Consider the following 786947-nt stretch of genomic DNA (forward strand, 5'->3'; position numbering starts at 1 on the left):
CGCCGTGGGCGTTCATGTGGTCCCCACGGGTCAGGATGACGTGATCACCCGGCTTAGCCACGCCCTGCTTCACCAACAGCGTAAGGGCTTGGTCGTTAAGCTCGGTGGCGGTCATTTCTGAGGTATCGAAGGGAAGTGAGACCACGCCGCGGTACATGGCCATACGGCGCTGGGCAATCGGGTTGTGAGCCAAGCCAACGATGGGCAAGCCCGAACGAATGCGTGAGGCAATCAGCGGCGTGTAACCGGAGGCGGTCATGCAGGCAATCGCGACCACGCCTTTCATGTGGTTAGCGGCATACATGGCCGAAAGGGCAATGGTTTCATCCGGGCGGGTAAAGCCTTCGTGGATACGGTGTCCCGACTCTTGGGCGACCCGCTCACGCTCGGCACCCAGGCACACACGCGCCATCGCTTCTACGGTTTCTAGCGGGTAGTCGCCTGCGGCAGTTTCCGCAGAGAGCATGACCGCATCGCTGCCATCCAGCACCGCGTTAGCCACGTCGAAGACTTCAGCGCGGGTGGGCAGCGGCGCGGAGATCATGCTCTCCATCATTTGGGTGGCGGTAATCACCGCGCGGTTAAGCGAACGGGCGCGTTTAATCATGCGCTTTTGCACGCCGACCAGTTTGGCATCGCCAATTTCCACGCCGAGGTCGCCACGGGCCACCATCACCGCTTCGGAGGCTTCGATAATGCCATCCAGCGTGGCGTCATCGGCCACGGCTTCGGCGCGCTCCACTTTGGCAACGAGGCCAATTTCCTTGCCCTCTTCACCCAGCAGGCGGCGGGCTTCCAGCATATCCTCCGCTGAACGGGGAAAGGAAATAGCCAAATAATCAACGCCAATCTCGACGGCGGTTTTCAGGTCGGTTTTATCTTTTTCTGTCAGCGCGGGAGCAGATAGCCCGCCGCCCTGCTTGTTAATGCCTTTATGATTAGAGAGCTTGCCGCCCACCACCACCTCGGTGTGAACCTGCTTGCCCTCTACACGGGTAACATCCAGCACCACGCGGCCATCATCCAGCAGCAGGCGGTCCCCCGCCGATACGTCATCGGCCAAGGTTTTGTAATCACAGCCAACGCTGTGGATATCACCGGCATCGCTGTCCATGGCCATATCCAGTACGAACGGCTGGCCCTCTTCCAAATACACTGCCCCCTCTTTAAAGCGGGCAACGCGAATTTTGGGGCCTTGCAAATCACCTAGCGCGGCCACGCTACGGCCTAGCTGAGCGGCGATTTCACGCACACGGGCAAGGCGGCGACGATGGTCGTCGGCCGTGCCGTGGGAAAAGTTCAAGCGGACCACATCCACCCCCGCCTTCAACATGGCTTCCAGCACGCCTTCACGGTCGCTGGCGGGGCCGAGGGTCGCGACAATTTTGGTACGACGAAGGGGGATATGGGTGTTTGCGCTCATAAATGTCCTAACCGTTCATAGAGTGGAGTGTCAGCTTATCAGGATAACCCAACCAAGATGACACTCGCATGCACTTGCGGTGGGCTATTCCGCTAAAGTGACGGTAACATCCAGGGGATATTCGTCACAGTTATTGCCATCCCCACCGCGATCCACCACCAGGAATTCCCCTTCGCGCTCCAGCACCGACTGAATCGCGTGCCAAGTACCGGCGCGGTAGTTCACCCCTTGGCGGCCGTCGGTCACAAACGCCTGCACCTCGTTTGGCGCAATGGTGTCGCCAGGCGGTGCCACTACCACAATAAAGCGCTCCTGATGCAGCGGCATAAACGCTTGAGTGCCCTGGGGGTGGCGCTCTAAAAACGTGAGGTTGAGCGGCAGCGTCACTGGCTGGCTGACAAAAATATTGATCAGCGTTCGAGCGTTGTCACCGAGGGTTTCCACCTTGGCGAGATCGTGATGGCGCTGGGTGCGCCCGGCGTTAATTGGATACGACGCGGAGGTGCGGGCATCGATGACGTCTCCAAAGGGCGCAAACGCCTCCGCCGTTAGCGGCTTTGCCGTCAGATGTAACATAGCATCATCCTAACGAGTGATCGTTGTGGTGGGCTTCCCAACTCAGATTTTGAGCGCCGCATGGCGGTTAACGTCTTTATACAGCAGGTAGCGGAACGGGCCAGGGCCGCCGGCGTAGCACGCCTGAGGGCAGAAGGCGCGTAACCACATAAAGTCGCCCGCTTCCACTTCGACCCACTGCTGGTTCAAGTGATACACCGCTTTGCCTTCAAGGACGTAGAGGCCGTGTTCCATCACGTGGGTTTCATCAAACGGAATCACGCCGCCCGGCTGAAAGGTGACGATATTGACGTGCATATCGTGGCGCACGTCGTTAGGGTCGACAAAACGCGTCGTGGCCCAGCGGCCTTCAGTGCCCGGCATTTCGATCGGCGCGATCTCCTGCTCGTTGGTCACGAAGGCTTTGGGCACTTCCAGACCTTCTACATACTCGTAGGCTTTGCGCACCCAGTGGAAGCGCACCGGTTCGCGGGTCTCGTTGCGCACCTGCCAGTGGCTGCCAGGAGGAATAAACGCGTAGCCACCCGGCCCCATCGTATGGCGCTCGCCCGCTAAAGTGAGCGTTAACTCACCCTCCACAATAAACAACACGCCTTCCGCTTGGGGGTCTAGCTCAGGCTTATCGCTACCGCCCTCGGGCTGCACTTCCATGATGTACTGGGAGAAGGTTTCCGCAAACCCTGACAGCGGACGCGCCAGCACCCATAACCGAGTCCCCTCCCAAAACGGCAGGTTGCTGGTCACGATATCGCGCATCACCCCTTTGGGGATCAGTGCATAGGCCTCGGTAAAGACCGCACGATCAGCGGTGAGCTGGGTTTGCGGCGGGTGCCCGCCGGTGGGGGCGTAATAGTGAGCGGGTTGGCGTGTTGTTGGCATTGTCTCTCCCTGGAGTGAGTGGCGTACTCAGCGGTCATGGCAGCATGAGGATGCTGCGCCTATTTCTTGTATACAATATTACGCGGTGCGACTTCAGACAAACCTTAAAGCACCGCAGAGATAAACTGCTTAAGCTCTGGGGTTTTAGGATTACTGAACAGCTCGGCAGGCTCACCCTCTTCGTGTATGCGCCCCTGGTGCATAAACACCACGCGGTCGGCCACATCCCGAGCAAAGCCCATTTCGTGGGTGACCAAAATCAGCGTCATGCCTTCTGCCGCCAACGCTTCCAGCACGCGCAGTACTTCGCCGACTAACTCAGGGTCTAGCGCTGAGGTGACTTCATCACACAGCAGCACCTTCGGGCGCATGGCCAGCGCCCGGGCAATCGCTACCCGCTGCTGCTGGCCGCCGGAAAGCTGGGCGGGGTAAGCATCGTACTTATCCCCCAGGCCGACTTTCTCCAGCACCTCGCGGGCGACTTTCTCGACATCGGCACGGGCTTCGCCACGCACTACCACGGGTGCCAAGCAAACATTTTCACCCACGGTTTTATGGGGAAACAGGTTAAAGCTCTGAAACACCATGCCGACGTTTTCGCTAAGCTCTTTGGGCGACATGGTACCGGCATCGAGCTGCTGTTCGGCAATGGTAATCTCGCCGCTATCGTGCTGTTCGAGCTGGTTCAAGCAGCGCAGCAGCGTGCTTTTGCCTGAACCGCTGCGGCCGATAATGGCGACCACTTCCCCCTGGGCAACGTTGAGGTCGATCCCTTTGAGCACCTGCAGGTCGCCAAAGGCTTTATGAACGTTATTAACGCAGACCAGCGTCATAGAGCTTTTTCTCCAAATGGCGCGCGTAGCAGGAGAGCGGGTAGCACAGCGCGAAGTAAAAAAGGGCCACGAGGGTGAAAATAGTGAACGGCTCGAAGGTGGCGTTATTCAGCATCGTGCCCGCTTTTGTGAGCTCCACGAAGCCAATGATGGACGCCAGCGCGGTGCCTTTAATCACCTGAACCGAAAACCCCACCGTGGGCGGTATCGAGAGCCGAAGCGCCTGAGGAAGGATCACGTGGCGCATGGTTTGGAAGTAGTTCATACCCAGCACGCGGGCACCGTGCCACTGCCCTTTGGCCACGGCTTCCAAGCAGCCCCGCCAGATATCGCAAAGAAACGCGCTGGTAAACAGCGTGAGGGCAATCGAAGCCGCCCACCAGGCAGAGATGGGATGTCCCATGGCCGCCGCGCCGAAAAAGATCAAAAACAGCTGCATCAATAGCGGGGTGCCTTGAAACAGATCCACATACAGCGCGGTCAAGCGCTGCAACCAGCGGCGGCTAGAAAGGCGCATAAAGGTGAGCGCCAGCCCTACCGTAGCGCCGCCGACAAAGGCAATCAGTGACAGTACGACGGTCCAGCGGGCGGCGAGCAACAGGTTGCGTACGATATCCCACAGCGTGAACTCAATCATCGTTGCTCTCCTTGCTGATATGCGAACACACGCTTACCCACCAGCATAAAGGCGCGGCGCATACCGAACGCCAACAGCAAGTACACCAAGGTAATCAGCAGGTAGACTTCAAAGCTTCTAAAGTTGCGGGACTGGATGAAGTTAGCGGCGTAGGTCAGATCGAAGACGGAAATTTGCGACACCACCGCCGAGCCCAACATGACGATGATTGACTGGCTAATCAGCGAGGGATAGACCCTGGCAAAAGCAGGCACCAGCACCACATGGCGGTAACTTTGCAGGGTACTCATGCCCAGCGCTCTGGCGGCTTCTAGCTGCCCTTTCGCCGTGGCACTAATACCCGCACGTAAAATCTCGGCGCTGTAAGCAGCCAGGTTCAACGTCATGGCAATAAAGGCAGCCGTGATGGCGTCGATTTTGATACCGAGGCCCGGCAAACCAAAAAAGATAAAAAATAGCTGCACAATAAAAGGGGTGTTACGGGTGACTTCGACATAGCCGCCTAGCCCCCAGCGCATCCAAGGCTGCCCGTTCACACGTAAATACGCTACCGCTACTGCCAGCCCTAGCCCGGTCAACGTGGTCACCACGGTCAGTGCGACCGTGGTGGTGAAGCCTTTGACCAGCTCGCCGACGTAGGGCAACAGGGTGAGAAAATCGAGTGTTGGCCCCATGCTACCCCTCAGCTACCGAAGTTGTCGGGGAGATCCGCACTGAACCAGCGCTGGGAGAACTCGTTGAGCGTGCCATCTTCCAATGCCTGAGCGATCAGGCGATTCACTTCTTCTAACAGCGCTGGCTCATTCTTGTTCAGCCCCACGTAGCAGGGAGAGTCTTTCAGTTGATACATTAATGACGGCGCGCGATTGCTGTTACGTTCGGCGATTTCTGCTGCCACCACATTGCCTGTCGCCACGTAATCAACTTGGCCAGAAAGGAACGCCGAGATGGTCGTGGCGTTATCTTCAAAGCGCTGAATGGTGGTGGAGTCTGGCGCGACGTTGGAAAGCTCCATGTCCTCTACCGCACCGCGAGTCACGCCAATGGTTTTATCAGCGAAGCCTTCAGGGCCATCCACACTTTCGTCTGCGTCCGCACTAAACACACCGAGGAAGAACGGCGCGTAGGCATCAGAGAAATCAATCGCCGCTTCACGCTCAGGATTTTTACCTAAACTAGAAATCACCAAGTCCGCCTGCCCTGTTTGCAAATAGGGAATGCGGTTAGCGCTGGTCACGGTAATCAGCTCCAGGGTGACGCCCATTTCTTCGGCCAGATAGTTCGCCATATCAATATCGTAACCGCGCGGCTGTAGATCAGTGCCTACCGAGCCAAAGGGCGGAAAATCCTGCGGTACCGCAATACGAATCGTGCCGCGAGACTCAATAGCTTCCAACGCATCGGCGTGAGCCGCTGTGCTAGTGCTCAGCCCACCTACAGCCAGGGTGGCTGCCATACCGGTGGCCACTACGCCGGTTTGAAGACGTTTCAAGTAGTGCTGAACCGAATCTTTAAAGCCCTGAGGGGTAGTTCCCATGACGCTCTCCTGAAAGTGAGTCGCAAGCCAATGCCGAGAAGCAATATGTGTGTGTCGCGTGATGAAAGCTTTGTTGCACAAGGCAAAACAAAGAAACTTTCGTTTCACACCACAACCCGCATTTGCAATAAAGAGACCAGCTAAAAGGAAAGCAGCTTAAGAACAGCGTGTTAGGTAACTATCAGGCAGGAAAATGCACCCAGCAGGCCGGGTGCACAGAGAATACGGCGGTTATCTTTGGTGCAGAGAGCAGGCAGGCCGCACCATTATTGATGGGCATCCCAATCGACGCTCATGACGGGGGATGCCAGCTCGTTTAACTCAGCGTACTGGTCACCAATTGCGCTGATCCGTTCGCGACCATCCGCTAGGCGTTGGTGCAAAACAGCATTCGCCAACAGGCAAATCACGCTATTGGCGGTGGCGTAGCTATCAAACGCTGAAAGGCTCTCTAGCGGCACTTCTAACCACCATGTGACTTGCGAAGCAAACGGCGAGGCGGTGGGGTCAGCGATCAGCAGCACCTTGGCAGGCGAGCGCTCAAGGGCGGCCATCAACGCGGCAAATGCCGACGGACGGCGACGAAAGCCAAACAGTACCACGGTATCGTGTTCGGTTAAGTCCACCAGCTCTTCGGCCAACGACTGGTTGGGCTGTGGAGCCAAACGCACTTGGCCGCGGGCCTGAACGAGCTGCTGACGTAGATGCAGCGCCAACGGGTAGCTGTTGCGAAAGCCCACCACGAGCACCTGCTGCGCCCCTGCTAACGCATCCACCATGGCAGCAAAGTCGTGGTGGTCAAGATTGCCCAGGCAACGCTGGAGATTTTCCTGCTCCCGCTGAAGGTGGCGCTGGAACGGTGCTCCGCTCTCGCTCTCCTCCTCCATGGCATGGGCATCAATCACCAATGGCACACCCAAATTACGCAGCTGGCGAGCGTGGGTTTTTACCGTGCGGTAGCTTTCAAAGCCTAGGCGCTTGAACAAGCGGCTCACGGTGGATTTTGACACCCCGGTCAAACGCGCTAGATCAGCGGCACTGTACACCGCTAAATCATCAAAGTGATCAAGGATAAAACTCGCCACACGCTGCTCTTGGGCGCTAAGTGCATCAAACTGGGCGGCAATCCGTTGTCCGATATGGGGTGTCATGGTGTCCTGTTTCGTTATTTGGGTGCGGGGTGATGCTCCGCCCAGTGGCGGGCGATATCGACCCGGCGAGCCACCCACACTCGGTCGTGGGCTTCAATATGGTCTAAGAAGCGCTGCAGCGCGCGGAAGCGCCCGGGGCGGCCCAGCAAACGGCAGTGCATACCAATCGAGAGCATCTTCGGCGCTTCTTCCCCTTCGGCATACAGTACATCAAAGGCGTCGCGCAGGTAGGTAAAGAAGTGGTCCGCCGTATTGAAACCTTGCGGGGCAGCAAAGCGCATGTCGTTGGTATCTAAGGTGTAAGGCACGATCAGGTGGTTATGCTCAGCCCCCTGGCTATCGCTCACCTTGGTCCAAAACGGTAGGTCGTCGCCATAGTAGTCGCTGTCGTAAAGAAAACCACCTTCGTCCAGAATTAAACGGCGCGTATTGGGGCTATCGCGCCCGGTGTACCAGCCTTCAGGCTTTTCACCATACAAACGCTGGAAGATCTCCATGGCTTTTTGCAGATGTTCGCGCTCGACATGCTCCGGGGTTTCTTGGTAGTGAATCCAACGATAGCCGTGGCACGCCACTTCATGGCCAAGCTCTTTAAACGCCTGGGCCACGTCCGGGTGGCGCTCTAGCGCCATCGCCACCCCAAATACGGACAGTGGCAACCCGCGGCGCTCGAACTCGCGCAGAATACGCCACACGCCAGCGCGGGAGCCGTACTCGTAGATGGACTCCATGCTCAGGTGGCGGTCTGGGTAGCTGGCCGCACCGATAATCTCGGACAAAAACTGCTCCGAGCCTGAATCCCCATGCAGCACGCAGTTCTCGCCGCCCTCCTCATAATTAAGCACAAATTGAACGGCGATCTTGGCCTTGCCTGGCCAGTTAGCGTGGGGCGGCGTGCGGCCATAGCCGATTAAATCGCGAGGGTAATGAGAGGTCATGGACAGGCTCCTTAACAAAGGCAGAGCGTTTTAGTTTGTATACAAAATAGCCATTTTGAACGGCCATCGCAATTCAACGCAGGGCTAATTAATTGAGATGACGACGCTTTTCGGCTCAACAGCACGCTAACCCTTTGAAACCTGAACACTTGGTCAACTCTACGAGCGCTAAACCGTTGCATGAAAGGGCTTGCGCATCGCAGAAAAGCGCCCTATTTTCGTATACAAGATAGAAAATATTGTTCACATGCGAGTATCACCCCGTGCATATACGCTTGATTAACCCCAATACCACGGCTGCCATGACGGCGACGATTCGACAAGCAGCCGAACAGTTAGCGGCCCCATCGACTACGGTGAGTGCCACTCAACCCCACGCTGGCCCTGTCTCTATCGAGAGCCACTTCGATGAAGCAGTGAGCGCAGTGGGCGTGGCCGAAGAAGTGCTGAAAGGCGAGCGCGAGGGCAATATCGATGCCTACGTAGTGGCCTGCTTTGGTGACCCCGGCTTACTGGCTGCCCGCGAGCTGACCCGCGCCCCAGTGATTGGCATTGCCGAAGCCGCCTTTCACATGGCCACCTTGATTAGCACGCGCTTCTCAATTGTGACCACCCTAGGCCGTACCGGCATTATTGCCGAGCACCTGCTTGAGCAGTACGGCTTTAGCCACCACTGCCGCCGCATTCGCGCCGCTGAAATTCCGGTGCTGGATTTAGAAGACCACCCTGACGCTGCCTTTAGCCGCATTGTGCAAGAGTGCTGCCGTGCCCGCGATGAGGATGGCATCGGCGCGATTGTGCTGGGCTGTGGCGGGATGGCGAACCTCACCCACGCCATTAGCCGCGAAGTTGGCCTGCCCGTGGTGGAAGGGGTAAGCGCGGCGCTGAAGCTTGCCGAGTCGCTGGTGGGGCTGGGCTTACATACCAGCAAATACGGCGATTTAGACTACCCTCGCCCGAAATCCTTTACCGGCAAGTTCGCGGATTTTTCCAACCTAACCCTGCCATCCACACGCTAAAAAATCACGCACCATAAAACCATAACAACCGTACGAATACCGCCATTAGCACGCCACGCCGCAAGCGTCTCCTGGGCCACAGTGCCCAGGTTGCCAATAACATCGATAATCTTGCGAGGACGGTAACATGAGCACTTCAACCTCTGCTCTTACCTCAGATGAACTACCGGGAGCGGCTAGCCCCGCCACCGCCAAAGCCGTTGGGGCGGAAAGCTTAGCTCCACAAAGCACCCGCATTATGGGGCGCACCTCCTACTTTTTAGCCTGGTTCGGAGGGTGTGTCTCTATCGGCACCTTCGCCATGGGCTCAAGCGTGGTGGGCACGCTCAACCTGCTTCAAGCCACCCTGGCCATCGCCATTGGCTGCTTTGTGATTGGCGTGGCGCTCGCCATTAATGGGGCTGCTGGCTACAAATACGGCATTCCGTTTATGGTGCAGGCACGCAGCGCGTTTGGCTTTACCGGCACGCGTATTCCCGGCTTGGTGCGCGCCGTTCCTGCCATCGTCTGGTACGGTTTTCAAAGCTGGATTGGCGCAGGTGCCCTCAACATGGTGTCGGCGACGCTGTTCGGCTTCGATAACCTGATCTTCTACTTCATTGCTTTCCAGTGTTTGCAGATTGGCCTTTCGGTACTCGGCTTTCAGGGTATTAAGTGGCTGGAAAATATCGGCAGCGCATTTATTCTCTGCTCGCTGATGTACATGTTCTACGCCACGGTGCAGCGTTACGGCGATGAGCTTTCCACCAGCCTGCTGACCATGGAAGGCTCTTGGGGGATGCCCTTCTGGAGCGCCACCATGCTGTTTTTGGGCATCTACAGCACCATGATGCTGAATGTGAGCGACTACTCCCGCGAGCACAAAAAAGGCACGGCCCAAAGCCTGCTTACCACCATTTACGCGATGTCGATTCTGCCCTGCACGCTGTTTATGGGCCTGATTGGCTACATGGTGTCGCAAGCCACTGGCACCGCAGACCCCATCCAGGTGTTCGCCAACGCGGTAGATAACACGCCGCTACTAATGATCACCCTGCTGTTTATCGCCTTCGCCCAGGTGACCACCAACGTGCTGAATAACGTGGTGCCGCCCACCTACGTGCTGATGGACGTGTTCAAGCTCAAGTTCCCCGTCGCCACCGTCATTGTGGGCCTGCTGGCTTTCGCTACCTTCCCCTGGAAGCTGGTGCAGCCTGAATCGGCCGCAGGGTTGCAGCTCTTTGTACAAACCTACTCCGCGTTCCTTGGCCCCATCTTCGCCATTCTGGTGGTGGACTACTATGTGATTCGCCGCCGCACGCTGGATATCGGCAAGCTCTACGACGAAAACGGCCCGTACCAAGGCATTAACCAAGCGGCGCTGATAGCGACAGCGGTAGGTATTATCGCAGCGCTCTCGTTCTCGGCGGTCTCTTGGTATGCCAGCCTCATTCCTGCCGGGCTGACCTACTACCTGCTGATGAAACACTGGCCCGCCTGCCAGCGCTTCACTCAGTAACTCGCCTTGCCAACGCCTGCCACCACCGTGTGGCAGGCGACCATTTCCGGATAACGAGCCTTGCAATGAATGAACAACCCAGCCAAAGCGACCTAAATATTCAGCAGATTGATCCAACGCTCTATAACGAAGACCTCGCCCCGCTAAAGCCAGAGCACCGCACTTGGGGCGCTTTTGAGATTTTTAACGTTTGGTCTAACGATATTCAAAGCCTGTTTGGCTACACCCTGGCAGCGGCGCTGTTTCTCTCTTATGGCCTTAACGGCTGGGCCGTAATGGCCGCGATTATTCTAGCCGGGATTATCGTCATGTTTTTGGTCAACCTGACCGGCAAACCCAGCGTGAAGTACGGCATTCCCTTCCCGGTCATGGTGCGCGCCAGCATGGGCGTGCGTGGTGCCAACCTGCCCGCCATGCTGCGCGCCATCGTGGGTATTTTCTGGTACGGCGTGCAGACCTACTTCGCCTCCACCGCCGTGGCGCTGCTGATCACCGCGCTGTTTGGCGTGGGCAACGGGGGTACGTTCCTCGGCCTTTCCGGGGTGGCGTGGCTCTCGTTCGTCATCGTGTGGCTGTTTCAGATCGCAATTTTTTGGCAGGGCATCGAGCGCATTAAACACTTCCTGAACTGGGCAGGCCCGCTGGTCTACGTGGTGATGGTGGTGTTGATGATTGTGGTATGGGTACAAGCCGGTAGCGAGCTACTGCCCGCCATTGGTACCATCTTCAGCGGCAGCGGTGAGCAGGGCGGCCTGGGTGCGTTTCTCGCCATTGTGGGTACGATGGTGGCCTACTTCGCCGCAGTGGTGATCAACTTCGGCGACTTTACCCGTTTTGTGAAAACCGAGCGCCAGATGAAGCTGGGCAACCTGCTGGGCCTGCCCTTGAACGTGGCGTTCTTCTCGTTTATTGCGCTGATTATTACCGCAGGCACGCTGGTACTGTTTGGCGAAGCGCTCACCAACCCGGCGGATATCGTGGAACGCGTCGATTCGCTGCCGCTGACCATCGTGGCCGCCCTCACCTTTTTTGCCGCTACGGTGGGTATCAACCTCGTTGCTAACTTCATTCCCCCCGCCTACGACTTAGCCAACCTGTTCCCCAGCAAAATCAGCTTCAAAATGGGCGGCTTGATTACCGCCGTGATTGCCTTTTTCGTGGGTGCGCTATGGATCTCGGTGATCAGCCAAATTGGCGTGCCGGGCTTTGTGAATGCGCTGGGCGCTATCGTCGCGCCGTTCTACGGCATCATCGTGGTGGACTACTACCTGATCAAACGCCAACACCTCAATATGCAGGAGCTATTCTCCTCAGCCCCCGGCAGCGCTTACTACTACGTCAACGGCTGGAACACCCGCGCTCTTATCGCCTTTGGCGTGGCGGCGATGTTCTCGCTCTCTACCGTACTAGTACCGGCCTTAGCCAGCTTAGGCGGCTACGGCTGGCTGATCGGCGCAGGTTTGGGTGGGGTGTTCTACTACGGGCTGATGAAGCGGTTTAAGGCAGCGCCCGTGATGGCTGAGCAGAAAGCGGGCTAAGCCATGTAGTGATGACTCACTGCACAATATAGATAACCACCAAAAACGCCACCGGATAAGCTCCGGTGGCGTTTTTATGTTAGTGGGGAGTCTCGCAAAGCGGCCTAGCCGTCATTAAAGCTGAGCCGAGCTGCGTCGCTACGCGCCAAATATCTGCTGCAAATCCGGGACGTTCTCTTCCTCTTCAACCATAGAGAGCGAGGCTTCGATAGCTTTGAGGTGGCGGCTCATAAAGGCTTTGGCGCGTTCGCCGTTGCCGGTTTCCAGGTAGCCAATCAGGTCGTCGTGGTCGTGGGATTCGCAGCCTAGGTGGCCGCGATGGCCGTAGACGGCGAGGATCAGCGAAGAGCGGGAGCAGAGGCGCTCGACGAATTCTGCCAGGGTGGCATTGCCGGAGAGCTGCGCGAGACGCACGTGAAAATCCGCCGAGAGACGAATCGCCACGCTCTGCTGACCGCTGCGTAGGGCTTGGCGCTCTTGGCGGGCCATCTCGCGAAGCTCCGCCGCCGCCGCGGCGTTCATGCGCCTGGCCACATCGGGCATGAGGCCACACTCGATCAACTGGCGGGCATCGAACACGTCTTTTGCTTCATCGGCGGTGGGGCGCGTCACGCTAGCCCCACGACGCGGGGTCAAGGTAACAAGCTGCTCCAGCGCCAGCCGCTGAAGGATCTTACGAATCCCCGTGCGGCTAATACCGAATACTTCCGCTAGCGCATCTTCGCGCAGCCGAGCGCCGGGCTTAAGACGCTGCTCCACAATCGCATCGCTCACCGCCCGGTAAATCGCTTCGTGGCGCTCATCGCCCTCTTTATCAGAAGGCCTCCGTTTTAACGCCGCCTGCGCATCACTCATAGTGTCTCCTGTCTGCGACTCTGATTACTCCTCCCAGGCCGCAATGATATCGCGCTCTTCGTCACTCATGTTGGTGATATTACCAAGCGGCATGTAGCGACTGCCAACGACCTGTTGGATTTGCGCTTTGTGACCAAGAATATCGTCCCAGCTATCAAAGGCATAGCCTGCAGGCGGCGCGGAGAAACCGGCATGTTCAGGGTTGCGGGCATGGCACTGGGTGCAGTGTTGTTCAATGAGCCCAGATATCTGCGCTTGCGTGGGCGCACCGCCAGCGCCTTCTACGGCGGCACGTGGGCTGGGCGCTGCCACCCAGAACGCGAGCAAAATTAGCCCAACGCCTACTGCAGGGTAGGCAGGCTGAATTTTGCCGGCATGCATCAGCACAAAGAACTGACGAATCAGCGCTCCGGCAAAGATAAACAACACCATTACCACCCAAGAGAGCTCGTGGGCGTAGATAAAAGAGTAGTGATTACTCACCATCAGCAGAACCACGGGCAGCGTGAAGTAGGTGTTGTGCACCGAACGCTGCTTGCCGCGCTTGCCGTCTAGCGGGTTGGGGGTCTCCCCCGCTTTCATGGCTTTTACCATGCGGCGCTGGCCGGGAATAATCCAGAAGAATACGTTGGCCGACATCGCCGTGGCCATTACCGCGCCGGTGAGCAGAAATGCCGCCCGCCCGGTAAACATCTGAGTACTTAGGTAGGCCACCACCACCATCATCACCGCTACGGCAATACTCAGCAGCCCATCGCGCTCCATGTTGGGGCTGATGCGCTTACATAACTCGTTGTACACCACCCAGCCGCCTAGCAGGAACCCAAGCGCCAGCAGGTTCGCCTGCCAACCGGTGAGGTTAGCCGCCCAGGCCCAGTTGCTGTCCGGGTTCACTAAGTAGAAACCGGGGTTCACCATATAGAGAATGACAAACAGTGCAAAACCCGATAGCCACGTGGTATAGGCTTTCCAGAATGACCAATGCAGGTCGTTGGGCAGCTTGGCCGGGGCCGTGGCATATTTCTGGTTATGATAGAAACCGCCACCATGCACGGCCCACATCTCACCAAAGACTCCCTTCTCGCGATCTTCAGCTGCTTTGGGAGTGCGCAGGCCGTTATCCAGCATCACGAAGTAGATCGACTCGCCGATCCAGGCAATGGCCGCAATCACGTGCAGCCAGCGCAGCAGTAGGTTTACGAATTCAATGATGTACGCTTGCATGATCCGCCCTCTTAACTACCGCGGTAGGTCGAGTAGCCATACGGCGAGAGCAGCAGCGGCACGTGATAGTGCTGGCTTGCATCGGCTACGCCAAAGCGCAGCGGAATCACGTCTAAAAAGCGCGGTTCGACGGCTTCGACACCCTGACGACGTAGATAATCCCCCGCGTGGAACACTAACTCATACTCACCGGATATGAGCGCCTCGCCCTCTAACAGGGGGGCATCGCAACGGCCATCGCTGTTGGTGACGGTGGAGCCTAAGTGCTCGCGGCTGCCGCCCGCTAGCCGAAAGACCTCAATGGTAATGCCTTGGCCGGGCTGCCCTTTGGCGGTATCCAGCACGTGGGTAGTTAAGCGTCCCATCGTCACTCCTTACATTGGCGGGGTTGTTGGTGTTATGGATAGAGGGTATGTGTAGAGCTTGACCTATTGGTCAAAGAGTACCGTTGATGCTATTTATTGTATACAGCATTTCCCTTTTCGCACGCCTGGAGAGTTTTTGTGCCGACCGCTACCCCACTCACGCTATCCCCTGCCCCCAGCCAGTGCAGCCTGGAAGACTTCGTTTCCCACTATGGCGATGTGTATGAGCACTCGCCCTGGGTGGCAGAGGCTGCTTGGCAGCAGGGCTTGCGTCCAGAACATGACACCCCTGACGCACTGGCCGAACTGATGGGTTTGATGCTGCGACAGGCAACGCCCGAGCAGCAGATTGCCGTTATTCGGGCCCACCCCGATCTAGCGGGTAAGGCCGCACTGGCGGGAGAGTTAACGCACGACTCCACCAGCGAGCAGGCAGGCGCAGGGCTCGACCAGTGCTCGCCCGAGGAATTTGCCCGCTTTGAGCAGCTCAACGCGGCCTATAAAGAGAAATTTGGCTTTCCGTTCGTCATTGCGGTGAAAGGGCTGAACCGCTACGACATCCTCGCGGCATTCGAAGAGCGTTTGGAGAACGGCTTGGCCCAAGAGCGTGAAACCGCGATTCAACAAATTATTCGTATTGCACGCTTCCGGCTTCGGGCCCGTGCTGACGAAGCATCACGGTAATCTTTACGTCATCTCGACAAAAATGCCGCGCCCAGATTCGGTTCTGGGCGCGGCATTTTTTCACTCAAGCGGGATAATTACTGCTTGGCAGTCTCTACCGCTTTCTTGGTCGTTTCTTCGGCCATTTTCTGGCTGTCTTGCATGAAGCTTTGGCTGATAGAAGTGACTTTTTCAGAGTCGCCTTTCATGCGCTCCATCAGATCGGCAGCAGTTTTTTGCTGGCTCTCCATCGCTTTTTTGAAGCTATCCGCATCTTTCACGTCTAACCACGTACGCGCTTGAGCGATGGTCATGTCGGAGTAGGCACGGGCTGCATCCATCTGCGCGCCGACCAGCTGCTCGTAGTAGTTCAGTGCCGCCAACGTGTAGGAACGCATGGGGGACACGAATACCGACTCGAACTGCTGGCTGGTTTTATCTGCGGCCTTGTTCATCACGTAATCTCCTTGAGTGAGCTAGCGATTCGACCCGCGCCGAGGCAGGCCGGTAGTGGGCGTTTGCCGTTGCTACCCACAAAGCTAGCAGCGCTTTTTGTGCAGCGCAACATGATTTTTCAACATGCTGCGCTTGCCACACTTTCGCCCACTCAAAGGCCAGAAAAAGCCGTTGGATTAACGGTTGCCAAACAGATGCTTACGAGCTTCATCATCCATCGTGACTCCCGCTTGGGGATTGATATCTTCCACTAGCGCGTAGGCTTTACGCACCGCCGGGCGTTGGGATACCTCTTCGAACCAGCGCTCGAGGTCGGGAAACTCTTCCAGGGTCTGGCGCTGTTTCTCCCACGGCACGATCCAAGGGTAAATCGCCATATCGGCAATGGAGTAGCGGTCACCGCCAACGTAATGCTGCTGGGAGAGCCGCTGATCCAATACGCTATATAGCCGGTTGGTCTCGCGCACGTAGCGCTCAATGGCGTACTCGATTTTTTGCGGGGCGTAGTGGCAGAAGTGGTGGTTTTGCCCCGCCATGGGGCCAAGACCGCCCATTTGCCAGTGGAGCCACTGCAATACCACGTAGCGCTCGCGCCCTTCTGTTGGCAGGAACTGCCCCGTTTTGTCGGCGAGATATTCCAAAATGGCGCCTGATTCAAACAGCGCCATGGGCTGACCACCATCGTTAGGGGCGTGGTCCACGATGGCGGGGATCCGGTTATTGGGCGCAATCGTCAAAAACTCAGGGTCAAACTGCTCGCCACGGCCAATATTGATCGGCTTGATGCGGTAAGCCAGCTTTGCCTCTTCAAGCATGATGGAGATTTTGTGGCCGTTCGGGGTTGTCCAGTAGTACAGGTCAATCATTGCCATCTCCTTACACACTAACGGCCTAAGCCGTTAGTGCTGCCTGTGGGTGTCAGGCGGCCAAGTGCCGCCCTACCTATTATAGATCACGAACCGTCAGGGCCTTCCCTGCCGCGGAGTCATGGACCTCGAGCATGCGTTGGAACCATGCGGCAACGGGGTCCTTGTCGTCCACCAACGTTTCCGTGGAGACGGTGTAAGCCCACATCATGCTGCCAAACAGCAGATAATCGGCACCGCTGGGGGCATCGCCATCTAAAAACGGACTCTCTTTCAGTTGAGCGCTCACCGGCACCAACGCCTGCTTGAGCAGCTGACGCCCCTGCTCGGGATCATGAACGGCTTCCATGGTCGCGCCAAAACGCGCTTCACGGGTTTTACGGAAGTAATCACGATCATCTGGATGAATCGCGGCTAACAGATCTAACGCGACGATCTTAAACAGCGCGGGGGTAATGCTGCGTTCTACTAACTGTTTAAACAGCATTAAGCGCTGAAGGCTCACCCCTTCGCCCACCACCGGGGCCTCTGGGTAAGCGCGGTCTAGGTAGCGCATGATGTCGAAGCTATCGGTGACCACATTGTCGCCATCAGTGAGTACAGGCACCTTGTCGTAATCGGCAAACGCGAGAACGTCTTTCTCCTGGAAGCGCCAAGCCACGGTGGTGTACTCCAGCCCTTTATGGGCCAGCGCCATCCGCACACGCCAGCAGTAAGGGGAAAAACGCAGGCGCTCATCGCGGCCGCATAGGTCATATAAGGTAATCGCCATTGGATCGTACTCCTTTTGTCATGGTGAGTGCATCGCCACTACAGTGAGTCTAAGCGATCAACAACGCAAGCTGCGCGCTAGGCTCGCTGCGTGAAGGCTTGCCGCACTGTCTATTAGTCTAATGGGCACTGTCTGGCTAGCACGCTAACGTAAAGCTCAAAGCCTCACAAAAACAACGTCTTAACTTAAAACGACCGCTTGGTTTTTGCACTCACGAGCCAACCTACACTGGTAAGACCAATTTTCCAATGTAGTCATTCAGCCCGCCTGACCGTATCTTTCACGCTGACCCAACTATCATTGAAATGACAAGTTGGCTACTGCGGAGCACACCAAATCAATAACAAGGGGCCGTTCCTCCCATGAATGAAACTATACTCGCTCTTCTGGCATTTCTGCCGCTGTTGCTCGCTGGGATATTGCTCATAGGCTTCAAAATCCCGGCCAAAATAGCGATGCCGATTGTCTTCCTGACGGCAGCCATTATTGGTCTGACCGCTTGGGATATGTCGTTTAGCCGCGTGGCGGCATCCACCGTGCAGGGGCTTATCCAGACCGCTGGCCTGCTGTGGATTATTTTCGGCGCGATCTTACTGCTCAACACGCTTAAACACTCAGGCGGCATCACCGCGATTCGCAACGGCTTCTCGGGCATCAGCCCTGACCGCCGTGTACAAGCGCTGATAGTTGCGTGGCTGTTTGGCTGCTTCATTGAAGGCGCGTCTGGTTTCGGTACACCGGCAGCCGTGGCAGCCCCGCTGATGGTGGCATTAGGCTTCCCAGCATTGGCCGCCGTGGTGGTGGGCATGATGATCCAATCCACACCGGTATCGTTCGGCGCCGTGGGTACGCCCATCGTCGTGGGTGTAGGTAGCGGCTTGAACCGTGCAGACATTACCGCACAGCTTGAAGCGAACGGTTCTACCTGGGACGTATTCTTCCAGCAGGTGACCAGCTCTGTAGCAATCACCCACGGTATCGTCGGTATTTTAATGCCGCTGATTTTAGTCGTGGTGATGGTGCGTTTCTTCGGTGCCAACCGTTCCTGGAAAGAGGGGCTATCCATCACGCCTTTCGCGATCTTCACCGGTATCTCGTTCGTAGTGCCTTATATGCTGGTAGGCGTGCTGCTTGGTCCGGAATTCCCCTCCATGATTGGTGCGATGGTGGGCCTAGCGATTGTGGTACCTGCCGCGCGTAAAGGCTTCCTGCTGCCCAAAGATACCTGGGACTTCCCAGAATCGACTGCCTGGCCGGACGAGTGGATCGGCAACCTGCAAATCAAGCTGGACGATGTGGCCGGTAAAGCACCGATGTCCACCTTTAAAGGTTGGGTACCTTACGTACTGCTCGCGCTATTTTTGGTGGCCTCACGCACCATCGAGCCGCTTAAAGCCGCGCTGACCTCCATCAATCTGAACTGGGCGAATATCTTTGGCGAAGCCGGTGTTAGCGGTGGCATTCAGCCGCTCTACCTGCCCGGCGGTATCATCCTTGCCGTCGTGCTGGTGACTTACTTCCTGCACCGCATGAACCCGCGCCAGTTAAGCGCTGCAGTATCCGAGTCGACCAAAACCATTTTTGGTGCGGGCTTCGTCCTGATCTTCACCGTGCCGATGGTACGTATCCTGATCAACTCCGGCGTCAACGGCGCGGATCTGGTCTCGATGCCCGTCATGATGGCACAAGCGGTGGCTAACGGTGTGGGCGGTATCTACCCGTTCTTTGCCCCGGCAGTGGGGGCCATGGGCGCCTTTATTGCAGGCTCCAACACGGTGTCTAACCTGATGCTGGCGGAGTTCCAGTTCAGCGTGGCCGAAACGCTTGGGCTCTCCACGGCGATGATGGTCGCACTGCAAGCCGTGGGTGCGGCCGCAGGTAACATGATCGCAATTCACAACGTCGTGGCGGCATCGGCTACCGTCGGCCTACTCGGCCGTGAGGGCACCACCATTCGTAAAACGATCATCCCGACCATCTACTACCTGGTCTTCACCGGCATTATCGCGCTGATCGCGTTTTATGTTTTGGGTGTGATTGACCCATTGATGTAAGGAGTAGCGTTACCTCACGGTAGGAACGGCTGGGTAGCCTTAGGGCTACCCAGCACTACATTAAAAAGCCGGATTGTATCCTCACCAACCACTCTCGACACTTTATGAAAAATACTTCCAAAAGCATCGACATATTATGGAAATATTTTCCATCAAGTGATTAGATAGCTGTCTCTCCTCCTCATCCATAGGAGTTACCATGAATATCCTTTACGACGAGCGCCTTGATGGTGAGCTTGTCCGCCGTGATAAAGCCGAGGTGCTTAGCGACCTGCAAGGCGCCGTGCCCTCATTAACGCTGCTGCATCGGGAAGAAGATTTACGCCCTTTCGAGTGCGATGGCTTAGCCGCTTACCGCGTGCTGCCGATGTTGGTGGCCCTGCCGGAAACGCTGGAACAGGTCGAAGGCCTGTTAAAGCGTTGCCATGCACTGGGCGTACCCGTGGTGACCCGGGGAGCAGGCACCGGCCTTTCCGGCGGCGCACTGCCGCTTGAGCAGGGCGTGCTGCTGGTCATGTCGCGGTTCAACCAAATTATTACCGTTGACCCCGACGCGCGCATTGCCCGCGTTCAACCAGGGGTGCGCAACCTTGCCATTTCCGAGGCGGCCGCCCCTTACGGGCTCTACTACGCCCCCGACCCCTCCTCGCAAATCGCCTGCTCAATTGGCGGCAACGTCGCCGAAAATGCCGGCGGCGTGCACTGCCTGAAGTACGGTCTCACCGTGCATAACGTGATGCGGGTGGACGTGCTGACCATTGAAGGCGAGCACATGACGCTGGGTTCTGAAGCCCTGGATGCGCCCGGCTTTGATCTCTTGGCCCTGATGAACGGTTCAGAAGGCATGCTTGGGGTGGTCACGGAAATCACCGTGAAGCTGCTGCCCAAGCCAGAAACCGCCAAAGTGCTAATGGCCAGCTTCGATGATATCGAAAAAGCGGGCCGCGCGGTGGGCGACATCATTGCCGCAGGCATTATCCCCGGTGGCCTGGAAATGATGGATAAGCTCGCCATCAAAGCCGCCGAAGATTTCATCAAGGCAGGCTACCCCGTGGAAGCCGAAGCCATTCTGCTCTGTGAGCTGGATGGTGTGGAAGCCGACGTGGACGACGACTGCGAGACCGTGCGCCGCGTACTGGAAAAGGCCGGAGCCACTAACATTCAACAGGCGCGGGACGAAGCCGAGCGCGCCAAGTTCTGGGCCGGACGCAAGAATGCCTTCCCTGCTGTAGGCCGCATGTCACCCGACTACTACTGCATGGATGGCACCATTCCCCGCCGCGAGCTGCCGCGCGTGTTGAAAGGCATTGCCGCACTTTCAGAAGAGAGCGGCCTACCCGTGGCCAACGTATTCCACGCGGGTGACGGCAATATGCACCCGCTGATCCTGTTCGATGCCAACAAAGAGGGCCAGCTTGCCCTGGCGGAAGACGTAGGTGGCAAGATCCTGGAGCTATGCGTAGCCGCCGGTGGCTCGATTACCGGCGAGCATGGCGTGGGGCGCGAAAAAATCAACCAGATGTGCAGCCAGTTCCAGCCCGATGAGCTGACGGTCTTCCACGCGCTGAAAGCGGCCTTCGACCCCAAACGGCTGCTCAACCCAGGGAAAAACATTCCCACCCTGGCGCGCTGTGCCGAATTTGGCGCGATGCATGTGCATAACAATGAGTTACCGCATCCGGAACTGCCACGCTTCTGATGCAATAAGGAACCACCATGACCGAACTAGCGATACACGCTGCCGACCGAGACATTGCCGACGAGCTGAGCGAACAGGTTCGCAGCGCCTACCACGACCGTACTCCGCTGCGCATCGTGGGGGGCAATACCCGAGCCTTTTATGGTCGTCCGGTGGAAGGCACGGAACTCAACGTCGCCGCCCACAGCGGCATCGTCTCTTACGATCCTATCGAACTCGTCGTCACGGTGCGGGCAGGCACCCGCTTGAGCGCGCTGAACGCGGCGCTGGCAGAAAAACATCAAATGCTGCCTTTCGAGCCGCCCATTTTTGGCGAAGCCAGCACCATTGGCGGTGCGGTGGCCACCGGTATGTCCGGCCCTCGCCGCCCTTGGGCAGGTGCTGCACGGGATTTTGTCCTGGGCACGCGGGTGATTACCCAAGAAGGCAAGCTGCTGCGCTTTGGCGGCGAAGTGATGAAAAACGTGGCGGGCTATGACCTGTCCCGCATGATGGCCGGTGCCCAGGGCACGCTAGGCGTGCTGGCCGATATCTCATTTAAGGTGCTGCCTATTCCCACCGCCAGCCACAGTCTGCGCCTTGAAATGGGCTTGCAAGATGCTTTAGCGAAGCTCTCTGAGCTTGGCCGCCAGCCGCTGCCTATCACGGCTGCGGCATGGCACGCGGGCGAGCTGTTTATTCGGCTGGAAGGCGGTGAAAGCTCCGTCAAGGCCACGAAAGAGCGCCTGGGCGGTGAAGCGCTTTCTGCGGATTTCTGGCAACAGCTTCGTGACCAGCAGCATGGCTTTTTCAGCCTCAACGAAGGTCAAGCACTGTGGCGCCTCTCGCTACCGCCCCATACCCCAGCGCTAAAGCTCGCCGTTGATGAAAGCGATATCTTCTATGATTGGGGCGGCAGCCAGCGCTGGGTGAAAACCGCACTTCCCGCAGACACGCTGCGCGATGAATGCCAGAAGGCCGGTGGCCACGCTACCTGCTACACCCCGCATGCCCAAGGGGGCGCGGAGTCACCGTTTACTCCGCTGAATGCTGTGGTCGAGAAGTACCACCGCAACCTGAAGGCCGAGCTGGATGCCCACGGCATTTTCAACCCTGGTCGTCTTTATGCGGCATTTTAATCAGGAGAGCTGACATGCAGACGCACTTTACCGATGCCGACCGCCAAAAACCGCATATTCAGGAAGCCGAGCGCATTCTGCGTACCTGTGTGCACTGCGGCTTTTGTAACGCCACCTGCCCCACTTACCAGTTGCTGGGCGATGAGCGAGACGGGCCACGCGGGCGCATCTACTTGATGAAGGAGCTGCTGGAGAGCCGCGATGACGATGACCAAGTCACCGAAGAGACTCGCCTGCACCTAGACCGCTGCCTAACCTGCCGCAACTGTGAAACCACCTGCCCCTCCGGCGTGGAGTATCACAAGCTGCTGGATATTGGCCGTGCGGAAATAGACCGTCGTGTGCCGCGCCCGGCGGCAGAACGGGCTCAGCGCTATGCGCTGCGCAAAATGCTGGTCGACCCGAAACGCTTCAAAGCGCTGCTGACCTTGGGGCAAACCTTCAAGCCTCTAGTGCCCGGCAAGCTGCGTAGCAAAATGCCGCCCGCACCGGTCGATGCAGGCCAGCGACCCGACAGCCAGCGCCATGCCCGCAAGGTATTGATTCTAGAAGGCTGCGTGCAGCCGGGCCTGTCGCCCAACACCAACGCAGCCACGGCACGCCTGCTCGATCGTTTGGGCATTAGCGTCACACCGATTAGTGAAGCTGGCTGCTGTGGTGCTATCGACTTCCACCTCAATGCCCAAGAGGCGGGCCGCGAGCGGATGCGCGCCAATATCGATGCCTGGTGGCCGCAAATCGAGCAGGGCGCGGAAGCCATCGTACAAACCGCCAGCGGCTGCGGCGCCTTCGTCAAAGAGTATGCCGACATGCTCAAGGACGACCCCGCCTACGCTGAAAAGGCCAAAAAAGTCAGCGCACTGGCAAAGGATATCGTCGAAATACTGCGCGACGAGCCGCTTGAAGCGCTGCAGCTTAAAGAGCATCAGCGTTTAGCGTTCCACTGCCCCTGCACGCTGCAGCACGCCCAGAAGCTCAACGGCGCAGTGGAAGGCGTGCTTAGCAAACTCGGCTTTGCACTAACGCACGTGAAAGATGCCCACCTGTGCTGCGGCTCGGCGGGCACCTACTCGGTGACACAGCCAGAGCTCGCCACTCAGCTGCGCGATAACAAGCTGAATGCGCTAGAAGCAGGCAACCCTGAGGTGATTGTGACCGCCAACATCGGCTGTCAAACGCATCTGGCCAGTGCCAACCGCACGCCGGTACGCCACTGGGTAGAAGTCGTGGACGCTGCCCTGGTATAACCCTTTACACTCGCTGCGCTTTCACAACGTATTAACGGTTGGGCGCAGCGCTTTCATCCCTATGATAAAAAGGATCCTTTGATGCAAACCAAAGCTGTTTTAGGCCAAGCCGACGTTATCCAAGTCCTCGATGCCGCACAGAAAGAAGCTGACAACAACAGCTGGCCGGTCACCATCGCCGTCACCGACGATGGCGGCCATCTGCTGGCACTGCGCCGTTTAGACGGTGCTGCCCCGTTCAGCGCCGATGTCGCTACCCAAAAAGCGCGTAGCGCTGCCCTGGGTCGTAAAGAGACCCAAGTGTTTGAAGAGATGATTAACGGTGGCCGTACGGCGTTTGTCTCTGCACCGCTACAGGGTCTGCTGTCTGGCGGCGTGCCGATCATCGTGGATGGCCAAGTCGTCGGCGCTGTTGGCATCTCTGGCGTTAAGCCAGATCAAGACGTGCAAATTGCCAAAGCAGGCGTCAGCACGATCGCCTAACGCTTACCTAGTCAGTAATAAAAGCAAGTAACAGCAGCGTGCAGCGCATTGACTGCACGCTGCTTGTTAGCGTGTTATGTACGCGCAATAAAAAAAGCCCGAATCATCGATTCGGGCTTTTTTGAAATTTGTTCGGCTTTATCAATATGACTGCCGATGGGTGCTTAATGGCGGACCGGACGAGACTCGAACTCGCGACCTCCGGCGTGACAGGCCGGCATTCTAACCGACTGAACTACCGGTCCACTTTAAGACACACTAACCATTTAAATCATTTATTAAAGCGGTTCAGAGGCGCTAAAACATTGGCTTAAATGGTGGGTGGTACTGGGTTCGAACCAGTGACCCCCAGCTTGTAAGGCTGGTGCTCTCCCAACTGAGCTAACCACCCGGGGTATTGATAGCTTGTTGCTTATCAATATTACTACTTCTCAAGTTATCGTGGCGGACCGGACGAGACTCGAACTCGCGACCTCCGGCGTGACAGGCCGGCATTCTAACCGACTGAACTACCGGTCCGAATAGCGATAACTAATTGCAGACTAAGATGATGATGGCGGACCGGACGAGACTCGAACTCGCGACCTCCGGCGTGACAGGCCGGCATTCTAACCGACTGAACTACCGGTCCACAAATGCATCACTTAACTGCGTTACGTTTCCAGGGCACCAAATAAATGGTGGGTGGTACTGGGTTCGAACCAGTGACCCCCAGCTTGTAAGGCTGGTGCTCTCCCAACTGAGCTAACCACCCGCTGGTCACGTGGCGCTGCATTCTACAGAAGCCTGTTTGAATGTCAACACGTTGCGTTTAAATTTTTGATTTAAACCAGCGTACTGCACGTTCTCGCGGCAACCGCTTACTGAGCGCGGACGAAGGATGCCGCAACTATGGCTGCTTCGTCAATCAAAACCTGCTGATTGACACCAGAACGTCGCCGCGGCTTAAAGTCATGGTCGCCATCGGTTAACCAATGAATGTGAAGAGCGTCTGGTAAATCATAGGCGGCCACCTCTTCACGCGTGCCAAACGGGTCACGCTCCCCTTGCAGAATCAGCATAGGCGTAGCGATGTCAGGAAAATGATCGGTGCGAAGAGAGTCGGGCTTTTTGGGTGGGTGAAACGGATAGCCTGCTGCAACGACGCCTGCGCAGGGGTGCTGACTGGCAAACAGCGATGCCACACGCCCGCCCATGGATTTCCCTCCCACCCATAAAGGCGAACCACTGATGGACACGACCAGATCATACCAAGCGACGAAGTGCTCCAGCGTTTTCGTTACGGGCGGAGGCGGACGGCGCTTTGCCTGCTCGCTCATTTGCTGCATGTAGGGGAAATCGATCGCCCAAACTTGGAGCCCCTGATGGGCCAGCGTCGCGGCAAATTGCCGCATAAAATCTGACAGGTGACCGGCCCCAGCACCATGGGCTAGCAGAATTCGCCCCTGCTCGGGGTTGCCGGAGACGCTCACCGGCCCCATCCCTTCCACGAGAAACCGCTGAACAGCGGGGCTGGCGAGCCGTTCACGCAGCGCCTGTGGGGTGATGGTCACGAAACCATGGCCAGCGTAATAGGACACTTAGCCCTCCTAATAATTCAGCGTTACATCCATTGGCGTGTTCAGCTTAGGGCGCGGCTGCGATAGAATCTAGGCCGGATCTTGACCTGCATCATCAAGCGGGTGGCCGCACCCGTGCACAATGCGATGGCAACGTGCGATTGCAAAATGCCACGGGTTACCCCCTAACCGCGTTCGATGGGAACATGAAATGAGCACAGCATTGGAACACCCGACCTACAACTACAAGGTAGTTCGGCAGTTCGCGATTATGACCGTTGTGTGGGGCATCGTAGGTATGACGCTTGGCGTTATCCTTGCCTCCCAGTTGGTCTGGCCGCAACTGAACCTCGGCCTACCTTGGACGAGCTTCGGGCGTCTTCGTCCGTTACACACTAACGCCGTTATCTTCGCCTTCGGTGGTTCAGCGCTCTTTGCGACGTCGTATTACGTCGTTCAGCGTACCTGTCAGACACGCCTGTTCTCTGACAAGCTCGCAGCGTTCACCTTTTGGGGGTGGCAAGCGGTGATCCTGTCGGCGGTGGTCTCCCTGCCGCTGGGCTACACCACGACCAAAGAGTACGCAGAGCTCGAATGGCCGATCAACATCCTACTGGCGGTAGTGTGGATCAGCTATGCGATCGTGTTCTTGATGACAATTAAGAAACGCACCACGTCGCACATCTATGTGGCGAACTGGTTCTTTGCTGCGTTCATTCTGACTGTTGGCGTTCTGCACATCGTGAACAACGCCGCGATTCCCGTCACGCCCATGTACTCCACCTCCATTTATGCAGGTGCCGTCGATGCCATGGTGCAGTGGTGGTATGGCCACAACGCGGTGGGCTTCTTCCTGACGGCGGGCTTCCTGGGCATGATGTACTACTTCGTGCCGAAGCAGGCTGAGCGTCCGATCTACTCCTATCGCTTGTCTATCGTCCACTTCTGGGCGCTGATCATGATCTACATGTGGGCAGGCCCGCACCACCTGCACTACACCGCGCTGCCCAACTGGGCGCAGTCGCTGGGTATGATCATGTCGATCATTCTACTGGCACCGTCTTGGGGTGGCATGATCAACGGCATGATGACCTTGTCAGGCGCTTGGCATAAGCTGCGCACCGACCCAACCCTGCGCTTCTTGGTGGTTGCCCTGTCGTTCTACGGCATGTCGACCTTCGAAGGTCCGATGATGGCGATCAAGACCGTCAACGCGCTTTCCCACTACACCGACTGGACCATTGGTCACGTTCACTCAGGTGCGCTTGGCTGGGTCGCGATGATTACCATCGGCTCCATGTACCACCTGATTCCACGCGTCTTTGGTCGTACCGAAATGTACTCCGTTAATTTGATCGCCGTGCACTTCTGGCTGGCGACTATCGGCACGGTGCTGTACATCGCAGCGATGTGGGTCAACGGCATCATGCAAGGCTTGATGTGGCGCGCCATCAATGCTGACGGCACGCTGATGTACACCTTTGTGGAATCGGTTGAAGCCAGTGGCCCCGGCTACTTCGTGCGCATGGTGGGCGGCCTCTTCTGGGTAACCGGCATGCTCCTGATGGCCTTCAACGTGTACATGACCGTGAAGCGCCGCGAAGCCATTGGCCTCACTGCGCCGCAAGCCGCTTAAACCGGGGAAGTTAAGACCAATGAAACACGAGATTGTCGAAAAGAACGTTGGCCTACTCGCCGTGTTGATCCTGGTTGTGATCAGCTTTGCCGGTTTGGCCGAAGTCGTTCCGCTGTTCTTTCAAAAGCAGACCACCGAGCCGGTCGAAGGGCTTCGCCCCTTGACTGCGCTCGAACTGGAAGGCCGCGATATCTATCGCCGTGAAGGCTGCGTTGGCTGTCACTCGCAGATGGTGCGGCCCTTCCGTGCAGAAACCGAGCGCTATGGCCACTACAACGTAGCGGGCGAACAGGTATACGAGCACAACTTCCTGTGGGGTTCCAAGCGTACCGGGCCTGACTTGGCGCGTGTAGGCGGCCGCTACAGCGATGATTGGCACCGTGCCCACCTGTACAACCCGCGCGATGTCGTGCCGGAATCGATCATGCCAGCCTACCCCTGGCTGTTTGAGCGTACCCTCGACGGCGAAGCCACACCGGATAAAATGCGCACCCTGCGTCAGCTCGGCGTGCCCTACACCGATGAGGACATCGCCAACGCGACCGCTGACGTACGCGGCACCCAGGAAATCACTGCCCTGGTCGCCTACTTGCAACAGCTAGGAACCGTGCTCGAGGGCACACGTTAAGTTATGGATACGGGAACTTTCCGCGGCCTGATCACGCTGATTTTGATCTTCGCTTTCATTGGCATCTTTTTCTGGGCCTACTCGAAGCGACGCAAACCAGATTTTGACGAAGCGGCCAACCTGCCCTTCGCCGACGATGATGAGCAGCCGACCCGTGATAAGCATGCTTCGACCGAAGACGAAGCGGATTCCCGCCACGACAGGGGAGATAAGAATAGATGAATAATTTATGGGGTGACTCCCTATCCAGCTTCTGGAGCGCCTGGATTATCGTCATCACACTGGGCACGATCGCGCTGAGCGTTTGGATTTTGTTAGCCAACCGCCGCACCGATAAAACGCCCGATGCCGATGGCAATGTCGAGACCACTGGCCACGCGGCGGATGGTATCGAAGAGTATGACAATCCGCTGCCGCAGTGGTGGTTCAAGCTCTTCATCCTTACCGTGGTGTTTGCCCTCGGCTACTTGGTGCTCTACCCAGGTCTGGGTAACTACGCCGGCATCCTGGGCTGGTCTCAGGAGAGCCAGTGGGAAGAGGAAGTGGCCGACGCGGAAGACCGCTTCACGCCGATCTTTGCCCAGTACCAGGAAGTGCCGATTCCAGACCTCGCGCAGGATGCCGAAGCCATGCAGGTGGCAGAGCGTATCTTCTTGAACAACTGCGCCGTATGTCATGGCTCGAATGCCCAGGGCGGCTACGGCTTCCCCAACCTGACCGACGACGACTGGCTCTACGGGGGCGAACCCGAAAACATTCTGACCACGCTGAACAATGGCCGTAACGGCCTGATGCCGTCCTGGCAGCAGCTCGGTGAGAACAATATCGAAAACCTGACTCAGTACGTGCTGTCGCTCTCCGGCGAAGAGCATGACGCCGAGCGTGCTGCCAGCGGTGAAAGCACCTTCCTGGCTGCCTGTGCGGCGTGTCACACGCCCAGCGGCACGGGGAACACCGCTCTTGGTGCGCCGAACCTGACCGACGACGTGTGGCTCTATCTGGCACCCGGCCAGAGCGTGGACGACTCCATTCGCCAAACGCTGCGTAACGGTCGTAACGGCCACATGCCTGCCCAGGCTGCGTACATCGGTGAAGAGCGCGTTCACCTCGTGGCCGCTTACGTGTACAGCCTACGTTTCAACGACTAACCCCGTTGATAGGCGTTTAACGCCAGCGTGTACGAAGGGGTGCGGTTACATACCGCACCCTTTCTACATCCAGCATCCGCTCAGCCACCCGGCTATCCGTTACACTATTGTTTAGCAATGTGTGTATAGCGATTCGACATACAGCGACGCGATCTCCTTCACCAATGAAGGTTGCGTGAGCCAGGCTATCGTCCACTCCTGCCTATTGAGCTGCGATCACCGCCATGGAAAAAATACCTAGCCACGATATTACGCCGCCAACCGTTGGGCACCACACGCCGGGAGACACCACCACGCAAGAGATGTACGCCAAGCGGCGGCATATCTACGTGCGGGAGATCAAAGGGCTGTTTCAAAAGGTACGACGCAGCGCGAACTGGGCGCTAATGATGGGCTTCTTTTTGCTCCCCTGGCTGAACTGGGGTGACCGCCCTGCCGTGTGGTTTGATCTACCGGGCCGTGAATTCCACATTTTTTCGGCCACGTTCTACCCGCAGGAGTTCATCCTTCTCTCGTGGCTGCTGATCATTTGCGCCTTTGGACTGTTTTTCATCACCGTGTTTGCGGGGCGTGTCTGGTGTGGCTACACCTGCCCGCAGAGCGTTTGGACATTTTTATTCATTTGGCTTGAGCACCGCATCGAAGGCTCGCGCAATCAGCGCATAAAGCTGGATAACCAGCCGATGACTGCCAACAAAGCCTGGCGCAAGGGGGCAAAACACGCTGCTTGGCTGCTGATTGCCCTGGCCACCGGCGTGACGTTCGTCGGCTACTTTACGCCGATTCGTGACCTCGTCCAGGAGCTTCCCACGCTAGAAGCCCACGGCTGGTCTTATTTTTGGGTAGGTTTCTTTTTAATTTTTACCTACCTCAACGCCGGCTGGCTGCGTGAGCAGGTGTGCATCTACATGTGCCCCTATGCCCGTTTCCAGTCGGTGATGTTCGATCGCGATACGCTGATCGTTTCTTACGACGACGCCCGCGGCGAACCCCGCGGCCACCGCAAGAAATCGCTCAGCCATGCCGAGGTCCGAGAAGCGGGCCTGGGTGACTGTATCGACTGCGAGCTGTGTGTCCAGGTCTGCCCGACCGGCATCGATATCCGCGACGGGCTGCAGTACGAATGCATTACCTGCGCCGCCTGTATCGATGCCTGCGATAGCGTAATGGATAAAATGGGCTATCCCAGAGGGCTGATTCGCTACACCACCGAGAACGCCCTGGAAGGTAAAAAGAGCCACATTCTGCGCCCACGCTTGATCGGCTATTTCGTGGCACTGGTGGTGATGGTGGCGACCTTTGCCTGGGCCGTGAACGACCGCACACCGCTGACCTTCGATGCCGAACGCGAGCGTACCCAGCTCTATCAAGTCACTCGCGATGGCCAGATAAGCAACGTCTACAGCCTCACCGTGCGCAACCTGGACACGCAGGACCATACCTATGCGATTAGCGCAGCCGGGCTGCCCAACCTGCAGTTGGATAACACCTCGCTACGCGTTCCCGCCGGTGAGTCGCGCATTCAGGTGATCACCGTGCTGGCGGACCCTGAGACCTTGAGCGAACCCAGCCACGCCATCACCTTCACGCTGCAGGCGCAGCAAGACGAGCAGATTCGTCAGACCCGCGAAGCGCGGTTCTTGAGTGATATTAGGAGATAAACGCGTCATGTCCGACACCCCGATTCCGCCTTGGTACAAACAGTTCTGGCCGTGGTTCCTGCTCGGGCTACTGTTTTCGTCCATTCTGTTCAGCATTGGCTTTGCGGTCATGTCGATCAAAAGCTACGACGGCATGGTGGTTCAAGAGGATTACTACGAGCACGGCAAAGCCATCAACATGGTGCTGGCGAAGCAGGAGCGCGCGCGTGAACTCAATTTGAGCGCCGACCTTCGCATCGACCCGCTGACGAGCGATATCGTCATCGACCTTGCAGGCGATGTTCGCCCGGACAAACTCTATCTGGACCTCATCTTCCCCACCGAAGATGACCGAGACCAATCCTTCGTACTGGAGCACGTCCGGGAAGGCCGCTACATCACCCAAGGGCCGGATAATCTGCGCTACCGCTGGTACCTTCAAATTCAGCCCGAGCAAGGTGATGACGCCGATTGGCGGCTGATCGGCGAAGCCCGCTTCCCGAATGAAGAGAGCGTTGCTCTACTGCCCGGAGGGCGCTCAGAAAGCGAATGAGCACGAACGCGCTAAGCTGCTACCACTGCGGCAGCCCGGTGCCCGACGGCGCACCGTGGCAAATCGTGGTGGACGACACGCCCCACTCATTGTGTTGCCCCGGCTGTGAAGCCGTGGCACACGCCATCGTCGACGGCGGGTTAGAGAGCTACTACCGCTATCGCACCGAACTGCCCGAGCGCCCCGACGAACGTCAAGCCGCCAAAGCGGAGACCTGGTCGGTGTTCGACGATCCAGGGCTGCAGGCGCAGTTCGTTCACCCAGACGGCGATGAGGGCCACGTCAGGGCAACGCTGGCCGTAGAAGGGATTACCTGTGCCGCCTGCGCGTGGCTCATCGAGCACCGCTTGAACGCGCTTGAAGGCGTTGTCTCCAGCGCAGTCAACCTGACCCATCACCGCCTTCGCGTCGCTTGGGACCCTAACGTCATCAAGCTCTCCCAGCTCTACGCCGAGCTGGCCGCCATTGGCTACGATGCGCAGCCCTACGAGCCGGACCATGCCCAAATGCGCTTGCAGCATGAAGAGCGCATGAACGTACGCCGCTTGATCGTGGCGGCGGTGGGGATGATGCAGGTCATGATGTTCTCCATCCCCATTTACGTCTCGGGGCCTGGGGAACTCAGTGAGGACTTCTTTGCGCTGTTTCATTGGCTCTCGTTCGCGCTGGCCACGCCGGTGGTGTTCTTTTCGGCGCTGCCCTTCTTCCGTAACGCCCTGCGCGATCTCAAAACCGGCGTACTAGGGATGGATGTGCCTGTTTCACTCGCCATTGGTGGCGCGTATTTCGCCAGCAGCTACGCAGTGCTGTTTAACGTGGGTGAGGTCTATTTTGACTCGGTCGCCATGTTCACCTTCTTTTTGCTGTTTGGCCGCTACGTGGAAGGGCGCGCCAGACGACGCAGCGGTCATAGCGGTAATGCCTTAAGTGGCGTGCTGCCGGTCTCTGCTACACGGTTGGAAGCCGACGGCAGTGAACGCATTCTGCCCGCTAGCGAGCTAGCCCCCGGCGACCGCGTGCTCATCAAGCCCGGCCACGGCGTCCCCGCCGACGGTATTATCGAAGATGGCGAGTCTAGCCTGGACGAGTCGATGCTGACCGGCGAGTACCTGCCCGTCACCCGCCGAGTGGGCGAACAGGTGGTAGGCGGCAGCCAAAACATGGAGAATCCGCTCACGGTGCGGGTGACTCATGCAGGCCACCATGCACGCGTGGCGGGCATCGTCGATTTGACCGACCGCGCCTTTGCCAGCCGCCCGCGCTTGGCGCAAATGGCGGCGCGCATGGCGCACCTGTTCGTACTGCGCCTGCTGGTGGTCACCGCCTGTGTCACCGTGGCGTGGTGGTTTATCGACCCTTCCCGCATGCTCTGGGTGCTACTCTCCGTCCTAGTAGTCACCTGCCCATGCGCGCTGGCACTCGCCACTCCCACGGCACTCACGGCAGGGCATGGGCAACTGCGCCAGCGCGGGGTGTTGATTACCCGTGCCGACGCCATCGAGTCGCTCTCTAACGTCACGCGAGTGATTTTTGACAAAACCGGCACGCTCACCCGGGGCGAGATGCAGCTCACCCAAACCTGCCCGTTAACAGCCCAGAGTAGTGAACAGCTGCGCGCTATTGCCGCCGCGCTGGAAGCCCACTCCGAGCACCCCATTGCCCGCGCGTTTCGGCCGTTTCGGGACGCCACGCTCCAGGCGCGCCAAGTCAAAAGCGTGACGGGAAGCGGACTAGAAGGCGTGCTGAACGGGGCCACATGGCGCTTGGGCAAGCCCGATTTTGCAACGACGGAACCACTCACGCCGCCCGGCAGCGGCCAATGGCTGCTGCTCAGCGAAAATGACGCGCCGCGGGCGTGGTTCAAACTGCACGACGGGATTCGAGACGATGCTGCCCACACCGTGGCCGCCCTGCAGGCACGAGGGCTCACCGTGGAGCTACTGTCTGGAGATACCCAGGAAGCGGTGGAGAGCTTGGCAGAGCAGCTCAATATTGCCACGTGGCACGCAGGCAAGTCACCGGAAGGCAAGCTCGAACGGCTGCGTGAGCTGCAGGCGCAGGGCGAACGTGTGGTCATGATTGGCGATGGTATCAACGATGTGCCGGTGCTCGCCGGTGCCGATGTGGCCATTGCCATGAACGGAGCCACCGACTTGGCACGCACTCGGGCCGACGCGGTCTTGCTCAGCCCACGCTTAATGCGTATTTTCGAGGCCATTGAAATCGCCAGCGCCACGCGACGCATCATGCGCCAGAACATGATCTGGTCAGTGTGCTACAACTTCTCCGCGCTACCCCTGGCTGCGATGGGGCTGGTTCCGCCGTGGTTGGCGGCGATTGGCATGTCGCTAAGTTCGCTGGTCGTGGTGGGCAATGCGTTACGCCTCACGCGCTGGCGTACCTCACCCGCTCCCCAGCTAGCCCCAGCCACACCGGTGACCGTATGACGATTCTCTATCTGCTGATTCCGCTATCGCTGATTCTGTTAGGGCTGGCGGTGTGGGCGTTCTTCTGGGCCGTGAAGAATGACCAGTTCGACGACCTAGAAGGCCCCGCCCACCGCATCCTGTTCGATGACGATGAGAACGACTTCACCCCCGAGCAGCGCGCCGAACGCAAACAAGCCGCCAAGCCACCCCGCGATCGCGAGCCACCGCCATGAACCCCACGGGACTGGATCTGCCGCCGCTCATGGCGGCGTTCGTGTTTGGCCTGATGGGCGGGGCTCACTGCATTGGCATGTGCGGCGGCATCATGAGCGCCCTCACCTTCGCCGTGCCGCCCAGCATGCGCCACCCGGCTCGCATGGGCGGACTGCTGCTCAGTTATAACGTGGGCCGCATTTTGAGCTACATGACGGCAGGGGCCTTGGCAGCCACGCTCGGCACCCTGGTCTCGCTCTCGCCGCAGGCGCGTATCGCGCTGCAGATCGTCGCGGCGGTGATGCTGATCCTAATGGCGCTGTACATCGCCAACTGGTGGAAAGGGCTATTGAAAGTCGAAGCCGTGGGGCGCAGGCTATGGCGCTTCATCGAACCCGTCGGGCGGCGTTTGATGCCCGTGGTTCACCTGCCGCAAGCCTTTGCACTCGGCGCCCTGTGGGGCTGGCTGCCTTGCGGGCTGGTGTACTCGATGCTCGCCTGGAGCTTGGCCATTGCCGACCCGCTACAAGGGGCGTTATTGATGGGTGCCTTTGGCTTGGGCACCCTGCCCGCACTGCTGGCCACGGGCCTTGCGGCGCGCCAGCTAAGTCAGCTCATCCGCCATTCCGCCACGCGTAGCCTCGCCGCACTGACCATTATCGGCTTTGCCCTGTGGCAGCTCTGGGCACTTCTCCTTCCCACCGGGCATTGAACACAACGACGGCTATTGCGCCGTTGCTTGATATAGCTCAACCCTTTGCGTGTGGGACCGGCGTAACATTGGCGCATCCGCTTTTCTGCTTGCCCTGTTACGTCGGAGCGCTCCCTATGCCCGTTAACGCCACTGCTGCCCTCGCTCACCCCTCTTCCGCAGCGGCGGAGACCACTGCCTGGGACGACGCACTGCTACGCCGTTACGACACCAGCGGCCCGCGCTATACCTCGTACCCGACGGCGCTCTCTTTTCATGACCAATTCACTGCTGACGATATGAGCCAGGCGCTTGCGCGCAGCAACGCCAGCCGAAAACCGCTCTCACTGTACGTGCACGTCCCGTTTTGTCGGAAAATTTGCTTTTACTGCGCGTGCAACAAAATCGCTACAAAAAATACCGCTCTGGCCGAACCCTACTTATCACGGTTGGATCGCGAGATGGTGCTCACTGCGCGCCATTTGGATACAGAGCGTCCGGTGCAGCAGCTGCACTGGGGCGGCGGCACTCCAACGTTTCTCACCCTGGCTCAGATGAGCGATTTGGTCGACCGCTTAGACGCACGCTTTGGCCTCTCCAATGCGCCGGACCGTGATTACGCCATCGAAATCGACCCACGTGAGGCGGATGTCTTTACCCTGCGCCATTTGCAGTCGCTGGGCTTCAACCGCTTGAGCTTGGGCGTACAAGACCTCGATCCACAGGTACAAACGGCGATCAATCGCGTTCAGCCCCGGGTGCTCACCGAAACGCTAATGGATGAAGCCCATCGGCTCGGCTTTCGCTCGCTCAACCTCGATTTGATTTATGGCCTGCCCTTACAAACCGAGAAGAGTTTCGCGGACACGCTGCGCCAAGTGATCGAGCTAGGTCCCGCACGGCTGTCGGTGTTTAACTATGCGCATCTGCCGACCCGCTTTGCGCCCCAACGACGCATCAAGGACGCCGACCTGCCCAGCGCCGATGAGAAGCTGGCCATGCTGCATACCACCATTGCGATGCTGACCCAGGCGGGCTATGTGCATATCGGCATGGACCATTTCGCGCGCCCCGACGACAGCTTGGCCAAGGCGCAGCGCAACGGCACCCTGCAGCGCAACTTTCAAGGCTACTCCAGCCACGCCGAGTGCGACTTGATTGGTTTGGGGGTATCGGCCATTTCTCGGATCAACGATAGCTACGCGCAAAACCCTACCCGGCTCGCTGACTATGAAGCGGCCTTAGATGAAGGTAGGCTGGCGACCGTGAAAGGGTTACGTTTAAATAAGGATGACCTAATACGAAGAGAGGTCATCGAGCGGCTCATGTGCGATATGGCCATTGACCTCGACACTGTCGGCCAGCGCTGGCAGGTCGATGCCGCAGACTACTTTGCCAGCGCCCTTGAGCGGTTGGAAATCGCCGAACGGGATGGCCTGTTAACGCGTCAGGGGCTTCGGCTCACCGCCACCCCGGTGGGTCGGCTACTCATTCGACACCTGGCCATGGCCTTCGACACCCACTTACAACGCCAGGATGGCCAGCGCTACTCGAAGATCGTGTGAGCGCCTTGAGCCACCTGCCCCCTGTACCCATGATGGCGAATAAGAAGGGAGACCCCCATGTCATATCCTGCCAGCCAACGACGTTCACTGCTGCAAGAAGCGCGCTGCCAAACCTGTAGTTTAAGCTCGCTGTGCTTACCGCTTGCCCTGGAGCTTGAGGATATGAGCCAGTTCGATGCCATCATTCGCCGTCGCTCGCCGCTGAAGAAGGGCGAACCGCTGTTTCGTCAGGGCGACGCGTTCACCAGCGTTTATGCCGTGCGCTCTGGCAGTTTGAAACAGGTGACCAGCGAAGGGAACGGTAACGATCAGCTCACCAACTTCTTTCTGCCCAGCGAGCTGGTCGGCTTGGATGGTATCGACGAAGAGTACTACCCCGGTACCGTGATTGCCCTGGAGACGACCACGGTATGCGAAATTCCGTTCGACCGCTTGGAGTCGCTCTCCCAAGAACTGCCCGAGCTGCGTGGTCAGCTTTACCGCAGCATGAGTAAAGAGCTGCGCGATGACCGTAAGATGATGCGCTTGCTGTCACGCAAAACCGCCGACCAGCGGCTCGCCAGCTTTTTGATTACGCTCTCTGACCGCTTCCGTCGCCGGGGTTACTCCCCCTACAGCTTTCGGCTGTCGATGTCGCGGGCCGATATGGGCAACTACCTGGGTCTGGCGGTGGAAACGGTCAGCCGTATTCTCAGCCGCTTTCAGCAGCAGGAGGTGGTGGCCGTTTCGGGTCGCGAGGTGAATATTTTGGACATGCAGCGCCTCATCACCCTGGCAGAAGAGGAGGCGCAGACGATTACACGTTAAACGCCTGAATGCGGCTCTCCATCAGCGCCGCCTGCTTCGCTTCCAGACCGGCAAAGTCGAATAGCTCGCGGTCGGCAAGCTGGGAAGGGGCGACGTTGGTGACGGCTTTGAACATGCTCTCCAAACGGCCAGGGTGCTTCTTGTCCCACTCTGCCAACATCTCTTTGACGATCTGGCGCTGCATGTTGGGCTGTGAACCGCACAGGTTGCAGGGAATGATCGGAAACGCCATCAGCCGTGAAAACTCTGCAATGTCCGCCTCTTTGCAGTACGCCAGCGGGCGAATCACGATATTTTTCCCGTCATCAGAGAGCAGTTTCGGCGGCATGGCCTTCAGCGTACCGCCGAAGAACATATTCAAGAACAGCGTTTCCAGAATGTCTTCCCGGTGGTGGCCCAGGGCAATCTTGTTGGCGCCAATCTCGTCGGCAAACCCATACAACGAGCCACGGCGCAGACGTGAACAGAGCGCGCAGGTGGTCTTTCCTTCCGGCGTTTTCTCCTTCACGACCGAATAGGTATCACGTTCGAGAATGTGATACTCCACCCCCAGCTTGTCTAAGTACTGGGGCAACACGTGCTCCGGGAAACCAGGCTGCTTTTGGTCCATATTGACCGCCACGAGCGAGAAATTGACCGGCGCGTTGCGCTGAAGATTGCGCAAGATCTCCAGCATCGTGTAGCTGTCTTTGCCACCGGAGAGACACACCATGACCCGGTCGCCCTCTTCGATCATGTTGTAATCGATGATGGCATTTCCCACTTCGCGCCGCAGGCGTTTTTGCAACTTGTTGAATTCACGCTTCTGCTTGGCATCCTGCAGCTCATGCTGCTGGGCAAGGGACTCGTCAGACGCGCTGTCTGACGCAGTAGGGTCAAAGTAGTCAGGTTGTAACATGATCGTCGCACTGCCGATGGGTGAAGGAGCAGCGCGTATTCTAACAACACTCCGAAGCTCTACCCAATACAAACCCTAGGCCGTCAGGGCGATCTCACGCTGTAAACGCAGGTAGAGGAGCGCGCTGGCGGTGGCTTCACTGACCACGCTGGGCCAGATCAATGGCGGTAGCTGCCAGCGAGCCAACGCTACGCCAAGCGGGTCGAGGGTATCGATGTGTGGATGCAGCCGCCGCAGCTGTCGCCCGTGCAACTTGGCAACGTCCACCTGGGCGTTGGGGAGACCAAACCCCAATACGCTTTTGAACAGCCCGTTCAAAGGTTCGAGGGTGTGCTCCAACTGCCAGCCGACCAGCGGCCGGTTGCCGATGAAGTCGGCCAACTCCGTCAGGCACTCGGCATCTGGCGTGCGCGGCGCGTCGGTGGCGTGCAGCTGGTGATGGCGTCGCAGGGTAGCAGGGACTAGCGCGGGCGAAACCGACAACGTGGCCCACCACATACGACTGGTGTGCACACGGCGCGGGGTCAGTACCACCGCCGCTACGCTGATCACCGCTGGCTGACCCTCGCTCACCTGGCAGGCCATGGCCACGGACTCTTCCCCCATGTAGGGCTGAAATAGCCAGGCATACGGCGAATCGGCCCAGCGGCGACGGTCGCTTTCTCGCTGAAGCAGCGTTCTCAGCGAGCCGCTGAGCAGCGTCATGTGTCGGTCTAACAGGCGCATTCCGCTCACGAGTACTCCAAATGGTAGCGGTGGGAAAGACGCTGCTTGAAGTCTTTCACGATGTGCAGGGCTTCGCGCAACAGGTCTCGTTCCAGTGAAGAAAGCTCTTGTACCACGACCCGATTGGTACGCTTGGCGTGGGTGCCCTCCATGTCCTGGAGCTGCTGGCGAAGACGCAACTCGGTGAATAGCGCCAGGGCTTCGCCGAGATCATCGGCAAACCGGCGATCCAACCGCCCATCGATGGCCAGCGCCTCCAGGCGATCCAGGGTCGACGTGGCCTTGATGCGCCGCTCAAGCGCCATGGTGCGCACGCCGTGCACGATAGGGAAGATGCCGCCTTTTTTGATATCGATACCGTGTTGGGGCTTCTTCAGCGAGCCAAATAGCGTCAGCGGCGTCGAGAAGCGCAGCGCTGCCCGAGCAAAGTAAGAGAGCAGCAGCTCATCGTGGGAGCAGCGCTCGAACAGCGCCTCACGTATTTGATCCAGTAGCGCGGGGTTACCTGCCACGCCGTGGGAGTCGAGCAGAATCGCCAGTTTCATCAAGCTGTCACCGTCCCGGGCGCTCACCCATTTGGCGATACGGCTCTTCCACTGCGAGACGGTGCCCACCCACTCGGGATTGGACACCATGATGTTCCCAGGACACGGCGGGTAACCCAACTGGATCAGCGTGTCGGTGAGCCCGCTCATCGCCTCGTGCACCTCGGGCCACTGGCAGTCGTCGGCCAGGATCAGGCCATTGTCCTGATCGGTTTTTAGAATCTGTTCGCCGCGCCCTTCGCTGCCCATCACCATCAGGCAGCTATGGCGGTGGTACTGCTCGGGCACCGTAAATCCCCACGCTTTGCTCATGATGCGACCATTGAGCGCCGCCAGTAACTCCATGGCAAAGCGCAGCTTCACGCCCTGGGCCATCAGCGCGTTGACCAACTCCGGCGTACGCTGGCTGGCGGCCGCCAAGGCTTCCAGGCTATTGGCTTGCTCGACCTGCAAGCTCACTACGTAGCTGCGGCTGGAGAAGAAGCTCAGCACGTCCATCAGCTCTACGACGCCCCGAACGCGCTCGTCCTCCATCACCACGACCCGGGCGACCTTATGGCGAGTCATCAGTATCAGTGCTTCAAACAGGTACTGCTCGGGGGTCACGGTGACCAGCGCCTGGTTTGCCAACGCCTCTACCGGGGTATGCTGGGTGCTGTCCCCCAGCACTAAGCCATTGAGCAGATCGGTTTTGGTGACCATGCCCAGCGCGCCTTGCGTCCCTACCAGCAGGCTATCGGCGTGACTCTCGTTTAACTGACGCACGGCATCGCGAATACTTTTCGATGCGTCGATCAACAGCGGCTCACGCATGCACTCGTGCACCTTGGCTAGCATGAAGCCTGCCATCGTCACGCCCCCCTCGGCGCGCTTTTCGGTGAGCAGGCGCGCCTTATGGGAGAGCGACTGTTTGAAGAACTGCTCGAAAGGAGGATAGTGTCGGCAGAGCTGCACGAACAGCGCTTTAGGCATCACATAGCACAAGCACTCTTGTTCGGCCTGGAAACGGTAGCGGCTTTTACCGTTGAGAATGCTGATCGCCCCAAACAGGTCCCCGGCCGTGTAGTGGCCAATCCGCGCGCTGGCGGCGGGTAGCGTGGGGTCCAGCTCGGCGACCTCTCCCTTGTGAATGAGAAATACCGACTCGCCTGCCTGGCCCATCTCAAGAATGATTTCATCCCGGTCGAAGTAGGCAAGGTCCATACCGCGACGAACGTGATCGCGCCCCGCATCATCCATCAGCGAAAACGGCAGTTGGGAGAGATCCACGTCTACCATGGGCGACCTCACTTAAGGGCAGTGACTAAAGAGAACTAGAAACGGTTTGAAGACCTGTAGACACATTGACTCATTATACTTTCCGCTATAGCGCTAACGTCTTAACGACGTTTGTTTAGCGACGAAAGTAGTGGCTTTTTTACTCACTTTTAAATCGACTAAACACCACTTGTTAAGGTAGCAAACATTGCTTTTAACCGAGCCATAGACCATTGTCCTATCACCGCCAGGAAGGCGTTTAAAGAACGCTGAAAGCTCATGAAAAATAATGCTTTATATTCATACAACTCCTGTTTGCCACGTGACTAAAAGCGCCTGATACCAAAGTCTGGGATTTATTTTCGGCGATTATTGCCCAGTATTATCAGCGAGTCATACAGGGTAATCGCACACCACCTGTCTAACGCACTTCAAGCCGCTGACGATAACTTGCCGATCACCCCTTAACGACACAAAACGGCTTAACAATAAGAAGGTGACGTGCTTGGCAACGCTGACTTACCGCTCACTCACCAGCGCGGTGTTCCATGCGGGGTTGCCCTGATGAACCACACGCTATCTTGAGTTCACTTTCCAACCCTAAAAATCACAACTGGAGAGCAACACAATGGCAGACGATAAATCCAATGCTGCTGAATACTGGAAGGCCAACGTCCGGCTAATCTTCGGATGCCTGGTGGTTTGGGCATTTGTCTCCTACGGATGTGCCATCCTGTTCCGTCCGCTGCTCGCGGGCATTCCCGTTGGCGGTACGGACCTGGGCTTCTGGTTTGCTCAGCAAGGCTCCATTCTTACCTTCATCGTGCTGATCTTCTTCTACGCCTGGAGAATGAACACGCTCGACAAAAAATACGGCCTGGGGGAGTAAGCCAGCATGAGCCAGTTTGCAATCAACTTACTGTTCGTTGGCGCCTCGTTCGCGCTCTATATCGGGATTGCGATATGGGCGCGAGCGGGCTCCACCAAAGACTTCTATGTCGCCGGCGGCGGCGTACACCCCATTACCAACGGTATGGCCACGGCAGCCGACTGGATGTCGGCGGCATCGTTCATCTCCATGGCGGGTCTGCTCGCGTCTGGCGGCTACGCGAACTCTACGTTCCTGATGGGCTGGACCGGTGGCTACGTCATCCTGGCGATGCTACTGGCCCCGTACCTGCGTAAGTTCGGTAAGTTCACCGTGCCTGACTTCATCGGCGATCGCTTCTACAGCAACACCGCGCGTTTAGTGGCGATTGTGTGCTTGATCATTGCGTCGGTGACCTACGTCATCGGCCAAATGACCGGCGCAGGCGTGGCGTTCTCCCGCTTCCTGGAAGTGAGCAACACCTGGGGTATCTGGATTGCCGCAGCGATCGTCTTCATGTACGCCGTGTTCGGCGGTATGAAAGGCATCACCTACACCCAGGTAGCGCAGTACGTGGTACTGATCATTGCCTACACTATTCCGGCGGTGTTCATCGCCATGCAGCTCACCGGCAACCCGCTGCCGATGTTCGGTATGTTCAGCACGCACACCGAATCCGGCGTTCCACTGCTGCAAAAGCTGGATGACGTGGTGTCGGCACTTGGTTTCCGCGACTACACCGCTGACGTGGACAACAAGCTGAATATGGTGCTGTTCACTCTGTCACTGATGGTCGGTACTGCGGGTCTGCCCCACGTGATCATCCGCTTCTTCACCGTACCGAAGGTCGCCGATGCGCGCTGGTCAGCGGGCTGGGCACTGGTGTTCATCGCCCTGCTCTACCTGACGGCTCCCGCAGTGGGCTCCATGGCACGCCTGAACCTGATGACCACCGTCTATCCGGAAATGGCAGGTCAAACCGAGAACTACGAAGAGGCCGCGCGTAACCCGATCCTCTATGCCGATCGTCCTGAGTGGTTCCGCACCTGGGAAGAGACCGGCCTGATCACTCACAACGACTTGAACGAAGATGGCCGGATTCAGTTCTACAACGGCGCTGCTGACTACGCAGACCGCGGCTGGGAAGGCAACGAGCTGGAGGTGAACAACGACATCCTGGTACTGGCGAACCCTGAAATTGCCAACCTGCCCGGCTGGGTAGTGGGTCTGATCGCAGCGGGCGGTATCGCGGCGGCGCTCTCCACCGCAGCGGGTCTGCTCTTGGCAATCTCGTCAGCGATCAGTCACGACTTGATCAAGACCATGATCAACCCGAAAATTTCTGAAAAAGGCGAAATGTTGGCAGCCCGTATCTCCATGGGTGGTGCGATCCTGCTGGCGACCTATTTAGGGCTCAACCCGCCCGGGTTTGCCGCTCAAACGGTCGCGCTTGCCTTCGGTATTGCCGGTGCCTCGCTGTTCCCTGCGCTGATGATGGGTATCTTCTCCAAGCGTATGAACAACAAAGGTGCGGTGGCCGGTATGCTGGCAGGCCTGATCTGTACCCTGCTCTACATCTTCACCTACCTGGGCTGGTTCTTTATTCCGGGCACCAACATGCTGGCCAACACGCCAGACAACTGGATGCTGGGTATTTCACCGCTCTCGTTTGGTGCCGTAGGTGCCGTGATCAACTTTGCCGTGGCCTTCGTTGTCTCCAACGCCACCGACGCGCCGCCGCAAGAAATTCAGGACCTGGTGGAAAGCGTACGCTATCCGAAAGGTGCTGGTGCTGCGGTTGATCACTAAGTCATAATCGTTCCACCCTATTGCGCCGTCGGCCAATAGCGAACGGAACCATCTTCCATCGGGCTTCCTTAGGGGAGCCCGATGGCTTTTCAGAAGGAAAACGTATGATTTGGCACTTAGTGGCCGCCGTGTTTGCAGGCCTTGCCGCGGCCGGGATTGGCCTACTGCTTCGCACCTTGAGCCGTAAACGACTTCCCAAGTGGATCGTGCCGGTGTTTGGCGGCTTGGGGATGCTGGGCTACCAAGTTCAGTTCGAGTACAGCTGGTATGAACACAAGCAGCAACAGCTGCCGGACACGGCCAAAGTGATCTCCAGCGACACCTCTAGCCAGATCTGGCGGCCGTGGACCCTGCTATTTCCCATGACCACGACCTTCAGCGTGGTGGATAGCGAAAACGTCCGTTCGCAAACCGTCGAGGGCGACGTGGTGGCCGAGTTCATTCTGTATCAGTTCGAGCGTCGCCATACGGACCTGATCACTACACAGCCCTACATCCTTAACTGCTCAAGCCGAGAGCTGGTTCCGCTAAACCCCGAGAGCGGCGAAGCGGATCTCGACGCGCTTCGATCTCTGCGGGAAACGTCACCGCTGCTAACTACCGTTTGCCAACTGGCCAACGAACGGCAGACGTAGCGCCCTCCCTTCGCCTAGAATGGGGCCCTTTGCTAGGCGACGTACGGCTTAGACGTATCGTCACAGGTACGATTGGTGAGGAGACACTATGTTTCATGGCGGGCTGCTGGTCGCGGTGTCACTGCTCTATATCGCAGTGCTGTTTGGTATTGCCTGGTTTGGCGACCGCCGTGCTCGTACCCACGGCGCCAGCCGCCGCCGACCCATTATTTATAGCTTGGCACTCGCCATCTACTGCACGTCATGGACGTTTTACGGCGCGGTGGGCCAAGCAGCCACCGCAGGCTGGTCGTTTGCCAGTATCTTCGTGGGGCCTATTCTGACGTTTTTGCTCTTCTGGCCCGTCCTGGCGAAGATGATCCGCGTTGCCAAGCACCAAAACGTCACCTCCATTGCCGACTTCATCGCCTCGCGCTACGGTAAGACCCAGTCTCTCGCCGCCTTTGCCAGCTTGGTCGCCCTGATTGGCACCCTGCCCTATATCGCGCTACAGCTAAAAGCCGTCTCGACGACCTTCAGCGTCTTGACCGACGCCCAAGACATGACACACGCCCCGCTGTTTGGCGATACGGCCTTCTACGTGGCGGTGGTCATGGCGATATTCGCCATTCTGTTTGGCACCCGGCACACCGATGCCACCGAACACCACGAAGGCTTGATTCATGCGGTCGCCTTTGAGTCGCTGGTCAAACTGGTGGCGTTTTTAGTGCTGGGCGCCTTCGTCACCTGGGGCATGTTTGACGGCTTAGGCGAGCTGATGGGTCACGCCGAAAGCCAGCTAGAGCTGCAGCGCCAGCTCGCTAACCAAGACTTCGGTCAAAGCTTCTGGGCGCAAACGCTACTCGCCATGCTCGCCATTCTGTGCCTACCGCGCCAGTTTCACGTGGCCGTGGTGGAGAATATTCATCCGGACGATGCCACCAAAGCGCGCTGGCTGTTCCCACTCTATTTGCTGGCGATTGCCTTTTTCGTGGTTCCTCTAGCGGCCGCTGGCCTGCTGCTGTTCTCTGAAAGCGGCGTAGAGCCGGATACCTATGTGCTTGCCCTCTCCATGGCGTCCGGCGAACAGTGGCTAACGCTGCTTACCTTCATCGGCGGTTTTTCTGCTGCCACCGGCATGGTCATTGTGGCGGCGGTGGCGGTGTCCATCATGATCTCGAACGAGATCGTCATTCCCGCGCTCTTCAGGCTGCGCTGGTTCGATACCAAAGCCCGAGACTATGGCCGTTTGGTGCTGCGCGCCCGCCGCCTCACCATCGTGGCCGTGCTGGCCATGGCGTACGGCTTTTATCAGCTGATTGGCGAGTTCACCTCGCTGGCCTCCATCGGCATGCTTTCGTTTGCAGCAGCGGCCCAGTTTGCTCCGGCGCTGATTGGCGGGCTGTACTGGAAGCGCGGCAACCGCTTGGGCGTGATCGTGGGCATGAACGTGGGCTTTGCCATTTGGGCGTATAGCCTGCTGATGCCCGCCATGATTAACGCTGGCGTGCTGCCTCAAGCGTGGCTTACCGGTGGCCCGCTGGGACTTAATTGGCTGTCACCCACGGCGCTGTTTGGATTGAACCTGGGAGATACGTTTACCCACGGGGTCATGCTGTCGCTGGGTATTAACCTGTTCTGCTATATCTTTGTCTCGCAGGTCACCTCGCAGCGAGTCGTGGAGCGCATTCAGGCCTCGCTGTTTGTGGATAGCGTCGAAACCCGGCAAACCTCCGTAAATCGCCCCTGGACGGGGGCCACGACGGTGGGCGATTTGAAAGTACTGTGTGAGCGATTCCTGGGGGCGGGCCAAGTCGATCGCGCCTTCGATGATTACGCACGCCGAGCGGGCAAGCCGCTGGATGACGGTACCCGTGCCTCCATCGACGTGATCCAATTTACCGAGCGGTTTCTCGCCTCTGTCTTGGGGGCATCGTCGGCGCGGATCGTAGTGAACTCTGCTCTTCAAGGGCGAGGCATCGGCATTTCCGATGTCATTTCGATTGTGGATGAAGCGTCTCAGGTGTTGGAGTTCAACCGCGCCCTGCTGCAGGCCACCATCGAGAACATCAATCAAGGCATTAGCGTGGTCGATCAGAACCTGCGCCTGGTGGTGTGGAATCAGCGCTATTTAGAGCTGTTCCGCTTCCCCGACCACATCATTCGCGTCGGCGCACCGATGGACCGTATCTTCCGCTATAACGCCCACAACGGTGAGTACGGCCCCGGCGACCCGGAAGAGCACGTGCAGCTACTGCTGGATAACATTCGCGATGGCCAACCCCACCGCTACGTACGCTACCGCCAGGACGGCAGCGTGCTGGAAGTACAGGGCAACCCGATGCCCGGCGGCGGCTTTGTCTATACCTACCAAGACATTACCCAACAGAAGCGCATCGAAGAGGCGCTGATCCGCTCGGAAAACAACATCCGTATCTATACCGATAACGTCCCGGCGCTCATTGCCTACTTCGATAAAGAGAGCCGCTACCTGTTTACTAACCGCGCCTACGAGCAGGCGTTCAACATCGATCGCAACGCGGTGATCGGGCGGCGCTACGAAGACGTGCTGCCGGTAAAACAGGCTGAAGAGCGAGTGCCCTGGGTACAGCGCACCCTGGCCGGTGAACGGGTGAGTTTCGAAGTCTCCATGCGGGTCAACGATGCCATGCGCTATATGCTGGTGACCTACACCCCGCACTTTGGCGATAGTCAGTCGATTCTGGGCTTCTTTGCGCTGTATCAAGACATTACCGAGCGCCGCCAGGCGGAAATTGCTCTGAAAGAGACCAATGAAACCCTGGAAGAGCGGGTGCGCGAGCGCACCCAGGCGCTGTCAGAAGCCAACGCGGCCCTGCGCCAGGAGAACCGCGTACGCGCCGAAGCGGAGCAGGCACTGCGCCAAGCGAAACAGCTCGCGGAAGACGCCAACGCCTCGAAAACCCGTTTCCTGGCTGCCGCCAGCCACGACCTACTGCAACCTCTGAATGCCGCGCGCCTGTTTACCTCGGCGCTGATGCAGAACGTCACCGCCAGCGACACTCAGCGCACCATTGGCCATATCGATAACTCGTTGCAAGCCGCCGAGGAGCTGCTGGGCACGCTGCTGGACATCTCCAAGCTGGATGCGGGGGCGCTGACGCCACGGCGTAGCCACTTCGCCCTGGCCGACATTTTCCGCCCGCTACGTGCCGAATTCGACGTGATGGCAGATGATCGTGGGCTCGATTTGGTCGTGGTGCCCACCCAGCAGTGGGTGGACTCCGATCCCCAGATGCTGCGCCGGATCGTGCAGAACTTTCTCTCCAACGCGATTCGCTACACCCAAGAGGGGCGTGTACTGCTCGGCTGTCGCCGTCAGGGGGGAAGGCTGCTGATCGAGGTGTGGGACAGCGGTCCAGGCATTCCTGAATCCAAGCTAACGGAGATCTTCCAGGAGTTCCGTCGACTCGACCAGGTGTCCCGCCATAAAGAGAGCGAAAAAGGCCTGGGGCTGGGCCTCTCCATTGCCGACCGTATGAGTCGCGTGCTGGATCACCCCATCAAAGTGCGCTCCTGGGAAGGGGTGGGCACGGTGTTTTCGGTCAGCGTGCCTATCGTGGCGGCCCGGGAGGCAACCGTCGCCGAACAGGAGCCCAGCGGCCGTCGTAGCGGTAATAAGCTGGCGGGCACACGGATTGTGTGTATCGACAACGAAACGCTGATTCTGGAAGGCATGACCGCGATGCTCAGCGGCTGGGGCTGCGAGGTATTCACCGCCACCAGCATTGGCGGGGCGAAATCGATTCTACGCAATATGGACGGTGATCCTGACGCCATCCTGGCGGATTATCACCTGGATAACGAGGTCACCGGCCTGATGGCGCTAGAAGCACTGAGCGAGCGCTTCACCGGCGCCGTTCCCGGCATTGTGATTACCGCCGACCGTACCGAGGCCGTTGCCGAAGAGGTCAAGCGCGCAGGCTATCAGCTGTTATTGAAGCCGGTGAAGCCCGCCGCCCTCCGTGCGCTACTAACCCGCACGCTGCAGGCCAGCCGCGCCAATCCCTAATCGCCAGCCCGAAAACAGCAGCGCCGCGCTTAGAAACATCTAAGCGCGGCGCTGTTCACCGGTCGTTAGCCGTTACGACTCGACTTTTGGCGGCTCCACTTCCAGCTTCTGCGCGGCAATGACGGCCTGGGTGCGCGAGTGCACGCCCAGCTTACGCAGAATGGCCGTTACGTGGGCTTTGATGGTTGCTTCCGAGACGTTCAGCTCATAGGCGATCTGCTTGTTCAGCAGACCTTCGGTGAGCATGTTCAGTACGCGAAACTGCTGGGGCGTGAGCGAGGCGATCGCCTCGGCAAAGCGCGATTCCTCTTCGCTGGTCTCTTCGAGGACGTTGGCCAGCGCTTCCGGTAACCACACCTCACCCTGCAGAATCTCACCCACCGCCTCGGCGATCAGCTGTAGCGATGACGACTTGGGAATAAAACCCGAGGCACCGTAGTCGATGGCACGGCGCACGACGTAGGGCTCATCGCTGCCGGATACCACGGCAACCGGAATATCCGGCATCTGACCGCGCAACTGGATGAGGCCCGAAAAGCCGTGGGCACCGGGCATGTGGAGATCCAGCAAAATCAAATCTGCATCGGGGTGTCGATTCACGACCTCAGTGGTGGCTTCCATGGTGTCGGCTTCGACAATCTCAGCCTGGGGGGCCAACTGGCGCAACGCCTGGGTGAGCGCTGCACGAAACAGCGGATGGTCGTCAGCGACGATAAACTTATGGGCTACTGCCATGGATATTCCTCCGGTTCCTCGAGCAGCGGGGTTGCCTGCCGCCGCGACGCTAGGCTCATACGGTTGAAGCATGGTACCCCATGGGCTTCATCATGCCCAAGCATCACATGCACAATTTGTCATTGAGACGTCATCCGAACGAAAACAGCAGTGCCGGCCCTATGGCCGGCACTGCATCGGATAAGCGCAGTTTGCCTGATCGTTAGACGCAAATGCTTGACGCCCGTCATTGAACGCCGCCCTCACTGCCGATGGCAGTGAGGGCGAGACGGTTATTGATTGGCCCGATGTTCGATCAGATCATCGACGACCGACGGATCGGCCAGGGTGCTGGTATCGCCGAGACCATCGCACTCGTTGGCGGCGATCTTACGCAAAATACGGCGCATGATTTTACCCGAGCGCGTTTTCGGCAGTCCCGGTGCCCACTGAATCACATCCGGCGAGGCAATCGGCCCGATATCTTTGCGCACCCACTGAGTCAGCTCTTTCTTCAGCTCGTCCGTGGGATCGATACCGTCGTTCAGGGTCACGTAGATGTAGATGCCCTGGCCTTTGATATCGTGGGGGAAGCCCACTACCGCCGCTTCGGCCACGGCAGAGTGCGCCACCAGCGACGACTCGATCTCGGCGGTGCCCATACGGTGGCCGGAAACGTTCAGCACGTCATCCACACGACCGGTGATCCAGTAGTAGCCATCCTCATCACGACGACAGCCGTCACCCGTGAAGTACATGCCGTCATAGGTGGAGAAGTACGTTTGAACAAAGCGCTCGTGGTCGCCCCAGATAGAGCGCGCTTGCCCCGGCCAGGAGTCTAGAATCACCAGATTGCCTTCGGTGGCACCTTCGAGCTTATTGCCCTCGTTATCGACCAGGGCAGGTTTGACGCCAAAGAAAGGCGTCGTTGCCGAACCCGGTTTCAGGTCGGTGGCCCCCGGCAGCGGTGCAATCATGATGCCGCCGGTTTCGGTCTGCCACCAGGTATCCACGATGGGGCACTTCTCGTTGCCGATCACGCGGTAGAACCACTCCCACGCTTCCGGGTTGATCGGCTCACCCACCGACCCCAGCAGGCGCAGCGAATCCCGCTTGCTGGAGTCCATGACGCCATCACCGTGGGCCATCAGTGCGCGTACGGCGGTGGGCGCGGTGTAGAGGATATTGACCTGATGCTTGTCGACGATTTCGCCCATTCGGCCGTGGGTCGGGTAGCTCGGCACGCCTTCGAACATCAGCGTGGTGGCACCGTTCGCTAGCGGGCCGTAGACGATATAGCTATGACCGGTCACCCAGCCCACGTCAGCCGTACACCAGTAGATCTCGCCCTCTTGGTAGTCGAAGACGTACTGATGCGTCATGGCGGCGTAAGTCAGGTAACCGCCGGTGGTGTGCTTCAAGCCTTTTGGTGCGCCGGTGGAACCGGAGGTGTAGAGAATGAACAGCGGATCTTCCGCGTTCATCGCCTCGGCCGGGCACTCGGTTGACTGCTTATCGACCAGCTCGTCAAACCAGATATCGCGGCCTTCCTGCCAGTCGATCTCGCCACCGGTGCGCTTCACTACCAGTACGTTCTTGCACACGTCGGTGCCATCACGCTTGAGCGCGGAGTCGACGTTCTCTTTGAGCGGTACGTGCTTGCCACCACGCACCGACTCATCGGCGGTAATGACCAGCTTGGAATCCGCACCGATGACCCGCTGGGCCACCGCATCCGGCGAGAAGCCACCAAAGACCACCGAATGCACCGCGCCGATACGGGCGCAGGCCAACATGGCCATAGCCGCTTCAGGAATCATCGGCATATAGAGCGTGACGGTATCGCCTTTCTGAATGCCCAGCGACTTCAAGCCGTTGGCCAATTGATTCGTGCGCTCGTAGAGTTCGCGATACGTAATATGCTTGGATTCGTTGGGGTTATCGCCTTCCCAAATGATCGCCGTTTGATCGCCTCGCTTGTCTAGGTGACGGTCCAGACAGTTCGCCGCCACGTTCAGCTCGCCATCTTCGAACCAGCGAATATCGACGTTATCGCGGGCAAACGAGGTGTTTTTAATTTTGCTGGGCGTTTTGATCCAGTCGAGGCGTTTGGCCTGCTCGCCCCAGAAACCTTCCGGGTCGTCCATGGACTGCTGATACATTGCCGCATATTTATCTTTATCGGCCCATGCCTTGGCAGCGATGCTATCGCGCACTGGATAGACGTTTTTATGCTCGCTCATGAAGTTGCCTCTGTCCGTGAAGTTGCACTCTCTGGTAAGTGATGTCGGTTTTATTATTGGCTGCACCGACGCGCGTAATATTTACCTAGCATAAACCTGTCCCGAACGGCTTCCCTTTAGACATTGGTAGTAGCAATTTTTATTTAAAAAACAGCTACTTAAAATAATAATCACAGGCGTTCGAAAGCACGATAGACCAAGGTCTCATCACAATGACGGCAGCGGTAGCGTCGCCCCTTGACGACCAGGGCATGGCGGCGCGGTGTAAAACGGTGGGTCTGACAGCGACACTCATAGCGATAGGGGCGCGGCTGGGAGCGCTGAATATCGAAGCGGTGGGTCACCCGTGGCACGAGCCCGAACAGATCCCGCATGACCGTCTGCCACTCGCGGCCATGGGGCTTCAAGCGCGCGCCGTTGGCGAGATGAAACACCAGCCAGTGGGCCATTTCATGAGGAATCACTTCGTCGAAGAAGGCCTCGCGATTGTCTGCCAGCAGCACCGGGTTGAAACGCAGCCCGCCCCGCCCAAGATGCGCTTGCCCCGCCGATGCGCCCTTGAGGTCAAACCACACCTTGGGAGCAGGCAGCGCTGGATGCACCTCTCGGCAGCGTGCCAAAGCCTGTACGACCCGCTCTTGGGCGGCCCGAAGAAGCGCCTCCTGGGAGCGCGCCATCAAATCATCGTGCGGCCAAGGGGGCAGTGGTGACGTCTTCATTAGTGATAAACTAGCCATTAGTGACGTTGCTCGATTGTGACGGATCGACAGCGGTTTTCAATGATGACGTTGACCACGAGGCTCCCTATGGCAGAGCGCAACACCGTGACCGAAGCTAACTCGCCCGACAGCACTCCGCCTCAGCCGCTGCTTGATGATGAACAGCTGGACAGGCTGGACGATTTTCTCGACTCCGACCGGGTGGGCGAAGATGCCCTCGACCTGATTTCAGCCCACGGCTTTCTCGTCGCCCTGGCGGTTGCCCCTAGCGAACAGCCCACCGAACAGTGGCTGGAGGAGCTGTTCCAAGGCGAACCCAACTACCGCGATGCCGACGAGCGCGACGAGATCGTCCAGCTGCTGACGCTGCTGCGCGACAACGCCATGGCGGTACTGGAGCAAGGTGGCCTACCGGAACTACCCTTCGAGCTAACGCTGGATGGACTGCCCGCCGAGGAGACGCCGATTGGTGACTGGTGTGCAGGCTTTATGGAAGCGGTGTTCAGCGACGAAAGCGCCTGGTTCCAGGATGACGAAGAGGCTGCCGCCACGCTGCTGCTGCCGTTCATGTCGCTATCGGGGCTCTTCGACGACGAACCCGACATGGCCGAGATGGCCAAGGATCAAGCCAGCCAAGAGACCTTCGTTGCTCAACTGCCCGAGCTGGTGCTTGACCTTTACCTGCACTACCGCGTGCCGCCGGAAACCCCCAAGCCCAAACCGCGTAAAAAAACGCCCGCCAAGGCTAAAGGCAAAAAGCGCAAATAACCGCGCTATTTTAGACGCATCACAAGGCCATCCACGACGCCATACACCCACTCCTTGGCCCGCTGCCCCCAGGGGCGCGCGGCCCAGGCGGCGGCATCTACCTCTTGGCTGGCGGCAAAGTTACGCTCGAAAAGCGCCTGCACGTCGCTGGCGAATCCTGGATCGTCTATCTCCTGGTTGGCCTCTAAGTTCCAGTGCAGGTTCCAGTGATCGAAGTTGCAGGAGCCGAGACTAACCCACTCATCGGCCAGAACGAATTTGGCATGTATGAAGGTCGGCTGGAATTCGAAAATGCGTACGCCCGCTTTCAGCAACCCCTGATAAAAGCGCTGGCCCGCATAGCGCACGCCGGGATGGTCGTGCTTGGCACCGGGCAGTAGCAGGCGCACATCCACGCCTTGCCGAGCAGCGCGGATCAACCGGCGGCGCAGCGCAAACGTAGGCACGAAGTAGGGCGTACACAGCCACAGCCGCTGTTGGGCGCTACTCACCCGGGCATACAGCGAGTGGCGAATTGCTTGGTAACGATAGCCTCTTGCCGACATCACTCGCCCCCGCACGCCATCGGCATGGGAGGTCGCGCTGCGCTGTGGCGGGAGCGGAAGGGGCGCTGGGTCACCCGACGCTTGGCGAGTCAGCCGGGAACGCCACAGACGGCGAAACAGCACTTCCCAGTCCGCAACGGCCGGGCCGTCGATACGTAGCGCGATTTCATACCATGCCTGCAGGAACTCATCCACTGCGCCAAAACCGCCGGTAAAGGCAATCTCACCGTCCACCACCACGATCTTACGGTGGTCGCGGCTGAGATTACGGGCCAGGGAGTGAAAGCCAATCGGGTTGAACAGCTGCAACGCCACGCCAGCGGCCTCCAGGCGCTCACGGTCGCGTCGCTCCAATCCCATCGCGCCGTATCCGTCCAGCAGTAGGTAGGTGCTGACGCCTCGTTGCGAGGCCGACGCCAGCGCGTCGATGACTTGGTTGGCAAGCTCCCCCGATTCCATCAAGTAGAGCTCCACCAGCACGTAATGCTGTGCCTGACTGACCGCTTCGAACATCGCCGGTAAAAAGCGCGACGCTTCCGGCAGCAGAATCACACGGTTTCCTTCTCGCCACTCGTGCTGCATAGAGACTCCTTCTCTGGCTACGCTGCTTCATCCACGCTCAGCGGCTGAGTGAACGATGAACGTACAGGTCGTAGCGGCTCGTTTTGCCTTCCAGCGTGTGCTGCGGCGCGGGCCCCGCAATAGGCGGTGCTTTACGGGGGCGTTTCACCACCACCCGGTGAGACGCCACGTCGAGCGCGGCTTCCAACAGCCGTGGGGCATCGTCGTCGTCCCCGGCCAGCTCGCGAAACACGCGCATCTCTTTTTTCACCAGCGCAGACTTCTCCCGATGGGGGAACATAGGGTCCAGATGAATGACCTGAGGGGCGAACTCGGCGTCTGCCACCAGCATCGCCAACTGTTCGGCGGCATCGCCATGACGCAGGCACATTCGCGCGGCAATCGCGGCGGTGTCCTCTGCGGCCGCCGCACGCGCGAGGCCATCGCTGAGCAAGGCGGCGATGGCCGCGACCCGCTCGATCATCAGCACCGGCGCTCCAAGGCTTGCCAAAACGAAGGCGTCGCGCCCCAGCCCCGCCGTAGCATCGACCACGCTCGGCGTCACGCCTTTGGCCAGCCCGCAGGCCTTCGCCACCAGCTGCCCACGGCCGCCGCCGAACTGACGGCGATGCGCGGCCTTTCCCGAGACAAAATCAACGCTGAGCGGCTTGCCGTACTCCCGCTCCTCCCCGATCAGGGCAAGCTGGCCCTCCACATAGCCCAAGGTTAGCCCCGTCGGCAGGAGAACCTCCGGTATTGGCTGGCTCATGCCGGTTTTTTCCACGCCACGTTATTACGCAGATACACCGGCTGTGCCGCGTGGGCCGCTTGGCCCAAGCCTGCGTCCAGGTCGCGCGCGGCCAGCCACGCCATCTCCTCTGCGCGCGGTTCTAAGTCCGTGAGATGTTGCGACATGCTGGCCTGCACGCCGACAGCAAACTCATCCCACAGGCTAAAGCCCGAGCCTACGCCTACCCAATCGGTTTCGTCGGCCGGCAAGCGGAATGCACCGGGCGCGATGACGACCTCGTCACTTTGTAAGCTTAGGGTATCGTTCAAGCAGTGCCAGGTGGCCGCATACACTTCGCCCATGCGCGCATCCAACGCGGTGACCACATGGCGAAAGTGATAACGCCGATGCGCTTGTAGCGCGAGCGCCTCCAAGGTCGAAATGCCGAGCAGCGGGCAGTCCAAGCCAAACGCCAGCCCTTGGGCAGCACCGGCCGCAATGCGCAGGCCGGTAAACGAACCGGGACCACGCCCGAACGCAATGGCGTTCAGCGCTTGAGGGGCAATGCCCGCATCAGCGAGCAGCTCATCCACCATCGGCATCAAGCGCTTGGTGTGCGCGCGTGGCGTCATTTCATAGCGCGCCAAACAGTCACGCTGACCGCCTGCTTGGCGGAGCAAAGCCGCAGAACAGGCGCTGGAGGAGGCATCCAGTGCCAGAAGGTATAACGACGACATAGCGGTGTTGCACTCCGTAAAAATAGGCCTCTAGTATACCGTCACACGCCTGAAACGACGATGGCCCGCAGGAAGCCTGCGGGCCATCGTGGCACGTGACGCTGCGGCGCGCTTAGCTCAGCGCTTCTTTCACCTGGCGCGTGATGTCCGCCACGCTGCCCACGCCTTCGACGCGGTGATACTGCGGCGCGGCGGCCGGGTCCTCTTTCGCCCACTGCTGGTAGTAGTCCACCAGCGGCGCGGTTTGGTCGTGGTAGACCGACAGGCGGTTACGCACCGTGGACTCTTGGTCGTCTTCACGCTGGATCAGCGTTTCGCCGGTGACATCGTCTTTACCCGGCTCTTTGGGCGGATTGTGCTCGATGTGATACACGCGACCAGAGGCCGGGTGTACGCGGCGACCCGCCAAACGGCTGACGATCTCTTCATCCGGCACGGCGATTTCCAGTACGTGATCCAGTTTGACGCCGCCCTCTTTCATGGCGTCGGCCTGGGGGATGGTCCGCGGGAAACCGTCGAACAAGAAACCATTCTCGCAGTCCGGCTGGCTGATGCGCTCTTTGACCAGATCGATGATGATGTCGTCCGACACCAGACCACCGCTGTTCATGATCTCTTTGACCTTCAAGCCCAGCTCAGTGCCGTCCTTGATAGCGGCGCGCAGCATATCCCCGGTGGAAATTTGGGGAATCTTGAACTGCTCACAAATAAATTGAGCTTGAGTCCCCTTCCCCGCGCCGGGGGCACCCAACAGGATTAAACGCATGGCACTGCTCCTTGAATGATCGTCTTGAATGATAGTGATAGTTGAAATCAATGAATCGACAATAACCGTGCCGTTCAGGCGACACAACTCCCCAAAAGCCTGAGAGCACGATTATTTTGTGTTTTTTGAGCAAAAACAGCAAAGTGGCCAACGTTAGTACTTTGGTCACCCTGTTTGCTTCAAACTGCCGTTTAAGTGGGCTTGCTATAAACACAAGCGGCGCCCATCAGGGCGCCGCTTGTGGCTTGCTCGAATGATCGCTTACAGCAGCAAGCGACGGATATCGGTGAGCACGTCCGCCAGGAAGGCGGTGAAGCGCGCTGCATCCGCACCGTTGATCGCGCGGTGATCGTAGGAGAGCGACAGCGGCATCATCAAGCGCGGCTGGAAAGCACTGCCATCCCATACCGGCTTCATCTGCGCTTTCGACACACCCAAGATCGCGACCTCAGGGGCGTTGACGATCGGCGTGAAGGCCGTGCCACCAATCGAGCCCAGGCTCGAAATGGTGAAGCAGCCACCGGTCATCTCTTCCCGCTTGAGCTTCTTGGTTTGCGCTTTCTTGCCTAGCTCCGCCATCTCCTTGGCAATCTCGATCAAGGATTTCTTATCGGCGTCGCGCAGCACGGGCACCATCAGACCGTCCGGCGTATCCACCGCGATACCGATATGGATGTACTTCTTCCATACCAGAGTATCGCCGTCGCCTTTCAAGCTGACGTTGAACTGCGGGAACTTGCGCAGGGCAAAGGCACACGCCTTGACCAGGAACGGCAGCGGCGTGAGCTTGGCCCCTTGGGCTTCGGCTTCGGCCTTCATGGCCTTACGGAAGTTTTCAAGCTCGGTGATGTCGGCTTCGTCGAACTGGGTCACGTGGGGCACGTTGAGCCAGCTACGATGCAGGTTCGTCGCGCCCATCTTGAGCAGGCGACCCATCGGCTTCTCTTCCACTTCACCGAACTGGCTGAAGTCGACTTCCGGCACGGCGGGGATGCCTGCACCACCGCTGGCCGCAGGAGCGGCAGCCTGGGCTTTACCCTGGTTGGCAATCGCCTGTTTGACGTAGGCCTGCACGTCCTCTTTCAGCACGCGATCTTTCGGGCCGCTGGGCTTCACGAGGCCCAGATCGACGCCTAGCTCACGGGCCAGCATACGCACGGCGGGGCCCGCGTGTACCAGCTTGCCGTCGCGAGGCTTGTGAGACGCCATTTGCGCTTCGGGACTGGGGGAACCCGCCGGGGACGCCTGCTTGGCGCTGGGCGCGCTCTGCGGCTTGCTATCCGCTTTTTCAGGGGCCGCTTTTTTGGGTGCGGCTTTCTTGGCACCCGCGACTTCCATATAGCCGATCACGTCGCCTTCAGAAACGGTGTCACCCTCTTTGACGGTGAGCTCCAGAATCTTGCCCTTGAAGGGGCTCGGCACGTCCATGGAGGCTTTATCGGACTCCAGGGTGATCAGCGGATCTTCGACGTCGACCTCGTCACCGGCGGCAACGCCAATTTCGATAATCGGTACGTCAGAGGAGCCTGACAGATCCGGCACGCGAATCTCTTTACGCTCTGGCTCGCCGCTGCCGCCTTCGTCGTCAGCCGTATCGTCTTTAGCTTCAGCAGAGTCGTTAGTGGAGGCAGACTCGTCGGCTTGGGCAGGCGCGTCCGCATCACTGTCATCATCGCCTTCACCCGCGATTTCCATCTGGCCAATCACGTCGCCTTCGGACACGGTGTCGCCCTCTTTCACCGTCAGCGCGACGATCTTACCGCTGTGCGGGCTGGGCACGTCCATAGAGGCTTTGTCAGACTCCAGGGTGATCAGCGTGTCTTCGGCGTTGACTTCATCGCCTGCGCCGACGGCGACGTCGATGATCTCGACGTTGTCAGAGCCACCGAGATCGGGGACTTTGATGTCCACGGTTTGCTTGCCGCCGCTGGCTTTCTTTGGCGCAGGGGCCGCTTCTTGCTGCTTGGCGGGCGCTTCGTCTGGCTCAGACGCTTGGGAGTCGGCTTCCGGCTCGGCATCATCACTCTCACCGCCACCTTCCACTTCCAGCTCGACGATATCATCGCCTTCCGAGACTTTATCGCCCTCTTTGACCAACACTTTGATCACCTTGCCGCCTTTCGGGGCCGGTACATCCATGCTGGCTTTGTCGGATTCCAGAGTGATCAGGGTGTCTTCCGCTTCAATGACGTCGCCTTCTGACACCGCAATCTCGATGATTTCGACATCGGTATCCCCACCGATGTCGGGAACTTTGATGATTTCGCTACTCAAGGTCGCGCTCCTTCCAAATCGGATCGAGCCGGCGGGCATCTGCCCGCCGGGCAGCGGTTTAGCTGGTCAGCGGGTTCGGCTTGTTGGCATCGATGCCATACTTTTTCAGCGCGTCGCCGACATGCTTGCGATCAATCTCACCACGGTCGGCCAGGGCACGCAGCGCGGCGACGGTGACGAAGTAGCGGTCTACTTCGAAGAAGTAGCGCAGCTTCTCGCGGGTATCGGAACGGCCAAAGCCGTCGGTACCCAGCACGGTGTAGTCGTTCGGTACCCAGGCACGCACCTGGTCCGCGTACAGCTTCATGTAGTCGGTCGACGCAATGACCGGACCGTCACGGCCTTCCAGGCACTTGGTCACGTGGGGCTTGTTGGCCTCGGCATCCGGGTTCAGGAACGCTTCACGCTCCAGCAGCAGCGCTTCACGACGCAGCTCGTTGAAGCTGGTCACGCTCCAGATGTCCGCACCGATGCCCCAGTCGTTGGCCAGCAGCTCGGCAGCGGCTTCCACTTCGCGAAGAATGGTGCCCGAGCCCATCAGCTGAACACGACCTTTGTCACCCTTCGTCTCTTTGAGCAGGTACATGCCCTTGACGATATCGTCGGCCGGTACGTTCTCAAGCTCGGGATGCTCGTAGTTCTCGTTCATCACGGTCAGATAGTAGAAGCAGTTCTCTTGATCCGTGAACATGCGCTTCAGACCGTCTTGCACGATGACCGCCACTTCGTGTGCATAGGTGGGGTCGTAGCTGCGGCAGTTGGGGATGGTGGACGCCTGAATCAGGCTGTGACCATCCTGGTGCTGCAGACCTTCACCGTTGAGCGTGGTACGCCCGGCGGTGCCGCCGACCATGAAGCCACGTGCCTGCAGGTCGCCTGCGGCCCATGCCAAGTCGCCGATACGCTGGAAGCCGAACATCGAGTAGTAGATGTAGAACGGCAGCAGCGTGACGTTGTTATTGCTGTAGGAGGTCGCGGCGGCAATCCACGCCGACATCGCACCTGCTTCAGAAATACCCTCTTCGAGAACCTGACCTTTCTGGTCCTCGCGGTAGTACATGATCTGGCCTTTATCGACCGGCTCGTACTTCTGACCTTCAGAGGTGTAGATACCGAGCTGACGGAACATACCTTCCATACCGAACGTACGTGCTTCGTCCGGAATGATCGGCACGACCTGCTTGCCCAGTTTCTTGTCTTTCACTAGGCCGTTCAAGATACGCACGAACGCCATGGTGGTAGAGACTTCACGCCCTTTGGAGCCGCCCATTTGCGAAGCAAAGGTCTTGTCTTCCAGGGTCGGTATTTCCAGCGGCTCAAACGAGCTGCGACGGCTCGGCAGGTAACCGTTGAGACGCTCGCGCTGCAGGTGCATGTACTTGAGCTCGGGAGAGTCCTCTTCCGGCTTGTAATACGGCACGTCCTTGAGCTGCTCGTCGGTGAGCGGAATACCGAAGCGGTCGCGGAATTTCTTCAGCGCTTCGTACTCCATGCTCTTGACCTGGTGCGCTTCGTTGGCCGCTTCGCCATCGCCGCTGCCCATGCCATACCCTTTGATGGTGTGCGCCAGGATGACGGTGGGCTTGCCATTGGAGGTATTGACCGCTTCGTGGTACGCCGCGTAGACCTTGAACGGGTCGTGACCGCCACGGTTGAGCTTCCAGATATCTTCGTCGGAGAGGTCTTTGACCATTTCTTCGGTTTCAGGATACTTACCGAAGAAGTGCTCACGGGTGTAAGCACCGCCGTTCGCCTTGTAGTTCTGGTACTCGCCGTCGACCGCCTCGTCCATGCGTTTTTGAAGGATGCCTTTCTTATCCTTCTCGAACAGCGGATCCCAGTGACGACCCCAAACGACCTTGATCACGTTCCAACCGGCACCGCGGAAGACGCCTTCGAACTCGTCCATGACGCGGGAGTTACCGCGTACCGGACCGTCCAAGCGCTGCAGGTTACAGTTGATGACGAAGATCAGGTTATCGAGGTTCTCACGGCCCGCCAGCGAGATCGCGCCCAGGGATTCCGGCTCGTCACACTCGCCGTCGCCCATGAAGCACCAGATCTTGCGGTCGTGCATATCTTTCAGCTCACGGTGATGCAGGTACTTCATCACGTGGGCTTGATAGATGGCCTGAATCGGGCCAAGACCCATGGACACCGTGGGGAACTGCCAGTAGTCCGGCATCAGCCACGGGTGCGGATAAGAAGAGAGGCCATCGCCGTCGACTTCGCGACGGAACTTGTCCATTTGCTCTTCGCTCAGACGGCCTTCCAGGAACGAACGCGCGTAGATACCCGGCGCCACGTGCCCCTGAATGTAGATCAAGTCGCCTTCGAAATCGCCTTTGGGAGCGCGGAAGAAGTGGTTGAAACCCACATCGTACAGCGTCGCGGACGACATGAAGCTTGCAATGTGACCACCCAGGCCCGGGTTGGCCCGGTTGTTACGAATGACCTGCGCAATGGCGTTGTAACGGATCAGGGAGCGGATACGACGCTCCATGAACAGATCGCCAGGCATGGGCGCTTCGCGGTGAACCGGGATCGTATTACGGTGGGGGGTTGTCACCGAGAAGGGCACCTTCATCCCGTCCCGGCGCAGGCGATCCGCCAGGCGGGTCATCAGGTAGCGGGCACGATCCTCGCCCTCACGATCCAGTACCGATTCCAGGGATTCCAGCCACTCCGTGGTTTCGACCGGATCGAGATCTTCTCTTGTCTCCAGACTCATAGAGGTCTCTCCGAATGACGATAAATGACAATGAGCCCCGCCAACCCTTCGGGCCTGGGGCGGCTGCGGTGTTTAGCCACCACAGGCCATACAATGGCACGACGCGTTTGCACCGTACGGGGGTTTTCGTTCTACATTCAACAAGCTACGCTCGTCTTGATGTAGTAAAGCTACACATAGAGAGTGAAAGTTAGCCTTTTGTATATGCGAAGATACCGCAAAGTCGCCACGCTGCCAATTCCAGTGAGCCGTAAAAGGCTATCCAAAACAAACTATTGCACTGCAACATAAGCACCTTTTAAGACCTTCGTCGCTGCGACGAACACCTTCAAAATGTAGTGAAACTACCGTTTTATTACCTGCCTCAAGAACTACTTAACGCTACTTTTTAACCCACGCTTTTATTGTTTAAAGGCCACCTGTGACAATCGCTGGCGGAAATACGCCCAATCGAAGGCGGGCCCTGGATCGGTTTTGCGCAGCGGCGCTACTTTGGCATGGCTGGTGATTCGCTGAGGCGTCAAAGCCGGGTAGCGAGCCATAAGCCACCCCACCGCGTCGACGAGGGCGGTGTACTGCGCTTGGGTAAAGGGAGTGTCATCATCGCCCTCGAGCTCGATGCCTACGGAAAAATCGTTGAGCCTGGATCGCCATGCGCCCAGCGCAGGGTCCCACCAGCAGGAGCGACCGGCATGCCAGGCACGCTGGTCGGTATCGACGAACTGAACGCACTCGCCGTCGCGACGGATCAACAGGTGGGCCGATACCCGCAGGTGGGCGATCTCGGCAAAGAAAGGGTGTCCGTCCGGGGGCAGTCGATTGGTGAATAGCGCCTCGATGGCATCGCCCGAGAACTGCCCTGGCGGCAGGCTAATGGCGTGCAAGAGCAGCAGTGAGACCTCCTGCTGGGGGCGTGCATCCTGGTTCGGTGATGGCACCTGCCGCGCCCTGGACCACGCTCCCGCCCTGTTTTCTTGGTTCATGCGCGCACGCACTCCTCTACGTTAGCCGTCTGTTTCACTATAATGCCCGTCATCGAAGACGACGCCCAGAGACCTCCCCCTATGGATTACCAAACTGCTCTTGCTGAAGAGATTCGCGCTTGTGCCGCCCGTCTGCTGGCGGAAGACGTGGGTGCAGGCGATATCACGGCTCAGCTGATTCCTGAGAGCCAATGGGCAACCGCCAAGGTGATTACCCGTGAAGCCGCAGTACTCTGCGGTGTTGCCTGGGTCGATGAGATCTTTCGCCGCCTGGATGGCCGCGTGACGCTGCGCTGGCAAGCTGCAGATGGCGACCTTTTGGCACCCGACCAGTGCTTTCTCGAGCTCGAAGGTCCGGCCCGCAGCCTGCTCACCGGCGAACGGGCCGCCCTCAACATGCTGCAAACACTGTCGGCTACGGCCACTGCCACGCGTCGCTACGTGGACTTGATCGAAGGCACCGGCGTGCGCTTGCTGGATACTCGTAAAACGCTTCCCGGGATGCGACTGGCCCAAAAATACGCGGTCACCTGTGGGGGCGGACATAATCACCGCATCGGCCTGTGGGATGCGTTCTTGATCAAAGAGAACCACATCGCCGCCTGCGGCGGCATTCAAGCCGCCGTGGCTCAAGCCCGCAAACTGGCCAGCGAGCTGCCGGTGGAAGTGGAAGTCGAAACCTTCGAGGAGCTGGATCAAGCCCTAGCCGCCGGTGCCGACATCGTCATGCTGGATAACTTCGCCATTGAAGACCTCCACGTAGCGGTGGAAATCAACGGCGGCCGCGCCACGCTGGAAGCCTCCGGCAACGTGGACGACTCTACGCTAAGAGCGATTGCCGACACGGGGGTCGACTGCATCTCCAGCGGCGCGCTGACGAAGGACGTCAAATCCATCGACCTGTCGATGCGGATCACCCAAACCTTCAACGTGTAGGCGTTAGGTTTCTACGGCGCTGAGCTGCTTCACCAGCCGATAGCGGCGCAGCATTTCACCGCTGCGTTCCACCCACTGCTCGCCGAGGTTATCGAAGCCTCGGCGCAGCAGGCGCTCATAGAGCACCAAGCTCGCCTCGATCTCTACGCTCGAAACGCCGTGCTCGAGTAGAATGCGTTCGGCGTGGATCAGTAGCGTGGTGCCAATACCACGCCCCGCCAGCGACGGCCAGACGTAGAGCGTTTCAATGCGGCCTGCGCTGATATTCAGCTCTAGAAACCCGACACAGCGGCCATCGCAAGCCGCCACCAGTGTGGTGTAGAGCGCCTGGCGCGCTGCCCAAGCGCTCGCCTCACGAGGCAGCGCATTCGCCCAGGCACGGCGTTCATCCAACCTATAGTGTGTGGCCGCGCCCTGCATGACCGCATGGTAAAAGACTTCCGCCTGATCGGCGGCATCTTTGGCCAGCGCCGCGCGATAGGTCACACGGGCAGTCGGCGCAGCAGAGGGTGCGCGTTCGTTCGTTTTCAACATGCTTCGCCTCAATGCGATTTAGCGGCTGGCAACGACAGCGGACTGTCTGTCACCCGCGGGCTATTTTATACTCGTCGCCACGTTCCGAAAGCCCCACTTCATCGACCCCGTCGGTGTCGGTCAACCACAAGGCAGTGCCATGCATGATCGATCAGACAGCGCGTCATTTGCGCTGACGCCCATTGGCCATATCGTCAGCGACTACCCGGACAAGTTCGGCGTTCCCCGCCAGCCGGGACTTGCGCCAGCGGCCAGCGCAAGCTTGGTACTTACCGCACCGTTCGATGATCCTCTCACCGTACGGGGCTTGGAAGAGTTTAGCCACCTATGGGTGACGTTTATCTTTCATCACAGCCCGACCCGCTGGACGCCCTTGGTACGCCCACCGAGGCTGGGCGGTAACCGCAAAGTCGGCGTCTTTGCCAGCCGCAGCACCCACCGCCCCAATCGGCTTGGGCTGTCGTTGATCGAGCTGTCTCACATCGACACCCGGCAAGGGGTGAGTCTGCATCTCGTCGGGTGTGACTTGATCAGCGGGACGCCAGTGGTCGATATCAAGCCTTACCTGCCCTGGGCCGAAGCCAAGCCCGATGCTCGGGCAGGCTTTGCACCCAGCGCGCCCTCACGGCTACCCGTACATTTTAGCCAGGCCGCCCAAGCAAGCCTTGCCGCCCGTGCCGATGGAGCGTCGCTCCATGCGCTGATCGAACAGGTATTGAGCCAAGACCCACGCCCTGCCTACCAGAAAGCCACGCAGAGTGACCGCCTTTATGGGGTGCGGCTGCGCGACGTAGACGTCAAGTTCCAGGCGATCGATGCCGCCTCTGAAAACGACGCCACCACCTTGACGGTGGTGGCAATCGATACACTGACTGACGAAACGCTCTTAGGCGGGAAAGGTAATCCCTAAGCGACGGCCGACTTCTTCATAAGCCTCAATGACGCCACCCAAGCCCTGGCGGAAGCGGTCTTTGTCCAGCTTCTCGCGGGTGTTGGCATCCCACAAGCGGCAGCCATCGGGTGAAAACTCATCCCCCAGGACGACCTCGCCGTTGAACACACCGAACTCTAGCTTGTAATCCACCAGCAGCATGTCACCCTCGGCAAACAGCTGCTTGAGGATGTGGTTCACCTTGAACGTCAGGGTCTTCATTTTGGCCAGTTGCTCGGGGGTTGCCCAGCCAAAGGTTTCTGCCAGCGACTCGTTGATCATCGGGTCGCCCTTCTCGTCGTTCTTCAAGAACAGCTCGAAGGTCGGCGGGTTTAGGGCAATGCCCTCTTCCACCCCCAAGCGCTTCACCAAACCGCCCGCCGCAATGTTGCGCACCACGCACTCGACCGGAATCATCTGCATTTTCTTGACCAGACTTTCATTGTTGGAAAGCTGCTTTTCGAAATGCGTGGGGATACCGCCCTCTTCCAAGCGCTCCATGATGAAGGCGTTGAAGATGTTGTTCACCATTCCCTTACGGGCAAGCGCCTCTTTTTTCTTGCCATCGAAAGCGCTGGTGTCATCACGAAAGTGCAGTACCAGAAGGTCAGGATCGTCAGTGGTATAGACGGATTTTGCCTTGCCGGCATAGAGTTCTTGGCGCTTTTCCATGGGGGCTCCGTGAGAAAGTGAGAAGCAAAGGGTTAACGTAAGTAGCCGGAGACGCGCTCAAGCAACTCGCGCTGATCATCCGCACTGAAATTACGCTCGCTGGCGTTGATGGCACGCAGTACGGTTTGGTCGCCGTTGGGCTCGAGCGCCAAACGAATCTGCTGTGACATCCGGCGTACGTCTGGACTAAAGACGATCTGCAGCGGGTTACGTCCACGCTCGGTTTCGGTCATGTACTCCACCAAGAACTCGTAGTCATCAGCGGAGGTCGCGAGCAGGTCACGCTGCCCTTCTTGAGTGAAATCAAGCGATAGGTAGTGGTTCAACTCGGCCCAGACGCGGTCGATGGGCTGCGGAATGACCACTTCCCACTCGTCGCCCTGCTGACGCAGCTGAAGGGTCTGCTCGCTGGCCAGACGCTGGGCGGTCCACGAGGAGGAGCTGGCAGTGGCGCTGCGAGCACCCAAGTACTGCTCCAAGGCCGCGAGACAGCTCTCGACGCTTTGACCGCTCTGATCACAGCGCACTTCGCTACTACCGGCGCGCAGGGCGCTCTGTAGGCGTAGCGTCGCCTGCGGGGTTACGATGACGCCTTGATTGGCACTGCTCTCTTGAACGGGGAGTTGGCGGCTACGCACGAAGGCTTCCAATTGCGGCCAAACGGTACCAGGGTCCGCAGCGACGACTAACCAGCTTTGGTCACCGACTTGGCGACGTTCGACGTAATCAGGCTCCAGACCGCTGCCAATGGCCAGCGACTGAGGCGGTTCGACCTCGGCTGGCTCATCGAGCTGTGTGCCCTGCATGGCGACCTGGGGAACGGGCATCGCATCGCGGTAACGCTGGGTATTGCGGGACTCGGGCAACACCAAAGGCGGCGCCGGGGCTGCTTCGATGTAGTCCAGGTTGCGGTCGTGGTAGTACCCATCGCGTGCGCAACCTGCCAGTGTGACAGCGGCTGCGAGTGCCAGCGGTATCCATTTAAGCGCACGTTGTTCAAGCACAGAGCTCATCAAGCCACCTTAACAGTCAACAGATCAGTTACCCGGCAGGCGATGCCTTCACCGGGTAGCAAAAGGGTTTCGAGCGCCGGGTTACTCCTCTACGACACCCGCCAGCTGCAGCGCTTCACTGACCGTGCCGTGGTACTTCTCCGACAGCCACGTCAGCGGCAAGCGAATACCGGCGTCCATGTAGCCCATGCGGTGCAGCGCCCACTTCACGGGAATGGGGTTGGATTCGATGCCCAGGTTCGTGTGCAACGGCATCAGGCGCGTATTGATTTGGTGCGCCTTGTCGGCGTCGCCCGCCACGGCAGCCGCGCACAGATCATGCATGGCTTTGGGGGCAACGTTGGCGGTGACGGAGATGTCACCATGGCCACCCATCAGCATGAAGTCACAGGCCGTCGCGTCGTCGCCGGAGTAGAGCATGAAGTCGCTGCCTTTCAGGCGTGAGATTAGATCCTCAGCGCGCTCAAGGTTCCCGGTCGCGTCTTTCAGGCCGATGATATTGTTAACTTCCGCCAAACGTACCACGGTCTCGTTGTAAAGATCGGAGCAGGTACGGCCCGGCACGTTATACAGAATGACCGGCAGTTTGCTGCCTTCTGCCACCGCTTTGAAGTGCTGATAGAGACCTTCCTGGGTGGGCTTGTTGTAGTAAGGACAAACCGACAGGCAGTAATCCGCGCCCACTTCGCTGGCGTAGCGTGCCAGCTCGACCGCTTCCGAGGTCGCGTTCGCTCCGGTACCGGCGATGACCGGAATACGGCCGTTGACCTCTTCCACCACGCTGCGAATCACGTCGAAGTGCTCGGCAAAAGACATGGTGGTGGGCTCACCCGTGGTGCCCGCAGCGACGATGGCATCGGTGCCATTATCGAGGTGGAAGTTCACCAGACGACGAAGCGCCTCCCAGTCGATGTCGCCATTGACCTTCATCGGCGTCGCCAGGGCGACAATGCTGCCTGTGATCATCCGTATTTTCCTCACCTGCAAAAAGTTGAAATCAAGCTGCCACGTGGGATGCAATGGCGTACATTACGTCAAGACGCGGCGTTGATGCCTTAAAGGAGCGCGATCACCCCTGCCCACAAACAGCAAATGGTACTCAGGCGATTCGAGCCTGTACAGCGTAAAGCACTGCGAGTTTATCGAACGCTTTGACAGCAGCGCAGCGCTTGCGTGTAATTCCCTATGAAAGTCACCCCGATAAGGAGCCTTTATGGCGATCGAACTTGGCCAGCCCGTCCCTGATTTTTCCGCCCCCGCCACGGGCGACACCACCGTCACGCTGTCGGCACTGCGCGGCAAGCAGGTCGTCATCTACTTCTACCCGAAAGCCAGTACGCCCGGCTGCACCACCGAAGGCGGCGATTTTCGGGATCGCAAAGCCGCCTTCGATGCGGCCAACACCGTGATCATCGGTGTCTCCCGGGATGGCCTGCGCGCCCAGGAGAACTTCAAAGCCAAACAGGATTTCAATTTCGCGCTGATTTCCGACAAAGACGAAACCGTTTGTCAGCTTTTCGACGTCATCAAACTCAAAAAGATGTACGGCAAAGAGCACCTAGGCATCGAGCGCAGTACCTTCTTGATCGACCAGGACGGCAAGCTTGCCCAAGAGTGGCGCGGCGTCAAAGTACCCGGCCATGCAGAAGAAGTGCTGAGCGCGGCGCAGGCACTTCACCGCCAGTAACAGCGGCGCACAGCGCGGTGCCCCTCGGATCGGGGCACCGTCGCCTTTAGGGTGAATCCTGTCCCAAGCGAGGCGGTTGCGCTGCCTGTCGACTTTCGAGCCCTCTGGGCCAGGCGTACACCAACGCCTTGAGCAGCGTGGCCAGCGGGATGGCGAAGAATACTCCCCAAAACCCCCAAATACCGCCAAAAAACAGCACCGCGACGATAATCGATACCGGGTGGATATTGTTGGTTTCCGAGAACAGCACGGGAGCCAGCACGTTGCCATCCAGCGCCTGAAGCACGCCGTAGGCCACCAGCACGTACACGAACTGCTCGCTGATGCCAAAGTGGAACCCGGCCACCGCCGCCACGGGAAGCGTTGCGACCGCCGCGCCAATGTACGGCACCAAGACGGAAAATCCGACCAGCACCGCCAGCAGCGCCGTGTAAGGCAGTCCAAAAAAGGCGAACGTGATGTATGCCACCGTGCCCACGATCACGATTTCGATGGATTTGCCGCGAATGTAGTTGGCGATCTGGCGGTCCATCTCGTGCCAGATACGGGTGAGCAGCGTCCGCTTCTGCGGCAGCAACGAAAGCGTAAAACCCACCAGCGCCTCACGGTCTTTCAGCATGAAAAAGACCAGAATCGGCACTAGGACCAGATAGATGATCAGCGACATGATATTGCCCAACGAGGTCAGCGAGAGCGTCAACGCGCGCTGGCCAAGCTGGCTGATTTCCCGTCCGGCAACGCCAATCCAGCTCTGCATTTGATCGGGCGTCACGATATTGGGAAAACGCTGCTGTAACTGATCCAGCCACCCTTGGCCGCTGGCAAACATGCGCGGGGTCTCTTGAACGAGCCCCACCAGCTGATTCCAGATTAGCGGCATCAAAATGAACGCCAGCGTCAGCAGCACGCTGACAAACGCCAAGAACACCAAAATGACGGCCAACAGGTGCGGTACACGTCGCCGCGTCAGTGCGCTGACCACCCCTTGCAGTAAAAACGCCAGCACCAGCGCGGTAAAAAAAGGCGCGAGCATACGACCAAACCAGATGATCGCGGCGAACCCCGCCACCAGCACGAACAGAAGAATCAGCGCCTCCTCGTCCGAAAAGTAGCGTTCGACCCAACCTCTCAGGATGCTGCGCATGGTCATGAGTGGGTATTCCCTGCTTTACGGATCCAAAACACATATATATCGCCGCGCTGCACCCGCGCTTCCATGACATGGTCACTCAGCTCGGTAAATGCCGCCATATCCCGCCACGACCCAGCATCGGTGGCGCTGACTTCCAACAGTTGACCGGGGGCTAGACCGGCCAGTGCCTGCTTGGCTTTCAGCAGCGGTAGCGGACAGTGCAATCCGGTGGCGTCCACTACCCGATCGGGCTGAACCCCCTCGGCCAACCCAGACGCTGTTTGCTCAGACATACTCTCCCCCAAAGGCAGCTTCTATGGTGCTCAATCGTTCGTTGGCTACATAAGCGTCGCATTGTTGCATAAACTGTTTTTTTGCGATGCCCGCCGTGGCTCTGATTTAACGGCACTTCCCTGCCTGAATCAATGTCACACCGTTGTTCGCCGCGCCTATAACCTGAACGAATGGGGATGCCATGCTGCTTTTTAGACCCACCAACGCCCGCTGGGCCTGTGCGCTAGCGCTATCGCTCGGCACCCTGTGCGTTAGTTTGCCCAGTCACAGCTATGAGGATTACCAACTACCCACGCTAGGCGGCGCATCGTCATCCGTGAGCAACGAAGAGTTTCGTCTGGGTCGCGCGTGGCTGCGCCAGTTTCGCGCCCAGGCACCGCAGTGGCAGGACCCCATCGTGAGCGACTACCTAGAAAGCCTGGTCGCGCGCCTGGCGCCCTACAGCCAGCTCGGCAGCCTGCAGACGACGACAGTGATGGTGGATAACCGCTCGCTCAACGCCTTTGCGGTGCCCGGCGGCGTGGTGGGCATCAATTCGGGGCTATTTGCCTTTGCCGAGGATGAAGGGGCGTTTGTCTCGGTGATTGCCCACGAGCTTGGCCACCTCTCCCAGCGCCACTACGCTCGCGGCAGCGCCCGCGCGGAGCAAACCCAGCTGCCCGCCATGGCCGCCATGCTCGCGGGGATGCTGATTGCTGCCAGCGGCGGCGGCGATGCGGGCATTGCCACCGCCATGGGCTCTCAGGCGGCGCTGATTCAAGATCAGCTCGCCTACTCCAGGCGCTTCGAGCAGGAGGCCGACCGCATCGGCCTACAGGCCATGGCAGACGCCGGTTACGACCCCGAAGCCATGGTGCGCATGTTCGATACCATGCAGCGCCTTTCGCGCCTTCAGGGCGGCACACCGCCGGAATTCCTGCTCACCCACCCGGTCTCGGACAGCCGCCTGAGCGACGCCCAGGCGCGGGTGTCTCAGCTCAGCGTGGCCAGCCGCTACACCAGCGATACGTTGTACGACATGATGCGTGCCCGGGCGCTGCTAAGCATCTACCGCAACACGCCCCAGCAGGCGGCGGCGCGACTGGCGCAAGAGGATGCCGAGGAGCCTGCGCTACGCTACATCGACGCGCTGATCACGGCACAAAACGGGCAGACCGACCGTGCCCTCCAAACCCTCGACCAGCTAGCCAGCGAGCTTCCCGATTACGGCATGCTGCCCGCCACGGCGGCGCACGTGGCGTTGACCGCGCAGCGCTACGATGACGCCATCCACCGCAGCCAGCGGCTGCTGCGGCTAATGCCCAACTACCTGCCGGCGCAGCTCACGCTAGCGGAAGCGCAGCTACAGCGTCATCCTGAAGCCGCCTATGACCTGCTTCGGGACATTACCGCGCAACACCCGGAAAACCCGCAGGGATTCAACCTGCTGGCCGAGGCGGCCGGGCGCAGCGGCTTCAACGGCTGGGGGCATCTGGCCCGTGCCGAACACCTCCAGCTCACCGGCCGCATAGACCGCGCCATTCGCCAGCTGAGTATTGCCAAAGACGCTGCCCAACAGGAGAACGACGCTCAAGCGCTCGCGCGTATCGAGCAGCGCCGAGAAGCGTTTCTTGAGTACCGAGAGACGCTGGAGACATTTTAGCGCCCATGCAACCTAGGCAAAAAAGCCCGACGCATTGCGTTCGGGCTTTTGGCTAACATCAGAGACGTTGTGCTGATGTCTAAGCGTTAAAGTTCAGCATGCGTTCGAGGGGTTTGAGCGCCTGCTGACGCAGCGCGTCGTCGACGAAAATTTCGCCGCTGCCTTCACGCAGCGCGCCTGCCAAATTATCCAGCGCGTTCATCGCCATCCACGGGCAGTGGGCACAGCTACGGCACGTCGCACCGTTACCGGCGGTGGGCGCTTCAAAGAGCGTTTTCTCAGGCACCGCTTGCTGCATCTTGAAAAAGATCCCACGATCAGTCGCCACGATCAGCTTGTCGTTGGGTAGCGTTTTCGCCGCTTTGATGAGTTGCGAGGTGGAGCCCGCCACATCGGCCAGCGTCACGACGGCTTCCGGCGACTCCGGGTGAACAAGCACGGCGGCATCCGGATATAGACGCTTCAAGTCTTGAATGCCTTTCGCCTTGAACTCCTCGTGCACGATGCAGGCACCGTCCCACATCAGCATATCGGCCCCGGTTTTCTTCTGGATATAGCCACCCAGGTGTTTGTCCGGCGCCCAGAGGATTTTTTCGCCCTTCGCCTGCAGATGCTCGATGACCTCCACGGCGATCGAAGAGGTCACGACCCAATCGGCACGCGCCTTCACCGCCGCCGAGGTATTGGCATACACCACCACTGTACGATCAGGATGGGCATCGCAGAACGCGCTGAACTCATCGATAGGGCAACCGACATCCAAGGAGCAGGTCGCTTCGAGCGTTGGCATCAACACGCGCTTTTCGGGGGAGAGGATCTTGGCCGTTTCGCCCATGAAACGCACGCCAGCAACCACCAGCGTAGTGGCCTCATGGCGAGCGCCAAAGCGGGCCATTTCCAGGGAGTCAGCCACACAGCCGCCAGTCTCTTCGGCTAGCTGCTGAATGGCATCGTCGGTGTAGTAATGCGCTACCAAAACGGCGTTGTTCGCCTTGAGCAGCTGCTTGATCTCAGCCACTCGCGCTTCGTCTTCCGCCGGGATGCGGGTAGGGCAGTACGGGCTTGGCAGCGGAGCGTCTAACTCCACTTGAGAAGTCATCATAGTCATCGTGTCTACCACTGTGACGAACAGGGAATCCCCCTGTTAAACACCAGTCACGGCGTATGCGCTCCGCATGCGCCGCACTCGGGGCAACGGCCGCTGCGTCTTTCGCGGTGGCGCGTCACCAATCTGACTCTTGGGAGCCAGGGCTGCCGTGACAGCTCGGCAGCTATACGATCAATCGATTAGACGTTCATTCATCCTGTTTCACGATGCCATCACGTCGTTGTCATGGCATTGTGGTGGACAATGATTGTTCGCTGCAAGCGCAAAGTCACGCTGCGGCGCGTCAAAACGCCCATAGCAAAACGCCCCTGGCAGCAAGCTACCAAGGGCGTCGAAATTTGGTGGGTCGTGTAGGATTCGAACCTACGACCAATTGATTAAAAGTCAACTGCTCTACCAACTGAGCTAACGACCCAAATTTTGCTGCGTCACTACGGATGGCGCCAACATTCACGAATCCCGCAATGGCTGGCATCAAAACAAGGCATTAAGAAGATAACGGCTTGATGCATTGTTTGGTTCGGATGGTGGGTCGTGTAGGATTCGAACCTACGACCAATTGATTAAAAGTCAACTGCTCTACCAACTGAGCTAACGACCCGTCCGAACGGATGCATATAGTACGGATACGGCTTGTGAATAGCAAGCCCTTTTTTATCTGGGTAAGCGGATTAAATGGTTGATCTTACCTTTGCATGAGAGTGAGACAGACCGGCATCTCATCGGATTATCTGGTTGATGCTTCACCTACTGCTGGTGCATGTTTCCTTCGCTAATTCCAGCAAGAACCCCACACGCCTCAACTTCCCGGTCATCGTTGCAACTCGCTCTCAGTGAAACGAGTTGTTTCTCAAGCGCTTGCAGAGCGGTTATCTGCGACCGCACATGAGAGATGTGATCATCGAGCAAGGCGTTGACGGCGGTACAAGGCTGATGAGGGTCGTCCTGATAGCTCTGTAGTTCGTGAATCTCAGCCAGTGACAGGCCCAGGATTCTGCAGCGACGGATGAAGGCCAGCCCCTCACCATGCTTCTCGGTATAGACACGGTAACCGTTGTCCTGCCGATCAGGCGGCGGCAACAAGCCCTGCTGTTCATAGAAGCGGATCGTCTGTGTTTCGACCCCTACCAACTGCGCCAACTGACCAATGCGCATCAGCCTCCTCCCCAACGGATTCTTTACTCTATTGACCTTATAGTAGCTTTATAGTTTTAAATGGTACCACAACATTGTTCAAGTGGAGTCGTATCATGAGCAAATCCTGTGGTGGCGCCTGTGGCGGTGATGCAACGTCCGCAGCGGATACCGATATACAGGCCTCCTCCGAGGCGCCAGGGAGATGGGTCAGTGTTTATGCCGTGCCGAAGATGGACTGTCCATCAGAAGAACGAATGATTCGCCTAGCCCTGAACGGCTTTGAGGAGATTCGGGCGCTGTCCTTCGACTTGTCGAACCGCCGGCTGAAGGTCGTGCATGACGGCGAGGTCGAGCCCGTCACCTCGAAACTGAAGACCTTGGGGCTAGGCGCCTCGCTTCAGGAAACCGTCGCTGCAAATCCGGAGACCATCAAGGCCGCCGAGTTTTCGGCAGCTTCTGCTAAGCAAGAATCCGGGACCCTGCGCTGGTTGCTCGGCATCAATGCACTTCTGTTCGTGGTGGAAATGACTGCCGGTCTGATCGCCCAGTCCACCGGCCTGATTGGAGAATCCCTGGACAATTTTGCCGATGCGGCGGTGTACGGGCTTGCCCTTTATGCGGTTGGACATAGCGTGAAAATGCAGGTACGTGCCGCGCATCTTGCTGGTGTACTGCAACTGATCTTGGCTGTGGGCGTGCTCGTAGAGGTGGTGAGACGCTTTGTATTCGGTAGTGAGCCTGAATCGCTGGTGATGATGGCTATCGCATTCGTCGCATTGATTGCCAATACCAGTTGTCTGCTGCTCATATCCAAACATCGGGAAGGCGGGGCGCACATGAAGGCAAGCTGGATATTCTCGGCCAACGACGTGGTGATCAACCTGGGGGTCATCACCGCCGGCGCCCTGGTCGCGTGGACCGGTTCCAATTATCCGGATCTGATTATCGGCACCATCGCGGGGGGCATTGTACTTAACGGTGCCAGACGCATTTTGGCGTTGAAGGGTTAAATAATGCTCATTATTGGCAAAAAGCTCTCGCCGTATGCCCTATTGTCCATATCGGGCCTGCTGGCAGCGTCTGATCAGGCTGTAAAGTGGCTGGTGCAGCAATCAATGGCCTATGGCGAGTATGTTTCGGTGACCCCGTTCTTTAACTGGGTGCACCTATGGAACACCGGTGCCGCATTCAGTCTTTTTGCGAATGGTGGAGGCTGGCAGCGCTACTTTTTTATCGGAATCGCGGTAGTGGTCTCGATTTTTCTGATCAAGCTGATCCTTGAAAATCGTCATAAAGGAGAAGCCATCGCTTACAGTCTTATCCTCGGTGGCGCCATGGGCAACCTGATTGACCGGGTCTTTCGCGGCTATGTTGTGGATTCCTTTGATTTCTATTGGCGAGACTGGCATTGGCCGGCCTTCAACCTGGCTGATATTGCAATTGTCCTCGGTGCCTTACTTTTCGTTTCCAGCAGCTTGTTGGGTAAAAAAGCAAACACCAATGCCGAGCCGGATGGATCTGACTGACACCTACGCCTATACAACACCATGACCGAACTTCCCGACAACATCCTTCACCTGCCGCAATACCAAGTACTGGGCTGCAAATCAACCGACGACGAAATGCACTTCCAGGTGGACGTGCCCGATCCCATCGCCTGCGAGGAATGCGGCGTGCAGGGTGAGTTCGTACGGTTCGGCAAGCGTGACGTTCCCTATCGTGATCTGCCCATCCACGGCAAGCGGGTCACTCTCTGGGTGGTCCGCCGCCGATACACCTGCCGGGCCTGCAAGACAACATTCAGGCCCCAGCTACCGGAGATGGTGGACGGATTCCGTATGACACTGCGGCTGCATGAGTACGTGGAGAAGGAATCCTTCAACCACCCCTACACCTTTGTGGCGGCACAGACCGGCCTGGACGAGAAGACGGTGCGCGACATCTTCAACGCCCGCGCCGAGTTCCTGGGGCGCTGGCACCGCTTCGAGACGCCCCGCATCCTGGGCATTGACGAGCTATACCTGAACAAGCGCTACCGCTGCATTCTGACCAACATTGAGGAGCGAACCCTGCTCGACCTGCTGGCCACCCGCCGCCAGGACGTGGTGACCAACTACCTGATGAAGCTGAAAGACCGGCAGAAGGTCGAGATCGTCAGCATGGACATGTGGAACCCCTACCGGGCAGCGGTCAAGGCTGTGCTGCCCCAGGCCCGTATCGTGGTCGATAAGTTCCATGTGGTGCGCATGGCCAACGATGCCCTAGAGAGAGTGCGCAAGGGCCTCAGAAAGGAGCTGAAACCGTCCCAGAGCCGGACTCTCAAGGGAGACCGGAAAATCCTGCTGAAACGCGCTCACGAAGTCTCAGACCGGGAGCGCCTCATCATGGAGACCTGGACAGGCGCGTTCCCGCAACTGCTGGCCGCCTACGAGCACAAGGAGCGCTTCTACGGCATCTGGGACGCCACCACACGGCTCCAGGCAGAAGCCGCCCTGGACGAGTGGATAGCCACCATCCCGAAGGGCCAAAAGGAAGTCTGGAGCGATCTGGTCAGGGCAGTGGGAAACTGGCGCGAAGAGACCATGACCTACTTCGAGACGGACATGCCCGTCACCAACGCTTACACGGAGTCCATCAACCGACTTGCCAAGGACAAGAACCGTGAAGGGCGCGGTTACTCCTTCGAGGTGATGCGGGCACGAATGCTCTACACCACGAAGCACAAGAAGAAGGCACCGACTGCGAAGGTCTCTCCTTTCTACAAGAAAACCATCGGTTACGGACTGCCGGACTTCGCAGAGGAACTCAACTACGGAGTCGACCTATCAACCATCTGAGGGTGGTATCAGATTGATGGGGTGAAGGTGCCCCATCAACCATTAAATCCGTATACCCTTTTATCTTTCGTCTATATTCCGTCCTCTGCGGCGTCGACAACGCCTACACCGCAGAGGTCACTTGCTTAGCCGCGCTTGGGTTTCGGCTTACGCATCGCCTGCACCGGACGGCGCTTGTGCTTGTCACGGCTCCAGCGGTTCTTCTCGTCTGGCGTCAGCTCAGGCACTTTCCGGGTTTCAAGATTGGCCAGCGTCGCCAAGTCATCCACCTCATCCTGAGAGAGTTCGACCCACTCACCGGCTTTCGCGCGCTTGTCGAGGAAGATGTTGCCGTAGCGAACGCGCTTCAGGCGGCTAACGGTAAGCCCCTGGGATTCCCACAGGCGGCGAACCTCACGGTTGCGGCCCTCCAGAATCACCACGTGGAACCAGGTATTGATGCCTTCGCCACCAAACTCCTGCACGTCGGTGAAGCGCGCCGGGCCATCTTCCAGCATCACACCGTCGACCATAGCGACGATATGCTCACGCTTGACGTCGCCCATGACCCGCACCGCGTACTCACGCTCTACTTGAGTCGAGGGGTGCATCAAGCGGTTGGCCAGTTCACCGTCGGTGGTGAACAGCAGCAAACCGCTGGTGTTGATGTCCAAGCGGCCAATCGCAATCCAGCGCTCGCCTTTCAGGCGCGGTAGGCGCTCAAAGACCGTGCGACGGCCTTCCGGATCTTTGCGGGTGCACAGCTCGCCTTCCGGCTTGTTGTACATAATGACCCGGCGCGGCACTTCCTCTTCCGGTCGCAGCGTCACCGGGCGGTCATCAAAGCTGACCTTATCCCGCGCTTCCACCCGATCGCCCAGTTTAGCGACCTGGCTATTCACCTTCACCCGGCCATCGGCAATGGCGGTTTCCATTTCACGGCGGGAGCCAAGGCCCGCACGGGCGAGGACTTTCTGCAGCTTTTCGCTGGTGGGCGGCGTGGTGTTATTACTCTGACTCATGGTCGTCTGACCTCACATCGTTGGTCTGTGTGCCAGCGTCCTCATGTTGACGCTTCGCACGTGCCGCTAGCCGTGCCTCTAAATCGGCAAAACTGAGCGGCTGGGTTAACGCCGTCTCGGCGTGGTGATCGGCACTCTCTGCCGACGTATTCTCATCTTGCTGGGGTGGCGCATCCTGCACGCTTTGCACCGTTTCGTCCAGTGCTGGCGGCGGGTTTTGTTCGGATGATGTCTCCTCAAGGGAAAGCTCTTCGCTATCATCGCCGTTGACCAGGGTATGCATAGGCGGCAGCGCATCCAGGGTTTTCAGGCCGAAGTCATCCAGAAAACTGCGCGTGGTGGCATACACCGCAGGGCGGCCCGGCACGTCACGATGCCCCACCACGCGTATCCAGCCGCGTTCCATCAGTGTTCGAATGATCGAACTGCTAACGCTCACGCCGCGCACATCTTCGATATCACCCCGAGTCACCGGTTGACGGTAGGCAATGAGCGCCAGCGTTTCCAAAAGTGCTCGAGAGTAGCGCTGTGGCCGTTCGTCCCACAGCCGCGAGACCCAGTGGGCCAAACGCGGGCGAATGCGTAGCTGAAAGCCCGAGGCGGTCTCGACCAGTTCGAGCGCGCCATGTTCATGACGCAGCGCCAGCCGCGACAACGCCTCCCTCAGCGCTTTGCGGGTAGGGCACTCCTCTTCTAAAAAGAGCGTTTCCAGGCGCTCGACCGGCAGCGGCTCCCCCGCCGCTAGCAGCGCCGCTTCAATAATATCGTCTAACGTGGTGTCTCTCACCGCGACTCCTCGTCAGGTTCAAACGCAGGCTCTTCAAATGCCGAGGCGGCATCGCCCTGCTCCTCTCCCAAACGCTCGAAAGCGCCCTCTTCCCCATCGGCCAGCGCCGCTTGGCGGGCGCGCACGTGAATGGGCGACAGCGGTGCGTTTTGAACGATCTCGATCATGGCCTCTTTGGCCAGCTCTAAAATAGCCATAAAGGTTACCACCACCCCGGCACGCCCCTCTTCAAGGGTAAACAGCGCTTCAAAGGGCGTATAACGGCCGCTCTCGCCATCCTGGCTGAGCTGCTCCATGATCTTCAGCATTCGCTCGCGGGTGGAGAGCACTTCCCGGCTGATCTGGTGGGCCTGGGCCAGCTCGGCGCGCTTGAGAATATCGGACAGCGCTCCCAGCAGCTCATCAAGCTCTACATCGGGATGGATCACCCGCGTCTCCAACGGCGGTAAGCCCGCCTGTACGCTGAACCAGTCCCGACCGACGCGGGGCAGCGTATCCAGCGCCTCGGCGGCCTCTTTTAGGCGCTCGTACTCCTGCAGACGTCGAATCAGCTCGGCGCGGGGATCCTCTTCCTCCTCCCCCTCCGCTTTCGGCGGGCGCGGCAACAGCGTCCGGGATTTAATCTCCGCCAGCATGGCAGCCATCAGCAGGTACTCGCCCGCCAGCTCGATCTCCATGGCTTTCATCAGCTCCACGTACTCAATGTACTGGTGGGTGATGGTGGCCACGTTGATGGTCAGGATATCCAGGTTCTGGCGACGAATTAAATAGAGCAGCAGATCCAACGGCCCTTCGAAGGCTTCCAGAAAGACCCGCAGCGCCTCGGGTGGAATATAGAGATCTTCCGGCAGCTGCGTGATGGGCTCATCAAACAGACGCCCAAGCGCCTCCACCACCGGCTCGGCAGTAGATTCCGCCACGTCTTGGTCTTGGTCTTGGTCTTGGTCTGGCGCTGCGCTTGGCGTCTCGCTCACGCGGGTCGAATCCTTCGTTGATGAGTGGGAAAACAGCAGTGTAACAGCGCGCTGTCAGCGCGGCATCTAGCCAGCATCGGCGGCTTTCCGATAGCGCCCTTGATAATCGAACAGCTTATCGCGGATTTGAAAGTGTCGGCCTACCTTTCGCCCCACCACAAAATCCGGGTGGCGCAATCGACGCTGCTCGTTGACAACCTCATCAGGCGTCGTCGGTTGCCATTGACCGCCTGGCGCACGCAGATGGGTACGCAAAAATACGGCATAAAACGCGCGGCGCTGGGCCGGGGTTTCTAAAGCAAACCATTCGCTCAGGCTGTCGCCATCTTCATCGTGGTAGGTGGCTTTTAGGCGCGGCAGACCACGGCCATTGGTAGTCGCCTCTAACTGCATGCCGCTGACGCGCAGCACCTTGGCATCTTTTAGCTTCAGCGCATCCTTGAGCTTGTCGTCAGCGTCCACCAGCAGCTTCTCACAGCCATGACAGCGGCGGGCGGCAATATCGTTCTCAGCGCCGCACTCGTCGCATACTTTGAAGCGAAAGCGAAACTCGCACTGGCGGCGGCGCCCTGCGTCATCCTCAATCAGCCCCTGGCAGCGGCGGCCGAAGTGTTCGATCACCAGCTCGCCGTCGCGCTTGCCCCAAAACAGGTTCGCGTGACCGCAGTCCGGGCAGGGCACCTGCACCGGTTCGCTATCGCTATCCGGCTTGGGTTCGCCTACTTCCGGAGCGTAGAGATCCCACGGGTTGCCCGCATAGTCGAGAATCAAACACTCCTCTTTACCCGGCGAGAGGCGCAGCCCGCGACCAACGATCTGCTGATACAGGCTGACCGACTCGGTGGGCCGCAGAATCGCGATCAGATCGACGTGGGGGGCATCGAAGCCGGTGGTCAACACCGCCACGTTGACCAAATACTTTAACTGGCGCGCTTTAAACGCATCGATCAGCTCGGTGCGCTCGGCCGAGGCGGTCGCACCGGTAATCAGCGCGGCCTGCTCGGCGGGCAAGTAGCCCATGATCTCTTCGGCGTGAGCCACTGTGGCGGCGAAAATCATCACCCCCTGGTGGTCAGCGGCGTACTCCACCACCTGGGCAATGATGCCCGGCGTGGCGCGGTTGCCTGCTACCACGCGGTTAAGCTCCTCCTCCCGAAACAGCCCGCTGGACGAGGGCGCAAGCGCCGAGAAGTCGTACCCCTCGATGGCCATATCCAGCCGTTTGGGCGCAGCCAAAAAGCCCTGCTTGACCATCAGACGCAGCGGCTGCTCAAACACACAGTCGGCAAAAAAGCTCTCCTCTGAACCGCGCACCATGCCGTGGTGGTGGCGGTGGTAGATAAAGCCCTGCCCCAAACGAAACGGGGTGGCGGTTAGGCCGAGGATTTTTAGCTGCGGGTTCTGGCTCCGCAGGTGCTCGATCACCTGCCGATAGCTGGAGTCCTCCTCCAGCGATACCCGATGGCACTCGTCGATTACCAGCAGAGTAAAGCTGGCGTCGTTGAATTGCTCCAGGTTGCGCACCACCGACTGCACCGAGCCAAACACCACTTGGCGACTGGCCTCTTTGCGCTTTAACCCAGCGCTGAAGATATCCGCCTCCAAGCCGTACGCTTGGTACTTGGCGTGGTTCTGCTCCACCAGCTCGCGCACGTGGGCCAACACCAGCACCCGCCCACGGGCGAGTCTCGCCAGTTCAGCGATCACCAGCGACTTGCCGCTGCCCGTCGGCAGCACCACCACGGCGGGGGCGCTGGTGGCGCGAAAGTGGCTGACTACCCGCTTCACCGCCTCGGTTTGGTAGGGACGCAGCGAAGGCGCTGCCGTGTTAGCCAAGAAAGGCGGCCCGGAGGCCGCCTTTTCAGGATGTGTCATCCATCACCTTTCGGGTTGGTCACATGATGTTAGCCCAGCCATACCCGCGCATTGCGGAACAGGCGCAGCCACGCACCATCTTCGGTCCACTCCGCCGGACGCCAAGAGTTAGTGACCGCGCGGGTCACCCGCTCAGGGTGCGGCATCATGATCGTCACGCGGCCATCCGGCGTGGTCAGGCCGGTAATGCCCGACGGCGAGCCGTTGGGGTTGGCCGGGTAGCGCGTAGTGACTTGGCCGTAGTTATCGATATAGCGCAGGGCAATTTGGCTGCTCGACTGCATGCTGCGCAGGTGCGCCGTATCGCGGAACTCGGCGCGACCCTCCCCGTGAGCAACGGCGATAGGCAGCTTGGAGCCTTCCATGCCCGCCAGCAGAATCGAAGGGCTCTTCTCTACCCGCACCATCGACACCCGGGCTTCGAACTGTTCGGACTCATTGCGCACGAAAGCCGGCCAGTTTTCCGCACCGGGAATCAGCGTTTTGAGCTGCGAGAGCATCTGGCAGCCGTTACACACGCCCAACGAGAAGCTGTCGTCGCGGTTGAAGAAGGCTTCAAACTGCTCACGGGCGCGCTCGTTGAATAGCACAGACTTCGCCCAGCCGCCGCCTGCACCCAACACGTCGCCGTAGGAGAAACCGCCACAGGCCACCAAGCCTTTGAACTCCTCCAGGGAGACACGGCCTTCGAGGATGTCGCTCATATGCACATCCACCGCATCGAAACCCGCTTTGTGAAAGGCCCAGGCCATCTCTACCTGACCATTGACGCCCTGTTCACGCAGCACGGCCACCGCGGGCTTGGCGGTGTTGAGATACGGCGCGCTGATATCGTCGTTAATATCGAAGGTCGGCGCGGCGCTGAGGCCCGGGTCGCGAACGTCGAGCAGGTTGTCGAACTCGTTCTTCGCACATTCCGGGTTATCCCGCAGCGCCTGCATGCGGTAGCTGGTTTCGGCCCAGGTGCGCTGGGTTAGCTGGCGGGTGGTCTCCAGCAGCGGCTCTTCGAACAGCGTGACACGCACTTGGTCGTCGTAACGCGGGCGGGCAATCACGCCACAGGTTTCGATACCCGCCATGGCGAACTGGGTCAGCACCTCTTCGGTGTGCTGGCGATTGACCTGAATCACCGCGCCCAGCTCTTCGGAGAACAGCGCGTTGAAGGCTTCTACCGGCTCATCGATCAGCCAGTCGAGCTTGATCTCAAGCCCAGCGTGCCCTGCAAACGCCATTTCCAGTAGGGTGACCAGCAGGCCGCCGTCGCTGCGGTCGTGATAAGCCAGCAGCTTGCCGTCGCGGTTCAGACCTTGGATCACTTCGAAAAACGCTTTCAGATCTTCCGGGTCGTCCACATCCGGGCACGCGTCGCCCACCTGGCCATACACCTGCGCCAGCGCCGAGCCGCCAAGACGGTTCTGGCCGTTCCCCAGGTCGATCAAGATCAGATCAGACTCATCCTGCTCCAGGTTGATCTGCGGCGTCAGCGTCGCCAGCGCGTCGGTCACCGGTGCAAAGCCGGTCACCACCAGCGACAGCGGCGAGGTAATGCTCTTCTCTTCGGCGTCATCGCCCTCTTTCCACGCGGTGCGCATGGACATGGAGTCCTTGCCCACCGGCACGGCGATGCCGAGTGCCGGGCATAGCTCCATGCCCACGGCATGAACGGCGTCATACAGCGCCTGGTTTTCACCGGGGTGATCAGCAGCGCTCATCCAGTTGGCGGAGAGCTTGATATCCGACAGCTTGGCAATCGGCGCAGCCGCGAGATTGGTAATGGCTTCTGCCACCGCTAAGCGCGCGCTGGCCGCAGGATTAATCAGCGCCACCGGCGGGCGCTCGCCCATGGCCATGGCTTCACCGGCGTGGGTGTCGAAGCTCGCGGTGGTCACCGCGACGTCGGCCACCGGCACTTGCCAGGGGCCTACCATCTGATCACGGGCGACTTGGCCGGTGATGGAACGGTCGCCGATGGTGATCAGGAAGCTTTTCGAGGCCACCGTGGGCAGGCGCAGCACCCGGTCCATCGCTTCGCGCAGGTCCAGGTTATCCAGCATGACGCCCGAGAGTTCAGGGGTTTGGCGCTCAAACGAACGGGTCATCTTGGGCGGTTTGCCAAACAGCACGCTCATGGGCAGATCGACGGGCTTGGTTTCGAAATGGCCGTCGCGCACTTCCAGGTGGTGCTCCGCCTGGGCTTCGCCCACTACCGCGTAGGGGCAGCGCTCGCGCTTGCACAGCGCGTCGAAGGTATCCAAGTCTTCAGGGGCCACTGCCAGTACGTAGCGCTCCTGGGCTTCGTTACACCAGATTTCCAGCGGGCTCATGCCCGGCTCGGCGTTGGGCACCGCGCGCAGGTCAAACAGACCGCCACGGTTGCCGTCTTTAACCAGCTCCGGCAAGGCGTTAGACAGCCCGCCCGCACCGACATCGTGGATAAAGCGAATCGGGTTGTTGTCGCCCAGCGCCCAGCAGCGGTCGATGACTTCTTGGGCACGACGCTCGATTTCCGGGTTTTCCCGCTGCACAGAGGCGAAATCCAAATCCGCGCTGGACTCACCGGACGCCATACTGGACGCCGCACCGCCGCCCAGGCCGATCAGCATCGCCGGGCCACCCATGACGATCAGCTTACCGCCAACCGGGATCTCGCCTTTTTGCACGTGCTGAGCGCGAATGTTGCCGTAACCGCCGGCAATCATGATCGGCTTGTGGTAGCCGCGACGCTCGATGCCGCCTTCGCTGAGCGCATCCTGCTCATAGGTGCGGAAGTAGCCGGTCAGGTTGGGGCGGCCAAACTCGTTGTTGAACGCGGCACCGCCAATCGGGCCGTCCAGCATGATATTGAGCGCGGACTGCATGCGCTCGGGCTTGCCGTAGTCGAAGGCCTCCCAGGGCTGAACGAATTCAGGAATGCGCAGGTTAGAAACGGTAAAACCGGACAAGCCTGCTTTTGGCTTACCGCCGATGCCGGTCGCGCCTTCGTCTCGAATCTCACCGCCGGAGCCGGTGGCCGCACCGGGAAATGGCGCAATGGCCGTGGGGTGGTTGTGGGTCTCCACCTTCATCAGAATGTGGATCGGCTCTTGGTGGGCATCGTAGCGGGCGCGCTCGCCCTCGGCACCGGTGAGCGGCGTGGGGAAGAAGCGTCCGCCGTGGCTGCCTTTGATCACCGCCGCGTTATCGCTGTACGCAGAGAGCACGTTATCCGGTGACGTGGCGAAGGTGTTCTTGATCATCTTAAACAGCGAGTGGCTCTGGGCCTCGCCGTCGATGACCCAATCTGCATTGAAGATTTTGTGGCGACAGTGCTCAGAGTTCGCCTGGGCGAACATCATCAGCTCCACATCGCTGGGGTTGCGGCCTAGCTCGATAAAGGCCTCGACGAGGTAGTCGACTTCATCATCCGCCAGCGCAAGGCCCAGCTCACGGTTCGCCGTCATCAGCGCGTCGCGGCCGCCTTCCAGAATGTCGACGCTGCCAAGGGGGCAGGCGAGTGGTGGGCGAATAGCTTGCTCGCCTCGGCTACGTCGTCCAGTACGTTTTCGGTCATGCGGTCATGCAGCAGCGCGCTGATCGTTTCTAGCTGCTCAGCGCTGGGGGCGCCACGTAGGCCTACGCGGTAATCGATACCCCGCTCGATGCGACTAATCTGGCTGAGCCCGCAGTTGTGGGCAATGTCGGTTGCTTTAGAGGACCACGGTGACTGGGTGCCCAGACGCGGCACGACCAGAAAGCGCTGCGCGTTATCGGGGGTTTCCTGGTGTTCGTGGCTGCCGTACGCCAGCAGTTGCGCCAACCGCGCCTGGGCGGCCTGATCGAGCTCTTCGTGGTGGTCGATGAAGTGGACGTAATGGGCAGACAGCGCCTCCACCTCCGGAACACGGTCACGCAACACCATTAACAGCCGTTCATGACGGAAGGCGGAAAGGGCGGGTGCGCCTCGCAGTTCGAGCATATCTGAGAGCCTCTAAAGCAGGGAGAGTTCGAGCAGGAAATCACCGGGCCGCTACGCGGCAATCCCACTATGATACTGGAAAGCGGCGTCCACACGAAATCAACAAGGTGACAGCGCCTGGCAGGCTGGGTATCGTGGCAGACTGTTCCATGTTGACCAGCCCTCATGCCGACATCGATTGCCCAACATTTTATCGCTCATTACCGGGCGTATTTCGCGATGATCGCGACACTTCTTCTGATTTTAGTGCCGCGCAGTGCGTCCATGACGAGCGGTGAACACCTTGCGCAAATTCAAGCGAAAGAGTTCATCACGATTCATACTCGCAACACCCCCACCACCTATTACGAAGGCCGCCAAGGGCCGACCGGCTTCGAGTATGAGCTGATGCACCGCTTTGCGGACTATCTAGGGGTCAGCCTCAACCTGAACGCGAGCCACCACCCGGAGAGCGTGCTTCCCGCCGTGCGCGAGCAGGGCGACTTAGGCGCTGCCGCCCTCCCCCTACTGGCAGACTCACCGGGCATTCACTACACCCGCTCCATCATTCAGATGCAGCCGCTGGTGGTGTATCGCCGCGGGCTCAACGGCATCGATGAACCGGCAGATCTCGTGGGCCTGGAGCTGGGCACGCTGAGCGAGGCGGGCACCAGCCAAGCGCTGCGCGCCCTTCAACGTGACTACCCCAACCTTAGCTGGAAAGAGTCTCACGAGCTTGAAGTGGCCGAACTATTGGCGCGAGTAGAAAACGGTATTTTGGATGCGGCGATCATTTTTGATCACCAGTTTCGTTTGAACCGGCTGTTTTTCCCAAACGTCGAACGCGGTTTTTTTCTAGGCGAGCCGCTCTCTCTGGCATGGGCCGTGCCTAGCGGCCGCGGGCTTGGATTATTAGAAGCCGCCAATCAATTTCTCCAGGAGCTACAAGAGAACGGCACCCTGCAACAGCTGGTGAGCCGCTACTTCGGCCATGACGACTATCTGGAGTACGTGGGCACCCGCACGTTCCTCGCCCATCTCGATGAGCGCCTGCCCAACTACACCGAGCTATTCAAGCAAGCGGCCCGCGATACCGGCTTTGATTGGAAGCTACTGGCCGCCGTCGGGTATCAAGAGTCGCACTGGGACCCGACCGCCGTCTCCCCCACCGGGGTTCGCGGCCTGATGATGCTGACCAACCCCACCGCCAGCGAAATGGGCGTGGCCGACCGCACCGACGCCGCACAGAGTATCGATGGCGGCGCGCGCTACCTGCGCAGCATTAAAGACCGACTTCCAGACAGCATTACCGGGGATGACCGACTCTACATGGCCATGGCGGCTTACAATGTCGGTCTTGGCCACCTTTACGATGCCCGTAAGATTGCCGAGATGCGTGGCGGCGATCCGGATCGCTGGCAGGACGTTCGCGCAGCGCTCCCGCTCTTACAGGAGCGTGAGTGGCATAGCCAAACCCGCCATGGCTATGCCCGTGGCGGCGAGCCGGTCATCTACGTGCGCAACATCCGGCGCTACTACGAGATGATCGAGTACGTGGAGCGCAGCCGACAGCAATTCTTTCAGCTAGAGCAGGCGCCCACCAGCGAAGAGCCGCTGCTGCTATTCGATATCGTGCCCCCTATCGAGCCGTAATCTGGCTAGCGCTTCTCGGCAAAGAACTGCTTGAGCAACCGCTTGGCGGGCGTCGCCAGCACGCCGCCCGTCACTGCGATCTGATGGTTGAACCAGGGCTGGGCAAGCAGATTGGCCTTTGACTCCACCATGCCAGTGCGTGGCTCGGGCGCGCCGTATACCAAACGGGCAATGCGCGCATGCACCATGGTGCCTGCGCACATCATGCAGGGCTCTAGCGTCACAAACAGCGTGCAGCCCTCTAAACGGTAGTTGCCCAGCCGCTGCCCCGCCTCGCGTAGCGCGCGCACCTCGGCGTGGCCGCTGGGGTCGCAGCTTGCCAGCGGTGCATTGTGGCCAGCGCCGATGATCTCCCCCTGGGCATCCACCACCACCGCGCCCACCGGCACTTCCCCGGCGGCAAACGCTAGGTGCGCTTGGTCCATGGCGCGGTGCATGTAAAATTCATCGCTGCGTATCAAGGCAAACTCCGCTAAGGTAGCAAAACGATCGTTTTAATAGCGTGATGGCCGCACTGGGTGCGCTTTCAATCATCGGCAGGAAAACGGATAGCACCAAGGATACAGAGAATGAACGATGCGCTGAAGTCACTGGTCAGCTTGTTAGAGCTTGAAACCCTTGAAGAGACGCTCTTTCGCGGCCAGAGCCAAGATTTGGGCTTTCCTCAACTGTATGGCGGCCAAGTATTGGGCCAAGCGCTGGCCGCAGCGGCGCGCACGGTGCCGGATGAGCGCCGCCCGCACTCCCAGCACGGTTATTTTTTGCGCCCAGGCGACCCGCACCGCCCGGTGGTGTATCAGGTCGATACCATCCGCGATGGCGGCAGTTTTACCACCCGGCGGGTGACCGCTATTCAGAAAGGGCGACCGATTTTCTTCTGCAGCGCCTCTTTCCAAAGTGCTGAAGAGAGCATCAATCATCAGCGGGCCATGCCACAAGTGCCCACGCCGGAAGCGCTTATAGAGAGCGGCGATGCCAAACACGCGCGCTTCCCCGGCCACCCTATCGAGTTTTTGCACTTGAAGGATAACCCGGACAGCGCGTCACCGGCGGGGCAGTGTCTGTGGTTCCGCTTTGCTGGTGGGCCGCTACCGGACGACCCGGCGCTGCATCGTCACCTGCTCTCGTATGCATCGGATTTCAACCTGCTGACCACCGGCCTGATTCCTCACGGCATCAAGTACACCGACCCGAAACTGCGCATCGCCAGTCTCGACCATGCCATTTGGCTGCACGAAGATACGCGGCTAGACGAGTGGCTGCTCTACGCCATCGACTCCCCCTGGACCGGCGGCGCACGGGGCTTGGCGAGGGGTCACATCTATCGCCGCGATGGGCGTTTGGTGGCCTCGACGGCGCAGGAGGGATTGGTACGCTATCCGCAGTCTTGAACCTCTGCTTTGAACACCCCTAAAAACAGCAACGCCCGCAGTAAGCGGGCGTTGTAAAATACCGGTCAGCACAACCCTAGACGGGGGCGCTGTAAACCCGTCCTTGGGCGCTACTTTCGCCATCTGACCGCCATGGATGGTGGAAATGCCGAAATTGCAGGGAGCATTTTTCGGCCATGGCGAAAGACCCCCGTTACGGGCTGTCCTGACCTAAGTGGCCTTGTTAATTACCCACCATACACGTCATTAATGGTTTTCAGCGGGTAGTGAGCCGGATACGGCTTGCGGGCCACGCCAGAGTCGACCGCCGCTTGGGCCACTGCTGATGACACACGCGCCAGCAGGCGGATATCCACCGGGGTGGGAATGATGTAATCACGCCCAAAGCTCATCTCGGTACGCTCGTAGGCGTTCAGCACTTCCTGAGGCACCGGCTCGCGGGCCAGGTCTTTCAGCGCGTGAACGGCGGCCAACTTCATAGCTTCGTTAATGCGCGTGGCGCGTACATCCAGCGCGCCGCGGAAGATGAACGGGAAGCCCAGCACGTTGTTCACCTGGTTCGGGAAGTCCGAACGGCCAGTAGCCATGATCACATCTGGGCGCGCTTCGCGGGCTACGTCCGGGTGAATTTCCGGGTCGGGGTTGGTGCAGGCGAAAATCACCGGGTCAGCGGCCATTTTCTTCACCTGCTCCGCAGAGAGCAGGCCCGGGCCAGAAAGGCCGATAAACACGTCTGCCCCGTCGATGGCATCGTCCAACGTGCGCATGTCGGTATCGCGGGCAAACTCCGCCTTGTACTCGTTGATACCGTCACGGTCAGTGTGAATCACGCCGCGACGATCCAGCATGACCAGGTTCTCTTTCTTGGCACCGCAGGAGATCAGCAGACGCATGCAGGCAATCGCCGCCGCGCCTGCGCCCATGCAGACGATTTTCACGTCTTCAATCCGCTTGCCCGCGATATCCAGCGCGTTGAGCATGCCCGCAGCGGTCACAATTGCCGTGCCGTGCTGGTCATCGTGGAATACTGGGATGTTGCAGCGTTCAACTAGCGCCTTTTCGATCTCAAAGCACTCAGGCGCTTTGATATCTTCCAGGTTAATACCACCCCAGGTATCGGCAATGCGGGCAACGGTGTCAATAAACGCTTGCGGGCTTTCGGCGTCTACTTCGATATCAACGGAGTTAATGCCCGCAAAACACTTGAACAGCACGCCTTTGCCTTCCATGACCGGCTTGCTGGCCAGCGGGCCAAGATTGCCCAAGCCCAGAATCGCACTGCCGTCCGAAATAACCGCGACCAGATTACCTTTGCCGGTATAACGGTACGCATTTTCCGCTTCGCGAGCGATTTCGCGAACCGGCTCGGCAACGCCTGGGCTATACGCCAGTGCCAAGTCCCGAGCGGTAGCAGTGGGCTTGGTCAACTCCACGGAAAGCTTACCGGGGATCGGTTTAGCGTGATAATCCAAAGCTGCCTGCTTGTTTGCATCCGTCATGGTCAAGGTCTCATCAGCCTAAAGTAGAAAAGTCGTATCAGAATATAGAAAAACCCTAGGCGCCTCAAGCACGTAGTAAACTTACCTACGAAACGACCGTTTTAGCCACTTTCCCCTCCATTTCGAAACTTTTCTACGTTATTTACTGCAACTTATGCTTCACGCTATCAGCTATAAAGGTTTCCTTATTGATGCAGTGCAGTATTTTTGGAAATAAATTCCAATAGAACAACAAGAGAGTTATCCACACCCACTGGGCGCAATCGCCCTGTGGAAAAGCTAACAAGAAACAAAGAGAGATTGCTTGGTCAGCGAGGAGAGATCGATGCGTCCGCTATTGGCAGCGGGAGAGAGCGGCCGACGAGGCTAACCAAAAGCGTAGCCTTTTAGGGACAAAAAGCCCACGCCGTGGCGTGGGCTTTTGCACAGAGCACGAGACGTGCCTGCGATAGGCTGAATCCGTTAGGATTAGCCGCGCTTGATAGCAGCGCCGAAACGCTTGTTGAAGCGCTCTACGCGGCCACCAGTGGTCGCTTGCTTCTGCTTACCGGTGTAGAACGGGTGGCAGTTGGAGCACACGTCCAGAGAGAAGTCCTGACCAGAAGTAGAACCGACCTGGAAGCTTGCACCGCAAGAACAGTTGGCGGTGACCGTGTTGTAATTCGGGTGGATACCTTGTTTCATCTTGAGCCTCATGAGCTATATGCCGCCACCTGATCCATTGCCAGGCACCGCATACGGGTTTGAAAAAACTGCTAACCGGTTAACCGCTCCATCCGATAGATTCAGAGCGGCCGCGCATTCTAGCAAACTAATCGCCGGAGGCCAATTGTCCGATCCTGTTTCTTCAACGCCCCCTACCCAGGGGCAGCCTCAAGGCGCTTTTCAGGTAGTGAAAGTGGCGCTGCCATCGCCGCTGCGCCGCCTGTTTGACTATCTACCGGCCCCGCGCGCGCCCGCCTGTGGCTGGCAGCCGGGGCTCCGGGTGCGTGTTCCGTTTGGCCGCCGAGAGGTGGTGGGCGTGGTGGTCTCCCTCGCCACCGGCAGCGAGCTCCCCCGCGCGCAGCTACGCGCTATTAGCGAGGCGTTGGATGACGCCCCCCTGCCCAGCGACTGGCAGTGGCTGTGCCACTTTGCGGCGCGTTACTACCAGCACAGCCTGGGCGATACCCTGCAGCACGCCATGCCCGCCAGGCTGCGTCAGGGTCACCCGATGGCAGGGCGCACCCAAACCCTGTGGCTTTCTCTCCCCAACGATGAAACGGCCCTGGCGCGCGCGCCTAAACAGGCAGCGCTTTATGCGCTTCTTCGCCAGCACCCCCACGGACTTCCAGGCCGCGCCGTGAGCGCCCATGGCTTCACTCGGGACCAGCTATTAGCGCTGCAAAAGAAGGGCTTTACCGAGCCTCAAGAGATCACCCTGACTGCCGCTCAACCCACCGGCGGAAGCTTACTCGCCTCGCCGTCGCTGCCGCTCAACCGTGAACAGGCCGCTGCGCTCGCCGTGCTGCATGAAAAACTCGACGGCTACCACCCCTGTTTATTGGAAGGCGTGACCGGCAGCGGTAAGACCGAGATTTACTTACAGCTCATCGAAGCGCTCGCTGCCAAAGGAAAGCAGTCCCTGGTGCTCGTGCCCGAAATTGGCCTCACGCCACAAACGCTCGCGCGGTTCAAAAGCCGCTTTCGCGTACCGGTGGTGGCGCTGCACTCCGGGCTTACCGACCCAGAGCGCTTGGATGTCTGGGAAGCCGCCGCCAACGGCCGTGCGCTGGTGATCATCGGCACCCGCTCGGCTATTTTCACCCCGCTGGCGAACCCTGGGGCAATCATCGTCGACGAGGAGCACGACGGCTCGTACAAACAGCACGACGGGCTGCGCTACCACGCGCGGGACCTTGCCGTTGCCAGAGCGCACTATCACGGCATTCCCCTGCTGCTGGGCAGCGCGACGCCTTCGTTTGAAAGCCTGCAGCAGGCGCTTACGGGCGCTTACCGCCACCTGCGGCTGACCCAGCGCCCTAGCCGTCACCCGCCCGCCAAGTTAGAGCTGATCGACCTGCGTCATCAGCGCCGCCAGGGCGGGCTGCTGCCGGGGGCCATCAAAGCCATCAAAAGCACGCTTGCGGCGGGCAAGCAGGCGCTGGTATTCATCAACCGGCGCGGCTTTGCGCCGAGCCTGGCTTGTCATAGCTGCGGCTGGATGGCCGAGTGCGGCCAGTGCGATGCGCGTATGACGCTACACCGCCAGCCGCCGCTGCTGGCCTGCCACCACTGCGATAGCCGCCGAGCGCTGCCCGATGCCTGCCCAGAGTGCGGCAGCGGCGATTTGCGTGCGCTGGGTAGCGGCACGGAGCGCACCGAGGAGACGCTACAAGGGCTGTTCCCTGACACCACCGTTCACCGTATCGACCGCGACAGCACGCGCAAAAAAGAGAGCTTCGAGCAGGTGCTCAAAGAGATTCATCGCGGCGAACCCTGCCTGCTGGTGGGCACTCAAATGCTCGCCAAAGGCCACCACCTGCCCCACGTCACCTTGGTGGTGGTGGTCAACGCCGATGGCGGCCTCTACGCGGCGGACTTCCGCGCCCTAGAGCACAGCGCACAGCTATTGGAGCAAGTGGCGGGGCGCGCAGGCCGCGCCGCCCACCCTGGCCGGGTGCTAGTGCAAACCCTCCACCCGGATGACCCACATCTAGGACAGCTGGCCGAACATGGCTACGGCGCACTGGCCCGCAACCTGCTGGAAGAGCGCCGCATCGCCAAGCTGCCGCCGTTTTGCTTTATGGCGCTGCTACGCGTAGAAAGCCCACAGGAGCAGGCGGCGCTCGCGCTGGCTCAACACGCCGCCCAGGCGCTGCGCCAGTGGTTGAAGGACGCCCAGCTGCCCGTGCGCTGCCTGGGGCCCGTGCCCGCCCCCATGGAGCGTCGCCAAAACCGCTACCACATTCACGTCATGATCACCGCTGACAAACGTAGCCACCGCCACGCCGCCGCTAACTGGCTGGTGCAGTGGCTAGAAGCCAACCGCGAGGCGCGCAAAGTGCGCTGGTCGATGGATATCGACCCACAAACCCTGGCCTGACCGCCAGGGGGCGCACAACGCTGGCGCGCCGAAGGGAATACGGCTTTGAAACTGCGCGCCAATTGCCGATAATGGCCGCTTTGCCGCTGCATTCTCTGGGCGACTGCACACGCCGCCACCGACGACATCCGGATATTTACATGAAAGATACGATTATTTCTCTGCTCGAAGGCGCGGTTGACGCGCTCAAGCACCAAGGCGTGCTGCCCAACGATTTAACGCCCGCCATCAAGGTGGATCCCACCAAAGACAAGGCCCATGGCGACTACGCCACCAACCTCGCACTGATGCTGGCCAAGCCCTCCGGCATGAAGCCCCGTGAGCTGGCCGATACCCTCGTCGCTGCCCTGCCCGCCAGCGACGCCATTCAAAAAACCGAGATTGCCGGCCCTGGGTTCATCAACTTCTTTGCTGCCGCCGACGCCGCCGCGCAAATCGTCGCCCAAGTGCTGGATAGCGGCGATGCCTTCGGCCGCAGCCTAATCGGTAAGGGTGAAAAAGTGCAGGTGGAGTTCGTTTCCGCCAACCCCACCGGCCCGCTCCACGTTGGTCACGGCCGCGGCGCGGCGATTGGCGACTGTCTCTGCCGCCTGCTGGAAGCCACCGGCTACGACGTTACCCGCGAGTTCTACTACAACGACGCGGGCGCGCAGATCAAAAACCTGGCGCTCTCCGTTCAAGCCCGCGCCAAACACCTCGGCCCCGACGATGCTAGCTGGCCGGAGGATGGCTACCGCGGCGAATACATCATCGATGTCGCCAACGACTACATGGCAGGTAAAACCGTCACCGCCGATGATCGGGAAGTGACCGCCAAAGCCGATGCAGACGACCTGGACGCCATTCAGGCCTTCGCCGTGGCTTGGCTGCGCCGCGAGCAGGATCTAGACCTCAAAGCCTTTGGCGTCGAGTTTGACGTTTACTTCCTGGAGTCCTCGCTCTACGAGGACGGCAAGGTCGAGGCCACCGTCGAAAAACTGGTCGCCAATGGCCACACCTATGAAGAAGACGGCGCCATGTGGCTGCGCACTACCGACTTCGGTGATGACAAAGACCGTGTGATGCGCAAGCGCGAAGGGGGCTACACCTACTTCCTACCCGACGTGGCGTACCACCTCGACAAGTGGCAGCGCGGCTTCACCACCGTGATCAACGAGCAGGGCGCCGATCACCACTCCACCGTGACGCGGGTGCGGGCGGGGCTGCAAGCGCTAGAAGTGGGCATCCCGACAGGCTGGCCCGACTACGTGCTGCACCAGATGGTGATGGTCACCCGTTCTGGGGTCGAAGTGAAGCTCTCCAAGCGCGCAGGCAGCTACGTCACCGTGCGCGACCTGATCGACGAAGTGGGCCGTGACGCCACGCGCTTCTTCCTGGCGGCACGGCGCGCGGACTCTCAGTTGACCTTTGATATCGACCTAGCCCGGTCGCAGTCCAACGACAACCCGGTGTATTACATTCAGTATGCCCACGCGCGGGTGTGCAGCATGTTGCGCAAAGCCGAAGAGGCAGGCCAACCCTTCGATCACAGCATCGCCACGGCCCACTTGGCACTGCTCGATAGCGATCAGGAGAAAGCGGTGCTGAACCGGTTGGCCCGCTATCCGGAGGTAGTCGAACACGCCGCCAAGAACCGCGAGCCGCAACAAGTCGCCCAGTACCTGCTGGACTTGGCCGGTGACTTCCACACCTGCTACAACGCGGTCAAAGTGATGGTCGATGACGACACCCTGCGCAATACTCGCTTGGCGCTGGGCTTGGCAGTGCGCCAAGTGCTGCGCAACGGCCTTGATCTGATGGGTGTCAGCGCCCCAGAGGAGATGTAATTCATGGCCAGCCCGCGTAATAAGCCCGCCCGCCGCGGAGCCACCACGCAGCGCAAATCGCCCCGCCGCTCCGGCGGCGGGCTGCGCATACCCGGCTGGCTATGGGGGATTGCCGGGGTGGCCGCTGGTTTCTTCCTCGCTCAGCACCAGCACGGCACGGCTCCCTGGCAGGAGCAAAGCGAGACACCCCAGGCCACGGTGCTGCCCAAGCCGGCCGGTAGTGACGAACGCAGCGCCGCGCGGCAAACCGAAACGCCTGCCGAACAGGCGATGCCCACCTTCGAGTTCTACACGCTGCTACCCGAAACCGAAGTCATCGCTCCAGGTGGGGCTGTGCCTTCCAACGTCACACCGCCCACCTTGGCAGCCAGTGACGAGGACACCGAGCGCGATAGGGCCACGACGGACTCGTCAGAGAGTACAGCTAGCGCCTCAGACAGCGCGGCGGACGACCCCATTGCCCAGGTCATTGCCGCCAACACGCGCCCCAGTGATCAGGCAGCCGCCGTTCAGCAGGCCCCGGCCAGTGCTTCGAACCGCTACATGCTGCAAGCAGCCTCGTTTCGCGAGCTGAGCGATGCCGAGCAGCTGCGCAGCCGCCTGCGCAACCTGAGCCTGCTGGCGCAGATCAGCGAGGTACAGGCCAACGGCGACACTTGGCACCGGGTTCAGGTCGGCCCTTACGACGACACCCGCGAGCTCAATCGCGCCCAGGACCTGATGAGTACCCAAGGCATCGAGCCGCTGCTGATCCAGCTACAGAACTAATCCCCACGGCGTGACACGCCTGCCGCCACCTTTTATCGGATGGCTTTCGCTTGCGGGCGGTTGATTTTTTATCAGCCGCCCGCATTTTGTTGAGAATCGCTTTTTATACGGCCGCTCGCTGCGGCCGATCAGTCATCGGGAGCGCGTCTCCCCCAAGGAGTTATCTCCATGACCACGATTGTTTCCGTTCGCCGCGGTAACCAGGTTGCCCTCGCAGGCGACGGCCAAGTCTCGCTTGGCAACACCGTCATGAAAGGCAATGCCAGCAAAGTACGCCGCCTGTATCGCGGCAAGGTGTTGGCCGGTTTCGCCGGTGGCACCGCCGATGCGTTTACCCTGTTCGAGCGTTTTGAAGCGCAGCTCGAAAAGTATCAAGGCCATTTGACCAAAGCCGCCGTCGAACTCGCCAAAGATTGGCGCACCGACCGCGCGCTGCGCCGTTTGGAAGCGCTGTTGGCCGTCGCCGACCACAGCGCCTCATTGATCATTACCGGTAACGGTGACGTGGTCGAGCCGGAGCGCGGCATCATCGCCATTGGCTCTGGCGGCAACTTTGCCCAGGCCAGCGCCCGAGCGCTGCTCGAGAACACCGAGCTGTCCGCTCGCGAAATTACCGAAAAATCCCTCGCCATCGCTGGTGACATCTGCGTATTCACCAATCACCACGTGACGCTCGAAGAGCTGAACATCAACGAACGTTGAGGCCCCTTTATGACCCAGATGACACCCCGCGAAATCGTTCATGCGCTGGACCAATACATCATTGGCCAGCAGGATGCCAAGCGCGCCGTAGCCATTGCCCTGCGCAACCGCTGGCGCCGCATGCAGCTCGACGACGAGCTGCGCCCCGAAGTCACGCCGAAAAACATTCTGATGATTGGCCCCACTGGCGTAGGTAAAACCGAAATTGCCCGACGCTTGGCGAAGCTCGCCCGCGCGCCGTTCATCAAGGTAGAGGCCACCAAGTTCACCGAAGTGGGCTACGTAGGCCGCGACGTCGAGTCGATCATTCGCGATCTGATGGAAGCGGCGATCAAGATGGTTCGCGAGCATGCCAAAGAGGAAGTGGGCCACCGCGCCGAAGACGCCGCTGAAGACCGCGTGCTCGATGCGCTGCTGCCGCCGCCCCGGGGCCAGGAAGATAAGCCCCGTGAAGATAGCGGCACCCGCCAGACCTTCCGCAAAAAGCTGCGTGAAGGCCAGCTCGACGATAAAGAGATCGATATCGAAATCTCTTCCCAAGGCCAGGGCATCGATATCATGACCCCACCGGGCATGGAAGAGATGACCAGCCAACTGCAGAGCCTGTTCTCCAACATGGGCCAGCAGAAGCGCGAGCAGCGCCGCGTGACCGTCAAAGAGGCGCTGGTGCTACTGCGTGACGAAGAGGCCGGCAAGCTGGTCAACGAAGAAGAGATCAAAGCCCGCGCCGTGGAAGCCGTCGAGCAGCACGGCATCGTGTTCCTGGACGAGATCGACAAGGTCGCCAAGGGCAGTGGCCAATCCAGCGGTGGCGAAGTCTCCCGCGAAGGCGTGCAGCGCGACCTGCTGCCGCTGATCGAAGGCTCGACGGTGTCGACCAAATACGGCATGGTCAAAACCGACCACATCCTGTTCATTGCTTCCGGTGCTTTCCACCTGTCGCGGCCTTCCGACCTCATTCCGGAACTGCAGGGTCGTCTGCCCATTCGCGTCGAGCTGGATGCGCTCACACCGGGCGACTTCAAGCGGATCCTCACCGAGCCTTCTGCTTCGCTCACCAAGCAGTATCAAGCACTGCTGGCCACAGAAGGGCTCGACGTCGAGTTCACCCCGGACGGCATCGAACGCATTGCCGAGATTTCCTGGCAGGTGAACGAAGGAACCGAGAACATCGGCGCTCGTCGTCTGCACACAGTCATGGAGCGCTTGCTGGAAGAGGCGTCGTTCAAAGGGGGAGATATGGACAGCCCCTTGGTCATTGACGCCGACTACGTCAATGCTCAGCTAGGCGAGCTGGCGGTCGACGAGGACCTGTCGCGCTACATTCTGTAGGCGCCACTTTCGGTAGAGCCACCGGCAGCCTGCTCGCATTGGCGGGCAGGCTGCTTTTGCGATTGATCGTTATGAGGTGCCCCCATGAACGCCCCGACACCCACCCGGGTTCACTATCATAAGCAGGCGCGTGAGCTGGAACTTGGCTACGCCAGCGGCGAGACGTACCGGCTTCCCGTCGAACTTTTGAGGGTTTACTCCCCCTCCGCCGAAGTGCGCGGCCACGGCGGTGATACGGCCGTGCTGCAAGTGGGTAAAAAGGATGTCGGCTTACAGAACATTACCCAAGCCGGTAACTACGCCCTCAAACTGCACTTCGACGACGGCCACGATAGCGGCCTGTATAGCTGGAACTATCTTTTCGACCTCGCCACCCACCAAGACGCTTATTGGCAGAACTATCTCGAGCGCTTGGAGGCGGCAGGGGCCTCTCGCGAGCCTGCAGGCATTCAATTCAAGCAGCTGTGACGCGCTGCCCCAGGCCAGGCGCAGACAAATTGGGGTCGAGAAGGCTACAATGTTGCCAACCATTGATTGCGATGACCTAACGGTCGACAACTACCGCCTCGAATTCGGGAGCTAAAGCCCCATGAGCCCCACGGAAAAGCGCACTACCCATTTTGGCTACCAAGAAGTGCCGGTCGACGAGAAAGCCTCCCGCGTGGCCGACGTCTTCCATTCGGTGGCCGCTCGTTACGACGTGATGAACGACCTGATGTCCATGGGCATCCACCGGGTCTGGAAGCGACTCACCATCGAACGTGCTGGCGTCCGCCCAGGGCACCAAGTGCTCGACATTGCGGGCGGCACTGGCGACCTCACCCTCAAGTTTTCCCGCTTGGTAGGCCCGCGTGGCAAAGTGGTGTTGGCCGATATCAACGCCTCCATGCTCAAGGTCGGCCGCGACAAGCTGATGGATAACGGCGTGGGCGGCAACGTCGAGTACGTGCAGGCCAACGCCGAGTGCCTGCCCTTCCCGGATAACAGCTTCGACTGCATCACCATTGCCTTTGGTCTGCGTAACGTCACCGATAAAGACGCCGCGCTGCGCTCCATGGCGCGGGTACTGAAGCCCGGCGGACGCCTGCTGGTGCTGGAGTTCTCGAAACCCAACAACCCGCTGCTCTCCAAAGCCTATGACGAGTACTCCTTCCGCCTGCTGCCCAAAATGGGTGAGCTGGTCGCCGGTGATGGCGAGAGCTACCGCTATTTGGCCGAGTCGATTCGTATGCACCCGGATCAAGAGACGCTGAAGGGCATGATGGAGAACGCAGGCCTGGAACGGGTGGAGTACACCAACCTGACCGGCGGTATCGTGGCCCTCCACCGCGGCATCAAACTATGACACAGCAGCAAACAGCGATGATCCCTTGGAACACGAGGTCGGCATGCTAGTCACCCCGACCCTGCTGCTGGCCGGATGTGAACGCACGATCAATGCCCTGCTCGCCCGCGACCCGGCGGCGCCAAACCGTTTGGCGTCGCTGGCAGGTAGCCGCTTGCTGGTCCGTTTGGAGAAGCCCCAGCTCGCGCTGCTGCTCTGCTACCACGCGTCAGGCATTGACCTGCAGCACGGCGACGAAGTGGAAGAGACCGACGTCGATGCCGTCGTGGAACTCACCCCCGAGACGCTCTCCGAATGGCTGAGCGGCGCTTCCATCGAGCGGCTGATGTTCGACGGCAAATTGGCCGTACGCGGCCGACTCCATCTGCTGGAAGCGACCCGCGATCTGCTGTTCGATCTGGATATCGACTGGGAGGGCGAACTGGCGCGCTGGCTGGGCGATATGCCTGCTCACTCGCTGGCGGAAGGTATTCGACGTGCGGCCCGCTGGGGGCTGCGTGCCAAAGACGAGCTGCTGCAGGATGTCTCGGAGTACGTGTTCGAGGAAGCGCGCCTGCTGCCCGGCCGCCAGCAGCGCGACGTGCTGCGCGACCACCTGACCGAGCTAGAGATCGCCACCGACCGCCTGGCAGCGCGGCTTAACCGTCTCCATAAGCGACTTACGCAGCCAGCGGAACCATCAACGCCTAAGGAGCAGCGCGGATGAGCCTGCGGCTGTTTAAAATCGTCTGGGTCGTCACGCGGCATCGCTTGGACACCTTGATTCCTGCCGAGCGCCTGCCGCTCTGGATGCGCCTACTACTGAAGCTGTCACCGCTTCAACTGGTGCCCGTTGGGCAGCGCAGCCGTGGCGAGCGTTTGCGTTTGGCGCTGGAGGCGCTGGGGCCGATCTTCATCAAGTTCGGCCAAATGCTCTCGACCCGCCGTGACCTGCTGCCAGAAGACATCGCCGACGAGCTAAAGCGCTTGCAAGACCAAGTGCCGCCCTTCCCTGGCGAGCTGGCCGCTGCGCGGGTGGAAAAAGAGCTCGAAATGACGCTGCCGGAGGCGTTTGCCGCCTTTGATCGTGTCCCCTTGGCGTCGGCCTCGATTGCCCAAGTCCACGCCGCCACGCTGCACAGCGGCGAAGACGTGGTGGTCAAAATCATCCGTCCCGGCATCGACCGTATCATGCGTCAAGACATGGGCTTGATGTACCAGGTGGCCAAGCTGCTGGCCAAAGTGCCCGAAGCCCGGCGCTTACGCCCGGTCGAGGTGATCCGCGATTATGAAGCGACGCTGTTCGACGAGCTGGATCTCTACAAAGAGGCCGCCAATACCTCCCAGCTCAAGCGCAATTTCAAAGACTCACCGCTGCTGTTCGTGCCGACCATTTACTGGCCCTACACCCGCCGCCACGTCATGGTACAGGAACGCATTCGCGGCGTGCCGGTCGCCGATCTGGATACGCTCATTGCCCGTGGCACGAACTTGAAAAAGCTCGCCGAGCGCGGGGTGGAAATTTTCTTCACCCAGGTGTTCCGCGATAATTTCTTCCATGCCGACATGCACCCCGGCAACATCTTCGTAAACTGTGACGACCCGGACGATCCACAATATATCGCTATCGACTGCGGCATCGTCGGCAGCCTCACCCGGGAAGATCAGGACTACCTGGCGCGCAATCTGCTGGCATTCTTTCACCAGGATTACTACGAAGTCGCCGCGCTGCACATCGAGTCGGGATGGGTCGGTGAAAACACCCGCGCCAACGAGTTTGCCGCCGCCATTCGCACGGTATGCGAGCCCATTCTAGAGAAGCCGCTCAAAGACATCTCGTTTGGGCAGGTACTGCTCGGGCTGTTCCAGACCGCTCGGCGCTTCAATATGGAAGTGCAGCCCCAACTGGTGCTGCTGCAAAAGACGCTGCTCAATATCGAGGGTTTGGGCCGCCAGCTCTACCCCGACCTGGACCTTTGGAGCACCGCCAAGCCCTATTTAGAGAAGTGGATGAAAGAGCGGGCAGGCATTGGCGGGCTGTGGGAATCGCTCAAGCGCCAAGCACCGGAGCTTTCTCATCAGCTGCCTGAACTGCCCGTATTGGCGCATCAGGCACTTAGCCGCATGGAGCATGAGCATCGTCAGCGCCATCAGCAGGTGACGGCGATCAGCCAGATGCGCCGCCAAATGAGTCAGCAAGGTAAACGCCAGCATCGGCTGCGCATTGGCTTGGCCCTAGTCGCTATTGCGCTGGCTTGGCAGCCACTCAGTAGTTGGGCTGCCACTCAGGATTGGCCGATACTCGCGGCTGCCGGTGCCGGCTTAATACTGCTGCTCTGGCACTGATACGATGCAATCACTTGACGAAACGACGCCGCCGATTGATAAAGAGAACACCATGACCGACGCGAATCACGCTCCTGTGCTCGACGCCCTTGCTGACGTTTTAAAGCAGCGTCGCCACGCTAATCCAGAAGATTCTTATGTTGCCTCCTTGCATCATAAGGGCTTGAACAAGATACTCGAAAAAGTGGGTGAAGAAGCCACAGAAACGCTGCTGGCGGCCAAAGATGCCGAGCACGGCAGTGACGAGGCCCGTGAAGCGTTGATCGCCGAAACGGCCGACCTGTGGTTTCATAGCCTTGTCATGCTGTCGCACCTGGATCTCGACCATCAGCGGGTACTTGATGAACTCGCTCGGCGGTTCGGTATTTCTGGCCACGACGAGAAAGCGTCCCGATCACAACGTTAACCCTGCTCCGATGAGGAAATGCATATGTTAGGTGGTATCAGTATTTGGCAGTTGCTGATTGTTCTGGGCATTATCATCCTGATTTTCGGCACCAAAAAACTGCGTAACGTGGGCACCGACCTAGGCGGTGCCGTCAAAGGCTTCAAGAAAGCCATGCACGAAGAGGAGAAAGAGGGCGACAAGAAGGACGCCGATCAGCCTCACGCCAAGGTGAGCCACGAAGAAGCGGGCAACACCTACGACGTGCAGGCCGAAGAGAAACGCGCTGCTGCCGACCGCAACGAAGAGCGCAAATAACCCATGCTGGATATCGGCTTTCTTGAACTCATGCTCATTGGCATCGTGGCGCTGCTGGTGCTCGGCCCTGAGCGGCTGCCTAAAGCGGCACGCACCACGGGGCTATGGATCGGCAAGATCAAGCGTACGGTATCCGGCATGCAGCGTGAGATCAGCGCTCAACTGGAAGCGGAAGAGCTGCGGCAGAAGCTGAACGAGCAGCAGAAAAAACTCGACGACAGCCTGAAGAAAGCCAAGCAGGACGTCGAAAGCATTGCCGAGCCTGCCGCGCCACACCGCGAGACGACGGCCAACCAGCAAGCCACCGAGCAGCGCGTGGCCAGCGCCAGCGCTCGTCTAGACGACGCTCTGAAAACGGTGCGGGAAGACGCCCCAGCCACTGACCAGACCGATCATCAAAAGGATAGCAACCACCAATGAGTATGTCTGGCGATTCCCAGGAGCCGCATAACGACCAAAGCCAAGCGCCCCTCATTGAGCACCTGATCGAACTGCGTTCGCGCTTGATGAAGGCCATCGTGGTGATCCTGGTGGTATTTCTCGGGCTGTACGCGTTTGCGAACGACATCTACAGCTTCGTGGCCGACCCGCTGATGTCGCTGCTGCCGGCAGGCTCGCAGATGATCGCCACCGAAGTGGCCTCGCCCTTCTTGGCGCCCTTCAAGCTGACGCTGGTAGTGGCGGTCTTCATTGCCATCCCGTTCGTGCTGCATCAGGCCTGGGCGTTCGTCGCACCGGGGCTGTACGACAACGAGAAAATGCTGGCCATCCCCATTTTGGTCTCCAGCGTGGCGCTGTTTTATGCCGGTGCGGCCTTCGCTTACTACGTGGTATTTCCGCTGCTGTTTGAGTTCTTCACCCAAACCGGCCCGGAAAACGTCGCGGTGATGACCGACATCAACCAGTATCTCAACTTCGTGTTGAAGCTGTTCTTTGCGTTTGGGGTGGCGTTCGAAATTCCCATCGCAACCTTTCTGCTGATCTTGTCCGGTGCGACCACCGTCGAAAGCCTTTCCAAGAAACGCCCCTACATCATCCTGGGGTGCTTCGTGATCGGGATGCTGCTGACACCGCCGGATGTCATCTCACAGAGCCTGCTGGCCATTCCCATGTACTTGCTTTACGAAGTCGGCTTGCTGTTTGGCCGCTTGGTACGTAAACGCCGCGCAGAGGCCGACACCGACGAGTAAGCGTCATCGCCCTCACGACGAGCCACTAAAAAGCCTCTGTCATCCCACGATGACAGAGGCTTTTTCCCTACGAGTGGCCCCGCGCACGCGTCCGCGTGACCATCACCCCATCATGTCATCGATACGATCCACCAGCTTGAAAATCCCCGTCGCGGCTTCGCTGATACGCGTGGCGAGCATGTACGCCGGGGTCGTGACCACACGGTGCTCGTGATCCACGACGATATCTTCCACGCCACAGCTACGGTGCAGGCCGCCCATGGCGCTGATCGCACCCGCCACGCCCGGATCATGGCCAATGGTGACCGCAATGCCATCGCCCAGCAGGCGCGGTACCATCACCGGGGCAATACACATCAGACCGATGGGCTTGGCATCCTCTTTGAATCCGGCGAGCGCCTCTTTCACGCTCTCCAATACCTGCATGTTGTCGCTCTGCAGGGCGAAATCAGAGAGGTTTTTGGCCACTCCGAATCCCCCCGGCACGATGACCGCATCGAAGTCGTCTGCCTCCAGCTCGGTAATCGGGCTGATATCGCCACGGGCCAAACGCGCGGACTCCTGCAGTACGTTGCGGGTTTCCCCCTCCACCGGCGATTGGTCCAGGTGATTGATCACATGGTGCTGCGCCACGTCCGGGGCAAAGCAGCGATAACCGATGCCCAACTGATCCAAGCGCAACAGCGTCAAGGTGGTCTCGTAGATCTCCGAACCATCAAAGACGCCACACCCCGCTAATACGACCGCTACCTGCTTCGTCATACCTCTCTCCTTATCCAAGCCATCCATGTGGCTGAATGGCTCACTTTAGTCAGTCTCCATCGCTGCCACAAGGCGGCTTTCGCTGCATGGCATGACTGATATACTCACACCAAGCCCTGAACGGGGCACCCACATTGCGATTGCTTGGAGAGAGCCGTTGACTACCTCAACCCCACGCCACTTCCCCGCCACCCGAATGCGCCGCATGCGCCGGGACGATTTTTCGCGCCGCCTGATGCAAGAGTCGACGCTGACGCCCAACGATCTCATCCTGCCGGTCTTCGTTCTGGAAGGTGAAAATCAGCGTGAAGCGGTGGCCTCCATGCCCGGCGTCGAGCGCCTCTCGATTGATCTGCTGATTGAGCAGGCCCGCGAAGCCTATGCGCTGGGTATTCCCGCACTGGCGCTGTTCCCGGTGATTGGCCCTGAGCAGAAAAGCGAGCTGGCCGAAGAGGCGTACAACGCCAGTGGCCTCGTACAGCGCAGCGTGCGTGCGCTCAAACAGGCGCTGCCCGAGCTGGGGATCATTACCGATGTGGCCCTCGATCCTTATACCAGCCACGGGCAGGACGGCATTCTCGATGAGCAGGGGTACGTTCAAAACGATCGCACCGTCGACACTCTGCTCAAACAGGCGCTCTCCCACGCTGAGGCGGGTGCCGACGTGGTCGCGCCTTCCGATATGATGGATGGCCGCATTGGTGCCATTCGCCAAGTGCTGGAGCAGGAGCATCTGCACAACGTGCGCATCATGGCTTACAGCGCCAAGTACGCCTCCAAGTATTACGGTCCCTTCCGCGACGCGGTCGGTTCGGCGGCCAACCTGGGCAAAGCGGATAAGCGCACGTACCAGATGGACCCGGCCAACGGTGACGAAGCGATGCACGAAGTGGCGATGGACATCGCCGAAGGGGCGGACATGGTGATGGTCAAGCCGGGCATGCCCTATCTGGACGTGGTGCGTCGGGTCAAAAGCGAGCTACAGGTGCCCACCTTTGCCTATCAGGTGAGCGGCGAGTATGCCATGCATCGGGCGGCATTCGACAACGGCTGGTTAGAGGCAGAACCGGTGATTTTGGAGTCGTTGATGTGTTTCAAGCGGGCGGGAGCCGACGGCATTTTGACCTATTTTGCCCTGGAAGCAGCGCGCCTTCTTCAGCGCTGAACGTCGCTTATGCCATTAAGATGACAAATCGGTGACACCAGTTTGTCATCTTCCCCCTGCATACTGATTTAATTATCGTTATGAAGCTATGATGGGTAAAAACCACTACTGCGGGGGGGCAACCATGGACGACAACGCAACAGATTCCACGTCGACACTATCGTCGACGTTACAGCCCAGTGAGACGTCGAGCAGCGACGTCGATATCGCGCCACTGCGCATCAACCGCACGCCAACCGGGGTCCAAGCCAAAGAGTCGCACACCGAAGCCGACCTGGATGACCCTCAGCTCTACTTCAACCGTGAGCTCTCCCATTTACAGTTCAATATCCGTGTTTTGGAGCAGGCGCTGGACGACGCGCATCCGCTGCTGAACCGGCTGATGTTTCTGCTGATCTTCTCCTCCAACATGGATGAGTTCTTCGAAATTCGCGTCGCCGGGCTCAAGCATCAAATGGCCCTGGGCGACGACACCACTGCCGCCGATGGCCGCTTACCCAAAGCGGTGCTGGCCGAGATTTCCGAGATCGCGCACCAGCAAATTGCCCGCCAGTACGAGATTCTCAACGATACGCTGCTACCTGCGCTGGAAGCTCAGGGGCTGCGTTTTCGCCGTCGCGACCAGTGGACCGATGCGCAAAAAACCTGGGTGCGTGATTTCTTCGACAACGAAATCATGCCGGTCATCAGCCCCATCGGCCTCGACCCCTCCCACCCGTTCCCACGGCTGGTCAACAAGAGCCTCAACTTCATCGTCGAGCTCGAGGGGAAAGATGCCTTTGGCCGCGCAGGGGGGATGGCGATTCTACCCGCCCCCGCTCACTGCCACGCCTGATGGCGCTGCCGAAAGAGCTGTGCGCCGAGGGCTTCTCCGAATACGTTTTCCTGTCGTCGATGATTCATGCCCACGCCGAAGAGCTTTTCCCCGGCATGCGCGTGCGGGGCTGCTATCAGTTCCGCCTGACCCGCAACGCGGACATGACCGTCGACCCGGAAGAAGTGTCCGACCTGGCCTCCGCCCTACGCGGCGAGCTGTTGGCCCGTCGCTACGGTAGCGGCGTGCGTTTGGAAGTCGCCGACAACTGCCCCGACGACCTGACTAACTTCCTGCTGCGTCAGTTCGATCTGGAGAGCGGTGATCTTTATCGCGTACAGGGGCCCGTGAACCTGACCCGCATGATGGCCGTGCTGGGCGACGTCGACCGCCCCGAGCTGCTCTACCGCCCGTTCACTCCCAGCGTGCCCAAAGCGCTGAAAGGCAGCAGCCTGTTTAGCGCCATCGCGAAAAGTGACATTCTGCTTCACCACCCCTTCCAATCCTTCTCGCCTATCGAAGACTTACTGCGGGAAGCCGCCCGTGACCCCGACGTGCTGGCCATCAAGCAGACGCTCTACCGCACCGGCTCGGACTCACCCATCGTCACCGCGCTGGTGGATGCCGCCAGCCAGGGCAAAGAAGTCACCGTAGTGATCGAGCTGCGGGCGCGCTTCGACGAGGCGGATAACCTGCAGCTAGCGTCACGTTTGCAAGAAGCAGGCGCGATCGTGATTTACGGCATCATGGCGTATAAGACCCACGCCAAGATGCTGCATATCGTGCGTCGTGAGAAGGGCGAGCTGCGCCACTACGCGCACCTGGGCACCGGCAACTACCACTCCAAAACTGCCAAGCTCTACACCGACTACAGCCTGCTGACTGCCAACACAGCGCTATGCGCCGATGTGCATAAAGTCTTTCAGCAGCTCTCGGGCATGGGCAGGGCGCGCAAGATCGATACGCTGCTGCATGCGCCCTTCACGCTGCACGAGCGCTTAGTCGAGATGATCGATCGGGAAGCCCAGGTGGCACGTAAAGGGAAACGCGGCCATATCATCATAAAGTGCAACTCGCTGACAGAACCCAAGTTGATCAAAGCGCTATACCGCGCCTCTCAAGCGGGCGTGGAGTGCGATCTGATCATTCGCGGCATGTGCTGCCTGAAGCCGGGCATTCCCGGTGTATCCGACAACATTCGCGTACGCTCGATCATTGGCCGCTTCCTTGAGCACACCCGGGTATTTCACTTCCATAACGACGGCAAGCCGGAAATCTGGTGCTCCAGCGCCGATTTCATGTCGCGCAATATGTTCCACCGGGTCGAGACGTGCTTCCCGCTGCTGGATAAGAAGCTCGCCACTCGGGTACGTAAAGATCTGGAGACCTACCTGGTGGATAACTGCCAGAGCTGGCTCTTGCAGAGCGACGGCAGCTACCAGCTGCAGGACCCCGGCAGCGGTGACGCAATCAGTGCTCAGGAAACGCTGCTGTACGCCTACGCCTCGAAGAGCTAATGCAAAAACCCCGCTGCACTTAGCAGCGGGGTAATAAAAGCCGAGTAACACGCTTGGCTTAAGCGTAACGCTGGCGCAGCTGCTCAGCGGCCTCCACCATATTCGCGAGGGCTGGCTCTACCTCGGCCCAGCCACGGGTTTTCAATCCGCAATCCGGGTTGACCCACAGACGTTCGGCAGGGATTTTCTCCAGCGCTTTCTCCATCAGTGCCACCATCCACTCCACCTCGGGAATATTCGGGGTGTGGATATCGTAGACACCCGGCCCGATCTCGTTGGGGTAAGCGAAGTCCTGAAACGCATCCAACAGCTGCATATCCGAACGCGACGTCTCGATGGTTATCACATCGGCATCCAGCGCGGCAATGGCGCCAATGATGTCGTTGAACTCCGAATAGCACATATGAGTATGAATCTGTGTGCTGTCGGCTACCCCTGCGGCACTCAGCTGGAAGCTCTCGACGGCCCAATCCAAATAGCGCTGCCACTCGCTCTGGCGCAACGGCAGCCCTTCCCGCAGCGCGGGCTCATCGATTTGAATGACATGGATACCCGCTTTTTCCAGGTCACACACTTCGTCGCGCAGCGCCAGGGCGATCTGACGGCAGGTGGTGGCGCGGGGCTGGTCGTCACGCACGAACGACCACTGTAAGATCGTCACCGGCCCGGTGAGCATGCCTTTCATCGGCTTTTCGGTCAGCGATTGAGCGTACTCGCTCCAGCGTACGGTCATCGCCGTGGGGCGGGTCACGTCACCAAAGATAATCGGCGGTTTCACACAGCGGGAGCCATAGCTCTGCACCCAGCCAAAGCGGGTAAACGCAAAACCGTCGAGCTGCTCGCCAAAGTACTCCACCATGTCGTTCCGTTCGGCTTCGCCGTGCACCGGCACGTCCAAGCCAAGCGCTTCCTGGCGCTCCACTGCGTAGGCGATCTCTTCGCGCATCCGCGCTTCGTAGTCCGCCAAGCTTAGCTCACCGGCTTTAAATGACCGACGAGCGGCACGAATGGCATCCGTCTGCGGGAACGAGCCAATCGTGGTGGTGGGAAACAGCGGCAGTGCCAGCAGCCTGCGCTGGGCCTGCACACGCTGTGCATAGGGCGACTGACGCTGGCTGTCTTGTGACGTGACGGCGGCCAAACGCTCGCTCACAGCGGGTTGGTGGATACGCGTCGATTCCCGGCGCGCGTCCAAGGCGCGGGTTGCTTCGCTCAAACGCTGCTCGTCTTCCGGCGTGGCGCGGTTATCAATCAGTCGCGCCAGCGTGACCACTTCATCCAGCTTCTGGCGAGCAAAGGCCAGCCAAGTCACCAGCTCGGCGTCCAGCTCGGTCTCTTGACGCAGATCGACCGGCACGTGAAGCAGCGAGCAGCTAGGCGCGAGCCACAGCCGCTGTCCCAGTCGCACTTTCAGCGGCAGTAAGCGCTCACGCAGTGCCGCCAAATCGGCCCGCCAGATATTTCGGCCATCCACTAAACCTACCGAGAGCACCTGATGCGGGCTTAACCGATCGATCACGCTCTCCACCTGTTCGGGAGCACGCACGGCATCGATGTGCAGACCCTCTACCGGTAGCCGCGTGGTGAGCGAAAGATTGTCGCCCAGCGCGCCGAAGTAGGTAGCGACCAGCAGCTTCAGCGGAGCGGACTGCAGGCGATGGTAAGCACGCTCGTAGGCCTGCTGCCAGGCCAGTGGCAAATCCTGTACCAGCGCGGGCTCGTCGAGCTGTACCCACTCAATGCCCTGAGTCGCCAGGCGAGACAGCGCCTCGCTATATACATCCAGCACGCTATCGAGCAATTCGAGACGGTTAAAATCACTGCCCTTGGCCTTACCCAGCCAAAGCCACGTCAGCGGCCCGGTCAGCGTCACTTTGGGCGTAAAGCCCGCTTTAAGCGCTTCATCTACCTCGTCAAACAGACGCGTGGAGGCTAAGGTAAACGTCTGTCCTTGATGCAGTTCCGGCACGAGGTAGTGGTAGTTGGTATCGAAGTATTTGGTCATCTCGCAGGCGGCCGCCGGGGCACCGCTCGGCGCGCGACCCCGGGCCATGCGAAAGGCGGTGTCCAGATCGACACGGCCTGCATTGACCTCGTCTTGGGCGTTAAAGCGCTTGGGTACCGCTCCCAGCATCACGGAAACGTTCAGCACCTGATCGTAAAAAGCGAAATCACCCACGCTGACCATGTCCAAGCCCGCAGCCTGCTGGGTTTGCCAGTGGGCCAGTCGCAGCGCTTGACCGGCGGCTTCCAGCTCGTCACGGCTGACGTCGCCCTTCCAGTAGGCTTCCGTGACTTTTTTCAGTTCGCGCTGTGCGCCAATGCGGGGATAGCCGAGAATATGAGAAACTGTCATGATGAATCCTTCCAACGTGAATGATTTCACACAGTTTGAGCGCCGCATCAACGTGAATCAAACTAAAGATTTTAATACCAAACATGAAAAATACTCACAATGATTGAATTACGCCATCTGCGCACCCTGCTGGCCCTGCGCGAAACCGGCTCGCTCGTGGAAGCCGCCGAGCGGGTGCATTTGACGCAGTCGGCTCTTTCGCACCAATTGAAAGATCTGGAAAGCCGTGTGGATAGCGCGCTCTTCGTGCGCAAAACCCGGCCAGTGGAGTTCACGCGGGCAGGGTTACGGCTGCTGGCGCTGGCCGATGAGATTCTGCCGGAAGTCCGTAAAGCCGAGCGGGACCTGGCTCGATTGGCAGGCACCGAGCAGGGGCGGCTCCACATGGCCATCGAGTGCCATAGCTGCTTTCAGTGGCTCATGCCCACGGTGGATTACTTTCGCGACCACTGGCCGGAAGTAGAGATCGATATTCCCAGCGGGCACCACTTCGACCCGCTGCCTGCGCTTTCCCGAGAGCAGTTGGATCTGGTCATTACCGCCGACCCGCAACCGCTGGAAGGGGTGCATTACGTGCCGCTGTTTCGCTACGAGGGCCTGCTTGCCGTTGCCCGCCAGCACCGCTTCGCAGGGCAGCCCTATATCACCCCGGACGCCCTGGCCGATGAAACGCTCATTACTTACCCGGTGGAGCAGTCGCGGCTAGACGTGTTCACGCAATTTCTGGCCCCGGCCAACGTGCGCCCCAAAGAGATCCGCACGGCAGAACTCACCATCATGATGATGCAGCTGGTCGCCAGTGGCCGCGGTGTGTGTGCGCTCCCCAACTGGGCGCTCACCGAATATTTGGAGCGCGACTACGTCAGCGCCGTGAAGCTCGGCGACCAGGGCATTTGGAGCACGCTCTATGCGGCCATAAGGGAAGAGAGCGCCGACGCGCCATGGATGCAGGACTTTTTGCGCACTGCGAAAGAGACCTCTTTCGCAGTGCTTTCGGGGATTAAACCGGCGAGTCGCGACGAGGAATCAGCAGCGTAAAGCGCGCGCCGCCCAAGGCAGGGCTGCTGTCCACGGTGACGCTACCGCCGTGGCCAGCCATGATTTTCTGTACGATCGAAAGGCCCAGACCATAGCCGCCGGAGCTGCGGGCACGGCTATCATCCAGCCGCGCAAAGGGTTTGAAGATATCGGCCCGCGCTTCGAAAGGAATCCCCGGCCCGTCGTCTTCCACATCGATACGTACCAGGTGCGGCTCATCCCACAGGCGAATCACCACCTGAGATTTGCCATAGCGACACGCATTGCCCACCAGGTTCTGTAGCGCGCGCTGTAGATAGCGAGGTTCGGCCAGCAGCTCGATATCAGGCCCCGGCACGAGGGTCAGCTGCTGGCCGCTGTGTAGCGGCGCCAGCGTGTCGATCACTCGCTCGGCCATGGCCCGACATTCGACCAGGGCCATTTCGAGCTCGGCACCGTTGACCGTCTCGCCACCCAAGCGGGCGTAAGTCAAAATTTCGTCCACCAGCTCATCCAGCTCGGCGATATCGGCATCGATGCCCTGTAGCTGGCGCTGAATGGCGGGCTGGTCGGTCATGTCTTCGACCATCTGCACGGCAAAGCGAATACGTGCCACCGGGGTGCGCAATTCGTGAGACACCGCGCGAATCATCTCCTGCTGGCCACGTAACAAGCTCTGCACCTGGTTCGCCATGCCGTTGAAGGCCATTCCCAAGCGGCCTAGAAAGTCCCCGCTCTCCACTTTGACACGGGTTTCCAAGCGCCCGCTGGCGATGCGCGTGGCGGCTAGCTCCAAACGTGCCATGCGCGATTCGATGCTGCGCATGATCAGGTAAACAATCAGGCTAAGCACGACCATCAACGCCACCAGCAGTGGCAAGTGCAAGTTCAGTGGCAGCGTGTCTCCTCGGGAAATCGGGCCTGCTTGAAGCCACTGCTCCGCGTCGTCGGCGTCGTTCGGTAACTGATACAGTAAGGTAATGGAGAGTTTGTCCGACACAAGGCGGGTAATCACCCCGCCCAGGGTGAGTTGAAACTGCTGTTCGGTGGTCAGGTCGTCGGGCAACGCATTGAGCAGACTCAGCGGCCAGCTGCCAGGGCGCAGCCGTGTGAGCGCCGTGAGCCGATCCTCGGCGGGCATCTCGGCCAACCATTCGCCCAACAGCACCATGCTGCCCTGCCACTGACGCTCGCTCCAAGACCCAAACGTGGCCTCCAGCATCCACTGCTCACCGCTGCTGGACGTCGGCAGGCGCTGGCGCAGTTGCCACGGCTCTTCTGACACCAACACCGTTCCCCGCTCGATGCGCGCTCGCTCGAAATAGCCAAGCGGTGCCTCGCTGAGACTGCGTAGCGCCAGTTGCATACCCAACTGCTCCGAAAACTCCCCAAGCAGGACTTCACGCTCCTCCATGGGCACGTCGGCAAGCTGTTGGGTCATCAAGGACATGGGCAGCGCGGCGAGCTGCTCCCGATAATCTTCACGGCGCACCTGCTCGATGAAGGAGCGCCCGCCCAGCGCGATGAAAAACACCACGCAGAGCGCCAACCCCAGCAGCAGGTAGAAGCGCAAAAACGTGCCGTGACCAAGCACTCGCCGCATGCGACAACCTCTCTTAGCTGTCCTTGACGAACAGATAACCTTTGCTGCGCACGGTTTTGATGCGGTGCGGCTGATTGGGATCGTCGCCGATCTTGGGTCGTATACGCGAAACGCGCACGTCGATGGAGCGGTCCTGACCGTCGTACTTGATGCCGCGTAGGTCGCTAAAGATCTCCTCGCGGGTCAGCACGCGCCCTGCGTTACGCGCCAACAGCCACAGCAGATCGAACTCGGCGCTGGTGAGATCGATACGGTCGCCGGAGAGCCACGCTTCACGGGTGGCGTTGTCGATTTCCAGGTTTTCGAACTTCAGGCGCATCTCACCATCAGGGGCGGGGCCATCGGCACGCCGCAGCAGCGCGCGCATACGCGCCAACAGCACGCGCGGCTGTACGGGCTTGGGCACGTAGTCGTCTGCCCCCATTTCCAGCCCCAGCACTTGATCGAGATCGTCCGTGCGGGCGGTCAGCATCATGATAGGCCCCGCAAAATTGGGTCTCACGCGGCGGCAAATCGCCAAGCCATCTTCCCCCGGCAGCATGAGATCCAAGATCACCAGATCGGGCTGCAGCGTTAAAATGCGATCGACCCCCTTGGCCCCATCCGCTTCCAAAGTGACTTGAAAGCCATTCGCCTCCAGGTAGTCGCGGGTGAGCTCCGCCAAGCGCTGATCGTCTTCGATGATCAGCACGTGGTCCTGGTCGGGGTAGTCGGGGGTGACCGAATCCTGTGCCCCAAGTGCTTGAAATTGCTGTTCCAAGTGATCTACCATCCTTTTTCTTCACTCCGCTTAGGCAGTTTGTATTATCACCCGCTCACCCGTTGCAAAAGCAGGTTGTGATAGCTCCCAGGATACCTTAAAACCTCGCTAACGCCTGCCCCTTGATCAACGTTCGCCGGGCTTACCTTGCTGGGCGCCCTTCGCCAGCTTGATTCTTCAAACATCAGGCGCTAATGTGAAGTGGCAAACTGTCGACAATCTGGCAGGAGGAGATCCCCATGGGAGATGGCAAAGCCAAAAGTGTCATTAAACGTGTCTATGTACCCACACAAGTACGTGACCTGCCCAACGGAGAAAAGCTAAAGATCCCCGGGCACTACAAGGCACCGCCTAGCGATGCCAATGGCGCAATGGATGATTAGCCGCTGTTCACCGCGGTCTATATAGAAAAAGGCAGGCCACTAGGGCCTGCCTTTTTTATACGCATACTGCCATGACGTTCGCTACCCTTTAGGGCCAAACAAGAACCAAGCAATCAGCCCAACGAGGGGAAATACCAGCAGCGCGATAATCCAAAGCAGTTTGGCCAGCCCACCGGCCGAACTCTTGGCGACTTTTACGATGGCCCATACGACAATGACGAGCCAGATCAAACCTAATAAACCGCCGACTTCGATACCCATGTGTCTCTCCTTGCGTGTTAACGTCCATGAGCCTTCAGCTAAGCACATGCGTGGGCTAAACACAAACGGACACTAAGGTTCTGGCAGCTTGAGCACCATCTCTCCCCCGCGTATTTCGATGGCTAACTGATTCAAAAAGCTCATGCCCAATAGGACCGTGTCGCGCTCCATACCGGGGCTGATGGAACCCTGCACATTGCGCATGCGTATGCCACCCAACGCCACTTCGTCTAGCTGGGTCAGGTTGCCCTCCACGCGACCATTGGCCGTGTTGAACCAAGCGCGCCGTCCAGGCGCCAAGCCCAGACGCTTGGCCAGCTCGGCAGGCACCGCCACGTAGGTGGCCCCGGTATCCAGCAAAAACGTGACGGGCTCTCCGTTGATGCGACCTGGTGCTTCAAAATGCCCCGCTCGGTTTCGCTTGAGCGTCACCGGGGCGTTATCCGGAGCGGTGTTCATCAGGTGCACATTCGGCTGCCACATCTGCTCCAGGCCGCCTTGAATCCACCAAGTGCCCACTGCCATGAGCAGTACCCAAAATAGCAGCATCATCACGATGCCGCCGCGCTGCGGCCGGTGTGTCACCATCGCTCACCTCGACGCATCAGGCGCTTTTCCAGGCCACCGCTGCCTCACGGCCACGGCGCTCGTTGACGCCTACGCAAATCAGCATGGCCGTTATGAACAGCCCCACACATAAAAGAATAGACGCTTGCAGGCCGATCAGCGTTTGCAATACGCCGAGCATGACGATCCCTAGCACCCCGGCGAGTTTGTTCGCCAGCCCCCAGAAACCGAAAAATTCCGCCGACTTTTCCAACGGCGAGAAGACCCCCACCAGCGCACGGCTCGCCGACTGACTGGATCCCAAACTCAACCCGGCCAAACAGCCCACGATCAAGAACACGTGCTGTGCTTGCCACTGCCACCCCCACTGCTGATTGAGCCATGCGGTCAATGCGGGAGTCGCCCAAATGGCCACGATCGCGGCCACCCACAGAGCCAGGGTCATTTGGTAGGTGTGCTTGGCCCCGAGTTTATCCTGCAGAAAGCCAAACCCGATGGCCCCAGCCGCTGCCGTGATTTGTACGATGATGAACATGATGTTGCGCACGCTCTCATCCCACCCGATCACTTGCGCGCCATAAATAAAGGCAAAGGCGATAATGATATAGACCCCCGCCATGGAGAACAGCAGAGAGACTAAAAAGATACTTAAATCTTTGAAGTAACGGAGCTCTTGGAACGTGCCCAATAACCGCTGCTGGGCAATGTGACGATAGGAGACACCGTGGGGTTTGGGCACGCCGCGCTCTTTAAGCCATAAGAACGTGGGAAGGGCGGCCACCAAGAAGAAGCCCGCCGCAAACGGCCCCACCCAGCGAATGCGCTCGTAGTTCTCGGCCGTGGCCTCACCCAGCACGACGAGGGTAAACCCAGCCGCCACCAAACCACCGATATAACCCAACGCCCAGCCAAAGCCGGAAATTTTGCCTAGCGCATCCGGCGGCCCCAATTCGGGTAAGAAGGCTGCGATAAACGACTCCCCCATGGAGTAAGCGTAGTTGGAGAGCACGATCAACAAGAGCCCCAACACCACGTAACCCGGCTCGACAAAATAGAGCATCGCCGTCGTCGCCACCGTTGCCATATAGCTAAATAGCAGAAAGCGTTTCTTTTCAGCACGGTAATCCATGATAGCGCCGCATAGTGGCGCACTGATCACCACCATCAAATAACTGATGGCGAGGGCAAGACTCCACAAAAAGTTGGCGAGTCGATAACCATCATTACGATCCCCCACGATGACCGTGGTAAATAGTTCGCCAAACACCACGGTAATAATGAGCAGCGTGTAGGCCTGGTTAGCAAAGTCAAACATGGCCCAGCCGAAAATTTCGCGCCGGGTAGCATAGGTAGTGGCATTAGGCATGGCGGGTGCGGACGGCATATCAGCGCTCTCTTAAAAAGAGTCATAAGAGTATCAGTTAGCAGTATCGCACCGCTATCAAGGTCGTTAACAGATTAGAGGTGACAGACACACAAAGTTACTCTAACTTTGCTAGATTCATTTAATAACAGGGACGCAGTTAGATGGCGCATGGCAACGTTATAAAAAAGCGTTTACTCGCCACCCTTTCGCTGCTGTTAGGGTGTGCTGGGGGCACCGCCACTCTGTTTGCCGACCGTGTTTTGGCTGACGACTCAACGGCATCGCTGTCATCTCTGACGTTTATCACCGAAGAGTACCCGCCTTACAACTATTTAGACGGTGACCGCATCGCGGGCACCTCCGTCGAGCTACTTCAGGCCATGCTGGCCCAAATGGGCACCTCCCTGGATAAGAGGGAGATACGCTATTATCCCTGGGTACGCGGCTACGAACTCGCCTTGCAGCGGCCAAATACGGTGCTGTTTTCCACCACTCGTACGCCGAGCCGAGAGTCGCGCTTTCACTGGGTAGGCCCCATTGCCCAGGACCATGTGGTACTGCTTGCACGCCAGGGAGCGAACATTCGCGTGACCTCGGTGGACGATGCCGTTGAACAGGGGCTGAGCGTGGCGGTCATTCGCGAAGACATTGGTGCCCAGGCACTGATCGAAGCGGGCTACCCAGACGCGCTGGTGCGACCGGCCATGGATAATCGCAGCGCGCTGCATATGTTGCTTCATGAGCGCGTCGATTTGTGGGCGTACAGTACCGATGTCGCCCAGTGGATTGCCGAACAAGCCGGCTACCCTGCAGAGATCGTGGTGCCGCTCTACACGCTGAGCGAATCTTACCTATACTTTGCGCTGAACCCTGAGACGGACCCGCGTCTCGTTGCTCAGTTGCAGCAGGCCTTCGAGCGCGTCACGTCGCTCTCGCTGGCCACACAGGCAGGTAGCGATGGTTAATCGATCGATCTTTCCCGCCAAGCCCTACTGGCTGGTCATTGCGTTTGGCGCGCTGCTGATGGGCATGAGCCACGCCAGCCGCGCGCAACTCCCGTTTCTCACGATCAATACCGAAGAGTACCCGCCGTTTAATTTTCAAAATGCCCAAGGCGAGGTCGATGGCACCGCCACCCGGCAGCTACGCCATGCGTTGGAGAGCGCCGGGATCGAGGCTCGCTTTCGCCTGCTACCCTGGGCACGCGCCTACACCGAAGCAAGGTTGAGGGAGTATCACTGCGTCTACTCCACCACCCGCACTCCCGCCCGGGAACCGCTATTTCATTGGGTAGGGCCGCTGGTGATCAACGAGTGGTCGGCTTTCGGCTTGGTGGAGCGTCAACTGGACCTAGCCGCGCTTACCCACTTACACGAGTGGCGCGTCGGCAGCTTTCGCGAAGATGCCGTTGGTGATTACGTCGCCAGCCAAGGGGTCGACGTGCTGCGCGCGCCCACCGAACGGGAGAACATGGCTCGGCTGGGCGCCGGGCTCGTGGATGTCATCGTCACCGGACGGGCCACCGCTGAACAGCTGGCGGAAGAAGCAAACATCGCCATCGAACACTTGTTCACCTTCTATTACGCGCCGCTCTACCTCGCCTGCCACCCTAGCGTCGAGCGCAGCGTGATCGAGCAACTGCAGCGCCACTTAGACACACCCCCCACCCCCCGTATGGAGCCTCTGCCTTGAGTGTCGCCAAGCCCTCTCTCGCCAGCGGTCGCTTGACGCTCAAGCAGGCACTGCTGACGCTGATGATCGCTATAATGATCAGTTTGGTATCTGGAAGCATCGAGCTGCTTGGGCACGCCAGCAGCATGCGCGAAGACGTGCAAAAGCGCACCCTGCAACAACTGGCCATCGTCAACGGCGCGGCGGCCGAGGCAGCCTTTCAGCTCAATCCCGATTTAGCGCATCAAATCGCCTTTGGCTTGTTCAGCAATAGCGACATCGCTCAAGTGGCGATTCGCGACGATTTTGGCCGGGCGCTGGCGGAGTTCTACCCCTCTCAACCCACGACCACCAGCTGGCTCGGCCAGCGGCTGTTTGGCGATATCGTCGACCATGAGATGCCGCTGCGCTACTACATGGGCAGCGACATGCCCGAAGCGACGGTCGGCCATATCTCGTTGACCCTGGATGCCACCTACCTCACCCAGGAATTTTTAGCGCGGGGCTACACCGTCGTCGGTAGGAGCGTGCTGGAAGCCTTTTTACTGAGCAGCTTGGTCATTGCGCTATTTCATATCTTCATCACGCGCCCGCTGTTGAAGGTACATGCCGCCATCACCCAAACCGACCCAGCGCGCCCAGGCCAGTGGCCCAAACCCACGCTGAAAGGCCACCACGACGACGAGTTGGGCCATTTGGTCGAGAGCTTGGACCACCTACTCAATGCCTTTCAGTCAGGGCTGGAGCAGCGCGACCATCTTCACCAGCTCTCCCAGTACGACGGATTGACGGGGGTGGCCAACCGTCGCCACTTCGATATGTTCATTGCTCAGCAGTGGCAGTGGGCGCATCGCGCCAAACGGCCGCTCTCGGTGATCTTCATCGATATCGACAATTTCAAAGAGTTTAACGACCACTACGGCCACGCCATGGGCGACGATACGTTGCGGGCGGTGGCAACGGCGCTGAACCAATGCATCGACCCCAGCCGCGACCTGCTGGCACGCTACGGCGGCGAAGAGTTCATTTGTGTGCTGCCTGGCAAAGCCAGCGGCGAGGCAAAGTGCGTCGCCAACTGTCTGCGCCAGGCGGTTCTCTCTCTTGCCATTCCTCACGCCTACTCCAGCACCCACTCCCACCTGACGGCCAGCATGGGCGTGGCCACCATGACGTCCGAGCAGCCGCTCAGCACCGACGACCTGCTCGGTCTTGCCGACCAGCAGCTCTATCTGGCCAAACGGCGCGGGCGTAACCGTGTCGAGATACACGAACGCCCGGCGTAGCCGGGCGTTTTTTTGCTCTCCATGGGCACGTCGTCACAACAGCCAGTGGGCAATCACCGCTGAGATCCCTACTACCATGGCAGTGACCACCGCGATGGTGACGATGCGATCTAGCCAGCGGTCGAAGGCAACCCCTTTGGGCTGCCTTCGCGTTGCCCCGTGACGTCCCTGTCGAGCCATTAGCACGCTGTTTCCATGGGTGCTTCCTCTATTGAAGCCGTTGTTTAACTATTGATGCGCCGGTTGACCACGCTGGGCGCACGGCGCAGCCGCTCCTCTTCACCAAGCTGCTCGGCTTCGAACGCATCGGCCCCTACCGGGGTTTCACCGTGGCGACGGTAGAGCTGGGTCAGCATGGCTTTGCGGTCTGCGCGCAGTTCGCGCACCAGCACGATGACCATCATATACAGAATGAAGGTAAACGGTAGCGCTGAGAGCACGGCGGCCGACTGCAATCCAGACAGCCCCCCAGCCACGATGAGCGTCAGACAGATCGCCGCAATAAGTACCCCCCACACTACCCGCTTATAGAGCGGCGGATTGATGGAGCCGTTGTCGGTCATCTGCGCCACAATATACGAAGCGGAGTCGGCTGACGTCACCAAGAAGATGAAAATCAGCAGCATGGCCACGACGGACAGCACCCCGGAGAACGGCATGAGATCGAACATCTCGAACAGGGCAACGGTGATGTTGGCCTCGGTCGCGGCCGCCAAGCCAACATCGGCACCGCTCATCTCCAGGTTGAGTGCGGCACCGCCAAATACGCCGATCCACAGGCACGCCAAGAGCGGCGGCACGAACAGCACCCCGAAGACGTACTCTTTGATGGTACGGCCACGGGAAACCCGCGCAACGAAGGTGCCAACGAAAGGCGACCAAGCAATGACCCATGCCCAATAGAAGATGGTCCAGCTACTGGCCCACTGATTGTCGCTGTAGGGCGAAATTCGCAGGCTCATGCCAATGAAGTTCTGAAGATAGTCACCGATCCCGAGCGTGATGGTCTCAAGAATGGCAATGGTCGGGCCAGTGAACAGCACGTAAAGCATCAGGCCAATACACAGCGCCATGTTCAGGTTGGAGAGCCGTTTAATGCCTTTATCGAGTCCTGACCAGGTCGACGCCATGTACGCACAAAACATCACGAAGAGAATGACGAATTGCCAAAACCCGTTCTCCGGCAGGCCAAAGACCGCGTTGAGACCGCCGTTCATTTGTAAGACGCCAAGCCCCAGCGACGTCGCCACTCCCATGACGGTGGCCACCACGGCAAAGACATCCAACCAAGACGCATAAGGGCGAATACGAGGATGCTTGGCCGTGACCGACGACAACACTGACGACACCAGCCCCGCCTGCCCTTTACGGAATTGAAAGTACGCAATGATCAGCCCGACGACAGAGAACGCTGCCCACTGGTGAATCCCCCAGTTGAAGTAGCTGTACTGGATGGCGTAGCGAGCAGCCGCTTCGCTCTCGCCGGGCACATCTCCGTAAGGCGGATTGAGGTAGTGCGTCATGGGTTCCGCCATGCCGTAAAACACCAAGCCTACCCCAAAACCTGCCGCCAGCAGCATGCTGATCCAGGAGAAGAACCCGTAGCTCGGCGTACTGTCCTGTGGGCCCAGGCGCACTTTGCCGTATTTACTCAGTGCCAGGCCAATCAGAAAAACGACAAAGCCAAACACTGAAAAAAGATAAAACCAGCCAAACAGTTCGGTGATGGATGTCAGCGCCGACTCCGCTGCGTTACCAAACGCTTCTGGAAAAGAGGCCCCCACCACCACTAAACCGAAAATAATCACAGCCGATGCGATAAACACCGACTTACCTCCATGGTTTGTCATAGCACCACCCTGGTTAATGAACAACATACGTTCATAAAAGTCATCGCTTATTAACGCTCATCGATAGCAGCTCATAAAACATTAGCTCATAACAACATGACGCATAATGTTAGTGCACTCGTTTAAACCTTAACATTCAATGCTAACGATCGCATGTTAAGTCATTAAGTCAGCAAATTAGTCAACCCTAATTGATTCTTATGACGGCCCTTTGTATAGAAGACCGAAGAAACAGTGAACTTGCTCGTGGTGCGAGGTTCCAAAGGAAGCAAACGAACGATGGAGGCTTTCATGCCACAGATGAATCGCGAACAACGTAATGCCGCTTGGCAGGCTGCCCACCAGTGGCGCGCCCGCGCTGCTCAGACACAACCCAACGGTTTCATGGGCAGTCTCAAACTGCTGCTGACGTGGCTTGCGTTTGGCGCGCTGATGATCGTTGGCGTCGTACTTGGCCTATTTTTCCTACTCGTTGGCTGGGCGATGATGCCGTTTGTTCGCCACAAGATGAAAAAACGCATGGAGCAGATGCGCGCCGATCAGGCGCAAGACATTGGCGGCGGCTATGCAAGTGAACGGCCCACCGGGCAGCAGGATGCGCTCGAAGGGAGCTACGAAGTTAAAGAGGAGCCTCGCCGCTCATCTCGCCACTAGTGTGTCGTTAGGCCCCCAACACCGCCAGCTGCCGCTACGGGGGCGGCTGGATCCAGGCAAATGCCGCGGCCAACGTAAGCGGCATGACGATCAGGCTCCCTAAGTTGCCAATCAACACCAGCGACGCCACCTTGTGCGGTGCCAGCTGGTACTGCTCCGCCACCAAGTAATTCAATACGGCTGGCGGCAGTGCGGCAAACACGAGCAGCGTGGCCGTCTGCAGCGGCGTCAGCGGTATCAGCCACATGAGCGGGAGCGCCACGATGAGCCCGGAGAGTGGGCAAAGCACGGCTCCCAACAAGCCCGTCCGCCAATCACTAAAGTCGATCTCTAGCAGGCGCACGCCCAGGGCAAACAGCATGAGCGGAATACACACGCCCCCCAGCATATGCATGGCTTCCAGCAGCCAGCCCGGCAGCGGCACGCCCCCAACATTGACCAAAAGCCCCGCCACACTGGCCGCGACGATAGGCATCTTCAACATTCTCCACAGCGACGTGCGCGGGTCGAGCATGTAAAGCCCCACCGAAAAGTGCAGCAGCATCTCCACGATGAAGACCACCACCGCCGCTGGCAGCGCTTCCGGCCCAAAGGCCAGCACCAGCAGCGGCACCCCCATGTTGCCGGAGTTATTGAACATCATCGGTGGCAAGAAGACCTTTTTGTCCAACCCCAGCCACTTCACCACGGGCCATAGCACGACCCCTGACCCCAGCACCACCAGCGCGGCCGCGCTGGCGAGCCACGCGTACTCCGCCAGCGGCGCTTGGCGGTCGGCCAGTACCGCAAATACCAGCAGAGGAACGAACAGCTCCATATTGAGGGTGTTCAGACTGCGTATATCGGGCGTGCGGAAACGTCCATAGGCGGCACCGCTGCCGGCAATCAAAAATACCGGCAGCAGCGTGGCTAGAATGTGACCGATCATTAGTAAGACGCCTCATTCTGAGGCCGTGCAGACGGGTGAGTGCACATAGGTTCGTCCTTGTTCTTATTGGAGTCGCCGCCCTGGGGAGGTCGTTATCAGGCTAGCTTTTTACCGATGCTACTGAAAAATGCCTGGCGCGCCAATCAGGGCTCCAGAAAACGCTGCCACAACCTGGTAACCACCTGACGATGTTCTGCAAACTCGCTGACTTGCCCCAACGCCTTGTCTCCCGTCAACGCCGCGCGATGCGTTCGGCTACGGTAGGCCAAATACGCGTCGCGAAGTTGCTCGGCCTCCTCCTGGGTGATGTGCCCACTCTCCGCCAGGGTCTCCAGAATGCGAATATTGTCGCTATAGGTGATCAGCGCTGGCGTTTGGTGGGAAAGCGCCAGCACGGCGTACTGACACAGAAACTCGATATCCACCATGCCACCGGCGTCGTGTTTCAAGTTAAAGGTCGCGTCGGGGCCACTCTCCACCTGTCCTTTGGTACCCAGGTGGTCACGCATTTTGTGGCGCATGCTGACCACGTCGTCACGCAGCGATGCTGGGTCACGCTGACGACGTAAAATCTCGCCACGCAGGGCATCGAACTTTTTGGCCAACGCCTCGTTGCCTGCCACCACGCGCGCGCGCACCAGCGCCTGATGCTCCCAGGTCCAGGCGTTTTGGTGCTGGTAGTCGGCGAAGGCATCGAGGGAAGTAACCAGCAGCCCCGCATTTCCTGAGGGTCGCAGGCGCATGTCCACTTCGTACAGGCTGCCTGCGGGGGTTACGGCGGTGAGCAGGTGGATGATGCGCTGGCCTAGGCGGGTGAAAAACACCGGAGTATCCAGAGGACGCGGACCGTCGGTACTGCCTTTGCCGTCGTTATCGTGCAGGAACACCAGATCCAGATCGGAGCCATAGCCCAACTCGATGCCGCCCAGCTTGCCGTAACCAATCACCAAGAACGCCGGCTCTTGGTGATGACACCCGGCGGGAGCGCCGTGCTTGCGCGTCACGTGTTTCCACGCCATGGCCAGCACCGCATCCAAGATCACTTCGGCGATGTAGGTTAAGTAATCGCTTACTTTCATCAGGTGGCGCGTACCGGCAATATCGGAGGCCGCCACGTGGAGCATCTGGGCGTGCTTGAAAACCCGCAGCGCCTCTAGCTGTGCTTCCTCGTCCTCTTCGGGTATGCGGTTGAGCGTTTGGCGCAGCTCATCGGCCAAACGCGCCTTGTCTGCGGGCGTGTAGAGCGTATCGGGGGTCAATAGCTCGTCCAGCAGGATCGGGTAGCGTGCTAGCTGCTCGGCAATCCAAGGGCTCGCCGAGCAGAGTCGCATGAGATGCTCCAGCGCCTGAGGGTTTTCCCGTAGCAGCGCCAGGTAAGCGGTACGGCGCAACACGGCCTCGATCAGCGGCTGCACCCGCGTCAGCGCGGTGTCCGGGGTCTCGCTCTCGGCAACGGCACTCAGCAGGAGTGGCATGAGCGCATCCAAACGCTCAAAGCCAATGCGCTGCATGCTTTGCACTGCCCGGGAGCTGGAGAGGCTCTGCACGCGCTTGAGCGCTTTTTCCGATTCGTTAAAGCCCGCTTCGCTGAGAAGGGCCTGAGCCTCATCCTCTTCAAGCTCACCGCGCCACAAAAGCCGCCACTGGTGGAGGCTGGCGTCGCTTTGCTCTTCATCGGCCTCTTCTTCAGGGTCCGCGATCACCGCGTCGAAGTGCTGGCGCACCCGCTCGCGGACCTCATCGAGCTGGGCGATAAGTCCGGGCCAATCCTCGTGCCCCATGGCGAAAGCGACGCGCTCGCGGTCCTCATAGTCGTTGGGCAGCATCTGCGTTTGGCGATCTTCCAGCGCCTGAAGGGCGTGCTCCAGATCGCGCAGGAAGGAGTAATCCGGCAGCAGCTCGTCTACCACGGCTTGGGGCAGCAGCCCAAGCTCGGGCAAGCGCTTGAGCGCTGTTTGCAGCGAGGTGACCTGCAGCTCGGTATCACGGCCGCCGCGAATCAGCTGAAACGCCTGCACCACGAACTCCACCTCGCGAATGCCTCCCGGCCCCAGCTTGATATTGCTCTGCATGCCTTTGCGCTTCACTTCCCGGTTGATCATTGCCTTCAGCTCGCGCAGCGATTCGATGGCCCCGAAATCCAGGTAGCGGCGATACACGAACGGCCGCAGGCTCGCCAGCAACTCATGCCCGGCGTCGAGGTCCCCAGCAATGGGCCGCGCTTTGAGCATTGCGTAGCGCTCCCACTCTCGGCCTTGGTCTTGATAGTAGCTGGAGAGCATCGAGAAGCTGCCCACCAGTGGGCCACCGTCGCCCAGCGGGCGCAGGCGCATATCCACGCGGAACACGAAGCCATCCGCCGTCATGGCATCCAGGGCAGCGATCAAACGCTGACCAAGCTTGGTGAAGTACTCTTGATGCTCGAGTGGCTTACGGCCACCTTCGGTCTCGCCCTTTTCAGGGAAGGCAAAAATCAGATCGATGTCCGAGGAGAGGTTGAGCTCCCCGGCGCCCAACTTACCCATTCCCAGCACCACCAGCCGTTGAGACTCACCCTGTCGTCGGGCCGCAGGCGTGCCCCAGCGGGGGGCATAAAAACGCTCCAGCCAACCCAGCGCCGCGTCGGTGCACACTTCCGCCAGCCAAGAGACCGACCGAGCGGTGTCCCACATGGTGGCACCGTCGGGGCGATTAAGATCGCGCCAAATAATGCCCAGCATACGCGCGCGGCGAAAACGGCGCAGGATACGGTGCAACGCCTCTTCGTCCTCGGCGCTCTCCAGGGCATCATCCAACCACTGAGTCAGCGCTTCCTTGCTGGGGGCGCTATCCAACTCTCCGGCAGCGTCCAGCTCGGCCAGCCAGAGGGGAAAGCGCGCCAGCGTATCGAGAGCAAAGGTGGAAATCGTCACCACTCGGGCGAGCGCTTCCCGGCGGGCAGGAGAGAGCGACTCCCAACTGCTGGAGGGTAGCGGCTGCTTGGTCATCGAGGCGATGTTGTCCGCTTGGCTCAACGCCTCGCTCAGGCGTTGGTGTGCCCCAGCGGCGGCAGGTGCGAGTGCTTTAGGAAGCGTGGCCGTGGGAAATAACGCATCGTGGGTATGCATGAGCACCTCTTTGCCAAGCGGTTGTTATGATTATTAACGACATTCTGGGCCGATTAGCCCATCCATTTTTCCCAGCCTAACAGCCCCCAGGTCAGGCCCGCCATCATCAGCGACAGCATCACCGCCGCCGAGCCAATGTCCTTAGCACGCCCAGATAGCTCGTGGTGTTCGGTGCCAATACGGTCGACCACGTTTTCAATCGCACTGTTTAGTAGTTCGACGATCAGCACTAAAAACAGGCTGCCAACCAGCAGCAGCCAGCTTACTGGGCCTTCGCCGATCCACCAGGCGAACGGCAGCAGCACGGCGGTAATCGCCAGCTCCTGGCGAAAGGCAGATTCGTTGCGAAACGCCGCTTTTAGCCCCTTCCAGGAGTAGCGTGTGGAGTGCAGTAAATGGGTTAACCCCGTGTGACTTGGCTTCATGCCCGTTGTGCCTCAGCTAAGCGTTTCATTAATTGGCCAATATCATTGCATCTAGATCTAACGACAGCGGGTCGAGCACCTCGGGCCAGCTGAGATAAGGTGTGCTGCCGCTCCCGTTCACCAGCACGCTGAACACGCCCCAGCGCCCTTGGGCCGTACGGAAATAGCCTGCCGCAGCGCGCACGGCAAACGGCTGGTTGAGCGTGCCGGTTTTCAGCATGACGTTATGTTGGAACGTGGATGAACCGCGACGAATAAAGCGCATCACCCCATTGGCGGGCGATTGAAAAGAGGCTACGAAACTGGGGAACAGCGCGCTTTGACGGAACATGTCCTCCAGCATGACGTTGACACCGTGGGCCGAGGTACGGTTATCGGTGGTGAGCCCGCTGCCGCTGTGTAGCGTGATCGGGCCATGCCCCGACAGGCGCTGGACATAGGTTTCGATGGCCTGTCCTGCCTGACGCAGCTGCGCCTGGGGCGTTTCCACCAAGTTCAGCGCCAGCACGTCGGCCATGTAGTTGTTGGAGTAGTTCATGGTGCGCAACAGCAGCTCTTGTAGCGGCTGGCTATCCACGGCGGCCAGGCGCTGGGCGCTGCTCGGCGGCTGGCTGGCGCTGACGCGCCACGGATCACGAACGCTGACGCCCGACTGGTTGAGCATACTGAGCAGTACCTGAGCCGTCTTCTCTGCGGCATCCCCCGCACCACGGTAGACATCCCGCGCCACCGCGTTGGTAGAAATCTGCCCCGTCAATCGCATGACATCACCGCGCTCGTCGGTTAGCCGCTCTGCGCTGATCTCGGTACCGCTATTGGCCGGACGCGTGACGACCTGATTATCGATCACGATCAGCGGGTCTTGGCTGTCGCATAGGCCTACCCGGGCAGGTGCCCCCGGCTGGGCGGCCGGCGCGACATTGACACACCAAGTGCCAAAGTTGACGCCTGCCGAGGTGAGCGGCGCGCTGTAGGCATTGGTCACCCGGGTGCGGGCATTGCAGCGGTCCGTGGTGATGCACTCCACCGGCCCGAAGCGCCACTGGCTAACCACCAGCGCGCCGTCAACGCGGTCAACGCCCGCCAGCCGCAAGCGTTGAACGAGCCGCCATAGATCTTCGGTGGTCAGACCTGGGTCACCGCCACCTTCGAACACGAGATCGCCCCTCAGCACGCCATCCTGCACCACGCCGGTACTGACGAGTTGGCTAGTGAAGCGGTGCTGGGGGCCAAAGCGATTCAGCAAGGCCGCCGACATGTACGCTTTGGTGACCGAGGCGGGCGAGAGCTGACGCTCAGGGTTCAGGCTGCCCAGCAACGGGTTGCTGCCGCTATCGGCATCCAGAAGGCGCGCTTCGGCACTGATCGAAAACCCTTTTGCCTCGAGCTGGCTCAATCGGGTGAAGTCGGCCCAAAGCGCAGAACTGGCGCAGAGTGCCGCGGTCGTGAGCCCTGCGACGACACCGTTACGCAGCCAGCGTGCGGAAAAATGGAGTAAACACGTCACGTTGAGCTACCTCAATGCACATTCATTTTGGAAAAGACCTGTAGCGTCACCACGCCCGCCACGATCAGGGTAATGCCCAGCACGGCGGGCAGGTCGGGCTTTTCGCCAAACACCACGATGCCTACCAGCGTGACCAGCACGATACCCAACCCTGCCCAAATGGCGTAGGTCACCCCTACCGGCAGGGTGCGCAGCACCAGGCTCAATAAATAGAACGCAACGGCATAGCCCCCCACCACCAAGAGACTTGGCAGCGGCCGGGTAAACCCCGCCGAGGCTTTTAGCGCACTGGTGGCGATCACTTCTGCCACAATCGCTAGAATCAGATACACAAACGTCATGGGCGCTCCAAGTCGATGCACAAACGCCAGAGCGTTTGGCCACTTTGGTCATATTTGGCTTCAAACGGGGTGAGATAATCACCGTTAGGTTGCAGGGAGGTGACGCTGGCCGTCTGACCGGTGACGACTTCGACGGCCTGGGCAAACTCTTCCACATAGAGCTGCCAGTTCGAGCGCAGCTCCAGCCGCCCGCCCAAAGCTAACAGTGTGGGGAAAACCGGATGGCCATGCCAGCGCATTTTCAAGTGGGCCGACTTGGGATACGGGTTGGGGTACAGCAAATAGTGACGCTCGGGCGCCCAGCCGGCTTCCAGGGCCAGACGCCAAAAATCGACCAAATCGGCGCGCACCAGCAGCGCATTGTCCGGCAGCTCGCCGTGCTCGCGTCCCAGCCGATCTTCGCTGCGATCAACGCCGATCACACGATGTTCTGGGAACTGTATGGCGAGTCGCCGGGTCGATAACCCGACCCCGCAGCCAGCGTCGAGAATCAAGGGTGCCGTATGCTGTTGCCGCCACGCATCGGCCTGCTCGAACGCACGACGCGTGTGGTCGGCAATGGGTTTGCGCAGCGGATGCGCGAGGGCGCGCGCGACTCGGCGCGCCACATCGTGATGCGGACCGGGTTGATTGGACGTCACTGGCCGTGAAGTGTGCTGCATGCCATCCCCTGGGTTAAAAAAAGCGTGATTCTATCAGTCACCCGCGCGCTCGGCATGACGCCGTTGTACGCCCGGTGCTATGATCACGCCCGAGCCATTTGTTCAGCTCACTATTAAGCTCGGATCGGTCACCGTTTTCGGCCTGGTCCGACAATAACTGTTATTAAAAACCACCGCACCACGAGGAACCCGGCTTGTCACACTTACCGGTGATTGTCGGCATGGGCGGCATCAATCCCGCCGGCAGAACCTCGGGCCATCAGGCCTTCCGCCGCACCGTGCTTGATGCTCTACCCGCCGACCAGCAGCGCCAAACCCTGGAAGGCTTGGCGGCACTCATGCGCCTTGCCGAGCACTCCGACAACGGATGGCACGACAGCGCAGGGCAGCCCATCGACGCCCCGGCCCAACGGCTGCGTGATCAGGTGCTTAACCACACGCTGATTCGCCGCAACGAAGACCCGCGCTTTCTCGCCCCTGGCCTGCCGGCAAACCGACGAGCCGACCTGGCCCTGGCCGAGCCGCTGCGCGTGACACTGCGCCGCCGCCAGCTGCCGGAACAGCTACCCGACGGGTGGCAGGTGCGTGAGATCGACGCGCGGCAGGTCGAAGTCACCCTTCCTGCCGGTGCTTTCGACGTGCTGCTGCCTGATGCACAGGAACCCAAGGTCCGGGCCGCGGCCCAGCTGCCCAGCGGCTTCGACCCCGCCAGCCTGTACCGCAGCGTCCACCACCCTCGCGGGCTCTCCATGGCGGTGTTTGGCGCCAGCGACTGCTTAGGCGCCAGCGGCCTCTCTTGGGAAACCCTGCGCCAGCAGCTCAACCCCGACCATATCGCTGTGTACGCGGGCAACTCGATTGGCCAGCTCGATGACCAGGGCTGGGGCGGCTTATTGAAAAGCTTGGTGACCGGCCAGCGCGCCACCTCCAAGCAGATGCCGCTGGGCTATGGACAGATGCCCGCTGACTTCCTCAATGCCTACGTACTCGGCAGCGTAGGCGGCACCGGCGCAGCGCTAGGCGCTTGCGCCAGCTTCCTCTACAACCTGCGCCTGGGCATCGAGGATATCCGCGCAGGCCGTCGCCGGGTGGTGATGGTGGGCACCGCCGATGCGCCGATTACCCCGGAAATTATCGAAGGCTTCCGTGCCATGGGCGCGCTGGCTGATGACGCCAGCCTAAAAGCGCTGGATGCCCTGGAGCTGCTGACCGACGCTGATTACCAGCGCGCCTGCCGCCCGTTTGCCCGCAATTGCGGGTTCACCATGGCCGAAGCGAGCCAGTTCCTGCTGCTGATGGACGACAGCCTCGCCCTCACGCTAGGCGCCGACATTCTGGGCGCGGTGCCAGAGGTCTTCGTCAACGCTGACGGCTACAAGCGCTCTATCTCTGCGCCCGGCATCGGCAACTACATCACTCTGGGCAAAGCGGCCGCGCTGGTCAAAGACATGCTGGGGGAGACCGCGCTGAAAGAGCGCACTTTCCTTCATGCCCACGGCACCAGCACGCCGAAAAACCGCACCACCGAATCCCACGTGTTCGATGAAATCGCCCGTGCGAACGGCATCGAGCAGTGGCCGGTGGTGGCGATCAAAGCGTTCATCGGCCACTCGCAAGGCTCTGCGGCGGGCGACCAGATGGCCAGCGCCCTGGGCAGCTTTGCCCACGGCTTGCTGCCGGGCATCCCGACGTTGGATGCGGTGGCCGATGACGTGTATGCCGAGCGGCTACGCTTTTTCACGACGCCGCAAGCGTTTACTGCCGATGCCGCCTTTATCAACGCCAAAGGCTTTGGCGGCAATAACGCCACGGGTGTCGTGCTCTCGCCCGACGTCACCGAGCGCCTGCTGGTCAAGCGCCACGGCCGTGCGGCCATCGATGCCTGGAAAGGCCGCCGCGAAGCCGTCCGCGCTAACGCCGCGGCTTATCTCGCCGACGCCGACCGGGGACACTATGCACCTCGCTATCAGTTTGGCGAAGCGGTGCTGGAAGGCCCAGAGCTTGAGATACACGCAGACCGCATCCACATTCCCGGCTACGATCAGGCGGTGTCACTGGCCGCCGACAACCCGTTTGGTTCGCTAGACGAGGAGACGCCGACATGAGCACCCGCCGCGAAAATATCGCCGTCTACCCAGGGACGTTCGATCCGATCACCAACGGTCATTACGACCTGATCGAGCGCGGCGCGCGCATGTTCGACAAAGTGGTGATTGCCGTGGCGGCCAGCCCTGGCAAACGCCCCAGCCTGGATTTAGAGACGCGCATTGCGCTGGCGGAGTCGGTGTGCGCATCGCTGCCCAATGTCAGCGTCATTGGTTTCTCGACGCTGCTCACCACCATGATGCACGAGCAGGGCGCAACCATCATTCTGCGCGGCCTGCGTGCGGTCTCCGATTTCGAGTACGAGCTGCAGCTGGCCAACATGAATCGTGCTCAAAACCCGGAGCTCGAGAGCGTGTTTCTCACCCCGGCGGTGGAAAACTCTTATATCTCCTCGACCATCGTGCGGGAAATCGCCAAGCTGGGCGGCGATATTTCGCCGCTGGTGCATCCGCAGGTCGCAGAGGCGCTGCGTAAGCACTACACTACCTAGCTATCGATATTGTTGAGTAAAACACTCGGGTATCTGATTGCCCGAGTGATACGCCATTCGTGAGGTATGCCCATGGCCCTGATGATCACCGACGAATGCATTAACTGCGACGTCTGCGAACCGGAATGCCCTAATGACGCGATCTCTCCTGGTGAGGAGATTTACGTGATCAATCCCAATTTGTGCACCGAGTGTGTCGGCCACTTCGACGAACCTCAGTGCCAGCAGGTGTGCCCGGTGGACTGCATTCCCCTCGACCCAGAGCGCCCCGAGACCCAAGAGCAGTTGATGGAGAAGTACCGCATCATTACTGCCGCTTAACTCTCCCACTCAAGATGTGCCTGAACGTCTGCAAGCGAAGGTCACTCTGAATGCGTATTTGGACCCTCGCTTGGCCCATCATACTCTCCAACATCACCGTGCCCCTGCTGGGGCTGGTGGACACGGCCGTGGTCGGGCACTTGCCCGATTCCCGCTATTTAGCCGGCGTTACCCTCGGTGCCACCCTATTCAGCTTCCTTTATTGGGGCTTTGGCTTTTTGCGCATGGGCACCACCGGGCTGGTGGCCCAGGCCATTGGGCGTGAGGCGTCGAGCGACGTTCGCAACCTGCTCGGCCAGTCGCTCATCATGGCGCTCGTCATTGGCACCCTATTGATCGTGTTTGGCTCGCCGCTGATCTCTCTTGGCCTGTGGTTACTGGATGGCAGCGCCGAGGCCACGCCGCTGGCCCGCGAGTATGCCGAGATTCGCCTCTGGTCGGCCCCTGCCGTACTGGCCAACTACGCCATTCTGGGGTGGTTCTTAGGGCAGCAGAACTCCCGCGTCACGCTGATGATTCTGCTGCTAACCAACAGCGTGAACATCCTGCTCGATCTGTGGTTCGTCGTCGGTCTAGGGATGACCAGCAACGGCGTCGCGCTGGCCAGCGTGTTTGCGGACTACAGCGCGCTGGCGTTTGGCGGCTATTTGGTGCTGCGCCAGCTGGGGCATTTGGAAGGCCGCTTTCAGCGCCAGCGGCTGCTGGCACTGAAGGCGTACTCGGCACTGTTCAACGTCAACGCCAACCTGTTCGTGCGTACCCTGGGGCTGCTGTTTGCCATGGCATTTTTTACGGCGCAAGGTGCCCGCCAGGGCGATACCGTGCTTGCCGCCAATGCCGTGCTGCTGCAGTTCATCATGCTCACCAGCTACGCCTTGGATGGCTTTGCCCACGCCGCAGAATCGCTAGTAGGGCGCGCTTACGGCCGCCGCGACTGGCGGGAGTTTGCCGCTACGGTGCGCGCCACGGCTCACTTCTCGTTCTGGACCTCCGCTGCGGCGGCACTGCTGTTTGCAGTGGGGGGTAACCAGCTCATTGCCCTGCTCACCGGACTTGATGATGTACGCGCCACCGCAGCTATCTATCTACCGTGGATGGTGGTCATGCCGCTCATCGCCGTGTGGAGCTATCTATTCGACGGCGTGTTTATCGGCACTACGGCGGTGAGGGAAATGCGCAACAGCATTTTTGCAGGCCTCGCCGTTTACCTACCTACTTGGTGGTTCTGCCAGGGACTGGGCAATCACGGCCTCTGGCTGGCGTTTACGCTCTTCACCCTGACTCGCTCGGCCGTGCTCATTGGTTACTACCGCCGCTACCGGCTGACCCGCTGGCATGCGCCCCCCCGCGTGTCTCACCTTTGATCAGCAGCGTTGAACGCCACAACGGGCAGGGCTAGCTAACTGCGCTACCGTAGTGTGATGCGACAATGCTAAACGCCCTGCGCATTGGCCGTTGAGGGATGAAAATTGTGCCGCACCGCCGTATATTAGCCGCGCACTTCCTAATAACGAATAAAGTGAGCACTCCATGCTAAAACTCATATCAAAACCAGCGGTTAAGCTGGTCGAGCGTTATTTGCCAGACCCGTATATCTTCGTCCTCTTGCTAACCCTCATTGCCGCCGTCGCCGCCATTGCGGTAGAGCGTCAAACGCCCTTGGCCGTGCTGCGTATGTGGGGTGACGGCTTCTGGGGCTTGCTGACCTTCTCGATGCAGATGCTGCTCGTGCTGGTCACCGGCTTTATGCTGGCAAGCTCGCCACCGGTAAAACGCATTCTGCAAAAAATTGCCGGTACCGCGAAATCACCCGGCGGCGCGATCATTCTCGTCACGCTGGTGTCACTGGCGGCTAGCTGGATCAACTGGGGCTTTGGCCTGGTGGTCGGCGCGCTGTTCGCCAAAGAGCTGGCGCGTGTGATCAAGGTTGATTACCGCCTGCTGGTGGCCAGCGCCTACTCGGGCTTCGTGGTGTGGCACGGCGGTTTGGCCGGTTCGGTGCCGCTGACGATTGCCACCGAAGGCCACTTCTCTGCGGACCAGATCGGCGTGATTGGCACAGGCTCGACCATTTTCGCCTTCTTCAACCTGGCCATCGTCATCTGCTTATTCATCGCCGTGCCGCTGGTTAACCGCATGATGCTGCCCGATGAGAAAGACAGCGTCTACGTCGACCCCAAACTGCTCGACGACGAGCCAGAGCCCATAGGCCGTATCACGCGACCTGCCGAAAAGCTCGAAAACAGCATGCCGCTGGCGCTGCTGGTGGGCGTGCCGGGCCTACTGTTCCTGCTCGACCACTTCATTCTGCGCGGCGGCGGCCTGAACCTGAACGTGGTGAATTTCATGTTCCTGTTCCTGGCGATCGTGCTGCACCGCACGCCCCGCAACCTGCTCACTAGCCTGAACGAGGCCATTAAAGGCGGCGCGGGTATCGTGATTCAGTTCCCCTTCTATGCGGGCATTATGGCGATCATGGTGCAGTCGGGCCTTGCACAGAGCATGTCCGAATGGCTGGTCTCGTTTGCAACCGCGAACTCGCTGCCGTTCTGGTCGTTCATTAGCGCCGGTATCGTGAACCTGTTCGTGCCTTCCGGCGGTGGTCAGTGGGCGGTACAAGCGCCGGTCATGCTGCCTGCCGCAGAAGCGCTGGGGGCCGACATTGCCCGCGTGGCCATGGCGGTGGCCTGGGGAGACGCCTGGACTAACCTGCTGCAACCTTTCTGGGCACTGCCAGTACTGGCGATTGCCGGCTTGAAAGCGAAGGACATCATGGGCTTCTGCCTGATCCAGCTGTTCATTACCGGTATTATCATTTCCGTGGGCTTGGTCTGGTTCTAAGCGGCTAAGCACGACGTCAACGCCCGCCCCTTTGGTATCGCCTGGGGGCGGGCATTTTTAATCGTAAGGTGACCTTTATGTCCGACGCCTCTGCTGTACCCAACGCCCCAGACCAGAGCCTTGAACACAGCGCCTTACCGGGCCAGCACGAGCTCTCCATGACGGTCTTGATGACGCCGGACATGGCGAACTTCAGCGGAAAAGTGCACGGCGGTGCTATTCTTAAAAAGCTCGATGAAGTCGCCTACGCCTGCGCCAGCCGCTACTCCGGCCACTACGTGGTGACGCTCTCGGTGGATCAGGTACTGTTCAAACAGCCAATCCATGTAGGCGAGCTGGTGACGTTTCTCGCCAGCGTGAATCACGTGGGTCGCTCCTCCATGGAGATTGGTATCAAGGTAGTGGCCGAGGATATTCGCCAGAAGCTGATTCGCCATACCAATAGCTGTTACCTCACCATGGTGGCCGTGGACGCCGACGGCAAACCCGCCCGGGTGCCACCCCTGCCGCTGGAGACCCCGCTGCAGAAGCTGCGCTTCGAAAAAGCCGCGCTGCGCAAGAAGCTACGCAAACAGGCAGAGCGTGAAGAGGAGCTGACCCAGCAGCATCACCAGCAGCGCTAAGCGCTGCTCTACCCGCGACGACAAGGAGTCATCATGCCCATCAGGCAGCGCTATCCCCACCTGCCCAAGGCCGTTGAGTATGCGCACATCGGCTGGGATCTGCTGATCCTCGCCGCCGTTATTATTAACCTTAGTCTGCTGCTGTTTGACTCGCTGTTTCTGATTGGCCCGATCAACCAAGCGATTGCCGCTATCGCGCCCGGTTTTCACCGTTTTTACGATACGGCGATTCACAGCCGCTTCATGGCCATTGACTTGGTCTTTGTCAGTTTCTTTATTGCCGATGTGCTGCTGGGCTGGGCCGTGGCGATTGCCGAGCGGCGCTATCACCGCTGGTTTTTTTACCCGTTTGTGCACTGGTACGACGTGCTGGGCTGCATTCCGCTCAGTGGATTCCGTTGGCTGCGCGTGTTTCGCGTCATCTCGCTCCTGCACCGGCTACATCGGCTGCGCTTGATCGACGTGACGCGCTGGTCGGTCTATCGGTTTTTTGCCAAGTACTACGATATTCTGCTGGAAGAACTCTCTGACCGTATTGCGCTACGCCTGCTTGGCAATGTTCAGGAGCAGATCGTTGCCAGCGACTCGCTCACCGAGCGCGTCATCGAGCGGGTGATCATGCCGCGTAAAACCCAGCTCATCCATGAAATTGCTGAGCGCTTAGAGGCCACGGCAGGCCGAGCCTATCAGCAAAATCGCACCGCCATCATGGCGGCCATCGATGATCTGGTGAGCCGCACGCTGCGGGAGAGCCCAGAAATTCGACGGCTTCACCGCTTACCCATGGGGCAGACCGCATCTAGTGCGATGCAAGCCTCGATCAGCAGCGTCGCCCAGCGATTGGTGGATGAAATGGCCCAGGGCATGCACTCCCCCGCCTTCCGCCAGCTCGTGGAGCGAACGGCTGAAAATGGCTTTGACAGTTGGCTAACCGTCGACGACACCAGCGCCAAAGTGACCGAGCAGGTGCTTTACGACGTGCTCGAAATGCTTAAAGAGCAGGTACGCCACCAGGGTTGGAAAGACCGCTACGACTAACTAGACCGTGGCGGTCGCCAAGGGCGGCTGCTCAAGGCTCGCTCGAAGAATCGCCAGCGCACGCTTGAGCGCCGTTTGGTCGGCGGCGGCACCGATGCAAATCCGCACCGCCTGGGGGGCGGGGGCGCTGCCCACGCAGAAGGGTTCCGCGCTGGTCACTTTAACGCCCTGCTGATGGAGCCGTTCGCACAGCTCTAGCGCCCGCACGCCATCGGGCAGCGTTAGCCATACGTTGCTGCCGTTTGGCTGGCGGCTCAGCGAATAGCCCGCCAGATGGTCCGTCACGATCTGCTGCCGCGCCGCCAGCTCCTGGGTTTGCCACGCCAGTAGCTCGTGTGCGGAGGGCTGGCTCACCCAGTGGCAGACCAAATCCACCATGAGCGGTGGCACCATCCAACTTTGCGCCCTCAATGCCGCCGCCAGCCGTTCCAACAGCGCAGGCGGCGCGCGCAGCACGCCCATACGCAGCCCGCCTGCCAGCACTTTCGCCGTGCTAAACACAAACAAGGTTCGCTCTGGTGCCAGCTCATACAGCGGCGTGCCGCGCTGCTCATCGGGTAGGTACTGCACACCATCCTCCAGCAGCCATATATCGTAGCGTCTCGCTAAAGCCACAAGCTGCTCCCGGCGCGCTTCGCTCAGGCAGAGGCCGGTGGGGTTGTTTTGATCGGGAGTGAGATAAATCAAGCGGGGCGGCTGGCGAGCGCACTGTGCTTCCAGCGCCTCCATGCACATCCCATCTTGATCAAAGGGAATGCCGACCACCTTGAGATGCGCCTGCTGGGCGGCACTGATGGCTCCTGGGTACGTCAGCGCATCCGCAGCGACCAGCTCCCCCGGGCGCAAAAGTGTGCCGAGCGTTAGGCTAATGCCGTGTTGCCCGCCTTGAGTAATCAGCAGTTCCTCCGCGTTCAGGGGCATGCCTAACTGCGTGAGCCACTGAGAGAGAGCGGCGCGGTGGTGGTCACTGCCTTGAGAACTTGAGTAAGCCACGCTGCGCCTGAGCGCATCCGCCGAGGTGCTTAACGCACTCAGTGCCGTGCTCATCGCCTGCTCTCGCAGGGGGTGGGGCGGCGGTAGGCTGAGGCTTAAATCAATCGTGTCCTCACCGGCTTGCGTAGCAGGCTGACCGCCAAATACACGGGCTGGCCCGCGCTGTTTCACGTAGGTGCCGCTGCCTACCCGGGCACTCACCCAGCCGCGTTGCTCTGCTTCAGCGTAGCCACGGGTGACCGTGCCCACGGTGACGCCTAACGCATCCGCCAATCGTCGCTGGGGCGGCAGCTTGTCATCTGGCGCTAATTCACCGCTGGTAATGGCATCACCAATCGCCTGGGCAATCGCCCGATAGCGTGGGCCGCTCATGTGTTCAATGGAAGGCACCCAAATTGTCATGGTGACAATAAAACCTTTGACGTAAAAATTAGCCACATTATGCTAACAAAAACGACCAACAACAACTCAATCATCACAATTGTATGGATACAAAAAATGAACAGTGAATGGCTAATCCTTGGCCCAGCAGCGCTCTATATGATGTCGATGACGCTCACTCCGGGGCCCAACAACATCATGCTTACCGCTTCTGGGGCCAACTTTGGCTTTCGACGTACGATGCCGCATATGTGGGGAATTTTAGGAGGCTGTTTCTTACTGTTTGCCAGCATTGCACTGGGGCTAGGCGTGCTGTTCGAACGCTTCCCTGTGGTGCAAACCACGCTGCGCTGGATAGGGAGTGCTTATTTGCTCTACCTTGCCTGGAAAATCGCCACCGCACCGCCGCCCAATTTACACGGTAGCCAGCACGGGGTACCGCTGACGTTTTGGCAGGCGGCCATGTTCCAATTCGCTAACCCAAAAGCGTGGGTGATGGGGCTGGCGCTCATGGCGGGCTTTTTACCGGAAAGCGGCCAGCCGGTCATCAATGCTTTCGTACTGGCCGGGTTTGCGGAGCTGGTGGCGCTGCCCTGCATTGCCCTGTGGGCCGCGTTTGGCAGCGCCATCGGGCAGTGGATCAAAAGCGACCGAGCATGGCGCGGGTTCAACATCACGATGGGCGTACTCACCGCCGCCTGCGTGTGGCTGATTTTGCGTTAGCCGCAGCGCAGCGCCTCGATCATGTCGTTGCTTTCCAAGTGAATATTGAGCCGATCGTCGCGGTAGTCCATGGTCGCGGCGCTGCCGGGACGCAGCACACGCACCTGACGGGCACCGCTCTGCTCTTCGAGCGTCGCCACGTTGGCCTCATCAAAGGGCGCACCAATCGCGTACTGCACGGCGCTGGCATCGCATGTTTGGTTGGTCGGCGCGGTGGGATCGACCGTCGGCGGCTTCGGCGCGGCGGTTTCACTGGGTGTGCTGCTACATCCGGCGAGCAGTAACACGGCCAGCGCGCTGCCCACGCGTTTTAGATGGCGTGGCGGGGTGGTCATCCTACGATTGACGGGCATCATGATCGCTCTCCCTCGATGACGTTTGTCTGATCACTTGTTTCGCTGTCTTCATACGCAGTGCGGGCCAGACATTGCTGCCTAGCCCGCACGTTGCACAACAAGCTGTTAGATCGAACCTTAACTTGCGGCGTCCTGAACGGCTTGACCGCCCTCTTCAACGTCTTGTCCTGCCCCTGCGATGGTGTTGCAGCCCGCTAGAGCACCCGCAGTGATGAGCAGAATAAAGCTCGTCGCCAGTAGTTTTTTCATCGTGTTCTCCTTAACAAGTCATTCAACATCGGGAAGCTCCGGCGGTAGCCTTACCGCCTGGGAGTGTTTTTAGCGTAACAGATTTTAATAATTTCGCCTGTTTTCGCTGAGTTATCCGCTGCCTGCTATGATGCTTGCCAAACCGTTTGGCTTAGGAGCACTCCGCTTGGCAACCTTTGAACTCGACCCACGCTTAGAAGCAGATACCCTACCTTTAGCGGATCTCCCGCTCTCCCGCGCGCTGTTGATGAACGATGCCCGCTACCCCTGGGTCGTGCTGGTGCCCAGAGTGGCCTCGGTCAGCGAAGTGTTCGAGCTGAGCCAAGCGGAGCAAGCCCAGCTTTGGCGGGAAGCCACTCAACTGGGCGCGGCCATGAAAGAGGCCTTCCAGGGCGACAAACTCAATATCGCCACGTTGGGCAACGTGGTCAGCCAGCTACATATCCATCTGGTGGTGCGCTATACCGATGACGCCAGCTGGCCCGCGCCGGTGTGGGGCAACGGCACTCCCAAGCCTTATGAGCTCGCCCAGCAGGGGGAACGCCGGGAACAGCTGCTAGCGCACATTGAGGGGCTGTCGCTTTAAGCTCAACCGCCCAAAAGCGATCCTCGTGCTGGCGGCTCGTTGAGTAACGGGCCGCTGGCGGGCTGTGCCGCACCGGCCAGCGCCAAGGAAATCCCCAGCGCAATAATCACCGCCCCACCGGTGAGTGCCGCCCAGCCAGCGGCTTTTTCGACCCGCTGCTGGCTCTGCTTTTGTAGCCGCTTGGTGGCCCACCCTCGGGCCACGATACTCGCCAGGGCCAGTATCGACACGGTAACGCCCGTGCCCAGCGACATCGCCACCACCGACGCGACCCCCACGTAAAATTGGCCTAAAAGGCTTGCGGCACCTAGCATCAAGATCGCTCCGCTGCAGGGGCGCATACCAATCGCCCCGACGGTCATCAAGGCCGTACGCCAATCCAACGCCTGCTCGGGTTCAATATGATGGGCACCGCCACAGCAGTGGCTGTGGTCGTGGCTGTGGTCGTGGCTGTGATCATGCGCATGTACGTGCTCCATGACCGGCTCACTCTGCACGGCATAGGCATGGCGCAGCTGTTTCACCGCCCGCCAGCAGAGCCAAGCCCCTAATAGCGCTACCAGCAGAAAGCTGGCCTGCTCCACCCAAGCCACGCTGCCCATGGCTTGACGCGTCACCCAGCCTAATCCGTGTACCAATACCGCCACCATCGCAATGGCCGTCACGCCCTGTAATAGCGAGGCAGCAAACGAGAGCCCTAGCGCCCGGCGAGTCGCACCGCCATGAGACGCCAAATAGGTGGCCAATACTGCTTTACCGTGTCCCGGCCCTGCGGCATGAAACACGCCGTACGCAAAACTGACGCCGAGCAGCGTGATCCATGTGGCGGTGGTGGGCGTTCGTGACAGCTCGGTAATCGCCAGAGTCAAACTGCGGTGTAGCTCTCGCTGCCACGTCAATAGCTGCAGGCTCACCCCCTGTAAATTCACCTGCATGGCCCACACCAGCAGCGCCACGCCCATGAGCGCCACAGCGCCGATGGTGAGTTGTCGTCGCGTTAACGGCATGCCCCCTCCAGAAAAGATATAAAGTAACACTTTATACACGACTCGACCGACGGGCGGCTAGCGACAATCCACGCGGCCCGTTTCCGCAAAGTGACGGCCTAACCCTGGTTCGCCCTCTTCGTCCGTATCCAGCAGCGCTGCCTGCATGACCAACTCAGGGTCGGGGTCGGCGGGTAGTACGCTGAGCGCGCAGTCGGGTTCGCCGTTGAGAATCAGCGCTTGTGGAGAGGGCTCGTCGCCCTCCTCCTCGTGTACCATCTCGATGTAGTACGTGGGGTCGAAGACTTGATACTCCAGCACCTGCCCGCTGAGGGGTTGAGGCGTGGCCAGCGGCAGAATGAACATAAACGTCAAACGGCCGTCCCGCTCCATCGCGGTGTACTCGGTGACCTCGCCAAACGTCTGCGGCTCGTCGCCGACCCGCACCTCGGTAAAGTAGTGCTGAGGAGTCAAGTTATCGCGAATCTCACTGCCCAACTGATCCAGCCCCTGCTCCAGGCTAGCGCCTGGCACCTGCTGCAACTCCTCCATCACTACCAGGCTATAGAAGGGGTCCATCCGCCATGTTTGATGAAGCCCGGTGACAGCACCGTCATCGTTGGTAATGACACGCACGCTCATGTCGATCCAGCCGTGAGGGTGGGCCTGTGCCATCGAACTGATCAACAGGCTGCCCACCAGCAGCGCTTGGCCGGTACGACGCAGCGTGGCAGGTGACCATGCATTCATCACGGCAATTCTCCTAATTTGCGCTGTAACTCCACGAGCCAGGGATCTAGCACATAAGGCGGTATCGGCTGGCTACCGCGCAGTGCTGACACGCTGACCAGACTTCCCCCTTGAGCTTCGCTTACTTGAAGCTGAATCCGATATCCGGGCCAGCGTGCCAGGCTTGCCTCGGCGCGCCCTAAGGTCAAGTCAGCGTGGCGTATCACATAGCCCTGCTCCATCATCAGTGCCACCGCCTCGCGGAAGGTGTGCTCCATTGGCGCGCTATAGCGCAGCTCGCGCGGTTCAAGGGGTTGCGTGGTGGCACAGCCTGCCAGCCATAACGCGGCGCACAGCGTGAGCGCTACCCATGAGGTATGGCGGAATGGTGTCATGATGCCCCCTGCGGTGTGACGGATGACGAAAAAGCTTTCTGGAAACGGCCACAGAAGTCATCGTTACTGGCACTATAGGACTCTCGCAAGTCGCCCAGGTGATCAAAGCGGCGAATGTCCCGTGAGATGCGCAGATGGCCATCGCGGGCAAGCAGCGATACCCGCTCTACTTCAACGGGCTGCTGGCCAAAACCTGGGCCGAAGGCGCCTCCCACGCCAATCCCTACACTGCGACCAATACCAAACCCGCCAAACAGGCGGAAGCCGCTGCCGTAGCCATAGTCGTAGTCATAGCGGTCGTAGTAGCCGATCAGCTCGCGCTCTCGGGAGGCACTCACTAGCCCAAGCTCCGTATCAGTGGTCTCTAACGAAAATCCCCAGGCTTCCAGCACGTCGATGCTTTCCGTCAAAACGCTCAGCGTTTCATCTGGCGAAGACTGGCCGGTGGGGAAGTAGCAAGCCGCCGCTGGCGCAGGCTCCGCTTGGGGCAGCCGGTCAGGAAGCGTCTGACAACCCGCCAGTGCCAACAGGCAGGTAATGCTAAGGGGTATGGCCTTCATGAAAAATCCTCTCGCTACCGTCATGGCTGGTGTGTCACCAAGCAGCGCGCTAAGCTCGCCAACAGACATTAAAAAGAACGACAACACGCTGAGACAACGTTTTAAGGAGGTTGTGCGATGAATGTACTGCTTTGTCCTGATAGTTTTAAGGATGCCCTGAGTGCCGAAGAGGCCGCCAAGGCCATGGCACAAGGTATTCAACGGGCAGCGCCCAACGCCATCACACAGCTCTGCCCCCTGGCGGATGGCGGCGAAGGCAGCCTGGACGCCTTAATTGCCGCTACCCATGCCGAGCGCCGTACGCTCACGGTGCAAGACGCCCTTGGGCGGCCACGCCAAGCCGCCTGGGGCTGGCTAAGCGAGCAGCGTACCGCGTTTATCGAGCTGGCAGAAGCCAGCGGCCTGCAGCACCTGACCCGCGATGAGCGCAACGCCCTGCATACCACCACCTTCGGCGTGGGCGAGCTGTTTCTCGCTGCCCTAGATGCAGGCGCCACCCATGCCCTGCTGCTGCTCGGTGGTAGCGCCACCAACGACGCCGGTGCCGGTATGCTCCAGGCGCTGGGCGCCACGCTACTGGATGCCCAGGGCCAGCCACTGCCCCCAGGCGGCGGCGCACTCCAGCAGCTTGCGACCCTGGATCTTTCGACGTTAGACCCGCGCTTGGCCGACTTACGCGTAGAGGCCGCCGTGGATGTGGATAACCCACTGCTAGGCGAACGCGGTGCCAGTGCCGTCTTCGGCCCACAAAAGGGCGCGACAGACGCCGATGTGGCAACGCTAGATCGCGCGCTCGGCCACTTTGCTGACCTAACAGCCAAAGCGCTCGGCAAAGATGACAGAGCACTGCCGGGAGCAGGGGCAGCAGGCGGCATGGGGTTTGCGGCGCACTGCTTTTTGAACGCGACGCTAACGGCGGGCATTGAAATGATCATGCAGCAGGCGAATTTTGCCCAATTACTGAACGATGCAGATGTAGTGATTACCGGCGAGGGCCGCTTAGATGGCCAGAGCTTGGCGGGCAAAACGCCGATTGGCGTCTCCCGCGCCGCTAAACGCCAGGGCAAGCCGGTGATTGTACTCGCGGGTAGCCTGGGCGACGGCTGGCAAGCCTGCAAGGAAGAGGGCGTCACCGCCGCCTTTGCGCTGGCCGATGGCCTTATGACATTAGAACAGGCGCTACCCCGCACGGCAGAGCTTCTGGCAGACCGCTGCGAAAGCATCGCACGCCTGTGGCTTGCAAGCCGCTGAGCGCGCCTTTGCGTGGGCCTTGGAACGAGCCTTGAAGACAAGCCCCTTGAAATGACGCGCCTGCGCCTACATCTGTTTATTCATCAGCGATGAGCCAGCCGTCGCCAGCTCACCGCTCTAATGGTAGGGCACTATGGCTGCGATGCAAAAAACCTGTTTTGCAGCGCCACCACAGCGCTCTAAGCTACATCAAACGATTTGATGGCCGTACTTTTTCAGCGCGGCTCCAACCATGGAGGAGCACACAATGGATGATATGAACAGCATTGGCCTACACGAAGGCAGTGCCAGCCAGCTGGCCGAGAAACTCAACCACCTGCTGGCCAACTACCAAATTTTTTACATGAACGTGCGTGGCTATCATTGGAACGTGAAAGGCAATGACTTCTTCGAACTGCACGCCAAATTCGAAGAGTTCTACACCGACCTGCTCACCAAAGTGGACGAAGTCGCAGAGCGTATTCTGACCCTGGGCCACAAGCCGGTTCATGCGTACAGTGATTACGCCAAGCTGTCGCGCATTCAGGAAGACAAAGACGTTCACGACGGTAAAACCTGCGTGCAGGGTGTGCTCACCGGCTATCAAACGCTGATCGAACTGCAGCGCGAATTGCTGGCACTGGCGTCTGACGCCGACGACGAAGGCACCGCCGCCCAGGCGGGCGACTACATCCGCGAGCAGGAAAAAACCGTGTGGATGCTTAACGCCTATTTAGGTAAATAAGTGCGTTAAACAGCCCTGGTTAACAGGTAGTGAATAAAAACGGCACCGAGGTGCCGTTTTTTTTGTTGCGGGTGAGTGGCATGAACACGGCGCTACTTCGCCAGCGCTTCCACCAGATCGCGCAGCATGGCCCAGAACTCCGCCACGGACGCTATTTCCACTCGCTCATCCGGGGAGTGTGCGCCGCGAATCAGCGGGCCAAAGGAAATCATATCCAGTTGGGGGTATTTGCTGCCTAAAATGCCACACTCAAGCCCTGCGTGAATCACTTTCACCTCGGGTGCGTGGCCCATCAGCGCCGCATGGCGCGCCTTGAAAGTGGCCAGCAGCGGGCTATCCGGGTTGGGTGCCCAGCCGGGGTAGCCGTTCTCGACTTTCACCCGTGCACCCATTAGCCCAAACAGCGCCTGAAAACGCCCAGCCATTGCCTCGGCAGCGCTGTCGTGCAACGAACGCACCAGGGCGCAGAGGTGGAAGCGCCCCTGCTCGACGCTTAACACGCCCAGGTTATTGGAGGTTTCGACCACGCCGGGCACGTCTGCGCTCATGCGCTCGACGCCGCAGGGGGCGGCATGCAGCGCCGCCAGCAGCATGGCGCTGGCGTCTCGGGTCAGCGGCTCGGCGTCGGTCTTTTCAGCGCGCTCGGCGATCAATACCAGGCCGCTGTCGCCACTGCCCAGCTCGGCTTTGAGAGTAGCGGCCAACTTCTTGACAGTTGCCAGAGCGGCGTCCATATCGTCGGCGGGCAGTGCCACCTGGGCAAAGGCTTCGCGGGGAATAGCGTTACGCAGCGTGCCGCCCTGGTAGCTCACCAGGCGGGCATCGTACGCCTCCAGTGCCCACAGCACGCGCACCAGCAGGCGGTTAGCGTTCCCCAACGGCTGATGGATATCCATGCCCGAGTGGCCGCCTTTCAGGCCGGTGAGCGAGAGGGAAAGCAGCTGCTCATCGTCTCGCAGCGCGGCGCTGGGCAGCTGCGCATCGACCACCACATCCGCGCCGCCCGCACAGCCGATATACACCTCGCCGCGGTCTTCGCTATCCAAATTCAGCAGCAGCGAGCCTTCCAACCAGTTTTCGGCAAGATTCAGCGCACCGCCCATGGAGGTCTCTTCCTCCAGGGTGAACAGCGCTTCCAGCGGGCCATGGGTCAGCTCGGGGTCTTCCAGCACGGCCAAAATGGCCGCCACGCCCATGCCATTATCCGCTCCTAGAGTAGTGCCTTCAGCGTGAAGCCATCCCTCTTTGACCACGGTGCGAATGGGGTCACGGGTAAAGTCGTGCTCATGCCCCGCATTGGCCTGGGCCACCATATCCAGGTGCCCTTGCAGCACGATTCCCGGCGCGCCTTCACAGCCAGGGGTGGCAGGCTTGCGGATACGCAGGTTGCCGAAGGCATCCTGGTCGTGGGCAAGCCCTTGCGCCTCCGCCCAGGCTTCCAAGATAGCGACCAACGCGGCCTCATGACCGGAGGGGCGCGGCGTATTACACAGAGTACGAAAGTGCTGCCATACAAGGCGTGGCTCGAGCGCTGCTAGATGTGCGTTCATGGAAACTCTTCATTATCGATAACCGAATTACTTTACCGCTCTGGCTCACTGGGGAAAAGCGCGCACGCGGCGATCACCTGTCGAGCTGCATCGCGCAAGCGCTGCACGGCGTCGTTCTGCGCCTTAACCAGTGGTTGATTTTGGTAGGCCCAAGCGGCGAGCTGCTGGTGTGCCTGCTGCGCCTCGCCCAGCGGCTGACGGCTGGCTTCTCTCGCCAGCGCCTGTAGCGCGGGTCGGGCCAGAGCGGGGTCGCGACGGGCATAAGCTACGTCATGAATGGCTTGGCGCTCGGCCGTGCCGAGCGGCTGGGCGGGCAGTGCAGCGAGCAGCAGCGCCACGACCGACGCAGGCAATGCGGCCAGCTCGAAGGCCAGCAGGCTAGGCAGCGAAGCGGCAAAGCCGCTCCTCAAGGTGTCCAGTACCGCGCGCCCCTCCGGGTTGAGCGCCCTGGCGACCATCACGGCGTATTCGCCGGTCGCCGCTTCGCGGGTCATGCCTAAGCGTACCGGCACGAACCCTAGCGCCCGCCAGAAGCGCAGCAGCGACGCTTCCGCCCCGAAGGTGGCGCCATACAGGGACACCCCTTGCTGGGTGGCGCTATCGATATCCTCTTCTAGGAGCTGCCTTCCTAGTCCTTCTCGGCGACGCTGGGGGTGCGTGGCAATACGCGCCACCCGTCGCCAGCGGGCGGTCAGTGCCTCACGGCTGCCGCCATGGGCTGCGAGCGACTGCGCCAGCAAATGCCCCTGAGGCCTACGCTCACCCCTGGCCACTTGGTCGGCAAGCTCGGCCCCGAATCCCCCCTCTTCGCGGGTGACCAGGACGGCTTGCGGGTCTTCCCCGTCACGGCTGAGTATCATGCGTAGTCCCGTGCCGGGGCCATCCAGCAGCTGGCGTAAATCGCTCGGCGTGGTGCGGTAGTGGGACTGCACCAGCAGGCCAAACAGCTTTTCTAATCGTGCGTCCTGCGCGGCGAGCTGCGCTTGGCTGAGCACGATGCTATGTGGCAACTCGTCTTGTGAGGGGAGTGCGTTAGGTAGCGGCGCATTCAACAAGAGCAACCGTTGGATGAGCGACTCCAGCGGGTCCCCGACGGACCAGCGTATTGGCGTTTGCAGCGTTAGCTCTCGCCACTGGGGCGCTTGGCGATCCAGCACGTCGCGAAAACGCAGGGCAAAACCGCGCCCAGAGCCTTCATAGCCATGCACCGTGGTGGCAAAGGCAATGCGCGGAAAAGCCGCCAGCCAGCGGGCCAGCAACGACGCTGGAATGGCGGCAGCTTCATCCACCAGCAGCGTACTGCCGCTGCCCCCTAGCGCGCCCTGCTCGATCTGTTCTGTCAGTACATCCGGCGGCAAAAAGCGCAGCCGACTGCCGTTGGCAAGCGACACCTCGGCAGGGCCGTGGCGCTGTAGCGCCGGGCACAGCGCCGCCACACGGCTAAAGACGCTCTCCACGGCGCTCAGCCGAGGCGCGGTGAGCAGCCACTCGCCACCGTCGCTTTGTTGCAGTAGCCGTGCGCAGGCAATGCCCAGGGCAGCGCTCTTGCCCCGCCCCCGGTCGGCGGTCACCACCAGCGGTCGACGGCGCTTGAGCTTGACCAGCGCGCTCACCGCCAAGGCTTGGTCCGCAGTAAGACAGTCGGTGTCTTCACAGGACTCAGGGGCGCTCGGCCGTTTGGCCAAGGTCGGCAATCGCAGCGCTCCTCCCACCGGCCAGCGCACTACCTTGGTCGACGCCCCCAGCAAGCGGGCCATACGCGTGAGGTAGTGGGCACTGAGGTGCTCCCAAGGCCAGGGGTAATCGGCAAAGCGAGCGTAGTTGGGATCGGGCTGGCAGCCCCATGACGATGGCGTGACGAGTACCAGTAAGCCGCCTGCGCTCACCGTCCCCGCCAGCGCACCCAGCGCATCGGGGTCTAGCCCTTCGTGGCCACTGGCATCGAGGATCACTAGCTGGTGCTCGACACCCAGCCGGGTACGCGCTTTACGGCTAGGTAAACTGGCAGCGACGGGGGACTGTTGGGCATCGCCCACCCAAAGGGGTGCCTGCCAGTCGGCGGCCTGCCACAGCGCCAGTGCCTGCTGACGGGCCTGCGCTGGTGCACCGCTTAACCACACCAGCCCGCGCCAGCCCCGCTGCTTTAAACGGCGGGCATGACAAACGAGCGTGGCAGCCTCCCTGTCGACGTGTTTGCGGGGTGAGGTGGGGTCGGCGTGGCGTGACCCGCCCATAGCGGCTCCTTAGGCAAGAATTCTCTTACAACTTTGGTTGAACAAACCCGGGCTTTTCAACGTTTTCTCACCCTTCAAGACAGAGTAAAGAGCGTAGAAGTACCTTTTAAAGCAATGTTTTAACGGCTTTTTTCACATTTTCTCTGCGATGTCCGCCGCGTTAACTTCCTTGATTTACTGATATTGCGTTGCAGCGGGTGGAGTGTGCTAGCTTAGCGATGCAGCGCAGCGTTGTTTTACTTTACGTAAACGTCAGCCTGCTCGCTGTACTTTCCTGCTTTCAGGTCTCCAACACTAATAACGCTAACCGCCAAAGTACCAGGAAACATACAATGAAAAAGACCACAAAATTCGCACTCACCAGCCTTGCCGCTGGCGTCGCCTTCGCCGCCCTCACGTCTACCGCTCAAGCGCAGGAGCAGTGGACCATGACCACCACGTGGCCGGAGAACCTCGACCTGATCAAGATCGATCAGCATTGGGCCGAGCTGGTCAATCAACTGGCGGGCGATGAAGTCCAAATCAATTTCCGCGCAGGCGGCACCTTGATGCCTGGTACCGAGGTCTTCGATGCGACCGAAACCGGTGCCATTCAAGCCGCAGGCGACTGGCCCGGCTACTGGGCGGGCCTGAATCCGGCGTTTTCGCCGCTAGCCACCACCACCAGTTTGTTCAACGGTGTCGATTATCTGAACTGGATCCAACAGTGGGGTGGCTTCGAGCTCTACCAGGAGATCTACGGCCAGTACAACATGGTGTACCTGCCCTACGGCATCACCAACAACGAATCGGGTTTCATGGGCCGCACGCCCATCGAGAGCATCGCCGACCTGGAAGGCAAGCGTCTGCGTCTCTCCGGCCGTGACCAGGGCCGCGTGCTCGAAGAGCTGGGCGGCTCCCAGGTCACGCTAGCCGGTGGCGAAGTGTACCAAGCCATCGAGCGTGGGGTGATCGACGCAGGTGAGTTCTCCACCCCTGGCGTTGACTTCAATGCAGGCTTTGCCGAAGTCGCCGACTACTGGGCCACCCCCGGCTGGCACCAGTCGGCGAGCGTGTTCGGCGTCATGATCAACAAAGACGCGTGGGACGCACTCTCCGAAGAGACCCAAGCCAAACTGCGTATCGCTGCCGAAGCCACCATGGCGTGGACACTCTCCTGGTCTGAGCGCGAGTCCACCGAAGCGACCCAGAAGTTCATCGACGCGGGCGTGACCATCAATCAGTTCTCGGAAGAAGACCTGGCGCGTATCCAAGAGATCACCAACGAGGTCATCGTACGCGGTGCCTGTGAAAACCCAGACCACGCCAAGGTCTACCACTCCATGATCACCTACCTGCAAGAGTACGCCGCATGGCGTGATGTGACGGCCCCGTTCAACATGAGCCGTACCATGGACAACCTGCCCTCACTGGAAGAGATCGAAGCCTGCCTGTAAGGCACTCACTATAAAAGCGTAACACGGCCGCCCCTCCCCTTGTCGGGGCGGCCTTAGCTCAGTTGCGGAGATCTTCCATGAATGCGATTGCCAAGGCGATCGATGCGATTAACGAGCTGTTTGGCCGCATCATTGCGCCGTTAATTGCCATCATTACCCTTATCGTGCTTTACGACATCGTGTCGCGCTTTTTCTTTGGCCGCCCCAGCGACTGGGCGTTCGATGTGACGAAAATGCTGTTTGGCGCCCACTTCATGCTCATGGCCGCCTACGGGCTGCGCCATCATGCCCACGTGGAAGTCGACGTGGTGAAACGGCTGCTATCCCGCAAGAAACAGGCCGTATTGGATCTCATTGGCTACCTGGTCTTTTTCGTGCCGTTCATTTGGCTGCTGCTGACCTACGGCTGGCGCTTCTTCGAGCGCTCCTTCAGCCGTGGTGAAACGACTTACGGCATGGTCTCGATTCCCGTTTACCCGGTGAAAGGGGTGATCGTCGTGGCCGCCGCGCTGATTTTGCTGCAGGCGATTGCCATCGTCCTACGCGCCATCATGCAACTGCGTGAGGAGAAGTCCGCATGAGTGCAGAACTACTAACGCTAGTGATGTTTGGCGGACTGCTGGTGGGGCTGTTTATGGGCCATCCGCTCGCCTTTGTGCTAGGCGGTATGGCGGTCATCGGCGCGTATCTAGGCCCCGGTATCAACACTCTCGGCATCATCATCAACAACGTCTATGGCAACGCCATGGACAACTATGTGCTGGTCGCCATTCCGCTGTTCATTCTGATGGCACGCTTTCTCAACGACTCCGGCGTGACGGAGAAGATGTTCGACGCCATGCGTCTGCTGTTGGCCAACGTGCGCGGCGGCCTGGCGCTGACCGTGGTGGTGGTGTCGGTACTATTGGCGGCCACTACCGGCATCGTCGGGGCGTCCATTGCGGTCATGGGGATGATCGCGCTGGTGCCGATGCTCAAGTATGGCTACAACAAAGAGCTCAGCGCGGGCGTGATCATGGCGAGCGGCTGCCTGGGCATTCTGATTCCGCCCAGCATCATGCTGATCTTGATGGCCAGCTACTCGCCAGTGTCCGTGGGCGCGCTGTTTGCCGGAGCGCTGATTCCTGGGCTGCTCTTGGGGGTGATGTACGCGCTCTACGTGGTGCTGATTTGCTGGCTGAAACCCAGCTATGGCCCCAAAGTGCCGAAAGAGGAGCGCGCCGAGGTCAGCACCAGAGAGCTGCTGATCATGCTGGGTAAATACGTCGTACCGCCGATGTCGCTGATTCTGGGCGTACTCGGCGCCCTGTTCACCGGGATCGCCACCGCGACCGAAGCCTCGGCGATTGGTGTGTTCATCGCTTTCCTGCTGTTCCTGATCTTCGGTGACCGCAAGCTCTCGACCTGCTACAACACGCTGATCGAAGCGGGCAAAACCACCACTATGGTGATGCTGGTCCTGGTAGGCGCCACGGCGTTTACCGGCGTGTTCTCGATTGGTGGCGGCATGACGGTGATCAGCGACTTCGTGCTGGCCATGCCGGGAGGCACCTTTGGCGCGCTGCTGCTGATGCTGTTCCTGGTCTTCATTTTGGGCATGTTCCTGGATTGGACCGGTATCGTGCTGCTGAGCTTCCCGATCATGCTCCCCATCATCTCTCAGATGGGCGTGGACGTGCTGTGGTTCGTGGTGATGGTGGCCGTGGTCCTGCAAACCTCCTTCCTGACCCCGCCGTTCGGCTATGCGCTGTTCTACTTGAAAGGCGTCGCGCCGCCTGGCGTCGAGATCGTCGATCTCTACAAAGCGGTGGTGCCCTTCGTGATCATCATCATCTTGGCGTGTATTTTGATGTCGATCTTCCCTGGCCTGATCACCGGGCTGCCAAGCCTAATGGTCGGTTACTGATCGCGTCATCCTCGGACGCTACGCATCCCTCCGCACCGCGGAGGGATTTTTTTTGCCTGTAGGAATGCTGGCTGCACCCTTCTAGCCCAGGTGATACTATTTGCAGCCGCTATTTTTTCGCATTGACGAGCCACGCTGCCTCTCGTCCAAGGAGTCCACGACGTGTCTACGCCTGCTCGCCGCTCACCCTCGGCTCTGCTGTCAGGTTTCGCTTCACGCTTTACGCTGTCGCTCAGCCCGTGGTCCGTTGCGCTGTTCTTGATCGCTCTGATCGTGGCGCTCCCCATCTTGGTCGTATTGGCGCATATCGTGATGCCCACCGAGGGTGTTTGGCAGCACTTGGCCAGCACGGTCCTACCCCGCTACCTCTCCAACACCTTCTGGTTAGCGCTGTGGGTAGGGCTAGGGACGCTCGTGATCGGCACCGGCACCGCCTGGCTGGTCGTCATGTGTCGCTTTCCTGGCAAGCGTCTGTTCGAGTGGGCGCTTTTGCTGCCGCTGGCCGTGCCGACGTACGTGATCGCCTACGCCTATACCGACTTTCTGCAAGTGGCCGGGCCGCTACAAAGCCTGCTGCGGGAGTGGTTCGACTGGCAGGTGGGCGATTACTACTTCCCTAACGTGCGTTCGCTGGGCGGTGCCGCTACGCTGATCACCTTCGTGCTCTACCCGTATGTCTACCTGCTGGCCCGGGCGTCGTTTTTAGAGCAGTCGGTGTGCGTACTGGATGTCGGGCGCACACTAGGACGCGGGCCCTGGCGGCTATTCAGCAGCGTGGCGCTGCCGCTGGCGCGCCCGGCGCTGGTGGGCGGCGTCTCGTTGGTGTTGATGGAGACGCTCAATGAGTTCGGCGCGGTCCAGTTCTTTGGTGTGGACACTTTTACCACCGGTATTTACCGCACGTGGTTTGGCTTGGGCGAGCCGATTGCTGCGGCCCAGCTGGCCGCCTGCCTACTTACCTTCGTGATTGCCTTCGTGCTGCTGGAGCGCTGGTCGCGGGGGAAACGCCGTTACTTCCACACCACCAACCGCTATCAGCAGTTACCCGAATATCGGTTGCACGGCTGGCACGCCGCCGGGGCAACGCTGGCTTGCCTGTTGCCAATCGGCGTTGGTTTCTTGCTGCCCAGCGGCATTCTGTTGGAGATGGCGATCACCACCGGCGACAGCCTGTTTGGGACGCGCTTCATCGGCTTTGCCATTAACAGCCTGAGCCTCGCGACGGTAGCAGCGCTGATTGCCGTGGGGCTAGCGGTGCTGCTGAGTTACGGCGTGCGGCTACACGACTCCCCCAGTGCACGGCTGTTTACCCGCATCGCGGCGATGGGGTACGCCATTCCGGGGTCGGTGGTGGCCGTGGGCATTTTGATCCCATTCGCCTGGCTGGATAACGCGCTCAATACCTGGCTGCATACTCATTACGACACCATCATCGGGCTGGTCTTCAGCGGCACGGCATTCATCCTGATTTACGCTTACGTGGTGCGTTTTTTGGCGGTGTCGTTCAACGCGGTCGAGGCAAGCCTGGGGAAGGTCACCCCGAGCATGGACGCCGCCTCACGCACGCTGGGGCAAACCGCTGGGGGGACGCTGCGGCGCATTCATACGCCGCTGATGCGCAGCAGCCTATTGGCTGCCGGCATTCTGGTCTTCGTGGACGTGATGAAGGAGCTGCCCGCCACGATCATCCTTCGCCCGTTCAACTTCGATACCCTGGCGGTGCGCGCCCATAGCCTGGCATCCGATGAACGTCTGGCGGAGGCCTCCACGGCCTCGTTGACCATCGTGGTAGTGGGTATTTTGCCGGTGATTCTACTCAGCTTGGCGATGCGCCGGGCGCGCCCAGGCAGCCAAGCCGAGTAAGTAGACGCCTGACAACACCAGGCGCTTAACGCGGGAAGATGAACACTTGGGAGTGGTCGAGATCGATATCGATCGGCTGACCCTCCTGGGGGAGGAAGACACCCGGCACACGGGCGTGGAGGTGTGCCTCCTGGCCATCCACGCCGTGGGCGCAGAGGTGTATCAAGCTCGTGCGGCCAAGCAGTTTCGCCATCACCACGTGGCTGTGGCTATGGGCATCGGCCGGCAGGTCGCGCTCTTTGATGCGCAGCGCCTCCGGGCGAATCATCACCTGCGCGGCGCTGCCTTCGGGCAGCCAGCTCGCATCCACGTCTCCTACCGGGGTGTGTACCACTCCGTCCTGAACCACGCCGTCCAACTCGTTTACCTCCCCAAAAAAGGTCACGACGAATGGATCGACCGGCGCGCAGTAAAGCTCCCGCGGCGTGCCCGTTTGGACGATCTTGCCATCGCGCATCAAGGCAATGCGGTCAGCCATGAACATCGCCTCTTCCGGGTCGTGGGTGACCAGCAGTGTCGCAGACCCCAGCTTTTTCAGCACGTGCAGCGTATCGTCACGAATCCGGTCACGTAGCCGGGCATCCAGGCTAGAGAAGGGCTCATCCAGCAGCATCAGTTTGGGGGTAGGCGCCAGGGCGCGGGCGAGCGCCACCCGCTGCTGCTGGCCGCCCGAGAGCATGTGAGGATAAGTCTCGGCGTAATCGGCCATGCCCAGCTGCGCTAATAGCTCCAGTGCCCGGGCGCGGCGCTGGCCAGAGGGCAGATGCTTCAAACCAAAGGTGACATTTTCCAGCACGCTCAAGTGCGGAAAAAGGGCAGAGTCTTGAAACGCCAGCCCGACATTCCGCTTCTCTGGCGGCACATGACGCTTGCCCGGGGCTGCGATGGCCTGCCCTTCTAAGCTGACGGTGCCCTCTTGAACCACTTCGAGCCCTGCGGCGATGCGCAGTAGCGTGGTTTTACCACAGCCAGACGGGCCAAGCAGGCAGACCACCTCGCCCTGGGCAATGTCGAGGTCGATGCCTTTGACGACGTGATTGGCTGCAAACGTGTGTTGCACACCGCGCAGCGACAGCGCCGATGCGGGAGCGGCCACGTCAGAAAGAGAGACTGTTGCCGTCATTCGTTCACCCATGGGTTTGTTCACAACGAGTACGCAGGGACGCAGCCGTTGCAAACACGGTTGAAAGGTATTTGCATTCTATTTTCTATTGGCAAGAGATGCACGTTTGCCCGTCAATGCGCCGCGTTACAAAAATAGATGCGTGTCATTATCATTTCACTTGACGCGTTCCGACCAAGGCGTTTCAATACGCTACGGCGCTAATGCAACTTATTATCATAAACATTCAGGGTATTTTTTATGAAAAAGGCACGTCTTTCGGCTTCCGTTGCTGCCATCATGGCCGGTTCCGCGTTTGCCACCAGCGCACTCGCTAACGAAGTCAACATCTACTCTGCTCGTCACTACGACTCTGACGAGATTCTCTACCAAGCGTTCACCGACGAGACGGGTATTGAAGTGAACGTACTGGAAGGCGACGCCAACCAGCTGATGGAGCGTATGCAGCGTGAAGGCGTCGCGAGCCCTGCCGACGTCATGCTGACCGTGGATGCAGGCAACCTGTGGCGCGCGGAGCAAGACGGCATTTTTCAAAGCGTAGACTCTGACGTGCTCAACGAGCGCCTGCCGGAGTCCATGCGTCACCCGGAAGGCATGTGGTTTGGCTTTAGCCAGCGCGCCCGTGTGATCTACTACAACCGCGAAAACTTCGACCCGAGTCAGATCGCCACCTACGAAGATCTGGCCGATCCGCAGTTCGAAGGCCAAGTGTGCATCCGCTCTTCCAACAACATCTACAACCAGTCCCTGCTGGCGTCGATGATCGAGCACCACGGTGAAGAGGGCGCGCAAGAGTGGGCCCAGGGCGTCGTGAACAACATGGCTCGCGACCCGGAAGGCGGTGACACCGACCAGATTCTGGGCGTTGCTAGCGGTGAGTGTAACCTCGCGGTCGGTAACCACTACTACTACGTGCGTCTGCTGCACTCTGACGATGCCGCCGAGCGTGAAGCCGCGCGTAAAGTGGGCGTGATCTTCCCCAACCAGGATGACCGCGGTACCCACGTGAACGTCGGCGGTGCTGGCCTGGTCGCCAACGCGCAAAACCCGGAAAACGGCATTCGCTTCCTGGAGTTCCTGGCCTCTGAGCAAGCGCAAGAAGTGCTGGCCGAGCGCAACTACGAGTTCCCGGTGGTCGAAGGCGTGAAGAAAAACCCGGTGCTGGAGTCTTGGGGCGATTTCGCCAAAGACGACATCAACATCAGCATTCTGGGTGAGAACAACCCGGAAGCGGTACGTATCTTCGACCGCGTTAGCTGGCGTTAAGCGCGGCTTGGGCACACGCTTTTGAAGCCGGTGCTTAAGTAACGAACTAAACACAACCCCCGCAGCGACCGCTGTGGGGGTTGTGTGTTATGGGCGAGTGCTCTCTCGTTCGTTAGTGAGCTTCATCCCAATTCGCGCCGCTTTGCGCTTCTACGATCAGCGGGACGTTGAGCGATGCCGCCGCCTGCATGCGTGTCTGCACCTGCTCGATAAAACTATCCACCTGGGCCTCGGCCACTTCGAACACCAATTCATCATGCACCTGCATGACCATCAGCGCGTCGAACTCCCCCTCCGCTAGCCACGCATCTACATCGATCATGGCCTGCTTGATGATATCCGCCGCCGTGCCCTGCATGGGCGCATTGATGGCCGTACGCTCGGCGCCTTGTCGGCGGTTGCGGTTTTGCGAGTGGATCTCCGGCAGGTAGAGCCGCCGCCCCATCACGGTTTCGACAAAGCCATCCTCCGCCGCCTGGGTACGAATACGGTCCATGTAGCGAGCCACCCCGGGGTAGCGGTCGAAGTAGCGATCAATGTAGGTCTGCGCCTGGTTGCGGTCGATGTGCAGCTGGCGGGAAAGCCCCCAGGCGCTCATGCCGTAGATCAAGCCAAAGTTGATGGCTTTCGCACTGCGGCGCTGGTCGGCAGAGACCTTGTCCAGCGAGGTGCCAAAGACTTCCGCCGCCGTCGCGGTGTGAATATCGCGCCCTTCGGCAAACGCCTCCAGCAGCCCTTTGTCCTCCGATAGATGCGCCATGATGCGCAGCTCGATCTGAGAGTAGTCCGCCGCGACGATGCGGTAGCCAGGGCGCGCCACGAACGCCTGGCGAATCTTGCGCCCCTCCTCGGTGCGGATGGGAATGTTCTGCAGATTGGGATCCGACGACGACAGCCGACCGGTCGCCGTGACCGCCTGATGGTAGCTGGTGTGAACCCGCCCAGTCGTCTTGTTAAGCAGGCGTGGCAGCTTATCGGTGTAGGTGGATTTCAGCTTGGCCAGCCCACGGTGCTGCATGATGACTTTAGGCAGCGGGTAGTCCAGCGCCAGCTCTTCGAGTACCGCTTCCGCCGTCGACGGCGCGCCTTTCGGGGTTTTCTTGATGACCGGGATTTTCTGCTCGTCGAACAGAATTTGCCCTAACTGCTTGGGCGAACCCAGGTTGAACTCGCGGCCCGCCAGTTCGAAAGCGTTGCTCTCTAACTCACGGATACGCTGTTCGAGCTGCTGACTCTGTTCGTGCAGGCGCTCGGCATCGAGGGCGACGCCGTTGCGCTCGATGCGTGACAGCACGTTGATCAGCGGCAGCTCGAGGCGGTCGAGCACCTCGGCCAACCGCCCTTCCCGTTCGACCTGCGGGCGCAAGGTATCTTGCAGACGCAGGGTGATGTCCACGTCCTCACAGGCGTAAGGCGCCGCCTGCTCCAGGGCGATCTGGTTGAAGGTGAGCTGCTTGGCTCCTTTGCCTGCGATCTCTTCGAAGGAAATGGTTTTCTCGCCCAGGTACTTCAACGCCAGCGAATCCATGTCGTGACGCGTGGCGGTGGAGTTGAGCACGTAGGAGGCCAGCATGGTGTCCGCAAGCGGCCCCACGACATGAATGTCCACGTTGGCGAGCACGGAGATATCGTACTTTAGGTTCTGGCCAATCTTGGTCTTGGTGGGATCTTCCAGTAGCGGCTTCAACGCCTGAAGAACCGTGTGGCGGTCCAGCTGGGTCGGGGCGTCCAGATAATCATGAGCCAACGGAATATAGGCGGCCTCGCCTGCCTCTAGGGCAATCCCAACGCCGACGATATCGGCATCCATATAGTTCAGGCTGGTGGTTTCCAGATCGAAGCAGAAGCGTTCGGCCTCGTTGAGCCGTGCGAGCCACGCCTCCAGCTCGGCCTGCTCGGTAATCACATGATCATGGCGCTCGGTCGGCGCCGTCTCCGTCGCGCTGTCGGCTGCTTCCGAGACGGGCTCGCCGCCTGCTACATCGTCCACGCCTTCGTCGTTACCTTCCAGCAGCTCGGCGAGCCACTGCTTGAACTCCATCTCTTTGTACAGCTCGACCAGCGCTTCGCGGTCTGGGTGGGCAATGTCCAAATCATCCAATCCTACCGGCAAGTCGCAGTCGGTTTTGATGGTGGCCAGCTGATAAGAGAGAAACGCCTGCTCCCGGTGCTCTTCCAGTTTTTTGGGTAGCGTTTTCGCGCCACGAAAACCAAGGGTGGTCACGCGTTCTAAATCGCCATAAATCGTATCCAAACCGCCGCCCATACCTTGCAGCAGACCGATGGCGGTTTTTTCGCCCACCCCCGGCACGCCGGGGATGTTATCCACCTTGTCGCCCATCAGCGCGAGAAAGTCGATGATCAGTGCGGGGGGCAGGCCAAACTTCTCCTCCACGCCCGCTTCATCGAGGGTTTCCTCTTTCATGGTGTTGACCAGCGTGATGTGGCCGTTCACCAGTTGGGCCATGTCTTTATCGCCGGTGGAGATCACCGCGTCACGGCCAGCCTGAGTGGCGTGGTGCGCCAACGTGCCAATTACGTCATCCGCTTCGACCCCTTCGATGCATAGCAGCGGCAGGCCGAGGGCTTTGACACAGGCGTGCAGCGGTTTGATTTGGCTGCGCAGGTCGTCTGGCATGGGCGGACGATGGGCCTTGTAGTCGCTGTACAGCTCATCGCGGAAGGTTTTACCTGGCGCGTCGAACACCACCGCCATGGGGCTATCGGGGTAGTCTTTCATCAGCCGTTTGAGCATGTTCAGTACGCCCTTCACGGCCCCGGTCGGCTGACCGTTAGAGGTCGTTAGCGGCGGCAGCGCATGAAACGCGCGGTAGAGGTACGAAGAGCCATCGACGAGCACGATTGGGGCACGGGCCATAACCAAATTCCATAGTCAGCAAAACGGTAAGGATGTCTGTTCTCTATGATACGCGTTCAGCGCCGGGGCTGCAGAAAAGAGCCGTAAAACACGAGGCGCATCGCCACACAACGCTGCCAACTCGCGCGGCAAGCCGCTACAATAATGGGCTTAGCAACCTGGGCGAGATCCTCATGGCAGTATTCACCCCGCTTAGCGACGCACAGGTCGCCGCGTTTTTGGAAAAATTTGATGTTGGCAGCTTTGTCGCGCTTCAGGGTGTGGCAGGCGGTACGGAGAATTCGACGTTTTTCGTGACCACCGACCGCCGCGAGCTGGTGCTGACCCTGTTCGAACAGGGCGAGCACGAAGAGCTGCCGTTTTTCGTGGAACTGCTCGACTACCTAGACGAGCACCGCCTGCCGGTGCCGGGCACCATTCACGACCGTGAAGGCGTTGCCCTGCACAGTTTGGCGGGCAAGCCCGCCCTGCTGTTCCCGCGCCTACCGGGCAAACACCCCAGCGCGCCCAATCTAGCTCAGTGCCAAGCGCTGGGCACGACGCTGGGGCGGCTGCATAAGGTGTCGCAACGCTTCCCTGGACACCGCCCCAATCCCCGCGACCTGCACTGGCTGCGGGCGGTCCACCACAAAGTGCTCACTTACATCAGCCCGGATGATCAAACGCTGATGAAAAACGAAGTGGACGACTACGAAAGCGCCTTCAACCAGCATGGCGCGCTGCCCCAGGGGGCACTGCACGGCGACCTGTTCCGTGACAACACGCTGTACGAAGGCGACAGCCTCGGCGGCATCATCGATTTTTACAACGGCTGCACCGGCGACCTGCTGTTCGATCTCGCCATTGTGATCAACGACTGGGCCTCCAACGAGGATGGCTCGCTGAATGCCGAGCGCTACCATGCGATCTTGAGCGCCTACCAGGCGCGTCGTCCGCTCACCGAGACCGAGCGCACCCTTTGGCCGACCATGCTGCGGATGACGGCACTGCGTTACTGGCTGTCGCGGCTTTTGGTGGTGTATGTCGACCCGCCGGCCCACGACTTGACCCCCCATGACCCCGAACGCTTCCGCGTGATCCTCAAGGCACGCATCGCGTGGGGCGCACTTCCCATTCCAGAGGCATCTTCATGAGTGACATGGCAACGACCAGCAGTCCCGCCGTACGTGCCCGCCGCACTTGGAACATGGACCAGTGGGGCAGCGGCTACTTTGACGTCGACGATCACGGCCAAGCCCTGGTGCGTCCGCTAGGCAGCGATGCAGAAGGCCCAGCGCTGCCTATCAGCGCGCTGGTGCGCCAGCTGCAAACTGCCGGGTTGCGCTTGCCGGTACTGGTGCGCTTTAGCGATATTCTCCACGACCGCGTCGAGCAGCTCTGCGGTGCTTTCGATGCCGCCATGCAGGACGTGGACTATCAGGGCGGCTATACCGCCGTTTACCCCATCAAAGTGAACCAGCAGCGCCGCGTCGTGGAAGAGATTCTGGCGACCTCCGAGCGCGGTAACGGCCGCGTCGGCCTGGAAGCCGGTAGCAAGCCGGAGCTGCTGGCGGTGCTGGCGCTGTCGGATGGCGGCTCGTCACTGATCGTGTGCAATGGCTATAAAGATCGCGAGTACGTGCGCCTAGCACTACTGGGCGAGAAGCTCGGCCACAAAGTGTATCTGGTGGTGGAGAAACTCTCCGAGCTGGCGCTGATTCTCGAAGAGGCTCGCGAGCTGGACGTGACGCCGCGCATTGGCCTGCGGGCACGGCTGGCCTCGGTGGGTAAAGGGAAGTGGCAGAACACCGGCGGTGAGAAATCGAAATTCGGTCTCACCGCTAGCCAGATTTTGGAAGTGGTCGACACCCTGCGCGCCGAAGATGCCCTGGCCAGCCTGCAGCTCGTGCACTTCCACCTGGGGTCGCAAATCGCCAACATCCGCGACATTCAGCGCGGCCTGCGGGAGTGCGCGCGCTTCTATCAAAACCTGATGAGCCTGGGCGCGCCCATCGACACCGTCGACGTAGGTGGCGGATTGGGCATCGACTACGAAGGCACTCGCTCGCGCAGCTACTGTTCGGCCAACTACTCCATGCAGGAGTACGCCCGCAACGTCGTCAGCGCCTTCTCCCAGCTCTGCCAAGAAGCCGATCTGCCCCAGCCGCACCTGATCAGCGAATCCGGCCGCTCGCTGACGGCCCACCACGCGGTGCTGATCACCAACGTGATTGGTGAAGAGCGCGTCAACGACACGCCCCCCGAGCGCGCGCCCCAGGAAGAAGACCCGCAGGTAGAAGAGCTATGGCGGGTGTTCGAGCAGCTGGCCGATACCCAAGAACCCGGGTGCTGGTCGAGGCATGGCACGACCTGTTGCAAGCGGTCAGCGAGTTACACGACCGTTTCGTTCTGGGGCTGAGCGACATCAATGCCCGCGCCGAGGGCGAGCGGCTCTACATGGCCGCCTGCACGCGCCTGCGCGGCAAGCTGGATACCCGCAACCGCGCCCACCGGGAAATCATGGACGAGTTGGCCGAAAAGCTGGCGGATAAGCTTTTCGTAAACTTCTCGCTGTTCCAGTCGGTGCCGGACGTGTGGGGCATCGAACAGATTTTCCCGGTGCTCCCGCTCACCGGGCTGGACAAAGCGCCGACCCGTCGCGCGGTGATTCAAGACATCACCTGCGACTCCGATGGCCGGATCGATAGCTACGTGGATGGCCAAGGGGTGGAAAGCACCCTACCGCTGCCCGAGTGGGCCAACGAGGACGAGCGCTGGCTGGGCTTCTTCCTGGTGGGGGCGTACCAAGAGATCCTGGGTGACCTGCACAACTTGTTCGGCGACACCGATTCCGTCGATGCGGCGCTCGGCGCGGACGGCGAGTGGGTGCTCTCTAACCCGCAGGCGGGGGACACGGTAGCCAACGTGCTGGCGTACGTGAACTTCGACGCCCGCGTGTTGAAACAGAAACTCACCGAGCAGTTGGTCACCAGCGGCTTCTCCCCTGAAGAGCAGGCGCACTTTGCTGCCAGCCTGACCGAGGGGCTCGAGGGCTACACCTACCTGGAGTAACCCCACCGGCACGTCCGGCGATAAAAAAAGCCACCGAGTATCTCGGTGGCTTTTGCGTCACTAGCGAGCAGCTCAGCTGCCTTACTCGACGACGCTGGTGACGATCTCCAGACCGCCAGTGAGTGTCAAACGCAGCGAGGCCCCACGGGGTAGCTCGCCAACGCCGGCTGGCGTTCCGGTCAAAATCACGTCGCCTGGCTCCAGGGTGAAGTGACGACTCATCTCCGCCACCAGCGTGGGAATGGCAAAAATCATGTCCGCCCCTTCGCCGTGCTGACGCTCTTCCCCGTCGATTTCCAAGGTGAAAGCCAGCGCGTTCCAGTTAGGCACGCGGCTCAGCGGCAAAAAAGGCGACAGCGGGCAAGCGCCATCAAAGGCCTTGGCAATTTCCCAAGGGTGGCCTTTCTCTTTTAGCTTGGTTTGCACATCGCGCAGGGTGAGATCCATTGCCAAGCCAATACCGGCAATGGCACGCTCGGCTTCATCCTGCGTGGCGTGGGTCAGACACTCCCCCACCAGCAGCGCCAGCTCGACTTCGTAATGCACATCTCCCCGCGAAAACGGCGGGTCGAGCGGCTTGGTTAAATCCACGACGCTAGTGCCGGGTTTGATGAACAGCAGCGGCTCGCTGGGAACCGGGTTATCCAACTCTTTGGCGTGGTCGGCATAGTTGCGGCCGACACAGACGACCTTGCCCAGCGCGTGGGGAAACTCCTGACCATCGGTAAACTGTGGAACAAAACGCATGGCGGGTCTTCTCCTTCTCATTATGCGTGCCGCATTCGCAACGACAGGCGCATTAGTCTACCCCAGCCATGCCCATGTTCCACAGTGTCATCCGCGCATTTCCACTCGGCGTCGACGTTTGAGACGCTTAAGCCTCGGGGTACCCGCGCTCCTCGGGGCCATGCGCCAAGAACGAGGGACGCTGTTTCGGCGCGGCAAACGGCGCGACGCAGCGGTTATCGGGCCGGTTGAACACAAAGAACACGTTGCTGCGCGGGTCTGGCGACAGGTTCGCGTTGGAGGCATGCAACGTGTTGCAGTCGAACAGTAGCAGCCCGCCCGCCTTGCCCTTCGGGGCCTCGATCCCGTACTTGTCGACCAGATGGGTCAACGCTTCCGGGCTAGGAACGCCCACCTCCTGGGCTTTCAACGAGTGTTTATGGTTATCCTCCGGGGTTTCTCCCAGGCAGGGCACGAATTCCATATGCGAGCCAGGGATCAGCATTAGCGGGCCATTGAACTCGTGATTGTCGGTCAAGATCAGCGAAGCGCTGACGGCGTGCATGTTCGGCATGCCGTCTTCGGCGTGCCACGTCTCGAAGTCCGAGTGCCAGTTGAAGCCTTTACCGGCAAAGCCCGGCTTGTAGTTGATACGCGACTGATGCACGTAGGGATCGTCGCCGATGATCTGCCGGGCCGCGCCGGCCACGCGTTCGTCGCTGGCCAATGCCCCCAAGCGTTCAGAGAGCTGATGCACGGCAAACAGCGAGCGAATTTCATGGCTTTCGGGCTCGGTGATGCTGAACGCCTTGTCCCGGTAGGCGTCGTTACTCAACAGCGCGTTCATCTCCTGGCGCAGCGCTTCCAGCTCCTCGCCCTCGATCAGATTGGGGATGAACAGATACCCGTTGCGTTCGAACTCGTCGAGCTGAGCTTGACTCAATGGCCCTGGCAACGTACGCCCTTTTACGACACCATCCTGGCGGGGCTGGGTGAGTGATTCAGGCGCTTGGGCAAGGCGTGTGGGATAGGCATCCGCCACCTTGGCATTGCCCGCCGTGGGCACATCGGCCATCTCGCTGTACTGTTTGTGGGCGGTTACGTTCTTTAGCGGTGTATTGCTGACTGTCATCTAATCCACTCCTTGTATGATTAAACTTCAGTTAAAACGTGTCTCATTTAGAAACACAGCGCAGTAGATAGGGTAGCCAACCCCTCTGCGCTTGCAACCTAGGATGTCTCCTTTCATAACGTGGGTTATGACATTTATTCGTGGGCATCTTACAATGCGCCCAGTCGCTGCTGCAAAATACGTTTATAAATTATCGCTATTTCTTATAACTTTAACTCTTACTAAATACACCTATCGTGGCAGCCGCCATCAAACAGTCGACCTAAAAAAACCAGAATAGCCTTTTCAAGCGCCACTCTGGTTATTTTAACTCTACGGTGTGCTAACCAAGGCACAAATGCCCGTAAATAAAATCCCGATCAAATCCGGTATTGCGCACCATCTCTTCAGGCTTTAACAACTTCACAATATTGCGTGTTTTGCGTATCAGTTTTTTCTGCTCTAACGCAGTCATACAACGGCTGACATGCACACTCGTCATTCCTAATAACTCTCCTACGACATCTTGCGTGACCGGGAACGAAAACACATTACTGGTTAGCAGACCTTTAAAGTCAAAGCGCGCATGCACTTCAAGAAGAAAGTGTGCCACGCGCTCTTCCGACCGATGATGCGTACAACTTCTTAACCGCTCGATAGTAATATTATCGTTCACCATGACATACGACGTAATCGCTTTTCGTATTTCCTCATGGTGTTTAAACAGGTCGTGCAAATCATCCACCGATACTTTTTCGAGTTTGCAGTGCGTCAATGAAACGATCACGATATCGTGACTTTCGAAAAAGCTCTCTCGCATGCCGATAATATCACCGGGCATGAAGACATTGCAGATGTCTTGACCGCGGGTACTGGTGGCGTGAGACAGGCTCAACCATCCCTCTTTCACGACAAAAATGTCAGCGCGCCCTTCGCAGAGCGAAAACACCTTTTGATTGCGCCGCAGCTCCACCGGTTTGTGCTTGATATGGGCCAACGACTCCCGAGCCTCGACCCCTAATTCACCATATAGATTCAAGACACCGACAATATCTATACAAGAGCTGTCATCACCGTCGATGCCGTGTAAACCTTTGCGATTTCCATCTTCCACTTGCTTATACTCTTCTGCAGTAATCTTATTCATCTCTACACTCCTTTGTAGTTAGACAAACGCTATACTCACCAGGAACCAGTTATAATACTGATATATAGAAAGGAAGATAACGCGACAGAAATATAGACAAATGTAAATAACTAAACAAGACAGTTTCTATAGCACGCCACCATAAAAGCCAGCAAAACATTGATTATTAACATTTGTTAAACTATCGACACCTCATTCTCGTCGGCCGCTTGACGCTAATCTTATATCAACTATCGACCTTAACAAAATAAAGAACAAAAAAACCTAGAGATACATTCATGGGTGAATCTTATCAAGTATTCTCGTGATATACATTAATTATCGCCACTTTAAACACCTAAATACTGGAAAGTAAAAAACGTCTTTCATAGGCTCCAGTCTGGGGTTATAGGGATCGATAGCCCACTCAACCATTCAGGGAGTCGCACATGAAACGCAACGTTTTCGTCATTGCTTTAGAAGATAAGCAAACACGCGCCATGCAAACACTGAGAGAGCGCAAGGACTTGGAGATACATGGATTACTAGACGTCAGCACTGCCGTAGAGTCAGATAACGTCTCTTTTAATCATCTGCTGTCACTAGCCAACGAACAACTCACCGCTTACCCCGGCACCGTCGATGCGATCATTGCACAGTGGGACTTTCCCACGAGCGTCATCGTGCCGATTCTCTGTCAGCACCACCACCTCCCCTCCCCCTCAATCACCAGCGTTTTAAAATGCGAACATAAGTATTTGAGCCGTTTAGAACAGCAAAAGGTCGTGCCCGACGTGGTCCCCAAGTTTTGCGGCATCGACCCTTTTGCGGAGGACCCACTCTCCCAGGTAACGCTCGATTATCCATTTTGGCTGAAACCAGTGAAGGCGTTCTCTTCTCATTTAGGATTCAAGATTGAGTCGTCCTTACACTTCGAACAGGCCATTAAGGAAATACGCGCGGGCATCCGTCAACTTGGCGATGCCTTTAATGAAGCACTTGCTTATATAGACGTGCCCGAGGAGATTATTCACTTAGATGGCAATGCGTGTATCGCCGAAGAGATCATTAGCGGTGTGCAAGGCGCCCCGGAAGGCTCGGTGTTTAATGGCGAATTTAATATTCACGGCATTATTTCCCAACCTAAAGCCGAGAACTCCATTGCCCTCTTTGATCGCCTGGAGTATCCCAGCAACCTGCCTGAGCACGTTCACCACAAAATGGTGGAAACCGCCAAAACCTTCCTAGCCCATATTGGCTACAACAACGGCTGTTTCAACGTGGAATTCATGTGGGACGAGGCGCGAGAAAAGCTCTGGCTCATCGAAGTCAATACGCGCATTTCGCAATCTCATAGTGAGATTTTCGTCTTGGTCGATGGCATGTCGAATCATGAAATCGCCGTGGATATTGCCCTGGGTCAGCGGCCATCGCTGCTCAACCGTCAGGGGGTCGCGCCCATTGCTGCCAAGTGCTTCATCCCCTTTGCCCACCGCGATGGCGTGGTCAAACGCATTCCCAGCCAGGCAGAGATCGCCGCGCTCAAGGCGCGCTTGCCACATACCGATGTCGTGATCGATGTCGAACCTGGCCAGCAGCTCAGCCACCTGATGCACCAAGATAGTTTCTGCTATCGCCTAGGCACGCTCTACGTCACCGGCAACACCCACGAGGAGATCGAGCAGAACTACCAGTACTGCCTCGATGTTCTCAACTTCGACATCGAGCCCATCGATGCGTAAGGAGACCAACATGGAGATCGTTGACGATTTCCCCTACCCCATCCGTGAGATCGAAAACCTGTTCATCCCCATGCGCGATGGACAACAGCTAGCGGCCAGGGTGTGGCTCCCCGTCACCCCTGACGCCACGCCGTTCCCCGCCATCATGGAGTACATTCCTTATCGTAAGCGCGACGTAACACGGGGCCGCGATGCCAGCAACCACCCCTACCTAGCAGGCCACGGCTATGTGTGTGTGCGGGTGGATATGCGCGGCAGCGGCGATTCCGACGGTGTGCTCACCGACGAGTATACCCAACAAGAGCAGCAGGATGCCGTGGATGCCATCGCTTGGCTGGCCGAGCAGCCCTGGTGCGATGGCCACGTCGGTATGATGGGGATTTCCTGGGGCGGCTTTAATAGCCTGCAAGTGGCGGCCAAACAGCCTCCTGCCCTCAAGGCGATCATCAGCCTGTGCTCGAGCGACGACCTCTATGCCGACAACATGCACTACATGGGCGGCTGCCTTTTGGGAGACAACCTGTCCGAGGCGACCGTGATGTTCGCGTTCAATGCGCTTCCTCCCGATCCAGAGATCGTAGGGGAGCGCTGGCGGGAGATGTGGTTCGACCGTATGGAGCACAGTGGACTATGGATCGACCAGTGGCTGCGTCACCAGCGCCGCGATGCGTACTGGTCCACTAGCTCGGTGGGCGAACACTACGGGGCGATTCAGTGCCCCGTGTATGCCATCGGCGGTTGGGCCGATGGGTTCACCAATACCGTGTTGCGCTTGATGGAGCATCTGGCGGTACCGCGCAAAGGGCTGATTGGCCCTTGGGGGCATAAATATCCCCACCAAGGGATTCCCGGCCCGGCCATCGGTTTTTTACAGGAGGCGCTGCGCTGGTGGGATTACTGGCTGAAAGGTAAGGAGAACGGCATCATGGAGGAGCCGATGCTGCGCGTCTGGCAGCAGGATAGCGTCCCACCGGATAACAGCTACGCCGACCGGCCAGGGCGCTGGCTGAGTGAAGATCAGTGGCCTTCGCCACGGATTCAAACGCAGCGCTACTACCTTCAGCCCAACCGCTTGACCCTCGAGCCACGCTCCCGTCATACCGCGCCGCCCACCCTCGGCCTGCAATCACCCATCAGCGTGGGCATGTCGGCGGGCAAATGGTGCTCTTATGCTGCGACGCCCGATCTTCCCGGCGACCAGCGTGAAGAGGATGGCGGCTCGCTGGTATTCAGCAGCGCCCCCCTAGAGGAAGCGCTGGACATCTTCGGCGTGGCGACGCTGTCGCTAACGGTTTCCTGCGATCAACCTCAGGCGATGCTAGCGGTGCGCCTTTCTGACGTAGCGCCGGATGGAAAAGCCACCCGTGTCACCTACGGGCTACTCAACCTCACCCATCGAGAGAGCGATGAGTACCCCAGCGACCTAGTGCCAGGCCAACGGTACACAGTGCAGATCTCCATGAACGGCATTGCCCAACGCTTTCCCAAGGGGCATCAGCTTCGCCTGTCGATCTCGACCTCCTACTGGCCATTGGCGTGGCTGTCGCCCGCGCCCGCCCAGGTCGATCTCACCCTGGACAACTGCACGCTCCACCTACCCGTGCGCACCGCCACCGATGATGACAACACCGTTACCTTTGAACCACCCCAAGCGGCCAAACCGCTGTCCATCACCACGCTTGCGCCCAGCCAGCATAACTGGTTGTTGCACCGCGACTTGGCCACCAAACGCTCTACGCTAGAAGTCATCAACGACCAAGGATGCTTTCGCATCGACGATACGGGCACCGAGATTCACCGCAGCGCACGGGAGTACTACAGCACCGTGACCGATGACTTCACCTCCGCCCGTGGCGAGACGCTCACCGAGAGCCACTTCAAGCGCGGCCGTTGGGACACTGAGGTGTATACCCGCACGGTGCTGACCTGCACCGCGCGTCACTTTCTGGTCCACGCCCAGCTAGACGCCTACGAAAACGCCTACCGGGTCTTTTCCAAGAACTGGTCGTCGAAGATTCCTCGCGATCATCTGTAATCATCCCCGCCAGCCCGAGGGCTACACGCACCATCACCGCCCCACGTTGCGATACGTCAGGGGCGGTGTTTAATGGGCGCAAAAAACCCCGGTCAGGGCTACCGGGGAAAAGGGCGTGGCTAGGTGACGCGCTCCGTATAGCGACGCTCGTGGTTACTTCTTGGCCTGCACGTCGTTGTCGTCCGCGCGTGCCAGGAAGGTGCGGGTAGTATCGTCCAGATGCTGATCCAACCAGTCCGCCATGGCCTGCTCCTCTTGCAGAATCTCACGGCACACACGCACCACCTCTGGCTGATTGGCCTGCTCGGCCGCCGCAATCAGCGCCTTGTAGTTGGCAATCTCAAAGCATTCGAAGGCATAGCTCGCAATACCGCCCTTGACCACCTCATCGCCTGCCATCATGCCACCCAGCGACTGGCCAAAGGCCGTCAGCTTACCGCCCATGTCTTTGACGGCAGAGGTGTCGATCCCCAGCTCATTCATCAACCGCTCCAGCTTTTCAGCCTGATGCTCGGTCTCATGAAGATGCTGATCAATGCGGGCGCGCAGCGTCGGGTAGTGCTCGATTCGTTTCGCCTGCGCTTTCAACATCTCTTCCGCCTGCTTTTCCATCGCATGAGCATCGCGTAACCAATCTTCCAAATACTTGGCTTCCATCGTGCGCTCTCCTTGTTCATTCACGGCGTGGGTAAATCGCTCTTACTTGTTGGGGTCGATCTGCTCTTTCTGCGCCCCCGACTTCTCTTTGGCACTGCCCAGGCTCGGCTCTTGGCCTTCGGGCGCAGGCTGATTGCGCACGCTGTACTGGCTGCGACCATCCAGCGATATGCCTTCCGACCAGCGGCCTTTCGGCGCCTCTTTATCCAACAGCGTGTTGAGGTAGTAGTAAGAGTGCTGCATCGCCTCGTTATCTTCCGGCGTAGCGTTGGGAATCGGCAGCTGCTTCTCGAAGCCGCCCAGCTCTTCGATCACCGCCAACCACTGCTGCTGATGGTACGTATCGCGAGCAATCAAGAAGGAGAGAAAATCCTTCATACCGTGATCATCGGTCCAGTTGTATAGGCGCGATGCCAGCACGCGGCCACCGGCTTCCGCCGTGGCGTTAGCCAGCATATCAGCGGCGATATTGCCCGTGGCGTACACGTGGCTCATATCAAACGGCACGCCGTTTGAGTTTACCGGCATGGCCGATAAGCCCGATGAGAGCAGGTGGCGCGGGTTGGCACCGCCCAAGATGGCATTCATGACCGGGTCTTTGGCCGTGGCCTCTTGGTAGGAGACCGGTGCGCCTTCCAGGTTAAGGGCAACCGCATGGCCCAGCATTTCAATATGGGACAGTTCTTCGGTGGCGGTGGACATCAGCATATCGCGAATACGATCATCGCCGCGGGCGCCCATCGCCTGGAAGAAGTACTGCATGGCCACACGGATTTCACCTTCGATGCCGCCAATGGCCTGCTGCAGCAACATGGCAAATTCAGGGTTGGGTGTATCGACCTTCACGGGATACTGTAGCTTTCCAGAGTGGTGGAACATAGCGCGACTCTCCTTCATTAATTGCCAGGGAGCGCACTCCCTGGCAACGCATTTAAAGCGTTTGCTTTAACAGCTTCCGTGCTTCATCGGCAATGTCCTCGTAATGCTGAGCGACGCGATCAAAGAACGCTTGCGCATCTTGATCCGACTTCTCTTTCGCATCTTGAGAAAACTGCTGGCTTAGCTGAACACCTTGAGAGGCATGATATAGCGTGCTCACCATATCGAAGTTCTTATCGTTCACCGGACGATTCATCCTTGTCTCCTTGTGCCTTCCGTCTAAACGACGCAAGGCACACTTGAACGTGTAAAGACAAAACAGTGTCGGGTGCGCGCGTTAGCGGTTGTTACCGCCGCCACTGTGACTGTTTTCGCCGCCTTTCTTACCGGCTTCCGAGGCACGCTTGGGGTCGTTGGCAAAGTTACCACCGCTGTTTTCACCGCCTTTCTGGCCAATATCCTCGTAAAACTCTTTGCCATGGCTTTCAGCAGTGGCTTCCCCGCCTTTTTGACCGATATCTTGATAAAACTCTTTATCGTGGGTTTTGGCGGTCGTTTCACCACCCTTTTGTCCTGCCTCTTCGCGACTCATTCCATTATCGTTGCGGTTATTCGCCATGATAAATCTCCTTTTCATGAATTCGGCAAAACCAACTCATTTACTCGTACTCGGTGTATCACTCGAGTAACTTGAGATTAGCCAACCTCACTCTCTTATCAAGCCAACAGAAACACAAAGAAGCATCTTTAATCTTTATAACGACGTAATCAGATATGTATCAAATAACTTTTCATTGGTGATTGGATAACGAAAGATAAAATAATTGACTAACTCCATCTATTGCCAACACACTTCTTTAAAACACCACCACCCAGAGTAAAAGGCTACCGCCATGCGTATCTCTCTCGCGATTACCGTTACCCTCTGCCTATGGCTAGGCGGCTGCCAACGCCACGTAACCAAGTACGCACATACCGCCCCAGATGAATCGCTCATCAATACCTACTGGCAGCTACTGACCTTAAACGACGAGCCCGTGGTGGCCGCAGACAACGTTCGCGAAGCGCATATAGTGATGCACATCGATAGCGCCCGCTTGGCAGGTTCCACCGGCTGCAACACGCTCAGCGGACGCTACCAACACACCGGCCAGCAGCTCACCTTCCATCCCATCGCCACCACGAAAATGGCTTGCCCTACTGCACAAATGCGCAGCGAGCAGGCCATGTTAATTGCCCTTAAGCAAACCAGGCGTTGGAACATTAACGGCAGCCTCCTTGAGTTAACTAACGCCCGTGGAGAACCGCTGGCAGTGCTGAAGGCTGTGCATCTTTATTAGTAGGCATTAAGTAAGGCAAGAAAGCGTCTTGAACGCCGCTACTTTGAATATCGCTTAGCAACTTGATAGAGGTTGATAAGCGCAATCACTTCCAGGCGTTTATTGTCATAACGGGATACCCACACCTAACGATTCTTGATAACATTCCGTTACCGATATTTTCTTAGGGTTCATGGACGATGAAAACACCCGCGCTGATTGCTCTGTTGGTACTGATGCCATTGGCGGCCCACGCTGAAATTTATAAATGCGTCGACAACGGCCACACCACCTTTCAGGACTCCCCCTGTGCGGGCGGCAACTCTGAAACGGTGAATACCAACAACCTCACAATTATTTCCGTGCCTGCGGTATCGTCTCGCCCTGCGGCTTCCCTATCCGCAAATGCTCCCGCCTTCCCACGCATTGCTGTGCCGTACAGAAATCAACATCAAACGGCTCTGGAACTTCGTAATAGTCGAGTTAAGACGCGTGCTCGCTACCCGTTGAGACGTGGCTGGTGAAGTGGGAGTATTCATCACTCTTTATTACAAACCGCGCTTGTCATAGCTTTCTATAGCTCCCTATATTTTATTTTGTGCAGACCCCACACGCCTTGCTCGCTGTCCGAGGGGTATAGAGGCATAAAGAAACTCAAGATAGAACTACCGGAAGGACAGTTAACCCACGTATTACGTCACACGTTCGCGAGTCACTTTATGATGAACGGGGGAAACATCCTGGTGCTACAACAGATACTCGGTCATCAGTCGATCACCATGACCATGCGCTATGCGCACTTTGCACCAGACCACCTAGAGGAAGCGGCCAAGCTCAACCCCCTCGCCATGCAGGGATGAAAGCTACCGGGTAAAAGTATCCAACCGTTGGACACTTTATGGACACATACGAAAAAGCCGCCTCGAAAGGCGGCTTCATCATTGTCTCAAATGCTTTGCTTATCAACCACTTAAGTGGTGCCGACACCAGGAGTCGAACCCGGGACCTACTGATTACAAGTCAGTTGCTCTACCAACTGAGCTATGTCGGCGCTTCGCATTTTCTTGAGAACTTGATTGGGTTGCCGTTAGACTAGCCAATCAACAAGAAATCTTGTTGGCAATGGCTGGGGTACCAGGATTCGAACCTGGGAATGCCGATACCAAAAACCGGTGCCTTACCACTTGGCGATACCCCAACGTTGTGGTGGCCAGAGACGGAATCGAACCGCCGACACGGGGATTTTCAATCCCCTGCTCTACCAACTGAGCTATCTGGCCCTTGCCAACGGTGCGTATTAAACCAAAAGCTCCTCTTTTCGTCAACACCTTTGTGAAACTTTCTTTCTAGTCACGTGCTTAGGGCACATCCGGTGTTGAACCAAAAGCGGCAAAGGCCACGCCATTCGTGGCTTTGCGCTGCGTTTCTAGGTTTATGCCTGGCTGGGCGGCACGTACCCTTCGGCTTGGTCGGTGGTTTCGTTATCGAGGAAGCGCTGCATCTGATCCATCAGATAAGCGCGTGCTTCTGGCTCTAACATGTTGAGATGCTTCTCGTTAATTAGGCGGGTTTGTAGCGCCTGCCACTCTTCCCAGGCTTGTTTCGATACCGTGGCCTGAATCTCTTGGCCCTGCTTGCCCGGCAGTGGCGGGAACGGCAGCGCGGGTAGCTCTTGTTGGTACTTACGGCAGAAAACCGTGTTGCTCATGGAATGCTCCTATGGCGTGTGTCTGTGAAGGCCAGCGTGTGCTTAACGGCTAAGGCCCAGGGGTCGGGTCTAGGGTAAATGGTGCCAACTGGCTTAACAGCGATTTGACCGGTGCCGCTAAGCCTAACGCAGGCGGATGATTAACGTCATACCATACGCCGCTTTCGCGAACACCGCTGATTCGTTCGCAGGTAACAGGTTGCGGCGTAATCATCAGCTTAAAGTGGCTGAAGGTGTGGGTGAAGCTGGGCAGCGCAGCGTGGCGCTCGGGGGCTTCGGTGTTGTCTTCTAGCCAGTCGTTGAGTTCACTGTGGCGCTCAAACTGCGGCAGGCTCCATAAACCGCCCCACAGTCCGCTAGGTGGGCGCTGCTCTAGCCACACGCGACCTTGGGGGTCGCGCAGCAACAGCATGATGGTGTCGCGGGTGGGGGTGGCTTTTTTGGGTTTGGATTCCGGGTAGCGCTGCGGCTCGCCTTGGGCGTAGGCGCGGCATACGTCATTGAACGGGCATATCAGACAGTCAGGTTTGCTGCGCTTACACAGCGTCGCGCCGAAATCCATCACCGCTTGGGTGTAATCCGCCAGCCGCGTGGTGGGCGTAAAGTAGTCGGCCAGCGCCCACAGCGAGCGCTCTACCGCGGGCTTGCCCGGCCACCCCGAAACCGCGTGCAGGCGGGTGAGCGAGCGTTTGACGTTGCCATCTAGAATTGCCGCCTGCTGCCCGGTGCTTTGGGCGATGATGGCGCCAGCGGTGGAGCGGCCAATACCGGGTAGCGCCATCAGCGTTTCGACGCTATCGGTGGGTAGCGCGCCGCCATACGCGTCCATGGCGAGCTGAGCCGCTTTGTGCAGGTTGCGAGCACGAGCGTAGTAGCCAAGGCCCGTCCAGTGGTGCAGCACGTCATCCTGGGGCGCGGTGGCCAGGGCTTCCAGCGTGGGGAAGCGGGCCATAAAGCGCTCGAAGTAGGGAATCACTGTAGCCACTTGGGTTTGCTGCAGCATGATTTCAGACACCCACACGCGATAGGCGCTGCGGGGCGACTGCCAGGGCAGGTCGTGGCGGCCATGCTTGTCGAACCAGGTAAGCAGCCGCTGTTGAAACTCTTGCGCCGGTAGGCACGGTGTGGGCATATCGGCCATCGTAATTCCTTAAAACACTCGCTATGAACGACAGCGCCGGCGGTGAGGCCGGCGCGTGCGGTGCGTGTTGCGTTAACGCGGTTAGGCGTTAAGCAGTCTTTGATTAGTTAAACAGGCGACGAATACCGTCACGCAGCTCTTGGCCTGCGCCTTCGCCTAAGCGCTCATCAATACGGTCGATGGATTCATCAATCCGCTCTTCTAGCTCTTCTTCTACACGGCTCCCGGCTTCGTTACGCAGCAGATCAACCACCGATGTTTCAAAGGCGGTGCGGTCGAAACGGCACCACTGGGTTTTGTCATCGCCTACATGGCCTTCACAGCGTACCGGCAGTGGTAGCTGCTGAAGCCGTGGGTTGATCTGGCAAGCGGCATCGGCGGTATCCACCAAGCGGGCGTTGGCTTGGGTGGTGAAGTTAAGGCTGTTGAGGTTGAAATCGCCCTCCCCCTGAACGTCGATCCCCGGCAGGGTAATCAGCAGGTCGTCACTCTCGACGACGCCGTTGCGTACTTGAAACGTCGCGTCGAAACGCTCGAAGCGAGTATCGGGATGCCATTCGCGATCTACCTGCTGACCTTCTAGCTGCGCCACCAGTTCACACATCTCACGGGAGACGTTGGTGCGCAAAATCGCCCCGTCGTTTAGGCGGGCGTTCAGCTCGCCGTTGAGATTGCTGACCAGCACGTCGCGGCGGTTGCCTTGGGTCGTCAGTGCACCCTCCAAGTTGAAGCGACCGCGCAGTGGGGCTTCCTCTTCACTGAAAGTTTCGATCAGCGGTGCCACCTGTACGTTGCTGACGTTAGGCGCAAGCTGCCACTCGAGCACGCTCCCTGTGGCGTCCAGTTGGCCGGTGGCACTCAGTTCTCCTTCATAGAAACGGGACTCGAATGCCGTGAGGCGGTGACGTCCATTCTCGCCGCGCAGCGCAAGCTGGGTATCGTCAAAGGTCAACCCGGCGAGCAGCAGTTGGTCGACGCTCAAATCGCCCTGCAGCGTCAGCGTGCTCAACCAAGCTTGCGGCAGCAGCGCTTCGTCACTTTGGGCAAAGGCTTTACGCAGGAGGCCACGGCTAGCCTGCTGGGCGGTGGCCGGGCCAGGCAGGTAGTGATCCAGGTTCAGCGTATCGCCTTCTAGGTTGAAGGTGAGCTGCGTCCCATCCAGTGCAGCGCTAATATCCCCGGTAAAGGTACTGTCATCGACCACCAGCGAGAGGCGCGGCAGCGCAATGCGCGCCAGGCTGCCCTCGACGGGGCTGGTGAGTGCCACGTCACTGAGTGCCGCTTCGCTAGCCGTGTTGAGTGTGACGCCTGTGCGTGCCATCCAGGGCCGAAGCGTAAACGGGGCAGCGGTGAGTTGCCCACTGTACTGGGGAGCATCGAGCAGTTGTTCGACGTTCAGATGGCCGCTCACACGCAGGCCATCCGGCCCGGTGAGCTGCACATCTTTCAACTGGGCGGTTTGAGCGGCAAAGTCGGTCTCCAGCCCGAACGCCAGCGCCAGCGCGAGGCTACCCTGCCAATTTTCAGGGTGGCGCAGCCCGGCTTCCAGTACACCTTCCGTCACGCTGAGCTGTTGATCCGCCAAACGGGCGACGACTTCAGCCGCTTTCAAGCTGAGTTGCTGCGGCTCGCTGGCATCGCCTTGGCGAGTGTGCGTGGTGAGCTGGGTGTTCTCAAAAATGATTTGCTCATCTTCCAGGCCCAGACGCAGGCGTGTCTCCAGATTGACCTCGCTGGACAGATCTGGCGCGCGCTCCAACATTTCGGCATCCAGCCGGTCATGCTTAGTCAGCGTGAACATGGCTTTTAGCGGGAAGGAGCGTACCGGGTTGACGTTGGTGCCGGAAATATTCAGCGGCTGTACCCGCCAGAGCGCTTGATTCTGCTCGTCACGGTAGCGAATGTCAGCGTCTTTGACTTCGACACTGGCAATGCTAAGCACCACGGACAAGCTGCCCGCATCGGCATTCGGGCCTGCACTGGCCGGAGCCAAGACAGTCTCAGCAGATTCGTTGTTGTGCTCGGAAAGACGCTCCAACAGCGGCTGCCAATTGCCAGCCCCGTCGGCATTTCTTTCAAGGTTCAGGCGCATGCCATCCAGTGTCAGACCATCCACGGCAATTTCGCCGCGTAGCAGCGGCGCGAACGCGACGCTCACTTCCGCACGATTGATGGCGGCAAACGCGGTATCGTCTTGGGACTGCTCGGGCAGCCAGGCACGGGCCTGTTCGACGCTCACGCCGATGCGCGGGTAGAACGACCACGTGATAGGGCCTTCCAGGGCAAGGTTCAGGCCGGTTTGCTCTTCGACCACGGCGGTCAGGCGTGGCTTGAAATCTTCGGGATCCAAAAAGGTGGTGACGTACACCACGGCGGCCACGCCCACAATGGCGAGAATGCCCACTGCCGCCAGCAAAATGCGTAATAGCTGTTTCATTTACCCTTTCCCTTGTGGGTCTAGCTCAACAAACTCACTGGTCGCCGGTAAATCCGGCTCAGAGGACTCATCGGCCATGGGCCGATACCCGAGTTTCGATAGCAACACACGATCCGCTAGTGGCAGTGTCGTCGTGGCAATGCGCAGCACGCGGCCTTCTTGCTTGGCCTGTTCACCCAATAACGCCATTAGACGTGACCCCACACCGCGACGGCGAGTGGTTTTACGCACGCATAGCTCGGAGAGCCACCACGCCCGGTCGTCGGCTGCTTGCACGGCCACTGCGCCTAACAAGCGGTCATTGAAATGCGCGCAGGCAAAAAAGTGCGGCCCGCTCAAATGCTGTTCGATAAAAGGTAAAACCGTGGGGGTGGGCATGCGCTCTTGTGGCGCATCTTCATAGATGCGCACCAGGTCGATGCGCACCTGCTCGTCTGCTTCCCAACGGGCCTGGTCGACATATTGCAGTGTCACCGGCATGGTGAAATCCTCGTTGCCAACGCAGCTAGGCTGCTATGTTTGCGCCGCAAACGGCGGCGACATTCCCCGCATTGTAGCGGATGGGGGCGCCGATTCTCTATAATGGTTGTTTTGGCCGCAGTTGCCGCCCGCCGATTATTCCTCAGAGTGCGCTCCGGCGCAGGAGATGCAACATGTCAGCGCGTATTGCCACGGTAAGCCGTGACACCAACGAAACGCAGATTACGGTCAGCGTCAACCTTGACGGCGAAGGCCGCTTGAACTGCGACACTGGCGTTCCGTTTCTAGACCACATGCTGGATCAAGTGGCTCGGCATGGAATGGTGGACCTCGATATTCATGCCAAAGGTGACCTGCATATCGATGATCACCATACCGTCGAAGACTTGGGCATCACCCTGGGCCAGGCATTCAACGAGGCCATTGGCGATAAGCGCGGCATCTACCGCTACGGCCATGCCTACGTACCGCTGGATGAGGCGCTCTCTCGGGTAGTGATTGATTTCTCCGGCCGCCCCGGCCTTTATATGAATGTCGAGTTCACCCGCGATACCATCGGCCGTATGGATACGCAGCTATTCTGGGAGTTCTTCCAAGGCTTCGTAAATCACGCTCGCGTGACGCTGCATATCGACAACGTGAAAGGCTTTAATGCTCACCATCAGGCCGAAACCATTTTCAAAGCCTTTGGCCGCGCACTGCGCATGGCCGTTGCGGAAGACCCGCGCATGGCTGGGCAAATGCCCTCTACCAAAGGCAGCTTATAATGCCGATCGTTGCGATTAGCGGCGCAGTAGCACGCCTCTCGCCTACGAATCTATCGCCCACGACCTTAAGGAGCGCTTCATGACCATTGCGGTAATCGATTATGGAATGGGCAACCTACACTCTGTGGCTAAGGCGCTTGAGCACGTCACCCATGAGAACGTGATTATCACTCGCGACCCACGGCGTATTCTGGGCGCTACCCGCCTAGTACTGCCCGGCCAGGGTGCGATTCGTGACTGCGTAGGTGAACTTGAGCGTACTGAACTGCGCGGACTGGTGGACGATGTCTTGTCCCGCCAAGCCAAACCGCTGCTGGGCATTTGCGTGGGCCAGCAGATGCTAATGGAGCACAGCGAAGAAAACGGCGGCGTGGACTGCTTGGGCTTTTTCCAAGGCAGCGTTGACCGCTTTCCGGCCAATATGCGCGATGCCCAAGAGCAGCGCCTGAAAGTACCGCACATGGGTTGGAACCTGGTGAATCAACACCACGATCACCCGCTCTGGGCAGGTATCGATAATAATGAGCACTTCTATTTCGTGCACAGCTATTACGTGAATGCCGCCGAAGACGCCCAAGTGTTCGGCACCACCCAGTACGGCAGTGTGAGCGCTCACGTAGCGATTGGCCGCGACGCCACCTTTGCCGTGCAGTTCCACCCGGAAAAAAGCTCCCGTGCGGGCCTGCGCCTGCTGGAAAATTTTGTCACCTGGACGCCCTGAGAGGTTTCACTATGTTGGTAATTCCCGCGATCGATCTCAAAGACGGCCAGTGTGTGCGCTTGAAGCAGGGCCGCATGGACGATGCAACCTCCTACGGCGACGACCCGGTCGCCATGGCCGCGCGCTGGGTAGAAGCCGGCGCGCGCCGTTTGCACCTAGTGGATTTGAACGGTGCCTTTGAAGGCAAGCCGGTGAACGGTGAGGCGGTCACCGCCATTGCCCGCGCTTACCCTAATCTGCCGATCCAAATTGGCGGCGGCATCCGCTCGGCAGAGACCATTGAACACTATTTGAGCGCTGGTGTTTCCTACGTGATCATCGGCACCAAAGCGGTCAAAGAGCCTGAGTTTGTGAGTGAGATGTGCCGCGCCTTCCCCGGCCATATTATTGTTGGCCTGGATGCCAAAGATGGTTACGTCGCCACCGACGGCTGGGCAGAAGTCTCCACCGTCAAAGCTACCGAGCTTGCCAAGCGCTTCGCTAACGATGGTGTTTCCAGCATTGTGTACACCGATATTGCCCGCGATGGCATGATGCAGGGGGTCAACGTGGACGCCACCGCCGAACTGGCTCGTGAAGGTGGCCTGCCAGTGATCGCTTCTGGTGGCGTCACTAATTTGGACGACATTCGTGCACTGTGCGACGTCGCCGACAGCGGTATTCTGGGTGCCATTACCGGCCGTGCCATTTATGAAGGCAGCCTGGACGTGGCTGAAGCCCAGCGTTTGAGCGACCAACTCAGCGGAGGTCACGCATGAGCCTAACCAAGCGGATTATCCCCTGCCTGGACGTTGACGCCGGGCGTGTGGTGAAAGGTGTCAACTTCGTGGGTATACGTGACGCGGGCGACCCGGTAGAGATCGCTCAGCGCTACAACCAGCAGGGTGCCGACGAAATCACCTTTCTCGACATCACCGCCAGCCACGAAGACCGCGCCACCACGGTCGAGATGGTCGAGCGAATTGCCGGTGAGGTGTTCATTCCTTTGACCGTGGGCGGCGGCATCCGTACCTGCGACGATATCCGCACCATGCTGAATGCCGGGGCGGACAAGGTCTCGATCAACACCGCGGCAGTGACGAACCCTGAGTTCGTGCGTGAAGCCGCCGAGCGTTTTGGCAGCCAGTGCATTGTGGTGGCGATTGACGCCAAAAAAGTGTCTAAGGAAGGCGAGCCCGACCGCTGGGAGATTTTCACCCACGGCGGCCGCCGCCCCACCGGTCTGGATGCGGTGGAGTGGGCCAAGAAAATGGTCGAGTTTGGCGCAGGCGAGCTGCTACTCACCAGCATGGATCGCGACGGCACCAAGATTGGTTTTGACTTGGGCGTTACCCACGCTATTTCTGAAGCGGTCAGCGTACCGGTGATCGCTTCCGGCGGCGTCGGCAATTTAGATCACTTGGTCGATGGCGTGCTCAAAGGCGGTGCCGATGCGGTATTGGCCGCGAGTATCTTCCACTTTGGCGAGTACACCATTCCAGAAGCAAAACGCTACATGGCCGAGCGCGGCATCGACATGCGTTTATAAGCCGCGCGGCCTTAGGCTGGGGCGGTTACTCTGCCCCGGCTTCCTAATCCAGTGTTAGCCCCAAATTGCTGATGCCGTTATTGCGCCCAAGCGTGCGAATCTCTTTGAGCGTCGTTTTATTGATCGGACCGCTGACCGCTTCCAGCACCGCGTCTTGGAAGTCGTTTTCGTCTTCCATCAGCGGATGGTCGCGAATGATCAATGCCAATGCTTGAGCATCCACTTCCCCTTCGGTGAGTTCGATGAACGCCCGCACGCCAGCCCGCGAGGTGCGGCTGACATCCAGCACCGCTTCGGGGGATTCGCCTTGCAGCGTATCGAGTAGCGCAGAGATGGACACCACCGCATCCAGCGCCCGACGTGCGCCGAAACTCTCATCGCCCTCTGGCGGTTCGCATTCGGCCAGCTTTTCCGCTTGGCGGGTAAAATCGATGCTGGCGTTGGGTACGCTAAGGCGCTCCCATACCAGGTTCAGCACGGTGCGCAGGGTATGCCCATCGCCATGGCCACTGGTTTGCTCGTACAGGGCGTAATTCGGCAGTAGACGCTCACACAGCGCTGCCATGAATGCTTGTTGGGCGGGCAGCGGCAGCAGTTGCAGCCGCTGATAGAATCCTTGGGGTTTAGCCACCATGCTGATGTCCTGAGTCACTCTGTTGGTGAAAATAAGTGGATGAAACTGAGTTGGCGAAACTGAGTTGGTGAATCGAACACGATGCGTTATCGTCGCACCCACGCGGCGGGCGACCCCCGCAACGCTTGATGTGCTCGGCCGGCGAGGAGATTACCATGCATATTCATCTGCTACAGCACGGCCCTGACCATGGCCCCGCCCGTCTGACCGACTGGCTTGAGAGTATGGGCCATAGTTACACCGTTTTTCATCTTTACGCGGGGGAACTCACGCCCCGCCCAGGGGAGAGCGATGCGCTCATCGTGCTAGATGGCGCGGATGCCCTATTTAGTGCCCCTCCCGCTTGGTATAAAGCGGAGCGCAAACTGATCAATCGCTACTTGGACGGTCAAAAACCTATTCTGGGCATTGGCCTCGGAGCGTTATGGATCGCGGAAGCGCTTGAGGCGGTCGTCGCCCCTGGCACCTACCCCGAAACCGGCTGGCATACCGTCACTCTAGCCCCGGAAAGCACCTTCGACCTGCCCGAGCAGTTTGAGGCCTTTATGTGGCACCGCCTGGTATTTAGCCTACCCGATGGCGCGCTACCATTAGGCGGCAGTGCCGCGTCCCCGCTGCAAGGGTTTAGCTGGGACGCAGGCCGCGTGGTGGGCCTGCTATGCCACATCGAGACGACTCAAGCGAGTCTCGCGCCGCTGCTCAACGCCTCCGGTCGGCCCACGGCCAAAAGCCCCGCCACGGGGCGCTTTGTGCAAACCGATGAGCAGATTCTAGAAGATCCCACGCGTTTTCAGCGCTTGGCACCGCTGCTGGATCGCGTCATGACCCAGTGGCTCAAACGCGCTTGATCCCCACCTTCGGCGGCCGCTAAGCACTCCACTGTTTAGCGGCTGCAAGACAGCTTTCCCAATCGCCCACGTGCAGTTCCGCTGGTCGACTGCCCTGCTGCTTCTCTAGATGGTAGCGGTAAAGCGGGTCGTAATACTCGGTCAGCAGCGGGGCGAGCCACGCCTCATGCGCTTGGATATCCCCGGCGGCATGGGCACGGAAAGCCATGGCCTGCATACGCTGCAAACGCTGTAGCCGGGCATTGCCCAGGCGCTTGGCCAGCCGCTCTAGCGCGCTTGCCAACTGACGCTGCATACGCTGCCACCCCTCTTCTGGGCCAAAACGCGCGGTATAACCTTGCTCCAGCGCTTCGATATAGTCGCGACGCAGTTGGTCTAGCCGCCAATCGAGCGGCATTTCGATGCGAACACGCGGGGCCCGCTGCAGGGCGTGCCAAAAATCGAGTGGGAGATTGGCATTGCCAATCTGTCGGGACTCATCTTCCAACACAAGCTTACCCGGCTGCCCAATCAAGCGCTGGGCCAGCGCGTGCTCGAAGTCGATTTGCGTCGTGGGCTCGTTAGGCTGCCGCCCAAACGCGGAGCCTTTATGATTCGCGCAGGCTTCCAAATCAATGCCGTTGGGCAGTTGGTTAATCAGCGTCGTCTTAGCGCAGCCGGTAAGCCCAGCGATCACGAGTATGGGTTGGTGGGCGGCATCATCGATGCGCTGGCAGAGCCGTTGGCGCAACGCCTTCCACCCCCCTTCGATACGCGGGCGGTGCAGCCCAGCGTCGGCCAGCCACCGCTGAGCGATTTGCGAGCGCAGACCGCCACGAAAGCAGTAAATAATCGCATTTGGGTGCTGAGCCAAGTAGCTCTGCCAAGCCGAGACACGGGCTTGCTTCACGTCCCCGCTGACCAGCCGTTCACCTAACGCGATGGCCGCCTGCTGGCCCTCCTGCTTGTAGGCAATGCCGACCTGATGACGCTCTTCATCCACCATCAACGGCAAATTGACCGCTCCTGGTAAACTGCCTTGGGCAAACTCGACCGGGGCGCGGACATCGATCAGCGGCGTGTTGGCCGCAATGATCTCAAGAGAAGCCGGCGTGGTCGGCAAGGTCATCCAACCACCTCGATTTTAGCGTCACCCTGGGGCGCTTTCAGGGTGCCGAACGGCTCCAGCGTCAGCCCATGTTCACGGCCAATGCGTTCCACGTCATCTTCCCAGGCGGGGTCGACGCTGATCAACAGGCCGCCCGACGTTTGCGGATCGCACAGCCACTGCCAGTGGGCTTCATCCATGACGGGCAACGCGCTACCCAGGGCGTCGCGATTGCGTACGGTGCCGCCGGGCACGGCCCCTCGGCGACGATAACCCTCCGCTTCGGCGAGCTTTGGCAAACGGCGGAAGTCAATCTCGGCCATCACGCCGCTGGCGCTGCACATTTCGGTGAGATGGCCGGCCAAACCAAAGCCGGTAACATCCGTCATGGCGTTGACGCCCTTCACTTTCGCGAGTGCAACCCCGATGGCGTTGGGTTTGAGCATGGTTTCCCGGGCGAGACCATGGTGCCCGGCGTCCAGCAAGCCGCGCTTTTCGGCCGTAGTGAGCATCCCGACACCAAGCGGCTTGGTGAGAAACAGCAGATCGCCGGGCTTGGCTTGGCTGTTGAGCTTCAAATGCTCGAGATCCACCAACCCGTTCACGGCTAAGCCAAACATCGGCTCTGGGGCATCGATGGAGTGACCGCCGGCCAAGGCAATACCCAGCTTGCGGCAGACGGCTTGGGCACCCGCTACCACATCACCGGCGATTTCTGGGCCAAGTTTATCCAGCGGCCAGCCCAAAATGCCGAGCGCCATGACCGGTGTGCCTCCCATGGCGTACACATCGCTAATGGCATTGGTCGCGGCGATGCGGCCAAAATCAAAGGGGTCGTCGACGATGGGCATGAAGAAGTCGGTGGTCGCAATCATGCCGCGACCATCGCCCAAGTCATAGACGGCGGCATCTTCACGGCCTTGATTGCCCACGATCAGCCGCTGGTGCCCGGCTGCCGGTCCGGCTTTGGCGAGAATGCCATCGAGAATATCCGGGGCGATCTTGCAGCCGCAGCCCGCTCCGTGGCTATATTGGGTCAATCGAATCGAACTCATCATCCCTCTCCTTTTTAGATAAGCATAGCCGAAGTTACAGCGCTTCTAGCGCATCGCTCAATTTGTCCACGGGGATCACTTCCATGCCTTTGGGTGCCTGCTTGGGAGCGTTGGCACGCGGTACGATAGCGCGAAGAAAACCGTGTTTGGCCGCTTCTGCAATACGCTCCTGCCCACTGGGTACCGGGCGAATCTCGCCAGACAAACCCACTTCCCCAAACACCACGAGCTCTTTCGGTAAAGCGCGGTTTTGCAGACTCGACACGACCGCCAAGAGCACGGCGAGATCGGCACTGGTCTCCAGCACTTTGACACCGCCCACGACGTTGAGGAACACATCCTGGTCACCGGTAAACAGCCCACCGTGACGGTTCAAGACGGCAAGCAGCATCGCTAAGCGGTTCTGATCGACACCAACGGCCACGCGGCGCGGGTTGCCCAGCGCTGATTCATCCACCAGCGCCTGCACCTCCACCAGAATCGGCCGAGTGCCCTCCCACACCACCATGACAAGGCTGCCTGGCGCCTGCTCCTCTTGGCGCGAAAGGAAGATCGCGCTGGGGTTTTTGACCTCTTTGAGCCCCTGCTCGAGCATGGCGAAAACACCCAGCTCATTGACCGCGCCAAAACGGTTCTTCTGGCCACGTAGCGTACGAAAGCGAGAATCGGCACCGCCTTCCAGCAGCAGCGAAGCGTCGATCATGTGTTCGAGCACCTTAGGGCCCGCCAGCGTGCCATCTTTGGTAACGTGCCCCACCAGCAACAGAACGGTATTGGTCTGCTTGGCAAAGCGCGTCAGTGCCGCAGCAGACTCGCGCACCTGGGCAACGCCGCCAGGAGCCGAGCTAATATCTTCCAAATGCATGGTTTGAATGGAGTCGATGACCAATATCTCCGGCTTTTCCCGTTCGGCCACCGCGAGGATCGTCTCGACGCTGGTTTCTGCCAGCATCTTCAATCCGTGGGTGGGAAGCTGCAGGCGGTGGGCGCGCATGGCGACCTGCGACAGCGACTCTTCCCCCGTGACGTAGAGAATACGCCGCTGCTGGGCAAGCTTGCAGGCAGTTTGCAGCAGCAGGGTCGATTTACCAGCCCCGGGATTACCGCCCAGAAGTACCGCAGACCCAGGCACCAAACCACCGCCTAGTACTCGGTCGAACTCAGCAAAGGTGGAGGTCAGCCTGGGAACTTCGCTTAAATCGACATTGCTAAGATCCACCACGTCTCGGGAAAGGTCGCCTGCGTAACCGGCTCTTCCCGCCGTCGAGGTGCCACTACCCGGCCGGGCGCTTGTCAGCTTGACCTCTGTCAGCGTATTCCACTCTTGGCAGCTCGTACACTGGCCCTGCCATTTACGATACTCTGCACCGCATTCGGTGCAGACAAAGGCACTTTTCGCTTTTGCCACTGCCTGTTTGCTCCTTCTCTTGCGTCACGTACTAAAGGCTAGAAGAGTGCTCAGAAATGCAAAAGGCGGCCAGTGGCCGCCTTCGAGCGTCGCGTAAGGTCTTACTGACGCTGTAGCTGCAGCATCTCTCCATTTTCGAAACGGCGGCGCTCAGGGTCGATCAGCTCCAAGGTACGCTCATCGATACGCTGGAAGTAGTAGATTTGGCCGTCGCCGTTCGGCGTCAGCTCGTAGACCGTCGCATCGGGGTCAGAGGGCGTACCGGTCAACACTTCCCAGTTACCGGCATAGTTCTCGTCCGGCGGTGTCTGGGGGTGATTACGGTAGGTGGCATCCAGGGTGAACGTACGCTCTTCTGGAGCACTCATCTCTTCGCCTACCAACGTGACATCCAGGTCAATGCCGTCACAGTTACGGCAAGGCAGTGTGCCTTGATAGTTAGCCTGTGATGCGGTCATACCTGCATCTTCGCGCTGATCCGTTGGTCCAGCTGCACAGCCCGCCAACAGTGCCAACATAGCCGAACCGGCTAGCAAACTCCTGAATTGCATTGGGTGTCTCCTTATCGTGTTGGACATACATTTCTTTCGCGCGCTTATGACAGCATAACCGCTACAAGGTGCGACGCCCACCCCTACGCAAACAGTTATCGTCTAGCTCATGGGAATGCTTGCGCTCTTGCGGCCATCAGGCGACCATGGTGCGATTACCGTTAGGATAATCAGGTTACGCTCATGAGCCAATATTGGAGCCCTGCCGTTAGGGAACTGACGCCTTACGTGCCGGGTGAACAGCCCCGCGAACGTGTCATCAAACTCAACACCAACGAAAACCCTTACCCGCCCGCTCCCGGGGTAAGTGATGCGCTGCGCCATTATGCCACCGATCATCTGCGCCTTTACCCTGATCCCACCTCGCTGGCGTTGCGAGAAACGTTGGCAGAGACGTATGGCGTCAGCGTAGCGGAAACCTTCGTCGGGAATGGCTCCGACGAGGTGTTGGCCTTCGCTTTTCAGGCTTTTTTCTGCCAAGGCGCTCCGTTGGATGTGCCGTCGATCACTTACAGCTTTTACCCGGTCTATGCCAATCTGTACGGCGTGGCGTTGCGTAAGCACGCCCTCAACGACCAGTGGGAAGTTGACTTAGAAGCCTTGGCAAGCGCCTCCGAGCGTGCCGGAGTGATTTTCGCTAACCCTAATGCACCGACCGGGCACGCCCACCCCCTCGCCAATATCGAAGTGCTGCTGAAACGCGTGACGGATCGCGTGGTGCTGGTCGACGAAGCTTACGTCGATTTTGGCGCAGAGAGCGCGGTGGCACTGGTCGAGCGTTATCCCAACCTGCTGGTCACCGGTACGTTTTCAAAGTCACGCAGCTTGGCCGGGCTTCGCCTGGGCTACGCAATTGGCTCGCCAGAGCTGATCGAGGGCTTACAGCGAGTGAAGGACTCGTTCAACTCCTACCCGGTCGACAGTCTGGCCAGCATCGTAGGTATCGAAGCACTAAAGGATACCCAACACTTCGACGCCTGCCGAAACAACGTAATCACCACCCGGGAGCGCACACGTCAGCGCTTGGAAGCCCTTGGGTTCGAAGTACTCCCCTCTAAGGCTAACTTCCTGCTGGCCCAACACCCCGATGTTGCCGGAGCGCAGCTGTTTGCAGGGCTTCGTGAGCGAGGTATTTTGGTACGCCACTTCAATACCGAGCTACTCAACAACTTCCTGCGCATCTCCATCGGCACCGATGACGAGATGGATAGCTTTATCGAAGCGCTTGAAGCTCTTTGCGGTTAATAGCTCACCATACTGCTGGTGCACTGAGTGCTTGAACGCAAAAACCCAGCCATGTGGCTGGGTTTTTATTGAGCGGTACACATTTTCTGTTTGACGCGGCATTCACACAACCCAAAAGCCCCGAGCACAGGATGCCCGGGGCTGGTCATGGCGCGCTTTCGAGCGCGCAACAAAAAACCCAGCCGTTTGGCTGGGTTCTTTGCGGTATAAGTGCCTGACGATGACCTACTCTCGCATGGGGAGACCCCACACTACCATCGGCGCTAAGCGGTTTCACTTCTGAGTTCGGCAAGGGATCAGGTGGTTCACGCGTGCTATGGTCGTCAGGCGTAACGGGTAATGCATATCATGCTGATGCGTTCGTGACGTGTTTTGTGATCGTCTCTTTCCGTCAGCGCCTTGGCTGGCGGATGCGTATCCGGTTCTCTGAGTGGCGATCCACTCGATCGTTATCATCGCGACCAGACCCCTTGGGTGTTATAGGGTCAAGCCTCACGGGCCATTAGTACACGTTAGCTCAACGCCTTGCAGCGCTTCCACACCGTGCCTATCAACCAGCTGGTCTCGCTGGGCCCTTTAGGAGGCTCTAGGCCTCAGGGATGTCTCATCTTGAAGGGGGCTTCCCGCTTAGATGCTTTCAGCGGTTATCCCGTCCGACCATAGCTACCCGGCAATGCCACTGGCGTGACAACCGGAACACCAGAGGGTCGTCCACTCCGGTCCTCTCGTACTAGGAGCAGCTCTTCTCAAACATCCAACGCCCACGGCAGATAGGGACCGAACTGTCTCACGACGTTCTAAACCCAGCTCGCGTACCACTTTAAATGGCGAACAGCCATACCCTTGGGACCGACTTCAGCCCCAGGATGTGATGAGCCGACATCGAGGTGCCAAACACCGCCGTCGATGTGAACTCTTGGGCGGTATCAGCCTGTTATCCCCGGAGTACCTTTTATCCGTTGAGCGATGGCCCTTCCATACAGAACCACCGGATCACTAGAACCTGCTTTCGCACCTGCTCGACGTGTCTGTCTCGCAGTCAAGCACCCTTATGCTCTTGCACTCATTGCACGATGTCCGACCGTGCTGAGGGTACCTTCGTGCTCCTCCGTTACGCTTTGGGAGGAGACCGCCCCAGTCAAACTACCCACCACACACTGTCCTCGATCCGGATAACGGACCTGAGTGAGAACGCCAATGATGCCAGGCTGGTATTTCAAGGTTGGCTCCACCCGAACTGGCGTCCGGGTTTCAAAGCCTCCCAGCTATCCTACACAGGCAACATCAGCGTCCAGTGTGAAGCTATAGTAAAGGTTCACGGGGTCTTTCCGTCTAGCCGCGGGTACACCGCATCTTCACGGCGATTTCAATTTCACTGAGTCTCGGGTGGAGACAGCGTGGCCATCATTACGCCATTCGTGCAGGTCGGAACTTACCCGACAAGGAATTTCGCTACCTTAGGACCGTTATAGTTACGGCCGCCGTTTACCGGGGCTTCGATCAAGAGCTTCGGCCGAGGCCTAACACCATCACTTAACCTTCCGGCACCGGGCAGGCGTCACACCCTATACGTCCGCTTGCGCGTTAGCAGAGTGCTGTGTTTTTACTAAACAGTTGCAGCCACCTGGTATCTTCGACCGGTTCGGGCTCGGGGAGCAAGTCCCATTACCCTACGCCGGCGTGCCTTCTCCCGAAGTTACGGCACCATTTTGCCTAGTTCCTTCACCCGAGTTCTCTCAAGCGCCTTGGGATTCTCACCCTGACCACCTGTGTCGGTTTGGGGTACGGTCGCACATGATCTGAAGCTTAGAGGCTTTTCCTGGAAGCGTGGCATCAATGACTTCCGGACCGTGGTCCGTTCGTTTCGTGTCTCGGCCTTAGCGTCCCGGATTTACCTAAGACACCAGCCTACTCACTTTCACCAGGACAACCAACGCCTGGCTCACCTAGCCTTCTCCGTCCCCCCATCGCAATCATGTCCGGTACGGGAATATTGACCCGTTTCCCATCGACTACGCCTTTCGGCCTCGCCTTAGGGGCCGACTCACTCTGCTCCGATTAGCGTCGAACAGAAACCCTTGGTCTTCCGGCGAGGGAGTTTTTCACTCCCTTTATCGTTACTCATGTCAGCATTCGCACTCGTGATACCTCCAGCATGCTTCTCAACACACCTTCATTGGCTTACACGACGCTCCTCTACCGCTCATCCAGAGGATGAACCCGTAGCTTCGGTACCTGGTTTAGCCCCGTTACATCTTCCGCGCAGGCCGACTCGACTAGTGAGCTATTACGCTTTCTTTAAAGGATGGCTGCTTCTAAGCCAACCTCCTAGCTGTCTGAGCCTTCCCACATCGTTTCCCACTTAACCAGGATTTGGGGACCTTAGCTGACGGTCTGGGTTGTTTCCCTTTTCACGACGGACGTTAGCACCCGCCGTGTGTCTCCCACGCTCGCACTCACCGGTATTCGGAGTTTGCCTCGGGTTGGTAAGTCGGGATGACCCCCTAGCCGAAACAGTGCTCTACCCCCGGCGGTGATACGTGAGGCGCTACCTAAATAGCTTTCGAGGAGAACCAGCTATCTCCGAGCTTGATTAGCCTTTCACTCCGATCCACAAGTCATCCAAATCTTTTTCAACAGATCCTGGTTCGGGCCTCCAATTGATGTTACTCAATCTTCACCCTGCTCATGGATAGATCGCTCGGTTTCGGGTCTATATCCAGCGACTGTGTCGCCCAGTTAAGACTCGGTTTCCCTACGGCTCCCCTATACGGTTAACCTCGCCACTGAATATAAGTCGCTGACCCATTATACAAAAGGTACGCAGTCACGGAACAAGTCCGCTCCTACTGCTTGTACGCACACGGTTTCAGGATCTATTTCACTCCCCTCTCCGGGGTTCTTTTCGCCTTTCCCTCACGGTACTGGTTCACTATCGGTCAGCCAGGAGTATTTAGCCTTGGAGGATGGTCCCCCCGTCTTCAGTCAAGGTTTCTCGTGCCCCGACCTACTCGATTTCACATGATCAGATTTTCGGCTACGGGGCTATCACCCACTATGGCCACGCTTCCCAGCGTATTCGCCTAATCAGTCACATGCTTAAGGGCTGGTCCCCGTTCGCTCGCCGCTACTAGGGGAATCTCGGTTGATTTCTTTTCCTCAGGGTACTTAGATGTTTCAGTTCCCCTGGTTCGCCTCCTACACCTATGTATTCAGCGTAGGATACTCAGCTTGTGCTGAGTGGGTTTCCCCATTCAGAGATGTCCGGGTCACAGGTCGTTTGCCACCTCACCGAACCTTATCGCAGGCTACCACGTCTTTCATCGCCTCTGGCTGCCTAGGCATCCACCGTGTGCGCTTCATTGCTTGACCCTATAACCCGAAGGGGTCTGGTATCTCGCAATGACAACGATTGCCGGATACGCTTGAGACGTATCACTTAACAATTACGTATGAACGTTTCAACAAACGTTCATGTCAGCATGATATACATTGTTAAAGAGCGACTGCTATGCGCAGTGATAAGCGGATGCTTTTTTCACTTTAAAAGGAAAAGAAAGACCTTTTCTTTTTTAACGTAAAAACAGCGCTTATCACTGCGTAACAACAGCATTCTGATCAGGTAATTCATTGTGAGCGCTTACCGCGAGGGGAAGACATCGTTTAAGGAGGTGATCCAGCCGCAGGTTCCCCTACGGCTACCTTGTTACGACTTCACCCCAGTCATGAACCACACCGTGGTGATCGCCCTCTTGCGTTAGGCTAACCACTTCTGGTGCAGTCCACTCCCATGGTGTGACGGGCGGTGTGTACAAGGCCCGGGAACGTATTCACCGTAGCATTCTGATCTACGATTACTAGCGATTCCGACTTCACGGAGTCGAGTTGCAGACTCCGATCCGGACTGAGATCGGCTTTTCGGGATTGGCTGACTCTCGCGAGCTCGCAACCCTTTGTACCGACCATTGTAGCACGTGTGTAGCCCTACTCGTAAGGGCCATGATGACTTGACGTCGTCCCCACCTTCCTCCGGTTTGTCACCGGCAGTCTCCTTAGAGTTCCCGCCATTACGCGCTGGCAAATAAGGACAAGGGTTGCGCTCGTTACGGGACTTAACCCAACATTTCACAACACGAGCTGACGACAGCCATGCAGCACCTGTCTCTGCGTTCCCGAAGGCACTAAGGTATCTCTACCGAATTCGCAGGATGTCAAGAGTAGGTAAGGTTCTTCGCGTTGCATCGAATTAAACCACATGCTCCACCGCTTGTGCGGGCCCCCGTCAATTCATTTGAGTTTTAACCTTGCGGCCGTACTCCCCAGGCGGTCGACTTATCGCGTTAACTTCGCCACAAAGTGCGCTAGGCACCCAACGGCTGGTCGACATCGTTTACGGCGTGGACTACCAGGGTATCTAATCCTGTTTGCTACCCACGCTTTCGCACCTCAGTGTCAGTGTCAGTCCAGAAGGCCGCCTTCGCCACTGGTATTCCTCCCGATCTCTACGCATTTCACCGCTACACCGGGAATTCTACCTTCCTCTCCTGCACTCTAGCTTGACAGTTCCGGATGCCGTTCCCAGGTTGAGCCCGGGGCTTTCACAACCGGCTTATCAAGCCACCTACGCGCGCTTTACGCCCAGTAATTCCGATTAACGCTTGCACCCTCCGTATTACCGCGGCTGCTGGCACGGAGTTAGCCGGTGCTTCTTCTGCGAGTGATGTCTTTCCTAGCGGGTATTAACCGCTAGGCGTTCTTCCTCGCTGAAAGTGCTTTACAACCCGAGGGCCTTCTTCACACACGCGGCATGGCTGGATCAGGGTTGCCCCCATTGTCCAATATTCCCCACTGCTGCCTCCCGTAGGAGTTCGGGCCGTGTCTCAGTCCCGATGTGGCTGATCATCCTCTCAGACCAGCTACGGATCGTTGCCTTGGTGAGCCGTTACCTCACCAACTAGCTAATCCGACATAGGCTCATCCGATAGCGGGAGCCGAAGCCCCCTTTCTCCCGTAGGACGTATGCGGTATTAGCCTGGGTTTCCCCAGGTTATCCCCCACTATCGGGCAGATTCCTATGCATTACTCACCCGTCCGCCGCTCGTCAGCATCCAGCAAGCTGGATCTGTTACCGCTCGACTTGCATGTGTTAGGCCTGCCGCCAGCGTTCAATCTGAGCCATGATCAAACTCTTCAGTTTAAGATCAATGCGGTTCTTGCCTGTGACCAAAGCCACAGAAGCGAACCAAACTTGGCTCAAGGGTCAAACGAATTCATTCATTAGGCCGAAGCCTGTTTGACGAGTCGCTTGCCTTGATAATAGGTGATGATTCACCCTCATCGGCAAGCGCCCACATGAATTACCTGATCAAATTGTTAAAGAGCTGTTTCGCTGTGCCGGCTCGATGACCTGAACCGTGTTGCCTTAGCGAGGAAGGCGTATTCTACGCATTCCGTGGTGTTTGTCAACCGCTGTTTTCAGCGAGTGAAGCGAGCGATCCAATCAATAACGAGATGGCGCTAACTTCCTGACAAACCAGAGGTTTTTAGCCTCATTCACCGCTGGTAACGCTTGGCGTCCCCGGCAGCGGATGCGTACTTTACGGATTCGAAGCCGGGTTGGCAAGAGCTAATGTGAAAAAGTTTTCAAGAAGTTTAGCGCTTGGGTTTGGCTTTGCGCATGACGGCCAAGATAGGGCCTGAACACACATAAGCTGCAAACAGCAGCAACAGCATGACCGACGGCTCGACGGAGATCATCACAAAGCCCAGCACGACGGCCAACAGCACTACGAAAGGTACCGGCTTTTTGAAATCAAGGTCCTTGAAGCTGTAGTAGCGGATGTTACTCACCATCAAAATACCGGCCGCACCGACGACGACGAGCATCAGCAGTTTGAAGCCAAACGCATCGGCATCGAAACTGTGAAACGTCCACACGCTGGCAGCTACCAGCGCCGCTGCAGAAGGGCTAGGCAAACCGATAAACCATTTTTTATCGACGCTACCAATTTGCACGTTGAAGCGTGCCAAGCGCAGCGCAGCACAGGCAACGTAAAGGAACGCCACCACCCAGCCTGTTTTGCCAATATCTTGGAGAATCCAGGTAAAGGCGACCAATGCCGGTGCCATCCCGAACGAGATCATATCGGCAAGACTGTCGTACTCAGCGCCGAACTCGCTTTGGGTGTTGGTCATGCGCGCCACACGGCCATCCAGCCCATCCAGCACCATAGCAATGAAAATGGCCACGGCCGCCGAGGTGAACTCACCGTTGATACCAGCGACGACGGCAAAAAAACCGGAGAAAAGCGCGGAGGTCGTGAACAGATTGGGCAGTAGATAGATCCCTTTACGGCGAATCTTCTTACCGTCTTCGACGGCCTCTTCCACGACCTCGGTTTCCCGCAGGAACGCCGCGGCGAGATCTTCATTACCGACGGTATCGTCCTTTGTCGTTGCGGGTTGTGGGGAGTCACCGCTGGCCGACGTCTCGGAAGGCTGCGTGTTGCCGTGCTCTTGATCGCGAGCATCCTGGGTCATAAGTGTCATCCATTTAAAGTGAAGTCACACGGAAAGTGATCTCTTTTCATTCTACACGGTGACGCCCAGGCGACCAGCCAATTGCCATAGACAACGAAAAACGCCCCGAAGCAGCGCGTCGGGGCGTGGGTAACTCGATGCGTCGATTAGTTTTTGGACTTGTCGACCAGCTGGTTGGCAGCAATCCACGGCATCATACCGCGCAGCTTGGCACCTACCTGCTCGATTTCGTGTTCCGCGTTCAGGCGACGGCGTGCCGTCATGGACGGGTAGTTGGTGTTACCTTCCTGAATGAACATCTTGGCGTATTCACCGGTCTGGATACGCTTCAGTGCGTTACGCATCGCCGCACGAGACTGGTCGTTGATCACTTCAGGCCCCGTTACGTACTCGCCATACTCTGCGTTGTTAGAGATGGAGTAGTTCATGTTGGCAATGCCGCCTTCGTACATCAGATCGACGATCAGTTTGAGCTCGTGCAGACACTCAAAGTAAGCCATTTCCGGGGCGTAACCGGCTTCCGTCAGCGTTTCGAAGCCCGCTTTTACCAGCTCGACGGCGCCGCCACACAGGACCGCTTGCTCGCCGAACAGATCGGTTTCGGTTTCGTCTTTGAAGGTGGTTTCGATAATACCGCTGCGGCCACCGCCAACACCGGCTGCGTAGGAGAGCGCCAGCTCTTTCGCACTGCCAGACGCATCTTGGTGAATCGCGATCAGGTCCGGAATACCGCCGCCTTTGACGAATTCGGAACGAACGGTGTGGCCCGGCGCTTTCGGCGCGATCATGATCACGTCGAGATCTTTACGCGGCTCGATCTGGTTGTAGTGAATGTTGAAGCCGTGGGCGAACGCCAGCGTCGCGCCCTCTTTCAGGTTCGGCTCGACTTCCTGCTCGTAGATGGCTTTTTGGTTTTCGTCCGGCGCCAGGATCATGACCACGTCAGCGGTCTTGCACGCTTCCGGCACGCTCGCCACTTTCAAGCCAGCCGCTTCTGCTTTCGCTGCAGAAGAGGAGCCTTTGCGCAGGGCAACGGTCACGTCGACGCCCGACTCTTTCAGGTTGTTAGCGTGTGCATGGCCCTGCGAGCCGTAACCAACGATGGTGACTTTCTTAGCCTGAATAAGGGACAGGTCGCAATCTTTATCGTAATAAACGTGCATGGCGAAACTCCAGAAGTCGATGAAACCAAAACTTTTTTGCGTATAGGTCAGCGTTGATGGCCACCCGTGCCGTCTTTTGCAGCACTAGGATTCGGCGTTGGGGTCACTCTACGGCAGCGCACCCATTGCGTAAAACGCTATGTTTGCAACATACTATTTCATATTATGAAATCACGATTAGGATGTCGGCCTTTATGGATTTTCGTCTACTCAAACACGTCGTCACCCTGGCCGATACGCTGCACTTTGGCCGCGCCAGCGAGCTTAGTCATATCAGCCCATCGACGCTGAGCCGCTCTATTCAACAGGTAGAGAGCGAGCTAGGCACGCGCCTGTTTGAACGGGACAACCGCCACGTGACGCTCACCCCTCAAGGCATCACGTTCCAACGCTATGCCAAAGAGACCTTAGAGCAGTGGGAAACTCAAAAACGCACCTTGGCCGCCACCACAGCGCAGCTCAGCGGCGAAATCAGCATTTACTGCTCCGTCACGGCGAGCTACAGCTTTCTGTATGAATTGCTCAGCGATGTACGTACCCGTCACCCTGGCATCGAACTCAAGCTGCATACTGGCGACCCTGCCGATGCGATGTCGCGGGTACTGGAAGGTGCTGATGACATGGCCATCACGCCGCGGCCGCGTATCCCACCTAGCGCGCTGGCCTTCAAGTCGCTAACCCGCTCGCCACTGCTGTTCATTGCACCGACCGAACCGCATGCGTGGCTACCGCAGCAGCCGGAAAGCTCCACCGCCGAGCAGTGGCAGCACGTGCCGATGATTTTGTCGGAAGCGGGTCTTTCCAGGGAGTATGCCAATACGTGGTTTAAAGCCATGGGCATTGCACCGCGTATTTATGCCCAGGTTGCTGGGCATGAAGCCATTGTGAGCATGGTGGGGCTTGGGTTTGGCGTGGGCGTGGTTCCCAAGATCGTGCTGGACAATAGCCCGCTGGCAGAGCGCGTGCAGATACTCAACGTCAAGCCTGAGCTACCCCACTACGACGTTGGCCTCTGCGTGCTGAACCGACGGCTCAAAAACCCGATGATCGACGCGTTTTGGGCGGCAGTGACTCCGCGTTGATGTGCTGACCATCCATGACGAGGCACGCACAAAAAAACCGCCCAGCAAGGGGCGGTTTTTCGTCGATACCTTCCAGCGACTCGGCGCAGGCTACAGCGACAGCACCTTATCACCACGGGCAATACCGGATACCCCGGTACGCGCCACTTCGAGAATGCCCACCGGGGCCATGGCCTGTAAGAAGGCATCTAGTTTTGAAGCGTCACCGGTAATCTGCACCGTGTAGAGGCTGGGTGTCACGTCGACGATCTGGGCACGGAAGATATCCACCGTACGCTTCACCTCATCGCGAGCAGCGCCAAGCGCTTTCACCTTCACCAGCATCAATTCACGCTCGATGTGGTTACCTTCAGTGAGATCCACCAGCTTGACCACATCGATCAGCTTGTTGAGGTGCTTGGTAATCTGTTCAATCACCCGGTCGTCGCCAACAGTAGTGACCGTTAAGCGGGACAGCGACGGGTCTTCCGTCGGTGCCACGTTCAGCGTTTCGATGTTGAAGTTACGCTGGGAGAAGAGCCCGACCACACGTGACAGCGCACCCGGTTCGTTTTCCATCAGAATCGAGATGATATGACGCATCAGGTACGCTCCGTTTTAGACAGCAGCATGTCACGCATAGCACCCAGCGGTACCTGCATCGGATAGACGTGTTCATGGGGGTCGACCTTCACGTCCAGGAAGACCAACTCATGCTTGTTGGCAAACGCACGCTCCAGCGCCGGTTCCAACTCGTCTAGCGTCGTCACGGTGATCGCGGTGAACCCGTACGCTTCGATCAGCATATGGAAGTCGGGCAGCGACTCCATATAGGAGTGCGCATGGCGAGATTTGTAGTTCAAATCCTGCCACTGGCGCACCATGCCGAGCGATGCGTTGTTCAGGTTGACGATCTTGACGCCCACGCCGTACTGCTTACAGGTGGAGAGTTCTTGCATCATCATCTGAAAGCTGCCTTCACCGGTGACGCAGACCACATCGTCGTCCGGGAAGTTTTGCTTGATGCCCATGGCAGCAGGGAAGCCAAAGCCCATGGTGCCTAGCCCGCCTGACGTGATCAGACGATTCGGCTTGTCGAACTTGTAGTACTGCGCCGCAAACATCTGGTGCTGCCCCACGTCCGTGGTGACGTACGCTTCGCCACGGGTCACTCGGCACAGCGCTTCGATGACTTCTTGCGGTTTCAGCACTTCGCCGGGCTTGGAAGGCTCGTAGAGCTTTCCTTCACGCTCGGCGCGCCAGCCGTCGATCTTCTGCCACCACTCGGTCAGCGCGTCGGGGTGCGCGATGGCGTTCCCCTGCACCAGGCTAATCATCTCGTTGATGACGCTGGCGGCTGGCCCTACGATCGGCACATCAGCACGTACGGTCTTGGATACCGAGCTTGGGTCGACATCGACATGAATGATTTTCGCTGTTGGGCAGAACTTCGACGTGTTATTGGTCACTCGGTCGTCGAAGCGCGCGCCAATGGCAATGATCAAGTCAGCATGGTGCATGGCCATGTTGGATTCATACGAGCCGTGCATGCCCAGCCACCCCAGACACTGGCGGTCGCTTTGTGGGTACGCACCAATGCCCATCAGCGTAGTGGTAATCGGGAAACCAAGCTGCTTCACCAAATCGGTCAAGCCTTCGCTTGCTTTGCCGGTCACCACGCCACCGCCGGTATAGAACACTGGGCGCTTGGCCTTCAGCATCATTTCGACGGCTTTTTTGATCTGCCCGGTATGGCCACGGGTTACCGGATTGTACGAGCGCAGTTTGACCTTTTTCGGGTACACGTACTCATAGCGCTCGGTGGGGGCCGTCATGTCCTTAGGAATATCCACCACCACCGGGCCAGGACGACCGGTCGATGCCAGATAGAAGGCTTTTTTCAATACTTCAGGAATCTCGGACGGGTGACGAATCGAGAAGCTGTGCTTCACGATAGGACGCGTCACGCCGACGATATCGGTTTCCTGGAAGGCGTCGTCACCAATCAAGTGGCTCATGACCTGGCCGCATAGCACGACCATAGGAATGGAGTCCATGTAGGCGGTCGCAATGCCAGTCACCGCGTTGGTAGCGCCGGGACCAGAGGTCACCAGCACCACGCCGGGCTTGCCGGAAGCACGGGCATAGCCGTCGGCAGCGTGGGTGGCTGCCTGTTCGTGCCGCACGAGGATGTGCTTCACTTTGTCTTGGCGGAACAGCGCGTCGTAAATATGCAGCGCCGCACCACCGGGATAACCATAAATGTATTCGACGCCCTCATCTTGCAAGAAGCGGGCGATCATGTCTGCGCCGGAAAGCAGTTCCACTGTGTTTCTCCCCTGGAGGTCTCGAGTGCGATCCGCAGGACATCCTGCGGGGTCGAGTGCGGCGGTATGCCGCTGCCGGCCCATGCCGGCACCTGATGCCAAACCCTGGCAATATGGCCCGGTTAGGGCCTGCACTCTCATCGGGAACGCTCATCTATGTCGACCATAAAGAGCGTCTCCCTTACACGGCGGTTTACCGTGTCGGGGCGTTGGCCAGGTCAGGCGGTTAGCCCAAGCCCGGAAGTCCTTCGGCGGGTAGAGGCGTGAGCCTACCCTTCGCGCGGGGATGAGGGGTTGCCCGTTGGTTCCGCGCCCGCAAATCAGGAACCCACAAGATTCCATTAGCACCCTTAGCCTGTCAACCTCCGATCCAGCCAAACGCAACAAAGGTCGCAGTCAGCGCAAAAAAATGCCCCGACAGCGGCGCTGACGGGGCATTTGCCCTATATCATTGCGCAATCCCCGCACGGAATTGCGCCAAGTCCGGCTCTACGAGACGGCATGATTAGTGAAACACCAGCTTACCCTCTTCCGCGCTGATGTGAATGGTCGTACCGGGAAGGTACTTACCTGCCAGCAGATTCTGCGCCAGCGGGTTTTCGACGCGGCTTTGGATAGCGCGCTTGAGCGGCCGTGCCCCAAAGACAGGATCGAAGCCCACCACCGCGAGCTGCGCCATGGCATCGTCGCTCAACTCCAGGCGCAGATCGTGTTCCGCAAGCCGTGCCTTCAAGCGCTCCAACTGAATGCCAGCAATGGCCTGAATCTGCTCTTGGCCGAGGGCGTGGAACACGACCACTTCATCGATCCGGTTGATCAACTCAGGGCGGAAGTGGTTACCCACAACCTCCATCACCGCGTTTTTCATCAGCTCGTAGTCGTTATCATCCCCGCCCATGCGTTGAATGATGTCTGAGCCCATGTTGGAGGTCATCACAATCACGGTGTTACGGAAGTCGACGGTACGACCCTGACCATCGGTTAAGCGGCCATCTTCCAGCACTTGCAGCAGAATGTTGAACACATCCGGGTGCGCTTTTTCCACCTCATCCAGCAGCAGCACCGAGTAGGGCTTGCGGCGCACGGCTTCGGTCAAGTAGCCACCTTCTTCGTAACCGACATAGCCGGGAGGTGCGCCAATCAAGCGGGCCACGGAGTGCTTCTCCATAAACTCCGACATATCAATGCGTACCATGGCCTCTTCCGTATCGAACAGGAAATTGGCCAGCGACTTACACAGCTCGGTTTTCCCCACCCCGGTCGGGCCGAGGAATAGGAACGAACCGTTGGGACGGTTGGGGTCGGCAAGGCCCGCCCGAGAGCGGCGCACCGCGTTGGCGACGGCCTCGACCGCCTCGTTTTGACCAATGACGCGCTCGTGCAGGGCGTCTTCCATGCGCAGCAGCTTGTCCCGCTCGCCTTCCAGCATTTTAGAGACAGGAATGCCTGTCCAGCGAGAAACCACTTCCGCGATCTCTTCTTCCGTGACGTTGGAGCGCAGCAGCTGATGGCTGGCGGTGTCTGCTTCACCTTCGCCCGCTTCGCTGATCTTCTTCTCCAGCGCGGGAATTTTGCCGTACTGGATTTCCGACATACGACCTAAATCGCCCTGGCGGCGCGCTTGCTCAAGGTCGATACGCGCTTGCTCAAGCTCCGCCTTAAACTGAGCCGCACCTTGGATACTGGCCTTTTCCGCCTTCCAAATCTCATCCAAGTCCGCGTATTCACGCTCCAGCTCATGAATCTGCTGATTGAGTGCTTCTAAGCGTTTCTTGGTGGCTTCGTCGGTCTCTTTCTTAAGCGCTTCACGCTCCATTTTGAGCTGAATGAGGCGACGGTCGAGACGATCCATCTCTTCAGGCTTGGAGTCCAGCTCCATGCGAATCCGCGACGCCGCCTCATCGATCAAGTCGATAGCTTTATCTGGCAACTGGCGGTCGGTGATGTAACGTGTCGAGAGCTTGGCAGCGGCAATAATCGCCGAGTCGGTAATATCGACGCCGTGGTGGACCTCATAGCGCTCTTTCAGGCCGCGCAGAATGGCGATGGTATCGGCCTCGGTAGGCTCGTCCACCAGCACTTTCTGGAAACGGCGCTCTAACGCGGCGTCTTTTTCGATGTACTTGCGGTACTCATCCAGCGTGGTGGCACCTACGCAGTGCAGCTCGCCTCGCGCCAGCGCCGGTTTGAGCATATTGCCCGCATCCATCGCGCCTTCGGCTTTCCCAGCCCCCACCATGGTATGTAGCTCGTCAATGAACAGAATCACTCGCCCCTCTTCTTGAGAGAGCTCTTTCAGTACCGCTTTCAGGCGCTCCTCAAACTCACCGCGAAACTTAGCCCCGGCTAGAAGCGCGCCCATATCCAATGAGAGCACACGCTTCTCTTTCAGACCTTCGGGCACCTCGCCATTGACGATACGCTGAGCCAAGCCTTCGACAATGGCGGTCTTACCCACGCCGGGCTCGCCAATCAGTACCGGGTTATTTTTGGTGCGACGCTGTAGCACTTGGATCGTGCGGCGAATTTCGTCGTCACGGCCAATCACTGGGTCGAGCTTGCCGTCCAGCGCGCGCTGGGTCAGGTCCAGCGTGTACTTATTGAGCGCTTCACGCTGCTCTTCCGCATTGGGGTCGTCGACCTTGGCACCGCCGCGCAGGCTGTCAATGGACGCCTCTAGGCCTTTACGGCTTAATCCCGCCTCTTTCATCAGTTTGGTGATGGCGCTGTTCATTTCCAATGCGGCCAGCAGCACGAGTTCTGAAGCGATGAATTGATCGCCGCGCTTCTGGGCTTCACGGTCGGTAAGATTGATCAGCTTGACGAAATCACGAGAGGGCTGAACGTCGCCATCGAACTGGCCGACTTTGGGCAAATCGTCCATTTGACGCTGCAAACCGTCGCGCAGGCGTGAACTGCTGCCGTCGGCTTTCTCGATCAGCGCTTTGATGCCGGTTTCTTTGGTATCGATCAGTGCCAGCAGCAGGTGCGCGGGATCGAGCTGGTTATGGCCTTGGCCCACGGCGAGAGACTGCGCCTCGGCAATGGCGGCCTGTAATTTGGCAGTGAATTTATCGAATCGCATGACGTGCCTCCTGGGGAGTGCCGTGCGTTTGGACCCACGGCGTTTCCCAATAACCTGTCGTTGAACGTGCTAAAGACGATTAGCTTGACAAGTTAAATGGCGTCATATCCACGCATTTCAAGTGGCGATTAGTTGATCCAGATCACGCTTGCCATGCGGCCGGTATTGCCGTTATCACGGCGATAGGAGTAGAAGCGCGACTCGCAGGCGGTGCAGAAGTGCCCGCCGCTAATATGATGAATGCCCAAAGCTTCCAGGCGAAAGCGGGCGAGCCGATACAAATCGGCCATATAGTGCCCAAGCCGGTACGGGCTGTGGTCGAACGCGTCGGCCGTATCTGGGTGTATTGCGACGAAAGCGCCGTACACTTCTGGCCCTACCTCGAACTGGGCATTGGAGATCGCAGGGCCTAACCACACCAGAACATCGTCGGGGTCGCAGTTCATGGCAGCTACCGTGGCTTCCAGCACGCCGCCTGCCAGTCCGCGCCAGCCCGCGTGGGCCACCGCTACCTGCGTTCCTTGGCGATTACAAAACAGCACTGGCAAACAGTCGGCGGTGAGCACGGCACAAGCGTACTCGCGGCTGTTGGCAAGCGCAGCATCGGCATCGGGTGCATCGCTTTGGTACTCCTGCTGCACCCGCGCGCCGTGGGTTTGGTTAAGCCACAGCAGCGGGCGGTCATCGCCAATCTCTTTTTGAAGCAATCGTCGACACAGCGCCACATGGTCGGCGTTATCGCCCACGTGAGCGGCCGGATTGAAGGCCGCGAAATCGTTCTGGCTCGGCCCCGTTTCACGCGTGGTCACAAAGGCCCGCACGTTGGCGGGCGCGGGCCAGTCCGGTAGCAGTAGCGTCGGGCGCAGGTCTATGGCATCGCTCATCGCATGGTCTCGCTATCTTCGCGCAGGTAGTCCAACAACATTAGTAGATCATCGGGCAGGTCGGCTTGAAAAGTGAGGGTTTCGCCACTGACGGGGTGTACGAAGCTCAACTTGCGAGCATGCAGCGCTTGGCGAGGAAACTCGCGCAAAATCTCTTTCAACGGCCCGGCTGCCCCCGGCGGAAGCTTGGCACGGCCACTGTAGAGCGGGTCGCCAATCAGCGGATAGCGGGCATGGGCCATGTGCACACGGATTTGGTGGGTACGGCCGGTTTCTAGCTGGCAGCGCACGTGGGTGTGGGCACGAAAGCGCTCGACCACGCGATAATGCGTCACGGCTGGCTTGCCGGAAGCCGTCACTGCCTGACGCTTACGGTCTTTCGGGTGCCTGCCAATCGGCGCATCGATGGTGCTCCCCGCCACGGGCTTACCGATTACGATGGCGTCGTACTGACGCGACACGGTGCGCGCCTGAAGCTGCTCCACCAGCACGGTTTGGGCGGGCAAGGTTTTGGCGACCATCATCAGGCCAGTGGTGTCTTTATCCAGGCGGTGGACGATGCCCGCCCGGGGCACTTCCGCCAGTGTGGGGTGATGATGCAGTAGCGCATTGAGCAAAGTGCCATCCGGGTTGCCCGCCGCCGGATGCACGACCATGCCCGCTGCCTTGTTGATGACGATGACGTCATCGTCTTCGTAGACGATGTCCAGCGCAATGTCCTGGGGCTCGAAACGCGTGTCCTCTTCGATGGTCGCGTTGAGCGTCAGCACTTCATGGCCGTGCAGTTTGGCTTTCGGCTTGACCTTGGCACCATCGACGGTGAGCTCACCGGCGTTGATCCACGCTTTCAAACGCTCGCGAGAGTAATCACTGAACAACTCCGCTGCCGCTTGGTCCAAACGTGCGCCAGCTAACGTGGCGGGCACCCGCTGCGTGGCTTCAACAATACGAGACATGAATAACCTCTCTAAGACGCTAACCGCCCAAACAAACCACCCAAGATGTACAACTTGCCGTTGCGACGTGTCGCTAAGCCTGCGTTTTGCGTCTAGGTGTTTTATAGTGGGCTCACTGCGACCTATTCTACCATTTCTACTTATGGCCATCGTCGCTTTTCGGTGATTGAGGCTTGTTTGCAACGAGGATGATGATGCGCGTTTTTTCCGCTGCCCACCGCTTTGGCGCCCTAGCCTTGAGCCTTGCCCTTCTCGCAGGCTGCGCCAGCAACGACACGACCCCGGAAGAGGAAGACGAGTTTGCGGGTGTCCAGGAGCGCGAGCTGTACGAGCTGGCACGCACCGCGCTCGATAGCAACCGTTTTCCGATTGCTATCGAGCGCCTTGAAGCGCTGGATACCCGCTACCCGTTCGGTCCTCACGCCGAGCAGGCCCAGCTCGAACTGATTTATGCCTATTACGAAAACAGCAACTGGGAAGAGGCGCGCGCTGCCGCTAGCCGCTTCATCCGCTTACATCCGGATCATCCCCAGGTGGATTACGCTTATTACCTGCGCGGACTTTCTGCCTGGCAGGCGGGACGTTTCAGCCTCGAGCGCCTGCGCCTGATCGACATCTCCAAGCGTGATCTAGGGGCATCGCGCGATGCTTACAACGACTTCCGCGAACTGATTCAGCGCTTCCCGCAGAGCCAGTACGCCCCGGATGCCCAGCAGCGCATCGTCTACCTGCGCGAGCTCTTGGCGCGCCATGAGTTGCACGTAGCCGATTACTACCTGCGTCGCGGCGCCTTCCTGGCCGCCGTCGAGCGGGGTCGCTGGGTGATCGAGAACTATCCGGAATCCAACGCGACTCGCGATGCGCTGGCGACGATGGTCGAAGGCTACCAGGGGCTGGGCATGGATGACCGTGCCAGTGAAGTCCTCGCTGTGCTGCGGGAAAACGCACCGGATCACGAGCAGTTACAAGGTGGTCGCTTCACACCAAAGCATGGCAACAGCGATTGAGCGTTGAATCAGGCCGCTGGTGGCTATAACGTTTAAGCTGTACAGTAAATTCATTCTATAAACCACGCTACGGCGTGGTTTTTTTGTTTATGCCCAATAAAAACTTATTTAACAAAAACTTAACAAAGCTCAAAAACAAAAATAATCATACATATATTGTACAAAATTTTTGCCGAACGCTATTATCCTTCTGCCGAACATAATAAAGCGCCTGCACGGCGCCTAAGGAGCTTCACTGAATGACCTCCCTGATGAAACGACTCTCTGGAACGAAAATAAGTACCCGCCTTACGGTTGGCTTCTCTATCTTGCTGGCACTGCTGGTGCTGCTTACCGTTGCGGGGGTGTTACAGGTCAATCAAATTGACCGTGGCCTACGTGAAATTAACGATGTTAACGGTGCCAAACAGCGTTTGGCCGTCAGCATGCGTGGTAGCGTTCACGACCGCGCTATTGTATTACGCGATATTGTCATTACCTCAGGCGACGGCAATTTAGAGCCTTTGAGCCGTGAAATGACTCGCTTGCTTGAGACCTATGAAACTGCGCGCCGTGAGATGCAAACGCTCGGCCAGCAGACATCCTCTTCTGAGCAGGAGCGCGAGATTTTAGGCCGTATTGACGAGCAGTTTGCGACCGCAGTGAACCTCTCCCAACAAGTCATTGCCGCTCGTGATATCGACGAATACACGCGCGCTCAAACGATCATGCTAGAACAGGCTGGCCCGGCTTACAGCGAGTGGTTGAGCCGCATCAATCAGTTCATCGACCTCCAAGAACAGATTAACAACGCCACCACTGCTGATGCCCGAGCGACCGCTTCTGGCTTTCAGATGCAAATGCTTGGTTTAACGCTATTTGCTCTACTGATCGGTGGCCTGATTGCCGTCTTCCTGTCGCGTCAGCTATTGCGGGAACTGGGTGCCGAACCCTTTGAGGTGAAAGCCTTTGCTCAAGCCATCGGTCGTGGCGAACTCGCCACCAAAGGACGGCTTAAGAAAGGCGATACCCGCAGCATCATGGCGTCGCAGGTCGAGATGGCGAAGCACCTCCAAGACATCGTGGCGCAAGTGCGCGCCTCGGCGGAGGCCGTCGCCTCCAACAGCGAGCAGATTGCGGAAGGCAACAACGATCTTGCCTCTCGCACTGAGGAGCAGGCCAGCGCCCTGGCCGAAACGGCCTCCGCCATGGAGGAGCTCAACAGCACGGTGAAGCAGAACGCCGATAACTCCGAACAGGCCAGCCAAGAAGCCGCCAGCGCTTCGACAACGGCCACCCGGGGCGGTGAAGCGGTGCATCAGGTCGTCGCCACCATGAATGATCTCAATAAAAGCTCTCAAGAGATCGCTGGCATCATTTCGACCATTGATTCAATCGCCTTCCAAACCAACATCTTGGCCTTGAACGCCTCGGTCGAGGCAGCCCGAGCAGGCGAGCATGGCCGCGGGTTTGCCGTCGTTGCCGAAGAGGTGCGTAAGCTGGCCCAGCGCAGTGCCGATGCTGCACGGGAAATCAACAACCTCATCAGCAGCAATCTCGAGCGCGTCAACCATGGTAACGAGCGGGCGGAAGAAGCCAGCAAATCCACCGAAGAGATCGTCGAAGCCATCCAGCGTGTGACCACCATCATGCAAGAGATCAGCAATGCCAGCGCCGAACAGAGCGCTGGCGTTCAGGAAGTGGGCCAAGCGGTCACCGAAATGGATCAGGTCACGCAACAAAACGCATCGTTGGTACACGAAAGTGCGACTGCCGCCAACAACTTGCGTCAAAATGCCCACCAGCTGCTGCATGCCATGGGCGCATTCAAACTGCCGTCGACGGCGTCGAGCACGCCACGTCGCGTGAGCCAAACCACCCCACCGTCCTCCTCCGCGCCCCAGAAAGCGCCGGCGCTGCCTGCAGCCAACTCCAGCGCTTCTGCGGAACCTGAGTGGGAAAGCTTCTAAATAAAACGCCTGACCTGCCGTTAATTATTTAGAGAGGCCGTGGCGTGATGCGCCACGGTCCACTGCTTTCCCTTGAGGTTACTATGAAACCTTCGCAAAGCCTGTTCATGGTGTTTTTGCTCCCCATTCTGATGGTCGTACTTCCCGTGGCACTGCTATTGGGGCTAGCCACCTATACGATCAAAGAGCAGTCGCTGCAGAGCTACCAGCTTCAGTCCAACGACCTGGATACCCTTGTGCAGATGGCGACGTTCGATCGTCAACTGGGCGATCTTCATCAACGCATGAGTGAAGTGTTTAGCCGCGCGGAAGCGACCGATCTGGGCGCCATGCAGCGTTACTCCGAATACGGCCTAATCAACCAAGAGCTATCGCGCATTGGTGACAGCATCGATCAGTTGGCCGCCTCGCCGCTGATCTTCGACCTGAGTCAGGAGAGCGCCGACACCTTACAGCGCGCCTTTCGTGAATATCGCCGGTTTGTCAGCATGGCGAACGAAGCGGCTACCCTGAACCAGGGAGACCCAGGGTATTACCTGCAAGAAGCCCAGCGCCACTTCTCGACCTTCAGCCTCTTTTCTCAGCAGATTTTCGAGGCGCTGACCCAGCGTGCCAGTGATCGTCACCGGGAGTCGTACACCGACCTCATCCAATCGCGCAACTCCACGCTATGGCTCGGTCTGGGACTCTTTGCCCTGCTGATCAGTGCCGCCTTTTTGGCCGCGTGGCGCATCAATCAGCGGCTCGTCACGGTGGGCGACGCGATTCTAGCCCTATCCGACAACCACCAAGCCCTGCCCGACATGCAGGCCGTCGAACGCCTAAGCAAACAGCACAGCGGCCCGCTTCAGCGCATTGCGCTTTCGCTGCTATCTTTTCGCGATACCGAACAGCAGCGTCGCGAAGCGGAGCGCCAGGTCCATCAACTGGCGTACTACGACACGCTCACCGATCTACCTAACTGGCGGTTGATGAAAGAGCACTTGCAGCACTCGTTGGAAACCAATAGCCAAACCAATACCTACGGGGCGCTGGTGTACGTGGATGTGGACGAATTCAAGCGCATCAACGACGGCATCGGCCATCGGGCGGGTGACGACCTGCTCAAGCAGATGGCCTCGCGGCTAAAAACGTTGGAGCAACAGGGCTGCACCATCGGCCGCCTGAGCGGCGATGAATTCGTGCTGATCGTAGACGGCTTGGATGCCGACAAGCTGAAGGCCGCTGAGAAAGCCGAGTTCTTGGCGCAGCAGATCAATCACGCGCTGACCCAGTCTTACTGCTTGGATGGGCATTACCAGTATCTCAATGTCAGCCAGGGGCTCGTCTTGTTCAAAGGTGTCGATGACAGCGTCGACCAGCTTTTCCAGTACGCCAACTCAGCGGTTCACCTTGCCAAGCGCGATGGTCAAAATACGATCCGCTTTTATGACCCGGCGGTGCAAGCACAGCTGGAAACGCGCACCGAGCTCGAGCGGGATCTGCGTCTCGCCATCGAGCGGGAAGAGTTCGTACTGGTGTATCAAATGCAGGTGGACAGCCAAGGGCGAGCCATCGGCGCGGAAGCGCTCATCCGTTGGCAGCACGCTACCCGAGGTTTCGTCTCGCCAGGCACCTTCATTCCGCTGGCCGAGGAGACTGGACTCATCGTGCCTATTGGCACCTGGGTACTGCACGCTGCCTGCGAACAGCTCGTCATGTGGGAAACGGCGGCACACACCAAGGACTTGGTCCTGGCCGTTAACGTCAGCGCCAAACAGTTCCAACAGCCGAACTTCGTTGAAGAGGTGGCCAACGCCCTGGAACTTAGCGGCGCTTCGCCGCACAAGCTGAAGCTTGAGCTAACTGAGAGTACCGTGATTGGCAAAGTAGAAGATACGATCGCCCGTATGCATCAGCTGAAGGCGCTGGGGATCAGTTTCGCGATGGACGATTTTGGCACTGGATACTCATCGCTACAGTATCTGAAGCGCCTGCCGTTGGATCAGATCAAAATCGATCAATCCTTCGTGCGTGATCTTCATCAGGACGAAGATGACATGGCCATCGTCGAAACGATCATTGCCATGGGGCATTCGCTGGGACTGAACGTGATTGCCGAGGGGGTAGAAACCATGGAGCACTGGCGCTACTTGAACGAACACCAGTGCCACGCTTACCAGGGTTACTACTTCTGCAAGCCAGTAGCCGCGGAAGAGATGGCCAAACACTGTCTGGCCCCTCCTCCGGTACTGACTTAAGCCAGTGCGCGCTTGAGCCCTTAGTCCCCAGGCTGCCAGCCGTTCACGATGGGGTAGCGACGGTCACGCCCGAAACCACGGGGCGTGACCCGCACGCCCACCGGCGCCTGGCGGCGCTTGTATTCACAGCGATCCACCAGCTTGACGACCTTGTAGACATCCTCTTCCTCGAAGCCGGCGGCAATGATCGCCTCGGCGCTCATATCTCCCTCAATGTAGCGAACCAGAATGGCATCCAGTACATCGTAGTCAGGGAGTGAGTCGCTATCCTGCTGGTCAGGGGCGAGTTCCGCACTAGGCGCACGCTCAATCACCCGCTCGGGAATCGCCGGAGACTGCGTATTGCGCCAGCGGGCCAAGCGGTATACCCAGGTTTTATACACATCCTTGATGGCGTTGTAGCCGCCTACCATATCGCCATATAGGGTGGCGTAACCCACGGCCATTTCGCTCTTGTTACCGGTGGTCAGTACCATCAGGCCTTTCTTATTGGAAATGGCCATTAACAGCACACCACGGCAGCGCGATTGCAGGTTTTCCTCGGTCGTGTCGCGCTCGGTACCGGCAAAGCTCTCAGCTAGGGTCCCCATGAACGCTTCCACCATCGGCTCGATGGGCAAGACGTCATAGTGCACGCCCAGCAGGTTCGCCTGCTCGGCGGCATCCTGTTTGGAGATACCCGCCGTGTAGTGGTAAGGCATCATGACGGCTTGCACCCGCTGCGGCCCTAGCGCATCCACTGCAATGGCCAGCGAGAGCGCGGAATCGATGCCGCCAGACAGTCCCAGCACCACGCCTTTGAAACCGCTCTTGTTGACGTAGTCACGTAGGCCGGTCACCAGCGCACAGTAGAGACTCTCTTCCGGCTCAACGTCGGGCTCAATCTCCCCGGCTTGAGGCTCCCAGGCATCCGCGCTGGTTTGTAGCAACTGAATGGGCATCAGCCCTGCCTGCCAGTAGGGCGCCAGCACCTTGAGTTGGCCACTGGCATCGACACAGCTCGATCCCCCGTCGAACACCAGCTCGTCCTGACCGCCAATGGTATTGACGTAAACGATAGGACGCTGCACGTCTTGGGCGCGCCGTTCCAACAGACGCAGACGCTCGGCGGGCTTGTCCTGATGATAGGGTGACGCGTTCAAACTGATCAGCACTTCAGCACCCGCCTCGCGAGCGGCCTTCACCGGCGCGCCTTCCCACAGGTCTTCGCAAATCAGCAGGCCCAGCTTGGCTCCTTTGTGCTCGTATACCAGCGGTTCGGTGCCCGGGGTGAAGTAACGCTGTTCGTCGAACACTTGGTAGTTGGGCAGCGCTTGCTTGGCGTATTCCGCTTCCCATTGGCCGTTGTACAGCACCCCCGCCAAGTTGTAGCACTTGCCTTCACGGACGCCGGGATAGCCAATGATCACCAGCACATCGCGGGAGATCTTTTCCGCCATTTTTGCCCGCGCTTCCCGCAGACGAGTTTCCATGGAAGGGCGCAGCAGCAGATCTTCCGGCGGGTAACCGGATAAAAAAAGCTCAGGGAAGACAACAATATCCGCCCCATGCTCGATCCTCGCTTCACGCACCGCTTCAATGGCACGCGCGGCATTGCCGGGAATATCTCCTACCAGAGGGTCGAGTTGGGCCATTACCAGCGTTAAGTCTTGCATGGGCGTCAAAATCTCTTGAGAATCTTCGGAATACGGTGGCATCTACCTCGTTGCTGCATTGTCCCGCAAGGCGTGCCCAGTGGCAAAGGCCAAGCGGCCACGAATGCGATGTCACCGCCCTTTCCCACATGGGGAGCCATTGAGGATGAACCTATTGATCATTCGGCTGATTATTTTCGCCGCGCTGTTTTACGCAGGCCTGAAGCTTTACGGGATGTACCGCCAACGTAAGCTGGCTCACCAGCAACAAACGCCACCACGCCATGAGGGTGGCCGAATGGTGCGCTGCCGCTGGTGTGATGTTCACGTACCGGAGAGCGAGGCGCTGCGCGACGCAGAGCAGTGGTTCTGCTGTATCGCCCACCGTGATCGTTTCCTGCAGGAGCAGGAAGACAGCCAACGTTAATCGTCACGCTAAACGCTCGGCCGTTAGCCGATAAGGCGTCGGGTCCATCAGCGGCTTGCGCCCTAGCACTAGATCGACCAGAAGATGGGTCGACGCGGGCGCCAGCACCAACCCATTACGGTAGTGCCCGGCATTGACGAACACGTTCGGATGGTCGGGCAGCGCGCCGATAAACGGAATGCCCGCCGGTGAACCGGGACGCAATCCCGCCCAATGGTGCGCGACGGGGTAGTTGGCTAACGCGGGGATTATGTTCTCCGCACTGCGCTTGAGCGATGCCAACGCCTCTTCATCGGTGGTCGTATCGAAGCCCGCCTCTTCCAACGTCGACCCCACGAGCAGTAGCCCATCGCTGCGTGGAATCACGTAGCGGCCATCTTTGAGTACCACACGCTGAACCAGCCCTGGCGGCGCTTGATAAGCGATCATCTGACCTTTGACTGGCCGAACCGGTAGGCGCACGTTCACCTCCTCCAATAGCTGGGCCGTCCAGGCCCCACCACAGACGATGAACTGCTCTGCCCACTGCTCTCCACGACTCGTTGCGACGCCCACCACACGGCCTTGGCGCTGAATCATGCCTTGTACGCTGCAGTGCTCCATCAGCGTCACGTTGGGCATGGCGGCCAGGCGCGCGCGTAGCGCTTGGCCCAAGCGCGGATTACGCACGCTGCCGAGGGTGGGCATCCAGAGCGCACTGCCCTGCGGAGCGGCAGCTTCAGGCTCTTTATGGCGAACGAATTCGGCATCGACTCGTTCCAGCGGCTTGCCTAGCTGTCGGGCCCAATGCAAGGCCGCCTCGTCATCGTCCACGTTCAAGTAGAGCAAGCCCTTTTGGCGGTACTCCGGGTCGATGCCGGTCTCTTCCAACAGGCGCAGGGCCAGCGTGGGGTATACCCCTTCGGACCAGCGCGAAAGCTGAGACACGGGTTCGCCATAGCGCCATGGGTAGAGCGGCGAAACGATTCCGCCACCGGCCCAGGACGCCTCTTTTCCGCATGTCCCACGCTCTATCAGCGTGACTTGCTGACCCGCGTCGGCTAGTTGAAGTGCCGTCATCATCCCGATCACGCCACCCCCTAAAATTAAGAGATTGCTCACAACATTTGTCCGTTTTGGCTTACATAAAAAGCGCTTTGCGCTCCCTAGGATAAACAGCACCAACGCTACGTTAACCAGCGCAACGAGCATAGCGCTCGCCGACAGGGGGTCAAGCGATGCAGCCCGATGACACGCACAGGACACGCCCGCTTCATCAGCGGGGCTTTACCCTCATCGAGATGTTGGTAGCGATGCTGTTGATGACCGCCATGATAGCGTGGCTGACGCCAAGCGTTCAGGCACTTGGCCACCAAAGCATTCTCAACAGTGAAGTGAGCCGCTTGCGCGCAGCGTTTGCATTTGCCCGGCATACGGCCATCTCGCAGCGAACGAAAGTGACCGTTTGTCCAGCCAGCCCCAATCTCACGGCATGCGCCAGTGCGTGGGGCGACGCGTTAATTGTCGTGAAAGGCGATACGGAAGACGGTATTCGATCTGATGAGATTCTACGCGTCTTTCCAGGGCAGGCAGCGGCCTACACGACCTACAGCCGCGGATGGCAGCGCATTCGCTATAACGTGCTAGGCCACACCAGTGGCTACAACGGCAGCTTCGACATATGCGCCACGCGCGAAGAGGGCAAGCGGCTAGTACTGAGCCAGTTAGGTAGATTACGCGTGGATAGCGCCCCTGTCGGCTGCTAAACCGCCGACAGGGGCCCACGGAGGCGATGACTCAAGCAATACCGTCCAGGTAACGCTCGGCATCCAGCGCTGCCATACAGCCGCTGCCTGCCGAGGTGATCGCTTGGCGATAGATATGATCCATCACGTCGCCGCAGGCAAACACGCCCGGCACGCTCGTGGCCGTGGCATTGCCTTCACTGCCCGATTGCACCTTGATATAGCCACCGTTCATCTCCAACTGCCCTTCGAAGATGCCCGTATTGGGGCTATGGCCAATGGCAATGAACAGCCCCGGCGCGTGTATTTCTTTCGTACTGCCATCCTGGGTAGACTTCACACGCACGCCGGTCACGCCGGTGTTATCCCCCAGCACTTCCTCGACTTCGTAGAACCACTCCAGGGCAATTTTACCCGCCTCGGCTTTCTCGAAGAGCTTGTCCTGCAGGATTTTTTCCGCGCGCAAAGTATCACGACGATGAACCAGCGTGACCTTGGACGCGATGTTAGACAAGTAGAGCGCCTCTTCCACTGCGGTGTTACCCCCGCCAACGACCACGACCTCTTGGTTACGGTAGAAAAACCCATCGCAAGTCGCACAGGCCGACACGCCCTGGCCCATGAACTGCTGTTCGGTGGGTAGCCCCAAGTAGCGCGCGCTGGCACCGGTGGCGATGATCAGCGCGTCACAGGTATAGGTGCCGCTGTCGCCTTTCAGGGTATAGGGCTTTTCCGCTAAGCTGACTTCATTGATATGATCGAACAGCACCTCGGTATTGAAACGCTCGGCGTGCTGCTTCATGCGCTCCATTAGCTCAGGACCCTGGACGCCTTCGGCATCGCCCGGCCAGTTATCCACGTCGGTCGTGGTGGTCAATTGGCCACCAGCCTGCATACCGGTAATGAGCAGGGGGTTGAGGTTGGCCCGAGCGGCATACACGGCGGCCGTATAGCCAGCCGGGCCGGACCCAAGAATAATCAAACGTTCATGACGCGTTTCCATGACACCACCTTAGTCACAATTGAGCAGATAACGTTGCAAGAGAGTCTGCCTGAAATGGCGTCAAGTACAAGCTATTACAAGGGTTAGCCTATGCTATTAGGCGAAGATGGCTTGAAAGGCGAGGGTGATACACCCATGTGTTATTAATAAGCCATACTGTTACATCCTACGATGAGACCGCCATACCCAGACAAGCAGTGACCGTCGCGCAACGCCAAGCAATCAGAGGAGAATGGAATGAGCAAGATACCCAATACGCTTCATACCTTAACGGCAGGAAGCCAAGAGTATCATTACTACAGCCTGCCCAAGGCGGCTGAGACGCTAGGCAACATTGACCGGCTGCCCAAAACACTCAAAATCCTGCTCGAAAACCAGCTGCGTTTTGCAGATGATGAGAGCGTCGAGCAAGCAGACATGCAGGCGCTGGTCGACTGGCAACAAGAGGGCAAATCCAGCCGTGAAATTGGCTACCGCCCTGCCCGCGTGTTGATGCAGGACTTTACCGGTGTGCCCGGCGTCGTGGATCTCGCCTCCATGCGCGCGGCGGTAGAAAAGCTGGGCGAAGACCCCGCCCGCATCAACCCCCTTTCTCCAGTGGACTTGGTGATCGACCACTCGGTCATGGTCGATAAGTTTGGCAACCCAGCGGCGTTCCAAGAAAACGTCGATATCGAAATGCAGCGCAACGGCGAGCGTTACGAGTTCCTGCGCTGGGGCCAGAAAGCGTTCGACAACTTCAGCGTCGTGCCGCCCGGCACCGGTATCTGTCACCAGGTAAACCTGGAGTACCTGGGCCGCACGGTATGGACCAAAGAGGAAGATGGCAACACCGTTGCCTACCCCGATACCCTGGTAGGTACTGACTCTCATACCACCATGATCAACGGCTTGGGTGTGCTGGGCTGGGGCGTGGGCGGCATCGAAGCAGAAGCCGCCATGCTGGGCCAACCGGTCTCCATGCTGATTCCCGAAGTGATTGGTTTCAAACTCACCGGCAAGCTGCGGGAAGGCATTACCGCCACCGACCTCGTGCTTACTGTGACCGAAATGCTGCGTAAGAAAGGCGTGGTCGGCAAGTTCGTCGAATTTTATGGCGACGGACTGAAATACCTGCCCCTGGCGGATCGGGCCACCATCGCCAACATGGCCCCAGAATACGGCGCCACCTGCGGCTTCTTCCCTGTGGATGACGAAACGCTCAACTATCTGCGCCTGACTGGCCGTGAAGATAGCCAGATCGCGCTGGTCGAAGCGTACAGCAAGGCCCAAGGACTGTGGCGCGAGCCGGGTGACGAGCCCATCTTCACGGACACGCTCAGCCTGGACATGAACGATGTAGAAGCCAGCTTGGCAGGCCCCAAACGCCCGCAAGATCGTGTGGCCCTCAAAGACATGGCCAGCGCCTTTAGCAAAGTCATGGAAGAGGATGGTAAAGCGCTGCCCAGCACCGAAAAGGGCAAGCTGGCCTCCGAAGGCGGCCAAACCGCCGTCGGCATCGACCGCAGCTACGAGCATGACTTCAAACACAGTGACAGCCAAACCGTCACGATGGGTGAGCAGGACTTCAGTCTCGACCCCGGCGCGGTGGTGATCGCAGCGATTACATCGTGCACCAACACCTCGAACCCCAGCGTAATGATGGCAGCTGGCTTGCTGGCGCGTAACGCCCGTGAGAAAGGCTTGAGCACCAAGCCCTGGGTGAAAACATCGCTGGCGCCTGGCTCCAAAGTCGTCACTGACTATCTCGCCGCGGCCAATCTCGATGATGACCTGGATGCACTGGGCTTCAACCTCGTAGGCTACGGCTGCACCACCTGTATCGGTAACTCTGGCCCCTTGCCGGAAGAGATCGAAAAAGCCATCAATAATGGCGACCTTACCGTGGCATCGGTGCTGTCGGGCAACCGTAACTTTGAGGGCCGTGTGCACCCGCTGGTCAAAACCAACTGGTTGGCATCACCGCCCTTGGTCGTTGCCTATGCACTGGCGGGTAACGTGCAGTGCAACTTGACCACCGACCCGCTCGGCCAGGACAGCGACGGCAATCCGGTGTACCTGAAAGACATCTGGCCTTCGCAGGCAGATATCGCCAGCGCCGTCGAGAAGGTGAATACCGAGATGTTCCGTAAGGAGTACGGAGCCGTCTTCGAAGGCGATGAGACGTGGAAAGCCATCAAAGTGCCAGAGGGCAAAGTTTACGAGTGGCCGGAGTCGACCTATATTCAACACCCGCCCTTCTTTGAAGGCATGCAGCGGGAGCCAGACGCCATCGAGGACGTGAAAAATGCGCGCGTCCTGGCAATGCTCGGCGACTCTGTCACTACCGACCACATCTCGCCTGCGGGCTCCATCAAACCCGATAGCCCTGCTGGTCGCTACCTGCAAGAGCACGGCGTGAAGCCGGTCGACTTCAACTCTTACGGTTCGCGCCGAGGCAATCATGAAGTGATGATGCGTGGCACCTTCGCCAACGTGCGCATCAAAAACGAAATGCTCGACGGCGTGGTTGGCGGCGAAACACGCCACGTACCGAGCGGCGAGCAGATGGCCATCTACGATGCCGCCATGAAATACAAAGAGGAAGGCACGCCGCTGGTGGTGATTGCGGGTAAAGAGTATGGCACCGGCTCCTCGCGGGATTGGGCCGCCAAAGGCACGCGCTTGCTAGGCGTACGCGCGGTGATTGCCGAATCCTTCGAGCGCATCCACCGTTCTAACCTGATCGGAATGGGCGTGGTACCGCTGCAATTTCCGGAAGGCGAAAGCCGTGAAAGTCTGGGGTTAACTGGGGATGAAGAGATCTCGATTGCCGGTTTGAGCGATTTGAGTCCTGGAGGTACCGTGCAAGTCGTGATCAAAAATAGCGACGGCGAACGTACCGTTGATGCCAAGTGCCGAATTGATACCGTCAATGAGCTGGCGTACTACCGCCACGGTGGTATCCTTCACTACGTGCTGCGCAAGATGATCGGCGCAGCCTAAAGGTACGACCTACCAATGCTTGCATCGCCCCCACCTCGGTGGGGGCTTTTTTTGCCTACGTGACGCGCCCTTAGAAAGCGCGACGACGGTAGAAACGGTATTCAGGCGACCAGCAGGCAGACTCGATACGCTCACGCAGCACGGTGCCGCTGGTTTTCAACGCAACGCCGTTTTGCTGCGCTTGCGCTGCCACCTCAAAAGCAATCGATTTGCTGATATCACGAATTCGCGACAGTGGCGGCAAGAGCGCACCTTTGCCCTCTTTCACCAGCGGCGCTTCACGCGCCAGCGCCCGAGAGGCACTCATCAGCATCTCATCGGTGACGCGGTTGGCATTTGCCGCAATCACACCCAGCCCAATACCGGGGAAGATATAGGCGTTGTTGCACTGGGCAATCGGGTAGGTACGGCCGTTGTACACCACCGGTGCGAACGGGCTACCGGTAGCCACCAACGCTTGGCCATCGGTCCAGCGAATCACGTCTTCTGGCACCGCTTCAGCCTGCGAGGTCGGGTTGGAGAGCGGCATGATCACCGGATGCTCGCAGCCTGCATGCATGGTGCGAACGACTTGTTCGGTAAAGATACCGCGTTGGCCGCACACGCCAATCAGAATGGTGGGTTTGATCTGCGCGATGGTCTCTTCCAACCCTTGGCCGTTCCACTCAGCAACCAAGGCAGGGTCATGGGCCAAACGGCGCTGAAAGTCACGTTGCCACGCTTGATCCGTGGTCATTAGACCTTCACGGTCGACGATGAAGATGCGCGCACGCGCTTCCGCTTCGGTCAGCCCCTCGGCCTCCATGGCCACGACGACCTGCTCGGCAATACCACACCCAGCAGAACCGCCTCCGACGAACACCACACGCTGTTGGGCAATCGTCTCCTCGCGGGCTTGGCAAGCGGCCATGAGCGTGCCCACCACGACCGAGGCCGTCCCTTGCACGTCATCGTTGAAGCAGCACAGCTCGTTACGGTAGCGCTCCAACAGCGGCACGGCATTGGCCTGAGCAAAGTCCTCAAACTGTAGCAGCACGTTCGGCCAGCGACGCTTCACGGCACAAATGAACTCCGCCATGAAGGCATCGTACTCCTCCTGGCTCACCCGCTCATGACGCCAGCCCATGTACATCGGATCGTCCAGCAACGCCTGATTATTGGTGCCTACATCGATCATGATGGGCAGCGTATAGGCTGGACTGATACCGCCACAGGCCGTATAAAGCGCGAGCTTCCCAATCGGAATGCCCATGCCACCAATGCCCTGATCCCCCAGGCCCAAAATACGCTCGCCATCGGTAACAACGATCACTTTGACGTTATCTTTGGTAGCACTGCGCAGGATGTCGTCCATGTGCTCGCGATCCGGGTAGCTAATGAACAGCCCCCGGTGGTTGCGGTAAATATTAGAAAACTCCTGGCACGCTTGACCTACTGTGGGCGTATAGATAATCGGCAGCATCTCTTCCAGATGCTCAGAGACGAGACGGAAATAGAGCGTTTCGTTATCGTCTTGAATGGCGCGTAGATGAATATGGCGCTCGAGATCGCTGTGGCACTGCTGGTACTGACGGTACACCCGCTCTAGCTGGTCTTCGATGGTTTCGACTTTTTGGGGTAGTAACCCTATCAAGTTAAACGCCAGCCGCTCCTCTTGAGTAAACGCGCTGCCTTTGTTCAATAGCGGCATTTCAAGCAAAGAAGGACCGGCGTAAGGAATGTATAAAGGGCGTTTACTCATCGTAGACATAGGCACTCTCTTTTTATGTCAATTGCTGTTGCAATGCAGCAACGCTGGGCGTTGGCGGCGTTTGAGCGTAATGTAACATGCTAGTACGACAAAGGTGGAAGTGACATAAATAAAGGGCATAAAAAAAACGCCTCGGCATTGCCGAGACGTTTTCTGGAAGCCACTAACGTGAGTCTTCTAACAGCTTTTGGCAACGGGTCGACGCCCCGCTTCCCCATCAAAGAAGAACGGCCGCAGCTTAACGCCCGCCATGTTGCCAGCGAACGCCGCCACCATCCACACCCAGCCGTGCAGGCTGCCAGAGGCAATACCGCTAAAGTAAGCGCCGATGTTACAACCAAAGGCCAAGCGGGCGCCATAACCTAGCATGATGCCACCGATCACCGCTGCCAATACCGATTTCAATGGAATGCGAAAGTTAGGCGCAAAACGTCCTGCCAAGCTCGCGGCGGCCAGGGCGCCAAGCATAATGCCGACGTTCATCACTGTAGTAATGTCGCTCCACACGCTGGCTTCCAGCGCGGCGGCGTTGCCAGGCGCTTGCCAGTAGCCCCACTGGCTCACATCGCCACCTACCAGTTCAAAGCTTTTGGCACCCCACAGCGCAAACGCCGAGGTGATTCCCCACGGGCGGCCTGCCAATGCCAGCGTGGCAAAGTTCAGCAGCGCCAACGCCACCGCACCGGCTACCAGCGGCCATGGGCCCGACAACCAGCGCTCGGTGCCCGGTTTATCCACCATCGGAGCCTGCTCTAAATGGCCATGGCGGCGCTTCTCCATAATCACCGTAAACGCAGCAATCGCGGCAAACAGCACCAAGCTAATGCCGATACCTCCACCCACACCCGCCACATTGACTAGCGATACCGGCTGGAAAGCAGGCAGGCTTTGCCACCAAGTAAAGTGTGCGGTGCCAATGACCGAACCCACAATAAAGAACACCAGCGTAATCAGCATGCGAGCATTGCCGCCGCCCGCCGTAAACAGCGTACCCGACGCACAGCCACCGCCTAGCTGCATGCCTACCCCGAAGATAAACGCGCCCACCAGCACAGAAATACCGATGGGAGAAACGAAACCGCGCACTTCAGTACCAAACAAACTGCCCGCCCCTAGCGCCGGGAAGAACAGCACCACCGCAATCGCCAGCATCACCATTTGCGCCCGCAGCCCGCGCCCACGGCGTTCGGTGATAAAGACCCGCCACGCCGCCGTAAAGCCAAACGCCGCATGATAAAGCACCATGCCCAGCAAGCCGCCCACGATCATCAGCAAGCCGATGTTGGCGCTGAACAGCACGCCAATGATGAGCGAACTCAGCACAATGGCCGCCGTCGCTAGTAGAGGCACACGATAGTTGATCGGTGCCACTGTTGAGGTTGTTGCCATAGTTCACCTATTAGTCACGCCAAAAGCGCCTGCAATAGCGAGGCGCTTGGCTAATTTGGACAATAGTTATAAGCCTAACGTCGGATGTAGAATGCTGAAAATGCTTTATTTAGCAGTTCTTATGCTTTTAACGAATATTACACAAACCGCCCCAGACCTACCGCAGAGCGTAAACGGTCCATGGTGGTCGCTGCCTCCTCTCTGGCACGTTCGGCTCCTTTCTGGAGCACGGCTTCGATATGGCCGGGGTCTTCCATCAGCGTGTTATAGCGTTCACGAGGAGCACTCAGGTGGGCATTAAGATATTCAAATACGCGATCCTTCGCCTCGCCCCAACCGATGCCTTCAGCGTATTGCTGACGCATGGCCGCCGCTTCTGAGTCGCTCGCGAACGCTGAGAAAATTTGAAACAGCGTACAGGTGTCGGGATCTTTCGGCTCCCCTGGCTCGAGCGAGTTGGTTTTAATTTTTCTCACTAGCTTTTGCAGCTTTTTGTCGCTTACAAACAGCGGAATCGTGTTGTTATAGCTCTTGGACATCTTGCGGCCATCCAAGCCTTTGAGCACTTCGCCCTTTTCACTCACTACCGCTTCAGGCGGTGTGAAGTACTGGCCTTTGAACAGATGATTGAAGCGGCCAGCGATGTCCCGTGCCATTTCGATATGCTGAATCTGATCACGACCCACGGGTACTTTATTGGCGTTGAACATCAGTATGTCGGCAGCCATCAGCACCGGGTAGCCAAACAGCCCCATGGTGATGCCTTTATCGGGATCCTGGTCGCCGGCTTCTTCATTCTCGGCGACGGCGGCTTTATAAGCGTGAGCCCGATTCATCAACCCTTTTGCGCATACGCAGGAGAGCATCCACATCAGCTCGGGGATCTCATGAATATCCGACTGACGGTAGAAGATGGCATTGTCGGTATCCAGGCCAAGTGCCAGCCACGTTGCCGCGATCTCCAAACGAGAAGCTTGCACACGCTTGGGGTCTTGGCACTTGATCAGCGCGTGGTAGTCAGCAAGAAAGTAGAACGACTGCACATTCGGATCTTGGCTTGCTTCGATAGCGGGCTTGATGGCGCCCACGTAGTTACCAAGGTGCGGCGTTCCGGTCGTGGTAATCCCGGTCAGCACACGGGTTTTGGCTGTCTGACTCATGATCTGGATCCAACTGAATAAAGGTCAAAAACGATACGCTATTGTACGCCTATTGCCAAACTACCGCTTCTTCTGCAACGGCGTCGCCACTCGCTTTTCGGGCCACTAGCAGCGGCAAGCTTTGCGCAATCAACGCGCCATTCCCATCAAAGGTGGCTCCCAAAGCCATGACCCAACGTTCACCATGGTAGATGATCGGCATGTAAAAGCAGCTTTGATGGGGACAACGGTGAGAGACAGATGCGTTCGAGTACGTGCCGACGTCATCAAAACGCGTCGCTTTAGGCGTCTCTAACACGGGTGCGCCCTGCCAATCGAGCTCATCCCACCCGACCAGCGCTTCCGAAGCCGCCGTTTCAGCACGCATCTGGGCTTGGATCGACGCTCGAAAGTTGCCTGCCAAGCGCTCATCCACCAACGCCGCCTGCATGCCTATCAGCGCCATGACCAAGGCGCTGGCTAACAGCACCATCACGATAACCAACGCTGCGCCTTGCTGTTTATTCACTTCGGTCCCCATGATCAGTCATCCGAGGACGGAAATAGCACAGCACGGTGAGCGACATGGAAACTCAGATCTCTCCCACCAGGGCCTAGTGGCAAGGTAACGAGACTGTCGACACCATCCGCCGCTTGGCGCCCCACTGGCACATCGCGCTCACAACTGTGAATCGATGGAATCATGAAATTGACCATTGGCTGAGCACGCGACATGTCTTGAAGCGTGCAGCGGCATGCTTCTTCTACTTGGCGGCAGCGTAAATGATAAAACGCCTGCCCCGACGCATCGTAGGCGCCATGCTGACGCAGCGTTTCCGTCATCGTGGTGACCGCAAAAATCAATGCCTCTTGCTGACGGCTAAGCATATCGACATGGCGGTGGGTTTGCAGCGTCCCCAGAAAGAGATGCCCAGCGCCTAATACGATGACCAGTCCAATGGCCATCGCGACCATCACTTCGGTTAGCGTGAAACCAAGCTGCCTTTCCACTGGCATCGAACAACTCCCTTTGACACATTTAAAGCGGCAGTAAAAACCGATACTCCAGCCTGATACCGTTCTCATCGTCAGGGACATCGATCTTGACCGTGACATCGAACTGGCAACCGGACCGGCCAATCGCACTCTGCGCCGGATCAACACTGCGTTTCAGCGGTGCCTCTTCATCCAAAAACCATGCGTCACGCCAAGCGCTTTCAATCGAGGCAACCGGTACGCTCTGACACCCTTCCACGTGGGCAATAGCAGCCCAAACACGCTCTTGCGCATCCAAAGCGGCCACGGAAGCAAGCGACTGTTGATAGCCACTGCGAACGCTCTGCATGGCTTTGAACTGCATCGCTGCCACGCTGAGTACTCCTAGCGACAGAACGACCAGCGCCACTAACGCTTCTACCAGAGAGAACCCTCCCTGACGCACCTTCATTACCAGCACGCCACCGGCGTGCGTTCGCCACGCGCATTGAATCGAATGTCATCACTGCAACCATCGGCCTGTGACGTGGTTGCTGTCAGCATGAAACCGCCGTCATTTGCACCGCCGGCCGCGACGGAAATGGTGTAGTTACCATCGGGGGATGTTGTGGTAATGGCACAACCGGCATAACTGTATTGACGGGAGTAACAGCGCTCCAACTCAGACGCGGCTTGAAGCAGGCCCGCATGAGCATCGGTTCGTAGAGAACGTTCTACGTAGCGGGTATAGCTAGGGTAGGCAATGCCTGCGACAATCCCGATGATCGCCACAGCAATTAGCATTTCGATGAGAGTAAAACCTTGCTGGTGAGTCTCCTGCTCACCAGCAAGGGGAGATGAAGGGCTAGGCACCGAGTCTGCTCCTGTATCGGTTAAACCATACTTCGAGTATGTCGGAAACCGATACGCTTTGCATCACTCGCTTACGTCTATTCACTCACGCTGTTTCACCGATGAGCGCTTCAGCACATCCATTCTCGTCTAACAGCATTACTCGCTGACGATCACCCGCTCGCGAAGCTCTTTCGGCATCGAGAACGTAATCGTCTCTTCACGTCCTTGCAGTTCGACCGGCGCTTCGGCACCCAGCGCTTGCAGTTGGTCGATGACGCCTTTTACCAGCACCTCGGGGGCGCTCGCGCCAGCGGTGACGCCAATGCGTTTCACGCCTTCCAACCACGAAGGCTCGATTTGCTCGGCGTTATCGATCAAGTAAGCGGGGGTGCCCATCCGTTCCGAAAGCTCACGTAGACGGTTAGAGTTCGAGCTGTTGGGGCTACCGACCACCAGCACCAAGTCGCTATCTGCTGCCAATTCACGCACCGCATCCTGGCGGTTTTGAGTGGCGTAGCAAATATCGTCTTTGCGTGGCCCCTGAATCTCAGGGAATTTCTCTCGCAACGCGTCGATCACTTTGGCGGTGTCATCCATGGAGAGCGTGGTTTGGGTGACGAATGCCAGCGCCGAGGGGTCGTTGACGACCAGATTGGCAACGTCCTGCTCATCTTCCACCAAATAAATCTTGCCGCCGTGGGAGGTGTCGTAGCGCCCCATGGTGCCTTCTACTTCTGGGTGGCCTTCGTGGCCAATCAGAATGCACTCTTGCCCACGCTTTGCGTAGCGAAGCACTTCCATATGCACTTTGGTGACCAGCGGGCAGGTGGCATCGAACACTTTCAGGCCACGCTGCTCGGCATCTTGCTGCACGGCACGGGAAACGCCGTGGGCAGAGAAGATGACGATCACATCGTCGGGCACTTCGTGGAGCTCTTCCACGAAGACCGCGCCGCGTTCGCGCAGGGTTTCTACTACAAAACGGTTGTGCACCACTTCATGGCGAACGTAAATCGGCGGGCCGAAGACATCCAGCGCGCGGTTGACGATATCGATCGCGCGGTCGACCCCCGCACAAAACCCGCGCGGGTTGGCTAGCTTGATCTGCACGGGCTGAGATGACTCTGATGACTGCATAAAAGCGCCTTGATGCAACCTGCATCGCTCAGGAAATTAGTGTGTGGTGATCGGCGTGACGTTGAGCACTTCAACCTCAAACGTCAATGTACGCCCTGCCAGCGGATGGTTGAAGTCAACTTCTACGCGGTCACCGTCAATGGTTTTGACCACGCCCGGCAATTCCGTTCCTGCTTTATCAGCAAACGACATCACCATACCGATTTCAGGCGCTTCATCACCAAAGTCGGCCCGCTTCAATGTCTGAATATTCTGCGGGTTGTGCTGACCAAAGGCGTGCTCTGGGGTGATATGAAACGTCCCGCTCTGGCCCGCTGCCATGCCTTTGATCGGATGCTCAAACCCCGGCGGCAGGTTACCGTCGCCATACTGAAACGTGGCCGGCGCCTTCTCTTTAGTGGAGTCGACGACCGTGCCATCTTCCAACTTCAGCGTGAAGTGCAGGGTAATTTCCATACCCTCATCAATTAGGTAATCCATGGTGCCTCGCTCATTGATACTAAGAAGATGATGACTGCGCAGCTTTCTTACGCCGCCGCTCACCCATAATCGACTCCCAAATTAAGCCCACGGCCCCCAGGGTAATGCCGATATCCGCCACGTTAAAGGCAGGGTAATACCAGCCTGCCGCATGGAAGGAGAGAAAATCCACCACATAGCCATGAATCAAGCGGTCGTATAGGTTACCCAGCGCCCCACCGATAATCAGCGGCAAGGCGATAGCGAGTAGCTTCTCATCCGCACGTACCCGAGATAACCAAACGGTGAGGCCAATGCTGGCGCCAATAGCAATCGCCGCAAAGAACCAGCGCTGCCAGCCGGGGTGCTCGGCTAAAAAGCTAAACGCCGCGCCGGTGTTGTGCAGCAGCGTGAGGTTGAAAAACGGCAACACCTCAACCGGCTGTGCATAACTTAAATAGTGGCTGGCCAAGTATTTTGTGGCGAGATCTAGCACGATGACGGCGACGGCCAGCCATAACCAGCGCAGTGGCCGCCGCATGGGCGGCCACTGAGGTGCTTTATGAGCAGGAGAAGAGTTAGGCATAGTAACGAATCTCACCGCTGCCTTCGGGTAAATTGCTCACACAGCGGCCGCACAGGTCGGGGTGCTCGGCAACGCTGCCCACGTCCGCCCGGTGGTGCCAGCAGCGCTCGCACTTGGCATGCCCACTGGCGCTCACCGCAACCTTCAAGCCTTCAAGCTCGGTGCTTTCGGCATTGGCGGCATCCGCCAGCGGCGCTAGGTGCACTTCGCTGGTGAGCATCACGAAGCGCAGCTCGTCACCGAGCTTCGCCAGCGTCGCGTGCAGCTCGTCATTGACGAACAGCGTCACTTCCGCCGCCAAGCTACCCTTGATTACTTTGGCGTTACGGGCGTCTTCCAGGCATTTGTTCACCGAGTGCTTCACTTCCAGCACCTGCTCCCAGAACGCGCGGCCCATATCAGCGCCCTCTTCCAGCGTGGAAAGCCCGGTGTAGTAGGTCTCCAGCAGCACGCTATCGCCCCGCTCGCCGGGGATATGTTCAAAGATCTCTTCAGCGGTGAACGACAGAATTGGCGCCACCCAGCGGCTCAGTGCTTCCACCACGTGATAAAGTGCGGTTTGCGCGCTGCGGCGGGCCAGCGAGTCGGTTTGGGTGGTGTACTGACGATCCTTGATCACGTCCAGGTAGAAGCCGCCCAATTCCCGCGCGCAGAAGCCGTGTACCTGCTGGTACACATCCAGGAAACGGTACTCCTCGTAGGCGGTCTCGATGCGGCCTTGAAGCTGTGCGGCGCGATCCACGACCCACTGATCCAGCGCCAGCATATCGCCAAACGCCACTTGGTCCCGCTTAGGATCAAAGCCGTTCAGGTTGGAAAGCAGGAAGCGCGCGGTGTTGCGGATACGGCGGTACACATCGGCAGTGCGCTTGAGGATTTCATCCGAGACGGCCATTTCACCGGAGTAGTCGGTAGACGCTACCCACAGGCGCAGAATATCGGCACCCAGCTTATCCATCACGCTTTGCGGTGCGACCACGTTACCGATGGACTTGGACATCTTGCGGCCCTGGGCATCCACCGTGAAGCCGTGGGTCAGCAGTTGGCGATACGGGGCATGGCCATCAATCGCCGCGCCGGTGAGCAGCGATGAGTGGAACCAGCCGCGGTGCTGATCAGAACCTTCCAGGTACAAGTCAGCTCGCGGGCCGCTTTCATGGCCGTGGGGGTGCGAGCCACGCAGCACGTGGCGGTGGGTGGTGCCCGAGTCGAACCACACGTCCAGCGTGTCGGTGACTTTATCGTAATCCGCAGCTTCCGCACCAAGCAGCTCGGAAGGTTCGAGCTTGAACCATGCCTCAATGCCCTCTTGTTCCACGCGCTTGGCGGCTTCTTCCATCAGCGACACGGTGTTGGGGTGAAGCTCACCGGTTTGCTTATGCAGGAAGAACGGAATCGGCACGCCCCAGTTACGCTGGCGAGAGATACACCAATCCGGGCGGTTGGCAATCATGCTGTGCAGGCGCGCTTGCCCCCAGGCCGGAGTAAACTCGGTCGCTTCGATACCGGCCAGCGCCCGCTCGCGCAGGGTTTTGCCATCTTTACCCTGAATATCCATACCGACGAACCACTGGGCCGTGGCGCGGTAGATCACCGGCGTTTTGTGGCGCCAGCAGTGCATGTAGCTGTGCTTAATAGGCGTATGTGCCATCAGCGCGTTGACGTCACGCAGCTTCTCGATGATGTTCGGATTGGCTTTCCAGATCATCTGACCGCCGAAGAACGGCAGGTCATCCGCGTAAACGCCGTTGCCCTGCACCGGGTTCAACATGTCGTCAAAGCTCATGCCGTGCTCGCGGCAGGTGACAAAGTCATCCATGCCGTAAGACGGAGCAGAGTGAACGATACCGGTACTGCCCACCTCAGACTCCACGTAATCCGCCAGATAAACCGGCGATAGGCGGTCGTAGAACGGGTGGCGGAAATTGATCAGATCCAGGTGTTTGCCTTGGGTCGTCGCGACCACCTCACCTTGTAAACCAAAGCGCTCTAAGCAGCTCTCGACCAGCTCTTCGGCCAACAGCAGCAGGCGCTCGCCGGTATCCACCAGCGCGTAGGTAAAGTCCGGGTGAACGTTCAGCGCTTGGTTGGCGGGAATGGTCCAAGGCGTGGTGGTCCAGATCACCACGGCGGCGGGCTTTGACAGCTCGCTTAAGCCAAACGCTGCCGCCAGCTTGTCGGCGTCTTCCACGGGGAAGGCAACGTCGATGGCATCGGATTTTTTATCGGCGTACTCAACTTCCGCCTCGGCCAGCGCCGAGCCACAGTCGAAACACCAGTTAACTGGCTTCAGGCCTTTAAAGACGTAGCCCGCCTCGACCATATCCGCCAGAGCGCGGATCTCGCCTGCTTCGTTGGCGTAATCCATGGAGCGATATGGATGATCCCAGTCACCGATGATACCCAGGCGCACAAAGTCCACCAGTTGGGTTTCGATCTGCCGCGTTGCATACTTTCGGCATAAGTCTCTGACCTGATCCCCAGATAAATTCTTCCCGAAAATCTTATGAATCTTTCCCTCTGCATCATCAATTGGATATTCAGTAGTCTCGACCTTGTGCTCGATAGGCAGGCCGTGGCAGTCCCAACCCGGCACGTAAGGCGCATCAAAGCCCGCTAGGTTTTTGGACTTAACGATAATATCTTTGAGAATTTTATTAACGGCGTGACCGATATGGATACTACCGTTGGCGTAGGGAGGGCCATCGTGCAGTACAAACAGCGGCGCACCCGCACGGGCTTCGCGCAGGCGCTGGTACAGGTTCATATCCTGCCACTGGGAAACACGCCCTGGCTCTTGCTTCGGCAGCATGCCGCGCATGGGAAAGTCGGTTTCTGGCAGGTTTAGCGTGTGCTTATAGTCCATAGTCCGGTCAGCCGTCGTTAGTATCGGCGGCGTCATCCGCCGAAGTGAAATCAGAAGAAGCGGTCTCACGCCCAAGCGGGGCCGAGGCCAGCGGAAGAGAGGTCGTTAGATCAGCGTCGGCGGTCGCAAAGTAGCGGCGCGCCTTGGCCTGGTCCTGGTGAATCTGTGCTTTTAGCGCGTCAAAATCGTCAAACTTCACTTCTCCCCGCAGCCGTGTGCAGGGGTAAACCGTTAGCCGTTGGCCATACAGATCGCCAGAAAACTCCAGCAGGTGCACTTCCAGCGTAGGGCGTTTAGAACCCACCGTAGGCCGAAACCCAACGTTCGCTACGGCGGGGTGGCGCTCGCCATTCGCCAATTCGGCCACCACCGCAAATACCCCCCGTAGCGTCAGCGGCTGGGGCAATAGCGGTAGGTTCGCGGTCGGTACGCCAATGGTGCGACCCAACTGCTGGTCGCGCACCACGCGGCCATGCAGCGAATAAGGCCTGCCCAACAGGCGGGCGGCCACTTCAAAGTTACCGCTGGCCAGCAGCGTGCGCACTCGGGTGCTTGATACCCGCTCGTCATCGACTTTGAAGGTGCGAGTGTGCTCTACGCCAAAGCCATGAGTGCGCCCCACGGCTTCTAACAAACTGAAATCGCCACGGCGATCACAGCCAAAACGGAAGTCGTCGCCCACCACTAGATGCTTAACGCCCAGCCCATCAATCAACACCTGATCGATAAACTCGCGCCCGGTGAGGCTGCGCAAGGCATCGTTGAACGGCAGGCAAAGCACTTGCTCGGCACCGTGGTCGCGCAGCAGGCGCACTTTTTCCCGCAGGCGCGTTAAGCGCGGCGGCGCCTGGTCTCCGGCAAAAAACTCGCGGGGCTGAGGCTCAAACACCACCACGGTCAGCGGTACGTTCAGGCGCGCAGCGTGCTCGCGGCACTGCTGTAGAATCGCCTGATGGCCGCGATGCACGCCATCGAAATTACCAATGGTCGCCACGCAGCCACGATGGGACGCTGTCAGATTGTGCAGACCTCGAATGACGTGCATGGCACCCCTGTTTAAAAGCGTTAGGTTTTAAAAGCGTTGGCCGTTTTCAAAGCGTTTGATTATAACGAACGCGCTGCTCTGGTGCAGAAGAAGATAATAGCGCTCACGCGCCTGCCCCTTCCCTAGCCGTTCATTTTAAAGTGGCGAAGCCGCAGGCCAAGCGCTGTTAACCAAATAAAGTAGAGCCCGCCTCCGAGCACTACGAGCCCGGCCACCCAGCGGACGCGCTGCCATAGCCCAAACTCTAACCACACCTGCCAATCAGGTGAGACTAACATAAGCGCCACGCTCATCAGCACGCTGCCGCCGATTAACTGGACCGCGTAACGCCCCCAACCCGGCTGAAATACCAGCACCTGCTGGCGGTAAAGCAGATACCCCAACAGCCCTGCGTTTAAAAATGCAGAGAGCGCAGTGGCCAACGCCAAGCCCGCGTGGGCCAGCGGCCAAATCAGCAGTAGGTTGAATACCATGTTCGCGACCATGGCGATAATTCCAACCTTCACCGGTGTTTTGGTGTCCTGGCGGGCGAAGAAGCCAGGCGCTAGCACTTTGATCAGCATAAAGGCCACCAACCCGAAGGCATAGGCGCGCAGGCTCATGGCCGCCATCTGAATATCGTTATCGGTCATCGCCCCGTAGTGGAACAGGGTAATCAAAAACGGCTCCGCCAGTACCGCCAGCGCTAGGGCTGCAGGCACGCCCAATAGCAGCACCACACGAATCGCCCAATCCAACATAGCGGAGAAGTGCTCGGTGGACTGCTCCGCATGACGTTTGGAAAGCGCAGGCAAAATAATGGTGCCAATCGCCACGCCAAACACGCCAAGCGGCAGCTCTACCAAACGGTCAGAGTAGTAAAGCCATGAGACGCTGCCCGCGGCCAACAGCGATGCCAGCACCGTATCCAGCAGCAGGTTGATCTGCGATACCGAGACCCCAAACAAAGCCGGCACCATCAGCTTCAAAATGCGCTTCACACCATCGTGGGCGAAGTTAGGCCACGGCGTCGGCAGCAGCCCCAAGCGCAGCAAAAACGGTACTTGGAAGGCGAGCTGAGCGGCCCCGGCAATCAATACGCCCCAGGCCAGCGCCATGGCAGGCTCTTCCATTAGCGGCATTAACAATAGCGCCGCGCCGATCAGCGAAATATTCAGCAGCACCGGTGTAAATGCGGGCACTGCAAAGCGGTTCCAAGTGTTTAGAACGCTGCCGGAGAAGGCGGTTAACGAAATCAGCAGCAGGTAGGGAAAGGTGAGCCGCAGCATATCGGCGGTCAGCGCCAGCTTTTCAGGGTCGCGGCCAAATCCAGGGGCAAACAGCCAAACCAGCCAGGGTGCGCCCAGCATCGCCAACGCGGTGATTAACGCCAGCAGCGCGGTTAAGCTCCCCGCCACCGCATTCAGCAGTTCACGGATCTCCTGCTTGGTGCGCTGGGTGGAGTACTCAGAGAGCACCGGCACAAATGCCTGGTTAAACGCCCCTTCTGCAAATAAACGGCGCAGAAAATTAGGAATTTTAAACGCCACAAAGAAGGCGTCTGAGCCGTTGCCCGCGCCCAGAAACGTTGCCACGACCACATCGCGCACCAACCCCATCACCCGGGAGAGCATGGTCATCGCGCTGACCACCAACCCCGAACGCATGAGCCCGCGGCGTGGCGGCGGCATATTGGCATGCTGTGGTGTATCGGCGCTCATCAGGTTATTCCCTACAGGCTAAATAGAGATACACATATCGCCCGGTAGGCGACGCTCAGGCACAAAAAAACCGGCCGCAGCCGGTTTTTTTATGGCGCCTGCCGGCTTACGCCGCCAGAGCCTTAATGCGCTTGTTCAAGCGGCTTTTCAGACGTGCAGCTTTCTTCTTAGAAAGAACGTCTTTATCAGCAATACGGTCAACGACCGGCTGCATTGCCTTGAACTCTTCCATCGCTTTGCCATGGTCGCCAGTGTTGATCGCTTTGATCACACGCTTGATGTAGGTGCGGACCATGCTGCGCTGGCTGGCTTTCAGGACGCGACGAGTCTCGGCCTGGCGGGCGCGCTTGCGTGCTTGCTTGCTGTTCGCCACAGGTATCTCCTTGGAGAATAAGGGCTGCCTAAAAACGGCAACGAATTTACTATGTGTTTGTCGGCTGGCATTGCCAAGTCACGACATTTCCTTAACAACCAATTGATTCAGCAGCGTTTCTAACTCTGCCAAATAGTGTAACGAGCAGTCTTATGGCTGCCCGCTCACGGGTCTTGTCTGAGAGGATGGCGTAGTCTATCACGCGTAGAGCGGGCTTACTAGCCGCTGTCAATCCTTTTCAAGCGCACCGCTAAGGCAATGCCTGCCCAGTGGGCGCCAAAATCTTGCGCAAAAAGCGCCGAGTGCGCTCATCCTGCGGGCTCGTGAACAGCTGCTCGGGAGGCGCCTGCTCGACAATCTGGCCTTCATCCATAAACACCACTCGGTCGGCAACGTCTCTAGCAAACTGCATCTCGTGGGTGACCACAATCATGGTTTGCTGCTCGGCAGCCAACTGTTTCATGAGGCCAAGCACTTCTTCCACCCACTGAGGGTCAAGTGACGAGGTCGGCTCATCAAACAAAATGACATCGGCATTCGCCGCCATGGCACGACCAATGCCTACCCGCTGCTGCTGGCCGCCGGAAAGCGATGCGGGGTAGGCATCCGCTTTATCCGCCAAGCCAATGCGCTCCAGAATCTCCCTTGCTCGGGCATGGGCCTGCGCCTTGGGCAGCTTATCCACCACAATCATGCCTTCGCTAATGTTCTCAAGCGCCGTTTTGTTGGCGAACAGGCCGTAGTTCTGAAACACAAAGGCAGTGCGGCGGCGCAGCGCCAAAATATCCGCCCGGCTGGCTTTACGCGCATCGACACGCAAATCACCGACGGTGATACACCCTGCCTCTGGGCGCTCTAGAAAATTGATACAGCGCAGCAAGGTGGACTTACCGGTGCCCGATGGGCCGATAATGACGATGATTTCGCCCTGCTCAAGGTGTAAATCGACATTGGTAAAGACCGGCTGCTGACCAAACTGCTTACTGACGGATTCAAGCGTGATCATCGCTGGTACGCCTTATTCAGATACGTTTCTAAGCGGCGCTGGCCCCAAGAGAGCGCCTCCACCACCACCCAGTAGATAATCGCCACCAGCAAGAAAGCTTCTAAGTATAAAAAGCTGCCCGATGCCTCTTTTTGGGTCGCGCCCATCAACTCCGTCACGCCCAGCGTGAAAGCCAGCGAGGTCGCCTTGATCATATCGATGAAGTAGTTCATCAGCGTGGGCGTGGCTACGCGGGTGGCCTGGGGCAGGATAATCCGCCGCATCAGCTGCGACTGGGTCATACCAATCGAGAGCGCCGCTTCGGTTTGGCTACGGTCGATACCGACAATTGCCGCACGAATGGATTCCGCCATATACGCCGAAAAGTGCAGCGTCAGGCCCAGTACCGCCGCGGTGACGCCATTGATGGAAATCAGCGCATCAATCAATTGCGGCAGACCGTAGTAAAACAGAAACAGCTGCACCAGCAGCGGCGTACCGCGAAAAAACGAGATAAACAGTAGCGCCGCGCCGTTCAAGACGGGGATTTTCGATACCCGCACGACCGCTAACAAGCAGGCAATGATCAGCGCAAACACCATGGCGATGCTCGCCATCTGCAGCGTCAGCGGTAAATAACTGAGCAGGACCGGCAACAGGCCCCACATATACTCCACGTTTAGCATCGTCGTATCGCTTATAAGCAAAACGGCCGTGACAATGCCACGGCCGCCATCATCAGAGGTTAGCCGTACTTATGGCTGCGTGATGTCAGTATCGAACCACTTCTGAGATATTTCACCCAAGGTGCCGTTGTCGCGCAGTTCCTCAAGCGCGGCGTCGACACGGTCGCGCAGCGCTCGTCCCTCTTCATCGTCACGGAACGGTAGCGCGTTTTCGATAGTGGTAAACGGCTGCCCTGCCAACGCCAGCGGCAAACCGCGCTCGCTGATCACTTGACTAGCACTCACTCGGTCCATCACGAACGCATCGACACGGCCCAGCGCCACATCCTGCTCGACGTTGGATTCGTAGGTGCGGATATCGATCTCGTCGGCATTCGGCTGCTCGCGCAGCAGCTGCTCGTAGTTAGAGCCCAAGTTCACTGCCACGCTTTTACCGGACAAATCCTCAACGCCGTTGATGGCGTCGTTACCTGCACGCACGACCACTTGGGCACCGTCGTACACATAAGGCGCGGTAAAGGCATACTTGGCTTTGCGCTCATCGGTAATGGTGATTTGGTTGGCAATGGTATCAATGCGGCCGGATTCCAACATGCCTGCCAAGCCCGAGAAGCTCGCGGTCACGAACTCAATCTCGTCGCCGGTGATCTCCCCTAACGCATTCATCACATCGACTTCGAAGCCTTTCAGCTCATCCTGCTCGACATAAGTAAACGGGAAGTAGCCACCGGACATGCCCACCCGCAGTGTGTCGGCCTGGGCAGCCACGGAGACTACCCCTGCCACGCCTAAGGCGAGAGCAGCGGCGACCTTCTTCAAACGGTTCAAATTTGCCATATGGATTTCCTCATTGGGCAATACAACCCACAGCTTATACGGAGGGCGCTGGCTTTGACTCCGTCATCACCAGCGCAATGCCGACAAGATACCAGCAAAAAAGAAATAATAAACCGCCTGCTTATTATTTTTTGGAACTAACCCAGCCTCGTTTCTATACCATCATTTAGCGGCCAAGCCCCGGGACCTGATCCAACTGTGCATAAGCGTGACGCAACCACACTTTCATCCTCTGGCGTTCGGCGATGTTCATCATGCGCCGGTCGTTGGCCACCGCCCAGAAACTGCTGTCATTGAAATCGATTTTTTGGGTGAGCTTGGCATGCAAGCGCGGCAGCTCAATAAGCGTCGCTGTATACGCAAGCGCCTGTTGGTACGTCTCTGACGCCACGAAACGCTCAAAACTGTCGCCACGACCTTTATTCTGAACCACCACGATCTCTACTGGTTGTAACGCGTAACGGGTTAACACCTGAGACAGTAGCGTCACAGAGTCAGCACCATCATCCATCACGTGCCACCACACGACCTGTATGCCCAACTCATTGAGCAGGCCAAACACATCGGTTTCCTCAATCCAGCGATTGATGGACTGGGCGGACTGTGCGGCCAAGTCGATAATCAAATCCCGGTCTGGCGCCTCTTCTACGGCCGATAGCATGCCATCAAGGCTATCGTCATCGCCCACCACTACCGAAGAGGCGTACTCCTGATAAAATCGTGAAAACGTGCCGTGGGAAGCGTCGCAATCAAAGCCTAAAAATGGCCGCTCGTGATCGATGTAGTACTGCGCCAACACCCGCGCCGTCATCGACTTGCCGACACCGCCCTTCTCGCCGCCAATAAAGTGAACCTTGCCCATCCTTGTCTCTCCGCCGTCAGGCCCGATGCCCTGTTGGAATTTAGCAGGAAAGTGATGGGCAGGCAGGGGTAATCACATGAAACAGCCTGCTTTTACGATTACCTGCTCAAAAATGGCACCACCAAGTTGAGCAAAGGTCTGATGCAAGCACCCAGCTTGGTGTCGCCGCACATCGCGATGGCCTATAAGGGACGTGCTAAACTGCCCAGTGCTTGATTGGTTCAGCCTTGGAGGCCAGCATGCCAGCTACTCATCGCCGTAAACTGCCCATCGGGATTCAGACCTTTTCCGATATTCGCGAAGGCGGCTACTACTATGTCGATAAAACACCGTTCATTGAGAAGCTGGCCAACCAAAATAAATACTACTTCCTCTCTCGCCCGCGCCGGTTTGGCAAAAGCCTATTGCTGGATACGTTAGGCTGCCTATTTGAAGGACGCGAGGCACTGTTTGAAGGCCTATATATTCACGATAAGTGGGACTGGCAGCAGCGTCACCCCGTGGTGCGCTTAAGCTTTGGCAGCGGCGTGGTAAATAGCCGTGAAGATCTAGATACCAACATTCGCTACCAGCTACAGCAGCAGCGAAAAAGACTGAATATTGACACCCCCACTCCCGAAAGAATTGCCGACGACTTGGCAAGTTTGCTGGAAAGTGCGCGGCATGCTCATGGCCAACGCGTTGTCGTACTAATTGACGAATACGACAAACCTATTTTAGATAATTTGCTTAACCCCGCATTAGCCCGCGAACTGCGTGAAGGGCTTAAAAATCTCTATAGTGTGCTGAAAGATGCCGACCCCCATTTGCATTTCGTGTTGCTCACCGGCGTCTCCAAGTTCAGCAAGGTCAGCCTGTTTTCGGGGTTAAATAACCTCAACGACATTACGCTAGATGCCCCATATGCGGATATTTGCGGCTATACCGACCGCGATATTGATACCGTATTTGCCCCCGAGCTTCCCGGCCTTGAGCGTGACGAGATCCGCCGCTGGTACAACGGCTACCGCTGGGGTGGGCAGGATGTGCCCAGCGTATACAACCCCTTTGACGTACTGCTATTACTACAAAAACGTATTTTTAGCCCCTACTGGTTTGAGAGCGCTACTCCTACGTTCCTGGTCAATGTACTGACGCAACGCGGAGTGTTTACGCCCGCACTCAGCCAACTACAGACGGAAGCAGAGCTACTGGGGCGCTTCGATGTTGACCATATCGCCACAGAAGCGCTGCTATTCCAAACGGGTTACCTAACGGTACACGCCACCGAAGAACCCATGACAGGCTACCGCCTTTACACACTGGGTTACCCAAACCGCGAAGTAGAAACCAGCCTTAACCAAACGCTTTTGCCACTACTAGGCATTCAAGAACCACCCCGGGAACGATTAACGCTGTTCCGCCTGCTACAGGCTCATGATCTCGCGGGCCTAGGCATCTATCTCAAAGCGCTCTATGCCGGCTTACCCCACGACTGGTACCGAAACAATCCTATCGCCCAGTATGAGGGCCACACTTTTTCACAGGTATATGCCAGCGTGTTTTACAGCCATTTCGCTGCGCTAGGTGTAAAGGTGACGGTGGAAGATGCTAGCCACCACGGCAAAGTCGATATGAGCGTCGACTTTAACGGTCATATCTACCTGTTTGAATTCAAAGTGGTCGAGCAGCTACCCGAAGGTAAAGCGCTAGAGCAGATCAAAGCCAAAGGCTACGCCGACAAACACCGCGCCAGCGGCAGGCCGATCCACCTGGTGGGCGTCGAGTTTTCAAGCGTTCAACGGCAGATTGTCGCGTTTGACGTGGAGACGCTTTAAGCAAGAGCACATTAGGCCCAATACCCATTTGCAATTGAGCAAGAAAAGAAAACTAGCGGAGTAGGCAAGGTTAACAATGACGGATTAAATTTACGCGTGAGAGGAGGCGTTTAACATAGCTAGGGTATGTGCCCGCTGCTGTTTTACAGCGCTGTCGAGAATAATCAGCAGTTGGTCATAATCATCTGCCTGAGTTTGATCCAGGCCGCATTGCTCCACTTTATCGATCAACGTTTGGGTATCGCGGATCAAAGTATCTAACTCCAATACGACGGTTTCGTGATCCATGGAAGTCATGTTTGCCTCATTGGCGTTGTTGTAGCTGCTGAACCCGCTGGTAGAGCTGTTGGGCATTTTGAATCGCAGTGGCCTCAAAGGCATCCAGGCTGAGCAGCACGTCTTGCCGTGAGTCCTGCATCACTACTTCAAGCTCTTTATGATAGCGTTGCAGCAAATGATCAAGATTCATACGAATCATCGTCAGCTCTAGCTGAAATTCGGCTTGCAGCTTGGTGTATCGCTCGATATGTAACGGCGTTTGGCTCGTTTTGAGGACCGTACTAATAGTGTGCTCGATCTGCTTCTCAACGGCTTTTATCTTGGGGATGAGCTCGTTCACCACGTATAACGCGGAAATGTTAGCGGCATGTGATTTCACGGTACTCCTAATAGCGTCAGACTGCGGATGCCTTAGCATCTTACTCGCCAATGAAATGCGCCTAACGATGCATTAACCTTACAAAACAAGGTCATATTAACATCAACGTTACCATTGAAAACGGGGCCTTACGGCCCCGTTGTTTATTACTGCGTTAGCCTTTCGGCCAAACTTCAGATTAACCCAGCAGAGACAGTACTGACTGCGGGATCTGATTGGCCTGGGCCAGTACAGAAGTACCTGCCTGCTGCAGGATCTGTGCACGGGTCATGTTGGCTACTTCCACCGCGTAGTCGGCATCCTCGATACGAGAACGAGCGGCTGAAAGATTGGTTTCAGTGGTGCTCAGATTTGTAATAGCCGAGTCGAAACGGTTCTGAATAGCACCAAGATCACTACGTAAAGTGTCTACTTGGCCAATTGCAGCATCTAGCTTCTCAAGCGGATTCAAAGTTACACCATCGGTACCCACTTGAAGCTGAGCACCTTTAGTTACATTTCCTTGCTCATCAATTTTAGCAGCGCTATATACTGAGTTACCGTCAGCATCAGTGCTCATTATGATGTACTTTGTCGGAGCACCTGATTCATCACTTGATGCGTACAGTTCATCAGAAGCATTCAGTGCATCGACATTAAGAGTTTCTTCTGCGCGAAGGGTCTTCACTTCACCGCTTGTTGTATCTGGTGTGTTCGTACTTACTGCAGCACTACTCCATGCAATAGTACCAAGTGTGTCATTATCTCCATCGGTAATCGTTGCATCATAATATGATCCATTCTCGGCCTTAACTACATAGCCACCTTCTTCAGTAGCATATAAGCCGACTGCTGTCTCAGTACCAGGCCCAGTGGTATCAACATCAAAGGAGAAGCTGAACTCTTCACCAACACGACCTGTAGCTGCACCAGTGGCTAGGTCAGTTGCAGTGTCATAATTACTAAGATCAACACCTGCCGTTACTTGAAAATCGTCAAGCTCAAGAGTAGCTGACGTAATTTCTTTCAGGTCAATTGAAATTGCTTCTCCATCGTTCGCACCAACCTGGATGGAAAGAGATTTAGTATCAGCAAGTACCTTAGTACCGTTAAAGCTAGTCTCTTTGGAAATACGATCAATTTCGGAAAGACGTTGGGTAATTTCTGCTTGAATTGATTCTTTGTCTTCAGCAGAGTTGGTTCCGTTTTGAGACTGTACGGTTAACTCACGAATACGCTGAAGGTTATCATTAACCTGATTCAATGCCCCTTCAGCAGTCTGGGCAACAGAAATACCGTCATTAGCGTTACGCTGCGCTTGAGACAGGCCGGTGATCTGGCTGCTCATACGGTTGGCGATAGCCTGACCGGCCGCATCGTCCTTGGCGCTGTTGATGCGCAGACCAGAGCTCAGACGCTCCATAGAAGTTTGCAGTGAAGATTGGGATTTGGACAGGTTCTGCTGACCAATCATGGAAGTAATGTTGGTATTGATCACTGACATGGTGATTCTCCTTGCGTGTGAACTGGCCGTCAGGCCCGCTTTTCGGCTACTTGTTGCGCCGTTATATTGATTAACGGCCTGATGAGGAGAACCTTTAGGGGGAGTAGTAAAAAAATATGTAATGTTTGGTAACTGAGCGATGAATTTTGGCTACTAGCCGACGCCTGTCGCGAGCTAAAGCTGCCTCTCACAACAGTCACCACCTACCGTGGCTGTTTTTACACTGGCTCTTTCCACCCTCACCCTGGCACAGAAGTGAAAAAGCCCCCTTGAAATGGGGGCTAGCGGTCAGCTTAAGGGAGGCTACCTCTTGCGGCCTAGCTGGGCATCTAGTGCATCAAACTGCTGGGTGAGGTAGCTGCTCATGCTGTTCATCTGCGCAATCATGGCGTCTAGCTGGCCGAACTGGGTGCGGTAGCGGCTGATGGTGCGCTCGATGGTCACTTCCATGCGCTCAAAACGCTCGTCTAGGCTTTTCACGCGGTTTTCAGCACCGCTAATGGCCAGCTTCACTACCCCGTTGTTGCCAAGCATCTGTTCTACGGTGGTGTTTAGCTTCCCTGCCATTCCGTTCTCTGTGGTATCACCTGCGAAAAAATCACTTAGCGCTTGGGGTTTATTGGCTACTAGGTCATTTAGTTTTGCGTTATCAACTTCTAATTTGCCATCTCGCTGAAGGGTAATGCCTAGCTGGCTTAGCGTAGAGAGCTCGCCGCCTTCTATTCCGCCCGTTAGCACGCTGCGCAGGCGTCCTTCAATAGTACGTACGGTGTTATCGCCTACCAGTTCACCAGCAGTTTCGGCATCGCCGCTGAAGCTGGTGAGTTTGCCAATGGTGCCTTTTAAATCGTTAAATGTTTTTACAAAGCCATTAATGGCTTCGCGCTGCTTTAGCGTGTCGCGCTCTACGTTGATGGTGCTAGTCGTCGCTTCGCCATCGGCAATGCTGAGTTCGGCTAGGTTCAGCGTGACCCCTTGAATGGCACCTTCTATTTGGTTGTTGGCACTGCTAATGGAAATGCCATTGACCGTGAGCGCGGCATCTTCACCGGCGCGCTTAGTCGCGGCATCTTCGCCAAAGGGCCCTGCCACTGTCACTGCCGGGGCTTGGCTGGTATCGACAAAGCTAAAGCTGGCGATAGAGGCATCCGCCCCAGTGTTTTTAGAGCTGAGCGCCAGCCGGAAGCCCTGGCCGTCGTTGATAATGGTGGCGTTGACGCCTGCGTCTTTATTGGCATTAATCGCATCGCGTATCGCGGAGAGGCTGCTGCCAGGGGCGATATCAATATCAATAGAATCCGCACCGCCAAAATCCAGCCGTAGCGCCGTTGCGCCTTGAAGGTCTAGCGCGGTGTCTCGGTCAGTCGCACGGGTTGAGGCCAGGGTGCCAGAGGTAGCTAACTGCGATACCTCTACCCGATAGCTACCGGGCAAGGCACTGGCGGACGTAGTGGTGTTAATGGCATCGCCACGTACGTTTGCGGAAAGGCTTTGATAAAGCTTCGGGTCGTTGAGCTTTGCTAAAGCGTCTTGAAAACTATTCAACGACGTTTGCAGCTGCCCGTAGGCAGAAATTTTCGCCTGCTGCTGTTTTTTCTGGAGCGTGATGGGTGCCAGTTTGCCGCGCTCAGCCGCTTGTAGCTGATCCAACAAGCCGGTGAGATCCAGGCCAGAGCCGACGCCTAGGGAGGTTATTGTCGCCATGCAGATGTTCCTCGGTGCAAAAGGCTAAACCCACAGTCATTCATACATTGCGCCAGTGGTGGCGTTTCGACTGAATTTAATAGCAATCTTATCGACGGAACAACGGCTAACTTTAGGTCTTTTTTATCACTTAACTACGAATACCCCATTACCCCAACAAAAACGCCTGCTTAGCGCAGGCGTTTTGTATGACTCGACAGCAAGCTAAATTTAATCACGGCCTAACTGAGCATCCAGCGCATCAAACTGCTGGGTGAGGTAGCTGCTGGTTTGGTTCATTTGAGAAATCATCGTATCCAACTGGCCAAACTGGGTACGGTAGCGAGAGATGGTCTGCTCGATGGATTGCTCCATGCGTGTGTAACGCTCACCCAGCGACTCAATGCGATTCTCAGCACCAGAAATCGCGCCGGATACCGTACCATTAGTACCTAGCAACTGCTCGATGGTTTGGTTGACTTGGCCTGCCATGCCTTCGTTATCGGCAGCGCCGGCAAAAAAGGCGGAGAGTGCATCCTGATTATTGGCAATAGCATCGTCTAGCTTGCCGCTATCCATTTCCAAGGTACCGTCGCGCTGCAACGAAATACCGATATCCGTCAGCATCGAGAACTGGCCTTCGATACCTCCACCCAGCACACTGCGTAAACGCGACTCCACCGTGCGCACCGCACTGTCGCCCAGCAGCTCCCCAGCGGCGCCCGTTTCAGCATTAAAGCTGGTGAGTTCGCCAATGGTGCCTTTTAGATCGTTGTAGGCATCGACAAAGCCAGTAATCGCTTCGCGTACTGCACGGGTATCTTGCTCGACTTTAACTGTGCTATCGCCTTCCGCCTGAAGGTTAAGCGTGACGCCCTGAATCGCACCTTCTACCTGATTAGAAGGGCTGGTGATGGCCACACCGTTGACATTAAGCACCGCATCTTGGCCTGCTTGCGTAAACTCTGATTCCAACTGCCCGCCAAATGCCGCCCCTAGCGTTATGCCTGAAATAGACGCGTCTTCACCGGTTTGCGTGGAATTGAGCGCTAGTCGGTAGTTTTCACCGTCAAAGATAATAGAGGCAGAGACACCACTATCTCCTTTCGCGTTAATGGCATCGCGTACTTCTTCAAGCGTGCTGTTGGCAGCAATGTCTACCTCAACGTCAGCTTGATCAGCGCCTGCAAAATTGAGTGTCAGCGTGGTCGCTTCTGTGGTCAGGGCGGTGGTTGAATCCGACACGCCTGCGGTTGCCAGAGTGCCTGATGTGGCTAACTGAGTAACGGATACGTTATAGCTACCGGGCTGCGCTTCGCCATTGGCCGTGGCAGTGAATGCTTCACCGCTAACGTTGGTCGAGAGACTCTCATACAGTGTGCTGTCGTTGAGAGCATCCGCTGCGTCCTGAAAGGCAGAAAGGGCCGTTTGTAGCTGGCCGTAGGAAGAAATTTTGGTTTGCTGGGTTTCCAGTTGCCGTTCGATGGGGGCCAGCTTTCCACGCTCAGCGTCTTGCAGCTGATCGAGCAAGCCGTTGAGATCAAGCCCTGAACCAATACCCAATGAAGAAATGGAAGCCATACATTACCGTCCTTTTTTGAAAAAGCCGCCTGTCGTGCTGACGCCCCTTATCAATACTGTTCAATTACGTTAATTCACTCATGGTACTTATCGGCCCACTGCTACTTAACTTTAGGGAAAAAAACCACTCGGTACGAGATTTATCCTACTGTGCGGATCAGCTTTACCATACGCATGGCGGAGTATGGGCCAGCTGTGTGGCGATTCCATGACATCTATCTCAACCGCCTCTTTAGACCTTGGTCTAACACCCAGCCCTGCTTTACAATGCACCGCAGCAACTCCATTTCGCTGCGATTGCAGGAGCCACACCCCATGCCCGCTGAAGCGCTACCCTCTGCGTCGACTGCCTCTTTTCACATTCAGCGTAGCTTACGCCACTGCCTTTCTAGCATGGCAGAGCTGCTGTATGAGAGCGGCCACGTGCTCGAAACGATCACGCTGCCGCAGCGTGGGTTGTCACGCCAGGAGCTGGACGCGCTGCGCCATCAGCACCCTCGTTGGGCGCTTTGTCAGAAGACGTTGGAAGAGAGCGATGTCGCCATGCTTAACGACTACGGTCGCTTCGTTTTGACGCCACTCGGTCGAGAATTGATGTTCGATATGTTTGGGCAAGGTGCCGCTGACTGCGCCTAACCGATGTACAGAAGCACAAGACAAGTAAAGAAAACGCCCGCTGGAAGGAAGCGGGCGTTTCAGAGCACTCAAATAGCACTAAGTCGTTGAGAATACGACCTAACGCAGACCGAGCAGTGAAAGAATAAACAGGACGACAACGATCAGGCCGATGATATAGATAATGTTACGCATAACGGCACTCCTTGCTTTAGCGTTTCATGGAAATCAAAGGGTTGCTTCCCTTCAATAGGCGCTTTTAGCGTAGCAGGCTTTTTAACGATTTGCGTAATCGCCATGATTGCCTCTTTGAGGGAACCTTGCTTCATCACGGTTTTCAGAACCTTACTTTTCCTTTCTTAGGTGCTGCCATGAAAACCATTGCTCTTGCGCTGACATGCGTGCTGAGTGCTGTGACAACCACCCACGTGGTCGCCCAAATGCCCTCTCCCAATTCACTGCAAGCACTCGAACAGCAAGCTCGGGCACTCGATCGCCTACACACCGTGGTGGTCGCTCATGACGGCAACATCATTCATGAACATCACCAAGGGGGCCCAGGCGTTGCAGCACCTGCCAACGTCAAATCGCTGTCTAAAACGGTGTTAGCCGCCATCACCGGGGCGGCGATCAAGGCGGGCGTCATTGAGTCCGTTGACCAGCCGCTGGTGGCGCTACTAGATAGTGTGCCCAGCGCTGCTGCCCCACAAGTGAACGACATCACCGTAGCGCATTTACTGGCGCAACAAGCGGGATTAGAGCGTACTTCGGGCAGCAACTATGGCGCTTGGGTAGCCAGCGCCCATTGGGTAAACGATGCACTCACTCGCCCGTTCGTCGACCGCCCCGGCGGGCGCATGCTCTACTCCACCGGCACCAGCCATTTGCTGTCAGCAGCACTCACTCAGGCCAGCGGTGAAAGCACCCTCGCGCTTGCCCAGCGCTTGTTAGGCGAACCACTCGGTATTGCGATTCCCCCATGGCCGCAAGACCCTCAAGGGATCTACTTTGGCGGTAACGATATGCAGCTTTCCCCTCGCGCGCTCATTGCGATTGGGGAGCTGTACCGCAACGACGGCGTGGCCAATGGCCAGCGCGTGCTGCCTGAAGGCTGGGTAGAAGATTCATGGACGCCCAGAGGCCAATCACCCTGGACAGGGGATGGCTACGGCTTTGGCTGGTTTATCACGACGTTAGCGGATGAACACGTCGCTTACGGAAGAGGATACGGCGGGCAGGCGCTATATGTGATTCCCGAGCGGGAGATGACGGTGGTGATTACCTCAGACCCAACCCCGCCATCGCCCGGTGGCCAGTTCCAGCAGCAGCTCAACGCGCTGGTGACTGGCTTGTTGGAAGAGGATTAACGACGTACGCCACTCCTCACTGTCGATCACTACTTGTTAATAACTATTTGTTAATGACTACTCTCCTTTATGCGCCAAACTCATCAAGTAGAGCGCGGCGGCCAGCGCCAGAACGGAGAGTGCCAGGTAGATCGCATCCAAGGGTGTCGCGAATCGAATATCCACGACGGCTCGGAAAAACTCGATAATCACGGCCAGAATCACCACACGGGCGATTTTGTCTTTCAACTGATCCAGCGAGGCAACGTTGAAGGGGTGTGCGGGGTAACGCACTTCAGCTTGGTCGATGCGCGAAACGAACAGCCGATACACGCCTAGCCCGAAAATCAGCAGTACGATGGCGATCAGATAGATATCCACCGCAATAATGATATCGGGCACCAAGGTGTCGTGAATGTTGCGGGTGTCATCCACCAAGTAGTAGTGCAGCACATCGCCCACCACTTTGAAGATATCCAGCGTGCCCACGATAAACAGCATCAGCGAGCCTAATAAGCTCGGCACTACCGCTAGCATGACCAAAAAACGGGAATTCCACAGCGCCGCCTCGACACGTCGCTCCCATACGGACTGTTGGTGAGGCGGTTTGGGCGGCGGCGGTGAATGGGGAGAGGGTGAGTGGCTCATCGTAGGCACATAGCTCCTTCTTGCTTTTAGACCAATCGCGAGAGTGCCTAGTAAAGCATTAGACGAGGTTCATCACTACTACCGTGAAGGTCACGCCGGTCAGCAAGAACCCTAGTGCTAGCATGAGGCCATCTCTAGCCACCAGCCCCAATCCAAACAGCGTGAGCGCAAGCCCAGCACCATTAGCACTGAATGGAATGAACTCCATGGGCGGCATGGCCAAGGCGACCAGCAGACAAATGAAGGCGGTGACACGGATGCCGATGTAGCCGGTCATCCAAGCCAAGCGCACACCCAACAAGCTATCTACCCACTTAGCGGGCTTTTTCATGTAGCGTAGCGCTTTATCGAACTTATGCCGGGAGAGGGAGCGGTTCAGCAACCAGCCAGGCAGCCAGAACGTTTCTCGGCCAATCAAGAGCTGCACTGTCGTCAGTAGCACCAGAGCAGCCATCAGCGTTGGCATACCGGGAATATCGCCAATAATCGGCGCCAGCGTAATCAAGCCTGCCAACAGCAGCAGCGGCCCAAACGAGCGCCGCCCCACCGCATGCACCACGTCGTCCACGCTGACCTGCTCTTTTTCCCGCTCCATCTGCTCCATGGTGTGGATCAGCTCGGTTAAGTTCGTCGCATCCTGCGTGTTACTCATGGGCGTTTCGGCGCTCCTTTGCCGTGGGTATCGTGATGGAAAGAGGGTTCTTCCGGTGACTGGTTAAGCTTGCTGCGAATAAAGTCGCTATGGCTGATATGCAGCAGATCAGCCAGCCGACGAATCCGATGCTCTTCAAGAGGGTCGAGCGAGCCGTCGGCCCAGGCCAGCTGCCACATTAAACTGACCAGCTCCAAGCGCTGCTCGTAGCCGTAGTGCTGTTTGATCAGGCTGACGAACTGATAGTGATCCACCGCGTCATCGACCTCCGCCTCTGCCAGCGCCATTAACTCGCTGACATCCTGCTCGTTGAGCCGATAGCGCGCCATCAGCATGTGCCTCAGCGCCGCGCGCTCTTCATCACTGTTGTCGTAATCGGCGCGCATCACTTCACACAGCAGCGCTGCCGACGCCAGCTCTAGGGTGAGCGTTTGGTTATCACGTTGTTCAGGCGCGGAAAGCACTTGTTGGAAGAAAGAGTGAATGGCATCCAGCACGGCGGTCTCCTCATCTCAGTGGCTAACCTAGGACTACACGACACCTTAAGAGTGCCGCCTTAGGCCTCACCGTTTACTCTTTCCGCTTGGCAAGCTGCTCTTTGAGCTGTTTGGGCACTTGCTTGATGATCAACCGATCCTGGGTTTCGTCATACTCAATGCTGGAACCCAGTAGGTGTGAATCAAAGCTGATCGAGACGCCGCCAGAGCGCCCGGTGAAGCGGCGAAACTGGCTGATAGTACGCTTATCCGGCGGAATTTCCGGCGAGAGGCCGTAGTCGGCGTTGCGAATATGGTCATAAAACGCCTTGGGCTGCTTCTCATCCACGAGCCCGGAGAGCTCCTCCAGCGTCATGGGTTCGCCACGGCGCAGCTGCTCGTTGGCGTAATCAACCAGAGTATCGGTTTTTTCCCGGCTGGCGTCGTCGTCCAGGTCCTCTTTTTCGACGTAGTCGCTAAAGGCTTTCAGCAGCGTGCGGGTTTCGGCGGGCGCATCAATGCCCTCCTCCATGCCCAGCAGCGCCGCTACGCCATCGGCGAGCTTTTTACCGCCACGGTCTTTTAGAAACGAGACGTACTGCGTGCTTTCCGCACCGCTCTGCCACTGGGTCAGGTTGATGCGGGCTGCCAGGGTGAGTTGGCTCGTGTTCAGTTGGGCGGCAGGTACCGCTTGGTGCGCGTCGTTAAAGCCGATACCTTCCCGCTGGTGAATGAGGGCCATCAGCAGCGTTTCCGTATCGCCCTGTTGTAGATGGGCAATGACCAAGTAACCGCCAACGGAGAGCTGCCCCTGCAGCGTTTGGGCCAGTCGCTCGGCCATCGCGTTCGCCAGTTGGGCAAAAGTTTGCTCGTCGGCTTGATACGCCGTGAGCCACGCCACCAGCGGCCCGGCCTGCTCGTCCTGCTCGGCAAAGCGCCCCCAGCCCTTCGCTTTGGTGTTGTAGGTATCGTTTAGCGCATTCACTAGGCTGGCCATCACCGTGTCGTCGCTGGCGGCAGCGGCCTCGGCAGGCGGGGCCGTCACACTTAAGCGCTCGCCGTCGAGGGATGGCTCAAGGCGGTAGACAGTACTTTGCAGTAGCGGCATAAACAGGCATTACCTTTATAAAAACGTCGAAGAGGTCACTTCAGCATCAGGGCTTTAAGCGGTAACCGGTGCGGAAAACCCAGGCAATGGTGGCAAGGCTTGCCGCCAAAAACAGCAAAATCATCGCCACGCTAGCCCCTAAGCTGACATCGCTAATGCCGTAGAAGCTCCAGCGGAAACCGCTGACGAGGTACACCACCGGATTCGCCAGGGTCACGCTCTGCCAAAACGGAGGCAGCATATCGATAGAGTAGAAGCTGCCGCCCAGGAACGTGAGCGGGGTAATCACCAGCAGCGGTACAAGCTGCAGCTTGTCGAAGCCATCCGCCCAGATGCCGATGATAAAGCCCAGCAGGCTGAAGGTGACGGCAGTCAGTACCAAAAACGTCAGCATCCAGAACGGGTGGGCGATCTCAAGCGGCACAAAGAAGCTGGACGTACCGAGAATGATCAGCCCCAGCAGTATCGATTTCGAGGCCGCCGCCCCTACGTAGCCCACGACAATCTCTAAATAGGAGATCGGCGCCGACAAAATCTCATAGATGCTGCCGGAGAACTTGGGAAAAAAGATGCCAAACGAGGCGTTCGAGACGCTCTGGGTCAGCAGCATCAGCATAATCAAACCAGGAACGATAAACGCACCGTAGCTCACCCCGCCAATTTCCGTGATCCGCGAGCCAATCGCCGCGCCAAACACCACAAAGTAGAGCGAGGTAGAGATCACCGGTGAGACAACGCTCTGTAGCAGCGTGCGGCGAGTGCGGGCCATTTCCGCCATGTAAATCGCACGAACGGGATAGAGGTTCATGAGCGCTCCTTCACCAGGTCCACGAAGATATCTTCCAGCGAGCTCTGCCGGGTGTGTAGATCTTTAAAGCTGATCCCCGCCTGCTCTAGCTGCGTTAACAGGGTAGAGATCCCTCGCCCCTCCTCTTCCTGACGGCCATCGTAGGTGTAAACCAGTTCGAAGCCGTCGGCGGTTAAGCTTAGCTCCTCTTGCGCCAGCGCAGGCGGCAATTCTGCCAGCGGGCTGTGTAGCTGCAGGGTGAGCTGCTTGCTGCCCAGCTTTTTCATTAGCGCGGCTTTCTCTTCCACCAGCACGATCTCGCCGCGATTGATGACGCCTATGCGGTCGGCCATCTCTTCGGCTTCTTCAATGTAGTGGGTGGTGAGAATGATCGTCACCCCATCGTCCCGAAGCCCGCGTACCACGTTCCACATATCCCGCCGCAGCTCAACATCCACCCCGGCGGTCGGCTCATCCAAAAACAGAATGCGTGGCTCGTGGGAGAGCGCCTTGGCAATCAGCACCCGCCGCTTCATACCGCCGGAGAGGGTCATCAGGCGGTTGTAGCGTTTATCCCACAGCGAGAGCGACTTGAGCACTTTTTCGATATGGGCGGGATTGGGGGATTTACCAAACAGGCCACGGCTGAAGCTCACCGTGTTCCAGACCGTTTCGAACGCTTCATTGGTGAGTTCTTGCGGCACAAGACCAATCCGCTCGCGGGCTTGGCGGTAATCGCGCACGCTGTCGAAGCCGTCGACGATAACATGGCCTTCGCTGGGATTAACCAGGCCACATACCAAGCTAATCAGCGTGGTTTTGCCCGCCCCGTTCGGGCCGAGCAGTGCAAAAATTTCGCCGCGCTGGATGGTTAAATCCACGCGGGTGAGCGCCTGAAAGCCACCTTCGTAGATTTTATTCAGGCCATCGATGGTAATGATGGGGTCGTTCAAGGCGTGCTCCTTACATCGCGGGCCAGCGCAGCGCGATGCCAATGGCACCGCGACATGGCTGCCGCGGTGCATGACGGCCTTTAAAAGGTATTAAGTGCGGCTGGTGATTTCGAGCAAGTGATAGCCAAACTGAGTCTGTACCGGCCCGTGAACCTTGTTGAGCTCACCGCTGAAGACGACTTTGTCGAATTCCGGCACCATTTGGCCAGGGCCAAAGCTGCCCAGGTCGCCGCCCTGGCGGCCAGAAGGGCAGCTGGAGTGCTGCTTGGCTACGTCCGCGAAATCGCGGCCGTTTTCGATCTCTTGTTTCAGTGCGTTGCACTGCTCTTCACTGCTTACCAAAATATGACGGGCGCTGGCACGTGCCATAACGAACTCCTCAATAAAAAAACCCAATGCGGTAGGCCAGTTTATCACGCTCGCTGCTAGTCGTGACCCAAGGCACCGCTATAACGCAGCGCTTCGCCCACACTCGCCAGGGCACGCTCATGGGCCTGCACCGAGAGCGGACCGCGAGCACAGGCCACGATGACCCAGGGGCCATTGGCGGCGTCACCTGCTTGAGAGGCACGCGATGCAATACCGGCATCGCAGCTTCGCCGGTGCTGCGTGCCTGTTTTGTGCGCAAAAGTGAACTCGCTGCCCATGCCTTGTTTCAAGCGCCGCTCGCCGGACTGGGTCCGCTGCATGATCGCCAGCAGCGTTTGGCGCTGTTCGGCATTCGCATCCTCCATACCACCGTGATGCAGGCTGGCCAGCAGGTCGCCATAGGCGCGTAGCGTGCCAACGTTTTCACCGGTGGCTTCGTAGGCATCGAAGGCGTGGTCATAGTCGGGCTGCTCAAAGCTCCCTTCACCCACATCCAACGCTTGCGCTAAGGCAACCGGGCGCTGATTCACACGGTGTTGGCGCAGGGCGATAAAATCTAACCCGCCCAGCTGGCGAGCCTCGGGGTGTAACTGGCCATATACGCCTTGGCGCACTTCCACCAGCTTGCTGATGGGGCCAAGGTGCGCCGGCTGGCCGTTGCTGGCGGCGACCATGCGGCGGGCGCGGGCATTCACGGCGTCCAAGCCCACACGGTCTATCAGCATATCCGTGGCGGTGTTATCGCTGACGGTGAGCATCTGCTCAAGCAAATAACGAATCGAGATCGGTGTACCGGGGTCGTGCCAGTTGACCGGCCCGGCGCCATCGACAAAGTCGCTAAGTGCCAATGTAAGACGATCATCCAGAGAGAGCGTGCCCGCCTGGCGTTCAGCCAGCACCTGAGCCGCTACGGGCACTTTAATCAGCGATGCCAAATACCAGGGGTCGTCTGCCTGCCAGGAGTACGCCTCGCCTGTTGCGAGGTTCTGAACGTAAACACCTAGCGCGCCGCCAAACACCTCTTCAATGGCGCTTATTCGCGCATCTAAATCGCCTTGCCAAGGGCTCTGTTTATCGACCTCGTAGTACCAGTTCGTACTTGCCAAAATGGCGGTGCTGGCTGGCAATAAAGCGCACAGCAGCGCGGCAGCTAGCCAGCGTTGAAGATGTCGCAACTTTACCTCCTACCGCTGCTGGTGGCGGGTTATTTGTAACGGGCGATCCAGCGCGTTAGCCAAATCCACAGCGCGGCCCCAAGAATTAACAGCCCACCCACGCCAAGCGCCTGTGGATAGGTGTACATGCCTTCGCCTTCCAGCAGAAAACGCAGCACTAGAAAAATCATCACAATGTGGAAAATAAACGCGTTGAGCGCGTCGCTACCCACCATGGTTAATGGCCGTAGCGCCTTGGCTGCCGTAGCTCCACCAGCGAGTGCAGCGCCTAAAATAACCAGCGCACCGCCCACACTGTACAGCGTGAATTTGAGCCCAGGCGGGTGCTTGCCATCGTTATTCGCCACCGCCAGCATTGCAGCGGAAACATCGCCTTCTGCAAAGGCCAAGCCATAGAACGTGGCGACCATGACAGCCCCCACGCCCACCAGCGCCAGCACCAGTTTTCGCCTTAGCGCCGTATCAAAATAGCAGCGCAGCAAGGCTTCACCGATCAGCAGGCCCGCCAAGATCAACGGAGCGCGGCTAAGCTGGCCCCAGGTGTAATGGTTTTCATGGTCTACCAACAGCGCTTTTAAGGTGTCGTTACCGCCAAAGCTCAGCCCCTGCAGCCAAGCGGAGAGCGCGGTTAAGCCAATAATAAGCGCACACCGCCCCCACAGCGGTGTACGTGCCCATAATGGAAGTACCAATGGTACCCACAGCAGGGCAATGGCATAAAAACCGAGGATTTCTACCCAAATCGCAAAGCGCTGATAAAGCAGCGCATCAACAATATCGCCTGGGGCGTAATACGGCAGCATCTCGACGACTGTCAACGCCTTGTACCAAAACCACACTTCAACCGCGCGCACCCATAGTTTTAGCCGCCGTTTTGGCCACGCCTCTGTTTGGGTAGACGCTAAAAAGGCCACGGCTAGCGCAATCCCGAAGACCAGAATGAACAGGGAAGAAGAGAACTTAGTGAGAAAATGGACGGGCACCATGCCCCAATCGGGGACGTTGCGTATTCCAATCAGCCCACTCACCGTATGGCTGAGAATCATCAGCCCAATCGCTATACCACGGGCGAGATCCATCGCATCTATACGCCCTTCCGCACGAGGCAGGCGTGGCACTTCTTGCCAGGTAAACACGTTAGCAACGTCCTTGTAGGGTGTTCGTGTTAGTGAAACATTGCTTTTACCATAGCCTATTCCCCTAGTGTGCTATTGCGCTTTATTAAACGTTGCCACTCATCCAACACAACAGTGCCCCGCAATGGGCGGGGCACTGTGCTGCTCATCCGTGAGCGTGAGGGGAAGGACTTCCTTTCGCTAAAATGGGTTTACTGGCCGGATGTGTCATCCTTTTCCGTTTCCCACTGCTCCTGCTCTTCCTCCTCCTCTTCGTAAGTAAATTCTTGCTCTTCCTCTTCGTACTCGGTGGTCACGCCTTCAGTAGTCGACCCCTGCTCCTGCTCGGTGTCGTAGGAGTTGTAGGTGCCTTGATCATCCTGCATGGTCTCTTCTTGCGGCGTTGCGGGCTGCTCTTCGGGCTCTTCCATTGCAAACGCGAGCGGGCTCGCTACCAGACCAAATGATACACCCAGGATACCTAACTTCTTGAGAGCTTCCTTTTTCATGGTCGTGCCTCCTAATGGCAACTCTTTCGTTCAATTCAGCGTTAAACATTCAACAACGTTATGTCTTCACGATAGATTCACGATCGATAAGAGCGGCGAGTCATCCTAACCTTTCGCTCTTACCCAACTGCTGCAGACGCCATACCAGGGCATGCCAAAAATAAATATAAACACCATTTTTCAATTACTTAATAAAAAATCTATTAACAAAAACACGGTGAGTCGCGATTTTTAATTAGCAAAATCTTGTTTACGTTTGGCACATGAGCCCCAGCGATTCATGCCACCCCGCACCGCGGCTAACTTGGCATAATAAATAGGTACATAGGGCGAAAGCGTTGGTGAGAAAGGTTGCAAGGCTAGAAAGGCTTATTTTAACCCAACATAACTGCTGGTATCTTTTGGTCACCGTTCACCGTATCGAGAAAATAAATGTCTACCCAACAAGCATCCACGTTTCGTTTAGTTACCCGCAGCGATTTTGATGGTTTGGTATGCGGTGCCCTGCTCAAGCACTTAGGCCTTATTGACGACATCACCTTCGTTCACCCGAAGGACATGCAGGATGGCAAGATTGCTATTGATGCCAACGACATCACTACCAACCTGCCCTATGTGCCCGGCTGCCACCTAGCGTTCGACCACCATCTCAGCGAGACCGTGCGTAACGTCGAGCGTGCCGACAACCACATCATTAATGCAGACGCCCCTTCCGCTGCCCGCGTGGTATGGGAGTACTACGGCGGCCACGAGGCCTTCCCCGCACGCTGGGACGATATGATGGAAGCCGTCGATAAGGGCGACTCTGCCCAGTTCAACAAAGATGAAATTCTCAACCCGCAGGGCTGGGTACTGCTCAACTTCATCATGGACGCCCGCACGGGCCTGGGCCGCTTCCGCGACTTCCGCATCTCCAACTATCAGTTGATGATGAAGCTAATCGATTACTGCCGCGAGCACACCATCGACGAAATCCTCGCCCTTGACGATGTGCATGAGCGCACCACGCTTTACCGTGAGCATGAGCAGTTAGCAAAGGAGCAAATTGAGCGCTGCGCAACCGTGCATGGCAATGCGGTGGTACTGGATCTACGCAACGAAGAGACCATCTACGCCACCAACCGCTTCGTGATCTACGCCATGTACCCCGACTGCAACATCTCGATTCACGTGATGTGGGGGCTCAAGCAGCAGAACACCGTGCTGGCGATTGGTAAATCGATCCTCAACCGCTCCAGCAACACCAACGTAGGCGAGCTGTGCTTAAGCTACGGTGGCGGCGGCCACCTAAATGCGGGCACCTGCCAAGTTGATAATGATCAGGCGGAGAGCGCGTTGGCGGAGATTGTTGAGAAGATTAATGCGGATGGGTAAAACGGGTACTTATCTGTCATAAGTAGAGTGGCCGCTACTGGCGGCCACTCTACTTAGTTAACGCAGGCTACTCAGCGCCAACCACATGCTTCACTTCCAAGTACGCACTCAGCCCCCAAGGGCCTAACTCACGCCCGATACCGCTGCGCTTGAAGCCACCCCAGGCAGTTTCGGGTAGCACGAGCTGCTCGCTGTTGTACCAAATGCTGCCTGCCTTCAACTGACGGCCAATGCGCTTGGCCCGCTCCGGGTCGCCGCTGATCACCGTGGCGGCGAGGCCAAAGTCACTGTCATTGGCAAGCTGAATCGCTTCGGCTTCGCTTGCCACGCTACGACCACAGAGCACGGGGCCGAAGATCTCTTCTTTCCACAGACGGCTCTCTACCGGCACATCACGGTACAGCGTGGGTGCTAGGAAGTAGCCTTGAGCGGGCAGAGTGCAGTGTTGTGCATCGCGTACCACCGTGAGCCCCTCCTGATCGGCAATATCCATGTAGCGCTGTACTGCATCGCGCTGCTTAACGCTGGTCAGTGGCCCTAAATCGGTGCCTTCGGCTAGCGGGTCGCCTAGCGTCAGCGCATCCATGCGTTCGGCAAGCGCAGCGTAGAGTGCTTCGGCGACGTCTTCGTGAACCAACAGACGCGAGGTGGCAGAGCAGATCTGACCGGCGTTGAAGTAAATACCCGCCATTACCCAATCAGCGGCTTGGGCGGGGTCCGCGTCTTCCATCACTAAAATGGGTGATTTACCGCCCAGCTCCAGCGACACACTCGCAGTGCGAGCGCTGGCAGCCTGCATCACCGCTTCGCCAACGCGGTTACTGCCGGTGAAGGAGATTTTATCCACGCCAGGGTGGTTAGTCAGCGGCGCACCGATGCCCTCGCCGTCACCATTGAGCAGATTTAGCACGCCTGCAGGCAAGCCGATTTCCAGCGCGATCTCTGCCAGCACTTGTTCAGGCAGCGGCGTCACTTCTGAAGGTTTAAGTACCGCAGTGCAGCCCGCCGCTAGGGCAGGTGCCAGCTTCCAAGCACTGGTCACTAAAGGGAAGTTCCATGGCGCAATCAGCCCCACTACCCCAACCGGGTCATGATACGTCCGCGCTTCAACGCCTTCCATGTCGACACTGACCCGCTCCCCTTGCCGGGCATCCAGCGCTTTGGCCTGCTGGGCGTAGTAGCGGTAGCATGCAATTGCATCGTCTAGGTCAATACCTGCTTCCACCAGTGGCTTACCGTTATTGGTGGCCGACAGTGTGATCAATGCCTCTCGACGAGACTCCAGCGCATCAGCAAACCCATCGAGGTAGTTGGCACGTGCGGCCCCACCCAACGCCTGCCATTCAGGTTGAGCCTGCTGGGCAGCTTTAACGGCAGCATCCACATCTGCCGCATCCCCTGCGGTGACCTGAGCAATACGCTCTTCGCGATAAGGATTCATCACATCGAGCAACCGGGTGCCCTTCGATGCAACCCACTGGTTGTTGATGAACTGATGATTGAGTGTCTGCATGGGAATACCCTAGTCAGAAAGTGAGCACGCGCGCTGCCAAGCAGCGGCGTCAATTTCGATCAGCAGCGGCCCGGTGGGAACGCGGTTGGCGAGTGCCTGGGAAAGCTCAGCGGGGCTCTCTACCAGCATGCCGGGGCAGCCAAAGCCTTCAGCCAGAGTCAGGAAGTTGGGTGCTTGAATATCGACCCCCAATCGCGCCACACCGTTGGCATCCATATAGCGGCGGATCTCTTCATAACCGGCGTTGTGCCATAGCACGATGACCACGGGCAGGCGGGCTTCCACGGCGGTGGCGAGTTCCGAGAGCGTAAACATCACCCCGCCGTCTCCCACCAGCGCTACTACGGGTAGATCTGGCCGGGCTAGCTGCGCCCCTAATGCCGCAGGCAGCCCATAGCCTAGGGTGCCGTAACCGGTGGATGCATTGAAATAGCGGCGAGGCGCAGGCTGGCTGACGAGGTGGTTTCCGGCGTACACCGGGGCGGTGGAGTCGCCCACTAGAATGGCGTCAGGTAAGTGGTCGGCCAGCGTTTTATAGAGCGGAACGAAATCGCTAAACGCGGGATCGTTGGCCAAATCTAAAGCGTTCAGAGCAGTGGCAGTCCGCTCGCCGCCCTGATGCTTCAGCGGCTCAGAAAAATGCGTTAGCAGAAGCTCCAAACTGCGCCCGGCATCGCCCACCAAACCAAGCGTGGTGCGCTGATTGCGCACCAGCTGCTCGGGATCAACGTCGATACGAATCAGCGCGCCGTTGAGGTGAAAACCGTCGTCAAAAACGACGTCATAGTCGGTTTCGCCCAACTCGGTTCCTACTGCCAGAATCACATCCGCCTTAGCGGCTAGCTCCCTCACGGCGGGCAGAGCAGCATTGGCTCCTAGGTCCAGCGGGTGATCACGACCCAGCAGCCCCTTGGCGTTGATGGTTGTCACCGTGGGAGCATCCAACTGCTCTACCAGTGCTCGTGCGGCATCAGGCGCTGAGACACAGCCACCGCCCAACAGTACCAGAGGCAGCTTCGCCGCCTTAAGTAGCCGAGCCGCCTCGGCCAGCCCTTCCGGGTCGGGAGCCGCGCGGTATAGCGTGGGCGCTTGCCAGCTAGTCGGCACGCTGACGGGCGCATTAAACAGATCAATGGGGATTTCAATATGCACCGGGCCTGGGCGCGCGCCGTTGAAAACGGCAAAGGCACGGGCCAACACCTCGGGTAGCGTGCTGGCATCCAGCAACGTGTGGCTAAAGCGCGCCACGCCGCTAATCATCTGTTGCTGGCTGGGCAGTTCGTGCAATCGCCCCTGGCCTAAGCCCAAGGTATCGCGGCGATTAACGCTGGAGATCACCAGCATGGGGATGGAGTCCGCCAGGGCTTGGCCCATGGCGGTGGCAATATTGGTCATCCCCGGCCCGGTGATAATTAAACACACACCTGGCTGACCGCTGGCACGGGCATAGCCATCGGCCATAAACCCCGCTCCCTGCTCATGGCGCGGAGTGATATGCGCTACCTCACTGCCTTCCAGGCCACGGTACAGCTCCACCGTGTGCACACCGGGAATGCCGAACAGCGCGCGCACGCCGTAAGTATCGCGCAGCAGGTGGATCAACAGGTCGGCGCAGGTCATTGTTGTTGACTCGTTCATACCAGGCCCCTTAGAAGAAAAACGTGTGGGCCATAAAGGCGATGATCGGCAGCGTAATCGCGGTACGCAGCAGGAATACCACGGCCAGCTCCCAGAACTTGATGGGAATCTTCGACTTGAGCAGCAGCGCGCCAATCTCCGACATATAGACCAGCTGCGTCATGGAAAGGCAGGCAATCACAAAGCGGGTCAGCTCGCTTTCAATGTTGGTGGCCAGCACCGCTGGCAAGAACATGTCGGCAAAGCCGACGAGTGTGGCAGGGGCGGCCGCCTGGGCTTCGGGAATACGCAGCAGCTCCAGCACTGGCACCATGGGGTAGGAGAGCCAGGTAAACAGCGGCGTGAACTCGGCCAAAATCAGCGCTACGGTGCCAATCGCAAACACCAGAGGCAGCAGCGTCAGGAAGATATCGATAACGTTAAGCAGCGCCAACCGGGCCAGCTCTTTTGGCCCTGGTGCGCCCGCCGCGCGGCGGGTTGCCTGCAGCAGGCTGTAGCGGAACAGGCCCACGTTTTCGGTGCGCTCTTCGCTTAACTGGCAGCCGACCGGCTCGTAATAGTCATCAGATTTACGCGACAGCGGCGGAATCCGCGAGACGATGACAGCTGCCATCAACCCAGAAACCACTACCGTGAAATAAAACTGTACGAAGAGGTGGTTGATCTCGACAAAGTTTGTTACCAGCAAGCTGAAAGCGATGGAAGCAACGGAGAAGTTGGTCGCGATCACCGAAGCCTCGCGGCCGTTATAGTAGCCCTGCTCGTACTGCTGTGCGGTAATCAAAACGCCTACCGTACCGGAGCCCATCCATGACGCAGTGGCATCAATCGTGCTGCGCCCCGGCAGGTTAAAGATGACCCGGAACGGCTTACGCACCATGGTGCCAATAAACTCCATAAAGCCGAACTCGACCAGAAAAGGCAGTAGCAGCGCGGCAAAGAAAAAGAACGTCAGTAGCACGGGTGCCAGATCATTAAGCATCACTCCGCCCGTGTAAGACGCTGTGACAACTTCGGGGCCGAACTGGAAAAACGTCATGATGACGAAGATCGCACCGAGTATCCGCAGCGCTACCCAAATAGCCCCTACGTCGAACATATCTTTAAAGTGGCCTTGCTGTGCCCAGCCAGGCTTTGCGACCTTCACATAGAGCGTCACGATGACGGATAGACACAGCACACATAGTGCAATCGCGGGCAGTGCAGCGCCCAAAAGCGACTGCAGGCCATCGGCCATTAACCCCATGCCGATATTGATCGAATCACCGACTTGAAACGGCACCAGAAAAAGCAGTACGCCCATCAGCGAAGGCAGCAAAAACTTTAGAAGATGTGCTCGGGGGATCAATGAGGACGAAGTGGGTTCTTCCGACTTCGCTTGAGAATAAGACATACGGTTCACCTGTTGGATGTGATTATTGGAGGTGGGCTGGCGGCGTCCTGAAGGGAAGCGCGGCTTCCCTTCTTATGTTTTGTCATCTGCGCCTTGTTAGGTCAGCGCTTTTTCACGAACACGTGCATGCTAGGTTTAGGCGTTACGCTTAACGCCCGGCAGTACGCAGAGCATTTCATACAGCAGCGTGGCACCCATCAGGGCCGTATTACCGCTGGGGTCATAAGGCGGTGATACCTCTACTAAGTCACCACCGACGATGTTCAAGCCAGCGGTGCCCCGCACAATTTCCAAGCCTTGGGCAGAGGTTAGGCCGCCCATTTCCACGGTGCCGGTACCGGGGGCAACGGAGGGGTCTAAGCCATCGATATCAAAGCTGATATACACGGGGATATCGCCCATTTGTTCGCGCACTTCCGCCATCAATGGCGCCAGCGAGCGGTGCCAGCACTCCTCAGCCTGCACCACACGGAAACCCTGCTCGCGGCACCAGTCGAAATCTTCAGGGGCATAACCGGTCCCGCGCAGGCCAATTTGCACGACCTTGTTATGGGCGAGTAACCCTTCCTCCTGGGCACGGCGGAACGGCGTGCCGTGCGCAATGGGTTCGCCAAACATGTGCTCGTTCACATCCGCGTGGGCATCGATATGAATCAACCCCACCGGGCCGTGTTTTTTCGCCATGGCACGCAGAATGGGTAGCGTCAGCGTATGCTCGCCGCCCAGGGTTAACGGAATGCAGTCGTGCTTGAGCACGTCGTCATAGAAGGCGGTGATGATGTCGACGCTTTTCGGCAGGTGAAAGGTGTTGATGGGCACATCGCCGATATCGGCTACCTGAAGGCGCTCGAACGGCGCGGCGCCTGTCGCCATGTTGTAAGGGCGCAACATGCGCGACTCATCGCGAATCTGCCGTGGCCCTAGGCGCGTACCCGGGCGATTCGACGTACCGATATCCATGGGTATACCGATAAAAGCCGCATCCAGCCCTTCGGCACTCTCTTGCGTGGGCAGGCGCATCATGGTGGCAGGCCCCGCAAAGCGCGGCATGGTGTTGCCGCCCAGCGGCTGATTAAAGTCCGACATCATTCTCTCCTTGGATTTATTGTGGCCAGCCTGACGGGCCTGGCGCTTTAGCGATTTATCTAGCTCATACACAGGTACTGCACAGACCATGCCAAGTCACCCGCGCTGATAAATAGGTAGGTTTACCGGCTTATCGATGCAAAAATGAATCAATCAACCAATGAAATGATGCAATAGTGAATCAACGAGTCACATTTGCATCACTCCGTTCATCCAACGATATAAAAGCGGCTGCGATAGATAAGGAGGACGTATGAGCGAAATCGACAGGCGTGTACTGCAAACCATTGTGGAAACCGCCAATGACCACTTCTTCATTGTCAGTGGCGATGGGCAGATCTTGGATATCAGCCCCGGTGCTGAGGCGGTGTACGGCGTATCGCGAGAAGAGCTTCTTTCAAGCAGTGTTCAGCAATTGCAGGCGGCCGGTGTTTTGAAACCTTCCATTACCATGGAAGTGATGCGCACCCGCCAGCCTGCCCAGTTGATGCAAATCACCGGCACGGGCCGCCGCGTTATCGCAGAAGCCTACCCGGTGTTCGTTAACGGTACGCTAGAGCGCATTATCAGCCGCCCACGGGATTTAACCGATTTGCAGCTGCTGCAAGATGAGTATGCCCTGCTGCAAAAACGCTTTAGCGAGCACTTAAAACGCAGCCAAGCTGCGCCCGATGCCGAAGAGCAGGCGCTGGATGACGCGTTAGATAACTTACAGGTCAGAAGCCATGTGATGCGCGAAATTGCCCTGCTGCTCAAGCGTGTCGCGCCGTCGGATGCCAACGTCCTGATGCTCGGCGAATCCGGCGTGGGTAAGACCGCGTTTGCCAAGCAGCTTCACCGCTGGAGCCAGCGCTGCGACGGCCCCTTTATTGAAGTGAACTGCGCGGCAATCCCGGAAAATCTGTTTGAGTCCGAAATGTTTGGCTATCAGCCCGGCGCCTTCAGCGGTGCAGCCCGACAAGGCAAAGCGGGGCTGTTAGAACAGGCCGAAGGCGGCACGCTGTTTCTGGACGAAATCGGCGAGCTGCCGCTGCTGATGCAAACCAAGCTGCTTAAAGTCATTCAGGATGGCAGCTTGACCCGCCTAGGTGATACGCGCTCCCGTCGGGTCGATTTTCGCTTGGTAGTGGCAACCAATCAGGATTTGGGCAAGCAGGTAGAAGCGGGGCTTTTCCGCCTGGATCTTTATTACCGCCTCAACGTCATTCCCGTCACCCTGCCACCTTTGCGCGAACGACGTGAGGATATTCCCGACTTAGTGGAAGCGTGCTTACAACGGCTGAACCAGCGCTACGGGAGGCAGAAAATTCTCGGTAATCAAGTCTGGTCGACACTCATGGGCAGCGACTGGCCGGGTAATGTTAGGGAGCTGGAAAACTGGCTGGAAAGAGCCTGGCTTTCAAGCCCAACGGATCAAATCGAGGAGCCCGCCGCACTCCCTCACGCCGAGCAGCCACCGGCTAACTTGCCGAGCGCCTCGCCAGCAACGTCGGCAGTAGCACTCGACCCCCAGGAAACCCTCAAGCAGTACCTAGCGCGGCTGGAGCGTGAAACGCTTGAAGAGTTATGCCATACGCTACCCAGCACCTACGCCATCGCTGAACGGCTGGGCATCAGCCAATCCAGTGTGGTGCGCAGGCTGCAGCAGTACAGTCTTAACGCTCCCCAGCGCCAGCCCAGATAACACACGCGGTAGGCATAATTACACGCAGAGACTGTCAGGCCATCGACTCGCCCAAGCCTGACCGAGAAGGCAGGAGCTCTGAAAGCTTCCCAGGATCAGTTAATCATCCTCAAGCCATGACCCGTTCCAGCCGCTGCTTGCGCCGTTCCCAGTCCGGCATCACCTGCTCTAGCAGCTCGAAAAATGCCGGGCCGTGGTGGGGTTCGACGCGGTGGCAAAGCTCATGGGTGATCACATAATCGATGGCGTCCACCGGCGCTTGAACGAGACGGCGATTGAGCAGTAGGCGGCCGGCGGGAGACATGGACCCCCAACGCTGCTGAATCCGACGCACGATGATCCCGATCGGGCGAAATGACTGCGGCAACGCGAAGCGGGCCAGACAGTGTTCGAGCCGCTCCGGGAACTTGAGGTGCGCCCGCTCTCGATACCAGGCTTCGACCAGTTCGCGCGTCGTCTCAGGGCTGTGGGGCGAGGGGTCTGCACGACAATGAAGCCCCGGATCAGCTTCACACGCTTGTGCGTATGCGGGATCACTTTCAGGCGATACTGCCGTCCGAGGTAGAGGTGCGTCTCACCGGCGAGATACTGCCGCTCGGGTGTCCGCGGCAGGAACTGTGAGAAATAGCGCTGCTGCCGCACCACCCAAGCAGCGCGCTTGCGCAGCCTGGCCTCGATGGCCGCCAACGGCGTTTCCAAGGGGGCTGCGATCATCACCGAGGCGTCCGGCTCGACGGCGATTTCGAGCGTCTTTCTGGGGCGGCGTTTGACCTCGTAGTGAATCTCCTGGGCGCCATAGCGCAGGCAGTGACGTTCCCGAGTCATGCGTTGAACCTGGCGCGGGCGAGATTCATGATCTTCTGCTCCAGATCGTCCAGCACCTCGACCGGCAGATCGACACCCTTCTGGTCGCGGATGACATCGAAGAAGTAATCGTCGATGGCGTTGCGTAGATCGTTCTGCGCCACCTCGTTCGACCACAGATCGACGATCAGATGTGACTTGATGATCTCGATGATGTCCAAGGAGATGACGGCCGCTTCGTCGCCCGCCACCGTCGCCTCGTCCTGGGTCTGGAGTTGGCCGTCGAGAATACCGAAGAACGCCTGCCCATCCTCGTTGCCTTTGAGGCGTTCGGGCACGTGATGGCCGCGCTCCTTGCGAGCTATCTGGCTCGCCAGCTTTACCACGCTCTGCAGGTATTCACGTTCGGAGAGCCGCTGCTCGCGGTAGGCGCGAATCGTCTCTTCGAGCAGCTCCGAGAAACGTTTGTAAAAGGTCGGGTCCTCATCCATGTTCTCGGTGATCGCCCGCCGCGTGGCACTGGAGATGCGGTCGGCCTTCGAGGCGTTCGAGACCCCGCTCTCCTCGACCACCGCCTTCAGCGCATCGGGATCGTTGATGTTGACCACATCGATGATCGTCTCGGCGGGCATCGCCACGACATGATCGTCGAGCAGCTTCTGGATCTTGGGCTCGAACTCGCGGATATCGACCGTTTCCTGATAGCGGATCTGGACCGAGCGCTTGAGTTCCGAGAACTGCTGCCAGTCGCGCTTTAGGGCGTCCACTTTATTCTGGTCGAAGACGTCGAGCAGCTTGTCCGACGACAGCGCGATATGCAGGCAACGGCTGAAGGCGCTCAGGCGCGCATAGAAGTCCTGGCGGCGCGCTTCGTCGGCGAGATGTCGCTCGAACTGCTCCATGTCGCGCTTGTTGCGCACCGGCTTGAACAGATCCCACAGCTGATCGTGACGCTGAGGCAGCTTGCGGATCTCCTCGCGAACATCGTGCACCGTCCCGGTGAGGTCCGCCGCTTCGTAGCCCTCGAAGGCGTTGTAGGTGGTCAGCGCGCTGTCGAGCTCGCCGAGCAGGCCTTCGTAGTCGATGACGAAGCCGAACCGCTTCTCCGTATCCCCCTCCTCGAAGAGTCGGTTCACGCGCGCGATGGCCTGCAAAAGATTGTGTTCCTTGAGCGACTTACAAACATAGAGCACGGTATTACGCGGTGCATCGAAGCCGGTGAGCAGCTTGGAGACCACGATTAGGATTTCCGGATCGCCCGAGCCTTTGAAGGCCTCGACGATCTCGCGATTGTAGGCCTCCTCGGTTTTGTACTGCGCCATCATCTTCGCCCAGAAGTCGCGCACGAGATCTCGGGCGTCCTGGTCGACCTCTTCGTGTCCCTCGTTGTCGTCCGGTGGCGAGATGACGATGGCGCTCGAGACATGACCGATCTCGTCGAGTACCGCTTTGAAGCGGACAGCGGCGGCCTTGGAGGGCGCGACGAGCTGTGCCTTGAAGCCGGTCCCCTGCCAGTGCTGGCGATAGTGCTCGGAGATGTCGAACGCCTTGGCGCGGATTGCTTGCTCGGTCTTGTTCAGTGCATCCATGCGCGAGAACTTGCGCTTCAGATCGCGGCGCTGATCCTCGCTCAAACCAACGCTGATCTTGTCGAACCAGCGGTCGATCACCTGCCCCGAGACCTGCTGCTCGACCAGCCTGCCCTCGTAGAGCAGCGGCACCACGGATTCGTCGGCCACCGCTTCGTCGATGCCATAGCGGTGGATCAACCGGCCGAAGGTCTGTAGCGTGTTCTTCTCTTTCTTCAGCAGCGGCGTACCGGTGAAGCCGAGATAGCAGGCGCGGGGCAGCAGCCGGCGCATCTTGGCGGCAAACTGGCTATGTCCGCCGTAGCGGCCGGTCTGTGTGCGGTGGCTTTCATCGACCAGCACGAAGACGTTGGGATCGTCATCCGGCGGCTGGTTTTGCTTCAGCGCGGTATCGAACTTGTTGATGATCGTGGTGATCAGTGGCGTCTTGTCGCGCACGAGTTCGAGCAGATGCGCACCGGTTGTCGCCCTTACCGGTTCCAGATCGCAGGACTTGAACGTCCCCTTGATCTGCCGGTCGAGGTCGTCACGGTCGGTGACGATGATGATGCGCGGGTTCTCGATGCCGCTTTCCAGCGCCAGGGCACGACCCAGCATCACCATGGTCAGCGACTTGCCCGAGCCCTGGGTGTGCCAAATGACGCCGCCCTTGCGCGCGCCGCGAGTATCGTGTTGGCTGATGGTCTCGATCGCCCGCCGGATGCCGAAGAACTGCTGATGACGCGCGATCTTGCGCACACCGCCATCGAACACGGTGAAGCGACGGACCAGATCGAGCAGCCGTGACGGCCGGCACAGCGCGTAGAGCGTTCGATCCTGCTCGGTCACGGCGCGCTCGCCCTCTTCCCGCAGCGCCAGGAAATGGTCGCGGGCATCCGCCAGGCGGCCGGTATAGATCGCCTGCGCTTCCGCGATGCTCAGCGGCTGGTTGGCCGCCGCCAACAGTCGCTCGGCTTCGTCCTCGCTGGCGAGTTCGGCCATCTGCTCCGGGGCCGGTGCTGCCGTGGCAGGGAGTGCGCGCGCCATGACGGAGAGGGCATCCTCCGCGTCGTCCTCTTCCCGCCAGCCATGCCAGAACTTCGCTTTGGCACCGACGGTGGCATAGCGCGCCTCCACCCGGTTCATGGTCATCAGTAGCTGCGCAAAGTGGAATAGCTGGGGAATACCGTCTTCGCGCTGATAGCCGATCAGCTGACTATCGGCCTTCTTCAGGTGTTCAGTGGGCCGCTTGTTCTCGATCACCACGAATGGAATGCCGTTGACGAACGCGACGATATCGCAGCGTCGGGTCTGGCGAGACGCCGTCCGCTCGACCGCGAATTCGGCGGTGACGTGGAAAACGTTGTTCTCGGGCGTCTCCCAGTCGATATAGCGAAACGAGTGGCTCTTGGAGTCGCCATCGATGGATTTGGTGATCGTGGTGCCGAGCACCAGGGTGTCGTAGATCTCCTGATTGGTAACGCGCAGCCCCTTCAGCCGGTCAGGCGTGGGCTTTAGCCGACGCAGCGCCTCATGGGCATCCTGCAGGTCGAAGGGGTACTCTCGCCCGCGATGGGTGAAGCGGTTGAGGCGCATCGACTGCTCGATCAGGATATCGTCCAGCACCACGTTCTTAAGCCGCCCACCGCGCAGGCGCAGCGCCTCCGCCTGCGACAGCGGAGTGAAGCCCAGCGCCACCAGCAGCTGTAGCGCGGGAATCTGGGACTGGTGTTTTTCAGCGGCGTTAAAAACTTTGTTCATCATGATTTTGCCAGAGCTTTGCCGCCTGCTTCTTCGGACGTTGCAACCGAAGAGGTACGTCCTCTTCTTACCCCTGCCGAAGACGCCGGCTTTTCGATCAGTTCTATCGCAACGTCGAATCCCAATTTTCGGAGGCGTTCAACTGAAACTTGCAAACTTACCTTACTAAAAAATGGCAATCCCAAAGTCCCGTCGGCGTAGGGTTGGCGCATAATTCCGTAAACAATAGTGTATTTTTCGCGAACAACACGTTCGGTTGATTTTGGCAAATGGACTTCAAAACCTTTCTTCTCAGACTTAACAATTGAACGCAGTTTTTTCCTAAACTCTTTATCGCCTACGAAAGCCTCTGCACTGACAACACCCTGTGACCAAAGGTGGCTTATGGGGCCGGAAGAGTGGCCGTCTTTCAAGTGAATGAAGTGTTTTTTATCTGACAAAAAGTCCGCTGGCTCGAGGTTTGCATTTCGCACACCGGCGGGGTTGATTTTTTCCCTATCGAGCTTGAGAAGATCTGCTGCCCTAGTCGCAACCAGATTCGCGATGAGTTCTTGCTCATTATGTGCAGCGGTCTTTCCAATAATATTGACTGTGTCGATCTCATCAAAAAATTTGTTCACACTATCCTTGAATAATGCTTCGACCTGAAACCAGTTGCCAGCAAAAAGGATAAAATAAAGCGTGTCCGTTTTCGAGGTCAAAGACGCCTCGTGAATAAAGCAATCGTAAACTTTCCATTTTTCCGAGAACTGATCTTTGTCAGACGGCTTCGCGGAAATTCGATGTTTTTCCTTTATCTCTTTAATGTCGCCGGTGAATTTGCATCGATTCAGCTCACTTATATAGTCAGTTATTGCCAAGCTGTGAAATGTGGCCCCATGACTTCCAAAGCCATTGTAGTGAAGCTCACTCCCTTCGATATAGTTGGCCACTTCCGGTGGCGACATGTGAAGATCCACCGGATTACCCTTTCGCAACTCACCCAGATCTACAAATAACTTTTCGTCCAGCTGTTCGATGAGATCCTTTTCGATCACGGGTCGCAGGTTATCAACCCATTTAAAATCAGTTTTATAGTCTGTTTTTTCGTAAACCTTAAAGATCTCATTACATTTTTTCTGGACATCATTAATATCTAGCTCACAAGTGATAGATAAAGAATCCTTACCTGCAACAAAGCGTGCAAAACTTGGATCTTTAGGCGTACCACCTGCGACCCTCGCGACATCACGCAATCGATCAACGCCGAAGGCATTGACATCGCTATCACGGCTAGCCTGAACTCTTTTTTGGAATGTAACCGCATCTGGTGTTGCCAAATCCAGTGAACGTATATTGCTCCCCGGAACAGAGTTCAGCGTGACCTTCAATCCAAACTGTCGCTCAAACGCATCGTCGTTGAGGGCGATATGAATATGTCCGAAGCAGATGGCAGCGAATCTTGCCCCGATAGGGACGAAAATCACAGCACCTGCGCCACCTGTAAATATTTCGTCAGGTATTTCATTAGATCCTTCTTCGATGAAGGAGCGCCATTTAGGAGGGTTCGAATATATTTGTCCGACAAATACTGTCGCTCCCTCAATCAACTCCCATGGCCCTCGCTGAAGAGCGCGACCCGCGTTTGGGGCGAAGGTGTCAGTGAAGGCCCTTTCTATGTCTCGGCCTTCACGTAAAAGACGTATGTTGAGGGTGCGCACAGTCATCTTATTCCTCCATTTCGACTCGCCATTCGCCAGTTAGCAGCTTCTGCATCAACCCGCGCTTCTGCCGTGTAACAGCCTTGATCTCGCGTTCGGTCGCTTCCAGATCACCTCTTGCGGTGTCCAGCACCTCTGTAATCGCCTTCTGCTCGTCGAGTTCGGGCAGTGGTAGCTTCAGCGCGGCCAGATCGGCGTAGTAGGTGCGTTGGCGAACACTGCCCGAGCCACCGCTATTGATGTAATGCGCCCACCACGACGTTTTTCGCAGATGATCGAGGTAACCGGGATCGAGCCCGTCGGCGTTGCAGGCAAAGACAACGTAGTCGGGGCTGACCAGTACCTCTTCATCGCGTTGATTCATTGCGATGGAGCCGACATTGATGCGCATGGGGTTGTAGGCGAAGGCGCGAGGCGGCAGGCGCTTATAGCGGCTGATATCACCAGCGATGGTCTGTTCCCGCATCGGCACGACCCCCTGGGCCTTGGTTACTCCCATGACATAGTCGCGGCCGAGTCCATTGGCTCCATTTCGTCCGGTCAACTCATGGGTAACGGTCGCAAGGCGCGTCGGCGTCCACTGGCGTCGCGGGCCATTTGTGCAGAGGTTTCCGAAAAGGAGGGTCGCCCTTAGACTACCCAAGCGCTGTTCCTTCGCCGCTCTAAGCACAGCGAGCTTTTCGAGCGCTTCATCCCAAACCTGCAAGATATGAGCGATCTTGCGTTGCTCGATAAGCCGAATGGCTGGAATACGAATTTCTCGGATCAGCTCGCCGCTTAGATTTTCTTGTCCCCCAGAGTTCGAGAGTGCACGAATACGTGGATAGTCGCTCTGAAGAACATAGAAAAGGAATTTTTTATCGTAATCGGCTGTTGGAGTTATGGCAGCACAGGCTTGATTTGTAGCTGCGTCTAATCCCAAAATGCCAACTTGTCCTCGAGTTTTTCCTTGACCGTAAAGAGCTATAAGCAGCGTTCCCTTTGGGAAAATCTTGGCCGCTGAGTTTTTCAGCCCTTCTTCTGAAATCTGCTCCTTGGTGCTTGTGATAACCGAATAGTCTACTTCAGAGGTCGTCACCCATGGGATACCGCCTTTCTGCCAATAATTTGGCTTCTTCCGATTCGGTGTTCCACCTGCACTGATATTTGCCAAGCTGCCAAGTGGCACAGTTGCTATTTGAGAAGTTTGCTTACTCACTCCCACGCCCTCTCTTCCCTAACTTCGCAACGTCGGCAATACGCTTCAGCTCCTCAATGTCACCTGCTTCATCCGCCGCCTGCTGCTGGGCGGCCTTGCGCTTGGCATCGAACGCCTCGTAGCGCTCGTGGGCGATACGCTTGGCGGCTTCCGCTGAGATTGAGCCCGCGCCCTCCAGCTTTGGCAGTTCGTTGGCGGTCAGGAAGGTGTCGAGCACGCGCTCCCACTCTGCCAGCCGCATGGTCTGCCGTCGCGTCGCGCGCAGTTCGGCGGTGTTGAGGAAAGTCTCGACGATCAGGTTGAGCTCCTTGATCTCGGCCTCGGCCAGATAGTTCTTGGCCGTTCCCACATCGGCCTTGCGCGGTGGGCGCCCCTTGTCGGCGTTCTTCCAGGTCGTCAGGCCCATATTGGGCTGATCGGGATTGGCGCGGGCGCGAATCAGCTCGCCGGCGGTATGGCTGGTCACGGCGTTGAGCATCTTGTTCTGGATCGTGGCGTAGAAGGTGGGGACGGCCGGCGAGCTGGGGTCATAATCCTCGCTGAGCACCAGGATATCGCGCACTTTCTGATAGAAGCGTGCTTCCGAGGCGCGGATATCGCGGATGCGTTCGAGCAGCTCGTCGAAGTAGTCCCAGGCGGGATCCTTCAGGCGTTCGTCGTGCATGACGAAGCCCTTGACGAGATACGCCTTCAAGACCGCTGAGGCCCAGCGGCGGAACTGCACCCCGCGAGGGCTGCGCACGCGGTAGCCGACCGCCAGAATCAGCTCGAGGTTGTAGTGCTTGAGCGAGCGGCGCACCTGGCGCCCACCCTCGCTGCGAACTTGTAAGAATTCCTTACAGGTTGTCGCCTCGGTCAGCTCTTCATCGTCGTAGATCGCCCGCACGAGCTGGGTGATGCCCTGCGGGCTGGAAGCAAACAGCTCCGCCATCTGGCCCTGGGTCAGCCATACGGTGCCCTCCACGGCGCGCAGTTGAATCTCGGCCTGGCCGTCCTCGGTGGTATAGAGGATGATTTCGCCTTCAGACATCGACACCGAGCTCCTTCAAATAGCCGGCCATCTTCTTTCGAACCTCGGCCAGCTCACCTTCTATCCGTACGATGTCGCGCTGAACGGCGGCCACGTCGATCTCTTCTTCCGGCTCGAAGGTATCCACGTAACGGGGAATGTTGAGGTTGTAGCCGTTTTCCAACAGCTCCTCGGGGCTGGCGCGATGGGAGTAGCGCTCGATCTCGGCGCGGGTGCGATAGGTCTCCAGCACCTTGCCGATATGGGTGTCATCCATCACGTTCTGAGTCTTGCTCGGCGTGAATGCCTTGCTGGCGTCGATGAACAGCACGTCGCGGCGTGATTCGTTGGCGCCCCCTTCCTCCCGCGAGCGGTCGAAGATCAGGATGGCGACCGGAATCCCCGTGGTGGTGAACAGGTTGGCAGGCAAGCCGACGACCGTATCGAGCAGATTCTCTTCGATCAACTGCTGGCGGATGCGACCCTCGGCACCGGCGCGGAACAGCACCCCGTGGGGCACGATGACCGCGACGCGGCCGGATTGGCGCTTGGCAATCTCGATCATGTGGGTGATGAAGGCGTAATCGCCCTTCGATTTGGGCGGCACGCCGCGCCAGAAACGCGCGAACGGATCGGCACCGGCGTTCTCCGCGCCCCATTTATCCAGCGAGAACGGCGGGTTGGCGAGCACCACGTCGAAGCGCATGAGGTGATCGCTCTCCACCAGCGCCGGGCTGTTGAGGGTGTCGCACCACTCGATGCGCGCGGCATCCTTGGCGTGCAGGAACATGTTCATGCGTGCCAGTGCCCAGGTGGCGCCGTTGACCTCCTGACCGTAGAGGGCGAAGTTTTCGGAGCCGACCTCCTGGGAAGCCTGGATCAGCAGCGAGCCGGAGCCGCAGGCGGGGTCGCAGATGGTGCTGCCCGGCGCGGGCGCGGCCAGTTTGGCCAGCAGGCGCGAGACCGCCGTGGGCGTGTAGAACTCGCCGGCCTTCTTGCCGGCGTCCGAGGCGAAGCGCGAGATGAGATAGATGTAGCACTCACCGATGATGTCCTCGGTCACCCGAGAGGGGCGCAGGTCGAGTGCGGGTTTGGCGAAATCCTCGAGCAGATTCTTGAGTCGGCGGTTGCGGTCCTTGGGGCGGCCAAGGTTGGCTTCTGAATTGAAGTCGATATTGCGAAAGACCCCCTCCAGCTTGGTACGATTCGCGTCTTCTATCTGTTCGAGTGCGATATTGATCAGCTCGCCGATATTGGGCGCGCTGCGCTGTGCATGCAGATCGTAGAAGCTTGCGCCTTCGGGTAAGACGAAACGTTCGCGCTCCAGACGGCGGCGAATGCGTGCTTCGTCACCGCCGAACTGTTTGCGGTAGATTTTAACGTGATCATTCCAAAGATCCGAGATGTACTTCAGAAATAGCATAACCAGAATGTAATCCTTGTACTGGCCCGCATCTACGGCACCGCGGAAGGTGTCGCAGGCGGCCCAGGCGGTCTGGTTGATCTGCTGCTGCGTCATTTGATCGGTCATGGGGCCATTTCCTTGTGATCGGCGGCCATCGCGGCTTCGCCGAGAATGAGGCTCGATAGTCGTTCCCGGTGTGTGGCGAGTTCCCGCAACAGATGCACTTCCTGCCGCGCTAGGGCATTCAGTTCGACGATGCGCTGCTGTGTGGCAAGGTCGGGGACGGCGATCTCGAGCCGTTCCAGCACTTTCATCGGAATCATTCGCAGGCTCGTGCCCTGGGCTTCGGCACCAAGCCGACGCTGGGCGTCAGGTTGATTGATGGCCCAGGCCAGGTAGGACGGCAGCAGGTAGCTCGTATCGGGGCACAGGATGAAAAGAGGATTGACGACCAGTACGGGCTCCGTCAGACCATCGTCAATGGCGACGGCAGTGCTCGGCTCTCCCCGAGAGCGAAACACGACCTCACCGCCGGTCACGAAATAGCGAGCAGCAAGACCTTCTAGCATGTAACGCTCAAGCCGAGGCGCAGGCGGCATAGCGTCCGTAGCGATATTGCGCAATTGAAGCACTGGAACCCCTCCATGTGCGGCGGGTTCGAGACTGCTGCGCGCTGTATATCCTGAATGAATACTGCAAATCTCAGCGAGCATCATATATTTTTCTCTGTAGATCTTATACAGCAATATACCCCATCAATTTCAAAGCAAGCAATCAAAATTTTACGCAGTTTTTGACCTACAGAGATTTATATAGAAATTCAGGGCAAGAACAGCCTACCTCGAGCTGCGCGTTGCATCGTTTTTTCAACTGGTTATTCCTTTCTTCACCAAGTGTTCTTAGAAACACTAGACCGACGCTCATGAGAGATATCAGCACGGCTGAAGGGTACTGTATAGGTTGCTGTAGCCCCCATGGCTGCCGGGAGGATTCATGTACTAACAAACGCCATATAAGTGTCACGCAACGGAAACATCATTGACCCAATGTGATTGGCTATAGCCACTTTCAGTCTCGTGTAGAGCGCCAAGCCATGAGCCAACCGCAAATACGCCTTCAAAGCGTTTCTAAGCACTGGGGTGCGACCACCGCAGTGAAAGACCTTTCCTTCGATATACAGCCAGGGCAGTTCGTCATTTTACTGGGGCCGTCGGGCTGTGGAAAATCCACCACGCTTCGCATGATCGCTGGTTTGGAAGAAGCCAGCGGCGGGGAAATTCATGTTGGTGAGCGTGATGTGACACGCCTGCCACCCGGCGACCGAGGACTGAGCATGGTGTTTCAGTCCTATGCGCTGTTTCCACATTTAAGCGTGGCCGACAATATCGTGTTTGGTCTGCGCAGCCGCAAGGTAGCCAAGGCAGAACAACGTGAACGGCTCGCCAAGGTCGCCGAACTGGTCGATCTCACCGATTACCTGAACCGCAAACCGGCCCAACTTTCCGGTGGCCAGCGCCAGCGGGTCGCGCTGGCGCGAGCGATTATCTCCGAGCATCCCATCTGCTTGATGGATGAACCGCTGTCCAACCTGGATGCGCGGCTTCGCAGCGATATGCGCAGGGAAATTAAAGCCCTGCAATCACGACTCAATATGACGGTGGTTTACGTCACTCACGACCAAGTAGAGGCCATGAGCATGGGAGACCGTGTGATCTTGATGCAACAAGGACATATCGTGCAGGACGGCACACCCGACGAGCTTTATAACCAGCCCGCCAGCGCTTTTGCCGCCAGCTTTATTGGCAGCCCGGCCATGAACCTTTTGCCTCTTGTGCAAGGTAAAAAGGGGGCCGTTATTGAGGGCGAAACCACGACCCCGGTGGCACCCATGGAGGCCGCTGGAGGGCAGTTGGGTGTGCGCCCTGAAGATATCGAACTGCGACCAGCATCCGAGACAGGCATCCCGGCCCAGGTACTCAGCGATGAGTACTTAGGTGCCGACACCATTGCCCACGTCGCCGTTGGTAATCACACCGTGCGCGTTCGTCTAAGCGGTAAGCAAACGCTCTCTGGTAAGCCCTGCAAACTCTACTGGACGCCAGATAGCGTCCATTTGTTTGATCAACAGGGCCTGCGTCAGCAAGCGTTAGCGCCTCTTGCCTTACCCGCTTCGCATCGAAGCGTACCGCGCCCGCCCGCAGTGGGCTCGTTCCAACACTGACCGCTCTCATCCTGACAACATCACAAACACTTGTGGAGTCTCTCATGCGTTCTCAGTTCTCTTTTGCAATGACAGCCATGGCCGCAGCACTATTAGGCGCCGGCCACGCCAGCGCTAACAGTGTCGACTTAACGATGTACTATCCTGTTTCCGTGGGTGGTGCACTGACCGAGGTCGTTGATAACTTGGTGGAAGAGTTCGAAAGCGAACACCCTGACATCAACGTAGAAGCCATCTACGCAGGCAACTATGACGACACCCGAGTACGCGCCATGTCCGCCATGGAAGCAGGCGATACGCCTCAGCTATCGGTGCTGTTCTCCATCGACCTGTACGAGCTGATTGAGCAAAACGCCATCGTGGCCTTTGACGACCTCATCGAAACCGAGGAAGAGAAAGCGTGGCTGGATAGCTTCTACCCCGGCCTGATGGAAAACGGCCAGTTGGATGGCAAAACCTATGGTATTCCCTTCCAGCGCTCCACCATCGTCCTGTTCTGGAACAAAGACGCCTTTGAAGCCGCTGGCCTAGACCCCGAAACGCCCCCTGAGAACTGGGAAGAGATGGCTGAAATGGCCGCCACCGTGCGAGAAGCCTCCAATGGCGAGCAGTGGGGCGTGATGGTGCCGTCCACCGGCTACCCTTACTGGATGTTTCAGGCCTTCGCGTTTCAGAACGGCCATCGCTTGATGAGCGACGATGGTACTGAGGTCTACTTTGACGATCCCGCCGCCGTTGAGGCGCTAGAGTACTGGGTGTCGCTGGCCTCTGAGCACGATGCCATGCCCGATGGCACCATCGAATGGGGCACGCTGCGTCAAAACTTTATCGAGCAGTCTACAGCGATGATGTGGCACACCACAGGCAACCTAACGGCCGTGCGTAGCGAAGCTGATTTTGACTTTGGCGTCGCCATGCTACCTATGAAAACCCAGCGCGGCAGCCCTACCGGCGGCGGCAACTTCTACATTTTTGAAGATGCCAGCGAAGAAGAGCAACGCGCAGCGATGACCTTTATCCGCTGGATGACTGACCCCGAGCGCGCCGCCGAGTGGTCGATTGAAACCGGTTATATGGGTGTAAGTCCCGCCGCTTATGAAACTGATGCATTGAAAAGTTATGTAGAAGAGTTCGCGCCCGCCGCTGTTGCCCGCGACCAGCTTGAACACGGCACTGCCGAGCTTTCCACCTATCAAGGCGGCCGCATTCGTCGCGCTCTGGATAATGCCGTGCAAGCGGCTCTAACCGGCCAAATGACACCTCAAGAAGCGCTCAGCCAAGCACAGCAAGAAGCCGATAGCGTGCTACGCCGCTACGCTCGATAAGCGAATTAGCAAAGATTCAATGCTCGCCGGGGTACGCCCCGGCTTTTTCGACGCACGGCCAATTCATGACTCTAAACAACCATCGAAAAATGCAGCTGTACGGCACGCTGCTGTTGCTACCTGCCGCGGTATTGCTCGCAGCTTTTGCCTATTTGCCAACTATCACCACGCTGATTAACAGTCTATTCCTGCCTGGTTTTCGCGGAGCGCTCGCCGAGTTTGCAGGTGTCGAAAACTATCAAATACTGTTCGATGACCCGACTTTCTGGAAAGTGGCCAGCAACAATCTGATTTACGCGCTGGGTACGATTCCCACGTCCATTGCTCTGGCCCTCGGCATGGCGCTGTTCGTCAACGGAAAGCTGCCAGGGCGTGGGCTAGTGCGTATGGCCTACTTCACGCCGACCATTCTGCCTATGATCGCCGCTGCCAATATCTGGATGTTTTTTTACGCACCGCAAATCGGGCTGCTTAATGGCTTGCTAGATACACTAGGCTTTTCTGGCATCAACTGGCTGGGCGATCCAAGTATTGCGCTTGGGTCGGTCATCGTGATGTCCGTATGGAAAGAGGCCGGCTTTTTTATGATCTTTTATCTAGCGGCGCTGCAAAGTATTCCGCCAGAGCTAAAAGAGGCCTCCGACTTGGAGGGCACCAGCCGTTGGAGCTTTTTCTGGCGCGTCACCTTCCCACTACTCATGCCCACCACGCTGTTTGTATTAATCAACGCGCTGATCAATTCGGTACGGGTGGTAGATCATCTATTTATACTCACCAAGGGCGGCCCCAACAACGCCACCAACCTACTGCTTTACTACGTCTATGAGAACGCCTTTTCGTTTTTTGACCGCACCACAGCAGCCACCATTACCGTAGTGATTCTGCTAATACTAGCAGTGGTTGCCACGCTGAAGTTCACGATTCTAGATCGCAGGACGCACTACCAATGAATACCACCACTACCTATGCGCCCCGCTCCCATTTTTTCTCAATACCAGCGCTGGAAACGGTGGCTGCGTGGCTGCTGGCGGTTATTTGGATTTTCCCACTGCTGTACGCCTTTTGGGCCGCCTTCCACCCCAGCGAATTTATGGTGAATTTCGAGCTATTCGCCCCGCTCACGCTGGATAACTTCAAGAACGCCTGGGCTCAAGCGCCCTTTGCGCGCTACTACCTCAACACCTTTGCCCTCGTCACGGGCGTTGTCGTTGCACAGTTTGTGGTGTGTACGCTGGCGGCGTTTGCCTTTGCCCGCTTTCCCATTCCCGGTAAGAACCTGCTGTTCATGCTGGTGCTGATTCAGCTGTTCGTCTTTCCAGAAGTGCTGATCGTCGAGAACTACCGTATCGCCAGCGATTTGGGGTTGATCAATACTATCACCGGCATTGGCCTGCCCTACGTGGCCAGCGCCTTCGGCATTTTCCTGCTGCGCCAAACCTTCAAGACCATCCCCCGAGAGCTGGAAGACGCCGCCCGGATTGAAGGCTGCGGCTGGCTGGAAATTTTGTGGAAGGTCTACGTGCCGCTGGCCAAGCCCACCTATCTGGCCTACGGGCTAGTGTCGATCAGCCACCACTGGAACAATTTTCTGTGGCCGCTGGTGGTCACCAACTCGGTGGAGAGCCGCCCTCTCACCGTCGGGCTGGGTGTTTTTTCAGCACCAGAAACCGGCGTTAACTGGGCCACCGTCAGCGCCGCAACGCTGCTAAGTATTGCGCCGCTGCTGGTGGCCTTCCTGCTTTTCCAACGCCAGTTCGTGCAATCGTTTTTACGCGCGGGGATTCGCTAGCCAAACTCACGTGAGTTTTCGTGCGACAATTCTCCTTCACGCACACGACAAGGAGAGCAGCGATGCACGGCGACTCGGCAGCCCTCAAGGTACTGCAGGAGGTCTTTGGCTACGACCACTTTCGTGGCCCGCAGCAGGCCATCATTGAGCATGTGATGGCCGGAGGCGATGCGCTGGTGCTGATGCCCACAGGCGGCGGTAAATCGCTGTGCTATCAGATCCCGGCGCTGCTACGTGAAGGCACCGCGATTGTGGTCTCGCCGCTCATCGCGTTGATGCAGGATCAGGTGGCCGCGCTGATTCAGAACGGGGTGCGCGCCGCCTACCTCAACTCCAGCCTCGATATGCATGAGGCGATGGATGTGGAGAATCGCCTGCGGGCGGGCGAGCTGGATCTTCTCTACGTCGCGCCCGAACGGCTGGCCACGGCACGCATGCAGATGCTGCTGGAGCAGACCCACATTGCGCTGTTCGCCATCGATGAAGCCCACTGCGTTTCCCAGTGGGGCCACGATTTCCGCCCAGAGTATCGCCAGCTCTCCCACCTGCACCAGCGCTTTCCTAACGTGCCGCGCATCGCGCTCACCGCCACCGCCGATGTGCCTACCCGGCACGACATCATGGAGCACCTACAGCTTCAGGACGCCGCACTCTACAACAACGGCTTCGATCGGCCCAACATTCGCTACCATATCGCTGAAAATCAGGGCAATGCCAAAGAGCAATTGCTGAGTTTCATCCGCGCGCATCACGACGGTGAGGCGGGCATTGTCTACTGTCTTTCTCGCCGCAAGGTGGAGGAGACCGCCGCTTGGCTGGCACGCCAGGGGCTCACCGCGCTGCCCTACCACGCCGGGCTGCCCGCCGAGCAGCGCCAGCAGCACCAAACCCGCTTTCTGCGCGAAGACGGCGTGGTGATCGTCGCCACCATCGCTTTCGGCATGGGCATCGACAAACCCGACGTGCGCTTTGTGGCACACCTCAACCTGCCCAAAAGCATCGAAGCCTACTATCAGGAGACCGGCCGCGCCGGACGCGACGGGCTGCCCGCCGACGCCTGGATGGCCTACGGGCTTCAGGACGTGATCACTCTGCGCCAGATGCAGCAGGATTCCGGTGCCGCCGACCAGCAAAAGCGCATCGAACAGCAGAAGCTCGACGCCATGTTGGGGCTTTGCGAGATCATTAGCTGCCGCCGCCAGGCGCTGCTCCACTACTTTGGTGATTCATTAGACGAACCCTGCGGAAACTGCGATAACTGCCTCACCCCGCCTGACACCTGGGAGGCCACGGTGGCTGCACAGAAGGCGCTGTCGTGTGTCTACCGCACCGAACAGCGCTTCGGCGTGACGTATCTGGTGGATGTGCTGCTGGGCAAACGTAACGAACGTATCAGCCGCTTCGGTCATGACAGTTTGAGTACGTTCGGCATTGGCCAGGAGCTCACCGCCAGCGAGTGGAAAGCGCTCTTTCGCCAGCTAATCGCCAGCGGCTATTTGAGCGTGGATATGGAGGGCCATGGCGGTATCAAGCTCACCGCCAATGCCAAGCCCATACTGCGCGGCGAGCAGAGTCTCACCCTGCGCAAACCCAGCAAGCCCGCGCGGCGCAGCAGTAAGGGCGCCTCCGCTGCCAAGGGCCACGGCGTGCTGTGGGAAGCGCTGCGCCAGCATCGCAAGGCGCTTGCCGACGCCCAGGGCGTACCCGCCTACGTGATTTTCAACGACGCCACCCTGGCCGAGCTGGTAGCGCAAAAACCGCAGACACTGCAGGCGCTGGGCACCATCTCGGGCATCGGCGCACGCAAGCTGGAGGATTATGGCGAAGGCTTTCTGGAGGTGGTTCTGGCGCATCCTGATGAGCCTGCCGCTAGCGCCCCTGTGGGCAGCAGCGCTCTTGAATCTGCCGTGCTACTGCGCCAAGGGCTAACGCCGGAACAGGTCGCCGAGCAGCGCGGGCTGGCCGCCAATACCGTGTACCGCCATTTGAGCGATGCCATTCAAGGCAACGAACTGGCCCTGGAAGAGGTGGTCAATCTGGATCCAGCGACCCTGGCGCAGATTCGCGCGGCTTTTGAGCAGTTTCCCGGCCAGGGGCTGAAAGTGGTGTTCGAAGCGCTGGAAGGCCGTATTGATTACCCGGTTCTGCACTGCGTGCGGGCGTCCATGGCTGCTAAGGGTTAGGCTTTTTACGAAAAGTCGGCGAGCGTAGGCAGTTTTCGTAAAAGCCTAGCGCCATCCCCGCAGATGCTCGCCCCGTGCAATCGCCTCTGCGTCGAATACGCCGGTATCCAGAATCCAGGCAGTGACTAATTTGGCGGGCGTCACGTCGAAGGCTGGGTTCCACACCGGGGCATCGCTCGGTGCCCACACCACCTCGCCAAACGCGCCTGCGGCTCCGCGAACCTCCGCGCCATCGCGCTGTTCGATGGGAATCGCCGCGCCGGTCGCGCAGGCGGGGTCGACCGTGGTGTAAGGAGCGACCACGTAGAACGGCACCTGATGGTAGTGTGCCGCCACCGCCAGCATGTAGGTGCCCACTTTGTTGGCAAAGTCACCGTTGGCGCAGATGCGGTCCGCGCCGACCATCACCTTATCCACCTTGCCCGCTGCCATTAAGCTGGCCGCCATGCTGTCGGTGATTAGCTGGTAGGGAATGCCTAAATCGGCCATTTCCCACGCGGTTAAACGCCCACCCTGGAGCAGCGGACGGGTTTCATCGACATAGACATGCAGATCGATGCCGCGTTGTTTGGCGATGGCCAACGCGCCAATCGCGGTGCCCACACCGGCCGTGGCCAGCGCACCGGTGTTGCAGTGGGTCAGCACGCGGTCGCCGGATGCCAGCAAGTCAGCGCCCCGCTCGGCCATGCGTTGGCAAAGCGCGCGGTCCTCTTCAAACAGCGCTTTGGCTCGTTCGGCCAGGGCGTCAGCGCCCTGGGCAAAACAGGCTTCCATGGCGTCCAGGCAGTACATCAGGTTCACCGCCGTGGGGCGCGTCGCCCGTAAGCGGTCGCTGACGGCTTGCCACTCGGATTCGGGATGGCGAGCGGCGTACTGGGCCAGCACGAAAGCAGCGCTCAAACCAATCAGCGGCGCGCCGCGAATAGCGAGATGTTTAACCGCGTGCTGCCATGCGTCGGGAGAGTCGCAGCGCACCCACTCTTCGGCTTGGGGTAGCCGGGTTTGGTCCAAATACTCAAGCGAGTCGGCATACACCCGTAAACTGCGTGACTGTAAATTGACCATGAGGGGCTCCTTGATAATGGGGCAAGCAGAACAGCGGCACGGCTTATCAGGCGCGAAGCTTATCATATAGAATGGCCGCCACTAGACGAGGCGATGCTGACCCGATGAACACCTTACACACCGAACTGCTGGACGCCATTTCCTGGGCGGCGCAGCAAGGCTGGACGCCCGCCACCGGCGGCAACTTTTCTGCCCGTACCGAGGCGGGCTATTTAGTCACCGCCTCCGGGCGGGATAAAACCCGTATCCAGGCGGATGACCTGCTGCTGTGTGACCTGGAAGGCCGCGTGCTGGAAGGCAACGGCAAACCCAGCGCCGAAAGTGACCTACACGCCGCGCTGTACCGGCTAGACCCCAGCATTCACTGCGTGCTGCACACCCATACCGTCGCCAGCACCGTGCTGTCGCGGCGCTTTCCCGAAGGCATTGAGCTAAGCGGCTTTGAGATGCAAAAAGCGTTGGCGGGTAACGTGACGCATGATGCGACGATTCTTTTGCCGGTGGTGCCCAACTCCCAGGATATGGAGGAGTTAGCCGAGCATGTTCGCCAAGGCTGGCCGATGCCCTGGGGCTTTTTGGTCGCGGGCCACGGTATTTACGCCGTGGGCGACAGCATTGCCAGCTGCCGCCGCCACCTGGAAGCAATCGAATTCTTACTTGCCTGTGTACTGGAAGAGAGCCGGTGGTCCCAATGAGTAACCCAACCGTTCGCGCCATCGTGACCGATATCGAAGGTACCACCACCGATATCCACTTCGTTCACAAAGTGCTGTTCCCCTATGCCTACGCCAAGCTGCCTGACTTTCTGCGTGAGAATGCAGAAGCACCGGCGGTGGCCGAGCAGATTGATGCCGTGCGCCATGAGATGCAGGACGCCGACGCCACACTGGAAGCGGTGATTGCCACCCTGCTGCACTGGATCGACACCGACCAGAAAGTGACGCCACTCAAAGCCCTGCAGGGCATGGTGTGGGCCGACGGCTACCAGCGCGGCGACTTCACCGGCCATTTATACGCGGATGTTGCTCCGGCGCTGCGCCAGTGGCAGGCCGCAGGCGTGGCGCTCTATGTGTACTCGTCAGGCTCGGTGCAGGCGCAGAAGCTGCTGTTTGGCTACAGCGACGAGGGTGATTTGACCCCGCTGTTCAGCGGCTACTTCGACACGCACATTGGCCATAAGCGCGAGGCCATGGCCTATCAGCGCATTATCGAGGCGCTCGATCTACCTGCAGAGTCGATACTGTTCCTGTCGGATGTGGTCGAAGAGCTGGATGCGGCCAAGCAGGCGGGTATGCAAACCCTGCAGCTCGTGCGCGAAGGTACTCAGGCAGGTACTGTACACGCCTGTGTCGAAAGCTTTGCCGACATTGCCCTTTAACGGCTACGTTCACCCCTTACCTCTTAGGAGCGTCTTTATGTCCCAACTGAAAGTCTTTGCCGATCAACATCCTAATGATGCGCTGCTGGACACCACGGACGGCGAACAAATTGCCGCTGAGCTGAACCGGGTAGGCGTTCTATTTGAGCGCTGGGCAGCGCCGGGCGAGATTGCCGACGATGCCACCCAGGAGGAGATTCTGGCGCTCTATCAGGAGGACATCGACCGGGTCAAAGCCAAAGGCGGCTACCAAACCGTCGACGTGCTGCACATGGTGCCCACCCACCCAGACAAAGAGGCGATGCGTCAGAAATTCTTGAACGAGCACCGCCACCATGAAGACGAAGTGCGCTTTTTCGTGAAGGGCCAGGGGTTGTTCTGCCTGCATATCGACGACAAGGTGTATCAGGTGCTCTGCACCCGCAACGACCTGATCAGCGTGCCTGCCAATACCCCGCACTGGTTCGATATGGGCCCCGAGCCGGAATTCACCGCGCTGCGCTTCTTCGACAACGTGGAAGGCTGGGTGCCCCACTGGACCGACAGCGATATCGCCGGGAAGTTTGATCGTTTGGATCAGCTTTAACGTGTGAAGGCGGCTATCGCCGCCCTCGCGGGTGCCTCATTTGCTCGTACCTCGCAAGATTCGTTACGCCGCGCTACATGGCTTCGCCGAACTCCAGGTGGGGCATTCGTAGCGTGGCGTAAGCGGAGCGCACCCGCGAAGCACCGCAAAGCGGTGCCGAAGGTGCCACCTAAAGTGCTTACAGCACTGATTTCTGATTGTATGCCTTGGCTAAAGCCACCAGCGCCTTGAGATCACAGTAAGCTTGCGGCTCCATGATTAGCGCTTGGCCCATCAGCACGTTGCGTGCTTCCAGCTTGGCGCGCAGGGCGGTGTCTTCGATCTCTTCGAAGTCGGCGTTGTGGGCCAGCGACAGTACGCGGCGGTGCATTTCGATGCCGCAGTAGGCCAGCGCATCTTCACGGATTTCTTCCAGCAGCGCGTCACAGGCGTCGTCGGCGCTGTTGCCCTGCTCTTCAAATAGCGACCTGGGGAACAGAATACCGGTGCGCTCGGTTTGCCAGAGGTGGCGAAACTCCTCATCGAAGCGGGTAAAGCAATCGGTGATCACTTCTAAAATCCACGATTGATAGGCATCAAGATCGCTCGCTGCACGGTGGGCGGGCTGGCTAAAGTAGGCCATGAAGAAGTTGGCTACCGCCATGCCCAAGTCGAACGCCATGGGGCCGTATTGAGAAAATTCAGGGTCGATGACGCGCACGCTGGTGTCGGTGGCCATGATGGAGCCAGAGTGCAGGTCGCCGTGCAGCATGGTCTCGGTGTTGGCGGTGAACTTCATCAGCAGCCGCTGCACCTTGGCTTTCAGGCGCGCGTTGCGGCGCAGCTCGTCCACCACGGGCGATAGCTCGGGGGTGTGGCGGTTCATCTCCGCGCCGTAGTAGGGGTCGGTAAACACCAGCGATTCGGTGATCGCCGGAATCGCCACGTTGCCAGAGAACAACCCGACATCAGCTTTCTTATCCGGGCTTGCCATGGAAAGCTCAGAGCCGCGAAACGCCGTGCGCGCACAGAACTCACCCAGAGTAGCGCCCAACTCCGCCACGCGTTCGCCGCTGATCAGCTTGCGCCGCAGAATGATATGGGGGTGCAGGTACTCCATCACGATCAATGCCTGGGGCTTGTCGAAGTAGTACACCTCGGGGGCCACGCCGGGCGCCCGCGTGGCTTGACGCACCAGCGCGTAATATTCGAAATGGGCGCGATAGAGCGGCAGCGGCCAGCTCTCGCCCACCATGCGCACATAGGGCAGCGCCTGCTTGACCACCACGCTGCCGGTGCTGCCCGTCACGATGAATACCAAGTTGAGGTTGCCATCGCCCACTTCACGGATGTGCCACTCGGCGGGGTTGCCGCCCACGCGGCTGGCGACGGCCTCCACACCGCCTAGCCGCTGGCCAAGGGTATCCACTCCCAACGCTTGATAGCTCTGCTCGTCTGTCACCGATGATTCCTCACACAAAATGGATGTGTGTTTGTCATACCCAGTAATGGTTGTCAAATTCGCTTCCACCTCTGGCCACGTAAAGCCTCATAACGCGGGAAATGTTAAACAATGCAACGCCTATGGATAACTCTTGTAGCAGATTTATAGTAATACCTGACTAACCCAATCAGGTACTCCATCATGAAAAACAATGGCCCAGTGACCCAGGTGGAACACCCTCTACGCGAAGATGATGTGCTGATTTCTAAAACCGATAACAGCAGCTACATCGCCTACGCGAACCATCGCTTTGTCGAGATCAGCGGCTTCGAGTATGAAGAACTGGTGGGTTCACCCCACAATATGGTGCGCCATCCAGACATGCCCGCGCCCGTGTTTGCCGATATGTGGAACGACCTTAAAGCGGGCCAGTACTGGAGCGGATTGGTCAAAAACCGTCGAAAAAACGGCGACCATTATTGGGTAAGGGCGAACGTGGTGCCGATTCGGGAAAATAACCAAGTGACCGGCTTTGTGTCGATCCGCGTCAAACCCTCCCAGGCAGAAGTCGACAACGCCGAGCATATCTACCGCGATATCCGTGAAAACCAGGGGCGCTTTACGGTCAAGCATGGCGAAGTCATGGCCCGCAACCCGCTCAAACGGCTGGTCAGCGCTACTTGGTGGGCCCCTCGGCTCGCCAACGTCGCTGGCGTGCTGTTTACCTTGGCGGCCACTGGCGCGTTAATGCTGGCTAGCGCTTGGTGGCTGAGCAGTCAGGTCACAAGCGGTGTGCTGGCTCCGCTGCTCGCGATGATCTTTGTCACCGGCTTACTGCTCAGCGTCTACCAGTGGCGCCAGGCGCGCCGACTGCGTCGTTTCCTGCACAAAGCCAACGACTTCGCACTGCAAATCGCCGCCGGTGACTTGAATGCGCAGGTGCCCACCGTGGGCAATGCCGCCATGGATAACACACTGGCAACCATGAACTTCATGCGCCGCTCGCTGGACGCGCTGATTGGCGACCTGGATCAGCGCATCGCGCAAGTCATGCCCTCGGTGGAAGAGCTTTCCCGCCATAACCAAGCCATGGGCAACCGAGTCGACCAGCAAGCATCTGCCGTGCAGCAAACCGCCGCCAGCGCGGAGCAAATCGCCTCTACCGTGCGCCAAAGTTCAGATAACGCCCAGCTTGCCAGCCAGGCCTCGGTGGGGAACGTCAGCGAAGTCGACAACGCGGTGGCGATTATGCGTGAACTGGCCGATGCGATGGAGGGCATCACCGCGACTTCTCAAGACATGGCGGGCATCGTCAAAACGATCGATAACATTGCCTTCCAAACCAACATCTTGGCGCTGAATGCTTCCGTAGAAGCGGCCCGAGCCGGTGAGCATGGCCGAGGCTTTGCGGTGGTCGCTGAAGAGGTACGACGCTTGGCACGCCAATCCGCTGAGGCCGCCCATCAAGTACAAACGCTGATCGAGACCGCTCGCCAGCGTATTGAAGCCGGACAGCATAAAGCCGGTTCAGCGGGCGATGCCATGGGGCGCATTCGCCAAGCCAGCCATAACGTGAACGACTTGATGGAAGAGATTCGTGCGGCTGCTCGGGAGCAGAGCGAGGGCATCGCGCAGATCAGTCAGGCCATTTCGCAGATCGACCGGGGCACCCAAGAGAGTGCGGCCAGCATGGACGCGTATCTGAACGCCGTCGACGTTCTCTCTCGCGAGGTCAATCACCTGGCGCACAGTGCCCATGCCTTTATGCCGGTCACGAATGCGATGGCTCCCACACCCGCGCTTCCTCAACCCGCCAACAATGTGTACCGACTCCCCGTGGCTGAAAAACCGCGCGCCTTCCCCCGAGCAAAAGCCGTGTAACTCTGCGCTGCGGGTGGCATTTGCCACCCGCAGTGGTTTACCTCAAGCGCCATCCCAGTAGGGAACGTCGCCAATCGTGCTCTCTAGATAGGCCATGAATACCGACACCTTCGATGAGCGCAGGCGGTTTTCAGGATAAATAGCGTAGATGTTGTCCAGATAGCCATCTTCAGACGCTTCCCACTGCGTTAGTAACGGCACTAACGTTTGCTGGCGCAGTGGCTCGAAGAGTAGCCACGAGGGAAACATCACCACGCCCTGCCCCGCCATCGCCGCTTCCACTAGGCTTTCAGCATTATTAGCGACCAAATTCCCCGACAAAGCGTAACGCACCGCCCGTGGTGCGTGGCGTTCCTGGAAGTACCATAGCTGCGTTCCCTTGCTGCCTTTATACAGCAGGCAATTATGTTGGCTGAGTTCCTCTGGCGACGCAGGCGCGCCGTGTGTTGCCAGATAATCCGGCGACGCGCAGACGATAAAACGCTGCCGGGCGATGCTGCGGGCCACCAAGCTTGAATCCGCGAGCGTCCCCACGCGAATCACTACATCAGCCCCCTCTTGCACCGGATCGATAAAACGATCTTCCAGCGTTAAATCCACCTGAATGTCCGGGTATTGCTGCTGAAACCGCGCCAAATGCGGGGCGATATGGCGTCGCCCGTAGGCCACGGGCGCGTTGATGCGCAGCACGCCTTGAGGATGCTGCGCGCCGCCCATCACCTGCTCAGTGGCTAGCTCCAACCGCATCAGCGCATCGCGCACTTCGTGAAAATAGCGCTCCCCTGCCTCGGTGAGCTTGACCGCACGGGTATGGCGATAGAGCAAGCGTTGCCCCAGCGCCCGCTCCAGGCTAGCGATGTGTCGAGAGGCCGAAGAGGTAGGCAGCCCGTAGTAACGCGCCGCTTCCGAAAAACTGCCGCTGGCGGCCACGCGCACAAACAGCCGCAGCGCCAAGAGACGAATCGAGTTGTCCAAAATGCACTAGTCCTTTGCTTTTTTAGCGCATTGTAGCAATAAGGCTTCCTCTTTAGAGTGCTGCCTCTTCATAAGAAGGGAGCAACACATGCAACACGCACTGATTCTGCTGGGCGTACTGATCGCCGGTATGGGGTTATCCGTTGAAGCGGGGCTGTTGGGCCCGCTTGGCGAGCAGGTAGGTCACCTTTCCGCCACGCTCTCCATTTTTATGGTAGGGGCGCTGCTGCTGTCACTGGCGCTGTTGTTTTCGCCCAAGCGCAAGTTGGGTGCGCTGTTCAAACAGCCGCGCTGGCTGTTAACCGGCGGCGTGTTAGGGCCGATGTACGTCATTATTTTAACGTTGGCCACCCCGCTAGTAGGCGTCGGCATGACCATGGTCGGCATTTTGTGCGGCCAGGTAGCGGCCAGCTTAGCCATTGACCATTTTGGCTGGCTCGGCAGCGAACGTCGCCAGGTGGATGGCTACCGTTTAGGGGCTCTTGCCATGATCCTTGTCGCGCTTTGGTTGATGTAATAGGAGAGACACCATGCTTTTACCCATCGTATTTGCTCTACTGCTCGCAGGCGGCGCAGTCTTGGCCGCTCAATCCTCCATTAACGGCCGTTTAGGTGCTCACACCGGCGTGCTGGAAAGTGCCTGGCTAACGTTTGCCGTGGGTGCCGTGCTGACTTTTTTGCTGATGTTCTTTTTTGAGCCGTCCCACGAGGCGACTCTGTTTAGCGTGCCCAAGTGGCAGCTCACGGGGGCGCTGTTTGGGGTGGTGTATATGCTCGCGATCGTCTTTGCAGTGCCCCGTGTTGGTACTGCAGCAGCGACGGTCTCGGTGATTTCCGGCCAGCTGTTGATGAGCTTATTGATCGATCACTTTGGATGGCTCAATAACGCCGAACGGGCGCTGGATGGGTCACGCTACGTGGCGATGGTGCTCTTGCTGTTGGCTATTGTATTGATCTACCTAAGCCATCGCCGCTCAGTGCATCCCGTGAGTTGATCATCACCACCCGGTTTCGCCCTTGGCGCTTGGCCTCGTAAAGCGCCTGATCGGCGGCTCGGAATAGCTGCGAAGCGCTCACATCCTCTGTTGGCTGCAGCACCGCGCCTCCTACGCTAATGGTGACGTTGGCAGGCACTGCACCGCCATGGTGGGGCAACTGCAGCGCCTCCACCGCGTGACGTAACTGCTCGGCTTGGGCCAGCACCGTCTGATGTGACTGCCCCATGCTTAACACTACAAACTCCTCTCCGCCGAAGCGCGCCACGACGCAGGCGTTGTCCGCGTGGGCACGCAGCGCGCTGGCGACTTGCTTGAGGCAGTGATCGCCCTGCAAATGGCCGTAGTGGTCGTTATAGGCTTTGAAACAGTCGATATCGATGACCATCAGGCCCACCGTGGCGCGCGCTTCCACGGCCTGCTGCCAATAGAGGTTAAACAGGGTATCGAACTGGCGGCGATTGGCTAACTCCGTCAGTGGGTCTGTTAACGACAGTTTGGACAGCTCCGCGTTACTGCGCAGCGCGTGTCCGGCTCGATGGGTTTCGCGCAGCAACAGCAGGTAGGCCTTGCGTTCGCTGGCTTCTAACCGATAGTTGGCGATCAGTGTGAAGATCGCTTTGGCACACAGTGTAAAAATCGCGAGCCGTTTGACCTCGACCGGCATCGGCTCATACCCCGCAACGAAGTACACCATGATGGCGACGCTCAGAAGTGACGACACCAGCGCATACTGAAAGCGCAGGGAGTAAAGCACATTGCCAACGACCAAAATCAGGCCGAACGAGAAAATATCCAAATAGGAGTATGGCGACCGAGAGGATATAAAGATCACGCAAGAGGCCACCATGGCCACCACAACGGTGCTCGCCATTAGGGTTTCTCGTGCGCCCCCTGAGACGCCTTTGTAAATGGCCCACAAGATGGGTAAACCAAAGGGAATGACCACCAACCCTCTTATTAGCACAGAGAGCCAAAATTCATTAGGTCGAAAGCTATAGTCATTGATGAGGAACAGACTGTAAATCAGCGCGGCGATCAGACCCGCCACCACCATGTTGCGGTTTCGTTGGGGCTGGGTGTCGCTCTCGAAGCGCACCTCTAACTCATCGGCAAAACGCAGTTGCCAGCTGGGCCGCACCAGCTCACGCTCAATGGCGTTGTGAAAGGAGTCACTGGTCATGCATACCTCGTTGAGTCCCGGCGTCTCTCGACTATCCTGACGGAACAACGTGACGAAGAGACGAAACGCGCACTGACGAGTAGGTAAACGCTTACTACGCTTAACGCGGTTAGGCTAGCCCCTTTGTGACACACAACCGTCAGAACGATCAACGCTTTCTTCGCGCTATTTCTTTCACCTGACCCGTAACGGAGACCCTATGACGCGTCCCACCACCGCCTCTCATCACGACCTGACCTTCACCATGGGGCATGAGGAGCTGGTGATTCACCGCCGCTACGAAGTGCTCAGTATTCTCAACGATTTCATGCTGGGACTGTGGTTTGCCATTGGCAGCGTCTGCTTCTTTTATGACGGCACCGTCAAAACCATCGGCGTCTGGCTATTCGTGATTGGCAGCCTGCAACTGCTGATGCGCCCAGCCATCCGCCTGCATCGCTACATCTATTTCAAGCGGCTGCCGGACGAGCAGCACGATGCCTAACCTGCGCTCATAAAGCGCACGCCTTGGGCGGCTAACGGGCTTCTTAAACGATCGGGCAGCGGGCTGTCGGTAATTACCGCGTGATAGTCTGCCAGCGAACCGGCGGCGCAGCGCAGCGGTAGGTCGAACTTGGTCTTATCCAGCACTAAAATTCGGTACGCCGCGTGGGCCAGCAGCGCCTCACGGGCCATTACTTCGTCGTCGTTGTAGTCGTAGAGCTGGCCGTGACTATCCATACCGCCCACAGAGACAATGCCAATATCCACTCGATAACGCTGAAAAAAGCGCCAAGCGTCGCCACCAATCACATCCTGATCACGGCGGCGTACGCGGCCTCCGGCCACCACCAGCTCACACTCCAGCGCGCATAACTTGATCAAAGCGTGCAGGTTATTGGTCATAATCTGCAGTCCCTGCTTGTCCCGCAGCGCGTCGGCTAGCTGCTCTACCGTCGTCCCCGTCCCCAAAAAGAGCGACTGGTGATTAGAAATCAACGACGCCGCCTGCCGTGCAATATGCCGTTTGCCTTCCTGATTGACGATTTGGCGCTGGTCGTAACCCACATTCTCTTGATCAGGAAAGGGCATCACCTCGCCGTGGCGGCGCAGAATCAACCCCTGCTCAGCCAAGACGCGAATATCCCCCCGCAGGGTTTGCACGGAGACGCCAAAGTGATGGGCAAGCGCTACCAGCGTTTGCCGCCCCTCTCCCCGCACGCGCGCCAACACGGCACGCCGCCTTTCTGTCACGTTCATGCTGCCCCCACCTTTCTCTTTATCGTGCTTGCTGGCAAAACGAAAAAAACTTTCCCGCCAGCGAAAGCTAACCGCTATCAAACGAAAGCGTAGTGTCACGATGTTGTAAGCCGATGACAGTAGTGTGGTGGCTGTTCACCTACTGGAGGTTTTCCCGATGTTGAAGCGCTCGTTGTGTTCCGCCGTGACTCTCGCAAGCATTGCCCTCTCCACGTCGTTGCTCGCTGATGACAAGCTGGTGCTCTACACCAGCCAGCCGAATAGCGATGCGCAGCAAACGGTCGATGCGTTCCAAGCCGCCTACCCGGAGATTGAAGTGGAGTGGGTACGCGATGGCACCACCCGCCTGATGACACGCTTGCGTACAGAGCTGGCTGCCGGTGTCAGCAATCCTGACGTGCTGCTGATTGCCGACAGCATGACCATGACCTCGCTGAAACAAGAGGGCCATCTGCAGCCCTACCTCAGCCCTGAGCGCGATGCCTACGACGAAGCGCTTTACGACCCAGAAGGCTACTTCTACGGCACCAAGCTCATCACCACCGGTATCGTTTACAACACCGGCGCCGAGCAGCAGCCCCAACGTTGGGAAGATCTGACCGGACCTGAGTACGAAGGCCTCGTCACCATGCCTAGCCCGCTGTACTCCGGCGCGGCGCTAATTCATATGGCAGCCATCGGTGAAAACCCGGCATTAGGGCTTGAGTACTACGAGGCACTACAGGCCAACCGCACGGAAGCACAGGGCGGTAACGGCGGCGTGTTCAATGCGGTGGCCGCAGGCACCAAGCCCTACGGCATCGTGGTGGATTTTCTACCCATCCGCGAAGCCGCGAAAGGCTCGCCCGTGGCGTTTGTGTTCCCTGAAGAGGGCGTGAGCGCCGTCACCGAGCCCGTTGCCATTATGCAAGAGGCTGAGAACCTAGACGCCGCTCAGAAATTTGTCGACTTCGTGCTCTCCCAACCGGGGCAAGAATTGGTGAGCCAGCAGGGCTACCTGCCTGCTCACCCGGATGTGACGCCACCAGAAGGCTTCCCTGAGCGCAGCACGATCAACCTCATGCCGGTGGATATCGAGCAGGCGCTCGAACAGGAAGAGACGCTCAAGCAGCGCTTTAGCGATCTGTTCGGCGGCTAACCATGACCCCTTCGCTCAACCTTGGCAGCCAGCATCGCTGGCTGCTTAGCCTGATCACCCTACTCATCGTACTGCTCAGCCTCGCGCCCAGTTTGCGACTACTCATCGAGGCATTGAGCGACCTTGGCCAGGGTAGCCAAGCGCCGCTGTGGAAGGTGCTCAACGCTGCCAGCACGTGGCGTGCGCTGTGGCACAGTGTGTATACCTCGGGCCTCGGTATGCTGATTGCGCTGGTGCTGGGTAGCCTGTTCGCGTTTGTGATCACATTGACGGACATGCGCGGCAAAGCGTGGCTAGTGTTCTGCTTTATGCTGCCCATGATGATCCCGCCCCAAGTCACCGCTCTGAGCTGGCTACAGCTGTTTGGCCCCGCCAGCCCCTTGTTAAAAAGCATCGGCATGGCCCCGCCACTAGGCAGTCCGCAGCCGCTCTACTCCGCAGAGGGTATTGCGCTGCTGCTGGGCATTCAGAGTGCGCCCCTAGTCTTTTTGGCGCTACGCACGTCTCTGCTGTCCCTGCCACGTGAATTGATTGAAGCCGCACGCATCAGCGGCGCGCGCCAAACTCAGGTGTGGGGCCATATTGTCTTACCCATCACCCGCCACGGCCTGATTGCCGGGGCCGCCATGGCGTTTATCTCTAGCCTGGGTAACTTTGGTATTCCCGCGATGCTGGGAATTCCCGCCGGTTATTACGTGCTGCCCACGCTGATTTACCAGCGCATGGCCAGCTTCGGCACCGGCGTACTGGCAGAGATGGCGGCGCTTTCTCTGTTGATCGGCATCCTGGCGCTGGCAGGCGTGGCCTTGCAGCAGCATTGGATGAACCGCAGCCGGTTTGGGTTAGGCGGCCATAGCGGCCGCGCCCACGATTTTTCGCTAGGCCGCTATCGCCCCCTCGTGACGGCTTTGCTGGTCGGCGTCCTGCTGGTGATTCTGGTCGCGCCGCTGGCCGCGCTGGTGGTGAGCTCCTTGGTGCCTGCCATGGGCGTGCCACTGAGCGTTGAGTCCATCACGCTCAATGCCTATCACGAAGTGATTGGCCGCCAAGGAGCCACTTGGCGGGCAGTGCGTAACAGTCTTTGGCTGGCAGGCGGTGCCGCGCTGGTACTGATGCTATGCAGCCTGCCGCTCGCTTACCGCCTACAGCGCCTTCCACCGCGCCTGCAGCAGCTCACCCTTAGCGCTATTGAGCTACCGTACGCGCTGCCCGGCGTAGTACTGGCGATTGCCTGTATTTTACTGTTTGTCCGCCCTTTACCGCTCATCAACCTAGCGCTTTACGGCACGCTCGGATTGATCTTTGTGGCCTATCTGGCGCGCTTTTTGGTGGTCTGCCTGAAACCGGTAAGTGCCAGCTTGGCCCAGCTAGATCCCTCACTGGAAGAAGCCGCTCAGCTGGCGGGCGCAGGCCCCTGGCGTCGGCTCATCACCATTCTTTTACCGCTGATTGCGCCCTCGCTGTTTGCCGGCGGGCTGCTGGTATTTTTGCTGGCAGTGAATGAACTGACCGTCTCCGCGCTGCTCTGGAGCGCCGGCAATGAAACCCTGGGCGTACTGATTTTCAACTTAGACGAGGGCGGCGAAAGCGTGCTGGCATCGGCAGTTTCTGTGCTGGTAGTGATCATGGTCGCCTCGCTGATGCTATCTCTCAGCCTGCTGGCCCCGCGTCTACCTAAAGGAGTCGTGCCGTGGCAGGGCTAGCTATTCATCGTGTGACCAAACAGTTTGGCGATCACCGGGCGGTTGATGATCTGTCGCTGGAGATTGCCCCCGGCGAGTTTGTGGCCCTACTCGGTCCCAGCGGCTGCGGCAAAACCACCATGCTGCGCATGTTGGCGGGGTTTGAGCAGATCAGCAGCGGCACCGTCACGCTCAACGGCACGCTACTCGCCAGCGACCAGCACCATGTGCCCCCTGAACAGCGCAACATGGCGATGGTATTTCAGTCGTACGCCCTCTGGCCGCACATGAGCGTGGCCGATAACGTGGGCTACCCGCTGAAACTGCGCCGCGTTCAGGGCAGCGAGTATCAGCGCCGAGTCGCCCACGCGCTGGAGCAGGTTGCGCTTACTCCCTACGCCCAGCGCGCTCCACAGGAGCTCAGCGGTGGCCAGCGCCAGCGGGTAGCGTTAGCGCGCTGCCTAGTCACCGACCCAGACGTGGTGCTGCTCGATGAGCCGCTCGCCAACCTGGACCGCAACCTGCGCGCCTCTATGGAGCACAGCTTTGTCGACTTCCACCGCCGCACCCAAGCCACCATGGTGTACGTGACCCATGATCAAAGCGAAGCCATGGCAATGGCGGATCGCATTGCGGTGATGCGTGACGGCGCGCTGGTACAGTGGGCAACGCCTAAAACGCTCTACCGAGAGCCGCGTAGCGAATGGGTCGCACGGTTTATCGGCCAAGGTAGCCAACTAAAGGTCGCAGGCGGCGCACCGGGCCAGCGACTAAGTGAATCAGCGCTGATGCAAGGCTTGGCCGCGCCGCTCACGGCGCGCACTCAGCCCGTTTTGGTACGTCCTGAACATATCCGTATTGAGGCACACTCCCCTGCACCGTCGTCCGCGCACTCGCCTAGCCCATACGACTTAACCGGACGCGTGGAGCGGCTTACCTTTCGCGGTGAACGCTATGAGCTACACCTGCGCTTATCCACGGGAGAAGCGCTGCTGGCCTATCATCACACGGCGCTCAACGAGGGCCAGCACGTCGCGGTGCGCTTGTTGGAAGGCTGGTGCCTGGAGCCTGACCAATGAGCGCCACAATTCAGATCCTCAGTGGGCTGGGCGGCAAAGGGCCAGCGGCTATCGTGGTGGAAGCGCAAGGCAAACGCCTGCTGCTGGATGCCGGAGGCGCACTGCACCCCGACGAGCCGATTACCTGGGCACACGGGTTGGACGTAGACGCCGTATTGATCAGCCATGACCACGTGGACCACATTGGCGGCGTCGCGGAACTGCCTGCGCAGATTCCGCTTTATTGCACGCCGTTAGTCGCCAAGGCGCTGCCCCCGCAACGGGCGTGGCAGCCACTGCCCTACCGGGGTCGTATTAACGTCGAAGGGATGACGGTGACCACCGGGCAAGCGGGCCATTCGCTAGGCGGTGTCTGGCTGCATCTCGACGTTGCAGGCGGTATTTTTTACAGCGGCGATGCCTGTTTTGAGTCGCGCCTGTTTCCGTTTGATGCGCCCCCACCCGCACACACGGCGCTGCTGGATGCCTCCTACGGCCGCTACGACCAGCCCCAAGCGCAGTGCATCCACGCCATTGGCAAAGCGTTAGACCACCCGCTGGTGCTGCCGGTACCAGAAACAGGGCGCGCCCTGGAAATGGCGCTATGGCTGGCGGAAGAGGCGGACCAACGCCACCTGCCCTTGGCGATTGATTCGATCATTCGCGATAACCTGGCCGCCCTACTCGCGCTGCCTAATGACCTTCGCCGTGAAGGGTTAGACGAGGCTATCCAAGCGCTTTTAAAACGCCCTAATGCCCGCGACCCGGCGCTTTGGCTGGTCAGCGACCGTGGCGATAACCCTGCCGATTGGCCGCATCACCACCTGCTCCACACTGGCTACTTAACGCCACAGCGTCGCCAACAGCTCGCCGCTGGCGAGGTGCTTTGGCAGCGCTGGAACGTTCATTTGCGCGCCTCGCACTTGGTGGCCCTCGCCAACCAGCTCCAGGCCACCCAATTGGCACCGCTGTTTACGCCGCTCCATGCCAATGCTGAGGCCGCTTGGCGTGCCCTGCTGGGCGAACGGTTCATCACGCAGCCTTCGCTAAACGTCCCGTCCGCGGCGCGCCCGCTCTCTTCACTTCTGTTAACGCATTAGGAAACGTCTATGAACGCAGTCATTGTTGATGTCGACGGCACGCTGGCCGAGTTTCACCCTGCCGATGTCCACGAGTGGGTACTTGGCCCCGCCAAACAGTGGGACCCTTTCTTTGCCCACATGGCGAACGCGCCGGTGATTGAGCCCGTCGCCCGACTAGTCAAACTGCTAAAAGCCCAAGGCCAGCACATCGTCATCTGCAGTGGCCGCCCAGACAGCCACCGAGAGCACACCCAGGCATGGCTCACCCGCCATGACATTCCTTTCGACGCCATGTACTTACGCCCGGAAGGCGATGACCATGTGGATGACGAAGAGGTGAAATCAGCGCTACTGAACCAAATGCACAGCGACGGCTTCGCCCCCTGGCTCGTGCTGGACGACCGCGATGCCGTCGTCGCTCAGTGGCGCGCACTCGGGCTGACCTGCCTACAGTGCGCACCGGGGGATTTTTAAGCGCTTGCCAAGCTTGCGCGGCGCTGCCAAACCATCACCACCAAAGGCACTATCGAGACGGGAATCAGTACTAGGTTCAGCGTCGCCCATCCCAAGCCGTTCACCAGAGGCCCGGCAGCCAATGCCGTCATCGCAGCGGTGCCAAACACGAAAAACTCGTTGGCCGCCTGGGTACGCGCTTTATCGACCGGGCGGTAACTCTCAGTGAGCAGCCCAGTGGCGGGCAAGAAGGTGAAGTTCCAGCTCAGGCCCAGCAACACCAGCGACACATTGAACCCCGCCCAGCCGATATCCCATTGGGCAACCAACGCGCTCGCCACCAACAGCAAGCAGCCCGCCACAATCACTTGCCTAGCGCCGAAGCGAGCGGCCAAGTGGCCCGTAAAAAAGGAGGGAAGAAACATCGCTACGACATGCCACTGAATGGTCATTGAGACGTGGTGAAAGTGGTGCCCTGCGCTCTCCATGGCCAATGGCGTGGCCGTCATCGCCAGGTTCATCACCCCGTACCCCACCATCGCGGCACTCACCGCCACCATAAACCCTGGCTGGTGGAGTATCTTACCCAACGGCAGTGGCGTGCCTTCGCGGTGGGTTCGAGATGCGGACGGTAACCGGATCATTATCAATACGATTAAGGCAAGTAAGTAGAGAGCCGCCAGCCCTATGAAGCTACCTAGAAACGGCACCTCGCCCAGCTCACGGCTTGCCCTTGCCAGCCACGGCCCGGCAAAGGCCGCTAGCACGCCGCCGCCCATCACCAACCCAATCGCTCGGTCACGCATCGGCGCTGGCGCGGCCTCTACCGCCGCAAAGCGATATAGCTGACCAAACCCAATCCCCACACCGATCAGCCACGTCGCTAGCAAAAACAGTCCAAACCGCTCGCCGATCAGCGCCTGCGCGGCTACCAGTGCCCCCACCAGCCCAACGATGTTGCCCAGCATGAACCCCCGCTTACGACCCAGCCTTGCCATGATCAGCGACGCGGGAATGGTTGCGCACATCAGGCCGAGCCATTGGCTAGCCACGGGCGCCGTCGACCAGAAGGCGCTTGGCGCTAACGACGCGCCAATCAGCGGCGAGATACCAATCAGCAGCACATTGCCAGTCACCAACAGCGCTTGGCAAAGTGATAAGAGAGTGACGGTTATGGGCATGAGATGCTCCCCTGAAAAGCAGCGGCTTGAGAAGAGGCAAAGCGCTGGCGATACACCGAGGGGGAAACGCCGTAGTAGCGCTGGAATTGGCGACGCAACTGTTCCGCGTCGCCCAGCCGCCAGCGCTGTGCCAGACGCTCAAGGGAGAGCGGCTCCCGCTCATGAAGCAGCGCCAGCCGGGCTTGCTCCAGGCGAAGCTGCGTCAAATAAGCGCCTGGCGTGGTGTTTAAATGCCGTTTAAACAGCCGCGTCAGGTGGCGTGGGGAGACCGCCATCTGTTCGGCCATACTCTCCAAGCCAACGTCTTCGCCCGGATCGGCATGGAGCCGGTCCAACAAACGTCGCAGCGGCCCCGCCGACTGCTGACGGCGCAATATCTCACTGAACTGCGACTGACCACCGGGACGCTGTAAAAACACCACCAGCTCACGGGCCACCTGACCCGCCAGCCCAGCACCGTGGTCCGCTTCTACCAGCGATAGCGCCAAATCAATCCCGGCGGTCACCCCAGCACTGGTGTAACGGCCATGGCTTTCGATATAGAGCGCATCCGGCTCAACGGACAGCGCCGGATACTCATCCGCCAATTGTCCCGCATGCCGCCAGTGGGTCGTCACGCGGCAGCCATCCAGCAGGCCCGCCTCCGCCAGCAAAAACGCCCCAGAGCAAATGGAGCCAAGGCGCCTAACGTCAGACGCTATCTCACACAGCACTTGCTTTACGGCTGTGACCTCTCGCTGCTGCATCACCCCGCTGCCGCCTGACACCAACAGCGTATCCAGCGGCCGTAACTGGTGAAGCTGGTGGTAAGAGTGAGTGGCGTGCACTGCCAACCCACCGTTGGAGATGACTGGACCAATAGCATCAGCGACCAGCGTTAATTGATACAGCGGCTGAGGGCTTAACGCATTCGCGCTAGCAAAGACCTGCCAAGGGCCGCTGACATCGAGCAGTTGGCAGTCGGGGTAGGCAAGCAGGGCAATATGGCGTGTCACTGTCTCTCTCCAACAAAAAGGATGGAACTAGAGAGAGTGTCAGCGCTGCGCCCCATGTCGGCAAGGACCATTACCCCACCGATAAGGACATGAATATCGTGCTCTTACGGGCAGTAAAAATTCATCCCGTGCGCTCCATCGGCGCTTCCATACGGCGCACGCTGGCAACGAAGTCGCTAAAGCGCTCGCCTTGAATCAACACGTGGTCGCAGAGCGCCTGTTGGGCCTGGGCGGCGTCGCCCTGCTCGATAGCATCGACGATCGTTTGGTGCTCATGGAGCGAGTTGTGCATACGCTGGCGGACCTGCAGCTGTAAGCGGCGGTAAGGCTTTAAACGCTGCTTGAGCTGGCGGGCTTCGCTGGCTAAAAACGTGTTGTGGCTGGCGGTATAGATACAGTCATGGAACGCTTCGTTCTCGTAGTAGTACTCATCGGTGTCGCCCGCCAGGGCGGCGGCTTCGCAGCGCTTGTGTGCGGCCTTAAGCGCCGCCAGCTCTGGCTCGCTGATACGCCGCGCGGCCAAGCGGCCACACATGCCTTCAAGCTCTGCCATCACTTCAAACATTTCGATTAACTGATCGATACCCACCTTCGCAACGAACGTGCCTTTCTTCGGCGAGACCGTGACCAGACCGCTGGCCACCAATTGTTGAAACGCCTCACGCACTGGGGTGCGCGACACATTGAACTCTTGGCCAAGGGCTTCCGGGTCTAGCCGCTCGCCGGGGGCGCGCCGCCCGTTGATGATGTCATCCTCTAAAGAATCCCTTAGCCGCTGTGCGTTGGAACGCTTCGTATCCGCCATGACTGACCTCCTTCGGTAACGCCGCAGGCGATGACATAAATATGGCATAAATTTGACATTAGCATACATAACCGCTATTGAAATATATATCAGCTCGCCTGATAAACACACAACGCTAATCCAAACACACAACAACAACTGTTGGAGACGCCACATGAAACGCTTCTTACTGCCCACCGCTGCCGCCCTGGGCCTTGCTATTGCAGCCTCCCACGCCAATGCGGACACCGTCCTACGCGCTTCGCACCAGTTCCCCGGGGGCCAGGGCGACATTCGCGATGAAATGGTGCAGATGATGGCACGCCATGTCGCCGATGCGGATGTCGGCTTAACCATCGAAGTCTACCCAGGCCAGTCGCTGTTTAAGGCTCGTGAGCAGTGGGGCGCCATCGCCCGCGGCCGCCTGGACATCACCTCGCTGCCGCTGGATTACGCTAGTGGCCGCCACCCGGAGTTCTCCGCCACGCTGATGCCAGGCTTGGTGCGTAACCAGGCCCACGCCCAGCGGCTGAACGACTCCGAGTACATGACGATGATTAAAGACGTCATCATCGAAGGCGGGGCACGCGTGCTAGCGGATGCTTGGCTATCGGGCGGTTTTGCCTCTAGCGAGCAGTGCATTACCTCCCCAGAAACGGTGAATGGGCAGAACATCCGCGCCGCTGGCCCTGCGTTTGAAGAGATGCTGGAAGCGGCCGGTGCGTCGATTTCCTCCATGCCCTCGTCAGAGGTCTACACCGCCATGCAAACTGGCGTGCTAGAAGCCGCCAACACCTCTTCTATGTCGTTCATCTCCTTCCGCCTCTACGAACAGGTGGAGTGCTTGACGGAACCCGGCGATTACGCCCTCTGGTTTATGTACGAGCCCATCCTGATCTCTGAGCAGGTGTGGCAAGGCTTGACCGAGGAGCAGCAAGCCGCGCTCATGGAAGCCGGTGAGGCCGCCGAGGTCTATTTCGCGGAAGAAGCGGCTGCCATCGACCAGCAGATGGTCGACGTGTACGAGGAGAACGGCGTCGAGGTGGTCAGTATGAGCGAGGATGACTACAACGCCTGGCTAGAGATTGCCCGCGAAACCTCCTACAAAAACTTTGCCGATAACGTTCCCAACGGTCAGGCCATCATCGACGCAGCGCTTGCCGTCGAGTAAGGCGCGCCCCCATTGACCGTGCTGGCCACTCGCTGAGTGGCCACGTTTGTCCGCTGCTTGCTGAGCTTGACGAGGGAACTATGGCAACTTCAACCACTCACCCCCCTGCCGTACGCAGCGGGGTTATTGGCGGCTATATCCGCTTGATGGATACGCTGTCGCGCGCGTCGGCTTACCTCGCCTGCGCCATGTTCGTGGCAGGCGTTCTGGTGATCTGCCAGATGGTCTTTATCCGCTACGCCTTGGGCATGAGCACAAGCTGGCAGACCGAATTCACGATTTTCTCCGTGACCGGGGCCATGCTGATGGGCAGCCCCTATGTACTGATGACCGGTGGCCATGTGGCGATCACCATCGTACCGGACGCCCTCGGCGGCCTAGCGCAAAAAGCCATGCGTTTAGTCGCATCGCTGTTTGGCCTGCTCTTTTGCGCGGCGCTGGCCTACGCCTCTTGGGTTTACGTCTTTGAAGCGCTGCACGGCGAATGGACCACTGGCTCGGTGTGGAACCCACCGCTCTGGCCCGCCATTCTGCCCATGGCCGTGGGGGCCACGCTGCTCTCGCTGCAGTACGTGGCTGAAATTATGCGCGGGGAGGGCTAATCATGGATCCCATTACGCTTGGCATTATCGTGGCCATTGGTTTAATCGTGCTGATGGCGATTGGTACCCCGATTGCGTTCGCACTCGGCGGTGTGTCACTGCTGGCGCTGCTGTACGACCGGGGCCTGCCGGAACTTACCTACTTTGGCGAAACGTTTTTTGATCGCATCGCGGAATTTGGCTTCGTGGCCATCCCGATGTTCATTTTGATGGGCGCGGCGGTGGCCTCTTCCCCCACCGGGCGCGATCTTTACCGCTCGCTAGACCTGTGGATGGGCCGCCTGCCCGGGGGTCTCGCGGTCTCTAATATCGGTGCCTGCTCTATTTTCGCTGCGCTCTCGGGTTCCTCCCCCGCCACCTGCGCCGCCATCGGCAAAATGGGCATTCCTGAAATGCGCACCCGTGGCTACCCGGATGGCGTGGCGGCGGGCTGTATCGCGGCGGGCGGCACGCTGGGGATTTTGATTCCACCCTCGGTCACCATGATTATCTACGGTATCTCGACCGAAACCTCCATTGGCCGGCTGTTCATTGCTGGGGTGGTGCCGGGCTTTATGCTCGCGGGCCTGTTTATGATCTGGACCATGATCGCCTGCAAGATGGCCGGGGGTTACAACAACCCGCTGGCGGCCTCTGCTGAAAAGCTGAAGGAGAACATCAAGCAGAACATCGATAGCAACATGAAGGCGCTGGTGCGGGTGCTGCCTTTCTTGGGTGTGGTCGCGGGTATTCTATTTGCCCTTTACGGCGGTGTGGCGACTCCGTCGGAAGCCGCAGGCGTGGGGGCATTTCTCTGCTTGGCGCTGGCGATTGTGATTTACCGCATGTGGCAGCTTGGCCCCATCAAGCTAATCATGCGCGACTCGCTGCGGGAAAGCGTGATGATCATGTTGGTGATCGCCACCGCCGAGGTGTTCGCTTACGCGCTCTCGTCAATGTTCATCACCCAAACCGTGGCCGCTGCCATTGCCGATTTAGAAGTCAATCGCTGGGTGCTGATGGGCATTATCAACCTGTTCTTGTTAGTGGCAGGGTTCTTCCTACCCCCCGTGGCGGTCATCGTGATGACCGCGCCGATTCTGCTGCCGATCATTTTGGCGGCGGACTTCGACCCCTACTGGTTCGCGGTCATTTTGACCATCAACTTGGAAATCGGCCTGATCACGCCGCCGGTGGGGCTTAACCTGTTCATCATCAAAGGCATCGCCCCCGATATCTCACTGCGGGATATTCTGATGGGCAGCTTGCCCTATGCGCTGTGCATGGTGCTGGGCATTCTGCTGCTCTGCCTGTTTCCGGGGATTGCGCTATGGCTACCGAACCTGATTATGGGTTAAAGGGGGACGCATCATGAACATGACCTTTCTCCAAGAGATGTTTAACAGCATCACCCAGCGGGACGCGCTGTTACGGCGCAAACACCCGGAAACGCTGACACCCGACCATCATCAGTTGGTCAAGGCCTGCCAAGCGCTGCTGGCCAGTGACGGCGAAGCCTCCAGCATTGCGCTGGCCAGCCGCGCACTGGCGATTTATCAGCGCCTTTCAGCGGTTGAAAAACATCAGTTTTTTAAGCGCCTAGCCGACGACTTTGCCGCTGAGCCCCAGCAGATTGATAGCGCCTACCAGGCCTATCAACAGGTCCGCGACAACCACACGCTGCAGGCGCTGTTTGAAGCCTGTGAGCCGCGTCGCCAGGAGCTGTTTAGGCGCTTGAACCTCGCCACCGACGGTACTTACGACCTCGTCAAAATGCGTGAGGATCTGCTGCAGCTGCTGCGCGAGGAGCCTAACTTAGCGCCCATCGATGATGACTTTGCGCACCTGTTTGGCTCCTGGTTCAATCGCGGCTTTTTGATGCTCAAGCGGATCGACTGGAATACGCCTGCTTCTATCCTGGAAAAAATCATCCGCTATGAAGCGGTGCATGAAATTCAGGACTGGAACGACCTGCGGCGGCGCTTGGATGCCCGAGACCGCCGCTGTTTCGCGTTTTTTCACCCCGCGATTGGCGACGAACCGCTGATTTTTGTGGAGGTCGCACTCCACAAAGGGCTACCCAGCCGTATTCAACCCATTTTGGCAGGCGTTGAGGATGGCTTGGCGGACCCCGATGATGCCGATACCGCCGCCTTCTTCGGTATCAGCAACTGCCAAACCGGGCTGCGCGGCATTTCATTTGGCAACTTCCTCATCAAGCAGGTAGTGCAGGAGCTCAGCCAGGAACTGCCCCAGCTCAAGTACTTCGTTACCCTCTCGCCGGTGCCCGGCTTCGCCCAGTGGCTGGCCGAACAGCAGCAGGATGCCCAGTGGCCCGATAGCATCCGTGAGGCGCTCGACGCGCTAGCAACGCCCAACTGGCAGCAGGACAAGGCCCGCGAAGAGCGCCTCAAAACCGCCATTCGCCCGCTCGCTGCCCACTATTTGGTCGATCAGAAGAACCTCCATGGCCTGCCGCTGAACCCGGTGGCCCGCTTCCACTTGGGCAATGGTGCCGAGCTGCATCGCATCAACTGGCTGGGGGATGTGTCTGCCAAAGGGATGAAGCAAGCGGCAGGGCTGATGGTGAACTACCTCTACGTGCTCGACGATATCGAGCGCAATCACGAAAACTATACCGCAAAGGCCACCGTTGCCTGTTCAAGCGAGGTGCGCGACCTGGCTCGCCGCGCCCGCAAGCTGGCCAAGGGAGAGACCACCAAATGAACCACAACTTATTTGATACCTTTGCCGCGCGCATGCGCGAGCGTGGCAACGCCCCCTTTATCACCACCCGCGAAGGCCGCCACTACAGTTACCAAGACGCGCTTAATGAAAGCGCCCAGCTTGCCGGGGCACTGACCTCGCTAGGCGTGAACGTAGGCGACCGCGTGGCGGTGCAGGTGGATAAAAGCCCGGAAGCCATTTTGCTCTACCTCGCCTGCCTGCGTATCGGCGGCGTCTATTTACCGCTCAATACCGGCTATACCGGCGATGAGATCCGCTATTTCTTGAAAGACGCCGAGCCCGCGCTATTCGTGTGCAGGCCTTCGGACATCGACACCGCCCGCGCCATTGCCCGCGATACCGGCTGCCCGGCGGTCGACACCTTAGGCACCGATGCCGATGGCAGCCTGATGGAGAAAGCGCAGCAAAGTGACCCCAGAGATGACATCGTCACGCTGGGCGAGCGGGATTTAGCGGCGATTTTATACACCTCGGGCACGACAGGCCGCTCAAAAGGCGCGATGCTGACCCATCGTAACCTTGCTTCGAACGCGGAAACGCTGGTCTCGTCTTGGCACTTTAGCGCTGAAGATAGGCTGATCCACGCGCTGCCTATTTTTCATACCCACGGGCTGTTCGTGGCGTGCAACGTCACGCTGATGGCAGGCGCCAGCATGTGTTTTCTGCCTAAATTCGATGCGGATGTGATTTTCGATGAACTGCCTAAAGGCAGCGTGATGATGGGCGTACCGACGTTCTATACCCGCCTGGTTCAAGACCCGCGTTTGACCGCCGAGGTCACCGCTCATATGCGGCTGTTCGTCTCGGGCTCGGCACCGCTCACTGCGGAAACCCACGAAGCCTTCGAGGCCAAAACCGGCCACGCCATTCTTGAGCGCTATGGCATGACCGAAACTAATATGAACATCTCCAACCCCTACACCGGCGCACGCAGGGCAGGCACCGTGGGCATGCCGCTACCGGGCGTCGAGATGCGCATTACCAGCCGGGACACCGGTGAAGAAGTGCCGCAGGGCGAGATTGGTATGCTGCAAATTCGCGGCCCCAACGTCTTCATTGGTTACTGGCGCATGCCGGAAAAGACCCGTGAAGAGCTGCTGGACGATGGTTTTTTCATCACCGGCGATCTCGCCATGGTCGATGAGCAAGGCTACGTGCATATCGTCGGTCGGGATAAAGATCTGGTGATTTCCGGCGGGTATAACGTCTACCCCAAAGAGGTCGAGCAGGTGATTGATGAGCTGCCGCAGGTGGCGGAGTCTGCCGTGATTGGCCTGCCCCACCCCGACTTTGGCGAAGGCGTCACTGCTGTAGTGGTGCCCCAGCCAGGGGAGCAGGTGGATGAAGCCGCCATTCTGAATCATTTAGAGGGGCGGCTGGCCAAGTACAAACAGCCGAAGCGGGTCTTTTTTGTCGACTCGCTGCCGCGCAACACCATGGGCAAAGTGCAAAAGAACGAGCTGCGCAAACGCTTCGACACCACCTACCACGCCGCTTAGCCGATTCGTTAAAAACACCCCACCAAAAACAGCCACGCCCCGCAAAGCGGGGCGTGGCTGTTTTTTCTCGAATGCTGCTTTTAAACACTGGCGTGATTAGGCTCTGCCGGAAAAGTCGGCGAGCGAAGACCAGACAAGGCAAAAATCGGCGAAAAGACGGAGTTTACATGTTGTAAATGAGTACTTTGAGCCGATTTTTAACGCCGTATGGTCGAGCGTAGCCAGTTTTCAGACAGAGCCTAGCCACCCGCAAAGGAGGCGTACATGATCACCACCAAAACCACCAGCACGATACCGGTAGGCACCGCGCCTTTCCACGGGGTGAGATCGACATCGCCGGAGTCTTCCTGCACCCAGTCCGTAGCGCGGGGGCGCAGCTTACCGATCATCAGCATGACCGCCACCAGCAGCACGAATACGGCAGCGACGAAGTGGAACTCGTGCATCACCATGGGCAGCTTGTTGAACGGCGGCACGAAGTAGCCCGCCGCAATCAGCAAACAGCCGCCGACCAGCGCTACTTTCGCGGCCATGGGCGGTACGCGTTTTGTCAGCAGACCCACCAGCACCACGGCAAGAATCGGGATGAAGTAGATCGCGTTCATCTTCTGCAGGTAGCCGAACAGGCTGTCCTGGCCCGCCAGCAGCGGCGCAATAATCATGGTGGTAATCGCCATGATCCAGCCAAACACCTTGCCGGATTTCACCACCTGCTCTTCCGTGGCGTCTTTTTTCAGCACGCCTTTGTAGATCCCCAAGCTGAAGATCGTCGTGGTGCTGTTCAGCGCGGAGTTAAACGAGGAGAGAATCGCCCCGACCATCACCGCCGCAAAGAAGCCGGTCAAGTAGGGCGGCAGCACGTTGAATACTAGGTGGCCATACGCCTCGTCGGCGCGAATACCCTGGTCGGCATACAGGTGGTACGCAATGATACCGGGCAGCACCAGGTACAGCGGCCCCAGCAGCTTTAGAAACCCTGTGAGCAAGACGCCCTTCTGGCCTTCGGCCAGGTTCTTGGCGGCAAAGGTGCGCTGGATGATTTGCTGGTTGGTGGTCCAGTAGAAGAGGTGAAGCAGCAGCACGCCGGTAAAGATGGTCGAGAACGGTACCTGCTGTTCAGGGCCACCCATGGAGTTGAATTTGCTGGGGTCGCTCTCTTTCAGGATATTCCAGCCCTCCATCACACCTGTGCCACCGCTCACCGCCTGTAGGCCGAAGTAAACGATCACGAAGCCGCCAATCAACAGGCCTACCCCGTTGAGGGTATCCGATACCGCCACCGTACGCAGGCCGCCAAACAGCGCGTAGACCGCACCAATCAGGCCCACCGCCCATACCGTTGCCCAGAGCAGCGCAGTGTTGGATTCAATGCCGGTTAGGCCCTGTAAGTCCAGCATGCCCTGAAGGCCGATGGCACCGGAGTAGAGGATGATCGGCAGTAACACCACCGCGTAAGCAATCAGGAAGATAACGTTGGCAATCAGCTGCGTGCCTGTATCAAAACGAATCGCCAGCAGCTGTGGCAGCGTGGCAATGCCGCTTTTCAGAAAGCGCGGCAGGAAAAATAGCGCCAGCGCCACCAGGGCAATCACGGCGATCACTTCCCACGCCATGACGCTCAAACCATCGGTAAACGCGGACCCGTTTAGCCCCACCATCTGCTCGGTGGAGAGGTTGGTCATCAGCATGGACGCCGCGATCAGCGGAAAGGTCAGCGTGCGGCCTGCCAGAAAATAGCCGCTGGTGCTACGGTGGTCATCACGTCGCGTGATGCGCCAGGTGACAAAGGCCACCAGGCCCGTAAAGAACAGAAACGATGCCAGGGTTAGGGCATGCATGGGGGAAAGTCCTTCGATGCGGTCGCGTCTGAAGCGGTGCCCAACACGGGCACGAAGAGCGGTATCAAGCGATACGACACGGTGAATTTAGGTAAAAATACCAAGCATCGCGGGATTCTAAGCAGGTGACACGTTTCATCTATTAGCCTTTAGTCGTAACAAAAGGCAAACAATAGGTTTTTTTACTACCAAATCCATCGCGCAACGAAAGCCAAAAGACGATTGCCGATCCCAGGCGAAGCTATGTCACAATGCCCACGTTGACTGACCCACCGTCATTGACCACAAGGATGACACTGCCATGTTGCACTATTTACAGGGATTACCGTCTTTCTTTGCCTACCTGCTCGGCGCGCTCGCGCTGCTGGTGGCCTTTATGTACTGCTATAGCCGCCTAACTCCACACCACGAGTGGGCACTGATTCGAGCGGGCAATGCGGCGGCCGCCACCGCTTACGGCGGCTCTATCCTGGGTTTCACCCTCCCGCTCTACAGCGCCATGGCCCACTCCATTAGCTATATCGACTTCATTCTGTGGGGCGTGGTGGCCTTCGGCGTGCAGATCGCCACGTTCTTTGGCCTGAAACTGTTCCTGCGCCGCCAGGGCGAGAGTTTGTCTCAGCACATCACCGAAGGCCACCAGGCCTACGGCACGCTGGTGGGCAGCATCTCGATTGCCGTGGGCTTGATCAACGCGGCCTCAATGACCTGGTAACGGAGCGCTCTCATGGAAAAGCAGACCCAACCTACCCACCTGCCCCGCCGTAAGCGCAGCGCGCGCCTCTCTTTGGCGATGATGGGAGCGAGCGCCTTCGGTTTGACCGCCTGCACCCAGCCCGCGGAGGACGAGCACCTGACCGATGTACGCTTCGACGAGCCCAAAAGCTATCAAGGCGTCGAAGAGTGCGTAGCCGCCAACGTGTACACCCGCAGCGCCTGCGAAGACGCTTACGAGGCCTCTCTAGAGTCCGTGCCGCGCTTCGACACCCTAGAAGCCTGCGAAGCCGAACACGGCGAAGGCGCCTGCGCTGCCCCCACCGACGAGCAGACCCAGGCTGCGGGCGGCGGCAGCTGGTTCATGCCTGCCATGATGGGCTATATGGTCGGTAACATGCTGGCGAATACCAGCCGAGGGCGCTCGTTTGAGCGCGTGTATCAAGAGCCGGTCTATCGCAACCGCCAAAACCAGGGCAACTGGAATGCCGCTGCCAGCCAAGCTTCCCAGCGGGTCAATCAGCGTAACGAGGCCCTGCGTAGCTCGGTGGTGCAAAACCGCCAAGCCACGACGCGGCGCGGCCTGGGCACCCGCTCGGCCTCTTGGGGCTCTTAGCCACACCCTTGGGAGCCACTATGCTGCGCATCAACGTTTCTGAACGCCCGCAGTGGAAAACCCTGGCCAAAGAGCTGGGGTTTCATTTCCACACCATCGATGGCGAGCCTTACTGGAAAGAGGACGCCTACTACCAGTTTACCCTGGAACAGGTAGAGCAAGAGATTGAAGCGCCCACCGAAGCCCTGCACGAAATGTGTATGGCGCTGGTTGATAAGGTCTGCCACTCCAATGCTTTAATGCAGCGCCTCGCGATTCCCGAGCATATGTGGGACATCATCCACCACTCCTGGCGTAGCGGGCAGCCGCCGCTGTATGGGCGCATGGACTTTGCCTATTCAGGCAACGGTCCCGCGAAGCTTTTAGAACTCAATTACGACACGCCCACTTCGCTCTATGAAGCGGGCTTTTTCCAGTGGGTGTGGCTAGAGCAGGCGATTGAGCAAGGCATCCTGCCCCGCCATGCCGACCAGTACAACTCGATTCAAGAGCGCCTGCTCAATGCCATGGCGCATCTGGGCGACCGTTTGGAAAACCGCACCCTCTACTTCTCCTGTGTCAAAGGCAGCGACGAGGAGCGCGCCACCGTCAGCTACTTGCAGGATATCGCCATACAAGCAGGCTTACAGGCGCCGTTCATCTACATCGAAGACATTGGTATCGCTCCAGGAGTCGAGCACTTTGTCGATTTGGACGACCACCCCATCACTGCGCTATTCAAGCTCTATCCGTGGGAAGAGATGGCGGTAGAAGCATTTGGCGAGGCGGTCACGCAGCTCAACACCCACTGGTTCGAACCACCCTGGAAAGCCGTGCTCTCCAATAAAGGGATTCTGCCGCTGCTGTGGGAAGAGTATGAAGGGCACCCGAATCTGCTACCGGCGTATTTCGAGAAGGAGATTCACGCTCCACTGGAACCCGGCTGGGTGCGCAAGCCGTTTTTCTCACGGGAAGGGAGCAATATTAGTTTGATAACGCCCAGCGGCCAGCAAGAGAGCGTGGGCGGGCCTTACACTGATAACCCGTGGATACGCCAGGCGTACCACCCGCTGCCGCGCTTTGGCGACAAGCACGCACTGATTGGCAGCTGGGTCGTGGGCGATCGCGCCTGTGGCATGGGCATTCGAGAAGACGTGGGGTGTATCACCAAAGATACGTCATGCTTCATTCCCCACGCCATTCTTTAGCAATGGACGGTTCAGGCGGCGCTGGCGCCCGGGCGAGCGCCTTGGATAGGCACTTGCCAAGCGGGCGATACTCCCAACGGGCCACTCTCCTCCGCCACCCAACCCTCTTCGCCGATGACGGGTAAAAAGTGACGCGCGCCTACCCAGCGCAGAGGTTCGGCCAGCTGCACCTCGTCGGGCATACCACCTTGTATCATTCGCAACAGGTAGTCATCGCTCTCGGTGGGATGCCAGTGGGCCAGCAGCTCGAACGGCGCCTGACGTGAACGACGCGCGGCCAGCACACCCAACCCGGGCTGACAGTGGAGTTCGATGATATGCGCAACCCCTTTCGCCAGCAGGGAACGGTAGGTGTGTTTGTCCAATGCAGAGGTCGACACCGCCGTGATGTTCATGGGCAGCGAAGGAAGCCGCTGCGCCAACTGGCCCCACCGATCGGCGCTGGTGACCATGATATCGCCCGCGTTGAGTTCCCATAGCGCGTTGGCGTGATCGAACAGCGAACGCGACGACCAACCCGCCTGCTGTGGCAGCAGCGCCCCTAGCATGAACCCCGCCGCCGTTTGTATAGATAGCCAGCTCACCACGCTGCGGCTGGCTTGGCTTTCGTGGGCCAACAGCGTCCTGAGCGCTTCGGCCTCTTGCCGTAACGATGCTGCGCTGTATAGGTGTTGGCGCTGCAATTGATGGCTAAACGCCCCGCCAGTGGCACTATCGAACAGGCGCAGGTGGGAAATGTCGCCACGCTCGCTAAGCGCATCGGCCCACTCCTCCAATGTGATGGAAGAGGCCGACAGAAGATCTGTATCGGTCAAGCCGAAACAGCGTTTGACCGCGAGCACCAAGCGTTCGCGTTCTGGCGTCCCAGCGGCGGGCAACATACCGCTTTGGTGGCGGCTATGGCGCGGCAACATGCTCCGCAAGACGGCCAGCAGGGTAGGTGGGGTGAGTGACAACATGTTGCTTCCTTAGCAAATCATCGTTCCATTTGATTAACAGGCTACGTGCATGTATCACTTTTGTCAAAATTTTAACCTACGCCAAACGCAATGGATAATCTTTGTATAAATAAATCACCTACATAGGCAAACCGTTGGTGTAAATAGTAGACACTCCTCCCAAAAGCCGCTGAAATCGTTGTTATCATGCCTGACGGGCATGGCGTGACCCTGCTAATGATCTACCCATGAAACGCGCCGTGGCCCTCTGCCTTTTCATGAGCGTCTTCGTCCCACTTGGAGCAATCGCGATAATGACAGCGCGCTGGAAAACCCTGCCATTACGGCTACGTTTGTTTATCTCGTTTGGCACGGTGCTGGCCATTGCCATGTTTCTGGCTCTCTATTTGCAGGCGCGTACGCACAGCCAAGCCCGTCTGGATAACCTGCTGAACGTCGAACTGCCTGCCCAGGTGGAAGGATTAGCCACGCGTATCAACCTCCGCTTAAGTCCGGCGCTCGCGGTGTCTGAGAGCTTGGCCAACAGCTATTTCATCGAACAGTGGGTCGCCGACGGGCTACCCGAGGCACAGCAGCCAGACATCGAGCGCTACCTGTCGCGCCTCATGGACCAGTTGGATACCGAACTGCTCTTCATCGCCGCGCAAACCCAAGGGCGCGGCGTCTACTTCCAGTACCGTGACGGCGAGTTCCTGCAGCGTCCGCTCCAATCTCCTGGCGGAGACGACGACTGGTACTATCAGTTCACCGACAGCCGCGCGTCTTACAATCTGAATTTAGACAGTGATACCTTCTCTCCCGAAGAAGCCTTCGTATTCCTTAACTTCCGCAGCAGTGGCACCGCCGCCAACGGGCGCCCCAGTGTCGTGGCGGGCGCGGGGCTCGACCTATCGCGCATGGCGCAGCTCATTCGTGACTACCGTTTGGGCGAGACGGGTCGAGCGTCGATCTTGAGTGCCGAAGGGGCGTTCTTGATTACCAGCAACGAAACCAATATCTCGGAACTGCAAGCCCAAGAAACCGATACCCTGCTGCGCCAGGATAACGAGCTTCACGTGACCGACATCGAGCGCGATGGCGATCACTATTACGTCACGACCCGCTGGCTGCCGGAATTACAGCGTTATCTCATGGTGGAGGTCTCCAAAGAGGAGTACACCACCAGCATTCGCCAGCGCTTTTTGAGTTCGATCGAGCTTGGCTTGCTGCTGCTGGTGGCCGGACTGGCGCTGCTCTACCCCCTAACGGGGAGCCTGATTCGACCGCTCAACCGTTTTCAACGCCAGCTAAAAGAGATCACCCATAGTCTGGACCTCTCCCGCCGGGTAGAAACGGACGACCGCGCCGAGCTTGGCGACTTGGCCGACCAAACCAACCAACTGCTGGAGCGCCTCTCCCGCGCAATTGCGGCCGTGTCATCCAACGCGTTGGCGCTGACCCAAGTAGCCGACCGTTTAGCACAGACGGCGGGGCTATCCGGCATTCAGGGGGGCGACATTCATCATGAAGCCAACCAGACGATGGCCGCCGCGGTGGAAGAGATGGCCTCTTCTGTCGCAGAAATCACGTCCACCATGGAAGAGCTCTCCACGTCGTCCACACAAATTGCCGATCACTCCCAATCCGTGGTGGACGTAGCGAACCAAACCCTAGAGCGCAGCCGTAAAGGCAGCACCGCCATGCAGTTACTGCAGGCCAAAATGCAGGATATCCGCAGCGACAGCGAGCAGAGTCTTGCTGAGATCATGACCCTAGGGGCGAAGTCCAAGCAGATCAGCAAGGTGATGGAGCTGATTAACACGCTGGCCGCCCAAACCAAGCTGATCGCCTTCAATGCCGCCCTGGAAGCCTCCAGCGCGGGAGAGTCCGGCCGCCGTTTCTCCGTGGTCGCCAACGAGATCCGCCGTTTGGCCGACAGCGTGACCGACTCCACCCAGGAGATCGAGGGGCACACCGACGATATTCAGCAAGCGATCAACCGCTTGGTGGTGGCCTCTGAAAAGGGCGCGACCTCCATCGAGCAGGGGGTCGAGGCCAGTATCAGCACCGCTCAAGACTTGGAAGCGCTGCTCAAAGCCGCGAGCCAAACCAGCAGCGCTGCCCAGCAAATTTCGCTCTCCACACAGCAGCAAAAAACGGCCAGCAACCAAGTGGTGATCGCCTTGCGGGATATCGACACAGCCAGTGCCCGTAATGCCCACTCCGTGCGCAGCATCACGGAGATCAGCCAAGACATGGTACAGATGTCTGCAGAGCTGAATGCGCTCGTTCAGGAGTTTACTCTCGAAGAGCACGGCACTGCCCCGCCCCATCAGCAACGCCCCTCCTGAGGACGTCCCCATGAGTCCAATTCGGGTCGTGATGGCGGATGACAGTCAGTTGGCGCGCGAGGTGTTGCGCGACATCCTCACCCGCGATGGCGATATCGAGATCGTCGGTGAAGCCGCCAACGGCCAAGAAGCCGTCGAGCTGGCGCGGCGGCTGAGTCCGCAGCTCATCACCATGGATTTGACCATGCCGGTGATGGACGGGCTCAGCGCCATCGAGGAAATCATGCACACCAAAGGGGTGCCCATCGTCGTGATCAGTGACAGCGCAGACGCCCAAACGGCGTATCAGGCGCTGGAGGTCGGCGCCCTGGAAGTCCTGCCCAAGCCCGGCCTCGACGAGGAGGACGCGCAGCGGCTGCTGTCGCGGGTGCGGTTGTTGTCAGGCGTGTCGGTGATTACCCGACTGCGGCGTCGCGCATCGGCCGCACGAACCCCCACGCCGGTCAGGCTGCCCGTTCCCGGCCCTTGCCCGGTCGCCTCCCGCGGTTTTCAGCGGGTGGTGGCCATTGCCTGCTCCACCGGTGGCCCGCAGGCGCTGGCCCGCCTCTTGAGCAAGCTGCCCAAAGGATTTCCCTCCCCCATAGTGATTGCCCAGCACATCAGCCCTGGGTTCATCGACGGCATGGCCACTTGGCTTGGATCGCTTTGCGCGCTGCCGGTGAACGTGGCGCAAAGCGGCGAGCGGCTGTGCCCCGGCCATATTTACCTCTGCCCCCCCGAAAGCCAGCTCAGCGTCACAGGTCAGCATCGCTTGCAGCTCACCCCCAGCCCCGCCCAGACGCTCTACCACCCCAGCTGCGATGCCATGCTGCACAGCGTGGCCAGCGTTTATGGCGCCGACAGCATCGGTGTGATCTTAACGGGCATGGGGCGCGATGGCGTCAGCGGCCTAAGAGCCATCCTCCTCGCGGGCGGCACGACCCTGGCACAGGACGAAGCCAGCTCGGTGATCTACGGCATGAACCAAGAAGCCGTCAACGCTGGCGTGGTGCAGCACGTGCTGGGGCTAGACGAGCTGCCAGCGCGCCTGCTGCGGGAAGTCCGCTTTACCCCATCGCCTTGGCGGGAGCCGCAATGAGCGCCCTTGATCCGTTCAAACAGTGGGTTCATCAGCGCTGCGGGCTGCACTTGGAAGGTCTCGCCGAGGCGCGCCTGACCCGCGCCATCGACGCCTTGCAGGTCGAGCTAGGCACCCAAAACAGCGACGTGCTGCTGGCGCATCTGCGTCAAGACAACGATCTGTTCGACCGCTTTGTCAGTCAGCTAACGGTCAACGAAACGTACTTTTTCCGCGAACCGGAAACGATTCAATGGCTGGTCGATACGTACCTGCCCCGTCGGCTCGCCGAGCAAGGCGGCCCGCTGCGCCTGCTCAGCGCGGGCTGCTCCTCGGGGGAAGAACCCTACAGCGTCGCCATGGCGTTACAGGAGCGCTACGGTGATCGCGCCCAAGCGCTTTTCGGCATTATCGGGGGCGACGTCGACCACCAAGTGCTGACCAAAGCGCAGGCGGGTCTCTACGCCGGTATGGCGTTTCGTGCGCTTCACCCATCGCTGAAAGCGCGATTTTTCACGCCGGTGGGGCGCAGCTTTCAACTGAGTGCCTCGCTGCGCCAGTGGGTGACGTTTCGCTCGCTGAACCTGTTGGCGCCGGATGAACGAGCCATTGGCGGCCCGTTCGATGTCATCCTGTTTCGCAACGTCTCGATCTACTTCGACGAAGCCACGCGCCGCACCATCCAGCGCCAGCTCAAACGGCTGCTGACACCTAACGGCATTCTGCTGTGCGGCGTTACCGAAACCCTGGGTAACGACCTGGGCGTGCTCTCCCTCAAAGAGGAGCAGGGCGTCTTCTACTTTCAAGCCGATACGCCCGCGTCTGAGGAAGACAGTGGCGCACCGACCATACCGCTGACGAATCATATCGCCGTGGTCAACGAGCCTGACGCCCCTACAGCACTACCCGCCCAAGAACCACCACGCCAGACGCCACCCTCGTCATCGGCGCCCACGGCGGCCCACGCCGAGCTACAGCACGCTCACGATGCGCTGAACCAGAACCGCTTCAGCGAGGCCGATGCCTTGCTGGCACCGCTGCTGGCTGACGACCCTTGGAACGTGGATGCGCTGCTGTTAGCGGGTCTCGTTGCCCGCTGGCAGCAGCAGCCCCAGCGAGCGTTCGACTACTTCAAGCGCGCGTTGTACGTCGCCCCCGAGTGCTGGCCGGCCCATTTCTACCAAGCCGAGCTGCTGCGCCAGGGGGAGCTACCCGACCATCCGACACAGCGGCAGCGCGGTTACGCCGCCGTAGTGCGGCTGCTCGAAGCATCGCCCCTGGCCAGCGGCGGGCTGACCGTCATTGCACCGCCCCTGCCGCCCGGCGATGCCTGCTTCTTGGCAAAACGCTACCTATCTGAACACACCGCCACACAGGGAGTGGGCTAATGGCGCTGGATATTCGACGCTTCATCCAGCGGTTCGTCGAAGAGGCCGCTGACCACCTACCCCGCTTACGCGAGGGGGTCAGCACCTTGGAGCAGGGAGCCGCCGATAAAGAGCGTATCAACGAGCTGTTTCGCTCCGCGCATACGCTGAAAGGCTCGTCCCGTATGCTCAAGCTGGCTCCTATCACCGCAGTGGCGCACAGCGCAGAAGAGCTTTTGAGCGCGTTTCGCGACGGTAGCCAAGCGCCCGGCCCCGACAGTATCAGCCTGTTGAATCAAGCCATCGATGCGCTGGCCGACTACGTGGCCCAGCTCGCCCAGGGGGCCGCTCCCGAGACCCTCGCCGAGGCCGACCCCACGCTCTGCCAAGCGCTGGAAGCCGCCGCCCAAGGGGCAGCAGAACCCGCATCACCGCCCGAAGCATCGGCAGCGGCTGCCCCGCCTGCACCGCCGCCGTCAGCACCACAGGACACCCCGCCGCTGCCCTCTCCCATAGGCAGTACGACACTGGCGCTCAGCGACACGGTACGTGTACGCCTGGACCGTTTGGACGACGTGATCCGCTTGATGGGCGAGGTGCTCTCGGGGCATCACCACCTCCACACCTTGGTCGAACAAGCCCAGGCGCTGGAAGCCACCCTGCCCAGCGATCAGCGCAGCGCCGTCCATGCCTTCAACCGCGAATTGAAAGACAGCGTGCTAAGCCACGATGCACTGATGAGCGACCTGCATGAGCGCGCCCTGCAAATGCGTATGCTGCCCCTTGGCGTGGTGTTCGACCCGCTGGCGCAAATGGCCAGGGAACTTGCCCAGTCGCTGGGGAAGCGCGTGGATTGCCGGGTGCGGGGCAGTGAAATCGAGCTGGACCGCCAACTGATCGATCGCCTGTCCGACCCGCTGATCCACCTGCTGCGTAACGCGCTGGATCACGGATTGGAGACGCCGGAACAGCGCCAAGCCGCCGGCAAGCCGCCCAGAGGGCAGCTCGAACTGGCAGCGTGGCAAGATGGTAACTGGGTGGTGGTCGAAATGCGCGACGACGGCGCCGGCATTTCCCTGGCAGCGGTTCGCCAAAAGGCCATCGCCAAGCAGCTGCTCACCGAGGAGCAGCTGGCCGTCTTGAGCGATCAAGAGACGCTCGAACTGATCTTTCTGCCCGGCTTTTCGACCAAGCCCATGATTACCGATTTTTCGGGCCGCGGCGTGGGTATGGACGTGGTGAAGCGGACCATGATGGATGAGCTGAGCGGCGATCTGCAGCTCGCCAGCGAGCACGGCAAAGGCACACGCTTTACGCTTCGCCTGCCGCTCTCGCTGGCGATGATGCGGGTGCTGCTCGTCCAGGTCGGCAACGTAACGCTCGGCGTCACCGCGCCCCAAGTCGCCGAGCTGGTCGAGTGTTCGCCGGAGCAGTTCATCGATGCGGCAGGCCAGCCCACGTTGATCTTGCGCAATGAGTTCGTTCCCGTGGTGCCCCTCGCGGAGCTGCTAGGGCTGCCCGTCCCCGCAGCGCTGCCCACCAAGGTCCTGCTGCTGGTCGTGCATCAGCGCCAGCAGAAACTGGCGCTCATCGTCGACTCACTGGTCGACGAGCGTGACATGGTGATCAAACCGCTGCCCGACCACCTGCGCTACCTGCCTTTGGTATCGGGCATGGTGTCCCAGGGGCGTAATGCGCTGGTCAGTCTACTGCACGTTCCGGCGCTGCTAGAGCGCGCCAAGCGCCACACGCCTGCCGTGACGCGTAGCGAAGCGCCGAACGATACCCCTCACCGCGTGCTGATCGTGGACGACTCTCTGAATACCCGAGAAATCGAGAAGGACGTGCTGGAAGCGTGGGGCTATCACGTCACCTTGGCGGAAAACGGCCGCGATGGGTTGAATAAAGCCCTGGCCGAGCCCTTCGACGCCGTGCTCACCGACGTCGAGATGCCCGTGATGGATGGCTTTGCGCTGACCGCCAGACTGCGCGAAAATGATCTTTATCGTCACAAGCCGATTATCATCATCACCTCCCGCGAAAAAGAGAGTGACCGTCAGCGGGGAATGGAAGTCGGCGCCGATGCCTACATCGTGAAAGGCAGCTTCGATCAAAACAACTTAGTGGAGACGCTCAAAGCCCTGCTGGGCTAAGTCTCCCGCCAAGAGGATTACCATGCGAATATTGGTCGTAGACGACGACCCCCTAGCGGGGGAGATGACCGGGGCACTGCTAGAGTTTCAGGGCCACGATGTCCTACTCGCCAACGACGCCATGGAGGCTACCAGCCAGTTGGATGCCCATGACGATATCGCGATGATCGTCAGCGATATGCACATGCCGCTGATCAACGGTATCGAGCTGTTACACATGCTGCGTGAGCAGGGGGTCATGCTGCCGTTCATCCTGCTCACGGGCGATACGCCAGATGAGTCGCTGCGCCAAACACCGGGTCTTAGCGCTTGCCTGCAGAAAGATGCAGCGCTGGACACTTCGCTCGAGCACGCTGTCGCCCACGCGCTGGGTGAGTAGCCATGCCGTTACCTACGCCATGCACCGCTCGCCCACCCGCACAGGTAGCCTGATGTCCCCCTCTGCTCCTTCGTTGCACGACAAACTCAATCAACTGCGCCAACGTTTCATCGACCAGTTACCCGCGCGCTTACAGCACACGGTCGACCAGTGGCAACAGAGCCAAGCGTCTTCCGAAGCGCACGCGCGCCTGGGGCCAGAACTGCATCGGTTTTTCCACAGCTTGAAGGGAACGGGACGTTCATTGGGCTTCGAGCGGATTGCGCTACTGGCCGACCAGGGCGAGACCGCCCTCCATGAGCAGCCTCCCGCAGGCGACGTGGTCGAACGCGTATTTGCCCAGCTCGCCGAAGAGCAGCAGCGGCTGCAGTCGCTGCCGGGGCAGCAGCGGGCGCTGGCGGCGATGAATAGCGTCGAGTTCTCGCCCAAGCCAGTACAAACCCGCAGCAAGCGCCAACGGCTGATCTACCTGTGCGACGACGAGCCGGATCAGGTGGGCCAACTGCTGCACCACCTGCGCTGCTTCGGCCACGAGGTGGTGCATTTCGAAGATACGGACGCCTTTTTTAATGCGGTGATCACCCGGCGTCCCGATGCCATCATCATGGACGTGCAGTTCCCCCAGGGGCATACCGCAGGCACCGAAACGCTCGCCAGTCTCAACAAGCTCACCGGCGAGCGCCTGCCCTCGATCGTGCTTTCTGCCCATGGCGATTTTCACTCTCGGCTGAGCGCCGTGCGGGCGGGCTGCAACGGCTACTTTACGAAGCCGGTGAAACCGCTGGATCTCATGCTGGCAGTGGATGAGCTGACCACTCCCATCGACGACGAGCCGCTGCGTATCTTGATCGTGGACGATGAGCCCGAGGTAGCGTCGTATCATGCCCTGTTGCTGGAACAGGCGGGCATGGCCGTGCAGCAGGTCAACCACCCCGCCGATGCGCTGAATGCCCTGGAGCGCTTTAGCCCAGACCTGCTGCTGGTGGATGTCTATATGCCCGTCTGTTCGGGCGAGGAGCTGGCGAACATCATTCGCCAACAGCCCGAGCACGTGGGTCTGCCGATCATCTATCTCTCGAGCGAAACCGACAGCCAGAAGCAGCTCTCTGCCATGACGGCAGGTGTCGAAGCGTTCATCACCAAACCCGTGGTGCCTGACGAGCTGGTCTCTGCCGTAAAGCTGCGCGCCGAGCGGCTGCGCCTGCTGCGCTCGCTGATGACCCGTGACAGCATGACCGGGCTGTATAACCACAGCACCACCACCGACCTCATCAGCAAAGCGCTGGCCCAGGCCCACCGGGACAACACCCAGCATGCCATGGCCATGATCGATATCGACCACTTCAAAGCAGTGAACGATACTCACGGCCACCTCGCTGGCGACCAGGTCATCATCACCCTGGCGAGACTGTTGAAAACCCGCCTACGCATGTCGGATATCATTGGCCGTTACGGCGGCGAAGAGTTCGTGGTGCTGCTCAAAGGGGTCAGCGACGCGCGCGCCAGCGAGCTGATCGATGCTCTGCGCCACGACTTCGCCCAGGTGGATTTTCATGCAGGCGGCGCGCGCTTTCGCTGCACGTTCAGCGCTGGCGTTAGCAGCTTCCCGACTCACCCCTCCACCGAGTCGCTGCGCTTAAGCGCCGACCAAGCGCTCTACCGCGCCAAGCACCAGGGGCGCAACCAGGTGACCACCAGTACGGAGCAGGACGATGACGGATTCCCGACAGCCTGATCCTGAGGCCGGCGACACGTTTGCCCAGGCGTTCAGCGAGCACAGCGACGATACGGCCATCGTCGACGTGGACGAACCCAGCCAGCAGGTGGTGCTGTTCCAGCTCTCCGGCCAGCCATTTGCGCTGCCCGGCCATGCGGTGAGTGAAATTCTCAAAGGGGATACGCCGGTCTATTTCGTCCCTGGCCTGCCGGACTCCACGGAGGGCGTGATTCACCTGCGAGGCCAGATCGAGTCGCTGATTACGCTACAGCCGCTGCTGGGGCTTCCCACGACCCCAGCCGACGGCATGCTGCTCATCGTGAAGGGCGCGGGCATCCGCAGCGCCGTGCGCATCGACCAGTTGGAGGATGTGTGCGAGCTGCCCGTGAGCGCCTTGAAGACACCTCCCGACACTCTGGCGAGCACGCTGCGCCCCTACGTGAGCGCGCTATGGCAGCCCAGCGATGGGCAGCCCGCCACGGCGTTACTGGACCCCGATGCGCTCTTCCAAGCGTATCAGCAAGGGCTTGGCTAACCGTGGGTAGCGTGACCTGCGTGTGCTTCGACGCCTGTGGCTACCGATGGGCGCTGGAAGCCCGCCATGTCAGACGTATCGACAGCACCCTCTCCTTAGCGCGCCATGCGGCGTTCGAGACGCTGCTATGCGACTCGCCCGGCCAGCCGACCCGCTGGCTCACGCTGGTGGATCGGCAGGGCCCCTGGCAGTTGGGTCTTCCAAGCGATAGCGTACTTCTGCCCTTGCCCAGTGCGGCCCTCCACCCATTGCCTCCTCTCTTGGCCGCACGTGTTCGGCATCCGGCGCTGTGCGGCATCGCTGTCGTCGCGCAGTCGCTCACGCTCCTTCTGAACGGTGCGCAACTCAGGCTACCCACCACCTCAGGTTCAGTGGGCGAGCCATAGGCAACGCACCGGGCTGCCTTTTTCCAGCTGGCGATTGGGATCAATCACCGCCAGCGCATCGGCCGCAATGCAGGAAGAGAGCACCGCTGAGTTTTGATCATCAAAGGCATCGGCCTCGATGCCCTCGGGCGTAAAGCGCAGCGCTACCCGCATGTAGTGCTGGCGCGGTCCGGTCTCGGTGGCAAAGGTCGCGGTGGCCGTTAGGCACGGAAGCTCCGCCAGCGCAGGGCAGCCCAGTAGCGCCCCCATCAGCGGGCGTAGAAACAGCCACGCGCCCACGAAGCCTGACACCGGATTACCCGGTAGACCCACAAACCGCGCTTGGCTGCCATCGTCGCGGGGCAAGCGGCCTAGCGCTAATGGCTTGCCAGGACGAATCGCCAGCTTCCACATATCGAGCTGTCCAAGCGACGCCAGCGCCGCTTTGACGTGGTCCTCCTCCCCGACGCTGACACCGCCAGTGCTCACCACCACATCGGCCTCGGCAGCGGCGTGGTTCAACAGCGCCACGGTCTGGGCGTAGTCATCGGGCACGCTCACCAACTGCACTACCTCGGCGCCGAACGTCTCCAGCAGCCGTTTGAGCATGGGCCGGTTGGAGTTGTACAGCTGGCCCGGTTGTAACGGCGTGCCGGGGTCGACGATCTCATCGCCGGTAGAGAGTAGCGCCACCCGGGGGCGACAGCGTACGTTGACCTCGGTGATGCCCTGCCCCGCTAAATGTCCCAGCGCGGCGGCCTCCAGGCGCTCGCCTGCAGTGAGCAGCACATCGCCTTGACGCACGTCGCGGCCCTGCAAGCGAACGTTGTCTCCTTCCGGTACGTCCGCGGGAATGAGCGCCTCGCCGTTCTCTTCAGTCACCCGCTCCTGCATCACCACGCAGTCAGCACCAGGGGGGATCTGCCCGCCGGTAAAGATCCGCACGCAGGTGCCCGCCGCCAATGGCCGTGCCGTACTGCCCGCGGCAATGCGCTGGCTCACCGGCAGCCGCTTACCCGCGTCTACCGCGCACAGCGCATAGCCATCCATCGCACTGTTATCGAACGGCGGCACGTCCAGCGTGGCCGTGACCGGTTCGGCCAGCACGCGGCCAGCGGCGTCGCTCAACGCGACCCGTTCGGCATCGAGCGGCGTCACGTCGGCCAGCAGCGCTTCCAGCGCCGCTTCAATCGGCTGCAGATCAGCCATGCTGCCCCCGACCGGGAATCACCAGGTTGGCAAAGTTGCAGGGCTTATGGCGGCTATCGAGCTGTTCGGCAAGAATGCCATCCCAACCGGTACGGCACGCACCGGTAGAGCCTGGCAGGCAGAACACCACCGTGGCATTCGCGAAGCCGCCCAACGCGCGGCTCTGAATCGTGGAGCTACCGATCTCATCGCCGCTGAGCTGGCGAAAGCGCTCGCCAAAGCCTTCGATACGCTTGTCCAGCAGCACGGCGACCGCTTCGGGAGTGGAGTCGCGCCCGGTAAACCCTGTGCCGCCCGTGGTCAGCACCACCTGCACGCTGGGGTCGGCAATCCACTGAGCGACCACCGCACGGATTTGGTACACGTCATCCGGTACGATGCGCTTATCCGCCAAACGGTGGCCCGCCTCGGTTAGCCGCTGCACCAGCGACTGGCCCGAGCGGTCGGTCTCTTCCGTGCGCGTATCGGAGACGGTCAGCACAGCAATGTTCAGCGCTTCCATAGCATCCATGGCGCTACTCCTTGTGATCGTTGGAGGAGGCGTTGGCCTTTTTCTTGGCTTGGCGCGCGTCGAGGGCGGCCAGCTGTTCCGGTGTCGCCTCGCCCTGGTGATGGGCTTTCCACTCGCTGTAGGGCATGCCGTAGACGTACTCGCGGGCGGCATCCAGATCGAGCGCGGTGCCGCGCTCATCGGCGGCGGTCACCAGCCACTTCGAGAGGCAGTTCCGACAGAAGTCCGCCAGAATCATCAGGTCGATGTTCTGCACGTCTTTATTGTCGTCCAGATGCTTGAGCAAGCGCCGAAAGGCAGCGGCTTCCAGCTCGGTACGAGTGGTGGCATCCAGTTCGTCAAATGTCGCCATGGTGATTCCTCTTTCCCAATTCGTTGAAGTGCAGCATAACAAAAGACACCGCCCGAAGGCGGTGTCGAAGGGCGTTCACGTTCACCTATCTCGATGGCGTGACTCAGCTTGGCTTGGCGGGCGAAGGGGTGCCGCTGTCGCCCGCTTTACGCGCCGCCAGCTCCTCTTCGCTGATGGTTTGATCCTTGACCTCTTCGTACCACAGATTGTGATGCTCTTTGGCCCAGGTTTCATCCACGTAGCCGGTGGTCATGCCTTCCAGCGCGCCTTCCGTGCCCAGCGTGCCGATGTAGATGTGACCCAGCGAAACGGCGGTCAGGCCGAGCGCGCCCACGGCGTGGATGATGTTGGCCCACTGCATGGTGTCGCGGCCCTGGTCGAAGTTGGGGAAGTCGAGCACGAAGCCACTCGCCACCACCAAAATGCCTACCGATGCCAGCAGCCAGTACCAGGCTTTTTCACCACCGTTGCAGAAGCCCGCATCGACGTGGCCTTTGCCGATCATACCGCCGCCTTTCTTGAACCATACCCAGTCGTGCTTTTTGGGAATGTTCTCTTTGATCAGGCTAATCAGCATGATGACCAGCAGCACGCCAAAAATCGGCCCCAAGTAGTTGTGTAACACCTTGGACGCCGCGACCATCCAGCCCCAGACGGCATCGCCGAACAGCGTACGGAACACGAACTTGCCCAGCAGCAGGTTCAGCCCGGTCAGCGCCAGCGTGATGAACAGCGTCGCCACGGTCCAGTGCAGCGCGCGCATTAGCAGCGACCAGCGCAAGAGCTTGCGGCCCGTGCGCGGCTCTTCCAGGTATTTACGGCCAACGATGAAGTAAAACAGCGCAATCATCGCGGCCATGCCGCCGATGGCGATCAAGCCAAACGGCGATACCCAGCGATTGCGCAGTATCCGCCAGGTTTCGCCGCTGGCGTTGATCAGGTTGTAGTTACTCTCGTGCCGGGAGTCACGGTAGTTCGGCCCCGTCTCGCCACTGCGTACTTGGCGCCACTGATCCGCCGTGATGCCGGGGGCGGCGGTGGTCATTTCACGATCCGGGTCGGCTTGCGCCACGGCCATGTGGGTGACCCCCAAACTCGCTACCAACAGCACCAGCATTAGGCATAGACGCCAGCCACGCTGTAGCCAGCTAGCGGTGCCGCTAGGTGCCCGTGAGGGCACCTTTGTCATGGTCAACGTTGTCATGACACGCCTCCTTACCCTTTGCGGGCAGCATCATAGGCAAGGTTGTCAGTGCTAGCCTGAGGATTGTTCGACCACGCACCATCTTTATGGCCACGGTGTACCACGCGCTGGCGGAAGATATCGGCCACATCCTGCGCATCACCGGCCAGTAGCGCTTTGGTAGAGCACATTTCAGCACACAGCGGCAGTTTGCCTTCCGCGATGCGGTTGGAGCCGTACTTCTGGTACTCCTCTTCCTTGGTTTCGGCGGGGCCACCGGCACAGAAGGTGCACTTGTCCATCTTGCCGCGCTCGCCGAAGGCATCCTGTTGCGGGAACTGCGGCGCGCCGAAGGGGCAGGCGTACAGGCAGTAGCCACAACCGATACACAGGTCTTTATCGTGCAGCACGATGCCGTCGTCGGTTTTGTAGAAGCAGTCGGTGGGACACACCGCCATACACGGGGCGTCGTCACAGTGCATGCAGGCGACGGAAATGGACATTTCGTCCGCTTCGCCGTCGTTCAGGGTCACTACGCGGCGGCGCTGAATACCCCACTCGACGTCGTTGGCGTTCTTACAAGCGGTGACGCAGCCGTTGCACTCGATGCAGCGCTCGGCGTCACACATAAATTTCATTTGAGCCATGGTGTTCTCCTCTTGCCGGTGCGGGCGTGGCCGCACCGGCATGCTGTCAGGTCAGGTCGTGTTAGCTGGCGCGTTCGATACGGCAGATGGTGCACTTGGTCTCTTGCATCAGTGTCACCGGGTCGTAGCCGTAGGTAGTGGCGGTGTTGGCCGCTTCACCAATCACGTAAGGAACGGTGCCTTCCGGGTAACGGTCGTGCAGGCTTTCGCCCTGGAACACACCGCCGAAGTGGAACGGCATGAACGCCACTTTACGATCCACGCGGGGCGTGACCAGCGCTTTCACCTTGACCCGACCGCCTTCGGCGCCTTCGACCCATACTTGGTCGCCGTCGCGGATACCAATGTCGTTGGCATCGGCCGGGTTGATCTCGACGAACATCTCCTGCTGCAGCTCAGCCAGCCACGACATGGAGCGCGTCTCTTCACCGCCGCCTTCGTACTCGACCAAGCGACCCGAGGTCAGAATGATCGGGTAGTCCGCGCTGTTGTCACGGTCCTGGATGGTTTTGTACATCGTGGGAAGACGCATGATGGAGTCAAAGTCGTCCCACGTGGGATAGCGCTCAACCAGGTCACGACGGGTGGTGTAGAGCGGCTCACGGTGCTTCGGCACCGCATCCGGGAAGGTCCACACCACGGCGCGGGCTTTGGCGTTACCGTACGGCGCGCAGCCGTGCTCGATGGCCACGCGCTGGATACCGCCGGAGAAGTCGGTCTTCCAGTTCTGGCCTTCGGCCGCCGCTTTCTCTTCAGCGGTGAGATCGTCCCACCAGCCCAAGTCTTTGAGCAGCTGGTCGGTGAACTCGGGGTAACCGTCATCGATATCGCCACCCACAGGAGCGGAGCCTTCCGCCAGCAGGTTCACACCATCGCGCTCGATACCGAAGCGGGCGCGGAAGCCCATGCCGCCTTCCATGACCGGAATGCTGGTATCGTAGAGGTTGGGCGAGCCAGGGTGTTTGAACTCCGGCGTTCCCCAGCAGGGCCACGGCAGACCGTAGTAGTCGCCATCGGCGGGGCCGCCTTGGGCACGCAGGTTTTCAAAGCTGAAGGTATGCCAGTTTTGCTGGTGCTCTTTCAAGCGCTCCGGGCTTTGACCGGTGTAGCCAACGGTCCACATGCCGCTGTTGATTTCACGCAGTACGTCTTCGATCACCGGACGGTTGCCGTCCATTGCGAAGTTCTTCACGAACTCGTTGCCAAAGCCGAGCTTGTTGGCGAACAGTGTCATGATTTCGTGGTCGGGCTTCGATTCGAACAGCGGTTCGATGACCTGATCGCGCCACTGGATCGAGCGGTTGGTGGCGGTGACGCTACCCGAGGTCTCGAACTGCGTGGCGGCAGGCAGCAGGTACACGCCATCGGTGCGGTCGTGCATGACGGCGGCCACGGTGGGATACGGGTCGACGATGACCATCATCTCCAGCTTCTGCATCGCCTTTTGCATTTCGACGCCGCGGGTTTGCGAGTTGACCGCGTGGCCCCAGTAGAACATCGCTTTCAACGCGGTGCGCTGGGAGATGTTTTCGTCCTCTTCCAGCACGCCATCTACCCAACGGGAGACGGTAATACCGCTGGAGTACATGGGTTTGCCGTCAGCGTACTCGGTGTCATCGAAGCGGCCTTTCAGCCACTCGTAATCCACGTCCCACACTTTGGCCCAGTGCTGCCAAGCGCCTTCTGCTAAGCCGTAGTAACCCGGGAGGGAGTCACAGCCCAGCCCCAAGTCGGTGGCACCCTGTACGTTGTCGTGGCCACGCAGAATGTTGGCACCGCCACCGGATTTACCGATGTTACCCAGCGCCAATTCCAGAATGCAGTAGGCGCGGGTGTTGTTGTTACCGGTGGTGTGCTGGGTACCGCCCATACACCACACCACGCAGCCAGGACGGTTGTCGGCCAAGCGCTTGGCCACGTCGAACATCTCTGCTTCGGGCACGCCGGTAATGTCTTCGACGACACTGGGCGGGAACTGGGCGACTTCGGCCCGCACGTCGTCCATGCCGTACACGCGCTGGTTGATGTACTCGCTATCTTCCCAGCCGTTTTCGAAGATGTGCCACAGCAAGCCCCAGATGTAGGCCACGTCAGAGCCAGGACGAATGCGCACGTACTTGTTGGCTTTCGCCGCCGTACGCGTAAAGCGCGGGTCCGCGACGATGATGTCGCAGTTGTTGCGCTCTTTGGCGATCAAAATGTGCTGCATGGCCACCGGGTGCGCTTCACTGGGGTTGGAGCCAATGAAGAGCATCGATTTGCTGTTATGCATGTCGTTGAGCGAGTTGGTCATCGCTCCGTAACCCCAGGTATTCGCAACGCCCGCCACGGTGGTGGAGTGGCAAATACGCGCCTGGTGATCGGTGTTGTTGGTGCCCCACATGGAGGCGAGCTTGCGCATCAGGTACGCCTGCTCGTTGTTGAACTTCGCCGAGCCCAGCCAGTAAACGCTGTCGGGGCCGTGGGCGTCGCGCAGCTCGAGCAGCTTGTCGCCGATCTCGTTGACTGCATCGTCCCAGCTCATGCGCTGCCATTCACCCGCGACCAATTTCATCGGGTATTTTAGGCGGCGAGTGGAGTGGCCGTGCTGACGAAGCGACGCGCCTTTGGCGCAGTGAGCACCACGGTTGATCGGGTGGTCGAAAGCGGGCTCTTGCTTGGTCCAGATACCCTCTTGCACCTCGGCATACACACCGCAGCCCACCGAGCAGTGGGAACAAATGGTGCGCTTGGTTTCCACCGGGGAGTCGAGCACCGGGGTTTTGTCGGCCGCTTCGGTGCGCTGCATCATCGGCGCGCCCATGAAGCCTGCCGCAGCCACACCACCGGTAGCCACGCCCGTGCGCTTCAAGAACTGACGGCGGGAAATACCCAACCCAGTGGTAGCGGGGGTGTTGGTTTTGCGAGTTAGACGCATGGCAAATCTCCTGGCAGTTCGCCGTCAGTCACGCAGCGACGCGTAATAAGCACGAATATGGTCGGTCTCGCGGTAGTTCACCGCCTGCTTGTTGCGCTCAACCGGGCTTTTATCATCCGCCTGTGCCAGCGTGACGTGGCCTACCGCAACGGCTGCGCCCGCAGCGGCGGTGCCTAAACCAACGGTTTTCATAAACCGGCGGCGCTCAGGGTTATGTGACTGGTGCATGGGGTTCTCCTCTTTCATGCCCTTTTTTATGCGTGGCCCGTAGGCCCTGTTGTTCGCTTACCGCTGCGCACGGTCACGTCACGGTGTGGCTTTGCGCGCTGCACCGGCGTCATAGGAAGCAGGCTCCACTATGCGCACCGGTTGATAGGCCGCTTGATCGCTCAAACGTGCCTGTTCGCTCTCCATGAAAGCGCTACCCAACTGCCCCAGCGCTGCATAGAAAGCGGTGTCTACCTTGGCAAGGTCCTCCCAACAGCGGCTGGCCCAAGGGGCAAGATGCCGTTGGAAAAAAGTAAACTGCTCGCCATTTTGTGCCGCGATGAGCATGGCCATCACTTCGCACATCGCCGCCAGGTGGTCTTCTGGATCCCGGGTATGCTCGCTACGCTCGAAACCCAATGCTCGGAGGTCTTGGCGCAGCGCGACCAGCGCGGCTTCCATCAATTCGCCATTGCGGTACCAGGAGGCGTAGGGCACCACGTCGCCCTGAATCACGCCCACGAGGTGGCGAAAATGCGCTCGCTTGAGACTATCGACACTGCTCTCGCCCGCGGCCAGCGACAGCGCCGCCCAGCACTCGGCAATCCGGCTGCCATCTTGCTCGCTGTCCAGGCTTGCCAACCACGTCAGCAGCTCGCTGTCCGGCGCTTGGCGCAGCAGACTGGCGAGCAGCTGGTAGATATCCATACGCAGCGCATCGGTTTCGCTCAATGTCGGCATTGCATCGCTCATTGCATTACACCTTTAGTTGCGCGTTAGGATCACGAGCCATGGTTTTCCAGACGTCTTTTACCCGGCAGTCTTCGCACATTTCCAAACGCGCCATGGCATCCCCGGCAAAGTAAGGGTGGTTGGCCAGCTTGGCTTTGATGGTAGCCACGGTGCTGGCCGTAGCGAACGGCTTGCCGCAGCCAATGCATTCGAACGCTGCCTCTTCATGGCAAATATGCCGCGTTTCACGGGCCGGTGCGGCGAGGAAGCCCGGGACCAGCGTAATGGCATCCTCGGGGCAGGCCTGTTCGCAAAGGCCGCACTGTACGCAATCGGCTTCCAGGAAACTTAACGCAGGCGCGTTACCACCCGATTTCAGCGCTGGCGTGGGGCAGTTGCTGACACAGGCGTGGCAGAGCGTACAGGCAGCGCTATCAACGTTGATGCCGCCATATGCCGCGCCTGGTGGCATGGCGTGACGGTCACCGCTGGGCGCCCCCAGCTCGGCCAATCGCGCCAGTACCACGTTCAGGCGGGCGCGCTTGTTAGGCTCGTTGAAGCTCAACGGCGACTCGGTGAGCGGGGTGAGGCTTGGCAGCGCATCGCGCTCGCTCTCGGCCCCAACAGGCAGCAGCTTGATACGCGCCGTGTCGTGGCCCAGTGCGCTGAGTAGCGCGTGCGCCTGGGCGATCTGCTGTTCTAAAAACGCGCTGAGCCGATTCGGCATGTCGTCGTGAAGCTGAATGCGCACTTCGGAGGCACCGCTGGCAAGCGCCGTTAGCCACTGATCGTGGCCCGCCGCACCCAGATCTTCCAGGGGCGCATCGATGATGTGGCCGGGCGTGGTAATGCCTGCAGCGTGCTCGGCGTCTAGGGAGTCATGGGTGATGAAGCGCAGCACCGGCACCTCGCCACCGGCGTCCCGGTAAGCGGCGAGCCAAGTGGCTAACGTATCCTGCTGACGGCGGGTTTCCGGTAGGCGAAACTCGATGGCACCGGTCGGGCAGGCGCTGGTACAGCTCCCCACGCCTTGGCACAGAAACGGGTCGATCTCGATGCGCGACTCGATGCGGCCTTGGATGCTAGAAATCGCATCCGCCGGGCAGACGTCGAGGCAGCGGGTGCAGCCGACGTTACCACTGGAAGAGTGGGCACAAAGATCGGTATTGACCTGGAAATAGCGGGGCTTGTCGAACTCGCCGATCAGCTCGGTCACGTTCTCCAGCACGTCGGCACGCTCGGCTTCCTGGCGCTCCCACGCGAGGCGCAGGTAGCCCGGCGGCGGCAGTTCCCAAGAAGCGACGTTAAGTGTTCCCTCCGAAAGGTCTAGCACGACGTCGAACACGTCGCGTTCGATCAATGCTTGCGCCAAATTGAGCGCATCGCCATCGTCTTGGGCCAGAGTGGCACGAAAACCGCCCAAATGCCCTGCAACACGGAGCTGTGCCTGCTGGCGCGTGCTCAGCACTTGTGTGGTGATCGGCTCGCTGGTGGCAGGAAGGTCAACGTCCACATCCGTCGTGAGCAGCGTAAGAGACGCTAAACCGCGCCCCTGCAGCGCACGCGCCGCCTGGCTGACGGACGACGCACGGCCGAACAGCAGCACGTGCCCGCGGCTGTGGTAGGTGACGTTGGCAGGCGTTAAATTCACCGGCCATGAGATACGCCGACGCACCGCTTCACGAGCGGCGGCGTTGCGCTGGTCGTCGATCGACGCCAGTTGGATTCGTTGGTTCATGCATTCTCACGGTCAAGAGGTCGTTTTTGTTATTATGGGCGTTTAGATTTTGTCATCTGGCAGATGACTTTCGGCGTTATATCGACATAGCTTCTGGTATCAGCGTATGGCGCAAACAGCATTTATGCCACTTCCATTGGTCGTATCGCTGTCAACGCAAGCCCGCCAAGCTTACCATAACCTACTGATTCAAATGTCTAACCGTCTTTTTGACGCTCTCCCTGAGCGTGATCAGAATAATCAGACTGGTCGTCTAGTGAGGCACTTTGTACAAAACTGTCATCACTTGTGCAAGCGCTCCCCTGTCCAGTCTCCTTCTCATCCTCGTCATGGCTCGCGCGCTCTGCGTCGTTTTGCGCGGCCTCGTCCAGCTTATCGAGGGTCTCCTCTGCTTTATTGGCCCAGCGCCGCAGCTTGCCCGCCAGCTCGCTTGCCATAGGCTTCAATTGCTGGGTGTAGTCGGCGTCGTAATCATCCAGACCGTCGCGCACGTTGTAGTTACCGGTAGCCCAGAGCCTGCGCAGGGCGCGACGTCGAAGAGTGGCGCTCACTCCGGGCACCATAAAGGCGCTGAAATCACTGCCTGCAGGCAGGGTGTCCGGGTCGGGCAGCGTGTGGTCCAGGCTGCCGGGGGGCGGTGGCGCGTCGGCAGCTTGCTCCACCGCGGGCGTGGCGTCGTCGTCTGCCTCGGCAGCGAGCGCCTGTGCTTCCAACGGCGGCGCGGCACCTTCCGTGGGTTCGGTGCTCGCCGGCTCGGGATCGTTCTGCTCGATGCCGCGCTTTTTACGCGACCAGCGCTCTAAACGGCTCACTGTGGCTGCTCCTTGGTCGGGGTCTCTTTGCCGCGCCCGGCCCCTTTGCGTTTTTTCTTGCGGGTTTCCACCGGCGCTTCGCCATGACGCGCGAGATAATGCTCTACCCACACTTGAATCGCCATCGGCATCGGTGCCTCCAGCACTTGCTGCTCGCCATCCAGCCAGCCCGCCGCCACATCCTGGCTGGCGGTGATGGCATCGGGCTTCGGGGGCTGCCCGGTAAACCCGGCACGGACGAACAGGCGTGGCGTTGGCGAGGTGAGATTGAATCGGTAGGCCGCTCGCTCGGTCATGTAGAGCTGCAAGTGGAGCACGCACTCCCCTTGATCCCCGGGCACGAGCTCGGCAATGCGCCACTGGGTCAGCGTGAAACTTCGCACCTGCTTGGGCTCCGCCACTAAGGTAACGCTCAGCGCGCGCAGATTATCACTCATGGGTTTCACCACCTTAGACCTTGAACGGGTAGACAAGTAAGCCTTTCGAGCGCCATCATCGTCAACTCAGACTATTTTACTCAACTATTATGATCTTGTGCGCCGTGTGTGCGTCAGCCACGCCGCGTTTTGGTATCAGTGAGGATTGCGGATGCCCGCCCTTCAGTTAAGCCGAGCCCGCTTACCGGCCACGACCACCATTGATGTCATGGATGCCTACGGCGACACCCGCCCTCAGGCCATTGCCGCCGAGCGTGCGCTTACGGTGTACCTCAATAAGCGCGAAATCGTCACTCTGATGACGCTAGGCGACGATCCCGAAGCGCTGGTGGTGGGGTACCTGCGCAATCAGGGGCTATTGAAGAGTGCCGAGGATTTGACCGCCGTCCAGGTGGACTGGGAAGTAGAAGCAGCGGTGATCGTCACTCGCCACCTGCCGGATGACTTGGAAGCGCGCCTTAGCACACGCACCGTCACGACGGGCTGCGGCCAAGGCACGGTGTTTGGTAAACTGTTGGAACAAACGTCCCTCACGGCGCTGCCTGAGACGCCGCTGACCCAATCGACGCTCTATCAACTGTTGACCAATTTGAACACCTACAACGAGACCTACCGCAGCGCGGGCGCGGTGCACGGCTGCGCGCTGTGCCATCAAGCGCAGGTGCTGGATTTCGTCGAAGACGTGGGCCGCCATAACGCCGTGGATACCTTGGCGGGACGTCAGTGGCTCAACCAAGCCGACAGCCACAGCGCCGATATTTTTTACACTACCGGTCGTTTAACGTCTGAAATGGTGCTGAAAGTCGCTCAAATGGGCATTAGCGTGCTGGTATCGCGCTCAGGCGTCACACAAAAAGGCGTAGAGCTGGCCGAGCGTTTCGGCGTAATGCTGATTGCCCGCGCGAAGGGTAAAAGCTTCCAGGCGATCAACGCCACTGGCCGCTTGACGCTGGATGCGATCCCCCCAAGCCGCCGAGCGCGCGCTCGTCCAAGGAGGCAGGCGTATGATCGCCAAGCACGATCTGACTGGCATGATTCTCGCGGGCGGTGAAGGCCGCCGTATGGGCGGTCGAGATAAGGGCCTGGAGCCCTTTGCAGGCCTCCCGCTGGTAGCGCATACCGTTAAGCGCTTCGATGGCCAGGTGCATGAGCTGGTGATCAATGCCAACCGCAATGGCGATGCGTATGCGCTGTTTGCCGACCGCGTTATCGAGGATGCCGAAGGTGGCTTTAAAGGCCCGCTGATGGGTATTTACAGCGGCCTGCGCGCCGCTCGAACGCCGTGGCTAGTGGTCGCCCCCTGCGACTCCCCCGCGCTTCCCCACGACGTGGTGGCGCGCTTGGTCGCGGGGATTCACCAGCAGGATGTCGAGCACGATATCGCCGTGGCGTTCGATGGCGAGCGCCTGCACCCCGTCGTCGCGCTGCTGCGTACGTCGCTGGCCAACGATTTAGCGGCCACCCTGGCAGCAGGCGAACGCAAAATCGACCGCTGGTACGCGCGCCACGCCTGGTGCCGGGTGGATATGTCTGACTGCCCTGAAGCGTTCGCCAACCTCAATACCGAAGAGGAGAAAGCCCGCTTGGAGCTGGCACTGACAACGCCTTCCCAGGAGACGCCATGAGCCTGTCGTGTTTTGAGCTGGGCGAGCAGATGCTCAGTGTCGATGCCGCCCGCGATGCGCTGATGACGCTGGTCGAAACACCGGTTGCGGTCGAGCGTGTCACCCTCGGCAACGCCTACGGACGCCGACTGGCGACCAATATCACCGCGCCCATTAACGTGCCACAGAATACCAACGCGGCGATGGATGGTGTTGCCCTGGCCTGGCCAAAGCAGCCGCCCTTTCAAACCCACTGGCCCGTGGCGGGCGATGCCTTCGCCGGGCAAGCGTTTGGGGGTGAGGTGCCTTTAGGCCAGTGCGTTCGCATCACCACCGGCGCGCCGCTGCCCAGCGGCACCGATACGGTGATTATGCGTGAGCAGCTCATCGAGGGTGATGACAGCGTCACTATCGATGCGCCAGAGCGGGTCAGTGTTGGGCAGCACGTTCGCCAAGCCGGAGAAGATATTGCCAAAGGGGCCGTTGCATTGACGGCGGGCACACGCTTGGATGCAGCCAGCATGGGGCTGGTGGCGTCCCTGGGCTATGCCGAGGTCAACGTATACCGGCGCCCTAAGGTTGCGATTTTTTCTACCGGCAACGAAGTCACCCCGCCGGGAGAGCCGCTCCCCAGCGCCGGGATCTACGACACCAACCGCTTTACCCTGATGGGCATGCTGAGCGAGCAAGGGGCCGAGGTGGTGGATTTAGGTATTCTGCCCGACGACCCGCGCGCTATTGAGCAAGCGCTTGCGGAAGCAGCGGCGCAGTGTGACCTTGTGATTACCAGCGGCGGTGTTTCCGTGGGCCACGCGGATTACACTCGCGACGCGCTGGAAGCTCTCGGGCGGCTGGCCTTTTGGCGGGTGGCGCTGCGCCCTGGCCGCCCGATGGCCTGCGGCCAGTTGGGCGAGTCGCGCACGCCGTTCGTGGGCTTACCCGGCAACCCGGTGGCCGTCATGGTGACCTTTACCCAGTTTGTGGTGCCACTGCTGCAGCGGCTGCAAGGCCAGCTCCCGGCTGCGCCAACACGGATGACAGCGATTGCCCAAACGCCGCTAAAAAGCCGCCTGAATCGCACTGATTTTCTGCGCGGCATTTACACATGCGATGACCAGGGAGTGCTGCATGTACGCAGCACCGGTGCCCAGGGCTCGGGTATTTTGACTTCCATGGTGATGGCCAACTGTTTGATCGAACTTGGCGATGACCAGGCAGACGCACAGCCAGGCGAGGCGGTCTGCATTCAACCGATAACGAGCTGGCAATGACCGAACAACTGATTGACGATTTTGGCCGCCGGGTGCGCTACGTGCGCATCTCCGTAACGGACCGCTGCGACTTCCGCTGCGTGTACTGCATGAGCGAGGAGATGACGTTTCTCCCCCGTGCGCAGGTACTTACGCTGGAAGAGCTCGCCATGGTGGCGCGCGCCTTCACCGAGCTTGGCGTCGAGAAGATCCGCCTAACCGGCGGCGAACCGCTGGTGCGTAAAGGCATCGAGCAGCTCGTGGACGAGATCGGCGCACTGCCGGGGCTGGACGACTTCACCATGACCACCAACGGCGCTAGCCTGCGCAAGCACGCCAAGCGGCTGTACGAAGGCGGCCTACGTAGGCTCAACATTAGCCTGGACTCCCTCGACCCCGAGCGCTTTAAGCAGCTGACGCGCACCGGCGACTTAGCCAAAGTGATCGACGGTATCCACGCCGCCAAAGAAGCGGGCTTCAAGCGCATCAAGCTGAACGCGGTGATCTTGAAAGGGCGTAACGAAGACGAAGTGCTCGACTTGGTCACCTTTGCCCGCCAGGAGGGCCTAGATATCAGCTTTATCGAGGAGATGCCCCTGGGCGATGTGTCCGACCACTCCCGAGCAGAGACCTTCTACTCCAGCGACGACGTTCAGGCATTGATCGAAACACGCTACCCGCTGACGCCCACGACGGAGAGCACACCAGGGCCGTCGCGCTACTTCAAAATGGCCGACAGCGACAGTCGGGTGGGCTTTATCTCGCCCCACAGCCACAACTTCTGCGATAGCTGCAACCGCGTGCGGGTCACCGTGGAAGGTCGCCTGCTGCTCTGCCTAGGGAATGAACACTCAGTGGACCTGCGCGCCGTATTGCGCCGCCATCCTGGCGATATGCAGGCGCTCAAAACCGCCATTATCAATGCGCTGCCGCTTAAGCCCGAACGCCACCACTTCACCACCGATGGCGACGTGCAGGTGGTGCGCTTTATGAACATGACCGGAGGTTGACCGTTGGCAGCCGCTTCACGCGTTCCCGTTCACATCGTCACCGGCTTTTTAGGTAGCGGCAAAACTACGCTTATCCACAGCCTGATCGAGCAAAAGCCTGTGGATGAGAAATGGGCCATTCTGGTCAACGAATTTGGCCAGATCGGCATTGATCAGGCCATGTTCGATACCCGCGATGATGTGGTGGTGAAAGGCTTGCCCGGCGGCTGCCTATGCTGCCAGCTAGCGTTCGTGCTTCAGGCGGCGCTGGTCAATTTATTAGCGCGCAGCAAGCCCGACCGGGTGATTATCGAGCCATCGGGCCTTGGCCATCCGGCGGGGTTATTAGATTTATTGCGCGGCGAGGCGTTTCGAGACGTGGTGGCGGTGCAGGATATCATCGCCACGCTTGACCCACGCCGATTGGACGAAGCCCGCGTGCGCGAGCACGACACGTTTCAGGACCAGCTCCACATGGCCGATGCCATCGCCATCACCATGGGCGACCAGGCAAGTACGGCGCAGCATCAACGAGCGCAGCAATTTGTCGGCGCGCTATGGCCAACCCCAAAGTGGGTGCATACGGTCGATCAGGGCGGGCTCCCCGTGGCACTGCTATTGGGCAGCGGCAAAGCGCGTCAACACGACCAACCCGAGATGCCTGAAGCGCACCGAGCCCTGGCCGCAGCGCCTAGTCTGGAAGGCGCTTTTTTTGATTTTCCGCCGCCCCCCGGCGAGCCGGAGCAACACACCGCCAGCGCCCTGGGTTACACCAGTACGGGCCTGCGTTGGCACCCTACCGAGCGATTCGACCTCGACCATCTCGCCCATTGTGTTGGCGAGCTACCCGCTACGGCGCGAGTGAAAGGGGTGTTCCACACCACCGACGGCTGGAAGCGGCTCAACCGCGCAGACGGCGCGCTCAGCGTGACGAGCAGCGCCTGGCGGCAGGACTCACGGCTCGAGGTCATTACCCCCGACCCCATTGAGCATGAGCCACTCATCGCGTCACTGCACGCGCAGCTGGCCCGCTCACGAGCGGGAGTGCGCTGACACCATCGCCTCGATCTCGCCGACCGGGGCCGGACGGCCAAACAGATAGCCCTGAAAGGCGTGGCAGCCGTGGGCCATCAGCCACGCCTGCTGGGCCGGCGCTTCGACGCCTTCGGCAATGATATCCAGGTTCAAGCTCTTCGCGAGGGCAATGGTACTCTCTACGATAGCAGCGTTGGCCTTGCTCTCGAGCACCTGCTGCACGAAGGACTGGTCGATTTTCAGCTGATCCAGCGGCAGCTGCGCCAAGTATGCCAGCGACGAGTAGCCGGTGCCGAAGTCATCCAATGAGAAGCGCACGCCCAGCGCTTTCAAGCTGAGCATCTTATCCCGAGCATCGTCGCGGGCTTCCACGAACAGCGACTCGGTGACTTCGAGCTTAAGCTGGGCCAGCGGCGCTTGGGTGCGCTGAAACACCTGCTCGAGACGGGCCAGAAAGTCCGCTTCACGAAACTGCAGCGGGCTGATATTGACCGAGATCGTCAGCTGGCTGAGCAGCGGGGAAGGTGCCCAGCGGGCAAGCTGCTGGCAGGCCTCTTCCAATACCCATTCTCCCACGTCGTTGATGAGCCCGGTGCTCTCCAGGAGCGGAATAAACTCACCCGGAGAGACCATGCCGCGCTCGGGGTGCTGCCACCGCAGCAGCGCTTCCACCCCCGTCAACGTGCCGTGACGATCCACTTGGGGCTGATAGTGGAGCCGCCACTGGTCGTTCTCCAGCGCCTGACGCAGCTCCGCTTCCAGCTTCACTTTGGCCAGCAGCGATGCCTGCATGGAGGGATCGAAGAAGCGCAGCGCGTGACGACCGCTCATCTTGGCCTGAGAAAGTGCCATATCCACCTGCTGCAGGTAGTCATCGGCACTACGCTGGCTATCCGAGACGATGGTAATGCCCACACTGGCGGTCACCACGGCGCTCTCTTCGCCAATGGCCACGGGTTCATCCAGTGCTGCCAATAGCTTCCGGGCAATGTGTTCCGCCAGCGTTTGAGTCTGACGAGGGCTGCCATCCACACCTTCGATCAACACGGCAAACTCGTCGCTGCCCAGCCGGGCCAGGGTATCGGTGTCGCGCAGCATCTGACCGAATCGGCGCGCCACACACTGCAGCAGCTGGTCGCCCGCATGGTGTCCCAGAGTATCGTTCACATGGTTGAAGTTATCGATATCGATCAGCAGGAGCGCGCCGCAGCGTTGGTGGCGATTCAGCTCTTTGAGCGCCGTGCCCACACGGTCCATGAACAGTCGCCGGTTGGCAAACCCGGTGAGCGGGTCGTAGAACGCGAGCTGGTGAATCTCTTGCTCGGCGGCCTTACGCTCGCTGATATCGCTCATGGTGGCCACATAGTGGGTCAGTTCACCCGTCGCACCGTACACCGCGCTGATGGTCAGCCACTCGGGAAACAGCTCTCCGTTCTTGCGCTGATTCCAGATCTCCCCTTCCCAGTTCCCCGTGGCCAATACGCTACGCCATAACCGACGATAAAACGCGGCGTTGTGATGGCCCGAACTAAACATACGCGGGTTTTTGCCCACCACTTCCTCATCGCTGTAACCGGTAATGCGCTTGAAGGTATCGTTCACTTTCAAAATATTACCCCGCGCGTCGGTCACCATAATGCCCAAGTGCGCCTGAAAGGCAGCGGCAGCAATTTGCAGCTCGACTTCGGCTTGCTTCGCCTCGGTAATATCGCGGGTCACGGATAGGACTCCTTCAACGTGATGAGTATTGCTAGCTAACGGGCTCACCGTCGCGTGAAAATAGCGCTGCTGCTGGCCGAGCATCAGCGGGTACTCGAACGTCGCCACTTGGCCCGAGCGCTGGACTTGATGAAACACGGTGTCGAACGTCGCGGCCAATGCGGCAGGCAGCACTTCTTGGTAGTGACGACCCAGCGCTTGCTGGCTTCCCAACAGCAGTTTGTCTTTCTCGATGGCATGGATAAAGCGAAACCGCCCCTTGCCATCAAAGACGAAAATCAAATCCTGCAGCGAGTTAATCAACGCGTCCAGACGCGCTTCTCGGGATTGCAGCCGATACGACAGCCCCAGCCGGTTCAAGTAGTGGCGCCCACCCCAAGCGCCCAGTAGCACCATGACGGCCATTACCACCGTCAGTACCAGGCCACGCTGACGCCATCCGGCAAGCTGGCGCTGCACATCGACCCCGACCACCACTAGCACGGGATAACGGCCCACCCGCTGCATATGGAACAGGCGCTCGCGCCCGTCCAGCGGCGAGCGGGCGGTAAAGGTTTGGGAGGCTTGCTGGGTGGTCAGCCACTGCTGAGTGGCCGGATCGTCGATCTGCGTTCCCACCACGGCGGGCTTCGCAGGCGCCGGATGACGGGCAATCAGTTTCAAGGTGCCATCTACCAAGCTCATGCTTTCGCCATCGTAAACGCGCATTTGCTGGAGGGCATCCATAAGGGTTTGCGGTACCAAACGCGCGACCACGATGCCTTCGAAGCGGTCGTTCTCACCGCTGATCCGGCGGGCGTGATAAAGATAAAACTGCGCGTCCTCCTCCGACCAGTAGAGCGGGGTCACGAGTTCGCGCTGCTCCCCCTGCTGAAACGAGCGAAAAAAGGCAGTATGGCTGATGTCGATACCGGCATGGCGATTATCACTGCTGCTGATCCAAACACGCCCCTGAGCGTTGAGAATGCCCAGCTCGTTAATCAGCGGCATGTAGCGGGTCAAGGCTTCGACGGAGCGCTGGATATCGGCCATCCCTTCAGCACTCTCGAACCCTCGGGTCTCGACATGCTGAGCCAAGGTAAAGAGTGCTTGACCGCTCTGGCCAAAGATCCCTTTCGCCCATTCGGTCATCACATTGGAGCGAGCCGTTGCCCGCGCTTCTGCTGCACGGATCTCCTGCTGGTACTGGCCGGTCAGCAGCCAGCCGAACAGCGACACCATCACGCACAGCGCTACCAGGAAGAGGGCTATGGCGCGACGCTGCAAACGTCGATACCTGGGTAACACGGGCACATCGCGGGCCGTTGAGTCACTGCGAGAAGGAAACATCACACGTCGACCTTATTCAGGCATCCCGCAGGCGCACCTGATACAGTGTAAAAAAGAACAGTGGAAGATACACCACCGCGACATCAAGATGGCATTACTCGATAGTGGCGCGTCGCTTTTTTGATGTATATCAATTTTTAGCAAATCCGTTACCTCAATAAACGCCCTTTTTATCAAGAAGAGGTAGTTATGGCAGCACTGGGCCAAATGAGCGACTACGACATACGCTTGGTACGTATTTTTAAGACGGTGGTGGAGTGTGGGGGGTTTACCGCAGCGGAGACCACGTTAGGCATTAGCCGTTCGGCCATCAGTCAGCACATGAGCGACCTGGAAAGCCGTTTGGGGTTTTCGCTTTGCCAGCGGGGGCGCGGTGGCTTCAACCTGACAGAAGAGGGCAAAGAGATTTATCAAGCCGGGCTGACGCTGCTCACGGCGCTGGAGACGTTCAAAAGCGATGTGAACGCGCTGCATCACACCATCAAAGGCGAGCTGAATATCGGCATTACCGATAACTTGGTCACGCTGCCCGCCATGAACGTGACCCATGCCCTGGCCGCATTGACGGCGCCGAACCACGAGGTCACGGTGCATATTCACATGGAGCCCTCCGACGCGGTGATTCGCGGCGTGATGGATGGCCACCTGCACGTGGGTGTGGTGCCTGCCGTGAACCTGCCCACCAGCCTAGCAACGCGTTTACTCTACGACGAGCCCTCGTACTTGTACTGCTCCGCTGATCACCCGCTGTTCAGCCTGCCCGACGACGCATCGACCTCAGACCACCTCACCCGCTACCCCGCCATCCGACCGCGCTACCCGCTTCCCGATACCGCACGTCAGGCTCATGAAGCCCTCAACCTACAGGCCTCGGCATCCGATCGAGAAGGCGCGGCGTTTCTCATCCTCACCGGGCGCTTCATCGGCTTCCTACCCGAGCATGTGGCTGCGCAGTGGGTAGCGGCAGGCAAAATGCGCGCCCTGCACCCGACCACCCAGCACTACCGTATTCCCTTTGTGTTAGTCACCCGCCACGACCGTCGCCCGAATCGCGTGGTGGATGCATTTTTGGGGTTGCTGAAACAATAAGGGAGTCAGCCACATTACCCTCCTCCCTTTCTAGAGCAAGCTCCCAGAGAAAGCATCGCACGTTAAGCAACGCACCGTTCCCACCGATGCGCAAGACAACGCCTTGGCCTGCTGCAATAATGAGAAACTATTGCATATAACTATACTTCTCAAAAGACAGCTATGTTTCTCAAAAAAGGGATTCCCATGAAAGTCACGACCTTCGCTACGGCGCTACTGCTGGCCAGTGCCAGCGCCGCCGCAAGCGCCGAGCAGCGCATTGCCACGTTTGATTTAGGCAGCCTGGATACGCTGGACGCTCTCGGGGCGAGTGAGCACGTGGTGGGCGTGCCCAAAGCCAGCTTGCCGATCTACCTGGAGCAGTATGCCGCCGATGCCTACACCGATATTGGCGGCCTGCGCTCGCCCGACATGGCAGCGCTGGCAGACGCCAACCCCACGCTGATTGTGCACACGGGCCGCCAGGCCGAGTGGGCCGAAGAGCTAGGCGATATTGCCACACTATTTGATGCTAGTGTTTCAGGCGAGGCGTATCTTGCTGCGGTCGAGCGCAATGTGCGCGAACTGGCCAGCCAACTCGCGGTAGAAAGCGAAGCCGAAGAGGCGCTCACAACGCTGAACAGCGAGATCGAGCGCCAGCGCGAAGCGCTGCAGGATGCCCCAACGACGCTGGTCGTCACGCACAATGGCGGCAACCTGATGCTCAACCAGCACCCGGTGGTACATCAGGTGCTGGGCATTGCCGCCCTAGAGATGCCCGAGAGCGTGACTCCCGACGTACGCGGTGAACGCACTTTTACGCCGCTTTCCGCTGACGCCATTGCCGAGATCGACCCTGACGCGGTGCTTGTGATCGACCGCAGCGCCGCCATTGGCGACGAACCCGCAGACGCCGATCAGCTACGTGCCACTCTAGCGGAAGCCGGCGCCGCGCCCAGAGTCGTGATGCTCACTCCCGCCCTGTGGTATCTCTCGGGCGGCGGCTTGCAAAGCTTGGCGCTTCAAGTGAAAGAAGTGGCGAGCGCGTTGGCCGATTAAGCATCCGAGTACTCTTGGCCGCTTTCGAGCGGCCTACCCCTGAGGGTTCATGAAATGCTGGGCCAAGGTATCGCTCATCGGGACGTTGAGCGTAATCCCCTTGCCGGGCAAGGGCTGTTGGAACCAGCGCTCGTAGAGCACCTGCATGTCTCCCCGTCGATAAATGGTGCGCAGCGCTTGATTGACCTGGGCCACGAACGCTTGATCGTCTTCACGCATGAGCAGGCCCAGCGGCTCTTCAGCAGTGATGGCTTCCTCTGAGAGGGAGTACGCCGACGGCTCCTCCGCTGCCGCTATCAACGTACTGAGCAAAATATCGTCCATGGCGAACGCTGCCACACGGCCCTCGGTGACCAAATCGAAGGCTTCTTGCAACGTTTCCACCGGCACGACGGAGAGATTGAGCTGCCGTTCGCGGTTGGCCTGGTTGATTTGGCTGACATTGACGGTGCCCCTGGCCACGCTTACGCTCCTCCCGGCCAGGTCCTGAAGCGTTAAAAACTGGTTCTCCTTGAGTGCCACAAAGCGCACGGACACAAAGAAATGGCTCAGCGAAAACTCAGCGCTGCGGCGGCGCTCCGCATTGTTGGTGCTAGCATTGCATTCGATATCGATGTCACCGCTGTTTAGCAGCTGCACTCGATTACCGGGTGTTCTGAACACATATTCGATATCGAGGGTGGGCAAACCAAGCTGCTGCTGTAACTGCGCCGCCACCCGCTGGCATAGCTCGATGGAGTAGCCCAACACGTTGCCCTCGTCATCGGTATACGAAAAAGGCGCGGTATCGCCATAGCCCACACGAAGCGTGCCTGTCTCATTCAGCCGCTGCAGCGTATTGATATCGGCCGCCGAGGCGACGGACCACACCGCCATGAGGAGCCCTGCCCACCACTGCGCTTGGATCTTCATGTCTCACCTCCTTATTCGGCCGCCTCTGGGTGCTCGAACGTAGCCGCCAGCTCTTCACTTAATGGTAGGCCAATCACCCGGTTGTCAGGCGGTATGGGCTGCAGAAACCAACGATCGTATAGCGCATGAATCGCACCGCTTTGGTAGTAGGCATACAGCGCGTCATTGACCATGTCGGCAAATACCGGATCTTCGAGCGGCATCATTAAGCCGTAGGGCTTGGGTTCGCTGATCGCTTCTTCTGAAATATGAAAACGCTCGGGGGACGCCGCACTGGTGATCAGGCTTGCCAGCAAAACCTCGTCCATCACGAACGCAGCGGCCTGCTCGTTTGCAACCATGGCGAACGCCTCGTCGTGGCTACGGCTGAGCATGACGGCGAGGTTCAGGCCGTGATGGCGGTTGAGGGCGTTGAGCTGCTCGATGTTGATCGTTCCCGTCGTCGACACCACGCTTCGACCCGCGAGATCCGCCAGTGTCTGCATCGCGTTGTCCGCGAGAGCCACGTAGCGTGTGGCGGTATAAAAGTGAGGATAGGTAAACGCAGCCTGTGCGAGACGCTCCGGCGAGCGTGTGGTCACACCGCACTCGAGGTCGATCTCACCATGGCGCAGCAGAATGAACCGATTGACGGGGGTGACCGGTACGAAACGGACCTCGAGCGGCATGCCGCCCAGCCGCTGCCGTAGGCTCGCTACCACTGCCATACACAGATCCACGGAGTAGCCAGCGGGCCGCCCATCGACCACGTAAGAGAAAGGGATCTCGTGGCTGCGGTGGCCAAGCGTAATGACTTGACGTTGTGCGATTCGCGACAGAGTAGGCGATGCCTCAAGGTCAACAGGCCCAGCACTGGCGACCTGACTCGTCAGCGCCAGAGCCAACCAGACGCCGGTTTTAGCCGTCATACGGTTTGGCACCCATGGTCATGTCAGGGTTGAAGACTGCATAGCGGCCACGCCCCATGGCTTTCGCAGTATACAGCGCCACGTCGGCGCTACGGAGTAGTGAGTGGCTGCTGTTGCCATCTCGTGGCGCCAGCGCAATGCCCACGCTCACACCGATACGCACTTCATGGCCATCGATGGAGAACGGCTTTTGCAGGGCGTCGACCAGTTGGCGGGCGAGTTGCTTGGCTTCGGCCAAGGCATCGCGGTGGGCATACTGGATGATCGAGAATTCGTCTCCATCCAGCCGAGCGACGAGATCGCTCTCCTCCAGCAGCGCCTGCACGCGCTGGCTCGCGTCCACCAGCAAGGTATCGCCCGCCGCATGGCCGAGCGTATCGTTCACTGCCTTGAAGCGATCGAGATCAAAGAGCATGACATTGAAGGACGCCCCGTGGGGAACCTGAGTGACCGCTTCCTGCAGCACATCATTGAACTGTGTGCGATTCGGCAGTTTGGTCAGGGCGTCATGATGCGCCAAGTGCTGGTAGCGTAGTGCCTGCTCCTTGACTTCCAAAAGCTGCTCACGCTCTTCCACTTTTTTGCGCAGCGCTTCGATGGCCTGTGCCATACAGCCAATTTCATCACTACGCCACGTGTAAGGGGTGGCGCGCCCCGTCTCGTTCTGGGCAATATGGGTGAGTGCACGTATCAAACGCGGCACCGGTCTAAACAGCTGGTTCATCAACATACTGATCAAAAGCGCCGTGGCGAGCAGCACCACCCCCAAGGACGCCGCAACTTTCAAGATCAGCTCACGGTGTACTTGATACAGCTCACTCTTCAAGCCAATGCTCGACACCACGACGCCATGCAGGTCGCCTTGTGGGCTAATGATGGGCAGGGAACTGACGAAGTGCTCCTCGTCACCAATACGGGCAAACCCCACATAAAATGCGTTGGCTAAGGAGCTGCGACCTACCTCAGAGGTGGTGGGAAACAGCATGTCTCCCGTGGTGCTGTTAAAGGCATCCGCGACCGGCGCGAGACGGTCGTTATCCGTCAATGCAAAGAGCCAAACGTTGTGGCGCGTTTGGGCGCTGGCCAGTGCCAATACGTCGATGGGGCTAAAGCCAGTGCTCAGCACCGAATCTTCATCGCCAATTGGCCGTGCCGCCACCAACTGTGTCACTTGCCCGGTTGGGTCGGTTCGCACCGCTACGGACGTATAAATACGTCGGATGGTGGCACTGACAATCTGCGCATTGACCTGCGCCTCACGGCTCCACTGATCCCGAGCGCTACGCTCGACCATGGTAAAACCCAGCATAGCGCCCATGAGATACGCAAAAATCACGCCTAACAGCATGAAGATGGCGACTTTACCCACCACCGTACGGTGCCAAGGAAGCGTAGCTTTTGAGTTCAGCGCGTTGTCAGCCTTTACCTCTTGCATGCAGCATGTGTCCTTCCATCGGCGTTCTAGCCATCTGCATCGGTGCGTTTAGCGACCAACATCTTGAAATGACATTTCTCACCTCTCAGCAACAGCTGCAGGCTTTTAGTTGTTTAATAAACTACCACCAAATGACCTCTATATAAGCACACTATTTAAACGTTTTATCTATGAGCCATTTCGTTTTTCTGGCATAACTTTTGCGCAACTAAGCCAACCGCTCGAAGCGGTTATCTCAACCTCACTTGGCTAGCTAGCGGAAGACACGCTAAGTTACTACTTCATATTACCAAGGAGCCCATCATGAGCATCGAGACCGTTCGCCAGTTTTTTGCCGAGCACGCGCCAGAGGTAGCCATTGAAGAGCTGGAAACAAGCACGGCGACCGTACAGCTCGCCGCCGAGGCTCACGGTGTCGCCCCTGGGCAGATTGCGAAAACATTGGCGTTTAAAGTAGGCGAGAAACCGCTGCTGATTGTGGCCAGTGGCGATGCACGGATCGATAACCGCAAAATCCGCGATACCTTCGGCGGCAAAGCTAAAATGCTCGATGCTGACACCGTGATGGAACTGACCAGTCATCCGGTGGGCGGAGTATGCCCGTTTGGGCTAGCGACGGATCTCCCCGTCTATTGCGACGAATCCCTACACGCATTCGATGAAGTGCTGCCCGCGGCGGGATCACCGAATAGCGCGGTGCGTTTAAGCCCCAAGCAGTTGGCCGAGCTGGCTGGTGCCCAGTGGGTGGACGTGTGTAAGTTGCCGGAAATGACTTAGCTTTTCTCATCGCGGCAAGCACTCATAAAACGATGGAAAGCCTTAGAAGGGCACATAAGTGAAGCAAAACCGAGAGCTATTTTTCAGGCTCGGCCGCATGCCGAGCCTGTTCCCTGCCGCACTAGCAGCCGCAGTCAATAGCGCCAGATTTTGCCAGGCTCCCCACCTGGCTTCCTATTTCGATAGGGTGTTGATCACGGCGCCAAAAATCCAACCCGCCCAATAGCTCTTTGACCTGAAGCCCTGCACTCGAGAGCTTCCAAGCACCTTTGGTTGAACCATTACAGCCAATACCGTCGCAGTAGGCGATATAAACAAGGTTTTTATCGAGTTCAGCTAAGCGCGATGGCGTCATTTCCTTGTGCGGCAAACTGATCGCTCCAGGAATATGTCCAGCACAATATTGCTCGAAACTTCGAGTATCAACCACCTTGATGCTAGCCACACCTTTTGCCAAATCCTGTGCCACATCCCAGGCATCGGTGTGGTAACAGAGCTTGTCATACATGGCGGCAGCCATTAAATCCGGCGTAGCGCAAGGAAAGGCAAGTACGGCAGAGTGGGGCTCGCTCATTTTATGCTCCTTATTTGATATCCAATAAATAGCCGTAAAAAGCGGTATTGCGTTGCCACCCCAATGACTCATAAAGGTGTTGAGCACGCTGGTTTTCTACTTGTGTCATGAGTATCAAACGTGCCACACCGTGCTCCCGGGCTAACTGGGTAGCTGCTTCCATCAACGCTTTACCAGCACCTTGATCACGGTAGTTAGGCAGAACAAATAAATCATTCAACGTCCAGCGAGCATTCAAGCCTACCGTTGAGACACCAGGATACATCTGCACAAACCCCGTCAGTGCGCCGTCATCACTTTCACTAACCAGAATATATGAGTCCCCTAGTCCCATACGCTGCTCTAAAAAAAGTCGTGCTGCCTCAATATCACTTTGCTGACTATAGAACTGCCGATAGCCATCCAATAATCCACTGAGCACTTCCAAGTCACTCATTACCGCCGGGCGAGTTTTCATGATGACAACTACTCCTATATGCAGATGGTGATATGAGGAAGTTTGCCGCTATAGTGGTCTGTTAGTAAGAGCCAATTACTACCAAATCGAGGGAACCAGTGAAACAACGTGATGCCGCGAGCGACTGGATTGCAGAAGCGCTAGCGCTAAGGCTGAAAGTCGATAAAAAGCTTACACTTGTTCAGCAGCTTTACTGCGCGCTCAAAGAGTGGATTCAGCATGGCGAGCTAGCGGCAGGCGACCTGCTTCCCTCCTCCCGCCACCTTTCGGGCATGCTCGGTATTAGCCGCAATACGGTGCTAGCGGCCATGGACCGGCTCTTGGCTGAAGGGTTATTAAGCGCTCACCAAGGAGCAGGCCTTTATGTAGCGAGGCTGCCAACCATTCTTCCCAGGGCGGAGATTGCCTCACCGTTACCAGTCCGCTATTCGTCTAGAGGGCAAAGACTATTGAAGTTGGGTGAAACACTCAGTAATGGTCATCACGCCTTTGCACCCGGCGTACCGGCTCTTGACTTGTTTCCCCGCGAACAATGGCAACGTCTTTTACGGCGTCACTACCATCACGCAGAAATGGGATGGATGGATTATCAAACAGGCGGAGGGCTGCCTGAACTCAAGGCTGTTCTCTGTGACTACCTGAGACTCTCCCGTGCGGTACGATGCCAGCCAGAGCAGATTGTCATTACCCAAGGTGCTCAGCAGGCGTTTGAATTGATTACCCAGCTGCTTACTGATCATGGCGATAGTATGTGGATGGAAGAGCCTGGTTACGGGGGAGCACAAGCTTGCTTTTTGGCTGCAGGCTTGTCGATAACGCCCGTTCCCGTAGACGAACAGGGGCTCAACCCGTCACTTGCTCCTGCGAATTCACCACCACCTCGACTTATCTATGTGACACCGTCTCATCAATACCCCATTGGCGTCACTATGCCAACGCCCAGACGATTGGCATTACTTGATCATGCTTCCCATGCGGGTAGTTGGATTATCGAAGACGATTACGATAGTGAGTTTCGATACGATACGCCGCCCACGCCTTCACTACAGGGGCTCGCAGCACAGACATCGGTTATTTATGTGGGCACCTTCAGTAAGGTGCTTTATCCCGGCCTACGCCTAGGCTATCTCGTGCTGCCCGATACACTCGCTGAAGCGTTCAAGCTCGCTCATGCTCGGCTACATCGTGAAGGCAACTACCCTGTACAGTCGGCACTTGCTGAATTTATTGCCAATGGGCACTTCTCTCGCCATATTTCCCGCATGCGAAGCGCCTATCGCCAGCGGCAAGCCTGCCTACGCCAAGCACTGGCACCAGCAGTTACCAAAGGGCTTAAGCTATCCGAGGGGCATGCGGGAATGCATTTATTGGCCACGCTTCAAAGCGCCGAAGAAGAAGCCTTACTCGTCAAGAGCGCCAATGAATCAGGCCTAACACTTTCTCCACTTTCCCGTTATTACTTATCTGGTAAAAAGCATCCCGGTTTAGTGCTTGGCTATGCAGGCTCAACGGAAGACCAACTGCTAGAGTCAGGACGATGGCTCAGTGACGCCTACCTATCCATTAGAAATAATTGATATTAACTTCTTCAACATGTCTGTCACTCAGTGAGGATTAATCAACCCCAGCTGTTCTATCATCGTATTTCCTGACGGCTTTCTTATAGTAGTGTATCGTCTTTTGAACGTTTATTAATCAATCCAACAGCAAGGGGACGACGCGTTCCCACTGGGGTTACCGTGGTCCAATCACTCTCTACTCAAACTGAATCCCGAGCACCGATTTACAAAGCTTGGAGTGTCCATGTCTTCACCGCCAGCGGCGTGCTGCTTGGCACGATGGCGCTGCTAGCGCTGGTTGATAACAACCCGGTGGCCTGCCTGCTCTGGCTGGGGGCAGCGATGATGATCGATGGCATTGATGGCACTCTGGCGCGCAAATATGAGGTGAAGTCCGTACTGCCCCACTTCGATGGTTCCACGCTGGATATGGTGATTGATTACCTCACCTGGGCCTTTATCCCCGCGCTGTTCATTTACTACTTCATTGAATTGCCACCCTATTTAGGGCTGATCTCCGTTTTTATCATTTTGCTGTCGTCGATGTTCTGTTTCTGCAACGTCGATATGAAAAGCCAGGATAATTACTTCGTAGGCTTTCCCGCCGCCTGGAACATTGCCGCCGCCTATTTTTACATTCTTGATTTACCGCCACTGCTGACGTTTGGCGCGATACTCGTCCTGGCGATGCTGACCGTGACGAAAATGAAGTTTTTGCATCCGTTTCGAGTGCGTCTATTTATGCCGCTCAATATCGCTGTGACGCTGCTTTGGTGTGGCTGCGCGACCTCGTTAATCCTTTCAGCCCCTGATCAAGCTGCCTGGGCACTATGGGGCTTAGGATTGACCTCTGCTTACTTCGCCGGCATGTGCCTTTGGCGCACGGCCCAGGAGTGGTTCGACGGGCAGGAGGCGCGCTAATGGCCAACGCTTTTATCGCTCCCGATGGTCACCCACGCTGCCAGTGGTGTGGCGGAGCAGCGGAGTTTCTGCCCTACCACGACCATGAGTGGGGCTTTCCCGTTGCCGATGACCAGCGGCTGTTTGAAAAGCTCTGCTTGGAGAGCTTTCAGTCAGGCTTAAGCTGGCGCACGATTTTGAACAAGCGCGAGAATTTCCGCGCGGCTTTCCACCACTTCGACTTCAATAAAGTCGCCGGTTTTGACGAAGAGGACGTGCAGCGCTTACTGCAAGATGCGGGCATTATTCGCCACCGCGGTAAGATCGAAGCCACCATCAATAACGCGCGTTGTGCGCAGGAAATGGTGGTTCAAGAAGGCTCGCTAGCGGCGTTTTTCTGGCGCTATGAACCGGATAGCGCTTCTCTGCCTGCCCCACAAACGCAAACCACATCGCCGGAATCTATCGCGTTAGCAAAAGATCTTAAAAAGCGCGGCTGGAAGTTTTTCGGCCCCACCACCGCGTTTGCGTTTATGCAGGCCATGGGGCTGATCAATGATCACTCGTTGAACTGCGTCACGCGCGAACGCGTTGAACAGGCGCGCGCAGCGTTTCAGCGGCCTTCATAAGCGGGCGCGAAAGGGGCTTCTTATTTGATAGCGAGTGAGCATTCACCTACCTCGCTGAGCATCTCACTCGCTAGCTCGCCTACCGTGCGCACCGCTTCTTCCATCGCAGGCGTTAAGGTAAACGCGTAGTTCAACCGCAAGCACTGGCGAAACTTACCCGAGGCCGAGAACAGCGCCCCCGGCGCCACATGGATGGCGTGTTGCGCTAAGCGCTCGTTAAGGCGCACACAGTCGACATCCGCCGGTAGCTCTACCCAGAGTAAAAAGCCCCCTTGCGGATAACTAATGCCCGACCCTTTCGGAAAGTAGCGCTGCACCCAGCTAATCATGATATCCCGCTGGCGTTGATACTGGCGGGAAACAGCGCGTAGATGACGCTCAAAATGGCCCTTGGCGACAAACTCCGCCACGGCCAATTGCGGCAACGTGGCAGACGCGCCGGTGGAGACGTACTTCATATGCAGCGCCTTTTCCCGGTAGCAGCCAGGGGCCAGCCAGCCCACGCGCAGGCCCGGCCCTAAGGTTTTCGAGAAACCGCTACACAGCAGCACGCGCCCATCCGTATCAAAGGATTTAATCGTTAGCGGCCTGGGTTGGGTGTATGCCAAATCCCCATAAATATCATCTTCAATAATGGCCACATCAAACCGTTGGGCAAGCTGATAAAGCGCCCGCTTACGCGCTTCCGGCATGGTGTAGCCCAACGGGTTGTTATAGGTGGGCGTGACCTGAATAGCGCGAATAGGCCACTGCTCCAGCGCCAGCTCTAACGCTTCCAGGCTGATGCCGGTTTGCGGGTCGGTGGGAATCTCCAGCGCCTTTAAACCGTTGGCTTTCAGTATCTGCATGGTGCCGTAGAAACTGGGCGAATCTACCGCCACCACATCGCCAGGCTGGGTAAGCGTACGCAGCGCAATGGAGAGTGCCTCCTGGCAGCCGGTGGTAATCAACACATCATCAGGATGCAGCAGGCAGCCAGATGCCACCGCCAAGCGCGCCACCTGTTGGCGCAGTTCAGGGCTACCGCTAAGTTTGTCGTAATTAAAGCCGTGCAGATCGTTACTACGGTGCAGCCCGGCGAGGATTTTCGACAATGGCTTTAACGACGCTACCTCAAGATTGGGCACACCGCGCCCAAGCAGCAGCCGTTTGTCGTCTCGCTGGGTAGCTACCAGCTCTAGCACTTGGTCCCACTGGGAGACATCCAGCGGGCACTGGGCTGGTCGCGAAACAGAGGGCAAAACGGAGGGAATACGACACGGCAGCACGAAGTAGCCCGACTTTGGCCGCGACTCAATCAGCGCGGCGTCCATGAGTTGGCGGTACGCTTCTTGCGCCGTTGAGATACTCACATTCAGCTCTTGGCAGACCGCGCGAATAGAGGGTAACCGGTCGCCCACGCGATAAATCCCGTGCTCAATCCGCTCCCGTAACGTTGCCGCCACCTCTTCATAACGCGTCATCACGCCCACCCCCGCTCGGTTCATCTGCCATACAGAAGGCATCTCGTTTCGCCATACAGAGGTATAACACGCCCCATCTGTATCGTAAAAATAAAAAAACCTATATCTGTATTGCGACTAACAGTCTGCGTAACCTGATCAGGCACCCCACCGCTCGGAGAGCCGCCATGCCACGCTTCAGCCTCACTCAGCTTCGTTACCAGCTAAGCCGCTACCAACAGCGCCGCCGCAGCCGTCGGCAGTTGCTCACGCTAGATGACCACTTACTGAAAGATATTGGCCTCACCCGTGAACAGGCCTGCCAGGAGGGAAAACAAACGTTTTGGAAACCAAAGCACCAAAATAAGAGAGCATTAACAACGCAGCGCCGCGATTAAATGCTTAGGACACCAGCGCCCACTAAGCCGTCAGCCCAATGCCTCTTAAAATCACCGAGGTCACCGACTGCACGGCTTTTTCAAACTGTAAGTCGTCCAGCGGTTTGTCGTCGTTCAGCAGTGAAATTTGGTAGTCGAAGTCCGCGTAGTGCTGGGTGGAGGCCCAGATCATGTAAAGCAGGTACGAAGGTTCGACGGGGTTGATTTGGCCGGAATCGACCCATTCGCGGATTTTCGACTCTTTCAGTTTGGCCCATTCATAGAGGTTATCGCGCAGGCGCTCTTTGAGCATCGGGGCACCCTGCATCACTTCAGCGGCCCACACTTTGGAGCCGTGGGCGCGGTTGCGGGAGTGGTTCATCTTGGCGCGAATGTAGGTGGAGAGCACCACTCGGGGGTCGTCGTACAGCTCAAAGCAGAGCGCGTCCTGCTTCCATAACTCTAATAGCGCCAGCAATACCTCTTGATAGAGTACTTTCTTAGTGGCGAAATAGTAGTGCACGTTGGACTTTGGCAGGTCGGCTAACTGGGCAATATCGCCCATGGAGGCACCGGCGTAGCCTTTTTCGGCAAACAACTGCTCCGCCGCCTGAAGGATCTTTTTGACGTTCGTTTGCCGAATTTCGTCCTGTGTTCTCGCCACGCTGGTATCCCTTTGCAACCCTGACCGCTCATAATACGCACCAAAAAATACACCACCGCCCAACAATGATGCAGGCGGTGGTGCAGTGAAGATGGCGCAGTTAGCGCATCGCGTCAACGCTGGTTAGTAGGAAACGAGAACTCCGCCCGGGTGGCTTCGCTGACGGAAGGCCAGCGCTGGGAAACCGCCTTGCGGCGAGTGTAGAAGCGCACCGAGTCTGGGCCATAGGCGTGAAGGTCGCCAAACAGCGAGCGTTTCCAGCCGCCAAAGCTATGGTAGGCCACCGGCACGGGCAGCGGTACGTTCACCCCCACCATGCCGACCTCGATACCGTCGGTGAAACGCCGGGCGGCTTCGCCATCGCGGGTAAACAGGCAGGTGCCGTTGCCGTATTCGTGGTCGTTAATCAGCTGCATAGCATCGTCCAGGCTGCCGACCCGTACCACGCAGAGCACTGGCCCAAAGATCTCTTCCTGGTAAATGCGCATCTCAGCGGTGACGTTATCGAACAGGCAGCCACCCACAAAGTAGCCCTCCTCATGGCCAGCCACGGTCAGGCCACGGCCATCCGCTACCAGCGAAGCGCCAGCGTTCACGCCATCTTCAATAAACCCAAGCACTTTATCGCGATGCTCTGCAGTGACCAGCGGGCCCATATCCAGGCCTTTATCGGTACCCGGCCCCACCTTCAGCTGAGCGATTTTGGGCAGAATGGTTTCCACTAACCGGTCGGCGGTCTCATCGCCTACGCATACCGCTACCGAGATCGCCATACAGCGCTCGCCGCAGCTGCCGTAGGCGGCACCCATCAGGGTGTTGGCGGCGTTTTCCAGGTCGGCATCCGGCAGAATCACCGCGTGGTTCTTCGCCCCGCCCAGGGCCTGAACGCGCTTGCCCGCTGCCGAACCACGGGAATAAATCGCTTCCGCTACGGGTGTGGAACCCACAAACGAAATGGCTTTCACGGCTTTGGCATCCAAGAGTGTTTCCACCGCTTCGCGACCGCCGTGAATGACGTTCATCACACCTTTGGGCAGCCCCGCTTCTTGCAGCAGTTCAGCCACGGCCATGGCCGCTGATGGGTCTTTTTCAGAAGGCTTTAGAATAAAGGTGTTACCGCAGGCAATCGCCATCGGGTACATCCACAGCGGCACCATGGCGGGGAAGTTAAACGGGGTAATACCCGCGACCACGCCCAGCGGCTGGAAGTTAGACCACGCATCAATGCCCGGCCCCACGTTGTGGGAGTACTCGCCTTTTAACAGCTCCGGCACGCCACAGGCGTACTCGACATTCTCAATGCCGCGCTTCAGCTCGCCCATGGCGTCTTCGACCGTTTTGCCATGCTCTTCGCTGACCAGTTGCACGAGGCGGTCCGCGTGCTCTTCCAGCAGCTGCTTAAAGCGGTACATCACCTGGGCGCGCTTGGCGGGCGGCGTATCGCGCCAGGCAGGAAAAGCAGCTTGAGCAGCGGCAATGGCGCGCTCCACATCCGCCGCGCTGGCATCCGCCACGTGGCGAATAACCTTGCCCGTAGAAGGGTTGGTGACGTCCAGCGTGCGCTGGCTTTCCACTAGCTCACCGTTAATCAGGTGGGAAACAACGCTCATCATGAAACTCCAAAACAGGGTTGGCCAGGGTTACGCCAGTGAATCCAGGGTGGTCGCAACGGCATCGAACAAACGCTCAAGCTCGGCTTCCGTAGTGCCAAAGGGAGGGCCGAACTGCAGGGTGTCGCCGCCGTAGCGCACGTAGAAGCCTGCTTCCCAAAGCGCCATATGCGCATCGCGAGGGCGAATGGTGGGGTCGCCGTTGCGCGGCGCTAGCTGAAGGGCACCGGCCAAACCGTAGTTGCGAATATCGACAATGTGGTTGTGGCCTTTTAAGGCGTGCAGCTTCTGCTCGAACACCGGAGCGATAGCATTCACCTGAGCGGGGAAGTCTTCGCGCTCCATCATCTCCAGCGCCGCCAGCCCCGCCGCGCAGGCCACGGGGTGGGCGCTATAGGTGTAGCCGTGGGGGAATTCAATAGCGTGTTGGGCACCGCCTGCGTGCATAAAGGTGTCGAAAATCTCGCCAGTGGCAATCACCGCCCCCATGGGGATCGCGCCATTGGTGATCTGCTTGGCCACGTTCATGATATCCGGCGTGACGCCAAACGCCTCGGCCCCGGTAGTCGCCCCACTGCGGCCAAAGGCGGTAATGACTTCATCAAAAATCAGCAGAATATCGTGGGCGGTGCAGATCTCCCGCAGCCGATCCAAATAGCCTTTTGGCGGCACAATCACACCCGCCGAACCCGACATCGGCTCCACAATCACCGCTGCAATGGTAGAGGCATCGTGAAGGGCGATTTGATCCAGCAGCGCATCGGCCAGCTCTGCGCCGGTTTCCGCTTGGCCACGGGTGTACGCATGGCCCGCCTGCAGGGTGTGGGGCAGGTGCGTCACGTCCATCAACTGGCCGTAGTGCTTACGGTTACCGCCAATACCGCCCAGGCTGGTGCCACCAATATTCACGCCGTGGTAGCCCTTGGCGCGGCCGATCATGCGGGTTTTTTCCGGCTTACCTTTTAACCGCCAGTAGGCCTTGGCCATCTTGACCGAGGTATCGGCGGCTTCAGAACCGGAGTTGGTGAAAAACACGTGATCCAGCCCGGCAGGCGTTAAGCTCGCGACCTTCTCCGCCAGTTTGAATGCCAACGGATGGGCAATCTGAAAACCGGGGGCAAAATCCAGCGTACCGAGCTGCGCCGCCACGGCTTTTTGGATCTCTTCACGGTTATGGCCTGCCCCGCAGGTCCATAGGCCAGAGAGCGAATCAAACAGCTTGCGCCCCTGGTCATCAATGTAATAACGCCCTTCCGCCCCGGCAATCATGCGCGGGTTGGCGCGGAAATCGCGGTTCGCGCTGAACGGCATCCAGAAGTGCTGGTTGAGGGCGGTGCCCTGCTCATCGGCGGGGTGCGTGTGGGAAGTCGTGCGGTCTTTTAATCCGCTTTTTAGTCCGCTTTTTAATCCAAACATAGTGGCCAAGCTCCATCGCTAGAAGGCATGGGTTCAGCATGGGCCAGCCACCACGTTTATAAAATCCAACATTTCTTGAGTTCACGTTAAACGTTATTAACGTGAACCAACGTCTGCTACCGCACCGGCAACGGTGCGGTGCTCATAAATGACTTACAACACCACCTCAAACCCCTCAAACTTAGGCGGGCCAAGGTAGATGCCTTCTGGCGCTTTGGCGTTGGCGTGGGCTTTGCGGAAGGCCTCCGATTTCGTCCAGGCGCGGAAGGCCTCTTCGGACTCCCACACGCTGTGGGAGATAAACACGGTGTGGTCTTCCTGGCTTTCGCCCTGCAGCATTTGAAACTGCTTGAAGCCCGGCACTTCGTCCAGGTGGGAATCGCGGTTGCGCCATACCTCTAGAAAATCCTCTTCGCGGCCTGGGGCAATCCGAAAACGGTTCATAGCAATATACATAGTGGCTCTCCTGTGAGGCGGGTGTGACTCAGTTGGTTACGCAAACAATCGCTTGATGGTAACGTCATCACTGCATCACGAATAGATAAGTGACGAACAGGCGTTACGGCTAATGGCTCAGGCACCCCTTCAGGTCGTTTGGTTCAAACGCGATTTGCGCATTCACGATAACGCACCGCTGGCCAACGCCGCAGCGGCGGGCCCGGTGCTGCCGCTATTTGCCATCGAGCCTGAGCAGTGGCAAGCACCCGACAGCGCCTTGCGCCACTGGCAGTTTGCCGCCGATTCACTGGTTGACCTTGCCCAAGCGCTCAACACGCTGGGCTTGCCGCTCTGCTTGTGGCAGGGCGATATGGTGGAGTGCCTAGCCGCGCTCAAAGCCCACTACGGCGAACTGGTGCTGCACTCCCACCAAGAGACCGGTAACGCCTGGAGCTTTGAGCGCGACCAGCGCGTTCAAGCGTGGTGCCATGCCCACCACGTGCCCTGGCAGGAAGCCCGCCAGCAGGGTGTGATTCGTGGGCTGAGTAGCCGCACGGGGCATCAATCCCGCTGGGAAAGCCACTGGGAAGCGCTGATGGCCGCCCCCACCTACCCCGCCCCTCAAGCAGCGGTGGCCGCACACGATTGGGAAGCGTTTCACCACGTGGATATAACGCAGCTGCCCTCGCTTACTTTGGGGTTCGATACCACGCCCTGCCCCCAACGCCAGCGGGGTGGGCGCAGTGAAGGGCGCGCGCTGTGGCTGAGCTTTATTACCCAGCGCGGGCGGCGCTATCGCGGCTCGCTCTCTAAGCCGTTACTGGCCTGGGAGTTTGGATCGCGGCTCTCCCCGCACTTGGCCTGGGGCACGCTCTCCATGCGCGAAGTGGTGCAATCCCTGCGCCGCCAGCGGCAAAAGCACGCCGACGACACCGCCTGGGCTCGCTCGCTGCGCGCCTTTACCTCCCGGCTCTACTGGCACTGCCACTTTATTCAGAAGCTGGAGAGCGAACCCAGCATCGAGCATCAAACGCTGCACCCGGCGCTGCGCGGCCTGCGGGAGCGCGACCCGGAACACCCGCATCTGATCGCCTGGAAGCGCGGCCAAACCGGCGTGCCGTTGGTGGATGCCTGCATGCGCAGCCTGACTGCCACCGGCTGGATCAACTTCCGCATGCGCGCCATGCTGCTCTCCCACGCCACCTTTGGCCTGGGGCTGCACTGGTACGAACCTGCACTGCACTTGGCTCGGCTGTTCACCGATTTTGAGCCCGGCATTCACTACCCCCAAGTGCAGATGCAAGCAGGCGCCACGGGCACCAACGCCATGCGGGTCTACAACCCGATCAAGCAAGCAGAAGATAACGACCCCACCGGCGAGTTTATTGCCCGCTGGGTACCCGAGCTTTCGCCCCTACCCATGGAATGGCGTGCCAAGCCCTGGGCACTACCGGAAAGCCTGCAGAAACGCTTCGGCTTTCAACCGGGCGTCGACTACCCCACTCCCAATGATTTTGAAGCCGAAGCGCGCCACTGGAAGAAGCTGCTCTATGAACTGCGCCGCACGCCGGAAGCGAGGGATGCCAGCCAAGCGATTGTGGAGAAGCTGGCTAGTCAGCGGCGGCCGCCTGTCCGGCGGGCTACAAAAGCGAAATCCGCCAATCGCCAGCAGCTTTCGCTGTTTGATGAAGGCGGAGTGGAGGATAAGTAGCTGTTACGCTTAGACAGGGATCACTAATTTCTTCGACAGAAGGCGTGTCTGAATAGTGAAAAATCGCGGCATAGCATCTGCCCGATTAGAAGGCCCCTGTTGTTCTCAATATTGCTAATATTCTTATCGAACTGCTTTAGTAATGCCGCCCTTCTGCGTCTCGTTTGAGGAACGACCGTCATGTGCTTAGGAGTTGGTAAGGAAGTCCCTCACGCCAGTGTAATAGGCGCGAGCTGGTGAGCGTCCTAATTGACGCACTTGTTAAGACCAATACAAACATCTATGTACTGATTTCGTTATTTCCCACACCGAGGTATCGAAGCTTTTATCTACAACAGTAACATTATCGAAATTATTTGCAGTTACCCAATCAATGGTGTCCTGTGGATATGGATCTACTATCAATAGGTTAGGCCGTGCTTGAACGATCGGCTCCCATATATGAGTGTCATGAGATATGTATTTTACTCCCACTAAAACAACCAGCCTGGATGACGCAATAAGCTCTGAATATTTTTGTTGTGTATTCTGAATAAGATTTCTATTTACTACTACACGCTTACCTTTCGCATACATCGCCAAAACAGGACTCAAATCCGAGTTCTTAGGATCATCGCACCAAGCTTGTACTTCTTTGGCAGTCGATGCAGCTTTTGTTTTGAGGCCCTCAAAATACGACCCACAACCACTCATTGTATTCCCCGAAAACACCATGCCATTTGGTATTTGAGGTAGGAAGTTCGAAGATCCGTGCGGCTTGAGTAAACTAACCCCTTTATTTTCAGCATTGTAATCAACGTTAAGACCGTGGCTAGCGAGAGATTGCTCTATCAGCAGATCATAATTTAAGGTTGTTATGCTGATCTGCCCTATACAGCTACGTAGTTTATTAAATAAGCGTACGTAAGCATTGTCAGGCCTGATGGAAAATTTCGATAAATAACAGGCTAACTCTTTCTGCAATGGATTGATGACTCTGCTGTTATCTGCCACCGTAGCCATACCAGCTTCAAATCCATCAGCTCTAAAAACTGACTTTGAAGACACATCGAGCATAGAAAATGCACCATTCAATCCTTCTAGGTCATTGAATAGGTCATTACCTAAAGGAGGATTTTTTGGAAGGCAGCCTCCTGATCCAAAACTTGCTCCTGCACCAAAAATTAGACTTACCAGAGCTCCCTCCTTTGCCTAAAAGGCACTTAACAGGTATCAGACAGCGCGTCTAACGACTGGACGAACACGCCGGCATGATTGTCCGATCAATGTCGCCTGCCAAACTTTTCCAGCCCATTGATTCGTTTGCCAATTAATTTGCATCAGGCTGGATATCAACAGCTCGCGCTTCTGCTGCATTTCCAGGCACATTCACTTTGGGTGCCTACCTGACCAAATCCAGCTTAGCACAAGGTACTGAGAGCGACTGACGATCATAGCATTAGGCTTTCAACGCCCACAAAAAACCCGCCCATCGCCAACAGCTTACACTGCCTGACGACGGGCGGGCTTAGTACTACCTAAACGCTACTAGCTAAGCGCTTCCAAAGACTGCTCAATAATACTCAACCCTTCTTCCAACACCGCAGACGAGACCGTCAGCGGTACCAGAATGCGGATGCTGTTGCCGTAGAAGCCACACGAAAGCAGGATTAGGCCTTTTTCGCGGGCTTTGGCGCAGAGCGCGCCGGTCATCTGCGGGTCGGGCTTGCCGTCGCTGTTGAGCAGTTCGAACGCGGCCATGGCGCCGAGCTGGCGGCCGTGGGCGACGGCGGGGAAGCGCTCTTCCCAGACCGCGAAGCGTTCGGCCAACATTTTGCCCATCTGCTCGCTGCGGGCCAGGATGTTCTCTTCTTCGATGGCTTCGATCACCGCCAGGGCCGCTGCGCAGGAGAGCGGGTTGCCGCTGTAGGTGCCGCCCAGAGAGTTGGGGCCGGAGGCGTCCATCACCTTGGCGGTGCCGACCACGGCAGAAAGCGGCATGCCGTTGGCAAGGCTCTTGGCGGTGGTGAGAATATCCGCTTCGATGCCGCTGTGTTCTAGGGCAAACAGCTTGCCGGTGCGGGCAAAGCCGGACTGCACTTCGTCGGCGATCAGCAGAATGCCGTATTCGTCGCACAGGGCGCGCAGGGCTTTCAGGTAATCCGGCGAGGCGATATAGAAGCCGCCTTCGCCTTGTACCGGTTCAATCACGATGGCCGCCGTGCGGTGCGGGGCGATATCGGTTTTGAACAGCGTGCGAATGGCATTCAGCGAGGCTTCTTCGCTGATGCCGTGCAGCGGGTTGGGGAACGGTGCGCGGAACACGTCGCCCGGCATCGGGCCGAAGTCGTTCTTGTAGGGCAGCACCTTGCCGGTCATCGCCAGGGTCATCATGGTGCGGCCGTGGAAGGCACCGTCGAAGGTGATGATGCCGGTGCGGCCAGTGGCGGCGCGGGCAATCTTCACGGCGTTTTCCAGCGCTTCGGCACCGGTGTTCACCAGCATCGCTTTACGCTCCGGGCCGCGCACCGGGGTGAGTTCGCAGAGCTTTTGGCACAGCTGCACGTAGGGCGCGTAGGAAATGACCGCTGCGCTGGTGTGCATGACCTTCTTGAGCTGCGCTTCGACCGCCGCGACGATTTTCGGGTGGCGGTGGCCCAGGTTGAGCACGCCGATGCCGCCCGCGAAGTCGATCCAGCGTTTGCCGTCGGCGTCCCACAGCTCGGCGTTTTCGGCACGCTCGGCAAACTGGGTGGTCGGCGTGGCGGCACCGTTGGCCACGAAGCGGTTTTTCAGGTCGTTCAATTCTTGGTTAGTCATCATCGTTCTCTTTATAAACCGCCAACGCAGACGTATTTCAGTTCAGTAAATTCATCGAGGCCGTGGTGGGAACCTTCACGGCCCAGCCCGGACTCTTTCACGCCGCCAAACGGCGCAAGCTCGGTGGAAATCAGCCCTTCGTTCACACCCACCATGCCGTACTCCAGCTGCTCCATGGTGCGCCAGATGCGGCGGTAATCCGTGGCGTAGAAGTAGGCGGCCAGGCCAAATGGGGTGTCGTTGGCCATGGCGATGGCTTCTTCATCGCGCTGGAAGCGGAACACCGGCGCGACCGGGCCGAAAGTCTCTTCGTCGGCGACGGCCATTTGAGTGGTCACATCCGCCAACACCGTGGGAGTAAAGAAGCGATCACCCGCCGCGTGGGGCTGGCCGCCACACAGCAGGCGCGCGCCTTTGCTCACCGCGTCGTCGACATGGCGCTGCACTTTATCCACGGCGGCTTGGTTGATCAGCGGGCCGATGATGCTGCCTTCTGTCAGGCCGTCACCCACGTTGAGCGCGTTCACGCGCTCGGTGAGCTTCGCGACGAAGGCATCGTAAATGCCGTCCTGTACCAGGAAGCGGTTGGTGCACACGCAGGTTTGCCCGGCGTTGCGGAACTTGGAGGCGATGGCTCCGTTCACAGCGGCGTCCACATCGGCGTCGTCAAACACGATGAACGGCGCGTTGCCGCCCAGCTCCATGGCGGTTTTCTTCACCGTACTGGCGCACTGGGCGAGCAGGTGTTTGCCCACCGGGGTAGAACCGGTAAACGACACCTTGCGCACCCGAGGGTCGGTAGTGAGTACCTCGCCCACGGCGGCGGGTTTGGAAGCGGTAACCACGTTGATAGTGCCTGCAGGCAGGCCCGCTTCCAGCGCCAGATAGGCGGCGGCCAGCGCGGTCAGCGGCGTGGCTTCGGCGGGTTTGATGACCACGGTGCAGCCAGCGGCCAGGGCCGGGGCGCATTTGCGGGTAATCATCGCCAGCGGGAAGTTCCACGGGGTAATCGCCGCGACCACGCCAACCGGTTCGCGCAGTACCAACAGGCGCTTGTCCGCGCCGTGGCTGGGCAGGGTTTCCCCCGCCATGCGCTTGGCTTCTTCGGCAAAGAACTCGATGAATGAGGCGCCGTAGGTCACTTCGCCTTTGGCTTCCGCCAGCGGCTTGCCCTGCTCTAGGGTCATCAGGCGGGCTAGGTCATCGGCGTGCTCATTAATCAGCTCAAACCAGCGGCGCAGCAGCGCGGAGCGCTGTTTCACCGGGGTGGCGCGCCACGCGGCACCGGCTTCATAAGCGGCAGCCACGGCGTCGCGGGTGTCGTCGGCGCTTAAATCTGCCACGTGGGCAATGGTCTCGCCGGTGGCGGGGTTGTCCACCGCGAAGGTCTGCTGGCCCTTGCGCCACTGCCCGCCCACCAGGGCCGGTACGGCATCGTGCAACCACTGTTCGATAAAGCTCATAGCGTGCTCCTTTAAAGTGTTGGAACGGCTTACAGGTCAGCCATCATGTGTTGGTCGCTGTAGGCGCGGCCGTAGGTGCGCAGGGCGTGGATGTACAGCCCCACCCCCAGCAGCGACCAGCCCGCGAAGATCGACCACTCAGCGCCGCTCAGGGCCGCCGGGCTACCGGGCAGGTAGAGGCACGCCATGCCGAAGGAGAGCACGACCGCCAGTGTGCCGCACAGCTTGCCGTGGCGAATGCGGAACGGGCGCGGCATATCCGGCTCACGAACCCGCAGCACCACAAAGGAGATGGCCACGAACAGGTAGGCAATCACGATGCCTAGGCCACCGGCGTTGACGATCCACACCAGCGCGGGGCGGCCGAAGAACGGAGCGATACAGGAGAGAAAGCCCATCAGGAAGATAGCGTTAGTGGGCGTTTTATAGCGCGGGTGCAGCTTGGCAAACGGCGCAGGCAGCATGCCCGCACGGGCTAGGGCGTAGATCGCCCGGGAACCGCCGATGTAGAAGGCGTTCCAGCTGGTGATGATGCCCGCAATACCGGCCAGTATCATTAAGTTGCTGGCCCAGGGGGCGTTGAACAGGCTGCCCATGGCATCCGGCACGCTCAGGGAACTTGCCGCCAGCTCGGTGCTGTTCAGGGCAAGGCTGGTGGCCAGAATGATCAGCGCGTACCACACCACTGCCAGAATGACCGACATCATCAGCACTTTGCCGATGGCTTTGTAAGGCAGGTTAATCTCTTCAGCGGCTTGGGGAATGACGTCAAAGCCCACGAACAGGAACGGCACCATGACCAGCACCGCGACAATGCCCGCCACCACGCCGGTATCGGCCTGGGTGAACAGCGGCATCATGTTGATGGTTTCGCCTTCAAACAGCGCGCCCGTGACAAACAGCACGCCAACCAGCAAAATCATGCCGGTCACGACTTTCTGGATCAGCGCGGCGGTGGTCACACCGAAGTAGTTGATAATCATCATGGCGAGCGAGCCGCCAACACCGACGGCCACCCACGTCGCTTTGACTTCCCAGCCCGCGATGGTCCATAAGTGGCCAACCGCATAGTTCGGCGCTAGGTGCTCAATCACGGTGGGCAGCGCCACGGCTTCAAAGGCCACCACGCTTAAATAGCCTAAAATAATTGCCCAGGTGCATAAAAAAGAGGGTAAGTGACCCAGGGCGCGGTAGCTGTAAACATGCTCGCCGCCCACTTTGGGCATGGCGGAGGCCAGCTCGGCGTAGGTCAGGCCCACCATGATGATCGCTAAACCGCCGACGATAAACGCTAAGATAGCGCCTACGCTGCCAGCGGATTGAATCGCAGTGCCGGTTAATACAATCCAGCCCCAGCCAATCATCGCGCCGAAGGCGAGGGCTAATACGTCGCCGCGGGCCAGTACCCGGACGAGCTTATCCTGTTCAGAAGAGGGAGTGGTCATCGCACAGTATCCTGCAGGTTATTGGATGTTGTCGTTGGCGCTCTGTGGCGCAGTATCCTGATTCCAGTGACGGAATAGTTACACGCTAGCAGGCGGCGGTCAGAACGCGAATGCACCACTTTGGCGTTCGACTAGACCACTTTTTCAACGCACCAAATAAGTGCATAGCTGACATAATGCTTTCGTCTAAACGCCTGATAGCAGCGGGCTTCACGCGGAAAAGGGGGCGTTGATATGGATCGCCAGCAGGTCTTGCACCAATTTATGCAACTTTATGCACTCCAACCGGAGCGGCTAAGTAAGCAGGTCCGCATTGAGCAGGCGCTGCGCCAAGCCATTACGCAGCAGTGGCCCAGCGGGCTGCGTTTGCCTTCTCATCGGGTGTTGGCCGATGCCATTCAGGTGGCGCGGCAAACCCTGGCCTTAGCGATTGGCACGCTGTTGGAAGAACAGTTGCTGACCACCGCCCACGGCCAAGGCACCTGGACCTGCAAGCCGGTAACGCCCCCACCCGATGCCCCTGCCAATGTGCAGCTATCACAGCGCGCCCAGCGGGTGCTGCAAGGCCCTGGGGCCAGCATGATTCAGAGCGGGGCCTTCGTGCCCGGCATTCCCGATATCGCTCAGTTCCCCATGCGCAAGTGGCGTCAGCTCTACGCCAGCGTGACGGTGCCGCAAAATGCGCTGCTGCTCTCCTACTCCACCGGCGGCTACGGCCCGCTAAAACGGGCGATTCGTGATTTTCTGGCCCGCTGGCGGATATTCATTGCGATACTGAGCAGATCATCATTACCGATGGCACCCACAACGGCATCGAGTTGTGCGCCGTCGCCCTGGCGGATGTGGGCGATACGGTGGCCATGGAGTCGCCCTGTTATTGGGGTGCGCGCAACGTGTTTACCGCCGCCGGGCTGAACATCGACATGCTGCCGTGGCGGCCGGAAGCGGGTCATGCCTTACCTGCTACTCCCGGCCCCGTGGCGCTGGCTTACCTTACCGGCTCACACCACTATCCGCTCAGCGTGCCGACCCGCGCCGAGCATAAACAGCGGCTGTGTGAGGCGTTATCGCCCACCTATGTGGTGGAAGATGACTATGAATTTAACCGCGACGACCACCCCAACCTGCTGTTTGATGCCCACTCTGAGCGCCATTTGCTGGTAGGCTCTTTCTCTAAGATGATGTTTCCCGGCCTGCGGCTGGGCTACTTGGTGGTGCCGCGGCATTTGGCAGGGCCCATGAACCGCCTGCGCAGCGAGCTGTTTCGCGAGGGCCGTATGCTGGACCAGGCCGTGCTGGCCCAGTTTATTTTTGATGGTGATTTAGATGCCTGGTGTCGGCGCATTCAGCGGGACTACTTAGGCCGTCAGCAGGTGCTTCACGACCAGCTGCGCTCGCTGCCCCAGGTGCGTTCGGTGTCGGCTCCTAGCAGTGCCATCAGCCTGTGCGTGGAGTTCGAGCCGGGCATTAACGATGTAGCCATCGCGCAATCGTTGCTGAAGGAGCACTTAATCGTGCGCCCATTAAGCCCGGTGTGTGCTTCCTCGGACCCCCGCGTGGGCTTGGTGATGGGGGTGGGCATGCTCTCTGGGGAAACGTTGGTACGCGAGGCTCAGCGCCTGCGCCGCTGCTTGGAGCCGCTGCTGCGCTAAGCGGCCAACGCGCTTTATACGCCAGTACACTACACAAAACGTGAGTAACACGACTTATCCACAAGGACCGTCCTATGCATCGCCCTGTTGATAGCTTTTGGGTCTCTACGCTCTCTTCCGCTGCCTCCTCTTCCACCGCCCAGCTACGCGGGTGGCTGGCCGTCGCTGCCCTACTGCTGCTCTCTGGGTGCGCCACCTTTGCGCCCAGCCCGCCGGAGGATCAGACCAATATCTGCGAGATTTTCCGCGAACAGCCTAGCTGGTACGACTACGCGCAAGCGTCGGAAGAGAAGTGGGGAACGCCCATCGCGACCCAAATGGCGTTTATTCAGCGGGAGTCCTCGTTTCGCAGCCACGTGCGCCCAGACCGCAAATACTACCTTGGCTTTATTCCCGGCCCGCGCCCCTCTTCCGCCAAAGGCTACGCCCAAGCTCAAGACCCGGTATGGGGTGAGTACGAAGACCAAGCGGGCAGCCTGTTTGCCCGGCGCACGCATATGAAACACGCCACCGATTTCATTGGCTGGTACAACGCCCGCACTCGCGCCCAAACGGGCATTTCGCTCAACAATCCTGAGCACCTCTATTACGCCTACCACGAGGGTGCAGGTGGCTATCAGCGAGGCACTTATCGCAGTAAGCCCCAGGTGCTCAATGCAGGCCGCCAAGTGGCGAGCCTTTCCAACCGCTACCAGGCCCAGCTCAACAGCTGCCAAGCAGAGTTTCAGTGCCGCAAGTTCTATCAGGTGTGGCCTTTCTGCCGTAGCTGAGGGCGTCTTTCATGACACTGTTAATGGGATTCGCCTTTGTCGGCGTGGTGTTTTTCACTTCCATGCTCTCCGGCGTATTTGGTATGGCGGGCGGGCTGGTGTTGCTGTGGTTCCTGCTGGTGATATTCCCCGCCAGTACTGCCATGGCCGTGCATGGCGTTATCCAGTTAACGTCCAATGCCTCTCGGGCGTGGCTGTCGCGGCGCTTTATCGTGTGGCGCATTGTGGCACTGATGGCGCTGGGCGTACTCAGCGCGGCAGGGCTTCTGCTGCTGTTTAACTACACGCCCAATGCGGCCACTGTTTCTTTATTGATCGGGCTGCTGCCCATCTTGGTCTGGACGCCCAAGCACTGGTTCCAGCTCGATGCCCATCGCGCCAGCCACGCGTTTTGCTGCGGCATCGCCTCGGGTGGCCTCACGATTGCCGCCGGGGTATCCGGCCCGCTGATCGATATCTTCTTTGTGCGCTCGCAGATGGACCGCCGCCAAGTCGTCGCTACCAAGGCCATGATTCAAGTGGTCGCCCACTCCATCAAAATCCTCTTCTACTTAGGTGCCGCCCTTGCGCTCAGCGTGGGTGAGTGGAGCATCGTGCTACTGGCCGCCCCGTTTGCCATGCTGGGCACCCAAACCGGCACACGGATTCTGCACCGCCTGACCGACGCCAATTTCCGCACCTGGACCCGCTGGATCGTCACCGGCATTGGGGTGTTCTACTTCCTGCAAGGGGTGTACCTGCTCAGCCGCTAAGCGTGGGCGGTACCGCCACTCCTCATTCGTTCATAGCCTGTAATTGACACCGCGATTGAGTAAGGCTATCTTCTCCAAAAGATGCAAATGAGAAACACTCTCTTTTTAGCCAGCACTTTGGTAGAGAAAGAGCCGTTGAGGTAAAGGGACGTCACATGACCAGTGAACAGCGCCAGCTTCGTCAAACCCTGCTGTTTTTACGCACATCGTTTGAAGCCATTCAGCACTCGATTGCCGGACGGCTGGAAGACCCGCTGCCCTGCTGGCTAGACACCAGCATGCTCTCCATGCTCTCACGCGAGCTGACCCGCTGCTGCCAGCAGGCCAAGCCGCTGTTCGCGCCTGCGGTCGTGGAGCAGCTATTCATCGCCTCCCAACAGTGCGACCTGCTGCTCAAACAGTGCCCCGGCGTACTCAGCAGCGCCGTCTGCCACCGCCAGCTCAGCGCGATCATGCTGCCGCTCACCAGCGCCATTAGCCAAATCGATACGCCGGTTAAACGCCGCTGGCCTTGGCAGCGGCACTAGTGTTTTTCTAAATCCCGTTCAGTACCCAGAGGATTGGGGCGGTTTAGAGATCAGTATCGTTAAAGGCCTTGCTTGACCCTTCTATTTATCATGATAAATTCAATGTAAGACGCCAACGAGCGTCCACGCTGAGACACATCACAAGCAAGGGTATCCTCATGGCTGAACAACAAAACGCGGCAGCCTCTGGCTCGCCTAAAAAATGGTATCAGGCGGTTCCCGACCCCATGGTGCTCATCTTTCTCATCCTGGTCGCGACGTATTTTCTGACCTTTATTATTCCTGCGGGTGAATTTGAAAGAGTGACTCAAGATGGCCGCACGGTCGTCGTACCAGGCTCATTTGCCTACCTGGAAGATGTCGCCAATATTCCTCTGTTCAATATTTTCGTGGCGATTCCTGAAGGCCTTATTGCCGCCTCGCAATACCTGTTTATCGTCTTTATCGCCGGGGGGCTGTTTCACATTCTGCAAAAGACCGGCGCGCTGGAAAACGCGATAGGCGTGGCGGTTAACCGCGTTGGCGTTGCCCGACGCAATATGATCATCGTCGTTGGCACCTTTATCTACGGCTTTTTTGGCGTGGCGGTGGGGTTTGAAAACAATATCGCGCTGGTGCCAATTGCAGTGCTCATCGCTAGTGCCATCGGCTGTTCGAGTTTGGTGGGCACCGCCATGGCCGTCGGCGGCATCGGGATCGGCTTTGCTCTTTCGCCTATCAACCCTTACACCGTGGGCGTTGCCCAAGGTATCGCCGAGCTACCGACCTTCTCCGGCGCCTGGCTGCGCACGCTGCTGGTACTTTCATCACTGGCCTTGCTCTCGCTGTATATCTGCAAGCGCGTCGTCAAAATGGAGTTTGAAGAGCCCGACAACGCCGAGTCATTGAGTAAGCCATTAAGTGAATATCGCCTGACCAAGCGCAATATTCTGACCATGGTGGTATTTGTAGGCGGGCTAATCGCCATGTTGATCGGTGTCTTTACCCGCGGCTGGTACATCAACGAGATCGCAGGCACCTTTCTACTGCTGGCGATCGTCATTGGTGCTTTGAACGGCCTATCGGCAAACGGCATCGTCAAACAGATGATGGAAGGTGCTGCCAGCGTCACCGCCGGCGCGCTGGTGATTGGGGTAGCGGCCTCTATTCAGGTCATCCTTGAACAGGCCGTCATTATCGACACCATCGTCAATTCTCTGAGCGCGCTGATTGACGGTATACCGTCGATATTCTCTGCCATCATGGCCAGTGTGGTGCAGGGTATCATCAACCTGTTCATTCCTTCTGGCTCCGGCCAGGCATTGGTGACCATGCCGATTCTTATTCCCGTGGCAGACCTTGTCGGCATGAGTCGCCAACTCATGATCACAGCGTTCCAGGTGGGCGACGGTTTGACCAACCTGATTGTACCAACCTCAGGCGGTACGCTGGCCATGCTGGCACTTGGTCGCGTCTCCTATGCCCAGTGGCTCAAGGCCATTCTGCCCTTTATGGTGCTGGTCTATGTCTTGTCCTGGATTGGGCTGGTAATTGGTCACTTGGTGGGCTATTAAGCCCGCATTAACACCATGACGCTTTCACTGGTTCACTGCCACCCGGCCACAGGCACTGTCGCCACCATCACTGCCACCGGTGGAGTGGCGGTAGGCGGCTATGTGCATCACTGCTGGCGCGGCATTGGCGCGTGCGTCACCCAAGGGCGATTTACCAACCCCTGGTACCCGGCTCGTGTGCGTGACGCACTGCGCGATGGCGCCACCGCTAAGCAGGCCCTTGACGTAGCAGTCAGCCAAGATAGCGACGCCGCGCTACGCCAATGCTTGGTGATGGATGCCCATGGCCGCTCATCGGTACATTCCGGAAGCGAGAACATCGCTGAAGTGGAGGCCGTTTGCTTTCCCGGCGTCGCTGCGGTCGGCAACATGCTGCAAAGCCGCGATGTCGTGAAGGTTTTGGCCGAGCGGTTTCTAAGCGTTAACACCACCAACAGCGGCGCTGCCATTAAACGAAGCGAAGCGCCCCGCTACCCAAACCATCACGACCAGCACTTGCTGGCGAACCTCATTGACGCTCTCGATGCCGCGCTGGATACGGGTGGCGATAAGCGCGGCACCCGCTCGGCTGCACTGCGTATCGAGTCGTTCCAGCAAGCTCCCATTGATTTACGCGTTGACTGGTCGGAAGACGTTGTAGCAGCCCTAAGGCTGCTAGCTGGCCAGTTCATGAGCGACGATTTCCAAGCCTTTTGGCGCCAGCTGCCGCTACGCTAGACGCGCTTCCACGCTGCTGGGTTGTTGGCCCCCATCGCCTAACGGAGAGTTTATGACCAAAGCCGCTGTGAATGCTCCATTTGCCCAAGATGAGTTGGGACAAGTATTAATCAAGCGCCTTGATGAAGCCGCTCGCTGCTCGGCTCCCGGCGCCGGTGTTACCCGACTGTTTTGCTCTCAGGAGCACAGAGATGTACTGCCACTCATCAGCGGCTGGATGGAGCAAGCCGGACTTGCACCACAACTGGACGCTGCTGGAAACCTCGTGGGGCGCTGCTCCAAGGCACGGGCAGGAGAAAAAACCCTCATCATGGGATCTCATCAGGATTCGGTGATCGAAGGAGGCAAGTACGACGGGATGCTGGGCGTTGCGCTGCCCATTCTGGCACTGGAAGCGCTTCAGCGCGAAGGAGTGACACTCCCCTTTGGCATCGAGGTTGTCGCGTTTGGTGACGAAGAGGGAGTGCGATTTCCTACCACATTGGTTGGCAGTAAAGCGCTAGCGGGTAACGTAACGCCCGATCAGCTTGCCGTTCGGGATGAACAGGGTGTGTCACTTGAAGAGGCCTTGACCGCCTTCGGCTGCCAGCCAGGTGAGATCCCCGCAATCGCCCGCGACCCTGCCAACACGCTGGGGTTTTTAGAGGTCCATATCGAACAGGGGCCTATTCTTGAGCAACGGCATCATGCGGTGGGCATTGTCACGGCATTGACCGGCATTGAACGCCACCGTGTCACGCTGCGCGGCAAGGCCGGACACGCAGGCACCACACCAATGCCCATACGACATGATGCACTCGTTGGCGCGGCAGAGATGGTTTTGGCCGTCGATAGCGTGCTGCAGAGCACCGACCAGTTGGTCGGCGTGGTGGGCAAGCTAGATGTCCACCCAAATGCCGTCAATGTCATTCCTGCCCAGGTCACTTTCACTGTTGAGCTACGCTCACCTGAGCGCAATATCCGGCAACAAGGTCGCGACGCTGTCTACTCCGCCATGGAAGAAGTGGCGACTCGCCGAGGGCTATTGCTAGAGATGGAAAGCACGTACAGCGCCGATGCCGTTGCGTGTGCCGATTGGGTCATGACTGCCCTAGAAAAGGCCTGTGCCGATGTTGGCCAGCCTGCAGAGCGACTATTCAGTGGTGCTGGGCACGATGGCTTGGCCATGCAGGCATTAACGGATATCGGAATGTTGTTTGTGCGCTGCAAGGATGGGCTAAGCCACCATCCCGACGAAGCGATTACCGTCGAAGATGGTGAAGCGGCAACGAGAGTGGTCATGGCGTTTTTACAACAGCTGGGAACACCATAGCGCATTGATCGCGTTTACTTCAGTGGCTCAGGTAAAAAGCCTCGGCGTACCTGGGCCTCCTGTTGATTCATTACCCGCTGGGCATCCAGCATATGCTCGCGCATGATGCTATAGGCGCTTTCCGCATCCCCTAGCTCGATTGCATCCAGTATTTGCGCATGATAGCGACATCCCACTTGGCCAAAGTCATAGGTGGCTGGCTCATACAGTCGATGATATATCGTCAGATCCGAGAGCACTTGAATCGTGAAACGAATGATAAAGGTCAGCAACTGATTGCCGCCTGCCAACTCAGCAAGCATCAAGTGAAAATGCAGCGAATCGAGGTGTTGCTGGCGCTCCGTCTCGTTATCGTTTGCCGGACCTGAATAGCTATGCAGGCTTTCACGCAAACGCGCCATATCGTCAGTACTTACTTTTCCTGCCAACGAGGCAGCCAGTTCAGGCTCTAATGCCAGTCGAATTTGATAAATATCCTTGATGGAAATATCTTTAAAAAACAAATAATTACTCAGCAGGGATATCGCTTTCGCATCGCTCATTTCGCGCACAAAAGCACCTCCGCCAGGACCCGTGCGAGTTTCGACAAGACCCTGAGCCTCGAGTACTCGCGTACTCTCACGTACCGTGCCTTTCGATACCTGTAACGTGTCCATTAACTCAGACTCGCTCGGAAGCCGATCCCCTGGCTTTAACTGCCTGTCCACAATCCAGCACTTTATGGTTTCCGCCACCTGATAAGGACGTCGCTGCGATGCGTTTTTTAACATGCTGTCGAGAAGTTCCTGACAAATAATCTGTAAGGATACCAGAGAGGCTTTCTATTTAGACGCCTCGATCAAAGTTACCTACTATACGATAGGTCAGAGGGCATCTGGGTGGCATTAGCTAGTAAACTGGTCTATTGTTTGGCGTACTATTTCATTGAAGCATTTCAAAAGGAGCTTGCTTGATGGCTTACGAGACGCTGTTTACCCCCACCACGCTAGGTAGCCTGTCCATTCCTAACCGCGTCATCATGGCGCCGCTGACCCGTTCGCGCACGCCGGATAGCGTGCCGGGCAAAATGCAGGAAGCCTATTACGGCCAGCGCGCCGGTGCGGGCCTGATCATCAGCGAAGCCACTAACATCTCTCCCACTGCCCGTGGCTATGTGTACACGCCCGGCATCTGGACCGACGAGCAGGAAGCAGGCTGGAAAGGCGTCGTGAATGCCGTTCACGCCAAAGGTGGCCGTATTGCCCTGCAGCTGTGGCATGTGGGCCGCGTTTCCCATGAGATGGTGCAGCCCAACGGCCAGCAGCCGGTAGCCCCTAGCGCGCTGAAAGGTGAAGGCGCTCAGTGCTTTGTTGAATTCGAAGACGGCACCGCTGGTCAGCACCCCACCAGCACGCCACGTGCGCTGGAAACCGACGAGATTCCTGGCATCGTGGATGATTACCGCCAAGCGGCCATCCGCGCCAAGCGCGCCGGGTTCGATATGGTCGAAGTCCACGCTGCCAACGCTTACCTGTTGAACCAGTTCCTGGCCACCGGCACCAATAAGCGCACCGACCAGTACGGCGGTTCGCTGGAAAACCGTGCCCGCTTCCCGCTGGAAGTGGTCGATGCGGTCGTGGAAGTGTTTGGTGCTGAGCGTGTCGGCATTCGTATGACGCCGTTCATCGAGCTGTTCGGCTTGACCGACGACGAGCCGGAAGCGATGGCGTTCTACATGGCAGAGCAGCTCTCCAAGCGCGGCCTCGCCTACCTGCACCTCAACGAGCCGAACTGGGCGGGCGGCGACATCACCTTCCCTGCCGGTTTCCGTGAGCAGATGCGCGAACGCTTTAGCGGCAGCCTGATCTACTGCGGCAACTACGACGCCGAGCGCGCCGAAGCACGCATCAGCGAACATACTGCCGATGCCGTGGCCTTTGGCCGCCCCTACATTGCCAACCCGGATCTTCCGGAGCGCTTCCGCGTGAACGCCCCGCTCACCGAGCCGAACCATGAAACGTTCTATGGCGGCGATGAGAAGGGCTACACCGATTATCCGTTCATGGATAACGGCTATGACCGCATGAGCTAAGCCTCTTCGCGATGCGCAGGGCTGGGTTTCCCCTTTTGGGGGAACCCTTATGGACGAAAAGCATCACTTAGGTGGTGCTTTTTTTATGCCTACGTGTTTTAAAACGCTGCTAGGCTATTGATTCTCTCGTTTTAACGCGCGTTTCTTTACTCACGAACAGGTGGTTTATGCTCGCTTCGCTGTTGGCGCTGCTGGTCTCATTGCTACTGGTGGGTGCCGCTGCCGCCACGGGCGCACGCTTTCGTCCCGATGGTTGGTACCGGGCGCTGCGCAAACCTCGCTGGACGCCGCCCGATCTCGCGTTCCCCATCGCCTGGGGGATTCTCTATCTCTTGATGGCGATTGCGGCTTGGCGGATTTATATGGCGGACGACTCGCCACTGCGTAGCGCGGGCCTTGCTGTGTATGGTGTGCAGCTGTTGGCCAATGCGGCGTGGTCATGGCTGTTTTTTGGGCGCAAACAGATGGCCGCCGCGCTGGTGGATATCGTGCTGCTGTTGGGGCTGATTACGCTGGCCATTGGCCTGTTTGCCCAGGTGAATAGCCTCGCCGCGTGGCTAATGGTGCCTTACTGGCTGTGGGTCGCTCTCGCGCTGGCACTCAACGCCACCATTTTGCGATTAAATAGCGCCTAAGGGTTAACTAACAAAAGGGTGTTACCCCATGGATACAACGTCACTGCCCGTTCTACTGGCCTTTGCCTCGCTGCTGTTAGGGGTGCTGGCCGTAGTGATTTTCGCTTACGTCGTAGTGCCCAAACGACGTCGCGCCAAGGCCAAGGCCGAAGCAGCAGAGGCACCGGTCGCCGCGCCTACGCCGCCGCCAGCGGAAGAGCCGCCGCCCGCTCCCGCCAAGCGCACGGGGAAGGTCAAACAGCACTCGCTGTTCGTCATTTTCAACCAGCCGGATGTCACCACCGATGAGCGATTGACCGAGTGGCTGCGTGGCAAAGGCGCCCATTACGACGCCATCAAGAAGGTGTTTTTGATCGACGGCCAGCAGGCATCTAACCCGATTACCGTGGCCAACGCCTTCCCGCCTGGGGAAATGCCCGACCTGCTGCGCGGGGAAACCCACGAGCCCATTCGGGGGGTTAGCCTGCTGGTGAAGCCGCCGCTGCACAAACGCCGCAATCAGCAGATGCACGTGTATGTGGAACTCGCCAAAGAGATGAACGAGACTTTCAGCGGCGACATGCTGGATGCCGACCGAGAGCCAGCCACCGAGGCCACCTACGCTCAAATCATTGGTTAAGCGCTACACCACGCCCTGGCTGCGCAGGTAGTCGTCGTAGCTGCCGCTGAAATCGACGATGCCATCCGGCTGCATATCAATGATGCGCGTGGCGAGGCTGGAGACGAACTCCCGGTCGTGGCTAACGAACAGCAGCGTGCCGGGGTAGTTCTCCAACGCCAGGTTGAGCGCCTCGATGGACTCCATATCCAAGTGGTTGGTGGGCTCGTCCATCAGCAGCACGTTGGGGTTGGTGAGCGTTAGCTTACCGAACAGCATCCGCCCCTGCTCGCCGCCCGAGATCACCTTCACCGATTTATTAATGTCGTCGCTGGAGAACAGCATGCGGCCCAACGCGCCGCGTACCACTTGCTCACCGCCTTTGGTCCACTGGCCCATCCACTCGAACAGCGTGGCGTCATTGGCAAAGTCATCGGCGTGATCTTGGGCGAATACGCCCAGCTCGGCGGCATCGGTCCACTTCACTTCACCGGCGTCTGGGCGTAGATCCCCCGCCAGCGTTTTCAGCAGGGTGGTTTTGCCAATGCCGTTAGGGCCGATGATGGCAATGCGCTCACCTGCTTCCACGGTCATGGAGAAACGCTTGAACAGCGGCTCGCCGTCGTAGCCTTTGGTAATCGCCTCTACGTTCACCGCGTTACGGTGGATCTTCTTGTTTTGATCAAAGCGGATAAACGGGCTCACTCGGCTGGAGGGTTTGATGTCTTCCAGTTTGATCTTGTCGATCTGGCGCGCCCGCGAAGTGGCCTGCTTCGCTTTAGAGGCGTTGGCCGAGAAGCGGCTGACGAACTGCTGCAGCTCGGCAATTTGCGCCTTCTTCTTGGCGTTGTCCGCATGCTGACGTTCACGGGCCGCAGTGGCCGCCGTCATGTAGTCATCGTAGTTGCCGGGGAACAGGGTGATTTCGCCGTAATCCAGATCCGCCATGTGGGTACACACACTGTTCAGGAAGTGACGATCGTGGGAAATGATCACCATGGTGCTGCTGCGCGCTTTTAGAATCTCTTCCAGCCAGCGGATAGTATTGATATCCAGGTGGTTGGTAGGTTCGTCCAGCAGCAGCACGTCCGGGTCGGAGAACAGCGCCTGGGCCAGCAGCACGCGCAGCTTCCAGCCAGGCGCGACTTCACTCATGGGGCCGGTGTGCTGTTCGATAGGAATGCCCAGGCCCAGCAGCAGCTCGCCCGCGCGGGACTCGGCGGTGTAGCCATCCAGCTCGGCGTAGCGCACTTCTAAATCCGCTACGGCCATACCGTCTTCTTCGCTCATTTCAGGCAGCGAGTAAATGCGCTCGCGCTCGGCGGCCACTTTCCACAGCTCGGCGTTGCCCATGATGACGGTGTCGATGACCCGCTCGTTTTCGTAGGCAAACTGGTCCTGGCGCAGCTTACCCAGCCGGGTACTGCTATCCAGCATCACTTGGCCAGACGAGGGCTCCAACTCGCCACCGAGAATTTTCATGAAGGTGGACTTACCGCAACCATTCGCGCCAATCAAACCGTAGCGATTGCCGTTATTAAATTTGACGGAAACATTTTCGAACAGGGGCTTGGCCCCAAACTGCATGGTGATGTTGGCGGTTGCGATCAAGATAGAGGCCCTGGTTAACGAGGAAGCGCTGTTGGAGAAACGAGCACGCTTGCAAAAGCTCGCGATTCTACGCGCCTTTGGGCAACGTTACATCTCCCCTTGCGCGCTTCCCTTAACCGGGCACTTGACTACTGCGCAGGCATTTCAAGCAGAAAGCGTTCTCCGTCAAGCGCTTGGCGCAGGCGTGAGTGTAAAATCTCAACGATCCCCTGGTGCTCGCCGACCAGCGCGGTGGTCGTCACCGTCAACCCACTGTGGCGCTGTTCGGCGGCGGCGCAGATCTCGGCGATATCGCCACCCTCACCGGCATGACGGCCTGGGGAGAGAAACAGCATCGCCAGCACCACGTTCCCGCTGCTGAATTCAGGCGTATCCAGCAGGTGCTCCAATAGCGGCTCGTTAAAGCGGTACTCGTCGCCGTCACGTCGCTCCATGGAAGCCGCCGCCACGCAGCGCACGTCGTCGCCCAGCAGCACGCTCAATTGCCCAGCCAGGCGGTTACGCACGGCGGTAACGTCGGGAATGGGGCTGCCGTGGTCCACCAGCGCGACCTTGGCAGCGCCTTGTTCAGGCAACTGCGCACGTACGTTATCGGCCAACAGCTGTGCTAAGCGCAGATCGTTACTCCCAAGTTCATCTACCAGTGGCTGAGCAACCCGCACCGACACGTTAGGAAAACGGGCCTGTAGCGCGGCCATTCGCTCCGGCAAGTACCCCGTTAGCGCTTTACTGGGGCCGAAGAAAAACGGCAGCACGATAATCTCGGCGGCGCCTGCCTCGGCGCTGCGTTCGGCGGCGGGGCCTAACGTAATGGCGGGAATGCCATCGACCTCTTCAGCGGGGATTTTATTGGAGTGCAGCAGCGAGGCCGCCTGAACAGTCTCCCCTAGCGTCTCGCTCAACGCGGCCGCCACCCGGCGCAGATTATGGGTCGCCTGGGGGCGCAGGGAGCCGTTATCGACAAGAAAAATAGCGCGCATCGCGTTCGTCCTTTTCAATCAAAGCGTTAATGAGCCGCCAGCACATCCGCAGCGGCTCGATGTAGCTGGGCGTGACGTGTAGCCAGGGCGGCAATATCGCGGTCGTAGCCGCCGCCGATGACCGCCGCCACGGGAATGTCAGACTCACGACAAAGGTTCAACACGTAGTGATCCCGGGCATAGAGCCCATCGCTGCTGAGCGATAAGTAGCCCAGTCGGTCATCGTGATGCACATCCACCCCGGCATCATAGAGCACTACGTCTGGCTGGTAAGCGGCGAGTACCCCAGGCAGCCAAGACGCGAGTTCGGCCAGATAAGCCGCATCCTCCATGCCGTTGGGCAGGTCGATATCCAGGTCGCTTTTTGCTTTGCGGGCGGGGAAGTTACGCGCCGCGTGCATGGAAAAGGTAAACACGCCGGGTTCGTTGGCAAAGAGCCGCGCGGTGCCATCGCCTTGATGCACGTCGCAATCCACGATCAGCACCCGCTCTACCCAGCCCTGGGCCAGCGCGTGGGCGGCGGCCACGGCTAAATCGTTGATCAAACAGTAGCCGCTGGCGGCATCCGCATGGGCGTGGTGTGTACCGCCCGCCGAGTTGCAGGCAAGCCCGGTGGCCAGGGCCGCTTCCAGGGTGAGCAGCGTGCCGCCGGTTTCCAGCCGCACTCGTTCCACCAAGGCCTCAGACCAAACGAATCCACTGCGCCGCTGAGCGGCACGATCAAGCTGGCCGTGCAAAAACGCCTTCACGTACTCTGGTGTATGCACGCGTTGCAGGCTTTCTATGGTAGCCGGTTGGGGCGTATGCCACTCGATGGGGCAGGCCAACGTTTGCTCGCCCAATAGCTGCCGAAGCACCCGAAACTTTTCCATAGGGAAGGGGTGATTGGCTGGTAAATCAATCGTATAACCCGGATGATGAACCACCGTTAACGCCATGCGCGTGCAGCCACTTTGGTCACAAATGTAGATCGCTTATGTTGCTTGATACCACGACGTTAAACCAGCAAAGAAACTTCTTCGACGGCCATGCGGATATCTGGCTTTTTGGCTACGGTTCGCTGATTTGGAAGGCGGATTTTGACTATTTAGAGCGCCGGCCTGCGTCGATTACCGGCTGGGTGCGGCGCTTCTGGCAGGGTTCCCACGACCACCGCGGCACACCGGAAGCGCCGGGGCGTGTGGCGACGCTGATTCGTGCCGAAGGTGCGGTATGTCACGGCATGGCTTACCGCATCACCCCTGAGGTGCTCGCACCGTTGGATGTGCGGGAGAAAAACGGCTACCTGCGGGAAAAAGTCACGCTGACGTTTTTGGATGAAGCGGGTAACCCTGACGCCGACCAAGCGCCTAGCGAGGGGCTGATTTATCTGGCCAGCGAAGACAACCCGGCGTTTTTAGGCGATGCCCCGCTGGCCGACATCGCCCAGCAAATTGCCCAAGCCCACGGCCCTAGCGGCCCCAACAGTGCTTACTTGCTGAACCTAGCCCAAGCGCTGCGCGAGTTGGGCACCGAAGATGCGCATATTTTTGCCCTGGAAGCGCAGCTACAGCGTTACCAGTAGCGCGGATAGCGGCGGTGGCGCGCCAGGTTATTGACCAGAATCGCCACCACCAGCATGACGATGCAGCCTGCGCCAATGGGGATCAGCGGATACCACCAGCCCAACTGATGCACGCTGGCACCGCCTGCCACGGCAATCAGCGCAGCGGCAGCCCCTGGCGGATGAACGGTATGGGTGAGCTGCATAACCAAAATGGAGAGCGACACCGCCAACGCCATCGACAGCGGCGTGGCCCCCAGCAGTTGATAGCAGCCCACGCCCACACAGGCAGAGAGCACGCTGCCAAACAGCACATGGCTTGGCTGGGCAAAGGGGCTTTCCGGGGCGGCGTAAATCAGCACCGAGGTTGCCCCGAACGAGCCCACGATCAACAGCTGCTGGGAGAGCCACTCGGCGCTTAGCCAGCAAATCAGCGCCATGCCAGTAAAGGCACCCAGCCACGACCAGCAGGCATCCTGCCAGCCCACCCGGGGGCGCGGGGTTCGTTCTCCGCGCATCTTGCCAAGATACGTTTTCATCGCACTCGCCTTTGCACAAAAAGAGTGCAGATGATGACAAAATGCACCAAAGAAGCAAATGACGATGCGTCATAGTGACATGAATGAGGCTCAGGACCCCTTTTACGGATTCCAACTACGCACGAGGGAAACGCTTTATTTTCCCTATCGTCTTAGTACTACATCATCAGCCACGACAGGATAAACAGCCCAATCAGCGTGCGGAAAATGCCGCCAATGATGGAGCCACGCAAAAACGCACGCAGCCCACCCCACAGCACCAGCAGGCCGATGAGCAGTATCGCGAGACTCAAGAACGAGTCGTTGATCCCCAGCGAACGCGTCAGACCGCCGATAAAGTCGTCAAAGGCACCGAAAAAGTTGGTGAAGAGCCCCACCAAAAACTCCACCACCACGCGAATGGCATCGCCTATCGCCTCGCCGATGCCCTCAAAAAATCCGTTTGCCTGCATGCGCGTTGTCCATTGCTTGAAGATGATTGATCGAGGGTAATCGCTCGAAAATAGCTCGTTGAAGATAGTTCGTCGCAGATAGTTCGTTGCAGATAGTTCGTTGCAGATAGCAAGCATTGTGTGTGAAAACACGCGGCCTGGCAAAGCCACGCGATTGAGCGGCTTCCACCTTTCGCCTATTCCCTTTTTAGCACCGCCGCGTTACAACGTTAAGTACGCAGTTGCGGGAGAGACTGGTACACGACACCAGCGCCGAAGGAGCAACGACCCCGGAAACTCTCAGGCCAACGGACCGCAACCGCTAACGTTTTTACCAATACGTTCCGAAGAGCGGTTGATGACGGCGTCACTCAACCCACCGAAGGAGCAAGCGCCACATCATCGGCGTGAATCTCTCAGGTTCCATGACGGAAGGGGTACGCCTAGCAAACACGTTTGCTGGGGTATCACCCGACGCTCATACAATCTGTGGAGAGACTCATGCAACGCATTGCAATTATTGGCGGTGGTATTACCGGTATTACCAGCGCCTACGCCCTCGTGAAGCGCGGCTTTGACGTCACTGTGTTTGAAAAGCATCGCTACGCCGCGATGGAAACCTCGTTTGCCAACGGCGGGCAGCTTTCTGCCTCCAACGCTGAGGTATGGAACCACTGGCCCACGGTCCTCAAAGGCCTGCGCTGGATGCTAAAAAACGACGCCCCACTGCTCGTCAACCCTCGTCCTACCTGGCACAAGCTGAGCTGGTTTGCGGAATTTATCGCCGCCATCCCCCGCTATGCCGACAACACCATCGAAACGACGCGCCTCGCCATTGCCGCCAGGGAGCATCTGTTTCAGTGGGCGCAAGACGAGCAGATCGATTTCGACGTGAAACAAAAAGGCATTCTGCATATCTACCGCGATAAAGCGGGCTACGAGCATGCCGCTAAGGTCTCACAGCTTCTGCACCAAGGCGGGCTCGAGCGTAGGGCGGTCACACCAGAAGAAATGCGCGCCATCGAACCCACGCTCGCGGGTAGCTACTACGGCGGTTTCTTCACCGAAAGCGACGCTACCGGGGATATTCACAAATACACCAACGGCCTCGCAAAGGCCGCGGCCAAACGCGGCGTGCGGCTGAACTACGGCCACCAGGTGACCGACCTGGGTGCGGATGAGAACAGTGCCTGGGTCAGCGCTTCCGTCGACGGTGAAGAGGTACGCCAAAGCTTTGATAGCGTGGTGGTATGTGCCGGGGTCGGCAGTCGTGCCATCGCCGCCCAGCTGGGCGACCGCGTGAACATCTACCCGGTCAAAGGCTACTCCATCACCGTACAGCTGGACGACGAGGCCTCACAGCAGGCCGCACCGACGGTGAGCTTGCTGGATGACGAGACCAAGCTGGTGACCAGCCGTCTAGGGAACGACCGTTTCCGCGTGGCCGGTACCGCTGAGTTTAATGGCGCAAACCGCGACATTCGTAACGACCGGATTCAGCCGCTGGTGCGCTGGGTAGAGCAGTGCTTCCCCGGCGTGAGTACTCAACGAGTGGTGCCTTGGGCGGGCCTGCGCCCGATGCTGCCGAATATGCTGCCTAAAGTCGGCCCTGGCAAATTGCCGACCGTTTTCTACAACACGGGCCACGGCCACCTGGGCTGGACGCTTTCTGCGATCACCGCTGAAATGCTCGCCGACGCCGTGGACCACTCCACCGCCACCTCGCTAATCGCGACGCACTAGGCAGAGCCATCGCTCAAAACGACCAAAGGGGCCGCTGGGCCCCTTTTTGCTAACATGCCATATTGCTAACACGCGACGCGGTCTCGTCCGCTCTCTTTCGCTTGGTAGAGCGCGTTATCGACCCGTTTCATCATGCTTTTGGGCGTGTCGTTCGCAGCCGCTTCTGCGACGCCTAAACTGACGGTCACGCGCTCGGCGCCTGGAAAGGCGGCGCTTCCGATACATTGACGAATTTTCTCGGCAAGCCTGGCGGCCTGCTCAAGGGACGTTTCCGGGGCCAGAATGATGAATTCCTCCCCTCCCCAGCGGGCGCAGTAGTCCGCACTACGCAGATTGTCTTCCAGCAGTGCCGCCAAGGCGCGCAGGACCTGGTCGCCCACATCGTGGCCTTGGCTGTCGTTGATCGCCTTGAAGTAGTCGATATCGAGCATGATGAGCGAGAAAGGCCGCACATAGCGGTTCAAGCGCCCTAGCTCGTGTTTTAACAGGTAATCGAACCGGGCGCGATTCATCAACCCAGTCAGCATATCGGTGGTAGCGAGACGCTTGAGCTCGGCCTCTTTTTCCACCTGTTGGGTGATGTCGCGCTGCACCAATACCAACACGTTGTCGGCATATCCGGGCATCGACATGGCAGTGACACGCCACTCGATGAGCGGCCGCGGCGCCTTGGAGAGCAGCGCTTCCTCAGCGTGGTCCAAGCCGGAGAGGGAGCATCCCAGGCCCAGCTTGCCACCCGACAAGGCGTGGTGGAGCTGGGTCAAGAGCTGCTCGTTCGCCGCCTCTTGATGGACGATTTTAGGCGACGCGCCCAACCAGTGGTCGCGATCTCCTCCCCAAAACTGCACGTACTCCTCGCTGACGTCCAGTATCCGAATGCCCTGGCCGTTGGGCCGTCCGCCGAGTACCGCGACGGCCTGACTGCTGGGTTCGCTGATGGACAGCGGCGCTCCTTGCGTTTGATTTTGCGGGGTTTCTACCATAGTTCATCCAATGAAAGTCGGCGCCTGGGCCGTTTCGTCCCAGAAACGAGCCGTGATCCAAGCGCGATATGTCTTTCGACAATACGTACCCTTTCTGCGCCGACCACGTCGCCATTACACAAAGGATACGCTCGTTTACTAAATAGCAATATAGTCCACGTTATGAATAAGCGAAAAGGGCTGACCGTTACTCGGCCCTAGCGACCCACAGCCGGTAAAGCGCTGGCGTGAAGAAAAACGACACCAGTGTGGCCAAGAGTAGTCCAAAGCCCACGGTTTGCGCGAAAGGTGGCCAAAGCCCACCGGCGGCCACCATGAGTGGAATGAGCCCGGCAAAGGTCGTGATGGTGGTCGAGACGATGTGCCGACTGGTCGGCCCGCTAATGACCGCCAGCATGGCTTCCCTATCGCCTTGCCGAGCCGCAGGATCATCATCGAACGCGGCAATGATGATGATCGTTGCGTTGATCGCCACCCCCACCAACCCCATGATGCCGACGATGATCACGAAGCCGAAGGCGTGGCCGCTCAGCAGCAGTGCTACGATCCCCATGCCCATCGCCTGGGCACCGGCAATGAACACAATGGCGGCGCGGCGGAAGGAATTAAAGGCCAGTACGACCGTGGCCACCATGGCAATCACTAGCAGCACGACCGAGGCGAGCAGTTGGCTAACCGCTTCGTCACGCTCGGCGGCTTCCCCACCGGTCTCGATCCGATAACCGGGAGGCAGGCGTATCTCACCCGCATCGATGGCTGCTTGCAGCTTGGCATCGAGCTGCGCCATGGAGACGGCCGGCAGCGCATCGGCCACCAAATAGCCCTGCACGAGCTGCACGCGCTCGGCGTTACGACGGGTAATGACGCTCCACGACGGCGCCAGATAGCTCTCGGCCACGGCGGCCAACGGTAACCCCTCGCTGACCTGGTCGCTGACCAGGCGCAAGGCGGCCAGCTGCTCGGCATCGGTGCGCCACGCATCGGCATAGCGCACGCGTACCGGCAACTGCTGGGTATCTTCCAGCAAAACACCTGCAGGCTGGCCAGAGAGTGCGGCCCCCACCTGCTCGGCTAGGGTCTGGGGCGACAGTCCGGCATCGCTCAGCGCTGTTTGGTCGATCTCCAGCATCAGGCGTGGCAGGTCCTGCTGCATCCCGGCACGCACGTGGGTCACCTGGGGAAGCTGGTGCATCAGGCCCGCCAGCTCTAACCCCAGAGAAGAGAGTATGTCGAGATCGTCACCGTACACCCGGAGTTCGATAGGGGCTTGGAACGGCGGCCCCTGCTCGTACTTGCGCACAACGCCCTGGGCTTGGGGAAAGCGTTGGTCAAGCGCTTGCTGCAGTTGGGGCACTTGCTGGCGAGTGACGTCCAGCGATGCCGTATCGACGATGAGGTGTAAAAACGCCGGGTTGTTGTCCTCGTTCGTTAGCACGTTGTAATACATCATCGGCGCGCTTTCGCCGACGAACGCAGACACACGCACCACGCCCGGCAGCTCGCGCACCATACGCTCGACGTCGTGGGCCAGCGATTCCGTTTGCGCCATGCTGCTGGCAGGAGGCAGGCGTACTTCCACGTGGAACTGATCGCGGTCGGCGGGCGGGAAGAACGCCACGTCCAGCGTGGGCATCAGCGCCATGCCCCCCACCGGCACGCAGAGCGTGATCACCATGGCGGCCACTGGGTGGCGCAGTGCGCTGCGCACCGTACCTCGGAAGGCACGCTTGAGCGCATTATCCCGCGGGGCGGGCGGTTTGGCCGCCACTTTGGCCAGCAACATGGGCGATAGCGCGGGCACCAGAAACAGGGAGATCAGGTAGGAGCTGACCAGGGCCACCATCACCGCCATGGCGAGCGGCCCGACGAACTCGCCCGCCGGGCCCGGCATGAGCACGATGGGCATGAAGGCCAGCACGGTCGTCAGCGTGCTAGCAAGCAGCGGCACCGCCAAATGGCGCAGCGCATCCCGAGTCGCGACCAGCGCGGAATCGCCCTGCAGAAAGCGCTCCCGCAGGGCGTTGGTCATCACGATCGCGTTGTCCACCATCAGACCCAGCGCGACGATGATGCCGATAATACTCATCTGGTGGATTTCCATGCCCAACGGCCGGAACAGCGCCAATGTCAGCAGGGCGGTGGCGGGAATGGCCAGCCCTACGGTGAGCGCCGAACGCCACCCCATGGTCAGAAATAGAATACCCACCACCAGCACCAACCCCATCAGCAGGCTAAGCGCCACGTCGCTCAACCGCTGATTGGTGTAGCTAGCCTGCTCGAACACTTCCTCGACGGCGAGCCCCACCGGCAGCTCATCGGCGAAGGCCGCGAGTCGCTCCTGCGCCCGTGCCACCCAGAGATCGATCCGCTGACCAGGCGCCATGCGCGCGCCCACGAACACCGCTCGCTCACCGTTGAGCAGCGCCACGGCGCTGGGTGGGTCTTGTACACCGCGGCGCAGTTCGGCAATTTCGCCCAATTTGACGCTTTGCCCCTGCCGAGTCGTCACGTTGATCTCCCGCAGACGATCCAGCGCGTCGAATTCCCCGCTCAGCCCCACCGTGAGACGGTACCCTTGGGTGACCACCTCGCCAGCGGTGCGTCGCCCATCGCTGGCGTCGATGGCGGCAGCCAGTTGGCCAACGGAAAGTCCGAGGGCATTGAGCTCCAGCGGATCGACCATCACCTCGACCTGCTCGCCGGCCACGCCAAAGCGGTGGGTATATTCGGTGCCGGCCACCTGCCGAAACGCATCTTCCAAGCGTTCGGCGTAACGCTCCATGAGCTGTGGGTTGGGCGGCGTATCCAGCGTCCAACGCAGCGCGGCCACGAGGCTGAAGGCGTAGCCGCGATCATCTAACAACTCTGGAGTGTCTACCCCTTCCGGCAACGACGGTGCCACATCGCCCAGCTTATCGCGCACGCGGCTCCATACCGGCGCCACGTTGGTGACGTCGTCACCCAGTTCGAGACTCAGCAGCGCGATGCCTTGGCGAGACGTGGATTCCAGCACGCTGATCTCGGAAATGGTGCGTAGTTCTTGCTCGATCGGCCTGGCCACCAGCGCTTCGATCTGCTCTGGGGTGGCGCCTGGGTACGGCGCCAGTACCGTGGCATTGCGCGCGATGAGGTAGGGATCTTCTGCGCGCGGCAGCGTTTGAACGGCCGACAGCCCGGCGGCGATGAGCAGGCCCAGCGAGAGGGCCAGCAGGCGGCGATTGAACAACCACTCAATGCGCATGGGCCACGTCCTCGCTCAGCGTGACCTGCTGCCCGGGCGTAATGCGGTGAGTGCCACTGCGAATCAAACGCATACCCGGGGCCAAGGTGCCGCGCACGAAGGCGTCATCCCCTTCGGTGTGCAGTAGCTCGACGCTAGCTTGCGCAACGCGGTAGCGGTCGTCCTCGTCTGGCTCGGCAATCAATACGTTCCACAGGCCCCGGTCGGCAGCACGCAGCGCCGCCAGCGGTACCCAATAACCGCTCGCGGGTTCGGTCATCGAGTAGCTCAACTCGGCCAAATCGCCAGGCACGGCAGCATGGTCGCCCGTCATCGCCACGACCAAGGTTTGTGTACGGCTGTCGCCATCCACTTGGGGCAACCGGGCACGCACGCTGCCCTCGATCGTTTGATCGTTCACCTGCAGCATCACGGCCTCCCCGACGGCAAACGTCGCCGCCAGCCGCGCGGGCAAGCCAAGGTGCGCCTCCAACTGGCGCGTGTCGATGACATCGAACGCCGCCGTGCCGCTCGTCACGAGGCTTCCTACATCGATGTAGCGCTCGACCACTCGGCCCGCAAACGGCGCTTTGAGCGTGCTGTCTTCTAGATCGGCCGTGAGGCTATCGCGCTCGGCGGCCAACGCAGAGAGTCGCGCTTGCAGGGTCAACCGGTCGGTGCGGGCCTGATCCAACGCCGTACGGCTCGCAAAGTTGCTCTGGTTCAACTGCGCTTCGCGCTCTTCCTGACGCTGGGCCAGAGCGAGGCTCGCGCGGGCCTCTTCGCTGCGTGCTGCCACTTCGGCTAGGCGGCTCTCTAGCCGGCGGGTATCGAGGGTGGCCAACACTTCGCCCTGCTCAACTGCATCGCCTCGGTCGGCCTGCAGAGTCTCCACTCGCCCGGCCGGTTCGAAGGCCAACGATACCGACTGGCGCGCCACCACTCGGCCGGTTAAACGCACTTCTCGCGTCAGCGTGTCAGCCTGCGCCAGCGGCTGCGCCACGACCTGGAGCAGGGCGTTATCCGCGCCCTCCTGACGCGCCTGCTGAGCGCTACTACGCTGACTGGACACCAGCGCCACCACGACCAGTGTCACACCGATCATTAGCAACGCCGCCAGCGCACCGCGAAGGCGGTGCCCCCAAGAAGTCTTCAACGTACCCATGTTGGCCTCGAAATGGTTTATTCTTGAACGATAGCGTTCACTATAATATGTGTACATTACCGTTCAATAACTATTTACGTATGGGCATGGATTTCTTGCATGACAGACGCTCGACCAACGTCGCCTGACCAAAAACGCAGCGCAGGCCGCCCCAAAGACATGGCAAAACGCGATGCGATGCTGGACGCTGCGGCCTGCCTCTTTTTTCGCAACGGTTTGGAGGCCGTCACCATGGAAGCCGTCGCGCGGGAAGCCGGCGTGTCGAAAGTGACGGTGTACGGGCATTTCGCGACGAAAGAGACACTGTTTGGCAGCGTCATCCGCCGCGAAACCGCGACGATCCGTCAAGGGTTGGCCCAACTTCCCGATACCCACGACGCCGTGCGCCAGTCACTGATCGAGGTAGGGGTCTGCATGCTGCGTTTTTTGCTGGAACCCCACGTTCTGGCGGTAGAGCGAGTCATGAGCCACCAGGGCGAGCAGCACCCCAAGCTGCTGAGGGCCTTTTTCGACGCGGGCCCGTGGGCCATCAGCCAGTGGCTGCGCGAAAAACTGGAAGGATTGGCCAGCGCTGGCCACCTGAGCCTACCCGACCCGGCACGCGCCGCCGACCAGCTCTGCAGCATGTGGCAGGGTATGTTGATCAAAGAGGTGCGCATGGGCGTGCGCCCCACGCCCACCGAGGAGGAAATTCAGCGGCAAATCACCAGCGCCGTCGATGTTTTTTTGGCAGCGTATGGGCGGCGCTGATGCGCATTAAAAATGCCCCGCCTTCGCGGGGCTTGGAGCATGGTTTAAACCGTTGATCGCGTGTTCGTGGTTCACACCCCCACCGGCCCACCATCGCGCTTCTGAATCACCACGGTGGCGGCACGCGGGCGTACTTGCCCACTCGCCGCCGCAGTGGCGTCTTGCACCAGGGCATTGCCATCCGCGGGCCAGTTGCCGGGGTGCTGGATGTTGATGAACAGCGCGGTTTTATCCGGCGTGGCAAAGATGCCGGTCACTTCACAGCCGTTCGGGCCCACCGCAAAGCGTTTGAGCTGTTGCTGGTTGCTGCTGTTGATCACCGGCCCCGTACCGCGAATATCCTCTAATCCTTGGGGCACCACGGCCAGTAGCTGGTCGTTGGTGTGCTCGGTAACACCTTCATAGCCGTTGTCGGTCTGAATCCAGAGAATGCCTTGGCCATCTTCACGTTCATCGAACCACAGGCCATCGGGGCTGGCGAACTGGTTCATCTCGTTTAGCCCGGAGTGGTTATTCGCGTCGTCGGCTGCTGCGCCAAACACAAACACTTCCCAGGTGAAGGCGTTGGGCAATCGGCTCTCCCGCCAACGAATCACGTGCCCGGCCTCGTTATTGGCGCGGGGGTTCGCGGCGTTCGCCGGGGCGGTAGCGAACCCGACACCAGGCTGGGTAAGCTCGCTGCCGTCATTGGTGAAGGTGGCATCGGCGCCCTCTTCACTGCGCTGGGTGTTGTTCGTCAGCGTGAGATACACCTCACCGGAGGCCGGGTCTACCGTGGCCCACTCGGGGCGGTTCATCGGCGTGGCGCCCAGCAGGTCGGCGGCATCGCAGGTGTTGATGATGATGCCTGCCAAATCGTTCTCGGCCAGGCCAAGTGCGGCGGCCAGCGTGCGGCCATCCTGGGTCTTGGCGCTTGGTGTGAGTGGCAGCCACTCGCCGCTGCCATCGGCATGGAAGCGCGCCACGAAGAGCGTGCCGTTATCCATGTATTTATTGCCGATGGCGAGGCGGTCGTACTCAGCGCCGGGGCGGTTGGCGTCAGCGGGGTCCCAGGCGGCATCAGAGACGTACTTGTAGACATACTCGTTACGGGCATCGTGGCCTGAATAGTAAACGATGGGCTTGCCCGCTTCTAATTTGCCCAGCCAGCACCCTTCATGACGGAAACGTCCCAGCGCCGTACGCTTCACCGCGCGAGCACCGCTGTAGGGGTCGACTTCTACTTGGTAGCCGAAGGTACGTGCCTCGTTGCGGTAGTCATCTTCGGCACGCTCACCGCGTGGAGTGATGTCAAAGCGCGCAAACTCACCGTTTTGCTCGGTGGCGTCGCCTGCCGAGGTATCCCAGCCATAGCGGCTTTTATCCGTAGGAATACCGATGCGCGCATCATCCTGGAAGCGCTCGCCACGGTTGACGAAGATATCGGGCCAGTTCTCTTCACAGGCGATATAGGTGCCCCAGGGCGTCACGCCGTTACCGCAGTTGTTGTTGGTGCCGCGGGTTTGCGTGCCGTCAGGGGAGAACTGGGTTTTTACGTAGTCGCTACTCGCCACGGGGCCCGCTAGATCCATCACCGTGGCGCTGGTGAAGCGGCGGTTATAGGGCGAGTTGGCAACGTGAGACCACTGGCCGTTAGCGTCTTTCTCAACTTCAACCAACGTGACGCCGTGGGCATTGATTTCGGTGCGCGACTCGTCTGCGGGGCGCGCGCCCGCTTCGGCATTGGTCGGCCCACCTTGGGGTGCCCACAGCGCGTCTTGATCGATGTACTCGTTGTTCAGCGCCAGCACAAAACGGCGCGAGGCGTTATCCGCATCCAGGGCGAAACCAGCCATGCCGTCGTGGTGCATGCCCACGCTCATCGCCTGACGCTCGGGTGTCATGGGCTGGTCGGCCTGCCACTCCTGGCCTGCCTGCAGCGGCGTACCCCAGGGCACTAACACCTGGGCTACGTAGCCCTCCGGCACGACCACGGCATCGGTGCGGGAACCGCGTACGGCCTCAAAGGCCAGTGTGAGCGGCGTTTTCGCCTGCTCGCCAGCGAGCGCCTGCGCAGCCCCGCCAAACCCCAACATGGACGCTGCCGCCAACCCCAGGCCGCCTCGCATTACGTCGCGCCGAGAGACGTGCTGAGCCAACACCTCGGCAAACGGCTGGTTATGGCTGTGGTTAAACAGGCGGTGATCTTCGATTTCCTTGCTCATGGTGCTCTCCTCGTCATCGCTGGTCAGAACGGACGTCTGCGTTTGGGAGGAGACTATTAGGCAAAGATGAATTAACCATGACGCATTCACGACTGTTATATGACGATCCGTGCGCAAACGGTTGACCCTTGCCCACCAATACGCACCAAAAGCTATACAAATCCATTACACTCATTAGACTCTACATAAACACAGTTGAGCCAATGAGGTGCCGCTATGTCTTCACCACTCCCCCCTCGTTTGACCCTGGAAGAGCTTTCCCAACTGACCGCACCGCTGCCTGACGTCGAGCTGCATGGCATCGATATGGGCTGGTATATCGTACGCTTGCACCGCGATGAGTCGGTCAGCTTACTGGTCAACCCACAGGGCGAAACAAAGCGGTTTAGCGGCACCCAGTGGGTCAGCCGCGCGCTGGCACCGCTGGGTTTTACCCACGGCATTCTCACCTGGGCCGATGCTGCCGATGAGATGATTGGCAACCCAATACCGCCTGTTTCTGCCCAGCAGCGGCTTGAGCATGGCGTCCGCGTGGCCTTTGCAACTCGGCACTAACACGTCTCGGTCTTACCTCCGCGATGCGGCATGACTCGCCATGATGGTAAAAAAGCCTTCATGGCTTTCAACCCCGCCTGTCGATAAGATTCATAACGAGCCATCAAGCGCTTTCAAGTAGTTGTGTCAAAAATTAATGATCAAAGGATGGACTCTATGCGCGACGAAGAGAAGTACACCAACACCGAGGAGCAGTTGCTCTATCTTCAAAAGTTGCTCGACGAGGAAGATACGGCTGCCCTGAACGAGCTATTCAACGAGCTCGATATCTTAGCGATTGCGCGCACCCTTGAGTCTTTTCCTGCCAAAACGCGTGACCTGCTGTGGGAGTACATTCCAGAGACGCTGCTCGGGGAGGTGCTCGCCGAGGTCGATGAGGACATTCGCGCCGATTACATCGAAGACCTGAGCGCCAGCGATGTTGAACAGATCGTCAAGGGGCTGGACGCGCAAGAAGTCGCGGAAGTTCTCGATGTCGCCGACGAAGAGATCAAAACCACCGTCTACGCCAGCCTCGATCAGGAAATTCGCGCCCAGGTCGAGAACCTCTACACCTACGAAGAGGACATGGTCGGCCGCTACATGGACCCGGAGACGGTCAATGTAAAACAGGGGGTATCACTGGAAGCGGTACAGCGCTATATCCGCATTCATCACCTGCTGGACGACGATTCCCAGCAGGTCATGATCACCGACAAAGACAAGCGCCTGCTGGGCACCCTGACACTAATCGACTTGGTCAAGCAGCCTCAAGAGAGCACCGTCGACGAGTTTATGGACGATGCGCCTTACACGCTGAATGATCAGATGAAGGTGAGCGACGCCGCCGCCCTGCTGCGCTCCAAGGAGCTGCCCTTCGTGCCGGTGTGTAACAGCGACGGGCTACTGGTAGGCCAGCTGAACGCCGCCGACGTGCTGGAAATTACCCAAGACGATGCGGACATGACCTTGAAGCACATGTCCGGCGTCAGCGACGAAGAAGAGGTGTTCACCCCAATTCTGCGCAGCGCCAAGAGCCGTGGCATTTGGCTTGGTATCAACCTATTAACCGCGTTCTTAGCCGCCTTTGTGATTGGGCAGTTCGAAGCGGTGCTGGATCAAATCGTCGCCCTCGCCATCCTGATGCCGGTAGTCGCCAGCATGGGCGGGATTGCAGGCAGTCAAACGCTCACGGTAGTCATCCGCGGCTTGGCATTGGGGCAAATTGCCGGTAACAACAAGCAGTGGCTCTATAACAAAGAGATGTGGGTCGGCATGAGTAATGGCTTGGTCTGGGCCCTGGTAGTAGGCGGCATTTCCTACCTGTGGTTTAGCGACCCGCTCATCACCCTGGTGATTACGTTGGCGATCTTCATCAACATGAGCCTCGCCAACCTTTCCGGCGTTCTCATTCCTTTGGTACTGAAACGCTTACAAATCGACCCCGCCCTCTCCGGCGCGGTCATCCTCACCACGGTCACCGACGTGGTGGGCTTTCTCTCGTTCTTAGGGCTGGCGACGCTGATTATTTTGTGATCAACGCGATGGAAAGGCGCAGCTGCTTTTCTATTCGCCCGCTAACATTTATCTAATGCTATCCTAGCGTGCCCCGCCGCTGCGGGGCTTTTTTATGTTGGTCGTCTTGAATACTGAGTGAGGCTACATGCTCCCCGACTACTCCCTCGTCGCCTGGCTGTTGATCATTTTTTCTGTCTATCTCACCGGCGTCTCTAAAGGGGGCTTTGCGGGCGGCTTTGGTACGCTCTCGGTGCCGCTGATGGCGCTGGCGATTAGCCCCACCCAAGCAGCGGGGCTGCTGCTGCCGTTACTGCTGGTGATGGACGTCTTTGCGGTCAAAGCGTGGTGGGGCAAGCACGATCGCGCGGAAGTATGGCGCTTTGTGCCGGGGCTGTTCATTGGCGTGACGGTGGGAACGCTGCTGTTCGGCAGCCTGAGCGAGCAGGGCGTGCGGCTGGTGCTGGGTGTTCTATCGGTCGTGTTTGCGGCCTATATGCTGCTCAAACCCGTGGCAAAGAAACCCATTTCCACCTACTGGGCGCTACCCGCCGCAAGCGTGTGCGGTTTTACCAGCTTCATTGCCCATGCGGGCGCGCCGCCGATGAACATGTACCTGATGCCGCGCAAGCTCGCCAAAGAGACCTTCATTGCTACCTGTACGGTGACCTACGCCGTAGTGAACACCATCAAACTCGGCCCGTATATGTGGCTAGGCGAAGTCAACATGACCAGTGCCTGGGCCTCGCTGCTGCTTGTGCCCGTTGCTTGGATCGGGGTACGTAACGGTCTTTGGCTACAGAGTCGCGTCAATGAAAAGCTGTTTTACCGCCTGGTCATTCTGGCCATGTTCCTGGTGGGCCTTAATTTGGTGTGGCAAGCCGTGCGTTAGTCACCGAGGCCGATGGTGCGGACAAGCAGGCGCCCTCCTCCTCTTGTCTACGCCCCTCGGCGCTCTCGTAAGGAGGGTTTGAGTCACTCTGTATACCGTCATGTTATTCGCCACAATGACAACAAAGGTGATCTCATGTTTGCGAAATACTCCGTTGCCCTGGCTGCCAGCGCGGCACTGAGCATAGGGCTTTCCGCGCAACCTGCTAGCGCTGATACGTTCGTGCACTTATTTGAATGGCAGTGGGAAGATGTTGCCCAGGAGTGCGAAAATTGGCTAGGACCAAAAGGATTTAAAGCCGTACAGGTCTCGCCCCCACAAGAGCACATTCAGGGGGATGCTTGGTGGACTCGCTACCAGCCGGTCAGCTATCAGCTGGAAAGCCGCAGCGGCTCCAGCGACGCCTTTGCCGATATGGTGCAGCGCTGCAATGCAGCGGGGGTCGATGTGTACGCGGATGCAGTGATTAACCATGTGGCCCACGGCAAGGGCCAGGGCATTGCCGGCTCGTCTTATGACAATGAAGCACTGAACTATCCCCATTATCAGCGCGATGACTTCCAGGAACCCTGCGGCATCGAACAGAGCGACTATACGCAAAATGCTGAGCGCGTTCGGCAATGTCAGCTAGTCGGCCTACCCGATCTGAACACGAGCGACCCCACCGTGCAGAGCCATATTGCGGATTACTTGGATACCTTGGCAGTACTGGGTGTGAGGGGTATTCGGGTCGATGCAGCCAAGCATATGGCCCCCAGCGATATTGCGGCCATTCTGGCGCAGGTAGATACGCCGCTTTACGCCTTTCAGGAAGTCATCGACCTAGGCGGTGAGGCGATCAGTGCCACGGAGTATCAAGGTACGGCGGATATCACCGAGTTTCGCTACGGAGCGTCTCTTGGTGATATTTTCAACAATCGAGCCCTGGCCAACCTTCAGCAGTTTGGCGAATCGCCTGCCCTGCTGCCGAGCGATCAAGCCGTCGTATTTACCGATAACCATGATAATCAGCGTGGCCACGGGGCGGGCGGCAGCAATATTCTGACGCATCGAGATGATGCGCTTTATCGCTTAGCCAACGTGTTCATGCTGGCATGGCCGTATGGATACCCGAAAGTCATGTCGAGCTACGCCTTTTCCGACAGCGACCAGGGTCCGCCACAAGTCGCCGTCTACCAGCAGGGCGAGGCCCAATGTGGGGAAGCCTGGGTATGCGAACACCGCTGGCCCGAGATTGCCAATATGGTCGCGTTTCGCCAACAAGCCGACGGCTCAGAGGTCACCCACTGGTGGGATAATGGCCATCATCAAATCGCCTTCAGCCGCGAAGCCCAGGGCTTTATTGCGATTAACCGGGAGCCGCAAGCGCTCACCCACACCTTTCAAACCGATATGGCAGATGGCCACTATCAAAACGTGACGGCTGAGGGACAGTGTATCGTGGTAGAGGATGGTCAACTGACGTTGAGCGTTCCCGCCATGTCTGCGGTAGCCCTGCACGTCGGCGCTCCCTGTCCAGCCTCATAGCCTGGTCGTCTAACGGGCTCTGCCAGCAGAGCCCTTCAAAGAGATGTTATGGCGCGACTGGCAACTCTCGCCATGCGCTTAAATTGCCTTAGCAACTTGGGCAAGTGCGGATGCCCGCCAGTCTAAGCGTCGCCACCCTTCTACGCTAGCCACCTCGGCCAATACCGGGTCTGGGTTGACCGCTACGGCGCAATCCACGTACTGCAGCAGCGGCAGGTCATTGCGGGAGTCGGAGTAGAAAGTGGTATGGCTTGGGGTGATGGCGTGTTCTGCTAACCACTGCTGAAAGCGGATCACCTTGCCGCCTCGGTACGAGAGCACGCCTTGGCTAGCGCCGGTATACACACGCCCCTCCTCCGAAGTGGCGACTTCCAGCTCCACCGCGAGCACGTGCTCGATGCCCAACGCCGCCGCAATGGGGGCCACCAAATGGTGGGATGAGGCAGAGATCAGCACCAGGGTATCGCCCGCGTTGCGATGGTTTTCCAGACAGCGCCACGCCTGATCGAAAATGCGCGGCTGCAAATGGGTGTCGACGAAGCGCTCCACCTCTTTTTCGACGTCGGACACTCGCCGCCCTTTCAAGGGAGCCAACGTCATGGCGAGGTACTCTTCCAACTTGAGCTTGCCCGCGTGATAGGCCTGCTGCATCTGCTCCGCACGCGCCATGAAGCGCTCCGCGTCGCTGATCCACCCTTGCTCAATCATCCATAAATTCCAGCGGTCGCTGCAGTCTCCATCCAGGAGGGTGTCATCAAGGTCAAACAGGGCCAGGCGCATGGGAAACTCCTATCGTCGCGGTTTGGCGCGCGTAGGGTATGCCAAGCATGATGACAGTAAGATGACGAACGCGCGCCTAACGGCTCAGCCAGGTACGGGCAAAACTGTCAGCCGACAGCGGTTTGCCAAACCAGTAACCTTGCGCCTGATTGCACCCCATCTCGGCCAGTAGCGCTGCCTGGGCGGCACTCTCGACGCCTTCGGCGAGGGTTTTCATATCCAGCGTGTTGGCCATGGCGATGATCGTTTGCACGATGGCGCGATCGTGGTGGTTATCCAACATATCGCGCACGAACGAGATGTCGATTTTGAGCGCATCGGCTGCGAAACGACGCAGGTAAGAGAGCGAAGAGTAGCCGGTGCCAAAATCGTCGATGAACAGCGCATAGCCTGCTTGCCGCATGGCCTGGGTGATGATGACCGCCTGATCGGGGTCGCGCATGAAGTCGCTTTCGGTCAGCTCGATGGCAATCGCACTGGGCGAGACGCTGGAGGTGAGCGTGGCAATATGGGTGGTCAAGCGCGGGTCGGCAAACTGCTGCGCGGAGATGTTGATCGATAGCCGTCCAGGGAGCGGTGTACCCGCCGCCTGCCACTCGCTCAGCTGGCGAGCGGCCTCTTCCAGCACCCAGTCGCCGAGTAAACGAATCAGCCCGCGCTCCTCTGCCAGGGGGATGAATTCGCCCGGGCTTACCCAGCCCCATTCGGGATCGTGCCAGCGGCATAGCGCCTCTGCCCCGGTCAACGCTTGAGTGTGTAAATCCACCTGAGGCTGGAAGTAGAGTTCCAGCCGCCGCTCCAAGATCGCCACGTGCAGCCGCTCGGTCATCCATTGGCGGCGCTCCAGGGTATGACGCATGGTTTGCGTATAAGGAGAGATGTTGGTGTCGCGCTTTTTGGCGTGGTGTAGCGCGATGCTAGCCGCATTGAACAGCTCGCTGGCCTTGGCGACATCGCCAGGGTAGCGCGCAAAGCCAATGCTCACGTCCAAATTGAAGACGCGATGATCCAAACGAATCGGCCGCTTGACCAAGCTGCACAGCTGTTTGACCACGTCATCCACGCTCGCGCGATCGATGTGAGGCAACAGCAGCGCGAACTCGTCCCCCGACAGTCGCGCGCAGTGCACGTTCGGCAGGTCCAGGTGACGCAAACGTCCCGCCACGGTGGCCAATAACTGATCACCAATGTGATGGCCGTGCAGGTCGTTGATCTCTTTGAAGCGGCGCAAATCCAACAGCAGCAGCGCCAGCGGCGACGTCTGCTCATGGGCAAGCTGTTCCATGTCGCGCAGATACTCCATGAACTGCACCCGATTGGGCAAACCGGTCGTGCTATCGGTGTAGGCCAGCTGATGCATATGGCGATGGTCACGGCGTCGCTCTAGCTCCGCGGCCGCTCCCGTGGAGAGAATCTGTAGCACCGAGGTAGCAAAGGCATTGGTGGTTAACGGCGCTTGGTAAAACACCATCATCGCCCCAATGGCTTCGCCTTTTGCGTTATCCAGCCGTCGACCAATCCAGGCTTGTGCGCTCAGCGTAGCGCCCGGCAGAGTAAAGCGCTGGCCATGATGGACGACGCTCTCTTGTTCGAGTACGACGCGTTCGACCGGCGTATCGCGCAGCAAAAAGGTGTGATTCTTGCGAGGCTGACCGGCGACGACCAGGCTCACGGTATGGCCCGTGGTGGCGGGTAGCACATTATTGGGGTGGGGCGACGCTCCCTGGGGCGGCGGTACGGGCTGATCCAGTAGGGCAATGAACCCTGCATCGGCTTCCAATAGCGTGGTCAGCGTGGCGATCAGCTGCTGAAAGTAGTCATCGCCTACCCGGGAGGTCACGGTCGAGGCGACTTGTACGACCGCCTGCTGCACTCGCTGCGCCTCTTGCTGGTCGGTCACGTCGGTAATGAAGCCTTCCAAACAGAGCACGTCCCCTTCGTCGGAGAAAATGGCCTGCCCCTGTTCCCACATCCAGCGCTCGCTGCCGTCGCGATGCCGGATACGAAACGTCACCCGATAAGGGCGGCGCTGGCGAATCGCCGCCTGCACCTCCTGGAACAGCCGCTCTTGATCCTCCCTGTGCACGAGACTGGCAAAACTCGTCACTCGGCTGTGTTCCAACTCCTCCGGCCGATAACCGGTCAGCGCTTCGGCACCTTGACTCACTAACTGCATGGTCCAGTCGTGGTCATTCAGGCAGCGGTAGGCCATGCCGGGCAAGTGATTGAGCAGGGTGTTCAGCCGCCGCTCGCTCTCTTTGGCGGCGGCCTCGCTTTTGCGCAGCGCGGCTTCTGCCTGCCGACGACCCAGCTCGGCACCCGCTTGTGCGGCGGCAATGCGCAGAATTTCGTTCTCTAACCCATCGAATGCCATGGCACGATTGTTGAGCACGGCCAGTAGGCCAATGGCCGAGCCATCGGGTCCAAACAGCGGCAAGCCCATGTAGCTATCGGCACCGAGCTGGCTCAGGAGATCGTCTTCTGGAAAGCGGGACTGCACATCGCAGGCGTACAGACAGGGCTCACGACCTACCACGGTTTCACAAGGGGTGCCCGCCAGCGGATAGGAGAGATTGGCTTGCAAGCCCCCTCTTGACCAAACGGCCAGGGTTTCCGCTATATTGGCATCAGTGACGACCGCCACCAGCGCATGGTCGACGGCCAGTAGATGAGCAAGCTGTTCCACCAGGGTAGCAAAGAAACAGGGCTGACCACTGCGTCCGACCCCTTCTGCCAACTGGCGAAAAATCTCTGCTGCTTCTTTCCTTGTGTGCATCGTTGCACTCGCTTATGTCGTTATAGAGCAGCTAAGCTTTGCCACTGTTTTAACAAAGCACGGCGACGTTTGCACCATAAACAGCTACCTTATGGAAGATGTCGAAAATGCCCAAGCGTATCGGTGGCCTTGGCATTATGATAAAAACATCTATCGCTATTCAGTTGACTGCCCGCTTCGCTGCACGGCATTTGAGGAGACACTATGACGGGGCCTACCGCCGTCAGCGAAACACTCTACACCTCGCTGGCTAACCAGCTTCCCAGCTTTCTCAGCAGCGCCTTGCTGCAATGCAAGCGACTACCGACCCTACCCGCCGTAGCGCTCAAGGTGCTAGACATCTCGCGCAGTGGCGACGCCACTTTGAGCGATTACGCCCGCGCCATCGAATACGATCCTGCCCTGACGGCCCGGGTCATGAGCGTGGCCAATAGCGTGCACTACCTGCGCGCGGCCCAGCCGCCTCATACCTGTTTCGAGGCGACCCAGCGCCTGGGGCTGGATGTCACCCTGGCCACGGTACTGAGCTTTTGCCTGTTTGAACATGGCCACACCGCCCGCAGTCGCCAGCACTTTTGGCAGCGCGCCGTCACGGCGGCCGTCACCGCGAGCTACCTCGCGCAGCAGCTCTGCCCCCACCAGTCCGGGAGCGTGTTTACCTCGGCGCTATTGCAAGACATTGGCATGTTGGCCCTGCAAACCGCCTACCCCACCGACGCTGACCTGCTGTATGGCACCGAGCACACCTCCCACCTACATACCCTTCAGATGGAAAGGCGCTATTTCGGCTGCGACCACGCTCTGGTGGGCGCTTGGTTGCTGGCAAAATGGGGCGCCCATGACGCGTTAGTGCAGGCGATCCACGGCAGCCACGACGGGCTCGATACCGAGGATAACGCTGCGCTCTGCCTACGGGTCTCCGGCTCGGTGGCCGATGCTTGGTTATCGGCCAATCCCGCTCAAGCATTAGCGGGCGTGATACGCCAGCTCCAGGCGTTAGCGCCTGCGAGCGAGTGGGCCATGTCGGGGCTGCTGGCACACCTGGAGCAGTCCCTTCCCCCCTTGATGGACACCCTCGGACTGAGTCAGCCCGTCCCGGTCGACAGCGTAGCGCTACTGCAGGAGGCTCAGCAGCTGCTCTTCGAGCACACATTGATGCTTAGCGCTCGCTTGGACGCCCAGCAAAAAGCACGCAAAACGCTGCTCAACGATTACGCCATGCTAGAGCAGCGCAGCCGGATCGACCCGCTGACCCAACTGGCCAATCGCGCTTGGCTGGAGGAGCAGCTACGCGCGCGCTTTCACCTCTGCCTATCGACCAAACGCACCATGTCGGTGGTGTTCATCGACCTGGACCACTTCAAAGTGCTCAACGATCGCTTCGGCCATCAGGCGGGCGATGAAGTGCTCACCCGTTTTGGCAAAATGCTCGCTTCGCTGATTCGCGTGGGCGACCTGGCGGGCCGCTACGGGGGCGAAGAGTTTCTGGTGATTCTGCCGGACGAGGATGCCGAGGGCGCGAGACGTTTTGCCGAACGCATTACTCGACGCTTGCAGGAGCGCCCCATGGCACGGATCGAGCAAGAGGCGCTTTACGTCTCCGTGTCGATTGGCGTGGCTTGCCTGACCGACGGCGGCTTTGGCAACGAGCGAGAACTGATCGATGCCGCCGACCAGAGCATGTACTTCATCAAACGCTCTGGCCGGGGCGGAGTGTCGGTGTATGGTCACTAACCCTGGCCGTCAGCTCGTCATGGCATAGGGCAGGTAGAGCGCGATGCTGGGGAAGAGATGCATGAGCGCAATGGCTAACCATATCCTTAGTGTCGTTTTCAAAGTGAGGCCGCTGCTCTAGCGGCTTGGTCATACAAACCTGACATAGTTCGCAAAATGCTAGCCAAGCGGCTTATTTCGCTGCGCTCAATACCCATTGAATCAAGTGACTCAATGAGGCATACCTCTCGAATTTCGGCATAGCGATTACAAGCATCATGCCCCAGATCTGTTGTACTAAACAGTGTCTCTTTACCGTGCTTTTCACCTACTACTAATCCTAATTTTGAGAGCTTGCGCAATGCGTATGTCACTGTGTGGGTGTCTTCAACGTTGAGAACTAAACAAATATCCCCCTGCCGTTTTGCTCGCGCCCTATGATTGACGCTATGAAGCACTAAAACATCGAGTGCCCCAAGCTCAGGGTAACCTGTAGCAGTCATGCAACGCACCATCCAGCGGTTGAACGCATTACTTGAAATAATCAGCCCAAATTCAAACTCCGAAAGTTCTTGCGCTTTGTGGGACAGATGTTCTGACGACACGATGGGGTTTCTCTTGGGGGGCAAAGTCTGTCTCTCTTTGCTCATAGGCATGCTCTTTATAGTTGATTTTGTCGAAGATATCTCTTCATTCATGGAGGGATCAGAGGCCCTATGATCGGCTTTTGGAGCGGTGCTTGGCAAACGGCTTTTTCATGATGTCTCAAGCTGTCTGCCTACATCTAAATAGCAAATACCTAATTGACATACATACACCATGCAGATAATTTCTAGATAAATTATATAAAAAATACAGGTAAAATTGTGCTATCAACACTACCCTTGCTGTCCGTGCAATCGCTCGATATCACGTTCGGATCCAATCGGGTCGTTCAGGATCTCTCGTTTGATCTTCACGCTGGCCAAACCCTGGCGATCGTCGGCGAGTCCGGTTCGGGAAAGTCTATGACGTCCTTAGCCATAATGGGCCTAGTCCATTATCTCAATGCCACCATCTCTAAGGGCCATATCTTTTATCGCGATACGAGCGACAAAGCGCCGCTGGATCTGACTAAGCTTTCTGACAAGGAGATGCGCAAGATCCGCGGCAAAGAGATCTCGATGATCTTCCAGGAGCCGATGACATCTCTCAATCCGGTCTATACCATCGGCGACCAAATCACTGAAGTGCTCCTGCTTCACGGCGATTACAGCCGGGCCACAGCAAGTGAAGAGGCCTTGAAACTACTGCGCTTAGTCCGCTTGGCCGATGCCGAATCGCTTTTGAAACGCTACCCACACCAACTCTCAGGCGGTATGCGCCAACGAGTAATGATCGCCATGGCGTTGGCTTGCAAACCAAAGGTTCTGGTGGCTGATGAGCCCACCACGGCTCTAGACGTTACCATTCAGGCGCAGATTCTCGCCATCATCCGAGATCTCCAAAAAGAGCTCGGTATGGCAGTAATTTTCATCACCCATGACATGGGCGTGGTGGCAGAAGTGGCCGATCACGTAGTGGTGATGCGCAACGGCGAGAAGGTCGAAGAGGCGGATGTCGCCACATTGTTCGCCTCGCCCCAAGCCCCCTACACCCAGGCACTGCTAGCGGCAGTGCCCACACTTGGCAGCATGCACGGCGAAGCACTTCCTCGGGCCGAGCCACTTATAATCTTTGATGGCGAAAAGGTCGTGACCCAGGGGGAGCCCACGCTTCAAGACACCGTGTGCGTACAGGAAACGCCAGTGGTCAGCGTGCGTAATCTGGTAACACGGTTTGATATCCACAAGGGTTTTTTTGGCGGTGTGAGCCACCGCGTCCACGCCGTTGAGCACGTCAGTTTTGAAATCTTCCCCGGAGAGACACTGGCCCTAGTGGGCGAATCAGGCTCAGGTAAGTCCACTATAGGACGAACTATTCAGCAACTGCAGAAAAGCACCAGTGGTGATATCACCTTCTCTGGCAAGCCTGTCGCGAAAATGTCGCGCGGCGAAAAGATGAATCTGCGCCAAGAGGTGCAGTACATTTTCCAGGACCCCTTCGCCTCGCTGGACCCTCGCAAGACCGCAGGCTTCTCCATAGCAGAGCCCATCCATACTCACCGCTTGATGGGCAACAGCAAGCTTATCCAGCAACGTGTAAGCGAGCTGCTCGAGCGTGTAGGCCTGAAACCGGAACACGCCAACCGCTATCCACACGAATTTTCTGGCGGACAGCGCCAGCGCATCTGTATCGCCCGGGCGCTGGCCTCCAAGCCTAAACTCATTATTGCCGACGAGGCACTTTCTGCACTGGACGTTTCCATTCAGGCGCAGATCATTCACCTGATGATGCAGCTTCAACGCGAAGAGGGACTAGCGTACCTGTTTATCAGCCACGACATGGCAGTGGTGGAGAAGATGAGTCACCGCGTGGCGGTTCTGCACCTTGGCCAGATCGTCGAAATGGGGCCACGTCAACGAGTGTTCGACGCGCCCCAACACGCCTATACAAAGAAACTGCTTTCGGCAGTGCCCGTGGCCGACCCTCACCATCGGCGCGAACACCTACTGCTGGACGGTGACATTCCAAGCCCCATTCGCAGGGTGGGCGATGAACCCACTGTCTACCCTCTTGATGAAATAGCCACCGGCCATTTCGTCTCGCGCGGGGGCGCCTCGCCCCGTTTGTAGCACTTCGTTTCCAACCTAAACAAAAAACTAGAGAAGAGATCAATGAAAAAGACAACGCTATTCAAGGCCTGCACTCTAGCTGCCGCCCTAGCCACCGCTGGAACGAGCCATGCAGGGTCACTGACCATCGCCTCTCCTCAGGACCCAGGCAGTTGGGATCCAATCGATACCTTTCTGGTCAACTGGGCATCGGTGGCCACCAACATTTTCGATGGCCTAACTTATCGTGGCCCAAATCTTGAACTGGTGCCTGGTCTTGCCACCAATTGGGAGGAGCTGGACGACGGCAAGCGCATCCGCTTTACGCTTCGCGAGGGCGTAGTATTCCATAATGGCGAGCCCTTCAACGCCGAAGCTGTAAAATTCACCTTTGATCGCCTCCTGGGTGAAGAGGGTGCCCGTGGCCCGCAGCGCTCTAACTATACCGCGATATCCCATGTGGAAGTCATCGACGACCATACCGTCGATTTCTTTCTATACCAGCCCGACCCAGTGCTACTGACCAAGCTAGCCGGTTATGGCGCAATGATCGTGCCACCCAATTACATCAAAGAGCACGGCGACGACTACTTCAATACTAACCCCGTAGGCACCGGTCCATTTCAGGTGGTCGACTATACACCTCGCTCCGATGTGAAGCTCGAAGCCTTTGCCGATCACTGGGGAGGCGCGCCGAAGCTCGATAGCGTCACCTATCGCTTCATCTCCGAACCCTCCACCGCCGTGGCTGAACTGCAGTCTGGCCGGGTGGATATTGTGCTGCCACCCACCATTCCCATTGGTATGATCAAATCGATCAACGACCATCCCAATACTGAGGTAGTGAGCGTCGCCTCACCTACTGTAGAAGCACTCCGCTTCAACACCCAAACAGGCATAACTGCCGATGAGCGGGTTCGCCAAGCCATCATCATGGCAGTTGATCGTCAGGCCATCGTCGACTCCATCCTGGCTGGCGAAGGCAACGTGATTGCAAGCTTTCAGGGCAGCCAGTCCTTCGGCTTCGACCCCGCGCTAGAACCCTACCCCTACGACCCTCAGCGAGCCCAGGAGCTACTCACCGAAGCTGGAGTCGAGCCAGGCACGACGCTGCAAATTGATGTGCGCGGCAACGACGCCACATTCGCTGAGGTGGCCCAGGTGGTCGCCGCCTATCTGCAGAGCGTGGGCCTCAACGCTTCAATCCAGCCCTACGAAACAAACGTATTGCTCAACGACATCATTCCCGCAGGGCGCACCGGAGCAATGTTTCAGCAAAAATGGGGGGCTGGACCTTCGACTTCGACAATACCGCGTACCTTATGTACCACAGCGGCGAACGTTGGAACCCCTATGACAGCGATGCCAAGCTGGACGAAATGCTCGACTCCCAGCGCAGCATCACTGACCAGGAAAAACGCGAAACGCTGCTGCAGTTCGTCGCTCGCTACACCAAGGAGCGTGCTCTGGAAATACCGCTTTATAGCTTGAATGCGCTGTACGGTGTGGGTAGCCGGGTGGAGAACTTCGAGCCAGCGCCGGATAGCCGAATTCGCCTGACCGACGTCGACGTTACCGAGTAATCCCAACCTGCCGCCGCTTTTAGAGCGGCGGCCGCCTGTTTTCCGAGGAGAGGCCCCGTGGCCAAGTTTCTTTTTTACCGTCTGCTGCAAGCGCTGTTCGTGCTCGTGGCGGTAACACTGATCGTGTCGTTTGCGATTCGACTGACCGGCGATCCTGCGGTCATGCTCGCCCAGGGCGCAGGCAGCATCACCGAAGCAGACCTTGAACGCATTCGTGAAGCACTCGGCCTCAACCAGCCGTTTTTAGTGCAGTACTTGGATTTCCTGAAAGGACTGTTTACCGGCGACCTGGGTCGTAGTTTCATGGGGGGCACACAAGTGAGCGAGCTGGTCGGCCGCGCCTTACCAGCAACTCTGGCGCTTGCCTTCGCTTCACTATTCATTTCTATCGCGCTATCAATCCCGCTAGGCGTGAAGGCCGCAGTATCCCGCGGCAGATGGCCCGATCAGGTGATTCGTATCATCTCCCTGATCGGCCTCTCCTTTCCAAACTTCTGGCTAGCCATCATGATGGTTCTGTTGATGTCCATCACATTCAACCTGCTACCACCCAGCGGTATGGAAGGGTGGCAAAGCTTCATTATGCCAGCCGCCACTATGGGCATCATTCTTACCGCCACCAACGTGCGCCTAGTGCGCACCACCATGCTGGAAACGCTGCGCTCCCAGTACATCATGGTGGCACGCGCCAAGGGGCTCTCCAATTCAGTAGTGCTCTATAAGCATGCACTTCGCAACTGTTCAATCCCGCTAATTACATATTTCGGACTGCAGTTCGGCGGGCTTTTAGGTGGCATTGTTGTGGTGGAGCGGGTATTCAACTGGCCAGGGCTGGGCACGCTAGCCTTTGATGCCGTGGCAGCCCGCGACTACCCGGTGCTGCAGGGCGTAATCACAGTCCTGTCACTTTTAATCATCTCTATCAACCTGCTGGTCGACATCGCCTATGGTTTCGTCGACCCCCGTGTGCGCAAAAGTTAGGGAACCTTTATGTCGGTAAACTCACTGTTGTTTAATTTCTCGAAACTTCGGCGCTTCAAGAGCCTCGAGTTCATCATGGGCACTGTGCTAGTAGGCGGTATTGGCCTGGCCGTGTTGTTCTCAAGCTGGCTTTTTCCGGACGGCGGCAGCGGTGTCAACCTAGCCATGCGTCTGACCCCACCGCTGGCCGACGGAAACTTTCTGCTAGGCACTGACCCACTGGGGCGCGACGTACTGGCCCGGGTGATTATTGGCGGCGAAATTTCTCTTAAAGTGGGCTTCTACTCAGCGCTGGGCGCGGTGGTGCTGGGCATCGTGATGGGGCTGTTGTCCGGTTACTACGGAGGGATTGTCGACATAGTCGTTATGCGCTTTGCCGACGTGCAGCTTGCTTTGCCTTTCATACTGCTAGCGATCACCTTTATTGCGGTGATCGGCGGCGGTCTGACCAACATGATCATTTTATTGATCGTCTCCCAATGGGTGCAATACGCTCGTCTGGTGAGAGGCTCTGTGCTCTCGCTCAAGGATCGTGAGTTTATCCTCTCAGCCCAGGCAATCGGTGTGCGTGATTGGCGTATTCTATTCCAACACCTACTTCCCAACCTGCTGGGTCCAGTCATCGTGCTGATGACTCTGAACGTAGCAAATAACATCCTGCTGGAAAGCAGTCTGACTTTCCTAGGCCTGGGAGTCGACCCAGTCATTCCGAGCTGGGGCGGCATGCTGGCGGAAGGCCGCACCTATCTCCAAACCGCCTGGTGGGTCAGCGTCTTCCCAGGGGTAGCCATCCTACTCACCGTGCTAGGCCTCAACCTCCTGGGTGACTGGCTGCGCGACACCCTTGATCCGACAGGAAGGACCACACGATGACTATCCTATTGGACACCACTTTCGAGCGCAGCGTAGAGGCAATCGTCGCCCAGTACCAGAACACGCTCTCACCGGGCGATACGCTCACCGCTTGGGTTTTTGACGACCATGCCGCCCGTCAGCGCGCCGAGCAGTCGCTGCAAGCCCATAGCATCCAGGCGCGCTTCTACAGCGCTTATAAGCCCTTGGTACACTATGTGATTGAGGAGCTTGGCGAGCGGCCACTGCTCTCGATACACATTCGCTATCCAGCTCCCGTCGATGCGCCCAAGCGCTTTCTGCTGGAAGCTTACCCCTTGGCAGGTCTTCTCGGCGAGCACGTCGTGCTGAGCTGGGAGGCCGTCGCCTGTCAAGCACACACTGCGCTCTACCACTACGAGCTGGTGCTGACAAATGAAGACGGCACCCAAGAGGTAGTGCGCGTGGCAGCCCCCAACCGTCATCATCTGGACCACGTTGGGGCCTGGCAGCTCTCGCCCTGCGGCTGGATTTGTTGGCAAAGCACTAACGGCCATAGCGACAGTTCTTTCTACGCCTGCGACTACGCCCAGCTCTTTGAGGCGGCCATAGACGCTATTACCCAGGCTGAGTGGCCTGCAGAGCAGCCATTTTTCGAGGAGCTCAATATCAGTGTCACCCTGCCATGCCAGGATACGCGGCTGCCCTTCGGGCTTGAGCATATAAGCTTGGCCGAGGGGCTGCACGAGGAGCTCTACTTTTCGCTTTTGGAGGTCTATCAGCACCTTGCTGGCTTGCCTCTGGGCGACCGCTCGATCCAGCCTGGTCAGATTGTGCCGGAAATCAAGACCCGAGCTGAGGCACCGCCGTCGCTTACGATCACGCTTCGACAGTTGAGTACCGACGAAGCAACTACCGATGACGGAATCACTCTCGACAGCGCCGAACGCCCATTGAGTGCTACCAGAATACTCGCCGAGCTCGAAACCATTGAAGGAGAGGCACTTCACACCAAAAGCCGCAGTGGGCGTAAACTATCTGCCCGTTATCACAAAGGTCAAGACCGGGCGGTGATTATCAGCGCTGCGCAGCACGCCAACGAACCTTCGGGTGTTGTAGGCGCACTGCGCGCCGGGCGAGACCTATCGCGTCAGACAGGTTCGCACTTCGTGCTCTCACCGCTCGAGAATCCAGATGGCTACCGCCTACAGCAGCGGTTAGTCGCCGAGCAGCCAACTCACATGCACCATGCTGCACGCTATACGGCGTTCGGCAATGACCTTCAGGCTCAACCCCTGGGCGGAGAGTTCGAGCTAGCCATTCGCGAGCGCGCCAAGGCGGCAAGCGGAGCGCAGTTGCACATCAACCTGCATGGCTACCCCGCCCACGAATGGACCCGTCCGCTCACCGGTTACGTTCCTCGCAACTTCGAGTTGTGGTCGATACCCAAAGGTTTTTTTCTCGTCCTTCGCTATCATCAACATTGGAAAGCACAGGCAGAGGCGCTACTAGAACGCGTCACGGCACATCTAGCGAACGTTCCAGGGCTGGCAGCCTACAATCGACGTCAGATCAAGGCTTTCGAAGCCCACGCTGGCCGCCTAGAATTTGCCATACAGAATGATATTCCTTATCTGCTAACACGTGACGATACGCAGCTCACGCCACTCCAATTGATTACTGAATACCCAGACGAAACGATCTACGGTGACGATTTCGTAATGGCCCACCAAGTGCAGTATGAAACCATTATGAGTGCCTACCAGAATTATCAGTCGATAAAGCTGCCTGCTACTACGCAATAATCAGCGCTTTTCAGGAGAGTCACCATGAGCACAATGCTCCCCCTGCTTAACTGCGATATGGGCGAAAGTTTCGGCAACTGGTCGATTGGTTTGGACGCCGATGTCATGCCCTACGTTGACTGTGCCAACATTGCCTGCGGTTACCACGCATCCGACCCCCACGTGATGCGCAAGACAGTAAAGCTTGCCGTTCAGCACGGCGTAAAAATCGGTGCGCACCCTGGCTACCCGGATTTAATGGGCTTTGGCCGCCGCTCCATGGCCTGCTCGCCTGCCGAAGTGGAAGACATGATGCTCTACCAAATCGGCGCACTAGCGGGCATTTGCCAAGCGGAAGGCACCGCGCTGAGCTACGTCAAACCCCACGGGGCGATGTACAACGACATGGCCGCCAATCTGGCATTGCTGGAAGGTGCCATGCGCGCCGTCAAGGCGTTCGATGCCCGCTTGCCGCTCATGGTGATGGCCACCGCCAACCCAGAGCCGCATCGTCAATTAGCGGAAAAGATGGGCGTAACGCTATGGTTTGAAACCTTCGCGGACCGTGCTTATGAGGCCACTGGGCACTTAGCCTCTCGCCGCCTGCCGGGGGCCGTGCACCACGACCAAGCCACCATCGTCGCCCAAGCCGTCACGCTTGCGAAAGGGGAACCCCTCACCGCCCGGGATGGCAGCGCCTTGCAGTTGCCCTGCGACACGCTCTGCGTGCATGGCGATAACCCCGAATCCGTGGCCGCCGTGCGCGCCATTCGTGAGGCCTTTACGGCGCTGGAGTCCGCGTGAAACTGCGCTTAGAAACGGCAGCGATGGACGCCCTGACGGTGCGTCTGTTCGATGCCATTGATGAAAGCAATATGGCGTGGATCATGGCCGCCGACGAGGCGCTACGGCGCGCCTTCGATCACGCGCTGATTGATCTCATTCCGTCGTACACCACCCTGCTGGTGCACTACGACTGCCAAAAGCTCACCTTTGCCCAGGCCTCGACGCTCGCGCGCAGTGCGCTGCGCAATTTAACGCCCGCCGATGCCCAACAGGGCCAGCTCCACGAAATCCCCGTATGGTACGACGAGCGCGTTGGCCCGGAGCTGCCCACCGTTGCCCAGCGCGCTGGGCTCAGCGTCGAGGCGCTGATTGAGCGCCACTGCAGCCACGACTACTGCGTGTTTGCACTGGGCTTTGCCCCTGGCTACGGCTTTATGGGCCTGGTGGATGAAGCCATTGCCACGCCGCGTTTGAAAACGCCCCGCCAGCGCGTCGCGGCCGGAAGCGTGGGCATTGCCGACCGGCAAACCGCCATTTATCCGCTACTTTCCCCCGGCGGCTGGAACATTCTTGGCAGAACAGCCGTGCCGCTTTTCGAGCACGCCAAACGTGGCGAGCCGCTGCTGCGACCGGGCGATAAAGTGCGCTTTAAGGCGATATCCCAATCAGAATTTGAAGCGGCTGGGGGCGATACGACCCCGCTGGAGGAGCGGTCATGAGCCAACCCATGTTGACCGTCAAGCAAGCCGGACCGCTGGCGCTGATTCAAGATGCGGGCCGCTTCGGCGTCGGCCACTTAGGCGTGACTCAGGGCGGTGCCGCCGACTGGATCGCCTTCCGCTGGGCCAACTGGCTGCTGGGCAACCCGCTGGAGAGCGCCGCGCTGGAAATCGTCATGGGCGGCAACCTGACGCTGGTGGCCAATAGCGACGTGCGCCTTGCCCTCACCGGAGCCGACCTTGCCGCCACGCTGGATGGCCAGCCGCTGACGCCCAACGACAGCTTTATGATGCAAGCGGGCCAAACGCTGGTCTTTCGTCAGCCGCGAAAAGGCCTGCGCGCGTACCTTGCCTTTCCTGGCGGGCTTGATGCGCCAACAGTGCTGGGCAGCCAAGCCTGCACGGCAAGAGAGCACATCGGCGGCCTGCACGAAGATGGCAAACCGCTTAAAACCGGCGATCAGCTCACCTGGAAAGGCAGCAGCGCCACGCCGCGACAGTTACCCCAAGGCACCCTGCTTCCCCTGCCCGACTCAGAAGAAACCGTGCTGGACATGGTGCTGGGCTCCCAAGCCGCGCACTTTGCCGGGCGCAGCCTGTTCGATGCCTTCAACCAGCCCTGGACCGTGGACCAACGCGCTGACCGCATGGGCATTCGACTGACCGGCAAAGCGCTGAACAGCCGCCTGGGCGGCATCGTCTCTGAGGGGATTCCGTTAGGGGCCGTGCAGATTCCTCCCGATGGCCAGCCGATCATTCTGATGAACGATCGCCAAACCATCGGTGGCTACCCGCGCCTGGGTGCTTTGACGCCCATGGCCTGCGCCCGCCTCGCCCAGTGCTTGCCGGGCACCAAGGTGCGTTTGCAGCCCATCAGTGCGACGCAGGCGCAGGCGGCCTACAGAGCGCAGTTATTGAAGTGGCAGTAAGGCTAAAAAGCCCCTCATCAGGGGCTTTTATCGCTAGGAGTGCCTAATGAGCCGCTTGCTTCTTCGCCGGGTCATTGGCAGTGCGACGCTGTGTACCCAACTCTTCCGCGATGGCGGCAAAGAAAGCATCGGTAGAGGCTTGATGAGGCTTGGTCACAAGACTAACGCCAACAAACAGCACACTCGCGACCACAATGCCCCATACACCGGCAGGCAGACCCAGTAGTGAATTGCCGGTGGCATACATCAGCAGTACAAAGGCGCTGGTACCCACCACGCTGGTCAGTGCACCGGCAGCCGTGCCGCGCTTCCAATAGAAAGCACCGATCAGCGCAGGCACCATAGCCACCAAGCCCGACGAGGCGGCCACCGACAGCACTGCAATCAGGTCAAGCTGCAGCTCGGCGAAAGCCAGCGCCATCAGTGCAATCACCGGCACCACAAACTTACCCACCAGCAGTTGTCGCTTTTCACTAACGCTGGGTTTGAGGTTGGCATAGACGTCGCGGGAGACCATGGACGCCAGGGTCAGCATGATCGAGTCGATGGTGGAAACGGCCGCCGCCATGATGCCGATCATCACTATTACACCTAATACGGGCGGCACGAACTCTGAGGCCAGTAGCGTGGGCGTGGCTAAATCGGCGCGCTCTAGGCTAGGGAAAGCAGCCAACGCCGAGAAACCCCACAGCACGGAGACCAGAGTGTAAATAAACCCGAACACCAAAAAGCCAATCAGCATGTGGCGCATCGAGCGCAGCGACGAGGGCATGAAAAGACGCTGACTGACCTGCGGATTCGACAGGCTAAAGAAGAACCAGGGAATGGTGAGCCCTAGGAAGGTCACTAAGCTGAATAGCCCTGGGCCGGGTACCGTCAGGGACTGAGGGTGCTCCGTTGCCAACGTATCGAAGAGTACGCTAAAACCGCCCAGGTGTTGGATCACCAAGAGCGCGACCAACGTGGACGCCACGATCATCATGATGGCCTGGAGCGAGTCGGTCCACATGACCGAACGAATCCCCGCGATATAGGAGAAGAAAATGGCGATCACCGTAGCCAGCACGACCCCAGTGGTAAACGTGATGGTGCCATCCGTCATCCCCTGAAGCAGATAACCCACCCCGGCGAGCTGGACGGCAGAATAAGGAATCAGGAAGATACAGCTCGCTATCGACACGGCCATGGCCACCGGCTTGCTATGGTAGCGGTGGCCCAGCATCTCGCTGGGCGTCACGTAGCCAAACTTTTTGCCAACTGCCCAGAATTTAGGGCCGAAAACCGCCACCAGCGAGACACCGGCAAAATAGATGATTTCAAAACCGAAGGCGCCCACGCCGCCCGCATAGGTCAGGCCTGCCAAGCCCACCATCATAAAGGCGCTATACGTCGTGGCACTGTAGCTCAGCGCCGAGACCAAGCCGTTCATTTGGCGGTTACCCAAAAAGTACCCCGACATGCTGTCTGAGCCGCCTTTCGCCGAGCGTTGGCGCGACAACATAGCGATGCCAATCGCGACGACCACATAGATAGCGATAGACCACCCAATGAGCGACTCAGTCATCGCCATGTTCCTTAAAATCTGAGGTGATGAACACGTTCAGCGCAATGATGACCAGTCCGGCCACGGTCCAGAACAAAAAGCTGCCGTACCACCGCGACACGTCGCTCAACAGCGTGTAAGGCACTAAATAGCTCAACAAGACAACGGCCCATACGAGCCATATCCATTTACTGCGTGTCATCGTCGATCTCGTGTTGTTACATGGGAGGGAAAGCACACGCTACTGTAGCAAAGCTGACGAACCAGCGGTGCACAGTCACGCATACAAAAAAAGGCACCCGCTAGGGGTGCCTTGGATAGTACGAAGAACCGTTGTTGGCTTACGACGCGACGTCGAAACGGTCGGCGTTCATCACTTTGGTCCAGGCGGCGACGAAGTCTTTAACGAACTTCTCACCGTTATCGTCCTGGGCGTACACTTCTGCGTAAGAGCGCAGCAGCGAGTTGGAACCAAACACCAGATCCACCCGCGAGGCGGTCCACTTCACGGCACCGGTCTTGCGATCACGGATCTCGTAGGCGTTGCTACCCACTGGCTTCCAACTGTTCCCCATATCGGTCAGATTCACGAAGAAATCGTTGGTCAAATGGCCTTCGCGGTCGGTGAAAACGCCGTGTTTGGTGCCACCGTAGTTGGTGCCCAATACGCGCATACCGCCCAGCAGCACGGTCATTTCCGGGCCGGTTAAGCCCATCAGCTGCGCACGATCCAGCAGCATCTCTTCCGGCTTCACCACGTACTCTTTCTTCTGCCAGTTACGGAAGCCATCGGCCAGCGGCTCCAGCGGTGCGAAGGAGTCCGCGTCGGTCATCTCGGCGGTCGCATCGCCACGGCCTTTCAGGAAGGGCACGCGTACTTCGTAACCTGCTGCTTTCGCGGCTTTCTCGATACCGACGCTACCGGCCAGTACGATCACGTCAGCCACGCTAGCGCCGGTGTCTGCCGAGATCTGCTCGTAGACGCTCAGCACTTTCGCCAAACGCTCCGGCTCGTTGCCCTGCCATGTATTCTGCGGAGCCAGACGGATCCGGGCACCGTTGGCACCACCGCGCATGTCGGAGCCACGATAGGTACGGGCGCTGTCCCAAGCGGTGGCGACCATGTCGCTGATGCTCAGACCGCTTTCCGCGATTTTCTGTTTGACCACTTCTTCGCAGTAGTCGGTGTTACCTGCCGGAATCGGGTCTTGCCAAATCAGGTCTTCTGCCGGTACTTCAGGGCCGATGTAACGTGATTTCGGGCCCAGGTCACGGTGCGTCAGCTTGAACCACGCCTTCGCGAAAGTTTTCTTGAAGTACTCCGGATCGGCCATGAATTTTTCGCAGATGGCGCGATAGGTCGGATCCATCTTCATCGCCATATCCGCATCAGTCATGATCGGGTTGTGGCGAATCGAGGGGTCGCTGGCGTCGACCGGCTTGTCTTCCTCTTTGATGTCAATCGGTTCCCACTGGTGGGCACCGGCGGGGCTCTTTCTCAGTTCCCACTCGTAGCCGAACAGCAGATCGAAGTAGCCCATGTCGAACTTCGTAGGGTTGGTGGTCCACGCCCCTTCGATGCCCGAGGTCACGGCGTTACTCGCCTTGCCCTGCATGTTGGGGTTGCCCCAGCCAAAGCCCTGGTTTTCAACGTCAGAGGCTTCTGGCTCAGCGGCCAACGCAGAGGCATCACCGTTACCGTGACACTTACCGACGGTGTGACCACCAGCGGTCAGAGCCGCCGTCTCTTCGTCGTTCATCGCCATACGGGCGAAGGTTTCACGCACCTGCTGGGCGGTTTTCAGCGGGTCCGGCTGACCGTTGACGCCTTCCGGGTTTACATAGATGAGCCCCATCTGAACGGCGGCTAGCGGGTTTTCCATGGTTTCGGGTTTGTTGACGTCGTCGTAGCGCTCGTCAGAGGGCGCGAGCCACTCTTTTTCGTTGCCCCAGTAAATGTCTTTCTCGGGCTCCCAAATATCGGCGCGACCGAAGGAGAAGCCGTAAGAGGGCAGGCCCATGGACTCATACGCCACGGTACCGGCCAAAATCATCAGATCAGCCCAGCTGATTTTGTTGCCGTACTTCTTCTTGATCGGCCACAACAAGCGACGTGCTTTATCCAGGCTGACGTTGTCCGGCCAGGAGTTGAGCGGTGCAAAGCGCTGCGCACCGGTACCACCGCCCCCACGGCCGTCAGCAATACGGTAGGTGCCTGCGGAGTGCCAAGCCATACGGATCATCAAACCGCCATAGTGCCCCCAGTCAGCGGGCCACCACTCTTGGCTATCGGTCATCAGCGCGTGAACGTCTTTTTTCAGCGCGTCGAAATCGAGCTTACGGACTTCATCACGGTAGTTGAAATCCGGGTCCATCGGGTCTGATTTGCGATCTTGCTGATGCAAAATATCCAGGTTCAACCCTTCCGGCCACCAATCCTTATTGGACGTACCGGTCGAGGTGTTACCACCATGCATGACAGGACATTTACCGCTCATAGCTCTCTCCCTTATTGCTCTTAGCCTTGGTGATACCAAGGGAACAAATGCTGTGCATCTTCACGCTAGATGAGGTACTGACGCCCACCGTCGCTAGCGCAGGAATGCGTTATTCACGTGTCACAGTTTTAAAGCACCTTCGCAATAGTCACAATTTGCATTTTACGACCAATGTAATAGCTCGCAGCTATTGAAAATATCGCCTCCCTCGTCGATAGGTATCTATGAGTCCGTGCCTTTGGAGCATAGCGCGACTTTTATGACAGTGTATGACGAATATCCGCGCGGCTTCTTGCCTTGTTGCACCATCGCCGTATGGTATAAACGCTATACTTTCCTACCATAAAATTAAATATCGATATAATGTTTTCAGCCGACCTCGGCATTACCGCGGATAGCGGCAGCCGCAGCCATAGCGCTGCTTTCGATTCGACCTCTCAGAGTAATTCCTCATGCTGACGGCTAGACGTCCCGCACCTGGCTTTACCCTGCTAGAGCTTTTGGTGGCCCTGGCGCTCTTCGCCACGCTAGCCACCATTGCGATCCCGAACTTTTCACGCATCATCCAGGAAAACCGCGTCGTCACGACCACCAACGACTATAAAATCGCGCTGAGCTTTGCCCGCAGCGAAGCGGTGCGGCGCAACCAGTCCGTCAACCTCCTTCCCGTGGCCGAAGGCTGGAGTGATGGCTGGGAAGTGCAGGCCGATGAGGTGGTACTACGTCGCTGGTCCCAGGAAGTAGACGACATTGCCATAGTGAATGCGCCTGAGCGCTTTACGTTCAATAGCCAGGGGCGCTTAGTGACGGCAGCGTTTGCCTCACAAAGCGTCTCCGTCACGCTGAATGAGATAGGCCGCTGCGTACGTATCGAACCGAGCGGCATTTCCCGTGTACTCACTACCCGTCAAGCATGCGACTAATTCATTAGCGAGCAACGCCATGCCAACACCACAACGAGGTATCTCACTGCTGGAGTCACTGATCGCACTGCTCGTGTTGTCGATTGGCTTGCTTGGGGTGCTCGGCTTGCAAACCCAGTCGCTGGTACATAACCGCGCTGCCTATTTTGAAACCCAGGCCACCAATATGGCCCAGGACATGCTGGATCGCATTCGCGCCAACCGAGAGCAAGCGGCGGACTATGCACTTACGCTCGGCGAGGAGGTCGACGGCGACGACCTGCCTGCCACGGATCAAACCGAGTGGATCGCAGATATCATCACCATGCTGCCAGGCGGCGCTGGAGGTATCGAGGTCGACAATCGACGCATTCGTGTCACCGTTCGCTGGGACGACACCTCGTCTCCCAACGACATCCGGCAAATACAACTGGTTTCGGAGCTATAGCGTGGGCAGAGGCGAACCTCAAACAACACAGGCAGGCTTTACGCTCGTGGAGCTGTTAGTGGCCATGGTCATTGGCTTATTGGTCATGGCAGGTGCGACCCAGCTATTCATCTCCTCCCAGCAGAGCTACCGTTTTCAAACCGCGCTGGCCGATATGCAGGATACCGGTCGGTTTGCACTGGATACGATGGCCCGTGAGCTTCGCCAAGCCGACTATAGTGGCGGCTGTGCGCTGCCCCAGACGAGCGTCCATCTACGTCACTGGGCGGATAGCAATGCGGACGCCTTGCCCCTTCAAGCATGGAACACGCCCAGCAACCATGATTTTACGGCAAGCCTCACGAGGCCCGTCGATGGTCAGGATGTGCTGGCGTTTCGTGGCGGCTTGGTCGCTCGCACAGGATTTACCAGCGACTCCCTGGCTGTCGAGCGCGTCGATGACAACCAGCAAATCACGCTGAGCCGAGAGATAGGAGCCGCTTTTAACCGTCGATTGGTGCTCCTGCAGGGGCTGCAGAATTGCGATATTTTTTATAACACGTCTAACGATGCGCGAACGCTGCAGAAAACGGCATCGGCCGGTTGGCAAAGCAACCTCGCCCCCAATCTGAGCCACTGGGGTAATGCGAGCGGACTCACTTACAGTGCGGGCCAAAACGTATCGCTGAGCGCCTTGAGCACTGCGATCTACTACGTTGGGCAAGATATCAACAACGATAACGTACCCTCGTTGATGCGCTTGGACCTGAGCCCAACGACGCCCCGTAACGAGGTGGTAGCCAGCCATGTGGTGGCCATGCGCACGACGTTTTTGATCGACGACGCCTATGTATCGCCCGAAGGGATCGACATTGCGGATTGGCCCAACGTGAGGGCGGCGCGCGTTACGCTCATCGTACAAAGCGACCGTCCCAACCTGCGTAACGCCAACACCACACTGGCGATCGGCAATTTTCGAGGGGACAACGCATTTACCGGCGGCAACGGGCGAATTTATCAAGCCTTCACGACGACCGTCTCTTTGAGGAATCGCTAGCATGCAGAGCCACGCATTGAGGCATCAGCGAGGAATGGCGCTCGTGTTGAGCCTGATCTTCCTCGCCATTGTCACCATTTTGAGCCTCTCTTCCATGCAAGGGGCGATTACCCAAGACCGTATGGCCTCTAGCCAGCGTGATTACGGTGTTGCCTTTCAGGCAGCAGAGGCCGCACTGAGCGAAGCCGAGGCCCAGTTACAAAACGGCGCTACCCCCGGCAATGGCTGGAGCAACCATGACATGGATATGGAAGAACTCACACGCAACCCGCGCTATCGCATCCAGACGCTAGCACCGCTGGGGTCGCGCACCATCAATGACGGCACCGAGGTGGTCGAGATGCTTTATCGTATTGATGCCGAAGGGTTTGGCCGTGGTGAAGATACCAGTGTCACGCTCGAAGCCCTCTACGTTCGTCAGCAGCAGGTGGAGGTAGTGGCACCATGAGAGAGATTCGCTTTGTCATCGTGGCAGCATCAGCAATGGTCATATATTGGTCCAGCATAGCGGCCTGCGCCCAGGAAGCAGCGCCACTGCCTGACGACCTGACAAATATTTCCAATGCACCTCTCAACGTGGTTAGTAGCGTTCCCCCCAATGTACTACTAATACTCGACAACTCGGAAAGTGGTCAGGAAGGACTGGATGGCCGCGTGGCCATTGGAGTGGAACAAGGAGATCGCGAGAATTTGCTGGCCTGCCGACCAGGTGTGACCTTTGACGCTGAGCGATGCCCTGCAGGCGCACGTTCCCCACTGAGCAAATCCAGTATCATGAAGCGTGTCGGCCGCGCCCTGGTCGACGACTATCAGGGCGATTTGAATTTAGGCCTGATGGCTTATCAACAAAATCCAGCGTCACGCACACGCGACGATGCCTTTAATGGCGGGACTGTGGTATGGCGGCTGACAGAGCGCGCCTTGTCAGCACGTTACTCTACTAGAGCCAACCCAAGCTGGTACGACCCGAATTTTGATGGGGAATGGGACGCTGCAACCAAGCGCTATCGTGCAAGACTGCCTGGTACCAGTCTCTATGCCTTTTTTAACGTGGGCGTACCAGGCTACATGTTTGAGGAGCGTTTCTCGACCGGCCTACCGAGTAACGATGTAACCGAGTATTGGCGTAATATTCGTAACCCAACAGCCACACGTGACCAATTAGTCGAGCGCTATCAAGGAATAGCGGTTCAAAACCTGGGCTGGCCCGAGATTGAGCCCAATAGAGTTTGGTATAACAGCCCTGTCATCGCCGGTTACTCTGGTTTCTGGTGGAACCCAACTCCTATCGTAGGTACGTATACACTTCCTTTGGTCGATAGCCTTCGCCAACGAGGCATACCCAACTGGGGGCTACATACGGCCTCCATACAGCTCAATCAATGGGAATGGCGGACTACTTCGTCACCTGGTCTAGGCTATCTGCACGTGCCGATTGGTGGATTTAACGACGACGGAACGGTTAACAGTAACCATTGGGAGGCAATCAAGACCAAACTGGGAACCCAACGCCATAATTGGGATGGAAGGGGCAATCCCATGACCGACTCAAACTGGCCGCTTATTGCCGCAGGACTCACCCCTATCGAAGGCACAATGTACACCGCACGAGATTACTTTTTAAACAATACAGAGAGAGGCAGCTCGTTTGGCCCCTACCAGGGGCGTCGTGCAGACATTTCTATTCCCAACATCAATAACCCAGATGCCCAACAGTGTTTAGTAAATGCCAATATTTGGCTGACCGACGGTTTACCCTCGGTAGACAGCTCGGGAAACTCGCTAGGCAACGACGTTAGCGGCGCTTTGGCCAGCGCCGAGGCGGCCATTAAGCGGCTCTACGACGACACCAACGCAAGGCTACCTAACCCGGTGAGAACCTATGTAGTGGGCTTCAATCTTCCCCCCGACATCGCCAACTTACCGAACGTTTCCGATGATCCGCTTGGGGATCTCGCCCGAGCAGGCGGCACCGAGCGCGCCTACTTTGCCAATGATGAGGCATCGCTTAATCAAGTAATGCAGCAAGTGCTGGGCAATATTATCGCCGCGTCTCAGTCCAATACCTCCGCGGCGGTGAATAGCGACGAATTTGGTCTTGAAGATGGCAACCTACTCTATACCGCAGGCTTTCGAAGTGAGGACTGGTCAGGGCGTTTAGCAGCATCGGAGATCGCATCTGATGGCACGCGCAGCCAGCGCTGGAATGCCGAAGCCGAACTGGCCGAGCAAGCGGGCAATCGACGGCTATTGACTTACCGGCGACTGGACAACGGCACTGAAAGCGGCGTTTTGCTCAGCGCTGATAACAGCGGTTTAAGCAGTGCCGAAGTGCGCTGGCTACAAGGACAAACCGTCCCCGAGTTACGGCAACGCCAATCGCTGCTGGGCGATATCATCAATGCCAACCCTGTGTACCTGCAGGGCACCGACAACCGTGCAGCGCTTCTGCTGGCGGCGGCCAACGACGGTATGCTGCACGGCTTCGATGCGAAGACCGGCCGAGAACTGTTTGGTTTTTTACCGGCTGAACTGACCCAAGGCGATGCGCCCGCCATTCGCTCACTGATGCAACCCGACTACAACCACCGCTACTTTATGGATGGCACCCCGGCGGTTCGTGAAGTGAACATCTCCGGTGGCCCTTCTGCCGTGGCCGTCGGCACTATGGGCGCTGGTGGACGGACGGTGTTTGCACTCGATGTGAGCGACCCAACCGATATGAGGGCGGCCGACGTGCTTTGGGAATTTCGCCATCCCGAGCTGGGCACGGGGGTCACTCAACCCACGATCACGCAGCTAACTGATGGCACATGGGCCGCTATTTTTGGCAATGGCTATAACAGCACAGGTTATCAAGCATCTTTGTTCGTGGTGGATCTCGCTACGGGGGAGTTGATCAAGCAGATCCAGACAGACGTCGGCAGTGCGGAGGCACCCAACGGGCTGGCAACGCCAACCGTCACCGCTTGGCCGAGCTATAATGGCGCGCGCTTTGCCTACGCAGGCGACTTGGCGGGCAATATGTGGCGCTTCTCATTAACCGGCAATGGCGACGTTAACCAGCTATATCAAGGCAACGATAGCCAGCCCATCACGTCAGCCCCCGCCGTAACCCTCAGCAGCGGCTCGCCGGATACGCTACTGATCAGTTTCGGCACCGGCAGCTATTTCCGCAACGGCGATATTGGCGATCGTTCGACGCAGCAGCTCATCGGCCTGCGTGACCAAGTGAATCGCAGCTCGACCATTACTCAAAGCGATCTACTGCTCCAACGCATTACGGGTGAAAACTCACAGAGTGGCTTTAACCGCCGCGCCAGTACCAACTTCGCCCCTGACAGTAACGACGTGGGCTGGCGCTTGGAGCTGCCTGCCGGAGAGCGCGTCATTGCCGCCCCGTCGATCTCCAGTAGCCTCCCGCGGCGGGTGCGCTTCTCGACGCTGCTTCCTGACGAATCCGACCCCTGCGGCGGTGGGCGTAGCGGGTTCTTTATGTCGCTACTGGCCGACACCGGCGGCAGCGGCGGCTCGACCACGTTCGACTTCAATGGAGACGGTACGCCCGATAGCGACGCTACGATCAACGGCAATGCCATTACCGGCCTTCAGGCAGGCACCGGCGAGCGTTTGGTGGGCGTGAACGATGGCAACATCGAGCGCCTCTTCGTCGGCAACCCGGATGACCCAAACGCCTCACCGAATGGCGATGGCTCCATCACGATTGGTTTTAGCGACGACCATCTGGGGCGGCGCTCCTGGCGGCAGTTAACTGGGGAAGAGAACGACACCTGAACGACACTTAAGCAGGTAAAAAACAGGGGAGCCATGGGCTCCCCTTTTCGTCACACGTTGCGAATCATTACCTATTCCTAAACAACCTGCTGGCTTAATCCACCAGCGGTAGCAGCGCATTCAAGCTATCGCGGGCATCGCCGTAGAACATTCGCGTGTTCTCTTTAAAGAACAGCGGGTTCTCAATACCCGAATACCCGGTACCCTGACCACGCTTGCTGACGAACACCTGCTTCGCTTCCCACACTTTGAGCACCGGCATCCCCGCAATGGGGCTGTTGGGGTCCTCTTCGGCGGCAGGGTTCACGATGTCGTTGGAGCCGATGACGATGACCACGTCGGTCGTAGCGAAGTCGTCGTTGATCTCATCCATCTCCAGCACGATATCGTAGGGCACCTTGGCTTCCGCCAGCAGTACGTTCATATGCCCTGGCAAGCGTCCGGCCACGGGGTGGATCCCAAAGCGAACGGTTTTGCCAGCCGCGCGCAGCTTACGCACGAGATCGCTGACCGCCGTTTGCGCCTGCGCCACCGCCATGCCGTAACCCGGCACGATGATGATGCTGTCGGCATCGTTGAGTGCCGTGGCAACGCCGTTGGCATCGATGGACACCTGCTCGCCTTCGATCTCGGCAGCAGGCCCTTGGGAGCCTCCAAAGCCTCCCAAAATCACGCTGACGAAGTTGCGGTTCATCGCCTTACACATGATGTAAGAGAGAATCGCCCCGGAGGAACCCACCAGCGCCCCGGTTACGATCAGCAGGTCGTTGGAGAGCGTGAAACCAATCGCCGCCGCCGCCCAGCCGGAGTAGCTGTTCAGCATCGAGACCACCACCGGCATGTCCGCCCCGCCGATGCCCATGATCAGGTGGTAACCGATAAAGAACGCCAGCGCCGCAATCACCAGCAGCGTCCAAAAGCCTGCGCCGTTGAGGTACATAATCGCCAGCAGCAGCGAAAGCACCGCCGCACCGGCATTCAGCATGTGGCCGCCGGGCAACTGCTTTGGCTTGCCATCCACTTTGCCAGCGAGCTTGCCGAAGGCAATTACCGAGCCGGTGAATGTCACCGCGCCGATAAAGATGCCCAGCACCACCTCGATTTGTAGGAACGTTAGCTCATCGGGCGCTTTGGTCGCCACCAGCGCCGCAAAGGCGGAGAACTGGTCCAGCGATGCCTCAGCGGCACGAGCTGCCATCACCCGGCGGCGTTCCAGGTCTGCGCTCCAGGCAACGAAGACCGCTGCCAAGCCCACGAAGCTGTGCAGCGCGGCCACGAGCTGAGGCATTTCGGTCATTTCGACCTTGCCCGCCACGTAGGCCCCGATGCCTGCGCCAATCAGCATCATGGGAATCAGCCACCAGTAGGCGCCAATACCGGGGCCGAAGGAGGTGAAAAACACCGCCAACGCCATCCCGACGATGCCGTACCACACGGCTCGCTTGGCCTTTTCCTGATTACTCAGCCCGCCCAGCGACAGAATAAACAGCACGCTTGCCGCAATCGCCGCGGCAGATACGAATCCTTGCTCTAACATATCGTCTCTCCGCCGCTTAGGATTTTTGGAACATGGCCAGCATCCGGCGTGTCACCAGGAAGCCACCCACGATATTGATAGACGCGATCAGTACGGAAATACCCGCCAGCACGCTCACCACCGCACTGCCCGAGCCAATCTGCAGGATCGCCCCCAGAACAATGATGCCGGAAATGGCGTTGGTCACCGCCATCAGCGGGGTGTGCAGTGAATGGCTCACTTTCCAAATCACCTGGAAGCCAATGAAGCAGGCCAATACGAAGACGATAAAGTGCTGCATGAACGAAGCAGGCGCCACAAGTCCCAACAACAGCATGAGCGCGCCCCCTACGGCCAGCATGGTGACCTGGCGCTTGGTTTGCGCCTTGAAGGTGGCCAGTTCGGCGGCTTTCTTCTCTTCGGGCGTGGGCTCTTTCTCTTTTTTCTTCGGCTTGGCCGCGCCAATGGCTTTCACCTTCGGCGGCGGCGGTGGGAAGGTGACTTCCCCTTGGTGCGTCACCGTGGCCCCACGAATCACGTCGTCATCCATGTTGTGATGGATCACGCCGTCTTTCTCCGGGGTGAGATCGGTGAGCATGTGGCGAATATTGGTGGCGTAAAGCAGTGACGCTTGCGTCGCCATGCGCGAGGGGAAGTCGGTGTAGCCAATCACCACCACGCCGTTATCGCTCACCACGCGCTCGTCGGGCTGCGTCAGGTCGCAATTACCGCCCTTCTCGGCGGCCAAATCCACGATCACCGAACCGGGTTTCATGGCGGCGACCATATCTTCCAGCCAGAGCTTGGGCGCGGGCTTGCCGGGAATCAGTGCCGTGGTAATCACGATATCCACGTCTGGAGCCTGTTCGCGGAAGCACGCGAGCTGCTTTTCGCGGAACTCAGGGCTCGAAGGGGCCGCGTAGCCACCGCTCTCGGAGCCGTCCTGGCTATCCTCGAAATCGAGGAACAGGAACTCGGCGCCCATGGATTCGATCTGCTCGGAAACCTCAGGGCGCACGTCAAAAGCGCGCACTACGGCGCCTAGGCTCGTCGCCGTGCCAATCGCCGCCAAGCCCGCCACCCCAGCACCGATCACCAGTACTTTCGCAGGCGGCACCTTGCCCGCCGCCGTCACCTGACCGGTGAAGAAGCGGCCAAAGTTATTGCCCGCCTCGATTACGGCCCGGTAACCCGCGATGTTGGCCATGGAGGAAAGCGCATCCATCTTCTGCGCCCGAGAAATACGCGGCACCATGTCCATCGCGATGACGGTGGCACCCTGGGCTTTGCAGGTTTCCAGCAACGCTTCGTTTTGGGCTGGCCAGAAGAAGGCGATCAGCGTTTGGCCTTTGCGTAGCCGCTTGGCCTCTTCATCAGAGGGCTCGCGAACTTTAATCACCACCTCTGCATCGCGCCACAGCGCATCGGCGCTCTCGATCACGGTGACGCCAGCATCGCGATAGGTGTCGTCATTGAACCCGGCGGCCAAGCCCGCCCCCGTTTCGATGAGGCACTCATGGCCCAGCTTTTGAAGATGCTTTGCGCTCTCGGGGGTCAGCGCGACCCGCGCTTCTCCCCGGGCACTCTCTTTTGGTGCGCCTATTTTCACACGCTTTCTCCCTTGGTTGTCCCGCCAACAGCGCCGCCCCCTCACCGCCAGCGTGTCATCGCTAGCGTCGTTGAGCGCTGTTCATTCACTGCGGCGCCAAACAACGCGCCAGCTAGCAGTTTAGGATCTAACGCCGAGCCTGCCAGTGACCATTCAACCTTTGCTTCAACTGCGTTGTTTATCTACAACACGTTGATCTGGAAAAGGGAGTGCTTTAACGGCGCACGGTGTTGGCAAAGGCGGTGAGTTCTTCGTACAGCCATACGTTGGCAGGCGCATTGGCGTAGAGGCTGTGCTGGATCAGCGTCATGGTCAATTCGGGAAGTTCGTCCGGTGGGGCCACCATGCGTACGGGCAGCATGGCAACGAAGCGCTCGGCCATTTGGCGAGGCAAGGTAATGATCGCGTCGGTCAGCGCCACGACCCGTGCGGCGGCGATGTAGTTGAGGTTTTTCGAGATCACCCGGCGGCTCAATCCGTGCTGGGCGAGACAGCTCTCGATACGGCTGGGCAGCAGACCGCTGATATCGGCGAGTTCTACGTGGAGCTGGCGGGCAAATGCCTCGAGTTCCAGCGCTTCCCCCACGTGCGGATTGTGCTGGGCCGCCAGACACACCAGCTCTTCGTGCATCCAGGGCGTTTGCACCACGCCGCTAGGGAGCGATGACTGGCGATCCAGCCCTACCACCATGTCTACTTGGCGCTGCTCTAACGCGTCGCTCAGGACGTCGGGAGTAATCAGCTCGATGGAAAAACTAATCCCGGGGGCATAGCTCAACAGTTGGCTCAGAAACGCCGGGTACATGACCTCTTCGAAGTAGTCGGTGGTCGCCAGGGTAAAGTGCCGAGTGCTGGTCGCGGGGGCAAAGGTGGCTGGCGGTGCCAACCCCGCCTGTAACGACGTCAATGCCTGTTGCACTACGGGGAGCAGCGCCATGGCGCGGGGCGTGGGCTGCAGGCCCTGCTCGGTGCGTACCAATAGCGGGTCGTCTAGCGCGTCACGCAGGCGTTTGAGCGAATGACTGAGCGCTGGCTGGCTCAAGTGAAGCTTTTCGGCAGCGCGAGTGACGTGTCGCTCACGCATGAGCATCTCGAAGACCAGCAGCAAATTCAGATCAAAGTGGCGGAGCGACCGCATAGCGCCTCACTATTCATACAATGAATGATTTCATTCTAAACATTCATTTCATTCATCGCGAAAAATTCCTTATCGTCGCGCTGCGTCGAGCCATCCGCTCGCTTTCCACTCAACGCCCGTTTGCCGGTCAACCATAGGAGCACACGCTAGGTGACCCCATCACAGATCATGCCCAGCCTGTTTGGTGACGTTATCTCCACGTTTATGGGCGTGCCCAAAGCCACCGATCCCAACGCCACCGATGCCGACGTCGTGGTCAGCGGCGTGCCGTTCGACTTGGCGTGCTCTGGCCGTTCTGGCACGCGGATGGGGCCGAACGCCATTCGCCAAAGCACCGCCAACCTGATTTGGGAAGGCAAGCGCTGGCCGTGGGATTTTGCTCTGGAAGATCGCCTACGGGTGTGTGATGCCGGCAACCTGGATTACGCCTATGGCGAGCCTGAAAGCCTGGTGGATAACCTGGAAACCCACGCCATGCGCTGGCTGAAAGCGGGTAAGAAGATGCTGACGCTGGGTGGTGACCACTACATCAGCCTGCCGCTGCTGCGCGCTCACGCCCGTGAGCACGGCCCGCTGGCACTGATTCATTTCGATGCCCATACCGATACCTATGAGCAAGGCACGCGCTTTGACCACGGCACCATTTTCCACCATGCCTTACAGGAAGGCTTGGTCGTGCCGGAGCACTCGCTGCAAATCGGTATTCGCACTAGCTATGACCGGAGCAACCATCCTTACGAAGTACTGGATGCCGATTGGGTGAACGACCACGGCCCGGCGGCGGTGCTGGAGCGGATTCGTGCGCGAGTGGGTCACCACCCCGCGTATGTCACGCTGGATATTGATGGCCTGGACCCCGCCTTCGCACCGGGCACCGGCACGCCGGTATGCGGCGGCATGTCCACCGACCTGATGCTGAAAGTGATGCGCGGCATGGTCGGTATGGAGCTGGTCGGCATGGACTTGGTGGAGGTGAATCCGGCCTACGACCACGGCGATATTACTTCGCTGGCGGCAGCCACGCTGGGATTGGAGTTTCTTTACACGCTCGCGGCCTCCAAAAAGGCGTAGGCGTTTCGCCGCTCACCTTGCGGAAGCGCTCAGCGTAGGGTCAGGTCAATGACCAGTAGCAGCGCCAGTGCCCCGACGGCCGGCCAAGGACTTTTCAGCACGACGCCAAACAGGGTGAGCGGAATCAAAACGGTCAGCGCTGCCAGCACATGCGGCAGCGCCGCCGCGCCGCTTGTCCACATACTGCCAATGACGAGCAACCCCAGTAGGCCTAAGCACAGCCCCAGCCAAACACCTCGTTGACGATATCTTGATGGCATTTTCTCGCCTCTCCTTACCCTATCCCCCTGCCCTATCAGGTACCGTGCGTGGCCGCTGGCCTGTCATGGTGGCCAGTCGCGTGTCGCTCATGCGTGTTGTCCGAACTGCAGCGCCGCGAGGTGACGATAGAGATCACTGCGCTCCATGAGCGAGGCGTGCGTGCCGGACGCCACCAGCCGCCCCTCTTGAATGACTAGTAAACGGTCTGCATGCACCACCGTTGCCAAACGGTGCGCAATCACGATGCTGGTTCGCCCCTGCATCAGCCGGTCTAACGCGCGCTGCACCAATCGCTCGCTCTCTGCATCCAGCGCGCTGGTGGCTTCATCCAACAGCAGCACCGCTGGGTTTTTCAGCAGCGCACGGGCAATGGCCAACCGCTGACGCTGACCGCCCGAGAGCTGCACCCCGCCCGGCCCCAGCGGCGTATCGAACCCTTGCGGCAGCGCCTCAATGAACGCGAGCGCGTTGGCGTCTTGGGCGGCCAGGCGAAGCTGCGCTTCAGTGGCTTCTGGGCAGCCGTAGCGCAGGTTCTCCGCCACGGTGCCACTGAACAGTACCGGCGACTGAGCGACCAAGCCCAGCGCACCGCGTAGCTCGGACAGCGCCAAGGTGCGAATATCCACGTCATCCAGCATGACGTGCCCCTGATCAGGATCGTAAAAACGCAGTAGCAGTGCCAGCAACGTGCTTTTACCCGCACCGGAGGGGCCCACCACCGCGACCCGCTCACCAGGTCGAATATGAAGATTGATCGCGTCCAGCGCGGGCGTAGAGCGTCCAGGATACGTGAAGCGCACCTGCGCAAGCGTCAGCGCTCCTCGAAGTGGCTGAGCCAGCGTGACCGGCTGCGCCGGTGACTGAATGGTAGGGGGCGTCTCGAGCAGCTCCAGCAGACGCTCGGCAGCGCCAGCGGCGCGCTGCACATCGCCCGCCACTTCGGCCAGCGTCGCAACCGCGCCAGCGGCTAGCACGGCGTAGAAGATGAACGCGGAGAGTTCACCGGGGCTCATACTGCCTTCCAGCACCGCAAGACCGCCCTGCCACAGCATCACCCCCACGGCACTGAATACCACCAGCATGGCCACACCGGTCAGCCATGCCCGCTGGCGGGTACGCGCCACGGCGCTGCCAAACGCCTGTTCGACCCGCTGGCCGTAGCGGTGGCGCTCACCGGCTTCCTGAGTGAACGCTTGCACGGTCGGCAAGCCGCTGAGCGCCTCTTCGGCGTAGCGGCCTACTTCCGCCACGTGGTTCTGGCTGGTGCGCGAGAGCCGTCGCACCCGCCGCCCATACCACACGATGGGCAGCAGCGTCGCGGGAATGCCCACCAGCACCAGCGTAGAGAGCCAGGGCTGGTTCAGCAACATGAGTACCACGGCGCCAACCAGCATGACGCCATTGCGCAACGCCAAGGAGATCGACGAACCAAACAGGCTCTGCAGCACACTGGTATCCGCCGTCAGGCGCGAGGCGATCTCTCCGGCGGCGCGTCCGTCGCTCGCGCTTTCAAAAAAGCTGGGCTCCAAGGAGAGCAGATGCTCGAACACCCGCTGGCGTAGATCCGCCGCTAATCGCTCCCCAATCCAAGTGACTTGGTAGTAACGCAGCGCCGAGGCGGCCGCCAATAGCGCCACGATGCCAAGCAGGACCCCCAACGTCGTGGCAAGCGCATGGGCATCGGCCGCGAGAAAGCCTTGATCAATGACGCGTCTCAGGCCATGGCCCAGCAACAGCACGCTGCCAGACGCGACCAATAGCGCGCCCCCCGCCAGCGCTACGCGCAGGCGATAGGGGCGAAGAAAATGCAGCAGCCGAAGAAGAACACGCGGACGAGAAGAGTGACTCATGGGGAGGACTCGGCAGCAGGGAACAGCCGTTGACCATAGCAGGCATCAGGCGTTTCTGCAGGGCCTACATGAAAACGTGACTGCCCGCGCCTAGACGGACTCACCGGTATCGTGAGGAGACGCCAGTAATCCCAAACGAATGGCTTCGTGCACTAGGCCCGCCGTGTGACGGACGCCCAGGCGACGCATGATGTCGGCACGATGTGTTTCGATGGTTTTAATGCTGACATTGAGCTGATCGGCAATCGCTTTGCTGCGAAACCCTTGGGCCACCAGCTGCAGCACCTCACACTGGCGCGCGGTAAGCGGGTTGTCATGGGGCGCCTTCACGCCCAGCCATGACGCCACACTAACGAAATGCTCAGGCTCCATGGCCGTCAGCATGAACTGCTCGCCCCGGGCAGCCTTTTGAATGGCGGCCTCTAACGCCGCCACGTCGGCGTTCTTATGCAGGAGGCCGCATATACCCGCTTCGAAAAGACGGTGTATGTAGCTATCGCTGGAGTAGCTGGAGAGAATGACGATGCGCAGCGTGGGACACAGCGATGTGAGCTGTGCCAGCAGTTCAACCCCTTTCAAGGACACAACGGCTGCGTCGATGAGCGCCACGTCCATGTCTTGGTTGGCGACTTCGCTTATCAATTGTTGCTCAGACCCGACCTCTGCCACCACGGTCATCTTGTCGAAGGTTTCAATCAAGGAACTGATCGCGGAACGCACAAGCCGATGCTCATCGGCCAGTAATATCCGAGTCGTATTATCTGAACGTTTCATGGAATATGCCAAAACCTTGACAAGGTAAAAACCTGCTGTAGAACCCCCTCGCAAGCACGGGTCCATTGTTATCTTGGTACCGGTCGAACGTCGGCACACCTCGTCACACAAACGTAAGGAAAACCCGCCACAAGCAACTAACTAAGCTTATTTGACCCGCACGTTAACTCACTGACCTGCAAAGCAGTATAAGCAAAAACCCTGATTATCGTTCCGATTCCAGGATGCCCAGGCGCAGCGCTTTTTCAAGCATGTCGTGGAGTGCATCAAGGGTTTGTGGAGCGTTTGCCGATGCGCTGGTTCTATGCGACAGCGTACCGACATCTGGGCGACCAAACAGCCGCTTCAAAATGGTAGGACACAAAAACATCTCCCCCTTAGCCGCAGCGTGAAGGGCGACTTCCAGCTCGTCAACACCCGCCTCCCGCAGCAAAAAACCGTGAGCCCCTGACTGAAAGACACGCTTGACCTCGTCAACGCTTGGGTTAACGGAAATGATCACCACCCGCGTATCCAAACCAACGTTACGCAGCCGCTTGATGACCTCGACGCTGGTTTGACTGGGAAACTGGGCATCGATCAGGGCCACATCGACCGGTAACGCCGCCGTAATGGCATCCAACAGATGCGGGCAAGGCACGCTGGCCACGACATCGACCTGTGGGAAACGCTCGAGGACACGGCACAGCCCTTCTCGTATAAAGCCGCTTTCATTGACGACGACGACCCTAATCGTTGCCCCAGCACTGCTGTGCGAACTCATTGCGCACTTCTCCCAAAACCTGACTATCTTGCGGCGCGCCCTGCCGGTTAGAACGCTCCCTGTACTTGCTAAAGTAAATATCTTGGCCCGCTTTTATTGTTCATGAGCGTAAGTTGGCTGGGTTAACCGTTATCGACATTGGGTCAGGTTATTCTCTACATAAAAACCCTGAGTCGACGTTAAAAACACGGCTGACTGATCAGCCCTTAAATACGCTTATAGTTTAAAGCATGAGCGAAGACACGCCGAGATTTAGACTTAAGTTAAGAGCAGTTTAGTGGAACATAAGACGGTGTAGGCTTTATTTCATCAGGGAACTATTCGCACGCCAGCCTACTTTCAACGCTCGCGCTCAGTCATCGTTGACCTCGACCCGGTTGCGCCCCGACTCTTTGGCTCGGTAAAGCCCCACATCGGCACGCTTTAGCGCGGCTTTGAGCGAGGTTTCCTCGACCGATACCGACGTTACTCCTAGCGAGGCGGTGAGCCATAGCGTTCGCTCGAGCGCTCCTTCATGCACGGAGAAGGGCGTGGTTTGCACGGTGTGCCGAATACGTTCCGCCACCTGTACGGCCTGAGAGAGCGGCGTCGTGGGCAGCAAGATGGCAAACTCCTCGCCCCCCACGCGGCACAGCAGATCCTCTTGACGCAGTAACCGGGAAACGATGCGGGTAAACGCCTGCAGTACGTCGTCACCGGCATCGTGCCCGTACTCATCGTTGATGTGCTTGAAATGGTCGAGATCAATCGTCACTAGCGCAATGGCATAGTCCTGGCGACGCGAACGGGCGATCTCAATGGCTGCCTGGGCCTGAAGATAGCGACGGTTGAACACCCCGGTGAGCGGGTCGGTCATGGCCTGTTCGCGCAGCTTCTCTTCCAGCTTTTTACGCTCGGTCAGATCGAACACGGTCGCCCGGGAGTGCACGAACCGCCCACCACGACGATAGGCAGAGGCTTGAATCATCACATGGCGCTGTTCACCGCTGCGGGTCAGCAGGCTGCACTCTGCACTACCGGACTGATGCTCCAGCACGTCTTGAAACGCTTTATCGAATGCCGGTCGTGTCTCGGGTGTGATGAGCTCACGATACGCCATGCGCTGTAGAACCTCATCGGCCGAGTAACCTAGCCAGGCCAGCTCGGTGCGATTCATCTTGACCACGCGCCCAGCATCATCCAACGAGTGGTAGCCGCAGGGGGCATTTTCGTACAAATCGCTCACTTCAATGGCGTGCCGCTGAGCCGCCCGGCGCAGCGTTCGCTGCCGCTGGCTGCTGATGGCCCACAGCATGCCAAACGCCACCGCCACCGCGTAGATCAACAGTAAGAACCACAGCACGGTCGTCTCTTCGTCGATCAGCGACGTCCAAGAGGGGGTGGGCAGCAGCACCCCCAGTTTCCAGGGGTAGTACGCATGCTCGCTATAGATATTGCCTGCCAAGCTACGATAGCGCTGGGTGCGAATATCTTCTGTCTGAAAATAGAGCAGTTGTCGATCCGCATTGACGAACCCTTCGCTGCGTTGTGCCATCGCCTGCCAGTAGTCGGGCGCCAATGTCGCCAGCGTTTCGCCAAAGTGGGCCGTTCCTTGGGGCAGTGCTGCTTTGTTCAATAGCCACTGTCCCTGGGCATTCACCAGCAGACTATGACCTTCGTGCCCCAACCGCATCGCCTGCTGCAGGCCGCTGGTGAGATACCGCCAGTTGAGACTGAGCAGAACCACTCCTTGACGGCGCCCAGCCGCATCAAACACCGGGGTCGAGACGTTCACGACGGGGATGATCTCGCCATCGAGCAGTTCGTAGTGAAGGTCTCGCCCGAGAGGGGTGAGATACAGATCTCTAGGCAGCAGTTGGCTGGCTTCTTGAAAGTAATCCATCTCCTGGTGACGGCGGCCGCTGACATGGGCGCCAGGCGCCACACTCTGTGGCGCGCGCAACACCTCATGGCCCTGATTGTCGATCAGCACCAGTTTGGTATAGCGCGGGTGGTGGCTGATGATGGTATCCAGAAAACGGGAGAGCTGGGTCAGATCGCCTGGCGGATAGCCCGGTTCGAGCAGTGACGGCGCATTGTGTGTGGCAAGGTAGTGCCGCAGCGCGGGCATTTCCGCAATGGCCAGCACGGAGTTCAGACTTTCATTGATGTCGCGCGTCAACGCTTCCTGGCCTGCCTTCAACACGGCTCGCGCCTCGGTATGAAGGCTCTCGACACGTGTCTCCATGTGCACATGGAGCACGGGCAACAGCATGGCCGTTACTAAAATAAGCGGAACGCTCACGGCCAACAGCAAGCGAGTAGTTAAGCGGCGCAGTGACACTGGCGTATTTCCTGTCTTGGAGCCTGTCGCAAACGCGGGCTCTCATTACTGTTATTAGGAGGTCATATCGCGCTGCCGATATCATTTAGCAGCGCACTGGCGCAATCGTTAGGGTTGTGAGGGCGGGTTGAGCACCGGCGGTAGCTGGGTCAATACATCAAACGGCACCGGCTTGGAGAAGTAGTACCCTTGCAGCAAGTTGCACTGGCGCTGCTGAAGGTCGCGCTGCTCCTCTTTGGTTTCGATGCCTTCGGCGACCACGGCCAGTTCCAAGTGGTGCGCCATGGTGATCACCCCCTGAACGATCGCGGCATTCTTAGCATTTTGGGCAATCCCACTGACGAACAGCCGGTCGAGCTTGACCTTGCTGATCGGCAAATCACGCAGGTAGCTCAAACTGGAGAAGCCCGTTCCAAAGTCATCCAACGCCACGCTGATGCCCAAATCGCGGACATCGTTCAACAGCGCCACCGCCTGTTCGGTATTCGACATCAGCGTCCCCTCGGTCACTTCCAGCTCCAGCAAGGCGGGCGGCAGACCGCTGTTAGCCAGGGCGGCTTTGATCTCATCCATAAAGCCGCTGCGGCGAAACTGCATGGGGGAGATATTCACCGCCACGGCCAGCGGCGTTTCTCGCGTGGCATTCAGCTGGGCAATATCGTGACAGGCACGCTCCAACACCCAACGGCCGATGGCGATGATCTGCCCGGTTTGCTCGGCGATGGGCATGAACAGCGCAGGCGAGACTAGCCCCTTGGTGGGATGGTGCCAGCGAATCAACGTCTCTACGCTGCGCACACAGCCGCTGTTCGCATCGACGATGGGCTGGTAGTACGCTTCGAACTGCTGCTGTTGTATCGCCTCCTGCAGCTCACGGCGAATGATGACGTGCTCGGCGATATTGTCGATAGAGTCACCGCAGTACCACTGCCAGGTATTGCGCCCCTGACGTTTGGCGTCTTCCATGGCAAGGCTGGCGTGGTGCAACAGGTCGTGGGGTTTCGTCACGCTACCTTTGTTCGACGCAATGCCGATACTGGCGCTGATGTGCAAGCAGTGCTGATAGAGCGTGAAAGGCTGCGCAATGACGGTCAATAGCCGCCCCGCGAGCGCAATGACGTCGTGCTCGTTTTGGAAAGGAGCCACTAGCACGACGAACTCATCGCTGGACAAGCGGGCCACGTGGGCACCGGCTGGCACGGTATCCAGCAAGCGCTGCGCGACCGTTTTCAGCAGCAGATCTCCCATCCCGTGCCCTAAGGCATCGTTCACCGGTTTGAAATCGTCGAGGTCGAGATGCAGGACCGCCATCGACTGCGCCTGCTGGAGGCACTGCTGAAAACCGTTCTCCAAGCGTGCCTGCAGCGCCCCAAGGTTCGGCAGCCCGGTCAACGGGTCGTGGGAGGCTTGATAGGCCAGCCGCGCTTCTTGATCGCGCTGCTGGGTAATGTCTTGCTGGATACCGATGAAGTGTGTGCACAGGCCGTGCTCGTCGAACACCGGGCTGACCGATAGCTGGTTCCAAAACAGGCTGCCATCCCGGCGGTAGTTACGTAGCAGCACCTGAACGTCCTGATGCTGCGCGATGCCGCGCCGCATCGTCTCGATGGCCTCTCTATTGGTATCCTCGCCTTGTAAAAACTGGCAATTGCGCCCCAGCGCCTCGTCAGCGGTATAGCCGGTAATCTCGGTAAACGCGCTATTTACGTACACCAGCGGCAAGTGCGGCTGCGTCGCATCGGCCATCACCACCCCGTTAGGGCTTGCCTCGATCCCACGCTTGAGCAGGCGCAGCTCGCTCTCATCTTTTTTGCGCTGGGTAATGTCGCGAAAGATCGCGTACACCCCTATCAACTGGTCGTCCGCGATGATGGGAACGTGGCTAATGTCGAGCTGCACGGGCTCTTGGCAACCCACGCAAAGCGCTTGGTAATACTGATGCTCGCCGTTTAGCGTAGCTTCAAAGGCCGCTTGCGCAACCGCGAAGGACTCTGGATGCAGCAGCCGACGATACGCCATCCCCGCCAACTCGTCCGCCGCTTTCCCGGTGATGCGGGATGCCGCCAAATTGCTGTGTACGATGCGGCCATCACGGTCCAGCTCGCAAATCCCATCTGGGTGATAGGTAAACAGCGAGTGATAGCGCGCCTTCGCGTACAACGACACCGCCTGCGTGCGAAAGGTGAGAGATTCTTCCTTGGTACTGGCCAAGAACGGTATTTTCACAAACGTATCCACGGTGCTAAATCACAAAAGGCATTCACAACAGACAGCAATGAACGGCGAGCCATACGCCACGCCTCTACGACGGCCGTGCCGTCGTAGAGGTCATGTCGGCGTCTGGGGTGTTAGAACGTTTCCCAATCATCCGTGGCCGCAGCCCGGCGAGCAGCGGGTACCGATGACGGTGCAGACGTTGACGCAACCGCAGGAGCCATCGCTTGCTGGCGCGGCTGAGTCGCGGTCGTGCTGAGCTTGAAGGTGGCGATCAACGCCGCTAGCCGATCGGCTTCCTCCTGTAACGATGCCGCCGATGTGCTGGTCTCTTCCACCAGCGATACGTTCTGCTGGGTGGCAGAGTCCATCTGGGTAATGGCGGTACTAACCTGATTAATGCCGCTTTCTTGTTCATTCACCGCCAGCGCGATCTCTTTCATAAGGTCATTGACCTGCTTCACGGCGGCCACGGTGCTCTCGATTCCCTCGCCGCTCTGCGCAGATTGCTGTGCGCCCTCTTTGATACGCGTGGCGATATCATCGATGATGCCGCGAATTTGCCCAGACGACTCCGAGGTCTTGGTGGCCAGCTTGCGCACCTCGCCTGCCACGACCGCGAACCCACGGCCATGCTCGCCCGCGCGGGCCGCCTCTACTGAAGCATTCAGCGCCAGAATATTGGTTTGAAAGGCAATGCCTTCGATGACTTGAATGATGTCCTGCACGTGCTTGGAGTGTTGCTCCATTTCGCTCATGAGGGCCGTGGTTTGCAGCACCTCTTCACGGGCGTGACTTGCCCGCTGTGAGGCCGTCATGGTGAGCTCGCTGGCCGAGCTAGCCGTCTGGTTGTTATGGGTAACGGTGGAGGACATCTGCTCCATGCTGGAAGCGGTTTCCTGGAGAGCGCTGGCCTGCTCTTCGGTACGCGAGGCCAAATCTTCGCTACCGCTGGCAATTTCGCGGGCGCTGTTCGCCACCATTTGGCTGGTGTGTGTCAGCGTCACCATCATATCGGTGAGCTTGGTCTGCATGGCGCTCATGGCGCGATACAGCTGACCTACTTCGTTATTACCTTCGTCATGAATCGTGCTGGTCAGGTCACCCTGAGAAATATGCTCACAGATCGTCACGGCGCGACGTAGCGGTGAAACGATCAAACGACGCAAGCCCACCTGCAGCCCCACGAACAGCAGCAGAGACAGCACTAACACCGCGACGACGGTCCAGATGATGCGTTGACTCGCGGTGGAAGCCTCACTCTGCATCTCTTCGGCTAACTGCTCTGCAAAACGGGCAAACGCACGGGTGGCTTCGGTCATGGCACCCGCGCCCGCCTCCAAGCGACGCTCTTCTTCTGCCAGTTGCGCAACGTTGCCAGCAGCCACGGCATTTTTAAGCGAGGTAGTCACCAGCTCATTGAAACGTTCCACGACGTCCGTAAAGTAAGGATAGCGACGCTGCGCTTCGGTAATCTCGTAGGCCGTCAGCTCGGCAAACCGCTGCTCGGCCCGCTCCAGGCTCTCGCGGGTTTGTTCGAGCGCCGTGGCGGCCTCAGGGTTTCCCTCAGTGCTGTAATCCACGAAGCGCGACAGCCGTAGTCGCATCTCCATGAGGTTGACTTCCATACGATTGGCCGAATTGACTTGATCAGCACTCAATTCAGCCATTTGATTAATGTCACTCAAACTATTACGCGAGGCGTTAATCGCAAGCGCGCTAATGACTATTACCATAATAATCAATAGTGTCATGGCAGCCGTTAAACTGTGCTGGATACGTATGTTTCTCATCACCCTGATCCCTTTCATAGGTTTATGGCAATAGACAAGCGCGCCTGCGCTTTGAAGAGACGTGTTTTTTAAGCAGAGGCATTCATTGGCTTAACGCCAATGGACGCTCAGAGAATATTCTTTTTGATTGAGAACACGGAGAAGGACGAAAGGCATACTTTGGTCCTATTTTTATACGTTATAAGTATTATTATTTTACTTAGACCCCAAGAGGTCAATTGTGGTTACTATGTATATTCTTCGACAAGAGAAACGATAAAAATCATCTAATAATCAAAATACTTATATTAAAAAGCAATATAAACCCCTCTTGATATTATCGCTATTACCTTGAAAATCAATACGTTAGCGGAATTTTAGAATATTTATACCCTCGCTCTCGTTTAGCGCTAAGCTTATACCGACTAGGCCACACCTCCTTCATCCTCTTCTACCACCAACGTCGATCAGGGTTTTTACTGATAAAGGTGTCTGATTGGCGACGCATAACAACACTCACACGAGAGACCGATGACCATGACCACCCCGACGCCTTCTACTGCGCCGCCCGCTGCGAACCGCCTACCCTGCCGAGGCTGCCTAGCAAACTGCCACCACTACCCTACCTGTGAAGGTAAGCCTTGGCGGTCATCGTCGGTACCGCAAACGCAAAAAACCCCGCTATAAGCGGGGTTTTTAAAGCTGACCGGCTAAGCCGGCTGCTAACATTCAATCTATGTGATTAATCCATCACTTGAATGTTCGATGCCTGAAGGCCTTTTTGCCCTTGCGTGACATCAAAAGCCACCTTTTGACCATCTTGCAGGGATTTGAAGCCATCAGCCTTAATTTCAGAGAAGTGAGCAAACAGATCGTCGCCGCCCGCTTCAGGAGAGATAAAGCCGAAGCCTTTTGCGTCGTTAAACCACTTGACGGTACCAGTTGCCATGATCGAAATCCTCGATGTAGCGAAATAAATGCCGGGAAATACCCGAGTGACATTGGGTACAACAAGAAACTTTCACCAGGCTCAAACGCTCAATGCTTCGATACAGCTGACAACGTGCAACTTGCTAACCAACGAAGGGCAGTCTGCGCTTCTCAACGCAGCACGTCAACCGCCCCCCACGCGATGCCTGGCCACTGTTGCTTTGAAAGCAACAAACACGACGTTTTTAGCACTCGCTCCCGCCTGCCAAGTCGCTTAGCGTGATAGAGATAGACGCCTATAACATCACAGAAGGCACTGTCTGCTCTTAGTACTGCCAAGCACTAAGCATTAGACACCAAACGGCGCAGCAGTAAAGGCAGTAACAGTACCAGCAGCGTGATGCGCAGGAGATGGTGAGTGGTTACAAAGGCAGGCTCGATACCGAGAGTTAATGCAACCAAGCTGAGTTCGGGGGCACCGCCCGGCATATAAGCGAGCAGTGCCGCCGCCGCAGAGTAACCAGTCAGCCAATGCCCGACCCAGGCAGCGAAAATTGCCAGCATCAGTAACACCAGAGCCTGAATGAACGCCATAAGCATCGCAACGCCTACCTCGCTAACCGGGGCACCCGCAAAACGCACCCCGACCGATATACCGATGACAGCCTGTGCAAACGCAATGACCAAAGGGGGAACAGCAGCATGCGTGATGCCTGAGAAGTGTAGTGCGGCGGAGACGAGCGCCGGACCAAACAGCAGGGGACTCGGTAGATGAAGACGTTTGCCCAACCACACACCGATGACGCCCGCCAGCAACAGCCACACGATGTCAGAAAAAGCCGGCATCCAAAGCCACTGCGAAGCGGCAACCGAGGCGTTACTTATGTCGATATGACCGATAAACTGTAAAACAGGTGGAATAGCCACTAGCAGGACCAAAATACGCACGGCGTGGGTTATGCCAATGACTCTCAAATCTGCGCCCGACGAGAGTGCCATCCCGGTCACGGCAGACACGCCACCAGGCACACCTGCATAAAGCGCCGTTTCCCAGGAGTGCCCCGCTATCCTCCGCGAGAACCATACTGAGAAGATCATCATGACGGCCGTCGCTGCCAGCATGATCACCAGACTGATGCCCCACGCGGCCACCTCTCCGGTCATGTCAGCAGTGAACGCAGAACCGAGCATGACCCCTATGACGACCAGCACCCCCTGGCGACCTTTGCCTGGCGACTGCAACGGCACACCCGCTAACGCGGCTACCGTAGTAGCGACCATGGCACCCAACAGCCAGGGAAGCGGTAATTGACACCAATAAGCCAGCCCACCGCCGGCCAATCCAAGGGTTAGTGTGGGTAGAAAACGTCTACATCGTTCCAAGTATCGTGGTTGCATCGTTTGTCATCTTATTTGTTTACAACGACAAGCGCCCTGGCGCCGTGACACGGCCCAGGGCGAGAAGGGTGATATTGTCGAACAAGCAATGTCGTTAGTGGGTACTAGGTTGACGGGTTGCCAGCAGCTTGGGTATCCACCAGGGAAGTACCAAAAGCAGTACCGCCGCCACCCACAACCCCAATGAGATTCCCGACTGCCAGAGGATGCCTACATCCCCCCCACTGATGGAGAGTGCGCGACGCAGGTTCTGCTCCATCAAGCCACCCAATACATAACCAAGGATGACGGGTGCTAAAGAGAAGCCCAGTTTGCGCAATAAATAGCCAAATACGCCAATGACCAGCATCAAGTAAATAGCAAACAGATCGGAGTGAAGTTGATAAACGCCCACGAATGCCAGGATCGCAATGGCGGGCACCAGCACCCAACGAGGAATAGTCAGGACGCGAGCAAAGACACCAGCCAGCGGCAAGTTGAGCATCAACAAAACGATATTGCCAATGTACAGGGAAGCGATAAGACCACCGGCAACCTCAGGGCGCTCGGTGAACATCATTGGGCCAGGCGTGATGTTATAGAGCATTAAGGCACCCAGCAGTACTGCCGTCGTACCCGAGCCTGGAATACCTAAGGTGAGCATGGGTACAAAAGAGCCCACCGCCGCTGCATTGTTGGCCGACTCCGGCGCAGCTAACCCGCGCATATCTCCCGTGCCAAAGGTATTGTCCTTATCGGAGAGTCGCTTTTCAGTCGTGTAAGAGACGGCCCCAGCAACAGAAGCACCTGTCCCCGGCAGCACTCCGATGATAAAACCGATCAGTCCCGAACGGACGATGGCCCCCTTACAGAACAACACCTCCTTGAGGCGCACGAAGACACGCCCGAGAACCGGTAGTTCCCCGTCGTTATCTTGACGCTGGGCATGCTCCAGCATCAACAGAATTTCACTAATGGCAAATAAACCGATGATCATTACGACGAAATCAATCCCGTCGTAAAGTTCGGGCATGCCGAAGGTGTAACGCAATACACCGCTGCCCGAGTCAATGCCGACAGTACCAATCAAAATCCCGAGGACGGCGCCAATCGCCGTTTTGATGGGGTCTTTACCCATCATCACCGACATGGACGAAAACGCGAACACCATGAGGGCAAAAAACTCTGCCGGGCCGAACAGCACTGCCACCTTGGCAAGCAGCGGCGCAAATAGCGTCAAACCTAGAATCGCAATGGTCGCACCAATGAAGGAGCTCACGGCTGATAGCCCAAGCGCAGGGCCTGCAAGACCTCGCTGCGCCAATGGGTAGCCATCCAAGGTCGTCATGACCGCTCCGGCGTCGCCCGGGACATTGAGCAAAATGCTCGACATGCGGCCACCATATTCGGCGCCGGTGTAGACCGCGGCCAACAAAATGAGCGACGACTCAGCGGGCAACCCTAGCGTATAGGCAAGCGGCATGAGAATCGCAATGCCGTTGATGGGGCCAATGCCTGGCAACGCGCCAAACAGCGTGCCTAGCAGCGCACCCAGCAACGCCAAGCCTAGATTGAGCGGGGTTAGCGCAACACCAAACCCGTCGATAAGGAAATCGAACATCGTAGCAACCCTTTAAAGAAAGGAGGCGAACCAGTAGCCAGAGGGCAAGCTGATCCCGAGGGCAGTGGTAAACAGAAAATAACCGACTACCGACATGAGGGCGCCGGTCATCAGTGCTTTCACCCAGGAGGCACCAAATAGCCTTGCCAGCGCGGTGACTGTCAGTAGCGATGAGACGATGAATCCCAGTTGTGTGAATAGCACGGCATAGGCCAACAGCAACGCCAGGACCAGCAGTAGCCGAAGGGCCAGCGCCTTATGAGGCCATTCACCATTCGGGCCCGGTCTAAAGACCATGACCAATGAAAGCAGCGCCAACACGATGGCGAGTACTATCGGGAAGGCCTTGGGGCCCACGGGTTCGTAGCTAAAAGTGGTTTTTAGCTGCATGGCCTGGACGGCGATGAACGCCGCCAGACCGATGAGCGCAATACCCAGCATTCGGTCGGCGGCGATTTTCATTGGGTCAGACCTACCTCTTCGGCTAAACCTTTAAACTCGGCAACTTGCTCTTGTACGTACCGATCGAAGTCGTCACCGAACCGCGCCATGGGGAACAAGCCTCGCGCTTCACGTAGCTCGGCGAAGACGGGGTCTTCCGCCAATTGCTGCATGCGTTCGACCCACGCCTGGTACGCTTCATCACTGACTTCCGGCCCCATGTAGTATCCCCGCCAGATCGGCCACTCCACGTCGTAGCCCTGTTCGGCCGCGGTCGGAATTTCTGCGTAAGGGCCATCCATGCGCTCTTCGGAAAGCGCTGCCAAAACGCGGATGGTCCCGCCTTCGAGCTGTGATCTCAGTTCGGACAGGTCGCCGGTGAATACCTGTATGTGGTTGCCTAACAGGGCCGCCAATGCTTCACCACCGCCTTCGAAGGCCACGTAACGGAGGTCTCTGGGTGACATGTCACCCGATTTCGCAATCAGGGCCGCCTTCATCCAGTCCTGGCTGCCGACAGTGCCACCGGCACCGAAAGCGATTTCGTTCGGATTCTCTTTCAGGTCCGTCATTAGCTCGCCCAGGCTCTGCCAAGGCGCATCGGCACTGACGACAATCGCGCCATAATCCACCCCCAAAGCCCCTAGCCAGCGAACCTCATCAGCGTCGTACTCGCCAAACTTGCCCAGCGCAAGGTTCACCGCAGCACCGGTGCTGGCCGCCACGATAAGGCCGGGGTCATCCGTACGCACGCCGTTGACATGGTTATAAGCCACTGCGCCGATACCGCCTGGCATGTAGCTCACCATCATGGGCCGACTGACTAATGCCGTCTCTTGAAGGCCGTTAGCCGCTAGGCGACACGTCAAGTCGTAGCCACCGCCAGGTTTAGCGGGTGCGATGCACTCGGTGGAGTCAGGAATGGCTTGCGCTTGTACTTGCCCTACCCACAAGGCACTACTCATCAAAGCGAGGCCAGAGGCGTAACGTAAGGTTGAGTTGAGCTTCATGACGAACTCCTGTTGTTTTATTGTATTCGGGAGCAGGAAAGCCTGAACCCGGTCATACTGGAACGACCCTCGCCATGTTAGGCAGACAACCTTTCATCAACCTGTCATTTACCTGATCACCTTTTGAGACTTTAGTCATATGCGTCTAATCATCGTCGAAGACGACCCGATGATCGCCCGCTCGCTGGATAATGCGCTAACGCCGCTGGGTAATAGCGTCGACGTTTTTTCCAAGCTCAAGGACGCACGCACGGCGCTACGCAATGACCATTTCGATTTGCTATTGCTCGACCTCGGCATGCCTGATGGCAACGGTCTTGAGCTGTTGGGTGAGTTGCGTGAACGGGGTGATAGAACGCCCATCCTGATCCTGACGGCACGAGACAGCATTGAAGATCGTGTCAAAGGGTTGGATTTAGGCGCAGATGACTATCTTGCCAAGCCGTTTTCGGTAGCGGAGCTTGAGGCCCGCGTACGCGCATTGCTACGCCGCAGCCAACAGCGTAGCGATAATCGGCTAATATTAGGCCCTTTGTGCCTTGATCCAATGGCGGGAACGGCGACGCTCAATGGGGTGATGCTTGAATTACCCCGACGCGAACGACGCTTACTAGAAGGTCTTTTGCTGCACGCTGGCAGTATCGCCCCACGCGAAATGCTAGAAAGCCGGGTATTCAGTTTTGGTGATGTCGGCTCTAATGCACTTGAGGTATACGTTAGCCGGTTACGCAAGCGTCTTCAGGGCAGCAGTTTACATATCCGCACGTTTCGTGGTCTGGGTTATCGGCTTGAGGAAACGTTAACGTGACCCAAGTGGCTGGCACGTTAAAGGCACATTTGGCTGTCTGGCTATTGGTGATGGTGACCGGGCTGGGTACGTTACTGCTGATGGAAGCTTATCGCTCTTCACAGCGCGCCGCCGAACGCGCTTACGATAGCCAGCTTGCCGCGGCCGCGCTAACAGTAGCCGACGCGGTTCAATGGGAAGGCCGCGTTCCTATCGTCCGGATTCCCCTCGCCGCGCTGCAGATACTCGCCACCTCCCATCAAGAGCGGGTCTTTTACACCGTGCTCGACCACGACGGTCGACGTATTTCAGATAACCTCGACATCGTCATTCCCAAGGCCGATCAGGCCGCGGCGGCAACCGCCCCGATCTGGCGGAATACGACGCAGGCTGGCACGCGGTGGCGGCTGCATGGGCGTGAGTACGACTCGGCTGGTTGGGACATTCAAGACCCGGTACAGATATGGGTCGGTCATACGACTGAAGGGCGACGCGTCTTGACCCACGAACTCTTCGAGCGCGCGATCCTTCGATTCGTCGCGATGGTACTGCTGGCCGCTATCTTAATGCTGCTGGCGATGCGGGTGGCATTAAAACCGATGCGGCAGTTGCGTCATCGCTTGAGGATGCGCCAAGCCGACGATATGCGCCCCCTCAATATTAAAGTGCCAGAAGAGTTGCGCGAGATGGTCGAAGCACTGGATACCCTGTTTAGCCGACAGCGCAAAAGCCGCGAAAACTTACTACGCTTTACAGCCGACGCTAGTCATCAGCTCAAAACGCCGCTGGCGGGTCTGCAAAGTACCAGCGAACTGGCGTTGCAAAGTCATGATCCCGACGTATGGTATCGCGCACTTTCTGACGTGCATGACGGCGCAAAGCGTACAAGCCGATTAGCCGGTCAATTGCTTAGCCTTGCGCGGCTTCGCCACATGGAAGAGGCAGACGAGTTCCAACCGATCAACCTCTGCGCACTACTCCGCGACAGTGTGCTCGAGTGGGCCCAGCGCGAAATGGCCGTTCGGCATGATTTGGGGCTCGCCGAGCTGCCCCGTGAGCCGATGATCGTGCAGGGGCAAGCCTGGGCACTGCGCGAGCTGTTGGGTAATCTCATCGATAATGCGCTGCGCTATACGCCACCGGGTAGCGAAATAACGCTAGGCCTTTACGCCAACGGCGATTGGCTCGTGCTGTACATCGACGATAATGGCCCTGGAGTCGCGCAGGAGGTGCGGCACCGATTACTGCAGCCTTTCGAACGCGGCGGGCGTCAAGATACTCACGGCTCAGGGCTGGGCCTTGCCATTGTGGATAACATTGTTCAACGTCACGCAGCCACGCTCAAGATCAAAGAGCGCCTCCCCCACGGACTACGCATCGAAGTGCACTTTCAAAAGGCAGAGGAGCAAGTGTAATGCAGCGCGTATGGGTACTGGCCCTACTGGCGTGGGGTTCGCTTGCGTCCATACCCAGTCAGGCCGCCACGCCACTCGTGGTCGAAGCCGCCTTGGACCGCCAGATAGTCGCACCGCTGCTGGCCGCTTTCGAGCAGGCCCACCCGAGCATCGAGTTGAGCTACCGTGACCGGAGCACTTTGGAAGTGGATCGCTTAGTCGTGGCGGCCGACCCGCCGCCCGATGTGGTGATCAGCTCCGCCATGCCTTGGCAGATGAACCGCATCAATCAAGGCTACGCCCAACGATTGGACTCCGAGCTGGCCAACGAATGGCCCGAATGGGCGAAATGGCGTAATGAGGTGTTTGGGTTTACCTTCGAGCCGATCGTCATGGCCTACCGGCTCGATTTAGCGCGCCATATGCTGCCGCCACAAACCCATGCGGATTTACAGCGTCTACTGGATACCCAAAGCGATACGTTGCAAGGCAGGGTCACCACCTATTCGCCGTCAGAAAGCGGGATCGGCTACACGCTCTTTCAGCAAGATGCCCGCTATACCGACCGATTTTGGGATCTGGTCACCGCACTAGGCGCGAACGATACGAACCTCGAACCCAATACCCGAAAGATGCTTGAGGGGTTATCGGAAGAACGCTACTGGCTGGGCTATAACCTGCTGGGTTCCTATGCCATGGTGTGGGCCCAAGAACATCCCGAGGTGGTCGTCCAGGTTCCCCAGGATTACGCCCTGGTCGTGATGCGAACCGGCTTCATCCACCGTGATGCGCCCCATCCTCGAGCGGCGCAAGCCTTCATGAACTTTCTGCTCAGTCGAGATGGTCAACGTGTACTCGCAGCGCAAACCCCACTGTTCAGCGTCCGCTCCGACATCATAGGCCCCTATACGGCACAGCGACTCCGTGACCAAGTCGGCGACCGCCTCTACCCCATACCGCTTAATGCTTCGGTGCTTGCCTTCGTCGATCCTCAACGTCGCCGTGCTTTCATGGCACGCTGGGAACGTGAGTTTGAGCGTTCCCATGAGGGATCCCATTAAACATTATCGCTGAAACGTAGCTAGCTTGAAGTCGTGCCTTTTACGCGATCGGGGAAGATGAAATATATTTCATTATTGAAGTTACTGAATGCCTATTACTAAGACGAACGCTCAAAAATCAAAAAAGCCCACGATCAACATCGCGGGCTTTTTAAGAAATTTTGGCGCGCCCGGCAGGAATTGAACCTGCGACCTTCGGCTTCGGAGGCCGGTTTAAGCCGCACAAGCATCGCCCTTCCCCACCGTCAAAAAACCAATAAACAATATTTAAAACAACAAGTTAATTAACATTCCAATGCATTTCAAATCTTCTCTATCACACCCATTAACGCCATTCTGTGCCCTTCATTGTCCAAACGTTGGCACACACCGTGACTTTTCTGTGTCCTGTTTTCTACCAAATTTGACCTCTGGTCACCGCGCACTACGGACTCCTTTTATTGATTCGGCTACGCGTAGAACGCCAGCAGTACCTATGCAAAAAAACACAGCTCCATACGCGCCACCTGCCCTTATCGCCACCGTGCTAAACTGTCCTGTGTTTCATCGGTTCAGCATTGGAGGCCAGCATGCCAGCTGCTCATCGTCGTAAGCTGCCTATAGGCATTCAAACTTTTTCGGATATCCGAGAAGGCGGCTATTACTACGTCGACAAAACGCCGTTCATTGAAAAGCTGGCGAACCAAAACAAATACTATTTTCTCTCCCGCCCGCGTCGCTTTGGCAAAAGCCTGCTGCTAGATACCCTGGGCTGCCTATTTGAAGGCCGCGAAGCGCTATTTTACGGGTTATATATTCACGACAAGTGGGACTGGCAGCAGCGATACCCGGTGGTGCGTTTAAGCTTTGGCAATGGAGTGGCGGCTGACAGAGAGGACCTAGATGCGAACATTCGATATCAGTTGCAGCAGCAGCGTGCACGTCTGCAGATTACGTCGACGCCTCCTAAGCGTATTGCGGACGACTTTGCTAGCTTGATTGAGCAAGCGCATCGTGTTCACGGTCAACGCGTAGTAGTGCTGATCGACGAGTACGATAAACCCATCCTTGATAATATTCTCGATAGCGATAGGGCGCGCGAACTGCGCGAAGGTCTGAAAAACCTCTATAGCGTGCTGAAAGATGCCGACCCCCACCTGCACTTTGTACTGCTGACCGGCGTTTCCAAGTTCAGCAAAGTCAGCCTGTTTTCAGGGCTGAACAATCTGCGCGACATCACACTCTCATCTGACTATGCCGCTATCTGTGGCTATACCGACCACGATGTGGACACGGTGTTTGCGCCTGAACTGCCTGGGCTTGACCGTGACGAGATTCGCCGCTGGTACAACGGCTATCGCTGGGGCGGGCAAGACGTGCCCAGCGTTTACAACCCGTTTGATGTATTGCTCTTGTTAGAAGAGCGGAAATTCACCCCTTACTGGTTTGAAAGCGCTACCCCTACGTTTTTAGTCGAACTGCTAAAAAAACGCGGTGTGTTCACTCCTGCCTTGAGCCAACTGCAAACAGAAGCCGAATTGTTAGGCCGCTTTGATGTCGACCATATCGCCACCGAAGCGCTCTTGTTCCAAACGGGCTACCTGACCGCGCATGCTGTCGAGGAGCCGATGACCGGTTATTGGCTCTACACCTTGGGCTACCCCAACCTTGAGGTGGAAGCCAGCCTTAACCAAGCGCTTTTACCTGTGCTGGGTGTGCAAGCCCCCCCTCGGGAGCGGCTTACGCTGTTCCGTAACTTGCAAGCGCACGATCTCCAAGGCCTGGAAACCCACCTCAAAGCGCTTTATGCCGGCTTGCCACACGACTGGTACCGCAACAACCCCATTGCCCAATACGAAGGCCATTACGCCAGCGTGTTTTACAGCCACTTCGCCGCGCTGGGTGTGAATGTGACGGTGGAAGACGCCAGCCACCACGGCAAAGTGGATATGAGCATAGACTTTAACGGGCATGTTTACCTGTTTGAGTTCAAGGTGGTTGAACAACTGCCTAAAGGCAAAGCGATTGAGCAGATCAAAACCAAGGGCTATGCCGACAAGTACCGTGCTAGCGGCAAGCCTATTCACTTAGTAGGCGTAGAGTTTTCCAGCGCTCAACGGCAAATCGTAGCGTTTGACGTGGAGACGCTGTAGTACGCTGCTGCTCATCATCGTCCACTACTTAACCCGTCTTATTCATGAGGCCGGCCTGAAAACGAAGATAGCGGATGGTATTCTCTTGAAAATTCAGTGTGTTCCGCCAAGAACCTGAACCAAGAGAGCCATCCGCTATGGGTGAAAGCCTGTCCACCTGGACGCCCTCGTGCAACGGCGCTGTGCGTGTCGAGCTAAGCGGCCAGCGCACCACCAGCGACAGCGGCGCGCTGCTGCTGCGTGAAGCCCTCGACAACAGCGGCGTGATCGAGGCGCTCGAGGACAACCTGGTCGACCAGCGCAACCCGCTGCGCATCCTCATTCGCTGGCCAGTCAGCTGCGTACCCTGGTGCTGCAGCGACGCGCGCGGGACGACGCCCCTGGCCCAAGACCGGCCGTCGCAAGCCACGCTGTCGCGGCTGCTGACCTGCCTGGGCCGCAACGACAACATCGATGTCGTGCACGAAGGCCTGCTGCGGCTGGTGCTCTGGCGCCTGACCTCGCTGAAGAACGGTGAACGTCCCAAGCAGCTGACGCTGGACATCGACGGCCTGCCGATCGAAGTCCACGGCCATCAGGGCGGCTCGGCGTTTCATGGCCTGTACGGGGCACGCATTGACTCGCCGCTGGTCGCCTCACTGGCCGAAATCGGTGACATGGTGGGTGGGGTGCTGCGCGAGGGCAACGCTGGTCCGGCCGAGAACGCTGATACCTGGATCCCGCATCTGGTGCGGCGACTCAATGAGAGCACCGGCGCCCAGGTTCGTGTGCGCATCGACGCCGGTTTTACCGATAACGCGACGCTGGAGGCCCTGGAGGATCGGGAGATCGAATACCTGGGCCGGTTGCGCAGCCACACCGGTCTACAGAAGCTGGCAGCGCCGCTCCTGAAGCGGCCACCCGGCCGGCCACCCGAGCAGCCTCGGGAGTGGTGCCACGATCTGGAGTACCAAGCCGGCTCCTGGCCGGCACCGCGTCGCGTGGTGTTGGTGGTGCAAGAGCACCCCGATGATCTGCTGCTGCATGCCTTCTTCCTGGTCATCAACCTCGGCAAGTTCGACTGGCCGCCGGAGAAGGTCCTGGCGCTCTACCGCAAGCGCGGCAGCGCCGAAGCGCACATGGGCGAGGTGAAGTCGGCACTCGACGTGCATCTCTCGTCGACAGATCGCGGCGCCTCCACCGTCCAGGACGTGATGGCGCGCAACGAGGTGAGTCTGCTGCTCAGCCTCTACGCCTACCAGGTCTTGCATGGCCTGCGCTGCCTCCTGGAGCGGCAAACCCGACAAGGCTGGAGCCTGAGCCGGATGCGCGAGCAGGTGCTGAAGGCGGCCGCCACGCTGAAGGCTGCACGCTCGGCGAATCACCGTTCATCTCGGAGCCGCTACCGACAAGTGGTGGCCGACGCTGCTGAAGGGGTTGCCAAAGCTGACCGCGTTGAGTTGACGCTCCAACGAGACCACCACAGCATCAGAAAGCGAGCGACCGCGGCGGCGGTCGGCGATCACGACTGCTTGGACGGCCGCAATCGATTCCAAAGAGCTATCAAAAAGCGAAAAAAGGACCGCGCTCCGGTATTACTCAATAGCTACTCGCGCTGAAGAGTCCGGTCCTGGTAAGCGATGTCAACAGCCACCACCTTCAAACCGTGCAATCGGCCCCCTCGTGAATGAGGCGGGCCTACCCCTTTTTCCCAATACCGCTTTTGGTGAATTGATTCAGTTAACTATTGGTTCACTAGAACCTAACGGCTACTGACCAAGAGGGCTATTCAAAAAAATATTGTCGAAGGGAAAAATAATTGGCTCTTCGTCGTTGGGTGTGGAATTCCCCCCCCTGAGCTGGGCCAGGATATGACCTCCACGACGACAGGAGGTACGACATGGACGGCACCCAGATTCTGACCCTAAGCCTGGGCCTGGAAGCGCCCTGGATTCTCAAGGACCAGCACCTGGATACCTCCGTATCGCCCCACCGTCTGGACCTCTACGTCGAGGCCGAGCGTGGTAGCCTCTACCCCTGCCCTGAGTGCGGCCAGGCCTGTCCGGCTCATGACTTCTCTGACAAGACGTGGCGGCACCTGAATTTCTTCCAGCATCACTGCTACCTGCACGCCCGCGTGCCGCGTACCAAGTGCCCGGAGCATGGCGTCAAGCGTATCGAGGTCCCTTGGGCGAGGCCGGGCAGCGACTTCACCCTGCTGTTCGAGCAGGCGGCCATGCCACTGGTCAAGGAGATGCCGGTGTTGGCCGTCTCCCGACAGCTGGAGATCTCCGACAAGCGGCTGTGGCGCATCGTGCATCACTACGTCGGTCGGATGCTGGGGCAGCTGGATCTGAGCAACGTGGCCACCGTCGGCGTGGACGAAACCGCGTCCCGGCGCGGTCAACGCTATGTGACGGTGTTCCTTGATATGCAACGCAAGCAGGAGCCGGTGATCTTCGCCGTTCCCGGCCACGGCAAGGAGGCCATCGAGGCCTTCAGCGCCTTCCTGGCGGCCCATGGCGGCGACCCGGACAACGTGATCGAGGTCGTGTGCGACATGTCACAAGCCTTCCTCAGTGGTGTGGCCGAGCACCTTCCCAGGGCTGAGATCACGGTCGACTGGTTTCATATCGTGCAGACCTTCACCAAGCGGTTGGACGAGGTGCGCAAGAAAGAGCACCGGGAGCAGGGACACCCCAAGTCACTGCGCTGGGCCCTGCTGAAGAGCCTGGACAACGAGAACCTCACGCCCAAGCAGCTAGCGGCGCTCCAGGAGCTGGTAGCTGACCAGAGCGCCACGTCCGATGCCTGGGTGATCAAGGAGAAGCTGCGCTGGATCCAGAAGGCGCCGACGCCGCGAGCGGCCCGGTGGCGCATCACGAATTATCTCAAGGTCATGAAGGCGGCGGTCTCGGAGAAGCCGCTGCTGAAGCCGATGGGAAAGGCCCTGGCGACCCTGGAGCGGCATGCCGAGCAGGTGGTGAGGCGCTGGATCTCGGGACTGACGAACGCACGACTGGAAGGCATGAACGGCCTGTTCCAGGCGGCTAGATCACGCGCCCGAGGCTACCGGAACGAGGCCAACTTCATCGCCATGATCTACCTGATTGGCAGCCCGATGGGCCGCCTGTTCGATTAGGCCAAATCCACATGAAACGACGAAGAACCTTTTTAAAGGGCCATTAGCATTCCGAGTCTTACGATTGAAAAAAGGAGTGATTTCTAGCGCATAGGGTCGTCATAGCACTACATCTATCCAAAGAAATAAAGGGGAATATCTTGGAAGCTTAGGTTTTGCTGAAAGTTAAAGCGCTAAATGTCGTTTAAGCGTACTGGAACTCGGCTTAAGTGATTATTATCGTTGGCAATTTTTTGAAGAAGACAAAGCAGTATCTGTTGTTCTTCGGCGTTCAGTGGCGCCAGAATATCACTTTGCACCTCTTCAACAGCAGGCTCTACAGCTTCTCGTAGCGCCTCTCCTTCCTTGGTTAGCTTTACTACCATGGAACGACGATCTTCAGGGTTGCGGTGCCGAGTAATGAGGCCACGCTCCTCCAGCTTCCGAACCACGACCGCGACAGTGTTGCGATCCAGCGCTGTATAGCCACCTAGGGTAACTTGGTCGCTGGTACCCATCTCTTCAAGTGCAGAAAGGATAATATATTGCAGTTGAGTAAGGTTGAATGCCTCGCACTTGCGCAGAAAAATAGCCACGCTAATTTGGTGGCAGCGCCTTAACAGATTACCGGGCAGGTCAAAAGCTTCAGAGAGCGGTGTTCGAGTCATATAGTGTCTTATAAAGGGCAAAATAAGCTGTGACCATAGCAGAAGTTTCTGTAATAGGCACTGAATGAGATCACTGGCTAACCCACTAGTCGCCAGTGACTCACATCGATGAAAAGTAAGCGGGAGGTAAGTGGCTAGGCTTAACGGAAAACGCTAATGAGCCACGGGTTAAAGATGACCGCCAAGATAACGAGGCAGGCTGCTAGGATGAACGGAAAGATCCACTTCGTAATGCGGGGCAAGCTAACGTTGCTGATAGCGGAGGCGACGTAGAGACCGGCCCCCACCGGCGGGGTCAGCAGCCCCAGGCTCAGGGTCATGCAGGTGACGATGCCGAAGTGGATCGGGTCGATGCCGTAGCTCTGCTGGGCCACCGGCAGCAGGATGGGCACCAGGATGATCAGCGCGGCGATGCCGTCGAGCACCATGCCCACCAGGATCAGCATGACGAAGACCAGCAGCATGAAGACCACCGGGCTCTCGGTAGTGCCCTGCATCAGCCCGGCCACCTGCTGCGGGATCTGGTTGTAGACCAGCACCCAGCCGAAGGCCTTTGCGGCGGCGATCAGGAACAGCACGATGGCGGTGTTACGCGCCGTCCTGGCCAGCACGCCGGGAAACTGGCCCCAGCGCAGCTCGCGGAAGAACAGGCCACCGAGGACCAGCGCCATCAGCGTCGCCACGGCGGCGGACTCGGTCGGGGTCACCACCCCGAAGGCGATGCCGCCGACGATCACCAGCGGAATGCTCAGGGTGAGCAGGGCGCCGCGCGTCGCGCCCCACAACGGGATGCGTGACTTCTCGGCGCCGCCGCTCTTGTGGGCGCGCCTGGCCACCAGGGCGATCAGGCCGCTGATCAGCAGGAACAGCACCAGGCCGGGGATGATGCCGCCCATGAACATGGCGCCGATCGAGACCTGGGCGATGACGCCGTAGATGATGAACACCATCGACGGCGGGATGATCGGGCCGAGCAGGCCGGCCCCTGCGGTGAGGGCGGCGGCGAAGCCCTTGTCGTAGCCGTCGCGCTCCATCTCCGGGGTCATCACCCGGCTCATGATAGCGATCTGCGCGGTGGCGGAGCCCATGATCGAGGCGAGCATCAGGTTCGAGGTCAGCGAGACGTAGGCGATGCTGTGCGGTACCCAGGCGAACCAGGCGCGCGCGGCGGTGATGATGCGCCGGGTGATGCCCCCCTCGTTCATGATCTCGCCGAGCAGGATGAAGAGCGGGATCGCCAGCAGGTCGAAGACCTCCAGCGAGCCGAAGATCACCTGGGGCAAGTTCTCCAGCAAGCGGAAGTTGCCCGAGGCGATGATGAAGGTGAAGGTGGCGCCCAGCAGCACGAAGGCGATGGGCATGCCGAGCAGCATGAACAGCAGGAAGGCGGCGAGCGTCATGGGTCACTCCTCGTCGCTGGGCAGGCTGAAGACCGTGCGGGAACGATCGGGCAGGCGCGCGATAAGGTGGAAGAGGGAGGTGGCGCAGAAGATCGGCACGATCAGGTAGAAGTGCCACTTGGGCCAGTCGAGGGTGATGGCGATGTCGTAGTTCACCGACGGCGAGCGCAGCCAGCCGATGGCGTACCACAGCATCACTGCCAGCATCGCTATGCAGAGCAGCTCGGTCAGCCAGTAGCAGGCGCGCTGAGTAGGGGCCGGTAGCAGGCCCACCAGCATGGTCAGGCGAACGTGCTGGTCATGGTGGATGGCGATGGAGACGGCCAGGAAGGCCATCCAGATCAGGATGTAGACCGCCAGCTCATTGGCGAAGTAGAGCGGGCTGTTGAGTACGTAGCGGGCGAAGACGTTGGCGATCAGCAGGGCGCCGAAGGCCACGATCAGCAGGCTGCACAGTGCTTGCTCGAGCGTGCTCAGTCGACGGCTCGCCCGGCTCAGCCAGGTCAGGGATCGAGACGGCATGGGGACTCCTTCGGTGCACGCCGGGGCGCCGTGGCGCCCCGGTGGCATTATTCGGTCGTGAGGCGATCGGCGGCCTGCTGCTGGAAGGCCTGGATCAGGGGGTGATCGCCGAAGCGCTCGGCAAAGGCCTGGTTGGCCTCGGCGAAGACACCCTCGGCCTCCTCGAGGGTGTAGACGTCGATGCTCTCCTCGAGGGTAGTGAGGTTGCGTTGCTCGGCCTCGATCTGCGCCTCGATACCCCAGACCAGGGCCTCCTGCATGGCGCTGTCGATGATCTCGCGCTCCTCATCGGAGAGGGAGGCCCGCGTCGCCTGGCTCATCACCGAGACGGCGGGGAAGGCCATATGGCTGGTCAGGGTCAGGTGCTCGGCGACTTCGTAGAAGCCGGAGCCGACCAAGGCATCAAGGTCGATGTCGACGCCGTCTAGCATGCCGTTCTGCAGGCCCTGGTAGACGTCCGGCAGGCTGATGGGGGTGGGTCGGGCATCCATGGCGCGCCACCAGGTGTTCATCGCGGTGAAGGGGATAATGCGCATGTTCTTGCCGGCGACGTCCTCGATGGTCGTGACGTGCTGGTCGCGCATCAGGATGTGGCGCATGCCGGCGAAGGTGTAGCCGAAGGCGTGCAGGCCCTTGCTTTCCAGGTTGTCCAGCATGAGCTGGGCGGCCTCGGTTTCGGTGGCCTGGGCGGCCTGCTCGACACTGTCGAACAGGAAGGGAGTGAACCAGCCGACCATGGAGGGCTCGCGCTGGCTGGTCAGGGCCGCCGTCATGATGCCCATGTCGAGCAGGCCGGACTCCATCTGCGAGAACATGGCGGATTCGTCGCCGAGCTGGCCGGCTGGAAACAGTGCGACGGTCAGCTCCCCATCGCTCTGCCCTGCAACGTTCTTGGCGAACTTCTCCGCGGTCTGGGTCCAGATATGTTGGGGTGGTGTGATCATGCCGAGCCTGAGCTCCTTCGCCAGGGCAGGAGCGCTGGCGGCGAGCAGGGAGGCGGAGATCAGTGTCAGGGCCAGGGGGTAGCGGATGGCGTGGCGTGCGGTGGTTGTCATTGTCGGCTCGCTTGTCGTTGGTCGGGGCGGTGGATAGGGAAGTGGTCATTCTTTGATCTGCGTCAGTATTGTGATCATCACAGTGATGATCAATCATCCGAAGGTCGATAGCACGACGGTCTGGCCGGACCTTGCGGGCAAGTTCTTAGCGGAAAGTCGTATTGTTCGTCACGATTACAATCACAATACTGATAATCACTATTGTGTCGAATTGCTGCAGCAGACACATCCGCCCCCCGACGACCCCAACAACGACCCGCGACAAGCGGGATGGAGCGAACAGATGCAGTACTTCCTCAATGGTTATCGCAGTGGCGACCCGCGTATCCAGCCCGTGGCCGAAGGTCGCAGCGAGGTGCAGGGCCCGCTGCCGGAGGAGGTGGACGTGCTGATCGTCGGCACCGGTCCCGCCGGCCTGCTGCTGGCGGCCCAGCTGTCGACCTTTCCGGATATTGTCACCCGTGTGGTGGAGAAGGCCGACGGGCCGCTGGAAGTGGGGCGCGCCGACGGCATCGCCTGCCGCACCGTGGAGATGTTCGAGGCCTTCGGCCTGGCCGAGAAGCTGACCACCGAGGCCTACTGGATCAACGAGACCCACTTCTGGGGGCCGGCCCCCGAGGACAAGTCGCGCATCGCCCGCCTCGGCCGGGTCCAGGACGTGCGCGACGGCCTCTCCGAGTTCCCCCACGTGATCGTCAACCAGGCACGTCTGCTCGATTTCCTGCTCGAGTACATGCACAACTCCCCCAGCCGACTGGGGGTCGACTACGGCCACGAGACCCTCGCGGTGAAGGTTCCCGAGGCGCCCGACGAGCGGGTCACGGTGCGGCTCAGGACCGCAGAGGGCGAGAAGACAGTACGCGCGAAGTACGTGGTCGGCTGCGACGGCGCTCACAGCGTGGTGCGCGAGTCGATCGGCCGCGTGCCTCAGGGCCACGGCGAGGACAAGGCGTGGGGCGTGATGGACGTGCTGGCGGTGACCGACTTCCCGGACATCCGCTTCAAGTGCACCATCCAGTCCGCCGAGGCGGGCAACATCCTGCTGATCCCCCGCGAGGGTGGCTACATGGTCCGGCTCTACGTCGACATGGGCAACATCGCCCTGGATGCCTGGCTGACCAAGGAAGAGGTGCTGGCCAAGGCCCAGGCAGTGCTGGCGCCCTACACCTTCGAGGTGAAAGAGACCGCCTGGTTCTCCGTCTACCGCGTTGGCCACCGGGTCACCGACAAGTTCGACGACGTCGACGACGACCAAGTGGAGAACCGCACGCCGCGGGTCTTCATCGCTGGTGATGCCTGCCACACCCACACCGCCAAGGCCGGGCAGGGCATGAACGTGTCGATGCAGGACACCTTCAACCTGGGCTGGAAGCTGATCTCGGTGCTCGAGGGGCGCAGCCCGGCGAGCCTGCTGCACACCTACAACGCCGAGCGCCACGTCATCGCCGAGAACCTGATCGAGATGGATACCCGCTGGTCGCGGGCGATTGGCGCCGCCCAGGGCTCCGACGATCCCGAGGCCGCGATGAAGGGGCTGGCCGAGGTGCAGCGCCAGTTCGTCACCAACAGCGAGTTCACCGCCGGCTTCGCCACCCACTACACCCCGGCCCTGCTCACCGGCGACGATCGCCACCTGCACCTGGCCACCGGCTTCCCACCCGGGCGCCGCTTCCACTCCGCCGAGGTGGTTCGCCTCGGCGATGCGAAGCAGGTCCACCTGGGCCACGTGCATCGCGCCGACGGCCGCTGGCGGCTCTACGCCTTCGCCGACATGGTCGACCCGCGCAGCCCCGGCTCACGCTTCAACGCCCTGATGGACTACCTGGCCAGCGACGCCTCGCCGATCCGCCGCTTCACCCCGCAAGGGGCCGACCCGGATGCCATCTTCGACGTCCACGGCATCATCCAGCAATCCCACCTCGAGGTGGACTGGGCCGACATGCACGCGCTGCTCAAGCCCCACAAGGGCCCCCTCGGCTTGCAGGACTACCAGAAGGCCCATGCGCCGGTGCCGGGCACCGACCGGGACATCTTCGACCTGCGCGGCATCGACCGCGGCGCCGGCGCGCTGGTGGTGGTGCGCCCGGACCAGTACGTCTCGCTTGTGCTACCGCTTGACGGCTTCGATGAACTCGACCACTTCTTTTCAAGATTTATGGTAGAGCTCGACTAAAATAGAGCTTTTCATTTATTAACCCGGCGGAAATTTAGGTCTGTTATGCGGCATAAGCGATATGCCCAGCATCAAAGTATTTTTTCACTCGTTCAGGACGGCGTTGAAGCGTCAGCATGCATGATCGCGTGCGTTTCTTCAGATCGTCGACAGAGCGAGCAGCAGGCCCACTATGCACCATGGCTTTCAGTGAGGTACTCATCCGGGTTCAACTCCGGGGAGTAGGCTGGCAGGAAGAATACTTCCAGATAGCGTTTGACTGTCTTGCGCTCCAGCCAGCGTTTCACGACCTTGGCGTGGTGTACCCTCAAGTTATCCAGGATCAGAAAGACCTTACCGGGCGTCGATTCGATCAGCGCGCGCAGAAATTTCTTCAGGACCTTGGCGGTCATGGTCGACTCATAGAGCATGAATCGTACAGTGCCCTGGTTGGTGATCACCGAGATCATGTTGAGCGATACACGCTTGGCCGGCAAAGGTTGCACCGGTGTTTGTCCCTTTGGTGCATAGCTCCGACCGTGCTGGGTATTGTTTTTGATACCCGTCTCGTCACCCCAGAAAATCTGGGCGTTCTCTGCTTTGGCACGGGCCTGAATCTGCGAGTATTCCTCCTTCAGCCAAGCGTCAACGCGGGTCGGGTTCTGCTCCCACGCTTTCTTCAATGGCTTCTGAGGCGTGAAGCCCCAGCGCTTGAGGTAATCGCCCATCGTGCGGACCGAGATATCAATGCCCCAGAACTGCTTGATCAACTGAGTAATCGCGCGCCGCGTCCACAGCGCAAAGCCAAGCTTGTGCTGGTCGGGCATCTGGTCACGAATCGCCTCGATGACACGTTGTTCCTGCTGTTCGGTCAACCGTCGAGGCTTGTTTTTGGGGCCGCGTTTCTGGACAGCGATAGCCTCGGCACCACCCGCTTGATAGCGCTTATACCAGCGCCCGACGGTGTCAGGGTGAACGTCAAGAAGCTGACCGATCTGGCGGAAGGTTTTGCCCTTCTCGCGGAGTCGAATCGCCTTCTGCCTGAGAAGTTCTTGTTGCTCCGTGCTGAGCTTGCGTGCGTCTGTATTCATGCAGGTATTATATCAGACGTAAATTGACACCGGATTAATAAAACTGGAGAATCATCTTACTCTAGTTCCTTGCCACAACACTACCTTTGATTTGAGGATACCACACTGGATTGCAAGCCATAGCGGCCAAGGATATCGTCGCTAACCGGTCTTGGAGCGTAGTTCCTCCCTCCGCTGTCAGGCGACATGGTAAACAGCTCCCCAGACGACACGGAGAATTGACCACCTCCGTGATCTCACCAGGAGTGTGCCCCCATGCAGCAACCCGAATACAAGGTTCTTCACACTCAGGTACGAGTGAAAGCGATGCAGAACCCTGGGGATGTCGCGGCCATGCTGCGCCTGAAGACCTGGAACAGACTACGAGCCCTGGGGCAATCCACAGCCACTTCAGGCTAGAGGCGCTGGGGATCCGGTTCAGGAAGGTTATGAAGCCTTTCCAAAACAGGAAACCAGGGGGGAGCTTCCATGCCACGCGGCGGCCTTAAGCTGGCGTTTTGGCGAATATCAGCTTATCTAGATTTAACGTCATTTCTCTTTCCTGTCTGACCGATGGGCATATCACCCCTTTCACAACGACCTGCGGAAAGCAAGAATATATTTCTATTATAGTCAATTGCATTACCCTAAATACATCAACCTCTTGGGCGCGAAACGCGCCCCAGCACCATGTGGGTGATCCGATTGGGATGCTGCACTGAAGAAGCCTTATGCAGCGCTTGTCGATGCATTATCGCCCTTCTGGAACCGATTCACTGCCTCTCGACTAAAGTCGCAGCCTCATGCCTTGCATTCTTGCTGCAAAAATACTTAGATATAAAAGAATATTTGTACCACCACAACAACAAAGGGATCCCCCATGGCGACCACAGACAATGCAATACCCATGACCGAGCTTGAGGTCACCACGCTGGATGCCATCGCCGAAGGCATCTACCGTCTGGAATTCGCTCACCCGGAGGGCGACGAGCTGCCCGAGTTCACGCCGGGCGCCCACCTCCATGTCGAGGTGCCGAATGGCCAGGTACGACGCTACTCTCTGTGCAACGATCCCGAAGAGCGGGACCGCTACGTGATCGCGGTCAAGCGTGAGGAGGCGGGCACCGGGGGCTCGAAGAGCCTGGTGGATGACACCCGCGTGGGGGATCGCCTGCAGGTGTCGGCACCCGTCAACGACTTCGAACTGAAAGGCAATCCGGCACGCTACGTGTTCATCGCCGGCGGCATCGGCATCACCCCGATCCTTTCGATGATCCACCACCTACGCACCACCGGCGGTAAGCCGTTCAAGCTCTACTATCTGACCCGCGAGCCGGAACAGACCGCCTTCCTCGAGGAGCTCAGCGGTCCCGAATACCGCGGCAAGGTGGTGATCCACCATGACCACGGAAATCCGGACGACTCCTTCGACCTCTGGCCGGTGCTGGAACATCCCAAAGGCGCCCACATCTACTGCTGCGGCCCGCGAGGCCTCATGGAGGCGGTGCGTGACATGACCGGCCACTGGACGCCCTCCAGCGTGAACTTCGAGGACTTCGGCGCCCAGAAACACGCCTCGGCAGAAAACGACACGCCGTTCACCGTGCGCCTGCACAAGACCGGCGAAGCGATTCCGGTGCCCGCGGGGGTCTCGATCCTCGAGGCATTGCGGGTCAACGGCCACCATGTACCCTACTCCTGCGAAAGCGGCACCTGCGGCTCCTGTCGTTCGACGCTGATCGAGGGCGAAGCGGACCATCGCGATCTCGTGCTGTCCGAGGCCGAGCGTGTCGATCACATCATGGTCTGCGTCTCGCGTGCCTGTTCGAAGGAACTGGTGATCGACCTGCCGGAGTGAGCCGGCTCTGCTCCCGGAGGACGCACCATGTCAGAATCCCCCTTGAGACTCGGCATCGCGGGGCTGGGACGCGGCTTCATGCTGTTGCTACCCACCCTCGCGGCCCATCCCGGCATACGTTTAGTGGCGGCAGCCGACCCGCGCGAAGAAGCGCGCCAGCAATTCACCGCCGATTTCTCCGCTAACGCCTATGCCGAGGTGGCCGAGCTATGTGCCGATCCCGAGGTGGAGGCGGTGTATATCGCCACACCCCACCAGTATCACCGTGAGCACGTCGAACTGGCCGCCCGACACGGCAAGCATGTGCTGGTCGAAAAGCCCATGGCACTTTCCCTCGCGGACTGCCAGGCGATGATCAATGCCATGTCCTATGCCGGACGCTGGCTGATCGTTGGCCACAGCCATAGCTTCGATGCGCCCTATCTGCACACCCGGAAACTGATCGACAGCCAGGCGTTCGGCGCGGTGCGCATGATCAGTGCCCTGAACTTCACCGACTTCCTCTATCGCCCGCGTCGCCCCGAGGAGCTGGACACGGCGCAAGGCGGCGGCGTGGTGTTCAGCCAGGCCGCCCACCAGGTAGATATCGTGCGCCTGCTCGGCGGTGGTCGCGTCGCGAGCGTGCGCGCCGCCACCGGTCGTTGGGACGCGACCCGCCCCACCGAAGGGGCCTATAGTGCCTTACTGAACTTCGACGATGGCGCCTTCGCCAACATGACCTATAGCGGATACGCCCATTTCGATAGCGACGAACTCTGTGGTTGGACGGGAGAGCTGGGACAGCCCCGCGATCCGCAATGCTACGGCCAGGCCCGCGCCGCCCTGGCGGGGCTTCGCGGTGTCGAAGAGGAAGCTCAGCTCAAGAACGCCCGCACCTACGGTGCCGGCCTGTCGCTGGCCACCAGCAGCCTGGCAGGTATCACCCATAATCACTTCGGCTTCGTGGTGGTCTCCTGTGACGGTGCCGACCTGCGTCCCACGCCTCAGGGCGTGGAGGTCTATGCCAACGATCGACATTATCTTGAACCCCTCTCCGCGCCGACGATACCGCGACGAGAGGTCCTCGACGAACTGATCGCCGCCGTCCGTCACGACCGCCCACCTATTCACTCCGGTGCCTGGGGCATGGCTACCATGGAGGTGTGCCTAGCCATGCTCGACTCCGCCACCACGGAGAAGGATGTTGCGCTGTCCCATCAGGTAGGCCTGCCCTCGAGCGGTCGGTTATAATTTGGAGCCTCGTTCAGGGCAAATGAGAGAATATCTCCATGACACGCAGCAGCACTCAGGAAACTCACACGATCCTGCGTCATTGGCGGGAAGATGTGCCGGACGACCGCCTGGCCCACCTGGTGCGGGACGCCGGGCGCGTCCTGACCAAGAGCCTCCAGACACGACTGGCCGAGCACTCGGTCAGCTTCGGCCACTGGTCGTTCCTGCGCATCCTGTGGGTCAGCGAAGGACTGACGCAGCGAGAACTCAGCGAACAGGCCGGGCTGATGGAGCCGACCACCTTCACCGCCCTGAAAGCCATGGAGGCCAACGGCCTGATCGAACGGCGGCATTTGAACGGCAACCGCAAGAACATCCACATCTACTTGACGCAGAAGGGACGCGACTTGAAGGAGATCCTGGTGCCCCTGGCGGAAGAGGTCAACGACATCGCAGTACAAGGTGTGGATGACGACGACCTACGGGCAACCCGGCGCACCTTGCTCACGATCATCCGCAACCTGGCCGACGCCAACGAATGACCGGGCGGGCTGGTTGCCTGATAACGACCCCAAGACAGGACAGAACAGGCGATGACTCCCTACGACTCGACACCAACGGCACAAGACAAGCAGGCACTCCTTGACGACCTGGTAGATGCCAACCATATCCTTTTCGATGAGGGCGTGCTCGACGCCTTCGGACATATCAGCATCCGCGACCCGGACGATCCAGAACGCTTTCTTCTGGCCCGCAACATGGCGCCGGGCCTGGTTACCCGCGACGACATACTGACCTTCGAGCTCGATGGTACGCCCGTCGATGCCGATGGGCGGAAGGTGTACCTCGAGCGCTTCATTCATGGCGAGATCTATCGGCTCCGTCCCGATGTAATGGCAGTGGTACACAGCCACTCCCCTTCGGTGGTGCCCTTCAGTGCCGTCAAGTCGACCCCGTTGCGCCCGATGTGCCACATGAGCGGCTTCCTGGGAGACGGAGCACCAATCTTCGAGATCCGCGATGTGGCCGGTACGGCCACAGACCTGCTGATCCGTGATCGCGCCCTCGGTGCCTCCCTGGCCGACTCCCTGGGGGAGAACAACGTCGTGCTCATGCGCGGTCACGGTGCCACCGTGACCGCGGCCACGCTCAAGCAAGCAGTCTATCGGGCCATCTATGTCGAAGTGAATGCGCGTCTGCAGGCCGATGCCCTGCGCCTCGGCCCCGTCGAATACCTCACCGCCGGCGAGGCTAGGTCAGCGATGGAGACCACCGAAGGCCAGGTGGAGAGGCCCTGGCAGTTATGGAAACAGCGTGCACGTCAGGCGCGCGCCACAAGCACAAGCTGAGATGGCGACCGGTGCCCGTGGCACCGGTCGTTTCTTTGGTGCGCCAGGCATGGCGCATAGCGCCGTGACGGCGCTGTTCCCGAGGGTGGTGCTTCGGGATGACTTGGGGGTGAAAGTCCCCTGCACACCCGGCAAGGGGAAGTGCTAGCCGAACGGCAAGGGTGTCCACCGCGAGGTGGAATCTGAAGGAAGTCGAAGGCAAAACGCTGGCCTGACGAACAGGAAGCGGATACGAGGCGGCATGGCGGGGTGAGATGGCCACTATCATCAAAGCCCGATACTTGCACGGAACGCCATGACGTAAATCCGACAGGCATAAGCGGGAAGGTCACGCGTCTTACCCTGGGAGGTCTGGGATAGCTGCCCGAAGGGGCTACCGGCGTCGAGAGGCGACGGGATGGCTGCCCAGAAGTCAGCAGAGGCCATAGTAAGTGCCGGCTCACCACGGCACCAAGGGCCGAACATGAAGGACCGCAAGTAGGCGATGATGTCTCGCGATAGACTCGACAAGGCTGATACCGATCCGAACAGGACGGCCTACCCAGAGGGGCAGGGGAAGAACCCCGAGTCCCGGCCGGTGGGAGCCGAGAGCTGTCCGGCGTCATCATCGTGGACGAACGCGGAGTCGAGCTGGCTCATGGAGCAGGTGGTTGCCACCGGCAACATGCAGCGAGCGTACCAGCGGGTGATGCGCAACAAGGGGGCGCCGGGTGCCGATGGCATGACGGTGGTTCAACTGGCGGATAATCTGAAGCGTCATTGGCCAGTGCTGCGCGAGCGGCTGCTGGCAGGCGAATACCACCCCGGCCCGATCCGGGCCGTCGAGATCCCCAAACCCCAGGGTGGAATGCGGCAACTCGGTATTCCCACGGTAGTGGATCGGTTGATCCAGCAGGCCCTGTTGCAGGTGCTGATGCCGATATTCGACCCGGAGTTCTCTGAGTCGAGTTACGGCTATCGCCCGAAACGCAACGCCCAGCAGGCCGTGTCGGCGATGAAGAGCCACGTCGAGGCAGGTCACCGTTGGGTGGCTGACCTCGACATGACGGCCTTCTTCGACCGGGTGAACCACGATCTGTTGATCGCTCGTGTGGCACGTCGTGTGCGTGACCGTCGGGTTCTGCGCCTGATACGCCGCTTCCTGGAAGCGGGAGTGGTCGAGCATGTCCGGGTCGTGAAGAGGCAGCAGGGGACACCACAAGGTGGGCCCCTGAGCCCCCTGTTGGCCAATATCCTGCTGGACGATGTGGACCGGGAACTGGAACGACGAGGGCACCGCTTCTGCCGCTACGCGGATGATCTGCAGGTGTATGTGGGCAGCCGCCGAGCGGGGCAGCGGGTCATGGACAGCCTGAGTGATTATCTCGAGAACTCACTCAGGCTGGAGATCAATCGCCGCAAGAGCGCGGTGGATCGCCCGTGGCGTCGAAGCTTTCTGGGCTATCAGTTGACGTTTCATCGTCAACCTCGTCTGACGTTGGCGCCGACCAGTCTGCGCCGACTGATACAACGTGTTCAGGCGGTCTTCCGGCGCGGACGAGGAGGCAGCTTTCAGCGAGTCCTCAAGGAACTGGCCCCGGTACTTCGAGGCTGGGCCAGCTACTACCGACGGGTGGATGTGAAGAGGCCTCTGGAAACGCTGGATGGTTGGATACGTCGCCGCCTACGTTGCCTGTTGTGGCGGCAATGGAAACGGGTGTATCCGAGGGTACGGCGGCTGATGAAGCTAGGGCTCCCGAAGGAACGGGCGTGGCGCTCGGCCACCAACGGCAGGGGCCATGGTGGAACGCGGGAGCGTCCCATTTGAATCATGCTCTCCCCGTGAGCTGGTTCATGGATCAGGGGCTGGTCTCGATACTCGGTACGATACAACGACTCAGATAGCCTTCATGAACCGCCGTGGTACGGAACCGTATGCCCGGTGGTGTGGGAGGACGGCGGGGGTAACCCCGCCTCCTACCCGATTGCGCCAGACTAACGCTGTTGCCGAGGGTGGTGTCTCGGAGTTACTGTGTGGTGAGAGTTGGGCCTTCAGGCCAGCCAGCTCTACCAGTGGCGGACCAAGGCCCAGCAGCAGCAAGATGTCTCAACCCGAGAGCAGGCCCTGGCTGGAGCTGCTTGACCTCGCGACGCAGGCGTCGCAGTTCTTTCTGTTCGGTGCTGGTCGGCCCATCGTGACGATGTCCCGCATCACGGTCGGCCTGCTTCACCCAGTTATGGATGGTCTGAGCGGTGGGTTCGAACTCCTTGGCTAGCTCTTCCGGGGTTCGGCCGACTCGGACCAGTTCGACGATCTGCTGCCGGAATTCAGCAGGATAAGGGGCTCGGAACTTGGGCATAGTGGACTCCCCCTTCTCAAAGGGTCGGGTGTCCACCAAACCGGGTCAACTTCACGCGCTATCACACGGACTTGAAACTGTACCGATGAAAGAGCACTGATAAAAATAGAATAATCTGAATTGATGAACTGGAGGTACGCAGGCGACTGCATGGCCGCCGCCCTACAAAATGACCCTGTTGAGCGCTTCTTTCGCCCCCTGAAGGAGAAGTGGAATTTGCTTTATGGCTTCGAGTATCTGGTAAATCTTGGGTCGTTATTAACTTCTTGATATGATCCTATAATGCATGTTAAGTGCCTATTCAAAATTAATCGCGCGATCAGTTCCGTAACCACCGAGTAAGCGGTGTACCTCTTCACATAGACGTTCAAACGAGAGATAGGCACTCAAAGACAGTCAGGTGTACTTCATCTGCCGCCACAGAATCTCTATCAGATTCAGCTCTGGTGAGTAGGCAGACAGATAGATCAGGTGCGCACGTTGCGACATCCACTCCACCCTCTTGCGTCTAAAGGCCTTGGAGCGATGCATGCTGGCATTGTCGAGCACCACAACGGCGAAGAATCCCAACACGTTTAGCCTTCGGCTGCGGGAGTAGGCAGTGACTTCCCAAGGCTTGCCGATAGGGCTCCACGCATACGGCACCGACGACGAAAACCTGATTCATCAAAGTAATAGAGCTCGTGCTCGCCTTGGTTCTCTCGCTCGTGAAGCGCGTTCATCAGGCCTTGCGTTTTGCGAAAGTCCGTTTCGTCACGCTGGGTCTTGAGTGAATGAGACCATCCAAACCGGACACTTCCCATTGCTTGAACCATCGTGATACGGCATCGCGGCGAACCTGAAGTATCTCACTGATTTAGTTAATCGTATGGCCTTGGTCACTCAGTAGAATGGCATGCGCCCGACGACGGAGAGCGCGCTTCTCGCCATGGTGATAGGCGGAGGTCAGCGTCTGTTGTTCAGGTTCAGTGAGAGGGGCAACGAAGCGTTTTTCCATGGCTCTGTCCGTGCCAGAAATCCTGGCATGGATATTACACGAAAACTTTAGATTGGGCACTTATCTGTCTGCCTACTCACCAGGGCTGAATCTGATAGAGATTCTGTGGCGGCAGATGAAGTACACCTGGCTGCCTTTGAGTGCCTATCTCTCGTTTGAACGTCTATGTGAAGAGGTACACCGCTTACTCGGTGGTTACGGAACTGATCACGCGATTAATTTTGAATAGGCACTTATATACCGAATGGTACAGACGGAGTGTAAGAGGACGAGGGAAAGCCCTCCTTCCTACTCGATTTCACGCTCCTCGAGCTGGTCGCGCCGACGCTGACGCCGGCCGCCCTCTTACCTCCCCCATGCTTCAACCGTCTCCCAGGGTCGGCCTGGCACTATTGCCTCAGCGAAAGGCGCATCGAGAGATCGATCGCCGCCACGTCCTTGGTCAAGGTCCCCAATGAAATGAAATCGACCCCGGTGGCAGCGATATCGCTCAGGGTGGCTTCCGTGACGCCTCCCGAGGCCTCGAGCTTGGCCCGACCAGCGGTCCGCGACACGGCCTCACGCATGTCCTCGAGGCTGAAATTATCCAGCATGATCATGTCGGGGAGCCCCTCGAGCGTCTGCCGGAGTTCGTCGAGGGTTTCCACTTCCACTTCGATGGGCTTGCCGGGGGCCAGGCGTCGCGCCGCCTCGATCGCCGGGGCGATGCCGCCGCAGGCAGCAATGTGATTCTCCTTGATCAGGTAGGCGTCATACAGTCCCATCCGGTGGCTGTGGCAGCCCCCGCAGGCGACCGCATACTTCTGTGCCAGACGCAGTCCCGGTAGGGTCTTGCGCGTATCCAGCAACTTCACCGCGGTGCCCTCAACCAGGTCGGCATAGTGGCGACTGCGGGTGGCGGTGCCGGAGAGCATCTGGAGGAAGTTGAGCGCGCTGCGTTCTCCACTGAGCAGCGAGCGGACATTGCCCGTCAGACGGCAGAGCGTCTGGCCGGGTTCGACTCGGTCACCATCGGCCACGTGCCACTCGATGCGTACCGCCGGATCGAGCTGACGGAAGACCTCACCGACCCAAGCGACGCCACACAGGGTCGCGTCTTCCTTGGCCGTGATGCGGGCTTCTCCCTGATCGTCCGGCGCGACCAGTTGCGCCGTAATATCACCATTGCCGATGTCTTCCTCCAGCGCCTCGGTGACATTACGGGTAATCGCCTCGCCGAGTGCTTGGCTATCGATTCGATACATGTACGCTCCTTTGGTCGTCATGATTTGGGTAACATCACCAGCGGCAGTGGCCCCGGCACCGCTGGAAACGCTGCCGGGGCCATCCCGTCCTGCTCATCGGCAGGGATGACGCGATCTGTGGGTTAGCGGCCAGCGCACGACACCGTCATACAGGGGTCTTGTGCCCATGCAGCCGCAGATGTGGGGAGGCAATGATCGCCACGACACCTACCAGCACGGCCGCCACCACGGCCCACCAACTGGGGGTGATGAAAAGCAGCCCTGCCAAGCCGAAGCCAAGCCTCTGGAGTATGGCCAGGGGCTGACGCCAGTAGCCCTCCACGGCGATACTCAACAGCAGCACTCCCAATATAGCCGTCACACACGAGACCGCGATCGCCTGCCAACTGCCGACCATCAGCAGCCCCTCGCCGTAGACGAACGCGAACGGCACGATGAACGCCGTGATGGCCAGCCTGACGGCGCCGACGGCGATCTTCAGCGGGCTGGCATCGGCGATGGCCGAGGCCGCGAACGCCGCCACCGCCACCGGCGGGGTCATCGCCGAGAGCACCGCGAAGTAGAGGATGAACATGTTGGTCTGCAGGACGCTGAAGTCCATCGACAGCAGCGTGGGCCCCACCAGCACGGCGCCCAGGATGAAGGCCGACGGCGTCGGCATGCCCATCCCCAGGATGATCGCCAGCACGGCGGAAATGACCAACGCTAGGAAGGCACTGTCCCCGGCCATCAAGTAGACGAGGTCGGCAAACTTACCGCCCAGGCCGGTCATGGAGATGCCGCCGATTACCAGACCGGCCGCCGCGCAGGCGGCCACCACCGACACCATGCGTAGGGTAGTGACGGCCAGGGCATTCCAGATCGCCCGGGGGCCCATACGGGTCGAAGGGTGTACCATCGCGACCATCAGCACCACCGCCGTGGCGATGGCCGCCACGAAGGTCGGTGAATAGCCCATCAGCAGCGCGCCCGACAGCGCCACCAGGGGCACGATGAACAGGCCGCCGTTCTTGAGGGTCCCCTTCAACGGGGGGGTTTCTTCCTTGGACAGGCCACGCAGGCCCAATTTCTGGGAACGCAGGTGCACCTGGGCGTAGACGCAGAGGTAGTACAACAGAGCAGGGACGATGCCGGCGATGGCGATCTCACGGTATTCGATGCCGGTGTATTCCGCCATGATAAACGCCGCCGAGCCCATCACCGGCGGCAAGAGGCTGCCCCCAGTGGAGGCCGCCACCTCGACGCTGCCGGACAAGGGCTTGCTGTAGCCCAGACGCTGCATGATAGGGATAGTGACGGAGCCCGTCGTGACCACATCGGAGGTCGGACTACCCGACATGGTGCCGTACAGGCCGGAAGAGATCACGGCGATCTTCGCCGGTCCCCCGGTACGACGCCCGGCGAGCGCCGACGATAAATTGTAGAAGAACTCAGCACCACCCGCCTTGGACAGGAAGGTCCCGAACATCACGAACAGGAACGCATAGGTCGCGGCGACACGCAGCGGCACGCCGAACAGGCCATCCGAGGTGAACATCATGATATCCAGGAAGTGATTATAGCTGACTTCCCGAAACCCGAGCGCTCCCGGCAGGCCATGTCCCCACAGGTTATAGACCACGAACACCATGACCACGCTGGTCAGGCCGAAGCCCACGGTGCGCCGCGTCGCCTCGATGGTAAGCGCAAGCAACACGCTGGCCGCGAGCAGGTCCGGCGTTTCCAGTGGAAACAGCAGCGTGATGCGTTCAGCGATCCGCTGACTTTCCAGCAAGAAATACACGCCGACGGCGATGCTGGCCAGCACCAGGCACCAGTCGATCAGGCCTGGCCGGTCCTTGCGCCCAAGGGGGCCTGGACTAATATTGATGAACAGCAGGGCCAGCATGGCGGACAGGAACACCACCATCATGACGTAGAGATCGACATACACGATCGTCGTGGTATAGATGACCGCCAGTGCCACCAGAGCAGCGCATCCATGCACTGCCATCCCCAGCTTACCCGTTAACTGTCGCTTGGCGCCGGTCCCCGTAAAGACCGAAAGAATCTGATTCATCGATATCTCCTCGGCATTGATGCCGGCTCACCCACTTAACGAAGGCCCGTTTCTTTCAAGTAGCGTGCGGCCCCGTCGTGATAGGGAACGACTTCCACGGAAGCCATGATCTCCGGAGTCAGGCTCTGCATGGCTGGATGGACACCGGCCACTTTCTCGTAGTTTTTGTAGATGGCCTTGGTCAGGTCATAGGCCTGCTGTTCGTCCATATCGCTGCGCACCGCCAAAGCGGCGCTGATCGAGACGGTGGGGACGTCACTGAGGGCCCAATCATAGGCACCGCCAGGGATGACGAAGGGCGTGGTGCCCGTGCTCGTCGTAACGGCCTGCACGGTGTCCTCGGACAGCGGCAACAGGGTCAGGTCGACGCTTGCCCCTGCCTGCATGATCGAGCTCTGACCGACGAACAGGCTGTTGAGGAACATGTCGATGCGGCGGTCCTGGATCAGTCCCGACTGCTCACCGGAGGCCGCGTAGATGATGTTACCGCCCCACCGCTTGACCTCGTCGGGACTCGCCCCGATGGTTTCGAGCATGCTTTCGGCCACGCTCGCGGCAATATTGCCGCGTTTGTTAATGGCAATGGTGATCGGCGGCTGGATCTCAGCGATGTCTTCGAAGCTGGTGATGTCATACTCCTCGGCAAAGTCTTCGCGCATCACGGCCTGCATCGGCGCCCAGGTGTACAGGTAGGCAAGGACCCGGATATCGTCGGTCGGCTCGCGGAATGGCGCCTCGCCCTCTCGAGCCCGCTGCAGAACGGCATCCTCGATGATCGCGAGGCTGGCGTCATCGCGCTGGAGGACGGCCACGTTGGCGAGGCCACCACCGGAGGTCTGGTAGGTGACGGTCGAGCCGGGGAACTCGGCCTTCATGGCGCTATCCAGGCCAGCACCGAGCAACGACCAGAGTCCACCGGGGGAGGCACCGGCAACGGTCATATTGTAGCTCTGCGCAGCAGCGATGTTCATCGCCAGACTGGGAACGACAAGAGCCGCGGTCATCAGGGTTTTCTTGAGTGATATTTTCATTATTGTACCTTGTAGTCTACAGTCGTTATGGATTGTTATAAGGCTGTTAGTTAGCGTCACTCTACATCGGCTCAGCCATGCCAAGGGTGATCAGATCTTGAAGCTCTCCAGGGTAGCGGGATGAAAAAGCTCTTCGGGCTCCAACAGCCGTCGTGACAACCCTTCTGTGTGATGCTGCCGGAGGAATCGCTCCAGGGTCTGGCGGTTGGGAGCAAAACCATAGGACCAGAAGTCATCCCCCATGAGTTGGCGCGCGGCCCGTAGTTGATCTTCGACGAACGGCAGGGTCACCTTGGTGGCCGAAGTGTCGCTGAGTTTGGCCAGGGCTCTGGCTTTGGACTGTTCGAAGGCCTTATAGACGGAGAACGGCAGCCAGGGGTGACGCTCGACGAGCGTCTTACGGATACCCAGCAGGTGCATGATGGGAAAGATACCCGTGCGGCGGTACCAATCCGATGCCGCTTGCTGCGGGTTGGCATACAGATAGCCCACGTGAGGATGCCCTTGCTCGAAACAGGAGGGCGCGCGCGGCCCCATCACCGCATCCAGCTCACCTGCGGCCAGCATGCCGGAGAGGGTTTCCCCTTCGGGAATGTTCTCCACGCGTACCCCATCGGGCAGATCGAGGTTGATCTTCTCGACCCGGCCAGGCTCCTCGTAGCCACCACGCATCCAGGTTACATCACGCGGTTCGAGCCCATGATCCTCCTCGAGAAACAACCGCGCCCACACGTTGGCGGTCAATTGGTACTCGGGCACACCGATGCGCTTGCCACGCAGATCGGCGGGGGTTTCGATACCGCGATCGGTGCGCACATAGATCGAGGTATGGCGGAAGGCGCGCGAGGGGAAAACCGGCACGCCGATATAGGGGCAACTCCCTGCCGCCGTCTTCACCGTGTAACTGCTCAGCGACAACTCGGTGATGTCGAAGTCGGCATGTCGGAAAGCACGAAAGAAGATCTCTTCCGGATCATGCAGCATGAACACCGGGTCCACGCCATCGATCTGTACCTCACCGTCGATCAAGGGGCGCATGCGGTCATAATTACCCACCGCAATGGATAGTTCGAGCTTGTTCATCAGGGTTCCTGTGTTGTGATCAGAGAATCGCCATGCTGGGAGGCGAGCACGCCTCCCACGCGAAGCTATGACCGTACCGCTGAGCGGGTGTCATGAACTCATTCTTCTACGTAATACTCTGCCTCTTCCGGGGCCGTCCCCAGCTCACGCCAGTCGGTTTCCTTAGTCACAATGCCCTGGAAGGATTTGAGCTTGTAATGCGGAATGCGTGGCTCTTCGGCACCGATGGCTGTCCCACCCTGCTGCATGGTCTTGGCCGCCTGGAGCATCTGGCGACGGAACTCGACGATCGCCAGGTCGCTCGCGCCCAGCCGGTCATGGGTGCGATCGGCGATCGGTCCCATGGTTTCCCACATGGCGATGTCCTGGTTGGGGATCCCCTTGATGCCGGTAAAACTCGTGCCCAGCTGCATGATCCGCCGATCCTGCCAGTAGTTGTTCTCGCGGGTGCGGAACTTACGGAAACTCTTATCGACATCGATACCGATCTGCGTGCCCAGGAACTTGCGCCAGGACTCCGTATCCGGTGTGGTGGCAGCGTCGCCCCAGGCGATGAAGTGAAAGGCGGTGTGGGTGTCGTCGATCGGCACGTGCAGAATGGCGATGTCGTACTGGTTGTTCGGTGGAATCTGCACGGTATAGGGGGCAATGAATAGCGTGGTACGCACGTAGTCGTGCGTCTTGGCATCCTTGATCGGCCGACGAATCGCCGCGTAGCGGAAGCCGAAGCGCGTCTTCTGGACCTGCAGGCGTGGCGCCTTGTCCGTGGAGGGACGCAGCCACAGCGTATCCGTGGCTTCGGCGCCGGTGGTCCGCGCGGGCACCATGTCGGTGGAGTGCAGGCTGGACGAGTGCGCCGAGTCGATGGCCCCTTCGAGAATCTGGGCCCAATTGCAGTCGATGATGACCTTGGAGATGGACACCTTGGTATCGGGTGTCGGCTGAAACACCGGGGCCGTGAATTCCGGCTGCTCGTCGGGAGGGCCCATGTAGACCCAGACAAAACCCGCCGCCTCATGGGTGGGATAGGCCTTGTGCTTGACCTTCTCGGTCATCTTCGACTCCGGCGGTTCGGATGACATCTCGAGCACATTGCCGTCGACGTCCATCTTCCAGCCGTGATAGAGGCAACGCAGCCCACACTCCTCATTACGACCCAACACCAGCGACGCCCGGCGGTGGGGACACATTTCGTCCAGTACGCCCACGCGGCCGTCGGTATCGCGGAAAGCCACCAGGTCTTCTCCCAGCAGCCTCACCCGCACCGGATCCCCATCCGGTTCCTCGATTTCTTCCGACAGGCAGGCAGGAAGCCAGTGACGACGCATGATTTCCCCCATTGGGGCCTCGCCTTCGACACGGCACAGCAGTTCATTTTCTTCCGGGGTCAACATAGCTCACGGTCTCCTTCATCTTGGGGGGGGTCCCAGGTCACCATTGGGTGGCGACGTATTTTATTAGATATCTAACTTACAGATCTAAGATAGCTTCTCCGACGCGGGAGTCAAACCTGCTAAAGTCGTATAAGGGATATCCTCATGCGGTCCTAGTGAGCGGCGATGCCGCATAAGAACCTGCCTGAGATTGAGAATTTAAGATTTTAATTCAGATAGATAGAAAGAACACCCAGTAGCCTTCATCATGTTGGATAAGTGGTTACCGAGGGCAGAACATGACACGCATATCGGCAAAAACTAGACTATCGTCTAGTTTATTAAGGAAACGCTGCACAAATCCGCCGGAGCTGCCTCGCAGCGGCCGGCAGGGTAGAATCTGACCATCCCGCCACCGTCTGACAGAGCCATCCGATGAAGCAGATCTCGTTCGCCCAGGCAGAGCACCAGAACAAGAAGAAGGTCACCCGTCGAGAGCGGTTCCTGGCCCAGATGGAGGCTTTGGTGCCTTGGCAACGGCTGATCGACGCGCTGTCGCCATCCTACTTCCCGAACGCGGCGGGCAAGCGGGGCCGACCGCCCATTGGCCTGGAGCGCATGCTGCGGATCTACTTCCTGCAACAGTGGTATGCGCTTGCTGACGAGGCGCTGGAGGATGCCATCTATGACAGCCAGGCGATGCGTGACTTCGTGGGAATCGATTTGGCCATCGAGAGCGTGCCGGATGCGACCACACTGCTGCGCTTCCGCCATCTGCTGGAAAAGCATGCCCTGACCCAGCGGATCTTCGAGGAGATCAATGCTCACCTGGCCGAAAAAGGATTGTTCATGCGCGAGGGCACCATCGTCGCCGATGTCACCATGGTGAGGCATCTGGTCAGAGAGGATGGTAAACGGATAGATGGCGACACAGGGTGTTTCGGCATGGGGAAATATCTAGTTGAAGAAAAGCAGAGTTCGGAGACGCGGTGCTTTGCCCCTGTCAGACGCAGCGCAATTAAGAAAATGGAAGACAGCTGGAAGAAAACGTTGATGCTGGCCTTCGAAAAGACCAAAACCAATATCTATGCCAAGGTCGAGCATCCGTTTCATGTCATTAAGAACCTGTTTGGCTATCGCAAGGTTTGCTATAAGGGGCTGACTAAGAAGAACCAAGCTCAGCTGTTCAGCCTATTTGCGTTGGCCAACCTGGTGTTGGCCGGACGATGCCAGAAACACGTTCATGGGGGTAGTGTGTCTTGAATCTGGCCAGGCAGCCGGAAAACACGGCTGCCCGGAAAAAATGCCACCGACAGTGGCTCAATAGTGATCGCGGGGACAACACTCAGGCGAACATTGTTCGCTGCAGTTGCCCGGGGATGAATTGATCAGCGTCCTCTCAGGTGATTCACCCAGGTATACGCTCAAAGAGCTGCTTCATCAGTGTGATCCTTCAGCGCCTGAGACTGTTGATAATATTGCCCGGTAGAATCTTAAAAAGTCGGTCGAGAAGAATGAGCTACTGTTGCAGACATTGTCGGTGCAAACAGGAGAAGCTCGAGAGGCTGCATATTGGGATAAGCGGGTCGTGATTGTGCGGATTCTTGAAGAGATACTCATTTGGCATATGTCTCCCACTCGTGAATTTTCTGCTAATATCTATATGAACGACATTATTAGAGGTGAAGACATGAATGATGCGTCTCAGTTCTGGATAGGTATATCGCCGATTTTATTTATCATGATCGCTACATTAATTGCTGGCGGTTATGCAGTGTATAATAATATTAAGCGTTTTAAGGATAAATGAAATAATTTATAGCTATTTAGTTAATACGTCAGTCGCGAGAGGTGTTCGCCTAATATGCCTGCTTGTTAATTGAGTATTTCATAACATTTACCTGGCGCGCATTATGCGTGAGACCATTTGCGAGCTTGAAGCCGCTGACTTGGCGGCACCTCTGGGGGGGTCTACCAGTTAATAATTCTTATATTCCCCACAACTTCGATACCTTCCAGACGCATGGGTGCTTTATCGGTTTGGCCGCGGTGATCGTACTTTCTGATCAGACAATCTGCGCGGGGTGGCTACTGCTTCTCCAGCGGATGGCGAAAGCGAAGCAATGTGGTCACGTCGGGAACACTTTCGATGGCAAGGTCGATACCGATGAAGTCACGCATGGCCTGGCTGTCATAGATGGCATCTTCGAGCGCTTCGTCGGCCAGTCCGTACCATTGCTGCAGGGAAATAGGCCCGCACCATTCGCTCTAGACCGATTGGTGGCCGACCGCGCTTGCCCACCGATTTAGGAAAGTAAGACGGCGACAACGCCTCGATCAGACGCTGCAATGATATTAGGGTATCCATCTGTGCCAGGAGCCGCTCCCGGCGAGTGGCCTTCTTCTTGTTCTGATGCTCAGCCTGAGCAAACGAGACCTACTTCATCGAAAACTCTGTCGAACAATAGCTAACCAAATTATACCCTGCCGAGGGTACTAAGACAGCGGCGGCCGTATTTATGCAGCGTTTCCCTAACAACCGGCTTAAGCACTTATTTTAAGTGTAATATCAGTAATACGGATATTACACCTGCTCATTAACCCGCCCAACTTCTGCATGTATAAAAATTATACTGATTCTTTTAAAACCCAAATTTATCCGGTACATTTTACATGTAAAAATAGTCTTGATTTTTACCAAAAACACAGTTAGATTTAATAAAAAATGAAGCCAAAATACCTTAAAATTTGATGATAAATCTTCTAGGCTCAAAACTTGTGCCCGCGTCTCAGATAGAAATCTCTGAGCATATTACTCACGATATTTTAAAAACACTTATGCTACGCCCCCCTTTATTAAAAGACGCGCGAGATCTGACGGAGGAAGCCATTAAAGCAGCCATTCTTCTCTCACCACCTATTATCTATGAAAAGAAAAATGGCAGTGGAAGTAAAATATATGTATGCGTGGGGAATTTTCGATCACTCGAACTTGCCAGGCGTTTTCCTGCTTCTTTAAAAATCAGAGTCAATCTGATTGAGCCACCGCTACTAAGTGAATTAAATAGAGTTGTTCTCATGTTAAACATGAGTAGTGACTTAGCTTTAGCTTTAGACCCAGGCAAAGCAGGCGCATATTTTTCAGAGCTACGAGTTCATGCAATAAACGACTATCCAGAAGCGTTGGCGTTAATCTCACCTAAATGTCGATTTAAAAAATCTTTTTTAGAAGCAATTGGCCTCAACCGAAGAAAACACTGATCTAAATAAGGGTATTTAAGGTGACACGAAACGTATCTCTAACATTGCTTCTTGAAGAGGCGATACAGCCACGCGCTGACTATTTTTCGTTTTCACAGCTCTACCCCGCACTGATTGTCACACTTCAGCACCTTATTATCGTTGGAGATGACTGCTGGGATGTATCAGCGATCAAAAATTTGATCACAGGCATTGAGAATCAAGAAATTGAGTTTCAAATAAAGTCAGGTAAGGGCGAAAAAGGCATTTACGGCACTAACCCGATCCATGGCGCGCTCTATAAAATATCTAAGCATATCGACACTGAAGATCGGTTGAAGCTTCTCGGTCATATTATCAACGTGGCTTTTCAATGGCGAAAAGAGATAGAGGCGTTATCCGAACATCAATCGCTATCAGATCATGATATAAAACGCCTCAACATAGCCACCTATCAAAAAAACCTTGAAGCAGCCTGTAAAGTTGCTCGACGTATGGATACTGATGGGTTGGCACAGCTTGCTCCATGGGATCAATCCACCCATACATTATTAAAATTTTGCCAATCGATTGCTGGAAAAAAGGTAGAAGGCAGTGAAACTTATATACAGCAGCTAGAACGTTTTTTTGCCTACGCTCTCAATGACAGGCAGCCACGAAAAAGAAACCACTCTAAGCAAGCGGATAACGATAATTATTTATTTCCCCAGCGTACTCGACCTATTGACGTAGACACTGATGAGCCATGGTTAGCCCTATCGAGTTCAGTAATCACTTCCCCGTCTCAAACAGCCGACTATAGCTCCGTACGTCAAGCGGGCCTCTCCGCGATTGAAGAGCGCTCATCGATTGAACTGATACAGAGCGACAAGCCATTAACGTTAGCAAAGGGTGATTCGTCGCTTCAATCTGTTTTTCGTGCACGATCCCAGCAACTGCATCTTGATAAATCAGCACAGCTTTTACCTGGTCGATGGGAGCAGCTCTCTGCATACGATTTAAATCATCTACAGGTTCAGCTAAATCGCACAGAACGAAACCGCACCTTCTTAACATGCATCCTTGGTTTAATGCTGATGACCGGCCGGAGTTTAGAAAATGTACTCGATGTGCATATTGCCAATAGCGTTGAACAGGTGCCTAAATCAGCACTGCATGAACAGTCAATCTACCTCTTATTAGAAACAAGCAGCTGGGTCACCGGCGTCATTAGGCCTCCGGATAGCCGCCAATTAAGTAGTCACTGGCGTCACGATATGCGTCCCACCCAGACGCGTATCGTTTTACCAATTCCACATTTTTTGCGCTCCCTACTTAGGCCAGCTATAAGGCACAAAGCGCTTCGGATAAAAAAACGCTCAGTTGCCTTATTTACCGATAAGGAAAGACAGGAATCCACGATCGAGCTTAAAAAACTGCTTGCCAACACTAATAAGCAAACAGGCTCCCGGCTGACGGTACACCGCCTGGGCATGCATCTCTTTAATACGCTGAACAGCGGTGATGCAGATCTAACGGCGGCCTGCTTGATCACCGCCCGGGTACCCTCTTTTGGCCAGCAGGCATCATTGTATTATTTCGCCCCCAATAATCACTACCTGAAAAAGCGTTACCTGGATGCCATGCGGATCATCCAGCAGCAGTGGCTAAAACCTAAAACCGAAAAGGGGCAAACAACCGCTGACTCAGAGCACACAGCAGTGGCTTCAGATTCACAACAACAAACAGCTCACTACGTAGGCTCTCAGCTAGTCCCCAAAGCATCGTATGTTGAAAAACTAGTAGTGCACATGCAACAGCAAATAACGTCAGCCGATCAAAGCGGCTCACTGTTTCAGCGCACGGTAAACGTTCATAACCGCTATACAGCCTATACCGTGGCAATGCTGATGTTCTGCACCGGTTATCGCAGCATTCGCGATCCCTTACCTAAATGGGATCAACTGTCGTTGTCACGCCGCATGATGGTCATCGCTGATAAAACCGATGATGCACAGAGCCACGCTCGCTTCTTGCCGCTACCAACGATAATGATGGATCAGCTCCAACACTACCATCGTCATCGTGAAGCAATCGTGGGTCGTCTAAAGCTATATCTGCAGCAGCAATGGGACAGCCCTTTTCTATTTTTGGATACATACGGCCATCCAAAACAGGTCACACCTAAGCGACTTCAGGAACATTTGGACTGGCCTGGTTCACCTCCGCTGAATATCAACCGTCATTACTTACATACCCATCTTAAAGAAGTCGGCTGCTCCGCTGAATTAGTCGATGCATACATGGGCCACTGGGATGCGGGCCAAGAGCCATGGGCAAAATACTCAACATTTTGTCCACATGAATATCGTGAACACATTAGCTCAGCCATTGAATTAATGATGCAGCGCCAGGGGTGGAGAGCGATCGAGGGGGCCGTGCTATGAGTGAACAATCGATTTGGGCTGGCTGGAAATTATCGCCACCGATACAAGCGGGTGCTGATGGAGAAGCGTCGCGGCGCTATCAACGAGCACGCGACAAATTCAAAGAGCTATCTTCCGCGCTGGATCAGATAGAGTCACGTATACCGGGTGCCGCTACAGGGCAACTTGGATTGGACTTTCCTGAACGAGCTATCAGCGATGCGTTTGAGTCGCTTCACACGATCACAAGCCCACAAAAGCTACGCCAACAGCATAATTTTTTAGTGAAAGGATTGGAGCGTGGAGCGCGAGAACTGGATTGGAAAGTAAGTATTCCAAGCCCTATGGTCACGCTACCACGCAAATCGCCGCAAGTAACGACTGACTCTTTTAGTCAACTACACAGCTGGGATACCGCTGTAAACAGTCACGATCAATTATTGCCCCCCATCAGCCTTCATCAGGATGAATTAAAAACATGGCTGGCGGGGCGTTTTTTATTTCAGCTGGTTCGTGAAGGCGCGTTGCTCAATAAAGAGTGGTTAAAGCAGGTTCCTATAGCTATGGTTGATGGCATAGCATTTGAGAAGGACACTGCCTATTTAACACTGAAAAAAGAACATCATGCCGTTAAGAACAATAGTAGAAATAAAATCACACAGGCTTCAGTCGCATTTAATGACTTACCTGATAATAGCTTGGAATACGAACAGCAACACCAATACAGGCGTCTATTCTTGAGCCCTATAAGCCAGTTATTATTACTAAATTATCACCAGCAATTCGGCCGCAATTGGCCCGTGCCTGACAGCGCCATAGAATGCTTACTCTATTATACCCAAAGCCTATCCAGAGAGCTAGCTAAAGTGAAGCTACCGGCGCTTCTTACCATTGCCAAGACGTCAGCATCACTAGAATTACTACCCTTATTTAACTACTACTCAAGCCAAGAAGACTCATCATTGTCGCTTCCACCAAGCGTATGGCACCGTTTTACCAATCGACAAGTAGTGTCTTTCAAACCTATTAAAACTGCTGAAGAGGATGAAACCCTGCATACCTTTAACGTATTTCCTGACCGTGACGGGGCATATCCAGACCAGTTGAAGCAACTGAGAAAGCTACAGGCATGTTTATCCGTTTCACTAGCAAAAAAAACAGGAAAAGCGAAAGTAATCGCTAACATTGGCTCATTACTGGCCAAAACCGAGCAAAACGGCGTCATGATTACACTGTTAGCAAACTGGTGTATGGCGTTGATCCGCAAAGGTGGGCGTGTCAAATCCAGACTAACCATCAGTACAATCTCCACTTATCTTTCGAATATCGCAAAACCACTCATCATTCACGAACACCTGATGGGTGAATTAGAAGTTACCAGTGTCGGTGAATGGGAAAAGCTTTATGAAACTGTGCTAAATGCTTCTAAATCGTCAGCCAGCCGCATTAGAACGCAAAATCGTTTGCGTGATTTTCATCATTACCTCACCAGCGCCTATGCTATACCGCCCATTGAACTTGAAGCAGATCAGCAACAACAGCATCGCGTTGACGTGAACATTATTACGCCTGCAGAATATTGCCGAGCGATCGAGATGATTATTTCATCAGAGCAGGATCGACCATTCAAAATTATGCAGATACTGGCACTAATACTCGGTTATCGGTTAGGGCTTCGCCGAAGTGAATGCGCTTCACTGCTAATACACGACATTGCTTATCTAACTGATCAAACTGGCATATCAGGGGAAGTCATCGTACGTGCGAACTCATTTCACAGTGGCAAAAGCTATTCAGCTACACGACGTCTACCACTATGGCTATTGATGCCAGAAGAACGGGAATTCTTGATTGATTGGGTACAAGAGCGCCGCAACCAAGCCATGACGCGTACCGCCGACAAGCAGCTATTGTTTTGCCGGGATGGAGAAGGCTCCTCATTGTTAGAAGACAGCATGCTTTTTCGACCGATTCAAATTGCCCTCAAAACCGTTAGCGGTGATAAGAGCCTTCGTTATCACCATCTACGCCACAGTTTCATCAGTTTCACGTTGCTACGTCTACTAGAGAGCAAGCCAAATGCACTATTGGAAAGCACGTGGTCAACGGATGATAACGGCCATATAGCTATGCCCAATGAGGATGTCGATCTGTCTAAGTTAGCAGGACTCCCTCCCCAACACCGTCCCTCTCGTAAGCGCTTATGGCTGCTTGCACTGTGGGCAGGACATGCCAGTCCGGATGAAACACTGAGTTCATATAGCCACTTGCTAGACTGGGCCCTTGGAAAACTACTTAGCCAACGATTTGATGTGCCTCTAACGACACATCAGCAACTTGTATTACTTAAAATACCCTCTAAAACAGCGCTTACCAGTTGGCGAAATCGGCGCGGGCTTCAAAACCCTACCCGCGCCAGTGACTTATTGAAGCACCTACAAAATCAATGGTGTGAGTTTAATATCTCCCCTCTTATCAAGGCACCGTATAAGCCTTACCATGCTCCTATCCAGAACCCACTGGACACCATACTTAAAAAAAGCAGCAATTTCCCTGCAGTCACGGTGATATATCAATGCTTGCGGCTAATCGAACAGCTAGAGCATCACGGTATGACCTTGGAAGAAGCCATTGCACAATCTGCAAAACGTTTCTTTCTCAATCCTGAAGATCTTAGCCGCTGGCAAAAATGTGGCAAGTACCTAATGTCAACAAAAACTTTTCGAAACAATCCAGTATTTAGCCGCTATAAAGACATTGAACAAAGAGATCACAACGCATCTCGGAGTATCTATATGCCTGAGCTGAATAGCTGCATGGCTCCACCCTTAAAGCCGAACGTCTTACGAGAAGCAGGAAAGTTTTTTCACATACTAACGGAGTGGTGTCCACAGCACGTAGTAGCTGCTGAAGCAGGTACACAATATTTTTTTTACTCTATGCAGCGAAGCACGGGGCATATCACTCTTCCGCATGCGGAAGCTATAAATGCAGTACTGGGACTTCTTCGGCCATTGCGCTGTATGAAGCACACTTACCTCCTTGTTGAAATCAAAGAAGGAAGCAAAAAAAAATCAATAAAAAAATATTGGTCTGACGCTACTGGCATTCCTCACAAACGCATTGACCTTGTACCCACCTCCTCCCCCTCTGGCCGCACAAGGTACTGGTACGGAAATGCCCATCTAAAAATCACGCGTGGTCATTACTCAGATAATCAACAGCCTCTATGGGAGGCATTTCGGTTTGCCGTATTTATGACGATGTTAGTATATGGCTTTAATGTTGGTTCTAACGACCTGTAAGACAGCAACGTCCTCCACTAACTAGGTAAAATAGGGTGGGAGAAGTTTTATGATATAGCACAAAAACTAACCACTAAGGGGGAGCACAACCAGTAATAAAACACAGTTTTTGACTGGCGAAGTTAGCCCAACGCACTGTTACTTGAAGCTGCTGGCCCATGCTAAGTTCTGTCTGAAAAGTCGGTTTAGCAAAAAGCACAACAGCAAATATCAGTTATGTTGAAATATTGATATGTGCACGTCAAAACCCTAAAACCAGCAAACTATACTTTAAAATTATCATAATGTTAAGCGTACCTAAGTTATATTGCAAAACACCGGCCTTTAATGCTACGCACTTTGAACAGCATAGTATCCTTTGTCGAATATACGTCTAATCTTTACATTTGCCTTGAGAAGCAGTTTGCTGCTCATCATTTATAGAAAGCCAACATGATATAAACACCGCAGCATATAACCCATTACCCCCACCGCCCTTGTTAAAAGGGGTGGGGGTAAACTGACGGGTGGGAAATGTGGACTACTCTACTTTTAATCGACCAACACCACATAACGAGTGATGAAGCACAGTTTTTGACTGGCGAAGTTAGCCCAACGCACTGTCACCTTGAGCCGCTGGCCCATTTTAGGAGCCCCTTCTTTTGTTACATGACGGTCGGTTAGAAAGGCGCGTAAATTTCCTTTAGTGCCGATTAAGTACAGCGACCAGACTTCATGCTGCATCAACCGTTCCGGCCCTTCGACGCCGGCGACATACAACTCCCCTTCAAACTGACGGTCTGCCTTTTGAGTGGCCGTTTGCGATGTTACTGCCATGCTTGATCCTCCCAGGCCCATAAGGTGCGCTCTAGTTCTGCAAGCAAACGTGGAATGGCTTGGCGATTGGCATCAAGCCCTAGCTGTTTAAGCGTGCGGCCTACCCAAGTTGCTAACGCATCTAGGTTAGTGCGCTCTTGCCCGTCCCCCAGCCACACCACCAAAGCACAGCCCGGTGCTAAGCTAGTGGCGGCAGCGAGCGACTCTGCCAAGCGGCGCTCAAGGCGCTGTTGCGATTGCAGTGCTGCCATTACGTGCAATGTTTCTTCGATGTCATCACGGCGCTTTACTGGCGTATTGAACGGTTTCATCGATTTCTCCTAGGCACGTTTCTGGTTCAGCATGCGCTCAAACGCAGAGCCATCTTGGCGCGTTAGGTTGGGCACGAAGCGTGAGTAAACACGGAACAACATTTCGGTTGTGGTGTGGCCCATCTGGCGGGCAATCCATTCAGGACTCTCGCCTGCCGCCAGCCAGAGCGTGGCGGCGGTGTGGCGAGTTTGATAAGGGCGGCGCTTACGCAGCCCTAGCTCCTCCAACAAGGGATACCACACCCGTTTCGTCACATTGACGTGGGATAAGGCAGTGCCCTTACGCGTGGTAAAGACCAGTCCTGTTTTACCCGTCACCTCAGACTGCGCCTTCAGCGCATCAAAGACGGGTTGTGACATGTCGATAGAGCGGAAGGAACCGTCAGTTTTCGTGGGTACTATCTGGCCACGCACCAGCGCTTGGTGAACTAAAATCTGGCGACGGCCAAAATCCACGTTTTCCCAGATTAAGCCGTCAATCTCGCCAGTCCGCATGCCAGTGAAGAAACGCACGGTGTAATACTGACGAAAGTCTTCACGCACGCGCTGAATGATCTGCTGCGCCTCCTCAAGCGTAAACGGCTCTACATCCGTGCGCGGCACATTGAGCGATTTAATCCCGCGATAGGGTGAGCTAAACTCATAGCGGTCGGCGGCTTCATTTAACATCATGCGCAATGGCGTCATGATGTGGTTGATACGGCTGGCAGAGAGTTTCTTGCCGCTCCGGGTATTAACTTTGGCGAGTGACGCCCGGAACTCAAGAATTTCTGCACGAGTGATGCTGCCGACTTCCTTATGCCCTAACGCGGGCAAGATATGGCGATCTAAACAACCCTGCACGGTGACAATTTGTGATTCACGCCATTCGATCTCTTTCTCTGCAAACCACGTTTCGGCGAACTGGAGTAGCAAAGGCGTGGCGTGATAACCCCCAACCGCCGTTAATGCACGCTTGCTTAACGTCTTGGCACGCGGGCTATCTGGAAAGTAGCGACCATAATCAAACGACCCCAGCGTAATCTCCGCCTCGATCTTCTCCAGAATCCGCTCTAATTTCTTACGGTTAGCTGCTGTGTTATCCAGCGTTGTTTGCTCACGGCAACGTTTTCCCAAATAGCGAAAGTCAAAATACAGTTTGCCTGTTTCTTTACGCGCTGCAACTTTACCCATGGCATACACCTCCACGCGCCATTGGCACACCCATGCTCTCCTCTTTTGAGTGCAGCTGCATATCGCGCTCAATCGGTTCCCACAAGTACAAAATCTTGCGGCCGCCAAACGGGCGAATGTAATGAATGCCTTCCAGCAGTACGTCATCTTTTAAGCGTTCACGGATGGTGCGCGCGTCGTACTTGATTCGCTCGGCAAGCTCACCTGTTGTTAAGTAGTGAATAGACATCTTATGTACTCCTTAGTGGCCTTATGTAGCTTACACGCTACATAATAGACAGTAGAAAGATGCTGTCAAGCGCCTTTTGTAGCTTTCACTCAACATAAGATGCGGGAGGACAAAATATTTGATAGGATGTAGCCAATTGAAAAAGGCCACTTCCATGATTCGATTTCGCTTAAGAGAGCTGCTTGCTGAGAAGGGTTTTCAGGAAAACCGACGGGTTACACTTGATGAAGTGTCACAGGCCACTGGCATTCACCGCACGACACTATCCAAAATCGCCAATCAGCGCGGCTACAACACCGGAACAGAAAATGTAGACCGGCTTTGTGAGTATTTTGGTTGTAAGGTTGAAGATGTCATTGAATATGTATCACATACTTGATTAGCTAAACTTCATATAAGTAACTTCGAAAGCTTTACTAGACCGAAACTCCTGCAATCGGTTGGCAAATGCGAAGGCTTCATTCATCTCGTAGTGCTGGAAGATGTCCAACCCTCGATCCAGCGAAATCTTCCAGCCGTGGTCTGTAACGATATGACGGGCGTGAATGGTCCCGCTTTCGTCAAACTCCCAGGAGAAGTCGATACCCACAGTGCGGGCGGACTCCTGGATCTTTTCGAAACTTTCGTCTTGCAGGTCACCCTTGAACTCGTCCCGGACGGTGACGAGATGAACCGCCATTTCATCTTCCTCGGCCTTGTTCTTCACGATGGCTTCGAGAAACTCCATGAAATTTCGGATCTGGTAGAAAAGCCGAATGTAGGGGTCTGTGACGGTGATCTTGCTGGCTCCCTTCAGGTATGGGCCAAACAAGCCGTCGAATGAGATACCCTTCTGGTTTTCCTGGAAGGTCAGGTGCTTTTCCTCCAGTGCGGGCTCAGAGGCGTGGTACCCTTTGGGCTCGACACCTTTAACGTCTGCTGCTGGCTCGGGCGCTTCCCCCCCGTCATCAGGGGTGGACACCGTCTGGTGGTAGTAACCCGGGTACTCTTCTTCCTCAAGTGTCGTGACCAGTATTTCCTGGCCTTGTTGATCCTGATAGGAAAATCGGACTTCGCCGTAGGTGGTATCAATCCGCTGTAACTGGTCCTTGACCCGCTTGCGCCCCTCGATGGCAAAACGCAGCACTTCTTCAACCTCATCCCTGGTTGCTCCGCCCTGGGGGAACAGGATCTTCATCAAGCCGGAAAAGGTCTTGTTGATACCGTCCCGGTCACGGGTCGAGATATCCGAAGAAAGGGTAAAGTGCTCCTTATACTGGTCGGAGTAATCGTAGTTCCGCATCGAGCGCAGGATTTCTGCAAGGTAGTCCACCACGAAGCCATACCCATCGGAGAACATCTCGCCCCGGATGATGTCAACCTCCCACCCGGGGATGTAGAAGTGGATCCGGTCCAGAAAGGCGGAGTCGTAGAACTTGTCCGGCAGCTCATCGAACAGATCCGAATGCTTCAGCATGTAAGGCACGGTATGCCGGGTGTTCCCCACGAACACCATGGACGCCTCGGCGCCCAGGGTTTCCACGCCCCGGGAGAAGGACTTGTTAGCCATGTAGTTCTTCATGATGTCGACCAGTGCTTTATCGACGCGTTTCTGCTTGCCGGCGAACTCGTCGAAGGCCACGCAATCCCAGTAGCCCACCAGGCCAATTTTGCCGCTGGAGTTGTTCACAAACAGCTTGGGAACGGTGACTTCACCACCCGATACCAGAATCCCATGAGGCGAGAACTCGGAGTAAACATGGGACTTACCTGTCCCCTTGGGGCCAAGTTCAATAAGGTTGTAGTTCCGCTCGCAGAACGGAATCAATCGGACCAGTTGCGTCAGCTTGCTGCGCCGTCCGAACATCTCCGGGTTAAAGCCGATACTCTGGATCAGCAGGTCAATCCACTCATCGGTGCTGAACTGCTGCCGCGCGGCAACGTAGGCGTCGTAGTCGAAGTGAGATAGCTGAATCGGCTTGAGGGTGGACAGAATCCAGGGGCTGATGTTCTGGTTTTCAGAAAATACGTACTCGATGTCCGCAATGCACCAGACGCCGCTTACCAGCAGTTTGGGGTGGGCCTTCACGGTCCCAGAATCCACCAATACCTTCTTGATTCCCAGGTTGGAAAACTGCGCCTCGTAGGCATCCGTCTTCTCATTCAGGGCCACGCTGATCTTATCGATGACCTTGTAGCGCCCCTTTTCCTTGATATTCGAGCGCACCAGCCCGGCCTCGTTGCGGTGGACATAGTGCTTGGCCAGAATCTCCTTGACCGTCTCGATACCGGTCTGAATCGTGGCCTCGTCGTTGGTGGCGCAGTACTGGCCGAGCAGATACTCCAGCACATATGAGGGGACGATGGCGTTGCCCTTGACCGTTTTCACCAGGTCTTTGCGCACCACTAACCCTTGGAAGTGCTCGTTGATCTTTTGGTCAAGCGTGCTCATTGGCTATAACCCTCAGAAATCAAAATCGCTGGTAAAGGACCGCCGCATCAAATACCTGAGCGACTTGTATTCCTTGTAGTGGGAGGTGCCGGCGTGCTGTTCTTCCAGCTTTAGGAAGACCTCCTGGCCGTTGGCCTCGTCCGCCTTGCGGCTGAGCACAAAGCGCACCTGAAGCTCCCGCTCGCGGGGGTTCTCCGAGGTCAGGTCAAACGACAGTTCGTGACTGTCCGAAATCAACTCCCCTGACTGGGTATAAATCCCGGCCCGCAGGTTACGAGGCTGTACTTTCTCGGTAACCGGCCCGGACTGATACAAGGTGACGGCCAGTTGGCCGGAAGTGATCACCGAGCTGGCCCCACGCAGGATGTCCACTTCAACGGCACTGACATCACTCTGGCGCTTCTTGTTGACCTTCAGGACTGGAATCACAACTTCCTGAAGGGATGCGCCGCCATGCACAAAGCGGCTGCCAGAGCCTTTAAGGCGCAGTCGGTTGATGGACTTGGGAATCTGCACTTCCATATCGCCATCCAGCCCAAGCTGCTCGGACGAGAAGTGATGGAACGCCGGAGAGGCGGACAACCCCTTACCCAGCACGAACCGACGGTCCCGGTAGCGAATATCATCGCCAGAAACGGCGTCGCCCAGGAAGTCACTCTCATCCAGCTCACGGTTCTGGTAAATAAAGCCATGGTCAGCGGTGATCAGCAGGTTATTGGCGTTGGCCGCCGTGAGCTTCTTGATCAGACGAATCAGGTCATCCAGGGTTTGTTCTGCGGCTTCAAAGGCCTGCCCCTCTGAATGCATCTTGTCGCCGGTGTGATCGATGCGGTTGTGGTAGATGCACAGCACATCATTACCTTTGAGTAGTTCCCGGCTGTCTTCCCGGTTGAGCTGCATAAAATCCTCCGCCTTGACGGCCTGGCCCCGACCATCCAGGGCGGCCTGCAGGATTTTGGTACGGTTGACCGTGCCCTGTGAGCTTTGGCCATCCACCAATACCGTGCCGGTATCGTTGTCGGCGATCGCCAAGGACTTGTTGGGCAGCAGCGCCGCCATACCGAGCTGGGTATAGCTGGGCAGGGTCGAGAGAGCCGGCTCGAGCTCCGCGCTGTAGCGATCTTCCTGCCGGATAAGGCCCAGCAGCTCGTCACCAATCTCGTAGCGCATGGCGTCGGAAATGATCACGCAGATCCGCTTGTCCTTGCGCAGGTAAGGGCGAACCCAGTGCTCGAAAAAGGCCTTTTGCTGAACGACCGGATAGGCCTCCCAGCGCGGCGCGGCGTCCACGTGAACCTGGAAGTCATCGCCCAGCTTGAGCAGGTAGTTGTTGGTATATAGATTCTCCACCTGCTCACTGAGCTCGCCCATCAACGATGCCTGGCCAGACATGCGCACATGGTAGGTAAACTTGCGATAGAGCTGATCCAATTGGAACCAGGAGCGGCTGTATCGCTGAACACCGTCGGAGAGGCTGTCCATGGTGAGACGAGCCTCACCGAGCATCTGGACAAAACGGGCCGCAAACTCAATGGCCTCATACAGGTGGCGAAACTCCCCGTACCAGTGGCCCTGGCGCCGCTGCCGTACCCACAATGCCACATCGCCGCTGGTGACCGTGCGGCCAACCACCGCCCGCACTAGGTCACTGATAATCTTCTGGTCGATTAGCCGGAAGTAGTCCAGCTCAACCAGGTCTCGGAAGTCCCGCTTACCGAGATCCTGCTCAATGCCCAGGACCTCGGCACACTCGGCAGACAGGGTTTCAAACCCCTGCTCGAACTGCCGGCTGTCTTTCCAGCGTTTGAGGAACACCAGGGCGTCGCCGGTCAGTTTGACATCGCCATCGGTACCCATGGCGTAGCAGGACTTGAACAGCTCGATCACGAAATCGCGCAGGCTGGGTTCACTGGCCTCGTAGCCGTAGAAGCGGGTGAGCTGTTCCCAAAGGAAGCTATCCAAGCCGCATCGTTCGATCAGCCGGATGCCATCATCACGGTCTTCCGCCAGTTGCTGCAGCAGGGTTTCCACCACCGAGTCTATACGCGGCTCGCTACCGGCACAGACAGCCAGCATCTTCAGGCGAAGCTGACCGGCAGTGTCATCCGATTTCAGCAGCTTCTTCAGCGCCTCCTTGCGCTTGATCGCCTGGAAAAACTCCGCGTGAGCCTGGGCCACCTCGGCAAACTCCAGGCCCAATTCCAGTTCGGATAGCCAGATGGCCACCTGGTCGGTCCGGAACTCGCCGTGGGCCAGCTGTACGTCCAGCAACCAGTTATCCAGATCCTCCGGTTGCGGCCCCTCCTTGTACAACAAGAATTTCTGTTCCGGTGACTCCCGAAGGATGCGATATTTCAGGCCGTACTCGTTGTTGGCAATTTCCAGCTTCTCCACGTGCGGAATGGAAACCGTCTCGAAATCACCGCGCAGCTCTTGCTTGGTGTCGTACCAGAAAATGATCCGGTGCTTATCAAACAGTCGCGTCAGAGCCGTTTGAATCTGGCTACTCATGAGACTACCTCTTCCAGCTCTTCGTCTTCACTGTCAGCCACACTCTCCGCCGCCAACGGCGCGGACATGTAAACTCGGGATATCAAGCGCTGTTTTAGGGCTTCTCGCCTTGCCAGATAGAACGCCTTGAATGAAGTAAATTCCAGATCCACATTCTTGATGAGCAGATCACCAGGGGTCAGGTGCACATTCTGGTCAGAAAGCCATTCCTTCAAAGGGCGGTCTTTCTTCGCAAGGTTTTGCGAATGATTCAATAGGTGGAGATTGGGGATCGCATTCCAGTGGACTGGATTACGATAAAACGCCATCAACTTCTCGTCATCCTGCAGAAAGCTAGCTTTAGTTAGCAATTTCTTGTCAAAGGCTGCCCTCGGGTGAAGGTGATCAATGTGAAAAACCTCTGAAACGTTCATTTCCGGGAACAGCAAATGCAGTAACGCGCGGCAACGCCCCTCTCCATGCTGCGTTTCCAACAGTTTATCGAGGGTTTCTTCATCGAAACGCAGATCCTTGTTCGTCGCTTTGTAACGCTCGATGATGGCGGGCAACGGGAAGATATCGTTGGTGAGGTGTTTTTCCAGAACATCCCTCATGCTGCTTAAAATGGAGTCGGCTTGACCACCGAAGACCCCTTTCAACAGCGCCATGTAAAACCACTGGCTGATTACCGCACGTTGCTCATGGCATTTCGCAAGATTATTAATTTTCCTGAAGAGTGGCTCTCCTGAAGAGCATTTTTTATACAAGTAGTAACAGATCGGAATAACAGCGTTTCTGGAGGTCAGGGACTGCGGCGTAATACCGAACCGCCGCACGAGGCGGAATGTTTCGGTAATACATTCTTTGATCTCGGGCCACTCTTGCTGGATTCGAGCAACCTGCTCGCCCTTGAAATTTCTCACTTTGAAACGGACATCGGCTTCCGTGAGCATCAAGCAGGTTTTCAACAACCAGTCACGCTCTATGTAGAAACCCATCTCCGTGTTCTGATGGATGTGCTGGGTCAAGTCGTCAAGCTCTTTCCGAAAATCTCCATCCCAGTGGGCAACGGCAATCGACATCAGCAGGTCAGAAAAGTCCAGCTTGGTGCCTCCGCTGTTGGTGCGGATAAATACATCTAAAACATGGTCAATTTCCTGACTGTTCTCTTTGAAGTAGTGGATGATCCGCTGAGAATGGATCACGTCATAAACTTTCAGCAGTGTCTTTCGGGCAAATGTATTTGTACTGAGTCCTCTTCGCTCGAGCTCTGGCATTACCACCTCCAAAAGCACATCATCGCTACTTTCGTGGTGTGGATACCTGAGTATTTCATGCATGCAAAGCCAGTGGTGGGCCGGGGTCTCTGCAGCCAATGAGTCTTTATATTGCCGGTCTGTGAGGAATCGGAAGTTGTAATACATCAGTGATTCATCGTCTTCCGATTCCAGTGGTGCTTTCAGGTCCAGATACAGTTTGCGAGGCGGTAACACCTTGTCGTCGCGGGTGCTAGGCCACCAAACTCTTGGCTTCTTGTACGCATATGTACCGCAAAGCCCAATGTAGAGGGATGTAAGACGCTGCTGGCCATCGATGACTGCCCTGAAATCCTTATAACTCGCATTGGTTGAGACGTGAGGGTTTTCCTCACTGAAACGTTGGCAGTAGGATTTCAGGAACTCGTAGAATTTGTAGTCGTTCTTGATGCCATCATCCTTGATTTCCCACATCATGAATGTGTTGATGGGGTAACCCCGCATGATGGAGTCGAACAGCACGCAGATCTGATGGCTGCTCCAGACGAACTTCCGCTGTATTGCCGGCAACAGATAGTCTCGCTGATTGATGGCATCAATCGCGTCTTTGATAGTAATGGCCTTTTCGTACTCACCTGCCATGCCGACAGCTCCTTACTGCTTCAGGACAAGCCTGGAATTTTCTTCAAGGCGTCGCCAAATTTCGGATAATTGGCCTTCACCCCGTCATCGAGATCGATTTCCACCTGCTCTGTGGCCAGGGGGTAGAGCACATCCCGCTCGTAGTCATCCAGCTCGGCGAGGATCTTGTTGATCTTCTCGATCTCTTTCAGGGCCTTGGTTTTATCACCCTGGGAGGCCCCGGCGCTGATACTGACGGCCTCCAAATGATTCTTCCGGGCCTTCAGCTTCTCGTCTTTGAAATCCCGCAAATACTCCAGCACCGTGCCCACAGTGTGAGGCTGGTAGCGGTGCATATAAATCAGCGCATTGAACGAGCCCTTGGGTGAAGAGAACAGCCAGTAAATGGGGCGTTTCTTGTAACGGCGCACGTGGTCGTTGTAGAAGTCCTTCAGGAAGTACTTGCGGATGTCCTTGCCCAGCGCCTGCTCGACAAAGCGGAGGTTTTCCTCATAGTGTTCTTCGCCAAAGGCGATGCGCAGGAATTCGCGGAAACGTTCGGTGATGTCGTCGGTGAACCAGTCACCGTCGAGCATGGGGATGACATTGTCATCATCCGCCGGGAAGCTCGGCTTTGGGATCTGCTTAAGGTAGTCCTCGATGGTCTCTCCCTGGTTGGCCAGGATCAGCCCCGGCTTGTCTAGAGCATACCGACCAAACATACAGCCTACGGCGTAGGAGATGAATTCCGCCATGGTGTCAGCACGCAGGCGGTTTTCGCGGTCTTCTTCAGAACCTTTCACGCCATAGCGGTAAGCCGGGTTGCAGGTGAGCGTGATCTCCTCTATCGGCACCTCGGGGGACAGCTCGTCTTGCAGTCCATAGGCACCGATGAAGATGCGGTTGTTCTCTTCCTCCAAGCGCTGCATCTCGTCTGTCATGGACTGCCAATGGGCGCGAAGGGCAGTATAGGTACTCGCCAGTGTCTCGGCCCGGTGGCTGGTTGAGAGCAGCGGTAGCCTAGTGAAATCCCAAGAGGTTTCGTAGTCATCCCAGTCGGATTTTGAAAGTTCTACCAAGTTTCGCTCATTTTGACCGACTATAGATTGAAGGTCAGGTTTCAAATCGGCTAACGGCAATGACAGAACATCATTCACTTGTGTGTTTATCGTGGGATTAATAGCGTTCAACAAAAACCGCGTTGAATGGCTATTTAGAGCTGCAAGCACCACAAAATCACAGCGAAAATCCTTATCAAATATTACTGGGCCACCTGAATCGTATTCAGCGACATCACGCTTGATGCGGAACGTTGGGTTTGCGGAAGTTACTTTTGTCCAAGTGATTCCTTCCTTGGCTTGAAAACTGGAAGGATACAAACCACCAACTGAATCGTAGTGCTTTACAGCTTCATCAGACCAGTCAACCAAATGCTCTTCATTCCCATAATGCTTTCGAACTTCCCCTCCCTTCGTCAACCGCCGCCAGTGCTTTTTATTTTTGGAAACCTCCCAGACATACCTGATATATCTATCGCTCCCATGAGTTTTTAAACGACCTCCTGATGTCCAGAAATCTCGTAACAATGCTCCTTCAAAAATTGAGAAATTTGGTAGCCAATAAGCAATCGGGTAAGATGGGATCTTTAAGAAATCTGCGCTATCAACAGCTAGTATGTCTCCTTTTTCCAATTTTGATCGGAACAAGCTCCTTTTATCAACGACGGCAGGCACGTTGCTTAGATTGATATATTGACCAATACCTTTTGGCGATGAAGACTGAATTGTGAAGCCCACGCCACGATTGTAAACGTGTCCGTCAGGAAAGCAGTTCCATCCGACGTGGAGCAAAGTTTGAATTGCAGACCTGTTGATGAGCTCTGATCTCAAATTCTTGTAGGACGATAAAAACATCCAGCTGTCCAAGGTAACGATTGATGCGACGCCTTTGGAACGGGTCAATTGCTGGCATGCCAGAATAAATGCAGTCATCAAGTCGGACTTACCAGCAGAATAATTATTCTCAATCCAATTCTTGAGGCGTGCATTCATACCCCCTGCCCCCATATACGGCGGGTTGGCCACAACCACATGGTATTTAGGCGAGAGAACATCGGCCATGCGCAGCACTTTCAGCACTTTGCTATGCGTGTCGGCTAGGAACAGGTTGCTACCCAGATCCTTGGTTTCCAGCTCGGCCAGCACGTCGGTCACATTGGTGAGTTTGGGCACGATCAGGGAGCCGAAGTTGTCGGCTTCTTCAAACTGCTGCAGGGTTTCGCGCAAGCCCTGGGTGAACAGGTCGCGGCCCACGGCGCTCATGTACTCGTTCAACTCATCCGCGCTGAAGCTGACTTTCTCAAGCACGCAGATGTTGGGCTTGATGTTCTTGTTGAAAAAACGCCGCTGGCGAGCCCGGGCCTTCATGGTCAGCGCGAAAGCGGCCAGTTCGCCGGCACGCTCGTCAATCTCAATGCCGTAAAGATTATGAGCCAGAATCTTGGCCGGAATATCGGCAGGTTCGTAGCCTTCCTCTTCATAAATGGCATACAGCAGATCGAATGCATACGTCAGCATGTGTCCCGAGCCGCAGGCCGGGTCACAGATCTTGATCTCTTCCGGGCTATTGATCCGCAGGAAGTCGGTCTCTGGCTCTTCCGGCTTGATGTAGTAATCCATCTGCTCGATCAAGCCGGAGTTGGGACGGTTGAGCATCCAGAGGCGTCCCAGCGAGTTTTCCACCAGATAACGGACAATCCAATGGGGCGTGAACAGCTGGGTCGCCGCCGGGATATTCTCGGGAGTAACCTTTTTGTTCTTCTTGAGATCAGCAAATACCTGGTCTTTCTTCTCGGAGATATAGAACTGATACAGCCAGCCGATCACCTCGACATCTTCACAGGCATCCGGCGTCATGGCTTCGCGGGTATAGGCCAGGATTGAGTTGCCTGAGAGCAGATCATCCGGCATCAAAAGCTCGGTGTAGTCGTCAATACGCTCGAACAAGAACGGCATTGCGCTGTACCAGTAGTTACAGGCAGCTACGACCAGTAGGCGATAGGCTTCCCCCTGCGGATCCTGACTGGGTGTTTTGCCGTCCAGCAGAGCGAAGATCTTTTGACGGGTTGACTCCGACACCATTTCTTCATCGATATGGCCCATTTTGGCATCAGCCAGGATCTCGGGCTGGAACTGCCCCTCTGCAGGGGAAACAATGCCAATGCGGTTGTAACGATTCACGTCCATAAAACGCAGGGCGCAGAAGCGGTTGAACCAGATATAGGCCACCCGCTCGATAACCTGCTCTTTGCCTTGGTCGGTTACCGCCTCTTCCAGCTTTTTAATCGCTTGTGGCCTTTCTCTCCGGGCGGGACTCTCATCGGCGAGTACTAGTTTGAGCTTGGCTGTAACCTGTTCGAGGAGGCTGCGGCGAGCGAATTGGGCGAATTTTTTAAGTTTTGCAGTTTCCATGGAGACTACTGATCCTCGAACATCTTGCGCTGATTGTCTTCCACCCACTGATACCGAACCGGGCGATTTAACTTGGTCACCTTGTCATCCGCGACAGCCTGTTTTAACCATTCGTTAAGCTGGGTTTTGTGAAGCTGGGTAGCTTCCAGCAATTCATCGATGGTTTTTGGTGAGCCTGTTTCATTTCTAAGCAGCAGGAGAAAGTGGTCGTACAAGGAAAGCTGCGTAAGAGCTGTTTTTTCTTCGCATTGGTCACTCGAAACCGGCGAGGGGGTTGCGTGTTCCTGCTTTGGTGAAGGCTTGGAAGCGTCTTCAGCAGTCTCTTTGGCAACCTCATTCGACGCTATTTCTTTTTCCTCTTGTTGGCCCGTCGTGTGCGCCAGAGGTTCGTTTACAGTGACCTCGGCCACGGTTTCTGTCTGGTTTTGAGCAAATAAATCAGCATCCTGGTCTACCGATGAATCTGCGGTTTGCAGCAAGTGGGCAAAGCTGGTTTCAGCGAGATGTTCAGGTAGCCATTTAGCGCCTTTTTGCACCAATGTGGCATTGCCGGCCTCCGGGTCGTCGGTAGGCTTGATCCACATGGGTACCCAGTTGTGCTTTATGTTTTCTAGCACCCCGTTCCAGGTTCCACCTGAGGTTCCGGAATGCACAGCAATGGCTGCATCCGACAGGCAATAGATGTACTTGTTGCGCTGCATAGCATTGCCCGCATTGAAACCGGCCTCAGGATAAAAGGGTGAGAGGAGAACCAGATTGTTCGCCATCAGGTACTTTCTGTACTTCGCGGAGGTGGCGGCGCGCAGCAGGTCATTGGCGAGAACCCCAATTGCCGTACCTTCAGATTCAAGGGCACCCAGCATGGCGGCTTCATCGACGCCTTTTGCACCGCCGGATACGACAGATCGACCATCGTTTGCGGACTTAGCGCCAAGATCCCGGCTAAACTGAAGATCCGCGTCAGATGTTTTACGGGAGCCGATGACAGCAATGCCACCTTGGTTCAAGAGATTGCGGTTGCCACACCCGAAAAAGACAGGGGGTGCATCATTGCCGAGGCGTGCTTTAAGACGTTTGGGGTAGTCACTGTCTGAGCGCGTCAACACCCATAAGCCGGAGCGGGTCCATTTTTCCATCGCCATTGCCAGGGCGGACCCACGATTGAGCAGGGTTTGAATGCGGTCGGATGTAATCTTGGAGTCTGTCCATCCCACCAGTTTTTGACTGAGGTCCCCTGTCAGGAGATCCTCGGGGTACATTTCCTGGTTCTTCAACCAGAAGGCAAAACGCCCCCACTCTTTATTCGTGAGAGGCTTTGCTTCTGAGCTTGTTGACCTGGAAAAATAGGCGGTCAGTAACAGGATTGCCTGTGTTTTAGCGGCGAGCATTCATCAATCTCCCGTTGCAGAAGAGGCAAGAGCGACCGGATAGACTTCGCCACTGCCTTGTTGCCGAAGTAAGGCTGCCAGAACGGTCATGGTCCAACCGGAATCGACGACATCGTCCACCAATAGGACTGGGCCGGAAGGGAGGCCTGCATCAACCGCGAACACTCCATCCAGGTTGCTGCACTGGTGATAGCGGTTGTTCTGTAGTTTTTGTGGTTCGTTATCCTGCACTTTGGAGATTACCGGATGGAATGGCAGACCCAGTTTATTCGCCAGCCGCCGCGCAAACTCCGGCACCAATTCGGGGTGCTTGAGCGAGGGTACGCAGGTGACCCACTCAGGCCGTGGCGTTGGCTGCCAACGCTGCTGAATCATTTCCGCCATGGCGTCCACTAATTCATCCCGGAAATAGCCCCCATGTTTGTCCTGTTCGACGAAACCGCCCCATGCTGCGTCAGCCCACCGACTAAGTACTCTGCCTTCCTGCGCTCTGAGGTTTTGTGGCAGGTTCCCTCGCAATCCGTATTGCGGAAACCCATTGGCGGCCACTTGAACCTTGGGTTTGAAAACGAATTCTGAGTGGCGAAGGAACTGCGCTGCAGCAATGACTCTTTGGCGATCGGGCGAGGCACTGCCCAGCGGCGCACCAAGACAGTTAGCGCACTTGCCACAGGGTTGCGCCTCCGGGTCATCAAGAGACCTTCGCAGATATTCCATCAAGCAGCCCGAAGTTGTCGTGTACTCCTGGATTTCTTGCCACTCCTGCTCTCGCATGTTCGTGAGCCGCTGGACTTGGTCATGATCTAGCTGGTAAGCAACCGGTGTTCTTGTCCATTGGCTGCCCGCTTTGTAAACCGGCGCAGGGTTCTCCACGCTCAGAAACTTAAGGACTTTTTCGATTTGCCCTTTGCGCATATTCAAGCGTTCTTCCAGTTTCGGTACAGATAAGCCATCACTGTCCTCGAGAACGGAAAGCACCTGGTTAATCTGGGATTGATTCGGAAATGCGGAGCGACGGAAGAAGTCGTGAATACGCTCATCCTCCGCCCCTGAAAGTAGAATGCCGAGAGATTCGTCAATACCGCGACCGGCCCGGCCTACTTGCTGGTAATAGGATACGATTGAGCCCGGTGTTTGGTAGTGAATAACGAAGTGAAGATCGGGTTTGTCGTAACCCATGCCCAGTGCCGTCGTGGCTACAAGCACCTTCAGCTGATTGTTGAGCAGCAGATCTTCCAGATGCTCCCGGTACTGATCGGAGTTCTCGAAATCAGAATGCTCAATGCCGCTGTAGTAGGCCTTGGCATCAATTCCCTGACTCAACAGCCAGCTTTTTACCTGTTCTGCATCTCGCTTTGTAAGCACATAGACGATTCCAGCCCCCTGCAGAGTCGGTATTGTTTCTGACAGCCAGGCGAGACGACTTGCCTGATCTGCAAGGACAATGTTTTGAAGGGACAAGCTATCGCGAACCAAAGGGCCGCGGAGCACCTCAATATCACCCAGCTGATCTACAACATCTGTAATGACCCGATTATTGGCGGTGGCCGTTGTACCTAATACCGGCATGTTGGGGGGCATCTGGCGCAAAATATTGAGCAGGCGACGATAATCCGGTCTAAAGTCGTGCCCCCAGTCCGAGATACAGTGCGCTTCATCCACAACCAATAACCCTACGTTATCCAGAATAGGGTGGAGCGCTTGCTCAACAAACTGCTCGTTGGCCAGCTTTTCCGGTGAGATCAACAAACAATCCACCTGGTTTGTATGTACCTGCTGGATCAATGCTTCCGCTTGATCACGGTTGGTAGAGTTGATGGTGATCGCGTGAATACCCAGTCTTCGAGCTGATTCAATCTGATTACGCATCAAGGCCAGCAAAGGCGAGACAATGATGGTGGGCCCATAGCCCTGATCACGCATGATTCGGGTCGCTATGAAATAGACAGAGCTTTTGCCCCACCCGGTTCGTTGAACCACCAGTAGCTTTTGGCGCTGATTTACCAAAGCATCAATGGCTTCCCATTGGCCACTACGGAAGCTTGCGGCTGCGTTTCCCACCGCAGTACGCAGCAATGCTTCAGCATCGGTTCTGTTCATACGTCATCCTTATGTAGCGTTGGGAAGCCAATTCGCTCAAATATCACTATGGGGCTCGGCTCCAAACTATGGTGCTGACAGCACGAAAATACGCGCACCGCTCGTATCTGCTCGCATTTTTCGTGCGCCGCACGTATTTTATCAGCTTCGCTCATATCGGGTCCCCTTGCCCTGGCCTAACGGGCGTATCACGCCCTTGTCTTTCAAGCGGTTGAGCAGCCGAGTGGCCTGGAAAGGGCTGATATGGCACAGATCAGCGGCATCCGCTCGTTTGATGCTGCCGTGGGTATCGATGAAATTCAGCACCATCTGCTCCTGCTGGATGGCATCGAAGCCCGCCTGGCGCACATAGGCGGCCTTTTGCCCCGCTCCCCGGTACACCTTGGCGCTCAGGGTGTAGGTACGGCCCTTGCCGGTGCCGTGGGCTTCCACCATGCCGGCTTCCACCAGTTTCTCCAGGGTGCCCCGGACCACGGTTTCGGGCTTTTGCACGGATTTGGCCAGGTCCGCTGTTCTTAAGCGCCGCTCATTACGCAGCCGGGACAGGATAATCAGGCTGTCAATGGGCATGGCGGCGCCGGTCTGTTCCTCACGCTCGACGATCATGCGCAGGAAGTCGGCGTCCGCGTCCGCTGCGCTCATACGCACGGAGACGGTGTGGGCGGACGACATGGAGTAGTCGGGGGCGGTGCGCCCGTAGCGGAGCATACCCTCGAAGATCCGGTCGATGCCCCGGCCAGTGCGTTCGGCAAGGCCGATGCGCTTGATAATGTCAGCCAGCAAGGGGTTACGGGAGCGAGGGTCGGCCACCAGCAGGTTGTCTAGGTTGACGCCCTCGACAAAACCACCGGGATTGCTGATGCTCAGGCCGTCGTCGTCCAGTTTGACGTGGACGGCGCCCAAAGCACTGTAGTCGCGGTGAACCAGAGCGTTTACGAAGGCTTCCCGGAAGGCCCGACGGTCAAAGTTGGGGATGGGCACGCGAAACAGCCCAACCTGAATCTCCTCCTCCTCCACCCGGGCGCGGAACAGCACTTCGACCTCTTCGAAGGTCTCCAGCAGCGGTTTGCGGTAGAACTCATTGACCAGGACATCGGTACCGCGCAGCACCTGGAAGGCTACCTCGTGGGAGGGCAGGTGTTGCCGGAGCTGCATTTCGTTCCCCAGCAGCAACAGGCCTGCAACCGTGGGGCGGCGCATGCCTCCCACGCTCACAGTCAGCCCCAGGGCGCCGTCCAGCTCATCGTCCGCCAGGGGCATCAGGCTCTGGTCGCCGCCGTACTTCTTGATGGCGTTGCGGATTCGGATGCGCTGAATCGGGTCCAGGTCCTCAACCGCCAGGTTTTCCACCGGCAAGGCCGAGGGGTCCGTTACTCCCAGGCTGGACTGGCGCTGAACAAACTCATGGGGGTAGAAGGGCACGGCCTCCGGAGTGCCGTCCATTCTCAGGCGCCGACGTTGCAGCAGGCCATCCGAGGTCGACACCAGCTGCCGGGACTTGGGCACCTGGATCCTGGCAATAGGTTGCCCCTCCAGCTCCAAGGACTCAACGCGCACGGCCAGCGAGGGGATGGTCTTGTTGGCAATCAGTGCGGGCAGGCCAGCGAGGTTGCGGTGGTTGGCATGCAGCCCAGTCGGGGTGCCATCGTCTTCTACACCCAGGAAAAGGTCGCCGCCCTCGGTGTTGGCCAAGGCCACCACCGCGGCTACCAGGTCCCGGTCCGGCAGGCTTTTGACGTCGCTCTTGAACTCGACGGCAAGGCTTTCGCCACCGCGAATGAGCGCCCGGATTTCCTGTTCGGCTTCGTGCATGGCTATCCCCAACATCGACCGGTTAGACGGTTCGGCACGCTTAGATCTGGACCTTGCGGCCTTGCTGGACTTCAACCAGCAGGGCCTCGCGCAGGGCATTCAGATAGCGATCCACATCCCCCTCGTCGGCCAACCAGGCCTTGTCGAACGCGACACGGAGGTTGCGAGTGTGAACGTAGTCGGCTGCTGATTCCTTGACCTCGTGAGACTGCCCCCTATTCTCGTCCTCATCCTGACTACCCGGAGGCTGCTGGGAGTCGTCTGCCGGTGCTGATTTCTGATTGGCCAGCGCCACCATTTTGCCCAGCAGCTTCTGGTAGCCCTCTTCTTCAAAGTACCGGGTACGGTCCTTGATCACGGCAATCAGGCGCTCCTGCCCAATGTAATCGACCAGATCCCGGAACGGTCTGTTGAGCTCATCCTGGCGTGGCTCCGGCAGGGACTGATATTCGTCCATGCTTTGCATGCGTTCCTGCATGGTCTTCAGGGAGGTTTCTGCCTGAGCTCGGGTTTGCTGCACTTTCTCGTCGATGCGCTCCTGCAGGCTATCCAGTTGGCCCTTGAGCTGCTGAATGCGATTCCCTTTGTAGCAGTTGGGGTCGTTCAGGATGGTGCGGATCTGCTCGATCTCGTCCCCGGCCACATAGATGAAGTTGGGCTCCTGGCTCTGCAGAAAGGACCGAGCCTGGTTGTAGATGTCTTTTTGTGAGCCCCCCATGAACTTGCGGATCGGGTCGATGACATCCTCTTTCAGGTCCAGCAGTTGGTCTTCCTGCTTGCCCAATTCCGTCAGGTGCCAGGTGTAGGGCTTTCCGGCGACTTCTTTCAGCGTCACCAGGGCAGGTTTCAAGGCATTGAGAAACGGGTACTGGTCGACCTGCGCTATCCGCCGGTCCAGGTCGTGGTACATGTCCTGGAAGGCTTCGCCGGCCTCTTTGCCCAGGGCCTTGGCTTCGCTGCTGCGGGGCGGGCTGTCGAAGAAGTCCTCGTAGAACGACTTGAGGGCTCGAACCTGAGAGGCAGTGAACTCGATCTGTGGTTCCAGCACCACGTTGCCGTGGCCGTGAGTGTTACGCAGGGCGCGCTCCAGCTCGCTGTCCTCCAGAATATTCCCGTCGAGACGAACCTCCACCTTGCCACGGGCACACAGGTTGGCCAGGGTGCAGAGAATCGCGGCGTAATACCAGCCGTAGGGTTTGCGTTCGAACTTTTCCAGCAGGCTCTTTAGGGTGGTGCGGACACCGCCCCGATTGTTGCTCTGAATGAATGCCAGCACCTCTTGCTCGGATTCCGCCAGGGCCGTGGCGTCATTACCGAAAAGGCCATCGTCTGTGCGGTTGAGGCAATTGCTGATGTCGTTTTCCGTGTAGGAAACGCCGCGCAACATGCGGAGGTTGGGGTAAGCCCGTGAGATCAGCTCATGGAAGCCCCGAATAATGCGGGTCTGGGGGTCCTCATTCGCCACTTCCACATCAGCGCCGCCAATGAGCAACTTGGACTTGCCAATGAAGGTCTGAACCTGCTGCCGGAGCCTGGCCTCGCGCTCGCGGTTCTGGAAGCCCTTGTCATTCAGGATCCGCTTAACGGCTTCCTGCTGGGTGACCGACATATTCTGTGAGATATATTTTTCGGTGCGCTTGAGCATAAGCAGCTCCCGCACCAGCCGCTCGTCCGCCGGCATGAGCACGAACAGCTCGTCTGCCTTGTACGTCGAGGCTGTACGTAGCATCTGTTCATTGTCGGTATGCTCGTGGAACGGGCTGATGACATTAATGGAGAGCTCGTATTCACGCCCATGTAGACGGTCATCCAGTTTGCGCGAATAGGAGTAATCCTGCCCCTGGTTCTGGGAGGAGCCGGCGTCATAGCGAATCTTGCGCTGCTTGATGACAAAGTCGAATACGATCTTTGCGAGTTCGTCCGCAACGTCCGATGACTCGACCTCTGTGTTCTTGATCTCCTGTTCAACGTCTTTTTCTTCGTCCGTCAGAAACTCGTACTGATCGCCGTTGCGCTGTATGTAGGTCTGTTGCTCCAGAAGGCTCAGGGCTTCTTCGACCTTGGTGCGAAGTGCCGGCAAGTCCTGATCGAAGGCATCCAGCATCAGCACGCAAAGGTTGCGCACCGTGGGCTTGAATTCCTTGACATATTTGACCAGGAACAGGGCCTTCAGCAGCCGGATGGCGAAGGCATTATCGAGGTGGTTCTCTGCCTGAATAATCGCCCGCTGTATTTGTGATTTCAGTGCAGAGCGGATGCCTTCAAACATCAGGTCAAAGGTGGCCAACTGGCCCACCTGATGGTTGCCGATGTGGATGGCCACCTGCTGGAAAACCCCCAGCATGGAGCGCTCACCGACGGAACTGTGCTTACCCTCGAAGGCGTTGTGCTGTGACAGGTTCTGGATCGCCGATTGAAACAGCGCGAACTGGTAGGGGACGAAGGGGTAGCTGTGGATGAAGTGGTCCCTGTCCCGAAAGTTCCGGTAGGTGGCCGATCCATCCGCGAAGTCAAAGAGGGTTTTGAAGTTGTTCGCCTGCGCGTGATAGACATCCGACAGCTGATTGACGCCTTCTTCGGTCTTGGTCAGCAGGCGCTTCTGGATGACCTCCGCCACGTCCGCGCTGGACAGCTTCATGCGGTTATTAAACCGAGCCTGAATTTTCGAGAAATCATTGCCTTGCTGCTTGCCCATTTCGCCAACCACGTTCTTCATTTCTTCCTGGGCGGTGACGATAATCCAGGCCCGGCCCCGACACTTGGTGGCGAGGCTCTCGGCAATGGTTTGCAGGTTGGTCATCAGCTTGGTGTTGTCGGCAATGTACTGGCCGACCTCGTCCACAAAGAAGTTCAGGCGGAACTCTTTGTGGCCACCCTCTTTTGCCTGCTTCTCGATATAGGTATTCACATTGTCCGCGAAGTCTTCAATTGAAACGCGGTATTCGCTGCGGTACTTGTCCAGAATGCCCGCTGCCGACTGCGGGTCGCCACCGGTCACAGCGGCGTAGGCTTTGGCGATATTCGGGCCTTCCAGGAGGGCCTGCTCCCGGCCTTTCTGCCAGGGACGACCGGCGATGGCCTCGTACTCGGCTTTGAACTGTTCGTACAGGCCACGGCCGTCCAGATCGCGCTCAAACTGGGCGATGTGCCCTTGTTTGCCGTAGTAGCCGCACATTTCGTCAAAGACTTTAACGAACACGGCCAGAAGCGCATCGATCTGGGTTTTGCTGATGACATCGGCTTTCTGGTCGATGTTGAACAGAATGCTCTTCGCCGGAATTGAGACAGCTCGCTTCAGGTCGCCCCGGAGAATTTCATTCTCGCTGCACTTGGGAAGGAACAGGTCCAGTGTCGTAGCACCGTCCATCTCCCGGTTTTCAAGCAGAAGGGCCAGCATCTTGAGGAGGTGCGACTTACCTGAGCCGAAGAAGCCGGATACCCAGACCCCGTTCGCCCCTTCGTAGTTATTGTAGGCGTCCAGGAACTCTTCGAGGCGTTTCTCGACTTCGTTGGTCAGTACGTATTCTTCAATTTCGAGGCGAAGACTGGCTTCATCGTCGGCTTTGATAACGCCTTCAATGGGGCGGTCAACGGGCTTTAGAAAAATATTCTTCAATGTCATTGTACTTTCCCTTAATGATTACGCCTCGAATCGTATCGTCCGCTCAGGCTTCGTAATGAAAGATGTTGAACGCACGGTAGTACTTGTCGTCATGCAGCCTGCCGAACAGATCCAGCGATGCACCGGTTTCCAGCGAGTGGGTATAGGAGCCCGGGAAGAACATCACCGTTGGCTGGTCTTTGGCGGTGCTCTGCAAGTTGTTGAGCACGTTATGGGAGCGTATGTAGGGGAAGACCTCGCCCACCCCTGAGAGAAACAGCACGTCAAAATCAACGGACTGGAGTTTTGCCGCAATAGCGGGCACCAAATGGGCTTCCGGGTCCAGCACTCCCTGTAGCAGTTCTTTCAGCTGATCCTTTGAGACCGTGGGCTCGAGCTCCAACACCTGCTCCCAGATGTCTCTTTCTTTCAAAATATCGATGGCCAGGTCGTACAGATTGATACTCAGGATCCGGATGCCCGCCTGCTCCAGCCGGTTAACCAACTGCCGCTGAAGACGCTCCATTTCGACCGCTTCTTCAGGCCGATAGGGACAGATGAAGAAAGGCACTTCATTACCCAGCCCCTGTTTGTTAAGGAATCGCTGGCCGGAAACCACGCTGAACAGGTGCTGTAGTCGCTCCTGCATCGGCATTTTGGCAATGTCCTTTTTCAAGCTGACATCCCCCTGATATCGGATTCATAGACTGGGAAGTAGAAAAACTCGTCAGGATTGTTCTGACGCAGCAACTCAATCAGCCTGGGGCTTAGCAGTACTGCGTTTATGGTTTTGTCCTTAGCTAACAACCCTGCCTCCCGCAGCATTCTGAACAGGACCTGCCGCAATTTATCGCGCGTTGAGGCGCTGGCATTATCCAGTTCGTCATGCCATTCCGATTTACGGTTATAGAAGGCATCGAAATCCTCAAAACTGAGATCCAGCTTCATCGCGACAAACCGTTCGTGGAGTACCTCCACCGCAAAGTCCGCGATAAAGCGGTACAGGCGGCACACGGCAACCCACAGAAGGTGAGCCTGGTCCTGGTGGTTTGCCTCGGCCAGGAAAGTCAGTTCGCTTTCGGTCAACGTCTTCAGGCGTGCAATCGCCTCTCTACAGGTGCGCTTTGCAGTGCTTTCCGTTCTGGCCTGTAGCAGGTTGTCATGCAGCGCTTGAGTCCGCACCTCTTCCCAATCATGAAGCGATAGGTACAGCTCGGCCAGCTTCACCGATTCGCGGTGATACAGACTGCCGGAGGTGAAGGAAATGCGATAACGTTGGAGCTTCATTTCAGCACCGTCTGCCGATTGACATAAATAAGCAATCCATCAAGCATCTAATTGATACAAAAATTTTGAAAACGAGATGTTACACCACCCATGTCTCGTATTCTTGGAGCAAGTGATATTTGCTTAAGGGCAGCAACCACAAAACTAGCCTGTTATGTGACCATGTTTGTGGCAAGTAAAAGCCAATAGTCATCAGTAAAAAATTATCAGAGGGGGGGCATTAAGGCATTGTGGCCACGATTTGGTCACAGGGTGGTCACAGGCAAAAAATAAGGGCCTACGCGTTAACGTAAGCCCTTGATATGTTTGGCGCGCCCGGCAGGAATTGAACCTGCGACCTTCGGCTTCGGAGGCCGACACTCTATCCAACTGAGCTACGGGCGCTTTGGGTGCGTATCGTACCCGGGTGGGCGGGCTGTGTCTAGCGGCGGGGCGGTTTTAGGCTGCCTTGTGATTGACCGTTTTCCCTGCGGTGGTGCATGCTCTGGAGGCACTTTTGCACCTCTTACCCCCCTTGGTCATATTGGGAACATAATAAATGAAAACATTTGCACGTAGTACGCTGGCACTGGGCATCTCACTGGCGTTGGTTAGCGCCGCGAACGCCAACGATTTTGCGGATATGAACCCCGTCACGCTGCGTTTAGCCCACGTGGTGAACGAGCAGGATGGCTTCCATATTGCCGCCACCAAGTTTGAAGAGCTGGTGGAAGAGCGCACCGATGGCAAAGTGAATATCGAGATCTTCCCTAACGCCTCGCTGGGCGATGAGCGCACGCTGCTGGAAGGCATGCAGATCGGCACCGTGGATATGGGCGTGATTACCAACGGGCCGGTAGCCAACTTTGTCGAAGAGATGGCGGTGTTTGAACTGCCGTTCCTTTTCCCCTCCCCGGAAGCCGCTTATAGCGTGTTGGATGGCCCCATCGGCCAGGAGCTGTTAGATAAGCTGGCAGACGTGAACCTGAAAGGCTTGGCTTACGCCGAGCGCGGTTTCCGTAACCTGACAAACAGCGAGCGGGCGGTGAACTCCCCAGAAGACCTGGATGGCCTGCGCATCCGCGTGATGGAAAACCCGGTGTACACCGATACCTTCCGCGAGCTGGGTGCCAACGCGATTCCCATGGCCTGGACCGAAGCGCTCACCGCTATGCAGCAGGGCACCATCGACGGCCAGGAAAACCCGGTGAACGTGATTCACTCGTTCAAACTGGATGAAACCCAGACCTACATGACGCTCTCTCGCCACACCTACGCCCCGGCCATTTTTGTGATGGGCATGCCCGCCTGGAACCAGCTGCCCGAAGCCGCCCAAGCGGTATTGGAAGAAGCCGCCCAGGAAGCTGCCGAGCATGAGCGCCAGGTGAACGCAGATATGGAAGCCGAGCAGCTGGCAGCACTGCGCGAAGCAGGCATGGAAATTAACGACACCCCCGATATGGAAGCCTTCCAAGCCGCCGTTGCGCCGGTATACGAGAAGTACGGCGAGCAGTTTGGTGACTACCTGCCGCGTATCCAGGAGGCGCTGCAACAGTGATGTCGTTTGCACAGCCTCTTTTGACGCTGCTGCAACGCATTGAACGCGGGCTGGATGCCATCATCCAGCCCGTGGTGTTTGCGGGCATGGCGGCTTTAATTGGCGTAATCACGCTACAGATCGTCTCGCGGGTGCTGTTCAGCGCCGTAGGCTGGACCGAAGAGGTCGCGCGGTTTCTGCTGGTGTGGATCACCTTTTTAGCGGGCACGCTGGCGTTTCAGCGCGGGCGGCATATCGCGGTTACTTTTGCGGTGGATGCCCTACCGCTGCCGCTGCGTAAGCTGGCCAGGCTTGCGGCGCTGGCGATTGTGGTGGCGTTCATGATCACGCTGGTGGTGATTGGCTACCGCTATATGCAGGTACAGAGCTTCCAGAAATCCGCCTCGCTGCGACTCTCGATGACCTATGTGTACGCAGTGATTCCGCTCGCGGCGGGCATCATGGCGTGGTACGCCCTGGTGGATATGATCGAGGTACTGGTGAACGGTGAACCCACCGCCGCCGACCAGGAGGAGCCGCTATGACGCTGGTACTCTTTGGGCTGTTCTTCCTGTTTATGCTGCTGGGCGTGCCGATTGCCTTCGCGATTGGGGCCAGCTCGCTGTACGCGCTGTATCAATCCGGCGTGCCGCTGATGGTGGTCACCCAGCAGATGTTCCAGGGCATTAACTCCTTTGCCTTGGTGGCTATTCCGATGTTTATCCTGGCCGGGGATTTAATGGCCCAGGGCAAAGTCAGCGAGCGGCTGGTGAGCTTTGCCGATTCGCTGGTGGGCTTTATGCGCGGCGGGCTGTCGGTGGTGTCGGTGATGGCGGGCATGTTCTTTGCGGCTATTTCCGGCTCCGGCGCGGCCACCACGGCGGCGGTGGGTTCAAGCCTAGTGCCGGAGCTTAAGCGCAAAGGCTACGACCCCGCCTCAGCGGCTAGCTTAATTGCCGCTAGCGGTACCATTGGCGTGGTGATTCCCCCGTCGGTGCCGATGATTATCTACGCGGTCATTGCCCAGCAGTCGGTGTCGTCGCTGTTCTTGAACGGCTTTTTGCCGGGGCTGGCGATGGGTATAGCACTCATGGCCATTGCAATTACCCAGGCGTATAAACGCAAGTACCCGAAAGGTACGCCGCTCTCACTGGCCACTATTTGGCGCACGTTAAAAGCGGCCAGCTGGGGGCTGATGACGCCGGTGATTATTCTGGGGGGGATCTTCTCGGGGATTTTCACGCCGTCGGAAGCCGCCGTGGTGGCGGTGAACTACGCGCTGCTGGTGTCGCTGTTTGTGTATCGGGACCTAACCCTGCCCCAAGTGTATAAGCTGCTGATTCGCTCGGCGATGACCACGGCGGTGATTATGCTGGTGATTGCTATGTCAGCGGTGCTGAGCTGGACGCTCTCTAGCTGGCAGGTGCCCGGCGCGATTGCCCAGGCGGTGCTGTCGCTCTCCACCAACCCTTACGTGATTATGCTGCTGGTGGTGGCGGTGATCCTGCTGACCGGGGTGTTTATCGAAACGGCCAGCGCCTTGATCATTCTGACCCCGGTGCTGCTGCCGCTGGTGCTACAGTTGGGCATCGACCCGATCCACTTCGGGCTGATCATTGTGGTGGGGCTATCGATTGGCATGATTACCCCACCCGTCGCCATCAACTTGTACGTGGCGTCGTCCGTTACCCAACTGCCGCTAGAGCGGATTACCCGCGCCATTATCCCTTACCTACTAGGGCTGATTGGCGTGCTGCTGCTGGTGGTTTACATGCCCATACTGCTGGGCTGGTCGAGCTGAGGCCAATCTTCGCGCTGACGAGCGGATTACTGCGCGTAGCCGCTGGCTTGGCACGACTTCCGAAACTGGCCAGGCGTGACGTCGAACAGTTGATAAAAGCAGCTGCGAAAATGGGAGATACTCACGAAGCCCGTGGCAACCGCTACTTCGGCCACGGGCTTGTTGGTTTGCTGCAGCAACTGGCGTGCGCGGGTTAAGCGAAGCTCCATATAGTAACGCGAGGGGCTTGCATCGACATACGTGCAAAACATGCGCTCTAACTGACGTCGTGAAATGTTGACCCAGTTGGCGATTTCGGCAATCGTCAGCGGTTCTTCGATATTGTTTTTCATGAGCTGCAAGGAGACCTTGAGCTTTTCAGGTAAAGTCGGATTCTGGTCGACGTTGAGGGTCGAGACATCCGGCGAATCGAGACCCTTGTCGCAACTCAGCATCTCTTCCACTGCCGCAACCACGGCGTTGCCACAGTCGGCGCGCACCACCTCGAGCATCATACTCAGCGAGCTGCTGGCACCTGCACAGCTCAGCCGATTGCGATCCACGATGAAGCTACGGCTGGTCACGGAGACATCCCAAAACTGCTCGGTCATCATCGCCCGGCCATCCGGGTGATAAGCACACTGATAACCGCTCAGTAGCCCCGCCTCCGCAAGAAAGTAGGCACCGTTCCAAAGCCCGCCCAGCACGACGCCCTGCGCATCAGCACTTCTCAATCGGCTGCGCAACAGCGGCGTCATTTTCGGCTGTACGCGAAGCCCCCCGCAAACGATCAACACATCGACCGACGGCGAGGCGCTATCGAAAGCATCGAGCGATATGTCAGTGGCCACCTCGATACCCAAATCGGATACTGTGGCGCCCGCTTCACCGCCGACCACCACCACGTCGTACAGCGTGGTGGCCTTCATCAGATTCGTGGTCACCAGCGCATCTACCGCGCCGGTAAACGCCATCATCGAGAAGTGCTCTAGCAGAACGAATGCGACGCGGCGTGTGCCATGGAGTGTTTCGCGCCCATCGTCTGGCGTCATGTAGGGCAAATTCTTACTCTTCAACGTGCTAGAGAATCGGTCTCGCATGCGCCCTCGGTATTCATTGGCTGTCATGGTTTTTTCAAACGCTGCTCACTTCATCCACTAACGATGGCCGATGGCGTCGAGCACTTCGTCTACCGACCTCACCTCGCCACACCGGTTAGGGGCATACCCCGGCAGCTTGCTGACCGCTTCTCGAAAAGAGGCGCCGCGCAGCGTCTTCAAAAAGCGCTGGACGCGGGGCTCTTTCAAGGAGCGATGATGGCAAGCGAGCAGGTAATCCTCGGTGGCCAGCGGGATGAAGTCGAGTCCAAATTTTTGGGCGGCAGCCTCCACACCAAAACCGACGTCCGCCATGCCAGCCGCCACGTAAGCGGCAACGGCGGAGTGGGTATACTCCTCTATGTCAAAGCCACGAATCTGATGACTGGGCACTCGCGCCTCTTCCAATAGGCAGTCTAGCAGCGAGCGCGTGCCTGACGAGAGCTGGCGGTTCACAAACCGAATGCCCCTCGCATTCAATGAGGTGATCGCGTCGATTCCCAGCGGGTTGCCGCGACCCACTATCAGCCCTTGAGTGCGGGAGATAAAGCCGATCACTCGATGCTGCTGGGGCTTGAGTAAACCGTCATACGTAGCCCGCACACGCTCACCGACTGATCCACGCGGCAGATGAAACCCTGCAACGTCACACGCCCCTCTTTCGAGCGCGGCCAGCGACTCATGCGGGCTGCAGTACTGTAAATCCAGCGGAAGGTCCTTCAGATGCGTTGGTAACAGCTCTACTGCAAAGCCATGGCTAGCGTGCAGCCGCAGCACCGACGATGTCCCCTGGCAAAGCCGTTGAATGGTGAGATTGAGCTCCGAACCAAGGCTTTCTAGCTGCGGCCCTAAGCGGGCTACCGCGCGCTGCTCGGCCCACAGGAGCTGTTCGCCTAGCACCGATAACTTGGCACCGCGGCCTCGCTGAAGCTCCACAAGCGGCACACCAAAAAAATCATCACCCTGGCGCAATAAGTTCCATGCATGCCGGTATGAGACACCTACCTCCTCGGCGGCCTGGGTTAACTTACCCCATCGATATACGGCACCCAGCAGGCGAAGAAGCTGTGAGTCGAGCTGATTTCCTGCTTCGTCTCGAAAGCACCAGCTAGGAATAACTGAGATTTTCTTCATAGGCACAAATTTTCATATTTTTTAGTTGTGAACTTGATGCTAGCGTGAAATTAACCGTGATGCACGCTGATGACAGCCTCATCCAGAATAGGCACATACGTGCATATTTATAATAAACAATTTGCACCGGGGAGAGACATAATGAACGGGTCTCCAGAATGGTCGCTGTCGTCGATACAAGCCGAGATCGACTCGCTCAAACACAAACCTGGCGCGCTGCTGCCGATCCTCCATGCACTGCAGGATCGCTTTGGTTTCGTACCCTCAGATGCCATTCCCCTCATCGCCGAGTCGCTAAACACAACTCGCGCCGAGGTACACGGGGTCATCACGTTCTACCACCATTTTCGAACCACGCCGCCAGGCCGCCACGTGTTACAGGTTTGCCGCGCCGAAGCGTGCCAAGCGGTGGGTGGCCGAGCACTTGAAGCTCACGTGAAGTCCCGCTTGGGAATCGATTACCACCAAACCACCCCAGATCGTGACATCACCCTGGAAGCCGTTTACTGCCTGGGTAACTGCGCCTGTGGCCCTTCGCTACGCGTGAACGACGAGATACGTGGCCGCATCACACCTGACGCTTTCGATACGCTGTTGGACGAGCTGCAGACCCAGCCCCTGGAGATGATGTCATGAGCGTGCGCGTGTTCGTTCCCCGTGAAACCACCGCGCTGTCACTAGGTGCCGACACCATTGCGCGACGCCTGGAGCGCGACACTGCCGCTCGGCATGAAGGCATTACGCTGGTACGCAACGGCTCACGAGGACTGTTCTGGCTAGAGCCCATGATTGAGGTCGAGACCCCCAAAGGGCGTTTTGCCTACGGGCCGGTCACGCCCAGTGACGTCCCAGAACTGCTCGATAGCGGCCTTTTGGAAGGCTGCGTCAACCACCCACTGGCGCTAGGACGCACCGACGAGATCGAGTATTTGGCACACCAGCAGCGCCTCACCTTTGCCCGTATCGGCGTCATCGACCCGCTCTCCATCGACGACTATCAAGCCCACCGCGGTTTCACCGGTTTGGAGGCCGCGCTAACGCTGACCCCTCAGGCCATCGTCGATGAAGTGAAGGCCTCCGGGCTACGCGGGCGCGGCGGCGCGGCGTTCCCCACCGGCATCAAGTGGCAGACGGTACTGGATGCCCCCGCCGACCAGAAGTACATCGTCTGTAACGCCGACGAAGGCGACTCCGGCACCTTCGCCGACCGACTGGCCATGGAATGCGACCCCTACATGCTCATCGAAGGCATGACCATCGCCGGGCTCGCCGTGGGTGCCACCCAAGGCTATATCTACCTGCGCTCGGAGTACCCGCTGGCGAAACAAGTGCTCGACGAGGCCATCGCCCGCGCCGAACGGGCGGGCTTCCTGGGTGACGACATTCGCCACAGCGGCCACACCTTCCACCTGGAAGTCCGCCTGGGGGCCGGTGCCTATATCTGCGGCGAGGAAACCTCGCTGCTCGAAAGCCTGGAGGGCAAGCGTGGCCTAGTGCGCTTCAAGCCGCCGCTGCCCGCCATCGAGGGGCTTTTTGGCCGCCCCACCGTAGTCAATAACGTGCTCTCACTGGCGGCCGTGCCGTTCATTCTTGCCGAAGGGGGCAGCGCCTACGCGGATTACGGTATGGGCCGCTCGAAAGGTACCCTGGCGCTACAGCTAGCGGGCAACGTCAAGCGCGGCGGACTGGTGGAGCTGGCCTTCGGCACCACCTTGCGCACGCTGATGGAGGAATTTGGTGGCGGCACGCTCTCCGGTAAGCCGTTGCGCGCCGTCCAGGTAGGCGGGCCGCTGTGCGCTTACCTGCCCGAGAGCCAATGGGACATGCCGCTGGATTACGAGACCTTCGCTGAGGTAGGCGCAGGCATCGGTCACGGCGGCGTAGTGATGTTCGATGACAGCGTCGATATGGCCGAGCAGGCGCGCTTCTCAATGGAGTTCTGCAAGGTGGAGTCGTGTGGCAAATGTACCCCCTGTCGCATTGGCTCGACCCGCGGCGTAGAGGTAATCGACCGCATTCGCGCCAACGACAACCGGGAGGCCAACCTCGTTCTGCTCAGGGATCTGTGCGACACGATGGTGGACGGCTCGCTCTGCGCCATGGGCGGCATGACACCCTTTCCGGTACAGAGCGCGTTGAAACACTTCCCCGGCGACTTTCAGCGCCCGGCGAATGGAGAGCCATCATGATCCAACATTTCGATCCCCGCCATCAGGCCAACAGCGTCGATGTCAGCCGCGACTATTTCAAGAAAGACTACGGCACGCCCGCGCCAGCCGCCGGCAAGGCCAGCGTCAACATCGAGATCGACGGTATCACGCTCAGCGTGCCGGAAGGCACCTCCGTACTGCGCGCCGCCGCCCTGGCCGATATCAGTATTCCCAAGCTCTGCGCCACCGATAGCCTCGAGGCGTTCGGCTCTTGCCGCCTGTGCGCCGTCGAAATCGAAGGGCGCCGCGGCCTGCCCGCCTCCTGCACCACGCCGGTGGTGGAGGGAATGAAGGTGACCACCCAAAACGCACGACTCGCCAAACTGCGCCGCAACGTGATGGAGCTCTACATCTCCGACCACCCCCTGGACTGCCTGACCTGTCCGGCCAACGGTGACTGCGAGCTGCAAGACATGGCGGGTAGCGTCGGTCTGCGCGAGGTGCGTTACGGCTTCAGCGGCGAGAACCACCTGGAGGCCGTCAAGGACGAGTCCAACCCTTATTTCACCTTCGATCCCAGCAAGTGCATCGTCTGCTCACGCTGTGTGCGCGCTTGTGACGAAGTGCAGGGCACCTTCGCGCTGACCATCGACGGCCGGGGCTTCGACTCGAAGGTCTCGGCGGGTCAAAACGATGCCTTCATGGATTCGGACTGCGTCTCCTGTGGCGCCTGCGTGCAGGCCTGTCCCACCGCCACACTGATGGAGAAGAGCGTGATCGACCAGGGCGTGCCGGACAGAAGCGTGGTCACCACTTGCGCTTACTGCGGCGTGGGATGCTCCTTCGAGGCCCAGATGAAGGGCGACAAGCTGATACGCATGGTCCCTTATAAAGGAGGCGACGCCAATCACGGCCACTCCTGTGTCAAAGGGCGCTTCGCCTTCGGCTACGCTACCCACAAGGATCGCATCCGCGAGCCTATGATCCGTGACAGCATCGACCAGCCTTGGCGCAGCGTCTCCTGGGAGGAGGCCATCGGCTTTGCCGCCCGCCGCCTGAAGGAGACCCAGGCGCGCTACGGTCGCGAAAGCATCGGAGGCATCACCTCTTCCCGCTGCACCAACGAAGAGACCTATCTGGTTCAGAAACTGATCCGCGCGGCGTTTGGCAACAACAACACCGACACCTGTGCTCGGGTGTGCCACTCGCCTACCGGCTACGGCCTGAAGACCACACTAGGCGAGTCTGCGGGTACGCAAACCTTCGACTCGGTGATGCAGGCCGACGCAATCATCGTGATCGGCGCCAACCCCACCGACGCCCACCCGGTGTTTGCCTCACAAATGCGTAAACGCTTGCGCCAGGGCGCCAAGCTGATCGTCGCCGACCCGCGCCATATCGACCTCTTGAAAACCCCGCACATGGGCGAGGCGCAGCACCTGCCGCTGCGCCCAGGCACCAACGTCGCGCTGATCAACGCCCTGGCCCACGTGGTGATCAGCGAAGGACTCGAAGACACCGCGTTCGTGGCTCGGCGCTGCGATAGCGAGGCGTACCAAAGCTGGCGCGCCTTCATCGAAGACCCGCGCCACTCGCCGGAAGCCAGCGAAAGCATCACCGGCGTGCCCGCCGAGGCCGTGCGACAAGCGGCACGCACCTACGCCACTGCCAACAACGGCGCCATCTACTACGGCCTCGGCGTTACTGAGCACAGCCAGGGCTCGACCATGGTGATGGGCATCGCCAACCTCGCCATGGCCACCGGCAACATCGGCCGTGAAGGCGTGGGCGTGAACCCGCTGCGCGGCCAGAATAACGTCCAGGGCTCCTGCGACATGGGCTCCTTCCCGCATGAGCTGCCGGGCTACCAGCATGTCGCCGACCCCATTGCACGCGGCCGCTTCGAAGACGTGTGGGGCGTGACACTCGACGACGAACCGGGGCTGAGGATTCCTAACATGTTCGATGCCGCCATCGAAGGGAGCTTCAAGGCGCTCTACGTGCAGGGAGAGGACATCGCCCAGTCCGACCCCAATACGCAGCACGTCGAGGCAGCGCTCTCGTCGCTGGACTGTCTGATCGTGCAGGACATTTTCCTCAACGAGACGGCCAAGTTCGCCCACGTACTGCTGCCGGGATCAAGCTTTTTGGAGAAAAATGGCACCTTCACCAACGCCGAACGGCGCATCAACAGAGTGCGCAAAGTGATGCCCGCCGTGGCCGGTAAGGAAGACTGGCAAGTCACCCAGGCGTTGGCCAATGCCCTGGGCTACCCGATGCACTACACGCACCCGTCCGAGATTATGGACGAAATCGCGCAGCTCACCCCGAGTTTCGCGGGCGTTAGCTATGCCAAGCTGGAGGAGTACGGCAGCCTGCAGTGGCCTTGCAACGCCGACTATCCGCTGGGTATGCCGACCCTGCACGAGCACGAGTTTCCCATTGGCCTGGGCCGTTTTGCGATCACCGAGTACGTGGCGACGGAAGAGCGCACCAACCGCCGCTTCCCGCTGCTGTTGACCACCGGCCGCATTCTCAGCCAGTACAACGTGGGCGCCCAGACACGGCGCACCGACAATCAGTACTGGCACAACGAGGACGTGCTGGAGCTACATCCGTCTGATGCCGAGGTACGCGGCGTGCGTGACGGCGACTGGCTGGGTATTACTAGCCGCTCTGGGCAAACGGTGCTACGCGCCCGACTCAGCGAACGCATGCAGCCCGGGGTCGTCTATACGACCTTCCACCATCCCGGTAGCGGGGCGAACGTGATCACCACGGACAACTCGGATTGGGCCACCAACTGCCCCGAATACAAGGTCACCGCCGTGCAAATCGAAAAAGTCAGCCAGCCCTCCGCCTGGCAGCAGCGCTTCAACGCCTTCGATCAGGCCCAGCGCGATCATTTGTCCAAGGCGCACCAGGAGGCGCCATGAGCGCAGAGCATACCCAACGCACCTCGGCCGAGGCAGCGCTCATGCGTCTTCCGGTGGAGGAGCGCCGTGGCAGTAACGGCTGGCATGCCGACACTCACGAAGATGGCCTAGCACTGGAGCAGCCGGTCGCGCTGGTCTACAACGGGATCTCTCACGCGGTGATGATGGCTAGCCCAACGGATTTGGAGGCGTTCGCGCTAGGCTTCAGCCTTACCGAAGGCATTCTGCACAGCGTCGATGAGTGCTACGACCTGGAAGTTCACGAAGCCCCGGGTGGCCTGTCCATTCACCTCACCATCGCCAACCAGCGAATGGCCGAGCTCAAGCAGCGGCGCCGTAGCCTGACCGGGCGGACCGGCTGCGGGCTATGCGGCACCGAGGCGCTAGAACAGGCCATCCGCCCAATCCCGACAGTCAAGACACCGTCGCTTAGCGACGCCGCCATCCAGCGTGCCTTGCAGGAGCTATGCACCCACCAACCGCTTCAGGCCGTGACGGGTGCCAGTCACGGCGCTGCTTGGTGCGATTTACAGGGCCGCATTCAGTGGACCTGCGAGGATGTGGGTCGCCATAACGCTCTGGACAAATTAATCGGTACCTTAGCGCGCGAGAACGCGCTTTTGGCAAGTGGCTTCGTGCTGGTCACCAGCCGCGCCAGCTACGAGATGGTCCATAAATGTGCCAGCGTAGGCATCGGTGCCTTGGTGGCCGTCTCGGCGGCCACCTCGTTGGCTGTGGAGCAGGCCCAAACGGCGGGGCTCTTTCTAGCAGGCTTTGCCCGGCCCGGCCGTCACTTGATCTATCATCGCCCCGCCACGGCGGCGGTGGCCCACGGCTAAGGAGCCGCACCATGTCGTCGAACCACGAAATGCAGCTGGTCAACATGACCAATCAGATCGCCGCCAATCTGGGTGGCGGTCGCGATGAGGAGGCGGCTGCCGCCGCCACCTGCCGTCATCTGGAAACGTTCTGGGCGCGCTCGATGAAACAGCGCCTAGTCGCCACCTTAGCGCACGGCGATAACGGCCTCACTCCACTGGCAAAGCGCGCCGTCAGCCTACTGGCAGAGCGGCTCGACGAACGTCAGGCGGGATAAGCCAAGCGCGCAGGGTTACCCTTGGGCAACCCTGCTTGCAACGTCGCTACAGATGCTTAGGCCTCGGCCAAGTTACGCCCTGGCGTGCCGGCATCAAACGCCAGCACGTTATCGAACGCATCGCCAAAGTAGAGCTCGTAGCTGTCTTTCTCCACGTAGCCCAGGTGCGGCGTGGCCAAGAAGTTGGGCAGCGCCAGCAGTGTATGCTCGATCACTGGCTCTTCATCGAATACGTCCACAGCGGCCATGCCGGGCCGCCCGGCTTTTAGCGCAGCCTCTAACGCGCCCGCCTCCACTAACGGCGCGCGGCTGGTATTCACCAGCACGGCCGTGGGCTTCATGCTGGCCAAATTCGCCGCTGTGACGATGCCGCGGGTTTCCGGGTTTGAGCGCAGGTGCAGGCTCAGCACGTCACTGCGCTCGAAAAACTCCTCTTGCGAAACCGCGACCTCTAGCCCTGCCGCTGCGGCCCGCTGACGGGTGCCTTCGCGGCCCCATACCAGTACGTTCATTTCAAACGCTTGGCCGTAGCGGGCCACTAACTGGCCTATTTTTCCATAGCCAAATACGCCCAGCGTGCGCCCTTTCAGGCCGGTGCCCAGGGTGCGCTGCCAGCGGCCTGCCTTGAGGTTTTCCACCTCTTCAGGAATGCGTCGCATGGCAGAGAGCACCAGCCCCCAGGTCAGCTCGGCCGCCGCATAGGGCGAGCCAGTGCCTGCCAGTACCACCACGCCGTGCTCGCGGCAGGCGGCCATGTCCACATGCGCCGCGCCGCCGCCGGTTTGGCTGATCAGCTTGAGCTTGGGCAGCCGCACCAGCAACGACGCGGTAATCGGCGTGCGCTCACGAATCAGCACCAGCGCATCGGCGTCTTTGAAGCGTTCAACCAACTCGTCTTCATCGCTCACGGTGTCGGTGTAAATCGTGACGTGGTGCCCCGCCAGCTTGGCGAAGGCATCGAGTTCACGCACGCAGTCCTGGTAATCATCGGGGATGACAATATGCATCAAAGCGGCTCCTTGCTCGGTGAGCGCGCTAAAGGGCGATCCCCTTTAGCAGCGTGGCTGAAATACCGCTGCCAGGCGAAGATCCCGACGATCACGGCGATGCCCACCACGTCTGTAATGGCTTGGCCGTTAATCAACATCAACGCGGCAAACAGCAGCAGTCCGCGCTCTACCCAGGAGCAGGGGCGAGCAAAGTAGCCTATCGTAGAGGCCGCCAAAGCAATGATACCCAGCACGCCAGAAGCCACCGCCATGGCGATTTCCAGCGTGGTGCCCTGCCCGAGCAGCGGCGGATGATAGACAAACATAAACGGAATCAGGAAGCCGCCCAAGGAAATTTTCGTCGCTGTCAGTGCGGTACGGAACCAGTGGGAGCCCGCAATCGCGCCGCCGATATAGGCCGCCAGTGCCACCGGAGGCGTTACCCCCGAAAGGATCGCAAAGTAAAGAATAAACAGGTGAGCAGAAAGACTCGGCAGACCCGCCTCGATAAAGGCTGCTGCGACCACCGATGCCGCCAGCATATACGCCGCCACGGTCGGTAAGCCCATTCCCAGAATAATCGCCACCACCATCGCCAACAGTAGCGTCACCAGCACATCGCCGCCGCTCACCATGACAATGAGTGAGGAGACTTTGAGCCCCAAGCCGGTCAAGCTGATCACCGCGGCAATGATCGCCACGCTGCCAATGATGACCGCAATCATCGCGGCGGTCATTGCCCCTGCTTCCAGCGCGGCGGGTAGTGATTTCACCCGCTCCCAGAGCGTGCCTTGGCTACGCGGTGACACCAGATACAGCACCATCGCGGTAAAATACGCCGCTACGGCTGCCGTGGTCGGCGTGTAGCGCAGCACGAGCATGGTGATCAGCACCACCAGCGGTAGCAGCAGGGTTTCGACATTGAAGAGCCCTTCACGCAGCGTCGGGCGCTGGTCTTTCGGGATCGGGTTCAACCCCAGGCGCTTCGCTTCGAAATGAACGCTCATCCAAATGGCGAGGTAAAACAGCAGCGCAGGAATCAGCGCAGCACTGATGATATCTAGATAACTTGTGGAGATGACGTCAGCCATCACAAACGCCGCAGCCCCCATGATCGGCGGCAGAATTTGCCCACCGGTCGAAGCAGAAGCCTCCGTCGCCGCCGCAAACCGCGGGCTATATCCATTTTTCTTCATTAAAGGAATGGTAAACACGCCGGTGGTGGCAACGTTCGCAGCCGTGCTGCCACTGATACTGCCAAACATGGCGCTACACAGCGTGGCGGCTTTTGCAGGCCCCCCGCCATCCCCCCCGTAGCGGCGTTAGAGAGACGCATGAACGTGTCGCCACCACCCGTGGTCACCAGCAGCGCACCAAACATGATGAACACCACAATGACGGTCGATGAGGTTCGCATGAGGCTGCCGAAAATGCCAGTCGGCCCTAAATAGAACGTGGCGACCAGGTCATCCCAACGGAAACCGCCGTGCCCCCATACACCGGGTAAATGCTGCCCAAATGCAGCATAAGCCAAGGCAATGAGTACTAGGATGGGAAACGCCAAGCCAATGGCCCGTCGGCAGGCCTCTAGCAATAATAAAATCGCGCTCACACCGAACACGAGATCCAGTGTGGTGGGCATCAAATACCCCAGTTGGTAAATGATGCGGTCAAAGTGATAAACGTAATATCCGCTTATGACGACGCTCAACAGGATGGGAACGATATCGAACCACGGAATACGGTGGGTATCCCGTACACGGCAATGATACGCCAGGAAGATCAACGGCAGCGCAAATAGCAGGTGCACCGCGTTTTGTGTGTTCACCGGTCCCGTCACAGCGGTATAAAGATGGAAAATAGCCATCGCCACCGCCGCTGTGCGGGCCACCATAAACCAGAAGCCGGTAAGCTGCCGCTTGCCTGCATCCTCCTGGTATTTTTCAACAACTGACTCTTTTGCGGTTTCCATGAGGGAACTCCCGCGCCGCCGAACAAAGGGGAGGCTAGGCAGCGCGTCAGGCTAATAGCAAACTGCCCCGCCAAACGCGTCGGCGGAGCGCACGGGCGGGTTACTGCGCTTCAGGCGGAATAATGTCGGCGGGGATCTCCAGCCCTAATTCCTGGTAGTAGCGCAGTGCGCCAGCATGCAGCGGGAAGGTAGCGGTATCGACCACGGTTTGCGGGTCGACACTGCCCGCAGGTTTGAAGGAGGCGGCCACTTGGTCATGGTTTTCCCAGTAGGCTTTCGTCAACTCGTACACGGTATCGGCATCGAGATCCGTGGTGGTTGCCACCCCCATATAGATGCCTAGCGATTGTGCTTCGCTCATACCGGTGTAAGTATCGGCAGGAATGATGGTGGGAGAGAGGAACGGTAATTCGGCAGTGACGGTCTCCACCTGATCGTCCGTCAGCGATAGCAATTGCAAGGGCCGTGAAGAGTGCACTTCGGTAAACAGAGGAATAGGCGGTACGCCGTTATAGCTGAAGCCGACCAAGCGGCCATCGGTCACACCCTCAGCGGCATCGTTGACTCGCATGCGCTGGAAGTCGGGCTCGATACCCAAAATACCAAACACTTGCTCTGTAATGTACTCGCCGCCACCGCCGATGCTGCTAGGGTTGAAGCGTTCACCGTTTAGGTCTTCGAAGGTCTCAATATCGCTATCTTGACGTACCGCCCAGTGCATGGTGGAGGGGGCAATCCAATACACCAAGCGCACGTCTGGGTTGGCCATGTCGGCAAAACGACCCTCGCCGTTATACAGCTCGTAGCCCACCAAGGCTTCGGTGAAGGCTAGATCGAGTTCGCCATTATTGAGGCGGATGGCGTTTTCGCGGGTGCCGCCCGTTTCGCGCACGGTAATCTCGTAGGGCGTATTGGCGCTAATCACGCGTGCCCCTTCAGAAATACCGAAAAACCAGCCGGTGCCGGTGGGTACGGAGCCCAGGTTGAGTGCGGTTTGGGCGTGGGCGGACGTGGCAGCAGTCAATGCGCTGACGGCCAACAAAGAAGCAGGAAGTACGTGGCGTAGTTTTAGCGTCATCATTGTTATGTCCTCAAAGCGTCGGGAAGCATGTTGTGATGTTGTGTGCTGTGGGAGGCCTTACCTGCACCTCTCCCGATAACCGAGTAAGCAAGGGAAGTTCGCTTAGCGGTCTCTAAAGTGATAACGCCAAACCGGAGAGCTGTATATTGGTCATTGATGAACCTGCCTTCTCCAACCGCGAAAGCAGCGCCGTCGATTTCCCTTTAAGGCGGTGAAGAAGCGCCGCTGGCGGCCTGAATAAAATGCTCCACCAGCACTCTTGCCGCCATGGAAAGACGGTCTAAATCTCTGACATAAATACTCAGTTTGCGCCGCGCCCAGTCGTCTTGGATCGACAGCACATTCACGTTGAGGCCATCCACGTACTGACGAATCGCCCCACGGGGCAGCACCCCCACGCCCAGCCCTGCCTGGACCATCAAGCACAGCGCATCGTAGCTGGTCACCTGAATACGAATCCGCAGGGTTTTGTTGGCCATGCTGGCCGCCCGCATAATCTCTAAGTTAATCGCGCTGGCGGTGTGCAATCCTACATGGGGATAGTCCAAACACTCGCGGAAAAGCACCTTCTCCCGTTGGGCCAGCGGGTGCTGCTGTGGCACCACCAACACGAGGTCATCCACATGGTACGGGAACTCGATCAGGTCATAGCCGTGCAGCATCTGCGCGCACACGCCGATGTCGGCGTTATTGTTCATCACTTCGCGGGTAATGATCGGGCTGACCTTCTCTTCAAGCTGCACACCGATATCCGGGTGCAGCTCAAAAAAAGCGCGCATCTCCTGGGGTAGATATTGGGTAATCGCCGACATATTGGCAAACACCCGCACAATGCCCCGCTGGCCGCTGGCGTAGTCGCGCATTTGCAGGTCGAGATCTTCTAAATTGTGCAGCACACCTCGAGAGAGATTCAGCAGCGCACTCCCCGCAGGCGTCAGTTCGATGCCTCGATTATTGCGCTTCAGCAACGGCGTATTGAAATATGCCTCCAGCTCGCTGAGGCGTTTACTCACGGCCGAGGTGGCCATAAAAGAGGCGTCGGCTGCCCCGGTAATGGTGCCCAGCTCAGCCACTTTCACGAACAGCTTGAGAGAGGTCGGGTCGAGTTTCATGAAAGCTGCCGCGCCAAGTCGAGGAAGTCGTCTGCAACGAAATCAAAGCAGGGGTCGATACTTAAATCCGGCGTGGCATCTGGCCCAAACTCCAGCGGGCGCTTCACAAAGGCGGTGCGCATGCCTTCCCGGTGGGCAGCCTGTAAATCATCTTGATGAGCCGCCACCATCAGGATTTGCGAGGGGTTTAGGTCGAGGAGATTGGCCGCCATGTGGTACACCTCCGGGTCGCGCTTGTAGTGCCCAGCAAGCTCAGAGGAGAGCACGCAGTCCCAGGGCAGCCCGGCATGGCGCGCCATGTTCACTAGCAGCGAGACGTTACCGTTAGAGAGCGTGGCTAATATAAAGCGCTGTTTTAACTGCAATAGACCTTCCACACTATCAGGCCAGGGCGTTAAGCGGTGCCACACGCGGTTCAGGTGCGCTGTTTCACCCTCATCTAGCTGGTCGGCAATATCAAAGGCAATCAGCAGCCGATCAAGGGTCATCCGGTGCAAGTCATCCAGCCTGGTCCAGGGCAGCTCCCCCTGGCGCACCCGGTTCATGGCGGGGGCATAGCCTGCCCGCCACTCGTCGGCAAACCGTGCCCAGTCGACGCTCAGCCCTTTGGCCTGGTTCAGCTGTTCGCCTTCGCGAATCACGCTGCTGCGCCAGTCTACTACCGTGCCAAACACATCAAAGGTGAGCGCTTTTATTTCGTGGGCGATGCCTGTTGTCATGGGGTCTCTCCTGTTGGGCCTGAGGGGGTTAGCAAGTGGTCGACCAAGTGGCGGGCGACCACGGGCAGTGCCGCGTAGTGGCGCATTCCAATCACCAGTTCACGGGTGGCCCACTCATCAGCGAGCGGAATCATGCGTAGTTTTAGGTCGTTAAGGTCGCGGTACAGCGTGCGCTGGGGCAGCACACCGATGCCCATACCGTAATGAATCATGCGGCAAATGGCGTCGAAACTGCGGACTTGGATGCGCATGCGCAGGGTTCGGCCCGCCTGGTTTGCCTGCTCGTGAAGCAGTGACTGCAGCGAAGCATCCTGCTGTAAACCGACAAAGTCGTACTCGGCTGCCTGATGCAGATAGAGCTTGTCATGCACTGCCAGCGGGTGATCTTGCGGCGTGACCAATACCAACTGGTCGCGCCGGTAGGGGCGTACTTCTAACTCATCGGCGGCAACGTGGCTGGCAAAGATGCCGATATCTGCCACGCCATCGCGCACAGCGGTGATCGCTTCGCTGCTGGTGCGCTCCTGCAAATCGATTTTGATTTGCGGGTACTCGATGGCAAAAGCGCTTAAATCCTGGGGCAAAAACGCAATAATGGCCGAGGTATTGGAGTGAATGCGCACATGCCCGCGCACCCCTTCGCCATACTCACTGAGCTCCGCCTGTAGCCGCGCCACGTCTTCCAGAATGCGCCGGGCATGGTGCAAAAAAGCGCGGCCCGCCGGGGTTAGCTCTACGCCGCGCGGCCGCCGATACAAAAGCTCGGTGCCCACCAGTGTTTCTAAATCGCTCACTCGCTTGCTCACCGCTGCCAGCGCCAAATGCTCACGCTCGGCAGCGGCGGTTAAACGCCCCTCATCGGCAATCGCCACAAACAGTCTCAGCGTTACAAAATCAAATCGCAGCATCACGTTTACCACGTTGTTATTGGATGGGCCGCCTAGGTCGCCGGTTGTAGGGTTCGTCGCTGGCGAACGCCTAGTTCCTGATTGCCTAATTGTGATGCACAGCAGGCTCACAGATGCTTAAACGACAACAAGACATCAAGACTCGCTACGCCAGCACGCGCTTGGCTGCTAAGCGTTACCAGGAGCGTTTATTATGACCACCCGCCAGCTTCCCCTCGATGGACTTAAAGTCGTAGAGCTTGGCCAGCTCATTGCAGGTCCGTTTGCCACCAAACTACTGGGCGAATTTGGAGCCGACGTGATTAAAGTGGAGCCACCCGGCACCGGTGACCCGCTTCGCAAGTGGCGTATTCTCGAAGAGGGCACGTCGCTGTGGTGGCATGTGCAAAGTCGCACGAAACGCTCGGTGACACTTGATCTTCGCAGCCAGGAGGGCCAAGACGTGGTGCGCCGCTTGGCCGCCGAAGCCGATGTGGTGGTCGAAAATTTCCGCCCTGGCACTCTGGAAAACTGGGGGCTGGGCTATGAGGCGCTGGCGGCGATTAACCCCAAGCTGATCATGGTGCACGTGTCAGGCTTTGGCCAAACCGGCCCTTATCGCAACAAACCAGGGTTTGGGGTGATTGGTGAAGCCATGGGTGGGCTGCGCTATTTAACTGGCCACGCGGGCGAGCCTTCAGTGCGCGTAGGGGTCAGCATTGGCGATTCGCTCTCGGCACTCTACGCGGTGATTGGCACGCTACTGGCCCTGCAAGAGCGCCAGCGCAGCGGCTTAGGGCAAGAGATTGATGTCGCCCTGTATGAATCCGTGTTCGCCATGATGGAGAGCCTGCTGCCGGAGTTTGATGCCACTGGCCACGTGCGAGAGCCAAGCGGCAGCGCCCTGCCGGGCATCACGCCCTCTAACGCTTACCGCACCCGCGAAGGCGAGTACGTGCTGATTGCCGGTAACGGCGACAGCATCTTCAAGCGCCTCATGGGCGTGATTGGCCGGGAGGATTTAGCCAACCACCCCGCCATGGCCCACAACGATGGCCGCAGCCAACACGCCAGTGAGATCGACGCTGCCATTGAGGCCTGGACCCAAACCCGCCACCGGGACGATATTCTTAGCGCTTTAGATGATGCCCGCGTACCAGCAGGTTACCCCTACACCGCCGCCGATATTGCCAACGACCCCCACTACCTCGCCCGCGAGATGATTCAAACCGTTACCCGCGCCGATGGTCGCCCGCTCAAGGTGCCGGGCGTGCTGCCCAAACTGAGCGCCACCCCCGGCAGGCTGGGGCAAGGCGGGCCAAAGCTGGGCGCGCACACCGATGACGTGCTCGAGGAGCTGGGCATCGATGCCGCCACGCGGGACAAGCTGCGTCAGGCAGGTATTATTTAAGTGGAGAACCCCATGACGACGTTACAAATCAACGAAGTGGCCCCGCGCGATGGCTTTCAGAGCGAGGAGCGCTTTATCCCTACGGAGCAGAAAATCGCGCTGATCGATACGTTAACGACCACCGGCATTGCCCGTATCGAAGCGACCTCGTTTGTCTCTCCCAAAGCCATTCCCAACCTGCGCGACGCCGCCGATGTGGTGAGTACCATTCAGCGCCGCGAAGGTGTGGGCGTCACAGTGCTGGTACCCAACCTAAAAGGTGCCGAGCGGGCGCTGGCCTGCGGCGTTAATGAGATCAATCTAGTGATGTCGGCCAGCAACGCCCACGGCCGCGCAAACCTGCGCATGACGCCGGAGGAGTCGCTGACACAGTTTGCCGCCATTATTCAGGCGGTACGAGGTAGCGGTGTCTTCATCAATGCCTCGCTCTCCACCGCCTTTGGCTGCCCGTTTGAAGGACAGGTGCCGCAGGCACGCGTGTTCACTCTTATTGAGCAGCAGCTGGCGCTGGGGGTAGAAGGCATCACGCTGTGCGATACCACCGGCGTTGCGAACCCCGCCCAGGTAGCGGCACTGTGCCGCCAAGTGCTGGAACGCTTTCCCGGCGTGCCGTTTACGCTGCATTTCCACAATACCCGAGGCATGGGCTTGGCAAATGCCCTAGCGGCGTGGCAAGCGGGCATTACGCGGTTTGATGCTTCGCTAGGTGGCTTAGGCGGCTGCCCGTTTGCCCCCGGTGCCACGGGCAATGTGTGCACTGAAGACTTAGTGCATATGTTCGAACAAATGGGCGTTGCCACCGGCGTAAACCTGCCCGCGCTGCTGGACATTTCTGCCACTCTGCCAGATCTCATCGGCCATGAGACGCCCGGCCAAGTAGTGAAAGCGGGCAGCGCGGACCGCTGTTATGCCCTTCCCTGAAAACGTGTTTCCCGCATCCCTGCATAACCGTGTGATCCATAACAACGATAATCTGGTGATTAACAATGACTAACTCTTCCCCTGTTCCACCGTTAAACCTTGCCCAGCAGTTAATTCAGCGCCATTTGGTCAGCGGCGAGCTAACCCCTGGCAGTGAAATCGCCTTGCGCATTAACCAAGCCCTGCTGCAAGACGTGTTAGGGACGCTGGTGATGTTAGAGCTAGAAGCCATGGGGCTTGACCGGGTACACACCGAGCCCAGCGTGCAGTACATCGACCATGGCCTTGTACAGGCCGATAACCTAAATGCCGAAACCTACCTGTTTTTAAAAAGCGCCTGCGAGCGCTTTGGGGTGTGGTACTCCGGCCCCGGCAACGGTATTAGCCACCCGGTGCATATGGAAAACTTTGGCGTGCCCGGTCAATCCATTGTGGGTTGCGATAGTCACACCACAGCAGCAGGCGCGCTCGGCATGCTGGCGATTGGCGCAGGCGGTATTGAAGTGGCGATGGCGATGGCGGGCGAGCCGCTGTATATCACCATGCCAAAAATCTGGGGCATTAAGCTCGAAGGGCAACTGCCTGACTGGGTCTCAGCGAAAGATGTTGTGCTGGAACTTTTGCGCCGCCACGGCGTGGCAGGTGGCAAAAACACCATGATTGAGTATTACGGGCCGGGGCTAAAGCACCTTTCTGCCATGGACCGCCATGTGCTCGCCAACATGGGCACTGAAATGGGGGCAACGGCCACGGTCTTCCCCAGTGACGACGAGACCCGGCGCTTTCTGGCCTCCCGGGGTCGGGAAGCCGACTGGGTCGCGCTGGCCGCCGAGCCCGGCTGCCACTACGACCTGCACGAGACGCTTGATCTCAGTAAGCTAGAACCCATGATTGCGCTGCCTTCCAGCCCCGATAACGTCGTCACTGTTCGGGAAGCAGCGGGCCAGCCGCTGCATCAGGCGTACATCGGTTCGTCAGGCAACCCGGGCTTTCGTGACTTTGCCGTGGTGGCCGAGATAGTACGGGGCAAGCAGGTGGCCGATGGGGTCTCACTGGACATCAACCCCTCTTCACGCCAAGTGTTGGCCTCGCTGATCGAGCAGGGTTATCTCGCTGACTTGGTGGCCAGCGGTGCCCGTTTGCACCAAGCGGGCTGTAACGGCTGTATTGGTATGGGCCAAGCTCCCGCCGTGGGATTGAATAGCCTCCGTACCGTTCCACGCAACTTTCCAGGACGCTCAGGCACGCGGGAAGATAGCGTGTTCCTATGTAGCCCGGAAACGGCGGCAGCCTCAGCCATGAAAGGTGTGATCACCGACCCGCGAACCCTAGAGATGCCTTACCCGCGTATTCACGAACCGGCCCACATCAAAGTAGATAGGGGCATGTTCAAGGCTCCGCTGCCCCTCGAAGAAGCACGTTTGAAAGCACTGCAAAAAACCGACAACACGCCCGCACTGCCAGAGCTCAACTCACTGCCTAACCGTCTCGACATCCCCGTGCTGTTGGTCACAGGCAACAATATCTCCACCGACGACATCATGCCCGCTGGGCAACGGGTGCTGCCCTACTGGAGCAGTGTGTATGCATCTGCACCGTTTACCTTCGAGGCCGTTGATCCCCACTACGCCGAACGCGCCGAGCAAACACGTACCCAAGGCGGACACGCCATTGTCGGTGGCGCCAACTATGGACAGGGGTCTAGCCGTGAGAATGCCGCGCTAGTACCACGTTATCTAGGTTTACAGGTCGTCGTGGCTGACAGTTTTGCGCGTATCCACTGGCAAAATTTAATCTGCTTTGGTGCGCTACCGTTAACGTTTACACACGCAGAGGATCGTGCACAGCTAAAGGAAGGGGATCACTTGGTCATTGAGGAGTTATATTCACAGCTGGAAAGTGGGGATACGCTAAAAGCGCATATCCCCGGTAAAGGCGAGCTACGTCTGCATCATGGTCTCAGCCCTCGCCAACGAGAGCTGATAGCGCAAGGTGGTGTCATCAACCACCTGCGCCAACGTCATGCTTAAAACTCTTCCCAGTCCTCTTCGCTGCCTTTGGCAGGCGCTGGTTTGGAGGAGAGCGTCGGGCGTTTGAGCTTTGGCTGGGGCTTGGCGCTGCTGGCAGGCAAGGCTTGCCGTGCGGCGCTGGCCGATGAGCGCGATGACGTTTGCGGGCCATCCTCGCCAAGCACAAACGAGTTGATCAGCTCGTTTAGATGCTCGGCATGACGGCGCATATCCGCCGCGGCGGTGGTGGACTCTTGCACCATGGCCGCATTCTGCTGCGTCATGGTGTCCATTTCTGCTACGGCGGTGTTGATCTGACCAATACCACTGCTCTGCTCCTTGGCGCCGGCGCTGATTTCACCGATCACATCGGTGACCTTCGAGACGCTTTCCACGATTTCACGCATGGTGGCGCCCGCATTGCGTACCAGCTCCGCGCCGGTGTGGGTATGCTGCACGGACGCATCGATCAGCGCGCGGATCTCTTTCGACGCGTTGCTGGAACGGCTCGCCAGCGTGCGAACTTCCTGCGCCACGACCGCAAACCCACGACCATGTTCGCCCGCGCGGGCGGCTTCGACCGATGCGTTCAGCGCCAGAATATTGGTTTGGAAAGCAATCGCATCGATCATCGTAATGATTTCACTGATGCGGGTGGCGGAATCATTGATATCGCGCATGGTGCTTTCCACCTGCCCCATGGCCTCTTCGCCCTGGTGGGCCACTTCGGCGGTGGACTGCACCAGCTTGTTGGCCTGCTGGGCATTGTCGGCACTGTGGTTCACGGTGGAGGTAATCTCCTCCATGGAGGCCGATGTCTCCTGCAGATTGGCCGCCGCCTGCTCGGTGCGAGTAGCCAGCTCCTCGGAGCTACGCGAGATTTCACCAGCGGAGTGATAAACGCTGACCGTGCTGCGGCGTACGTCGCGCAAAGTATCCTGCATGCGGCTGACAAAGGCGTTGAACTGCACAGCCAAGTTGCCCACTTCGTCGTTGCTCTCGACCGAGAGACGGCGGGTCAGGTCGCCACGGCCTTGGGCAATGTCGCCCATGGCATCGGCCGTGCGCTTGATCGGGCCGACGATACGGCGCACCACGCCAAACGTCACCAGCGCAACCACGACGAACAGGATCGCTGCCAGCAGGGTCGCAAACACGATCGCGTCCCGCAGGTCGGCATTGGCCGCCGCTTCCAGCTCCGCCAGCGCCTCATCGACATCCGTGACGTAAACGCCAGCGCCCAGCATCCAGCCCCATTTCTCTAAGCGGTCCACATAGGAGTGCTTGGGCTGTGGCTCGTCGGTACCGGGATACTCCCAGGGATACTCGTAAAAGCCGCCGCCATCCTGGGCAATTTGAATCATGTCGCGGATCAGATAGTCGCCGTCGGGCGTCTGCAGATCGATGAGGTTGGTGCCCTGACGATCAGGCGAGTGCGGCAAGACGATATTGGTACCGTCATACTCGTACACGAAAATGTAGTTATTGCCCTCAAAGCGCATGGCCCGCAACATTTCCGCTGCTTGCGCCTTGGCATCGGCGTCATTGGCACCCGCCCGATCATAAATAGGCGCGATGGCGGTCGTCGCCATCTGAACGATGTCGCGTACGGAGTTGCGGCGCTCTTCGATCAGCATCTCACGCTGCTCGGCAAGCGTATCGTTGGTATCTCCTATCCGGTCGTAGGCTTTGTAGGCCACTAAGACCAGGGTCACCAATAACAGTGGAATCAGAATCAGCATCAGCACCTTCGTTTGAAGGCTGAGGCCACGTTGTTGCTTCGTCTCGGAGAGGCTTGCCATTGTGTATCTTCCGGTTAAGTCATGGTTATATTATTGGATTTTTATGTGTTTATTATCGACTTAACGTACTTCAACTTTAACCCTCTTCCGCGATTTTCTTCTTTATAAGCAGCAAATTAAGGCACGAACGCGATTTTCATAACATACGTTAAGGTTTTCAGCCGCTTATCAGTTCACTGTAGCGATGTGGTGGCCAGGGACGGCCCGTTTTGGCACGACGCCAACCACAAAACAACGCTGCCCAGCGCCGGATCTACCGGGGCTGGGCAGCTTTTTTATGCGCAAAAACCGCCGGGGGACTATGCAGTGGCCGCCTGCGGGCGACGCTCGTCCAGCATGCCTTTATCGAGAATGAAGCGGATGATCTCTTCAAGCCCCACGCCATCGTAGAGGTTGGTGAACACGAACGGGCGCTCGCCGCGCATTTTTTTCGAGTCGCGCTCCATCACCTCCAGTGAGGCGTGCACCTGCTCGGCAATGTCGATTTTGTTGATAATCAGCAGATCCGATTTGGTGATGCCGGGGCCGCCTTTGCGGGGTATTTTGTCGCCTGCCGACACGTCGATCACATAAAGCGTCAGATCAGAAAGCTCGGGGCTAAACGTGGCGGAAAGGTTATCGCCGCCAGACTCGACCAGCACCAGCTCCAGCTTGGGATGACGGGCGTGTAGCTCATCAATCGCCGCTAGGTTCATCGAGGCATCTTCACGAATCGCCGTGTGCGGGCAGCCGCCGGTTTCTACGCCGAGAATACGGTCGGCGGGCAGCGCATCGTGCTTGAGCAGGAAATCGGCATCTTCACGGGTATAGATATCGTTGGTGACGACGGCGATATCATAGTGGTCCCGCAGCGCGGTACAGAGCTGCTTGAGCAGGGCGGTTTTACCTGAACCGACCGGGCCACCCACGCCAACGCGTAAACAGTGAGTCATGATTTTCTCCTAAATAACAACGCTCGTTAGCTTCTAAACAAGCGGGAATATTGGGTTTCGTGTAGGGCGCTGGCCAGCGCGACGCCGGGCAGCGCGGGGCCAAGCTCGTCATCGTCTAGCCGCTGGGCCTTCTCGACGGCATTCACCAGCTCGCCACGTAACTGCTCGATAATGCGCTGGGCAGCGGTGTGGCCCAGCGGCAGCGCTTTACAGGCTACCGCGAGCTGGTTTTCCAGCCACGCCCAGCCAAAGCCGAGCTGCGCTTGGCGCACGGGGATGCCGCGCTGGTAAGCCGCCCAGGCAAACAGGGTCACATAGCCAGCCTGCACCGGTAGCAAGGGCGTGAGTGAGTCTTCACTAGGCAGCCCTGCATTTTTTGGTAATAGGTCGAGACTGCCCAGTAGCCGCTTCAGCGAGGCGCCCAGGCGGCTGTCTTCAGCGGCCAATTCCGCAGTTTCACGGGTGGCGGCCAGCCAGTCGTCCCACTCGGCCACCGCAGTGCCATCCTGCTCCTCGAAAGCGCGATATAGCCGCTCGATCAGCGGCAGCTCACAGCAGCTTATGCCATCTTCCAGCACGCCGGATAGCCAATGAGACAGGCTTGGCTCATCACTCACCCAGCCCAACTCAAAAGCGCTCTCTAGCCCTTGGGAAAAGGCGAAGGCACCAATGGGCAGCGCGGGGCTGACGAGCTGCATCAACCCTAGCAGGGCGAGGTCTGAGGACTGTTCAGTGGGCATGGTGGTGCTCATGCGCGTGGTCGTGGTCGTGGTCGTGGTCGTGGGAATGAGCGTGCCCATGGCCGTGGCTGTGTGAATGACCGTGCGAATGGCTGTGCGAATGCCCATCGCCCACTTGGTTGTAAGCGCCCGGTTCGGGGTCGAAGGTGGCGTTGTGGTGTTCAAGCGTGGCACCCAGCAGCTCGGCCAGCTCTTCGAGGACGTGGTCGGGCGGGAAGCGTACCCAGCCTCCTTTCGCATCTTCACCCAGCGCGAGCTGCACATGGCGGTTGCCGAGGTGGTAAGCAAGCCGGGCCAGGGGTAAGCCAGTACTCACTCGCGCGGTCACCACGGGTTCGATCGCGGCGCAAATGCGCACGATCTCGCCGTTTTCGGCTTTTAGGCCTTCACCATCGCGCAGTACGGGGCCGCGATCCAGAAACAGCCCCAGCGGCTGGCCGCTGTCGCTCTCGGCTTTTAAGCGGCCGCGAATGCGTAGCTCGAAGGGCAGTGTCAGCGTGTCGCTGGCGGTGCCCTCATCTATGGGGCCGAGGCGTTCAATCAGTTTCAACATCGATATCGTCCTGGTATAGCCTTTGAGGCTCGCCGGGAGCAGCCCTACGAGAGGGCGCTGTGAATACATCCCTGTACGCTACTTTTGCCATCCATGGCAAAAGACCCTCTCTACGGGCTGCTCCCTGCTCTCGTGTCACGTGGGGTATACCCTACATTCAAAACAAGTGATACAGCTGCGCCAGCGGTAGCTCGGTCGCGGGTTCGCAGGTGAGGAGTTCGCCGTCGCAGCGCACTTCGTAGGTTTGCGGGTCGACGGTGAGTTCTGGGCAGGCGTCGTTGAGCTTCATATCTTTTTTGCGCACGCCGCGCACGTTCTTACAAGCGGAAAGCGTGCTTTGTAGTCCCAGGCGCTCTTTAATGCCTGCGTCAATCGCCGCTTGGCTGACAAAGTTGAGCCGGGTCTGGCTGGCGGCACGGCCAAAGGTGCCGAACATGGGGCGGTAGTGCACCGGCTGCGGCGTGGGGATGGAGGCGTTGGGGTCGCCCATGGGTGCACCGGCAATCATGCCGCCTTTTAGGATCAGCGCGGGTTTGACGCCAAAGAAAGCGGGCTTCCACAGCACCAAATCCGCCAGCTTACCGACTTCAATCGATCCGACTTCGTGGGCAATGCCGTGGGTAATGGCGGGGTTGATGGTGTACTTGGCGATATAACGCTTGGCGCGCAGGTTGTCGGCCCCCAGCGCTTCATCTTCCGGCAGCAGGCCACGCTGCACTTTCATTTTGTGGGCGGTTTGCCAGGTGCGGCAGACCACTTCACCCACGCGGCCCATGGCCTGGGAGTCGGAGGCGATCATCGAGATCACACCTAGGTCGTGCAAAATATCCTCAGCGGCGATGGTTTCGCGGCGAATGCGTGAATCCGCAAAGGCGACATCTTCGGGGATATTGGGGTCCAGGTGGTGGCAAACCATGAGCATGTCGAGATGCTCGTCGATGGTGTTCACCGTGTAGGGCCGCGTGGGGTTGGTGGAAGACGGCAGCACGTACTCTTTGGAGCAGGCGGTGAGGATATCCGGGGCATGGCCGCCGCCTGCGCCTTCGGTGTGGTAGGTGTGAATGCCGCGCCCTTTAAACGCCGCCAGGGTGTCTTCCACAAAGCCGGATTCGTTGAGCGTATCGGTGTGAATGGCGATCTGCACATCGTACTTTTCCGCCACGCTTAAGCAGGTATCAATCGAGGCGGGGGTGGTGCCCCAGTCTTCATGCAGCTTGAGACCCATCGCGCCCGCTTCCAGCTGCGCTTCGAGCCCTTCCGGCAGGCTGGCGTTGCCTTTGCCGAGCAGGCCGATGTTCATGGGCAGGTCGTCTACCGCTTGAAGCATTTTGCCAATGTGCCACTCGCCGGGGGTGCAGGTGGTGGCGTTGGAGCCGGTGGCGGGGCCAGTGCCGCCGCCCAGCATGGTAGTCACACCGCTCATCAGCGCTTCTTCCACCTGCTGAGGGCAGATAAAGTGGATGTGGGCGTCGATGCCACCTGCGGTGAGGATTTTGCCTTCGCCAGCAATCACTTCGGTGCCGGGGCCAATCACGATTTCCACATCGGGCTGGGTATCGGGGTTGCCTGCTTTGCCAATGGCGGCGATGCGGCCGTTTTGCAGACCTACATCGGCTTTGACGATGCCCCACCAGTCTAAAATCAGCGCGTTGGTGATCACAGTGTCCATCACCGTGGCATCTTGGCGCTGGCTTTGGCCCATGCCATCGCGGATGACTTTACCGCCGCCGAACTTCACTTCTTCACCGTAGTGGGTGGCGTCTTTTTCGACTTGAATCCACAGCTCGGTGTCGCCCAGGCGCACGCGGTCGCCTACGGTGGGGCCGTACATATCGGCGTAGGCTTGCCGACTGATCTTGTTTACCGGTTTCATATTTGCCTCTGCCTCAAGCGTTGAGTCCAGTGCTGGGCGGCCATCGTCTGTGTGACACGCTGTGAATACGTCCTTGTACGCTTGACTGCGCCATCCATGGCGCAGACAGTCACCCAGCCGATGCCCGCCCTACCGTCGGTTGTTCTTTATTAATCCGTTGGCTAATCGAGCGGCCCCATCACATCGCCACGGAAGCCGTAGATTTCCCGCTTGCCGACAAACGGAATCAGCGTGACTTCGCGGGTTTGGCCGGGTTCGAAGCGGATGGCGGTTCCGGCGGCGACGTCCAGGCGGTAGCCACGGGTTTTATCGCGGTCAAACACCAGCGCGGGGTTGGCTTCAGCAAAGTGGTAGTGGGAGCCAAGCTGAATGGGCCGGTCGCCGGTGTTAGCCACCTCCACGGTGATACGCTCGCGACCCGCGCACAGCTCGATATCACCCTCTTGTAACTGATACTGTCCTGGAATCATGGCGCTCTCCTAATGGTGGATGATTAGTTGATCGGCGTGTGAACGGTGACCAGCTTGGTGCCATCGGGGAAGGTGGCTTCCACCTGTACTTCATCGACCATCTCCGCCACGCCTTCCATCACGTCGTCTCGGGTGAGGATTTCGCGGCCGTAGCTCATTAAATCCGCTACGCTGCGGCCATCTCGCGCGCCTTCCATAATCTCAAAGCTGATCAGCGCTACCGCTTCGGGGTAGTTCAGTTTTAAACCACGCGCTTTGCGGCGCTCGGCAAGCTGGGCGGCGGTAAACAGCATCAGCTTGTCTTTGTCTCGTGGGGTCAGTTCCATGGAGTGTCTCCAGCGTTATCAGCGTGTTGCTCATTAGGTTAGCCAAATGCGCGGCGTGTGCGCTTCGCGCTCGATCCAGCGCGGCCGAAGCAGGTGCCAGGCCTGTTCACACAGCGCCCAGGCTTCGTTACGGGATGTGCCTAGATAGCGCAGCAGCAGTACGCCGTGGCGCACGGTTACCGCCCAGCGGGGGTTATCCGGCAGCGCTTCGCGCAGTGCTTCAATGGCCGCAGCGGCATCGTCAATGCCTACCGCCCAGAGCGTGGCCTGCACCGTTGCGCCGCCCTGCCCCCAGCGGCCCGCAAAGCGTGGGTGCGCAGGGTCTAGCGGCTGGCGTTCAAGCCACAGCGGTTTGCCATCTAGGGTTAAGCGAAAGTGCTGTTCAATACGCCCAGAGACATAGGGCAGGTCGCTTGCTGGGCGGCCGAGCGCCATCACTTCCCAGCCTAGGCAGCGAGCATTGCCCTGCAGCGCAATATGGGTGCGTTGAGTGCCCTTTGAACCATTAAACGCGATGGTTTCCTGGGGCAGCCACTCTAAGGTGCCACCCTCCTCTACCGTCAGCTCGGTGTGCTGTGTCCAGGCCACGCCTTGGCTGTCGGCTTTGTAGAGCTTATTGGCGGCGGGTGTGGTGAGCAGCGCATGGGCTCCGCGCTCGATATGAGCACGGATGGTCAGCGCATCGCCGCTCACGAGCCCGCCAGGCGGGTGCAATACGTAAACGTGGCACGCTTCCTGGCTGCCTTCTGGGTAGAAGGGGCGCTGTACCCGTAACGGCCCTTGGTGACGCGCTTGCACTAACCGAGTCACGCCATCGCGGTTGGCAAAACGCAGGGCTAGCGAGGCGGCCCAGCGGCGCTCGGCGTCAAAGCGGTGGCCGGAACCAGCAGCGGGTGGGGCGAGTTCGCTCAACATCATGGGGCGCTGTCGCTTCCTTGTGTATAAATCATTACCTTACAAATGCAAGGAGTGCGCCAAAATGGTGAAAGTGCGATTCAGGCAGCGCCAAAACGCTTTTATAGCCTGAAGCGGCTCCCTTTATGCAGTTCAACCAGGGTAAAAAGCACCATAAACGAGCAAAAACACCTTCAAACGCACCAAATAAGTGCGAATGCAGCCCCCTCTTTCGCGGCAATACACCACAGCGTTAATCGCAGGCATCGGGTACTTTGCATCGGTATGACGCTGTAAACTGCTTAGCCGTCATTCAGACAGCTCACAAAGCGTAGTTTGAGATGCGATCTTTCCGCTCAGCCAACTCTTTTTGGTATCGCACAGCGCTCTATTTAGCGTTCGTGGCGATCTACCTGCTCTTTGCTGGGCCGCTGTTCTCGCAATTGCAGTCTCAATGGCAGGCGTTAGACCACTCTTCAGAACATGCACACGGACATGATGCCGCGCCGCATGGCACATCGGCGGGTCCGTCATCTCATCACGATGACCCTCTGCACCACTGGTATCACCCGTGTGACTATTGCGGTATATGGCAAAAAACGCCTACCGCCCCTCACCATTTACCCGCCATTGGCAGTGTGGCCTTTATCACACGTACGCCGCTGCCAGCGGCCTTTGCCCAGCGCGCTGCTGCGGTACAAGCCTACCCCCACGCCTATCCTCGCGCTCCGCCCACGTTAAAGGTCATTTAACTCAAAGGGTTTACCTAACTGGCCAGCTAAAAACGGGCTTGGCTGGCAAATAAATATCGCGTCTTGAACGCCGTGTTAGCGCCGCTACGTGCGGACAACACGGTGCTTTGAGCGCTTGGAGCGTGTGCATGACGACAATGAGTTCCACACAGACAACGCGCAAAGCGCCGCTTGATCTGTATCGCGCCGTTTGGCGCTGGCATTTTTATGCAGGCCTATTAGTCCTGCCTTTTTTAATCGCGCTCTCGCTGACCGGGGCGCTGTATTTATTCGATGACGAGCTGGATGCGCTCATTCATTCAGATCTCAAGCGCGTGGAAGTTCAGCAAGCCACACAGCCTGCCGCCTCACTCGTGAGTTCGGCGCTGCGGGATTACCCCGGCACGGCGGTGACATACACCTCGCCCGCCACCCCGGGAAGCTCAGCGGAAGTAACCGTTAACTCACTAACTGGCGAACGGCTGGCCGTGTACGTCAATCCCTATACGGCGGAAGTGCTGGGCGCTCTGGATGACCGGGGAACGGTGATGTGGACCGTTCGCTACCTGCATAGCTTCAAGTTCTTCGGGCAAACCCCGCGCAAGCTGATTGAGATTGCTGCGGGCTGGTCGATTTTGTTGGTCGCCACCGGCATTTATCTCTGGTGGCCGCGCAACGGTAGGGGCGGCGTGGTGAGCGTGCGTGGCAAACCCAAAAGCCGAGTGTTCTGGCGCGACCTGCACGCGGTGCTGGGTATCTTTATTGGTGGGTTCGTTGTGTTTTTGGCCCTTACCGGCATGCCGTGGTCGGGCGTTTGGGGCGCACAGGTAAACGAGTGGGCCAACGGCAATAACTTTGGCTACCCGGCTGGCGTTCGGGTGGACGTACCGATGTCCAACGCCTATTTAAGCGACCAAGGCAGCACCAGTTGGTCACTGGAGCAGGCGCGCGTGCCGGAATCCATACAGCCTGCCGTGCCTGCCCCGCGCATTGGGTTGAACAACGCCGTGGCTCAGTTAGAAGCTTTGGGCCTACCACAGGGCTACAGCGTCAATCTGCCAACCACGGCCGCTGGGGTGTATACCGGTTCGATTTATCCTGATGATGTCAGTCAACAGCGGGTGATTCACCTTGATCAATATAGCGGTGAGCCGCTGCTTGATATGAGCTACGCCGACTATGGCCCGCTAGGCTGCTGGCTGGAGTTTGGGATTAACGTTCACTTGGGGCAGGAGTTTGGGCTTATCAATCAGCTCTTCCTGCTGGCGGTATGCATCGCCATCATCGTGATGTGCGTAGCCGCAGGCGTGATGTGGTGGAAGCGTCGCCCATCAGGTGCCATGGGCGTGCCGCCCTTGCCCACCGATAAACGCGTGTTTCGTGGGCTGATCGCCCTTCTCGTGATTGGCGGCGTGCTGTTTCCGCTCGTTGGGGCGTCTTTGATCGTGATGCTGATCATCGACTGGCTGATCGTGCGGCCACTTCAGGAACGCCGCCCCGCTCGCCAAGGCTAACGGGGCGGCAGGCTTGCGCAATGGGCTGACTTAGTGCGCCGCGTCACCGTGGCTGCCTTCGTGGTGGTCACCGTCTGGTGACGCCCCGACGGGTAGCACCTGAAGCTCAATTTCCATCGGCTCGGCGTGCTGGAATTCAAGCGTCACAGGGACGGGCTCACCTTCAACAATGGGTGAGCCCAATTCCATCAACATCAAGTGCAAACCGCCCGGCGCCAGCGTCACGCTCTCGCCCGCCGGTAGCTCGATGCCACCGGGCAGGGGTGCCATGCGCATCACATCGCCATCCATCTCCATAATATGAATCTCGACACGCTCGGTGAGCGGGCTGGTCGCCCCCAGCAGCATGTCATCGCCATCGCCATGATTGGTGAGGGTGACAAAGCCACCGCCCGCTCCGGCCCCCGGCGGCGTTGCACGGGTCCAGGGTTGCGCCACTTCAATAGAGGCGTGGCCTTCCATGGCATCCGAGTGGTCGCTGCCATGATGAGCCGCCATCAGCGGAGTACTCATGAACAGCAGTGCGGTTAACAGCGTAAAACGGCGCATCAACATAGTGTTCTCCGTGGGTAACATCGCCAAAACCTAGCGCTTACCGCGATATTACTCAGTGATAGCGGCAACCACCACCCGATCCACGGCTGTAAACCGGGTGTGGATAACTTAAACCGTCAAATGCTGCTTAATCAGCTCGTTAGAGAGTTCACTGATCTCGCCTTTGGCGACCGGGCGGCCGCGATCCATAATCACGAAGCGGTCGGCGTATTTACGGGCGAAGGGCAGCTTTTGCTCGACCAGCAGCACCGTTAAGCCATCCTCTTTGATCAGTTGGCGAATCACCTGGCCGATTTGGGCGACGATATTGGGCTGAATGCCCTCGCCGGGTTCATCAAGAATCAGCAGCTTAGGTTCGATCACCAGCGCGCGGCCAATGGCGAGCTGCTGCTGTTGGCCGCCGGATAAATCGCCGCCCCGGCGGTGCTTCATCTCTTTGAGCACCGGAAACAGCTCGTAGATACGCTCCGGGATTTTTTTCAGCCCGTCGCCCCGGGCGGCAAGCCCGGTGCGTAGGTTCTCCTCCACCGTGAGCAGCGGGAAGATCTGCCGCCCCTGGGGCACAAAACCGATGCCCAGTCGCGAGCGCGCTTCCACGGCTTTTTTGGTGAGCTCGACCTCACTGCCATCGCCCTGGTAGCGCAGCTGGCCGCTTTTGACCGCGACTTCGCCCATGATGGCTTTCATCAGCGTGGTTTTACCCACCCCGTTGCGGCCCATCACGCAGGTGCACTGCCCGGCGGGCACGTCTAGGTCTAAGTCCCACAGCGTATGGCTCTCGCCATAGAACTGGTTGAGCTTTTCAATCGCCAGCATCAGGCGCTCTCCTCTTCATCCGACCCTAGATACACCTCGACCACTTTGGGGTCGTTGGAGACCTGATCCATACTGCCTTCGGCCAGCACGCTACCCTGGTGCAGCACGGTTACTTTGCGCGCAATCGAGCGTACAAAGCCCATGTCGTGCTCTACCACCACCACCGACTGCTTGCCAGCAAGCCCCGTGAGCAGCTCGGCGGTGCGCTCCATCTCCTGCTCGGTCATCCCGGCCACCGGCTCATCTACCAGCAGCAGGCGCGGGCGCTGCATCAGCAGCATGCCAATCTCCAGCCACTGTTTTTGGCCGTGGGAGAGAATACCGGCGGGCTGAAAGCGCAGCGCAGTCAGGCCGATGGTTTCCAGCACGTCGTCAATGCGGTCTTTGATCTCCCCGGTCATGCGGGCAGTCAGCGTAGGGAAGATGCGCTTGTCGGCAGCCATCGCCAATTCCAGATTCTCGAATACGCTGAGCGCTTCGAACACCGTGGGCTTCTGGAACTTGCGGCCAATGCCGAGGCTGGCGATTTCTGGCTCGTTCATCTGTAGCAGGTTATGGCGGCTGCCGAACCACACGCTGCCTTCGGTGGGGCGGGTTTTGCCAGTAATGATATCCATCATGGTGGTTTTACCGGCCCCGTTGGGGCCGATAATGCAGCGCAGCTCGCCATCGTCGATGGTCAGGTTCAAATTATTGATCGCCTTGAAGCCATCAAAGCTGACGGTGACATCTTCCATATACAGAATCGGGCCGTGGCGCACGTCGACCGGCGAGGCCTCGGTGGCCATAAAATCAAACACCCGATCCCGCGCTTTTAGCGATTGTAATAGGCTCATGCGGCGGCCTCCTTGGGTGGGTGATCATCCTCTTTGCGGCGCTTGAGGTGGCCTAACAGCCCCGCTACACCTTTGGGCAGCAGCACCGTGACCAGCACGAATAGCGCGCCCAGAGCGAACAACCAGGCGTCGGGCATAATGCCGGTGAAGATGGTTTTGGCGTAGTTGACCAAAATCGCGCCGATCACCGCGCCGTACAGCGTGGCCCGGCCACCCAGCGCCACCCACAATACAATTTCAATCGAGAACAGCGGCGAGAATTCGCTGGGGTTAATAATGCCCACTTGCGGCACATAGAGCGCCCCGGCAAGGCCCGCCAGCATAGCCGAGACCACGAAGACAAACAGCTGGAAGCGCTCGACGCGGTAGCCAATAAAGCGCGTACGCGCCTCGGCATCCCGGGTCGCTACACATACCCGGCCCAGTTTGCTGGTCACGATTGCCCGGCAGAGGATATAGCCCAGCGCCAGCGCCACGCCGGTAGCAATAAACAGCCCCAAGCGCGTGGCATCGCTACGCAGGTTAAAGCCCAGCAGCTCGCGGAAGTCGGTCAGGCCGTTATTGCCGCCAAAGCCCATTTCGTTGCGGAAGAAGGCCAGCATCAAGGCAAACGTGAGCGCCTGGGTAATAATCGAGAGATACACCCCCGTTACCCGTGAGCGGAAGGCTAAAAAGCCGAACACCAGCGCCAGCAGCCCCGGTGCCAGTAGCACCATGGCAAAGGCAAACCAGGCCATATCGAAGCCGTGCCAGTACCAGGGCAGGCTGTCCCAGTTCAGGAACACCATAAAGTCTGGCAGTACCGGGTGGCCGTAGGTGCCACGATCACCGATTTGGCGCATCAGGTACATGCCCATGGCGTAGCCGCCAATGGCAAAAAACGCCCCATGGCCCAGGCTCAAGATACCCAGGTAGCCCCATACTAAATCGACCGCGACCGCGAGCAGCGCGTAGCTTAGGTACTTGCCGAACAGGTTAACGGTGTAAGCGTTCACATGCAGCGGGTGCCCCTGGGGCACCGCCAGATGCAGCACGGTGACCAGCAGCAGCGCGGCAAACAGCACGCCGAGGAAGGTCTGGGTGGCCCGCTCACCGAACGGGCGGGTGAGCCAAAACTGGCTGGATGTTGCTTGCGTCATCATGGGTTAGCCCTCCGCAGCCCGGCCCTTCTGCGGGAAGAGTCCACGCGGGCGTTTTTGAATAAACAGAATGATGAAGACCAGCACGATAATCTTGGCCAGCACCGCGCCCGCCCAGGGTTCCAGCACCTGGTTGATCACCCCCAGCGAGAGCCCTGCCACCAGCGTGCCCCACAGGTTACCCACGCCGCCGAACACCACCACCATGAACGAGTCGATGATGTAGTTCTGGCCCAGGTTGGGGCCCACGTTGGTGAGCTGGGAGAGCGCCACGCCCGCCAAGCCCGCCACGCCGGAACCCAGCGCAAACGTCATGATATCCACGCGGGTGGCGCGAATACCCATAGAGCGCGCCATGGCGCGGTTCTGGGTCACGGCACGCACTTCAAGCCCTAAGCGGGTGCGACGCATAATCAGCATCAGCGCAGCGAACACCACCAGCGCAAAACCCAGCACGAACATCCGGTTGAGGGTCAGCGAAAGCGCGTCGTTGATCACCAGCGAGCCGCTCATCCACTCCGGCGTCACCACGGTGCGGTTGAGCGGTGAAATCACCGTACGCACCAGCTGCTGTAGAATCAGGCTGATACCGAAGGTTGCCAGCAGGGTTTCCAGCGGGCGGCCTTTGAGGAACTGGATCACGCCCCGCTCAATGGCAATGCCCACCAGCGCCGCCACCATAAAGCCCGCCGGAATTGATAGAATCAGCGCCAACCCGGGCTGGCCCGGCAGCAGTTGCTGCATCATCCAGGTGGTGTAGGCGCCCAGCATCATCAGCTCGCCGTGGGCCATGTTGATCACGCCCATCACGCCAAAGGTAATCGCCAGGCCAATCGCTGCCAGCACCAGCACCGAGCCAAGGCTCAAGCCGAAGTAGAGCGTTTCCAGGCCCCGGTTAATCTTGAGCTGCTGCTCAATGCCTGCCAGCGCGGTGGCTGCTGCATCGGCAACAATCGGGTCTTCACTATTCGCGGCACGGCCTAACGCCACGCGAGCACGCGGGTGAAGGCTGCCGGTGAGCGCCTCGACACCCGCCATCTCGCCCTGCTCGGCGCGATAAATCGCCACCGCTTGGGCCAAGCGCGTGCGAACGTACTCATCTTCCGCGTCAGCAATCACCGGTTCCAGCGTATCGGCCAGCTCGCCGTCCACTTCGCCCAGCAAGCGGTCGGCGGAAGTGCGGCGGCGCTCGACGTTAGGCGAGTAGAGGTCCACCACGGCAATGGCGCTGCGCAGCTGGTTGCGCAGCGCGTTGTTGATACCGATGCGGTCCAGGTCGCGGCGGGACATTTCGCCCAGCGACTCGTTGGTCAGCGCATCGGCCACCGGCCAGTCACGGCCACGGTTCTCGAGCACCAGCACGAAGCGGCCATCGTCGATGCGCTGAAGGCGGCCATCCAGCAGCGCCTGCAGCCAGTCGCGGGCACGCTCATCATCGCTTTGCAAAATAGCGGTAATGGCTTCGCCTTTATCGCGGTAGGAGTCCACATCCAGCGCGGTTAACAGCGCGAGTGCGGCTTGGTCATCGGGGGTCGAGGAGCTGCTTTGTGCCTGCGCCGACACGGCGGTGCCGAGTAGCATCAAGCACAGCAGCCCCAAGGAAAGGAAACGCCTCATGGGGTTCTTCCTTTGGTGATCAAATGGGGGAGATAGCGTGCTCCCCTACTGCGCCATTGCGCTGGCGCAGTAAGGGACGGAAGTTACTCGGCGAGCGCTGCTTCGGCTTCTTCTGCTGCGGTGCTGCCACCACAGGAACCGTTCACAACGTTAAAGTTGCCGCACTCCATGGGCTTGCGCCAATCAGAGATCAGGTCACGGGAGCCCGGCAGGTAATCCGACCACGCATCACCGGCCACGGTAGAGGGCGTTTGCCAGACGATATCGAACTGGCCGTTATCCTGAACTTCACCAATCAGCACCGGCTTGGTGATGTGGTGGTTAGGCATCATCGCCGCGTAACCGCCGGAGAGGTTCGGTACGGTCACGCCGATAATCGCGTCTTTCACCGTATCCACATCGGTGGTGCCCGCTTTACGCACGGCTTCGGCCCACATGTTGAAGCCAATGTAGTGAGCTTCCATGGGGTCGTTGGTCACCGACATCTCGTCACCGGTGTGCTCAATCCAGGCGTCGATAAAGTCGTAGTTGGCGTCGGTATCAACGCTCATGAAATAGTTCCAGGCGGCTAGGTGGCCCACCAGCGGCGCGGTGTCGATACCAGAAAGCTCCTGCTCACCCACCGAGAAGGCGATGACCGGAATGTCGGCGGCATCAATGCCTTGGTTAGCCAGCTCGCGGTAGAACGGCACGTTGGCGTCGCCGTTAATGGTGGAGATCACGGCGGTGGGCTTGCCCTCTTCACCAAAGCGGCGAATTTCGGAGACGATGTTCTGCCAGTCCGAGTGACCAAACGGCGTGTAGTTGACCATGATGTCTTCTTCGGCCACACCGTGCTCATCTTTCAGGAACGCTTCCAAGACGCGGTTGGTGGTGCGCGGGTAGACGTAGTCGGTGCCGATCAGCGCGAAGCGCTCGATACCCACTTCGTTGATCAAATACTCAACGGCAGGAATGGCCTGCTGGTTGGGCGCGGCACCGGTGTAGAAGACGTTTTCAGACGACTCTTCGCCTTCGTACTGCACCGGGTAGAACAGCAGGCCGTTGAGCTCTTCTACCACCGGCAGCACCGCTTTACGGGAAACGGAGGTCCAGTTGCCGAAGATCACATCCACTTCTTCCTGGGCCAGCAGCTCGCGGGCGCGCTCGGCAAACAGCGGCCAGTTAGACGCGGGGTCGACCACCACGGCTTCTAGCTGACGGCCCAGCAGGCCACCGGCTTCGTTCTGCTGCTCAATAAGCATTTCCACGGTGTCTTTCAGGGTCGATTCACTGATAGCCATGGTGCCGGAGAGCGAGTGCAAAATACCAACTTTGATGGGGTCGTCGTCTTGGGCCACCGCTTGCGCGCTGGCGCCCATCACAGCGGCGGTGATCAGGGCAGTGGCGAAACGGCTAAGGGTACGTGGGTGTGTCTTGCGCTGCAGTGTGGTCACTTGAACCTCCTTGCGCCCCTTATGGTTGGGGCTCGTGTTTGGGGTACCGCGACCAAGCGTTGTCGTTATTGAGGCGACGGGGCACTTGGTGCGTCCACTCGTGGGTCGCGAGTTACAACTCGTATTCACACGTCGCCATACACACTGCAAGGGGTGCGCCAATGTGGAACAAAGGCCACGATTAAAAATACAATCAAACACTTAGCTGTGTACAAAAAATACCGCTCAGACCACTTAGCACCAAGATGACGCAACGCGGCGGCGCCCATGCACGATTGTTATGCACCACCACGACGCTTTGCACCACGGGCGAAGGTGCACCATAAAAAAAGCGCCCTCGCAGACGCGAGGGCGCTTTCGGGGTCCGCCAATAGTGTTAGTTCACAGCAGCAGCGGCTTTCGTGCGACGTTTTTTGAGCAGCGGCAGGCCAAGCGACAGCACGGCGATGACCAGGAGCGACAGCGAAATCGGCTTGTCGATAAAGGTAGTCCAGTCGCCACCGGAGATCTGCAGCGCCCGGCGCATGGACTCTTCCATGATGTTACCGAGAATCAGCGCAAGGATCAGCGGCGCAGTGGGGAAGCCAAACAGGCGCATGCCCAAGCCCAGCAGGCCAAAGCCCAGCAGTAGCAGCAGGTCAAAGACGCTGAAGCTCATGCCGTAAACGCCGATCATGCAGAAGATCAGAATCATCGACAGCAGCAGCGGGCGCGGCAGGTCGAGGATTTTAGCGATCAGCGGGATCAGCGGCAGGTTCAGTACCAGCAGGAAGATGTTGCCGATGTACATACTGGCAATCACGCCCCAGGACACATCCGGACGCTGCTCCAACATCATCGGGCCAGGCGTCACACCCATCACCAGCAGCGCGCCCAACAGGACCGCCGTGGTACCAGAGCCCGGCACACCCAGAGTTAACAACGGCACGAAAGAGCCGGTACAGGCGGCGTTGTTGGCCGCTTCCGGAGCGGCTACGCCCTTGATGTTGCCCTGACCAAAGGTGTCGCCATCTTTCGCCAGGCGCTTCTCCATGCTGTAGCCCAGAAAGGAGCCAATGGTGGCGCCCGCCCCCGGCAGTACGCCGGTAAAGAAGCCCAGTACGGAACTGCGGCTAATGGGGCCCGCAATTTTCTTCACTTCACCGCGGCTCAGCTTCAGCGAGCCAATCACGTTGCGCGGCACCTCTTTACCACCGCCACCACGCAGCAGCATGTAGAACACTTCCGCCAAGGCGAAGATACCCAGCGCCACGACCAGGAAGTCGATGCCGTCGAGCAGTTGAATCGAGTTGAAGGTAAAGCGTTCGGTGCCGGTTTGCGTGTCGATCCCCACAATCGAGATCATCACTCCAATAACCGCCGCAATCAGGCCTTTCACCAGCGACTTATCTGACAACGACACCACCGCCGTCAGGCCCAGTACCATCAGTGCAAAGTACTCTGCGGGGCCAAAGCTCACCGCCACCTTGGAGAGCAGCGGGGCCACCAGCATCAAAAAGACCACCGAGACCGTACCGCCAATGAAGGAGGCGTAGGCGGCAATGGCCAGCGCCTTACCCGCCATGCCCTGCTTGGCCATCGGGTAACCATCGAAGGAGGTCGCTACCGTGCCCGCCACGCCGGGGGCGTTGAGCAGAATGGACGACGTCGAGCCGCCGAAGATAGCGCCATAATAGACCCCGGCCATCAGAATCAACCCAGAGGAGGGCTCCATGGCAAAGGTGATTGGAATCATCAGGGCCAGCGCGCTGATCGGCCCCAGGCCGGGCAGCATGCCGATAATAGTACCCGCAAACACACCGGCGAATACGTAGGCGATATTGATTGGCTCAAGCGCGATGCCAAAGCCGTACATCAGATTGTTTAAGGCATCCATGGGAGTGTCTCTCGTTAAAACCCGCTATAGGTGCATCCGCACGCCATGCTTAGAACGGCAGTACGCCGGTGGGTAGGTAAACATCCATTACCCGCGTCATGGTCAGGTAAAGGGCCAGTACCACACCCAGCGATACCGCTAGGTTGACGCCATGGCGGCGATAGCCGTAATAGGCGGTTAAACCCACGCTTAGTAGCGTGGAGGCCAGTACAAAACCCAGCGGCACCAGCAGGAACGCATAGGCGGCAATGGCCAGCGCGGTCACGATGACACGCGCCCAGGGAGTGAACAGCAGCGGTCCGTTAGTGGCCTCATGGTCGATTTCATCAGCCCCAGCAATGGCGCTCGGCTTTTCAAAAAACAGCAGCGCGGCCAGTAGCAGCAGCGACACACCCAGCACTTTGGGGAAGAGGTCTGAATCCACCGGGCGCGGCAGAGGAAACGTTGGAATTTGCCAGGCCATGGCCAGATAAGCAGCCGCTACCAGTGCTAGTACGAGCGCTAGCCACTGGTTAACATTTAATCGAGTCATTGGAATTTCTCCGAAGATGCCAACGCAGTTGCGTTAGCCCTCGCGGTAACAGATAGAAGCATCCGGCGGCGCAGAGCCGCCGGCGTATCTCTAACGGGCGCTGGCGCTTACTGGCGCAGCAGGCCCAGGTCGGTCAGCACGCTGCTGAACTGCTCTTGCTGCTCATCCAGGAAGGTGCCGAACGCGTCGCTATCCTGGTAGGCATCAATCCAGCCCAGCTGGTCGCTGGCTTCGCGCCATGCGTCGGTTTCGAGCATTTCAGCGAACAGCGTCTCGTAGTACTCGACCGCTTCTTCCGGCATATCCGGCGCACCCATCACGCCACGCCAAATATCGAAGGTGTAATCGAAGCCCTGCTCTTGGTAGGTGGGCACGTCGGCCAAGCCGCCGCCCAGACGCTCTTCAGAAGAGACGCCCAATGCGCGCAGCTGGCTGCCTTCGCCCAGTTGGCCCACGGCTTCACCGGCTCCGCCGATCACCGCTTCAATGTGGCCGCCCATCAGGTTGGTCATGGCATCGCCGCCGCCGGAGAACGGAATGTAGTTCACCGCAGAGGCTTCCATTCCCGCCGCCGAGGCCAAGCCTGCCACCGAGATATGATCCATGGAGCCCGGCGCACTGCCGCCGCCCACACTCAGGCCGGGGTTGGCTTTGAGCGCTTCGAACAGATCTTCCAGGTCTTGGTACTCGGAATCCGCCGCGACCAGGATGATGGAGTAGTCGGTGTTGATCCGCGCAATTGGCGTGAAATCGGTATGGTCATAGCGCGAAGCGCCTGCCAGCGGCACCAGAATCATCGGCGGGCTGGTGGCAAACAGTTTATGGGGGTTGCCGCTATCACGGGCGACCTGGGCCCACGCCACTGCACCGCCGCCGCCGGGTACGTTGATGGCGGCAAAGCTTTCGTCTGCCAGGGACTCCTGCTGAATCACGCGGGACATGGTACGCACCAACGTATCCCAACCGCCACCGGGGTTCGCCGGGGCGATGAACTCGATGGAGCGGCTTGGTGTCCACTCTTGCGCTTGAGCAGAGGTCGTCATGGCCAGGGCGGCCATCGGCAGGGCAAGCACGGCGATGCGCTTCAAGGAAAGCGTAGTCATTGGCGTTCTCCACATTATTGTTCAGGCGTTATTATTCATACGGTGTTTTGGTGGGCGCGGCTTGTTGTGTGCGCCGAGTCATGAACCAAAAGCACGGCTAATCTGCATCACGCTTCGCGCGCGGTGATCAGCTTTGTGTGGTTACGCCGTGAACGTTAGAAGAGTGCCACCCCCATCGACAAGCTTGTGACCATTAACGACAAATTGTTCTTTTTGTGCGTTTTGTTCATTTTGTTCACACAGCGGCGCTCACAACGTTTCCAACCACCCTTTGGCGGCGCTCAACAACCGATAACGCCGCTCGGGGCGGCCCACATCGCCATACCCGAGTTCAGCGCTCAACGCTTGTTCCGCCACCAAAAACTCCAGGTAGCGTCGTGCGGTCGAGCGGCTGGCGCCCATGGTGCGAGCCACCTGCATCGCGGTAAGCGACTCGGATTCGGCGGCCAGCGCATCCACGACCCGGCGCAGCGTCAAGCGGTCGATGCCCTTGGGCAGCGTGCGGCTACCCGCGCGTGCGGGCTCGCTAGGCGTCACTCTTGCCAGCACGTGATCCAACTCGTCTTGGCTCATTTCAGCGCGGTTCGCCAGCGCTTCACGCTCGCGGCGAAAGCGGGTCAGCATCTGATTCATGCGGGCCGCTTCTATGGGTTTGATCAGATAGTCGAACACCCCGCCACGCAGCGCCTCACTAATGGTCTCCACCTCTTTGGCAGCGGTGACCATCACGATATCCACATGCACATAGTCGCGGCGAATGGCCCACAGGAGCTCAAGTCCTTCAACATCCGGCAGGTAGGCATCCAGCAAAATCAGTTGAATCTCTGCAGCGTGCAGAGCCATCAGCGCTTTGGCTTCGCTGCCGTTGCGTGCCATGCCCACCACGTAAAAGCCCTCGCTCTGCTCGATAAAGGCGCGGTGGATATCGGCGATGCGAAAATCGTCTTCGACGACCAAAATGCCGTATTGCGTCGCAGACATGCGGTGTCCTCTTATTATCGTCGTGTGCTCTTCACTCGTTATGAGGTCGGGGGCTGAGTGGCGGGATCGGCGCATAGTGAGCGGTCCAGCACGGCCGTAAAACACGCGCCCCCCAGCTCGCTCTCTTCCAGCGTTATCGCGCCCCCGTGCTGGCGGCAAAGCCTATCCACCAGGGCAAGCCCGATGCCCCGGTGTTTTCCAGTCTTGGTGGAAAACCCGTCGGCAAAAATCGATTCGGCATGCTCAGCGGGCACCCCAGCGCCGTTATCTTCTACTTCGATGAGCAGCTGCTCGCCCAGGTCGGTGAAAAACAGCCGCACCTGGGGCTGGTCACCGTGGGGGCCGTTGAGCGCGGCGTGGCAGGCGTTATCCAGCAGGTTGCCCACCACGCTCATCATCACCTCTTGGCCGGTAGGCGTCAGTGGGCAGGAGAGCGAGCTCTGCTCGTCGATCTCCAGGGCAACGCCCAGCTCGCGGGCGCGGGTGAGTTTGCCCAGCAGCGTGCCGCTCAGGACTGCATCCGCCACGTGGCGCATCAAAAAGCTCATTTGCGCCTGGGCGCGTTCGGTTTCCTGATGAATCAGCGCCAATGCTTCGTCGATGCGCTGGAGCTGCAACAGCCCTGAAATGGTGTAGAGCTTGTTAGAGAACTCGTGGGCCTGGGCGCGCAGCATATCCACATCGCGGCTGGCCTGGGTAAGCGCTTGGGAGAGGTCGATGATCTCCCGGCGGCTGCGGAAGGTGGCCACGGCCCCCTCTATCTCGCCTTCATGGAGAATCGGCACCCGGTTGACCACCACCGGGTGATCCCCCAGCCACATCTCTTGATCGAACTCCTGCTCGCCGTGCTTCAAGACTTCCAGCAGCCGCGAGTTGGGCACCACCTCGCGGATCGGCTGCCCCAGCAGCACGTGCTCATCCGGCAGCTCTAAAAAGCGCCGCGCCTGCTGGTTCACCAAGGTGACATGACCATCCCGATTCACGGCGAGAATGCCTTCGTGAATCGACTGCAGAATGGCCTCCTTCTCCATCGCCAAGCGGGCAATTTCGTAAGGCTCTAAGCCTAGGATGATCTTTTTAAGGTGCTGCGATAGCCAGTAAGCGCCCGCAAACCCCAGCACAATCATGAGCGCCACCAGCGCCCAGCCGAGACTGGTGTAGCGGGCCACATCCATATCGACGCGGTCGAGCATAAAGCCCACCGAAACCACCCCGATAATGTTGCCCTCCTCATCCCATATCGGCGTTTTACCGCGCATGGCGGTGCCCAGCGTGCCGGTGGCTTCAGAGACATAGGACTGTCCATAGATCAGCGCTTGGTCATTATCGCCGCCCACCATGGGCTGACCAATGCGCTCGGGCACGGGGTGGGAGTAGCGAATCGATTGGGCATTGCCCACCACCACGTAGCGTGCGCCAGTTTCCTGGCGTACTCGCTCGGCTAGCGGCTGAATGATGGCAGAGGGGTCAGCAGTGGCAAAAGCGTTTACAATCTGCGGCATCCCGGCCACGGTTTTGGCCACGGCCAGCGCCCGCTCGCCCATTTGGTGAGTGATGATCTCGGCTTTGCGGTGGTTGAGATAGGTGCCCTGAGCCAGCAGCATGCCCGCCAGCAGTAGCCCCACCAGTAGCATGACTTGCAGGCGGAAGCTGCGCTTGTACCAGCGGCGCTTGGCACGGGTACGGCGCCAGCGCTGTAATTCGGCCAGTGTTCTAGGGCGAGGGGCGGTCATAACGGAACTCACTCTGCGCGACTGCGTCATTATGGCACGCAGCGCCTAATGGCCGTTAGTCGTTGCGCTGCCACCTCGCTGTGCTTTGATAACAGCCCCTTACCGATCCTACGCTCAAGGAGGAGTGTCGTGCGACACCTATTACGTTCTCTAGTTTTCAGCGGTATGGCATTGTGGGCCACAGGGGCCGTGGCCTATCCGTTCTATGCCCCACCACCGCCTAAAGAGGACACGCCCGTGTTCAGCGGCGACGCGGAGCTGGGCTTTACCCACCTGTCAGGCAACACCGATAGCCAAACCCTGATCGGCAAAACGCGCCTGACTTGGCTCACGGGGCAATTGACTCATTCGCTACGGGGAGAAGTGCGCAACGTCAGCAAGGAGGGTGAGACCAGCGCGGAGCAGTACTTATTGGCCGGTCGGGAGCGCTATGACTTTAGCGGGCCACACTATCTCTTCGGCTTTGCCCGCTGGGAGAAGGACCGCTTTGCCGGTTACGACCAGCAGCTCTCGGTGATCGGTGGCTATGGGCGGCAGCTGCTGGAAAATAAGCAACATGCGCTCTCATTGGAAGCGGGGCCGGGTTATCGCAATGATCGCCTGCGAGACGAAGACAATCAGCAGCTGCCCGTGGCCTATACCGCTCTGGACTATCGCTACCGGTTTTCCGAGTACGCAGATATTTCCCAAGAGATGTCGGTGGAGTACACGGATGAAAATACCACTGCCCGCTCGCTGACGGCGTTGACTGCCCGGCTCAATGCCAAGCTGTCGCTGCGCCTCTCTTATGAAGTGAAGCACAACTCCCAACCTCCGGAAGACGCCACCGAGCGCACCGACACCACCACCAGCGCCTCGCTGCTGTATAGCTGGTAAGCGCGGTGGACGCTAGCGGTGTTGCCCCCGGTGGGCCCACCCGGTCATGCGTTTTTCTAGCAGTGCGAACAGCTCGTACATCACCATGGCCATGGCGCTAATCACCAGTAACCCGGCGAATACCAAGCCCATGCGCATCTGCGAGCCTGCGCTCATCATCAGATAACCAATGCCTTGATTGGAGGCCACGGTTTCCGATACCACGGTGCCTACGAACGCTAGGGTGATGGCAATTTTGAGCGAGGCAAAAAAGTACGGCAGCGAGCGAGGCAGGCCTACCTTGAGCAGCACATCGATACGCCGCGCACCCAACACGCGCAGCACGTCCTCCATCTCGGGCTCCAGCGTCGCTAGCCCCGTGGCCACATTCACCACGATGGGAAAAAAGCAGATCAAAAACGCGGTGAGGATGGCGGGCACTGAGCCGATCCCAAACCAGACCACCAGAATGGGCACAAAAGCGACTTTCGGGATGGCGTTAAACCCCACTAATAGCGGGTAGCAGGCGTTATAGAGAAAGCGCGACGAGCCGACGATAAAGCCCAGTACCAGCCCCACCACGACGCCCAAGCCAAAACCGATCAGCGTGGTCCAAAACGTTTGCCAGGAGTGCATGGCAATCGGCCCTGAATACGTCACCAGCGCCTGTAGGGTGTCTAACGCGCTTGGGAAGATAAAGCTGGGTACGTTGAAGAGCCTCACCGAGGCTTCCCACACGACCACCAGGACAGCCACGGCGATCCAGGGCGCTAGCCGTTCAATCAGCTTGCTGTTATGGGTCATATTCATGTCCGTTAAGTACTGCGCACTTCGCCAATCTGGGCGCGTAGTTCCTGCACCAGATCGATAAAAGGCTTTTCGTAGGTGGTTTCCAGCGCCCGAGGCCGGGGCAGCTCAATGGTGCGGCGCTCGATCACGCGACCAGGGCGGCGGCTCATCACGTAGACCGTATCGGCCAGGAACGCGGCTTCACGCAGGTCGTGGGTTACCAGCACCACGGTAAACCGCTGGGCTTCCCATAAATCCCGCAGCACGCACCAAAGCTCTTCGCGGGTGAAGGCATCCAGCGCGCCAAAGGGCTCATCCAACATTAGCAGGCGCGGCCGATGAATCAGTGCGCGGCAAATCGAGGCCCGCTGCTGCATACCACCCGAGAGCTGCCAGGGGTATTTATCTTCGTGCTCGGCCAAGCCCACCGTGGCAAGCAAATCCCGCGCCCAGCCCACAAACTCCTCCCGGCGCTGGCGGAACTGCTTTCGGTAGGGCTCGACGATTTCCAGCGGCAGCAGCACGTTATCCAGGGTGGTGCGCCAGGGCAGCAGGTTGGCGTTCTGAAACGCCATACCGGAGATTTTTAGCGGTCCGGTCACAGGTGCATCATCCACGCGCACGCTGCCCTGGGTCGGCGCGTGCAGCCCAGTGCACAGCTTCATAAAGGTGGATTTACCGCACCCGGAAGGCCCCACGAAGGCGACAAACTCGCCTTCGTGGATATCGAGATTAATATCCTCAATGGCATTGCCGGTGCCGTCGTAGGCCAGGCTTACGTCATCAAAGCGGACAAACGCTGCCGACATTACTCGGCCTCCGGCAGCAGCCTGCGCTCTTCTACCGGCGGTAGGTAGCGGGAATCAAACACTTGGTCGGGCGACGGCAGCGTGGGCAGTTCATAGGCATCCGCCACCAGTTGAATCGCCTGCATTAACCGCTCGTCATCCACGCCGCCCACGCCAAACTCGCGGGCATCGGGGGTATCCACCACGCTCTCCAGCGCCAGCTTCAAACGGCGGGTTTCCATCTCCACATCAATCAAGCCATCGCGGTTTTTTACGTACTCGATGGCGGCTTCCGGGTCGTCCAGCGTCTCACCCAGTGCGCGGTTAAAGGCGCGTAAGAATCCCTGAACCGCTTCGGGATTGGCTTCCGCGAAGGCTTCGCTAGCCAAAATCGCGTTGCCGTAGAGCGGCACGCCATAATCCGGGAACGGCATGATGGTCAGGTCATCTTCACTCATCCCGCGCTCTTCTAGGTTTAGCAGGCTGGTGAAGTAGAACCCGGTGATGGCATCCACGTCGCCACGGGTCAGCAGCGTCTCACGCAGCGTAGGGTCGACGTTCTGCCACTCCACCGCATCGGCTTCCAGGCCGTTGGCCGCGGCGAAGATGCCCCAAGCGCGATAGCCGGTATCGAAGGCCGGGGCGGCAATGGTTTTACCTGCTAGGTCAGCGGGGCTTTCGATCCCGCTCTCTTTACGGGCAAATACCGCCGCAGGCGTACCGTCATAGACGATATAAACGCCCTGAATACCGGGGCCTTCGGGGTTTTCCGCCAGGAATTCGACCAGCGCGTTCATGTCGCCAAAGCCCATCTCATACGCCCCGGAGGCGACCCGGTTCACCGCCCCCGCCGAGCCACTGCCGGAATCAATCTGCACATCCAAGCCCTCTTCAGCGAAGTAGCCTTTCTCAGCCGCCATCAAGAAGGGGGCGGCGGGGCCTTCGAAACGCCAGTCGAGCTGGAAACGGATGGGCGTCATGTCTGCCAGTGCGCTCATCGGCAGTAGCGACAGTGCCGCGCCGCCGAGCACGCTAGAGAGAAAAGTGGGTGTGGCAAAGCCGGGGCGTTGTGTCATAGCGTAAGGCACCTTGTATACAATGATTGCCCTGGCCGTTGCAGCAATGTTGCCATTTTTTGTTTTTTACAATTTATTCATGACGTTATACGCCTTCCATTAGCAGATAACACGCATCAAACGTCCAACATGGTGCGATCAATCCGCAGCGTGCACCATTTTCAAACATTTCTCACCAGATCGTTAGACTTTGGTCTAATCCGACGGTATACTGTGTTCAGTTTCCTGTCCTCGCGCCATTCATTGAATGGCGCTTTTTTTTGTTCTGAAAACGGGCCTGGACGACTAGCGTCTCGCTTAGCGCTCTTGCGCCGTTAAGTCGGCTCACGCTTTGGTTTGTTAAGCTAACGTATTCCCCGCTCTTTCCTGCCAACTCCCATTCATAGGTGTTCGACATGAACCAACCTCCCCAACATGCCGAGGGACCCTCGCGGTTTTCCCTCGGTGATCCTATTGTGCTGGTGCTCAGCATCGGCTTCATCGTGGCGTTCCTCGGGCTCTCGTTTTACGACATCGACCGGGTCGCCAGCTCTATCAGCGCAGGCTTTGCCTGGACGGCGCTGGTGCTGGGCAGCTATTTTCAGCTGCTGCTTCTACTGACGTTTTTCATTGCGATTGGCGTGGCGTTAACGCCGGCAGCGAAAGCCAAAATCGGCAATCTCGATGCACCAGAAATGAGCACCTTTAAGTGGCTCTCGATCATTCTGTGTACGCTGTTAGCCGGTGGCGGGGTGTTTTTTGCCGCGGGCGAGCCGGTGTACCACTTCGTGGTCACCCCACCCGCCTTTGATACCGAGGCGGGCACCGCTGAAGCGGTCTCCGGCGCGCTGGCGCAGTCGTTCATGCACTGGGGCTTTATGGCTTGGGCAGTGCTGGGATCGCTCACCGCCGTGGTGCTGGCCCACGCCCACTACGTGAAAGGCCAACCGCTGCAGCCGCGCACGCTGCTCTACCCGATTTTTGGGGAACGCCTGATGCGTGGCCCGCTGGGCAGCTTAGTGGATGCCTGCTGTGTGATTGCCTTAGTGGCGGGCACGGTAGGCCCTATCGGCTTTTTGGCCACGCAGGTGAGTTTTGGCCTGCATGAGCTGTTTGGCCTGCCGGAAGGCTACACGGGCCAGCTCATCATCCTGGCCGTGTTAGGGGCCATCTATGTGCTCTCTTCCATGAGCGGGGTGCATAAAGGCATCCAACTGCTGAGCCGCTTCAACGTGCTGCTGGCCTTAGCCATTGGCGCCATCATTGTGGTGTTTGGCCCCACGCTGTTTTTGGTGAACACCTACGTTTCCAGCATGGGCGCGTATGTCAGCGAGTTTTTCACCATGGCCACCATGACCGCAGAAACCGCCCCAGCGTGGTGGATGCAGTGGTGGACGGTGTTCTTCTTCGCTTGGTTTATCGGCTATGCACCGCTGATGGCGATTTTCGTGGCGCGCATTTCACGGGGCCGCAGCATTCGTGAAATGATTCTGGCGGTGGCCGTACTCGCTCCGATTGCCACCACCGTGTGGTTTACGCTACTGGGCGGTTCCGGCATTTACTACCAGTTGACGGGTGTGATCGATCTGACCGAAGCGCTCAATAACTTCCAGTTCGACGTCGCGACCCTCACGGTGGCGCAAGCGCTGCCCGGTGGCACCTGGATGGCGCTGGCGATTCTGCTGCTCACCACGATTTTCGTGGCCACCACCGGCGACTCCATGAGCTACGCGATCGCCGTCGTCGGCGCAGGCCATGATGACCCCAGCCCTTACATGCGCGCTTTCTGGGGAATCGCCATGGCACTGATGGCAGCCGTGCTGTTGTACATGGGCGCAGGCCAAATTAGCGCGCTGCAGCAGTTCATCGTAATCACCGCGATCCCGGTGTCGCTGATTCTGCTGCCTTCACTATGGAACGGCCCACAGGCGGCCTACGCCATGGCGCGGGAACAGGGCATCATCGACTAACAGTGATGGGCGACGTCTAACTACAGCCCTTCCAGCAGCCTCAGAATCGTCTGCGGCTGCTGGTTCACCCGGGTCAGCATCGCGATACCCACCTGCTGAAGCAGCTGTGCGCGGATGAAGTTCGAGACTTCCTGTGCGTAGTCGGCGTCTTGAATACGCGACTGGGCTGCGGAGGTATTGATGATATTGGTGTTGAGCCCGTCGATGACGCTCTCGAAGCGGTTCTGTACCGCGCCTAAATAGCTGCGCTGGCGGTCCACCTGCTTCATGGCCTCATCCACGACATCCATCGGATTGGGCGTGGCCGAGTCGTCGTCCAGCACGCTGAAGGTATCCAACCCCAGTGCCTGACGCCCCATCGCCGAAAAGCGCACGCCAATCACATCCCCGGCGTTGGCCCCTACCTGAATATTGAGCGTTTTATCGCTCTCGATCAGCCGAATGCCGTTAAAGTTGCTCTGCTCGGCAATGCGATCGATCTCTTCCAACCGTTGGTCGATTTCTAACTGGATAGACGCCCGATCCGCTGATGAATTGGTGCCGTTGAGCGCCTGCACGCTGAGTTCGCGGATGCGCTGCAGGCTATCGTTGATCAGGTCCAACGCGCCTTCGGCGGTTTGCACCATCGAAATGCCGTCGTTGGTATTGCGAATCGCCTGGTTCATACCGCGAAGTTGTGCGCCCATGCGATTGGCAATCGCCTGACCTGCCGGGTCATCCTTGGCGCTATTAATACGCAGCCCCGACGACAGACGCTCCATGGAGGTCTGCATCGCCTGCTGGCTACTGCGTAGATGGTTCATCACCAGTAGCGACGTGATATTAGTCGCAAGGCTGATCACGGGAGTGACCTCGAAATGAGCGCGACATGCGTGGTTAGCATCATTATCGACCGATAACCACGAAACGTGAGGCCTATACCTCAATAATATCGCGCATGCGCGTACAGAGTTACGAAGCCGGGCCTGCGCTGAGCGAGCGCCCGCTGGCCGCCAGCACGTCATCGACTGGACCACGCACGTAATCATGCTGGAAGTAGCCGTCGTCCACGACGTCGCCGTCCCAGGCCACGATATCCAAGTCCATGGTTCGCGGCCCGGATTTGATCGGCCCACGCACTCGCCCCAGGCGGTGCTCGACCTCTTTCAAATAGGCTTTGAAGGCATCACGCTCTAGCGTGGTGCGCACCACCAGCGCGGCATTGAGAAAATCGGGCTGCTGCTGAAAGCCGACCGGTGCCGTGCGGACGGCTTCGGAGCGAGCCACCAGTTCGCATTCACTGCTCAATATCTCTAGCGCCTGGGCGAAGTGGTGCTCTGGTTCAATATTGGACCCCACTGAAATCACGCACTCGTGGTACCGGGTGCTAGGTGTTGCATGTGACGACGTTGTTGGCATAGCGACATCCCAGATAAAAGCCGATGATGGAGTAACGAGACAAAGACGCTGACAAGATGCTTTCCAACAGCCGCGACGTTCACCGCGCCGTCATGGTTCGACGGGCTGATGTAAAGCGCTGATGCACAGTATCGAACCGCGCTTCCACAGAGTAGACCGTTGGCCATTTTGTTCAAGCTCTGTACAAGTTATTGACAAACGCTGCGCTCACGCAGAAAGTCTGGGGTATCAACGCGCGTCATTCACAACACAGCGAGGGACTCGTCATGCCGACACCTGCGGCACTTGTTACCGGCGGCGCCACACGCCTTGGCCGCCATTTTGCGGAAGCATTGGCCGACAAGGGCTTCGATATCGCCCTGCATGTCAACAGCTCCCGAGGGGAGGCCGAAGAAGTCGCCACGGTGATTCGTGGCAAAGGAAGGGAGTGCGAGATACTTCCCTGCAACTTTCTGAGCGACTCGCTGGAGACGCTGATTCAACAGGCGAAAACACGTTTCCCCTGCTTGAACGTGCTGCTAAATAGCGCCTCGGCCTACGAACCTGCCCCCATCGCACAGACCGAGCTGGCCATGCTGGAGACCCAGTTTCGGGTCAACATGTTCACCCCGCTGCTCCTCACACGCCATTTTGCCGATGCGGTAGAGCACGGTCAGGTGATCAACATCATCGACAACAAAGTGGCCTACCACCAGTACCCGTATGCGGCGTACCTGCTTTCCAAGAAAAGTCTGGCCGACATGACCCGAATGGCCGCGCTGGAGTTTGCGCCACGCCTGCGAATCAACGGTATTGCGCCGGGTGTGGTGTTGCCGGCCTCACAACGCACGAGCGACTACATTCAGTGGCGTATCGAGGGTATTCCTGTGGATCACCAGGGTGACCCGGCCCATCTTGTACAAGCTTTGCATTACTTGCTGGATAACGCTTTCGTCGCAGGGCAGATCCTCTTCGTGGATGGCGGCGAGTCGATCAACCTGGAAGGTCGTCACTCCGAGAACTACCCTGGCCAGCGCTGACCCAACGCAATGAGGCCGCCCGAAGGCGGCCTCATGCACGACACGATCTCAACGCTTAGGTTTCGTCGACATCGTCATGGTCCGGCTTATGGTGCTCCGGCTCATGCTGTAACGCGTCTTCGCTACGCTCTGACAACGGTGCCGTGTCGGTACGCTTCCGTTCGGCTTTCGCTTCCAGAATGCGCACGTTGGCAGGCGGTGTCTTGCCACCTTTGGTTTCACCAAAGTAGAGCGTGGTATGCGGGAACGGAATCTCGATGCCCGCCGCATCGAAGCGCAGCTTGACCAAGCGGTTGTAAGCACGGCCGACGGCCCACTGGTCGCCCGGCGTGGTTTTGATCACCACGCGGATGTTCACCGAGCTATCCGCCAGGGCCGTCACACCGGCCACGGTCAGGTCGGCCAACAGCTTGTTGCCATGCTCGTCGCTGGCCTTGAGATCTTCGAAGGCAAGCTGGAGCTGCTCGATGGCTTCGTCGATGCTCTCGTTATAGCCAATGCCGTATTCGCCCACATGGTTGCCGTACTCACGCATGTAGTTGGAGACGGTATCGACGCTGGAGAACGGTACGATATGGTACGTACCGGATAGGTCGCGAATCCCCACCGAACGAATGCTCAGACGCTCCGCCGTGCCGGTAATGCCACCCACGGTCACCACGTCGCCGGTATTCATGGCGTTCTCGACCTGAATGAACACCCCGGTGATCACATCCTGCACCAGCTTCTGCGCACCAAAACCAATCGCCAGACCCAGTACACCAGCACCGGCAATCAGCGGCCCGATGTTAATGCCGATTTCCGAGAGCACGATCATGCCGGTGATGGTCACCATGGCGATCGCCAGCGCATTACGGAACAGGCTCAGCAGCGTTTTGGCACGGGCAGAGGGTTCGCCATGCCCGGTTTCCGGGTTGAGCTTGTGCTCGATCAGGCTCGCCAGTCCCAGCCATACGCCCAGCGACACCACCAGAATGACCGCCACGCTGATCAGGTTACCCACCAGGTTGGCACCGCGCTCGGAGGCGTACCAGGCGGCGAGATCAAAGGCCCCCCAGGCATCTAGCACCACCATGATCACCGCAACGACGATCACCGTGCGCAGCACGCGCAGCGCGTTGGGCACGTAGCTGTTCAACCGGACTTCCAGCAGCGGCAGCTTACGGCGCAGGTCATCAGAGAGTTGAATACGACGACCAATGGTCTGTGTCAGGAACGCAGACAGCAGCAGGCCCACGACCACGGCGCCGAGCGTCTTCAACGTCGCGAAGAGGACGAAGGGCAGCGCATCGCCAGGACGGGTCAGGGTCAGCACGAACACCATCAGGAAATAGATCAGCGCGAACAAATGCCATGTCCGGGCAAAGAGCTGCAGCGACACGCGGCTGGCCGTCAGCGTCGAGCGAGCGCCCATTTGGTTCAGGTTATCGCGCAGACGCACGCGGTTTTTGAGCACCACGCCCACCGCATAGATGAACGCCAGCAGCATGATCAGCGTGCCGACCGCCTGCCCCAGAGAGGCCGCGATATAGAAGTTGACCAGCGGCACGACGACCATCAAGCCATACCCCACCATGCCGATCAGACGCGCCAGCCAGCGATTCCAGTAGGATGCCTCTTTGGCGGAAATCGGCAGCAGGCGGAGGCCTTCATAGCGCGAGGAGAACAGCATCCGCACACCGGCCTTCAGCAGCTCGATGATCAGGAAAGCGTTCAAGAAGAGTGAGGCACGGGTAGAGAGCTCACCGGTTTCCCCCACCGCAAAGGTCGCAATCAGGTTACCGCCCACGTACGCCAGCGCTACCAGCAGCACGTCCAGCACGGCGGCAATCGCCACGCAGAGCACCAAACGCAGTACCGGGGTCAGGCCAGTGCCCTGCTGCGACCAAGCGCTGATCTTGGTAAACAGCGACTTTGCCAGGCGGCGAAACACCATGAAAATGGCGAAGGTCGCCACGATCACGATGCCTAGATTGATCGCGGCACTGATGAACGCCGCCATATCGAAGCTGCTGCCCGTACCCTGGCCGGAGAACATGTTGCCGACGATGGCCACGGCTTGCTCGATCTGCCCACCGACATCGCCCACCACGCGGCTGGTCAGTTCCGCCAACTGGCGGGGCAGCGACACGTCTTCAGGCGCCACGTTGCCCCCTGCTGCGGCCGCTTCTGGCGACAGCTCGGCCGCCACACCGGCGGGCAGCTCGGAGGCTTGATTGCGTAGCAGTTCGATCAGCTCCTGGCGGGCCTGCTCGTCTTCCAGCAGGTCGGCCAGCGCCGCATAAGAGGGTTGCTCTTCAGCGGCAGGCGCGTCGCTCTCGGCGCCTAGCGTGGTTTGCGCCATGGCTGGCCCGGCCAGCATGGCGAATAGCGTCAGCATCCAGACGCCTAGCCAGGGTAGTAAACGTAGTGACGTCACACCATAACCTCCCTTTGGGTGAGTATTTGCCATCCTGCATTCGTTAAGTTTCAGCCTATTAATGTTAAACACAGGATAGTGCATCCGCTAAGAATGCCAGCGTTGTATAACGCTTTGATTGAAAGTGGCTAGGGTAACATGCCTCTATGCCAGAGACGTTAACGCGCCCGTTTTTTGCGCGCCAATGAAACCCGACCCCGTCATTGACAATGGGGTGCCAGCCACTGCTGCGCCATGACGATCAGCAGGCCGTAGCGCGCCCCTTTGGCCAGCACGATCCAGAGCAGTGCCCGCCACCAGGAAAGACGCATGACGCCCGCCAACACGGTGAGCGGGTCGCCAATCACGGGCACCCAGGAGAGCAGCAGGCTCGCTTCGCCAAAGCGGTGATACCAGCGCTCAGCGCGGGCAAGCCCTTGAGGCGACACTGGAAACCAGCGCCGATGTTGATAGTGGCGAGCGTAACGACCCAGCGCCACGTTGATCAAACTGCCCAGCGTATTGCCCGCAGTGGCGACAAGCCACACACCAACGGCAGGTTCGCCCATGCACCAAAGCCGCGCTAACCATACTTCCGAGCCGCCGGGCAGCAGCGTGGCGCTGGCCAGCGCCACCCAAAACAGGCTAAACACGTCACGCGCCCTCTAACGTTTAACGGGGCAGTTGACCACCGAGCTGCTGGGTGATCTCCGCCGCGATTTGACGCACCAGCGCCCCCAGCACCAGCAGGCGCTCTTCGGGAATGCGCGCCATAGGGCCCGAGACGGAGATGGCCGCCAACGGTGTGGCATGCTCATCGAAAATACAGGCCGCCACGCAGTGCAGGCCAATGGCATGCTCTTCCCGGTCGCAGGCAAAGCCCTGGGCGCGTATGGCGGCCATTTCCGCCTGGAGCGCCTCCGTTTGATAGAGGGTATTTTCAGTCACACGGGCCAGCTCGTAGCCGCCTTCTAACAGCGCGCTGCGCTCCTCCTCGCTCATCCACGCCAGCAGCGCCTTGCCCACGCCGGAGGCGTGCAGCGGCGCACGGGAGCCCAGCCGCGTAATCATACGCATCATCTGCGGGGATTCGTTTTGCGCCAGGAAGACCGCCGTAGCGCCATCGCGGATACCCAAGTTCGCCGTTTCGCCGGTTTCTGCGGTTAAGCGGCGCAAAAACGGGCGGCTTTTGGCCACCACGTCGCGAGCTTCCAGGAAGCTGTTACCAATGCGGAAGGTTTTGACATCGATGCGCCACAGGCCCTGCTCGCTCTCCTGGGTGACGAACCCCTGGCTTTGCAGCGCCTGAAGCAGGCGGTGGGTGGTGGAAGGGGCAAGGTCGGCCATCTCCGCCAGTTCCGAGAGCGCAAGGCCCAGGGGGCTGGCGGACAAATACTCGAGTAGCGTGAGGCCGCGTACTAACGATTGGCTATGCCCACCGCTGGCTTTGGTGGCTCCTGCCGGACGTCCGACTGACCTGCGCTTGGCTTCACTCACCTGAGACTCTCCTGACGGCGCTGAATGACGTAAAAAGCCAGCAGGATAACGCGCTGCGCGGGCGCTGTCGCGTTTACGGAAACAAATTCCACCATTGGATGGCTAGCGGTGTTGCCACTGGGGCGGGCGTTTCTCGATAAACGCATCGATCCCTTCGGCCACGTCGTCGGCCAGCATGTTGCACGCCATGGTGTCGCCAGCAAAGACATAGGCCTCATCCAGTGGCATCGCCAACTGACGGGCAAACATGGCTTTGCCGGTACGCACGGCCACCGCGCTTTTCGCGCAGAGGCTCGCGGTGAGCGCTTCAACCTCGGCATCAAGCTCGCCTTCTGCGGCGACACGATTGATCAGCCCCCACTCGGCGGCGGTGTCTGCGCTGATAAACTCGCCGGTCAACAGCATCTCCATGGCCCGCTTTCGGGGCACGTTGCGCGAAAGCGCCACGGCCGGGGTCGAGCAAAACAGGCCCACGTTAATACCAGAGACCGCAAAGCGGGCGCTGCTGGCGGCCACGGCCAAATCGCAGCTAGCGACGAGCTGGCAGCCCGCAGCGGTGGCAATGCCCTGCACCTTGGCAATCACCGGCACGGGAAAATGGACGAGGCTTTGCATCACCTTGCCGCAGCGCGCGAACAGCGCTTGGTAGTAGGCTTTATCCGGGTTCGCGCGCATCTGCTTTAAGTCGTGGCCTGCGCAGAAGGCTTTACCGTTGGCTGCCAAAACCACGCAGCGCACGTGCTCATCTTGGATAATGTCATCCAACGCAGCTTGCAGCGCTTCCAACATCGTTTCCGACAGCGCATTGAAGCGCTCGGGCTGATTGAGAGTAAGCGTCACGACGCCCCCCTGCGCGGTGCGCAGCAGGCAGTCGTGGGAAGGGGACGCATGAGGGGACGACATGGCAGGCTCCTGAGCAGACGTTGCTACCCAGTCTAGCGCTTGCTTGGGCCGCCGAGGGCGCGCTACGACCAAAGTGGCCTCCCGCTCGGCGGAAGGCCACCTTTGGATTACGCCTTCTCGCGGGCGTCCTGGCGAGGGTTGTAACCCAGCGGGTGGGGTTCGCCGCGCGCCTTGGCCAGCTCGATCTGACGCTGACGCTCACGGGCGGCGGCGCGGGTTTTCTCGGGCAGCGAGTCGATGCAGTGGGGGCAGCTAATGCCCGGCTCATAGGCCGACGACTGCATATCTTCCTGGGAGATCGGCATCCGACAGGCGTGGCACTGCTCGTGCTCGCCTTCGGTAAGGTCGTGGCGCACGGTGACTCGGTTATCGAACACGAAGCATTCGCCGCGCCACAGCGACTTCTCTTCCGGTACCTTTTCCAGGTAGTTCAGCACGCCGCCTTTCAGGTGGTACACCTCTTCGAAGCCCTCTTTCAGCATGAAGCTGGAGGCTTTCTCGCAGCGGATACCGCCTGTGCAGAACATGGCGACCTTTTTGTGCTGCTCCGGATTGTAGTGCTCGCGCACGTACTCCGGAAACTCGCGGAAGGTGGTGGTTTTCGGGTCCACCGCGCCTTCGAAGCTGCCAATCGCCACTTCGTAGTCGTTGCGAGTATCGATCACCAGCACTTCGGGATCGGAGATGACGTCGTTCCAGTCCTCTGGCTCTACGTAGGTGCCCACGGTGTCGTTAGGGTCGATGCCCGGCACGCCGAGGGTAACGATCTCTTTTTTCAGTTTGACCTTGGTGCGGTAGAACGGCGGCTCGTCGCAAAATGACTCTTTGTGGTCGATATCGGCCAAACGCGGGTCGGCGGTGAGCCAAGCCAGCAGCGCGTCGATACCTTCGCGGCTACCGGCCACGGTGCCGTTGATGCCCTCTTTGGCCAGCAGCAGCGTGCCTTTCACGCCGTTATCCAGCATGGTTTGGCGTAGCGGCTCGCGCAGCGCTTCGAAATCGTTCAGGGTGACAAATTTGTACAGCGCCGCCACCACGATGGGCGGTGTTGGGGTCGGGGTCATGGAGTGCTCCTGGTAGTCGCCCTCGCAAAGGGCGGACCGGGTCAATAAAGGCGCGCATGATAACAAAAAGCGCGCCGTGGGTGCATCTCGGCGTGTTTGACGCAGATCAAAGGGGCGCCAATCGTCGATTATTTCGACGACATCATTGAGAAAGCTTCACCCCACGTCACGCGCACTCGGTCGTATAGTAGGCGGCAACTTAACTTAGTGATGAGGTGCTTTTCATGAAGATTCGTCGTTCCAACGAGCGGGGCTACGCAGACCACGGCTGGCTGCGCTCTTACCACACGTTTTCGTTCGCCAATTACATGGACCCCAACCACATGGGCTTCCGCGCGCTGCGGGTGATCAACGAAGACCGTGTGGCCCCCGGCCACGGCTTTGGCGCCCACCCCCACCGGGATATGGAGATCATCTCCTACGTGCTCGATGGCGAGATGGAGCACAAGGACAACATGGGCAATGGCGAAGTGATGCGCCCCGGCGACGTGCAGCGCATGTCGGCAGGCACGGGCGTGCTGCACAGCGAGTTCAACCACTCCCAAGAGAACGGGCTGCACTTTCTGCAAATCTGGATCGAAACCGCCCAGCGTGGCATTCAGCCCAGCTACGAGCAGAAGCACTTCCCCACCGCCGAGCGGCAGGGTCAGTGGCGCTTGGTGCTCTCCCCAGATGGTCGCGATGGCTCGGTGAGCGTGAATCAGGATGTCAATCTGTATGCCAGCCTGCTGAGCGCCGGAGACCACGTCACGCCCCCGCCCTCACGCTACGCATGGCTGCACGTGGTGAGAGGGGCCGTCGACGTGAACGGCGAGCGACTCACCACCGGCGATGCCGCCGCTTTTACGCCGGACGAGCACGTTGAGCTGACTAGCCACGACGCCAGCGAAGTGCTGCTGTTTGATTTGGCCTAACAGCACCTAACTAGCAAGTGATATAACGCAAAACGGCCCCGTTGGGGCCGTTTTGGTAACAAGCGCTGGCTAGCTATTTGCTTAGCTATTCTGCGCCGAGTAGAGCACGCGAATCTTCAGCGTGTGCTCTACTTGCTTCAGCGCTTCCAGCGCCTGCGGGCCGTAAGCCTTGTCGACATCGATCACCACGTAGCCGACCTTATCGTTGGTCTGCAGATACTGGCCCGAAATGTTGATGCCGTTTTCTGACAGCACGCGGTTGATCTGAGAAAGCACGCCGGGCACGTTGTCGTGAATGTGCAGCAAACGGTGCTTGTCCGGATGCGCGGGCAGCGCCACTTCGGGGAAGTTGACCGAGGTGACCGTGGTGCCGTTGTCCGAGTACGTGATCAGTTTTTCGGAGACCTCGATACCGATGTTCTCCTGGGCTTCCAGGGTAGAACCCCCGATATGCGGCGTCAGAATCACGTTATCCAGGCCGCGCAGCGGGCTTTGGAACTCTTCGTCGTTGCCTTTCGGCTCGACCGGGAAGACGTCGATGGCCGCCCCATTGAGTTTTCCCGCTTTGATCGCTTCCGCCAGCGGCTCGATTTCTACCACGCTGCCCCGGGCAGCGTTGATCAAAATCGCTCCATCTTTCATGGCCGCAATCTCTTTCGCGCCGATCATCCAGCGGGTAGAAGCCAGATCCGGCACGTGCAGGCTGACCACGTCAGAGCGACCGAGCAGCTCTTCCAAACTGCCGACCTGGCTGGCGTTGCCCATGCCCAGTTTGGTGATCACATCGTAGTAAATCACGTTGAAGCCGAGCGATTCCGCCAAGACGGAGAGCTGTGCGCCGATACTGCCGTAACCCACGATACCGAGGGTTTTACCGCGCGCTTCGTGGGAGTTCTTCGCCGACTTCAGCCAGCCACCCTGGTGGGCGCGGGCGTTCTTTTCGGGAATACCACGCAGCAGCATGATCGCCTCTGCCAGCACCAGCTCGGCCACCGAGCGGGTGTTGGAGTAGGGCGCGTTGAAGACCGCGATACCGCGCTTGAGCGCCGCATCCAGATCGACCTGATTAGTACCGATACAGAAACAGCCAACACTCACCAGCTTCTCGGCCGCCTCGAACACGCGCTCGGTCAGCTGCGTGCGGGAGCGAATACCGATAAAGTGAACATCGCGAATCTTCTCGATCAGCGCCTCTTCATCCAGCGAGGTCGGCAGATGCTCGATGTTCTCGTAACCGGCGTTGTGAAAATTGTCCACCGCGCTTTGGTGGACGCCCTCGAGTAGCAGGATCTTGATCTTGCTCTTTTCCAGGGACGTTTTGGCCATGGCTGAATCAACCTCTATGGTCGGCGGCATGCGCCGTGTATCGGTTCACGGGAGGCCCGTATGGTAGCACAGCCGCTTGCGCTCCCGGTGGCTTGCCACGATGAAAAGTGTGCGCTTTCAAGATGAACGAAGCGCAAGTCGACGAATCAACCGATAGCGAGGGCAGACGCCACCCCCTCGCCTCGGTGTATACTGTGCGTTTATTTGACAGCATCCGCAGCCACACTCGTCGCCCTGGCGGACACTAGGGCGCCCGGAAAACGGTAGGCACTGCCCGATGAGCGACACCACACCCCCACAAGATTTTGCCGCAACGGTTGCCCAGCTCGAAACCATTGTGGAACGCCTGGAGTCCGGCGAACTCTCATTGGAAGACGCGCTGACCGCCTTCGAGCAGGGCGTGCGGCTCACCCGCGACGCCCAGCAGCGCCTCGACAGCGCCGAGCTGACCGTGCGCGCGCTGAGCGAAGATGCCGACGGCAAACCGAACGTTGCCCCGTTCGCAGGCACCCAGGAGGCTGGCGACGACAGCGAGGAGACGCCGCCATGGTAACCGCTCACGCCTCTCGACTGACCACGCTGCGCCAAGCCAGCAGCACGCGTGTGGACGCCACGCTGGCCGCGCTGTTCGATGCTCGCCCAGCGGTCGATGAGCGTTTGGAAGCGGCCATGCGCCACGGGCTTTTGGTAGGCGGCAAACGCCTGCGCCCACTGCTGGTCTATTTAGCGGGCCAAGCCCTCGGGGCGAGTGACGAAGACCTAGATGCTCCCGCGGCGGCTATCGAGCTGATTCACGCCTACTCGCTGATTCACGACGACCTACCCGCCATGGACGACGACGACCTGCGGCGCGGCCAGCCTACAGTGCATAAAGCCTTCGACGAGGCCACCGCCATTTTGGCGGGCGACGCCCTGCAGGCGCTGGCGTTCGAAGTGCTGGCCAGTCGCCCTTATCCTCGCTTGGGCCAGCTAGTCACCACGCTGGCGGTCGCCTCTGGCCGCGACGGCATGGTGGCTGGTCAGGCGCTGGATTTAGCCGCCGTGGGCGGCCATCCGGATGCTGACGCCATGGCGCATATGCACGCCCACAAAACCGGCGCGCTGATTGTCGCCGCCGTGCGCCTGGGCGGGCTGGTCGCGGTGGAAGAAAACGACCCGCGTCTTACGGCGCTAATTCGCTACGCCCGCGCCATTGGTCTAGCCTTCCAGATTCATGACGACATCCTGGATGTGACGGGAGACACCGCCACGCTGGGCAAAATTTCTGGCGCTGATGCCGCCCGTGCCAAACCCACCTACCCCAGTTTATTGGGGCTGGCGGGCGCTCAGCGTAAAGCGAACACGCTTATTGACGAGGCCATTGCCGCCCTCGCCCCGTTAGGCGAGCAGGCCGCACCCCTGGCCGATCTTGCCCACTATATGATCGAGCGCGACCACTAACGATGCCTATGAAGCTGTTCGACGAGATACCCCGCGAGCGCCCGGCGACGCCGCTACTAGACTCTTTTGATCACCCCGCCGCGCTGCGGGCGATGAACACCAGCCAGTTGGCCCAGTTGGCCGATGAACTGCGCGCCTACTTGCTCTACAGCGTGGGCGTCACTGGCGGCCACTTTGGCGCAGGCTTGGGCGTTGTCGAGCTCAGCGTCGCACTACACCACGCCTTCCACACGCCGAAAGACCGCTTGGTGTGGGACGTGGGCCATCAAGCCTACCCACATAAAATCCTCACCGGCCGTCGCGATGCCATGCTCGGCATTCGCCAGCACGGCGGTTTGGCGGCATTTCCCCGCCGGGCTGAGTCCGAATACGACACCTTTGGCGTGGGCCACTCCAGCACCTCGATTTCTGCCGCCCTGGGCATGGCCCTCGCCGCTCAGGCGCAGAACGACCCGCGCAAGGTCTGCGCCATCATTGGCGACGGCGCGCTCACCGCAGGGATGGCGTTCGAAGCCTTGGCCCACGCCGGCCACGTCAACGCCAACATGCTGGTGATACTGAACGACAACGAAATGTCGATCTCAGAAAACGTCGGCGGAATTGCCACGTACCTCGCCCGGGTGCTCTCCAGCAAGCCCTACCTCAAAATGCGCGAAGAGGGTAAAAAGGTGCTATCCCACCTGCCCGGCGCCCTGGAGCTTGCCAAACGTACCGAAGAGCACATGAAGGGCATGGTCAGCCCCGCCACGCTGTTCGAGGAGATGGGCTTTCACTACGTTGGCCCCATCGACGGCCACGACCTCGAGGCGCTGACCCAAACGCTGCGTAACCTGCGCGACCAGAAAGGCCCGCAGTTCCTGCATATCAAAACGGTCAAAGGGAAAGGCTTCCTACCCGCCGAAGCCGACCAGATTGGCTATCACGCGATTACTAAGCTGGAAAAAACCACCACGACCGTCAGCGCTCCGCTGGTGAAGCAAGCAGCGGCCCCCAAAAGCGCTGCGAAGAAAAAATACTGCAACGTGTTTGGCGACTGGCTATGCGACATGGCCGCCGCCGACTCACGCCTCATGGGCATTACCCCCGCCATGGGGGAAGGCTCGGATCTGATTCGCTTCTCGCAAACCTATCCCGAGCGCTACTTCGACGTCGCCATCGCCGAGCAGCACGCGGTCACCCTGGCCGCCGGTATGGCCTGCGAAGGCATGAAGCCAGTGGTGGCGATCTACTCCACTTTCCTCCAGCGCGGCTACGACCAGTTGATTCATGACGTGGCGGTACAGGAGTTAGATGTCACCTTCGCCATCGACCGGGCAGGCCTAGTGGGCGAAGACGGTCCCACCCACCACGGCAGCATGGATCTTTCGTTCCTGCGCTGTGTGCCGGGCATGGTGATTCTCGCCCCGTCGGATGAAGCCGAATGCCGCGCCATGCTCAGCGCCGCCTACCATCATCCTGGCCCGGCTGCAGTGCGCTACCCGCGTGGCACCGGCCCCGGCGCGGTGATTCCTGAGCACCTAGAGCCGCTGACCATCGGCGAAGCCCAGGTGCGCCGCGAGAGCACCAGCGACGGTGTGCGCATTGCCCTGCTGGCGTTTGGTAGCGTCAATAGCGCCGCCGCCGAAGTGGCGGAAAAGCTCAACGCCACCCACATCAACATGCGTTCGGTGAAACCACTGGACCGCGATGCTGTGCTCCACGCGGCAGACGAGCATGAACTGCTGGTCACCCTGGAAGAGAACGTCATTGCGGGCGGCGCGGGTAGCGCGGTGAACGAGCTGCTCAACGCGGAAGGCGTTCAGGTGGAAGTGCTGAACTTAGGCCTGCCGGACGCCTTTGTGGAACACGGCACCCCCGCCGAGCTATTGCGCGACTGCGGCCTGGACGCTGAAGGGATCGAGCGCGCCATTCGTGCCCGGCTGCCATAACCTTTGCGTGTGGCCCACGCGTTTTTAACCTATTGAGACGTTTATGTTATTTCTAATTATTGTGTTTGGTTTGATTGGCCTTGCCGTTGGTGGCCCCATTGGCTTACTCGTAGGTGGCGGCCTTGGCTGGTGGCTGGGTCGGCGCATCAGCCGTCGCTTGAACGCTGCCCGCGTTCAAATTCAAGAAGGCTTTTTGGAGTCGATCTTCTCGGTCATGGGCTGCCTCTGCCAGGCCGACGGCAAGGTCACCGAGGGCGAGCTTGGCGTTGCCGAAAAGCTCTTCGATCAAATGCGCCTGCAGGGCGAGCACCGCGCCAAGGCGCGCGCTGCCTTCGAGCGTGGCCGCGCCGATGACTTCGACCTGGAAGCCGAACTGGCCAAGGTCAACCGCCTCACCCAGCGCCAGCCGGTACTGCGCCAAGTCTTTTTACAGGTTCAGTTGAGCGCGATTGCCGCCGATGGCGTGCTGCACCCTGCCGAGCACGAGATGATTCTGCGCGTTGCTCGCGGCGTTGGCTGCAGCGATGCCGAAGTTCAGCAAATCGAAGCAATGCTCCACGGCGCTGCCGCGAACTCCCAAGGGGCCAGCGAAGAGGCGTTGAAAGACGCTTACCGCGTGCTAGGGGTATCGGAAGATGCCAGCGATGCTGAGATCAAAAAAGCCTACCGCCGCCTGATGAGCCAAAACCACCCGGACAAACTGGCCGGTAAAGGGCTACCTGAGAGCATGCGAGAGGTGGCCCAAGCCCGTACCAGCGAAATCGGCAACGCCTACGAGCGTATCAGGGCAGCACGCGGCCAGTAGCCCGTGACAGGCTTCCAGGGAGTGCTACAGTGAAAGCTTCACGGTACTGCCTGGAGCCGCCGAATGATCACGCTATACAGCTTTCCCAATTCCCGCTCGCTACGCGCTGCTTGGACGCTTGAAGAGCTGGGCCTAGAGTACCAGTGCCACCACGTGGCGCTGGATAAAGGCGAGGGGCAAAGTACCGAGCATCTTGCTCGCCACCCGGATGGCAAAGTGCCGGTGCTGGAAGATGGCGAACTCATGCTGTTCGAGTCTGCGCCTATCTGCCGCTATCTCGCCGAGCAGTATGGCGATGGCAGCCTGCTGCCACAAAGCGTGGCCGAGCGCGCCCAGGTCGACCAGTGGCTCAGCTTCATCGTCACCGAGATCGAGCAGCCGCTGTGGCTACAGGCCAAGCACAAATTCGCCCTGCCTCAAGACAAACGCGTGCCGTCGGTACTCCCCACCGCCGCTTGGGAATTCCAGCGGGCGCTGCTCGCACTGGAGCGCCGCTATCGCGGCCAGGAAACCCTGGTAGGCGACACCTTCACCCTCGCGGATCTGTTCCTCACCCATACGCTAACCTGGGCGGCCAGCATGAAACATCGCCTGCCGGAGCCCCTGGTGGCTTACCGCGCCCGTCACGCGAACCGCCCAGCGCTTGCCCGTGCCGCCGAAAAAGAGCAGGCGGCGGCGCAAGCCACCTGATTACACCGCGTTAGGCGAAGGGCGTTGGGGCGGCCCTGAAGCGTTGCTACCTTCGGTACGAGCGGCTCCCCAGGCGCTTTCTAGCCCGTTAGGGAAGCCGCTGCGCTGGCGGTAATCGGGCGTGGCGCCGCCCTGGTAGGCATGGCGCTGACTCAACGCTTTGGCACAGCTAACATCCACTACCGCCAGCACACCCACCGCGGTGAGCGCTAAATAGAGGTTCTCTTTGTGCGATGGGTAGCGCTTTAACGCAAAGGTAAGCGCGGCAAAATCCAGCACATCTCCGCCAACTCGACTCCAGATTGCATTGGTCGGGTTATCCGACAGCGCGCCGATACCGCTGGCAATCTCCCGTGCCCCGCAAGCGCGAATGCTGTTGGCACGGTGAGGCATCCCCAGCGCTCGGCCCAGCCGACGCGGGGCCACTAGCTGATACAACCCCATCCCCAAGCTTAGCCAACCCAAGCCTCTGGCTAACTTATCCGCTGGTGACATCGAGCGTGTTGACGCGTGAGAACGGTGCTTCATCGATGTTGTCATGCTCTCCTCCCTGTGCAGTATCACGGCTTCAGAATGACTTTGACGCAGCCATCCTGTTTATCCCGAAAGGTTTGATACATCTCGGGCCCCTGGGCTAAATCCACCGAGTGCGTAATCACAAACGAAGGGTCGATCTGGCCTTCGTCGATGCGCCGCAGCAGATCATCCGTCCAGCGGTTGACGTGGGTTTGCCCGGTGCGCACGGTGAGCCCTTTGTTCATCAGCGCTCCCATCGGGATTTTATCGACCAGTCCGCCATACACCCCAGGAATCGACAAAATACCCGCCGGGCGGCAGACATAGATCATTTCTCGCAGCACGTGGGCACGATCGGTTTCCAGCCACATGGCCTGTTTTACCCGGTCGTACACCGAGTCCAGCGAGCGCGTGGCGTGGGCTTCGAGCCCCACTGCATCGATACACTTCTCCGGCCCTTTACCGTGGGTTAGCTCCTGCAGCCTGCCCAACACGCTTTCGTGGGCAAAATTAATGGTGATCGCGCCACCTGCTGCGGCCATCGAGAGCCGTTCGGGTACGTTATCGATCACCACGACCTGTTTGGCGCCCAGCAGCACCGCGCTACGCACGCAGAACTGGCCAACCGGACCTGCGCCCCAGATCACGACGGTATCGGTAGGTTGAATGTCACACTGCACGGCGGCCTGCCAGCCAGTGGGGAAAATATCCCCCAGAAACAGCACCTGCTCATCGGTGAGCGTATCGGGCACTTTAATATGCGTGGTGTCGGCAAAAGGCACGCGCACAAACTCGGCCTGGCCCCCCGCATAGCCGCCCGTCAGTTGGGAGTAGCCAAACAGCCCGGCGCCGCCATGGCCAAAGACTTTATCTGCCAGCGATTTATTACGGTTGGAGCGCTCGCAAACCGAGTAGTTGCCACGCTGACACTGCTCGCATTCGCCGCAAAAAATGGTGAAGGGCACCACTACCCGGTCGCCTACCTTGAGGTTGTGCGTCTCGCTGCCCACCTCCATCACTTCGCCCATAAACTCATGGCCAAGGACATCGCCACAGGTCATACCGGGCATATAGTGGTCGTAAAGGTGCAGATCAGAGCCGCAAATAGCGCAGCTACTGACATTGATAATGGCGTCGCGGGGGTGTTCGATCGTGGGGTCGGGCACGGTGTCGTAACGGACATCGTTCTTGCCGTGCCAGCAAAGTGCTTTCATGGCTGCTTCTCCTTACATCGGTGCGCATAGCGTCCTGCCATGTATCACCATAGCTCAGACATACGGCAACCAAAGTTAAGAAAAAGCTTTTTTACAGGCGTTCGGCGACGTTAACGCCTTTATCGAGAAATTTAAGTTAAAAATGGTTCTTCGACGTAACCCACCTACCCCTTACGCTCGATATCCACATCGCTGGCCTGGGTGAAATCATCCAGCGCCATCATGTGGCCGAGCTTGCCGGCTTTGGTGGAGAGGTACTGCTCGTTGTGGGGGTTTAAACCGGTGGTAATGGGCAGCCGCTCGACGACGTTCACGCCGTCGCGGGTCAGCGCATCGACCTTGCGGGGGTTGTTGGTCATCAGCTTGAGCGCGGTAATACCCAAGTGGTTGAGCATCGGCACGCAGAGGTCGTAGCGGCGCATGTCAGCGCCGAAGCCGAGCTGCTCGTTGGCTTCTACGGTATCGGCCCCCTGGTCTTGCAGATGATAGGCGCGGATTTTATTGAGCAGGCCAATGCCACGCCCTTCCTGGCGTAAATAGAGCAGCACGCCGCGCCCCTCTTCCGCAATGCGCTTCAGCGCTTCTTGCAACTGGTAGCCGCAGTCGCAGCGCATCGAAAATAGCGCATCGCCGGTTAAACACTCAGAGTGCACGCGCCCTAACACCGGCTCGCCGCCGCTCACATCGCCCAACGTTAAGGCGATATGGTCCTTACCCGTGGCGTCGTCTTCGAAGCCATGCATGGTGAATGTGGCCCAGGGAGTGGGCAGCCGAGAGGCAGCAATGAAGCGAATGGTCACAGGTTTCCTCGCTGATTAACCAAACCAGTTAACCACACCAGTGTTGGCGAAGTGGGCGGACAGTTTACCAGGAAGCCACGCTGGCCTCACGGTCTTAGCGGGGTGCGACGATTTTTGCCACGGCTTGCGCCGCCACCCCCGGCGATCTTCACGTACAATTCCTATCTTCAGGTACGATGACTCCCTTACAATGCGGGCAAATTTCTCAAGAGCAAGTGTTTATGACCACCACACCTTTGCAAAACGACCGTTTTCTTCGCGCGCTGGCTCGCCAGCCCGTTGACCGCACTCCGGTGTGGATGATGCGCCAAGCCGGCCGCTACCTGCCGGAGTACCGCGCCAGCCGCGCCGACGCAGGCAGCTTTATGGACCTGTGCCGCAATCATGACCTGGCTTGCGAAGTGACCCTGCAGCCGCTAGAGCGCTACCCGCTCGACGCCGCGATTCTGTTTTCGGATATTTTGACCATCCCCGATGCCATGGGGCTGGGCCTCTACTTCGAAACCGGCGAAGGCCCCAAATTCAGAAAAACCGTCCGCACGCCGGAAGAAGTCGCCGCGCTGACGGTGCCAAACGCCGAACGCGACCTGGACTACGTGATGCGGGCGGTCTCGACCATACGCCGCGAGCTGAACGGCCGCATGCCACTGATCGGCTTCTCCGGCAGCCCCTGGACGCTGGCGACATACATGGTCGAAGGCGGTTCCAGCAAAGACTTCCGCCACCTGAAAACCATGCTGTACGACACGCCGGACACCATGCACCAGCTGCTGGACACGCTGGCGCAGTCGGTCACTGACTACCTGAACGCGCAGATTCGGGCCGGTGCTCAGGCGGTACAGATTTTCGATACCTGGGGCGGCGCGCTCTCCACGCCTGCTTACCTAGAGTTCTCGCTGCGCTATATGGAGCAGATCGTTTCCGGGCTGATCCGCGAACACGACGGCCGCCGCGTGCCGGTGATTCTGTTCACCAAAAACGGCGGCCAATGGCTTGAGCATATCGCCTGCGCCGGTGCCGACGCGCTGGGCATCGATTGGTCGACCGAGCTTTCCGACGCCCGCGCCCGCGTAGGCCATAAAGTTGCCCTGCAGGGCAACCTGGACCCCAACGTGCTATTTGCTCGCCCCTCCGCCATTCGCGCCGAAGTGGCCCGCGTGCTGGAGAGTTACGGCCACGGCCCGGGCCACGTGTTCAACTTGGGCCACGGCATCAGCCAGTTCACCAATCCCGACCACGTCACCGCCTTTATGGAGGCGCTGCACGACTTAAGCCCGCAGTACCATCAGGGCATTCCGACCCAAACGAACGACCAGTGCCCAGGAGCCAAGCAATGAGCGACTTACGCGACGACCAGTGGTTTACCGAAGTCTTTGATAGCCACGGCAGCGCTTTCTCGCTGAAAATCACCGAAAAACTGCTTGATGTGCAGAGCCCTTACCAGCACCTGGAAGTGTACGCCACCGAAACCTACGGCAACCTGATGGTGCTGGATGGCTGCGTGATGCTGACCGATCGCGACAACTTCCTCTACCACGAGATGATTGCTCACCCGGCGCTGTTCACCCACCCAGACCCCAAGCGGGTGGTGATCATTGGCGGCGGCGACTGCGGCACGCTGAAAGAAGTGCTGCGCCATCCGGGCGTTGAAAAAGTCACTCAGATCGACATCGATGAAGAAGTGACCAAAGCCTCCGAGCGCTTTTTCCCGTCGCTGGTGGAAGCCAACGGCGACCCCCGCGCCGAGCTGCTGTTTGCTGACGGCGTGAAATGGGTAGATGACGCCGCCGACGAAAGCATCGATGTGCTGATCATCGACTCCACCGACCCGGTAGGCCCTGCCGAAGGCCTGTTCAAAACCGACTTTTTGAAGCGCTGCCACCGCATTCTGAAAAGCGGCGGCGTCATGGTTCAGCAGAGTGAGTCACCGCTGTACCACAGCGGCTCGATTATCCGCGAACTGCGTAACGACATGCGCGAAGCTGGCTTTGATAGCGTGGCCACCCTGCCCTTCCCCCAGCCGGTCTACCCTTCCGGCTGGTGGAGCGTGACGCTAGCAGGCAAAAGCACCAACGTTGAAAGCTTCCGTGAAGAGGCTGCCGCCAGCCACGAAATGCCGCTACAGTACTACACAGTAGATGCCCACCGTGGTGCCCTGGCGCTGCCGCCCTTTATGCGTAAAGCCTTCGCATAACTTCGCGGTAACGTCATGCATCAGGCCGGGCTCTGCCCGGCCTTTTTTATGCGCAAGTGTTGCTGCGCTCGACGTTAAGGAATAACAAATGAACACCACGCGTTGGTTAGGATTGGGAATCACTCTATTAGCCCCGGCCCTCTGGGTACCTGCCACGGCCATGGCCGATACCCTTGAGGCCATTCAAGAGCGCGACAGCGTGCGCTGCGGTGTTAATGCGGCCCAGCCCGGCTTTTCATCGTTAGACGATAATGACCAATACCGCGGCCTGGACACCGACGTGTGTCGCGCTATTGCCGCCGCTGCGCTGGGCGATGCTAGCAAGGTCAATTTCGTGCCGTTAGATTCAGTGGAACGCTTTGCCGCGCTGCAGTCTGGCGAGGTGGACGTACTCTCCCGCACCACCACCTGGACCTCCAGCCGCGACACCACGCTGGGGATGAACTTCACTGGCGTCAGCTATTACGACGGCCAGGCGTTTATGGTGGCCAGCGACCTCGGCGTACAGAGCGCCAAAGAGCTGGATGGGGCCGCTGTTTGCACCCAGTCAGGCACCACCAGCGAGCTCAATCTTTCCGACTACTTCCGCATTAACAACATGACCTATGATGCGGTGGTGTTTGATTCACCTGAGCAGTCGATTGCTGGGTTTGAAGCCGGCCGCTGCGACGTATTGAGCTCGGATGCCTCGCAGCTCTACGCCCAGCGCATTCAACTGGCCGACCCCAATATGGCCGTAGTATTGCCCGAAATTATCTCCAAAAAGCCGCTAGGCCCCGCCGTGCGCCAAGGCGATGACCAGTGGTTCAACATCGTGAAGTGGTCGCTGTTTGCCATGCTGAACGCTGAAGAGCTGGGCGTCAGCCAAGCCAATGTGGATGAACAGTTAAGCTCAGAAAATTCCGATGTGATGCGCCTGCTGGGGCAAGACGGCGACTTTGGCGAAGCCATGGGCCTACAATCAGATTGGGCTTACCAAATCGTCAAACAGGTCGGTAACTACGCGGACATCTATGACCGCAACGTGGGCGCGGACTCTGATTTCAACATTGCCCGTGGTCTGAATGCCCTGTGGAAGGATGGTGGGATTCAGTACGCGCCGCCCATTCGCTAGCGCGCTCGGTCACTCGCCAGCGGCTGCGCACCAAAAAGGCGCAATGCGTAGCCGCTGGCGCACTTTTTTGCACCAAGACCTTCGTTAAATTCGCTGATTTTACGTTGAAAAGCGCTGAATTTGCCGACATATCTTTTTTGGCACCTTCCTTGCTAGCTTTTAGTGATGCATCACCATGCATAACGACACTAAAATCGAGGAAGGGGAACACAACATGATCAATAAGAAACACCTGGTACTTCTGGCCTCTGCAGGCGCGATCACTCTTGCGGGCGTTGCCACCGCCCAAGCCGATACGCTGGAAGATACCCGCGAGCGTGGTGCCGTTCAGTGTGGCGTGAGCGACGGCTTACCAGGTTTTTCCGCCCCGGACGATAACGGCAACTGGCAGGGCCTGGACGTTGACGTCTGTCGCGCCGTCGCCGCTGCGGTACTGGGCGACGCGGATGCCGTCAACTACATCTCGTTGAACGCCGTCGAGCGTTTCACCGCGCTGCAGTCTGGCGAAGTGGATATTCTTTCTCGTAACACCACCTGGACCACTACCCGTGACACTACCCTGGGCCTAAATTTCACCGGCGTTAACTTCTACGACGGCCAGGGCTTCATGGTATCTCGCGACCTCGGTATTACCAGCGCGGCCGAGCTGGATGGCGCAGCGATCTGTATCCAATCCGGTACCACCACCGAGCTGAACCTAGCGGACTACTTCCGTGCCAACGGAATGGAGTTCGACCCCATCGTTTTCGATACCTCTGAGCAAACCGTCGGTGGCTTCCAGGCAGGCCGCTGTGACGTTCTGACGTCTGACACCTCTCAGCTGGCGGCCCTGCGCATTCAGCTCGACGACCCGGCGGGCGCCATGATTCTGCCGGATGTCATCTCGAAAGAGCCGCTGGGTCCGGTCGTGCGTCAGGGTGACGATCTGTGGTTCAACATCGTGAAGTGGTCGCTATTCGCTATGATCAACGGTGAAGAGTACGGCGTCACCAGCGAAAACGCTGAAGAGATGCTCAGCTCCGAGAACCCGGACGTGGCGCGTCTGCTCGGCCAGGACGGTAACTACGGTGAAGGCATGGGTCTCGAAGCCGACTGGGCTTACAACATCCTGAGCCAAGTGGGTAACTACGGTGAAAGCTTCGAGCGCAACGTAGGTATGGGTTCACCGCTGGAAATCGAACGTGGTGTCAACGCCCTGTGGAACCAAGGCGGCTTCCAGTACGCACCGCCGATTCGCTAAGCGTCTCGCTTGACCCCGGCCCGCCACCCCTTTGGGTCCTGGCGGGCCATTTGATTGACCTTCCGTATCGCGGAGACGCCACCCATGTCCGTAAGACCTAACGCTCGCCCCGTTGGCCAAAAGCCACCGTTCTGGCGAGACCGCGCCAAACGTGCGCTCATCTTCCAATGTCTGCTGATTGCCGCTGTCATCGCCTTTCTGTTCTATATCGTCGGCAACGTGCAAGACAACCTTTCCTCTCGGGGTATCACCACAGGCTTTGGCTTCCTGAGTAATACCGCCGGCTTTGGGATCGTACAGAGTCTGATCGACTACTCCTCCCAAAGCACCTATGGCCGCACCTTTTTCGTTGGCCTATTGAATACGCTGCTGGTGGGCGGGCTAGGCGTGATTGCCGCCACCCTCATTGGCTTCATTGTCGGTATCGCCCGTTTATCGCCCAACTGGCTGATCGCCAAACTGGCGGCGGCGTATATCGAAACGTTTCGTAATATCCCGCTGCTGCTGCAGATCTTCTTTTGGTACTTTGCCGTGCTGCGGGCGCTCCCCAGCGCGAGGGAAAGCCTGGCATTTGGCGAAGCCGTGTTCCTTAACGTGCGCGGGCTTTACCTGCCTGAGCCGCTGTTCGAATCAGGCTTTGGGCTGATTCCTGTCACCTTCGTGGTCGCCATCTCAGCCAGTATCGCGCTGGTGATTTGGGCGAAGCGCCGTCAGGAGGCCACGGGGCAGCGCATTCCCGCGTACTGGATCTCCTTTGCGCTGATCTTTGGCCTGCCGCTGCTGGTCATGTTCGTCACTGGCGTGCCTATCACCTGGGAAATGCCCGAGCTGCGCGGCTTTAACTTCCGCGGCGGCATCACGGTGATTCCCGAGTTCCTGGCGCTATGGTTTGCGCTATCGATCTATACGGCGTCGTTCATTGCCGAGATCGTGCGCTCCGGCATTCAGGCCATTTCTCATGGCCAAACCGAAGCGGCTCAAGCCCTGAGCCTGCCGCGTAACCTAGTGCTGCGCCTGGTGGTCATTCCTCAGGCGCTACGAGTCATCATTCCCCCGCTCACCAGCCAATATTTGAACCTGATCAAAAACTCGTCGCTGGCTACGGCCATTGGCTATCCGGACCTCGTATCGGTGTTTGCAGGGACCACGCTGAACCAGACAGGCCAAGCCATCGAGGTCATTGCCATGACCATGGCGGTCTACCTGACGATCAGCCTGCTGGTGTCCATGTTCATGAACTGGTTCAACGCCCGTGTGGCGCTGGTTGAACGCTAGGCTGAGGCGAGGAGCCACACATGATTCATAATCAAACCATGATCGAGCAGCGACCGGCGCCCAGCAGCTCCGTGGGCGCCATTGCTTGGCTGCGCACCAACTTGTTCAACGGCCCGATCAATACGATCTTCACGTTGATTGGCCTCTACATTCTCTATCTGCTGGTGGTACCCACCGTGCAGTGGGCGTTCATCAACGCCGACTGGGTCGGCACCACCCGCGACGACTGCTCACGGGAAGGGGCCTGCTGGGTCTTTATCAACGCCCGTTTGACCCAGTTCATCTATGGCCTCTACCCCAGCGAAGAGATCTGGCGCGCCAATATCGTGTTCGCCATGTTCTTTACCCTAATCGGCTGGCTGGCGATTCCCAAACTGCCTTTCAAACGCTGGGTGGCCATTTTTGCGCTGGTCGTTTTCCCGGTGTTGTCGTTCATACTGCTCTACGGCGGCTACTTCGACCTTCCCCAGGTGCCGACGCACCGCTGGGGTGGCCTGATGCTGACACTGCTGCTGGCCACGGTGGGCATGGTGGGCGCGCTGCCGATCGGTATTGTGCTGGCCTTGGGGCGACGCTCCAACATGCCGATCGTCAAAAGTTTCTGCGTGGTGTTTATCGAGTTCTGGCGAGGAGTGCCGCTGATCACCGTGCTGTTCATGGCCTCGGTAATGCTGCCGCTGTTCCTGCCTTCCGAGATGAACGTAGACCGCCTGGTGCGGGCGCTGATCGGTTTGACGCTGTTCCAAAGCGCCTACATGGCCGAGGTCATCCGCGGTGGGTTGCAAGCCATTCCCAAGGGCCAAGAGGAGGCGGCGGCTGCCCTCGGCATGACCTACTGGAAGCGCATGGGGCTGATCATTCTTCCCCAGGCGCTGAAGATGATGATCCCAGGTATCGTGAACACCTTCATTTCGCTGTTCAAAGACACCACTCTGGTCATGATCATCGGGCTTTTCGACCTTTTAGGGATCGTGCAAGCGGCCCTGGCCGACTCACGCTGGCTCGGCTTCTCGTTGGAAGGTTACGTGTTCGCTGCCTTCATGTTCTGGATTTTCTGTTTCAGCATGTCGCGCTACAGCCAGTACCTAGAACGCAAGCTGCATACCGGCCACAAGCGCTAACGCCGCTTTCATCAACGATTTTTAGCAGGATAGTGACATGACTCAAGCAGCCACCAACACCCCTGGCACCAGCCCCTCCGATCTGATGGTAGAAATGCGCGGCGTGAACAAGTGGTACGGCGATTTCCACGTGCTGCGCGACATTTATCTGGAAGTGAAACGCGGCGAGCGGATCGTCATTTGCGGGCCTTCAGGCTCCGGTAAATCCACCATGATTCGCTGCATCAACCATCTGGAAGAGCACCAAAAAGGCGAGATCGTGGTAGGCGGCGTACCGCTCACTCAGGACGTCAAACGCATCGAGCAGATTCGCCGTAGCGTCGGCATGGTGTTCCAGCACTTCAACCTGTTCCCTCACCTCACGGTGCTAGAGAACTGCTGTATCGCACCGATGTGGGTGCAAAAAAAGCCCCGCAAAGAGGCCGAAGCCATGGCCATGCAGTACCTGGAACGGGTACGCATTGCCGAGCAGGCCAAAAAGTATCCTGGCCAGCTCTCTGGTGGCCAGCAACAGCGTGTCGCCATTGCCCGCTCGCTGTGTATGCACCCGGACGTGATGCTATTTGACGAACCCACCTCTGCCCTTGACCCGGAAATGATCAAGGAAGTGCTGGACGTGATGGTGGAACTGGCCGAAGAGGGCATGACCATGCTCTGCGTCACCCACGAGATGGGCTTTGCCAAAACCGTGGCCGACCGCGTGATCTTTATGGACCAGGGGCAAATCATTGAAGAGAACGCGCCGGAGCCGTTCTTCAATAACCCGCAGTCTGAGCGCACCCAGCTCTTCTTGAGCCAGATTCTGGGGCATTAATTCAGCTTCCAACGCCACATAGTGGTGAACGTGGGCCTCCAATGAGGCCCATTTTTATGTGGCCTCTACTCCACAACCACTCCACAACATCACAACCAGTGAGTCATCATGGAAAAGCTATTTATTGACCGTGCACCGCAGCCCATTGCCCCGTTTTCACACGCCTGCCGCGTGGGCGATCTGGTCTTTATCACCGGCCAGATGCCCACCGTGCCGGAAACCAACGAGATGCTGTTAGGCACCTTCACCGAGCAAACCCACCGAGTAATGCAGAACCTGGCCATCGTGCTGGAAGAAGTCGGCAGTAGCTTTGAGTACGTGGTTCAGTCGCGGGTGTTCATCACCAATATGGGCCACTTCGATGAAGTGAATCAGGTCTACGCCAGCTACTTCCAACAACCGCTGCCCACCCGCACCTGCATCGGCGTGACCGGGCTTGCGGGCGGCGCGGATGTGGAAGTCGATATGATTGCCTGGATTCCTCCCAAAGAGGGCGCTTAACCGCCCACAAGCGTAATGCTGGCGGGCAGTAGCGCAGGCTGCTCCCGGTGTTGAGTCAGTGGCCTGCCCGCCAGCGCCGTGAGCAGAATTTGCAGGGGGTCGCCGTGGCTGACCACCAGCACCGTTTCACCCTCAAAGCGTTGCTCCAACGCTTCCAGCGCAGCAACCATGCGCGCCGCGACACACTTGACCGGCTCCACCTGCCACTGGGTGTGGTCGGCGTTCTGGGCATCGAAGGCCCACACCTCCGGGTAGTGGCTATCCGCCTGACCCTCCAATTCACCAAAGTGGCGCTCCCTCAAGCGCTCCTCTTTTTGCATCTCCAACCCAAACGCGGCGGCCACTCGGGCGGCGGTGTGCGTAGTGCGTAAAAAGTCCGAATGCACGACCTGTGTGGGTACCGGCCAGTGCCACCGTGCGACGGTATCTGCCAGCTGCTGCTCGCCCTGCGGCGACAGCCCATACGCCAACAGCCCTCGCTCGGGGGAGCTGATGATGGTGCCTTGTGCGTTAGCCTGGCTATGGCCGTGGCGCATCAGCAGATAGCGGTTTCGCCAATGATGACGTGAGTCGTCTATATCCATGCTCTTTTCTCTATGAAAACCGTGTTTGACCAAACACGGAACGGTTGCCATGGTTAAAGGGTAATCAATGACATGGAGGACGTATGACAATGACCACCTATATCGTGGTAGCCGACGCCGCTCGGGCACGTATCTTCACCCGTGATGCACTTCACCTCGCCGAGCAGGAGAGCTTGGTACACGCCGCAGGCAGGCTGCATGAAGGCGACTTGATCACGGACCGCCGCGGTGCCGATGTTCATGAGTCTACGTCAACGTCATCGCGCTCATCCGGCGAGGAGGGCGCGGCCTCCCAACATGAAAACGAGCTGTTTGCCAAAGAAGTCGCCCAGCGACTCTACACTGCGCGGGTGGACAACAGCATGGACAAGCTGATCATGGTCGCGCCTCCCAAGTTCTTGGGGCTGCTCAAAGAGAAGCTCGACAACCCCACGCAGAAGCTGGTCACGCACACGCTCTCAAAAGACCTCAGCAAAGCGTCCATGGCTGATATTCAGAACGCGGTCAGCGATCTTCGTTAACACTACAGTTAGCGCTTACTAACTTTTTTCCTGCTTTTTACTAAAGGCGTAGTCGCTCTCGCCGATACCCATCATGAACCCTGATGATCCCGAGAGCGACTATGTTTTCTTCCCTACGTTTACGTATCTTGCTAGCGGCCCTTATCGCTATTGTGTTGGCTTTAACGGTGAATGGCATTGCTAGTTACACGACTGTAAAGCATCACAATAGTGAGCAGGTTAATCGCAACCTAAGCGCTGTTGTGAATGGAAACACACAGGCCATCGATGAGTGGTTCAATGCGCGCTACACGATGTTAGCCAGCATGGAACACACTGCAGGTAGCGAAGAGCCGCTACAAGCCTTGCGACAATTAGCCGATTCTGGCGACTTTATGACCGCTTACATTGCTTACCCGTCCACATCAGAGGGAATTTTCTCAGACGGCTGGCAACCCCCTAGCGATTATGACCCACGCCAGCGTCCCTGGTATCAAGGCGCGGTGAACGCGCAAGACACTATCATCACCGCCCCGTATGTCGATGCTCAAACGGGCGGCCTGATCGTTACCTTCGCCCGCCCCTTCTATCAAAACGGCGAACTAGCCGCTGTGGTTGGGGCCGATATTACGATTGCTGACGTTATCGATATTGTTGCCAGCATTTCCCCCACACCGTCTAGCTTTGGCTTTCTAACCACCAACGATGGCACGCTGGTTGCCCATCCGGATGAGTCGCTGACGCTGGAGCCTTCAAGTGTATTAAGCGATGCGCTCACGCCTTCGGACCTCACTCGCATCGTGCAGGCAGACTCCCCACAGCCGCTAGCTCTGCAAGGCAGCGATAAACTGCTAATGGGCAGTGCTGTAGGCGGCAACAGCGGTTGGCAGTTGGTCGTCGCGTTAGACGAAGCAGAGGCCACCGCAGGCCTGCGCGCCATTGCCACCACGTCCATCGTGACCCTGCTGATCGTCGCGGCCATTACCGCCGTGGTCTTTGGCATATTGCTGTCGCTGCTGCTGCGTCGCCTGCTGGGCGTCCGCAATGCGATGGATAACATCGCCTCGGGCGAAGGCGACTTGACCCAGCGCCTTCCCGAGGAGGGCACCGACGAAGTGGCTCAAATTGCCAGCGCCTTCAATCGCTTCGTAGGCAAAATGGAAGACGTCTTGATCGACGTGCGCACCAGCAGCGAATCGGTGCACCACGCCGCTAACGAGATTGCCATGGGTGGCCAGGATCTCTCGCGCCGTACGGATAACGCCGCCTCGAGCCTGCAGCAAACCTCGGCCTCGGTCGAAGAGATCACCAGCACCGTACAGCACACGGCGGCCTCAGCCCAGGAAGCCAACAAGCTCTCCCACGCGGCCACCGAAGTCGCGAAAGAGGGCGGTCAGGTGGTATCGAACGTGGTCACCACCATGGAAGACATCTCCGACGCTTCCAACAAGATTGGCGATATCGTCACGTTGATGAACAGCATCGCTTTTCAAACCAATCTGCTGGCACTGAACGCCTCGGTCGAGGCTGCCCGCGCGGGTGAACACGGCCGTGGCTTTGCCGTCGTGGCAGAGGAAGTACGCAAACTGGCTGGCCGTAGCAGCGACGCGGCCAACGATATCCAGAAACTGATCGAGGACTCGCAAGCCAAGGTGAATAACGGCACCTCGTTGGTGCGTAACGCGGGGAGTACCATGCAGGATATCGTCGAGCACATCACCCGCGTGACCGATGTTCTAGAAGAGATCAACGCCGCGACGAGCGAACAGAGCGACGGTATCAAGCAGGTCAATATTGCGGTGGCAGAACTGGACCGGATGACCCAAGAAAACGCTGCGATGGTCGAAGAGTCCACCACCGCCGCCGAGCAGTTGAAAGAGCAGGCGGATCACCTGACCGGGACGATCAGCAGCTTCAAACTCTCTCACACGGCATCGCCCGCGCTACAGGCGCCACAGGACCGTTTACCGCGCACGTCGGAGAGTTTCTAACCGGCAGCGCCTCCCTGGCCGCCTCCGCCCTCTTGCCTGCGGTGGTGGCCATGTCACGCGTTAGCCATGAATCTTTGTTCTACTGGTTCAAGGATGGCACTCGATACGCTCTTTCGCCTCTTGCTGAAACAGGACCGCTCCCCTATGCACTTTCGTTCCCTTCGCTCTCTCGTTTTGGCGTTGGCAGGCCCTTGCCTGCTTGCCGTCGTTGCCGCGCTAGTGGTGTATAACCTGATCGCGGCCGCCCGCACCCAACAAACCGTTGAAGAGCATACCCAGACGCTCATGCAAAGCGCACTGGACGCGCGGCTCGATGCCATTGCCGAAGCAGAGGGTGAACGGATTCAGCGCGAGCTGGACAAGGCCATGACCCTGGCCAGCCAGCTCGCCACCACCAACGCCCTCATGGGCGTGGAAGATGCCGAAGGTCAGCGTGCGCTCTACCTGAGCCGCCGTCAGCTTTCCAACTTGGTACGGCAGACGGTTGCCGACAACCCGGCGCTGCTGGATGCGTTCATCGGCTGGGAGCCCAACGCCTTTGGAGACGACGCCCGCTTTGCTGGCGACGAGCGCTACGGCCACGATGGCAGCGGCCGCTTCATGCCCTGGTGGTACCGCACTGAGGATGGCTCGCTTGAGGTCTTACCACTAGGCGACACTATGGAGAGCGAAACCCGCCTCGCCAGCGGCGTGCGTGAGGGGGAGTACTACCTCTGCCCACGCGAAACGCTCGCCCCCTGTGTGATCGACCCCGCCGCCTACGATTACGACGGCGAAACGCAGCTGGTCACCTCGTTCAACGCACCGATTTTGGTGAACGGCGAATTTCGCGGTGTGGCCGGGGTCGACCTCTCGCTGAACTTCATTCAAACGCTGCTGCGCGACGCCAACGCCGCGCTGTATGACGGCGCAGGCCGTATGGCGCTGGTCGCCGGGCGCGGCGGCTTGGTGGCGGACACCAACGGCGAAGAGGCCCTGGGCCTGCCTGCCAGCAACGCGCTGAGCGACACGGCGCTTGACGGCATTGCCGAAGCCACATCACAAGGCAGCCTCTACAGCAGCATGGCCAACGGCATGTTTCAGCGCTATCAGCCACTGACCATTGGCGATACGGAGCAGCCGTGGGTACTAGTGCTACAGCTGCCCGAGTCCGTCGTGCTCGCCGAACTCAACGCGCTGCAGAACGTTTTGAGCGATCAGCGCCAGCAAAACACCCTAGGGATGACGCTGGTGGGGCTGCTGCTGGCGGCCATCGGCATCGCTGCCCTGTGGTGGATTGGTGGGCGTATTGCGAGTCCGCTCAAACGCTTAGCGAACAGAATGGAAGAGATCGCCTCTGGAAACGGCGATCTCACTCAGCGCCTGCCCGTGCATGGCCGCGATGAGAGCGCCGCCGTGGCCGAGCAGTTCAACGCCTTTGCCGGAAAAATTCAGGCCATTCTGCTGGACGTACGGCGCAGCAGCGAGGCCGTGAACCACGCAGCCAACGAGATCACCCAAGGTGGCCATGACCTGTCACGGCGTACCGAGCAAGCCGCTGCCAGCCTGCAAGAAACCTCGGCAGCGATGGAAGAGATCAGCAGCACCGTCAGCCACACCACCCACGCCTCCCAAGAGGCCAGCGGGCTGTCCAACACCGCCTCGCAGCTGGCTTCCCGTACCGACAAGGCGTTTGTGCAGGTGGTCTCGACCATGGATGACATCCGCGCGACCTCGGCAGAAATTCAGAGCATCGTCAGCGTGATCGACGGCATTGCCTTCCAAACCAACCTGCTGGCGCTCAACGCCTCAGTGGAAGCTGCACGAGCTGGCGAGCACGGGCGCGGCTTTGCCGTGGTGGCCGATGAAGTGCGCAAGCTGGCCTCGCGCAGCAGCGACGCCGCTAAGGATATCCGCCAGCGCATCGATGCGTCTGCCGATAAGGTCGAAAGCGGTACGCAAATGGTACGCGACGCTGAAGCCGCCATGCACGAGCTGGCCGATAGCGTGACGCGCGTCACCCAAATGCTGGGCGATATCAGTACGGCAGCCGGTGAGCAGAACGACGGCATTAACCAAGTCAGCGTCGCGGTGACCGACCTGGATCAGATGACCCAGCAAAACGCCGCCCTGGTGCAAGAGTCCACCACCGCGGCCGAGCAGCTTAAAGACCAAGCGGACAGGCTGGCCGCGCTGGTGGGTGGCTTTACGCTAGAGGCGTCGCAGCATCCGGCTCAAGCGCTGCCAAGCCCTGAAAAGACCAAGGTGTAACCGCTAGGGAATCGGTGGCAGCGGGATATCGTCACTGCGCTTGGCCCCGGCGGTCATTTCCCGGCAGAGACGTAAAAACTCCCGCACGCCGGTGGTGAGGTACTTGTGGCGATGCCAGATGAACGTGAACTGGCGCTTTAGATCCAACTCCGGCGTGGGCAGCGGCACCAAGCTGCCGCGCCGGAAGGCATCGCGCAGTGCCAGCCGCGACACGCAGCCAATCCCTAAGCCCGACTCCACCGCGCGTTTAATGCCCTCGGTATGCTCCAGCTCCAATAGCGTATTGAACCGGCTGCGACGGTGGCGGGCGGCATGCTCCAACGTCATGCGCGTGCCTGAGCCCTCCTCACGCATGATCCAATCCTCCCGCAGCAGCTGATCCAGCTCCAGGTGCTCCCGCCCTGCCAGCGGGTGGCGCGGCGAGCAGAACACGCACAGCTCATCCTCGACCCAGGGCTGGCTGATGATCATGTCGTCATCGCATTGCCCCTCAATCAGCCCTAAATCGAGCGAGTGCTGGCGCACGCCCTCGATGATATGCCGCGTATTGCGCACCGCCAGCCGCACCCGGCTGCCGGGATAGCGCTGCATGAAATCGCTGATCAGCAGCGTGGCCAGATAGTTACCGATGGTAAGCGTTGCCCCCACGTCCAATGCGCCCACGCCCTGCTGACCCCGCAGCAGCTCTTCGACCTCTTCGGCGCGGTCCAGCAGGGCCACCGCCTTGGGCAGTAGCTGGAAGCCGAGCGCGTTGAGTTTCAGGCGTTTCCCGATGCGATCAAGCAGCTGGCAGTCGAACTGGCGCTCCAGCTCGGCCAGCGCCGTGCTGGTAGCCGATTGCGACATGGCCAGCGCGCGCGCCGCGTGGGAAACGCTCTCGTGCTGAGCAACGGCTACGAAGACTTCTAGCTGACGCAGGGTGTAGTGCATGACCAAAACCTATCTGTCGAGTAATCGGCGAAGGGCTATATCGATTTTAAAGATAAGCGTTATCAAGATAATTTGCTTAACAGATATACCACCCTTATTTAGAATTGGGAGCAACCTATAGAGCTATTTTTTATTCTTTTTTGGAATATGGCGAGCAAGGCTTAGACCGCGCCGCCTCTGGAGGAGTGAGCATGAGCAAGTTTGCCCTGGAAGAAGTGCTAAGCGTTCACCACTGGAACGATACCCTGTTCAGCTTCCGCACCACCCGCGAGCGCAGCCTGCGCTTCAAAAACGGCCAATTCGTCATGATCGGTCTCGAAGTGGACGGCAAGCCGCTGATGCGCGCGTACTCCATCGCCAGCCCCAACTACGAAGACCACCTGGAATTCTTCAGCATCAAAGTGCCCGATGGCCCGCTCACCTCGCGCCTACAGCACCTGAAAGTAGGCGACCAAATCATGGTCAGCCGCAAGCCGACTGGCACGCTGGTGTGCGACGATCTGCTGCCGGGCCGCAACCTGTATATGCTCTCGACCGGTACCGGCTTGGCGCCGTTCATGAGCCTGATTCAAGACCCGGAAGTTTACGAGCGCTTCGAAAAAGTCGTGCTGGTACACGGCGTGCGTGAAGTCTCCGAGCTGGCCTACGCCGACTTCATCACCAAAGAGCTGCCCGCCCACGAGTACCTGGGCGAAGAGATCGCCGAAAAGCTCGTGTACTACCCCACGGTCACCCGTGAAGAGTTTCACACCATGGGCCGCCTGACCGACCACATCCGCAGCGGCAAGCTGTTCGAAGACACCGGCCTACCGCCGATTGACCCGCGCCAAGACCGCGCCATGATCTGCGGCAGCCCGGCGATGCTGGACGACACCAGCGCTCTGCTCGACGAACTGGGCCTGAACATCTCCCCGCGTATGGGCGAGCCGGGCGACTACGTCATCGAGCGTGCGTTCGTCGAGAAGTAAGTGCTGTTTGAATGGTGAAGGGTGAATGGTGAATAGAAAATCGTAGCCCGTGTCATCGTCGCCTTATGCACAAAGCCCCTGTGGATGCTATCCACAGGGGCTTTGTCTATTCAGCGCAACTCACTGTTCACGCCTTGCCCTTCACTACTGACGCTTCACCGTTAAACCGCGTCTTTACCGGTTTCACCAGTACGGATACGGATGACCTGCTCAAGGGGCATTACAAAGATTTTACCGTCACCGATCTTACCGGTGTTGGCGACCTGAGTAATCGCGTCGATCACCTGCTCGGCCATATCGTCGTCAACGGCGACTTCCAGCTTCACCTTGGGCAGGAAATCCACCACGTACTCCGCACCACGGTAGAGTTCCGTGTGGCCTTTCTGACGGCCAAAGCCTTTCACTTCCGTTACCGTAATGCCCTGCACGCCGATATCAGAGAGCGATTCGCGTACGTCATCAAGCTTGAACGGCTTGATAATGGCTGAGATCAATTTCATTGCGACATCCTCTAGCTTGGTGGCCCACTGTATCAAAACAGCGTTATTGAACGGTTGTCATAACCCATCAAGGTTGGCGGGGCGCTCGCATAGCCAAGCCCGTTACCCAGTCGGTTAAGCATACACCGCCCAGGGCGGAGAATAAAAAACCCGTACGTACCTAGCTCATAACTAGCGACGTGCCGCCGATGCGTAAACGACAAAAAGGCCTCCCACTCGGGGAGGCCACAAGGAGCACGCCAGCTCACATGATTAGCGCAAGCTTATTTCTTAACGCTAAACTCGGGGTAGGCTTCCAGACCGCACTCAGCGATATCGACGCCTTCATACTCTTCTTCTTCGCTAACGCGGATACCCATGACCGCTTTCAGCACCAGCCATACCACTAAGCTTGCGATGAAGACCCAGCCAAAGATGCCCACGATACCGATTAACTGTGCACCGAAAGAGGCGTCGCCGTTGGTGAGCGGCACTGCCAGCACACCCCAGATACCAACCACACCGTGTACGGAGATCGCACCGACCGGGTCATCCAGCTTCAGCTTGTCGAGGGTCACGATGGCACCCACCACAATCAGACCACCTACCGCACCAATCATGGCAGCGCCCAGTGCTGACGGAGAGAGCGGGTCAGCGGTAATCGCGACCAGGCCGGCCAGCGCACCGTTCAGTGCCATGGTGAGGTCCGCTTTACGGAACCACAGTTTGGCTAGCACCAGCGCAGCAATCACGCCACCGGCAGCCGCTGCGTTGGTGTTCACGAACACTTGTGCAACGTTGTTGGCTGAACCGATATCGGACATTTTCAGCTCGGAGCCGCCGTTGAAACCGAACCAGCCCATCCACAGGATGAAGGTACCCAGCGTTGCCAGCGGCATGTTGGCACCGGGAATCGCATGGATAGAGCCATCTTTACCGTACTTGCCTTTACGCGGGCCCAGTACCAGTACACCGGCGAGCGCTGCAGCCGCACCGGCCAGGTGCACGATGCCGGAACCGGCGTAGTCGGAGTAGCCGACTTCAGACAGCCAGCCGCCGCCCCAGGTCCAGTAGCCAGACACCGGGTAGATGAATGCCGTCATCACCACGGCAAAGGCCAGAAATGCCCACAGCTTCATACGCTCAGCAACCGCACCCGAGACAATCGACATGGCGGTGGCCACAAACACCACCTGGAAGAAGAAGTCAGAGCGCATGGAGTAGTAAGGCGCATCGTCGCCACCGGCCAGCACCGCATCGGCGCTGTTTTCAGTGCCGATCAAGAAGCCCAGGTTCGGCAGGAAGCCGCCTGCGCTGCTGGAGTACATGATGTAGTAGCCCACCAGCAGGTACATGGTGCAGGCAATCGCGAACAGCGCGATGTTTTTCGTCAGGATTTCGGCGGTATTCTTGGAGCGAACCAAGCCTGCTTCCAGCATGGCGAAGCCAGCGGCCATCCACATGACCAGCACGCCGCAGATCAAGAAGTAAAACGTATCGAGCGCATAGCTCAAATCAGCTAACTCATTCATGAGGTGTTCCCCGTTATACTAAGCGAAGTTATACGTCATCAGCAGATCGATGGGCGACGCTTAAACGGCGTCGGCACCGCGCTCACCGGTACGAATACGGATCACATCTTCCAACGGCGTGACGAACACTTTGCCATCGCCGATCTTGCCGCTATTCGCTGCGTTGCAGATGGCGTCCAGCACGCTTTCCAGGCGCGCATCGTCCACGGCGACTTCCACTTTCACCTTGGGCAGAAAATCGACCACGTATTCCGCGCCGCGGTAGAGTTCGGTATGCCCTTTCTGGCGGCCAAAGCCCTTTACTTCAGTGACCGTAATCCCCTGAACGCCGTTGTCGGCGAGTGCTTCACGAACGTCGTCAAGCTTGAATGGCTTGATGATAGCGGTGATGAGTTTCATCCCGGATCTCCCCTGCTGGATCAGTCCCACTCGGTGGAAAGCGGCATGGCCGCCCGAATTTAGTGCTTGCCCTGCTAATGCGCATACCGTGCCATCCACTTTTTTATTTTTATATTTCAGATACTTAATCTATTCATATAAGCAACTGACGGTAGCTTTATGGCCTTGCTCACTCTCCTCCCCTCGGGCCCTGCACCATTAATGAGCATTCAAAAAAGCTAGCCGCTCCATTTCGATGCATTTGTCCGCTCCCCATCTGCTCACTATCCATTGCGCTTAATTAACAAACGGCACATGCGAATCCACGGCGGGTTGCGTATCCTTACTCACAAGCAGTTCACATTTATGCGTGATCGTTTAAGGAGAGAGCCATGGCGCCCCAAGACCGCATTAGCCGCTTAGCCCAGCAGATCGGCGACCGTTTGCAGAATGCCTCGCAAGCCCCGGAAGATATTCAGAAAGGTGTCCAGCAGGTGGTACGCGGCGCGTTCGATCGCCTGGAGCTGGTATCGCGGGAAGATTTCGATATTTTGATGGATGTGCTGCAGCGCACCCGCTCCCGGGTAGAAGCCCTAGAGCGTCAAGTGGCCAGCCTGGAAGCGGCGGTAGAGGCCTCTAGCACCACCGCCGCCACGCCTGTAGAAGCTGAAGTACCGCCCGCCCCTGTGCAGCCTTCTAGCACCACTAAGCCAACCGCTGACGGCGCTGAGTAAGTACGCCGTTTTGCACGGCATGGGGCAGGTTCGGCTGCCCCACTTCTTGCCCCTACCTCTCTCCCACACTCTCTCCCGTCCTCTCCCCTGCACTTAATTCAAAACCTTATACCAGTGAACAAGAATCACTATCATTGACAACCCTAGTGATAGTGCTATCGTGCGCTTATCTGCAGCCTCACGCGTGCCGTTAAGCACCAATACGGCGCAGGCACTACGCTCCACCCACGATAGCGACTGCCCCAATGCCTCAGCAGGAACGCTTAGCAACGCCTGAAATCACCCCCTTTTCGTTGGCCCAGCTTGGCCAGCGCTTCGGCATTCACTACCGCATTGAAGGCCCTACTTCTCCGCGCCAGCCGGTCGCCACTGGTCATGTACATGACGTTAGCCTGCGCCACGGGGTGCACTTAACGCTCTCTGATTTGCAGGTAGAGCGTGGCTATACCTCCACGTCTTACCAAAGCGTGCCATGGTTCTTGAGCGTTATCTTGGAAGGCACCATTCATCTCCAAATGGGCAAGCAGCAGATGCAGCTCTCTGCAGGAGATGGCGTATGCAGCCACTTTGATGCCCGACACCCACTCACGGTGCATCAGCCTATTCAAAAACGCCTTCGTACTGTGAATATTGCGGTTCTGACCACTGCACCCTTAGGCCTACCCACCCCGCCTGATGCTTCATGTTTAAATTGCTGGAAGCTCCCCAAGGCCCTCTGCGAAACGCTTTGCACCATTAGTGAGCAACCGCCCTCGCTCTGGCGACAGGCGCTCGTTTGGCAGGGGTTAGCACTGCAACTGATTGGATTAGGTTTGCCCGAACGCCCGACAACGCTGCCCGAGCATAAACGCCTTTCTACCCGTGATCGTCATTGCCTCACGGCACTGCACTCGCGCATTGCTCAGCATCCCGCCGAGCCTTATAGCCTCACCGCATTAGCCAAAGAAGCCGCTATGAGCCCCAGCAGCCTGCGCCAGAAGTTTCGCGCTTGCTACGGCTGCACGCTGTTCGACTATATTCGCCAAGTGCGATTACAGCAGGGGTACGAGGCACTGCAACGAGGTGAGAGCGTGCAACAAGCGGCCCATCACTGTGGGTATCGGCATGCCAGCAACTTCTCCAGCGCCTTCAAACGCCACTTCGGTTTCTCCCCTCACGAGTGGAATCGCTCCAGCGTATAGCCCGCACTTGAGTTCCTTTCGCGTGTACAAACATGTCAGCGCGCATAGCAGGCTTGGCACGGCGCATACCTTTACGACGCCATAAAAAGCAATAATTATCATTGCTTAATAATACTGATTCCACTTCCTCCCAGGATCACTTATGGCCTCTACCCATCGCTCCTTCTCATGGGCGCCTTTGAGCAGCGCGCTGCTCGTTGCGTTGGCAACGCCTGCGGCGGCACAGCCAAACACTGACTTAGCCACCGTCACCGTGACTGCCCAGCAGGCAGCCACCAAAGTGGCCACGCCCTTTATCGAAACCCCACAGAGTATTTCGACCATCACCGAAACGCAGATGTCGCAACGCGGCGTCAGTACCGTACAGCGCGCCACCGACTACACCCCCGGCGTGTACAGCAATCAAATAGGAGCTTCCAACCGTTTTGATTACTTGGTCTTAAGAGGCTTCTCCGATGGCAGCTTGAGCGACACTTTTTTAGATGGCTTGAAGGTGATGGGCGACGCCAACTCCCATAGCAGCATGCGCATCGACCCCTGGTTTTTAGACAGCATCGAAGTGGTGCGCGGCCCTGCATCCGTGCTGTATGGCCGCGCCTCACCGGGCGGCGTGGTGGCCCTCAACAGCAAACGTCCTGAATTCGAGCCGGGCGGCGAGCTGCGCGTTAGGGTCGGTAATAATGATCAGCGCAGCGCTGCGTTTGATCTCACTGGCCCGCTGGGGGAAGAGCAGCGCGTTGCGTTTCGCCTCACCGGCATCGCCAGCGCCGCCGATACCCAGTTTGGCCCAGCCGAAGAGGAGCGCTACGCTATTGCGCCACGTCTGACCTGGGACATGACCGACGCCACCAGCCTGACCGTCGAAGCGTATCTTCAGGATGAGCCAGAAGGCGGCTACCACTCCGGCGTGCCTTATGAAGGCGCGGTGATCGCTCGCAATGGCCGCCAAATAAGCAATAACTTCTTCGATGGCGAAGCCGATTACGACGCCTATAAGCGCACCCAGCGCATGCTCGGCTATACCCTTGAGCACCGCTTTAACGACCGCGTATCCGCCCGCCAACTGCTGCGCTATCTCAATTCAGACGTGACGCTAAATCAGGTGTATGGGTTTGGCTGGGCATCGCCGACCTCAAACGCACTGGCCCGCTACTACTCCGGCAGCGAGGAATCGCTTCAAGCCTTAACGGTGGATAATCAGTTAGAAGCCCGCCTGGCTAGCGGCTTTATGGAGCACACCCTGCTGTTGGGAGCGGATTACCAGCAGCGCGAGAACGAGGTTGCCTGGCCTTCCGGCGCGTTCCCCTCGTTGGATGCCTTCAACCCGGTCTACGGCAGCGAGCCGCTGGCGTTCTACGCGCCCATCCGGGAGAACCACGAGCTGGAGCAAACCGGCGTCTACCTTCAAGATCAAATCGCCGTGGATAACTGGCGCGTAACGCTGGGCGGGCGCTTTGACTGGGTAAATATCGATAACACCAACCGCGACAGCGGCAATACCAGCGCGTTGAGTGACACCCAATTTAGCGGCCGCGCCGGGGTGGTGTACCTGTTCGATAACGGCACCGCCCCCTACGTCAGCTACTCGACGGCCTTTACCCCCACCAGCTTCGTCGATGCCAACGGCGACCTGCTCGCTCCCATGGAGAGCGCACAGTGGGAAACCGGCTTGAAATACCAGCCCAACGAACAGCAGCAGTACAGCGCAGCGCTGTTCCACATCAGCCAGGAGAACGTGGCTACCAAAGAGCAGCCTACCGACCCCTACCGTGCCGTAGGCGAGATTGAGTCGCAAGGCATTGAGCTGGAAGCCCAAACGCAGCTCACCGAGGCGCTCTCGCTCCAGGCAGGCTACAGCTTTACCGACATTACTTACGCCAAGAGCGGCGACGGCAACCAGGGCAATAACGCCATTTACTCACCCCGCTATCAAGTACAGCTGTGGGGCCACTATGCCGTGCAGAAGGGTTGGCTAAGCGGTGTGGATATCGGCGTGGGCGTGCGCCACTACGCTGACATTGCCGCTGACCGCGCCAACACCGCCACCGTGCCGGACTACACCCTCGTTGACGCCACGCTGGGCTACGACTGGAGCCAAGCAGGCCTCAATGGCGTCGAAACCCGCCTGAATGTGCACAACGCGCTGGATAAAGAGTACGTGGCGTCGTGTAACTCGCTGGAGTACTGCTATTTCGGTGCCGAACGCGGCGTCACCGCCAGCGTTCATTACCGATTCTAAGCAGCGACCACACCCAGGCGCCCGCGCCCTGTGCATGCCTGGGTGTTTCTATTTGCAATTGATAAACAGACTCGTTTAAATAAGGCGCTTATTGCTAGGTACTAACCTCATGCGCTGTTTCCCCCGACTGCTTATCCTGGCTCGCCGCAGCCTGCTTGCGGCTGGCCTGCTGTTGTCTACCGCCAGCCACGCCCAATGGGCCACCATCGACTGGACCATTGCCGAGACGTTGCTGGCCATCAAGGCCCCCGTGAGCGGCATTGCGCAGCAGCCCGCCTACCACGACTGGGTGGGCGAGCCGCGCATTCCCGAGCATGTGATGGATATTGGCCTGCGCACCCAGCCCAACTTCGAGCTGCTGGCCCAATCGCCTCCCGAGCAAACGCTGCTCTCGCCTATGTTTACCGGGCTAATTCCCCGGTTGGAGAAAATCGCCCCGGTGGGCACCTTTGCCCTCTACTCACCGGGCGCGGAGACATGGCAGGAGATGCAGAGCCTCACCCGCCAACTGGGCGAGCTGACCGACCGCAACGCCGAAGCCGAGGCGCTGATTGAGAGCACCGAACAGCTGATGGCCGAGCTGCGCAGCCAGCACAGCGACTCAACCCCACTGCTGATGGTGCAGTTTATGGATGCCCGCCATGTGCGGGTGTTTGGCGAGAACAGCCTCTACAACGCCGTGCTAGAGCAGCTTGAGCTGCCCAATGCCTGGGACCAACCCACCAACGCCTGGGGGTTTTCACTGGCCGGTATTGAAGCGCTGGCACGCTACCCCGACGCCACGCTGGTCATCGTTGACCCACTCCCCGCAGGCGTGGAAGAGCAGTTGGAAGGGAGCGGCCTCTGGCAGCACTTACCCAACGTGCAAAACGGCCGCCTGCTTCGCCTACCACCAGTGTGGAGCTTTGGTGCACTGCCCTCCGCTCAGCGCTTTGCCCGCGAACTCACCAGCGCGTTGAATGCCCATCACGCTGACTAGCCCGCCATCAGCCTGCCCACCTCAGTAGCGCACAAGGCCTGACATAAAGTAGGCTTAGCCAACGAGATAGCTCATTAAACTGAGTGAGTCGATTGATAGACGTTGCGAGGGAGCGCTATGACACTAGCGATTGTGGCCACGCGGGCAGGCGTGGGGTTGGAAGCACCGGCGGTACATGTAGAGGTTCACTTAGCCAACGGTTTACCGGGGTTAACCCTGGTGGGCTTGCCGGAAACCGCTGTGAAAGAGAGCCGCGAACGGGTGCGCAGCGCCTTGATCAACGCGGGTTTTGATTTCCCCAACACTAAACGCATTACCCTCAACCTCGCCCCGGCGGATCTGCCTAAAGAGGGTGGCCGCTTTGATTTACCCATTGCGCTGGGCATTCTCGCGGCCTCGGGTCAAATCCCGGTGGATGCGCTGGAAGGTATGGAGTGCGCGGGCGAACTGGCCCTGGATGGCAAACTGCGCGCGGTACCCGGCGTATTGCCGTTTGCGCTGGCCACCCGGCGCGCCAACAAAGCGCTGATTGTGCCCCGAGCCTGCGCCGATGAAGCGGCTCTGGCAGGCGATTTACCGGTGCTGCCCGCCGACTCTCTCTGGCAAGTGGTCGCCCACTTGCTGGGCCAGGAGAAAATTCCGCCCCACCAGCTCTCAGCCTCCGTCAAATCCACCGCCCCCATGGCGGACTTAGCCGACGTGCGCGGCCAGCATCAGGCCCGCCGAGCGCTGGAAGTCGCTGCTGCAGGGGGCCATAACCTATTGCTCGCAGGACCACCCGGCACCGGCAAAACCATGCTCGCCAGCCGCTTACCCGGCATTTTGCCGCCGCTGTCAGAGGATGATGCGCTACAGGTGGCGGCGGTGCGCTCGGTATGTGGCTTGGCGCTGGAAGCCGACTGGGGCCAGCGGCCCTTCCGCCAACCCCACCACAGCGCTAGCGCCGCCGCGCTGGTCGGCGGCGGCTCAAAACCCAAACCGGGTGAAATCTCACTGGCGCACCACGGCGTGCTGTTTTTGGATGAGCTGCCGGAGTTCTCCCGCAACGTACTGGAGGTCCTTCGGCAACCTTTAGAAACAGGGGAAATTCATCTCTCCCGCGCCAGCCATGAACGCCGATACCCTGCTCAATTTCAGCTCGTTGCCGCGATGAACCCTTGCCCCTGCGGGCACCTGGGCGACCCACGCCAACGCTGCCAGTGCAGCGCCAGCCAAATTCAGCGCTATCAGGCACGGCTCTCTGGCCCGCTGTTGGATCGTATTGACCTGCAAGTGGAAGTGCCCGCGCTGCCACCAGAGCAGCTCACCGCACAAACCCAGGGCGAACCCTCCAGCGCGGTGCGCGAGCGGGTGATGGCGGCTCGGGAGCGGCAAATGACCCGGGGCGCGCTCAACAGCCAGCTCAGCGGTAAAGCGCTGGAAGCCGCCTGCGCCCTCAATGATGAAGAGCGCGCCTGGCTGGCAGGCGTGCTGGAAAAGCTCAAGCTCTCCGCCCGCGCCTACCACCGCGTGCTGCGCGTTGCCCTCACCCTGGCCGACCTGCAGGGCGAGCCCAAACCCTCCCAGCCGCACTTTATCGAAGCCATCGGCTACCGGCAGTTGGATCGGCTGTTGAAGGGGGCATAAGCCTCCTTCGTCATTTGGCGTGTGTCGCCGCGAGAGAGTCGACTAAGCGTTGGCACAGCGCATCCAGCTTGTGGCCTGTGGCCTCGTCGTGCAGCGCGCCGCTGTCGTTGAAAGCGCTGCCTGCTTTGGGGAGCGACAGCGGCTGGGGCAGCACGGTGAGGCTCAAGTTAGCCAGTAACTGCTGGCCCAGCGGTAGCGCGCGAATGCCGCCCAAGCCACCGGGGGAAGCGGCGACGAGCGCCGCCCACTTACCGGCAAAGAGCCCCAAGCCCGGCGTGTCCCCGTAGGGGCGCGAAAGCCAGTCCAGGGTATTTTTCAGCAGCGGCGTGATAAAGCCGTTGTACTCCGGCGAAGCGATCATTAGCGCCTGGTGGTCCGCCAAGATCTCACGCAGTTTCAGCACGTTCTCCGGCATCCCCTGCGCTTCGATATCTTCATCGAACAGCGGACAGGGATACTCTTTTAAATCGATAAACGTGGCCTTGCCGCCTAACGCCTCGATGCGCTGGGCGGCGTATTTTGCGAGGCGTTTATTGAGCGAACCTTCCCGGGCGCTACCCGCAAACACCAGGACTTTTGGGGATGTGGGGGTGGTCATGGCTTCTCCTTTGATGGGGTTTCATGCACGTTGTCGACAAAGTGGTCGAGCGCTTCGAACAGCACTTGGCGAATCGGCTCGGCTTCGTTCACCAAGTGGTGGCGCGCTTCCGGGTGACGGTGAATCTCCGCATTGGGGAATTTTTCCGCCAGAATGGCAAGGTTCCACTCCCAGTCCACGGTCAGGTCTTGCTCGCCTTGCAGAATGAGCGTGGGCAGCGGGTTGGGCGCAAGCGCCAATAGGCGCGGCATCCAGCGGCGCATGGCGGTGATCCAGGCCACGCTTAAGCGTTCTGGCTGTAGCGGGTCCTGGTCGCGTAGAAAGGCGGTGAACTGCTCATCGGTGGAGTTGGGGCGATACTTGCGCGGCAGCTCTTTAACAAAGGGGCTGGCAATTAAATGCAGCCAGCTGGCCTGGCTCCAGCGCCAGGGGCGTACCAGCGGGGCCAGCAGCACAATGCCTGCCCAGCCGGCCGTGTCGCGGCGGGTGAGCGCATCGGTGGCGAGAATCGCCGCGCCGGTGCTTTGGCCCACGCCCAGCCACGGCTTCGGTGCCATGCCGAGGGTCTGCAGCGTCTCTTGCAGGTGCGCCAAGCAGTGCTGGTAGTCGTCGAAGTCTTCAATTTCCGCCCGGGGGCCGCTGGAAAGCCCGTGACCAGGCAAATCCCACAGTACCACGCGCCAGCCTTTGGCCAGCAGGCAGTTAAGTAAATGGCGGTACAGGCCCAAGTGGTCAAAGTAGCCATGAATAACAAAGGCAGTGCCGGTGGGCGCAGGCGGGCTCCACACTTGGCACCACAGCGCGAACCGACCGGTATCAATAAACCCGGCGTGCACGTCGCGGGTGTCGTTGAGCAGCGCCTCTAAGCCGTAGTGGCGAAAGTAGTCATGCACAGCTTCCGTGAGCGCATCGCCCGGGGTCAAACGGGAGAGCGATGTCTCACCTTGCGCCTGCCGAAACAGACCTTCCAAGTGTTGGAAATTATGCATCAACGTCTCTCCGTGAACACCACACTTCCATGGGCTGAGTAACAGCACAAAATAACAGCGGCGGTGGCGCCCGCTCTTATCATTTGGTCGAGCATTTTACCGCTTTAGGGTCTACGCTGTTTACATGCCCGCACAGGTGTGGAAGTATTTTCCATAAATCACCATTTACCCTGACCGTGGCACTCTAATCAACCACGGGCACCTTCACAGGAGAACCCCATGAACGAGCGTATCACGCGTCACCGTTTACAGGTGGCAGCCGACCTAGATCGTTTCATCAACGAGCAGGCTCTGCCGGGCACCGGCGTCGACGAAAGCGCCTTCTGGGCCGGTGTCGATGCTCTGTTTCACGATTTGACCCCGAAAAACCGCCAGCTGCTCGAAGAGCGCGACACGCTGCAAGAGAAGCTGGACGCTTGGCACCGTGAAAACCCCGGCCCGGTCAGCGACATGCCCGCCTACCGCAGCTTCCTGAAAGAAGCGGGCTATTTGGTAGACGCGCCGAATAGCGTGAAAGCCACCACGGCCAATGTTGACCGCGAAGTCGCCACGCAAGCAGGCCCGCAGTTGGTGGTACCGGTGAGCAACGCCCGCTACGCCCTGAACGCTGCCAATGCCCGCTGGGGCAGCCTGTACGACGCGCTGTATGGCACCGACGCCATCTCCGAAGAGGACGGCGCGGAAAAAGGCACCAGCTTCAACCCGAAACGCGGCGAAAAAGTCATCGCTTACGCCCGTGGCGTGCTGGACCGTGCCGCCCCGCTGGCCACTGGTTCTCACCGGGATGCGGTGAAGTACGCCATCCGCGACGGCCACTTGGTCGTCAGCCTGGAAGGCGGTCGTGAAACCGGTCTGAAAGACGCTGGCAAACTGATTGGCTTTAACGGCGACGCCTCCGCTCCCGAATCGATTCTGCTGGCCAACAACGGTCTGCACCTGGAGATCCAGGTCGATGCCAACCACCCCATCGGCAAGACCGATCCGGCGCACGTCAAAGACGTCGTGGTTGAAGCCGCGCTGACCGCCATCATGGACTGCGAAGACTCCGTCGCGGCGGTGGATTCTGAAGATAAAGTCGGTGTGTACAGCAACTGGCTCGGCCTGATGAAGGGCGACCTGGAAGAGAACATCGAAAAAGGCGGCAAAACCTTCACCCGTAAGCTGCACGCCGACCGCACTTGGCAAACCACTGACGGCAACACCGTCACACTGCCGGGCCGCTCGCTGATGTTCGTGCGCAACGTGGGCCACCTGATGACCACGCCTGCGGTGCTGGACGAGAACGGCAACGAGCTGCCGGAAGGCATTCTGGACGCGGTGGTCACCTCGCTGCTGGCCCTGCACGACCTGAAGAAAGACGCCGACCAGCCGCGTAACTCCCGCGCAGGCTCGGTGTATATCGTGAAGCCGAAGATGCACGGCCCGAAAGAAGTCGCCTTCGCCAACGAGCTGTTTGGCCGCGTCGAAGACATCCTGGGCATGAGCCGTGACACCCTGAAAATGGGCATCATGGACGAAGAGCGTCGCACCACGGTCAACCTCAAAGCGTGTATTGCCGAAGCGACCTCGCGCGTAGTCTTCATCAACACCGGCTTCCTGGATCGTACCGGCGATGAGATGCACACCGCCATGGAAGCAGGCCCGATGGTTCGCAAAGGCGATATGAAGAGCGCCGCGTGGATCACTGCCTACGAGAAAAACAACGTGCAGGTTGGGTTGGCCTGTGGCCTGCGCGGCCGCGCCCAGATTGGTAAAGGCATGTGGGCCATGCCAGACCTGATGCACAACATGCTGGAGCAGAAGATTGGCCACCCGAAAGCCGGTGCCAACACTGCGTGGGTACCTTCCCCCACCGCTGCTGCCCTGCACGCCCTGCACTACCATCAGGTAAACGTGGCCGACGTTCAGCGCGAGCTGGAAGCCCAAGGCGAGCCGGACTTCCTAGACGACCTGCTGAGCGTGCCGGTAGCGGAAAACGCCAACTGGTCAGAGGAAGAGATTCAGCAAGAGCTGGATAACAACTGCCAGGGCATTCTGGGTTACGTGGTGCGCTGGGTGGAACACGGCGTCGGCTGCTCGAAAGTGCCGGACATTCACAACGTCGGCCTGATGGAAGACCGCGCCACGCTGCGTATCTCCAGCCAGCACATTGCCAACTGGCTGCACCATGGCATCGTCGATGCGCCCCGCGTTGAGGAAACCCTCAAGCGCATGGCGAAAGTGGTTGATGAGCAGAACGCTGGCGACCCCACATACACCGCCATGAGCGCCGACTTTGAAGGCTCTACCGCGTTCAAAGCTGCCTCTGACCTGGTGTTCAAGGGCCGCGTACAGCCGTCTGGCTACACCGAGCCGCTCCTGCACGCATGGCGTCAGGTACATAAGGCTAAGTAAGCCCTATCGCTTAATAGCCCCCAGCCCCAAGGCTCGCGCCTTGGGGTTTTTTTATTTATGCTGACTTACGTTAACGTAAAAGAAACACACAGCAAGCTACGCGACAATTTGATGCGCTGGTAGTAGGTTGCCGAGAGGGTCTTATGCCAGGGCCGTGAAACGCTTCCTTGCAATCACGGCATTCCCGCCATCCATGGCGTTCAGTGGCATAAGTAGCGCCCAGGGACGGGTTCACAGCGCCCTCTCGGCGGCCTACTGGCAGCAGATTCCCAGCCTGTCAGAGTGAATAACAACAATGACCGTGATGACCGCCGAGCAGATTGAGCACTTTTTAGATGAAGTCTTTCCCCAGCGGATGGGCAAGATAGTGAGCGTTGGAGAGATGCGCGCCACCATGCGCCTAAGCATTGGCCATGAGCACCTGCGCCCTGGCCCCCGCGTTTCCGGCCCCACCATGATGGGCTTTGCGGATGTAGCGCTGTACGTGGCGATACTGGCCCAAATAGGCCCCGAAGCGATGGCCGTAACCAGCGATTTAAACTGTCACTTTTTACGCGCAGCCTCCGGTGACCACGATATCATCGCCCACGCCAAGCTAATCAAGCTGGGCCGACGCTTGGCGGTGGGCGAAGTGCAAATCTTTTCCGCCAGCGATGACACGCGCCCCGTGGTGCATGTCACCGCTAGCTATGCGCTGCCGGATAACACCTAAGCTGCCAAACAGCGCGGTCGTTCACGCCTTAACGCGCTCAACTCACTTTGGGGAGCTGGTCGATCAGTCGATCCAGCGTCATCGGGTAGTCCCGTACGCGGATGCCGGTGGCGTTATAGATCGCATTCGCCACGGCCGCCGCCACGCCACAGATGCCCAGCTCCCCCACGCCCTTGGCTTTGAGCGGCGTCGAGGCGGCGTCGGTGGTGTCCAAAAAAATCACCTCCTGCTCCGGAATGTCCGCATGCACCGCCACCTCGTAACTGGCGAGGTCGTGGTTGACGAAAAAGCCGCGCTCCACATCGGGGTTGAGCCCCTCCATCAAGGCACTGCCCACGCCCATGGTCATCCCCCCAATCACTTGGCTGCGCGCCGTGACCGGGTTGAGAATGCGCCCTGCGTCGCACACCGCCAGCATACGGCGCACACGGGTTTCGCCGGTATGGGCGTGCACGGCTACTTCAACAAAGTGCGCGGCGAAGGTACCAATCTGTAGCGTGTCTTTGAAGTCGCCAAAGTGCATGGTGTCTTCTGCGACCAGCTCTTCCCCGTCGGCCACCTCCGCAAGCGCTACCTCCGTGGTGCCTGCGATCACCCGGCCCTGTTCAAACCGCGGCGAGTTCATACCAAGGCGCTGGGCAATCTCCTCTTGTATCTTCAGGCAGGCCGCGTAAACACCGGCGGTGGCGCTGGCAGCACCAAACTGCCCGCCGGAACCCGACGAGACCGGGTAGTCGCTGTTGCCCAGCCGCACCTCCACGTCCTCTAGCGCCAACCCCATGGCTTCCGCAGCGGTTTGAGCAATAATCGTGTACGAGCCGGTGCCGATATCGGTCATATCGGTTTCCACAACCAAGCGCCCAGCCTGCAAGCGCACCCGAGCGCCGGAATCCATGGTGGGCGCGCCGCGATAAGCCCCGGCCATGCCATGACCGATCAGCCACTGCCCTTCCCGCTGGCCGCCTGGGGTGCGGTTACGCGCCTCCCAGCCAAACGCCTCGGCCCCTTTTTGCAGGCACTCTACGTAGTGGCGGTCGCTAAACGGTTTGCTGGGGTCTTCCGGGTCGACTTGGGTGTCATTGAGGATGCGGAATTCCACCGGGTCCATGCCCAGCTTCTCGGCCATTTCGTCCATGGCAATTTCCAACGCGGCAAGGCCAGAGGCTTCGCCGGGGGCGCGCATATCCGCCGACTCGGGCAGGTCCATCTCGATAGCCGTATGAGCCACGCGGCGGCTTGCCCCGGCGTAAAAGGCGCGGGTTTGGTTGACCGGGTTCTCGCCGCTGCCGCCGGGCAGCGTATGGGAGAACGCTGAGTGGTCAAAGGCGGTAATCCTGCCCTCGGCATCGGCGGCAATACGCAGGCGCTGCACAGTGCCGGAGCGGTGGGTGGCGTTGTTGAACACCAGCGGGCGCGGTAGTGCGAGCTTAACCGGCCGCCCAGCAGCCCTAGAGCCGAGCGCGGCCAGCACGGTATCTGCCCGCAGCCAGAGCTTGCCGCCAAAACCGCCGCCCACGTAGGGGCTCTCTAGCCGAATGGTCTCGAGGTCAATCGCAAAGGTGGTGGCCAGCGCTTTGCGGGTCCAGGCTATCATCTGGTTGGAGGTCCAGACCGTCATTTGCCCGCCATCCGACCAATCCACGATGGAAGCGTGAGGCTCCATCATCGCGTGGCTTTGGGAGGCCGTGCGGTAGACCTCATCCAGCGTTACCGCTGCGCTTTTAAAGGCTCCGTCCACATCGCCCACATCAGAGAGCGGCTCGTCGGGTGTTTGCTGCTCCCAGGCGGCGTCTAAATCAAACACGCCTTGCTCTTCTTGGTAGCGCACTTCAATCAGCGCTGCGGCACTTCGCGCCTGCTCTAAAGTGTCGGCCACCACCACGGCAATGGCTTGATGGTAGTGGGCGACGGTATCGCCACCAAACAGGCGTGCCACGTTGCTTTTGGCTTGCGCCAGCGGTTCTATATCTAGGGTGGTGACCACCGCGGCCACCCCAGGCGCGGCGCGGGCGGCTGTGGCATCCATGTGGGTAATGCGCCCTTTGGCGATGGTGGCACATAGCGGGTAGCCCACCAGCTGGTGGGCCGCTACGTCATGGCGCTCGTAGGCGTAGGGGGCTTGGCCGGTCACTTTGAGCGCGCCATCGATGCGCGCATGGGGCTTGCCGACAATACGGGCGCGGTCAAACAGGTTATCGTCGGTCGATTGATTGAAATCCATCGGTTACTCCTCGGCCAGCAGCGCGGCGAGCGTTCGCTCTGCCAGGGTCAGCTTGTAGGCGTTCTCTTCAGTCGGGCGGGCACCATCCAGCAGCTCAGCCATCACTGCGGCTGCGCCTTGGGGCAGCGCGGCATCCGCCGCATCGCGCCGCCAGGGCCGGGGGGCCATACCGCCCAGCGCCACGCGTCCCGTGCCGTCCGGGGCGTGAATCAGCGCCACTGAGACCAGCGCAAAGGCGTACGAAGAGCGATCGCGCAACTTGAAGTAGGCATGGCGCCCTTCCATCGGCGCGGGCAGCACCACCCCGGTAATCATCTCACCCTTGGTCAGGGTGTTTTCCACCTCGGGGGTATCGCCGGGCAGCTGGTAGAACGCATCCAGCGTCAGGCTGCGGGTCTCGCCCTCGGGGGTAACGGTTTCCACGCGGGCATCCAGCGCTTGTAGCGCCACCGCCATATCGGAGGGGTGCGTGGCAATGCACGCATCAGAGGTACCAATTACGCCGAGCTGCCGAGTGGTCGCGCCTTTTCCCAGCGCCGCGCAGCCAGCGCCCGGTGAGCGCTTATTGCACGGCATGGCGGTATCGTAAAAGTAGGGGCAGCGCGTACGCTGCAGCAGGTTACCGCCGGTGGTGGCTTTGTTGCGCAGCTGGCCAGATGCCCCCGCCACCAGCGCCCGGCTCAACACGCCATAGGCTTCGCGCACGCGTGGGTCGGCCGCTAGGGTGCTATTGCTGACCATCGCCCCCACCCGCAGGCCGCCTTCTTCCGTAGCCGTAATGGCGTTCAACCCCGTGCCGCGCACATCGATCAGGTGCAGCGGGGTTTCGATCTCGTGCTTCATTAAATCCAGCAGGTTGGTGCCGCCAGCAATGAATTTAGCGCCCGGCACCTTGGCCGCGCGGGCCGCTGCTTCGGCGGGGCTAGCCGCCCGCTCGTAGGAAAAGGCTCTCATGCGCGCTCCTTGGCAACCTGGGTAATGGCCTTGAGGATGTTGGCGTAAGCGCCGCAGCGGCAGAGGTTGCCCGACATCCGCTCGCGAATCTCGGCATCGGTGATCTCGATAGGCGCGGTGAGATCCGCCGTGACATGGCTGGGAATATTGGCGGCGATCTCCTGCAATACGGCGTTGGCCGAACAGATCTGCCCCGGCGTGCAGTAGCCGCATTGGAAGGCGTCGTTATCCACGAACGCCTGCTGCATAGGGTCTAGCTGCTCTACCGTGCCCAGGCCTTCGATGGTGGTAATCTCGTCACCTTCGTGCATCACTGCCAGGGTGAGACACGCGTTGATGCGTTCGCCATTCACCGACACGGTGCAGGCGCCGCACTGGCCGTGGTCGCAGCCTTTTTTGGAGCCGGTGAGCGCTAGATGTTCCCGCAGGGTATCCAGCAGCGTGGTGCGGTTATCGAGCGTTAAGGTGTGCTGGGTGCCATTCACCACCAGCGTCACGGTCGAGCGCGGCACTTCTTGCGGTGCCTGATCGCGGCGCTGTTCAGCGCTATTTGAAGCGTTCATAAATCGGTGCCTTCCCTGCTCATTGCTGTTGCGTATCGACGGTCTCGCCCCTTCAGCATAGACATAAATCGGCGGCAGCGACCTGACGCGTACCAAGCGGCTGCGCTACGCTTAGCGCAACGACCCGCGCTAAGCGGGCAGGGTGACTCACGAAAGGACGCGACATTGATGCAACACTTGGATCGACAGGTGATTGAAAACGCCCTGGCGTGGTGCCAGCAGGGCCGCCCTTTTTGGCTCTGCACGGTGCTGGCTACCTTTGGCTCCTCTCCTCGCGAGCCGGGCTCCTGGATGGCGGTGACCGAAGCAGGAGAGGCCATTGGTTCGCTGTCCGGGGGCTGTGTAGAGGAGGACTTTCTCCAGCGCGTCAAAGAGGGGGCGTTTGAGCGCCCGGTGACGGTCATCCGCTACGGCGACCCGGACGACGTTCAAGGCGCTAACGTGACGCTGCCCTGCGGCGGTATCCTAGAAGTACTGATTGAGCGCCTGCCCGCCACCCAAGCCACCGAAGCGCATCTCACTACGCTGCTGGCGACGCTAGACGGCCATCAGCCGCTGGTGCGCCATGTCGACCTCCCCAGCGGGCGCGTTGGCTTTCACGAGGATGCCTCGCTTGGCCCGCGAGTTTACCGTGAGCAGGTGCAGGGGGAATCCGAGCGCATCTACCTGCGCGTTGCCCCCGCCAGGCGGTTAATTATTGCGGGTATCTCCGCCATTACCGCCCCTTGCGCGGCCTTTGCCGTCACGCTCGGGTTCGAGGTGATCGTCTGCGACCCGGACGCCACCGCCTGTGCGCAGTTCTCCGTGCCCGGAGCGGTGGTCAAGGCTCAGTTGCCGTCCCAATACATCGCCTCCGGCGCTTGCCATGGGGCGACGGCAGTGGTGGCGCTCACTCATGACCCGCGCATCGATGACTTGGCCATGATGGAAGCCGTACGTACCCCCGCGTTCTACATTGGCGTGATGGGCTCTCAACGCACCTCCACCGCCCGAGCAGAGCGGCTGATACGCTCCGGCGGGCTCACCCAAGCGCAGGTGAAGCGCCTGCATATGCCCATTGGCCTGGCGCTGGGCAGTAAAACCCCGGCAGAGATCGCCCTGGCGGTCATGGCGGATATCGTACGGGTGCAGCACGGTAAAGCCGTCGATGAGCTTTAATCGCCATGCGTGCTAACCACGTCGTCGCGCTAGTGATGGCAGCGGGCTACTCGCGACGCTATGGCGAGGCTGATAAGCGCCAGGAGCTTCTTGCCGATGGCCGAACGCTATTGGCCACCACCGTTGCGCGCACCGAGCAGGCGTTTAGCCAGGTAAGGGTCGCAATTCGTGAGGAGGACGACGCGTTTCGGCTTGGCTTGGCTGCCAGCACACCGCTGATTCGGCTGCGCCAAGCGCACCTGGGGCTGGGCGCCAGTTTGGCCGAAGCGGTGGCGGCGCTAGGCGGTGATTGCCGCCTGAACGACAGCGAGGCGGTGGCGGTACTGCTAGGCGATATGCCGCTTATTCACCCCGCGACGCTGCGGGCACTACAGCAGCAGGCCACCCGCGATACCATCTGGCGGCCGCGCTACGGCGGGCAGCCCGGCCACCCGGTGCTGTTTGGCCGGGCTTTTTGGCCGGAACTGGAGCACTTACGAGGGGAAACGGGCGCTAAGTCGCTGATTCAACGCCACCCATCCAACTACCGTACGTATGACGTCGACGACGCGGGCACTCTGTTCGATATCGATACGCCAGACGCCCTCGCCAGCCTCTAGCGTTTAAGCGCAACTTCGATTATCAAAGAAAGGATTTAACAAACATTATAAAGTAGTGTGTGCATGCCACTGCCACACAGCGATCGATGAATGTTACTGCCCAACCTATTACTGGATCCGCAGGCGCTGAGTGCTTTGCAAGGAAAGCACGATGTTCTCCTGGTGATACTCTCCTGGCTAGTTGCTCTGGCGGCATCTTATGCCAGCTTGGAAATTATTCGTCTCGTCGGGAGCACCTCGTCGTCGCTCTGGCGCAGCACTTGGCTCGCCGCGGGGGCCAGCGTGATGGGCGCGGGCGTCTGGAGCATGCATTTCGTCGGCATGCACGCCTACCGGCTGGCGTTTCACGTTAGCCACGACCATCTATTAACACTACTTTCCGTTGTGCCTGCCATCGTCGGTAGCTTGGTGGCCATGACGCTGCTCTGCCGCGAGAAGCTCTCGCACCGCACGCTGATTCTCGCGGGCACGAGCCTGGGGCTGGGGATTGGCGTCATGCACTATAGCGGCATGGCCGCCATGCGTATGCCCGCCACGCTCTACTATGCGCTGGATCTATTTTTAGCCTCGTTGGTCGTTGCCGTTGGGCTGGGCATTTTGAGTGCCTATGCTTACCGCTTATGCCGTCTTGAAAACGGCAAAGCGCGCTATCAGCGGTACGCGTTCATATCTGCGCTGTGTATTTCGCTCGCCGTCAGTGGCATGCACTACGTGGCCATGCAGGCCGCTTGGTTCGTGCCCATGAGCGATGCCGCCGAGCACTCCCACATAGAGGGCTCCCAGTGGCTTATTTTTGTGATCAGCGGGGCGGCCGTTTTTGCCGCGCTGCTGACCGTGCTGGCGATTAAAATCCAGCGCCGCCTGCAGGACAGCGAGCGCCACGGCCATATGACCCAGCGACGGCTGCTAGAAGTGATTGCCGCTCTGCAAGATGGCGTGGTGCTATTTGATGATGGCGCGCGCATTCGGCTGTGTAATAACGCTTTTGAGCAATTAACGGGGATGACTCACACCCAGCTCATCGGTACGGATATCACTCAAGTGCCTTACGCTAAAGATAGCCAGGCGCTCACGCCTGCCATTCACCGTGCGCTGGTATCGCAAGGGGAGTGGAGCGGTATGGTCACCGCTCTGCGCTCCAATGGCGATGAGTACCCGGCATGGCTCAGCATCAGCCGCGTGAACTATGCCCACAGTAAAGATCGGGATTACGTGGCCCTGATCAGCGACCGCACCGACGAGCAAAACGCGCAGCAGCGGATTCGCTATCTGGCTTACCATGACATGCTCACCGGCTTGCCAAACCGCTTGGCACTTCAGGAGTATTTGACGACACACCTTGAAGATACCCGCAAAAAGGGTCACTACTCAGTGCTAGCACTGTTGGACGTCAACCGTTTCAAAGTGCTGAACGACAGCATGGGCCAAGATATCGGCGACGAGCTGTTACGCCAGTTGGGCAGCCGCCTGCAGCAGCAGGCCGGACAGGAGGTGATGGCAGCCCGTTTGGATGGTAATGAGTTTGCGCTGTTGTCCACGTTCACCGCCACGGATCAAGCCACCGCCGAACGACGGGCGTACCAGCATATCGAGCAGGTACTGGTGACGCTGGTGGCCGATTATCAGCTTCACGGGCACACCTACCCTTGCAACATCAACGTGGGCATGCTGATTTTCTGCCCTCGTGAGATTGAGAACGTCGGGCAGCTGTTCAAACGCGCCGGGCTGGCACTGTTGGAAGCCAAGCGCCAGCGAGACGGCGTGCCCAAGCGCTTCTGTTCGGAGCTGGAGCAGAAACTCGAAGAAGATATTACGCTGGAGCGTGAGCTGCGCCTGGCGATCGATAGCGGTGCGCTTAGCCTGCACCTTCAAGCCCAGGTAGATACGCACCACGACGTCATCGGTGCCGAAGCCCTGGTACGCTGGCACCACCCACAGCAGGGGATGATCTCACCGGGGCGCTTTATTCCCATCGCCGAACACACCGGGCTAATTCTGCCCTTAGGGGCCTGGGTATTAAAAGAGGGCTGCCGTCTGCTCGGCGAGTGGCAGCACGACCCACGCCTGCGCCATTTAAAGCTCTCGCTTAACGTGAGCGTGCGTCAGTTCCAGCAGCCCGATTTTGTCGAGCAGGTCACCACCACGCTGCGCGCGACCGGCGCCCCGCCTGAGCGTTTGACGCTGGAGCTTACCGAATCGCTGCTGATGAGCGACCCGGAAGGCACCATCGACAAGATGCGCCGACTGCGGCAACTGGGCATTCGCTTTGCGCTGGATGATTTTGGCACCGGCTACTCGTCGCTGGCATATCTCAAATCGCTGCCGCTGGACACGCTCAAAATCGACATCGCTTTCGTCAGGGATTTGACTCTGGACATGCAGGCAACGCCGATCGCCGCCACCATCATCGCCCTGGCAGAGAGCCTGGGGCTAGACGTGATTGCCGAGGGCGTCGAAACCAACGATCAGTGTACGGTGCTGGCGCGCTTAGGGTGCCATGTGTATCAGGGCTACTACTTTGGCAAGCCAGCACCCGCAGCAGCGTTTACGCGACGCAATGGTGCCTCTTCTCCTACAGCGTCATGAACGGCTGGGCGTCTTGATTGCTGAACATATACACGTGATAAGGCTCGCTCTGGGGCCCAGGCATGCCCGGTGTGCCAATCGGCATACCGGCTAAGCCGATGCCATCGACCTCAGGCTGCTGGTCAAACAGTGCCTCAACCGCCTCCATCGGCACGTGCCCTTCGATCCAGTAGTTGCCTATCTCGATGGTGTGGCACGAGCCCATGCCGTAAGGCACGCCCGCCTGCTGTTTAATGTCACCCAGCTCGACGTCATCGATGATGGTGACGTCTACGCCCAGCGCTTCAAGATGACGCGCATACTCATCGCAGCAACCGCATTGCGGGTTTTTATACAGCGTCGCCTCATCGGGCAGCGCGGCGTGGGCGGTCGCAGCGCCGAACATCAAAGCACCGGATACCAGCAGCGCCGTGGCATGTCGTTTCATATCGCTCTCCTATGACACCGTTTTTTGCAAAGCTTACCACCTTGGGGCTACCCACAGGTCAAGGACCAGACAGCGGTCTTTCCCTCTCATTTGACCTATGGGTGGCACCGGGTTCTACGCTAAAGGGTGGACGTTGACCCCAAGACGACAAGGAGGCTGATAATGGCAGCAACGACCCACCACACTGCCCAGGTATATCGGATGAAAACCGCCGAGCACATGTGTCCGTTCGGCTTGAAGACCGTCGACTTGCTCAAACGCAAAGGCTACGCGGTGGATGACCATACTCTCACCAGCCGTGACGACGTCGACGCATTCAAGGCACAGGAAGATGTCGATACCACGCCGCAGGTATATATCGATGGCGAGCGGATTGGCGGCTACGAAGACGTGCGCGAACACTTGGGTATGAGCGTTCCCAATGCCAAAGAGACTACCTACCGCCCGGTGCTGGCCATTTTTGCCGTCGCGCTATTGATAGGCCTGGCGATAAGCTGGGCAACTCAGGGCACGCTGCTCACGGCGCGCATGCCAGAGTTTGCCGTGGCAACCGCGATGGTGCTGCTGGGCCTGCAGAAGCTGCAGGACATCGAAAGCTTCAGCACCATGTTTCTCAACTACGACCTGCTCGCCCAGCGCTACGTGCCCTATAGCTACGTTTACCCCTACGCCGAAACCGCCGCCGGGCTTTTAATGCTGGCGGGCACGCTGATTTGGGTAGCCGCGCCGCTGGCACTGTTCGTCGGCACCGTGGGTGCAGTATCGGTGTTTAAAGCGGTTTACATCGATAAGCGCGAACTCAAGTGCGCCTGCGTGGGAGGCAACAGCAACGTACCCCTCGGCTTTGTGTCGCTCACCGAAAACCTGGTGATGATCGGCATGGGCCTGTGGATGCCGCTGCGCATGCTACTGGGCTAACGTCGATTAGGAGCGGCTTAGCAGCGCCGTGACGCCCAGGGCCAGCCAGCCGGCCATCAGCAGCAGCCCGCCAATCGGCGTCACGATACCTACGCTCAACCCGGCCAGCGCCATCAGGTAGAGCGAACCGGCAAAGGCCAGCACACCTAACGCCCATAGCGCCAGTACGACCTGCTGACCGGGGAGCGGACGGTGGCTACGCCAAGCCAGTACCGCCAGCATAGCCAGCGTGTGCCACGCTTGGTAGCGCACGCCGGTTTCCACGATATCCACCATCGCAGCGCTGGTGCGTGCCGCTAACCCGTGGGCGGCGTAAGCCCCCAGCATCACCATGGTTGCTCCTAAAAGCGCCACCACACACCACCACAGCTTGTCGATTCGCTGCACGCCTGACTCCTTTTAACCTATGTTGGCGGCGCATCGCCACCCCGTTAATCATTGAGATATTCACCCCGCTGCATACCTTGCACGGGTCGAAACCGCTACAATAGAGGCCGTTTTGCCTCATCCACCAGGGTGCTTACTGTTTATGTCTACCCCCAATGAGTCGATACAGCTTACGCTCAACGGCGAACCCTACGCCATGACCGCTGGCCTCACCGCTGCTGACTTGGTCGAGCAGCTTGGCCTGGGCGGGCGTCGTATCGCTGTCGAAATCAACGAACAGATTGTGCCCAAGAGCCAACTGGCCGCGACCCCGCTGGCCGCAGGCGACCAGATCGAAGTGGTCCACGCCATTGGCGGCGGCTAGCTGCCGGTGCTTTTTCAAGGAATCGCTATGACGCAACTGACTGATACACCGTTCACCATTGCCGGACGTGATTTTAGCTCCCGCCTGTTAGTGGGTACCGGCAAGTACAAAGACTTTACCGAAACCGGTGCTGCCATTGCCCAGAGCGGTGCCGAAATCGTCACCTTTGCCGTGCGCCGTACCAACCTTGGCCAAGATGCCGATGCGCCGAACCTGCTCGACGTTATCTCGCCCAAGCAGTACACCCTGCTACCCAATACCGCTGGCTGCTACAACGCCAAAGATGCCGTGCGCACCTGCCGCTTGGCCCGCGAGCTGCTGGATGGCCACAACCTCGTCAAGCTGGAAGTGCTCGGCGACGACCATACGCTCTACCCCAACGTGGTCGAGACGCTAAAAGCGGCCGAGACCCTGCTGGCCGACGGTTTCGACGTGATGGTGTACACCAGCGATGACCCGATTGTGGCACGCGAGCTGGAAGCCATGGGCTGCTGCGCCATCATGCCGCTGGGCTCATTGATTGGCTCGGGCCACGGCATTCAAAACCCGCATAACGTTCGCCTCATCGTAGAACAGAGCAGCGTGCCGGTTCTGGTGGATGCAGGCATTGGCACGGCCTCCGATGCCGCCATGGCCATGGAGCTTGGCTGCGACGGCGTGCTGCTCAACAGCGCCATTGCCCACGCCCGCGACCCGCTGCGCATGGCCAACGCCATGAAGCTCGCCGTCGAGGCTGGCCGCGATGCGTTCTTGGCAGGCCGCATGCCGCGCCGCCAAAGCGCCGACCCCTCTTCGCCTTTTGCAGGCCGAATCAACGGCTGATACAGAGACACCATGACCGATACGAACGACACCGCGCCCGAGAGCAACACCACTGGCCCCGAAAGTGCCGATGCGCCGCTGCACCGCCGCGGCATTAAAAGCTATGTGATTCGCGCCGGGCGCATGACCCAAGCCCAACAACGCGGCCTGGAAGACGTATGGCCGCGCCTGGGGCTGACCATTGCCGATGGTCGCCAGGATTTAGACGCCCTGTTTGGCCGCCAAGCCCCCCGCGTGGTGGAAATTGGCTTTGGTATGGGTAACTCGCTGATTGAGCAGGCTGAAACTCATCCCGATACCGATTTTATCGGTATTGAGGTGCACGCCCCCGGCGTTGGTAAACTGCTCGATGAAGTGGATAAACGCGGCCTGACCAACCTGCGTGTTTACCGTGAAGACGCCCTGGCGGTACTGGAGCAATGCCTGCCCGAAGGCTCGCTGACCACGCTGCAGCTATTCTTCCCCGACCCGTGGCCGAAGAAGAAGCACCACAAGCGGCGCATCGTCCAGCCTGCGTTCGTGGAGCTGATTCGCACACGCCTCAAGCCCGGCGGCACGTTCCACATGGCCACCGACTGGGAAGCCTACGCCGAGTGGATGGCGGAAGTGATGGAAGCCGCCCCCGGCTACGCCAACACCGCCACCGCCGAGACCGCGCCTTACGTGCCCCGCCCGGCCTTCCGCCCGCTCACCAAGTTTGAGGCCCGCGGCGAAAAGCTCGGCCACGGCGTCTGGGATCTGATTTACCGGCGGGAAGCGTAACGCTCACTCAAACGCCGTTAGCGCAAAGCTGTCGCACTCGGTCACCTTGGCAAACCACGCCTGCAGCCGTGGAAAGCGGTTCGGCCACTCAAAGGCCGGTAAGCGAAAGCTGAGGTAAGCCAGGGCGACAGCGAACACAATCGCCCCAAGCGTGCGCTGGGTATGACCGGCCAGCACGCTAGGGTGCGCTTCCAGCGTCACCAGCGTGCGCTCAATCGCTTTTAACCGCCGGCTTCCTAACAGCGTCTCATCCACGTCTGGCCCGCCATGCTTGCGGCCAATCACCACGTTGAACGCCGCCTCCATCAAGCCCTGCCCTAACCCCGCCAGCGCCAGGTTTTCCGCTAAACCATCCGTTGGTAGCAGCTTCGCGCCTTCGCCCACGGCATCCAGATAGTGGGCAATCAGCAGCGATTCGGTCAGCACCTCGCCGCCTTCCGTCACCAGCGTCGGAATACGACTCAGCGGGGTAATCTTTAAAAGCTCGCTATCCGCCGCCCAGGGGTCGCACCAGCAAAGCTCAGTGTGTGCCATCAGCCCTTTTTCATACAGGCAGATCCGTACCACACGAGCGTAGGGGGAAGAAGTATTGAGGTAGAGCTGCATGGTGGTCTCCCATCGAGGTCATGAATCCGTATCGTAAATCACGGGAAGACACTACAGGAGCCCCAAAAAAAGAAAGCCGCTCCATGGGGGAGCGGCAAAAGACCGTGACTAGCAATGAGAGGGAGAAACCATGACAGGAAACTGGCGGTTTCTGTCGTGGTTGCCAGCGTCTCATCAAACGCTGACCATCACAATATAATCATTCTCATTTACCCCGTCAACACAAATGCGAATACTTTTTATTTATTTTTTTAGATCAACTGATGAGCTGGAGCCACAACGGCAGCGTCAGCATGGCGAGCAGCGTTTGTCCGGTAATGATGGCTGCCATTAATTCCGCATCGCCTCCCAACTGACGGGCAAGAATGTAGGCCGAGGTCGCCGTGGGCAGCGCGGCAAACAGCAGCGCGACGTCTCGGCTCACGGGGTCGAGCCTCAGTAGCCACGCCAACAGCAGTACCAAGGCGGGCATCAGCAGCAGCTTGATCGCGTTCGTGGCGATCACGCCACGGTCAAGACGCAGCAGCGCCATGGGCCTGAGCGCCACGCCCACGGCCACTAGGCCCAGCGGCAGGGCTGCGCGCCCCAGCAGCGAGACGGTCGCCTCGCTCCATCCAGGCAGGCCAATACCGCTAAGATTCAGCCCAATACCGGCCAGACACGCCAAAATGAGCGGATTTTTCGCCAATGCCAACGCGCTCTTACCCAGACTTGCGCTACCCAACGTGCCCGCCGCCACGAAACTGGCCACGCACATGACGTTCACCACAGGCACCATGAGCGCCACGGCCACCGCTGCCGTGGTGACCCCCAACGAGCCATGCAGCGCCGCCGCCCCTGCCACGCCCACGTACGTGTTGAAACGCACGGCCCCTTGAAACACTGAGGTAAACGCCGGCGCGTCGAGTGCCAACCAGGCGCGAAAATGCCACAGCAGCAGGCCAAACAGCACCATCGCTCCCAGCAGCGCCAGCGCTAATCGACCGACGGGCACTTGGCTCACGTCGGCCGTTGCCAGCGTGCCGATCAGCATGGCCGGAAACAGCACGAAATAGATCAGCCGCTCCATCTGCGCCCAAAATTCGACGCTCGGCCAGCGGCCCGCTCCCAAGGCGGCGCCCAATAAAATCAATAAAAACAGCGGCCCTAACGCTCCGGTAATGCTCTCCATTGTTATTCCTTATCAAGTGCGACATCCCAGCACAGCGACATCTGCGGGATAGCTGTTACCATGAATTGCATACCATGAAACAAGTTTCCCGCCTTATGGCCTGCGTAGCGACTATTCTGCCATGAAGAATTTGCTTAAACCTGTCGAGGTGACGGGTTTTCCAGCGCTCAAAGTGCTTATCCTGGTGACTGGCCTCGCGCTGGCCGCATGCACGTGGTACGTCTTTGCTAACTGGCTGCGCGACGATAACGATATCGTGTGGTTCTCCCCCAGCGGTGAATGCAATTTGCATCAAACGCCCTGTTCGGTAACGCTGGGCGACAAAGGCCATCTCACGCTAGCCATCGATACCGACGGCCGCATCGAGGCACTGGAAGTGCTGCCGCTGGATGTCGAGGTAGAGGGCGTAGCCCCTAACCAAGTGACGGTCGATTTTGTGGGTCGCGGCATGGACATGGGGCTCAACCGCTTCGCGCTCACCGCCACGGCGCCGGGCCACTTTCACGGTCAGGGGCAAGTCGGCGTGTGTACGCAAGCCGTCATGCCTTGGCGGGCGCGGGTCATTCTGGAAACGCCGGACGGTAAGCTGGGTAGCTGGTTCGATTTCGACGTGACAAGGAGTTAAGCACATGGCAATACGCAAGCCACTGTGGCTAGGCATCGCCCTACTTGCCCTTCTACTGGTCGTGGCAAGCGTTGGCCTGTACCAACTCCGCGCAGGTGAGGATCCCGACGAACCGACAGGCGGCCCCATCGCCATGCCGTCGACACAAGGCGACTTCTCCCTGGCTCAGCTCGGCGACGACGAGATTGCCATCGTCTCCTTCGGTTACACCTACTGCCCTGATGTCTGCCCCATGAACCAGGCGGTCAAACGCCAGGCCCTGGCGCAATTGAGCGATACCCAGCGTGAACGGGTGGTGCCTGTCATGATTACGGTAGATCCAGAACGCGATACGCTCGACCGGATGAGCGAGTATATGCAGTTCTTCGGCGAAGAGTTCATTGGCTTGGTGGGTAGCCAAGCACAGCTGACCGATGTCGCCGAGCGCTACGGGGTGATTTGGCGGCGGGTCGACGCACCAGAGTCGGCCATGGCGTATACCATCGACCACAGTGCGTCGCTGTTTTTGGTCAACCGTGAAGGGAAAATATTGCAGCGGGTGCTCTACTCCCCAACGCCACACGGGTTAGTGTCGGCGCTGGAAAGCGAGCTTGGCAGCTAACGCCCACGTAACCACCCAGGTGCTAGCTGCTGCTATGTAGCTAATCGGCGGTAGCAGCCTCATTAGCTTGAGCTGATTGTAGCTGGTCCAACATCGCCATCAGCGCCTTTACCTGGGTGCCTTCGCGGGTATCGTGCAGCGGATTGATCTGCCACGTACTCTCCGCGAACCCCCACCAGTCCCAGCACGCTTGCGGATTGGCCATACTGCTCTCCGCCTGTGGATACAGCACCACCTGAGCATGTTCCGCCGCCCAGCGGTTCAAACCGCTGTAACGCACGAACGTATCCCCAATGGTCTCTGCGTTCATCTGGCAACCGTGTAGCGCCACGGTAACCGGGCAGCCGCCCGCTTCACACGCCTCGGGCACGAACAGATAGCCCGTATCGGCAAAGCCCTTCACTGCGAAGTCAGACTGGTCAAAGGCCAACAGCTCACCTTCGCTGGCGTTCGCCTCGCGCTCGGGATAAAGCCACGCCTGCATCTCCCCCGCCACGTCGTCGCCGCAGGCCAGCAGGTGGCTAGCGCCGCCGTTATGGCAGTCGCCCAGCGACTGCGGGTCGAGGGACGCGTCGTTGGGCATTGCCACTGGCCAGCCGTGTCCGGTGTTGTCCCGCTGAACGAAACGTAGCTGCTGCTCCGGGTCCGCTAGCCAGCGCTGCCACTGCTGTGCGAGCAGATCGCCCAGCGCAGGCGAGATCGTTTCGTCTGACGCGCCATGCCACACGAAGGCGCGAAGCTGGCGAAGCGCCTCTTGGCTGCCTACCTGCTCCATCTCTGCGTAGCGCTCGCGGCGCTGCGCCAGCTCGTCCAAAGACGGCAAGCCACGTCGGGTCATCATGCACTGATTGAGGGCCGTACTTAATGCCCCCTGCGCACAGCCCCACGGTCCAGCCGCCAGGACACCCAACCCGCTAAAACGCTCGGGCCACGCCACCGCGAGCTGAGTGGCCATGTAGCCCCCGGAGGAGACGCCCACCACGCTCGCCTGATCGCTCGCTGCCGCCAGCGCAGGTAAGCCAGGCGTCTCTTCCTGGGCATGGGCAGCGCTGCTACCCAAGACGATAAGCGCCGCCATCCAGCGGCGCTGACGAACGGCCATGCCCATGGCTTATTCGATGCCTAGTAGTTCGACGCGGAAGGTCAGCATTTCGTTCGGGCCGATCGGACCCTGACCGCGTTCGCCGTAGGCGAGATCCGCCGGAATGTAGAGCATCCAGCTATCACCCACGCTCATGAGCTGCAGCGCTTCTTGCCAGCCTTCGATCACCTGGTTGACCTGGAAGCTCACCGACTCGCCACGCTCGAAGGAGCTATCGAACACGGTGCCATCCAGCAGCATGCCTTCGTAGTTCACTTCGACGGTGTCTTCGGGCCCTGGTGTGGCGCCGTCACCGGATTCGATCACTTCGTACTGCAGGCCCGACTCGGTCACTTCGACCTCGTCACGCTCGGCATTGTCGGCCAGGAAGTCTTGTCCCTCTTCCAGGTTCGACTGGGCCAGCTCGGCGGCCTCCTGCTCGCGTGCTTCCATCGAACGCTCTTGGAAGGCCATCAGCGCTTCCATCATCTCTTCTTCGTTCATCGCTAGCTCGTTGCCATCAAAGACATCGCGCATACCATCGGTGAACGCATCCAGATCGAGATCGTCAATGTCTGCCTGCATGCTTTCGCCCAGGGTCACGCCCAGGCTATACGCCAAGCGCTGCTCGTCGGTTTCCGGAGCGGCGGCGGCAAACGGCGCCACCAGCAGCAGGCCAGTGAGCGCGGTAGAAGAGAGTAATGCTTTCATGGAAAAAACCTTATCCAGCGGCGCAGCGCGCCAAATGTTTTTGGGTGCCTCAAAGACTAACACCCGCCGCCTCAGGCTGCATTACCTGAAACGACGGGTGCTCTTCGGACCACGCGGTTGCGTAGAGGTTTAGCCCGGTGGCCTCACATTAGACCACTAACGTCGGGCAATGCGCGGCCCCGGCCACGCGTTGGGAAACACTGCCCAGCAGCAAATTCTTTTCCCCGTTGGTTCCCTGTGCGCCAATCACGATCAGATCGCACTCCCGCTTACGAGCAAAGCGCACGATGGTGCGGGAGGGACGTCCGCCTTTGACAAAAGCCCGCACGCGAACGCTGTCGGCGCCCAGCTCGATGGCATGGGACTTGGCGTGCACGGCAATCTCGGTGGCGTACTCTTTGAGCGCGTCATCAGGAATATCCAGACGGTTGGGACGCACCATGGAGAGCGACGCTTCCAACAGGCTATGGTGTTTGAACACGCACAGCAGATAGAGCTCGGCCCCGGTAAGCATGTGCAGCCCAACGGCTTTTTCGAGCGCTTTGATGGCCCCCTTGGAGCCATCGACGGGAATCAGAATGCGATTGAACATCCGCGTTCTCCTTGTGACTGCTTAACGGAAGGCAACATCACGCAGGAACAGCGCAATTTGCGGGAACATGATCAGCAGGGCCGCCGCCAGAATCAGCATAAAGATGAACGGTGGCGTCCCTTTGATCACCTCCCAGTAGGGGCGCTTGAAGATCGCAATGGCGGTAAAGATATCGCAGCCAAAGGGTGGCGTGGCCGAGCCTATCGCGACCTGCAGGGTAATCAGAATACCCACCAGGACCGGGTCGAGCCCGGTGGCTGCAATCGCCGGTGCAAAAATCGGCGTTAGCACCAGAATGACCACGATGGGGTCGACGAACATACACGCCACGAAGAACGAAATACAGATGGCGATCAGTACGCCCGTGGGCCCGGCCTCGTTGACCCCGACGGCCTCGAGAATCGCCTGAGGAATCTGCGCGAACGAGATGATCCACGAGAAGCCGTTGCCGACGGCCACCAGAATGAACACCACAGCGGTAATCAGGCCGGTGGATTTAGCAATGGCGTAGATGTCGCGCATTTTCAGCGAGCGGAAAACGACGAACTCCAACAGCACGGCATACAGCACGCAGGCGGCCGCCGCTTCGGTGGGGCTGAAGATACCGCCATAGATCCCACCGACGATGATCACCGGAAAGCCCAGCGGCCAGAGCGCTTTTTGCACGGCCGTAGCACGCTCTTTCCAGCTCGCGCGCTCTTCGGTGGGCACGTCCTTCACGATGGCGTAAATGATGCAGTAAGTGGAGAACATGAACAAAATCAGAAGCCCCGGCCCGATACCGGCGATGAACAGCTCGCCGATCGACGTACCGGAAATGACCCCATAAATAATCATGCCGATGCTGGGCGGGATCAAAAAGGCAATGTCGCTGGCATTGATAATCAGCGCCAGCGTAAAGGGGTCAGAGTAGCCCGCTTTGAGCATCTTCGGGCGCAGCGGTGAGCCCACCGCGACCACAGTGGCCTGGGTCGACCCCGACACGGCACCAAACAGCGTACAGGAGGCCGCGGTGCTGACCGCCAAGCCGCCTTTAATATGGCCAATGAAGGACATCACCATATCGATGAGGCGGTTAGCCGACTGCCCTCGGGTCATGATGTCGGCAGCGAGAATGAACATCGGCACGGCAATCAGCGACGCCGGACGTATGCCCGCCATCATCTGCTGAATCAGCGTATCCATCTGGCCAAAGCCGTTGAACATCATATAGAAGCCGATCACCGCAGCGGTGATCAGCGGGATCATCATTGGAAAGCCCAGCAGCAGCAGGGCAATCATGGTGACTACCATTATCGTCGTCATAGCGTTCCCCTAGGGTGCAATCCCTGCGTTACACTTCTGTTTCGGTATCTTTGTAGCCGTCCACGACCCCGGTGGAGAGGTAAACGTCCCGAGTGGAAAGGTTTTTAATGGCGGTCAGCAGGTATTGAATCCCGGTAATCAAAAAGCCCATGGGTACCCAGACGTAAATGATCCACACCGGCAAGCCCAGAGACGGCAGTACGCGCCCTTTGCTATACAAGTCGAGGATGTACACCACGGAGTAATAAAGCAGGAAGAACATCACCAGCGAGGTAAAGAACGCAATGCCGATCATCAACACTTTGCGGCCACCCACCGGCAGCGCGTCGTAAATCGCCGACATGCGAATATGGCGACCGTGACGGGCGGCATAACCAATACCCGCAAAGGTGATCATGATGATCAGGATGCGGTTTAGCTCACCTGAAAACATGATGCTATTGCCGAATACGAAGCGGGCAATGACGTTGGTGACCGTGTTCAGCGCCATTAGCAAAACCCCCATCGCCAGTATGACTGACTCGATTTTGCTAATTGCAGTGTCGATCACTCCCAATACACCGGGCAAACCCGACCGGTAATTCTTTTCGGACTCTTCTTCGGACATGGCCGTTCTCCTTTAAACGCAGCGTGGTCGCTTGCTCGATCCGCGACGCGACATTCCCATCACTGACACCGAACGGAGTAGGTTCGGCCTTGCTCATTTTGTAGCGTAACGGGTAATGACTCTTTTCGCTTCAACGCTGGATGGACGTAGATTTTTCTGTGTTCCAACGCGAAAGCACGTGTTTTTTCGCTGCCTGGGCGAACAATAAAAAAGGGGCAGCGCTGGCTGCCCCTTCGTGATGTCACCTGATCAACGCGAACGCGCTAACCCATTAGGACTCACTGTTGACGGCTTCGAGATCGGCCTTGAACTGCTCCAGCAGTTCAGCGCCACGCTCACCCGTCATTTCGAGGAAGGCATCTTCGACCTGCGGCGCGCGCTCACGGAACGCTTGAATCTGCTCTTCGTTCAAGCGCGTGACGGTCACTTCGTCGGACGCTTCCTGAATCTTGGCGAGTGCTTCGTCAGCCAGACCCTTGATGTGCTCGATCGTGTGGTCATAGGCCGCGTCAGAGGCTTCCTGCACCAGCTCTTTGTCCTCATCGGACAGGCCTTCGTAGAAGTCTTGGTTCGCCATCATGGCGGTGGTGAACCAGCCGTGACCGGTGAAGGTCAGGTGCGGCGACACTTCATACAGGCCGCCAGACTCGATCCAAAAGATCGGGTTTTCCTGGCCATCGATGATGCCGGTCTGCAGGCCGCCGTATACTTCGCCCCAGGGCAGCGGTGTCGGCGTCGCGCCAAAGGCGTCGTAGGTTTCCGACAGCAGCGGGTTGGTCATGGTGCGGATTTTCTTGTTATCCATGTCTTCCGGCGAGCTGATCGGCTCGTCGGTGGTGACCACCATTTCACCCTCTGGGTACATCTTCAGAAGTTCGAGACCCTGCTCCGCGTAGAGCTCCGGGAACATTTCGTTGATCGCTTTACTCTCGTCGAAGAACGTCAGTACGGTCTCTTCGTCGGTTGGCAGCAGATACGGAATAAAGAAGATTTGCGCTTCCGGAATCAGTGCGCCGGTGAAGCCAGGCGACTGGTTCACGAACTGGAGAATGCCGTTTTGGGTTTGCTCCATGATGTCATCGGACTCACCCAGCTCGCCAAAACGGTACACTTGTACGGAGTGGTCAGAGTTCTCTTCGATGTACTCTTTGAACGCGTAAGCGAATACATCCTGCACGTCGCCTTCGTACTCTTCGTGAGCGTAACGCCAGTTATCCGCCTGGGCTGTCGCGCTCAGGCCCAGCAGCAGAGCCCCTACGCTCGCCGTGGTGAGTAACTTGGTGGAAACGGAACGAGTCGAAACTAATTTGCTTGCCTTCATGCAGAGTTCCCCTAGCAGTGGTAAGCGCGCCGTACGAGAGCGCTAGAATCTAATTTTTGTCTATCCCATGCCGCTGCACGTTTTCTCAGCCGCTAACACGCAGTAACGTCGTTCATTGCTGTGGGTTAGCGGGCGATATCAGCGCGGCCAGCGCGGGTTATTCAAAAACAGCTTAATTTCAGGCTAGCGTGGTGGCTCACAGCGGTCAAGCTGGCTTGCCAGGGTGAAAAGTGCCGTTGTCGTGCTTTCGCGCACGCGTTGCGCTTGTGGAAAATGTTTGTCAAGCGGTGCCGAAAACAGCGTATCTTGCAGCCACTGTGCAACATTGTGCTGGCTTATGTCGCTTTTTGTTAAACGAACGTCATTTGTCGACGATACGAGCGCCCACTGCTGCCAACGTTGAAGGTTTTCACGCTCAGCCTGCAGCTCGGCACGCTGTAAGGTCGCACGCAGCGCTTCAATGGCCTCGTTCTGGGCGGCCTCGGGCTTCAATCGACGGCGCAGTGCCCGCAGCGGGGCCGTCACCTGCTGCTGCCAAGCCAAACGCTCAGCGCGTATCGCGTCGAGCGGCGCCGGTTTGGCCGCCAGGCCATGCTGGTAGAGCCAACAGTGAAAGAGCAGTTCACACACATCCACGCCCGCCTCGTCTTGTAAGGTGAGACAGGCCTGCTCGACGCCGGGCTTGGCATACAACGCCAAGGCAAAATCCCATAGCGGCCTCTGCTGCAAGCCCTGCAATCGGTTAGAATCGCGCATTGGTTTACCCACTTTTTTCGGGAGAAAACATGATCGCACTGCGCCAAGTCGCCCTGCAACGGGGCACGCAAACGCTCCTAGAAAACGCCGACCTTACGCTTCACAACGGCGTGAAGGCCGGCATCATTGGGGCCAACGGTGCCGGTAAGTCGAGCCTGTTCAAACTCCTGCTGGGCGAGCTGGGCCCTGATCAAGGCGATGTCGAGATGAGCGGCGGTCAGCGAATTGCCCACATGGCTCAGGAGGTGGAGGCCCTGGATCGCCCCATCGTCGAGTACGTGTTGGATGGCGACCATGCGCTACGGAAGGCGCAAGCCGACCTGCTTGCCGCCCGAGAGGCGGGCGATGCGCACCGCGAAGCAGAACTACACGGGCTAATAGAGACACTGGATGGCTACACCGCCGAATCCCGTGCTGCCCAGCTTCTGGTGGGGTTGGGTTTTGTACAAGCAGACATGACCCGCCCCCTGTCCGACTTTTCCGGCGGCTGGCGGATGCGCGTCAACCTCGCCCGCACGCTGTTCATGCCGTCCGACTTACTGCTGCTCGATGAGCCGACCAACCACCTGGACCTGGATGCGCTACTGTGGCTGGAGCAGTGGCTCACCCGCTACCCTGGCACGCTGCTACTGATCTCCCACGACCGGGACTTTCTCGATGCCGTCTGCGATCACATCGTGCACATGCATCACCAAACGCTGGAGCTTTATCGGGGCAACTACTCTCGCTTCGAGCGCACGCGGGCGGAGAAACTCGCGCTGCAGCAGGCGGAAGCGGCCAAACAGCAGGCGCGCCGCGAAGAGATCGAGCGCTTTATCGCTCGCTTCAAGGCCAAAGCCACCAAAGCGCGCCAAGCGCAGAGCCGCGTCAAGATGTTGGAGCGCATGGAAGATATTGCCATGGCCCACGTGGATTCACCGTTCCACTTCACCCTGCCGGCCGCCGATAAAACCTCCCATCCGCTGCTGGTGCTGGACCAGGCCACGTTAGGCTACCGCAGCCAGGCGGGCGATGTCGCTCAGCTCGATAAGGTGAACATTACGCTGCTCCCCGGTAGCCGCATTGGCCTGCTGGGCCCCAATGGGGCGGGTAAATCCACGCTCATCAAGTCGCTCACCGGCGAGCTAGCGCTATTGAACGGCAAACGTGTGCCCGGCGAGCACTTGGCGATTGGCTACTTTGCCCAGCACCAGTTGGAAGGGCTAGACGTGACCACGACGCCGTTCGTCCACGTGCAGCGGCTCTCTCCCACTGCCAGCGATCAAGAGATTCGCAACTTTCTTGGCGGCTTCGGTTTCAAGGGCGACGATGCCTTCGGGGAGGTCGCCACCTTCTCAGGCGGTGAGAAAGCGCGGCTGGCCCTGGCGCTGGTCGCTTGGCAAAAGCCCAACCTGCTGCTGCTGGACGAGCCGACCAACCACCTGGATCTGGAGATGCGCGAGGCGCTCACCGAAGCGCTGGCAGGCTTCGAGGGCACGGTCATCCTGGTCTCCCACGACCGTCACCTGCTGCGTGCCACGGTGGATGAGTTTTGGCGAGTCGCCGACCACCGGGTCGAACCCTTCGACGGCGACTTGGAGGATTACCGGGCCTGGCTCAAAGCGCGTCTGGAAGAGAACCGCCGCGACGCGCGGAGCGAAAAGAACGAACGCCAGAGCCAACAGCCCAGCAGCGACCGTAAAGCCGCCCGCAAAGCGGCGGCCGAGCTGCGCGAAAAGCTGCGCCCATTGAAAAAAGAGCGCGACAAGGCAGAAAAGGCCATGGAAGCAGCGCAGCACTCCTTGGAAGCGGTCGAAGCCATACTCGCCGATCCTGAGCTCTACACCGACAGCGCCCGCAAAGTAGAGCTGACCGATGCGCTGGCCAAGCAGGCAACGATCAAAACGCAGCTAGACGACGCCGAGCAGACGTGGCTGGCCGCCGAAGAGGCGCTGGAAGCCATGGAGGCCGAACTGCTCGCCAGCGAAAGTGACTGAGGAACGCTAGCTTTCCAGCAGGAACGTGACCGGACCATCGTTCGTGAGCGTCACCTGCATGTCCGCGCCAAACTGGCCGGTGGCTACCTGGGGCCACGCAGCGCGCGCTTGATCGACGAGGTAATGGAACAGACGTTGCCCCTCCTCAGGCGGCGCAGCGCTGGAAAAGCTGGGGCGCAGCCCCTTGCGCGTATCGGCCGCGAGCGTGAATTGCGACACCAGCAGCAGTCCTCCCCCGGCCTGCTGCAGGTTGTGGTTCATCTTGCCCGCGTCATCGCTGAACACGCGATAGTGCAGTAGCTTGTGCAGCAGTTTATCGGCATCCGCTTCACGATCGCCTTTCTCGACGCCCACCAGCGCCAGCAGCCCGTGGTCGATCGCACCGATGGTGCTGCCCTCCACCGTGACGCTGGCGTGCTTAACCCGCTGAATCAGTGCTTTCACGCTGCCCCCTTCGTCCCTTCACTTGGCCTATCGAAGGGGGCGAGTGTAAACCGAGGCGAGGGCTGGCCCAAGCGTGATGGCGCGAGGTCTGCGTCTATCCGTTCACGCCCAGTAGCGCATCGCGAAACTCGTCACCTAGCGGGCGCTCGCCCAGCCAAATGCCGAACATCGCGCTGGCAAACTCGGCGCTGCTGTCCTCGTAGAGCGTCTCACCGTTGAGAGCGAGGCGTAACTGCTCGCCATCCCAGCTCAACAGATAGCGGTCGCCGGGTGCCACGTCGCGATACTGCTGCTTTAACTGCTCCAGATTCTCTTTCACCTGATTGAATTCGTAGAGCGTGAGCGAGTCGCTGAGGGTCTTTTCGGTCGCGTCTGCGAAATCCTCGGCGGCGATGTCATGGAAATAGGCGAGCTCTAGCCGCCGGGGCACGTCGCTGAGCGGTTGAGGGTCGCGTTCGCCCTCCAACTGATAGTAAGCGCCTGCATAAGCGGTCCAGATCATGTAACGGAATACGCCGCTCCCCAGCAGGGTATAGCGCTGGCCATTCTCTTCGACCACGCGCTCAAAGCGCTCCCCCCGCTCGGTCACGCTCTCGGCGGCGGCACTGCTGGATAATAGCGCCGCACCCATCCATAGCGCGGCCGATAGCAGCGCTGGCATATGACGTCGTTGCACGGTGTCGTCCTCCCTTATTGGCTTGGCTGGCATAACGCACAGCTATACATACACACCTTACCCATAAAGGTTCCGTACAACCAACCGTACGACGAGTTTTTCAGTTACCACGGTCGACACACCATGACGTCACAATGGGGTTCGCTCAGCAGCATGTCGGTGAGTGAGTTGGGATGATGCGGTCGGCTGCGGCTACCCAACATGACCAGCTCTGGCGAGTGCCGTTTGATGTAGTCGTGGAGCACGTCGCAGGGCTGGCCCGGCTCCAGCACCAGCTCGATGTCGGGGACACCGTCCAGATCGCGCATGAGGCTTTCGACCTCGTTGTCCAACGCCTCCCGTAGGCGAGCGACCTCATGATCGCGCCACTGTGCATAAAACGCTTGGTTACCCAATTCCCGTTCACCCGGCAGGTTCCACGCATGTAGTAGGGTCAGCTTGGCTTCAGGAAAGCGGATCAGCGCCTCTTTTAGGGTTTGTCGTGCGGTAAGCGAGAAGTCGATGGGCACCACGATATGCTGCCACGGCTGCGTCGGTAGATAGGACGCCACCACCACGGGGCAAGGGGCGCTGCGCAGAATGCGCATCAAGGTCGTGCCATAGAGCAGATCTTTCTGACCGCGCTTGCGGTGCATGCCCAGAACGATCAACGAAGCGTGACGCTCATGGGCCTCCCGAACGATCTCCACGTGTGCGTCGCCCACCACCGTTTGGATCATTAGCGCAGGAAGTTCGAGCGCGTAATCCTCCCGAAGATCGGTGAGCGTGGCGCTGATGTCATCGCTCACTGCTCGCTCAAGGTCATGCAGCATTCGGTGAGGAAGGTAGGGGTCGAGCACGTGGAGCACATCCAGCTGCGCTCCCTGTTGATGGGCGAGGCGCAATGCACGGGCAAAGGCCGCGCGATTTTCCTGGGAGAGGTCGGTGGCAAATAGCAGCGTGCGGGACATGAGCAGCTCCTTGGCCGAATGGCTCAGCCTCATAGGCAAACAAACGGGCACCCTTCAGCATGGTGCCCGTTGCCCTATCCCGCAAGGAGACTCTGCCCCGGCGGCTTACCACCACGCATGGAAGTGGTGTACCGGACCGCGCCCTTTGCCGACCGCCAAGCGGTGGCTGGCCGCCAGTGCGCTATGCAGCCACTGCTTCGCGTCGGTAATGGCCTGCTCTGGCGCGTCTGCCTCAGCCGCTTCCGGCAGCTTTGCCAGACAGGCGGCAATCGCAGACGATAGCGCGCAGCCGGTGCCATGCAGGTTCTCGGTGGCAATGCGGGAAGCCGGTAACCACTGGTGACCGTTGGGGGTGGCCAACAGATCCGGGCAAGTATCACCGCGTAAATGGCCGCCTTTCAGCACCACAAAGGGGGCGCCCAACGCCACCAGCTTGGGCAGCAGCGCTTCCATCTCATCCAAACTCGCAGGGGCGGGAGCATCCAGCAGCACGGCCGCTTCCGGCAGGTTGGGGGTAATCACGTCGGCCAGCGGTACCAGCACCTCCCGCACGGCACGAATGCCCGCGTTATCGACCAGGATATCGCCGCTCTTCGCCACCATCACCGGATCGAGTACGATCCAGCGGGGGCGCTGCTGGCGCAACACGTCGGCGATCACTTCGGCCACGTCGCGGCTGGCCACCATGCCGATTTTCACCGCATCAATAGTGACATCGCTTAACAGGTGTTCAAGCTGCTGGCGAATCGCCTGGGGTGAAACAGGGTACACGGCCGCCACACCGCAGGTGTTCTGCACGGTTAACGCGGTAATTACGCTGGTGCCATAGGTACCGAGCGCAGAAAACGTTTTGAGATCGGCTTGAATGCCTGCGCCACCGGAGGGGTCAGAGCCTGCAATGGTCAGCACATTACGCAGGCGGGGCTCGGTCGGCATCGAGTTAGCGGGGGTAGACATAGAGCTCCTTACACGGCAGAACAGTATCAGCCATAGGATACCCAAGCCGCGCCACTTACGCTGCTTTAATCGACGGTTACGAAAAGGCCGCCCGAAGGCGGCCTGGAAAGAGCTGACGTTACTGAGTGGTATCGCCTTCCGGGTTGCGGGCGTTGTAGTACGCCTGCTCGGAAATCGCGTGGTAATCCTCGACTTTATCCTGGAACTCCCGATAGGAGTCGTAGATACGGGTCGCCAGCTCGCTGGACGCAGCCAGCTCACCCACGACGTCGGCCGAATGTTCGCGGGCTTGGGCCAGTACATCGTCAGGAATGCGGCGCAGTTCCACCTCGTGCTCGTTGACTAGGGTTTCCAGCGCATCGTTGTTACGAGCGGTGTACTCATCTAAAACGCTTTGGTTGATGTCGCTGATGGCCGTGCGCAGAATCGCTTGAAGATCAGCGGGCAGTTCGGCCCACGCCTCTTCGTTCACGATGGCTTCGAACATCACCGTCGGCTCGTGCCAGCCGGGGTAGTAGTAGTAATCGGCCGCTTGGTGCAGGCCGAAGGCGAGATCGTTGTAAGGGCCGATCCATTCGGTGGCGTCGATGGCACCGGACTGCAGCGACGTGAAGATTTCACCGCCGGGCATGTTGACGATCGCCACGCCCATGCGACTCATCACCTCGCCCCCCAGACCCGGCATGCGCATTTTCAAGCCTTCCAGGTCGTCCACCGAGTTGATCTCTTTGTTGTACCAGCCACCCATCTGGACACCGGAGGCACCGGCAACCAATACGTCGACACCGAACTCATCGTAAAGCTCGTTCCACAGCTCCATGCCACCGCCGTAGCTGAGCCAGGCGTTCATTTCCTGAGCGTTCATGCCAAACGGTACGGCGGCGAAAAACTGTGCCGCTGGCGCTTTGCCTTTCCAGTAGTAGGAGGCGGAGTGGCCCAACTCGGCGGTGCCATCCGACACGGCGTCGAACACTTCGAACCCTGGTACGAGCTGCCCCGCTCCGAAGACTTCGATGGTCAAGCGGCCATCGGACATCTCCTCGACGAGTTGGGAGAGCCGCTCAGGGCCTTGGCCTACACCGGGGAAGTTTTTCGGCCAGGACGTGACCATTTTCCAGCGGAAGGTCTCTTCTTGTGCCTGGGCCTGGTTATCGAAGCTGGAAACGACCAGCAGGCTGGCAGAAAGAGCGGTCGTCATGGCAATGGCGACAGGCAGTGCTTTGGCTTTCATGCGTTAACCCTCTTGCTTATTTTATTGCTGTTATGGGTAGGGAATACCCCGCCTGACGTTTGCCGCCAGGCGGGTTGTTACAAGCCATTGTGTGTCTGCAGCTTGGCTGCTTTTGATTAAGGTTGCCACGCCCTTGCGTTGATAGCAGGGTTATTTTTCAACTGAGCTCCTCTTAGAACTGCGTCGGTAGCCAGGTCGCCAATTGCGGGAAGAAGGTCAGCAACAGCAGCATGCCCAACTGCATCAAGATAAACGGCACCACGCCACGATAAATGGCCGATGTAGGCACCGAAGGCGGCGCCACGCCGCGCAGATAAAACAGCGCGAAACCGAACGGCGGCGTCAGGAACGAGGTCTGCAGGTTGATGGCGATCATGATCCCTAGCCAGATCGGGTCTAGCCCCATGGCCAGCAGAATCGGCCCGACGATCGGCACCACCACGAAAGTGATTTCGATGAAGTCGAGAATGAAGCCGAGGAGGAAGATCACCAGCATGACGATGATCGTCGCGCCAATCACGCCGCCCGGCATACCCTCGAACAGCTCGGTGACCATATGCTCACCGCCGTAAGCACGGAAGACCAGCGAGAACAGCGCCGCGCCGATCAAGATCAGAAACACCATGGTGGTGACGTGGGTCGTCGAGCGCAGCACCTCTTTCAGGGTGGCCCAGTCCAACTGGCGATAGGCTAATGCCAGCACCAGCGCGCCAAAAGCCCCCACGGCCGAGGCTTCGGTGGGTGTGGCAAAGCCGCTCAGAATCGAGCCCAACACCGCTACGATCAGCACCACCGGGGGCACCAAGCCTTTGAGCAGCAAAATCCCCAGGCCCGAGGTGTGGCCAAGCTCGGCCATCAGCTCTTCGCGGTCGGCCGCGGGCGCCATACTGGGCCGGAAGAACGCCACCAAGCCCACGTAGATCATGTACATGACGACGAGGATCAACCCCGGCACCAGGGCGCCCATGAAAAGATCGCCCACAGAGACCGTTTTCGGGCTGAAGATGCCCATATCGAGCTGCGCCTGCTGGTAGGCCGACGAAAGAACGTCGCCCAGCAGCACCAGGGCGATGGAGGGGGAATAATCTGTCCCAGCGTGCCGGTGGCACAGATGGTACCGGTGGCCAGCGACGTGCTGTAGCCCCGCTTGAGCATGGCGGGCAGTGACATCAGTCCCATGGTGACCACGGTTGCCCCGACGATGCCCGTGGACGCGGCCATCAGCATGCCCACCAGCGTGACCGAAATCCCCAAGCCACCGCGCATGGAGCCAAACAGCAGCGCCATGGCATCCAGCAGCGTTTCAGCGACTTTGGATTTCTCCAGCAGCACGCCCATCAAGACGAACAGGGGTACCGCCAAGAGCGTCTGGTTGGTCATGATGCCGTACAGGCGATTGGGCAGCGCGGCTAGATAGCCACTGTCGAAGTTGGCATCGATGCCCACGGCTTCCAGGCCCAAGCCCATGCCGGCAAACAGCAGCGCGGTGCCCGCTAGCGATAGCGCCACGGGAAAGCCGAACATCAGCACGATACAGATGGCGGCAAACAGAATAAGCGGCATAAATTCGAGCATCAAACGCGCTCCTCAAGGTGATGGTCATCGGCGGCTGGCGGCGTGATCCGCCCGGTGAAGACATAGCCATTGCGCACGACTTCGATCAGCCCCTGAAGGATCATCAGGACTGCAAACACCGGAATCAGCGTTTTCAGTGCGAAAACAGCCGGTATGCCACCGTAATCCGAGGAGGTTTCCAAAATGCGCCAGGAGTTCGCCACATAGCCATAGCTGGATGCGATGATGAACAGCATCACCGGAATCAGCAGCAGCAAAATGCCGAGAATGTTCACCAACGCTTGACGACGAGGCGTCATACCGCGGTAAAAAATATCGACGCGGACATGGCCATCGTGGCGAAAGGTGTAGGCAGCCGCGAGCATGAAGACGCTGGCGTGCATGTACATCACCAGCTCTTGCATGAAGATGCTGTTGATACTGAACATATAGCGAAGCAGTACAATCGCGAACTGAATCAACATCATGATGATGATCAGCCACGCAAGGGTACGCCCGAACCACTCCGAAGCGCGGTCCAGCGCACCGATAAACGCAGGTAGTTGTGTTGTGTCCGACATGGAAGTGTCTCGCGTAAAACGGCTAAGGGGAGTCAGCGCCCCAGACAATAGCGCATATACGCGGACAATGCAGCGCCCGACAGCCGCTCGTGCGGCTTATTGTTTAACGCTTGCGCGAATTGCCGCTAGACACGGCGCTGGCAGCGGTAAATCCACCGCGATCGGCAGATGATCGGAGAAGAGATGATCCAGCACGCGCACCTCTGCGGCCTCCAGGGTTTGCGAGAGCAGAATATGGTCCAACGCGCGGCGCGGCTGCCAAGAGGGGTAGCTCAGCAGCGGCTTCACGGGGTGCAGCGGCAGCGACGTGCTAAACCGCTCGTGGGCGTGAAGCTGCTCAGGCGTGCAGTTCAAGTCGCCCATCACCACCACGTGCCGCAGCGGCTCGATGATGTCGCTCAGGTAGTCGAGCTGGCGCACGCGACCACGGTGGCTGAGCGCCAAATGCGCCACGAAGATATGCAGCGCGTCGGGACCGTCACCGTAGCGAACGTGAATCGCACCGCGGCCAGGCAGCATGCCCGGTAACCGATGCTCTTCGATATGGCTAGGCGTCAAGCGGGAGAGCAGGCCGTTGCTGTGCTGGGCGAATTGGCCTAGGTTGCGGTTGAGCTGCTGGAAATAATGAGGAAATTTGGCTTGTGCCGCCAAATACTCCACTTGGTTGACCCGGCTGGAGCGAAAGCTGCCGCCATCGACCTCTTGCAACCCCACTACGTCGAACTGCTCTAACACGCTACCCACCAGCGCTAATCGCTTGAGGCGCTGCGGGTTGGGCAACACGTGCTGCCAGCTCCGCGTGAGGTAGTGGTGATAGGCAGACGTTTGAATGCCCACCTGCAGGTTGAAGGTCAGCAGCCGAAGTTGGCCGCGCTCCAGCAACGCAGAGGTGGGCAGCGCCCCGGGCGAGCGGGTTGGCCCGCCCGTGTGGCCGTGCTCAAGCACCGTTATTGCGCACGCTCGCTGCGAACTTTCTCGATCAGCGCATCGGCGATTTGCGGCATGTTTTCCAGGCTGCCGGCCGACTGAGGCGATACCACGTAACGGCCATCCACGATCAGCGCGGGCACACCCATCAGGCGCATGTCACGCATACGGCTGTTAGCCTTGTTGACCTCGCTGCGCACGCTGAACGCCGTCAGCGCTTTTTCGGCCTCTTCTTCGCTCACGCCATAATCAGAGAAGAACTCGGCGATGTCGTCTGCCTCGGTCAGCGAGCGGCCATCCTGGTGAATGGCGTCGAAGAAGTCCTGATGCAGCTCTTCTTCGATACCCAGCGACTGAGCGGCATAGAAGGCCGTCGCATGGGTATTCCAGTCGCCGCCCATGGTGGCCGGCATTTTCACGATGCTCACGTCATCGTCCAGCGTCTCGTACCACTCGTTCACGGACGTTTGCAGCCGGTAGCAGTGCGGGCAGCCAAACCAGAACGCTTCGGTCACTTCGATCTGGTCATCGTCTACCTGGGTCGCCACCGGCGACTCCAGCAGCGTGTAGTGCTGGCCTTCGACCAGCTCCTGAGCGCTTACCGCTGCAGACAGGCCAAGACCGGCCAGTGCGACCATCAACGTTTTCAACATAGCGAGAACTCTCCAAAAAAGCGGGCCAACAAAAGTGAGGCTATGACCCCTAGCAGGGCAGGCAGGTTCCCCATCCTGCGGATAATGCACAAAACGGGGAGGCCTGCGGCAGGGAAATTAGTTCAAGCCCAGCACGTAGTTGGCGACGGCTTCCATATCTTGGTCGCTCATTTTGGACGCGATATCGCCCATCACGTTGTTCGGGCTGTTGGCGCGCTCACCGGACGCAAAGGCTTGCAGCGTAGAGACGGTGTACTCCGCATGCTGACCCGACAGCGCCGGATACACCGCGCTGCCGATGCCTACGCCCGTGGGCGAGTGGCAAGCGCTACAAGCGGGAATGCCTTTGGACATATCACCCGCACGGTACAGCTCTTCACCGCGAGCGAGCAGCTCAGCGTCTTCATCGCTGGTTTGGCCAAGGTTCGCGTCTTGGCCTGCAAAGTGCGCCGCCACGTCCCAGGCGTCTTGGTCAGAGAAGTTATCGACCAAACCGGCCATCTGGGCAACGACGCGGTTGCCGTCACGGATATCCATGATCTGCTTGGCGAGGTAGGACATCTGCTGCCCTGCCAGGTTAGGGAAAGTGCCCACTGCGCTGATCCCCTGCTGGCCATGACAGGCGGCACAAGTTTGCGCGAGTTCACGACCTGCCGCTGCGTCAGCGTCGGCTTGAAGGTCCGCTTGGGCGTGGACGGTGCCAACGGCACCCATGGTAATTGCCAGGCTTGCCAGTAACTTTCTCATTGCTTTTCCACTATGCCGTTTGATTATTGACTGGTACGCACCCTGGGCGCTGCCCAGGTTCAGCACATTACCAGGGTCAGCTCCGCCAAAACGAACAACGTGTCGTGTTGGTCGCTGCTGGCTAGAGCGCGATGGTACACTAGCGCCCCAGGTCGCAGTTATAAGACGCTTGCATTATAACGAATCACCCTAGCGGCGGGAATGCAAGTCCAGATCTGCTTTTGGGGTAATTCGTCGCGGCACCGCACGCTTCCACGTCACAGGACGCTTGCAGGCCGTGTTATACGTTTGTTTTTCAGGATGAACTCCATGTCTACCCCTCATGATAGCCCAGTCCCTCGGCTGAACTACCCCACCGCGCGTTTTATGATCAGCGCGCCGACGCTGGCCCTGTGCCCGGACGACACGGGCGCAGAAGTGGCCTTTGCCGGACGCTCCAATGCCGGTAAATCCAGCGCCATCAACGCCCTGACCCAGCAAAACGCCCTGGCGCGCACCTCGCGTACGCCGGGCCGCACCCAGCTCATCAACTTCTTCACCGTGATGAACGATGAGTCGCGCCGCCTGGTGGACCTACCCGGCTATGGCTACGCCAAGGTGCCGGAAGCGGTCAAGATCGAGTGGCAAAAGCACCTGTCGGACTACCTGCGCGGCCGTTTCAGCCTGCGGGGTCTGGTGCTACTCATGGACGTGCGCCACCCACTGACCGAGTTCGACCAAATGATGCTCGATTATGCCGACCAGCGCGGCATGCCGGTGCATATCCTGCTGACCAAGGCCGACAAACTGAAGCGCGGCCCGGCCAGCGCCGCCCTCCAGAAAGTGCGCTCTCGCCTGCGGGAGTGGGAAGATCTGGTATCGGTTCAGCTCTTCTCGTCGCTCAAGCGCGACGGCGTCGACACTCTCTCCCAAAAGCTCGACCAGTGGCTCTACACCCCTGAAGACACCCACGATTAAGCGGGGCTAAGCCCGCCGTTCCAGCCACGCAATCAGCTCGGGTAGCTCTTTGACGTGGGCAATGCGATGAACGCGCTCGGGCAGTGCGTGATCGCCGCGCTCGGCCACCCAGGCGGCGTGCATACCGAGCTGCTGGGCGGGAAGCACGTCTTCTGCCCAGGAGTCGCCCACGTGCATGGCGCGCTGCGGTACGGTCTTAAGCCGCTCCAACGCGGTGAGAAAAGGCTTGGGGTCAGGTTTGGGAGCCAGCAGCTCTCCGGCGGCAATCGCCACCGGAAAGTGGGCCGCCAATGGCTGACGCTTGAGATGAATGTTGCCGTTGGTGATCGCCGCGAGCCGATAGCGCTCGGCCAGCGCCGACAGCAGCCCGGCCGCCTCCGGGTGCGGAGTGACCTGCACGCGCAGGCGGTGGAACTCGTTCATGGCGGCGGCAGCCCATAAAAGCGCGGCGCTGCGCGGCAGGCCGCTCGCTTCGAGCTGGTCCTCCAGCGCCCGCAGCCGAAGCCAGGTAAAGTCGCCACGCCGCTCCGGTACTTGGCTGGCCCACTGTTGGCGACGCTGCAAGTAGTCCGCCACCCCCGCCTCGTAGGTAAGCGGCAACGGTGCCTCCTGACGCGCCGACCGCCATGCCGTGAGCGCGTCCAGCAACCAGCGGTAGTGCCCCTCTTCGGTTTTCAGCATCACCCCCTGGTTGTCCCACAGGGTGTCGTCCAGATCAAAGGTGATGGCGTCTAACGTGATCATGATTCGCTCTCACTCGGGCGGCGCTTGGCGCGCGGGTGGGCGGCATCGTAGCTTTCGGCGAGATGCTGCCAGTCCAGGCGCGTGTACACCTGGGTCGTGGATAAATTGGCGTGGCCCAGCAGCTCCTGCACGGCGCGCAGATCCTGACTGGATTCCAGCAAATGGCTGGCGAAGGAGTGGCGCAGGCGGTGGGGATGAAGGTGCTCCGGTAGGCCGCGCACCACCGAGAGCTGCGCTAGGCGCTTCTGGATTGCTCGATGCCCCAACCGCTGCCCCCGTTGACCGACGAAGAGCGCCGTTTCAGCGCTGGCCGCCAAACTGGCCCGGCAGGTGAGCCACGCGGTGAGTGCCTGCTGGGCGCGTCGCCCTACGGGCACCTGGCGAGGTTTGCTGCCTTTCCCCATCACCCGCACATGGTTGGCCGCCAACTGGCTCACGTCCAACGCCGCCAGCTCGGCCAAACGCAGACCGCTGGAGTAGAACAGCTCCAGCATGGCCTGGTCACGAAGCGAGAGCGGCGAGCCGTCGTGGGGCGTATCGAGAAAGCGTGCCAGCGCATCCACATCCAACGGTTTTGGCAGATGGCTGGGCTGTTTGGGGGTGCGCAGCAAACGGATCGGGTTATCCATCAACACCTGATCCCGTACCAGCGCGTCGGCAAAGCGCGATAGCGCTGCGCGACGGCGGGCCAAGCTGCGCGGCGACAGCCCCCGGCTACGCTCGGCACCAAGGAAAGCCCTTGCCAGCGCCGTGTCCAGCGCGCTGGCCTGGGTCACACCTCGCTGTTCGGCAAACTGACAGAACGCGGATAAATCCTGACGATAGGCCGCGACCGTCGCGAGGCTCGCGTGGCTGGCCAGTGTCGCCAAATAGCCCGCCACGGCGTCTACCAGGGTCTCTGGGCTACCCATGGTGCTCCGCACCATGCGGCCCTAAACGCAGCAGCAGTCGGGCGACGATATCGCCCAGGTACTCGGTAAACAGCGTGTCCATGCTGGCGCGATAGCACTCGGGGTCGGGGCTGGCGAGCAGTAAATAGCCCAGTTGCTCGCCAGCCGAGAGCCGTGTGATCGCACAGGAGCCTGCCTTGCGGGGCGCCTTGGTGTGGGGCAGCAGGCACTTCCAGTCGCTGACGCTCAGCTTGGCGCAGCGGCTGGTACGGCCATCCAGCAGCGCCGCTAGGCGAGCGCTGGCGTGCTGATCGAGAATATGGCGCGGCGGCTGAGGCGGCGTCGGCTCGGCATCGCTCAACGCAGCGGGGCACCATAAGGCCATTGCCGGGGTTTGGAAACGCTCGCTCAACTGCGTCGCCAGCGCCTGGGCCAGCGCATCGCGATCTTCCGCTTCGACCAGGCTGAGCAGCGTTTCCCGCAGGCGACGGTACTGAGCTTCGTTATGGCGTGCGGTTTCCAACAGATGCTCAAGCCGCCCTTCTGCCGTTTCGGCTCGCTGACGCAGGTCGATCACCAGCCGCTCCAGCAGCGATACCGCGCCATCGATATGGGGATGCGGGACTTTGAGCTGCTGCAGCAGCCCTTCACGGCCAATAAAAAAGTCGGGGTGACGGGCCAGCCAAAACGCCACTTGATCCGGATCGAGCGTTTTGCGCGGCTCAGGAGCTTGAGACATCGCCGTTCTCCTCGAATTAGTTGAGTGATACCCGACCGTCAAATACCCGCGTCGCGGGGCCTACCATGACCAGCGACGCCTCGGGATCCGGCCACTCGATGCTTAACTTGCCGCCGGGCAAATGGACTTTCACCGGACTTTTTAACAGCCCTTGGCGAATACCGCTGGCCACCGCCGCACAGGCGCCCGTGCCACAGGCCAGAGTTTCACCGCTGCCACGCTCGAACACCCGCAGACGAATCTCGCTGGGCGAGACCACCTGCATGAAGCCGACGTTGACCCGCTTGGGAAACCGAGGATGCGACTCCAACAGCGGCCCTAAGCGTTCCACCGGCGCGCGCTCCACGCTTTCGACCTGGAGAACAGCATGCGGATTGCCCATAGAGACCACGCCAAGCTGTAGCGTGTCGCCTTCGACCTCTACCTCGTGCAGCGGCTGGTCCCCCGGCGCGTCGAAGGGCAGCGTGGCCGGGTTGAAGCGCGGCCTGCCCATGTCCACCCGCACCATGCCGTCGTGCTGCACGTTGAGCACCAACGGGCCACCGGCGGTTTCCACATGGATTTCATGCTTGTGGGTCAGGCGCTGGTCACGCACGAAGCGGGCAAAGCAGCGCGCGCCGTTACCGCAGTTTTCTACTTCGCTGCCGTCGGCGTTATAGATGCGGTAGCGAAAGTCCATGTCCGGATCGCGGGGCGGCTCGACGATCAGCAGTTGGTCAAAGCCAATGCCAAAGCGCCGGTCCGCCAGCTGGCGGATCTGCTCGTCCCGCAGGCGCGCCCGCTGGGTGACCAGGTCCACCACCATGAAGTCGTTGCCCAGGCCGTGCATTTTGGTGAAGTGCAGCAGCATCAGCGTGCCCCTTCCGGCAGCAGCGCCTCGCCGGCCCACAGGCTTTCCAGCGTTTCCCGAGCGCGCACCACGTGGTAGGTGTCACCATCCACCATCACCTCCGGCGGGCGCGGGCGGCTGTTGTAGTTCGAGGCCATGACGAAGCCATACGCCCCGGCCGAGCGCACCGCCAACAGGTCGCCTTCGGCGATAGCAAGCTCGCGCTCTTTGCCTAGGAAGTCGCCGGTTTCACACACAGGGCCGACCACGTCGTAGGTGGCGGCATTCCGTACTTGGCGGGTATCCACCGGCACGATGGCCTGCCACGCTTGATAAAGCGCCGGACGAATCAGGTCGTTCATGGCCGCATCGACGATGGCGAAGTTCTTGGTCTCGCCGGGTTTCAAGAACTCTACCCGGGTGAGCATCAATCCGGCGTTGGCCGCAATGGAGCGGCCCGGCTCGAACAGCAGCGTGAGCTGTTCACCGCCTTCCCAGCGGGAGAGGCGCGCCAATAGCTGGCTGGCGTAATCGAAGGGCTGGGGTGGCTTCTCGTCCCGGTAGGGGACGCCTAAGCCGCCCCCCAAATCCAGATGGTCGATCTCGATGCCGCGCTCACGCAGGCGCTCCATCAGCACCAGCAGGCGCTCCAGGGCATCCAGGAACGGCGCGGTTTCGGTGAGCTGCGAGCCGATGTGGCAGTCAAGCCCGGTCACCCGCAGGTTGGGCAGGCTAGCGGCCAGCTGGTACACCTCCAGCGCCTCGTCCACCGGAATACCGAACTTGTTGTCCTTCAAACCGGTGGAAATGTACGGGTGGGTCCCCGCATCCACGTCGGGATTGACGCGCAGCGAGACCGGAGCGACTTTCCCCAGCTCGCCCGCCACGGCGTTCAAGCGCTCGAGTTCCGGGCGCGACTCGACGTTGAAGCATTTGATGCCGACCTCCAGCGCCCGCGCCATCTCCTGGGGCTGCTTGGCGACGCCAGAAAACACCACTTTGGCGGGGTCACCACCGGCTTTGAGCACTCGCTCCAGCTCGCCCACGGAGACGATGTCGAACCCGGCCCCTAGGCGCGCCAACAGGCCCAGCACGGCCAGGTTCGAGTTGGCTTTCACCGCGTAGCAAATCAGGTGCGGGTGGCCGCCAAGCGCTTCGGTGTAGGCACGAAAGTGGCGCTCCAGGGTCGCTTTGGAGTAGACGTAGCAGGGTGTTCCCAGCTTATCCGCCAGCTGCGTTAACGGTACGTCCTCGGCGTAGAGCACGCCGTTGCGGTAGTTAAAGTGATCCATTACCCCTCCTGCTCGGCGGCCGAATCGGATGTGTCATCAGGCAAATAGAGTGGCCCTTTCTGGCCACAGCCGACGAGTAGCAGCGCGGCCAGCAGCAGCGCGCTAAGTGTGATCGCGTGACGCATCATGACGTACCCTTGAGCGCCGCCAGCGCTTCACGGGCACGGCTGGCCGCCGCGCGCACTTGGTCAGGCGCGGTGCCGCCAATATGGTTACGGGCGGCCACCGAGCCCTCCAGGGTCAGTACGTCAAAGACGTCCTGCGCGATGATATCGGAGAACTGCTGAAGCTCTTCCAGCGTCATTTCAGAGAGGTCCTTCTTGGTTTTCAGGCCGTAGGCGACTGACAAACCAACGATTTCATGGGCATCGCGGAAGGCCACGCCTTTACGCACCAGGTAGTCCGCCAGATCGGTCGCGGTGGAGAAGCCGCGACGCGCCGCTTCGTACATGCTCTCTTTCTTCGGCTCGATGGCAGGCACCATGTCCGCAAAGGCTTTCAGACAGTCGCGCACGGTGTCGACGGCGTCGAACAGCGGCTCTTTGTCTTCCTGGTTGTCCTTGTTGTAGGCCAGCGGCTGCGACTTCATCAGCGTCAGCAGCGCCATCAGATGGCCATACACGCGGCCGGTTTTACCACGCACCAACTCGGGCACGTCGGGGTTCTTCTTCTGCGGCATGATGGAGGAGCCGGTGCAGAAGCGGTCGGGCAGGTCGATGAAGTCGAACTGGGCGCTGGTCCACAGCACCAGCTCTTCGCTCATGCGCGACAGGTGCATGAGCAAAATGCTGGCAAAGCTGGTGAATTCGATGGCGAAGTCGCGATCCGACACCGCATCCAGCGAGTTTTCCGCCGGGCGGTCGAAGCCGAGCAACTCGGCGGTTACGTGGCGGTCGATGGGGTACGTCGTGCCCGCCAGGGCGGCGGCACCCAGCGGCATCACGTTCACACGCTTGCGGCAATCCAGCAGGCGCTCGTGGTCACGGGCCAGCATCTCTTGCCACGCCAGCAGATGATGGCCAAAAGTGACCGGCTGGGCGGTTTGCAGATGGGTGAAGCCCGGCATGATGGTGTCGGCTTCGCGCTCGGCAAGTTCGATCATGCCGTCGCGCAGGCGTGTCAGCTCCGCTTCGATCACGTCGATCTCATCGCGCATGAACAGGCGAATGTCGGTCGCGACTTGGTCGTTGCGCGAGCGACCGGTGTGCAGCTTCTTGCCGGTAATGCCGATTTTGTCGGTCAGGCGTGCTTCGATGTTCATATGCACGTCTTCCAGCGGCACCGACCAGTTGAACTCGCCCCGCTCGATTTCGCCCTGGATCTCGGTCAAGCCGTTGATGATGGCATCACGCTCGTCGTCGGTCAGCACGCCCACTCGCGCCAGCATGGTGGCGTGGGCGATCGAGCCCTGAATATCCTGGCGCGCCAGGCGCTGGTCGAAGGTCACAGACGCGGTAAAGCGCGCAACAAAGGCATCGGTGGGCTCGCTGAAGCGACCGCCCCAAGACTGGTTCGTAGCTTGGCTCATCGGTGAGATATCCTGCTGACAAATCTAATGGAGTCGTTAAGAGAAAGTGTACCAGAGTCACTGCGTGGAGCGGCATGCCATTTGCGATCGCGCCCCTTACGAGGTCGGGGCGGCGGGGCTGGTGGTGTCCACCGGCGACTCCAAAAAGTGCCGAAGCGCGCTCAGCGACATCGGGCGGGCGAAGTAGTAGCCCTGGAAGTGGTCACACTGCAGAGTGCGCAGGTGATGAAACTGCTCGGCGGTTTCGATGCCTTCGACGAGCACCTCCAGCCCCAGCTTGTCGGCCATGATGACCACGCCCTCGACAATGGCCGCGTCGCGGGAGTCCGTGGCCACGTCGCGCACGAACGAACGGTCGACTTTCAGCTTGTTGATCGGCAGTCGTTTCAGGTAACTCAGGCTGGAGAAGCCGGTGCCGAAGTCGTCGAGTGCGATGTGAACGCCCAACTGGCGCAGCGCTTGCAGGGCTTGAATGGTGTGCTCGGCACTATCCATCAACACGCCTTCGGTCAGCTCTAACTCCAACAAGGCCGGCGGTAAACCGCTGCGCGCCAGCACCTGCTGTACGGAATCCAAAAAGCCCGGACGCTGAAACTGCATGGGCGACACGTTGATCGCCATGGTCATGGGTGCCGCGCTTTGTGCGTTGAGCGCGACCGCGTCACGACAGGCCGTTTCCAGCACCCACTCACTGATCGGGATGATTTGACCGGTATCCTCGGCCAGAGCAATGAACTGTCCCGGCGGAATGTTGCCACGCTCGGGGTGGTGCCACCGAATGAGCGCTTCGACCCCGGCGACGCGACCGCTGTGATGTATCTGCGGCTGGTAATGAAGCTCGAACTGCTGCTGTTCGATGGCCTGCTGCAGCGCGTGGCGCAGATTGACCCGTTCGGTCACCTTGCGGTTCAGCTCGTCGGTGTACCACTGGAAGGTGTTACGCCCCCGCCGCTTGGCTTTATACATGGCAAGATCGGCTTGTTGAATCAGTTGGCGGGGCGCTTGAATCGTCCCATCGTCGGTGGCGATGCCGATACTGGCGGTAATGCGTAGCTCGCTACCACGATACCAATAGGGTGCCGACACTCTCGCCAGCAGCCGCTCGACCACCTGCAGCACGTCATCTTCGTGGGCCAAGTCCGGCAGCAGCACGATGAATTCGTCGCCTCCAAAGCGCGCTACGGTATCCCAAGGGCGCAGCTCTTCCTCCAGGCGCTTGGCGACGTCGCGCAGGATATAGTCGCCCACTTCATGGCCCAGGGTGTCGTTGATCGGTTTGAAGTCATCCAGATCGATGAACAGTACGGCCAAGTACCGGTGATAGCGCCTGGCCAGCAAGCAGCCCTGATCAAGACGCTGGTCGAGCATGAGCCGGTTGGGCAGCCCGGTCAGCGCGTCGTGGTTGGCGTTATGACTCAGCTGAGCCTGGTACTCTCGCTGGGCGGTAATGTCGTTTTGCGCGCCGATGAAGTGCGTCACGACGCCCCCCTCATCGCGCACTGGTGAAATATAGAGGTCGTTCCAGAAAGGAGCGCCGCTGCGGCGATAGTTACGAATCACCACGTGGACATCGCGCTGCGCTTTGATGCCCTCACGCAGCTGCGCCAGGGTAGCGGGGTCGGTATCGGTGCCCTGTAAAAAGCGGCAGTTGCGACCCAGAGCATCCTCGCGGGAGTACCCGGTAATGCGCTCGAACGCGGCATTGACGTAGACCATGGGCAAATCGGGGCGCTGGGCATCCACGATCACCACCCCGTTGGTGCTGGACTCCACGCTGCGCTCCAACAGCGTCAGCTGCCGCTCGGTGTCTTTGCGTTCAGTGATGTCTTGGGTCGACCCCTGCACCTGAATAATCTGCCCCAGCTCATCGCGCACGGCACGGCCAATCACCCGCACCCAGCGCCGCCGTCCTCGCTGGGTAATGATTTCGAACTCTTCATCGAAGCTTACCCCCTGCTCGCAGCAGGCGGAGAAGACGGCTTGCAGACGCGGCCGCGCGCTGGGAGTGTAAAACCCAATGGCTTCTTCCAAAGTAGGCTGATGCCCCACCGGCATATCGTGCAGGCGGCAGACCTCCTCGGACCAGATGGGCAGCCCCACCGCCATGTCCAGGTACCAACCGCCGATATGCGCCGTTTCACCGGCAATGCGAAACAGGCGCTGGTTGCGCCTAAGCTGCTTCTCCACCGCTTTGCGCCGGGTAATGTCCCGCGCGATGACGTAGATCACCCGATCACCGGCGGAGGCCGACACTTCCAACCAAACCCGCTTACCGTCTAACGTCAGCGCGCACACGTCGAAAGCACTGACCTTCTCCCCGCGGCACAAGCTTGCCAGCGCCGCTTCGATCACGGGATGATCACGCGTCTCGATCACGACACCGCACGGCTTTCCCAGGAGGGCGTCCGCTGAGTAGCCGAGCAGCGTCTCGAAGGTGGGGTTGACGCTGAGCAGCGTACCCGCAAAGTCAATGCAACAGAACAAATCCTGCGAGAGCAGGAAGAACTGGTCGAGCTTGCCTTGCGGTTCAGCGAGGGGCATGGCGTTTCCTAAATAGGCGTTCAACGCATTCAGTGCTGGCCTTAAATATGGCCGGTTATTTTTACTGTGTGGCTGGGTGCTTTATGATGAGAATTATCACAGTTCGACGCGCCGTGTCAGCGGCAAAGGGAGAATCAGGTGTCATCCATCACTAAATTGCGCATCGCCACGCGTAAAAGTCAGTTGGCCATGTGGCAGGCCGAGTACGTCCGCGACCGCTTGATGGCGGCACATAGCGGTCTGGAAGTTGAGCTTGTCCCCCTCTCCACCAAAGGTGACAAAATTCTCGATACGCCTCTCTCCAAAATTGGCGGGAAAGGGCTATTCGTCAAGGAGCTCGAAGACGCCATGCTGGATGGGCGCGCCGACATTGCCGTGCATTCGATGAAAGACGTGCCGATGCACTTTCCAGAAGGCTTGGGGCTCTCGGTGATTTTGGAAGGGGCAGATCCCACCGATGCGTTTGTGTCCAATCACTATAGCAGTATCGACGAGCTGCCCGAAGGTGCACGTATCGGCACCGCCAGCCTGCGCCGTGGCCTGCAAATGCGCGAAGCACGCCCGGATCTCCAGATTCTCAACCTGCGCGGTAACGTACAAACCCGTCTTGGCAAGCTCGACGACGGCGAATTCGATGCCATTATCCTGGCGACCTCCGGCCTGCAGCGTTTGGGTCTCGACGCACGGATCGCGCAAGCGCTGCCTCCCGAAATCTGCCTGCCTGCCTGTGGCCAAGGCGCGCTGGGCATCGAGTGCCGCCTGCACGATCCCGAGCTGATTGCGCTGCTGGCACCCTTGGACGACCAGGACACCGCCACCCGCGTGCGCGCCGAGCGCGCCATGAATACCCGCCTGGAAGGCGGCTGCCAAGTGCCCATTGCCGGGCATGCCATTCTGGATAAAGCCAACGACACCCTGTGGCTACGCGGGCTTGTCGGTAACCCCGAAGGCACGGAAGTGCTGCGCGCCGAAGGCCGTGGCTCTATCCACGAGCCGGAAGCGCTCGGTATTCGGATTGCCGAAGAGCTGCTGGATCAAGGCGCTGGCGATATCCTGGCCGAGGTGTACGGCCGCCACGTATGAACCAACCGGTACTGATTTGCCGCCCCGGAGAGCGGGGGCAAGCCCTGGCGGATGCCTTACGCGAACGCCATGGCTGGGTGGAGCCGCTTGACATGATGCGCCTGGAGGCGCTGCCTGAAGAGGCCGCCCAGCGCCAAGTCTGGTTGGATATTGATCAGTACCATAAGATAGTGGTGGTCAGCCCCTTCGCTGCGCACTGTTTGAGCGAGGCGCTGGATCGCTACTGGCCCCAGCTCCCCGTCGGGATTGATTACTATAGCGTTGGACGGGGCACTGCCAGCATACTGTCCGATCAGCTTGGGGTGCGGGTGCGTATTCCTCCGCCCCAACAGGGGGAGGACACCAGTGAAGCGCTGCTCTCGCTGGCATCGCTTCGCCAGTTGACGCACCAGCGCGTACTACTGGTGGCAGGCGAAGGGGGCCGCACGCTAATCGCCGACACCCTGGCGGCACGCGGCGCCCAGGTGACTCGTTTGGCGGTCTACCGGCGAACGTATCAGCCGCCGCCCTCCGTCCTGCGCGAGCGCCTACACAGTGGCGACTACCGGGCGCTGATCGTCACCAGCGGCGAACTGCTTGAATATCTGGCAAAATGGTGTGGTCCAGCAGCGTTGAACCAACCGCTAATCGTTTCCAGTCACCGTTTAGCTACACTGGCCGGTAAACTGGGTTTTTGTGACCTCAAGGTGGCGTCGGGAGCAACGCCGGCTGCGCTGGTGGCCGCGTTGGATCGGTCCTGCAACCCATAGGGTGCCGATGTCGATCAAGGAACTTAATAAGGGCTAGCGACAGATGAGCAAACAACCAAACGAGCAGGAAGGCGTCAACAACACGTCTGCCGATGCATCCCAAGCGAGCACGCCGTCGAGCGATAGTGCGGCCTCCTCGGCGAAAAGCGAGTCGACTGCTGGCAGCGCCTCCTCGTCTTACGCGGCCAAAAATAGCCGCTCGCGCCGCCGTAACAAAGGTGGCCCGACTAATTCCCACACGAGCGCATCCAGCGCCAGTGCAACCACGTCCAGCCCCGCTCAGGAAAGCGCCTCTAAACAGACAAGCGCCCCTAACGATACCAAAGCGACGGCAGCAGATACCAAACCGACTGCCACAGCTACGCCTGCAGCGTCCACATCTGCTAAAAGTGGCAACACATCCGCTACGGGCAGCACAGGCAAACCGACGCCGCCCACTTCTACCGGTGGTGGTGGCAGCAAAGGTGGCGGCGTAGCCCTTGCCCTGGTGATTATCCTGGCACTCGCCCTGGGGCTGGTCGCTTGGCAAGGATGGCAGCGCCTGGATAGTCAGCAGCAGCGCTTGGATGAGCTGGCACAGCAAGCGCAAAACAGCGCCTCCCAGCAAGCCGTCAGCGAGCTTGAAACACGTATCGATGAAGGCGAAGCCGAACGTAGCCAGGCACTAGACAGCACCATGAGCGAGCTGCGTAGCGAGCTGGATAGCTACCGCAGCGAAGTGAACGGCACGCTGGACGACGTACTGGCACAGCTTTCTCAAGAGCAGGACACCGACGAGCGCGACTGGCTCCACGCCGAAGCCGCCTACCTGCTGCGCTTGGCGAACCAGCGCCTACAGTTAGAAGGCGATGTGGAAGGTGCCGCTGCGCTGCTGCGTACCGCCGATGCCCGCCTAGCCGATGCCGATAACCCGGCACTGACGCCCGTGCGTCGCGAGATTGCCAACGAGCTCGCCGCGCTGGATGCCGTGCCTCAAGTGGACCGCACCGGTATTTACTTGGCCCTGAATGCCCAGCAAGAGCGCGTGGCAGGTCTACGTCTGTCTCAAGAAATCGAAGAGCGCGCCGTGACGTCGAGCATCGAACAGCCGCCTACCGGCACGTTCCAGCGCCAGCTTGCCCGGTTCGGTGAAGAGCTCAAAGACCTCGTCGTCATTCGTCAGCACGATGAAGCACTGGAAGCGCTGATCACCCCTGAACAAGAGTCCTATCTGCGCCAGAGCCTGCGCCTGATTCTTGAGCAGTCTCAGCTAGCGCTGCTTAAAGAGGAGCCGGAGCTGTACGAAGCGAGCATCGACAAAGCTTTGGAACTGCTGAACGGCTACTACGACACCGAGCGTGAAGAGACCCAGAGCGTGATTGCCCGCCTGCAAGAGCTGAAACAGGTTCAGGTACAGCCCGAGCTGCCGGACATCAGCGCCTCTCAACAAGCGCTGGCCAGCTTCATCGACAATCGCTTCGAGTCGCGCCGTCAGGATGGAGGTGATGCATGAGAAAACTCATCCTGCTAATTGTTGCGGGCCTTGCGGTTGGCGCACTCTTCGGGCACCTGATGATGTCGGTGCCCGGCTACTGGCTGATTCGGGTCGGTGACACGTCGGTTCAAACCTCGTTCTGGTTTGGTCTGGTGCTGTTGCTGGGTGCCTTTATTGTGCTGCACTTCGCTCTGCGCCTGCTCACCGGCATTATTCGCCCAGTGGGTCGCTTCCGCACCTGGAACAGCCGTGCCCGCAACCGTCGCGCCATGAAACGCACCGTGCGCGGCTTGGTGGCGCTCACCGAAGGCCGCTGGAAGAAAGCGGAGAAAACCTTGGTGCGCGCTGCCGATGACTCCAGCACGCCGCTGGTGAACTACCTCTCGGCCGCGTTGGCCGCTCACTACCAAGGCCACCACGAGAAGTCCCAAGAGCACCTTAACCAGGCCCAGCTGACCACCGATGGCGCGGATACCGCCATTGGCTTGATGCAGGCGCAGCTGATGATCGACCGTCAGCAGCCGGAAGAGGCCCTGGCGATTCTCAATCGCCTGGATAAGCAGCTCACCAATCATCCTCAGGTATTGAAGCTTCTGAAGCAGGTACACCTGAGCGTCAACGATTGGGAAGGCCTGCGTCGCCTGATTCCACGCTTGGCCGCGCAGAAGCTCATCACGCAGCAGGAGCGCGAACAGCTGGAGTTCAAAGCGTATCGCGAGCTGATCATCTTCGAAGCGAAGAACCCTACCAATATCGAACGGGTTCGCGGGCTGTGGGCGGATATGCCCGACTACCTGCGCGGCAATACCGAGCTGATCGTGCTCTATACCGAGGCACTGCTACACGCCAACGAAGAGCCGATTGCCGAGCGTCTGCTGAACCACTCGCTGGATAACCACTGGGACGCCCGCTTGGTCAAGCGCTACGGCCTGCTCAATGTCGATGCCGCTCGCCAGCTGGCCAAGGCCGAAAAGTGGCTGCAAGAGCGTCCCAACGACCCCGAGCTGCTGCTCGCCTGTGGCCGCCTGTCGCTGCGTGTAGGGCAGTGGGAAAAAGCGCTGGAGTACTTTGAAGCCAGCCAGCGCCAGCGCCCCAATGGCGAAGTGTGTGCCGAGCTTGCCCGCCTCTACGCAAGCCTAGGCGAGCACAACAAGAGCCAGCTCTACTATCGTCACAGTGTTGATATGCTAGCCAAATCTCTGCCATCGCTGCCCCAACCCAGCGATGCCAGTGACAGCACGCAAAGCGATAAGAAAGCAGCGAAAAAGACGGCGTAACCGCCTTCTGTAACGCAAAAAGGGTGCCCACGGGCACCCTTTTTTAATGACGCGTCGCTACACGCTCTCGGCAGGCTTCTCTGGGGCCGCTGTCTGCAGCTCAGACGTACAGTGACCACAGCGGACGGCCTTGATCGGCACCACCATAAAACAGTACGGGCAGGGCTTTTCGGTCGGGTCTGCCGGTGCCACCGCCTCTTCGCGCTTTAAGCGGTTGATGGTACGCACCAGCAAAAACACCACGAACGCGACGATGGAGAAGCTCACCACCGCGTTGATAAACAGCCCCACGTTCAGCGTCACCGCCCCCGCCGCTTGAGCTTCCGCCAAGGTGGCATAGGGCGCTCCCGCCACGCCTTCCCGCAATACAACAAACAGATTCGAAAAATCGATCCCACCCACCAACAGGCCAATCAGCGGATTCATCACGTCTTTGACGAGGCTTTGCACGATCAGCGTAAACGCTCCGCCAATGATGATACCCACCGCCATATCAATGACGTTGCCCTTAACAGCAAACTCGCGGAATTCCCGAAAAAATTTAGCCATACGCCGTTTAACCTCACCAAGCCAATGAAACGCCAAGGGCTAAGTTGCCCTGAGAGAAGAATGGGCCACGGTTAAAAGTGCGGCAAGGGCTAAAGGTCATATAAAAAAGCCCAAACACGGTGTGTTTAGGCAAAGAGTAAAGGGCTCAAGTATTAGCGCTTATTCAAGCGACTCATAGGGCAGGCCAACATAGTTTTCCGCAATGGTAGTTAGCCCTGCCTCGGAGCTAGTGACGTAATCCAATTCTGCCAGTTGCATACGGCTATTAAAGTCTTCCCCATCGGAAAAATTATGCAGCATGGAGGTCATCCACCAGGAGAACCGCTCTGCCTTCCAGATGCGTTTCAAGCACGTTTGCGAGTAGCGTTCGATCAGGTCGGTGCGGCCTTCTTGGTAAACCTTCACCATTAATCGATAGAGGGTATTCACATCGCTAGCGGCTAGATTAAGTCCCTTGGCACCGGTGGGTGGCACGATATGGGCGGCATCACCCACCAAGAACAGTCGCCCGTGTTGCATCGGCTCAACGACATAGCTGCGCAGAGGCGCGATACTTTTCTCAATTGATGGCCCCGTGACCAGCTTTTGGGCCACCTCTTCGGGCAAGCGACGTTTAAGCTCTTCCCAAAATCGCTCATCAGACCAGTTTTCTACCTTTTCATCTGACGGTACCTGGAGATAGTAGCGGCTGCGAGTGGCGGAACGCATGCTGCAGAGGCTAAAGCCACGCTCGTGCCGGGCGTAGATCAGCTCATCGGAGACCGGCGGAGTATCCGAAAGCACACCGAGCCAGCCAAACGGATACACCTTTTCAAACTCTTTGATGCGGTCTTGAGGAATCGCTTGGCGGGATACGCCGTGGTAGCCGTCACAACCGGCAATATAATCACAATCAAGCCTGACCGTTTCGCCATTGTGTTCAAAGGTCAGGTAGGGATGATCACTTTCAAGATCATGAGGTTGAACGTTTTCTGCTTCGTAGAGCGTCGTGGCTCCAGCTGCTTCACGGGCCTGCATCAAATCCCGTGTCACCTCTGTTTGGCCATACACCATTACCTTGCTACCACCGGTCAGCTCATCTAACGGAATACGCACACGACGATTATCGAAGGCAAGTTCGAAGCCATTGTGGGGCAGGCCCTCTTCCTTCATGCGCTGGTCGACTCCCGCTTCGCGCAAGAGGTCAACCATACCCTGCTCTAGCACGCCCGCGCGAATACGGCTCAACACATACTCGCCGCTACGACGCTCGACAATCACGTTATCAATACCTTTACGATGCAATAGTTGGCCCAGCAATAGGCCAGAAGGACCTGCACCAATAATAGCAACCTGCGTTTTCATAGGGGGTGCCTCATCATTATCGTTATACAAATTCTAATAGTTGTATTTTTCAATGAAACATGCCTCTAAATAAGGCATGATAGAAATAATTATTTGGACTTTTCCAGCCTTATCACACAACCTTAGTCGTAGCTAAAAGGGAGAAGAGTGATGGCAGCACCCTCCGTGCATCCCGTTCCTGTTTTCAAGCTTTATGGAGAAACAAAGCACTGGCCTACGCCGGATTTACTCCATTGCGAATCAATCCCAGAGCGCAGTCGGCTACATGATTGGCATATCCGCCCCCATCGCCATGCTGACCTAGTTCATATTCTGTTGATTAGTCAGGGCAGCGTCACGTTAGAGCTAGAGGGAACACGTCATAATTTGCAAAGTGCTGTCACAATTGTTGTGCCCGCCATGGCAATTCATGGTTTCCACTTTTCATCCGATGTACAAGGGCACATCATTACACTGGCCAAGCCGCTGGCAGATCATCTGCATGCTTTGATGGGAGAGAGCAGTGCTCTTAAAAAGGCTGACTTTTTCCATCTATCGTCTTCAAGCGAGAAAGAGCGTGTTGCCACCTTAGTGGCACAGATCGATCAGGAGTACCGCCAATTCGCACCTGGACGAAACCAGTTGCTTGAAGCGCTTATCCAGGCACTTATCGTCGAACTTTCGCGCCTTTACAGTAATGCGAGAAGCACAGCAAAACGCTATACCCCTCGACAAAACGACAAGGGACACCAGCACCTAGAGCAATTTCAAACACTGATTGAGGCTTATTATCGCGAGCAGCCCAGCATTGAGTGGTTAGCCGGGCAGGTAGGCGTCAGCAGTGCACACTTGAATATGCTTTGCCGCCAACTTGCTGGGCGCAGCGCTCTACAGCTACTGCACGAGCGTTTACTGTTGGAAGCCAAGCGCCAGCTCACCTATACCAATATGACTATTGGCCAGGTCTCTGATAGCCTGGGCTTCTCCGAACCCGCCTACTTCACGCGCTTCTTCAAGCGCAATACCGAGCTTTCACCACGGGCCTTTCGGCTACGTCAGCATGCTAATAAGATCCCAAACAAAGAAGTCTCCGGCCAGCTGACTTGACTAAAGGCGAGGCAATTGCGGCAACTTGTACATGCGACCGCTAAATATAGTTGTATCGCCTTCGCCCCAGGCTTGAGGTATTAGCTGATCTGGATTATTGGCTTGACGGTGATGCCTTCCTTAGAGTCTTTGAAGGCCTGGTGAATCTGTTCGGGTGAGTAGAACTTGACCAGCCGATCAAAAGGGAAGCGCCCATCTTTGAAGTAAGCGACCAACTGGGGAATGAACACCCGCGGTACCGAATCACCCTCAATCACCCCAATCATCGACTTGCCTTCGGCCATTAAATCGTGATGTACGTCCAGGGTGACCTCGGGAGTGACACCGACAATAGCCGAGACCCCAAGCGGGCAAAGCCCCTGCAGGGACTGACGTACCACCATCGGCACACCAGTGGTTTCTACAGCGAACTGACTGCCTTTACCTGTGATCTCTCTGACACGCTCGACAGTGTCTTCCTGCTGGCCATTGATAGCATGAGTCGCCCCCAGCTCGCAGGCCAACTTGAGGCGGCTGTCATGAACATCCACTGCAATAATTTGGCGGCAGCCGACAATCTTTGCTGCCATGATGGCAGAGAGCCCTACCGCCCCGCAGCCATAGACCACTAGGCTTGACCCAAAATCAGGCTTGAGCCGGTTGAGCACTGTGCCTGCCCCAGTCTGGATGCCACAACCGAGTGGACCGAGTAAAGCCAAGTCCACCTCCGAGTCAACCAGTACCGCGTTTCGAGCGCTGACCACAGCGTGGGTAGCAAAGGATGATTGCCCAAAGAAAGTGGCCAGTGGCTCACCTCTCCTCGCCAGTCGTTGGCTGCCATCATCCATGGCACCACCGAAGTTAAGCTCGTTGAATGTGTCGCAAACAGTGGGATGGCCGGTCAAACAGTGGTCGCATTTACCACAGTGAGCAAATGACAGCACGACATGATCGCCCACCTTAAGACCTGACACACCCTCTCCAAGGGCCTCTACTACTCCAGCGCCCTCGTGGCCTAACACGATTGGAAAGGGGGCAATGCCCAGGTCTCTTGCCACCGCATCAGTATGGCAGACACCAGTAGCCACAATTCGAACCCGTACCTCGCCCAGGCTAGGCTCTTCCAGCTCAACTGCCTGCCACTCAAAGTCTTGCCCTTGTTTAGAGATCACGGCCGCTTGAATTTGCATGGTTAACTCCTCACCTTAAGAATTTGAAAGCCAAGCCATCCATTGACACCCTAAAACATACAAACTTAAAGAGGATAGTCACGCGGCCCCATTTGCATCGTCATCCAACGCAACTCAGTAAACTCTTCGATCCCCGCTTTACCACCAAATCGCCCGTAACCGCTTGATTTTACGCCACCAAACGGCATCTGCGGCTCATCGTGTACCGTGGGCGCATTGATATGGCAGATTCCCGTTTGTAAGCGCCTTGCCACTTTCATAGCTCGTGCACTATCGCGGCTAAACACCGCTGATGAGAGGCCATACTCGCTATCGTTAGCGATGCGAATCGCTTCTTCCTCACCCTCCACGCGAATCACCGCCACGATCGGGCCAAACGACTCTTCGCTATAGAGCCGCATGTCGCTGGTCACGCCATCGATGACCGTGGCCTGCATCACGACCCCTTCTGCTTTACCGCCAGCAGCGAGATGGGCGCCCTTATCCACAGCATCCTCAATGAGGCTATTTAGTTTTTCTCCTGACGCCGGGTTGATTAACGTGCCCAGCGCATGACTCTTATCACGCGGGTCACCCGCCTTTAGCGCCTTGGCTCGAGCGGCAAACTTATCAACGAACGCATCCGCAATGCGCTGATCGACAATCACACGCTCGGTGGACATGCAGATCTGGCCTTGGTTGAAGAATGCGCCAAAGATGGCTGCATCCACCGCTGCGTCAATATCCGCGTCATCCAACACCAGAAACGGTGCTTTACCGCCCAGTTCAAGCAGCACAGGCTGCAACTGCTTAGCGGCTTGCTCGGCAATGATTTTTCCCACGCCTGTAGAGCCGGTAAAGTTAATCCGCCGTACCGACGGGTGGGCAATCAACGCACTCACCACATCCGCAGCGTTATCCGGTGCATTGGTAATCACGTTGACAATACCGCCGCCAAACCCTGCTTCTTGAAGCACTTCACCAATAAGATGGTGAGTCGCGGGGCACTGCTCAGAAGCTTTCAGAATAACGGTGTTGCCACAGGCCAAAGGGGTGGCGATGGCTCGCGTACCTAGAATAATGGGCGCATTCCAGGGGGCGATGCCCACGACCACACCACAAGGTACACGCACTCCCATGGCCATACTGTCGGGTACGTTCGAGGGAATAATATCGCCATGAATTTGCGTAGTGAGCGCCGCTGCCTCACGCAGCACATCTGCCGCCACTTTGACGTTAAACCCCGCCCATCCAGGCGTAGCACCAGTCTCATCGATCATTCGGTCAATAAAGTCGCCCTGATGCGCTTCCATCAGCTCAGCTGCTTTTAGCAATTTGGCGCGCCGTTCACCTGGGCCTGTTTGCGACCATGCATCAAACGCCCGGCCAGCCGCGTCGGCAGCCGCATTTGCATCACCCACACTTGCCGCCGCCGCCGTAGTGACAACATCGCCACTCAGCGGATTCGCTCGAGTAAAAGTGGCTCCGTGCTCAGCTGCTTTTGATTCACCTGCGGACAATAGCTGAAGAGTGACCATGGCATTAACTCCTTGTAATAAAACAGCCTAAAGCAGAAACAGCGTGCTCAAAATTGGGAAGGCGATAAGCAGTGCCAAGCGTATTAAGTCAGAAACGACAAAGGGCGCGACCCCTTTAAAAATCTCACCTAGCCCGACGTGGGGCGCCATGGCTTTAATCACGAACACGTTCATCCCCACTGGCGGCGTCATTAGTCCCAGCTCAACGGTCAGCACGGTAAGAATACCGAACCATACCGGGTCGATACCCATCGCCTGAATAATCGGATAAACCACCGGTACGGTGATTACCAGCATCGCGATGGAATCCATAAACATACCCAACACAAAATAAAGCGCTAGGATGCAGAGCACTACGACGATGGGCGTGAGATCCATACCGTATAGCACGTCCGTAATGGAGAACGAGATACGCGATACCGAAATGAAGTAACCCAGTGTCTCTGCCCCTACCAGCATGAAGAACACCACGGCAGAGAGCGCCAATGTCTCTTGGATGCTGGCCCATAACTGCGCACTGCGCATACCTTTGACAAGGGCATAAATCAGCGTGGCAAATGCACCCACGCTGGCCCCTTCTGTAGGCGTAAAGGCCCCAAAGTAGATGCCTAAAATCATCACCAGAAACACGCCAAAGAAGGGCACCAAGCCGGTCAAGCAGAGAAACTTCTCTTTCCAAGGCGTAGGCTCGCCAGCCACCGCCAGGGAGGGACGCAGATACATCACCACGGTAATGGTCAGTGAGTACATCACCAGCCCCAGCAAACCGGGAATCAGCCCGGCCATGAACATATCGCCCACAGACTGTTCGGTAAGAATTGCATAGATTAGCAGGGCGATACTGGGAGGAATCATGATGCCCAGCGTGCCACCAGCGGCCAATGCCCCGGTGGCCAAGCCGCGGTTGTAGCCGTAGCGCTCCATCTCAGGTAGCGCCACCCTTGTCATGGTGCTCGCCGTCGCCAATGAAGAGCCGGAAATAGCGGAGAATATACCGCAGGAGCCCACAGCTGCGATGGCCAGGCCACCCTTCCAGCCCCCACATATGATGCGGGTCGAATCAAATAGCTTACCGGCCATGCCCGAATGAGCTGCTAATACCCCCATTAAAATAAACATTGGTACGGCGCTGAAGCTGTAGTTGGAAAGAACCTCTACGGGTACAGTTTTTAACTGAGCGACCGCGGCGTCCCAACTGATGATCTGGGCAAACCCAACCACCCCAACAATCAGCATCGTTAAAGCAACCGGTACGCGCAGAATCATCAGTACCAATAAAAGCCCTAACCCAATGGCACCAATCGCTTCACTCCCCATGAGCTGCCTCCTCGCCCGCAGCATAAATGACACCTAGTAAGGCATGGATAAAGCTTCGCAGCCCAAGCAATAAGCTGAGTATCGCTGCCAGCTGATAAATCGGTCCCATAGGCAAACGTAGGTCTTGAGTCACTTCGCCATGCTGAGTAGCTGCCGCCGCCGAATCCAACAGACCCACAAAGAGAATCAGCCCTAGCGCCATGAAACCAAGCAAAAAGAAGCCCTGTAAGCGATTTTTTATACTTTGAGGCAAGCGGTGAGAAAACGCTTCCACCACCACTTGGCTTTTTTCAACATTAGCGGCCATCGCTGCCAATAGCGCAAACAGCATTAAATAGCTCACTAACTCCACGCTGCCGGAAACGCGCAATGCAATAGCGCCCTCCGTTACCCGGGAAAGATATCGAGTACTAACATCAGCAATAGTAACTGCTAGTAGGCCAATGAGTGCGGCACCAGCCACAAAACGACAAATAAGGGCCAGCCAATGGCTGGCCCGGTAGAGAGTAGACTGCATAAAACATTACCCCTATTGGGCGCTGCAAGACTCGCTGGCCGCCAACGCAGCCTGGTAGACATCACGCGCCTGATCCAGTCCGCGCTCTTCCAGCTGCACCAAGTAATTTTCGATACCCGTTTTTAGCGGCCCTTGCCAATCAGGGTGCTCTAGCGGATTCTCAATTTCACGGATAGTATGGCCTGCATCAGCAGCTTCTTGCTTGCCTTCCACATCAAGCCGATCAAAGACTTCACCCGCTTTTTCTGCCCATTTCATGCCAGAGTTGTTATCAATCACCGCCTGCTGCTCTGGGGTCAAACTGTCATAGGTGCGCTGGTTCATCGTGGCAACGAAGATCAGCGTATAGAAGGGGACTTCGGTGTGATAATTAACCAATTCATTAATACGGAAGCCTTTTAGCCCTTCCCATGGGAAGCTGAGGCCTTCAATGACGCCACGCTGCATTGACGTATAAATATCGGGTGCTGGCATACCGACTGGGCTAGCGCCCATATTTTCTAGCATCTCACCAGCTACCGCAGTAGGGCGACGAATACGTAGCCCTTCAAGATCAGCAGGGGTTTGCACATCAGTGTCGATGGTGTGAATACCGCCAGGCCCGGTGGTAAACATGAATAGCGGGCGAGTATCTTCGTACTCACTATCCAAGTGCCCATCGTCGTAGAGCGACTGCAGTACGCAGGCGCCTTGAATTGCTGTCGAGGCAATCCCTGGCAGCTCAACAATCTGAGACAACGGGAAGCGGCCAGCGGTATAGCCCTGAGCTGTGGCGCCAATATCGGCGATGCCGTTGGCAGCGGCCTCATAAATGGAGTCTGGCTTGGCCAGGGTGCCGGATGGGAACATCTGAACTGTCAGCTCACCATTCGACTCTTCAGCAATCGTATCCGCCCACGTTTGCAGGATATCTTCGTTGACTCCCGAAGCACCTGGCCAAAAGTGAGCCATGCGCAGCGTGGTCTCTGCCTGCGCTGAGCTAACAGCAAGGCCAGCAATCGCCGCCACCAACACACAACGGGATAGGGACATTTTCATAGGAGCCTCCTAGGCGCTACAATTTATCGTTGTTCGCAAAACGAACACTAGTTCGCTTATTTGCTCAACCATAATCTACAACACCAATCAGAGCCAATCGACATTCGTCTATATCTCATACATAAAGGTTTACGAAATTTCGGTTTTCATAAAAAAAGCCGCTTTCAAAATATGGAAGCGGCTCTTACTCTTACTGACAAGAAAGCTAATAGCTATTTAGTTTGTTCAGTATATTTTTCAATCATTTGAGAGGCTTGCTCATAAAGCATTTGACCATCAAAGCCTCGGCTATCCATGTCGTCAATCCACTGAGCCGTGGCCGTCTCGGCAGCCGCCTGCCAGGGTGCTAGTGCGTCTTGAGCGATGTAGAACATTTCACCCTCACCCGTCGCTTCAATAGCTTTAATCGCGTCTTCTTCCGCCTGATCCATGACCTGGCCGATTCGTTGCGCCTCTTGAAGCCCCGCATTATCGTCGATTACTTGTTTCAGCTCTGGTGAAAGTGCATCGTAACTAGCTTGGTTTAAGCCCAGCACCATCATTGCCGTATATAAACCATGATCGCCTTCGAAAAAGGTGTGGTTCTGGGCAACATCTAGCACGCCCAATGCCGCAGCGCTTTCAAAGGGCAGTGTCAGGCCATCAATGACACCCCGCGAAATCGCTTCTGGAATTTGCGGCATCGGCATACCCACCGCTTGAGCCCCCAGAAGTCCCAGATAGCGATTCATGGTTTTCGAAGGGGCACGAATAGCCAGCCCATCCAGCTCATCAGCACTCTCAATCGCCACGTCTCTGGTATGGATTTTGCCCGGCGTATGGGCAAATACAGCGATAGGATAGACGCCCTCAAAGGCAGCCTGCATATGCGTTGTCGCAAATTCATGGGCCGCCATGCTGGTGGCTTCGCCCGTAGTGGGCAGAAAGGGTTGGTCGAATGCCTCGGATTCCGGGAAGCGATTAGGCGTATAGCTGAGCAAGGTCCAGGCAATATCTACCACCCCGTCCTTTGCCTGATCATAGAGCGAGGGTGCTGAGCCCCCCAGTTGCATGGTAGGGAATATTTCCACCTTGATAGCCCCCTCAGACTGCTCTTCAATACGCTTAGCCCAGGGTTCCAGATACTCAGTCTGCACTGGCGTGGTAGGGGCAGCAAAGTGGTGCAAGCGCAGGGTCACCGTGTCTTGGGCATAGCCACTACCGCTAAGGAGTAGGCCGCTTAAAAAAGCGAGGCTGGCGAGTGTGGGTTTTATTGTCATTGTAGTAACCTCCTTACTTATAGCCTTATTTAAAGAAATAGTGTCGGGCACTTATCTAAATGGGGTAGTGGCGCGGGCCAAGCTGCATGGTCATCCAGCGCAGATCGGTGAACTCCTCAATCCCGGCCTTACCGCCAAAACGTCCATAGCCGCTCGATTTAACGCCGCCAAAGGGCATCTGGGGCTCGTCGTGCACAGTGGGGGCGTTGATGTGGCAAATACCCGACTCAATGCGCTGGGCAAACTGCATTGCTCGGGCAGTGTCACGGCTGAAGACGGCGGCCGAAAGGCCATATTCGCTATCGTTTGCCACGCGCAGGGCTTCCTCTTCATCCTTGACGCGCATCATCGCGACTACCGGGCCAAACGACTCTTCGCCATACAGGCGCATCGCCTGGGTAACCCCATCCACCACGGTAGGCTGCATAATGACGCCTTCGGCCTTGCCGCCACAGGCTAAACGAGCGCCATGCTGCTGGGCGTCGTCAAGCAGGGCGTTGAGCTTCTCGCCCGATTCGCGATTGATCAGCGTACCCAGCGCGTTACCTTCACCACGCGGGTCACCCGCGCGCAGCGTTTGCGCCTTGCGGGCCAGTTTTTCGACGAAGGCGTCGGCGACCGCATCCATCACGATTAGCCGCTCGGTGGACATACAGATCTGTCCCTGATTGAAGAAGGCGCCAAAGGCAGCGGCCTCAACAGCAGCGTCCAGGTCGGCATCGTCAAGCACCACGAACGGCGCCTTTCCGCCCAGTTCCAGCAAGACCGGCTTAAGATGGCGCGCCGCTTTTTCGGCAATAATGCGCCCCACCTGGGTGGAACCGGTGAAATTAATACGACGCACGGCTTGATGCTCAATCAAGGCCTCGACCACCTCGGCGGCCTGCGGGGGGGCATTGGTCACCACGTTAACGATGCCATCGCCCAGGCCCGCCTCAATCAGTACCTCCCCAATCAGGTGATGCGTCGCAGGGCACTGTTCAGAGGCCTTAAGAATCACCGTGTTGCCACACGCCAGCGGCGTCGCAATGGCACGCGTGCCAAGAATAATAGGCGCGTTCCAGGGGGCGATCCCCACCACCACGCCGCAGGGTACCCGCACGCCCATCGCCAAACTTCCGGGCACGTTGGAGGGTATTACCTCACCACCTACCTGTGTAGTCAGCGATGCCGCCTCGCGCAGGATGCTGGCGGCGACCATGACGTTAAAACCTGCCCAGCCTGGCGTAGCGCCGGTTTCATCTACCATACGTTCGATAAACTCAGCCTGTCGCGCTTCCATGGCCTCTGCAGCTTTGAGCAGCTTGGCGCGCTTTTCGCCGGGGCCCGTCGCTGACCAGGAGGGAAGCGCCCTTGCGGCAGCCTCAACCGCCAGGGCCGCATCACCAACGGATGCTGCTGCGGCCTGCGTGACGACATCACCGGTCAGAGGATTGTGTCGAGTAAAGGTCGCGCCTTGATGAGCGGCACACCGCTCACTGCCGATTAACAGATTAATATCCATAACTGACTCTCGTTCAAAAGTTGGCAGTTCTTGTTATGCAGCACTTATCGTTGGTAGCTCTCTAGCCCCGGTTTGATGCTCTTGTCATCAAGGAACTGCTTGAGCCCTTGCGCCCGGCCTTGCTCAGGGTCAAGATGCTGTGCCTGATCGAGCTTAGCGTAGAGGTACTCCTCGTTCTGCTCCCAGGTCAGTTCGCGGCACATTTTGAAACCGATCTTGGCAGCACGCATCACGACGGGATTCTTATCACGCAACGTAGCGGCCAACTCGCGGGTGGCTTCGCGTAATTCAGTTAATGGCACACTTCTGTTAACCAGCCCCATTTGAGCTGCCTGGGGGCCCTTAAAGGTTTCCCCAGTCATGATGTAATAGAGCGCTTCTCGGTGGCCCACGGTATCGGCCATGGCTTTGCTAACCAAGTTGCCTGGGGGGATACCCCAGTTGATTTCTGAGAGGCCGAATACCGACTCATCGGCGGCAATCGCCAAATCGCAAGCAACCAGCGGCGAGAAGGCCCCGCCAAAGCACCAACCATTAACCATCGCAATAGTGGGCTTAGCGTAGTGACGCAGTAGCTTCCATTGCCAGGTAGAGGCGTCGCGGCGCACTTTGACCTGAACAATCTCGGGGCTGGCGTCGATCTCACGGAAGTACTCTTTTAGATCCATGCCGGCTGAAAAGGATTCCCCCTCGCCGGTCAACACCAGCACGTGGGCCTCTTGATCCAGCTCGATCGTTTCAAGCACATCAATCATTTCACGGTTGAGCGTCGGGCTCATAGCGTTGCGCTTTTCAGGACGATTCAACGTCACCCAGGCAATGCCTTCTTCAACATTAACTTTCACGGTTTGCCAGCGATCTTGGTAGTTACTCATCTCTTACTCCTCAGGTTTTATCAAACGACTTATAAAGCGAATTATTCAAAAACGGCTTATTAAAACGTTAATGTTTAAACGCCTACTCAGCGGTAAACTTTTCGATTAACTTTTTGGCATCGTTATAGAGCGCTTCGCCATCAATTCCTTTCTCTTCGACATCGGCGATCCACTCGTCAGCAACTTCTCGCCCAACAGCTTGCCAGCGGGCAGTCTCCTAACTATCAAGCTGAGTGATCGTACCGGGCTGTTCGCCATTCTGAATGGCCTGGATCTGCACTTGGTCGGCGTCATCCATGATCTGACCTATTCTACGGGCCTCCTGAATGCCGGAGTGAGCGTCGATAATCGCTTGTAAATCGGCAGGCAGCGCGTCGTATTTACTCTGGTTCATGGCGACGATCATCATCGTGGTATAGAGCGCATGATCACCGCTGAAGACCGTATGTTCGGTTGTAATATCAGCTAACCCCATGGCGGTAATTGCTTCAAAAGGGATCACTGTTCCATCCAGCACTCCCCGTGATAACGCCTCAAGTGCCTGAGCAACAGGCATACCAATAGGCTCAGCACCCAACTTGGCTAGATAGCGATTTACCAACCGACTGGGACCACGCATCTTTAGCCCTTCTATATCGTCGAGTGATTCAATACGTGTCTCTTTGGTGTGTAGTGCGCCAGGGCTATGGGTGTGGACGGCGATGGGATATACGCCAGCTAACTCATCCTGCATATGCGTCGTGGCGTACTCATGAGCGGCCTGGCTAGTCGCCGCGCCGGAGGTCGGTATAAAAGGTAAGTCAAAGACCTCCGCCCTAGGGAACCGGCCGGAGTTATAGCCCAACACGGTCCAGATAATATCCACCTGACCATCTTTCGCTTGGTCATAGAGCGAGGGAGGCGTGCCGCCCAGTTGCATTGAGGGGTAGAGTTCAACCTCCAAACGCCCATTGGACTCCTCCTCAATGGCTTCTTTCCACGGAATAAAGTACTCCTGGTGAACAGGCGCTGAAGACGGAAAGAAGTGATGCAGCCGAAGTGTGTACTCGGCCTCCTGGGCGTTGGCCTCAGCACTCCACACAATTGGTAAAGCGATAGTGAATGCGAGTAAACGCCGGTTTAGTCTTGAAGCAATCTGCTGAATCATAAGAAGTTCCTCGTTATGCTTGTTGTGGTTATTGTTTAAGCGGCTGAGTACAACGGCTTAATTCACCGCGAATAAATCAATCAAAACGTTCTCACGGGTACGCTCGGCAGCGCCGATAAAGATCGTGCGTGTTAGCCAGGCGTAGTCCGGACTGGAGGTATAAAAGCGCGGCGTGGTGTGAAAGTAATACTCATCAGGAGCAACGGGTTCACCACGCTGAAGACGCTGCATGACCGCAGCAGAACCATGCCGAAATCCGGTGTTCTCAACTTCGATACGCTCGCCACTATCGGTTTCTAGAAAGTAGCGGGCATGCAGTTCGGCCACCCCATCGGCGCGTAGGGTCTGCCAATCGCCGCCGCCAGGCAGTACCACGCCGCTCAACCGCTCACCAAACACCTCGCCGCCGGTGATGGCAATGAAGCGACGCTTTCCTTGAGCGTTTTCACCCAGCTCTAGAGGGGCATCGATGTCAACCGTTAAGCGCGCGATAAAAGTAGGCGTCGGCACTCGTTTAGACGCATCATGGGACATATCGAACCCCCTTGTTCAATTGATTAAGTAAACAAAGCCAAGCGAGATGGCGGGGAAGAGCACGAGCAAAATAATGCGAATAAGATCAGCCGCTAAAAATGGCAGGATGCCTTTAAATGTTTCTGTTAAAGGAATGCGGGGAGCCATGGAGTGGATAATGAAGATGTTCAGTCCCACCGGCGGCGTGATCATGCCGACCTCAACGACCACCAGCGCTAAAATACCGAACCATATCGCCACATCTGTTGCGGGCATGCCGAAGTCCATACCCGTGACGATAGGCAGAAAGATTGGCACGGTTAACAAGATCATCGAAAGGCTGTCCATAAAGCAGCCAAGCACCAAATAGCAGAACAGAATACCGGCCAGAACCACCCAGGGACTGATCTCGAGCCCCACTATCCAACCGGCGGTCATTTGCGGAAACTGGGTCAGGGCAAGGAAGCTATTAAAGACACTAGCGCCAAGTACAATGAAGAAGATCATTGCCGAGGTCACCGCGGTTTCTAGAACGCAGTCCCGCAGGCCGTTCCAACGCAGTCCGCCTTTTGTTATTGCAAGGGCACCGGTGGAGACCGCACCAACGGCCGCGGCTTCGGTAGGCGTAAAGATACCGGTATAGATGCCTCCAATCACCACGATAAAGATCGCTGCTCCTGGCCATACCTCCAGCAATGAACACCAACGTTCGCCCCGGGATGCTTTTACCTTACTCGGCGCACTATCAGGAAAAAACCGTACGTAGAGAGAGATGGCCAGCATATAGCTGAGTACTGCAAACAATCCCGGCACCAGGGCGGCAGCAAACATTTCATTAATGTTTTGCTCAGCCAAGATGGCGTAGATAACCAACACCACTGAAGGGGGAATCAAAATGCCCAGGGTACCACCAGCTGCCAGTGCGCCGGTCGCCAGACTCCCTCGGTAGCCCTGCCGTTCCATTTCGGGCAGCGCCACTTGGGTCATCGTGGCAGCGGTAGCCAGCGAAGAGCCACAAATAGCTCCAAAAGCGCCGCAAGCTCCTATGGTGGACATCGCCAGCCCACCACGACGGTGCCCCAGCCAGTCGTTGGCCGCCTGAAACATGGCCCGGGATAGACCCGCTCTCGCCGCAAATTGCCCCATGAGCAAGAAAAGCGGAATGATGGATAGCGTATGGCTGGAAAAGTGCTCGTAAGGCAGTGACTTCAAGCCATTTAAAATGCCCATCGGGCCGGTGATCAGCATCATCCCTACGGCACCCACCACCAGCATAGCTAGGCCGATAGGAATACGCGCCGCCATCATGAATAGCAGTACCGCAAAGCCGCTAGCTCCCAAAGTGAGTGGTGTCATCACGAGTCTCCTTGGGCGGAGCTTTCTTGAACTTCAGCCAAACTGCTTTTAGTCGAACCGTGTTGTTGCGGATTATGAGTACACGCATCCAAGGCGCGATACAGGCAGACCAGCGTCAACAATATGAACCCTACCAGACCGCCGACGTACCCCCACCAAAGCGGTATATCTAGCAGCATGCTGGTTTCCATATAGCGTCGTTTATCGAGCAAACCATGATAGAGGCGCCAAGTCATTAACCCTGCAACCACAAAAAAGAGCGTTTCGGCAACAACGGCTAGTAGACACTGGACAATGGGCGGTGCATGCATGACCAGTAGATCCACCGTGACATGCCCACCGCGAAGATGGCAGTAAGGAAGAAATAGGAAAACAGCGATGGCAGTACCTATTTCCACCAGCTCATAATCGCCAGTAATAGGTCCCACCCACGCCAGCATGGCAATATCGCTTAACACTGGCGCACTGGCTACCCACCGTCCAAGAATGCTGATGACGGTGATAATAGCGAGTGCTGCGATCAATAATCCGCCGCTTATCGCGGCAACCCTACAGGGTGTCTCAAGACTACGGCGCATCAATGCAGTGCCGAGTGTCGGTACCGTCGCTAAGCTGCTCATCGTTTCGTCTCTTTGTTTTTGGAATTCGCTGTATGGCTGAAACCAACCTTGCGCTATACACCGCGAGAACGTCACAACCAAACTAGTTACATAATATAAGTAATTGCCTTTGAGAGAGCATGCAAGCGTTGCCAACAAAAATACGCCTAAAGTTTTATTCCTCGATGGTATCCGCTGCATATATTTTCACTAACAGAGATAGCAGCTGACGCCGCTCAATCTCACTAAGTGTTTGAGTTGCCTTGATATCACTCTGTTCAGCCAGTTCTTTTAGCTGTTCGGTTAAGGCTTCGCCTTTTTTGCTAAGAAAAATTCCGTGTGACCGCCGGTCTCGCTTACATCGCACCCGCAACGCAAGTCCTTTTTCCTCCAGATTATTAATTAGGCTAACGATTCTAGGCGGATCAATGTCCAGTATCTTGGCTAAATTGGTTTGGGTGATACCAGGATAGCCTTCAATCACCACGAGCGAAGAGAACTGGGCAGGGCGTATTTCATACTCCTGCATGGCCTCATTAAAATGTTTAAAAACAGCAAGCTGGGCCCTTCTCAAGGCGTACCCAAGGCGATTTTCAAGCACCAGACCGGCGACAGAAGTCGGCTCTTTTTCGTCGGGCTCAACTTGTTGAACAGAAGTGCCCTTTTTAGATATGGCCATGCGTTAATTCCTATCTCATTTAAATAATTACAACCAAGGTCTTAAATCAGCATTCTAGCTAATCATCTAGTTAACAACTATAACTATATTCGCCAAGCTGACAGCACACAACAAATCCAAGATTTTCCCTATGGAGCTATTCATGTCACTCCCCCCTCCGCTTACTAACACCACCTTCCATGAGTACCGGCTACACGGGGGCGATGTTCCCAGTTACCCCAGCAGCATGACTCAGCGCCTAACCCATTGGGCAAGCGAAACACCACAGCAACCCTTTTTAGCTGAGCGAGAAGGGGTCCGTCGTAATTGGCGAACGCTCACCTTCGGCGAAGCAATGCCCCAAGTAAAAAGCCTGGCACAAGCACTGATTAATCATGGCCTGTCGACGGAGCGACCGTTGATGGTGCTGTCAGGAAACAGCATTAATCATGCATTGCTTGCCTGTGCCGCCATGCATGTGGGTATTCCCTACGTGCCGGTGTCGCCCTCTTACGCACTGCTATCAGAGGATTTCGTTAAGCTGCGACATGTGGTGGGACTGGTGACCCCGGGGATGCTATTTGTTGATGAGGAAGCGCGCTTTAGTCAAGCACTAACGGCCATTTGCGATAATAACGTCACCTGTGTGGCCAAGGTACCTGCTCAGCGGGCCCTGGCGTTTGACTCACTAGCAGCAACGCCGGCAAGCGCCGAGGTTGACGATGCCCACGCCCGCGTAACGCCTGACAGTATCGCTAAACTACTCTTTACCTCAGGATCGACGGGCATGCCTAAGGCGGTGATTAATACCCATCGCATGCTATGTAGCAACCAAGCCATGCTAGCGAAGCGACTGGGCTTTTTGGAGCAGCGCAAGCCCGTGCTAGTCGACTGGCTACCCTGGCATCACACCTTCGGCGGCAATACGATTCTGGGGATGACGATTCATAACGGAGGCTCGTTATACATTGATGACGGTAACCCCACCGCCCAGGGGGTTCAGCGAACCATCGAGAACCTGCGCGAAGTGTCGCCGACGTTTTACTGCAATGTTCCCAAGGGCTTTGAAGCTCTAGTCGAGTATTTGCGTAATGATGACACCCTGCGTGAGACTTTTTTCCGCGACCTGGAAATGCTGCACTTCGGCGGTGCCGTGCTACCCGCCCATGTGCGCGCTGCTCTGGAAGCGTTAGGCGAACAGACTCGCGGCACCTCCGTTCCCATGTTAACGGGCCTCGGCTCTACCGAAGCATGCTTGGCTTTTTGCACCGAAGAGTCCAGTGATACACCGGGGCTGATCGGACAGCCTGTACCGGGCATGACGCTGAAACTAGTGGCGAAAGACGATAAGTGGGAGGCGCGCCTTAAGGGCCTCAACGTCACACCGGGTTACTGGCGCGACACACAGCGAACCAGCGAGGCGTTTGACCATGAAGGCTACTACTGCACTGGGGATGCCATGCGCTTAATTGACCCCGACCACCCCGAGCGCGGGCTAATTTTTGACGGTCGGCTAAGCGAGAACTTCAAGCTGGTGACCGGCACTTGGGTCAATGTAGGCACCCTGCGCCTACACCTTGTCGAACACTTTGCCCCCCTGGCACAGGACATAGTGGTAATCGGCGAAGGGCGCGACTACCTGACTGGAATCGTCGTGCTGAACCTTCCCGCCTGTGAGCAGCAGCTTAGCTCAGCGGATATCTCCCTTGATGCTCTGGCCACCAACGCCAACCTACACCAGTGGTTCGCGCAGCGCCTGGCAACTCACTGCCGCGGCCAGTCAAGCTCCATGCGTTTAGAGCGCTTATTGCTACTGAACCAACCTCTTTCCGTTGACCGTGGCGAATTGACCGACAAAGGATCAGTTAACCAACGACTCGTGCGCGAGCGCTACTCGGATCTCGTGGCCTATCTCTATGCTGAGCCACCCCACGATCCACGCATTATCCTCCCCTCTGCGAACCCAGTGTCTTAATGCCGGTACTTTTAACAACAGGACGTCAGCCGCCACCACTGGAGAGTATGGGCGGCCATATGCCGCCCGCTACGCTATTTTTTGGAGAATAATTATGACACGCGGGCACTACACGGCATTTGAGGATACCCACTTAGTTGCCGCTTTACGTACACCGTTCACCGACCTGAACGGTGTCCTGGGGGCGATTTCACCCACTGACCTGGGCATCAAGGTCGCCAAAGCAATACTAGACTTGAGCGGCACGCCACCGACATGCGTTGACTCTGTGATCGCCGGGTCAGTTGCACAGGCAAGTTTCGACGCCTATTTACTCCCCCGCCATATTGGATTGTATGCAGGCGTCCCTCAGGAAGTGCCTGCGCTACACACACAGCGTGTTTGCGGCACCGGTTTTGAGCTGTTGAAACAAGCTGCGGAACAGATTGCACTCGGGCAGGCCAAGTGCGTGCTGTGCGTCGGCACGGAATCCATGACCCGCAATCCGATTGCAGCCTATACGCACCGTGGTGGCTTCAAACTGGGTGCACAGGTGGACTTCAAAGACTTCCTATGGGAAGCGCTAATGGATCCAGCACCCAATGTATCAATGATTCAGACCTCCGACACACTGGCGCAGCGCTATGCCATCACTCGGGAGCAGGTAGACGCCTATGCCGAGCGCAGCTTCTCCCTGGCGGTCGAAGCCCAAGCGCAAGCGATCCTCTCCGCGGATATTATTGCTGTTAAAAACGAAACCTTCTCCCTCCCCGGTTATAGTGATAGGAGTATTTGTCTACCTCGTAAAATTATTCGCGTAGACCAAGATACGCATATCCGGCCTTCGCCTCGGAAGGTATTGAACCAATTGCCACCGGTATACGACGACGGCGTACAAACAGCAGGTAACAGCGCCGCCGTTGTCGACGGCGCTGCAGCCGCACTGGTGATGGCGGGCACTCACGCGGCCAAGTCATCTCTCGCACGCCTGCGCGCCACGGCCGTGGTTGGCGTAGCCCCCGAGACCATGGGTATTGGGCCAGCACCCGCTATTCGGCTACTGCTGGAACGTAGCGGCCTCACTCTCAATGATATTGACCGCTTCGAAATCAATGAGGCTCAGGGTGCGCAAGTGCTTGCAGTCGTCCGTGAACTGGATATCGACCTAACTAAGCTCAACGTTCATGGTGGAGCTATCGCCATTGGCCACCCATTGGCCGCAACGGGTTTGCGGCTAGCAATGTCCTTGGCCCGACAACTCAAGCGTGATGGCTTGCGCTATGGCATAGCGGCCGCTTGCATTGGCGGCGGTCAAGGCATGGCCATTCTGCTTGAGCACTCAGCCGAATAAATCGTTCGTTCAAGTCTTTAATCTACGCCCTTCTGTGCACGCTAGAGAAAACACCCTTTTCCATACGTGACCCAAAAAAGGCTGGCAAAGCGCCAGCCTAAAACGTGATCGAAACAGCAGTAAATCACTTACACCTTCACGTCACTGCAAAACATAGATCGCTAGAACTGGAAGGTGGCACTCGCCTGAAGGCGACTCGCATCATTGGAGACCCCATTCACCTGTTCGATATCCGCATGCTGGTACTCAAGACCGACTGACATGCGCTCGGTAACATCCCAAATCACATTGGCAAACCCATAGTCGAGCGTTTCGAAATGGTCGCCATAGCCTGCGGGCAGGTCTTGCTGAAGACGCGAAACGCCCACAGAACTGAACCAGCTATCCGTCCAGTAGTGATTAAGTGACAGACCAAATGCCTGGGTTTCAATAGCCTCAAGATTGTTACCGTTCACATAGACGTCAGGTGCGTTACGGTGACCTACGTTGCCAGGGTTACCCATATAGTTACCGATACCCTCACCGAAGGTGGCACTGCCGCGCAAACTGGTGGAGGCATTAAAGGGCAAATTAAACTGCGCCTGCACCCCATAGCCAGTGACGTCGTCATCAATGGTATTGGTGATGTTATTGGTCGAAAGCTGACGCGCTATCCCCGATAGTGCAAATAAGCGCTTATATTCATAGCGCAGCGTCAAATCTGGCAGCTGACTCTCCCCATCGGCTACTGAAGCATCATTGCGGGCTATAACTGTAGTGGGGTTTTCCAGTGCCACAGAGAAACTCCCCTCCCCGACAGGCTGCGTATAGCGCAACTGAGCCTGCCGCTCGAAGGCGTAGCCCTTAGGATCCCCTAGTGCCAGGGTACGTGTTCCGCCCACGAAGCTCATAAAATTTGACCACGTTTGCCCGGCGAGAAACCCGTTCAGCTCGCCATACGCATGGCGCAACCCAAACTTACCATCGGGCACAAAATGACCTTCGAAGTAAGTGGTTAAACGCCCATAGTCAGTGGCGGTATGGGTGCGGAAATTCAGGCGGGACTCATAGGCCGTAAAGCTGGTTCTACCATCGGTTCTATTGCCTGGGTTCATCACGGCGTAAGGATCAGTTGATGTCCCCAGATCGTAGTCGAAGTCGTAAAACGCATCGAGTTTAACGTACCCCCCAAAGGCAATATCTGTTTTGGTGCCTGGAATATTAATCGTTGATCGATGATTCCAGGGTGGGCCTACTCGGCTGGGCTCTCCGGTAACGATAGGCTGCCCGGCTTCTACAACATCAAATGCATGGGCCTGGGAAGCAAGCGCACAGGGAGCGAGAAGAACACACGCGACAAAGTGGTTAATTTTCATTGTTTGTCTCTGCTTTTGGTCGTAATGGTTAAGTTGTAATTGTTCTTAATGCGAACTCTGATCCGCATTACGTACCAAAGCTGCGAAAAAAACCTCCATCTGTCAATTAAAATGGAGGTAATTCATTTCAATATCCATATAAGACATTGAATTTAAATAATTTAAAGCCATTAATACTTTGGTTTGATTATATATTGTAACTAAACAAGCCACCTTTCTATTCAGAATCAGCCAGTAGCTCAGGGTAACGCAGCCCAATAAGCGCATGCTCACGCATCAACATTTCTGCCCTCGCCCCCTCACCACGCTTAAGTGATTGATATATAAGCTGGTGATGAAACTGCGCCAACTGCAACTTTTTGAACTCTCGCACTAAATCATCGCTATCAATGATGATCGAGTCGGCGGCAGCGAAGGGAAGGTGGTTATTGCGTGAAATAGCATCTGCCACGACATCGCTGCCAATGGCATGGATGATGATGCTATGGAAATGCGTATTGAGTTCACTCCATTGATTGATATCTGATTCAACAAGGTAGCCTTTGGCTATCAGCTTTTTTCCTTTTTGGATCCAAAAATCCAGCTCCTTAGCGACATTAGCCGGTAGACCTTGCTCCGCCAGATGACGTGCAGCCAGTCCTTCCAACACCCCGCGAACCTCAACCGCACAATGCACATCTGCTTGGGTAAACTCACGCACCATAAACCCGCGTTTGCCCGCCTGCTGCAGCAACCCCTCCTGCTCCAGAGTGCGAAAAGCCAGCCTGACCGGCGTTCTAGAAACACCCAGCTGCTCCGCTACCGCGACTTCACCAAGGCGCACTCCTGGAGAGTACGCGCCCTCACTGATTAATTTACGTAGCTGGCTAACGACACTTTTATCATTGTTACTCATTTGATTTTTCTCTCATATCAACACTGCTTAGCTATTCATTAGCGAGATCTACGAAAGTATAGGTTGACTGCAAAAACCTTCCTAGCCTTTACTTTGGATCCAATAAGCATAATTACAACACCAACCCAAAAAGGAGTTAACCGTGACTCAACAAGCCCCCTTTCCTTTAAATACTTGGTACGTCGCCTGCACCCCTGATGAGCTTACCGAAAAGCCACTTGGACGAACTATTTGTAATAAGCAACTAGTTTTCTTCCGTGGCGATGAAGGTCGCGTCGCCGCCGTGGAAGATTTTTGCCCTCACCGTGGCGCTCCGCTGTCCCTGGGTTTTGTGCGAGATGGCAAACTGGTTTGCGGCTACCACGGCCTTGAAATGAACTGCAGCGGCAAATGCGACAGTATGCCTGGTCAACGGGTTCGCGGCTTTCCGAGCAATCGCTCCTACCCTGTTGAAGAGCGCCACGGCTTCATATGGATTTGGCCCGGCGACCCCGATAAAGCTGACACCAGCTTGATTCCCGAGCTGCACTGGGCCAATAACCCTGACTGGGCTTATGGCGGCGGTCTCTACCATATTCAGTGTGAATATCGTCTGATGATCGACAACCTCATGGATCTTACCCATGAGACCTATGTGCACGCCTCCAGCATTGGCCAACCCGAGATTGAAGAGGCTGCACCGGAAACAACGGTGAACGGCGATGAAGTGGTCACCAGCCGTGAAATGGAAAACATACCCGCACCGCCTTTCTGGCAGGCTGCCCTCAGGGGAAACGGGCTTGCTGACGACGTACCCGTTGATCGCTGGCAGATTTGCCGCTTTACGCCTCCTAGCCATGTGTTAATTGAAGTCGGCGTCGCCCATGCGGGCAATGGCGGGGCCAATGCTCCGGCGAATGTGAGAGCCTCAAGTATTGTGGTCGACTTTATCACCCCAGAATCAGACACCTCTATCTGGTACTTCTGGGGGATGGCACGCAACTTCAAGCCAGACGACCAAGCGCTTACCGATAAGATCCGTGAGGGACAGGGCAAGATCTTCGAAGAGGATCTTGAGATGCTCGAGGCACAGCAGCGTAACCTACTTCGATATCCTGATCGCCAACTGCTGAAACTCAATATCGACGGCGGCGGCGTACAGGCACGCCGTATCATTGACCGTATTCTGACAGAAGAGCGGGCAACACAAACCAAGGAGCTGCCAGCATGAGTCATCCCGCTCTATCGCTAGTCGTTGAAGTCAAAGCGCGCCACGAGGAGGCGCTTGGCATCGTCACTTTTGAGCTTGTCGACCCTCACGGCCGCCCACTTCCTCCCTTCAGCGCAGGCGCCCATATCGACGTGCAGGTTAAAGAGGGAGTGATCCGGCAATACTCTCTGTGCAACCACTCTGAAGAGCGGGACCGCTACTTGATCGGCGTATTGCGTAATGAAGCCTCCAGAGGAGGCTCCATCGCCATGCACGATGAAATTAAAGTGGGCAACCTGCTACTCATCAGCGCACCCAAAAACCATTTCCCGCTTAAACCCGCAAAGCGCACTTACCTGCTGGCGGGCGGGATTGGTATAACGCCACTGCTGTGCATGGCAGAGCGTTTAGCGCGTACTGATGCGGATTTCGAGCTGCACTACTGCGCACGTTCCGCCGAGCGCATGGCCTTTCGTGAGCGTATCAAAACATCAGGTTTTGCCAATAGAGCATACTTCTACCTGGACGATGACGACGCATCTCCAGCCCTCGATCTGGAAAAATTGCTCAGTGAGCCAGAGGCTGATGCCCAGGTCTACGTCTGCGGCCCTAGCGGATTTATTAATGCCGTCATATCCACAGGCAAACAGTGTGGCTGGTCAGCCGACCAACTGCACACCGAGTACTTTGCAGGCGCAGAAACAGCCAGCGAAGATGACGGCAGCTTCGAGGTACGTATCGCCAGTAGCGGCGCCGCCTTTTCAGTGCCCGCCGATAAAACGGTTTACCAAGTGCTGGCTGAAAATGGTATCGACATCATGGTGTCCTGTGAGCAGGGGGTCTGCGGCACCTGCCTGACCCGTGTGCTTGAAGGCGAACCCGACCACCGGGATTTATACCTGGATGACGATGAGCACGCGGCCAACGACCTGTTCACGCCCTGCTGTTCCAGAGCTAAGAGTAAAACCCTTGTGTTGGATCTTTAAGCCATCATTAAAACAGTTACAAAAACAATCACAAAAACGTACCCCGTTGACTAGTAATCAGGATAACGACAATGAATAAAATGCCCACCCGCCTAGCCAAGGCAACCCTATTTGGCGTTTTCGCCTTCTCATTCGCTGCCCCTTCCGTGGAAGCCAGCACCACACTTCGAGTGGCGCACGTTTGGCCGGGTGGCTCAATGATAGATCGTGAGCTTTTTCAAGCCTGGGCTGAAAGCGTCGAAGAGGCATCGAATGGGGAGTTAAAGGTAGAAGTTTTCCCCAGCCAGACGCTAGCAAAATCAGCCCAAACCTACGAAAGCGCAGTGATGGGCATCGCCGATGTTGGCGCCTCAGCCCAAGGTTATACGGCAGGACGCTTTCCGCTCACGCAAATCGTCGAACTGCCGGGGGTGTCAGCAAGCGCTCGCCAAGGGGCCTGCATTCTACAGTCGCTTTACGATCAGGGACACTTTGAACAGGAATACGCCGACACACGCCCCCTGTTCTTGTTTACTACCGGCCCAGGTTATCTGCATACCAAAGATCAGCTAATTGAAACTCCGGCTGATCTCGAGGGGCTTCGACTACGCCGCCCCACGCCAGTGGTAGGTGATATGTTCGAGCGCCTTGGCGCCCAAGCGGTGGGCATGCCAGCGCCAGATGTGTTTACCTCTATGCAGCGGGGTGTCGTCGACGGCCTCAGTTTCAACTGGGAAGGAATGAAGACCTTTCGGCTAAACGAACTGGCACAGTACCATACCGAAGTCCCCCTATATGACCTTTCGCTGTTCGCCACCATGAGCCAGCGAAGCTACGACAGCCTGCCAGCCGATTTACAGCAGGTGATTGATGACCACAGCGGCTTAGAGTGGTCGCTTCGCGCGGCAGAGGTTTACGACGAAATGATACGTCAAGGGCGTGAAGAAGCCGTCGAGGCCGGGCATGAGTTTATCGTCATCGAAGACGCGCTCGAAGATCCTGAATGGGGCCCCGTGCTGCAGCAAACCATTGATGATTACTTAGATGACATTGGCGGCTCTGCCAACGATATCTACAAGGCCGCGATAGATTTACAGCAAAGCTGCGCGGCTTAATTTAAGAACTAGCAGTAACCATCGCTATCGAAATACTATAAAGGCAGCCAATTGGCTGCCTTTATAGCTGTATTCAAAATCCTGCACACAGATCAAAAATCAAAAAACACCGTCTCGCCTTCACCCTGCAGTCGAATATTCAAACGATAGCGCACCTGGCCATCCTGCTCTTCACGTTTGGCGATCAAGGTTTGCCGACGCGCCGGAGATTCGATGCGGGATAGCACCGGGCACTGGGCGTTCGCCTCAGCTTCATCATCAAAGTAGAGCCGTGTTTGTAGGTGGATGTTCACGCCCCGGGCAAACAGTGTGAGGTTAATGTGCGGGGCCATTAACTGGCCGCTGGGGTGCTTCACCGCGCCGGGCTTAATGGTGGTTAACGACCACTCACTGCCGTGATCGAAGGTGGTGGCCGTGCGGCCAAAGCTATTGAACGGCTTGCTCAGGTCGTAATCGGCTTGGTAGTGACCGTTCGCATCCGCTTGCCATGCCTCCAAGAAGGCATCGCGCACCAGGTCGCCGTTGCCGTCGATAACGGTACCTACCACCTGAATGTGTTCACCCTCTGCATCGGGCTTGGCCATCTCGCTCCAGATCTCTTCATCCCGCACGGGATTACCGGCAGCGGCGAGGGCAAGACCGATGTGCACGTAGGGGCCTGCGGTTTGCGAGGCGGTTTCACGCAGCATCAGGTCGCTGGTCGGCTGGCTGTTAGGCTGATTCATGAGATATCCCCGCCCTTATTGGTTTTCAAAGTAGGTCTGCAGCTCACCGCGTACCACCACATCAAATCGGTAGGCTAGGCAGTCCATCGGCTTGCTATGCGCCATATCCAGTCGCCCAATCATGGTCTCGACCGCGAGCGGGTCTTTCAGCGTGTGCACGATGGGACAGAGAGGAATCAGCGGGTCACCCTCAAAATACATTTGAGTGATCAGTCGGGTAGAGATCGAAGGCCCAGTGACTGAGACGTGAATATGCGCGGGCCGCCAACTGTTCATATCGTTGGGCCACGGGTAGGGGCCGGGCTTGACGGTGCGAAAACGGTAGAAGCCCTGCTCATCGGTCAGACAGCGCCCTACACCACCGAAATTAGGGTCGAGTGGCGCCAAGTACTTATCATTCTTATGCCGGTAGCGCCCTCCCGCGTTGGCTTGCCACATTTCTACCAGCGTATGCGGAATGGGCTTGCCGAACTGATCTACCACCCGGCCAAACATGATAATGCGCTCGCCCTGGGGAAGGCCCTGGCCTTGGCTAAAATTCATTAACAAGTCGTTATCATGCGGCCCCATGCGCAGGTGGCTAAAATCAGGGCCTGTCAGCTCAGACGCAGTGGGCTGTTGCATACTGACCAATGCCTGCTGGGGCGAGCGCGCTACTGAGGTTTTATAACCAGGCGCATAAGCAGGCGGATGCCAGTTACGGTCACGGGCCACAAAGCGTTTGTTATCGTGGGTCATCGCCCTTACCTCTTATCCATTATTGTGATTCGCTACTCGCCCCAGCCCAGCTCTTTCGCAAGGGCAAAGGCGTGATTGGCTGCCGGAACGCCGCCATAAATCGCTACATGCATGAGCACTTGGCGCAACTCGGCTTCAGTCAGGCCAACCCGCTTGGCGGTTTTCAAGTGCAGGGTTAGCTCTTCACGCCCTAGCGCGGCAAGAATACCCGTGGTGATCATGCTGCGCTCACGGCGGGTCAAGTCATCGTTGCTCCACAGCTCGCCCCAGGCCAGGCGAGTAATCATCTGTTGGAAGGGGGCATCGAGGGTATTGGCGTTGGCGGTAGAACGCGCCACGTGCTCATCTCCCAATACCTGCTTGCGGGTTTCCAGGCCGGTCGAGTAGGCCACGCCTTGGTTGGCCACATCGCCTAGATCCGTTGCCAGCACGGCGAGCAGCTTTTGTGAGAACAGTGCCGGGACTTCTACTGAGGGCACATGGCCGACGCCGTCAAAAACCTCCAGCGGGACGCCACCGAGCTCCGCAGAGAGCGCGTCCAGTACCGCAGGCGGTGTGGCCACATCTTCACTACCGCCAAACAGCTGCACTTTGGCGCGCTTGCCGGAAAGCTTGCCGGTAAAGGTGTCGCGGCCGAGCATTTCGCATAGCTGAGCGTAGGACTCATCATCGCCACGGCCCATTTGCACGCACCAGCCCGCTTTCAGTGCGGGGCTTGCCTCGAACGTCGCAGGAGCAAACCAGCGCGGTACGATTTCCTCAGCCATCGCCGCCAAGCCTTCCTGACGCACGCGCCCAGCGCGGATGTTCCACAAATCGGGGTTGCCGATTACCGCCCCCGTATTGGTCAGCGTCGCGGAAAGTAGCCGGTCAGGCTGTGCGGCAATCAGCTGCTGGCCGACCACACCACCAATGGAGGTACCGGCAAAGTGAAACCGTTGCACGCCCGCCAGCGCTACCAACGCTAGCACCTCTTCAGCCAGATCGGCAGGCGTTATCTGTGTGCCGCTGACCGCCTGGCTGGCGCCGTGGCCGGGCAGGTCCCAGGTAAGCACTCGATAGCGGGGCAGCAGCGCGGGGATCACGTCGTCCCATACCGCTTGGCTCATGCCCAGCGGGTGCGCCAGCACGATCAGTGGGTTCACTTCTGAGCCGAGCAGTCGGTAGGCGACGCTGCGGCCGTTGGTGGTATGAAAAGCCATGCCTACCTCCGTTAAACGCGTTCAATTAGCGTGGCGATACCCTGGCCGACACCTACGCACATGGTGCACAGGGCATAGCGCTTGCCGCTGTTTTGCAGCTCATGGGCAGCGGTCAGCAATAGGCGGGCACCGGACATGCCCAGCGGATGTCCAAGGGCAATCGCACCACCGTTTGGGTTAACACGCGGGTCGTCGTCAGCCAAGCCTAGGTCGCGCATACACGCTAACGCCTGGGCGGCAAATGCCTCGTTAAACTCAAACACATCGATATCGTCTATGGCGATACCGGTGCGCTTGAGTAGTTTTTGTACCGCGGGTACCGGCCCGTAACCCATGATGCGCGGCTCAACGCCCGCCGTGGCCATGCCGATAATTTTCGCCATCGGCTTCAGGCCGTGCTGTTTAACCGCCGCTTCGCTGGCCACCAGCATGGCGGCTGCGCCGTCGTTGACACCAGAAGCGTTGCCCGCCGTTACGCTACCGCCTTCACGAAAAGGCGTAGGCAGTGCTGCCAGCTTCTCAAGCGTGGTTTCCCGCAGATGCTCGTCCTGATCAAAGATCAGTGGGTCCTGCTTGCGTCGGGGGATCTCAATAGCAGTGATTTCTTGAACAAAACGCCCGGCTTTTTGGGCAGCCGCCGCTTTCTGCTGTGAGCGCAGAGCAAAAGCGTCCTGATCTTCCCGGGAGATATTGAACTGTTCGGCCACGTTCTCCGCCGTTTCCGGCATTGAATCCACTCCGTACGCTTTCTTCATCACGGGGTTTATAAAACGCCAGCCGATAGTGGTGTCTTCGATTTTCTGCCCCCGGGCGAAGGCACTGTCGGCCTTGCCCATCACATAGGGTGCACGGGACATGGATTCCACGCCACCCGCCAGGGCCAGTTCCATCTCACCGGCCTTGATAGCGCGAAAGGCGGTGCCCACGGCATCCATTCCCGACCCACACAGGCGGTTCATGGTCGTGCCGGGCACCGAGGTGGGAATGCCCGCCAGCAGCGACGACATGCGCGCCACATTGCGGTTATCTTCCCCCGCTTGGTTGGCACAACCCATAAAGACTTCTTCAATAGCGGCCGGGTCAAGGTTTGGCGCTTCGGCCAAGACGGCTTTAAAGATGGTCGCGGCAAAGTCATCGGGGCGCACGCTGGCCAGCGTGCCACCAAAACGCCCAACGGCAGTGCGGCGGGGATGACAGAGATAGACGTCTTTCATCACAACATCGCTCATAACAGTCTCCTTATTCGCCAGCGTGGGCACGCTCGGTACGCGCTTTTAATTCGCGCAGGATAGTCAGCTCTTTTTCGCTAGGCTCAGGGGTACTCTCAAGCTGCTCCGCAAAGCGTACCTCCCAACCGGTCGCTTCAATCACATCTTCGCGGCTCACACCGGGATGCAGCGACACCACAACCAGCTCTTTAGTATCCGGGTCGGGTCTCATCACGCAGAGGTCGGTGATGACGCGAGTGGGGCCTTTGCCAATATTGGGCACATTGTCGCGGCCTTTGCCGTCGCGACCAAAGCCGAGCGTAGTGACGAAGTCGACATCTTTCACAAAGGCACGCTTCGAGTGCTTTAGAGTGATAAAGACTTCACCTGCATTAGTGGCAATTTCCGGCGCGCCACCGCCGCCTGGCAGGCGCACTTTTGGGGCTTTGTAATCGCCGATCAGCGTGGTGTTAAGGTTAGCAAAGCGGTCGATCTGCGCGGTGCCCAAGAAACCCACGCTCACCTTGCCGCCCTGCAGCCAGTAGCGGAACATTTCCGGCACTGCCACGGTGGTGAGCGCCGATTCGCACAGTTCGCCATCGCCAATAGAGAGCGGCAGAATATCGGGCTTGGTTTGCAAGGTGCCGGATTCGTAAATCAGCACCACGTCGGGTGCATGAGTGAGTCGAGCCAAGTTGGCAGCTTCTGAGGGCAAACCGATACCTACAAAACAGGTCATGCCGTTTTCCAGCGCTCGCGCTGCGGTGACCGACATCATTTCAGAAGAGGTATATTCCAGACTCATCAGGCTTGGCCTCCTGCATTAAAGACGTTGTCATCCAGCCACTGGGTAAAGGTATCGCGGTCGCGAGCGATGGCATCCCACTCCTTATAGAAGAGGTTGCTGCGGCCGTAGTAGCCGTGAGTATAAGAAGGCAGCGCACCTTTCTCTGCCACCGCAATGGCACTGACCGCCCAGCTAGGAATCACGCAGGCATTAGGGGTCGCGCCCAGGTCATCGACAATCTCTTCCACTGTGACGATGCTGTGCTTGGCCGCCAGCACCGCCTCTTTCTGCACCCCAACGATCCCCTCGACCAGCACGTTGCCTTGGCGGTCGGCACGCTGAGCGTGAATGATCGAAACATCTGGGCGCACCGAAGGAACAGCGGCTAAGCGCTCGCCGGTAAACGGGCACTCAATGAATTTGATTTGATCGTTGACGCTGGGCAGCTCGCTGCCGATATAGCCACGGAAAACCGCTAGCGGTAACCCTGCGGCACCCGCTTCAAAGGCGCAGGCCATGGCCGCGTGGCTGTGCTCAAGAATCTCGATCTTACAGGGCCAGCCTTTCTCAACCGCATCACGCAGGCGGTGCAGCGATCCCACGCCAGGGTTGCCCCCCCACGAGAAGATGACTTTTTTGGCACAACCCGCGCCGATCATTTGATCGTAAATAATATCGGGGGTCATGCGAATCAGCGTTAGATCACGCTTTTTCTGACGGATCACTTCATGACCCGCCGCAAAAGGAATCAGATGGGTAAAGCCTTCCATGGCCACGGTAGCGCCGTCTTGAACGTAGCGCGCTACTGCGTCATGCAAGCTGAGAAACTCGGCCATATTAGGTGCCTCTTAGCTGGTCGTTGCCATACTTGTCGGTATTTGTTCGACAAACGAACATAGATTCTTAATACGAACAAGTTACTTCCGAACACCTATGGGGTCAAATGGCGGCTGAGTTTCCCGGACAATGAGCGAACAGCACAGAGGTGACTAATAAACTAAAAAAACACGTATAAACAATCGCTTAATCAGAAAGCAGCCATGCACGGGCACGCGTCACCTGCTTTTCGCTGCTACCAAGGTATAAAGCTGGATTGCAGGCATCACGCAGCGCATCGGCGTCGATAATATCCTGCACATCAGGATGGCTTGAGAGCACATCTGCGTAGGCACGGGCTTCTAAACGAGCGGTTTCCGCTGCTTCTGCACTGATGGCTTTGGCTTTATCAGTGCCTAGGGTGGGAGCCAATAATCGGGCTACCGGCTCGGCCATGATGCCCCCACCCGTGGCCGCCAAGTTGCGCGCCATATTCTCAGAGTTCACTTCGAGCCCTTCCAACAGTGCGGCGACCTGCTCCAAGGCACCTTCTACCAGCAGAGTACTTTCGACTAACGGCGCCCACTCTGCATGCCATTCGCCCAACCCTCGCTCAAGAGGTTGAGCCGCAGCGTGGATCAATACACTGGTATGGCCATGCACTTGTCGCGCTGCCCCCTTAATCAGTGCGCTACGTACGGGGTTACGCTTATGAGGCATTGACGATGACTCGCCCATCCCAGGAGCAAAAGGCTCTGCCACTTCGCCTACTTCGGTTTGCGTCAGTAGCGAAACATCAAGGGCGATTTTTTCAGCCGCCCCCGCGACTGCATCCAATGCCGTGCCGAGGATATGGATCGGATAGCGGTCGGTATGCCAGGGAAGCACAGGCGCAGACAGCCCCAGCCGCTCAGCCAAGGCGTCCATCCACTCTAGCCCCAGGTTGTCCCACCCTGAGTGCACGCCCACCGCCCCGCCAAACTGCACGGGTAACTCCACCTCTGCCAATTGACGTCGACTCTGCTCTAGGCCAATCGCCCAGTGGGCCACCTTGACCCCAAAGGTAATCGGCAGCGCCTGCTGCATCAGGGTGCGCCCCACCATCACAGTCTTTGTGTGAGCTTCCATCAGCGCTATCGCCGCTGAACGACAGCGCAGCAGCAAGGCATTCAGCGCCGCCAAGCGCGGTTTCAGCAGCAGCATCAGCGCCGAATCGACCACGTCCTGGCTCGTCGCCCCTTGATGCCAGTAACGCTTGAGGTCATCTGCCAAAAGCGCACGCCCCTGCTTCACAAAAGGAATCGCCACATTGCCACCACTGGCAATGCCATCCGCAATGGTGGCGACGCTGAAGGTGGCATTTTCCAACTGGTGACGCATTTGCTGGCTAACTCCGGCCGGTACGGCGCCGCTGGTTTCCTGCACCTCAGCAAGGGCTAGCTCAAAGGCCAGCATGGCATTCACCATGGCGTGCTCATCGCATGCGTTTAAGGCGGGCTGGCTCATGAAGGGGTGTTTGGTAAATATAGCGGGCATGGCGATGAAGCCTCCTTTAGCAACACCTTGGCAACAGAGTGCCAAGAGACGATAGTTCTGAGCTTACTGACTTGCTTGTACTTATGTTTGTACTTATGTTCGCTCTTCGAACTATAGGCTAAATAGACCTCTGCCTATCAGGCAACCAAAATTTGGAAATGGGCGCTATCGTTGCTTACTGTGGTTTTGCTATCTGTGGTTTTGCTATCGCGGCATCATCCGGCAACACGTACCGCATCACCATGTCCGTGACATGGTCTTCCAATTTGCGCTGATTCTCCGGTGCCGCCTGTTTCCAATCGAAAATGCGTGAAAACGTGTGCTGGTTGGAGACATTAAAGAATGACAGCGCACTAATGAGCCAATGAAGCTCACGGGGATCTAACCCTTCACGAAAACAGCCTTCTTCAACACCGCGGTTGTATACGTTGGTAAGGGCATCAATCACCCCCGCATTTAGCGACTGAATCAGCTTCGATTGCGCCAGATAGCGGCCATGATGAATATTTTCAATCATGACGAGGCGAATAAAATCGGGATTTTTAGCATGATGGCAAAACGTAAACCGCACTAATCGGCTCAGTGCTTCTATCGGGGCCAAATGATTTAGCTGTAGCTCAGCTTCTTGCAAGCGCACTTTTTGGTAAGCCGCTTCTAACGTATGTAAGTAAAGCGTCTCTTTATCTTTGAAGTAGTAATAAATCATACGCTTAGAGGCGCGCGTTTTTTCAGCGATTTCATCAATTCGCGCCCCTGACAAACCTTTTTCTGAGAATTCTCGAGTGGCGACCGCAAGAATATCGGCCTGGACAGACTCAGGGTCGTTTTTACGACCACGTCGTGGAGAGGAGGACGAAGAAGCGTGGGATTTGGCTGTCATTGATAGGCCTTTATTATCGTGATCGTCTTTGGTCTAGTATGCCATACCTTGACTGAACGTACCATTTCGTACATTGTTGATTGGGACACAGTGAAATGGCCATGCGCGCTACCTTCATGGCTTTTCAAGCTCCATGACAATGGCTCGACAAGAGGACAACAATAATGTCTCTACGCCCCATGTTTTCACTACAAAAAACATCTATGAAACGCACGCTAACAGTGGCTATCACCACGGCTGCACTCTTCTCTGCGGCCCATGCCTCAGCACAAACCTTACGCTTTGCCCATGTGGACCCTGACGACTGGACAACTTCTAAAAAGGGCGCGGCCGGTCAAGTCTTCAAAAACCTAGTAGAAGCCGAAACCGATCTGACGGTTGAGCTCTATCCGGCGGGTTCTTTAGGCGGTGAAACTGAACTGATTGAAGGTGCACAGGATGGCACCATTAGTATTGCGATGGTCTCCGGCGCCTACGCTAACTTCTGCCCAGCCGTTGCGGTGACAGATATTCCGTACACCTTCCCATCTGCGCCCGTCGCTTGGGAAGTTATGGACGGTGAGTTTGGTACGGCACTCGCTGAACATTGCCTCGAACAAACCGGCTTGCGTACTCTGGCGTATGGGGAAACTGGCTTTCGTCATTTCACCAACTCTGTCCGCCCCATTCATACCCCTGAAGACATGCAGGGTTTGAAATTCCGAGTGCAAACCATCCCGCTTTACCTAGAAATGGTCACCGCGCTGGGTGGTGAGCCACAGGGTATCGCCTGGGGTGAAGTGCCCACGGCACTGGCGACGGGCGTTGTTGATGGCCAGGAAAACCCTATTTCCGTCATCTACGGCAACAACTTCTACGAATTCCAGGATTACCTCACGCTTGATCGCCATGTGTATGGTGTCGATCACATCCTCATCAACGATGAGATATTCCAGTCGCTTTCTGAAGAAGAGCAAGCCGCAGTGAACCGTGCTGCCGTGGTAGCAGGCACCACCGGCCGTGCCATTCAGCAGTTCAACTCCGCTGAAGGGATTACCAAGCTGCAAGCAGAAGGCATGGAGATCACTCAGCCAACCGCTGAACAAATGAAGGCTTTCCGGGAAGCAGCACAACCGCCCGTACAGGCCTATCTGCGCAATGAGCTTGGCGATGATGCCGAGTGGATCGATCGCCTCTCTTCCGCAGTGAATGACGCTTCCTCACGCTTCTAACATGCCATTCAAAGCGAGTGCTTGCGAGTAGACCCATAGTGGCCTACTCGCCCCCTTGCGTGCCTGACTATTGATTGAAGGTGCCTTTATGTCTGCTCTTCTCAGCCGGATACACCGTGGCCTCATACTTTTTAATGGCAGTTTGGCAGGGCTTGCCATGATGCTGATTTTCCTGCTGGTCGCGGGCAATGCGTTTGCGCGCTACACCTATGGCGGCTCCATTAGCTGGGGAGAAGACACCGCTATTTACTTAATGATTTATGGCCTGATGTTCGGTATGGCCTGGGCCTATTTACAAGATAAGCATATCGGATTCGACCTTATCCGCCGTTTACTGCCTGCGCACTGGATGCGTTGGCAAGCGGTCGCTGTTGACTTAGTGGTGCTCGCTGTCGGCATCGGCTTAATGGTGTCAGCGGTTGAGTTTATCTCAGCACGGGGCGGGCGCACCTCATCAAGTACCGGCATGCCAATGTGGCTGTTCCAAGCCTCTATGTTATTAGGCGGTGGGTTACTTAGCCTCTCAGCGCTCGTCATGGGTGCACTGCGACTGAGTCAGCCAGCCGACGTGGAGGCATCCTCATGATTTTTATACTACTTGTAGCGCTTATTTTACTGGGTGTGCCGTTTGCCTTTGCGATTTTAGGCTCTCTCACGGTACTAATGAGCGCCGGTGATTTGCCGTACCACATTCGCATCGTGTCGCAGCAGTTTTTTGGTGGCATGGAGTCTTTTCCGCTGCTGGCTATTCCGCTATTTATTTTAGCCGGCGAGCTGATGAACGAAGCCGGTATCACCCACCGCATTATTAACCTAGCCAGCGCTATTGTTGGCCGACTCAAGGCCGGACTTGCACACGTCAATATATGGGCATCTGTGATTTTTGCCGGGCTTTCGGGCTCAGCGATTGCGGATACGTCAGCGCTTGGCCGAGTGTTCATTCCTTCGATGGAAAAGGAGGGTTATCCACGCGACTTTGCTGCCGCCCTCACTGCGGCTTCATCCGTGATTGGCCCTATTATTCCCCCTAGCATTCCGGTCATTATTTACGCGCTTACCGTATCGGGCGTCTCGGTGCCGGGGCTCTTCTTAGCCGGTATCGTGCCTGGTTTCTTACTTGCCCTTGGGCTCTCAATTTACGTCTACTTCTTTGCAGGCGACCTTAGTACGGCGAAGGTAAAACAGCAGTCACGGCGTCACGCGTTACTGCATGGCTTACTGCCTGCGCTCATGCCGGTGTTTGTGGTGGGCGCCATTCTTGCGGGCATTGTCACGCCTACGGAGGCGGCAGCGTTTGCCGTCGTGTATGCGCTGATTCTCGGCGTGGTGCTCTACCGCAATATCAAACTGGTCAACCTGCCCGGTATCTTTGCCCGCGCCATGCGCGATAGTGCAGTGATCATGGTCATTATGGGTGCCGTGGCCGCCGCCAACTGGGTGTTAACGTTCGAGCGTGTGCCCAACATGCTGACAGAATGGGCCTTAATGAGCATTGATACCCAATGGACCTTCCTCATTGCCGTTATTCTTTTGCTGCTGGTGGTCGGGCTATTTCTAGAAGGCATTGCCGCTATTTTGGTGCTTGTCCCCATCCTTCACCCCATTGCCATGGCGCTGGGCATTGACCCCTTGCACTTCGGCATTGTGGTTATTTTTAACTTAATGATGGGCCTGATCACCCCTCCCATGGGTCTCTGTCTCTTTGTTGCGGACTCCGTCTCAGGCGTGGGTATGGGCCCCATTATCCGTCGCATTATGCCCATGCTCGCGGTCCAGTTCTTAGTGCTGCTGCTCATTACCTTTGTACCGTCCTTAGTGACGTTCCTGCCACGCTTGGCTGGCTACTGATCTCCACCATTACAAGGAGCATGATGCTATGTACTCATCGATTGCTACCGTTTGCCTCAGCGGATCACTGGAAGAGAAAGTAGACGCGATAGCGCAGGCAGGCTTTGAAGGGCTTGAGCTATTTGAAAACGATTTAACCGCGTTCGCAGGCACGCCACGGGAAGCAGGCGAGCTCATTCGCGCCCGCGGTTTGAAGCTGGTCACCCTACAGCCTTTTCGTGACTTTGAAGGGCTACAGGGCCGCGCGCGGCAACGGGCCTTTGATCGCGCCGAGCATAAGTTCGACCTGATGGAAGAGCTCGGCACCGATTTGCTGATGGCATGCAGCACCGTCCACCCTGATGCACTCCCCGGGATTAGCCGCGCTGCCGATGATTTTTTCGAGCTTGGCGAGCGCGCTGCTAAACGCCAGTTACGCGTGGCCTATGAAGCGCTGGCCTGGGGTCGACATATTCACGATTACCGAGACAGCTGGGAAGTGGTCCGCCGTGCCGCCCACCCTCATGTTGGCTTGGTGCTGGATACTTTCCATATTTTCTCGCGCCAAACAGAGCTAGGCACCATTGGCCGTATTCCCGGCGATCGCATCTTTTTGGTACAGACCGCCGATGCGCCGCGCCTGTCTATGGATCATCTCTCATGGAGCCGCCACTACCGCTGTTTCCCCGGCCAAGGCGAGCTTCAGATGGATAAATTCATGGCCATGCTGGAAGAGACTCGCTACGACGGCCCGCTCTCCCATGAGATCTTTAACGATGTGTTTCGCATGGGCCACAGCGACCAAACCGCCCGCGATGGCTTGCGCTCTTACCATTTGCTGCGCAGCATGCAAGCCGATAGCGGCATTCCCGCTCCACAGCCGATTGAGTCCGTGGCCTTTCTCGAAATAGCGGTTGAACCCAATGATTTGGCACCGCTGCGCGAGCTGCTCAGCGCACTGGGAATGGCTTGCGTAGGTCGGCATCACACGCTGAACGCCGAGCGCTGGGCCGCAGGCGACGTCAACTTAGTATTGAATACTGAATCAAGCTTTACGGGCCGTGTACCAGGGCGTGACGCCACGGCCGTCACAGCGATTGGCCTGCGTGTAGGCAACGCGTATGAGGCGTTTAAACGAGCAGACAAGCTGGGTTACGAGATTGTGGAGCCTGAAGAGGTAGGGGCAAGCCACCGAATGAGCGCGCTGCGCAATGTCGACGGCAGCCTCTCCTATATCATCGACGATTCGCAGCTGAGCCGCACGTGGGATCGCGAATTTCCAGTGGAGCGCCAGCCGGTTCCCCAAGGGTCACTGGTGGATATCGACCATATCAGCGTCGCGCTCTCCTACCATGACTATCTTTCACTGATGCTGCAGTACCGCGCCATCTTCCAGTTGGAGGTGACCCCCTCTTTCGATGTCACCGACCCACGGGGCTTGATTCAAAGCCAAGTCCTCCAAAACGGCAATGGTCATTTTCGCTTGGCGCTCAATGCCAGCACCTCACCGGATACGGCCAGCAACCGCTTTGTCCGTCAGTACGGTGGTTCAGGCGTTCATCACATTGCCTTAAGCACCACCTCCATGCGCGATACCAGTACGGCCTTACATCAGGCGAAGTCCCCAGTGCTACCGATACCCAGCAACTACTATCGTGACTTGGCGGCGCGTTTTGATCTCCCTGCACAAACGCACGCCTGGATGCAGGAGCACCACATTCTCTTTGACCAAGACAGTCACGGCGACTTCCATCAGCTCTATACGCAACCGAACCATAAAGCCTTCTTCATCGAATTGGTGCAGCGAGAGGGCTATCAAGGGTTAGGCGCGCCAAATGCCTTTGTACGCGTCACGGCACAGCAGCGCCTGGAAGCTGACCTCTTAGCCTCAGATATTAATGGTGACACGGACAACACTCGTCGCGACACGGGAGAGCGCCCAGCATGATCAAATTAGGACTCGTCGGCGAAGGTATCGCCAAATCACAATCTCCCGACTTGCACGAACGCCTAGGCGCATCATTGGGCGTGGCTGTCCGCTACGACTTAGTGGACAGCCTGGGTATCGCGGATTTCGACTTCGCCTGCGCGATTCAAACGCTGCGCGCAGAGGGATACCGGGGCACCAACGTCACCTTTCCCTTTAAAGAGAAAGCCGCAAAATTAGCGGACATCTGCGGAGAAGGCGTACAACGAGTCGGTACCGCCAATACGTTACTGTTCGATGAACAGGGGTTGCGAGCCGAAAACACCGACTACACGGGTTTTATTAGCGCCTACCGCCATTCGTTTGACAGCCAGCCAGCGGGCGATGTCTTACTGATCGGTGCCGGTGGCGTAGGACGCGCCGTGGCATGTGCGCTCGGTGAGCTGTCTGCCCACTGTATCCATATTCTGGAGCGCGACGAGCAGCGTGCCGACACCCTGTGCCGAGATCTTAACGCCATGGGCATCGCAGCGGAGTGCGTTTCAGCCGAGCAAGCGCAGCGCGAACTGCCAACGTGGCAAGGAGTCGTGAATTGCACCCCCATTGGACACATCAACCATCCCGGTTGCCCTATCGATACCACCGGCCTCGGCGCTCAGCACTGGGTGTTTGATGCGGTTTATATTCCGGCCCATACCGAGCTGTTAATGGCGGCTCATCGAGCAAAAGCGAAAACGCTCTCCGGCGTTGACCTGTTCGTCTTTCAGGGCGTGGACGCATTTCGATTTTTCACCCATGGCCACCTCAGCGCTGAACAGATTACGCCTCATGTGATCCCCCTGCGCACGCACTATATCGAGCAACTTGTCTCACCAAGAGCACACCGTGTGCCGTGATAGACTCTCGCAATAGCGTACAATTATTCGCCATTCGAACTTGAGCCTTTCAACCTCCTAATGCGCTGGAGAGACTTCCATGCTCGCCATCCTAGCCATTACCACCCCTATTTTTCTGCTGATTGGTATTGGCTACATAGCTCGGTGGAGCGGGGTTATCCAGCGCGAACAGCTGCAAGGCGTGGGTATTTTTGTGCTGTACTGTGCCCTGCCAGCCCTGGTAATTCGCGCATTAACCCAGCAGCCACTAGGCGAGATTTTTCAGCCCAGCTATTTGCTGGCGTACGGTTTGGGCTCGATAGCCGTGTTAGGCGCAGGCTTAGTACTTTGCTTAAAACTGCAGCGCCAACCCCTTAACGCCAGCGCCATGCAAGCGCTCGGAATGGCCGCATCGAATAGCGGATTTGTTGGCTACCCGGTCGCCGCGATGGTCATTGGCTCACCGGCTGCGGTGCTATTAGCTCTCAATATGCTCGTTGAAAACCTGCTTGTGATTCCCACCGCGCTTATTCTTGCTGAGATGGGTAACCAGCATGGCTCAAACGTTTGGCACACCCTGCGCCAAACGGCACGAAGCCTGGCCAAAAACCCCATACTGATTGGGTTAACCGTGGGGATCGTCATCGCATCTACCGGGATCGTCATTCCTACCCCTATTGATAAAGCGATTCATATGCTGGCGGAAGCCGCAGGACCTGCCGCGCTATTTGTCATCGGTGGATCGTTATTTGGTCTGCGCGCTCAAGGAATGATGAAAGATGTAGGGCAAATTGTGGTTGGTAAGCTGCTCATTCACCCCTTGGCCATTTTGGTCGCGTTTCTACTGATGCCTAATATTGAGCCAATATACATGGCGGGTGCACTACTGTTTGCCGCGTCACCAATGATTAGCATCTATCCCCTATTTGGGCAGCGCTATCACTTAGGAGACGTCAGCGCCACCGCCATGCTAGTGGCGACGATCGCTTCCTTTTTTACGCTTAGCCTACTTATTTGGCTCATGACACTCAGCAGTATTCTTAATATATAAACTATGTAGCGGATTCGCTTATGAGTGAGTTTAAAGCTGCCTGATAGCCATAAGTCCCAAGGCCTGCAATCACACCATCGGCACGCAGTGACACATAGGAGTGGTGGCGAAAGCTTTCCCGCTTGTGTACGTTTGAGATATGAACTTCAATCACTTTTCCTTCAAAAGCATTCAGCGCATCAAGGATAGCGACCGATGTGTGCGTGTAGGCAGCAGGATTAATGATGATGGCACTGGTCCCGTCTACTCGTGCCGAGTGAATTGCATCAATTAATGCGCCTTCATGATTGCTTTGAAAACAATTGATCTCCCATCCGGATAGGACGGCTATTTCACGCAACGTATTATTCACATCCTCTAAGTTCTCATAGCCATAAATCTCAGGCTGACGAGCTCCCAAGAGATTCAAATTAGGCCCATGCAACACGGTGACTTTACCCTGGCTCATTGTTCTGTCTCTTTGTGAATGAATCGAACAGTATGAATTTACCATAGTGGGGGAACTGTTCATCCGCCTCCTAGCCAGAAAGCACAACTGTTCGCTATTCGAACACTATGCTACCTTAACGGCTGACCATGTAATAATACGATGAGTAGACAAGAATGGACGACTTCCCCCAGGAAGAGGCGCTCAAGCCCGACGACCGCGACTTTGTGACTGCCCTGGCAAGTGGTTTAGAAGTCATCATGGCTTTTGATGATAGCCATCCACGTATGACGCTGAGTGAAGTGGCTGCCCGCACGAGCATGAACCGTGCCAAGGCCCGGCGTTTTCTACTGACACTGCATGCCCTTGGCTATGTTCGTAAACAGCAGCGCTACTTTGAATTAGCACCACGCGTACTCCAGCTAGGTTATTCGTATTTATCGTCCAATAATTACCGTAGTGCTATCCAACAGTATTTAGAGGAAATTACGCTCAAATGCGGTGAATCCTCCTCGTTGGGAGTGCTGGATGGTGATGACGTAATTTACGTTGCTCGTTCAGCAGCGCACCACCGCTTAATGGCAATCACGCTCTCCGTAGGAACACGCTTACCAGCCGCGCATACGTCGATGGGACGCGTCTTATTGGCTCAGTTGCCCGAAACCTCGCTAGACGATTATTTAGGACGTATCTCACTACAGCGATACACCGACAAAACCATTACCGATGTATCTAGCCTAAAAACATGCATTAACCAAGTGCGCCAGCAAGGCTATGCCATCTCCGACCAAGAGCTAGACTCTGGGCTTCGCTCGTTGGCCGTACCTGCTTTCGACGCAAACGGTAAACTGCTTGGCGCTATTAATATCAGCACTAATGCCGCTCGCGTCGATATGGACACCTTGCTCAAAGAGTATTTGCCGCTGTTGCAGGAAACGGCGCGCCTCATTCGCACTACGATTAGTGCGTAGCCCCCAATACCGACAACGCCTCATCCAGTGATGCCTGCTGGCGCTGTTCATACAGCGCAATTTCATCAATCACGGAGGCACCCAGGTCACGCTCGAACTGAGCTTGGTTGGCTTGGCTGGCGTATTCGTCGCGCTGCTCGCCGCCCAGGTTCGATTGGAAGATGCCCGCCGCGCTAACCGGCAGGAAGTCCTCATAGATCATGGGCTGGCAGGTCAGCGCGCCCTGCTCAATGAGCGCTTCCAGGGCTTCCGCATCGACCTGCTCGGGAAGTGACACATGGGCACCCGGCACGGCGTCGTAGTGAAAAAACGCCAGCTCTTCGCGGCGCAGGGTTGCGTCGTCGTCAGGGAATGCTTGGAACACTTCCGCCAGCTGCGCCTGATGAGCGCTGTTATCTTTGGCGGGAGGCAATTGCTGCGACTGGGCCAGCAGCTGGTCGTATAGCGCTCGCCCTTTCTGGGTGAGGGCAACGCCGCGCTGCTCGATTTCACCGAAGCGGGCGGTGTGATGCCCCGCCACGCTGTCGGCAAAGGTAATGGTCTCTTCCAGCGCTTTGAAACTGGTTTGGCGCAGTAGAATCGGGCAGCGGCGACGGGGCGGGCCTTCGATCACCGCCTTGGGGTCGATGCCAACGTTCGGCATCTGCTGCTGTACTGCATCAATATCCAAAGTGCGCGGGGTTAAATGGTTGATATGCGGGCCACGAAAGCTCACCACGTCGGCAATAAGCCGATGCTCTTGGTGTAAGCGGTCATAGGTGGCGCGGTCAACGGTGGCATCGTGGTGCCAGCGGAAAGTATCCAGCGCGGCCTGAACAAACGCCCTGGCATCGGCCGCGTTTAGGCCACCTTGCGCTTCACAGCGGGCGATCAGCGCCTGGGCCGCGGGCGTGACGATCTCACGGCGAGAGAGAATGTCCCGCGCCTGCTCACGCAGCTGTGGGTTCTCGATGAGCTCAAGACGTAACAAGGAAGTAAATACGCGGAAGGGATTGCGCTTCAAGGCGTCATCATCCACCGGGCGAAACGCCGTGGAGTGAACCGGTACACCGGCGGCGGCCAAGTCGTAATACCCCACGGGGTGCATGCCCATCACTGCAAACATACGCCGTAGCAGTGATAGCTCTTCAGGCAAACCAACGCGGATCGCTCCATGCCGCTCAACGCTAAGGCGCGCTAGCTCGTCCGATGCTTCGAGTGTGTGGGCTAAGGTGGCATTTTGGGCCAATACATCACGATTCACGCTCTCCACCAGCGAGAGCAGCGTGCCGTATTGCGGCACTTCCTGTTGATACATCGCCGACATCGCTTTGGAAAACTGATCGCGAATATCGTCGGCGCTTACATAAGCAGCATCCATGGGGCGTCCTGTTGGTCATCTTGTGGGGGTTATGACGATTACCATAGTAGCGCTGCAGCGACGGGGAAAATTGCATAAATTTGGCCGTTATCTTCATTAACACGCCTTGAGCCCCCGCCACAGCCCATGGTGTTACGGTTACACTAAGCCTTTCTGTTTCGACAATTCTACGCTTCGACAAAGGCCACCGTTTAGATGACTGCCTCACGCTCGCCGCTACCGCTCTATCTGGGCTTGCCCATGTGGGCCAACCAGGATTGGCAGGGCAGCCTCTACCCGCGCCAAGCCAAAACCGACTTGCTCAGTGATTACGCCGCGGTGTTTTCCAGCGTGGAGGGCAATACGACGTTTTACAGCGGCGCCCCCAAGCCCGATACCATCGCTGCCTGGGCGCGCCAAGCACCCGCCCATTTTCGCTTTTGCTTTAAACTGCCCGCCAGCGTGACGCACGACCAGCGGCTCGGCAGTTTAGCCTCTGCTTGGGAGTTCATAGAGGCACTGACGCCGCTCCATGACCGGCTTGGCCCGACCATGGTCCAACTGCCGCGTGATTTCGGCCCCTCAGAGCTGCCTAAACTCGAAGCCTTGCTCGCCCACTGGCCAACGCAGCTACCCTGCGCTGTTGAGGTGCGCCATCCTGTTTTTTTCCACAAGGGTGAGGAGGAGAAAGCCCTCAACCGATTGTTGATAACTTATGGGGCCAACCGCGTAATGCTGGATGTGCGGCCTGTGTTCTCGACCCCTGCCAACGGCCATCCGGGTCTTGCTCACGCTCAGCAGGAAAAACCGAAACTCCCGTTACACGTGCTCTCCACGGCAGAGCAACCGATTATTCGCTTCATCGGCCATATTGACAAAACCATCAATACTCGCTACTTCGCGCCGTGGATAGAGCGCCTAAAGCTGTGGATAAGTCAGGGGAAAACCCCTTTCTTATTTGTGCATACAGCAGATAACCGCGAGTCGCCCGAGATGGCGCGCGCGCTCTACGGCCTTCTTCAACAGCAGATGGCACTGCCTGCGCTTGAAGCCTTCGCCAACGAGAAGCAGAGCCAGCTATTTTAGGCCGTCTTTTTAGGCGGGCTGACTGGCAAGCCCTAGCATGATCGGATAAATTGCGCGTTCTTTCGGAAAAGTACGCTGGCAATTTCTCTATTTCCGAAAATCGGCGCAGCACGCCGATAACGACTCATTACAATTGAACGTAACACAGGTGATTTATGGCAAAACTTGCACATGCACAGTGGTCATCGCGTATGACCTTTGTGCTGGCCGCAGCGGGTTCAGCGGTTGGCTTAGGGAATATTTGGAAGTTCCCTTACATGGTGGGCGAAAGCGGCGGGGCTGCTTTCGTATTTGTTTATCTGCTTTGTATTGGGCTCATTGGCTTGCCCATTCTTGTCTCTGAGTGGCTTATCGGGCGGCGCGGTCAGAAGAACCCCGCAAGCACGATGTCCGAGCTGGCACGCCAAGCCAATAAATCCAGTATGTGGGCTGTGGTAGGCATCAGCGGCATCATTGGGGCGTTTTTAATTCTGTCGTTCTATAGCGTGATTGGCGGCTGGTCGCTCTACTACACCCTGAACTCCGTCACCGGCACCTTCAGCGGTCAAGATGCTGACGGCATCGGCGCGCTGTTTAACGGCATGCTCAGCAATCCTGGACTGCTGTTGCTCGGTCACTCGGCTTTCATGCTGTTGGTCATTGGCATTGTGGCTCAGGGTGTCACAAAGGGGCTTGAAGGCGCTGTGCGCATCTTGATGCCGGTGCTAGCGCTTCTGCTGGTCGTGCTGATCGGTTATGGCATGTCGACCGGCCATTTCGGCCAGGCGCTGGTATACATGTTCAATCCGGATTGGAGCAAGCTAAGCGCAGAGACGGTGCTGGCCGCATTAGGGCATGCGTTCTTCACGCTCTCGCTGGGCATGGGGATTATGATGGCGTACGGCTCTTACCTGGGCAAAGAGATCAACCTGCTTCAAACTGCCCGTACCGTCATCATCATGGATACGGTAATTGCACTCGGAGCGGGGCTTGCAATCTTCCCCATCGTGTTTGCGAACAACCTGGACCTCGCCTCGGGACCTGGGCTGATTTTCGTCACGCTGCCATTGGCATTTGGCAACATGGACGGTGGCTCTCTGCTGGGTTTGATGTTCTTCCTGCTACTCACTTTCGCAGCGCTGACCTCGGCCATTTCGCTGCTTGAGCCCGTGGTTGAGTTTATTGAAGAGCGCACGCCGCTGTCTCGCGTGATGGCGACCATTGTTGCCGGGGTGGGTGCTTGGGCACTGGGTATTGCCGCTCTGCTCTCCTTCAACGTGTGGAGCGAGCCGCTCATGCTCGGTATGGGCGTGTTCGACCTGCTGGATACGCTGACCAGCAAAATCATGCTGCCGCTCACCGGCCTGGGTGCGATTCTCTTCGCTGCGTGGTGCTTAGAGCGCAAGAGTGTCGAGGCTGAGCTTGGGCTATCAGCCACGGGCGTCAGCGTATGGAACATCATCGCGCGCTATGTAGCGCCCGCAGGCGTCATTGCTGTCTTCGTCACAGGCTTACTCTAAGCCGTCACGGCCCCGCTAGCTGGCGGGGCTGTCTATCGCACGCTGTTGTTAGTGCAATTCGCTCTCTTGCGGTTCGTCATCGTCCGGCAAGGGAGCGATATCCCGCGACAATTTCTGAAACTCCCGATGCAGCTCAATGCCTCTGCGTGCCCTTAGGCTACGCTGGGCGGCGCTGCGCCGACGTTGGGCATGCTCATCGACCTCCATACTCATGAATATGTCGAGCAATTCGCTTTTTACCGAGGTCATTCGTTCGACGTTTCTCATGATCGACGCTCCTCCAGGTGAAGTTGCCTACGTCCACCTGCATCCGTGACGACTGATTTTTAAATGATGCAGTGCGGCACGTCACTTCTTACTATAACCTACTTGACAAAATGATGACGAATCTTGAAGAAATGGGTTAACGCCCTTTAAACGGCAGTGATCATCAGTGAATCCCGCTGCCCTATTCGCGTCACTCAGGCATACTGTGGCCACCTAGGCTGCATAAGCACGATCGAGAATTTAAGGAGCTGAACGTGAGCCGCGCCCTGTTCGATGAAATGAGACGCCGCATGGAGCATTTCCGTCGCTCCGAACAAAAGGTAGCGCGGTTCGTGCTGCGTAACCCCGATGAAGTGATCCATATGCGGATCGTGGACCTTGCCACCGAGGCGAAGGTGAGCGAGCCCACCGTGGTGCGCTTCTGCCGTGCCCTTGGCTGCAACGGTTTCCAGGACTTCAAGCTCCAGCTCGCCCAGATGCTGGCCAGCGGTAGTCAGTTCGCCCAGTTCTCGATGAACGATAGCGACTCGGTGGCGGAGTTCTCTCACAGCATTTTTGACTCCACCGTCGGCACACTACTGTCGGTACGCGATCGGCTCGACAATGAAGCCTTGGGGCGGGCCGTGAATGCGCTGGCCATGGCCAACCGGGTGGAGTTTTACGGCTTTGGTGCCTCTGGTGCCGTGGCCTTTGATGCCCAGCACAAGTTCTTCCGCCTGCAGATCTCGACCTCCGCCTACGCCGACCCCCACATGCAGAATATGTCGGCGGTGACGCTGCAAGAGGGCGATGTGGTGGTGGCGATTTCACAAACCGGGCGAACCAAGGCGCTGGTGGCCAGCGTGCGCTTGGCCCGCGAAGCGGGGGCTACGGTGATTGGCCTGTGCCCCAGCGAGTCGCCGCTAGCCCATGAAGTGAGCCTACCGCTGTTTATCGATGTGCATGAAGATACCGAGATTTACACGCCGCTCAGCTCACGCATCGCGCACCTAGTGCTGATCGACGTACTGGCCGTCGGTGTCGCGAAAACCCGTGGCCCCAAACTCGCCGAGCAGCTCAAAGCGGTGAAAAAGAGCCTGACCACGCTGCGTTACCCAGACGACCACTAACGGCGGATCAGCGCGACGTACACTGTATACCCAGCCAGTGGGCGGACTGTGCTAAACTAACCGCCCATTTTCCGAACCGGCAGCGGCTTATATGGACGACGTCACGGCGATACTTGATCAGCTCAACCCCGCTCAGCGGGAGGCAGTGAGCGCCCCCCAGGGCAATCTACTGGTACTGGCGGGGGCTGGCTCCGGTAAAACCCGCGTGCTGGTTCACCGCATTGCCTGGCTGATGCAGGCCGAGGGGCTCTCTCCTTACGCGCTGCTGGCAGTCACGTTTACCAACAAAGCAGCGCGGGAAATGCGAACGCGCTTAGAAGCGCTGCTGGGTATTTCCATGCGCCACGTGTGGGTCGGCACCTTCCACTCCATTGCCCACCGGCTGCTGCGTACCCACTGGCAAGATGCCCGCCTGCCGCAACACTTCCAAATCATTGACTCCGACGACCAGCTCCGGCTGATCAAACGGCTGCTCAAAGATTACTCGATTGACGATGAGCGCTTCCCGCCCCGCCAGGTACAGGGGTTTATATCTGGCTGCAAAGAGGAAGGGCTGCGCCCTCATCAGGTGAACGTGAATGGCGATGCGTACCTCGCCCAAATGGTCGAGCTGTACGAGCGCTATCAGTTCACCTGTGAGCGCGGCGGGCTGGTGGATTTTGGCGAGCTACTCCTGCGCAGCCTGGAACTTCTGCGCGATAACCCGCCGCTGCTGAACCACTACCGCGAGCGTTTTGGGCATGTGCTGGTAGACGAGTTCCAAGACACCAACACCCTGCAGTACGCGTGGCTGAAACTGCTCACCGGCCAACAAACGCCGATGACGGCGGTCGGCGATGATGACCAGTCGATTTACGGCTGGCGGGGCGCCAAAGTGGAAAACATCCGCCGCTTTGAAGAGGAGTTTCCCCATACCCAGACGGTGCGCCTGGAGCAGAACTACCGCTCGACCAGCGCCATTCTGGATGCCGCCAACGCGTTGATTAGCCACAACACCGAGCGGCTGGGCAAAAACCTCTGGACCGACGGTATCGAGGGCGAACCGATCTCGGTATACGCCGGGTTTAACGACCTGGAAGAAGCCCGCTATATCGTCGACACCATCAAAGAGAAAGTGGAGGAAGGCTTCAATCGCCGTGATGTCGCCATCCTGTACCGCTCCAACGCTCAGTCGCGACTGCTGGAAGAGACGTTGATTCGCCAAGGCATGCCCTACCGCATTTACGGAGGCCACCGCTTTTATGAGCGGCTGGAGATCAAAAACGCCCTGGCCTACCTTCGCCTGCTGCTCAACCGGGACGACGACGCCTCCCTGGAACGCGTCATCAACGTGCCCACCCGAGGCATCGGCACCCGCACGGTGGAAATTGTTCGCCACCGCGCACGAGAACAGGGCGTTTCGCTCTGGCAGGCGCTCCACGACGCGATTCAGGATGGCACCTTAAGAGGCCGGGCGGGCAACGCCGTGCAGGCCTTCGCCAACCTAATCGAGCAGCTCGATAACGACGCCGCAGGGCTGCCGCTGCATGAGATCATCGACCATGTCACCGCGCACACCGGGTTAATCGAGCACCACAAAAGCGAGCGTGGCGAGAAGGGCCAGGCGCGGGTCGAAAACTTGGAAGAGCTGGTCACCGCCGCCCGCGCCTTCACCCATGGCGACGCCTTTGAAACCCCGGAAGCGGGCGAAGGCATGGCGGCGCTGGAAGCATTTTTATCAGAAGCTGCCCTCAACGCAGGCGACCACGAAGCCGAAGAGTTCGAAGACAGCGTGCAGCTGATGACGCTGCACTCGGCGAAAGGGCTTGAGTTTCCGGTGGTGTTCATCGCCGGTGTGGAGGAGGGGCTGTTCCCGCATAAGATGTCGGTGGAGGAGCCTGGGCGGCTTGAGGAGGAGCGCAGGCTTTGCTACGTGGGCGTTACCCGCGCCATGCAGAAGCTCTACCTCACCCACGCGGAAACCCGCCGCCTGCACGGTAAAGAGGTATTTCCGCGTCCGTCGCGCTTCTTGCGTGAACTGCCACCCCACCTGCTGGAGGAGGTCCGCCTACGGGGCCATGTGTCTCGCCCGGTGACCGCCTCGCGGCAAAGCTTCGCCCAAACCAGTATCGAGAGCGACGGCGAGCTCCCCGCGCTGCATGTCGGCCAGCGCGTCGAGCATCCGGTGTTTGGCGAAGGCATCATCCTCAATGCCGAAGGCGAAGGCGCCCGGGCGCGGGTACAAGTCAGCTTCGATGGCGAGGGCGTGAAGTGGCTCGTACTGGGGTTTGCCAAACTAACGCCGCGTTGAACCGACCACCCCGATCAACCCAAAAAAAGGGCAAGGCAAGACAGAGACTTGCCCTATAAAAGCGGCTTAGCGCATACTGGCGGGCGGACACTGCGCTCACTGCGCTTATAAAAAAACAGCCTATAATTTCGGAGTCATGCCCGCCATGCAACGCCGCCAATTTTTGAAAACCGCCGGCCTGGGTGCCGCCGGTGTCGCTGCTGCCCCTTTCGTTTCTACCGCTAGCGCTAACGAAACCTACACCTGGGACATGGTCACCTCCTGGCCGAAGAATTTCCCCGCCCTCGGGACCGGCGCCAACGACTTTGCGCGTCGTGTGGAGCAACTCTCCAACGGCCGTATGCGCATTCGTGTACACGGTGCGGGTGAGCTGGTACCGGCACTGGAAGTCTTTGATGCCGTTGCCGCTGGCACGGCTGAAATGGGTCACTCCGCGTCTTACTACTGGCGCGGCAAAGTGGCTGCGTCCCAGTTCTTTACCGCCGTGCCGTTTGGCATGACCACCACCGAAATGAACGCGTGGCTGTACCACGGCGGTGGCCAGGAGCTGTGGGACGAGATCTACGCCAACCACAATCTTAAGCCATTTGCCGTAGGCAACACCGGCACCCAGATGGCGGGCTGGTTCAAAAAAGAGATCAACTCCCTCGAAGACATGCAGGGCTTGAAGCTGCGCCTGCCGGGGCTTGCCGGGGAAGCCATGAACGGCATCGGTGTGAGCACCGTGAACATGGCCGGTTCTGAGATCTTCACCTCGCTGCAAACCGGTGCGCTTGACGCGGCGGACTGGGTGGGCCCCTACAACGACCTGGCCTTTGGCCTGCACCAAGTGGCGGACTACTACTACACGTCGGTGTGGAACGAGCCCTCTGCCGTCCTCGAAGGCACCATCAACCTGGATGCGTGGAACGCGCTGCCGGAAGATCTGCAGGACGTGATCCGTGAAGCGGCGCGCGCCTCTAACCTCGCAATGATCAGCGAGTTTGCCTACCGCAACGCCCAGGCCCTGGAAACACTGGTGGAAGAGCACGGCGTGCAGCTACGCACGTTCCCGGAAGACGTTATGGCCGCGCTGTACGAGTCCTCCAAGCAGGCGATTCAGCGTCAGGTAGAGAGCGATGAAGAGTCTCGCCGCGTTTACGAATCCTACTCGGCCTTCCAGAAAGTGGTGCGCCCGTTTAGCGACGCGGGTGAGTACGCTTACCTGAAGAGCCGCGACAACGTCGGCGCCTAACCTACCGGCCAACGTCAAAGGGCGCCTCGGCGCCCTTTTTGCTGCTGTGAATGGCTAAGGCGAGGGCGTACTAGCCATGCACGGCGCGGATACGGCCATTGTCATCCAGCGCCACCATGACAAAACGCGCTTCGGTGACTTTCTGGCGCTCCTCGATGTGGCGGCCATGGGGCGGGCGTACCCACACCTCGACATCGATTTTGATCGAGCTGTGGCCAATCTCCTGCACTTGGGTATAGACGCTTACCATGGACCCTACTCGCACCGGGCTCAAAAAGTCCATGGCTTCGATGGCGACCGTCGCGGTGCGGCCACCCGCTTCACGCCCGGCTGCCAGCTCCGCCGCCTGATCCATATGATTGACCAACCAGCCGCCAGGAATATCGCCGTAGAGATTGGTATCTTGCCGAGAAGCCAGTAACTTTAAAGTGAGCTGCCCTTTAGGGGCCGGTACGTCGTCCAAGTCGGTGTCCAGCGGTGTCATAAGGTGGTCGCTTTGTAAGGTTATTGTTGTGGTGAAGGTCGGTCGGTGGCACGGAGGAGCGTAGCGTTGCTGCATCGCAACAGGTTGGGGATAGTTAATCATAAGAGGGGTAACGTTTGAAGGGCAATCGTTTGACGCGCCATTGTGGGCGGATTCAGCGGTGTTATCGCCTCTTGGTGGCGATCGCCTGGCTGCTTTGCTGCACGGTTGCCGTGGGGCAGCCAACGTCGGTCAGTGGCACCTTGGGCGCCGTTGGCTCCGATACCATGGCCGGACTGATGCTCCGCTGGGGGGAAGCGCTCGATCACCGCTATCCCGACATTAACCTGCAGTTTCAAGCAGGCGGCTCCGCCAGCGCGCCCACCGCGTTGGTCGCGGGGACGACACGCTTTGGCCCTATGTCGCGCCCCATGTCCGACACCGAACGCCAGCAATTCATCGAGCGATATGGATACCCGCCCCGAGAGTTGAAGGTGGCCCGAGATGCGCTGCTGCTGGTGGTGCATCGCCATAATCCGCTGGCATCGCTCACGCGCGAGCAGGCCGACGCGATTTTCTCCACCTCGTTAGATTGCGGTGGGCTGCGCCCCATCCGGCGCTGGGAACAACTGCTGCCCAGCGACCAGTGGCCCTACGGCAAGATTGCGCTGCATGGTCGCAACCTGGCCTCCGGCACGCACGGGCTGTTTCAAAACCGCGCCCTGTGCAATGGCCAATTTCGCCGCGATATCAGCGAACACCCCGGCTCTTCGGCGGTGATTGCCGCCGTGGGCGAGTCACCCAACGCCATGGGCTATGCCGGCTATAACCACCTGAACCCCATGGTCCGCGCGCTACCGTTGATCGACGACACGGGCCACGCCATCCGTCCAAGCGTCGCGACGATTCAGGACGATACCTATCCGCTATCGAGAGATCTCTACCTATACGTTAACCTTCCGCCCGGCGACACGCTGCCACCGGCCGAGCAGGCGTTCATTGAACTGATCTTCTCAGAGGAGGGTCAGCAAATCGTTCAAGCGGCGGGATTCGTGCCGTTGCCCCAAGCTCAGCGCCAGCCGCCGCTACTGGCTCCCTGAGCTGTCACTTAACTGTCATAAACATACCGTAGGGTGGGACGCTTCGGCCATGTACGTACTTTTTGCCACGGCACTCGTTTCTTTATGATGTCGACATGACTCCCCCACGGCTACCTCTTTCGCGTCAGCCGCTGCGCCTCATTCACGACCGTATCGCTACCGGATTGATTACCGCCGGTGGCATCGGCGTTCTGTTGGCCATTCTTGCCATTGGTGTTTTCCTCGTGTGGGAAACGCTGCCACTGCTGACGTTTGGCGACGCCTTATCGCTCAATACCTTATCGCCCCTGGCCTGGGGCACACTCAAAGCGGCACTTGCCGCCATGCTGTTCGCCACGCCCATCGCGCTAGGTGCCGCCATGTACTCGGCGCTGTTCATGTCGGCTCGGCTGCGTGGCCGTATCAAACCCATGCTGGAGCTAATGGAAGCCATTCCCGGCGTGGTAGTAGGTTTCATTGCCGGACTACTGTTAGCCCCCTGGGTGGAGCAACACTTGGCCAGCACCCTACTGGTGCTGGTGTGGCTGCCGCTAAGCGCGGGCTTGGCCGGTATGCTCTGGTATGTTGCCAGCGCCAAGGTGCGCCAGTGGCTGCCGCTCTCTTGGGCGGGCGTGTGGCTAATGCCGTGGCTCGCCATCATGATCACACTCGCACTATGGCTAGCCCCGCTCTTGGAGCACGCATGGTTTGGCGGCGACCTGCGCCGCATGCTCGACCAGCAGTACGGCTTGGACTACGCCACCCGCAACGCGCTGATCGTGGGGATCGCCATGGGGTTTGCGGTGATTCCCAGCATCTACTCGCTGGCAGAGGATGCCCTCGCCGATGTGCCCGCCAACTTGATGGAGGGTGCCCAAGCGCTCGGCGCCAGCCGCTGGCAGGCGCTCTGGAAGGTAGCCCTTCCTACGGCCGGGCCTGGGGTCTTCTCGGCGGTCATGATTGGTGCCGGGCGCGCCGTAGGCGAAACCATGATCGTTTTGATGGCCAGCGGTAATACGGCGCTCTTTAGCGCTAGCCCCTTTGAGGGGCTTCGCTCCCTATCGGCGTCGATTGCCATCGAGCTGCCGGAAGCCTCCCCCGGTGGTATGACCTACCACCTGCTGATTTTTGCTGCTCTAGCGCTGTTTTTGTTCACCTTTTTAGTCAACACGCTCGCCGAGGTGGTTCGCCAGCGGCTGCGTCAGCGCTATCAACGACTAGGGGGTAACCGCTAATGCGTTGGCTCCCACGTCCGCCCCGCCTCACGGCCATGGGCAGCCTGCTATGGCCATGGCTATGCGCGGCCAGCGTTGCATTATCGCTGTTGATGTTGGCGACCCTGCTGACGCTGCTGGCCGCCCGTGGCCTTGGCCACTTTTGGCCCGCCACGCTGGAAGAAGTCACTCTACGCTCCGGTGAGACGGTGATCGGCCAGGCGGTGCGGGAGGCCCCACTGCCCAATGCGACGGGCACAGAGCGGCTCTACTTTACCGGCAACCGCGATATCGACGGTAATAGCTGGCGCTGGGTGGCCTTGAACGACATCGCCACCGTCGCCGTACCCAACGACCTCATCCGCCTAGAACGGGCCCCCTGGGGCGACTTCATTGGCCGCCTGGAAACCGTCGAGAGCGATGGCCAGCGTTTAGAGGGAGATGCCGCTTGGGCATTTGTCGCCCAGGCCATGGCGCTTCCCGAGAGCCAGCGCCCCGTCGCCCAGCTACGGCTCACCGCTGCCGATGGCCATCGCGTGACCCAACCGTTGGCGGGCGTCATGCGCTTCCAAGCGCCCAACGCCATGTCCTGGCATCAAAAAGTCGCCGCCTGGAGCGGACGTATCTGGCAATTCCTCAGCGAGGGTCCGCGTGCGGCCAATACCGGCGGCGGCGTCTGGCCGGCCATCTTCGGCACGGTCATGATGGTGATTCTGATGTCGGTGATCGTGACACCGTTCGGCGTACTGGCCGCCATTTATCTCAACGAGATCGCGCATCAAAACCGCCTTACCCGCTTGGTCCGTATCGGCGTACGCAACCTTGCTGGCGTGCCGTCGATCGTATATGGGGTATTTGGCTTGGGGGTCTTCGTTTACGGTATCGGGGGCTCCATCGATAGCTGGTTTTTCGAGGATGCGCTGCCGTCGCCCACGTTTGGCACGGGCGGTCTGCTCTGGGCATCGTTGACCCTGGCGCTGCTGACGCTGCCCGTCGTCATCGTCGCCACCGAAGAGGGACTGGCGCGCATTCCTGACGCTCAGCGAGAGGGCGCGGTGGCGCTAGGCGCGACCCGCTTAGAAATGCTGACCCGCGTGGTACTGCCCATGGCGACTCCAGCGATGCTCACCGGGGTCATCTTGGCCGTGGCCCGGGCCGCCGGAGAAGTGGCGCCGCTGATGCTGGTCGGCGTGGCGAAACTGGCCCCACAAATGCCCGTCGATGACGAATTTCCCTATTTGCACCTAGAGCGCAAATTCATGCACCTCGGCTATCATTTATTTGATACCGCGTTTCACGGCGAAGACGTTCAAGCCGCCATCCCACTGGTGTTTGCCACCGCCCTGCTGCTCGTGCTGATCGTGCTAGTGCTTAACTTAACTGCCATATTTCTGCGTCATTATCTAAGGCGTCAACGAGGGAACGAATGCTAGCGTTATCGTCCGCCCACCCGACTCAAACACCGGTGACTCGCTTTACTGCCGAAACCTGCTGTTTGAGCATCAACCAGTTTCACCTCGCGTATGCGGGGAAAACGGCGTTGCGCGACCTAACGCTCGATGTGCCTCGCCATCGGGTCACCGCCTTCATCGGCCCGTCGGGCTGTGGCAAGTCGACCCTGCTGCGTGCCATCAATCGGCTGCACGATCTCAACGAGTCGGTGACGCATCAAGGCCAGATTCAGCTGGAGGGCCAGGACATTCACGCCCCACAGATGAACGTCACCGAACTGCGCCGCCGCGTGGGCATGGTGTTTCAAACGCCCAATCCGTTCCCGATGTCCATTTATGAAAACGTCGCCTTCGGGCTGCGTTTACAAGGGCGCATGCCCAAGCGCAAACGGGATGACATTATCGAGTGGGCGCTAACGTCTGCCGCCTTGTGGGATGAGGTGAAAGACCGCCTGCACCGCTCGGCGTGGCAGTTATCCGGCGGACAGCAGCAGCGTTTGGTGATTGCCCGAACGCTCGCCGTCCAACCCGACGTGCTGCTGCTGGACGAGCCCGCCTCGGCGCTGGATCCGATCTCGACGCTGAAAATCGAAGAGTTGATTCGTAACCTGAAATCCCAGCTCACGCTGGTACTGGTTACCCACAATATGCAGCAAGCCGCACGGGTATCCGACTACACGGCTTTTTTGCAGCAAGGTGAACTCGTTGAATACGGGCCAACGGATCAAGTGTTCACCAACCCGCGTTTACAACGCACCGAAAACTACATCACCGGCCGCATGACCTAGGCCCAACCGACGTTACGTCAGGAGTGCTCAATGGATATTACGAGCGATACCCACAGCCAGCATATCTCTCGCCAGTTCAACCAGGAGCTGGAAGAGCTGAAAACCCACCTGATGGCCATGGGCGGTCTGGTGGAAAAACAGGTACAAGACGCCGTTCACGCTCTGCTGGAAGGCGACAGCCGCCTGGCCGAAAAAGTGCGTGACAACGACCGCCAGGTCAACGACCTGCAGCTTCAGATCGATGACGAGTGTACCCGTGTCCTGGCACGTCGCCAGCCGGCCGCCTCTGACCTGCGCTTGGTACTTGCCGTCATTCGCGCCACCTCGGATCTCGAGCGGATCGGTGACGAAGCCAGCAAAATCGCCCGTAACGCGCTGCTGCTGAGTGAAAGCAGCAGCGGTATTCGCGGTTTGGTGGAAGTGCGCCATATCAGCGAACACGTGCGGAAGATGCTGCGCGATGCGCTGACGGCCTTTGCCCGCTTCGACACCGAGCTGGCCATGCAGGTCGTGCGGGAAGACGAGTCCGTGGACGACGAGTATGGCAGCGCCATGCGCTCTCTAATGACGTTCATGATGGAAGACTCGCGCTCGATCAGCTCGGTGCTCAGCATCATGTGGGTACTGCGGGCACTGGAGCGCGTCGGCGACCACGCCAACAACTTGGCGGAGTACGTGGTCTACCTGGTGAAAGGCTTGGATATTCGCCACAGCGACCCCGACACCCTAGATCAGAAGGTACTGAAAAAGTCTTGACCTAGCAGGCCATTCCTCCTGCAATACGCCCAGATGATTCATCTGGGCGTTTTTTTAAAGGAGTAAGCATGGTGGATGCCATCACGGCGTTGAGCCAAGGCACGCGCTTGGTGTACCAAAAAGGGCTGCGGCGCTATATTTTCCTACCGATCCTGGTCAATCTCATCGTCTACGCCAGTATGCTCAGCGTTGTCTTTCAGCGCTTTTCAGGCTGGTTGGATAGCGCCATGACCATGGTACCCGGTTGGTTGGAGTGGCTCTCCTGGCTGATCTGGCCGCTCTTCTTCGTTAGTCTGCTGGTGGTGATCTTTTTCACCTTCACCCTCGTGACTCACCTGATTGCCGCACCGTTTTACGGCTTTCTTGCCGCAAAAGTCGAGCGACAAGCCACCGGGCGAGAACCGCTGGATGATCGCGGACTGGCTAAAACGGCCGTCGACGCGCTGGGTCGCGAACTGGTCAAGCTCGGCTATATTCTGCCGCGCATGGCGGCACTGTTCATTCTAAGCTGGATACCCGGCCTCAATCTGTTGGCACCGATCTTGTGGGCCCTGTTTTCTGCCTGGGTGATGGCCATCACTTACCTTGATTATCCGATGGATAACAACAAGGTCACGTTTCGCGATATGCGCAACCGTCTCTCACGACGCTGGTGGCCCAGCCTCACCTACGGTGGGCTGATCATGCTGGTCACCTGGATTCCCCTGGCCAATCTGTTCTTGATTCCCGGCGCCGTCGCAGGGGCGGTGCTCATGTGGGATGGTCATTACCGCGGCACGCACGATGTGGCTACCCCTTAACGACGCGACAGGTAGAGGCATCGCCACAAAAAACCCCGCCTAGGCGGGGTTTTTTAGGGATATAGCGCTGAGCTTACCAACGGATACCGTCACCTTCGTCGCGGTTCAGCTCATTGGCGTCATAGCCCGTTTTGCTGGTCGCTGTGTCGGTTGAATCGTTGGCGCTGCTAGACGTGGAGTAATCCAGCGTGTCGCCTTCGTCATGGGTCAGGTCGCTAGTGGAGTACTGGGCAGGGCCCGACGTATTGTGCGAGCTTGGCTCGATGATGTCGTGACCTGCAGAGCGGTCTTTATTCAATTCAATGGACGTGTGGGCAAAGGCCATTGGGCTTGCAACCAAACCGAACGCAACGCCTAGAACAGCCGTCTTTTTCGCTAACTCGTTGAATAACATTGATACGTACTCCTTTAACATGGAGCCAATCGGCGTAGGCGAGAACCAATGAGCGTCTACGACTAATGGCTAACTTTACACCTAGCTATTGCATTCAGGATGCCACTTTTCCAAAAAAAATAAAAAACCCAATAAAAACATATATTTATTAAATTTAAATAGCGCGCAATATAATGCTGCAACGTCAAAAATACCTCAAAAATATTGTGTAACAATGACACATGCGCTTTCCAAGTGACGCAAAATGACTCACTTTCCCAGAACGCCTCCACAGTCCTTTCATGCTGACGTGCCTCGTAGAGCACTTCGCGTATGTCGTAGGCACAAAAAATTAGACCCCGCAGGGCGGGGTCTTGATCACTCTTACTTGTGAACGATACCGACGTCTGGCTTCCTGTCCTTTTGCGGGATTCCAACCTTGGAGTTCACCCTAACCAGTGTATTGATCGTTGTATGATTCATTCCTTGAATCTTCGAGCATCCTTGCTGTGAGACATCCTTGCCTCTTAAATGCTCAACCTTAAGCGTAAGAGTTTTTTACAGCTTTGCAAATAAATGTTACGAGTTACATGCCGCTATTTTCTTTCGGCAGCTCCTCGGTGCTGTCATACGTCGCATCCGAGTCGTCGCTCATGGAATTCGGCTCCATGTCGCTGGCATGATCGCCCTCGTCATGGGTTAAATCCTGGTTGTCATGATCAGATGACATGGCCGAGCCGCTGGATTGAGATTCAACCGGTTGCTCATCTGGAGAGATGTTATCGGCCGGGTCGGCAGGCTCTTGGGCAAAAGCCAGTGGGCTCGCTACCAAACCAAACGTTACACCTAAAATACCAGCTTTCTTGAGTAGTTCCTTGGACATCATATTCCGCCTCCTCGATCGCTGTGAAATACCGCTTTAAAAGGAAGAGTGACTTCGTGTCTTACCAGTTCCTGCGGTAATCTTCCTTACTCATAACGTTGCAGCCGATATGCCAAAAATCCGCGCATCAAAAAAAATATATTAAAATACAAATGCTTATGAAAAATAGCACCGTGCCAAAAGTAGGCTTAGCATGGAATCGAAAGCGAATACGGTGGCTACATATGGCACATGCGCGTTGTTTGACCATGCTTACATGCCAATATGGCACACTTATACATAGATTATGCAAACCAGAGAGAGGGCAGTAACGCGTAGGTGAGGAGAGAGGCGCAGGTGGCCCGATCGACGCGTTAGTCGTGGACTACCCGCGTAGCCGGGAACACGCAGCGGAACAGCGCTCCCTCACCGGGCAATGACTCCACTTGGAGCTGCGCGTCGTGGCGTAGTAGAACGTGTTTCACAATGGCAAGGCCTAGCCCAGTGCCGCCGGTGGCCGTACTGCGCCCCTTATCGACACGGTAGAAGCGCTCGGTGAGGCGAGGAATATGGACAGGATCGATCCCTTCACCGTCGTCGTCCACTTCGATGCAGGCACTGCCATTGGGCAGCGCCGCCCAGCGGAGGGTGATCTGGCTTCCCGCTGGCGTGTAGCGCACCGCGTTGAACGCCAAGTTGGAGATCGCACTGCGCAGCTCCTGCTCGCTGCCGACTAGGCGCGCTTCGCAATCGAGCACGACCTGCACGCTGTGTTGCTGGTGAGACAGCGCCAGCGCATCGCGGCGAATACTCTCTAGCATCGGCCCTACGGCAAGCGGCTGGTGATCTTCTCCCCCTCGGTCGATTTCGAGCCGAGAGAGTAGTAGCAGGTCGTTGACCAAGTTCTGCATGCGCTTGGTCTGCTCTTCCATCTGACCGATGCCTTTGCCCAAACGAGGCGGCAATAGCTCTTTCAAATCGCCGTACGTTTCCAGGTAGCCCGAAAGGACGGTTAGTGGTGTGCGCAGCTCGTGAGACACGTTGGCCACGAAGTCGCGGCGCATCTGTTCCAGGCGATGCAGGCGCGTAATGTCCCGGGCCATGACCAAGCGCTCGTCATCACCATAGAGCGTGATTTGATACTGTAAAATGCGTCGCTCGTCGATGGGCGAGGTGAGGGTCAGTGGCTCGCTATATTCACGGGCATTGAAGTAGCTGATAAAACGCGGGTCGCGCAGCAAGTTGGTAATGTGCTGGCCGCGGTCATGGGCCGTTTGCAGGCCGAGCATATCGGTGGCGGCACTGTTCCACCACTCTAAATCTCCGTGGCGATCCAGCATCACGACGCTATCACGCATCGCCTCAGAGGACTCTTGAATACGCGCGAGGGTGGCTCGCAGGCGGCTTTGCGTTATGCGCTGGCTTTTTTGGTAACGATAAAGGCGGTCGAAGAGTTCGCCCCACATGCCAGTGGCCGCAGGTGGCTCATCGTGGGGGTTCAGCGTAAGCCATTTGAACAGGGCTCTAAGCTGACGGAGTTGATAGACCAAACAGAGCGTCAGACCTGCCGCCAGCCCGAACCCCGGGTAGCCCAGCAGCCATCCCAGGCACATCCCTAGGAAAGCCAGCCAGATGATTCGCCACAGTTCACGGCTCCACAGGCGCACGATTACACCCGAGCAGAGAAACGATACCCAGTGCCCCGCACTGTTTGAATCAGATTCTGGTGCGCTTCACCCAGCGCTTTGCGCAACCGGCGAATATGCACGTCCACCGTGCGCTCTTCGACGTATACGTTGCCGCCCCACACCTGATCAAGTAACTGGCTACGGGTATAGGCACGCTCTTGGTGGGTCATGAAAAACTGCAGTAAGCGGTACTCGGTAGGGCCCATCTCCAGGGCCTTGCCGTACGCACTCACACGATGGCTCACCGGATCTAACAGCAGGCCATTGATTTCGATGGGGTCTTCCACACCACGCGGGGTCGCTCGGCGCAGCACGGCTTTCAGACGCGCCACCAATTCACGGGGCGAAAACGGCTTGGTGATGTAGTCATCCGCGCCCGCTTCCAGACCCTGAATCTTATTATCCTCTTCGCCCTTGGCGGTCAGCATGATGATCGGCAACTCGGCCGTGGCCTCTTCACGCTTGAGACGACGGGCCAACTCGATGCCGCTGGTGCCCGGCATCATCCAGTCCAGCAGCAGCAGGTCGGGCTGGTGATCGACCACCATCGCATGAGCATCCTGGGCGTTGTCCGCTTCAAGCACGCGATAGTCAGCCATTTCCAGCGCCACAGCGATCATCTCGCGAATGGGCGCCTCATCATCGACGATCAGTACGGTCTTGGCGGTCATTCCAGGGCCTCACGGTGTTCTAAGAAAGCTCATCTATGCGAAAACAGTTCAATGACATGTCTGTGACGATAACACCATGACTTAATGACAATTCTATGACACCCAGCATAATTAGCCAGTCACCGGCCACCCGCTAAGCGCGATGCCAGCAAAAACCAAAAGCCCGGACCAGTGATTGTTCAGAAACGCCTGGAAGCAGCGGTCGCGGTCACAGTGAAAAATTAACCGCTGCTGATGGGCAAACGTTGCGGCCATGCCTGCCAAACCCAGCCAGAAGAAACCGCCTAACCCAACCCGTATACCTACCCAGGTAAGCAGAGCCAGCGTCGCCAACTGCAGCAGGCCAATGATGAAACGGTCGGCACTGCCAAACAGCACCGCCGTGGATTTAATTCCGATCTGTAAGTCATCGTCGCGATCCACCATGGCGTACTGGGTGTCATACGCGACCGTCCAGAGCACGTTGGCACTGAACAGTATCCACGCGTCTAACGGCACCTCACCCAGTACGGCACCAAACGCCATCGGGATCGCCCAGGAGAACGCCGCCCCGAGCACCACCTGGGGAAAATGGGTGTAACGCTTCATGAACGGATAAATGGAGGCCAGCAGCACACCCCCAAGCGAAAGCAGCACGGTGAACCCGTTGGTCAACAGCACTAACACAAAGGCGACGGCCACCAGCGCCACAAATAGCAGCTGCGCTTCGGTTTCGCTAATCCGCCCCGTTGCTAAAGGCCTCTGCTTGGTACGCTTTACATGGCCATCGAAGTGGCGGTCGGCGTAGTCGTTCACCACGCAGCCTGCGGCGCGCATCACGTACACCCCGGCGATGAAGATCAGTAGCACATCACGGCCCGGCACGCCCTCGGAGGCGACCCACAGCGCCCATAGCGTTGGCCACATCAACAGCCAGGTGCCGATGGGTCGGTCCAAACGCATTAGCTGTAAGAAATCGGTCAAGCGGGCCCAACCGGTCGGGCGCAACAGAGAACGGTCCATGCTCATGCTTACCTCGTCGAAAAAGTCGCTGCGTTAGCCTAGCGCGACGGCAGGCCCAGTGCATCTGCCATGGTGGATAAAAAATACTCTTGCACGAGTAGCGATAGCCCACCGTGCTCAAAGACCGAGCGCCGCCCCCATAAACTCTGGGCCGCCAGCCCTGGCTGCGAGCGGATAAAGCGCGGCCGCGTCGCCGTCGCTTCTAGCGGGCCGCGCACCAAGTCGGGCTGCTGAAACAACCAGCTGCCTAGCGAGCGCTCACCCAACTTGCCCAGCCCTTTGCCCTGTAGCTGGTGAAGCGGGGCCACCGAACGCGCCACGACCCACGGCGTTTCATCGATACACAGCGCCACCTCGCGCAGCCACGCGTAACGGCGCGGCGCGATGCCAAGCGCCAGGGCTTCATCGCGCTGGGGCAAGCCGATGGTTTGGCGCAGCAAGCGCACCCGAAACGCGCCCGGCTCACCGGCAGCCATCAGGCGAGCGGTCAATGAATCGGTGGAGGCGACCCACTGCCACCAAGCCGTGCTCATGGCTGGCTGAGCGGCGGCTACCGGCAACCACTGAGGAAAGAGCGAAAAAGCAGAAGCGGATAACTCGGGGGCGGTCACCAAAGCCTCCAGGGCAGTCAATTCAGAGCGGGCTAGTGTAACATGGTGCCTTGACTGGCTTTTGTTCCACCGACGTTTGGGGACGGTATGCCCAACTCACACACGACCTCTTCCACGCCATCTCAACACTCAGCTGCGCTGGTGATCGTGGGAACCGGTATGGCTGGCGTGGGGCTAGCGCGCGCCCTACGGCGCCAGGGAGATACCCGTACTATCACCCTGGTCAGCGCTGACAGCGGTGATGACTACAGCAAGCCGCTGCTCTCCACCGGCTTTGCCAAACGCTTGAGCCCCGACAAGCTCGCCCAGCGTGACGCGACGGCGCTGGCCGACGAGCTCGATGCCCAGGTCATTACCCACACCCAAGTCACGCATCTGGATGTGGATAACCAAACGCTGCAGCTGAGCAGCGGCGACACGCTGCGTTACGATGACGTGGTGCTCGCGACCGGCGCGGCCCCCCGCAGGCCGTTCAGCGTGCCCAGCACACTGGCGGAGCGCTGCTTCACCGTCAACGATTTGGACGACTACCGACGCCTGCACGCAGCGCTCGTCCAGCCAAGCCGAGTGGCCATCATCGGAGCCGGGCTCGTCGGCTGCGAATTTGCCAACGACCTGCACGCGGGCGGGCACCTAGTCACCGTGATCGCGCCGGAGAGCGCCCCACTGCCGCGACTGCTACCCGAACCGCTGGGCCATGCGCTGGCCGACGCGTTTCACACCGCTGGCATTCGCCTCGCGTTGGGGCGCAGCCTAGACACGCTTTCCCAAGATGCCGACAACGCCCTAGCGCTGCAACTGGATAACGGCGAGCGGCACACGGTGGACCTCGTCCTGTTCGCCACCGGCCTGGTGCCGCGCACGGCGCTAGCAGAGGCCGCTGGCCTCAACGTGAGCGCCACCGGCATCCACGTCGACCGCCAGCTACGCACCCACTCGCCTAACGTGTACGCCCTGGGCGATGCGGCCTGCATCGACGGTGTGAATGCCATGTACGTCCAACCGCTGCAAGCCAGCATCAAAGCGCTGGCGGCGACTCTGACCGGCACACCCACCTCGGTCAGTTTTGGCGCTTGGCCGGTGGTGGTGAAAACCCCACTGCTGCCCGTGGTGGCCTACCCACCCGTGCAGCCTCCCGAGCGCTGGCGAATCGAAGGCGAGGGCGACGACTTGACGGCACTGGCGGAAGATAAAGACGGACGTTTGATTGGTTTTGCGTTGACAGGCGGCTGCGTGAGAAGGAAAGTGGAGCTTTCCAGAGCGGCCCCCGCCCTGCTAGGCTGATTTTCGCCGCGTTCGCGACTAGGCTAAAGAAGCTCCGCCTGCTGGGGTGAGCTGAGCTACCAACAACATTGATGTCTGTTTTCACAAGGGAGATTCCTTTATGCGCAAACCTGAACTCGCTGCCGCCATCGCTGAAAGTGCTGACCTGTCCAAGGACAAAGCGGGCCAAGTGCTCAACGTCATTTTGGACGAAATCACCAACAGCGTCGCCAAAGGCGAAGATGTTGCCCTGATCGGTTTTGGCACATTTACCGTTCGCGAGCGTGCTGCTCGTACCGGCAAAAACCCGCAAACCGGCGCGCCGCTGCAGATTCCGGCCAGCAAGAACGTGGCATTCAAGCCAGGCAAAGCGCTCAAGGACGCCGTTTCCTAATGAAGCTTTCGCTGACGCTGTGGCTGCTGGGCTTTATGCTCAAGCGAGCCCTGCGCCGCAAGCCGCGCTTTCGTGAGCAGCTTGAACGCATGCGCGGCCTCGACTGGGGTGTGGCCACGGAAGACCTGAGCATTGCCCGCTACTACCGGATGACGCCAAACGGCATCAGTACCGGAAAAGGGCTGCCCGTCGATCTAGACCTTGAGCTACGTTTTCGCGACCAAGACGCCGCGCTGCGCATTCTCAAGAAGCCTACCCAGCAGGCGTTCCTAGACGGCATGGTGGCGGGAGACGTCCGCCTCGTCGGCGACTCCTCCGATATGAACAAGCTGCAAAAGCTGCTGAAGTATTTGTAGGCTCGCCCACGTAGCCTAAAGCAACACCCTAACCCCGCCGCTGTCATGCTGCGGGGTTTTTCGTTGTGACGTTAACGCGCGACCCCGTGAAACGCCGACGACGACACCGAGCGGTCAAAGAGCAGTAACCACACCACTACTGCCAAGGCAGCCACGCCTGCTAGGGCTAAAAAGGCGGCCTCATAGCTTAGCCAGTTGGCAATCACTCCGGCGTAACTCGCGCTGAGTGCTGCACCTATGCCCTGAATGGTCATGACAGCACCCAGCCCCATATTGACCCGCCCGGTGCCACGCAGTATCTGCGCCACAATGCCTGGTGTGGCAACGCCCAATAATCCCGCTCCGATGCCATCCAGCATCTGTACGGGAATCACTGTCCATAGCCCCGGCACGGTAGCGGCGATCACACCGCGAATCGGCAGCACCACCAGCGCAATTAAAAACAGCAGCCAGTAGCCATTCTTGTGAGAGTACCAAGCCGCTAATAGCGCCATGGGAATCATCGTCATCTGGGCAATCACCACCGTACCCGCCGTGTAAACCGCAGGGTTCATCACCTCGTTTGCTGCCACGCGCTGGCCGAGTAGGGGCAGCATGGCGGCGTTACCCAAGTGAAACAGCAGTAGCGTTGCGCCCACCACCAGCAGCATGGGGTGGCGGCGAAACACATTCACGATGCTTTCACTTTGATGACTGGTTTTATCCAGGCCCCGGGCCTCGTCGTAATCAATTTCTTCAGGGCGAATCATCAATACGAGCAGCACCGTTACGATGGCCATCAGCGCCATGAGATAGAACACCGCCTCTACCCCATACACATAGCCTGCCAAGGCCGCCAGTACGGCAGCGGTGGCATTACCGGCGTGGTTATAGGCTTGGTTTTGGCCCAACTGGTGGGCAAGCCCAGACTGCCCCACCAAGCCAAGTGTCAGGCTGAGGATGGCAGGACCAATGGCCGCTGCGGCAACCCCAGTGGCAATTTGTGAAAAAGCGATCAACCACGTTTGAGGCCACAGCAGTAGCACTAGATTGACGACCGCCACCAGCAAGGCGCAGACCACCACCAGTAAACGTTTGAACCGTGTCGCATCTGCTAACATCCCAGCAGGCGTGGTGGCTAACAGGCTGGCGAGCCCGGCGACGGTCATCACGAATCCGATTTCATCGGGCGCCCAACCCAAACCCACTAAATAGATGCCTAAGAAGGGCCCCAGACCATCGCGAACGTCCGCCAGTGAGAAGTTCAGCATCGACAGCGTACGGGTTGAACGGAGCGAGGCGGCACGTGGGCTCATGGCGCTATCCTATTGTGTGCAGGCAGAGTTTTCCTTATAACAGATTTTTACAAACATCGTACAAGACGGCGTTTAACGTCTCATAGGCGAGTACCGTAGCCACGTGACGCCACACTATTTATACTAAAGTCTAATAACAGCAACTTCACACGAGCCTCTATGCCCCTAACCCTTTCTCTGCGCCGCCTTTGGACACTGGATAAGTTCGCCTACAGCCTGCGGGTGTTCATCGCCTTCAGCGGAGCGCTGCTGTTTAGTGGGCTGGCGGGGGATGTAGCGCTGGTCATTCCGCTGTTTCTAGGCATCATCGCCAGCGCCTTATCAGAGACCGACGATAGCTGGCAGGGGCGTTTGCAGGCCTTGGTGGTGACGCTGCTCTGCTTTGCCTCGGCGTCGTTCGTGGTGCAGTGGCTGTTTCCGTGGCCGTGGCTGTTTGCGGTGGGCTTGGCGGTCTCCACCTTCACGCTGATTATGCTGGGGGCGATTGGCCAGCGTTACGCGACGATTGCCTCCGGCACGCTGATTCTTTCGATCTACTCCATGATCAATATTGAACAGCACGGCGGTGTGGATGAGGACGTCGCCTCCCGCCAGCTGCTGCTGTTGGCCGGTGCCGCCTGGTACGGAGCGATTTCGGTGGTGTGGTGCGCGCTGTTCTCCCGCCAGCCGGTGAAACAGAGCATGGCGCGGGTGTATAAAGCTCTGGGCGAGTTTTTGATTTTAAAATCGGCGCTGTTCGAGCCGGTACGGGGCGTCGATGTAGAGGCCCGCCGCGTGGCGCTCGCCCGCCAGAACGGCAAGGTGGTGGATGCGCTCAATCAGGCAAAAGAGATGATCTTTCGCCGCCTAGAAGGCCAGCGCGGCAGCCGTAAGCTCAACCGCTATCTGCAGATTTACTTTATCGCTCAAGATATCCATGAGCGGGCTAGCTCCACCCACTACCCCTACAGCGCGCTTACTGAAGCCTTTTTTCACCACGACGTGCTATTTCGCTGCCAGCGGCTGCTGGACCAGCAGGGCCGTGCCTGCCGCCAGCTAGCCAAGTCGCTGCTGCTCAACCGCCCCTTCAGCCACGAGCAGAGCGAGCAGGCGTTGGCTGACCTGCGCGCTTCGATTGATAACCTCAGCGAGCGCGGCAAGCCGGAGTGGCGGCCTCTCATGCGCCCATTGAATGCGTTAGCAGACAACCTCACCACGCTCGAGGCGCAGATTGCCAGCGCCCACAACCCGGACACCGGCAGCGAGCGTCGGGACAGCGCGCTTTATGACCGCTCTCCTTCGAGCCTGCTGGAAGCCTGGAAACGGGTGCGGCTGAACTTTACGCTGGGCTCGCCCACCTTTCGCCACGCGGTGCGTTTAACCACGGCACTGGTGGTGGGCTACGGGCTGTTACAGTGGATCGACCCGCAGCAGGGCTTTTGGATTTTGCTCACCACGCTGTTTGTGTGCCGCCCTAACTTCGCCACCACCCGGCGCTTTCTCTCCCAGCGGATTCTGGGCACGGTGCTTGGGCTGATTGCAGGCTGGGCGTCTATCAGCCTGTTCCCCCAGCCTCTCATCCAGAGCATGATTGCCGTAGCAGCGGGTGTGTCGTTCTTTGCCAACCGGGAAAAGCACTACGTGATCGCTACCGCGTCGATCACCCTGCTGGTACTGTGCAGCTTTAACCAAGTGGGCGATGGCTTCGACCTGATCTGGCCGCGGCTATTCGATACGTTAATTGGCTCGCTGATTGCGGGGCTGGCGGTGTTCTTCATTCTGCCGGACTGGCAAGGCCGCCGCCTGTACCGGGAAGCGGCCAAGGTGCTGACCAATCACCGCCGCTATTTGGACGAGATCGTTCACCAGTATGAAGAGGGCAAGCAGGATGATCTGGCCTACCGCTTAGCACGGCGTAACGCCCATAACGCGGATGCGGCGCTCTCGACGCTGCTCACCAACATGCTCCATGAGCCGGGGCACTACCGGAAGCAGGATGCCGATAACGGGCTGCGCTTTTTGGTGCTCTCCAACACGCTGTTAAGCCACCTCTCCGCGCTGGGTGCCCACCGCCACCGGCTGGCCGAAGATGAGGACGATGCCGCCTTCGTGCCTCAGGCCAAGCGGATCAGCGCCCTGTTAGAGCAATTGGCCGAACAGTTGGATAAACGCCTGCCTGTGGAGCCGCTGAGCGAGCCTGCCAACGAGCTGCTGAGTCAGTTAGAGGAGCAAAGCGGCGCAGCGGAAGAGAACGCCGTCACGCTCTATCGGCCCATCCAAAGCCAGCTGCGCCTGATTGCCAGTCAGCTTGGCCCGCTAAGCGACGCCGCCAACCGCTTGACAAGCCCAAGCGCCGAAAAGCTCCACGAACCTAACGCAGCGGCTTAGCACCGCGCGCATACCCACGCCCTGCCGCTACACCTGCCCGTAGCGGCCTGCCGCTTCACCCAGCCAGCGGCGCACCAACACGGCCGTCACCTCGGCGTTGCCCTGCAACGCCTGGGCCAGGGCGGTCACCCGCTCTAGCTGGTCGGCATCGCGCTCTAAATCCGCGATCTTCATTTGGGCGAGGCCGGTTTGGCGCGTGCCCAGCACTTCGCCAGGGCCTCGAATCTCCAGGTCTTTTTCGGCAATGCGGAAGCCATCGGTGGTTTCCCGCATCACGCCGAGCCGTTCCCGGGAGCTTTTGGAGAGCGGCGGATGGTAAAGCAGCACGCAGAAGCTTTCGGTGCTGCCGCGCCCTACCCGACCGCGCAGCTGGTGAAGTTGGGAAAGCCCCAAGCGCTCCGGGTTTTCGATGATGATCAGGCTGGCGTTGGGCACATCTACGCCCACCTCAATCACCGTAGTGGCCACCAGGAGATCCAGCTCGCCGGTTTTGAAGGCATCCATCACCTCGGCCTTTTCTGCGGCTTTCATACGCCCATGAATCAGCCCAATGGCCAATTCCGGCAGCGCCTGGGTCAGCTCGTCGCGCGTCACCTCGGCGGCCTGACACTGCAGCGCCTCAGACTCCTCGATCAGCGTGCACACCCAATACGCTTGGCGGCCGTCGCTGCAGGCATTACGAATCCGCTCGACCACTTCCGGGCGGCGCTCGTCAGAGACCACCACGGTTTTCACCGGTGTGCGCCCTGGCGGCAGTTCATCAATCACCGACACATCCAGATCCGCGTAGGCGCTCATGGCCAGCGTGCGGGGAATCGGCGTGGCGGTCATGATCAGCTGATGGGGGGTTAACCCACCCGCTTCGCCCTTTTCCCGCAGGGCAAGGCGCTGGTGAACCCCAAAGCGGTGCTGCTCATCGATAATCGCCAGCCCCAGGCACTGGAAGTGCACGTCGTCTTGAAACAGCGCGTGGGTACCTACCACCATACGCGCCCGCCCATCGGCAATGGCCGCTTTGGCATCCAGCCTGGCTTTGCCCTTCAGCTTGCCTGCCAACCACGCGACTTCGATGCCCAGCGGCTCGAACCAGGCCTTAAATGCGCGGTAGTGCTGCTCAGCGAGGATTTCCGTCGGTGCCATCATCGCCGCTTGGCAGTTGCCCGCCAGCGCCGAGAGTGCCGCCATGGCGGCCACCACGGTTTTGCCGGAGCCCACATCCCCCTGCACCAGCCGCAGCATGGGCGCGGGGCGAGCCAGATCGAGGGCGATCTCTTCCAGCACCCGACGCTGGGCGCCGGTAAGCGCAAACGGCAGTTGCGCTAAGAAGCGCGTTTGCAGGCTGCGCCCGGAGGGCAGCTCTGGCGCGCCGTCAGCTTGAATACGTAAGCGCACTTCTCGCAGGCTAAGCTGATGGGCCAGCAGCTCTTCCAAGGCGAGCCGCCGCGTAGCGGGGTGAAGGCCGTGGGCAAGCTGCTCTAAATCCACATCCGGCGGCGGCTGGTGCAGTAACTGCAAGCTGGCGTGTAGCCCCGGCAGCTGGAAGCGCTGGCGCAGCGCATCGGGAATCACATCGGGCAGCGCTTCGGGCGCTTGCTCTAACAGGCGCAGCGCCTGCTGGGTCAGCGCTCGCAGACGGGTTTGGTGAAGCCCCTCGGTAGTCGGGTAAATAGGCGTGTAGTACTCCTCGACCGGCGTTTCGCTACCGCCGCTAAGCCGATACTCTGGGTGATAGATCTCTAGCCCCGTGGCGCCTGCCCGCGCTTCGCCAAACGCCCGAACGGTCACGCCAGGGCGAAGCTGCTGCTGTTGAGCGGGCGAGAAGTGAAAAAAGCGCAGGCTTAAAATTCCGCTACCGTCGCGCAGGCGAATCAGCAGGCTGCGCCGACGGCCTTTAACGATATCGCTGGCCGTCACTTCCCCCTCGACCACGGCTTCATGGCCTGCCCGCAGCAGACCAATGGGGGTGAGCCGCGTACGGTCTTGGTAACGCAGCGGCAGGTGAAACAGCAGGTCACTGACACGCTCGACCCCCAGCCGGGCCAGCTTGATGGCCAGCGCTTCGCCTACGCCCTTCAGCGCCGTCACCGGTGCGGACAGCTCACTCATGAGGCGCGATTCACCTTATGCACCGGCTGCTGGCACTGGCTGATCGCTTTGGCCAACGCATCGATGGCCTTGGGACGCGGAAAACTGGCTCGCCAAGCAATGGCCACCGTGCGTGAAGGTGCCGGCTCGACGAACGGGCGGCTGACCAGCATGGCGTTCTCGTACTGGTCGGTGCCGAGCGCCGATTGCGGCAACACGGTGATTCCCAGCTTGGAGGCCACCATGTGGCGAATCGTCTCGAGCGAGCCGCCTTCGGCAATCAGCGTGTTGTTGGGGCTGTTGAGCTTCTGGGTAATTGCCGGGCAGGCTTCGAGAATTTGATCGCGGAAGCAGTGGCCCTCGCCCAGCAGCAGCAGCCGCTCTTCCAATAGATCTTCTTTATGAATCGCCTCCCGCGCCACCCACGGATGGCTGGCGGGCATCAACACCTCGAAATGTTCGTCGTAGATCGGTTTGGTGACCACATCGGTTTCGGTAAACGGTAGCGCGACGATGATCACGTCCAGCTCGCCGCTGCGCAGCTTGGCCCGCAGCGTACCGGTCATGCCCTCTTCGATGTAGAGCGGCATTTGCGGCGCAGCACTCGCCAGTGCCGGTACCAAGTGGGGGAACAGATAAGGCCCAATGGTGTAAATCGCGCCAATGCGCAGCGGGTTGGCGAGCTGGTCTTTGCCAGCGCTGGCCAGCTCGTAGATCAGCCCACTCTGCTCCAACACGCGCTGCGCCTGAGCGACGATTTTTTCACCCAAGGGGGTGACTTGCACGGTGGATTTGGAGCGTTCGAACAGCGGGATCTCCAGCTCGTCTTCGAGCTTTTTCACGGCGACCGAGAGCGTCGGTTGGGAAACATGGCAGCGCTCGGCGGCGCGGCCAAAGTGACGCTCTTGGGCAAGGGTTACGATGTAGCGAAGTTCTGTTAAAGTCATAGCGGTGCCAGTGGCATCCTCTCGTTGCAGCTCGAGTCATCGTGTTAGCGAGACGGAAAAGGACAGACAAGCCCTATTGAAGATGGCACATCTCATAGGGACTTTGTATCTGATAGGGAATATTTATCAAGAGGGGTGAGCAAGGTGAAGCTAACGGTACTGATTATCGGCTGTGGAGACATCGGCGTCACGCTTGGACAAGAGCTGCTGGACGAGGGGCATCGGGTGATTGGTGTGCGCCGCCAAGCCAAGGCGTTGGAGTCTACCGGCATCGAGCCATTAGCCCTCGATCTCAACAGCCTGGACGGGGCCGATGCCAACGCCCTACCCCAAGCCGACTACGTGATTTACACCGTCAGCGCAGACCGCTTTGAAGAGAGTGCTTACCAAAGCGCCTATCCAGACGGTCTCAAGCGTGTGCTCAGCGTTCTGGAACAGCACGACACGCCGCCGCGGCGCATCTTCTTCGTCTCCTCTACGAGTGTCTATGGCCAGCAAGAGGGCGAAGTCGTCAACGAAGAGAGCCCCACGGAATCCACCAGCTTCTCCGGCAACCTGATGTGCGAAGCTGAGCAGGCCCTGCTGAATCATCCGCTCCCCGGCACCGTCGTGCGTTTCTCTGGCATCTATGGCCCGGGGCGTGATCGTTTGATTCACCAAGTGGCCGAGGGCCGCATCGCTGCCGTGACGCCCGTGATCTACTCCAACCGCATTCACCGCGACGACTGCACCGGCATTCTGGCGCACCTGATTCGCTGCCAGGAAAACGGCTCACCGCTGGCCGACCTCTACCTGGGCAGCGACTGCGAGCCGGTCACCATGCATAACGTGATGGCATGGCTGGCCAAGCAATTGAAGGTGGAGTCGACCGATACCATGCAGTCGCCGCTGCGCCGTCGCGCCAGCAAGCGTTGTGACAACCGCCGCATTCTCGAAACCGGCTATCAATTCCGCTACCCCACCTATAAAGAGGGGTACGCCCAGGTATTGAAAGAGGGTGGATTTCTAGAGCTGCAAAAAGCCTAGTTACCCTAGCGGTATCCAAACGCAAAGAGCGAGCTGATCACAGCTCGCTCTTCTTTTATGCAGCGATTCAACGCCGCGCCTAGCGTAAGCGTGGCGATTAGTCGCCAATCACCATCACGGCTTCGGCTTCTACCTGGCTGCCTTTAGGCAGCGCTTTAACACCCACTGCCGCGCGAGCGGGGAACGGCATGGCAAAGAACTCTTCCATCACCTTGTTCACGATCGCAAAGTTGTCCAGATCGACTAGGTAGAGGTTGAGTTTGACGATATCGCCCAACGAGCCTGCGGCTTCTTCACACACGGCTTGCAGGTTGGTGAACACCTGACGCGCCTGAGCTTCGAAATCGTCGGAGACGATCTCCATGGTGTCCGGGTCGAGCGGAATCTGGCCCGACAGGTAAACCGTGTTGCCGGCTTTGATGGCCTGGGAGTACGGGCCGATGGCGGCAGGGGCTTTTTCTGTGTTGATAACCGCTTTATTGCTCATAGGGTGTCATGCTCCTGTAGGAATGAAACGTTGATTATTATCGCCATGGCCTACGCAGACTGGCGTGCATCGCCAGCGGTAGGCACAGGGGCGTTTAGTTAGCGGTGCGGGTAATCTTGCCAACGTTGGGCAGGTTGCGGATGCGTTTGATGATGCGTGCGAGGTGAACACGCCCTTTGACTGCCAGCGTGAGATTGACGGTGGACAGGCGCGCATCGCGCTCTTCGATCCCAATGCGCTCGATGTTGGCATCGGCATCGGTCACCAGTCCCGCCAGCTCGGCTACGAGGCCGCGACGGCTTTCGATCTCAATACGCAGCGCCACCGGGAAGTCTTCGTCGATATGCTCGGACCACTCCAGAGCAAACAGCTTTTCGGGGTCGTTTTTGCGCTCGGCGAGGTTTTTGCACTCGCTACGGTGTACCACCAGCCCTTTACCGACCGACAGATGTCCTACCACCGGGTCGCCGGGCAAGGGGTGACAGCAGCGAGCGAAGTTGATCACCATCCCTTCACTACCGCTGATGACCACGGCCTTGTCGCCGTTGTCGGAAAGCGTCTTATCAAAGCTGTCGCCATGGGCGACATCCACCAAACGGCGCGCCACTACGTGCGCCATGCGATTGCCTAACCCCAGCGACTCGAGCAAAGCGTCTAGCGACGCTACATCCAACTCTTTGAACGCCTGCTCGAAGATGCTCTCGTCCAGCTCTTCCAGACTCGTTTCGAAGGGCGCCAGGGCTTTATTGAGCAGCCGCCGCCCGAGCATCACCGCTTCCGCCTGCTGCTGATGCTTCAGCGCATGGCGAATGGCAGAGCGCGCCTTGGCGGTGGTCACGAAGTTCAGCCACGCCAAGTTGGGCCGCGCGCCGGGGGCGGTGATAATCTCCAGCGTCTGACCACTTTCTAAGCGCGTCGAGAGTGGCGCAAGGTGGCGGTCGATTCGGCAGGCAATGCAGTTATTGCCGATATCGGTATGCACGCTGTAAGCGAAATCGATCACCGTGGCGCCCTGGGGCAGCTCCATGATGTCGCCTTTAGGCGTAAACACGTAGATATCGTCGGGGAAAAGGTCGTTCTTGACGTGTTCGATGAACTCCAGCGAATCCCCGGCGTGGCGCTGCATCTCCAACAGGCCCTTTACCCAAGCGCGAGCGCGGGCGTGGCTGCCTTCGGCAATCGGGTGCGCCGTCTGCCCGGCTTTGTAGAGCCAGTGGGCGGCAATGCCGTTGTTGGCCATAGCTTCCATCTCACGGGTGCGGATTTGCACCTCGATGGGCATGCCTCGCTGACCAAACAGCGTGGTGTGCAGGCTTTGATAGCCGTTCGCTTTGGGGATCGCGATGTAGTCTTTGAAACGCCCCGGCACCGGCTTATAGAGGTTGTGCACCACGCCGAGAATGCGATAACAGCTCGCCACGTCTTCGGTGATGATCCGAAAACCAAAGACATCCATGATTTCGATAAAGGGCTTACGCTGGTCGCGCATCTTCTTGTAGATGGAGAGCAGGTGCTTCTGGCGACCAATCACCGTGCCTTTCAGTCCTTCGTCGTCGAGGCTCTGCTGCAGCGATGACTGGATTTCCCGCATGGCGCCACGGCGGTTGCCCCGCGCACTGGCCACGGCGCGCTTGATGCGCTCGGCCCGCATGGGGTGAATCGCTTGAAACGAGAGGTCTTCCAGCTCGACGCGGATGGTGTTGATCCCCAGCCGACCGGCAATGCGCGCGTAGATTTCCAGGGTTTCCCGGGCAATGCGGCGTTTTTTATCCGGACGCAGCGCTCCCAAGGTGCGCATGTTGTGCAGACGGTCCGCCAACTTGACGATGATGACGCGGATATCCCGCGACATCGCCAGCACCATCTTCTGAAAGTTCTCCGCCTGGGCGACGGCTTTATCTTCAAAAGTGATTTGGGTCAGTTTGGAGACGCCATCCACCAGCTCGGCGACGGGCTTGCCGAACTGCGCCGCCAGGGCCTTTTTGGAGACGCCGGTATCCTCGATCACATCGTGCAGCATGGCGGCCATCAGGCTCTGATGGTCCATGTGCATGTTGGCGAGAATATTGGCGACCGCGAGCGGATGCGTGACGTAGGGCTCGCCAGAGCGGCGGCGCTGGCCGTCGTGGGCCTGCTCTGCGTAGTAGAAGGCGCGCTTGACCTGCTGGATCTCGTCCGGGGGTAAGTAGCCGCCGAGTCGGTCGGCCAGGTCATCAATGGTGAACATGTACCGCGCCCCTAATCGGTGCTAGCTTAATCGTCGATGTGAGCGCTAGGCGTCATGGCAGGACGCGCACGCACGGGCGCTTCGACCGGCTCGTCCAGAACGGTGTGGTCCACCAGGCCCGCCGCAATTTCGCGCAGCGCCATGACGGTGGGCTTGTCGTTTTCCCAGGGCAGCAGCGCATCGCGGGAGCCGCGAGCCAGCTGGCGAGCACGCTGGGTGGAAATCATCACCAGTTTGAAGCGGTTTTCTACATTTTCCAGACAATCTTCAACGGTTACGCGAGCCATGGGGGCCTTCCTGTAATAACGACGCCGGGCCGGCGTTGTTGGATAACGCCGCCGACCCAGCGAAAAGAGTGGTGATAGGACCTGATAGATTACTCGACGCTAGGCGCCTGTGACAAGAGTGCATCGAGCAAGGGTGCGTGGCGTTCTTGCATGGCAACACGCGTGAGACGGCGGCTAATGACCAGCGACTGGAGTTCCTGCAGCGCCGTGGTGAAGTCGTCGTTGATCACCAGATAGTCATACTCGTCGTAATGGGACATCTCACTGACCGCATCGCGCATGCGCCGGGCAATGACCGCGTGCTCGTCGGTGCCCCGGCTCGACAGGCGGCGCTCCAATTCGCTGCGCGACGGTGGCAAGATGAAGATCGACACCGCAGAGGGCATCTGTTCGCGCACCTGCTGCGCGCCTTGCCAGTCGATTTCTAAAATGACGTCCTGCCCGGCGTCCAGCAGCGTTTGGACCGCCTCGCGCGAAGTGCCATAGTAATTGTCGAAGACCTTGGCATACTCAAAGAAGTCGCCACGGGCGATCATCGCCTCGAAATCATGCGCTTGGGTAAAGTGGTAATTCACGCCATCGACCTCACCGTCGCGCTTGGCGCGCGTGGTGTGCGACACCGACACCTGAATGCCATCCAGGCTTTCGATCAGCTCGCGGACGAGGCTGGTTTTACCCGCGCCCGACGGGGCAGAAACAATAAACAGCGTACCCTGGGACATGAAGCGCTTCCCTAGTTAGTCAAAATGGTCGTTCGTCATCACGCAGGCCGGCCACCGCCGACATTATGGGGAGCGCAGTATCGCACACCCATAGCAGGGACTGTAGCGTTTCGATACGGCCACAAGGAGGTCAGCATGCGCAGCACACTGTTCATTTTAGGCCTGATTGCGCTGGGGGTCGCGCTGCAGAAAGGCATCATCGACATTCCCCGCCACTGGACGCCCTGGGCGCCGCTATACGTGGATGACCCCATCACGCCCGTCACCCAACTGAAGCTCAAACGCTTGAACGATGACCGCGCCGCCTGCCTAGCAGCGCTGGATACCGTGCCCGAAGACGAGCTGCGCTACACGCCGTTGGCCGATTACACGCCTACTGCCAGCTGCCCGCTCACCAATGTCGTGCGCATGCAGAGCAGCAGCGTGCGCTTTAACCAGAGTTTCGTGGCCTCCTGCCCGCTGGCATTGGCCTGGGTGATGTATGAACGCCATGCACTGCAGCCTGCAGCGCAGGCGATTATGGGTAGCCGGGTCGTCCAGGTGAACCACGTGGGTAGCTTTGCCTGCCGCAACGTCTATGGCCGAGACACCGGCCGACGCAGCGAGCACGCCACCGCCGACGCGCTGGATGTGGTGGGGTTTCAGTTCGAGGATGGCCGGCAAATATCGCTGATTAACGACTGGGATGACGCGGGTAACGCGGGGAAGTTTTTACGCGCAGCGCGAGATGGCGCGTGTGATACCTTTGGCAACGTACTGGGGCCCGAGTACAACGCCGCGCATGCCGACCATTTTCATTTAGGCATGCGCGGCTTCAGGCTGTGCCGCTAGTGCGTTGGGTTATTCGAGGTTGATGTCCTCTTCATCGGTGGCCGCTCCCGTGGCAGCACCCACGCCACCACCAATCACGGCGCCTTGAGTGACGCTGCCGCCCGTGACGGCAGCGGCGCCTGCGCCAACGGCGGCCCCCACTCCGGCACCGCTGGTCGCCCGCTCACCCGTGGTCGAACCGCAGCCCGCTAACGCGATGATCAGTGCGGCCATGGCACTTAACGTCACAACACGCGATGTCTTCATTACTGGGTTATGCATAGGTCACCTCCTTATGGGTTGCACCTATATACCCTAGGAACGATACGCGCATTTCGCCACTGCTTATGCTTTTTGCTAGCCCCGCGCGACGGCAGGTTTGGCGGGGTAGGTGCGTTTTTCCAGCCACCGCCCCCAAGCGAAAATCACTAGGCCGCATAGCGCAAGCCCCGAGCCTACCAGCCCGGTGCTCGACCAGCTGAACCCAGCGCTAATCGCCAAGCCCGCCAGCCACGCCCCCAGCGCGTTCGCCCCGTTAAAGGCCGCATGATTCATGGAGGCCGCCATGGTTTGGGCGTCTTCGGCCACGTCCATCAGGCGGGTTTGCAGCGACGGCGCAAGCGCCATGCTGGTGCCCACCAAGCCTACAAATAGCAGCCCGGACCACACCTCGTTCGCAGCAAAGTAGAACAGCCCCTGCACCACCGCGCACCACACCAAAATGGTAGGAATGGCCCGCATCAGGTTTTTGTCCGCCATGCGCCCGCCCACCAAGTTACCGGCGATGGAGCCCAGACCAAAAATCACCAGCACCAGCGGCCCTAGCGCCTCGCTCATGCCCGCCTGCTGGGTCAGCGTCGGCATCACGTAGCTGAAGATCGAAAACATACCGCCGCAGCCGATACAGGCAATGGCAACGGTGACCAACACGCGCTGTTTCACCAGCGCCGAGAGCTCTCTCAACGGGCTGGCATGGGCATCGAAGGGCTGTACCGGCACCCACACACGGATTAACAGCGCCGTCAGCAGTGCAATGCCTCCAACCGCCGCAAACGCAATTTGCCAGCCCAATAGATTGCCTGCCCAGGTACCCAGCGGAGCACCAATCAAAATAGCCACTGTCAGGCCCAGCATGACCCTGGCGATGGCCCGCGCCCGCTGGTCGACCGGTACCGCTCCGGCTGCGACCAGCGCCGCCACGCCAAAGTAAGCACCATGGGGCAGACCGGCGATAAAACGCAGGCCCACAAACGACCAGAACCCCGGTGCCATGGCGCTGGCAATGTTGCCCACGGCAAACACCAGCATCAGCGCAATCAGCAGCGCCCGTTTAGGCACCCGCGCGGCCAGCGCGGAAATCAACGGCGCGCCCACGACCACGCCCAGGGCGTAGCTACTGATTGCATAGCCCACTTGCGGCACCGTTACGGCTAAATCCTCCGCCACGCGGTTCATCAGTCCCATGATCACGAACTCGCTGGTACCAATGCCGAACCCGCCCAGCGCCAGTACAAACTCTGCCAATCGCGGGTTACGCGCCAGCCCCGATGACGACTCTTGCATACCTCTCTCCCCAGGCGCTGGATAAAACGCCTGCTTATCAAAACGGTCTTAGATTGCGTCAAATGATGGCAGGATTAGACGAAAGTAGGAATATATGACGTTAAAAAAGTTAGCGTGCAAAGGGGTAACCCGTGGACACTGACGCGGCAGCAACCAAGAGGCAACTGCTAGGATGTGACGATTATCTTTTCATTAAGAGGGCCGGTTATGACCTCCAACACCATCGAGCACGCCATGCAGGCACTGGCCAATGCCGACCCCGACATTGCCCGCGCGTACCCCTTAGTCGGCGCGCCCAACCCGCGCCAGCGCGATCCAGGCTTTGCGACCTTCTTCTCGACCATCGTCAGCCAGCAGATATCCACCGAAGCCGCCCGGGCGATCATGGGCCGGGTGAATACGCTGCTGCCGGAGCTACATGCCAAGGCGGTGATGGAGGTGGAAGGTCAGGCGCTACGCGATGCGGGGCTATCGTGGCGTAAAATCGAGTATGCCAAAGGACTGGCCGAGGCAGAGCTGGCGGGCACGTTTAGCGCCGATGGCTTAGCGCATCTCAGCGATGACGAGGCCATTGCCGCGATCACTCAACTGCGCGGGTTTGGCCGCTGGAGCGCGGAGATCTATCTGATGTTCTCGCTCCAGCGGCCCGATATTTTCCCCGCCGACGACCTCGCCTTAAGGGTAGCGCTAGGCCGCTTGAAGGGCATGGAGGCCAAACCCACGCCGAAGCAGGCGCGCCAGATGGTGGAGCACTGGTCGCCCTGGCGCAGCGTGGGGTCGCTGTTTTTATGGCACTACTATCGCGGCGAGCCGGTGTAGCGCGGGCGTTTAGAGCATTAGCGGTCTTTAAAGCGTAAGCCCGCCAAATTTACCGTTCTGGTAATCCTCCACCGCCTGGACGATCTCATCGCGGTTAGTCATCACGAAGGGGCCGTGAGAATACACCGGCTCGTCGATGACGTCGCCATGGCCAAACAGCAGGCGCGCATCGCTCGCTGCTTCAATGCTCAGGCTTTCACCGTCACGGTCGACTTCGATCAAATGGTGCGCCTTGGCAGGCTCGCCACCCACCGTCACGTCGCCACTCACTACGTACAGGAACACCTGCCGGCCAGGAGCCACGGGTAGCTGCTCACGCGCGCCCCCAGGCAGCGCTAGCGTCGACATGAACACGCCCGTCAGCGATTCAATCGGGCCTGCTTGCCCCTGCCACTCCCCGGCAATCAGGTTGAGCGTACCGCCGCCTGCCAGTTGAACAGCGGGGATACCCTCTTGCTGCAAGCCCACATAGCGCGGCTCGCTCATCTTCAGCCGTGACGGCAGGTTGACCCACAGCTGCAAGATTTCCAGCGGGCCGCCCTCGCGCAGAAACGCCTCCGGCGAAATTTCCGCATGGACGATGCCGCTACCGGCGGTCATCCATTGCACACCGCCTGCGTGAATCACGCTCTGGTGCTTGGCGCTGTCGGCATGGGCCAGCGAGCCTTCTAAAATAAACGTCACCGTTTCAAACCCACGGTGCGGGTGCGGCCCAAAGGGCAGCCCACGGTTGTTGGCCGGGTAAACCTGCGGGCCGTGATGATTCAAAAACAGAAACGGATCGAGCTGATCTAACCCCGGCCCCGGCAGCGGCCGGCGGGTGACCAAATCACCGATATCATCCCGATGGGCAGGATGCTGAGCGACCACGCGGCGAACGGATGGAGTATTGGCTGATGACATAATGCTCTCCTTATCAATACGCCCAGCGTAAAACCTCAACTGACGGATGAGGAGCGAATAATTTGCCCCGGTTCATTGAAGGAAATGAATAGAAAGCCTTAACGGCTGGGAACGCTCAGCCGCCCCACCACCGTGAAACCCTCCTCTTGCGGGCGCACGACCACCATTTCCCCGGAGCTAACGCCCCCACCGGTCAGCGCCGTGATATTTACTTGATGCGTCACCAGCAGCATATTCCCCGGCCCCTGCCACCCCGCCATACGCTCACGAGCCGCTTGGGTAATGGCCACCTGATCCCCACGCCCGCGAAAGAACGAATTCAGCCACGGCGCTGGCACCACCGCCCCCAGCGCCATCAGCTCAGCGGTTTCCAACGCCCGGCACCACTGGGAGCTGTACACCGTATCAATCGCCACGCCCCGCTCCCGCAGCGCCTGCCCCGCTGCCGCCGCATGGGCACGCCCTTCGCTGGACAGGTTGCGCTGGGTATCGCAGTCTTCCAATACAAACCCCGGCGGGTCACCAATGCCGGGGGCCAAGGAGTGGCGCATGAGGATGACCAAACCGCCCTCTTGGAGCGCTTGCCAAGTGGCGGTGTTGGCGTAGGTGGTGAGGGGTAAGAGGCTAAGCAGGCCTGAGAGCATGCACAGAGTGAAGAAACGCAGGTTGAACACGGGCAAGCCCTCTGGTGAGAACAGTCTTCCCCTCTTTTATCAGAATTTCGTCACCACGGTGACCCCCGCGCCTTCGAACTTGCCCATGTTGACCAACGCCTGCACGGACTCTTCCAGCGTGATACGGCGGCCAATCAATTTTTCAGGCGCCAGCTTGCCTGACTGGATCATCGCCAGCATGGCACCGTAGAGATGCGCCTGCATGCCATGGCTGCCCAAAATTTCCAGCTCGTTGGCGATCACCTTGCTCATCGGCACGGCGGGCGTGCTGTGGTCCGCCAGCATCAGCCCGACCTGAACATGCTTGCCGCGCTTGCGCAAATTGCTGATGGAGTTGAAGCAGGTGGTGGGGTGGCCCAGCGCGTCCAGCGAGACGTGCGCGCCGCCTTGGGTGATCTCGACCACCGCCTCCACCACGTCGGCCACCTGGTTGGCGTTCACCGTGGCCACCGCCCCCAGCTGGCGCGCCAAAGCCAGCGCCTGCTCGGAAATATCCACCGCCACCACGTTGGCGCCGGCTGCGCTGGCAATCATGATGGCCGACAGCCCCACACCGCCGCAGCCGTGCACCGCCACCCACTGGCCCGCCGACACGCGGCCCTGGTCTACCACCGCACGAAAAGAGGTCACGAACCGACAGCCCAGGCTGGCGGCGGTATCGAACGTCAGGGTATCCGGCAGGGCGACCAGATTCACATCGGCGTAGTGAATGCCCACATACTCGGCAAACGAGCCCCAGTGGGTAAACCCCGGCTGAAATTGAGCATCACACACCTGATGATTGCCGGTGTGGCACTCCGGGCAGGTGCCGCAGCCGCCCACGAACGGCACGGTCACTCGGTCGCCAACGCGCCACTTCGTCACGTCCTTGCCCACCGCTTCCACCACACCGGAGAGCTCATGGCCCGGCACATGGGGAAGCCGGATATCGGGGTCGTGGCCCATCCAGCCGTGCCAATCACTGCGGCATACGCCGTTAGCCATCACCTTGACCACGACGCCGTGAGGTTCGGGAGTCGGATCCGGCACCTGCTGAATAGTGGGCGGGGTAGAGAACTGCTCAAATACGACGGCTTTCATGGGTCACTCCTGAACGTCTAGGCTGCGGATTCGCTAACGCTACTATAGCGAGCCTGACCTGAAATGAGCTTTCCATATCGTGGACAACACTGACCAATGTGAAGCACTCTTTCTCTTTATAGCGTTGATAAGAAAGAGACTTGCAATATGAGCGCATTGGATAAAAAAGACGCCAAGTTAGCAGCGTTACTCCAGATTGATGGCAGAATGCCCAACGCGCGACTGGCCGAACAGCTGCATCTGAGCGAAGCCACCTGCTGGCGACGACACAAACGCCTGGAAGAACTGGGGGTAATCGAAGGCTATCAAGCCATCTTTAATCGACGCAAAGTCGGCGCCAGCGTACTGGCCTTCGTGCAGATTACCTGCACCCAACACAGCGAAGCCGCGACGGCAGAGTTCGAGCGCATCATTCAATCAAGCTCTCGGGTGCTGAGCTGCCACAACACCACCGGCGAGGCCGACTTCCTGCTGCAAGTGGTCGCCAAAGACCTAGACGACTACAGCCACTTCGTCGAAACGGTGCTGCGCCAGCTGCCTGGGGTATCGAGCATTCGCTCCAACCTCTCGCTGAGGGAAATGAAAGCGACCAGTCATTTGCCGGTTGAGGAGTTGTTGGGGTTATAAATGAGTCAAGTACGTTCAAGAGATAGTGGACTTTCTCAGCACCTTCCCGGCAGTGAAAAGCACCTCAGTGCGAGAGCCAGACCATAGAGCTGGCCATTAAGCGGTAGAGGCAAGCATAGCGTGAGAACAAGGGGCTATTGCGCACCTGACCAGACTGTAGGTCGTTGCCGTGATCGCTTGGATCAATGCGACTCTTGCCCCTGTCCACTTTGCTCATCACTCTGCTGAGTAGGCGCATCATCACCTATGAGGACAGGCCTATCGTTCTCCCAAACCACGGCATAGTGACCAAGGCGACGTTTGCGCTCTAGCGTCTCCGCAACAGCCAAGCGTAAGCTTTCTAGCATCTCTTGGGTATCAGGGGTCAACTGAGTCATGACCGAGACTCCTTTAGGAGGAGTAAAGTGTAATAACGCTCACCTTGCCTTGAGGTAACTGACGACACGCTCTTGGCGCGAGGCCGAAAGCCTTGAGGCCGCTTGCGCACCTGCCAACCTTTTAGTTGAAGGATGCGCTGTATCGGCTTGTGGTTCTCACTCAGTTATCGTCACTGCCCATCTGCTTTTCGAACGCCTGTCGAATGAGGCCCATTACATAGGCCAGCTCAGACTCCTCACTGAACCCTACTTCCACATCGCCATTTCCCCAACGTCCGAGGTTGGTCACGTCACGAGCTATCCCTTTCGGATCGCTCAACTCGTGAAACGGCATATTCAGAGACAGTCGCAAACGGGTCTTTTGCGGGACCACATCGACAAAGTTCGTCTCGGCTTTGAACGCTATATAGAGCTTGAGGACTTCTTCAGTGACGCTCGGGTCGAGCGCCAGGACTTCCTTTCGGAGCTGCTCAAATAGAGCGCGCATTGGGGTCCCGTTTGCTAGTTGAGGGTGATCCTCAAGGTTGTAGGCTTCTGGTTTGACGGCCACGTTGCGGTAGGTATCGAGGATCTCATCCGGCAATACCGGAGCCGCCCAAACCCGCACCGCTTCCTGGGCCAGCTTGGCGGCCCGATTCTTAATTGAGTCCTCATTCCATGCTTCTACAGCTCCCAGGCCCTCGTTGAGCCGTAGAGGGCTTTGTTTGAATCCGCCCTGCATATCGCGCTTCTCGATGAAAGCTCGGTCGCTGTACTCTGAGTTGTAGCCCGTAAGAGTCAGGTTACCCAGCGTATGCAGCCAGGTTTCATGCACACGCTTCCATTCCGGACCAAGCTCATCCTTCCATCTAGCAGACAGATTCTCATTCTGCGGCATGATGTGTTCAATCGTGTATTCGTCGACCGGAACCCGTTCCTTGCGCTCGAAATTCTCCAGGCGGCGTAACCAGTAACTCCGACTGCGGAAATTATAGAGATCGCGTACTGCCAGTTCCCTTTTGAACTCTTCGTCATTCGGAAAACGCCGGTATGACTTCAAACCGAGCAGGTGAGCCTTGATGCTCTCCAGGTAACGGTTCTTCTGCATTGATTTGTGAAAGGTCGCAAAGGTCTTGTTCAGCGAGTTTGTGGGGATGGCACAAACGGCACGACGGAACACATAAGCCTCGATCAGCCGAATAGCGCTATGAAAGTCATCTCGGGACAGATTGTCCTGTTGGTAATCATGGTAAAGTTCCAGCAGAAACGGATATGCCACGTCGACTTTTAGCTCCCGCAGGTCCTTAAATGCCAATCCGAGCTGTTTATCTGTTTCTTTCCCCAATGCCATCGCACAAAAATACCGAGCGAAAGCATGTATTTCAGCAACCAATGAATCGACACCAGCACTCGCAACTTCGGCGCGACGTGAATGCTGTTTGAAAGCCTCGTATACCTCGTCTAACCGTGGAATTTCCCCGGTTTTAACCGTGAGGTAGTGGCGCATGAAGCTGTCAAAGTAAACGCCATAGCCTTCTTGCCCGAATTCCACCTCCATCGGACGCCAGTGATTGCGATAGAGCCGAGTCTGATGCTCCGGCTCCAGTCCCATCAGCACATAGTTCCGGATCAGGTCAGCCTGGCTCAAAGCTTTTCCTGTGGAATTCATGCTCTCAAAAATGAGTTGCGGGTTATCCTGGTCTCGGCTCAGCGCAATATCAACGATGATGAGCTTTGAAAGGCCCCGGCAGAGGGTTTCCAGTTCCCCGTTAAGCCGCTCAATTTGGCTGTTGAAGAACTCGAAGTTTTCCTGGATTCGAAGAGAACCGTCATCAGGTAACGGCTTCTGCGTGACCAACGCCAGCAGGCTCTCTTTGTCCGTCTGGGTCAATAGCAGTTTGTACGCTCGCTCACCGTCTTCCAACGGGTTAAGCAGGTAGTAATTGCGCAGCTTCTTAGCCGAAAACCCCTCCAGAGGTTCTGTGTCCCCAAGGTGTCGAGATAGAGCCTCAAGAATCAGCATGGTGGTAGTCAGTCGCTGTTGCCCATCAATGACCAGCAATGGTGATTGACTGGACACCTGATAAAGCCCCTTCTCGATGTAGACCACCGAGCCAATGAAATGTGCTGATATACCATCGTTGGTACCGGCTCGCATAATGTCGTCCCACAGTTGACGACATTGCTGTTCAGACCAGGAATACGTTCTCTGGTAGATCGGAATGACAAATTGTGGCGACTTCTTCAGGAAGTCTAGCAACTTGGCTTCTGTAGCTTTCATAACGGACGTTATCCCTTTTTTGTTCTGTTACTGCGTTTCAACGCTGGTTTTGACCTGGTTATACACAGCCCGCATCAGGTACTGAGAAGCGATATTGCGGAAGGACTCGTCGTTCATCAGGCGTATGAAGATGTCCTCGTTGCCGTCCATGCGCTCTACAAACAAGTTCTCAAGCTGCTTGTTAAATACTGGCTCGAAGTTCTCCAGGCTGTTAGCCATGACGGCCTGACGAAGCTGTTCGTTGGCAACGGCGGTTTCCTTCACCTGATCGAAGAACAGCTGGTCCGCCGGGGTAAACTCTGTACCAAATCGCTCATTGAGCTTGTCGACCAGTGTCGATAACTGCACCTCTTCCTCTGCCTGGCCGGTACCGACCTCGGTCGGGCCATAGAGGGCTTCCGGCTCGCCTACTTTCAGGTCGATGGCGCCTTCACTGATTTTCTGAAGCCGGTAGTACTTCAGCTCTACCTCGTCATCAACCTGCACTGTGCGCGTATCAGCGGTGTAAGGCAGCTTGGTGAGCAAGAAGCGGGAATAGGTGTATAGCTTCTCGTGGTCCGAGTCCTGATAAGGAATAATCTGGGCAACGAAGCCGTACAGGTTACGGAAGCTGACCAACTGCCCCTTGAACAGGGCTTGGTCTTCCTCGCTCAATTTCTTGAAACGCTCGACAGCCAAGTCAATCAGACTGTTCAGCTTCTTGTGTTCGCCGCCCGTCGGGTTCAGTCGGTTGCGGAACCAGATCTCGCACCACGCGCTCACCTCACCCTCCGTGAAAATCTGCCAGGTGGACAGTGTGTGGGCCAGGTTATTGAGCTGCTGAGGGTCGGTATCCTCTTACTTGGTGGTCACCTCGTAATAGGGTTTGAACGCCTTGTAGATTTCATCCGGCTCATTCACGAAGTCCAGGACAAAGGTATCTGTCTTGCCCCTGGCCGTTCGGTTAAGCCGTGACAGCGTTTGCACCGCCTGAATGCCTGAGAGCTTCTTATCCACATACATGCTGTGAAGTAGTGGCTGGTCAAAGCCGGTTTGGTATTTTTCAGCAACCAGCAACACCTGGTATTCCTCGGTGTTGAATTTATCCGGTAGCTCAGACTCTTTGATGCCCTCGTTCATACCGACTTCGGTAAATGTCTTGTCAGCATATTCCTTGAGAGCGATTTCTCCCGAGAAGGCTACAAGGGACTTCACATCCGTATAGCCTTTAGATTTGATGTACTTGTCGAAGCCCAGCTTGTAGCGCACCGCATGTTCACGAGAGCTGGTCACTACCATGGCCTTTGCCCGGCCACCGATCTTGTGGCGGGTATGGGTGCGAAAGTGCTCAACGATCACCTCAACCTTCTGCGCTATCTCATAGTCGTGGAAGGAAACAAAACGAGCCAACGCACGCGCTGCCTTGCGGCGCGGTACTTCAGGGTCATCCTCCACCTTCTGGATCAGCTTGTAATAACGCTTGTAGCAGGTGTAGTGGGCCAGCACGTCATGGATAAAACCCTCTTCAATGGCCTGCCGCATACTGTAGTGATGGAACGGAGCTTCGCCGTTTCGTCCCGGTTCGTTGAACACGGCCATAGTCTTGAACTTGGGGGTAGCGGTGAACGCAAAAAAGCTCAGGTTAGGCTGTTTGGCACGTTTGAGCTGCTCACGGATGAGCTCCTTTTTGGCCTCTTCGCTAAGGCTCTCGTCTTCCATGTCCAGCAACTGCTCAGCGATGGCTGACTCGATGCCATCCTTGTTCAGGATCTTGCGGAGCTCCATGGCGGTTTCACCACTCTGCGAGCTGTGAGCCTCATCCACAATCACTGCGAAGCGTTTGCCTTCCGTCGAAATTGAGATGCCTTTGCCTTTTTGCTCCAGCGTGCGGATGGCCTGACTGATGAAGGGGAATTTCTGGATAGTAGAGATGATGATCGGCACACCGTCAGCCAGCGCCTTGGCCAGTTGCTGAGTATTCTCATCGATCTTCTGGACGACGCCCAACTTGTGCTCGAACTGGAAGATGGTGTTCTGCAATTGCTGGTCGAGTACCCGGCGGTCAGTAATCACCACCACAGAATGGAATACTTTCTCGTTGTTGGCATCGTGCAGACTGGACAAACGATGGGCCAACCAGGCAATGGAGTTGGATTTACCGGAACCGGCAGAGTGCTGTACGAGATAGTTATGGCCGGAGCCCTTGGCTTTTGCGTGCTGGGTCAGAGACCTTACGGCATCAAGTTGGTGGTACCGGGGGAAAATCAGCGTTTCCTTGCGGTGGCGCTTGATTCCCTTTTCGGTCACGACCGTTTTCTCTTCGACCTGAAGGTGCAGAAAACGGGCGAGGATATCCATCAGGCTGTCCCGCTCCAGCACCTCTTCCCAGAGGTAGGCGGTACGAACATCACCTTCCATGGGCGGGTTGCCAGCGCCGTGATTAAACCCCCGGTTGAACGGCAGGAAAAAGGTATCCTTATCCTCCAGGTGGGTCGTCATAAACGCTTGCTCGGTATCTACTGCAAAATGCACCAGGCAGCGATTCTTGAAGGCAAACAGCGGGTCTTTGGGGTTCCGTTCGAAGCGGTACTGGGACTTGGCATTTTCAACGGTCCACCCGGTCGCCGACATGGCATTTTTCAGCTCCAATGTGGCAACTGGGAGACCATTCACAGCCAGCACCATGTCAGGAATTGCGCCCGTCTTGGTATGTACCTGACGAACCACGGTCAGCCTGTTCGCGGCGTAGCGTTCAGCCGCGCCGGTATCAATACTGGTATTGGGAGCAAAATAAGCTAGCTTCACCGACTTGCCGACGCACTTGAAACCCTCGCGCAGCACGGTCAGGGCACCTTTTGCGGCCAGTTCCTTGGTTAAAGCATCCAGGAGCATGCTCTCGGCCTTGCTCGCGTCCAGGTTGTTCAACCGCTCCCAGATCTTGGGTTGTGTCTTCTGCACAAAACTCACGACATCCGCCGGGAACAAGGCGGTTTCAGCATCGAAACTGGTGGGATCCCCCTTCTGGTAGCCACCCTGGGTGATCAGCGCCTGCTCTATGGCGTTCTCAAAGTCGATTTCTTTGTGCATAACCTATGTTCCTTTTTAAAACTTGGCTGGGTTTCAGCGACTACTCTTGGTCAGAATCGTCGTTATGCTGCTTTCCCAGCTTCTTCTGCGCGCTTTCTACCTGTTTGACGCTTTTATCCGGCGTGGGCAGGTTTTCTGGCATGGTGCCGCCCAGTTCGCCAATGGTTTGCCGAACCTTCTGGCCTACCTCGAAATGGGTTTTGTTGGCGTTCTGCTTACCCTGAATGTTGTCCCGGCGAAGCTTCTCTTCTGCCTGTGTAGCACGGAACAGGTTGAACCGCCCCGGTTATTCCGGAGACCGGTTTGTTTGAGTCAAGCAGCTTCACCCGACTCTTCCAGTTGACGATAATACGTCCTTTCTCGTTCTGCTGGTGGAACGTTTCCGATGGGTTCCAGCAGTCGGCGGTTGTTGAACCAGTCAACCCACTCCAGCGTGGCATACTCAACGGCATCCAGTCCCCTCCATGGGCCACGATGATGGATCACCTCCGTTTTGAACAAGCCGATGATGGTTTCAGCCAGCGCATTGTCGTAGGAGTCGCCGGTGGTGCCGACTGAGGCATTGATACCCTCGTCAGCCATACGCTCGGTGTAGCGGATCGAGAGATATTGGCTTCCCCTATCACTATGATGGATCAACCCTTGTCTGTGTTTTCGTGCCCACAGAGCTTGCTCCAGAGCGTCCAGCACCAGTGCCGTTCTCATCGACGTCGCTACACGCCAACCCACGATACAGCGTGCATAAACATCGATAACGAACGCAACGTAAACGAAGCCAGACCAGGTAGCGACATAGGTAAAATCGGCTACCCAAAGCTGATTAGGACGCATAGCCGTAAAGTCACGTTTCACTAAATCAGGTGCCCGTTTCTGGCCGGGATCACTGAGGGTCGTGAAGGGGCGTTGGCCTCGCACCACGCCGCGAATTCCTAGGCGGCGCATGAGCCGTTCTACAGTGCAACGAGCAACATTAACGCCTTCACGGCGGAGTTGCCGCCAGACCTTACGGGCACCGTAGACGCAGAAGTTTTCTTCCCACACGCGCTGAATCTCAGCGGTAAGAAACGCATCCTGTCGATACCGGTCTGCCCGCCGTTCAGGATCAGCTTCAAGTGCCTTGTGGTGGTAATACGTCGATGGGGCGATTGGCAGTTGACTACAAATCGACTCGACCCCGAACTGAGCACGATGCTCGTCGATAAATGACACCATCAATTGGGTTTGCGGTCGAGCTCCGCCTGGGCGAAAAAAGCAGCCGCCTTACGGAGAATTTCATTAGCGCGCTTCAATTCGACGTTTTCACGCTCTAGCTGCTTGAGTCGTTCATTTTCAGGCAGGTTAACCGAGCTGTTTTCCTGCGTGAGTTCTGTGCGTTTGCACCAGGCTCTCAAAGTCTCTGGTGTACAGCCGAACTTGCTGGCAATGGAGCAGATCGCCGCCCACTTGGACGGGTATTCGCCTTGCTGTTCAAGGACTAATCGAACAGCTCGCTCCCGGACTTCTGGGGAATATCGTTTTGGTGAGTTCATAACTCCATCCTCTCAAGATATGGAGTCTCCGGTAAAGCCGGGGCGGTTCAGGTTGGCAGCAAGCTCCGTACTTCCCATGTAGTCCAGAATCTTGTGACTCTTCTTGAGCCCTTTTCTGGCATGTAAGTCCTTGGCTCCCAGCCCCCCGTATAGCCCTTTGTAGCCATGATCCTGAAAAATGGCGTAATCCAAGGGGGTTTCCACGCCAGCATCCTGGGCAGCCGCCGCCAGGTACTTGTTGTGGGCAATAAGCTCCTTACGGATTGCCAGGCGCTTCTCATCCTCGGAGAGGGATGTGAACTGCTCGCTGTCCTCCAGCTCCTGTCGGCGCGTCTGGATAGCGAAGTAGGTCTGGCCGTTGGCGATGACTGGCTTCGTAGGGTCGCCGTTCTGGACGATCAGGTAGCAGGCATAGCGTGACAAGTGGACATCCGGTACCTCACGTTGCGCTCCGGAGCCGATACCAACCAATTTGCGCACGTCCGCAAAATGGTCTGCAACGTCGTTCCCAGATCTTTCGCAGGCATGTCTGGCCTTATCAATGACGGGGACAAAATTTCGCCACTGCGGATATTCCAGTAGGGGTGCCAGTTCTCTGGCTGACCAGAACTCGTTGCCGTACTCATCCTCTCTTCGGATGCCTTCAAAGCTCTCGTGGTGAGTATTGGTGGACGGTGTATCAGCCATGGGCAACCTCCTTTTGCACAGTGGTAGTAGGTATGCAGAAATCCCGCACGTCGATTTTGCCGGTGACAGCATTGGTGATCAGGGCAGAGCGGTATTCCTGAAGTTTTGATATGGCCGAAGTAACCGAACTTCTCATTTTTTCAATCCGCGACGACACCTTCTGTATCTCAGAAATAATATCGTTTTGTTCGTGCAACGGAGGAACGACAACCCAAAGCCTCCCTAAAATAGAAGTATTTAGGTTATCCATCGTCGAGCCAACTGATTGCAACGATAGATATTCAGATACTCCCCTCATGCTGAACTGATACAAAAGAAACTCAGGATTAATTACCTCTTTTTTTAATCTCGCTCGCAGCGAGCCTGTTCCACAAAGCCACCCAACATTACCTTTACCAACTAAGCCAGCTCGCCCCATTTCACCTCGTCTTGCTATCACTATGTCACCGAGTTCAAGTTTGTGACGTGACAGACGAGCAACAACAGCATCTTCAACAGTTATTGTTGGGTTGCCTGTAATTTTCCCTTTTGAAATATCGGAAGGATTAATTAAAGGGGTACCATCTTCGACATACTCGTCTGCGTGCAATTGGCTTCCAAAGGGACCAGTTTGCAGGGATTTAGCTACATAACCGAGCTTTGAAACATGCCAGTACTTAGGAATCTTCCCCAACCAATCAACACCCGAGTCCTTCATTGGTACCGAGGGGTCAAGCCCTTTGGTTACCGCCTGACTGATTAGAGCCGTGCGTTGCTCAGCCAGCTTGTCCAAAAGAGACTGCTTTTTGGCAATCAGTGCATCAATCTGAGCGGTTTTGTGGTTAAGAAAGTCAACTATTGCTTGTTGCTCTTGAGCAGAAGGAATGAGAAGTGGCAAGTTGCCTATATAATTCCAGCTTGCTCTTGGCATTTTGCTGCCATAAGTTGATGAGTCAACGGTGTTAATAAAATCTCTGGAGAGGAAATAATACTTCAAAAAAGAAGAACTAATATCTCTGGAAGGTCTGATAACAAGAGCTTCGCTGGACACTAATCCAGGTGTGTCTGCCAAGTAAATTTTTGCTAGATAAGGCCGCAGTTTTCCAAATAATACATCTCCACTAGCGTACGTAGAGGCTAACCCTTCACTTTGGGAAATTTCGCCATCAATTTTTCTGCCAGTCCAAGACTCAATATGCTCTAGCCCGATATATGGAAGTTCTGATTGACCAGCTCTACCACAAATTTAAGTCTTTTTTGCGTCCAGTGTGATGGAACACTTTGTATCCAAGGAACATTGGAGTCACGAAGGTCAGAATATGTTGAAAGCTGCATCAAACCACCTCCGCCAACATAGCGACGATTTCCTTTTCCAACTTACTAATTTCGCCAGCGATCTCTTCCAACGGGCGTGGTGGCTCGTATACGTAAAAATGGCGATTCAGCGGGATCTCGTAACCCACCTTGGTTTTGCTATGGTCAATCCAGGCATCAGGTACATGCGGCAATACCTCAGCGGTAAGGTAGGCCTCGCAATGGTCCTTCACCAACGCAAGCAGCTTGTCATGCCCGGTTTCGTTGTCGTATTTCAGCGGCAAGGGCAGGCTGATATCGTCGGGCAGAGTTACATTTTCGGTATCGCGCAACTCCGGATCTGGCTCTGGGTTGCCCTTCTTGTCACGGCAAATGTCGGCCTGTGGGTCCCGCTCTGACAGCGCCGCCAATATCGCCTTCTTCACCGGAGCACCTAGCTTGAGGTCGGCCTTCTTAAAAGCCTTATTCAAAACGGCTTCGAATTCGTTCCGGTTCTGATAAAGGATGTTGCCATCCAGCCCTCCGAGCAGGTCTTTTATGGCAGCCTGAGTCTGTTTGCCCGCCTCAATTTCCGCCTGATAGGCCGCTTGGTCCTTACGCTTTTTACTGGTGGCCAGGTTGGCAAAGGCCCGCTGATCGTCGAGTCGAGCAACTCTCTGGGGGCTGACCTGGAAATTCAGCCTTAGAGGGCGTTCCACTGTGATTTTCAGATAGCCAAACTCGTGGTTATCAAAGATCTTGCTGACGGTACGGGTTTCGGTTCCTGTCGGTCTTGATGATCCTTTGGTATGCACCGGCGCTACGGAAGTCGCGTCATGCTGATGTTCGGCGTAGAGGCGAACCAGCTCGCGGATATGCTCCTCGGCCAGCTCGTTTCGCTTGTTCCCCAGGCTTTTGTCCATCTTTTTGTAATGGCGGGTGCTGTCGATTAGCTGTACTTTGCCTCGGCGGTGTTCCGGCTTGCGGTTACTGACAATCCAGACGTAGGTGTAGATGCCGGTGTTGTAGAACATCTGGTCCGGCAGGGCCACGATGGCATCGAGCAGGTCGTTTTCGATAATCCAGCGTCGAATATTGCTCTCACCACTACCGGCGTCACCGGTGAATAACGGGGAGCCGTTGAAAACCACGGCAATCTTCGAGCCGTCACCACCTTCGCTGTTATTATCAAGAGGAAGGCCACCCACCAGTTTCGGCGGGTTGTGCATCTTGGAAATCATGTGTTGCAGGAACAGTAGCGAGCCATCATTGATTCGGGGCAGACCGGCACCAAAGCGCCCGGAAAAGCCCTGGTCGTCGTACTCCTCACGAACGAAATCTTCTTCCGGCTTCCATTCAACCCCAAAAGGCGGGTTGGAAAGCATGTAGTGGAATTTCTTCTCCTGGTGGCCATCGTGAGGTACGAAGCCGTTGTTTTTGTTCTTGGCGTCTTTCACGCCCAGCGTGTCCCCATAGATGAGGTTGTCGATGGGTTCGTCTTTGATCAGAAGGTCTGAGCAACAAATGGCGTAGGATTCCGGATTGTACTCCTGGCCGAACAGCTCGATGTGGGCATCGGGGTTCAATCCTTCATGGGTACCGTCACCGCAAATGTACTTTTCAGCTTCCGAGAGCATGCCACCGGTACCTGCTGTGGGGTCGTAGATACTCCGGTAAATGCCCGGCGCGAAGATGCCTTCCTCATCGGTAAACAACAGCTGCACCATCAACCGGATGACTTCACGGGGGGTAAAGTGGTCCCCGGCCTCTTCGTTGGCCTGTTCATTGAACTTTCTGACCAGCTCTTCGAACAGATAGCCCATCTGTAGGTTGCTGAGGGTCTTGGGTGAGAGGTCAATTTCGTTGCTACAGAACTCTTTGAGAATCAGGAAAAGGCGGTTGGCCTCATCCAGCTTGGCGATTTCCGCCTCGAAATCGAACTTATCAAAGATGTCCCGAGCGCGGGGTGAGAAACCCTGGATGTAGGCAATCATGTTGCCCGCAATGTTCGGCGGATCAGCCAGCAGCTTATCGAAGGTGAAGCCGCTGGTATTGAACAGTTCCTGTTTGCGGCCACTGGTGGCAATGCGTGAAAGCGCCTTTTCCAGTGCAGGGCCGGTTATGCCGCGGGCTTCCAGGCGTTCCTTCTCAGTCAGTACCTTTTTCTGGTTTTCCGCCAATACCAGGTCAAACCGACGCAAGACGATCATTGGCAGCATTACCCGCCGGTACTGCGGTGGCCGATACGGGCCTCGAAGCTTGTTAGCGATGTTCCAGATGAAGCCGACAAGGTTTTGATGATGGTTTTGTTGCATGCTGCTCTCTATTTAACTTAAAAACTAATTTTCATTTGGCTAAATTTTTATAACCAGACCATTTAGTAAAAATCTAACTAACCATATAAATAACTTAAAAAATAAGGTTTTTAGAGGACTATAATGTTCATGGATGACTCACTCAATATTCTGAATCTGCTCCCGCATCTGCTCAATCAGCACCTTCAACTCCACCGCGCAGCGGGTCGTTTCCGCTACCACAGATTTCGATGAAAGCGTATTCGCTTCGCGGTTAAGCTCCTGCATCAGGAAGTCCAGGCGGCGGCCTTTGGGGCCTTTTTGGGCGAGCTGGTGGCGCACTTCGTCGATGTGCGCGGTGAGGCGGTCTAGCTCTTCGTCCACGTCGGCTTTTTGGGCGACCAGTACCAGCTCGGCTTCCAAGCGCTGGGGGTCGAGCTCGGTTTTGGCGATTTCTAAGCGCTCTAGCAGCTGGGCACGCTGGCGTTCCAGGATTTGCGGGAGCAGGCTGCGTACGGTGGCCACTTGCTCGCTCACCGCGTCAAGGCGGGTGGTGATCATCTCGGCCAGTTTTTCGCCTTCGCGGGCGCGGGCGTCGATCAGCTCATCCAGCGCTTGGTTAAAAAGCGTTTTGGCGGCGGCTTTAATGGCGTCTTGGTCGAGGTGCTGGGTTTCCATCACGCCGGGTTGGTTGAGCAGCGCCAGCGTGGTGGGCGGCACAGCGCTGGGCACCTGCTGCTGAATGGCGGCCAGGGCATCGGCAATCTCTTTTAGGCGCTGGGCGTTCACGGCCGGTGCTTGGGCGGTGTCGGCGCTCTCGAACCGCACGCTGCACTCTACCTTGCCACGGGCCAGGCGCGTGCGCAGTGCTTCGCGCAGCACCGGTTCTAAATCTCGCAGGCTTTCATGGAGGCGAAAGTGCGGCTCTAGGTAGCGCTGGTTCACCGAGCGAATCTCGACCTGCAGGGTGCCAAACGGGGCGGCCTGCTCGGTGCGGGCGAAGGCGGTCATGCTGTGTACGCGGCGGGAAGCGGCCATAAGTCGATGCATCCTTTCCATCAATGTGATTCCGAACAGTCTAACCGATAGGCCCATCCGCGCACGCTCAGACGTGTACAATAGAGGGCTTTTCCACTTTTAAAATGATGTGAGGTGCTATGCGTCCTGATGTAGTTCGCCCCAGCGGTCGCGAGGCCGACCAGCTCCGTGAAATTCGCTTAACCCGTGATTACACCCGCCATGCGGAAGGCTCCGTGCTGGTGGAGTTTGGCGATACCAAGGTGCTGTGCAACGCGAGCGTGGAAGCGGGCGTGCCGCGCTGGCTGCGCGGTAAACATCAGGGCTGGATTACTGCCGAATACGGCATGCTGCCCCGCGCGACTCATACCCGCAGCGGCCGCGAAGCGACCCGTGGCAAACAGGGTGGCCGCACGCTGGAGATTCAGCGCCTGATTGGCCGCAGCCTGCGCGCAGCGGTGAATTTGAAGAAGCTGGGCGAGTTCACCATCACCGTGGATTGCGATGTCATCCAGGCCGATGGCGGCACGCGTACGGCGGCCATTACCGGCGGCTGCGTGGCGCTGGTGGATGCGCTTCGCTACCTGCAGCGGGAAAAGAAGATCAAAGGCGACCCCTTCAAGCAGTTGGTCAGTGCGATCTCAGTAGGCATCTACAAGGGCGTGCCGGTGCTGGACCTGGACTACCCCGAAGATAGCAAAGCCGACACCGACCTGAACGTCGTGATGACCGAAGGCGGCGAGCTGATTGAAGTACAGGGCACGGCGGAAGCGGGCGCGTTTAATCGTAAAGAGCTGAACGCGATGCTGGATTTGGCCGAGAAAGCCGGTGATGAACTGCGTGAGAAGCAGCGTGAAGCGCTGGGGATTCGCGGTTAAAGGAGCCCAGCATGACTCGGGCCCTGAAACGCAACAGGCCAGCGGTAAGCTGGCCTGTTGGCGGTGCGACGCGGGAAGTAGCTAACGCTTAAAGCGCTAGATCATACTCAACGATCAGCGGTGCGAACTCTGAGAAGGTCGCATCGTAATCAATCCACGCGTCCACCACGTGACGACGGAAGTTGGGGCCGACCAGTTGGTAGTCGATCCGCCAGCCTTCTTGACGGTCACGGGGCACGTCTTGGTCAAGTTTTGGCCACCAGGTGTACTCGCCTGCATCGCGATTAATTTCGCGGAAGGTGTCGATAAAGCCGGTGGGGCCAAGCACCTGATCCATCCAGGCACGCTCTTCCGGGCGGAAACCCGAGGTGAGCTGGTTGTCCGACCAGTTGGCCAAATCGACGGTTTTGTGGGCAATGTGCCAGGTACCGCAGATGATGTATTCGCGGCGTTTGCGCGACATCTTCGTCAGGTACTCTTGGTACTGCTCCATAAACGCCTGCTTGGCTTTTTGGTCACTTCCATCAGGCATCAGGAAGGTGGCAATGCTGAAGCGGTCATAGTCCGCCTGCAGAAAGCGCCCTTCGTGGTCACACTGAGGAAACCCCAGGCCGTACATAATGGCTTTGGGGATTTTGCGGCAATAGAGTGCCACACCGGAGAAACCATCTTCCTCGGCATCCAGGAAGTAGCCTTCGTAGCCTTCCGGATAGAGAATGTGGTCACCCAGTTCAAAACTTTTCGCCTTGATGTTCTGCACGCAGACCACGTCGGCATCCTGCTGAGCCAGCCAGTCCAGGAAGCCACGGTCGACGGCATCACGTATACCATTGACATTGATGCTGGCAATTTTCATAAATCGTCCCTTTTGCGTCGCTGCTGTATGATACCCGACGTTTAGACGTTTGGGTAAAGGCAGCGAGTAAAACTTGCCATTTACCCTACTTTTATTGTTGCTTTCGTGCCGATTGAAACCTACCGCTTAGTGAGGAATGCCGTGGCCACCACTCTACAACCCTACCAGCGCGATTTCATTGCTTTTGCCATTGAACAGGGCGTACTTAAGTTTGGCGAGTTTACGCTGAAATCTGGCCGCGTTAGCCCCTACTTTTTCAATGCCGGGCTGTTCCAAACCGGTCGGGCGCTGGCCAAGCTGGGCCGCTTTTACGCCCAGGCGATTGTGGATAGTGGCTTGAAAGCTGACGTGCTGTTTGGCCCGGCCTACAAAGGCATTCCGCTGGCGGCGGTCACTGCGGCGGCGCTGGCCGACCACCACGATCTGGATATGCCTTACTCCTTCAATCGCAAAGAAGCCAAAACCCACGGCGAAGGTGGCAACATTGTGGGCGCGCCGCTTTCAGGCGATATTTTGATCATCGATGACGTGATCACCGCAGGCACCGCGATCCGTGAAGTGATGGGCCTGATTGAGCAGAGCGGTGCCCGTGCCGGTGGGGTGATCATTGCCCTCGACCGCCAGGAGCGCGGCCAAGGCGAACAGAGCGCCATTCAAGAAGTACAGGCCCAGTACGGCATGCCGGTGGTCAGCATCGTCACCCTTGAGCAAGTGCTGACGTATCTTGAAGAGCACGCAGGCGGCGAGATGCTCGCCTACGCCGATGCGGTACGCGCTTACCGCGACCAATACGGCATTGCCGGGTAAGTCTAAATCTCGAGGGCGCCGGCGTAATCCTGCTGGCGCCACGCTTCATAGCTCACCACCGCTACCGCGTTGGAGAGATTCAAACTACGGTTATTAGGCTGCATGGGGATGCGCAGTTTATGCTCCGCCGGAAGCATGGCGTGCACGTCTGGAGAGAGCCCGGCGGTTTCTGAACCGAACAGCAGTACATCACCCGGTGCGAAGCTAGCATCACTGTGGGCGCGGGTGCCCTTGGTGGTAATCGCCCAGATGGTGCGCCCCTGCATGGCGGTGTAAAACGCCGTAAAATCTGCGTGGCGGGTCACGTTGGCAAGGTCGCGGTAGTCTAAACCAGCGCGGCGCAGCTTTTTCTCTTCGAGATCAAAGCCCAGCGGCTCGATCAAATGGAGACGGCAGCCGTTGTTCGCCACTAGGCGCATAATGTTGCCCGTATTGGGAGCCATGCGCGGCTCGAATAGCGCTACTTCAAACATCACCACCTGCCTATGAGTTACCTGCTGTATTTGCCTGCTGCGCCTTCGTCAGCGCCGCTGATTGTAATAGAAATTGCCCTGAAACACTTGTAGAGGTCACCCTTCGCCATGACGCCCCAACCGCCAAAGAGCATTCTTAGCCGTATCAAAGGGCTCAACCCACGCCAGCAAGAAGCGGTGCGCTACATCGATGGCCCTTGCCTGGTACTGGCGGGCGCGGGGTCGGGCAAAACCAGCGTCATCACCACCAAGATTGCCTACCTCGTGCAAGAGTGTGGCATGAGCGCACGCAAAATTGCCGCGGTGACCTTTACCAACAAGGCCGCTCGGGAGATGAAAGAGCGGGTGGGCCAGATGCTAAAGGGCAAAGAGGGCCACGGGCTGACGGTCTCTACGTTCCACAACCTGGGGCTCAATATCATTCGCGGCGAGCTGAAAACCCTGGGCTACAAGCCGGGGTTTTCGCTGTTCGACCCGGAAGATGCCAAGGCGCTGCTGCGGGATTTGATGAACAAGGATGCCCAGGTCGATGCCGAGCAGATCAACGCCGTGCAGGCCAAAATTTCGACCTGGAAAAACGACCTGGTGCTGCCAGGGGATGCGCTCTCGTTCGCGGCCGACGATGACGAGCACTTCGCCGCCCGCGTCTATGAAGCCTATGTTCGTCACCTGAAAGCCTACAACGCGGTGGATTTCGACGACCTGATTCTGCTGCCGGTGGTGCTCTTACAGCGCGACCCAGAGGCGCTAGCCCGCTGGCGGCGTAAAATCCACTACATGCTGGTGGATGAGTATCAGGACACCAACGTCTCCCAGTATCTGCTGGTAAAGCTGCTGATGGCGGAACGCGCCACCTTTACCGTGGTAGGCGACGACGACCAGTCGATTTACGCGTGGCGGGGCGCGCGGCCAGAAAACTTGGTTACGCTGGGGGAGGATTTCCCTCGTTTGAAAGTCATCAAACTGGAGCAGAACTACCGCTCCACCGGCACTATCCTGCGCGCCGCCAACACGCTGATTGCTAACAACCCCCACGTCTACGACAAAACCCTGTGGTCGGATATGGGCGACGGCGCGCCGATTCGCGTGGTGGTGAATCGTCATGAAGAGGCTGAAGCTGAACGGGTCGCTAGCGAAATGCTCACCCGGCGCATTAAAGAAAAAGCCGAATGGCGCGATTTTGCGGTGCTCTACCGGGGCAACTTCCAGGCACGGCTGCTTGAGCTAAAGCTGCAGCACTACCAAATTCCGTACAAGCTCTCCGGCGGCACATCGTTTTTCTCTCGTAACGAGATCAAAGACGCCATGGCGTACCTGCGCCTGCTGATTAATCCCGCCGACGACAACGCCTTTTTGCGCATCGTCAACGTGCCCCGCCGCGAAATTGGCCCCGGCACGCTGGAGAAGCTCGCCAACTATGCCACTGAGCGCTCGATTTCGCTTTTCGCCGCCTGCCATGAATTAGGGCTCGAGCAAACCCTACCTACCCGCGCCGTGGAGCGGTTATCACGTTTTACCCACTTTATCGATGGCGTGCGCAAACGGATGGACCAGGGCGATGCCATTGCCGCGATCCGCGACATGCTGCGGGATATGGATTACGAAGCGTGGCTCTACCAAAACGCCAGCGCCCCTACTATTGCCGAGCGGCGCATGGCCAACGTGTGGATATTGATTGATCAGTTGGAGAAGTCGCTGAACCGCGACCCGGAAGACGCGACAGATTCCACCGAAACAGAAACCGACGGGGTGGAAGTGGCCATTTCGCGCCTAGTGCTGCGGGATATTCTCGAACAGCAGGCAGAGGAGGATGACTCGGATCGGGTTCAGCTGCTCACCATGCACGCCTCCAAAGGGTTGGAGTTCCCCCATGTGTATCTGATGGGCCTGGAAGAGGATTTGCTGCCCCACCGCAACGCCATCGAGATGGATACCGTGGAGGAGGAGCGCCGCTTGGCCTACGTGGGTATTACCCGCGCACGGCGTACGCTAACGCTGACGCTGGCCCGCCAGCGCAAGGCGTATGGCGAACTGATGGACTGCCAACCCAGCCGCTTTTTGGATGAGCTGCCCGCGGATGATTTGGAGTGGGAGGGCCGCGCCGATAAAGAAGACCCGGAGAAAAAGCAGGCACGCGGTAAAGATGCGATTGCCGGGCTGCGCTCGCTGCTGGGATAAGCGGGCAGGGCAAGCGAGATGTATCGCACAAAAAAATACCCACAGGGGGTTTGGAGCGCCCACCTGTGGATAGTTTATAACGCTTGGCTTACCCGCCCATGAGGGCGGGCCGCTCGCCTTTACTGTGCTTGCGAGACCATGTAATCCACCACGGCCATAATCTCTTCATCGGAAGCGCTGCTGCCACCACGCGGCGGCATCACGCCTTTACCGTTGAAGACGCTTTGGTAGAGTGCGTCAGTACCCTGCTCAATACGCGGGCCCCAGGCTTCCGCATCGCCCAGCTTCGGTGCACCGGCAACACCAGCACCGTGGCACGCCGCACAGCCAACGCTGGCGTAGAGTGCTTCACCGTCTAAACCGCTGTCACCACCGGCAGCTTCTTCTTCATTGGCGGCGGCGGCTTCGCTCGCAGACTCTTCTTCTGCAGCGTCGTCGGCTGCTGCTGCCATGTCGTCGCTCGCGCCCTCTTCAGAGGCTTCTGCTGCGGCTTCTTCTTCACCGCCCCCTAGCTCAGGCACTTCCATGACAGGCTCGACCATATAGGCAACCGCAGCTTCCATCTCTTCATCAGAGAGGTTGGGGTTGCCGCCACGGGCAGGCATCGCGCCAATACCGTTAATGGCGTGGTCTAGCAGGGTGGCAAAGCCTTGCTCGGTACGCTCGGCCCAAGCGGCTTCGTCACCGCGTACCGGCGCACCGGCCGCGCCGGTTTCGTGGCACGCCATACAGACGTTGTTGTAGATACCCTCGCCATCTACTTCACCATCACCGCCACTGCTAGAAGCCGCGGGGGCTGCTGCCGTGCCGCAGTCTTGGCCTTGAAGGCAGAGTTGTCCTACCGGCGCTAGGCGCTCAGCGATTGCGTCACGCGCTGCATCTTGGGCATAAGCACCGGATGTGCCTGCCATGACGCCGAGGGCCGCCAGCCCGCTCATGATCAGCTTAGATTTCACTCTCACCACCTCTTGAGTTTTATGTAGTAAACGCGTTGCGCTTCAAAACGAGTGCGTCCGTTTTTTGCTTATGCTGGATACCTAGCGCTTGGAGACACCGCTCTTACCGGGGTGCGGCCGTGCCACTTCCGATGGACGCTGCCACCGGGGCACCGAAACGCCAAGACATACGTATAGAGTTAGTATACCGAGAACATAAAGGGTAAGAAAATGCTACTAAGCGCGGCAATTCAACCCACGGCCGCAATACGCGGGTCGAAAGCCCGTTTCAGTACCAACCCAGGAGGCGCTCACGTCCCAGCGATTCGAAGCCCGCCTGGTCGTATACCCGCCTAGCTGGCGTGTTCTGCGCATCTACCGTCAAACTGAGGTAGTGTGCCCCTGATTGAGCAGCCAAGGTTTGCGCATGGCGAACGATGGCTCGTCCTAATCCTCGCCCCCGCCAGTCGGGCAGCAACCCCATCAGTTGCAGGCTCCAGTGCGAAGAAAGGGTAGCGAGCAGCAATACTCCTACCGGCTTTTCTTGGTGTTCCAACCAATACCAGTGCGGCGGGTGAGCCGATGCCGCTTGGGCTTGGAACCCCGCTAGCAGCGTCTTCACCGGCAGCGCGTCGCGCAGCGCCGGGCAGTCCAACGACGCTTCCCCTACTCGCGCCAACAGCGCATGCTGCTCGGCCAGGGGTAACGTCGTGAACGGGCGTAATCCTAGCGATGCCTGGGGAGCAACGGGGGGTTGGCACGTCCATACACGATGCTCCAACGTAGCCATGGCCCGCATCCCCCCATTGACTAACACGTCCTCCCACGCGGCCCACGGCGCAGGTAGCGCCACATGGCAAAGCGTGATGGGCTGGCGATGTACCCACCCTTGCAAGGCACTCAGCAGCGGTGGGACAGCAGCGTCGTTGTGCCGGGGGAGCCATAGCTGCGCCGTGTGGTTCGCCAGCGGCTGCACCCAGGCGACCGCGCGTATGTGTTCGTCTTCCATCGCGACCCACAGGCCGCGCCAAGCGTCCGCACTGGCCGTGGTGAGGGCATGTTGCAACCCAGCCTGAAGGGCAGGATCGTGGACGGCGGCCAGATGCAGCAGGGCTTCACGCCGCCGGTGCTCTGGACAGGGCTGAACGACAATGTGGCTGAGTAACGAACAACGTGTCATGTTAGATAACCGGGTAATTTGAAAAAGCCCCTATGCGTCAAGGAGGGTTCATCCCACGTTATGCGCCTCTTATTAGTAGAAGACGACCCCAGCTTAGCATCGGGAATTCGCATCGCCCTAAAACCCGAACACTATACGGTGGATCATCTTACCGATGGAGATGCGGCGCTTAGTGCTCTTCAAAGCGAACCCTTCGATGCAGTGATTTTGGACCTCGGTTTACCTCACGTGGACGGCATGGACGTGTTACGGACGATTAGGCGCCTGGGCAGCCAAGTGCCCATTTTAGTGCTCACTGCCCGTGACGCCGTGGACCATCGCATCGAAGGGCTCGATGCGGGGGCCGATGATTACCTCACCAAACCATTTGAGGTGGATGAACTCAAGGCGCGTTTACGTGCCCTGCTGCGTCGTAGCCAAGGTCAAACCAACGGCGTGCTCAAATTTCGTGGTATTAGCCTGGACCCTCAAACGCTGATCGTGACGTACCAGCACCAGACGGTTCCCCTCTCACGCCGTGAGCTCGCGCTTCTGCAAGAGTTCATGAGCCATCCTGGACGTGTCTTTACCCGCGATACGCTCACACGGTTGATTTATGGATGGGAAGAGGATGTCGAGAGCAATGCCATCGAGGTCCATATCCACCATTTACGGCGTAAGCTGTTTCCCGATGTGGTGCGAACGGTACGAGGAATCGGCTACGTCATGGATAAACCCGAGCAGGCCGCGCCATGACATCCATTCGCCGCCGCACGTTAGGCCTCGTCCTGCTCGTCTTTGGCATTAGCATGCTGATCATTGGCTACATTAGCTACCGCTATGCCGCGCGCGAAATCGAAGCGTTGCACGATAGGAGCTTAGCGCAAAACGCCGCGTTGTTAGAGGGACTACTGCAAGCCCCGCTGCCTGCGCACGATCAGTCGTTGCTTATTAAAAGCCTGGAAACGGCGCTCTCAGCCCCCAATCAGCGTGCTGCAACGCCTCTAGACGGCAGCCTACGTGAACTGGCCTTTCAACTCTGGGAAGAGGACCGTTTGCTGCTACGCTCTGCCAGCGGACCCAGCACGCCACTGGTGCAGCAACCCGTTGGCTACTCGACGCTGACGGTGGATGAGTACGCTTGGCGCGTCTATGTGCTCGACGTACCTGGCAGCACCCAACGCGTGGTGGTCAGCGAGCGCGCAGACGTGCGCGGTGAGCTGATCAGCGCCGTGGCGCTGCGTACCCTGCTGCCCGATTTGATTGGGCTACCCTTTTTGACGCTGCTGCTATGGTGGTCCATTGGCTGGGGGCTGGCCCCCCTGTCTCGCATGGCAGAGCAGATCCGTAACCGCGACCCGCACAATCTAAAACCGTTACCGCTCTACCCGCTGCCTCAAGAGCTGGGCACCATTGCGGGGGCGTTGAACCGGCTGCTGGAGCGGCTGCGGCAACTGCGCGTGCGCGAAAAACGCTTCATTGCCGACGCCGCCCACGAGCTGCGCACTCCGCTGGCCGTGCTGGATCTTCACGCCCAAAATGCGCTGGCGGCCGAGAACGCCGAAGATCGTGAAGAGTCGCTTCATCACCTGCGCAGCGGCGTCGCCCGCTCGACGCGGCTGGTCTCCCAACTGCTGACGCTGGCCCGCCTCGACCCCGAAGAGGAGCCGCTGCCTGAGCTGCGCTACGCCAACATGCTGCTGGAAACCCAGGAGACACTGGCAAAGCTCTCGCCGCTGGCCGCCGAGCGCCAGCAGCAGTTACTGCTCACTGCCGATGACCACGCCGATTGGCGTATGGAAGAGGAGCCTGGTGCCATTGAAACCTTGGTACAGAACTTGGTCGGCAACGCCCTTCAGCATGCTCCCGAGCAGAGCACCATTACCGTGACCCTCGAAACCGCCCCGCAAAGCATTACGCTGATAGTGGACGACCAAGGCCCCGGCATCCCTGCCGAAGAGCGCAGCCGGGTGATCGAGCGCTTTCAGCGAGCGGGCCCAGGTGCCGGTGCGGGGCTGGGGTTATCCATCGTTGAACGTCTGGTCAAACGCCATGAGGGCCAATTGCACTTGGAGGACGCCCCGGGCCGCGGCCTGCGCGTTCGAGCAGTATTGGCAAGAGAAGCGCTGACACTGCGCCATGCGAAAGAATGAGAAAAAATGTAACGTCGGCAGACTCTTAAGATTGTGATAAGAATTCCGTGCAAATGTGAAGGTACAGAGCAGGCGCGTAGTGAATGACCTGCTTCTTCACAACCACGGAGGTACCCCACGATGAACCAATCCCTGCACTCCCATAAGCCGCTCGTTCAGTTTGGTGCTACCCCGCTACTCACGACCCCGGCACCCAAGCAGCTCACTCCCGACAGCCCGGCCATGTCGGTACTCACCGACTTTACCCACGTCATGCCGCAATCCATCGCGGGCGACACGCCCATCGATGAGGCTCATTTGAAAATGCGTCATGGCGGTATCCGCCTGCTGTTCGTGATGGACAAACAGTCTCACTGCGTGGGCGTGCTCACCGCGAAAGAGGTCATCGGCACCCGGCGCATCAACCTGGCCATGCAGCAGCGCAATTTGGAGCGCTCCGAAGTGACGGCCGCGATGATCATGACGCCTTGGGAGAAACTCAGCGCCATGCCGCTGGAGCAGCTCGCCTCGCTCACCATCGAAGACCTCGTGCTCTCGATGGAAAGCTTTACCGAACAGCACCTGCTGATCACCGAACGCAAGCCGAACGAGGAGCTGAGCGTGAGAGGCATCATCTCCGCCACCGATATTCAAACGGTGATGGGAAGTCGAATCCCAGCCAAGCTTCCAACGACAGTGGTCCCCATGGCTCGCAGCTTCGCCGATATCTGCCAGGTGATTACCGGACACGACCTGTAACCCTCGCAAGGCACATTACCCGTCAGAATTTGATCGCTTTATTACACAAACGCCCCTTATCGAACCGATAAGGGGCGTTTTTTGCCTAGCCATATGGCTAGGCAAACGTCCAAACGACGCTTAGAACAGGTTGGCGTTGATCAGCAGATGCGCTGCAATGCTGGCGGCGTAGCCCAACAAAATGGCGGGCACCCAACGCAGATGGACCGCGAAGGTGTAGATGCCTCGAGCTTGGCCCATCAGCGCCACCCCGGCAGCAGACCCCATGGAGAGCAGGCTGCCCCCCACACCTGCCGTCAGAGTAATCAGCAGCCAGTTGCCTTCCGACATATCCGGGGCCATGGAGAGCACCGCGAACATCACCGGGATGTTATCCACCACCGCTGAAATCAGCCCCAGCACGACGTTGGCCCAAACCGGGTCCCAGCCGCCGTAGAGCGTCTCTGACAGCAAGCTCAGGTAGCCCATGAACCCAAGGCCACCGACGCACATCACGACCCCGTAGAAGAACAGCAGCGTGTCCCATTCGGAGCGGGCAATTTTGCTGAAGATATCGAACGGCACCACGCTGCCTAACTGCTCGAGCTTCTTCCAGTCGCCTCGGCGTGAGTAACGCTCACGTTTGCGCTCCAGCGAGCGGGGCAGACTGCGACGCAGGTAATAGCCAAAGAATTGCAGCAGGCCTAGACCAAACATCATGCCCATGGCGGGCGGTAAGTACAGAATCGAGTGGCACAGCACCGAGATCGCCACGGTGATCAAGAACAGAACGATGATGCGCCGGGCACCACGCTTCAACCACACGTTTTCGATCAGCGCAGCGGGCTGACGATTGACGATGAAGAAGTTCATGATCACCGCAGGCACCATGAAATTCACGATCGCGGGTACCAACAGCGCGAAGAAACCTTCGAACGGCACCTGACCGGCCTGCCATACCATCAGCGTGGTGATATCGCCAAACGGACTGAACGCACCACCCGCGTTGGAGGCCACTACCACGTTCACGCAGCACAGGCCGATGAACTTGTTATCCCCCTCGGCCACCTTCAGCACCACGGCACACATCAGCATGGCGGTGGTCATGTTGTTGGCGATGGACGAAATACCGAAGGCCAAACAGCCGGTAATCCAGAACAGGCTGCGGTAGCTAAACCCCTTACGCACCAGCCACGCGCGCAGTGCATCGAACACGCGACGCTCTTCCATGGCATTGATATAGGTCATCGCCACCAGCAGGAACAGCAGCAGCTCGGTGTACTCGAGCAGTGTCTCCTTGAAGGCGCTCTCTGCCTCATGGGGCATACCCGCCTGCACGTAGACCCACGCCACCATGGCCCAGATCAGGCCAGCGGCCACCAGCACGGGCTTGGATTTACGCATGTGGATGATTTCTTCACTCATGACCAGGGCATAGGCCAGAATGAAAATAGTGACGGAGGCAATACCGGTCAGGGAGGCGGTGAGATCGAGAGGGCCGGCAGCAGCAAAGGAGAGCGATGGAAAAGCAAATAGGCAGAGTGCGGTCAACAACCAAGCAACGCGGCAAGCAGGATGCCGAGTTGCAAGGGCGTTAGGTGGTTTCATAGCAGCGTGATCCTGGCAGGGTTAGAGAATACCGCCACGATAATAAGCACACTAACTATGTGCTGCAACGCAGCGATGGCGCATAAGATGCGGCCATTTGCCGCATCTTGTAAAGCGCTTTATTCATCCAATTGCAATTATTTGTGACGCACCGATCATTCGACGGTCACGCTCTTGGCAAGGTTACGCGGCTGGTCCACATCGGTGCCTTTCAAGACCGCGACATGGTAGCTCAGCAGCTGCAGCGGCAAGGTGTAGAGCAGAGGAGCCAGCGCTTCGTGGACGTCTGGCAGCTCCAGTACGCGAATGTCGTCTTGGGGGCTGATGCCTACCTTGTGGTCGGCAAACACGAACAGTTGCCCCCCTCGGGCGCGTACTTCCTGGAGATTGGATTTCAGCTTTTCCAGCAGGTCATCGTTGGGGGCTACCGAGATGACCGGCATCTCGCTATCCACCAGCGCCAGCGGGCCGTGTTTTAGCTCGCCGGCCGGGTAGGCCTCGGCATGGATGTAGGAGATCTCCTTGAGCTTCAGTGCGCCTTCTAGAGCAATCGGGTAGTGCGCTCCACGCCCCAGGAACAGCGCATGATGCTTTTCAGCAAACGCCTGGGAAAGCGCTTCGATTTGCCGGTCGAGCCCCAGCACCTGCTGACAGATCGCGGGCAGCGTCTGCAGGGCACGAATGATCTCTGGCTGCTCGGGCTGGCCCTTCGCTTTGCTGACGGACAGCGTTAGCAGCATCAGCGCAATCAACTGGGTGGTGAAGGCTTTGGTTGAGGCCACGCCGATTTCGGGGCCTGCGCGGGTCATCAGCGACATGTCCGACTCCCGCACCAAGGAGCTGCCGGGTACGTTGCAGATCGCCAGCGAACCGACATACCCCAGCGTCTTGGCAAAGCGCAGCGCCGCCAGCGTATCGGCGGTCTCCCCGGACTGAGAGAGCGTTACGAACAGCGTGCCTTCCGGCACGACCGGATGACGGTAGCGATACTCGGACGCCACCTCGACCTGTACCGGTACCCCGGCGTAACGCTCCAGCCAATAACGCGCGACCAAGCCAGCATGATAGCTGGTGCCACAAGCGATGATATGCACCTGGCGCGTCTTCTGAAACAACGCCTGGGCGTCCGGTCCAAAGCTTTCGACCAGCACGCTGCTAGCGCTTAGCCGTCCTTCCAGGGCGGCTTCGATGACCTTGGGCTGCTCGAAAATCTCTTTGAGCATGTAGTGACGATAGTCACCCTTGCTGGCCGCACCGTCGCCGTGTTCGAACGTTTGCACGGGGCGCTCGACCGGGTTGCCTTGCCGGTCGACGATGCGAAGGGTGCCGCCCTCACGAAGTTCGACCACGTCGCCCTCTTCCAGGTAGATAAAGCGGTCGGTGACCTGCAAAAGCGCCAGCGGATCCGAGGCTAGAAACGCTTCGTCGATCCCGACCCCGACGACCAGCGGGCTGCCTTGACGTGCGCCCACTACCACCTCAGGTTCGGCTGCGCTCATCACGCCGAGCGCGTAAGCGCCACCCAGGCCATGCACGATCTCTTGGGTCGCGTCGAACAGCGTCTTCCCCGTGGCGAGCTTTTCCGCCAGCAGGTGGGCGATCACCTCGGTATCGGTGTCCGAGGTGAAGGCATAGCCGCTGCCTTGTAGCGTCTCTTTGATCTGCTCGTAGTTTTCGATGATGCCGTTATGCACCACGGCCACGTGATCGCGACTGTGGTGCGGATGCGCATTGGCCTCGGAGGGTTTGCCGTGGGTGGCCCAGCGGGTGTGGGCGATTCCGCTGTGGCCCGGCAGCGCTTCGGCATCCAACCGCTCGGCCAACGCCGAGACTTTGCCCAAGGCGCGGTGCCGTGTTAAGTCACCGCCGTTCAGCACCGTCATGCCAGAGGAGTCGTAGCCGCGATACTCCAAGCGTTTAAGGCCTTCCAGCAAGATTCCCTGTACATTGCGCTGTGCAACCGCTGCGACGATGCCACACATAACTCTTTCTCCTAGGGCGTTCTCACGCCGTGTTATTCAACGTGTCGATGCACTTATTTAGTCGTTTTCACCGGGCGAGGCCAGTCGGGCTTTTCTAGCTGTCGGCTGCGCGTCACGGCTAGGGCGTGCTCGGCCACGTCTTTGGCGATCGTGGAACCTGCACCGACGGTGGCTCCTTTACCCACCGTGACGGGGGCTACCAACGCGGTATTGGAGCCGATGAAGGCGTTATCGCCTATCTCGGTGCGATGCTTGTTCACACCGTCGTAGTTGCAGGTGATGGTTCCCGCGCCTACGTTCACATCACGCCCCAAGCGAGCATCACCCACGTAGCTTAAATGATTGATTTTGCTACCTTCACCCACATCGGCATTTTTGGTTTCGACAAAATTACCGACTTTGGCTTTGACCGCCAAGCGCGTGCCGGGACGCAGCCGCGCGTAGGGCCCCACCTGATTCAGGCCCGCCGCCACGGTCGTGTCGATCACGCTATGGCTGTGAATCTCGCTTTCCGCGCCGATGGTGCTGTTCTTGATGACGCAGTAGGGGCCGACGCGCACGCCTTCGCCAAGCTCGACATCCCCTTCAAACACGCAACCCACGTCGATGAAGACGTCGTGACCGCAGGTGAGTTTACCGCGCACATCGATGCGTGCGGGGTCGGCCAAGGCAACGCCTTGGGCCATCAACGTCTCCGCTATCTGCTGCTGATAGGCACGCTCAAGGCGGGCCATTTGCGCACGATTATTGACCCCTTCTACCTCGATAGCCTGCTGCGGCTGCGCGGTGGCCACCTTAATGCCCTCACTGGCCGCCATGGCGATCACATCGGTCAGGTAGTACTCACCCTGGGCATTCTCTGCCGACAGCTGGGGTAGCCAGCGCTTCAATTGGGCGCTGGTCATGGCCATGATGCCGGTGTTGCACTCGGTAATCGCCAACTGCTCGTCGGTAGCATCTTTCTGCTCGACGATCGCCACGGCGTGGCCATCGCTATCGCGTACGATACGCCCATAGCCGCTGGGGTCATCCAGCGTGACGGTGAGCAGTCCCATGTGCTGCTCATCCACCTGGGTCAGCAGACTCGCCAGCGTCTCGCGGCGAATCAGCGGCACGTCCCCATACAGTACCAGCACGATGCCGCAGCCCAGTTGAGGCTGCGCCTGAGCGACCGCGTGTCCGGTGCCCTTCTGCTCTTCCTGCAACGCAAACGAGACCTTGAACTCCGCCAGCGCCTCACGCAGTTGGTCGGCACCGTGACCAATTACCACGTGAGTACGGCTAGGGTTCAAGCCGTTGGCCGTTTCCAGCACGTGCTGCACCATGGGCTTGCCCGCCAGCGTGTGCAGCACTTTGGGAAGTTGAGAGCGCATCCGTGTGCCTTTGCCCGCCGCAAGGATGACGATATCGAGGTCGTGCATGTTATTCACCTGTCTCCGTTTGGCGATTCGCCGTGGGCGCCGCCCAGGGTTCGATGCCCAATTCGTCGATCAGCGCATCACCGAAATAGTTGACGAAGGCCGGACTCGCCAGGCTGCGCCAGCGATCCCCTTCGCGTACTAGCATCAATATATTGAGATTGTTCTCGACGGCCAGCTGCATCCCCTGTTCGCTCCCGACGACGGTGAGTGCCGTGGCCCAGGCATCGGCCCAGGCGTTCGAGGGGTGAAACACCGATACCGACGCCAATTGATGCTTGATGGGCCGCCCGGTTCGCGGGTCCAGAAGATGGGAGAAGCGCTCGCCGTCGACGTCGAAGTAATTGCGATAATCGCCGGAGGTGGCCACCGACATGCCCTCCAGCGCTATCACGTGCTGTGCTTCCGGCACGCCGCTTTGCGGCACTTCGATGCCGATACGCCAGGGCGTCTGCGCGTCGATATCGCGGTAACCGCGGGCAATCAGCCCGCCACCGATATTGACCAGATAGTTGTCGATACCTTGCTGGTCTAGATACGCCGCTACGCGGTCGGTAGCGTGGCCTTTCGCCACGCCAGAGAGGTCGGCGAAGACATCGCGTAAGCGGCGCGCCTGCATCCGCTGGGTATCGACCTCTACCGCATCGAAGCCAACGGTCGCCAGGCGCTCGCTGAGTTCGGCATCGCTGGGGACTTCCTCGGGCCGCGCTTCAGGGCCGAAGCTCCATAGATTGACGACGTCGCCAATGGTGATGTCGAACGCTCCACCGCTGGCTTCTGCCACCGAGCGGCTAATGGCCATCACTTCGATCAACTCGTTGGAGAGCGGCTGCCACTCGCCAATCGGCGCACCATTGAACGCGACCAGTTCAGAGTCGTCGCGGTAGGTCGACATGGCCTGGTCCACGTCTTCCATCTCGGCCAGGATGCCCTCTTCCAGCGCTTTAGCATCGCCTTGGGTGAGCGGATCGACCAGCGTCACTTGATAGTAGGTTCCAAAAATGCCGCCTTCGAAGCGCACTGGCGACTCCAAAGGACGGTCACTCTCCGAGCAGCCTGCCAGTAGCAGTCCGACCAGTGCCACGATCCCCACACGCCCACACGCGGTTTGATAGCCCTTCATCCGATTTCCTTAATTGAACGCGCCGGGTCAGAAGTGAAAAAACCAGAGTAACCAAGCACCAAACAGTACTCGATAGACCACGAACGGCTGCATGCCTAGCTTTTTAATCACCACCAGGAAGTAGTGAATACACAGATACGCGCTGATACCCGATAACAGCGCCCCTACTAGCATAGCGGGTACGTCGATCAGGTGAGGCGCTTTGAGCAGGTTCACCGCTTCGAGCCCACCGGCCAGTACGATGACGGGAATCGAGAGCAAAAACGAAAAGCGCGCAGCGCCTTCTCGGCTCATGCCGACCATCAGCGCCGCGGTCATGGTGATCCCCGAACGCGACGTCCCGGGAATTAGCGCCAGCACTTGAGCACCGCCGATGATCAGCACGTCTTTCAAGGTCATCTGGTACTCGCTGCGAGTGCCGCGCATTTTCCAGTCGGCGTAGCCTAGCAGTAAACCGAATCCGATCAGGCTAAGGCCGATGATCAGCGTCGAACGCATGTAGCCTGCGATCAGGTCGTGGAGTAAAAAACCGACGATGCACACCGGCAAAGTGGCCACGGTGACCCAAAACGCCAAGCGCGCGTCGTCATCGACGCCGTTGCCTTTGAACGCCGTGAGGCTGCTGGCGATCATTTGCCAAATTTCTTGACGAAAATAGATCACCACGGCGCTCAAACTGCCCAAATGGAGCGCCACATCGAACGCGAGACCTTGATCTTCCCAGCGGGTCAGCACCGGCACCAAAATCAGATGGGCAGAGCTAGAAATCGGTAGGAATTCAGTGAGCCCTTGCACCACCGCCAATACCACCACTTGGAGCCAATCCATAGGTCGTCCTGTCTATGTTCTGTGTTCGATGTGTCGTTATGAAAGGAGGTTGTCTCACCTGCAGCGGCGCTTAGGATACACATCCCGCCCTGCCTTGTCCGCACCGGCAACGCCTGCGAATTCACAATAGGGTATAGAGCTTGCCCGGCGGTAAGCTACAATGGGCGTCTATTGGAAGTGTGCGTCCCTGCAAGGTACCTCATGACTCAGACCGTAGAAACGCCAGTGGTTCCCAACCACGAGCTGGATAGCCAAGAAGCCAAGCGCGTGACCTACATCGGCGCTTGGCTAGACGGTTTACTGAGCGTCATCAAAGTGGCCGTGGGCTTTTTGGTCGGCTCGGCCGCGCTCATTGCTGACGGCATTCACTCGCTCTCCGACCTCGTGACCGACGGGTTCGTACTGGCAGCCATTCATTATGGCCGCCAAGAGCCGGATAACGACCACCACTACGGCCATGGCCGTATCGAAACGCTGACCACGCTGCTACTGGGCAGCGTGCTGATTTTCGTGGCTGGGGGCATCGCCTGGTCGAGCCTCGATCGCCTATTCAGTGGCGCAGAGGTCAACGCGCCTGGACTCATCGCCATCGCCATCACCATCTTGGCACTGCTCAGCAAAGAGTGGATTTTCCGCTACACCATGCGCGTGGCAAAGCGGGTGAAGTCCAAACTGCTCGAGGCCAACGCTTGGCATTCGCGCAGCGACGCGCTTTCCACGGCGGTGGTGCTGGTCGCACTGGTAGGCGCGCAATTCGGCCTGGGCTGGCTGGACGCCGTCGCCGCGATCATCGTCGGCCTGCTGGTCGGCAAGGTGGGTTGGGATCTGCTGTGGGAATCCGCCCGCGAGCTGGTCGATACGGCTTTGCCAGAAGATATCCAGCAGCAGATGCACGACGTTGCTTGCAGCGTACCGGGGGTCGACAGCGTTCACGATCTGCGCACCCGCCAATCTGCCGGGTGGGTGATGGTGGATCTGCACGTGGTGGTCGGGCCGAAGATCACCGTGTCAGAAGCCCATGAAATCGGCAACGAAGTGAGCCGTCGCCTGCGCCATGAATTTCCTTTATTGACCGACGTGATTTTCCACGTCGACCCGGAAGATGACGCCGGCGAAGGCGACCCCAGCCGCCTGCCCGGGCTGCCGCTGCGCCCAGAAGTGGAAGCGGCGCTGAACGAGCGCTGGTACCGCCACCCGGTGTGGCGCACGCTGAACGAACTACAGCTGCACTACTTGGACGATAAAGTGTCGGTATCGCTGATCATCGGCGATGCCGTTCACCAGCCGCCTCAGTGCCTAGCGAGCCAGCTCAAGGCGCTGGCCAGCGACATCGAGTGGCTGGGCCATGTGGAAGTCATGTTCATCACCCGTGCTGCCAGCAGCGCCATGCGCTAGGTTCGGCTAGGCGCTGGCCAACACGGCGGTGGCAATGCTGAAATAGATCAGCACCCCCGAGGCGTCGATGAGCGTGGTCACCAGCGGCGCAGACGCGGTGGCCGGGTCCACGTTGAAGCGCTCCAGCACGAACGGTAAACACATGCCGATCAAGCTGCCAAACAGCACGATGGTCACCATGCTGAGCGCGACGATGATGGCCACCGCTTCACCGCCGCGCACGATCCCAATCGGGGCAACGGCAATCGCCATGGTCAGCCCTAATGATCCCGCCACCAACAGCTCACGTCCGAGCATCTTGCTCCAATCCTTTACGCCCACATCGCCAGTGGCCATGCCACGCACCATCAGCGTCGCTGCCTGCGCCCCCGCGTTGCCACCGCTGCCAATCAGTAGCGGTAAGAAGAAGACCAGCGCCACTTGCGCGGCGATGGTGTCCTCGAAATAGGCAATGCCGGCCCCTGAAAAGAGGTTGGCAAACACCAGCAGAACCAGCCAGAACACCCGTTTACGATAAAGGCTCCACAGCGGTACTCGGCTCACGCCATCCTCTAACTGCCCGATGGACATGCCCTTGTGGATATCTTCGGTGGCCTCCGATTCGGCGACGTCCATGGCATCATCGTGGGTGACGATGCCCACCATGCGACCATCGGCATCGATCACCGGCAGCGCCAGCAAATCGTAGCGGGCGACGATTCTGGCCACTTCCTCCTGCGCTTTGTCCACGGGCGTTTTGATCACATCCTTGATCATGATGTCGTCGACCATTGCGCCAGGTCGCGCGACCATCAACTGGCGCAGTGACATGGTGCCGATCAGATGGCCGTCGCTATCCAGGACATAGAGCTGATACACCGTTTCTGCATCCGGGGCGGTCTGGCGAACGCGCATCATCGCTTGTGACACCGTCATGCCACTGGCTATGGCCACATAGTCAGAGGTCATGATGGCGCCAGCGGTGCCCTCTTCATAGCTCGCCAGGCGTTTGAGATCCTCACGCTCTTGGTGCGCCATACGACGCAGCAGCGCTTCGCGGCGATCTTCGCCGAGCAAGTTGAACAAGTCCGCCCGCTCATCGGAGCCCATCTCTTCGAGCAGCTTGAGCACCTGGGTATCGGTCAGCTCTCCCACGACTTCGAGCTGGCTCTCTTTGGGCAGGTAGCCCAGCACGTTGGCCGCACGCTCGGCAGAGAGAATCGCCAACACGGCAAGGGCTGCCGACAGCGCGTCGTCCTCCTCGATCAGCTCTTCCAGCACCTCGCCAATATCCGCCGAGCGAATTTCCGCGAGCCGCTCTGCTAGCCGTGCTTTATTCGGCGCGTCTTGGGTCAGCTCTTCCAGCAGCTCGCTTTTTAGGGCTTGTAAGGCTTCTTCGTTGAGTGCCATCGCCATCTCCTTGTGTGCAGACCAGCGCCATACTGATATTCGTCTTCTTTACTATCGGGCAAAAAAAACGCCCCTTGAGCCCAGTGACGGGCTCAAGAGGCGTTTTAGTCACGCAGCGCGTGTCGTTAGCCTTTACCCGCCTTCTTACGCAACTGCTGAATCGTTCGCAGTTGGGCAACGGCTTCGGCGAGTTCAGCGGCAGCGCGGGTATAATCCAGCTCCGCTGACTTCTCGTTAAAGGCTTTCAGCGCCTGCTGACGCGCTTCTTCAGCAGCGGCCTCGTCGAGGTCGCTGGCACGCGCCGCAGCGTCTGCCAGGATCGTCACGACATCTGGCTGAACTTCCATGAAGCCGCCAGAGACAAAGAAGTTCTCTTCCTTGCCATCATCGTGGATCACGCGGATCGGGCCCGGCTGAAGCTCGGTCAGCAGCGGGGCGTGCCCCGGCAAAATGCCGAGGTCACCCATAATCCCGGAAGCAATCACCTGCTCAACCTTACCTGAGAAGATGGATGCTTCTGCGCTGACGATATTGCAAGTGAAGCTATTCGCCATAGCGAATCCCCCTAATGGACGGGATTACTTCTTCATCTGGTTGGCTTTTTCGACAGCTTCGTCGATGGAGCCGACCATGTAGAAGGCCTGTTCCGGCAGATCGTCGTAGTCACCCGCGAGGATGCCCTGGAAGCCACGGATGGTGTCTTTCAGCGACACGTACTTACCGGGCGAGCCAGTGAAGACCTCGGCCACGAAGAACGGCTGCGACAGGAAGCGCTGGATCTTACGCGCACGGGCAACGGCCAGCTTGTCTTCGTCAGACAGCTCGTCCATACCCAGAATCGCGATGATGTCCTTCAGTTCCTTGTAACGCTGCAGAACGTTCTGAACGCCACGCGCCACGTCATAGTGCTCTTCACCGACGACCAGCGGATCCAGCTGACGCGAGGTGGAGTCCAGCGGGTCGATCGCGGGATAGATACCCAGCTCGGCGATGGAGCGTGCCAGTACCACGGTCGCATCCAGGTGCGAGAAGGTGGTGGCCGGCGACGGGTCGGTCAAGTCATCCGCAGGGACGTAAACGGCCTGTACGGAGGTGATAGAACCGGTTTTCGTGGAGGTGATACGCTCCTGCAGAACGCCCATCTCTTCGGCCAGCGTCGGCTGATAACCTACCGCAGACGGCATACGACCCAGCAGGGCGGATACTTCGGTACCGGCCAGGGTGTAACGATAGATGTTATCGACGAACAGCAGAACGTCACGGCCTTCATCACGGAATTTCTCAGCGATGGTCAGACCGGTCAGCGCGACGCGCAGACGGTTGCCGGGCGGCTCGTTCATCTGACCATAGACCAGCGCTACCTTGTCGATAACGTTGGATTCGGTCATTTCATGATAGAAGTCGTTACCCTCACGCGTACGCTCACCAACACCGGCGAATACAGAGTAGCCGCTGTGCTCGGTGGCGATGTTGCGGATAAGCTCCATCATGTTAACGGTTTTACCTACACCCGCACCGCCGAACAGACCGACCTTACCGCCTTTCGCGAAGGGGCACACCAAATCGATGACTTTGATACCGGTTTCCAGCAGCTCGTTAGAGGCTGCCTGATCGGCATAGCTCGGGGCCTTGCGGTGGATCGGCATGCGCTCTTGCTCACCGATCGGGCCAGCTTCATCGATCGGCTCGCCGAGCACGTTCATGATGCGACCCAGCGTTTCCTTACCGACCGGTACGGAAATCGCGGCACCTGTGTTGGTTACGTCCAAGCCACGTTTCAAGCCCTCGGTGGAGCCCATGGCAATGGCGCGTACTACGCCGTCGCCCAGCTGCTGCTGGACTTCGAGGATGGTCTCAACGTTGGAGACCTTCAGCGCGTCGTAGACCTTGGGCACAGAGTCCCGCGGAAACTCTACGTCAATCACCGCGCCGATGATTTGTACGATACGTCCGCTCATCTTGGTTCCTCTCAAAAACCTGCAAATGAAACCTGTCTGCCGGGAGCCACCTAAGCGATGGCAGGCTCCCTAGGCGTTATACGGCTGAAGCGCCGCCGACGATCTCGGAAATTTCCTGGGTGATGGCGGCCTGACGGGCCTTGTTGTACACCATCTCCAGATCGTCGATCAGGTTGCCCGCGTTATCAGTGGCACTCTTCATAGCGATCATTCGGGCGGCCTGTTCGCACGCACCGTTTTCGACTACCGCCTGATACACCTGCGATTCGATGAATCGAACCAACAGGCTGTCTAGCAACGCCTTGGCATCCGGTTCATACAGGTAGTCCCAGCTTCCGGGACGGGCGTTTTCTTCGTCATGCTTAGCGTCTGCGCCCATATCGGACGACAGAGGAAGAAGCTGACGCACGACGGGCCGCTGGGTCATGGTGTTCACGAACTCGTTATACACCACGTACAGACGGTCCAGGCGTCCTTCGTCATACGCTTCGAGCATGACCTTGACACTACCGATCAAACCCTCGACGGTCGGTGCTTCCCCTAACCCGCTCTTGGCCGCAATCAAATTGCCGCCGTAGTTGCGGAAGAAAGCGCCGGCTTTCGAACCGAGGGCGCAGAAGTCTAGCTCAGCGCCTTGCTGCTTCCAGGCAACGGCGTCTTTCACCACTGCCTTGAACAGGTTGACGTTCAAGCCGCCACACAGGCCGCGGTCGGTGGAGACCACAATGTAACCAACGCGCTTCACCTCGCTACGCTCGACCATGTAGTCGTGCTTGTACTCGGGGTTTGCGTCGGCAATGTGGCCTACCACGTTACGAATCTGCTTGGCGTACGGCTGGCCAGCCTTCATCAGATCTTGCGCTTTACGCATTTTCGATGCAGCCACCATTTCCATGGCGCTGGTAATCTTCTGCGTATTTTTAATGCTCCCGATCTGGGTGCGTATCTCTTTTGCAGCTGCCATAGCGATCTACCTTTCGTTCGTGGCTCTCAGAAAGCATGCAAGCCCGCCCGCAGGCGGGCCGGACATTACCAGCTCTGAGTCGCCTTGAACTTCTCGAGACCTGACTTCAAGCCGTCCTGAATCTCGCCGTTGTAGTCGCCGGTCTGGTTGATCTTGTCGAGCAGCTCGCTGTGCTCGGACTTCATGTAGTCGTGCAGGGCACGTTCGAAGTCCAGCACCTTGTCGACGCTCACGTCATCCAGGTGACCTTCGTTAGCGGCGTACAGCGACAGCGCCATTTCTGCAACTGACATCGGCGAGTACTGCTTCTGCTTCATCAGTTCGGTAACGCGTTGACCGTGCTCGAGCTGCTTGCGGGTCGCTTCATCCAGGTCAGAAGCAAACTGCGAGAATGCCGCCAGTTCGCGGTACTGAGCCAGAGCCAGACGCACACCGCCACCCAGCTTCTTGATGATCTTGGTCTGCGCAGCACCACCTACACGAGAAACCGAGAGACCTGCGTTGATCGCCGGACGGATACCGGAGTTGAACAGGTTGGTTTCCAGGAAGATCTGACCATCGGTGATGGAGATAACGTTGGTCGGAACGAACGCCGATACGTCACCACCTTGCGTTTCGATGATCGGCAGTGCGGTCAAGGAACCGGTTTTGCCCTTCACTTCGCCGTTGGTGAACTTCTCGACGTAGTCGGCGTTGACGCGCGCAGCGCGCTCCAGCAGACGTGAGTGGAGATAGAACACGTCACCCGGGTAAGCTTCACGGCCCGGCGGACGACGCAGCAGCAGCGATACCTGACGGTAGGCAACGGCCTGCTTGGAGAGATCGTCATACACGATCAGTGCGTCTTCACCGCGGTCACGGAAGTACTCGCCCATGGTGCAGCCAGAGTAAGCGGCCAAGAACTGCATCGGTGCCGGGTCGGCAGCGCCAGCAGCCACGACGATGGTGTGTTCCATCGCGCCGTGCTCTTCAAGCTTGCGCACCACGTTGGCAATGGTCGACTGCTTCTGACCGATGGCGACGTAGACACAGGTCACGCCTTTGCCTTTCTGGTTGATGATCGCATCGATGGCAATGGCAGATTTACCAATCTGACGGTCACCGATGATCAGCTCACGCTGACCACGACCGATTGGCACCATGGCGTCGATGGATTTCAGACCGGTTTGGATCGGCTCGTCAACGGACTGACGGGTAATAACGCCAGGCGCTACTTTTTCTACCGCGTCGGTCAGTTTGGCGTTGATGTCGCCTTTGCCGTCGATGGGGTTACCCAGCGCATCGACCACACGGCCCACCAGCTCGGGGCCTACCGGCACTTCCAGAATGCGACCGGTACACTGGGCGGTCATGCCTTCTTCGAGCTGCAGGTAGTCACCCAGGACAACGGCACCGACGGAGTCACGCTCCAGGTTCAGTACCATGCCGAAGATGCTGTTGGGGAATTCGATCATTTCACCAAACATCGCGTCTTCGAGGCCGTGAATTTTCACGATACCGTCGGAAACGCTGACGATGGTGCCCTGATTACGGGCTTCAGATGCGACGTCAAGCTTCTCGATTCGCTGCTTGATGATGTCGCTGATCTCGGAAGGATTCAGTTGCTGCATGCCATGTCCCTCAGACTCAAGCGGTCAGCGCTTCGGAAAGTCGGTTCAATCGACCACGCACCGAGCCGTCAATGACGGTATCGCCGGCACGCAGGATGACACCGCCAATCAGCGCCTTGTCCACCTGAGTAGTAATGGAGATTTCGCGATTCAGACGTTTCTTGAGCGCGTTTGCTAGCTTGGTCTGCTGTTGGCTGTCCAGCTCGTAGGCGGACGTGACCAATACCTCGACCCGCTGCTCATGATCGGCACGCAGGTGCTCGAACTGTTCAGCGATGAAGGGCAGAGCCATCAGACGACCTTGGTCGGCCAGGGTATCCAAAAAGCGCGACACGTCAGTGCTCTGCTCCGGCAACATATCGGAGAGCAGGGCGACCTTTTTGTCGTTCTCGAGCTTTGGACTGCCCAGCAAGCGACGTACATCGCTGTTGGCAACCGCTGCGCTTAAAAAACCCAGCGCTTTGGACCAGCTATCAAGCGCCTCATGATCACGCGCGTATTCAAACGCCGCCTTAGCGTAAGGACGAGCGACGGTAAGTAATTCCGCCATGGGTCACCTCCTTACAGTTCAGCAGCAAGCTCATCAAGTAACTTGCGATGTGCTTTCTCGTCGACCGAAGCTTCGAGGACACGCTCGGCACCTAGGATGGCGAGGTGAGAAACCTGGGCACGAAGCTCGTCTTTTGCACGATTCACTTCTTGCTCAATTTCGGAACGAGCGCTTGCCATCAGGCGTTCGCCTTCAGCGCGAGCCTGTTCGCGTGCTTCTTCGATCATTTGAGCAGAGCGCTTGTTGGCTTGCTCGAGAATTTGAGAAGCCTGCTCCTTGCTTTCACGCAGCGTTTGCTCGGCACGCTCTTGAGCTAGCTCAAGGTCGCGCGTCGCACGGCTGGCTGCGTCCAAGCCATCAGCAATTTTCTTCTGACGCTCGTGAAGCGCGTTGCTGATCGGAGGCCACACATACTTTATGCAAAACCAGACAAAGATCGCGAAGGCGATCGTCTGCCCGATAAGCGTCATGTTGATATTCACAGGGATGTACCTCTGACAAGTTCGTGGCGACCGGAGTGAAACAAAACCGAGCGGATGGCCGCTCGGTCAAGCTGCATTAACCGGCGACAACGAAGATCAGGTACATCGCGATACCAACACCGATCATCGGAACGGCGTCTAGCAGACCGGCCATGATGAAGGTTTTGGTTTGTAGCTGGTCACCCAGTTCCGGCTGACGCGCAGTCGACTCAAGCAGTTTGCCGCCCAACAGAGCGAAGCCAATGCCGGTAGCCAGTGCGCCCAGACCGATGATGATGGCAGCTGAGAGATAAACCATTTCCATGATGTTGCTCCTGAGTTTAAGTTTTGGTTAAGGGTTGAGGGTTAATGAAAACGTCGTTGCTTGGTTTAGTGGTGTTCGTGCGCCGCGCTGAGGTAAACCACCGACAGCGTGGTGAAAATAAAGGCCTGCAGCGTTACCACGAGGATGTGGAAGATGGCCCATGGCACGTCCAACAGCCAGATTGCCCAGAACGGCAGTAGCGCAATCAGGATAAAGATAACTTCACCGGCAAACATGTTACCGAACAGACGCAGGCCGAGACCCAGCGGCTTCACCAGCAGGCCGATCACTTCAAGTACCAGGTTGAAGGGAATCAGCGCCCAGTGATTGAACGGCGTCAGTGACAGCTCTTTGGCGAAACCACCGGCACCTTTGACTTTGATGCTGTAGTAGATGATCAAACAGAACACGCCTAGCGCCATACCCAGCGTGGCATTCGGATCCGTCGTCGGTACGATTTTCATGTACTCAACGCCCAGACGCTTGAAGAGCTCGGGACCATAGTCGACCGGTATGATCTTCAGCGTGTTCATGAGCAGAATCCACACGAACAGCGTCAGCGCCAGAGGAGCAATGATGGGGTTGCGGCCATGGAACGTGGCCCGTGTGAGGTTTTCGATGAACTCAACGACCATCTCAACGGCATTTTGCAGACCGCTGGGAACGCCGGTGGTCGCCGCTTTACCGGCTTTACGGAAAATCCAGATGAACAGAAGGCCCATGGCGATGGACCAGCCCATGGTGTCCAGGTGAATGGCCCAAAAGCCCATTTCACGAGCTTCTTCGGCGGAGTGCGCCAGCGACCAGCCATTCTCTGGGTGTTTACCAAAGGTCAGGTTCTGCAAGTGGTGCTGGATATAGTAAGTCGACGAGACTTCGTTTCCTGCGGCCATAGACATGTCACCTCAATCAGTTGTGCGATTTTCCAGGCATTAACCAAGGCGCAAGCCAATGCGTTAGAACAACCGCAACATAAGCACTAAAAAAGAAAGCGGGGTTTGAGGGGGGCACTACCACGAACACCAGTGCAAACAGCGCCACCGTCAAACCAAACTTGCCTGCTTCGGCGCGAAACAGGTCCATCGCAACCGATCCCCGGCGCGTATTACGAAAAATCCCCAACCGCTGTATGAAGAAAGCGTGCGGTAGCAGAGCTACCAGGGCTCCCGTGATGACCGATACGACTCCAGACACCTGAGCAGCGAAGTAAGCGAGCAGCGCACCGAAGAGCATGACCACGAGCTGGGCGCAGATAAGCCGGACAACGTAGGCTCGCCGACGCTGGGTTTCAATTCGCTGCATATGCATTCAACATCGTGCCTGTTGGCACGTGATTCCTCAGCGCGTTAGACAGGCTGCTGGGAATACGCCTTTCGACACACCTGTCAGCAACCTGCACAAATCTTGCGCGATTATAGGGAAGCGCTATCACACCTTCAACCGAAGTTGCACGGATTTCGCGCGTTTCAGCGCCGACTTGCGACCAAAGGGTGAAAAATTGACCGTATCTTTCATTAGCCTGCTATTTAATGTGCGACAGGATGCCGTCCAACTCTTCGAGACTGGTGTAGCGGATGGTGACCTTCCCCTTGCCTTTTTGGCCATGATCGATCGACACCGGCGCGCCCAGCAGTTCACCTAAATGTGTCTCGAGTCGGGCGACATCCGGCGTTTTGGGCGATTGTTTGGTGGGGGCGACAGGCGCCTGTTGCGTTTGTACCTTTTTCACCAACGCCTCGGTGTCGCGTACGGTGAGGTCTTTATTGACCACTTCATGGGCGACCTGGCGCTGTTGGGCGCTGGTGAGCGATAGCAGCGCTCGGGCGTGGCCCATATCGAGATCCCCTCGCTCCAGCAGCGTCTGCACTTCCGGGTCGAGGGCAAGCAGGCGCAGAAGATTGGCGACCTGAGTGCGGGATTTCCCCACCGCGTCGGCGATCTGCTGCTGCGTCAGCTCGAACTCCTCGCCCAGGCGCTTCAAGGCCAGCGCCTCTTCGATCGCGTTGAGGTTTTCCCGCTGAATGTTCTCGATCAGCGCCAGCGCCAGTGCTACCTCATCGCTGACGTAGCGGATCACGGCAGGAATGACGTCGAGCTCGGCCAGCTGTGCCGCGCGCCAGCGGCGCTCACCGGCAATGATTTCGTAACGGTCGTTGCCAATGGGACGCACGACGATGGGCTGCATCACCCCTTGGGCGCGAATGGAGTCGGCAAGCTCTTCCAACGCTTCGGGCTGAATGTCCCGACGCGGCTGATACTTGCCCCGCGTCAGTTGCCCAAGCGGCAGGCGTTCTAAGCGTTCGGCGGTTGCATCATCCGGCATGCCCTCGGGCAGCGGCGTCTCTGCGTTCTCCAGCGTCGTTCCGCCGGTGAGATCCAAACTGTCACGACGACGGGCGCCCGCACCAATCAGGGCATCCAGGCCACGTCCTAGCGCGCGTTTACGCGTCATTCGCTTTCCCTCGTACTGTTTCGTTACGTACTTTGAACGCCACGGCAGCCACCGTTACAACGACAGGCGCCGAATCATCTCTTTGGCCAGCACGCGATAGGCCTGGCTGCCCCGCGAAAAACGGGCATATTGGGTCACAGGAACGCCATGGCTCGGCGCTTCAGCGACTTTGACGTTGCGCGGAATGGTCGTTTTGAGCAGCGCGTCGCCAAAGAAGTCGCGCAGCTGCTTGTCCACTTCCCGAGTGAGGCTGGTGCGTTTGTCGTACATGGTGCGCAGAATGCCGGAGACGGCAAGCTCAGGATTCACGCTCTGCTTGATCTGCTCCACGGTATCCAACAATGCCGAGAGACCTTCCAATGCATAAAACTCGCACTGCAGCGGAATCAGTACGCCGTGGGCTGCCGTCAGGGCATTCACGGTCAGCATGTTCAGCGACGGCGGGCAGTCGATCAGCACCACGTCGTAATCGTCGGCGACGCTGGCAAGGGCCAACGACAGCCGGCTTTGGCGCTGTTCGCTATCCAGTAGCTCCACTTCCGCCGCGGTCAGATCACCGTTACCAGGCAGCACATCGTAGTGCACCGGCAGCCCGCGCACGATGACGTCCCGGGCGGTGGCTTCACCAAGCAGCACGTCGAGTACGCTTTTCTCGAGGTCGTACTTGTCGATCCCGCTGCCCATGCTGGCATGCCCTTGGGGGTCGAGATCCACCAGCAGCACGCGGCGATCCAGAGCCGCTAGGCTCGCGGCCAGGTTAACGGCTGAAGTGGTCTTGCCCACGCCGCCTTTTTGGTTGGTCAGGGCAATGATCTGGCTCACTACTCAACTCCTTTTGGGGTCAGGATCAACAGCTGCCGCTCGGCGGTTTCGAAGGGTACATTCAACAGGTGGCGCTCACTCAGTGCAATGCCTTCTGGCAACTCACGCAGCTCGTCATCGGCACCGGGTCCTTTCATCGCTAACCACTGGCCGTGGGCGGCGGGCAGCGCGCGGGTCAACATTACGAAGTCGACCAAGCTAGCAAACGCCCGTGAGATGACTTGATCGAACGACTGCCCGGCGAACTGCTCGACGCGGGCTTGGGTCGGGGTCACGTTGGTCAGTGACAGTTCCATCACTGCTTGGCGCTGAAAACGTACTTTTTTGCCATTGCTATCCAACAGCGTGACCTGCAGCTCGGGATTCAGAATGGCCAATACCAACCCCGGCAGTCCTGGCCCCGCACCCACGTCGAGAAGCGCTGGGCCATGAACGTAGGGCGCCACGGCGGCGCTATCCAGCACATGGCGCGAGACCATCTCTTCGACATCGCGCACTGCGGTGAGGTTATAAGCCCGATTCCACTTGTGCAACAGCGCCAGTAGCCCGAGCAGCTGCTCTCGCTGTGCTGCCGTCACGGATACGCCCAAATCGGCCAGTCCTTGATCCAACTTGGGCGCTACGGGGGTGGGCAACAGATCGATCAATGGCTGTAGTGCGCTCATCCGTTGGCGACCTCGGTATGGCTGACCAAGCAGCGCTTTTTCAGGTGAATCAGCAGAATCGATACTGCCGCTGGCGTCACACCGGAAATACGCGCGGCTTGCGCGAGGGTTTCCGGACGCGCTGCGCTGAGCTTCTGGCGAATCTCATGGGACAGCCCTTCCACCTTCTGATAATCCAGCTCGGCGGGCAGTGGGGTCGCTTCATGGCGCTTTAGCTTATCGATCTCATCCTGCTGACGGTCGATATAGCCTTGATATTTGGCTTGAATTTGCACCTGTTCGGCGACCGCGTCGTCGTCGATACCGCCGTGTTCCATGCCGGGTAACGCTGCGATATCGGCATAGGTCAGTTCGGGGCGCTTTAGCAAATCACTCAGGCTGTACTCACGCGGCAGTGGTTTACCGGTCTTTTCGGCAATCTTTGCGGCTGCCGGGCTGTTGGGCTGCACCCAAGCAGTGGCCAGGCGCGCCGTTTCGCGTTCGATGGCGTCACGCTTTTGGCTGAAGGCTGTCCAACGGGCATCGTCGACCAGACCCAGCTCGCGGCCCTTTTCGGTTAGACGCAGATCGGCATTGTCTTCGCGCAGTAGCAGACGGTACTCCGCACGGGACGTGAACATACGATAGGGCTCTTTGGTGCCCATAGTGATCAAGTCGTCTACCAGTACGCCCAAGTAAGCCTCATCACGACGTGGATACCACGCCTCGAGTTGCTTGGCGCGGCGAGCGGCGTTCAGGCCCGCCAGTAGCCCTTGGGCACCCGCTTCTTCGTAACCGGTCGTGCCGTTGATCTGTCCGGCAAAAAACAGGTTGTGGATAAATTTCGTTTCCAGCGAGTGTTTCAAATCCCGTGGATCGAAGAAATCGTACTCAATGGCGTAGCCAGGACGCGTGATGTGCGCGTTTTCTAACCCTTTGATCGAGCGCACCACCTGCAGCTGCACATCAAACGGCAGTGAGGTTGAGATGCCGTTGGGGTAGAGCTCGTGGGTATCCAGGCCTTCAGGCTCGATGAATACCTGGTGGCTCGACTTGTCGGCAAAGCGGTGCACTTTGTCTTCAATCGACGGGCAGTAGCGCGGGCCGATCCCTTCGATTACGCCGGAGTACATTGGCGAGCGATCTAGGTTACCCAGGATGATCTCGTGGGTACGCTCGTTGGTGTGAGCAATATGGCAGCTCACCTGCTGGGGGTGCATTTCCCGCGAGCCGAGATAAGACATCACTGGCGTTGGCGTATCGCCCGGCTGCTCTTCCAACTGCGAAAAATCGACGGTCTTGGCGTCGATACGCGGCGGCGTGCCGGTTTTGAGCCGGTCAACGTGAAACGGCAACGCACGTAGACGTTCCGCTAACGCGTTGGAGGGCGGATCACCCGCTCGGCCGCCTCGGCTTTGATCCAACCCGATGTGGATCACCCCACCTAGGAAGGTGCCGGTCGAGAGCACGACGGACTCCGCGTGAAAGCGAATGCCGGTTTCAGTCACGACGCCGCGTACGGTGTCGTTATCCACAATGAGATCGCCAGCCGCCTGCTGAAAAATCGTCAGGTTGGGCTGGTTTTCCAACATGCCGCGAATGGCGGCTTTGTAGCGAATGCGATCGGCTTGAGCACGAGTTGCGCGTACTGCGGGCCCTTTACGTGCGTTGAGCACGCGAAATTGGATGCCGCCTAAATCCGTGGCTAGCCCCATTGCACCGCCGAGTGCATCGATTTCTTTCACCAAATGGCTCTTGCCAATGCCGCCGATGGCGGGATTGCACGACATTTGGCCGAGCGTCTCGATGTTGTGGGTGAGCAATAGGGTTTGACAGCCCATACGAGCAGAGGCCAGTGCGGCTTCAGTTCCCGCATGGCCACCGCCGATGACAATCACGTCAAAGCGGTCGGGGTAGTTCAAGAGACACCTCGTCTTGCGCCTGTTGGCACGGATGATGTGGTCAGCGATTCAGCGCTGTTGGAATAAGCCCGCCAGTATAAACCTCCTGTGGGTAACCGTCAGGTTTTTCCACACCCCAATCTAAGGGTTCAGTCTTTATTAATAACAAAATAAAAATAAATAAGAGAAGTTCTGTTGATGTAGTAACTACTGGTGTGGACAAAATCTGTTGATAAGTGAGTATATCTTATATTTATCAATATTTTACATTGTTGACCTTTACGTGATTAAAGCGCGGAGTCCCTGCGTAGAAGCGGTGATGGAGCTGTGGATGAAACGTCGATTTACCCACAGCGCTGCCTGACAACGGGTTATCCACCTATGAATACCGCGCTTGTTACCGCACCTGTGAACAAGTGCGTTGGCATTACCGTTGTGCTTGGAGAAGTGCACATGCTGGGGGCTGTGGCGATATAGCCGGGTGTGTGTAAAAAATAGTATCCACAGGCAAAAAAATGGCCTGTCAGGAAGACAGGCCATCGGGTGAGTCGCTTTTTATGCTGTTTTTGCCCTGAACAGAGCGGAAATCGAGAGCGTATTAGTGTTTGAGTACGCGCGCCAAAAACGACTGGGTGCGCTCGTGTTGAGGCGCATCAAAGAGCTGTTCGGGTGGGCCTTGTTCGGCAATTTCGCCCTTATGAATAAAGATGATGCGGTCGGCCACCTCACGGGCAAAGCCCATCTCGTGGGTAACGATCACCATGGTCATGCCCTCTTTGGCAAGCTCACGCATGGCATCCAGCACTTCACCAATCATCTCGGGATCGAGGGCTGAGGTTGGCTCATCGAACAGCATGAGGCGCGGTTCCATCGCCAACGCACGGGCCAGCGCCACCCGCTGCTGCTGGCCGCCGGAGAGCTGACTTGGGTACTTGTCGGCCTGATCGGCAATGCCGACACGCTCCAGCAGCCGCTTGGCAGTCTCTTCGGCGTCCTGGCGGCTCCAGCCGCGCACCTTCATCGGTGCGAGCGTGATGTTGTCGAGCACGCTCAAGTGGGGAAACAGATTGAACTGCTGAAACACCATGCCCACTTCGGTGCGGATGGTTTGCAGCGCCTGACTGCTTTTACCATTGGGTAGCAGCGTATTGCCGTCCACATCCAGGCTGCCTGACTGAAACTCTTCCAAGCCGTTGATACAGCGAATGAGCGTGGATTTACCGGAACCGCTGGCTCCGATGACCACGACGACTTCACCCGGCACGATCTCCAGGTCGATGTCATTGAGTACGTGCAGGTTACCAAAGTGCTTGTGGAGCTTTTGCATACGCACAATAGGCGTTTGAGTAGAGGTCATTGTGCGCTCCTTATTGGCCGGCGAGGCCGCGGCTTTCGAGTTGACGCAGCACCAGTGAGAGGGTCCAGGTAATGGCGAGATACATCAATGCCACCATGAAGTAGACCTCCAGCGCGGTGAAGGTGGTGGCGATATAGATCTGCCCTTGACGTACCAGCTCACTGACCCCGATGACGGAGAAGAGCGAGGTATCTTTGATACTGATAATGCCCTGGTTGCCCAGCGGTGGAATCATACGGCGCAGGGCTTGGGGCCAAATGACATACCGGAAGGACTGTACTCGGGAGAGGCCAAGCGATAGCGATGCTTCCCGCTGGCCGCGCTCGATGGACTGCACGCCGCCGCGCACGATCTCAGAGATATAGGCACCGGAGTTGACGGCAATGGCTGCAATACCGGCGACCAACGCGTTGATAGGCCCGCCCAAGAGCTGTGGCAAGCCATAAAAAATGAACAGTACCTGCACCAGAATGGGCGTACCACGGAACACTTCGATATAGACGATGGCTGGCCAGCGTAACCAGCGCACCGGGCTAATGCGCAAAAGACCAAAGAAAATGCCGATGAAAAAACCAATCGCCAGACCACCAAACGAAATCAGTAGGGTCCAGGGAATACCGGGTAACAAATAGGGGATCGAGCTAAACGCAGCCGACCAGTCGAACTGAAAGTTAACGTCCACGCGTTATCTCCAGGCAAGAGGAACAACGACACAGGGCCGGGGGAAATGGCCGCCCGGCCCTGTGGTGAGAGTCGCTTTAAGCGTTGATGATGGCCTATGCGCTACTTACTCAGCGCTGGGGGCTTCACCGAACCACTTCGTGTAGATCTCATCGTAGGTGCCATCTTCGCGCATGGCAGCCAACGCTTCGTTGGTCGGCTCTACCCACTCGCTGCCTTTGTGGAACACGATGCCGTACTGCTGACCCTCATACAGCGGGCCGACCACCTTGGTACGGCCTTCGCCACGGGTTTGCGAGAAGTAGGCAACGTTCGGCGCATCGTAAAGCACGGCATCGACGTTGCGGCCCAGCAGTGCCATGTACATATCGGCGGTGCCGGGGTAAGGCGTGATGTCGGCGTCTTCGCCGAGCTCTTGCTGGAGGAAGTCGTAGCTGGTGGAGCCGATTTTGGTTGCCACCGCCAGACCTTCTAGGTCGTCGATGGAAGACACCTCTTCGTTATCGGCGCGAACGATGATGCGCAGACCAGAATCGTAGTAGGGGTCAGAGAAGTCGACGACCTGGGAGCGCTCGTCGGTGATGGTGGTACCCGCAATGGCGATCTCCTGGCTGCCGGTTTGTACGGCGGGAATGATGCCAGAGAACTCCATGGTGGTGAGGTTGACTTCGAAGCCGGCGCGCTCGGCGACTTCGTTGATGATGTCCATGTCGAAACCGATCATTTCGCCGGTCTCGGGGTCGAGCATCTCGAAGGGCACAAAGCTTGGGTCAGTGGCCACGTTAACGGACGGCGTTTGTGCAAACGCAGTGGTACTGCCCAAGCCCAGTGTGATGGCGGTTGCCACGGCAGAGGTAGTGAGTAAGTGTTTCATTAGTTTCCCCATGTTTTATGTGGTTTGCCGCACTGTTTATAGAATTTTTTTTCTTATAAATCGGGCAAGCAAACGTTATTGACCTTTCAACCTTGGCGAGAAACCGCCAAGGCGTCAAGTCATGGGGAAGGGGTTGCCACCAACGTTGGTCACACCATAAACGAGGCACCGCACCCGCAAGTCGTGGTGGCATTTGGGTTTTGGACACGAAAACGTGCGCCCGCCAGGCCCTCTTCATAATCGACCGTGGAGCCGACCAAGTACTGATACGAGAGCGGGTCGACGACCAGCGTGGCATCGCCAAACTCAATCAGCGTGTCGTCTTCGGCAACGTTGTCCGCGAAGTCAAAACCGTATTGAAAACCTGAGCAGCCGCCACCGGTAACGTACACGCGCAGTTTCAGCGCCGGGTTACTCTCTTCAGCCATTAACGCTTTGATGCGCTTGCGTGCGCTGTCTGACAGTAACAGAGGGGTTGGAACAAAAGCTTCTGCACCGCTCATGGGTACCTCCCGCGAGCTTTAAGAACGAATAATCCGCATTGGGGGGTGATTATGGGTAATTCCCAGCAAATTGGTCAACTATTGCTGGGAATTCCTCGAATGTTAGGGCATCAGTGCAGGGGCGTTGAGCCCCATGTGCTCGTCAAAGCCAAACATCAGGTTGAGGCTTTGAATGGCTTGACCAGAGGCGCCCTTCACCAGGTTATCAATGACCGAGAGCACCACGACTGTATTGCCGTTACCCGGGCGGTGGACCGCGATCCGGCAGGTATTGTTGCCTTTGACGCTGCGGGTTTCCGGGTGGCTGCCGGCGGGCATCACATCCACGAACGGCTCGTTGGCGTAGCGCTGCTCGAACAGGGCCTGTAAGTCGTCGGGCTCGGCGGTCAGCGTGCTGTAGAGCGTGGCGTGAATACCGCGGATCATGGGCGTTAGATGGGGCACAAAGGTCAACCCCACCGGGTTGGGCTGCATGTCGCCCAAGCCTTGACGAATTTCCGGCAGATGGCGGTGGCCGCCCGCGCCGTAGGCTTTCATCGATTCGCTGGCCTCGGCGAGCAGCGAGGCGACCTTAGCGCCGCGGCCAGCACCGGTCACACCGGATTTACAGTCGGCAATCAGCTGGTTTGGATCAATTAAGCCCGCTTCTAACAGCGGCAGGTAGCCGAGTTGAACGGCGGTGGGGTAGCAGCCAGGAACGGCAATCAAACGCGCTGTTTTGATCTTTTCGCGGTGCATTTCGGGCAGGCCGTAGACGGCTTCTTCCAGCAGTTCCGGCGCGCCGTGGGGTTGGTCGTACCAGCGGCTCCACTCGTCGGCATCTCGTAGGCGGAAATCGGCGGAGAGATCGATTACCCGGGTTCCGTTAGCCAGCAGCTCGCCTGCAAGCGCATGGGCAACGCCGTGGGGCGTGGCGAAAAAGACCGCATCCATCGCGCCCAGCGCTTTGGCGTCAGGTTCGCTAAACGCCAGCGTGTCGTAGTGGCCGCGTAAATTGGGGTACATGTCGCACACTTTCACGCCCGCCTCTGAGCGAGAGGTGATGGCTTTCACGCTTACCTGAGGATGCTGGGCCAGCAGCCTGAGAAGTTCGACGCCGGTGTAACCGGTGCCGCCTACAATGCCAACGTTAATCACAAACCACTCCTTGTGTGCTTCGCACAGCCAACGCTTGAATAATTAACAGCCTAATGAGTGTGGCCAGGCTGTTGAAGTGTATCCAGCTATGATACACAAGAGAGCCAGCGCTTAAGAGCGCTGCGCAACGCGAGACAATGAAACGAACAACAAACGCAAGGACGGACGTTGTGGCACGTTTTTCTCGGTCAGATTTCACTCTAGAGAGCTTTCGCCGCCAGTTGGCGAACGTGGATGCCTTACCGCAGCTGTGTGTGCTGGGGTTGGTGTCTGGGGTGATTACTGGGGCAGTGATGGTGGCGTTTCGCCTGCTGCTTGAAGCCGGGGCGGTGCTCTATATGCCGGAGGGGGATCCGGAAGCCTTCGAAGGATTGTCACCGTGGCTGAGAGCACTTCTGCCGATCGTCGCCGTCACATTGATTGGCCTGTTGCTATATCGGCAGCGCTCCGCTGCGCGCAAGCTCGGGGTCAGCCATGTGATCGAGCGTCTCACCTATCACCAGGGGCGTTTCCCACTGCGTAATTGGCTGAACCAGTGGTGGGTGGGGGTCGTCTCCGTGTTGGGTGGCTTGTCTGCTGGGCGCGAAGGCCCTGCGATTCATTTAGGTGCGGCGGCTTCCAGCGGGTTAGGGCTAAAGCTGCGGCTGCCCAATAACAGCTTGCGGGTGCTGGTGGCCTGCGGCACGGCAGCAGGCATTTCGGCCTCGTTCAACACGCCCATCGCTGGGGTGATCTTTGCCATGGAAGTGGTGATGATGGAGTACACCCTGATGAGCTTTATGCCGGTGATCTTAGCCTCCACTATGGGCGCGCTGGTGGCGCAGGTGATGTATGGCAACGAGCCTGCCTTTCGGATTCCTGAGGTGGCGCTAGGCTCGCTGATGAACCTGCCCTGGATCGTCATTGTTGGCTTGGTGATTGGGTTAATGGCAGGCGTATTTATCCATATCTCTCGCAGCCAGCGCTTACAAAAATTGCCGTTGTGGTTGAGATTAGGAGTGGTGGGTGTGGCCACTGGGGCGTTGGCGTGGCGGTTCCCTGAGATTCAGGGGATCGGCTACGACAGCGTCGCCGCAGCACTGAATAATCAGCTGACGATCACGGTGCTGCTGGCGCTGATGGTGGCCAAGCTGCTGATGACGGCGATAACCGTGGCAGGCGGTGTGCCCATCGGCATTATCGGCCCGGTGCTGGTGGCGGGGGCGGCCACTGGTGCGCTCGGCGGCATGCTCGGCGGTTGGTTATGGCCCGAGAAAGCTGCCGATCCGGGCATTTACGCCATGCTCGGCATGGCGGCGATGATGGGGGCTGTCCTTCAGGCGCCTCTTGCTGCACTAATGGCGCTATTAGAATTGACGCATACACCCAATATTATGCTGCCAGGAATGCTGGTCGTGGTGGTGGCCTGCTTGACGTCGCGCCAGCTGACGGGCTGTGAAGGTTTCTTCATTAGCTCGGTGCGCTACGGTTTACACCCGCTGCAGCAGCCGCTGATGCAGGCGCTCTCCCGAGTATCGGTTCCGGCGGTGATGGAGCGCCAATTGGTGCGTACCGAACGGATGATTACGCCAGACCAAGCCCGCCGCTTGCTGGAAACCAACCCCATGTGGCTGGTGATCGAGCGCTCCAGTGACGACAAGCCCGTGCTGGCGCTGAAGGCAGCGGAGCTTGCCCGCTGGCTGCTGGAGCACGATGAGGCACTCGATGGCGAAGCACCGCCGGAGGATGAGCTGGTAGATCTGTTGGAGATTCCCGGCCAGCGGCTGGAAATGGCGCCGATTGGTTTGCAGGCCACGCTATCGGAGGCGTTTTTAAAGCTTCAAGACAGTGCGCTTGGGGCACTGTACGTCGTACATGGCTATCGACCAAAGCAGCAGCGAATTTCAGGTATCATTACCCGGGGCGCGATCGAGCGTTATTACCACTACACTGACGCTCGACAGCCGGATGTCCGTGACACTGAGCCCTAGCAAAAAGCCCACCGCCTAAGGAGAGACCATGTACGAATGGGTAAAGGCCATTCATTTGATGGCCGTTGTGACTTGGTTTGCCGCACTGTTCTACCTGCCAAGACTTTACGTGTACCACGCCATGGCCCGGGACAAAGGCGATGAGCAAGCAATCACGTACTTCAAAACCATGGAGCGTAAGCTCTATCGCGGCATCATGACGCCATCGATGATCCTGGTGCTGATCTTTGGTGGTTGGATGCTCTATTTGGTGCCCGCGTGGTTTAGCCAGGGCTGGATGCACGTTAAGCTCACGCTGGTCGTGCTGTTGATTGCCTACCACCACGTTTGCCTGATCTATCTGAAACAGTTTGACCAGTCGCGCTGCACCAAGAGTCACGTATTCTTTCGCTGGTTCAATGAAGCCCCTGTGATTGCGTTGGTCGCGATTATTCTCCTGGCGGTTGTGAAGCCCTTTTGATGCGCCAACCCCTTCCCCCCGTCGTTTTAGTGTTAGCGGGTCATGACCCCACGGGCGGTGCCGGACTGATCGCCGACAGCGAAGCCATTGCTGCCTGCGGCGGTTGGGCGGTGACGATCCCCACGGCGATGACCGTGCAGAACTGCCATAACGTCTCTAGGGTGATGCCCGCCGACCCTGGTGCCATGCGGCAAATGGCCGAAGCCGTCGGTGATATGCAGGTTGCCGCGATCAAGCTCGGCCTGCTGGCGGATGAAGCTACGCTACGCGCTGCGGAGCAGATCATTCGCCGTTTTCCTGGGGTACCCGTGGTTGCCGATCCGGTTCTCAAAGCCGGGGGAGGCACTATGTTATCCACAGCTGCTTTGCAGTCGCTCTACCGTGATCGGCTGCTACCGCTTGTGGATATCTTAACCCCGAACCGCTTTGAGCTAGCGGCGCTGACGCCTGAGATCCATGAGCCTTATGACGATACCGCCCGTGCGGTGTCACTACTGTCTCAGGGTTGCCAAGCGGTGCTGGTGACGGCAACGGATGACCCATTACCCGGTACGGCACAGCAAGTGGTGCATACACTGCATTCGCCCGACACCACTCGCCAGTGGCAATGGCCGCGGCTGCCGGAAGTATTTCATGGTTCCGGCTGTACGCTCGCGGCAGCCTTGGCAGCGCGCCTAGCGGTAGGTGAGCGCTTACCAACGGCGTGCGAACAGGCGCAGCACTTTACCTGGGAGAGCTTGTCTCACGGCTACCAGCCCCCGAGCGGGCAGTGCTTGCCGAATCGCTTGCCACGCCCCGTGCGCTTTTGATCTCATTGGTAGTAAGTCATTTATATAGAGGATGCCATGACCACATCTGCTGAACTGTTTGACCTCGCGAGTCGCCATATTCCTGGGGGCGTGAACTCTCCTGTGCGTGCCTTCAAAGGGTTGCACCGCCCGCCGGTCTTCATGGAGCGTGCGCAGGGCGCCTACCTCTTTGATGTGGAGGGCAACCGCTACGTCGATTACATTGGTTCCTGGGGGCCAATGATCACCGGTCACGCCGATCAAGACGTGCTGGCAGCCGTGCGTGCGCGGTTGGATAACGGGCTCTCGTTCGGTACCCCCACCGCCGTGGAAACCACCATGGCAGACCTGATCTGCGACATGATTCCCTCCATGGAAATGGTGCGCATGACCAGCTCGGGCACCGAGGCCACCATGTCAGCGATTCGGCTGGCGCGGGGCACCACGGGGCGCGATAAGATCGTTAAATTCGAGGGTAACTACCACGGCCACTCGGACTCCCTGCTGGTAAAAGCGGGCTCTGGTGCTTTGACTCACGGCGAGCCCAGCTCACCGGGTGTACCGGCCTCGCTGGCCGAGCATACCATCACGCTCTCCTACAACGACCCGGAAGGCGTAGAGGCGTGTTTTGCAGAGATCGGTGAGCAGATTGCCTGCATTATCGTCGAGCCGGTGGCGGGTAATATGAACTGTATTCCGCCTCAGCCAGGTTTCTTGGAAACCCTGCGCCACGTTTGTAACGAGTACGGCAGCATTCTGATTTTTGACGAGGTGATGACGGGGTTCCGCGTAGCATTGGGCGGTGCCCAGGCCTACTACGGTGTCACGCCGGATTTGACCTGTTTGGGTAAGATCGTCGGCGGTGGTATGCCAGTCGGCGCGTTTGGCGGCAAGCGCGACATCATGCAAAACATCTCTCCGCTGGGGCCGGTATATCAGGCGGGCACCCTTTCGGGTAACCCGCTGGCCATGGCCGCCGGGGTGGCGCTACTCACCAAGCTACAGGTACCGGGCTTCCACGATGCCTTGAGCCAGCGCGTACAAACGCTGTGTAACGGCCTGCAAGAGCGCGCCAATGCGGCGCGAGTGCCGATGATGACGCAGTCTGCAGGGGGCATGTTCGGCGTGTTCTTCACCTCACAGTCCCGTGTGGATAACTTTGCTCAAGCCACGGCGTGTAATCCCGATGCTTTCCGTCGCTTCTTTGGTGCGATGCTGGATCACGGCGTGTATCTTGCGCCTTCTGCCTATGAAGCCGGCTTCATGTCCAGTGCCCATACGCCTGAGGATATCCAGCTTACACTGGATGCCGCAGAGAAAGCCTTTGCTGTTATGTAACACTGGGTAACTGGTAATTAGAACGCCTGCTACACTGCAAGAGCCGCTCATGTTGAGCGGCTCTTGTGGTTAATGAGGTAGCTAACCATGAAACAACCATCGGCTTGGCAGGCTTTACGTTTACACGGTGCTCTGTTTACCGCCGTGCTCACCTTTGGCTTTCCCTTAACAGGGCTAGCCGCACAGGAGCAGGATATGACCCAGATCCACATCACCATGAGCGGCTCCCCCGGCGCTGAGTTTTCCGCCGAGTGGCGCATTACCCACAATGGCGACACCGTTGAACACCCTGAAACTCACGGCACGGTGCCTGCAGAATTTACCTTTGAAGGCGACACGCTGGAAGGAACGGTCAAGCTGTTGAGTGACGACGAGAGGCTAGAGGTCGATATCGTCAAAGGCAGCAACCGCTCACGTTCTTCGACCCAAGGCAAAGGAGGCACGCTGACGGTGGTGGTGCGTTAAGGCATAAAAAAACCGCCCCCTGGGGGGCGGTTGGGAGTATTGGCTAACCAAGGTTTAATACTGGATGGTAGAGGCGCGGTTTCCACTGCCTGTTTGTTTAACTGTAGCCGAGGCATTAACACTGCTGTTTTGAGTAATGGTGGAAATATTATTCCAGCCAGAGCCTACATGCGTTTGAGTGACATCTGCGAAGTGACTACCTGATCCATTTTGTAAAATATGAGACTCGTTTAAAGTGTTGTAGATGCCGTCTCCCAATTGCTTGACAAATGCTTGATGTCCGTCACCAAATTGTAAGATATTTGAAGCATCGAAACCGCCTGACTGATCTACATCTGCAGTATTGCCTGTACCACGCTGGTAGATGGTTGATAGAGCATCATTACCTGTTTGTGAGACAGTGACATCATTACCACCACCTGCCTGATCAGCGTCAGAAACGTTATTGCTTCCACTCTGAGTGATATCTGCAGAGTTTCCATCAAAATTAGGGCGACTATCCTGATAAACATAAGAATAGTTTGATTGACCAGTTTGGTCTAGGACAGCAACGTTGTCATCACCACGCTGACGCATCATATTGCTACCATCAGTACCATGTTGCTTTGCTTCAGCATAGTTATTTTGACGGCCTTGCTTAATAAAGCTTTGATTAGTAGACCCACTTTGTTCAGACCATGCCACGTTTCCAGTAGCACCACCATTAAGAATCCCTTGTTCAATGATGGATTTATGATTGATACCAGTTTGTTGGATTTCAGCGCTATTTAGATCGGCACCTAGTTGTTCAATACGCGCTTGGTTTGCAGTACCGTCTTGAGATACATTAGCAATAGCGCCATAACTAAGATCTTGCTTGACATTAGATACGTTGTTATCTCCACTTTGATCCACATAAGCACTTAATGCGTCACCAGTACCTTGCTTGTTCTGTACAACAAGAGACTGGTTATTAGTTCCATTACCTTGCAGAACACTGGCTACGTTACCTGTTGTGCTGCTTAGGTTAGTGGTCTGATCGATTACTGATTCGTTTCCACTGGCTGTACTTCCTGTCATACCAGTAGTTAGTTCGTTTTGAAACCCATCAAATTCTGAATTTCTTTCTAAGTTGCTATACTCAATGAATGGGCTGGTATTATTGTCAGTCCAGGCATCATTATCTAAGCCGCTGTTTTTATTATCTACGCCCCAACCGCCACCTTGTGCCGGTAAAGTAGTTGAGTTGTATAAAAGGTCATTTTTTTCAGTGATTGTTTGTTGTGCGAAAGTAGCACCGCTTACAGCAAAACCAACGGCAGCAGCTAGGGCGGTAAGTTGCATTTTCATGATATTCCCCTTTGTATCGATCGACTTGCTTTGGTGGTTAACTGAGAAGCCAAGTGCGACTCAGTTGATATCGATAGTGACCGGTCGTGAAGTGCCCGAATAGTTTTGTTGGTGGACATTTACATCGCGTAGGCCACTGCCCGATTGTGAAACCATTAAGCTGCTGTTGAAGCCATTTTGGATGGCATTCAACGCAACTCCAACACTGTTCCCTTCTTGAATAGCCGTAACGCTATGGTTATGGCCTTGCTGAACAATCACGCCAATATTGTTGCCATTGTGCTGGGTCAAATTGGCCTGATTGTTATATCCAGTTTGTTTAATGTAAGCGAAGTTTTTAAATTGGTAATTCGCTGAACGAGATTGAACGACGCTCGCGCTGTTGTTAATGCCTTGCTGCTGAATGATGCTCACATTGCCTTTTAAATGGCTGACATCTTGAGACTCTACGTATTGTGTGACTCTAGACATGCTGTCAATGAACTGGTCGTTTGCTGAAGCTTCTGGATTTAAACTGGTTAGTAAGACACCCATTACCAATGCCATGCAGGAGGCTACGGATCCTGTCTTTTGATGGGCTGGTAATTGGTTGAACGGTTTCATTGGGTCTTCCTTTTGAAACGTTATGTGTCTTTTTGTTTCCTGTGTTGAGTTTGGACGATTTAAAAGAAGGCGCTATCGGAAATTTTTCTAATCCTTAACTTATAAAGTTGGTGTTTTTTATGAATATATAGGTTATGGTTTTAATCTTAATTGATGAGTTTTTTAATACTAGTACCTATAGCCTGAAAGATAGAAGCCTTTAATAAAAAAGCCGCTTAAGGAAGCGGCTTTGATTAATAGATAGAATGGCTACTTAAAGCATAGGTATAGGTTCGTTGAGGTAGTCACCTAGAACCGTATCCTGTAGATTGGTTCCTGGTGATAAGTTCCAAAGACGGTTTTCCACCCCACGTGCAATCAAGTGAATCACCGCAGACTCGATAGCGGACATCACCGCTAACTGTACAGGTTCGTTCGTGGTGATACCTGCCTCTGCCTCTAGCAAACGCCTAAAGTCGATAAACCGGTACACGCCGGCTCTGAGTTCTTTGGAGTAGATAGTTTTGGTGGTGGTGACGTTGGCAAGTATTTCACCGGTGGATATTTCTACCGCACGCAAATTGACGGTTACTTGGTCTACTTGATATTGACCTGATGCACCGATACCGAAGTACTCCGCTCCCGCTCCTCCTGTTCGAATATTGGATTCATAAGCGATGATTCCTCCTTCGAGCATGACGGAAGCCGCGCGTAGTGACGGCAAGGTATCGGGCTGGCCAAAACGCTCGAACTCAGCGCGAATGATGCGTCGCTCGGTTAATAGGTTCTGTAAGCCTACCCGTTCCAGTGGTATGAACCAGCCTGAATCAGCGAGCGCGCCGGTGAGCATAGCAGCGGCCCCTTGGGTGACGGCCGTTGAAAAGGTGCTGGCCGGGGCGGGTCGATATTGTCCGGTTTGGTCTCGAAAATCATACACAGAGACAAAGATTTTTCCGGCGGGAGGTGGTAACGACACCAGGTCTTGATAGGTAGCACCTCTTGGTGTCAGCGTTGCTTGTGCCCCCTCTAAATTTTCCGACGTGGCTACCATCCCAGCGCATCCGCTGAGTAACCCAGCAATGACAATCGAGGCGATTATTTTCATGGTGTTCCCCTGAAATACTTTAAGCCGTGCTATTTTTCGCGTACTTTTTTGATAATTAAGGGTTAAATAAGCCGCCTACGCTAATTTCAGTTACATCGCCAGTTATTTTATCGACGACGCGAACCACTAATTGGCCGCTGCTGTCACTCACGACGACGCCAAACTCATCGCTATCAAAACTGCCTTCTTCAACTTCACCACGACTGACGTCAGAAATCAGTTGAGAGATTAATCGGCTTTCTAAATTTTGTAGTAGGCGTTCCGTTGATGAGAGTGACTGTACACTGCGTGTGTTCGGATCTGTCGTTGTATCCTGTGCTTGTGCTTTACCGAGTAGGTAGCTACCCACAAAAGGATCACCACCAAACGAAGGGTTGATGGGCTGATAGATTAAGTCGCCTGCGTGTGCTTGCGTAACTGCTATTATTATCAGCCCTGCGCTGGCTGCTTTTTTTAGCATTTTCATTAGAATAGCTCCTCTTTCCCCAAGTCTTTGTCCGAGGTCAAAGCGGCTGATAGCTGCTGTTGAAGCAGCGCTTCCTCGACGGTTTTTACAGCGTCTCCCGCTACGCGATCAGCTTCGCTGATTCTTGGAGAAAGCTGTGTTCTGAAGTACATCCGGTTGCCTTCCATGATCCATACTTGACTGCCCCAGCGAGCGTCAGGACGCTCTTGAATGGTAATAGTGGCATTGCCGATGATGACGTTATCCATCGCCTGCTGACTAAATGCTCGATAGAACGTTTTACCCGCCATTGTGATAGTGCGGTCCACCATGATGCCGGTTAGCTCACTACTACCATTGGGTCTACCTTGAATTTCGGGCCCGTCCGGGCTCGATAATTGGTTAATCGCATCTACTTCGGCCTGCTCATTCCTGGTAAGTGACGATGCATCAACCGGCCCATTAGGTTGAGCGTTTGCAACGCTTGTTAAACACCATAAGAGAGCAATTGATATTTTATGCTTAGCTGCCATGATGTTTATCTCTTATTAAGTTTTACCGATGCCGCTGTAAGCTGCGTGCCGTTTCGATATTAGGCAGAATCGGACCTAAGTTTTGGTGAATCCAATTCAGTGCTTGAATGCGGTTATGCACATTGATTTTTCTAAAGATGTTGTAAAGATGTGATTTAACCGTGTGCTCACTCACAAAGAGTTTGTCGGCAATTTGTTGATTGGAAGAGCCTGCACTGAGTAACGAAATGATCTCCATTTCTCGGTTGGTCAAGCCGCAGGCAGGTCGGAACGCGTTGCTTTGATACTTACGGTAAAAAAGGATCAAACGCGCCATTAAATCTCGAGACATCCATAGCTCACCTTCCAGCAGGGCATGAATGCCTTTGCAAATGACCTCCAAGCTTTCGTTGCGATAAAAGACGCCCTTGAGCTGTGCGCAGGACAAAGCTTCCAGCGCATGATCCATATCGCGGATGTTGAAGGCGGCCAGTGAGGTTTTAGCCAAGCTATCGGGAAGTTTGTCCTGCCATTCGGGCAAGGCGTCCACACCGATATGGTCGCTATCGATGAGGATCAGCAGCTTACTTGGGATGGCGGCAGGCAGTTGGCTTCTTGGCGAGTGGATGCTCACCGTACAACCTGTGTGGTCATGTAAATAGTCGGCAAAGAGCTGCGACTGGGGGCTTTTTTCGGTGACGATGTACACCAAGCCGTGCGTCTTCTCATGTGACATTGTGGAGGCCTCGGTTGGATTGAAAGCAATCAGGTGGTACGAAGAGTGTTGCCCAATACGTCCTTTTCGTAAAGTTTTGTTATTAAAAAACATGAAGAAAATGGTAGTTAAAAAGTTAATTTAAATAAGCTATTGATTTTAAATAAATTATTTCAATATAAAAATTATTTACTCATTTTTCTAATATACCTTTAGTTACATTTTGTCGCCTTTAGCTGCGCTCTCGGTAGGCGTAAACTGATCGCCTCATGTGAGGAGGTCGCCCCTATGAATGCAGCCAAAACGCTCGTTTTAGCCAGTGGAAATTCTGGAAAATTAAAAGAATTCAATCAGTTGCTATCGCCCCTTGGGCTGGATGTACGCCCCCAGGCGGAGTTTGGTGTGCACGATGTCGAAGAGACAGGACTAACGTTCGTTGAAAATGCGCTGTTAAAAGCCCGTGAAGCGAGTCGTGTAAGCGGGTTACCGGCGCTCGCCGACGACTCAGGTCTGGAGGTCGATGCGTTGCATGGGGCACCTGGCATTTACTCCGCCCGCTATGCCGGTGAGCCGAAAAGCGACGAGCGTAACAATGAGAAACTGCTGGCAGCACTCAGTGAGTGCGCGGAAGGCCAGCGTACGGGCCGCTATTGGTGTGTCTTGGTTTATTTACGCCATGCAGAAGACCCGGTACCGGTCATCGTTCAGCGTAGCTGGGAAGGTGAGGTACTGGCCCATCCGCGGGGTGAGGGGGGCTTTGGCTACGATCCTCTCTTTTGGCTACCTGACCAGGGCATGAGCGCGGCAGAACTCCCCAGCGAAACGAAGAATCGCTTGAGTCATCGGGGGCGTGCACTGCATGCCTTGGTCGATATTTTGAAGGTGGCGCATGGCTGAACAGTTGCCGCCACTATCGCTTTACATTCATACGCCTTGGTGTGTGCGCAAGTGCCCCTATTGCGACTTCAATTCTCACGAACCTGGCACCAACGCACTACCCGAAGCGGCCTACTTGGCCGCGTTGCTGAGTGATTTGGACGGCGATTTGGCGTTGGCGTCTGGCCGCCCCCTTCAAACCATTTTTATTGGGGGCGGTACGCCTAGCTTGCTATCGCCAACGTTTTATCGACAGTTATTCGATGGCATTCGTGAACGCCTCTCCTTTTCGCCTACGATTGAAATCACCCTGGAAGCCAATCCAGGCACGACCGAGCAGCAGCGGTTCATCGGCTATCGGGACGCTGGTATCAATCGCTTGTCGCTGGGCGTACAGAGTTTCCGGCCCACTCAACTGAGTGCACTGGGGCGAATTCATACCGGCAACGAAGCGGTGACCGCCATCGCTGAAGCCAGAGCGGCGGGATTCGATAACCTCAATATCGATCTCATGCACGGGCTTCCTCAGCAAACGCCCGAGCAAGCCATGGAAGACATCGACCAGGCACTTGCCCTCAATCCAGAACATCTTTCCTGGTATCAGTTAACCCTGGAGCCCAATACGGCGTTTTTCTCGCATCCGCCCCCCCTGCCAGAGGAGGAGGCGCTATGGGACATTCAGGAGGCAGGGCATCAGCGACTGGAACAAGCCGGGCTAAGTCGATACGAGATATCGGCCTATGCCCGCCCAGGATGTCAGAGCCGCCATAACCTGAACTACTGGCGATTTGGCGACTACCTGGGAATCGGTGCAGGTGCTCATGGAAAGCTCTCCTACATAGACTCCCAAGGGAAATGGCAGATCGAACGGCGTTGGAAAACGCGTCAGCCCGATGCGTACTTGCGCCGTGCCAATGATCCGCGTGGCTTCGTAGCAGGCCAGCAGCTCATTGAGCCAAACGAGTTACCGCTGGAGTTTGCCATGAACGCGCTGCGCCTGACCGAGGGCGTCCCCCTAGCGGATTGGACGGCCCACACTGGCCAGCCACAGGCACGGTTACTTGCGCGTTTACAAAGTGCTCAAGAAAAAGGACTTTTAATGGAAATGCCTGAAAAGCTGCGTGCATCGCCCCAAGGTCTATTATTCTTGAACGAGTTGCTGGCCTTGATGAGCGAAGAGTGACCAGCGATGGATTCGGTACTATCTCAATCATAAACAAGGAGTGAGTGATGCGTATTTCTCGACTACTGACCCCACTGGCAGCGGCGATGTTACTGGCTGGCTGCGCGACGTCCGATCCTTACGGCGGTCAAACGCAGCGCTCTAGCACTGCCATGGGCACCGGTATTGGTGCGGCGATTGGCGCGGCGGCGGGCGCTTTATCCGGTGACGGCAGTACGAGTCGTCGCGACCGCGCGCTGATCGGTGCCGCTGTTGGCGCGGCCGCCGGTGCGGGTGTGGGTGCCTACATGGACCGTCAAGAGCAGCAGCTTCGCGATAACCTGCAAGGATCGCGTATCGAGATTGACCGCCGTGGCGACGATATCGTGCTCAACATGCCTAGCAGCGTCACGTTTGGCTTCGATTCCGCCGAACTCACCTCGGATGCGCGCAGCGCCCTGAACGAAGTGGCGAATGTCCTCACTCAGTACACCGATACCCGTGTAAATATTGCCGGCCACACGGACAGTACCGGTGATGCCAGCTACAACCAGCGCCTTTCAGAGCGCCGTGCCCAGTCGGTTGGTAGCTACCTGAGTCAGAACGGCGTGTCCTCCATGCGGTTGAACACCATGGGCTATGGTGCTAACCAGCCGGTGGCAAGCAACGATACCGAGCAGGGGCGTGCGCAAAACCGTCGCGTCGAAATCACCCTGACGCCTACCGGCAACGGCCAGTAACCTCATGCGTTAATCTCGGCATTGCCGTCCAACGCCCGCTATGCTCACATAGCGGGCTTTTTTTCGTTCAACTGCTAGCGAGCTGCCATGCTGTCGTATCAACACGCCTACCACGCCGGTAACTTTGCCGATGTTCATAAGCATTTAATGCTTTACGCAGTGAGGGATTATTTATTACGTAAAAAATCAGCGATTACATATATTGATACCCATGCAGGCAGAGGGCTCTATCCGCTGGTCACGAAAGAGACCCAGCGTCTTAAAGAGTATCGAGAAGGCGTCGCACCGCTCTGGCAGGCTCGGCAGCAGTTGAGCGATCCCTTACTTGAAAAATGGGTGGCGTCGTTGGAAAGCGTACAGCCACAGTCCACAGAGCTTTCGCACTACCCTGGTTCACCCTGGTGGCTGGCTCAGGGGCTGCGTGAGCAGGACTCACTGCGCCTATTTGAGCTGCACCCTGGTGAGCACGAACATTTGAGCGGGCAAGCCCTGCCCAAACAGGCCCGACGTATTTATGGCGATGGGTTGCTTGGCTTGAAGCAGCTGTTACCGGTGGCGACGCCACGGCTGTGCGTGTTGATAGATCCGAGTTACGAGCGCAAAGTGGAGTATCAAGAGGTCGTCGATGCGGTGGCCTACAGCCTCGAAAAAGCGCGCCACGCCGTGGTGATGATTTGGTACCCGCTGCTGCCCGCCGGGCACCATGACACGTTGCTCAGCGGCCTTGAAGCGAGCGGCATTCGCAAGATTTGGCACAGCGAGCTGCTGTTACGGGCCGCGGCGGAGAGCACGCACGGCATGTATGGAAGCGGCATGGTGGTCATCAATCCGCCCTGGGGGCTGGATGAGCAGCTAGCTGCAGCGATGTCCCAGGTGACACCGCTGCTGGGGAGCGACAGCCGCTACCGCGCCAAATGGCGAGTGGGCGAGTAGTGGTAGTGAGTGGCAGCGGCTATTTGCCGATACAGAAGCTACCAAAAATTTCGCCCAGCAGATCATCGGCGCTAAATTCACCGGTGATCTCTCCCAGCGCTTGCTGTGCGTCTCGCAGGTCTTCGGCGAGAAGCTCGCCAGCGCCGTAGCCATCCAACTGGGCGCGGCCGGTATCGAGGGCAGCCATGGCGCGGTCCAGGGCATCCAGGTGGCGGCGGCGGGCGGAGAAGCGGCCCTCTGTCGTTGCAGAGAACCCCATGACGTCTTTTAAATGCGTTTTCAAACTGTCCACACCCTCTCCGGTTTTCGCAGACAGCCGGACAATGGGCGTGGCTGTGGATAAGTCAATGCCAGGCGCTTCGGCACTGGCATCAATTTTATTACGCACCAGGGTAAGCCTGCTTTGATCGGGGAGGCGCTCCACAAACTCAGGCCAGATGCTCATTGGGTCGGTAACCGCTGTGGTGGATGCATCCACCATGAGCAGTACTCGGTCGGCCTTTTCGATCTCTTCCCATGCCCGGGCAACACCGATTTTCTCTACCGCATCGGGCGTATCACGCAACCCGGCAGTATCGATGATATGCAGCGGCATGCCGTCTAGGTGAATGTACTCCCTCAGTACGTCACGAGTGGTGCCCGCGATGTCCGTCACAATAGCCGTATCCTGCTCGGTCAGTGCGTTCAACAGGCTCGATTTGCCCGCGTTGGGGCGCCCTGCGATCACCACGCTCATGCCTTCACGTAGCAGAGCGCCCTGCCCAGCGGCTTTGCGAACGCCAACCAGCGCTTGCTGAATACTCTCCAGATGCGTGGCGACATGGCCATCGGCGAGAAAGTCGATTTCCTCCTCAGGAAAATCGATGGCGGCTTCCACGTAAACGCGCAGTTCGATCAGCCGCTCCACCAGGGCGGAAACCCGCTGTGAGAACTCGCCCTGTAACGAGCGCACGGCATTTTCAGCGGCAGAGCGGGAGGTGGCATCGATCAGGTCGGCAATCGCTTCTGCCTGGGCCAGATCCAGCTTGTCGTTGAGAAAGGCACGTTCTGAGAACTCCCCAGGCCGGGCCAGGCGAGCGCCTAGCTCTAGGCAGCGCTCAAGCAGCATATCCATAATGATGGGGCCGCCGTGGCCTTGAAGCTCCAGCACGTCTTCACCGGTGAAGGAGTGGGGGCCGTTAAACAGGAGCGCGATGCCCTCGTCGATAGTGCCCTCAGCGCCGTGAAACGGACCGTAGTGGGCGTAACGGGGAGCAGGGCAATCACCCAGTATCTCAGCGGCTATCGAGCGGCAGGCGGGGCCTGATACGCGAATGATGCCCACACCGCCACGGCCAGGTGGGGTTGCCAAGGCGGTAATGGTGTCTTGGGTATAGAGTCGGTCGGCCATGACGCTTCCTAAAGACGAAAAAGGGAGAGTGTATCGCGATGGCGCTCATGATGAGCACGTTCGCCCTAAAACGCCAGACCCCCGCAAAGGCGGGGGTCTGGGAGTAGCAGAGGAGAGCGATTACTTGGTTCGCATCCCTTTGCCGACGCTTGGGTCATTCTCGATGCTGCGCGTAATGAAGTACTGCTGCGCCACCGAGATGATGTTGTTGACCACCCAGTAGATGACCAGACCTGCCGGGAACCACAGGAAGAAGAAGGTGAAGATAATCGGCAGCATCTTCATGATCTTCGCCTGCATGGGGTCTGGCGGTGTCGGGTTCAGCATCTGCTGAACGAACATCGAAATACCCATCAGAATCGGCAGGATGAAGTAGGGGTCTTTCACCGAGAGATCCTGGATCCAGAACATGAACGGCGCGTGGCGCAGCTCGACAGATTCCAGCAACATCCAGTACAGGGCGATAAATACCGGCATCTGTACCAGAATCGGCAAACAGCCACCCAGCGGATTGATCTTCTCTTTCTGGTAGAACTTCATCATCTCTTGAGACATTTTCTGGCGGTCGTCGCCATACATCTCTTTGAGACGCTGCATCTCTGGGCCCAGTTTGCGCATACGCGCCATGGACTTGTAGGCCTTGGCAGACAGCGGGAAGAGCACCAGTTTTACCAGCACGGTCAGCAGAACGATCGACCAGCCCCAGTTACCGACGATGTCGTGGATCTTATCCAGCAGCCAGAACAGCGGGTTGGCAATGAACCACAGCCAGCCGTAATCCACGGTGAGCTTAAGGTTCGGTGCGACTTGCTCAAGGTAGTCTTGAACCTTCGGACCCATGTAGAGCGTAGCGCTCAGCGTAGCTTCACCCTCGGCGGCGACGCTGCTGGTAGGGCCAGCAAAGGCCACTACGTTACGATCACGAGAATCGGTCGTTACGTAGTAGAGGTTCTGCTGGTTTTGAGCCGGTGCCCAAGCCGATACGAAGTAGTGCTGGATCATCGCGATCCAGCCCCCTTGGGCCTCGCGATTGTCGAAGTTACGGCTTTGAATCGTATCGAAGTCGATCTTTTCGTAGCGCGCTTCTGGCGTAGAGTAGGCCGCCCCTAGATAGGAGTTCATGCCCATGGCCACACCGCTGGACGGATCCGGGCTGTTATCGCGAGCCAATTGGCCAATGAAGCGAGCGGTAACCGGGGCTTCGGTGTTGTTGGCCAGGTAGTAGCTCACGTTCACGGCATAGCTGCCACGATCAAACGTGAGGCGCTTGATGACATCGACGCCATTCACGTCGGCCGTCAAGTCAACGCTGAGCTGCTCTTCGTCATCGCCGAGGCGATATTCGTTACGCTCGGGCGTGAAAGCGATGCGGCTTGCTTGGCCATCCAGCTGCAGGCCAGAGCGGGCGACGTAGCTGCGCGTGGCGTTGTCCGACAGCAGCACGTAGTTGCGGTCGGAATCCAGCGTCAGCTTATGCTGCGGTAAGGCCGCGTAGACGATATCGCCACCGAAGGGGTCGATACGGACATCCAGGACATCCGTGGTGACCGCAATGAAGTCACGGCTAGCGGTGTCGCTCTGCTCGTCGCCAACGCCTTCACTGATGGCGTTATCCGGTGCGGAGGTACTGGGGACGGAAAGATCGTTACTAGCGTTCTCGCTCGCAGGAGTCCCATTGCTGCTTTGGGTGATCTCTGGCGTCGAGTCGTAGGTGGTCTGCCCGTAATCCTGATTCCACTGTACAACCAAAAGGTAGGCAAGCACTGCCAGTGGAATCAGTAATAAAAGTCGTTTTACGTCCATGAGGGTTCTGCCCGATGGGTGGTGAACATGCTAATGGCGCAGTGTCATTTACTCGACCCATGACACACGAAAGCCTGCCAAGCGGCAGGCCGAGGTCGAGCGGCGAGGTGTGTCGTCAAGCGTCACGTGTTACGCCATGAGGCGGGGGAGGTGCAGACACCGCCTGTGCGTCGCGCTGAAGCCGTTTCCACATGCCGTGTAGCTGGCGGGTGAGCGTTTCGTTATCGACATCCTGTACGCCCCGTTTTGCCAATATCACGATATCCACAGAGGGTAGGTGATCCTGACGTAGGCGAACGGATTCCCGAACGAGTCGCTTGAAGCGGTTACGATCCACAGCGAGCTTCACATTTTTCTTGCTGACCACCAGTCCAACGCGGGGGTATCCCCGAGTACTCATGCGCGCTAGCGCCATCATACCTTTGCCATGAACTTTGAGGTCGGCTTGTTCAAACACGTGACTAAAGTCCCCGGCAGTTAGCAAACGTAAGCACCGGGGAAAGCCTTGAGGCGACACACGCAATCCGAGATCAGGCGCTCAGACGCTTGCGGCCTTTGGCACGGCGGCGTGCGATCACGGCGCGACCGTTTTTGGTTGCCATACGAGCACGGAAGCCATGCGCGCGCTTGCGCTTGAGAACGCTGGGTTGAAAAGTGCGTTTCATAACTCGTTATTCCCACGTGGTTTAGGACGGAAAGTGAATTCCAAAAGACCCGGTCCAGTGAGGAACTAGCCGGGGAGTTTCAATTCAAGACCGGAAATTGTAGAGACTTCCCGCGCCGGGTGCAATTTTTCCTTGCATAAAAAGCGTGAAAAAGGCAATAGCGGCGCGGCTTGACGCCCACCACTCGTTTTCATGCATCACACTACTATTACTAACGAAGTTATTTAAAACCTACTGTTATTAATAGTGGGGATACTATTTGTGGATAAGTCATTTTAATATATTTTTATCAACAGCTTGAAGGGATAAAAAATCTGTGCATAAGCATCGAATAACGCGCGAATAAACTGTGAAT

Annotated in this window: 698 protein-coding genes, 12 tRNA genes, 3 rRNA genes, 10 pseudogenes, 2 riboswitches and 1 other annotated feature (1 of these 726 only partly in view); of the genes and pseudogenes, 298 read left to right on the forward strand and 425 right to left on the reverse strand. The window is 58.4% G+C overall.

From position 1 onward, the window contains the following. The 9 genes from pyk to puuE all read right to left on the reverse strand — a co-directional run. Positions 1 to 1423: the 5' portion of a pyruvate kinase gene (pyk, locus tag CTT34_RS14630; RefSeq protein WP_159343089.1), read on the reverse strand. Its footprint begins 62 nt before the window's first position; the window shows 1423 of its 1485 coding nt (coding positions 1–1423); the start codon lies at positions 1421 to 1423; its stop codon lies beyond the left edge, outside the window. Positions 1424 to 1507: 84 nt separating this feature from the next. Beyond that, positions 1508 to 1999, reverse strand: coding sequence for an ureidoglycolate lyase (locus CTT34_RS14635; protein WP_159343090.1), 492 nt, complete (start codon positions 1997 to 1999; stop codon positions 1508 to 1510). Between the two features lie 42 nt (positions 2000 to 2041). Further along, complete coding sequence (locus CTT34_RS14640; protein ID WP_159343091.1) at positions 2042 to 2878, reverse strand: bifunctional allantoicase/(S)-ureidoglycine aminohydrolase; 837 nt, start codon at positions 2876 to 2878, stop codon at positions 2042 to 2044. Positions 2879 to 2982: 104 nt separating this feature from the next. After that, positions 2983 to 3711, reverse strand: coding sequence for an amino acid ABC transporter ATP-binding protein (locus tag CTT34_RS14645; protein WP_159343092.1), 729 nt, complete (start codon positions 3709 to 3711; stop codon positions 2983 to 2985). Continuing rightward, complete coding sequence (locus CTT34_RS14650) at positions 3692 to 4348, reverse strand: amino acid ABC transporter permease (RefSeq protein WP_159343093.1); 657 nt, start codon at positions 4346 to 4348, stop codon at positions 3692 to 3694. The genes CTT34_RS14645 and CTT34_RS14650 overlap by 20 nt, the downstream gene beginning before the upstream one ends. Beyond that, positions 4345 to 5022, reverse strand: a complete 678-nt coding sequence (locus tag CTT34_RS14655; RefSeq protein ID WP_159343094.1) for an amino acid ABC transporter permease — start codon at positions 5020 to 5022, stop codon at positions 4345 to 4347. Before CTT34_RS14655 ends, CTT34_RS14650 begins: the two co-directional genes overlap by 4 nt. Positions 5023 to 5030: 8 nt before the next feature. After that, positions 5031 to 5885: a transporter substrate-binding domain-containing protein gene (locus tag CTT34_RS14660; protein ID WP_159343095.1), complete on the reverse strand. Its 855-nt coding sequence runs from the start codon at positions 5883 to 5885 to the stop codon at positions 5031 to 5033. A gap of 266 nt (positions 5886 to 6151) precedes the next feature. Beyond that, positions 6152 to 7036 (reverse strand): MurR/RpiR family transcriptional regulator, encoded by an 885-nt coding sequence (locus CTT34_RS14665; protein ID WP_159343096.1) that lies wholly within the window; start codon positions 7034 to 7036, stop codon positions 6152 to 6154. Between the two features lie 14 nt (positions 7037 to 7050). Next, positions 7051 to 7974, reverse strand: a complete 924-nt coding sequence (puuE, locus tag CTT34_RS14670; protein WP_159343097.1) for an allantoinase PuuE — start codon at positions 7972 to 7974, stop codon at positions 7051 to 7053. Between the two features lie 263 nt (positions 7975 to 8237). On the opposite strand from puuE, the gene CTT34_RS14675 reads away from it, so the two are divergent. The 3 genes from CTT34_RS14675 (at position 8238) to CTT34_RS14685 (ending at position 12029) form a co-directional block, all read left to right on the forward strand. Continuing rightward, entirely contained in the window at positions 8238 to 8993 is a 756-nt protein-coding gene (locus CTT34_RS14675; RefSeq protein WP_159343098.1) for an aspartate/glutamate racemase family protein, read from the forward strand. Positions 8994 to 9120: 127 nt separating this feature from the next. Beyond that, positions 9121 to 10491 (forward strand): NCS1 family transporter, encoded by a 1371-nt coding sequence (locus CTT34_RS14680; protein WP_159343099.1) that lies wholly within the window; start codon positions 9121 to 9123, stop codon positions 10489 to 10491. A gap of 65 nt (positions 10492 to 10556) precedes the next feature. Then, complete coding sequence (locus CTT34_RS14685; RefSeq protein WP_159343100.1) at positions 10557 to 12029, forward strand: NCS1 family nucleobase:cation symporter-1; 1473 nt, start codon at positions 10557 to 10559, stop codon at positions 12027 to 12029. 138 nt (positions 12030 to 12167) lie between these two features. On the opposite strand, the gene CTT34_RS14690 is transcribed toward CTT34_RS14685, so the two are convergent. From CTT34_RS14690 to uraH, 3 genes are read right to left on the reverse strand one after another with little or no spacing between them, the layout of a single operon-like run. Continuing rightward, positions 12168 to 12884, reverse strand: a complete 717-nt coding sequence (locus tag CTT34_RS14690) for a GntR family transcriptional regulator (RefSeq protein ID WP_159343101.1) — start codon at positions 12882 to 12884, stop codon at positions 12168 to 12170. 24 nt (positions 12885 to 12908) lie between these two features. Beyond that, positions 12909 to 14108 carry a urate hydroxylase PuuD gene (locus CTT34_RS14695; RefSeq protein ID WP_159343102.1) on the reverse strand — a complete coding sequence of 400 codons (1200 nt, stop codon included), beginning with the start codon at positions 14106 to 14108 and terminating at the stop codon, positions 12909 to 12911. An 11-nt stretch (positions 14109 to 14119) separates the two neighbouring features. Beyond that, positions 14120 to 14473, reverse strand: a complete 354-nt coding sequence (uraH, locus tag CTT34_RS14700; RefSeq protein ID WP_159343103.1) for a hydroxyisourate hydrolase — start codon at positions 14471 to 14473, stop codon at positions 14120 to 14122. A gap of 138 nt (positions 14474 to 14611) precedes the next feature. Between uraH and uraD the strand changes: the two genes are divergently transcribed. Further along, complete coding sequence (uraD, locus tag CTT34_RS14705; RefSeq protein WP_159343104.1) at positions 14612 to 15157, forward strand: 2-oxo-4-hydroxy-4-carboxy-5-ureidoimidazoline decarboxylase; 546 nt, start codon at positions 14612 to 14614, stop codon at positions 15155 to 15157. Positions 15158 to 15234: 77 nt separating this feature from the next. On the opposite strand, the gene CTT34_RS14710 is transcribed toward uraD, so the two are convergent. The 3 genes from CTT34_RS14710 to CTT34_RS14720 all read right to left on the reverse strand — a co-directional run bounded on the left by CTT34_RS14710 (position 15235) and on the right by CTT34_RS14720 (position 17230). Further along, a complete protein-coding gene (locus tag CTT34_RS14710) occupies positions 15235 to 15591 on the reverse strand; it encodes a phasin family protein (RefSeq protein WP_159343105.1) in 357 nt (118 codons plus the stop codon). A gap of 177 nt (positions 15592 to 15768) precedes the next feature. Continuing rightward, on the reverse strand, positions 15769 to 16458 hold the full coding sequence (locus CTT34_RS14715) for a glutathione binding-like protein (protein WP_159343106.1): 690 nt from the start codon (positions 16456 to 16458) through the stop codon (positions 15769 to 15771). A 79-nt stretch (positions 16459 to 16537) separates the two neighbouring features. Then, the gene (locus tag CTT34_RS14720) at positions 16538 to 17230 is read right to left on the reverse strand and encodes a glutathione S-transferase family protein (RefSeq protein WP_159343107.1); all 693 of its coding nucleotides are present in this window, start codon (positions 17228 to 17230) and stop codon (positions 16538 to 16540) included. A 362-nt stretch (positions 17231 to 17592) separates the two neighbouring features. Here CTT34_RS14720 and CTT34_RS14725 point away from each other — a divergent pair, with 362 nt between their 5' ends. From CTT34_RS14725 to CTT34_RS14745, 5 genes are all read left to right on the forward strand, one after another. Beyond that, positions 17593 to 19284 carry an L-lactate permease gene (locus CTT34_RS14725; RefSeq protein ID WP_159343108.1) on the forward strand — a complete coding sequence of 564 codons (1692 nt, stop codon included), beginning with the start codon at positions 17593 to 17595 and terminating at the stop codon, positions 19282 to 19284. Positions 19285 to 19483: 199 nt separating this feature from the next. Continuing rightward, positions 19484 to 20983 (forward strand): glycolate oxidase subunit GlcD, encoded by a 1500-nt coding sequence (gene glcD / locus CTT34_RS14730; protein WP_159343109.1) that lies wholly within the window; start codon positions 19484 to 19486, stop codon positions 20981 to 20983. A 17-nt stretch (positions 20984 to 21000) separates the two neighbouring features. Beyond that, positions 21001 to 22101 carry a glycolate oxidase subunit GlcE gene (gene glcE / locus CTT34_RS14735; protein WP_159343110.1) on the forward strand — a complete coding sequence of 367 codons (1101 nt, stop codon included), beginning with the start codon at positions 21001 to 21003 and terminating at the stop codon, positions 22099 to 22101. A gap of 14 nt (positions 22102 to 22115) precedes the next feature. Beyond that, positions 22116 to 23348 carry a glycolate oxidase subunit GlcF gene (gene glcF / locus CTT34_RS14740; protein ID WP_159343111.1) on the forward strand — a complete coding sequence of 411 codons (1233 nt, stop codon included), beginning with the start codon at positions 22116 to 22118 and terminating at the stop codon, positions 23346 to 23348. Between the two features lie 81 nt (positions 23349 to 23429). Further along, positions 23430 to 23831 carry a heme-binding protein gene (locus CTT34_RS14745; protein ID WP_159343112.1) on the forward strand — a complete coding sequence of 134 codons (402 nt, stop codon included), beginning with the start codon at positions 23430 to 23432 and terminating at the stop codon, positions 23829 to 23831. A gap of 168 nt (positions 23832 to 23999) precedes the next feature. Here CTT34_RS14745 and CTT34_RS14750 read toward each other — a convergent pair. The 6 genes from CTT34_RS14750 to CTT34_RS14775 form a co-directional block, all read right to left on the reverse strand. Continuing rightward, positions 24000 to 24076, reverse strand: a tRNA-Asp gene (locus CTT34_RS14750). Between the two features lie 70 nt (positions 24077 to 24146). Further along, positions 24147 to 24222 (reverse strand) — tRNA-Val (locus tag CTT34_RS14755). 51 nt (positions 24223 to 24273) lie between these two features. Further along, positions 24274 to 24350 (reverse strand) — tRNA-Asp (locus CTT34_RS14760). A 35-nt stretch (positions 24351 to 24385) separates the two neighbouring features. Next, a tRNA-Asp gene (locus tag CTT34_RS14765) sits at positions 24386 to 24462 on the reverse strand. Positions 24463 to 24509: 47 nt separating this feature from the next. Continuing rightward, positions 24510 to 24585 (reverse strand) — tRNA-Val (locus CTT34_RS14770). 106 nt (positions 24586 to 24691) lie between these two features. Continuing rightward, complete coding sequence (locus CTT34_RS14775) at positions 24692 to 25411, reverse strand: alpha/beta fold hydrolase (RefSeq protein ID WP_159343113.1); 720 nt, start codon at positions 25409 to 25411, stop codon at positions 24692 to 24694. 190 nt (positions 25412 to 25601) lie between these two features. Here CTT34_RS14775 and ccoN point away from each other — a divergent pair, with 190 nt between their 5' ends. The 11 genes from ccoN (at position 25602) to fnr (ending at position 36700) form a co-directional block, all read left to right on the forward strand. After that, on the forward strand, positions 25602 to 27026 hold the full coding sequence (gene ccoN, locus CTT34_RS14780) for a cytochrome-c oxidase, cbb3-type subunit I (protein ID WP_159343114.1): 1425 nt from the start codon (positions 25602 to 25604) through the stop codon (positions 27024 to 27026). Between the two features lie 19 nt (positions 27027 to 27045). Continuing rightward, complete coding sequence (gene ccoO, locus CTT34_RS14785; RefSeq protein WP_153842519.1) at positions 27046 to 27654, forward strand: cytochrome-c oxidase, cbb3-type subunit II; 609 nt, start codon at positions 27046 to 27048, stop codon at positions 27652 to 27654. A 3-nt stretch (positions 27655 to 27657) separates the two neighbouring features. After that, positions 27658 to 27876 (forward strand): cbb3-type cytochrome oxidase subunit 3, encoded by a 219-nt coding sequence (locus tag CTT34_RS14790; protein ID WP_159343115.1) that lies wholly within the window; start codon positions 27658 to 27660, stop codon positions 27874 to 27876. Next, positions 27873 to 28802, forward strand: a complete 930-nt coding sequence (gene ccoP, locus CTT34_RS14795) for a cytochrome-c oxidase, cbb3-type subunit III (RefSeq protein ID WP_159343116.1) — start codon at positions 27873 to 27875, stop codon at positions 28800 to 28802. Before CTT34_RS14790 ends, ccoP begins: the two co-directional genes overlap by 4 nt. A gap of 224 nt (positions 28803 to 29026) precedes the next feature. Beyond that, on the forward strand, positions 29027 to 30463 hold the full coding sequence (gene ccoG, locus CTT34_RS14800) for a cytochrome c oxidase accessory protein CcoG (RefSeq protein ID WP_159343117.1): 1437 nt from the start codon (positions 29027 to 29029) through the stop codon (positions 30461 to 30463). Positions 30464 to 30470: 7 nt separating this feature from the next. Then, positions 30471 to 30995, forward strand: coding sequence for a FixH family protein (locus CTT34_RS14805; RefSeq protein WP_159343118.1), 525 nt, complete (start codon positions 30471 to 30473; stop codon positions 30993 to 30995). Beyond that, positions 30992 to 33442, forward strand: a complete 2451-nt coding sequence (locus CTT34_RS14810) for a heavy metal translocating P-type ATPase (RefSeq protein ID WP_159343119.1) — start codon at positions 30992 to 30994, stop codon at positions 33440 to 33442. The genes CTT34_RS14805 and CTT34_RS14810 overlap by 4 nt, the downstream gene beginning before the upstream one ends. Then, positions 33439 to 33657 (forward strand): cbb3-type cytochrome oxidase assembly protein CcoS, encoded by a 219-nt coding sequence (ccoS, locus tag CTT34_RS14815; protein ID WP_159343120.1) that lies wholly within the window; start codon positions 33439 to 33441, stop codon positions 33655 to 33657. Before CTT34_RS14810 ends, ccoS begins: the two co-directional genes overlap by 4 nt. After that, on the forward strand, positions 33654 to 34349 hold the full coding sequence (locus tag CTT34_RS14820; RefSeq protein ID WP_159343121.1) for a sulfite exporter TauE/SafE family protein: 696 nt from the start codon (positions 33654 to 33656) through the stop codon (positions 34347 to 34349). Before ccoS ends, CTT34_RS14820 begins: the two co-directional genes overlap by 4 nt. Before the next feature lie 116 nt (positions 34350 to 34465). Then, positions 34466 to 35893 carry an oxygen-independent coproporphyrinogen III oxidase gene (gene hemN / locus CTT34_RS14825; protein WP_159343122.1) on the forward strand — a complete coding sequence of 476 codons (1428 nt, stop codon included), beginning with the start codon at positions 34466 to 34468 and terminating at the stop codon, positions 35891 to 35893. Positions 35894 to 35950: 57 nt separating this feature from the next. Further along, the gene (gene fnr / locus CTT34_RS14830; RefSeq protein ID WP_159343123.1) at positions 35951 to 36700 is read left to right on the forward strand and encodes a fumarate/nitrate reduction transcriptional regulator Fnr; all 750 of its coding nucleotides are present in this window, start codon (positions 35951 to 35953) and stop codon (positions 36698 to 36700) included. Here the strand turns inward: fnr and ttcA are convergent. From ttcA to CTT34_RS14845, 3 genes are all read right to left on the reverse strand, one after another. Next, positions 36690 to 37598, reverse strand: coding sequence for a tRNA 2-thiocytidine(32) synthetase TtcA (ttcA, locus tag CTT34_RS14835; RefSeq protein WP_159343124.1), 909 nt, complete (start codon positions 37596 to 37598; stop codon positions 36690 to 36692). The genes fnr and ttcA overlap by 11 nt on opposite strands. Positions 37599 to 37673: 75 nt before the next feature. Beyond that, the gene (locus CTT34_RS14840) at positions 37674 to 38324 is read right to left on the reverse strand and encodes a 3'-5' exonuclease family protein (RefSeq protein ID WP_159343817.1); all 651 of its coding nucleotides are present in this window, start codon (positions 38322 to 38324) and stop codon (positions 37674 to 37676) included. 5 nt (positions 38325 to 38329) lie between these two features. Next, complete coding sequence (locus tag CTT34_RS14845) at positions 38330 to 40147, reverse strand: putative nucleotidyltransferase substrate binding domain-containing protein (RefSeq protein WP_159343125.1); 1818 nt, start codon at positions 40145 to 40147, stop codon at positions 38330 to 38332. 607 nt (positions 40148 to 40754) lie between these two features. Here CTT34_RS14845 and CTT34_RS14850 point away from each other — a divergent pair. From CTT34_RS14850 to CTT34_RS14865, 4 genes are all read left to right on the forward strand, one after another. Continuing rightward, positions 40755 to 41015, forward strand: a complete 261-nt coding sequence (locus tag CTT34_RS14850; RefSeq protein ID WP_159343126.1) for a DUF4212 domain-containing protein — start codon at positions 40755 to 40757, stop codon at positions 41013 to 41015. A gap of 6 nt (positions 41016 to 41021) precedes the next feature. Further along, complete coding sequence (locus CTT34_RS14855) at positions 41022 to 42803, forward strand: sodium:solute symporter family protein (protein ID WP_159343127.1); 1782 nt, start codon at positions 41022 to 41024, stop codon at positions 42801 to 42803. Between the two features lie 104 nt (positions 42804 to 42907). Further along, positions 42908 to 43438 carry a hypothetical protein gene (locus tag CTT34_RS14860; protein ID WP_159343128.1) on the forward strand — a complete coding sequence of 177 codons (531 nt, stop codon included), beginning with the start codon at positions 42908 to 42910 and terminating at the stop codon, positions 43436 to 43438. 88 nt (positions 43439 to 43526) lie between these two features. Further along, positions 43527 to 47468 carry a hybrid sensor histidine kinase/response regulator gene (locus tag CTT34_RS14865; RefSeq protein WP_159343129.1) on the forward strand — a complete coding sequence of 1314 codons (3942 nt, stop codon included), beginning with the start codon at positions 43527 to 43529 and terminating at the stop codon, positions 47466 to 47468. A gap of 72 nt (positions 47469 to 47540) precedes the next feature. On the opposite strand, the gene CTT34_RS14870 is transcribed toward CTT34_RS14865, so the two are convergent. From CTT34_RS14870 to CTT34_RS14880, 3 genes are all read right to left on the reverse strand, one after another. Then, on the reverse strand, positions 47541 to 48203 hold the full coding sequence (locus tag CTT34_RS14870) for a LuxR C-terminal-related transcriptional regulator (RefSeq protein ID WP_016916171.1): 663 nt from the start codon (positions 48201 to 48203) through the stop codon (positions 47541 to 47543). Positions 48204 to 48475: 272 nt separating this feature from the next. After that, complete coding sequence (gene acs, locus CTT34_RS14875; protein WP_159343130.1) at positions 48476 to 50425, reverse strand: acetate--CoA ligase; 1950 nt, start codon at positions 50423 to 50425, stop codon at positions 48476 to 48478. Between the two features lie 170 nt (positions 50426 to 50595). After that, positions 50596 to 51102, reverse strand: coding sequence for a SprT family zinc-dependent metalloprotease (locus CTT34_RS14880; protein ID WP_254436399.1), 507 nt, complete (start codon positions 51100 to 51102; stop codon positions 50596 to 50598). A gap of 129 nt (positions 51103 to 51231) precedes the next feature. Between CTT34_RS14880 and CTT34_RS14885 the strand changes: the two genes are divergently transcribed. Next, complete coding sequence (locus tag CTT34_RS14885) at positions 51232 to 51912, forward strand: YecA/YgfB family protein (protein WP_159343132.1); 681 nt, start codon at positions 51232 to 51234, stop codon at positions 51910 to 51912. Between the two features lie 5 nt (positions 51913 to 51917). Here CTT34_RS14885 and CTT34_RS14890 read toward each other — a convergent pair whose 3' ends face one another. From CTT34_RS14890 to ampD, 7 genes are all read right to left on the reverse strand, one after another. Continuing rightward, complete coding sequence (locus tag CTT34_RS14890) at positions 51918 to 53039, reverse strand: phospholipase D-like domain-containing protein (RefSeq protein WP_159343133.1); 1122 nt, start codon at positions 53037 to 53039, stop codon at positions 51918 to 51920. A 37-nt stretch (positions 53040 to 53076) separates the two neighbouring features. Next, positions 53077 to 53787 carry a class I SAM-dependent methyltransferase gene (locus tag CTT34_RS14895; RefSeq protein WP_159343134.1) on the reverse strand — a complete coding sequence of 237 codons (711 nt, stop codon included), beginning with the start codon at positions 53785 to 53787 and terminating at the stop codon, positions 53077 to 53079. Next, entirely contained in the window at positions 53784 to 54485 is a 702-nt protein-coding gene (gene tsaB, locus CTT34_RS14900; RefSeq protein WP_159343135.1) for a tRNA (adenosine(37)-N6)-threonylcarbamoyltransferase complex dimerization subunit type 1 TsaB, read from the reverse strand. Before tsaB ends, CTT34_RS14895 begins: the two co-directional genes overlap by 4 nt. A gap of 112 nt (positions 54486 to 54597) precedes the next feature. Beyond that, the gene (gene adk / locus CTT34_RS14905) at positions 54598 to 55251 is read right to left on the reverse strand and encodes an adenylate kinase (protein ID WP_159343136.1); all 654 of its coding nucleotides are present in this window, start codon (positions 55249 to 55251) and stop codon (positions 54598 to 54600) included. Between the two features lie 261 nt (positions 55252 to 55512). Next, positions 55513 to 57525: a pyruvate dehydrogenase complex dihydrolipoyllysine-residue acetyltransferase gene (gene aceF, locus CTT34_RS14910; protein ID WP_159343137.1), complete on the reverse strand. Its 2013-nt coding sequence runs from the start codon at positions 57523 to 57525 to the stop codon at positions 55513 to 55515. Positions 57526 to 57583: 58 nt separating this feature from the next. After that, complete coding sequence (gene aceE, locus CTT34_RS14915; protein ID WP_159343138.1) at positions 57584 to 60256, reverse strand: pyruvate dehydrogenase (acetyl-transferring), homodimeric type; 2673 nt, start codon at positions 60254 to 60256, stop codon at positions 57584 to 57586. Positions 60257 to 60657: 401 nt separating this feature from the next. Next, positions 60658 to 61239, reverse strand: a complete 582-nt coding sequence (gene ampD, locus CTT34_RS14920) for a 1,6-anhydro-N-acetylmuramyl-L-alanine amidase AmpD (RefSeq protein WP_159343139.1) — start codon at positions 61237 to 61239, stop codon at positions 60658 to 60660. Between the two features lie 81 nt (positions 61240 to 61320). On the opposite strand from ampD, the gene nadC (CTT34_RS14925) reads away from it, so the two are divergent. Further along, a complete protein-coding gene (gene nadC / locus CTT34_RS14925) occupies positions 61321 to 62175 on the forward strand; it encodes a carboxylating nicotinate-nucleotide diphosphorylase (RefSeq protein ID WP_159343140.1) in 855 nt (284 codons plus the stop codon). A gap of 3 nt (positions 62176 to 62178) precedes the next feature. On the opposite strand, the gene CTT34_RS14930 is transcribed toward nadC (CTT34_RS14925), so the two are convergent. Beyond that, positions 62179 to 62709, reverse strand: a complete 531-nt coding sequence (locus CTT34_RS14930; RefSeq protein ID WP_159343141.1) for a GNAT family N-acetyltransferase — start codon at positions 62707 to 62709, stop codon at positions 62179 to 62181. Positions 62710 to 62848: 139 nt separating this feature from the next. On the opposite strand from CTT34_RS14930, the gene tsaA reads away from it, so the two are divergent. Beyond that, a complete protein-coding gene (gene tsaA, locus CTT34_RS14935; RefSeq protein WP_159343142.1) occupies positions 62849 to 63619 on the forward strand; it encodes a tRNA (N6-threonylcarbamoyladenosine(37)-N6)-methyltransferase TrmO in 771 nt (256 codons plus the stop codon). Here the strand turns inward: tsaA and purC are convergent. The 3 genes from purC to dapA all read right to left on the reverse strand — a co-directional run bounded on the left by purC (position 63596) and on the right by dapA (position 66291). Further along, complete coding sequence (gene purC / locus CTT34_RS14940) at positions 63596 to 64312, reverse strand: phosphoribosylaminoimidazolesuccinocarboxamide synthase (RefSeq protein WP_159343143.1); 717 nt, start codon at positions 64310 to 64312, stop codon at positions 63596 to 63598. The two genes, tsaA and purC, sit on opposite strands and share 24 nt — an antisense overlap. Positions 64313 to 64344: 32 nt before the next feature. Continuing rightward, entirely contained in the window at positions 64345 to 65325 is a 981-nt protein-coding gene (locus CTT34_RS14945; protein ID WP_159343144.1) for an outer membrane protein assembly factor BamC, read from the reverse strand. Between the two features lie 81 nt (positions 65326 to 65406). Further along, entirely contained in the window at positions 65407 to 66291 is an 885-nt protein-coding gene (gene dapA / locus CTT34_RS14950) for a 4-hydroxy-tetrahydrodipicolinate synthase (protein WP_159343145.1), read from the reverse strand. 247 nt (positions 66292 to 66538) lie between these two features. On the opposite strand from dapA, the gene CTT34_RS14955 reads away from it, so the two are divergent. Then, positions 66539 to 67012 (forward strand): peroxiredoxin, encoded by a 474-nt coding sequence (locus CTT34_RS14955; protein ID WP_159343146.1) that lies wholly within the window; start codon positions 66539 to 66541, stop codon positions 67010 to 67012. A gap of 46 nt (positions 67013 to 67058) precedes the next feature. Here the strand turns inward: CTT34_RS14955 and CTT34_RS14960 are convergent, their stop codons facing one another. Together CTT34_RS14960 and CTT34_RS14965 are read right to left on the reverse strand one after the other, a co-directional pair. Then, positions 67059 to 68162: an AI-2E family transporter gene (locus CTT34_RS14960; RefSeq protein WP_159343147.1), complete on the reverse strand. Its 1104-nt coding sequence runs from the start codon at positions 68160 to 68162 to the stop codon at positions 67059 to 67061. Then, positions 68159 to 68437 carry a sulfurtransferase TusA family protein gene (locus CTT34_RS14965; protein ID WP_159343148.1) on the reverse strand — a complete coding sequence of 93 codons (279 nt, stop codon included), beginning with the start codon at positions 68435 to 68437 and terminating at the stop codon, positions 68159 to 68161. The genes CTT34_RS14960 and CTT34_RS14965 overlap by 4 nt, the downstream gene beginning before the upstream one ends. A 182-nt stretch (positions 68438 to 68619) precedes the next feature. Between CTT34_RS14965 and CTT34_RS14970 the strand changes: the two genes are divergently transcribed. Further along, the gene (locus tag CTT34_RS14970; protein WP_159343149.1) at positions 68620 to 70080 is read left to right on the forward strand and encodes a M48 family metalloprotease; all 1461 of its coding nucleotides are present in this window, start codon (positions 68620 to 68622) and stop codon (positions 70078 to 70080) included. A gap of 79 nt (positions 70081 to 70159) precedes the next feature. On the opposite strand, the gene nadA is transcribed toward CTT34_RS14970, so the two are convergent. The 4 genes from nadA to cadR all read right to left on the reverse strand — a co-directional run bounded on the left by nadA (position 70160) and on the right by cadR (position 72343). Then, positions 70160 to 71188, reverse strand: a complete 1029-nt coding sequence (gene nadA, locus CTT34_RS14975) for a quinolinate synthase NadA (protein WP_159343150.1) — start codon at positions 71186 to 71188, stop codon at positions 70160 to 70162. 339 nt (positions 71189 to 71527) lie between these two features. Beyond that, positions 71528 to 71603: transfer RNA gene (locus tag CTT34_RS14980), tRNA-Lys, on the reverse strand. 110 nt (positions 71604 to 71713) lie between these two features. After that, positions 71714 to 71789, reverse strand: a tRNA-Lys gene (locus CTT34_RS14985). Positions 71790 to 71935: 146 nt separating this feature from the next. After that, entirely contained in the window at positions 71936 to 72343 is a 408-nt protein-coding gene (gene cadR / locus CTT34_RS14990) for a Cd(II)/Pb(II)-responsive transcriptional regulator (protein ID WP_004364961.1), read from the reverse strand. A 95-nt stretch (positions 72344 to 72438) separates the two neighbouring features. On the opposite strand from cadR, the gene CTT34_RS14995 reads away from it, so the two are divergent. From CTT34_RS14995 to CTT34_RS15005, 3 genes are read left to right on the forward strand one after another with little or no spacing between them, the layout of a single operon-like run. Next, entirely contained in the window at positions 72439 to 73335 is an 897-nt protein-coding gene (locus CTT34_RS14995; protein ID WP_004574643.1) for a cation efflux transmembrane domain-containing protein, read from the forward strand. Between the two features lie 3 nt (positions 73336 to 73338). After that, a complete protein-coding gene (gene lspA, locus CTT34_RS15000) occupies positions 73339 to 73851 on the forward strand; it encodes a signal peptidase II (RefSeq protein ID WP_004863699.1) in 513 nt (170 codons plus the stop codon). A 21-nt stretch (positions 73852 to 73872) separates the two neighbouring features. After that, a complete protein-coding gene (locus CTT34_RS15005; protein ID WP_004574636.1) occupies positions 73873 to 75162 on the forward strand; it encodes an ISL3-like element ISPpu12 family transposase in 1290 nt (429 codons plus the stop codon). 125 nt (positions 75163 to 75287) lie between these two features. Here the strand turns inward: CTT34_RS15005 and rluB are convergent, their stop codons facing one another. From rluB to purL, 5 genes and pseudogenes are all read right to left on the reverse strand, one after another. Next, complete coding sequence (gene rluB, locus CTT34_RS15010) at positions 75288 to 76163, reverse strand: 23S rRNA pseudouridine(2605) synthase RluB (RefSeq protein WP_159343151.1); 876 nt, start codon at positions 76161 to 76163, stop codon at positions 75288 to 75290. Next, positions 76150 to 76950 (reverse strand): SMC-Scp complex subunit ScpB, encoded by an 801-nt coding sequence (gene scpB / locus CTT34_RS15015; protein WP_159343152.1) that lies wholly within the window; start codon positions 76948 to 76950, stop codon positions 76150 to 76152. Before scpB ends, rluB begins: the two co-directional genes overlap by 14 nt. Then, positions 76947 to 77924, reverse strand: a complete 978-nt coding sequence (locus CTT34_RS15020; protein ID WP_390620235.1) for a segregation and condensation protein A — start codon at positions 77922 to 77924, stop codon at positions 76947 to 76949. The genes scpB and CTT34_RS15020 overlap by 4 nt, the downstream gene beginning before the upstream one ends. 66 nt (positions 77925 to 77990) lie before the next feature. Beyond that, positions 77991 to 79799 (reverse strand): DNA repair helicase RadD, encoded by a 1809-nt coding sequence (radD, locus tag CTT34_RS15025; protein ID WP_159343153.1) that lies wholly within the window; start codon positions 79797 to 79799, stop codon positions 77991 to 77993. Positions 79800 to 79828: 29 nt separating this feature from the next. Beyond that, positions 79829 to 83754: pseudogene (purL, locus tag CTT34_RS15030) on the reverse strand (phosphoribosylformylglycinamidine synthase). A 165-nt stretch (positions 83755 to 83919) separates the two neighbouring features. Between purL and mltF the strand changes: the two are divergent. After that, positions 83920 to 85386 carry a membrane-bound lytic murein transglycosylase MltF gene (gene mltF / locus CTT34_RS15035; RefSeq protein WP_159343154.1) on the forward strand — a complete coding sequence of 489 codons (1467 nt, stop codon included), beginning with the start codon at positions 83920 to 83922 and terminating at the stop codon, positions 85384 to 85386. Positions 85387 to 85391: 5 nt separating this feature from the next. Here mltF and tadA read toward each other — a convergent pair whose 3' ends face one another. Next, positions 85392 to 85844, reverse strand: a complete 453-nt coding sequence (gene tadA, locus CTT34_RS15040) for a tRNA adenosine(34) deaminase TadA (RefSeq protein WP_217353011.1) — start codon at positions 85842 to 85844, stop codon at positions 85392 to 85394. Positions 85845 to 85955: 111 nt separating this feature from the next. On the opposite strand from tadA, the gene CTT34_RS15045 reads away from it, so the two are divergent. After that, complete coding sequence (locus CTT34_RS15045) at positions 85956 to 86777, forward strand: acyl-CoA thioesterase (RefSeq protein WP_159343156.1); 822 nt, start codon at positions 85956 to 85958, stop codon at positions 86775 to 86777. A 227-nt stretch (positions 86778 to 87004) separates the two neighbouring features. On the opposite strand, the gene CTT34_RS15050 is transcribed toward CTT34_RS15045, so the two are convergent. Together CTT34_RS15050 and rpmE are read right to left on the reverse strand one after the other, a co-directional pair. Then, positions 87005 to 88276, reverse strand: coding sequence for a malic enzyme-like NAD(P)-binding protein (locus tag CTT34_RS15050; protein WP_159343157.1), 1272 nt, complete (start codon positions 88274 to 88276; stop codon positions 87005 to 87007). Positions 88277 to 88744: 468 nt separating this feature from the next. Beyond that, positions 88745 to 88960, reverse strand: a complete 216-nt coding sequence (rpmE, locus tag CTT34_RS15055) for a 50S ribosomal protein L31 (RefSeq protein ID WP_044630499.1) — start codon at positions 88958 to 88960, stop codon at positions 88745 to 88747. A gap of 19 nt (positions 88961 to 88979) precedes the next feature. Between rpmE and CTT34_RS15060 the strand changes: the two genes are divergently transcribed. The 13 genes from CTT34_RS15060 to tatC all read left to right on the forward strand — a co-directional run bounded on the left by CTT34_RS15060 (position 88980) and on the right by tatC (position 101552). Continuing rightward, a complete protein-coding gene (locus tag CTT34_RS15060) occupies positions 88980 to 91361 on the forward strand; it encodes a primosomal protein N' (protein WP_159343158.1) in 2382 nt (793 codons plus the stop codon). A gap of 140 nt (positions 91362 to 91501) precedes the next feature. Next, positions 91502 to 93187, forward strand: a complete 1686-nt coding sequence (argS, locus tag CTT34_RS15065) for an arginine--tRNA ligase (protein ID WP_159343159.1) — start codon at positions 91502 to 91504, stop codon at positions 93185 to 93187. Positions 93188 to 93190: 3 nt separating this feature from the next. After that, a complete protein-coding gene (locus CTT34_RS15070) occupies positions 93191 to 93955 on the forward strand; it encodes an SPOR domain-containing protein (protein ID WP_159343160.1) in 765 nt (254 codons plus the stop codon). 168 nt (positions 93956 to 94123) lie between these two features. Beyond that, positions 94124 to 94657, forward strand: coding sequence for an ATP-dependent protease subunit HslV (gene hslV, locus CTT34_RS15075; protein WP_044630495.1), 534 nt, complete (start codon positions 94124 to 94126; stop codon positions 94655 to 94657). A 9-nt stretch (positions 94658 to 94666) separates the two neighbouring features. Continuing rightward, positions 94667 to 95989, forward strand: coding sequence for an ATP-dependent protease ATPase subunit HslU (hslU, locus tag CTT34_RS15080; protein ID WP_159343161.1), 1323 nt, complete (start codon positions 94667 to 94669; stop codon positions 95987 to 95989). 84 nt (positions 95990 to 96073) lie between these two features. After that, positions 96074 to 96457 (forward strand): gamma-butyrobetaine hydroxylase family protein, encoded by a 384-nt coding sequence (locus CTT34_RS15085; RefSeq protein WP_153842493.1) that lies wholly within the window; start codon positions 96074 to 96076, stop codon positions 96455 to 96457. Between the two features lie 121 nt (positions 96458 to 96578). Next, entirely contained in the window at positions 96579 to 97334 is a 756-nt protein-coding gene (gene ubiE, locus CTT34_RS15090) for a bifunctional demethylmenaquinone methyltransferase/2-methoxy-6-polyprenyl-1,4-benzoquinol methylase UbiE (protein ID WP_159343162.1), read from the forward strand. A gap of 43 nt (positions 97335 to 97377) precedes the next feature. Beyond that, complete coding sequence (locus CTT34_RS15095) at positions 97378 to 98040, forward strand: ubiquinone biosynthesis accessory factor UbiJ (RefSeq protein ID WP_159343163.1); 663 nt, start codon at positions 97378 to 97380, stop codon at positions 98038 to 98040. Then, positions 98037 to 99659 carry a ubiquinone biosynthesis regulatory protein kinase UbiB gene (ubiB, locus tag CTT34_RS15100; RefSeq protein WP_159343164.1) on the forward strand — a complete coding sequence of 541 codons (1623 nt, stop codon included), beginning with the start codon at positions 98037 to 98039 and terminating at the stop codon, positions 99657 to 99659. Before CTT34_RS15095 ends, ubiB begins: the two co-directional genes overlap by 4 nt. Positions 99660 to 99711: 52 nt before the next feature. Next, positions 99712 to 100065, forward strand: coding sequence for a phosphoribosyl-ATP diphosphatase (locus CTT34_RS15105; protein ID WP_159343819.1), 354 nt, complete (start codon positions 99712 to 99714; stop codon positions 100063 to 100065). A 24-nt stretch (positions 100066 to 100089) separates the two neighbouring features. Beyond that, positions 100090 to 100362: a Sec-independent protein translocase subunit TatA gene (gene tatA / locus CTT34_RS15110; protein ID WP_159343165.1), complete on the forward strand. Its 273-nt coding sequence runs from the start codon at positions 100090 to 100092 to the stop codon at positions 100360 to 100362. A 3-nt stretch (positions 100363 to 100365) separates the two neighbouring features. Beyond that, positions 100366 to 100782, forward strand: a complete 417-nt coding sequence (gene tatB / locus CTT34_RS15115) for a Sec-independent protein translocase protein TatB (protein WP_159343166.1) — start codon at positions 100366 to 100368, stop codon at positions 100780 to 100782. Beyond that, the gene (gene tatC, locus CTT34_RS15120; RefSeq protein ID WP_159343167.1) at positions 100779 to 101552 is read left to right on the forward strand and encodes a twin-arginine translocase subunit TatC; all 774 of its coding nucleotides are present in this window, start codon (positions 100779 to 100781) and stop codon (positions 101550 to 101552) included. The genes tatB and tatC overlap by 4 nt, the downstream gene beginning before the upstream one ends. A 102-nt stretch (positions 101553 to 101654) precedes the next feature. Here tatC and elbB read toward each other — a convergent pair whose 3' ends face one another. Next, positions 101655 to 102314 (reverse strand): isoprenoid biosynthesis glyoxalase ElbB, encoded by a 660-nt coding sequence (gene elbB, locus CTT34_RS15125; RefSeq protein WP_159343168.1) that lies wholly within the window; start codon positions 102312 to 102314, stop codon positions 101655 to 101657. A 157-nt stretch (positions 102315 to 102471) separates the two neighbouring features. Here elbB and hemB point away from each other — a divergent pair, with 157 nt between their 5' ends. Both hemB and ppk1 read left to right on the forward strand, forming a co-directional pair. Then, complete coding sequence (gene hemB / locus CTT34_RS15130; RefSeq protein WP_159343169.1) at positions 102472 to 103479, forward strand: porphobilinogen synthase; 1008 nt, start codon at positions 102472 to 102474, stop codon at positions 103477 to 103479. A 124-nt stretch (positions 103480 to 103603) separates the two neighbouring features. After that, positions 103604 to 105810 (forward strand): annotated as a pseudogene (gene ppk1, locus CTT34_RS15135) (polyphosphate kinase 1). Between the two features lie 58 nt (positions 105811 to 105868). Here ppk1 and metE read toward each other — a convergent pair. Continuing rightward, positions 105869 to 108166: a 5-methyltetrahydropteroyltriglutamate--homocysteine S-methyltransferase gene (gene metE / locus CTT34_RS15140; protein ID WP_159343170.1), complete on the reverse strand. Its 2298-nt coding sequence runs from the start codon at positions 108164 to 108166 to the stop codon at positions 105869 to 105871. Between the two features lie 99 nt (positions 108167 to 108265). On the opposite strand from metE, the gene CTT34_RS15145 reads away from it, so the two are divergent. Then, positions 108266 to 109204: a LysR family transcriptional regulator gene (locus CTT34_RS15145; protein WP_159343171.1), complete on the forward strand. Its 939-nt coding sequence runs from the start codon at positions 108266 to 108268 to the stop codon at positions 109202 to 109204. On the opposite strand, the gene CTT34_RS15150 is transcribed toward CTT34_RS15145, so the two are convergent. Next, the gene (locus CTT34_RS15150) at positions 109167 to 110786 is read right to left on the reverse strand and encodes an ATP-binding protein (protein ID WP_159343172.1); all 1620 of its coding nucleotides are present in this window, start codon (positions 110784 to 110786) and stop codon (positions 109167 to 109169) included. The two genes, CTT34_RS15145 and CTT34_RS15150, sit on opposite strands and share 38 nt — an antisense overlap. Before the next feature lie 13 nt (positions 110787 to 110799). Next, positions 110800 to 111558: a winged helix-turn-helix domain-containing protein gene (locus tag CTT34_RS15155; protein WP_159343173.1), complete on the reverse strand. Its 759-nt coding sequence runs from the start codon at positions 111556 to 111558 to the stop codon at positions 110800 to 110802. A gap of 227 nt (positions 111559 to 111785) precedes the next feature. Here CTT34_RS15155 and CTT34_RS18275 point away from each other — a divergent pair, with 227 nt between their 5' ends. Beyond that, entirely contained in the window at positions 111786 to 111929 is a 144-nt protein-coding gene (locus tag CTT34_RS18275; protein WP_167520884.1) for a hypothetical protein, read from the forward strand. A gap of 81 nt (positions 111930 to 112010) precedes the next feature. On the opposite strand, the gene CTT34_RS15160 is transcribed toward CTT34_RS18275, so the two are convergent. The 3 genes from CTT34_RS15160 to CTT34_RS15170 form a co-directional block, all read right to left on the reverse strand. Beyond that, positions 112011 to 112190, reverse strand: a complete 180-nt coding sequence (locus tag CTT34_RS15160) for a PLDc N-terminal domain-containing protein (RefSeq protein ID WP_139526324.1) — start codon at positions 112188 to 112190, stop codon at positions 112011 to 112013. Between the two features lie 72 nt (positions 112191 to 112262). Beyond that, the gene (locus CTT34_RS15165; protein WP_159343174.1) at positions 112263 to 112778 is read right to left on the reverse strand and encodes a retropepsin-like aspartic protease family protein; all 516 of its coding nucleotides are present in this window, start codon (positions 112776 to 112778) and stop codon (positions 112263 to 112265) included. Between the two features lie 16 nt (positions 112779 to 112794). Further along, positions 112795 to 114141 (reverse strand): MFS transporter, encoded by a 1347-nt coding sequence (locus tag CTT34_RS15170; RefSeq protein WP_254436400.1) that lies wholly within the window; start codon positions 114139 to 114141, stop codon positions 112795 to 112797. Positions 114142 to 114284: 143 nt separating this feature from the next. On the opposite strand from CTT34_RS15170, the gene CTT34_RS15175 reads away from it, so the two are divergent. The 3 genes from CTT34_RS15175 to CTT34_RS15185 are packed head-to-tail and all read left to right on the forward strand — an operon-like array spanning position 114285 to position 117077. Further along, positions 114285 to 115088, forward strand: a complete 804-nt coding sequence (locus CTT34_RS15175; RefSeq protein WP_159343175.1) for a substrate-binding periplasmic protein — start codon at positions 114285 to 114287, stop codon at positions 115086 to 115088. Then, positions 115081 to 115815, forward strand: a complete 735-nt coding sequence (locus CTT34_RS15180; RefSeq protein WP_159343176.1) for a substrate-binding periplasmic protein — start codon at positions 115081 to 115083, stop codon at positions 115813 to 115815. Before CTT34_RS15175 ends, CTT34_RS15180 begins: the two co-directional genes overlap by 8 nt. Further along, entirely contained in the window at positions 115812 to 117077 is a 1266-nt protein-coding gene (locus CTT34_RS15185; RefSeq protein WP_254436401.1) for a GGDEF domain-containing protein, read from the forward strand. The genes CTT34_RS15180 and CTT34_RS15185 overlap by 4 nt, the downstream gene beginning before the upstream one ends. Positions 117078 to 117110: 33 nt before the next feature. Here CTT34_RS15185 and CTT34_RS18280 read toward each other — a convergent pair whose 3' ends face one another. Next, entirely contained in the window at positions 117111 to 117257 is a 147-nt protein-coding gene (locus CTT34_RS18280; RefSeq protein ID WP_167520885.1) for a hypothetical protein, read from the reverse strand. Between the two features lie 44 nt (positions 117258 to 117301). Continuing rightward, the gene (locus CTT34_RS15190; protein WP_159343177.1) at positions 117302 to 118927 is read right to left on the reverse strand and encodes a BCCT family transporter; all 1626 of its coding nucleotides are present in this window, start codon (positions 118925 to 118927) and stop codon (positions 117302 to 117304) included. A gap of 291 nt (positions 118928 to 119218) precedes the next feature. Here CTT34_RS15190 and CTT34_RS15195 point away from each other — a divergent pair, with 291 nt between their 5' ends. Then, a complete protein-coding gene (locus CTT34_RS15195; RefSeq protein ID WP_159343178.1) occupies positions 119219 to 119581 on the forward strand; it encodes a hypothetical protein in 363 nt (120 codons plus the stop codon). Between the two features lie 34 nt (positions 119582 to 119615). Here CTT34_RS15195 and CTT34_RS15200 read toward each other — a convergent pair whose 3' ends face one another. The 6 genes from CTT34_RS15200 to trmB (CTT34_RS15225) all read right to left on the reverse strand — a co-directional run bounded on the left by CTT34_RS15200 (position 119616) and on the right by trmB (CTT34_RS15225) (position 126551). Next, the gene (locus CTT34_RS15200) at positions 119616 to 120509 is read right to left on the reverse strand and encodes an AEC family transporter (RefSeq protein ID WP_159343179.1); all 894 of its coding nucleotides are present in this window, start codon (positions 120507 to 120509) and stop codon (positions 119616 to 119618) included. A 143-nt stretch (positions 120510 to 120652) separates the two neighbouring features. Continuing rightward, entirely contained in the window at positions 120653 to 123616 is a 2964-nt protein-coding gene (gene glnE / locus CTT34_RS15205) for a bifunctional [glutamate--ammonia ligase]-adenylyl-L-tyrosine phosphorylase/[glutamate--ammonia-ligase] adenylyltransferase (RefSeq protein WP_159343180.1), read from the reverse strand. Between the two features lie 53 nt (positions 123617 to 123669). Next, complete coding sequence (locus tag CTT34_RS15210) at positions 123670 to 124041, reverse strand: diacylglycerol kinase (RefSeq protein WP_159343181.1); 372 nt, start codon at positions 124039 to 124041, stop codon at positions 123670 to 123672. A gap of 28 nt (positions 124042 to 124069) precedes the next feature. Beyond that, on the reverse strand, positions 124070 to 125515 hold the full coding sequence (gene dacB, locus CTT34_RS15215; protein WP_390620284.1) for a D-alanyl-D-alanine carboxypeptidase/D-alanyl-D-alanine endopeptidase: 1446 nt from the start codon (positions 125513 to 125515) through the stop codon (positions 124070 to 124072). Positions 125516 to 125559: 44 nt separating this feature from the next. Beyond that, the gene (locus CTT34_RS15220; protein WP_159343183.1) at positions 125560 to 125889 is read right to left on the reverse strand and encodes a DMT family transporter; all 330 of its coding nucleotides are present in this window, start codon (positions 125887 to 125889) and stop codon (positions 125560 to 125562) included. Beyond that, entirely contained in the window at positions 125886 to 126551 is a 666-nt protein-coding gene (gene trmB, locus CTT34_RS15225) for a tRNA (guanine(46)-N(7))-methyltransferase TrmB (protein ID WP_159343184.1), read from the reverse strand. The genes CTT34_RS15220 and trmB (CTT34_RS15225) overlap by 4 nt, the downstream gene beginning before the upstream one ends. Positions 126552 to 126772: 221 nt before the next feature. On the opposite strand from trmB (CTT34_RS15225), the gene CTT34_RS15230 reads away from it, so the two are divergent. From CTT34_RS15230 to CTT34_RS15260, 7 genes are all read left to right on the forward strand, one after another. Beyond that, the gene (locus tag CTT34_RS15230; RefSeq protein WP_159343822.1) at positions 126773 to 128656 is read left to right on the forward strand and encodes a beta-ketoacyl synthase; all 1884 of its coding nucleotides are present in this window, start codon (positions 126773 to 126775) and stop codon (positions 128654 to 128656) included. Continuing rightward, a complete protein-coding gene (gene coaD, locus CTT34_RS15235) occupies positions 128653 to 129147 on the forward strand; it encodes a pantetheine-phosphate adenylyltransferase (protein WP_159343185.1) in 495 nt (164 codons plus the stop codon). The genes CTT34_RS15230 and coaD overlap by 4 nt, the downstream gene beginning before the upstream one ends. A gap of 72 nt (positions 129148 to 129219) precedes the next feature. Beyond that, positions 129220 to 129468, forward strand: a complete 249-nt coding sequence (locus CTT34_RS15240; RefSeq protein ID WP_039182874.1) for a YfhL family 4Fe-4S dicluster ferredoxin — start codon at positions 129220 to 129222, stop codon at positions 129466 to 129468. A 50-nt stretch (positions 129469 to 129518) separates the two neighbouring features. Next, on the forward strand, positions 129519 to 130832 hold the full coding sequence (locus CTT34_RS15245; RefSeq protein WP_159343186.1) for an MATE family efflux transporter: 1314 nt from the start codon (positions 129519 to 129521) through the stop codon (positions 130830 to 130832). A gap of 166 nt (positions 130833 to 130998) precedes the next feature. After that, positions 130999 to 132309, forward strand: a complete 1311-nt coding sequence (locus CTT34_RS15250) for a short-chain fatty acid transporter (protein WP_159343187.1) — start codon at positions 130999 to 131001, stop codon at positions 132307 to 132309. A gap of 77 nt (positions 132310 to 132386) precedes the next feature. Next, the gene (locus CTT34_RS15255) at positions 132387 to 132932 is read left to right on the forward strand and encodes an acyl-CoA thioesterase (protein ID WP_159343188.1); all 546 of its coding nucleotides are present in this window, start codon (positions 132387 to 132389) and stop codon (positions 132930 to 132932) included. 33 nt (positions 132933 to 132965) lie between these two features. Then, a complete protein-coding gene (locus CTT34_RS15260; protein WP_159343189.1) occupies positions 132966 to 133970 on the forward strand; it encodes an ion transporter in 1005 nt (334 codons plus the stop codon). Here CTT34_RS15260 and CTT34_RS15265 read toward each other — a convergent pair whose 3' ends face one another. Beyond that, positions 133971 to 135365, reverse strand: coding sequence for an aminotransferase-like domain-containing protein (locus CTT34_RS15265; protein WP_159343190.1), 1395 nt, complete (start codon positions 135363 to 135365; stop codon positions 133971 to 133973). Between the two features lie 96 nt (positions 135366 to 135461). Between CTT34_RS15265 and CTT34_RS15270 the strand changes: the two genes are divergently transcribed. Beyond that, on the forward strand, positions 135462 to 136067 hold the full coding sequence (locus CTT34_RS15270) for a LysE family translocator (RefSeq protein WP_159343191.1): 606 nt from the start codon (positions 135462 to 135464) through the stop codon (positions 136065 to 136067). Here CTT34_RS15270 and CTT34_RS15275 read toward each other — a convergent pair. Continuing rightward, complete coding sequence (locus CTT34_RS15275) at positions 136064 to 136423, reverse strand: I78 family peptidase inhibitor (protein WP_254436402.1); 360 nt, start codon at positions 136421 to 136423, stop codon at positions 136064 to 136066. The two genes, CTT34_RS15270 and CTT34_RS15275, sit on opposite strands and share 4 nt — an antisense overlap. Positions 136424 to 136540: 117 nt before the next feature. Then, a complete protein-coding gene (locus CTT34_RS15280) occupies positions 136541 to 136672 on the reverse strand; it encodes an entericidin A/B family lipoprotein (protein ID WP_044630151.1) in 132 nt (43 codons plus the stop codon). Positions 136673 to 136838: 166 nt separating this feature from the next. On the opposite strand from CTT34_RS15280, the gene CTT34_RS15285 reads away from it, so the two are divergent. Continuing rightward, positions 136839 to 137258 carry an HIT domain-containing protein gene (locus CTT34_RS15285; RefSeq protein ID WP_159343192.1) on the forward strand — a complete coding sequence of 140 codons (420 nt, stop codon included), beginning with the start codon at positions 136839 to 136841 and terminating at the stop codon, positions 137256 to 137258. Between the two features lie 2 nt (positions 137259 to 137260). Here CTT34_RS15285 and CTT34_RS15290 read toward each other — a convergent pair whose 3' ends face one another. From CTT34_RS15290 to CTT34_RS15305, 4 genes are read right to left on the reverse strand one after another with little or no spacing between them, the layout of a single operon-like run. Continuing rightward, positions 137261 to 138265 carry a nickel/cobalt transporter gene (locus tag CTT34_RS15290; RefSeq protein ID WP_159343193.1) on the reverse strand — a complete coding sequence of 335 codons (1005 nt, stop codon included), beginning with the start codon at positions 138263 to 138265 and terminating at the stop codon, positions 137261 to 137263. Positions 138266 to 138322: 57 nt separating this feature from the next. Next, positions 138323 to 138994: a DUF1007 family protein gene (locus tag CTT34_RS15295; RefSeq protein WP_159343194.1), complete on the reverse strand. Its 672-nt coding sequence runs from the start codon at positions 138992 to 138994 to the stop codon at positions 138323 to 138325. Beyond that, complete coding sequence (locus CTT34_RS15300; RefSeq protein ID WP_159343195.1) at positions 138994 to 139368, reverse strand: hypothetical protein; 375 nt, start codon at positions 139366 to 139368, stop codon at positions 138994 to 138996. Before CTT34_RS15300 ends, CTT34_RS15295 begins: the two co-directional genes overlap by 1 nt. After that, on the reverse strand, positions 139365 to 139928 hold the full coding sequence (locus CTT34_RS15305) for a hypothetical protein (RefSeq protein ID WP_159343196.1): 564 nt from the start codon (positions 139926 to 139928) through the stop codon (positions 139365 to 139367). The genes CTT34_RS15300 and CTT34_RS15305 overlap by 4 nt, the downstream gene beginning before the upstream one ends. 117 nt (positions 139929 to 140045) lie before the next feature. Between CTT34_RS15305 and CTT34_RS15310 the strand changes: the two genes are divergently transcribed. Both CTT34_RS15310 and CTT34_RS15315 read left to right on the forward strand, forming a co-directional pair. Next, positions 140046 to 141179, forward strand: coding sequence for a glycerate kinase (locus CTT34_RS15310; RefSeq protein WP_159343197.1), 1134 nt, complete (start codon positions 140046 to 140048; stop codon positions 141177 to 141179). A gap of 247 nt (positions 141180 to 141426) precedes the next feature. Next, the gene (locus tag CTT34_RS15315; RefSeq protein ID WP_159343198.1) at positions 141427 to 141903 is read left to right on the forward strand and encodes a Dps family protein; all 477 of its coding nucleotides are present in this window, start codon (positions 141427 to 141429) and stop codon (positions 141901 to 141903) included. Between the two features lie 92 nt (positions 141904 to 141995). Here CTT34_RS15315 and CTT34_RS15320 read toward each other — a convergent pair whose 3' ends face one another. Both CTT34_RS15320 and CTT34_RS15325 read right to left on the reverse strand, forming a co-directional pair. Then, a complete protein-coding gene (locus CTT34_RS15320) occupies positions 141996 to 143453 on the reverse strand; it encodes an aminoacyl-histidine dipeptidase (protein ID WP_159343199.1) in 1458 nt (485 codons plus the stop codon). A 32-nt stretch (positions 143454 to 143485) separates the two neighbouring features. Then, positions 143486 to 145687, reverse strand: coding sequence for a tRNA(Met) cytidine acetyltransferase TmcA (locus tag CTT34_RS15325; protein WP_159343200.1), 2202 nt, complete (start codon positions 145685 to 145687; stop codon positions 143486 to 143488). Between the two features lie 332 nt (positions 145688 to 146019). Here CTT34_RS15325 and dctP (CTT34_RS15330) point away from each other — a divergent pair, with 332 nt between their 5' ends. The 4 genes from dctP (CTT34_RS15330) (at position 146020) to CTT34_RS15345 (ending at position 150892) form a co-directional block, all read left to right on the forward strand. Beyond that, positions 146020 to 147123 carry a TRAP transporter substrate-binding protein DctP gene (dctP, locus tag CTT34_RS15330; RefSeq protein ID WP_159343201.1) on the forward strand — a complete coding sequence of 368 codons (1104 nt, stop codon included), beginning with the start codon at positions 146020 to 146022 and terminating at the stop codon, positions 147121 to 147123. A gap of 77 nt (positions 147124 to 147200) precedes the next feature. Further along, the gene (locus CTT34_RS15335; protein WP_159343202.1) at positions 147201 to 147704 is read left to right on the forward strand and encodes a TRAP transporter small permease subunit; all 504 of its coding nucleotides are present in this window, start codon (positions 147201 to 147203) and stop codon (positions 147702 to 147704) included. Next, positions 147701 to 149029 carry a TRAP transporter large permease gene (locus CTT34_RS15340; RefSeq protein ID WP_159343203.1) on the forward strand — a complete coding sequence of 443 codons (1329 nt, stop codon included), beginning with the start codon at positions 147701 to 147703 and terminating at the stop codon, positions 149027 to 149029. The genes CTT34_RS15335 and CTT34_RS15340 overlap by 4 nt, the downstream gene beginning before the upstream one ends. Positions 149030 to 149191: 162 nt before the next feature. Then, entirely contained in the window at positions 149192 to 150892 is a 1701-nt protein-coding gene (locus tag CTT34_RS15345) for an ABC transporter permease (protein WP_159343204.1), read from the forward strand. 25 nt (positions 150893 to 150917) lie between these two features. Here the strand turns inward: CTT34_RS15345 and CTT34_RS15350 are convergent, their stop codons facing one another. Beyond that, positions 150918 to 152015 (reverse strand): ABC transporter ATP-binding protein, encoded by a 1098-nt coding sequence (locus tag CTT34_RS15350; protein WP_159343205.1) that lies wholly within the window; start codon positions 152013 to 152015, stop codon positions 150918 to 150920. A 240-nt stretch (positions 152016 to 152255) separates the two neighbouring features. On the opposite strand from CTT34_RS15350, the gene CTT34_RS15355 reads away from it, so the two are divergent. After that, on the forward strand, positions 152256 to 153281 hold the full coding sequence (locus CTT34_RS15355) for a Fe(3+) ABC transporter substrate-binding protein (RefSeq protein WP_159343206.1): 1026 nt from the start codon (positions 152256 to 152258) through the stop codon (positions 153279 to 153281). Positions 153282 to 153393: 112 nt separating this feature from the next. Here CTT34_RS15355 and polA read toward each other — a convergent pair whose 3' ends face one another. Next, positions 153394 to 156159, reverse strand: coding sequence for a DNA polymerase I (gene polA / locus CTT34_RS15360; protein WP_159343207.1), 2766 nt, complete (start codon positions 156157 to 156159; stop codon positions 153394 to 153396). Positions 156160 to 156332: 173 nt separating this feature from the next. On the opposite strand from polA, the gene CTT34_RS15365 reads away from it, so the two are divergent. Then, the gene (locus tag CTT34_RS15365; RefSeq protein ID WP_159343208.1) at positions 156333 to 157292 is read left to right on the forward strand and encodes a homoserine kinase; all 960 of its coding nucleotides are present in this window, start codon (positions 156333 to 156335) and stop codon (positions 157290 to 157292) included. Further along, a pseudogene (gene speA, locus CTT34_RS15370) lies at positions 157289 to 159210 on the forward strand (biosynthetic arginine decarboxylase). Before CTT34_RS15365 ends, speA begins: the two are co-directional and overlap by 4 nt. Before the next feature lie 81 nt (positions 159211 to 159291). On the opposite strand, the gene CTT34_RS15375 reads toward speA, so the two are convergent. The 3 genes from CTT34_RS15375 to CTT34_RS15385 all read right to left on the reverse strand — a co-directional run bounded on the left by CTT34_RS15375 (position 159292) and on the right by CTT34_RS15385 (position 162194). After that, the gene (locus CTT34_RS15375; RefSeq protein ID WP_159343209.1) at positions 159292 to 159957 is read right to left on the reverse strand and encodes a fumarylacetoacetate hydrolase family protein; all 666 of its coding nucleotides are present in this window, start codon (positions 159955 to 159957) and stop codon (positions 159292 to 159294) included. A gap of 127 nt (positions 159958 to 160084) precedes the next feature. After that, positions 160085 to 161068 carry an ectoine hydroxylase gene (gene thpD / locus CTT34_RS15380; protein WP_159343210.1) on the reverse strand — a complete coding sequence of 328 codons (984 nt, stop codon included), beginning with the start codon at positions 161066 to 161068 and terminating at the stop codon, positions 160085 to 160087. A 322-nt stretch (positions 161069 to 161390) separates the two neighbouring features. Continuing rightward, complete coding sequence (locus CTT34_RS15385) at positions 161391 to 162194, reverse strand: Crp/Fnr family transcriptional regulator (RefSeq protein WP_159343211.1); 804 nt, start codon at positions 162192 to 162194, stop codon at positions 161391 to 161393. A 428-nt stretch (positions 162195 to 162622) separates the two neighbouring features. Here CTT34_RS15385 and CTT34_RS15390 point away from each other — a divergent pair, with 428 nt between their 5' ends. Both CTT34_RS15390 and CTT34_RS15395 read left to right on the forward strand, forming a co-directional pair. Then, a complete protein-coding gene (locus tag CTT34_RS15390; protein ID WP_159343212.1) occupies positions 162623 to 163915 on the forward strand; it encodes an ATP-grasp domain-containing protein in 1293 nt (430 codons plus the stop codon). 10 nt (positions 163916 to 163925) lie between these two features. Beyond that, positions 163926 to 165950 (forward strand): CocE/NonD family hydrolase, encoded by a 2025-nt coding sequence (locus CTT34_RS15395; RefSeq protein WP_159343213.1) that lies wholly within the window; start codon positions 163926 to 163928, stop codon positions 165948 to 165950. A 153-nt stretch (positions 165951 to 166103) separates the two neighbouring features. Here the strand turns inward: CTT34_RS15395 and CTT34_RS15400 are convergent, their stop codons facing one another. The 4 genes from CTT34_RS15400 to CTT34_RS18725 form a co-directional block, all read right to left on the reverse strand. After that, the gene (locus CTT34_RS15400) at positions 166104 to 166607 is read right to left on the reverse strand and encodes a ferritin-like domain-containing protein (protein WP_159343214.1); all 504 of its coding nucleotides are present in this window, start codon (positions 166605 to 166607) and stop codon (positions 166104 to 166106) included. 42 nt (positions 166608 to 166649) lie between these two features. Further along, positions 166650 to 167486 carry a manganese catalase family protein gene (locus tag CTT34_RS15405; RefSeq protein ID WP_159343215.1) on the reverse strand — a complete coding sequence of 279 codons (837 nt, stop codon included), beginning with the start codon at positions 167484 to 167486 and terminating at the stop codon, positions 166650 to 166652. A gap of 52 nt (positions 167487 to 167538) precedes the next feature. Further along, positions 167539 to 167742, reverse strand: coding sequence for a hypothetical protein (locus tag CTT34_RS15410; RefSeq protein WP_159343216.1), 204 nt, complete (start codon positions 167740 to 167742; stop codon positions 167539 to 167541). 81 nt (positions 167743 to 167823) lie between these two features. Then, positions 167824 to 168105 (reverse strand): con-10 family general stress protein, encoded by a 282-nt coding sequence (locus CTT34_RS18725; RefSeq protein ID WP_159343217.1) that lies wholly within the window; start codon positions 168103 to 168105, stop codon positions 167824 to 167826. 274 nt (positions 168106 to 168379) lie between these two features. On the opposite strand from CTT34_RS18725, the gene CTT34_RS15420 reads away from it, so the two are divergent. From CTT34_RS15420 to CTT34_RS15430, 3 genes are all read left to right on the forward strand, one after another. Then, complete coding sequence (locus CTT34_RS15420; protein ID WP_159343218.1) at positions 168380 to 168826, forward strand: META domain-containing protein; 447 nt, start codon at positions 168380 to 168382, stop codon at positions 168824 to 168826. A gap of 179 nt (positions 168827 to 169005) precedes the next feature. Beyond that, a complete protein-coding gene (locus tag CTT34_RS15425; RefSeq protein WP_159343219.1) occupies positions 169006 to 169329 on the forward strand; it encodes a DUF4124 domain-containing protein in 324 nt (107 codons plus the stop codon). A 9-nt stretch (positions 169330 to 169338) separates the two neighbouring features. Continuing rightward, positions 169339 to 169665, forward strand: coding sequence for a tyrosine-type recombinase/integrase (locus tag CTT34_RS15430; protein WP_159343824.1), 327 nt, complete (start codon positions 169339 to 169341; stop codon positions 169663 to 169665). A 115-nt stretch (positions 169666 to 169780) separates the two neighbouring features. On the opposite strand, the gene CTT34_RS15435 is transcribed toward CTT34_RS15430, so the two are convergent. The 7 genes from CTT34_RS15435 to CTT34_RS15465 form a co-directional block, all read right to left on the reverse strand. Next, positions 169781 to 169856: transfer RNA gene (locus CTT34_RS15435), tRNA-Thr, on the reverse strand. A 72-nt stretch (positions 169857 to 169928) separates the two neighbouring features. Further along, positions 169929 to 170003, reverse strand: a tRNA-Gln gene (locus CTT34_RS15440). Between the two features lie 6 nt (positions 170004 to 170009). Continuing rightward, positions 170010 to 170085 (reverse strand) — tRNA-Phe (locus CTT34_RS15445). Between the two features lie 152 nt (positions 170086 to 170237). Beyond that, the gene (locus CTT34_RS15450) at positions 170238 to 170513 is read right to left on the reverse strand and encodes an oxidative damage protection protein (RefSeq protein ID WP_159343220.1); all 276 of its coding nucleotides are present in this window, start codon (positions 170511 to 170513) and stop codon (positions 170238 to 170240) included. Between the two features lie 49 nt (positions 170514 to 170562). Continuing rightward, complete coding sequence (gene mutY, locus CTT34_RS15455; protein WP_159343221.1) at positions 170563 to 171654, reverse strand: A/G-specific adenine glycosylase; 1092 nt, start codon at positions 171652 to 171654, stop codon at positions 170563 to 170565. Positions 171655 to 171757: 103 nt separating this feature from the next. Next, complete coding sequence (locus CTT34_RS15460) at positions 171758 to 174091, reverse strand: AsmA family protein (protein WP_159343222.1); 2334 nt, start codon at positions 174089 to 174091, stop codon at positions 171758 to 171760. Further along, positions 174092 to 174571 carry an acetyl-CoA sensor PanZ family protein gene (locus tag CTT34_RS15465; protein ID WP_159343223.1) on the reverse strand — a complete coding sequence of 160 codons (480 nt, stop codon included), beginning with the start codon at positions 174569 to 174571 and terminating at the stop codon, positions 174092 to 174094. A gap of 173 nt (positions 174572 to 174744) precedes the next feature. Between CTT34_RS15465 and hisB the strand changes: the two genes are divergently transcribed. The 4 genes from hisB (at position 174745) to hisF (ending at position 177587) form a co-directional block, all read left to right on the forward strand. Then, on the forward strand, positions 174745 to 175338 hold the full coding sequence (hisB, locus tag CTT34_RS15470; RefSeq protein WP_159343224.1) for an imidazoleglycerol-phosphate dehydratase HisB: 594 nt from the start codon (positions 174745 to 174747) through the stop codon (positions 175336 to 175338). Positions 175339 to 175417: 79 nt separating this feature from the next. Beyond that, a complete protein-coding gene (gene hisH / locus CTT34_RS15475) occupies positions 175418 to 176059 on the forward strand; it encodes an imidazole glycerol phosphate synthase subunit HisH (protein ID WP_159343225.1) in 642 nt (213 codons plus the stop codon). An 11-nt stretch (positions 176060 to 176070) separates the two neighbouring features. Beyond that, complete coding sequence (gene hisA / locus CTT34_RS15480) at positions 176071 to 176817, forward strand: 1-(5-phosphoribosyl)-5-[(5-phosphoribosylamino)methylideneamino]imidazole-4-carboxamide isomerase (RefSeq protein WP_159343226.1); 747 nt, start codon at positions 176071 to 176073, stop codon at positions 176815 to 176817. Then, complete coding sequence (hisF, locus tag CTT34_RS15485) at positions 176814 to 177587, forward strand: imidazole glycerol phosphate synthase subunit HisF (protein ID WP_159343227.1); 774 nt, start codon at positions 176814 to 176816, stop codon at positions 177585 to 177587. The genes hisA and hisF overlap by 4 nt, the downstream gene beginning before the upstream one ends. A 43-nt stretch (positions 177588 to 177630) precedes the next feature. Here hisF and CTT34_RS15490 read toward each other — a convergent pair whose 3' ends face one another. Beyond that, entirely contained in the window at positions 177631 to 178221 is a 591-nt protein-coding gene (locus tag CTT34_RS15490) for a YjaG family protein (RefSeq protein ID WP_159343228.1), read from the reverse strand. 155 nt (positions 178222 to 178376) lie between these two features. Here CTT34_RS15490 and CTT34_RS15495 point away from each other — a divergent pair, with 155 nt between their 5' ends. Beyond that, on the forward strand, positions 178377 to 179069 hold the full coding sequence (locus tag CTT34_RS15495) for a type 1 glutamine amidotransferase (RefSeq protein WP_159343229.1): 693 nt from the start codon (positions 178377 to 178379) through the stop codon (positions 179067 to 179069). A gap of 19 nt (positions 179070 to 179088) precedes the next feature. Here CTT34_RS15495 and mnmH read toward each other — a convergent pair whose 3' ends face one another. The 4 genes from mnmH to CTT34_RS15515 all read right to left on the reverse strand — a co-directional run bounded on the left by mnmH (position 179089) and on the right by CTT34_RS15515 (position 183170). Beyond that, entirely contained in the window at positions 179089 to 180177 is a 1089-nt protein-coding gene (gene mnmH / locus CTT34_RS15500) for a tRNA 2-selenouridine(34) synthase MnmH (RefSeq protein ID WP_159343230.1), read from the reverse strand. Next, on the reverse strand, positions 180174 to 181214 hold the full coding sequence (gene selD, locus CTT34_RS15505) for a selenide, water dikinase SelD (RefSeq protein ID WP_390620237.1): 1041 nt from the start codon (positions 181212 to 181214) through the stop codon (positions 180174 to 180176). Before selD ends, mnmH begins: the two co-directional genes overlap by 4 nt. Before the next feature lie 31 nt (positions 181215 to 181245). Continuing rightward, complete coding sequence (radA, locus tag CTT34_RS15510) at positions 181246 to 182619, reverse strand: DNA repair protein RadA (protein ID WP_159343231.1); 1374 nt, start codon at positions 182617 to 182619, stop codon at positions 181246 to 181248. Positions 182620 to 182720: 101 nt separating this feature from the next. Further along, positions 182721 to 183170 (reverse strand): copper resistance protein NlpE N-terminal domain-containing protein, encoded by a 450-nt coding sequence (locus CTT34_RS15515; protein ID WP_044630451.1) that lies wholly within the window; start codon positions 183168 to 183170, stop codon positions 182721 to 182723. Between the two features lie 183 nt (positions 183171 to 183353). Here CTT34_RS15515 and hisC point away from each other — a divergent pair, with 183 nt between their 5' ends. Continuing rightward, complete coding sequence (gene hisC / locus CTT34_RS15520; RefSeq protein WP_159343232.1) at positions 183354 to 184415, forward strand: histidinol-phosphate transaminase; 1062 nt, start codon at positions 183354 to 183356, stop codon at positions 184413 to 184415. A gap of 212 nt (positions 184416 to 184627) precedes the next feature. On the opposite strand, the gene rrf is transcribed toward hisC, so the two are convergent. From rrf to ilvC, 5 genes are all read right to left on the reverse strand, one after another. Next, positions 184628 to 184743, reverse strand: a 5S ribosomal RNA gene (gene rrf, locus CTT34_RS15525). Between the two features lie 153 nt (positions 184744 to 184896). Further along, a 23S ribosomal RNA gene (locus tag CTT34_RS15530) occupies positions 184897 to 187787 on the reverse strand. Positions 187788 to 188079: 292 nt separating this feature from the next. Continuing rightward, a 16S ribosomal RNA gene (locus CTT34_RS15535) occupies positions 188080 to 189612 on the reverse strand. The 16S, 23S and 5S rRNA genes sit together here, the layout of an rRNA operon. 455 nt (positions 189613 to 190067) lie before the next feature. After that, positions 190068 to 190955: a CDP-diacylglycerol--serine O-phosphatidyltransferase gene (gene pssA / locus CTT34_RS15540; RefSeq protein WP_159343233.1), complete on the reverse strand. Its 888-nt coding sequence runs from the start codon at positions 190953 to 190955 to the stop codon at positions 190068 to 190070. Positions 190956 to 191101: 146 nt separating this feature from the next. Further along, positions 191102 to 192118, reverse strand: a complete 1017-nt coding sequence (gene ilvC, locus CTT34_RS15545) for a ketol-acid reductoisomerase (RefSeq protein ID WP_044630358.1) — start codon at positions 192116 to 192118, stop codon at positions 191102 to 191104. Positions 192119 to 192312: 194 nt separating this feature from the next. On the opposite strand from ilvC, the gene ilvY reads away from it, so the two are divergent. Then, positions 192313 to 193200: an HTH-type transcriptional activator IlvY gene (ilvY, locus tag CTT34_RS15550; RefSeq protein WP_159343234.1), complete on the forward strand. Its 888-nt coding sequence runs from the start codon at positions 192313 to 192315 to the stop codon at positions 193198 to 193200. Between the two features lie 90 nt (positions 193201 to 193290). Here ilvY and ilvN read toward each other — a convergent pair whose 3' ends face one another. The 5 genes from ilvN to rluD all read right to left on the reverse strand — a co-directional run bounded on the left by ilvN (position 193291) and on the right by rluD (position 200431). After that, on the reverse strand, positions 193291 to 193782 hold the full coding sequence (ilvN, locus tag CTT34_RS15555) for an acetolactate synthase small subunit (protein ID WP_030074339.1): 492 nt from the start codon (positions 193780 to 193782) through the stop codon (positions 193291 to 193293). Then, positions 193782 to 195506, reverse strand: a complete 1725-nt coding sequence (locus tag CTT34_RS15560; RefSeq protein ID WP_159343235.1) for an acetolactate synthase 3 large subunit — start codon at positions 195504 to 195506, stop codon at positions 193782 to 193784. Before CTT34_RS15560 ends, ilvN begins: the two co-directional genes overlap by 1 nt. Before the next feature lie 505 nt (positions 195507 to 196011). Continuing rightward, positions 196012 to 198591: an ATP-dependent chaperone ClpB gene (gene clpB, locus CTT34_RS15565; protein ID WP_159343236.1), complete on the reverse strand. Its 2580-nt coding sequence runs from the start codon at positions 198589 to 198591 to the stop codon at positions 196012 to 196014. A 128-nt stretch (positions 198592 to 198719) separates the two neighbouring features. Then, positions 198720 to 199475 carry a peptidoglycan editing factor PgeF gene (gene pgeF / locus CTT34_RS15570; RefSeq protein WP_159343237.1) on the reverse strand — a complete coding sequence of 252 codons (756 nt, stop codon included), beginning with the start codon at positions 199473 to 199475 and terminating at the stop codon, positions 198720 to 198722. Then, a complete protein-coding gene (gene rluD / locus CTT34_RS15575) occupies positions 199472 to 200431 on the reverse strand; it encodes a 23S rRNA pseudouridine(1911/1915/1917) synthase RluD (RefSeq protein WP_159343238.1) in 960 nt (319 codons plus the stop codon). Before rluD ends, pgeF begins: the two co-directional genes overlap by 4 nt. A gap of 194 nt (positions 200432 to 200625) precedes the next feature. On the opposite strand from rluD, the gene CTT34_RS15580 reads away from it, so the two are divergent. The 3 genes from CTT34_RS15580 (at position 200626) to CTT34_RS15590 (ending at position 205627) form a co-directional block, all read left to right on the forward strand. Then, positions 200626 to 201438, forward strand: a complete 813-nt coding sequence (locus tag CTT34_RS15580; RefSeq protein WP_159343239.1) for an outer membrane protein assembly factor BamD — start codon at positions 200626 to 200628, stop codon at positions 201436 to 201438. A 239-nt stretch (positions 201439 to 201677) separates the two neighbouring features. Then, positions 201678 to 203387 carry a methyl-accepting chemotaxis protein gene (locus CTT34_RS15585; protein WP_159343240.1) on the forward strand — a complete coding sequence of 570 codons (1710 nt, stop codon included), beginning with the start codon at positions 201678 to 201680 and terminating at the stop codon, positions 203385 to 203387. A gap of 83 nt (positions 203388 to 203470) precedes the next feature. Next, positions 203471 to 205627, forward strand: a complete 2157-nt coding sequence (locus CTT34_RS15590; RefSeq protein ID WP_159343241.1) for a putative bifunctional diguanylate cyclase/phosphodiesterase — start codon at positions 203471 to 203473, stop codon at positions 205625 to 205627. Positions 205628 to 205647: 20 nt separating this feature from the next. Here CTT34_RS15590 and CTT34_RS15595 read toward each other — a convergent pair whose 3' ends face one another. Further along, the gene (locus CTT34_RS15595) at positions 205648 to 207282 is read right to left on the reverse strand and encodes an NAD+ synthase (RefSeq protein ID WP_159343826.1); all 1635 of its coding nucleotides are present in this window, start codon (positions 207280 to 207282) and stop codon (positions 205648 to 205650) included. 145 nt (positions 207283 to 207427) lie between these two features. On the opposite strand from CTT34_RS15595, the gene CTT34_RS15600 reads away from it, so the two are divergent. Continuing rightward, positions 207428 to 207688, forward strand: coding sequence for a PP0621 family protein (locus tag CTT34_RS15600; RefSeq protein WP_159343242.1), 261 nt, complete (start codon positions 207428 to 207430; stop codon positions 207686 to 207688). A gap of 3 nt (positions 207689 to 207691) precedes the next feature. On the opposite strand, the gene thiO is transcribed toward CTT34_RS15600, so the two are convergent. Next, on the reverse strand, positions 207692 to 208879 hold the full coding sequence (gene thiO, locus CTT34_RS15605) for a glycine oxidase ThiO (RefSeq protein ID WP_366070766.1): 1188 nt from the start codon (positions 208877 to 208879) through the stop codon (positions 207692 to 207694). Between the two features lie 26 nt (positions 208880 to 208905). On the opposite strand from thiO, the gene CTT34_RS15610 reads away from it, so the two are divergent. Next, the gene (locus CTT34_RS15610; protein WP_159343244.1) at positions 208906 to 209433 is read left to right on the forward strand and encodes a GspH/FimT family pseudopilin; all 528 of its coding nucleotides are present in this window, start codon (positions 208906 to 208908) and stop codon (positions 209431 to 209433) included. A gap of 31 nt (positions 209434 to 209464) precedes the next feature. Here CTT34_RS15610 and trxB read toward each other — a convergent pair whose 3' ends face one another. Continuing rightward, on the reverse strand, positions 209465 to 210415 hold the full coding sequence (trxB, locus tag CTT34_RS15615; protein WP_159343245.1) for a thioredoxin-disulfide reductase: 951 nt from the start codon (positions 210413 to 210415) through the stop codon (positions 209465 to 209467). A gap of 237 nt (positions 210416 to 210652) precedes the next feature. Here trxB and acnA point away from each other — a divergent pair, with 237 nt between their 5' ends. Continuing rightward, on the forward strand, positions 210653 to 213400 hold the full coding sequence (acnA, locus tag CTT34_RS15620; RefSeq protein WP_159343246.1) for an aconitate hydratase AcnA: 2748 nt from the start codon (positions 210653 to 210655) through the stop codon (positions 213398 to 213400). Positions 213401 to 213470: 70 nt separating this feature from the next. On the opposite strand, the gene CTT34_RS15625 is transcribed toward acnA, so the two are convergent. The 18 genes from CTT34_RS15625 to CTT34_RS15710 form a co-directional block, all read right to left on the reverse strand. Then, a complete protein-coding gene (locus CTT34_RS15625; protein ID WP_159343247.1) occupies positions 213471 to 215150 on the reverse strand; it encodes an NAD-dependent malic enzyme in 1680 nt (559 codons plus the stop codon). A 177-nt stretch (positions 215151 to 215327) separates the two neighbouring features. Beyond that, positions 215328 to 216539: a YeeE/YedE family protein gene (locus CTT34_RS15630; protein ID WP_159343248.1), complete on the reverse strand. Its 1212-nt coding sequence runs from the start codon at positions 216537 to 216539 to the stop codon at positions 215328 to 215330. A gap of 137 nt (positions 216540 to 216676) precedes the next feature. Continuing rightward, positions 216677 to 217699 (reverse strand): tryptophan--tRNA ligase, encoded by a 1023-nt coding sequence (locus CTT34_RS15635; RefSeq protein ID WP_159343249.1) that lies wholly within the window; start codon positions 217697 to 217699, stop codon positions 216677 to 216679. Positions 217700 to 217748: 49 nt separating this feature from the next. Next, complete coding sequence (locus tag CTT34_RS15640) at positions 217749 to 218219, reverse strand: pilus assembly PilX family protein (RefSeq protein ID WP_159343250.1); 471 nt, start codon at positions 218217 to 218219, stop codon at positions 217749 to 217751. 2 nt (positions 218220 to 218221) lie between these two features. Then, complete coding sequence (locus tag CTT34_RS15645) at positions 218222 to 218695, reverse strand: PilW family protein (protein ID WP_253018208.1); 474 nt, start codon at positions 218693 to 218695, stop codon at positions 218222 to 218224. Positions 218696 to 218717: 22 nt separating this feature from the next. Further along, positions 218718 to 219125 (reverse strand): type IV pilus modification PilV family protein, encoded by a 408-nt coding sequence (locus CTT34_RS15650; protein WP_159343251.1) that lies wholly within the window; start codon positions 219123 to 219125, stop codon positions 218718 to 218720. Next, positions 219125 to 219526 (reverse strand): type IV pilin protein, encoded by a 402-nt coding sequence (locus CTT34_RS15655; protein ID WP_159343252.1) that lies wholly within the window; start codon positions 219524 to 219526, stop codon positions 219125 to 219127. The genes CTT34_RS15650 and CTT34_RS15655 overlap by 1 nt, the downstream gene beginning before the upstream one ends. A 138-nt stretch (positions 219527 to 219664) precedes the next feature. Further along, positions 219665 to 220645 (reverse strand): 4-hydroxy-3-methylbut-2-enyl diphosphate reductase, encoded by a 981-nt coding sequence (gene ispH / locus CTT34_RS15660; RefSeq protein WP_159343253.1) that lies wholly within the window; start codon positions 220643 to 220645, stop codon positions 219665 to 219667. Positions 220646 to 220681: 36 nt separating this feature from the next. After that, positions 220682 to 221125, reverse strand: coding sequence for an FKBP-type peptidyl-prolyl cis-trans isomerase (gene fkpB / locus CTT34_RS15665; RefSeq protein WP_159343254.1), 444 nt, complete (start codon positions 221123 to 221125; stop codon positions 220682 to 220684). A 19-nt stretch (positions 221126 to 221144) separates the two neighbouring features. Continuing rightward, complete coding sequence (gene lspA, locus CTT34_RS15670) at positions 221145 to 221690, reverse strand: signal peptidase II (RefSeq protein WP_159343255.1); 546 nt, start codon at positions 221688 to 221690, stop codon at positions 221145 to 221147. After that, entirely contained in the window at positions 221683 to 224556 is a 2874-nt protein-coding gene (ileS, locus tag CTT34_RS15675) for an isoleucine--tRNA ligase (protein WP_174788530.1), read from the reverse strand. The genes lspA (CTT34_RS15670) and ileS overlap by 8 nt, the downstream gene beginning before the upstream one ends. 7 nt (positions 224557 to 224563) lie before the next feature. Next, positions 224564 to 225601, reverse strand: coding sequence for a bifunctional riboflavin kinase/FAD synthetase (gene ribF, locus CTT34_RS15680; RefSeq protein ID WP_159343256.1), 1038 nt, complete (start codon positions 225599 to 225601; stop codon positions 224564 to 224566). A gap of 122 nt (positions 225602 to 225723) precedes the next feature. Beyond that, entirely contained in the window at positions 225724 to 227301 is a 1578-nt protein-coding gene (gene murJ, locus CTT34_RS15685) for a murein biosynthesis integral membrane protein MurJ (protein ID WP_159343257.1), read from the reverse strand. A 106-nt stretch (positions 227302 to 227407) separates the two neighbouring features. Beyond that, positions 227408 to 227674: a 30S ribosomal protein S20 gene (gene rpsT, locus CTT34_RS15690; protein WP_083024671.1), complete on the reverse strand. Its 267-nt coding sequence runs from the start codon at positions 227672 to 227674 to the stop codon at positions 227408 to 227410. A gap of 250 nt (positions 227675 to 227924) precedes the next feature. Further along, the gene (locus tag CTT34_RS15695; protein WP_159343258.1) at positions 227925 to 228680 is read right to left on the reverse strand and encodes an amino acid ABC transporter ATP-binding protein; all 756 of its coding nucleotides are present in this window, start codon (positions 228678 to 228680) and stop codon (positions 227925 to 227927) included. Beyond that, positions 228677 to 229345: an amino acid ABC transporter permease gene (locus tag CTT34_RS15700; protein ID WP_137094889.1), complete on the reverse strand. Its 669-nt coding sequence runs from the start codon at positions 229343 to 229345 to the stop codon at positions 228677 to 228679. The genes CTT34_RS15695 and CTT34_RS15700 overlap by 4 nt, the downstream gene beginning before the upstream one ends. Before the next feature lie 69 nt (positions 229346 to 229414). Continuing rightward, complete coding sequence (locus CTT34_RS15705; protein WP_159343259.1) at positions 229415 to 230182, reverse strand: amino acid ABC transporter substrate-binding protein; 768 nt, start codon at positions 230180 to 230182, stop codon at positions 229415 to 229417. A 166-nt stretch (positions 230183 to 230348) separates the two neighbouring features. Beyond that, complete coding sequence (locus CTT34_RS15710) at positions 230349 to 231044, reverse strand: nucleotide-binding protein (RefSeq protein WP_159343260.1); 696 nt, start codon at positions 231042 to 231044, stop codon at positions 230349 to 230351. A gap of 239 nt (positions 231045 to 231283) precedes the next feature. Here CTT34_RS15710 and CTT34_RS15715 point away from each other — a divergent pair, with 239 nt between their 5' ends. Next, positions 231284 to 232861, forward strand: coding sequence for an ATP-binding protein (locus tag CTT34_RS15715; protein WP_159343261.1), 1578 nt, complete (start codon positions 231284 to 231286; stop codon positions 232859 to 232861). Positions 232862 to 232951: 90 nt separating this feature from the next. Here CTT34_RS15715 and CTT34_RS15720 read toward each other — a convergent pair whose 3' ends face one another. The 5 genes from CTT34_RS15720 to fliD (CTT34_RS15740) all read right to left on the reverse strand — a co-directional run bounded on the left by CTT34_RS15720 (position 232952) and on the right by fliD (CTT34_RS15740) (position 238266). Beyond that, positions 232952 to 233158: a hypothetical protein gene (locus tag CTT34_RS15720; RefSeq protein WP_159343262.1), complete on the reverse strand. Its 207-nt coding sequence runs from the start codon at positions 233156 to 233158 to the stop codon at positions 232952 to 232954. Between the two features lie 7 nt (positions 233159 to 233165). Further along, entirely contained in the window at positions 233166 to 233519 is a 354-nt protein-coding gene (locus tag CTT34_RS15725; protein ID WP_254436403.1) for a hypothetical protein, read from the reverse strand. A gap of 178 nt (positions 233520 to 233697) precedes the next feature. Continuing rightward, the gene (locus CTT34_RS15730; protein ID WP_159343264.1) at positions 233698 to 235002 is read right to left on the reverse strand and encodes a FliC/FljB family flagellin; all 1305 of its coding nucleotides are present in this window, start codon (positions 235000 to 235002) and stop codon (positions 233698 to 233700) included. A gap of 303 nt (positions 235003 to 235305) precedes the next feature. After that, on the reverse strand, positions 235306 to 236706 hold the full coding sequence (gene fliD, locus CTT34_RS15735; protein WP_159343265.1) for a flagellar filament capping protein FliD: 1401 nt from the start codon (positions 236704 to 236706) through the stop codon (positions 235306 to 235308). A 210-nt stretch (positions 236707 to 236916) separates the two neighbouring features. Beyond that, positions 236917 to 238266, reverse strand: coding sequence for a flagellar filament capping protein FliD (fliD, locus tag CTT34_RS15740; protein ID WP_159343266.1), 1350 nt, complete (start codon positions 238264 to 238266; stop codon positions 236917 to 236919). Between the two features lie 315 nt (positions 238267 to 238581). Between fliD (CTT34_RS15740) and CTT34_RS15745 the strand changes: the two genes are divergently transcribed. Then, a complete protein-coding gene (locus CTT34_RS15745; protein ID WP_159343267.1) occupies positions 238582 to 238902 on the forward strand; it encodes a hypothetical protein in 321 nt (106 codons plus the stop codon). 143 nt (positions 238903 to 239045) lie between these two features. On the opposite strand, the gene CTT34_RS18610 is transcribed toward CTT34_RS15745, so the two are convergent. Continuing rightward, positions 239046 to 239180, reverse strand: coding sequence for a hypothetical protein (locus CTT34_RS18610; RefSeq protein ID WP_302476118.1), 135 nt, complete (start codon positions 239178 to 239180; stop codon positions 239046 to 239048). A 72-nt stretch (positions 239181 to 239252) separates the two neighbouring features. On the opposite strand from CTT34_RS18610, the gene CTT34_RS15750 reads away from it, so the two are divergent. Beyond that, positions 239253 to 240248: a serine hydrolase domain-containing protein gene (locus CTT34_RS15750; protein ID WP_159343268.1), complete on the forward strand. Its 996-nt coding sequence runs from the start codon at positions 239253 to 239255 to the stop codon at positions 240246 to 240248. A 57-nt stretch (positions 240249 to 240305) separates the two neighbouring features. Here the strand turns inward: CTT34_RS15750 and CTT34_RS15755 are convergent, their stop codons facing one another. The 10 genes from CTT34_RS15755 to CTT34_RS15800 form a co-directional block, all read right to left on the reverse strand. Further along, the gene (locus CTT34_RS15755; protein WP_159343269.1) at positions 240306 to 240875 is read right to left on the reverse strand and encodes a YqhA family protein; all 570 of its coding nucleotides are present in this window, start codon (positions 240873 to 240875) and stop codon (positions 240306 to 240308) included. Between the two features lie 58 nt (positions 240876 to 240933). Further along, positions 240934 to 241527: an exopolysaccharide biosynthesis protein gene (locus tag CTT34_RS15760; protein WP_159343270.1), complete on the reverse strand. Its 594-nt coding sequence runs from the start codon at positions 241525 to 241527 to the stop codon at positions 240934 to 240936. Beyond that, positions 241524 to 242024, reverse strand: a complete 501-nt coding sequence (locus tag CTT34_RS15765) for a tellurite resistance TerB family protein (RefSeq protein ID WP_159343271.1) — start codon at positions 242022 to 242024, stop codon at positions 241524 to 241526. Before CTT34_RS15765 ends, CTT34_RS15760 begins: the two co-directional genes overlap by 4 nt. Before the next feature lie 73 nt (positions 242025 to 242097). Continuing rightward, positions 242098 to 243111, reverse strand: coding sequence for a nucleoid-associated protein (locus tag CTT34_RS15770; RefSeq protein ID WP_159343272.1), 1014 nt, complete (start codon positions 243109 to 243111; stop codon positions 242098 to 242100). Between the two features lie 46 nt (positions 243112 to 243157). Further along, positions 243158 to 243919: an ABC transporter permease gene (locus CTT34_RS15775; RefSeq protein WP_159343273.1), complete on the reverse strand. Its 762-nt coding sequence runs from the start codon at positions 243917 to 243919 to the stop codon at positions 243158 to 243160. Then, a complete protein-coding gene (locus CTT34_RS15780) occupies positions 243916 to 244851 on the reverse strand; it encodes an ABC transporter ATP-binding protein (RefSeq protein ID WP_159343274.1) in 936 nt (311 codons plus the stop codon). Before CTT34_RS15780 ends, CTT34_RS15775 begins: the two co-directional genes overlap by 4 nt. Before the next feature lie 90 nt (positions 244852 to 244941). Further along, positions 244942 to 245220 (reverse strand): peptidylprolyl isomerase, encoded by a 279-nt coding sequence (locus CTT34_RS15785; RefSeq protein WP_016915098.1) that lies wholly within the window; start codon positions 245218 to 245220, stop codon positions 244942 to 244944. Between the two features lie 56 nt (positions 245221 to 245276). Beyond that, positions 245277 to 246395, reverse strand: coding sequence for a serine hydrolase (locus CTT34_RS15790; RefSeq protein WP_390620239.1), 1119 nt, complete (start codon positions 246393 to 246395; stop codon positions 245277 to 245279). A gap of 29 nt (positions 246396 to 246424) precedes the next feature. Beyond that, the gene (locus CTT34_RS15795; protein ID WP_254436404.1) at positions 246425 to 247531 is read right to left on the reverse strand and encodes a heparan-alpha-glucosaminide N-acetyltransferase domain-containing protein; all 1107 of its coding nucleotides are present in this window, start codon (positions 247529 to 247531) and stop codon (positions 246425 to 246427) included. Between the two features lie 191 nt (positions 247532 to 247722). After that, positions 247723 to 248019, reverse strand: coding sequence for a hypothetical protein (locus CTT34_RS15800; protein WP_054641241.1), 297 nt, complete (start codon positions 248017 to 248019; stop codon positions 247723 to 247725). Between the two features lie 432 nt (positions 248020 to 248451). On the opposite strand from CTT34_RS15800, the gene CTT34_RS15805 reads away from it, so the two are divergent. Continuing rightward, positions 248452 to 249393, forward strand: coding sequence for a DHH family phosphoesterase (locus CTT34_RS15805; RefSeq protein WP_159343275.1), 942 nt, complete (start codon positions 248452 to 248454; stop codon positions 249391 to 249393). A gap of 67 nt (positions 249394 to 249460) precedes the next feature. Here CTT34_RS15805 and CTT34_RS15810 read toward each other — a convergent pair whose 3' ends face one another. The 4 genes from CTT34_RS15810 to speB (CTT34_RS15825) form a co-directional block, all read right to left on the reverse strand. Next, entirely contained in the window at positions 249461 to 250906 is a 1446-nt protein-coding gene (locus CTT34_RS15810; protein ID WP_159343276.1) for an aldehyde dehydrogenase family protein, read from the reverse strand. 9 nt (positions 250907 to 250915) lie between these two features. After that, positions 250916 to 252544 (reverse strand): 5-guanidino-2-oxopentanoate decarboxylase, encoded by a 1629-nt coding sequence (locus CTT34_RS15815; RefSeq protein ID WP_217352968.1) that lies wholly within the window; start codon positions 252542 to 252544, stop codon positions 250916 to 250918. 10 nt (positions 252545 to 252554) lie between these two features. Then, positions 252555 to 253937, reverse strand: a complete 1383-nt coding sequence (locus tag CTT34_RS15820) for a YjiH family protein (RefSeq protein ID WP_159343277.1) — start codon at positions 253935 to 253937, stop codon at positions 252555 to 252557. A gap of 135 nt (positions 253938 to 254072) precedes the next feature. Further along, entirely contained in the window at positions 254073 to 255023 is a 951-nt protein-coding gene (gene speB, locus CTT34_RS15825) for an agmatinase (protein WP_159343278.1), read from the reverse strand. 253 nt (positions 255024 to 255276) lie between these two features. Between speB (CTT34_RS15825) and CTT34_RS15830 the strand changes: the two genes are divergently transcribed. Further along, a complete protein-coding gene (locus CTT34_RS15830; protein WP_159343279.1) occupies positions 255277 to 256707 on the forward strand; it encodes a sigma-54 interaction domain-containing protein in 1431 nt (476 codons plus the stop codon). Between the two features lie 109 nt (positions 256708 to 256816). Here CTT34_RS15830 and CTT34_RS15835 read toward each other — a convergent pair. From CTT34_RS15835 to CTT34_RS15865, 7 genes and pseudogenes are all read right to left on the reverse strand, one after another. Continuing rightward, a pseudogene (locus CTT34_RS15835) lies at positions 256817 to 257532 on the reverse strand (M48 family metallopeptidase). After that, positions 257529 to 260843, reverse strand: coding sequence for a type I restriction endonuclease subunit R (locus CTT34_RS15840; protein ID WP_174788531.1), 3315 nt, complete (start codon positions 260841 to 260843; stop codon positions 257529 to 257531). The pseudogene CTT34_RS15835 and the gene CTT34_RS15840 overlap by 4 nt, the downstream one beginning before the upstream one ends. Continuing rightward, entirely contained in the window at positions 260840 to 262546 is a 1707-nt protein-coding gene (locus tag CTT34_RS15845; RefSeq protein WP_159343280.1) for a TIGR04141 family sporadically distributed protein, read from the reverse strand. The genes CTT34_RS15840 and CTT34_RS15845 overlap by 4 nt, the downstream gene beginning before the upstream one ends. A gap of 1 nt (position 262547) precedes the next feature. Beyond that, on the reverse strand, positions 262548 to 263738 hold the full coding sequence (locus tag CTT34_RS15850) for a restriction endonuclease subunit S (protein WP_217352970.1): 1191 nt from the start codon (positions 263736 to 263738) through the stop codon (positions 262548 to 262550). Beyond that, positions 263731 to 264768, reverse strand: a complete 1038-nt coding sequence (locus tag CTT34_RS15855; protein WP_159343282.1) for a virulence RhuM family protein — start codon at positions 264766 to 264768, stop codon at positions 263731 to 263733. The genes CTT34_RS15850 and CTT34_RS15855 overlap by 8 nt, the downstream gene beginning before the upstream one ends. Continuing rightward, the gene (locus tag CTT34_RS15860) at positions 264761 to 266278 is read right to left on the reverse strand and encodes a type I restriction-modification system subunit M (RefSeq protein ID WP_159343283.1); all 1518 of its coding nucleotides are present in this window, start codon (positions 266276 to 266278) and stop codon (positions 264761 to 264763) included. Before CTT34_RS15860 ends, CTT34_RS15855 begins: the two co-directional genes overlap by 8 nt. Beyond that, positions 266275 to 266784: a restriction endonuclease subunit S gene (locus CTT34_RS15865; RefSeq protein WP_217352971.1), complete on the reverse strand. Its 510-nt coding sequence runs from the start codon at positions 266782 to 266784 to the stop codon at positions 266275 to 266277. Before CTT34_RS15865 ends, CTT34_RS15860 begins: the two co-directional genes overlap by 4 nt. Before the next feature lie 461 nt (positions 266785 to 267245). On the opposite strand from CTT34_RS15865, the gene CTT34_RS15870 reads away from it, so the two are divergent. The 5 genes from CTT34_RS15870 to recQ all read left to right on the forward strand — a co-directional run bounded on the left by CTT34_RS15870 (position 267246) and on the right by recQ (position 273670). Next, positions 267246 to 268373, forward strand: a complete 1128-nt coding sequence (locus CTT34_RS15870; RefSeq protein WP_159343285.1) for an ABC transporter ATP-binding protein — start codon at positions 267246 to 267248, stop codon at positions 268371 to 268373. 44 nt (positions 268374 to 268417) lie between these two features. Continuing rightward, positions 268418 to 269698, forward strand: a complete 1281-nt coding sequence (locus tag CTT34_RS15875; RefSeq protein WP_159343286.1) for an ABC transporter substrate-binding protein — start codon at positions 268418 to 268420, stop codon at positions 269696 to 269698. 65 nt (positions 269699 to 269763) lie between these two features. Then, positions 269764 to 270648, forward strand: coding sequence for a carbohydrate ABC transporter permease (locus CTT34_RS15880; RefSeq protein WP_159343287.1), 885 nt, complete (start codon positions 269764 to 269766; stop codon positions 270646 to 270648). After that, complete coding sequence (locus tag CTT34_RS15885; RefSeq protein ID WP_159343288.1) at positions 270645 to 271487, forward strand: carbohydrate ABC transporter permease; 843 nt, start codon at positions 270645 to 270647, stop codon at positions 271485 to 271487. Before CTT34_RS15880 ends, CTT34_RS15885 begins: the two co-directional genes overlap by 4 nt. Positions 271488 to 271549: 62 nt before the next feature. Continuing rightward, positions 271550 to 273670, forward strand: a complete 2121-nt coding sequence (gene recQ / locus CTT34_RS15890; protein ID WP_159343289.1) for a DNA helicase RecQ — start codon at positions 271550 to 271552, stop codon at positions 273668 to 273670. A 45-nt stretch (positions 273671 to 273715) separates the two neighbouring features. Here the strand turns inward: recQ and mtnA are convergent, their stop codons facing one another. Continuing rightward, a complete protein-coding gene (mtnA, locus tag CTT34_RS15895; protein WP_159343290.1) occupies positions 273716 to 274735 on the reverse strand; it encodes an S-methyl-5-thioribose-1-phosphate isomerase in 1020 nt (339 codons plus the stop codon). 104 nt (positions 274736 to 274839) lie between these two features. Between mtnA and mtnB the strand changes: the two genes are divergently transcribed. The 3 genes from mtnB to CTT34_RS15910 are packed head-to-tail and all read left to right on the forward strand — an operon-like array spanning position 274840 to position 276699. After that, positions 274840 to 275430: a methylthioribulose 1-phosphate dehydratase gene (mtnB, locus tag CTT34_RS15900; RefSeq protein WP_159343291.1), complete on the forward strand. Its 591-nt coding sequence runs from the start codon at positions 274840 to 274842 to the stop codon at positions 275428 to 275430. Continuing rightward, a complete protein-coding gene (mtnC, locus tag CTT34_RS15905) occupies positions 275427 to 276113 on the forward strand; it encodes an acireductone synthase (protein ID WP_159343292.1) in 687 nt (228 codons plus the stop codon). The genes mtnB and mtnC overlap by 4 nt, the downstream gene beginning before the upstream one ends. Before the next feature lie 37 nt (positions 276114 to 276150). Beyond that, a complete protein-coding gene (locus CTT34_RS15910; RefSeq protein WP_159343293.1) occupies positions 276151 to 276699 on the forward strand; it encodes a 1,2-dihydroxy-3-keto-5-methylthiopentene dioxygenase in 549 nt (182 codons plus the stop codon). 178 nt (positions 276700 to 276877) lie between these two features. Here the strand turns inward: CTT34_RS15910 and mtnK are convergent, their stop codons facing one another. Then, a complete protein-coding gene (mtnK, locus tag CTT34_RS15915) occupies positions 276878 to 278140 on the reverse strand; it encodes an S-methyl-5-thioribose kinase (RefSeq protein ID WP_159343294.1) in 1263 nt (420 codons plus the stop codon). Positions 278141 to 278323: 183 nt separating this feature from the next. Here mtnK and CTT34_RS15920 point away from each other — a divergent pair, with 183 nt between their 5' ends. Next, entirely contained in the window at positions 278324 to 280003 is a 1680-nt protein-coding gene (locus tag CTT34_RS15920) for a methyl-accepting chemotaxis protein (protein WP_159343295.1), read from the forward strand. Between the two features lie 42 nt (positions 280004 to 280045). Here the strand turns inward: CTT34_RS15920 and CTT34_RS15925 are convergent, their stop codons facing one another. Continuing rightward, positions 280046 to 280978: a LysR family transcriptional regulator gene (locus CTT34_RS15925; RefSeq protein ID WP_159343296.1), complete on the reverse strand. Its 933-nt coding sequence runs from the start codon at positions 280976 to 280978 to the stop codon at positions 280046 to 280048. 88 nt (positions 280979 to 281066) lie between these two features. Between CTT34_RS15925 and CTT34_RS15930 the strand changes: the two genes are divergently transcribed. Beyond that, the gene (locus CTT34_RS15930; protein WP_159343297.1) at positions 281067 to 281495 is read left to right on the forward strand and encodes a DMT family transporter; all 429 of its coding nucleotides are present in this window, start codon (positions 281067 to 281069) and stop codon (positions 281493 to 281495) included. Between the two features lie 13 nt (positions 281496 to 281508). Then, positions 281509 to 281973 carry a DMT family transporter gene (locus CTT34_RS15935; RefSeq protein ID WP_159343298.1) on the forward strand — a complete coding sequence of 155 codons (465 nt, stop codon included), beginning with the start codon at positions 281509 to 281511 and terminating at the stop codon, positions 281971 to 281973. On the opposite strand, the gene CTT34_RS15940 is transcribed toward CTT34_RS15935, so the two are convergent. Continuing rightward, the gene (locus tag CTT34_RS15940; protein ID WP_159343299.1) at positions 281921 to 283156 is read right to left on the reverse strand and encodes a GGDEF domain-containing protein; all 1236 of its coding nucleotides are present in this window, start codon (positions 283154 to 283156) and stop codon (positions 281921 to 281923) included. The genes CTT34_RS15935 and CTT34_RS15940 overlap by 53 nt on opposite strands. Positions 283157 to 283355: 199 nt before the next feature. Between CTT34_RS15940 and CTT34_RS15945 the strand changes: the two genes are divergently transcribed. Further along, positions 283356 to 283640 (forward strand): YrhK family protein, encoded by a 285-nt coding sequence (locus CTT34_RS15945; RefSeq protein WP_159343300.1) that lies wholly within the window; start codon positions 283356 to 283358, stop codon positions 283638 to 283640. On the opposite strand, the gene CTT34_RS15950 is transcribed toward CTT34_RS15945, so the two are convergent. Next, the gene (locus CTT34_RS15950; RefSeq protein WP_159343301.1) at positions 283637 to 284395 is read right to left on the reverse strand and encodes a DeoR/GlpR family DNA-binding transcription regulator; all 759 of its coding nucleotides are present in this window, start codon (positions 284393 to 284395) and stop codon (positions 283637 to 283639) included. The genes CTT34_RS15945 and CTT34_RS15950 overlap by 4 nt on opposite strands. Before the next feature lie 157 nt (positions 284396 to 284552). On the opposite strand from CTT34_RS15950, the gene CTT34_RS15955 reads away from it, so the two are divergent. Genes CTT34_RS15955 through CTT34_RS15975 form a run of 5 tightly spaced genes read left to right on the forward strand, consistent with a single transcriptional unit; the run spans position 284553 to position 289829 of the window. Continuing rightward, positions 284553 to 285533 carry an ABC transporter substrate-binding protein gene (locus CTT34_RS15955; protein ID WP_159343302.1) on the forward strand — a complete coding sequence of 327 codons (981 nt, stop codon included), beginning with the start codon at positions 284553 to 284555 and terminating at the stop codon, positions 285531 to 285533. A gap of 2 nt (positions 285534 to 285535) precedes the next feature. Then, on the forward strand, positions 285536 to 287236 hold the full coding sequence (locus tag CTT34_RS15960) for an ABC transporter permease (RefSeq protein ID WP_159343303.1): 1701 nt from the start codon (positions 285536 to 285538) through the stop codon (positions 287234 to 287236). Next, the gene (locus CTT34_RS15965) at positions 287224 to 288294 is read left to right on the forward strand and encodes an ABC transporter ATP-binding protein (protein WP_159343304.1); all 1071 of its coding nucleotides are present in this window, start codon (positions 287224 to 287226) and stop codon (positions 288292 to 288294) included. Before CTT34_RS15960 ends, CTT34_RS15965 begins: the two co-directional genes overlap by 13 nt. Continuing rightward, a complete protein-coding gene (locus CTT34_RS15970) occupies positions 288291 to 289373 on the forward strand; it encodes an MBL fold metallo-hydrolase (RefSeq protein ID WP_159343305.1) in 1083 nt (360 codons plus the stop codon). Before CTT34_RS15965 ends, CTT34_RS15970 begins: the two co-directional genes overlap by 4 nt. Before the next feature lie 9 nt (positions 289374 to 289382). After that, positions 289383 to 289829 (forward strand): phosphatase domain-containing protein, encoded by a 447-nt coding sequence (locus tag CTT34_RS15975; RefSeq protein WP_159343306.1) that lies wholly within the window; start codon positions 289383 to 289385, stop codon positions 289827 to 289829. On the opposite strand, the gene CTT34_RS15980 is transcribed toward CTT34_RS15975, so the two are convergent. From CTT34_RS15980 to CTT34_RS15990, 3 genes are all read right to left on the reverse strand, one after another. Continuing rightward, complete coding sequence (locus tag CTT34_RS15980) at positions 289826 to 290989, reverse strand: MFS transporter (RefSeq protein ID WP_159343307.1); 1164 nt, start codon at positions 290987 to 290989, stop codon at positions 289826 to 289828. The two genes, CTT34_RS15975 and CTT34_RS15980, sit on opposite strands and share 4 nt — an antisense overlap. Then, the gene (locus tag CTT34_RS15985; RefSeq protein WP_159343308.1) at positions 290980 to 291984 is read right to left on the reverse strand and encodes a GlxA family transcriptional regulator; all 1005 of its coding nucleotides are present in this window, start codon (positions 291982 to 291984) and stop codon (positions 290980 to 290982) included. Before CTT34_RS15985 ends, CTT34_RS15980 begins: the two co-directional genes overlap by 10 nt. A 121-nt stretch (positions 291985 to 292105) precedes the next feature. After that, the gene (locus tag CTT34_RS15990; RefSeq protein ID WP_159343309.1) at positions 292106 to 292789 is read right to left on the reverse strand and encodes a GntR family transcriptional regulator; all 684 of its coding nucleotides are present in this window, start codon (positions 292787 to 292789) and stop codon (positions 292106 to 292108) included. Positions 292790 to 292943: 154 nt separating this feature from the next. Here CTT34_RS15990 and dctP (CTT34_RS15995) point away from each other — a divergent pair, with 154 nt between their 5' ends. The 5 genes from dctP (CTT34_RS15995) (at position 292944) to CTT34_RS16015 (ending at position 298767) form a co-directional block, all read left to right on the forward strand. After that, a complete protein-coding gene (gene dctP / locus CTT34_RS15995; protein ID WP_159343310.1) occupies positions 292944 to 293939 on the forward strand; it encodes a TRAP transporter substrate-binding protein DctP in 996 nt (331 codons plus the stop codon). An 80-nt stretch (positions 293940 to 294019) separates the two neighbouring features. Next, entirely contained in the window at positions 294020 to 294541 is a 522-nt protein-coding gene (locus CTT34_RS16000) for a TRAP transporter small permease subunit (protein ID WP_159343311.1), read from the forward strand. A gap of 2 nt (positions 294542 to 294543) precedes the next feature. After that, complete coding sequence (locus CTT34_RS16005) at positions 294544 to 295878, forward strand: TRAP transporter large permease (protein WP_159343312.1); 1335 nt, start codon at positions 294544 to 294546, stop codon at positions 295876 to 295878. Positions 295879 to 295891: 13 nt separating this feature from the next. Next, a complete protein-coding gene (locus CTT34_RS16010; protein WP_159343313.1) occupies positions 295892 to 297247 on the forward strand; it encodes a malonyl-CoA decarboxylase in 1356 nt (451 codons plus the stop codon). Continuing rightward, on the forward strand, positions 297244 to 298767 hold the full coding sequence (locus CTT34_RS16015; protein WP_159343314.1) for a malonate--CoA ligase: 1524 nt from the start codon (positions 297244 to 297246) through the stop codon (positions 298765 to 298767). The genes CTT34_RS16010 and CTT34_RS16015 overlap by 4 nt, the downstream gene beginning before the upstream one ends. Before the next feature lie 239 nt (positions 298768 to 299006). Here CTT34_RS16015 and CTT34_RS16020 read toward each other — a convergent pair whose 3' ends face one another. Further along, complete coding sequence (locus CTT34_RS16020; protein ID WP_159343315.1) at positions 299007 to 300605, reverse strand: solute:sodium symporter family transporter; 1599 nt, start codon at positions 300603 to 300605, stop codon at positions 299007 to 299009. Between the two features lie 301 nt (positions 300606 to 300906). Here CTT34_RS16020 and CTT34_RS16025 point away from each other — a divergent pair, with 301 nt between their 5' ends. Genes CTT34_RS16025 through CTT34_RS16035 form a run of 3 tightly spaced genes read left to right on the forward strand, consistent with a single transcriptional unit; the run spans position 300907 to position 303122 of the window. After that, entirely contained in the window at positions 300907 to 301320 is a 414-nt protein-coding gene (locus CTT34_RS16025) for a DUF350 domain-containing protein (RefSeq protein ID WP_044630035.1), read from the forward strand. A gap of 12 nt (positions 301321 to 301332) precedes the next feature. After that, positions 301333 to 301935, forward strand: a complete 603-nt coding sequence (locus CTT34_RS16030; RefSeq protein ID WP_159343316.1) for a DUF1190 domain-containing protein — start codon at positions 301333 to 301335, stop codon at positions 301933 to 301935. 20 nt (positions 301936 to 301955) lie between these two features. Beyond that, on the forward strand, positions 301956 to 303122 hold the full coding sequence (locus tag CTT34_RS16035) for a glutathionylspermidine synthase family protein (protein ID WP_159343317.1): 1167 nt from the start codon (positions 301956 to 301958) through the stop codon (positions 303120 to 303122). 11 nt (positions 303123 to 303133) lie between these two features. On the opposite strand, the gene CTT34_RS16040 is transcribed toward CTT34_RS16035, so the two are convergent. Further along, entirely contained in the window at positions 303134 to 304081 is a 948-nt protein-coding gene (locus CTT34_RS16040) for a hypothetical protein (protein ID WP_174788532.1), read from the reverse strand. A 293-nt stretch (positions 304082 to 304374) separates the two neighbouring features. On the opposite strand from CTT34_RS16040, the gene CTT34_RS16045 reads away from it, so the two are divergent. Genes CTT34_RS16045 through CTT34_RS16080 form a run of 8 tightly spaced genes read left to right on the forward strand, consistent with a single transcriptional unit; the run spans position 304375 to position 314005 of the window. After that, entirely contained in the window at positions 304375 to 306411 is a 2037-nt protein-coding gene (locus CTT34_RS16045; RefSeq protein ID WP_159343318.1) for a methyl-accepting chemotaxis protein, read from the forward strand. 10 nt (positions 306412 to 306421) lie between these two features. Beyond that, positions 306422 to 307489, forward strand: coding sequence for a chemotaxis-specific protein-glutamate methyltransferase CheB (gene cheB, locus CTT34_RS16050; protein ID WP_159343319.1), 1068 nt, complete (start codon positions 306422 to 306424; stop codon positions 307487 to 307489). Next, the gene (locus CTT34_RS16055; RefSeq protein WP_159343320.1) at positions 307486 to 308856 is read left to right on the forward strand and encodes a CheR family methyltransferase; all 1371 of its coding nucleotides are present in this window, start codon (positions 307486 to 307488) and stop codon (positions 308854 to 308856) included. The genes cheB and CTT34_RS16055 overlap by 4 nt, the downstream gene beginning before the upstream one ends. Continuing rightward, positions 308856 to 310988 carry a hybrid sensor histidine kinase/response regulator gene (locus CTT34_RS16060; protein ID WP_159343321.1) on the forward strand — a complete coding sequence of 711 codons (2133 nt, stop codon included), beginning with the start codon at positions 308856 to 308858 and terminating at the stop codon, positions 310986 to 310988. The genes CTT34_RS16055 and CTT34_RS16060 overlap by 1 nt, the downstream gene beginning before the upstream one ends. A 22-nt stretch (positions 310989 to 311010) precedes the next feature. After that, positions 311011 to 311367 carry a response regulator gene (locus CTT34_RS16065; protein WP_159343322.1) on the forward strand — a complete coding sequence of 119 codons (357 nt, stop codon included), beginning with the start codon at positions 311011 to 311013 and terminating at the stop codon, positions 311365 to 311367. A gap of 52 nt (positions 311368 to 311419) precedes the next feature. Continuing rightward, a complete protein-coding gene (locus CTT34_RS16070) occupies positions 311420 to 313102 on the forward strand; it encodes a diguanylate cyclase (protein ID WP_159343833.1) in 1683 nt (560 codons plus the stop codon). Further along, complete coding sequence (locus CTT34_RS16075) at positions 313080 to 313619, forward strand: chemotaxis protein CheW (RefSeq protein WP_159343323.1); 540 nt, start codon at positions 313080 to 313082, stop codon at positions 313617 to 313619. Before CTT34_RS16070 ends, CTT34_RS16075 begins: the two co-directional genes overlap by 23 nt. 2 nt (positions 313620 to 313621) lie before the next feature. Then, positions 313622 to 314005: a hypothetical protein gene (locus CTT34_RS16080; protein ID WP_159343324.1), complete on the forward strand. Its 384-nt coding sequence runs from the start codon at positions 313622 to 313624 to the stop codon at positions 314003 to 314005. On the opposite strand, the gene CTT34_RS16085 is transcribed toward CTT34_RS16080, so the two are convergent. The 11 genes from CTT34_RS16085 to CTT34_RS16135 form a co-directional block, all read right to left on the reverse strand. Further along, entirely contained in the window at positions 313988 to 315193 is a 1206-nt protein-coding gene (locus CTT34_RS16085; protein ID WP_159343325.1) for a molybdopterin molybdotransferase MoeA, read from the reverse strand. The genes CTT34_RS16080 and CTT34_RS16085 overlap by 18 nt on opposite strands. Then, a complete protein-coding gene (gene moaB, locus CTT34_RS16090; protein ID WP_159343326.1) occupies positions 315186 to 315704 on the reverse strand; it encodes a molybdenum cofactor biosynthesis protein B in 519 nt (172 codons plus the stop codon). The genes CTT34_RS16085 and moaB overlap by 8 nt, the downstream gene beginning before the upstream one ends. Before the next feature lie 4 nt (positions 315705 to 315708). Beyond that, positions 315709 to 316056: a DUF1244 domain-containing protein gene (locus CTT34_RS16095; RefSeq protein ID WP_159343327.1), complete on the reverse strand. Its 348-nt coding sequence runs from the start codon at positions 316054 to 316056 to the stop codon at positions 315709 to 315711. Between the two features lie 103 nt (positions 316057 to 316159). Then, positions 316160 to 317260 (reverse strand): formate dehydrogenase subunit gamma, encoded by a 1101-nt coding sequence (locus tag CTT34_RS16100; RefSeq protein ID WP_174788533.1) that lies wholly within the window; start codon positions 317258 to 317260, stop codon positions 316160 to 316162. An 11-nt stretch (positions 317261 to 317271) separates the two neighbouring features. Beyond that, positions 317272 to 317886: a formate dehydrogenase FDH3 subunit beta gene (fdh3B, locus tag CTT34_RS16105; RefSeq protein ID WP_139525806.1), complete on the reverse strand. Its 615-nt coding sequence runs from the start codon at positions 317884 to 317886 to the stop codon at positions 317272 to 317274. A gap of 61 nt (positions 317887 to 317947) precedes the next feature. Then, entirely contained in the window at positions 317948 to 320803 is a 2856-nt protein-coding gene (locus CTT34_RS16110; RefSeq protein WP_159343328.1) for a molybdopterin-dependent oxidoreductase, read from the reverse strand. A gap of 24 nt (positions 320804 to 320827) precedes the next feature. Beyond that, complete coding sequence (locus CTT34_RS16115) at positions 320828 to 321031, reverse strand: twin-arginine translocation signal domain-containing protein (protein WP_159343329.1); 204 nt, start codon at positions 321029 to 321031, stop codon at positions 320828 to 320830. Positions 321032 to 321109: 78 nt separating this feature from the next. After that, positions 321110 to 321763 carry a TorD/DmsD family molecular chaperone gene (locus CTT34_RS16120; RefSeq protein ID WP_159343330.1) on the reverse strand — a complete coding sequence of 218 codons (654 nt, stop codon included), beginning with the start codon at positions 321761 to 321763 and terminating at the stop codon, positions 321110 to 321112. A gap of 4 nt (positions 321764 to 321767) precedes the next feature. Next, entirely contained in the window at positions 321768 to 323480 is a 1713-nt protein-coding gene (locus CTT34_RS16125; RefSeq protein ID WP_159343331.1) for a 4Fe-4S binding protein, read from the reverse strand. Positions 323481 to 323677: 197 nt separating this feature from the next. Next, complete coding sequence (locus CTT34_RS16130) at positions 323678 to 324292, reverse strand: DUF3306 domain-containing protein (RefSeq protein ID WP_159343332.1); 615 nt, start codon at positions 324290 to 324292, stop codon at positions 323678 to 323680. Next, entirely contained in the window at positions 324289 to 324729 is a 441-nt protein-coding gene (locus CTT34_RS16135) for a DUF3305 domain-containing protein (protein ID WP_159343333.1), read from the reverse strand. The genes CTT34_RS16130 and CTT34_RS16135 overlap by 4 nt, the downstream gene beginning before the upstream one ends. A 151-nt stretch (positions 324730 to 324880) precedes the next feature. Between CTT34_RS16135 and CTT34_RS16140 the strand changes: the two genes are divergently transcribed. The 5 genes from CTT34_RS16140 to CTT34_RS16160 are packed head-to-tail and all read left to right on the forward strand — an operon-like array spanning position 324881 to position 329625. Next, a complete protein-coding gene (locus CTT34_RS16140; RefSeq protein WP_159343334.1) occupies positions 324881 to 325780 on the forward strand; it encodes a formate dehydrogenase accessory sulfurtransferase FdhD in 900 nt (299 codons plus the stop codon). Further along, positions 325734 to 326354: a molybdenum cofactor guanylyltransferase MobA gene (gene mobA, locus CTT34_RS16145; protein WP_159343335.1), complete on the forward strand. Its 621-nt coding sequence runs from the start codon at positions 325734 to 325736 to the stop codon at positions 326352 to 326354. The genes CTT34_RS16140 and mobA overlap by 47 nt, the downstream gene beginning before the upstream one ends. Further along, positions 326351 to 327604 carry a molybdopterin molybdotransferase MoeA gene (moeA, locus tag CTT34_RS16150; protein WP_159343336.1) on the forward strand — a complete coding sequence of 418 codons (1254 nt, stop codon included), beginning with the start codon at positions 326351 to 326353 and terminating at the stop codon, positions 327602 to 327604. The genes mobA and moeA overlap by 4 nt, the downstream gene beginning before the upstream one ends. After that, positions 327601 to 328593, forward strand: a complete 993-nt coding sequence (gene moaA, locus CTT34_RS16155) for a GTP 3',8-cyclase MoaA (RefSeq protein ID WP_159343337.1) — start codon at positions 327601 to 327603, stop codon at positions 328591 to 328593. Before moeA ends, moaA begins: the two co-directional genes overlap by 4 nt. A 3-nt stretch (positions 328594 to 328596) precedes the next feature. Next, entirely contained in the window at positions 328597 to 329625 is a 1029-nt protein-coding gene (locus CTT34_RS16160; RefSeq protein ID WP_159343338.1) for a CobW family GTP-binding protein, read from the forward strand. On the opposite strand, the gene CTT34_RS16165 is transcribed toward CTT34_RS16160, so the two are convergent. Further along, the gene (locus tag CTT34_RS16165) at positions 329605 to 332655 is read right to left on the reverse strand and encodes a bifunctional diguanylate cyclase/phosphodiesterase (RefSeq protein ID WP_167520903.1); all 3051 of its coding nucleotides are present in this window, start codon (positions 332653 to 332655) and stop codon (positions 329605 to 329607) included. The two genes, CTT34_RS16160 and CTT34_RS16165, sit on opposite strands and share 21 nt — an antisense overlap. Positions 332656 to 332844: 189 nt before the next feature. Here CTT34_RS16165 and CTT34_RS16170 point away from each other — a divergent pair, with 189 nt between their 5' ends. Further along, positions 332845 to 333744 (forward strand): LysR family transcriptional regulator, encoded by a 900-nt coding sequence (locus CTT34_RS16170; protein WP_159343339.1) that lies wholly within the window; start codon positions 332845 to 332847, stop codon positions 333742 to 333744. A 186-nt stretch (positions 333745 to 333930) separates the two neighbouring features. Beyond that, positions 333931 to 334782 carry an ABC transporter substrate-binding protein gene (locus CTT34_RS16175; RefSeq protein ID WP_159343340.1) on the forward strand — a complete coding sequence of 284 codons (852 nt, stop codon included), beginning with the start codon at positions 333931 to 333933 and terminating at the stop codon, positions 334780 to 334782. A gap of 33 nt (positions 334783 to 334815) precedes the next feature. Here CTT34_RS16175 and CTT34_RS16180 read toward each other — a convergent pair whose 3' ends face one another. From CTT34_RS16180 to CTT34_RS16190, 3 genes are read right to left on the reverse strand one after another with little or no spacing between them, the layout of a single operon-like run. Continuing rightward, positions 334816 to 335694, reverse strand: a complete 879-nt coding sequence (locus tag CTT34_RS16180; protein ID WP_254436405.1) for an amino acid ABC transporter substrate-binding protein — start codon at positions 335692 to 335694, stop codon at positions 334816 to 334818. 11 nt (positions 335695 to 335705) lie between these two features. Next, positions 335706 to 336602, reverse strand: a complete 897-nt coding sequence (locus CTT34_RS16185; protein WP_159343341.1) for an amino acid ABC transporter substrate-binding protein — start codon at positions 336600 to 336602, stop codon at positions 335706 to 335708. Further along, entirely contained in the window at positions 336592 to 338037 is a 1446-nt protein-coding gene (locus CTT34_RS16190) for a GGDEF domain-containing protein (RefSeq protein WP_159343342.1), read from the reverse strand. Before CTT34_RS16190 ends, CTT34_RS16185 begins: the two co-directional genes overlap by 11 nt. 303 nt (positions 338038 to 338340) lie before the next feature. Between CTT34_RS16190 and CTT34_RS16195 the strand changes: the two genes are divergently transcribed. Then, positions 338341 to 338814 carry a YbaK/EbsC family protein gene (locus tag CTT34_RS16195; protein WP_159343343.1) on the forward strand — a complete coding sequence of 158 codons (474 nt, stop codon included), beginning with the start codon at positions 338341 to 338343 and terminating at the stop codon, positions 338812 to 338814. Between the two features lie 121 nt (positions 338815 to 338935). Here CTT34_RS16195 and CTT34_RS16200 read toward each other — a convergent pair whose 3' ends face one another. Both CTT34_RS16200 and CTT34_RS16205 read right to left on the reverse strand, forming a co-directional pair. Beyond that, the gene (locus CTT34_RS16200) at positions 338936 to 339388 is read right to left on the reverse strand and encodes a rhodanese-like domain-containing protein (RefSeq protein WP_159343344.1); all 453 of its coding nucleotides are present in this window, start codon (positions 339386 to 339388) and stop codon (positions 338936 to 338938) included. A 10-nt stretch (positions 339389 to 339398) separates the two neighbouring features. Continuing rightward, positions 339399 to 339845: a GNAT family N-acetyltransferase gene (locus tag CTT34_RS16205; protein WP_390620241.1), complete on the reverse strand. Its 447-nt coding sequence runs from the start codon at positions 339843 to 339845 to the stop codon at positions 339399 to 339401. A gap of 98 nt (positions 339846 to 339943) precedes the next feature. Between CTT34_RS16205 and pdxR the strand changes: the two genes are divergently transcribed. From pdxR to CTT34_RS16220, 3 genes are all read left to right on the forward strand, one after another. Next, on the forward strand, positions 339944 to 341422 hold the full coding sequence (gene pdxR, locus CTT34_RS16210; RefSeq protein WP_159343345.1) for a MocR-like pyridoxine biosynthesis transcription factor PdxR: 1479 nt from the start codon (positions 339944 to 339946) through the stop codon (positions 341420 to 341422). Positions 341423 to 341584: 162 nt separating this feature from the next. Continuing rightward, positions 341585 to 342325: a phosphatidylcholine synthase gene (gene pcsA / locus CTT34_RS16215; protein ID WP_302476119.1), complete on the forward strand. Its 741-nt coding sequence runs from the start codon at positions 341585 to 341587 to the stop codon at positions 342323 to 342325. Beyond that, the gene (locus CTT34_RS16220) at positions 342325 to 342933 is read left to right on the forward strand and encodes a DNA-3-methyladenine glycosylase I (protein WP_159343346.1); all 609 of its coding nucleotides are present in this window, start codon (positions 342325 to 342327) and stop codon (positions 342931 to 342933) included. The genes pcsA and CTT34_RS16220 overlap by 1 nt, the downstream gene beginning before the upstream one ends. Positions 342934 to 342953: 20 nt before the next feature. Here CTT34_RS16220 and CTT34_RS16225 read toward each other — a convergent pair whose 3' ends face one another. Further along, entirely contained in the window at positions 342954 to 344396 is a 1443-nt protein-coding gene (locus tag CTT34_RS16225; protein WP_159343839.1) for an aminotransferase-like domain-containing protein, read from the reverse strand. A gap of 167 nt (positions 344397 to 344563) precedes the next feature. Here CTT34_RS16225 and CTT34_RS16230 point away from each other — a divergent pair, with 167 nt between their 5' ends. Then, positions 344564 to 344773, forward strand: a complete 210-nt coding sequence (locus CTT34_RS16230; protein ID WP_159343347.1) for a DUF1127 domain-containing protein — start codon at positions 344564 to 344566, stop codon at positions 344771 to 344773. Between the two features lie 22 nt (positions 344774 to 344795). On the opposite strand, the gene CTT34_RS16235 is transcribed toward CTT34_RS16230, so the two are convergent. The 4 genes from CTT34_RS16235 to hmuQ all read right to left on the reverse strand — a co-directional run bounded on the left by CTT34_RS16235 (position 344796) and on the right by hmuQ (position 348898). Beyond that, positions 344796 to 345416, reverse strand: coding sequence for a TetR/AcrR family transcriptional regulator (locus tag CTT34_RS16235; RefSeq protein WP_159343348.1), 621 nt, complete (start codon positions 345414 to 345416; stop codon positions 344796 to 344798). Between the two features lie 113 nt (positions 345417 to 345529). After that, positions 345530 to 347026: a CoA-acylating methylmalonate-semialdehyde dehydrogenase gene (locus tag CTT34_RS16240; RefSeq protein WP_159343840.1), complete on the reverse strand. Its 1497-nt coding sequence runs from the start codon at positions 347024 to 347026 to the stop codon at positions 345530 to 345532. A 30-nt stretch (positions 347027 to 347056) separates the two neighbouring features. Continuing rightward, a complete protein-coding gene (aptA, locus tag CTT34_RS16245; protein WP_254436497.1) occupies positions 347057 to 348337 on the reverse strand; it encodes an omega-aminotransferase AptA in 1281 nt (426 codons plus the stop codon). A gap of 258 nt (positions 348338 to 348595) precedes the next feature. Then, positions 348596 to 348898, reverse strand: coding sequence for a heme-degrading protein HmuQ (gene hmuQ, locus CTT34_RS16250; RefSeq protein ID WP_044630196.1), 303 nt, complete (start codon positions 348896 to 348898; stop codon positions 348596 to 348598). Positions 348899 to 349010: 112 nt separating this feature from the next. Here hmuQ and CTT34_RS16255 point away from each other — a divergent pair, with 112 nt between their 5' ends. Further along, entirely contained in the window at positions 349011 to 350591 is a 1581-nt protein-coding gene (locus CTT34_RS16255; RefSeq protein ID WP_159343350.1) for a cryptochrome/deoxyribodipyrimidine photo-lyase family protein, read from the forward strand. Positions 350592 to 350852: 261 nt separating this feature from the next. On the opposite strand, the gene CTT34_RS16260 is transcribed toward CTT34_RS16255, so the two are convergent. The 4 genes from CTT34_RS16260 to CTT34_RS16275 form a co-directional block, all read right to left on the reverse strand. Next, positions 350853 to 351647 carry an SIR2 family protein gene (locus tag CTT34_RS16260; protein WP_254436406.1) on the reverse strand — a complete coding sequence of 265 codons (795 nt, stop codon included), beginning with the start codon at positions 351645 to 351647 and terminating at the stop codon, positions 350853 to 350855. A gap of 471 nt (positions 351648 to 352118) precedes the next feature. Beyond that, positions 352119 to 353390, reverse strand: a complete 1272-nt coding sequence (gene gabT / locus CTT34_RS16265; RefSeq protein ID WP_159343842.1) for a 4-aminobutyrate--2-oxoglutarate transaminase — start codon at positions 353388 to 353390, stop codon at positions 352119 to 352121. Between the two features lie 11 nt (positions 353391 to 353401). Then, entirely contained in the window at positions 353402 to 354853 is a 1452-nt protein-coding gene (locus CTT34_RS16270; RefSeq protein WP_159343351.1) for an NAD-dependent succinate-semialdehyde dehydrogenase, read from the reverse strand. A gap of 29 nt (positions 354854 to 354882) precedes the next feature. Beyond that, on the reverse strand, positions 354883 to 356298 hold the full coding sequence (locus CTT34_RS16275; RefSeq protein ID WP_159343352.1) for an APC family permease: 1416 nt from the start codon (positions 356296 to 356298) through the stop codon (positions 354883 to 354885). A 234-nt stretch (positions 356299 to 356532) separates the two neighbouring features. Here CTT34_RS16275 and CTT34_RS18510 point away from each other — a divergent pair, with 234 nt between their 5' ends. The 8 genes from CTT34_RS18510 to CTT34_RS16310 all read left to right on the forward strand — a co-directional run bounded on the left by CTT34_RS18510 (position 356533) and on the right by CTT34_RS16310 (position 363581). Next, positions 356533 to 357213, forward strand: coding sequence for a GntR family transcriptional regulator (locus CTT34_RS18510; protein WP_254436407.1), 681 nt, complete (start codon positions 356533 to 356535; stop codon positions 357211 to 357213). Further along, complete coding sequence (locus CTT34_RS18515; protein ID WP_254436408.1) at positions 357192 to 357950, forward strand: aminotransferase class I/II-fold pyridoxal phosphate-dependent enzyme; 759 nt, start codon at positions 357192 to 357194, stop codon at positions 357948 to 357950. Before CTT34_RS18510 ends, CTT34_RS18515 begins: the two co-directional genes overlap by 22 nt. A 74-nt stretch (positions 357951 to 358024) precedes the next feature. Further along, positions 358025 to 358720, forward strand: a complete 696-nt coding sequence (locus CTT34_RS16285; protein WP_217352972.1) for a transglycosylase SLT domain-containing protein — start codon at positions 358025 to 358027, stop codon at positions 358718 to 358720. Positions 358721 to 358731: 11 nt separating this feature from the next. Beyond that, positions 358732 to 359472 (forward strand): sulfite exporter TauE/SafE family protein, encoded by a 741-nt coding sequence (locus tag CTT34_RS16290; protein ID WP_159343353.1) that lies wholly within the window; start codon positions 358732 to 358734, stop codon positions 359470 to 359472. A gap of 155 nt (positions 359473 to 359627) precedes the next feature. Beyond that, complete coding sequence (locus tag CTT34_RS16295; RefSeq protein ID WP_054641732.1) at positions 359628 to 359999, forward strand: hypothetical protein; 372 nt, start codon at positions 359628 to 359630, stop codon at positions 359997 to 359999. 158 nt (positions 360000 to 360157) lie between these two features. After that, positions 360158 to 361552 carry a YfcC family protein gene (locus CTT34_RS16300; RefSeq protein WP_159343354.1) on the forward strand — a complete coding sequence of 465 codons (1395 nt, stop codon included), beginning with the start codon at positions 360158 to 360160 and terminating at the stop codon, positions 361550 to 361552. Between the two features lie 15 nt (positions 361553 to 361567). Continuing rightward, entirely contained in the window at positions 361568 to 362269 is a 702-nt protein-coding gene (locus tag CTT34_RS16305; protein WP_159343355.1) for a DUF1028 domain-containing protein, read from the forward strand. A 52-nt stretch (positions 362270 to 362321) separates the two neighbouring features. Further along, the gene (locus tag CTT34_RS16310) at positions 362322 to 363581 is read left to right on the forward strand and encodes an allantoate amidohydrolase (RefSeq protein ID WP_159343356.1); all 1260 of its coding nucleotides are present in this window, start codon (positions 362322 to 362324) and stop codon (positions 363579 to 363581) included. A 14-nt stretch (positions 363582 to 363595) separates the two neighbouring features. Here CTT34_RS16310 and CTT34_RS16315 read toward each other — a convergent pair whose 3' ends face one another. Continuing rightward, a complete protein-coding gene (locus CTT34_RS16315) occupies positions 363596 to 364351 on the reverse strand; it encodes a FadR/GntR family transcriptional regulator (protein WP_159343357.1) in 756 nt (251 codons plus the stop codon). 182 nt (positions 364352 to 364533) lie between these two features. Here CTT34_RS16315 and CTT34_RS16320 point away from each other — a divergent pair, with 182 nt between their 5' ends. From CTT34_RS16320 to CTT34_RS16330, 3 genes are all read left to right on the forward strand, one after another. Next, a complete protein-coding gene (locus CTT34_RS16320; protein WP_159343358.1) occupies positions 364534 to 365652 on the forward strand; it encodes an alkene reductase in 1119 nt (372 codons plus the stop codon). A gap of 167 nt (positions 365653 to 365819) precedes the next feature. After that, the gene (locus CTT34_RS16325) at positions 365820 to 366287 is read left to right on the forward strand and encodes a TspO/MBR family protein (protein WP_159343359.1); all 468 of its coding nucleotides are present in this window, start codon (positions 365820 to 365822) and stop codon (positions 366285 to 366287) included. A gap of 28 nt (positions 366288 to 366315) precedes the next feature. Further along, positions 366316 to 366906 carry a cell division protein ZipA C-terminal FtsZ-binding domain-containing protein gene (locus tag CTT34_RS16330; protein ID WP_159343360.1) on the forward strand — a complete coding sequence of 197 codons (591 nt, stop codon included), beginning with the start codon at positions 366316 to 366318 and terminating at the stop codon, positions 366904 to 366906. Between the two features lie 3 nt (positions 366907 to 366909). Here the strand turns inward: CTT34_RS16330 and CTT34_RS16335 are convergent, their stop codons facing one another. The 3 genes from CTT34_RS16335 to CTT34_RS16345 all read right to left on the reverse strand — a co-directional run bounded on the left by CTT34_RS16335 (position 366910) and on the right by CTT34_RS16345 (position 370414). Continuing rightward, a complete protein-coding gene (locus tag CTT34_RS16335; RefSeq protein ID WP_159343361.1) occupies positions 366910 to 368496 on the reverse strand; it encodes an ABC-F family ATPase in 1587 nt (528 codons plus the stop codon). Positions 368497 to 368624: 128 nt separating this feature from the next. Continuing rightward, on the reverse strand, positions 368625 to 369476 hold the full coding sequence (locus CTT34_RS16340; protein WP_159343362.1) for a sirohydrochlorin chelatase: 852 nt from the start codon (positions 369474 to 369476) through the stop codon (positions 368625 to 368627). 26 nt (positions 369477 to 369502) lie between these two features. Beyond that, complete coding sequence (locus tag CTT34_RS16345) at positions 369503 to 370414, reverse strand: histone deacetylase family protein (protein ID WP_159343363.1); 912 nt, start codon at positions 370412 to 370414, stop codon at positions 369503 to 369505. 38 nt (positions 370415 to 370452) lie between these two features. Here CTT34_RS16345 and CTT34_RS16350 point away from each other — a divergent pair, with 38 nt between their 5' ends. Next, entirely contained in the window at positions 370453 to 371040 is a 588-nt protein-coding gene (locus CTT34_RS16350) for a gamma-glutamylcyclotransferase (RefSeq protein ID WP_159343364.1), read from the forward strand. Here the strand turns inward: CTT34_RS16350 and CTT34_RS16355 are convergent. After that, entirely contained in the window at positions 371031 to 371558 is a 528-nt protein-coding gene (locus tag CTT34_RS16355) for an HPP family protein (RefSeq protein ID WP_016915214.1), read from the reverse strand. The genes CTT34_RS16350 and CTT34_RS16355 overlap by 10 nt on opposite strands. 158 nt (positions 371559 to 371716) lie before the next feature. Beyond that, positions 371717 to 372010 carry a hypothetical protein gene (locus tag CTT34_RS16360; RefSeq protein WP_044630200.1) on the reverse strand — a complete coding sequence of 98 codons (294 nt, stop codon included), beginning with the start codon at positions 372008 to 372010 and terminating at the stop codon, positions 371717 to 371719. Positions 372011 to 372224: 214 nt separating this feature from the next. Then, positions 372225 to 372315: riboswitch (glycine riboswitch) on the forward strand. Positions 372316 to 372323: 8 nt separating this feature from the next. Further along, a riboswitch (glycine riboswitch) is annotated at positions 372324 to 372431 on the forward strand. Positions 372432 to 372490: 59 nt separating this feature from the next. Between CTT34_RS16360 and CTT34_RS16365 the strand changes: the two genes are divergently transcribed. Then, positions 372491 to 373732: a D-amino acid dehydrogenase gene (locus tag CTT34_RS16365; protein ID WP_159343365.1), complete on the forward strand. Its 1242-nt coding sequence runs from the start codon at positions 372491 to 372493 to the stop codon at positions 373730 to 373732. Between the two features lie 65 nt (positions 373733 to 373797). On the opposite strand, the gene CTT34_RS16370 is transcribed toward CTT34_RS16365, so the two are convergent. The 3 genes from CTT34_RS16370 to CTT34_RS16380 all read right to left on the reverse strand — a co-directional run bounded on the left by CTT34_RS16370 (position 373798) and on the right by CTT34_RS16380 (position 379100). Further along, positions 373798 to 374715 (reverse strand): GGDEF domain-containing protein, encoded by a 918-nt coding sequence (locus tag CTT34_RS16370; protein ID WP_159343366.1) that lies wholly within the window; start codon positions 374713 to 374715, stop codon positions 373798 to 373800. A gap of 187 nt (positions 374716 to 374902) precedes the next feature. Continuing rightward, positions 374903 to 377956, reverse strand: a complete 3054-nt coding sequence (locus CTT34_RS16375; protein ID WP_159343367.1) for an efflux RND transporter permease subunit — start codon at positions 377954 to 377956, stop codon at positions 374903 to 374905. After that, positions 377946 to 379100 carry an efflux RND transporter periplasmic adaptor subunit gene (locus CTT34_RS16380; protein WP_159343368.1) on the reverse strand — a complete coding sequence of 385 codons (1155 nt, stop codon included), beginning with the start codon at positions 379098 to 379100 and terminating at the stop codon, positions 377946 to 377948. The genes CTT34_RS16375 and CTT34_RS16380 overlap by 11 nt, the downstream gene beginning before the upstream one ends. A 99-nt stretch (positions 379101 to 379199) precedes the next feature. Here CTT34_RS16380 and CTT34_RS16385 point away from each other — a divergent pair, with 99 nt between their 5' ends. Continuing rightward, on the forward strand, positions 379200 to 379850 hold the full coding sequence (locus tag CTT34_RS16385) for a TetR/AcrR family transcriptional regulator (RefSeq protein WP_159343369.1): 651 nt from the start codon (positions 379200 to 379202) through the stop codon (positions 379848 to 379850). Positions 379851 to 379921: 71 nt separating this feature from the next. Here CTT34_RS16385 and CTT34_RS16390 read toward each other — a convergent pair whose 3' ends face one another. Continuing rightward, positions 379922 to 382054, reverse strand: coding sequence for a PhoX family protein (locus CTT34_RS16390; protein ID WP_159343370.1), 2133 nt, complete (start codon positions 382052 to 382054; stop codon positions 379922 to 379924). A gap of 216 nt (positions 382055 to 382270) precedes the next feature. On the opposite strand from CTT34_RS16390, the gene CTT34_RS16395 reads away from it, so the two are divergent. The 4 genes from CTT34_RS16395 to CTT34_RS16410 all read left to right on the forward strand — a co-directional run bounded on the left by CTT34_RS16395 (position 382271) and on the right by CTT34_RS16410 (position 386522). Continuing rightward, on the forward strand, positions 382271 to 382609 hold the full coding sequence (locus tag CTT34_RS16395) for a DUF6482 family protein (protein WP_159343371.1): 339 nt from the start codon (positions 382271 to 382273) through the stop codon (positions 382607 to 382609). Between the two features lie 156 nt (positions 382610 to 382765). Then, positions 382766 to 384124, forward strand: coding sequence for a magnesium transporter (gene mgtE, locus CTT34_RS16400; RefSeq protein WP_159343372.1), 1359 nt, complete (start codon positions 382766 to 382768; stop codon positions 384122 to 384124). Positions 384125 to 384251: 127 nt separating this feature from the next. Then, complete coding sequence (locus CTT34_RS16405) at positions 384252 to 384995, forward strand: sulfite exporter TauE/SafE family protein (RefSeq protein ID WP_159343373.1); 744 nt, start codon at positions 384252 to 384254, stop codon at positions 384993 to 384995. 135 nt (positions 384996 to 385130) lie between these two features. Further along, positions 385131 to 386522, forward strand: coding sequence for an alpha-amylase (locus CTT34_RS16410; protein WP_159343374.1), 1392 nt, complete (start codon positions 385131 to 385133; stop codon positions 386520 to 386522). A gap of 78 nt (positions 386523 to 386600) precedes the next feature. Here the strand turns inward: CTT34_RS16410 and CTT34_RS16415 are convergent, their stop codons facing one another. Beyond that, complete coding sequence (locus CTT34_RS16415) at positions 386601 to 387302, reverse strand: HAD family hydrolase (RefSeq protein WP_159343375.1); 702 nt, start codon at positions 387300 to 387302, stop codon at positions 386601 to 386603. 76 nt (positions 387303 to 387378) lie between these two features. Further along, a complete protein-coding gene (locus tag CTT34_RS16420) occupies positions 387379 to 390078 on the reverse strand; it encodes a bifunctional diguanylate cyclase/phosphodiesterase (protein ID WP_159343376.1) in 2700 nt (899 codons plus the stop codon). A 204-nt stretch (positions 390079 to 390282) separates the two neighbouring features. Between CTT34_RS16420 and CTT34_RS16425 the strand changes: the two genes are divergently transcribed. Next, positions 390283 to 391812: a sensor domain-containing diguanylate cyclase gene (locus tag CTT34_RS16425; RefSeq protein ID WP_159343377.1), complete on the forward strand. Its 1530-nt coding sequence runs from the start codon at positions 390283 to 390285 to the stop codon at positions 391810 to 391812. A gap of 98 nt (positions 391813 to 391910) precedes the next feature. Here the strand turns inward: CTT34_RS16425 and CTT34_RS16430 are convergent, their stop codons facing one another. Continuing rightward, positions 391911 to 392441: a winged helix DNA-binding protein gene (locus CTT34_RS16430; RefSeq protein WP_159343378.1), complete on the reverse strand. Its 531-nt coding sequence runs from the start codon at positions 392439 to 392441 to the stop codon at positions 391911 to 391913. A gap of 243 nt (positions 392442 to 392684) precedes the next feature. Between CTT34_RS16430 and CTT34_RS16435 the strand changes: the two genes are divergently transcribed. The 8 genes from CTT34_RS16435 (at position 392685) to CTT34_RS16470 (ending at position 402097) form a co-directional block, all read left to right on the forward strand. Continuing rightward, positions 392685 to 394505: an ABC transporter ATP-binding protein gene (locus tag CTT34_RS16435; RefSeq protein WP_159343844.1), complete on the forward strand. Its 1821-nt coding sequence runs from the start codon at positions 392685 to 392687 to the stop codon at positions 394503 to 394505. Between the two features lie 42 nt (positions 394506 to 394547). Continuing rightward, positions 394548 to 395975: an ABC transporter substrate-binding protein gene (locus CTT34_RS16440; RefSeq protein WP_254436409.1), complete on the forward strand. Its 1428-nt coding sequence runs from the start codon at positions 394548 to 394550 to the stop codon at positions 395973 to 395975. A gap of 149 nt (positions 395976 to 396124) precedes the next feature. Further along, complete coding sequence (locus CTT34_RS16445; RefSeq protein WP_159343379.1) at positions 396125 to 397048, forward strand: ABC transporter permease; 924 nt, start codon at positions 396125 to 396127, stop codon at positions 397046 to 397048. Positions 397049 to 397057: 9 nt separating this feature from the next. Beyond that, a complete protein-coding gene (locus CTT34_RS16450; protein WP_159343380.1) occupies positions 397058 to 397921 on the forward strand; it encodes an ABC transporter permease in 864 nt (287 codons plus the stop codon). After that, positions 397918 to 399684, forward strand: a complete 1767-nt coding sequence (locus tag CTT34_RS16455) for a M14 family metallopeptidase (RefSeq protein WP_159343381.1) — start codon at positions 397918 to 397920, stop codon at positions 399682 to 399684. Before CTT34_RS16450 ends, CTT34_RS16455 begins: the two co-directional genes overlap by 4 nt. 24 nt (positions 399685 to 399708) lie before the next feature. Continuing rightward, positions 399709 to 400467, forward strand: coding sequence for a 5-oxoprolinase subunit PxpA (locus CTT34_RS16460; RefSeq protein WP_159343382.1), 759 nt, complete (start codon positions 399709 to 399711; stop codon positions 400465 to 400467). Beyond that, positions 400464 to 401168, forward strand: coding sequence for a 5-oxoprolinase subunit PxpB (pxpB, locus tag CTT34_RS16465; RefSeq protein ID WP_159343383.1), 705 nt, complete (start codon positions 400464 to 400466; stop codon positions 401166 to 401168). Before CTT34_RS16460 ends, pxpB begins: the two co-directional genes overlap by 4 nt. Next, a complete protein-coding gene (locus CTT34_RS16470) occupies positions 401165 to 402097 on the forward strand; it encodes a 5-oxoprolinase subunit C family protein (protein ID WP_159343384.1) in 933 nt (310 codons plus the stop codon). The genes pxpB and CTT34_RS16470 overlap by 4 nt, the downstream gene beginning before the upstream one ends. Before the next feature lie 43 nt (positions 402098 to 402140). Here the strand turns inward: CTT34_RS16470 and CTT34_RS16475 are convergent, their stop codons facing one another. The 3 genes from CTT34_RS16475 to katG form a co-directional block, all read right to left on the reverse strand. Then, the gene (locus CTT34_RS16475; RefSeq protein ID WP_159343385.1) at positions 402141 to 403661 is read right to left on the reverse strand and encodes a sodium:solute symporter family protein; all 1521 of its coding nucleotides are present in this window, start codon (positions 403659 to 403661) and stop codon (positions 402141 to 402143) included. After that, positions 403654 to 403842, reverse strand: a complete 189-nt coding sequence (locus CTT34_RS16480) for a hypothetical protein (RefSeq protein WP_159343386.1) — start codon at positions 403840 to 403842, stop codon at positions 403654 to 403656. The genes CTT34_RS16475 and CTT34_RS16480 overlap by 8 nt, the downstream gene beginning before the upstream one ends. 139 nt (positions 403843 to 403981) lie before the next feature. After that, positions 403982 to 406138: a catalase/peroxidase HPI gene (gene katG, locus CTT34_RS16485; RefSeq protein ID WP_159343387.1), complete on the reverse strand. Its 2157-nt coding sequence runs from the start codon at positions 406136 to 406138 to the stop codon at positions 403982 to 403984. 452 nt (positions 406139 to 406590) lie between these two features. Here katG and CTT34_RS16490 point away from each other — a divergent pair, with 452 nt between their 5' ends. The 5 genes from CTT34_RS16490 to CTT34_RS16510 all read left to right on the forward strand — a co-directional run bounded on the left by CTT34_RS16490 (position 406591) and on the right by CTT34_RS16510 (position 412319). Next, positions 406591 to 407061: a GspH/FimT family pseudopilin gene (locus CTT34_RS16490; protein ID WP_159343388.1), complete on the forward strand. Its 471-nt coding sequence runs from the start codon at positions 406591 to 406593 to the stop codon at positions 407059 to 407061. Positions 407062 to 407080: 19 nt separating this feature from the next. Beyond that, the gene (gene pilV, locus CTT34_RS16495; RefSeq protein ID WP_159343389.1) at positions 407081 to 407488 is read left to right on the forward strand and encodes a type IV pilus modification protein PilV; all 408 of its coding nucleotides are present in this window, start codon (positions 407081 to 407083) and stop codon (positions 407486 to 407488) included. 1 nt (position 407489) lies between these two features. After that, positions 407490 to 408524 carry a PilW family protein gene (locus CTT34_RS16500; RefSeq protein ID WP_254436410.1) on the forward strand — a complete coding sequence of 345 codons (1035 nt, stop codon included), beginning with the start codon at positions 407490 to 407492 and terminating at the stop codon, positions 408522 to 408524. 1 nt (position 408525) lies between these two features. Further along, positions 408526 to 408972 carry a pilus assembly PilX family protein gene (locus CTT34_RS16505; RefSeq protein WP_159343390.1) on the forward strand — a complete coding sequence of 149 codons (447 nt, stop codon included), beginning with the start codon at positions 408526 to 408528 and terminating at the stop codon, positions 408970 to 408972. Positions 408973 to 410063: 1091 nt separating this feature from the next. After that, positions 410064 to 412319: a pilus assembly protein gene (locus CTT34_RS16510; RefSeq protein WP_254436411.1), complete on the forward strand. Its 2256-nt coding sequence runs from the start codon at positions 410064 to 410066 to the stop codon at positions 412317 to 412319. A gap of 94 nt (positions 412320 to 412413) precedes the next feature. Here CTT34_RS16510 and CTT34_RS16515 read toward each other — a convergent pair whose 3' ends face one another. The 3 genes from CTT34_RS16515 to CTT34_RS16525 all read right to left on the reverse strand — a co-directional run bounded on the left by CTT34_RS16515 (position 412414) and on the right by CTT34_RS16525 (position 416582). Further along, complete coding sequence (locus CTT34_RS16515; protein WP_159343391.1) at positions 412414 to 413856, reverse strand: NAD(P)(+) transhydrogenase (Re/Si-specific) subunit beta; 1443 nt, start codon at positions 413854 to 413856, stop codon at positions 412414 to 412416. A 16-nt stretch (positions 413857 to 413872) separates the two neighbouring features. Next, the gene (locus tag CTT34_RS16520) at positions 413873 to 415444 is read right to left on the reverse strand and encodes a Re/Si-specific NAD(P)(+) transhydrogenase subunit alpha (RefSeq protein WP_159343392.1); all 1572 of its coding nucleotides are present in this window, start codon (positions 415442 to 415444) and stop codon (positions 413873 to 413875) included. 214 nt (positions 415445 to 415658) lie between these two features. Beyond that, positions 415659 to 416582 (reverse strand): LysR family transcriptional regulator, encoded by a 924-nt coding sequence (locus CTT34_RS16525; RefSeq protein WP_159343393.1) that lies wholly within the window; start codon positions 416580 to 416582, stop codon positions 415659 to 415661. Between the two features lie 168 nt (positions 416583 to 416750). Between CTT34_RS16525 and speB (CTT34_RS16530) the strand changes: the two genes are divergently transcribed. Next, positions 416751 to 417653: an agmatinase gene (gene speB / locus CTT34_RS16530; RefSeq protein WP_159343847.1), complete on the forward strand. Its 903-nt coding sequence runs from the start codon at positions 416751 to 416753 to the stop codon at positions 417651 to 417653. A gap of 29 nt (positions 417654 to 417682) precedes the next feature. Here speB (CTT34_RS16530) and CTT34_RS16535 read toward each other — a convergent pair whose 3' ends face one another. The 12 genes from CTT34_RS16535 to CTT34_RS16590 all read right to left on the reverse strand — a co-directional run bounded on the left by CTT34_RS16535 (position 417683) and on the right by CTT34_RS16590 (position 432989). Further along, positions 417683 to 417913 carry a hypothetical protein gene (locus tag CTT34_RS16535; RefSeq protein ID WP_159343394.1) on the reverse strand — a complete coding sequence of 77 codons (231 nt, stop codon included), beginning with the start codon at positions 417911 to 417913 and terminating at the stop codon, positions 417683 to 417685. Positions 417914 to 418000: 87 nt separating this feature from the next. Beyond that, on the reverse strand, positions 418001 to 419764 hold the full coding sequence (locus tag CTT34_RS16540) for an ABC transporter transmembrane domain-containing protein (protein WP_159343395.1): 1764 nt from the start codon (positions 419762 to 419764) through the stop codon (positions 418001 to 418003). 90 nt (positions 419765 to 419854) lie between these two features. Further along, a complete protein-coding gene (locus tag CTT34_RS16545) occupies positions 419855 to 420538 on the reverse strand; it encodes a LuxR C-terminal-related transcriptional regulator (protein ID WP_159343396.1) in 684 nt (227 codons plus the stop codon). 205 nt (positions 420539 to 420743) lie between these two features. Next, complete coding sequence (locus CTT34_RS16550; protein ID WP_159343397.1) at positions 420744 to 421301, reverse strand: response regulator; 558 nt, start codon at positions 421299 to 421301, stop codon at positions 420744 to 420746. Positions 421302 to 421653: 352 nt separating this feature from the next. Beyond that, the gene (locus tag CTT34_RS16555; RefSeq protein WP_159343398.1) at positions 421654 to 423624 is read right to left on the reverse strand and encodes a diguanylate cyclase; all 1971 of its coding nucleotides are present in this window, start codon (positions 423622 to 423624) and stop codon (positions 421654 to 421656) included. Between the two features lie 108 nt (positions 423625 to 423732). Further along, positions 423733 to 425850, reverse strand: a complete 2118-nt coding sequence (locus tag CTT34_RS16560) for a putative bifunctional diguanylate cyclase/phosphodiesterase (RefSeq protein WP_254436412.1) — start codon at positions 425848 to 425850, stop codon at positions 423733 to 423735. A gap of 122 nt (positions 425851 to 425972) precedes the next feature. After that, positions 425973 to 427649 (reverse strand): methyl-accepting chemotaxis protein, encoded by a 1677-nt coding sequence (locus CTT34_RS16565; protein ID WP_368026872.1) that lies wholly within the window; start codon positions 427647 to 427649, stop codon positions 425973 to 425975. 703 nt (positions 427650 to 428352) lie between these two features. Beyond that, positions 428353 to 428559, reverse strand: a complete 207-nt coding sequence (locus CTT34_RS16570; RefSeq protein ID WP_159343401.1) for a cold-shock protein — start codon at positions 428557 to 428559, stop codon at positions 428353 to 428355. Between the two features lie 323 nt (positions 428560 to 428882). Beyond that, on the reverse strand, positions 428883 to 429938 hold the full coding sequence (locus CTT34_RS16575; protein WP_159343402.1) for an AbrB family transcriptional regulator: 1056 nt from the start codon (positions 429936 to 429938) through the stop codon (positions 428883 to 428885). 94 nt (positions 429939 to 430032) lie between these two features. After that, on the reverse strand, positions 430033 to 431538 hold the full coding sequence (locus CTT34_RS16580) for a tripartite tricarboxylate transporter permease (RefSeq protein ID WP_159343403.1): 1506 nt from the start codon (positions 431536 to 431538) through the stop codon (positions 430033 to 430035). Positions 431539 to 431550: 12 nt separating this feature from the next. Continuing rightward, complete coding sequence (locus CTT34_RS16585) at positions 431551 to 432000, reverse strand: tripartite tricarboxylate transporter TctB family protein (protein ID WP_159343404.1); 450 nt, start codon at positions 431998 to 432000, stop codon at positions 431551 to 431553. Continuing rightward, positions 431997 to 432989 (reverse strand): Bug family tripartite tricarboxylate transporter substrate binding protein, encoded by a 993-nt coding sequence (locus CTT34_RS16590; protein WP_159343405.1) that lies wholly within the window; start codon positions 432987 to 432989, stop codon positions 431997 to 431999. The genes CTT34_RS16585 and CTT34_RS16590 overlap by 4 nt, the downstream gene beginning before the upstream one ends. A gap of 139 nt (positions 432990 to 433128) precedes the next feature. Here CTT34_RS16590 and CTT34_RS16595 point away from each other — a divergent pair, with 139 nt between their 5' ends. From CTT34_RS16595 to CTT34_RS16605, 3 genes are read left to right on the forward strand one after another with little or no spacing between them, the layout of a single operon-like run. Continuing rightward, complete coding sequence (locus tag CTT34_RS16595; protein ID WP_159343406.1) at positions 433129 to 433797, forward strand: response regulator; 669 nt, start codon at positions 433129 to 433131, stop codon at positions 433795 to 433797. After that, positions 433794 to 435191 carry a sensor histidine kinase gene (locus CTT34_RS16600; protein WP_159343407.1) on the forward strand — a complete coding sequence of 466 codons (1398 nt, stop codon included), beginning with the start codon at positions 433794 to 433796 and terminating at the stop codon, positions 435189 to 435191. Before CTT34_RS16595 ends, CTT34_RS16600 begins: the two co-directional genes overlap by 4 nt. Continuing rightward, entirely contained in the window at positions 435191 to 436231 is a 1041-nt protein-coding gene (locus CTT34_RS16605) for an ABC transporter substrate-binding protein (protein WP_159343408.1), read from the forward strand. Before CTT34_RS16600 ends, CTT34_RS16605 begins: the two co-directional genes overlap by 1 nt. 162 nt (positions 436232 to 436393) lie before the next feature. Here the strand turns inward: CTT34_RS16605 and CTT34_RS16610 are convergent. Continuing rightward, positions 436394 to 436464, reverse strand: a tRNA-Leu gene (locus CTT34_RS16610). A gap of 336 nt (positions 436465 to 436800) precedes the next feature. Between CTT34_RS16610 and CTT34_RS16615 the strand changes: the two genes are divergently transcribed. From CTT34_RS16615 to CTT34_RS16625, 3 genes are all read left to right on the forward strand, one after another. Next, positions 436801 to 438363 carry an ATP-binding protein gene (locus CTT34_RS16615; RefSeq protein WP_159343409.1) on the forward strand — a complete coding sequence of 521 codons (1563 nt, stop codon included), beginning with the start codon at positions 436801 to 436803 and terminating at the stop codon, positions 438361 to 438363. A 137-nt stretch (positions 438364 to 438500) separates the two neighbouring features. Beyond that, positions 438501 to 439961 carry an IS1380 family transposase gene (locus CTT34_RS16620; protein ID WP_233337292.1) on the forward strand — a complete coding sequence of 487 codons (1461 nt, stop codon included), beginning with the start codon at positions 438501 to 438503 and terminating at the stop codon, positions 439959 to 439961. Between the two features lie 281 nt (positions 439962 to 440242). Further along, positions 440243 to 441484 (forward strand): ISL3 family transposase, encoded by a 1242-nt coding sequence (locus tag CTT34_RS16625; RefSeq protein WP_159343410.1) that lies wholly within the window; start codon positions 440243 to 440245, stop codon positions 441482 to 441484. Between the two features lie 173 nt (positions 441485 to 441657). Here CTT34_RS16625 and CTT34_RS16630 read toward each other — a convergent pair whose 3' ends face one another. From CTT34_RS16630 to CTT34_RS16645, 4 genes are all read right to left on the reverse strand, one after another. Further along, positions 441658 to 442131 (reverse strand): MarR family winged helix-turn-helix transcriptional regulator, encoded by a 474-nt coding sequence (locus tag CTT34_RS16630; RefSeq protein ID WP_167520886.1) that lies wholly within the window; start codon positions 442129 to 442131, stop codon positions 441658 to 441660. A gap of 140 nt (positions 442132 to 442271) precedes the next feature. Continuing rightward, on the reverse strand, positions 442272 to 443531 hold the full coding sequence (locus CTT34_RS16635; protein WP_159343411.1) for a TRAP transporter large permease: 1260 nt from the start codon (positions 443529 to 443531) through the stop codon (positions 442272 to 442274). A 3-nt stretch (positions 443532 to 443534) separates the two neighbouring features. Further along, positions 443535 to 444053, reverse strand: a complete 519-nt coding sequence (locus CTT34_RS16640; RefSeq protein ID WP_159343412.1) for a TRAP transporter small permease — start codon at positions 444051 to 444053, stop codon at positions 443535 to 443537. A 47-nt stretch (positions 444054 to 444100) separates the two neighbouring features. Next, positions 444101 to 445108 (reverse strand): TRAP transporter substrate-binding protein, encoded by a 1008-nt coding sequence (locus tag CTT34_RS16645; protein ID WP_159343413.1) that lies wholly within the window; start codon positions 445106 to 445108, stop codon positions 444101 to 444103. 283 nt (positions 445109 to 445391) lie between these two features. Between CTT34_RS16645 and CTT34_RS16650 the strand changes: the two genes are divergently transcribed. Beyond that, the gene (locus CTT34_RS16650; protein ID WP_159343414.1) at positions 445392 to 447281 is read left to right on the forward strand and encodes an FAD-dependent monooxygenase; all 1890 of its coding nucleotides are present in this window, start codon (positions 445392 to 445394) and stop codon (positions 447279 to 447281) included. Between the two features lie 43 nt (positions 447282 to 447324). On the opposite strand, the pseudogene CTT34_RS16655 reads toward CTT34_RS16650, so the two are convergent. Further along, a pseudogene (locus CTT34_RS16655) lies at positions 447325 to 448351 on the reverse strand (IS630 family transposase). Positions 448352 to 449210: 859 nt separating this feature from the next. On the opposite strand from CTT34_RS16655, the gene CTT34_RS16660 reads away from it, so the two are divergent. The 5 genes from CTT34_RS16660 to ltrA all read left to right on the forward strand — a co-directional run bounded on the left by CTT34_RS16660 (position 449211) and on the right by ltrA (position 454556). Beyond that, a complete protein-coding gene (locus CTT34_RS16660; RefSeq protein WP_159343415.1) occupies positions 449211 to 450188 on the forward strand; it encodes a PDR/VanB family oxidoreductase in 978 nt (325 codons plus the stop codon). A 27-nt stretch (positions 450189 to 450215) separates the two neighbouring features. Further along, complete coding sequence (locus CTT34_RS16665; protein WP_159343416.1) at positions 450216 to 451418, forward strand: Gfo/Idh/MocA family protein; 1203 nt, start codon at positions 450216 to 450218, stop codon at positions 451416 to 451418. 38 nt (positions 451419 to 451456) lie between these two features. Continuing rightward, positions 451457 to 451942 carry a MarR family winged helix-turn-helix transcriptional regulator gene (locus tag CTT34_RS16670; protein WP_159343417.1) on the forward strand — a complete coding sequence of 162 codons (486 nt, stop codon included), beginning with the start codon at positions 451457 to 451459 and terminating at the stop codon, positions 451940 to 451942. 51 nt (positions 451943 to 451993) lie between these two features. Next, a complete protein-coding gene (locus tag CTT34_RS16675; RefSeq protein ID WP_159343418.1) occupies positions 451994 to 452749 on the forward strand; it encodes a class II aldolase/adducin family protein in 756 nt (251 codons plus the stop codon). Between the two features lie 637 nt (positions 452750 to 453386). Next, complete coding sequence (ltrA, locus tag CTT34_RS16680; protein ID WP_254436413.1) at positions 453387 to 454556, forward strand: group II intron reverse transcriptase/maturase; 1170 nt, start codon at positions 453387 to 453389, stop codon at positions 454554 to 454556. A 199-nt stretch (positions 454557 to 454755) separates the two neighbouring features. Here the strand turns inward: ltrA and CTT34_RS16685 are convergent, their stop codons facing one another. Both CTT34_RS16685 and CTT34_RS16690 read right to left on the reverse strand, forming a co-directional pair. Further along, positions 454756 to 455088 carry a transposase gene (locus CTT34_RS16685; RefSeq protein WP_159343419.1) on the reverse strand — a complete coding sequence of 111 codons (333 nt, stop codon included), beginning with the start codon at positions 455086 to 455088 and terminating at the stop codon, positions 454756 to 454758. Between the two features lie 297 nt (positions 455089 to 455385). Then, a pseudogene (locus CTT34_RS16690) lies at positions 455386 to 456085 on the reverse strand (transposase). A 61-nt stretch (positions 456086 to 456146) separates the two neighbouring features. Between CTT34_RS16690 and CTT34_RS16695 the strand changes: the two are divergent. Next, positions 456147 to 456314: pseudogene (locus CTT34_RS16695) on the forward strand (IS630-like element ISHsp2 family transposase); the annotation flags it as partial. Positions 456315 to 456474: 160 nt separating this feature from the next. On the opposite strand, the gene nadC (CTT34_RS16700) reads toward CTT34_RS16695, so the two are convergent. The 5 genes from nadC (CTT34_RS16700) to CTT34_RS16720 form a co-directional block, all read right to left on the reverse strand. Next, positions 456475 to 457329 carry a carboxylating nicotinate-nucleotide diphosphorylase gene (gene nadC / locus CTT34_RS16700; RefSeq protein ID WP_159343420.1) on the reverse strand — a complete coding sequence of 285 codons (855 nt, stop codon included), beginning with the start codon at positions 457327 to 457329 and terminating at the stop codon, positions 456475 to 456477. Between the two features lie 145 nt (positions 457330 to 457474). After that, entirely contained in the window at positions 457475 to 459388 is a 1914-nt protein-coding gene (locus CTT34_RS16705; RefSeq protein ID WP_159343421.1) for a TRAP transporter permease, read from the reverse strand. Positions 459389 to 459423: 35 nt separating this feature from the next. Continuing rightward, positions 459424 to 460419, reverse strand: coding sequence for a TAXI family TRAP transporter solute-binding subunit (locus tag CTT34_RS16710; RefSeq protein WP_159343422.1), 996 nt, complete (start codon positions 460417 to 460419; stop codon positions 459424 to 459426). A 90-nt stretch (positions 460420 to 460509) separates the two neighbouring features. Further along, positions 460510 to 461502: an ABC transporter substrate-binding protein gene (locus tag CTT34_RS16715; RefSeq protein ID WP_159343423.1), complete on the reverse strand. Its 993-nt coding sequence runs from the start codon at positions 461500 to 461502 to the stop codon at positions 460510 to 460512. Between the two features lie 98 nt (positions 461503 to 461600). After that, on the reverse strand, positions 461601 to 462896 hold the full coding sequence (locus CTT34_RS16720) for a Rieske 2Fe-2S domain-containing protein (RefSeq protein ID WP_159343424.1): 1296 nt from the start codon (positions 462894 to 462896) through the stop codon (positions 461601 to 461603). 414 nt (positions 462897 to 463310) lie between these two features. On the opposite strand from CTT34_RS16720, the gene CTT34_RS16725 reads away from it, so the two are divergent. Together CTT34_RS16725 and CTT34_RS16730 are read left to right on the forward strand one after the other, a co-directional pair. After that, positions 463311 to 464138, forward strand: a complete 828-nt coding sequence (locus CTT34_RS16725) for a transposase (protein ID WP_159343425.1) — start codon at positions 463311 to 463313, stop codon at positions 464136 to 464138. 262 nt (positions 464139 to 464400) lie between these two features. Continuing rightward, positions 464401 to 464685: a hypothetical protein gene (locus CTT34_RS16730; protein ID WP_159343426.1), complete on the forward strand. Its 285-nt coding sequence runs from the start codon at positions 464401 to 464403 to the stop codon at positions 464683 to 464685. Positions 464686 to 464972: 287 nt separating this feature from the next. Here the strand turns inward: CTT34_RS16730 and CTT34_RS16735 are convergent. After that, a pseudogene (locus tag CTT34_RS16735) lies at positions 464973 to 465312 on the reverse strand (transposase); the annotation flags it as partial. A 341-nt stretch (positions 465313 to 465653) separates the two neighbouring features. Here CTT34_RS16735 and CTT34_RS16740 point away from each other — a divergent pair. From CTT34_RS16740 to CTT34_RS16750, 3 genes are read left to right on the forward strand one after another with little or no spacing between them, the layout of a single operon-like run. Further along, positions 465654 to 466136, forward strand: a complete 483-nt coding sequence (locus CTT34_RS16740; RefSeq protein ID WP_159343427.1) for a hypothetical protein — start codon at positions 465654 to 465656, stop codon at positions 466134 to 466136. Between the two features lie 20 nt (positions 466137 to 466156). Next, the gene (locus tag CTT34_RS18290) at positions 466157 to 468541 is read left to right on the forward strand and encodes a hypothetical protein (RefSeq protein WP_174788534.1); all 2385 of its coding nucleotides are present in this window, start codon (positions 466157 to 466159) and stop codon (positions 468539 to 468541) included. Next, positions 468538 to 471825: a site-specific integrase gene (locus tag CTT34_RS16750; RefSeq protein ID WP_254436414.1), complete on the forward strand. Its 3288-nt coding sequence runs from the start codon at positions 468538 to 468540 to the stop codon at positions 471823 to 471825. Before CTT34_RS18290 ends, CTT34_RS16750 begins: the two co-directional genes overlap by 4 nt. A 531-nt stretch (positions 471826 to 472356) precedes the next feature. On the opposite strand, the gene CTT34_RS16755 is transcribed toward CTT34_RS16750, so the two are convergent. The 4 genes from CTT34_RS16755 to CTT34_RS18520 are packed head-to-tail and all read right to left on the reverse strand — an operon-like array spanning position 472357 to position 474354. Further along, entirely contained in the window at positions 472357 to 472641 is a 285-nt protein-coding gene (locus CTT34_RS16755; protein WP_159343429.1) for a hypothetical protein, read from the reverse strand. Further along, positions 472632 to 472952 carry a hypothetical protein gene (locus CTT34_RS16760; RefSeq protein ID WP_159343430.1) on the reverse strand — a complete coding sequence of 107 codons (321 nt, stop codon included), beginning with the start codon at positions 472950 to 472952 and terminating at the stop codon, positions 472632 to 472634. The genes CTT34_RS16755 and CTT34_RS16760 overlap by 10 nt, the downstream gene beginning before the upstream one ends. A 9-nt stretch (positions 472953 to 472961) precedes the next feature. Then, entirely contained in the window at positions 472962 to 474125 is a 1164-nt protein-coding gene (locus CTT34_RS16765; protein ID WP_159343431.1) for a tyrosine-type recombinase/integrase, read from the reverse strand. Then, positions 474118 to 474354 carry a hypothetical protein gene (locus CTT34_RS18520; RefSeq protein ID WP_159343432.1) on the reverse strand — a complete coding sequence of 79 codons (237 nt, stop codon included), beginning with the start codon at positions 474352 to 474354 and terminating at the stop codon, positions 474118 to 474120. Before CTT34_RS18520 ends, CTT34_RS16765 begins: the two co-directional genes overlap by 8 nt. A 154-nt stretch (positions 474355 to 474508) precedes the next feature. Between CTT34_RS18520 and CTT34_RS16775 the strand changes: the two genes are divergently transcribed. Further along, on the forward strand, positions 474509 to 474733 hold the full coding sequence (locus tag CTT34_RS16775; protein ID WP_159343433.1) for a helix-turn-helix domain-containing protein: 225 nt from the start codon (positions 474509 to 474511) through the stop codon (positions 474731 to 474733). On the opposite strand, the gene brxL is transcribed toward CTT34_RS16775, so the two are convergent. The 11 genes from brxL to CTT34_RS16830 all read right to left on the reverse strand — a co-directional run bounded on the left by brxL (position 474734) and on the right by CTT34_RS16830 (position 495194). Beyond that, the gene (gene brxL / locus CTT34_RS16780; RefSeq protein ID WP_159343434.1) at positions 474734 to 476785 is read right to left on the reverse strand and encodes a BREX system Lon protease-like protein BrxL; all 2052 of its coding nucleotides are present in this window, start codon (positions 476783 to 476785) and stop codon (positions 474734 to 474736) included. Between the two features lie 12 nt (positions 476786 to 476797). Next, the gene (gene pglZ / locus CTT34_RS16785; protein ID WP_159343435.1) at positions 476798 to 479296 is read right to left on the reverse strand and encodes a BREX-1 system phosphatase PglZ type A; all 2499 of its coding nucleotides are present in this window, start codon (positions 479294 to 479296) and stop codon (positions 476798 to 476800) included. Next, complete coding sequence (locus CTT34_RS16790; protein WP_159343436.1) at positions 479293 to 481173, reverse strand: DUF262 domain-containing protein; 1881 nt, start codon at positions 481171 to 481173, stop codon at positions 479293 to 479295. The genes pglZ and CTT34_RS16790 overlap by 4 nt, the downstream gene beginning before the upstream one ends. 20 nt (positions 481174 to 481193) lie before the next feature. Then, positions 481194 to 484622, reverse strand: coding sequence for a BREX-1 system adenine-specific DNA-methyltransferase PglX (pglX, locus tag CTT34_RS16795; RefSeq protein ID WP_159343437.1), 3429 nt, complete (start codon positions 484620 to 484622; stop codon positions 481194 to 481196). A gap of 5 nt (positions 484623 to 484627) precedes the next feature. After that, positions 484628 to 486010 (reverse strand): DNA-processing protein DprA, encoded by a 1383-nt coding sequence (locus CTT34_RS16800; protein WP_159343438.1) that lies wholly within the window; start codon positions 486008 to 486010, stop codon positions 484628 to 484630. Positions 486011 to 486013: 3 nt separating this feature from the next. Then, positions 486014 to 488110, reverse strand: coding sequence for a RecQ family ATP-dependent DNA helicase (locus CTT34_RS16805; protein ID WP_159343439.1), 2097 nt, complete (start codon positions 488108 to 488110; stop codon positions 486014 to 486016). A gap of 141 nt (positions 488111 to 488251) precedes the next feature. Next, on the reverse strand, positions 488252 to 489922 hold the full coding sequence (locus tag CTT34_RS16810; protein WP_159343440.1) for an ATP-binding protein: 1671 nt from the start codon (positions 489920 to 489922) through the stop codon (positions 488252 to 488254). Positions 489923 to 489962: 40 nt separating this feature from the next. Further along, the gene (gene brxC / locus CTT34_RS16815; RefSeq protein WP_159343441.1) at positions 489963 to 493544 is read right to left on the reverse strand and encodes a BREX system P-loop protein BrxC; all 3582 of its coding nucleotides are present in this window, start codon (positions 493542 to 493544) and stop codon (positions 489963 to 489965) included. Between the two features lie 43 nt (positions 493545 to 493587). Further along, positions 493588 to 494199, reverse strand: a complete 612-nt coding sequence (locus CTT34_RS16820; protein WP_254436415.1) for a DUF1788 domain-containing protein — start codon at positions 494197 to 494199, stop codon at positions 493588 to 493590. Continuing rightward, entirely contained in the window at positions 494196 to 494810 is a 615-nt protein-coding gene (locus CTT34_RS16825) for a DUF1819 family protein (protein WP_159343442.1), read from the reverse strand. The genes CTT34_RS16820 and CTT34_RS16825 overlap by 4 nt, the downstream gene beginning before the upstream one ends. Before the next feature lie 307 nt (positions 494811 to 495117). Next, positions 495118 to 495194: transfer RNA gene (locus CTT34_RS16830), tRNA-Arg, on the reverse strand. 154 nt (positions 495195 to 495348) lie between these two features. Between CTT34_RS16830 and CTT34_RS16835 the strand changes: the two genes are divergently transcribed. From CTT34_RS16835 to CTT34_RS16845, 3 genes are read left to right on the forward strand one after another with little or no spacing between them, the layout of a single operon-like run. Next, positions 495349 to 496347, forward strand: a complete 999-nt coding sequence (locus CTT34_RS16835) for a TRAP transporter substrate-binding protein (RefSeq protein ID WP_159343443.1) — start codon at positions 495349 to 495351, stop codon at positions 496345 to 496347. After that, on the forward strand, positions 496347 to 496871 hold the full coding sequence (locus CTT34_RS16840; protein WP_159343850.1) for a TRAP transporter small permease: 525 nt from the start codon (positions 496347 to 496349) through the stop codon (positions 496869 to 496871). The genes CTT34_RS16835 and CTT34_RS16840 overlap by 1 nt, the downstream gene beginning before the upstream one ends. Continuing rightward, positions 496868 to 498127: a TRAP transporter large permease gene (locus tag CTT34_RS16845; protein ID WP_159343444.1), complete on the forward strand. Its 1260-nt coding sequence runs from the start codon at positions 496868 to 496870 to the stop codon at positions 498125 to 498127. The genes CTT34_RS16840 and CTT34_RS16845 overlap by 4 nt, the downstream gene beginning before the upstream one ends. Before the next feature lie 26 nt (positions 498128 to 498153). Here the strand turns inward: CTT34_RS16845 and CTT34_RS16850 are convergent, their stop codons facing one another. Both CTT34_RS16850 and CTT34_RS16855 read right to left on the reverse strand, forming a co-directional pair. Next, on the reverse strand, positions 498154 to 499233 hold the full coding sequence (locus CTT34_RS16850; protein ID WP_254436416.1) for a GlxA family transcriptional regulator: 1080 nt from the start codon (positions 499231 to 499233) through the stop codon (positions 498154 to 498156). A gap of 30 nt (positions 499234 to 499263) precedes the next feature. Next, entirely contained in the window at positions 499264 to 500337 is a 1074-nt protein-coding gene (locus CTT34_RS16855) for a substrate-binding domain-containing protein (RefSeq protein WP_159343445.1), read from the reverse strand. Between the two features lie 141 nt (positions 500338 to 500478). Here CTT34_RS16855 and CTT34_RS16860 point away from each other — a divergent pair, with 141 nt between their 5' ends. Genes CTT34_RS16860 through CTT34_RS16880 form a run of 5 tightly spaced genes read left to right on the forward strand, consistent with a single transcriptional unit; the run spans position 500479 to position 506519 of the window. After that, positions 500479 to 500973, forward strand: a complete 495-nt coding sequence (locus CTT34_RS16860; protein ID WP_159343446.1) for a formate dehydrogenase subunit gamma — start codon at positions 500479 to 500481, stop codon at positions 500971 to 500973. After that, the gene (locus CTT34_RS16865; RefSeq protein ID WP_159343447.1) at positions 500970 to 502526 is read left to right on the forward strand and encodes a formate dehydrogenase beta subunit; all 1557 of its coding nucleotides are present in this window, start codon (positions 500970 to 500972) and stop codon (positions 502524 to 502526) included. The genes CTT34_RS16860 and CTT34_RS16865 overlap by 4 nt, the downstream gene beginning before the upstream one ends. Next, entirely contained in the window at positions 502523 to 505423 is a 2901-nt protein-coding gene (gene fdhF / locus CTT34_RS16870) for a formate dehydrogenase subunit alpha (RefSeq protein WP_159343448.1), read from the forward strand. Before CTT34_RS16865 ends, fdhF begins: the two co-directional genes overlap by 4 nt. After that, the gene (fdhD, locus tag CTT34_RS16875; protein WP_159343449.1) at positions 505420 to 506262 is read left to right on the forward strand and encodes a formate dehydrogenase accessory sulfurtransferase FdhD; all 843 of its coding nucleotides are present in this window, start codon (positions 505420 to 505422) and stop codon (positions 506260 to 506262) included. Before fdhF ends, fdhD begins: the two co-directional genes overlap by 4 nt. Before the next feature lie 11 nt (positions 506263 to 506273). Beyond that, positions 506274 to 506519, forward strand: coding sequence for a formate dehydrogenase subunit delta (locus CTT34_RS16880; protein WP_159343450.1), 246 nt, complete (start codon positions 506274 to 506276; stop codon positions 506517 to 506519). Between the two features lie 56 nt (positions 506520 to 506575). Here CTT34_RS16880 and CTT34_RS16885 read toward each other — a convergent pair whose 3' ends face one another. The 6 genes and pseudogenes from CTT34_RS16885 to CTT34_RS16910 form a co-directional block, all read right to left on the reverse strand. Next, positions 506576 to 507526, reverse strand: a complete 951-nt coding sequence (locus CTT34_RS16885) for a D-2-hydroxyacid dehydrogenase family protein (protein WP_159343451.1) — start codon at positions 507524 to 507526, stop codon at positions 506576 to 506578. Further along, positions 507526 to 509480: pseudogene (locus CTT34_RS18655) on the reverse strand (TRAP transporter permease). Before CTT34_RS18655 ends, CTT34_RS16885 begins: the two are co-directional and overlap by 1 nt. A 100-nt stretch (positions 509481 to 509580) precedes the next feature. Then, positions 509581 to 510561, reverse strand: a complete 981-nt coding sequence (locus CTT34_RS16895; protein ID WP_159343452.1) for a TAXI family TRAP transporter solute-binding subunit — start codon at positions 510559 to 510561, stop codon at positions 509581 to 509583. 203 nt (positions 510562 to 510764) lie between these two features. Next, positions 510765 to 511673, reverse strand: a complete 909-nt coding sequence (locus tag CTT34_RS16900) for a LysR family transcriptional regulator (protein WP_159343453.1) — start codon at positions 511671 to 511673, stop codon at positions 510765 to 510767. After that, positions 511670 to 512392 (reverse strand): haloacid dehalogenase type II, encoded by a 723-nt coding sequence (locus tag CTT34_RS16905; RefSeq protein WP_159343454.1) that lies wholly within the window; start codon positions 512390 to 512392, stop codon positions 511670 to 511672. The genes CTT34_RS16900 and CTT34_RS16905 overlap by 4 nt, the downstream gene beginning before the upstream one ends. Continuing rightward, positions 512389 to 513300 (reverse strand): LysR family transcriptional regulator, encoded by a 912-nt coding sequence (locus CTT34_RS16910; RefSeq protein ID WP_159343455.1) that lies wholly within the window; start codon positions 513298 to 513300, stop codon positions 512389 to 512391. Before CTT34_RS16910 ends, CTT34_RS16905 begins: the two co-directional genes overlap by 4 nt. Positions 513301 to 513493: 193 nt before the next feature. Between CTT34_RS16910 and CTT34_RS16915 the strand changes: the two genes are divergently transcribed. The 3 genes from CTT34_RS16915 to CTT34_RS16925 all read left to right on the forward strand — a co-directional run bounded on the left by CTT34_RS16915 (position 513494) and on the right by CTT34_RS16925 (position 517641). Beyond that, positions 513494 to 514690, forward strand: a complete 1197-nt coding sequence (locus CTT34_RS16915) for a CaiB/BaiF CoA transferase family protein (protein WP_159343456.1) — start codon at positions 513494 to 513496, stop codon at positions 514688 to 514690. A 12-nt stretch (positions 514691 to 514702) separates the two neighbouring features. Beyond that, entirely contained in the window at positions 514703 to 515611 is a 909-nt protein-coding gene (locus CTT34_RS16920) for a hydroxymethylglutaryl-CoA lyase (protein WP_159343457.1), read from the forward strand. A gap of 65 nt (positions 515612 to 515676) precedes the next feature. Further along, positions 515677 to 517641 carry an aconitate hydratase gene (locus CTT34_RS16925; RefSeq protein ID WP_159343458.1) on the forward strand — a complete coding sequence of 655 codons (1965 nt, stop codon included), beginning with the start codon at positions 515677 to 515679 and terminating at the stop codon, positions 517639 to 517641. Here the strand turns inward: CTT34_RS16925 and CTT34_RS16930 are convergent. The 8 genes from CTT34_RS16930 to CTT34_RS16965 form a co-directional block, all read right to left on the reverse strand. Continuing rightward, positions 517638 to 519362 carry a methyl-accepting chemotaxis protein gene (locus CTT34_RS16930; RefSeq protein ID WP_390620244.1) on the reverse strand — a complete coding sequence of 575 codons (1725 nt, stop codon included), beginning with the start codon at positions 519360 to 519362 and terminating at the stop codon, positions 517638 to 517640. The two genes, CTT34_RS16925 and CTT34_RS16930, sit on opposite strands and share 4 nt — an antisense overlap. A 359-nt stretch (positions 519363 to 519721) precedes the next feature. Beyond that, the gene (gene ureG, locus CTT34_RS16935) at positions 519722 to 520354 is read right to left on the reverse strand and encodes an urease accessory protein UreG (protein ID WP_159343460.1); all 633 of its coding nucleotides are present in this window, start codon (positions 520352 to 520354) and stop codon (positions 519722 to 519724) included. 26 nt (positions 520355 to 520380) lie between these two features. Next, entirely contained in the window at positions 520381 to 521094 is a 714-nt protein-coding gene (locus CTT34_RS16940; RefSeq protein ID WP_159343852.1) for an urease accessory protein UreF, read from the reverse strand. Then, positions 521084 to 521647 carry an urease accessory protein UreE gene (gene ureE / locus CTT34_RS16945; RefSeq protein WP_159343461.1) on the reverse strand — a complete coding sequence of 188 codons (564 nt, stop codon included), beginning with the start codon at positions 521645 to 521647 and terminating at the stop codon, positions 521084 to 521086. Before ureE ends, CTT34_RS16940 begins: the two co-directional genes overlap by 11 nt. A gap of 157 nt (positions 521648 to 521804) precedes the next feature. Next, positions 521805 to 523520, reverse strand: a complete 1716-nt coding sequence (gene ureC / locus CTT34_RS16950) for an urease subunit alpha (RefSeq protein ID WP_159343462.1) — start codon at positions 523518 to 523520, stop codon at positions 521805 to 521807. A 161-nt stretch (positions 523521 to 523681) separates the two neighbouring features. Next, positions 523682 to 523990, reverse strand: a complete 309-nt coding sequence (locus CTT34_RS16955; RefSeq protein ID WP_089674735.1) for an urease subunit beta — start codon at positions 523988 to 523990, stop codon at positions 523682 to 523684. Between the two features lie 23 nt (positions 523991 to 524013). Beyond that, positions 524014 to 524316: an urease subunit gamma gene (gene ureA / locus CTT34_RS16960; protein WP_016915359.1), complete on the reverse strand. Its 303-nt coding sequence runs from the start codon at positions 524314 to 524316 to the stop codon at positions 524014 to 524016. Between the two features lie 33 nt (positions 524317 to 524349). Continuing rightward, on the reverse strand, positions 524350 to 525234 hold the full coding sequence (locus tag CTT34_RS16965) for an urease accessory protein UreD (protein WP_159343463.1): 885 nt from the start codon (positions 525232 to 525234) through the stop codon (positions 524350 to 524352). A 317-nt stretch (positions 525235 to 525551) separates the two neighbouring features. Between CTT34_RS16965 and CTT34_RS16970 the strand changes: the two genes are divergently transcribed. Next, positions 525552 to 525962 carry a DUF2946 family protein gene (locus CTT34_RS16970; protein ID WP_159343464.1) on the forward strand — a complete coding sequence of 137 codons (411 nt, stop codon included), beginning with the start codon at positions 525552 to 525554 and terminating at the stop codon, positions 525960 to 525962. A gap of 128 nt (positions 525963 to 526090) precedes the next feature. Then, positions 526091 to 527455, forward strand: coding sequence for a PepSY-associated TM helix domain-containing protein (locus tag CTT34_RS16975; RefSeq protein WP_159343465.1), 1365 nt, complete (start codon positions 526091 to 526093; stop codon positions 527453 to 527455). Positions 527456 to 527485: 30 nt separating this feature from the next. On the opposite strand, the gene CTT34_RS16980 is transcribed toward CTT34_RS16975, so the two are convergent. The 11 genes from CTT34_RS16980 to CTT34_RS17030 all read right to left on the reverse strand — a co-directional run bounded on the left by CTT34_RS16980 (position 527486) and on the right by CTT34_RS17030 (position 540079). Next, positions 527486 to 528010, reverse strand: a complete 525-nt coding sequence (locus CTT34_RS16980) for a copper chaperone PCu(A)C (RefSeq protein ID WP_159343466.1) — start codon at positions 528008 to 528010, stop codon at positions 527486 to 527488. Positions 528011 to 528118: 108 nt separating this feature from the next. After that, positions 528119 to 528826 (reverse strand): urea ABC transporter ATP-binding subunit UrtE, encoded by a 708-nt coding sequence (gene urtE / locus CTT34_RS16985; RefSeq protein ID WP_074211302.1) that lies wholly within the window; start codon positions 528824 to 528826, stop codon positions 528119 to 528121. Next, positions 528826 to 529662 (reverse strand): urea ABC transporter ATP-binding protein UrtD, encoded by an 837-nt coding sequence (gene urtD / locus CTT34_RS16990; RefSeq protein WP_159343467.1) that lies wholly within the window; start codon positions 529660 to 529662, stop codon positions 528826 to 528828. Before urtD ends, urtE begins: the two co-directional genes overlap by 1 nt. Beyond that, on the reverse strand, positions 529659 to 530804 hold the full coding sequence (gene urtC / locus CTT34_RS16995) for an urea ABC transporter permease subunit UrtC (protein WP_062359185.1): 1146 nt from the start codon (positions 530802 to 530804) through the stop codon (positions 529659 to 529661). Before urtC ends, urtD begins: the two co-directional genes overlap by 4 nt. Before the next feature lie 3 nt (positions 530805 to 530807). Next, positions 530808 to 532418: an urea ABC transporter permease subunit UrtB gene (gene urtB / locus CTT34_RS17000; protein ID WP_159343468.1), complete on the reverse strand. Its 1611-nt coding sequence runs from the start codon at positions 532416 to 532418 to the stop codon at positions 530808 to 530810. An 83-nt stretch (positions 532419 to 532501) separates the two neighbouring features. Beyond that, positions 532502 to 533854 (reverse strand): urea ABC transporter substrate-binding protein, encoded by a 1353-nt coding sequence (gene urtA, locus CTT34_RS17005; RefSeq protein WP_159343469.1) that lies wholly within the window; start codon positions 533852 to 533854, stop codon positions 532502 to 532504. Between the two features lie 376 nt (positions 533855 to 534230). Beyond that, on the reverse strand, positions 534231 to 535730 hold the full coding sequence (locus CTT34_RS17010) for a tripartite tricarboxylate transporter permease (RefSeq protein ID WP_159343470.1): 1500 nt from the start codon (positions 535728 to 535730) through the stop codon (positions 534231 to 534233). 49 nt (positions 535731 to 535779) lie between these two features. Beyond that, complete coding sequence (locus CTT34_RS17015; RefSeq protein ID WP_159343471.1) at positions 535780 to 536262, reverse strand: tripartite tricarboxylate transporter TctB family protein; 483 nt, start codon at positions 536260 to 536262, stop codon at positions 535780 to 535782. A gap of 107 nt (positions 536263 to 536369) precedes the next feature. Continuing rightward, the gene (locus CTT34_RS17020) at positions 536370 to 537365 is read right to left on the reverse strand and encodes a Bug family tripartite tricarboxylate transporter substrate binding protein (protein ID WP_159343472.1); all 996 of its coding nucleotides are present in this window, start codon (positions 537363 to 537365) and stop codon (positions 536370 to 536372) included. 249 nt (positions 537366 to 537614) lie between these two features. After that, positions 537615 to 538346, reverse strand: coding sequence for a response regulator (locus tag CTT34_RS17025; RefSeq protein ID WP_159343473.1), 732 nt, complete (start codon positions 538344 to 538346; stop codon positions 537615 to 537617). 38 nt (positions 538347 to 538384) lie between these two features. Continuing rightward, positions 538385 to 540079 carry an ATP-binding protein gene (locus tag CTT34_RS17030; protein WP_159343474.1) on the reverse strand — a complete coding sequence of 565 codons (1695 nt, stop codon included), beginning with the start codon at positions 540077 to 540079 and terminating at the stop codon, positions 538385 to 538387. A gap of 165 nt (positions 540080 to 540244) precedes the next feature. Here CTT34_RS17030 and CTT34_RS17035 point away from each other — a divergent pair, with 165 nt between their 5' ends. Next, positions 540245 to 540955: a DUF481 domain-containing protein gene (locus CTT34_RS17035; protein ID WP_159343853.1), complete on the forward strand. Its 711-nt coding sequence runs from the start codon at positions 540245 to 540247 to the stop codon at positions 540953 to 540955. Between the two features lie 12 nt (positions 540956 to 540967). On the opposite strand, the gene CTT34_RS17040 is transcribed toward CTT34_RS17035, so the two are convergent. Genes CTT34_RS17040 through CTT34_RS17050 form a run of 3 tightly spaced genes read right to left on the reverse strand, consistent with a single transcriptional unit; the run spans position 540968 to position 543587 of the window. Further along, on the reverse strand, positions 540968 to 541738 hold the full coding sequence (locus CTT34_RS17040; protein ID WP_159343475.1) for an ABC transporter permease: 771 nt from the start codon (positions 541736 to 541738) through the stop codon (positions 540968 to 540970). Between the two features lie 11 nt (positions 541739 to 541749). Next, positions 541750 to 542532, reverse strand: a complete 783-nt coding sequence (locus CTT34_RS17045) for an ABC transporter ATP-binding protein (protein WP_159343476.1) — start codon at positions 542530 to 542532, stop codon at positions 541750 to 541752. Then, on the reverse strand, positions 542532 to 543587 hold the full coding sequence (locus CTT34_RS17050; RefSeq protein WP_159343477.1) for an ABC transporter substrate-binding protein: 1056 nt from the start codon (positions 543585 to 543587) through the stop codon (positions 542532 to 542534). Before CTT34_RS17050 ends, CTT34_RS17045 begins: the two co-directional genes overlap by 1 nt. Positions 543588 to 543982: 395 nt before the next feature. Here CTT34_RS17050 and CTT34_RS17055 point away from each other — a divergent pair, with 395 nt between their 5' ends. After that, positions 543983 to 545536, forward strand: a complete 1554-nt coding sequence (locus tag CTT34_RS17055) for a BCCT family transporter (protein WP_159343478.1) — start codon at positions 543983 to 543985, stop codon at positions 545534 to 545536. A 20-nt stretch (positions 545537 to 545556) separates the two neighbouring features. Here CTT34_RS17055 and CTT34_RS17060 read toward each other — a convergent pair whose 3' ends face one another. Both CTT34_RS17060 and folK read right to left on the reverse strand, forming a co-directional pair. Then, a complete protein-coding gene (locus tag CTT34_RS17060; RefSeq protein ID WP_159343479.1) occupies positions 545557 to 546378 on the reverse strand; it encodes a flagellin N-terminal helical domain-containing protein in 822 nt (273 codons plus the stop codon). 109 nt (positions 546379 to 546487) lie between these two features. Next, positions 546488 to 546934 (reverse strand): 2-amino-4-hydroxy-6-hydroxymethyldihydropteridine diphosphokinase, encoded by a 447-nt coding sequence (gene folK / locus CTT34_RS17065; protein WP_159343480.1) that lies wholly within the window; start codon positions 546932 to 546934, stop codon positions 546488 to 546490. Positions 546935 to 547200: 266 nt separating this feature from the next. Between folK and CTT34_RS17070 the strand changes: the two genes are divergently transcribed. After that, positions 547201 to 547953, forward strand: a complete 753-nt coding sequence (locus CTT34_RS17070; RefSeq protein WP_159343481.1) for an SDR family oxidoreductase — start codon at positions 547201 to 547203, stop codon at positions 547951 to 547953. A gap of 55 nt (positions 547954 to 548008) precedes the next feature. On the opposite strand, the gene ybiO is transcribed toward CTT34_RS17070, so the two are convergent. From ybiO to trhO, 5 genes are all read right to left on the reverse strand, one after another. Then, complete coding sequence (gene ybiO, locus CTT34_RS17075; RefSeq protein ID WP_159343482.1) at positions 548009 to 550372, reverse strand: mechanosensitive channel protein; 2364 nt, start codon at positions 550370 to 550372, stop codon at positions 548009 to 548011. Positions 550373 to 550572: 200 nt separating this feature from the next. Then, entirely contained in the window at positions 550573 to 551004 is a 432-nt protein-coding gene (locus CTT34_RS17080) for a YqaA family protein (protein WP_159343483.1), read from the reverse strand. A 19-nt stretch (positions 551005 to 551023) separates the two neighbouring features. Further along, entirely contained in the window at positions 551024 to 551848 is an 825-nt protein-coding gene (locus tag CTT34_RS17085) for an IclR family transcriptional regulator domain-containing protein (protein WP_159343484.1), read from the reverse strand. A gap of 102 nt (positions 551849 to 551950) precedes the next feature. Further along, positions 551951 to 552751: an enoyl-CoA hydratase gene (locus CTT34_RS17090; protein WP_159343485.1), complete on the reverse strand. Its 801-nt coding sequence runs from the start codon at positions 552749 to 552751 to the stop codon at positions 551951 to 551953. 107 nt (positions 552752 to 552858) lie between these two features. Beyond that, complete coding sequence (gene trhO, locus CTT34_RS17095) at positions 552859 to 553815, reverse strand: oxygen-dependent tRNA uridine(34) hydroxylase TrhO (protein ID WP_159343486.1); 957 nt, start codon at positions 553813 to 553815, stop codon at positions 552859 to 552861. 224 nt (positions 553816 to 554039) lie between these two features. Between trhO and CTT34_RS17100 the strand changes: the two genes are divergently transcribed. Continuing rightward, positions 554040 to 554729, forward strand: coding sequence for a pirin family protein (locus tag CTT34_RS17100; protein ID WP_159343487.1), 690 nt, complete (start codon positions 554040 to 554042; stop codon positions 554727 to 554729). 81 nt (positions 554730 to 554810) lie between these two features. Here CTT34_RS17100 and serA read toward each other — a convergent pair whose 3' ends face one another. Further along, on the reverse strand, positions 554811 to 556055 hold the full coding sequence (gene serA / locus CTT34_RS17105; protein WP_159343488.1) for a phosphoglycerate dehydrogenase: 1245 nt from the start codon (positions 556053 to 556055) through the stop codon (positions 554811 to 554813). A gap of 277 nt (positions 556056 to 556332) precedes the next feature. Here serA and xseB point away from each other — a divergent pair, with 277 nt between their 5' ends. From xseB to CTT34_RS17130, 5 genes are all read left to right on the forward strand, one after another. After that, positions 556333 to 556608 (forward strand): exodeoxyribonuclease VII small subunit, encoded by a 276-nt coding sequence (xseB, locus tag CTT34_RS17110; RefSeq protein WP_159343489.1) that lies wholly within the window; start codon positions 556333 to 556335, stop codon positions 556606 to 556608. Further along, positions 556602 to 557495, forward strand: a complete 894-nt coding sequence (ispA, locus tag CTT34_RS17115) for a (2E,6E)-farnesyl diphosphate synthase (RefSeq protein ID WP_159343490.1) — start codon at positions 556602 to 556604, stop codon at positions 557493 to 557495. The genes xseB and ispA overlap by 7 nt, the downstream gene beginning before the upstream one ends. A gap of 2 nt (positions 557496 to 557497) precedes the next feature. Continuing rightward, positions 557498 to 559423: a 1-deoxy-D-xylulose-5-phosphate synthase gene (gene dxs / locus CTT34_RS17120; RefSeq protein ID WP_159343491.1), complete on the forward strand. Its 1926-nt coding sequence runs from the start codon at positions 557498 to 557500 to the stop codon at positions 559421 to 559423. Between the two features lie 43 nt (positions 559424 to 559466). Further along, the gene (gene djlA, locus CTT34_RS17125; RefSeq protein WP_159343492.1) at positions 559467 to 560228 is read left to right on the forward strand and encodes a co-chaperone DjlA; all 762 of its coding nucleotides are present in this window, start codon (positions 559467 to 559469) and stop codon (positions 560226 to 560228) included. A gap of 63 nt (positions 560229 to 560291) precedes the next feature. Further along, positions 560292 to 560918 carry a glutathione S-transferase family protein gene (locus CTT34_RS17130; RefSeq protein ID WP_159343493.1) on the forward strand — a complete coding sequence of 209 codons (627 nt, stop codon included), beginning with the start codon at positions 560292 to 560294 and terminating at the stop codon, positions 560916 to 560918. Here the strand turns inward: CTT34_RS17130 and CTT34_RS17135 are convergent, their stop codons facing one another. From CTT34_RS17135 to ribA, 3 genes are all read right to left on the reverse strand, one after another. Continuing rightward, the gene (locus CTT34_RS17135) at positions 560919 to 561458 is read right to left on the reverse strand and encodes a hypothetical protein (protein ID WP_254436419.1); all 540 of its coding nucleotides are present in this window, start codon (positions 561456 to 561458) and stop codon (positions 560919 to 560921) included. Positions 561459 to 561478: 20 nt separating this feature from the next. Then, a complete protein-coding gene (locus CTT34_RS17140; protein ID WP_159343494.1) occupies positions 561479 to 562648 on the reverse strand; it encodes a zinc-dependent alcohol dehydrogenase in 1170 nt (389 codons plus the stop codon). A gap of 164 nt (positions 562649 to 562812) precedes the next feature. Next, complete coding sequence (ribA, locus tag CTT34_RS17145) at positions 562813 to 563448, reverse strand: GTP cyclohydrolase II (protein ID WP_159343495.1); 636 nt, start codon at positions 563446 to 563448, stop codon at positions 562813 to 562815. Between the two features lie 221 nt (positions 563449 to 563669). On the opposite strand from ribA, the gene hemE reads away from it, so the two are divergent. The 8 genes from hemE to CTT34_RS17185 all read left to right on the forward strand — a co-directional run bounded on the left by hemE (position 563670) and on the right by CTT34_RS17185 (position 571707). Further along, positions 563670 to 564785 (forward strand): uroporphyrinogen decarboxylase, encoded by a 1116-nt coding sequence (hemE, locus tag CTT34_RS17150; protein ID WP_159343496.1) that lies wholly within the window; start codon positions 563670 to 563672, stop codon positions 564783 to 564785. Further along, a complete protein-coding gene (speE, locus tag CTT34_RS17155) occupies positions 564782 to 565642 on the forward strand; it encodes a polyamine aminopropyltransferase (protein WP_159343497.1) in 861 nt (286 codons plus the stop codon). Before hemE ends, speE begins: the two co-directional genes overlap by 4 nt. Positions 565643 to 565730: 88 nt before the next feature. Further along, on the forward strand, positions 565731 to 566756 hold the full coding sequence (locus tag CTT34_RS17160) for an amino acid ABC transporter substrate-binding protein (RefSeq protein ID WP_159343498.1): 1026 nt from the start codon (positions 565731 to 565733) through the stop codon (positions 566754 to 566756). Between the two features lie 214 nt (positions 566757 to 566970). Next, positions 566971 to 567996: an amino acid ABC transporter substrate-binding protein gene (locus tag CTT34_RS17165; RefSeq protein ID WP_159343499.1), complete on the forward strand. Its 1026-nt coding sequence runs from the start codon at positions 566971 to 566973 to the stop codon at positions 567994 to 567996. 84 nt (positions 567997 to 568080) lie between these two features. Then, a complete protein-coding gene (locus CTT34_RS17170; RefSeq protein WP_159343500.1) occupies positions 568081 to 569271 on the forward strand; it encodes an amino acid ABC transporter permease in 1191 nt (396 codons plus the stop codon). A 20-nt stretch (positions 569272 to 569291) separates the two neighbouring features. Further along, positions 569292 to 570392, forward strand: coding sequence for an amino acid ABC transporter permease (locus tag CTT34_RS17175; RefSeq protein WP_159343501.1), 1101 nt, complete (start codon positions 569292 to 569294; stop codon positions 570390 to 570392). A gap of 85 nt (positions 570393 to 570477) precedes the next feature. Continuing rightward, the gene (locus CTT34_RS17180) at positions 570478 to 571206 is read left to right on the forward strand and encodes an amino acid ABC transporter ATP-binding protein (protein ID WP_054640785.1); all 729 of its coding nucleotides are present in this window, start codon (positions 570478 to 570480) and stop codon (positions 571204 to 571206) included. Positions 571207 to 571314: 108 nt separating this feature from the next. Further along, complete coding sequence (locus tag CTT34_RS17185; protein WP_159343502.1) at positions 571315 to 571707, forward strand: RidA family protein; 393 nt, start codon at positions 571315 to 571317, stop codon at positions 571705 to 571707. Here the strand turns inward: CTT34_RS17185 and CTT34_RS17190 are convergent. Beyond that, positions 571704 to 572291 (reverse strand): histidine phosphatase family protein, encoded by a 588-nt coding sequence (locus CTT34_RS17190; protein ID WP_254436420.1) that lies wholly within the window; start codon positions 572289 to 572291, stop codon positions 571704 to 571706. The genes CTT34_RS17185 and CTT34_RS17190 overlap by 4 nt on opposite strands. An 89-nt stretch (positions 572292 to 572380) precedes the next feature. On the opposite strand from CTT34_RS17190, the gene CTT34_RS17195 reads away from it, so the two are divergent. The 3 genes from CTT34_RS17195 (at position 572381) to CTT34_RS17205 (ending at position 577032) form a co-directional block, all read left to right on the forward strand. Next, positions 572381 to 572812 carry a host attachment protein gene (locus CTT34_RS17195; protein ID WP_044629926.1) on the forward strand — a complete coding sequence of 144 codons (432 nt, stop codon included), beginning with the start codon at positions 572381 to 572383 and terminating at the stop codon, positions 572810 to 572812. A 101-nt stretch (positions 572813 to 572913) separates the two neighbouring features. Next, the gene (locus CTT34_RS17200) at positions 572914 to 574782 is read left to right on the forward strand and encodes a methyl-accepting chemotaxis protein (protein WP_159343503.1); all 1869 of its coding nucleotides are present in this window, start codon (positions 572914 to 572916) and stop codon (positions 574780 to 574782) included. A 144-nt stretch (positions 574783 to 574926) separates the two neighbouring features. Beyond that, positions 574927 to 577032 carry a methyl-accepting chemotaxis protein gene (locus tag CTT34_RS17205; RefSeq protein WP_159343504.1) on the forward strand — a complete coding sequence of 702 codons (2106 nt, stop codon included), beginning with the start codon at positions 574927 to 574929 and terminating at the stop codon, positions 577030 to 577032. 3 nt (positions 577033 to 577035) lie between these two features. Here the strand turns inward: CTT34_RS17205 and CTT34_RS17210 are convergent, their stop codons facing one another. Continuing rightward, positions 577036 to 577962 carry a LysR family transcriptional regulator gene (locus CTT34_RS17210; RefSeq protein ID WP_044629892.1) on the reverse strand — a complete coding sequence of 309 codons (927 nt, stop codon included), beginning with the start codon at positions 577960 to 577962 and terminating at the stop codon, positions 577036 to 577038. 191 nt (positions 577963 to 578153) lie between these two features. Here CTT34_RS17210 and CTT34_RS17215 point away from each other — a divergent pair, with 191 nt between their 5' ends. Continuing rightward, positions 578154 to 578930 carry a ferredoxin--NADP reductase gene (locus tag CTT34_RS17215; protein WP_159343505.1) on the forward strand — a complete coding sequence of 259 codons (777 nt, stop codon included), beginning with the start codon at positions 578154 to 578156 and terminating at the stop codon, positions 578928 to 578930. Between the two features lie 161 nt (positions 578931 to 579091). Here CTT34_RS17215 and glnK read toward each other — a convergent pair whose 3' ends face one another. From glnK to CTT34_RS17230, 3 genes are all read right to left on the reverse strand, one after another. Further along, positions 579092 to 579430, reverse strand: coding sequence for a P-II family nitrogen regulator (gene glnK / locus CTT34_RS17220; protein WP_009098335.1), 339 nt, complete (start codon positions 579428 to 579430; stop codon positions 579092 to 579094). A 263-nt stretch (positions 579431 to 579693) separates the two neighbouring features. Further along, positions 579694 to 580941 carry an ammonium transporter gene (locus CTT34_RS17225; protein ID WP_159343506.1) on the reverse strand — a complete coding sequence of 416 codons (1248 nt, stop codon included), beginning with the start codon at positions 580939 to 580941 and terminating at the stop codon, positions 579694 to 579696. Between the two features lie 60 nt (positions 580942 to 581001). After that, the gene (locus CTT34_RS17230; protein WP_058579766.1) at positions 581002 to 581340 is read right to left on the reverse strand and encodes a P-II family nitrogen regulator; all 339 of its coding nucleotides are present in this window, start codon (positions 581338 to 581340) and stop codon (positions 581002 to 581004) included. Between the two features lie 371 nt (positions 581341 to 581711). On the opposite strand from CTT34_RS17230, the gene CTT34_RS17235 reads away from it, so the two are divergent. The 5 genes from CTT34_RS17235 (at position 581712) to CTT34_RS17255 (ending at position 588078) form a co-directional block, all read left to right on the forward strand. After that, positions 581712 to 582053: an accessory factor UbiK family protein gene (locus tag CTT34_RS17235; protein ID WP_159343507.1), complete on the forward strand. Its 342-nt coding sequence runs from the start codon at positions 581712 to 581714 to the stop codon at positions 582051 to 582053. Between the two features lie 245 nt (positions 582054 to 582298). Next, entirely contained in the window at positions 582299 to 583234 is a 936-nt protein-coding gene (locus CTT34_RS17240) for an AraC family transcriptional regulator (protein ID WP_159343508.1), read from the forward strand. Positions 583235 to 583376: 142 nt separating this feature from the next. Further along, positions 583377 to 585473, forward strand: coding sequence for a TonB-dependent siderophore receptor (locus tag CTT34_RS17245; RefSeq protein ID WP_159343509.1), 2097 nt, complete (start codon positions 583377 to 583379; stop codon positions 585471 to 585473). 109 nt (positions 585474 to 585582) lie between these two features. Then, positions 585583 to 586452, forward strand: a complete 870-nt coding sequence (locus CTT34_RS17250; protein ID WP_159343510.1) for an ABC transporter substrate-binding protein — start codon at positions 585583 to 585585, stop codon at positions 586450 to 586452. A gap of 117 nt (positions 586453 to 586569) precedes the next feature. Continuing rightward, positions 586570 to 588078 (forward strand): YifB family Mg chelatase-like AAA ATPase, encoded by a 1509-nt coding sequence (locus CTT34_RS17255; protein WP_159343511.1) that lies wholly within the window; start codon positions 586570 to 586572, stop codon positions 588076 to 588078. 10 nt (positions 588079 to 588088) lie between these two features. Here CTT34_RS17255 and CTT34_RS17260 read toward each other — a convergent pair whose 3' ends face one another. Both CTT34_RS17260 and CTT34_RS17265 read right to left on the reverse strand, forming a co-directional pair. Next, positions 588089 to 588676: an NADPH-dependent FMN reductase gene (locus tag CTT34_RS17260; RefSeq protein ID WP_159343512.1), complete on the reverse strand. Its 588-nt coding sequence runs from the start codon at positions 588674 to 588676 to the stop codon at positions 588089 to 588091. Further along, a complete protein-coding gene (locus CTT34_RS17265) occupies positions 588673 to 589665 on the reverse strand; it encodes an alpha/beta hydrolase (protein WP_159343513.1) in 993 nt (330 codons plus the stop codon). Before CTT34_RS17265 ends, CTT34_RS17260 begins: the two co-directional genes overlap by 4 nt. 219 nt (positions 589666 to 589884) lie before the next feature. Between CTT34_RS17265 and CTT34_RS17270 the strand changes: the two genes are divergently transcribed. Both CTT34_RS17270 and CTT34_RS17275 read left to right on the forward strand, forming a co-directional pair. After that, a complete protein-coding gene (locus tag CTT34_RS17270) occupies positions 589885 to 592059 on the forward strand; it encodes a malate synthase G (protein ID WP_159343514.1) in 2175 nt (724 codons plus the stop codon). 295 nt (positions 592060 to 592354) lie between these two features. Next, complete coding sequence (locus CTT34_RS17275; RefSeq protein ID WP_159343515.1) at positions 592355 to 592771, forward strand: PaaI family thioesterase; 417 nt, start codon at positions 592355 to 592357, stop codon at positions 592769 to 592771. Between the two features lie 37 nt (positions 592772 to 592808). On the opposite strand, the gene paoC is transcribed toward CTT34_RS17275, so the two are convergent. The 3 genes from paoC to CTT34_RS17290 are packed head-to-tail and all read right to left on the reverse strand — an operon-like array spanning position 592809 to position 596509. Continuing rightward, a complete protein-coding gene (gene paoC / locus CTT34_RS17280; RefSeq protein ID WP_159343516.1) occupies positions 592809 to 594992 on the reverse strand; it encodes an aldehyde oxidoreductase molybdenum-binding subunit PaoC in 2184 nt (727 codons plus the stop codon). Between the two features lie 3 nt (positions 594993 to 594995). Continuing rightward, complete coding sequence (locus CTT34_RS17285; RefSeq protein ID WP_159343517.1) at positions 594996 to 595946, reverse strand: FAD binding domain-containing protein; 951 nt, start codon at positions 595944 to 595946, stop codon at positions 594996 to 594998. Further along, positions 595943 to 596509, reverse strand: coding sequence for a 2Fe-2S iron-sulfur cluster-binding protein (locus CTT34_RS17290; protein ID WP_159343518.1), 567 nt, complete (start codon positions 596507 to 596509; stop codon positions 595943 to 595945). The genes CTT34_RS17285 and CTT34_RS17290 overlap by 4 nt, the downstream gene beginning before the upstream one ends. 168 nt (positions 596510 to 596677) lie before the next feature. On the opposite strand from CTT34_RS17290, the gene CTT34_RS17295 reads away from it, so the two are divergent. From CTT34_RS17295 to CTT34_RS17305, 3 genes are all read left to right on the forward strand, one after another. Then, the gene (locus CTT34_RS17295; RefSeq protein WP_159343519.1) at positions 596678 to 597667 is read left to right on the forward strand and encodes an XdhC family protein; all 990 of its coding nucleotides are present in this window, start codon (positions 596678 to 596680) and stop codon (positions 597665 to 597667) included. 5 nt (positions 597668 to 597672) lie between these two features. Further along, on the forward strand, positions 597673 to 598266 hold the full coding sequence (locus CTT34_RS17300; RefSeq protein ID WP_159343520.1) for a nucleotidyltransferase family protein: 594 nt from the start codon (positions 597673 to 597675) through the stop codon (positions 598264 to 598266). 90 nt (positions 598267 to 598356) lie between these two features. After that, positions 598357 to 600852 carry an EAL domain-containing protein gene (locus CTT34_RS17305; RefSeq protein WP_159343521.1) on the forward strand — a complete coding sequence of 832 codons (2496 nt, stop codon included), beginning with the start codon at positions 598357 to 598359 and terminating at the stop codon, positions 600850 to 600852. Here CTT34_RS17305 and CTT34_RS17310 read toward each other — a convergent pair. Further along, positions 600839 to 601279: a DUF411 domain-containing protein gene (locus CTT34_RS17310; protein WP_159343522.1), complete on the reverse strand. Its 441-nt coding sequence runs from the start codon at positions 601277 to 601279 to the stop codon at positions 600839 to 600841. The genes CTT34_RS17305 and CTT34_RS17310 overlap by 14 nt on opposite strands. Before the next feature lie 162 nt (positions 601280 to 601441). Between CTT34_RS17310 and CTT34_RS17315 the strand changes: the two genes are divergently transcribed. Then, entirely contained in the window at positions 601442 to 602197 is a 756-nt protein-coding gene (locus CTT34_RS17315; protein WP_217352974.1) for a MauE/DoxX family redox-associated membrane protein, read from the forward strand. 6 nt (positions 602198 to 602203) lie between these two features. Here the strand turns inward: CTT34_RS17315 and CTT34_RS17320 are convergent, their stop codons facing one another. Further along, entirely contained in the window at positions 602204 to 602584 is a 381-nt protein-coding gene (locus CTT34_RS17320) for a DUF423 domain-containing protein (RefSeq protein WP_081138629.1), read from the reverse strand. Positions 602585 to 602726: 142 nt separating this feature from the next. Between CTT34_RS17320 and thiS the strand changes: the two genes are divergently transcribed. The 3 genes from thiS to trmB (CTT34_RS17335) are packed head-to-tail and all read left to right on the forward strand — an operon-like array spanning position 602727 to position 604532. Further along, positions 602727 to 602948 carry a sulfur carrier protein ThiS gene (thiS, locus tag CTT34_RS17325; protein WP_153843523.1) on the forward strand — a complete coding sequence of 74 codons (222 nt, stop codon included), beginning with the start codon at positions 602727 to 602729 and terminating at the stop codon, positions 602946 to 602948. Positions 602949 to 602975: 27 nt separating this feature from the next. Continuing rightward, positions 602976 to 603770 carry a thiazole synthase gene (locus tag CTT34_RS17330; protein ID WP_044629869.1) on the forward strand — a complete coding sequence of 265 codons (795 nt, stop codon included), beginning with the start codon at positions 602976 to 602978 and terminating at the stop codon, positions 603768 to 603770. A 12-nt stretch (positions 603771 to 603782) separates the two neighbouring features. After that, positions 603783 to 604532, forward strand: a complete 750-nt coding sequence (gene trmB / locus CTT34_RS17335; RefSeq protein ID WP_062359229.1) for a tRNA (guanosine(46)-N7)-methyltransferase TrmB — start codon at positions 603783 to 603785, stop codon at positions 604530 to 604532. Positions 604533 to 604535: 3 nt separating this feature from the next. Here the strand turns inward: trmB (CTT34_RS17335) and CTT34_RS17340 are convergent, their stop codons facing one another. Further along, a complete protein-coding gene (locus tag CTT34_RS17340) occupies positions 604536 to 605138 on the reverse strand; it encodes a glutathione S-transferase family protein (RefSeq protein ID WP_159343523.1) in 603 nt (200 codons plus the stop codon). Positions 605139 to 605394: 256 nt separating this feature from the next. Continuing rightward, positions 605395 to 606309, reverse strand: a complete 915-nt coding sequence (locus CTT34_RS17345) for an AEC family transporter (RefSeq protein ID WP_159343524.1) — start codon at positions 606307 to 606309, stop codon at positions 605395 to 605397. 121 nt (positions 606310 to 606430) lie between these two features. On the opposite strand from CTT34_RS17345, the gene CTT34_RS17350 reads away from it, so the two are divergent. Next, positions 606431 to 606934, forward strand: a complete 504-nt coding sequence (locus tag CTT34_RS17350; protein WP_159343525.1) for a hypothetical protein — start codon at positions 606431 to 606433, stop codon at positions 606932 to 606934. A 4-nt stretch (positions 606935 to 606938) separates the two neighbouring features. After that, a complete protein-coding gene (locus tag CTT34_RS17355) occupies positions 606939 to 607535 on the forward strand; it encodes an SCO family protein (RefSeq protein ID WP_159343526.1) in 597 nt (198 codons plus the stop codon). Positions 607536 to 607575: 40 nt separating this feature from the next. Here the strand turns inward: CTT34_RS17355 and CTT34_RS17360 are convergent, their stop codons facing one another. From CTT34_RS17360 to CTT34_RS17390, 7 genes are all read right to left on the reverse strand, one after another. Further along, positions 607576 to 608643: an alpha/beta hydrolase family protein gene (locus tag CTT34_RS17360; protein WP_159343527.1), complete on the reverse strand. Its 1068-nt coding sequence runs from the start codon at positions 608641 to 608643 to the stop codon at positions 607576 to 607578. 3 nt (positions 608644 to 608646) lie between these two features. Further along, positions 608647 to 609327 carry a BamJ family beta-barrel-assembly machinery protein gene (locus CTT34_RS17365; protein WP_159343528.1) on the reverse strand — a complete coding sequence of 227 codons (681 nt, stop codon included), beginning with the start codon at positions 609325 to 609327 and terminating at the stop codon, positions 608647 to 608649. Between the two features lie 148 nt (positions 609328 to 609475). Next, positions 609476 to 609919, reverse strand: coding sequence for a universal stress protein (locus CTT34_RS17370; RefSeq protein WP_159343529.1), 444 nt, complete (start codon positions 609917 to 609919; stop codon positions 609476 to 609478). Positions 609920 to 609940: 21 nt separating this feature from the next. After that, on the reverse strand, positions 609941 to 611224 hold the full coding sequence (locus CTT34_RS17375; protein WP_159343530.1) for a TRAP transporter large permease: 1284 nt from the start codon (positions 611222 to 611224) through the stop codon (positions 609941 to 609943). A gap of 28 nt (positions 611225 to 611252) precedes the next feature. Then, positions 611253 to 611831 carry a TRAP transporter small permease gene (locus CTT34_RS17380; RefSeq protein WP_159343531.1) on the reverse strand — a complete coding sequence of 193 codons (579 nt, stop codon included), beginning with the start codon at positions 611829 to 611831 and terminating at the stop codon, positions 611253 to 611255. A gap of 271 nt (positions 611832 to 612102) precedes the next feature. Continuing rightward, the gene (locus CTT34_RS17385; RefSeq protein ID WP_159343532.1) at positions 612103 to 613152 is read right to left on the reverse strand and encodes a TRAP transporter substrate-binding protein; all 1050 of its coding nucleotides are present in this window, start codon (positions 613150 to 613152) and stop codon (positions 612103 to 612105) included. A gap of 183 nt (positions 613153 to 613335) precedes the next feature. Then, the gene (locus CTT34_RS17390; RefSeq protein WP_159343533.1) at positions 613336 to 613908 is read right to left on the reverse strand and encodes a TIGR02444 family protein; all 573 of its coding nucleotides are present in this window, start codon (positions 613906 to 613908) and stop codon (positions 613336 to 613338) included. A 29-nt stretch (positions 613909 to 613937) separates the two neighbouring features. On the opposite strand from CTT34_RS17390, the gene CTT34_RS17395 reads away from it, so the two are divergent. Then, positions 613938 to 615884 (forward strand): ABC-F family ATP-binding cassette domain-containing protein, encoded by a 1947-nt coding sequence (locus tag CTT34_RS17395; RefSeq protein ID WP_159343534.1) that lies wholly within the window; start codon positions 613938 to 613940, stop codon positions 615882 to 615884. A gap of 6 nt (positions 615885 to 615890) precedes the next feature. Here the strand turns inward: CTT34_RS17395 and dtd are convergent, their stop codons facing one another. The 10 genes and pseudogenes from dtd to CTT34_RS17445 form a co-directional block, all read right to left on the reverse strand. Beyond that, positions 615891 to 616328, reverse strand: a complete 438-nt coding sequence (gene dtd, locus CTT34_RS17400) for a D-aminoacyl-tRNA deacylase (protein ID WP_159343535.1) — start codon at positions 616326 to 616328, stop codon at positions 615891 to 615893. A gap of 94 nt (positions 616329 to 616422) precedes the next feature. Further along, a complete protein-coding gene (locus CTT34_RS17405) occupies positions 616423 to 617004 on the reverse strand; it encodes a chalcone isomerase family protein (RefSeq protein ID WP_254436421.1) in 582 nt (193 codons plus the stop codon). A gap of 104 nt (positions 617005 to 617108) precedes the next feature. Further along, a complete protein-coding gene (locus tag CTT34_RS17410) occupies positions 617109 to 617954 on the reverse strand; it encodes a universal stress protein (protein WP_159343536.1) in 846 nt (281 codons plus the stop codon). Positions 617955 to 618059: 105 nt separating this feature from the next. Then, a complete protein-coding gene (gene thiD / locus CTT34_RS17415; protein ID WP_159343858.1) occupies positions 618060 to 618890 on the reverse strand; it encodes a bifunctional hydroxymethylpyrimidine kinase/phosphomethylpyrimidine kinase in 831 nt (276 codons plus the stop codon). Between the two features lie 139 nt (positions 618891 to 619029). Then, positions 619030 to 620142: a TRAP transporter substrate-binding protein gene (locus CTT34_RS17420; protein ID WP_159343537.1), complete on the reverse strand. Its 1113-nt coding sequence runs from the start codon at positions 620140 to 620142 to the stop codon at positions 619030 to 619032. 172 nt (positions 620143 to 620314) lie between these two features. Continuing rightward, positions 620315 to 621717 (reverse strand): annotated as a pseudogene (locus CTT34_RS17425) (TRAP transporter large permease). Continuing rightward, positions 621717 to 622277: a TRAP transporter small permease subunit gene (locus tag CTT34_RS17430; RefSeq protein ID WP_159343538.1), complete on the reverse strand. Its 561-nt coding sequence runs from the start codon at positions 622275 to 622277 to the stop codon at positions 621717 to 621719. The pseudogene CTT34_RS17425 and the gene CTT34_RS17430 overlap by 1 nt, the downstream one beginning before the upstream one ends. A gap of 96 nt (positions 622278 to 622373) precedes the next feature. Beyond that, positions 622374 to 623222, reverse strand: a complete 849-nt coding sequence (locus tag CTT34_RS17435) for an endonuclease/exonuclease/phosphatase family protein (RefSeq protein WP_159343539.1) — start codon at positions 623220 to 623222, stop codon at positions 622374 to 622376. 2 nt (positions 623223 to 623224) lie between these two features. After that, positions 623225 to 623857, reverse strand: a complete 633-nt coding sequence (locus CTT34_RS17440) for a thiol:disulfide interchange protein DsbA/DsbL (RefSeq protein WP_159343540.1) — start codon at positions 623855 to 623857, stop codon at positions 623225 to 623227. A gap of 117 nt (positions 623858 to 623974) precedes the next feature. Next, positions 623975 to 624604: a c-type cytochrome gene (locus tag CTT34_RS17445; protein WP_159343541.1), complete on the reverse strand. Its 630-nt coding sequence runs from the start codon at positions 624602 to 624604 to the stop codon at positions 623975 to 623977. A gap of 309 nt (positions 624605 to 624913) precedes the next feature. Between CTT34_RS17445 and yihA the strand changes: the two genes are divergently transcribed. Continuing rightward, positions 624914 to 625561 carry a ribosome biogenesis GTP-binding protein YihA/YsxC gene (gene yihA, locus CTT34_RS17450; protein WP_159343542.1) on the forward strand — a complete coding sequence of 216 codons (648 nt, stop codon included), beginning with the start codon at positions 624914 to 624916 and terminating at the stop codon, positions 625559 to 625561. A gap of 6 nt (positions 625562 to 625567) precedes the next feature. On the opposite strand, the gene CTT34_RS17455 is transcribed toward yihA, so the two are convergent. The 8 genes from CTT34_RS17455 to CTT34_RS17490 all read right to left on the reverse strand — a co-directional run bounded on the left by CTT34_RS17455 (position 625568) and on the right by CTT34_RS17490 (position 634124). Continuing rightward, positions 625568 to 626305, reverse strand: a complete 738-nt coding sequence (locus tag CTT34_RS17455; RefSeq protein ID WP_159343543.1) for an HAD family hydrolase — start codon at positions 626303 to 626305, stop codon at positions 625568 to 625570. After that, the gene (locus CTT34_RS17460; RefSeq protein WP_159343544.1) at positions 626302 to 627216 is read right to left on the reverse strand and encodes a tyrosine recombinase XerC; all 915 of its coding nucleotides are present in this window, start codon (positions 627214 to 627216) and stop codon (positions 626302 to 626304) included. Before CTT34_RS17460 ends, CTT34_RS17455 begins: the two co-directional genes overlap by 4 nt. Beyond that, positions 627209 to 627934 (reverse strand): DUF484 family protein, encoded by a 726-nt coding sequence (locus CTT34_RS17465; RefSeq protein ID WP_159343545.1) that lies wholly within the window; start codon positions 627932 to 627934, stop codon positions 627209 to 627211. Before CTT34_RS17465 ends, CTT34_RS17460 begins: the two co-directional genes overlap by 8 nt. A gap of 16 nt (positions 627935 to 627950) precedes the next feature. Next, positions 627951 to 628784, reverse strand: coding sequence for a diaminopimelate epimerase (gene dapF / locus CTT34_RS17470; protein WP_159343546.1), 834 nt, complete (start codon positions 628782 to 628784; stop codon positions 627951 to 627953). After that, positions 628784 to 630055: a diaminopimelate decarboxylase gene (gene lysA, locus CTT34_RS17475; protein ID WP_159343547.1), complete on the reverse strand. Its 1272-nt coding sequence runs from the start codon at positions 630053 to 630055 to the stop codon at positions 628784 to 628786. The genes dapF and lysA overlap by 1 nt, the downstream gene beginning before the upstream one ends. Continuing rightward, on the reverse strand, positions 630055 to 630183 hold the full coding sequence (gene lptM / locus CTT34_RS17480) for an LPS translocon maturation chaperone LptM (protein ID WP_159343548.1): 129 nt from the start codon (positions 630181 to 630183) through the stop codon (positions 630055 to 630057). The genes lysA and lptM overlap by 1 nt, the downstream gene beginning before the upstream one ends. Next, positions 630180 to 631583 carry an argininosuccinate lyase gene (gene argH / locus CTT34_RS17485; protein ID WP_159343549.1) on the reverse strand — a complete coding sequence of 468 codons (1404 nt, stop codon included), beginning with the start codon at positions 631581 to 631583 and terminating at the stop codon, positions 630180 to 630182. The genes lptM and argH overlap by 4 nt, the downstream gene beginning before the upstream one ends. A 96-nt stretch (positions 631584 to 631679) precedes the next feature. Beyond that, positions 631680 to 634124: a sensor domain-containing protein gene (locus tag CTT34_RS17490; RefSeq protein WP_159343550.1), complete on the reverse strand. Its 2445-nt coding sequence runs from the start codon at positions 634122 to 634124 to the stop codon at positions 631680 to 631682. Between the two features lie 138 nt (positions 634125 to 634262). Between CTT34_RS17490 and hemC the strand changes: the two genes are divergently transcribed. From hemC to CTT34_RS17510, 4 genes are read left to right on the forward strand one after another with little or no spacing between them, the layout of a single operon-like run. Continuing rightward, a complete protein-coding gene (hemC, locus tag CTT34_RS17495; RefSeq protein ID WP_159343551.1) occupies positions 634263 to 635207 on the forward strand; it encodes a hydroxymethylbilane synthase in 945 nt (314 codons plus the stop codon). Beyond that, a complete protein-coding gene (locus CTT34_RS17500) occupies positions 635204 to 635956 on the forward strand; it encodes a uroporphyrinogen-III synthase (RefSeq protein ID WP_159343552.1) in 753 nt (250 codons plus the stop codon). Before hemC ends, CTT34_RS17500 begins: the two co-directional genes overlap by 4 nt. 43 nt (positions 635957 to 635999) lie before the next feature. Continuing rightward, on the forward strand, positions 636000 to 637448 hold the full coding sequence (locus CTT34_RS17505) for a uroporphyrinogen-III C-methyltransferase (protein ID WP_254436422.1): 1449 nt from the start codon (positions 636000 to 636002) through the stop codon (positions 637446 to 637448). Next, complete coding sequence (locus CTT34_RS17510) at positions 637445 to 638707, forward strand: heme biosynthesis HemY N-terminal domain-containing protein (RefSeq protein ID WP_159343553.1); 1263 nt, start codon at positions 637445 to 637447, stop codon at positions 638705 to 638707. The genes CTT34_RS17505 and CTT34_RS17510 overlap by 4 nt, the downstream gene beginning before the upstream one ends. Before the next feature lie 57 nt (positions 638708 to 638764). Here CTT34_RS17510 and mscL read toward each other — a convergent pair whose 3' ends face one another. Beyond that, positions 638765 to 639256, reverse strand: coding sequence for a large conductance mechanosensitive channel protein MscL (mscL, locus tag CTT34_RS17515; protein WP_159343554.1), 492 nt, complete (start codon positions 639254 to 639256; stop codon positions 638765 to 638767). Positions 639257 to 639415: 159 nt separating this feature from the next. Then, positions 639416 to 640600 carry a 4-hydroxybenzoate 3-monooxygenase gene (gene pobA, locus CTT34_RS17520; RefSeq protein WP_159343555.1) on the reverse strand — a complete coding sequence of 395 codons (1185 nt, stop codon included), beginning with the start codon at positions 640598 to 640600 and terminating at the stop codon, positions 639416 to 639418. 150 nt (positions 640601 to 640750) lie between these two features. Here pobA and CTT34_RS17525 point away from each other — a divergent pair, with 150 nt between their 5' ends. Then, positions 640751 to 641686, forward strand: coding sequence for a helix-turn-helix domain-containing protein (locus CTT34_RS17525; protein ID WP_159343556.1), 936 nt, complete (start codon positions 640751 to 640753; stop codon positions 641684 to 641686). A gap of 80 nt (positions 641687 to 641766) precedes the next feature. Here the strand turns inward: CTT34_RS17525 and CTT34_RS17530 are convergent, their stop codons facing one another. The 13 genes from CTT34_RS17530 to CTT34_RS17590 form a co-directional block, all read right to left on the reverse strand. Continuing rightward, entirely contained in the window at positions 641767 to 642855 is a 1089-nt protein-coding gene (locus tag CTT34_RS17530; RefSeq protein ID WP_159343557.1) for an NAD(P)-dependent alcohol dehydrogenase, read from the reverse strand. A 65-nt stretch (positions 642856 to 642920) separates the two neighbouring features. Then, the gene (locus CTT34_RS17535; protein WP_159343558.1) at positions 642921 to 644372 is read right to left on the reverse strand and encodes an aldehyde dehydrogenase; all 1452 of its coding nucleotides are present in this window, start codon (positions 644370 to 644372) and stop codon (positions 642921 to 642923) included. Between the two features lie 27 nt (positions 644373 to 644399). Continuing rightward, a complete protein-coding gene (locus tag CTT34_RS17540; protein WP_159343559.1) occupies positions 644400 to 645689 on the reverse strand; it encodes a TRAP transporter large permease in 1290 nt (429 codons plus the stop codon). Beyond that, complete coding sequence (locus tag CTT34_RS17545; protein ID WP_159343560.1) at positions 645679 to 646206, reverse strand: TRAP transporter small permease; 528 nt, start codon at positions 646204 to 646206, stop codon at positions 645679 to 645681. Before CTT34_RS17545 ends, CTT34_RS17540 begins: the two co-directional genes overlap by 11 nt. Positions 646207 to 646218: 12 nt before the next feature. Next, positions 646219 to 647244, reverse strand: coding sequence for a TRAP transporter substrate-binding protein (locus CTT34_RS17550; RefSeq protein WP_159343561.1), 1026 nt, complete (start codon positions 647242 to 647244; stop codon positions 646219 to 646221). Positions 647245 to 647456: 212 nt separating this feature from the next. Further along, positions 647457 to 648503 carry a TRAP transporter substrate-binding protein gene (locus CTT34_RS17555; RefSeq protein ID WP_159343562.1) on the reverse strand — a complete coding sequence of 349 codons (1047 nt, stop codon included), beginning with the start codon at positions 648501 to 648503 and terminating at the stop codon, positions 647457 to 647459. Between the two features lie 55 nt (positions 648504 to 648558). Continuing rightward, the gene (locus CTT34_RS17560) at positions 648559 to 650007 is read right to left on the reverse strand and encodes an aldehyde dehydrogenase (protein ID WP_159343563.1); all 1449 of its coding nucleotides are present in this window, start codon (positions 650005 to 650007) and stop codon (positions 648559 to 648561) included. Between the two features lie 44 nt (positions 650008 to 650051). Continuing rightward, a complete protein-coding gene (locus CTT34_RS17565; RefSeq protein WP_159343564.1) occupies positions 650052 to 650882 on the reverse strand; it encodes a p-hydroxycinnamoyl CoA hydratase/lyase in 831 nt (276 codons plus the stop codon). A gap of 217 nt (positions 650883 to 651099) precedes the next feature. Next, the gene (locus CTT34_RS17570; RefSeq protein WP_254436423.1) at positions 651100 to 652029 is read right to left on the reverse strand and encodes a TRAP transporter substrate-binding protein; all 930 of its coding nucleotides are present in this window, start codon (positions 652027 to 652029) and stop codon (positions 651100 to 651102) included. Between the two features lie 57 nt (positions 652030 to 652086). Beyond that, the gene (locus CTT34_RS17575) at positions 652087 to 652563 is read right to left on the reverse strand and encodes a DUF3237 domain-containing protein (protein WP_159343565.1); all 477 of its coding nucleotides are present in this window, start codon (positions 652561 to 652563) and stop codon (positions 652087 to 652089) included. A 15-nt stretch (positions 652564 to 652578) separates the two neighbouring features. After that, positions 652579 to 653898, reverse strand: a complete 1320-nt coding sequence (locus tag CTT34_RS17580; protein WP_159343566.1) for a TRAP transporter large permease — start codon at positions 653896 to 653898, stop codon at positions 652579 to 652581. Further along, on the reverse strand, positions 653898 to 654518 hold the full coding sequence (locus CTT34_RS17585; protein ID WP_159343567.1) for a TRAP transporter small permease: 621 nt from the start codon (positions 654516 to 654518) through the stop codon (positions 653898 to 653900). The genes CTT34_RS17580 and CTT34_RS17585 overlap by 1 nt, the downstream gene beginning before the upstream one ends. A gap of 154 nt (positions 654519 to 654672) precedes the next feature. Further along, positions 654673 to 655176, reverse strand: coding sequence for a MarR family winged helix-turn-helix transcriptional regulator (locus CTT34_RS17590; RefSeq protein WP_159343568.1), 504 nt, complete (start codon positions 655174 to 655176; stop codon positions 654673 to 654675). Positions 655177 to 655318: 142 nt separating this feature from the next. On the opposite strand from CTT34_RS17590, the gene CTT34_RS17595 reads away from it, so the two are divergent. Together CTT34_RS17595 and CTT34_RS17600 are read left to right on the forward strand one after the other, a co-directional pair. Continuing rightward, positions 655319 to 657130, forward strand: coding sequence for a feruloyl-CoA synthase (locus CTT34_RS17595; RefSeq protein ID WP_254436424.1), 1812 nt, complete (start codon positions 655319 to 655321; stop codon positions 657128 to 657130). Between the two features lie 94 nt (positions 657131 to 657224). Further along, the gene (locus CTT34_RS17600; RefSeq protein WP_174788536.1) at positions 657225 to 658460 is read left to right on the forward strand and encodes a thiolase family protein; all 1236 of its coding nucleotides are present in this window, start codon (positions 657225 to 657227) and stop codon (positions 658458 to 658460) included. A gap of 161 nt (positions 658461 to 658621) precedes the next feature. Here the strand turns inward: CTT34_RS17600 and CTT34_RS17605 are convergent, their stop codons facing one another. Both CTT34_RS17605 and CTT34_RS17610 read right to left on the reverse strand, forming a co-directional pair. After that, positions 658622 to 659815: a DcaP family trimeric outer membrane transporter gene (locus CTT34_RS17605; RefSeq protein WP_159343570.1), complete on the reverse strand. Its 1194-nt coding sequence runs from the start codon at positions 659813 to 659815 to the stop codon at positions 658622 to 658624. A gap of 217 nt (positions 659816 to 660032) precedes the next feature. Next, positions 660033 to 660710 (reverse strand): GntR family transcriptional regulator, encoded by a 678-nt coding sequence (locus CTT34_RS17610; protein ID WP_159343571.1) that lies wholly within the window; start codon positions 660708 to 660710, stop codon positions 660033 to 660035. Between the two features lie 142 nt (positions 660711 to 660852). On the opposite strand from CTT34_RS17610, the gene CTT34_RS17615 reads away from it, so the two are divergent. The 3 genes from CTT34_RS17615 (at position 660853) to CTT34_RS17625 (ending at position 663979) form a co-directional block, all read left to right on the forward strand. Continuing rightward, a complete protein-coding gene (locus tag CTT34_RS17615) occupies positions 660853 to 661920 on the forward strand; it encodes an aromatic ring-hydroxylating dioxygenase subunit alpha (RefSeq protein ID WP_159343572.1) in 1068 nt (355 codons plus the stop codon). Then, entirely contained in the window at positions 661917 to 662885 is a 969-nt protein-coding gene (locus tag CTT34_RS17620; protein ID WP_159343573.1) for a PDR/VanB family oxidoreductase, read from the forward strand. Before CTT34_RS17615 ends, CTT34_RS17620 begins: the two co-directional genes overlap by 4 nt. A gap of 80 nt (positions 662886 to 662965) precedes the next feature. Next, positions 662966 to 663979: a TRAP transporter substrate-binding protein gene (locus tag CTT34_RS17625; protein WP_159343861.1), complete on the forward strand. Its 1014-nt coding sequence runs from the start codon at positions 662966 to 662968 to the stop codon at positions 663977 to 663979. A 92-nt stretch (positions 663980 to 664071) separates the two neighbouring features. Here the strand turns inward: CTT34_RS17625 and pcaG are convergent, their stop codons facing one another. From pcaG to CTT34_RS17665, 8 genes are all read right to left on the reverse strand, one after another. Continuing rightward, positions 664072 to 664704: a protocatechuate 3,4-dioxygenase subunit alpha gene (gene pcaG, locus CTT34_RS17630; protein ID WP_174788537.1), complete on the reverse strand. Its 633-nt coding sequence runs from the start codon at positions 664702 to 664704 to the stop codon at positions 664072 to 664074. Positions 664705 to 664719: 15 nt separating this feature from the next. Next, entirely contained in the window at positions 664720 to 665442 is a 723-nt protein-coding gene (pcaH, locus tag CTT34_RS17635; protein WP_044629330.1) for a protocatechuate 3,4-dioxygenase subunit beta, read from the reverse strand. Positions 665443 to 665474: 32 nt separating this feature from the next. Then, complete coding sequence (locus tag CTT34_RS17640) at positions 665475 to 666644, reverse strand: alpha/beta fold hydrolase (RefSeq protein ID WP_159343574.1); 1170 nt, start codon at positions 666642 to 666644, stop codon at positions 665475 to 665477. Positions 666645 to 666655: 11 nt separating this feature from the next. Continuing rightward, positions 666656 to 667858: a 3-oxoadipyl-CoA thiolase gene (pcaF, locus tag CTT34_RS17645; RefSeq protein WP_159343863.1), complete on the reverse strand. Its 1203-nt coding sequence runs from the start codon at positions 667856 to 667858 to the stop codon at positions 666656 to 666658. Positions 667859 to 667883: 25 nt separating this feature from the next. Further along, positions 667884 to 668657 carry a CoA-transferase subunit beta gene (locus CTT34_RS17650; RefSeq protein ID WP_159343575.1) on the reverse strand — a complete coding sequence of 258 codons (774 nt, stop codon included), beginning with the start codon at positions 668655 to 668657 and terminating at the stop codon, positions 667884 to 667886. Next, complete coding sequence (locus tag CTT34_RS17655) at positions 668657 to 669475, reverse strand: CoA transferase subunit A (protein WP_044629327.1); 819 nt, start codon at positions 669473 to 669475, stop codon at positions 668657 to 668659. The genes CTT34_RS17650 and CTT34_RS17655 overlap by 1 nt, the downstream gene beginning before the upstream one ends. A 187-nt stretch (positions 669476 to 669662) precedes the next feature. Continuing rightward, on the reverse strand, positions 669663 to 670991 hold the full coding sequence (locus CTT34_RS17660; protein WP_159343576.1) for a class-II fumarase/aspartase family protein: 1329 nt from the start codon (positions 670989 to 670991) through the stop codon (positions 669663 to 669665). A 175-nt stretch (positions 670992 to 671166) separates the two neighbouring features. Next, entirely contained in the window at positions 671167 to 671871 is a 705-nt protein-coding gene (locus CTT34_RS17665; RefSeq protein WP_159343577.1) for a TetR/AcrR family transcriptional regulator, read from the reverse strand. A 164-nt stretch (positions 671872 to 672035) separates the two neighbouring features. On the opposite strand from CTT34_RS17665, the gene CTT34_RS17670 reads away from it, so the two are divergent. The 6 genes from CTT34_RS17670 to CTT34_RS17695 all read left to right on the forward strand — a co-directional run bounded on the left by CTT34_RS17670 (position 672036) and on the right by CTT34_RS17695 (position 678762). Further along, on the forward strand, positions 672036 to 673082 hold the full coding sequence (locus CTT34_RS17670) for a DctP family TRAP transporter solute-binding subunit (RefSeq protein ID WP_159343578.1): 1047 nt from the start codon (positions 672036 to 672038) through the stop codon (positions 673080 to 673082). Between the two features lie 88 nt (positions 673083 to 673170). Next, complete coding sequence (locus CTT34_RS17675; protein ID WP_159343579.1) at positions 673171 to 673668, forward strand: TRAP transporter small permease; 498 nt, start codon at positions 673171 to 673173, stop codon at positions 673666 to 673668. Further along, positions 673665 to 674930: a TRAP transporter large permease gene (locus CTT34_RS17680; RefSeq protein ID WP_159343580.1), complete on the forward strand. Its 1266-nt coding sequence runs from the start codon at positions 673665 to 673667 to the stop codon at positions 674928 to 674930. The genes CTT34_RS17675 and CTT34_RS17680 overlap by 4 nt, the downstream gene beginning before the upstream one ends. 28 nt (positions 674931 to 674958) lie before the next feature. Next, entirely contained in the window at positions 674959 to 676857 is a 1899-nt protein-coding gene (locus tag CTT34_RS17685) for a bifunctional sugar phosphate isomerase/epimerase/4-hydroxyphenylpyruvate dioxygenase family protein (RefSeq protein ID WP_159343581.1), read from the forward strand. After that, positions 676854 to 677732 carry a shikimate dehydrogenase family protein gene (locus tag CTT34_RS17690; protein ID WP_159343582.1) on the forward strand — a complete coding sequence of 293 codons (879 nt, stop codon included), beginning with the start codon at positions 676854 to 676856 and terminating at the stop codon, positions 677730 to 677732. Before CTT34_RS17685 ends, CTT34_RS17690 begins: the two co-directional genes overlap by 4 nt. 79 nt (positions 677733 to 677811) lie before the next feature. Continuing rightward, on the forward strand, positions 677812 to 678762 hold the full coding sequence (locus CTT34_RS17695) for an AEC family transporter (protein ID WP_159343583.1): 951 nt from the start codon (positions 677812 to 677814) through the stop codon (positions 678760 to 678762). Between the two features lies 1 nt (position 678763). Here the strand turns inward: CTT34_RS17695 and aroQ are convergent, their stop codons facing one another. Then, positions 678764 to 679210 carry a type II 3-dehydroquinate dehydratase gene (gene aroQ / locus CTT34_RS17700; RefSeq protein WP_159343584.1) on the reverse strand — a complete coding sequence of 149 codons (447 nt, stop codon included), beginning with the start codon at positions 679208 to 679210 and terminating at the stop codon, positions 678764 to 678766. 155 nt (positions 679211 to 679365) lie between these two features. Between aroQ and CTT34_RS17705 the strand changes: the two genes are divergently transcribed. Further along, positions 679366 to 680160 carry an IclR family transcriptional regulator domain-containing protein gene (locus tag CTT34_RS17705; protein WP_044629320.1) on the forward strand — a complete coding sequence of 265 codons (795 nt, stop codon included), beginning with the start codon at positions 679366 to 679368 and terminating at the stop codon, positions 680158 to 680160. Here the strand turns inward: CTT34_RS17705 and hglS are convergent. Then, positions 680150 to 681520, reverse strand: coding sequence for a 2-oxoadipate dioxygenase/decarboxylase HglS (gene hglS / locus CTT34_RS17710; RefSeq protein ID WP_159343585.1), 1371 nt, complete (start codon positions 681518 to 681520; stop codon positions 680150 to 680152). The two genes, CTT34_RS17705 and hglS, sit on opposite strands and share 11 nt — an antisense overlap. A 195-nt stretch (positions 681521 to 681715) precedes the next feature. Between hglS and CTT34_RS17715 the strand changes: the two genes are divergently transcribed. Continuing rightward, entirely contained in the window at positions 681716 to 682585 is an 870-nt protein-coding gene (locus CTT34_RS17715; RefSeq protein ID WP_159343586.1) for a DUF72 domain-containing protein, read from the forward strand. 155 nt (positions 682586 to 682740) lie between these two features. After that, positions 682741 to 684084, forward strand: a complete 1344-nt coding sequence (locus CTT34_RS17720; protein WP_159343587.1) for a sodium-dependent transporter — start codon at positions 682741 to 682743, stop codon at positions 684082 to 684084. A 48-nt stretch (positions 684085 to 684132) separates the two neighbouring features. Here CTT34_RS17720 and CTT34_RS17725 read toward each other — a convergent pair whose 3' ends face one another. Continuing rightward, a complete protein-coding gene (locus CTT34_RS17725; protein ID WP_062374507.1) occupies positions 684133 to 684351 on the reverse strand; it encodes a PA3496 family putative envelope integrity protein in 219 nt (72 codons plus the stop codon). Positions 684352 to 684605: 254 nt separating this feature from the next. Between CTT34_RS17725 and hexR the strand changes: the two genes are divergently transcribed. The 3 genes from hexR (at position 684606) to CTT34_RS17740 (ending at position 688984) form a co-directional block, all read left to right on the forward strand. Next, entirely contained in the window at positions 684606 to 685460 is an 855-nt protein-coding gene (hexR, locus tag CTT34_RS17730) for a transcriptional regulator HexR (protein WP_044629315.1), read from the forward strand. A 91-nt stretch (positions 685461 to 685551) separates the two neighbouring features. After that, on the forward strand, positions 685552 to 687750 hold the full coding sequence (uvrD, locus tag CTT34_RS17735; RefSeq protein WP_159343588.1) for a DNA helicase II: 2199 nt from the start codon (positions 685552 to 685554) through the stop codon (positions 687748 to 687750). Positions 687751 to 687895: 145 nt separating this feature from the next. Beyond that, entirely contained in the window at positions 687896 to 688984 is a 1089-nt protein-coding gene (locus tag CTT34_RS17740) for a TRAP transporter substrate-binding protein (RefSeq protein WP_159343589.1), read from the forward strand. 70 nt (positions 688985 to 689054) lie between these two features. Here CTT34_RS17740 and CTT34_RS17745 read toward each other — a convergent pair whose 3' ends face one another. Continuing rightward, the gene (locus CTT34_RS17745) at positions 689055 to 689468 is read right to left on the reverse strand and encodes an acyl-CoA thioesterase (protein ID WP_159343590.1); all 414 of its coding nucleotides are present in this window, start codon (positions 689466 to 689468) and stop codon (positions 689055 to 689057) included. 116 nt (positions 689469 to 689584) lie between these two features. On the opposite strand from CTT34_RS17745, the gene CTT34_RS17750 reads away from it, so the two are divergent. The 6 genes from CTT34_RS17750 (at position 689585) to cysZ (ending at position 695535) form a co-directional block, all read left to right on the forward strand. Further along, positions 689585 to 690547, forward strand: a complete 963-nt coding sequence (locus CTT34_RS17750; RefSeq protein ID WP_254436425.1) for a PstS family phosphate ABC transporter substrate-binding protein — start codon at positions 689585 to 689587, stop codon at positions 690545 to 690547. Positions 690548 to 690642: 95 nt separating this feature from the next. Continuing rightward, entirely contained in the window at positions 690643 to 691761 is a 1119-nt protein-coding gene (locus CTT34_RS17755; protein ID WP_159343591.1) for an ABC transporter permease subunit, read from the forward strand. Further along, positions 691761 to 693173: a phosphate ABC transporter permease PstA gene (gene pstA, locus CTT34_RS17760; RefSeq protein ID WP_159343592.1), complete on the forward strand. Its 1413-nt coding sequence runs from the start codon at positions 691761 to 691763 to the stop codon at positions 693171 to 693173. The genes CTT34_RS17755 and pstA overlap by 1 nt, the downstream gene beginning before the upstream one ends. Then, on the forward strand, positions 693167 to 693979 hold the full coding sequence (gene pstB / locus CTT34_RS17765; protein ID WP_159343593.1) for a phosphate ABC transporter ATP-binding protein PstB: 813 nt from the start codon (positions 693167 to 693169) through the stop codon (positions 693977 to 693979). Before pstA ends, pstB begins: the two co-directional genes overlap by 7 nt. A gap of 30 nt (positions 693980 to 694009) precedes the next feature. Next, positions 694010 to 694735, forward strand: coding sequence for a phosphate signaling complex protein PhoU (gene phoU / locus CTT34_RS17770; RefSeq protein WP_159343594.1), 726 nt, complete (start codon positions 694010 to 694012; stop codon positions 694733 to 694735). Between the two features lie 68 nt (positions 694736 to 694803). Continuing rightward, positions 694804 to 695535 carry a sulfate transporter CysZ gene (gene cysZ, locus CTT34_RS17775; protein WP_159343595.1) on the forward strand — a complete coding sequence of 244 codons (732 nt, stop codon included), beginning with the start codon at positions 694804 to 694806 and terminating at the stop codon, positions 695533 to 695535. A 73-nt stretch (positions 695536 to 695608) separates the two neighbouring features. On the opposite strand, the gene CTT34_RS17780 is transcribed toward cysZ, so the two are convergent. The 6 genes from CTT34_RS17780 to CTT34_RS17805 all read right to left on the reverse strand — a co-directional run bounded on the left by CTT34_RS17780 (position 695609) and on the right by CTT34_RS17805 (position 700742). Beyond that, complete coding sequence (locus CTT34_RS17780; RefSeq protein ID WP_159343596.1) at positions 695609 to 695929, reverse strand: hypothetical protein; 321 nt, start codon at positions 695927 to 695929, stop codon at positions 695609 to 695611. Between the two features lie 565 nt (positions 695930 to 696494). Further along, entirely contained in the window at positions 696495 to 696791 is a 297-nt protein-coding gene (locus CTT34_RS17785) for a hypothetical protein (protein WP_159343865.1), read from the reverse strand. Between the two features lie 353 nt (positions 696792 to 697144). Beyond that, positions 697145 to 698437, reverse strand: coding sequence for a phosphate regulon sensor histidine kinase PhoR (gene phoR, locus CTT34_RS17790; protein ID WP_159343597.1), 1293 nt, complete (start codon positions 698435 to 698437; stop codon positions 697145 to 697147). Between the two features lie 2 nt (positions 698438 to 698439). Further along, positions 698440 to 699129, reverse strand: a complete 690-nt coding sequence (gene phoB / locus CTT34_RS17795; RefSeq protein ID WP_159343598.1) for a phosphate regulon transcriptional regulator PhoB — start codon at positions 699127 to 699129, stop codon at positions 698440 to 698442. A gap of 111 nt (positions 699130 to 699240) precedes the next feature. Further along, positions 699241 to 700131, reverse strand: a complete 891-nt coding sequence (gene ubiA, locus CTT34_RS17800; RefSeq protein WP_159343866.1) for a 4-hydroxybenzoate octaprenyltransferase — start codon at positions 700129 to 700131, stop codon at positions 699241 to 699243. A 38-nt stretch (positions 700132 to 700169) separates the two neighbouring features. Then, positions 700170 to 700742 carry a chorismate--pyruvate lyase family protein gene (locus CTT34_RS17805; protein WP_254436426.1) on the reverse strand — a complete coding sequence of 191 codons (573 nt, stop codon included), beginning with the start codon at positions 700740 to 700742 and terminating at the stop codon, positions 700170 to 700172. 87 nt (positions 700743 to 700829) lie between these two features. Between CTT34_RS17805 and CTT34_RS17810 the strand changes: the two genes are divergently transcribed. The 3 genes from CTT34_RS17810 to CTT34_RS17820 all read left to right on the forward strand — a co-directional run bounded on the left by CTT34_RS17810 (position 700830) and on the right by CTT34_RS17820 (position 702755). Continuing rightward, positions 700830 to 702026 (forward strand): NAD(P)/FAD-dependent oxidoreductase, encoded by a 1197-nt coding sequence (locus tag CTT34_RS17810; protein ID WP_159343599.1) that lies wholly within the window; start codon positions 700830 to 700832, stop codon positions 702024 to 702026. A 100-nt stretch (positions 702027 to 702126) separates the two neighbouring features. Next, complete coding sequence (locus CTT34_RS17815; RefSeq protein WP_018918476.1) at positions 702127 to 702399, forward strand: HU family DNA-binding protein; 273 nt, start codon at positions 702127 to 702129, stop codon at positions 702397 to 702399. Then, positions 702399 to 702755, forward strand: coding sequence for a hypothetical protein (locus CTT34_RS17820; RefSeq protein ID WP_159343600.1), 357 nt, complete (start codon positions 702399 to 702401; stop codon positions 702753 to 702755). The genes CTT34_RS17815 and CTT34_RS17820 overlap by 1 nt, the downstream gene beginning before the upstream one ends. A gap of 71 nt (positions 702756 to 702826) precedes the next feature. Here CTT34_RS17820 and CTT34_RS17825 read toward each other — a convergent pair whose 3' ends face one another. Beyond that, positions 702827 to 704050 (reverse strand): MFS transporter, encoded by a 1224-nt coding sequence (locus CTT34_RS17825; protein WP_159343601.1) that lies wholly within the window; start codon positions 704048 to 704050, stop codon positions 702827 to 702829. 159 nt (positions 704051 to 704209) lie between these two features. On the opposite strand from CTT34_RS17825, the gene yccS reads away from it, so the two are divergent. Continuing rightward, entirely contained in the window at positions 704210 to 706417 is a 2208-nt protein-coding gene (gene yccS, locus CTT34_RS17830; RefSeq protein WP_159343602.1) for a YccS family putative transporter, read from the forward strand. A 27-nt stretch (positions 706418 to 706444) separates the two neighbouring features. Here the strand turns inward: yccS and recG are convergent, their stop codons facing one another. Both recG and CTT34_RS17840 read right to left on the reverse strand, forming a co-directional pair. Next, a complete protein-coding gene (gene recG, locus CTT34_RS17835) occupies positions 706445 to 708523 on the reverse strand; it encodes an ATP-dependent DNA helicase RecG (protein WP_159343603.1) in 2079 nt (692 codons plus the stop codon). Continuing rightward, entirely contained in the window at positions 708520 to 709449 is a 930-nt protein-coding gene (locus CTT34_RS17840; RefSeq protein WP_159343604.1) for a hydrogen peroxide-inducible genes activator, read from the reverse strand. Before CTT34_RS17840 ends, recG begins: the two co-directional genes overlap by 4 nt. 144 nt (positions 709450 to 709593) lie before the next feature. On the opposite strand from CTT34_RS17840, the gene CTT34_RS17845 reads away from it, so the two are divergent. Further along, complete coding sequence (locus CTT34_RS17845) at positions 709594 to 710475, forward strand: SDR family oxidoreductase (protein WP_159343605.1); 882 nt, start codon at positions 709594 to 709596, stop codon at positions 710473 to 710475. A 97-nt stretch (positions 710476 to 710572) separates the two neighbouring features. Here the strand turns inward: CTT34_RS17845 and CTT34_RS17850 are convergent, their stop codons facing one another. From CTT34_RS17850 to gmk, 4 genes are all read right to left on the reverse strand, one after another. After that, on the reverse strand, positions 710573 to 710962 hold the full coding sequence (locus tag CTT34_RS17850; RefSeq protein ID WP_159343606.1) for a RidA family protein: 390 nt from the start codon (positions 710960 to 710962) through the stop codon (positions 710573 to 710575). Positions 710963 to 711056: 94 nt separating this feature from the next. Beyond that, a complete protein-coding gene (locus CTT34_RS17855; protein ID WP_159343607.1) occupies positions 711057 to 713189 on the reverse strand; it encodes a RelA/SpoT family protein in 2133 nt (710 codons plus the stop codon). A gap of 26 nt (positions 713190 to 713215) precedes the next feature. Then, positions 713216 to 713476, reverse strand: a complete 261-nt coding sequence (gene rpoZ / locus CTT34_RS17860) for a DNA-directed RNA polymerase subunit omega (RefSeq protein WP_159343608.1) — start codon at positions 713474 to 713476, stop codon at positions 713216 to 713218. A gap of 89 nt (positions 713477 to 713565) precedes the next feature. Beyond that, positions 713566 to 714198, reverse strand: coding sequence for a guanylate kinase (gene gmk / locus CTT34_RS17865; protein WP_159343609.1), 633 nt, complete (start codon positions 714196 to 714198; stop codon positions 713566 to 713568). A gap of 135 nt (positions 714199 to 714333) precedes the next feature. Between gmk and CTT34_RS17870 the strand changes: the two genes are divergently transcribed. Then, on the forward strand, positions 714334 to 715029 hold the full coding sequence (locus CTT34_RS17870) for an extensin-like domain-containing protein (RefSeq protein ID WP_159343610.1): 696 nt from the start codon (positions 714334 to 714336) through the stop codon (positions 715027 to 715029). A gap of 9 nt (positions 715030 to 715038) precedes the next feature. On the opposite strand, the gene CTT34_RS17875 is transcribed toward CTT34_RS17870, so the two are convergent. Next, positions 715039 to 715290 carry a hypothetical protein gene (locus CTT34_RS17875; protein ID WP_159343611.1) on the reverse strand — a complete coding sequence of 84 codons (252 nt, stop codon included), beginning with the start codon at positions 715288 to 715290 and terminating at the stop codon, positions 715039 to 715041. 75 nt (positions 715291 to 715365) lie between these two features. Further along, positions 715366 to 716571 carry an MFS transporter gene (locus CTT34_RS17880; protein WP_159343612.1) on the reverse strand — a complete coding sequence of 402 codons (1206 nt, stop codon included), beginning with the start codon at positions 716569 to 716571 and terminating at the stop codon, positions 715366 to 715368. Between the two features lie 207 nt (positions 716572 to 716778). Here CTT34_RS17880 and CTT34_RS17885 point away from each other — a divergent pair, with 207 nt between their 5' ends. Further along, positions 716779 to 717390, forward strand: coding sequence for a DNA-3-methyladenine glycosylase family protein (locus CTT34_RS17885; RefSeq protein WP_159343613.1), 612 nt, complete (start codon positions 716779 to 716781; stop codon positions 717388 to 717390). A 27-nt stretch (positions 717391 to 717417) separates the two neighbouring features. On the opposite strand, the gene CTT34_RS17890 is transcribed toward CTT34_RS17885, so the two are convergent. The 3 genes from CTT34_RS17890 to CTT34_RS17900 form a co-directional block, all read right to left on the reverse strand. Further along, the gene (locus CTT34_RS17890) at positions 717418 to 718293 is read right to left on the reverse strand and encodes a pirin family protein (protein ID WP_159343614.1); all 876 of its coding nucleotides are present in this window, start codon (positions 718291 to 718293) and stop codon (positions 717418 to 717420) included. 98 nt (positions 718294 to 718391) lie between these two features. Next, on the reverse strand, positions 718392 to 718967 hold the full coding sequence (locus CTT34_RS17895; RefSeq protein WP_174788538.1) for a histidine phosphatase family protein: 576 nt from the start codon (positions 718965 to 718967) through the stop codon (positions 718392 to 718394). Between the two features lie 39 nt (positions 718968 to 719006). Further along, complete coding sequence (locus tag CTT34_RS17900) at positions 719007 to 720047, reverse strand: zinc-dependent alcohol dehydrogenase family protein (protein WP_159343615.1); 1041 nt, start codon at positions 720045 to 720047, stop codon at positions 719007 to 719009. Between the two features lie 147 nt (positions 720048 to 720194). Between CTT34_RS17900 and CTT34_RS17905 the strand changes: the two genes are divergently transcribed. Continuing rightward, complete coding sequence (locus CTT34_RS17905) at positions 720195 to 720674, forward strand: Lrp/AsnC family transcriptional regulator (RefSeq protein WP_159343616.1); 480 nt, start codon at positions 720195 to 720197, stop codon at positions 720672 to 720674. A gap of 182 nt (positions 720675 to 720856) precedes the next feature. Here the strand turns inward: CTT34_RS17905 and CTT34_RS17910 are convergent, their stop codons facing one another. The 9 genes from CTT34_RS17910 to CTT34_RS17950 form a co-directional block, all read right to left on the reverse strand. Next, complete coding sequence (locus tag CTT34_RS17910) at positions 720857 to 721051, reverse strand: hypothetical protein (protein ID WP_159343617.1); 195 nt, start codon at positions 721049 to 721051, stop codon at positions 720857 to 720859. A gap of 160 nt (positions 721052 to 721211) precedes the next feature. Then, entirely contained in the window at positions 721212 to 723311 is a 2100-nt protein-coding gene (locus tag CTT34_RS17915; protein ID WP_159343618.1) for a GmrSD restriction endonuclease domain-containing protein, read from the reverse strand. Positions 723312 to 723338: 27 nt separating this feature from the next. Further along, positions 723339 to 724073 carry a hypothetical protein gene (locus CTT34_RS18535; RefSeq protein WP_254436427.1) on the reverse strand — a complete coding sequence of 245 codons (735 nt, stop codon included), beginning with the start codon at positions 724071 to 724073 and terminating at the stop codon, positions 723339 to 723341. A 75-nt stretch (positions 724074 to 724148) separates the two neighbouring features. Further along, complete coding sequence (locus CTT34_RS17920) at positions 724149 to 726377, reverse strand: type I restriction endonuclease subunit R (protein ID WP_254436428.1); 2229 nt, start codon at positions 726375 to 726377, stop codon at positions 724149 to 724151. A gap of 312 nt (positions 726378 to 726689) precedes the next feature. Further along, positions 726690 to 727906 (reverse strand): IS3 family transposase gene (locus tag CTT34_RS17930; RefSeq protein WP_159340751.1). Its coding sequence is split into 2 segments (ribosomal slippage): positions 726690 to 727621 and positions 727621 to 727906, totalling 1218 coding nucleotides; the frame shifts between segments, so codons are not numbered across the junction. Further along, positions 727515 to 727631: a sequence feature (AL1L pseudoknot), on the reverse strand. (Overlaps the previous gene by 117 nt.) Positions 727907 to 727918: 12 nt before the next feature. Further along, positions 727919 to 728593 (reverse strand): DNA damage-inducible protein D, encoded by a 675-nt coding sequence (dinD, locus tag CTT34_RS17935; RefSeq protein WP_254436429.1) that lies wholly within the window; start codon positions 728591 to 728593, stop codon positions 727919 to 727921. Beyond that, positions 728586 to 729818, reverse strand: coding sequence for a restriction endonuclease subunit S (locus CTT34_RS17940; RefSeq protein ID WP_368027282.1), 1233 nt, complete (start codon positions 729816 to 729818; stop codon positions 728586 to 728588). Before CTT34_RS17940 ends, dinD begins: the two co-directional genes overlap by 8 nt. Positions 729819 to 729906: 88 nt before the next feature. Beyond that, positions 729907 to 732180 carry a type I restriction-modification system subunit M gene (locus CTT34_RS17945; RefSeq protein WP_174788539.1) on the reverse strand — a complete coding sequence of 758 codons (2274 nt, stop codon included), beginning with the start codon at positions 732178 to 732180 and terminating at the stop codon, positions 729907 to 729909. Between the two features lie 138 nt (positions 732181 to 732318). Further along, positions 732319 to 733197: a YicC/YloC family endoribonuclease gene (locus CTT34_RS17950; RefSeq protein ID WP_159343620.1), complete on the reverse strand. Its 879-nt coding sequence runs from the start codon at positions 733195 to 733197 to the stop codon at positions 732319 to 732321. Positions 733198 to 733316: 119 nt separating this feature from the next. Here CTT34_RS17950 and rph point away from each other — a divergent pair, with 119 nt between their 5' ends. Further along, the gene (gene rph / locus CTT34_RS17955) at positions 733317 to 734054 is read left to right on the forward strand and encodes a ribonuclease PH (protein WP_159343621.1); all 738 of its coding nucleotides are present in this window, start codon (positions 733317 to 733319) and stop codon (positions 734052 to 734054) included. 88 nt (positions 734055 to 734142) lie between these two features. Here the strand turns inward: rph and CTT34_RS17960 are convergent, their stop codons facing one another. Beyond that, positions 734143 to 734910 (reverse strand): exodeoxyribonuclease III, encoded by a 768-nt coding sequence (locus CTT34_RS17960; protein WP_159343622.1) that lies wholly within the window; start codon positions 734908 to 734910, stop codon positions 734143 to 734145. A gap of 141 nt (positions 734911 to 735051) precedes the next feature. On the opposite strand from CTT34_RS17960, the gene pyrE reads away from it, so the two are divergent. Further along, entirely contained in the window at positions 735052 to 735717 is a 666-nt protein-coding gene (gene pyrE, locus CTT34_RS17965; protein ID WP_159343623.1) for an orotate phosphoribosyltransferase, read from the forward strand. A gap of 2 nt (positions 735718 to 735719) precedes the next feature. On the opposite strand, the gene CTT34_RS17970 is transcribed toward pyrE, so the two are convergent. After that, positions 735720 to 736190, reverse strand: coding sequence for a tRNA (cytidine(34)-2'-O)-methyltransferase (locus CTT34_RS17970; RefSeq protein ID WP_159343624.1), 471 nt, complete (start codon positions 736188 to 736190; stop codon positions 735720 to 735722). A gap of 108 nt (positions 736191 to 736298) precedes the next feature. Between CTT34_RS17970 and rep the strand changes: the two genes are divergently transcribed. Then, a complete protein-coding gene (gene rep / locus CTT34_RS17975) occupies positions 736299 to 738368 on the forward strand; it encodes a DNA helicase Rep (protein ID WP_159343625.1) in 2070 nt (689 codons plus the stop codon). 119 nt (positions 738369 to 738487) lie between these two features. Here the strand turns inward: rep and CTT34_RS17980 are convergent, their stop codons facing one another. Both CTT34_RS17980 and CTT34_RS17985 read right to left on the reverse strand, forming a co-directional pair. Then, on the reverse strand, positions 738488 to 739324 hold the full coding sequence (locus tag CTT34_RS17980) for a c-type cytochrome (protein WP_159343626.1): 837 nt from the start codon (positions 739322 to 739324) through the stop codon (positions 738488 to 738490). A 268-nt stretch (positions 739325 to 739592) separates the two neighbouring features. Beyond that, on the reverse strand, positions 739593 to 740483 hold the full coding sequence (locus CTT34_RS17985; RefSeq protein WP_159343627.1) for a GNAT family N-acetyltransferase: 891 nt from the start codon (positions 740481 to 740483) through the stop codon (positions 739593 to 739595). Positions 740484 to 740543: 60 nt separating this feature from the next. Between CTT34_RS17985 and CTT34_RS17990 the strand changes: the two genes are divergently transcribed. The 3 genes from CTT34_RS17990 (at position 740544) to CTT34_RS18000 (ending at position 743353) form a co-directional block, all read left to right on the forward strand. Beyond that, on the forward strand, positions 740544 to 741218 hold the full coding sequence (locus CTT34_RS17990; protein WP_159343628.1) for a response regulator transcription factor: 675 nt from the start codon (positions 740544 to 740546) through the stop codon (positions 741216 to 741218). Beyond that, positions 741215 to 742615 (forward strand): ATP-binding protein, encoded by a 1401-nt coding sequence (locus CTT34_RS17995; protein WP_159343629.1) that lies wholly within the window; start codon positions 741215 to 741217, stop codon positions 742613 to 742615. Before CTT34_RS17990 ends, CTT34_RS17995 begins: the two co-directional genes overlap by 4 nt. Before the next feature lie 120 nt (positions 742616 to 742735). After that, entirely contained in the window at positions 742736 to 743353 is a 618-nt protein-coding gene (locus CTT34_RS18000) for a CBS domain-containing protein (protein WP_159343630.1), read from the forward strand. Positions 743354 to 743473: 120 nt separating this feature from the next. Here CTT34_RS18000 and nhaD read toward each other — a convergent pair whose 3' ends face one another. The 5 genes from nhaD to CTT34_RS18025 all read right to left on the reverse strand — a co-directional run bounded on the left by nhaD (position 743474) and on the right by CTT34_RS18025 (position 750291). Beyond that, entirely contained in the window at positions 743474 to 744940 is a 1467-nt protein-coding gene (gene nhaD, locus CTT34_RS18005; RefSeq protein ID WP_159343631.1) for a sodium:proton antiporter NhaD, read from the reverse strand. A gap of 155 nt (positions 744941 to 745095) precedes the next feature. Further along, positions 745096 to 746922 (reverse strand): glutamine--fructose-6-phosphate transaminase (isomerizing), encoded by a 1827-nt coding sequence (gene glmS, locus CTT34_RS18010; RefSeq protein ID WP_159343632.1) that lies wholly within the window; start codon positions 746920 to 746922, stop codon positions 745096 to 745098. A 53-nt stretch (positions 746923 to 746975) separates the two neighbouring features. Further along, the gene (gene glmU / locus CTT34_RS18015; protein WP_159343633.1) at positions 746976 to 748343 is read right to left on the reverse strand and encodes a bifunctional UDP-N-acetylglucosamine diphosphorylase/glucosamine-1-phosphate N-acetyltransferase GlmU; all 1368 of its coding nucleotides are present in this window, start codon (positions 748341 to 748343) and stop codon (positions 746976 to 746978) included. Position 748344: 1 nt separating this feature from the next. Next, entirely contained in the window at positions 748345 to 749463 is a 1119-nt protein-coding gene (locus CTT34_RS18020) for an FAD:protein FMN transferase (RefSeq protein ID WP_159343634.1), read from the reverse strand. 27 nt (positions 749464 to 749490) lie between these two features. Beyond that, positions 749491 to 750291, reverse strand: a complete 801-nt coding sequence (locus CTT34_RS18025; protein WP_159343635.1) for an undecaprenyl-diphosphate phosphatase — start codon at positions 750289 to 750291, stop codon at positions 749491 to 749493. Positions 750292 to 750492: 201 nt separating this feature from the next. Between CTT34_RS18025 and CTT34_RS18030 the strand changes: the two genes are divergently transcribed. Continuing rightward, a complete protein-coding gene (locus tag CTT34_RS18030) occupies positions 750493 to 751686 on the forward strand; it encodes a cation diffusion facilitator family transporter (RefSeq protein WP_159343636.1) in 1194 nt (397 codons plus the stop codon). 6 nt (positions 751687 to 751692) lie between these two features. On the opposite strand, the gene mgtE (CTT34_RS18035) is transcribed toward CTT34_RS18030, so the two are convergent. The 19 genes from mgtE (CTT34_RS18035) to argC all read right to left on the reverse strand — a co-directional run bounded on the left by mgtE (CTT34_RS18035) (position 751693) and on the right by argC (position 769314). After that, entirely contained in the window at positions 751693 to 753075 is a 1383-nt protein-coding gene (gene mgtE / locus CTT34_RS18035) for a magnesium transporter (RefSeq protein WP_159343637.1), read from the reverse strand. Positions 753076 to 753200: 125 nt separating this feature from the next. After that, on the reverse strand, positions 753201 to 753629 hold the full coding sequence (locus tag CTT34_RS18040; protein ID WP_044628606.1) for a F0F1 ATP synthase subunit epsilon: 429 nt from the start codon (positions 753627 to 753629) through the stop codon (positions 753201 to 753203). 24 nt (positions 753630 to 753653) lie between these two features. Then, positions 753654 to 755033: a F0F1 ATP synthase subunit beta gene (gene atpD / locus CTT34_RS18045; protein ID WP_062361064.1), complete on the reverse strand. Its 1380-nt coding sequence runs from the start codon at positions 755031 to 755033 to the stop codon at positions 753654 to 753656. Positions 755034 to 755109: 76 nt separating this feature from the next. Further along, entirely contained in the window at positions 755110 to 755997 is an 888-nt protein-coding gene (atpG, locus tag CTT34_RS18050; RefSeq protein ID WP_159343638.1) for a F0F1 ATP synthase subunit gamma, read from the reverse strand. 65 nt (positions 755998 to 756062) lie between these two features. After that, entirely contained in the window at positions 756063 to 757607 is a 1545-nt protein-coding gene (atpA, locus tag CTT34_RS18055) for a F0F1 ATP synthase subunit alpha (RefSeq protein ID WP_159343639.1), read from the reverse strand. A 16-nt stretch (positions 757608 to 757623) separates the two neighbouring features. After that, on the reverse strand, positions 757624 to 758157 hold the full coding sequence (locus tag CTT34_RS18060; RefSeq protein WP_159343640.1) for a F0F1 ATP synthase subunit delta: 534 nt from the start codon (positions 758155 to 758157) through the stop codon (positions 757624 to 757626). Between the two features lie 11 nt (positions 758158 to 758168). Continuing rightward, positions 758169 to 758639 (reverse strand): F0F1 ATP synthase subunit B, encoded by a 471-nt coding sequence (locus CTT34_RS18065; protein WP_044628601.1) that lies wholly within the window; start codon positions 758637 to 758639, stop codon positions 758169 to 758171. Between the two features lie 76 nt (positions 758640 to 758715). Then, positions 758716 to 758943 carry a F0F1 ATP synthase subunit C gene (gene atpE / locus CTT34_RS18070; protein WP_007112217.1) on the reverse strand — a complete coding sequence of 76 codons (228 nt, stop codon included), beginning with the start codon at positions 758941 to 758943 and terminating at the stop codon, positions 758716 to 758718. A gap of 65 nt (positions 758944 to 759008) precedes the next feature. Next, positions 759009 to 759836 carry a F0F1 ATP synthase subunit A gene (gene atpB, locus CTT34_RS18075; protein WP_058577370.1) on the reverse strand — a complete coding sequence of 276 codons (828 nt, stop codon included), beginning with the start codon at positions 759834 to 759836 and terminating at the stop codon, positions 759009 to 759011. A 16-nt stretch (positions 759837 to 759852) separates the two neighbouring features. Beyond that, positions 759853 to 760245, reverse strand: coding sequence for an ATP synthase subunit I (locus tag CTT34_RS18080; RefSeq protein WP_159343641.1), 393 nt, complete (start codon positions 760243 to 760245; stop codon positions 759853 to 759855). Between the two features lie 220 nt (positions 760246 to 760465). Then, positions 760466 to 761395 carry a ParB/RepB/Spo0J family partition protein gene (locus CTT34_RS18085; protein WP_159343642.1) on the reverse strand — a complete coding sequence of 310 codons (930 nt, stop codon included), beginning with the start codon at positions 761393 to 761395 and terminating at the stop codon, positions 760466 to 760468. A gap of 54 nt (positions 761396 to 761449) precedes the next feature. Beyond that, on the reverse strand, positions 761450 to 762217 hold the full coding sequence (locus CTT34_RS18090) for a ParA family protein (protein ID WP_159343643.1): 768 nt from the start codon (positions 762215 to 762217) through the stop codon (positions 761450 to 761452). Beyond that, on the reverse strand, positions 762217 to 762882 hold the full coding sequence (gene rsmG / locus CTT34_RS18095; protein ID WP_159343644.1) for a 16S rRNA (guanine(527)-N(7))-methyltransferase RsmG: 666 nt from the start codon (positions 762880 to 762882) through the stop codon (positions 762217 to 762219). Before rsmG ends, CTT34_RS18090 begins: the two co-directional genes overlap by 1 nt. Then, positions 762879 to 764783, reverse strand: a complete 1905-nt coding sequence (mnmG, locus tag CTT34_RS18100; RefSeq protein WP_159343645.1) for a tRNA uridine-5-carboxymethylaminomethyl(34) synthesis enzyme MnmG — start codon at positions 764781 to 764783, stop codon at positions 762879 to 762881. The genes rsmG and mnmG overlap by 4 nt, the downstream gene beginning before the upstream one ends. Before the next feature lie 577 nt (positions 764784 to 765360). Further along, positions 765361 to 766119, reverse strand: coding sequence for an amino acid ABC transporter ATP-binding protein (locus tag CTT34_RS18105; RefSeq protein ID WP_159343646.1), 759 nt, complete (start codon positions 766117 to 766119; stop codon positions 765361 to 765363). Between the two features lie 10 nt (positions 766120 to 766129). Further along, positions 766130 to 766801 (reverse strand): amino acid ABC transporter permease, encoded by a 672-nt coding sequence (locus CTT34_RS18110; RefSeq protein WP_159343647.1) that lies wholly within the window; start codon positions 766799 to 766801, stop codon positions 766130 to 766132. 105 nt (positions 766802 to 766906) lie between these two features. After that, complete coding sequence (locus CTT34_RS18115; protein ID WP_159343648.1) at positions 766907 to 767674, reverse strand: transporter substrate-binding domain-containing protein; 768 nt, start codon at positions 767672 to 767674, stop codon at positions 766907 to 766909. Between the two features lie 149 nt (positions 767675 to 767823). After that, positions 767824 to 768177: an iron-sulfur cluster insertion protein ErpA gene (gene erpA, locus CTT34_RS18120; protein WP_083025782.1), complete on the reverse strand. Its 354-nt coding sequence runs from the start codon at positions 768175 to 768177 to the stop codon at positions 767824 to 767826. A 102-nt stretch (positions 768178 to 768279) separates the two neighbouring features. Beyond that, complete coding sequence (argC, locus tag CTT34_RS18125) at positions 768280 to 769314, reverse strand: N-acetyl-gamma-glutamyl-phosphate reductase (protein ID WP_159343649.1); 1035 nt, start codon at positions 769312 to 769314, stop codon at positions 768280 to 768282. A gap of 170 nt (positions 769315 to 769484) precedes the next feature. On the opposite strand from argC, the gene CTT34_RS18130 reads away from it, so the two are divergent. The 5 genes from CTT34_RS18130 to CTT34_RS18150 all read left to right on the forward strand — a co-directional run bounded on the left by CTT34_RS18130 (position 769485) and on the right by CTT34_RS18150 (position 774335). Then, positions 769485 to 771284, forward strand: a complete 1800-nt coding sequence (locus CTT34_RS18130) for a chloride channel protein (protein WP_159343650.1) — start codon at positions 769485 to 769487, stop codon at positions 771282 to 771284. A 28-nt stretch (positions 771285 to 771312) separates the two neighbouring features. Further along, complete coding sequence (gene hemJ / locus CTT34_RS18135; protein ID WP_159343651.1) at positions 771313 to 771744, forward strand: protoporphyrinogen oxidase HemJ; 432 nt, start codon at positions 771313 to 771315, stop codon at positions 771742 to 771744. Then, positions 771744 to 772553, forward strand: coding sequence for a bifunctional hydroxymethylpyrimidine kinase/phosphomethylpyrimidine kinase (gene thiD, locus CTT34_RS18140; RefSeq protein WP_159343652.1), 810 nt, complete (start codon positions 771744 to 771746; stop codon positions 772551 to 772553). Before hemJ ends, thiD (CTT34_RS18140) begins: the two co-directional genes overlap by 1 nt. Positions 772554 to 772589: 36 nt before the next feature. Next, positions 772590 to 773870: a glutamate-1-semialdehyde 2,1-aminomutase gene (gene hemL, locus CTT34_RS18145; protein ID WP_058577319.1), complete on the forward strand. Its 1281-nt coding sequence runs from the start codon at positions 772590 to 772592 to the stop codon at positions 773868 to 773870. 87 nt (positions 773871 to 773957) lie between these two features. Then, positions 773958 to 774335, forward strand: a complete 378-nt coding sequence (locus tag CTT34_RS18150) for a hypothetical protein (protein WP_159343653.1) — start codon at positions 773958 to 773960, stop codon at positions 774333 to 774335. A 54-nt stretch (positions 774336 to 774389) separates the two neighbouring features. Here CTT34_RS18150 and CTT34_RS18155 read toward each other — a convergent pair whose 3' ends face one another. The 6 genes from CTT34_RS18155 to CTT34_RS18180 all read right to left on the reverse strand — a co-directional run bounded on the left by CTT34_RS18155 (position 774390) and on the right by CTT34_RS18180 (position 779044). Next, on the reverse strand, positions 774390 to 775664 hold the full coding sequence (locus CTT34_RS18155; RefSeq protein ID WP_159343654.1) for a hypothetical protein: 1275 nt from the start codon (positions 775662 to 775664) through the stop codon (positions 774390 to 774392). Between the two features lie 60 nt (positions 775665 to 775724). Further along, the gene (locus CTT34_RS18160; protein WP_159343655.1) at positions 775725 to 776267 is read right to left on the reverse strand and encodes a hypothetical protein; all 543 of its coding nucleotides are present in this window, start codon (positions 776265 to 776267) and stop codon (positions 775725 to 775727) included. A gap of 253 nt (positions 776268 to 776520) precedes the next feature. Further along, positions 776521 to 777351 carry a CsgG/HfaB family protein gene (locus CTT34_RS18165; protein ID WP_044628584.1) on the reverse strand — a complete coding sequence of 277 codons (831 nt, stop codon included), beginning with the start codon at positions 777349 to 777351 and terminating at the stop codon, positions 776521 to 776523. A gap of 55 nt (positions 777352 to 777406) precedes the next feature. After that, positions 777407 to 777817, reverse strand: coding sequence for a curli assembly protein CsgF (locus CTT34_RS18170; RefSeq protein ID WP_254436430.1), 411 nt, complete (start codon positions 777815 to 777817; stop codon positions 777407 to 777409). Next, positions 777817 to 778329 carry a CsgE family curli-type amyloid fiber assembly protein gene (locus tag CTT34_RS18175; protein WP_159343656.1) on the reverse strand — a complete coding sequence of 171 codons (513 nt, stop codon included), beginning with the start codon at positions 778327 to 778329 and terminating at the stop codon, positions 777817 to 777819. Before CTT34_RS18175 ends, CTT34_RS18170 begins: the two co-directional genes overlap by 1 nt. 22 nt (positions 778330 to 778351) lie before the next feature. Continuing rightward, entirely contained in the window at positions 778352 to 779044 is a 693-nt protein-coding gene (locus tag CTT34_RS18180) for a LuxR C-terminal-related transcriptional regulator (protein ID WP_159343871.1), read from the reverse strand. Positions 779045 to 779311: 267 nt separating this feature from the next. On the opposite strand from CTT34_RS18180, the gene rdgB reads away from it, so the two are divergent. From rdgB to CTT34_RS18200, 4 genes are all read left to right on the forward strand, one after another. Continuing rightward, positions 779312 to 779920: an RdgB/HAM1 family non-canonical purine NTP pyrophosphatase gene (rdgB, locus tag CTT34_RS18185; RefSeq protein WP_159343657.1), complete on the forward strand. Its 609-nt coding sequence runs from the start codon at positions 779312 to 779314 to the stop codon at positions 779918 to 779920. Further along, positions 779913 to 781082: a radical SAM family heme chaperone HemW gene (hemW, locus tag CTT34_RS18190; protein WP_159343658.1), complete on the forward strand. Its 1170-nt coding sequence runs from the start codon at positions 779913 to 779915 to the stop codon at positions 781080 to 781082. Before rdgB ends, hemW begins: the two co-directional genes overlap by 8 nt. Positions 781083 to 781129: 47 nt before the next feature. Further along, positions 781130 to 781801, forward strand: a complete 672-nt coding sequence (locus tag CTT34_RS18195) for a YiaD family glycine zipper/OmpA-like lipoprotein (RefSeq protein WP_159343659.1) — start codon at positions 781130 to 781132, stop codon at positions 781799 to 781801. A gap of 87 nt (positions 781802 to 781888) precedes the next feature. Then, a complete protein-coding gene (locus tag CTT34_RS18200) occupies positions 781889 to 782734 on the forward strand; it encodes a 23S rRNA (adenine(2030)-N(6))-methyltransferase RlmJ (protein ID WP_159343660.1) in 846 nt (281 codons plus the stop codon). A gap of 19 nt (positions 782735 to 782753) precedes the next feature. Here the strand turns inward: CTT34_RS18200 and mnmE are convergent, their stop codons facing one another. The 4 genes from mnmE to rpmH form a co-directional block, all read right to left on the reverse strand. Beyond that, the gene (mnmE, locus tag CTT34_RS18205; protein ID WP_159343661.1) at positions 782754 to 784124 is read right to left on the reverse strand and encodes a tRNA uridine-5-carboxymethylaminomethyl(34) synthesis GTPase MnmE; all 1371 of its coding nucleotides are present in this window, start codon (positions 784122 to 784124) and stop codon (positions 782754 to 782756) included. A gap of 120 nt (positions 784125 to 784244) precedes the next feature. Then, on the reverse strand, positions 784245 to 785927 hold the full coding sequence (yidC, locus tag CTT34_RS18210) for a membrane protein insertase YidC (protein ID WP_159343662.1): 1683 nt from the start codon (positions 785925 to 785927) through the stop codon (positions 784245 to 784247). Positions 785928 to 786042: 115 nt separating this feature from the next. Then, a complete protein-coding gene (gene rnpA, locus CTT34_RS18215; RefSeq protein ID WP_159343663.1) occupies positions 786043 to 786444 on the reverse strand; it encodes a ribonuclease P protein component in 402 nt (133 codons plus the stop codon). Between the two features lie 13 nt (positions 786445 to 786457). Beyond that, positions 786458 to 786592: a 50S ribosomal protein L34 gene (gene rpmH / locus CTT34_RS18220; RefSeq protein WP_009723348.1), complete on the reverse strand. Its 135-nt coding sequence runs from the start codon at positions 786590 to 786592 to the stop codon at positions 786458 to 786460. Between the last annotated feature and the right edge of the window lie 355 nt (positions 786593 to 786947).

The organism is Halomonas meridiana (genome assembly GCF_009846525.1).
Taxonomy (GTDB): domain Bacteria; phylum Pseudomonadota; class Gammaproteobacteria; order Pseudomonadales; family Halomonadaceae; genus Vreelandella.

Excerpts from the sequence above, each read along its gene's own strand:
- CTT34_RS16290 (WP_159343353.1), top strand. The coding sequence starts at position 358,732 with ATGACACTGTTAATGGGATTCGCCTTTGTCGGCGTGGTGTTTTTCACT.
- CTT34_RS16440 (WP_254436409.1), top strand. The coding sequence starts at position 394,548 with ATGAAAAAGACAACGCTATTCAAGGCCTGCACTCTAGCTGCCGCCCTA.
- pstA (WP_159343592.1), top strand. The coding sequence starts at position 691,761 with ATGCGTTGGCTCCCACGTCCGCCCCGCCTCACGGCCATGGGCAGCCTG.
- CTT34_RS16595 (WP_159343406.1), top strand. The coding sequence starts at position 433,129 with ATGCGTCTAATCATCGTCGAAGACGACCCGATGATCGCCCGCTCGCTG.
- CTT34_RS17875 (WP_159343611.1), bottom strand. The coding sequence starts at position 715,290 with ATGCATAACCCAGTAATGAAGACATCGCGTGTTGTGACGTTAAGTGCC.
- CTT34_RS17410 (WP_159343536.1), bottom strand. The coding sequence starts at position 617,954 with ATGTCCCGCACGCTGCTATTTGCCACCGACCTCTCCCAGGAAAATCGC.
- CTT34_RS17755 (WP_159343591.1), top strand. The coding sequence starts at position 690,643 with ATGACTCCCCCACGGCTACCTCTTTCGCGTCAGCCGCTGCGCCTCATT.
- argH (WP_159343549.1), bottom strand. The coding sequence starts at position 631,583 with ATGAGCCAAGCTACGAACCAGTCTTGGGGCGGTCGCTTCAGCGAGCCC.
- CTT34_RS16390 (WP_159343370.1), bottom strand. The coding sequence starts at position 382,054 with ATGAGCAAGGAAATCGAAGATCACCGCCTGTTTAACCACAGCCATAAC.
- CTT34_RS15060 (WP_159343158.1), top strand. The coding sequence starts at position 88,980 with ATGCCGCCACCTGATCCATTGCCAGGCACCGCATACGGGTTTGAAAAA.
- CTT34_RS16775 (WP_159343433.1), top strand. The coding sequence starts at position 474,509 with ATGATTCGATTTCGCTTAAGAGAGCTGCTTGCTGAGAAGGGTTTTCAG.
- CTT34_RS16810 (WP_159343440.1), bottom strand. The coding sequence starts at position 489,922 with ATGCACGAAGCCGAACAGGAAATCCGGGCGCTCATTCGCGGTGGCGAA.
- ltrA (WP_254436413.1), top strand. The coding sequence starts at position 453,387 with ATGGAGCAGGTGGTTGCCACCGGCAACATGCAGCGAGCGTACCAGCGG.
- glcF (WP_159343111.1), top strand. The coding sequence starts at position 22,116 with ATGCAGACGCACTTTACCGATGCCGACCGCCAAAAACCGCATATTCAG.
- nadA (WP_159343150.1), bottom strand. The coding sequence starts at position 71,188 with ATGACTATGATGACTTCTCAAGTGGAGTTAGACGCTCCGCTGCCAAGC.
- CTT34_RS18030 (WP_159343636.1), top strand. The coding sequence starts at position 750,493 with ATGACTCAGACCGTAGAAACGCCAGTGGTTCCCAACCACGAGCTGGAT.
- tatC (WP_159343167.1), top strand. The coding sequence starts at position 100,779 with ATGAGTATGTCTGGCGATTCCCAGGAGCCGCATAACGACCAAAGCCAA.
- CTT34_RS16030 (WP_159343316.1), top strand. The coding sequence starts at position 301,333 with ATGGAAAAGCAGACCCAACCTACCCACCTGCCCCGCCGTAAGCGCAGC.
- urtB (WP_159343468.1), bottom strand. The coding sequence starts at position 532,418 with ATGAGGCGTTTCCTTTCCTTGGGGCTGCTGTGCTTGATGCTACTCGGC.
- yccS (WP_159343602.1), top strand. The coding sequence starts at position 704,210 with ATGCCCCTAACCCTTTCTCTGCGCCGCCTTTGGACACTGGATAAGTTC.
- CTT34_RS16580 (WP_159343403.1), bottom strand. The coding sequence starts at position 431,538 with ATGTTCGATTTCCTTATCGACGGGTTTGGTGTTGCGCTAACCCCGCTC.
- ileS (WP_174788530.1), bottom strand. The coding sequence starts at position 224,556 with ATGGACTATAAGCACACGCTAAACCTGCCAGAAACCGACTTTCCCATG.
- trxB (WP_159343245.1), bottom strand. The coding sequence starts at position 210,415 with ATGGAAACGCGTCATGAACGTTTGATTATTCTTGGGTCCGGCCCGGCT.
- hisF (WP_159343227.1), top strand. The coding sequence starts at position 176,814 with ATGAGCCTAACCAAGCGGATTATCCCCTGCCTGGACGTTGACGCCGGG.
- CTT34_RS14655 (WP_159343094.1), bottom strand. The coding sequence starts at position 5,022 with ATGGGGCCAACACTCGATTTTCTCACCCTGTTGCCCTACGTCGGCGAG.
- CTT34_RS15775 (WP_159343273.1), bottom strand. The coding sequence starts at position 243,919 with ATGAACCTCTATCCCGTTCGTGCGATTTACATGGCGGAAATGGCCCGC.
- aptA (WP_254436497.1), bottom strand. The coding sequence starts at position 348,337 with ATGCCGTTCAGCGCGAACCGCGATTTCCGCGCCAACCCGCGCATGATT.
- CTT34_RS15180 (WP_159343176.1), top strand. The coding sequence starts at position 115,081 with ATGGTTAATCGATCGATCTTTCCCGCCAAGCCCTACTGGCTGGTCATT.
- CTT34_RS15590 (WP_159343241.1), top strand. The coding sequence starts at position 203,471 with ATGAAACCTTCGCAAAGCCTGTTCATGGTGTTTTTGCTCCCCATTCTG.
- CTT34_RS17160 (WP_159343498.1), top strand. The coding sequence starts at position 565,731 with ATGAACACCACGCGTTGGTTAGGATTGGGAATCACTCTATTAGCCCCG.
- CTT34_RS16355 (WP_016915214.1), bottom strand. The coding sequence starts at position 371,558 with ATGAAAACGTATCTTGGCAAGATGCGCGGAGAACGAACCCCGCGCCCC.
- xseB (WP_159343489.1), top strand. The coding sequence starts at position 556,333 with ATGAGCGACACCACACCCCCACAAGATTTTGCCGCAACGGTTGCCCAG.
- CTT34_RS15395 (WP_159343213.1), top strand. The coding sequence starts at position 163,926 with ATGGAGATCGTTGACGATTTCCCCTACCCCATCCGTGAGATCGAAAAC.
- CTT34_RS17340 (WP_159343523.1), bottom strand. The coding sequence starts at position 605,138 with ATGCAGCTCTACCTCAATACTTCTTCCCCCTACGCTCGTGTGGTACGG.
- CTT34_RS17525 (WP_159343556.1), top strand. The coding sequence starts at position 640,751 with ATGGCAGCACCCTCCGTGCATCCCGTTCCTGTTTTCAAGCTTTATGGA.
- hglS (WP_159343585.1), bottom strand. The coding sequence starts at position 681,520 with ATGGATGCTGCTTATGTAAGCGCCGACGATATTCGCGATCAGTTTTCC.
- CTT34_RS16055 (WP_159343320.1), top strand. The coding sequence starts at position 307,486 with ATGAGCGCCCTTGATCCGTTCAAACAGTGGGTTCATCAGCGCTGCGGG.
- CTT34_RS17720 (WP_159343587.1), top strand. The coding sequence starts at position 682,741 with ATGGCAAAACTTGCACATGCACAGTGGTCATCGCGTATGACCTTTGTG.
- CTT34_RS16720 (WP_159343424.1), bottom strand. The coding sequence starts at position 462,896 with ATGTTGACCCCGGAAGAAAATGAACTGCTGTGCCGTGTCGAAGGCGAG.
- CTT34_RS16545 (WP_159343396.1), bottom strand. The coding sequence starts at position 420,538 with ATGAAACGTTCAGATAATACGACTCGGATATTACTGGCCGATGAGCAT.
- CTT34_RS16075 (WP_159343323.1), top strand. The coding sequence starts at position 313,080 with ATGACGGATTCCCGACAGCCTGATCCTGAGGCCGGCGACACGTTTGCC.
- CTT34_RS17490 (WP_159343550.1), bottom strand. The coding sequence starts at position 634,124 with ATGCCCCTCGCTGAACCGCAAGGCAAGCTCGACCAGTTCTTCCTGCTC.
- CTT34_RS15700 (WP_137094889.1), bottom strand. The coding sequence starts at position 229,345 with ATGCTAAACGTGGAGTATATGTGGGGCCTGTTGCCGGTCCTGCTCAGT.
- cysZ (WP_159343595.1), top strand. The coding sequence starts at position 694,804 with ATGGTGGATGCCATCACGGCGTTGAGCCAAGGCACGCGCTTGGTGTAC.
- CTT34_RS16940 (WP_159343852.1), bottom strand. The coding sequence starts at position 521,094 with ATGCCCACTGAACAGTCCTCAGACCTCGCCCTGCTAGGGTTGATGCAG.
- fdhF (WP_159343448.1), top strand. The coding sequence starts at position 502,523 with ATGATCCAACATTTCGATCCCCGCCATCAGGCCAACAGCGTCGATGTC.
- CTT34_RS17395 (WP_159343534.1), top strand. The coding sequence starts at position 613,938 with ATGATCGCACTGCGCCAAGTCGCCCTGCAACGGGGCACGCAAACGCTC.
- CTT34_RS15845 (WP_159343280.1), bottom strand. The coding sequence starts at position 262,546 with ATGACTGTGCGCACCCTCAACATACGTCTTTTACGTGAAGGCCGAGAC.
- CTT34_RS16665 (WP_159343416.1), top strand. The coding sequence starts at position 450,216 with ATGTCAGAATCCCCCTTGAGACTCGGCATCGCGGGGCTGGGACGCGGC.
- CTT34_RS17365 (WP_159343528.1), bottom strand. The coding sequence starts at position 609,327 with ATGAAAGCATTACTCTCTTCTACCGCGCTCACTGGCCTGCTGCTGGTG.
- CTT34_RS17715 (WP_159343586.1), top strand. The coding sequence starts at position 681,716 with ATGACTGCCTCACGCTCGCCGCTACCGCTCTATCTGGGCTTGCCCATG.
- CTT34_RS14710 (WP_159343105.1), bottom strand. The coding sequence starts at position 15,591 with ATGAACAAGGCCGCAGATAAAACCAGCCAGCAGTTCGAGTCGGTATTC.
- CTT34_RS16470 (WP_159343384.1), top strand. The coding sequence starts at position 401,165 with ATGAGCCAACCCATGTTGACCGTCAAGCAAGCCGGACCGCTGGCGCTG.
- mgtE (WP_159343637.1), bottom strand. The coding sequence starts at position 753,075 with ATGGCACTCAACGAAGAAGCCTTACAAGCCCTAAAAAGCGAGCTGCTG.
- CTT34_RS17445 (WP_159343541.1), bottom strand. The coding sequence starts at position 624,604 with ATGAGAAAGTTACTGGCAAGCCTGGCAATTACCATGGGTGCCGTTGGC.
- aceE (WP_159343138.1), bottom strand. The coding sequence starts at position 60,256 with ATGAGTCTGGAGACAAGAGAAGATCTCGATCCGGTCGAAACCACGGAG.
- CTT34_RS17260 (WP_159343512.1), bottom strand. The coding sequence starts at position 588,676 with ATGACCACCCCCACATCCCCAAAAGTCCTGGTGTTTGCGGGTAGCGCC.
- CTT34_RS15305 (WP_159343196.1), bottom strand. The coding sequence starts at position 139,928 with ATGAAGGCCATACCCCTTAGCATTACCTGCCTGTTGGCACTGGCGGGT.
- CTT34_RS16040 (WP_174788532.1), bottom strand. The coding sequence starts at position 304,081 with ATGTTGTCACTCACCCCACCTACCCTGCTGGCCGTCTTGCGGAGCATG.
- dapA (WP_159343145.1), bottom strand. The coding sequence starts at position 66,291 with ATGATCACAGGCAGCATTGTCGCCCTGGCGACGCCGATGAAGGTCAAT.
- CTT34_RS15050 (WP_159343157.1), bottom strand. The coding sequence starts at position 88,276 with ATGACGGATGCAAACAAGCAGGCAGCTTTGGATTATCACGCTAAACCG.
- CTT34_RS16230 (WP_159343347.1), top strand. The coding sequence starts at position 344,564 with ATGCCACGCTTCAGCCTCACTCAGCTTCGTTACCAGCTAAGCCGCTAC.
- thiO (WP_366070766.1), bottom strand. The coding sequence starts at position 208,879 with ATGCTCGTTGCGCTGGTTAACGTAGCGTTGGTGCTGTTTATCCTAGGG.
- CTT34_RS17070 (WP_159343481.1), top strand. The coding sequence starts at position 547,201 with ATGCCGACACCTGCGGCACTTGTTACCGGCGGCGCCACACGCCTTGGC.
- CTT34_RS18180 (WP_159343871.1), bottom strand. The coding sequence starts at position 779,044 with ATGTCACATGAGAAGACGCACGGCTTGGTGTACATCGTCACCGAAAAA.
- murJ (WP_159343257.1), bottom strand. The coding sequence starts at position 227,301 with ATGAGCGCCGATACACCACAGCATGCCAATATGCCGCCGCCACGCCGC.
- CTT34_RS16475 (WP_159343385.1), bottom strand. The coding sequence starts at position 403,661 with ATGACTGAGTCGCTCATTGGGTGGTCTATCGCTATCTATGTGGTCGTC.
- CTT34_RS18155 (WP_159343654.1), bottom strand. The coding sequence starts at position 775,664 with ATGAAAATGCAACTTACCGCCCTAGCTGCTGCCGTTGGTTTTGCTGTA.
- CTT34_RS16565 (WP_368026872.1), bottom strand. The coding sequence starts at position 427,649 with ATGAAAGGGATCAGGGTGATGAGAAACATACGTATCCAGCACAGTTTA.
- fliD (WP_159343265.1), bottom strand. The coding sequence starts at position 236,706 with ATGGCGACAATAACCTCCCTAGGCGTCGGCTCTGGCCTGGATCTCACC.
- CTT34_RS15760 (WP_159343270.1), bottom strand. The coding sequence starts at position 241,527 with ATGAGTAACACGCAGGATGCGACGAACTTAACCGAGCTGATCCACACC.
- CTT34_RS15270 (WP_159343191.1), top strand. The coding sequence starts at position 135,462 with ATGAACAGTGAATGGCTAATCCTTGGCCCAGCAGCGCTCTATATGATG.
- CTT34_RS16525 (WP_159343393.1), bottom strand. The coding sequence starts at position 416,582 with ATGCGGTCGCTCCGCCACTTTGATCTGAATTTGCTGCTGGTCTTCGAG.
- lysA (WP_159343547.1), bottom strand. The coding sequence starts at position 630,055 with ATGGATCACTTTAACTACCGCAACGGCGTGCTCTACGCCGAGGACGTA.
- CTT34_RS15410 (WP_159343216.1), bottom strand. The coding sequence starts at position 167,742 with ATGAATCGTCCGGTGAACGATAAGAACTTCGATATGGTGAGCACGCTA.
- thpD (WP_159343210.1), bottom strand. The coding sequence starts at position 161,068 with ATGACAGTCAGCAATACACCGCTAAAGAACGTAACCGCCCACAAACAG.
- CTT34_RS16570 (WP_159343401.1), bottom strand. The coding sequence starts at position 428,559 with ATGGCAACTGGTACCGTCAAGTGGTTTAACGACGCAAAAGGCTTCGGC.
- CTT34_RS14855 (WP_159343127.1), top strand. The coding sequence starts at position 41,022 with ATGAGCCAGTTTGCAATCAACTTACTGTTCGTTGGCGCCTCGTTCGCG.
- CTT34_RS16930 (WP_390620244.1), bottom strand. The coding sequence starts at position 519,362 with ATGCTGATTCTGATTCCACTGTTATTGGTGACCCTGGTCTTAGTGGCC.
- CTT34_RS14930 (WP_159343141.1), bottom strand. The coding sequence starts at position 62,709 with ATGTTGAAAACGAACGAACGCGCACCCTCTGCTGCGCCGACTGCCCGT.
- CTT34_RS17235 (WP_159343507.1), top strand. The coding sequence starts at position 581,712 with ATGGCGCCCCAAGACCGCATTAGCCGCTTAGCCCAGCAGATCGGCGAC.
- CTT34_RS15750 (WP_159343268.1), top strand. The coding sequence starts at position 239,253 with ATGAAAACCATTGCTCTTGCGCTGACATGCGTGCTGAGTGCTGTGACA.
- CTT34_RS15705 (WP_159343259.1), bottom strand. The coding sequence starts at position 230,182 with ATGGCAAATTTGAACCGTTTGAAGAAGGTCGCCGCTGCTCTCGCCTTA.
- gabT (WP_159343842.1), bottom strand. The coding sequence starts at position 353,390 with ATGACTAACCAAGAATTGAACGACCTGAAAAACCGCTTCGTGGCCAAC.
- CTT34_RS15425 (WP_159343219.1), top strand. The coding sequence starts at position 169,006 with ATGAAAACACCCGCGCTGATTGCTCTGTTGGTACTGATGCCATTGGCG.
- CTT34_RS17910 (WP_159343617.1), bottom strand. The coding sequence starts at position 721,051 with ATGACTCAGTTGACCCCTGATACCCAAGAGATGCTAGAAAGCTTACGC.
- dapF (WP_159343546.1), bottom strand. The coding sequence starts at position 628,784 with ATGCTGCTGCACTTCACCAAAATGCACGGCCTGGGCAACGACTTCATG.
- CTT34_RS17330 (WP_044629869.1), top strand. The coding sequence starts at position 602,976 with ATGACGCAACTGACTGATACACCGTTCACCATTGCCGGACGTGATTTT.
- ispH (WP_159343253.1), bottom strand. The coding sequence starts at position 220,645 with ATGCAGTCATCAGAGTCATCTCAGCCCGTGCAGATCAAGCTAGCCAAC.
- rpmH (WP_009723348.1), bottom strand. The coding sequence starts at position 786,592 with ATGAAACGCACTTTTCAACCCAGCGTTCTCAAGCGCAAGCGCGCGCAT.
- CTT34_RS17890 (WP_159343614.1), bottom strand. The coding sequence starts at position 718,293 with ATGTCATCAGCCAATACTCCATCCGTTCGCCGCGTGGTCGCTCAGCAT.
- CTT34_RS16045 (WP_159343318.1), top strand. The coding sequence starts at position 304,375 with ATGACAGCGCGCTGGAAAACCCTGCCATTACGGCTACGTTTGTTTATC.
- CTT34_RS15045 (WP_159343156.1), top strand. The coding sequence starts at position 85,956 with ATGAACGATGCGCTGAAGTCACTGGTCAGCTTGTTAGAGCTTGAAACC.
- CTT34_RS15970 (WP_159343305.1), top strand. The coding sequence starts at position 288,291 with ATGAGCGCCACAATTCAGATCCTCAGTGGGCTGGGCGGCAAAGGGCCA.
- CTT34_RS15095 (WP_159343163.1), top strand. The coding sequence starts at position 97,378 with ATGCTAGTCACCCCGACCCTGCTGCTGGCCGGATGTGAACGCACGATC.
- CTT34_RS16790 (WP_159343436.1), bottom strand. The coding sequence starts at position 481,173 with ATGGCAGGTGAGTACGAAAAGGCCATTACTATCAAAGACGCGATTGAT.
- fnr (WP_159343123.1), top strand. The coding sequence starts at position 35,951 with ATGTCATATCCTGCCAGCCAACGACGTTCACTGCTGCAAGAAGCGCGC.
- CTT34_RS15855 (WP_159343282.1), bottom strand. The coding sequence starts at position 264,768 with ATGTCTGAAGGCGAAATCATCCTCTATACCACCGAGGACGGCCAGGCC.
- trhO (WP_159343486.1), bottom strand. The coding sequence starts at position 553,815 with ATGACCCCGACCCCAACACCGCCCATCGTGGTGGCGGCGCTGTACAAA.
- CTT34_RS17355 (WP_159343526.1), top strand. The coding sequence starts at position 606,939 with ATGGCAATACGCAAGCCACTGTGGCTAGGCATCGCCCTACTTGCCCTT.
- CTT34_RS14790 (WP_159343115.1), top strand. The coding sequence starts at position 27,658 with ATGGATACGGGAACTTTCCGCGGCCTGATCACGCTGATTTTGATCTTC.
- CTT34_RS17885 (WP_159343613.1), top strand. The coding sequence starts at position 716,779 with ATGACCTCCAACACCATCGAGCACGCCATGCAGGCACTGGCCAATGCC.
- nhaD (WP_159343631.1), bottom strand. The coding sequence starts at position 744,940 with ATGAAACCACCTAACGCCCTTGCAACTCGGCATCCTGCTTGCCGCGTT.
- CTT34_RS16825 (WP_159343442.1), bottom strand. The coding sequence starts at position 494,810 with ATGAAGCTCCAACGTTATCGCATTTCCTTCACCTCCGGCAGTCTGTAT.
- ccoG (WP_159343117.1), top strand. The coding sequence starts at position 29,027 with ATGGAAAAAATACCTAGCCACGATATTACGCCGCCAACCGTTGGGCAC.
- CTT34_RS15580 (WP_159343239.1), top strand. The coding sequence starts at position 200,626 with ATGCGCGTTTTTTCCGCTGCCCACCGCTTTGGCGCCCTAGCCTTGAGC.
- CTT34_RS16350 (WP_159343364.1), top strand. The coding sequence starts at position 370,453 with ATGTTGCTTGATACCACGACGTTAAACCAGCAAAGAAACTTCTTCGAC.
- CTT34_RS17660 (WP_159343576.1), bottom strand. The coding sequence starts at position 670,991 with ATGCCCGCTATATTTACCAAACACCCCTTCATGAGCCAGCCCGCCTTA.
- CTT34_RS17915 (WP_159343618.1), bottom strand. The coding sequence starts at position 723,311 with ATGAAAGCTACAGAAGCCAAGTTGCTAGACTTCCTGAAGAAGTCGCCA.
- CTT34_RS16955 (WP_089674735.1), bottom strand. The coding sequence starts at position 523,990 with ATGATTCCAGGACAGTATCAGTTACAAGAGGGTGATATCGAGCTGTGC.
- CTT34_RS16175 (WP_159343340.1), top strand. The coding sequence starts at position 333,931 with ATGAAAGTCACGACCTTCGCTACGGCGCTACTGCTGGCCAGTGCCAGC.
- CTT34_RS15600 (WP_159343242.1), top strand. The coding sequence starts at position 207,428 with ATGAACCTATTGATCATTCGGCTGATTATTTTCGCCGCGCTGTTTTAC.
- mtnA (WP_159343290.1), bottom strand. The coding sequence starts at position 274,735 with ATGGTCAATTTACAGTCACGCAGTTTACGGGTGTATGCCGACTCGCTT.
- CTT34_RS17195 (WP_044629926.1), top strand. The coding sequence starts at position 572,381 with ATGACCACCTATATCGTGGTAGCCGACGCCGCTCGGGCACGTATCTTC.
- CTT34_RS15800 (WP_054641241.1), bottom strand. The coding sequence starts at position 248,019 with ATGAAAAAGGAAGCTCTCAAGAAGTTAGGTATCCTGGGTGTATCATTT.
- CTT34_RS16025 (WP_044630035.1), top strand. The coding sequence starts at position 300,907 with ATGTTGCACTATTTACAGGGATTACCGTCTTTCTTTGCCTACCTGCTC.
- CTT34_RS16905 (WP_159343454.1), bottom strand. The coding sequence starts at position 512,392 with ATGACAACAGGCATCGCCCACGAAATAAAAGCGCTCACCTTTGATGTG.
- CTT34_RS17605 (WP_159343570.1), bottom strand. The coding sequence starts at position 659,815 with ATGAAAATTAACCACTTTGTCGCGTGTGTTCTTCTCGCTCCCTGTGCG.
- CTT34_RS16010 (WP_159343313.1), top strand. The coding sequence starts at position 295,892 with ATGAACATGACCTTTCTCCAAGAGATGTTTAACAGCATCACCCAGCGG.
- CTT34_RS16415 (WP_159343375.1), bottom strand. The coding sequence starts at position 387,302 with ATGCGCCTGGCCCTGTTTGACCTTGATGACACCCTCCTGGATGGAGAC.
- CTT34_RS16180 (WP_254436405.1), bottom strand. The coding sequence starts at position 335,694 with ATGAAGATCCAAGCGCAGTGGTGGGCAGGGCTCCTCATGGCGGTGTGG.
- CTT34_RS17535 (WP_159343558.1), bottom strand. The coding sequence starts at position 644,372 with ATGGTCACTCTTCAGCTATTGTCCGCAGGTGAATCAAAAGCAGCTGAG.
- CTT34_RS18610 (WP_302476118.1), bottom strand. The coding sequence starts at position 239,180 with ATGGCGATTACGCAAATCGTTAAAAAGCCTGCTACGCTAAAAGCGCCT.
- fliD (WP_159343266.1), bottom strand. The coding sequence starts at position 238,266 with ATGGCTTCCATTTCTTCATTGGGTATTGGTTCAGGGCTTGATCTCAAC.
- CTT34_RS17225 (WP_159343506.1), bottom strand. The coding sequence starts at position 580,941 with ATGAATGAGTTAGCTGATTTGAGCTATGCGCTCGATACGTTTTACTTC.
- purC (WP_159343143.1), bottom strand. The coding sequence starts at position 64,312 with ATGGAAAAGCGCCAAGAACTCTATGCCGGCAAGGCAAAATCCGTCTAT.
- CTT34_RS17130 (WP_159343493.1), top strand. The coding sequence starts at position 560,292 with ATGATCACGCTATACAGCTTTCCCAATTCCCGCTCGCTACGCGCTGCT.
- atpA (WP_159343639.1), bottom strand. The coding sequence starts at position 757,607 with ATGCAGCAACTGAATCCTTCCGAGATCAGCGACATCATCAAGCAGCGA.
- CTT34_RS16970 (WP_159343464.1), top strand. The coding sequence starts at position 525,552 with ATGCGATCTTTCCGCTCAGCCAACTCTTTTTGGTATCGCACAGCGCTC.
- CTT34_RS17135 (WP_254436419.1), bottom strand. The coding sequence starts at position 561,458 with ATGACAACATCGATGAAGCACCGTTCTCACGCGTCAACACGCTCGATG.
- CTT34_RS17920 (WP_254436428.1), bottom strand. The coding sequence starts at position 726,377 with ATGCACAAAGAAATCGACTTTGAGAACGCCATAGAGCAGGCGCTGATC.
- CTT34_RS16060 (WP_159343321.1), top strand. The coding sequence starts at position 308,856 with ATGGCGCTGGATATTCGACGCTTCATCCAGCGGTTCGTCGAAGAGGCC.
- rsmG (WP_159343644.1), bottom strand. The coding sequence starts at position 762,882 with ATGAGCGCACTACAGCCATTGATCGATCTGTTGCCCACCCCCGTAGCG.
- CTT34_RS14720 (WP_159343107.1), bottom strand. The coding sequence starts at position 17,230 with ATGGCGATTACCTTATATGACCTATGCGGCCGCGATGAGCGCCTGCGT.
- CTT34_RS16800 (WP_159343438.1), bottom strand. The coding sequence starts at position 486,010 with ATGCTCGCCGCTAAAACACAGGCAATCCTGTTACTGACCGCCTATTTT.
- CTT34_RS15805 (WP_159343275.1), top strand. The coding sequence starts at position 248,452 with ATGTCTACCCAACAAGCATCCACGTTTCGTTTAGTTACCCGCAGCGAT.
- CTT34_RS15940 (WP_159343299.1), bottom strand. The coding sequence starts at position 283,156 with ATGACCAGTGACTCCTTTCACAACGCCATTGAGCGTGAGCTGGTGCGG.
- ilvY (WP_159343234.1), top strand. The coding sequence starts at position 192,313 with ATGGATTTTCGTCTACTCAAACACGTCGTCACCCTGGCCGATACGCTG.
- urtE (WP_074211302.1), bottom strand. The coding sequence starts at position 528,826 with ATGCTGGCGATTGAAAAGCTCAACCAGTTCTATGGCGAGAGCCATACG.
- CTT34_RS17510 (WP_159343553.1), top strand. The coding sequence starts at position 637,445 with ATGAGAAAACTCATCCTGCTAATTGTTGCGGGCCTTGCGGTTGGCGCA.
- CTT34_RS17390 (WP_159343533.1), bottom strand. The coding sequence starts at position 613,908 with ATGCGCGATTCTAACCGATTGCAGGGCTTGCAGCAGAGGCCGCTATGG.
- CTT34_RS16765 (WP_159343431.1), bottom strand. The coding sequence starts at position 474,125 with ATGGGTAAAGTTGCAGCGCGTAAAGAAACAGGCAAACTGTATTTTGAC.
- CTT34_RS15210 (WP_159343181.1), bottom strand. The coding sequence starts at position 124,041 with ATGAAGCCAAGTCACACGGGGTTAACCCATTTACTGCACTCCACACGC.
- CTT34_RS17020 (WP_159343472.1), bottom strand. The coding sequence starts at position 537,365 with ATGACTACGCTTTCCTTGAAGCGCATCGCCGTGCTTGCCCTGCCGATG.
- CTT34_RS15595 (WP_159343826.1), bottom strand. The coding sequence starts at position 207,282 with ATGCAAGACTTAACGCTGGTAATGGCCCAACTCGACCCTCTGGTAGGA.
- ccoS (WP_159343120.1), top strand. The coding sequence starts at position 33,439 with ATGACGATTCTCTATCTGCTGATTCCGCTATCGCTGATTCTGTTAGGG.
- CTT34_RS15150 (WP_159343172.1), bottom strand. The coding sequence starts at position 110,786 with ATGCGGCGAGTGCTTGGTCACGGCACGTTTTTGCGCTTCTACCTGCTG.
- CTT34_RS17590 (WP_159343568.1), bottom strand. The coding sequence starts at position 655,176 with ATGGCCATATCTAAAAAGGGCACTTCTGTTCAACAAGTTGAGCCCGAC.
- CTT34_RS16100 (WP_174788533.1), bottom strand. The coding sequence starts at position 317,260 with ATGACAACGTTGACCATGACAAAGGTGCCCTCACGGGCACCTAGCGGC.
- CTT34_RS17650 (WP_159343575.1), bottom strand. The coding sequence starts at position 668,657 with ATGAGTCTGGAATATACCTCTTCTGAAATGATGTCGGTCACCGCAGCG.
- CTT34_RS17460 (WP_159343544.1), bottom strand. The coding sequence starts at position 627,216 with ATGGGTAGCCCAGAGACCCTGGTAGACGCCGTGGCGGGCTATTTGGCG.
- CTT34_RS16385 (WP_159343369.1), top strand. The coding sequence starts at position 379,200 with ATGACAGACGCTCGACCAACGTCGCCTGACCAAAAACGCAGCGCAGGC.
- CTT34_RS18175 (WP_159343656.1), bottom strand. The coding sequence starts at position 778,329 with ATGGCAGCTAAGCATAAAATATCAATTGCTCTCTTATGGTGTTTAACA.
- mnmH (WP_159343230.1), bottom strand. The coding sequence starts at position 180,177 with ATGACCTTGCCGACCACGCCGGCTTCTCTTGAGATCATTGCGGCCAAC.
- CTT34_RS15335 (WP_159343202.1), top strand. The coding sequence starts at position 147,201 with ATGAATGCGATTGCCAAGGCGATCGATGCGATTAACGAGCTGTTTGGC.
- CTT34_RS15005 (WP_004574636.1), top strand. The coding sequence starts at position 73,873 with ATGACCGAACTTCCCGACAACATCCTTCACCTGCCGCAATACCAAGTA.
- hslV (WP_044630495.1), top strand. The coding sequence starts at position 94,124 with ATGACCACGATTGTTTCCGTTCGCCGCGGTAACCAGGTTGCCCTCGCA.
- CTT34_RS16645 (WP_159343413.1), bottom strand. The coding sequence starts at position 445,108 with ATGACAACCACCGCACGCCACGCCATCCGCTACCCCCTGGCCCTGACA.
- CTT34_RS17165 (WP_159343499.1), top strand. The coding sequence starts at position 566,971 with ATGATCAATAAGAAACACCTGGTACTTCTGGCCTCTGCAGGCGCGATC.
- CTT34_RS16540 (WP_159343395.1), bottom strand. The coding sequence starts at position 419,764 with ATGAGTCACTCTTCTCGTCCGCGTGTTCTTCTTCGGCTGCTGCATTTT.
- atpE (WP_007112217.1), bottom strand. The coding sequence starts at position 758,943 with ATGGAAATGGTTTATCTCTCAGCTGCCATCATCATCGGTCTGGGCGCA.
- CTT34_RS18165 (WP_044628584.1), bottom strand. The coding sequence starts at position 777,351 with ATGAAAATAATCGCCTCGATTGTCATTGCTGGGTTACTCAGCGGATGC.
- clpB (WP_159343236.1), bottom strand. The coding sequence starts at position 198,591 with ATGCGATTCGATAAATTCACTGCCAAATTACAGGCCGCCATTGCCGAG.
- CTT34_RS15280 (WP_044630151.1), bottom strand. The coding sequence starts at position 136,672 with ATGAAAAAACTACTGGCGACGAGCTTTATTCTGCTCATCACTGCGGGT.
- CTT34_RS15950 (WP_159343301.1), bottom strand. The coding sequence starts at position 284,395 with ATGAACGTGACAGAAAGGCGGCGTGCCGTGTTGGCGCGCGTGCGGGGA.
- CTT34_RS14690 (WP_159343101.1), bottom strand. The coding sequence starts at position 12,884 with ATGAGTGATGCGCAGGCGGCGTTAAAACGGAGGCCTTCTGATAAAGAG.
- CTT34_RS15400 (WP_159343214.1), bottom strand. The coding sequence starts at position 166,607 with ATGGAAGCCAAGTATTTGGAAGATTGGTTACGCGATGCTCATGCGATG.
- hemN (WP_159343122.1), top strand. The coding sequence starts at position 34,466 with ATGCCCGTTAACGCCACTGCTGCCCTCGCTCACCCCTCTTCCGCAGCG.
- CTT34_RS15160 (WP_139526324.1), bottom strand. The coding sequence starts at position 112,190 with ATGGGTATCGAAGTCGGCGGTTTATTAGGTTTGATCTGGCTCGTCATT.
- CTT34_RS16615 (WP_159343409.1), top strand. The coding sequence starts at position 436,801 with ATGCCAGCTGCTCATCGTCGTAAGCTGCCTATAGGCATTCAAACTTTT.
- CTT34_RS18060 (WP_159343640.1), bottom strand. The coding sequence starts at position 758,157 with ATGGCGGAATTACTTACCGTCGCTCGTCCTTACGCTAAGGCGGCGTTT.
- CTT34_RS17360 (WP_159343527.1), bottom strand. The coding sequence starts at position 608,643 with ATGGGCATGGCCGTTCGTCAGCGCCGCTGGATGGCGGCGCTTATCGTC.
- CTT34_RS14860 (WP_159343128.1), top strand. The coding sequence starts at position 42,908 with ATGATTTGGCACTTAGTGGCCGCCGTGTTTGCAGGCCTTGCCGCGGCC.
- CTT34_RS16375 (WP_159343367.1), bottom strand. The coding sequence starts at position 377,956 with ATGCGCATTGAGTGGTTGTTCAATCGCCGCCTGCTGGCCCTCTCGCTG.
- CTT34_RS16345 (WP_159343363.1), bottom strand. The coding sequence starts at position 370,414 with ATGGCGTTAACGGTGGTTCATCATCCGGGTTATACGATTGATTTACCA.
- CTT34_RS16295 (WP_054641732.1), top strand. The coding sequence starts at position 359,628 with ATGACCAGTGAACAGCGCCAGCTTCGTCAAACCCTGCTGTTTTTACGC.
- CTT34_RS15990 (WP_159343309.1), bottom strand. The coding sequence starts at position 292,789 with ATGGCGGATACGAAGCGTTCCAACGCACAGCGGCTAAGGGATTCTTTA.
- CTT34_RS17465 (WP_159343545.1), bottom strand. The coding sequence starts at position 627,934 with ATGTCTCAAGCTCCTGAGCCGCGCAAAACGCTCGATCCGGATCAAGTG.
- CTT34_RS16660 (WP_159343415.1), top strand. The coding sequence starts at position 449,211 with ATGGCGACCACAGACAATGCAATACCCATGACCGAGCTTGAGGTCACC.
- CTT34_RS17185 (WP_159343502.1), top strand. The coding sequence starts at position 571,315 with ATGGAAAAGCTATTTATTGACCGTGCACCGCAGCCCATTGCCCCGTTT.
- CTT34_RS15720 (WP_159343262.1), bottom strand. The coding sequence starts at position 233,158 with ATGACTTCCATGGATCACGAAACCGTCGTATTGGAGTTAGATACTTTG.
- CTT34_RS15175 (WP_159343175.1), top strand. The coding sequence starts at position 114,285 with ATGGCGCATGGCAACGTTATAAAAAAGCGTTTACTCGCCACCCTTTCG.
- CTT34_RS16185 (WP_159343341.1), bottom strand. The coding sequence starts at position 336,602 with ATGACGGCTAAAACCGGCGTCTGGTTGGCTCTGGCGCTGACGAGTCAG.
- CTT34_RS18150 (WP_159343653.1), top strand. The coding sequence starts at position 773,958 with ATGAAACAACCATCGGCTTGGCAGGCTTTACGTTTACACGGTGCTCTG.
- fkpB (WP_159343254.1), bottom strand. The coding sequence starts at position 221,125 with ATGGATTACCTAATTGATGAGGGTATGGAAATTACCCTGCACTTCACG.
- radD (WP_159343153.1), bottom strand. The coding sequence starts at position 79,799 with ATGACACATCCTGAAAAGGCGGCCTCCGGGCCGCCTTTCTTGGCTAAC.
- CTT34_RS17960 (WP_159343622.1), bottom strand. The coding sequence starts at position 734,910 with ATGAAAATTGCCAGCATCAATGTCAATGGTATACGTGATGCCGTCGAC.
- CTT34_RS15945 (WP_159343300.1), top strand. The coding sequence starts at position 283,356 with ATGACGCGTCCCACCACCGCCTCTCATCACGACCTGACCTTCACCATG.
- cheB (WP_159343319.1), top strand. The coding sequence starts at position 306,422 with ATGAGTCCAATTCGGGTCGTGATGGCGGATGACAGTCAGTTGGCGCGC.
- CTT34_RS17240 (WP_159343508.1), top strand. The coding sequence starts at position 582,299 with ATGCCTCAGCAGGAACGCTTAGCAACGCCTGAAATCACCCCCTTTTCG.
- rpoZ (WP_159343608.1), bottom strand. The coding sequence starts at position 713,476 with ATGGCTCGCGTAACCGTTGAAGATTGTCTGGAAAATGTAGAAAACCGC.
- CTT34_RS15815 (WP_217352968.1), bottom strand. The coding sequence starts at position 252,544 with ATGAACGAGTCAACAACAATGACCTGCGCCGACCTGTTGATCCACCTG.
- rluD (WP_159343238.1), bottom strand. The coding sequence starts at position 200,431 with ATGTCTCGTATTGTTGAAGCCACGCAGCGGGTGCCCGCCACGTTAGCT.
- mobA (WP_159343335.1), top strand. The coding sequence starts at position 325,734 with ATGATCGCCAAGCACGATCTGACTGGCATGATTCTCGCGGGCGGTGAA.
- CTT34_RS17945 (WP_174788539.1), bottom strand. The coding sequence starts at position 732,180 with ATGCAACAAAACCATCATCAAAACCTTGTCGGCTTCATCTGGAACATC.
- hemE (WP_159343496.1), top strand. The coding sequence starts at position 563,670 with ATGACCACCACACCTTTGCAAAACGACCGTTTTCTTCGCGCGCTGGCT.
- CTT34_RS15290 (WP_159343193.1), bottom strand. The coding sequence starts at position 138,265 with ATGCCGTTAACGCGACGACAACTCACCATCGGCGCTGTGGCGCTCATG.
- CTT34_RS16320 (WP_159343358.1), top strand. The coding sequence starts at position 364,534 with ATGGCTTACGAGACGCTGTTTACCCCCACCACGCTAGGTAGCCTGTCC.
- CTT34_RS17580 (WP_159343566.1), bottom strand. The coding sequence starts at position 653,898 with ATGACACCACTCACTTTGGGAGCTAGCGGCTTTGCGGTACTGCTATTC.
- CTT34_RS15515 (WP_044630451.1), bottom strand. The coding sequence starts at position 183,170 with ATGCAATTCAGGAGTTTGCTAGCCGGTTCGGCTATGTTGGCACTGTTG.
- CTT34_RS17505 (WP_254436422.1), top strand. The coding sequence starts at position 636,000 with ATGAGCAAACAACCAAACGAGCAGGAAGGCGTCAACAACACGTCTGCC.
- tsaA (WP_159343142.1), top strand. The coding sequence starts at position 62,849 with ATGCATGATCGATCAGACAGCGCGTCATTTGCGCTGACGCCCATTGGC.
- CTT34_RS16190 (WP_159343342.1), bottom strand. The coding sequence starts at position 338,037 with ATGCAAGAGGTAAAGGCTGACAACGCGCTGAACTCAAAAGCTACGCTT.
- trmB (WP_159343184.1), bottom strand. The coding sequence starts at position 126,551 with ATGCAGCACACTTCACGGCCAGTGACGTCCAATCAACCCGGTCCGCAT.
- CTT34_RS17440 (WP_159343540.1), bottom strand. The coding sequence starts at position 623,857 with ATGTTGAAAACGTTGATGGTCGCACTGGCCGGTCTTGGCCTGTCTGCA.
- CTT34_RS17420 (WP_159343537.1), bottom strand. The coding sequence starts at position 620,142 with ATGAAAGCCAAAGCACTGCCTGTCGCCATTGCCATGACGACCGCTCTT.
- ubiE (WP_159343162.1), top strand. The coding sequence starts at position 96,579 with ATGAGCCCCACGGAAAAGCGCACTACCCATTTTGGCTACCAAGAAGTG.
- ilvN (WP_030074339.1), bottom strand. The coding sequence starts at position 193,782 with ATGCGTCATATCATCTCGATTCTGATGGAAAACGAACCGGGTGCGCTG.
- CTT34_RS15310 (WP_159343197.1), top strand. The coding sequence starts at position 140,046 with ATGAATGTACTGCTTTGTCCTGATAGTTTTAAGGATGCCCTGAGTGCC.
- yihA (WP_159343542.1), top strand. The coding sequence starts at position 624,914 with ATGTCTACCCCTCATGATAGCCCAGTCCCTCGGCTGAACTACCCCACC.
- CTT34_RS17015 (WP_159343471.1), bottom strand. The coding sequence starts at position 536,262 with ATGACTCGATTAAATGTTAACCAGTGGCTAGCGCTCGTACTAGCACTG.
- ureE (WP_159343461.1), bottom strand. The coding sequence starts at position 521,647 with ATGTTGAAACTGATTGAACGCCTCGGCCCCATAGATGAGGGCACCGCC.
- CTT34_RS15250 (WP_159343187.1), top strand. The coding sequence starts at position 130,999 with ATGCTAAAACTCATATCAAAACCAGCGGTTAAGCTGGTCGAGCGTTAT.
- CTT34_RS15755 (WP_159343269.1), bottom strand. The coding sequence starts at position 240,875 with ATGAGCCACTCACCCTCTCCCCATTCACCGCCGCCGCCCAAACCGCCT.
- CTT34_RS15910 (WP_159343293.1), top strand. The coding sequence starts at position 276,151 with ATGTCCCAACTGAAAGTCTTTGCCGATCAACATCCTAATGATGCGCTG.
- CTT34_RS17210 (WP_044629892.1), bottom strand. The coding sequence starts at position 577,962 with ATGCACTACACCCTGCGTCAGCTAGAAGTCTTCGTAGCCGTTGCTCAG.
- CTT34_RS16170 (WP_159343339.1), top strand. The coding sequence starts at position 332,845 with ATGGCAGCACTGGGCCAAATGAGCGACTACGACATACGCTTGGTACGT.
- aroQ (WP_159343584.1), bottom strand. The coding sequence starts at position 679,210 with ATGAGCCAGGGTAAAGTCACCGTGTTGCATGGGCCTAATTTGAATCTC.
- polA (WP_159343207.1), bottom strand. The coding sequence starts at position 156,159 with ATGGCCCGTGCCCCAATCGTGCTCGTCGATGGCTCTTCGTACCTCTAC.
- folK (WP_159343480.1), bottom strand. The coding sequence starts at position 546,934 with ATGCCAACAACGTCGTCACATGCAACACCTAGCACCCGGTACCACGAG.
- CTT34_RS17585 (WP_159343567.1), bottom strand. The coding sequence starts at position 654,518 with ATGAGCAGCTTAGCGACGGTACCGACACTCGGCACTGCATTGATGCGC.
- CTT34_RS17270 (WP_159343514.1), top strand. The coding sequence starts at position 589,885 with ATGAACGAGCGTATCACGCGTCACCGTTTACAGGTGGCAGCCGACCTA.
- tsaB (WP_159343135.1), bottom strand. The coding sequence starts at position 54,485 with ATGTCGTCGTTATACCTTCTGGCACTGGATGCCTCCTCCAGCGCCTGT.
- CTT34_RS15610 (WP_159343244.1), top strand. The coding sequence starts at position 208,906 with ATGCAGCCCGATGACACGCACAGGACACGCCCGCTTCATCAGCGGGGC.
- pssA (WP_159343233.1), bottom strand. The coding sequence starts at position 190,955 with ATGACCCAGGATGCTCGCGATCAAGAGCACGGCAACACGCAGCCTTCC.
- selD (WP_390620237.1), bottom strand. The coding sequence starts at position 181,214 with ATGATGAGTTCGATTCGATTGACCCAATATAGCCACGGAGCGGGCTGC.
- hemJ (WP_159343651.1), top strand. The coding sequence starts at position 771,313 with ATGTACGAATGGGTAAAGGCCATTCATTTGATGGCCGTTGTGACTTGG.
- CTT34_RS14955 (WP_159343146.1), top strand. The coding sequence starts at position 66,539 with ATGGCGATCGAACTTGGCCAGCCCGTCCCTGATTTTTCCGCCCCCGCC.
- CTT34_RS17555 (WP_159343562.1), bottom strand. The coding sequence starts at position 648,503 with ATGACAATAAAACCCACACTCGCCAGCCTCGCTTTTTTAAGCGGCCTA.
- CTT34_RS14685 (WP_159343100.1), top strand. The coding sequence starts at position 10,557 with ATGAATGAACAACCCAGCCAAAGCGACCTAAATATTCAGCAGATTGAT.
- CTT34_RS15715 (WP_159343261.1), top strand. The coding sequence starts at position 231,284 with ATGCCAGCTACTCATCGCCGTAAACTGCCCATCGGGATTCAGACCTTT.
- CTT34_RS18280 (WP_167520885.1), bottom strand. The coding sequence starts at position 117,257 with ATGGCTCGACAGGGACGTCACGGGGCAACGCGAAGGCAGCCCAAAGGG.
- CTT34_RS14995 (WP_004574643.1), top strand. The coding sequence starts at position 72,439 with ATGAGCAAATCCTGTGGTGGCGCCTGTGGCGGTGATGCAACGTCCGCA.
- CTT34_RS16425 (WP_159343377.1), top strand. The coding sequence starts at position 390,283 with ATGACGGGGCCTACCGCCGTCAGCGAAACACTCTACACCTCGCTGGCT.
- CTT34_RS16315 (WP_159343357.1), bottom strand. The coding sequence starts at position 364,351 with ATGTTAAAAAACGCATCGCAGCGACGTCCTTATCAGGTGGCGGAAACC.
- CTT34_RS16195 (WP_159343343.1), top strand. The coding sequence starts at position 338,341 with ATGAGCATCGAGACCGTTCGCCAGTTTTTTGCCGAGCACGCGCCAGAG.
- pilV (WP_159343389.1), top strand. The coding sequence starts at position 407,081 with ATGCCAACACCACAACGAGGTATCTCACTGCTGGAGTCACTGATCGCA.
- CTT34_RS15165 (WP_159343174.1), bottom strand. The coding sequence starts at position 112,778 with ATGGTGACACACCGGCCGCAGCGCGGCGGCATCGTGATGATGCTGCTA.
- CTT34_RS16085 (WP_159343325.1), bottom strand. The coding sequence starts at position 315,193 with ATGGCTGATCTGCAGCCGATTGAAGCGGCGCTGGAAGCGCTGCTGGCC.
- hisB (WP_159343224.1), top strand. The coding sequence starts at position 174,745 with ATGTCAGCGCGTATTGCCACGGTAAGCCGTGACACCAACGAAACGCAG.
- CTT34_RS16585 (WP_159343404.1), bottom strand. The coding sequence starts at position 432,000 with ATGAAAATCGCCGCCGACCGAATGCTGGGTATTGCGCTCATCGGTCTG.
- CTT34_RS16980 (WP_159343466.1), bottom strand. The coding sequence starts at position 528,010 with ATGTTGATGCGCCGTTTTACGCTGTTAACCGCACTGCTGTTCATGAGT.
- speB (WP_159343278.1), bottom strand. The coding sequence starts at position 255,023 with ATGTCGGACTTTAATCAGCCGCTGGGCGGCAACACCATGCCGCGCTTT.
- CTT34_RS15155 (WP_159343173.1), bottom strand. The coding sequence starts at position 111,558 with ATGGTAGATCACTTGGAACAGCAATTTCAAGCACTTGGGGCACAGGAT.
- moeA (WP_159343336.1), top strand. The coding sequence starts at position 326,351 with ATGAGCCTGTCGTGTTTTGAGCTGGGCGAGCAGATGCTCAGTGTCGAT.
- CTT34_RS15980 (WP_159343307.1), bottom strand. The coding sequence starts at position 290,989 with ATGCCCATAACCGTCACTCTCTTATCACTTTGCCAAGCGCTGTTGGTG.
- CTT34_RS15300 (WP_159343195.1), bottom strand. The coding sequence starts at position 139,368 with ATGACACCATTCCGCCATACCTCATGGGTAGCGCTCACGCTGTGCGCC.
- CTT34_RS15145 (WP_159343171.1), top strand. The coding sequence starts at position 108,266 with ATGATTGAATTACGCCATCTGCGCACCCTGCTGGCCCTGCGCGAAACC.
- argS (WP_159343159.1), top strand. The coding sequence starts at position 91,502 with ATGAAAGATACGATTATTTCTCTGCTCGAAGGCGCGGTTGACGCGCTC.
- CTT34_RS16140 (WP_159343334.1), top strand. The coding sequence starts at position 324,881 with ATGCCCGCCCTTCAGTTAAGCCGAGCCCGCTTACCGGCCACGACCACC.
- CTT34_RS15460 (WP_159343222.1), bottom strand. The coding sequence starts at position 174,091 with ATGAAACAGCTATTACGCATTTTGCTGGCGGCAGTGGGCATTCTCGCC.
- CTT34_RS17010 (WP_159343470.1), bottom strand. The coding sequence starts at position 535,730 with ATGGATGCCTTAAACAATCTGATGTACGGCTTTGGCATCGCGCTTGAG.
- pglX (WP_159343437.1), bottom strand. The coding sequence starts at position 484,622 with ATGGAAACTGCAAAACTTAAAAAATTCGCCCAATTCGCTCGCCGCAGC.
- CTT34_RS14715 (WP_159343106.1), bottom strand. The coding sequence starts at position 16,458 with ATGATTGACCTGTACTACTGGACAACCCCGAACGGCCACAAAATCTCC.
- CTT34_RS17540 (WP_159343559.1), bottom strand. The coding sequence starts at position 645,689 with ATGGGGAGTGAAGCGATTGGTGCCATTGGGTTAGGGCTTTTATTGGTA.
- fdh3B (WP_139525806.1), bottom strand. The coding sequence starts at position 317,886 with ATGGCTCAAATGAAATTTATGTGTGACGCCGAGCGCTGCATCGAGTGC.
- CTT34_RS14660 (WP_159343095.1), bottom strand. The coding sequence starts at position 5,885 with ATGGGAACTACCCCTCAGGGCTTTAAAGATTCGGTTCAGCACTACTTG.
- CTT34_RS16115 (WP_159343329.1), bottom strand. The coding sequence starts at position 321,031 with ATGCACCAGTCACATAACCCTGAGCGCCGCCGGTTTATGAAAACCGTT.
- CTT34_RS16070 (WP_159343833.1), top strand. The coding sequence starts at position 311,420 with ATGTCCCCCTCTGCTCCTTCGTTGCACGACAAACTCAATCAACTGCGC.
- CTT34_RS14805 (WP_159343118.1), top strand. The coding sequence starts at position 30,471 with ATGTCCGACACCCCGATTCCGCCTTGGTACAAACAGTTCTGGCCGTGG.
- CTT34_RS17855 (WP_159343607.1), bottom strand. The coding sequence starts at position 713,189 with ATGTTCACCATTGATGACCTGGCCGACCGACTCGGCGGCTACTTACCC.
- CTT34_RS16455 (WP_159343381.1), top strand. The coding sequence starts at position 397,918 with ATGACTATCCTATTGGACACCACTTTCGAGCGCAGCGTAGAGGCAATC.
- phoB (WP_159343598.1), bottom strand. The coding sequence starts at position 699,129 with ATGACCGCCAAGACCGTACTGATCGTCGATGATGAGGCGCCCATTCGC.
- CTT34_RS17815 (WP_018918476.1), top strand. The coding sequence starts at position 702,127 with ATGCGCAAACCTGAACTCGCTGCCGCCATCGCTGAAAGTGCTGACCTG.
- CTT34_RS15710 (WP_159343260.1), bottom strand. The coding sequence starts at position 231,044 with ATGGGCAAGGTTCACTTTATTGGCGGCGAGAAGGGCGGTGTCGGCAAG.
- CTT34_RS15955 (WP_159343302.1), top strand. The coding sequence starts at position 284,553 with ATGTTGAAGCGCTCGTTGTGTTCCGCCGTGACTCTCGCAAGCATTGCC.
- rph (WP_159343621.1), top strand. The coding sequence starts at position 733,317 with ATGCGTCCTGATGTAGTTCGCCCCAGCGGTCGCGAGGCCGACCAGCTC.
- CTT34_RS15830 (WP_159343279.1), top strand. The coding sequence starts at position 255,277 with ATGAGCGAAATCGACAGGCGTGTACTGCAAACCATTGTGGAAACCGCC.
- CTT34_RS15230 (WP_159343822.1), top strand. The coding sequence starts at position 126,773 with ATGGGCGGCATCAATCCCGCCGGCAGAACCTCGGGCCATCAGGCCTTC.
- pstB (WP_159343593.1), top strand. The coding sequence starts at position 693,167 with ATGCTAGCGTTATCGTCCGCCCACCCGACTCAAACACCGGTGACTCGC.
- CTT34_RS16305 (WP_159343355.1), top strand. The coding sequence starts at position 361,568 with ATGACGCTTTCACTGGTTCACTGCCACCCGGCCACAGGCACTGTCGCC.
- CTT34_RS15935 (WP_159343298.1), top strand. The coding sequence starts at position 281,509 with ATGCTTTTACCCATCGTATTTGCTCTACTGCTCGCAGGCGGCGCAGTC.
- CTT34_RS15190 (WP_159343177.1), bottom strand. The coding sequence starts at position 118,927 with ATGACAAACCATGGAGGTAAGTCGGTGTTTATCGCATCGGCTGTGATT.
- CTT34_RS17290 (WP_159343518.1), bottom strand. The coding sequence starts at position 596,509 with ATGAACGCTTCAAATAGCGCTGAACAGCGCCGCGATCAGGCACCGCAA.
- CTT34_RS15625 (WP_159343247.1), bottom strand. The coding sequence starts at position 215,150 with ATGTCTACGATGAGTAAACGCCCTTTATACATTCCTTACGCCGGTCCT.
- CTT34_RS15105 (WP_159343819.1), top strand. The coding sequence starts at position 99,712 with ATGACCGACGCGAATCACGCTCCTGTGCTCGACGCCCTTGCTGACGTT.
- ccoO (WP_153842519.1), top strand. The coding sequence starts at position 27,046 with ATGAAACACGAGATTGTCGAAAAGAACGTTGGCCTACTCGCCGTGTTG.
- CTT34_RS18195 (WP_159343659.1), top strand. The coding sequence starts at position 781,130 with ATGCGTATTTCTCGACTACTGACCCCACTGGCAGCGGCGATGTTACTG.
- CTT34_RS15350 (WP_159343205.1), bottom strand. The coding sequence starts at position 152,015 with ATGACGGCAACAGTCTCTCTTTCTGACGTGGCCGCTCCCGCATCGGCG.
- CTT34_RS16110 (WP_159343328.1), bottom strand. The coding sequence starts at position 320,803 with ATGCGTCTAACTCGCAAAACCAACACCCCCGCTACCACTGGGTTGGGT.
- CTT34_RS16380 (WP_159343368.1), bottom strand. The coding sequence starts at position 379,100 with ATGGGTACGTTGAAGACTTCTTGGGGGCACCGCCTTCGCGGTGCGCTG.
- CTT34_RS16310 (WP_159343356.1), top strand. The coding sequence starts at position 362,322 with ATGACCAAAGCCGCTGTGAATGCTCCATTTGCCCAAGATGAGTTGGGA.
- CTT34_RS16480 (WP_159343386.1), bottom strand. The coding sequence starts at position 403,842 with ATGACACGCAGTAAATGGATATGGCTCGTATGGGCCGTTGTCTTGTTG.
- CTT34_RS17705 (WP_044629320.1), top strand. The coding sequence starts at position 679,366 with ATGGACGACTTCCCCCAGGAAGAGGCGCTCAAGCCCGACGACCGCGAC.
- CTT34_RS17665 (WP_159343577.1), bottom strand. The coding sequence starts at position 671,871 with ATGACAGCCAAATCCCACGCTTCTTCGTCCTCCTCTCCACGACGTGGT.
- pglZ (WP_159343435.1), bottom strand. The coding sequence starts at position 479,296 with ATGAGTAGCCAGATTCAAACGGCTCTGACGCGACTGTTTGATAAGCAC.
- CTT34_RS15325 (WP_159343200.1), bottom strand. The coding sequence starts at position 145,687 with ATGGGCGGGTCACGCCACGCCGACCCCACCTCACCCCGCAAACACGTC.
- CTT34_RS17550 (WP_159343561.1), bottom strand. The coding sequence starts at position 647,244 with ATGAAAATGTCCCTATCCCGTTGTGTGTTGGTGGCGGCGATTGCTGGC.
- CTT34_RS17175 (WP_159343501.1), top strand. The coding sequence starts at position 569,292 with ATGATTCATAATCAAACCATGATCGAGCAGCGACCGGCGCCCAGCAGC.
- CTT34_RS16015 (WP_159343314.1), top strand. The coding sequence starts at position 297,244 with ATGAACCACAACTTATTTGATACCTTTGCCGCGCGCATGCGCGAGCGT.
- pobA (WP_159343555.1), bottom strand. The coding sequence starts at position 640,600 with ATGAAAACGCAGGTTGCTATTATTGGTGCAGGTCCTTCTGGCCTATTG.
- moaA (WP_159343337.1), top strand. The coding sequence starts at position 327,601 with ATGACCGAACAACTGATTGACGATTTTGGCCGCCGGGTGCGCTACGTG.
- CTT34_RS17745 (WP_159343590.1), bottom strand. The coding sequence starts at position 689,468 with ATGACACCGCTGGACACCGACTTGGACGACGTACCGGCCCCTAAAGGG.
- CTT34_RS16885 (WP_159343451.1), bottom strand. The coding sequence starts at position 507,526 with ATGCATATTGTCATCCCCGATGATTACCAGGACTGCGTGCGTGAACTC.
- CTT34_RS16365 (WP_159343365.1), top strand. The coding sequence starts at position 372,491 with ATGCAACGCATTGCAATTATTGGCGGTGGTATTACCGGTATTACCAGC.
- CTT34_RS15275 (WP_254436402.1), bottom strand. The coding sequence starts at position 136,423 with ATGATGCCCGTCAATCGTAGGATGACCACCCCGCCACGCCATCTAAAA.
- CTT34_RS17685 (WP_159343581.1), top strand. The coding sequence starts at position 674,959 with ATGTACTCATCGATTGCTACCGTTTGCCTCAGCGGATCACTGGAAGAG.
- CTT34_RS17530 (WP_159343557.1), bottom strand. The coding sequence starts at position 642,855 with ATGCAAATTCAAGCGGCCGTGATCTCTAAACAAGGGCAAGACTTTGAG.
- CTT34_RS17600 (WP_174788536.1), top strand. The coding sequence starts at position 657,225 with ATGACACGCGGGCACTACACGGCATTTGAGGATACCCACTTAGTTGCC.
- CTT34_RS17880 (WP_159343612.1), bottom strand. The coding sequence starts at position 716,571 with ATGCAAGAGTCGTCATCGGGGCTGGCGCGTAACCCGCGATTGGCAGAG.
- CTT34_RS15315 (WP_159343198.1), top strand. The coding sequence starts at position 141,427 with ATGGATGATATGAACAGCATTGGCCTACACGAAGGCAGTGCCAGCCAG.
- CTT34_RS16020 (WP_159343315.1), bottom strand. The coding sequence starts at position 300,605 with ATGCATGCCCTAACCCTGGCATCGTTTCTGTTCTTTACGGGCCTGGTG.
- CTT34_RS16880 (WP_159343450.1), top strand. The coding sequence starts at position 506,274 with ATGTCGTCGAACCACGAAATGCAGCTGGTCAACATGACCAATCAGATC.
- CTT34_RS17215 (WP_159343505.1), top strand. The coding sequence starts at position 578,154 with ATGAGCAAGTTTGCCCTGGAAGAAGTGCTAAGCGTTCACCACTGGAAC.
- CTT34_RS16300 (WP_159343354.1), top strand. The coding sequence starts at position 360,158 with ATGGCTGAACAACAAAACGCGGCAGCCTCTGGCTCGCCTAAAAAATGG.
- CTT34_RS17575 (WP_159343565.1), bottom strand. The coding sequence starts at position 652,563 with ATGTCCCATGATGCGTCTAAACGAGTGCCGACGCCTACTTTTATCGCG.
- uvrD (WP_159343588.1), top strand. The coding sequence starts at position 685,552 with ATGGACGACGTCACGGCGATACTTGATCAGCTCAACCCCGCTCAGCGG.
- CTT34_RS17610 (WP_159343571.1), bottom strand. The coding sequence starts at position 660,710 with ATGAGTAACAATGATAAAAGTGTCGTTAGCCAGCTACGTAAATTAATC.
- CTT34_RS16125 (WP_159343331.1), bottom strand. The coding sequence starts at position 323,480 with ATGAACCAACGAATCCAACTGGCGTCGATCGACGACCAGCGCAACGCC.
- lspA (WP_004863699.1), top strand. The coding sequence starts at position 73,339 with ATGCTCATTATTGGCAAAAAGCTCTCGCCGTATGCCCTATTGTCCATA.
- CTT34_RS17690 (WP_159343582.1), top strand. The coding sequence starts at position 676,854 with ATGATCAAATTAGGACTCGTCGGCGAAGGTATCGCCAAATCACAATCT.
- CTT34_RS17620 (WP_159343573.1), top strand. The coding sequence starts at position 661,917 with ATGAGTCATCCCGCTCTATCGCTAGTCGTTGAAGTCAAAGCGCGCCAC.
- CTT34_RS15875 (WP_159343286.1), top strand. The coding sequence starts at position 268,418 with ATGCGTTCTCAGTTCTCTTTTGCAATGACAGCCATGGCCGCAGCACTA.
- CTT34_RS15405 (WP_159343215.1), bottom strand. The coding sequence starts at position 167,486 with ATGTTCCACCACTCTGGAAAGCTACAGTATCCCGTGAAGGTCGATACA.
- CTT34_RS17180 (WP_054640785.1), top strand. The coding sequence starts at position 570,478 with ATGGTAGAAATGCGCGGCGTGAACAAGTGGTACGGCGATTTCCACGTG.
- CTT34_RS17245 (WP_159343509.1), top strand. The coding sequence starts at position 583,377 with ATGGCCTCTACCCATCGCTCCTTCTCATGGGCGCCTTTGAGCAGCGCG.
- CTT34_RS17640 (WP_159343574.1), bottom strand. The coding sequence starts at position 666,644 with ATGGCTTTTCATACCACCAACGGCCGCAGCGTCGCCTACCGACTGCTC.
- trmB (WP_062359229.1), top strand. The coding sequence starts at position 603,783 with ATGACCGATACGAACGACACCGCGCCCGAGAGCAACACCACTGGCCCC.
- CTT34_RS16840 (WP_159343850.1), top strand. The coding sequence starts at position 496,347 with ATGTCGTTTGCACAGCCTCTTTTGACGCTGCTGCAACGCATTGAACGC.
- CTT34_RS15840 (WP_174788531.1), bottom strand. The coding sequence starts at position 260,843 with ATGATGAACAAAGTTTTTAACGCCGCTGAAAAACACCAGTCCCAGATT.
- CTT34_RS17305 (WP_159343521.1), top strand. The coding sequence starts at position 598,357 with ATGTTACTGCCCAACCTATTACTGGATCCGCAGGCGCTGAGTGCTTTG.
- CTT34_RS14890 (WP_159343133.1), bottom strand. The coding sequence starts at position 53,039 with ATGCAGCACGAGTGGCGAGAAGGAAACCGTGTGATTCTGCTGCCGGAA.
- djlA (WP_159343492.1), top strand. The coding sequence starts at position 559,467 with ATGTTATTTCTAATTATTGTGTTTGGTTTGATTGGCCTTGCCGTTGGT.
- ribF (WP_159343256.1), bottom strand. The coding sequence starts at position 225,601 with ATGCACGTCATTCGAGGTCTGCACAATCTGACAGCGTCCCATCGTGGC.
- CTT34_RS15770 (WP_159343272.1), bottom strand. The coding sequence starts at position 243,111 with ATGCCGCTACTGCAAAGTACTGTCTACCGCCTTGAGCCATCCCTCGAC.
- CTT34_RS15420 (WP_159343218.1), top strand. The coding sequence starts at position 168,380 with ATGCGTATCTCTCTCGCGATTACCGTTACCCTCTGCCTATGGCTAGGC.
- CTT34_RS16000 (WP_159343311.1), top strand. The coding sequence starts at position 294,020 with ATGGCAACTTCAACCACTCACCCCCCTGCCGTACGCAGCGGGGTTATT.
- hisC (WP_159343232.1), top strand. The coding sequence starts at position 183,354 with ATGAGCCAATATTGGAGCCCTGCCGTTAGGGAACTGACGCCTTACGTG.
- CTT34_RS17565 (WP_159343564.1), bottom strand. The coding sequence starts at position 650,882 with ATGAGTAACTACCAAGATCGCTGGCAAACCGTGAAAGTTAATGTTGAA.
- elbB (WP_159343168.1), bottom strand. The coding sequence starts at position 102,314 with ATGACGAAGCAGGTAGCGGTCGTATTAGCGGGGTGTGGCGTCTTTGAT.
- CTT34_RS17045 (WP_159343476.1), bottom strand. The coding sequence starts at position 542,532 with ATGTCGGCAGCGTTTGTCCGCTTTGATGACGTAAGCCTGGCCTACGAC.
- CTT34_RS17230 (WP_058579766.1), bottom strand. The coding sequence starts at position 581,340 with ATGAAACTCATCACCGCTATCATCAAGCCATTCAAGCTTGACGACGTT.
- CTT34_RS17265 (WP_159343513.1), bottom strand. The coding sequence starts at position 589,665 with ATGCATAATTTCCAACACTTGGAAGGTCTGTTTCGGCAGGCGCAAGGT.
- CTT34_RS17545 (WP_159343560.1), bottom strand. The coding sequence starts at position 646,206 with ATGCAGTCTACTCTCTACCGGGCCAGCCATTGGCTGGCCCTTATTTGT.
- CTT34_RS18000 (WP_159343630.1), top strand. The coding sequence starts at position 742,736 with ATGAACCAATCCCTGCACTCCCATAAGCCGCTCGTTCAGTTTGGTGCT.
- CTT34_RS16640 (WP_159343412.1), bottom strand. The coding sequence starts at position 444,053 with ATGCCGTCTCGATCCCTGACCTGGCTGAGCCGGGCGAGCCGTCGACTG.
- CTT34_RS15260 (WP_159343189.1), top strand. The coding sequence starts at position 132,966 with ATGCCCATCAGGCAGCGCTATCCCCACCTGCCCAAGGCCGTTGAGTAT.
- CTT34_RS16925 (WP_159343458.1), top strand. The coding sequence starts at position 515,677 with ATGACTAACTCTTCCCCTGTTCCACCGTTAAACCTTGCCCAGCAGTTA.
- CTT34_RS16855 (WP_159343445.1), bottom strand. The coding sequence starts at position 500,337 with ATGAAGAAAATCTCAGTTATTCCTAGCTGGTGCTTTCGAGACGAAGCA.
- CTT34_RS16675 (WP_159343418.1), top strand. The coding sequence starts at position 451,994 with ATGACTCCCTACGACTCGACACCAACGGCACAAGACAAGCAGGCACTC.
- CTT34_RS17950 (WP_159343620.1), bottom strand. The coding sequence starts at position 733,197 with ATGGCCGCTTCCCGCCGCGTACACAGCATGACCGCCTTCGCCCGCACC.
- CTT34_RS17100 (WP_159343487.1), top strand. The coding sequence starts at position 554,040 with ATGAAGATTCGTCGTTCCAACGAGCGGGGCTACGCAGACCACGGCTGG.
- CTT34_RS17025 (WP_159343473.1), bottom strand. The coding sequence starts at position 538,346 with ATGTCTGCGACGCAATACGGCATTTTGGTCGTCGAAGACGATTTTCGC.
- CTT34_RS18080 (WP_159343641.1), bottom strand. The coding sequence starts at position 760,245 with ATGCAGCGAATTGAAACCCAGCGTCGGCGAGCCTACGTTGTCCGGCTT.
- CTT34_RS15320 (WP_159343199.1), bottom strand. The coding sequence starts at position 143,453 with ATGAACGCACATCTAGCAGCGCTCGAGCCACGCCTTGTATGGCAGCAC.
- CTT34_RS16490 (WP_159343388.1), top strand. The coding sequence starts at position 406,591 with ATGCTGACGGCTAGACGTCCCGCACCTGGCTTTACCCTGCTAGAGCTT.
- CTT34_RS14945 (WP_159343144.1), bottom strand. The coding sequence starts at position 65,325 with ATGAGCTCTGTGCTTGAACAACGTGCGCTTAAATGGATACCGCTGGCA.
- adk (WP_159343136.1), bottom strand. The coding sequence starts at position 55,251 with ATGCGTTTAATCCTGTTGGGTGCCCCCGGCGCGGGGAAGGGGACTCAA.
- glmU (WP_159343633.1), bottom strand. The coding sequence starts at position 748,343 with ATGCACGACCTCGATATCGTCATCCTTGCGGCGGGCAAAGGCACACGG.
- CTT34_RS15820 (WP_159343277.1), bottom strand. The coding sequence starts at position 253,937 with ATGTCTTATTCTCAAGCGAAGTCGGAAGAACCCACTTCGTCCTCATTG.
- glnK (WP_009098335.1), bottom strand. The coding sequence starts at position 579,430 with ATGAAATTGATCTCAGCCATTATCAAGCCGTTCAAGCTTGATGACGTA.
- CTT34_RS16710 (WP_159343422.1), bottom strand. The coding sequence starts at position 460,419 with ATGAAAATATCACTCAAGAAAACCCTGATGACCGCGGCTCTTGTCGTT.
- ureC (WP_159343462.1), bottom strand. The coding sequence starts at position 523,520 with ATGAAACCGGTAAACAAGATCAGTCGGCAAGCCTACGCCGATATGTAC.
- metE (WP_159343170.1), bottom strand. The coding sequence starts at position 108,166 with ATGACAGTTTCTCATATTCTCGGCTATCCCCGCATTGGCGCACAGCGC.
- CTT34_RS15960 (WP_159343303.1), top strand. The coding sequence starts at position 285,536 with ATGACCCCTTCGCTCAACCTTGGCAGCCAGCATCGCTGGCTGCTTAGC.
- CTT34_RS15630 (WP_159343248.1), bottom strand. The coding sequence starts at position 216,539 with ATGGCAACAACCTCAACAGTGGCACCGATCAACTATCGTGTGCCTCTA.
- CTT34_RS15340 (WP_159343203.1), top strand. The coding sequence starts at position 147,701 with ATGAGTGCAGAACTACTAACGCTAGTGATGTTTGGCGGACTGCTGGTG.
- CTT34_RS15885 (WP_159343288.1), top strand. The coding sequence starts at position 270,645 with ATGAATACCACCACTACCTATGCGCCCCGCTCCCATTTTTTCTCAATA.
- CTT34_RS17140 (WP_159343494.1), bottom strand. The coding sequence starts at position 562,648 with ATGAAAGCACTTTGCTGGCACGGCAAGAACGATGTCCGTTACGACACC.
- CTT34_RS16625 (WP_159343410.1), top strand. The coding sequence starts at position 440,243 with ATGGACGGCACCCAGATTCTGACCCTAAGCCTGGGCCTGGAAGCGCCC.
- CTT34_RS16405 (WP_159343373.1), top strand. The coding sequence starts at position 384,252 with ATGCTCCCCGACTACTCCCTCGTCGCCTGGCTGTTGATCATTTTTTCT.
- mnmE (WP_159343661.1), bottom strand. The coding sequence starts at position 784,124 with ATGGCCGACCGACTCTATACCCAAGACACCATTACCGCCTTGGCAACC.
- CTT34_RS14885 (WP_159343132.1), top strand. The coding sequence starts at position 51,232 with ATGGCAGAGCGCAACACCGTGACCGAAGCTAACTCGCCCGACAGCACT.
- CTT34_RS17995 (WP_159343629.1), top strand. The coding sequence starts at position 741,215 with ATGACATCCATTCGCCGCCGCACGTTAGGCCTCGTCCTGCTCGTCTTT.
- CTT34_RS16860 (WP_159343446.1), top strand. The coding sequence starts at position 500,479 with ATGAACGGGTCTCCAGAATGGTCGCTGTCGTCGATACAAGCCGAGATC.
- CTT34_RS15195 (WP_159343178.1), top strand. The coding sequence starts at position 119,219 with ATGCCACAGATGAATCGCGAACAACGTAATGCCGCTTGGCAGGCTGCC.
- yidC (WP_159343662.1), bottom strand. The coding sequence starts at position 785,927 with ATGGACGTAAAACGACTTTTATTACTGATTCCACTGGCAGTGCTTGCC.
- CTT34_RS16205 (WP_390620241.1), bottom strand. The coding sequence starts at position 339,845 with ATGAAAACTCGCCCGGCGGTAATGAGTGACTTGGAAGTGCTCAGTGGA.
- CTT34_RS17970 (WP_159343624.1), bottom strand. The coding sequence starts at position 736,190 with ATGTTTGAAGTAGCGCTATTCGAGCCGCGCATGGCTCCCAATACGGGC.
- CTT34_RS15880 (WP_159343287.1), top strand. The coding sequence starts at position 269,764 with ATGACTCTAAACAACCATCGAAAAATGCAGCTGTACGGCACGCTGCTG.
- CTT34_RS16165 (WP_167520903.1), bottom strand. The coding sequence starts at position 332,655 with ATGTTTCCTTCTCGCAGTGACTCAACGGCCCGCGATGTGCCCGTGTTA.
- CTT34_RS16275 (WP_159343352.1), bottom strand. The coding sequence starts at position 356,298 with ATGACCACTCCCTCTTCTGAACAGGATAAGCTCGTCCGGGTACTGGCC.
- CTT34_RS17035 (WP_159343853.1), top strand. The coding sequence starts at position 540,245 with ATGGCATTGTGGGCCACAGGGGCCGTGGCCTATCCGTTCTATGCCCCA.
- lptM (WP_159343548.1), bottom strand. The coding sequence starts at position 630,183 with ATGATGCGTCACGCGATCACACTTAGCGCGCTGCTGCTGGCCGCGCTG.
- CTT34_RS17285 (WP_159343517.1), bottom strand. The coding sequence starts at position 595,946 with ATGAGAGCCTTTTCCTACGAGCGGGCGGCTAGCCCCGCCGAAGCAGCG.
- CTT34_RS15390 (WP_159343212.1), top strand. The coding sequence starts at position 162,623 with ATGAAACGCAACGTTTTCGTCATTGCTTTAGAAGATAAGCAAACACGC.
- CTT34_RS17370 (WP_159343529.1), bottom strand. The coding sequence starts at position 609,919 with ATGTTCAATCGCATTCTGATTCCCGTCGATGGCTCCAAGGGGGCCATC.
- acnA (WP_159343246.1), top strand. The coding sequence starts at position 210,653 with ATGAGCAAGATACCCAATACGCTTCATACCTTAACGGCAGGAAGCCAA.
- CTT34_RS16725 (WP_159343425.1), top strand. The coding sequence starts at position 463,311 with ATGAAGCAGATCTCGTTCGCCCAGGCAGAGCACCAGAACAAGAAGAAG.
- CTT34_RS16895 (WP_159343452.1), bottom strand. The coding sequence starts at position 510,561 with ATGATGACGCTAAAACTACGCCACGTACTTCCTGCTTCTTTGTTGGCC.
- CTT34_RS16225 (WP_159343839.1), bottom strand. The coding sequence starts at position 344,396 with ATGACGCGTTATGAAGAGGTGGCGGCAACGTTACGGGAGCGGATTGAG.
- CTT34_RS17040 (WP_159343475.1), bottom strand. The coding sequence starts at position 541,738 with ATGACCCATAACAGCAAGCTGATTGAACGGCTAGCGCCCTGGATCGCC.
- CTT34_RS16835 (WP_159343443.1), top strand. The coding sequence starts at position 495,349 with ATGAAAACATTTGCACGTAGTACGCTGGCACTGGGCATCTCACTGGCG.
- hmuQ (WP_044630196.1), bottom strand. The coding sequence starts at position 348,898 with ATGTATATTGCTATGAACCGTTTTCGGATTGCCCCAGGCCGCGAAGAG.
- CTT34_RS14965 (WP_159343148.1), bottom strand. The coding sequence starts at position 68,437 with ATGTCTGAGCAAACAGCGTCTGGGTTGGCCGAGGGGGTTCAGCCCGAT.
- mutY (WP_159343221.1), bottom strand. The coding sequence starts at position 171,654 with ATGGCCGATATGCCCACACCGTGCCTACCGGCGCAAGAGTTTCAACAG.
- CTT34_RS16920 (WP_159343457.1), top strand. The coding sequence starts at position 514,703 with ATGACGACGTTACAAATCAACGAAGTGGCCCCGCGCGATGGCTTTCAG.
- CTT34_RS16590 (WP_159343405.1), bottom strand. The coding sequence starts at position 432,989 with ATGAAGCTCAACTCAACCTTACGTTACGCCTCTGGCCTCGCTTTGATG.
- CTT34_RS15070 (WP_159343160.1), top strand. The coding sequence starts at position 93,191 with ATGGCCAGCCCGCGTAATAAGCCCGCCCGCCGCGGAGCCACCACGCAG.
- CTT34_RS17570 (WP_254436423.1), bottom strand. The coding sequence starts at position 652,029 with ATGATTCAGCAGATTGCTTCAAGACTAAACCGGCGTTTACTCGCATTC.
- paoC (WP_159343516.1), bottom strand. The coding sequence starts at position 594,992 with ATGGATTTCAATCAATCGACCGACGATAACCTGTTTGACCGCGCCCGT.
- CTT34_RS14840 (WP_159343817.1), bottom strand. The coding sequence starts at position 38,324 with ATGCGCCTGTTAGACCGACACATGACGCTGCTCAGCGGCTCGCTGAGA.
- CTT34_RS14820 (WP_159343121.1), top strand. The coding sequence starts at position 33,654 with ATGAACCCCACGGGACTGGATCTGCCGCCGCTCATGGCGGCGTTCGTG.
- CTT34_RS17090 (WP_159343485.1), bottom strand. The coding sequence starts at position 552,751 with ATGTCGTCCCCTCATGCGTCCCCTTCCCACGACTGCCTGCTGCGCACC.
- CTT34_RS17250 (WP_159343510.1), top strand. The coding sequence starts at position 585,583 with ATGCGCTGTTTCCCCCGACTGCTTATCCTGGCTCGCCGCAGCCTGCTT.
- dinD (WP_254436429.1), bottom strand. The coding sequence starts at position 728,593 with ATGGCTGATACACCGTCCACCAATACTCACCACGAGAGCTTTGAAGGC.
- CTT34_RS16430 (WP_159343378.1), bottom strand. The coding sequence starts at position 392,441 with ATGAGCAAAGAGAGACAGACTTTGCCCCCCAAGAGAAACCCCATCGTG.
- tatA (WP_159343165.1), top strand. The coding sequence starts at position 100,090 with ATGTTAGGTGGTATCAGTATTTGGCAGTTGCTGATTGTTCTGGGCATT.
- CTT34_RS18025 (WP_159343635.1), bottom strand. The coding sequence starts at position 750,291 with ATGGATTGGCTCCAAGTGGTGGTATTGGCGGTGGTGCAAGGGCTCACT.
- CTT34_RS17055 (WP_159343478.1), top strand. The coding sequence starts at position 543,983 with ATGAACCAACCTCCCCAACATGCCGAGGGACCCTCGCGGTTTTCCCTC.
- CTT34_RS17900 (WP_159343615.1), bottom strand. The coding sequence starts at position 720,047 with ATGAAAGCCGTCGTATTTGAGCAGTTCTCTACCCCGCCCACTATTCAG.
- pcaF (WP_159343863.1), bottom strand. The coding sequence starts at position 667,858 with ATGAAAGACGTCTATCTCTGTCATCCCCGCCGCACTGCCGTTGGGCGT.
- ilvC (WP_044630358.1), bottom strand. The coding sequence starts at position 192,118 with ATGCACGTTTATTACGATAAAGATTGCGACCTGTCCCTTATTCAGGCT.
- acs (WP_159343130.1), bottom strand. The coding sequence starts at position 50,425 with ATGAGCGAGCATAAAAACGTCTATCCAGTGCGCGATAGCATCGCTGCC.
- CTT34_RS15810 (WP_159343276.1), bottom strand. The coding sequence starts at position 250,906 with ATGCAGACACTCAATCATCAGTTCATCAACAACCAGTGGGTTGCATCG.
- ubiB (WP_159343164.1), top strand. The coding sequence starts at position 98,037 with ATGAGCCTGCGGCTGTTTAAAATCGTCTGGGTCGTCACGCGGCATCGC.
- CTT34_RS16705 (WP_159343421.1), bottom strand. The coding sequence starts at position 459,388 with ATGAATCAGATTCTTTCGGTCTTTACGGGGACCGGCGCCAAGCGACAG.
- CTT34_RS17255 (WP_159343511.1), top strand. The coding sequence starts at position 586,570 with ATGACACTAGCGATTGTGGCCACGCGGGCAGGCGTGGGGTTGGAAGCA.
- urtC (WP_062359185.1), bottom strand. The coding sequence starts at position 530,804 with ATGATGACGCAAGCAACATCCAGCCAGTTTTGGCTCACCCGCCCGTTC.
- CTT34_RS18020 (WP_159343634.1), bottom strand. The coding sequence starts at position 749,463 with ATGAAGGGCTATCAAACCGCGTGTGGGCGTGTGGGGATCGTGGCACTG.
- CTT34_RS17850 (WP_159343606.1), bottom strand. The coding sequence starts at position 710,962 with ATGAGCAATAAAGCGGTTATCAACACAGAAAAAGCCCCTGCCGCCATC.
- mscL (WP_159343554.1), bottom strand. The coding sequence starts at position 639,256 with ATGGCTAAATTTTTTCGGGAATTCCGCGAGTTTGCTGTTAAGGGCAAC.
- CTT34_RS17455 (WP_159343543.1), bottom strand. The coding sequence starts at position 626,305 with ATGATCACGTTAGACGCCATCACCTTTGATCTGGACGACACCCTGTGG.
- CTT34_RS18160 (WP_159343655.1), bottom strand. The coding sequence starts at position 776,267 with ATGAAACCGTTCAACCAATTACCAGCCCATCAAAAGACAGGATCCGTA.
- CTT34_RS18170 (WP_254436430.1), bottom strand. The coding sequence starts at position 777,817 with ATGAAAATGCTAAAAAAAGCAGCCAGCGCAGGGCTGATAATAATAGCA.
- CTT34_RS17595 (WP_254436424.1), top strand. The coding sequence starts at position 655,319 with ATGTCACTCCCCCCTCCGCTTACTAACACCACCTTCCATGAGTACCGG.
- CTT34_RS15495 (WP_159343229.1), top strand. The coding sequence starts at position 178,377 with ATGCATATTCATCTGCTACAGCACGGCCCTGACCATGGCCCCGCCCGT.
- CTT34_RS16975 (WP_159343465.1), top strand. The coding sequence starts at position 526,091 with ATGACGACAATGAGTTCCACACAGACAACGCGCAAAGCGCCGCTTGAT.
- glmS (WP_159343632.1), bottom strand. The coding sequence starts at position 746,922 with ATGTGTGGCATCGTCGCAGCGGTTGCACAGCGCAATGTACAGGGAATC.
- CTT34_RS16845 (WP_159343444.1), top strand. The coding sequence starts at position 496,868 with ATGACGCTGGTACTCTTTGGGCTGTTCTTCCTGTTTATGCTGCTGGGC.
- speB (WP_159343847.1), top strand. The coding sequence starts at position 416,751 with ATGCCCAGCCTGTTTGGTGACGTTATCTCCACGTTTATGGGCGTGCCC.
- CTT34_RS17345 (WP_159343524.1), bottom strand. The coding sequence starts at position 606,309 with ATGGAGAGCATTACCGGAGCGTTAGGGCCGCTGTTTTTATTGATTTTA.
- CTT34_RS16965 (WP_159343463.1), bottom strand. The coding sequence starts at position 525,234 with ATGATGTTGAGCGAACTCGCCCCACCCGCTGCTGGTTCCGGCCACCGC.
- CTT34_RS17200 (WP_159343503.1), top strand. The coding sequence starts at position 572,914 with ATGTTTTCTTCCCTACGTTTACGTATCTTGCTAGCGGCCCTTATCGCT.
- CTT34_RS14870 (WP_016916171.1), bottom strand. The coding sequence starts at position 48,203 with ATGGCAGTAGCCCATAAGTTTATCGTCGCTGACGACCATCCGCTGTTT.
- CTT34_RS15170 (WP_254436400.1), bottom strand. The coding sequence starts at position 114,141 with ATGCCGTCCGCACCCGCCATGCCTAATGCCACTACCTATGCTACCCGG.
- CTT34_RS17050 (WP_159343477.1), bottom strand. The coding sequence starts at position 543,587 with ATGACACAACGCCCCGGCTTTGCCACACCCACTTTTCTCTCTAGCGTG.
- CTT34_RS15650 (WP_159343251.1), bottom strand. The coding sequence starts at position 219,125 with ATGAAGGTGCGTCAGGGAGGGTTCTCTCTGGTAGAAGCGTTAGTGGCG.
- CTT34_RS18115 (WP_159343648.1), bottom strand. The coding sequence starts at position 767,674 with ATGAAACACTTACTCACTACCTCTGCCGTGGCAACCGCCATCACACTG.
- CTT34_RS15860 (WP_159343283.1), bottom strand. The coding sequence starts at position 266,278 with ATGACCGATCAAATGACGCAGCAGCAGATCAACCAGACCGCCTGGGCC.
- mgtE (WP_159343372.1), top strand. The coding sequence starts at position 382,766 with ATGCGCGACGAAGAGAAGTACACCAACACCGAGGAGCAGTTGCTCTAT.
- moaB (WP_159343326.1), bottom strand. The coding sequence starts at position 315,704 with ATGGATGCTATGGAAGCGCTGAACATTGCTGTGCTGACCGTCTCCGAT.
- hemL (WP_058577319.1), top strand. The coding sequence starts at position 772,590 with ATGACCACATCTGCTGAACTGTTTGACCTCGCGAGTCGCCATATTCCT.
- CTT34_RS17825 (WP_159343601.1), bottom strand. The coding sequence starts at position 704,050 with ATGAGCCCACGTGCCGCCTCGCTCCGTTCAACCCGTACGCTGTCGATG.
- CTT34_RS18510 (WP_254436407.1), top strand. The coding sequence starts at position 356,533 with ATGGATCGCCAGCAGGTCTTGCACCAATTTATGCAACTTTATGCACTC.
- CTT34_RS17840 (WP_159343604.1), bottom strand. The coding sequence starts at position 709,449 with ATGACTTTAACAGAACTTCGCTACATCGTAACCCTTGCCCAAGAGCGT.
- CTT34_RS16550 (WP_159343397.1), bottom strand. The coding sequence starts at position 421,301 with ATGAGTTCGCACAGCAGTGCTGGGGCAACGATTAGGGTCGTCGTCGTC.
- CTT34_RS17625 (WP_159343861.1), top strand. The coding sequence starts at position 662,966 with ATGCCCACCCGCCTAGCCAAGGCAACCCTATTTGGCGTTTTCGCCTTC.
- CTT34_RS17820 (WP_159343600.1), top strand. The coding sequence starts at position 702,399 with ATGAAGCTTTCGCTGACGCTGTGGCTGCTGGGCTTTATGCTCAAGCGA.
- CTT34_RS15220 (WP_159343183.1), bottom strand. The coding sequence starts at position 125,889 with ATGACGTTTGTGTATCTGATTCTAGCGATTGTGGCAGAAGTGATCGCC.
- CTT34_RS17170 (WP_159343500.1), top strand. The coding sequence starts at position 568,081 with ATGTCCGTAAGACCTAACGCTCGCCCCGTTGGCCAAAAGCCACCGTTC.
- brxC (WP_159343441.1), bottom strand. The coding sequence starts at position 493,544 with ATGACATTGAAGAATATTTTTCTAAAGCCCGTTGACCGCCCCATTGAA.
- CTT34_RS16635 (WP_159343411.1), bottom strand. The coding sequence starts at position 443,531 with ATGACGCTCGCCGCCTTCCTGCTGTTCATGCTGCTCGGCATGCCCATC.
- CTT34_RS14725 (WP_159343108.1), top strand. The coding sequence starts at position 17,593 with ATGAATGAAACTATACTCGCTCTTCTGGCATTTCTGCCGCTGTTGCTC.
- CTT34_RS15355 (WP_159343206.1), top strand. The coding sequence starts at position 152,256 with ATGAAAAAGGCACGTCTTTCGGCTTCCGTTGCTGCCATCATGGCCGGT.
- cadR (WP_004364961.1), bottom strand. The coding sequence starts at position 72,343 with ATGCGCATTGGTCAGTTGGCGCAGTTGGTAGGGGTCGAAACACAGACG.
- CTT34_RS16450 (WP_159343380.1), top strand. The coding sequence starts at position 397,058 with ATGTCGGTAAACTCACTGTTGTTTAATTTCTCGAAACTTCGGCGCTTC.
- ccoN (WP_159343114.1), top strand. The coding sequence starts at position 25,602 with ATGAGCACAGCATTGGAACACCCGACCTACAACTACAAGGTAGTTCGG.
- atpB (WP_058577370.1), bottom strand. The coding sequence starts at position 759,836 with ATGGCCGCAGGAAACGAAGTCTCGTCGACTTACTATATCCAGCACCAC.
- lspA (WP_159343255.1), bottom strand. The coding sequence starts at position 221,690 with ATGCCTAACTCTTCTCCTGCTCATAAAGCACCTCAGTGGCCGCCCATG.
- katG (WP_159343387.1), bottom strand. The coding sequence starts at position 406,138 with ATGAGCGGTAAATGTCCTGTCATGCATGGTGGTAACACCTCGACCGGT.
- CTT34_RS16410 (WP_159343374.1), top strand. The coding sequence starts at position 385,131 with ATGTTTGCGAAATACTCCGTTGCCCTGGCTGCCAGCGCGGCACTGAGC.
- rpmE (WP_044630499.1), bottom strand. The coding sequence starts at position 88,960 with ATGAAACAAGGTATCCACCCGAATTACAACACGGTCACCGCCAACTGT.
- CTT34_RS15695 (WP_159343258.1), bottom strand. The coding sequence starts at position 228,680 with ATGATCACGCTTGAATCCGTCAGTAAGCAGTTTGGTCAGCAGCCGGTC.
- CTT34_RS15870 (WP_159343285.1), top strand. The coding sequence starts at position 267,246 with ATGAGCCAACCGCAAATACGCCTTCAAAGCGTTTCTAAGCACTGGGGT.
- CTT34_RS16620 (WP_233337292.1), top strand. The coding sequence starts at position 438,501 with ATGGGTGAAAGCCTGTCCACCTGGACGCCCTCGTGCAACGGCGCTGTG.
- CTT34_RS16575 (WP_159343402.1), bottom strand. The coding sequence starts at position 429,938 with ATGCAACCACGATACTTGGAACGATGTAGACGTTTTCTACCCACACTA.
- fdhD (WP_159343449.1), top strand. The coding sequence starts at position 505,420 with ATGAGCGCAGAGCATACCCAACGCACCTCGGCCGAGGCAGCGCTCATG.
- ttcA (WP_159343124.1), bottom strand. The coding sequence starts at position 37,598 with ATGTTACAACCTGACTACTTTGACCCTACTGCGTCAGACAGCGCGTCT.
- uraH (WP_159343103.1), bottom strand. The coding sequence starts at position 14,473 with ATGGGACGCTTAACTACCCACGTGCTGGATACCGCCAAAGGGCAGCCC.
- CTT34_RS17275 (WP_159343515.1), top strand. The coding sequence starts at position 592,355 with ATGACCGTGATGACCGCCGAGCAGATTGAGCACTTTTTAGATGAAGTC.
- CTT34_RS16715 (WP_159343423.1), bottom strand. The coding sequence starts at position 461,502 with ATGAACAAGCTCGAACTATCCATTGCGGTGGGTAATTATGACCGCATG.
- gmk (WP_159343609.1), bottom strand. The coding sequence starts at position 714,198 with ATGTCCCAGGGTACGCTGTTTATTGTTTCTGCCCCGTCGGGCGCGGGT.
- CTT34_RS16065 (WP_159343322.1), top strand. The coding sequence starts at position 311,011 with ATGCGAATATTGGTCGTAGACGACGACCCCCTAGCGGGGGAGATGACC.
- ureG (WP_159343460.1), bottom strand. The coding sequence starts at position 520,354 with ATGACTCACTGTTTACGCGTTGGCGTGGGTGGCCCGGTCGGTTCAGGT.
- thiS (WP_153843523.1), top strand. The coding sequence starts at position 602,727 with ATGTCTACCCCCAATGAGTCGATACAGCTTACGCTCAACGGCGAACCC.
- recQ (WP_159343289.1), top strand. The coding sequence starts at position 271,550 with ATGCACGGCGACTCGGCAGCCCTCAAGGTACTGCAGGAGGTCTTTGGC.
- rdgB (WP_159343657.1), top strand. The coding sequence starts at position 779,312 with ATGAATGCAGCCAAAACGCTCGTTTTAGCCAGTGGAAATTCTGGAAAA.
- CTT34_RS17310 (WP_159343522.1), bottom strand. The coding sequence starts at position 601,279 with ATGAAACGACATGCCACGGCGCTGCTGGTATCCGGTGCTTTGATGTTC.
- CTT34_RS16095 (WP_159343327.1), bottom strand. The coding sequence starts at position 316,056 with ATGGCGACATTTGACGAACTGGATGCCACCACTCGTACCGAGCTGGAA.
- CTT34_RS17695 (WP_159343583.1), top strand. The coding sequence starts at position 677,812 with ATGCTCGCCATCCTAGCCATTACCACCCCTATTTTTCTGCTGATTGGT.
- CTT34_RS15265 (WP_159343190.1), bottom strand. The coding sequence starts at position 135,365 with ATGACAATTTGGGTGCCTTCCATTGAACACATGAGCGGCCCACGCTAT.
- dxs (WP_159343491.1), top strand. The coding sequence starts at position 557,498 with ATGCCTATGAAGCTGTTCGACGAGATACCCCGCGAGCGCCCGGCGACG.
- mtnB (WP_159343291.1), top strand. The coding sequence starts at position 274,840 with ATGAACACCTTACACACCGAACTGCTGGACGCCATTTCCTGGGCGGCG.
- ispA (WP_159343490.1), top strand. The coding sequence starts at position 556,602 with ATGGTAACCGCTCACGCCTCTCGACTGACCACGCTGCGCCAAGCCAGC.
- CTT34_RS15745 (WP_159343267.1), top strand. The coding sequence starts at position 238,582 with ATGCCCGCTGAAGCGCTACCCTCTGCGTCGACTGCCTCTTTTCACATT.
- CTT34_RS17985 (WP_159343627.1), bottom strand. The coding sequence starts at position 740,483 with ATGACACGTTGTTCGTTACTCAGCCACATTGTCGTTCAGCCCTGTCCA.
- CTT34_RS14695 (WP_159343102.1), bottom strand. The coding sequence starts at position 14,108 with ATGCAAGCGTACATCATTGAATTCGTAAACCTACTGCTGCGCTGGCTG.
- CTT34_RS17740 (WP_159343589.1), top strand. The coding sequence starts at position 687,896 with ATGCAACGCCGCCAATTTTTGAAAACCGCCGGCCTGGGTGCCGCCGGT.
- CTT34_RS15920 (WP_159343295.1), top strand. The coding sequence starts at position 278,324 with ATGAAAAACAATGGCCCAGTGACCCAGGTGGAACACCCTCTACGCGAA.
- CTT34_RS17205 (WP_159343504.1), top strand. The coding sequence starts at position 574,927 with ATGCACTTTCGTTCCCTTCGCTCTCTCGTTTTGGCGTTGGCAGGCCCT.
- CTT34_RS16340 (WP_159343362.1), bottom strand. The coding sequence starts at position 369,476 with ATGCGCGCTATTTTTCTTGTCGATAACGGCTCCCTGCGCCCCCAGGCG.
- ureA (WP_016915359.1), bottom strand. The coding sequence starts at position 524,316 with ATGGAACTGACCCCACGAGACAAAGACAAGCTGATGCTGTTTACCGCC.
- CTT34_RS14850 (WP_159343126.1), top strand. The coding sequence starts at position 40,755 with ATGGCAGACGATAAATCCAATGCTGCTGAATACTGGAAGGCCAACGTC.
- CTT34_RS15785 (WP_016915098.1), bottom strand. The coding sequence starts at position 245,220 with ATGGCACGTGCCAGCGCCCGTCATATTTTGGTAAGCAGTGAAGAGCAG.
- CTT34_RS18725 (WP_159343217.1), bottom strand. The coding sequence starts at position 168,105 with ATGGCGAATAACCGCAACGATAATGGAATGAGTCGCGAAGAGGCAGGA.
- CTT34_RS16460 (WP_159343382.1), top strand. The coding sequence starts at position 399,709 with ATGAGCACAATGCTCCCCCTGCTTAACTGCGATATGGGCGAAAGTTTC.
- CTT34_RS15375 (WP_159343209.1), bottom strand. The coding sequence starts at position 159,957 with ATGCGTTTTGTTCCACAGTTTACCGATGGTCAGGAGTTTCCCCACGCG.
- CTT34_RS16330 (WP_159343360.1), top strand. The coding sequence starts at position 366,316 with ATGGATACAACGTCACTGCCCGTTCTACTGGCCTTTGCCTCGCTGCTG.
- hisA (WP_159343226.1), top strand. The coding sequence starts at position 176,071 with ATGTTGGTAATTCCCGCGATCGATCTCAAAGACGGCCAGTGTGTGCGC.
- phoU (WP_159343594.1), top strand. The coding sequence starts at position 694,010 with ATGGATATTACGAGCGATACCCACAGCCAGCATATCTCTCGCCAGTTC.
- CTT34_RS16755 (WP_159343429.1), bottom strand. The coding sequence starts at position 472,641 with ATGGCAGTAACATCGCAAACGGCCACTCAAAAGGCAGACCGTCAGTTT.
- CTT34_RS14650 (WP_159343093.1), bottom strand. The coding sequence starts at position 4,348 with ATGATTGAGTTCACGCTGTGGGATATCGTACGCAACCTGTTGCTCGCC.
- CTT34_RS18520 (WP_159343432.1), bottom strand. The coding sequence starts at position 474,354 with ATGTCTATTCACTACTTAACAACAGGTGAGCTTGCCGAGCGAATCAAG.
- CTT34_RS15640 (WP_159343250.1), bottom strand. The coding sequence starts at position 218,219 with ATGGGGACCGAAGTGAATAAACAGCAAGGCGCAGCGTTGGTTATCGTG.
- CTT34_RS15245 (WP_159343186.1), top strand. The coding sequence starts at position 129,519 with ATGCGTATTTGGACCCTCGCTTGGCCCATCATACTCTCCAACATCACC.
- CTT34_RS16650 (WP_159343414.1), top strand. The coding sequence starts at position 445,392 with ATGCAGTACTTCCTCAATGGTTATCGCAGTGGCGACCCGCGTATCCAG.
- CTT34_RS16255 (WP_159343350.1), top strand. The coding sequence starts at position 349,011 with ATGGCTCAGGCACCCCTTCAGGTCGTTTGGTTCAAACGCGATTTGCGC.
- CTT34_RS16760 (WP_159343430.1), bottom strand. The coding sequence starts at position 472,952 with ATGAAACCGTTCAATACGCCAGTAAAGCGCCGTGATGACATCGAAGAA.
- rluB (WP_159343151.1), bottom strand. The coding sequence starts at position 76,163 with ATGAGTCAGAGTAATAACACCACGCCGCCCACCAGCGAAAAGCTGCAG.
- CTT34_RS16035 (WP_159343317.1), top strand. The coding sequence starts at position 301,956 with ATGCTGCGCATCAACGTTTCTGAACGCCCGCAGTGGAAAACCCTGGCC.
- serA (WP_159343488.1), bottom strand. The coding sequence starts at position 556,055 with ATGGCCAAAACGTCCCTGGAAAAGAGCAAGATCAAGATCCTGCTACTC.
- CTT34_RS17315 (WP_217352974.1), top strand. The coding sequence starts at position 601,442 with ATGGCAGCAACGACCCACCACACTGCCCAGGTATATCGGATGAAAACC.
- CTT34_RS15365 (WP_159343208.1), top strand. The coding sequence starts at position 156,333 with ATGGCAGTATTCACCCCGCTTAGCGACGCACAGGTCGCCGCGTTTTTG.
- CTT34_RS18105 (WP_159343646.1), bottom strand. The coding sequence starts at position 766,119 with ATGACCTCTACTCAAACGCCTATTGTGCGTATGCAAAAGCTCCACAAG.
- thiD (WP_159343652.1), top strand. The coding sequence starts at position 771,744 with ATGCGCCAACCCCTTCCCCCCGTCGTTTTAGTGTTAGCGGGTCATGAC.
- CTT34_RS16505 (WP_159343390.1), top strand. The coding sequence starts at position 408,526 with ATGCAGAGCCACGCATTGAGGCATCAGCGAGGAATGGCGCTCGTGTTG.
- CTT34_RS16200 (WP_159343344.1), bottom strand. The coding sequence starts at position 339,388 with ATGAGCGAGCCCCACTCTGCCGTACTTGCCTTTCCTTGCGCTACGCCG.
- recG (WP_159343603.1), bottom strand. The coding sequence starts at position 708,523 with ATGAGTGAGCTGTCCGCACCGGTGACGGCGCTGAAGGGCGTAGGCGAA.
- CTT34_RS14810 (WP_159343119.1), top strand. The coding sequence starts at position 30,992 with ATGAGCACGAACGCGCTAAGCTGCTACCACTGCGGCAGCCCGGTGCCC.
- CTT34_RS17375 (WP_159343530.1), bottom strand. The coding sequence starts at position 611,224 with ATGACGACGATAATGGTAGTCACCATGATTGCCCTGCTGCTGCTGGGC.
- CTT34_RS18085 (WP_159343642.1), bottom strand. The coding sequence starts at position 761,395 with ATGACGCGTAAACGCGCGCTAGGACGTGGCCTGGATGCCCTGATTGGT.
- CTT34_RS17675 (WP_159343579.1), top strand. The coding sequence starts at position 673,171 with ATGTCTGCTCTTCTCAGCCGGATACACCGTGGCCTCATACTTTTTAAT.
- mltF (WP_159343154.1), top strand. The coding sequence starts at position 83,920 with ATGCCGACATCGATTGCCCAACATTTTATCGCTCATTACCGGGCGTAT.
- CTT34_RS14745 (WP_159343112.1), top strand. The coding sequence starts at position 23,430 with ATGCAAACCAAAGCTGTTTTAGGCCAAGCCGACGTTATCCAAGTCCTC.
- CTT34_RS16240 (WP_159343840.1), bottom strand. The coding sequence starts at position 347,026 with ATGAGCGTTGTTTCCCACCTGATTAACGGTGAGCTAGTGGAAAGCCAG.
- CTT34_RS16900 (WP_159343453.1), bottom strand. The coding sequence starts at position 511,673 with ATGAAACTCGACCCGACCTCTCTCAAGCTGTTCGTGAAAGTGGCTGAG.
- CTT34_RS17680 (WP_159343580.1), top strand. The coding sequence starts at position 673,665 with ATGATTTTTATACTACTTGTAGCGCTTATTTTACTGGGTGTGCCGTTT.
- CTT34_RS17560 (WP_159343563.1), bottom strand. The coding sequence starts at position 650,007 with ATGGATATTAATCTGTTAATCGGCAGTGAGCGGTGTGCCGCTCATCAA.
- CTT34_RS17655 (WP_044629327.1), bottom strand. The coding sequence starts at position 669,475 with ATGGCCGAGTTTCTCAGCTTGCATGACGCAGTAGCGCGCTACGTTCAA.
- glcE (WP_159343110.1), top strand. The coding sequence starts at position 21,001 with ATGACCGAACTAGCGATACACGCTGCCGACCGAGACATTGCCGACGAG.
- glcD (WP_159343109.1), top strand. The coding sequence starts at position 19,484 with ATGAATATCCTTTACGACGAGCGCCTTGATGGTGAGCTTGTCCGCCGT.
- CTT34_RS16395 (WP_159343371.1), top strand. The coding sequence starts at position 382,271 with ATGTCTTCACCACTCCCCCCTCGTTTGACCCTGGAAGAGCTTTCCCAA.
- CTT34_RS17725 (WP_062374507.1), bottom strand. The coding sequence starts at position 684,351 with ATGAGAAACGTCGAACGAATGACCTCGGTAAAAAGCGAATTGCTCGAC.
- CTT34_RS17190 (WP_254436420.1), bottom strand. The coding sequence starts at position 572,291 with ATGGATATAGACGACTCACGTCATCATTGGCGAAACCGCTATCTGCTG.
- CTT34_RS15975 (WP_159343306.1), top strand. The coding sequence starts at position 289,383 with ATGAACGCAGTCATTGTTGATGTCGACGGCACGCTGGCCGAGTTTCAC.
- CTT34_RS15295 (WP_159343194.1), bottom strand. The coding sequence starts at position 138,994 with ATGAATGCATGGTCACCTGCCACGCTGCGTCGTACCGGCCAAGCGCTG.
- nadC (WP_159343420.1), bottom strand. The coding sequence starts at position 457,329 with ATGTATCGAATCGATAGCCAAGCACTCGGCGAGGCGATTACCCGTAAT.
- CTT34_RS14640 (WP_159343091.1), bottom strand. The coding sequence starts at position 2,878 with ATGCCAACAACACGCCAACCCGCTCACTATTACGCCCCCACCGGCGGG.
- mtnC (WP_159343292.1), top strand. The coding sequence starts at position 275,427 with ATGAGTAACCCAACCGTTCGCGCCATCGTGACCGATATCGAAGGTACC.
- CTT34_RS16510 (WP_254436411.1), top strand. The coding sequence starts at position 410,064 with ATGACCGACTCAAACTGGCCGCTTATTGCCGCAGGACTCACCCCTATC.
- puuE (WP_159343097.1), bottom strand. The coding sequence starts at position 7,974 with ATGACCTCTCATTACCCTCGCGATTTAATCGGCTATGGCCGCACGCCG.
- CTT34_RS15255 (WP_159343188.1), top strand. The coding sequence starts at position 132,387 with ATGTCCGACGCCTCTGCTGTACCCAACGCCCCAGACCAGAGCCTTGAA.
- atpD (WP_062361064.1), bottom strand. The coding sequence starts at position 755,033 with ATGAGCGGACGTATCGTACAAATCATCGGCGCGGTGATTGACGTAGAG.
- pgeF (WP_159343237.1), bottom strand. The coding sequence starts at position 199,475 with ATGAGCGATGCCATAGACCTGCGCCCGACGCTACTGCTACCGGACTGG.
- CTT34_RS16685 (WP_159343419.1), bottom strand. The coding sequence starts at position 455,088 with ATGCCCAAGTTCCGAGCCCCTTATCCTGCTGAATTCCGGCAGCAGATC.
- speE (WP_159343497.1), top strand. The coding sequence starts at position 564,782 with ATGAGCGACTTACGCGACGACCAGTGGTTTACCGAAGTCTTTGATAGC.
- CTT34_RS16915 (WP_159343456.1), top strand. The coding sequence starts at position 513,494 with ATGACCACCCGCCAGCTTCCCCTCGATGGACTTAAAGTCGTAGAGCTT.
- CTT34_RS14645 (WP_159343092.1), bottom strand. The coding sequence starts at position 3,711 with ATGACGCTGGTCTGCGTTAATAACGTTCATAAAGCCTTTGGCGACCTG.
- CTT34_RS15200 (WP_159343179.1), bottom strand. The coding sequence starts at position 120,509 with ATGATCGGTCACATTCTAGCCACGCTGCTGCCGGTATTTTTGATTGCC.
- CTT34_RS14895 (WP_159343134.1), bottom strand. The coding sequence starts at position 53,787 with ATGAGCCAGCCAATACCGGAGGTTCTCCTGCCGACGGGGCTAACCTTG.
- CTT34_RS15635 (WP_159343249.1), bottom strand. The coding sequence starts at position 217,699 with ATGAGTCAGACAGCCAAAACCCGTGTGCTGACCGGGATTACCACGACC.
- CTT34_RS17870 (WP_159343610.1), top strand. The coding sequence starts at position 714,334 with ATGCGCAGCACACTGTTCATTTTAGGCCTGATTGCGCTGGGGGTCGCG.
- CTT34_RS16370 (WP_159343366.1), bottom strand. The coding sequence starts at position 374,715 with ATGGTAGAAACCCCGCAAAATCAAACGCAAGGAGCGCCGCTGTCCATC.
- CTT34_RS17670 (WP_159343578.1), top strand. The coding sequence starts at position 672,036 with ATGTCTCTACGCCCCATGTTTTCACTACAAAAAACATCTATGAAACGC.
- pcaG (WP_174788537.1), bottom strand. The coding sequence starts at position 664,704 with ATGAATCAGCCTAACAGCCAGCCGACCAGCGACCTGATGCTGCGTGAA.
- CTT34_RS16910 (WP_159343455.1), bottom strand. The coding sequence starts at position 513,300 with ATGCTGCGATTTGATTTTGTAACGCTGAGACTGTTTGTGGCGATTGCC.
- rep (WP_159343625.1), top strand. The coding sequence starts at position 736,299 with ATGACGCCCCAACCGCCAAAGAGCATTCTTAGCCGTATCAAAGGGCTC.
- CTT34_RS14635 (WP_159343090.1), bottom strand. The coding sequence starts at position 1,999 with ATGTTACATCTGACGGCAAAGCCGCTAACGGCGGAGGCGTTTGCGCCC.
- CTT34_RS17295 (WP_159343519.1), top strand. The coding sequence starts at position 596,678 with ATGCAACACTTGGATCGACAGGTGATTGAAAACGCCCTGGCGTGGTGC.
- CTT34_RS14665 (WP_159343096.1), bottom strand. The coding sequence starts at position 7,036 with ATGACACCCCATATCGGACAACGGATTGCCGCCCAGTTTGATGCACTT.
- CTT34_RS17785 (WP_159343865.1), bottom strand. The coding sequence starts at position 696,791 with ATGTCCAAGGAACTACTCAAGAAAGCTGGTATTTTAGGTGTAACGTTT.
- CTT34_RS17380 (WP_159343531.1), bottom strand. The coding sequence starts at position 611,831 with ATGTCCGAAGAAGAGTCCGAAAAGAATTACCGGTCGGGTTTGCCCGGT.
- CTT34_RS14880 (WP_254436399.1), bottom strand. The coding sequence starts at position 51,102 with ATGGCGCGCTCCCAGGAGGCGCTTCTTCGGGCCGCCCAAGAGCGGGTC.
- CTT34_RS16750 (WP_254436414.1), top strand. The coding sequence starts at position 468,538 with ATGAGTGAACAATCGATTTGGGCTGGCTGGAAATTATCGCCACCGATA.
- CTT34_RS16285 (WP_217352972.1), top strand. The coding sequence starts at position 358,025 with ATGCATCGCCCTGTTGATAGCTTTTGGGTCTCTACGCTCTCTTCCGCT.
- CTT34_RS15585 (WP_159343240.1), top strand. The coding sequence starts at position 201,678 with ATGACCTCCCTGATGAAACGACTCTCTGGAACGAAAATAAGTACCCGC.
- ampD (WP_159343139.1), bottom strand. The coding sequence starts at position 61,239 with ATGAACCAAGAAAACAGGGCGGGAGCGTGGTCCAGGGCGCGGCAGGTG.
- CTT34_RS16605 (WP_159343408.1), top strand. The coding sequence starts at position 435,191 with ATGCAGCGCGTATGGGTACTGGCCCTACTGGCGTGGGGTTCGCTTGCG.
- CTT34_RS16535 (WP_159343394.1), bottom strand. The coding sequence starts at position 417,913 with ATGCCATCAAGATATCGTCAACGAGGTGTTTGGCTGGGGCTGTGCTTA.
- atpG (WP_159343638.1), bottom strand. The coding sequence starts at position 755,997 with ATGGCAGCTGCAAAAGAGATACGCACCCAGATCGGGAGCATTAAAAAT.
- CTT34_RS15385 (WP_159343211.1), bottom strand. The coding sequence starts at position 162,194 with ATGAATAAGATTACTGCAGAAGAGTATAAGCAAGTGGAAGATGGAAAT.
- CTT34_RS17300 (WP_159343520.1), top strand. The coding sequence starts at position 597,673 with ATGCGTGCTAACCACGTCGTCGCGCTAGTGATGGCAGCGGGCTACTCG.
- CTT34_RS18200 (WP_159343660.1), top strand. The coding sequence starts at position 781,889 with ATGCTGTCGTATCAACACGCCTACCACGCCGGTAACTTTGCCGATGTT.
- CTT34_RS15450 (WP_159343220.1), bottom strand. The coding sequence starts at position 170,513 with ATGAGCAACACGGTTTTCTGCCGTAAGTACCAACAAGAGCTACCCGCG.
- pcaH (WP_044629330.1), bottom strand. The coding sequence starts at position 665,442 with ATGACCCACGATAACAAACGCTTTGTGGCCCGTGACCGTAACTGGCAT.
- tatB (WP_159343166.1), top strand. The coding sequence starts at position 100,366 with ATGCTGGATATCGGCTTTCTTGAACTCATGCTCATTGGCATCGTGGCG.
- dctP (WP_159343201.1), top strand. The coding sequence starts at position 146,020 with ATGAAAAAGACCACAAAATTCGCACTCACCAGCCTTGCCGCTGGCGTC.
- CTT34_RS16850 (WP_254436416.1), bottom strand. The coding sequence starts at position 499,233 with ATGACAGCCAATGAATACCGAGGGCGCATGCGAGACCGATTCTCTAGC.
- coaD (WP_159343185.1), top strand. The coding sequence starts at position 128,653 with ATGAGCACCCGCCGCGAAAATATCGCCGTCTACCCAGGGACGTTCGAT.
- CTT34_RS16260 (WP_254436406.1), bottom strand. The coding sequence starts at position 351,647 with ATGCTCGATGTGTCTTCAAAGTCAGTTTTTAGAGCTGATGGATTTGAA.
- CTT34_RS17810 (WP_159343599.1), top strand. The coding sequence starts at position 700,830 with ATGCCCAACTCACACACGACCTCTTCCACGCCATCTCAACACTCAGCT.
- CTT34_RS16120 (WP_159343330.1), bottom strand. The coding sequence starts at position 321,763 with ATGAGCGATGCAATGCCGACATTGAGCGAAACCGATGCGCTGCGTATG.
- CTT34_RS16220 (WP_159343346.1), top strand. The coding sequence starts at position 342,325 with ATGGCCAACGCTTTTATCGCTCCCGATGGTCACCCACGCTGCCAGTGG.
- CTT34_RS17905 (WP_159343616.1), top strand. The coding sequence starts at position 720,195 with ATGAGCGCATTGGATAAAAAAGACGCCAAGTTAGCAGCGTTACTCCAG.
- hisH (WP_159343225.1), top strand. The coding sequence starts at position 175,418 with ATGACCATTGCGGTAATCGATTATGGAATGGGCAACCTACACTCTGTG.
- CTT34_RS16805 (WP_159343439.1), bottom strand. The coding sequence starts at position 488,110 with ATGAACAGAACCGATGCTGAAGCATTGCTGCGTACTGCGGTGGGAAAC.
- CTT34_RS15465 (WP_159343223.1), bottom strand. The coding sequence starts at position 174,571 with ATGCCGGTGACACTGCAATATGTCGACCAGGCCCGTTGGGAAGCAGAC.
- CTT34_RS18040 (WP_044628606.1), bottom strand. The coding sequence starts at position 753,629 with ATGGCGAATAGCTTCACTTGCAATATCGTCAGCGCAGAAGCATCCATC.
- CTT34_RS17500 (WP_159343552.1), top strand. The coding sequence starts at position 635,204 with ATGAACCAACCGGTACTGATTTGCCGCCCCGGAGAGCGGGGGCAAGCC.
- glnE (WP_159343180.1), bottom strand. The coding sequence starts at position 123,616 with ATGCATACCCACGATGCGTTATTTCCCACGGCCACGCTTCCTAAAGCA.
- hemW (WP_159343658.1), top strand. The coding sequence starts at position 779,913 with ATGGCTGAACAGTTGCCGCCACTATCGCTTTACATTCATACGCCTTGG.
- CTT34_RS17990 (WP_159343628.1), top strand. The coding sequence starts at position 740,544 with ATGCGCCTCTTATTAGTAGAAGACGACCCCAGCTTAGCATCGGGAATT.
- ccoP (WP_159343116.1), top strand. The coding sequence starts at position 27,873 with ATGAATAATTTATGGGGTGACTCCCTATCCAGCTTCTGGAGCGCCTGG.
- erpA (WP_083025782.1), bottom strand. The coding sequence starts at position 768,177 with ATGAGCGGTGCAGAAGCTTTTGTTCCAACCCCTCTGTTACTGTCAGAC.
- CTT34_RS15730 (WP_159343264.1), bottom strand. The coding sequence starts at position 235,002 with ATGTCAGTGATCAATACCAACATTACTTCCATGATTGGTCAGCAGAAC.
- CTT34_RS15930 (WP_159343297.1), top strand. The coding sequence starts at position 281,067 with ATGCAACACGCACTGATTCTGCTGGGCGTACTGATCGCCGGTATGGGG.
- CTT34_RS16270 (WP_159343351.1), bottom strand. The coding sequence starts at position 354,853 with ATGAGCTTTATCGAACAGTGGTTGCACGATGCCGTACCGGCCCTGGTG.
- CTT34_RS14845 (WP_159343125.1), bottom strand. The coding sequence starts at position 40,147 with ATGGTAGACGTGGATCTCTCCCAACTGCCGTTTTCGCTGATGGATGAT.
- CTT34_RS16005 (WP_159343312.1), top strand. The coding sequence starts at position 294,544 with ATGGATCCCATTACGCTTGGCATTATCGTGGCCATTGGTTTAATCGTG.
- CTT34_RS16135 (WP_159343333.1), bottom strand. The coding sequence starts at position 324,729 with ATGAGTGATAATCTGCGCGCGCTGAGCGTTACCTTAGTGGCGGAGCCC.
- CTT34_RS16360 (WP_044630200.1), bottom strand. The coding sequence starts at position 372,010 with ATGCAGGCAAACGGATTTTTTGAGGGCATCGGCGAGGCGATAGGCGAT.
- CTT34_RS16865 (WP_159343447.1), top strand. The coding sequence starts at position 500,970 with ATGAGCGTGCGCGTGTTCGTTCCCCGTGAAACCACCGCGCTGTCACTA.
- urtD (WP_159343467.1), bottom strand. The coding sequence starts at position 529,662 with ATGAGCCTATTACAATCGCTAAAAGCGCGGGATCGGGTGTTTGATTTT.
- CTT34_RS17780 (WP_159343596.1), bottom strand. The coding sequence starts at position 695,929 with ATGTTATTCAACGAGTTAGCGAAAAAGACGGCTGTTCTAGGCGTTGCG.
- thiD (WP_159343858.1), bottom strand. The coding sequence starts at position 618,890 with ATGCCGACCGAGCCCCGCCTGCGTAATGTGCTGACCATTGCAGGCTCT.
- CTT34_RS18275 (WP_167520884.1), top strand. The coding sequence starts at position 111,786 with ATGGGAGATGGCAAAGCCAAAAGTGTCATTAAACGTGTCTATGTACCC.
- CTT34_RS16670 (WP_159343417.1), top strand. The coding sequence starts at position 451,457 with ATGACACGCAGCAGCACTCAGGAAACTCACACGATCCTGCGTCATTGG.
- dctP (WP_159343310.1), top strand. The coding sequence starts at position 292,944 with ATGAAACGCTTCTTACTGCCCACCGCTGCCGCCCTGGGCCTTGCTATT.
- CTT34_RS15490 (WP_159343228.1), bottom strand. The coding sequence starts at position 178,221 with ATGGTGGCTAAACCCCAAGGATTCTATCAGCGGCTGCAACTGCTGCCG.
- ubiA (WP_159343866.1), bottom strand. The coding sequence starts at position 700,131 with ATGGACCGTTCTCTGTTGCGCCCGACCGGTTGGGCCCGCTTGACCGAT.
- CTT34_RS15645 (WP_253018208.1), bottom strand. The coding sequence starts at position 218,695 with ATGCCAGTGGAAAGGCAGCTTGGTTTCACGCTAACCGAAGTGATGGTC.
- CTT34_RS15085 (WP_153842493.1), top strand. The coding sequence starts at position 96,074 with ATGAACGCCCCGACACCCACCCGGGTTCACTATCATAAGCAGGCGCGT.
- CTT34_RS17430 (WP_159343538.1), bottom strand. The coding sequence starts at position 622,277 with ATGTCGGACACAACACAACTACCTGCGTTTATCGGTGCGCTGGACCGC.
- nadC (WP_159343140.1), top strand. The coding sequence starts at position 61,321 with ATGGATTACCAAACTGCTCTTGCTGAAGAGATTCGCGCTTGTGCCGCC.
- CTT34_RS16325 (WP_159343359.1), top strand. The coding sequence starts at position 365,820 with ATGCTCGCTTCGCTGTTGGCGCTGCTGGTCTCATTGCTACTGGTGGGT.
- CTT34_RS16420 (WP_159343376.1), bottom strand. The coding sequence starts at position 390,078 with ATGCACACAAGGAAAGAAGCAGCAGAGATTTTTCGCCAGTTGGCAGAA.
- CTT34_RS14680 (WP_159343099.1), top strand. The coding sequence starts at position 9,121 with ATGAGCACTTCAACCTCTGCTCTTACCTCAGATGAACTACCGGGAGCG.
- CTT34_RS14960 (WP_159343147.1), bottom strand. The coding sequence starts at position 68,162 with ATGACCATGCGCAGCATCCTGAGAGGTTGGGTCGAACGCTACTTTTCG.
- brxL (WP_159343434.1), bottom strand. The coding sequence starts at position 476,785 with ATGAGCACGCTTGACCAAAAGATCAACGAGCACTTCCAAGGGTTAGTG.
- CTT34_RS14970 (WP_159343149.1), top strand. The coding sequence starts at position 68,620 with ATGCTGCTTTTTAGACCCACCAACGCCCGCTGGGCCTGTGCGCTAGCG.
- CTT34_RS16515 (WP_159343391.1), bottom strand. The coding sequence starts at position 413,856 with ATGTTAGAGCAAGGATTCGTATCTGCCGCGGCGATTGCGGCAAGCGTG.
- hslU (WP_159343161.1), top strand. The coding sequence starts at position 94,667 with ATGACCCAGATGACACCCCGCGAAATCGTTCATGCGCTGGACCAATAC.
- CTT34_RS16630 (WP_167520886.1), bottom strand. The coding sequence starts at position 442,131 with ATGACTCGAACACCGCTCTCTGAAGCTTTTGACCTGCCCGGTAATCTG.
- CTT34_RS15240 (WP_039182874.1), top strand. The coding sequence starts at position 129,220 with ATGGCCCTGATGATCACCGACGAATGCATTAACTGCGACGTCTGCGAA.
- CTT34_RS17030 (WP_159343474.1), bottom strand. The coding sequence starts at position 540,079 with ATGACCGCCCCTCGCCCTAGAACACTGGCCGAATTACAGCGCTGGCGC.
- CTT34_RS14865 (WP_159343129.1), top strand. The coding sequence starts at position 43,527 with ATGTTTCATGGCGGGCTGCTGGTCGCGGTGTCACTGCTCTATATCGCA.
- CTT34_RS17385 (WP_159343532.1), bottom strand. The coding sequence starts at position 613,152 with ATGAAGGCAAGCAAATTAGTTTCGACTCGTTCCGTTTCCACCAAGTTA.
- CTT34_RS17350 (WP_159343525.1), top strand. The coding sequence starts at position 606,431 with ATGAAGAATTTGCTTAAACCTGTCGAGGTGACGGGTTTTCCAGCGCTC.